The organism is Pseudomonas sp. MOIL14HWK12:I1 (genome assembly GCF_000510705.1).
Lineage (GTDB): Bacteria > Pseudomonadota > Gammaproteobacteria > Pseudomonadales > Pseudomonadaceae > Chryseomonas > Chryseomonas oryzihabitans.
Genome location: NZ_KI783307.1, coordinates 700,395 through 1,607,124, shown reverse-complemented (window position 1 = coordinate 1,607,124; position 906,730 = coordinate 700,395). Strand labels below are relative to the sequence as shown.

Below are 906,730 nucleotides of genomic sequence, written 5' to 3'. Positions count from 1 at the left end.
GTGGCGGCCCATTTCGGCGATCTGCACATCCACCCGATCTATCCCAAGCATCCCGAGCAGCCGGAAATCCTGGTGCTGGATACCGAGTTGAACGATCTGAGGGACAACGCGCTCTGGCATACGGATGTGACCTTCATCCAGACGCCGCCGCTGGGGTCGCTGCTCAGCGCCCGCCAGGTGCCTGCCTATGGCGGTGATACCCTCTGGGCGAGCAATTCCGCGGCCTATGCGGCGCTGTCCGCACCCCTTCGCGAGTTGCTCGACGGTCTCAGTGCCTGGCACGACCTGAGCAAATCCTTTCCGCTGGAGCGCTTCGGCCAGACGCCGGAAGGCTTGCAGCGTTTCAATGCGGCACGCGCGGCCAACCCGCCGGTGCGTCATCCGGTGGTGAGGGTGCACCCGGAAACCGGGGTCAAGGGGCTGTTCGTCAGCGCCGGCTTCACCACCCGGATCGTCGAGCTGGCAGAAGCCGAGAGCGAGGCGCTGCTGCAATTGCTGTTCGCCCATGCCGCCCGACCGGAATTCCAGGTGCGCTGGCAGTGGCAGGCGGGCGATCTGGCCTTCTGGGACAACCGCATCACCCAGCACTACGCCTGTGACGACTATCGTCCGCAGCGGCGTGTGATGCATCGGGCGACCATCCTGGGTGACCGTCCACGCGGGCCGGGCGAGCAGGAATGATGGCCTGTCCGCAGCAGGGATAGGCCGGCGTCCCGGCGGAAGATCAGTTGCCCAGGACGTCGATCAGCCCGAATACGAAGAACAGCACGATGCACACGGCCGCCACCACGACCGGGATGAAGCGCGGATCCTTGATGGCCTTCCACATGGCCTGACGATTGCTGCGAGACCTTTCCATGACACCGCTCCAGGGGGTAAGGCCGGCGAGCTTAAAGCATCGCCGGGGGCGGCGGCCAGCCGGGCAGGGCGGCTCTCGTCGGGGTTTCCGGCCGGTTCGGCGGCCTAGGCGACGCCGATCTTCCACTGCGGCGGCGGGGGGGTGCCGTTGACCGCGAAGTCGCCGACGATTCGATCCTTGTAGATGCGCGGATTGTGGGAGGCGAGGGTGCGGGCATTGCGCCAGAAGCGATCCAGACCCTGGGGTCTCAGCGTGGCCGAGGCGCCCAGGGCGTCGAACAGGCGTCCGGAGGCCTCGATGATCAGGTCCGACACCACATTGAGCGATTGGCAGACTTCCAGTTCGGCCAGCGCCACCGCGCGATCCTCGGCGGCCTGGTCGTCCGTCTGCCTGAGGTCATGCACGCGCTGCAAGGCCTCGGCGTTCTTCAGGGCGATCACCCCGGCGCAGTAGGCCGCGCTGCGTACCTGGCCTACCACGGCCAGCACCTGGGGATCCTGGCTGACACGGTCGGCGTTGCCGATGGTGAAGGTGCGGGTGCGAGCGGCGACCGCGGCCGCTACCTCGCTGCTCATGGCCCGTCCCAGGCCCGCCAGATTGGCGAGGTGAAAGACCTGGAAGAAGCCGGGTGAATAGCGGAAGCGCTCGCCCACCGCCACCACGTCCGCAGGCTCTACGCGCACATTGGTGAAGGTCGCCGTGCCGCTGGCGGTCAGGGTCTGGCCGAAGCCATTCCAGTCATCCACCACCTCGACGCCGGGGGCATCGCGGCGGACGGTGACCATGACGCGATTGCCGGCCTCGTCGGTGGCGCCTACGTCGATCCAGTCGGCATAGAGCGAACCGGTGGTATAGAACTTGGTGCCGGAGAGCAGCAGGGCGTCGCCCTCGCGGCGTACGCGGGTGCTGAACTCGGCGCGCCGGGCATCGCCGACTTCGCTGGACGCCGGACCTATTGTCTCGCCGGCAGCGATGCGCGCGAACCAGCGGCTGCGGCGCGCCGGGTCGTCGCTGTTGAGCAGGCCCTCGACAAAGCCCATGTGGCCGCGCAGGGCTTGGACCAGATTGGAATCCGCCTCGCCCAGTTCGATGAGCAGGGCGAACAGTTCCGGCAGGGTGACGCCTGCGCCGCCGTGCTCGACCGGCAGCCGCAGGGCGGTGAAGCCCGCTGCCTTCAGCCAGTCCAGCTCTTCGACCGGCAGCCGCCGCTGCACCTCGCGTTCGATGGCGCCCGCGCGGACGCGCTGGAACAGCGGCTGAAAGCGCGCGGAGAGGTCGGCATGGCGCGCGGAAGGGCCGGCGCCCCAGCCTGCGGAAATGATGCTCATGGGAATGGAGATCCTTCTAATGCTGTCGGGAGAGATTCGGTACGGGCGAGACCGAGACGGGCCATCTCAGCCTGGGCGTCGCGGGTGCGGCCGATCAGGGCGATGGCCGCCAGCAGACGGCGGCCCAAGGTTTTCAGGACCGCTACCGGCGCTGCGGGACGGTATCGGGTGGACGGAGCCCATTCGTCTTGCTGCCTGCCCGCCGGCCTTGCATGAGTCTTTATCGGGGAAGTGGGTGCAGGTTCACCCGTACGGAGCATCTTGTTGGATACAAGCATGGCGGACTTTGACAAGTGCAGAGTTGGCTCAAGTCTAGAGGGCACTTCGAGCCATTGGCCAGTTGTCAAAAGTGCTAAGGATATGTCTCGAATTATTCCTTGCCAGAAGTGTTGTTCCCGCAACAGTTGGGTCTTGGTGTGGATAATTTTTATAAGCTTATGATTTTATTGGTCGCTTGAATGATCGTTAGATAGGCTGCGGAATTATCGCGGCAAGACGTTGAGTATCGAGCCATTGCATGGCTGAAGTCAGCGGACAACCACTTGTTCATGAAGTAATGCCTTAACGATATTTCACTTCGGGATGCTCTTTTTCTAAGGTCGGCTTTGATTTCTGGCTATCAGGGCTCTGTAGTGACTGTCTATCTCGATACGCGGCATCGCCGCCTGGTCAAATTGCTCCTGCATACGTTCACCGCCCGCAGCGAATGGCCGACCTGGGGGCTGGTCGCAGGGGTCTACGCAAGCTGGCTGCTGCTCGTCCTGGCCTGGCCGCTGCTTGGCTACTGGACCCTGCCACCGCTGATTCTGGTCGTCGTGCTGCACCAGTCGCTGCAGCACGAGTTGATTCACGGTCATCCCACGCGCTGGCCCCGGGTAAATGCCCTGCTGGCCTATCCACCCCTCGGCCTCTGGTTTCCCTTTCCGCTCTATAGGGACAGCCATCTGGCGCACCATCGGCGCGAGAACCTCACCGACCCGGACCTCGATCCCGAGAGCCGCTATGTGGATGGCGAGGTCTGGGAGCGAAGAGGGCAGGCCGGACGGGCGTTGCTCTGGCTGGACAAGACCTTGCTCGGGCGTGTCCTGGTGGGACCGGTGCTATCGCTGCACGGCATGCTGGAACTCGAAGTCCGCCGCTGCCGGCGTGGCGAGCGGGTCGTGCTGGGTGTCTGGCTGATCCACCTGACCCTCTGCGCAGGGCTGCTCCTGATGATCCACGATGTGTCTGGCATGCCCCTGTTGGTCTATGTGCTGGGGGTGGCCTGGCCGGCGCTGGCCCTGGCGCTGATCAGATCCTTCTACGAACACCGCCCGGCGCTGAATCCGGCGCAAAGGTGCGTGCTCAACGAGAGCGGCGGGGCGCTGCGCTGGCTGTTTCTCAACAATACCCTGCACCTGGTCCACCACGATCTGCCGGGCTTGCCCTGGTATCTGATTCCGCGGGTCTACCGCGCCAGGCGCAGTGCCTATCAGGCGCGCAGCGGAGGCTTCGTGTTTTCCGGCTATCGCGAGCTGGGTCGATGTTTCGCCTGGCGAGCCGTGGATGCACCCAGGCATCCCGGCGCTGACGCAAGGCCTCCCAGCCATCTCCCGGTCGGTCAGCCTTCATCGTATCTGCCTGCCGCTAGATAATACCACCCCTGTGTTTTGGATCGCTTTGGGACTGGTTCTCCCTGCCCGGGTAATCAAGGCGAGACCAAGCCAGATCGTTGCGATGCCGGGCCGCTCAGAAGGGCCGATGGAGCAGCGCCGCCAGTTCGGGCGCCAGCCGCTGCCTGGGAAACCTGTTGGCGCCTGGGGAAGGAGCGCGCTTACAGAGGTCCTGGGGCGTCGGAACTCCCCGCGGAATCCTGCAGGAGCCTGACCAGGGCGCGGACGCTTTCCGGGAGTGCCTCCAGATCCCTGACCAGAATGTTTCGCTCGCGAACCGCCCAGGGTTCCTCGATCCTCACCGTCCGAATCGCCATGCTTCGGCCATGATGCCGAGCGGCGGATTCGGGCAGGATGCCGATGCCCACCTTGGCTTCGACCATGCGGCACACGGCCTCGAAGCTGGAGAGCTGGATACGCAGATTCAGAGTGGCACCGAGACGTTCCACCTGATCCCGCAGGAAATTCAGCAGGCTGGTGCCCTCGCGCAGACAGATGTGCTGGTAGTCCAGGGTCTCCCGCAAGGTGACCTGGGGCTGGCTGGCCAGGGGGTGCCCGGTGGGCACGACCAGCGTCAGGCGATCCATGCTGTAGGGCAGGATCTGCAGATTGCTCGCTTCGATCAGTCCGGCGGTGATGCCCAGATCCGCTGCCCCGTCGATCACGCCCCTGACGATGTCACGATTGAGGCGCTCCTGCAGATCCACCGTCACACCCGGGCGATCCGCGAGATAGACGGCCAGCAATCCGGGGAGAAACTCGGTGACCGCCGTCGTGTTGGCGAAGATGCGGATATGGCCGGTGGCGTCACTGCGGTACTCGGTGAATTCGCCTTTGAGAAAGTCGACCTGGCGCATGATGAGACGGGCATGCTGCAGCAGGCGCTGGCCCGCTGGCGTGAGCTCGACGCCGCGACTGTCACGGTATAGCAGGCGAATGCCGAACTGGCTTTCGAGGGCCTTCACTCGCGCGCTGGCGGCGGCCGGCGACAGGGCCGCGCGGCGTGCGCCCTGGGTCAGGCTGGGCGACTCGGCGATATGGATGAAAAGCCGCAGGTCAGCCAGGTCGAAATGCATGCTCGCTTGCTCCGTGCCTTTTTTGGCGTTCAGCCTAGCCGAATGCCGGCTTACGCAAATGTAAATTCACAGAACGAAACAACTCCCCGCAAGCTGGCGTCGAGCCTATCGATGGGAGTCAAGCATGAACGCGACGCCAGCCGCAGCCTGGGTGGGACGAACCCTCGAAACAGAGGATTTTCTGGGACAACGCCAGGTCGCGCGCATCGCCCACACCTTCGATGAACCGCCATTGGCGGCGGGTGAGGCGCTGCCGCCGCTCTGGCACTGGGCCTTCTTCGACAACCCGGTGGCAGGGGCCCAGCTCGGGCCCGATGGACATGCGGCGCGCGGTACCTTCCTGCCGCCGGCGGAAGGGCGTAATCGCATGTGGGCAGGCGGGCGCCTGGACTTTCTCGGCGAGCTGCACGTTGGCGAGCGGGCGCGCTGCGTCTCGACGCTCCTGCGCGTCGAGGAGAAGACGGGCCGTAGCGGCAGCCTACTGTTCGTGACCGTGGAGCACCGTTATTTCCAACAGGACGAACTGGTGCTGCGCGAAGAGCAGGACCTGGTCTATCGCGAGCCCGGTGCGCCCAAGGCCGGCAGCGGCGAAGCCATCGCGCTCGGCAGCTGGGCGGAGTCGGTGGTACCCGAGCCGACGTTGCTGTTCCGCTATTCGGCGGTGACCTTCAACGGTCATCGCATCCACTACGACTGGCCCTACGCGACCCAGCAGGAGGGCTATGCCGGTCTGGTCGTCCATGGCCCGCTCATCGCGACCCTGTTGCTGCGCAGCTTCCGTCGCGCTCATCCCACCGCGCGGATACGGCAGTTCAGCTATCGCGGCGTTCGTCCGCTGATCGCGCCCGCTCCCTTCACGCTCAGTGGTCAGGTGATCGCGCCCGGCGAGGCGGAGCTGTGGGCCGGAAATGGCGACGGTGCAGCCCAAGTGGCTCAGCTGCGATTCGAGTGACAGCGGTGCCCCTATAACGACAAGAGAGAAACTCCCATGCTGGACGAACGACAAGAAGAATTCTCCGCCATTCGCGACGGCGTCCGTGGCCTCTGCGCCGGCTTCCCGGCCGAGTACTGGCGCCGGATCGATGAGCAGAAGGGCTTTCCCCAGGACTTCGTCCAGGCGATGACCGAGGCGGGCTGGCTGTCCGCCATGATTCCGGAAGCCTATGGCGGCTCGGGGCTGGGCCTGGCCGAGGCGTCCATCATTCTGGAGGAGGTGAATCGCTGCGGCGGCAATTCCGGCACCATCCATGGGCAGATGTACAACATGTTCACCCTGCTGCGAAACGGCAGCGACGAGCAGAAGAGCGCCTATCTGCCACGGCTGGCCAGCGGTGAGCTGCGCCTCCAGTCCATGGGCGTCACCGAGCCCACCACCGGCACCGATACCACCAAGATCAAGACCACGGCAGTGCGCAGGGGCGATCGCTATGTGATCAATGGGCAGAAGGTGTGGATCTCCCGGGTGCAGCATTCCGATCTGATGATCCTGCTGGCGCGGACCACGCCGCTGGAAGCCGTCCAGCGCAAGTCCGAGGGGATGTCGATCTTTCTGGTGGATCTGCGCGAGGCCATCGGCAAGGGGCTGACCGTTCGGCCCATCCCCAACATGGTCAATCACGAGACCAACGAGCTGTTCTTCGACGAGCTGGAAATTCCCGCCAGCAACCTCATCGGGGAGGAGGGAAAGGGGTTTCGCTACATCCTCGACGGGCTCAATGCCGAACGCACCCTGATCGCCGCGGAATGCATCGGCGATGGCCGGTGGTTCGTCGACAAGGCCCGTCACTATGCCCGCGACCGGGTGGTGTTCGGTCGCCCCATCGGGCAGAACCAGGGCGTGCAGTTTCCCATCGCCGAGGCCCATATCGAAATCGAAGCCGCGGATCTGATGCGCTGGCACGCCTGCGACCTGTACGACCGCGGCGAAAACGCCGGCGCGGCGGCCAACATGGCCAAGTACCTGGCGGCCAAGGCCAGCTGGGAGGCGGCCAACGCCTGTCTGCAAACGCACGGAGGCTTCGGCTTCGCCACCGAGTACGACGTCGAGCGCAAGTTTCGCGAGACGCGCCTGTACCAGGTCGCTCCGATCTCCACCAACCTCATTCTTTCCTACGTGGCCGAGCACCTGCTCGAACTGCCGCGCTCCTTCTAGGGTGACCGCCATGACCCATACCGAACGTCTGGCGGCCTTTCTCGGCGAGCTGGCCTATGCGGATCTGCCGGCCAGCGTCGTGACGCGGACCGAAGAGCTGTTTCTCGACTGGCTGGGCTCGGTGCTGGCCAGCGATGGCAGCCATCCCATACCGCTGTTCCATGCCTATGCCCAGAGCATGGGCCCCCCCGAGGGGCGTGCCCGGGTACTGGTCGCGCCCTACGGCACCTCAGCCTACTTCGCCGCGCTGGTCAATGGCGCCGCCTCTCACATGGTGGAGCAGGATGATCTGCACAACAGCTCGGTGCTGCATCCGGCCACGGTGGTCTTTTCCGCCGCACTGGCCGCGGCCCAGGACCTGGGAAAGAGCGGACAGGAGCTGATCCTCGCGGCGGTTGCCGGCTATGAGGCGGGTATCCGCATCGGAGAATTCCTCGGGCGCTCGCACTATCGGATCTTCCATACCACGGCCACCGTGGGCACCCTGGCCGCGGCGGTGGCGGTGGGCAAGCTGCTGGACTTCGACCGGGAGCAGTTCATCCAGGTGCTCGGCAACGCGGGCACCCAGGCGGCAGGGCTCTGGGAGTTCCTGCGCGACGCGGCGGATTCCAAGCAGCTGCATACCGCCAAGGCGGCGGCGGATGGGCTGCTGGCGGCTTATCTCACAGCGCAGGGGTTGACCGGTGCGCGCAACATCCTGGAGGGCGAGCAGGGCCTGGCCGCCGGTCTCTCCACTGACGCCGACGCCCGCCGGCTGAGCGATCTCCTGGGGCAGCGCTGGGCCTTGCTGGAAACCTCCTTCAAGTTCCATGCGTCCTGCCGCCATACCCACCCTGCGGCCGATGCCCTGTTGGACCTGATGCAGCGCGAACGCCTGGCGCCCGACGACATCGCCCAGGTGACCGCGCGGGTCCACCAGGGCGCCCTGGACGTGCTCGGTCGCGTCGAGGTGCCACGTACCGTGCACCAGGCGAAGTTTTCCATGGGCACGGTACTGGGGTTGATCGCCGTCCACGGCCAGGCGCAACTGGGTGATTTCGCGACTGCCGCGCTGAACGATCCCGCGGTCGCGGCCTTCCGCGCACGCGTCGGCATGCGGCTGGACCCCGAGGTCGACGCGGCCTATCCCCAGCGCTGGCTGGGCAGGGTCGAGGTGACGACCCGCCAGGGCGCTGTTCTGCAGGGACGGATCGACGAGCCCAAGGGCGATCCCGGCAATACCCTCGACAGGGCTGAACTGGAAGACAAATTCCGCCGGCTGGTCGCCTTCGCCGGCAAGCGCACGCCCGCCGATGCCGAGGCCCTGATCGCCCGGGCCTGGCGGCTGCACGAGTGCGTGGATCTCTACTGCTTCACCTGACCTGGAGTGAACCAAGATGGCTGTCGAAAAACCTCGTCCTCTGGATGGCATCACGGTCGTGAGTCTCGAACATGCGATCGCGGCGCCGTTCTGCTCCCGGCAACTGGCCGACCTGGGCGCCCGCGTCATCAAGATCGAGCGGCCGGGCAGTGGCGATTTCGCCCGCGGCTACGACGAGCGTGTCTCCGGACTCGCCTCCCACTTCGTCTGGACCAATCGCTCCAAGGAGAGCGTGGCCCTGGATCTCAAACAGGACGCCGCCCTCGCCGTGCTGGACGGGCTGCTCGCCAAGGCGGACGTCCTCTTGCAGAACCTGGCGCCGGGCGCGGCCAGTCGGCTGGGGCTGGATTTCGACGTCCTGCACGCGCGCTTTCCTCGGCTGATCGTCTGCGACGTGTCCGGCTATGGCGGCGGTGGCAGCTATGAACGCAAGAAAGCCTACGACCTGTTGATTCAGAGCGAGGCGGGTTTTCTCTCGGTGACGGGGGGGCCTGACGATGACCAGCTGGCCAAGGCAGGCTGCTCCATCGCCGACATCGCGGCCGGCATGTATGCCTACAGTGGCATCCTGTCGGCGCTGCTGTTGCGGGAGCGGACGGGGGAGGGCAGTCGCGTCGAGGTCAGCATGCTGGAGAGCCTGGTGGAGTGGATGGGCTATCCGCTGTATTACGCCTATGCCGGCATGCCGCCGCCCGCACGCGCCGGCGCCGCCCATTCCACCATCTACCCCTACGGGCCCTTTCCCGCGGGCGATGGCGGCACGGTGATGCTGGGCCTGCAGAACGAGCGGGAGTGGCAGCTCTTCTGCGAGCAGGTGCTGTTGCAACCGGAGCTGGCCACGGATCCGCGATTTTCCGCCAACTTCAAACGCTCGGCGAATCGCGGCGCGCTGCGCGACCTGATCGTCGAAGCGTTCGCCCAGCTCGAGACCTCAGAGGTCATCGCCCGTCTGGAGCTGGCGCAGATCGCCAATGCCCAGGTGAATGACATGGCGGCGGTGTGGGCGCATCCCCAGCTGCGCGAGCGCGATCGCTGGCGTGACGTAGGCAGCCCGGCCGGTCCCTTGCCCGCCCTGTTGCCACCGGCGAGCAACAGTGCCTTCGAGCCGCGGATGGATCCGATTCCCGCGCTGGGCGAGCACACCGAAGCGGTATTGCGGGAGCTGGGCTATGACCCCGTAGCCCTGGCCGCGGCGCCCCAGCGAGGTGCGTCATGATCCCCGGCGCCGACACGCTTCCCGCCGATCCTCGCTCCGCCCTGTTCGTCCCGGCGACGCGCCCGGAGCGAATCGGCAAGGCCCTGGCGAGTGGTGCCGATGTGGTGATCGTGGACCTGGAGGACGCGGTCGCCGAAGCCGCCAAGACAGCTGCACGTGACGCCCTTGAACAGGCACTGCTCGCCGCGCCTGACTTCCGGGTCTGGATCCGCATCAATGCCGCCGCCCACCCGGCGCATGGCGACGACCTGGCGCTGTGCCAACGCCTCCGGCAGGTGCGCGGAATCGTCCTGCCCAAGGCGGAAAGCGCCGCCCAGGTCGAGCGCGTCCATGGCGAGACGGGCAAGCCCGTCTGGCCGATCATCGAGAGCGCCCGGGGTCTGGATCGACTCAAGGAGATCGCCAGGGCTGCCGGGGTGGAGCGCCTGGTGCTCGGTGGCCTGGATCTGGGCCTGGATCTCGGCTTGGAAAGCGGTACCGCGGCAGCGGAGCGGCTGCTGGACCAGGCACGCTTTCGACTCCTGCTGGAAGGCCGACTGGCCGGGCTGCCCGCACCCCTGGACAGCGTTTTTCCGGCCATCGATGACCTGACCGGGCTGGCGGCGGCCACCGCCAGTGCCCGCGACCAGGGTTTCGCCGGGCTGTTGTGCATTCATCCCCGCCAGGTCGCCGTGGTGCATGGCACCCTGGCGCCGACGGCCACGGAAATCGACTGGGCGCAGCGGGTGATCGCAGCGAGTCAGGATGAGCAGGGGGTCTTCGTCGTCGACGGAAAGATGATCGATGCGCCCGTGATAGGGCGCGCGCGCCGTCTGCTCGGACGCCTGGAAAAGGCGGCTCCCGTGTTAGGCGGAGCTGAAGGCCCTGTTGGGCAATGCTGAATTCCGCCCCGCGGAGGGGGCGCGTTTAATAACCCCGACCTGATTACAAAAACAAGATGAGGTGTCGCCATGCCCACGTTTCCGTTCAAGACGCTGTTCTGTGCCGCCGTGTTTTCCTTCGCCGGTTCGCTGTACGCGGCGGATGAAGCGCCCATCACCATCAAGTTCGCCCACGTGGTCGCCGAGCACACGCCCAAGGGGCAGGGCGCCGTGCTGTTCAAGAAGCTGGCGGAAGAGCGCCTGCCCGGCCGGGTGAAGGTGGAGGTCTACCCCAACTCCTCGCTGTTCGGCGACGGCAAGGAGATGGAGGCCCTGCTGCTGGGCGACGTCCAGATGCTCGCCCCCTCGCTGGCCAAATTCGAGCATTACGCCAAGGCGGTGCAGGTCTTCGATCTGCCCTTCCTGTTCGATGACATGGCCGCGGTCGACCGCTTCCAGGCCGGTCCCCAGGGCAAGGCGCTGCTGACCAGCATGGAAGGCAAGGGCATCACCGGTCTGGCCTACTGGCACAACGGCCTCAAGGTACTCTCGGCCAACAAGCCGCTGCGCGAACCCAGGGATGCCCGCGGTCTGAAGTTCCGGGTCCAGGCCTCCGCCGTCCTCGATGAGCAGTTCAAGGCCTTGCGCGCCGCGCCGCGCAAGATGAGTTTCGCCGAGGTGTACCAGGGCCTGCAGACCGGGGTCGTCAATGGCACGGAAAACACCTGGTCCAACTATTTCAGCCAGAAGATCCATGAGGTCCAGCCCTATTTCACCGAGTCCAACCACGGCCTGATCGACTACATGGTGATCACCAACACCACGTTCTGGCAGGGCTTGCCCGAGGACGTGCGCACCGAGCTCAACAAGGTGATGGGCGAGGTCACCCTGGAGGTGAACCGTCAGGCCAAGGCACTCAATGACGAGGCTCGCGGCGCCATCGCCAAAGCCGGCACCAGCGAGATCATCGAACTGACTCCCGCGCAACGCGAGGAGTGGCGCAAGGCCATGCAGCCGGTCTGGAAGAAGTTCGAAGGAGAGATCGGCAGCGAGGTGATCGAGGCAGCCGTCAACGCCAACAAGGCCAGCTGAAGATCCGCGAGCGCGTCCTTCTTTCGCCCCCTGTCAGTGCCTGTTGGAGGTTCGTATGTCTGCCGTGACCCGTCTCTGGTGCCGGCTGGAGGAAGCGCTCGTCGCCTTCCTGCTGGCGGTCATGACCCTGATCACCTTCGTCTACGTGGTGGTCAACAACGTATACGCCGTTTTCTATTATCTGGCCGATCGCAGCGCCTTCCTGGAAGAACCCCTGTTGGCCATGGGGGACGGCCTGCTCTTCGTCTCCCAGGAAATGACCTGGAGCATCGCCCTGACCAAGGCGGTGTTCGGCTGGCTGATCTTTATAGGTCTGGCCTGGGGCGTGCGCATCGGCGCTCACCTGGGGGTCGATCTGCTGGTCAAGACCTTTCCGCCCGCCTTGCGCAAGGCGGTGGCCTTGCTGGCGGTCGGCATCTGTATCTTCTATTGCGGACTGATGACCTATTCCAGCCAACAATGGGTAGCGGCGCTGATGAACGCCAACATCGGCGCCGAGGATCTCGACCGCTTCGGTCTGCGTCAGTGGCATATCGTCATGATCGTGCCGATCGGCTTCGCCCTGATGCTCATCCGGTTCGTCGAGGTGTTCCTGCGCATTCTGCGCAACGAGCAGAGCGGCTTCGGGGGCCATAGCGAAGCCGAGGATGCCCTCCGACTCGTCGACGGCCAGCACGGCACGGAGCGCCAGCCATGACCATTACCTTCCTGTTCCTGGCGCTGTTCGCCCTCATGTTCATCGGCATTCCTGTGGCCGTTTCCCTGGGGCTTTCCGGTGCCCTCACCATCCTGCTGTTCAGCAACGACTCGGTACGCTCGTTGGCCATCAAGTTGTTCGAGACCAGCGAGCACTACACCCTGATGGCGATCCCGTTCTTTCTCCTGGCCGGAGCCTTCATGACCACGGGCGGGGTGGCCCATCGGCTGATCGAGTTCGCCAACGCCTGCGTCGGCCATATCCGGGGCGGCTTGGCCATCGCCGCGATCCTGGCCTGCATGCTGTTCGCCGCCCTCTGCGGATCGTCGCCAGCCACCGTGGCCGCGGTGGGCTCCATCGTCATCGCCGGCATGGTCCGTTCGGGCTACAAGCGCGAATTCGCCGCCGGCATCGTCTGCAATGCCGGCACCCTGGGGATCCTCATCCCGCCCTCCATCGTCATGGTGGTCTATGCGACGGCCACCGAATCCTCGGTGGGCAAGCTGTTCATGGCGGGGGTGGTGCCGGGGTTGCTGCTGGGCCTGGTGCTGATGGTGACCATCTACATCATCGCCCGCATCAAGAACATTCCGGCGCTACCGCGAGCTTCCTTCAAGGAGGTGCTGCGGACCGGACGGCGCGCCATCTGGGGCTTGATGCTGATCGTGATCATCCTTGGCGGCATCTATTCCGGCATGTTCACGCCCACGGAAGCGGCGGCGGTCTCGGCGATCTACGCCGCCATCGTCGCGGTCTTCGTGCACAAGGACATGCAGCTGCGGCAGTGCCATCGGGTGCTGATCGACGCGGCCAAGCTGTCCGTGGTGCTGATGTTCATCATCGCCAACGCCATGCTCTTCGCCCATGTCCTGACCACCGAGCAGATTCCCCAGTCGATCACCCGCTGGGTGGTGGACCAGGGCTTCTCGCCGATGGAATTCCTGATCGTGGTGAACATCGTGCTGCTGATCGCGGGCACCTTCATGGAGCCGTCGGCGATCATCCTGATCCTGGCCCCCATCCTGTTCCCGATCGCCGTGCAGCTCGGGATCGATCCGATCCATCTGGGGATCATCATGGTGGTCAACATGGAGATCGGGCTGATCACGCCGCCGACGGGCCTCAATCTGTTCGTCACCTCAGCGGTGACCGGCATGCCGCTCACCACGACCATCCGGGCCGTTTCCCCCTGGCTGCTGGTGATGCTGGCCTTCCTCATCCTGGTGACCTATGTGCCTTATCTGTCCTTGGCCTTGCCGAACTGGCTGGGCATGACCTGAGGTCGGGGGGTGAACAGGTGAAGAGTCCGGCAACCGGACTCTTCACCTGGTGGTTGAGGAGGCACCACGCATAGCACGATGGGCCGGAACCGTCCTCGTCGCTACCCGGCCCTGCATCGTTCATCACTCAATACCACCCCTGTGCGGGGTGAACTTCTACCGTTCGACTCCTTTCGCGCGAACACTTGATGGAGACGATGACCGCCCATTGCTGACTCCGCCCTTGGCCCTGGACAGCTCGCCCTGCTAGCGTTCGCCGCTCGATAAGCGAAAAACAGCAGGGGATAAGATGACCAGCGCGACTCATGACGTCATTGTCCTGGGCCTGGGCGCCATGGGGGCGGCCACGCTCTACCAGCTGGCGAAGCGTGGGGTCCGGGTCGCGGGCATCGATCGCTATGCGCCGCCCCACGACCTGGGCTCCAGCCACGGCGCCACCCGCATCACCCGCCAGGCCGTAGGCGAGGGCGCGGCCTATGTACCGCTGGCGATACGTTCGCAGCACCTCTGGCGCGAGCTTGAGGCGGAGCGGGGCGTCCGGCTGTTCGAGCAATGCGGGGTGCTGATCATGACCGCCACCGCGACGGCGACCTCCCATCATGGCCGCCCGGACTTCACCCGGGCCACCCTGGAGCTGGCACGCCAGTACGGGATCCCTCATGAAGCCTGGGACGGCGCCGCCATTCGCCAGCGCTTTCCGCAATTTTGCGTGGCAGACGATGCCCTGGGCTATTTCGAACCAGGCGGCGGTTATCTCTATCCGGAAGCCTGTATCCAGGCGCAACTGGACGGGGCGCGCGAGCGGGGCGCCCAGGTCCATACCGATACCGTCATCGAGCGCCTGGAAGCGGACGAGCAGGGCGTATTGCTGCATTCGGCGCAAGGCCGCTGGCGAGCAAAGCGGGTCATCGTCGCCGCCGGCATGTGGAGCGCTGAATTGCTGGGCGCACCTTTCGACCGGCTGCTGCGCGTCTGTCGGCAGACGCTGCACTGGTTCGAAGTCGCCAGGCCCGGGCTCTTTCCGGCGGATTCACCCAGCTTCATCCTCGCCCATGGCAGTGGTGACAGCGATCTCTTCTACGGCTTTCCTCCCTTGCCAGGCGAAAACGCCGTCAAGGTTGCCACGGAGCAGTACCGGAATAATACCACCCCAACAGGCATTGATCGGTCGATTCACCCGGAAGAATCGAGCAAGCTGTTCAGTGATCAAGTGGGAAGGTGGGTTGGCGGTCTTGCAGACCGGGCGGTGCGCAGCGCGGTCTGCGCCTACACCGTGACACCCGACTTCGGATTCATCGTCGACGAACATCCGGCGCTGCCGGGCGTGACCGTGGTCAGCGCCTGCTCGGGGCATGGTTTCAAGCATTCGGCGGCGCTGGGCGAGGCGCTCGCCCAGCGGGTGACCACCGGGCGCAGCGACATCGATCTCGACAGCTTCAGCCTCGCGCGATTCGGCTAGCGGCTGCGCACCGTCAGGGTGACCAGTCGCGTCACCACCAGGGCGATGTACATGACGCCGGAGAATTGGCCGAGCATCACCAGCGAGCGCGCCATCGGCTTGATCGGATAGATATCGCTCAGGCCGACGCCGGAGAGGATGGCGAAGCTGACATAGAGCAGCTCGGTCCAGGTCCGCGCAGCCAGGGGGTCGTTGGCCGCGGTGAAGCTGTTGGGCTGCAGGATCTGACAGGCCGAGTAGGCGTGGGCGAAGGCCCAGGCCAGCAGGGTGAAGGTCGCACCCACGGCAAAGAGTTCATCGGTGGTCGCGCGCTGGTCTTCCATCATGTAGGCGATGAGACTGCCTGCCGCATAGAAGTAGAAGACCGAGTCAAGAATGGCCAGGGATACCACCAGGTGGGGATTGCCGTGCCATTCCACCAGCACCGTGAGCACCAGGATGCAGCCGGCGAGGATGAACCCCAGCCACTGGATGGTCGGACTGCGCCGCACCATGCGCAGGGCGGTGGCCAGGACGATGATGCCGAAGGCGCCGATGATGGCGCGGCCATGCTCTTCCTGTTCCACCAGCGGGTAGAGCAGCAGACCGAGCAGCTGGATGAACAGCAGGTTGGCGGAAGGATAACGGACCAGGTAGTGCAGGGGACTCTTCATCGCGACTCGGCGAAAGGCTCAGGGGCGGCCAGCGTAGCGGGTGGCGCAGCGCTTCGCCACGGGAGCCTTGCGCTCCCGTGGCATGCACCTCAGGCCGCCTTGCGGCGGGTGGAGGGCAGCAGGAGGGTGAGGATCCCGAGCAGCGGCATGTAGGAGCACAGCTGGTAGACGTATTCGATGCCGTGGTGGTCGGCGAGGTTGCCCAGGCCCGCGGCGGCGATGGCACTGACGCCGAACATCAGGCCGAAGAAGATGCCGGCGATCATGCCCACGTTGCCCGGGACCAGTTCCTGGGCGTACACCACGATCGCCGAAAAGGCCGACGCCAGGATGAAGCCGATGATGACGCTGAGCACGCTGGTCCAGAACAGATCGACGTAGGGTAGGGCGAGGGTGAAGGGCGCCGCGCCCAGAATCGAGAACCAGATGACCGCCTTGCGGCCGATGCGATCGCCGATGGGGCCGCCGAAGAAGGTGCCGGCCGCGACCGCACCCAGGAAGAGGAAGAGGTGCAGCTGGGAGCTGGCGACCGAGAGGCCGAAGCGCTCGATGAGATAGAAGGTGAAATAGCTGGTGATGCTGGCCATGTAGATGTACTTGGAGAACACCAGCAGCGCCAGCACGATCAGCGCGAAGGTCACCCGACCGCGGGACAGGCCATGGCTGACCGCGGCGGCCTTGCGCCCCTTGGCGCTGCGCAGGTGATTGCGATACCAGCGCGACAGCCCGTACTGCACGCCGATGGCGAACAGCGCGAAGAGCGCGAACCAGGCGACATGCGTCTGGCCATAGGGAATGACGATGGCGGCGGCCAGCAGGGGGCCGATGGCGGTGCCGGCGTTGCCGCCGACCTGGAAGGTGGATTGCGCCAGGCCGAAGCGACCGCCCGACGCCAGGCGCGCTACCCGCGAGGTTTCCGGATGGAAGGTCGAGGAGCCGACGCCGATCAGCGCCGAGGCGGCCAGGATCGCGGGAAAGCTGCCGACAAAGGCGAGCAGCAGTACACCAATCAGGGTACAGACCATGCCGGCGGGCAGCAGATAGGGTTTAGGATGGCGGTCGGTATGGAAGCCGATCCAGGGTTGCAGCAGCGAGGCGGTGATCTGGAAGGCCAGGGTGATCAGACCGATCTGGGTAAACGTCAGACCATAACTATCCTTGAGCATGGGATAGATCGAGGGCAGGACGGACTGGATCAGGTCGTTGATCAGGTGGGCCAGAGCACAGGAGGCCAGAATGCCCGCCACCATCGGCGAGGCGCCGGGCAGGGCGGCGGTGGGGGGTTCGCCAGGAACGGCTGGCGTGGCAGAGGAAACGGCCATGCAGGTATTACCCTTATTATTTATGTCCAGCCGCTCACTGTGGCATCCTGTGGTATCGGAATCCAGTGCCAGTTACCGGATGTTTCCGGCAACCGAACTCACGCCAGGCGGCCTTTCGGCTCGCGTTGGGGCGCTTGCACCTTCCACTCTTTTCACGTTTTGTAATGGCAGATCCCATGACAGCCAAAGATCCACTGCTCCTTGACCAGCAACTGTGCTTTTCCCTGTATTCGGCTTCGCTGGCGATGACGCAACTCTACAAACCCCTGCTGGAGAGCATGGGCCTGACCTTCCCGCAGTACCTGATCATGCTGGTGCTCTGGGAGCATGACGGCCTCACGCTCAAGGAACTGTCCAATCGACTGCGGCAGGATTCCGGTGCCCTGACCCCCGTGGTCAAGCGCCTGGAAGCGGCCGGGCTGGTCACGCGCCGGCGCAGCGCCGAGGACGAGCGCAACCTGTCGATCGAACTGACGCCAGCGGGCCGCTCGCTGCGTGACCAGGCCAACGGCGTCAACAGCCGGGTGCGGCAGGTCTGCGCGCTGGGCGATGCCGGGCTGGACGATCTGCGCGAGACCCTGGTCATGTTGCGCAACCGCCTGGACGAGGACGGCAACCCGACGTCCTGAACCAACCCGCCCTGATCGGTTCCCATGGCTACAGTCGCCGGGGAATTCGTATGACCTTCAACTATCAGCCCGACCAGGATTACCTGCTTGTGGATCTCACCAGCGGGCGCACGGCCGGCAAGTTGCTCCAGGGCGAGCTGCATATCGCCGAGAGCTGTCAAGGCGAGGACCCGCGGACCTATGCGCGGCTGCTCGGCGAGACGCTCCGCAGTACCCTGGGCGACGAGGTCGGACAGCGCGAGGGCGATATCCTTACCCTGCGCCGCACCGGTATCAAGCTGCGCCTGGTCCCTCTGGAAATCGCCTGCGACTAGGCCGGGGCACGGCCGAACAGCGCCCTGAATAGCCAGGCGACCAGGGCCACGTTGATCAGCGCCAGCAGGCAGAGCAGGGCCAGCACCGCCTGGGGGCCGTGATGTTCCAGCACATAGCCGCAGAGCAGGGGCGTGGCCGCCTGGCCGAGTAGCGCCGGGCGCGCCATGCGGCCCAGGACGGTGGCGTATTCCGCCGGATTCCAGAGCGCCAGGGGCAGGGCGCCCCGAATGATCGCCCGCAGGCCATTGCCCGCACCGAAGATCACCAGACCCACGACCGTCACCCAGACCAGGCCAGGCCCCAGGGTCACCAGCAGCAGGCCGGCGGCCGTGCAGACCACCGAGGCCAGGGCCGTCCACAGCGGGTGGCCGTTGCGGTTGAGCAGGTCGATGATCCGCGAGGCTACCTGGCTCGGCCCCAGGCAGGTGCTCAGCGCCACCGCACTCGCCAGGCTGTAGCCGAGCCCCTGCAGCAGGGTGATCAGCTGGACGGAAATGGCCGTCATCAGCATCGCGCCCAGGGTGAAGAGTGCCGTAAGTACGGCGTAGAGCGCCCGGTTGACCGGCACGGCCGATGCCGCCTGGCCGGTCCGGGGTGCCTGGGTGACGAGGACCGGCGCGGGCAGGGCGCGGCGATAGAGCGGCCAGATCGTCAGCAGCAGGACGGCCGCATAGGCCAGGCAGGCACCGCGCCAGCCGAGGTGACTGACCAGGAAGGCGGCTACGGGCCAGGTGATGGCGGTGCAGAAGCCCGATACCAGGGTGATGCCGCTGATGGCCGAACGGGCCTGGGTGCCGTAGCAGGTGCCCAGGGTGGCGAACAGCGCATCGTACAGACCCGCGGCCATACCGATGCCCATCACCACCCAGGCGAGCAGAAACACCGGCAACTGCTGGGCGCTGGCCATCAGCACCAGCCCGGCCGCCACCCCCAGGCCGCTCAGCGACAGCAAGGTGCGGCCTCCCTGGCGGGCGATCAGGCGGCCGCACGCCGGTGCCAGCAGGCCGGATACCAGCACCCCGAGGGAAAGTCCGCCATAGACCCACTGCCGGGACCAGCCGGTTTCCCGGACCACCGGATCGGCGAGCACCGCCAGAATGAAAAAGGAGCCGCCCCAGACGAGGATCTGGGCGATGCCGAGCAACAGGATCTGTAAGGAAGAAGCCTTGGCGGTAGGGGTAGTCATGACAGCGGCGGGCGGTTTGGCGGACAGAGGGGCGGACGTTAGCCCCAGTTATCTTTTGCCGCAATCGTCAGATTTATCTGGATGAAGGCATTTTGTAATCAGTCCGACATCTTGCTTGCCTAGGCTCCTGTGCCTGACCGTCTTCATGCAGTGACGCCCCCATGCTTCGTATCCTTGCCCCCTTTCGCCGTCTGTCCCGCCGCTCCTGGTTGCGAACGCTCAAGACCGGCCCGCGGATGCTGTGTTCCTTTACCTTTGCCGCCGTGCTGCTCGCCGGGCTGGGCAGCTTTTCGCTGTGGGAAATGCAGCAGCTGCGCCGACAGGCCCTGAGCATGGAGCAGGACTGGCTGCCCAGTATCGCCATTGCCGATTCCCTGGCGATCAACCTCGGCAAGTTGCGCAACCAGGCCTCGGTGGTGCTGCTCAATGCCGAGGATCCGGGCGCCGTGGCCATGAGCCGCGTCACCCTGGAGCAACTGGTCAACGAGACCGACCAGCTGTTCCGGGATTATGCGCCGGTCGTCACCGACGCGACCGAGGGCGACTCGATCAAGGCGCTGCACGACGCCTACCAGCCCTTCGTGGAAGGACTGCGCGAGGAGGTGCGGCTGATCGAGCAGCAGCAGATCCCGGCCGCGCGGGTACAGCTGGATACCGTGGTCGGCCTCAAGGGCGATCTGATGGACATGCAGGTGCAACTCCTGCGCGAATTGAACAAGCAGGGCGCCGCCCAGGCCAAGGAGGTGGCCAACACCCAGTTCGTCCAGGCCCGCGCCATCGTCTGGTCGGTCATAGGTGGTGCCATTCTGCTTCTGCTACTGCTGGCCTGGCGCCTGACCCGCAGCGTGGTGCAGCCGCTGCGCCAGGCGCTCGACATCTCCGGCGGCATCGCCGCGGGTGACCTGCGGCAGAACATCCAGCCCGAGGGACGCGACGAGGCGGCCATGCTGCTGCTGGCGCTGGAGCGTATGCAGGGCAATCTACGCGAGGTGCTGGCCCACACCGGCAATGCCTCCGAGCAGCTGGCCTCGGCCTCGACCCAGGTGAGCGCCGTGATGGATGACAGCTGCCGCAACCTGGAGCAGCAGACGACCGATATCCAGCATGCGGCCAATGCCGTCACCCAGCTCAATCAGGCGGTCCAGGCGGTGTGCGAGCACGCGACCTCCACCTCCGCCGAATCGCAGCGCTGTGTCGATCAGGCCAAGCAGGGGCAGGCGCAGGTCAAGCAGACGCTGGCCGCCATCACCCAGCTGGTGGGCAATGTGGACGATGCGGCCAACCAGGCGGACCAGCTGGCCGCGCAGTCCAAGGGCATCAGCAAGATGCTCGACGTCATCCGCAATGTCGCCGAGCAGACCAACCTGCTGGCGCTCAACGCCGCCATCGAGGCGGCCCGTGCCGGGGAGGCCGGCCGTGGCTTTGCCGTGGTGGCCGACGAGGTGCGTGGGCTGGCCAGCCGTACGGGCGACTCCACCCGCGAGATCGAAGGCCTGATCGGCGGCATGCAGCAGGTCAGCGAGAAGACGGTGATCGCCCTGGATCAGAGTCGCCTCCAGGCCAGCCATACCCGCGACCAGGCCCAGGCCACCTGGCAGGTGCTGGAAGGCATCACCCAGGCCATCACCGCCATCGGCCAGCGCAATGACGCCATCGCCGCGGCCACCGAAGAGCAGACGGCTACCACGGCGGCGGTCGATCGCAATCTGACGCTGATCCGCGACGCGGCGAACCAGACCGCCGCCGGCGCCCAGCAGACCAGTGCCAGCAGCCAGCAGCTGTCCGCCCTGGCCGCCGATCTGCACGGTGCCCTGCAGCGCTTCGTGGTCTAGGGCAAACGGTGGCTCAGGCCGCCAGCATCACCCGGTCGCGGCCTTCCTGCTTGCCCCGGTAGAGCGCCTGGTCGGCGCGCTCCAGGGCGCTGGCGAAGGCTTCGCAATCGCGAATCTCGCAGACCGCCAGGGTCGCCGTGACCCGCGCGGGACCGCGTTCGAGTGACTCGGTGACCTCGGTCAGGCGCTGGCGAATGCGTTCCGCCACGCCCCAGGCCACCTCGGTTCGCGCCTGGGGCAGCAGCACCAGGAATTCCTCGCCACCCCAGCGCGCCGCCAGATCGGAATGACGCACCTCGCGGCGGATGACGTCGGCGATCCCCTGCAGCACCAGATCGCCGCAGTCGTGGCCGAAGCGGTCGTTGATGTGCTTGAAGTGATCGACGTCGAAGAGGATGAGGCTGCCACTCACGCCACTGTGCTTTTCCGCCTGGTCGAGAATCCGCCGCCGGTTGTAGAGGTTGGTGAGGCTGTCGTGGCTGGCGGAGTGCAACAGGTCCAGCTGCATCTTGGTGCTGTGGTGGAAGGAGGCACCGGTGCCGTAGAGCAGCAGCCCCAGGGCGCTGATGATGTTGATGATGCCGAACAGCTTCATCGCCAGCGGCGCGAGGGTCGCGGGTGGGTGCAGCAGATAGCCGCCCGCCAGGGTCACCAGGATGCCGGAGACCAGCAGCAGATGACGGATCGGCGCGGTGCGGTAGTTGTAGATGACGATCGGCAGGATGCACAGCACGTAGTAGTGGAAGTTGCTGTCCCAGCCGAGTTGCCAGGTGGCGATCCAGGCGTGGGCGACGATCTCGCAACTCATGGTCAGGCTGGCGATGCGATAGCGTCGCTGGCGAAGGGCGGCCAGACAGCCCACGTAGGCGGCGATGCTGAGCACGTTGGCCCAGGCCATCAGGATCTGGTCGAGCAGGATGAAAACGACCAGCAACGCCACATGAATGGCCATGGCCGCCTGAACCACGGGTTTGGCGACCTGCCAGAATTTGCCCAGGGAGTCGTTGAGAGCCTGGTTGCGATCACGATAGGAAAGAGCAGTCATGAAGGGATCACCATAAAGCAGTGCGCCAATGATAAACGCGCTAACAGTAAGCTTAATGGCAAACGGCCAGTCTGGGGGATCCTTTAGCCGAATGGAGGGTAGAAAGGATCAAGCGGAGCGCCGCCGCGACCATCGGCGCTCCTGAAAGCTGCACTGCGACGCCAATCGTCAGAGTTTTCCACCCAGCCGCCCGCTGATGGCCTGGGCGGCTGCCCGCAGATGCAGCGCGGCGGCGCTTTCGGCCTCGGCCTGGAAGCCTGGCGCGGCACCGACCACGGTCAGGACGCCGGCCAGCCGGCCGCCGGCTCCTAGCAGCGGCGCGGAGAGGGCATTGACCCCTGCCATCAACAGGCCGTGCACCGGCTGGATATGGGTTTCCCTGAGCTGGCGCGCGGCCTCCGCCAGGGTCGCGGCACTGGGCGCAGCCGGTTGGCGCAACTCTTCCGCACGCAACGCCGCGGTCTCGGCATCCGGCAGGAAGGTGTTGAACACCAGGCCCGTGGACGAGCCCAGCAGCGGCAGCACCGAACCGACCTGGGTCACCAGGGTGACGGCGCGCACCGCCTGTTCCACCAGCACCACCGTCGGGCCCTTGTTGCCCCAGACCGCCAGAAAGCAGGTCTCGCCGACCTCGTCGCGCAGGTCGGCCAGCACCGGCGCCGCCAGCTTCACCACATCCAGTCGACCCAGGGCTGCCAGGCCGACGAAGAGGGCGGCCTGGCCGAGTCCGTAGTGATTGGTTCGTGGATCCTGCTCGGCGAAACCGCTGGCGATCAGCGCCTGCAGGTAGCGATGCACCTTGCTGGCTGGCATGTCCAGGTGGCTGGCCAGGCGCGACAGGGACGTGGAGGGTGCGAGCTCGGCGAGGGCCTTGAGGATATCGGTGCCGACCTCGGCCGCCTGCACCTTCTGCCGCCGTGGGGGTGCTGCTTCGGGAATGTCTGTCATCGATTCGATCGCCGTGGAAAGGCAGCGTTATAGCTTGACGCTCCGCCAGGTTCAATTTACTTTTTGCGTAAACCTGTTACGCATAATGGGTGGCCCCGTTGAACCAACAAGAACAAGTAGCACCGCCAGTGAGCTACCAGTCCGGCTTTGGCAATCACTTCAGCTCCGAGGCGCTGCCGGGTGCCCTGCCCATCGGGCAGAACTCGCCGCAACGCGCGCCCTTCGGCCTCTATGCCGAGCAACTTTCCGGCACGGCCTTTACCGTGCCGCGCCACGAGGCCCGACGCTCCTGGCTGTATCGGCTCCGGCCGTCGGCCGCCCATGGCCGCTTTCAGCGCTGCACCGTCCAGTTGACCGGCGCGGAACTGGGCGCCCCCACGCCCAATCGCCTGCGCTGGAATCCCTTGCCGATCCCGGCAGTCGCCATCGATTTTCTCGCCGGCCTGGAGCGGATCGTCGCCACCGCCGCAGCCGATCAGGCCGAAGGCGTCAGCCTCTATCGCTATGCCGCCAATGCCAGCATGACCGGCGTCTTCTACGACGCCGACGGGGAATTGCTGATCGTGCCGGAGCAGGGATGCCTGGAGCTGGTCACCGAGTTGGGCCTGCTGCGCCTCGAACCGCTGGAGATCGCGGTGATTCCACGCGGCCTGAAATTCCGCGTCGAGGTAGCGGCGGGCGAACCGATACGGGGTTATGTCTGCGAAAACCACGGGCGATCCCTGCGGCTGCCCGAGCTGGGCCCGATCGGCAGCAACGGTCTGGCCAATCCGCGGGATTTCCAGGCACCCGTGGCCCGCTTCGAGGATCTGGAGAGATCCACTCGCCTGGTGCAGAAATTCCTCGGCGAACTCTGGGAGACCGAGCTGGATCACTCGCCGCTGGACGTGGTCGCCTGGCATGGCAACAACGTGCCCTACAAATACGACCTGCGCCACTTCAATACCCTGGGTACGGTGAGTTTCGATCATCCCGATCCGTCGATCTTCACCGTGCTGACGGCGCCGGGCGCCAGCGAAGGGGTGGCCAATATCGACTTCGTGATCTTTCCGCCACGCTGGATGGTCGCGGAAAACACCTTCAGGCCGCCCTGGTTCCATCGCAACCTGATGAACGAATTCATGGGCCTGATCCAGGGCGCCTACGACGCCAAGGCCGATGGCTTCGCGCCGGGAGGCGCCTCCCTGCACAGCTGCATGAGCGCCCATGGCCCGGACGAGGTGTCCACCCGGAATGCCATCGCCGCCGATCTGCGGCCGCACAGGATCGAGAACACCATGGCCTTCATGTTCGAAACCGGCCGTGTCCTGCGGCCGACCCGTTACGCCCTGGCCTCGCCGCTGCTGCAGCCCGACTACGACGCCTGCTGGGCAGGCCTCACCAAGACCTTTGTCGCGCCCGGCGCGGGAGAATCGGCATGACCCACGAATCGCCCAGCTGGGCGGCCTCGGCCAACGGCCATGCGGATTTTTCCCTGCACAACCTGCCGCTGGGTGTGTTCAGTCGCGGCGAGGAGACGCCCCGCGGCGGCGTGGCGGTGGGTGACTTCATCCTCGACCTGGGCTTCGCCCTCGAAGCCGGGCTGTTCCGTGGCGAAGCCCAGCGGGCCGCCGAACTGGCCGCCCGGGAGACGCTCAATGCCTTCTTCGCCGCCGGCCGGCCGGCGCGGGTCGCCTTGCGCCAGGCCGTGCAGGCGCTGCTGCGCGCCGACCATCCGCAACGCGAGCACCTCGAAGAGCTGGGCGAGCACCTGCTGGTGCCCCAGAGCACCTGCCGGATGCACCTGCCCGCGCGGGTCGGCGACTACACCGACTTCTATGTCGGTATCCACCACGCCACCCAGATCGGCCGGCTGTTCCGCCCGGACAATCCGCTGCTGCCCAACTACAAGCACGTCCCCATTGCCTACCACGGCCGCGCCTCGACCCTTGGGGTATCCGGCGAGGCGTTCCGGCGACCCAAGGGCCAGACGCTGCCGCCCGGACAGGACGCACCGGTCTTCGGCCCCTGTCGGCGGCTGGACTACGAACTGGAGCTGGGCATCTGGATCGGTCCGGGCAACGCCCAGGGCGCGGCCATCGCCATCGGTGACGCCGCCGAGCATATCGCCGGCTTCTGCCTGCTCAACGACTGGTCGGCGCGGGATATCCAGGCCTGGGAATACCAGCCCCTGGGGCCCTTCCTGTCGAAGAGTTTCGCCAGCACCCTGTCGCCGTGGGTCGTCACCGCGGAAGCCCTGGCCCCTTATCGCCAGGCGCAGCCGGCACGACCCGCCGGGGATCCCCAGCCCTTGCCCTATCTGTACGACGAGCATGACCAGGCCCAGGGGGCCCTGGACATCGAGCTGGAAGTGCTGCTGCGCACGCCGCGCATGGCGGAGCAGGGGCACCCCGCCCAGCGGATCGCCCTGAGCAACACCCTGAACATGTACTGGACGGTGGCGCAGATGGTGGCCCATCACACCGTCAATGGCTGCGCCCTGCAGCCCGGCGACTTCTTTGGTTCGGGCACCCTGTCCGGACCGGATGCCGACAGCTGCGGCAGCCTGCTGGAGCTCACTCAGGGCGGCAAGCAGCCGTTGCAGCTGCCGGGTGGCGAGACCCGTATCTTTCTGGAAGACGGTGATGAGGTCATCCTCCGGGCCCGCTGTCAGCGGCCCGGACTGCCCACGATCGGCTTCGGCGAATGTCGCGGTCGGGTAGTGGCGGCCGACTAGGCGAGCGGGTATAGGCCGGCCTAGGCGGCATTGACAAGCCGTCCGGGCCGGCGCAGATTCCACGTAACGTAATCAGCTTACGCATAATAAGAAGCCGACAGGCAAGCGCGGGGCAGTGTCGATGGACCTCTTTACCTATTACCGTTCCACCTCGTCCTATCGGGTCCGCCTGGCCCTGGCGCTGAAGGGGTTGGACTACCGAGCCGTACCGGTCAATCTGCTGTCCGGCGAGCAGCACCAGCCGGCCTACCGGGCGCTCAATGCCCAGGGGCGGCTGCCCAGCCTGCGCCTCGACAGCGGCGAGGTGCTGATCCAGTCGCCCGCCATCCTCGAATACCTGGAAGAGCGCTATCCGGCCGTGCCCTTGCTGCCGACCGATCCGCTGCTGCGCGCCCGCCATCGGGGTGTTGCCGCCCTGATCGCCTGCGATGTCCATCCGCTGCACAACGTCTCGGTGCTCAACCGCCTGCGCGGCTTGGGCCTGGAAGAGCCGGCCGTGCTCGACTGGATCTCGCACTGGATCGGCGAGGGCCTGGCGGCAGTGGAGGCGCAGATCGGCTCCAGTGGCTTCTGTTTCGGTGAGGTGGGGCTGGCGGACGTCTATCTGCTGCCGCAGCTTTATGCGGCGCGGCGTTTCCAGGTGGACTTGGGGTCCTACCCACGCCTCCAGCGGGTGGAGGCCCTGGCCGGGGCGCATCCGGCCTTCCGGCAGGCACACCCCGAGGCGCAGCCCGATGCCCCGGTGCGGGTGGCCTCATGAAGCTGCTCGGCTGTCAGCTCATCCTGGGTGATTTCCTGGCGCGCAGCGTGCGTGGCATTTCCTGCGCGCCGCCCTTGACGGGTTGCTAGCCCGCGTTATCGGCAACGTCCGTCACGTCACCCGTCAAGGAGCCAATCATGGCCGATCTGTTTGAAAATCCCATGGGCCTCATGGGTTTCGAGTTCATCGAATTCGCCTCGCCCACGCCCAACGTCATCGAACCCGTGCTGGAAAGCCTCGGCTTCACTCACGTCGCCAACCACCGTTCCAAGGACGTGGTGCTGTTTCGCCAGGGCGACATCAACGCCATCGTCAATCGCGAAAGGACCGGCCACGCCGCCTATTTCGCCGCCGAACACGGCCCCTCGGTCTGCGGCATGGCCTTTCGCTGCCGCGACTCCCACCACGCCTATGCCAAGGCGCTGGAGCTGGGCGCCCAGGCGGTGGACATGCCCATCGGGCCGATGGAATTGCGCCTGCCAGCGATCAAGGGTATCGGCGGCGCGCCGCTGTACCTCATCGATCGCTACGAGGAGGGTAGCTCCATCTACGACATCGACTTCGTGTTCCTGGAGGGAGTCGAGCGCAAGCCGGTGGGGGCCGGCCTCAAGGTCATCGACCACCTGACCCACAACGTCTATCGCGGGCGCATGGCCTACTGGGCCGACTTCTACGAGCGACTGTTCAATTTCCGCGAGTTGCGCTACTTCGACATCAAGGGCGAGTACACCGGGCTGACATCCAAGGCCATGACCGCACCGGACGGCCTGGTGCGTATCCCGCTCAATGAGGAATCCTCCAAGGGGGCCGGGCAGATCGAGGAATTCCTCATGCAGTTCAACGGCGAGGGCATCCAGCACGTGGCCTTTCTCACCGATGACCTGGTGGCCACCTGGGATCGGCTCAAGGCCTCTGGTACCCGCTTCATGACCGCGCCGCCGGAGACCTACTACGAGATGCTCGAAGGCCGGGTGCCCAACCATGGCGAACCGGTGGAAGAGCTGAAAGCCCGCGGCATCCTGCTCGACGGTACCTCCGAAGGTGGGGAGCGTCGCCTGCTGCTGCAGATCTTCTCCCAGACCCTGCTGGGGCCGGTATTCTTCGAATTCATCCAGCGCAAGGGCGATACCGGCTTTGGCGAGGGCAACTTCAAGGCCCTGTTCGAATCCATCGAGCGCGACCAGGTGCGCCGTGGCGTGCTGAGCACCTCGGAGTAGCCCCTCCCGTAGCTCCACCGGCTTGCCCAGCGGTGGAGGCGCCTCTAAGGTGACGGCGCGCCATGCCGGCGTCCTTCAACCTCCGAGGTGGCCATGGAGCTGAGCCAGACCCTGGCGCAGGAAATCGTCGAACGCGCCATGCGCATCCTGCCCGGCAACGTCAATGTCATGGATGCGTCCGGGCTGATCATCGGCTCGGGCGATCCGGCGCGGCTGTTCAGCCACCATGCCGGGGCGCGGCAGGTCATCGCCGAAGGCCGCGCGGTGGCATTGGATGCCAGCGCTGCCTTGGAATTGGCGGGGGCCCAGGCCGGTATCAATCTGCCGCTGTATCACCAGGGCGAACTGGTCGGCGTGCTTGGCGTGTCCGGGGAGGACGCCGAGCAGTTGCGCCTACCTGCCGAACTCCTGCGCCTGACCGCGGAAATGCTGATCGAGCAGGCGGCAGGGCAGCCGCCCGCGACCGCGCGCATGACCACGCCGCTGCTGCGGCAGCTGCTCGCGCCCGGCGCCGCACCCGAACTGGGGCGCCATGCCACGCTGCTCGGGCTGAAGCCGGTCCTGCCGCGGGACGTGCTGCTGCTGGAGTTCGCCGTGCCGGCGCCGGGTTTTGGCGACTGGGCGCAGCAGCGCAGCGTCCATAGCTGGTGCCTGCCCCATGAAGAGCGGCAGTGGCTCTGGTATCGACCCGGCGCGCAGGCGCCCGAGGCGCTGCTGGAGGAACTGCCGGGGCAGGGCTGGTCGTTGCAGCGCAGCGCCTGGATCCCCGAGCCGCGACCCTGGACGGGGCTGGCCGAGACGACCCGGCGGGCGCTGGACCTGCTGGCAGTAACCCGGCGCCTGCGGCCCGACCTCATCCGGGTGACGCTGGACGACCTGGCCCTGCCGACCTGGCTGCAGGGCCAGGCCGAGTGCGCTCGCGGCGCCTGGCTGCTGGAACCGCTGGCAAGACTGCGCCGCGCCGATCGCGACGGCCAGCTGCTGGCGACGCTGCGCAGCTGGTTCGCCGAGGACGCCAGCCCCCAGGCCTGCGCCGAGGCGCTGGGGCTGCATCGCAATGGGCTGCGGCATCGACTGGAGCGGATCCAGGCGCTGACCGGGCGGGATCCACGCCGTTTCGCCGACGCCGCCGAACTATATTGCGCCTTGCTGCTATGGGATCAGGGTTGGGCGAATTCACAGTCCTGACCTGTCGAGACTGGGCGTCTGTCCTGTTGCTGCCGTGCCCGATCCAGGAAACACTCGGCGCATAACAACGGAGAATCGCCCCATGAAAATCGTCATCGCTCCCGATTCCTTCAAGGAAAGCCTGTCCGCCGCCGGTGTCGCCAGCGCCCTGGCCCGTGGCCTGCGCCAGGCGCTGCCAACGGCGGAAATCCGCGAATGCCCTCTGGGCGACGGCGGCGAAGGCACCCTGGATGCCGTACTCGCCGCGACCGGCGGCGAGGTGCGCGAGGCGCGGGTGACCGGTCCCCTGGGCGAGCCGGTGACCGCCCGCTGGGGCTGGCTGGCCGAGCAGCGCACCGCCTTCGTCGAGATGGCCAGCGCCAGCGGCCTGGAACTGGTGCCCAAGGCCCGCCGCGACGTGCGGGTCGCCACCTCCCACGGGACCGGCGAGCTCCTGCGCGCCGCCCTGGATGCCGGCGCCGAGCGCCTGGTGCTGGCCATCGGTGGCAGCGCCACCAACGACAGCGGCGCGGGCGTACTCCAGGCCCTGGGCGTCCGGCTGCTGGACGGGCAGGGCCAGGCGCTGGCACCAGGTGGTGCGGCGCTGGCCTCCCTTGCCAGCCTGGACCTGACGGACCTGCATCCGCGCCTAGCGGCGGTGGAGGTGGTCATCGCCGCCGACGTCGACAATCCGCTCTGTGGTCCCCAGGGAGCCAGCCAGATCTTCGGGCCGCAGAAGGGCGCCTCCCCCGAGCAGGTGCGGGAGCTGGACGCGGCCCTGGCGCATTTCGCCACGGTCACCGCCGCGACCCTGGGCCGTGATGTCAGCGAGCAGCCGGGTGCCGGCGCCGCCGGTGGGGTCGGCTTTGCCGCCCTGGCCTTTCTCCAGGCCACCTTTCGGCCCGGCATCGAGGTGGTCGCGGAGCTGGTAGGTCTGGAAAAAGCCCTGGAGGGCGCCGATCTGGCAGTGACCGGGGAAGGGCGGCTGGACGGCCAGACCCTGAGGGGCAAGACCCCGGCGGGCGTCCTGCGCCTGGCCCAGCGCCACGGCGTGCCGGTGGTGGCCGTGGCCGGCTCGCTGGGCGAAGGCTACGACGCCCTCTATCAACAGGGCCTCGCCGCTGCCTTCAGTCTGGTACCGGGCCCGCTCAGCCTGGAAGAGGCCCTGGCCCAGGCCGAGGGGCTGCTGGAACGCACCGCTCGCGATATCGGTCGGCTGTGGCAGGCGGCGCAGAGCTGAGCGCGATCAGTCGACTTCGCTGGCCGGGTCTTCGAGGTGGTCGATACGCTGAAAGCGTTCCACCAGGAAGTCGATGAAGTGGCGCACCTTGGCCGATAGGTGATGGTGTTCAGAATAGACCGCATAAACATCTGCCGAAGGCGGTCTGGCGTCCTCCAGAACCCGACGTAGCCGCCCGCTACGCACGTAGCGGGCGATGTCCCATTCCGCCCGAAGCAGGATGCCGCGGCCCTCGAGTGCCCAGTTCAGCGCCACCTCACCATCGTTGCAGCTCAGGTTGCTGCGGACCTTGATGCTGCGGGTGCGCGACCCTTCGAGAAACTCCCAGACGCCGTGGATGCTGTCGTTCTGTCGCAGGAAGATGCAGTTGTGCGTTGCCAGATCCTGCAACCGTTGCGGTGCACCGTAGCGCTCCAGATAAAGCGGTGAGGCGCAGAGCAATCGGCGATTGCTGGCGATGCGTCGGGCGTGATAGCCCGCATCCGGGGCCACGCCGAAGCGGATGCCCAGGTCCAGACCATGGGCAGCCAGTTCCATGGGATGGTCGCTGAGCAGCAGTTGGGTCTCCACCTCCGGGTAGCGGTCGATGAAGGCTGCCAGCGCCGGGCCTATGTAGCGTCTGCCAAAGCCCAGGGAAGCGTTGATCCTCAGCAGGCCTTTGGGCTGGCTCCGGCGACTGGCGACCATGTCTTCCACTGCTTCGATGTCACCGAGAATGCGTCCGGCATGGCGGAAATAAAGCTCACCCTCGGGCGTGAGACCCAGGGAGCGAGTGGTCCGGTTGACGAGCCGAACGCCTAGCCGTTTTTCCAGTGCGGTCAGTCGTTTACTGATTGCAGAGGGCGTGATGCCCAGCTCGCGAGCCGTGGCGGCCAGGTTGCCCTGCTGGGCCAGTTGGTGAAAAAAGGTCAAATCCTGGGGGCGACTCATTATCAACCTCAGTTCACGTAAGTGATGAGTTCAGGTGAATCTTAGCTCAGGTTTCACTACCTATACTCGGCCCAGCGCTGCCAGTCGGCGTCTTACCCAACGAACCAGAGCACAGGGCCCAGCCATGAAGAACTACAAGATCGCAGCCATTCCCGGAGACGGTATCGGGGTCGAAGTCATTGCCGCCGGCCTCGAGGTCCTCGAAGGCCTGGCCAGGCGCCTGGGCAGTTTCGCCTTTGATGTCAGCCACTACCCCTGGGATTCGGAGTACTACCTCCAGCATGGTCACTACATCCCGGAAGGGGGGCTGGACGAGATCAAGCAGGCCGATGCCATCTTTTTCGGCGCGGTAGGAAGCCAGAAGGTGCCGGATCACATTTCCCTCTGGGGCCTGCGGCTGCCGATCTGCCAGGGCTTCGACCAATACGCCAACGTGCGGCCGGCGCGGGTGTTACCCGGGGTTAAAAGTCCGCTGACCAACGGGCAGACCATTGACTGGGTGATCGTGCGGGAGAATTCCGAAGGCGAATACTCCGGCAGCGGTGGTCGGGTCCACCAGGGGTTGCCCATCGAGGTAGCCACCGAGGTCTCCACCTTCACCCGCGTTGGCGTCGAGCGTATCCATAGATTCGCCTTCGAATTGGCCCGCAGCCGCCCGGCCAAGCACCTGACGCTGGTCACCAAGTCCAACGCCCAACGCCACGGCATGGTGTTGTGGGACGAGGTGTTCGCCGAGGTGGCCAAGGATTATCCGGACGTGCGCACTACCCGTGAGCTGGTGGATGCGGTGACCACCACCATGGTGCTCAAGCCCGGCAACCTGGACGTGATCGTCGCCACCAATCTGCACGCCGACATCCTCTCGGACCTGGCCGCAGCGCTGTCCGGCAGCCTGGGTATCGCGCCTACCGCCAATCTCAACCCCGACCGGAGCTTTCCCTCGATGTTCGAGCCCATCCACGGCTCAGCCTTCGACATCACCGGCAAGGGCGTCGCCAACCCCATCGCTACCTTCTGGACCGCGGCGCTGATGCTCGACCACCTTGGCGAGCGCGAGGCCAGTGCCCACCTGATGCGGGCCATCGAGGAGGTCACCGCCAGCGGCCTGCACACGCCAGACCTGGGCGGTACGGCCACCACGCGCCAGGTCACCGACGCCGTGCTGGAGCTGATCGCCCGCTAGCTCGGCGTTCCCACCCGCGGCGAGCCAGCGGGTGGGAAGGCCTCAGCACTTTCACGGGCGACCGCCCGCCGGCGCGGTCGCTTCCATTACAAGAACAACAATGGATATCCCATGAAGCGCCTACTCGGAAAACTCTACGTCCAGGTCGTCATCGCGGTCATTGCCGGCGCCTTGCTCGGCGTCTTTTACCCGGACTTCGCCACCTCGCTCAAACCCATCGGCGATGCCTTCATCAAGCTGATCAAGATGCTGCTCGCGCCGGTGATCTTCCTTACCGTGGTCACCGGTATCGCCAAGATGAACGACATGAAGGAGCTGGGCCGGGTGGGCATCCGCGCCTTCATCTACTTCGAGGTGGTCTCGACCCTGGCACTGATCGTCGGGCTGGTAGTGGTCGATACCTTCAAGCCCGGCGCTGGCATGAACATCGATCCAGCCACCCTCGACAGTTCCGCCATCGCCAGCTACACCGAGGCCGCCAAGCATGAATCCTTCATCGCCTTCATGATGCAGATCATCCCCAACACCCTCGGGGATGCCTTCGCCAAGGGCAACATCCTGCAGATCCTATTGTTCTCCATTCTGCTCGGTGTGGCCCTGGCGCGTTGCGGCGACAAGGGCAAGCCGATCATCCGCACCCTCGACAGTCTGATGCACGGCATGTTCGGCATCGTCAACATCGTGATGCGCCTGGCGCCGCTGGGGGCCTTTGGCGCCATCGCCTTCACCATCGGCAAGTACGGCTTCGGCTCGCTGTTCTCCCTGGGCAAGCTGATGGCCTGCTTCTACATTACTTGCATCCTGTTCGTCGCCCTGGTGCTGGGCCCGATCTGCCGCGTCGCCGGCTTCAGCCTGTGGAAGCTGCTCAGGTACCTCAAGGAAGAGCTGTTCACCGTGCTGGGCACCAGTTCGTCGGAATCGGTGCTGCCACAGATGATCCGCAAGATGGAAAACGCCGGCTGTTCGAAGCCAGTGGCCGGCATGGTCATCCCCTCCGGCCTGACCTTCAACCCGGACGGCCAGGCCATCTACTACACCGCCGCCGCGACCTTCATCGCCCAGGCCACCAACACGCCACTGAGCCTGACCGACCAGCTCATCATCATGGCTGTGTTGATGCTCACATCCAAGGGTTCGGCCGGCGTCACCGGTTCCGGTTTCATCACCCTGGCGGCGACCCTCGCCAGTCTTGGCACCATCCCGGTGGCCGGCATGGTGCTGCTACTGGGTGTAGACCGCTTCATGTCCGAGGCTCGAGCGATCACCAATACCATTGGCAATGGCGTAGCCACGCTGGTTATCGCGCGCTGGGTGGGAGCGTTGGACATGGGACGGCTCAACGCCGCGCTGGATGGCCAGGCAATTCCCGCTTCGGAGCCGGAGGTTCAGGAAGGCGTGGCGATGGCCGAGCCGGCCCTGTCCAGTCTGGGTCGCAAGGCGCTCTAGCACGCCAGTGCTGGTCGGGCTGCAGGATTTACCTCATGCTGGGCGTCCCGCTCCCGACCGATTACCGCCATGACCTCGTCTGCGCTCCTGCGTACCGGCCTGCTGGCCGCGGCTCTGCTGCTGGTACCTGCCGTCCAGGCGGCCATTCCCAGTCTCAAACCGGCCAACACCTGCGTGCGCAGCGCCTTCGTGTTGCGTTGCCAGGACGGGCAGGGGGGTTGGTACGGGGTGGCGGTCCAGGGCAACGACACCCTGATGCGGGGCTACGATCCGGTTTCGGGTCTGTCATGGGCGCAGACCAGCACCCGCCTGGGACGACTGCAGTTCTTCAGCGGCCTGACCAGCGACGGCAATCTCTGGCTGGGCCGCACCCGGCAGCTGGGCTGGAACGTCATCAGTCGCTTCTCCACGTCCCAGGGCGACCGCGCCCGCACCAGTTGCAACCGTGTGGCGGGGTGCGAGTGGCGTTGACCGGCGAGTCGTCGGAAAGCCCCCCGCAGATCCTGCCAGCAGGCGCCGATTTGCGCAGGAATCTGCCTGAGCGTCCCTGTTGTAGAGCATCCCAGCGGGTGCGAACTCCCTAAGCTTGAGGCATCACCCCTCACCCAGGCGCTGGAGTTCGCGACACATGACGTACAAGCCGAAATTCATCAGCTTCGACTGCTATGGCACGCTCATCAACTTCGAAATGGGACCCACCGCGAAGCGGCTGTTCGCGGATCGTGTGCCGAGCGAGCGGATGCCAGCCTTCCTCGACAGTTTCCGTTTCTATCGCCTCGATGAAGTCCTGGGCGATTGGAAGCCCTTTTTCGAGGTAGTGGAAAACGCCATTCAGCGCGCCTGCGCCAAGCACGGCGTGGACTATCGCGCGGCCGATGCGCTGGCCCTGTACCAGGCCGTGCCCACCTGGCAGCCGCATCCGCATGTCGTCGAGACGCTCAAGGCCATCGCCCCGCAGGTACCGCTGGTGATCCTGTCGAACTCCATGGTCGATCTGATTCCCGCCAGCGTCGCCCACCTGCAGGCGGATTTTCACGCGGTCTACACGGCGGAAGAGGCGCGCGCCTACAAGCCGAGGGCGCAGGTATTCGAGTACATGTTCGAGCAGTTGGGCTGCGGGCCGCAGGACATGATGCATGTCTCTTCGAGCTTCCGTTACGACCTGATGACGGCCGCGGATCTGGGCTTCATGGCCAGGGCCTTCATCGACCGCGGGCATGAGCCGGCCTGCGACGGCTATGGCGTCGAGCGCCTGACCGATATCCGCCAGCTTCCGGGGCTACTCGGTCTGCCAGGCCTCGCCGAAACCGCCTCGCCGAGGCAGGGATGATGGTCGCCACCACACAGCCAGGCGTCTCGGCGACCATGGAGACGCCGCCACCGACCCTCGCGCCGGACGAGGTGCAGCAGCTCGTTCGGCGTCTCTACGGTATCGATGGCCGGGTCGACCTGCTGTTGGGTGAGCGGGATCAGAATTGCCGTGTGGAGACGGCGGCGGGCGAGCGCTACGTGGTCAAGATCAGCAATCCGTCCGAATCCCTGGCAGTGGTGGATTTTCAGATCGCCGCGCTCGACCATATTTGCTGCGTGGCGCCCAGCCTTCCGGTACCTCGGGTGGTGCGGACGCTGGGAGGGCAGACGCACGCTACCCTGGTGCTCCCGGACGGATCGGCGACCTCTGTGCGGATGCTGACCTATCTCGACGGTGTGCAGGTCCGCGATACCCGCCGTACCGCTACCCAGCGCCGAGCGATGGGCACCTTCCTGGCCGAATTGAACCTCGCCTTGCGCGACTTCGAGCACCCGTCCGCGACCCACGATCTGCTGTGGAACGTTGCCACAGCCCATCGCCTGGCGGCCAAGGTCGATAGCATCGAAGAAGGCCCGCGCCGCGCCCTGGTCAGGACGTTCATGGCGCGTTTCAACCGGCACGTGCTGCCACTGTTGCCGCACCTGAGGGCCCAGGTCATCCACAACGACTACCACCTCTACAACGTGCTGGCCGCGCCCCAGGACCACGAGCGCATCATCGGAGTCATAGACTTCGGCGACATGCTGCATGCGCCCCTGGTGGGCGAGGTCGCCACCGCCGCTGCCTTCCACATGAGTGGCCCTGCCGGGAGCGGCCCTGCCATGAGTGGCCCTGCCGATCCACTCCTGGGCCCCGCGCAATTCCTCGGCGCCTATCACGCCACGCTGCCGCTCGACGAAAGCGAGCAGGAGATCGTTGCCGACCTCATGGCGACGCGTCACCTGATCACCGTGCTGATCTCGGAGTGGCGGGCCAGGCGCTACCCGGAAAACTACGACTACATCATGCGCCACAACGCGGCCTCGTGGGAGGCACTGACCTTGCTGGCCGATCTGTCTCGAGATCAGGCCCGCGAGCTGTTACTTACCGACGTATGCACAGGACCACGCCATGAACAGCACCCCTGACCTCAACATGGTCAACGCCTACATACCGGGCCGCGTCAAACTGAACGCCGCAACGGCGGCCCTGATCGAACGCCGCGACGCCCTGCTCGGGCCGGCCTATCGGCTGATGTACGAGCATCCCCTGCATATCGTGCGGGGCGAGGGCGCCTGGCTGATCGATCCGGAGGGCCGCCGCTATCTGGACGCCTATAACAATGTCGCCTCGCTCGGCCATTGCCACCCGGCGGTGACCGAGGCGATCTGCCGGCAGGTGCAGACCCTCGCCACCAATACCCGTTATCTGCACGACACCATTCTCGAACTGGCCGAGCGCCTACTCGCCACCGTGCCCGAGACCGAGCTGGCGCACCTCATGCTGACCTGCACCGGGAGCGAGGCAAACGACGTCGCCTATCGGATCGCCCAGGTGCGCACGGGGGGCACGGGCGTGATCGTCACCGAGACCGCCTATCACGGCTTCACCGATGCGGTCGCGAAATTCTCGCCGTCGCTGGGCGTCACGGTGGACCTCGGCGCCCATGTGCGACTGGTACCGGCGCCGCGCGCCTACCATGCCGGCGCGGTGGATGTCGCTGAGCGCTTCACCCGCGACGTCGAAGCGGCGATCCGCGACCTGCAACGGCACGGCATCAAGCCGGCGGCGCTGATCGTGGACTCGATCTTTACCAGCGATGGCATCCTGCCCGAGCCGGCGGGTCTGCTGAAGGGCGCGGTCGAGGCGATCAAGCGGGCCGGTGGTATCTTCATCGCCGACGAAGTCCAGCCGGGCTTTGGCAGGACCGGCGAGCACCTGTGGGGCTTCCAGCGCCACGGTGTGATCCCGGATATCGTCACCCTGGGCAAGCCGATGGGCAACGGACAACCGGTCGCCGGGCTGCTGGCCACGGCGGACGTCCTCGCCGAGTTTGGTAGGAACTCCCGGTATTTCAATACCTTCGGGGGCAATAACGTGTCCTGCGCCGCCGCCTTGGCGGTGCTCGACACGATCGAGAAGGAACGCCTGGTGCAGCATGCCGCGGAGGTGGGCACGCTCCTGCGGGAGGGTATCGCGGCGCTCGCCCACCGGCACGCGGCCATCGGCGATGTGCGGGGGGTAGGCATGTTCGTCGGCGTGGAGCTCGTGTCCGATCGGCTGACCCGAGAGCCGGATCGAGCGCTGACGACCCGGGTGGTCAATCTGATGCGCGACAAGGGTGTCCTGCTCAGCGGCTGCGCCATGGGCCACAACGTGCTGAAGATTCGCCCCTCCTTGGTGCTCACCGCGGAACAGGCCGGCCTGGTGATAGAGACGCTCGACGCGGCGCTGACCGAAGCGCACTCTGCAGTTCCCCGCGTCTAGCGCTCACCGTTCAAGGCAGACCCATGCACCCTCCGGCGTCCCTCGATGCGTTCGATATCAAGATTCTCGTGTATCTGCAACGCGAGGGACGCTGTTCGAATGTCGAGCTTTCTTCCGCGATATCGCTGAGCGAAAGTCCCTGCCTGCTTCGCACCAAGCGACTGCAGGAGACCGGGGTGATCCGCGGCAATCACGCCGATATCGCCCTGGAGAAGGTGGGCAGTCATGTCATCGTCTTTTCCGAGGTCACCCTCAGCAGCCATCGACCTGCCGACTTTCGCACCTTTGAAGACGGAATCACCCGGTATCAGGAGATCGTCGAGTGCCACAACGTGAGTGGCGGCTACGACTATCTGCTCAAGATCGTGGTGCCGAGCATCAACTGGTTGCAGGCCCTGATGGATCGACTGCTGGAGGACAATATCGGTATCGAGAAATTTGCCAGCCGCATCGTCCTGCGCCAGCCCCTTCGCCAAGGCGGCTATCCACTGGAAACCCTCGTCAATGAGCGGCCCAGCTGGGCGGATGAAGGACGCTAGCCAGCGTCTGGAACCCTGGCCTGACGGTGCGGACGGCTGTGTCGTGAGGGCGCCTGCGTGGCTGGACGGGTAAGGGGATGGTCGCCGATTTCGCCCGGCAGAGCGGTCAGGCGGCCGCGCCGCCTGCCGCGGGGATACCGCCCGCGCGAGGCCGCGGTCGCTCAGCCCAGCGCCTGAGTCAGCAGCGCGAATTGATCCAGGCCATCGCGGGACAGCGGCGCCTTGCCCCGGGCCATCTGCTCGACCTCATCGACCTGGGGAACGCCGATTTCGCTCAGCCAGGGATTGAGACCGCTGCGGGCCGTCACGTCGAATCTCACGTAGCGCCCTTCGGCGTGGCGCAGCAGGGCGAGGATCAGCGCCTTGGCCTGTTCGGTGGATTCGGCGATCACCGGGCCGACCGACAGGCCGCGGCCGTAGGGGCGCAGCAGGGCGAAGCCGCGCAACTGGCCCTCCTGCTCAAAGCCGACGATGCGCTCGGCCTGGGGCAGCAATTCCTGCAGCAGGGCGCTGCGGTCCAGGCCGGTAGCCGCCTGGGCCAGGGTCTCCAGCTGCGGCGCCGCTGCCGGACTCAGCTCACGGACCTGGTCTTCCAGTGGCTGACGTTCAGCCATGGCCGGCAGACTCGCCACCTGGTGCTGATAGATGCGCTCATAGGAGTCGAAGCCCTGGCTGCGGTAGAGCGGGGCGCCGCGCAGGGTGGCGACCAGCAGGGGCGTGCGGTTACCGGCCAGTTGCAGCAGGCCGTCCATGAGGCGGCGGCCATGGCCCTGGCCCTGGTGGCTGTCGGCGACGATCACCAGGCCGATGGTGGCGAAGTCGCCCTGGGGCACGCAGAACCCGGTGCCGAACACGCCCTGGTCGTCTTCCAGCACCAGGCCTTCGCCGGTGTGGAACAGGCACTGCCAGTCTTCCGGGCGATGGGGCCAGTGCAGCGCCTGGGACAGCTGGTGAGCGGTGGCGAGGTCGGTTTCGCGCAGGGGTCTTAGGGTGGCGTGGGACACGGCAGGGCTCCGATTCGGGTCTGGCTGATTCAGGCGTCAGCCTAACAAGCCGCGACGGCAGATTCGGTTGCCGAGGGGTGGACGCGCCACTGCGCGGCGCCGAAGGCCCCTGCCAGTTCGGCAAAAGATGGCGATCCACGCGCCTAGCATGGGGGCCAAGCCCACAGCCCTAGCGGAGCGCGCCATGGCCTCGTTCGACCCCAGAGCAATAGCGGTTCGTTGTGCCCATTTCAGCGGGGGACGCATCCGCGACGCCCGCGCCGAACTGGAGGTGTTCCGGCCTTCCGATGGCGGTTTCCAGAGCGGTCTGCCGTGTGCCTCGGCGGACCTGGTGGACGAGGTGGTGGAGGGCACCTGGCGCGCCTGGAAGGCCAGTGACTGGGCCAGCCGGCCGCCGCGCGAGCGGGCGCGGGTGATGCGCCGCTGGGCCGATCTGGTCGAAGCCGATGGCGAGATCCTCGGCCCGCTGGAAGCGGTGGGTTCGACCCGTCCGCTGCGCGAGGTGCTGGCCTGGGACATCCCCTATGTGGCCGAGGGCATCCGCTTCTTCGCCGAATTCGCCGACAAGCACGGCGGCGAGGTGGCGGCCACCGCCACCAGTCACCTGGGGCTGCAGATCACCGAGCCCTATGGCGTGGTGGGCGCCGTCGCGCCCTGGAATTTCCCCCTGAGCATGGCCGGCTGGAAGATGGCGCCGGCGCTCGCCGCCGGCAATGCCGTGGTGATCAAACCGTCAGAACTGACGCCGTTCTCCATTCTGCGTCTGGCCGAATTGGCCGTCCTGGCGGGGCTGCCGGCCGGCATCCTCAGCGTGGTCCAGGGCGATGGTCGGACCACCGGCGACGCCCTGTGCCGCCATCCGCGCATCGGCAAGGTCACCTTTACCGGCTCCACCGGAACCGGCACTGCCATCATGACCGCCTGCGCCGAGAGCGGGCCCAAGCCGGTGACCCTGGAGCTGGGTGGCAAGAGTCCGCAACTGGTGTTCGCCGATGCCCCGGATCTGGCCCGTACCGCCCGCAGCGTGGCCGCCGCCATCACCGGCAACGCCGGCCAGGTGTGCGTCTCGGGCTCGCGGCTGCTGGTCCAGCGGGCCGCCCTGGAGCCGATGCTGGAGGGCATCCAGGCGGCCTTCGCCGCCTTGCGCCCGGGCCCGACCTGGTCGGCGGAGGCCACCCTGGCGCCGATCATTTCCCACCGCCAGGGCCAGCGCATCCAGGACATCGTCTCGCGCAGTCGGGCGGCCGGCGCGGAGATCCTGGTTGGTGGTGCCCTGGAGGAGGGCATGGGCGGCGCCTACTATCAGCCGACGCTGATCACCGGGGTCGAGGCGGACAATCCCGCGGTGCGCGAAGAGATCTTTGGCCCGGTGCTGACCGTGCAGGTATTCGACGACGAAGCCGAGGCCCTGGCGCTGGCCGACCACCCCACCTACGGCCTGGCCGCCGGGGTGCACACCGCCGATCTCGGCCGGGCGTTGCGCCTGACGCGGGCGCTGGAAGCCGGTACCGTCTGGGTCAATCGCTATGGCCGCAGCCACGACTGGATCATTCCCACCGGCGGCTACAAGCGCTCCGGCATCGGCAAGGACCTGGGCCGCGCCGCCTATGAGGCGACCCTGCGCAGCAAGAGCGTACTGATCGATCTGGAGCACTCCTGAGGCTTGGCCGAAAAGTCGCTGAGCGATGGTCAGGCAAGGCAAAAATCAGCGAGGAAGCGGAGTTTACGAATGGTAAATGAGCATTCCGAGATGATTTTTAACGCAGCATGGCCGAGCGCAGGCACTTTTCGGCCAAAGCCTGAGGTCGCCGCAAACAATGCTGGGCCCTACCGCCAAAACGGTTTTTTCTGTCTCCCGCGGCGCCTGAAAGCGGACAACTGTCAGGCCCGCCGGTGCTGTAATGCTTGCCAGGGACGCCACTGGCGCCCCGGCCTCTCACTCACGACCCCTGTCAAAGGACTCTTGCCATGACCGCCTTTCGGCCCAAGTACATCACCTTCGACTGCTACGGCACCCTGACCCGTTTCCGCATGTCCGACATGGCCCGCGAGATGTTCGCCGACCGCATTCCGGCCGAGGCGATGGACCAGTTCTGCAAGGACTTCAACGGCTATCGCTTCGACGAGGTGCTGGGCGCCTGGAAACCCTATTCGGAAGTGCTGTACTCGGCGGTGGAGCGTACCTGCAAGCGCTGGGGCATCTCCTTCACCGACGCCGAGGCCAATGCCTACTACGAGGCGGTGCCGAGCTGGGGGCCGCATCCGGACGTGACCGCGGGCCTGGCCAAGATCGCCGACAAGATCCCGCTGGTGATCTATTCCAACGCCGCCGACGAGCAGATCATGTCCAACGTCGACAAGCTGGGCGTGCCCTTCCACCGGGTCTTCACCGCCGAGCAGGGCCAGGCCTACAAGCCGCGCCTGCAGGCCTTCGAATACATGCTGGACAACCTCGGCTGCGGCCCGGAAGACGTGCTGCACGTGTCGTCGAGCTTTCGCTACGACCTCATTCCGGCCGACTACATGAACATCAAGAACAAGGTGTTCGTGAATCGCGGCCATGAGCCGAGCACGCCGTTCTACCGCAACACCGAGATCAAGGACATCGGCGGCCTGGCCGCGGTCGTCGGTCTCGAATAACCCCCTGAGCTGCCGGAGCGCCTGCCCATGAGTCTTGGCCCAGCATCGTCCGATTCCTACTGGCTCGCGACCGCGCCGGGCTTTACCGGGGCCACCCCGGGGCCGGTGGCGGGCGAGGTGGATGTCGCCATCATCGGCGGCGGCTTCACCGGGCTCTCCGCGGCCGTCGCCCTGCGCCGGCGCGGTGCCAGCGTGGCGGTGCTGGAGGCCGGTCGGGTGATCGGCGAAGCCTCCGGGCGCAACGGCGGCCACTGCAACACCGGCGTCGCCCAGGACTACGCGGCCCTGCACGCCAGCCTGGGCGCCGAAAAGGCCCGGGCCTTCTACCAGGCCTATGCCGATGCGGTGGCCAGCGTCGAGGCGGTGATCGCCGAAGAGGGCATCGCCTGTGATTTCCACAAGGCCGGCAAACTCAAGCTGGCGGCCAAGCCGCAGCACTACGACAACCTCGCGCGCACCTGCGAACTGATCCGCCAGGAGGTGGATCCGCAGGTCGAATTGCTCAGCGCCGCCCAGGTGCGGGTCGAGGTGGCGTCAGCTGATTTCCATGGGGGGCTGCTGCAGCACAACGGTGCCCAGATGCACATGGGGCGCTTCGGCGTAGGGCTGGCCGATGCGGCGGTGCGACGGGGCGCCCAGGTCTACGAGGGTGCGGCGGTGAGCGATCTGCAGCGCCTGCCCGATGGCAGCTTTCGGGTGATCAGCGCCAAGGGCGAGTTGCGCGCCCGCCAGGTGCTGGTGGCCACGGGCAACGCCAGCGTCGGCCCCTTCCAGTGGTTTCGTCGCCGCATCGCCTCGGTGGGCAGCTTCATCATCGCCACGGCGCCGCTGCCCAAGGCGCAGCTGGACGAACTGCTGCCCAATCGGCGCACCTATGTCACCAGCCGCATCATCGGCAACTATTTCCGCACCACGCCGGATCACCGGCTGATCTTTGGCGGGCGGGCGCGTTTCGCCCTGTCCGATCCGCGCCAGGACGCCAAGAGCGGCGCCGTGCTGCGCAACGCCCTGGGCCAGCTGTTTCCCAGCCTGGCCCAGACGCCCATCGACTATTGCTGGGGCGGCCTGGTGGACATGACCGCCGACCGCCTGCCCCGCGCCGGCGAGCAGGATGGCCTGTTCTACGCCATGGGCTACAGCGGCCACGGGGTGCAGATGTCGGTGCACATGGGCCGGGTGATGGCCGAGGTGCTGGAGGGCCGCAGCCAGGCCAATCCATGGCGGGTACTGGACTGGCCGGCCATTCCCGGGCATTTCGGCAAGCCGTGGTTCCTGCCGCTGGTAGGGCTGTATTACCGGGTCCAGGATCGCCTGCACTAGCCGTCGTTCCCGCAACCGCCCGCCCGGGTCCTGCCACGCGCAGTGCCCGCGCGGGCGGTTTTGCGTTTCCGCAGCCCGGCGGGCGCAAACCGGCGGCGCTGCGCAGAACCTGCTGCCACCGCAGGTTTTTCGCAGCCATCCAGTCTCCCGTCGCGGTCCGCACCGCGCTCCGCCACCCCAAGCGAAACGCCGCGCCAGCGCGCCAAAGACGGGCATGGCGGGCCCTGATGCGCCGTCGCGACGCACACCGCAAACAATGCTGAGCGGCTTGGTCAAAACGGTCTTTTCTGTCTCGCCGCAGGGGCAATTCGACGGTAATCGGCGAGGGGCCGGTGCTGTAATGAACCAGGCCGCATGACAAGGCGGCCAAGAGGACAGCGCCGTGCGCCCGGGGAGGGGTGTACGGACTGGTGACCGAGCCCCCAACGAGCGAGCCGACATGACCGAGAAAAAGACTGGAAGTCCCCTGATAGGAGCTGCTGAAAGCGTTCGGGCCTTCGAGGCCCTGCATCGGGGGCTGTCGCGGCGCGATGCGCTGCGCCTGCTGGGCGCCGCCGGGTTGCTGGCGACCGGGGTGGGTGGTCTGCTCGGCCGTGACGGCCAGGCGTTCGCGGCAGAAGATGCGGTCACCGGCACCCCGCGCCGTGGCGGTCGGGTGCGCGCCGCAGCGGCCGGGTCGTCCACCGCCGATACGCTCGATCCGGCCCGCGGCGCTTTCTCGGGCGACTATGCCCGGCAATACTTCTTCTACAACGGCCTGACCGTCTTCGACAGCCACCTCGAACCCCAGATGGCGCTGGCCACCAGTTTCGATACCCAGGACGCCCTGACCTGGACGATCAAGCTGCGCCAGGGTGTGCAATTCCACAACGGCAAGACCTTCGACAGCGCCGACGTCGTCTACTCGCTGTTGCGCCACAAGGACCCGGCGGTGGGTTCCAAGGTCAAGGCCCTGGCCGACCAGTTTGCCGAGGTCACCGCGGTGGCCCCCGACGAGGTGCGCATCCGCCTGGTGTCGCCGAACTCCGAGCTGCCCGCGGTGCTGGCCATCTCGCCGTTCCTGATCATCGCCGACGGCACCAAGGATTTTTCCACCGCCAACGGCACCGGACCCTTCAAGGTCAAGGAATTCAAGCCGGGCGTGCGCACCGTGGGCGTGCGCAACGAAAACTACTGGAAGTCCGGCAAGCCCTATCTGGACGAGATCGAGCTGATCGGCATCGGCGACGAGCCCTCGCGGGTCAACGCCCTGCTGGCCGGCGACGTCCAGCTCACCGTGTCGGTGGATCCGCGCTCCGCCGAACGTCTCAAGCAGAGCGGCAAGCTCAAGGTGGTGGCCAACACCTCGGGTGGCTACACCGACCTGATCATGCGCATTCCCAATCGGCCGTTCAACGATCCCAACGTGGTCGAGGGCATGAAGCTGCTGTTCGACCGCGAGCAGATCCTCAAGTCGGTGTTCCTCGGCTACGGCACCATCGGCAACGACCAGCCGATCATGCCGGGTACACCCTATTACGCGGCGGATCTGCCCCAGCGGCCCTACGATCCGGACAAGGCCAAGTTTCTCTTCCAGAAGGCCGGCATCGCCGGCGCACGGATGCCGCTGGTGACCTCCACCGCCGCCGACAACGCCAACGAGATGGCCCTGGTGCTGCAGCAGTCGGCGCGCCAGGCCGGCCTCAACCTGATGGTCAATCGGGTCAGCGCCGACGGCTACTGGGACAACCACTGGATGAAGGACCCGCTGGGCTTCGGCAACATCAACGCCCGGCCCACCGCCAACATCCTGCTGTCGCAATTCTTCAAGTCCGATGCGCCCTGGAACGAATCCGGCTGGAAGAACGAACAGTTCGACCAGTTGCTGGTGGCCTCCCGCGGCGAGACGGATGTCGCCAAGCGCAAGCAGATGTACGCCGACATGCAGCTGCTGATCCACCAGCACAGCGGCATCGGCCTGCCGATCTTCACCAGCTCCATCGATGCCCATTCGCCCAAGCTCGGTGGCTACGGAATCATCCCCATCGGCGGCTTCATGGGTTACATGTTCGCCGAGCACGTCTGGCTGGAGGCCTGACGCTCGTTGCCTCACGGCGAGTCGCTCCGCAGCGACCGGCTCGCCGCTCCACGCTCAAGCAGGAGGTGGCTTTGGACCTTTCCGTCTTTTCCCTCATCGCCAGACGCCTCGGGGGCGGGTTGCTGACCCTGCTCATCGTCTCGTTGCTGGTGTTCTTCGTCTCCGCGCTGTTGCCGGGCGATGCCGCGCAGCAGGCGCTGGGCCAGTTCGCGCTGCCCGAGCAGGTCGCCGCGCTGCGGGCCCAGATGGGCCTCGACCAGCCGGCGCTGCTGCGCTACGTCCACTGGCTAAGCGGCCTCCTGCACGGTGATCTCGGCCAGTCGCTGGCCAGCCAGATGCCCATATCCACCATGATCGGCGATCGATTGGGCGGCTCCCTGATGCTGGCCGGGGTCACCGCCCTGGTGTCGGTACCCCTGGCGCTGGGCCTGGGCATCGTCTCGGCGATGAACGCCGGCGGTCGCCTGGACCGCGCCCTCAACGTCTTTACCCTGGGCATCGTCGCGGTGCCGGAATTCCTGGTGGCGACCCTGGCGGTGCTGGTCTTCGCCGTGCACCTGCAGTGGACCTCGGCGCTCACCTTCGCCCATGACATCGACGGCCCCCTGGACTTCCTGCGCGCCTATGCGCTGCCGGTGGGCACCCTGTGCTGCGTGATCGTCGCGCAGATGGCGCGGATGACCCGCGCCGCCCTGGTGGAGCAGCTGCAGAGTCCCTATGTGGAGATGGCCCGGCTCAAGGGCGTCGGTCCGGTGCGCGCCGTCCTGCGCCATGCCTTGCCCAATGCCGTGGGGCCCATCGCCAATTCCATCGCCCTGAGTCTTTCCTACCTGATGGGCGGGGTGGTGATCGTCGAGACCATCTTCAACTACCCGGGCATCGCCCAGCTGATGGTGGACGGCGTCGCCAGTCGCGACCTGCCGCTGATCCAGGCCTGCGCCATGCTGTTCTGCTGCGCCTACCTGGTGCTCATGACCCTGGCGGACCTCTGCGCCATCCTGTCCAATCCGAGGCTGAGAACGCTATGACCCGACCCGTGATTCCCGTACGTGCCGCGTCCGTCGTGCCGGTGGATGGCAAGACGCTCGACGCCCAGCTGTCACCGCCGCGGACCCGTCGGCGCAGCCGCTGGTCCCTGACCGGCATCATCGGCGGCGTCCTGGTGGTCTTCTGGCTGTTCATCGCGCTGTTCGGCGTCTGGCTGGCACCTTATGACCCGGGCGCCCTGGGCGACAGCGCGGTGCTGGCCAGCTATAGCCCTGCGCACCTGCTGGGCACCGACTACCTGGGCCGCGACGTGCTCAGTCGCATCCTCGACGGCGCCCGCTTCACCGTGGGGCTGGCGCTGGTGGCGGCGGTGTTGGCCTGCGTCCTGGGTACCGGCCTCGGTCTGCTGGCGGCGCTGTCCGGACGCTGGGTGGACGAGCCGCTGTCGCGGCTGATCGATGCGCTGATCTCGCTGCCGAGCAAGATGCTGGCGCTGGTGATGGTCTCGGCCTTCGGCTCCTCGGTGCCGCTGCTGATCGTCATGGCGGTGGTGGGCTATGCCCCCGGCTGCTATCGCATCGCCCGCAGCCTGGCGATGAATCTCACCGAGCTGGAGTACGTCCAGGTCGCCCGCACCCGTGGCGAAGGCCGGCTGTACATCGCCCTGCGCGAGATGCTGCCCAACATGCGCCTGCCGCTGCTCACCGACCTGGGCCTGAGATTCGTCTACATCGTGCTGCTGCTCAGCGGCATGAGCTTTCTCGGCCTCGGCGTGCAACCGCCGAACGCCGACCTCGGCTCCCTGGTGCGGGAGAACATCGGCGGTCTGGCCGACGGTGCCCCGGCGGTGCTGATGCCGGCGCTGGCCATCGGCACCCTGACCGTGGGCGTCAACCTGCTCATCGACCGGTTCGGCGCGCGGCGCCGGGGAGGGCGCTGAGATGGAATTGCTGGTAGAGGTCAAAGACCTGCGCGTGGTCGCCCAGGGCGAAGACGGCAGCGAAACCACCATCGTCAAGGACGTCGGCTTCAACCTGGCCAAGGGCGAGGTGCTGGCGCTGATCGGTGAATCCGGCTCGGGCAAGACCACCATCGCCCTGTCGCTGCTCGGCTATGCCCGCGCCGGCTGCCGACTGGCCGGCGGCTCTATCCGCGTCGGCGACACCCAGGTGCTGGAGCTGGACGCCGCGGGCCTGCGCCGACTGCGTGGCCGCACCGTGGCCTACATCGCCCAGAGCGCGGCGGCGGCCTTCAATCCGTCGCGGCGGCTGATGGAGCAGATCATCGAAAGCGCGCTGATCCATGGCGTGCTGACGCGTCGGGAAGCCGAGGCGCGGGCGCTGCAGCTGTTCAAGGAGCTGGCGCTGCCGGATCCCGAGCACATCGGCCAGCGCTATCCGCACCAGGTCTCGGGCGGGCAGTTGCAGCGGCTGATGGCGGCCATGGCACTGATCACTGATCCGACCCTGGTGATCCTCGACGAACCCACCACGGCGCTGGACGTCACCACCCAGATCGAGGTGCTGCGCGTCTTCAAGCAGGTGGTGCGCGAGCGGGGCGTGACCGCCATCTACGTCTCCCACGACCTGGCCGTGGTGGCCCAGATGGCCGACCGCATCCTGGTGCTCAACGGCGGCGAGGTCTATGAGAATCGACGCACCGAGCGCCTGCTGGCCAGCGCCCGCCATCCCTACACCCGCAGCCTGTTGGCCGCGGCCCGGCCGGAACCCCTGGCGGAACGTGGCCTGCCCACCGTGGAGACCGCCGCCCCGGTGCTGGAGGTCAAGGACCTGGTGGCCGGCTACGGCCCCATCGGCGCCGATGGCCTGCCGCGCTACCGGGTGCTGGAGGGCATCGACCTGCGCATCGGCGCTGGCCAGGCCCTGGGCGTGATCGGCGAATCCGGTTCGGGCAAGTCGACCCTGGCGCGGGTGATCGCCGGCCTGCTGCCGCCGGCCCAGGGCAGCGTGCGCCTGGGTGGCGAATTGCTGCCGCCCGGTCTGGACGGCCGCACCCGCGAGCAGTTCCGCCGGGTGCAGCTGGTCTACCAGAATGCCGACACGGCGCTCAATCCGGCCCACAGCGTGGAGCGCATCCTCATGCGTCCGCTGGAGACCTATCACGCCTTCGACAAGGCCACCCGCCAGCGCAAGGTCCGCGAGTTGCTCGACCGGGTGCAACTCCCGGCCAGTCTCGCCAGCCGGCGTCCGGGCGAGTTGTCCGGTGGCCAGAAGCAGCGGGTCAACCTGGCTCGGGCGCTGGCCGCTGAACCCGAACTGATCCTCTGCGACGAAGTCACCTCGGCGCTGGATACCGTGGTCGGCGCCGCCATTCTCGATCTGCTCGCCGAACTGCGCCGTGAGCTGGGGCTGGCCTATCTGTTCATCAGCCACGACATTTCCACGGTGCGCAGTCTCTGCGACGAGGTGCTGGTGCTCTATGCCGGCCAGCCGGTGGAGCTGGGCACCCCGACCACGCTGCAACATCCGCCGCTGCATCCCTACACCGAGTTGCTCACCGCCTCGGTGCCGGCGCTGCGCCAGGGCTGGCTGGAAGAGCAACCCATCCGCACGGCGGTCCCCCTGGTTTCGTCGCCGCCCGCCAGTGGTCGGCTCTGCAGCTTCCTGCAGCGCTGCCCGGTACGGCTCGAAGGCCGTTGCGACCGGGTGCCGCCCCGGCCCCAGACCCTCGCCGGGGGCAACCGCATCCTCTGTCATCATGATGGCGAGACCCTGCAGCGCCTGCAGGGTGGCGCCCTGCTGCACACCCAAGGAGTTCGCGCATGACTTCCCGCTTTCAGCGACTCGGCGAGACCGGCCGGCCCCAGGTCAGCCTCAGCGTCGATGGCCTGCCGGTCACGGCGCTGGCCGGCGACACCCTGATGGTCGCCTTGCTGGCCAATGGTCCGGCACTGCGCCGGTCGGAATTCGGCGACGAGCGCCGCGCCGGTTTCTGCCTGATGGGCGCCTGCCAGGATTGCTGGGTCTGGACCGCCGACGGCGAGCGCCTGCGCGCCTGCGGCACCGAGGTCCGCGAGGGCCTGCAGATCCTCACCACGCAACCGGAGGCGGTATGGAATCGGGCCTAACGAAAGGGGGCGGCAACCCGCCGCGGGTGGTCATCGTCGGGGCCGGTCCGGCCGGCGTGCGCTGCGCGGAAACCCTGCTGGCTGCCGGCATTACCCCGGTGGTGATCGACGAGAATCGCCGCGACGGCGGCCAGATCTATCGGCGCCAGCCCGAGGGCTTCCAGCGTCCCTATGCCACTCTCTACGGCAGCGAGGCGGGCAAGGCCGAAAGCCTGCACCGCACCTTCGACGGCTTGCGCGGACGCCTCGACTACCGCCCCGATACCCTGGCCTGGCATCTGCACGAGCGCACCCTCTACACGGTGCAGGGCAATCGACAGCGCACCCTGGACTTCGATGCCCTGGTGCTCTGTACCGGGGCCGGTGACCGCCTGCTGCCGGTGCCGGGCTGGAACCTGGCCGGTACCTATACCCTCGGTGGCGCCCAGATCGCCCTCAAGGCCCAGGCGGTATCCATTGGCCGGCGGGTGATCTTTCTGGGCAGCGGCCCCTTGCTCTACCTGGTCGCCGCCCAATACCAGCAGGCCGGCGCCACGGTGGCCGCGGTCCTCGACACCGCGCCGCTGCGCCTGCGCGCCCAGGCCACGCCCAAACTGCTGGCCCGCCCGGGCGTGGCCTGGAAGGGCGTGCAACTCATGGCCTCGCTCAAGCGCGCCGGGGTGCCGCTGCACTTTGGCGTCACCCCGCTGGAGATCCTCGGCGATGCCGAACAGGGCGTGCGCGGCGTGGCCTTCGCCGATGCGCGTGGCCTGCGCCAGGAGGTGGCGGGTGACGCCGTGGGCCTGGGTTATCACCTGCGCCCGGAAACCCAGCTGGGCGATCTCGCCCGTTGCGCCTTCGAATTCGAGCGCGCCACGGGCCAATGGGTGCTGCAACTGGATGCCGACGGCCGCACCTCCACGCCGGGAGTCTATGCCGCCGGCGATGGCGCCCGGGTACGGGGCGCCGACGGGGCGGAGCTGGCCGGGCAACTGGCCGCCTGCGCGGTCCTGACCGATCTCGGTCGCACCCCGCCCGCTGGCCTCGCCGAGCGCTGCCGCGAGGCGCTGACGGTGCAGGAGCGCTTTCGCCTGGGCCTGGCCGAGGCCTTTCCCTGGCCCGCGAAACAGATGGCCAGCCTGCCGGATACCGCGGTGGTCTGCCGCTGCGAGGGCATCACCGCCGGAGAGTTGCGCGCCGTAGTGCGCGAGAAGGGTGCCCAGGAAGCCAATCGGGCCAAGGCCTTCAGTCGCGTCGGCATGGGTCGCTGCCAGGGTCGCTATTGCGCCCAGGCCGGCGCCGAGATCATCGCCGCCGAATCCGGGGTGCCGGTGGAAACCGTTGGCCGCCTGCGCGGCCAGGCACCGGTCCGGCCATTGCCGCTGGGCATCGTCACCAGCGAAGAGGAACTTTCGTCATGAACCAGACCGCCAACCGCGCGGACGTCATCGTCGTCGGCGCCGGCATCATGGGCAGCGCCAGCGCCTTCTTTCTGCGCCGCCGGGGCCTGTCGGTGCTCCTGCTGGAGCGCGATCAGGTCGGGCGCTTCGCCAGCGGCACCAATTTCGGCAACGTCCGCCGGCAGGGCCGCTACCTGACCCAGGTGGCGCTGTCCAACCGTTCTCGCGGTATCTGGGGTCGCCTGCCCGAGCTGATCGGCGATGACCTGGAATTCATCCCCGGCGGCCATCTGCGGGTGGTCTACGATCCCGGTCGCATCGCCATGCTGCACGAGTATGCCCGGGCGCCGGAGACCGCCGCCCTTGATCTGCAGGTGCTCGAAGGCGCGGCCCTGCACGAGAAGTTTCCCTACCTGGGCCCCGAGGTGGTGGCCGGCTCCTATGCGCCCCACGATGGCCATGCCAATCCGCGCCTGGCCGCGCCGGCCTTTGCCCGCGCCGCGGTGCGCGAGGGCGTCAATCTGCAGGAAGGGGTGGAGATCACCCAGGTCACCAAGCCGGATGGCGATTTCCTGGTGCAGGCCGCCGACGGCCGCCGCTACCAGGCGCCGCGGCTGCTGATCACCGCCGGAGCCTGGGGCAGTCGGCTGTCGAGCCAGTTCGGCGAGCCGGTGCCCATCGAGACCCATGGCCCCCAGATGGGCGTCACCGAGCCCTTGCCCTATGCCTTCAAGGAAGCGGTGGGCGTCTCTTCACCGCTGGTGAGCGAGACCATCTACTTCCGCCAGATCCCGCGCGGCAACGTGATCTTCGGCGGCTGCTTCCGCTCCCGCCCGGATCTGGACACCCGTCTGGCCCGCGCCGAGCCCCATGGCCTGCTCAATCAGCTCACCCAGCTGCGCCGCCTGGCGCCGGCCCTGGCCAGGGTCAACGTGATCCGCACCTGGAGCGGGGTGGAAGGCTATATCGCCGACGACCTGCCGATCATGGGCCCGAGCAGCCAGGTGGACGGTCTCTACTACGCCTTCGGCTTCTGCGGCGCCGGCTTCCAGCTCGGCCCGGGGGTGGGCGACACCATGGCCGAGCTGATCGCCACCGGCCGTACCGAGACGCCGCTGGCGGCCTTCGACATCGGCCGCTTCGCGCAACCCCGCAGCGAGAGCCTCGCCGGATGAATAGCCAGGACCTGCTGCGCACCCTGATCGGCTTTCCCACCGTTTCCGCCGACTCCAACCTGGCGCTGATCCAGCATGTGCAGGGTCTGCTGGAGGCCGCCGGCATCGCCTGCCGCCTGGTGCTCGACGAGAGCGGGCGCAAGGCCAATCTCTTCGCCAGCGTCGGCCCGAGCGACGTGCCCGGCGTGCTGCTCTCCGGGCATACCGACGTGGTGCCCGTGGCCGGCCAGGCCTGGACCCTGCCACCGTTCGAGGGGACCCTGAAGGACGGTCGGATCTATGGGCGCGGTGCCTGCGACATGAAGGGCTTCGTCGCCTGCGCCGTGGTGGCCCTGCTGGCCGCCGCCCGGGGTGAGCCCCTGAAGCGACCGCTGCAACTGGCCCTTTCCAACGACGAAGAGATCGGCTGCGTCGGGGTGCGCCGCCTGCTGGATGTGCTGGAACTGGCGCCGGTGCGCCCCTTCCTCTGCATCGTCGGCGAACCCACGGACCTGCAGGTCGCCCTCGGCCACAAGGGCAAGGCTGCGCTGCGCGCCCACTGCCATGGCCAGGAGGGCCATTCCTCCCTGGCGCCGCTGCACGTCAACGCCATCCACCTGGCCAGCGACCTGATCGGCGCCCTGCGTGCCAGCCAGCGGCGCCTGGCGGAAGAGGGCGCCCACGACGCGGCCTACGACATTCCCTACACCACCCTGCATGTCGGGCGGATCGACGGTGGCAAGGCGCTGAACATCGTGCCCAACCTCTGCACCCTGGACTTCGAGATCCGTCACCTGCCGGCGGACGATCCCGCCACCCTGGTCGCCGCGCTGCAGGAAACGGCGGACAGCCTGGCCCGGGAGGCACGGCAAACCTCGGCCAAGGCCGCCATCGAGATCGAGACGGTCAACGCCTATCCGGGCCTGGATACCCATCCCAGCGTCGAAGCCGTGCGCTTCCTGCAGACCCTGGTCGAGCCGGGCACCGCGCAACTCAAGGTGGCCTTCGGCACCGAGGGCGGCCTTTTCGCCAGCCGGCTGGACACCCCGGTGGTGGTCTGCGGCCCCGGCAGCATCGAGCAGGCGCACAAGCCGGACGAGTATGTCGAGCTGAGCCAGCTCGCCGCCTGTGACGCCTTGCTTGGGCGGTTGCGGGTGGCCCTGGCTTGAGGCCACCCGGTCTCTTCAGTAGCCCCGCTGGCGATCCACCAGACCCTGCATGGGCTCACCGCGCTGATGGCGGCGGATATTGTCCAGCAACACGGTGAATGCCGTTTCCGGCACCGTCATGGCGCCCACGTGAGGCGTCAGCCAGATCCGCGGATGCTGCCAGAAGGGATGGTCGGCTGCGGGCGGTTCCGGCTCCACCACGTCCAGCACCGCCTGGCTCAGCTGACCGCTGTCCAGCGCCGCCAGCAGGTCGGCTTCCACCAGCTGGGCGCCACGGCCGAGATTGATCAGGCTGGCGCCGCGGGGCAGGGCGGCGAACAGGCGGGCGTCGAGGATGCCGCGGGTCTCCCCGGTCAGCGGCAGCAGGCAGATGAGGATCTCGCAATCGGCCAGGAACGCCGGCAGCTGCTCGGCGCCGGCATGGCAGCGCACCCCCGGCAGCTCATGGGGCGAGCGCGACCAGCCCGAGAGCTGGAAGCCGAAGGTGGCGAGCCGCTCCAGCACCGCCTGGCCGATCTGGCCGAGACCCAGCACGCCGACGCGTCTGTTGTTCGCCGTTACCAGGGCATGTTCCTGCCAGCGTCCCGCGGCCTGCTGGTCGAGATAGAGAGGCAACTGGCGATGCAGCGTCAGCACCATGAGGGTGGCGTACTCCACCATGCCGGCGACGATACCGGGATCCAGCATCCGCACCACGGGCAGCGCTGGCGGCAACAGGTTCAGGTCGAATTGGTCGACGCCGGCCGAGGTGGCGAACAGCACCTCCAGGTTGGGAAAGCGGTTGGCCAGGTCTTCCGGCGGTTGCCAGCAGGCCAGATAGCGGACTTCTTCGGGATTGCCCACGTCCGGCCACTGGCGGAAGGCGATATCGGGCGCGCGTTCCTGGAACAGGCGTCGCCAGGCCTGGCCACGTTCGGGATCGGCCTTGTAGAGCAGCGTCATGGGGAGGTCTCCGGCAAAGCTCAAGGATGGCGCAAGCGTGCGGTAGTTTGTCCCGAATTCTCCGCTGCCGCCGCCATGATCGGTGGTGCGGTGGAAACTGCGCCGCATCTGGGAAAAACGGCAGCTTCTGTGCCGGCCCAGGGCGCAAACGCCATAACCCCGGTGCCCTGCGAGTCGATACTGGCCGGGTCCGCGGCGCCCCTGCCGCGCCTCTCGACACGAGGATCCGCCATGCCTTTGCTGCACTATTGCCAGCCGCCCGGTGACCGCCAGCTGCCCCGGGCGCTCCAGCCGCTGCACGATGATCCCCTGGCCGCCGGCCGCGAATTGCACCTGCACGATGGCCGCCTGGGCTATGTGATGGGCAGCGCCGTCGCCCATTCCGCCGATTGCCGGCTGGACGACTACCCCTGGGTGGAAGTCAGCCTCATCGAGGCCGGGGAGTTGCAGCTGGAATGGGAGGGGAATGCCCTGCACCTCAAGGCCGGCGATGCCTTCATCCTGCCGCGTGGCCTGAGCTGCCGCTGGCGTCACGGCGGCGAATTGCGGCGTCTGTTCATGGCCTTTCCCGGCCGGGCCAGCGAAGGCCCCATGCCTCAGGCACCCGTGCTGCTGGATCCCTCGGCGCCGCGCGAACCCTCGCCGCCGCCAGCGGCCAGCGTACTGCTCAGTCCCGAGCCCACGGCCACCGGCTGCGACCTGTTCGAAAGCGGTGGCGGGGCCTTGCGGGTCGGGATGTGGGAGTGCACGGCCTATACGCGCAAGGCGGTGAGCAATCCCCACTGCGAGCTGATGCTGCTCTATGCCGGCGCCGTGACCCTCACGGTCGAGGGCGAAGCGCCCTGCACGGTCAACGCGGGCGAGGCGGTGCTGGTACCGGCTAATACGCCGATGGCCTGGGACAGTCGGGAGCGGGTGCGCAAGCTTTATTGCATCCTGCGCTGAGAAGAGGGCGCTCCGGCAGCGGGATGCTGGCGGAGCGTCGCGGCGAGGGGAGTCAGCCGGCCTTGATCAGGCTGCGCAGCGGCAGGGCGTTCTTGACCACCGGCGACTTGATGACGATGTAGCTGAAGTACTTCTCGATACCGACGTTGCGGTCGAGGATGGATTCCATCAGCTCCTGGTAGTGGCCGATGCTGCTGCACATGAAGCGCAGCAGGTAGTCGTAACCGCCGCTGATGAGGTGGCATTCGAGGATCTCGTCGACCCCGCGGATGAAGGACTCGAACTTCACGAAGTCGGCGCGCTTGTGGTCGGAAAGGGTGACCTCGGTGAAGACCGTCACCGAGTTGGCGATCTTGGCGAGGTTGACGTGGGCTTCGTAGCCGCTGATGTAGCCGGCCGCCTCCAGGCGCTTGACGCGCTGCAGGCAAGGGCTGGGGGAGAGGCCCACGGCTTCGGCGAGACTGACATTGGTCATCCGGCCATCCTTCTGCAGTTGCACCAGGATGTTGATGTCGATGCGGTCCAGTTTTGTTGCGGCGTCCATCGTCGTTCCTCGCAGTCGTGAACGTCAGGCTAGGCACGCAGGGCGGTCTGATGCGCATGCACCAGATCGGCGAGACTCGCGTACTCGCACCGCGTGCCATCCAGGGCCTGCCGTGAAAGGTTCCAGGGCCGCGAGCGATCACGGCGCAAGGTACACAGCGGAAAATCCACCAAGGGGTTCCAGGGGTCGTCCGGTTCGCTGCCTCTTACCGGCAGCAGATCCCCGCGCGCCAGGCCAAGCTCCTCCAGGGTGTTGTCCAGCGCCAGGCGCAGATCACCGCCGCGGTTGGGGATCACGGCGGCGAACACCTCGGGCAGCCGCGCCGTGACCGCTGCGGCGTCGCCGTCATCGGGCGAGGCCAGCAACACCAATCGATAGAACTTGCTCAGGTACTGCAGCGCGCCCGGCGCATCCTCGAACACCGGCCAGCACGACGTGGCGTTTCCAAAGGCCACGCTGGCATCCAGGTCGGCTTCCTGCTGCAACTCTTGCGCCAGACGCTGGTGGATACGCAGGTGCAGGCTGGTCTGGCTGGCGTTGGGCGTGGCCTGGCGCAACTCGCGGGCGAGGCGGTGATAGCTGCCGAGCAGCCAGTCGGGATGGGTGCTGAGGCCCGCCTGCGCCACAAGGGGGCGCAGGGCTTCGAGGATGCCCCCTTCGCGGTCGACGAGGGTGCCGTAGCAGGAAAAGCCTATGGCCTGGTAACGCGTGATTCTCATGGTCGGTTTCCCCTTGGCGCCGCTCTGCCGATGCCAGGCGGCGTTACGTTCAACCTCAGAAGCCGCCCACGATCTGCTGCGCGTCGGCCAAACTGCGTTGAAAACGCCTTCGAAATGCTCATTTACCGCCTGTAAACTGCGCTTTCTCAGGCGTTTTCGCCTTGTTTGGCTCTAGCTCGCGAGATCGTGAGCAGCTTCTCAGGCACCGGCCTGGGCGAGGGCTTGGCCGAACATGTGCAAGGCTTCGGCCAGTTGTGCCTCGGTGGTCACCAGCGGTGCCAGGAAGCGGATGACGTTGCGTTCGACACCGCACTTGATCACCAGCAGGCCCGCGTGGCGGGCGCCGTCGATGACCTGCTGGGCGAGGGCAGCGTCCGGGCTGTGGCCATCGGCGCCGACCATCTCCACCGCCAGCATGAAGCCGCGGCCGCGCACCTCGCCGATGCGTGGATGCCGCTGCTGCAGCGCGAGCAGACCGCTGCGCAGCTGCTCGCCGAGGGCGACGCCACGGGCGACCAGGTCCTCTTCCTCGAACACGTCCAGCACCGCCAGGGCCGCGGCGCAGGCCAGGGCGTTGCCGCCATAGGTGCCGCCGAGACCGCCGGGCAGGGGCGCGTCCATGATGGCGGCGCGCCCGACCACTCCGGAGAGCGGCAGGCCCCCGGCCAGGCTCTTGGCCACCGTCACCAGATCGGGCTGGACGCCGGTCTGCTGGAAGGCGAACAGGCTGCCGGTGCGACCGAAGCCGGTCTGGATCTCGTCGGCGATGAGCACGATGCCGTGCTGGTCGCAGAGGGCACGCAGCGCCTGGAGGAATTCCACCGGCGCCGGGCGGAAGCCGCCATCGCCCTGCACCGGTTCGATCAGAATCGCGGCCACCTGGTCGGGCGCAACCTGGGTGGCGAAGACCTCGCGCAAGCCGGCCAGGGCCTGCTGGATACCCACTCCGCGGAAGGCATCGGGGTAGGGCGCGTGGTAGATGTCACCGGGGAAGGGGCCGAAGTTCTGCTTGTAGGGCTGGGCGAAGCCGGTGAGGGTTACGCCGAGCAGGGTGCGACCGTGGAAGCCGCCGCGAAAGGCGATCACCCCGGGCCTTTTGGTGTGGGCGCGGGCGATCTTGATGGCATTTTCCACGGCTTCGGCGCCGGAGGTCAGCAGCAGCGTCTTGTAGGCTTCGCCGTTGCCGATGAGGGTGTTGAGACGATTGGCCAGCTCCAGGTAGGGCTCGTAGGCCATTACCTGGAAGCTGGCGTGGGAGATCTCCCCGACCTGACGGCGCACGGCCTCCACCACCCGTGGGTGGTTGTGACCGACATTGAGCACGCCGATGCCGCCGACGAAATCGAGGTAGCGGCGACCGTCCACGTCCCAGACTTCGCTGCCCTGGGCGCGGGCCACCACGACGGGATGGGCGGTGATGATGCCGCGGGGAACGCCTTGTTCGCGAAGACCCAGCAGGCGGTCGGTGGCTTTGGCAGCGGAATTCATGCAGCGATACTCCAGGCAGGGGCGAGAGTTCCAGCCTACGCAGGCCGCAGGGTCGGTAACGCTGAAGTTGCCGGCCCCGGCATCGTGATCGGCTGTTTTGCTTGGGGGTGGCGGCATTTTCGGTTGCCTGCCGCCGGTGGCTTTCAGTCGAGGCCGCCGAGGTGCCAGGCCTTCACTTCCAGGTACTCGTCCAGCCCCAGGTGCGAGCCTTCGCGGCCCAGGCCGGATTGCTTCACTCCCCCGAAGGGCGCGACCTCCATCGACAGGGTGCCGGTGTTGAGCGCCACCATGCCGAATTCCAGCTGTTCACCGACGCGCCAGGCGCGGCGCAGGTCCTGGGTGTAGTAGTAGGCGCCCAGGCCATAGGGCGTGGCATTGGCCAGCGCCAGCGCCTCGGCTTCGTCGCGGAAGCGGAACAGCGGCGCCACCGGGCCGAAGGTCTCCTCGCGGGCCAGCAGCATGTCCGCCGTGGCGCCGGTGAGCACAGTAGGGGCGACGAACTGGTCGCGACCGCTGGGCAAGCCGCCGAACAGGGCCTTGGCGCCCTGGGTCAGGGCATCGTCGACATGACGCGCGACCTTGTCCACCGCCAGGCGATTGATCAGCGGGCCCAGGGTCACGCCGGCCTCCAGGCCGTTGCCCACCTTGAACTTGGCCACCTCGGCAGCGAGCCGCTCGGCGAAACGGTCGTGGATGCCGTCCTGCACCAGGATGCGGTTGGCGCAGACGCAGGTCTGGCCGGCGTTGCGGAATTTGCTCTGCAGCACCCCGGCGATGGCGAGATCCAGGTCGGCGTCATCGAAGACGATGAAGGGCGCATTGCCGCCCAGTTCCATGCTGGTGCGCTTCACCGTGGCCGCGCACTGCGCCAGCAGCAGCTGGCCGATGCGCGTGGAGCCGGTAAAGGACAGCTTGCGCACCGCCGGATTGCCGGTCAGTTCACCGCCGATGCCGGCGGGCATCCCGGTGACCACGTTGAATACGCCGGGCGGAAAGCCGGCGCGATCGGCCAGTTCGGCCAGCGCCAGGGCCGACAGCGGCGTGAGATCCGAGGGCTTGATCACCACCGGGCAGCCGGCGGCGAGCGCCGGGGCGGCCTTGCGGGTGATCATGGCGTTGGGGAAATTCCATGGGGTGATGGCGGCAGCGACCCCCACCGGTTGCCGCAGCACCAGCACCCGGCGATCCCGGGCCGGTGCGGGCAGGATATCGCCAAAGCTGCGTCGGGCTTCCTCGGCGAACCATTTGACGAAGCTGGCGCCATAGGCGATCTCGCCACGGGCCTCGGCCAGTGGCTTGCCCTGCTCCAGGGTCATCAGCAGGGCCAGGTCGTCCTGGTGCTCCAGCATCAGCGCGTGCCAGCGCTCCAGCAGGGCCGCGCGCTCGGCGGCCGGACGCTCGCGCCAGGCCGGCCAGGCGGCCTCCGCCGCGGCGATGGCGCGGGCGGTTTCCACCGCCTCCAGGGCGGCCACCTCGGCGAGGGTCTCGCCGGTGGCGGGGTTGTCCACGGCAAAGGTGGCGCCGTTGTCGGCGGCGATCCAGTGGCCATCGACATAGGCAGAAGCTTTGAACAGGCGGGGATCCCGCAGATCGAGGTGCAGCGGCATGGTGGCGCTCCCAGTGGCAGGTCAGGCCCTGAGTCTAGGGAGGGGTGGCGGTGGCGAATGCCGAAATCGACCGCTGTGAACCGGTGCCGAACGCGTTCGCGGCGACGTTGCCGCACTTTGTGCGGTGGCTTCCTGGCCGGCCGCTAGTGAGGGTCCGCGCCCGCGTCCAGCCCCTTCACCGCCAGGTCGAGGAAGTTGGCCAGCGCCTGGAGGCGGGCACTGCGCTGTTTGCGGGCGGGGACCAGGAGGGTGATGGGCGCGCTGTCGAAGCGCCACTCCGGCAGCAGCCGGACCAGGGCGCCGCGTGCGATGGCATCGGCGACGTCCCACTGGGAACGCAGCACGATGCCCAGACCCTGTTCGGCCCAGCGGCGGGCCACGCTGCCATCGTTGGTGAGCAGCGCCGGTTCGATGCGCAGCGTCTGGCGCTCCTGGTCGTTGCGCAGTTGCCAGAGGGTCACGTCCTCGTCGTTCTCGCGGATGCAGATGCAGCGGTGCTGCAGCAGCGCCCTGGGCCCCTGCGGCAGGCCGTGCTGCTCCAGGTAGGTCGGACTGGCGCACAGCCAGCGTTCGTTGTGGGCCAGGGTCTTGGCGATCCAGGAGCTGTCGTCGATGGCGCCGATATGAATGACCGCATCGCTGTCGTGCCGGTCGGGCCAGGGCGTCTCGCGCAGGTCCAGTTGCAGGCGCAGCTGCGGATGCAACACGGCGAAGCGCGCCAGCAGCGGGGCGATGCGCTGGCGGCCGTAGCCGAAGGGCGCGGCGAGGCGCAGGGTGCCCACCAGCTGCCGATCCTGGCGGGCGAAGGTGTCGGGCAAGGCCTCCAGGCGTTCGAGCAGTTCGCTGCATTGCTGGGCGAAGCGCTCGCCGTCGGGGGTCAGGCTCAGCCGCCGGGCATCGCGATTGGCCAGGGCCACCCCCAGCCGTGCCTCCAGTTTGCGCAGGCGGGTGGAGAGCGCGGGCGGCGAGACGTTGAGGGCGCGCGCCGCCGCGCTGAGGGAATCACAGCGGGCCAGGAGTACCACCAGGCGCAGGTCTTCAATGGCGATCATTAATCTGGACTAAAGGAATGCATCAGCAGGATTGAATCACAGGTTAACGAAGGGCGGCTACAGTTCGCCCATTGCCCACCGGTCGAGTCCTTGCCATGACCCTTTCCCTGCTCACCCTCGATACCCCTGCCGCGCTCATCGACGAAGCCCGGATGATGCGCAACATCCACCTCATGCAGGCGCGCATGGACGCCCTCGGCGTCCGCCTGCGGCCCCATGTGAAGACCAGCAAGAGCGAGGCGGTCATCCGCCGGCAACTGGCGGCAGGCGCCCAGGGCGTGACCGTCTCCACCCTCCAGGAGGCCGAAGCCTGTTTCGCCCTGGGCATCACCGACGTGCTCTACGCCGTGACCATCGCCCCGGCGCGGCTGGAACAGGTCAGCACGCTGCGGCGGCAGGGTTGTCGGCTAGGCATCCTGACCGACAGCCTGGCCGGGGCCCAGGCCATCGTCGCGGCCGGCCAGCGCTACGACGAAGCCTTCGAGGTCTGGCTGGAGATCGACTGCGATGGACATCGCGCGGGCCTGCAACCGGACGATCCCCGGCTGGTGCAGATCGTTGAGCTGCTGAGCGCGGGTGGCATGCGCCTGGCGGGGGTGCTCACCCATGCCGGCTCCAGCTACGAGCTGGACGACCCCCAGGCGCTGCAGGCTCTGGCCGAGCAGGAGCGCGCCTGTTGCGTGGCGGCGGCCGAGCGGCTGCGTGCCCAGGGTCTGGCCTGTCCGCAGGTCAGTATCGGCTCGACGCCCACGGCGCTGTCGGCCCTGGATCTGACCGGGGTTACCGAGGTCCGCGCCGGGGTCTACGTCTTCCAGGACCTGGTGATGCATAACGTCGGCATCTGCCAGGCCGAGGATCTGGCGCTGAGCGTCCTGACCACGGTGATTGGCCATCAGGTGGAGAAAGGCTGGGTGCTGGTGGACGCCGGCTGGATGGCCCTCAGTCGCGACCGGGGCACCCAGCGGCAGCGGCGTGACTTCGGCTATGGCCAGGTCTGCACCCTGGACGGCCGCTGGCTCGAAGGGGCCCTGCTGACCGGTGCCAACCAGGAGCATGGCATCGTCAGCTTCGCCGGGGGCTGCCCAGATGATCTGGAGCAGCGCTTCCCGGTGGGCAGCCGCCTGCGCATCCTGCCCAACCATGCCTGCGCCACCGGCGGCCAGTTCGAGCGCTATCACGCCGTGGACGCCAGCGGCGCGGTCACCCCCTGGAGTCGCCTGCATGGCCGCTGATACGCGTTTCATCCAGACCGCGGCCGCGGCGCTACCGGGCGGCCACTATTCCCAGGCGGTGGCCTACCAGGGGCTGCTCCATGTATCCGGGCAACTGCCGGTACGACCCGACGGCAGCCATGCGGTCGCGGCGAGTTTCGCTGAGCAGGCCCAGATCGCCCTGGACAACCTCTGCGTCATCCTGGCCGCGGCAGGGCGGGGGCCGCAGGATCTGCTCAAGGTGACCGTCTATGTTGTCGGCATCGAGCACTGGCCTACCTTCGACCGCCTCTATGCCGGATTCCTGGGCGAACACCGGCCGGCGCGGGCGGTGGTGCCGGTGCCGCAGTTGCACCATGGTTATCTCGTCGAGATCGAGGCACTGGCGCGCGCCGACTGATCGCCCGTCGCCATCTGGGAGCTCCCCTCATGCTGCTGGACCCTTCGTTGCAAACGTTGATCGATCCCCAAGTGACCCGCTGCTGTTATCTCGCCGGCCGCTGGGTGCCGGTGCCTGGCGCCGCCCGGGCCACGGTGACGGATCCCGCGACCGAACGCGCGCTCGCCGAGGTGGCCCTTGGCGGCGCCGCGGAAGTCGACCAGGCGGTGCAGGCCGCCCGCGGCGCCTTCGACGCCTGGTCCGGGCAGACGCCGGCCGCTCGCGCCCAACGGCTGGAGCGCCTGCAGACCCTGCTGGCACAGCGTGCCGACACCTTCGCCCAGGTGATTTCACGGGAGATGGGTGCGCCCCTCGCCGCGGCCCGGGCCCTGCAGGTGCCCCTGGCCCTGGAACACCTGCGCGTGGCACGCGAGGTGGTGAGCGACTACGCCTTCGAGCGCGCCGACGGTGCCTTGCGTCTCAGGCGTGAGCCCATCGGCGTCTGCGCGCTCATCACGCCCTGGAACTGGCCGCTCTACCAGATCACCGCCAAGGTCGCGCCGGCGCTGGCCGCCGGCTGCACGGTGGTGCTCAAGCCCAGTGAACTGGCCCCACTGAGCGCCCTGCTGTTCGCCCAGGCGGTTCATGACGCGGGGATCCCGGCGGGGGTGTTCAACCTGGTCAACGGCGACGGCCCCACCGTCGGCGCGGCGCTGGCCGAGCATCCCGATGTCGACATGATTTCCATCACCGGCTCCAATCGCGCCGGGGTCCTGGTGGCCCAGGCCGCCGCCCTTACGGTCAAGCGCGTGACCCAGGAACTGGGCGGCAAGTCGCCCAACCTGCTGCTGCCCGATACCGATCTGCCGGAGGCGGTGGCCAAGGGCGTGCTGGCGGCCTTCCGCAACAGCGGCCAATCCTGCAGCGCGCCGACGCGGATGCTGGTGCCTCAGGCCCAGCTGACCGAGGTGGAGCGCCTGGCGGCAGCCACCGTGGCGGGTCTCGTGGTCGGTGACCCCCAGGCGCCCGCGACGACCCTCGGCCCGCTGGCCAATGGCGCCCAGTTCGCCCGGGTGCAGGCGCTGATCGAGAGCGGTCTGGCAGAGGGCGCCAGGCTGGTCTGCGGCGGACCGGGTCGCCCGGATGGCTGCACCACCGGCTTCTATGCGCGCCCCACGGTGTTTTCGGCGGTTACCTCGGGGATGCGCATCGCCCAGGAGGAAATCTTCGGGCCGGTGCTCTGCCTGCTGCCCTACAGCTCGCTCGACCAGGCCATCGCCATCGCCAACGACAGCCGCTATGGCCTCAGCGCCCACGTCCAGGGTCGGGACCCCCACCAGGTCGCCGCGGTAGCGGCCCGTCTGCGCGCCGGGCAGGTCCATCTCAACTATCCGGCCTGGAACCCCTGGGCACCCTTCGGCGGCTACAAGCGTTCCGGCAACGGGCGCGAATATGGCGTCCACGGCCTGGAGGAGTACCTGGAGACCAAGGCGATCCTCGGCCACTGAGGGTGTCAGGCGAACAGCGGATTGTCCCTGAGCGCCGCCACCGCCAGGTCGATGAAGGCCCTTACCTTGGCCGGTGCCTGGCGGCCTTCGGGGTAAATGAGGTGGATCGGCAGCGGCGCTTCCTCGTGCTCGGCGAGGACGATCTGCAGCGCGCCTTCGGCCAGGGCCGGCGCGATCTGGTAGTGCAGGACCCGGGTGAGGCCGCGACCGGCCCTGGCCGCGCTGATGGCGGCCTCGTTGGTGTTGCAGTGCAGCAGCGGATCGACGCTCACCCGTTGCTTACCGGCAAAGCGCCATTCCGGTGATGACCAGGCGCTGTGGGACACCAGGATGCGGTGCTCACGCAGCGCGGCAGGGGTAGCGGGGATGCCCTGGGCCTGCAGATAGTCGGGGGCGGCGCAGACCACCCGGCGCACGCGCCCGACCTGGATGGCGGTGAAGCCCGAATCGGGCAGGTGACCGATGCGCAGGGCGACGTCCATCCCTTCCTCGACGATGTTCACCGGCCGGTCGACGAAGAAGGTGCGGGCGCGCATCTGCGGATAGCGTTCGAGATAGTCCAGGAGCAGCGGCAGCACGTGCAGCTGCCCGAACAGCAGCGGGGCGGTGATGGTCAGGGTGCCGACCGGCTTGGCGTAGTGGCCGGCCGCGGCCAGCTCCGCCTCGGCGATGTCGGCGAGGATGCGTCGGCAATCCTGCAGGTAGCGGGCGCCGGCTTCGGTGGGCCTGACCGAACGGGTGGTGCGCACCAGCAGGCGCGCGCCGACCAGCTCCTCCAGCGCCGCCACCAGGCGGGTCACCGCCGGTGCGCTCAGGTGCAGCTCCCGGGCGGTACGGGCGAAACTCTCGGTTTCCGCCACCTTCACGAACACGCGCATCGCCTGCCAACGATCCATCTGCCTCGCCGTCCTGTCTTGTCGACCAGGCTCCATGGTAGTCAACTTCAGGCGGCACGGATCACAGATCGAGCTCCAGGCGGTCGGTGCCAGCCGCCGGCATCGCGCAGCACAGCAACGCCTCGCCGTCGGCGACCCGCGCCACTGGCTCCCGCGCATAGGTGACGGCACCACCGAGCAGCCGTGTCCGGCAGCTGCCGCAATGACCTTCGCGGCAGCTGAAGGCGGGGTCGAGGCCTCGGGCTTCGGCCAGCTCCAGCAGCGAGCCCGCTGCAGGTGTCCAGCGCGCTTCCTTGAGCGAGGCGGTGAAGACCACCGGCACACTGTCCGTGGCCGCGGCTGGACGCACGGGAGCCGCCGCTTCCAGGGGCTGACTGCGGCGCAGCGACGCCGGACCGAAGGCTTCGGCATGGATACGCGTGTCCTCGATGCCGTAACCGCGCAGGCCGTCGTACAGTGCCTGGGTGAAGGCCGCCGGGCCGCAGAGGTAGAAGGTGTGATCGCCGAAGGGCAGGAAGCGGCCCAGCACACCCAGGTCGATCCGTCCGGCCACCTCGTAGTCGGTATCCGCCACGGCCCCGCGGGTATCGCTCAGCGCCCGCACCAGGCGCAGCGAGCCTCCGGCGGCGGCCACCAATTCGGCCAGTTCCGCATCGAAGGCGCGCTCGGCCTTCGACCGGGCTCCGTAGAAGAGAGTGATCGGGCGCTGGCGCTGGGTCCGGCGTCCTTCGTGGACCAGGTGCCTGAGCATCGCCAGCAGCGGGGTGATGCCGATGCCGGCCGCCAGCAGAACCAGGGACTGGTCGGCGGCGGTCAGGGTGAAGTCCCCCGCTGGCGGACGCGTGTCGAGCGGATCGCCCTCGCGCAGCCGGTCGTGCAGCCAGGTGGACACCAGCCCCTCGCGCTTGACGCTGATGCGGTAGTGCCCGTCGGCCGGCGCACTGGAGAGGCTATAGCTACGCAGCGCCGGGGCCTGGCCGGCGACCGGAGTGAGGCGTACCGGCAGGAACTGGCCGGCCTGGGCGGGCGGCAAGGCGGTACCGTCCGCCGCGGCGAGATGGAAGGAGCGGATGGTGGCGCTCTCCTCGACGATGCGGATGACGCGCAAGGGTCGCCAGCGGTTGCCGAGTTCCCGGCTCAGCAGGCGCTCGCGCGCCTGCGCCCAGCTGCCGGTCAGCTGGCTGCTGTCCGACTCGCCCCCGGCCCGCGCCCGCCAGCGCAGGGTCAGGGCGGCGCGGCGCCGGACGATACGTTGCGGGCGAAAGGTCCAGAGGCGTTCGGCGCCCTCGAAGGCGGCGATCTCCGGCGAGTCGAACAGCACCTCGGCGGTGCCGCTCAGCTGCAGCAGGTCGCCGCGCTCGGCGTCGACGAACAGCAGTCCGGCCTGGCCGTTGACGGCGATGTTGCCCAGGGTGTTGAAGAACAGGTTGCCGTTGAAGTCGGGAATGGTCAGCACGCCCTCGGCATCCACCCGGACGAAGCCCGGCTTGCCGCCACGGTGGGAAACGTCCACCCGGCGCCGTCCGTCCTGCTCGGCATAGGAGGCGACGAAGAAGATATCGGTCCCTTCGATCAGCTGGCGTGCCGCCTCATCCAGCGTCTCGAGGGGTTCGACGGCCGGAGCGGGCGTCTTATCCGGTGGTTGGTTGGGTTGCAGGTCGCGCAGCTGGATGTAGCGCGGGCAGTTGCCGAAGCTCTGGTCCACGGTCACCCGCAGGCCCCGGGGCATCAGCTCGACCTCGCCGTTGACGCGGTTGCGGCGCCGGGTGTGCAGTTCGATGCCCAGCAATCCCACGGCGGCGCCATCCGCCAGGCCGGTGCCGGCCGGATCCCCTGCCGCTAGGCTGGCCGCGATGTCCAGCCGCGTTGGTGTCGGTGCGCTGACGAAGCCCGGCGCGCCCTCCAGGATCGTCGCCCAGGCCGCGCCGGTCGCGTCCACGCTACCCAGCACCAGGAAGGGTAGTTGCTGGTAGAAGGCGCGGTGCTGGTCGGGCATGAAGCTGCGGATCACCCGCGGGCCGACCTCGGCCATCCGCTGGCGGACGCCGACGCGCTCCTGCAGGGCGATTTCGCCGGGGTGCCAGGTGGGCAGGGCGTTCAGGGGCGTGCTCATCGAGGTGGCTCCTCGCGATGGGGGAAGGCAGGTGATCCCGCTGCTTCAGGCGCGCAGACCGGCAGCCGTCTGCGGGAAGGGCACGAAGCCCGGCAGCGCTTCCATCCGCTGCAGAAAGGCCCGCACAGCGGTATAGGGCGCCAGGTCCACGTTGCCTTCAGGCGCTCCGGCCAGGTAGCTGTAGAGGGCGACGTCGGCGATGGTCGGGTGATCGGCGGCCAGCCAGTCGCGTTTCGCCAGATGAGCCTCCATCCGCTCCAGAAGGACGTGGGCGCGGGCGATGACTTCCTCGGGATTCAGGCGGGCACCGAACACCGTGATCAGCCGCGCCGCTGCCGGGCCATAGGCCAGTTCGCCCGCGGCCACCGACAGCCAGCGCTGGACGGCGGCGGCCCCGGCCGGGTCTTCCGGCAGCCAGTCGGTGCGGCCCAGTTTCTTCGCCAGGTAGACGAGGATGGCGTTGGAGTCGGCGACGATCACGCCAGCGTCCTCCAGCACCGGCACCTGGCCGAAGGGGTTGAGGGCGAGGAACGCCGGGGTGCGGTGCTCGCCGGCCGCGAGGTCGACCTCGACCAGTTCGGGCGCGAGGCCCAGCAACGAGGCGAACAGCACGGCGCGATGGGCATGACCGGATAACGGCAGGTGGTAGAGCTTCATGATCCAACTCCTGGCAGGCATCGGGCCGAGGGTGGTCCCGATTCGTGCTACCAGCTTGGGATCAGATGGCTTTCGTGGGAATCGGCCTTCTCGTCAGTTCAGCATTCCGCAAAATGGAATGATCAGGTTAGGTTCTGTACGAAAAGTCGCCGAGCGAAGGTCAGGCGAGGCCTAGGCGGCCCCACGAAAAAGGCTGAGGAAGCGGACCGGGCTCGCGCTCGAGTTTACGACCGGTAAATGAGCATTGCGACCGGGCTGGCGATCTAGGCCTTTTTCAACGAAGCATTACCGAGCGCAGGCACATTTCGTACAGGACCTAGCGGCAGGCGAAGGCCAGCACCCGCCCCAACATGGCATCGCAGCCGTCCAGTTGCGCCTGGGTGACGAATTCGTCGGGCTTGTGCCCCTGGGCCATGCTGCCGGGGCCGCAGACCACGGTGGGGATGCCGGCCGCAGCGAACAGACCGCCTTCGGTACCGAAGGCCACCGTGCCGAAGTCGCGGGAGCCACAGAATTGTGCGACCCATTCGGCCGCCTCGCTTTCGACGGCGGTATCCAGGCCGGGATAGCTGGACAGCTCGGTAAAGCGGATGGCGCTCTGACCGCTGATGGCGCGCATGGCCGGCAGCAGCGTCGCCTCGGCATGGGCCTGGAGCTGGTGGATCACCTGATAGGGATCCTGGGCGGGCAGGGCGCGGATCTCGAAATCGAAGGTGCAGTCCTCTGGCACAATGTTCAGGGCCTGGCCGCCGGTGATCAGGCCGGTCTGCACCGTGGAGAAGGGCGGGTCGAAGCGTGGATCCTGGTCTTGCGGGGCCTTGAGCGCCTCGCCAAGCCGGCCCAGTTCGACGACCAGGCGCGCGGCGTATTCGACAGCGTTGACGCCCTCGGGCGCATAGGCCGAATGACAGGCCGCGCCGTGCACCTGGCAGCGCATGGCCACCTTGCCCTTGTGGCCGAGCACGGGCTTGAGCTCGGTGGGTTCGCCGATCAGGCACAGCAGCGGCTTGACCGGGCGCTGCGCGAGCTGGTCGAGCAGGCTGCGTACGCCCAGGCAGCCAACTTCCTCGTCATAGGACAGCGCCAGGTGCAGCGGGCGGCGCAGGGCCGCGCGACTGGCCGCGGGCACCAGCGCCAGCAGGCAGGCCAGAAAGCCCTTCATGTCGGCGGTGCCGCGGCCATAGAGCCGGCCGGCGCTTTCGCTGAGGGCGAAGGCGGGACGGGTCCAGGCCTGGCCGTCCACCGGCACCACGTCGGTATGCCCCGAGAGCACGATGCCCGGTACGTCCGCCGGCCCCAGGGTGGCGAAGAGATTGGCCTTGGTGCCCTCGGCGTTGTGGATCAGCTCAAAGGGTACGCCGAAGCCATCCAGGTAGCCGGCGACGAAGTCGATCAGTGCCAGGTTGGCTTCGCGACTGGTGGTGTCGAAGGCCACCAGCCGGGCCAGCAACTCCTGGCTGGCGCTCATCGGTCGTCTCCCGGCACGCCGTAGCCGGGGGCGAGATCCGGACGCACCGCGCGGTCGAGATAGTCCTGCAACTGGGGTTCATAGGCGCGCCACAGGGCCGCCAGCTCGCCAATGGGGTCGGTCTCGGCCCAGTCGACGCGCAGATTGGCGATGGGCCAGCTGGGCTCGCCCACCACCAGCAGCGCCGCCGAGTGCACCGGACCGGCCTCGCCACCGGCGGCCATCGCCGCCTGCATGGCCAGCAGCAGGCGCTCGGCGAGGGCGCCCTGGCTGGTTTCGAAGCTTGCCACCAGCGCCTCCACCACCGCGGGGCTGGCCAGCATGTTGCCGGCGCCCACGCAGTTCAGGCCGCTCAAGGCCTGGTGCACGCCCAGGGTATGGGCACCGCTGTGATGGGCACTGCGGCCCTGGGCGTCGATGACGGTCACCTGGCGATATTCGGCGTAGCCATCGCCGGCCAGGCTCTCGGCCAGGGCCGCGGCGGGTGTCAGACCTTGCGCCAGGCGCTCCAGGGTGCGCGGCCCCAGGGCGGGCAGGGTGATGTTCTGCGAGCTGACCGCGCCGACACCGGGCTGCAGCCAGGGGCAGCGGGCGCCCACGGCGATGCTCGACGAACTGATGGCGATGCCGAACTGACCGGTCGCGGCGCAGCGGGCGGTGAGGGAAAAGGTCATGGCGGCGCCTCAGTCGGGGATCACGGCGATGACGTCGATCTCCATCAGCCACTGGGGCTGGCCCAGGGCCGCGACCACCAGGCCGGTGGAGATGGGGAAGACGCCCTTGAGCCACTTGCCGACCTCCTGGTACACCGGCTCGCGGTAGCGCGGATCGATCAGGTAGGTGGTGGTCTTGACGATATGGCTGAGGTCGCTGCCGGCTTCTTCCAGCAGTTGCTTGACGTTCTTCATCGCCTGCTCGGCCTGGGCGCGGGGATCGCCCAGCCCGACCAGCTTGCCGTCGAAATCGGTGCCCACCTGACCGCGCACATAGACGGTGTTGCCGGCGCGCACGGCCTGGCAGAGGTCGTTGTCCAGGCTCTGGTTGGGGTAGGTGTCCTTGGTGTTGAACATGCGGATGCGGGTATGGGTCGGGGTGGCCATGCGGGGGAGTCTCCGGATCTCGATAAGGGCGTCAGGCGCTGCGCGACTGCTGGGTGTGGACGGTCGTCTCGACGCTCGGGCGGTAGTCCTGGTAGCGGCGCTGGATGGCGATCTGGTCGGCCACATGGCGGGCGTCGTGCCAGCAGCCCCAGATGAAGGCCGAGCCGCGGCGGCTGAGCCAGGGCAGACCGACGAAGTAGATGCCCGGCTCGGCGCCGACCCCGCGTTGATGTTTGGGCTTGCCGTTGTCGCCAAAGGTATCCACCTGTAGCCAGCTGAAATCGGTGGCGTAGCCGGTGGCCCAGATCACCGAGCTGACGCCCGCGGCCTGGAGGTCCAGTTCCCTGAGCGGTTCGCGGATGCAGGCGGTGTCCGCCACCCGTTCGCGGGCTGAGGGCTCTTCGGGCAGGTCAAGGCCATGGCGGGCGGCATAGGCGTCCGCGGCGTCGAGCAGGGACAGGTAGTTGGCGTCGCCGGCGTCGAGGTTCTGCTTGAGGTCCGGGCGGAAGCGCACGACACCGTCGGTGAAGGTGTCGGTGAGGCCCACCAGGGTCATGCCGGCCTGGGCCAGGCGGCGGAAATCCACGGTATGGCCACCGCGGGCGCCACTCACGGCGATGGTGACGTGTTCGCGACCCGGCTGCATGGTCTCGGTATCCCACAGGCCGAGCACGCCCAGCCACCAGCAGAAGTCGCGACCGCGATAGGCCCGCGGCGGCCGGTCGTGGGGGCCGACGGAGAGATAGACGCGCTTGCCGGCGCGCAGCAATTCCTCGGCGATCTGCACCCCCGAGGAGCCGGCGCCCACCACCAGCACTGCGCCGTCGGGCAGTTGCTGGGGATTGAAGTAATGGGCGGAGTGGATCTGGTAGAGCCGCTCGTCCGCAGGTGCGATGGCCGGGATCACCGGCTTCTGGAAGGGGCCGGTGGCCACCACCACCCGCTGGGCATTCAAGCTGCCCGCCGAGGTTTCCACCAGAAAGCCCGCCTGGCCGGCCTGGCGGGTCACCCGGGTGACGGCGACGCCGGTGCGGATGGGCGCGCCGATCTGCCGGGCATAGGTCTCGAAGTAGGCGGCGATCTCGTCCTTGCCGGGAAAGCCATCCGGCGGCGTCTGGAATTCCAGCCCGGGGAAGCGGTCATGCCAGGCCGGACCGTTGGCCACCAGGGAATCCCAGCGACCGGTGCGCCAGGCTTCGGCGATGCGGTTCTTTTCCAGCACCAGGTGCTCGATGCCGAGGCGCCCCAGGTGCTCGCTCATGGCGACGCCGGCTTGGCCAGCGCCTATCACCAGGGTGTCGATCGTGGTCGGTAATGTGGACATGAGGGTACCCTTCGGCCGCTCCGCAGGGTGCGGCCGTCATCTAAGCAGTAGGAAGGCGGAGCTCAGAGGCTCCGCGGCGATCAATCCAGCACGGAGGGGTCCTGCTGGATCATCAGTTCTTTCATCTCGGCGAAGTGCTGCTCGGAGAAGTCGGTGATGCCTTCCCAGGCGCGGGCGGTCTTTTCGGCGACCTCGGCGGACAGCACCTTGAGCGGCTGGCCGGTGGACCAGGCGGTGACCAGGATCTGGCAGGCCCGCTCCAGGGTCCAGATGTCGTCGAAGGCCTGGCCGATGGTGGGGGCGATCACCATGACGCCGTGATTGCCCATCAGCAGCCGCTGCTTGCCATCCAGCAACCCGGCCAGGCGCGCGCCCTCGGCCTCGGTGTCGGCCATGCCGCCGTAGAGTTCGTCCACCGCGATACGGTTGAAGTAGCGCGCGGTGTTCTGGTCGATGGGCGGCACCTCGGGCCTGGCCAGGCAGGCCACCGCCGTGGTGTAGACCGGGTGCAGGTGCAGCACCACCCGGGCCTCCGGCAGCAGGCGATGGATCTGCCCGTGGATCGACCAGGCCGTCCGATCCACGTCCGGCCGTTCGGCGCCCTGCGGATCCTCCGCATCAAGCAGCAGCAGGTCGCTGGCGCGGATGCGCGAGAAGTGCTTCCACTTCGGATTGATCAGGAAGCGCTTGCCGTCGGCGGAAACGGCGGCGCTGAAGTGGTTGGCGACGGCTTCGTGCATGCCGATGTGGGCGATGACGCGAAAGGTCGCCGCCAGATCGATGCGCAGCCGTTCCTCGTGAGAAAGTGCCATGGTCGTGACTCCGTAAGGCTCAGGGCTTGGGCATCAGGGCGGCGATGTCCGCCTCGGTGGGCGCCTGGAAGTTGTATTTCTTCAGCAGCGCGGCGTACTCCGGGGTGGCGCTGTATTGCTTGAGCGCATCCACCAGGGCGGTCTTGACCGCGTCGTTGCCCTTTTTCACGCCAAAGCCGTTGAGCACCGGATAGATCAGGGTGTCCGAGGAGATCACCACGCGATTGCCGAGCTTTTCCACCAGGCCACGGGCCACGGCGGCGTCGGTGATCTGCGCCTCCACGGCCTTGGACAGCAGTGCCTGGGTGGTCTGGGGATCGGTGCCGTATTCGCTCACGGCGATGGGCTTGAGGCCGTTCTTCACGCAGTACTCGTCGGACAGCTTGTGCAGCTGCTGCAGCCAGGAGGTGGCGCCCATGGAGCCGATCTTGTGGCCGCAGAAGTCTTCCGGCTTCTTGGGCTGATAGCTGCTGCCCTTGAGCGCGATGATCGACTCGCCGCTCTTCAGGTAGGGGATCATGTCGATCACCTTGAGGCGGTCCGCGGTGATGTACATCGAGGAGTTGGTGATGTCGAAGCGGCCACCCTGCAGCCCGGTGATGAGGTTGGGGAAGCGGGTGTCGATCGTCTCCACGGAGCGGCCCATGAACTTCGCCAGGCCGTCGACGAATTCGATGTCGAAGCCGGCCGGCTTGTTGTCCTGCACGTATTCGTAGGGGAAGAAGGTCAGGTCGGAACCGGCGACCAGCTTGCCCGGCTGCAGGAAGTCGGCCGAGGCCAGGCTGGAGACCAGCGCCAGGCCGGCGCCCAGTACGGCGGTGGAGAGGATGTGAAGCGAGGCGCTGCTGAATCTTTGCATGGCGAAACTCCTTGAGCGGTAGGAAAGATCAAACGGCAGCCTGGTCGAGCCCGGCCTGCTGGACGAAGAAGGACGCGCCGCGCGGTTTCTGCGGCAGCCGCACGCTGTTGGCCACGCTGCGCACCAGCCCGCTTTCCTGGCCGGCCACCAGCACCCCGGCGTGCTCGCTGGGCAGCGGATTCTCGCCAAAGGGCAGGGCGTCCTCGGCGGCGTAGACGCTGATGAACAGGGTGCGCGGCAGTTCGGTCTGGTTGGGGCTGGAGGCGTGCAGCAGGCGGGTGTGCATGAAGCACACCGAGCCGGCCGGGCCAAAGCAGGCCACGGACTCGCCGCAATGCTCGGCCACCACGTTGTCGTCGACCGCGCCGGTGAAACGACCGTCCTGCCAGTGCGACCAGAGCGGACCCCGGTGGCTGCCGGGGATGACGGTGAGGGGACCGTTCTCCGGGGTCACCTCGCTCACCATCAGCAGCGCGGTGAGCACGTCATCATTGCTGTGGGGCGTGAACAGGAAATCCTGGTGCCACTTCACCTGGGTGGCGGTGTGCGGCAGCTTCGAATTGATCTTGCTGTGGTGGAATCTCGTGCCGCTGCCGCCGATCAACTGGGCGGCCACCTGGGCCATCCGCGAGGACAGTGCGACCTCGCAATAGGCCGCGGAGATTTCGGTGGGCGAGCTGACCCGGCGCAGGGAAGGGTGGTCGGGCCGGTGGTCCAGCTCGACGTCGAAGCGGGCGCGGCCATCCTGGGTTTCGCCCCAGGCTTCGGCGTGGCTGCGGCTCTCTGCCACCCAGCCGTCGAAATCGGCCTGCAGGGTGGCGATCTCGTCGGCGGTCAGCAGGTTCTCGACCACCAGGTAGCCGTCTCGGTGGAAGCTGTCTATTTGCGCTTGCTCGATCATCTCTGTTCTCCAGAAGCCAAGGGTGGGGGTCAAGCCAGGGACACGTCCTTGAGGAAGGCCTCAACGCGCGGATGCTGGCCGTTACGCAGTACCGCGGGCGCGTCGTCGCAGACCACGCGGCCCTTTTCCATGAACACGATGCGGTCCGAGACCTTGAAGGCGAAGTTCATCTCGTGGGTGACGATCACCATGGTGATGCCCTCCTGGGCCAGGGCCTCGATCACCTGCAGCACCTCGTTGACCTTTTCCGGATCCAGCGCCGAGGTGGGCTCGTCGAACAGCATGATCTGCGGTCGCATCATCAGCGCCCGGGCGATGGCCACGCGCTGCTGCTGGCCGCCGGACAGCTGGTGCGGATACTTCCAGGCGTGGTCGAGCATCCCGACCTTGTGCAGCAGGGCATAGGCCTGCTGCTTGAGCGCCGCGGGAGTATCCAGGCGGTGATAGCGCGGCGCGAGCAGCAGGTTGTCCAGCACCGTGAGGTGGGGAAAGAGGTTGAAGCTCTGGAACACCATGCCGATGTCCAGGCGATGCTCGCTGTGCTCGACGAAGCGGGGCTTCTGGGCGCCGTCCTTGCGCAGGTGGATGAAGGGCTGGCCGTTGATGCGGATCTCGCCGTTGTCCAGTTGCTCCAGGCCGTTGAGCAGGCGGATCAGGGTGGTCTTGCCCGAGCCCGATGGGCCGATCACCGAGACCACCTCGCCGGGCTGGATGCGCAGGTTGACCGAACCCAGCACCTCGACGTCGTTGTAGGCCTTGTGCAGCCGCGCCGCCTGCAGCGCCGGGGTGCCGGCATCCCACTGCGGCCTGGTGCTGGCGGTCGAGGCCTGGTTGGCCAGGGCCAGCACCTGGGCATCGGGGGTCCGCACCACCTTGCGCTGGGTGACGTCGAGAAAGCGCTCCAGGCGTTTGAGCAGGAAGTCGAACAGGGTGACGATCAGCACGTAGTAGAAGGCCACCGCCACCATGGTCTCCATGACCAGGAAGTTCTGCGAATAGAGCCGCTGGCCGACCATCAGGATCTCGGTGAGGGAGATCACCGAGACCAGCGAGCTGAGCTTGACGATGGAGATGTATTCGTTGGCCAGCGACGGCAGGGCCACGCGCAGGGCCTGGGGGATGACGATGCGCCACTGGGTGCCGAGAAAGCGCAGGCCCAGCGCCCGGGCCGCCTCGCCCTGGCCCTTGGGAATCGACAGCAGGCCGCCGCGGTGGATCTCGGCGACATAGGCCGTTTCGCTGATGACCAGGCCGATCAGGCCGGCCCAGAAGGGATCCGCGAGCACCACCGAGGTCGCCGGCAGCGCCTGGGGCAGGTTGTAGATGAAGATCAGCAGCACCAGCAGCGGCACGCTGCGAAAGAACCAGATGTAACCGCGAGCAGGCAGGCTGAGCGCCGGATACCGTGACTGTTTCGCCAGGGCGATGAAGAAGCCCAGGGCGATGCTGATGATCCAGGTGAGGGTGCTGAGTTTGATGACCGTCCAGGTTGCCAGCCAGAATTGAGTGTCGCCAATGAGGCTGAACATGTAGTTCCAGTCGAAAGTCATGGTGAGCCAACCCGTCGCCATTTCAAAGAAAGTGCGAACTTTCCTGAAGCGTTCGCACTGTTGCCAGGAACAGAATTGGCGTCCGCCAGACTCATCGTCAATTAACAAATTACAGGTCGTTGCATAGCCTTTTCCTAAGTAGTGAAAGGCGGCATCTTGTTCTGAGCGCTATACGCCCCAAGGCAGGGCAAGATGCAATCATAAGCACCCGGAGTGCAGTCTTTTGGTGCGTTTTAACCTGTGCGGCAGGGGCTTTCGTCGGCACGTCACAGCGCGTGCAGCACCGCTAAGGGCGGGCCGCGCGGTGGCATTCAGGCGGATGGCATGGCTTTCGCTTCGGCAGATTGCTCTATGCAGATATGCGTTCTGCAAAGTTTTATCCTATGGATGAGCCATGACGCGTTTTACCCTGAGGCAACTTCACTATTTCGTCGCGGTGGTCGAGGAAGACAGCATCGTCGAGGCCGCGCGACAACTGCATATATCCCAGCCGTCGATCTCCGTCGCCATCAAGAACCTCGAGGAAAGTTTCGAGCAGAAGTTGTTTATTCGCCATCACGCCCAGGGCGTTTCGCTCACCGCCAGTGGCCGTCGGCTGTATGAAAAGGCCAAGGAACTGTTGCGGCTGTCCCAGGAACTGGAACAGAACGCCAAGGCGGAAAACGAGCTGGTTTCGGGCACCGTGGCCATCGGCTGCTTCGAATCCGCGGCGCCGCTCTATCTGCCCAAGCTGGTCGCCGGTTTCAAGCGGCTCTATCCCGAGATCACCATCCAGCTGCACGATGGCGAGCAGCACGAATTGATGCACGGGGTGCACCGCGGACGCTTCGACCTGGTGTTTCTCTACGACCTGGAGCTGGGTGATTCCATCACCAAGGAAAAGCTCAATGCACCGCACAAGCCCTATGCGCTGTTGCCCATCGCCCATCCCCTGGCCGGCAAGAAGGCGGTGACCCTCAAGGAGCTGAGTCGCGAGCCCATGATCCTGCTGGACGTGGTGCCCAGCCGTAACTACTTCATCGACATCTTCAGGGAGAAGGGCTACCACCCCAACGTGGCCTACAGCTCGCCCTCCATCGAGATGGTGCGCTGCATGGTGGGGCAGGGCCTGGGCTTTTCCGTGCTGGTCACCCGGCCGACCACCGACCTGACCTACGACGGCAAGCGCCTGGCCCAGGTCAACATCCACGACGACATGCCGGCCTCCACCTTCATCATGGCCTACCTGCGCAACAACGAACCGACCAAGGCGACGCGGCTGTTCATGGACTATTGCCGGAGCGTCGATCTCTCGCCTGCGCCCGCGGAAAGCCTGGTGGGCTGAGGCCCATGCTGGCCATTGCCCAGCTTTAGGGCGAAAGCGCAGGGAATAGACGGCTCCGGACTGGTCCTGGATGATCCATGTAAAGTAGAATCAATATCATCTAAGCATCGACGAGCAGGTAGCACCCGGCATGAGTGATATGGCTCTCGCGTCCACGCGTCACCTTCATCGGCTCTATCTCGACCACAGCGGGTGGCTGCAGGCCTGGTTGCGCCGGCGGCTGGGCAGCGAATGGGATGCGGCCGATCTCAGCCAGGAAGCCTTTCTGCGGCTGTTGCGCAATCCCGAAGTGCTCGGTGAACTGCAGGAGCCGCGGGCCTATCTGGTGACCATCGGCAAACGCCTGCTGATCAATTTCCAGCGGCGCAAGAGCCTCGAGCAGGCCTACCTCGATGCCCTGATGGCATTGCCCGAAGCCTGCGTGCCGTCGCCCGAGGAGCGTTGGCTGCTGCTGGAAACCCTGCAGGCGCTGGACGAGCTGCTCGATGGCCTGCCCGCCGCGGTGCGGCGGGCCTTCCTGCTCAGCCAGCTTGAGGACCTCACCTACCGCGAGATTGCCGAACGCCTGCACGTCTCCGAGCGCACCATCAAGAGATACATGGCGCAGGCCTACGAGCATTGCCTGCTGGCGGAGTTGTGCTGAGCGGCCAGGACCGGCGGCGACGGGCGATCCGCGACGCCGCGGAATGGCTGGCGCTGCTGGAGTCCGGCGCAGTCGGCGAGCGCGAGCGGCAGCAGCTGCAGGCGTGGCGCCAGGCCCATCCCGAGCACGAGCGCGCCTGGCAGGCGGCCCTGCAGCTGCAACAGCGCTTCGCCGCGGTGCCGTCGCGGCTGGCCATGGCCAGTCTGCAGCCGGCCGAGCGCACTCGGCGTACCGCCCTGCGCCAGTTGCTGGGCCTGGCGGTGGTGGTACCGACCGGCTGGTGGCTGAGCCGGGAATTGCCGCTGGACGCTTGGACCGCCGATCTCAGCACCGCCACGGGCGAACGCCGCAGCTTGACCCTGGCGGATGGCAGCCTGCTGCAACTCAATACCGCGACCGCCGTGGACCTGGATCAGACCCGGCGGCGCCTGACCCTGGTGCGCGGCGAGCTCTCGCTGCGCGTACCCGGTACCCAGGCGCTGACGCTGGATACCCGCTTCGGCACCCTGACGGTGGAACAGGCCGAGGTCTGCGTACAGCAGGACGATGAAGGCTGTGACGTGCGCGTGGTCAGCGGCAGCGTCGAGGTGCGGCCGCTGATGGGCCTCGGCTTGGCGCTGGGCAAGGGCCAGCAGTTGCGCCTGAGTACCCTGGGCATCGGCGCCATCGAGCCGTTTTCGCCGACCCTGCTGAGCTGGCGCCAGGGCGTGCTGATCGCCCAGGACCAGCCCCTGGGCGAATTCCTGCAGCAATTCAGTCGCTATCGTCCTGGCCTGCTGCGCTGGGATCCCGCGGTGGCCAATCTCAGGGTCACCGGCAGCTTTCAGCTCGCCGATACCGACCGGGTACTGACGCTGCTGGCCGCGACGCTGCCGGTGGAACTGCAGTGGCGTACCCGCTTCTGGGTGACCCTGATACCCCGTTCGGTCGCCGTCTGAAAAGTCTGTCCCCTTTTTCGTACCTGTCGGTCATTAACGGCATAGGACAACCAAAAGGAGGGGGATTCGATGGTGACGTTGGTATTGCGTCCGTTGCTGCGCACGGGCTTGCTGGTGGCGTTGAGCGGTACTCCCTGGTGGGCCGCTTCGGCCCTGGCCCAGGAGGCGGCCCGCCGGCATTACGAGATTCCCGCGGGCAGTCTCGCCCAGGCGCTGACGCGCTTCGCCGCGGAGTCCGGCGTCAACCTGGCGGTGGATCCGGGACTGGTGGGCAAGCGCGCCAGCGCTGGGCTCAACGGCGACTATGGGGTGGAGGAGGGCTTCAGCCGGCTGCTGGCCGGCTCGGGGCTGCGGCTGCAGCCGCTGGGTGAGCGTGACTTCACCCTGGCGCCGGCCCCCCAGGACAGTGGCGTCCAGGAGCTGGCCAGTACCTCCATCGTCGCCTCCAGCCTGCAGGCGGACGACGCCCCCTACGCCGGTGGCCAGGTCGCGCGGCAAGGCTCCCAGGGGTTGCTGGGCCATCGCGACTTCATGGACACGCCCTTCAGCCAGACGTCCTACACCGCCCAGACCGTGCAGAATCTTCAGGCCCGCACCCTGACCGACCTGATCGCCAGCGATCCCTCGGTGCGCTCCACCAATCCGTCGGGTGGTCGCTTCGAGCAATTCACCATCCGCGGTTTCAGCCTGTTCAACAGCGATGTGGCCTACAACGGTCTCTATGGCGTGCTGCCGACCTATTCCATCGACATGGAGATGGCCGAGCGGGTCGACATCCTCAAGGGGCCGAGCCAGCTGCTCAACGGCATCTCGCCCCGCGGCAGCGTCGGCGGCGGCATCAACGTGGTGCCCAAGCGCGCCACCGACCAGCCCATCACCGAAATCACCGGCAGCTATGCATCCGACAGCCAGGTGGGCGGGGCCGTGGATATCGGGCGTCGCTTCGGCGAGGACAATCGCTTCGGCCTGCGCTTCAACGGTGTCAAGCAAGCGGGCGACACCACCTGGGATCACCAGCACGTCGATCGCCAGATGGGCGTGCTCGGCCTGGACTATCGCGTGGAGCGCCTGCGCCTGGGTCTCGATCTCGGCCACACCGAACGCGACACCGACGCGCCCCAGGAGCGGGTGCTGGTGGGGGCCAACGCCCGGGTACCCGATGCCGACGACGTGCGCCACAACTATGCCCAGCGCTGGACCCGCGCCCAGACCAAGGACACCTTCGGCGCCCTGCGTGGCGAATTCGACGTCGACGACTCGCTGATGGTCTATGGCGCCGTGGGCGCGCGCCGCAGCGATCATGATTTTCTCCGCCACAACGTCTCCATCACCAACAACGCCGGCGATTTCAGCGTCCAGCCGCGCGACTTCACCCGCGACGAGAACGTGCGCACCGCCAACCTGGGCGCGCGCAAATGGCTGCAGACCGGACCAATCAGCCACGAACTCAACGTCAGCGCCGACTACTTCTACATGGACTTCGAGAACGGCGGCGGTCGCTACGCCAGTGGGCCGAGCAACCTGTACAACCCCAGTAACCTGCCCGCGCCAGGTGTCCAGACCCGCTCCGACGGCAAGGACTACACCGAGAATCGCTTCAGTGGCGTGGCCCTGGCCGACACCCTGGGCTTCTTCGACGATCGCCTGCTGGTCACCCTCGGCGCCCGCTGGCAGCGGGTCAAGGTGGACGACTGGTCCGACGGCGTGAAGCAACCCACCGCCTACGACGAGGAAAAGGTCTCGCCCTCGGCGGGCGTGCTGTTCAAGGCCACCGAGCGGCTGTCGCTCTATGCCAACTACATGGAAGGCCTCAGCCAGGGCAAGATCGCGCCGTCCACCGCGCTGAACGAGGACGAGATCTTCCCGCCCTTCATCAGCCGCCAGGCGGAAGTGGGGGCCAAGTACGACTTCGGCGCGGTGGCCGTGACCGCCAGCGCCTTCCGCATCAAGCAGCCGGCCTACGAGACCAACGCCACCAGCCGCGTCTTCGGTCCCAACGGCAAGCGCGTCAACGACGGGGTGGAGCTGAGCGTGTTCGGCGAGCCGCTGGCCGGCTTCCGCGTGCTCGGCGGCCTGATGTACATCGACAGCGAACTCAAGGACACCGTCGGCGGCTCCTTCGATGGCAACCGTGCCCCGGCCACGCCCAGGCTCAATGCCAACCTCGGCGCCGAACTGGACATCCCGGCGGTGCCGGGCCTGACCCTGACCGGACGGGGGATCTACACCAGCTCCCAGTACCTGGACCAGGCCAACAGCAAGGAAATCGACGCCTGGCATCGCTTCGACGTGGGCGCGCGCTACGCCTTCAAGGTCGACGCCACCCGCGTGACCCTGCGTGCCTCGGTGGAAAACGTGATGAACGAGCGCTACTGGGCCTCCGCCGGCGCCTCGGACGACAGCGAACCGGGCCTAACCATCTCCACGCCGCGGACCCTGGTCTTTTCCACCACCCTGGCGTTCTGAGCTGGCGTTATCCACCCCTGCGCAAGGCGTGTCGCCGCCCGGCGCAGGGGCGACTTCCGCGCATCGCCAACGAGGGGCAGAACGGTGGCCCCTCAGGCGTCATTCATCGACAGGAGTGAGCGGCGTACAGAGCGGGAACAGCTGCCTATCAGGCGTGTTGACACGTGATTTCAAGGGCGGACCCGCCGGGCGTTCGGGCCCTTTATCGCCCGCATTTTGGTGAAAGTGGCGCGACTTCAAAGACTCGATCTTTTTCGGGAATCGCGGTTGAAGGATGAGAATGAAACTGATTATCGTTTACAAAGATAAACGTCCAGAGGTCTGACGCCATGCTTCAACCATCCCTCAGTCGCGATACCGCAACAGCCGACAACGCCTTCTTTCTCGCTCGCCAGGCACGCTTCGAATCCAGGGTCCGCAGCTACCCCCGCAAGCTGCCGCTGGCCATCGCCAAGGCCGCCGGGGTCTGGGTGACCGACGTCGAAGGCAAGACCTACCTGGATTGCCTGGCCGGAGCCGGCACCCTGGCCCTGGGGCATAACCATCCGGCCGTCACCGAGGCCATCACCGACTTTCTCGGCAGCGGCCTGCCCATGCACAGCCTGGATCTCACCACGCCGCTCAAGGACGCCTTCAGCGAGCGCCTGTTGGGCCTGCTGCCGGGCCGCGCGGAAGACTACTGCCTGCAATTCTGCGGTCCGTCCGGTGCCGATGCGGTGGAGGCGGCGCTGAAGCTGGCCAAGCGCGTCACCGGACGCAGCAACGTGGTCGCCTTTTCCGGGGGCTACCACGGCATGACCCACGGTGCCCTGGCGGTGACCGGCAATCTCTCGCCCAAGCAGGGGGTGGCCGGGCTGATGCCCGGAGTGCAATTTTTGCCCTATCCCCACGAGTACCGCTGCCCGCTGGGGCTGGGCGGCGAGCAGGGCGCCGCGGCCCTGGCGCGCTATCTGGAAAGATTCTTCGGCGACGTGGAGAGCGGCGTCTGCCGGCCGGCGGCGGTGATCGTCGAGGCGGTGCAGGGGGAGGGCGGCGTCAATCCGGCACCGGTGGCCTGGCTACGGACCCTGCGCCAGGTCACCCGGGAGCACGGCATCCTGCTCATCGTCGACGAGGTCCAGACCGGATTCGGCCGCACCGGCGCGCTGTTCGCCTGCCAGCATGCCGGCATCGAGCCGGACATCCTGGTGCTGTCCAAGGCCGTGGGCGGTGGCCTGCCGCTGGCCCTGCTGGCGATTCGGCGGGAGTTCGACGCCTGGGAGCCCGGTGGCCATACCGGCACCTTCCGCGGCAACCAGCTGGCCATGGCCACCGGGCTCGCCACCCTGGAGGTCATCGAGCGCGACGGCCTGGTCAGCCATGCGGCCCAGCTCGGGGGCTGGCTCAGGCGCCATCTGGAGCGGCTACGCGAGCGTTTCCCCGCGATCGGCAATGTCCGCGGGCTGGGGCTGATGCTGGGCCTGGAAATCGTCGAGGCGGGTGGCGCGGCGGATGCGCTCGGCAGCCTGCCGGCCGATCCCGCCCTGGCGGCGGCCATCCAGCGCCACTGTTTCGCCCAGGGACTGCTGCTCGAACGCGGCGGCCGGGACGGCAACGTGGTGCGGCTGCTGCCGCCGCTGATCCTCCAGGAAAGCCATTGCCTGGTGCTGCTCGAACGCCTGGAGGCGGCCCTTGTGGCGGCCCTGGCCGAGCCCCGTGGCTGAGCACAAGGCACCACCCGAGTGCCGTGACACCGGATCGCCCGCAGGGACGCGCAACCTCTTGGACACTGCCATGACTTCTCTAGAATCCACGCTGCTTTCCCGCATCGTCACCGAGCTGGCGTCTTCCCACGCCCTGATGAATTGCCTCATCAAGGAATTCGCCCTGCCGGAACGGTGCCTGTCTTATGCCTGGCCGGAAGACCGGCGCGGTATCGCCCCGGCCAACTATCTCGGCTGGTTGCAAGACGGCGGCGTGCCCCTGCTGATCGCCTTTCCCGGCGACCGCCAGTTCTTCCTCGTCGTCGATCGGCAGGATGAACTCGGCAGCCAGCGCTATCTCTCCGATATCTATGTCCGGCGCGGGGATCAGGCCTGGCATTGCCCGGACTTCGCCGCCTTCATCGATTTTCTGCTGGAGGCCTGCGAAGAACTCGCCGGCGCCCACAATGGCGAATTGCTGCATCAGGTCCTGCAGAGCCAGCACCTGACCGCGGCCATCGTCGACCACGCGCAGGTCTCGCGCCATCCCGCGCCGCTCAGCGACTACCTCGCCAGCGAGCAGGGCCTGTGGTTCGGCCATCCCAATCACCCGGCACCCAAGGCACGGCGCTGGCCGGAGCCCCTGCCGGCCGAAGCCTATGCTCCGGAGTTGCACACCAGCACCCCCATGCACGTGCTGGAAGTGCCCCGCGCCGGGTTGCAGGTGGCCGGCAACGGCCTGAGCGACGCCCAGGTGCTGCAGGGTTTCGTGGACCAGGCGCAGGCCGCCCCGGAGCGGGCGCGCATCGTGCTGCACCCGGTCCAGGCGCAGCTGTTCCTCGGCGATCCCCGGGTCCGGGCGCTGGTCAGCCAGGGGGTGATCCGCGACCTCGGCGCCAGCGGCGCCCTGGCCAATCCCACCGCCTCCATGCGCACCTGGTACCGCCCAGGCCATGCCTTCTTCATCAAGGGCTCGCTCAACGTGCGCATCACCAACTGCGTGCGCAAGAACGCCTGGTACGAACTGCAAAGCACCCTGATCGTCGACCGCCTCATGCAGCGCCTGCAAGGGCGGGTGGCGGGGCTGGACATGGTGCGCGAGCCGGGTGCCCTGAGCTGGGCGCCGCCGGCCGCCAGTGCCGAGGACGAGCGCTGGTTCCGCGAGCAGACCGGCGCCATCCTGCGCGAGAATTTCTGCCTGGAGCATGGTGCCGACTGCTGCCTGCTGGCCGGCACCCTGTTCGCCCGCGACACCCGCCTGCAGCCGTTGCTGCAGGACTTCCTCAGCCGCTGCGGTGGCCAGCCGGTCAGCGACGAAACCCGGCTGGCCTGGTTCCAGGACTACCAGCGACTGCTGCTGGGGCCGGTGCTGCGGCTGTTCTTCGAGCACGGCGTGGTGCTGGAGCCGCACCTGCAGAATTGCGTGCTGGTGCATGACAACGGCCGGCCCGTCCGGCTGCTGCTGCGCGACTTCGAAGGCATCAAGCTGACCGATACCCTCGGCGCCGAGGCGCTGGACGCCCACGTCCAGTCCCGGGTGCGCCAGTCGTTGCTCTACAGTCGCGACCAGGGCTGGCGGCGCATCGCCTATTGCCTGTTCGTCAACAACCTCGCCGAGGCGGTGCTGGCGCTGAGCTGGGAGCGTCCGCACCTGGCGCCGCGCCTGTGGCGGCAGGTGGAAGCCGAGCTGATCGCCATCCGCCGGGACCTGCAACGCGCCGCGCCCGAGCTGGATGCGCTGATCGCCGGCCAGCCGATTCCCTGCAAGACCAATCTCAAGGTGCGCCTCGCCGCCCAGGCCGATCGCCACGCCGGCTACGTGCAGTTGCCTTGCCCCTGGGGCGCGGAGGTGCGTCATGGCTGAGCTACCTGCCGCGGTCCGCGCCGCCCTGGTGGAGGCCCAGGCGCAGTCCGGCGATCCGCTGGCGGCCTTCGTCTACGACCTCGACGCCCTGCGACGGCACGTCGCCGCGCTGATGGCCGAATTACCCCCGGGCGTGGAGCTGTACTACGCCATCAAGGCCAACAGCGAGGCGCCGATCCTGGCGGCCCTGGCGCCGCTGGTGCATGGCTTCGAGATCTCCTCCGGTGGCGAGATCGATCGCCTCGCCGCCTGCCCGCAGCGCAAGCCGTTCATCTTCTCCGGTCCGGGCAAGCTGGATTCCGACCTGCGCACCGCCCTGAGCGCCGGGGTCGAAGCCATCCACCTGGAGAGCCTCGGCGAGATCCAGCGCCTGCAACGCCTGGCGCTTTCCCTGGGACGGCCGCAGCCGGTGTACATCCGCATCAATCCGCAATTGCCGGCCGGGCTGACCAGCACCCTGGCCATGGCCGGCACGGCGACGCCCTTCGGCTTCGACGAAGCCGATCTGCACGCCGCGGTGGCGGCGGTAGAGGCGGCCAGCCACCTGCAGCTGCAGGGCTTCCATGTGCATGCCCTGTCGCACCAGCACTCGGTGGAGCGCCATCTGCAACTGCTGGACTTCTACCTGCAGCGCTGGCCGCACTGGCGCGGCCTGGCCCGGCGCCCGGAAAGCGTGGTGCGGCTCAACGTCGGTGGCGGCATTGGCGTGGATTACCGTGAAGGCCGGCGATTCGACTGGGCGCGGCTGTGCGGGCACCTGCGCGCCCGCTTGGCCGAACAGGCGCAGCCGCCGCTGATCCGCTTCGAACCGGGACGTTTCCTCGCGGCCTTCTGCGGCTACTACGCCATGGAGGTGCTGGATACCAAGACCAGCCACGGCCAGCACTTCCTGGTCTGTCGCGGCGGGACCCATCAGTTCCGCCTGCCGGTGGCCCAGGGGCACGATCATCCGGTGCTGCACCTGCCCCGCGAGGGGCGGGCGACCGCGACTGGAGGCAAGGCCTGGACAGTGGTGGGTCAGCTCTGTACCCCCAAGGACATCCTCAGCCGCGGCCAGCCGCTGGGTGAGGTCCGGGTCGGCGACCTGCTGGTGCTGCCCCTGGCCGGCGCCTATGGCTACAACATCTCCCACGCGGATTTCCTCTGCCATCCGCGCCCGCGGCAGCTGTTCCTCGCCGGCAACGGGAGTGTCCCGGCGTGAGCGTTGCGATCCCGCGGGTCTGGGTGGCGGTGAACGTGCTGCTGGGCACGGTCACCGTCAGCCTGGCCAATACCGCGCTCAATCCGGCGCTGCCGGCCTTCATCGCCGCCTTCGACCTGGGGCCGCTGCTGGCCAGCTGGATCGTCGCCGGCTTCATGGTGGCCATGGGCATCACCATGCCGCTGACCGGCTTTCTCGCCGGGCGCATCGGGCGGCGGCGACTCTATCGCCTCGGGCTGCTGGCCTTCATCGCCGGCTCGGCGCTGGGCGCCCTGGCCGATTCCATCGCCGGCGTGCTGCTGGCGCGCATGGTCCAGGGGGTGGCCAGCGGCCTGATGATTCCCCTGGCACTGGGCATCATCTTTTCCGTCTATCCCAAGGAGGAGCGTGGCCGGGTGACCGGCTGGTGGGGTGGGGCGGTGATGCTGGCGCCGGCGGTGGGGCCGCTGTGCGGCAGTCTGCTGCTGGAGGTGTTCGACTGGCGCGCCCTGTTCCTGCTCAACGTCCCGGTGGGCCTGCTGGCCCTGGCCATGGGGCAGGTGGTGCTGCCCGCGGATGGCCCCCGCGAACGCAAGCCCTTCGACCTGGCCGGCTACCTACTGATCGCCAGTGGCCTGGGGCTGCTGCTGGTAACCCTCGGCCGGCTGCGCGAGCTGGCGGCGCTGGCCGACCCCCTCAATCTGCTCGCCCTGGGCGCCGGACTCCTCTGCCTGCTGGCCTTCGTCCGGCTGCAGCTGCAGCGCAGCCATCCGCTGCTGCCGCTGCGCCTGTTCGCCCTGCGCGGCTATCGGGCCAGCGTCATCATCGCCGTGGTCCAGGCGGTGGGCATGTTCGAATGCCTGGTGCTGCTGCCGCTGCTGGTCCAGCTGGTGCTGGGCCACAGCGCCCTCTGGACCGGCCTGGCGCTGCTCTGCACGGCCCTGGCGGCGGCGCTGTTCGGCCAGGTCGGCGGTCGCCTGCTCGACCGCCGCGGACCCCGCGGGGTGATCGCCACCGGGCTGGCGCTCAGCGGTCTCGCCACCCTGGCCCTCGGTGTGGTCGGCAGCCATGCCGGGCTGGCCTGGATCTGCGCGCTCATGGTGCTCCGCGGCGTCGGTCTGGGGCTGTCGTACATGCCGGCCACCACCGCCGGCCTCAACAGCCTGCCGGATGCCCAGGTCACCCAGGGCGCGGCCATGAACAACATCGCCCGGCGCCTGGTGTCCTCGGTGGCCGTGGTGGCCGCCTCCCTGTGGCTGGAACTGCGCCTGGGCGGCGCGGCCGGCTGGGGCCCGCGCCAGGCCGCCACCGGCGTCGCCATACAGGACGCCTTCATCGCCACCGGCCTGTTCATCCTGCTGGCCCTGCCCTGGGCCTGGCGCTTTCCCGCTGCTCAACCCCTTTCCGTTCGGAGGTACTCATGACCGCTCAGCTTTCACTCCCCGCGCAGTCCTGGCCATCGCCCGCCGACGCCGCTCTCTATCGCCAGGTCGAGCAGCGCGTGGTGGCGCAGTTGCTGCAGACGCTGATCTACGAAGAGGTGCTCAGGGCCGAGGTCCAGCCGGTGGCCGAGGGTCTGGCAGCGTATCGCCTGGCCGGTACCGCCGCCGATGGCACACCCGTGCAGTACCTGGGCTATGCGCCCGCCGCTGCCAGCTTCGGCCTGATCCGCCTGGATCCGCAGCGCCTGGTGCGCCAGGACGCCCAGGGGAGCCGCGCGCCGACGCTGCACGAGACCCTGGCCGAATTGCTCGGCGAGCAGAGCGACTCGCCGCTGTGGCCGCGCTTCGTCCAGGAGCTGGAGCAGACGCTGCTCAAGGACCTGCAGTCGCGCCGTCAGGATTATCGTCCTGACCGCCCGGCCCACGAGCTGGACGTGGACGCCCTGGAGCGGCACTTCATGGACGCCCATGGCTATCATCCCTGCTACAAGTCGCGCATCGGCTTCTCGCTGGCCGAGAATCGCCGCTACGGACCGGAATTCGGTGAGTCGATCCAGCTGGTCTGGCTGGCCCTGGCGCGCGCGCGGGCCTCGGTGGGGCACTCCCGCCGCCTGGACTTTCCGGCCTTCATCGCCGCGGAGTTCGGGGTGGAGCGCTGGACGGCCCTGGCCGCCGAGTGGCGCGAACAGGGTCGGTCGTTGGACGACTATCAGTTGATCCCGGTGCATCCTTGGCAATGGGAGCAACACCTGGCCGCGCTGTTCCAGCCCGAGCTGGTGAGCGGCGAGTTGCTCTACCTGGGCACCTCCCGCGACCAGTACGCGGCCCAGCAGTCCATCCGCCCCCTGGCCAATCGCAGCGCGCCCGAGCGGCCCTACGTCAAGCTGGCGATGTGCCTGACCAATACCTCCAGCACCCGCATCCTGGCGCGCCACACGGTGCTCAACGGCCCACTCATCACCGACTGGCTGCAGCGCCTGATCGCAACCGATGCCACGGCCCGCGACCTGGACTTCGTGGTGCTCGGCGAGATCGCCGGCGCCGCCTACGACAGTCGTGCGTTGCCGGTCAGCCGGGCGGGGCAGGTCTACGGCACCCTCGGCGCCGTCTGGCGCGAGAGCATCCACGCCTATCTGCGCGCGGATGAACAGGCGGTACCCTTCAACGGCCTGACCCAGGTGGAGAATCGCTACGGCCAGGGCGCGCCATGGCCCTTCGTCGCCGCCTGGATCGAGCGCCACGGCCTCGACGCCTGGCTGCGGCAACTGCTCAAGGTCACGGTGACGCCCCTCATGCACATGCTCCACGCCGAAGGCATCGGCATGGAGTCCCATGGCCAGAACATCGTGCTGATCCACCGCGACGGCTGGCCGCTGCGCATCGCCCTCAAGGACTTCCACGACGGCGTGCGCTACGCCGAGCGCCACCTGGCGCGCCCGGAATTGCGTCCGACCCTGGAGCCCTTGCCGGCGAGTCATGCGCGGATCAACCGCAATTCCTTCATCCTCACCGAGGACGTGGCGGCGGTGCGCGACTTCACCTGCGATGCCTTCTTCTTCATCGCCCTGGGCGAGCTGGCGGTGTTCCTGCGTCAGCACTTCGCCCTGGCCGAGGCCGACTTCTGGCAGGCGACCGCCACGGTCATCCTCGACTACCAGCGCGCCCATCCCCAGCACCGGGACCGCTATGCGCTGTTCGACGTCTTCGCCCCCACCTTCGAGGTGGAGGAGCTGACCAAGCGGCGCCTGCTGGGTGACGGCGAGCGGCGCTTCAAGGCGGTGGCCAACCCCCTGCATCCCTATCGGCCCGCCGCATGCTGAGGCGCAATCGACTCAAGGCCGCCCTGGCGGCCGGTACGCCCAGCCACGGCCTGTTCGCCTCGCTGCCCACGCCCGCCAGCATCGAGCTGATCGCCGAAGCCGGCTACGACTTCGTGATCATCGACATGGAGCACGTGCTGATCAATCCGGAAACCCTGGAGAACATGATCCGCACCGCCGAGAGCTACGACCTCACGCCGCTGGTGCGGGTGCCGGACGCCGAGCCCAAGCGGCTGCTGCGCCTGCTCGATGCCGGGGCCCAGGGGATCGTGCTGCCCTGCGTGGAGGACCCGGCGGTGCTGGCCGCCGCGGTGCGCGCCTGCAAATACCACCCGGAGGGCGAGCGCAGCCTCAACGCCGGTCGCCCGGGCTCCTTCGGCAAGACCAGCCTGGCCGACTACGTGAACCGCGCCAATGCGCAGATCCTGATAGTCGCCATGATCGAGAGCGCCGCGGGCGTCGCCCGGGCGGCGGAAATCGCCGCGGTGCCGGGGGGGGACCTGCTGCTCGAAGGGGCGGCGGACCTGTCGCAGTCCCTCGGCCACCCCTGGCGCCTCGCCGATCCCGAGGTGCAGGAGGCCCTGCGCCAGACCTGGGCCGCCGCCCAGCGGCAGGGCACACCCTACTGCGCCATCCCCCGGCAGCCGGAGGACCTCGACCTCTGGCGCGCCCGGGGCGTCACCACCTTCGTGCTCGGCGACGAGCGCGGCATCGCCTTTCGGGCCCTGCAGGCCCGCCTGACCGCCCATTCCTGCGGAGAATCCCCATGAACGCCCAGACCCTCGCCACCGACCTGATCCTGCAGGACCTGTTCGACTGCCTGCTGGCCGAAGACGTCTTCGCCCCCATGCCTGTGACCCTGGCGGCCGCGACCACGGAACATCCCGCCGCGCTGCAGCCGGCCGCCCCGGAGGAGCGCCTCTGGGAGTGCTGCTGCGATCCCCGCGAGCAGCGTTTCATCGCCGCGCGGGTGCGCCCGGGCATTACCCAGGCCTGGGTGAAGGTGCCCGGTACGCCGATCCTGGCGCGCCAGGGCGACGCCTGGAGCACCCTCACGCCGGAGGCCTTCGTCTCCCTGGTGTTCGCCGAGGCGGCCGCCGATCCCGAGCAGGCGCGGGGCATCGCGCTGTTGCGCGAGACCCTGGCCACCAGTCTGCGGCAGACCCGGCTGTCCCTGGAACAACCCCTGGTCCCGGGGCCGTTGCTGGAGGGCGACGGCCAGGCCGCCTTCCTGCAACTGGAACGCTGGGCGGCCCTGCGGGATCGACCCTATCACCCCCTGGCCAAGGCCAAGCTGGGGCTGAGCGACACCGACTACCAGGCCTATCAGGCCGAATTCGGCCAACCCGTGCGCCTGGCCTGGGTCGCGGTGCGCCGCGATCAGCTGCTGTGTGGGGAGGGCGTGGTGGCCGATTCCCAGGGACCGGCGCCCGACTTGCTGACCCCGGCGGCGCTGGCCGAATTGCAGGCCGAATTGCAGCAGCGCGGCCTGGCGGCGACTCACGTGGCGCTACCGGTACACCCCTGGCAACTCGCCGAGGGTCTGCCGGGTCGGCTGGACGAGGCCTTCGCCAGCGGCGTCTGCCAGCAGCTGGACTACGCCGGCGCTCGCTGCCACGCGACCTCGTCGCTGCGATCCATGCTGATGGAGGAGGGCGCGGGCGTGACTCAGCTGAAGTTGCCCATGGCGGTGCATTCCCTGGGCGCCTCGCGCTACCTGCCGGCGGTGAAGATGATCAACGGCTCGCGCAGCGAAGCCTTGCTGCGCCAGGCGCGGGCCCTGGACCCGGTGCTCGCCGAGAGCCTGCACCTGTGCGACGAGTCTCGCTGGTGGGCCTTCATGCCACCGGCAGCGACCCTGTTCGACGAGGCACCGCGGCATCTATCGGCCATGGTGCGCGGCTATCCCGCGGCGCTGCTGGCCGATCCCGATTGCCGCCTGCTGCCCATGGCCGCGCTCGGTACGCCACTGCCGGGCAGCCGTCGGCATTTCTTCGACGACTGGCTGGCGGCCCGGGCGCTGGCGCCGACCCCGGCCAATGTCCAGCTGTTGCTGGGTGAGCTGTGCCACAGCTTCATCGATCTCAACCTGCGGCTGTTCCGCCTCGGCCTGCTCGGCGAGGTGCACGGGCAGAACGCCGTGCTGGTCTGGCGCGCCGGACGCATCCAGGGTCTGCTGCTACGCGACCATGACTCCCTGCGCCTGTACGTGCCCTGGCTGGAGCGCCAGGGGCTGGCCGATCCGCAGTACCGGATCAAGCCCGGTCATGCCCAGACGCTCTATCACGAGCATCCGCGCGACCTGCTGTTCTGGTTCCAGACCCTGGGCATCCAGGTCAACCTCAGGGCCATCTTCGAGACCGTCGCGAGCTGCTACGCTGTCCCGCTGACCGCCGCCTGGACGCTGCTGCGCGAGGTGCTGGAGGAGCGCATCGCGGCCCTGGACTTCGACGCCGAGGCCCGGGCACTGCTTCGGGAGACGCTGTTCGAGGCACCGGACTGGCCGCAGAAGTGGCTGCTGCGCCCGATGATCGAGCGGGCCGGTGGGCCCGGCAGCATGCCGTTCGGCAAGGGCAGGGTGGTCAATCCCTTTCATCAGGTGAGCCATGCCCCCTAGTGTTTCCTCAGTAATAACCCGCCGCCGGCTCCTCGGGCTCGGCGGCGTGCTCGCCACCGGCCTGGCGCTGCAGCCGGGCGTGGCCCGCGCGCAGCCAACCCGTGTGGCCACGCTGTTCCAGGGCGCCACCGACAGCGCCGTGGCCCTGGGGCTCAGGCCCTGCGGGGTGGTGGAGTCCTGGAGCGAGAAGCCCGTCTATCGCTATCTACGCCCGGCGCTTGCGGGGGTGCCTTCGCTGGGCCTGGAAACCCAGCCGAGTCTGGAGGACCTGGCACTGCTGGCGCCCGACCTGATCGTCGCCTCGCGCTTTCGCCATGGCCGGATCGCGCCGTTGCTGCAGCAGCTGTGCCCGGTAGTGATGCTGGAGGAGGTCTTCGAATTCAAACAGACCCTGCTGGCCCTGGGTACCGCCGCGGGGCGTGGAGCGGACGCCACGGACCTGCTGCAGGCCTGGCAGGCGCGCATCCTCCGTCTGCGCGAGGCGCTGCAACGCCACTACGGCGCCCAGTGGCCGCCGACGGTGGCGGTGCTGGACGTGCGCGCCGATCACCTGCGCAGCTATCTGCCCGACAGCTTCGCCGGGCGGGTACTCAGCGAGCTGGGCTTCGCCTGGCCGGCGGCCAGCCAGGGCAGCACCGCGCCCTCGATCAAGCTGACCTCGCGGGAAAGCCTGCCGGTGGTGGAGGCCGACGTCTTCTTCGTCTTCCTGCGTGCCGACCAGGCCGCGGTGCAGCGCAACTACGCGAGTCTGGTCCAGCACCCGCTCTGGCAGCGCCTGAGCGCGCCCCGGCGCGGGCAGGTCTGGCGGGTCGATGGGGTGGCCTGGAGCCTGGGCGGCGGCATACTGGCGGCGAATCTGCTGCTGGACGACATCCAGCGCGTCCTGGCCGAACAGGGGGCCGCATGAGCGCACCCCTCAGACTGCTGCTGCTCGCCCTGGCCCTGGCATTGATCGCCGTGCTGAGTCTCTCGGTGGGCGCCCGCTGGATCGCGCCCACTAGCGTAGTGGCGGCCCTGGTGCAGGATCCCTCGCTAGGGCTGGATGCAACCCTGGTCAACACCACCCGGCTGACGCGCCTGCTGGTCGCCCTGGTGGTGGGCGCCAATCTGGCGGTGGCCGGCGCCCTGATGCAGGCCATGACGCGCAATCCCCTGGCTTCGCCGGGGCTGTTCGGCATCAACGCCGGCGCCACCTTTGCCCTGGTGCTGGGCATCACCCTGCTGGGCCTGTCCAGCACCGAAAGCTGGATACTCTGCGCGCTGCTGGGCGCGGCGGTGGCCGGCAGCCTGGTATGGACCCTGGGCAACCGGGGCCAGGCGCGCCTGACGCCGCTGCGCATCGTGCTGGCCGGCGCCGCCCTGGCGGCCCTGTTCACCGCCTTCAGCCAGGCGCTGCTGGTGATCAACCAGGAGGGCCTGGACAGCGTGCTGTTCTGGCTGGCCGGTTCGGTGGGGGAGCGCAACCTCACCACGGCTGCGCCCCTGCTGGTGTTAAGCCTGCTGGCCCTGGCCGCCGCCGTGGTCCTGGCCGGGCAGCTCGATGTACTGGTCGCCGGTGATGACCTGGCCCGCGGCCTGGGCCAGCCCATCGGGCTGATCCGGTTGCTGGCCGGGGTGCTGGTGATCTGCCTGGCCGGCAGCGCCGTGGCCCTGGCCGGCAACATCGGCTTCATCGGCCTGATGGTGCCGCACCTGGTGCGCGGACTGTTGGCCCGCGCGCGACACGAGCATCGCTGGCTGGTCCCCGGCTGCGCCCTGGGCGGGGCCCTGCTGCTGGTGCTGGCCGACAGCCTGGCGCGGGTGGTGATCCTGCCCCAGGAGGTGCCCGTGGGCATCATGACCGCGCTGTTCGGCGGGCCCTTCTTCATCCATCTGGCGCGTCGAGGAGGCCGTCATGGCCGCTGAGATCGTCTGGCGGCTCGGCCGTTTCTCCCGCCGCCTGGCCCCGGCCACCCTGGGGCGGCTGGCCGTCGCCGCGCTGGTGGCCCTGGCGGCCTTGCTGCTGTGCCTCTGCCTGGGCAAGGTCTGGTTGACGCCTACCCAGGTGCTGGCCGCCTTGGCCGACGACGCGCATGGTGGCCTGAGCTTCATCGTCATGCAGCTGCGCCTGCCGCGGGCATTGCTGGCCGCCCTGGTCGGCAGCGCCCTGGCGGTGTCCGGCCTGCTGCTGCAGGGCCAGGTGCGCAATCCCCTGGCCTCGCCGGACCTGCTGGGCATCACCAGTGGCGCCAGCGCCGGGGCGGTCTTCTATCTGGCGGTTCTGGCCGGCAGCCTCGGACCGCATGGCCTGCCGCTGGCCGCGATGCTCGGCGCGGGCCTGGCGGCGCTGCTGGTCTATGGCCTGGCCTGGAACCATGGCGCCTCGCCGCTACGCCTGGTGCTGGTGGGGGTAGGGGTGTCGGCCATGCTCGCCGCGGCCACCACCTTCCTGCTGGTGTTCAGTCCGCTGACCACCACGCTGTCCGCCTACGTCTGGCTGACCGGCAGCGTCTATGGCGCCAGCTGGCCGGAGGTGCGCGCCCTGGGGCTGTGGTGGCTGGTCCTGTTGCTGCCGCTGGCGGCCCTGGCGCGCCACGCCGTGCTGGCGCAACTCGACGACGACCTGGCCCGCGGCCTCGGGGTGCGCCTGCAGCGGCAGCGCGCGGCCTTGCTGGCGCTGGCCGTGGCCCTGGCCGGCGTCGCCATCGCCTGGGGGGGCGCCATCGCCTTCGTCGGGCTCATCGCGCCCCATATCGCCCGCCGCCTGCTGCCCGCGGGTTTCGCCGCTCAGGCGCTGATGGCGGCCCTGGCGGGGGCGTTGCTGGTGATGCTCGCCGACCTCCTGGGTCGTACCCTGTTCCTGCCCCTGGATCTGCCGGCCGGCATCTTCGTCGCCGCCCTGGGGGCGCCCTTTTTCCTCTACCTGCTGATCCGGCAGCGTCCCTGAAGGAGTCCTCATGGCAACCCTGGCCAGCCGCGGCCTGACCCTCGGCTACGGCACCCAGACCATCATCGAGGCCCTCGACCTCGAATTACCGCCGGGGCGTGTCTCGGTTCTCATCGGCAGCAACGGCTCCGGCAAGAGCACCCTGCTCAAGGCCTGTGCCCGGCTGCTGGAACCGCGCCAGGGCCAGGTGCTGCTCGACGGCCAGGACATCCACCGGCAGTCCACCGCCGCCCTGGCCCGGCAACTGGCGGTCCTGCCACAGACCCCGGTGGCGCCCGAGGGCATCAGCGTGCGGCAACTGGTGAGCCTGGGCCGCTATCCCTACCAGAACTGGATGCGCCAATGGTCGGCGGACGATGCCACGGCGGTGGACAAGGCGCTGCGCCTCACCGACCTGCTGGCGTTGGCGGAGCGACCGGTGGACGATCTCTCCGGTGGTCAGCGCCAGCGCGCCTGGATCGCCCTGACCCTGGCCCAGGACACCGATTGCCTGCTGCTGGACGAGCCCACCACCTACCTGGACCTGGCGCACCAGATCGAGGTGCTGGACCTGCTGCGCCAGCTGAACCGGGAGGAGGGCAAGACCATCGTCATGGTGCTGCACGATCTCAATCTCGCCTGCCGCTACGCCGATCACCTGGTCGCCGTCCATCAGCGTCGTGCCTTCGCCCAGGGCGCACCCGCAGAGGTATTGACGGAAGCCCTGGTACGCGAGGTGTTCGCCCTGGAATGCCGGATCATCGCCGATCCCTATTTCGGCACGCCGCTGTGCATTCCCTTTGGTCGCGAGGTACCGCCATGTGCCTGAGGCCCGCCCTCGACAGCGCCCAGCGGGACGAGCTGCGTTCTACCTTCGGTCTGCGCGAAGCCAGTGAGCGCGACGGGCAGCACAGCCAGCCGGTGGCCGCCTGGCTGGACGCCGCACGCTGCGCCGAGTTGCTCGACGACCTGGCGGAGCGGATGGCAGCGCCTACCCGGCGGGTCGCGGCGTCGCTGTTGACCAAACGGCTGGGCTTTCTCACCACCGGGGTGGCCTTCCAGGCCCTGTCGGCCTATGACCGGCGCCTGGACCTGACGCCGGGCAATGTCTGGATCGAGGATGGCCATGTCCAGGGGCGCTGGCGATCGGCCCTGCCGCTCAGCGATACCCGGCCGCTGCCCGCCCTGGAGGATCACGCCACGGCCCGAGCACTGCTGGCCCGCACCCTGTTCGGCGAGCTGCTGCGGCCGCTCTGGGAGACCCTGGCGCGGGTTGGCCGCGTCTCGCCCCGCATCCTCTGGGAGAACGCCGCGGTGCGGCTTTATTCGCTGTACGACCGGCGCCTCGCCGAACTGGAGGATCCGGCCATTCGTGCCCGCTGCGCCGAGGATTTCGCCTGGCTGCTGGCGGCGACGCCGGCGGAACTTGGGCTGGAGACCAATCCGCTGGCGCAGTTCCGCCGGCCTGCGACGGCCAATACCCTTGGGCGCCCCGTTCGCTTCCGGCGCACCTGCTGCTTCTACTACCAGGCCACGGCGCCCGCCGAATACTGCAGCAACTGCCCGCTGATCCGCCCCCGGGAGGCCGCATGCCCGGCCCCCTGAGCGAGCTGCCGGCCGAACTGATCGCCGGCTACGCCGAGGTAGCCGCCTCGACCCTGGGCCATCTCGGGCGCACGGGCTATCTGCCCGAACTCAAGCCGGTGGTGGCCAATACGCGTCTGCTGGGCCGGGTGGTGACGGCGCGCATTCCCTTACCCCATGGCGCCCTGTTGCGCGAGGCTCTGATCGCCAGTCGCCCGGGCGACGTCCTGGTGATCGAGGCCGTGGGCGATCCCCACTGCGCCTGCTGGGGCGAATTGCGTACCCTGGCCGCCCTGATCAAGGGCCTGGCCGGTGTGGTGGTGAATGGCGCCATCACCGACGTCCAGGCGCTTCGTCAACTCGGCCTGCCGGTCTTCCATCGCGGTATCAGCGCCGTCACCACCCAGGGTGGCGAGGCGCTGGGCGAATTGAATGTCGAACTCCAGCTCGGCGAGACCCGCGTTTGCCCCGGTGACCTGGCCCTCGGAGACGACGATGGCCTGTTCGTCCTGTCGCCCGCGCAGGCCGCAGCCTTGTTGCCCGGTGCGCTGGCCAAGGAGGCCGCGGACCAGGCGCGGCGTGCGCAGCTGCTGCAGCGGCTGACCGAAGGGCGCTGACGCCACTACTCCGGCTTGGTGCCGATCTGCTCGCGCAAGAGTTGCAGATAGCGCCGCGCGCCCAGGCCCTGGGGGCGATTCTTGATCCAGATGACGTCGATCCAGCGGCGGATCTGGCTGGCCATGTTGTCGAATCGCACCTGTTCGAGCAGGCCGGCGGCGATCAGCGGCCGCACCAGCGGGTGGGGCAGATAGGCCCAGCCCAGCCCGGCCTGCACCAGGTCCAGCGTCGCCAGGTAGCTGTCGGTCAGCCAGACCCGTTGCGACAGCACGATCTGCGGGTCCGAGGCATTACGGTCGCCCCCGGCCACCACGATCTGGCGGGTATCGGCCATCAGCGTTTCGCCCAGTGGCCGATCCTGGCGGGAGGCGGGATAGCCGGGCGCGGCCACCGCCGTGAGCAACTGGCTCCCAGCCTCGGCGAAACCTTCCAGCGCGTTGATGCCCGGGCGCTCGAAGATCAGCGCCATGTCCACGCTGCCCTCGTGCAGCAGGCGGATCGCCTCGGCGCGGGCGGCCGAGCGGATCTCGATTTCCAGCGCCGGAAACTCCTCGGCGAGGGTCATCAGCGGGCGGCTCCAGGCGCCGGTCTGCAACTCCGGCGCCATCACCAGCACGAAGCGCCGCTCAAGGCCTGCGTGCAATTGCAGAGCATGGGCGTCGAGCAGCGTGAGCTGGCTGGCCACCTGCCGCGCCTGGGGTTCGAGGGCGCGCGCGGCGGGGGTCGGCAAGGCCTTGCGGGTGGCGCGATCGAACAGCACCAGGTCCAGCTCGGCTTCCAGTTGGGAGATCGCCATGTTCACCGCGGAGGGCACCCGCCCCAGGACGCGAGCCGCGGCGGAAAAGGAGCCCTCGTCGATCACGGCGAGAAAGACCCGGAGTGTTTCGCTGGTAAAGGCCATGGTTGTCAATTTCGCTGATAACGATCGTCTTTTTGTATCAGCCAGACCGGCTTAGAGTCCAGCCAGACCACAGCGGAGACAGCCACATGAGCGAGTCGATGGCGGGCCAGGTGGCCCTGATCAGCGGTGCCGGCAGCGAATCCGGTATCGGCATGGCGATCGCCCGGCGCCTAGGCGCGGCGGGGGCGCGGTTGATCGTCACCGCCAGCAGCGCCCGGATCGCGGAGCGGGTGGCGGAGTTGCGCGCCGCCGGCTTCACCGCCGAAGGCCGGGCGCTGGATCTCACCGAGGAGACGGCCGTTGGCGAGTTCTGCCAGTGGGCCGAGGCGCGCTGGGGCCGTATCGACATCCTGGTCAACAATGCCGGCATGGCCATGCAGGGCAATCCCGAGCCTCTGGTCGAGGTGGCGCGGATGACCCTGGCCGACTGGAATCTGACCCTGGCGCGCAACCTGACCACGGCCTTCTTGCTGACCCGCGCCGTGTTGCCCGGCATGCAGGCGCGCGGCTATGGCCGCATCGTCCATGTCAGTTCCGCCACCGGCACCCGGGCGGGCATTCCGCAGGCCGCGGCCTACAGCGCGGCCAAGGCGGCCATGGTCGGCATGAACATGAGTCTCGCGCTGGAGGTGGCCGGGCAGGGCATCACGGTCAACGCCGTGGCGCCCGGCTGGATCGAGACCGCCTCCAGCCTGCCGGAAGAATTGCAGGCCGCGACCCGGGTGCCCGTGGGCCGCGCCGGTCGTCCCGCCGAGGTCGCCGCAGCGGTGGCCTTCCTGGCTTCGCCCGAGGCCAGCTACATCACCGGGGAATACCTGGTGGTGGACGGTGGCAACAGCCGCATCGAAAACAAGGGGGCCTGACATGCAGCCAGTCGTGCTGATCAGCGGGGTTTTGGGGGGCATCGGCCAGGCGGTGCGTGCGCACTTTCTGCAGGCCGGCTGGCGGGTCTTCGGTACCGATCTCGATGGCGCGGCCCTGGCGGCGCTCGAGGCCGAAGGTGGCCTTGCCGGCCAGCACGCCGCCGACCTGCGCCAGGCCAGCGCCAGCCGGGAGGTGGTCGCCAGCGCCCTGGACCGCCTCGGTCGGCTCGACGCCCTGGTCAATTGCGCCGGTGTCTGGCGCGAAGGCCCAGCCGAGACCTTCAGCGAGGAAGACTTCGACCTGGTGCTGGACGTCAATCTGAAGGCCAGCTTCTTTCTCTGCGCCGCGGCCATTCCCGCGCTGCGGGACACCCGGGGCGCCATCGTCAACCTGAGCAGCGATGCCGGTCGCCAGGGCAATCGCAATGCCGCCGTCTACTGCGCCAGCAAGGGGGCGGTGACCCTGATGACCAAGGCCCTGGCCCTGGATCTGGCGCCCAGCGGGGTGCGCTGCAACAGCATCTCCCCCGGCGATGTGGCGACGCCCATGCTGAGCTTTCAGGCCGAGCGCTATGGCGACGGCAATCCCGCCGCCTACCTGCAGGACCTGTTGGCCAAGTATCCGCAAGGTGAAGCGGCGCGCTTCATCCAGCCCGAGGAGGTCGCCGAGCTGGCCTTTTTCCTGTGCCAACCCGCCGCCCGCTCCATCACCGGCGCGGACCTGGCCATCGATTGCGGCGTCTCGGCCGGGCACTGAGCCCGAGCCGATTCGCCCTCCACCCCAAGAGGAGTCCGAAATGACCACCAGTGGTATCAGCGAAGCCGCCGTGCAGAGCTTTGTCGCGGCCGAACGCGAGCGCTTCCTGGCGCGCAATCCCAAGTCCCTGGCCCTGGCCGAGCGGGCCCGGCACTCGCTGTTCGGCGGTGTACCCATGCACTGGATGAACGACTGGTCGATGCCCAGCGCGCTGTTCGTCAGCCATGCCCAGGGCTCGCGCTTCCATGACGTCGACGGCCACGAGTACGTCGACTTCTGCCTGGGCGACACCGGCAGCATGTTCGGCCATTCGCCGGCGCCCATCGCCCGGGCCCTGGCCGAGCAGGGCGCGCGCGGGCTCACGACCATGCTGCCCGGCGAGGATGCCGTGGTCGCCGGGGAATTGCTCGCCGAGCGCTTCGGCCTGCCATTTTGGCAGGTGGCGACCACCGCCACCGACGCCAACCGCTATGTCATCCGCTGGGCGCGCGCCATCACCAATCGCAAGATGCTGCTGGTGTTCGACGGCTGCTACCACGGCACCGTCGACGACGTCATGGTGCGCCATCAGGAGGGGCGTACCGTGCACCGCGGCGGCCTGATCGGCCAGGCCCACAACCTGGCCGAGACCAGCCGGGCGGTGCCCTTCAATGACCTCGCGGCGCTGGAGGCGGCACTGGCGAAAGGCGACGTCGCCGCGCTGATCTGCGAGCCGGCCATGACCAACATCGGCATGGTGCTGCCCGCCCCGGGGTTCATGGAGCAGGTCCGCGCCCTGACCCGGCAGTACGGCACCCTGCTGATCATCGACGAGACCCATACCCTGTCCACCGGTCCCGGCGGCTGCACCCGTGCCTGGAATCTCCAGCCGGACTTCATCACCTTCGGCAAGCCCATCGCCGGGGGCGTGCCCTGTTCGGCCTATGGCTGCAGCCACGAGATGGCCCAGGCCATGCGCCTGGCGCAGCAGCATGCCAGCGAGACCAGCCACGGCCATGTGCACAGCGGCATGGGCACCACGCTGTCGGCCAATGCCCTGGCCATGCGCTGCCTGCGCGTCAGCCTGGAAGAGGTCATGACCCCGGCCGCCTATGCACGGATGCTGCCGCTGGCGGCGCGACTGGCCGCCGGCCTGCGCGAGGTGATCGCCCGCCATGGCCTGGCCTGGTCGGTGACGGAGCTGGGCGCCCGCTGCGAATTCCAATTCTGCGCCACGCCGCCCACCACCGGCGCCGAGGCGGAAGCCGCCTTCCACGACAGCCTGCAGCAGGCGCTGCACCTCTACCTGATCAACCGGGGCATCCTCATCACCCCCTTCCACAACATGACCCTGTGCTGCCCGGATCTCGAAGCGGCGGACGTCGACCGCCTGCTGGCCACCCTCGACCAGGCTCTTGGCGAGCTCCTGGCGTTGCCCAGCGCCCGGGAGTGTCAGCCATGAACTTCGCCGACGCCCAGGAAGCCCGTGACTTCCTCGCCGCCCACCCCGAGGTGCGCAGCATCGAACTCATGCTGATCGACGCCAATGGCGTGCCGCGCGGCAAGCTGCTGCACCGTGACGAATTGCTGGCCATCTACGAGGAGGGCCGGCCGCTGCCCAGCTCCATCCTGGCGCTGACCCTGCAGGGGGAGGACGTCGAGGCCACCGGCCTGGTCTGGGAGGTCGCCGATGTCGACTGCTGGACCTATCCGCTGCCCGGCAGCCTGACCCTGCAACCCTGGCGCAGCACCCCGACCGGCCAGGTGCAGGTGAGCATGCACCCGACCCAGGGCCTGCCGGCCACCCCCGCCGATCCCCGGCATGCCCTGGTACGGGTGATCGAGCGGCTGCAGGCCGACGGCTTCCAGCCGGTGATGGCGGTGGAGCTGGAGTTCTATCTGCTCGACCGCACCCGCGACGCCCAGGGCCGGCCGCAACCGGCGCTGCAGATGAATGGCGTTCGACCCGGCTCGCCGCAGGTCTATGGGGTCTACGAACTGGAGCAGCTGCAGCCCTTTCTCGACGACCTCTACGCCGCCTGCGAGGTGCAGGGCCTGCCGGTGCGCACGGCCATCTCCGAATACGCCCCCGGCCAGCTCGAATTGACCCTGCTGCACCGCGTCGATGCCCTTCAGGCCATCGACGAGGGCATTCGCTACAAGCGCCTGGTCAAGGGGGTCGCCAACCGCCACGGCCTGCAGGCCTGCTTCATGGCCAAGCCGTTCGGCGACCAGGCCGGCAGTGGCCTGCACCTGCACGTCAGCCTCGCCGACGCCGCGGGCAACAACCTCTATGCCAGCGAGGATCCGCAGGGCACGCCACTGCTGCGCCACTCCATCGGTGGCATGCAGCACCGGATGCTGGATGCCCTGGCGATCTTCTGTCCCAACGCCAACTCCTACCGCCGCTTCCAGGCCAACAGCTATGCGCCGCTGGCCAAGAGCTGGGGGGTCAACAACCGCAGCGTGTCCCTGCGCGTACCCGGCGGTCCGGCCAGCAGTCGCCACATCGAGCACCGCATCTGTGGCGCCGATGCCAATCCCTATCTGGCGGCCGCGGCCATCCTCGCCGCCATCCATGAGGGCATCCGTGATGAACGTGACCCGGGGCCGGCCACTGTCGGCAACGGCTACGAGCAGGCCACGGACTTCCTGCCCACCGACTGGCTGACCGCGCTACAAGCGCTGGAGCGCTCCAGCTGGATCCGGGAGGCACTGGGGGAGCGCTTCATCGAGGTGTACCTCGCCATCAAGCACGCGGAGTACCGGCAATTCATGGCCGAGGTGGGCGAGCAGGACTGGCGCTGGTATCTGACCCACGCCTGACCCCGCGCTTCAGAACGCCAGGCTGGCCTGCCAGCGCCGATCCCGGGTCGAGGGCCGCCGGTGAAGCCGCTCGTCCAGCAGCGCCGCGGCCCTGGCGTGTTCACCCCCGCGCAGCAGGGCGACCAGCAGGGTGTCTTCGATGACCTCGCGCTGGGCGCCACTGCCGCCGATGCGGGCGACGTCCCCGCGCAGCGGTTCCAGCAGCCGGGCGCAACCTGGGTAGTCCTCCTCGGCAAAAGCCAGCAGGGCGCGGCAGAGCAGGGGGACTACCGGTCCGGCGGCCAGGCCGCCGTCGCGCAGGCGGCTTTCCAGTCCAGCGATACGGGCTTCGACCGCCAGACGATCCCCGATCGCTGCGGCGATCAGCGCCATATGGACGTCGGCGAAGGCCAGTCCCGGTTGCTGGAACAGCCCCTCCGCACTGGCGGCGGTGGCCTGCCAGAGCTCGGCGGGCACCTCATGGCCATAGAGTCCCAGGCGCCAGAGAAAGGAGGCGTTGTCGCTGACCCGATTGAGCGGGCCGGCGGTGGACGCCGCCGGCGCCACGAAGCGCTGATAGAGGTCCAGCGCGCCCTGGCTGTCGCCCTGTTCCAGGGCCACCAGGGCGCCATGCCAGGCGATATGCCCATGCAGGGTGCCGTGGCGCGGATACTCGGGCAGCCAGCCGGCGATCAGGGCCTGCGTGGCCTGGCTGTCGCCGGATTCGTGCAGGACATGGGTCAGGGCATGGGCCGCATTGACGTTGTGGCGGCGCAGCTCGAGCGCCCGCTCGGTGAGCACTCGACCGCGGACCACATCGCCGTTCTCGCCATGGGACCAGCCGCGGTAGGTCAGGAACCACCAGTCGTCCGCGGCGAAATGGCGGGCATGGCGTTCGCAGAGGTCGACCCGCGCCTGGTCATGATCGGCCCGCCCGGAAAACGCCAGCAAGCCAAAGGCCCCCAGAGGCAGGCCAAGGATCAGGATGTCGCGTGGCCAGCGCTCGGCATGTTCCAGCGCGCCCTGCAGCGCCCGCGCGCCTTCCCCGCCGATCAGTCGCCGCAGGACCTCGACATGGCTGCGCTCGCGCTCCGTGCCAAGCCGCTCGACCAGCCGCTGCGCCCGCGCGATGGTCTCCCGGGCCGCGCCGGCCTGGTTGTCGATCAGCTGCAGCCGCGCCCGTGCTGCCAGCGCCAGCGCGAAATCAGGATCGGCCGCGATCGCCTCGTCGAGCGCCTCGGCTGCCCCGGGCCAGAGCGACAGCAGCAGGTCGACGCCGGCTTGATAGCGCTCGGCGGCGTGGGCGGAAGGGGTGGACAGGGGGAGGTCGTAGCGGTCGGTGCAGGAGAGAGGCATGAGGGTGTTTCGATCTTCAAGCGAGGAGGCGCCACTGCCCAGCAACGGTCAGCGGCTTCGAACACCCTAGATAGCAGGCGGCCACGGGTACGGCTAGCGCCCGCGGCTCATGGCGGCTTGAGAGAAGCTCATGAACGGCAGACGGGTGCGTCCGTCCACCGCTTGCACAGCGGCGGCTAGAAGCGGCGCGCTGCGCGTCCTGGGATACGGTGGCTTCGCCGCCTGGCCCGTCGCCCGACCTAAACGGCGCTGCGACTTGCCAACCACGCCCGCCACCCACCATGGTCGGTAATGTCCTCGGCGCCGGCCAGGCCGTAGGGCTCGCAGATGAAGCCGGTTTCCCAGCTGCCATCGGCCAATTCCACCTTGCCCAGGCCGAGCGGGGCGGGGATGCCGGTGAGAAAGCTGCCCAGTTCGCTGCTGGGCAGCTCCCAGACTTCCACCTCGATGGCGGCGCCGTCTTCGGCGACCCGGACCATGCCGGGACGGAGCGGCGGGCCGCCGGCCAGGGCGTGGAGGCGATAGTGCGGCGCGCTCCGGGTCAGAGCGAGGCGTCGGCCGCCGCGGGCGAGCAGCTGGCCGTTGAGGGGCAGTCCCTGCAGATGGGCGCCGCAGACCACCAGGCGGGCACGGTCATGGCGGGCGGGGCGCGCCGGCAGGCTGGCGCCTGGGTGGGCGCCGCCGACCAGGGGTAGGCCCTGGGCTTCCTGCAGGGCCGCGGCCAGGCTCAGCAGGTACTGGTCGGTGAAGACCCGGCCGAACAGCGTCACGCCCCAGGGCAGTCCATTGGTCATGACACCGGCTGGCACGGCCACCGCGGCGTAGTCCAGCAGGTTCATGAAGTTGGTGTAGTAGCCCAGGTCGGCGTTGCGGGCGACCGGCTCGGCGGCCAGTTCGGCCAGGGTCACCGGCCGTGGATAGGTGGGGGTGAGCACGCAATCCAGCTCGGCCAGCAGGGCATCGCACTGGGCTTTCAATGCCTGCAGGCGATAGCCGGCGCGAAAAGCGTCCACTGCCGTGGTGCCGGGCGCCTTTTCCAGCACGGCGCGAATCACCGGCAGCACCGCGTCCGGCTCGGCCTCGATCAGGTCGCCGGCCACGCTGTAGCGCTCGGCCACCCAGGGACCCTCATAGAGCAGGCGCGCGGCTTCCAGAAAGGGCGCAAGATCCAGCGGCACGGCTTCGCCACCCAGGGCTTCCAATTGCGCCTTGGCGGCCGCGAACAGCGCCGGGCTTTCCGGGCAGCCGAGGAATTCCAGCTGGGTCGGGACGCCGAAGCGAAAGGGCCGCGGGCGGCCGAAGGCACTGGCGTCGTTCCACTGCGGATTGGCGCGGCTGTAGGGATCGCGCGGATCGAGGCGGGCGGTGAGCGCCAGCAGGGTGCTGGCTTCGGCGGCGGTGGCGGTAAAGAAGGTCACGCAATCCAGGGTCTGGCAGGCGGGCACCACGCCGGCGGTGGACAGCAATCCCTTGCTGCCCTTGAGGCCCACCAGGTTGTTCAGCCCCGCGGGTACGCGCCCCGACCCGGCGGTGTCGGTGCCCAGGGCGAAGCTGGCGACGCCCAGGGCCACGGCCAGGGCCGACCCGGCACTGGAGCCGCCGGAAGGATAGTCCGGGTGGACGCTGTTGCGGCAGGCGCCATAGGGCGAACGGGTGCCGTTGAGGCCGGTGGCGAACTGGTCGAGATTGCACTTGCCGAGGGGCACGGCGCCCAGGGCGACCAGCTGCTCCACCAGGGTCGCCGAGCGCTCGGGCACATAGGCATAGGCCGGGCAGGCCGCCGTGGTGGGGATGCCGGCGAGGTCGATGTTGTCCTTGATGGCGAAGGGGATGCCATAGAGCGGCAGCTCGGCGGGATCGCGGTCATCCAGGGCGGCGAGATAGGGCTCCAGCTCGGCCGGGGTCAGCAGGTGGATGAACAGCCGGTACTCGGGATTGAGCTGGGCGGCTCTTTCCAGCAGTTCAGCGATGAGGACTCGTGGTGTCTGGGTACCGGCGGCATAGGCGGCGCTCAGGGTGTCGAGGCGCAGATCGAATGTCATGGTGACTTCCTTCACGTCTTGTCGATGACCAGCAGGCGCTGGCCGGCGCGGATCGGCGAGCCGGGCTGGACCTGCAGGTCGTGGATCCGGCCGCTGCAGGGGGCGAGCAGCGGGATTTCCATCTTCATGGACTCCAGGATCAGCAGCGGCTGGCCGGCTTCCACCTGATCGCCCGGTTGCACCTGGGCCTGCCAGAGATTGCCGGCCACCGGACTTTCCAGGGCCAATTGGTGGCTGGCGAGGGGGGCGTCTTCGGTGGCTTCGACGGCGGCTTCCTGGCTGTCGAAATGCGCCTGGCCGGAGTCGATCCAGCGTTGCCGCTCCGCGGCGAAGGCGCTCTGCTGACGCCCGCGAAAGGTGGCGATGCCCTCGGCTTCGCGGGCCAGGAAGGCCTGGTAGTCGGCCAGGGACAGTTCGCTCTCTTCGATGCGCAGGGGTACCCGTCCCAGGGGGAAGTCGGCGCGGATGCGCAGCAATTCTTCCGCCGAGACTTCATAGAAGCGGATCTGATCGAAGAAGCGCAGCAGATAGGGTTGGCCGTGGAAGGCCTCGACTTCGCGATAGCGATTCCACATCTGCAGGGTGCGCCCGACGAACTGGTAGCCGCCGGGGCCTTCCATGCCATAGACGCACAGATAGGCGCCGCCGATGCCCACCGAATTTTCCGCGGTCCAGGTGCGCGCCGGGTTGTACTTGGTGGTCACCAGCCGGTGGCGCGGATCCAGGGGGGTGGCCACCGGTGCACCGAGGTAGACATCGCCGAGGCCCATCACCAGGTAGCTGGCGTCGAAGATGATGCGCTTGACCGCCTCCAGCGACTCCAGGTCATTCACCCGGCGGATGAACTCCAGGTTGCTCGGGCACCAGGGGGCGTCCTTGCGCACCGTGGTGGTGTATTTCTCGATGGCCAGGCGGCAGGCCGGATCATCCCAGGACAGCGGCAGATGGACGATGCGCGAGGGTACCCGCAGGTCCTGGGCATCGCCCAGCGCCTGCCAGCAGCGACTGACCGCCGCCAGCAACTCGGCCAGGGGCAGGGCCTCGGGCTGGTAGTGCACCTGCAGCGAGCGGATGCCCGGGGTGAGCTCGCACAGCCCGGGCAGCGCCAGGGCGGCCAGCGCCTGCATCAGGCCATGGCCGCGGAAGCGCAGGGCGAGGTCCAGCTCCGGTGGGCCGATCTCCAGCAGCAGATGGGTATCCCCGGACAGCCGCGCCACCAGGCGCTCGGCGCCCTGGCCCAGGTCCAGCACCACGGGATCGCCGCGCTCGGGCGCGACGGCGATCTCCGCCTGCGGCTGCAAGCTGCTTTCCTCGGTCAGGCGTGCCAGCTGCAGACGCCGTGCGGTGGCCAGGTCCACCGGCAGGAAGCGCACCCGGTCACCGGCCTTGAGCTGGCCCAGTTGCCAGAGGTCGGCTTCGATCACCGTGACCGGGCAGACGAAGCCGCCCAGGCTGGGGCCGTCCGGGCCAAGGATGACCGGCATGTCGCCGGTGAAGTCCACGGCGCCGACCGCATAGGGATTGTCGTGGATGTTGGAGGGGTGTAGACCGGCTTCGCCACCGTCTTCGCGGGTCCATTCCGGCTTGGGCCCGATCAGGCGCACACCGGTACGACTGGAATTGAAGTGCACCTCCCAGTCGGTGGCGAGAAAGAGGTCCAGATAGGCCGGGCTGAAATAGTCCGGTGCACCATGGGGGCCATAGATGACGCGCAGGGTGCGGGTCTCGGCGAGTTGGGTGGTCAGGGCGGCGGGTAGCCGGGCCTCCGTGTGTGCGTCGGTCAGCGGGTGCAGGTGCAGCACGTCACCGGCGCGCAGGGCGCGGCCACCGTGGCCGCCGAATTGACCGAGAGTGAAGGTGCTGCGGCTGCCCAGGTATTCGGGCAGGTCCAGACCGCCTTTCAGGCAGAGATAGCTGCGGGCGCCGGCGCCGCTGATGGCGCCCAGTTGCAGGATGGCACCCGCGGGTACGCGAAAGACGCTGTCCATGGCCTGGGGCTGGTCATCCAGCAGTATCGGCAGCGCCGCGCCGGTGACCGCCACCACGGCCTCGGTGTTGAACTTGAGGGTCGGGCCGGCCAGGGTGATTTCCAGGGCGGCCGCGCGGGCGTCGTTGTCGAGCAGGCGATTGCCCAGGCGCAGGGCGCGGTCGTCCATGGGGCCGGAAGGGGGAATGCCCACCGACCAGTAGCCGAGGCGTCCGGGGGCGTCCTGCACCGTGGTCTGGGTGCCGGCGCTGAGCACCTCCAGGGTGGTGGCCTGGTAGGTCAGGCCTTCCAGGCAGCGGGTCCAGGGCTGGCCGCTGGCGAAGGGCGCGGCGGCGAGGATCTGCCGCAGGTAGTCGCCGTTGGTTTCCACGCCATAGAGCCGGGTTGCGGCCAGGGCCTGGTCGAGACGCTGCCGAGCCGAATCCCGGTCCGGGGCCCAGGCGATGACCTTGGCCACCAGCGGATCGAAATAGGGCGGGATCTCGCAGCCGGCCTCGACCCAGGTGTCCAGGCGCAGCGCCCGGCCCTCCGCCGGTGGAAAGTCGACCTGGGTCAGCAGGCCCGGACTGGGCTGGAAGTCGCGACCCGGGTCTTCGGCATAGAGGCGCGCCTGGATGGCATGGCCCTGGGGCTGCAGCCCCGCGGCGAGGGTTGCCAGCGGCGGCAGGTCGCCGGCGGCCAGTTCGATCATCCAGCGCACCAGGTCTACGCCCCAGACCTGCTCGGTGACGCCGTGCTCGACCTGCAGGCGGGTGTTCACCTCGAGGAAGTAGAAACGGTCGGCGGCGCTGTCGTAGACGAACTCCACGGTACCGGCGCTGCGATAGCGCACCGCCCGCGCCAGCTTCAGCGCGGCGGCGCAGAGGGCCTCGGCCATGCCGGCCGGCAGGTTGGGCGCCGGGGTTTCCTCCAGCACCTTCTGGTTGCGGCGCTGTACCGAGCAATCGCGCACGCCCAGCGCCAGGACCTCGCCCTGGCCATCGCCGAACACCTGCACCTCCAGGTGCCGCGCCCGCTCGATGTATTTCTCCAGGAAGACGCCAGCGTCGCTGAAGTTGTTCTGGCCCAGCCGGCGCACGGCGTCGAAGGCCTCGGCGAGTTCAGTGTCCGTACGGCACACGCGCATGCCGATGCCGCCACCGCCGGCAGTGCTCTTGAGCATCACCGGATAACCAATCGCACGCGCGGCCGCCAGGGCCGCCTCCAGGGTCTCCAGCAGCTCGGTGCCCTCCAGCAGCGGTACGCCCTGGGCGCGCGCCAGGGCCCGCGCCGTGTGCTTGAGTCCAAAGGTGCGCAGCTGCTCGGGGGTGGGACCGACGAAGGCGATGCCGGCCGCTTCGCAGGCTTCGGCGAAGGCGGCGTTCTCGGAGAGGAAGCCATAGCCGGGGTGGATGGCCTGGGCGCCGCTCTGGCGCGCGACCTCGAGCAGCTTGGCGGTGTCCAGGTAGGTGGCCGCGGCGGCGCCTTCGCCCAGGCTGAAGGCCTGGTCGGCTTCGCTGACATGGCGGCTGGCGCGATCGGCTTCGCTGTAGACGGCGACCGCGGCGACGCCCAAGTCGCGCAGGGTGCGCTGGATGCGGCAGCTGATGGCGCCACGGTTGGCGATGAGCAGGGTGGTGAACATTCGAGGCGTCCTCGAAGGCGGCGGGCCGTCCCGCCAGATAAAAGCTCTCGGGGTCGTCCCCAAGAGGCCGCGCGAGGGCGGTGGGTCAGTCGGCGTCTAGCGCTTGCCGCGGTAGCCGTAGCGTCCGGCGCGGACTTCACACAGCCGATAGAGGTGCGGCCGCAGCCACTGCCAGAGCTGGCGTACGCGGGTCAGTCCCATAGCAGCACCTCCGCCGGGGTGGGATTCCAGCCGTTGCAGGGATTGTTCAACTGCGGGCAGTTGGAGATCAGCAGGATGACGTCGGTCTCGGCGCGCAATTCCACGTACTTGCCGGCGCCGGAGATGCCATCGGCGAAGGTCAGGCCGCCATCCGCGGTCACCGGCACGTTCATGAAGAAGTTGATGTTGGCGCCGATGTCGCGCTTGCCCAGGCGCCCGTCATGGCCACCGGCGCAGAGGAAGTTGTCGCGGCAGCTGTGCATCTGCCGGCGGTCCAGGGCGTAGCGCACCGTGTTGCTCTCCTGGGAGCAGGCGCCGCCCAGGGTGTCGTGGCGGCCACAGGTGTCGGCGACGATGGTCAGCAGCGGATTGCCCAGGTTGGAATAGAGCACGCTGCCGGTCGACAGATAGACCCGGCCCTGGCGCCTCAGGGTGCGCTGGGGATCGTAGCGTTCCTGGGGATTGGCAGCGGCGTAGAAGAGGGTGTCCACCGCCTGGTTGCCTTCCAGGTCATGGATGCGCAGGGTCTGGCCGGCCTTGACCTCCTTGAGGTAGGGCGCTCCGGCCGGCAGGACGGCGCGGTAGCTGGCATCTTCCGGGCGTTTGGTGCTGGCGATCAGATTCATGGCGGGGCCTCAGAGGAAGTAGCGGGCGGTGTTCTGGAAGGCGCGCTCGTTTTCCGGGCGCGAGGTGCGGCAGCGATCGGCCGCCTCGGGCGCGGCGCGCAACTGGGCGAGATCGACCGGGCGTGGTGCATAGACCGGATCCGGGTCCAGCGGATGCTGCAGGGCGGTCAGCACCACCAGGGTGTTCATGGGCGCATACAGCTCGACCAGATCGCCGGCGCGGGAGTTGCCGGGCACGAAGGCAAAGGCGCCCTCGGTATCCACGTCCACCCGGCTGAACAAATTCAGGGTCATCAGCAGGTCTTCCAGCCCCAGGCCCCACTTGGCCAGCTCCACCAGCAGGTTGTCGGTGCCGTTACGGTGGAAGCCGTTGCGCAATTCTTGGTAACGCCCCGCGCCGTATTTTTCGGCCACCTCGGCGGCATTGGCCACGCCGCCGAAGCTGTCGTGCCAGCCGCAGGTGTCGCGCACCACGGCCGCCAGCACCCGTCCCATGTCGGAATAGAGGCAGTGTCCGGCGGTGAGACGGGCGGTGTGCTGGCCCTTGAGGGTATCCGGCAGATTCAGCCGCTCGCTGCGGTCATCGGCATTGAACAGCAGCAGGCTGACATTGGCGCCGCCTTCCACGTCGGTCAGGCGCAGGGTCTGGCCGCGGCGCAGGATGAAGGAGGCGGTACCGCCGCCGGGGACGCGTTCCTGGTAGAGCAGTTCTTCAGTCATGGGCAACCTCGTCAGATAAGGGCCGGCCGCGTCCCGGCCGCATGTACGGGCGGGGTCTTGGCGGTCAGGGGCAGGTCGTAGGTGATGCGGGCGCCATAGGCACCGGGGGCTTGTGGGTCCTGGCGGACCTTGTCGAACACCAGCACCCGGGTGGCCAGGCTGAAGCCCTCGTGCAGGTCATGGGTGACCATGAACACCGTGAGCGGGCGCTCGTGCCAGAGCTCCAGCAGCAGGGCGTGCATGTCCTTGCGGATGCCGGGGTCGAGGGCGCCGAAGGGCTCGTCCAGGAGCAGGATGCGCGGCCGGACGATCAGCGCCTGGGCGATGGCGAGGCGCTGCTGCATGCCGCCGGACAGCTGCCCCGGGTACTTGCCCAGCGCCTGGCCCAGGCCGACGCGCTCGAGCAGGGCGGCGGCCTGTTCCCGGGCCTGGCGCTTGGCCGTACCCAGCAGCCGGCCGAGCAGCGGGGACCTGGGCAATTCCAGGCCCAGGGCGACGTTGTCCAGCACGCTCAGGTGGGGAAAGACCGAATAGCGCTGAAAGACCACGCCCCGCTCGGGATCAGGTTCCGCTGACAGCGGCTGACCATCGATGCGGATCTCGCCCCGGCTGGGGCGCTCCTGACCGAGTAGCAGACGCAGGAAGGTGGACTTGCCGCAGCCGGAGGCACCGACCAGGGCGCAGAATTCGCCTTCGCGCACCTGCAGATTGAGGCCTTCGAGCACCACCTGCTCGCCGTAGCGTTGCCAGAGATTGCGGACCTCGATCATCAGCGACCCTCCCCGTACCAGGGAAAGGCGCGTCGCGTCAGCAGGCGCAGACCGGCGTCCAGCAGCCAGGCCAGCAGGGTGATCCAGGCCACATAGGGCAGGATCACGTCCATGGCCAGGTAGCGCCGCACCAGAAAGATGCGATAGCCCAGGCCATCGGTGGCGGCGATGGCCTCGGCCGCGATGAGAAACAGCCAGGCGGCGCCCAGCTGCAGCCGCAGGGCGATGAGCAGGCGCGGCAGCAGTTGCGGCAGCACCAGGCGCAGGATCACCGTCCAGCTGTTGGCGCCCAGGGTCTGGGCCTTGATCAGCAGCTCGCGGGGCAACTCCCGGGCACGCTGGTCGAGCTCACGGATCAGCACCGGGGTGACGCCCACCACAATCAGCATCACCTTGGCCAGTTCGCCCAGGCCGAAGACGATGAAGAGAATCGGCAGGATCGCCAGGGGCGGGATCATCGAGAGCACCGTCACCAGTGGCGACAGCGGCGCGCCGACTAGGGGCAGGCTGCCCGCGGCGATGCCCACCACCAGGGCGATCAGCGCGGCGATCCCCAGGCCCAGCCCCAGGCGTTGCAGGCTGGCCAGGGTGTCCTGCCAGAACGGATAACCCCCGGTGCGCACGTCGGCGGTAAAGGCCAGGCGCTGCACCGCATCGGCCATCTGCGCCACGCTGGGCAGCAGCTTGTCGTTGGGGTTCTCCGCCAGCCGGGTGGCCGAGCCCACCAGATAGAGCAGGGCGAGCAGGGCGAAGGGCAGCAGGACCAGCAGGAGCCGGCCACCCCGATCGGGATGCCGATTGATGAAGCGCATGGGCGTCGTCCTCGCGGCGGTACTCAGAGCTTGCCGTCGGCGGCCAGCTGTACGAAGGTCGGATCGAAGCGCAGCTTGAGATTGCCCGCGTCCCCGCTGGTCTTGCCGCCCGGATAGGCGATGCCGATGGCCTCGGCGCTGGGCGCGCCCTGGCCCAGTAGGCCGTGTTCGAAGGAGAAGTGGGCGATACGCTGCATGGTGGTCGGCAGCGCGGGGTTCTTGACGAAGGCCAGGGCCTCGGCGGGCGTGGCGAACAGCCGGGTCTTGTCCAGCTGCGCCTGGAAGCCGGCGAGATCGGTGCCCGAGGCCTTGGCCATGGCCTCCAGGGCGGCCTTGCCCTTGGCATCGTGGGCCTGCATCAGTGCCATCATCTCGAACCAGGCACCGGTCAGCGCCTTGCCCAGGGCGGGGTTATCCTTGAGCGTGGCGGTGTTCACCACCAGCATGTCGAGGATTTCGCCGGGAATCTTGCTGGAATCGAACACCTCGGTGGTGTCGGGCTGGGCCTTGACCTCGGCCAGCAGCGGATTCCAGGTCACCACGTTGCGCACGTCAGGCGTCTGGAAGGCGGCCACCATGTCGGCATCCGAGGTGTTGACTGTGGTCAGGTCCCTTTCGCTCAGCCCCACGCTCTGCAGCGCCCGCGCCAGCAGGTAGTGGGAGACGGAGAATTGCACGAGGTTGACCTGCTGGCCCTTGAGGTCGGCCAGGGTCTTGCCCTTGCCCTTCATCACCACGCCGTCGTTGCCGTTGGAGTAGTCGCTGACGATCAGCGCCGTGCTGTCCACGCCGCCCGCGGCCGGAATGGTCAGGGCGTCCATGTTGGTCATGGCGCAACCGTCGAACTGGCCGGTGGTGTATTGATTGATGGATTCGACGTAGTCGTTGAGCTGCACGACCTCGACGTGGATGCCGTATTTCTTGGCCCACTTGTCGATGATGCCCTGGGCCTGGGCTTCGCCCCAGGGCATCCAGCCGGCATAAATCGTCCAGCACACCTTGAAGTCGTCGCGCGGCGCCGCCTGAGCGGTGGCACCAAGCAGCAGGGAACAACCGAGAACGAGCGAGGCGAGCAGGGGATGGCGCATGGGACCTCCAATAGGATGGACGACGGGACAGGAGCACGCGACTGGCGCTGTGTCTCCCGGGCTTTTGTCCCGCCGTGTAACCCCATCAGAGGTCGACGACTCTCGGACCAGACACCCGCACGAGCGAGTCGGAACCCTAGTCATCCATTGCAGATTGTGGTGCATCAAACCGGCTGACCGGTGCTCCTGCACGCTATGGTCTTTGCCAGATGCGTGCCAGTTGCCTCCAGGCCCCGTGCCATGCTGGTTTTTTGCCATGACGGCGCTGCGCTACCGGCCGCGCCGCCCCGTTGCAGTGCATCGTAGTGGCTTGATGCACCGCTTTGACTCAGCGCCCCAGCGCCGCGATCAGCGCGTGGCGGAAGGCATTGACCGCCGGTGGCAATTCGCGACCCGCCATGCTCTGCAACTCGATCCGCCGTGCCGCCAGGCCCTCGTCCAGCAAGGGCAGGGCCACCAGTTGACCTTCGCGCAACCGGCTGCGCAGGCTCAACTCGCTGAACAGGCCGACCCCGGCGCCCAGCGCGGCGAAGCGATAGAGCGCCTGCATGTTGTTGCTCACCAGCACCGGCTCGAAGGACAGGCCCTGGACGCCACAGCAGATGTCGAACAGCTGGCGGATCGTCGTGTCCGGCGTCGGCAGCGCCAGGGGATAGGGCTGCAGATCGACCAGGGCCAGACCGGTGCGGCTAGCGAGCGGGTGGTCGGGAACGACGATCGCCTTGATGGCGCCACTCAGGGTGGCCTCGACGCGGATATCCGGCTCGGGCCTCAGGCTGAAGGTCAGCCCCAGATCGGCATCACCTTCCTGGACGCGGCGGGTCACCACGGCGGGGGCGCAGACCTCCAGGGAAAAGTGGATGCCGGCGTAGCCCTGGCGAAAGGCGGCGATCACCTCGGGCAGGAAGTCCAGCGAAAAGCCTTCGGTGGTGGCCAGGCGCACCTGACCGCGGCGCAGGTCGGCCAGGCCGCGCAGTTCGGCCGCGACCTGTTCGCTGGCCAGCTGCGCTTTTCGCGCATGCACCGCCAGACGCTCGCCGGCGGCGCTGGGCACCACCCCGCGAGCACGGCGTTCGAGCAGCGGCGTCTCCAGTTCGCGTTCCAGCTTGGCGATCTGGCGACTCACGGCACTGGCCGCGACATTGAGCCGTTGGGAGGCTTCGCTGATCGAGCCGCAACGCACCACCTCGAGGAAATAGCGCAGGGCGGTGGACTGGATTCCATAGGGCTGCATGGAGCCTCCTTTGCCGAAAAGGCATGGCTTGCATCTAAATATTCTGCTTGTGGCATGGGATGGCAAGACCTAGAGTCGGGTCAAGAGACCAATAACAGGCTTCAGCAAGAACTCCTTCCCCGCGCTTCGCGGACCTGCCTTTGACCAACCACCGCCCCGGAGACAGACGGCATGGGACTCAAAGGTTTCGCTTGTGGCATCGCGTTTTCCCTCTTCCTGGCCCAGGGCCAGGCCTTCGCCGGCAAGGCCAACGACACCTTGGTCTACGCCTCCGACACCGAACCCGAAAACGTCAGCCCCTATCACAACGATGCCCGTGAAGGCGTCATCCTCGCCCACCTGGCCTGGGACACCCTGATCTACCGCGACCCCCAGACCGGCGAATACAAGCCGATGCTGGCCACCCACTGGCAGCAGGTCGATCCGCTGACCCTCGACTTCGATCTGCGCCAGGGCGTGACCTTCCACAACGGCGATCCCTTCACCGCCGATGACGTGGTCTTCACCTTCAACTACGTGGCCTCGCCCGAGGGCAAGGTGGTCACCCAGCAGAACGTCAACTGGATCAAGAGCGCCGAGAAGCTGGGCGAATACAAGGTCCGCCTGCATCTCAAGCAGCCGTTTCCAGCCGCGCTGGAATACCTGGCCAATCCCTTGCCCATCTATCCCGGCAAGTATTTCCAGAAAGTAGGCCTGGCGGGCTTCGCGCAGAAGCCGGTGGGAACCGGGCCCTATCGCATCGTCGCGGTCACCAGCGGCCAGGGCGTCACGCTGGAACGCAATCCCGACTACTTCAAGGACAGCCCCCAGGGGCAGCCACGCATCGGCCATATCCAGTTCCGCGTCATTCCCGACGCCGAAACCCGACTCGCCGAACTCATGACCGGCGGCATCGACTGGGCCTGGCGCGTGGCGCCGGACCAGGCCGAGCAACTCAAGGCCGCGCCCAATCTCACGGTGGAAAGCGGGGCCAGCATGAGGATCGGCTTCCTCAGCATGGATGCCCAGGGCGCCTCCAGCCCGGATTCGCCCTTTGCCAAAGCCGAGGTGCGCCAGGCGGTCAACTACGCGATCAACCGCAAAGCCATCGCCAGTCAGCTCATGGGGGGCGGCAGCCAGCCGCTGCAGGTGGCCTGCTATCCGGAGCAATTCGGTTGCGACGCCAAGGCGGTGCCGGGCTACCCCTACGACCCGGCCAAGGCCAAGGCGCTGCTCAAGGCCGCCGGCTACCCCAACGGTTTCAGCACCGAGATCTTCGCCTACCGCGACCGCGACGTGGTCGAGGCGCTGATCGGCGACCTGCGCGCGGTGGGCATCGATGCCAAGCTGCGCTATCTGAAATACGCCGCGCTGCGTGACCAGCAGCGCGCCGGCAAGGTGCCCATGGCCTTTCTCGCCTGGGGCTCCTTCTCCATCGCCGATGCCTCGGCGGCCACCGGCGTCTATTTCAAGGGCAATGCCGACGACGTGGCCAAGGATCCCCAGGTGATCGACTGGCTCAAGGTGGCCGACACCGCCATGGACCCGGCCGTGCGCAAAGAGAACTACCGCAAGGCGCTGCAGCGGATCGCCGAGCAGGCCTACTGGGCGCCGGTGTTCAACTATTCCATCAACTATGCCTTCACCTCGGACCTGGCCTTCCAGCCCTATCCGGACGAGTTGCCGCGATTCGCCCTGGCCCACTGGAACTGATCCGTCCCGGCGCCCCGCACGGGGGCGTCTCTCGCCGAGGAGCCGAGCATGTCCGCATACCTCCTGCGCCGCCTGGGTATCGCCCTGGCCGTGGCCTTTACCGTTTCCCTCATCAGTTTCTTTCTGCTGCACCTATCCGGCGATCTGGCCACCGCCATCGCCGGCCCCGAAGCCACCGCCGAACAGATCGAGGTGGTGCGTCATCAACACGGACTCGATAAACCCCTGGCGACCCAGTACGTCGAGTGGGTCGGGCAGTTGCTGCGGCTGGACCTGGGGCAGTCGTTTTTCTTCCAGGAGTCGGTGCGGGATCTCATCGCCAGCCGCCTGCCCATCACCCTGACCCTGGGCGCCATCGCGCTGCTGGTGGCGCTGCTCATCGCCATCCCGCTCGGGGTGCTGGCCGCGGTCAAGCGCGACACCTGGATCGACCGCCTGGCGCTGACCCTGGCGACCTTTGGCCAGGCGATGCCCAGCTTCTGGTTCGCCCTGGTGCTGATCGTCGTCTTCGCCGTGACCCTCAAGTGGCTGCCGGTTTCCGGCAATACCAGCTGGCAGCACTTCATCCTGCCGGCGATCGCCCTGGGCTACTACGCCACCCCCTCGCTGATGCGCCTGACCCGCGCCGGGATGCTCGACGTGCTGGGCGCCGACTACATCCGCACCGCCCGGGCCAAGGGCCTGAGTCCGGCACGGGTGCTGTTCAAGCACGCCCTGCGCAATGCGCTGATCCCGGTGGTGGCCCTGGCCGCGGTGGAGTTCGGCTTCATGCTGGGCGGCTCGGTGGTGATCGAGGCGGTGTTCTCGCTGCAGGGCATCGGCCAGCTGGCCTGGGACGCCATCGCCCGTAACGACTTCCCGGTGGTGCAGGCCATCGTCCTCTTGATCGCGTTGATCTACATCGTGCTGACGCTGCTGGCCGATCTGCTCAACGCCTTGCTCGACCCGCGCATTCGCGTGCGCTAGGAGGCCCCATGACCGTCGCCAATCCCTTCGTGCTCGACGACTATCTGCCCCCACGGCCGACCCTGGGTCGCCAGCTGCGCCGCTGGTTCGGCCACCGCGGCTTCGCCCTCGGCGCCGTACTGCTGGTCATCATCGTGTTCGCCGCCCTGGCCGCACCCTGGCTGGCGCCCCACGACCCCTATGCCCAGGACGTGATGCAGCGGATGAAACCACCGGTATGGATGGCCAAGGGCACCTGGGCCCATCCGCTGGGCACCGACAAGCTCGGCCGCGACTACCTGTCCCGCCTGCTCTATGGCGCACGCATCTCGCTGTTCATCGGCCTGGCCGCGGCGCTCATTTCCGGCGCCATCGGTACCCTGCTTGGGGTGCTCGCCGGCTATTACGGTGGCAAGGTCGATGCCCTGGTGAGCTACCTGGTGACCACCCGCCTGGCCCTGCCGGTGGTGATGGTGGCCCTGGCCGCCGCCTCCCTGGTGGGCGGCTCGCTGAAGGTGGTGGTGATCCTGCTCGGCTGCCTGCTGTGGGATCGCTTCGCCGTGGTGGTGCGCGCCGCGGTGCAGCAGATCCGCGACGCCGAATACGTCGCCGCTGCCCAGGCCCTGGGCTGTTCGCCCTGGCGGGTAATCGTCGGCGAGATCCTGCCCAACCTGCTGGGCGCGCTGATCGTGGTGATCACCCTGGAGATGGCCCACGCCATCCTGCTGGAGGCGACCCTGTCCTTTCTCGGCGTGGGCGTGCAGCCGCCGTTGCCGTCCTGGGGCCTGATGATCGCCGAAGGCAAGCCCTACATGTTCTTTTCGCCCTGGGTGATCGCCATCCCCGGCGTCGCCCTGATGCTGCTGGTGCTGGCCATCAACCTGGTTGGCGACGGCATCCGGGATCTGGCCGCGCCCAGCGGGCGCAACTAAGCGGAGGACTGACCATGGCACTGCTCGACGTTAAAGACCTGCGCATCGACATTCCCCTGGGGGACGACACCCTGCACGCCGTGCGCGGCCTGGACCTGCAGGTGGAGCGGGGCGAGATGCTCTGCCTGGTGGGCGAATCCGGCTGCGGCAAGTCGCTCACCTCCCTGGCGCTGATGGACCTCCTGCCGCGCCAGGCCCGGCGCCAGGCGGCGCGCCTGACGCTGGGCGAGCACGACCTGCTGACCCTGGGTGAAAGGGGCATGCGCGACCTGCGCGGCAATCGCCTGGCGATGATCTTCCAGGAGCCCATGACCGCCCTCAATCCGGCCTACAGCATTGGCGACCAGCTTGCCGAGGTGCTGCGGCGTCACCGCAGGCTGGACCGCAAGGCCGCCTGGGCCCGCGCCGAGGCCATGCTGGAAAAGGTCGGCATCAGCAACGCCGGCGAACGCCTGCGCCAGTATCCGCACCAGCTCAGCGGCGGACTGCGCCAGCGGGTGGTCATCGCCATGGCGCTGCTCTGCGAGCCGGACCTCATCATCGCCGACGAACCCACCACGGCGCTGGACGTCACCATCCAGGCGCAGATCCTGCACCTGCTGCGCGACCTGCAGCGGGAATTCGGCACCGCCATCGTCTTCATCACCCACGACCTGGGGCTGGTGGCGCGCATCGCCGACCGGGTGGCGGTGATGTATGCCGGCCAGATCGTCGAGCAGGCGCCGGCCGCCGAACTCTTCGCCGCGCCGCGACACCCCTATACCCGTGGCCTGCTGGCGAGCATCCCGGTACCGGGTCGGACCCGTCCCGGGCAGCCGCTGGGCGCCATTCCCGGCCTGGTACCCAGTCTGGTCGGCGAGCAGCACGGCTGCGCCTTTCGCAACAGATGCCCGCAGGCGGTGGCGGCCTGCGCCGACAGCGTGCCCTTGCTGGAGGAGGGCGCGCACCTGGCGCGTTGTCATTTCGCCCTGCCCAGCGAACCCCTGCGCCGGGTCGGAGGTGTGCGATGAGCCGCGAGATCGCCCTGGAGCTGTGCGACATCCGCCGCGAATTCACCCTGGGTCGCGGCCTGTTCCGCCCGCCCGCCACCCTCAAGGCGGTGGATGGCATCTCGCTGCGACTCTATCGCGGCGAGACCCTGGGGCTGGTGGGGGAGTCGGGGTGCGGCAAGAGTACCCTGGCCAAACTGCTGCTGGGGCTGCTGGCGCCCACCAGCGGCGACATCCTGGTGGGTGGCGAGCACCTGCGTGGGGTGGACCGCAAGCGCATGGCCCGGCACATCCAGCCGATCTTCCAAGACCCTTATTCGTCGCTCAATCCGCGCAAGACGGTGCGTCAGATCGTGGCGCTGCCGCTCCAGGTGCATGGCCTGGGCACGCCAGCCGAGCAGCAACGGCGGGTCGCGGAGATGCTCGACGTGGTGGGCTTGCCGCGCCGCGCGGCCGACAGCCATCCCGGTCAGCTCAGTGGCGGCCAGCGCCAGCGGGTGGCCATCGCCCGCGCCCTGGTGATGCGCCCGGACGTGCTGATCTGCGACGAACCCACTTCGGCGCTGGACGTCTCGGTGCAGGCGCAGATCCTCAACCTGCTGCTGGAACTCAAGCGTGAATTCGGCCTGACCTATCTGCTCATCAGCCACAACCTGGCGGTGGTGGAACACCTGGCCGACCGGGTGGCGGTGATGTACCTCGGCAAGATCGTCGAGGAGCGGGAGCGGGCGGCGCTGTTCGCCCAGCCGGCGCATCCCTATACCCGAGCGCTGCTGGACGCGGTGCTCACCCCCGATCCAGCGCTGGGGCTCCCGGCGCTGGGCCTGGGCGGCAGCTTTCCCAATCCCATCTCGCCGCCCAGCGGCTGCGCCTTCCATCCCCGCTGCCCGCGCTGCTTCGGCCCCTGTGCCGAGCGCTATCCGGAACGCGAAACCATCCCCGGCGGCAGCAAGCGCTGCCACCTGCCCGAACCCGCCTGACCCCGGAGTCCGTCATGACCAGCCGTACCCATGCCCTTGAGCTTGCCGCCGCGCACTTCGACAGCGGCGCCTTCCGTGCCCGGCTCGCCACCGCCGTGGCCCATCCCACCGAAAGCCAGGAACCCGAGCGCCAGGCGGAGCTGCAGCGCTACCTGGATGACTTCATCGCGCCCTACGTGGCCAGTCTCGGCTTCACCAGTCTTCGCCTGGACAACCCGGTCGCCGGCAAGGGGCCCTTGCTGATCGCCGAGCGGATCGAGGACCCGATGCTGCCGACCCTGCTCAGCTATGGCCACGGCGACGTGGTGCGCGGCGATGCCAGCCGCTGGCGCGAAGGCCTCGCGCCCTGGACGCTGGTGGAGCAGGGCGAGCGCTGGTACGGGCGCGGTACCGCCGACAACAAGGGCCAGCACCTGCTCAACCTGGCGGCGCTGGAGCAGGTGATCGCCGCGCGCGGCGGACGCCTGGGCTACAACGTCAAGTTGCTGCTGGAAATGGGCGAGGAGATTGGCTCGGTCGGCCTGCGCACCTTCTGCCAGGAGCAGCGCCAGGCCCTTACCGCCGACCTGTTCATCGCCTCCGACGGTCCGCGGGTCTCGGCATCCAGGCCCACGCTGTTCCTGGGTGCCCGGGGCACCTTCAACTTCGACCTGCACCTGGACCTGCGCGAAGGCGGCCATCACTCCGGCAACTGGGGCGGGCTGCTGGCCAATCCCGGGATCATCCTCGCCCATGCCCTGGCCAGCCTGGTGGATGCCCAGGGCCAGATCCAGGTCGCGGGGCTCAAGCCCACCGAGCTGCCCGCATCGGTGCGCCGTGCCCTGGCCGACATCGAGGTGGGCGGCGCGCCGGGCGATCCGGCCATCGATCCCCACTGGGGCGAGCCCGGGCTGACCCCGGCCGAACGTGTCTACGGCTGGAACACCTTCGAACTGCTGGCCTTCACCACCGGCAATCCCGAGGCACCGGTCAATGCCATTCCTGGCACTGCCCGTGCCCACTGCCAGATCCGCTTCGTCGCCGGCTGCGACTGCACGACCTTCATTCCGCTGATCGAGGCGCACCTGGCCGAGCGGGGTTTCGCCGCGGTGCGCGTCACCCGTGCCAAGGACGAGATCCTCCACGCCTCGCGGCTGGACCCGGAGAATCCCTGGGTGGACTGGGCCCTGACGTCCCTGACCCACACCCTGGGTGAAAAGCCCGCCTTGCTGCCCAATTTCGGCGGTGGCTTGCCCAATGACATCTTTGCCGACATCCTCGAACTGCCCACCCTCTGGGTACCCCATTCCTATCCCGCCTGCTCCCAGCACGCGCCCAACGAGCATCTCCTGGCCCCGGTCGTGCGGCAGGGGCTGCAACTCATGGCCGGGCTGTTCTGGGACCTGGGCGATCGCTGGAGCCGCAGCTGATGTCCCTTGCCAAGACCGCCGCCCTGGAGTGGCTCGCCNCCCAGCGCGAGCCGATGACCCGCCTGCTGCAACGCCTGGTCGATACCGATTCCAACAGCTATGACAAGGCCGGCGTGGATGCCGTCGGTGCCGTGCTCACCGCCGCCCTGGCCGAGGATGGCATCGAGGTCGCCCGGACGCCGGTGACCGACTTCGGTGACATCCTCGCCGCCCAGGTGGGGCCTGCCACGGGCGCCGCGGTGCTGCTGCTGGGCCATCGCGACACCGTCTTTCCGCCGGGCACCGTGGCCAGCCGCGGCTTCACCCAGGATGCCCGCCAGGCCTACGGCCCCGGTGTCGCGGACATGAAGGGTGGCCTGGTGGCGAGTTGCTTCGCCTTGCGCGCGCTCAAGCGTGCCGGCGAGCTGCCATTCCCGGTACGGGTGCTCTACACCGGTGACGAAGAGATCGGCTCCGGCACGGCGCGCCCTCATCTGGAAGCCGCGGCGCGCGTGGCCCGGGCGGTACTGAACTGCGAGCCCGGACGGGTCAGCGGCAACGTGGTCAAGGCGCGCAAGGGGGGCGCCAGCCTCACCATTAAGGTCAGCGGGCGGGCGGCTCATTCCGGGGTCAACCACGCCGAAGGCGCCAGCGCTATCCAGGCCCTGGCGCTCAAGGTGATCAAGTTGCATGCCCTGACCGACTACGGGCGCGGCATCACCACCAACGTCGGCCTCATCGAGGGCGGCACCTCCAGCAACACTGTCGCGCCCAGCGCCACCGCGCGCCTGGACGTGCGCTTCGTCGCCCTGGCCGACTGGCCCGAACTGCAGGCGCGCATCGAGGCCATCGTCGCCGAAGAAGAGCTGCCGGGAACCCGGGCCAGCGTCACCATCACCGGCCTGTTCCTGCCCATGGAAGAGCACCTGAGCCGTGACTTGCTGGCGCTCTACCAGCGCGAGGCGCAGGCAATCGGCTTCAGCGTGGAGGGGGAGTTCACCGGTGGTTGCGCCGATTCCGGCTTTACCGCAAGCCTGGGTGTGCCCACCCTCTGTGGCCTGGGCCCGGTCGGTGGCAAGGTGCATACCGATGCCGAATTCCTGGTGCTCGACACCCTGGTTCCGCGCACCCAGGCGCTGGTCGCCACCATCCTGGCTCTGGCCGTAAAGGCCTGATCCTCTTGCCAGTTTCCGAAACAGGTGCGACTACCAGCCGGCGAGGGCCTCAATTGGCGGCTTTAGGCTCTGTACGAAAAATGCCTGTGCTTGGTGATGCTTCGTTGAAAAAGGCTTCGCTTGACCTTCGCTCGGCGATTTTTCGTACAGAACCTAGATTTTCGAAATTGCGGCGACTGTTAGTGGCAATTCACGCGACGGCCCTAGGATCTGGTTGTAATAGCTGAGACTGCCTGCAGAATTTTCCGTGAACAGTTTAGGAGTTTAGGGATTGCCTTTAATAGTGTGAACAGCTCGAAGGCCTGCTATCGACCCAAAGCTGCCGTTGGCGGTCGACCCGTAGCTGACCTTCGGCGAGGGCGGTAAACGACCAGAAGCAGGTTATACGGGTGCTGTTCTTCGGCTAGGCCGGCAGTTGGCAGATCACCTGCCTGCAGGTGAGGGCCGAAAAAATCGCGGTGGCCTAGATGACGAGTGGCTGACGCCTGCCTACGATCATATCCCTTACGACCATTTCCTTAGCTTGCTGATCTCCACACGGCGCGTCGCGGCGTGACCGCAGAGCTCGTTGCAGAGGTCGGCCGCGATCGCGCCCATCGAACAGATGTCCAGAATTGCGAGCAACGGACCTTCATAGCTCGTGGTCCTGTCAGTTATTACGTCGCAGACGGTGAGGATCCTATCGTCAGGATTGGTCTCGCTTCGTTCGAGCATCACCTCGAAGTTTGATGGGAAGAACGCCTCCACGTAGGAGGTAAGACTGAATTTATTTACTTGATGACTCATTTTTACCTCCACGTGCGACTTACCTAGCTTGGCAAAGGAGGGTACGTTTCGGTCAAGCGTAAGCGGATCGGATTTTCACCGAACTTTTGCCTTTGTCTTCAGACAACCGGTAATGGTGGCCACTGAACTGTGCACCGATTACCCCTTCCCATGCAGAGCATATATCGTAAACATGGGAGACAACGATGTCAGATATTCGAAGACCAAGAATTGATGCAGGAGCAGCCCCGGAAGACCTTCCGCCTACGCTTGAAGAGACTCAGGCACGGAACGCTCAGATCCGCTTAACCAAAATTGCAAAGCTCCGTCAACAAGCGCTTTCCGACCGCTCGAAGGCGGCCGATAGGAACGAGAAAGTGAATCCCTAACAATAGGGACCGTCGGTAATAGTGGCCACTGAACGAGCGTGTGTTTTCCACTTCCAAGCTTATGAGGCCATTTTCGGCCTCAATGTGAGGTGGTAAATGATCACTACGTCCAGAGTCTTCCAACGCTTCAGTTCGCCGATTGCGCCGGCCATGATAGTGAGATCGCTATTCGGGATTGACGCGGCTATCGCGGGTTCTCGTTTCGCGCAGGCTACTGAGCCTGATGCGGTTGAACCCTTGGACCCTGACCAGGCCGACCCAGCAAATCAGCCTGATTCCGATTTGGACGCTCCGGAAGATCCGGTGACGGGCGATATCGACGACCAAGAGCCAGCGCCTCGCTAGCTTAATTGCAAACCAAACAAAGCCCAGCCATTGCGCCGGGCTTTTTCTTTTCTAAAGTAAAAAATGGATCCATCTGACTGGGGCGGTGAAAATCTGGTTAGATGGGGCACGGCCGGCGGCATTGGTTTGGCCTGGGATCTTAACCAACTCTGCAAGTTCTTCTCCCGCGTCAATGCCGGTGTAACTAACGGCCACGCCGAGAATGACATCCTTGATCGCTGCAGTGTTTCGGGGCTACCTCTGCTTGAACCAAGATTTTCGCTAGAGAACCGGCTATTCAAACCTCAGTGAATGACCTTAAGCCTATTCAAGTCAAGCTCAAGTATGCGGACTTTTTCGAGATTCTCCGCGTAACGCTGGAACAGGATTTCTAAAACGGCCCTATCAGCTGATAATTTCAGTTATTCGATGCTGATTTTTTGCCGGGTGAGATGTTCGACTTCTCTGGTGCCAACGTACAATTTTCTTGCTTCGCTCATTTTTCAATTCCATTGGTAGTTGCCGGCATACCAGCACCATAAGGAGGTTTTTACGTGCCAGTAGCAAGATGCTTTACTTTGAATATCATGCCTTAGCTCGCAAAGTCTGCCGAGTTAGCTCCTCGCCGTGTTAAATTTGCGCAAGCGAAACGATAATGAGAAAATCCCAAAATTAAGCGATGCACTTCGCATTTTAGGTCGCGACTACCGTCTCGCTAGGTCTCTTGAGGTCTTGCGTCAGATTCCAATAGAAAGCGAAACGCCTTTAAAACGGTCTCTTGTCGTTCTTGAATTTCGACAATGCATAGACCCAGCATATTGCGAAGAGCTTCGGTATCAGCTGTTCCATGACATTCATAAATTTGACGTAGTAGCTGATTAATGGCGTCTTGTTCCGCTGAGTACCGCTCGAGCAGCTCTATTCCGTGCTTTCTATCCAGCTCTTTCATGCCACGCTCCTATAGTGAAAATCGCTACGATAACCATTCATGAGAGATAGTATCTATGGCAATATCACGTTTTCGCTCATCTGATGAGCGGTGGATAACAGTCTATCTTACCAGGTGTCTTCTCATTATAGCCTTTGGTTAGATGAGCGGAAATCGAAATGGACGACCTCCGACAGGCGCTGTCTGCGTTAGACCCACCTATAAAGCATTTTATTGAGTATAGGAATAGTGGCATGCTTTTGACGCTGTTGGATATTGAAATTTACGCCAGTGTCTTCAGATTCATCACCCCTCGAACCATGCGAAGCGCAGAGGCCCTGAACCTGACAATACTTTACGCCATCAATGAATTGCGGGTTAAAGGCTCACATCTTCCACTAGATGCAGATACAGTAATTATCAAAGCCTGAGCTATACTAGCGGTCATCTAACATTGAAGCGCTAACGGCGAGCTGGAGATTACCCGCATATGCCTGGATGGCGGCATATTCTGGCAAGTCTATGGCGCAGATATATTTTCCGACACACTCCACTTATTGCCAGGCTGTATTGGGTTCGTTGACTTAAATAAGTCTGTCTATGGGCTGTGGGTTTTATTACACGATAGGCGAACTTCTTCACTGTTAGCTTTTTTCCTACCTGTCCGCTTTCGACCGATTTTAATCCAGTGATGAAGGACTGCTATTGGCCGGATAGCGACGGCCCCGCAGCCGTCGCTAGGTCATGCGGCTATACCTCCGTCTGTTCGGCCATCTCCAGAGCGTCGTCTACCTCGATGCCAAGGTACCTGACAGTGCTTTCCAGCTTCGTATGGCCCAGTAAGAGCTGTACGGCCCTGAGGTTCTTTGTCCTGCGGTAGATCAGCGAAGCCTTGGTTCGCCGCAGGGTATGGGTTCCGTACAAGGCTGGATCCAAACCAATCGCTGTCACCCAGGCTTTGACGATCCGTGCGTACTGTCGGGTGGAAATATGCTCGGAGTGGGCAAGCCTACTTGGGAACAGGAAGTTCTCGCTTCGAAGCTTTGCATGGCGTATCCAAGCCTCCACCGCTGAGCGTGTCTGCTCTGTGATCTCAAATTGCACCGGACGATGAGTTTTTAGCTGCATCACGATAGCTCTCGGTGAGACGTGCTCCCCGTGGGCTATGTCCCGCACGCGCAGTCTGGTGAGGTCGCAGGCGCGCAGCTTGCTATCGATCGCCAGGTCAAAAAGAGCCAAGTCCCTGGTTTTCTGCGCAAGCTGGAGTCTGACGCGGATAGCCCAGATGTCCCTAATCCGGAGCGGGGCTTTCTGACCAACGAGCTTTCCCTTGTTCCAAGGCTCGTGGCTAACGACTGCTATCGCTTTCATGGCTTGTTCTCCTCAGTAAGGGAGTACAAGCATGGGCCATACCATGGGACGGAGTTATCCGACCCATCATCCGGCCGCCGAGGCGGAAACGGCCAGAGGCTACCGCTCATTGCAAGATGAATACGGTTAAATGCACTAGAACGGCAGCAGAAGCGAAGCGGCAGCTACTGATGCCTTAGAGCTTTTCCTCGCGGCGACTGCGAAGGTACTGATAGCGCAGCGGTTCTACTTCGGTATGAATCGCTGCTTCATCGAGACCGGCAAAATTATTCGCCTTGAAGCCAGCCTTCGACCACGTCGGAGCCGTGCTCAGCTTTCCAGGCTTTTAGGATCTTGTGGTTGCCGCCCTTGGTTTCGATGACCTCACCGGATTCGGGATGCTTGTAGCGTTTCAACTGGCGGGACCGGCGCTGCTTTGCTGCCAGCGTAGATTTGCTCTTGCGAGCAACGCTATTGGTGGTACCGGCTTCGGTGTCGAGAATGGCGATGACGTCACGAAGCGACTTTTTGTGTTCGCCTAGCAGAGCGCGCAGTTCCTTTTCGAACCTGAGCTCTTTCTTAAGACGCTCGTCGTTGTTTAGCTGCTCCAAGCGCTGCTTCAATTCTAAAATAGCGACTTCTATCTGGCGGTATTCCTGAATCAGGGGCACTGTGATCTCCTCAAGATTATTCGGTGGCTGCCGTTATAGCTTTTCTAGCTGTAAACGGCCAGAGCAAGGATAAAATAATTTTCTGGCGTTTTTTTTGTGGACGGTATTGCCGGCCAGCAGTGGACTCCGATAGGTTGAGTTTAGTCTGGTGCGCTGGATCGCTGGCCTGATCAGCGTGTCCAACCCCAACTCCGGAACGTCTCTCACAATGTGTTTTAAGTTAACACGATTTTCTATAAGTGTTACATAGCATGCTTTGCGTACTCGCGCTTAAGCTCTAGCATTACAGCTAATCGCTCGTGAATAGTTTTCGGCAACCGAGCATTAGCTAGACATAGCTTCATTTCATGATTTTCTATAATTTATCTTTAAGCTTCGTCCTTACGTACTCTGAGACGGCGGTTCACGAGCATTACTACGGCGTAGGTCCGTCCGCTTTAGTCCCGATGAGCGATAAGTCAGTACACGCTAGGTTATGATGGTCTCGTGTGCTGAGACGGACGGTCGGGAACGATGCCTATCAGGTGCTATCAGACTGCCATTGAAGGCAGCTCTTGCAGGGACAGTCACCATGGATCGTGTCGTCGCACAGATCTCTCAGTCTCTCAACTGGGATTATCTCATCGCACTGGAAAGCAGCCTGAAAGCGCGTGGCGTTATGACTACAAAGGTCCAGGCTGAGTTGGATCATCATGCGTTCACTCTGGCCCGCCGCTACTTGGTGAAAAAGGGCCGGCTTGGTGCAGGGCCGTTCTCGGCCGCGGAGGAGGAAATTCTCGAGGTCCTCGCCGAGGCGGTAACGACGTTGCGGCGCTCGGGGCGCTTACCGCACAACATCATCAAGAGCCTCTGCTTCGGCGGACTCATCGCCGCAGTGCAGCGTAGCGTCTCTCACGCTGGTCTGCTCAGGTGTCGCACCGATTTTGAGTCCGATGCGGTGCTGCGGAGTGTCTTCGAAACTATCGTCAATCGCCATCCGACCGCGTTCAGTGCCGAAACCGTGGAATTGGCCGGTCTGCGCCTGGTGTAGGCCGCGCGCTATCGCAGGCGCTTGGATGGTAGGTCGCCGCCAGTCGGAACAGGATGCCCTGAGCTCGATCGTTCGCTAGCAAACGCCGAGTAGACTACTAGTTATCTCATGGGGACCGACGCAGGCAGGCTAAAGCTGGGCATTTCGCTGGGGACCGTAAGGTGCCTACGCCGCCGAGTACCTACCCGGAGATCACCAGGACTGACGCCGGTGTTGGCGTTGAATCTTGGGAGTGATCGGCAATCCTGCTCCCGTTGCTATCACCCTGCTCCCGTTCTGCAACGAGACTGCGGAAGCCGCTGTCGTCAAAGGAGTCGTGCATGAATTCCCAAGCACAAGCCCGCGCTGAATCGCGCCGTCGCCTCGATGCTGCCAGGGTGAAGGTCGAAGCTGAGCTGTCCAAGTCGCTGCGATTTCGTAAGCGCCAGACCAACCCGTTCTGGATCCTTTTACCTGTGATCGGTGGCATTGCCTTTGCGGCCTTCATGGCGTGCTGGGCCCAACTGATGGTGTGACCGGGACGTGAGCAGCCCTGGCGAGGGCGCCCGATGCAGGCAGCTGATCTACAGGAGTACCGCATCCGGTGTAGCCCCTTGATTGCCTCAGCAGCGCCCGGCTCTTTCCCAGGTTCCCTCGCGCGCCGGTGGGAGCCTGTGGGCGGCGGGCGTTCAGTCACCCATCGAAGCCCGCTTTAGACCGATGGTGATAGTGGCCACTGAACGGCGGGCGTTGCGACCCTTCTGATCTAGGGCGAATCCCGCTTATAGGAGAATACAGATGTCCAATGAATCTAACACCCGGATAGATGCCGGAGCGAAACGGGAAGATCTGCCCCCAACGCTGGAAGAGACACAAGCCAGGAATGCAGCGCTGCGTTTGGAAAAAATGGCAAAGCAGCGCCAGCGGGATCTGTCAGATCGCTCGATAGCAGCTGACAAGAACGAAAAGTTGGTTCCCTGATTTGCGGCCGAACGAGATGGCTCTGGTATTACTGGTTACACGTCAATCCTATCAGTTGTTATCCATAATAATGGGTTTCACTGCCTTGCTGGTCATCTCGGCTACATTCATCATCTCGTGAATGGATCTCCGCCTGGGGTGTTGGTAAGTGCACAAGGCGATTACGATATGCTGCATGGAATCTTTTTATCTCAAAGCCGGCGGATCTTCTGAGCCTGACCAGGATAGCGCCGATTCGTCGAGTCCAAGACTACTGCAGATGATTGACGCGCCAGCCAGGCCTTGTCCCGCGATCGACTATTCACCGAATAGCCTCGCAGTATGTAGCTAATATTCTGCTGCCTGTCGCAATGACCAGCGTCGGATGATCTAGCTAAAAGCGATCGAGGTCTCGTCCCCAGATGCCGCAACCCAGTTTGCCGCTTGCGTCACTGAGTGAACGGAAATATGCGTAGCCTATTGTCTCCATTTCTGTCCTTATAAAACAGTTACCAAATGATGTGAGCGTCGCGCGCAGGTAGAGGTCACAGGCATCAACTATGGGCAGGCTGGGTAACACAGGCGTGGCGGTGACAAACTGAAATTATTGTCGATACCCATTTTCCAGCGCCTAGGGCACGGTGGTGGCATGGGCGAAGGGAAGCACCTTTGGTAAACCTGGGGCTCCTGCTCTGCAAAAGGCATTAGATACGAAACATGGTGGCAATTCGCTTCTGACTGAAAAAGCAGATAAACAGTTAAAGATGACGCGTAAAGGTACGGCATTTGGATATTGGGTCCTAGGGACAGGAGGCTCTTATGCATACGTTTTCTTGAGTTTTCGCTGATAAACGCTTTAAAAAGTAAGTCTCCCCAACGTCATGTTGGCCAATGGTATTGCTTGGGATTTCCTGATTTTTAACTATGTCCTTTGCTGGGAGCGTCCACTGTCCTGCATTGTGGTGGTCCTGAGTTTTGAATGCTTGATCCGAGGGCAGTGCTTGTTGAGCTTCGGTGTTTTGAATTATTACTGTGCTTAATGCGCGCGTATGGTTTTTGGGAGGTGGCATGCCAAATGAGTCAGCTGCTGTAGAGGGTGTATTGTATTTTCTGCTGATCGGCGTTGTCCTGCTTGTGTTGTTAGCCACTCTTGTTTTTGATTTTTGGTGAGCGGCCCTTTTGAATGCTTCACGTGCCTATCTCCCTAGGACGTGATGCCCCTTTCTGCGGTTTTCCGTGGTTACGAGTCTTTCAAGCGTTCTGAGTAGATGTTGATTGTGGAATGATTATTTTACAGAGGGGTGTAGAACGGCAGCCTCAGGTGAGCGCCTGATGCCACCTGTGATAGCTGCACTGAAACCTGCTTGCCGGTCAGAGGTGTGATGGACGTTAATCTGATGGTCGTTTCCACGAAGGCACGAGCCGCTAAGTTTGCAAAGAGTATTGGTTCGACGTCGACTGTATTCAGTGTTTCGCATTTTCCTGACATTAGTTTCGCGTTGGCTGCACTTAATGCCGGAGGATTAACCGATGTCATCGTCCTAGTGATGACAAGGCGCATCCTGAAGCCTACTAAAATCCTCGGCCTCTTAAATGCTGCCGCTAACAACAATCCTCCCATTCCTGTTGTGGTGGTAGGCGCTGAGTCCCTGCGAGCACGAGTAGATTTTGCCCTCAAACAAGGCGCATATCTCTACATAAGCGACGAGGTTTCCCATCCCAGCGTCTTGGTGCAAGCCTTACAAGACGTCTGGATCAAGTCTGAAGGCTATCGCGTGCGCAGTAGCGCTCTGTCCAGGGCACAGATCACCCTGGACTCCATCAGTGATGGAGTGATAGGTACCGACAGCGCCGGAACGATTGAATACATAAACCCCGCTGCTGAGAAGCTGACTGGCTGGCCGAAAGAGTTGGCAAAAGGAAAACCGGTTGGCGATGTTATGAAAGTCACGCTCGATGGGGCATTCGGCGATATCCCTCATCCGGTGGAGCTGGCGCTGAGCAAGCGCGCACCTACAGGATTATGTGCAGGCGCTGTCCTGCTGAGGCGTAACGGTGGAGCCATAGACATCGAGGACTCCACCGCGCCGATGATCGATGAAACAGGCGCTGTAACAGGGGCGGTTATCGTTTTCCACGATGTCTCGATGGAGCGAGCCATGAAAGCCAAGATGACGTATCTGGCGGAGCACGATCAGTTGACCCATCTCCCCAATCGCCTTTTGTTCCGCGACAGGGCCGCGCAATCCTTACGATCCGGCGTCAGAAATCAGTCAAGCGTCGCGATATTCTTTCTGGATCTAGATAATTTCAAGGGGATTAACGATTCCTTCGGACACTCCGTGGGCGATAAACTTTTGATTTCCGTTGCCGCTCGCTTGTTGGCTTGTGTGCGGGAAGAGGATACGGTAAGTAGACAGGGAGGAGACGAGTTTTTAGTGTTGCTCGCAGGGCTTAAAAGTCGTGAGGCAACCGAGCGGGTTGCGCAAAAAATAATGTCCAGCTGCAATGAACCTCATCTGATAGATGGCCATGACATCCATATCACGATCAGCCTGGGGATAGGATTCTCTCTGCGAGAGCATACCGATATAGATGCGCTTATTGCCCAGGCTGATACGGCTATGTATCGGACAAAACAGAATGGCCGAAACGGTTATACCTTCTTTAGTGATGAGATAGGCGCGCAGGTACAAGAACAGCAGAAAATCGAAGAGGGCCTTCGGCGGTGTATCGATCTTGATGAGATCAGGCTTGTTTATCAGCCTAAGATTGATCTTTCAAGCGGTGCGGTAGTCGGTGTCGAGGCGTTGATGCGATGGACCAATAAATCTCTAGGAGAGGTTGCGCCGACTCGCTTTATTCCTGTGGCGGAGACGACGAGACTGGTGATAGCGCTAGGTCGATGGGCCATAAAGGAAGCCTGTACGCAAATAGGGCAGTGGAGATCTCTTGGTTTGGGAGATATCAAAATTGCTGTCAATGTGTCGGCATTAGAGTTGGAGGACGACGCCTATGCCGACTATGTCTCCACGGTGTTGAGTGACTGCAAGTTAGATCCTGGTCTGTTGCAATTGGAAGTGACTGAAACGGTGTTCATAAAGGACTTGACTAAATGCGTGGTGAGGTTGGAGCTGCTAAAAGAAGCCGGTGTTTTGCTTGCGCTCGATGATTTTGGTACCGGCTATTCGAGCTTTTCATACTTGACCCGTATGACCTTTGATTTTTTAAAAATAGACAGATCGTTTGTTCACGATATCGAATTGGATAGCGGAAGAGTGGCGGTGGTCGGTGCCATGCTTTCGATGGCGAAAAGCCTTGGTTTGACGGTGATAGCGGAAGGTATAGAAACCTCTGCTGAGGCAGAGTTTTTTATAAATAGCGGATGCGATCAGGCTCAAGGATTTTTCTTTAGCAAGCCGCTGGAGGCTATGGATATGCCCGACTTCCTTCGTCAACAGCGCTCAACTGCAGGTTAATGCCGGCTGGCAACACTCTCTATAGAATGCTGAATGCATTGACACGGGCTCGGAAAAGCCAGGCTGGATGCTCCATGAGCCTTTTGCCTACGGTATGTTGCCCTTCATCCACCTTTCAAGAGCAGCCCGCGCGTCAGTTGCGTGTCGGTAGATACGACAGCAAACGATCGGTTTCCTTTTTCACCACGGCATAGCATTCGCAACTCAGTTGTTCGAGTCGGGTGCGGTCAAGCACGGTGATGTGCCCGCGGCTGTATTCGATCACGCCTTGGCGTTGCAGTTTGCCCGCTGCCTCGGTAACGCCTTCGCGACGCACGCCAAGCATGTTGGCGATCAATTCCTGGGTCATGTTCAGTTGATCACCAGGCAGCCGATCTAGAGACAACAACAGCCAGCGACACAGCTGCTGGTCTATCGAATGGTGGCGGTTGCAAACAGCGGTCTGCGACATCTGGGTGATCAGGGCCTGGGTATATCGCAGCATCAGTACCAGCATGTCGCCATGCAGGTCGAATTCTTCGGTCAGGCGCTGACCTTGCAGACGATACGCATAGCCATCGCTCTGCACTACGGCACGACTGGGTGTGCTCTCGCCGCCCATGAACAGCGAAATCCCAACCAAACCTTCATTACCCACCACCGCGATTTCCGCAGAGGCGCCGTTTTCCATCACATTGAGCAGCGAAACGATAGCGTCGGTGGGGAAGTACACGTTGCGTACCAACTCGCCAGATTCATAGAGCACCTGGCCCAGCGGCAGATGGACGAGCTCTAGGTGCGAAGAGAGCCGTTGCTGGACTTCGCCAGGTAGAGCAGCCAACAAACTATTCTGCTGCGGCATGGAGTCTTCGGGCATGGCTTCCCTTCGGCGGTACGGTCGGATTGACCCGTCACTATACGCCTCGCGTCGCCTACGGACGATGCATTGGCGTCAGGCGCTCCTAGGATGAACAGCGTCGCTGCTCGAGGTATCGGCGATGTTGATCAGGCCCTGACCGCGCGCTTGTGCGGACTCGTAGCGAGCGAGCTCGCTGGGCGCCGCCTCGAGGTAGATGACGGTTGCGGAATCCGTCGGCCTGACGTCGCGCCTGGTGACCCGGATGATGTTGCCCGAACTCTGTGAAACGACGAAATAGGCGAGCATGACTGCTTCCTCTTGGCTGTTTGAGCAATCTTCTTAGTACCGCGCGCCCCAAAGAGTTTGCGAATAGCTCTCGCGCCTTCGCGGGGCTGGTCGCAGCGTTGGTGTCCGCAAGACCAGTCCTGAGTTAGGTGGGTCTTCGGCCCCGTGCGGTTCCTTCGGCATAAAGGTGCGGCGTTACTTGCTGCCGCTGTGCACCGGCCCTTCGTCGTCGAATCCCGTACCTGTTGGCGTGACCGCCCCTGGCGAAGCGGTCGGAGCCCGCTGTCACCTGTATGGCCAGTGCACCTTGACCTGATGCTCCACGCCATCGTCGACCAAGCCTATGCTGTCGCCTGGCACCGTCACGCCGTCCATTTGGATAGCCGCCTGGGGCAGCTCGGTGGGGGAGAGCGCGATGCGGTAAAGGGTGGTGCCGAAACGGTAGTCCAGGCTGAAGGTCGTCCAGTCCGCCGGCAGCAACGGCCGGATGCGCAACTGGGTGCCGGTGCGTTGCACGCCAAGTAGTGATTCTACGATCAGCTGATACATCCAGCCGGCCGAGCCGGTGTACCAACTCCAGCCGCCTCGTCCTTCATGAGGCGGCATGCCATAGACATCCGCAGCCACTACATAGGGCTCGACCTTATAGAGGTCAGTAGCAGTGGTCCCGTGACTGATCGGATTGATCATTCGTAATAATTCCCAGGCCCGAGAACTGTCCCCTAGCTCAGCGAACGCCATGCCTGCCCAGACGGCTGCATGGGTGTACTGGCCACCATTCTCGCGAACGCCGGGTACATACCCTTTGATGTAACCAGGATCGAGCACACCCTGATCGAAGGGCGGATCGAGCAGCTGCACCAAGCCGATGTCACGCCGCATGAGGTGCTGTTCCAAAGACTCCATGGCCGCACGTTGGCGCTGCTCCGGCGCCGCGCCGGACAGCACCGACCAGCTCTGGGCGATGGAGTCGATGCGGCACTCATCGTTGCGGGTCGAGCCCAGGGGCGTGCCATCGTCGAAGTAGGCGCGGCGATACCAGTCTCCATCCCAGGCATGTTCATCAAGGCTCAGGCGCAAGGTCTCGGCCTGCTCTTCGCAGCGCTTGGCAAAGGCGGCATCGCCCTGGAGCAAGGCGGTGGTTGCGAAGCGGCGTAGCACGTCGTAGCCGAAGAAGCCAAGCCAGACACTCTCGCCCTTGCCCCCTTCGCCGACGCGGTTCATGCCATCGTTCCAGTCGCCGTCGCCCATCAGCGGTAAGCCGTGAACGCCACGCCTCAGGCTGTGCTCAATGGCCCTCACGCAATGCTGGTACAGAGTCTCTCGTAAAGGAGAGCGGCTCGGCAGGTCGTAATAGGACTGTTCACCGCTGTTGAGCGCGCGGCCTTCCAGGTAACCCACGTCTTCCGACAGTACGCTGGCATCGCCCGTGACCATGACGTAACGGCTGGTTGCCCAGGCCAGCCAAAGATAGTCGTCGGAGCAGCGGGTACGCACGCCGCGATCCAGGGGCGGGTGCCACCAATGCTGCACATCGCCTTCGACGAATTGATGGGCGGCGGACAACAGCAGGTGCTGACGAACCGCAGCCGGGTCGGCATGCAGCATGGCCATGCTGTCCTGTAACTGATCGCGAAAACCGAACGCACCGCCGGACTGGTAATAGCCACTGCGGGCCCAGAAGCGGCAGGCGATCACCTGATACATGAGCCAGCCATTGACCAGTACGTCCACGGCCGGTTCTGGAGTCTTGATCTGCAACTTGCCCAGCGTGTCGTGCCAGTACTCGCGTACGCCTTGCAATTCCGCTTCCGCGGTGGCATTGCCCCGCATGCGCAGCACCAGACGCGATGCCAAGGTAGCATCCTGCGCCGCGCCGAGCCGGAAAGTCACACTACGCTTTTCGCCGGGCGCCAGCGGCATATCCACCCGTAGGGCTGCGCAGGGATCGAGCCCTGGGCCGCTGCGCCCGGACAGGTGGAGCTGTGCCATCGCTGCCGGCGCCGCGAGATTTCCGTTGCGGCCGATGAAGTCACAGCGGCCGGCGGTACTGCTGGTGATCGGCATATCGACATCGAAAAAGGCCACCCGGCCTGGAAACTCGATGGAGTAGCTATTGCGTGCGAAGAGCGCACCGCTGTTCGGGTCTGCCTCGCTGACCACATGCATGCAGGATTTCTCGCGAAGATCTCCGAGCACCCAGGCCACGTAACCGGTAATAGAAAGCCGCCGCGGGCGATCTGAAGTGTTAAAGATTTTCAGGTGCGAGAACTTGACCGGATCCCGTAGCGATACGTAGACCCACAATTCGCTGCGAATGCCGTCTTCTTCGTGTTCGAAGACGCTGTAGCCGAAGCCGTGCCGGGTCACGTAGTTGCCCTTGCCAGGACGGGGCAAAGGCGTTGGCGACCAGTAGTGGCCGCTGTCCTCGTCGCGCAGGTAGAGAGTCTCGTCGCCTGGGTCGCTGACCGGATCGTTGCGCCACGGCGTCAGGCGGAATTCGTGGGCGTTTTCATACCAGGTGTAGGCGTTGCCGCTTTCCGAAATCACGCTGCCGAAGTCGGGGTTTGCCAGCACGTTCACCCAGGGCGCCGGTGTGCGGTGGCCAGCCTGCGAGTGAATGACGTATTCCTGGCCATCGGCACTGAAGCCGCCATGGGCATTGCTCAGGATCAGGGATGCATCAGCCAGTGGGATCGCAGCAGTCGGAACGACAGCAGGCAACAGTTTCGCATCGAAAACCGTTAGTCTCGGCTCCGCGCGGCGCCGGTGGACCTGCTCGGCGAGACTGCCGCGCTCATCGCTGAGCACCAGATGAGCGACCGCCAGCATCAGCACGCGATCCTCATCGGAGAGCTGTTGCGCCGGACGCACGAAGATGCCACCTGGCCGATCGATCAAGTGCGCCTCGCTGCCCGAGGTGACCATCTCCATGATCGAGTCCTGCAGATCCTGCCGATAGCCCGCTTGGTCTTCGTTCCAGATCACCAGGTCGACACTGAGCCCTTTGTGTCGCCAGTAGGCGTGAGCCTGCACCAGCTTGCGTACCAGATCGATATGGATAGCCGTGGAAATCTGCAGCAGCACTATGGGTCGGTCGCCCGAGATCGCCTGGCCCCAGAGGCCGCTTTGATTGCGCTGATTGGCCGCGAGGATACTCGGTGCGGCCCGCAGTGAGGGATTGGTATAGATGATGGACGCAGCCATTTGCTCGAACAGCCGTGCCTCGGCGTGGGAGGTGTTGAGCTGGCGTAGTAGCACCTGGCTATGGGTCCAGCTCAGGTCGAAGACACGATCAGCGAGGCGTCGGTCTCGGTACTTGTTGATCAGCTCAAGGCAACCCTCACGGTTGTCACTCACGCCGGTCACCAGGTCGATAGTGGCGATCTGGCCGGGATCGAAGGTGATCCGGCAACGGATGGCAACGATGGGATCGAGCACCGCGCCGGCGGTGCCCGACAGAATCTCGCTATCCATCGCTGCAGGGTGCGTCAGATTCCGCCCGCGCCCGATGAAGCGAGCTCGATCGGTTTCGTAGGAGATCGCCACGATGTCCGCATCGTGCACGGCTAGCACGTGGCACAACCACGGCACCTTTTCGTCACTGGAGCGTGGCCGACGGCTGCACAGAATGGCCTGCAGCGGGGTGAGCAGCTCGCTTTGCACGAACAGCTTGCTGAATGCCGGGTGCAAGGCGTCACCTAACGCGGGGGCCAGTACCACTTCCGCGTAGCTGGTGAGCTCCAGGGTGCGGCGCTGCCCACTGCGATTGCTGATGTGCAGGCGCCGCAATTCGATATCGTCTTCCGGCGAAACGACGATCTCGGTATGGACGTCGAAATCACGTTCGCGGACCCGAAACTCGGCTCTTGCATCGGTGAAGATTGCCTCGAAGCTTTCCGTCTTGCGTAGGGTGGGCTGGTGCGCCGAGGACCAGAAATCACCGCTGTCGACATCGCGCAGGTAACAGAAGGTACCGCCGTCGTCGCAGGTGATGTCCTCCTGCCAACGGGTGACGGCCAAGTTATCGCGGCGGCTGTAGCCGCCGCCGGCATTGCTAATCATCACATGGTAGCGGCCGTTGGATAGCAACTGCACCGCCGGGTGCCGGCGGCCAGGGTCGGTGTAGACCCGTAGCTTGTTTTCACTGGCCCGCGAGACCTGGCCCTCTAGCGAGGCATTGGCGGTGTGCAGGTACTGCGCAGCACTTCTTGGCGCGCGTTCCTGCAGCAGCAGGGATGTGGCCTGGAACTGTGGATTGGCTTGAAAGCGACGCTGCATGGGCCGGTCGAGCAATACATGGGTCAGCGACAGCAGGCTCATGCCCTGATGGTGCGCCATGAACGACTGGATGAGTCCGGCGTTCTGCCCTGGAGGCAGGCGGGCGCTGGTGAAGTCGATGGCTTCATAGAGGCCATAGCGGCCAGCCATGCCCATGCCGGCCAGGCGCTGGAGATTCTTGCAGGCGGCTTCTGGCGCTACCATCAGCGCCAACACCGACGCATAGGGCGCCATCACCACGTCTTCGCCAAGGCCGCGCTTGAGACCCAGGCCGGGCACGCCGAAGGCCCGGTACTGATAGTTCAGTTGTGCATCCAAGGTGCTGTAGCCGGACTCGGATACGCCCCATGGCAGGCCCAGTTGCTGACCGTATTCGATCTGTCTCGCCACCGCCGCGCGGCAGGTCTGGTCGAGCAGGGTGCCGGCATAGTTGGGCATGACCAGCAGCGGCATCAGGTACTCGAACATCGAACCGGTCCAGGACAGCAATACGGGATTCCCGCCGTTGCTCGTCAACAGCCGGCCCAGGGTGAACCAGCTCTCCTGTGGCAGTTGTCCCTGCGCGATGGCCAAGAAGCTGGTCAGGCGCGCTTCCGAAGCCAGGAGATCATAGTAGCCGCCGTCCAGGCGTTGTTCCTCGACGTTGTAGCCAATGGTCAACAGCTCGCGTTGCGGGTTGTAGAGAAAGGTGAAGTCCATGTCGGCCAGGTCGGCCGTGAGATCCGCCAGGCGCAGTGCGGTGGCGATACGCTCGCTGGCATGGGCGATCACCGCACGTACTTGAGACTGTTCGGCAACGGTCCACTGCGTGAAATCCAGCTGCGCCAGTTCATGCCAGCTGGCCGACCCCAGGGGGGAGCCGGGCAGGGTCAGGCTGGCCAACTCGCCGTGGAGATCCTCGCATTGAGCGAGCAATGCCAGTCGCCAGTAGTCGGCTTCTGGAGCCACCCTTAGCGCGGGTTCCAGCGCCTGTGCCTGCACGATCAAACGCTGCAGGACAGTGCTGATACCGTCCAGACCTTCAAGGGGCCGAGCGGCCGCCAGTTCGCTGTGCGCACCGTCGAGCAACTGCTCATCCAGGCCGCTCGCCAGCAAGGCTTCTTGCAGTACGGCAAGGCAGTCCGCCAGGCCAATGCACCAGTTAGGGTTGAGCACCGGCGCGTGCGGCAATTCATAAAGCCCGGATCGCAGCGTCAGTAATAGGCCAGCCAGATTGCCGCTATCCACCGTGGAAACGTAGCGCGGTGGCAGCGGTTGCAGTGTCTGGGTGTCATACCAGTTGTAAAAGTGGCGGCGATGACGCTCCAGCCGCGCCATGCTGGCGAGTGCATTATCCAGTCGCGTGAGCAGACGACCCCCGCTCAGGTAGGCGAAGTCATGAGCCGCCAGGTGGGACAGCAGCGCCATGCCCATGTTGGTCGGCGAGGTTTGGTGGGCGATCACCGCCGTTGGCTGTTCCTGAATGTTGTCCGGTGGCAGCCAGTTGTCCGCAGGGCCCACGTGATCGTCGAAGAAGGCCCAGGTCTTGCGCGTCAGGCCGCGCAGGAATTGCTGCTCCGCGGGAGAAGGCGTGAACACCGATGGGCCACTTGGCTGGCTCAACCGATAGGCGACGGCCGGTGCCAGCAGCCAGGCCAGCAGGAAAGGCGCGGCGATTGCCGATACCCAGGGGGCGTCACCCAGCAGCAAGACGGCAGCCACGACGATGGCCAGCAGGGGCGCCACCCACATCAGCCGATACAGGCCCGGCAGGTCGTTGCGGCTGCTGCGCTCCACTTCGCGGGACGAATTCCATTGCAGGAGATGGCGGCGACTGATGGTCAGGCGCCACAGCGTGCGGGCGATCGCGTCCAGGCTGCTGAAGGTTTCGAAGGGTAGCCACACCAGGCTCAACAACGCCCGCGTTAAATGCTGGGTAGCGCTGCGAAGGACGACCTTCAGGTGCTGGCCGAGAGAGATGTCCTGGGCTTTGTGTAGCAGCTCCAGCGAGGCGCTGATCAGGGGGTGGGTGATCACCAGCAGCAATACGCCAAGACTCCACGCCAGTGCGTGAGCGCTGGCAAACCAACCCCATAGCAATACCCCGAGAAAGGCGGCTGGCTCCAGGCTACGACGCAGGTTGTCGATGATCTTCCAGTAGGCCAGGTGCGTCAGGCGATTCGGCTCCAGGCTACCGTCGGATTTCGGTGTCCAGGGCATCAGCCACGGCAGTAACTGCCAATCTCCGCGTATCCAGCGATGACGGCGTTTGGCGTCGGCGCTGTAGCGCGCCGGATGCTCTTCATAGAGTTGTACATCACTGATCAGGCCGGAATGGGCATAACAGCCCTCGATCAGGTCGTGGCTGAGGATACGGTTTTCGGGAAAGCGGTCCTGGAGGGCATGTTCGAAGGCATCCACGGCATAGATCCCTTTGCCGATGAAGGAGCCGTTGCCGAACAAGTCTTGGTAGACGTCGGAGACGGAGCGTGTGTAGGGGTCCACGCCAGCGTCGCTGCCGAACAGCTGAGCGTACGTGGAGCGAGCGATGCTCGGCAGGCTGATGCCGACACGAGGTTGCAGAATCGCGTAGCCGCTCGTGATGCGTTTCTGGCGCCCATCGAAGCGCGGTTGGTTGAGGGGGTGGCAGATCGCACCCAGGAGCTGCCGCGCCACCTCGCGCGGCAGTTGGGTGTCGGTATCCAGCGTAATGACGTAGCTGATCCTTGGTAGAGCAGAGAGGTTGCCGACGACCAGGGAGAAGCGCCCAGCGCCATGCCCGCGTAGCAGCGCATTGAGGTCCGCTATCTTGCCGCGCTTGCGCTCATGGCCTATCCAGCGCTGTTCCGTGGGATTCCAGCGCCGTGGGCGATGCAGCAGGAAGAACCGTGCCGCGCCGGTTTCCGGATACTTCAGGTTCAGGGCTTCGACCGCCTGGCTCGCGTAGTGCAGTATCGACGCGTCACTCTCGAGGACTTCGCTCTGGGCATCCATGAAATCGGTGAGCAGGGCGAAGTGTAGGTTGGCGTCCCGATTGGCGAGAAAGCGTACCTCCATGCCATCAACCAGTTCTTCCATGTCCTGAACGCTACCGATCAGCGTTGGCACCACGACCAGCGTGCATGCCTCGGGGGGAATGCCGGCGCTGAGATCCAGGCGGGGCAGAATGTCCGGCAGCAGCGTCAGGGTCACCAGGCGGTTGACCAGCGCGATGGCCAGCTGGCTGGTCATTACCACGATCGGCCCGCCAAGCAGCAGTATCGTCCAGAGGCCCCATCCGTCCGCTCTCGACCAGGTGAAGAAAGGCCAGGCCAACAGCACGCTGAGCGCCATGACGGGCACGACGAAGAACGCCATGGGCGCGCCGCGCAGTATCCTGCGGCAGCGCTCCACCAGGGAGCGCCGGGCACCCAGCTGTATTTCCAGGGTGGCCAGCCCCGCACCTACCAGGTAGAAACCGACGTGCCTCTGCACTGGATCCAGTTCGGCTGCGGTGTCGCAGAGCCCGATGGCCGCCTGCGCGATGTCGATCTCGGAATGCGAGCAGCTGCGCGCCAGGCGCTCGATGGCGTGGCGGTAGTGATCGCGAGTTGCGAAATCCATGCGGTGGTAGATGTCAGCTGGGTCTTTGGCCAGCGCTTGTTCGACGCCGCTCATACGTTCGACGAACTCGCGCCAGTCCGCCGCCGATAGCAGCCGCAGGCTGTTGATGCTGTTGCTGATCGACACCTGCTCTGTGGCTTGCAGTTGGCCATCGAGATGAATAAGGCGTTCGACACTTTGGCCAGATTCCGCCAGGGCCTGTTCGACCCAGGTCATCGGCAGAACCAGAGACGAACTTTGGCCTTGTAAACGTCGCGAGAGCTCCGCAACGAAGGCGCTCGTCATCGGCGGCGCAGAGCGTGCGAGATCGGCCACCAGCAGCACTACGCTCTTGGCGTCGTGCTCGGCGGTGGAAATGAAACGATCGGCCCAGTCGTTGGCGAGGTTACGATCGGTCCAGCTAACCATCACCTGTGACGCGACACTCCGAAGATTTTCGATCAAGGCCAGGCGCAACATGATGGGAATGGCCCACAACTCACCCAAAGTCAGGGGCGTTACCGCTTGATAAGCAGTAACGAAACGGCTCAGATTATCGCTGTCGACGCGTCCGTCGCCGTGGGAGATAGTCGCCAGCGCAATGTCATATACCCTCGGCAAGCTGCGAGAAGGCCCATTCTCCAAACCTGGCAGCTCACGGCAGTAGCCTTTGGGCAGATGTTTCTGTGCGGTGCGTATCTGCTCTTCGACCAGATAGAAATTGTCGAGTAGCCACGCGGCCGCAGGCGTTGCGCGTTGATTGGACAGTGCGGCGATGGCCATCGCGTGGCAACTGCTGGCCAGAAGAGCCGCATTCTCAGCAAGGCGGTGAAGCAGGGCGTCTGAGGTGGTATGAGAGCTTAGCTGATGCTGTCGGGCGAGATGAGCGCCGTGAGTGGCCATCTGCTCTAGATTGAACAGCTCCGCACGCAATGCCGGCTCGTACTGGAAGGTGCGTGGCACGGGATGCCACAACCGTTGGATTACTCGAAGCCACTGCCTATCCATGTTTTCCTTAGCATTTAACGCAAAACGCAAAACGCAAACACCAGCGCAGAAATGTCTTCCACGCAGGTTCCGCGTGCACGACGCCTTGAGGCGGTGCGCATCCAGTGTGGAAGTCTAGGGGTGGATGTGTCTGTCTGCTGGCACACATAGCGCTGTGTGCTGTGCCGTAATGGCGGTGGGGCGCTGGTAATTAAGTAGTAACCGCGAACCGCGTGAATTGGTTGACCTCATACGTGAGGTCAGGCCGGAGACGTCGGCGTCCCGATAACGCTGCACAAGGCGGTGAACTTGCCGGGTACTAAGCTGTAGGTGCTGGGCGGCGCGTTTGGGCGTGAGGAAACCCTCGGTCACCCCCTGTATAACCTTGAGGCGATCGACTTTGCATAGGCTCATCGTAATCCGCTCGTAGGCTGACATCCTGATCGCTCCGCACCGGCTGTAAAACCGGTTGGCTAGCCGCCTGGCGTGATCAGGACATATCTATCTATCTGGCTGGATGGCGACTTTACTATTTGGCCCTGACAGGCTTACTGCGCATAAGTATTCATTACGTGAAATCCGCCCCGGTACATTGGCGGGGTTTGGTGGCTAGCCCCCAGGGGTGAGGTGGCCGGAAGTCCCGGGCATTGGACGGCCAAACCCCTAGGGGCTGGCTTGATCGCGAACCCGACCACTACGGAGCGTAGACATGGAAATCAAGGAACTCATCGAACAGCAAGACCAGGAAGCGGCCGCACGAGACGCCCTGCTGGACACCCTGCCCCAGCACGTGCAGGCGGCACTTAACCAGCTGCCCGAAGCGGGACGCCATTATCTGCTGGGTCATGTTCAGGACCTCAAGGCCCCCAACAAGGGCCTGTCGAGAACGCTGCGCAGCGGCATGTTTTTGGGCGCCATTAACTATGCGTTCACCATCCGCCAGTTGGATAACGCCGGCCATCAGTGCCTGTTCGAGTTCGAACATACGCTGACCGCGGCGCCGGCATGAGCCGGGGGACCGTTCCCAAAAACAGCGATCCGCACACCGCCGTCGGCTAGGCTGGCTTGGAGTCCCAATGAAGAACAATTTCTGCGATCTCGACGAAGATGCAATCCGGGCATTACGCGCCAGTAAAGACTCGCACTGCATGACTTGCCCGGCATGCTACTGTCCCCGTTTCGGTACAACGCCCAGAACGGCTTTGTCCACGTCCCCGTGGAGACCTTTAAGGAAGTTACCGCACTCCTGATCGAACTTGCGGTAGCGACGGACGCCCAGACCCGCGACCTGGCCGCCGCGCCCATCGGCCATGGCCAGGCATGATCTGAGACACCCTGCAGGAAGAAGCCCTGAGGGCCTTGGTCAGTGAGAGCGCCACCCGCGAGTTTCTGATACGTCGAGGGCCGGGTGGTGAGGGCTGGACACTAGCCGTCCGCTTGGGGCACGACTGGATCGGCGTGGGCAGCCGCCCCGAGCCGATCCGCGTGTGGACCAGCGTTACCGCGGTCGGCAACTATGCAGATAAGATCGGCGCGTGAGGGTTTGGCGTCGAGCTGTGACCTGTCACGATGCAGCCGCGCGGCACGATTGTTGGTGCCGGTCGAGCACCCAATAGCCTAGCCGTCCCCGCACTGACATCCCCCTGTCCAGGCACTCTTGGGTGCGACTGTGCAGCTACTCATCCCGCGGGCGACCTTTGTAGACCCCTACCGCTTTCGCCTTGGCGATGCTCTGCGCCGCCCTGGCCCTCCGCGTTTCGTAGTCTTTCCGGGCGAACGCTGCCATGAATTCCAAGAGCATCTGGGAAAGCGCCCGCGTCATCCACTCTTGCAGCCCATCACCGCCGGCAGCGGCTGGCCGCAGTATGGCATGGGGCAGCGGTAGGTGGAGGGACACCACCTGTCGACCCGCCCGTGCGATCCGGTCACGTAGCTGGCCCCAGGTTGCACAGTCAAGGCGAGACAGCCGGTGCACCGCCTCCAGAAGCGGACGTCGACAAGCGACCGCTACCGCTCAGATCGCTCAGTGCCTGGGCAAGGCTAATCAAGCGGATGTGCTCAAGGTGGCGGTGATGCTGGTGAGCGGACAGTGGATCGCGGTCGATTCAGACCTGGAAGGCAAGATCGAGCGAAAGCTGCGGGATGAGAAACGCAAGTTCGACAAGCCGCTGCGCTATGACGGCGATGAGTGCGCAGTCTTCCCAGACTTCTGGCTGCCGGACATGCAGCAGGACTTCGCCTTCGAGGTCTTCGGCATGTAAACTGCAAGCGATGTTACCTTTGACCTTGAATGCTGAGCCCTTCCCGCCGTCCATCCTGCCGGCTTCGCTCGCTTGGAGCTCCTTGATGCAGCTGCACGAAGTGAGACATCTCAAAGAAGTTAATACCCGCAGTGATGCGGAGGCAGCTCTTGCCGACGGCTGGCACCTGCTTGCCGTGATGCCAAACCCTCAGGCGGCAGCAGGGTACGGCATGGCCGTCTACGTGCTCGGCAAGAAGTCCGAAAACTGGGAGGAGCGCGCAGTCCTCAGTGCCGAAGACACCGTTATAGAACCCCGTGAGTGACTGCTAACTGCATTAAGCAGGCGCGCCTATCTATGCCAATAGCTTCCTGGCGCAGGAGCCGCAGGGTTAGCATGGGCCAAAGGAAGCCGGCACCGATTGGCGGTGTTGCTGGAACATTCCGGTGACATGGCTGTTCCTCATACCGACATCCGCCTTAGCTAGATACTCGCGGATCCGTGCGTGCAGCCGTTCAATCCTCGAAGGGCGTTTGTGGGCCAGAACTGTCTTCGCCTTGGCGATCTAACCCGCTCGGGTCAGGCGCGTTTCGTAGCCCTTACCGGCAAACGCCGCTATGAAATCCAGGTTCATCTGAGACACTACACGCGTCGTTCATTCTAAGGCTTTATCGCCGCCAGCGGCGGCCGGGAAGAGCAGCGGATGGTTAGCCTGCAGGCCGGCCTTGGCGATCCGCTCGCTTACTGCAGCAGCATTCTCTGTTTGTCCCGGGGCACTGATGTACAGCCGTGATCCTGTGGATTTGCTGACGGACGAGCTCAACCACGTGCGTCAGTGCTTGGGCCAAGAGCAAAGCGCAAACCGCGTCTTGGCGACATCAAAGCCGATGTCCTGCGAAAGGCAGCTAACGGCCAGAAGCGGAGCTAGCCGACGGACGATCAAGACATGTCGTTCGCGGAGCAATCAGAAATCACCCCCGCTGTACGATGCGATAGACAGAGTTATAAGCCGTGATATGACGCCACTCCGCCATACGCAGAATGATTTTCCCGCGTGAGCGGCCGCTTTCAGATAACTCCAGCGCCTTTTTTATATCCGCGAATGGAAACACGCTGTCGATTTGCGGCATAACCTTGCCAGCCTCTACCAACTGCGTGATAGCTTCCAACGCTTTCGCATTGGGGACGGTGAATGATCGTTCGACATGCACGCCAAAGCGCTCGGACTCATCGGCAGGAAACGCTACGATCGTTACCATTGCGCCGTTTTTCTTGAGGGTATGGAACGCCCGCTGGAATATCTCTCCGCCCACGGTATCGAACACGATATCCATCCCTCGAATAATCTGGTCAAAAGGCTCGGTTTTATAGTCAACGAACTCATCGGCACCCAGGCTGCGGACCAGCTCTTCGTTGCGGCCTGAGGCCATCGCGGTGACATGAGCTCCCGTCGCCTTGGCCAACTGTACCGCCAGTGTCCCAACGCTGCCCGAACCATTGGTGATAAACAGACGCTGCCCCGAAACGAGGTCTGCCTTATCGTACATGGCCTGCCACGCGGTTGTGCCAGATAGCGGCAAGGCTGCCGCTTCTTCCAGGTCGAGATTGGAAGGAACGCGGGCCGCATTCTTTGCCTTTACTACGACATATTCGGCGAAGGCGCCCGTGTGAACCATGCCGTAGATGGCCTCCCCCGCCCCAAAGCCGGTGACGCCGGAGCCGAGCTGTTCGATCGTTCCCGCGAACTCACTGCCCAGGTGAATGGGCAGGGTCATTCCCATACGCTGGCCTGCGCCACTGCGAATTTTCCAGTCGACAGGGTTCACGCCTGCGGAATGGACTTTGACAAGGATTTCCCCATCAGCCGGTTTTGGCCGATCAATCTCTTCGATGCCGACGATGTCGTTGGAGCCGTATTCGTTGATTACAGCAGCCTTCATTCTGGTATTCATGTAAGCATCTTTATTAATTGACACCCCGATCATATTTCGATACCAAAGCGATGTAACGCCAATGAACATCGCCGAAACGCCAAACTGATGACGTCCCTTTTTACGATCCATCGCGCTTTCAAAAAACAAGGCGAAAGTCTTCCGCTTCACGCCCACGGCGAGGGACAGCTCACGTTTGCGGCGTCTGGCATCGTTCAAATTCATACCGATCAGGGGATATGGCTGGTGCCTCCGCGGCTCGCGGCATGGATTCCTTCAGGCGTACGCCACCGCATCGAAATCATGGCCGATGCCGAGCTGTGGATTGTTCTGTGCCAGTCTTCCGCTATCCAGAAATGGACGCCCCGAGGCGCTCTTGAACGGTCGTTTGTTTTGCAGGTCACGCCGTTTCTGCGATCGCTGTTCATCGAAGTAGTGTCGGTTGACCCAACTCTGGAAAAGGCCGAACTGATTGTGCGCCTCATACTTCCCGAGCTTGACGCGCTGCCTATGGCGCCGACGTTCCTACCTATGCCGGTAAGCCCGATCGGCCAGCGTGTAGCGGATCTCGTTTTCGCCGATCCCCGTAACCTTATCGGGCTGCAGGAACTAGCATCATTGGCGGCAACATCAGTGCGGACAGTCAGCCGATTATTCCCGCTGGAAACGGGCTTTACGTTCAAGGCTTGGCGTCAGCGGGCAAGAATCGTCCAGGCGATGGAGCAACTCGGTCGAGGCCAGTCGCCAACCAAGGTTGCATTGGAGAACGGGTTCAGCAGCATTGCCGCCTTCTCGCACGCCTTTCGTCAAGTGACGGCAATGACACCCAAGATGTTCATGGCGCCGGATGTTTCCGAGCTATAAGCCTCTTAAAGGTTGCCTTTGTCTGGGCGTGGTCGAACGTCCGATTTGGGTCGGTAGCGGTCGCTTGTCGACGTGTGCTCCTGGCCGATTGCAGTCACTCGCAAATAAGTTAAATCGGGCTCATGGAGGATGGGAAACTCCGACAATGACCGCCGCTGTCCGCAGCACGCTGATCAACGTCGGATCTCGCCAAGGTCACAAATCGGCTCTCGTTTCGCTCAAGATTCTCGCAGCATCCCGCGCAGGAGGCACGCCGAACACCCGTGCATAATCCCGCGTGAATTGCGTGGCGCTTTCATAGCCCACCTCGAACGCGGCGGCCGTGACGCTTTTGGCGCTGGCGACCATGAGGGTTCGGGCCTGTAGCAGGCGAACCCGTTTCTGGTACTGCAATGGGCTCAGCGTAGTGACGGCTTTGAAATGCCGGTGAAACGCCGAGACGCTCATGGCCGCTTTTTGCGCCAGGCTTTCTACTCTGATCGGTTCAGCAAAGTCTCGCCGAATCCACTGAATGGCCAGGCTCACGCGGGCCATGGCAGTGTCCGGTGCGGCGATCTCTCGCAACATCCAGCCATGGGGGCCTTGTAGAACGCGAAACAATATCTCGCGCTCGTACGCTGGGGCGAGCGCGGCAATCGCATCTGGGTTGCCCATGAGTCGAAGCATGCGCACCCAGGCGTCCATCAACTCTGGCGTGATGGCAGCAACCGAAAAGCCGGGGTCGTTTTCGTACCGCCCCATAGGTTTCGGAAGGTCAGCCAGCAATGTAGCGAGCACTGTCGGGTCGAGGGTCAGGCTAACGGCTAGGTAGGGCTCGCCTGTCTCCGCAGCGTGGACAGCCCCTACCGCGGGCAGGTCGATGGACATCACGAAATACGTCGCAGGGTCATACCGAAGGGTGCGGTCGCCCACCGTCATCGTTTTGCTGCCTTGCAGGATCAGGTTGATCATCGGGTCGTAGACGGCAGCGAGCATGTGCTCGGGGATATCGCCCTGAACCATGGCGACTCGCGGAATACCCGTTTCGGTGCGGCGATTTTCGGCCTTGGCGGCCAAGATGCGTAGCTCATTCAGTTGATCTTTCATGGAAGGGATGTTGACCGGAGATCGACGCGCCGTACAAGCAGAAAGCAGAAACAGGCAAGTTTGGAGTAGGAACGGCTGCGTCGGCGAAGCGGTGCGTCGCTACTGTGGTGACTCATTTCATCGACAGCGGAGCACCACATGAGCGTGATTGTCATCACCGGCGGCAGCCGTGGTATCGGTGCCAGTACGGCACGGCACCTTGGCCAGCGTGGCACGGGTGTCATCCTGACTTACAACAACAATCCCCAAGCAGCGGCGGAGGTCGTAGGGAGTATCGAGCAGGCCGGCGGTAAAGCCGTTGCGCTCAAACTCGATGTTGGCAACGTGGGCAGTTTCGAAGCGTTTCGAGAAGCGGTCGTGATGACCTTGAGAGACGTCTGGAACATCAGCACGCTCACTGGCTTGGTCAACAATGCGGGGTATGGCCTATTCAACCCGTTGCAGACGGTCAGCGAAGCGCAGTTCGACGGCCTGTTCAACGTTCATTTGAAAGGTCCGTTCTTCCTGACCAAGGCACTTCTTCCATTGCTGGAAGAGAACGCCAGCATCGTCAACCTGACCAGCGCCACCACCCGCGTCGCCACGGCCGGGGTGGCGCCTTATGCGGCGTTTAAAGGTGGGCTGGAGGTGCTCACACGCTATATGGCCAAGGAGTTCGGTGATCGGCGCATACGGGCCAATGCGGTTTCACCTGGAGCGATTCGAACTGAATTGGGAGGCGGGCTCAACGACGAGTTCGAGGCGATGCTGGCTGGGCAAACCGCACTGGGCAGGGTGGGTGAGCCTGAAGATGTAGCGCAGGTCATTACCATGCTGTTGTCCGAAGACGGCGCATGGATCAATGCCCAGACCATCGAAGTGGCAGGCGGCTACAACATCTGAACAAGCGAGGGCTATGACGTGTTGGATCATGTTTTTCTATCCGTTAGCGACATCGAGCGCTCCATTCGTTTTTACGAAGCGGCACTGTCGCCGCTTGGCATCAACGCACGTCTGGACTACGACGGCAAGAACGGCCCGCCAGGTCATCCGGATCTCAAAGGCTTCGGCGCCAATGGCCGAGTGTTCTTCTGGCTGCGCGAGGGTGTGGTCGAGGGACGGGCTGCTCACGTCGGGTTTGTCGCGAGCAGCAAGGCCGAGGTCAAGGCTGCCTATGCCGCCGCTATGAGCCAGGGAGCCGTTGACAATGGCGCGCCTGGTGCCCGGCTGCATTACGACCCGAATTATTACGCCGCGAACGTGCTAGACCCGGATGGCTACAGTGTGGAATTTGTCTACAAAAACTGGCAGCACGCGCAATGAAGACACTACTGATTTACGGCGCGACGGGTTACACCGGGCGCATGGCCGCTGAGCGAGCGAAAGCACTAGGTCTAACTTTCGAAATAGCGGGACGTACGGTTGATCGACTTGAAGATCTTGCCGCGCAACTGGATGTTCCTTACCGCGTGTTCGCAGCAGATGCTCAGGCGGCAGAGGCGCTGGATGGTATAGACGTCCTGTTGAACTTCGCAGGGCCTTTCGCGCAAACAGCTGAGGCGTTGATGCGCGCGTGCATGCAGGCTGGTGTCGACTACCTAGACATCACGGCCGAGATTAATATCTACCGGCTCGCGGAGCGGCTGGGTGCTCAAGCTGGCGAGGCGGGCGTGATGCTTCTGCCTGGCGTCGGCTGGGACGTTGTCCCCACGGACTGCCTGGCCATGCATGTGGCCCAGCGGGTTGCGGACCCTCATGCGCTGAGCATTGCGCTGCAGGTTCCCGGGTCCATGTCTCGGGGTTCGGCGATGAGCGTCAGCGAAATCATCGGCGCAGGGTTGCTCGCAAGGATCGACGGTGAACTCGTGGCAACGCCTGATGCGCAGTCACGCCAGTTTGATTTTGGCGACGGGCCGGTGACGTGCCAGCCGTTGTCTTTCGGTGATCTGGTGACGGGGTGGCATTCGACAGGCATCCCCAACATCGCGATGTTCGTGCATATCCCGGGCGAGGCTTTTCCCAAGGGCGACTTATCACAACTGCCTGATGGTCCCAGCGTCCATGAGCGGGACACCCATCGGGCTTGCGCGGTTGCAGAGGTCACCGCGGCGGATGGCAGCGTTGCAAGATCCATGATCGAAACGGTGAACGGATATTCCTACACGCCGCTGGCCGCCATTGAAGCTGCGCGCCGGGTGTTAAGCGACGATCGCAAGCCTGGTTTTGAAACGCCAGCTCGCATTTTCGGTGGTGAATTTGCGGAGAGCATTGCCGGAACGACCATCACTGATCGCTGACTTCCGTAGGTAGCGTCTATGCGGGTTGCTCAGAAATTCGTAGCGCCGTCGCGAGTTTCGAACTCGAGGGAAATCAATTTGCCGGCAAGCTGCGCCACTTCCGCCAGGCGCTTGCGAGACATGCCACTGCATGCCGCCGCCGATAGGCCCCGCAGGGTGATAAGCACGTAGTCAGTCAGAACCTGACCGGCTTCCGGGCGGACCTGATCAAGGTAACGGCGTATCGCCTGGTTCCCGGCGTTGCCCAGTTTCTCGGCCATATCGCGGGCGGTCGGATCGTCCGCGCGCATACCCTCGGTAATCAGACAGCCACGCAAAGCCCGGTCTCGCCCGTACTGCTTCGCAGCGGTAATCAGCAGTGCGGTCAGTGCTTCTGCGGGCGGTCGATCCGGTCCCAGCAGCCTGTCCATAGGCAGCGCGCTTTCACTGGCGTAGCGATGCATCGCGCGCTCGAACAGCTCGGCTTTGCTGCCATATGCGGCGTAAAAGCTCGGCGGCTTGATGTTCATGGCCTCGGTCAGGTCGGTCAGGCTGACCGCGTCGAAGCCGCGCTGATGAAATAGCGCCTGTGCGATGGCTATCCCTTGCTCACGGTCGAAGGGAGGGCGGCGCTGCCGGTTTTTCTCGTTCATGGCGATCTCGTTCCTGTCGGTTTGATTAATGTAGCGATCACTACAAGAGATTTCAATCACAGATCGATGGTCAGGCTTATATAGCAGTCACTAAATATGTTGCGCCCGGGTGTCTGTCTATGTAGTGTTCACTATATATTCACCCGCGCAGGTATTTCCCATGTTGTTTGAAAACAAGGTTGTTCTGGTCACTGGTGGCTCTTCGGGCCTGGGTTTCGCCATCGCTGAAGCCTTCGCCAGCCAGGGCGCTAAGCTGGTCATCACCGGGCGCCGCCAGCCTCAGCTCGACGAAGCCGTTAAGAGCCTCGGCGAGAACGCCTCTGCCGTATGCGCGGACATTTCGAACCTTGGTGACCTGACCCAGCTGTTCAGCCACATCAGCGGGGTGCATGGCCATATCGACGTATTGATCGCCAATGCCGGGACGGGTGAAATCGAGCCCTTGGGCGCAATCACCGAAGCAGGTTTCGATCGGCTCTTCACGACCAATGTCAAAGGCACGACCTTCACTGTGCAAGGCGCGCTGCCGTTGATGGGTAAGGGGAGCAGCGTCGTCGTCATCGGCTCGACCGCCTCGATCAACCCCGGCCCCGGCCTGAGTGTCTACGGAGCCACCAAGGCCGCGCTCCGTTCGCTGGTGCGCAGCTGGGTTCTGGATATCAAAGGATCCGGTGTACGCATCAACCTGCTCAGCCCTGGCCCTGTGGACACCCCGTCCCTGCGCAACGTTCTGGGTGAGAACGCGCAGGAGGTGATCGATGCCCTTAGCGAGAAGAGCACACTCGGTCGGATCGGCCAGGCATATGAGATCGGTCAGGCCGCGCTCTTCCTGGCGAGCGATGCATCGAGCTATGTCAATGGAGCTGAGCTGTTCGCCGATGGCGGTGCATCTCAGGTTTGATACTCACATGGAGCGGCCCCGCGCTGTCAACGACGCGCTCTACCAACCTGCCGACTCATGAGCGTTTATGGAGATACTTGATGAGCAACTTTGCTGGGTCAGCAATCGATCATGTAGGCCTCGGGGTTTCGGACATTTCGCATGCTCAAGCCTTCTACGAACCCGCGCTTAGGCCACTTGGGATTAAGTTGCTGATGAGCATCAAGGCCGATCCGCCAGCTTCAACACCTCGACGACTGGGGTTCGGCTATGAAGGAAAGCCGTTTTTATGGTTGCATGCTGCGCTTCCCCCCAGTCACGGGACGCACATAGCTCTGATCGCAGAGAGTCGTAACGCGGTCGATGCGTTCTATGCGGCCGCCATCGCCGCTGGCGGACAAGATAACGGAGCGCCCGGCATCAGGCCCCATTACCACCCCAGTTACTACGCGGCGTATGTGCTAGGTCCTGAGGAAGTGAATCTGGAAGCGGTTTGCCAGCTAACTGCTTAGTGCTGAGCCTCGCACCCCTTTCAATCGAGTCACAGCTAGGACGGCCCTTGATCAACATGCTGTTCCCTTGTTTCACTTGGGACATGCAGAAGCGCTTCAGACTCGAACGGGTGCTACCTCATTTCTGCGGACAGGTTTGGCTTGGATACGGCTACTGCCGAATGGCTGTTTTTGGAGTAATGATCTGTCTGCGGAATATTTAGGCGTTCGTTTAAAGGCAGCTTTTGGCCGACTGCCGCCCTACGCGAAGGTCTGCAATGGATCGATTCCTGTCATTAGCTGATTCCGGTTTAGGCATCCCCAAAATTTCACAACAATTTCGGAAGCCGACACCGCTCCTGAACGGGCGCCGCTCTGCGCCCGTCCCTCCTTAGCCGCCACCCGCCTAATCAGATGGGCAACAATCCATCGGTCTTGATCTCGTTCAGCACGAAAAAGGTGCGCACCTGGCGCACGCCGGGTAGGGCGATCAGCCGCTCGCTGTGCAGGCGATTGAAAGCCGCAATGTCCTTGACCCTGAGCTTGATGAAGTAGTCCACGTCGCCGGCCACCAGGTAGCACTCCAGCACCGGGGGCAGGGCGCGGGCGGCCGCCTCGAAGGCCTGGAAGGATTCGGGGGTCGACCTGTCCAGCACCACGCCCACCAGCACCGCGGTCTCCCGTTGCACCGCCTTGGGGTCCACATGGGCCCTGACACCGGTGATGACCCCGCTCTCGAACAGCTTGCGCGTGTGGTTCCAGCAGGCGCTCGGGCTCAGGGAAACCTGGCGCGCCAGCTCGGCATTGCTGAGCCGTCCGTCCTGTTGCAGAGCGCGCAGGATCTTGCGTTCGACCGAGGTGAGTTCCGCAGCTTCGCTCATCGAAAGATTCTCCTTGAAAAGTGGTTTCTGGAAGAACGTCTATGGGAGGAAATCGGGGTAGCCAAAAGGAAAGCAGATTTCGTACCGCTCATTCGAAAGCACCTTTTTCAACGTTTTCCCTAGCATTGAAAGCGTTCTCTCACCACTGGAGTCGCTGCTATGTCCCTGGATCTCGAAAAGCGTTTTCCCCGCGTCAAGCTCGGTTATTTCCCGTCGCCCCTGCACAAGCTGGAGCGCATGTCGAAGGACCTCGGTATCGAACTCTGGGCCAAGCGTGACGACGTCTCCTCCGGTCTCGCCTATGGCGGCAACAAGGTGCGCAAGCTGGAATGGCTGGCCGCCGATGCCCTGGCGCAGGGCTGCGATACCCTGGTGTCCATCGGCAACATCCAGTCCAACCACACGCGCCAGGTCGCCGCCGTCGCCGCGGTGCTGGGCATGAAGTGCCGGCTGGTCCAGGAGGAATGGACCAAGTGGGAAGACCCGGTCTACGACAAGGTCGGCAACATCCTGCTGTCGCGGCTGATGGGCGCCCAGACGCTGTTGGAAGGCGAGGGCTATTCCACCGCGGTGAAAGCCACCTGGGAGCGCGCCCTGGACGAGGTGCGGCGTGAAGGCGGCAAGCCCTACGCCATTCCCGCCGGCGCCTCGGACCATCCTCTGGGGGGCCTCGGCTATGCGCATTTCGCTGACGAGCTGGCGGCGCAGGAGCGCGACCAGGGCCTCTTCTTCGATACCGTAGTCACGGCCACCTGTACCGGTTCGACCCAGGGCGGCATGGTGGTGGGCTTTCGCGCCCAGGAGCGCGAGCGTCGCCTGATCGGTATCGACACGGCGGCGGACGCCGGGATGACCCGCGCCGCGGTGACCAAGATCGCGCGCAACACCGCCGAGATGATTGGCCTGGACAAGGAGATCCGCGACGAGGACGTCATCATCGAGCCGCGTTTCTGCGGCCCCGACTACGGCCTGCCGGATGGCCCCACCGTCGAGGCCATCCGTTACACCGCGCAGATGGAGGGGATGCTCACCGACCCGGTCTACGAGGGCAAATCCATGGCCGGGCTGATCGCCATGGCGCGCAGTGGCGAGATCGCCAAGGGCAGCCGGGTGCTCTATGTTCACCTCGGGGGCGCACCGGCGCTCAACGCCTATCACAACGCCTTCGCCTGAGCCCAGGCTTCGACCGGTCACGAGGAGGTCCAGCATGACGAGCCAACCCTGGACAGCGGTAGACGACCTCCGACCGGCCGTGGCGCTGGTCATCCTGCATGGCGATCTCGACCCCGCCGTGACGGCTGAATTGCGCAGCGGCTTGCCCGGTTGCAGCGACCTCCCGGTGCTGCAACTGGAGGACGCCGTCGGGTTGCACGAGGAGTGGCTGGCAAAGGGTCCATGCAGCCGGATCGTGGGGTTGTTGTCCCGGCTGGGCGGTGACTGCCTGCTGCTGGCGGTCGAGCCGGAAGGCTTTAACGAGCTGGAATGGCTGGGATCGGTCGCCGGGCAACGCCTGCAAAGGTTCACGGGCGGCACGCCTACGGGCGAGCTGATCGCTCGCCTGCAGCAGCTCAGACGCGAGCGGCTGCTGGAGGTGTTGCCGCTTTGAGCGTAGCCGTCAGCAGCAGGTCCGTCAGGCCAGCCGCTCGACCTGTTCGGCGATCAGCGCCCTGATCGCCCGCAGGCAGCGCAACTCGCCGGCGAAGACTGCCCGCAACTCCGGTCGCGTGGCGGCCAGAACCTGATTCTCCCGCTCGGTCTGTTCCAGCAACTGCTGAGCCTGGGAGGGCAGGCGCTGGCGCAGGCGTTGCAACTGGGCCGCAGCCGGCGAGCGCTTGATACCCAGCACCTCGGCGGCATCCAGCAATCGCTCGCGGTCGATGGCCGCCAGCCGGTTTTCACCCAGGATTGGCCAGGCGAGGGTGGTTGCGTCCGGCCAGCGCTGCTGGTCGAAGGCGCGACTCTCGTATACGGCCGTACAGAGCAGGTCATAGCAGGGCGCCAGGGCGAGTCCCCGCGGTGAGACCAGAAAGCTTAGATTCTTCAAATGGGCATCGGTATTGCCCACCAGCACGTTGAACGCCAGCCAATTGAACAGCCGCGTCCGGGTCACGGCGGGCGCCTCGCACAGCCGTGCCAGCTCGGCCAACCGTTCCACGCTGCCTGCCTGGTACTTGAAATGACGATCCAGCCCCAGCACCTGGCAGGCGTCGATGCCATGGCGTCGCTGCCAGCCGCCCGGGGTGCGGACGCGGTCGAAGCGCTCGATCAGATAGACCGGCTCGGGGACGTAGCGGCGCTCGACGGCAGGAACGATCAGCCCGGCCATACCCGCCAGGCGCATAGTGAACCATTCGTTGATCACCGAATGGGCGAAGGCCTCGTGGGGATGGTCCGGCTTGAGGATATGGGTCGAGGGCAGGGCGCCCACGGGTTCCTGCAGCCCCTGCTCATCAAGGATCACCGCCAGCTTGTGCTGGGCGCCGGCCAGCGACATGCGCTTGTGCGCCTCGTGGGTCAGTGGCAGCTGCGGCATGGCCTTGATCCGTCGGGAGAGGTCGGCGTCGCTCAGGGGGCGGCGATCCCCCGGTGGCAGGCGCTGGCCTTCGGCGAGCAGGGTAAGGGAGCCGGCGGACTCGGCGCCGTACCAGTTGAGCAGGGCGAAGGCATCGGCGGCCTCCAGGCGCGCATCCTGGGCGAGCAGTTGCCGCTGGCCTTCCTCGGGTAGCAGGTTGTCGAAGTACCACTGCACCGGTCGCTGCGAACTGCCATCGATCAGCGGCTCTGGCTGCAAGGGCAATTGCGGACAGAGTCCGAAGGCCTGCCAACCGGATTCGTACTGGAACGACCAGATACCGTTCTCGTCAGCCAGCCGACCCACCAGCTGGTCGTCGATCCAGGCCAGGAGTTCACGCCTCATGGTGTCCGGGTATCCGGCTGGGCTTCCACCTCGGGGGGCAGATCCACGATCAGGCGCACGCCCAGGCCTTCCAGTACCTGGAACAGCTTGCCCCACTGGACGGTTTCGCCGCCGCGCTCGACCTTGCCGAGAAAGTTTTCACTGACGCCGAGGCTACCGGCGGCGTCGTCCTGGCGCAGGGCCTGGGCCTTGCGCGCCTGGCGAACGAGGGCACCGAGGTCGGCGGCATTTTTGAGTAGCACCTGCATGATTTATCCTCACGAGTGTGAGGATCAGGCTAACGCCAAAGGGATAGCCGGTACAATCCTCAAGGTCGTGAGGATTTTAGCTATTCAGACGGTTATACGGATCGAATCCTTTCGCTCGTGAGGATTTATCCCTGCAATCATCGCCGCGCACCCAGCTGCTGGGGCGCCAGGAAGGCGCTGTGGAAGTAGCTGCGAAAGGCCTGCATGGCCGGCGTCAGCGGATGCTCCCTATGCCAGGCCAGCCCCACGCTCATGGGCGTAATGGGCTCCACCAGGGTGCGGGTCTCCAGCCGCTTGCCCTCCAGCGACCAGGGCCGATAGACCAGATCGGAAAGAATGGCGACACCGCTGCCGTTGGCCACCATGCTGCGCACGGCCTCCACCGAGCTGGTACGCAACCGCACCTGGGGCTCATGACCGGCCTGGCGCCAATAGCGCATGGCGCTCTGTTCGGCCTCGTCGACGGTGAGCAGGACATAGGGCTCGCGGGCGACATCGGCCAGGCTGACGTTGGGTCGATCGCGCAAGGGATGGCCACTGGGCAGCCAGAGCCGGCGTTCGGAATTGAAGAGCGTCTCGGAGACGATGTCCTCGTGGGTCAGGTTGGCGGTCAGCACCACCGCCATGTCGATGCGCCTGTCCAGCAGCGCCTCTTCGATGGCCTGGCGCTCCTGCTCGTGTACCGCCACCGTCACCTCGGGATAGAGCTGTGCCAGGCGTTGCAGGTGGTGGGGGAGGAAGTAGCCGATCACCGTGTAGCTGGCGGCAATGCGCAACTCGCCGCTGGCGCGGTGGTCGGGCAGGGCGCTGCTGAGGGCGTCGTCAACCCCGCGAAGAATGCCATAGGCATGGTTGAGGAAATGCCGACCGGCATCGGTCAGCGCCATCCCTTGCGCCGAACGGACGAACAGACTGGTGCTCAGCAGGCCCTCCAGTTCCTGGATGGCGCTGGTCACCGCCGACTGGGAAATGTTCAGGTGGATGGCCGCCTGGGAGATCTGCCCCAGTTCTGCCGTCGCGGTGAAATAACGGAGTTGGCGCAGGGTGAGGGCCATGGCGACTGTCCTGAGGTATCGATTTTTCCGAACACTAGGCTTTGGATAATAAATCTTCCCAAGGGGGCAGGGCAGTCCTAAGGTCGAGGACAACGCACCGCTGCCAGGGAATACCGCAATGATCGAGGTGGATTTCAATTCCGACATGGGCGAGGGCTTTGGCGCCTGGACGCTGGGCGACGGCGTGGACGACCAGCTGCTCGACCTGGTCAGCTCGGCCAATATCGCCACCGGCTTCCATGCCGGCGATCCCGGCCTCATGCAGCGCACCGTGCAGCAGGCCAAGGCCCGCAACGTGGCCATCGGCGCCCATCCGGGCTATCGCGACCTGGTGGGGTTCGGCCGTCGGCCCCTGCAGATGCCCGCCGACGAACTGGTGGCCGATATCGTCTATCAGCTGGGCGCCCTGCGTGAATTCGCCCGGCTGCATGGCCTGCGGCTGCAGCACCTCAAGCCCCATGGTGCGCTGTTCATGCACCTGGCCCGGGACGAGGCGGCGGCCCGGCTGCTGGTGGAGACGCTGCAACGCCTCGAACCCGGGCTGCTGCTCTATTGCCTGCCCGATTCCGCCACGTGGCGAATCGGTCGCGAGCTGGGCCAGCCCCTGGTACGCGAGTTCTATGCCGACCGGGACTACGACGCCAGCGGCTCCATCGTCCTGGTCCGGCGCATGGGCGCGCTGGATCCTCAGGCGGTGGCCGACCGGGTGCTCAAAGCCTGCCAGCAGGGACGGGTCGCCACGGTGGAGGGGGGCGAGGTCGAGGTGGCCTTCGAATCCATCTGCCTGCACAGCGACACCCCCGGGGCGCTGGGCCTGGCCCAGGCCATCCGCCAGCGCCTGGAGGCCGCCGGCATCGCCATCCGCGCCCCGGGCGCCGGCTAGTTTCCATGCGGACACCGGCGCCAAGACGCCGGGTCCTCCTGCCCTTAGTTACGCCTGCCTTTCCGACAACATTGCCTAGAAGAGGAATCGTCATGGCCGAACATTCGGTGCTCTCGCCCCTGCCCGGAACGTTCTATCGCAAACCCACGCCCGATGCGGCGCCCTATGCGGATGTCGGGGAAACCGTCACCGCCGGCACCGTAATCGGCCTGGTCGAGGTGATGAAGCAATTCTCCGAGGTTCACGCCGAGGTCGCCGGGACCCTGACGGCCTTCGCCGTCGAGGACGGGGATCCGGTCGAGCCGGGTCAGTTGCTGGCCACCCTGAACGGAGCCGCCTCGTGAATACGACAGGGGGCGGCATCCGCCGTCTGCTGGTGGCCAATCGCGGCGAGATCGCCGTCCGTATCCTGCGCGCCGCCAAGGCGCTGGACATCGAGACGGTACTGGCCTGCAGCGAGGCTGACCGGGATTCGCTGGCGGCGCGCCAGGCCGATGCCGTGGTGGTGATCGGCCCGGCGCGGGCGGATCGCAGCTACCTCAATATAGAGGCTCTGCTCACGGCCTTGCGAGACAGCGGCGCCGATGCGGTGCATCCCGGCTATGGCTTCCTGGCCGAGAACGCCGCCTTTGCCGATGCGGTGGAGGAGGCCGGTGCCATCTTCGTCGGCCCTTCGGGTGACATCATCCGCCGCATGGGCGACAAGGCCGAGGCGCGGCGCACCGCGCTGGCGGCCGGCGTCCCGGTGGTACCGGGCTCTGCCGGCGAACCGGCCGATATAGAGGCCGCCATAGCGGCAGCCGCGACGGTGGGCTATCCGCTGCTGATCAAGGCATCGGCCGGAGGAGGAGGCCGGGGCATCCGCCTGGCGCGCGACGCCGCCGAGCTGGCGCGGGAGTTTCCCATCGCCCAGCGTGAAGCCCAGACCGCCTTTGGCAGCGGCGCCCTCTATCTGGAGCGCTTCATCGAGCGCGCTCGGCATATAGAGGTACAGATCCTTGGCGATGGCCAGCGCGCCGTGCATCTGTTCGAGCGCGAATGCTCGCTGCAGCGGCGCCGGCAGAAGCTCCTGGAAGAGGCGCCATCGCCGGTCCTGAGCGCCGCCCAGCGCGAGACCCTTTGCGCCAGCGCGGTACGCCTGGCCGAAAGCCTCGGCTATCGTGGCGCCGGCACCCTGGAATACCTGTTCGACGAAGCCCGCGGCGAGTTCTTCTTCATCGAGATGAACACCCGCATCCAGGTGGAGCATCCGGTCTCCGAGATGGTCACCGGCATCGATCTGGTCCAGGCCATGTTGCGCATCGCCGGAGGTGAATCCCTGGGGCTGCGCCAGGAAGACATCCATTTGCAGGGCGCCGCCATCGAGCTGAGACTCAACGCCGAAGATCCGGCGCGCAATTTCTTTCCCAGCCCCGGGACCGTCGAGCAGCTCGCCTGGCCGCAGGGTCCGGGCATCCGCGTCGACAGTCATCTCTATGCAGGCTACCGAGTGCCGCCTTATTACGACTCGCTGCTGGCCAAGCTCATCGCCCATGGCGCCGATCGCGGCGAGGCCCTGGCCCGTGCTCGCCAGGCGCTGGACCAGTTGCGTCTGACCGGCATGGCTACTACCGCCAGTCTGCATCGCCGCCTGCTGGACGAACCTTGGGTGATCGAAGCCCGCTTCGACACCGGTACCCTGGAACACTGGTTGGCCGAGGAGATTCCCGCATGACGACTGCGATCCGCTATAGCTTCGGCGGCGACGAGCACCTGTTCGTCGAATTGTCCGAAAGCATGTCCCTGGAGGCGTTTTTCCGTGGCCTGGCCATGACCCGTGCGGTGCAGGCGCTGCAACTGCCCGGCATCCACGACATCTGCCTGGCCAATGCCTCCTTCCAGATCCGCTTCGATCCCGATGTCCTGCCGCCCGACCGGCTGCTGGCCGCCGTCCAGGGCGTGGAAGACCAGGCGGTGGCCGAGCGCCAACTGGCCACGCGGCTGATCGAGATCCCGGTGCTCTACAACGATCCCTGGACCCACGAGACGCTGATGCGCTTTCGCGATCGCCACCAGGATCCGACCGCTACCGATCTGGAATACGCCGCGCGCATCAACGGCCTGGCCGATGTCGAGGCCTTCATCGAGGCCCACAGCGGCGCGCCCTGGTTCGTCTCCATGGTGGGCTTCGTCGCCGGATTGCCGTTCATGTTCCAGATGGTCGAGGCCGAGCGGCAGCTGCAGGTCCCCAAGTACCTGCGACCCCGCACCGACACGCCCAAGCAGACCCTCGGCCACGGCGGCTGCTTCGGCTGCATCTACTCGGTACGAGGCGCCGGCGGCTACCAGATGTTCGGCGTGACGCCGGCGCCCATCTACGAGCCGGCCCAGCGCCTCGATTACCTGCAGGACCACATGGTGTTCTTCCGGCCCGGCGACATCGTCCGTTTCCGCGCCATCGACCGCGCCGAATACGACCGGATGCTGGCCGAGGTAGAGGAGGGTAGCTTCACCCTGAATATCCGTCCGGTGGACTTTTCCCTGGACGCCTTTCTCGACGATCCCCGTGGCTATCCGCGCACCCTGATGGAGGAGCCGGCATGATCAAGGTACTCAAACCCGGCCTGGCCACCTCGATCCAGGATCTCGGTCGCGAAGGCTACTACCACCTGGGCATCCCGCCGTCCGGGGCCATGGACAGCTATGCCTTGCGCGCGGCCAATCTGCTGGTGGGCAACGCACCCGGCGCCGCCGCCCTGGAATGCACCTTGCTCGGCCCGGAGCTGCACTTTACCGAAGACGCCCTGGTTGCCCTGAGCGGCGCGCGCATGACGCCACGCCTGGACGGCGCCGAAATGCCACTGGACGAAGCCTTCAGCGTGCGCGCCGGCCAGGTGCTCAAGTTCGATTACCTCAAGGCCGGCGCCCGTGGCTATCTGGCCGTGGCGGGCGGTTTCGCCGTGCCCGAGGTGCTGGGCAGTCGCTCGACGTACACCCTGGGCGGCCTCGGTGGCTTCCAGGGCCGAAGGCTCGCCGCGGGTGACGAACTGACTGTCGGAACCCCGGCGACAGGCGCCAAGCCTGGCGTCCGGTTGCCAGTCGACCTGGTGTCGGCTTGCGGTGGCGAGGTGACCCTGCGGGTCGTGCCGGGTCTCTATCATCACCGCCTGACTGCGGACGCCGCCGAGGCGTTCTTCGCCGATACCTGGACGGTGGGCTCCGAAGCCGATCGAATCGGCTACAGATTCAAGGGCGGCCGGCCGTTGCAATTCACGCCGCGCGAACAACCCTTTGGCGCCGGCTCGGATCCGTCCAATATCGTCGACAGCTGTTATCCCATCGGCTCGATCCAGGTACCGGCCGGCCTCGAACCCATCGTCCTGCACCGAGACGCCGTGTCGGGTGGCGGCTACGCCATGATCGGCACGGTCATCAGCAGCGACCTGGATCTGATCGGCCAGCTGCAGCCCAACCAGAAGGCGCGATTCGTGGCGGTAACCCTGGAAGACGCGCTGGCCGCACGGCGTGTGTACAAGGAGCGCCTGCAGCGACTGGAGCAGCTGTTGGCGAGCTAGGGACTCGATGGCAGCGGTGATCAGTCGAGAGATCCTGAAGGCGTCGTTCGCAACGGACGCGTTTTCAGGATCGTCATGCAAGGAGATCCTGATCGCTGATCGACAGGGCCAGGGTAGGGAAGCCGGAGTCGAAGCAGGTGGCCGAATCAGGGATAAGGTTAAAGGCTGGAGGGGATGGCAAAGGGCAGTTGTCAGTCTAGGTCCATATTCAATTTAACATAATATACATTATGCGAAGTTATGGTTATGGAGCGCTGCACCGAGCTGTCTGCCTTTTCACGCTGGCGGCTTTCTGAAATCCGCTACCGCCTTGCCAGTTTGCCAGACATGACCGCTTCAGGAATTCAGATCGCCGCTTACCGCACACCTGCAGCGCAAATTCCGCAGCGGCCGTTTGTACAAGCTGGCGCCGACAGCTTTAATCGGATGGCGTCCGTTCCCGGAGCTCTTTCCCGATGGTCGCGCCTCCGCCTGTGTCACCACGCGCGAATGTCCTGGGTTTCCAACAAGTATTCCATCCCGAGGAGTTTTGAATGGCTTATCAAGCCGCTTCCGATCGCTACGACCGTATTCCTTACCGCCGCGTGGGTCGCAGCGGGCTCGTGCTGCCGGCGCTGTCGCTGGGCCTCTGGCACAACTTCGGCGATACCACGCCACTGGATCGTCAGCGCGCCTTGCTGCGCACCGCCTTCGATCTGGGCATCAATCATTTCGACCTGGCCAACAATTACGGGCCGCCCTATGGCAGCGCCGAGATCAATTTCGGTCGGCTGCTGCGCGAAGATTTCGCCGCCTACCGCGATGAACTCATCATCTCCAGCAAGGCCGGCTGGGACATGTGGCCCGGGCCCTATGGCCAAGGTGGCGGCTCACGCAAATACGTGCTGGCCAGCCTCGACCAGAGCCTCAAGCGCCTGGGCCTGGATTACGTCGACATCTTCTATTCGCACCGTTTCGACGAACACACGCCACTGGAGGAAACCGCCAGCGCCCTGGCCACCGCGGTCCAGCAAGGCAAGGCGCTCTATATCGGCATCAGTTCCTATTCGGGGACCAAGACCCGGGAAATGGCCAAGCTGTTGGCCGACTGGAAGATCCCGCTGCTGATCCACCAGCCGGCCTACAACCTGCTCAATCGCTGGATCGAAAAGGATCTGCTGGATGCGACCGAGGAAATCGGCAGCGGCGTGATCGCCTTTACGCCACTGGCCCAGGGCTTGCTGACCGACAAGTACCTCAATGGCGTTCCGGCCGAAGCCCGGGTCAATCAGCCCGGTGGCCAGTCGCTGCAGCAAGGCCATCTGTCTGCCGAGAACCTGGCCCGGGTCCGCGCCCTGGATGCCATCGCCAAGCGCCGCGGCCAGAGTCTGGCGCAGCTGGCCCTGGCCTGGACCCTGCGCGATCCGCGCATCACCAGCGCCCTGATCGGCGCCAGTCGGCCCGAACAGATCGTGGAAAACGTCGCGGCCCTAGACAACCTGAGCTTTACCGCCGAGGAACTGGCCGAGATCGACACCCATGCGGTCGAAGGCGACATCAACCTCTGGGCCAAGCCGTCCAGCGCGGAATAAGGCTGTGTTCGGCGTATCTGGCGCTCCGGGGCCAGGTACGCCTACCTCTATGAGCGCCTACCGGCCCAGGGCATGACCACCCTCGCCCGCCCTCACCCATGCGGCTGCTGACGCCGGGTTCCGATCTGCTCCTGGCGATACTGACTGGGCGTCCGTCCGGTCTCGTTGCGGAAATGCCGGTTGAAATTGGACAGGTTGGAATAGCCCACCTCGAAACAGATGGCGGCGATGGACAGCTCCGCCTGCAGCAGCAGCCGACAGGCTCGCTGGATGCGCAGCTTGCGCGCCAGTTCGATGAAGCCGTGGCCAGTGACCTTCTTGAAAAAGCGTGAAAACCCCGCCTCACTCATGCCGACTCGCCTGGCGATCACCGGCAGCCGGATATCCTCGGTGAGTTCGCTCAGCAGATAGTCGAAGGCCTGATGCACCCGTGCGGAACTGCGGGCATCCAGCGCCGGCGCATAACAGGCACTGGCCAGGACGAGCCTCTCGCTTCCCGGCGCCCGGGACAGTAAGCCCAGCAAGGCGAACAGCCTGAGTAGCCGCTCGGCGCCCTGGGCCTGGCCGATCGCCTCGATCAAGGCAGCCGCTTCGCGGGCCGTGTCGCCGCTGAACTCCAGGCCGCGTCGGGCCTGTTCCAGCAACGGCAGATAATCGCCCAGTTCCGGCGCCACGGCGCTCAGCGAGCGCAACAGTTCGCCGTTGAACTGGATGACCACGTCACGGCCAGCGAGCACCTCGCCGGGTGGTAGATCACCGATCCAGTCGTGCGGTAGATCCGGCCCGATCATGGCCACATGACCTGCGGCAAAGGGCCCGACATAGTCGCCGGCCAGCAGCCGGCCGCTGCCTTGGCGGATCAGGTGGATCTCGTATTCCGGATGATGATTCCAGCGCGCCAAGGCGTAGGGATAGTCGTGCTCGTACCAGCGAAAGCTCTGGTCGGGCGCGGCAAGGATCACTTCCAGCTCTGCCGGCCGCGCCTCGAGGAAGGCGGTCGCCTTCATGATGCACCTCTGCTCGTTCTTGTAGGCCCGCACCGGCCGGCCTGGCTATCGATGCTTTTTTGACATCGGTGCGCTCGGCGATCTAGGTCAAAAATGTATCGATAATCGGTCAGTGCCAGGTTAGCCAGCGGCTTGGCCCTGCTGTTGTAATCCTCTCCAGCTGCGCTGTCGAGATCAGATTTATATCGGCGGCCAGTCATTCATAACAACAACAAGCTGCCCATCGTGGCAGTCACGGAGAGAAGAAGATGAAGCGCCCTATCGCCTTGCTGCTGTTGGCCGGTCTCGGGTTGACCGGTATTGCCCAGGCCGTCGAATCGGTCACCGTTGCCACCGTCAACAACAGTGACATGGTGCGCATGCAGCGGCTGTCTCAGGTGTTCGAACAACAGCACCCCGACATCAAGCTCAACTGGGTGGTGCTCGAAGAAAACGTGCTGCGGCAGCGGCTGACCACCGACATCACTACCGGTGGTGGCCAATTCGATGTCCTGACCATCGGCACCTACGAAACCCCGCTCTGGGGGGCCAAGAACTGGCTGGAGCCGCTCGACAACCTGCCTGCCAGCTATGACGTCGAAGACATCTTCCCGGCAGTCCGCCAGGGGCTGTCGGTCAACAACCATCTCTATGCCCTGCCGTTCTATGGCGAAAGCACCGTCACCTACTACCGCAAGGACCTGTTCAAGGCCGCCGGCCTGCAGATGCCCGACAAGCCGACCTGGTCGCAACTCGCCGCGTTCGCCAGCAAGCTCAACCAGCCGGACAAGGAGCAATACGGCCTCTGCCTGAGGGGCAAGGCCGGCTGGGGGGAAAACGTCGCGCTGCTCAGTCTGATGGGCAACGCCTTCGGCGCGCGCTGGTTCGACGAGCAGTGGCACCCCGAATTGACCAGTCCCGAGTGGACGGCAGCGGCCAACTTCTATGTCGACAACATGAAGAAGTACGGCCCGCCCGGGGCTTCCAGCAACGGTTTCAACGAGAACCTGGCCCTGTTCAACAGCGGCAAGTGCGCGCTCTGGGTGGATGCCAGCGTCGCCGGTTCCTTCACCACCGACAAGAGCCAGAGCAAGGTGGCGGACGAGGTCGGCTTCGCCGCCTCGCCCCATGAGGTCACCGACAAGGGCTCGTCCTGGCTGTATGCCTGGTCACTGGCGATCCCGGCGAGCGCCAAGCACAAGGAGGCGGCCAAGACCTTCATCACCTGGGCGACGTCCAAGGAATACATCCAGCTGGTGGCCGAGCAGGATGGCATCTCCAACGTCCCGCCGGGCACTCGCCAGTCCACCTACAGCCAGGCCTACCTGAGCGCTGCGCCCTTCGCCAAGATCACCCTGGAGATGATGCAGCACGCCGACCCGGCCCATCCCTCGGCCAAGCCGGTGCCCTATGTCGGCATCCAGTACGTGACCATTCCCGAATTCCAGGCCATCGGCACCTCGGTCGGCAAGCTGTTCTCGGCTGCCCTCACCGGCCAGATGAGCGTCGAACAGGCCCTCAGCGCGGCCCAGACCTCGACGACCCGCGAGATGAAACGCGCGGGCTATCTCAAGTAATCCCTTTCTACCCCAAGAAGCCGACCGCGCGGTCGGCTTCTCTCGATTGGAGCCAAGACCATGAACAGACTGGAAGGAAAAAGCACCCTGATCACCGGTGCCGCGCGCGGGATCGGCAAGGCCTTCGCCCAGGCCTACCTCAGGGAAGGCGCGACGGTGGCCATCGCCGACATCAACATCGAAAGAGCCCGCGAAACGGCCGAGGAACTGGGCGAGCGTGCCTACGCCCTGGCCATGGACGTCACTGACCAGGCCTCCATCGACACGGCCATCGCCCAGGTGGTCGCTACCGCCGGCAAGCTCGACATCCTGGTCAACAATGCCGCCCTGTTCGACTTGGCACCCATCGTCGAGATCTCGCGGGCAAGCTATGACCGGCTGTTCGCCATCAACGTGGCCGGCCCCCTTTTCACCCTGCAGGCCGCTGCCCGGCAGATGATCGCCCAGGGGCATGGCGGCAAGATCATCAACATGGCCAGTCAGGCCGGTCGCCGCGGCGAAGCCCTGGTGGCCGTCTATTGCGCGACCAAAGCGGCGGTGATCAGCCTGACCCAGTCGGCCGGCCTCGGCCTCATCAAGCACCGCATCAACGTCAATGCCATCGCCCCGGGCGTGGTCGATGGCGAGCATTGGGAAGGTGTGGACGCCCTCTTCGCCCATTACGAGCAACGACCGCTGGGCGAGAAGAAGCGCCTGGTCGGCGAAGCCGTGCCCTACGGCCGGATGGGAACCGCCGAGGACCTGGTCGGCATGGCGCTGTTCCTGGCGTCCAGTGACAGCGACTTCGTGGTGGCCCAGACCTACAACGTCGACGGCGGCAACTGGATGAGCTGATCGCCGCGCGGTCAGCTCAGGTCGTGCAGTTCCTTGACGATCGCCGGCCCGATCTGCAGGTCGGCAAAGCTGACCTCCAGGCCCTCGCGCTGCGGCGAACAGCAATAGGGCCCGACCTGCAGCGCCGCGCCCTCTTCGCTCGCGAAGCGGCACAGCCGCAACAGCGGCCAGGTCTGGCCATCCAGGGAATACTGGAGGCGCAGCACCTCGGCGTGCAGCGTCATGCGCAGCCAGAATCCCCTGACCGCATCAGGCATCGGCCCGAGGGCCCAGTCGGAATGCCCCAGGGTGAGGACGCTGCCCAGATGGGCGATGCCATCGTTGATCTCGAGCCCGGTCTTGCACCAGCGCTCGCTGCCCTGCCGCACCATCAGGCCGGCCTGGTCGTACAGCTCGGTAAAGGTCCCGGTGATCCGCACCTGCACGGTGAAGTCCGCGCCGGCCGCATAACCCCGGAAATGTCCGCTGTCACGTTCGAAGCCGTATTGGGTCTTCTGCCAGAAGTCGGTCTCGCGATCGGTGCTGATATGCAGCAGGCCGTCCGTATCGGACCAGCGCGTCGGCTCGTTCAGCCAATGGGCAGGCAGGGTCTTCGCAAGGGTCATGACAGGTATCCATGGCGGATGGGCTGCGCTCACGATAGATCACGGATGCCCGATGCGCCAAAGCCAGACGGTAAATCGTACTGCGAGGACCACGAGCAGAGTGCTGAGCGCTGTGCCAGGGGCCATTACCTGCCCTCCAGCGACTTTTTTGCAGGCATGAAAAAAGGGAGCCCTGAGGCTCCCCTGTTCAAGTACGTCTGCTGTCCTCTTGTTTTTGTTGTCGGACGTCGACGTCATCGATCTTTAGTACGCCCCACCAACGACGTGGGAAGTGAACAGATTACTTTGGTTGCTCTGGAGCGTTCCAAAATGATCGGTTCGCGAGCCTTGGCCGTCTTGTTCTTGTTGTGGGCGGTTAGCGGCGCATCTTGTTGTTCTTGTGCCAGTAATAAAGCACTCGCCGTGCCAACATTCATAAGTCGTTGAAAATGCTGGGCTTCGCTGATTCGAGGCTGGCGTGCAGGCAACTGTTGCGGAGGATTTCGTTACCTTTTCACTCGGCCATGAAGGATCTGGTTACGACATCCACCCGCTCGGTAACGTCATCGGGGCTCAGCGACTGTAGGTCGAGCGCTTGAGCGTCGCTTCGTTGTTGCGCTGGGCGGCGGGCCGTTCCGGGTTGTCGGTGGGCAGATACAGCAACCGCGTGGCCAGCACCTCGCGACGCGGCTTGATGTCGGGTCGCAGTGCCCCGCGCTGAGTCCGGTCGAAATCGCGCAGATCGACGACCTGCATGCCGTCCTGAGCCGGTACCACGAACACCGGCAGGTTCGCGTGGATCATGGCGTCATAGCGACTCTCCTCGCCGAACCAGAGCATCGCCCGCGGATGCGGCGCGATCTTCTTGTGGCGGACCAGGATGTCATCGTCCGCCATGCGATTGAGCGCCTGGTGTTCCTGCCATTCCGGGGTGCGATCCAGGGCGATCCGCTCCCGGTCGGCACGGGCCATGGCCAGGGTCTTGAGTTGCTCGCGCACCTTGGCCACCTTGACCCGCTCTCCTCCCGCGGTGTGCCCGGCCCAGGTAAAGGTCAGCTGCCGGACCGGATCGGGAAAGCCATGCACCTTGCGGGTCAGCTGCTTGGTATTGAAGGCGCCACCCAGGGCCTTGCGCATGATGCGGGGCCGCGCCTCCGGCGCCAGCTCCAGCTCCAGGCGTGTCTGCTCGATCGCCGCGCTGAAGGCGGCCTTGCAGCTATTGATGGCCAGGATCTCCTCCATCAGCGGCTCGGCCAGGGCGATATAACCGGGCAGTCGGCTGACCGTACCCGGTGCCTGGCCGGGTTGCAGATGGAAGGCCAGTAAGGCATCACGGGTGAGTTCCACCGCGGCGCTACCCTCGAAGGACTCCGCCGCGATGTGGTCAGGCACCCGCTGCTGGGCCAGCAGCGGCAGCCGCCAGACCCGGGCAGCTATCACCTTCCCGGGCCAGCGTTCATTGAAGATGGCGATGCTCCGCTTGAGGTCTTCGAACGCGCTCTTGATGTCTTCGTGCATGGCCAACTCCAACCTGATATCCACCAGATTGTAGCATTTACAAGAACTTGGGCCTCTTCTTGATAGCTGTGCAGAGGGTTATCATTAAATGTACCTATACTATAGGGGTGGTATTGCTATTTAGGGGCTGCAGCTTCTGGGTAAATTGCGGACGGCCGTCCTGATCCCTGAGGGTGACTTGCAATTCGGCGGTCTTGCCGTCGATCTCCACCTCCCCGAAGAATTGAAAGTTGCTCAGCGGTGAGGTGTTGGCCTGGGGCGGCGCCTTCTGGAACACCACCTCGGGCCCGAAGGTGGCATCCAGCGGGTTGGGACCGAAGCTGCCGGCGTTCAGCGGCCCCGCCACGAATTCCCAGAAGGGTTCGAAATCCTGGAAGGCCGCCCTGTCCGGGTGATAGTGGTGCGCGGCGCAGTAATGCACGTCCGCGGTAAGCCAGACGGTATTGCGGATCCCCTGCCGGGCAATGAAGCGCAGCAGGTCGGCCGTTTCCAGCTCGCGCCCCTTGGGGGCTCCGGGATCGCCATTGGCGATCGCCTCCCAGCGCGCCTGGCCCTGTGCGTCCTTGCCATCCGGGACCTGCAGCCCGATGGGCATATCGGCCGCGATCACCTTCCAGGTCGCCTTGGACGCCTGCAGCTCCTTTTTCAGCCAGTCGAGTTGCTCCTGACCCATAAAGGCGCCCTGGCCGCCCTCCTCGCTACCCAGATTGCTGTCATTGCCGGCGCGATAGCTGCGCATGTCCAGCACGAAGACATCCAGCAGGGGGCCATAGGCGATCCGTCGATAGATGCGCCCTGCCCCGTCGGCCGAGACGCCCCGCATGGGCGCGTATTCCAGGAAGGCCTGGCGGGCCCGACCGCTCAGGACATTGATGTCCTTGACCCGGTAGCGATCGTCCAGCGTCTTGCTCGGCGACCAGTTGTTGGTGGTCTCGTGGTCGTCCCACTGCCACACCTGGGGCACCTCGGCGTTGAATCTCTTCAGGTGGGCGTCCATCAGGTTGTAACGATAGTTGCCGCGGAATTCGTCCAGGGTTTCCGCCACCTTGCTCTTGGCCTCGGTGGTGAGGTTGCGCCAGATGCGTCCCTCTTCCACCGTCAGCTGGGCCGGGACCGGGCCGTCGGCATAGATGGTGTCACCGCTGTGCAGGAAGAAGTCCGGCCGCCGCTCGCGCATGGCGTTGTAGATGCGCATGCCGCCGATGTCGGGGTTGATGCCAAAGCCCTGCCCTACGGTGTCGCCGCCCCAGACGAAGCGGATATCGCCGCGCTGACTGGGCGCCGAGCGCAGGTGGCCGATGACGGGCTCGCTGAGCGCGCCGCTGTCTACGTCTTCGAAGCGCACGCGGTAGAAAATGTGCTGATCGGCCGGCAGCCCGGACAGGTCGATGCGGGCCGTGTAGTCCTGGGCCGCCGTGGTGACGGGGCCTGCCGCCTTGCGCAAGGAGCGAAAGCTCTCCTGGGTATCCCACTCCACCAGCAGCCGCGCCGGACGATCCGTCCGACTCCAGATCAGCGCCTGCCCGCCGGTGACATCCCCCGCCTGGACCCCATCGGGTATTCCCGGGCGCCCTGCTGGTGCGGCCCAGGTTCGCTGGCCCAGTGCGGGCAACAGCAGCGTGGCACCCAGGCCTTGCAGAACGCGACGACGATCGGGACGGATAAGGGACATGGCAACGGCCTCTGGCGGAAAAAGGCTAGCACTACCCCGCCTTGATGACCTGTTCGTGACAATAGGGGTATTAGGTGAAAGCCACGGTCCCTATAGGGGTGGTATTAAAGTACGGGTGCTTTGGCCTGGGCGGTCTGAAATGGCATCATGGCGCCCCCATTACGATCCGCCGTTGTGGCCGTCGCGAAGTTGCTTGGAGCCCCCATGTCCGCCAGACCCTACATCACCGTCACCCCGCCCAACGTCGCGCTGCATGGACGGGTCGCCCCACCCGGTTCCAAGTCCATCACCAACCGCGCCCTGCTGCTGGCAGCGCTGGCCAAGGGCACCAGCCGCCTGACCGGCGCTCTCAAGAGCGATGACACCCGGCACATGTCCGAGGCGCTGCGGCAGATGGGTGTCACCGTCGACGAACCCGACGCCACCACCTTCGTGGTGACCAGCTCCGGGCGCCTGCAGCAACCGGAAGCACCGCTGTTTCTCGGCAATGCCGGCACGGCGGTGCGCTTCCTGACCGCGGCGGTGGCCACCGTTGACGGCGCCGTCACCCTGACCGGTGACGCCTATATGCAGAAGCGGCCGATCGGTCCCCTGCTGGAGACCCTGAGCGCCAATGGCATCCAGGTGGAGGCGCCGAGCGGCTGCCCGCCGGTGACCGTTACCGGCCAGGGCCGTCTCACCGCGCGCCGCTTCGAGGTGGATGCCGGCCTGTCCAGCCAGTATGTCTCCGCCCTGCTGATGCTGGCCGCGCTCGGCAGCGAACCGGTGGACGTCGCCCTGCGCGGCAGCGACATCGGTGCCCGCGGCTATGTCGACCTGACCGTCGAGGCGATGCGCGCCTTCGGCGCCCAGGTCGAGCAGCTGGACGCCGCCACCTGGCGGGTCGCCCCGACCGGCTACGTCGCACGGGATTACTTCATCGAGCCGGACGCCTCCGCCGCCACCTATCTCTGGGCGGCCCAGGCCCTCACCGGCGGGACCATCGACCTGGGGGTGGCCGACGACGCCTTCACCCAGCCCGATGCCAAGGCCCACGACCACATCGCCGCCTTCCCTCGACTGCCGGCGGTCATCGACGGCTCGCAGATGCAGGATGCCATTCCTACCCTGGCGGTCCTGGCAGCCTTCAACGAAACCCCCGTGCGCTTCGTGGGCCTGGCCAATTTGCGCGTGAAGGAATGCGACCGGGTGGCGGCGTTGCACGACGGCCTCAACGCCATTCGCGCCGGTCTCGCCAGCGTCGAGGGTGACGACCTGCTGGTGGCGGCCGACCCTGCCCTGGCCGGTACCCGGACCGATGCCGTGATCGAGACCCACGCCGACCACCGGATCGCCATGTGCTTCGCCCTGGCCGGCCTGAAGGTGGCAGGCATCCGCATTCTGGACCCCGAATGCGTCGGCAAGACCTATCCTGAGTACTGGAATGCCCTGCGCAGTTTGAACGTCCAGCTGAGCGAGGGTATCGAAGCCTAGGTAACGCCCGTCACACGCCCGCTCGCTGAATGGAATCCCCGCATGTCGACCTCTCTGCTCGAACAGCAGGCGCTTTTGCAGTTGACCTCCCACGCTCTGGTCATCACCGACCGCGACGGGCGCATCGAGCGTTGGAACCGCGGGGCAGAACTGCTATGTGGCTGGCCGGCCAGCGAAGCCCGGGGCCAGCGCTTCGCTGATCTGCTGACGTCGGGTCGGGACGCCGCCTTCCTGACCACCGCCCTGCATCAGGCGCTGGTCGACGAGCACGGCCAGGGCGCCGGCTGGATCACGGTGCAGGGCGGTACGCCACGCTGGGTGGAGATCGCCACTACCGCTCTGAAGGACGCCGAGGACCCGCTCGGCTTCGTGCATGTGCTGCAGGACGGGACCGATCAGCTGATAGCCGAGGAGCGGGTGCGACTGGCCCAGGAGGTCGGGCGCGTCGGTACCTTCGAGCTGTTACCCGGCGAGGCCCGACTGCTGGTGTCCTCGGGGTTCTGCCAGCTGTGGGGCTTGCCGGTCAGCCGCAGCTATCCCCTGGAAGAGCTGATCCGGCAGCTGCATCCCGACGACGTCTCCAGCCTGCGAACCCTGACCGCGGCGCCGGACGACGACGCCCTCGACTATCTCGAATACCGCATTCGCCGTGCCGACACCGGCGAGGAGCGCTGGCTCGGTCGGCGCGGCCAGTTGATGACCAGCCAGGGCGGCGGCCGCTATCTGGGCGTGTGCTACGACATCACCGAGCGCAAGCTCAACGAAGCCGCCATCACCGAACGCGATCTCTGGCTGCAGGAGCTGTACCACGGCATGCGCGAGGGCTTCTACATGGCCCAGGCGATCCGCGATGCCGCTGGCCGGATGGAGGATTTCCGTTTCCTGGAGGTCAATCCGGTCTTCGCCACCCTCACCGGCATCCCCCTGGATCAGGTCCTGGGGCGGACGCTGCGCGAATCCCTGCCGCAGCTGGAAGCCGACCTGCTGCCCGCCTATGTCGACTTCATGAACGGCGATGCCGAATTCACCCAGTTCGACATCCTGCTGCACCTGCAGCATGAACACTGGTACGAGGTGCGCGCCCACAAGCTGCCGGGCGATCGTTTCGCGGTGCTGTTCATCGACATCAGCAATCATCGCCGTCAGGCTCAGGAGCTGGCCCGCAACGAGGCGCAGCTGCGCGCCATCATCAACTCCATCGACCAGATGGTCTGGGCCACCCGCCCCGATGGCCACCACTTCTATTTCAACAACCGCTGGTACGAATTCACCGGAGTGCCGGAAGGCTCCACGGAGGGCGAAGGCTGGGCCAACGTCTTCCACCCGGACGACCAGGAGCGCACCTGGAAGGTCTGGCACCACAGCCTCAGCACCGGCGAGCCCTACCACATCGAATACCGCCTGCGGCATCGCTCCGGGCGCTACCGCTGGGTGCTCGGCCGGGCGCAACCGGTGCGTGACGCCAAGGGCCGCATCGAGCAATGGTTCGGCACCTGCACCGATATCCAGAGCATCGTCGATGCGCGGGAGGTCCTCACCCGTTCGCGCCAGGAGCTGGAGCAACAGATCGAACTGCGCACCCGCGAGCGTGACCGGATGTGGCGCATCAGCCATGACCTCATGGTGATCTGCCGCGCCGATGGCGAGGTGAAGACGGTTAACAGCGCCGCTACCCGCCTGCTGGGACGGCGTGAGACCGATCTGGCCAGCATCCAGCTCACTGAACTCATCCATCCCGACGATCAGCGCCAGGTCTTCGATACCCTGCGCAGCCTGGGCCGCCAGCAGGGCTCGGCCACTCTCAGGGCGCGGTTGCGTGGCCGCGATGGCAGCTATCGCATCCTCGACTGGACCGCCAGCGCCGAAGACGAGCTGATCTACGCCGTGGGGCGCGACGTCACCGAGCAGCAGGAGCTGCAGGAGCAGTTGCGCCAGGCGCAGAAGATGGAAGCTGTGGGTCAGCTCACCGGTGGCATCGCCCACGACTTCAACAATCTGCTGACCGGCATCATGGGCAGTCTCGACATGCTGCAGCGGCACCAGAAGGCCGGTCGCCAGGACAAATTCGACCAGTATCTGCACTCGGCGCTGACCTCCGCCCAGCGCGCGGCCGCCCTCACCCAGCGGTTGCTGGCCTTTTCCCGGCGCCAGGCGCTGGATCTGCAGCCCATTCACGTCAACGACTGCGTGCGCTCCATGGAGGAGCTGCTGCTACGCAGTCTGCGCGGCGATATCGTCCTGCAGCTCGATCTGGACGCCGGACTGTGGCAGGCGCTCACCGATGCCCACCAATTGGAAAGCGCCCTGCTCAACCTGGTCATCAATGCCCGCGATGCCCTGCCCCATGGCGGCACCGTCCGCATCGAGACGCGCAATGTCTATCTCAGCGACAGTGGCAATGGCCTGGACGCCGTGAGCGCCGGTGACTATGTGGCGCTGCTGGTGACGGACAACGGCACCGGGATGCCACCCGAGGTCATGGCACGCGCCTTCGACCCCTTCTTCACCACCAAGCCCATCGGCCAGGGCACCGGCCTGGGGCTGTCGATGATCTACGGCTACGCCAAGCAGTCCAAGGGGCATGTCCGGCTCGACTCCCTGCCCGGCCAGGGCACGACCGTGGGCCTCTACCTGCCCCGCTACCTGGGCGCCGATGTGGAACCGCCGCGGCTGGCCTCCCCTACGGTCACCGCTCATAGCGCCGGCAAGACCGTGCTGGTGGTGGAAGACGAACCCGTGGTCCGGCAGATGGTGGTGGATCTGCTGCGCGAACTGGGCTACGCGACCCTGCAGGCCGAAGACGCGCGCGGCGCCCTGCCGTTGCTGGAAAGCGGCCGTCTCATCGACCTGCTGCTGTCCGATGTCGGCCTGCCGGGCATGAACGGTCGCCAGCTGGCCGAGATCGCGCGGCAGCGCCGGCCCGGCCTCAAGGTACTGTTCGCCACCGGCTATGCCGAGGGGGCCCACTTGGAAGGCTATCTCGATCCCGGCATGACCCTGATCACCAAGCCCTTCAATCTCGACGCCCTGGCCACGCGTGTCGGCGAAACCCTGGCAGCCGATCCCCTGCCCCTCAGCTCGGCGGCTGTTGGCCCGCAAGACGGCGATAACTGAGCGGACTCTGGCCGGTGCCGCGGCGGAAAAAGCGGGCGAAGTAGGCCGGATCGGCAAAGCCCAGGGCATCGGCGATCTCGCCCACCGATGCCTGGGTGTAGGTCAGGGTGCGGCGCGCCTCCAGCAGCAGGCGCTGGTGCACGATGGCCAGCGCCGAGGCACCGGCCATCTGCCGGCAGAGGCCGTTCAGGTGTACTCCCGAGATCCCGAGCGCCGCCGCGTAGCTCCCCAGGCTCCAGTGCTCGCGATAGTGCTGCTCCACCAGCGCCAGAAAGCGTCCCAGGTGCTGTTCGGCGCGTCGTGGCAGGGTCGCGCCCTGTTCGGGCCGATGCTGCCGCAACAGCCAGATCGCCAGGCTGTCGAGCAGGGCTTCGAGCATGACCTCGCGACCGGGCTTGTGGCCCTCGTATTCGGCGACGAGCTGACCGATCAACTGGTCGATCCAGGGGGCGTCGGGTCCGCTCAGGTCCAGGCACCCGGCCGCCAGGAACAGTCCCTGCCCGGTCCTCTGGCAACGCTGCTTCAGGCGCTCCACCTGAGGTACCGGCAGAGTGACCACGAAGCCTTCCACGGAAGGCTCGAATTCGAAGGCATGCACGCACAACACCGGCAGCACCACCAGCAGCGGCCCGGTCCTTTCGCCCTGCCAGTCTTCCAGCTGCAGGCGCACCCCGCCCTGGCGCACATAGAGCAGCTGCGCGAGATCCGCATGACGATGGGTTTCGATATGCCAGGCATGCAGCCGACTGCGACTCTCGATGGTTTCGCAGTGCAGCAGGTCCGGCGCTGGCCAGGCCTGGGCCTCGCCATACAGCTTGAAGATGGGTGGCAAGGCAGTGGTCATCGTCAGTCCCTGGGCGATAGCCGCACGAATCATTGAAAAGTACCAGAAAGTATCGCAAAGGTCGCTGTCGATACCGGCGAAAACCGTCCAAAAATACCGGAGCCCCATAATAAACGGCGATCACGCCAGACAAGAGGACAGACTCCATGCGCACCCAAGTCGTCATCATCGGCGCGGGCCCTTCCGGACTGCTGCTGGGCCAGCTGCTCACCCGCTCGGGTATCGACAACGTCATCGTCGAGCGCCAGAGCGCCGACCACGTACTCAGCCGCATCCGTGCCGGCGTGCTCGAACAGGGCACGGTCGATCTGCTACGCCAGGCCGGCGTCGCCGGGCGGCTGGAACAGGAAGGCCAGGTGCATGAAGGTGTGGAGTTCGCCATCCACGGCCAGCGCGAGCGACTGGACCTGAACGATCTGCTGGGCGGACGCTGCGTCACCGTCTATGGCCAGACCGAGGTGACCCGCGACCTGATGGCCGCCCGCCAGGCCAGCGGCGCCCCTACCTTTTACCAGGCCAGCGAGGTCCAGCCCCACGAACTCAAAGGCGAGCGCCCTCATGTCACCTGCCAGGTCGCCGGTGAGACGCTGCGCATCGACTGCGATTACATCGCCGGCTGCGACGGCTTCCATGGCGTTTCGCGCCGCAGCATCCCGGACGGCGTGCTCACCGAATACGAGCGGGTCTATCCCTTCGGCTGGCTGGGCTTGCTGAGCGACACCCCGCCTGCCGCCGACGAACTCATCTACGTCAATCACCCACGTGGCTTCGCGCTATGCAGCATGAGGTCCGCGACCCGCAGTCGTTACTACCTGCAGGTGGAAGCCGGGGACGCGGTGGAGAACTGGTCGGACGAGCGTTTCTGGGCGGAACTCAAGGCGCGCCTGCCGGCCGAGACGGCGGCCCAGCTGGTGACCGGTCCCTCGCTGGAAAAGAGCATCGCCCCGCTGCGCAGCTATGTGGTCGAACCCATGCAATACGGCCGGCTGTTCCTGGTCGGCGATGCCGCCCATATCGTCCCGCCCACCGGCGCCAAGGGACTCAACCTGGCCCTGGGCGACGTGCGCAATCTGCACCTGCTGCTGGAACGCGCCTATCGCAACGGCGACGCCAGCTGCCTCGAACGCTACTCGGCGCTCTGCCTGAAGCGGATCTGGGCGGCAGTGCGCTTCTCCTGGTGGATGACCACCGCCCTGCACCGTTTTCCGGATACCGATGCCTTCACCCAGCGGGTGCAGGACGCCGAACTCCAGGCGCTGCTCGATTCCAGAGCGGGTCGCACCACTCTCGCGGAAAACTACGTCGGATTGCCCTTCCCCGCCCTGGATTGATCGAGGTCGCCCGCAGGTGGTGACGGCTGCGCGTCTGATGCATGATGGCGCCCCCGTTCCACCTGGCGCCCTACCCTCATGCTCGAATTCGCCCTGGACCCCATGACCTTGACGCTGCTCGCCGGGGTCGCCTTCCTCGCCGGTTACATCGACGCCATCGCCGGCGGGGGCGGCCTGCTCACGGTGCCGGCGCTGCTGATGGCCGGCGTGCCGCCCCATCTGGCGATCGGCACCAACAAGCTCAGCTCGACCTTTGGCAGCGCTACCGCCGCCTACACCTTCTACCGCCGCAAGCTGTTCCATCCCCGTCAGTGGCGGCATGCGCTGCTGGCTACCGCCCTCGGTGCGGGGATCGGCGCCCTGGTGGCCCACCATCTCTCCGCGGACTTCCTCAATCAGCTGCTGCCGGTCGTGGTGTTCAGCTGCGCCCTCTATCTGCTGTTCGGCGGCACGCCCAAGGCACCGGTGCTCAGCGATGCGCCCGTGCCGCAACGGCGCCAATGGCCCCAGGGCCTGACGCTGGGTGCCTACGACGGCCTGTTCGGGCCTGGTACGGGCGCCTTCTGGACGGTCAGCAGCCTGCTGCTCTATCCCCTGGATCTGCTCAAGGCCAGCGGCGTGGCGCGCACCATGAATTTCGTCAGCAACGGGGTCGCCCTGGTGATGTTCATCGCCCTGGGACAGGTGCTCTGGGTGCTGGGGCTGACCATGGGTCTGTCGCTGACCCTCGGGGCCTACCTGGGCGCGCGCAGCGCCATCGCCGGCGGCGCCAAGTTCATCCGCCCGGTGTTCATCTGCGTCGTGCTGGCGCTGACCGTCAAGCTAATCTGGCAGCACTGGTTCAGCGCCGCCTAGGCGCTCGACCCGATAGCAATCGATCAGAAAGCGCGAGATGGAAAAGGCCAGCGGCAGCGTCGGCAACTCGCGCAGGTGGAACCAGCGGGCATCTTCGATTTCATCCGGTTGGCACCGGATGTCGCCGCCCAGGTAATCGACGTGATAGCCCAGCATCAGGGAATGCGGATAGGGCCAGTTCTGGCTGCCCTGGTAGCGCAGGTTGGTGACCGAAACGCCCACCTCTTCCATGATCTCCCGGTGCACGCAGGCCTCCGCCGACTCGCCCGGCTCGACGAAGCCGGCCAGGGTGCTGAAGACCCCGGGCGCGAAACGGGGCGACCGCGCCAGTAGTACCTCGTCGCCGCGCGTGACCAGGGCGATCATGCTCGGCGACAGGCGCGGATATTGGGTGAGCTGGCAATTCGGGCATTTGAGGCCGCGCTGGCCATCGAGGGCGAAGGTGCGGGTACCGCACTGTCCGCAGAAGCGATGCTGGCGTGCCCAGGTCCCGATCTGATTGGCATAGCCCAGCAACTTGAACAGCGCATGGGGCGATTGCAGCATCAGCGGCCGCAAGGGTTGCCAGACGCAGCCCTCGATGTTCGGCGGGGTGTCCAGTTCGAGCAGGGTGACCGGCTGGGCCTGCCACTGGCCAAGGCCGTGGCGCTCTCCTTCGAATCCCTGCACCCGCGAATCGTCGCTGGCGAAGAGCACGTCCGCACCCGAGGTCAGAAACGCCTGGCCGCTATGGACGACCAGCCAACCGCCAGAGGATTGGGCGGTCTGGAACCAGCCGGGCTGCCAGGCACTCATGCCGCAGCCGACGTCCAGCCCAGGGCGCGAATGCTTTGCGCGGCGATATCGAGGATTTCCGGGGTACCGTCCTGACTCTCGGTGCCACCGCTTTCGACAAAGAATTCGATGCTGCTGAGGGCATCCGCCAGCACCTCGAGGGTCGCCGGCTCACAGGCCTGGCCGCCTTCGATCAGGCAGCGCTGGATGTAACCGGTGCAGGCACGCACCAGCTCGGCCGCCCGGGGATTGCCCAGGAAGAACAACGCCCCGCGGACGGTATCCAGCAGCGCGGGCACGGTGGCCAGGTGCAGGGCGTCGCCCCGCGAATCAAGGAAGGCACCGATGGCGCGCTTGGCGTCGGTCAGGCCCTTGTAGGCTTCCCGATGCAACAGCGCCTGGGCTTCGCCCAACTGGTAATTGGCGACACTGACCTGGACGCCATCGGCTTCCAGCGGCACGTCGATCAGCGAGCCCTGCCCTTCGGGCTGGCCCAGCAGACTTTCCACCAGCAGCAGGGCATCGGCCAGGGGCGCGAGATCGTCCAGCACCAGGGACTTGTCGCGGAACTGGGAGATGTTCGGCAGGCACTGCTGCAGGACCTGGCCGGCATTCTCCTGGCCAACCATCTCCAGCGTCTTGCCGAGCAGGCCGACCTGGACATACAGCCGGGAGAAGTTGTCGGAGCGTGGCAGCCGATTCTGCTCGGCGCCGTTGCGCAACTCGGTTTCAATGAGATCTATCAGGTCCTTGACCGTCTCCAGCTCTTCGCGGATGGCGGCCGACAGCGAATGCATCACGGCATGGCCCGGACCGGCGAGACGCTTCTTGCCGGCTTCGAGCTGGGCGTCGGTGAAACCGAGTCGCTCGAAACCGTAGGCATTCATGACTTCCTGTGGATGGGCGCCCTCGACACCGGCCAGCGCCAGCAGATACAGCAACTCCTTGAGAGTGCTGCGCGCGGGCTCGTGCAATTCGTTACCCAGCATCTGGCGCAATTCGCGATCGACCCGGGCGAACAGCTGCTTGCGTTCACGGGTGGCGGTCAGGCGACCCTGGGCGAAGCCCTCGACGGTAGCCGCGGCGACCCAGGGCAGGTAGCCGCCGACCTGATCGTGCAGCAGCGCCGCGGAGCGCTCTAGCGCCCGCGCCATCAGGCGCAGACTGGCCACGCCATTGACGTCGCGCAGGAAGCCCAGCAGGCCGACCTGGTACATCTGGCGCATCCGGCGTGCCTGGGCCTGACGCTCGCGCAGGCCAAGGCGCGTGGTGGCGCTGATCAGCGGGCGCTGATCGAGGCGGACGCTGAAGAAATAGCTTTCCGGGAGTTCGGGTTCGCCGCCCGCCAGGCGCAGGGCATTGATCGCCGGCAGCAGCAATTCGGGCATCTCGTCCTGGCCGCTGCGCAGCTGTTCGAGATAGCGGCGCAGGACATGCAGCCCACGGCAGATCGCCATGAGGTGCTCGTCATGCTCGGGACCGGCGCCGGCCGGGATGTCGTTGGCAATCTGCAGCGTCTGATGGGCGAGCAACTGGGCGCCTGCCAGCTCGATCAGCGTCAGGGCGCCGCGAATCTGGCCGATACTCTCGACCGCGCGCTGCAACAGGCTGCTGCAGTGCCGCTCGACGATGAATCGTTCAAGATGGGATTCAGCTTCCTCTATGGTCGCGAACAGCTGTTCGCGGACCAAGCTCAAAGCTCTTGCTCCGGTCACCATAGTGCCTTACGCCTCCTGCGCCATTACAACCTCGCCAACGCCATTTTAAAACGGGAAGAAAGGCTTGCTATTCCAACTGGAGCCTAGGTACCTGCGTCTTCCTGACCGGGCCACACTAATCATTCCAGGCGGACGGGGATTCGACCTCACGCCACGCCAGGGAACCTTGCTCTGGAACGCTAGACCTGTAAATCCACAAAAGCGAAGCGATAATTCCGAATCGTCATATGATTTTCAGGAACCAAGAAAGTTCCGCGCAATTCGAAATTCGAGGCTTCATGCGGGCTCAAATGACCAGCCTGCAGCATCTTAGTTGAACGATAGCTGAAAATTGTGAGGTCTTTCAGCTTATTCGGACGAACGCGAACGCCCGGTCAGGCACTGACCGGGCGCTGGGGAGAAGGGAGGAAGGCGTTATTCGGCTCCGGCGCCCGCCAGCCAGAGCGGGGTCCGGCCACAGCTCTTCTCGATGGCCGCCATCCGCGCCGCATGGGCATCGAGATCAGCGCTGCTGGCGTTGATCACGCGCGTGCGCTGGCGATCGGCCGGCAGCCGCCTGATCGGCACGACGTAGTTGCCATCGCCATTGCCTTCCTGGCCGTGCGCGGCCAGCGACAGGCTGGTCTGGCCACCGGTCATGGCCAGGTAGACGTCGGCGAGGATCTCGGCGTCCAGCAGGGCGCCGTGCAGCTCGCGGTTGGAGTTGTCTACGCCATAGCGCTTGCAGAGCGCATCCAGGCTGTTACGCTGCCCGGGATGCCGACCACGCGCCATGACCAGCGTGTCGAGCACCGAGCAGTGCTGGGTGATGTCGGCCCGCTCGGGATGGGCGCCCAGCCGGGCGAACTCCATGTTGATGAAGCCCACGTCGAAGGGTGCGTTGTGGATGACCAGTTCGGCGCCTTCGATGAATTCGAAGAAGCTGTCGGCGATCTCGGCGAAGCGCGGCTTGTCGGCCACGTATTCGTCGGTGATGCCGTGGACCGCGATGGCGCCTTCGTCGATCTGCCGATCCGGATTGAGATAGACATGGAAGTGCCGCCCGGTCAGTCGCCGGCCAATGACCTCCACCCCACCGATCTCGATGATTCGATGGCCATCGGTCACCGGCATGCCGGTGGTTTCGGTATCCAGAACTACGTATCTCATCGCTAACCTCTTGGCTGGTTACGCCTTGGCGGCCTGCTTGGCCTGCCGGACTTCATCGACACCGCGGTTGGCCAACTGGTCGGCCCGCTCGTTCTCGGGATGGCCGGTATGGCCGCGCACCCAGCGCCACTCGACCTGATGGCGCTGAACCTGCTCGTCCAGGGCCTGCCACAATTCGGCATTCTTCACCGGCTGGCGCGCGGCGGTCTGCCAGCCGCGCTTCTTCCAGTTCACCAGCCACTGGGTGATGCCCTTCATCACGTACTCGGAGTCGGTGGTCAGGCGGATCTGGCAGGGGCGCTTGAGCGCCGCCAGCGCCTGGATGGCCGCCATCAGCTCCATGCGATTGTTGGTGGTGTTGGCTTCGCCACCCCAGAGCTCGCGCTCCGCACCCTTGAATTTCAGCAAGGCACCCCAGCCGCCCGGGCCGGGATTGCCCTTGCAGGCGCCGTCGGTAAAGACCTCGACGATGTCGTCACTCATTGGATTCACTCGATTCGCGGCGGCTGATCTTGGCCACCGGCATGGGCACCAGCTTGCCACGCGGTTCCTTGCGCGCCTGGGGCACGGGGCGCAGGCCGAACATCAGCTTGCGCGCCGACAGCAGATAGAAGCCCGCCCCCGCCGCCTGTTCGCAGTTGGGTTCGGCCTCGCCCTGCTCCATCCAGGCCAGCCGCTGCTGCCACTTGGGGGATGAAAGCGGCGGACGATAACACCCGAAGCGACGTTTCTCCAGCGCGAAGCCCAGTACCGAGAGCCAGTCGCCGACCCGGCTGGGGCCGAAACAACGGGCCTTGCGCAGGGCATCCCGGGCCAGGTAATGGCGCATGCCCCAGAGGCTCCAGGGATTGATGCCCACCACCACCAGATGCCCGCCCGGGCGCACGCTCAGAGCCGCTTCGCGCAACAGCCGATGGGGCGCCAGGGAGAAGTCCAGACCGTGTTGCAGGAGGACCACGTCGGCGGCGTGCTCACCCAGCGGCCAGGCGCCCTCCTCGCAGACGATGTCGACATCTCCCAGCGGCGGACCGATGCGCACCGCATGGCGGAGCTGGCCGCAATTGGCCGGCGCCTCGGGGTGCGGACCGTAATGGATCAGATAGCTGCCGAAGTGACGCTTGAGCTCTTCATCGATCAGCACCCGCTCCTGCTCCAGCAGCAACTGGCCCAGCGGGCCGGCCAGCCATTCCCGTGCCGAGCTCATCAATTTCAGCCAGCGCGGATCGACCTGGGCGGAGAATTCATCGTGCATCGTCTGGTCCTCTCATACTGAAGCCTAAGCCCTTCCACCGACTGCTACCCTAGGGGCCAGCCGTCCGACCAGAGAGCCCATCCATGTTCGACATCCTTCCGCTGCCCGCTTTCAACGATAACTACATCTGGCTGATCAAGGACGCCGCGACAAGACAGGCGGTCGTGGTCGATCCCGGCGATGCCGCCCCTGTCCTGGCCTGGCTCGACGCCCATCCGGACTGGCGTCTCTCCGACATCCTGATCACTCACCATCATAACGACCACACCGGTGGCATCGCCGCCCTGAAGCAGCGCAGCGGCGCCCGGGTCAGCGCGCCAGCCGACGAGCGCATCGCCGCGGTCGATCTGCCGCTCACCGACGGCCAGCAACTGGAGGTGCTGGGCGCCCGCTTCGAAGTCCTGCGCGTGCCTGGCCATACCGCCGGCCATATCGCCTTCCATGTCCCTGGCGAGCGGCCCCTGCTGTTCAGCGGCGATACCCTCTTCTCGGCCGGCTGTGGCCGCCTCTTCGAAGGCACGCCCAGCCAGATGCTCGGCTCGCTGCAGCGCCTGGCCGAGTTGCCGGACGCCACCGAAATCTACTGTGGCCATGAATACACCCTGAACAACCTGCGTTTCGCCGAGGCAGTGGAGCCGGACAATGTCGCGGTCCGGGAGGCCCTGGCCGAGACCCGGCGACTCAGGAACGCCGAGCGCCCCACCCTGCCCTCCAGCCTGGGCCGCGAACGCCAGATCAACCCCTTCCTGAGAACCGGCGAAAGCAGCGTGCGCCAACGCCTGCAGGAAGAACGCGCGGTGCCGGCCGAGGCGTCGGAGGATACCTATTTCGCCGCCTTGCGCGGCTGGAAGGACACGTTCTGACACCTATTGCCCAGATCCTGCCAGAGCGCTGAAACCCAGGGTTTTCGGTCGTCGTACAGGTCACAGGCCAAGGGGTTGTTCCTTGACCCCCCGGGATGCGGTTCCTAGAATCGCCCATCCTTCAGCTCCCGGAAAGCCCAGACCGATGCCGCCAGCGACGCCGAAAACCCGCGAAATAGACGTGCTGGCCACCTCCTTCAAAGTCTCGGCGCTCTGCCTCGCCGTCTTCCTCGCCGGCTGTCAGAGCAATCAGCAGCCCGACAATCGTGCCTACCAGGCCGATCTGCACATGACGCCCAGCAAGATCCAGCGCCCGCCGGAATGGCTGCGCAAGGCGCCGACCGCGGCAGCGACCAGTGGCGACATCTGGGACCGGGTACGGGACGGCTATCAGTTGCAGGGCGCCGGCGACAACGGCACCAACCCGCGCATCGATCGCCAGCGCCTCTGGTACGCCAGCCACGAAGCCGCCCTTGCGCAGTCCTGCAGTCGTGGTGCGCCCTATCTGCATTACATCGTCGAGCGCCTGGAAGAGCGCAACATGCCGCTGGAACTGGCCCTGCTGCCGGTGGTGGAAAGCTCCTTCAACCCCAATGCCCTCTCACGCAGCGCCGCCTCCGGGCTGTGGCAGTTCATCCCCACTACGGGGAAGTACTTCAATCTGCGCCAGACCCGCTTCTATGACGGTCGCCGCGACATCACCGCCTCGACCAATGCCGCCCTGGATTACCTGAGCAAGCTGCACGACATGTTCGGCGGCGACTGGCTGCTGGCGCTGGCCGCCTACAACGCCGGCGAAGGCACGGTCAGCCGCGCCATCGAGCGCAACCAGTCGCTGGGCCTGCCCACCGACTACTGGAATCTGTCGTCGCTGCCGCCGGAAACCCAGGACTACGTGCCCAAGCTGCTCGCCGTCTCCCAGATCGTGCGCAACCCGGACGCTTACGGCCTGGCCCTGGAATCCATCCCGGACGAGCCCTACTTCGAAGTGGTGGACATCAAGCAGCACCTGGACCTGGCCCGGGTGGCCGAGCTTGCGGACCTGGATGCAAACGAACTCTATCGCCTGAATCCCGCCTACACCCAGCGCGTCACCATGGACGGCCCCAAGCACCTGCTGGTGCCGGCGGAAAAGGCCAAGCGCCTGGTTGCGACCCTGCCCAACATCACCCCCGACGCCGTGGTGCAGTGGCAGGAATACCGGGTGCGCCGCGGCGATACCATGCGCAGCGTGGCCAAGCGCAATCGCGTGAGCGTCGAGCAGCTCGCCGCCCTCAACAAGCTCAGTAGCAGCAGCCGCCTGTCCGCAGGCCGGGAATTGATGATCCCGCGCCGCGAGACCGGCAAGACCACGACACCGCTGGAAACCATCGCCGTGGCCGAAGAGCCCGTGGTGCGCACCTACAAGGTCCGCACCGGCGACAGCCTCTGGTCCATCGCCCGGGCCAACGAGGTGGAGCTGGCCGACCTCAAGCGCTGGAACGATCTCGGCAAGCGCGGCCTCAAGGTCGGCGAGACCCTGAAGCTGCACGGCACGGGCAGCAGCAGCGCCTCCGCCGTGGCGATGCCGGCGTCCTATACCGTCAAGACCACCCAGGCCGCCGCCAAGGCGACCAAGACCGCCAAGGCCGCGCCCACCTACTACAGGGTCAAGGCGGGCGATTCGCTCTACCAGATCGCCAAGCGCTACAACATCGGCGTGCAGGCGCTGCAGGACTGGAATCCGCGCATCGCCTCCGCCCTGACCCCCGGTCAGACCCTGACGCTGTTCCTCAACTGAGGCGCGACCGCTCACCGCAGCGGTCAACCAGCGCTTTTGTCCCGGGTATCGACCTGCTACCTTACCGCCCCACCCGTGCCTGACCCCTAGCGGAGTCAGGCCAAGATCTCGCTCTGACCTGCGCAGAGCCCTGCCCAACCCGGACCTCAGCCCAAGGCTGCTGCCCGGGAATCAACACAGAAGAGGAAAAAACCATGGGATTTCTCGCCGGTAAGCGCGTTCTCATCGTCGGCGTCGCCAGCAAGCTGTCCATCGCCTCCGGCATCGCCGCGGCCATGCACCGCGAAGGCGCCGAGCTGGCCTTCACCTACCAGAACGAGAAGCTCAAGGGTCGCGTCGAAGAATTCGCCGCGGGCTGGGGTTCCAATCCCGAGCTGTGCTTCCCCTGCGACGTTGCCGACGACGCCCAGATCGAAGCCGTGTTCGCCGAGCTGGCGAAGAAGTGGGATGGTCTGGACTGCATCGTCCACTCGGTCGGCTTCGCCCCGGGCGACCAGCTGGACGGCGACTTCACCGCCGTGACCACCCGTGACGGCTTCAAGATCGCCCACGACATCAGCGCCTACAGCTTTGTCGCCCTGGCCAAGGCCGGTCGCGAGATGATGCGCGGCCGTAACGGCAGCCTGCTGACCCTGTCCTACCTGGGCGCCGAGCGCACCATGCCCAACTACAACGTCATGGGCATGGCCAAGGCCAGCCTCGAGGCCGGTGTCCGTTACCTGGCCGGCAGCCTCGGCCCGGAAGGCACCCGCGTCAACGCCGTGTCCGCCGGTCCCATCCGCACCCTGGCCGCCTCGGGCATCAAGAGCTTCCGCAAGATGCTGGCCGCCAACGAGCGTCAGACGCCCCTGCGTCGCAATGTGACCATCGACGAAGTCGGCAATGCCGGCGCCTTCCTCTGCTCCGACCTGGCGTCGGGCATCAGCGGCGAGATCCTCTACGTCGACGGTGGCTTCAACACCACCGCCATGGGTCAGCTGAACGACGACGAGTGATCGCGGCAGCTGCCTGATCACTGCGAAGGGCCGGCAATTTGCCGGCCCTTTTGCGTTCAGGTATCGCTACGCACCTGGGCGTGGCTGATCAGCGCGAAGATCAGGCTACCGCCGACGATGTTACCGGCCAAGGTCGGTCCGGCAAAGGTCAGCAGGAAATCGCTCCAGCTCGCCTCACCTGCAAAGACCAGATAGGCCACCTCGACGCTACCCACCACGATGTGGGTGAAGTCACCCAGGGCCATCAGGTAGGTGATGAGCACGATGATCCAGATCCTGGCGTTCTCTGCTGCTGGCAGCATCCAGACCATGGTAGCGATCATCCAGCCCGACACTATGCCCTTGGCAAACATCGCCGAGGCGTCGTTCTCCATGACATGGGTGCCGATTTCCAGAAATTTCGCGTCGGTCTTGGCGTCGAACAGCGGCAGGTGGAGTACCACATAGGCCACCAAGATGGTACCGATCAGGTTGCCCACCAACACGATGCTCCACAGCCTGGCCAGACGGCCAAAGTTGTGCAGCGTTGGTTCGCTCATCACCGGCAGGACTGCCGTAAGCGTGTTTTCGGTGAACAGCTGCTGACGAGCCAGGATCACCGCCAGAAAGCCGGCCGAATAGCCAAAGCTGGCAATAACCTTGCTGTAGCCACCCTCGGGGAGGTTGGCATTGAGCAATCCCATCGCCATCAACGACAGGCCCATGGTCAAACCGGCCGCTAGTGCCGACCAGAACAACGCCGCGATCGTCCGCTCCAGTTCATGATCACCCTGGGTGCGGATGATCTCGTGGAGAACCACCGCGCGAGGCAGCTGACTCTCGCCGACATCCTCCTCTTCTTCACGACTCAGCTCCGGATCTTCCGGAGTGGATTCCTGGGTCTGTCGGGGTTCTTCGCCCTGCTCCTGGTCTCTCTTCATCAGACGGCCTGCTCGTCCCAGAGAAGCTCATCGTTCTCGCCGATTTCCGTCACCCGATTGAGCGCGGCATCAGCGGCTTCTTCCGCTTCCGAGGCCAGATCGAAATGCCGTTCGGTAGCGACCTTGTGAAAGGTCGGGCGGGCGTCATCGCGCCGCGCCTTGACGGCGATGACCGCTTCAAAACCCTGTTCAGCCGGAACGGCAGACGAGATCGCTTCGTGATGATCGAAATGCTTGATAGCCATGGACGCCGATGTCTCCAACCTGAGGCGACCGGACTGGTCGCACCTGATCAATAGACTGCCCAGGCAGGAAAACGATCTGTGGCGATGGCGAGGATCAGGCGCCGAGCAGCTTCTGCACCTGGAGGTGGAGACGCTCGAGCGAGAAAGGCTTGGTCAGCAGCGGGACCTTGCCCAGCAACGGCGAACCGGTGTCGATGATTTCGGCGGGATAGCCGCTGATGAAGAGGACCTTGAGGTCGGGGCGCAGCTTGAGCGCCGGCTCGGCGATCATCACGCCGGACACGTCGTCGGGCAGACGAAAATCGGTGATCAGCAGATCCAGCCGTGGCCGCCCGGCCAGGATCCGGAAGGCTTCGAGCGACGAGGGGGCTTGCAGGACGGTGTAGCCCAGTTCGGAAAGATAATCCGCCAGAATCATCAAAATCTGCGGCTCATCCTCGACGACCAGGACAACCTTGCTCTGTTCCGCACTCACCATCTGACCCCTGTACCCACACGCTCGGCTCCCTTGGACACAAGGGGACTGTAAAGTTCCATTCTAGACGCAGGTTCAGGGTCGCCGGCGGTGCCAGCGACCCTTCGACCTTACTGCTGTTGCTTCTGGCCCTGCTCGTTGAGCGTGGTCTTGCCAGCGCCGGTAGCAGCGCCTGCGCCCTCACCGGTCTTCTGACCCGCCGGGGTGCCCATACCGGCGCTGTTGGCCTTCGGCGGATTGCCTGCACCTTCGGTGGCGAAGGCAGCGCCACTGGCGGCGATCAGACCAGCAAACATCAGGGCAGAGATTTTCTTCGCGTTCATGGTAGGACTCCGGGTTGATTGGACACTGTTTAGGCAGGCCAAGCGCCGATTCGTTCTCTACCGGATGCCAGTGGCGATGTAACGGGATACTAAAGACAGTCTGGCGGGGGTGCCAGCGCCGAGCGGGCGTGCCAGAGGCCCTGCCGCCGCTTGGAGGAGTGCCGCGTGGCGGGTAGTAGTCAGGCTATTGCAGCGCAGCTGACCTGGGGCAAAGATGCAGCGGGAGGCTGCGCGCCCTTCCCGCCCGGGCTAGGCGCGAACGGCGCGAAGTTGCCAGGTCAGACGGCGAATTCCCGCACCACGCGATTCAGTCCGGTGGCGAGCTTGGAAACCTCGGCGCTGGCGCTGGCGGTCTGGGTGGCTCCGGTCGCGCTCTGGGTCGCCAGGTCGCGGATGCTGGTGATGTTGCGATCGATCTCGCGGGCCACCTGGGCCTGCTCCTCGGCGGCGGTGGCAATGACCGCATTGCGGTCGTTGATCTGGGAGATGGATGCGGCGATCTGTTCCAGGGACACATTGGCCAGCTGGGCGACCGAGGTGGACTCCCCCGCCAGTTGCTGACTCTCGGCCATGGCCTTGACGGCCAGCGACGAATCGCTCTGGATGGCGCCGATCATCTGCTCGATCTCGCGAGTCGACTGCTGGGTACGATGGGCCAGCGCCCGCACCTCGTCGGCGACCACGGCGAAGCCACGGCCCTGCTCGCCCGCCCGGGCCGCCTCGATGGCCGCGTTCAGCGCCAGCAGGTTGGTCTGCTCGGCGATGCCGCGAATGACCTCGACCACGGCGTTGATGTCCTGGGCACGGGAGGACAGGGCCTGGATCTGCTCGCTGGTACTGGCCACGTTCTGCGCCAGTGCCTCGATCGACTGGACCGTTCGGGTGACCTTGTCCAGGCCATCGCTGGTCAGGGTCTGGGTTTGCAGCGAGGTGCTGGCCGCATCGGCGGCGTTGCGCGCGACCTCCTCCACCGCCGAACTCATCTCGGTCACGGCGCTGGCAGCCTGATTGACCTCGTCGTTCTGCCGCACATAACCGCGCCCGGCTTCATCGATCACCGCGGTCATTTCTTCCGCTGCGGACGCCAGCTGGGTCGAGCTGTCGGCGATATGGGAAAGGGTGTCGCGCAGATTGCCCTGCATCTGGGCCAGCGCCTGCAACATCCCCGCAGCCTCGTCACGGCCGACCACGGTGATGCGCTCGGTGAGGTCCTTGCGCGCGATCCGCTGGGCGATGCGCAGGGCTTCGCCCACCGGCAGGGTGATGCTGCGGATCAGCAGCGCGGCCAGCACGACGGTGGCCGCTATGGTCAGGCCGATCAGCCCATAGACCCAGAGCAGGCCGTTGGCATAGGTGGCACCGGCCGCCTGCCCAGCGGCCTTGGCACCGCGCTCGTTGAAAGCGTTCAGCTCGGCGATGGTCTTTTCCAGCGCGTTGGTGAGCGGACGGATCGAGGTGTTGATCAGGGCGATGGCGCCTTCGTTGTCACCCGCGCGCAACTTGGGTTCGAAGGTATCCAGCAGTGTCCGGTAGCTTTCGGCGCCCTTGACCACGGCGGCGTACAGCTGGCGATCTTCAGCGTCGGCCACGGTCCTTTCGTAGTCCTTGACCGCGGTGAAGAAGGCCTCGCGATAGCCGGGGAAGGCCGCGACGGTCTGGGCCCGCAGCTGCGGATCCGGCGTGGTGGTGGCCCTGAGGCTTTCCAGGCGCAGCCGCAGCAATCCGCCACTCATCTTCGCCGCCAGCTGGTTGCCCGGCAGCCAATTGGTCTCCACCTCCTGTTCCGCATCGTACAGCTTGCCCATCTGCACCACGGCGACGCCGCCGAGGGCGAAGACGATCAGGACGATCATGGAAAAGAACAGCACGGCGCGGGGCGCAACGTTCAGGCTGCGAAGATTCATGGGTGGGCATCCCTGATAAAATGACTATTAGGGATATCGGCGCAGCGGTGCCCCCTTAAGCCAGGGGCGACGGACGGCCGCGAACCGCTTGCCAGCGGTTGCGGCGTCCATTTGGAGGACGGTAGCGTCAGAGCAATTGCAGCGGATAGTCGAGGATGACCCGTAGCTGATTGACCGAACCGCCGGTGGATGGCGAGCCGCGGTGCCAGGCCTGGCGGACCCGGATCGACAGCCCCTTGACCGCGCCCGACTGCAGCACGTAGCGACCCTCCAGGTCGATTTCGTGCTCGTGGTCGTCGGCGCCATAGAGCCCGCGATAGGCACTGTTGGCCGGCAGATCACGGCCATCGATACCACTGCCCTCAAGGTAGCGGGTCATGAGGCTGAGGCCGGGCACGCCGAGCGTCTTGAAGTTGAGATCGTAGCGCGCCTGCCAGGAGCGCTCGCCCGGGGCATTGAAATCGGAGAGCATGACGGCGTTGGCCAGGAAGATACCGCCGCCGAGGCGGTCGTTGTCGCCCAGGGCCACATAGTCGAACGGCGTATCACCATGGATCTGCTGCCAGCCCAGGGTGAAGGTGTGCGGCCCCTGGCTGAAGGCGGTGGCCAGGCTATAGGAGGTATTGTCGACGGGACCCGCCTTGGCCGCTCCGGTATCCCGCGTGCGATAGAGATTCGCATCGAAGGTCAGCGCCTGGGTGCCGGACAGCGCCTTCACCAGATTCAGGTTGCCGTAGTACTGGTTCCAGATGTCATCCAGCTGCGCCGCATAGAGCGACAGGCTGACGCCCTTGACCGGGCTGTACTTGCCACCGGCGAAATCGATGTGGTCGGCGCGCTGCCGTGCGTATCCGGCCCAGAGATCCCCGTTGCGGTTGGTGCTGACCTGATCGGTGGAAGAGGTGAAATGCCCTGCCTCCAGCAACAGATCCGTCACGTCGTTACTGAGCAGGCTCCAACCCGTGGCGGTCTGCGGCAGCAGGCGACTGGTGCTGATGGCGAACACCGGCGCCGTGGGCGCCTGTTGCCCATAGCGCACCACGGTATTGCCCAGACGCAGCTTCAGCGCAGCGCCGGCACGGGAATATTCGTCAGCCGGCTCGTTCCCGGCATGGACGGGCAAGTTACCGGTGCCACGGCGCCCCGGGCCGGCATCGAGCTTGAGGCCCAGGTAACCGAAGGCATCGATCCCGACCCCCACCGGGCCCGGCGTGAACCCTGACTGATAGTCCAGCAGGAAACCCTGAGTCCAGTCTTCCTGGTTCGCCCGTCCGTTGGCGCGGTCACTGTTGAAGTAGAAGTTGCGTACCGTCAGCACCAGTTTGCTGTCGTCAACCAAGCCCTCGGCGAAGGCTGCCTTGCAGCCAAGCAGCAGCGTACAGCCGCCCACCACCCCAAGCGTCCAGGGGCCGAAGAATCGGCTGAAACTGGTCAAAGGGCTATTGGATATAGCTCCTTTCTGATAACGCGAGCTTTGCATAACTTCCCCTATTCATTGTCGGCGACTACTAGTGGTTGAAGACGCGCAGCCAGACGCGCGCCGGAGAGCAAAGCCGCACCGGCGAGGCTTGATATGCGCGTTGAAGAGAGCCCGCACTCCCCAGTACGGACTCTAAAATCAGGTCATGGCGCTGGCGAATCGACTACCAGAAAGAAAAGACTGCGGATATAAGAATCATCAGTTCCTTAGCGCCAAAAAGCGGAGTTGCAGGCTGACTAATTCAGCCCTTCGCTAGAACTTGAGGCCCTTGTCAAAATGGGCCACATAAACTTTTGTACTCTTGCCCAACCAAGGGTGTAGAAATCAGTCGTCACATGAACTTCATTGCTAGAGCGTTCTCTTGTACGGACACCGCCTTGCAATCGCCTGGCGCAGTCGATTGCAAGAGGGGCACGTCTACACGGGATGCATAATGCTGCTTTTTCTTTTCAGCATGCGTCAAGTAATAAGGCGCTCTTTCACTCAAAATTCAAATTTGGACATTTGAGACACCAAGGCTTTTAGCGCCAACAGCCGCCGACAACCAACTAGCACTGACGATAAAAAGCGGACGTATTATAAGAATGCCTTAATTGAACAGTGGAAACTTACGAACTTCGCAGTGGACGCCCCAACCAAACAAAGGTCGACGAAAAACCTAGATCAAGTCGCCCAGTGGTTGTGCCGCCAACCGAGATTCCGCTCTAACTGACCCAAAGCGCATTACCGGCAACTTGCAATAAAGTAATACCAAGTTGAATCTGCGGCGCTCGAAGCAGGGTGTGGCCACCTCCTGCCCGCTACCCAGGGCTGTTAGCCGCGGCCGTTGCACGCAACACGCGACTGTGGCCGCCGGGTGTCAGGAGGCGCTCTTGGCTGGGAGGGTGAAGCCGGCGCCAAGGGATGCCGGCGAAAACCCTATTCCTGAGCGGTGGAGACCACCTCCATCTCCCTGGAACGGGATTGCCGATCCACCAGACTCCGCGCAAGCGCCGGATCTGCCAGGTGGATGCGCCGATCGGCGACGGCGTCCACCAAGTCTTCGTCATGGCTGACCAAGAGGATGGCGGTTCCGGATTCATCGGCGGTTTCAACCAGCAGCTCGATCATCTCCTTCTGGGTGATGAGATCCAGCCGCGAGCTCGGCTCGTCGGCAAAGATCAGCGCCGGATCGAGCAGGAGCACCCGCAGCAGGGAAAAGCGCTGCAGCTCACCGCCGGAAATATTGCCGGGCAGTCGATCCAGCAGGCGCTCGTCGAGGCGCAGGCGCTGCATCAGCCGACCGATGCGCGTCGCATCCAGCCGATGCAGTCGCACCAGATCCGTTAGCAGTTGACGGATGGTCGCCGAGGGCGCGAAGGCGGCCACCGGATCCTGATGCAGCTTCTGGAAGGCGAAGCGACCGAGCCCCGGCTGACGGCGGATCGTCCCGGCGCTGGGCGCGGCCAGGCCGAGCAGGATGTCGCCCAGGGTCGACTTGCCACAGCCCGACGGCCCGGTCACGCCGAGGATTTCCCCGGGCCGGACGGTAAAGGACAACTCCTCGAACAGCTGCCTGCCACCGCGCTGGGCGGCGAGCCCTTCCACCGCGACCACGGCTTCGCCGGTAAGGGGCCGCGACGGACGTCTTGGCCACTGAGCGGGATCGGCGGCCAGCAGCTGGCGGGTATAGGCATGCTGCGGCCGGCCCAGCACCTGCTCGGCCGTACCGGCCTCGATGACCTGCCCCTTGAGCATGATCATCACCTCGCCACCCAGCCGGCGCGCCACTTCCAGGTCGTGGGTGATGATGAGCAGGCTGCCGCCTTCGGCGAGCATGGCCTTGAGCAGGTCGATGACCTCGTCGATGCGGTCGCGATCCAGACCCTTGGTGGGCTCGTCGGCGATCAGCACCGGCGAGCCGCCGGCATGGGTGGCGGCGAAGGCCAGGCGCTGGGCCATGCCCCCGGACAGCTGGAAGGGATACTTGCGCTCGGCGCCGGCCAGGCCCAGCCGCGCCAGATCCGCGCTGGCCCTGTCGCGGGCTTCGCTACGACCGAGGCCGACCACCTGGGTATAGGTCTCGGCGACCTGGGACAGCGCCTGCATGGTCGGGTCCAGGCTCAGCCAGGGTTCCTGGGGCAGCACCGCCAGCCCCCTGCCCCAGTGCGCCCGGCGACCGGTCTGGCGGCCTTCTTCGCTGAAGCCGTCCGCCAGGCCTATCTGCCCGTGGGCCTCTAGCCCCGCTGGCAGATTGCCGACGACGCCCTGGGCGAACAGGCTCTTGCCCGAGCCGGTCTCGCCGATGATCGACAACACCTGACCCGGCGCCAGGCGGATGGACAGCGGTTCCACCAGCTGGGTATCAGCGGTACGGATCTCCAGCGCCGTGGTGGTGAGCAAGGCGGTCATGGCTTGCGGCCTCCGGTGATGAGCAGCAGCGACAGCACGGTCAGGAAGATCGCCAGGATCGGCAGACCTATGACCAGCGGCGCCTCGGCGTAGTAGGGCAGCAACTCGGTGATCATCAGCCCCAGCTCGGCGGTGGGCGGGCGTACGCCGATGCTGACGAAGCCCAGAGCGGCGATGGCCATGATGGTCGAAGCCGCGCCAAAGGCGGCGATGGTGAGGAGCACCGGCGCCAGCTGCGGCCAGAGGTGGCGGCGGACGATGTAGACGGGCCCGAAGCCCAGCAGCCCGCTGGCGGCCACCGCCGGCGAGGCCAGCACGGTACGCGCCAGCGCCCGGGTCATGCGGAAGTACTCCACCCAGAGCACCAGGGCCACGGCGCTGTAGAGGGCGACGAAGGAGCCGGGAAACACCGCGACGATCAGCAGCACCAGCAGCAGACCCGGCAGGGCCAGGAACAACTCGGCGAGACCGCCGAGCAGCTTGTCGACCAGCCCGCCCTTCCAGGCGGCCAGGATGCCCAGCAGCACACCGGGAATGGCAGCGGTGCAGACACTGATGAAAGCCAGGCCCAGCGAGAAGCGGACGGCGACCGCCAGCCGCGCCAGCATGTCGCGACCCAGGTGATCGGTGCCTAGCGGATAGGCGCTGCTGGGCGCCGCGAGGATCGCCGCATAGTCCTGACGGGCGATGTCGCCCGGCCAGAGCAGCGGCGTGAGGATGGCGAAGGCGATCAGGGCCGCCAGCAGACCCAGGCCGAGCCCACGCGCGGAGGATTTGACCGGAGGCGCCGCCGAAGCGACGGTAGCGTCGAGATTCATGAGGCTCTCCCACGCGGATCGATCAGGTGGTTGGCAAGATCGACCAGGGTATTGAGGATGACGAACAGCAGCCCCATCGCCAGGGCGGTGCCCTGCACCATGGGCACATCGCGCTGGACGATGGCGTGGACCAGGCCGTGGCCGATGCCCGGCCAGGCGAACAGCGTTTCCACCACCACCACGCCTTCGATGAGATACACCAGCTGCACGCCCAGGTAGGTCACCACCGGCACGCCGATATTGCGCAGGCCGTGGCGCAGGAAGACGCCGGCGCCTCTCAGGCCCTTGAGGCGGCCGAAGCGGTAGTAGGCGGATGCGGCCACCTCCACCGTGGCATCCCGGGCGACCCGCGACGACACCGCGGCCAGTCCCAGCGCCAGGGTCAGCGTGGGCAGGACGCTGTGCCAGAAGGTACCGTGACCGGCCGCCGGGAACAGTTGCCAGGAGATGGCGAACAGCAGCACGAAGATCACGCCCAGGACGAATTGCGGCAGCGCGCGGATCGCCGTGGTCAGCACCAGCAGGCCGCGGTCCAGCAGGCCGCCCGGGCGCAGACCGGCCATCACGCCCAGCGGCGGACCCAGCAGCAGCGACAGGCACACGGCGCCGATGGCCAAACGGATGGAGCTGCCCAGTTCGTGGGCGACGACGTCCATCACCGGCTTGCCGGAGACCAGCGAGTGACCGAGATCCAGGGTCAGCAGATCGCCGATCCAGGCGAAGAAACGCCACAGCAGCGGCTGATCCAGATTCAGCTCGGCCCGCACCGCCTCGGCCGCGGCGGTATCCACCAGGTCATAGCCGTAGCGTCCGGCGGCGATGCGGTAGGCGGCATCGCCCGGCAGCAGGTTCATGAACAGGAAGGTGAGACCGCCCACCAGCAGGGCGACCAGGCCCGCCTGCAGCAGGCGAAAGGCGAGCAGCCGGGTCATTGGGCCCACCGCAGCGTGCTCAGGCCAAAGGTGCGCTCGAAGGGATCGATGGCAGCGCCTTCGACGGCATTGGAGACGGCCATCGTCTGGCGGTACCACGCCACCGGAATCACCGGCAGGTCCTTTTGCACCTGGGCCATGGCGGCATAGCGCTGGCGCTGTTGCTCGGCCGGATCATCACTGGCCAGCAGCGCGGCCAGGGCCTGGTCGAAGGCCGGATTCTTCCAGCCCAGCGGCCCCCATTCGGCGCCGCCATGGCTGAAGTCATTGAGCAGAGTGACCAGGGGATCCGGCACCAGGGCGAAGTTGCGGCCATAGAGCGCCAGTTGCAGCGACCCATCGTTGTGCGCGGCCGGGATGGCGCTGGAGTTCTGCACCGCGACCTCCACGTCCACACCCACCTCGCGCAACTGTGCCTGCAGGGCGGTGGCGATCAGCGGCAGCTCGGGTCTATCAGAGTAGGTCAGCAGCTTGAGCCTGAGTGGCGTGCCGTCCTTTTGCAGGATGCCATCGGCGCCGGGGGTCCAGCCCTGCCTCGCCAGCAGCTTGCGTGACGCCGCCGGATCGTAGGCGAGCGGCGCTAGCGCGGGGTCGTGCCAGGCGGGCACGTTCTTCGCGAACAACTGGGTCGCCCCGGTACCCGGCGCCCGCAGCACGGCGGCAGCGACGCCGTCGCGCTGGATGGCCAGGCTGAGCGCCTGCCTGACCTCGACCGGCGCCGTGGCACCGGCGCCGGAGTTCGGGGTCAGCAACACCACCCGCGGCACTGGCTCGATCAGCACCTTTAGGCTGCTGGAGCGCTTGAGGCGGGCGATGCTGGGCGGGTCGAGCTGGAACACCAGCTCGGCATCGCCGCTTTCCGCCATCAGGGTGCGGGTTTCACCGCGGCCGGCGGCCAGGTAGGTTGTCCGGGCGATCTCCGGCTTGGCGCCCCAGTAGCCTTCGAAACGCTCGGCGGCCAGGCGCTGCGGCGGTTCCAGCAGGGTCAGCCGGTACGGCCCCGTGCCGATGATCTTCTGCACCTTGCCTTCGGCATCATAGGCGGCCGGCGCCAGGATATTGGTGGAGGAATGCGCCAGCAGTGCCAGCAGGGGCTTGAAGGGTTTCGCCAGGCGGATTACCACTTCGTTGCCTTCGGCGGCGACCGACTCGATGCCCGCCTGCTTGAGCACCCCCGGCTTGCCCCGCGCCGCATCGAGAGCAGCCGCCGCTGCCTTGGCCGTGAGCGCGCTGCCGTCATGGAAGGTCACGCCCTGGCGAAGGGTGAGCCGCCAGGTCAGGCCATCCGCCGATTCGGTCCAGCGCTCTGCCAGCCCGGGAATCGGCTTGCCCTGGGCATCGGCTTCGAGCAGGGTCTCGGTGATCTGCATGCGCTGGAAGACGAAACCGGAAATCGACGGGTCCAGCCCACCGATCTCGAAGGGGCCGACCACGTCGAAGACGCGTTCCTCGGCGCTGGACAGCGGTGGCACGAAGGCGACCAGGGTCGCAAGGGCCGAAGCGGTCAGCACCAGGCGAAGGGAGCGGGATACAGGCATGACAGTCCTTAGCAGAGCGAAAGCGCCGATACCCGCCGCCGACAGCTGGGCATCGGCCAAGCCAATGAAGGCGCACGTTATATCATAACGTTTTCGTGAGAATCCAAGGCCAGCTGGTGATGGCAACATCTTGAAACAGCTGGAGAATTTGCTGAGGAGCTTCGTCAGAGAGTGACGCCGAATTCACCTGGCCGAAGGCTCGGGTGAGCGCCATTGGAGGCATACGGAGTCGTGCAGGAAGTCGAGTGCAGTCTGAGTGCATGGACCGGACGGCCCCTGGCCGCCCTGCCCTGCGCTGCCAATCTTTGCTCAGGCGGCCACGTTCAAGGTGCTGCCCGTGGCGGTGCTGCCGTTGCTGCCAATGCTCTGGTACTGGCGCAACACCGCCTGGACCAGTTGCGTGTAGGGGCTCGACGCGTCCTGAGTGCTGGAGTCGGCCTCGCTGTCCCCTTGCCCGCTCGCCCCCTGCGGTGGCGGTGGCGGCGGCATGCGCGGAGGCGCTGAACCGCCCAGGCCGGCAACGCCGGCATCGCTGGAATCACCGGATTGCTCGGTGCCCCTCTGCCCCTGAGGCCCACCCGGCGGCGGCGCGAAGGCCGAGGCGAATTCGCTTTCGCCGACGCTGCCATCGCCATCCTGGTCGAGCATGCCGAGCAGCTTGTCGACGTCGATATCCCCGCTCTCGTCGGTATCCGTCTGGGTATCGCTCGCCGCGCTGGCGGCGGTGGTGAGTTCGCTCTTGCTGATGGAGCCGTCGCCATCGCTGTCGAGCTTGCCGAACAGCTTCTTCAACGGATTACCGTCTTCGCTGCCGCTGACGCTACTGCCGGACGCTGTCGCGCCAGTGCCTTTGATCGCGCTGGCACTGCTGTAGTAGCTGGAGTAGCCACTGCCTATTCCGCTGATCATGGATGTCTCTCCCGGGAAATGCGGACATCAGTGTTCCGCGCCTCCCAGTATCCGCCGGGTAGATGTCGGCCGTTTGGTCACTTTGTATGCCGGGCGATACATCAGGGGCGGGGCAGCACCACCTGGCAGGTCAGGCCGCCGCCGGGGGTTTCGCCGAGGGTCAGCTCGCCGCCCATGTGCGCCGCCGCTTCCCGGGCGATGGCCAGCCCCAGTCCGGTCCCACCGGAGGATCGGTTGCGCGACCCCTCAAGGCGATAGAAGGGTTCGAACACCGCTTCCCGATACTGGGCCGGTATGCCCGGCCCGCGGTCGAGGATGGAGATGATCAGCCGCTCCGGCTGCTCGCTCAGGCGGATCTCCGCCTGGCCGGCGTAGCGCAGGGCATTCTGCAGCAGATTGCCCAGGCAGGAGCGCAGCGCCATGGGTGCCACCTTCAGCGGCTGGCAGCTGCCCTGGACGGCGACCTGGGCGCCCTCCTCGGCCGCGTCTTCGGCCATGGCCTCGACCAGCGCCTGAACGTCGCAGAGGATGGGCCGCTCCTGGCGGTGCTGTTCGCGCAGGTACCTCAGGGTACCGTCGAGCAACTCGATCATGTCGTCCACGTCCTGGCTGACCCGGGCGTGCAGGCGCGGATCGTCGATGTCCTCGATGCGCAGCTTCACCCGCGCCAGGGGCGTGCGCAGGTCATGGGAGATGGCCGTGAGCATGCGCCCGCGCTGCTGGAGCTGTTCGAGCAGGTGCTGGTGCATGCGATTGAGCGCCCGTGCGGCCTCGCGGGTCTCCCAAGGCCCGGTGACGGGAATGGGCGAACCGTCGAGGTTGTGACTCAGGTGCTCGGCGGTCTCGGTCAACTGGCGCAGCGGCCGGGTCAGCAACCGCGCCCCGAGCCAGGCGGCGATCACCAGCGAGCCCAGCTGGAAGATCAGCGGGCCGCCGAGAAACCACTCGATTTGCCGCCACACGCCGGGTTCCCGGTGCGGGAAAGGCCCGGGCGGCGGTGGCCGATCGAAGCCGGCCTCGCCCTCCATGGGCGGCGGCGGGGGCGGCGGTCGCTCGCCAAGGCCATGCCGAAACCAGAAAAAGGCCAGCAGATGGCCCAGCAGGATGGCCAGCAGAAAGACCGCAAACAGGCGGGCGAACAGGGTATCCAGGCGGCGCACGGCTAGTGCCCTATCTGCCTGGCATCGAACAGATAGCCTTCGCCGCGCACGGTCTTGATCAACTGCGGCGCCCGCGGATCATCACCCAGCTTGCTGCGCAACCGCGATACCTGCAGATCGATGCTGCGATCGAAAGCCTCGATCGCCCGCCCACGGGTCGCATCGAGCAGTTGCTCGCGGCTCAGCACCTGGCGCGGCTGCTCGATGAAGACCCACAGTAGCCGTACCTCGGCATTGGACAGGGGCACCATCACCCCGGCCGGCGAATGCAGCTGGTGCAGGACACCATCGAGCTTCCAGCCATCGAAGCTGACACTGGTCCGCGGCGCCTTGCGCTGAGGCACGCGGCCATCCTGGGTCCGCCGCAGCACCGACTGGATCCGCGCCACCAGTTCTCGGGGCTCGAAAGGTTTGGCCATATAGTCGTCGGCGCCCAGCTCCAGGCCGATGATGCGATCCGCCGGCTCGCACTGGGCGGTCAGCATCAGGATGGGAATGCCACTGTCGCGCCGCAGCGAACGACAGAGGGAAAGCCCATCCTCTCCCGGCAGCATCAGATCCAGCACCACCAGGTCGAAGGCCTCCTCCGCCAGCGCCCGGCGCATCTCCAGGCCATCACCCACCCCGCGGGCATTGATGCTGAAACGCGCCAGATAGCCGCAGATCAACTCGCGGATCGACGGATCGTCATCCACCAGCAGGATGCGCGAGGTCCAGCGCGGGGATTCGGATGACAGCGACATCGGGGGTACCTGAACAGTCGGACGATCTGGACGTGCATGCTAGCCGCTCAGCCTGCAGGGCAGCTACGGCCTGGCATGTAGGCTTGTGTAAAGGTGGTCAAGAGCCGGATACGGAGCTAGAGCCTGCCAGGCAGCCAACCACCCGCAGTCGAGACGCCGTAGGCGCACGACGATGATCGCGATTGCGAAGCCATTCGTTCGATGGTACATCGGACCCAGCGCCCTCTAGAGGGCTGGGAGATTGACGCCGTCAGGATTCGCGCTTCAGCGCTCAGCGAAGTGCGGCCCTTAGCGGACAAAAACAAAAACTGCCGTGCCTTCTTTCGGAACGCCATCCTTGACGAGCAGATCAGCCGTATCGGCCAGCCCTGAAACGAACCCGGAGCCCGTCGCGCTCAATGTCCTGCTGCAGGCCTGCGGCCAGGGCAATCGCCTGGCCTTCGAAACGCTCTACCGCGTGACCTCGAGTAGGCTGTTCGGCGTATGCCTGCAGTACGTGGGCGATCGCGCGGAGGCGGAAGAGGTCCTGCAGGAGGCCTATACCGCCATCTGGCTCAAGGCCGGAACCTTCGACGCCACGCTTTCCGGCGCCCTGACCTGGATGGCGACCCTGGCACGACACAAGGCCATCGATCGCCGCCGCGCCCAGCATCGACACGAGCCGCTCGAAACCCTGGCCGAGTGGCCGGCAACCCAGTCCGTCGCCGAAGACTTCGAAGCCCATCGCCAGCGTCGCCAGATCGATCTCTGTCTGAAAACCCTGGGCAAGGACCAGCAGACCTATATCCGGGTCGCCTTCTTCGAGGGCTATTCCTATGCCGAACTGGCCGCCCGCCACCGCATCGCGCTCGGCACGATGAAAAGCTGGATTCGGCGTGGCCTCCTGCAACTGCGAGCGTGCCTGGGCCTATGAACGACGACATCCCTCCTAACGACCGGCACGCGCTGCTCATCGCGGAATACGCCCTCGGCGTACTGTCCGCCGAAGAACGCCTGGAGGTTGAAGAACTCGTGCGGCGGGAGCCTGTCTACCAGGCGCAGCTGGCGGCCTGGCAGCGGCATTTCGCCGACTGGCTCGATGAGTTTCCGGTCATCGAACCACCGGCTCGCGTCTGGCACGGCATCCAGCAACGGCTTTTTCCGACGGAACAACCGGCACCCGAGCCGATCCGCCGCTGGAACGACCCGCGCCTGTGGCGCTGGACGACCGGGCTGGCACTGGCCGCTGCCCTGGTGCTGGCGCTGCTCGTGCTGCTGCGCCCGGTCCAGGTCGCGACGCCCGCCCTGCTCGCCCGCCTGGAACAGAGTAACGGCAGCCTGGCATTCAGCGTCACCTTGCAGGCGAACGGCCGGCAGCTGCTGTTCGTGCCCGCCAGCAAAGCGGATTGGCCAGGCAGGAGCGCCGAGGCCTGGATCATCACGGCGGATGGCATACCCCATTCGCTCGGTCTTCTCCAGGACGCCACGGCCGTGACCCTGGCCGTACCCGCGGGACTCGCACCGGCACTAACGCCTGGAGCGGTACTGGCGGTCTCCCTTGAACCGCGAACCGGCTCGCCGACCGGCGCGCCCACGGGACCGGTCATCGCCCAGGGAAAAATAATCGCGCTGTGATGCATCCGTTTGCCGGGCCGCTCCGTACATTCATCACCCTCATCCGGAGGGCTGAAGAACTCAGGAGACGTACCATGCACACCTTGCTCAAGCGCATCGCCATCGTAGCCAGTCTCGCGATCCTAGGTGCCACCGCCCCGCTCAGCTTCGCCGCCGATACCGTCATGGTCGGCGGCGCGCCCATGTACCCGTCCAAGACCATCGTCGAGAATGCGGTCAACTCCAAGGACCACACCACGCTGGTGGCGGCCGTCAAGGCGGCCGGTCTGGTCGACACCCTCAACGGCAGCGGTCCCTTCACCGTCCTCGCGCCGACCAACGAAGCCTTCGCCAAGCTGCCGGCCGGCACCGTCGATACCCTGGTCAAGCCCGAGCACAAGGCCGACCTGACCAAGATCCTGACCTACCACGTGGTGCCCGGCACCCACACCGCCAAGCAACTGATGGCCGAGGCGAAGATGCACGGCGGCATGACCAAGCTGAAAACCGTCCAGGGCGAGGACCTCACCGTGAAGCTGCATAACGGCAAGCTCTGGCTGGTCGACGCCAAGGGCGGCAAAGCCGCCGTCACCATCGCCGACGTGATGCAGTCCAACGGCGTGATCCACGTGGTCGATACCGTGCTGATGCCGAAGTAACGGGCAGGCGGCGTGCGGACACCGCTGAGGGGTGTCCGCTTCTACTTAGCGAAAGGCCGCGTGGCAATTGCGCCTATCCTTCGTAAGCAATGCTAGACCGCATGCTGACTACTCAGGTGCGCAAGGCGCGTCTGCACCCTTCTGAGGAAGCTGCTGTGATCCAGGAGCTGCTCGACACCGCCACCGGCCAGCTGCGCACCCTCGGCCGCGACCTGGTGCAGGACGCCACCTACGCCCAGGCGCGCTACCAGATCCTGGTCGACGGCAAGGACATCAGCGCCCTCATCGCGCCGCGGCTGATCAGCCTGGACCTGACGGACAACCGCGGCCTCGAGGCCGACCAGCTGAGCCTGGTGCTATCCGACCACGACGGCCTGCTGGCCATCCCGCCCCGGGGCGCCAAGATTCGCCTCTGGCTGGGCTGGTCAACCACCGGACTGATCGACAAGGGCAGCTACATCGTCGACGAGACCGAGCACAGCGGCGCCCCCGACGTGCTGAGCATCCGCGCCCGCAGCGCCGATCTCCGCAAAGGCCTCAAGACCAAACGGGACCAGAGCTACAGCGCCACCACCCTGGGCGCCGTGCTGCGCGTCCTGGCCGCGCGCCAGGGCCTCACCCCGCTCATCGCGCCCGACCTCGAGGCGCAGCAGGTCCTGCAGCTGGATCAGACAGGGGAATCGGATGCCAACCTGCTGACCCGCCTGGGCGAGGACTATGACGCGGTGGCCACCGTGAAAGCGGGCCGGCTGCTGTTCCTCCCGGCCGGCGGCGGCAAGTCGGTCAGCGGCGCCGACCTGGGCCACGTCACCCTCACCCGCAAGGACGGCGACCAACACAGCTACCTGCAGGCCGACCGCGAGAGCTACGACGCCGTCCGTGCCTTCTACTACGACGTCAACAGCGCCAAGAAGCAGGAGGCCATAGCCGGCGGCGGCGATAACGTGAAGGACCTGCGCCACACCTACACCGACCAGCTCTCCGCGCTGCGCGCCGCCCGGGCCGAGTGGAACCGCCTGCAGCGCGGTACCGCCACCCTCACCTACCAGCTCGCCCTGGGCCGCCCTGAGCTGATGCCCGAACTCACCTACACCCTGCAGGGCGTGAAGGCCGAGATCGACGCCATCATCTGGTACGGGGGGAACGTGCAGCACAGCCTCACCGCGGACGGCGGCTACACCACGCGCCTGGAGCTGGAAGCCAAACTACCGGAGGACCTAGTCGCCGACCTGGTCGACGAGATCCAGGGCGACTACACCGGCATCATCGCCTACTACCGCGATCCGAAGACCGGCAAGGAGCACACCCTCACCGCAGGCGGCCAGAGCAAGCCGCGGCGGCTGCGGCATTTATATGCCAGTAAAAATATCGCTAAGCGTGCAATTGCAAGGGAAATAGCTAAACTAAAGCAAGATAGATAAAACCCCTCAAATCAAAGAGAACCCCATGGAAGAATTCAACTTAACCTACGTCTTATTGATACCGAGAGAAAGTGGGCGGAACTCACTGTTTCAGGGTTTTTCTCTCGGACTGACCGACCCCCTTATCTCAAAACTACTTCACAGCATAACTCTATTTCCAAACAACATCCTTGAGATTTTCTCTTCATCCAGAGCCATTACTGAAATGAGGCGTAGAGGCGCTCAAAAAACCATAATCCCAATATACTCCGATTCTAATTTTAACAAATTACCAAGCAACATAAACTCCCCCTGCACAGTAATTTTCTGTAGTGCAAGCCATGTAGCAGCAGCAAAGAATATTGCATCAAGACTTCAATATAGCCCAATCATAGCCTCACCCTCTAATGACCCATCTTGCCTCGACATAAGAAATTTTCCTGCAAATTACTTTATATACTCACTAGACAAAGCCCTGAAAGATAACTTCCTAGAGAACGTCAAGCAAGACAAGATCACCCATAATTTTTTTTCTGGACTAAAACTAAGAAAACCACACCTCAGAAATCTTAGAAAAAAAAGCTATATCTCTAACAATACAAGAGCCAATGAAGAAATACTGATCAGCCTAGGATACAAGTTCAAAGGCCAAAGCCCAATATCAGGTGACAGACAGAACTATATAAACGCGATATCGACATCTGCAGACAGAGCAAGAAAAAAATCGGGAATAACTTAGCCCTCAACCAATCAGATCTAATAATTTACTCACCCTCAATCTATGCTCACCTGTTAAATCTAAACGATCCATTTTGGAAAAAAATGGCCAGGAATCTGGACAGTTCGTGGAAGCGTAGCTTCGTGACCAAAGGAATTATTAAAAATCCCGACTACTCCGGCATAAACATGGAACTCCCTGACCCTAGCTTTAATCCATACCAAGATCCATGGATTGCTGCGATACTGACGCAAAGACAGCATGAGCTATACCTAAACTCTTTAATCATATCTTGCCTAGCATCAAATCAGTTAGCGCCTGCAATACGACTACCAAATTCAGTAAATTTTAACGACAATATTCTGTCCGAGCTTGAACTTCATCTTGGAAAAGATAGCCGCAAAAGCGAGCGCATAGCCAAAGAACGATTCTCCGAGCTGCAGAGCAAATTCTCAAATGAGCTAGGACCCAAGTTAATTAAACAAATAAAAACCGCTCAATCGTGCCTAATTTGCTCAAATGCGCCTCTTGAGTGGTTAAAAATTAATGATTTGCCACTAATGATCAGCCATTAGATATCAAAAATACCTGTGACACCAGGAAATCTTTTTGTACACCTTTCACTAATCAGGCCAACCATTAAAATTCAACTTCCACAATTGTTCGACGTGCTTATAATTAGATCTTTCAAAGACTCGGACCCTATAAAGCATACGCTTGAAGTGGCCTTGGATTTTTGGGCAAAGAAATATAAAAACATAAAATACAAACTTATCGACGTGACTTGTAAAGAGGATGTGGAACAAGCTATTCGAGGCTTCCGAGGAAAGATAGTCATCTTCGACTGCCATGGTGGGCATTCAGGAAACCAGGACTTAAGTTGGCTTCAAATCGGAAAAGAAAAACTAGATACCTGGAGTCTAGATATTGCGTTGCCTCCCATCGTCATGCTGAGCGCATGTTCCACTGCACCTATAACAGGGTCGCATGCAAATGCTGCAAATGGCCTTTTTAATTCAGGCGCTTATTCAGTAATAGGGACCTTCCTCCCTGTCAATTCAATTGCGTCCGCAGCAATGATTGCGAGAATTCTCTATAGAATTGATACCTACCTGCCAATGCTAGGAAACACTCTGACGAAAGAGATCACTTGGAGGATGTGCATTAGCCATTTTTTAAAAATGTCCTTTACAACAGACCTCCTGCGATCGCTTTTATCACAAAAGCGCATAAACCAAGACGCCTATGAGACTATCCATATCAATGCGAACATGCTTATCAACTCGTACCAAAAAAATTGGTTTGAGCTTTTTTGTGAAAACTTACACTCTGTGTCCGGCATAAAAAAAGCGGAACTAATAAAGCAAATATCTGAGAAGTGCCACACATTTGAAACCATCTACTATACGCAACTAGGACGACCTGAAAACATTATCATCCAGTTAGAGTCCCCTTCTACTTCGGACCGTTGATACCAGACCACCTCATTCCTCGAGTAGAATTCTTTAACTTCCGTCATAGAACAGGGGAGTTTCATAAGGAGGTCAATTGACTCCCGGATGCTCAGTCTATTTCGCAGCAGCTAACTTACCCGCGGCAACTCCCCCCACCGTGTCGTATACCCCCGCGACAGTAACTCCCGCCGCATCTGCCACCCCGGATCGGCGGGCACGCGCCCCACGTGCAGCGCCGCCCGCCCATACCGCGCGTTGATCCGGTCCACCACCTGCATCAGCTTGCTGGGTCGTCCCTGCCTGGCCGGGGCGAAGAGGTCCGGCGTGAACTCGTCGGTCTGCACGATGCTGCCCAGCACCACGGCGCACTTCGAGTAGGCGTAGCCCTCGCGATAGATGGGGTCCAAGCCGGCCAAGGCGGCCTGCACCAGGATGCGGGTGTCGTCGGTCGGGTGCGCGAGCTGGATGCCCAGGCTGCGGTAGTAGCGGCGCTCCTCGGGTTCGTGCTGGCCGGTCTGCACGCTGACCAGCAGCGTGGAGCACAGCGATCCCTGCTCCCGCAGCTTCTCGGCCGCCCGGGTCACGTAGGTGGCCATGGCTTCGCGCAGCGCCTCCAGGCGATAGACCCGGTGCCCGAACATCCGCGAGCTGATGATCTCCTTCTTCAACGGCGGCGCCTCGTGCAGGCGCATCCACTGCTCGCCGCGTAGCTCTCGCGCCGTCCGCTCCAGCACGCGAGAGAATTCCTTGCGCACCATCCTCAGATCCGCCCGGGCCAGGTCCTGGGCGGTGGTGATGCCGAGCCCCTGCAGGCGGGTGGTCAGCTTGCGGCCCACGCCCCACACGTCACCCACCGGTGCCAGCGGCAGCAGGCGTCCCTGCCGAAGCGCGTCGGTGAGATCCACCACCCCGCCGGTCGCGCGCCAGGTCTTGCCCGCCCACTGGGCCAGCTTAGCCAGTGTCTTGGTCGTCGAGATTCCCACGCCAACCGGAATGCCGACCCAGCGCCGGACCCGCGCCTGGATCCCCCGGCCGAGCGCGTCGAGGTCGCCCGGCATACCGGTGAGATCCGCCCAGCATTCGTCGATGGAATACACCTCCAGGTCCGGCACCATCCCCTGGATAGTGCGCATCACCCGATTCGACACGTCGGCATAGAGCTCGTAGTTGGAGCTGAAGACGGCCACGTTGTGCTGCCGGAGGAAGGCCCGATTCTGGAAGTACGGCACGCCCATACCGATGCCCAGGGCCTTCGCCTCGCGGCTTCGGGCAATCACGCATCCGTCGTTGTTCGACAGCACCACCACCGGACGCCCTTTCAGCTCGGGCCGGAACAGCCGCTCGCAGCTGCAGTAGAAGGAGTTGCAGTCGATCAACGCGTAGACGCTCATGGCCGCAGGTCTCGCATCAGGAAGTCCACCACGCCCCAGAGCTCCACCTCGCCCACCAGGTCGAGCGTACGCGGGTGTCCGTCGCGCCCGATAGTTGCCAGCAGCTGCTGCCGCTCCTGGCTGGTGAGCACCGTGCATAGGCGGTGCTCACAGTCGGCCACCACGATGACCGCACGCCCCGGCTCAACATCGCCGGCACGGTCCACGACCAGGACGTCCCCCTGGTGGATGCTCAGCCCCGCGAGGGCCTCGCTGTTCACCAGCCAGAGCCAAAGGTTGGGCGCACCCCAGCCAATCGCCTCATCGATCGAGAGTGGCAGCTGCGCGTGATCCTCGGCCGGGCTTTGGAAGCCGGTGATCTTCAACCGCGCCTGGGACAGCGCGAGCTGGGCGAGTCTGCGACCCCGTGTCTGGAAAGCGTCCATGGTGGCACCTTGATACTGTACATTTAAACAGTATAGATGGCAGCATTAGAAATGGGTCAACAGACGAAGCGACGAGCGGTACTGCTAGTATAGAAATGGATTCGAAATCGACTACAGTGGATGACTGTCGCCTTGCAGAAGCTGGGTGAATCGATGCGATAGGACGGATACGAGATTTTGAGAACCCAACGCGGCACCATTACCGACAAGCGCAATGTCGAGACCATCACGGGAAATTTTCCAGTCGATTGCGGCACTTCCATGCCAGCAACGCCGACGTAGAAAAGCTATCGTCTTAGCAAAAGGCAGAAGGAATATTCTTCTGCCACGATAGAGTTTTATTCCAGACCTAGAACAATGGAGTGTTGGATGTCTTTTGATTTCGCACTAGTACAGTACCCACCGTCTCAATCTTCCGCCCTGCCACCCTCAAAAGGGTATCTCGTCTACGATCGCTGGGATGACTTTCATTTTAAGACTCTATTCACGCTGTACATTACAGACGCCGAAGCAATACTGTATGAAATCGGCGAGGTAAAAATTGGATATATAAAACAACCTCAAGGATGGTCGAAAGATGCAATACCGATATCATTTCGTTCGCTCGGGCAAGAGTTTTTCTCTTTAGGCCAAGACACCACCTACTATGCAAATATCAATAAGAGCTTGGCGCAAAATCTTCGCGACACCGTACTATCGTCACTCCAAGATATAGTGTTCACAGGAAAAGACACCCTAGAACTTTCATCACACGCAGTATTTCGAGACTCACTAACCAGAAATATAAGCCTCCAAACTATAAAAAACCAATTTTCCAGAGTTCTCGAGGGGCACGCCGAACTGACAAAATTTGACTTTTGCTTCAGATTGCCGTCAGCAGAAAACAGAGCCTCATTCTCACTGAGCTTCGCAGTAGAGCCTTACTCAACGCCACCAACGAACATTCATGCGCTGATAGGCAGGAACGGAATAGGAAAAACAAACCTGCTTAACGAGATGATTAGCTCTGCACTATTATTAAGCGAATCAAATGGAAAATTTTGCATTGAGATTTGGCCAGAGCTATACCAACTCATACCTCCCGAATACTTTAGCAGCGTCTCCTCCGTATCGTTCAGCGCTTTCGATCCCTTCAGTCCGCCTGCGGATAGGGAAATAGGAGTCAAATACCATTATATCGGACTCAAAGATAGAGATGGTAAAGGCACAGACCCTGATGAGTTACCACTAAAAAATAAGAAAAAACTTACAAACGATTTTTGGAAGAGCCTCATAGTCTGCTTTTCGCTTCAACACAAAAAGAAATTATGGTTTGATGCTTTAGAAATGCTGGGCATTGATTTTGACTTTTCTGGAATAGATCTTGACCAGTTAGCAGATGAAACAAACAAATCTAGTGTCGCGCTTGCCGCCAGCCAGTACTTTCGCGGACTTAGCTCAGGGCACGCGATCGTACTCCTAACCATAACCAAGTTAGTGGAAACTATCGAAGAAAAAACATTAGTTCTAATAGACGAGCCTGAGGTTCATCTACATCCGCCACTACTATCCGCATTTATGCGCGCTTTATCAAGAATCTTAGCGCATAGAAATGCAATAGCAATTATCGCCACGCATTCCCCTGTTGTGTTACAAGAGATGCCTTCCACATGCGTATGGAAGTTGTATCGCTCGAATCTTGCTTCGAAACAGGAAAGGCCAGCAATCGAAACTTTCGGCGAAAATGTTGGAATACTCACGAGAGAAGTTTTTGGATTAGAGGTCGAGCAATCCGGATTCCACGCATTACTACTTGAATCGATTAACACTGGAAAGAGCTACGAAGAAATTGTAAGAGAATACAAGAATCAACTGGGGTTTGAAGCAAAAACAATACTAAAAGGCCTCATTTATAATAGAGACGCAGGGGACGCAGATGATAAAGATTAACTCGCCAATATTTTCCAGGACGGAAATTTTTGATTCATGCATGGCGGGCATCGGCGACCCTAATCTCCAAGATCTGTATCGTACACAGTTCAACAACCTAAGCATTGAGTGCGACATATATCACCAGCTTGCACAAAGTGAACAGCTTTTCCAGTACCCCGCCAGCAATGAAAATAACGACACCGCGATACTCGGGCGGATTACCAAGTCTCAACTGAAAAACCTATATACTCAATACTTATCCGCAAAAGAAAAGCCCGCAAGAAGATACTATGACCAGATCAAACTTAGCGCACCACAAAACATATGCCCTTATTGTGGCATAGGCGAAGTAAAAACTTTAGATCATTATCTACCAAAAGCAAAATTCCCGATATTTTCCATCTATCACAATAATTTGGTCCCCGCTTGCAGAGACTGTCAGTCGGAAAAAATGACGGACTACGCTCAAAACCACACATCACAGACGCTCCATCCATACTATGATCGTGCCGAATACTTTTCGGCCATGTGGCTTTTCGCCGATATCAGTGAGAACAGCTGGCCCTCAGTAGAGTATCGCGCTACTCCTCCTGACTATTTAACTACACCAGTGAAGCAAAGAATCATAACTCATTTCTCAGAGTACAATTTGGCAGATAGGTACAGCGTGCAAGCAGGACCAGCACTTTCAGATTTATTTTTTATATTAAAACCAATGCGAGGCAATAAAAATCTTATAAACGATCATTTACTAAGTACTGCCGTTGCAATGCGACAAGCGCACATTAATTCATGGCGCGCAGCTCTATATGAAGCGCTAGGCAACAATGACTGGTATTGTCGAGAAGGGCACACACAATCTCCAATTTAAAACTTTTCACGACATTAATTACTTGAAAAAATGAGATAGATGCGTTGAAACCACCCGCAGCACCCTCCCTATCTGGATCACTTCACCCCTAGCCTGACATCAGTTTCCATAGAGGGTGAACGCCTACGCGTCAGTGGCCCGCTGACCCGGGCCAGGTCCAGCACGAGCAAATAGACCCGCTGCTGATCATCTCGAGATAGCACCCTCACAGCCTCCAGCAGTTGCGCCTCGTACTCACTGGCTGCTGAAGGCATGGGTTTTCGACTAGAGACCATCGAAGGGGCTTGCTTGAGCTGTTCCATAGGTACTGCACACTCCTTATTACTGTATGCAAAGACAGTACATTTTGTGATGCAGTTCGCCAACCGCCGAAAGCCACCTGAAACAAAAAGCCCAGCGCGTGGCTGGGCTTTTTGTTTGGGGAAAGGCCGTCAGGTCTTGTCAGAATCTAGGCCGCCATCGGCCGCCGCCATCGCGAATACCATGCGGCGAATGGTTTCCTTGTTGTAGTCCGAAACAGTTCGGAAATACCCCAGGAGCTCCTGCTCCGCCTCATTAAGCGATGACTCTGCTACAGCGGCTTTCTGCCCCGTAACGACGTATCCAACATCGACGCCGATCCCAGCAACACCTAACAGATACGCCGTGTCCGGGTACCGTTCACCGCGCTCATAGCTGCCCTGCGTGTTGCGATTGACCCCGCCCGCCTGCGCGAAGTCACCCTGCGTATAGCCGAGCCGCAAGCGCTCATCGCGAAGTCGATCTCCTACCTCTCGTGCAGGGGATTCGCCCGATGAACAATTTTTCAAGCACTACCCCTTTACGCGACCATTTTATTGGTCATAATAAAACTCGAATGAACACGTTTGAACACACAGGAACACTATGCCCGCCCCTCTGACTCCCGAGCAAGCCCGCGCCCAGCTGGATCGAGCGGGCATATCCATCGCTGAGTTCTGCCGTACTCACTCGTTGAACAAGAATTTGGTCAGCGACCTTCTCAACGGCCGCAAGAAGGGCCGCCGTGGTGAGTCTCACCGCGCAGCCGTCCTACTCGGCATCAAGCAGGGCGAGATCCCAGCCACCACTGCGGCCCAACACTAGGGCCGCCTGGCCCAGGGAGAAACTGGAAGATGAAACGCCCTGCCCTAGAGACCCGTCGCCAGGTCATCAGCGCCGTGATCTGCGCCTACCCCGGCGGTCGTGAATGCGCCGCCGCCCGCCTTGGCCTGCCGCTCAAGAAATTCGACAACCACGCCTACGAGACCGCCGGCTGCCGCCCGCTCAATGACCAGCAGATCCTGCTGCTGGAGCAGGAGACCGGCACTACCCACCTTGTGGATTACCTGGCCGCTCAGTACGGCGGCTTCTTCGTGCGACAGGCCGAAGTAGGCGATCTGGACAACCTGGACCTTTACGCCCGCTCGGTGAAGACCGCGGTCAAGCGCGGCTTGGTGGACCAGATCATCGGCCAGGCGCTGGAGGACGGCGTCATCGATGAGCAGGAAGTCGTCCAGATCCTTGGCGCCCACCGCCGGCACCTGGCGGCGCGCGAAGAAGAGGTCTGGGCGGTGATCACGCTACACGCGGCGCGAGGCAGCGGCCGCAAGCACTAGCCACAAGACACCCCCTGAAAGCCTGCCAGGACGGCGGGCACGAAGTCGGCGCGGAGCGCCAGAACCCGGCTAGGCCGGAGCCGCTACAGGCGGCAGGGAAGAGAGATGGCGTTATTCACGAAACAGAAGAAGGGGCAGTTCTGGTGCTGCTTCTGCGGTGCGCCCCTGGTCTGCCGGACCAGTTGGTTCGCCCACGTATTCCTGCGCCAGCAGGTATTCCAGTGTCACTTCGCGCCCTGCAGCGCGTCGTTCTACGCCCACACCGAGCTGACCCACCTGGCCAGCCCCAGCGGCCTGCCCAACGCGCCGGCGTGCGAGCTGCCGCCCAGCACCAGCCACCTCAACGCCATGGCGCAGAAGGTGTACGCCAGCAATCTCGCCATCCGCGAACAGCAGCTCGGTCTGCTCGACGACCAGGAAGAAGCCCAGCAGCACGCCAAAGAGGACATCGCATCGTGACTACCGCCAACCTCCCCGCTAACTACCTCGACACCATGCAGGCCGCTGCCCTGACCTACCTGCGCCGCCATGAGTGCGAGCATCTGAGCCACAGCCAGGCGCTGCTCACCTGCGCCGCCGAGCACCTGCAGCTGATGGGCGTGCCCCAGCACACCGCCGAACGCCTGGTGACCCGCGCCCACGACCAGCTCGAAGCCCTCAAGGGGCATCGCTTTCTGGACATCGATTCCAGCACCGGCGACGTCGTCGTTCTGGTCAACCCGGCCACCGGCCTGCGCTACCGCATCCCGGTCCAGGAGATCTTCGACGCCCTGATCGACGAAGACCCCGGCACCCAGCGCGCCACCCGCTAACCCCCTGACCACCTGATCCATGCCCGCCTTGCGTGGGTATGGGTGAACTGCGCCTTTTTGCAGCGAGACCCAACATGCCGAACACCCTTCCCGTCCAGATCGAGCTGCCGCCGGCGGTCGCTGAAACCTTCGCCCGCTGGCTCCAGGGCCGCGCCGACTACACCGTCAACCAGCACTGGAACGAGCCCCGCTACGTCCGCATCAAGAACACCAACAAGCGCCGCGCCGCCATCCTGCGCCGCTTCCCCTCCATGCTCGCCGCCCACCAGACCGCCACTCAGATCCGCGCTCAGCTCGCCCAGGTGGAGTGCTGAGCATGTACGCGATGGATCACCAGCTCCGCGCTGACGTGCTGCAGCGCCTCGAGGGCGACCTCGGCATGCGGCACATCGCCGGGACGAGCTACATGCGCAAGGGCGAGTGTCCAGCCTGCCACAAGCGCGAGCTGTTCACCGATCACCGCGCGCCCTGGGTGCTCAAGTGCGGCCGCGAGTCGAAGTGCGGCCAGACCTGGCACGTCAAGGAGCTCTACAGTGACCTCTTCGAGGACTGGTCCGAACGCTTCAAGCCCACCAGTGACGCCCCGGCCGCGAGCGCCGATGGCTACCTGCAGTTCGCCCGCGGCTTCGACCTGAGTCTGATCAAGGGCTGGTACAGCCAGGAAAACTACTGGGACCGTGCCCAGGGCATCGGCTCGGCCACCGTGCGCTTCGCCCTAGCCAAGGGCGGCTATTGGGAACGGCTGATCGATCGCCCCTCGCGCTTCGGCAAACAGAAGGCCCGCTTCCAGCCCGGCGCCAGCTACCGCGGCGCCTGGTGGTGCCCGCCGAGCCTGGATCTGCAGACGGTCCAAGAGCTCTGGATCGTCGAGGGCATCTTCGACGCCATCGCCCTGACTCACCACGGCATCGCCGCGGTCTCGGCCATGAGCAGCAACGCCTACCCCGAGCAGTCCCTCAAGGACCTGGCCAGCACGCGCCAGGGCAAACTGCCGAAACTGGTCTGGGCCCTGGACAACGAACCCGGCGCCCACCGCTACACCCGCCGCTGGGCCCGCCAGGCCCGCGAGCTGGGCTTCAAGTGCGAGGCCGCGCAAATCCCGCAGCCGGCCAGCCGCAAGGTCGATTGGAACGACCTGCACCAGCGCTGGGCCTTCGAGCAGGATCACGCGAAGCGCGAGGAATGTCGTGACCACGACCTCAAGGAGTCGCGGTACCACGGAGCCCTGCTGCTGGCCGACACCGCCGCGGAGAAGGCGGTGCTGATGTACGAATGGCGCGAGCGCCACGAATTCCACTTCACCTTCGGGAGCCGGCTCTACTGGTTCAAGCTCGACCTGGAAAAGTACAACAAGGCGCTCACCCACATCGAGGAGTCTGAGCGCGACGAAGACCGCGAGCTGACCACCAAGCAGCAGCGCGACAAGGCCATGCGCCTGGCCGGAAACGTGGTGGAGATCGCCAACTGCGCGCCTCAGGCGCTGTACTTCCAGCGCAACGAGGTCACCGACGAATCCTGGTACTACTTCCGCGTCGAGTTTCCCCACGACGGCGCCCCGGTGAAGAACACCTTCACCGGCGCCCAGGTCGCCGCCGCCAGCGAGTTCAAGAAGCGCCTGCTCAGCATGGCCGCCGGCGCCGTCTTCACCGGCAGCGGCACCCAGCTGGATAAGATCATGAAGGACCAGCTCTTCGGCCTGAAAACCGTGGAGACCATGGACTATGTCGGCTACAGCCGCGAGCACGGCTGCTATGTCTTCGGCGACTTGGCGGTGCGCGACGGCCAGCTGCACCAGGTCAACGACGAGGACTACTTCGACTTCGGCAAGCTGCGCCTCAAGACCCTGCAGAAGACCATCGGCCTCAAGCCCAACCCCGCAGCCGCCGGGGACTACCGCAGCGACTGGCTGCCGCTGCTCTGGACCTGCTTCGGCGCCAACGGCTTGACCGCCCTCACCTTCTGGTTCGGCTCACTGTTCGCCGAGCAGATCCGCGCACGCTACCAGTCCTTCCCTTTCCTGGAAGCCACTGGCGAGGCCGGCGCCGGCAAGACCACCCTGCTGACCTTCCTCTGGAAACTGTTCGGCCGGGCCGGCTACGAAGGCTTCGACCCGTCCAAATCCTCCACCGCTGGCCGCAGCCGCGCCATGGGCCAGGTCGCCGGCATGCCCATCGTCCTGATCGAGGGCGATCGCAACGACCCGGAGAAGGCCCATGCCAAGAGCTTCGACTGGGACGAACTGAAGGACTTCTTCGGCGGCGGTACCCTGCGCACCCGCGGCATGAAGACGGCGGGCAACGAAACCTACGAGCCGCCCTTCCGCGGCACCATCGCCATCAGCCAGAACGCCCCGGTCAGCGCCTCCGAAGCCATCCTCACCCGGATCGTGAAGCTGCACTTCACTCGCCCGGTGCTGACCGACGAGAGCCGCGCCGCGGCCGACACCCTGAGCCGCATGGACGGCGAAGCCCTGAGCCATTTCCTACTGCTGGCCACCCGCAAGGAGGCCGAGGTGCTGGCCCGCTTCCACGAGCTCTTCCCGCAGTACGAGGCCAAGCTCCGCCGCTTGGGCGACACCTGCTTCTGCTGCGGCACCCGCATGACCGGTGAGAGCCACCGCTGCAGCAGCTGCCAGAGCGACCTGGTCGGCCACCTGCGCATTGAGCGGATCGTGAAGAACCACGCCATGTTCCTCGCCCTGCTCGACTGCCTGGCCCTGGTGGTGGCCATCCCCGAGGACATGGTCCGCCAGACCCAGCGCACCATCGTTCGCATAGCCCTGGAACGCCAGGCCGCCATCAGCGCGGATAACCCTGTGGTGACAGAGTTCTGGCAGGTCTACGACTACCTCGAATCCATGAGCAGCGACCCCGTCGTCAACCACAGCGATGACGACCGCGCGATCGCCATCAACCTCAACGAATTCATCGAGCGCGCTGCCGAGCACCGCCAGCGCCTGGCCGACCTGAGCACCCTGCGCGAGCTGCTGAAGGACAGCCGCCAGTTCCGCTACCTGGATAACAAGGTCATCACTAGCCGCCTCCGCAAGAACCAGCGGCGCGCCAACCCCCTGGACACCCGCCCGGACAAGGTCCGCTGCTGGGTCTTCGCCAACCCGGCAGGTCCTGCATGACCGCGACCAGAGTTTCGTCCCGCGCTGCCCACGGCGCGCAAACAAAAAAGCCCGGGAGAGCGGCAACTCCCCCAGGCCCTACCACCAACCCTTGGAGAACCATTATGCAAATGATCCAGAGCAGCAGCACTCACCAGCCTATCACGGCCCACCCCACCCTGGTCCGCCGCTGCAAGGCCACCGCTCTGCTGGGCGAGGCGCTGATCCGCTACCAGGTCAGCAACAACCTGGGCGATCGCATCCACCTCCTCGCCCTGGCCAGCATGGCCAACGCCCTCGGCGCCCTGACTCAGCAGGACGCCGACATCATCAACCAGACCCTGGATCGCACCGGAGACGCCCATTGAACACGACGTTCCTACTCATGGCTCAGTACCAAGGTGCGGCGGTCATTCCGCTGGAGCGCCTCTGCACCGACTACTTCAGCCACCTGACGCCGACGAAACTCCGCAGCAAGATCGTCGCCGGCGCCATCGACCTGCCGCTGGTGCGGATCGAGAACAGCCAGAAGGCCGCCCAGGGCGTGCACCTGAGCGACCTCGCGCGCTATCTGGACCTGCAGCGCGAGCGGGCCGTCCGCGAGAACGACAAGCTGCACAACCGGGCACGCTAGCCCGGGACGCGCGCCCCGAGCACCACCGGCGCCGCGATAACTCTCTGCAGCCAGGGCCATCCCGCATAGGGATCGCCCTGGCCTCTCAGGTGCGTATAGCGCCGCATCGAATTCCAGTCGCGATGGCCCGACACGCTGGCCACCCGCGGGATGTCCCAGTCCATCTCGAACAGCCGGCTCACCCCGTCGTGGCGCAGGTCGTGGAAGCGCAGATCCTGCAGCTCCAGGAACTGGCAGGCCCGGGTGAAGGAAGCCGATATGGAGTCACCGTTGTAGGGGAAGATCCGCTCGCACTCGCGCGGCATCGACTGAACGATGGCCCAGGCCTCATCCGGCAGATGGCACCAGACGTGGTTGCCGATCTTCTGCCCGGGGTTCTTCATGTCGCGCACCAGCACCGCCTGCCGGCGTTCGTCCAGGTCGTCCCAGCGGATCCGCGTGATCTCCTCCTGGCGGCGGGTGGAGAAGATGGCGAAGGCGATCACCTTGGGCATGTTGATCGACGCCGGCCGGCGTCGCTGCATCTCGAAGAAGTGCTCCATCAGCAGGTCCAGCTCCTGGAGCTCCGGCCGCCGATCGCGCTCCTTGCTCTTGCTGACCATGCCCATCTTCTTCAACACCCGGCGGGCATCAGCCATGGCGTGAGGATCGATCTCGTAGCCCCACGCCGGCCGCGCGATCGACAGCACAGCTGCCAGGTGCGAGAGGTCATTGCCCACCGTCTGCGCCTGCACCGCGCCGCCCTCGGTGCCCATTCGCCACTGCCCATACTCCACCAGGCGCTGGCTGGTGAGGTCGCGGTCCTGCAGGTCACCGAGCCAGGTCTCGCCGATGGCCTTCAGCGTCGCCTCCTTGGTCCGGCCGAGGGCGCCGCCATACTGCTCCAGGTACCTGGCGATCATCTGACTCACGGTCGCCCCACCGCGCGCGGCCCGTTCCAGCGCGCCAGGTTGCGCCAGTTCCGTTTCCCGTTTTTTCACCCACGCCTGGGCGGTCTGCTTCCGGTCGAATGTTTGGGTTTCCTGATAGACTCGGACTCCATCCCGCATGATGCGGACCTGGGCCGTATAGCCCGTGCTGCCATCCTTCCGGCGGCGTGACGTTATCGTCCCCATTTCGATTTGCTACATCCCTGATTGCCGTTGCTACATTGTAGCAACGCACCTCTGAAATCAGGCTGAAATGTAGCAAAACGGGCCAAGAACAGACGTACCCAGATGCTTGCCGAAACCGCTTCAAACCCTGCAACCACGCGCCCTGAGCCGTCCCGCCGCTTCTCCGTGGCGCCCATGATGGACTGGACGGATCGTCACTGCCGCTATTTCCACCGCCTGCTGTCCCAGCATGCGCTGCTCTATACCGAGATGGTCACCACCGGCGCCCTGCTGCATGGCGACGCCCAGAGATTCCTGCGTCATGACGAAACCGAGCATCCCCTGGCGCTGCAGCTGGGCGGCAGCGTGCCGGCCGAACTGGCCGCTGCGGCGCGGCTGGGTGAGCAGGCGGGGTATGACGAGATCAACCTGAATGTCGGCTGCCCCAGCGACCGGGTGCAGAACAACATGATCGGCGCCTGCCTGATGGCCTATCCCGAGCGGGTGGCCGACAGCGTCAAGGCGATGCGCGATGCCGTGGCCATTCCGGTGACGGTCAAGCACCGCATCGGCATCTCCGGGCGGGACAGCTACGAGGCCCTGCGGGACTTCGTCGGCCAGCTCACCGAGGCCGGTTGCCGCAGCTTCACCGTTCATGCGCGCATCGCCATCCTCGAAGGGCTGTCGCCCAAGCAGAATCGCGAGATCCCGCCGCTGCGCTACGACGTGGCCGCGCAGCTGGTGCAGGATTTTCCGGATCTTGAGTTCATCTTGAATGGCGGCATCAAGACCCTGGACACCTGCCGCGAGCAACTGGAGGTGTTCGATGGGGTGATGCTGGGTCGCGAGGCCTATCAGAATCCCTACCTGCTGGCCGAGGTGGACGCGGCGCTCTACGGCTGCGACCGTCCGCAACAGACCCGCCACGACGTCATGCTGCAGCTGCGGCCCTATGTCGAGGCGCATCTGCAACAGGGTGGTCTCATCCACCATGTCACTCGCCATATCCTGGGCCTGGCGCAGGGCTTTCCCGGCGCGCGGCGCTTCCGTCAACTGCTGTCCACCGATCTGCATCGCAGCCCTGAACCGCTGCGCCTGTATGACGAGGCCACTGAACTTCTCAGGGGCCACTGAGTCACGTCTCCACGATGTCCATTCGCTAACCGAAGGAAAGACCTGCCATGAGCAAGCTGGAACAACTCAAGCAATACACCACGGTCGTCGCCGATACCGGCGATCTGGACGCCATCGCCCGCCTCAAGCCCTACGACGCCACCACCAACCCCTCGCTGCTGCTCAAGGCTGCTGCCCTGCCCCGCTACGAAGAACACCTGCAGGCCGCCTTCAGCGGCGCCAATGGCGACATCGGCCTGGCCTGCGATCGCTTCGCCGTGGCCGTCGGTGGCGAGATCCTCAAGCTGATCCCCGGTCGCATCTCCACCGAGGTGGATGCGCGCCTGTCCTTCGACACCAGCGCCACCCTGGATCGCGCCCACCGCCTGATCGAACTGTACGAGAAGGCCGGCATCGGCAAGGACCGCGTGCTGATCAAGATCGCCTCCACCTGGGAAGGCATCCGCGCCGCCGAGGAACTGGAAAAGGAAGGCATCCAGACCAACCTGACCCTGCTGTTCTCCTTCGCCCAGGCCGCCGCCTGCGCCGATGCCGGCGTATTCCTGATCTCGCCCTTCGTCGGTCGCATCTACGACTGGTACAAGAAGGCCGAAGGTCGTGACTACGAAGGCGCGGAAGATCCGGGCGTGAAGTCCGTGACCCGCATCTACCAGTACTACAAGGCCAATGGCTACGACACCGTGGTGATGGGTGCCAGCTTCCGCAACCTGAACCAGATCGAGCAGCTGGCCGGCTGCGACCGCCTGACCATCAGCCCCGAACTGCTACAGCAGCTGTCGGAAGCCCAGGGCGACCTGCCGCGCGTGCTGACCGCCGACAGCAAGGGTGGTGAGCCCAAGCAGCAGCTGAACGAGGCGGCCTTCCGCTGGGCGCACAACGAAGACGCCATGGCCACCGAAAAGCTGGCCGAAGGCATTCGCCAGTTCGCGCGCGATCAGGAAAAGCTGGAAGTGCTGCTGCCCGGCAAGCGCTAAGAGCTGACGCGGTCAGTGCCTTTCGAGGGCACTGACCAGATCGCGAAAGGCATTGCGGTTGGATTCATTGAGGCCCATCAACACTCGATGGGCTTCAAGCACGCGACTGCGCACCTCGGCTTCGGACTGGTCCTGCGGTGGCAGGTCGGTCAGGCAATCCGGGCAAGGCAATACGGTCTCGACGATATTGAACACCTGATCGAAACCCATGGAATCCAGCAGGCGCAGGATGTCCGGGTTGTTGGTAGTCAGCATGGGCAGCAGCCCGATGCGCTGCCGCGACAGGATCGACAGCTTGGCCAAGAGGCCCAGGGTGGTGCTGTCGATGCTCTGCGTCTCGGTCAGATCGATGACGATGGACGAGAAATTCAACGACGAGAAGATGTGCTCGATGGTCGCGTCCAGCGCCGAGCAGAGGGTCAGACGCACCTCGCCGGTAAACTTCAGGACGAAGGTGCCATCCTGCTCGGCAAATTGGATTTTTCCGGTGCTCATGCCAGGTTCCTGCTCAACACCAGCAAAGCGATATCGTCGGGCATCTCGGTGACGGATGCCAGATCCAGGGCTTCGCTCAGGCCTGCCAGTGTACCGCCGGCGCGGCGGACGTAGTCGGGCAAGCTGTGTTCTTTCTCTTTCAAATTGTCTCCCGGCAGCAGGTCGAAGATGCCATCCGAAAAGAGGGTTAGGCTGAAACGCTCGGGCAGATCCATCTGGTGGTCATTGTAGGTCGCCTCCTGGAACAGGCCGACCGGCAGGCCCTTGCCGACCAGGAACCGCGTTTCTTCCGGGGTATGCAGGACCGGCAAGGGCAGATGGCCACCGATGCTGTACGCCAGGGTACCCGTGGTTTCGTCGATGACGCCACCCAGCATGGTCACGTGCTTGCCCAATTTGCAATCCAGTAGACCCCTGTTGATGTGACCGAGCACATCCGAGGGCTTGAATTCGGGCAGGGTGCCGTTGCGCTTGGACTCGTAGAGTAGGCGCGTGGTCATGAACTTGAGCAGCACGGTCACGAAGGCCGAGGACGCGCCATGTCCGGAGACGTCGGCCAGGTAGAAGGCGACGCGGTGCTCGTCGATGCGAAAGTAGTCGACGAAATCGCCGGACAGATACAGCGACGGGATGATCTCGTGGGCGAAGTTCAGCCCCTCGGTTTCCCAGGGCGTCACCGGCAGCATGTTCATCTGCACGTGGCGTCCGGCGTTCTGGTCTTCCTGCAACAGGCTCAGGCTGGCCTGCAGCTCGCGATTGGTGTTTTCCAGCTTGACCCGGTAGCGATCGTTTTCCAGGCGCAGGCGGGCACGATCCAGGGCGCGGTTGACCGAGTGCTCGAGCACCATCAGGTCTTCCAGCGGCTTGATCAGGTAATCGGCGGCGCCCAGGCGCAGGGCTTCCACGACGTCGCTCATGACGCCGGCGCCGGACAGCACCAGCACCGGCGTATCGATGGACAGCTCGCTGATGCGGCGCAGCAGCGTCAGCCCATCGACCTGCGGCATGCGCAGGTCGCAGATGATCAGGTCGGGCTGTTCGCGCTCGAACATTTCCAGGCCCTGCTGGCCATTGCTGGCCTGCAGGACGTTGAAGCCACTGTCTTCGAGATAGTCGGCGAGACTGAGGCGAACCACCTCGTCATCGTCAATGATCAAGAGCGTGGCAGGCGAATTAGACATAGAGGATCCAGGCATGCACCCGAACGGCAAACCGGCGGACAGGATCCGACACGGGCCACGGTGATTACGACACGGCGGAGACACTACTCCCATCCACCGGGGCGTTCAAGCTTGCCAACCGGATGGAATTTCTTTACAGGGTGCCTTTATGGAGTTTATACCTCCAACAAACCGCCATCCATCCTCCCAAGCAGTAGGATTGCCATGAGTACCATCGACCGTTCTTACAGTGAGAAGCGCGATTTCATTCGCATGCACGTCGACTCCAAGGCCGTATTGAAGGTCGGCGACGCCTCCTTCGAGGCGCGCTGCGTCGATCTGTCCAGCACCGGCTTCCAGATCGAGGCCGCCACCCGCCTGCAGGTCGGCGACAAGGTGACCGTGCTCATCCCCTCCAACCACGCCGAACTCCCCGGCCTGGAAGCGGACGCCGAGGTCCTGCGGGTCCAGGCCACCGATTCGGGCAAGCAGCTGCTGGGCCTGTCGGTGCTGGAAATGCGCTAGGCGCCCTGGCCAACAAAAAAGGCAGCCTCAGGGCTGCCTTTTTCATTGGGGCCGGGACTAGAAGTCGTCGACCACCTGGCCATCCTTGACCTTGAACTCACGGGTCTGCAGGTAGGCGTTGCGAATGAACACGTACTTGTCGCCAGTGATTAGGCGCTCGGCCTGCAGCAGACCGGCGCGGGTGTCGACGGTGCTGAGGGCGAAGGCACTGTTGCGCACGGCGACATCGTCCACATAGGGATAGGCGCTGGTGTAGCTGTCCGGGATGCGGCCGAGGCCGTCACGCACGCTGCTGGGGCCGAAGAACGGCAGGACCAGGTAGGGACCGCTGTTCGCGCCCCACTTGCCCAGGGTCTGGCCGAAGTCCTCGTCGTTGCGCTGCAGACCGGCCTTGGTGGCCACGTCGACCAGGCCGAGACCGCCCAGGGTGGTGTTCATCAGCAGGCGCGCGGTATCGACCCCGGCGTGCTCGACCTTGCCTTGCAGCAGATCGTTGGCCAGGTTGCGCACATCACCCAGGTTGTTGAAGAAGTTGCTCACGCCGGTCTGCACGAAGCCGGGCGTGAAGCGCTGATAGCCTTGGGCGACCGGCTTGAGGGCATAGGTGTCCAGGGTATCGTTGAACACGAAGATCTTGCGGTTGAAGCCTTCCCAGGGATCGGGATTCTCGGCTTCGGCCGCCATCGCCTGACCGGCAAACGTCAGGGCCGTTGCAAGGAGCGCTCCCCAGACCCTGGAACCACGTCGCTCGACCGTCATCGCTTCTCTCCTCGTTGAACTCAGACGCCTGAAAGGCGCCGATTATAGTCATAGCTTTGCCAGTTTGGCTTAGGGCCAGGCCCAGTCACTCGATCTTTGACCCAACGTTGCGGTCAAAGAGTCCGGACACAGGAGAAACGCCATGACCACCTCTCATCTGCAGGAACAACTCGACCACCTCCGCCACCAGCTGGACCAGGACCCACCCGCCTCGCCCGAGGACCGGGAGGAACTGGAACTGCTGATCCGGGACATCGAATTCCAGCTGGCCAACGAAGACGCCACCCATACCCGGGATGGCAGCCTGGTGGAAGGCGTCAATCTGGCCGTGGAGCGCTTCGAGGTCAGTCACCCGACCATGGCCGGCACGCTCCGCTCGATCATGAACAGCCTGAGCAGCATGGGCATCTGATCACTGCCGGACATAACGCTCCGCGGCGGGCTGGATGGCGTCACTGCTCCGGTAGGGATTGATGTCCAGCCCGCCACGCCGCACATAGCGAGCGAACACGGTCAGCTTCGCCGGCTTGAGCAGCCGCCACAGATCCAGATAGATGCGCTCGACGCACTGCTCGTGGAAATCCGCATGCTGGCGGAAGGCGACCAGGTAGCGCAGCAGACTAGCCGCCTCCAGTGCCAACCCCTCTTCATAATCGATCACCACGGTGCCCCAGTCCGGCTGGCCGGTCACCGGGCAATTCGACTTGAGCAAGTGGCTGTAAAACCTCTGACTATCCCGGGCTTCACCCACGCTCAGCAGTTCAGGCTGCGGGTGGGCGTAGCGATCCAGGCCGATATCCAGCTCATCGACGCACTGGCCATCGGGGCGTTGCACACCACGGGCCGCCCAGTCGTCCAGCGACACCAGGCTGACACCGACGGTCCCCCCGGAAGCGGCGCTCAGGTCCCTGACCAGCACGGCTTCGACGTCGGCCAGGCTGGCGAACGCCGACTGGTTCAGGGAATTGAGGTACAGCTTGAAGGACTTGGACTCGATGATGTTCGGCGAATCGGCGGGAATGGCGAATTCGCCGATGGCCACCACCGGCTTGCCGGACGGCAGCAGCCAGGACAGCTCGTAGCAGGTCCAGATGTCCACGCCGCGAAACGGCAGGCCCTGCCCGTCCAGCCCCAGCTCCGCCCACTTGGGCGCGCGCGGGATCGGATACAGCAACTCCGGGGCGTACTGGCTGACGTACTCGGTGCTTTTGCCCAGGGGCGATTGTTCTACGCTATGCATGACGCTCAGACACTCAATGACGCATGCCGCGCCCGCTCACGAGCAGACGGATGCTGACCAGATAAAGCACGACCACGGCGACCAGCATGAAGGCGATCGCCACCCCGATGCGGATGTCGGACACCCCGAGGATGCCGTAGCGGAAGGCGTTGACCATGTGCAGGATCGGATTGACCAGGGACACCTTCTGCCAGAAGGCCGGCAGCAGGTCGATGGAATAGAAGACCCCGCCCAGGTAGGTCAGGGGCGTCAGCACGAAGGTCGGCACGATGGAAATGTCGTCGAAGTTGCGCGCGTAAACGGCGTTGATGAAGCCGCCCAGGGCGAAGATCGCCGCGGTGAGGATGATCACCAGCAGCATGATGCCCAGGTGGTGCACCTGCATGTGGGTAAAGAACAGCGACAGCACGCTGACGATGGCGGCCACGGCCAGGCCCCGCAGGATGCCGCCCATGGCATAGCCGATGAGGATGACGTGGGGCGACACCGGCGAGACCAGCAGTTCTTCCACCGAGCGCTGAAACTTGCTGCTGAAGAAGCTGGAGACCACGTTGCTGTAGGCGTTGGTAATCACCGACATCATGATCAGGCCCGGCACGATGTACTGCATGTAGGTGAAGCCACCCATGCCGCCGATGCGATTGCCGATCAGGTTACCGAAGATCACGAAGTACAGGACCATGGTGATCGCCGGGGGCAGCAGCGTCTGCGCCCAGATGCGGGTGAAGCGGCGCACTTCGCGATGGACGATGGTCCGCAGCGCCACCAGATTGGCTTGGAATTCGGTACTCATCGGGCAACCTTGGCTAGATTCTTTTCCACCAGGGAGACGAACAGCTCCTCCAGGCGATTGGCTTTGTTTCTCAGGCTCTGCACCTGGATGCCGGCGGCGTCCAGGTGGCGGAACAGGGCATTGACCCCGCTGGCCTTGTCGATGGCCACCTCGAAGGAGTGATCGCCCAGCAGCCGGGTTGGATAGCCTTCCAGTTGCGGCGCCGCCGTCAGCGGCTGGACCACGTCGACGATGAAGGTCTCGACATTGAGCTTCTGCAGCAGCTTGCGCATGCTGGTGTGCTCGACCAGCTCGCCATGGTCGATGATGGCGATGTTGCGGCAGAGCTGTTCGGCCTCTTCGAGATAGTGGGTGGTGAGGATGATGCTGGTCCCCTGCCCGTTCAGCTCGGTGAGAAAATTCCACATGGAGCGGCGCAGCTCGATGTCCACGCCGGCGGTGGGTTCGTCGAGGATCAGCAGGCGCGGCTTGTGGATCAGGGCGCGAGCGATCATCAGGCGCCGCTTCATGCCGCCGGAGAGCATGCGCGAAGGGGTATCACGCTTGTCCCACAGGCCGAGCTGGGTCAGGTACTCCTCGGCCCGCTCGCCGGCGATCCGCGCCGGGATGCCGTAGTAGCCCGCCTGGGTCACCAGGATGTCGAAGGCCTTCTCGAACTGGTTGAAGTTGAATTCCTGGGGCACCACGCCGAGGCAGCGCTTGAGGCCCGCCGGATCCTTGTCCAGGTCGTTGCCGAACACCGAGACCTCGCCGCCGGACTTGTTGACCAGGGTCGAGAGGATGCCGATGGTGGTCGACTTGCCCGCTCCGTTGGGACCGAGCAGCGCGAAAAAATCACCTTCGACCACGTCGAGGTCGATGCCCTTGAGCGCGGTGAAGCCGTTGTTGTAGGTCTTGGTCAGACCACGAATGGAGAGAGCTAGACTCATGTGCCTCCCGGCAAGAACTGATTCGCAAAGAAAAGTGCTACTTCCTATAACCCCGGCAGAGGGCAAAGGTTCGATCCTAGTCGAACCAGACAATGTCGGACAGTGCCCCTATACTGCGCAGCCGCTTTTTCAGGAGACACCCATGGCCACTTCCTATCTCGCCCACCACGTTGCCCTCCTCGCCCAGCTGCGTGCGGTCCTGGCCGACGTCGGCGCGGCCGAGCAGGTGCCCTCGGAGAACCACGCGCTGTTCCTCGACCGCTTCGACGAACTAGTCGCCGGCCTGCCGCAGGCGCCCGAAGAGTACGCCTATCTCGGCCAGGACCTGCTCAGCCAGATCTTCAGCCGCTATCCGCAGATCGCTCATCGGGTGCCGCGCGACCTGCTGTGGTTCTTTGGCGGCGATTGCCTGCACTTCATGCCGGACGAAGAGCTGGCGCTCTACCAGCGACTGGACGAGCGTCGCCACGAAGCGGAATCCCGCGGCGAGGCCTTCGACTGGGCGCAGGAACAGCGCCTGATGGCCCTGCCGGACGACGCCGCGCGCCACTGAAACGCCGAAGGGCTATCGAATCGGTCGATAGCCCTTCGTACCCGCAACACGCGCTATCTCTAGTAGTAGGCGTTTTCGCGGTTGGTGTGGTCGGTGACGTCGCGCACGGCGGTGAGCTCGGGGATCCGCTCCAGCAGGGTGCGCTCGACGCCATCCTTGAGGGTCAGATCGACCTGGCCACAGCCCTGGCAGCCGCCGCCGAAGCGCAGGACCGCGACATTGTCGTCGACGATGTCCACCAGGCTGACCATGCCACCGTGGCTGGCGAGCCCCGGATTGATCTCGGTCTGCAGGTAGTAGTCGACGCGCTCGTTGAGCGGGCTGTCCTCGTTAACCATGGGCACCTTGGCGTTGGGCGCCTTGATGGTCAGCTGGCCGCCCATGCGGTCGGTGGCGTAGTCCACCAGGGCGTCTTCCAGGAAGGGCTGGCTGATGGCGTCGATATAGGCAGTAAAGCTCTTCAGCCCGATGGGCTGGTCATCGGGCTTCTCTTCGCCGGGCTTGCAGTAGGCGATGCAGGTCTCGGCGTACTGGGTGCCGGGCTGGGTAATGAAGATCCGGATACCGATCCCGGGGGTGTTCTGCTTTTCCAACAGGTCGGCCAGGTAATCCTGAGCCGCGTCGGTAATGGTGATGGCGCTCATGGTCACTCCTCAACAGGTGTGACAAGTTTACGCCACCCCACCCCTCGACGAAAGCCCTAGTGAAACAGTCGGATAATCGTCTCAGTCGAGCCGCTGCACGAAGCTGGTCACTCGGTTGCGCCCGTTGTGCTTGGACTCGTACAGGGCCTTGTCCGCCTGCTGGATCATCTGCTCGTGGTTGCCCAGGGGCACCGACAGATCGGTGATGCCGACACTGATGGTGAAGGCGATGGGCGTCCCCAGCACGTCGAGCCGCATGGCCTCGACCGCCTCGCGCAGGCGCTCGGCGAGCAACCGGGCGCCTTCCACCGCCGTGTCCAGCAGCACCACGCCGAATTCCTCGCCGCCGTAGCGTCCGGCGATGTCGGCATTGCGCACATGGGTCTTGATCACCCCGGCCAGCGCCTTGATCGCCTGATCGCCGACGGCATGACCATAGGTGTCGTTGATGCGCTTGAAGTGATCGATGTCGAGCATCATCAGCGCCAGGCGACCGCCATAGCGCTGGTGGCGGGCGAATTCCTCGGTGAGGCGCTCTTCCCAGTAACCACGGTTGGCCAGACCGGTCAGGCGATCGGTCCGCGACAGTTCCTGCAGCTTGTCGTTGGAGAGTTCCAATTGCCGCTTGTTGATGGCGACATCGGTGACGTCGTAGATCACCACGCAGATGTGGGCGATGGCACCGGTGGAATCCCGCAGCGGCAGCAGGGTGACGTTCTGGTACATGAAGGCTTCCACGCCGGTGATCGGCTGGTAGCTCTTGAAGTGCACCAGGTAGGGCCGCTGTTCCCAGATGGAAAAGGCCCGGGTACCCAGCAGCACCACGCTCTCGGCCTTGGCGCGAAACCAGGCCTCGTCGATTTCGGCGAAGACGGCGAACAGCGACTGTTGGCTGACCTCGCTGAGGATCCGTCCGGAATGGTTTTCCATGAAGCTGTTCCAGACCTCGATGCGGTAGTCGAGGTCCAGCACCACCACGCCGACATCGATGTTCTGCACGATGTCCAGCAGCCAGTGGAGTTCGTTGATATCGATCTGTGCCGCCATGCTCAACTCATCAGGTAGCCGATCTTGCGGGTGATGCGCTTCACCGAATCCTCGGTGAACAGCAGCAGCAGATCGAAGTGGACGTTATGGCCTTCCAGGCTGTAGCTGAGTTCGACCGCCAGGGTCTTCTTCCAGCGGGTCTTGTTGACGACGATGAGTTCGTCGATGGACGCATGGTGGCCGAGGATGGTCGGATGACCCTGGGAAAAGCGGATGTCGAACTGCTCGGCGATGCCGGCCAGGCAGGCGCCGATGATGATGCTCGACAGGTCCAGCAGCATCTCGATGTCACCGGACTCCCCTGCCTCGCGCCAGCGCACCAGCTTGGCCATGTCGTCGAATTCGGAGTCGTGGAAGATCAGCAGCGCCTCGCCGGCGATGCCCTCGCCGATATAGCCCTGGCAGACCGCACTGAGGCGATCCTCGCGCTGGGCGTCCACCAGCGTCATGTGCAGCTCGCTGACTTCCAGGATGTTGACGTTGGGAATCGGCAGCTGGACGAAGACATCCAGCGCCTTGGCCAGCAGCGCGCCGGCGCGACCCATGGAAACGTTGACCACCTCGCGGAAGGCGTCGCGGAAGCTCACCTCCAGCTCGGGACGCGCGACCGGTTCCGGCAGTGCCGCAGGGCTGGGGCTATAGAGCCCATGGCGCTCGAGTACCGCGGCCAGTTCGGCGGGATCGGCCGGCTTGCGCAGGAAGTCCAGGGCGCCCAGTTCGCGCACCCGGGCCACCGCCTGCTCCTGGACGTCGCCGGAGACGACGATCACCTTGACCGCCAGGCCTTCATTGCGAATGGCCGCCAGGGTGCCGTAGCCGTCCAGGATCGGCATGGTCAGGTCCAGCAGCATCACCTGACCCAGCCCCTGGCGCAGCGCCGTGAGGGCTTCCTCGCCATTGGTGGCCTGGGTGATGGATACCGCCCAGCCTTCGGGCAGGGAGCGAACCAGCTGCTTGCGCGCCATGTTCGAGTCGTCGCATATCACCAGAGGAATCACGGCCACCTTCCATGACACTGTTTTGACGCACAGTAAACGTCGGTCAATTGCCAGTAAAGCAGCACTTGAAGGCCTTGCCCACCAGACGCGCCAGATCGTCAGACGTTTTCGCCATGAAAGACTCGCCGACCCTGCATGAGCGCTATTCATCATGGACCGTCGCCAATACCGGGGCAGGCGCCGGCTTTTGCTATGCTGCCACCCTTTGTCCAGCGTCTCTTCATCTCTGTGGAATGCCCATGACCGATCGTAGCTCTCGCCTCGCCGCCCTCCGCCACGCCCTCGCGCAGCGCATCCTCATCCTCGACGGCGGCATGGGCACCATGATCCAGAGCTATCGGCTGGAAGAAGCGGACTACCGTGGCGAGCGTTTCGCCGACTGGCCGAGCGACGTCAAGGGCAACAACGATCTGCTGCTGCTGACCCAGCCGAAGATCATCGCCGAGATCGAGAAGGCCTACCTGGATGCCGGCGCCGACATCCTGGAAACCAACACTTTCAATGCCACGCGCGTCTCCCAGGCCGACTACGGCATGGAAGCCATCACCTACGAGCTGAACCTGGCCGGCGCCCGGGTCGCCCGCGAGGTGGCCGACGCCAAGACCCTGGAGACTCCGGATCGCCCGCGTTTCGTCGCCGGGGTGCTCGGCCCGACCAGTCGGACCTGCTCCATCTCTCCGGACGTCAACAATCCCGGCTATCGCAATGTCACCTTCGACGAGCTGGTGGAGAACTACACCGAGGCAACCCGCGGCCTGATCGAAGGCGGCGCCGACCTCATCCTGATCGAAACCATCTTCGACACCCTCAACGCCAAGGCGGCCATCTTCGCGGTCCAGGGCGTGTTCGAGGAGGTCGGCGTCGAGCTGCCGATCATGATCTCCGGCACCATCACCGACGCCTCCGGCCGTACCCTGTCGGGCCAGACCACCGAAGCCTTCTGGAACTCGGTGCGGCACGCCCAGCCGATTTCCGTCGGCCTCAACTGCGCCCTGGGGGCCAAGGAATTGCGGCCCTACGTCGAGGAATTGGCGACCAAGGCCGACACCTTCGTCTCCGCCCACCCCAACGCCGGCCTGCCCAATGCCTTCGGCGAATACGACGAAAGCCCCGCGCAGATGGCGGCGGTGGTCGAGGAATTCGCCGCCAGCGGCCTGCTCAACATCGTCGGTGGCTGCTGCGGTACCACCCCGGCGCATATCCAGGCCATCGCCGAGGCGGTCGCCAAGCATCCGCCGCGCCAGCTGCCCGAGATTCCCAAGGCCTGCCGCCTCTCCGGCCTGGAGCCCTTCACCATCAGCCGCGAGTCGCTGTTCGTCAACGTCGGCGAGCGCACCAACATCACCGGCTCGGCCAAGTTCGCCCGACTGATCCGCGAAGAGAACTACGCCGAGGCCCTGGAAGTAGCCCAGCAGCAGGTGGAAGCCGGCGCCCAGGTCATCGACATCAACATGGACGAGGGCATGCTGGATTCGAAGGCGGCCATGGTCACCTTCCTCAACCTGATCGCCTCCGAGCCGGATATTTCCCGGGTACCGATCATGATCGACTCCTCCAAGTGGGAGGTGATCGAGGCCGGTCTCAAGTGCATCCAAGGCAAGGGCATCGTCAATTCCATCTCCATGAAGGAAGGCGTCGAGGCCTTCATCCATCACGCCAAGCTGTGCAAGAGATACGGCGCGGCGGTGGTGGTCATGGCCTTCGACGAAGACGGCCAGGCCGACACCGAGGCGCGCAAGAACGAAATCTGCGCACGCTCCTACGACATCCTGGTCAACCAGGTCGGCTTTCCGCCGGAAGACATCATCTTCGACCCCAACATCTTCGCCGTGGCGACCGGGATCGAGGAGCACAACAACTACGCGGTCGACTTCATCAACGCCTGCGCCTTCATCCGCGACAACCTGCCCTACGCCCTGACCTCCGGTGGCGTGTCCAACGTCTCCTTCTCCTTCCGCGGCAACAACCCGGTGCGCGAGGCCATCCACTCGGTCTTCCTCTACCACGCCATCCAGAACGGCCTGACCATGGGCATCGTCAACGCCGGCCAGCTGGAGATCTATGACGAGATCCCGGCCGCCCTGCGCGAGCGGGTCGAAGACGTGGTGCTCAACCGTACCCCGGCCGGCACCGATGCCCTGCTGGCCATCGCCGACGACTACAAGGGCGGCGGCGCGGTCAAGGAGGCCGAGACCGAGGAATGGCGTGGCCTGCCGGTGGACAAACGCCTGGAGCATGCGCTGGTCAAGGGCATCACCACCTATATCGTCGAGGACACCGAGGAATGCCGGCAGCAGTGCGCGCGGCCCATCGAGGTCATCGAAGGCCCGCTGATGAGCGGCATGAACGTGGTCGGCGACCTGTTCGGCTCGGGCAAGATGTTCCTGCCCCAGGTGGTCAAGTCCGCCCGGGTGATGAAGCAGGCGGTGGCGCACCTGATCCCCTTCATCGAGGCGGAGAAAGGCGACAAGCCCGAAGCCAAGGGCAAGATCCTCATGGCCACGGTCAAGGGCGACGTCCACGACATCGGCAAGAACATCGTCGGCGTGGTGCTGGGCTGCAACGGCTATGACATCGTCGACCTGGGCGTCATGGTCCCGGCGGAAAAGATCCTGCAGACCGCCATCGCCGAGAAGTGCGACATCATCGGCCTGTCCGGTCTGATCACCCCTTCGCTGGACGAGATGGTCCATGTCGCCAAGGAGATGCAGCGCCAGGGCTTCACCCTGCCCTTGATGATCGGCGGCGCCACCACCTCCAAGGCCCATACCGCGGTCAAGATCGAGCCGCAGTACAAGAACGATGCCGTGGTCTATGTCACCGATGCCTCCCGCGCCGTGGGCGTAGCTACTCAGCTGCTGTCCAAGGAACTCAAGGCCGGCTTCGTCGAGCGCACCCGCGCCGACTACGTCGAGGTCCGCGAGCGCACCGCCAATCGCAGCGCCCGCACCGAACGCCTGTCCTATGAGAAAGCGGTGGCCAACAAGCCCGCCTTCAACTGGCTCGGCTACCAGGCGCCCACGCCCAGCTTCACCGGCACCCGGGTACTGGAAGACATTGACCTGGCAGTCCTGGCCGAGTACATCGACTGGACGCCCTTCTTCATTTCCTGGGACCTGGCCGGCAAGTACCCGCGCATCCTCACCGACGAGGTCGTGGGGGAAGCGGCCACCGCACTGTTCCACGACGCCCAGGCCATGCTCAGGAAGCTGATCGACGAGAAGCTGATCAAGGCCCGCGCCGTGTTCGGCTTCTGGCCGGCCAACCAGGTGCGTGACGACGACCTGGAAGTCTATGGCGAGGACGGCCAGCCGCTGGCCACCCTGCACCACCTGCGCCAGCAGACCATCAAGCCCGAGGGCAAGCCCAATCTGTCCCTGGCCGACTTCGTCGCACCCAAGGAAACCGGCGTCACCGACTACATGGGCGGCTTCATCGTCACCGCCGGCATCGGCGCCGAGGAGCTGGCCAAGGACTACGAGCGCAAGGGCGACGACTACAACTCCATCATGGTCAAGGCCCTGGCCGATCGTCTCGCCGAAGCCTGTGCCGAGTGGCTGCACGAGCGGGTGCGCAAGGAGCACTGGGGCTATGCCGCGGACGAGACCCTGGACAACGAGGCGCTGATCCGCGAGCAGTACAAGGGCATCCGCCCCGCTCCCGGCTACCCGGCCTGCCCCGACCATACCGAGAAGGCCACCCTCTTCAAGCTGCTGGACCCCGAGGCCCGCTTCAACGAGGCCGGTCGCAGCGGCGTCTTCCTTACCGAGCACTACGCCATGTTCCCCGCCGCCGCCGTCAGTGGCTGGTACTTCGCCCATCCCGAGGCCCAGTACTTCGCCGTGGGCAAGATCGACCGGGATCAGGTGGACAGCTACACCGAGCGCAAGGGCCAGGAGCTGGCGGTGACGGAGCGCTGGCTGGCGCCGAATCTGGGGTACGACAACTAGCCTGGCAGACGCCTCAGGTAACAAAAACGCGGCCCTTTTCGCGGGCGTCCCTACTAGGGTGTAGGGACTTCCATCGACGAGGACCGCTTGCCCATGAAAGGCCTTACCCTAGCCGCCGGCAGTCTCCTGCTCGGTTTCGCCACCCTGAACGCCAGTGCCGCGCCCCAGGCGCTGAGTGAAGCTCAGTGGCCCTTCACCGCCACGCCAAGGGCCACCCTGGACGCACCCTGGGCCATCGCCTTCCTGCCGGACGGCACCGCCCTGGTCACCGAGAAAGGTGGCGTCCTCAAGCACCTGAACGTGCAGACCGGCAAGGCCCAGGATATCAGCGGAGTACCCAAGGTGGTCGCCGCCGGCCAGGGCGGGCTGGGCGATGTCATCCTGCATCCGCAATACGCCAGCAACGGGCTGATCTACCTCAGCTATGCCGAGGCCGGCGAAGATGGCACCCAGGGCGCGGCGGTCGCCCGGGCCAAGCTGACCCTGAAGCAGGACGGCAGTGGTTCGCTGGGTGATCTCAAGGTCATCTGGCGGCAGACACCCAAGGTCACCGGCAACGGTCACTATGGCCATCGCATGAGGTTCGGCCCGGACGGCAAGCTGTGGATCACCTCGGGGGAGCGGCAGAAATTCACCCCGGCCCAGGACATGAGCGGCAACCTGGGCAAGCTCATCCGCCTCAACGACGATGGCAGCACGCCGGCCGACAACCCCTTCGCCCAGCAGGGCGGCGTCGCGGCCCAGGTCTGGTCGCTGGGCCATCGCAATCCACTGGGTATCGCCTTCGACGCCCAGGGCCGGCTGTGGGAACAGGAAATGGGCCCCCAGGGTGGCGACGAACTGAATCTGATCCAGCGCGGCGGCAACTACGGCTATCCCGAGGTCTCCAATGGCGACCACTATGGCGGCAAGCCGATTCCGGATCATAACACCCGCCCGGAATTCATCCCGCCCAAGATCACCTGGACGCCGGTGATCTCACCGGCCGGCCTGATGATCTACGCAGGCGACCGCTTCCCCGCCTGGAAGGGCAATGTCTTCATCGGCGGGCTGTCGTCCAAGGCGCTGGTGCGGATCGAACTCAAGGGCGAAGAGGCGCGCGAGGTCGAGCGCTATGCCATGGGCACGCGCATCCGCGACGTCGAGGAAGGCCCCAACGGCAGCCTCTGGGTGCTGGAAGACGGTGCCAAGGCGCGACTGCTCGAATTGCAGCCGAAGTAGCGGCAGGAGTCACCCAGGGACGGGTGACCGCCGGCTCAGCGTAGCTCGGAAGGCGAGCGGCGAACGATCTTGATCGAGTGCTTGATCTCGGGCTTGCGGGTCACGCTGATCGGCCGTTTGGTGACGGTGTCCAGGGTGATGTTCCAGAAGCCAGTGCTCGGTACCGTGATGCGCGCCGGAAAGGTGTCGAAGGCGCCACCGTGATAGGTGTGGCGGCCGCCATTCTTGAAGCTGCGGAAATTGGCATCGTTCATCAGGCGGATGTTGCACACCCCCGAACTCTGGATGACGACCAGGTCGCCCTCGTTGAGATGCTCGCGCTGGTGGATGAACTTCATGACGGGTCCTCGTCTTGCAAAGGACTAGGATAGCATCCCTGCCCTGTCCTATTATCGCCGCCCGCCCTCGACCTGCCCTTTTCCCATGCGTATCTCCGATGTCGTCCAGTTGCTCGCCGATGCCGGCGCCAAGCCCAAGCACAGCGCCCGCATCCTGCGCGCCTGGTGTCAGGGGCTGCCCCTGGACACCGGCACCCGGCGCCAGCAGGCGGAAAATTTCCTGCCCCTGGAGGTGCGCCACGCCATTCCGGCGCTGACCGCGCGACTGGAAGGCCTGGCCCGGGTGACCTCGGAGCACCCGGGCGCCGACGGTTCGGCGCGGATGCTGGTGACCCTCGGCGATGGCCAGGCGGTGGAAAGCGTGCTACTGCCCCGCGATGGACTCTGCGTGTCGTCCCAGGTCGGCTGCGCGGTGGGCTGCGTCTTCTGCATGACCGGCAAGAGTGGCCTCCTGCGTCAGGTGGGCAGCGCCGAGATCGTCGCCCAGGTGGCCCTGGCGCGACGCATCAGGCCGGTCAAGAAGGTGGTCTTCATGGGCATGGGCGAGCCAGCGCACAACCTGGACAACGTGCTGGAAGCCATCGACCTGCTGGGCACGGCCGGTGGCATCGGCCATCGCAACCTGGTGTTTTCCACCGTCGGCGATCCGCGGGTATTCGAGCGACTGCCGCAGCAGGCGGTCAGGCCGGCCCTGGCGCTGTCGCTGCACAGCACCCATGCCGAGCGAAGGGCTCGCCTGCTGCCCAAGGCGCCCCGGTACGAACCCGGCGAGCTGATCGAGCAGGGGGAAGCCTATGCCCGGCTGATCGGCTATCCGATCCAGTACCAGTGGACGCTGCTGGCCGGCATCAACGACAGCCAGGACGAGATGGACGAACTGCTGCGGCTGATGAAGGGCAAGTACGGCGTGCTCAATCTGATTCCCTACAACAGCCTGGAAGTGGACGACTACCAGCGGCCCACTGGCGAGCGCATCGTGCAGATCGTTCGCTACCTGCATAGCCGCGGTCTGCTGACCAAGGTGCGCAATTCCGCGGGCCAGGATGTCGATGGCGGTTGCGGCCAGTTGCGGGCCCGGGCCGAGGTGCTGCGCCCGGTACGGGTCAGCGTCTGACCGATCGTCCTGCGACTGGCCCCGCCCATCAGATCTGGCGGAACGCCAGGCCGGGCGGCCTCTCAGAGTGCACTCGCACCATTCAGAGGGAAGCTTTTTCCATGCAGGATCGCATCAAACGTCACGACCCCTTCATCGCCGGTCTGAAGGAACGCCTGCCCGAAGAGCTGCGCGAATCCTTTACCGAGGAACAGCTGGAAGCCCTCAAGCTGGCCTTCGGCACCCGCAGCTGGGGCAAGCACAGCGTCGATCTGCGCGGCACCGTCAAATTCTGGCACCGCCGTTACTACTTCGTCTTCCTCGCCGGTCGCAACTACCGTCAACTCTCCCGCCTGGAGCAGGAATTGTCCCTGCTCGGCAAAGCCACCGTGCTGGCGGTGATCCTGCTGGCCTGCGGCCTGGTGGGTCTGCTGCTGCTCTATCTGCTCAAGTCGGCGCTGGGCATCGACATCTTTCCCGACTACTCCTTCGGAGTTTGGACCTGGTTCAAGGGTCTATTCGACTAGCACGGATGCTTGACCCTGGCAGGGAGGCTTGCCCCTCGGGAGACCTCCTATGCCCCACCTGAATCGCCGCCGGACCCTTGGCCTGCTGGCTGCCAGTGCCGCCCTGCCCCTGCTGGGCGGCTATCCGCTCAATGCCCTCGCAGCGGGCGACGAATACCTCGCCCTGGTCGAGAAGGAAGCCCCCGGCCTCGGCTTCTATCGCCTGGCCGATGGCAAGCGCGTCGGCAGTCTGGAATTGCCCGAGCAACCCCATGAAATCGTCGCCGACCGCCAGGGCCGCTATGCCTATGTCGGCCAGTATGGCGTCAAGAGCTGGCAGGCGCCCGGCGAAGGCGGCCACCAGGTCAGCGTGATCGATCTCGCCGAGCGCCGGCTGGTGAGAGCCATCGATCTGTCGCCCTATCACCGCCTGCACGGCATGCGCCTGGATGACCAGGGCCGCCTCTATGTGCTGAGCGAGACCGACTCGCTGCTCATCCGCTTCGATCGCCCCGCCACCGCCGAATATCCCAGCCAGATCGTCCCGGTGGGTGGCACCCGCAGCCACTACTTCGTCCTGACCCGTGACGGACGCCGCGCCTACGTTGCCGACACCCTGAGCGGTCTGGTGATCCTGGTCGATGCGCACAATCCCGCCGTGCTGCCGGTGAAGAGGTACCTCGGCCAGGCGCCGGAGGGCTGCTGCCTGAGTCCGGACGAGCGCACCTTTTATGTGCTGGATCGCTTCGCCGGCATCCTCCATGCGCTGGATGCCCGCGACCTGACGCCGATCCGCCAGGTCAAGCTGCGCGGCGAAGCGGTACGGGTAGCCGCCCTGCCCGATGGTCGCCTGCTGGTCTCCAACCTGGCGGACAAGAGTCTCTCGCTGTTGCGGCCCGATACCTTCGCCGAAGTCGCCTACCTGCCCATGGGCAGCGCGGTGCCCGGACTCAACCTCGATCCCCGTGGCGAGCGCCTGTTCGCCGCCCTGGAGGACAATCAGCTGGCGGTGGTCGATCTGCGCAACTGGCGCGAGATCCACCGCTTCGCTACCGGCAAGGCGCCGGATACCGCCGTGGTCTTTCGCGCCTGAGGCTCTGCAATACGGGGATCCGCTGCCAACCAGTCAGCGGATCCGCGAGGCACGAGAATCATCCGCATTTAACAATCCGAATCATTGTGATACAAATCACCGACCTCCGGGCGCCTCTGCGCCCCTTCGCTTCTGTCGGTGATAGCTTTCATGCTCGTTCCCTTTCTGATCATGCTCCGCGAAGGCATCGAAGCGGCGCTCATCGTTGGCATCATCGCCAGCTACCTGCAACGCACCGGTCGCGGCCACTGGATGCCAGCGGTCTGGATCGGGGTCATGCTGGCTGCCGCCCTGTCGCTGTTCGTCGGCGCCGGCCTGCAACTGGCCAGCGCCGAATTCCCGCAGCGTCAGCAGGAGCTGTTCGAAGCGGTGGTCGGCCTGGCGGCCACCGCCATCCTCACCTCCATGGTGTTCTGGATGCGCAAGGCGGCGCGCTCGATCAAGACCGAACTGCACGACTCCCTGGAAAACGCCCTGTCGGCTTCGCGCAACCAGGTCTATGCCCTGATCGGCATGGTCTTCCTGGCGGTCGCCCGCGAAGGCCTGGAAACCGTGTTCTTCCTGCTGGCGATCTTCCAGCAGAGCGCCGGCCCCGGCGCGCCCCTGGGTGCCCTGCTGGGGCTGATCATCGCCATCGCCGTGGGCTATGGCCTCTATACCGGCGGCGTACGACTGAACCTGGGCAAGTTCTTCCGCTTCACCGGCCTGTTCATCCTCTTCGTCGCGGCCGGCCTGTTCACCAACTCGGTCAAGGCGCTGCATGAAGCCGGCCTGTGGAATTCGCTGCAGCAGGTGGTCTTCGACTGGAGTCACGTGCTGCCCGCCGACGGCCCGGTGGGCACGGTGCTGGCCGGCATGTTCGGCTACCAGGACACTCCGACCGTCAGCACGCTGGGCGCCTATCTGCTGTTCCTGGCAGTCACCCTGCCGCTGTTCTTCCGTACCCCGGCGCCGCCCCAGCGTCCTGCCGTGACCACCCCTGCCTCGCTGGAGCGCCCGTCGTGAACCACGCCAACCCCCATCCGCCGAAGCAGGGCTCCCTGGCGCTGCGCCTGGCCGTGATCGGCTCGGCCACGCTGCTGATCGCAGCCGCCGCGGCCTTCTACTATGCCTCGCGCGCCGCAGGCGAGCGTCACGCCACCGTGGCCGACGGCGAAGTCAAGGTCGACATCCTCGCCAATCGCTGCGAACCCAACGCCCTGCAGGTGCCTGCCGGGCCGGCGCGCTTTCGTATCGTCAACCGCTCGGACCGGGCGGTGGAGTGGGAGATTCTCGATGGCGTCCTGGTGGTCGAGGAGCGCGAGAACATCGCCCCCGGCCTCAGCCAGGTCATCAATGCCACCCTGGCCCCTGGCGACTACGCCATCACCTGTGGTCTGCTGAGCAATCCGCGGGGCACCCTGAAGGTACTCCCAACCGCCGCCTCGGAAGCCGCCAGCAAGGCCGGTCCGACCCTGACCCAGTTCGTCGGCCCGCTGTCGGAATACCGCGTCTACCTGAATCAGCAGAGCCGCTTGCTACTGCAGGGTCTCGCCACCCTGCAGCAGGCGCTGACCGCGGGCGATCTGGAGCAGGCACGCGCCGCCTATGCGGCCGCTCGCCTGCCCTACCAGCGCCTGGCGGCGACCGCGCAGCGCTTCGCCGAACTGGACAACCGCCTCAATGCCCGCGCCGACTACTATGAAAAGCGCGAACAGGATCCGGCCTTCGGTGGCTTCCATCGCCTCGAGCAAGGCCTCTTCGTCGGCAACAGCACCCAGGCGCTGGCACCAGTCGCCACCCGCCTCGAGCAGGACGCCGCTGCCCTGCGCGACGCCCTGCTCGGCCAGTCGCTGCCGCCCGAACAACTCAGTGGCAATGCCGCGCGCCTGCTGCACAACCTGGCCAGCACCCGGATCTCGGGTGAGGAAGAGCGCTACAGCCAGCTCGTGCTGCCCGGCTTCGCCGCCAATCTGGATGGCACGCGCAAGGTGATCGAGTTGCTGCGCCCCCTGCTCGGCAAGGGTCATCCCGAGCTGCAGCACCGCCTGGATACCCAGGCCGACGCCTTCGCTACGGCCCTGGGCGATGTCCAGCGTCCCTACTCCACCCTTTCCCCTGACGACCGCCAGCGCATCGCCGCCGCGGCCCAGGCGCTGGCCGATTCCCTCGACCAGGTCGCCCCGGCCCTGGGTCTGGCCGCGACCAAGACCACGCCATGAAGAAGTCCGCTCCCGATCAGCCCAACATCGAACGTCGCCGCCTGCTGGGTGGCCTCGGCGCCGCCAGCGTGGCCCTGGCCGGTGCCGGGCTCTGCCCGATGCACGCCCGGGCGGCCAGCACCGCCGAGGTGACCCGTGCCCCCGGCAGCGCCAATACCCATCAGCGCCAGGCGTTCCTTGGCCTGCACCAGAGCGGCATCGTCACCCCACGACCGGCGGCCGGAATGATCGTGGCCTTCGATGTGCTGGCCAGCGATCGCGAGGACCTGGAACGCCTGCTGCGGACCCTCGACGAGCGCATCCGCTTTCTCATGCAGGGCGGCCCGGTGCCCGAGGTCGACCCCAAATTGCCACCGCTGGATTCCGGCATCCTCGGCCCGGTGGTGACGCCGGACAACCTCACCATCACCGTCTCGGTGGGCGAGTCCCTTTTCGATGACCGTTTCGGCCTTACCGCGGTCAAGCCGCGGCAGCTGCAGCGCATGACCGGCTTTCCCAACGACGCCCTGGAAGCGGACTGCTGCCACGGCGATCTCTGCCTGCAATTCTGTGCCAACACCCCGGACACCAACATCCACGCCCTGCGCGACATCGTGAAGAATCTGCCCGACCTGCTGGCGATCCGCTGGAAGCAGGAAGGCAGCGTGCCGGTGCAGGATCCGCCACCCGGTCAGCCCGCCGAGAGCGCGCGCAACTTCCTGGGCTTTCGCGATGGCTCGGCCAACCCCGACTCCACCGACCAGCAGGCGATGGACCGGATCGTCTGGGTCCAGCCCGGCAGCGGCGAGCCGGCCTGGGCGGCCCAGGGCAGCTATCAGGCGGTGCGCATCATCCGCAATTTCGTCGAGCGCTGGGATCGCACCCCGCTGCAGGAACAGGAAGCCATCTTCGGGCGGCGCAAGGCCAGTGGCGCGCCCATGGCCGGCGGTCACGAGACCGATGTGCCGGACTATGCCAGCGATCCCAAGGGTAAGGTCACGCCGCTGGACGCCCATATCCGCCTGGCCAATCCCCGCACCGCGGAGAGCCAGCGCAACCTGATCCTGCGCCGCCCCTTCAACTACTCCAACGGTGTGCGCAAGAACGGCCAGCTCGACATGGGCCTGCTGTTCATCGCCTACCAGGCCGACCTGGAACAGGGCTTCATCGCCGTGCAGAAGCGGCTGGATGGTGAGCCCCTGGAGGAATACATCAAGCCCATCGGCGGCGGTTACTTCTTCGTCCTGCCGGGGATCACCGATGCCAAGGACTACCTCGGCCGCAGCCTGCTGGCCGCCGCATCGCTTTAATACCTCGACAGGAGAAGTCGAATGAAACGCTCGTTCCTCGCCATTGCCCTCGGTCTGGCCCTCGCCACGCCGGCCTTCGCGGCCAACTCGCCGCTGGATCTGGTCGGCCCCATCTCCGACTACAAGATCTATGTCACCGACAACCTGGCCAAGCTCACCGAGCAGACCCAGGCCTTCACCGCGGCGGTCAAGCGCGGCGACCTGGCCACCGCGCGCAAGCTCTATGCGCCGACGCGGGTCTCCTACGAGCAGGTGGAGCCCATCGCCGAGCTGTTCAGCGACCTGGACGCCGCCATCGACTCCCGCGAAGACGACCATGAGCAGGGCGTGAAATCCGAGGACTTCACCGGCTTCCACCGCCTGGAATACGCACTCTTCACCCAGAACACCACCGAGGGCCAGGGTCCCGTTGCCGACAAGCTGCTGGCCGACGTCAAGGACCTGCAGGCCCGCGTCGACGGCCTGACCTTCCCGCCGGAAAAGGTGGTGGGTGGCGCTGCGGCGCTGATGGAGGAAGTGGCGGCGACCAAGGTGTCGGGCGAGGAAGAGCGCTACAGCCACACCGATCTCTACGACTTCCAGGCCAACGTCGATGGCGCCAAGAAGATCGTCGACCTGTTCCGCCCGCAGATCGAGAAGCAGGACCAGGCCTTCGTCGCCAAGGTCGACAAGAACTTCGCCACGGTCGACAAGATCCTGGCCAAGTACAAGACCAAGGACGGCGGCTTCGAGACCTACGACAAGGTCAGCGAGCGTGACCGCAAGGCCCTGGTCGGTCCGGTCAACACCCTGGCCGAAGACCTCTCCACCCTGCGCGGCAAGCTGGGCCTCAACTGAGGCCCGCGGTGGGCGGTGTCCGGCGCCGCCCACCCACTCTCCGCTTATCGCCGGAATAGATTTATATATAAAGAAACATCGCTTTTAAGCATATAGACCTGCTGCTATCGTGCACGGCCTAGAAAAGTCGCCAGAGCGCCCCCGGGGTGCCCAAGACTTCGATCACGCGCAGCCGTGCGCGCCGCCTGACAGCAGGATGACCATGTACGTTTACGATCAGTACGATCAGCGGATCGTCGAAGAACGTGTCGCCCAGTTTCGCGACCAGACCCGCCGCTTCCTGGCCGGAGAGCTGGGTGGCGAAGAATACCGCCCGCTGCGCCTGCAGAACGGCCTCTACATCCAGCGCTATGCGCCCATGCTGCGGGTCGCCGTGCCCTATGGCCTGCTGAACACCACCCAGGTGCGCAAGTTGGCGCAGATCGCCCGTGACTACGACAAGGGCTACGCCCACATCAGCACCCGGCAGAACTTCCAGTTCAACTGGCCGGAGCTGGAAGACGTCCCCGAGATCCTCGCCGAGCTGGCCACCGTGCAGATGCACGCCATCCAGACCAGCGGCAACTGCATCCGCAACACCACCACCGACCAGTTCGCCGGCGTCGCCCACGACGAGCTGATCGATCCGCGCCCCTGGTGCGAGATCATCCGCCAGTGGTCGACCTTCCACCCCGAATTCGCCTTCCTGCCGCGCAAGTTCAAGATCGCCGTCAACGGCGCCGCGCTGGATCGTGCCGCCATCGAGGTGCACGACATCGGCCTGGAAGCGGTGCGCAACGAGGCCGGCGAACTGGGCTTCCGCGTGCTGGTCGGCGGCGGCCAGGGCCGTACCCCCCACACCGGCGAATTCATCCGCGAATTCCTGCCCTGGCAGCACCTGCTCAGCTACCTGGAAGCCACCCTGCGGGTCTACAACCGCTACGGTCGCCGCGACAACAAGTTCAAGGCGCGCATCAAGATCCTGGTCAAGGCCCTGGGCGCCGAGGCCTTCGCCGAAAAGGTCGAGGCCGAATGGGCCCACCTCAAGGACGGTCCCATCACCCTGACCGACGCCGAGGTCGCGCGGGTCTCCGCCTTCTTCGTCGATCCGGCCTATGCCGAGCTGCAGGACCAGGACGAGGCCCTCGCCCGCCTGGACGCCGAGCACCCCGGCTTCGCCCGCTGGCGCCAGCGCAACACCTTCCGCCACAAGCGTCCGGGCTATGTCGCCGTGACCCTGTCGCTCAAGCCCACCGGCGTGGCCCCCGGCGACGTCACCGATCGCCAGCTGGACGCCATGGCCGACCTGGCCGATCGCTACAGCTTCGGCGAGCTGCGCACCTCCCACCAGCAGAACGTCATCTTCGCCGACGTGCGCCAGGACCAGTTGCTGGAGCTGTGGCACGCGCTGCGCGAGCACGGCTTCGCTACCCCCAACATCGGCCTGCTGACCGACATGATCTGCTGCCCGGGCGGTGATTTCTGCTCCCTGGCCAACGCCAAGTCGATCCCCATCGCCGAAGCCATCCAACGCCGCTTCGACGACCTGGACTATCTGTTCGACATCGGCGAACTGGACCTCAACATCTCCGGCTGCATGAACGCCTGCGGCCACCATCACGTCGGCCACATCGGCATCCTCGGCGTGGACAAGAAGGGCGAGGAGTTCTACCAGGTGTCCCTGGGCGGCGACGCCGGCCGCGACGCCACCCTGGCCAAGATCCTCGGCCCCTCCTTCGCCCAGGATCAGATGCCCGAGGTGATCGGCAAGCTGATCAACGTCTACGTCGAGCAACGCACCGAAGACGAGCGCTTCATCGACACCTACCGCCGTATCGGTATCGACCCCTTCAAGGAGCGCGTCTATGCAAAGAATCATTAAGGGCGACCAGCTGGTCACCGACAACTGGCACCTGCTGCCCAAGGACATCGCCTTCGCAGACGTTCCCAACAGCGACGACGTGATCATCCCGGCCGCCCTGTGGCTGGAGCACGGCCATGCCCTCACCTGCCGCGACGGCAAACTGGGCATCTGGCTGGACAGCGACGAAGAGCCGGAAAGCATCGCCGGCGACCTTGAGCATTTCGATCTGATCGCCATCAACTTCCCGGCCTTCGTCGACGGTCGCGGCTACTCCTACGCCCGGCTGCTGCGCGAGCGCTTCGGCTGGACTGGCGAGTTGCGCGCCATCGGCGATGTGCTGCAGGACCAGCTGTTCTTTCTCAAGCGCTGCGGCTTCGACGCCTATGTGGTCCGCGCCGACCGCGATCCGGAAGCGGCCCTGGCCGGTCTACGCGACTTCAGCGTGACCTACCAGAGCGCGGTCGACCAACCGGAGCCGCTATTCCGCCGTCGCCAGGCCTGATCGCTGGCTTGGACGCAAAAAGAAACCCGCCATGGCGGGTTTCTTTTTGCCTGGCCTTCGCTCAACCGAGATCGACCACCACCCGGCCCACCATCTTGCCGGCGAGGATCTGGCTGATGGTATCGGGCAGTTCCTCCAGGCCGACCTCGCGGGTCAGGCTGTCCAGGTCGTCCAGCTTCCACTGCACCGAAAGCTTGTCCCAGAGCGCGGCCTTGGCCATCAGTGGCAACTCGACGGAATCCACGCCCAGCAGATTCACCCCGCGCAGGATGAAGGGAAAGACCCCGGCTTCGAACTTGGTGCCCGCCGTCATGCCGCAGCAGGCCACGCTGCCGCCGTATTCCAGCGACTTGATGACGTTGAAGAGGATGTCGCCGCCGACGGTATCCACCGCTCCGGCCCACTGCTGATCCAGGAGCGGCTTGCCGACGCCATCGGCCAGGGTCGCGCGGTCGAGGATCTGCCGGGCGCCCAGGCGATGCAGCCACTCCGCGCGCTCCAGCTTGGCGGTGGACGCCGCCACGTGATAGCCGAGTCGCGCCAGCAGCTTGACCGCAAGGCTGCCCACGCCGCCACTGGCGCCGGTGACCAGCACGGTGCCGGCCTCCGGGGTCAGGCCCATCTGTTCCAGTTTCTCGACGCACAGCGCCGCGGTGAGACCCGCGGTGCCCAGCACCATGGCCTCGCGCAGGCCGAGATTGTCCGGGCGCCGGATCACCCAGGCGGCCGGCACCCGGATGTACTGTCCGAAGCCGCCGGGGGTGTTCATGCCGAGGTCATAGCCGGTGACGAGGACTTCGTCGCCCACGGCGAATTCGCCCGCGCTGGACTGCTCCACCACGCCCGCCGCGTCGATCCCCGGGGTATGGGGATAGCGCCGGGTCACGCCGCGGTTGCCGATGGCCGAGAGCGCGTCCTTGTAGTTGAGCGAGGAGTAGCGCACCCGGATCAGCACCTCGCCCGCGGGCAGGTCGTCCAGGGTGCGTGTCACCACCTCTTGCCGAAAAGCACCATGGGCCCCTTCGGTCACCCAGAGCGCCTGAAAATTGCTCATCGCAGAACCTCCGTTGGAGTCTTGTTATGGGGCCGCCCGTCCTATGGACCTCAGCGCCAGCGGGTCGACTCGCCCAGACGCTCCCACCAGGTGGTCACCAGACGATCGACACCGAGACTCGCCGCCATGCCCAGGCGTTCGGGCAGGGATTTCTTCTCGACGAAACGCAGCGAAAAGACCTCGACCACCTGGGCCCGTTCGGCCAGGTATTCGTCGCTGGTACGCAGTTCGTCCACCAGTTGCTTGCCCAGCGCGGCCTGGCCCAGCCAGACCTCACCGGTGGCGACCTCGTCGATGTTGAGCTGCGGCCGGTAGTGGGAGACGAAGTTCTTGAACAGGACGTGGGTGGTGTCCAGGTCGTGCTGGAATTTCTCCTTGCCCTTCTCGTCGTTCTCGCCGAACACCGTGACGGTGCGCTTGTACTCACCGGCGGTGAAGACCTCGAAGTCCACGTCGTGCTTCTTCAGCAGGCGATGGACATTGGGCAACTGGGCGACCACGCCGATGGACCCGAGGATGGCGAAGGGCGCGCAGAGGATGCGATCGCCGATGCAGGCCATCATGTAGCCGCCGCTGGCGGCCACCTTGTCGACACAGATGGTCAGGGGGATCCCGGCCTGGCGGATGCGCGCCAGCTGGGAGGCGGCCAGGCCATAGCTGTGCACCAGGCCACCGCCGCTTTCCAGCCGTACCACCACCTCGTCCTTGGGCGTCGCCAGGGTCAGGACCGCGGTGATCTCGTTGCGCAGGTGTTCGTTGGCCGTGGCCTTGATGTCGCCATGGAAGTCGAGCACATAGACCCGCGATTTGCCGGTCTCGCTCTTGCGCTTGGTCTTCTCGGCCTTGGTCTCGCGTTTGCGCAGGGCCTTGAAGGCCTCCTTGCCCAGCACGCTCTGCTGCAACCTCAGCCGCAGATCGCGATAGAAGTCGTTGAGCTTCTGTACCTGCAGCTGGCCGGCCGAGCTGCGCCGGTTGCGGCCGCGAACGGCGGCGGTGAACAGCAGCACGGCGATGATGGCGACCACCACGGTGACGGTTTTGGCCAGGAAACTGGCATAGTCGGCAAGAAACTCCACGGACTCTCCTAGGATGGCGGCAGCAGTGCCCTGCCCAGCATACCGAGTCGCCCGACCGATAGAAACTCGGCGACTCCCGGGCGGTCTTTCTGCACAGGCCGGCCGTGGGCCGTGATCCGGGCGGGCATGCGCCCGCGCCTTTCAAACAAGCGTATGAATATCCGTTGACAGGCCTCCTGTCGCCCCCTACCCTCGGTCGAGTGCCCTGCCCCTCCGCCTGGAGTGGGCCTCATCGAAAAAGACCACAAGGACCCTCGCCATGAGCGCAGCCGAAGCCATCGCCACCCTGAAGAGCAAGTTCGACCCCTCCGCCGCGGCCGGCCTGGACCTCACCTATCAATTCGACGTCGAGGGTGGTGACAACTACTACGTGGTCGTCAAGGACGGCACCTGCGACGTCCAGCAGGGCGACGCCGCCGACCCGGATTGCACCCTGATCATGGACCAGGCCACCCTGGCCGGCATCGTCAGCGGCGAGACCGACGGCATGCAGGCCTTCATGTCCGGCAAGCTGCGCGTCGAAGGCAACATGATGCTGAGCATGAAGCTGGGCGAACTCTTCCCCAACTAAGCGCCAGTCGTGAAAAAGCCGGGCCATCGCCCGGCTTTTTTGTGCCCGCCGTCAGGGCCGCTGGGGCGTGACGTTGCCCTCCCGTGCAGTAGCGTGGAAAACGGCGCAGCCTGTTCCACTGGGGACTTCGCGGCAAAGGGCCCCCTGACCCCAGCCCTCTCCCGCAGGGAGAGGGGGCTATCCACGCAAGCGTTCAGCTCCATCCGCTCCGGCACGCCGGTGATCGGCCGTCGTGCCTCGCCCAAAGGCGCGCCCACAGCCTCGACAATCCAGAATCTGCGCGGCTTTTTCCTGCTCAGGATCAGGGCCGCCGTGGCGGTGCGGGCGGCGTGAGATTGCCATCCCAGCCACCGCCAAGCGCGGCGATCAGCTGGACGCTGGTGCTGAGGCGACTGCCGAGCAGGGTCAGGTTGGTGCGCTCGTTGCTCAGGGCGGTGGTCTGCAGGGTGACCACGTCGAGATAGCCGATCAGGCCGGCCTGGTACTGGTTCTCGGCCAGTTGCAGGGCGCGGCGCGCGGCATCCAGGGCCTCTTGGCGCACGCCGGCTTCGTCGCTGTAGGTACTCAACTGCACCAGATAGTCTTCCACCTCGCGGAAGCCCGCGAGCACGGTCTGGCGATAACCGGCGACGCTGGCGTCGTAGCTGGCCTCGGCGGACTCCACCTGAGCGCGTCTCAGGCCGCCATCGAACAGCGACAGGGCAAAGGACGGCCCGATCGACCAGAAGCGATTCGGCGTGCTGATCAGGTTGCCCCACTGGCTGGCGCTGTAGCCACCGCTGGCACTCAGGGTCAGGTCGGGATAATAGGCGGCTTCGGCGACGCCGATGGCGGCATTGGCGGCCATGACCTGGCGCTCGGCCTGGGCGATGTCCGGACGACGTTCGAGCAGCGTCGAGGGCACGGCGCTCGGCAGCGGCGGCAACTCGGGAATCGTTTTGACCGCGGCCAGCTGGAAATTGGCCGGGACCTCGCCGACCAGCACCGCGATAGCGTTTTCCAGCTGGGCACGCTGATACCTGAGGTCGATGGCGTCGGCCTGGGTGCTCTTCAGCTGGGTGGTGGCCTGGGCCACATCCGCCGGGGTGACGATGCCGGCGCGGTACTGATTCTGGGTCAGGCGCAGGGATCGCTCGTAGGCGGCCACGGTGGCGTCGAGCAGTCGCTGCTGGGCGTCCAGTACGCGCAGTTGCAGGTAGTTGGTCGCCAGTTGCGTCTGCAGGCTCAGGCGGGTGGCCGCGAGCTCCGCGGCGCTGGCCTGGGCAGAGGCCCGATCCGCCTCCACCTGGCGCCGGACGCGGCCCCAGAGATCCAGCTCCCAACTCACCCCCAGACTGGCGTCGTAGGCGTTGCTGATGGTGCTGGAGCCACCGCTGCTGACGGTGCTGCTGGTGCCATTGGAGTTGCGGATGACGGTGTTGCTGCCCGAACCACCCCCGCGCCCGGAGCGGGTGGCGCCCAGGCTGCTGGAGAGCGTCGGGAACAGCGAAGCCCGTGCTTGGCTGACCAAGGCCAGGGATTGCCGATAGGTCGCCTCGGCCTGGGCCAGGCTCTGGTTGCGCTGGTTGAGCTGGACCATCAGACGGTCGAGGGTCGGATCGTCATAGCGCCGCCACCAGTCGCCACGGATCTCCAGGTCCTTGGGCGCCGCCGCCTGCCAGCCTTCGGCGTGGCGATAGGCGACCGGCACCGTGGTGGTCGGCCGCTGGTAGTCCGGGCCCAGGGTACAGCCGGCCAGCAGCAGAGCCAGGGTCAGCGTCGGCAGGCGCAGGGTTGGGGTCATAGCGGCGTATCCAGGGCAGCGTCGGTACGGATGCCGCGCCAGCGATTGACGCGGCGGCGCAGGCGTTCGAAATAGAGATAGACCACCGGAGTGGTGTAGAGCGTGAGAATCTGGCTCAGCACCAGTCCGCCGACGATCACCAGGCCCAGCGGCTGGCGCATCTCGGCGCCCTCGGTATCGCCGATCAGCAGCGGCACGGCGCCGAGAATGGCGGCCATGGTGGTCATGAGGATGGGCCTCAGGCGCAGCAGGCAGGCCTGGCGGATGCCCTCCTCGGGCGTCAGGCCCTGCTGGCGTTCCAGCTGCAGCGCCAGGTCCACCATCATGATGGCGTTCTTTTTCACCACCCCGATCAGCAGGAACAGCCCGAGCATGGAGATCAGGCTGAACTGGCCACCGGTGAGCTGGATGGCCAGCAAGGCCCCTACCCCGGCCGACGGCAGCGTCGAGAGGATGGTCAGGGGGTGGACATAGCTTTCGTAGAGCACGCCGAGCACGATGTAGACCAGCACCAGGGCGCCGAGGATCATCAGCGGCTGCCCCGACACGGTGCTGGCGAAGATGTTGGCGGAGCCGCCCAGGCGCCCCTGCACATCGCTGGGCAGGCCGATGGCGGCCACGGCGCGCTGCACCGCCCGGGTCGCCTGTTCCAGGCTGACATCCGGCGCCAGGTCGAAGTTGATGCTTTCCGAGGCGAACTGGCCGTCGTGGGTGACGCGGTCCTCGGCGAGGCTGTTGGTGTAGTAGGCGAAGGCCGCCAGCGGCACCTGGGCGCCGCTGGCGGTGATGACCCGCACCTGCTCGAGGACGGTCGGGTCCTGGGCATAGCGCGGATTGATCTCCATCACCACCTTGTACTGGTTGAGCGGCTCGTAGATGGTCGAGATCTGCCGCTGGGCGAAGGAGTTGTTGAGTACCGCGGCCACGGTCTCCATGTCCACGCCGAGGCGCTTGGCCTTCTCGCGGTCGATCTGCAGGGTGATCTGCTGGGTGCTGCCTTCGCGACCGTCCACCGCGGTCAGCTCCGGCAGCGCCTTGAGCGCGGCCAGCACCTTGGGCTGCCAGGTTTCCAGCAGCCCGACGTCGCCGGAGAGCAGGTTGTACTCATAGGACGAGGTGCTCTGCTGGCGCCCGCCGAATCTCAGGTCCTGATCGGCCATGAGGAACAGCTGGGCGCCCGGCACCTTGGGCGCATTGGCGCGGATACGCTCGATGACCTTCTGGGCATCCAGCTGGCGCTCGGCGATGGGCTTGAGGCGAATCAGCATCACCGCGTTGTTCACCCCGCTGCCGGAGCCGGAGCTGCCGACGAAGCCGGAGGCGCTGGCCACCGCCGGATCGGCCAGCAGCGACTTGCGCAGGATCTCGATCTTCGGCTGCATCACCTGGAACGACAGGGCGTTGTCGCCGCGGATGAAGCCGATCAGCTGGCCGGTGTCCTGCTGCGGCATGAAGGTCTTGGGCACCACCACATAGAGCGCCACGTTGAGCGCTATGGTGGCGAACAGACTGAGCAGGGTAAGGCGCCGATGGCGCAGCGCCCAGCCGAGGCTGCGGTCGTAACCCGCCACCAGGCGACGATGGGCGCGCTCGCTGAAGCGCTGCAGGCGGCTTTCGGTGGCCGGGTCATGAGGCCTGAGCCAGCGTGCGCAGAGCATGGGCGTCAGCGTCAGAGACACCACCAGCGACACCAGGATGGCCGCCGCCAGGGTCAGGGAGAATTCGCGGAACAGCTTCTCGACGATACCGCCGATGAACAGGATGGCGACGAAGACCGCCACCAGGGAAACGTTCATCGACAGCAGGGTGAAGCCGACCTCGCGGGTTCCCTGGTAGGCCGCCTTGAGCGGCGCCATGCCGTTGTCGATGTGGCGGGCGATGTTCTCCAGCACCACGATGGCATCGTCCACCACCAGCCCCGCCGCCAGGATCAAGGCCATCAGCGACAGGGTGTTGAGCGAAAAGCCCAGGATGTACATGACGGCGAATGTACCCACCAGCGAGATGGGTACCGCCAGGGCCGGGATCACCGCGCTGCGCAGCCGACCGAGGAACAGCCAGACCACGCCGATCACCAGGAAGACGGCGATGATCAGGGTCAGCTCGGCCTCGTGCAGGGTCGCCTTGATCACCCCGGATCTGTCCATGGCCACTTCCAGACGCGCGCTGGCCGGGACGATGGCTTCCAGCGCCGGCAGGCGCGCCTTGAGCGCGGCGATGGTCTCGATGATGTTGGCGTTGGCCTGGCGATTGACCACCAGCAGCACGGCGCTCTGGTCGTTGTAGAAGCCGGCGTTGTAGCGGTCTTCCACGGCGTCGCTGACCTTGGCGACATCGCGCAGGCGCAAGGCCGCGCCATCCTGGTAGCGGATGATCAGGGGCGCGTAGTCGGCCGCCTTGAACAGCTGGTCGTTGGCCTGGATCTGCCAGTTGTGCTCGTCATTGGCCACCGCGCCCTTGGGCCGGCGCTGGTTGGCGCTGTTGATGGCGGTGCGGACGTCGTCCAGCGCCAGGCCATAGTGCTCCAGCTGCCGCGGCTCCAACTCGACGCGCACCGCTGGCAGGGAGCTGCCGCCGATCTGCACCTCGCCCACACCGTTGACCTGGGACAGGCTCTGCGCCAGCACCGTGGACGCCAGGTCGTACAACTCGCCCTTGCTCAGCGTCTTGGAGGTCAGGGAGAACACCATGATGGGTGCCTGGGACGGATTGACCTTGCGATAGCGCGGCATCTGGCGCATGCCGCTGGGCAAGAGGTTGCGCGAGGCGTTGATGGCCGCCTGCACCTCGCGGGCGGCGGTGTTGACGTCCTTGTCCAGGTCGAACTGGATGATGATCTGGGTCGAGCCCTGGCTGCTGCGGCTGGTCATGGAGCTGATGCCGGCGATGGTGCCCAGGGAACGCTCCAGCGGCGTGGCGACGCTGGAGGCCATCACCTGGGGACTGGCGCCGGACAGGGTCGCCGAGACCGTGATGGTGGGAAAGTCCATCTGCGGCAGGGGCGCCACCGGCAACAGCCGGAAGGCGATGGCGCCGAGCAGCAGCAACGCCAGGCTCAGCAGCAGGGTCGCGACCGGCCGGGCGATGAAGGGCGCCGAGAGATTCACCTCAGGCCGTCCTGCGCCGACCCAGGCGCTCGCCCAGGCTGTCGAAGGCCAGGTAGATCACCGGGGTGGTGAACAGCGTCAGCACCTGGCTGACCAGCAGGCCGCCGACCATCACCAGGCCCAGCGGCTGGCGCAACTCGGCGCCGGCGCCGGTGGCCAGCATCAGCGGCACCGCGCCGAACAGCGCGGCCAGGGTGGTCATGAGGATCGGCCGGAATCTCAGCAAGGCGGCCTGATAGATGGCTTCTTCCGGCTTTAGCCCCTGGTGCCGTTCGGCGTCGAGGGCGAAGTCGATCATCATGATGGCGTTCTTCTTGACGATGCCGATCAGCAGGATGATGCCGATCACCGCGATCAGGCCGAGGTCGTTGCCGGTGAGCAGCAAGGCCAGCAGCGCGCCGATGGCCGCCGAGGGCAGCGTCGAGAGGATGGTCAGGGGATGGATGAAGCTCTCGTAGAGCACTCCCAAGACGATGTACATCACCACCACCGCCGCCAGGATCAGCAGCAGGGTACTGGACAGGGAGGCCTGGAAGGCTGCCGCCGCGCCCTGGTAGTGGGTGTTGATGCCCACCGGCAGGCCGATCTCCTGCTTGGCCGCATCGATGGCCGCCACGGCGGCGCCGAGGGAAACGCCGTTGGCCAGGTTGAACGACAGGGTCACCGCCGGGAACTGGCTCAGGTGGTTGATCACCAGCCGGGTCGGCCGCTGCTCCATCTTCACCAGGCTGGACAGCCGCACCGGCGCGCGACTGGTGTCCGTGGTGGTTTCGCTGGTGGTGGCCGTTCCGGTGCCGCTGCTGCCGCTGGACGAGGTACCACTGCCCGCCTTCACCCAGACCTGGCTGAGGGCATCAGGCCCGAGGCTGTCGGCGGCGGCGCTGGCCAGCACCACCCGATACTGGTTGGCCTGGGTGTAGATGGTCGAGATCTGCCGCTGACCGAGGGCGTCGTAGAGGGCGTCGGTGATGGCCGAGACCTGGACACCGAGGCGCGCCGCGGCGTCTCGGTCGATGGTCAGGTACAGCTGCAGGCCCTTGTTCTGCAGGTCGCTAGTGACATCCGTGACTTCCGGGCGTTGCTGCAGGGCCTGGGTCAGGCGCGGCACCCAGGTGTCGAGCAGATTGGCATCGGGCGAGTCCAGGCTGAGCTGGTACTGGGTCCGGCTGACCCGGTCTTCGACGCTGAGGTCCTGCACCGGCTGCATGTAGAGGGTGATGCCCACCACCTTGGCGACCTCGGGACGCAGGCGGTCGATCACTTCCTGGGCCGTCACGTCGCGCTCGCTCTGCGGCTTGAGGTTGATCTGCATGCGGCCGCTGTTGAGGGTGACGTTGTCGCCGTCGACGCCGATGTAGGACGACAGGCTCGCCACCGCCGGGTCCTGCAGCACCACCTCGGCCAGCGCCTGCTGGCGCTCGCTCATGCCGCGGAAGGAGATGGACTGGGGCGCCTCGGTGATGCCCTGGATGGAGCCGGTGTCCTGGGCCGGAAAGAAGCCCTTGGGCACCAGCAGGTAGAGCACCGCGGTGAGCACGAAGGTCGCGACCGCCAGCATCAGCATCAGCGCCCGGTTGGCCAGCGACCAGCGCAGCGCGCGACCGTAGCCGGCGATCAGCCGCTCCAGCCAGACCAGTCGATGTTCCGCGGCCTCCTCGCGCTTGAGGAGCCGGGCGCACATCATCGGCGTGAGTGTCAGGGAGATCACCAGGGAGATGAGGATGGCCACCGCCAGGGTGATGGCGAATTCGCGGAACAGCCGGCCGACCACGTCCTGCATGAACAGTAGCGGGATGAGCACCGCGATCAGCGAGACGGTCAGGGACACCAGGGTGAAGCCGATCTGGCGGGCGCCCTTGAGCGCCGCTTCCAGGGGCGTGGCGCCCTCTTCCAGATGCCGGGAGATGTTCTCCAGCATGACGATGGCATCGTCGACGACGAACCCGGTGGCGATGGTCAGGGCCATCAGCGACAGGTTGTTCAGCGAGAAGCCGGCCAGGTACATGGCGCCAAAGGTGCCGATCAGCGACAGCGGCACCGTGACCGAGGGGATCAGGGTGGCGCTGAAGCGGCGCAGGAAGACGAAGGTGACCATGACCACCAGCCCCACCGCCAGCAGCATCTCGTGCTGGACGTCGGTGACCGCGGCGCGGATGGTCTCGGTACGGTCGCTGAGCACGGCGATGTCGAGACCGGCCGGCAGGCTTTCCCTGAGGCTGGGCAGGAGCGCCTGGATGCGGTCGACGGTCTGGATGACGTTGGCGCCGGGCTGGCGCTGGACATTGACCAGAATGGCGCCGCTGCGATTGGCCCAGGCGGCCAGGCGGTCGTTTTCCGCGCCCTGGGCGATGGTGGCGACGTCACCCAGGCGCAGGGCGCCGTTGTCGGCGTAGTTGAGGATCAGGTCGCCGTAGGCCTTGGGGTCGCGCAACTGGTCGTTGGCGTCCAGGGTGGCGACCCGGGTGGGACCGTCGAAGCTGCCCTTGGGCTGGTTGGTGTTTTCGCTGGTGACCAGGCTGCGCACGTCGGCCAGGGTCAGGTTGTGGGCGGCGAGCTTGTCCGGATCGACCTGGATGCGCACGGCCGGGCGCTGGCCACCGGCCAGGCTGACCATCCCCACCCCGCTCACCTGGGCGAGCTTCTGCGCCATGCGGGTATCGACCAGGTCGTAGAGCGTGGGCAGCGGCAAGGTCCTGGAGCTGATCGCCAGGGTGACGATGGGCGTATCCGCTGGATTGACCTTGTTGTACACCGGCGGCGCCGGCAGGTCGTTGGGCAGCAGGTTGTTGGCCGCGTTGATCGCCGCCTGGACCTCCTGCTCGGCGACCGACAGGTCCAACTCGAGATTGAATCTAAGGGTAATGACCGAGGCCCCACCGGAGCTGGTGGAGGCCATCTGCGACAGGCCGGGCATCTGCCCGAACTGGCGCTCCAGCGGCGCGGTCACGGCGCTGGTCATGACGTCGGGACTGGCGCCCGGATAGAGGGTGAGCACGCGGATGGTGGGATAGTCCACCTGCGGCAGGGCCGCGACCGGCAGCAGGCGATAGGCCAGCAGACCGGCGATGAGCAGCGCCACCATCAACAGGGTGGTGGCGACCGGGCGCAGGATGAAGGGGCGCGAGATATCCATCGCGGCCGGTCAGCCCTGGGTCTTGCCGGGCTTGCGTACCGCCGGCTTGGCCGGTTCGCTGGGCGCCGCCGAGGCCCCGGTAACCACCTCCACCTCGTTGCCCTCGCGCAGGCGATCGGTGCCTTCGGTCACCACCCGGTCACCGGCGGCCAGGCCCTCGGTGACCACGGTCAGGCTGCCGTCATCCGGCCCCAGCTTGAGGCTGCGCACCTGGATCTTGTTGTCGGCCCCGACCACGTAGGCGAAGGTGCCATTGGAGCCGAACTGGATGGAGGCCGAAGGCACCACCAGCGCCTGCTCCAACACCTGTTCACGCACGCGCACGGTCACGAACTGGTTGGGGAACAGCGCCTCGTCGCCATTGGCGAAGCGGGCGCGGAACTTGAGGGTGCCGGTGGCGGTGTCGATCTGGTTGTCGAAGCTCTGCAGGGTGCCGTCGGCGACCTTGCGCGAACCGCCGCGATCCCAGGCTTCGACCGGCAGGGTCTGGCCGGCGCGGGCACGCCTGAGCAATTCGCCCAGCTGGCTTTCCGGCAGGGTGAAGACTACCGAGATCGGCTGGGTCTGGGTGATGACGGCCACCACGGTGCTGTCGTTGGCGGACAGCAGGTTGCCGCCGTCCAGCTGGCGCAGGCCGACGCGCCCGGCGATGGGCGCCTTGATCTGGGTGAAGGCCAGATTCAGCTTGGCATCGGCCACCGCCGCCTGGCTGTTCTTGAGGGTGCCGCGGTACTGGTTGACCAGGGCTTCCTGGGTATCCAGGGTCTGCCTGGCGATGCTGTCTTCGCGGAACAGCCCCTGGTAGCGCTTCAGGTCCAGCTCGGCGTTGCGCAGCTGCGCCTGGTTCTGCTGCAGGGTGCCCTCGGCCTGTTGCAACGCCACCTCATAGGGACGCGGATCTATGCTGGCCAGCAGCTCGCCGGCCTTGACCTTCTGGCCTTCCTCGAAGGCCACCCGCACCAGTTCGCCAGCGACGCGGGTGCGAACATTGACGGTGTTGAGCGCCGTTACGGTGCCGATGGACTTGCGCACGATGGGAAAGCTGCGCTGTTCCACCGCCACCACCCGCACCGGCGTGGGGCCGGTCATGCCGAAAGGCGAACGCGCGCCCTTGCCGCCAGCGGCCTCGTTCTTCTGGCCGTGCTGGTGATACCAATACCAGCCGCCCGCAGCCACCAGCACCACGAGGACGAGCAGCCACACCAGTCGGCGACGGGAGGAAGAGCGAGGCGAAGAGTCGGACATCGGAAGATACGTACACGCTGGGAAAGGCGGAAGATAAGCAGTAGCGAGACGGCTAACCAGCCCCTTTACCGCGATTTTACCTAAAGCAAAACGGGCAGACACAAAAGGCGCCTGCCCGTTTCGAAGCGCCCACCGCGCAGAGCGGTGGGTTGGCGGCGATCAGCCGAGAACGGCGAGTGCGGCGGCGTAGTCCGGCTCCTGACCGATCTCGGGGACCAGCTCGCTGTGCAGCACCTTGTCCTGCTCGTCCAGCACCACCACGGCGCGGGCGGCCAGGCCTTGCAGCGGACCGCTGGCCAGGGCGACGCCGTAGTTCTGCAGGAATTCGGCACCGCGCAGGGTGGAGAGGTTCACCACCTTTTCCAGGCCTTCGGCGCCGCAGAAGCGCTTCTGGGCGAACGGCAGGTCGGCGGAGATACACAGCACCACGGTGTTATCCAGCTTGTCGACTTCGCTGTTGAACTTGCGCACCGAGGTGGCGCAGGTCGGGGTATCGACGCTGGGGAAGATGTTGAGCACCTTGCGCTTGCCGGCGAGGCTGGCCAGGGTAATGTCCTGCAGATCACCGTTGACCAGGCTGAACGCCGGGGCCTGCTGGCCGACCTGCGGCAGGTTGCCCTGCACCTCGACCGGGTTGCCACGCAAATTGACGGTTGCCATGAACTGCTCCTTTCTCATGAGACGGGACAGGGAGTAAACACGTTTTCCGCACCCGATCAAAGCGTTACGCGTCCTTGCGTCAAAAATCGCGGCGATAGAAGAAATCCAGGGAGTTGGCCAGACCGCTGGCGATCTCCAGATAGAGCCGGCGGGTGAGCTGGTAGCGCAGGGCGACGGTGTTGGCGGAATCGAACACCCCTACCCCATAACGCACCGACAGCCTGTCGGTGAGATTGCCCGAGGCGACCACGCTGGTCTTGTCCCCCGAACCGGCGGTATCCAGCTGGAAGTTCTGGATACCCAATCGCTGCGCCAGGGCGCCGGCGGTGCCGGAGCTGCCGGCCAGGCCGAGGGCCAGTGCCGCCTGACCGAGCACGTTGTTGTCCCCTTCGCTGCCGCTGGAAAGCGGGCGTCCCAGCACTAGGTAGGCCAGCGCCTGCTCCTGGCTCATGCTCGGTTCGGAGAACACCTCGATGCGCGGCTGCTGGGCGAAACCCGAAAGCCGCAGGCCGGCGGTGACGTTCTGCTCCTGCACCACCCGCACGGCTTCCACATCGATATAGGGCTGGGCGATGGGCCCCTGGAAGAACAGCCGTGCGCGTCTCATGGTGAGGCGCTGACCATAGGCGTTGTAGCGACCGTTGCGCAGGTTCAGCTCGCCGCGGGTGTCGAGGTTGTCGCCGATGTGCACCTTGCCAACGATTTCGGCGGACAGGCCGAAGGCATCGAAGGTGAGCTTGTCGGATCCGACCAGCACATCGACGTCCATGGCGATCTGCATCGCCGGCTGCTTGGCCGGAGCCTCCTGGCCGACGATGACGGCATCGTCCGACACCTTGACCGTGGATGGCGGCAGCTGCTGCACCTGGATGCGCCCGCGCGGCACCCGCACCTCGCCGGCCAGGGCCAGGCGGCCGTCCTTCATCAGGATCTTGAGATCGGGCGCCACTTCCAGCTGCGCATAGGGCTCGACATTGACCGGCAGCTTGTCGCCGGTGACCGCCACATTGACGTCCAGGCCGTTGGCCCAGCCTACGCTGCCCCGGATCTGGCCGCGCCCCTGGGTGCCGCTGCGCCAGCCGCCGTCGAGCAGCGCGGTGTCGCCCTGGATGCGGGCGGTCAGGCCGAGGTCCTGCAGGCGCGTCGGCACGCTGCCGCCGCCGATGTCGCCCCCGCTGAGCTGGATCTGGCCGTTTACCCTCGGTTGCAGCAGAGTGCCACCCAGCTCGCCGGCACCGTTGATCTTGCCTTCGAGGTGTTCGATGCCTTCGACGAAGGCCTTGCCTAGGGCCAGATTCAGGCCCTGCAACTGGAAGCGACCGGCCAGCGCCTGGTTCGGATCGCGGGGATCCAGCCGCGCCTGGATATCCAGCCGGCCAAGGTCGGCACTGGTCAGGCGCACCTGGGTGTCCACCTGCTGCGGCTTCAGGGCGCTGGTGACGTCTAAGCTGTCGTAGCTGAAGGTCTGCCACTGGCCAGCGGCGTCGCGCAGCTTGAGGCTGCCACGACCGGCCTGGAGCCGGATTTCGCCATCGGGTCCGGCCTTGGGCAGGCGCAGGTCGACGTCGCCATCGAGGGTGCCCTGCCAGGCCAGTTCCGGGGGCAGCAGCGGTTGCAGACTGGCGAGCGGGAAGGCGCGCAGGTGCCAGGCGAGACGGGTATCGGGCAGCAGTTGCTGATCGTCGCCACAGAGGCTGGCCGCGCCGGACCGCCAGCAGTGCCGGCTCAGTTCCAGACGCCCGTTGGCCAGGCGCTCGATGCGCGCGGGGCTTTGCAGGGTCCAGTTCTGGCCACTGGCGGCAACCGAGCCGCGGGCCAGTTGGCCTTTCCAGTCACCGTTGTCGGCCAGGGTACCGCCGGCCGTGAGCGCCAGGTTGAGCTGTGGCCCCTTGAGCGACAGCTCGGCCTGCTGCTGGCGGCGATCGCCCTGCCCCTGCAGGCGCAGGACGCCGAAATCGCGCCCGGCCGCCTGCAGACCCTGGGCGGTCAGCTCCAGGTTGCCGCGCTGGCGATCATCTAGGGTCGCCGCCAGCGCCAGGCTGCTCATGCGGTTGTCGGCATAGGCGAGCTGGCGCCCGTCGAGGCGCAGCTGGCCAGCCGGCGCCTTGAGGGTTCCGGCCAGATCCAGGCGGCCCTGGACGCTGCCGGACAGATCGGGCCAGAGCTGGCCGAGGCGCCGCAGATCCAGTTGCAGCTGGCCCTGCAGCCGTTGATCGAGGGCGCCCTGTCCCTGGATGCGGTTGTCACCCAGGCGGATGTCCAGCTGCGGGACCTGCCACTGCTCGCCGGCGCCCTTGGCCTTGGCTGCCAGCACGGCCGGCTGGTTGCGCAGCCGACCCTTGAGATCCAGGTCGGCATCCAGCTGCAGGCGGCCATCCTTGAAGGCACCGGAACTGCGCAGCGGACCGGCCAGGCTGCCGGGCAGCTGGGCGACCCAAAAGGCCGGATCCAGGCGGCTCAGATCCAGGGCCACCTGCCAGCTCACGCCCTCGGCGAAGCCCAGGTTGACCTTGCCCTGCGCCCGCCCCTGGCCGGCTTGCAGGTCCAGCGAGGGCAGATTGAGCTGGGTGGTATCGCCGCTGAAGGGGGTGGCCAGGGTGAAGGCGCCGGCCGGACCGGTCGCCGCAGCCTTGAGATTGCCCAGGTAGGCACCATCCCTATAGGCCACCTCGCCCTGCAGACGCTGCAGACTTACCGGGGGCTCCGCCATGGGATACAGCCGGCGCCAGGGAAAGTCGCGCCAATCCAGGGTGGCGTCGGCGGCGAGCCCCTGCTGCCAGTCGATCTGGCCAGCCAGCGCCACACGCTGCTCGGGCGCGGCCTGGAGGCGCAAGGCCGAGATCCGCGCGCCCTTGGCATCGACGCGACCCTCCAGATTCAGGTCCACCGGACCGCCCTCGCCCGGCAGTTTCGCCTGGCCGACCAGGGCGTAGCCCGCAGCCAGATCGCCTCGCGCGGTCAGCTTGAGGTCGTTCAGCCGCAGGGTATCGGGCAGGCTGGCGGCCGCCTTGAAGCCATCGGCCACCAGTTGCAGATCGGCCGGGACGTTGTCCGCCAGCGGCTGCACCGTGCCGGTCAGGCGGCCGGGCAGATAGCCGCTGCTGTCGGCCTCCAGCTGCAAGGTCTTCTGCAATTCGCCGTTCAGCTTGAGCGCCAGCGACCAGGGCGCGGCCTCCGGCGCAGGCAGGCCGAGGGTGCCCTGCAACTGCAGCGGCCAGGCGCCGCTGGGCTGCAACCGGCCGTGGGTATCCAGGGTGATGCCGTGCGCCATGCCGGCCAGGCGCTCGATGGCTATCCCGTCAGCCTGCCAGCGGGCCTGGAGCTCCAGGTCGCGGGCTTGTTCGGCGTCGTTGTAGCGGATCTCGCCGATCCGTACCTCACCTAGCTGCACCCCCAACGGCAAGCCGAGGCTGGGCAACTGGATGGGCCCGCTCTTCTCCGGCGCCGGCTCGGGACTGGGCGCCTGCTCGATGGCGACGCGCGAGGCGACCAAGGTATCGATGCACAGCTGCAGCCTGAGCAGGCAGGCGGGTCGCCAGGCGAATTCGGGTGCCTCGACCGTCACCCGAGTGGCGCCCCCCTCCCAGACCAGCTGCCGGGCCTGCCAATGGCCACCCAGGCGCCCCTGGAAGTCGGTCAGGGTCAGACCCGGCACCCGTTCCAGCACCAGCCGGCTGACGCTGGCGTTGCCCAGCACCAGGGCGAGAAGGAGGATCAGCGCGCCCAGCAGGGCCGCCAGTACGCCGAGGATGACACCGCCTACCGACTTCACAGCTCAGGTCCTATGGAAAAGTGCAGGCGGATACCGCCGGGTTCGTCGAGACCGTGCGCCAGGTCGACGCGGATCGGGCCGACCGGCGAGACCCAGCGCACGCCCACGCCGACGCTGGTCTTGAGTTCGTAGTTGTTGAGGTCGTTGAAGGCGCTGCCCTGGTCGATGAAGGTGGCCAGCCGCCACTTGTCGCGCAGGGGATACTGGTATTCGACCCCACCGGCGACCAGGTAGCGACCGCCCACGTAGTCGCCTTCGTCGTTTTCCGGCGACAGGGTCTGGTAGTCGTAGCCGCGAACGCTCTGGTCACCGCCGGCGAAGAAGCGCAGCGATGGCGGGACCTTGTTGTAGCCATTGGTGAAGTTGCCGCCCAGTTGCAGGCGTCCGAGGAAGCGGTGCCCGTCGCCCACCGTGATCAGGCCACGGGCCAGCGCCGTGGTGTGGATCATGTTGGCATCCGAGAGCAACCCCTCCTTCGCCGCCGAGACGCCGAACTGCAGGCGATAGCCGCGATTGGGGTCGATGCGGTTGTCGCTGCGCAGCAGGGAGAAATCCACCCCAGGCATCACCAGGTTGGAGGTGCCCTCATCGTCGCCCAGCCGATAGCTTTCGTTGCGCCACTTGAGCGAGAGCACCCGCTCCCAGCCGTTGGGAAACTTGCGATGCCACTCGGGCCCCACGGTCAGCAACTGGCTGAGGGAGTCGTCGTTGGCGATCTGCTCGTACTGGTAGCCGCCGGCGAAGCGGAACTTGTCGTTGATCGGGTCCTGCCCGGGAATGTCGTACCAGGTGGCGATGCTCTGGCGTGGCGCCGACAACTCGGCCTCGGCGCCCAGGCTGTGGCCCTGGGGATTGAGCCAGTGATTTTCCCAGGTGAATCTCAGCCGCGGACCGACATCGGTGGAGTAGCCGGGGCCGAAACCGAAGGTGCGCGGCTTGCGCGTGCGCAGAGTGACCGTCACCGGCACCTCGGCGGCGCCTTCCTGCTTGGGATAGGTATCGAGCCGCGCCCCATCGAAGAAGCCGCTGGCCAACAGATTGCTCTGGAAATCGGCGATCAGCTCGGAATCGTAGGGCGTCCTCTGGGCGAAGGGCACCATGCGCTGAAGCAGATCGGGATCGAAGGGCGCATCCCCTTCGAAGGACACCTTGCCGAGGACGAAACGCGGCCCGCTGTCGAACACCAAGGCGATGTCGGCAAATCCGGTAGCGGGATCGATCCGCAGCTGGTGCTGGGTAAAGATGCCGCGAAAGAAACCATACCGTTGCGCCTGATTCTGGATCAGGCTCTTGGCGTCTTCGTAGAGGCCCTGGTTCAGCGGCTGGCCCGCCTTGAGTCCGGCCGGTATCGGCTGGCGAAAGGCGCGCAACTCGCGCGCCGGCCCTTCGATACGGATATCCACGTTGCGCAGCCTGACCGGCTCGCCGGGGCGTACCTCGACCACCAGCCGTGGCGTCTCCCCCGGCTCGACGCGGGTCTCGATCTGCGCATGGTAGTAGCCGAGTGCCTGGGCTGCCTGCTCGGCCTGCCGCTCCGTCGCCGGGCGTAGGCGTTGCAACCCGGCGACATCGCGCCCTTCGACGGAGCCGATATAGGCCTGGATGTTGTCTCGCAAGGCGTTATTGGCAGGCTGGACGCGAACGCTGACTTCGGCGGGTGCCGCCCAGGCCACGCCGTGCAGACAACAAATTCCAATCAGGGCGCGGCGTAGAGCGTTCGGCTTATTCATACAGGGATGCTAACGGGCGTTGCGCTGTGAGACAAACGGGAGTGGCCAGGGTTCGCCCGCCTGCCGCTTCGGCGACAGGCTTTCTGCTAGGCTAGGGCCATCCACCTTTAGAGAGGGCGTTATGAAGGTAGTTTGCTTCAATATCAATGGCTTGCGCGCAAGACCTCATCAACTTTCTGCCATCATCGAACGCTATGAGCCGGATGTGATCGGACTGCAGGAAACCAAGGTCTCGGATGACCAGTTTCCCCGGGCCGAGGTCGAGGCCCTGGGTTATCACGTGCACTACCATGGCCAGAAGGGTCATTACGGCGTGGCCCTGCTGTCGCGCCTGGCGCCCCTGGAGTTGCACAAGGGCTTTCCCGGCGATGGCGAAGAGTCCCAGAAGAGATTCATCTATGGCGTCTTCGCCGACCGCCAGGGTCAGCCGCTGGTGGTCATGAACGGCTATTTCCCCCAAGGCGAGAACATCGCCCATCCGACAAAATTCCCTGGCAAGAGGAAGTTCTACGCGGATCTTCAGAATCTACTTGAAGAGCGCTTCTCGCCGGACACGCCCTTGCTGCTGATGGGCGACTTCAATATCTCGGCCCAGGATCGTGATATTGGCATCGGCGCCGCCAATGCCAAGCGCTGGCTGCGGACCGGCGCCTGCAGCTTTCAACCGGAAGAACGCGAATGGATGCAGCGGCTGCTGGGCTGGGGCCTGCTCGACAGCTATCGCCATCTGCATCCCGAAGTCGACGATCGCTTCAGCTGGTTCCCCTATCGCAGTCGCGGTTTCGAGGACGAACCCAAGCGCGGCCTGCGCATCGACACCATCCTCGCTTCGCGGGCCTTGCGCGAGCGCATCGTCTCCGCCGGGGTGGACTACGAGATCCGCGGCATGGAGAAACCCTCCGACCATGCGCCGATCTGGCTGGAATTGGCGTGAGCGGCTGTCACATCGACGTCATGCGGCATGCCTAAGGTGTCGGCCTCGCCTTTAGGCTCGAGGCCGACCCATGAATTGCTCCGCCCCGGTATTCCGCCGCGCCTTTCTGCGGCGAGCGGTGCTCGCGACCCTGCTTCCTCTGCTGCCCTCACCCCTGTTGGCCAGCGAATCCACGACCATCCTCCTGCGCCTGCAGGGCTCCAACACCATCAATGCCCGGCTCGGGCCACGTCTGGTCGCGGCCCTGCTCGCCGAACGCGGCTATCGGGATCCACAGGTGGTGCCCACCGCCGTCATGGACGAATGGCACCTGATGGCCCGAGCCCCGCAGGGCAATACCGTGGCCGTGCAGATCGCGGCCCATGGCTCCAGTACCGGCTTTACCGCCCTGGCCGCGGGCGCGACCGATCTCGCCGCGGCCTCGCGCCCCATCACCGATAGCGAAGTGAGTGCCCTGGCCAATCTGGGTGACCTGCGCAGCAAGGAAGCGGAATACGTCATCGGCCTGGATGGTCTGGCGATCATCGTGCATCCCGGCAATCCGCTGCGGGAACTCGATTTGCAGCAATTGGCGCAGGTCTTCTCCGGCGACGTTGGCGACTGGCAGCAGCTGGGCGGCACGCCCGGCCCGATCCGGATCTATGCGCGGGATGACCGCTCGGGTACCTACGACACCTTTCGCGAGCTGGTCCTGAATCCGGCCGGCAAACGCCTGAGCGCTGCCGCCCGGCGCTTCGAGTCCAACGAGGAATTGGCGCAGCGGGTGGCCGACGATCCCGCCGGCATAGGCTTCACCAGCCTGGCGGCGGCTGCCGGATCGCCAAAGCTTGCCCTGCGCGACGGTGAAGGCCGCGCCATCGCGCCCAGCGAAGCCAGCATCGCCACCGAAGACTATCCGCTCGCCCGCCGCCTCTTCCTCTATGCACCGCCGGCTCAGCGTTCGGACTGGACGCGGAGCCTGCTGGAATTCAGCCAGACCCCGGCGGGCCAGGCGGTGGTGCAGCAAAGCGGCTTCGTCGCCCAGCGCATCGAGCCCCTGACCATAGGCGACACCCGCGGCATGCCTCCGGCCTACAGCGAGCTGGCGCGCCGGGCGCAGCGCCTCACGGTCAACTTCCGCTTCACCGCCGGCAGCGCACGCCTGGACAACAAGGCACTGCGCGATGTCGAGCGGCTGGCCGCCTTCATGCGCCAGCCCGAGAACGCCAACCGGCAGCTGATCCTGGTGGGCTTCAACGATGCCACCGAGGATCCGGCACGGGCATCTCTACTGGCGCGCCTGCGGGCCACCGCGGTGGCCACGGCGCTGCGCCATCAGCAGGCCTTCGCCAGCGAAGTGCTCTCCCTGGGCGACCAGTTGCCGGTTGCCGGACTGTCAGCCAATGGCCGGGTCAAGAACCGGCGTGTCGAGGCCTGGATCCATTAGCGATCGCCTGGCTGATTCTTTGGCAGGAAACGGTAGGAAGCAACGGACGGCGTCATCGCCTTGGTGGGTAGAGGGCAGTTGCCGAGTCACCCTGGATACAGATTTCGACTGCGTTTCGAGCGCTACTCTGTACTTAAAGTGATTTCTCACAAAGTACCTATACCCAACACTAAAATAATCTCTCAAGCTCATGTTTTTGAATGACTTTTAAATAATAAAAGACTCCAATTACACGCGCTCACCGGGATGCTGGCGCCACTCCTTCCAATCCCTGTACGGATTCGCCCGGCTTGATCCCGCGCGCCGCAAACCAGCCGGCCTGGGCCTCCAGCGCATAGCGCGCCGGCGCCCTCGAGCAGTGCCGGGTATCGGTCAGCGGCTGCATCTCGACCGTGTTGAGGATCCTGCCGCTGGCATCGATGAAGGCGGCGGCCAGCGCGCTGGGGGTATCGCGCATCCACAGGCAGCGCTCGTCATCCCCGGCGAAGACGAACAGCATGCCCTCGCGAGCAGCCAGTGGCGGTCGCCCCATCAATCCCTGGGCCCGTTGCGCCGGTGTCGCCGCCACCTCGACGGCCAGGCGCTGCTCACCGATGCGCAATTCGATCCGCTCCGCCGCCCAGCCGGGCAAGGCCACCCACGCGGCCAACAGCAGCAGACCACCCCAGCCAGTGCCTGGCGCCCGCTTCGCTCCCTCTCGAGCGTGGACAAAAAATGTCATCGCATGTGACCTTTACCGGACGAAAGCAATCTATCCCACATTGTCAGACAACCTCTCGAGTCCGATGTCGACCGCCAGCCTACCGCCCGCACCCTCACCCGCTCTGGCCACCCGCATCACCCTGGGTACGGTGCTCTTCACCTTTATCGCCTACCTTACCATCGGCATTCCCCTGGCCGTGCTGCCGGGCTATGTGCACGACCAGCTGGGCTTCAACTCCATCATCGCCGGCCTGGTGATCAGCAGTCAGTACCTGGCGACGCTGTTCTCACGCTCCCATGCCGGGCGCATCATCGACACGGTCGGCGCCAAGCAGTCGGTGCTCTACGGCATGCTCGGCTGCGGGCTCAGCGGCGTGCTGATGCTGGCGTCGGTGCTTCTGCAGGCCTGGCCCTGGGTCAGCCTCGTCGCCCTGCTGCTCGGCCGATTGGTGCTGGGCTGCGCCGAAAGCCTTTCGGGTACCGGCGCCATCTCCTGGGCGATCGGTCGGGTCGGTCCGACCAACACCGCCAAGGTGATCTCCTGGAACGGCGTCGCCAGCTATGGCGCCCTGGCCATCGGCGCGCCGCTGGGCGTGGTGCTGGTGGATACCCTGGGGCTGTGGATCATGGGTGTCAGCATCATCGGCCTGGCCGCCCTGGGCTATCGCATCGCCAAGCCCCGCCCGCCCATCGTCCCGGTCCGCGGCGAGCGCCTGCCCTTCACCACGGTGCTGGGCCGGGTCCTGCCCTTCGGGCTCGGCCTGGCGCTGGGCGGCATCGGCTTCGGCACCCTGGCAACCTTCATCACCCTCTATTACGCCAGTCAGGGCTGGAGCGGCGCGGCCCTGTGCCTGACCGTGTTCGGTTCCTTCTTCATCGGGGTACGCCTGGTCTGCGCCAACGCCATCAATCGCCACGGTGGCTTTCGTGTCGCCATCGTCAGCCTGGCGGTGGAAGCCGTCGGCCTGGCCGTCCTCTGGCTGGCCCCCAGCGTGACCACTGCCCTGGTAGGCGCGGCGCTCACCGGCATCGGTTTCTCGCTGGTGTTCCCGGCGCTGGCCGTGGAGGCGGTGCAGCGGGTGCCGTCCTCCAACCGGGGCGCCGCCCTGGCCGGCTATTCGGTGTTCATCGACCTCTCCCTGGCGGTGACCGGTCCGCTGATCGGGGCGGTGGCCACCCATTTCGGCTATGCCGCGAGCTTTCTCTGCGCCGCGCTGGCCGCGCTGGCAGGCCTGGCGCTCAGCGTTCGCCTCCTCTGCCGTTTCGACGAGTCCTCTCGAGAACAGCCATGACCACGACCGCCCCAGCCGCCAGCTCCCTCGCCGTCACGCTGCGTATCGTTTCCATCGTCGTCTTCAGCTTCCTGCTGTTCCTGGCGATCGGCCTGCCGCTGGCGATCCTGCCGGGCTACGTGCACGACGATCTCGGCTACGGCTCGGTCATCGCGGGACTGGCGATCAGCATCCAGTACCTCGCCACCCTCTTCACCCGCCCCCTGGCCGGCAAGCTGGCCGACAGCATCGGCGCCAAGCGCGGGGTGATCTACGGCCTTTTCGGCTGCGTCGCCTGTGGCGTGCTCACCCTGCTGGCCACCTCGCTGCAAAGCGTGCCTGGCCTCAGCCTGGGCCTACTGATCGTCGGCAGGATCATTCTCGGCATGTCCCAGGCCATGATAGGCACTGGCTGCCTGAGCTGGGGCATGGGCAGCGTCGGCATGCAGCACGTCAGCAAGGTAATCTCCTGGAATGGCATCGCCGCCTATGGCGCCCTGGCCCTGGGCGCCCCCCTGGGCGTGGCCATGGTCGCGGGTCTGGGCCTGTGGAGCCTGGGCGTGGCTATCGCGCTGCTTGGCGCCCTGGGGCTGGCCCTGGCCTGGAACAAGGAGCCGGCACCGGTGATTCCCGGTGAGCGACTGCCCTTTCACAAGGTGTTCTGGCGCATCAGCCCCTTCGGCCTCTGCCTGCTGCTGAGCTCCATCGGCTTTGGCGCCATCGCCACCTTCGTCACGCTCTACTACGCGAGCAACGGCTGGCCCAATGCCGCCTTTTGCCTGACCGCCTTTGGCGCCGCCTTCATCTGCGCGCGACTGCTGTTCGCCGGCACCATCAACAAGCTGGGTGGTTTTCGGGTCGCCCTGGCCTGTTTCGCCGTCGAGACCCTGGGTCTGCTGCTGCTCTGGCTGGCGGTCACGCCGCAGATGGCACTGATCGGCGCGGCCATGGCCGGGTTCGGGCTGTCGCTGGTCTATCCAGCCCTAGGTGTGGAAGCCATCGTCAAGGTTCCCCCGACCAACCGTAGCGCCGCCCTGGGCGCCTATTCGCTGTGCCTGGATCTGGCCCTGGGCATCACCGGTCCACTGGCCGGCGCTATCGCCAATGGCTTCGGCTTCAGCGCCATTTTCCTCTTCGCCGGCCTCATGGCCCTGGCTGGCCTGGGGCTCAGCGCCCTGCTCTATCACCGGGCGCTGCGCGAACGCCCTGACCTGACGCCGGCCTGACCGCAGGTGAAATCGGATGCGCGCCTACAGCGGACCGGGATCCGGAATCGGCGCTGGCGGCTTGGCCGGCTCGGTCAGGTTCTCGACCACTTCGTCGGGGATCTCGGTATCGATCTCCTCGTCAGCCATGTCGGAATCGTTCAGCGGTGCCTGATCGCCACCCAGCCAGAGGGCGAGCGGGGACGTGGTATCGGGCGCGGGAGAAAGAGAAAGGATCATGCCGTGGCTCCTGTGCCGGTCGGTCTCAGAGGTTAGTAGGTCGGCGGCGCCAGATGTTTCATCCTGACGCTTACCGCACGTCGCCCGACTGCCAAGCGGCGTCGCCCCCTTGCCAGAGCCTTCGCGCGAGTCAGCTGCCTGGACCTAGAGGCTCATCCCTAAAAAAGCTGAGTGCTGATCCGGGCCATTGGCCAGCAGCCTGGCCCAAGGCTGACTAGACTTCAGGTATTTCTCCACTCCGGACTGCCTGCCTATGGATACGCCGACCCGCTCCGCCAGCACCCCGAATCTGCTCGCCGTCGTGGCCGAGGACGAACTGCTGCTCCAGGCACTGGTCCGCGAGGTCCTCAAGCAGGAAGGCTTCCATGTCGAGACCTTCGGCACTGCCGATGCCGCCCTGCAGTTTCTCGAGCTGCACTGGCAGCAGGTCAATGTGGTGGTGTCGAACGTGCGGATGCCGGGCGTGATCGACGGCGTCCAGTTGGCGAAGATCGTCAGTGAACGCTGGCCCGCGGTGCCCTTCGTACTGATGTCCGGCTACGCCGGTCTGAGAAATGACATTCCGTCCGGGGTGCCCTTCCTGCACAAGCCGTGGACACTGGATCAGCTGACCGAAGCGATCTGGAAAGTGGTACCCCGGCCTGGCACCCCCGATCCGACCGCCCGCTAGTCCAGCGACACCCGGCCGCCGCCAGCCCCGTACAAAGGACCTCGCAGCTATGACACAATAGGCGGCATGTCGGGCGCCGCCCGCCTTTACCGCAGCCCAGCCAGGCCGCCGCGCTTCGTCGCGACCCCTCGACCCTGCCCGCTGGAGCTCTGCCCATCCGATCGAAACGCCTTGCCCAAGCTGCCCGCCGGCTCGGGCTGCAGGCGAGCTCCGGTCTGAAACCCCTACAGGTACCCCCCCCTTGATCTCCACCGCTAACATCACCATGCAGTTTGGCGCCAAGCCGCTGTTCGAGAACGTATCCGTCAAATTCGGCAATGGCCATCGCTACGGCCTGATCGGCGCCAACGGCTGCGGCAAGTCCACCTTCATGAAGATTCTCGGCGGTGACCTGGAACCCACTGGCGGCCAGGTGATGCTCGAGCCCAACGTGCGCCTGGGCAAGCTGCGCCAGGACCAGTTCGCCTACGAGGATTGCACGGTCATCGACACCGTGATCATGGGCCATGCCGAGCTGGCCAAGGTCAAGGCCGAGCGCGACCGCATCTATTCCCTCCCGGAAATGAGCGAAGACGACGGCATGGCCGTGGCCGAGCTGGAGGTCCAGTTCGCCGAATACGACGGCTACACCGCCGAAGCCCGTGCCGGCGAACTGCTGCTCGGCCTGGGCATCCCCCAGGACCAGCACTTCGGCCCCATGAGCGCCGTCGCTCCCGGCTGGAAGCTGCGCGTGCTGCTGGCCCAGGCGCTCTTCTCCGATCCGGAACTGCTGCTGCTCGACGAACCGACCAACCATCTGGACATCAACACCATCCGCTGGCTGGAAGGCATCCTGGTCGCCCGCAACAGCACCATGATCATCATTTCCCACGATCGCCACTTCCTGAACAGCGTCTGCACCCATATGGCCGACCTGGATTACGGCGAACTGCGCCTGTTCCCCGGCAACTACGACGAGTACATGACCGCGGCCACCCAGGCCCGCGAGCGCCTGCTGTCGGACAACGCCAAGAAGAAGGCCCAGATCGCCGAGCTGCAGCAGTTCGTCAGCCGCTTCTCGGCCAACGCCTCCAAGGCCAAGCAGGCCACCAGCCGGGCGCGTCAGATCGACAAGATCCAGCTGGACGAGGTCAAGCCGTCCAGCCGCGTCAGCCCCTTCATCCGCTTCGAGCAGTACAAGAAGCTGCACCGCCAGGCGGTGACCCTGGAAAACGTCACCCAGGGCTTCGACGGCACCCCGCTGTTCAAGCGTCTCGGCCTGCAGATCGAAGCCGGCGAGCGGGTCGCCATCATCGGCCCCAACGGGATCGGCAAGACCACCCTGCTGCGCACCCTGGTGGGCGAGATGGCGCCGCAGAGCGGCGAGGTGAAGTGGACCGACAGCGCGGACGTGGGCTACTTCGCCCAGGACCACGCCGAGGACTTCGCCGACGACGTCACCCTGTTCGACTGGATGGGTCAGTGGACCCAGGGCGGCGAACAGATGGTGCGCGGCACCCTGGGTCGCATGCTGTTCTCCAGCGACGACATCCAGAAGTCGGTCAAGGTCATCTCCGGTGGCGAGCAGGGTCGCATGCTGTTCGGCAAGCTGATCCTGAAGAAGCCCAATGTGCTGGTGATGGATGAACCCACCAACCACCTGGACATGGAATCCATCGAGGCGCTGAACCTGGCGCTGGAAAACTATCCGGGCACCCTGATCTTCGTCAGCCACGACCGCGAATTCGTCTCTTCGCTGGCCACCCGCATCCTCGACATGAGCGAGGCCGGGGTGGTGGATTTCAGCGGCAGCTACGACGACTATCTGCGCAGCCAGGGTATCAACGGCTGAGGCGAGGTTCGTGTAGTGGGTCGCGACACCCACTACACGAATAAAATAGAGGGTGCCCTAAGCAGTTACCCTAGGTATCATTTCGCACCGAAACGGGTACTCGACCAGGATCGCCGCGATCATCACCTATCGTTTGCGCCGGGAGACCAGGGGTCTCCTGCCACGTCTCGTAACACGTAGCGCCCCCTTCCGGCACGCTCGACGGGTTCCCTGTCGCATCCTGATCTCCCCGCCTGGTACCGGCCTCCGCCGGTCCGCCAGGACCCTTGCTCCCCACTCAACAAATCAGAACATTGCCGGACGGCCGCTGTCGCAACTGACTGCCATGCCCTACCGGTTGCTCACCCCTGCCCGGCCGTTCGCGGTCAGCCCGGGGTTGCCCAACTCGAGGGCGGGCTCCGACGCCCGCTCTCCCTCAGGTGTAAAGCGAGACACTGTCTCAGGAGTACGATGAATGCACAGTGGTAACGAAGAGTCGGATTTCGTTTTCGTCGGCGCGGGAATCATGAGTGCGACCCTGGCGGTCATGCTCAAGGAACTGGAGCCCACGAGCACCGTCGAGGTGCTCGAGCTGCTCGACGTAGGCGCGGCGGAGAGTTCCAACCCCTGGAACAACGCCGGAACCGGCCATGCGGCCCTCTGCGAGCTGAACTACACGCCGGAAAAGGCGGACGGCAGCATCGACATCACCAAGGCCCTCAGCATCAACGGCATGTTCGAGGCCTCCAAGCAGTTCTGGTCCTACCTGGTCGAGGAAGGCCACTTCGGCTCGCCGCGCGCCTTCATCAGCCCGGTGCCGCACATGTCCTTCGTCCATGGCGCCAAGGACATGGCCTTCCTGCGCAAGCGCTACGAGGCCCTCAAGGACCACGCCTGCTTCGACGGCATGGAGTATTCCGAGGATCACGCCAAGCTGCGCGAGTGGATGCCCCTGGTGATGGAAGGCCGGCCGGCCACCGAAGCCGTGGCCGCGACCCATGTGGCCGGGGGTACCGACGTCAACTTCGGCGCCCTGACCATGAGCCTGCTCGGTCACCTGCAGACCCGTCCCGGCACCCAGGTCCGCTACAACCAGAAGGTGGTGGACCTGACCCGCGAGGCCGACCAGCGCTGGCGCCTGACCATCGAGGACAGTCGTTCCGGTGCCACCCGCACCCTGATCGCCAAGTTCGTCTTCCTCGGCGCCGGTGGCGCGGCCCTGCCGCTGCTGCAGAAGTCCGGCATCCCCGAGGGCGCCGGCTACGGTGGCTTTCCGGTGAGCGGCCAGTGGCTGCGCTGCGACGATCCGCACATCGTCGAACGGCACCAGGCCAAGGTCTACGGCCTGGCCGGCGTCAACTCGCCGCCGATGTCGGTCCCGCACCTGGACACCCGGGTGGTGGATGGCAAGAAGTCCCTGCTGTTCGGACCCTTCGCCGGCTTCACCACCAAGTTCCTCAAGCGCGGCTCCTTCCTCGACCTGCCCAAGTCGATCAAGTCGGGCAACATTGGCCCCATGCTCGCCGTGGCGCGGGACAACATGCCGCTGACCCGCTATCTGGTCGGCCAGGTGCTGCAATCCTTCGACCAGCGCGTCGAGGAACTGCGGGCCTTCTACCCGGCCGTGCGCAAGCAGGACTGGCGCCTGGAAGTGGCGGGCCAGCGGGTGCAGATCATCAAGAAGGATCCGCAGAAAGGCGGCGTGCTGCAATTCGGCACCGAGATCGTCGCCTCCGGCGACGGCACCATCGCCGCACTGCTGGGCGCCTCCCCGGGTGCATCCACCTCGGTGTCCATCATGCTGACCCTGGTCGAGCGCTGCTTCCCCAGCCGCTTCCAGAGCGAAGACTGGCAGGCCAAGCTGCGCGCCATGTTCCCGGCCTTCGGTCACAAGCTGGCGGAAGAGCCCGAACTGCTGCGCGAAGTGCGCGAGCGCACCACCCGCGTGCTGCAACTCGACCAGCCGGCCTGACCCCACCGGGATGGCCCACTGGCGGGCCATCCCTGCGCCTGACGTCCCCACCCCGGCAAACCGCCCCCTCTCCTCCTAGGAGAGGGTTGGGGTGAGGGGCTATCGCCCTCCGACGTTTGCCTAATCCCCCAGCGCCGCGCCCTCCCGCCGCGGATCGGCGCCGCCCTGCCAACCTGAGCCCATTCGGCGGATCACCTGGATGCCGCTGGTCATCTCGTCTTCGCGTACCTGGTGCCCACGCTGCTCCAGTGCCTGGCGCAAGGCCGGGGTGGTCTCGCCGCGCTCCAGCTCGGTGGGGCCGTTACGGCTGCCGAAATTCGGCAGGCCCGCAGCCGCCTGGGGATCCAGCTGCCAGTCCAGCAAGCCGACCAGGGTCTTGACCACATAGCCGGCAATCTGCGAACCGCCCGGCGAGCCCAGGGCCGCCAGCAGCTCGCCACTCTGGCGGTCGAACACCAGGGTTGGCGACATGGTCGAGCGCGGTCGCTTGCCCGGCTCCACCCGGTTGGCCACCGGCAGGCCCTTCTCCCGCGGCACGAAGGAAAAGTCCGTCAGCTGATTGTTGAGCATGAAGCCCTTCACCATCAGGTGGGAGCCGAAGTAGCTCTCCACCGTGGTGGTCATGGACAGGGCGCCACCCCAGGCATCCGCCGCCACCACCTGGGAGGTGGAGATGCGCAGCGGCGAGCGATCCGGTGCCCAGGCCAGGGTCGGGCCGGGTGGGACCCCCGGCGCGGCCTTGCCCAGGCTGCGCTCACCGACCTGCTGCGCACGACTGGCCAGATACCCGGGATCGAGCAGCCCCTTGACGTTGACCGGCACCAGCTCCGGATCGGCTACGTACTGGGCGCGATCGGCATAGGCCAGGCGCTCGGCCTCGGCGATCAGGTGCACGGCTTCGGGACGCGGCTCCTGGCCCGCCGGCAGCGCGGTCGGCACTGGCCGCAACGGCGCCAGGGCCCAGGCCGGATCGCGGGCCTCCAGGGCCTGGAGAATGCCCAGGGTCTGGGCCACGGTGATGCCGCCGGCGGGCGGTGGCATGCCGCAGACGCGCCAGCGCTGGTAGTCGGTGCACAGCGGCGTGCGCGTCCTGGCGCGATAGCCGGCCAGGTCCTGAAGACTCAAACTGCCGGGATTGGGGCTCTCCTGCACGGCCCTGGCGATGGCCTGGGCCAGGTCGCCGCGATAGAGCGCTCCGGCGCCCTCCCGGGCGATCACCGCGAGGGTATCGGCCAATTCCGGGTTGCGCAGCCGGGTGCCCACCGGCTTCACCTGTCCCTGGGCATCCAGATAGAGCGCGGCCATCCCGGGTGACTGCTTGAGGAAGGGGTCGTGAAGCAGCTGGTTATGCAGCCGCGGCGACAACGGGAAACCCTCCCGGGCCAGGCGGATGGCCGGCTCGAACAGCACCTGCCAGGCCAGCTTGCCGTGGTCGCGATGCGCCAGCTCAAGGGCCCGCAGCACCCCGGGCACCCCGACCGAACGACCGCCGATCCGTGCCTCCTCGAAGGCCATGGGGCTGCCATCCGGGTGCAGGAAGAGCCTTTCCGTGGCCCCGACTGGCGCGGTCTCGCGACCGTCGTAGGCCTGGACCTTGCGACCGTCCCAGTAGAGCAGGAAGGCGCCGCCGCCAATCCCGGAAGATTGCGGCTCGACCAGGGTCAGGACCGCCTGCATGGCGATGGCGGCGTCGATGGCCGAGCCGCCCTGGCGCAGGATCTCCCGGCCGGCCTCGGCGGCCAGGGGATTGGCCGCGGCCGCCATCTGCCGGGTGGCTGCGCTGGCCGTCAGCCCGGGGCGGTAACCGGAACCGGCCTCGGGGGCCGTGGGCAGGGAGGTCTCGCGAACCTGGCTACAGGCGGCCAGGGTCAGGGACAGGAAAAGGGGCGTGAGGATCGACAGAGGCATTCGCAAGGGGGGCTCCTGGGCAACGGGGGCTTTCGCCCGCCAAGCCTAGCCCATCACCTGCCCCACCGCCGCCTGTCTGACCTCAGAGCGGCAGGTGACGGTGCAGAAAGCCGCCGCAGAGCACATCCAGCCAGAGCAGCTGGTGCAGGGCGACGATGGCGAAGAACACCAGCCGAAAGCTCAGCTTGACGGTCTTGTGGCGAAAGCGCTGCTGGGCGATCAGGGCGCCCGGCCAGCCGCCGAGCAATTCGCCCAGGTGCAGCATGCGCTCCGGCACGCGCCAACCCTTGTCGCGGGCGCGCTGCTTGTCGTGCTTGTAGAGCAGGTAGGTGGTCACGCTGGCCACCAGATAGAGCGGCATCGGCCAGAGCACCCCGCGGCCGAAGGCCAGCGACAGCATACCCAGCAGGGGCAGGATGAAGACGGCGATCTGTAGCAGCGCCAGCATGTCCTGGCGGGCGATGGCGGCGCGCTGCTGATAGGGCGTCAGCGGCGCTGCCCGCTTGGCGGCCTTGGGGGAAGCATTCTGCGTAGACGCACGAGCCGGCTTACGCCGGCTCTGCTGTTCCTTCTCGGGTTTCACCCGGCCGCCTTGGCCGCGTGCCAGTCGATCCAGCCGAATTGCCAGGTGGCCAGGATCAGCAGTCCGAAGACGATGCGGTACCAGCCGAAGACTTCGTAGCTGTGGTTGCCGATGAACTTCAGCAGGGCCTTGACCGCCAGCATGGCGAAAAGGAAGGAGGTGACGAAGCCGACTCCGAACACCAGGACGTCGCTGGCGGTGAACAGGTGACGGTACTTGTACACGGAGTAGACCGTCGCCCCGACCATGGTCGGCATGGCCAGGAAGAAGGAGAACTCGGTGGCCGCCTTGCGCGACAGGCCGAACAGCAGGCCGCCGATGATGGTGGAACCGGAACGCGAGGTGCCCGGGATCATCGCCAGGCACTGGGCGCAGCCGACCTTGAGGGCGTCATGCCAGCGCATGTCGTCCACCTCTTCCACGCGGATGCGATGGGTACGCTTTTCCGCCCAGATCATGATCACGCCGCCGATCACCAGGGCGAAGGCCACGGTGATGGGGTTGAACAGGTATTCGTGGATCAGGTCACCCAGGATCACGCCCAGGACCGCGGCGGGCAGGAAGGCGATGATCAGGTTGCCGGTGAAACGCTGTGCATAGGACTTGCGCGGCAGATCGGTGACGATCTCGAAGACCTTGAAGCGGTATTCCCAGACCACGGCCAGGATGGCCGCCAGCTGGATAATGATATTGAAGGCGATGGCCCTTTCCCCACCGAAGCCGATCAGATCGGCAACGACGATCTGGTGGCCGGTGCTGGAAATGGGCAGAAACTCGGTGATGCCCTCGACGATCCCCAGAATAAGCGCCTGCAAGGCACTCCATAGGTCCATGGTATTACTCCATCCAAGTGAAACATTTGCAGGTAGCCGGAGCTGCAGGCTCCGGCGGCAACGGGGTTCGAACCGTGACGCTCCGCAGGGCATGGCCCTTCGCGGTACCCAAGACAGCACGTGCTGAAGTCAGCGCCCGGCACCTTACCAGAGCGAGACCGGTTGAAGAGACCGATAGACGGCCATTAGGTGCCGTACAATGACGAATTCAATCTTTCCGGATGTGAAGCATGTCGTTTCTGGAGTCGCTCACCACCCTGCTGGGCATGTCGCCCGTGGAGCTGCTGGCCGCCGTTCTCGGGGTGATCGCCGTCTGGCTGACGGTGCGCCAGAACATCTGGGCCTGGCCCATCGGCCTGGTTATGGTGGTGCTCTACGCCTGGATCTTCCTGGACGTGAAGCTCTATTCGGACATGCTGTTGCAGTGCATCTATGCGGTGCTGCAACTTTATGGCTGGTGGCAATGGCTCAGGGGCGGCCAGCAGCACCAGGGCCGCGAGGTCACTTCACTGGCGGCGAAACCCCTGCTGGCCGGTCTGGCCGTTGGTGCCCTGGGCAGCCTGGCCCTCGGCTATCTCATGGGTACCCATACCGACGCCGCCCTGCCCTGGCTGGACGCCGCGCTCACCGGCTTCAGTCTGGTCGCCCAGTTCTGGATGGCGCAGAAGCGCCTGCAGTGCTGGGTGCTGTGGTTCGTGCTGGACGTCATCTATGTGGGCCTCTTCTATTACAAGGGCCTCTACCCCACCGCGATCCTCTATGCGGTCTTTGTCGGCCTGGCGGCCTATGGCTGGCTCGACTGGCGTCGCGCCCTGGCGACCGCGCGATGAAGGTGGTGGTACTGACCGGCCCCGAATCGAGTGGCAAGTCCTGGCTGACGCAGGTGCTGAGCGAAAGGTTCGGCGGTATGCGGGTCGACGAGTACGTCCGCGAATACTGCGAGCGGCACGGTACCGACACCACCCTGGCGGATGTGGAGCTCATCGCCCGCGAGCAAGTGCGTCGGGAAGACCAGGCGCGCGCCGCCGCGCCGCCCCTGCTGCTGCTGGACACCCATCTGCTGAGCAATCTGCTGTGGAGTCGGCTGCTGTTCGGCACCGCGCCCGCCTGGCTGGAGCCGGCGCTGCTGGCCCGCCGCTACGATCTGCACCTGCTGCTCGACCCCCGCGACGTCGTCTGGCAGGACGACGGTCAGCGCTGCCAGCCGGAGCTGACCGAGCGGCTGGCGTTCTTCGCCCATTGTCGAGACTGGCTGCAGGCCCACGGCCAGCCGCTGCTGGAAATCGCCGGCGACTGGCCCGAGCGGCAAAGGGCCGCGCTGGCCGCGGTGAGCCGATTGCTGCACGAGGCCTGACCCGCCGGTAGAATGACGTCCTACACCGGAGAACGCCATGCACGACGACGACGCCTCTTTCGCCGACTTCACCCGCGGGATCCGTCCGCTCAAGCAGGATCGCGCCGACACCGGCAAACCGCGCGCCGACCTGGGCCAGGTCGCCCAGCGCCGTGCCGATGCGACCAGGACCACGACCGCTACCCGGGTCGATGGCCTGAGCGATGCCTTCGTCATCGATGTGGGCGCCGAGGACGAACTCTACTGGGGTCGCGACGGTGTCCAGGACACCCAGCTGCGCCGCCTCAAGGGCGGCCAGATCCCCTTCGAGGGCAGCCTGGACCTGCACGGCATGACCGTGGAGAAGGCCCGGGAAACCCTCTGGGACTTTCTCGCCGAGGCCACCCGCCTGGAAATCCGCTGCGTGCGCATCACCCATGGCAAGGCCGCGCGCCTGGACGGGCGCCGTCCGCTGATCAAGAGCCACGTCAACACCTGGCTGCGCCAGCATCCCCAGGTGCTGGGCTTCACCTCCTGCCTGCCCCGCCACGGCGGTACCGGCTCGCTTTATGTCTTGCTCAAGCGCACCATGCTCGAAGGTCGCGACGAGTGACTCCGCGACTCGGGTGACGTCTCATCCGAGCGCCAACCTCCTTATCGACAAACAGGAACCCAAATGTCTCTCGAACAGCACTACTCCTCGATCCTGACCGGACTCGGCGAAGACATCGGCCGGGAGGGGCTGGTGGACACGCCCAAGCGCGCGGCCAAGGCCATGCAGTACCTCTGCCGTGGCTACAACCAGACGCTGGAAGAGGTGGTGGGCGAGGCGCTCTTCACTTCCGACAACAGCGAGATGGTGCTGGTCAAGAACATCGAGCTGTACTCCCTGTGCGAGCACCACATGCTGCCCTTCATCGGCAAGGCCCATGTCGCTTACATGCCCAAGGGCAAGGTGCTCGGCCTGTCCAAGGTGGCGCGTATCGTCGACATGTTCGCCCGTCGGCTGCAGATCCAGGAAAACATGACCCGGCAGATCGCCGAGGCCATCGAACAGGTTACCGGTGCCGCCGGGGTCGCGGTGGTCATCGAGGCGCAGCACATGTGCATGATGATGCGCGGCGTGGAAAAGCAGAATTCCTCCATGGTCACCTCGGTGATGCTCGGCCAGTTCCGCGCCAGCGACGCCACCCGCGCCGAATTCCTCAGCCTGATCAATCGCTGAGTCGGCTGCGACGTCCGCCATCCTGGAGGGTCGAAGTCTCGAACCTCCAGGAGACCTGCCCGCCATGCCGGACGTCCACAGCCTCACCCTGCTCAGGGCCCAGCCCGAACGCTCCCAGGCGTTAGGCGCCCATCTGCTCGATCTCGCCGCCGTGGCGGTGACCGATGCAGGCTGCCTGGACTACCGGGTGTTCCAGGGCAGCGAGGATGGCGACCTCTGGGTGATCCAGGCCCGCTGGGCCTCGGTCGCCGCCCAGGACGACCACTTCAACCAGCCCCATACCCTCGCCTTCCTCGACGAGTTGCCCAAGCTGGCGGACGAGGTGGATCTGTATCCGCTGGAGCCGAAAGGGCCGACGGCTGAGCTTTGACGAGAGGCTGCCAAGGTTGCGCTAAATCGCGGGTTGTCTTGAGACGGCTCCGTCGTCGAAGCCCAACGAGATAGGCGCCGCGGAGGCAACATCCGTTGAGCTTCGCTGCTCTCAACCCAACCTACGACTTGAGTGATCTGCTACGGCCAAGGTGATCTGCCGATGCGACCCGTCCTGCAAAGGCACCACCGTCGTAGGGTGGACAACGGCGCAGCCTTGTCCGCGAACAGGCACCTCGGGAGGTGCCGGCAGAACGCTGAGGTCAGGTTCGACGCTGTTATCGCGGCCATGGGCCGCTCCTACAGGTATCCGGTGCGCCTGTAGGAGCGGCCCATGGCCGCGATCGAGGGGCCACTCAATACTCCGACAGCGCAAAGCTCGTCAGGGCGAAGGTGGGGATGCCGGCGGCTTCCAGGCGCTTGGAGCCGCCCAGTTCGGGCAGGTCGACGATGGCGGCGGCCTCGTGGACCTCGGCGCCCAGGCGGCGGATCAGGTTGCCAGCGGCGACCAGGGTGCCGCCGGTGGCGATGAGGTCGTCGACCAGCAGCACCGAATCACCGGCGCCGACGCTGTCCTTGTGCACCTCGATCACGGAGTCGCCGTATTCGGTGCTGTAGACCTCGGTCAGCAACTCGGCCGGCAGCTTGCCCTGCTTGCGGAACAGCACCAGCGGCTTGCCCAGTTCATAGGCCAGGATCGGGCCGATGAGGAATCCGCGGGCATCCAGCGCCCCGACATGGGTGAAGGACGCCGAACGATAGCGCTCCAGCAACTCCGCCATGACGGCACGCAGGCCTTCGGGCGACTGGAACAGCGGCGTGATGTCCCGAAAGATCACCCCCGGCTTGGGAAAATCGGGCACGGCGCGGATGAGGGATTTCAGGGCGGATTCGGAAAAGGGCATGGCAGAGACTCTTGGGCGCCGGGCGCCTGGTTGAACACGATTGCACAGTATACCGGGGGCTACAGGGCCAGGGCCAACCTGCCGTCCCCTGGCGCTGAATCGATTCATGTAGTGACTTCCGTTGACAGCTACCAACGAAGCGGACATTCTCGCTTTCGCGCAAACGTTTGCGCGACCACAAGAACCATAAGAATTCGGAGATTCCCCTATGCTGGCCTTTCGCCCTGCCCGCCTGCTGGCGGCTATCGCTCTCACCTCCGCTTCGCTGATCCTGCCGCTCGCCGCCAGTCATGCCACGGCCGCCGAAAAGCCCAAGGTCGCGCTGGTCATGAAGTCCCTGGCCAACGAATTCTTCCTGACCATGGAAGACGGCGCCAAGACCTACCAGAAAGACCATTCCGCCGATTTCGACCTGATCTCCAACGGGATCAAGGACGAGACCGACACCTCCAGCCAGATCCGTATCGTCGAGCAGATGATCGTGTCCAAGGTCGACGCCCTGGTCATCGCTCCGGCCGACTCCAAGGCGCTGGTTCCGGTACTGAAGAAGGCCAGCGACGCCGGCATCAAGGTGGTCAACATCGACAATCGCCTGGATCCCGAGGTGCTCAAGTCCAAGTCCCTGGACATCCCCTTCGTCGGGCCCGACAACCGCAAGGGCGCGCGCCTGGTGGGCGAGTACCTGGCCAAGCAGCTCAAGCAGGGTGACCAGGTCGGCATCATCGAGGGCGTCTCCACCACCACCAACGCCCAGCAGCGCACCGCAGGCTTCAAGGACGCCATGGAAGCGGCCGGCATGAAGATCGTCGGCGTGCAATCCGGCAACTGGGAAATCGACAAGGGCAACGCCGTCGCCGCGGCCATGCTCAACGAATACCCTGACCTGAAGGCCCTGCTGGCCGGCAACGACAGCATGGCGCTGGGCGCCGTCTCCGCCGTGCGCGCGGCCGGCAAGAAAGGCCAGGTGCAGATCGTCGGCTACGACAACATCAAGGCCATCCACCCGATGCTCAAGGACGGTCGCGTCCTCGCTACCGCCGACCAGTTCGCTGCCAAGCAGGCCGTGTTCGGGATCGAAGCCGCGCTCAAGCTGGTCAAGGGCGAGCCCACCGGTGCCAAGGACGGCGTGATCGAGACCCCGGTCGAACTCGTCACCCAGCCCTGATCCGAGGAGAGCCCCCATGTCGTCCGAGGTCATCCTCAGCGCCCGTGGCATCGGCAAGACCTATGCACAGCCGGTACTCGGCGGCGTGGACCTGGAATTGCGCGCCGGCCAGGTGCTGGCGCTCACTGGAGAAAACGGCGCCGGCAAGAGCACCCTGTCCAAGATCCTCTGTGGCCTGGTGCAACCCACCACCGGCGAGCTGAGCTTTCTCGGCCGACCCTATGCCCCGGGCAGCCGCCGCGAGGCGGAAGCCCAGGGGGTGCGGATGGTCATGCAGGAGCTCAATCTGCTGCCCACCCTCACCGTGGCGGAAAATCTCTTTCTCGACCGCCTGCCCCGGCGGCTGGGCTGGATCGACCGCCGCCAGCTGCGCGAACAGGCGCGGCTGGCCATGGCCCAGGTCGGCCTGGAGTCCATCGATCCGGATACCCCCATCGCCGAACTGGGCGTGGGTCACCAGCAGATGGTGGAAATCGCCCGCAACCTGATCGGCGATTGCCGGGTGCTGATCCTCGACGAACCCACCGCCATGCTCACCTCGCGCGAGGTGGAGCTGCTGTTCGAGCAGATCGAGCGGCTGCGTGCCCGGGGCGTGGCCCTGGTCTACATCTCCCATCGCCTGGAAGAACTCAAGCGCATCGCCCAGCAACTGATGGTGCTGCGCGATGGCCGCCTGGTGGCCGATGCGCCCATGGCGGAGTACGCCACCGACCAGATCGTCAGCCTCATGGTCGGCCGCGATCTCGGCGAGCACCTGGACATGGGCGAGCGCCGGTTCGGGCCGCCGCTGCTGGAGGTCAAGGGCCTGTCGCGCGCCGACAAGGTCCAGGACGTCTCCTTCAGCGTCCGCGCCGGGGAGATCTATGGCATCTCCGGGCTGATCGGCGCCGGACGGACCGAATTGCTGCGGCTGATCTTCGGTGCCGATCGCGCCGACTCCGGCGCGGTTCACCTGGCCGGCAAACCGGTCGACCTGGCCTCGCCGGCCAAGGTGGTACGCCAGGGCATCGCCCTGATCACCGAGGACCGCAAGGGCGAAGGCCTGCTGCTCAGCCAGCCCATCAGCGCCAACCTGGCCCTGGGCAACATGGCCAAGGTTGCCCAGCAGGGCCTGGTCAGCAGCGCCCGTGAAGCCGCCCTGGCCGAGCGTCATATCAAGGGCATGCGCATCCGCTGCAACGACGGCAGCCAGCCCGTGGGCGAACTTTCCGGGGGCAACCAGCAGAAGGTGGTCATCGGCCGCTGGCTCGAACGCGACTGCCAGGTGCTGCTGTTCGACGAACCCACGCGCGGCATCGACGTCGGCGCCAAGTTCGAGATCTATGGCCTGCTGGCCGAACTCACCCGCCAGGGCAAGGCCCTGGTCGTGGTCTCCAGCGATCTGCGCGAGCTGATGCTGATCTGCGATCGCATCGGCGTGATCTCCGCCGGCCGCCTGGAAGCCACCTTCGAACGCCATGACTGGGATCAGGAGCGGCTGCTGGCCGCCGCCTTCGCCGGCTATCGCTCCCGCGAAGCCCTGCTGGAAGAACCTGTCCCGCCGCAACCCCTTTCTCAGGAAGCCATTCGATGAGCAGTCTTCCCGTCACCTCCTCCCGGCGCGCCTTCGGCCTGGGCCTGGGCACCTACGTCGGCCTGGCCGCTGCCCTGCTGGCCATGATCGTGCTGTTCTCCCTGATGAGCAGTCACTTTCTCTCCTATGCCACCTTCACCACCCTGGCCAACCAGATCCCCGATCTGATGGTGCTGGCGACCGGGATGACCTTCATCCTGATCATCGGCGGCATCGACCTCTCGGTGGGTTCGGTAGTGGCCCTGGCCGCCGCCGTGGTCAGCGTCGCCACCCTGGAATGGGGCTGGGGCATCCTGCCCGCCGCGGCCCTGGGCATGCTCTGCGCCGCCCTGACCGGCACCCTCACCGGCAGCGTGACCGTGGCCTGGCGCATCCCTTCCTTCATCGTCTCCCTGGGCGTGCTGGAAATGGCCCGGGGCGCCGCCTACCAGCTGACCGATTCGCGCACCGCCTACATCGGCGATGCCTATGCCTGGCTGTCGACGCCCTTCGCCTTCGGCATCTCGCCCTCCTTCGTCATCGCCCTGCTGGTGATCGTGGTCGCCCAGTTGCTGCTGACCCGCTCGGTGCTCGGGCGCTACCTGATCGCCATCGGCACCAACGAGGAAGCGGTGCGCCTGGCCGGGATCAATCCCAAGCCCTATAAGGTCATCGTCTTCGCCCTCATGGGCCTGCTGGCGGGCCTCGCCGCGCTGTTCCAGATATCCCGCCTGGAAGCCGCCGATCCCAATGCCGGCGTCGGCCTGGAGCTGCAGGTGATCGCCGCCGTGGTGATCGGCGGGACCAGCCTCATGGGCGGTCGCGGCTCGGTCATCAGCACCTTCTTCGGCGTACTGATCATCTCGGTGCTGGCCGCGGGCCTGGCCCAGATCGGCGCCAGCGAGCCGACCAAGCGCATCATCACCGGCGCGGTCATCGTGGTCGCCGTGATCCTCGACACCTACCGTAGCCAGCGCGCCAAGAGCAAGGGCTGATGGCGACCATCAAGGATGTCGCCGCCCGCGCCGGCATCTCCTACACCACCGTCTCCCATGTGGTGAACAACAGCCGCCCGGTCAGTCCGGGCGTGCGGGAAAAGGTCGAGGCGGCCATCGCCGAACTGGGCTACGTGCCCAGCGGCGTGGCGCGCTCCCTGCGCAGTCGCGCCACCGGCACCTTCGGCGTGCTGGTGCCCAATGCGGTCAACCCCTACTTCGCCGAGCTGGCGCGGGGGATCGAGGATCACTGCGAACGCCAGGGCTACAGCGTCATCCTCTGCAATTCCGATGACGACGCCGACAAGCAGCTGCGCTATCTGCGGGTGCTCAAGGAGCGCCGGATCGACGGCCTGGTGGTCGCCACCGTGGATGGCGATCCGCGCTTCGCCCGCGCCCTCGCCGGCCTGCGCATCCCGCTGGTGCTGGCCGACCGGCCGCTGGATGGCGTCCAGGCCGCGCATATCCGCATCGATCACCACCAGGGTGGCCTGCTCGCCACCCGCCACCTGCTGCAACTCGGTCATCGGCGCATCGCCTGCATCGGCGGCCCGGCCGACTCTCCCGTCGCCAGCGAGCGCATCACCGGCTACCAGCAGGCCCTGGCGGAGGCCGGTATCGCCCCTGGCGCCATCCAGCGCTGCTCCTTCACCGCCGCCGCCGGTCATGCCGCAGCCCGCGAATTGCTGGCCCGGGCGGAGCGCCCCACCGCGATCTTCGCCGGCAACGACACCATCGCCCTGGGCGTGCTGCGCGCCGCCGCCGAACGGGGCCTGAGCGTCCCCGGCCAGCTGTCCGTAGTGGGCTTCGACGACATCGAACTCAGTCGCTATCTCTACCCGGCCCTGACCACCATCGGCCAGTCGATCCGTGACCTCGGCGAACGCGCCGCCCAGCTGCTGCTGGCGCGCCGCGAGACGGTCGGCAGCCCTTCCACCCACGACATCGCCGTACCCCGGCTGGTGCTGCGCGAATCCACCGCGGCGCCCTCTGCTCTGGAGACCTCCCATGCACCCTGACGTCGTCGTCATCGGCAGCCTGAACATGGACCTGGTGGTGCGCACCCCGCGCCTGCCCAAGGGCGGCGAGACCCTCGCCGGCCATACCTTCACCACCGCACCCGGCGGCAAGGGCGCCAACCAGGCCGTGGCGGCCGCGCGCCTGGGCGCCCGGGTCGCCATGATCGGCTGCGTCGGCGCCGATCCCTATGGCGACTTCCTCACCCGCAGCCTGCTCCAGGAAGGCATCGACTGCCAGGGCGTCTCGGTGGCGGCCGAGGTGCCCACCGGCATCGCCTCCATCCTGGTGGACGACCAGGGCCAGAACGCCATCGTCATCGTCGCCGGTGGCAACGGCGAACTGTCCGCCGCTCATCTGCAGGCCCAGGAATCCGTGCTGGACCAGGCCAAGCTGGTGATCGCCCAGCTGGAGGTCCCGCTGGCTACCGTGGGCGCCGCCCTCGCCCGCGCCCATGCGCTGGGCAAGACGGTGATCCTCAATCCGGCGCCGGCCACCGGACCGCTGCCGGCCGAGTGGTACGCCCATATCGACTACCTGGTGCCCAACGAAAGCGAAGCCAGCCTGCTGACAGGCCTGCCGGTGGACACGCTGGAGCAGGCCGAAGCCGCTGCGCGCCAACTGGTCGCCGCCGGCGCCCGGCAGGTGCTGCTGACCCTGGGCGGCCAGGGCCTGCTGCAGGTCTCCGCCGACGGCTGCCAGCACCACCCGGCCACGCCGGTCAAGGCGGTGGACACCACGGCCGCCGGAGACACCTTCCTGGGTGGCTTCGCCGCCGGCCTGGCGGAGGGTCTGAGCGTCTCGGCGGCCATCGCCCTCGGCCAGCAGGCCGCCGCCATCGCCGTCACCCGTCCGGGCGCCCAGCCCTCCATCCCCAGCCGCCAGGAGCTCGCCCGGTGAAGAAGACCGCTCTGCTCAACATCGCCCTGTCCCAGGCCGTCGCCAGTCTCGGCCACGGCGACCTGGTGGTCATCGGTGACGCCGGCATGCCGGTGCCGCCGGGCACGCCCCTGGTCGATCTGGCCGTGACCCCGGGCGTACCGGATTTCCTCAGTGTGCTGCAGGCGCTGATCAGCGAGATGCAGGTGGAAAGTCACCTGCTCGCCGAGGAAACCCTCGAGGTCCAGCCCCCGGCCCTGGCCGAACTGGAGCGCCTGAACGCCGACGGCGCCCTGGGCAGCCGCCGCCTGGTTTCCCATGACGAGATGAAGACCCTGTGTCGCCAGGCGCGGGTGCAGATCCGTACCGGCGAGTGCCAGCCCTACACCAACCTGATCCTGGTGGCCGGCGTCACCTTCTAGCCGGCGGCCCTGCCCAGCAGCTGCCGGGTCGCCTGCAGGTCCAGCGGCCGGGCGAACAGATAGCCCTGGGCATGGCGGGCGCCCATGTCCTTGAGCAGTTGCAGTGCCTGGGCGTCCTCGACGCCCTCGGCGACCACATCCAGGCCCAGCGACTCGGCCATGCGCACGATGGCGCGGACGATGGCGACACTGCGCGTGCTGTCGCCCAGACGCAGCACAAAGGATTTGTCGATCTTGAGGCCGCGAAAGCGGTATTCGTGGACATAGCCCAGCGACGAGAAGCCCGCGCCAAAATCGTCCAGCACCACCGAGACCCCGTGGCGATCCAGGGCCTCCATGGCCGCCTTGGCACGCTCGGGCTCGGCGACCAGGGCCCCTTCGGTCAATTCCAGGCAGATCCGTGACGGCGCCACACCGTACGCGGCGAGGATGCTCAGCACCTCGTCGGCGAATTCCGGCTGCACGATGCTGTAGCTGGAGCAGTTGACGTGCACCACCGGCCAATGAGCCTGGGCGGGCTCGGCCAGGGTGGCGGCGATGCGCGTCAGCATGTAGGTATCCAGCCGTCCGATCAGGCGCAGGCCTTCCAGCTCGGGGAGAAAGGCCCCCGGCGCCAGCACGCTGCCATCGGGCTGTCGCCAGCGGATCAGCGCCTCCAGCGCCGCCACGCGACCGGTGCCGACCTCGATGATCGGCTGGAAGAAGGGCTCCAGTTCGTTGCCGTTCTTCAGCGCCTTGCGCAGCGCGCCTTCGCGCACCACCTGGTCGGACACCACCTGGCGCAGTTCCTGGTTGAACACCGCGAAGTTGTCGCGGCCGCCCTGCTTGACCCGGTACATGGCCGTGTCGGCATCGCGCAGCAGGTCATCCGGCTGGCGATGCAGACTGGGATCGGCCACCACGATGCCGATGCTGCAGGAGGCGAACAGACTGTGGTCGTCGATCACCAGTGGGCGATCGAAGGCGTCGATGATGCGCTGGGCAATGGCCACCGGTGAATCGAGGCCGCCACCGGGCACCAGGATGGCGAATTCGTCACCCCCCAGCCGCGCCAGCAGGTCGGTCTCCCGCAGGCAGCCAGACAGCCGCTCCCCCGCCGCCACCAGCAGCAGATCGCCGAAGGGATGGCCGAACTGGTCGTTGATGCGCTTGAACCTGTCCAGGTCGAGAAACATCACCGCCAGACCGGCGCCGTCGCGCTCCAGCGCCGTCCAGAGTTCGCCCAGGCGCTGCTGCAAGAAGCTGCGATTGGGCAGCCGGGTAAGGGCATCGTGATTGTTCTCGTACAGCAGTCGGGCATTGGCCGCATCCAGGGCCCGGGTGCGCTCCTGCACCCTGACCTCCAGGGCCTGGCGCGACTGCTGGATGGCTTCCGCAGCGCTGCGCCGGGACAAGGCGGTATCGATGTGGCGCGAGACGAAGGTCAGCAGCTCCTGGTCGCGCTGGCTGTAACGGACATCCTCGCGATAGCTCTGCACCGCCAGTACGCCGCGGACCTGCTTGCCGTCATAGAGCGGGATACCCAGCCAGGAACAGGCTTCCGGGGTACCCTCGACCGGGGTGATCTCGCCGCGCTCGATGAGCAGGCGGGCCTTGTGCCGATCAATGATGCAGGGTCGCCGTTGGCGGATGGTGTATTCGGTATAGCCGCGGCTGCCGCGCCGGGCGACGGGGGCCGCGGTACGGCGCTCATCGGCGAAATAGGGAAAGCTCACCTCGCCCGAGGCGTCGTCGTAGAGGGCGATGTAGAAGTTGTGGGCATAGAGCAACTCGCCGACGACGCGGTGCAGCCCCCCCAGCAATTCCGGCATGTCGGTGCTGGCGCTGGACAGCTCGGCGATGCGGAACAGCGCCGCCTGCAGCTGCTCGGCGCGTTCGCGCTCGGCGATCTGCTCGCGCAGCCGGGCGTTGACCTCCGACAGCTCCTGGGTGCGCTGGCCCACGGTGGCTTCCAGATCCTCTCGCCGGAGGATGCGGTCCAGGGCCATGGCGACGTCGCGGGCGATGACCTGGAACAGCGCCTGGTCCTCGGGGCCGTAACGGCGCTCGCGGTCGTAGACCTGCAGGCTGAGCACGCCGAAGGTGCGATCGGCGCCATCCTTGAGCGGGATGCCCATCCAGAATTCGGGCACGCTGCCCTGGCAGTAATAGGGTCCGTTGGCCTGGGCGGCCTCCATGGCCTCCTTGGGCAGCAGCAGCGGCTCGCCGTGCATGAGCACAAAGGCGGTCAGGCTCGGCTGCTCCCTGTCCAGCGGCTCGAAGGAACCCGGCGCTGGCGGGCTCTCGTCGCGCTGATCGAAGTAATAGGGATAGTGGATCCGATCGGCGTCGGGATCGAGCAATGCCAGGCAGAGGTTCTCCGCATCGATCAGGGTCACCAGCAACTCATGGGTGCGCTGCATGAACAGCTGGCGATCCAGGGTCGAACTGGCCAGGTAGGTGATGTCGTAGAGCACCTGCTGGATGGCCTGGGCCCGCTGCAACTGCAAGCGCTGCAGCACGAAGCCGAATCTCAGGGCCAGGGCGGCGAAATCGGTATGGCCATCGGGACGGGCGAGCAACCAGCCCAGCGGGGTCGGGCCACTGCCGGTGGGATAGCAGCGGAGCGAGGCCTGGGCGGACAGCTGCGCCAGCTCCTCGTCCTCGAGCAATTCCGGCCAGCCACCGGCGTCATTTCCGGTGGCCATGCAAGACCAGTGGCCACGGCGCTGGTACCAGGCCCAGTCAGCGCCCGCAGCCGACGCCCGCAGTTGCGCGATGATCTCGTCCGGCTCCAGCCCCGGCACGTTCGGATCCGGCCAGCGTGCCTCCGGCGACCTGACCGGGCCTACGCCTGGCAGCTGTTCCTCAGCCCCTTTCATGCTGACTCCTTCCCATGCATTCGCCGGATCCTGACACAGATGTCCCTGGCTTCGGCAAGTACGGAATGAACGGTTTGCTCGAGGGGGTGAACGGCAAAGATATGACTAAAGACGCTATTTGGCTAATACAAGAGTTGTACAGCCGACAGGCGCCCGTCCAACAACTCGGCGTTCCAGACAATCCCCTGCCGCTGGGCTTGTAAAACAAAAAGCCCAGGGCTTCCCCATCGATCCGAAAGGCCACCATGAGCCGAATCTCTGGCTAGGCCAGGGCCACTAATAAGCAGACAGAACGCAATCTGGCGGGGCGCTGCAGCCCGTTGTCGCCACTCTCCACGAGCAGGAGTTTTCCATGACCGCTTCCAAGCAAGACAACCTCATCGACTGGCTGCGCGATGCCCATGCCATGGAGGAACAGGCCGAGAAGATGCTCTCCGCCCAGGCCGCGCGCCTGGAGCACTATCCGCAGTTGCGCCAGCGTATCGAGCAGCACATCCGCGAGACCCAGGAACAGCGGCAGGTGATCGAAGGCTGCCTGAGCCGTCACGGCAGCAGCCCCTCGACCCTCAAGGACATGGGCGGCAAGTTGATGGCGCTGGGCCAGGCCATCGGCGGCGCACCCATGAGCGATGAGGTCATCAAGGGGGCCATCGCCGGCTATGTCTTCGAGAACATCGAAATCGCCACCTACACCACGCTGATCGCGGCCGCTGCCGAGATCGGCGACAGCGAAACGCAGCAGGCCTGCGAACGCATCCTCGAACAGGAGAAGGCCATGGCGGCCTGGCTGCTGGAAGACCTGCCCGCCACCACCCGCGCCTTCCTGGAACGCTCCGCCGACCCCGATCTGACCGCGAAGCGCTGAAACGCCCGAGTTATACCGTGACTAGCCCCTGGAGGTTACATGTTCGTCCATAACAAGCGACTGCAATACACCGTGCGCGTGTCCGAACCCAATCCCGGTCTCGCCAACCTGATGCTGGAGCAATTCGGCGGTCCCCAAGGCGAACTCGCCGCCGCCATGCGCTACTTCACCCAGGCGATAGCCGAGCTCGACCCGGGCCGCAAGGACATGCTGTTCGACATCGCCACCGAAGAACTCAGCCACCTGGAAATCATCGGTTCGATGATCGCCATGCTGAACAAGGGCGCCAAGGGCGACCTGGCGGAAAAAACCCAGGAAGAAGCGGACATGTACCGCTCCCTGACCGGTGCCGGCAATGACTCCCACCTCACTCAGATCCTCTACGGTGGCGGCCCGCAACTGATCAACTCGGGCGGGGTGCCCTGGACCGCGGCCTACATCGACACCGTCGGCGAGCCGACCATCGACCTGCGATCCAACATCGCCGCCGAGGCCCGGGCCAAGATCGTTTACGAGCGCCTGATCAACGTCACCGACGATGCCGGCATCAAGGACACCCTGAGCTTTCTGATGACCCGCGAGATCGCGCACCAGAAGTCCTTCGAGAACGCGCTGCACTCCATCCAGCCCAATTTCCCCCAGGGCAAGATGCCACCGCGGCCGGAATTCGCCAGCGTCTACTACAACATGTCGCAAGGCGAAGGCGATATGCGCGGTCCCTGGAACCAGGGTCAGGACTGGGAGTTCGTGGAACAGCCCAGCCCCGCCGTGGACGGCGGCGACGGCCTGGCCAGCGTCAAGCTGCCGCCGATGCAGGCCAAGGCGGTCGAACAGCTCGCGACCCGCACCATGTCGGATCCGAATGCTGCACCGGTAACGGGTGCCGATCTGGGCGCCGGCCTGGCCAAGCAACTCGACAAGAACCGTCTGGAAGAGTGATGTCTAGGCGACGGCGCCCATCGGGCGTCGTCGCCCTCCCCTCGGCCCGATGACCTTTCGTCGGCCCGCTTGCGCGCGCTGCGCTTCCGCACGAACCTGGCCAATTGCCATCGGTCCTACTGCCGTCATCGTAGTAGGGAAAGCCCTGATGGAAGATTATCTCCTGGCGTTCGCCATGGTCGCCCTGACCGCCCTGTTCATAGGTCTCACTACCGTCGGTCTGGTGGAATTCACCTGATGGCGCTTTGCCGCCTTTTGCGCTGAACATTTGTCCGGCGGCGCAGTCTGCCGCTGTGCATTGATGCCATCACGTTATATGACGTAGCCAGGGACGCCACCATGAAACGCCACGCTTACGCCTTAGCCCTCGTTGCAGCCGCTGTCTGCAGCGCACCCGTTTTCGCCATGGACCAGGATGCCCTGCAGTTCGAGCAGGCCAGCATGGTCGCCTTCAAGAGCTGCGCGAACAAGGCGGTGATCGCCGGAACCCGCATCGGCGATACGGCTCGCTTCTCCGATACCGACAGCTGTGTCGTCCAGGCACTGTCGCAGATCGAGCCGGCCTATCAGAAGGCCCTCACCTCCCTGCAGAACAACGGCACCGCCCGCCGCTGCCTGCAGACCTACTACAGCAACTGGCTGACGCTGATGAAATCCCTGCCGGAGCTGCAGTCCAAGCCGCCGTCCTCCGTGCTGCTGACCGCCAACGGTGGCGAGCGCCGCCTCAACCAGTACTGGCAGTTCGTGGTCAGCGCTCGCTGATCACGTCCGAGCGTCCCGCGGGGAGCCCTGGCTCCCCGCTCGCGTTTCAGCCGATGGCGATATGCCCCGGCTGCGCCGCTACCCGCGCCAGCCAGGCCTGGATGGCCGGATAGTCGTCCAGGCTGAAGCCGCCTTCGTGGGCGACGTGGGTGTAGGCATAGAGCGCGATATCGGCGATCGAGTAGTCCTCGCCGACCAGGAAGGGCGTGCGCTGCAACTGCTGCTCCATCACCCGCAAGGCCTTGTAGCCGCGCACCAGGCAGACCTCGTACTCCTCCCGGCGCTCCGCCGGCAGCCCTTGGTAGAGCTGGATGAAACGCGCCACCGCCACATAGGGTTCGTGACTGTACTGCTCGAAGAATTGCCACTGCAGCACCTGGGTCCGCAGCCGCGGCTCGCTGGGCAGGAAGCGCGTGCCGTCGGCGAGGAAGTTGAGGATGGCATTGGATTCCCACAGGCAGGTGCCGTCTTCCAGCTCCAGCACCGGAATCTTGCCGTTGGGATTCTTCGCCAAAAAGGCTTCGCTCTGCGTCTCGCCAGCGAGGATATCGACCTCGTGCCAGCGATACTCCAGGCCGAGCAGGTGCAGCATCAGCACCACCTTGTAGCAGTTGCCGGAACGACGATCGCCATAGACCTGATACATCTCACAGCTCCTTGTCATGGGGGGGTGGCTTCCCGGATCACGCTGGCCAGGCGCGCAAGGCCCGTATCCAGCCGTTCGGGCAGCACATGGCTGAAATTGAGCCGCAGCAGACCGCGGTGACGATCCGGTTCGGCGAAGAATGGCTCGCCCGGCATGAAGGCGACGTCCTGCGCCAGGGCGGCATCCAGCAGCGTACGGGTATCCAGGGGCGTTTTCAGCCGTAACCAGAAGAACAGTCCACCCTGGGGAATCTGCCAGTCGGCGATGTCGCTGAAATGTCGCGTCAGCGCCCGCGCGAAGCCATCGCGACGCTCACGGTAGAAGGCCCGCACCTCCTCCAGGTGCCGGGCATAACGCTCACTACCCAGCCATTGCAGCACCTGCCACTGGCTCATGCGGCAGGTGTGCAGATCGGCCGCCTGCTTGAGCGCCCGCAGGGGCTTGAGCAGTTCAGGCGAGGCGATCAGGTAGCCCACGCGCAGGCCGGGCAGCAGCGTCTTGGACAGGCTGCCGGTGTGGATCCAGGCGCTGCGCCGGAGTTGGCCGCACAGCGGCCGCGCCGGCGCGCCGTCATAGCTGAGTTCGCGATAGGGCTCGTCCTCGACCAGGGTCACGCCATACTCGTCCAGCAGGGCTGCCACCGCCGCACGGTTGGCTGCGGAATAGCGCACCCCGGAAGGATTCTGGAAGGTCGGGATCAGATAGGCGAAGGCCGGGCGTTGCTCTTCCAGGCGCAGGCGCAAGGCCTCCAGATCCAGGCCCTCCGGCGTCAGGCTGACCTCCAGGCACTCGGCGCCAAAGAACTGGAAGCTCTGCAGCGCCGCCAGGTAGGTCGGGCCCTCCACCAGCACCGGGGTGCCGACGTCGAGATAGAGCTTGGCGATCAGATCCAGGGCCTGCTGCGAACCCGTGGTCACCAGCACCTGGTCCGCCGTGCAGTCCAGGCCATAGGCGCGGGCCTGGGCGGCGATGGCCTCGCGCAGCGCCGGCTCGCCCTCGCTCATGCCGTACTGACCCAGGCCGGCCGGCATCGTGCTCCAGTCCACCGCTGGCAGGCAGCGCTCGGCCGGCAGTCCTCCGGCGAAGGACATCACCTCCGGGCGCTGCGCCGCTGCCAGGATGTCGCGGATCAGGCTGCTCTTGAGTCGGGTCACCCGTTCGGAAAATGCCATCTGCCCTCCTGTGGCCCGTGGCCTGGTAATGAGTCAAACTACTTGACCGACCCTAATCCACTCCGGAAAGACAAGTCAATATGCTTGACCTAAATCAGACCTCCCAGCAGCGCCTGGTCATGGAGACCTTCTTCTTCGGTTACCAGGCGTTCACCGCCAAGGCCGACGATATGCTGGCGCGGCGCGGCCTGAGCCGGGTCCACCAGCGCATCCTGTTCTTCATCGCGCGCGAACCAGGGCTGAGCAACAAGGCGCTGCTGGAGGTGCTCAACGTCAGCAAGCAGGCGTTGAACATTCCGTTGCGGCAGTTGCTGGAAATGCAACTGGTGGCCATGGAGACGGATGCCGCGGACAAGCGCAAGCGACGGCTATCCCTGACCCGGGGTGGCGCCGCCCTGGAGCAGACCCTGAGACGTGAACAGATGCGCTTGGTGCAAGCGGCGCTGGCGTCGGCGGGAGCGGACGCGGCAGAGGGCTGGCTGGCGTTCAATCAGGCCCTGGCCGGCCGCCAGGAGAGCGAGGCCGAAAGCCAGGACAGTTTGACCCCTTCGGTCGACTCCTAGAAACTGTACCGCTGGTTCGTGGCCTCGGTGTACGGATACCGGCCCGAGCGGCCTGGCTAAGCTGGCGCAAAGCCCAGAGATGCCCCTCATGACCGTCGAACTGCTCTCCGCCTTCATGCTCTTCGCCTTCGTCTCCTCCGCCACGCCCGGCCCCAACAACATGATGCTGCTGGCGTCGGGAGTGAATTTCGGCTTTCGGCGGACCCTGCCGCACATGTTCGGCATCAGCCTGGGCCACATGCTGCTGGTCATCTGCACCGGCCTCGGCCTGGGTCAGCTGTTCGTGCTCTATCCGCCGCTGCAGATCGCCTTGCGGGTCCTTGGCGGCGCCTACCTGCTGTATCTGGCCTGGAAGCTGGCCACCGCTTCTGCCCCCACACCGCGGGAGTCGGGCAGCGGCAAACCCTTCGGCTTCTTCCAGGCTGCGGCCTTCCAGTGGGTGAACCCCAAGGCCTGGGTGATGGCCATCGGCGCGGTCACCGCCTATATTCCGGCCGAGAACTTCACCGCCAACCTGTTGCTGGTTGCCCTGCTCTTCGCCCTGATCAACCTGCCCAGCGTCAGCCTCTGGACGCTGTTCGGCATGGGCCTGCGCCGTCTGCTCAGCAGCCCTGCACGGCTGCGGCTGTTCAACTGGAGCATGGCCCTGCTGCTGGTGCTGTCCCTCTATCCCATCCTGTTCGGCCATCACTGAGGTTTTTCGATGCACGCGGCTCCGCAACGCCTTTCCCCGCTGGCCGATACCTCGCCCGCCGCCGTGGTCGCCGGCTTCGTCGCCATGCTGGTGGGCTACACCAGTTCCCTGGTGCTGATGTTCCAGGCCGGCCAGAATGCCGGCCTGAGCAGCGGACAGATCTCCTCCTGGATCTGGGCACTGTCCATCGGCATGGCGCTGACCACCATCGGCCTGTCGCTGAAATACCGCACCCCCATCGTCATCGCCTGGTCGACCCCGGGCGCCGCGCTGCTGGTCACCAGCCTGCCGTCGGTGCCCTACAGCGACGCCATCGGCGCCTTTGTCCTCTGCGCCGTGCTGCTCGCCCTCTGCGGTCTCACCGGCAGCGTCGACCGCCTGCTGCGCCGGGTCCCGCCGGCGCTGGCCGCCGCCCTGCTGGCCGGCATCCTCTTTCGCATCGGCATCGAGATCTGCACCGCGGTCCAGAACCAGACCGCGCTGGTGCTGAGCATGGCCCTGGCCTACCTGGTGGCCAAGCGGTTGTGGCCGCGCTATTGCGTGCTGGTCGCCCTGGTGGCTGGCCTGCTGCTGGCCGCCGGGCTGGGCCTGCTGGACTTCCACAGCCTGCGCCTGGAGCTGGCGGTGCCGGTATGGACCACCCCGACCTTTTCCCTGGCCGCTACCATCGGCATCGCCATCCCGCTGTTCGTGGTGGCCATGGCTTCGCAGAACATGCCCGGTATCGCCGTGCTGCGCACCGATGGCTACGCGGTCCCGGCCTCGCCGCTGATCGCCACCACCGGCCTCGCCTCGCTGCTGCTGGCACCCTTCGGCTCCCATGGCATCAACCTGGCGGCCATCAGCGCGGCGATCTGCACCGGTCCCCAGGCCCATGAGGACGCCAGCAAGCGCTATACCGCGGCGGTCTGGTGCGGACTCTTCTATGGCATCGCCGGGCTGTTCGGCGCCACCCTGGCAGCGCTGTTCGCCTCGCTGCCAGGCGAACTGGTGATCTCGGTAGCCGCCCTGGCGCTGCTCGGCTCCATCATGAACGGCCTGCACGGCGCCCTCGCCGACCCCGGCCAGCGCGAACCGGCACTCATCACCTTTCTGGTCACCGCCTCGGGCCTGACCCTGGGCGGGATCGGCTCGGCCTTCTGGGGCCTGGTCGCCGGTCTTTTGGCCAGTTTGCTACTGACCGCACGCCGCCGTTAGAACCCGCGCCCCTCCTGACGGGTCGGAACTGGATCCTTCCCGTCAGGAGAACACCATGTCCCGTACCAATCGCCAATTCCTGCTCGCCAAACGCCCATCCGGCGAACCCACCGCCGACACCTTCGAGCGCGTCGAGCAGCCGATCGGCGAACCCGGCGCCGGTCAGGTGCTGATCAAGAATCTGTACCTGTCCCTCGACCCGGCCATGCGCGGCTGGATGAACGAGGGCAAGTCCTATATCAAGCCCATCGGCATCGGCGAGGTCATTCGCGCCCTGGGCGTCGGCGAGGTGGTGGCGTCCAACCACCCGGACTTCAAGGTGGGCGATACCGTCAATGGCATGCTCGGCATCCAGGACTATTACCTGGGCGAGCCCCAGGGCTTCTACAAGGTGGACCCCAGCAAGGCCAGCCTGCCCCAGTACCTTTCCGTGCTCGGCATGACCGGCCTGACCGCCTACTTCGGCCTGCTGGAGGTCGGCGAGCCCAAGGCCGGCCAGACCATCGTGGTCTCCGGCGCCGCCGGCGCGGTGGGCAGCATGGTCGGCCAGATCGGCAAGCTCAAGGCCTGCCATGTGGTGGGCATCGCCGGTGGCGCGGAGAAATGCCGCTATCTGATCGAGGAGCTCGGCTTCGACGCCGCCATCGACTACAAGGCAGAACCGGACCTCGCGGCCGCCCTGCAGCGCGAGTGCCCCAACGGTATCGACGTCTATTTCGACAACGTCGGCGGTCCGACCCTCGACGCGGTGCTGGCGCAGATCAATTTCCGCGCACGGGTGGTGCTCTGCGGCGCCATCAGTCAGTACAACAGCGACAAGGTGCAGGGCCCGCAGAACTATCTGGCGCTGCTCAGCAACCGCGCGCGCATGGAAGGCTTCATCGTGCTCGATCACGCCGCTCGCTATGCCGAGGCGCAGAAGCAGTTGGCGATCTGGCTGGCCGACGGCCAGCTCAAATCCCGCGAGCATGTGGTGGAAGGTCTGGATACCTTCCCCGAGACCCTGATGAAGCTGTTCTCCGGCGAGAACTTCGGCAAGCTGGTGCTCAAGGTGTAGGCCCCGCGTCGGAAAGTCGTCACGAGCGGGTCGCGAAAGCGACCCGCCTGGCCTTCAGGCGTCAACTTACAGACGGCCAATCGCCACCATACGCCTAAGTCATTGATTTTAATGGCGCTGAAAGACTGGCACGCTTCTCGCTGTAGAGGGACTATCCGCCAAGGAGAACAGGCATGGTCCCGCCCTCGTCCAACACCATCAATCTCGATCGCGCTCGCCAGCAGCGCAACGCCAACCTGGCCGCCCCCGCCCGCGACAGCGATCCGGCTGTGCTGGGCGCACTGCGTCAGCGGCTGCTCAGCGTCCTGCAGACCTCGCTGGAGCTCGAACGGGTCCTGCAACTCTTCCGGCAGGAGGTTGATACCCTGGTGGACCTGCCCGGCCTCACCTACCGACATGCCGCGGAAGACGTGGCCATCGGCCTGGGCGAAGAACAGGGTCATCAGGTGCACTATCACCTGAGCCAGGGGGACCTGCGTCTGGGCGATCTGACCTTCTACCGTCAGGAGCGCTTCCAGGACAGCGAACTCGGGGCGCTGGAATACCTGCTCGGCAGCCTGCTGTTTCCCCTGCGCAACGCCCTGCTCTACCGCGAGGCCCAGAACAACGCCCTGCGCGATGCCTTGACCGGTGTCGGCAATCGCAGCGCCTTGGATCGTGCCCTGGTGCGGGAACTGGAACTCGCCCGCCGCACCCAGCAGCCGCTGTCGCTGCTGATGCTGGACCTGGATCACTTCAAGCGCATCAACGACAGATTCGGCCACAGCGTCGGTGACGACGTGCTGCGCCAGACCGCCCGCACCCTCGGCAACAGCCTGAGAAGCATGGACATGGTCTTTCGCTTTGGCGGCGAGGAATTCTGTGTACTGCTGTCGGCCACTGGCCATGAAGCGGCGCATATCGTGGCGGAACGCCTGAGAGCGGCGGTGGAGGCCCAGTCGGAGACCGCCGGTGCCATCCCGTTACCGGTCACCCTGAGCCTGGGCCTGGCGACCCTGCGCGACGTCGAGTCTCCGCGCTGCCTGCTGCTGCGCGCGGATCGCGCCCTCTATCAGGCCAAGGCCGAAGGCCGCAATCGATTCTGCAGCCTGGCCTAGCGGTCGCCTGGGACCAGGCGACCTCTCTGCTTAGCGGCGACCGCCCTTGCCGGTACCGCCGCCACTGGGACCACGACGCGGGGCGATGCCCGGCGAGGTACGGCCCTTGCTGACCGGCTTGCGGCCCATTTCGCTGGGACGCTCGGCCACGGCCGACCCCTGGGGCTTGCCGGTCTTGCCCGTCTTGTTGAGCTTGTTGCGCGAACCCCGACCGGCATCGATCGGCCGCGCCGTCTTGCGCTGCTGACGCTCGAGCTTTTCCTTAGTCTTGCCGCCCATGGACGGCAGCGCCACCGGCGGCAGGCCGACTTCGCCCGCGAGGATGTCGATCTCCCCCTGGGTCATCTCGCGCCAGCGCCCGACCGGCAGATCGCTGGTCATGAACACCGGACCGAAACGTACGCGCTTCAACCGGCTCACCACCAGGCCCTGGGATTCCCACAGCCTGCGGACTTCGCGGTTGCGGCCTTCCATCACCACGCAATGGAACCAGTGGTTGAAGCCGTCGCCTTCCGGCGCCTGCTGGACATCGGTGAAGCGCGCCGGGCCGTCTTCGAGGATCACCCCGTTCTTCAGGCGCAGCAGCATCTCTTCGGTCACCTCGCCCCGTACCCGTACCGCGTACTCGCGGTCCATCTGGTAGGACGGGTGCATCAGCCGGTTGGCCAGTTCGCCATCGGTGGTGAACAGCAGCAGGCCGGTGGTATTGATATCCAGGCGACCGACATTGATCCAGCGGCCCTGCTTGGGCTTGGGCAGGCGGTCGAAGACGGTGGGTCGGCCTTCGGGATCGTCACGGGTGCAGATCTCGCCTTCGGGCTTGTTATAGATCAGCACGCGGCGTACCACTTCCTCGGCCTGGTCGCGCTTGAGCAGGCGACCGTCCACCGCGATGGCGTCCTTGGGCATGACGCGCAGGCCCAGGGGCGCGACCACGCCGTTGACCTTGATGCGGCCTTCGCCGATCCAGGCCTCGACGTCGCGACGAGAGCCGACGCCCAGGCGCGACAGCACCTTCTGCAGCTTTTCGCCAGCCGGCGCGGGTGCGCTTTCTTCGAGGATTTCGTTTGGGGGATTCTTGTCGAGGGTCATCAGGCACCTCCCGGTGTAGTGGACGACAAAGGCGCCACGGAACGGGCGCCAGGAAAAAGACAGGGGCGCATGATAGCGCCCCTGCTCGCGCCAGCCTAGCGAGTGTGGTGTCTCAGAAGTTGACTGCACAATTTTGGCGGCGCTTTTTCGGCTATGGCGGCGTTGCCACTCCTCGCCATAGCCCTGCTATGACTCGTACCGGCGCCTAGCCATAGCCAAAAAATCACTCGCCAATTCTTGCGCGAACTTCAGAGACACCGCACTAGCCTGGCGGGTGACGGATGGCCGCAGTGTCAGTCCAGTGTGGCCAGGGCGTCGCGGCACAGCTGCTCGACGCGGTTCCAGTCCTTGGCCTTCACCACGTCGCCGGGCAGCATCCAGCTGCCGCCGACGCACAGCAGGTTGGGCTGCTGGAAGTAGTTCTTCACGTTGCCCGGGTTGACGCCGCCGGTGGGGCAGAACTTGAGTTCGGCGAAGGGACCGGCAAAGGCCTTGAGCGCATCCACGCCGCCATAGACGTTGGCAGGAAACAGCTTGAAGCGGCGATAACCCAGGCGGTAAGCCTGCATGATCTCCGAGGGCGTGGCGATGCCGGGCAGCAGCGGGATGGGCGCCGATACCCCGGCCTGGAGGATCTCCTCGGTGGTGCCCGGGGTGACGATGAACTGGGCGCCGGCCTCGACCGCGGCGTCGAACATCCGCACGTCCAGCACGGTGCCCACACCGACATCCAGCTCGGGACGTTCCTGGCGCAGCAGGCGCACCGCGTCCAGCCCGTGGGCCGATCTCAGGGTGATTTCCAAGGCGGTCAGTCCCCCCGCAGCCATGGCGTCGGCGAACGGCAGCACGTCAGCGGGATCGTTGATCACGATCACCGGCAGGATCCGCGCGCGGGCGCACAGGGCATCTAGGGTCGCGATCTTGTTCTGCATGTCCAAAACTCAACTCCTCGTCAGGGGCACCAAAAGACGACCAGGGGTTCGCGCAGGAACGCCTTGATCGGAGTGGCCAGCTCGTCGCCCTCGGCCAGAGCGGTTTCCAGCACCTGTCGCTTGCCTGCGCCCTGGATGGCGAGGATCTGTTGCCGCGCGCGGCTCAGGTAGGCACGGCTCAGAGTGATGCGGGTCTGGGGCGCGGACGGTGCCACGCCGAGAAAGCTGAGGCGCTCGCTGGCCGGGTCCAGGGCCTCTTCCAGGCCGGGACTGCCGGGGAACAGCGAGGCGGTATGGGCGTCGTCACCCATGCCCAGCACCAGCACATCGGGCGTCGCCAGGGCGTCGCGCAACCGGGCTTCGGTCAGGGCCATGCCCTCTTCCGTGGAGCTGGCCGGGCTGTAGAGGTCGACGAAGCCGGCCGCGGCGGCAGGCCCCTGGAACAGGTGCTTGCGCAGCAGACCGGCATTGCTGTCCGGATGGTCAGCGGGTACCCAGCGCTCGTCCGCCAGGGTCACCAACACCCTGGACCAGTCCAGCTCGGCCTGGGCCAGGCGCTCCAGAAAGGGCACCGGACTGCGACCGCCGGAGACGATCAGCAGCGCCCCGCCGCGGGCCGCCAGGGCTTCGCGCAGCGCGGTGGTAACGGTCTCGGCCAGCGCCGCGGCGTGGGCGTCGCGGTCAGGCAGTTCGCGCAGGGTCACGCCCTGCCCCAGATCAGACGTCGCCATACCAGGATCTCCCGTCTCGTGCGATCAGTGCGATGGAGGTCAGCGGACCCCAGCTGCCGGCGGCATAGGACTTGGGCGAATCGCCCATCTTCGACCAGCCATCCATCAGCTGGTCGCACCATTTCCAGGCCGCCTCGATCTCGTCCTTGCGGACGAACAGCGACTGGTTGCCCTGCATGACTTCCAGCAGCAGTCGCTCATAGGCATCCGGCGTGCGCAGGTGCTTGAAGGTCTCGGAGAAGTTGAGCTGCAGCGGACCGCTGCGCAGCTGCATGCCCTTGCGCAGGCCCTGATCCTTGCTCATCACCTGCAGCGAGATGCCCTCGTCCGGCTGGATGCGGATGATCAGGCGGTTGCTGATCAGGCTGCGCTGCTCAGGAGCGAAGATGTAGTGCGGTGGTTCCTTGAAATGGATGACGATCTGCGAAAGCTTCTGCGGCATGCGCTTGCCGGTGCGCAGGTAGAAAGGCACGCCGGACCAGCGCCAGTTGCGGATGTCCGCCCGGATGGCGACAAAGGTCTCGGTGCGGCTCTCGGTGTTGGAATTGGGCTCTTCCAGATAGCCCGGCACCGGCTTGCCGTCGCTGTAGCCGGAGGTGTACTGACCCAGGACCACCCGGCTGGCGAGCTGGTCGGCGGTGATGGGCTCCAGCGCCTTGAGCACCTTGACCTTCTCGTCGCGGATGCTGTCGGCGGAAAGATCCGCCGGTGGATCCATGGCGGTCAGGCAGAGCAGTTGCAGCAGGTGGTTCTGCACCATGTCGCGCAGCTGGCCGGCCTGGTCGAAGTAGCCCCAGCGACCCTCGATGCCGACCTTCTCGGCCACGGTGATCTCCACGTGGGAGATGTAGTTCTGGTTCCACTGGGTCTCGAACAGGCTGTTGGCGAAACGCAGGGCGATGAGGTTCTGGACGGTTTCCTTGCCCAGGTAGTGGTCGATGCGATAGACGCGGTCTTCGGGAAAGAAGCGCGCCACCGCATCGTTGACCACCTTGGAGGATTCCAGGTCGTAGCCGATGGGCTTTTCCATCACCACCCGGGTGCGCTCGCACAGGCCGACGGCGGCGAGGTTCTCGCAGATGGCGCTGTAGACCAGCGCCGGGGTGGCGAAATAGGCGATCAGCGGCGACGTCTCACCCACATCCTCGGCAAGTCCCGTATAGTCTTCGCGATTGCGGAAATCGATGGCGCGATAGCCGAGACGACCACGCATCCGGGTCCATACCGCTTCGTCCCAATCGGCCTTGGGCACATAGTGGCGCAGGCGCTCCTCGATGTGCTCCAGCTGCTTGACCCCATCGCCCTGGTCACGCGCCAGCGCCATGATGCGGGTATCCTCGTGCAGCAGACCTTCACGATCCAGCTGATACAGGGCAGGGAAAAGTTTGCGCAGGGCCAGATCGCCCAACGCGCCGAAGATTGCCAGGGTACAGGGTAGAACTCGGACGCCAGCCATAAATATTCGTTCTTTTACTTAAAGTTTGAGATATTCCAGCACCATCATAGGGGAGCCGGGGCGATTCGCGTAGTCTTTATATTAAAAAATACGGCGCAGGGGTAAGCCCGGCCCACACCTTTTATAGCCTTAGGATAGAGGCACAACAACCACTAGGAGTTCTCATGGATCGTGCCAGCACCCTGCTGCAAACCATCCAGACCCGTATCGGCGAACTCAACCGCGCAGAACGCAAGGTCGCCGAGGTCATTCTGCAGAATCCCCGGCAGGCCACCCGCTACACCATCGCCGCCCTGGCCCAGGCGGCCCAGGTCAGCGAGCCCACCGTCAACCGCTTCTGCCGTTCCCTGGGCGTGAGCGGCTATCCGGAAATGAAGATCCAGCTGGCGCAAAGCATCGCCAGTGGCGCGGTCTATGTCAGCCAGGCGGTGGAAGCCAACGACGAACCCGAGGCCTACGCGGAAAAGATCTTCAGCAGCACCATCGCCTCGCTGGACAGCGCCCGCCAGCGCCTGGACGCCCGCACCGTGGATCGCGCGGTCGATCTGATGATCCAGGCGCGGCAGATCCACTTCTTCGGCCTGGGTGCCTCGGCGCCCGTGGCCCTCGACGCCCAGCACAAGTTCTTTCGCTTCAACATGGCGGTGTCGGCGCATTCGGACGTGCTGATGCAGCGGATGCTCGCCTCCATCGCCAGGACCGGAGATCTCTTCGTGATCATCTCCTACACCGGCCGCACCCGCGAACTGGTGGACGTGGCCAAGCTGGCCCGCGACAACGGCGCCTCGGTGCTCGGCCTCACCGCCAGCAACACCCCGCTGGCCAAGGTCTGCACCCACAGCCTGGACATTCCGCTGCCGGAAGACACCGACATCTACATGCCCATGACCTCGCGGATCATCCAGCTCACCGTGCTGGACATCCTGGCTACCGGGGTCACGCTCAAGCGCGGCGTGGACTTCCAGCCGCACCTGCGCAAGGTCAAGGAAAGTCTGGTCGCGACCCGCTATCCCTCGGAGCCCGACCAGGGCTGACGCGCGCTGCCCGTTCGTGTGCTCCAGTCCCCTGGAGCACGTCGTCCTTCAAATATCGTCGCGGTGGCTGAACAGGTCCCAGGTCGACATGAACAGCGCGGCGATCAGCGGGCCGATGACGAAGCCGTTGAGGCCGAACAGCGACATGCCGCCGATGGTGGAGATCAGCACCACGTAGTCGGGCATCTTGGTGTCCTTGCCGACCAGGATGGGGCGCAGCAGGTTGTCCACCAGGCCGATCACCACCACGGCGAAGACGATCAGGATCACACCCTTGATCACCGCTCCCGTGGCCAGGAAGTAGATGGCCACCGGTACCCAGATCAGCGCCGAGCCCACCGCGGGCAACAGCGAGAGGAAGGCCATCAGGGTGCCCCAGAGCACCGCGCCCTGCACACCCAGCACGCCGAGGATGAAGCCGCCCAGGGCGCCCTGCACCACGGCCACGATGATGTTGCCCTTGACCGTGGCGCGCACCACGGCGGTGAACTTGGCCATCAGGCTGCGCTTGTGCATGTCGCTCAGCGGAATGGCCTTGCGGATCAGCGCCACCAGCTGCGAACCGTCGCGCAGCAGGAAGAACAGCAGATAGAGCATCACGCCGAAGCCGATCAGGAACTGGAAGGTGCCCTGCCCGAAGCTGAAGGCCTGGGTGGCGACCCACTGGCTGCCCTGCATGGCACCAGCGGAGAGCTTCTGGCGGATGCCGTCCAGGTCACCGGCACCAAAGCGCTGCAGGACGCTGCGTACCGAATCCGGCAAGGCGCCCCAGATCTGTTGGTAGTACTGGCCGAAGTTGAGCTGACCGCTGCTGATCTGCTGATACAGCAGCGAGCCTTCCTGGACCAGGGAAATGGCGATGAACACCACCGGCAGGATGACGATGAGCAGGATCACGAACAGGGTGCAGAGCGCCCCGAGGTTGCGCCTGTTGTTGAAGCGGCGGACGAACCAGCGCTGCAGCGGGGCGAACAGGATGGCGAGGATGGCGCCCCAGAACACCGCCCCCAGGAACGGGGTGAGGATCCAGACGAAGGCCAGTGAGACCACCACCAGCAGGATCAGGAACGTCTTGTTTTCCAGCCGAGCACTTTTCATTGGCTTTCGCGATTCCAAACAAGGATGACAGGCCTTGCTTAGAGCCTCGGAAGCCGTGGGGTTCCCGTGAGCACCCCCAACTCGACCTGAAGAGGCGCGCCGGAGAACCCGACGCGCCGGCGATCATACACGGAACTGGCGAACCAATCCGTCCAGCCGCTCGCCCAGACCGACCATGCCGGCAGTACTCTGGGCACCCTGTTGAGCCCCCTGGGCCATGCTGTCCACGGCACCGGCGATGGTATGGACGCTGCGATTGATCTCCTCCGCCACCGCTGTCTGCTCTTCCGCCGCACTGGCGATCTGGGTGTTCATGGCATTGATGGTGGCGATCAATTCGCTGATGGCAGCCAGGGCTGTCCCCGCCTGCTCGGCCTGGGCCGTAGTGGCCTCGCCCATGCCTCCCGAGCGCTCCATGGCACCCACCGCACGGCCAGTGGCCTGCTGCAGACGATCGATCATGCCCTGGATTTCCTGGGTGCTCTGCTGCGTCCGGCTGGCCAGCGCGCGTACTTCGTCGGCGACCACGGCGAAGCCGCGACCGGCCTCACCGGCCCGAGCCGCTTCGATGGCAGCGTTGAGTGCCAACAGATTGGTCTGTTCGGCAATGGCGCGGATCACGTCCAGTACGCCGACGATGGCGCCGACGTCCTGCTTGAGGCCATCGAGGGAGACGCTGCTCTGGCGTACCTCCTCGACCAGCTCGTGGATGCGCGCCACGCTGGTGGCCACCGTCTCCCGGGCCAGCCGGCCCTTCTCCTCGGTCTGGCGGGTGGCTTCGGAGGCCCGCAGGGCGCTGCTCGCCACCTCCTGTGCCGCGGCGGACATCTGGTTGATGGCGGTCGCCACCTGATCGGTTTCGCTGCGCTGACGCTGCATGTCGCGATCGGTGCGCTGGGCCTGCTGGGCCACATCGTCAAGCAGACCGGTGAACTGGTGGGTGATGTCGACGACCTGGGCGATGGTGCCCTGGATGCGATCGACGAAGCGATTGAAGGCAGCGGCGAGTTCACCGATCTCGTCACGCCCGTTGACCGGCAGGCGGCGGGTCAGATCACCCTCGCCGGCGGCGATGTCATCGAGGTTCTCGCGAATCTGCGCCAGGGGCCTGAGGGTCCGGGCGGCAAAAAGTTGCGCGGCGATACCTATCACCACCAGCAGCACGCCGGAGGTACCGAAGATTAGCCAGAGCTGGTCCTGGGTACGCTTGGCGACCTGGTCGGCCACGGCGGCGACCTCGGCCTCCACGCCATCCAGGTTCACCGCGGAACCGATCACCAGATCCCACTTGGGCAGGTAGTCGGTATAGGCGAGCTTGGGCACCAGCACGTCCTTGTTGCCCGGCAGCGAAGAGCTGTAGCGACTGAAATGCGAGCCATCCTTGCCGACCCGGACCAGTTCCTGGTTGAGGTAGACGCCGCTGGGATCGCGATTGTCCTTGAAGCTCTTGCCGATCCCGGCCGGGTCGTTGCCCTTGAACAGGCGGACCACGTTGGAATCGTAGCCGAAGATATAGCCATCCTTGCCGTAGCTGATGGCGGACAGCAGGCGGATGGCCTCCTGGCGCGCCTCGGTATCACCCGCGGCGGCCTTGTCGTACAGCGGCTTGACCACGGTCATGGCCGCTTCCACGGTGTTCTGCAGGCCGTTGCGACTCTGCACCATCAGCCGCTCGCGGGCATCGGCGACGTCCTTGAGCGCCTGCTCGTGCAAGACCCAGTAAGACAGACCACCCAGCACGAGCGTGAACAGGCAGACGGGCAGGACCGCCAGAAAGGTGACTTTAAGTTTGAGGCTCACGAGGTTCTCCTTGATTGCAAGAGCTGATGCCGTTATCGGCATCGCGCTGCAGAACTTGACCGAGAAGTCACCTCGTAGACGCTGTGCGCACCGGCGCCGGAAGGCGGATGACCACCGCCAGCCCACCCAGCCGGGAAGTCTCAAGGGCGAGGGTTCCACCGCAACCTTCGACGATGTCCTTGGCGATCCCCAGCCCCAGGCCATGACCGGCCACCGCCTCGTCCAGCCGGGAACCCCGCTCGAGGATGGCCTCGCGCTGCGCCTCCGGCACGCCGGGTCCGTCGTCCTCGATCCTGATCAGATAGCCCTCTTCCCGCTGCGCCACCTCCAGCCGAACCTGCCGATCCGCCCACTTTCCGGCATTGTCCAGCAGGGTACCGAACAGCTCCAGCAGGTCTTCCCGGTCCCAGGGCAGGCGCAGTCCTTCGGGCAGATGGCAGTCGAACCGCAGGTGCTCGCCATGCAGGCGATTGAGCAGCCGGCAGAGCTCGCGCAGTTCGGCGGCATCCAGATGAGCGCCTGGCAGGGCCTCGCCGGCTAGCCGGGCGCGGCGCAACTCCCGCTCCAGCCGCTGGCGGATACGCGCCAGTTGCTCGCGCAAGACCTCGCGCTGCTCGGGCAGTGCCTGGAGCTCGGGACGCTCGGCCAGGCTGGTGAGCACCGCCAGCGGCGTCTTGAGCGCATGCCCCAGGTTGCCGATGCCATGCCGCGCGCGCTTCAGGCCGTCCTCGGTATGGCGCAGCAAGGCGTTCATCTCCTCCACCAGCGGCGCAAGCTCGATGGGCACGCCGGCGTCCAGCGTCGAACGGCGCCCCTGATGCAGCTGGGCGATCTGCTCGCGCACCTGGTCCAGCGGGCGCAGTGCCCGGCGCACGATCAGCCGTTGCAGCAGAAGGACCAGCAGCAGGGTCGCCAGCCCCAGCAGGGCACCGAACGCGAGGATGCGCGTCAGGTTGGTCAACAGCGGGTTGTAGTCGTCGGCCACCACGACGCTTACCGTCTGGCCATAGCGCTGGTAGTCAGCGCGGTAGGTGAGCAATCGCTGGCCGCTGGGGCCGTCCGCCAGGGTCTCGCTCAGGCCACTCCTGGGCGGCGCTTCCAGTTGCGCGTCCCACAGGGAGCGCGAGCGCCAGCGGATATCCAGCGCCGGGATCTCGATGAGGAAATAGCGACCGGACAGCGGGCGGGTGTAGAGGCTGCCCAGGCGGCCCTCGTCCAGTTGCAGGCCATGGGGCCCACGTACCAGGGCGGCGAGCAGATTTTCCGTCTCGCCGCGCAGCCCGGTCTCCAGATAGCGGCGCAAGGCGTGGTCCACCAGCCAGGCGCCCCCGAGGACCAGCACCAGGCCCGCCACCAGCAGAATGGCCACCAGCCCGACCCTGAGGCGGGCCTGGATGGACCTCAATCGACACCGCCCAGGCGATAGCCCTGGCCGCGCCGCGTCTCGATGACTTCGCGCCCCAGCTTGCGCCGCAGGTGATTGACGTGCACCTCGATGACATTGGAGTCGCGCTCGCTCTCGCCGTCGTAGAGGTGGTCGTTCAGGCGCGTCTTGGAAAGGATCTGCCCGGGATGCAGCAGGAAACAGCGCAGCAGACGGAATTCCGCGGCGCTCAGGGAGATGGTTTCGCTGCCACGCACCACGCACTGGCGCGCCTCGTCCAGCGCGAGTCCGGCGGCCTGCAGGAGCGGCTGGTTGGCCACGCCGCGAACCCGCCGCAGCAAGGCGGCGATGCGCAGGCCCAGCTCTTCGGGGTGAAAGGGTTTGGTGAGGTAGTCGTCGGCACCGGCCTTGAGACCGTCGATGCGCTCCGCCCAGCTGTCGCGGGCGGTCAGAATCAGGACCGGCGTCGCCAGCGCCTTTGCGCGCCACTCGCTGAGCACCTCGAGCCCTGGCCGCCCCGGCAGGCCGAGATCGAGCACGATGAGGTCATAGGGCTCCTGAGCACCCTGCCAGGCAGCGTCGCGGCCATCGGCGAGCCAGTCCACGGCATAGCCCTGGCGGGCAAGGAACGCCGAAATTTCGTCGGCCAGGGCGACATCGTCTTCCACCAGCAACAGGCGCATCTAGTCGTCCACCTCGTCCTTCATGATGGCGCCATCCATCGCGCCAATTTCCAGTTCGCGGACGACATCGCCGACGAGGATCTCGATCTCGTAGCGATACTGACCGTCTTCTTCTTCCAGTTCGGCTTCCAGCAGCCGAGCCTGGGGATAGCGTTCGTTGACCCGCTGCAAGAGGGTCTCCAGCGGGCGGATAACCCCCTCCTTGCGCAGCTTGAGGGCCTCGTCCTGATCCAGGTCGCGGGCCTGGATCAGCGGCGAGACGCTGCCGAGCAGCAAGAGTCCGGCGAGGACAACGGTCAGTCGTCGCGCTGATCTTTCAGGACTTCGCCGGTGGTGGCGTCGAGTTCCAGATCCCATTTCACACCTTTGGGGTCACGCAGTTCCAGTTGATAGATGTAGCGACCGTATTCTTCTTCCAGTTCGGTCTCGTGGGTGGTCGAGCCCGGATGCTTGGCGATGGCGGCCTGGTTGAGCACCTCGAAGCTCTTGATCTTGCCGCTGTCACGCAGCTTGAGGGCTTCGTCGGGGCCGAGATCGCGGGCCTGGGCAACGCCCATACCGGTGAGCAAGAGGGTGGCGGTCGCAAGGGCGGTAAGCTTTTTCATGGTGATGCCTCTGGTTGCTGTCTGAACGGTTTCCAGAGTAGCCATCGGCCATTAATCGAAACTTAAACGCCGCTTAAGCCAAGCTTAATCGGATCGGACCGCGCCAGATCGCTTCGGTATCCAGGACCTCGCCCTTCTGCGTCACCCGTAGTTGGCCTGCGCGAGCCAGCTCCCGTGCCACCTCGCGCAGGGGCTCCATTAGTGGTCGCCAGTCCGCCGCAAGGTCGCGCGCAACTTCCGAAGGACAGAAGGTGGTCCCTGGGCGGCGCGCCCGTGCCTTGGCCAGCAAGGCTTCGCGCAACTGTGCGTCGGTCGGCTCGAGCGCTGTCATGAGAACCGGGTCCTGTTTCCTGGAGTCCACCGTTTCGACCAGGAAATCGTCGGTGCAGTCATGACCTCTCGCTCGAAACCCTCCAAAGTAATGCAACGCCTCGCCCAGACCGACCTGCCCATCTCCGCCGATGAGCGTGACGACACCGGTACCGCCCTCTGCACCCCCCTGCCGCCCGACCTCAACTACGTCGACGACAGCCAGCCGGGTCTGAGCCGGCGCAAGCTGCGTGGCAAATGGGCCTACTTCACCCCCGCTGGCGAGCGCATCCGCGACCAGGCGGAAGTCGAGCGGATCAACAAGCTGGCCATCCCGCCGGCCTATACCGACGTCTGGATCTGTCCGGACGCCAACGGCCATCTGCAGGCCACCGGACGCGACGCCCGCGGTCGCAAGCAGTATCGCTACCACCCGCGCTGGCGCGAGATCCGTGATACCGACAAGTACGAGCGGATGCTGGCCTTCGGGCAGGCCCTGCCCAAGCTGCGGCAGCGGGTGGAAGAGGATCTCGCCCGCCGCGGCCTCTGTCGGGAAAAGGTCATGGCCACGGTCATCAGCCTGCTCGACGCGACGCTGATCCGGGTCGGCAACGCCCAGTATGCCAAGAGCAACAAGTCCTATGGCCTTACCACGCTGCGCAACCGGCACGCCGAGGTGCATGGCAACACCATCGCCTTCCACTTCCGCGGCAAGAGCGGGGTGGAGCACGACATCAAGGTCAGCGATCCGCGGCTGGCGCGCACCGTGAAGAAGTGCCTGGAGCTGCCCGGCCAGCACCTTTTCCAGTATGTGGACGGTGATGGCGAACGCCATACCGTGACCTCGTCGGACGTCAACGCCTACCTGCACGAACTCACCGGCGCCGACTTCACCGCCAAGGACTATCGCACCTGGGCGGGCAGCGCCCTTGCCCTGGAAGCCTTGCGCGAATTGCGCTGCGAGACCCAGACCGATGCCAAGAAGGAACTGGTGGACATGGTCAAGGCCGTTTCCCGCACCCTGGGCAATACCCCGGCGGTCTGCCGCAAGTGCTACATCCATCCCGGGGTGCTGGATGCCTTCCTCGCCGGTGACCTCTGCACCCTGCCCAAACCGCGCAAGCGCAAGGGGCTGAAGGAAGAAGAGGTGCTGCTGCTCAACTTCCTGCAACGGCTGGAAGAGCGGATGGCGGAGACCCAGGCGGCCTGACAGGGTCGCGCCCTTCCCTGCCTCTTGCTTGGGGCAGGGAACATTCTGCGGCAAAACCCGACCCTGCTGGCCTAGCGTGATTCATCCCGCGCGCCCTGATGACGCTACTGCACTTGTTATGTTATAACTTTTGCACGTTATCCAAGGCTCGATCATGGCATCCCCGCGCGCTTCCCTTCTACTGCTCTCCGTACCCGCCCGCCTGCTGCTCGCCAGCATTCCCCTGGTCGCCCTGTGGCTGGCCGTGCTCTGGGCGGTCGCCCTGCCATGAGCGCGGCCATCGAACTCCAGGACCTGACCCTGGCCTATCAGCGACATCCGGCCATCCATCATCTCAGTGGCTGCTTCCGGACCGGCAGCCTCACCGCCATCGTCGGCCCCAATGGCGCCGGCAAGTCCACCCTGCTCAAGGCCATCGCCGGCACCCTGAGACCCGTCAGTGGCCGGGTCAGCCGCGCGGTGCCGCAACGCCGTCTGGGCTACCTGCCCCAGGCCGCCGAGATCGACCGCAGCTTTCCCCTCAGCGTGCTGGAAACCGTGGTGCTGGGCGCCTGGCGCGGCCTGGGCCTCTGGCGCGGGGTGACCGCCGCCCACCGGGAGGAAGCGGCCAGGGCGCTGCAGGCGGTCGGTCTCGAAGGCCTGGAGGACCGCCTGGTCGGCGCTCTCTCGTCCGGGCAATTCCAGCGGGTACTGTTCGCCCGCCTGCTGTTGCAGGACGCTCCCGTGCTGCTGCTGGACGAGCCTTTCACCGCCATCGATGCGCGCACCACCGCAGACCTGCTGACCATCGTCCGCCGCTGGCATGGCCAAGGCCGCACGGTGATCGCCGTGCTGCACGATCTGGAGCAGGTTCGCCAGCACTTTCCCGAGACCCTGCTGCTGGCCCGGGAAGCCATCGCCTGGGGCGACACCGATCAGGTGCTGGTCAGCGAGCATCTGGCCCGCGCGCGCAATCTCGCCGAACGCTGGGACGCCAACGCGGCGGTCTGTGAACGCGCATGACTCTCTATCAATTCCTCGTCGAACCCTTCGTCGAATTCGGCTTCATGCGCCGCGCCCTGGTGGCCTGCCTGGCCCTGGCGCTGGGCGCCGGTCCGGTGGGTGTCCTGCTGATGCTCAGGCGCATGAGTCTGGTGGGCGATGCCATGAGTCATGCCGTGCTGCCAGGCGCAGCCCTGGGCTTCATGGTCGCCGGGCTGTCGCTGCCGGCCATGGGCATCGGCGGGATGCTCGCCGGCCTGCTGGTGGCCGGTCTCGCCGGCCTGGTCAGCCGCTTCACCAGCCAGCGCGAGGACGCCAGTTTCGCCAGCTTCTATCTGATGTCCCTGGCCGCCGGGGTGCTGATCGTGTCACTGCACGGCTCCAGCGTGGATCTGCTGCACGTGCTGTTCGGCACCATCCTGGCCATCGACGCCACGGCGCTCTATCTGGTCGCCGGCATCGCCACCCTGTCGCTGCTGGTGCTGGCGGTGATCTACCGGCCGCTGGCGCTGGAGTGCTTCGATCCGGGCTTCCTGCGCGCCGTGGGTGGTCGCGGTTCGCTCTATCACCTGCTGTTTTTGCTGCTGGTGGTGCTCAACCTGGTCGCCGGCTTCCAGGCCCTGGGCACCCTGATGGCGGTGGGTCTGATGATGCTGCCGGCCACCGCGGCGCGCTTCTGGGCCAACAGCCTGCCCGGGCTGATGGCGGTAGCCAGCCTGATCGCCAGCCTCAGCGGCCTGATCGGCCTGGTGCTGTCCTACCACCTTGGCTGCGCCTCGGGTCCGGCCATCGTCCTCACTGCGGGTGGCTGCTACCTCCTGTCCCTGCTGTTCGGTCGCCTGGGTCTCTACCGGCGACTGCGCCCCCGCCCCCACCTCACCCACTGAAAGGAGTCACCATGAAATCCCTGTTCTCCCTGGGCGCTGCCCTCCTGCTCGCCGCTGCCGGCCAGGCCCAGGCCGCACCGGTCAAGGCCGTCGCCACCTTTACCGTGATCGCCGACGTGGTCAAACAGGTCGGTGGCGATCAGGTGCAGGTCTCCTCCCTGGTCGGTCCCAATGGCGATCCCCATGCCTATGAACCGACGCCCACCGATGCCCAGGCGCTGAAGCAGGCCGATGTGGTGTTCATGAGCGGCCTGCACCTGGAAGGCTGGATGGACCGCCTGATCAAGGCCTCCGGCCAGGCGCGCCCGCCGGTGGTGCTCAGTGAGGGGATCAAGACCCGCGAGATGGCGGAAGACGAGGATGAACATGGCAACGCGGACCATGATCACGACCATGGCGGTATCGATCCCCATGTCTGGAACAACCCGCTGAACGTGGTCGTCTACACCCGCAACGTGGTGAAGGCGCTGTCCGCGGTGGATCCGGCGGACGCGGCCACCTTCAAGGCCAACGGCGATCGCTACATCGCCGAACTGGAAGCCCTGGATCGCTATGCCCGCGAGCAGATCGGCCAGGTACCCAAGGCCAAACGCAAGGTACTGACCTCCCATGATGCCTTCGGCTACTTCGCCGACGCCTATGGCGTGACCTTCATCTCGCCGCTGGGGCTATCGACCGAAGCCGAGGCGTCCGCCCAGGACGTCGCCAAGCTGATCCGCCAGATCAAGCAGGAGCATGTCGCCACCTACTTCTTCGAGAACTCCAACGATCCGCGCCTGGTACAGCAGATCGCCAAGGCCAGCGGCGCCCAGCCGGGTGGCGAGCTGTACGTCGAAGCCCTGTCTCCGGCGGACGGCCCGGCGCCCACCTATGCCGCCATGTTCCGCTACAACGTGGATACCCTGGTCAAGGCGATGAAGGGCGGGCATTGAGGCTCTCTGGTAGGTTGGGTTGAGTGCAGCGAAGCCCAACAGAACGAGGCTCGAGTTCCCCGATGTCGGGCTTCGACGATGGGACCGCCTCAACCCGACCTACGCCGCACCGGTGGCTAGACCACCGGCACCTCCTCGAGGTGAAGGTATTCCGCGCCCAGGCGCCGAGCCAGTTCCCCTGCCCGTCCCAGGCGCAGTGGTCCCAACTCGATATCCAGCACCCGGATGGGACAGTCCGGTAGGGCCAACCCCTCCAGCTCACGCAGACGTCCATCGGTGACCAGCAGCAGCTGGCATTCCTCGCCGGGGTGTTGCCGCCGACGGCTCGTCAACCAGGCCTGAGCTTCCACCAGTCCCGCCAGCAAAGGCGTTCCGCCTCCCGCGCCCAGCTGCTCCAGCCATGCCTGAAGGGCCTGCCCGCTACGCTGGCCCTGGAAAGACCATTCGGGTCGCGCCCCCGCCGTCTGCAGGACCGCGACCCTGACCCGCTGGCGATAGGCCTGCTCGAACCAGTCGGCCAGCAGCCCCTTGGCCTGGGCCAGGGCACCGTGGCGGCGGGTGGACGCGGAGTGATCGAGGATCACCAGCCAAAGCTGGGCCGGACGCTGCCGGCGTGGTTGCCGGAGGAGATCACCCGCGCGACGGGGACGCCCGCGGAGCAGCGTCGGCACCCAGGCAACAGGGCCTTCGGTACCCGGCGAACGCGCGCCCTGGCGACCGCCTGCGGCCTTGCCCGTCCCGCTTCGGGCATCGCGATCCAGGGTGCCGGATGATCGGATGCCTAGGGCTTTTTTGCCCCGCCCAATCGGCGTCTGGGACCCGTTGCAGTGGGCTCCGGCGCCAGGGCACCCCAGCTATCGCCCTCGCCCTGCGCGGTCTCGGCATCCCCCTGCTCCTGTTGATCGCCAGGCTCTCGCTCCAGAGTAGTGGGAGTCAAATCATCCTGTAGGGGTGGTATTAATGAGGGACCATCCGCCAGTTCGCGGCGCCGATGGCGCAAGGCGAATTCGGCCACGGCGGCGATATCGGCGTTTTCGATCGCCGTGGCGCCGCGCCAGGCCGCATGGGCGCGCGCCGCGCGTAGCCAGACCAGGTCGGCGCGCAGGCCATCGACACCGGCCTGGTGGCAGCCTGCAGTGATGGCCTCCAGGGCGGCATCGTCCAGTGGAATGTCGGCCAGCCGTGTACGGGCCACAGCGCAGCGCTGACGCAGTTCCCCCTGCGCCGCTTCCCACTGCGCAATGAAGGCTGACGGATCGCTGTCGAAGGCCAGCCGCCGGCGCAGGATCTCCGCCCGCTCCCGGGGGGCCGGCCGGCTGTCCAGCGCCAGGGCGAAGCCGAACCTGTCCAGCAACTGCGGACGCAACTCGCCCTCCTCCGGATTCATGGTGCCCACCAGCAAAAAGCGCGCGGCGTGCTCATGGGAGATGCCGTCGCGCTCCACCCGGTTGACCCCACTGGCCGCCACATCCAGCAGCAGGTCGACCAGGTGATCCGGCAGCAGATTGACCTCGTCGACATAGAGCACGCCGCCATGGGCCGCCGCCAGTACGCCCGGCGCGAAGCGCGCCCGGCCTTCGCCCAGCGCCGCATCCAGATCCAGGGTGCCGACGATGCGCTCTTCGCTGGCGCCCAAAGGCAGGGTGACGAAGGGACCGCCGCCGAGCAGATCGGCCAGGCCCCGGGCCAGGGTCGACTTGGCCATGCCCCGGGGACCTTCGATCAGCACACCGCCGATACGGGGATCGATGGCATTCAGGCACAGCGCCAACTTAAGGCTGTCTGCGCCGACCACGGCGGCCAGGGGAAAGACAGGGGCGGTCATCTCAGGCTTCATCCATATCCATCAGCAGCTGTTCGAGGGCTTCGCGGTAGTCGCCCGGCTGTTGCCAGAGACCGCGCTGCTGGGCCTCCAGCAGGCGCTCGGTCATGTCGCGCAGGGCCTCGGGGTTATGGCGCTCGACGAAGTCACGGGTATCGGCGTCGAGCAGATAGGCATCGGCCAGTTGCCGGTACTGGTGATCCTCCACCAGTTCGGTAGTGGCGCCGAAGCCGAACAGGTAGTCCACGGTGGCGGCCATCTCGAAGGCCCCCTTGTAGCCATGGCGCTTCATGCCGGCGATCCACTTGGGATTGGCTGCCCGGGAGCGCACCACGCGGCCCAGCTCTTCCTTCAGGGTGCGGATCTTCGGCAGATCGGCCTGGGCATGGTCGCCGAAGTAGCTGGCGCGCCGTTGGCCGCTCAGGGTCTCAGCGGCGGCCAGCATGCTGCCCTGGAACTGGTAGTAGTCGTTGGAATCGAGCAGGTCGTGCTCGCGGTTGTCCTGGTTCTGCAGTACGGCCTGCAGCCGACCGAGGCGGCGGGAGAAGTCATCTCGAGCGGCGGTGCCCTCATCCTCGGCGCCATAGGCGTAGCCGCCCCAGTTGAGGTAGGCCGTGGCCAGTTCGCTGCGATCCTGCCACTGGCGTTCTTCCACCGCGCCCTGAACACCGGCGCCATAGGCACCGGGCTGGGCGCCGAAGATGCGCCAGCCGGCCTGACGCCGGGCGAGGTCAGCAGCGGTACCGGCCGCTTCCAGGGCAGCGCGCTCGTGGCGAACCTGGGCGGCCAGGGGGTTGAGATCGTCCGGCTCGTCCAGGGCAGCGACCGCCTGGACCGCGGCATCGAACAGCCGTACCAGACCACCGAAGGCATCGCGGAAGAAACCCGAGATGCGCAGGGTGACGTCCACCCGCGGACGATCCAGCAGCGACAGCGGCAGGATCTCGAAGTCTTCAACCCGGGCGCTGCCGGTCTGCCACACCGGGCGCACACCCAACAGCGCCATGGCCTGGGCGATGTCGTCGCCGCCGGTCCTCATGGTCGCCGTGCCCCAGACCGAAAGACCCAGCTGGCGCAGGTGGTCGCCCTCCTCCTGCAGATGACGCTCCAGCAGCAGATTGGCCGACTGCCAGCCGAGCCGCCAGGCGGTCATGCTCGGCAGGTTGCGCACGTCCACGGAAAAGAAGTTGCGCCCGGTGGGCAGGACATCCAGCCGCCCGCGACTGGGCGCGCCGCTGGGACCGGCCGGCACGAAGCGCCCGTCCAGGGCCGCCAGGAGGCCGACGATTTCAGCGGGGCCACAGCCGTCCAGTGCCGGCGCCACCTGGGTGACCAGGTGTTCCAGCACCGGACGGGTCGCCGGCAATTCGTCCAGCGCCAACGGCAAGGGCTCGGCATCGACCATCGCGGCGACCAGCGCCAGGGCCAGCAATTCCAGGCGCTCCCGGGTATCGCCCAGGGTGCGCCAGGGTTCGGCGGACAGCGCCGCCAGGCAAGCCGGGCGCGCCCCTTGCCAGGGCTCGCCCAGGTCGGCGGCCAGGGGATCGAACTCCAGCTGCAGATCCTTGGCCAGCGCCCGCAACAGACTGGCATTGCCGCCCTGGGCATCGCCACGGGGGATGCGCAAGAGCGCCACCAGGGTATCGCGACGCAATTGCCCGGTCGGGGATTCACCGAACACATGCAGGCCGTCGCGGATCTGGGATTCCTTGAGATCGCAGAGATAGGCGTCCAGTTGCGGCAGCCAGCTGTCCGGATCGTCGGTGATCACCAGCCCCAGCTCGCGATCCAGCGCGGTCTCGCGCACCAGTTGCAGGATCTCGCCGCGCAACTCGGTGGCGCGCCGCAGATCCAGCAGGCTGGCGTCATAGTATTCGTCGGCCAGGCGCTCCAGATCGCGCAGCGGCCCGTAGCTCTCGGCTCGGGTCAGCGGCGGCATCAGGTGATCGATGATCACCGCCTGGGTGCGGCGCTTGGCCTGGGCGCCCTCGCCCGGGTCGTTGACGATGAAGGGATAGACGTTGGGCAGCGGTCCGAGAATGGCGTCCGGCCAACACTCCGCCGACAGCCCGACGCCCTTGCCCGGCAGCCACTCCAGGTTGCCGTGCTTGCCCAGATGCACCACGGCCTGGGCGCCATAGGCCTCGCGCAGCCAGAAATAGAAGGCCAGGTAGCCATGGGGCGGCACCAGCGCAGGATCGTGGTAGACCGCCGCCGGATCGACGTCGTAGCCGCGTGCCGGCTGGATGCCGACAAAGGTCAGGCCGAAGCGCACCCCGGCCACCATGAGCCGACCGCGACGGTGCATGGGATCGGTCTCGGGTCCGCCCCAGCGCTCGGTCACCGCCTGCTGCAGGCTGAGCGGCAACCCGGCGAACAACGCCTGGTAGTCCTGCAGCGCCAGACTCTGCAAGGCCGGGCGCAGATCGCGCAGGGCGCTGTCGTTGGTCACCCCACCGAGCAGACGCTCGATCAGGGCGGTGCCGCTGTCCGGCAGGTTGGCCACCGGATAGCCGGCTGTCTGCAAGGACTGCAGCACCGCGAGCGCTGCCGCCGGGGTATCCAGGCCCACGCCATTGCCGATGCGGCCGTCGCGGGTCGGATAGTTGGCGAGGATCAGGGCGATGCGCTTGTCCGCCGCGGGACGCCGCGCCAGCTCGATCCAGTTGCGCGCCAGGCGGGCGACGAAGGCCATGCGCTCGCCATCGGCCTGGTAGTTGACCACATCGCTCTGGCTGCGCTCGCAGCGCCAGGCCAGGCCCTTGAAGCTGATCGGCCGGGTGATGATGCGCCCGTCCAATTCCGGCAGGGCGATATGCATGGCCAGGTCGCGGGCACCCAGACCCTGGGGATTCTCCAGCCAGCGTTCGCGATTGTCCTGGGCGCAGATGGCCTGGAGCACCGGCACGGGGCGACGGAACGGCGTCAGATTCGGCCGCTCCGGACTGGACTGGGCGAAGCCGGTGGTATTGAGGATCAGCGCGGCGTTGATCTCGTCCAGCAGCCGCTCCACCTCCTCCAGACAGGCCGGCTCCTTGAGACTGGCTACGGCGATAGGCAACGGATTCAGCCCTTCGGCGGCCAGCTGTTGGCAGAAGACGTCGACGAAGGCGGTGTTGGCCGACTGCAGATGGGTGCGATAGAACAGCAGCGCCGCGGTCGGCCAATCCGGTCGCCAGTGCTGGCGCCAGCCGTCCAGACCCAGGCCTTCCGGCTGATAGACCGCCACCCGCGGCAATTCCCGTGGCGGCTGGTAGGTGTACGGGGCACCCAGGCATTCGGCCGCCAGGCAATGCAGGAAATCCTGGGCATTGCCCAGCCCTCCTTGGCGCAGATAGCGCCACAGCCGTTCGGCCAGCTCCGGGGCCACCGTACCCAGGGCCATCAGCTCAGGATCGGGCCGATCGCAGCCGGGTACCGCGATCAGGGTCAGCCCCCGCGCGGCCAACTCGGCCAGCCGTTCCATGCCATAACGCCAGTAACCCTGGCCGCCGTGCAGGGAGATGAACACCACCCGAGCCTGGCTCAGCACCTCCTCGACATAGAGGTCCACCGAGGCGTGGTTCTGCAACTGCATGGGATTGGCCAGGCGCAGACTCGGATAGTCCTCGTCCAGGCTACGGGTCGCCTCCGCCAGCAGCGCCAGGTGCGAATCGCCACTGCAGAGCACGACGATCTCACCGGGCGTCTGCGCCAGGTGGGCGATGCCGTCGTCGGGGACGAAGCCGCCCGGCTGGGTACGCAGCAGATGCATCTGGCGTCAGGCGACCGCGGCGCGCAACTGGGCGGTGATGGCCGCCTGGTCCAACTCCTGGCCGATCAGCACCAGCTGGGTGCTGCGAGTCTCATCGGTCTTCCAGGGGCGGTCGAAGTGCTTGTCGAAGCGGGTGCCGACCCCCTGGACCAGCAGTCGCAGCGGCTTGCCGGCGATGGCCGCGAAGCCCTTCACCCGCAGCACACCATGGGTCTTGACCACCTCGGCCAGGGCCGCCAGCAGGGCCGCCTCGGCCACCTCGGGCAGCTGGACGCCGAAGGAGTCGAATTCGTCGTGATCGTGGTCTTCATGACCTTCGAGGTCATGGTGGGTGGGACGGCTGTCGATATGGGCCTCGGATTCGGCCTGCAGCCCCAGCAGAACCGACAGCGGCAGCACGCCGCGACTGGCTTCCACCACCTTGACCGCCGGCGGCAACTCCTCGGTGACCTCGGCACGTACCCGCGCCAGGGCCTCGGCATCCAGGCCATCGGCCTTGTTGAGGATCACCAGATCGGCGCTGGCGAGCTGGTCTTCGAACAACTCGTGGAGCGGCGATTCATGGTCGAGGTTGGGGTCCTGGCGGCGCTGGACGTCCACCTGCTCGGGATGGGCGGCGAAGGTGCCGGCCGCCACCGCGGGGCTGTCGACCACGGTGATCACCGCATCCACCGTGCAGGCGTTGCGGATCTCCGGCCACTGGAAGGCCTGCACCAGGGGCTTGGGCAGGGCCAGGCCACTGGTCTCGATGAGGATATGGTCGATGTCGCCGCGGCGGGCTACCAACTCCTTCATCACCGGGAAGAATTCTTCCTGCACGGTGCAGCACAGGCAACCGTTGGCCAGTTCGAAGACGCGGCCCTGGGCCTCTTCCTCGGTACAGCCGATGCTGCACTGGCGCAGGATTTCACCGTCGATGCCCAGCTCGCCGAATTCGTTGACGATCACCGCGATGCGGCGGCCTTCGGCGTGGTCGAGCATGTGCCGCAGCAGGGTGGTCTTGCCGGAACCGAGGAAGCCGGTGACGATGGTGACGGGGGTCTTGGCCAGGGTTTTCATGGGCTGCCCTTAGAGAGAAAGCGAAAGAAGACGGGCAGGCATGCCAGGCGCTCGCGCCGCGGCGAGGCCCCAATGGCAGCCCGGATCACCCCGCCCGGTTGCGTGTTCGAAACGTGGCGAGGCAGGTCTCCTGGCTCGCGGCGCCCGGCTCCGGCCTTCCCGCGTGAGCAGTGGCCTGGTGGAGAGGCTAAAAACGCCGCTTACAGTTGCGGGGGCAGCCGCGGTGTCGCACCGCGTTCCCTTTCAAGCTCTTGCCGACAAGAGCACCTCGGAACGCGACAGGCTACGAGCGCCCCGCCGGGGTGTCAATCGGCCAGACTTGACCGGCGGACGAGGCGCGTGGTCTGCTCGCCGCTGCTTCAGGTGTCGCGACTCCGCCAAGGGTCGCGGTGAAACGGGAAGCCGGTCCGAGTCCGGCACTGCCCCCGCAACGGTAGACGAGCGCAGGATCACAGAGCCACCCGGCCGGCAAGTCTGGGGAAGGCGATCCTGGTAGTTGCAGCCTGCAACCCTCGTGAGTCCGGAGACCGGCCTGCTGCTTTCAAGCAACCCGCGGTGGGCGGTCGTGCTGGACGGCGGCCGCCTGCGGCTCGCTGCCTCGGCGCGTCCCTGCCGCTTCGACTCCGAGGCCCTGCCATGACCGCTACCCGCTCGACCACCGCCCTGCCCCAGACCAGTACCCGCACCCAGCGTCTGACCGCCACCCTGCTCGCCTGCCTGCTCGGCCTGGGCCTGGTGCTTCTGGCCGGTTTCTCCCATGTCGAGGCGCTGCACAACGGCGCTCACGATACCCGCCATAGCGAAGGCTTCCCCTGCCACTAAAAGGAGTTCGCCATGTTCCAGCGTATTGCCTTCAGTGCCGGCGTGGCCGGCCTCCTTGCGGCCCTGTTGCTGAGTGCCCTGCAAAGCCTGTGGCTGACCCCGCTCATCCTCCAGGCGGAAACCTACGAGGTCCAGACCGAGGCGCCCGCCATGGCCGGACAGCATCATCATGGTGAAGAAGCAGCCTGGACGCCGGCGGATGGCTGGCCGCGAACCCTGTCGACCTTTGGCGGCAACCTGGTGGTGGCGGTAGGCTTCGGCCTGATCCTGGCGGGCCTGTTCAATCTAAGAGGCCCGACCCGCCTGCACCAGGGCCTGCTGTGGGGCCTGGCCGGCTATGCCACCTTTTGCCTGGCGCCCAGCCTCGGCCTGCCGCCGGAGCTACCCGGCACGGCCGCGGCGGATCTCACCCTGCGTCAAGCCTGGTGGCTGGGCACTGCCGGTGCCACTGCCGCGGCGCTCGCGCTCCTGGCGTTCACTCGCCATCCCGGCTTCAAGATCGCCGCCCTCGGGCTGCTGCTCATTCCACATCTGCTGGGTGCGCCCCAACCCGTCGCTCAGGCGAGCCTGGCACCGGAGGCCTTGCAACGGCACTTCCAGATCGCCGTGCTGGCCAGCAATCTGCCGTTCTGGCTGCTCCTGGGACTCGCCTGCAGCTGGCTGTTCCATCGCCAGGCGCCTCAGGCCTGATGGCGCTGGTCCTGGGCCTGGGTTGCCGCCGGGGCTGTTCGGTGGAGGAGCTGACCGCGCTGGCGCTGGCGGTGCTGCAGGAGGCCGGCTGTGACCCCAACGCCCTCACGGCGCTGGCGACGGTGGACCGCCGTGTGGAGGAAAACGCACTGCAACACCTGGCCCAGCGCTGGCAACTGCCCTTGCAGGGCTTCTCCGCCGAACGTCTGGCGCAACAGGAGGGTATCGCCGCGCCGAGTGCGGTCGCCTTGCAACACACCGGCAGTCCCAGCGTGGCTGAAGCCGCGGCCCTGGCCGCGGCCGGTGAAGGCGCCCGGTTGCGGGTCGGCAAGCGCAAGAGCGCGGCCGCGACGGCAGCGCTGGCTTACGCCTGAGCGACCTCTTCCGCGTCGGTGTCTCTGACCCGGGCGCGGACGTGGATGGGGCTGAAGGGCTCGTTCTGCACCAGCTCCACCAGGGATTCCTTGACCAGCTCGAGGATGGCCATGAAGGTCACCACCACCCCGAGCCGGCCTTCATCCAGGGTGAACAGCGCCACGAAGGGTACGAAGGCGCCATCCTTGAGGCGCTCCAGCACCTGACTCATGCGCTCGCGGGTGGACAGCACCTCGCGGGTCACCTGGTGACTCTCGAACAGGTCGGCGCGGCGCAGGACCTCGCCCATGGCCAGCAGCAACTCGCCCAGCTCCACCTCGGGCAGGAGCTTGCGCGCCCGCGCCTCGGGCGCCGGCAAGCTGGGCACCACGAAGTTGCGTCCCTCCCGCGGCAGGTCGTCGAGGTCCTCGGCGGCCTTCTTGAAGCGCTCGTATTCCTGCAGCCGGCGGATCAGTTCGGCGCGCGGATCTTCCTCTTCGGCCTCCAGGCCTTCGGCGCGCGGCAGCAGCATGCGCGACTTGATCTCCGCCAGCATGGCGGCCATCAGCAGGTATTCGGCGGCCAGCTCCAGTTGCACCGCCTTCATCAGCTCGACGTAGCTCATGTACTGCCGGGTGATCTCGGCGACAGGAATGTCGAGGATGTCGATGTTCTGCTTGCGGATCAGATAGAGCAGCAGGTCGAGAGGCCCCTCGAAGGCTTCGAGAAAGACCTCCAGCGCATCCGGCGGAATGTAGAGGTCCTGGGGCAGTTCGGTGAAGGCCTCGCCATAGACCAGCGCCAGGCGCAGCTGCTCGGGTTCGAGCAGCTGGGGGTCCAGGGCTTCGCTCATGCTTCGATCATGAAGGGCGTGGGATCACCGGCACCGACGCGGATCACTTCCGGCTCGTCGTCGGCCAGGCTGATCACGGTGGAGGGCTGCAGGCCACCCGGACCGCCCTCGATCACCAGGTCGACGAAATGCTCGAGACGCTCGCGGATCTCCCAGGCATCGCCCAGGGCCTCGTCATCCCCCGGCAGGATCAGGCTCACGCTCATCAGCGGCTCGCCCAGCGCCTCCAGCAGCGCCAGGGTGATGGGATGCTGGGGCACCCGCACGCCGATGGTGCGCCGCTTGGGATGCAGCAGCATGCGCGGCACCTCGCGGGTGGCGTTGAGGATGAAGGTATAGGGTCCTGGTGTGTAGGCCTTGAGCAGGCGAAAGGCGCTGGTATCCACCTTGGCATAGATGCCCAGCTCGGACAGATCGCAGCACACCAGGGTGAAGTTGTGCTTGTCGTCGAGCTGGCGGATGCGGCGGATACGCTCCACCGCGCTCTTCTCACCGATACGGCAGCCCAGGGCATAGGACGAATCGGTGGGATAGGCGATGACACCGCCGGACTGGATGATTTCCACGGCCTGACGAATCAGCCGCGGCTGGGGATTCTGCGGATGAATCTCGATGAACTGGCTCATTGGGGTTCCCGATTCTGAGGGTACAGCGGTTGACTGAAGCGCGCCCAGAGGGGCGGCAGATCTTCGGGCAACGGGCGGTACATCCCCAGCTCCGACCAGTCGGCCGGCGCATGGAAATCGCTGCCCGCACTGACCATCAGACCGAATTCCCGCGCCAGAATTGCCAGGGTGCCGACCTGCTCCGCCGGCTGCACGCCATTGACCACCTCGATGGCGTGGCCACCGCCGGTGACGAATTCTCCGATCAGCTTGCGCAGCTTGGTGCGGGTGAAGCCATAGGCCAGCGGGTGGGCCAGACTGATCCATGCCTTGGCGCCCTTCAGGGTCGCCAGGGTCTCGGCCAGGGTCGGCCAGTGCTGCTTGACGTCGCCGAGCTTGCCGCCGCCCAGCCACTTGCGAAAGGCATCGCCGCGGTCTTCGACGAAGCCCGCCTGCACCAGGTATTCGGCGAAATGCGGCCGGGCCGGCGCATTGCGACTGTCGCCCAGGGCCAGCTGCACCGCCCGGGCGCCGTCCAGGGTGCCGGGCATGCCCTTGGCCGCCAGCCGCCGGTCGATTTCCCGGGCGCGTTCCCAGCGTCCCTCGTGCAGGGCTTCCAGCGCAGCGTTCAATTCGGGCGCCTCGGGGGCGAAGTTGTAGCCCAGCACATGCAGGGTCGCCCCACCCCAGGTACAGGACATCTCGATCCCGGGCAGCAGGCGCAGACCCAGGCCGTCCGCGGCTTCCAGGGCTTCGGCATAGCCATCCAGGGTGTCGTGATCGGTGATGGCCAGCAGTTGCACCCCGCGCTCGTGGGCGCGTCTGACCACCTCGGCGGGCGCGAAGGCGCCGTCCGACGCGGTGGTATGACAGTGCAGGTCGATACGCATGGCTTTCTCCTCCGGCTTCATCAGGTATTATGCCGCGATGCACTGCTATCGGCTGCGTTAATGAAACAATTCATCGATTTCATCCCCCTGCTCCTGTTCTTCCTGGTCTACAAGCTCGATCCGCGTCCGCTGGAGTTCGCCGGGCACGCCTTTACCCTGGGCGGCATCTTCAGCGCCACCGCGGTGCTGATCGTCGCTTCCCTGGTGGTCTACGGCGCGATCTTCGCGACCCAGCGCCGGCTGGAGAAGAGTCAGTGGCTGACGCTGATCGCCTGCCTGGTGTTTGGTGGCATGACCCTGGCCTTCCATAGCGAGACCTTCCTGAAGTGGAAGGCGCCGGTGGTGAACTGGCTGTTCGCCCTGGCCTTCCTGGGCAGCCATTTCATCGGCGAAAAGCCGCTGATCCAGCGCATGCTGGGCCACGCGGTGCGCCTGCCAGCCCCTATCTGGACGCGGCTGAACGTCGCCTGGATCGTCTTCTTCATCGTCTGCGGCTGCGCGAATCTCTACGTGGCCTTCACCTACGAAAGCTTCTGGGTCGACTTCAAGGTCTTTGGCAGTCTGGCGATGACCCTGGTGTTCATGCTCGGTCAGGGCCTCTATCTGGCGCGCCATCTGCAACCCATGGATGAACCGCGAGACTGATCTCATGAGTCAGATACTGCTGATCGATGACGACCAGGAACTGTGCGACCTGCTCGGTGCCTGGCTGAAACAGGAAGGCTTCGAGGTCACCGCCTGTCATGCCGGTAGCGACGCCCGCAACCAGTTGCGCGAGGCGACGCCGGACGTGGTGGTGCTGGACGTGATGCTGCCTGACGGCAGTGGCCTGGAATTGCTCAAGCAGCTGCGCAGCGATCATCCGCAACTGCCCGTGCTCATGCTATCGGGACGGGGCGAACCCCTCGACCGGATCCTCGGCCTGGAGCTAGGTGCCGACGACTACCTGGCCAAACCCTGCGATCCGCGCGAACTCACCGCGCGCCTCCGAGCCATCCTCAGACGCAGTCATCCGGCCCAGCCTGCAGCCCGCCTGCAGCTGGGCGACCTGTCGCTGAGTCTGGCGCGCGGCGTCGCCAACATCGGCGAAACCGAGATCACCCTGACCCTCACCGAGAGCCGCATCCTCGAAGCCCTGCTACGGCAACCGGGCGAGCCCCTGGAAAAGCAGGCCCTGGCCCAGGCGGCCCTGGGCCGCAAGCTGACCCTCTATGATCGCAGCCTGGACATGCATGTCAGCAATCTGCGCCGCAAGCTCGGCAGCCATGCCGACGGTCGTCCGCGCATCCTGGCGCTGCGGGGCCGCGGCTACTACTACAGCGTCTAGCCCACCGCGCAGCCTTTACCCCCTCTTTACCCCCGCTGACCGCCACTGACTCCCCCGCTCCTAGACTGGGCTCATCCGGTGTTGCACCGGTCATCCCAAGGAGATTTCCCGATGCGCAAACTCATGCCCGCCGTGCTGTTCGCCGCCCTGCTGCCGACCCTGACCCTGGCCGCTACCCAGGACAGCACCGACATCACCCCGCCGCCCCACGGCAAGCTGATGGATGGCGGTCCGCGTGGCGATGGCCCTCTGCGCGGCCTCAAGCTGACCCCCGAGCAACGCGAGCAGGTCGGCAAGCTGATGGGCGAGGAACGCCGGCAGCAGCGCGAGATCGTCAAGAGCTACCTCGACAAGCTGCCCGAGGATCAGCGCAAGGCCCTGCACGATCAGCTGGATGGCAGTCGCGACAAGACCCGTCAGTCCATTCGCGCCCTGCTCAAGCCCGATCAGCAGAAGCGCTTCGACGAAATGGAAAAGAAGCGTGAGGATCGCGCCAAGGAGTGGGCCGAGTTCCAGCAGTGGAAGCAGGACCACAAGTCCTCCTGATCCCCGATCGCTGCGCCGATGGTCCTCGGCGCAGCGTCTGACCAAGAACCTGCCAAAGTCTCGCGAGCTAGAGACAAACAAGGCGAAAATGCCTGAGGAAGCGGAGTTTACGAGTGGTAAATGAGCATTCCGAAGGCATTTTCAACGCCGTTTGGCCGACGCGCAGCAGACTTTGAGCAGCTTCTAAGGCGACTGCATGGTTTTTCGTTCCCTCTTCTGGCGCATCTTCGCCACCTTCTGGCTGGCCATCCTGTCCGCGGTCGGCCTGACCATGCTGCTCGGCCACCTGGCCGACCAGGATTCTTGGATCCTCGCGCAGCATCCCGGCCTACGCGATCTCCCCGAACAGTGGGTGCAACGTTATGAAAACGACGGTCCCGCCGCCGCCCAAGGCCTGCTCGAACAGCGCAAGGGCCGCTACGGCATCGATGTGCTGGTGCTGGGCGAGAACGGCTCGCCCCTGGTGCGCGGCACCCTGCCACCGCGCATCTTCGACCAGGATCTCGACCAGCCGCAGCGTCAGCAGCGCCCCGGTCCTGGCGCCCGCGACCCCAACCGGCCGCTGCCCTGGCGACGCCTGACCGACGAATACACCAGCCCGAGCGGCCAGACCTACCTGTTCATCTACCACCTGCCCACCCCCGAACTGGGCGCCTGGCGCCGCCAGAGCCTGTTCTGGCCGGTCGGCATGCTGGCCATCGCCACGGTGGTGCTGACCCTGTTCAGCCTGCTGCTGACCCTCAGCCTGACCCGTCCGCTCAATCATCTCAGGCGTGCGGTCCATGATCTCGGGCAGACCGCCTATCAGCAGGACACCCTCGCCCGCCTCGCCCGCCGCAAGGACGAACTGGGCGTGCTGGCCGAAGACTTCAATCGCATGGGCGCCCATCTGCAGCGCCTGATCGACAGCCAGCGGCAGCTGCTGCGCGACGTGTCCCACGAGCTACGCTCCCCGCTGGCCCGCCTGCGCATCGCCCTGGCGCTGGCCGAACGCTCCGATCCCCATGACCTGGGCAACATGTGGCCGCGCCTGACCCTGGAATGCGATCGCCTGGAAACCCTGATCGGCGAGATCCTCGCCCTGGCTCGCCAGGAAGCGGATCCCGGTCCGCCCGAGCAGCTGGAATTGCACCCGCTGCTGGAAGGCCTGGTTGAGGATGCCCAGCTCAGCGCCCCGCAGCAGCGGGTAGAGCTGGACGTTCCCGCCGCCCTGCGACTGGACGGCTGGCCCGATGTACTGGAACGGGCCCTGGACAATCTGTTGCGCAATGCGCTGCGCTTCAACCCGCCCGCCCTGCCGATCGTCATCTCGGCGACCGCCGCCGCGGGCGAGGTGTGCATCCAGGTGCGTGACCATGGCCCCGGAGTCAAGGTCGACGACCTGCCCCGGCTGGGTGAGCCCTTCTTCCGCTCGGATCAGCAGCAGGCCACCGGCTATGGCCTGGGGCTGGCCATCGCCCGCCGCGCCATCCAGCGCCATGGTGGCGAGCTGCACCTGAGCAATCACCCGGACGGCGGCTTTCTCGCCACCGTCACCCTGCCGCTCAGACCGGTCCTGACCAATGGCTGACCTGGCCGCTCAGATCACGCGGCGCCGGGATCCGCGGCGCCATCTCCGGCGTGCCCAGGTAGATGTAGCCCACCAGTTGTTCGTCCTCGGCCAGTCCCAGCCCCTGCAGCACCCAGGGATCGTAGCTGAACTCACCGGAACGCCAGACCGCACCCAGGCCCAGGGCGAAGGCCGCGTTGACCAGGCCGTGGGCGACGCAGCCGGCGGTGATGATCTGCTCCTGGACCGGCACCTTGGGGTGTTCCTGGGGCGTGGCGACGACGGCGATCACCAGGGGGGCCCGCAGCGGCATGCGCCGCGCCTTGTCCAGGGCCGCCGCATCTGCGTCGGGCTCGCGCCGGCGCAGGGCATCGGCATAGAGCTCGCCGAGCGCCGTGCGGCCGGCGCCGCTCACCAGGATCAGCCGCCAGGGGCGCAGCAGCTTGTGGTCCGGCGCTCGGTCCGCGGCGCGCAGCAGGGTCTCGAGTTGCGCGGGCGTTGGGCCCGGTTCGATCAGGCGACCGACCGAGGCGCGATTGCAAAGGGCTTCGAGGGCATCCATAGCGTCTCTCCTGTAAAGATGCCGCAGTGTACCCCAGGGACGACTGCCGAATTTGGCTGTCACAGCAGCGGAATGGCTGACATTCTTGGCCGCTACCGGGGCGGTCGGCTAAGATCGCGAATGCTAGAAAACCCGGCCGCTTTCATCGTCGCGAACGGATTTATCCCGACCTCTCGCCTTTTTCGAAACGGACCCGACAGATGAAGTTTGCGCTCAACCGGTTCCTCGCTGCGTCCGGTGACAGCCTGGGCGTCTACTACGCCCGGGTATTCGCCTATCTGATCGCCGCCGCCAGCGTCACCGCCGGGTACTACACCCAGGCCGATGCGGTGGGCCTGTGGCTGATCCCCTATGCCCTGCTCTACCCCCATGTGGCCCAGACCCTGAGTCTCAAGCTCAGACGCGATCGCGGCGCCCAGACCGATATCATCCTCGCCGCCCTGGACGCCATCCATGTCGGCATGGCCGCGGTGGTGTTGCGCTTCCCGCTGATGCCCACCCTGATGCTGCTGTTCATGCTCGGCTATACCAGCATGCTGCGCGGTGGCCCGCGCCTGCTCGGCCTGTGCCTGCTGTTCGCCACCAGCGCCGCGGCGCTGGGCAGCGCCACCTTCTTCCAGGGTGTCGACCTCACCAGTCCGCTGCTGGTGGCGGTCACCAGCGTGGTGGGCACCATGCTGCACCTCTGGGGCACCGGCTACTTCCTGCATCGCCAGCGCAAGCGCCTCATCCAGATCAACGACGATCTCAAGCGCGAGCAGGAAAAGTCGGCGATCCTGGCGCACAACCTGGCCAAATACCTCTCGCCCCAGGTCTGGGAGTCCATCTTCACCGGCAAGCAGCACATCGCCCTGGGCACCCAGCGCAAGAAGATCACGGTGTTCTTCTCCGACATCAAGGGCTTCACCGAGCTGTCCGAAGAACTCGAGGCCGAAGCCCTCACCGACATGCTCAACAACTACCTCAACGAGATGTCGAAGATCGCCGTCAAATACGGTGGCACTATCGACAAGTTCGTCGGTGACTGCGTGATGGTGTTCTTTGGCGACGCCAACAGCCAGGGCGCCAAGAAGGACGCCGTGGCCGCGGTCTCCATGGCCATCGCCATGCGCAAGCACATGAAGGTCCTGCGCCAGCAGTGGCGCAGCCAGGGCATCAACAAGCCGCTGGAGATCCGCATGGGCCTGAACACCGGTTACTGCACGGTCGGCAACTTCGGCTCCAGCACGCGCATGGACTACACCATCATCGGTCGCGAAGTGAACCTGGCCAGCCGCCTGGAGAATGCCGCCGATGCCGGCGAGATCCTGATCAGCCACGAGACCTACTCGCTGGTCAAGGAAACCATCATGTGCCGCGACAAGAGCTGGATCACCGTCAAGGGCTTCAGCAAGCCGGTGCAGATCTATCAGGTGGTGGACTTCCGTCGCGACCTGGGCGCCTCTCCCAGCTATGTCGAGCACGAACTGCCGGGCTTCTCCATGTACCTGGATACCAACAACATCCAGAACTACGACAAGGAGCGGGTCATCCAGGCGCTGCAGCTGGCAGCGGAAAAGCTCAAGGACAAGGTAATTCTTTAAAGCGACCGCAGACCCTGCGGCCGCATCTGGACGTACCTCGGCGCCCTTGGCTGGGCGCAACCAGACCGCCAGCGCAGGCGGCATTCGGACTGCTGCTCGGTAGGATGCTGATATATCGCTGACAGCCACCAAGCACAGCCAAGCCTGCCCTCCCTTGGCAATACTTATTGCCGCCCACCAGATCGCATCTTTGCTCGGCGAAGAGGCAGCGGTCTGAGCTGAAGCGAACGTGCTGCTGCGGCCCCGCTGGAAAGGCCTAGGCCTTCGATACCCAGGCTGCCCTGCCCCTTCCGGGAGCATTCGACGCCGAAGACTTATCTGTGACTCCAGGACGAGCACCCCCAGTGATGAGGCATCTCCCTTTGTGCCGCTGGCGAACCGGCCTATCCCGATTTGCAGGAAAGGCAGCCGGGCGGTGATCAGCCTTGACCAGCGTATCTTCGCGTCACAGGGTACCGATGCTGGCAAGGTGCAGCCCAACCTCCTGAGCAACTTCCACAGTGGGCCTTCGATAGCGCCCCGTAGCCCCTCCACGCAACGTGGAATCTCGCGAAGCGACTTTAATAAGCCATGAACATGCCAGCAGCATGATTTCCAAAGAAATACTATCAGCATATCAATTTTCGGCCTGCTTACTACATGCATGCCAATACCTATCGCGCGGACCGGCGTATCTTCGTTATATGAACTAGCCTAACCAGGCCAAGCCGCCAACCACAGGTATTTCAGAAAAACGCAGCAGTAATCAGGAACATCCACTACAAATCACCACCCAAGCAAGAACTATAAATTAAGCAGAAGGCGCGTACACTCACCCGCACCCTTAGCACCGGCACCCGACCACCACATACGAATACCGTCATCTTATAATCCGACAATATATAACTTCCTAACCGCCTCTCTTGCCACCCACTATTTTTTCGCCAAACATATACTCTTCATTTACTGCCGAAGGCCATTTATCATGGAATTCCAAACAGAAGAGCCGTCATCCTTTTCCAACCTGGAAAGCCCCGTAGAAGTCTATACGGAGTGGGATCCCCTGGAGGAGGTCATAGTTGGCATAATGGATGACATCCGCGTACCTGAATGGGATACCGGTCTGAGAGCCATCATACCCAGAGAGTCGAGCGACTTTTTCCAGACATACTCTGGACAGCGATTTCCGGAAGAGCTGGTCATCAAGGCCAGACAGGAAGTCAATACGCTGGCCAGGATCCTGGAAGCCGAGGGCATAAGAGTAAAACGGCCAAACGAGTTCAATCACCATCAGCCCATAGTGACTCCCCATTTCACTACAGGTGGCACCTTCTACTCCGCCATGCCAAGGGACTGCCTTTTCGCAATCGGCAAAAAGATCATTGAAGTGCCCATGGCCTGGCGCAGCCGTTACTTCGAGACCTTCGCTTTTCGTGACATCCTGAACGATTACTTTAGCAGAGGTGCTGACTGGATCTCAGCCCCCAAGCCGATGCTGAAAGACAACATCTGGAAAAAGGATTATGACTTCGACCAGGAGATTCCATTCAACTCCATAATCACCGAGGTGGAACCGCTATTTGACGCGGCCGACTTCATGAAGATGGGCCGCGACATCATCGGCCAGCGTAGCCATGTAACGAATAACAAGGGCATCGAATGGCTGCGCAGAACCCTCGGATCGGATTATCGCATCCACATCTATGAGTTCGAAGAGCCAGGACCCATGCACATCGACACGACGATACTGCCGCTGGCGCCAGGCCGCGTACTCGTCAACAAGGGCTGGGTACCGCAGATTCCTGACATCTTCAAAGATTGGGAAATCCTGACTCCGCCGCCGTCCAACCTGCCCGACGACCATCCTCTTTACATCACTTCCAAGTGGATTCACATCAATGTGCTGATGCTGGACGAAAGAACGGTGGTCGTCGAGCAGGACGAGGAGGCTCTGATCAACGCCTTCCGCCAGTGGGGTTTCAAGACCATCCTCTGTCCCTTCAAGCACTTTCAGACCTTCGGTGGCTCCTTCCACTGTGCCACGCTGGATGTCAAACGGCGCGGAAGCCTGAAAAGTTATATCTGAAGACTTCCGGCGCCCATCTGGAAATAGTGGGGCGCTCTAAGCGCGCAGGGCCCGAGGCCCTGCGCGCACCAATAGCCGCAAGCATAACAGGATTTGGAAATGCAGCTCGAACATACGGTACTGATCGTTTCTTCCGACCTGGATGTCGCCTTGAACGTAGCGGCGCTCAAGGCGAAGTATGACCTGCAGACCTGGAGTTTCGTCTTCCTGCTGGAGGATTATCTGGGCGAGGCGCGAGAGGAATTGGAACGCCCGGAAAACTTTCTCGTCTCTGACTTCGCCATTGCCACCGAGGTAGAGGCAGCGCTTGATAAGATAGCTCGCCACTACAGCATTTCTACCGCGGTGGCTTTCGACGAATTTTCGCTCTACGTAGCCGCTTCAGCAAATGAGCGCTGGCAACTTCCAGGCATCACCCGAGAAGAGGCGCAAAGGTTTCGCGACAAGAAAAAAATGAAAGAGATCGCTCAGCGCGCAGGAATCAGGACCGCCAGAGAAATAACGCTCGATGAAATCAAGCTTGGGCAGGTGCAGTTTCCCATCATCGTCAAACCGCGTTCGCTGGCGGGCGCTCAAGGCGTCCGGATCATTACCGAAGCAGACGAAATGTCGTCCATCGATATCGATTCGAACCCTGAATATCAGGATATGAGCAAACATCAGTATCTTATCGAAACCTATAATCCAGCCTGCATCTACCATATTGATTGTATCGTCCGTAAAGGAACACTGGCCTTCCTATCGGTCGGCGAATATCTAGGCAAACCCATGGATTTCCTGCAGGAAAAACCGGTCGGCGTGATAGCGGTTCCCGAGGAGATGATCGAGGATATCTGGCGCCATTTTACCGAATCCGTGATAGCCGCCTTTGACGCGCCTGACGGGGTCTATCACATAGAGGCCTTTGCTGGCGCAGAACTACTGGAAATCGCCTATCGACCTGGCGGCGCGGCCATTGTCGAGATGATAGAGATGGTCTACGGGCTGGACCTGAAGCTAATCCATCTCGCGGCACAACTGGGCCTGGATCCTTCAGTCGATATCCAGCGGAGGGCCCAAGCCTTTGGCTATATGACCTTTCCTAAAAAGCACCTTTCCCTCACACCGCTTTACGTCACAGAGGTGGCCTTACCACCCCTGGAAAATCTGCCAACGCTTAGCACCCATTCGATACCCAAGGCCGGCGACGTCGCTTCGGGAGAATTCTACTGCTACAAGGACTCGCTGGGCTCATTCGTCTTTTGCGGCGATCGCGATCTCGTGCTTCAGGACATCGACTACCTGAACAGGCATTACAGCGTCGCTGTGGCCGCTGAACCGTAGATAGCGGCCTGGGACCGCTGCTCCCATAGATATCCGCCACGACCAAAGGCCCCGTTCATCATGAGAATTGACCAGCCCAACACCCTATTGATCATTTCCTCCGAACTGGATGTCGATGAGGTGGTCGCCAGACTCAGGGACACCTATGAGCTAGCGCGATGGACATTCGTCTACCTCCTGGAGGACCTGTTGGGCCAGGCTGGAGCGGAATTGATGCGGAGCGACACCTTCCTGGTCCGGGATTTCGCCGTCCATGGCGAAATTGACAGCGTCCTTGGTCGAATCGCCGACACCTACGCCATTACCGCAGTCCTTCCCAATGACGAATTCGCGGTGCACGTCGCGGCGTGGGCCAACGATCGCTGGGGCTTGCCAGGGCTTACGCTCGATATGGCTGTGCGGTTTCGCGACAAGAAGCGGATGAAACAGATCGCCCAGCTGTTCAATATACCCACCGCCAAGGAAGTCACCTTCGACGAGCTGAAAAGCGGCGCGGCGACCCTTCCGGTCATTCTGAAACCCCGATCGCTGGCGGGCGCCGTGGGGGTCAGGATCATCACCGATGCCCGCGAGCTCTCCGGCCTCCCCCGCGATACGGGTGACAGCTACCAGGACATGAGCGAACACCAGTACATCATCGAAACCTATAACAGCCAGCCTCTGTATCAACTCGATGCCATCGTTCTCGGCAAGCAACTGGCGTTCCTCAGTGCCGGTGAATACCTGGGGAAACCCATCGACTACCTTGCCGAGCAACCACTGGGGTATCTCTCAGTTCCCCAGGAGGATCTCGAGGCGCTCTGGCGTCCCTTCGCCGAACGAGTGATAGCTGCGTTCGATTGCCCTGACGGGGTCTATCACATCGAAGCCTTCGGCGACGCAGGCGCTGGTTTGGAATTGCTGGAAATCGCCTTCCGCCCGGGCGGCGGACATACGACCGAGATGATAGCGTTCGCTCATGGCCTGGACCTGCGCCTGCTTCACCTCGCCCTGCAACTCGGCCTCTGTGAATCCCTGCAGACCAGCCGCCGCTGCGAAGCCTGGGCCTATATGATGTTTCCGAAAAAGCACCTGTCCCGCGAAACGCTCCATGTCTCCCACCTGACGCTCGCAGCGATCGAAAGCCTTTCGACATTGAGCATGAAGACCCTACCGCGTCCGGGAGACATAGCGTCGGGCGCCTTTTTCTGCCACAAGGATGGCCTGGGTACTTTCGTATTCTGTGGGGAGCGGCGAAGAGTCGCTGAAGACGTCCAGTACGTTCTGGAACATTACCAGGTACATCTCGCTGTCAGAGGCAGCTAGCCCTTAGCAGCGCTCGCAATCCGCGCTCCTCTCACCGTTCTCGCCTGAGACCGTTCCCGTGGATTTGGCGACCTACCAGTCCCTTCGCAGGCGCCGGGAAACGGCGACCCGTAGCGTATACGTGCGTGAGTACAGGGTTGGTCTTACCAGGCTTCCAGCGCAACAAAAAGGCCCCGACGCCTTGCAGCGCCGGGGCCTCTTATCGCCAGGCAAAAGCCTAGGGATCAATCCTCGCGATAGCGACGCAGGCGCAGGGCCTTGCCGGCTACGCGGGTGTCCTTGAGCTTGGTCAGCAGACGCTCCAGGCCTTCTTCGGGCAGCTCCACCAGGCTGAAGGAGTCACGGATCTGGATGCGGCCGATGGCCTCGCGATCCATGCCGCCTTCGTTGATGATGGCACCCAGCAGGTTCTTGGCGGCGACGCCATCACGGGCGCCCAGGGCGGTGCGGCAGCGCACGCGGCCTTCCGGCAGCGGCTGCATCGGACGACGCTCGCCACGGTCCGGACGCTCACCACGCTCGGGACGATCGCCCCGCTCGCTGCGCTCGCCACGGGGACGATCGCCACGGCCGGCGCCGGGGGTGAGCGGCTGCTCGCGACGGACCGACTCGATGTCCAGGGCGCGGCCGCTGGTCAGCTTGGCCAGCAGGGCCGCGGCCAGGGTCGAGGGATCGCACTGCAGACGCTCGCACAGCTCCTGACGCAGGGCGCCATGGGTGGTGTCGGCATCGGCCAGCAGCGAACCCACGCCATCGGCCAGGCGGGAGATACGGGCTTCCAGCACGGCTTCGGCGTCGGGCAGGCGGATCTCGCCGACGCGCTGACCGGTGACGCGCTCGATGACCTGCAGCATGCGGCGCTCGCGCGGGGTGACCAGCAGCAGCGCGCGACCTTCACGACCGGCACGGCCGGTACGACCGATACGGTGCACGTAGGATTCCGGATCGTAGGGCATGTCCACGTTCAGGACGTGGGTGATGCGCGCCACGTCCAGGCCGCGAGCGGCGACGTCGGTGGCGACCACGATGTCCAGCGAACCATCCTTCAGCGACTCGATGGTCTTCTCGCGCTGGGCCTGGGGCATGTCGCCGTTCAGGGCGCTGACGCGATAGCCCTGGCGTTCCAGCAGCTCGGCCAGGTCCAGGGTCGCCTGCTTGGTGCGCACGAAGGCGATCAGGGCGTCGAAGTTCTCCACTTCCAGCAGGCGCAGCACCGAGGCCGGCTTCTGGTCGGCGTGGACCATCAGGTGCGCCTGCTCGATGCGGGCGACGGTCTGGGTCTTGGCCGCGATGCGGACGTGTTGCGGCTCCTTGAGGTGACGCTCGGCGATGGCGCGGATCGACGGCGGCAGGGTCGCCGAGAACAGCACGGTCTGGCGGGATTCCGGCATGGCTTCGAAGATGAATTCGAGGTCATCCATGAAGCCCAGCTTGAGCATCTCGTCGGCTTCGTCGAGCACCAGGTGCTGGACGGTGGCCAGCAGGTTGTCGTCGCGACGCAGGTGGTCGCACAGACGACCGGGGGTGGCGACCAGAACCTGGGCGCCCATGCGCAGGGACTTCAGCTGCGGGCCCATGGGCGCGCCGCCGTAGAGGGCCACGACCTTCACGCCGGGCATCTCGGTGGAATAGGTTTCGCAGGCGGTAGCCACCTGCAGGGCCAGTTCACGGGTGGGAACCAGCACCAGAATCTGGGGTTCGCGGCGGGACGGGTCGAGCTTGGAGAGCAGCGGCAGAGCGAAGGCTGCGGTCTTGCCGGTACCGGTCTGGGCCTGGCCGATCATGTCGTGGCCGGAGAGAATCACCGGGATGGACTGCGACTGGATGGGCGACGGCTCTTCGTAGCCGACGGCCTTGATGGCGGCGAGGATGGCGGGATTGAGATTGAGCGCAGCGAAACCGCTGGTGTCCTGGGTCATTGTCTTGCCTCGTGTGCTTCGCAAAGACCCCAAAGCCAAGAGCTGCGCTTATCCGAATGACCGAAGTCGCCCAGGCAGCCAAGGTGTGAGCTTTTTGCGAAATAGCGGATGAAAAAGGGGTGAAGCGTCTAGGATTGTTCGCCGTCGGGCGAACGCACGACCGGTGTGGCCATGGCGGCGGACCGGGAAAATGCAGTTCCTGAACGGAAGGTCAAAAAGACCGGGGCGAATGATACCCGAACCCTGGACATTTCTCCAGAGAACCTTGGTCTACTTTTGTGGTCAGGTTGCCGCACGCAGGTTGTCCAGATAGGCCTCCACATCGAACCCTATCCGCGGGGTCAACTCCCGGGCGCGCTGCCGCGTGCCCGCCTCGTCCAGCTCCTGCTCCAGACTGGCCGGCACCAGCAGGATGACATTGCCCTCGACCACCGGGCACTCCCAGTAATGATGGCGGAACAGGCCGCGCAGCAGTGCGGCGCCCAGGGGCTTGCCGTCGGTGGCGCTCCACTGGTTGATCATCAGCCAGCCGCCGGGGTTGAGCTTGGCCTGGCAGTTTTCCAGGAAGCGCCAGGCCAGATGGGCACTGGACGGACCGACATCGGTATAGAGATCGACAAAGATCAGATCGGCAGGCGCCGCGCTGTCGAGCAGGTCCAGGGCATCGCCGATGCGGATGGCCAGGCGCGGGTCCTCGTCGAGGCCCAGATGCTGGCGTGCCAGGCGCGGTACCGCGGGGCGCAGCTCCAGGGCTTCCACCGCCTCCAGGGGCAGCCACTTGAGGCAGGCCTGGGTCAGGGTGCCGGCGCCCAGGCCGAGAAAGAGCGCTCGCCGCGGCTGCGGGTGGCAGAGCGCGCCCAGCAGCATGGCGCGGTTGTAGTCGTATTCCAGCCAGGCGGGGTCCGCGGTGAAGACGCAGCTCTGTTCCACCTCCTCGCCAAACTCCAGGAAGCGATAAGGCCCCACCTCCACCACCCGGATCCGGCCATGGTCATCGACGACCTCTTCCAGCAACACTTCCGTCTCGACCATCACCACCCTCCTCTATAGCCGTCCATGGTAGCCGCGATGGGCACTGTCTATCGAGCCATGCCGCCGCTATCGGTTACCATGGACGGCTTCATCGCACCCTCAGAGAGAATCATGTCCGCGCCCTGGAGCCCCACCAGCTGGAGAGGCCTGCCCATCCAGCAACAGCCCGAATACCCCGACAAAGCCCGTCTCGCCGATGTCGAGCGCACCCTGGCCGGCTATCCGCCGCTGGTGTTCGCCGGCGAAGCCCGCGAATTGCGCCGGCAGTTCGCCGAGGTCACCCAGGGCCGGGCCTTCCTGCTACAGGGCGGCGATTGCGCGGAAAGCTTCTTCGAATTTTCCGCCGGCAAGATTCGCGACACCTTCAAGGTGCTCCTGCAGATGGCGGTGGTCATGACCTTCGCCGCCGGCTGCCCGGTGGTCAAGGTCGGCCGCATGGCCGGCCAGTTCGCCAAGCCGCGTTCCTCCGGCGACGAGGTCCAGGACGGCGTCTCCCTGCCAGCCTACCGTGGCGACATCGTCAACGGCATCGACTTCACCGAAGGCAGCCGCATCCCCGACCCGCAGCGCCTGATCCAGGCCTACAACCAGTCCACCGCGACCCTCAATCTGCTGCGCGCCTTCGCCCAGGGCGGTTTCGCCGACCTGCACCAGGTGCATCGCTGGAATCTGGACTTCATCGCCAACTCGGCCCTGGCCGACCGCTACCACCAGCTGGCGGACCGCATCGACGAGACCCTCGCCTTCATGCGCGCCTGTGGCCTGGACACCGCACCCCAGGTCAAGGAAACCAATTTCTTCACCGCCCACGAGGCGCTGCTGCTCAACTATGAGGAAGCCTTCGTCCGCCGCGACAGCCTGACCGGTGACTGGTACGACTGCTCGGCGCACATGCTCTGGATCGGTGACCGCACCCGCCAGCCCGACGGCGCCCACGTCGAATTCCTGCGCGGCGTGAACAACCCCATCGGCGTCAAGGTCGGTCCTTCCACCACCAGCGAAGACCTGATCCGCCTGATCGACACCCTCAATCCCGAGAACGATCCGGGTCGCCTCAACCTCATCGTGCGGATGGGCGTGGGCAAGGTCGGCGACCACCTGCCGCGCCTGATCCAGACCGTCGAGCGGGAGGGTCGCCAGGTGCTGTGGAGCTCCGACCCCATGCACGGCAACACCATCAAGGCGTCCACCGGCTACAAGACCCGGGATTTCGCCAGCGTGCTGGGCGAGGTCAAGGAATTCTTCGGCGTGCACCAGGCCGAGGGCACCTACGCGGGCGGCATCCACATCGAGATGACCGGCCAGAACGTCACCGAATGCATCGGTGGCGCCCGCCCGGTCACCGAAGACGCCCTGTCCGATCGCTACCACACCCATTGCGACCCGCGCCTGAATGCCGACCAGTCCCTGGAATTGGCCTTCATGATCGCCGAGACGCTCAAGGGCATTCGCCGCTAAGGCAGAGAGGGCGCGGCGCGCCCTAGTGCCGCGCCACCGCCTCGCGCAAGACGTCCGCCGGCCCGTGCAACTGCAGGTCGGCGAGACCGAGCCAGTCGGCCAGGGCACGCAACTGCCCCGCCAGGGCGTCCAGCCCCTCGTCATCCAGCCCCGCCGCCTCCAGATGCACGGCATGCACCGCCAGCCGTGACTGCGCCCGCTCAGCGCGCAGATCCACCCGCGCCGCCAGCCGCTCCCGGTAGAGAAAGGGCAGCACATAGTAGCCATAGACCCGCTTGGACGCCGGCGTGTAGATCTCCAGTCGATAGCGAAAGCCGAACAGCTGCTCGGTGCGCTCACGCTCCCAGACCAGCGAATCGAAGGGCGACAGCAACGCCGCGGCGCGCACGGGGCGCCCGTGACTGGGTGTCTCGGCGACATAGGCCGGCTTCGACCAGCCCTGCACCTGGAGGGACTGCAGACTGCCCTCCTCCAGCAATTCGGCGAGGCCCTGGCGGGCTTCGGCCGGACTGAGACGGAAATAGTCACGCAGCTGGACCTCGCTCGCCACGCCCAGGGCACGGGCGCTGCGAAGGAGCAAGGCGCGGCGGGCGGCTTCGGGCGCAACAGCCGGCGCCGCGAGGATCTCCGCCGGAAGCACCCGCTCGGGCAGGTCATAGAGGCGCTCGAAGCCGCGCCGCCCGGCCACCGTCACCTCACCGGCGGCGAACAGCCACTCCAGCGCCAGCTTGCCCGGACTCCAGTCCCACCAGGGACCGGCCTGCTCGACCCGCTTGGCCAGGCTGCCGGCGCCCAGGGCACCGCGCTGCACCACCGCCTCCAGGGTCTGGGCGACGACCTGCGGCTGTTCGACGGCGAAACGCGCCAGCTGCCGATAGATGCCGATGCCCTGGCGCGCCTGATCGCGCCGCCAGCGCAGCTCGGCCCAGACCTCGGCCGGCACCAGCGAAGCCTCGTGGGCCCAGCATTCATAGAGCTGGCGCTTGCGCCCCTGGCCCCAGGCCAGGGCATCGAAATCGGCGAAGGCATAGTGGCCGAGACGGCTGAACAGCGGCAGGTAATGGGAGCGCACCAGCGCATTGACCGAATCGATCTGCAGCACGTTCAGGCGTGCGGCCTGGCGATACAGGGCGGCGGGACCCGCGCCACCCTTGGGTTGATTACCGAAACCCTGGGCGCGCAAGGCCAGACGCCGGGCCTCGCGCAGGGAAAGGCTGTCCATCCGAGCTCCTGAAAGAGGAAGGGATCTTTCACCCTAGCAGGATCGGCGGCGGCGCTCCTCCGCGGGCTGCTGCCAGAACGGCTTGTCGGCCTCCTGCCAGGCATCGGCGCGACTCAGGCCGAGGTCGTGCAGCGCGTTTTCATCCAGCCGATAGAGCGCTCGGCGTTGGCGGGAAAGCTCTATCGCCCGCCGCAACCAGGCCCAGACCTGCCGCAGACGAGAGGTGACGCCCGCAACACCAGGGGAACGCCCGGACGAATCTCGGTGAGCTATGAGCTGAGCCATGGTGCATCTCCTTCTCCAGAGGGTATGGCTCAAGTCTGGAAGCCGGCTTAACATCAATCCAACGAATCTTTCTGATGCGATCCATTCACCGAGCTGATGCCATGAACTACCCCAGCATAGAGACCGATCTGCTGCGCACCTTTGTCGCCATCGCCGATCAGGGCGGCTTCACCCGCGCGGCCGAGGTGGTCAACCGCACCCAGTCGGCGGTGAGCATGCAGATGCGCAAGCTGGAAGAGGACGTGCTGCAGCGGCGACTGTTCGAGCGTGACGGCCGCCAGGTGCGTCTGACCGCGGAAGGCCAGGTCCTGCTGGGCTTCGCTCGGCGGATCCTCAAGCTGCATGGGGAGGTGATGACCACCCTGCGCGAGCCGCACATGGTGGGGACGGTGCGCATCGGCACCCCTGACGACTACGTCATGAGGTTCATTCCGGGCATCCTTGCGGGCTTCGCCAAGGCCTACCCGCTGGTGCAGGTGGATGTCCACTGCGAGCCCACCGCGGGTCTGCTGCAGCGCCAGGATCTGGATCTGACCATCGTTACCCGCGAACCGGGCAACGAGATCGGTCTGCCGTTGCGGCGGGAACGCTTCGTCTGGGCCGAGGCACCCGGGTTCGACATTCACCAGCGCGATCCGCTGCCGCTGGCGATGTTCAATACCTCCTGCTTTCTCAGCGAATGGGCCCGCCGCGCCCTGGACAATCGCGACCGTGGCTATCGCCTGGCCTACAGCAGCCCCAGCCTTGCCGCGCTGCTGGGCATCGTCAAGGCAGGCCTGGCGGTCACCGCGCAGCTGGAGAGCCTGCTGCCGAGCGAATTGCGCCGGCTGGGAGAAGCCGACGGCATGCCCGACCTGCCCTCCTGTTCCATCGAACTGCTGCGTAATCCACGCAGCGCCTCGCCGATCATCGACACCCTCGCCGAGCATATCGCCGACGGCTTTCGGCAGTAGTCAGCGCAGCGCCAGTAGCACCGCGCAGAGCAGCAGAAAACCGCAGAACAGCAGACGCAGCAGCCGTTCGGGCAACTGGTGGGCCAGCTTCACGCCCCAGCTGACGCTGAGCAGGCCGCCGATGGCCAGGGGAATGCCGACGCTCCAATCCACTTCGCCATGCCAGGCATAGCTGGCCAGGGTGACGCCCGTGGTGGGCAACGCCATGGCCAGGGACATGCCCTGGGCCGCGACCTGGGTCAGCCCCATCACGCCCGCCAGGATGGGCGTGGCGATCACCGCCCCGCCGACGCCGAACAGCCCACCGACCAGTCCCGCCACCAGCCCCAGCACGCCAAGGCCCAGACGGCTCGGCGTGGTCAGCGGTGGCTGGCCACGGCGATAGAGTTGCCAGAGGTTGTAGAGCACAAGGAGCAGCAGGAAGCCGACGAAGCCGTGGCGCATGGAGCGGGCGTCCAGGGAGACCGCCAGTGCCGTGCCCACCAGGGCCGAGACCATGCCCGCGCCCGCTAGCAAGGCGGCGCGCTGCCAATCAATGCGGTTGCGCTGGTTGTACTTGTAGACCGACAGCAGCACGTTGGGCACCACCATCACCAGAGCGGTGCCCTGGGCCAGTTGCTGGTCGAGGCCGAACAGCAGCGCCAGCACCGGAATGGCGATGAGGCCACCGCCGATGCCGAACAGCCCACCCACCACACCCAGCACCGCCCCGAGGACGACATCGATCAACAAGGTAAACAGCGATTCCACGGCAATTCTATCCAGCGGCGAACGGATTTGGAGAGACCGGCCAGGCCGGCCTGCGGCGAAAGCCCAGACAGCAAAAAGCCCGGCAAGCCGGGCTTTCTGGTCGAGACGCCTGGTTTAGACCTTGGCGCGCGACTTGTACTCGTTGGTACGGGTGTCGATCTCGATGTGGTCACCGATATCGCAGAACTCGGAGACCTTCAGCTCGTAGCCGTTGTTCAGGCGAGCGGTCTTCATGACCTTGCCCGAGGTGTCGCCGCGAACGGCCGGCTCGGTGTAGGCGATCTGGCGCACGATGGTGGTGGGCAGTTCGATGGAGATGACGCGGTCGTTGTAGAACACCGCTTCGCAGACGTCGGTCATGCCGTCTTCGATGAAGGCGATGGCTTCGCCCAGGTCGTCCTTCTCCACTTCGTACTGGTTGTAGTCGGCGTCGACGAAGACGTACAGGGGATCGGCGAAGTAGGAATAGGTTACTTCCTTGCGATCCAGAATCACCGGCTCGAGCTTGTCGTCGGCGCGGAAGACGGTCTCGGTCGCGCTGCCGGAGAGCAGGCTCTTCAGCTTCATCTTGACCACTGCAGCGTTACGGCCGGACTTGTTGTATTCAGCTTTCTGGATGACCCAGGGAGCGTTATCGATCATGGCCACTTGGCCGGCACGGAACTCTTGTGCGGTTTTCATGCGGTTATCCGTATGGATGGAAGAACGGGATTTCGAGGCGCCATATGATAGCCAATCTGTATGGAAATGCACCAGGCTGGCGGCAAGATCGCTGTGAGAAGCCATCCGATCGCTCCAGTCACGCGCCAGCAGACGCCAGTTTTCGACCTGCGTATCCAGCGCCGACCAGGCCGCAGCCAGGTCGCCACGACCGTTCCAGGCCAGCCACAGGGCACTGACCGCCGCGCCCAGTTCAGGAGTCCCGGACGCCACATAGCGCGCCAGGAAGGCCTCGAGCTTGACGAAGTGGGCGTCCTCTTCCTGCGGATAGATGTGCCAGACGAAGGGATGCGCCGCCCACTGCGCGCGGACGAAGGAGTCCTCGCCGCGGATGGCATTGAAGTCGCAGCACCACAGCAGGCGGTCGTATTGCTGCTGGGAGACGAAGGGCAGCACCTGCACCCGCAGCGCGCCACGGCCGTGGCTGTCGCCGGCCTTGAGCCAGTCGACGCCCAGCCAGGCGGCGACGTTGGCCAGCACCCGCCCCTCCGGCACCAGCAGGCAGGTCGGCCGGTTAGCGGCGCTCAGGGCATCGAGCCAGTCGATCAGCGCCGGATTCTCGTAGGCGAACAGCGAGAACAGGCGCTCGCCCGGCTGCCGGCGGACGCCCAACCCGGCAAGAAAATCGTCCCGCGTCGCGACCGCCTGCTGGAAGCCGTCCCGCTGCTCGAGCAGGTCGCGCTCGCGCAGCAAACCGCCGACCTTGGCGGTAAAGCCGGGAAAGAAGAAGTACTTGTTCAGCCCGGTGGGCTGCAGCGACGGCAGAGCATGACAGCCTTCGATCCACTCCTCGGCGCTCAGGTATTCCAGATTGAGCCAGAGCGGTCGCTCGGCGCGCCCCGCCATGGCGGTGATGAAGCCTTCCGGCAACTGGCAGGCGAAAGCTTCCACCACCACGTCGCCCGGCTCGGCCGGCGTCCAGTCGGCATGCCAGAGGCGTACCTCGACCCCGCGATGCCACTGCTGCTCGGCCGTGCTATCGACCCCCGGCTGGATCCGCGCCAGGGGATAGAGGTCGTCGATCCAGAGGCGGACCTGCTGTCCATGCTCGGCGACCAGCTGATGGGCCAGACGCCAGGTGATACCCGCGTCCCCATAGTTGTCCACCACAGTGCAGAAGATGTCCCAGGCTGCCATGCCATACCTCTAAGTCATTGATATCGAATCGTGTTTCGCTTCAGCCAGCGGGTGATGCGCGGCAGATTCCAGTGAACCCAGTCACACCGCGCCCCCAGGCGGGTCGGTAGTATCCGCGCTTTTTCGGACGGATTCTCCATGTCGTTGCGCCCCGCCCTGCTGTTCTGCCTGAGCCTGGCTTCCCTGAGCGCCCTGGCGACACCCCAGCCGCCCCGCACCTTCAGCGAAGCCAAGGTGGTCGCGACCAAGGTCTATGCCAAGCAGGGCGTGGACTTCTATTGCGGCTGCCACTACAGCGGCAAGACCGTGGATCTGAAGAGCTGCGGCTACGTCCCGCGCAAGAGCGCCCAGCGCGCCAGCCGCATCGAGTGGGAACACATCGTGCCAGCGTGGGTGATCGGTCACCAGCGTCAGTGCTGGCAGAAAGGCGGGCGTAAGAACTGCACGGCCAGCGATCCGGTGTACCAGAAGGCCGAGGCCGATCTCTTCAACCTGGTGCCGGTGGTCGGCGAGGTCAATGGCGATCGCAGCAACTTCGCCTTTGGCTGGCTGCCGCAGAAACCCAGCCAGTACGGCGCCTGCCAGATGGTGGTGGACTTCAAGGCCAAGACCGCCATGCCGCGTCCGGAGATCCGCGGCATGGTCGCCCGCACCTACTTCTACATGAGCGATCGCTACGGCCTGCGGCTGTCCAAGCAGGACAGCCAGCTCTACACCGCCTGGACCAAGCAGTACCCGCCCGAGGCCTGGGAGCGCCAGCGCAATCAGCGCCTGGCCTGCATCATGGGCCATGGCAATCCCTACGTGGGCCAGACCAAGGCCTGCAAGTAGCGCGACTCAGGCAGCGGTTGGAATACCGCTGTGGAATCTCAGCTCGCCATCGCTGGAGGTGATCAGCTCCACTTCCAGGGCGCGGACCTCGGCGATCTTGGCGTCGACGTCGTCGCGCTCGCCATAGAGGTAGGCGAGCTTGAGATAGTCCTGGAAATGCCGGGCTTCGGAGGCCAACAGGCCGCTGTAGAACTTGCCCAGCTCCGCGTCCAGATGGGGCGCCACCGCACCGAAGCGCTCGCAGGAGCGGCATTCGATGAAGGCACCGATCACCAGGCTGTCGGTCAGCTTCAGCGGCTCATGGTTGCGGCAGAGCTTGCGCAGGGCGCCGGCATAGCGTGCCGAGCTGACGTTGCGATGCTCGATGCCGCGGCGCTTCATGATCTGCAGCACCTGTTCGAAGTGGCGCAACTCTTCGCGGGCGATGCGCGACATCTTCCAGGACAGTTCGGCGCGATTGGAATAGGTGAACAGGTAGTGAAAGGCGGCGCCGGCGGCCTTCTTCTCGTTGTTGGCGTGGTCCTGCAGCAGCGTCGGCAGATCCTGCAGCGCGGCCTCGACCCAGGCATCCGGCGTACGGCAACCGAGGAATTCGTTCATCTCGGGCAAGGACATCAGCGTAATCCCGTGCAAAAGCCGCGCATTATAGAGAAAGGCGCGCGCCTGGGCAGCGCCGCTCGCCTGCTGACGCTCAGACGCGGCTGTCGACCCCTTCGAGCAGGAAGCGCGGGGCGATGTAGCGGTCGTAGTGGGCTTCGGAGAGCAGAAAGAATTCCCGGTCGATGGCGTCGCGCAATTCGGCCAGCGGGCGCTCGCGAAATTCCGGCAAGAGGCGCACCCCATAGGCGTCCAGCTGCTGGATATGGCGCGCACCCCGGGCCAGCAACTGATAGGCCCAGCAATACTCGGACTGATCCGGCCGGAAGCGGATGCTGCGCTGCTGCAACTGCTGGCGCAACAGCGCAGCATCGAAGACATCGACCTTGGCCGACACCACCTGCACCAGCAGCAGCTCCAGGCGCGCCCAGACGGCGCGACGCTCCTCTTCGCCGTAGAGATTCCAGTTCACCACCTCGTGGTGGAATCTCTTGCAACCACGGCAGACGTGGTCGCCGAACATCGTCGAGCACAGGCCGACGCAGGGCGTCTTGATGACAGGAGCGGGCATGGGCGGCAAGCCTTGGAGCAAAACGCCTAGTCTAGCCGGAAACGGCAACGACCGGCGCGGGTGGCCCGCGCCGGTCGTGCAGAACCTCAGGTCAAATCACACCGCGGCGACGCCGCGGCTCGGCAGCGGGCTGGCGCTGCGCCGGCTCAGGGCATAGAAGAACAGCCCGCCGAGGAAGCAGCCGGTGAACCAGGCGAAGTTGGCGATCGGCTTGAACCAGGGCACGAAGGTGAAGCACAACCCGATCAGGGCCGCGGCCACCAGCGCCTGGACCGCGACCCAGTTGACGCCACCGCTGTACCAGTAGGCACCCTGCGGGGAATCGTCGAACAGGGCATCGACGTCGATCCGGCCCTTGCGCAGCAGGTAGTAGTCCACCAGCAGGATGCCGAACAGCGGGCCGATGCAGGCGGCCAGGACATCCAGGGTGTAGTGGATCACCTCGGGGTTGTTGAACAGGTTCCAGGGGGTGATGAAGATCGACGCCACGGCCGCGATCATGCCGCCGGCGCGCCAGCTGATCTTGCTTGGCGCCACGTTGGCGAAGTCGAAGGCCGGCGAGACGAAGTTGGCGACGATGTTGATGCCGATGGTGGCGGTCACGAAGGTGAAGGCGCCCAGCAGCACCGCGGTGGTGTTGTCGATGCGGGCCACGGTGGCGATGGGGTCGTGGATCATCTCGCCGAATACCGGCAGGGTGCCGGATACGATCACCACGGTGACCAGGGAAAAGGCAAGGAAGTTGATCGGCAGGCCCCAGAAATTGCCGCGCCGGACATCCTGCATGGAGCGGCAGTAGCGACTGAAGTCACCGAAATTAAGCGTGGGCCCGGAGAAATAGGACACCACCAGAGCGATGGCGACGATCACCTGGCCAAAGGCCGCCCAGCCGGTCAGCTGCTTTTCCGCCAGGGTGAAGCTGATGTTGCTCCAGCCGGCGCGCCAGACGATCCAGGCGGCGAGCAGGAACATCACCGCATAGACGGCAGGGCCGGCCCAGTCGATGAAGCGGCGGATGGACTCCATGCCCGCCCAGAAGACGCAGGCCTGCAGGAACCAGAGGGTGAGGAAGCCGCCCCAGCCCATATAGGAAAGACCCAGGAAGCTGCTGTCGCCATAGACCGCCAGCGCGGGAAAGAAGCGCAGCACCACGATGACCAGGGCGCTGGAGGCCAGGTAGGTCTGGATGCCGTACCAGGCGACCGCGATCAGGCCACGGATCACCGCCGGAATGTTCGCGCCGAAGACGCCGAAGGCCAGCCGGCAGATGACCGGATAGGGAACGCCGGCCTGCTGGCTGGGCCGGGCGACCAGATTGGCGACCACCTGCACGATGCAGATCCCCACCAGCAGCGCGATCAGTACCTGCCAACTGGCCAGCCCCAGGGCGAACAGGCTGGCGGCGAAGACATAGCCGCCAACGCTGTGCACGTCGCTCATCCAGAAGGCAAAGATGTTGTACCAGCTCCATTTCTGCTCGACCGGGCCGAGGTCTTCGTTGTACAGGCGCGGGCTGTAGCCCGGGGGAATCTGCTGGTTCATTAATCGCCTCCTCCGTGGTGGCGGGCACCTGCATACGGCGCCCGCCTTGTTTTGTATACAATCCACCAGGCAGAGAACGTGCCAGCTACCGAAAAATGTCCTTAACCTCCTGGCTCGATAGAGAATTTTGAGGAAAAGAGGCTCTAACCCAGGCCTGCAGGCGTTACCGCAGATGCACTTCTCTGGGGCGTTTGGTGGCAGACAGGCGCTACCTTGGCGCACGAGGCGGAACGCATTCGCCCATCGTCGTCGCCCGAGACTTTGTATACAATTCAGGCAAATCGCCGGAGTCAGCCCATGAGTGCAGTACCCTCGCCGCTCGCCGTTGCCGCCTCGCCCCGGGACGAACGGATCTACCAGGACATTCTCGAAGCCATCGTCGAGCATCGTCTGACCCCGGGCACCCGGCTGCCGGAAGACACCCTGGCGGAAACCTTCGGCATCAGCCGCACCGGCATTCGCAAGGTGCTGCAGCGGTTGGCCCTAGAGCGGCTGGTGACCCTGCGCGCCAATCGCGGCGCCCAGGTCGCCCAACCCAGCGCCAAGGAGGCCCAGGACATCCTCGCTGCGCGCCAACTGATCGAACCGGCGCTGATGCCCCTGGTGGCCGCCCGCGGCGACAGCGCCCAGCTCACGCCCCTGCGGCAACTGTGCCTCGAAGAGCACGAAGCGCAGCATGGCGGCCGCCACAGCCTGGCGATCCAGTTGTCCGCGCGCTTTCACGTCGAACTCGCCGCCCTGGCCGACAATCAGGTGCTGACCGAACAGGTCGCCCAATTGGCCAGTCGCTCTTCGCTGCTGATCGCCATCTATGGCTCGCGGCACAGCCTGGGCTGCGATTGCGGTCAGCACGAAGACCTGCTGGACCTGCTCGCCCGCGGCGACGGCACGGCCGCCAGCGAGTGGATGGCGCAGCACCTGCGCCTCATCCGCGAATCCCTCCGGATCGACCGGCCCACGGCCGCCGAGCCCGATTTCCGCAGCATCTTCAAACGCAGCTGAGGCTCCCATGCAGATTCAGGTCATCAATCCCAACACCAGCGCCAGCATGACCGCCAAGATCGGTCGCGCGGCCCAGGCCATCGCCCGACCGGGCACCACCATTCTCGCCAGCAATCCGGACGCCGGTCCGGTGTCCATCGAAAGTCACTACGACGAGGCCGTGGCCGCGGTCGGGGTGATCGAAGAGATGCGCAAGGGCGTCGAGGCAGGCTGCGTGGCCCACGTCATCGCCTGCTTTGGCGATCCGGGCCTGCTGGCCGCGCGGGAAATGGCCCAGGGGCCGGTACTGGGCATCGCCGAGGCCGGCTTTCACCTGGCCAGCCTGCTGGCCACCCGCTTCGCGGTGGTGACCACCCTCACCCGCACGCGCATCATCGCCGAGCACCTGCTGCAGCGTTACGGCTTCGCCGAGCTGTGCACCTCGGTGCGCTGCATCGACCTGCCGGTGCTGGCCCTGGAAGCCGCCGACGACAGCCTGATCGAACTGATCGCCGCCGAGGGCCGCCGCGCCCGTGACGAGGAAGGCGCCGGCGCCATCGTGCTCGGCTGTGGCGGCATGGCCGATCTGCGCGAGGCCCTGAGCGAAGCCATCGGCATTCCGGTGATCGAAGGCGTCAGCGCCGCGGTCAAGCTGGCCGAATCCCTGGTCGACCTGGGCCTGGGCACCAGCAAACACGGTGACCTGGCCTACCCCATCGCCAAACCCTTCAGCGGACGCTTCGCGCACCTGGGCCGGTAGCAGCCTGCGGCCAAGGTCTAAACAGCCGACGCAGCGATGCGACAACGCGGCGCTTAACTTCGCTCGAGGCTTGGCGTAGAATTAGGCAGCCTTATAGGCGCAATGTCCGATACGAAGCTGTTTTCAAAGCGTCACGAGCAAAGTATCCGGCGATCCGGCAGCGGCGGCCTCATCAACCGCCCTGCTGCCGATCAGCTCTCCAGCAGCCGGCGTAAAACTTTGAAAACAGCTTCCAGCGGAATGCGTCCGGCGCGACGGCGGTCCTGCCCGCAGCCTCCCCCGTCTTACCCTGCCGGATACATTTCGGGGCGCCAGCCCCCGGACGCAATATTGGACCACTGATGAGGGTCAACCTGTGCTTGAAGCCTATCGTAAACACGTAGAAGAGCGTGCCGCCCAGGGCATCGTGCCCCAGCCGCTGAACGCCGAGCAAACGGCCGGTCTGGTCGAACTGCTGAAGAATCCCCCGGCCGGCGAAGAAGAATTCCTCGTCGACCTCGTTACCAACCGCGTGCCGCCGGGCGTCGACGAAGCCGCCTACGTCAAGGCCGGTTTCCTCTCCGCCATCGCCAAGGGCGAAGCCCAGTCCCCGCTGATCTCCAAGCAGCGCGCCACCGAGCTGCTGGGCACCATGCAGGGCGGCTACAACATCGCCACCCTGGTCGAGCTGCTGGACGACGCCGAACTGGGCGCCGTGGCCGCCGAACAACTCAAGCACACGCTGCTGATGTTCGACGCCTTCCACGACGTGGCCGAGAAGGCCAAGGCGGGCAATACCCACGCCAAGGCCGTCATGCAGTCCTGGGCCGAGGGCGAGTGGTACAAGAAGCGTCCGGAAATCGCCGAGAAGTACACCCTGACCGTGTTCAAGGTGCCGGGCGAAACCAACACCGACGACCTCTCTCCTGCGCCTGACGCCTGGTCGCGTCCGGACATCCCGCTGCACGCCCTGGCCATGCTGAAGATGGCTCGCGACGGCATCGTGCCCGAGCAACAAGGCAGCATCGGTCCGCTGAAGCAGATCGAGGAAGTGCGTGCCAAGGGCTTCCCGGTCGCCTATGTAGGTGATGTGGTCGGTACCGGTTCGTCCCGTAAGTCCGCCACCAACTCGGTGCTGTGGTTCTTTGGCGACGACATCCCCTACGTGCCCAACAAGCGCGCCGGTGGTTTCTGCTTCGGCTCCAAGATCGCCCCGATCTTCTACAACACCATGGAAGACGCCGGCGCCCTGCCGATCGAATTCGACGTGTCGGAACTGGAAATGGGCGACGTCATCGACGTCTATCCGAAAGCCGGCAAGGTCACCCGCCACGGCAGCGACGAGGTGCTCGCCACCTTCGAACTCAAGACCCCCGTGCTGCTGGACGAAGTCCGCGCCGGCGGCCGTATCCCGCTGATCGTCGGCCGTGGCCTGACTGAAAAAGCGCGTGCCGAACTGGGCATGGGCCCGTCCGACCTGTTCAACAAGCCGGACCAGCCGGCCGAAAGCAGCAAGGGCTACACCCTGGCACAGAAGATGGTCGGCAAGGCCTGTGGCGTCGCGGGCGTACGTCCCGGCACCTACTGCGAGCCGAAGATGACCACCGTCGGCTCCCAGGACACCACCGGTCCGATGACCCGTGACGAACTGAAGGACCTGGCCTGCCTGGGCTTCTCCGCGGACCTGGTGATGCAGTCCTTCTGCCACACCGCGGCCTATCCCAAGCCCATCGACGTCAAGACCCACCACACCCTGCCGGATTTCATCCGTACCCGTGGCGGCGTGTCCCTGCGTCCGGGCGACGGCATCATCCACAGCTGGCTGAACCGCATGCTGCTGCCCGACACCGTCGGCACCGGTGGCGATTCCCACACCCGCTTCCCGATCGGCATTTCCTTCCCGGCCGGTTCCGGCCTGGTGGCCTTCGCCGCGGCCACCGGCGTCATGCCGCTGGACATGCCGGAGTCGGTCCTGGTGCGCTTCAAGGGCAAGATGCAGCCCGGGATCACCCTGCGCGACCTGGTGCATGCCATCCCCTACTACGCCATCCAGAAGGGCCTGCTGACCGTCGAGAAGAAGGGCAAGAAGAACATCTTCTCCGGCCGCATCCTCGAGATCGAAGGCCTGGAAGACCTGACCGTGGAGCAGGCGTTCGAGCTGTCCGATGCCTCCGCCGAGCGTTCCGCCGCCGGTTGCACCATCAAGCTGTCGCCCGAGTCGATCACCGAGTACCTGCAGTCCAACATCACCCTGCTGCGCTGGATGATCGAGGAAGGCTACGGTGACCCGCGCACCCTGGAGCGCCGCGCGCGCGCCATGGAAGCCTGGATCGCCAACCCGGAACTGCTCGCCGCCGATGCCGACGCCGAATACAGCGAAGTCATCGAGATCGACCTGTCCGAGGTCAACGAGCCGGTGCTGTGCGCCCCGAACGATCCGGACGACGCCCGCCTTCTGTCCCAGGTGGCCGGCGACAAGATCGACGAGGTGTTCATCGGTTCCTGCATGACCAACATCGGTCACTTCCGCGCCGCCGGCAAGCTGCTGGACAAGGTCAAGGGTTCGATCCCGACCCGCCTGTGGCTGTCGCCGCCGACCAAGATGGACCAGCACCAGCTGACCGAGGAAGGCTACTACGGCATCTACGGCAAGGCCGGTGCGCGCATGGAAATGCCGGGCTGCTCGCTGTGCATGGGCAACCAGGCCCGCGTGGCCGCCAACGCCACCGTGGTCTCCACCTCCACCCGCAACTTCCCCAACCGTCTGGGCGACGGCGCCAACGTCTACCTGGCGTCGGCGGAGCTGGCAGCGGTGGCCTCGATCCTGGGCAAGCTGCCCACCGTCGAGGAGTACATGGAATACGCGAAGAGCATCGACAGCATGGCCGCGGACGTCTACCGCTACCTGAGCTTCGATCAGATCGCCGAATTCCGTGAAAGCGCGGAAAAGGCCCGCATCGCCGCCGTCGAAGTCTGACGTAGCGTTCGGTACTGAAAAACCGCCCCTCGGGGCGGTTTTTTTATGGGGATTTCGCCGTAGGGTCGACAACGCGAAGCTTGTCCACGTAGCCGTCGGGAGAGGCCTTGATGGCTGTCGGTGGAAAAGGCTGCGCCGTTTTCCACGCTACGCGGGCAGCGGCATAGGCGCTGGTCTTAAGCGCCTGTTAACCCGGGTGCCGTTACCTTCGGCGCTCCAGCACGCCTCGGGTACCTGCCATGAAACGTCTTGCGGTCATCATCCTGTCATTTTTCCTGCTCGCCCTCAGCCAGGTAAGCCTGGCGGCGGGTTGTATCAAGGGTGCCGTGGTCGGCGGGGTGGCCGGGCATGTCGCCGGTCACCATGCCATCGCCGGTGCGGTGGCCGGGTGCGTCATCGGCCACCATCTGGCGGCCAAGGCCAAGGAGGAGTCGCCGCACACCCATGGCTGAACGGCCGTCCGCCACCTACTACCGATTGCTTGGAGGTCATCCCGATGCCGCGCGCTCTGCTCGCCCTGCTGGTGTCTCTGGGTCTCTGGAGTGCCGCTACCCTGGCCGCGGAGCCGATCGCTACCCGCTCCCTGGCGGCGGCCTATGGCGGGCGCCTGAAGATCGGCGCCGCCATCGAACCCGATCAGCTCGCGGGCCCCGACGGGGCGCTGCTGGCGCAGCAATTCGGCAGCCTGGTGGCCGAGAACGCCATGAAGCCCTTGCGCATCCATCCGCAGGAAGACCGCTATGTCTTCGGGCCGGCCGATGCCATCGTCGCCTTCGCCGAGCAGCACGGCTTGGCGGTGCGCGGCCATACCCTGCTCTGGGGCAGCCACACCCCGGACTGGTTCTGGCGGGGTGCCGATGGGCAGCCGGCCACCCGGGAGCAGGTGCTGCAGCGCCTGCGAGCGCATATCGCCACGGTGGTCGGCCACTACCGCGGGCGAGTCTATGCCTGGGACGTGGTCAACGAGGCCATAGACCCCAACCAGCCCAGTTGCCTGCGTGACGATCGCTGGCTGCAGGTGGTCGGTCCGGACTATCTGGCCGAGGCCTTTCGCGCCGCCCATGCCGCCGATCCCCAGGCGCGCCTGTTCATCAACGAATTCAACACCCACGAGCCCGCCAAGCGCGACTGCCTGGCGCGGGTGGTCAAGGGCCTGCTGGCCGAGGGGGTGCCGGTGCAGGGCATCGGCCACCAGACCCATATCAGTATCTACTGGCCAGCGCTGGCGGCCATCGATCAGTCGCTCACCACCTTCGCCAAGCTGGGGATGGAAAACCAGATCACCGAGCTGGACATGAGTCTCTATCAGCACCACGACTACCACCCCGTACTCGGTCTGCCGCAGCGGCTGGACCTTCAGGCCGAACGCTATCGCGACTTCATGGCCATGGTCCTGAGGCACCCCGAGGTGAGCGCCGTGACCTGGTGGGGCGTGGCCGACGACCACAGCTATCTGAACAACCCGCCCGGCGTACCGGGAGACGACCAGCCGCTGCTATTCGACCGCCACCAACGGCCGAAACCAGCCTACTGGGCCGTCCTGCATCAGGCGCCCCACCCGTAGCCTGGCGGCTGGCAGGCTCTGGCATGCGGCTTGTCCACGGAAGATTTGCACGAGGCAGCGAACCCCCGGAGCGCCGCCAGGTCAATTGTTACAGGACATTACTTCGCACCCACGAGAGGTCGCCACCATGAAGCTCCTGCCTACCCTTGCCCTGTCTGCTCTGCTGCTCGGCGCCAGCCAAGCCACCTTCGCCGCCGGTTGCGTCAAGGGCGCCGTGGTCGGCGGCGCCGCGGGTCATGTCGCCGGTGGTCACGGCGTTGCCGGTGCCGCCGCGGGCTGCGCCATCGGGCACCACGAGGCCAACAAGAAGGCCAAGGAAGAACAGCAGGCCGCGCCCAAGCAATAGTCGCAAGGCCCCGTCAGCACTGGCGAGCGGGGCCGATTTAACGCTTTCTTTACGCCCCGCCACCGCTCCCCGCCTCGCTTCTTTACACCCCTCCTCCCGACAATTTCTCCACGCGGCAACGGCCGTCTCTGGAGAACTCGCGATGACCCCCTGGAATCTTCTGGCCCTGCTCCTGGCACTGGGTCTGTTCGTCTATCTGCTGGCGGCGCTGTTGCGCGCCGGCCGGTCCTAGGGAGGCGGCATGGACAGCCAAGCCGCGTTCCTGATCCTGGCCTTCCTGGCCCTGACCTTTCTTCCCGCGCCCTTCCTGGGGCGCTACTTCTACCGCGCGCTGGAAGGCGAGCGGACCTGGCTGACCTTTGTCGGCGGGCCCCTGGAGCGCCTGACCCTCAAGGTGGTGGGCACCGATGGCCGTGGCCAGGACTGGCGCACCTATGCCATTGCCCTGGTGCTGTTCAACCTGCTGGGGATCATCCTGCTGTTCGCCATCCTGCTGCTGCAGGGCGAACTGCCGCTCAATCCGCAGCACCTGCCCGGCTTGGAATGGACCCTGGCGCTGAACACCGCCATCAGCTTCGTCACCAACACCAACTGGCAGGCCTACAGCGGCGAAGCCTCGCTGAGCTACTTCAGCCAGATGGTCGGCCTGGGCGTGCAGAACTTCGTCAGCGCCGCGGTGGGCGTCGCCGTGCTGGCCGCCCTGGCCCGCGGCATCACCCGCCGCAGCGCCCAGGAGATCGGCAATTTCTGGGTCGATCTGTTTCGCGCCACCTTCTATGTGCTGCTGCCGCTGTGCGTGCCCCTGGCGCTGCTGCTGATCTGGCAGGGCGTGCCCCAGACCTTCGCCGCCTATGTCGATGCCACCACCCTGCAGGGCGCCAGCCAGACCCTGCCGCTGGGCCCGGCGGCCAGCCAGATCGCGATCAAGCAGCTGGGTACCAACGGCGGCGGCTTCTTTGGCGTCAACTCGGCGCACCCCTTCGAGAACCCCACGGCGCTGAGCGATCTGCTGGAGCTGTCCGCCATCCTGATGATTCCGGCCGCGCTGGTGTTCAGCTTTGGCCACTACGTCAAGGATCGGCGACAGAGCTGGGCGATCTTCGCCGCCATGTTCGGCCTGCTGGTGGTCGGCGGCGCCGTGGCCATCGGCGCCCAGAATCACGCCAACCCCGCGCTGGCCGGTTTGTCGATCACCCAGGGGGCGTCCCTGGAAGGCCTGGAGACCCGCTTCGGCGGTACCGCCTCGGCGCTCTGGGCGACGGTGACCACCGCCGCGTCCAACGGCTCGGTGAACGCCATGCATGACAGCCTGGCACCCCTGACCGGCCTGATCGCCCTGTTCAACATGATGCTCGGCGAGGTGATCTTCGGCGGCGTCGGCGCCGGCCTCTACGGCATGTTGCTCAATGTGCTGATCGCCGTCTTCATCGCCGGCCTGATGGTGGGTCGTACCCCGGAATACCTGGGCAAGAAGCTGGAAGCCCCCGAGGTACGGCTGCTGGTGGCGACCCTGCTGGTCATGCCGCTGGGCGTACTGGTGCTGGGCGCCATCGCCGCCAGCGTTCCGGCCGGCGTGGCCGGGATCGGCGCGACGGGCCCCCATGGCTTCAGCCAGCTGCTCTATGCCTACACCTCGGCCACGGCCAACAACGGCTCGGCCTTTGGCGGCTTCAGCGCCAACACCCCCTTCCACAACCTGATGCTGAGCCTGGCCCTGCTGATCGGTCGCTTCGGCTACATCGTGCCGATCCTGGCCATCGCCGGCAGCCTGGCCGCCAAGCGACCCGTGCCGCTCGGCCCCAACAGCTTTCCCACCCACGGCCCGCTGTTCGTCACCCTGCTGGTGATCACCCTGCTGCTGGTGGGCGGCCTGACTTTCCTGCCGACGCTCGCCCTGGGGCCGATCGCCGACCATCTGCAACTGTTCGGAGTCCGCTGAAATGGATGCCCAGACCCACACCCTGCCCACTCCTACCCCCGGCACCCTGTGGCGCCAGGCGCTGCGGCAGGCCTTCGTCAAGCTCGACCCGCGCCAGCAGATCCGCTCGCCGGTAATGTTCGTGGTCGAGATCACCGCGCTGTTTTCCACGCTGCTGTGCCTGGCGCCGGACAATGGCGTGAGTACCGGGGTGGCGGTGCAGATCACCCTCTGGCTGTGGTTCACCCTGCTGTTCGCCAACTTCGCCGAAGCCCTCGCCGAGGGGCGTGGCAAGGCGCGTGCCGACAGCCTCAAGGGCATCGGCCAGAATCTCGCCGCCCGTTTGGAGGAAAACGGCGAGCACCGGATGGTGCCGGCCAGCTCGCTGCGCAAGGGCCAGATCGTGCGGGTGGAAGCCGGCGAACTGATCCCCGGTGACGGCGAGATCATCGAAGGCGTGGCCGCGGTCAACGAGGCGGCCATCACCGGGGAATCGGCCCCGGTGATCCGCGAATCCGGTGGCGATCGCTCGGCGGTCACCGGCAACACGCGGGTGGTGTCGGACTGGATCCGGGTGCGCATCACCGCCAACCCCGGCGAGTCGACCCTGGACCGCATGATCGCCCTGGTGGAAGGCGCCAAGCGGCAGAAGACCCCCAACGAGGTCGCCCTGGACATCCTGCTGATCGGCCTGACGCTGATCTTCCTGCTGGTGGTGGTGACCCTGCAGCCCTTCGCCGCCCTGGCGGGTGGCGAGCTGCCGCTGCTGTTCCTGGTGGCACTGCTGGTGACCTTGATCCCCACCACCATCGGCGGCCTGCTCTCGGCCATCGGTATCGCCGGCATGGATCGCCTGGTCCGACTGAACGTGATCGCCACCTCGGGGCGCGCCGTGGAAGCCGCCGGTGACGTCCATACCCTGCTACTGGACAAGACCGGCACCATCACCTTCGGCAACCGCCGTTGCAGCGCCCTGTACGCCACCCCCGGTATCACGCCCAAGGGCCTGGCCGAGGGAGCCCTCTATGCCTCGCTGGCCGACGAGACCCCGGAAGGCCGCTCGATAGTGGAGTACCTGCGTAACCTGCATCCGCTGGAAGAGCCGCCGCGCGCCCAGGTTACCCCCATTCCCTTCAGCGCCGAGACGCGCCTGTCGGGCATCGACTGGCAGGGCCACGAGTATCGCAAGGGTGCGGTGGACGCCGTGCTGATGTTTCTCGGCCAGACCCGCGCCGACCTGCCGGAGGTATTGGCCCGGGAGATCGAGACCATCGCCAAGAGTGGCGGCACCCCGCTGCTGGTCTGCGGCGAAGGCCGCCTGCTGGGCGCCATCCATCTCAAGGACGTGGTCAAGCCGGGCATCCGCGAGCGCTTCGCCGAGCTGCGTACCCTGGGCATCCGCACCGTGATGGTGACCGGCGACAACCCCCTGACCGCCACCGCCATCGCCGCCGAGGCCGGGGTGGACGACGTCATCGCCGAAGCCACGCCGGAAAAGAAGCTGGAGCGCATCCGCAGCGAACAGGCCGAGGGCAAGCTGGTGGCCATGTGCGGTGACGGCGCCAACGACGCCCCGGCGCTGGCCCAGGCCGATGTCGGCATGGCGATGAACGACGGCACCCAGGCCGCCCGCGAGGCCGCCAACCTGGTGGACCTGGATTCCGACCCCACCAAGCTGCTCGACGTGGTGCAGGTGGGCAAGGAGTTGCTGGTGACCCGCGGCGCCCTGACCACCTTTTCGGTGGCCAACGACGTGGCCAAGTACTTCGCCATCCTGCCCGCGCTGTTCGCCGGCATCTATCCGCAGCTGAACGTGCTCAACGTAATGCACCTGGCCAGTCCGCAGAGCGCCATCCTGTCGGCCATCGTGTTCAACGCCCTGATCATCGTCGCGCTGATTCCCCTGGCGCTGCGCGGAGTGCGGGTCAAGGCCGCCAGCGCCGCCGCCCTGTTGCGCCGCAACCTGCTGATCTATGGGCTGGGCGGCATCGTCGTGCCCTTCGTCGGCATCAAAGCTATCGACCTGGCGCTCGGCGCCCTGGGTCTGGTCTGAGGAGACCGCCATGCTCATGCAATTGCGTTCCGCCGTGCTGATGCTCCTGTTGCTCAGCGCCCTGACCGGGGGCGCCTACCCCCTGCTGGTGACGGTGCTCGGCCAGGTGCTGTTCGCCGACCAGGCCGGCGGCAGCCTGATCCAGCGCGCCGACGGCAGCGTGGTCGGCTCACGCCTGATCGCGCAGAAATTCAGCGGCCCCGAGTGGTTCCAGCCGCGCCCCTCGGCTGGCGACTACGCCACCGTCTCCAGCAGCGCCAGCAACCTCGCGCAGTCGGCACCGGCGCTGCGCGAGCGGATCGAGAAGGCACTGCCCGAGGTCCAGGTGACCGGCCAGGGCCCGGTGCCCCAGGAACTGGTGACCACCTCCGCCAGCGGCCTCGACCCGGACCTCACCCCGGCCGGCGCCCGCTATCAGATCGCCCGGGTCGCGGCCGCGCGCGGCCTGGCCCCGGAACGCCTGCAAGCCCTGGTGAACGAACAGACGCGCACCTCGCGCTTCGGTCCGGCAACGGTTAATGTCCTGCTCCTCAACCTGGCCCTGGCAGACCTGAGCAAATGACCGACAGCACCGGGCGCGCCGAAGCGCTGCTCGCCGAACACCGCGAAGGCCGTGGCCGCCTCAAGGTCTTCCTGGGGGCGGCGCCCGGCGTGGGCAAGACCTACGCCATGCTGCAGGCGGCCCAGACCGCCCTGCGCCAGGGCCGCCGGGTGCGCGCCGGGATCGTCGAGACCCATGGGCGGCGGGAGACCGCCGCCCTCCTCGCCGGCCTGCCGCAGCAACCGCTGCGGCGGGTCGAGCACCGCGGCCTCAAGCTCAGCGAACTGGATCTGGAAGGCCTGCTGGCCGATCCGCCGGAGCTGGTGCTGGTCGACGAGCTGGCCCACAGCAACGCCCCCGGCAGTCGCCATGCCAAGCGCTGGCAGGACGTCGAAGACCTGCTCGCCGCCGGCCTCAACGTCTACACCACGGTCAATGTCCAGCACCTGGAAAGCCTCAATGACGAGGTGCGCGACATCACTGGCGTCCAGGTGCGCGAGACCGTGCCGGACCAGGTACTGCTCGATGCCGATGACCTGGTGCTCATCGACCTGCCACCGCGGGAATTGCTGGAGCGCCTGCGCGAGGGCAAGGTCTATGTGCCCGAACAGGCGCGCGCGGCCATCGATGCCTTTTTCAGCCAGACCAATCTCACCGCCCTGCGCGAGCTGGCCATGCGCACCGCCGCCGCCCAGGTGGATTCGGCGCTCGCCCTGAGATACCGCCAGCAGGGCCAGGCCGCCCCGCCGCTACTGGGTCGCCTGATCGTCGGCGCCGGCACCGCACCTTCGGCGGAGCGCCTGGTGCGCCATGCCAGTCGCCTCGCCGACCAGCGCCACCTGCCCTGGACCCTGGTCCACGTCGACACCGGCCAGCCGCTGGACGACGCCGCCCGCGCCAACCTCCAGGCCAGCCAGCGCCTGGCCGAACGCCTGGGCGGCGAGGTGCTGACCCTGCGCGACAGCGATCCGGCCCGCGCCCTGGTCCGCCATGCCCGCGACCAGCGCGCCAGCGTGCTGCTGATCGGCCGCGGCCGGCCGCGCGGCTTCAGCTTGCGGCGCCGTCTGGCGAGTCGCCTGCTGCGCCTGGCCCAGGGGCTGGAGATCGCCATCCTCGATCTGGATCGCGACGCCCCGCCCGCCGCCCGCCCGCGCCGGTCCATCAAGCCCGGACCCTATGGCGCCGCCGTCCTGGCGACCGCCGTGGCCGCGGCCATCGCCGAAGGCCTATCGGGACTGCTGGAACTGCCCAATATCTCGCTGATCTTTCTGGCCGCCGTCCTGCTGGTGGCGGTACGCAGCAGTCGCGGTCCGGCGCTGTTCTGCGCCCTGCTGGGCTTTCTCGCCTACGATTTCCTGTTCATCCCGCCGGCCTTCTCGCTGACCATCAACCGCGAGCAGGACGTCCTCACCCTGGCCTTCTTCCTGTTGATGGCCCTGCTCACCGGCGACCTGGCCGCCCGTCAGCGGCGCCAGCTGCAGGCGCTGCGCCGGACCCAGCGCGAGACCCTGGCGCTGCTGGACTTCACCCGCCAGCTGAGCGCTGCCAGCGATCGTCAGGCGGTGGCGAGCGTCACCCTCAAGCAATTGGGCGACGCCACTCGCCACGTCTGCCTGCTGTTGCCGGAAAAGGCGGGGCAGCTGGTGAGCCAACCGGGCGATCTGCACCTGGCCGACAACGAACGCATCGCCGCCGAATGGGCCTGGAAGCAGGAAAAGCCGGCGGGTCGCGGCACCGATACCCTGCCCTCCGGCGGCTGGTGGTGGTGGCCGCTGCTCGGCGAGGGCGGCAGCCTGGCCGTGCTGGGCGTACGGCGTGACGACGGCCAGCCGCTGGATCACGCCGAGCGTCGCCAGCTGGCCAGCCTGGCGCAGCCGCTGGCCCAGGCCCTGGCCCGGGTCCGCCTCAGCGAGGATCTCGAGGCCGCGCGCCTGCACGGCGAGACCGAACAGCTGCGCAGCGCCCTGCTCGCCTCGGTGTCCCACGACCTGCGCACACCGCTGACGGTGATGCGCGGCTCCATCGATGCCCTGGCGACTCTGGGCGAAGCCATACCCGCCAGCGATCGCCGGGAGTTGCTGGACGCCACCCGCCAGGAGGCCGAACGCCTAGACCGCTATATCCAGAATCTGCTGGACATGACCCGCCTCGGCCACGGCAGCCTGCAGCTGGCGCGGGACTGGGTCGACCCCGGCGACATCCTCGCCAGTGCCCTGCAACGCCTGCAGCCGCTGCTGACGGGATTGCGGGTAGCCACCCGGATCGAGCCGGGTCTGCCGCTGCTCTGGGTTCATCCGGCGCTGATCGAACAGGCGCTCGTCAATGTACTGGAGAACGCCATCCGCTTCTCCGCACCCGGCGGGCGGCTGGAGATCAGCCTGCTGCGCCAGGGCAATGAACTGCAGCTGGCCGTGGCCGACGAAGGCCCGGGCATTCCGCCCGAGGATCGCACGCGGATCTTCGACATGTTCTATACCGCGGCGCGCGGCGATCGCGGTGGCCAGGGTACCGGTCTGGGTCTGGCGATCTGCCAGGGCATGGTTGGCGCCCATGGCGGACGGGTCAGCGTGGAAGACGGCCTGGACGGTCGCGGCACCACGATGCGCATGCACCTGCCGCTGCCCGCTCCTCCGGCGGCATAAGACTGGCTCATGCGGCAGCCGCAGCGGCTATGATGACGCCCTCTCGTGTGGAACCCGTTCAGATGCCCGCTCACGTCCTCGTCATCGACGATGAACCCCAGATCCGCAAATTCCTGCGCATCAGTCTCGCGGCCCAGGGCTACCAGGTCAGCGAAGCCGCCACCGGCACCGAAGGCCTGGCCCAGGCGGCGTTGGGCCAGCCGGACCTGGTGATCCTCGACCTGGGTCTGCCCGATCGCGACGGCCAGGAGGTGCTGGTCGAATTGCGCGAATGGTCCGCGGTGCCGGTGCTGGTGCTGTCGGTGCGGGCGGACGAGCGCGAGAAGGTCCGAGCCCTGGATGCCGGAGCCAACGACTACGTGACCAAGCCCTTCGGTATCCAGGAATTCCTGGCACGCAGTCGCGCCCTGTTGCGCCAGACCTCGGCCACGGCGAGCCAGCAGGTGGCGGCGCTGGAGGTTGGCGATCTTAAAGTGGATTTCGCCTATCGCCGGGTCACACTGGGCGGCAGCGAAGTGGCCCTGACGCGCAAGGAATACGCCGTGCTGGCCGCCCTCGCCCAACATCCGGGACGGGTGGTGACCCAGCGGCAATTGCTGATCGATATCTGGGGCCCGACCCATGCGCAGGACAGTCATTATCTGCGCATCGTGATTGGCCATCTCCGACAGAAGTTCGGGGACGATCCGGTAGCACCGCGCTATATCGTCACGGAGCCCGGCGTGGGTTATCGCCTGCGCGCCGAAGGTTAGCCTTGCTGGGCTGAATGCCGCTTATCCAGTGCGGAAACAAGCCGCCTTCGCCGTTATCCGCGCACCCTAGACCCTCTGCATAAGTCTGAATGGCACTGGCCTTTCTTATGAGCCTAGAGGCGACTAAAAGATATGATGAATGCGGGGGTGATTGCAGCTAGAGCAGCTGCCTGGAACATATTCGTCCCTGGTAAGGACTTGAAGAGGGCGGAAGTGCGCGAGGTGAAGAGGCTGCAGCGGTGGGAAAAGATTCCAGTCGGTAGACTCGCCTTGCACGGCTACCGACTGCAATCCCGTCGAGACGTTACTGCAACCAGCCTTCCACGGTATCGGCGCCGTGTTCGGCTTTCCAAGCCTTGAGCAACTTGTGGTTGCCGCCCTTGGTTTCGATGATTTCGCCGGTCTTGGGATGCTGATAACGCTTGGTGCTGCGCGGACGACGCTTGCCTGCCGGCTTTTCCGGGTGCGGCGTCTGCGCCTTGTGCTTGGGGGCAGCGTTGGGATCCAGGATGCCGATGATATCGCCCAGGTTCATGTGGTATTCATCCATTAGGGCCTGGAGCTTACTTTCGAATTCGATTTCTTTTTGCAGGGAACTGTCCTGCTTGAGATCTTCGAGCAGCTGCAATTGGGCGCGAAGTTGCTCTTCGGCGGCACGGAATTCGGCGAGACGGGACATGGGCACTCCTGAGGGCTATTTGAAAAAGCGGGTGGAAACTTCGCCCGCAGGCGAAAGTTGCACGCGACAATAAAGGATTGATGCCCCGGATGCCAGCGACAAGTAATCCTTTTGAAAAAATAGAGGCCACTTCTTGTGTCTGCAAGTTTGAATATTAAGAAAATCTTAAGCCAGGCCGCGGATTGGCGCCAACAAGGTCTTGCGAGGCCTCTTCGCAAGTTACCCGGTAGTAACCGAAGCCATCAAAGAACAGCCAGCCAAGTAAGAACGCTCAACTAAACTGCATAATCATGCAGAAGTTGGCAAAACTTCCGGGCTTGGACCTGGCTAGACGCTCTGGCATGCGCCTCAGGCCGAGGCGTCTAGGTCTGGCTGGGCTTCGGGCAGGGGCTGCCAGTTGAAGGTCTGGGCTATTACCCGGCGGTATTCGGTATCTATGGCCACGGGCGTGCGCCGGATATAGTCCCGCGCATGGGCCTGCCGCTCGTGATCGAGGGTGCGCAGATAGTGGAGCGCTTCCGCCGCTGTGGGCATGCGCTGATTCAGACCACCACTGCGCGGCGGCAAGGCCGTCCAGACCACGGCGTCGACGCCCTGCTCCGCGGCCCAGGCGGCGATGCGCGGCTGAAAGGGCGAATGCGGACCACTCGGCCAGCTGCCGATGCAGTCGGGCTGCTCCACGGGAACGCCTTCGCGCTCGCGCAAGGCTTCGCGGGCCTCTACCAGGGTGTCTACCGCGAGATAGGCCCAGAGCACCTGGACTTCGGCCACGCCCTCGCAGATGACCGTGGCCAGTTCGCCGCTGTCGCCCTCCCGGGCGAATTCGATGGGCAACCTGGGGCCGTCCTCGAACCAGTCCGAAGCGACCGGCAATTCCGCCGCCTTCCAGATCAACGAACCCCAACCCAGACAGGCGATCTTCATGGCCGCTCCTGCGCATCGATGATAGCCATTGGAGGCTGACGAAGCGTTGGGGTTTCCCGGCGGCAAGACTTGGCGACAAAAGTGCAGGACGAAAAAAAGCGGCCACGAGGGCCGCTTCTTTCGTTACCCGCAAGGCAAGCCTCGCGGGTGGTAGGTGGCGCAGCGGACGGGACTCGAACCCGCGACCCCCGGCGTGACAGGCCGGTATTCTAACCGACTGAACTACCGCTGCGCATGGAAGCCTTGCGGCATCCTGCTGGCACTTGCCGAGAACCTGTTCAGCGGGGTTCTCTGCACCAGCGGCCGCTAAGATACTGATTTATCAGGGAAGAAACAACAGGCGTAGCGAAAATATTTCTCGCCGTGCACAGCCGGCGGCGTCCCCCGTCTCGTTCAGGCCGCGGCGCCAGCGGCCTGCTGCCTGAGCAGGCCGAGAAAGCCTTCCAGGGCCGCGCTGGGTACCTGCCCCGTGCGCAGCAGGATACCGAAGGGCGTCAGGGGTTCGGTGATCTCCAGGTCGAGCGAGACCATCAGCCCGGTACGCAGGTGATCGCGCACCACCGCCTCGGTCAGCACCAGGATGGCGTCGGTGATCTGTACCAGCTGCAGCATGGCGAACACCGAGCCGCATTCGATGACGTCCGCGGGAGGTGGCAACTGGCGCCGGGCGAAGGCGGCCTCCAGCGCCACCCGGGCCGGACTGGCTTCGGGCTGCAGGATCCACGGCCACTCGGCCACCAGTTCGGCCAGATCGGGCGCGGCGCGCCCGGCCAGCGGATGCCCGGTGCGCACCACCACCGCCAGGTGCTCGTTGCCCAGGGGCTCGAAGGTGAAGCGACCGAGATCGGCCGGCTGGGTGAAACGGGCGATGGCCACATCGATCCGCTCCTGCTCCAGCAGCTCGGTGAGCTGGTCGCTGGTGTCGCCGAGGATGCGTAGCTGCAGGCCCGGCTGGCGCGCCTTGCTCTCGGCGATGGCCCGTACCACCAGATCGGGCAAGGCGCCCATGATGGCGCCCACCGCCAGATGCCCATAGCCACCGGAGCGCCGCGCATCGAGGTCTTCGGCGCAGCGATCCAGGCCATTGAGGGCGCGCCGGGCGAACTCCAGGATCTCCGCGCCCAGCGCCGTGGGCTTCAGGCCGCGCGCCTGGCGTTCGAACAGCGCGCAGCCAAAGGCTTCCTCGACGTCCTGCAGCATCCGCGTGGTGGCTGGCTGGGACATGTGCAGGGCTTCCGCGGCGCGGTGCAGATTGCGGGTACCGGCCAGGGTCACGAGCATCAGCAGGTGCTTGTAACGCAGGCGACTGAACAGCGCGCGGGCATGAGGAGAAGCGTTCATTAACGGCGTCCTGATGGGGCGAGCGGCGGCGGGTCCTGCAGGGCGGGAAGGCTCTGGCCAAGACCCGCGCGCGAATCGATACCTTAAGGGTATCGGTCCTAAACAAAAAGCGATTATCCAGGCATTGCAACTGCGACTACCTTGAGCCGTGGCCGAATCACAACAACAAGAGAGATCGCCATGCACACCACCCTGTCACCGGGGCTGGTCGCCAAGGTCACCCGGCGCCTGCTGCCCTTCCTGCTGCTGATGTACGTCATGGCCTTTCTCGATCGGGCCAACGTGGGTTTCGCCAAGGTCGCCTTCCAGGCCGACACCGGCATCTCCGACGCGGCCTTCGCCTTTGGCGCCGGGGTCTTCTTCGTCGGCTACGCCTTTCTTGAGATTCCCAGCAACCTGATCATGCACCGCGTCGGCGCCCGGCTGTGGATGTGCCGGATCATGGTCAGCTGGGGTCTGATCTCCGCCGCCATGATGTTCGCCCACACGGCGACGGCCTTCTATGTGCTGCGCTTCTTGCTCGGGGTGGCCGAAGCCGGCTTCTTCCCAGGCGTCATCCTCTACCTCACCTACTGGTTCCCCTCGCGCTACCGCGCCCGGGCCCTGGGTTTCTTCTACTTCGGCGCGCCCCTGGCCTTTATCTTCGGCAGTCCGCTGTCGGGCCTGCTGCTGGAATTCGACGGCTTCGGCGGTCTGCACGGCTGGCAATGGATGTTCCTGGTCGAAGGGCTACTGGCCAGCCTGGTGGGTGTCTGGGCCTGGTTCTACCTGGACAATCGGCCGCGCGATGCCCGTTGGCTGAGTGCGGAAGAAAAGCAGACGCTGCAGCAGGCGCTGGACGCCGAGGACGCCGCCAAGCCGCACCACGGCGGCCTGCTGCGCCTGCTCGGTCAGCCACGCATCCTGCTGCTGTGCAGCATCTACCTGCTGATCCAGGCCAGCGTCTATGGCGTGGTCTTCTATCTGCCGACCCAGGTGGCCGGGCTACTCGGGCAGAAGGTCGGGCTGCTGGTCGGCCTGGTCTCGGCGATTCCCTGGATCTGCGCCCTGCTCGCCGCCTGGCTGATCCCCAGCTGGTCGGATCGCACCGGCGAACGCCGGCGCACCGCCGCCGCCACCCTGGCCATCTCCGGTCTGGGCATCGCCGCCTCGGTGACCTTCTCGCCGCTCTATGCGCTGATCGCCCTGTGCTTCGCCGCCGCCGGCTTCATCGCCGTGCAGCCGCTGTTCTGGACCTTTCCGTCCGACCAGTTGCGCGGCAGCGCCGCCGCGGGCGGCATCGCCCTGATCAATACCTGCGGCGCCATCGGCGGCTTCATCGCGCCCCTGGCCAAGCGCTGGGCCGAGGTGACCTTCGCCCACCCCGGCGCCGGCCTCTATCTGCTCGCCGGCACCACCCTGGTCGCCGCCGCCCTGATCCTCGGCCTGCGCCGCCGCGACCAGGCCGATCCCCAACCCCAGCTCACGCCCAGTCATTAAGGGAGCCTCGCCATGACCCTACCCACCATCAAGCAGGTGCGCGCCTACACCCTTCGCGGCGGCGGCGCCGACTACCACGACCAGGGCGACGGCCACTGGATCGACGACCACATCGCCACGCCCATGGCCAAGTACCCGGAATACCGCCAGAGCCGGCGCAGTTTCGGCATCAATGTGCTGGGCACCCTGGTGGTGGAAGTCGAGGCCAGCGACGGCACCGTGGGCTTCGCCGTCACCACCGGCGGCGAGCTGGGCGCCTTCATCGTCGAGCGGCATCTGGCGCGCTTCCTGGAGGGTGCCAAGGTCACCGACCTGGAAAAGATCTGGGACCAGATGTACCTCTCCACCCTCTACTACGGGCGCAAGGGCATCGTGCTCAACACCATCTCCGGGGTGGATCTCGCGCTCTGGGACCTGCTCGGCAAGCTGCGCCAGGAGCCGGTGCACCAGTTGCTCGGCGGCGCCGTGCGCGACGAATTGCAGTTCTATGCCACCGGCGCCCGGCCGGACCTGGCCAAGGAGATGGGCTTCATCGGCGGCAAGTTGCCGCTGCAGCATGGCCCGGCCGAGGGCGAGGAAGGCTTGCGCAAGAACCTGGAGGCCCTGGCGACCATGCGCGAACGGGTCGGCGACGACTTCTGGCTGATGCTCGACTGCTGGATGAGCCTGGACCTCAACTACGCCACCCGCCTGGCCCAGGGCGCCCAGCAATTCGGTCTCAAGTGGATCGAGGAGGCGCTGCCACCGGACGACTACTGGGGCTATGCCGAACTCAAACGCAACGTGCCGAAGGGCATGCTGGTCACCACCGGCGAGCACGAAGCCACCCGCTGGGGTTTCCGCCTGCTGCTGGAGATGGGTTGCTGCGACATCCTCCAGCCCGACGTCGGCTGGTGCGGCGGCCTCACCGAGCTGATCCGCATCTCGGCCCTGGCCGATGCCCACAACGCCCTGGTGGTTCCCCACGGCTCCTCGGTCTACAGCTACCACTTCGTCATCACCCGCACCAACAGTCCCTTCGCCGAGTTCCTGATGATGGCGCCCAAGGCCGACGAGGTGGTGCCCATGTTCCATCCGCAGTTGCTCGACGAACCCGTCCCGGTGCGCGGCCGCATGCGCGCCTCGGCGCTGGATCGGCCCGGCTTCGGCGTGCGCCTCAATCCGGAGTGCGCCCTGGAACGTCCCTATCGCCACTGAGGCCTTGCCCAGGAGGGCTGGATGAAAGCGACCCAAGACACCCTGGCGACGCCCCTGCCGGATGCGCGCCCCGCGGCGACGCCGCTGCCACCCAAGAGCGCCCGGCTCAAGCGGGTCCAGGTGATCGCCCTGGCGCTATTGGTGCTGGCCGGCTTCGTCAACTACCTGGACCGCAGCACCCTGGCCATCGCCAACCAGACCATCAGCGGCGAACTGGGCTTCACGCCGACCGAGATGGGCCTGCTGCTGTCAGCTTTCGCCTGGGCCTATGCCTTCGCCCAGCTGCCCATCGGCGGCCTGCTGGATCGCTTCGGCGCGCGCCTGACCCTGGGCCTGGGCATCTGCCTCTGGTCCATCGCCCAGGGCGTGCTCGGGCTGCTCAGCAGCCTGCACCTGATGATCCTCGCTCGCGTCGGCCTGGGCATTGGCGAGGCGCCGCAATTCCCGGCCGGCGCCAAGGTGGTCAGCGAGTGGTTCAACGTGCGCGAGCGCGGCCTGCCCTCCGGCATCTTCAACCTCTCCTCCTCCCTGGGGCCGGCGATCTCCCAGCCGATCCTCACCGCCCTGCTGCTGTGGCTGGGCTGGCGGCAGATGTTCATCGCCATGGGTGTACTGGGCATCGCCGTGGCGGCGCTCTGGTACCTGAGCTATCGCGATCGGGTCCAGGTGGCGCTGGACGCCGCCGAGCGGGCGCACCTGGACGCCGGGCTGCCACCCCAGGACGCCGGCCAGCGACTGACCTTCGCCGACTGGCTGGGGTTGTTCCGCCGCCGCCTGACCTGGGGCGTGGTGATCGGCTACGTGGGCATCATCTACATGCTGTCGCTGTTCCTGACCTGGCTGCCGGCCTACCTGGAACGGGTCCATCACCTGTCCCTGTCCCAGGCCGGTTGGGTCGCCAGCCTGCCGTTCCTGGCCGGCGCCTGTGGCGTGATCGGCGGCGGCCTGCTGGTGGATCGCCTGACCCGCAGCGGGCGCAGCCTGGCCTTCAGCCGCAAGCTGCCGATCTGCGGCGGTCTGGCCGCAGCCGGGCTGTTCGCCCTGTGCAGCGCCGGGGTGACCGGCATCGGCAGCGTCATCCTCTGTTTCAGCCTGGCGCTGTTCAGCCTCAACGTGGCGGTGGCCGGCACCTGGTCGCTGGTCAGCGTCGCCGTGCCCTCGCACCAGGTCGCCTCGCTGGCCAGCATCCAGAATTTCGGCGGCTACTTCGGCGGCGCCTTCGCCCCGGTCATCACCGGCATGATCGTCCAGCAGACCGGCTCCTTCGGCCTCGCCCTCGGCATCGCCGCCGCGGTCGCGGTGGCCGGTGCCCTGAGCTACGGCCTGCTGGTGCGCCTGCCCGACACCCCTTCCTGATTCCTCTGGAGACCACCGTCATGGACCTGCCACGCAATCCCTTCAAGGCCCGCCTCACGGGCAGCGATACCCTCTATGGCCTCTGGGCCGGCTTCGCCACCGGCTATGCCGCCGAGATCGCCGCCAGCACCGGCTACGATTGGCTGCTGATCGACGGCGAGCACGCGCCCAACACGGTGCCGAGCATCCTCGCCCAGTTGCAGGCGGTGGCGCCCTACCCCACGGCGCCGGTGGTGCGCTGCGTGACCGGCGATGCGGTGCTGATCAAGCAATTGCTGGACATCGGCGTGCAGACGCTGATGGTGCCCATGGTGGAGACCGCCGACCAGGCCCGCGCCCTGGTGCGGGCCATGCGCTATCCCCCGGATGGCATCCGCGGCGTCGGCGGCGGCCTGGCCCGCGCCACCCGCTGGGACGCGGTGCCCGACTACCTGCACAACGCCCATCGCGAGCTGTGCCTGATCGTCCAGGTGGAATCGCGGCTGGGCAGCGACAACGTCGCCGAAATCGCCGCGGTGGACGGGGTGGACGCCGTCTTCGTCGGTCCGGCCGATCTCTCCAGCGGCCTCGGCCATGCCGGCAATCCGGGCCATCCCGAGGTGCAGGCGCGCATCCGCGCCGCCATCGACGCCACCCGCGCCGCCGGCAAGGTGGCCGGGATCCTGGCGCCCCAGGAAGACGATGCCCGGCGTTATCGCGACTGGGGTTGCCAGTTCGTCGCCGTCGGCATCGACATCAGCCTGTTCCGCCAGGCAGCGCTGGCCAACCTGGCCCGCTATCGCCCCCTCGACGCGCCCCAGGCGCCCTCTCGCACCTACTGACCCGGAGTCCGCCATGGCCGATCTGCCCCTTTACCAGAACTACATCGACGGCCGTTTCCTGCCGGCCGCCGAGGACTTTCTCGTCCACAACCCGGCCACCGGCGAGGCCCTGGCCCGGGTGCCGGCCTCCAGCCGCGACGACGTCGACCAGGCCATCGCCGCCGCCCGCCGCGCGCAAAAGGCCTGGTCCCGCAAACCGGCGATCGAGCGGGCCGGCCATCTCAGGCGCATCGCCGCCAAGCTGCGCGAGCAGGCACCACGACTGGCCCAAACGATTGTCGCCGAACAGGGCAAGATCCACGGTCTGGCCGAGGTGGAGGTCAATTTCACCGCCGACTACCTCGACTACATGGCCGAGTGGGCACGGCGCATCGAAGGCGAGATCATCACCAGCGACCGACCCGACGAGCAGATCTTTCTGCTGCGCAAGCCACTGGGCGTGGTGGCCGGCATCCTGCCCTGGAACTTCCCCTTCTTCCTGATCGCCCGCAAGCTGGCGCCGGCGTTGCTCACCGGCAACACCATCGTCATCAAGCCCAGCGAAGAAACCCCGATCAATGCCCATGAATTCGCCCGCCTGGTGGCCGAGACGGATCTGCCGCCCGGGGTGTTCAACCTGGTCAGCGGCCCCGGTTCCGTAGGGGACCAGCTCAGCGCCCATGCTGGCATCGACATGGTCAGCTTTACCGGCAGCGTCGCCACCGGCTCGCGGATCATGGCCGCTGCCGCACCGAATCTGACGAAGCTCAATCTGGAACTGGGCGGCAAGGCGCCGGCCATCGTCCTGGCCGATGCCGACCTGGACCTGGCGGTCCGCGCCATCCGCGACTCGCGCATCATCAACACCGGGCAGGTGTGCAACTGCGCCGAGCGGGTCTATGTGGAGCGCGCGGTGGCCGAGGACTTCATCGAGCGCATCGGCCGCGCCATGGCCGCCACCCGCTATGGCGACCCCCAGGCCGACACCGGCGTGGAGATGGGACCGCTGATCAACGCCGCCGGTCTGGACAAGGTGGCGGCCAAGGTCGACGTCGCCCTCGGCCAGGGCGCGCGCCTGGTCACCGGTGGCCGTCGTGCCGACCTGGGTCGCGGCTTTCACTTCCAGCCCACGGTGCTGGCGGACTGTCGCGCGGACATGCCGATCATGCGCGAAGAGATCTTTGGCCCCGTGCTGCCGATCCAGATAGTCGATGATCTCGACGAAGCCATCGCCCTGGCCAACGACTGCGAATACGGCCTCACCTCCTCCGTCTATACCCGCAGCCTGGGCAAGGCCATGCACGCCATGCGCGAGATCGACTTTGGCGAGACCTACATCAATCGGGAGAACTTCGAAGCCATGCAGGGCTACCACGCCGGGGTACGCAAGTCCGGCATCGGCGGCGCCGACGGCAAGCATGGCCTCTATGAGTACACCCATACCCAGGTGGTCTATCTGCAGGGCTGAGTAGCGCTGCCCGGTCCCCTGCCTGGCCTGCCCGGGCCGGTTCGCTCGAATGTTCTTGGGCGAACGCGGGTCGAAACAGCTGCAACCCAAGACCAGGCAAGGGCCAAGGGCCCCAGGGAGACCAGATGCAGAACTACCACATCCTACCCACCGACACCGGCTGGGAATTCAAGGAAGAGCATGGCGATCGCGCCCTGCTGAAGGCCTCGACCAAGGACGCCATCGTCCACCAGGCCGCGCAATACCTGGACGGCAAGACCGGCAGCGTCAAGATCCACACCGCCGATGGCCGCATCGAGGAAGAGCGCACCTATCCACGCAGTGCGGATCCGGCGAAATCCAAGGGCTGAGGTCGAGGCGCCTTGCCCCGCTACCCCGCCGCCGACACCAGGAACTGCCGAAACGCCTGAGCGCCACTGCCCAGGCGTTCCTCGGGACTCCAGATCAGGCCCAGCTCCATGGGCGGGATGGCATCGGCCACCGGGCGGGCTTCCAGCTTGCGGCCTTCGAGCGACCAGCCGCGATAGAGCATGTCGGAAAGGATGGTCACGCCGAAGCCGTGGGCGACCAGGCCGCGCAGGGATTCCATGGACGAGGTCTTGAACACCACGTTGGGTTCCAGGCCTGCCGCGCGCCAATAGCGCAACGTGGAGGTCTCGCCTTCGTCCACCGTGGCAAGGATGTAGGGATAGGGGGCGATATCGGCCAGGGTGACGCGCTCCGGCGCCAGCAGCGGATGGGCGCTAGGCAGCCAGAGCTGACGCGGCGAGCGCATCAGCAGATGACGCTCGAAAGGCTGGGTGGCGTCGACGTTGGAGATGACGGTGAGGCCCAGCTCCAAGGTGCCGTCGGTGATGCCGGCTTCGATACTGGGTCGGTCCATGTCGCGCAGGTCGATGTCGATCTGCGGATAGCTGCGCTTGAAGCGCGCCAGCAGGGTCGGCAGGTAGTAGCCGAGCACCGCATAGGAGGCGCCGACGCGGGCCTGGCCGGTCAGCGCATGACTCTGGAACAGCGGCTGGCTGACGGCGTCCTGCAGGGTGTCGAGGATGTGCCGGGCATGGTGATAGAACTGGTGCCCCTCGGCGGTGAGCTTCACCCCATGGGGCAGGCGCTCGAACAACCGCACGGCGAGCCTCGCCTCTAGCTGACTGACCGCCGTGGTGACTGCGGACTGACTGACGTTGACCGCGCTGGCGGCCAGGGAAAACTGGCTGTTCTCGGCGGCGGCGACGAAGTAGCGCAGCTGCCGCATCGAGATGTCCTGGTGCAGTGCCATCTGATTTTCCAATACCTGGATTCTATTTTTATCGTTTCACGATAGCGCATTTCTCCTCCTAGACTCAGAGGCACAGGCGCGCCGCCTTCCTCTCGCGGTCGCCATGACAAGAACAATGAACAGGAGGACGGACCATGAGCGCCCTGGCGCCCGCGTTCCGCACCCGCGCGTCGAGCGCACCCTTGCCCAGCCGTCGGCGGCCCTGCCCGACGTCCTTGCGGCTATCGCTTTCGGGCCACCCCCGCGCCTGGCCGATGACACAGCCCCGCCCTGTCCCTTTCCGCTCCGCACCGTGCCTGGCGGCCGCCCTGCGCACGCCTGTTCGGCTGACCGCTCGCACCCGACAATCCCAACAACAGGTGACCCCATGAGCTACCCGAGTCTCAACTTCGCCCTGGGCGAGACCCTCGACCTGCTGCGCGATCAGGTGCGCACCCTGGTCGCCCGCGAGGTGGCGCCCCGCGCGGGCGAGATCGATGCCAGCAACAGCTTCCCCATGGATCTCTGGCGCACCTTCGGTGACCTGGGGCTGCTCGGCATCACCGTGGGCGAGGAATACGGCGGCGCAGGACTCGGCTACCTGGCCCATGCGGTGGCCATGGAAGAGATCAGCCGCGGCTCGGCTTCGGTGGCCCTGTCCTACGGCGCCCACTCCAATCTCTGCGTCAACCAGATCCACCGCAATGGCAGCGCCGCGCAGAAGGCCCGCTACCTGCCCAGCCTGGTCAGCGGCGAGCACGTCGGCGCCCTGGCCATGAGCGAACCCAATGCCGGCTCGGACGTGGTCTCCATGAAGCTGCGCGCCGAACGCCGCGGCGATCGCTATGTGCTCAATGGCAGCAAGACCTGGATCACCAACGGACCCGATGCCCACACCTATGTGATCTACGCCAAGACCGAACCGGAAAAGGCGGCCCATGGCATCACCGCCTTCATCGTCGAGCGTGACTGGAAGGGTTTCAGCCGTGGCAGCAAGTTCGACAAGCTGGGCATGCGCGGCTCCAACACCTGCGAGCTGTTCTTCGACGACGTGGAGGTGCCGGAGGACAACGTGCTGGGCCAGGTCAATGGCGGGGTCAAGGTGCTGATGAGCGGCCTGGACTACGAGCGGGTGGTCCTCGCCGGCGGCCCGGTGGGCATCATGCAGGCCTGCCTGGACGTGGTGCTGCCCTATGTCCACGACCGCAAGCAATTCGGCCAGAGCATCGGCGAATTCCAGCTGATCCAGGGCAAGGTGGCCGATCTCTACACCGGCCTCAACGCCAGCCGCGCCTATCTCTATGCCGTGGCCCAGGCCTGCGACCGCGGCGAGACCACCCGCAAGGACGCCGCCGGGGTGATCCTCTACACCGCCGAGAAGGCCACCCAGATGGCCCTGGAAGCCATCCAGATCCTCGGTGGCAACGGCTACATCAACGAATACCCCACCGGCCGCCTGCTGCGCGACGCCAAGCTCTACGAGATCGGCGCCGGCACCAGCGAGATCCGCCGCATGCTGATCGGCCGCGAGCTGTTCAACGAAACCCGGTGAGGACGCCTTCATGACCGTGCTGACCTCCACGCTGAACCGGCGCACCCCGGACTACCAGCGCAACGCCGCCGCCATGGCCGAACAACTGGCCCGGCTCGACGGGCTGCTGGCGCGCATCCGCGAAGGCGGCGGGGCCAAGGCCCAGGCGCGCCATACCGCGCGCGGCAAGCTGCTCCCCCGCGCGCGCATCGATCTGTTGCTGGACCCAGGCTCGCCCTTCCTGGAAATCGGCGCCTTGGCCGCCCTCGACGTCTACGAGGAAGAGGTACCGGCCGCCGGGGTGGTGGCCGGCATCGGCCGCATCGAGGGCGTCGAGTGCATGATCATCGCCAACGACGCCACGGTGAAGGGCGGCTCCTACTATCCGCTCACGGTAAAGAAGCACCTGCGCGCCCAGGCCATCGCCCTGCAGAATCGGCTGCCCTGCCTCTATCTGGTGGATTCCGGCGGCGCCAACCTGCCGCGCCAGGAGGACGTCTTTCCTGACCGCGAGCACTTCGGGCGGATCTTCTTCAACCAGGCGACCATGAGCGCCCAGGGCATCCCGCAGATCGCCGTGGTGATGGGCTCCTGCACCGCCGGTGGCGCCTATGTGCCGGCCATGAGCGACGAGACCATCATGGTGCGCCAGCAGGCCACCATCTTTCTCGCCGGCCCGCCGCTGGTGAAGGCCGCCACCGGCGAGGTGGTCAGCGCCGAGGAACTGGGCGGCGCCGATGTCCATTGCCGGACCTCCGGCGTGGCCGATCACTACGCCGAAGACGATGCCCATGCCCTGGCCCTGGCCCGGCGCTGCATCGCCAACCTCAACTGGCGCAAGCTGGGCGACTTGCAGCTGAAGACGCCTATGCCGCCCCTCTACCCGGCCGAGGAGTTGCACGGTCTGGTGCCGGCCGATCCCAAGCAGCCGCTGGAGGTGCGCGAGGTGATCGCGCGGCTGGTGGACGGCAGCGTCTTCGATGAATTCAAGGCGCAATTCGGCACCACCCTGGTCTGCGGCTTCGCCCACCTGCACGGCCATCCGGTGGCCATCCTCGGCAACAACGGCATCCTCTTCGCCGAATCGGCGCAGAAAGGCGCGCACTTCATCGAACTGGCCTGCCAGCGTCGCATCCCGCTGCTGTTCCTGCAGAACATCACCGGCTTCATGGTCGGCAAGAAATACGAGGAAGGCGGCATCGCCAAGCACGGCGCCAAGCTGGTCACCGCGGTGGCCTGCGCCCAGGTACCCAAGTTCACCGTGATCATCGGCGGCAGCTTTGGCGCCGGCAACTACGGCATGTGCGGTCGCGCCTACGATCCACGCTTCCTGTGGATGTGGCCCAACGCGCGCATCGGCGTGATGGGTGCTGAGCAGGCGGCCGGGGTGCTGGTGCAGGTCAAGCGCGAGCAGGCCGAACGCGCCGGCGAGGCCTTCGACGACGAGGAGGCGGCGCGGATCAAGGCCCCCATCGTCGAGCAGTACGAACGCCAGGCCCATGCCCACTATTCCAGCGCGCGGCTGTGGGACGACGGGGTGATCGACCCGGCCCAGACCCGCGAGGTCCTTGCCCTGGCCCTGTCGGCCAGTCTCAACGCCCCTCTCGAGCCGACGACCTTCGGCGTCTTCCGGATGTAGGCCATGACTGACTTCCACACCCTGGAACTGATCCGTGATCCACGCGGCTTCGCCACCCTCTGGCTCGATCGCCCGGATCGCCACAATGCCCTGGATGCGCAGCTGATCGCGGAGTTGGGCAGCGTGCTCGCCGAGATCGCCAGCGATGGCGAGCTGCGCTTTCTGCTCCTGCGTGGCCGCGGGCGGCACTTCTGCGCCGGCGCCGACCTCGCCTGGATGCAGGCCTCGGCCCGCCTGGACGCCGCCGCCAACCGCGCCGACACCGAGCGCCTGGCCGAGGTGATGTATCGCCTGCAGGCCTTGCCGATGCCGACCCTGGCGGTGGTCCAGGGCGCGGCCTTCGGCGGCGCGGTGGGACTGGTCAGCTGCTGCGACCTGGCCCTGGCCGCGGGAGACGCCACCTTCTGCCTGTCGGAGGTGCGCATCGGCCTGGTGCCGGCGGTCATCGCGCCCTTCGTGACTCGCGCCCTTGGCGAGCGCATGGCGCGGCGCTACATGCTCGGCGCGGAGCGCTTTTCCGGCGAACGCGCCGCCGAACTGGGCCTGGTGGCCGAGACGGCGCCGGCTGCCGACCTGGACACCCTGGTCGAGGCCTGGATCGCCCGGCTGCTGGACAACGGGCCCCAGGCATTGCGCGCCTGCAAGCGGTTGCTGGACGGCGCAGGCGCGGGCGCACCCCGCGCCGAGGTGCGCTCCTTCACCGAGGGCCTGATCGCCGAGGTACGCGTCACCCCCGAGGCCCAGGAAGGCCTGCAGGCCTTTCTGGAGAAACGTCGTCCCGCCTGGCAGGAGACCTCGCCATGACCTTCGACCGTCTGCTCGTCGCCAACCGCGGCGAGATCGCCTGCCGGGTGATGCGTACGGCCAAGGCCCTCGGCCTGGGTACCGTCGCCGTGCACAGCGCCATCGATGCCGACGCCCGCCATGTGCGCCAGGCCGATCAGGCAGTGGACCTGGGCGGGACCAAGCCGGCCGACAGCTATCTGCTGGGCGAGCGCATCATCGCCGCGGCCCTGGCCACCGGTGCCCAGGCGATCCATCCGGGCTACGGCTTCCTGTCCGAGAATGCCGCCTTCGCCGAGGCGGTGGCCGCGGCAGGGCTGGTCTTCGTCGGCCCTCCCGCCGCCGCGATCCGCGCCATGGGCAGCAAGTCCGCGGCCAAGGCGCTGATGACCGATGCCGGGGTGCCCCTGGTGCCGGGCTATCACGGCGAGGACCAGTCCCTGGCCACCTTTCGTGACGCCGCGGCGCGCATCGGCTATCCGGTCCTGCTCAAGGCCACCGCCGGCGGCGGCGGCAAGGGCATGAAGATCGTCGAGCGCGAAGCCGACCTGGCCGAGGGCCTCGCCTCGGCCCAGCGCGAAGCGCTCTCGGCCTTTGGCGATGCGCGGATGCTGGTGGAGAAATACGTGCTGCAACCGCGCCATGTGGAGATCCAGGTGTTCGCCGATGCGCACGGCCATTGCCTCTATCTCAACGAACGCGACTGCTCCATCCAGCGCCGCCACCAGAAGGTGATCGAGGAGGCGCCCGCGCCGGGTCTCACGCCCGAATTGCGCCGGGCCATGGGCGAGGCGGCAGTGCAGGCGGCCCAGGCCATCGGCTACGTCGGCGCCGGCACCGTGGAATTCCTGCTCGACGCCCGTGGGGACTTTTTCTTCATGGAGATGAATACCCGGCTGCAGGTGGAGCACCCGGTCACCGAGGCCATCACCGGCCTGGACCTGGTGGCCTGGCAGCTGCGCGTGGCCGCGGGCGATGCCCTGCCCCTCACCCAGGCCCAGGTGCCGCTGCACGGCCACGCCATCGAGGTGCGCCTCTATGCCGAGGACACCGACCAGGGCTTCCTGCCGGCCTCGGGCACCCTGCAGCTCTATCACGAGCCCGCGGCCGGTCCCGGGCGACGAGTGGATAGCGGCGTGGAGGAAGGTGACGAGGTGTCGCCCTTCTACGATCCCATGCTGGCCAAGCTGATCGCCTGGGGCGACAGCCGCGAACAGGCGCGCAAGCGGTTGCTGGCCATGCTCGAAGACACCGCGGTGGGCGGCTTCGCCACCAACCTCGCCTTCCTGCAGCGCCTGCTCGCCCATCCGGCCTTTGCCGCGGCGGAGTTGGACACCGGTTTCATCGAGCGGCATCAGGCGGCCTTGCTGCCCGCACCCGCAGAACTGCCGGAGGCCTTCTGGACCCTGGCGGGCCAGGCCTGGCTGGCGACGCTGCCCGCCGCTGCCGATCCCACGTCACCCTGGGCGTTCCGCCAGGGCTGGCGCCTGGGCGGACCACCGCGCATCGCGCTGCGCCTGGCCTGTCGTGGCGAGGTGCGCAGCCTGAGCCTGGTCGACCCGCTGGCCGTCGCATTGAGCGGTGATCGGCTCCACTGGCAGGTGGACGGCGTTCGCCACAGCGCCCGCCTCCATCGCCGCGGGCCGACGCTGTTTGTCGAATGGCAGGACCGTTTCGAAGCCGTCACCTGGGCCGATCCGCTGGCCGAGGTCGCGCGCCAGGCGGATGCCGGTGGTCTTACCGCGCCGATGAACGCCAGTGTGGTAGCCGTCTCGGTGGCCGTCGGCGACGCCGTGGAAGCCGGGACCCCGCTGGTGGTGCTGGAGGCGATGAAGATGGAGCACAGCATCCGCGCGCCCCGTGCGGGCGTGGTGGCGGCGCTGTTCTGCAGCCCGGGCGAGCTGGTGGCCGAGGGCACCCCCCTTATAGAACTGGAGGAGGTGGCACCATGAGCGAGGCCCTGCCGTCCCGGGTGCGGCTGGTCGAGGTCGGACCCCGCGATGGCCTGCAGAACGAGCCCCAGGCGCTGGGCATCGCCGAGCGCATCCAGCTGTGCACGGCGCTGATCGCCAGTGGCATGCATCATCTGGAGGTGGGCAGCTTCGTCTCGCCACTCTGGGTGCCGCAGATGGCCGGGACCGCCGAGGTGCTGGCAGGACTCGGCCGGCCCGAGGGCGTGGTGCGTTCGGTACTGGTGCCCAACCTGAAAGGTTTCGAAGCCGCCCTGGCGGCGGGGGTGGACGAAATCGCCGTGTTCGCCGCCGCCTCGGAGGGCTTCTCCCAGCGCAACATCAATTGCTCCATCGCCGAGAGCCTGGCGCGCTTCGTGCCCGTGGTCGAGGGCGCGCGGGCGGCGGGCATCCGGGTGCGCGGCTATGTATCCTGCGTGCTGGGCTGCCCCTACGATGGCGAGGTCGCAACCAACCAGGTGGCGAGCGTGACCCGCGAACTGCTGGAGCTGGGCTGCGCCGAGGTCTCGCTCGGCGATACCATCGGCGTCGGCACCCCGGGTCGGACCCGGGCGCTCTGGCAGCGGCTGGGCCGGGAGGTGCCGCTCAGCCAACTGGCCGGGCATTTCCACGACACCTATGGCCAGGCCCTGGCCAACGTCTACGCCAGCCTGCTCGAAGGCGTCGCGGTGTTCGACAGCTCCGTCGCCGGGCTCGGCGGCTGTCCCTATGCCCAGGGCGCCAGCGGCAATGTCGCCAGCGAGGACCTGGTCTATCTGCTGGATGGCCTGGGCATAGCGTCCGGCGTCGACCTGAAGAGACTGGTCGAGGTCGGACAGAACGTTTCCGCCCTGCTCGGTCGCCCCAATCAATCGCGGGTCGGCCGCGCCCGGGCAACGCGAGCGGTCGACTAGCCGGGGCTCCGGCGGGCGCCCATGGCAACCGCCGGGGCTTGCTCTCATAATGGCGGCCTCTCTCATCCAAGGACCCGCTTTGGCCAGGAAGTCCCGACGCGAAATCGCCCAGCTCGATGGCACCACCGAGCTGCCCCTCACCGTGCGCGAGGTCGCCCTCGCCGCCGGGGTGTCGCCCATTACCGTGTCCCGGGCACTGCACCGCCCGAGCCTGGTGAGCGCCGCCACCCGCGAGCATGTCCTGGCCGTGGTCAAGGAACTGGGCTACGTGCCCAATCTGCTGGCCGGCAGCCTGGCCTCCAGCAAGAGCCGGCTGGTGGCCATCCTCTTGCCCACCATCGCCAATTCCATCTATGCCACCGTGGTGCAGGCGATCATGGATCGCCTCACCGAGGCGGGCTACCAGGCGCTGATCGGTCCGACCGGCTATTCGCCGGAAAAGGAAGAGGAACTGCTGGAAGCCATCCTCGGCCGCCGCCCCGATGGCATCGTCCTCACCGGCACCCTGCACACCCCGGCCAGTCGCGCGCGGCTGGCGGCGCTGAACATCCCGGTGGTGGAAGCCTGGGACCTGAGCGCCGAGGCCCTGGACATGCAGGTGGGCTTTTCCCACGAGCAGGTCGGCGTCGCCCTGGCGGAGCACTTCGTCGCCCGCGGCTATCGCCGCTTCGGGGTGATCTCGGTGGACGATCCTCGCGCCATGCGCCGCAACCTGGCTCTGCAGGCCCGCCTGGTCGAACTGGGCATCCCCGAATTGCCCATGGAAGTGCTGCCCCTACCCGCCACCTGGGAAGTCGGCCGCATCGGCCTGGCGCGCCTGCTGGAACGCCCCGAGCCCCCGCAACTGGTGCTGTGCAGCTCCGACACCCTGGCCCTGGGTGTGGTCGCCGAAGCCAGCAGCCGCGGCCTGCGCATCCCCGAACAGCTGGCGGTGGTCGGCTTCGGCGATACCACCAACGGCCGCTTCGCCACCCCGGCGCTGTCCACGGTCAGCGTCAACGCCGATGCCATGGGCCAGCGTGTCGCCCAGGCGCTGCTCGACCGTCTCGCGGGCGATCAAACTGCGGTAAGCCTCGACACCGGTTTTGCCCTGATCGAGCGCCAGAGTTCCTAGCCACTTTTTTGCGCCCAGCCACAGATTTAGCAGTTGAATGATAGCGTTATCTGTTTAATGATAGCGCTATCGTTGTCAGACGACTTACAACCTAAGCCCGCTACACGATGTCAGCCCGCACACAAAAACAAACCAGTGGGAGCTCTCCATGCACGAAACCAAGCAGACGCGCGTCCGCTATCTGATCCTGTTCATGCTGTTCGTGGTGACCACGATCAACTATGCCGACCGCGCCACCATTTCCATCGCCGGCTCCGCCCTGCAAAAAGACCTCGGCATCAGTGCCGTCTCCCTCGGCTACATCTTCTCCGCCTTCGGCTGGGCCTATGTGCTCGGCCAGATCCCCGGCGGCTGGCTGCTCGATCGCTTCGGGTCGAAGAAGGTCTATGCGGCGAGCATCTTCACCTGGTCGGTGTTCACCATGCTGCAAGGCTACATCGGTGAATTCGGCATCGGCACCGCGGTGTTCCTGCTGTTCGCCCTGAGATTCATGGTCGGCCTGGCCGAAGCGCCCTCCTTCCCCGGCAACGCCCGCATCGTCGCCGCCTGGTTCCCCACCAAGGAGCGTGGTACTGCCTCGGCCATCTTCAACTCGGCGCAGTACTTCGCCACCGTGCTGTTCGCGCCGCTGATGGGCTGGATCGTCTACCACTTCGGCTGGCAGCACGTCTTCGTGGTGATGGGCGCCCTGGGCATCGCCTTCTCGGCGGTCTGGATGGCGGTGATCTACAGCCCCCGCGAACATCCCCGCGCCAACAGCGCCGAGGTCGAGTACATCGCCAGCAACGGCGGCCTGGTCGACCTGGACACCCCCGGCAAGAAGAGCGAAGGTCCGAAGTGGAGCTACATCGGCCAGTTGCTGACCAATCGCATGATGGCCGGCATCTACCTGGGCCAGTTCTGCATCAACGCCCTCACCTACTTCTTCCTCACCTGGTTCCCCGTGTACCTGGTGCAGGAACGCGGCATGACCATCCTCAAGGCCGGCATAATCGCCTCCCTGCCGGCCATCTGCGGCTTCATCGGCGGCGTGCTCGGCGGGGTGATCTCCGACTGGCTGCTGCGTCGCGGCAGCAGCCTGAGCGTGGCGCGCAAGACCCCCATCGTCGCCGGCATGCTGCTGTCGATGAGCATGATCCTCTGCAACTACGTCGACGCCGACTGGATGGTGGTGGGCTTCATGGCCATGGCCTTCTTCGGCAAGGGCATCGGTGCCCTGGGCTGGGCGGTGGTCTCCGACACCTCGCCCAAGCAGATCGCCGGCCTCTCCGGTGGCCTGTTCAACACCATCGGCAACCTGTCGTCCATCACCACCCCGATCATCATCGGCTACATCATCGCCGCCACCGGTTCCTTCAAGATGGCCCTGGTGTTCGTCGGTGCCAATGCCCTGGTGGCCGCCATCAGTTACCTGTTCGTCGTCGGCGAGATCAAGCGCGTCGAGTTGCGCGGCGTGCCCACGCCGCCTGCCGAAGCCCCGCTCGCCGCTGAAACCTCTCGCTGATCGCCAAGGAGCCCGACCATGACCCAATTCAACGCCACCCCCGCCCTGCACACCGGCACCCCGGTGGTCACCTCGCTGGAAGTCGTGCCCGTCGCCGGCCAGGACAGCATGCTGCTCAACCTGAGCGGCGCCCATGGCCCCTACTTCACCCGCAACGTGCTGATCCTCAAGGACAGCGCCGGCCGCACCGGCGTCGGCGAGGTGCCCGGCGGCGAGAGCATCCGCCAGACGCTGGAAGACGCCCGTCAATTCCTCATCGGCCAGCCGCTGGGGCAGTACCAGCGCATCCTCGGCCAGGTCCGCCAGGCCTTCGCCGGTCGCGATGCCAGCGGCCGTGGCCTGCAGACCTTCGACCTGCGCATCACCATCCACGCCGTCACCGCCCTGGAAGCCGCCCTGCTCGACCTGCTCGGCCAGCACCTGGAGGTGCCGGTGGCGGCCCTGCTCGGCGAAGGCCAGCAGCGCGACGCCGTAGAGATGCTCGGCTACCTGTTCTATGTCGGCGACCGCAACAAGACCACCCTGGACTACCGCAGCGAAGCCGAGAGCGACGACGCCTGGTTTCGCGTGCGCAACGAAGAGGCCCTGACCCCCGAGACCGTGGTGCGCCTGGCCGAGGCGGCCTATGACCGTTACGGCTTCAAGGACTTCAAGCTCAAGGGCGGCGTACTCAGCGGCGACGCCGAGATCGAGGCGGTCACCGCCCTGGCCGAGCGCTTCCCCGAGGCGCGCGTGACCCTGGACCCCAACGGCGCCTGGTCGCTCAAGGAAGCCATCCGCCTGTGCCGCGACCAGCACCACGTCCTGGCCTATGCCGAGGATCCCTGTGGCGCCGAGAACGGCTATTCCGGACGCGAGGTGATGGCCGAATTCCGCCGCGCCACCGGCCTGCCCACCGCCACCAACATGATCGCCACCGACTGGCGCCAGATGGGTCACGCCATCCAGCTGCAATCGGTGGACATCCCCCTGGCCGATCCGCACTTCTGGACCCTGCAGGGCTCGGTGCGGGTGGCGCAGATGTGCAACGACTGGGGCCTGACCTGGGGTTCGCACTCCAACAACCACTTCGACATCTCCCTGGCCATGTTCACCCACGTCGCCGCCGCGGCGCCGGGCAAGATCACTGCCATCGACACCCACTGGATCTGGCAGGACGGCCAGCGCCTGACCAGGCAACCGCTGGAGATCAAGGGCGGCCTGGTGGCGGTGCCGCAGCAGGGTGGCCTGGGCGTGGAGCTGGACATGGACGCCCTGGCCCACGCCCACGAGCTGTACAAGGCCAAGGGCCTCGGTGCGCGCGACGACGCCATGGCCATGCAATTCCTCTCGCCCAACTGGACCTTCGATAACAAGAAGCCCTGCCTGGTGCGCTAGGCCCTTCGGCCCGCCAACAGCGCCCGCTCCGGACTCTCCGGGGCGGGCGCTGTTTCCGTTCCTGCGTCCGACACCTGGAATTACACCTACTGATAGCCTGCTAAGCGTTCGTTAAGCTCACCGGATGGACACTGACCCCAAGGTATCTCGCAACCCTGCCCGATACCCCCGCGGTTCCAGTTACTTTCGTATCCGGGAGAAGCACATGAACCTCAATCGTCGTATCGCCAAGAGCCTCCTCGTCCTGACCATCGCCTCGGTGTTTTCCACCGCCGCCCTGGCCGACACCCGACCCGACATCGCCACCCAGCAGGTCGCCACCCTGCCAGCGATCTCCCAGCAGGGACAGCAGGCCTTCATGGACGTGGTCGCCGCCCGCCAGGACCTCTTCGAGGCCCATGTCGATCAGGCCAAGCAGCACCTGGCCGCCGCCGAGAGCGCGCTGCAGACCGCCCAGACCGACAAGACCGCCTACCTCAAGTCGGCCAGGGACCTGCGCGGTCAGGACGGCAAACTCATGCAGGTCTCCGCGCAGGACGCCAAGGCCACGTCCTGGCTGCCGATCTGGAGCGGCATGGCGCTGCGTGACGACTATGTCGCCACCCCGGCCAAGAACCAGGCCGTGGTCCAGGCCAACGAGAAGATCCAGCAGGGCGATACCAAGGCCGCCGGCGAGATCCTCAAGGTGGCCGGCGTCGACGTCGACTACTCCACCGCCGTGCTGCCGGCCCAGGAAACCCTGGATCTGGTGCACCGGGCCAATCAGGAGCTGGGCCACGAGCAATACTGGCAGGCCAACCTGACGCTCAAGCAGGTGCAGAACAGCCTGAGATACGACAACGCCAATGTCGACGTGACCCCCACCGGCTGGTTCTCCAAGACCACCACGGTGTTCACTCCGGTCGACAAGACCTGAGCCGGTCGCGGCGGCCTGATGCAGGTGGGATCGTTAACTTCAGCGTAACGATTCCGCCTTCAGGTTGATTGAACGCCAGGGAGGCGAGGTCTAGGGTGACTCCACGACAGGTGATTCGTGGAGACTCCAATGACAACGACATCCCACCCACCGGCTCGGATCGCCAGGCGCCGCGGTGACAAGCAGCAGCGCCTGGACCGGGTGGCCGCGCTGGCCGATGGCAAGGTGCTGCCCACCGCATCCATCGTCGCGGCCCTGGAACAGCTGCTCGCCCCCGGCGACCGGGTGGTGCTGGAAGGCAACAACCAGAAGCAGGCCGATTTCCTCTCCCGCAGTCTCGCCCAGGTCGATCCGGCCCGGCTGCATGACCTGCACATGATCATGCCCAGCGTCGGTCGCGCCGAGCACCTGGATCTCTTCGAACGCGGCATCGCCCGCAAGCTGGACTTCTCCTTTGCCGGCACCCAGAGCCTGAGGATCAGTCAGCTGCTGGAAGACGGGTTGCTGGAAGTGGGCGCCATCCACACCTACATCGAACTCTATGCCCGGCTGCTGGTGGACCTCATCCCCAAGGTGGTGCTCAGTGCCGGCTTCATGGCCGACCGCGCCGGCAACATCTATACCGGCCCCAGCACCGAGGACAGCCCGGCGCTGATCGAGCCGGCGGCCTTCAGCGACGGCATCGTCATCGTCCAGGTCAACCAGCTGGTGGACGACGTGTCCGAGTTGCCGCGGGTCGACATCCCCGCGGACTGGGTGGATTTCGTGGTGGTGGCCGACCGGCCCTTCTATATCGAACCCTTGTTCACCCGCGATCCGCGCCATATCAAACCGGTGCATGTGCTCATGGCGATGATGGCCATCCGCGGCATCTACGAACGCCACCAGGTGCAGTCGCTCAACCACGGCATCGGCTTCAACACCGCGGCCATCGAGCTGATCCTGCCCACCTACGGCGAGCGCCTGGGCCTCAAGGGCAAGATCTGCCGGCACTGGACGCTCAATCCCCATCCCACCTTGATCCCGGCCATCGAGAGCGGCTGGGTGGAAAGCGTGCACTGCTTCGGCACCGAGCTGGGCATGGAGGGCTACATCGCCCAGCGCCCGGATGTCTTCTTTACCGGTCGCGACGGCTCGCTGCGATCCAACCGCCTGCTCTGCCAGCTGGCCGGTCAGTACGCCGTGGACCTCTTCATCGGCGCCACCCTGCAGGTGGATGGCGATGGCCATTCCTCCACCGTGACCCGCGGGCGCCTGGCCGGCTTCGGCGGCGCGCCCAACATGGGTCATGACCCCCGCGGCCGCCGGCATCCCACCCCGGCCTGGCTGGACATGCGCCAGGCGTCCGGCGACGGCGCTCCGGCGCTGCTGGAGCGCGGCAAGAAGCTCGTGGTGCAGATGGTCGAGACCTTCCAGGAAGGCGGCAAGCCCACCTTCGTCGACACCCTGGATGCCGTGGAGGTGGCGCGCAAGAGCGGCATGCCGCTGGCGCCCATCATGGTCTATGGCGACGACGTGACCCATCTGCTCACCGAAGAAGGCATCGCCTATCTCTACCGCGCCCGCTCCCTGGAGGAGCGCCGGGCGATGATCGCCGCCGTGGCCGGGGTCACCGCCATCGGCTTGCGCAGCGATCCGGCCGAAGCACGGCGGCTGCGCCAGGAAGGCCTGGTCGCGCTGCCCGAGGACCTCGGCATCCGCCGCACCGACGCCAGTCGCGAATTGCTCGCCGCCAAGAGCATCGGCGAACTGGTGGAATGGTCCGGCGGCCTCTATCAACCCCCGGCCAAATTCAGGAGCTGGTGATGCCCGCCCTCGCCCGTCTTGCCCCGTCTCCCGCCGAACGCCTGGCCGACCTGGCCGTGACGGCCCTGGTCGACGAAGCCGAACTCTCACCCAAGCCGGCCCTGGTGGATCGTCGCGGCCAGGGTGCCCACCAGGACCTCAGCCTTGGCCTGATGCTGACCTCCGCCCAGGCGCTGAGGCCCTGTTTCCAGGCCATGGCCGAAGCCGCCGAGCTGGGGCTGCCCGCGGCCGACTTGCGCCGCCTGATCGGCCGCCTGGGTCGCGATGGCGAAGCCGCGATGCTGAGCGTGACCGGTGGCGTCAACACCCATCGCGGCGCCATCTGGGCGCTGGGGCTGCTGGTGACGGCGGCCGTGCATGGGCGTCCTGGCTCTGCTGAGGCCTTGTGCCTTGCGGCAGGTCGCCTGGCTAGCCTCCCGGATCCTGATGCTCCCAGCACTCTGCCGAGCCATGGCCAGCGTGTCGCCCAGCGCTATGGCGTCGGCGGCGCTCGGGCCGAGGCGGCCGCCGGCTTTCCCGCCATCCACCAGCGCGGCCTGCCGCAACTGCGCGCCAGCCGCCAGGTGGGCGCCGGCGAGCAGAGCGCCCGCCTGGATGCCCTGCTGGCGATCATGACCCGGCTGGACGACACCTGCGTGCTGCACCGCGGCGGCCTCGCCGCCCTCGGCGCCATGCACCAGGGTGCCCAGGCGGTACTGGACGCCGGTGGCAGCGCCAGCCTGGCCGGGCGCCGCCAGCTGCTGGCCCTGGATCGGGAGTTGCTGGCCGCCAATGCCTCGCCCGGTGGGGCCGCCGATCTGCTGGCCGCCACCCTTCTCGTCGATCGCCTGGAGCCACGGCTCCCTGGAGACCTCTGATGGAACATTTCAGCTGCAGCTATCCGGCCAGCCAGCGCCGCCGGTGTCGGGCCCTGGTGGGTTGCGTCGGCTCGGGGGATCTCGAAGTCCTCCTCGAACCCGCCAACGCCGACTTCACCCTCAGGGTGACCACCTCGGTCAATGGCAGCGAACCGCGCTGGCGCGCCCTCTTCGACCGGCTGTTCGCCGCCCGTAACGACCTGCCGGCCCTGACCCTGGACATCCACGACTTCGGCGCCACCCCCGGCGTGGTGCGCCTGCGCCTGGAGCAAGGTCTGGAAACCCTCGACCTGGAGGAAGCCGCCCATGTCTGAAGCCACCCTTCCCGACGTGCAGGAATTGCTGCACAGCCGCAGCTTCGTCGAACTCGGTGCCCGCGAACGGGCGCGCACGGTGCTCGACGCCGGTAGCTTTCGCGAGTTGGTCGGGCCCTTCGAGCGGCTGATGTCGCCCTGGCTGCCCAGGCAGGGCATCGTCTGCCAGGCCGATGACGGCGTGGTGGTGGCCAAGGGGCTGATCGACGGCCAGCCGGCGGTGGTCTGCGCCATCGAAGGTGCCTTCCAGGGCGGCAGCATGGGCGAAGTGGGCGGCGCCAAGATCGCCGGGGCGCTGGAATTGGCCCTGGAAGACAACCTCGCCGGCACCCCGACCCGCGCCGTGCTGCTGCTGGAAACCGGCGGTGTACGACTGCAGGAAGCCAACCTGGGGCTGGCGGCCATCGCCGAGATCCAGGCGGCCATCGTCGCCTTGCGCAGCCACCAGCCGGTGATCGGTGTCATCGCCGGCAGCGTCGGCTGCTTTGGTGGCATGTCCATCGCCGCGGGGCTGTGCAGTCAGCTGATCGTCACCCGCGAGGCCCGCCTGGGCCTCAACGGACCCCAGGTGATCGAGCAGGAAGCCGGGATCGAGGAATACGATTCCCGCGACCGCCCCTTCATCTGGAGCCTGACCGGCGGCGAGCAACGGGTCGCCACGGGCCTGGCCGATGTCTTCGTCGCTGACGACAGCGCCGCCGTGACCGCCGCCATCCGCCAGGGCTTCACCCGGGGCGTTGCCGGCGCCTTACGCAGCCAGCAGGCCGAACACTATCTGACGCGTCTTGCCGATCTCGACACCCGTCCCCAAGCGGACGCCGCCGCGGTTCGCCACCTCTATGCCGGAGACCAGCCATGAGCACCCAGCCTTCGCAACGCGGCCTGACCTGGTTCCAGGCCTTGGCCGGTCAGGGCGAGGCCGTCACCGGCCTGCCCGCCTCCCTGCGCGTCGCCGACTTCGAACTGGCCGGACGCCCCGCGCGCTGGATGGCGGTGGTAGCGGATGCCGAAAATCCCTTTCCCCGCGCCCGTCAGGGCGAGGTGGGCCTGCTGGAGGGCTGGGGCCTGGCCCGGGCCATCCAACAGGCCATCGCCGAGGATGGTGGCGCTGAGATGAAACGCACCCTGATCGCCCTGGTGGACGTGCCCAGCCAGGCCTATGGGCGCCGCGAGGAAGCCTTTGGCATCCACCAGGCCCTGGCCGGGGCCGCCGGGGCCTATGCCGAGGCGCGTCTGGCCGGGCATCCGGTGCTGGGCCTGCTGGTGGGCAAGGCCATGTCCGGCGGCTTTCTCGCCCATGGCTACCAGGCCAATCGCCTGCTGGCCCTGCGCGATCCCCAGGTGCAGGTGCATGCCATGGGCAAGGCCTCGGCGGCGCGGGTCACCTTGCGTAGCGTCGAGGACTTGGAACGCCTGGCGGCCGACATTCCACCCATGGCCTATGACCTGGACAGCTATGCCTCCCTGGGCCTGCTCTGGCGCCAGCTGGAAGTGGCTCAGCCCGACCAGCCCTTGGCCGAAGCTGTGCAGCAGGTGCGCCAGGCTCTGGCCGACGCCCAGGCGGATGTCCTGGCCAGCGGAGCCACCGATCTCAGGCTGCGGCTGGATGGCGCCAATCGCGCGGCCTCTCGCGAGGTGCGCGAACGCCTGCGGGCAGGATGGAACGCGTGATGAGCGGCCGGTCGATGGGAGCCCAATACAGACCCCACGACCTGCTCTGGGGCCTGACGCCGGATGGCCTCCCGCCGGAAGCCCCGGCCTGGGCGGTAGAGGTTGTCCAGGCCGGCCTGCCGGTGGTGGTCCGGCGGGCTGCACCCGAGGCTGACCGCATTCCGGTCGGCCTGCGCGGCACCACCCGCGCCGAACGGCTGGCGGCCTTACTGGAGCCTTCTGCCGTGAGACGCCAGATCTCACCCGAGGCCCTGAGAGTCTCCACGGATTGCCGTGACCTGCCCGTCTTCTCGACCCTGGCCTTTATCGAACCGCTATTGGATGACCTGGGGCTGTCCTGGGGACCCACCGGCGCCGCGGGTTATGAATTGGCCTCAGGCTGGCCGGCGCTGCACGCCGGGAGCGATCTGGATCTGCTGATCCGCTGCGCAACCCCGCTGTCGCGCGACCAGGCCCGGGCCTTGCTGACGTCCCTGCAGGGGCAAGCGCTTTGTCGTCTGGACATCCTGCTGGAAACTCCGCTCGGCGGCGTGGCCCTGGCCGATTGGGCCGGAAACGCCCCACGCGTGCTGCTCAAGACCGCCGCCGGTCCCCATCTGGTAGGCGATCCCTGGCCGGAGGCGCATGCCGCATGAGTACCCTCTTCCAGTTTCCCGGCCAGGGCGCCCAGCGGCCCGACATGCTGCACGCTCTGCCCGACGACGCCGAGATCCGGCGGACGCTGGCGGAAGCCGCCGAGGTGCTGGACACCGACCCCCTGAGCCTGGACTCTGCCCAGGCCCTGGAACACACCCGCGCCGTGCAGCTCTGCCTGCTGATCGCCGGCGTCGCCACGGCGCGCCTGCTCTTGAGCCGCGGCCCGGCGCCGCAACTGGTGGCCGGGCTGTCCATCGGTGCCTATGCCGCCGCGGTGGTGTCCGAGGCCCTGGGCTTCGCCGATGCCCTGCGCCTGGTGGCCCGCCGCGGTGAATTGATGCAGGCGGCCTACCCGTCCGGCTACGGCATGCTGGCGATCCTTGGCCTGGGGCGCGGTGCGGTCGAGAAGCTGGTCTCTGACCACCAGCGTCCTGACGCGCCGCTGTACCTGGCCAACGCCAATGCCGAGCAGCAATACGTGGTGGCGGGGAGCGACGCGGGCCTGGCCACGCTGGCCGAGGCGGCGCGCGCCCAGGGCGCGGCGGCGGCCAAGCGCCTGGCCATGAGCGTGCCGTCCCATTGCCCGCTGCTGGCGGAGGCTGCCAAAACTCTTGCCCAGGCCTTCGCCGGCGTCGAGCTGCGCGCGCCGCGCCTGGCCTATCTGAGCGGTACCTCGGCACGGCGGCTGGTGCGCGCCGAACAGCTGCGCGACGACCTGGCCTTCAACATGGCGCGGCCCATCGAATGGCACGCCACCCTGGAAGCCGCCCGCGAGCGCGGCGTGCGCCTCGCCATCGAGCTGGCGCCGGGCAGTGTGCTCACCCAACTGGCCAGGCGCGTGCTGCCCGCCAGCGGTGTTCTGGCCTGGCAGGATACCCACCCCGACACCCTGGACGCGCTGCGGCGCGAGGAGGCGGCGCGACTGGACTGAGCTTTTCGCACGAGTCGGCCGCCCTCACCCCGGCCCTCTCCCAGAGGGAGAGGGGGTAAGAGCGGGAGCCGTGCCAGGCTTACACCCAACCTACAGGAACAACGGAGACCTTCAGACAGGGCGGCTGCCCTCACCCCAGCCCTCTCCCTCAGGGAGAGGGGGCAAGAGCGGGAGCGCTGCCCCAGGCTTCACCCCACCCCAAGCACAACCGAGGACAACAACAATGATCATCTACGGTGTAGCGCTCCTGGCCGTCTGCATGCTTGCAGGCGTCATCATCGGCGACTTCCTGGGCGTCCTGCTCGGGGTCAAGTCCAATGTCGGCGGGGTGGGCATCGCCATGCTCCTGCTGATCTGCGCCCGGCTCTACATGGAGCGGCATGGCGGCATGAGCAAGGAATGCGAATTCGGCGTCGGCTTCTGGGGCGCGCTGTATATCCCGGTGGTGGTGGCCATGGCGGCCCAGCAGAACGTGGTCACCGCCCTGCACGGCGGACCGGTGGCGGTGCTGGCCGCCGTGGGCGCCGTGGGGATCTGCGGCTTGACCATCGCCCTGATCAGCCGCAGCCATCGCGGCGAACCGCTACCGCCACTGCCGGACGCCGCCGTGGCCCCCGCGCCAGCGGTCACTCATGCCGCACCGGTCGGAGGTCGCTAGGATGAACGACATCGTCACCAAAGCCCTGCAACACAACGGCCTGGTTGCCGCCTTCGCGCTGATCGGCCTGATCATGTGGATCTCGGTGATCCTTTCGCGCCGGCTGACCTTTGGCCGGGTGCACGGCTCGGCCATCGCCATCGTCATCGGCCTGGTACTGGCCTGGGTCGGCGGGACCGTCACCGGCGGCCAGAAGGGCCTGGCCGACCTCGCGCTGTTTTCCGGTATCGGCCTGATGGGCGGCGCCATGCTGCGCGACTTCGCCATCGTCGCCACCGCCTTCGAGGTCCAGGCCACCGAGGCGCGCAAGGCCGGAATGATCGGCGCCGTGGCCCTGCTCCTCGGCACCGTGCTGCCCTTCATCGTCGGCGCCGCCGTGGCCTGGGCCTTCGGCTACCGCGACGCGGTGAGCATGACCACCATAGGCGCGGGCGCGGTGACCTACATCGTCGGCCCGGTGACCGGCGCCGCCCTGGGCGCCAGCTCCGACGTCATGGCGCTGTCCATCGCCACCGGCCTGATCAAGGCGATCATCGTCATGGTGGCGACGCCCGCGTCGGCGCGGCTGCTGGCGCTGGACAACCCGCGCTCGGCGATGGTCTTCGGCGGTCTGGCCGGCACCGTCAGCGGCGTCACCGCGGGGCTCGCCGCCACCGACCGCCGCCTGGTGCCCTATGGCGCCCTCACCGCCACCTTCCACACGGGTCTGGGCTGCCTGTTGGGGCCGTCGCTGCTGTTTTTCTGCGTGCGGGCGCTGGTGGGCTAAGAGCAACTGGTAAACCTGCTGCGCGTCCGCCAGACGGGCGCGTGCAGTGCTCGGAATCCTCATGTACCGCTCGTACACTCGTGCGCGAGCCCGGTCCGCTTCCTGCGCACCGCGCGCACCCGCCTGACAGCCGCTCGCTACGCTTTACTAGCCGCTCTAAGAACGCGCGTACATCCGGCATTCGGCGACGAAGGCCAGCAGATTGGGATCGCGCTCGCGGCTGCGCAGGAAGACCGCGCCGATGCGCTGCTGCAGCCGGTAGCGCGGGGCCAGGGGCAGCAGCTTGAGGCGGTTCTGGTAGACCGCCTCGACCCGCCCGGGCAGCAGGGCGTAGCCCACCCCGGAGCTGACCATGCTCATCAGCGAGAAGATGTCGTTGACCTGCATGATCACCTCCGGCTCGAAGCCGGCCTGGGCGAACACCTGGCGGCCGTCGCGAAAGGTGGCGAAGCCCTGGGTCAGGGTCACGAAGGGCACCCCGGCGAGATCGCGCAGGTCCACCTCGGCCTGGTCGGCGAAGGGCGAGTCGCTGGGCGCGGCCAGGAAGATGTCGTCGCTGAACAGCTCGACGCTCTCGCAATCGGCATCCACCACGGCGTCGTCCAGGGCCACCAGCATGGCGTCCAGCTTGAAGTCGCGTAGCTGCTCGGCGAGATCGGCGTTGGAACCCAGCACCAGGTCGATGTTGAGTTCGCTGCGCCTGAGCTTGAGGCCCATGATCAGCTGGGGCACGGTCTTGACCGTCAGCGAATAGAGCGCCCCCAGGCGAAAGCGATCGGCCGAAAAGCCCGCCGCCTGCCGGGTCAGCCGCACCGTCTCCGCCAGGTCCTGCATCAGTCGCTCGGCCCGCGCCTCCAGCACGAAGGCGCCGTCCAGCGGCGTCAGGGTACGCCCCTCGTGCTTGAACAGCGGACAGCGCAGGGCGTTCTCCAGCGAGTGGATGGCGCGGTGCACGCTGACATGGCTGGTTCCCAGCTCGGCGGCGGCCCGCGCCAGGTTGCGACTGCGCATGAAGGCCAGAAAGATCTCCAGCTTGCGCAGGGTGAGGTCATCGGTATCGGACATGGCGGCCAGCGGGCGGTGAGAGACAGTTGATCACCTTGCCCGGATGGGCGGGCGGCGTCGAGGGCTGCGGCCCGGACTGGCCGTGACCGCCCTCACCCCGTACCCTGCCCTGGCATCGTCCCGGGTCTGAGATCTATGCAACTGGAATGGCTGGAAGACTTCATCGAACTCGCGCGCACCCGCAGCCTGTCGCGCGCGGCGGAAAATCGCTTTGTCACTCATCCAGCCTTCGGTCGGCGCATCCGCGCCCTGGAAGACTGGTGTGGGGCGCCCCTCATCCGTCGCCAGCAGCCCATCAGCCTGACCCCTGAAGGTCTGCTGTTGCTGGAAACGGCACGGGAGGTCGTCGACCGATTGAGCGAATGCCGCTCGCTGTTTCAGGGTGCCGCCCTGCAGCGCGAACAGCCGATCCGTATCGCCACTGGCCGGACCCTGGCCAGCGACTTTTTTCCGGAGTGGTACGACAGCTTGAGCGTACGGTTCGGCGAGTTTCCCGTCTCGCTCATCACCAGTGGCGCCCAGGAAGCCATCGGTCGGCTGGCCGCAGGCGATGCCGACCTGATGCTGATCTTCAGCAGTCCGCTCACCGAGCGGTTGCTGGACCCTGCACGTTTCGAAACCCTGGTCATCGGTCAGGACGAGCTGCTGCCGGTCTGCGTACCGGATGGGGACGGACAACCGCGCTATCGACTGGAAGACGGCGCCGCTGCGGTGCCTTGGCTGGCCTTCGCGCCGTCGCTGGCACTGCGCGGCGTACTGGCTCGGCACCTCTCCCGGCTGCCGAGTAAGCTGGCCATGCGCATGATCTACCAGGCCGATTCCTATCCGGCCATCCACCAGATGGCGCGCCGTGGACACGGCCTGGCCTGGCTGCCCCGCATGGTGGTGCGCGAGTCCCTGACCCAGGGCAGTCTGGTGTTGGCGGGATCGACGGGGCTGATCGCCACCTTCGATATCTGCCTGCATCGCTTGCGCGGTCCGCACGATGAACGCCTCGAGCATATCTGGCGAACCCTTGCGACGAGCGCCCCATAGCGGTGCACGACAAAATAATCAGCACCTGAACCCAAAGGGACAAGCACGGCCCTGAGCACCTGTGCCTGGTCGGCCCAGGCCTGTGCCGAAACGGCAATTGAGCCGGTGCCTGGGATTGACCCAAGGTAAAGCCTCAATCGTGAAGGCGCTGCCACCCCTGGCGGCGCTCCACCAAGGGGAACCCGGTCATGTCGCACTCCATATCGACCCTTGCCAGCGCCGAGGCCGCCACAGCGGCCCGGCGTGGCTCCTGGAAGGAAATCTGCGCGGCCGGCATCGGCAATGCCCTGGAATTCTATGACCTGCTGATCTACGGCTATTTCGCCGTGATCATCAGCCGACAGTTCTTTCCAGCCGAGAACGAAACCACGTCGCTGCTCCTGAGCGTGGCCACCTTCGCCATCTCCTTCATCATGCGGCCGCTAGGCGCCGTAGTGCTGGGCTCCTACACCGACCGTCGTGGCCGCAAGGCCTCGCTGACGCTGTCCATCGCCCTGATGATGATCGGCACCCTGTTGATGACCTGCGTGCCCACCTATGGCCAGATCGGCCTGCTGGCTCCGCTGATCGTAATCGTCGCACGGATGCTGCAGGGCTTCTCCAGCGGCGGCGAATTCGGTGCCTGCACAGCCTTCATGGCCGAGAACGCCACCGAAGGTCGCCGCGGCTTCTTCGCCAGCTGGCAACTCTCCACCCAGGGCCTGGCCACGGTGTTCGCCGCTGGCGTCGCGGCGGCCCTGAGCTATGTGCTCAGTCCGGCGCAACTGGATGACTGGGGCTGGCGACTTGCCTTCGGCATCGGTCTGCTGATCGGTCCCATCGGCCTGTACATTCGTCGGCAGATGGACGAGACCCCGGAATTCAAGGCGTTGGCCCGCCGCGAGGGCCCGGAGCCGACCCCGGTACGGGATCTGCTCAAGGCCGACTGGGCCGTACTGCTGCTGTGCATCGGCGTGGTGTCCGGCGCCACCGCCTTCAATTACGTGCACAAGCTGTACATGCCCACCTATGCCATGAAGCAGCTGCACATCGCCGCCACCTCCTCCTTCCTCGGTGCCTTCATCACCGGCCTCGCCATCATGCTCATGTCGCCGGTGTTCGGCATCCTCTCCGACCGCTTCGGCCGGCTGCGGGTACTGGGCATCGCCATGACGCTGGTAGGGCTTTCTTCCTATCCGTTGTTTCTGCTGCTCAATGCCCTGCCTTCCATCACTACCCTGCTATTGGTGCAGGCACTGGTGGGCGTCCTGATCGCCGCGTCCTTGGGTCCCATCCCGGCCATGCTCTCCGACGCCTTCCCCACCCGTACCCGCGGCTCAGGACTGTCACTCAGCTACAACTTTTCGGTCACGGCATTCGGCGGCTTCGCCCCGCTGGTGGTGACCTGGATGATCAACAGCAGCGGCGACAACCTGGCGCCCAGCTATTACGTGATGGGCACCGCTGCCCTGAGTCTGATCTCCATCCTGGCGCTGACCCGCACCCGTCGCCATACCCCGGTTTGATCCCCCACCGGGGCGCGGCCCCGGTCTGCCTACCCTTAGGAGTCTGCCATGACCACCCTCGCCCAGATCCGTGCCGGTCTGCCCCGCTATCCCATCGAGGTCGAATTCCCCGACATCGAGCGCTGGAAGACCGGCAATACCGGCATCGATTATGTGCACAGTTTCGACAGCGGCATCGAAGGTCCCCACGTCGCCATCATGGCCCTGACCCATGGCAACGAGGTCAGCGGCGCCATTGCCGTGGATGAGCTGCTGCGTCGTGGTATCCGGCCAAGCCGGGGCAAGCTGACCCTGGCCTTTGGCAACGTGGCCGCTTACCAAGCCTTCGACCCGGACGACATAGACGCCACCCGCTACCTGGAAGAGGACATGAATCGCGTCTGGCTGCCTCAGCGGCTCCAGGGGCCGGCAACGACGGCCGATCTGGCCCGTGCACAGCAGTTGCGTCCGTTGATCGACGAGGTGGACTGGCTGCTGGACATCCACTCCATGCACGAGCATTCCGCACCGTTGATGATGACTGGTCCGTTGGAAAAGGGGCTGCGCCTGGCTGCCCAGCTGGGCACTCCGGAATTCGTCATCGCCGACGAAGGCCACCAGAACGGCCGGCGGCTGCGCGACTTTGGTGGCTTCGGCCAACCCAACAGCCAGAAGAACGCCCTGTTGATCGAAACCGGCCAACACGTGCTGGCCGTGAGCCGGCAGATCGCCCTCGACTGTGTCGCCCGCTTCCTGCTGCTGGCGGAGGTGGTGGAAGAAGCCGCGGTGGCCGACCTGCTGCAGGTAGCCAAGCCAACGCGCCAGCGTTTTCTGCGGGTGACCGAAGCGATCGTCGCCGACACCCTGGACTTTCGTTTTACCCAGGACTTCAAGGGTCTGGAAACCATCCCCGAAGCAGGTACCCTGATCGCCACCGATGGCGAGCGCGAGATCCGCACTCCCTATCCGAATTGCGTGCTGATCCAGCCCTCGATCCGCCACCTGGGTAGCGGCGTCACCGTCGTGCGCCTGGCGCGGGAGCTGGGTGAAGACGAAGTGCCCCGTTGACGTAGTGGGGCGCTGGACTGCGGCGCCGCCGAGTGCGGTCCGCAGCCCTACTCCCTACAACCAACCCTTGATCTGCTGGCAGACCGCCGTGGTGGAGATGCCGTAGCGGTCGTGCAAGGTCGGCAGCGCCCCGGCGTCGAGGAAGGCGTCGGGCAGCGCGATCTGGCGGAAGGTGGGCGTCACGCCGTTGCGCAACAGGGTGGTCGCGACGGCCTCGCCCAGGCCACCGATCAGCGAATGGTTCTCCGCCGCCACCACCAGCCGCCCCGACTTGCGGGCTTCCGCCAGGAGGGTGGCTTCGTCCAGTGGCTTGATGGTCGGTACGTGCAGCACCGAGACGTCCACGCCATCCGCGGCCAGGGCCTCGGCGGCCTCCAGGGCGCGCATGGTCATCAGGCCGGTGGACACCACCAGCACGTCGCGTCCGGGGCGCACCACCTGGGCCTTGCCGAGCTGGAAGCGGTAGTCGTAGCGATCCAGCACCAGGGGCACGTTGCCGCGCAGCAGGCGCATATAGACCGGCCCCTGGTGGGCGGCGATGGCCGGCACCGCCTGCTCGATCTCCAGGGCATCGCAGGGGTCGATCACCATGAGGTTGGGCATGGCGCGAAAGATCGCCAGGTCGTCGGTGGCCTGGTGGCTGGGGCCGTAGCCGGTGGTCAGCCCGGGCAGGCCGCAGACGATCTTGACGTTGAGATTCTCCTCGGCGATGGCCATGCAGATGAAGTCGTAGGCGCGTCGCGAGGCGAACACCGCATAGGTGGTGGCGAAGGGCACGCAGCCTTCGCGGGCCATACCGGCGGCGGCGCTCATCAGCAGCTGCTCGGCCATGCCCATCTGGTAGAAGCGCTCGGGATGGGCCTTGGCGAAGATGTGCAGGTCGGTGTACTTGGCGAGGTCGGCGGTGAGGCCGACGATGTCCTGGCGCTGTTCGGCCAGGGCCGCCAGGGCATGACCGAAGGGAGCCGGTCGCGTGGGCTGGCCCTCGGCGGCGATGCTGGCGATCATCGCCGAGGTGGTCAGGCGTGGCTTGGTGGCGGTGGTAGTCATCAGAAGTCCCTCCCGGCATCCAGGGCGTCGAGGGCCAGGGCCCATTCGTGCGCCTCGACGCGGATGAAGTGAGTCTTGTCGCGGGTTTCCAGGAAGGGCACGCCCTTGCCCATGCGGGTATCGCAGAGAATGATCCGGGGCTGCGCGCCCGGGTGCTGGCGAGCCCGGTCGAAGGCGGCGACCAGCGCCCCGCGGTCGTTGCCGTCGACGCGCTGGACGAACCAGCCGAAGGCCTGCCAGCGCTCGGCGAGGGGCTCGAAGGCGAGGATCTCGCGGCAGTGGCCGTCGGCCTGCTGGTTGTTCACGTCCACCAGGGCGATGAGATTGTCCAGTTGCCAGTGGGAAGCCGACATGGCCGCTTCCCAGGTGGCGCCTTCGTTGAGTTCGCCATCGGACAGCAGGTTGTAGACGAAGGATTTCGACTGCTTGCGCTTGAGGCCGAGGCAGGCGCCCACGGCGATGCCCAGGCCCTGGCCGAGGGAACCGCCGGTGATCTCCATGCCGGGGGTGTAGGCGGCCATGCCCGACATGGGCAGGCGGCTGTCGTCGCAGCCATAGGTCTCCAGTTCTTCCTGCGGCACGATCCCGGCCTCGATCAGCGCGGCATAGAGGGCGATGGCGTAGTGGCCGATGGACAGGTAGAAGCGATCGCGCCCTTCCCATTCGGGCGCCTGCGGCTGGTAGCTCAGAGCATGGAAGTAGGCGACCGCCAGGACGTCGGCGACGCCCAGGGCCTGGCCGACATAACCCTGGCCCTGGATCTGGCCCATGCGCAGGGCATGGCGGCGGATGTTGTGGGCGCGCTCGGCCAACGAGAGCGTTGTGGGTTGTGGCGAAGAAGCGGTCATGATCTGTACCTCGATTAGCGATTGACCAGGGCGGCGGGAATGCGCAGGACCAGCGTGGCGCCGATCACCAGCACCCCGGTGATGAGGAACATGCCGATGGCACTGGAACCGGTGCTGGTGGTGATCCAGCCGATCAGGTAGGGCGAGCAGAAGCCGGCCAGGTTGGCGAAGCTGTTCACCGCGGCGATGCCGGCGGCGGCGGTGACCCCGCCCAGCAGCGTGGTGGGCAGCATCCAGAACAGCGAGGATGCGGAGAGGATGCCGGCCGCGGCCAGGCACAGGCTGAGGATCGACAGGGTGACGTTGTGGCCGAACGCCGCCGCGAGGCTGAGGCCGCAGGCGCCCAGCAGCATGGGAATCACCAGGTGCCAGCGGCGCTCGCGGTGCCGGTCGCCGCTGCGCCCGGCCAGCAGCATGGCGACGATGGCGCACATATAGGGCAGGCTGGTGAGCAGGCCGATATGCAGCGGATCGGCGACCCCCGAATTGCGCACCAGGGTCGGCAGCCAGAAGGTGATGGCGTACTGGCCCATGACCACGCAGAAGTAGATGGCGGCCAGCAGCCACAGCCGGCGATCACGGATGAAGTCGCGCACGCTGGCGTGCTCGGTCTTGTGCTGGTTGTCCTCGGCCAGTTCCTTCTGGATCAGCGCCTTTTCCTCGTCGTCCAGCCAGGTCGCCTGGTGCACGCCGTCCTTGAGATAGCCGAGCACCATCAGCCCCACCACCACCGTGGGGATGGCTTCGATGACGAACATCCACTGCCAGCCAGCCCAGCCGTGGACCCCGGCGAACTGATTCATGATCCAGCCCGACAGCGGTCCGCCGATCATGCCCGACAGCGGAATGGCGACGAACCAGAGCACCGTCATGCGGGCGCGGCGGTAGGAAGGAAACCAGTAGGTGAGATAGAGCAGCAGGCCCGGCGCCAGGCCGGCCTCGGCTACGCCGAGTAGGAAGCGCAGCAGGTAGAACTGCCAGGCCGTCTCGACGAAGGCGAACATCCCGGAAAGGATGCCCCAGGTGATCATGATGCGGGCGATCCAGCGGCGGGCGCCGACCTTGTGCAGGATGATGTTGCTGGGCACCTCGCAGAGAAAATAGCCGAGGAAGAACATGCCGGCGCCGAGGCCGTAGACGGCTTCGCTCAGGGCCAGGTCGTTCATCATCTGCAGCTTGGCGAAGCCGACGTTGACTCGGTCCAGATAGGCGCAGAAGTAGCACAGCATCAGGAAGGGCATCAGCCGCCAGGCGGTCTTGCGATAGGCGTTGGCGCGCGCTGAGGTGGCCGCTGCCAGGGTGAGCGTAGTCATGGTCTGATCTCTTGTTGTTATGGACGCCGCAGACGTGGCGCCCTTGTCGATGCAGAGCGTTGAAAACGAGGGGGCGATCAGTGGATCAGCATGCCGCCGTTGACGTCCAGGGTGACGCCGGTCAGGTAGCCGGAGAGATCGCTGGCCAGGAACAGCGCGGCATTGGCAACGTCCCTGGGCTCACCGAGGCGACCCAGGGGGATGCCGTCGATGATCGACTGGCGGCGCTCGTCGTGCATCAGCCCGCCGGTGATATCGGTCTGGATCAGGCCGGGGGTCAGGGCATTCACGCGGATGCCGTCCGGTCCGAATTCCCGCGCCATGGCCCTGGTCAGGCCCAGCACCCCGGCCTTGGCGGCGCTGTAGTGCGGACCGCCGAAGATGCCACCACCACGCTGGGCGGACACCGAGGACAGGCAGACGATGCTGCCACCACCCTGCTCGCGCATGGCCGGGATCACCGCCTGGGACATCAGCAGGGTGCCGCGCAGGTTGACGTCGAGGATACGGTCGTAGTCGGCGCGGCCGATCTCCAGGGTCTTCACCGGCTGGGTGATACCGGCGTTGTTGACCAGCACGTCGAGGCGACCGTAGTGGGCGAGCGCCTGGTCGACCGCGGCCCTGACCTGGGCCTCGTCGGCCACGTTGGCCGCCAGGCCCAGGTGACCTTCGCCGAGGCTGGCAGCGGCATTCCGCGCGGCGCTGGCATCGAGGTCGAGGATGATGACCCGCGCGCCCTGGGCGGCAAAGGCCTGAACGGTGGCGCGGCCAATACCGCGGGCGGAGGCGGCGCCGGTGACGAGGGCGATCTTGTCTTGCAGCAGCAGGGAATGCAGGGGCATGACGCTATCCTTCTTGTTGTTGTGGAGGGCTGTCGCTGAGGGCCAGAGTGCCCTCGCCCCAGGGCCCCAGCAACGCAGCCTGCGTCAGACCGTGCTGAATAAAATTCATGCCTGCGGCTTGGCAGTCGGGTCTTACCACTTGAGAATCGACCTCGAACTGGCCACAGGACCCGCGACTCATGGATTCCGGCAAGACGCTTTCCCTGCCACCCCTGAAAGCCCTTCAAGCCTTCGAGCAGACCGCCCGCTTCGCCAACGTCGCCCGCGCGGCCGAGCAACTGGCGCTGACGCCCTCGGCGGTCAGCCATCAGCTGGCCAAGCTCGAAGCCCTGGTGGGGCGCGCCCTCTTCGTCCGCGGCGCGCGCGGCATGACGCTGACCCCGGCCGGGGAGCAATACCTCGAAGACGTCAGCGAGGTGCTGCATCGGCTGGCCATGGCCACGGATCGCGCCGCCAGCGATGCCGGCCTGGAATGCCTGCGCCTGCACTCGGCGCCGAGCTTCGGCCTGCTCTGGCTGATGCCACGGCTGGAACAGTTCCGCCAGAGCCATCCCGACCTGCAGATCAATCTCTCCTGCTCCTACGAATCCCTGCATTTCAGCCGCGACAAGGTCGACATCGACATCCGCCACGGCCTGCCCAGCTGGCCGAACCTGGAGATCCGCACCCTGCAGCGCGAACGCCTGGCGGTCCTGGCCGCACCGCAGTTGCTGGAAAAACGTCCGATCCAGTCGCCGGCGGATCTGCTGCACAGCGAGCTGATCCTGTCCGAGGCCACCCTGATGAAGTGGCCCAACTGGTTCGCCCAGCAGGGCCTGGCGCTGCCGGAACGCCCCTACACCCTGAGTTTCGATCGCTCCTACATGACCCTGGAAGCCGCCCGCCATGGCCTGGGCTTCGCCCTGGAGAGCACGGTGCTGGCAGCGGACTATCTGGCCCGCGGTGATCTGGTGCGGGTGCTGCCTCAGGATGACGACCTGCCGGTGGCCGCTCACCATCTGGTGTTTCCCCGGGCGCACTCGCGCTACGCCCGGGTGCGGCGCTTTCTGGACTGGCTGCAACAGGAACTGGGCCAGCCCTTCGAGTACTAGAGCACCTGCAGCCGCTCCCTGAGCAAGGCGACGAAGGCCTGGGCCGCCGGGGTCAGGCTGCGCCCGGTGGGGGTCAGGATGCCCAGCGGCCGGGCCAGGCTCTCGCCGCGGACCGGCAGGGCCACCACCGGGGCCTCGCCACCCGCCGATTCCGGCAGCAGGGCCAGGCCCTGCCCGGCCGCCACCAGGGCTAGCAGGGTGCTCATGTAGTTGGCCTCCAGGGCCGCCACCAGGCGCAGGCCGGCGGCGGCGAAGGCGAAGTCCAGGCATTCGCGCACGCTGCTGTCGCGCCCGGTAAGCAGCAGGGGCACGGCGTCGAGTTCGGCCAGGGTGATTTCGGTGCGGCCTGCCCAGGGATGGTCGCGGGGGACGAACAGCTGCAGGTGATCGACGTACAGCGGCTGGAAGTCCAGGCCTACGGCCCGTGGGCGGACGCCGATGCCCAGGTCCACCTGCCCTTCCCTGACCAGCGCCTCGACCCGGCCGGCCACCACGTCCTGCAGGCGGACCTCGATGGCCGGATGACGCGCCTGGAAGGTTTTCAGCAACTCGGGAAAGGGGCCCATGAAAAAGGACGGCAAGGCCGCCAGGGTGATCCGTCCGCGGCGCAGGCCGGCCAGGTCCCGGGCGTGGGTCTGGACATCGCCCAGGTCCACCAGGATGCGCTCCAGGGGGCCGCGCAATTCTTCCCCGGCGGTGGTCAACTGGACCCGCCGCGGGGTGCGCTCCAGCAGTTGCACCTCCAGCCAGGCTTCGAGTTGCTGGATCTGCACGGTGAGCGCCGGGGGTGACAGGTGCAACTCCTCCGCCGCCCGGGCGAAGGAGCCCTGGCGGGCCACGGCGAGAAAGGCCTGCACATGCTGGAGCAGATTCTTCATTTTGTTTTTCTGAACGCTGCTTCGGAAGATTCCAATTTACAGGACATCGGACGTCTTCGAATACTGGACCCACAACAACAAAACCTCCCGTGCGCCCGCCTGCCGCGCCACGGTCCAAGGAGTCCGCCATGCTCGCCCTGCTCGGTGTCGTCACCATTCTCGCGTTGCTCGTTGCGGTCATGAGCAAACGCGTCTCGCCCCTGGTCGCCCTGATCGTCATCCCCATCGCCGCGGCCCTGATCGGTGGCTTCGGCCTGGGCACCAGCGCCTTCATCATCGCCGGCATCAAGGGTGTCGCCCCGGTGATCGGCATGTTCGTCTTCGCCATCCTGTTCTTCGGCATCATGACCGACGCCGGGATGCTCGATCCCATCATCGACCGCATCCTGCGCACCGTCGGCACCCGGCCGACGCGCATCGTCTGCGGCAGCGCCCTGCTCGCCCTGCTGGTGCACCTGGACGGCTCCGGTGCGGTGACCTTCCTGGTGACCATTCCCGCCATGCTGCCGCTCTATACCCGCCTGGGACTGGACCGGCGCATCCTCGCCTGCGTGGCGGCCATGGCCGCCGGGGTCAACTTCCTGCCCTGGACCGGGCCGGTGCTGCGCTCGTCGGCCGCCCTGCACGTGCCGGTGGCCGATCTGTTCCAGCCGCTGATCCCGGTGCAGCTGGTGGGCCTGGCCTTCGTCTTCGCCAGCGCCTGGTGGCTCGGGCGGCGCGAGGAGAAGCGCCTGACCCTGGCCGGCCAGGCGCCGTGGCTGGCCGGCGGTGGCGCCGGTGCCGCGCCGGAGCGGGTGCTCAGCGAGGCCGAGCGTGCCCTGCGTCGCCCGCAGCGCTTCTGGATCAACCTGCTGCTGACCCTGGTGGTGATGGGCGTGATGATCGCCGGCTGGGTCGATCCAGTGGTGATGTTCATGCTTGGCACCGTGGCCGCGCTGTGCCTGAACTACCCCTCGGTGGACGCCCAGAAGGCGCGCATCGACGCCCATGCCAAGACCGCCCTGACCATGGCCAGCATCCTCTTCGCCGCCGGGGTCTTCACCGGCATCATGCAGGGCAGCGGCATGCTCAAGGCCATGGCCCAGGTGGCGGTGGCCGGCATCCCCGCCGGACATGGCCAGCTGATCCCGGCGGTGGTGGGTTTCCTGTCCATGCCGCTGAGCCTGCTGTTCGATCCGGATTCCTTCTACTTCGGCGTCATGCCGGTGATTGCGGAGGTCGGCCGCAACCTGGGCGTCGATCCGGTGCAGGTGGCCCAGGCCTCGCTGCTCGGGGTGCACACCACCGGTTTCCCGGTCAGCCCCCTGACCCCGGCGACCTTCCTGCTGGTGGGCCTGTGCAAGCTGGACCTGGCCGATCACCAGCGCTTCACCATCCCCTTCCTGTTCGCGGCCTCGGTGCTGATGACCCTGACCGCCCTGCTCCTGGGAGTCTTCTAGATGAGCCGTCTTCTTCGCATCGGCTGCGGCGCCGGCTATTCCGGCGATCGCATCGAACCCGCCGTGGAACTGGCCGAGCATGGCCGGCTCGACTACCTGGTCTTCGAATGCCTGGCCGAACGCACCATCGCCCTGGCGCAACAGGCGCGGCTGGCCGATCCCGAGGCCGGTTTCGATCCGCTGCTGGAAGCCAGGATGCGCCGTATCCTGCCGCTGCTGAATAAGGCCGGACGGCCGCGCCTGCGGGTAGTCACCAACATGGGCGCCGCCCATCCCTCCGCCGCGGCGCGCAAGGTCGCGGCCCTGGCGCGGGAGCTGGGCGTAACCGGTCTGAAGATCGCCGCCGTGGCCGGCGACGACGTGCTGGCCCAGTTGCCCGCCGACGCCCGGCTGGACAACGGCCAGACCCTGGCCGAACTGGGCGACCGATTGATCTCGGCCAACGCCTACCTGGGCGTGGAAGGCATCGTCCAGGCCCTGCAGGCGGACGCCGATGTCATCATCACCGGGCGGGTGGCCGATCCCTCGCTGTTCCTGGCGCCGCTGGTGCATGAATTCGGCTGGGCGGCAGATGACTGGGAGCGTCGCGGACGCGGGACCCTGGTCGGCCATCTGCTGGAATGCGCCGGCCAGGTCACCGGCGGCTACTTCGCCGATCCCGGCTACAAGGACGTCCCCGACCTCGCCCGTCTGGGCTTTCCCCTGGCCGAGGTGGACGCCGACGGCCAGGCGACCCTGACCAAGGTCGCCGGCTCCGGCGGCTGCGTGACCCCGGCGACCTGCACCGAACAATTGCTTTATGAGGTCCACGACCCGGCGGCCTACCTGACGCCGGACGTGACCGCCGACTTTTCCGGCGTCGCCCTGGAGCAGTCCGCACCCGACCGGGTCGCGGTCAGCGGGGCCCGGGGCAAGCCGCGCCCGGAACAGCTCAAGGTCTCGGTGGGCTATCGCGACGGCTGGCATGGCGAAGGCCAGATCTCCTACGCCGGCCCGGGCGCCGTGGGCCGGGCCAGGCTGGCGGCTGACGTGGTGCGCGAACGCCTGCAACTCTGTGGGGTACCGGTGGAAGAGCTGCGCTGCGAACTGATCGGCTGCGACGCCTTGCACGGCGCCACCTTAGCGGCCCGGGCCAGCGGCGAACCCTGGGAGGTGCGCCTGCGCGTCGTCGGCCGTTGCGCCAGCCGGGCGGCGGCGGTGCAGATCGGCAACGAGGTGGAAACCCTTTACACCAATGGTCCGGCCGGCGGCGGCGGCGCCACCAAGGCGGTCCGCGAGGTCATCGCCGTGGCCTCGCTGCTGTGGCCGCGTGCGGCCGTCACCCCTACCCTGGAGCTGGAGACGCTGCCATGAAATTGCGCGAGATCGCCCACGTCCGTACCGGCGACAAGGGGGACATTTCGAACATGGCGGTGATCGCCTATCGCCGCGAAGACTTCGACCGCCTGCGCCAGGCGCTTACCGCGGAACGCGTCGCCGCCTGGTTCGCCGACAGTCGCCCGGCCGATGCCGCGCCGGTGCGCCGCTACGAATTGCCGGCCCTGGGCGCGCTGAACTTCGTGCTGCCCGGTGCCCTGCGCGGCGGCGTCACCCGCTCGCTGGCGCTGGACGCCCACGGCAAGGGCCTGGGTGCGGCGCTGCTGGATCTGGAGCTGGAGGACTAGAGACGCCGCTCAACCCGGAGTACCGACCCCCGCGCAGGGCAGCCGCGTCAGCAGAACGGTGTCCTTGTCGAGGGGTACCTGGGCACCCTTGCGTCTGAGTTCGTTGATGGCGTGCAGCAGGATCAGATTGACCTGCTCCAACTCACGCATGTCGTCCGCCTTCAGCAGGCGCGACACCCGCACATTGTGATCGGCCTCGATGAGGGTGATCAGCAAGCCGTCGCTGCGCCGCTCCAGCTCGTGGCGCACGGGCGGATCGAGTTGGGCCAAGCGTTCATGCAACCTGTCCATCAGCAGGGCTCCCGGAGGAACGTCACCCTGTTCAGGCTAGCCGCCTCGGTGAAGAACGCAAGGTCTCTATTCGGGGCCTGTCCGCTGACGGGAAATGCCCTCCGTTCACTCGGGCACGGGGGCGTAAACGGATGCGAGGCTGTCATGAAGCTGCCATCCACTACCGGCACGCTGGACCTCTTGACCACCACGCCGTGGCAGATGCCCATCCATGGATACTCGTCCCGCCATCCGCCCGCTCGATCCTTTCGCCGTGCCATCGCAGCGGCTCGCGCTCACTACCGACTCAGGCCACTGCCGCTCCGCCGAGGCGCACGGCCAGCGCATCGCGCTGGCCACCCAGCGGCTGATCGCGCTCGGGCATCGACGAATCCTGCTGGTCACCGCCGGTGAGCCGCCAATCGCCGACTTGCAGGCTCACAGTCAGGTCATGCTGGCGGAGGGGTTGCCCCTGTTGCCCTGCCTGGAGCTCGATCCGGCAGCCATCCTGTGTGGGCCGGAGCTCGCCACCCGCCTGCAAGGCGCTGCTCCGACCGCCCTGCTCTGCACCCAGGCTATCCTGGCCCAGACACTCCAGACCGCCCTCTACCCTGGCGCGCTACGCTCGCTGACCATCACCGGTCCCAAAGCGCGTACCGGGCCAGATAGCGCGTCCTGGCACTAGCCAGGACGTCCACGCCTTAAAAATTCGAACCCCGGATCGTCCGTCCCGCCTGATCGGGCTGCTGCAGATTGCCCGAGGTGGCGGCCTTGGCCGGATTCCAGTCGATCTCGGCGCGCTGGACCGCGGCCGCGGTGAAGCGCTCGTTGAGCTCCGGCGCCAGGCGATGCCCCCAGTAGGCCAGCTTGGCCTTGTAGCCCACGGTGATTTCCTTTTGTGGCTGCAGCAGCGCGCCGACGATGGCCTGCACCGCCTTGTCCGGCGAATCCTTGGTGGGCAGGTCGGCGCGGTGGCCGGTGTAGGTGGCGGCATGGCCCCAGATCGGCGTATCCAGCGCCCAAGGCAGCACCGTCGACAACTGGATGTTCGGCTGGCGTCCACGGCGCAATTCCTGCTGCAGCACCCGACCGAGACTGAGCACCGCAGCCTTGGATGCCGAATAGGACGCCTGGTAGGCGTGGGGAATCTCGCCGTCCACCGAGGCCACGTTGACCAGCCGGCCGTAGCCCTGGCGGCGGAAACGCTGCAGGGCCAGGTGGGTACCTATCGCCACACCCTTCACATTGGTATCCAGCAGGCGCAGGTGGTCTTCCAGGGGCACCTCTTCGAAACGCCCCACCGCCACCACGCCGGCATTGTTGATCCAGCCGTCGATGCGGCCGAAGCGCTGCTCGGCCTGCTCGGCCAGGGCGGTCATCTGCGCCACGTCGGCCACGTCAGTGGGCACTGCCAGGGCGGCCACGCCGAGGGCCTGGACCTCGACCGCCAGGGCTTCCAGCGCCTCGCTGCGCCGCGCCGCCAGCACCAGGTTGGCACCGTGCCGGGCGAGCGCCAGGGCCACGCCGCGGCCGACGCCACTGGAGGCGCCAGTGACAACGATAGTCCGGCCATTCAGCTGCTGGTGATCGATCTGCGGCGAACGCCGGGACGAGGTGCGATTCAGCAGAGCCAGGGCGGCAGGCAGGGCAAGCAACAGCGGCAGGGTACGCATCAGGGGGGGCTTCCTCAGGGTCTGTGTCTGAGGTGTGACTCCTGGGCGACCGCGCTGACGTCCCGCAGCGAGACGACCGGGGCCAGCGATGCCGGCGCCCGCCGTTTCGGTTGTCTGCGGTAACCACCGTGCCAGGGCAGCCCCTGCTGGCCATGACCGTTCGGCGGAACGCCTCAGTCCTCGGACTGGCGATGCGGCATCGCGATGCCGTGCAACTTGAGCCGCCGGTAGAGGGTGGCCCGGGACATCCCCAGCGCCCGGGCGGTCGGAATCGCCTTCCAGCGATGGCGGACAAGGGCCGCCAGGATCGCCCGCCGCTCGGGGCTGTCGATCTCGGGTGGCGGCTCGATGGCCGGCGCGCCGCCGGGCCGCAGACTGGCCGGCAGGTGATCGAGGGTGATGAGGGCGCCGTCGCACAGGGCACAGGCGTAGCGCAGCACGTTGCGCAATTCGCGCACATTGCCCGGCCAGTCATGGGCCAGGATGGCCTCCTGCACCTGGGGCGCCAGCTCCGGCGCCGGACGCTCGCCGCATTCCTCTTCGAGCAGCCGCCGCGCCAGCGCCAGGCGATCGGCACGCGCGCGCAGCGGTGGCAGCTGGAAGACGGCGCCATTGAGGCGATAGAGCAGGTCTTCGCGAAACAGCCCGGCGGCGACCTGCGCCTGGAGGTCGCGGTGGGTGGCGCAGACCAGCCGCACATCCACTCGCCGCGGCTGGGCGCTGCCCACCGGCAGCACCTCGCCTTCGGCTAGCACCCGCAGCAGCCGGGTCTGCAGCGCCAGGGGCATGTCGCCGATCTCGTCGAGAAACAGGGTGCCGCCATCGGCTGCCACGATCAGACCATCGCGACCCTGGCGCTGGGCGCCGGTAAAGGCCCCCGCGGCATGGCCGAACAATTCGCTCTCGATCAGGCTTTCCGGCAGCGCCGCGCAATTGAGGGCGACGAAGGGTCGCCCGGCACGATCGCCACCCTGGTGCAGGCCGCGGGCAAAGACCTCCTTGCCGGTGCCGGTCTCGCCGGTCACCAGGATCGGCAGGCCATGGCGATAGAGCCGCAGGGCGGTCGCGAGCGCCTGGCTGACCCGGGGCTCCTCCTCGGGGTCCGCCGCACGCGGCTCGCGAACCAGCGGGATCACCATCCCAAGACGCTGACGCGGCGCCCGTACCCGGGCGTGGAAATGTGCTTCGCCCAGCCGCAGGGGTTCGCCATGGTCCTCCTGCAACCGCGCCGGTGCATCGCGACCGAAGAGCTCGTCCAGGCGCTGCGGCAGATAGCCCAGCTGAGCGAGGCAGAGTTGCCGGGCCGGGCGATTCAGACCGGTCAGGCGTCCGCTCTGATCCCAGGCCAGCAGCAATTCCGGCTGGGTGTCGAGATAGCTGGCCTGGGCATGGCCGCAGAGCACCCAGTCACCCCGGGCGCTGTGCATGAAGTAGGCATTCTCGATGCGCTGGGCGCTGTCGCGGGTGAACTGCTGGATCAGCAGCTGGCTGCGGCGGTCGTCTGGCGAACGCGGCGCCGAGACGTCCAGTACCCCGAGCAACTCGCCGCTCGGCGCGACCACCGGCGCGGCGGTGCAGGTCAGGCCGGTAAAGGCCACGCGGAAGTGATCGGCCTTGTGCACCGTCACCGGCGCCCGGTCGGTGAGCACCGCGGCGACCCCGCAGGTGCCCTCCTCCTGCTCGGACCAGCAGGTGCCCAGGTAGAGCCCGGCGCGGCGGCATTCGTCGTCCAGCCGATCGCTGACCCGGTAATCCAGGGTATGGCCCTGGGCGTCGGCCAGCAGCACGCAGTAGTCGGCCGACTCGACCCGCGCATGCAGGGCGCCCAGCTCGCCATCGGCGACGCGCAGGAAGTCTTCCGCCGCCTGCTGGTGCTGGCGCAATTCGTAGCGCGAGAGGATGCGCGGGCCGCGCAGGCTGCCCGGGTCGAGTTGATACTGCTCGAAGGAACGACGCCAGGAATCGAGGATGCGCACGGGCGGACTGGCCGAGCGCAAGGGCGCACGCAGGGCCTGGTCGATGGCGCGGGCGTGATAGCGGGCCTGGGTAGACAACATGGGCGTCTCTCCCTGAATTCCGGTCATGGCATGGAAGGCCGGTCATTGTTCTGCCCTTCATTTAGCGCCCCCTGGCCCCGGCCTTCAAGTCCGCCGCGGCCTGAGACGAATCGTCTCAGCGTCTCGCCCTGCCGTCGCAGCCCTGAGACGCCCCAGCGCGACGCGCCCATCCCGCCGGACCTGGCCATCCCCCCGCAAAGCCGCATCCAGCCTGGCCTGTAGCGAAACTATAGCGACCTGGCACCCGCCTTGCTCAGGGCTCTGCGACGCTCCCAAGACAACGACAAGAGGGCCAGACCCATGAGCGCACCCCGGCATCGCCGCACGGCTGCCCTGACCGATGGTCCAGGCCTCGGGAGTCAGCCATGCCCATAACCGTCGGCATCCTGCCCAACCCCGCCTCGGGGCGCGACCTGCGCCGCCTGACCGGTAACGCCGCCCTGACCTCCAGCACCGACAAGGCCGGGGTGGTGATGCGCCTCTTGGCCGCCTTTGGTGCCACCGGGGTGGAGCGGGTGCTGCTGCCGCCGGACATGATCGGTATCGCCGCCGCGGTGCTCAAGGCCAGCGGCAGTCGCCAGGCCCGCGAGCAGCGCTGGCCGGAGCTGGTGTTTCTCAATCTGCCGCTGACCCAGACCGTGGACGACACCCGCCGCGCCGCGCGGCTGTTGCTGGCCCAGGGCGCGGCGGTGATCGCCGTGCTCGGCGGCGACGGCACCCACAAGGCGGTGGCCGCCGAGGTGGGCGACCTGCCGCTCTTGACCCTGTCCACCGGCACCAACAACGCCTTTCCCGAATTGCGCGAGGCCACCAGCGCGGGCCTGGCCGGCGGCCTGGTGGCGAGTGGTCGGGTCGATCCGGCGCTGGCGCTGCGGCGCAACAAGCGGCTACGGGTGGAGGTGCCGGAGCGCGGCATCCGTGACTGGGCGCTGGTGGACGTGGCGGTCTGTCGCCAGGCCTATCTCGGCGCCCGGGCGGTGACCCGGGTGGAGGATCTGGCCGAGGTCTTCACCACCTTTGCCGAACCCTGGGCCATCGGCCTGTCGGCCCTATGCGGTCTCTGGCATCCGGTCGCCCGCAGCGCTCCCCATGGCGGCTGGGTGCGGCTGGAGCCCGAGGCGCCGGCGCAACTGACCATCCCCCTCGCCCCCGGCGTGCTGGCCCAGGCCGGGATCGCCGCCAGCGGCCTGCTGCTGCCAGGCGAGCCACGCACCCTGTCGCTGGCCGCCGGCACCCTGGCGCTGGACGGCGAGCGGGAAATCGAATTCGGCCCCGAGGCGCGTCCGCAGGTGACGCTGGACCTCGACGGCCCCCTGAGCATCGACGTGGAGCGGGTGCTGGAACTGGCGGCGCAGCAGCGCCTGCTGGTCCGCCGCCGGCCCACGTCGGCCCTCGGCAATCCTGGAGAACAATAAGATGAGCGAGACCCCAAGCGTCGAAAACCTGAGCCATGCCTACCGGGTGATGCGCACCATCCGCGCCTTCGAGGAGCGGCTGCACGTGGAATTCGCCACCGGCGAGATTCCCGGCTTCGTCCACCTCTATGCCGGTGAGGAAGCCTCGGCCGCCGGCGTCATGGCGCACCTGGGCCACGAGGACAGCATCGCCTCCACCCACCGTGGCCATGGCCACTGCATCGCCAAGGGCGTGGACGTCTACGGCATGATGGCCGAGATCTACGGCAAGAAGACCGGGGTCTGCCAGGGCAAGGGCGGCTCCATGCACATCGCCGATCTGGAAAAGGGCATGCTCGGCGCCAATGGCATCGTCGGCGCCGGCGCGCCCCTGGCCGCCGGCGCCGCCCTGGCGGCCAAGCTCAAGGGCAGCGACGCCGTGGCCGTGGCCTTCTTCGGTGATGGCGGCTCCAACGAGGGCGCGGTGTTCGAGGCCATGAACCTGGCCTCGGTATGGAATCTCCCCTGCATCTTCGTCGCCGAGAACAACGGCTATGCCGAGGCCACCGCCTCGAACTGGTCGGTGGCCTGCGACCACATCGCCGACCGTGCGGCCGGCTTCGGCATGCCCGGGGTGACGGTGGACGGCTTCGACTTCTTCGCCGTCCATGAAGCCGCCGCGGCCGCCGTGGCCCGCGCCCGGGCCGGCGAAGGCCCGTCGCTGATAGAGGTGAAGTTCACCCGCTACTTCGGCCACTTCGAGGGCGACGCCCAGACCTATCGCGATCCCAACGAGGTCAAGCAGGCCCGCGAGCAGCGCGATTGCCTCATGCAATTCCGCGAGCGGGTGACGCGCTCCGGCCAGCTGCAACCCGCCCTGCTCGACAGCATCGACCAGGAGGTGGAGCAGCTCATCGAGGACGCCGTGCGCAAGGCCAAGGCCGATCCCAAGCCTGGCCCGGAAGACCTGCTCACCGACGTCTACGTCACCTACGCCTGATCGGAAAACAACAAGGAGCGCCACCATGGCCAGAAAGATCAGCTACCAGCAAGCCATCAACGAAGCCCTGGAACAGGAGATGCGCCGCGATCCCACCGTCTTCCTCATGGGCGAGGACAACGCCGGCGGCGCCGGCGCACCCGGCGAACAGGACGCCTGGGGCGGCGTGCTCGGGGTCACCAAGGGGCTCTACCACAAGTTTCCCGGGCGGGTGCTGGACACCCCGCTGTCGGAGATCGGCTACGTCGGCGCGGCGGTGGGCGCCGCCGCCCGCGGCACCCGGCCGGTGTGCGAACTGATGTTCGTCGACTTCGCCGGCTGCTGCCTGGACCAGATCCTCAACCAGGCGGCCAAATTCCGCTACATGTTCGGCGGCAAGGCGGTCACCCCGCTGGTCCTGCGGACCATGGTCGGGGCGGGCCTGCGGGCCGCGGCCCAGCATTCGCAGATGCTCACCTCCTGGTGGACGCACATCCCCGGGCTCAAGGTGGTCTGCCCGGCCACCCCCTACGACGCCAAGGGCCTGCTGATCCAGGCCATCCGCGACAACGACCCGGTGATCTTCTGCGAGCACAAGCTGCTCTATGGCATGCAGGGCGAGGTGCCGGAAGAGTCCTATGCCATCCCCTTCGGCGAGGCCAGCTTCCTGCGCGAGGGCGACGACGTCAGCCTCATCACCTATGGCCGGATGGTGCACCTGGCCATGGACGCCGCTGCCAACCTGGCGCGCCAGGGGGTGTCCTGCGAGGTGCTCGACCTGCGCACCACCAGCCCGCTGGATAGGGACAGCATCCTGGAAAGCGTGGAAAAGACCGGTCGCGCGGTGGTCATCGACGAAGCCAATCCGCGCTGCTCGGTGGCGACCGACATCGCCGCCCTGCTCGCCGAACAGGCCTTCGACGACCTGCGCGCCCCGGTGCAGCTGGTGACCGCGCCGCACACCCCGGTGCCCTTCTCCGACGCCCTGGAAGACCTCTATATCCCCGACGCGGCCAAGATCGAGCGCGCCGTGCTGAAGATCACCCAAGGGAGGCAGGCCGCATGAGCCAGATCCATACCCTGACCATGCCCAAGTGGGGCCTGTCCATGAGCGAGGGCCGGGTCAACGCCTGGCTCAAGGCCGAAGGCGACGCCATCGCCAAGGGCGACGAGGTGCTCGACGTCGAGACCGACAAGATCAGCAGCAGCGTCGAGGCGCCCTTCTCCGGCACCCTGCGCCGCTGTCTGGCGCGCGAGGACGAGACCCTGGCGGTGGGCGCCCTGCTGGCCATCGTGGTGGAAGGCGAGGCCAGCGACGAAGAGATCGACGCCGTGATCGCACGGTTCGAGGAAGACTTCGTGCCCGGTGGCGAAGACGCCGCCGAGGCCGGTCCCCAGGCCCGGCGCATCGAACTCGACGGCCGGCCGCTGCGCTATCTGGAGCGCGGTGAAGGTGGCTTGCCCGTGATGCTGATCCACGGCTTCTCCGGCGATCTGGACAACTGGCTGTTCAACCACGAGGCCCTGGCCGCCGAGCGCCGGGTGATCGCCCTGGACCTGCCCGGCCATGGCCAGTCCGGCAAGACGCTGGCCACGGGCGACCTCGCCGAGCTGGGCGCCGCGGTGCTGGCGCTGCTCGACCATCTGGACATTCCCCGCGCTGTGCTGGTCGGCCACTCCATGGGGGGCGCCGTGGCCCTGCACCTGGCGCAGGTGGCGCCCCAGCGAGTCGCCGGTCTGGTGCTGATCGGCAGTGCCGGGCTGGGTGCGGAGATCAACGGTGACTACCTCGAAGGCTTCGTCGCCGCCACCAGCCGCAACCAGCTCAAGGGCCCGGTCAGCCTGTTGTTCAGCGATCCGGGACTGGTCACCCGGCCGTTGCTGGAGGATCTGCTGAAGTACAAGCGGCTGGAAGGCGTGGACCAGGCGCTGCACCAGCTGGCGGGCAACCTCTTCCCCAATGGCCAGCAGGCCCAGGTGCTGCGCCAGTTACTGGGCGGCGAGATTCCCGCACTGCTGATCTGGGGCAAGGCCGACGCCATCGTTCCGGTCCAGCATGCCGATGGCCTGCCCGCGGCCGTCCAGGTCGAGATCCTGGAGGGCCAGGGCCATATGGTGCAGATGGAAGCCGCCGACCGGGTCAACGCCCTGATCCAGGCCTTTCTGCCCCGTTGCGAACGCTAGAGGAGCCTCGCCATGAAAGCAGCCCGTTTCCATGCCGCCCGCGACATCCGGGTGGAAGACGTCCCGCCACCCGGCGCGCCGGGCCCCACCCAGGTGCTGGTCAGGAACCAGTTCTGCGGCATCTGCGGCACCGACCTGCACGAGTACCTGGGCGGGCCCATCTTCATTCCCACCGCGCCGCACAGCTACACCGGTGGCCAGGTGCCGCAGATCCTCGGCCACGAGTATTCCGGCGTGGTGGAGGCCGTGGGCAGCCAGGTGACCGCGGTGAAACCCGGTGACCGGGTCTCCATCCAGCCCATGGTTTCGCCGCGGGACGACTACTACGGCCGCCGCGGCCAGTACCAGCTCAGCGAACAGCTGGCGATCATCGGCCTGTCGCATCCCTGGGGCGGCATGGCCGAGTACTCCCTGGTGGAGGACTACAACGCCATCCCCATGCCGGACGACCTCAGCACCGCGCACGCGGCCCTGATCGAACCCACGGCGGTCACCGTCTACGCCACCCACAGGGGCGGGGTGAAACCCGGCGACAGCGTGCTGGTGGCCGGTGCCGGGCCCATCGGCCAGTTGCAGGTCATGGCCGCGCGCGCCGCCGGGGCCACTCGAATCTTTCTGGTGGATCTCAACGACAACCGCCTGGAGATGGCCCGGCGCCTGGTGGACGGCCTCATCACCCTCAATCCCGGCAGCACCGATGTGCTACGCGAGGTGCGCGCCCACACCGCCGGTGGCGTCGGAGTGGACGTGGCCTTCGAATGCGTCGGCGCCGAGGCCCCGCTGGGGCTGTGCCTGGAAGCGGTGCGCCGCCAGGGCGTGGTGGTGCAGGTGGGAATGCAGGGCAAGCCGCCAGCGCTGGACGGCTTCACCCTGACCTACAAGGACGTCGACCTGCGCGGCTCCTGGTGCTACTCGACGCTGATGTGGCCCCAGGTAGCGGCTCTGATCGCCAGTGGCCAGCTGCCGGCGGAAAAGGTGGTGACCCGCCATATCGCCCTGGACGACGTGGTGGAACAGGGCTTCGAGGCCTTGCTGGACAAGGCCGGGACCCAGTTGAAGATCCTGATCGAGTTGTAGGCCTTTCCCACGCGGCCGGCCGCGTGGGGTTTTTCTCGCCCTACTGGAAGGTCGTCGCGCTAAAGCTCGGGCGTGCGGTGAGGCGCTGGTGGAAGGCCACCAGCCGTCCGTGCGCGGACCAGTCGATCTGCGGCAGGCGAAAGCTCAGGTAGTCCAGGCCGACGGCCACCAGGTAGTGGCTGAAATCGAGGTCCTGTGCCTCCAGCGCGGACGTCTCCGCCAAGCGCGCCAGCAGCCGGTCGATGGCCGCCAGTCGGCGGGCACCCAGCACCGAGTCATCCTGAGCCGCACCGCCATGCTTGCGGGCGATCACCGTGCCGAAGGCAGCATCGATCAGGCCCTGGCCCAGGCCGGCCAGTTGCAGGCGTTCGGCCGCGAGCGGACTGCCGCCACCCAACTGGTGCAGATGGGCACAGATCAGCAGGGTCTCGCTGAGGGCAATGCCATCGTCGGTGATCAGGACCGGGACCTTGTTGCCCGGGTTGGCTGCCAGCAAGGTCGGATCGTCGTTCCAGGGATCGCTCCACACCAGTGTCAGTCGCTCGCCGAAGCCGGCTTCGAGGGCGGTGACGCGCGCGGCGCGGGCGTAGGGCGAGGTCTGGTTCAGCAGCAGTTGCATGGCGGACTCCGGGACACGGCGGGTGATGAGGGCGCCCGCCAGTGTAGCCGCTGGCGGGGGGCCTCAGCGCGGTCGGGTCACGGTAAGAACCACGGCGGCGATGCGATCGGTATGGGCATAGCCCCCCGTCTCCAGCTCTTCACCGAAGACATCCGGGTCCAGCTCGCGATAGCGCCAGGCCACGTCTTGGTCGGCCAGGCGCGTGCGGACCTCTTCCAGGAAGGGATCGCGCCCCTCGACCATGGCGACGCCGGTATAGAGCAGCAGGGTGCCACCCGGGGCCAGGCGCTCCAGCGCCGTGTCGAGGATGGCCAGCGACAGGCCAGCGCCCAGCGCGCCGCCGCCATGACGATAGGCGCGCTCGCCCGGATCGACCAGATAGGGCGGATTGGACAGGATGAAGTCGAAGTCTCCGTCCACGTCCTTGAGCAGGTTGCTGTAGCGCGCTTGCAGATTGTCGGCTCCGGCCAGCGCGGCATTGACCCGGGTCAGTGCGAGGGCGCGCTGGTTGATGTCCACCGCCAGCACCTCGGCATCGGGCCGCGCCAGGGCGACCAGGATGGCACCGGGACCGGCGCCGCTGCCGATGTCCACCGCCCGGCGGATGGTGCCGGTCTCGAAGCGCAACTGGGCTTCCAGGGCATTGGCATAGCGATAGGTATCGGGGCCGAAAAACACCGCATCGGCTTCTTCGGTGGGATAGGCGGAATGCACGAACAGCTGATCGCCCAGGCTCGATACCCGCACCCGACTGCGCCAGCCGCCGGGCACCGGGGTCAGCAGCTCGGCCGCGGCCAGGGCGTCGACGAGGGACTCCGGCAGCACCTCGCGGGAAAACGGCCGGCTCCAGCCGAAGACGCCTTGCAGATCCCGCGCCCAGGCATTGCCGGGTCGGGCATTGACCCGGGCGTGAGAGGCCGGGGTCGGGGTGATGAAGTGATAGTCGGCTGCACGCAGCGTCTCGACCACCAGCTCCAGCGCCTTGGTCGGGTCCGGGATCGTCGCGGGGTGTTCGGGGTGTTCCATGGCCGTCACGGGCAGGTCCTTAGGTGGCAATCGAAATGAAAAAGGACCCTCACGGGTCCTGGCCTGGGCGTCAGCCCAACAGCGAGACGAACAGCCGCGTCGCCAGCAGGCCGGCGCGGCTGTGATGGCGCGCCGGCGACAGCTGCTCCACCAGCAGCGCCATGGCGGCGGCGCGACTGGGCTGGCTCGCCAGGCGTTGCTCCAGTGCGGCTTCCTCGCTGTCGAAGTCGCTGGTCTGGGCCCTGCTCGCATTGGCCGCCCCGCCCTGCTCCGCTTCCAGCGCCGGGCACAGGCGTTCCTGCTGGCGCTGGCGGGCGCGAAAGCTCACCTCGCGGCGCGGCAGCACGGCCACCCGCTCGCCAGTGGCCTGCTTGCGGGCGCCGTTGTGCACGAAATCGCCGGCGATCCAGTCATGGATCAGTTGCTGCTCGTAGGCGGTGAAGACGCCGAACATCTCCGCGCGTTCGCCCTGGATCAGCCGCCAGAAGCGGCTGTTGGTGGGGTCCTCGTGGCGCTTGATCCAGCCCTGTTCCTGCATCACCTGGAGGAAGTCCGGAATCTGCGACGGATCGTATAGCCAGTCGCTGACGCTGCGCCCGCCGATGCGGCAATAGTCGGAATGCACATAGCGGCCGACGCTGCTCTTTTCCGCCAGCACCTCGATCACCGCCTGCTCCAGGTCGAAGCCGGCGATCACCGAGGTGGTGCTGGCGCCCAGTTCGTTGAGCAGATAACCCTGCACCACGCGCTGGTAGAAGGCCGCGCGGCCTTCGGCGGGCATGGCGTCGTGCACCGCCTGCAGGGCCTTGCGCGCATGGCCGGTGCCGGCGTTGTCGACGGTCACGTGCAGGGTGAAGTAATAGGGGTCGATGCCCAGTTCGTTGAGCTCGTAAGAGGTGATCAACAGGTGCAGCGGCAGTTGCTCGTAGCCCAGGTTGAAACCCAGCACCTCGGGCAGGTAGTGATCGGCGTTATGGGCCAGGGCCAGCTGGATGGCGCCCTGCACATAGTGGTCGTCGCTCAGGTCGGCGAAGTCCTCGCAGCCGTGGCTGGCCAGCAGCTTGCGATAGAGCACCACGTGATTCTTGTCCGGTTGGCCGTCGCCCAGTTCTTCGAGGTAGATCTGGATGGCGGCGCGATAGCGCAGGTCGTCCCAGTGGGCCAGGGTGCCATAGAGCCAGGCGCCATCCACCAGTTTGGTCGGCGCCACGCCGCGCAGGAAATACAGCGCATGGGCCTTGCTGCCGAAATAGCGGCGCGGCGCCCCGGCCTTGCGTGCGGCCAGGTAGTCGCGGTACTGGGCGCCGACCCGGGCGTTGTTCTCCAGCACCCAGGCCTCCAGGCCGTCGGAGTCTTCCGGCAGGTCGGCGCTCATACCGGCTACCGCCTGCAGCTGGTCGTCGAGAAAGAGACGCGCCCGCTCCTGCGCCTGGACACCCGGGTGGTCTATCAGCAACGCCTGGTAGAGCGCCTTGGCGGGTTCGAGAGTGACCGGGTTCGAGGCGGCGTGCTGGCCGGTAACGGCTCTTGTCGTGGTCTGCATGAGGGGCACATCTGGCAGCTGATGAATACCTCGTTCGGCCCATGGGTAAGGCCTTGGTTCCTGGCCAAGCCCACGCCAGGACTGCGCCGCCTCGCTTGTGGCCGTCAAAGGCGCAGGCTCGGGAACATTGCCGTTCGTCGGCGGCCGATGCGCACCGCTTCGCCTGTTGTCATCCAACAAGCCAGGCGACGGGTGACCTGACGAGGGACCTCATTTCCCGCCCTGGCAGGCCGATAGCCTGGAAACCCCATGCGACCGCCAGGCCCTGCCCATGTCCCCCGCCGATTCCGACGTCGATTTGCGCACCCTCCTCGATTCGATCCAGGAGTTCATCGTCGCCAAGGACGGCCAGGGGCGCTGGCTGTTCGTCAATCGCATCGTGCTCGAAGCCTATGCCATGGTCGGCTTCGACTATGTGGGCATCACCGATGTCGAGTTGATCGACCTGTTTCCGACCCATGCCGAGGCCTTCCGCTACAACATCGACACCGACGAGCAGGCCTGGCAGAACGGCGCGCCCACCCAGATCGAAAAGTCCTTCCTGGGCCCGGACGGCCGCATCAACACCTGGGAAGTGGTCAAGACCCCGCACTTCGATGCCCAGGGTGGACGGCGGCTGCTGACCATCGTCAGTCGCAACGTCACCGAACGCAAACTGGCCGAGACCGCCTTGCAGGAAAGCGAAAGGCGCTTCCGGTCACTGGCCTACCTGGACGCCCTGACCGGCATCGCCAACCGCCGCAGCATCCTCGACCAGATCGCCCATTACCGGGCTGGCGCTGCTGGCCACCTGCCCTGCGCCCTGTTCTATCTGGACCTCGACCGCTTCAAGGCCATCAATGACGAATTCGGCCACGAATTCGGCGATCTGCTGCTGGTGGCCTTCGTCGCCCGGGTCAGCGCCTGCCTGCGGGCCGGGGATCTGCTCGGCCGGATCGGCGGCGACGAATTCATCGTCTTCCTGCGCGAGACCTCCGCCGATGCGGCCCTGGCCCTGGCCGAGCGCCTGTGCAGTGCCCTGCAGCGACCCTGGCAGCTGCAGGGCATCAGCCTCCAGACCACCTCCTCCATCGGCATCGCCCATTGCACCGATGGCAGCCTCAATGTCCATGAACTGATCCGCCGCGCCGATGGTGCCCTGTACCAGGCCAAGCGCGCCGGCCGGGCGCGGGTGGTGCTGGCCGAAGCCTAGAGGCGTTCGGTCGGCTGGGCGCGGATCAGGATTTCGCGCTGGCGAAAGGCCGCTTCCAGTTGGCGCCGATAGTCCGCCCACCAGGCCCTGTCCAGGGCCTCGGTCATGACCTCGTAGACCAGCAGCTCGTCGTCCTCGACGCGCTCCGCCTCGTCCTGGCACAGGCCCTCCACCGGCGCCCGGCTGAAGGCGGTCAGCCCGCCGAAGCGCGCCACCAGTTCCTCACGGACCTCCTGGAACAGCGCCCCGGGCAGGCGCTGGCCGTCGTTGTCGTTCAGGGGTAGCAGCAACTGGATGAGGTACATGGCCGTCTCTCCTGGGATCTTTCGCTGCAGACCCCTTGGCACCCCGGACCGGTTCCCGGCCGTTGGTCCTGCCATGCCTGCCTGCCGGTAGGCTGGCAACGCAAAGGCCCTGCCGAGGGGCTCTCGGCAGGGCCTTTCCAGGCGTTCAGCTGGATCAGACCGAGAAGCGACCGACCAGGCGATTCATGTCCACCGCCAGGCGCGAGACCTCATGGGCGGCCGCGGCGGTCTGGTGGGCACCGGCCGAGGTCTGGATCGACAGGTCGCGGATGCTGACCAGATTCTGGTCCACCGATCGGGCGACCTGGGCCTGCTCTTCCGACGCCGTGGCGATGAGGAAATTGCGCTCGTTGATCTCGGTGATGGAGCGGGCGATCTCCTCCAGGGCGGCGCCGGCTTCGTGGGCGATCTTCAGGGTGGCGGTGGCCTCGTCGCGGCTGCGTTGCATGGCCTGCACGGCGCCTTCCGAACCGCTCTGGATGCCGCCGATCATCTGCTCGATCTCGCGGGTGGATTCCTGGGTTCGGTGGGCCAGGGCGCGCACCTCGTCGGCGACCACGGCGAAGCCGCGACCCTGTTCACCGGCCCGGGCGGCTTCGATGGCGGCGTTCAGCGCCAGCAGGTTGGTCTGCTCGGCGATGCCACGGATGACATCGACCACGGTGGCGATGCCTTGCGCCTGTCCGGCCAGAGCGACGATCTGCTCGCTGGTGTGGGACACGGTGCTGGTCAGGGAGTTGATGGCATTGACGGTCTCGGTGACGCGGGCCGCGCCCAGGCCGGTGGAGCGCTCGGATTGCTGCGCCGAGGTCGAGGCCGAGGCGGCGTTACGCGCCACCTCCTCCACGGCGGCGGTCATCTCGTTGACCGCCGCGGCAGCCTGTTCCACCTCGCCGTTCTGGCGCTGGAGGCCACGGCTGGCTTCTTCGGTCACGGCATTCATCTCTTCGGCGGCGGACGCCAGCTGGGTCGAGGCTTCGCCGATGTGGCTGACGGTGTCGCGCAGGGTCTGCTGCATCTGCACCGTGGCCCGCATCAGGTCGGCCATCTCGTCGCGACCCTCTGCCACAACCGACACCCGCAGATCGCCTTCGGCAATGCGCTTGTTGATGGCCAGCACCTGGCGCAGCGGCTGCAGGATGCTGCGGGTATAGAGCACGGCCAGCACCACGGTGAGGACCACGGCCACGGCGGAGATGACCCCGAGCAGCCAGAGGTTACGGCTATAGGTCTGGTTGGCCAGCTCGCCCGCCTGCTTGGCGCCGCGTTGGTTGAAGTCACCCAGGGCGACGATCTTCTCCTGCAGGTCGTTGGTCAGCGGACGGATGTTGGCGTTGACGTAGGCGGTCCCTTCGCTGGCCGGACGCGTCCGGGCGATGGCAACGATCTCGTCGAGCCGGGCGTCGTAGGCCTTGACGCCGGCGGACACGGCATCGGCCAACCGCTGCTCCTCAGGCGAAGCGACCAGGGCCTGATAGGCCGCCACCTCCTTCTGCAGCTGGCCGCGCGTCTGGGCGATGGTCGCCGCGGCGGTCTGCTTCATCTGGTCGTCCTCCGAGGCCACCATGCGCAAGGTCTCCAGGCGCAGACGGAGCACCAGGGTATCCATCTTGGCGGTCTGGGCGATGCTGGCCATCCAATTGGTCTCGACGTCCTGCTCCGCTTTATAGAGCGAATTCAGGCCTACGGCCGAGGTGACCGCCAGGACCAGCAGCAACAGGGTGACGGCGGCAAAACACACGGCCGAACGGGCCGACAATCTCAGGGTACGCATGGAATGACTCCGGGCAGACAGGGCAGATTCACCTCCTTCTGTTCGGCGTCACCGTCCCTTGACTGAATAGCCACCCATCGCCGATCAGCGGTACCCCCTCGATAAGCTGCAGGCTAGAGCTGGCGCGGCCTGCAGCGATATGCACAGGCCCGACGACGGGAGCTCAAGCCTGGCAAAGGACCACTCTAACTCAGGCTAGAATGAGCCTTCTCCACCATCGAAATGCCCATGTCGCCTATCAAGTCCCGCCCTGCGCACCTGGTCCCGCTGCGCAACCGCCTGCTGGCCATCGCCTTCGCCGGGATCGTGCCCCTGGCGCTGATTGCCGGGCTGGGGCTGTGGCTGCTCGTCCATCACCAGCAGCATGAAGCTGAGCAGCGGGCGCTGGAATCCAGCCGCCAGGCCGCCACCACCATCGAGAGCGAACTGCGCCGTTCGGTGACCATCCTCCAGGCCCTGGCCGAGTCGCCCCTGCTGGCGGCGGGCGACCTGGAGGGCTTCGCCACCCTGGTCGAGCGGGTCCTGCCGCTGGCGCCGGGATGGCGCTCGGTGCTGCTCGCCACACCGGATGGCCAGGTGGTCCGGCGCATCTCGACGCAACAGCGTCAACCCGCGGGCTCGCTGGCCGAGCCGGAAAGCTTCGCCGAGGTGGTCGCCCGACGTCGCCCGGTCATCGGTCAGCTGGGCAAGGGGCCCTCCGGCCAGCTGGCCTTTCCGGTAAGGGTGCCGGTGCAGCGCGAGGGTAGGCTGAGCTTCGTGTTGACCGCGGTGATGACACCGGAAAGCATCCGCGCGGCGCGTCTGGCCCGCGCCCTGCCCAAGGACTGGGTGGGCTCGGTATTCGATCGCCATGGCCTGCGCATTGCCCGTACCAGTCTGCATGAGGAAAGCCTGGGCGAGCCCGCCCTGCCAGGCCTGGCGGCGATCCTGATGCAACCGGGCGAGGAAGGCGTCGGCACCGCCCGTACCCGCGAAGGCCGCCAGGTCTATACCGCCTTCGTGCGCCTGCCCGATTCCGGCTGGACCGTGACCACCGCCATCCCCACCGAAGAGGTGACCGCGGCCGCCAATCGCTCCTTCGCCCTCTATGGCGGCGGCCTGGTGCTGTCGGTGGCTTTCGCCTGGGCGATGGCCCTGCTGCTGTCGCGGCGCATCAGCCAGCCGGTACAGGCGCTGCAGGCCGCCGCCCAGGCGCTGGGCCAGCGCCAGCCACCCGTGCTGCCGGACAGTGACGTCCTGGAGATCCGCCAGGTCGGCGAAGCCCTGCTGGCCGCAGCCGACGCCCGCCGGCTGCTGGAAGAGGAGCGGGACGACTACCTGCGGGGCCTGCAGCGGAGTCAGGAACAGTTGCAGCTGCAGGTCGCCGATCTGGAGGTCCTGCAACGGCTCAATCATCGCCTGCTGCAATTGCCCTCGCTGTCGCAACAGTTGCGGGAGATCCTCGAGGTCCTCTGCCACTTTCATCAGACGTCCCTGGGCTGCGTCTCGCTGCTGGAAGACGGCAAGCCGCCGCAGCTGTATTTCGCGCCGGGCTTCGCGGCCGAGGAGCAGGACCAGTTGGCCGCCCTGCAGCCCGCGGACAGCGCCTGTGCCGCCGCCCTGCGCAGCGGTACCCGCGTCGTGATACCGGAGCTGGCGACCGCGCCGGAGTTCGCCGCCCTGGCCACGCTTGGCCGCCGCCTGGGCTTTGCCGCCCTGCATGCCGTGCCCTTGCGCAGTACCCTGCACGGCACCCTCGGCGCGCTCACCGTGCACCTGCCGGAGGCCGGGGAACCCACGCCGCGCCAGCAGCGCCTGGCCGATCTGTGCGCCTCCAAGGCGGCGCTGGTGATCGATCGCGCCCGGATCCAGGAGGCCGCGCTGTACTCGCAACGCCGCCTGCGGGTGGCGCTGGAGAGCTCGCAGGTGTCCTTCGGCATCGCCGTGCCCGCTGCCGAAGGCGGCTTCGTCTGGAACTATCTCAACCCCATCGGCGCCGCCACCCTGGGCCACGACGGCAGCGCGGCGCATCCCAGCCTGCCCTGGGCCGGTCCGCGCATCCTGCAGGCCTGTGGTGAGCACCAGGCCGACGAGGCGGCCTGGTCCGTCGAACTACAGGGCGCCGATGCCAGTGGCACCAGCCGCTGGCTGCAGATCAGCGCCACGCCCTTCGACGGCAACGTGGCGGTCTGGTTTCTCGACATCACCGAGCGCAAGCGCCAGGAACAGCAGCTGCGCGACAACGATCGGCAAAAGGATGAATTCCTCGCCGTGCTGGCCCATGAGCTGCGCAATCCCCTGGCGCCCATCCGCCACGCGGCGGCGCTGATCGCCGCGCCCCAGGCCTCGCTCGAACAGCAACAGCGCAGTTGCGAGACCATCGAGCGGCAGGTGGAACGCATGGGTGCCCTGCTCAATGACCTGCTGGACATCTCACGCATCACCTTTGGGCGCATCACCCTGCACAACGCCTTCGTTACCCTGCAGACGGTGCTCCAGGCGGCGGCCGACGCGGCCCAGGCGCCGATGCAGGACAAGGGTCAGAGCTTCATGCTGCAACTGCCCGAGGCGCCGCTCTGGCTGTACGCCGATACGCTGCGCCTGGAGCAGATCTTCATCAACCTGCTGGGCAACGCCGCCCGCTACACCCCGGCGGGCGGTCGGATCATCCTCGCCGTACAGGCGGGCGCCGAAGAGGTGCGGGTGGAGATCGCCGACAACGGCATCGGCATCGCGCCCGAACGCCTGACCGACCTGTTCCAGATGTTCGGCCAGATCGATCCGCGCCTGGCGGAACGCTCGCCGGGGCTGGGTATCGGCCTGGCGCTGTCCCGCGAACTGGCGCGGCTGCAGGGTGGCGACATCACCGCGACCAGCGCCGGCCTGGGTCAGGGCAGCCGCTTCACCGTGAGCCTGCCGCTGACCGTGGCGCCTCCGGCGACCGTTGCGGAGCCCGTCGCAGCGGCGCCAGCGCTGCCGGCCACCCGGCGGATCCTGGTGGCGGACGACAACCCCGACATCGCCGACACCATCGCCGAATTGCTGGAGCTGGATGGCCACGAGGTACGGGTCGTCTACGACGGCCAGGCGGCGCTCACGCTGTTCCAGAGCTATGGCCCCGACATCGTCATCTCCGACATCGGCATGCCGGGGCTGACCGGTCACCAACTGGCCCGGGCGATCCGCGGGATCCCGGCCGGGCAGGCCGTCAAGCTGATCGCCATGACCGGCTGGGGTCAGGCCCAGGACAAGGCCGAGGCCTTGGCGGCGGGCTTCGATCATCACCTGACCAAGCCGGCCGACATGCAGACCCTCTATGCGCTGGTGGGCGGCTAGGCGGTGACCCGGCGCGCGCCGGCCAGCCGCGTCAGGCCATAGAGCGCGGCGCCGACCAGCAGCATCAGCGCGGCGCGCCACCAGGTCGCCGCGCCCTGCTGGGCCAGGAGCAGCGCACAGGAGGCCAGGGCCAGCACCGGAAAGAGCCAGTGGACGCGGAAATGCGCGTGTTCGACCCGGTCGCGCTTGAGCACCAGCACCGCCAGGTTGGTGCTGATGAACACCACCAGGAGCAAGAGCACCACGGTCTCGGCCAGCACATCCAGGGTGCTGGTATAGGTCAGGGCGATGGCCACCGCGGTGGTGGCGAGGATGGCGACCCCCGGGGTCTGTCGCCGCGGCAGCACCCGACCGAGCACCGCCGGCAACAGCCCCTGGCGGGCCATGCCGTAGGCCAGGCGGCTGGCCATGATCATGGTCAGCAGCGCGCCATTGGCCACCGCGATCAGGGCGATGACGGCAAATAGCCGGGTCGGCACGCCCAGCCCCGAGGCGCCGAGGACGTCCATCAGCGGCGCGCCCGAGGCCTTGAGCTGCGCCACCGGCAGCACCAGCGCGGCGCCCGCCCCCACCAGCATGTAGACGATGCCGGCGATGACCAGGGCGCCAAACAGCGCCCGCGGATAGACGCGGCTGACATCGCGCACCTCCTCGGCCAGGTTGGCCGAGGTCTCGAAGCCGACGAAGGAGTAGAAGGCCAGCAGCGAGGCGCTGAGAATGGCCACCGTGGCCGAGGGCGCATCCACCTCCAGCAGCCGCGCCGGCTCACCCTGCCCCTGGGCGACGAACCAGGCCGCCGCCACGATGACGATCACCAGGCCCGACAACTCGACCAGGGTCATCACCAGGTTGACCGACAGCGATTCCTTGATGCCCCGGGCATTGAGCAGGCCGATGAGCACCAGGAAGGCCAGGCAGACCCAGCCGGCCGGCCAGGGCACCAGCGCCTGCAGATAGCCACCGGCAAAGGCCACCGCCAGCCCCGCGGCACTGGTGACGCCAGCGGCCAGCATCGAGAAACCCACCAGAAAGGACAGCCAGGGCCGGCCGAAGGCGCGTTCGGCAAAGACCGCCGCGCCGCCCGCCCTCGGATACTTGGTGACCAGCTCGGCATAGGAGGCGGCGGTCAGCAGGGCGAACAGCAAGGCGATCAGCAGCGGCGCCCAGATGGCGCCGCCGACCCGCCCGGCGATGGTCCCCGCCAGGGCATAGACACCCGCGCCCAGCACGTCGCCGAGAATGAAGAACAGCAGCATGGGCAGGGTGATGGCGCGTTTGAGCGTGGTGGTTGCAGGGGAAGATTCCGTGGCCATGGCGTGGTGCTCCTGGAGCGGTCGAAGAGACGGACGCGGGCCCTTGCCGAACCCGTCGCGTGCAACCGTAGAGAGCCCGCGCGCCGACCGGGTTCCAGCCCCTGACCGTTCGTCCCCCGGGCCGGACGGTCAGGCGCGCGGGCATAGCGCGATCCTGGGCCCCGGCTGCCGGTCAGCCGCCGCTGCGCTTGCCCTCGTCTAGCCCGGGAGCCCGCGCGAGCGCACCGTTTCGCTGGCAAGCAGCGGTTTTGCCCGGCCACCAGCAAGCCACCGATCCGCCGGGTTTGCCGATCAGCGGCAGGGCCTTTTCGCCCTCGCGGGCCCTTGCCACACTCTCCGACTTTTTGGGTCGAACGACCCTGAAGATCCCTTCCCCCGAGGATGCCCAGCAAGATGAGTGAGGGACCCCTGGCCACGCTGACGCGCGCCGAACTCGAAGCCGAGGTGCTGCGCCTGCGCGCCGCCTTGCAGGAGGCCCTGCCGGACAAAGACGCCCCCCGCCGCCCCAGCAAGGCACGCAGCCGCGCCGTGCTGGAAAGCACCACCCAGTTCGCCATCGTGGTCTGCGACCGCGAGGGGCTCATCACGGACTGGAATCCGGGCGCCGAGCAGGTCATGGGCTGGACCGCCCAGGAGATGATCGGCCAGGATGCCTCGCGCTTCTTCACCCCTGAGGACCGGGCCAACCGCCGTGCCGCGTACGAGATGGCCAAGGCGTTGCGGGATGGCAGCGCCATGGACGAGCGCTGGCACCTGCGCAAGGACGGCCAGCGCTTCTGGGCCTCGGGCGAGATGATGGCCCTGACCGACGACGACGGCGAGCCCCTGGGGTTCGTCAAGATCCTCCGCGATCGTACCGTCGAACACCTGGCGGGCCTGGCGCTCAAGGAAACCCAGGAACGCTACCGGTTGGTGGCCGAAGCCACCAACGACGCCATCTGGGACTGGGACTTCAGCACCGGCCAGGTGCGCTGGAACGAAGCCCTGACCACGGCCTATGGCCACGCCCCGGAAGCGGTGGACTCTACCGGCAACTGGTGGCTCGCCCAGATCCATCCGGACGACCGCACGCGGATCGACGCCTCCATCCATGGGGTGATCGATGGCGACGGCCTGGTCTGGACCGACGAATACCGCTTTCTGCGTGCGGACGGCTCCTATGCTCTGGTGTTCGACCGCGGCCGGGTGATCCGTGATGTCTACGGCCGCCCCACGCGGATGATCGGCGCCATGCTGGACATGAGCCAGCTGCAGACGGCGGAAACCGCCCTGCGCAAGAGCGAAGAGCGCTTTCGCGCCATCATCGAGACCATCGGCTCGGCCTTCGCCATCGTCCAGGTCAAGTTCGATGCCGACGACAAGCCCATCGACTACCGCTTCCTGGAGGCCAATCCGGCCTTCGAACGCCAGGCCGGGGTCAATCTGCGCGGCAAGTGGGTGACCGAGTTCGCCCCCAACCTGGAGCAGTTCTGGTTCGACACCTATGGCCATGTGGCCAAGACCGGCGAACCGGCCACCTTCGAGAACTACGCCAACACCTTCGAACGCTGGTTCGACGTGCGCGCCGTGCGGGTCGGCGACCCGGACGAGCGCCAGATCGCCATCCTCTTCAGCGACGTGACCGAGCGACGCAACGCCGAGGAACGGCTGCGCGTCAGCGAGGCCCTGGCCCGGGAGAACATCGAGCGGGTGCAGCTGGCGCTTTCCGCGGGGGCCATCATCGGCACCTGGCACTGGGACCTGCCGACCGACAGATTCACCGTGGACGAAGCCTTCGCCACGGTCTTCGGCCTCGACCCGCAGCTGGGCCGCGAGGGCCTGAGCCTGGCGCAGGTGGTCACCAACGTCCATCCCGATGACAAGGAGGGCCTTGCCCGGGCCATCGAGGTGGTGATCGCCCAGGCCGGATCCTTCGCCCATCAGTACCGGGTGCGCCGCGCCGACGGCCACTACTACTGGATCGAGGCCAACGGCCGGGTCGACCATGCCGCCGACGGGACGCCGCTGCGCTTTCCCGGCGTGCTCATCGACGTCGAGGAGCGCCGCGCCATCGAGGCCGAGCGCGACAAGGCCCTGGCCGCCCTGCGCACCCTCAACGACACCCTGGAGGTGCGCGTGGCCGAACGCTCGGCCGAGTTGATGCAGGCCGAGGAAAAGCTGCGCCAGGCGCAGAAGATGGAAGCCGTCGGCCAGCTCACCGGCGGCCTCGCCCACGACTTCAACAACCTGCTGGCCGGTATCTCCGGCGCGCTGGAACTGATGGAGACGCGCATCGCCCAGGGTCGGCTGCGCGAACTCGATCGCTACCTGGTGGCCGCCCAGGGCGCGGCCAAGCGCGCCGCCGCCCTCACCCACCGGCTGCTGGCCTTTTCCCGGCGTCAGACCCTGGCGCCACGACCGGTGGACGTCAACCAGCTGATCGATGGCCTCACCGACCTCATCCAGCGCACCGTGGGTCCGAGCATCCAGGTCGAAACGGTCGGTGCCGCCGGCCTCTGGCCCGCCCTGGTGGATCCCAGCCAGCTGGAAAATTCGCTGCTCAACCTGTGCATCAATGCCCGCGACGCCATGCCTGACGGCGGCCGCATCACCATCGAGACCGCCAATCGCTGGATGGATCGCGAGACCGCCCGCGCCCAGGATCTGCCGGAAGGCCAGTACCTGTCGCTGTGCGTGACCGATACCGGGGTCGGCATCCCGCCCGAGGTGGCGGCCCGGGTGTTCGAGCCCTTCTTCACCACCAAGCCCATCGGCCAGGGCACCGGCCTGGGCCTGTCGATGATCTATGGCTTCGCGCGCCAGTCGGGCGGCCAGGTGCGGCTCTACTCCGAAGTCGGCCAGGGCACCACCCTGTGCATCTATTTGCCACGTTACCTGGGCGAGGCGCCGGCCGACGAAGACCTGGCCACGCGCCTGGATATGGCCGGCAGCGCCCAGGGCGAGACGGTGCTCATCGTCGACGACGAGCCAACGGTACGGATGCTGGTGGTGGATATCCTCGAAGACCTCGGCTACGCGGTGATCGAAGCCGCCGACAGCCTCACCGGCCTGAAGATCCTGCAGTCCGATGTGCACCTGGATCTGCTGATCACCGACGTCGGTCTGCCCGGTGGCATGAACGGCCGGCAGATGGCCGATGCGGGACGCCAGTCACGCCCGGGGCTCAAGACCCTGTTCATCACCGGCTATGCCGAGAACGCCGCCATCGGCAACGGCCACCTGGACCCCGGCATGGAGATCCTGACCAAACCCTTCGCCGTGGACACCCTGGCGGCGCGGGTGCGCGAGATGATGGGCGGCTAGCCCACCCCGCTAGAAGCTGGCGCCGATCTTCAGCGCCACCGTATAGCCCTCCGCCCGGTTGCGCGTCTCAAACTCCTTGTAGGCGTGCAACCAGATGGCCGGCAGCCCCGAGGCGGGGTCGAAGTAGCTGAGCGCCGGCCCCAGCGCCAGCGTGCGGGCGCGGTTGCCACGGGTCAGGCCGGGGGCGTCGTCGTCGCTGAGCTGGCGGTAGTAGTAGCCGCCAAGTCCCGCCGTCCAGGGGCCGACGTGCTGGCCGACGGCGAATTCGTGGCGGTACTCCACCCCGCTGCGGTAGTCGGTGGCCGAGTTGCGCGCATTGATGTCGACCTGGAAGCTGGACGACAGCTCCAGTCCGCTGGGGCTGATGTAGCTGGCGTTGAAGATCGGCGAGACCGTCCAGTGGTTGGTCCCGGGACTGACCAGGCGATTCTTGTCGTAGTCGCCGGTGGGCGCCTGGATCGACAGCTGGGTGTTGATGCCCACGCCGGGCGCCGGCTCCCAGGCGAGGATCAGCGGAATCAGCTGCAGGTCGGCCGGGCGGAACAGCTCGGCGCTGTCGCTGAACACCCGCTGCCCGCCGGCGTTGATGCCGAGGTCCGCGTCCATGCGAAAGAACACCGAGACCGCGCCGAAGCCATAGCGCGCGCCGAACAGCTGCTGATCGGTCATGCGCAGATAGGCCAGGCCGATGGCCAGGACGTTGATGTTGAAATCGTTGCCATCGTCCCGGCCATGGCTGTCCTTGATCACCCGCGCCTGGTAGTCGCTGAAGCGCATGCCGATCGTACCGACGGGCGTCGACGGCGGCATGAAGCCGGCGCCGAAGTCCTGCACCCCGGCGGCGGTGGTCGGCATGCCCTTCTCGGTGGCGTGGGTGGTGGCGGCCAGCGCCGCGAGTGACAGGACGGCGGCGCGGGTCAGCATTCCGGGCAGAGACGGCATGGCGGGATTCCTCAGGGCTTTCGAGCGGGCGAGCGAGGCCTCACCGGGCGCGCGAGGCGCCCGGTCTTGGCATAGGGATCAGGGGGAGATCAGTCCGGCGCGGCGGCGACCTGTTGCGCGATCTGCGCCTTGCGGTTGACGCCGAGCTTCTCGTAGATGCGCCTCAGGTGATGGCGGACCGTGGCCGGCGCCATGCCCAGGTTGCGGGCGACTTCCTTGTAGGTCTGGCCGAGGGCGAAGCACTGGGCCACTTCCAGTTCGCGGGCACTGAGGCGTTCCGCCGAACTGCGCCGGCGCGCCTTGAGCAGCAGCAGATCGCCCAGCGGCTGGGCATCGAGCTGCAGGGTACGGCCGTGGTAGGTGCCCTGGGGATCGCAGGCGGGCGGCAGGCGATTGCCCTGCCAGCCCTCCCATTCTCCCGCCAGCAGGGCGGCGAAGCCGGGCTCCATGGACAGCAGCACGCCATAGCGATCGCACACCGCCAGGGCCAGTTCGTCGAAGCTGCCCTGGCTGTCTCTCAGGGTCGCCAGGGTGCGCAGGCAACTCTCGCGCTCGGCATGCAGCAGGTGCGGCATCAGCCATTCCACCAGCTGGCATTCCAGGGCGGTGAAGGGGGTGGCGGGATCTTCGCGGAACAGCGTGAGGTGCACGCCCAGGCGGGTCTGGTCGTCGGTGAGCACGATGCGCAGGCCGTGGGCCAGGCCATACCGCTGCCCCAGGGCGGCCAGGCTCGGCGAGGCCGTCAGGTCCTGGCAGTCGAACACCTGGCAGCGTCCCTGCACCAGGTGCAGGTCGCCAAGGGTGCGGTCGTCGGCCTTGAGGGCATCCCATTCGCGGGTATAGCTCCCGGGCAGCCCCAGCAGAAAGGTGCTGTGCGCCACGGGGACGCCGTCGCGCCAGGCGGAGTTGCCCCACCAGGCCTTGTCGAAGGCGACCAGGCGTTGCAGCTGCGCCAGGGCCTGGGCATGGAATTCGGTGATGGCCCCGCCCCGCAGGCGGGCTTGCAGCGCCAGGACGACCTGGCTGAAGCGGGCGACCACGTCGCTGGGCACACTGCAGGAAACGACGGCTGACTGATCCATGCTACCCCCATTGTTTTGATTGTCTGGGTAGGATGCCGGCCCCCTGACGGGGCCTGGCTTGGGTCCGAGTCTACCGTACCGCGGCGGCGCGCCTATCGTTCAGATGCAGGATAGGCCGCCCTCAGCCACGGGCGCGACCGCGCAACGGCCGCGGGCTAGCCGAGGTCCAACAGCCGCCGCCATCGTTCATCTGATCGATAGACCCGCCCCAAGCCTGCGGCGAGGCTGGCGGCGACCCGGCGTCCATCCTGGCGCCCGGGACCACAGGAGAAGCCCCATGCCCGACGTCTTCGCGCGCCTCACTCCCGAGGTGGGCGGCCTGCTGGCGCAGCTGGCCGCCCACCCGCAGCCGCCGCTGGATAGCCTCACCCCGGCGCAGGCGCGCGCCGCCTATGTGCAGCTGAATCGCGCCCTTGGCCTGCCGCCGGCGCCCGTGACGCGGGTGGACGAACTCAGCGCCCCCGGTCCGCTCGGCCCCATCCCGCTGCGCCTCTACCGCCCCTATGCGGAAGACGATCGACCGCGCCCGCTGGTGGTCTATCTGCACGGCGGTGGCTGGGTGATCGGCGACCTGGACAGCCATGATTCGCTCTGCCGCCAGATCGCCCTGGGCACCGGCTTCGCGGTGCTGGCGGTGCACTATGCCCTCGCCCCCGAGCATCCGGCACCGGCGAGCCCCGACGATGTGCTGGCCGCCCTGCACTGGCTGGCCCAGGCCGGCAGCGCCTTGAATCTCGATCTCGACCGCGTCGCCGTGGCCGGCGACAGCGCCGGCGGCGGCCTGGCGGCCATGGCCGCGCTGCACCTGCGCGAAGGACCGCTCAGGCTCAAGGCCCAGGTGCTGATCTACCCCGGCGTCGACAACACGCCCGAGGCCTGGAATCACCCCTCGCGCATCGAGAACGCCCAGGTCCCGCCGCTGACCCGGCCGATGATGGATTACTTCTCGGGGATGTATCTCCAGGACGTGGACACCCGCGACCCGCGCGTCTCGCCGCTCTATGCCCCCTCCCATGCCAACCTGCCGCCGGCGCTGATCTTCGGCGCCGAATGCGACGCCCTGCGCGACGATGCCCGCCTCTACGCCCAGGCGCTGATCGGCGCCGGCAACGCCGTGGAGTACCACGAGTTGCCGGGCATGATCCATGGCTTCATCGAGATGCTTGGGGTGCTGCCAGGCGTGCGCTGGACCCTGGAAAGGATGAATGCCTTTCTGCGCGAGCACCTGCAGCAGGCGACCTGAGGCCGCCCGCGCGGGTCAGACCCGGCCGAACCAGTGCAGCACCAGCCGATAGAGGTGCTCCGGCCAGCGCGACCACCAGCCGCCCTGCGCCGCCGCCTCCAGGGCCACCAGCGGGCGGGTCTGCAGGACGCGGTCGCCCTCCACCAGCTCCAGGCGGCCGACCACCGCGCCCTGGGCGATGGGCGCCACCAGCGGCTCGTTCAGCACCAGGCGGCGCTCGGGTGGTTGCTGGCCCTTGGGACGGGTCAGCACCACGTCCTCGGTCACGCCCACCGGCAGGGTCGCCTGCTCGCCCTCCCAGATCGCCGGGGTGCCCAGGGCGACGCCGGCCTTGTCGAGGCTCAGGTTGTCGAAGAAGCGATAGCCATAGGTCAGCAGCTTCTGGGTGTCCGCCGCGCGGTTGTTGATGGAGTTGGAGCCGAACACCGCGGTGATCAGTCGGCGTCCGTCGCGCAGCGCCGAGGTGACCATGCAGTAGCCAGCCGCCTCGGTATGCCCGGTCTTGAGGCCGTCCACGGTGTGGTCGCGCCACAGCAGCAGGTTGCGATTGGGTTGGCGGATGCCGTTCCAGGGGAAGTACTTCCTGGCATAGAGCTCATAGTAGGCCGACTCGTCCTGGATGATGGCGCGGGCCAGCAGCGCCATGTCGTAGGGCGAGGAAAAGTGCTCGGGGTCGGGCAGCCCGGTGGGATTCATGAAGTGACTGTCGTGCAGGCCAAGGCGCTGCGCGGTGGCGTTCATCAGGCTGGCGAAGCTCTCGTTGCTGCCGGCGATGTGCTCGGCCAGGGCCACGCTGGCGTCGTTACCCGAGTCGATGATGATGCCCTGCAGGAGATCGTGGACCGACACCTGGCTGCGCGGATCGAGAAACATCCGCGAGCCTTCGGTGCGCCAGGCGTGCTCGCTGACGGTGACCGGGTCGTCGGCCTTGAGCTGGCCGGCCTGGATGTCGCGGGTCGCCACATAGACGGTCATCAGCTTGGTCAGGCTGGCCGGCGGCAGGTGCTCGTGGGCATTCTCTTCGGCGATCACCTGCCCGGTGGTGGCGTCCATCAGCACCCAGGCCTTGGCCGAGAGCTGGGGTGGCGAAGGAATCAGCACGGTGGTGGCGGGCGCAGCGGCGGGTGCAGCGGCGGGCGCAGCGGCGGGCGCAGCGGCGGGCGCGGCCTCGACCTGGCCGAGCCAGGCGAGACCCAGGGCGGCGAGGCCCAGTAGCAAGGGGTGTTTCACGAGCGGCAGATCCGGTGTGGCAGGAGGGGCCCGCCATCCTGGGAGAGCCCTGCCCCGGTCTCAAATGAAGCAAAATGAAGAAAAATTTAGGAAGGCTCACCTCACCCGGCGCTGGTGATGATCACCCGCGCGCCCACCGGTTCGGCCGCCTCGATGCTCAGGCTGAAGCCATGCAACCGCACGATGGCCGCCACCAGCGACAGGCCCAGGCCATAGCCCGGTTGCTGGCGACTGGCATCGCCGCGATAGAGCCGGCGCAGCACGCTCTCGCGCTCGGCCTCGGGAATGCCGGGGCCGTCGTCGATCACCTCGATGCGCACCGCCAGGCCGACGCCACGCGCCACCAGCCGCACCCTGCCCCCTTCGGGAGCGAACTTGAGGGCGTTGTCGAGCAGATTGACCAGCGCCTCGAACAGCAACTCGGCGTCGCCCTGCACCTCCGGCAGCGCCTCGCCCAGCTCCAGGCTCAGGGTCTGGGCCTTTTCCTGGGCCAGGGGTTCGTAGAAATCATGGGCCTGGCGCAGCAGCGCAGCGAGGTCCAGGGGCGCGAAGGCCATGCGCCGCCGGGTGTCCTCCAGCTCGGAGATGCGCAGCAGGCCCTGGAAGCGCGACATGATGGCCTCGGTCTCGGCCAGCGCCTCGCCGAGGCTCTCGGCCTGGGGTTCGGCCAGCGGCAGTTGCTGCAGCTGGTGCAGGCGCGCCCGCAGCCGCGTCAGCGGGGTGCGCAGGTCATGGGCGATGCCGTCGCAGACGCCCTTCACCTCGTGCATCGAGCGCTCCAGCTGCGCCAGGGTGGTATTGACCGCATCGGCCAGCATGTCCAGCTCGTCGTGGCGCGGCGACAGTGGCAGGCGTTCCTCCAGGTGACCGGCGACGATCCGTTCCAGGCTGCGTTGCAGTCGCTCGACGCGCCGCAACGGTCGTCGCCGCAACAGGTGCCAGCCGACCAGGCCGGGGATCAGGGTCAGCGACAGGCCCCAGAACAGCGCCTGGCCGATGATGCCGCCCACCGCCGAAATGGAGCCGCCGTCGCGGGCCAGCACCAGGATGCGGCCGTCGGCGCGGCGCTGCAGAAAGGCATGGCTGCTGCGGGTCTCGTCCAGGGCGTCGGTGGTCCTGAGGCCGCGCTGCAGGTAGTGCACCCGGCCGTCGTCCGGCAGGTTGCGCAGGAGCTTGACCAGGTTGCCGGCCACATAGCGCCCATCGGCCTCGAACAGGCCGTAGGCGTCGATGCCGGGCATGGAATAGACCTCGCTGGCCTGCAGCTCGCCCAGCAGGTCGGCGTCGGCCACCTTGCCGTAGTAGTGCGCCCGCTGCAGCAGGGTGCGCTCCGCCACGGCGCCCAGGTAGCCGGAGATCTGCCAGTAGAGCACCCCGGTGAAGACCGCGCCCCAGGCCACGAAGAGCAGCGCATAGAGTGCCAGCAGGCGGCTGCTGCCCGAGCGCCAGCGCCTAGTCCGGGACGACGAGGACATAGCCGGCTCCGCGAACGGTATGCACCAGCGGCCGCCCGGCCCGCTCGATCTTGCGTCTGAGCCGCCCCATGTGCACGTCGATGATGTTGGTGCCCGGATCGAAGTGATAGCCCCAGACCTGCTCGAAGAGCATGGTACGGGTCACCAGTTGCCCGGCGTTGCGCATCAGGTAGGTGAGGATCTTGAATTCGGTGGGCAGCAGGGCGATGGCCTCGCCGGCCCGGGTCAGGGTGTTCTCGATCAGGTCCAGGGTCAGCTCGCCGACCCGCAACTGGTGACTGGCGGACTGCGCGCCCGGCCGTCTGAGCAGCGCCTCCAGGCGGGCCATCATCTCCACCAGGGAAAAGGGCTTGGTCAGGTAGTCGTCACCGCCGCACCTCAGGCCGCGCACGCGCTCGTCGACATCGGACAGGGCGCTGAGCATCAGCACCGGGGTGGCGATGCCGAGGCCACGCAGGGTGCTGACGATGGTCAGGCCATCGAAATCCGGCAGCATACGGTCGAGGGTGATGATGTCATGGCCGCCGGCGATGGCCGCGGCCAGGCCCTCGCGGCCGGTGCTTTCCCAACGTACCTGATAGTCTTGCGCCTGCAATTCGCTGGCGATGGCGTGGGCGGTCACCTCGTCGTCTTCGATGACCAAAGCCTGGGTCATGATGGCCTCTGGATCTGGCGCCCGGTCTGGCGGACCGGACACCCTAGGGAAAACGGCCAGGTCGGTAAATTAAATTTTTCTTCATTCGGACTAACGCGCTTCCGCCTCGCCCGCGGTCTATCGTCGGTCTTTTCACCCTGGAGTCTTCATCATGTTTCGACGTCTGCCCACCCTTGCCCTTGGCGCCCTGCTGCTGGCCTCCACGCCACTGCTGGCCGCGCAACCCGTCACCACCCTCACGGTGCTGAGCTCGGGCGGCATCATGGGCGCCATCCGCGAAGTCGCCCCGGCCTATGAAAAGGCCACCGGCGTGAAACTGGACATCGCCGCCGCGCCGTCCATGGGCGACACGCCCCAGGCCATCCCTCAGCGCCTGGCCCGCAACGAGCCGGCCGACGTGGTGCTGATGGTGGGTTCGGCGCTGGACAAGCTGGTCGCCAACGGCCAGGCGCTCAAGGACAGCCGGGTCGACCTGGGGCAATCCTTCATCGCCATGGCGGTGCGCAAGGGCGCGCCCAAGCCGGACATCTCCACCATGGAGGCCTTCAAGCAGAGTCTGGAAAGTGCCCAGTCGGTGGCCTATTCCGACAGCGCCAGCGGTGTCTATCTGGCGCACATCCTGTTCCCGCGCATGCAGCTGAGCGATGCCTTCAAGGCCAAGGCGCGCATGATCCCCGCCGAGCCGGTGGGCGAAGTCGTCGCCCGTGGCGAGGCGCAGCTGGGCTTCCAGCAGCTGAGCGAATTGAAGCCGGTGCAGGGCATCGACATCGTCGGCCTGATCCCTGACCAGGCGCAGAAGATGACCCTCTATTCCGGCGCCGTGGTCAGCAAGAGCACGCACCCGGATGCCGCGCGCGCCCTGCTGCAGTACCTGGCCTCGAAAGACGCCGCCAAGGCCATCGAGGACAGCGGTCTCAAGCCCATTCCGGCGCAGCAGTAATAAGGCCGCTCCTACAGCGGTTGATGCTTTTGTAGGAGCAACTGTCTTGATCGCATATCGCGGCCATGGGCCGCTCCTACAGGCACGGACGCCACCGTAGGAGCGGCCGCTACGGCGTACCGGCATGGCCGCGATAAAGACAGTTGCTCCGCCGGCGTCAGACGAAGAAGGAGATGGCGCCGGTGAGCAGGGCGATGGCGGTGATGACCAGGGAGGTCAGCACCGCCCATTTGACGGTGGCCTTCTGGAAGTCGCCGATGTCGCGGTCGACCATACCCACCAGCAGCAGCGTCGAGGCCACCAGCGGACTCATCAGGTGCACCGGCTGGCCCAGCACCGAGGCGCGGGCGATTTCCACCGGATCGATGCCGTAGGCCGCGGCGGCGTTGGCCAGGATGGGCACCACGCCGAAGTAGTAGGCATCGTTGGACAGCACGAAGGTCAGCGGCATGCTGGTGATGGCCACCACCAGCGGGAACCAGTGGCCCCAGGCCGGCGGAATCCAGTCGACCAGGGTCTGGGCCAGGGCGTCGACCATCTTGGTGCCGGAAAAGATGCCGGCGAAGATGCCCGCGGCGAACACCAGCAGCACCACAGTCATGGCATTGCCGGAGTGGGCCAGGATGCGCTCCTTCTGCAAATCCAGTTGCGGATAGTTGATCATCAGCGCCAGCACGAAGCCGATCATGAACAGGATGGCGGCGTGCATCACGCCCATGACCAGAGCGGTCATCACCGCGATCACCAGTACCAGGTTGACGTAGGCCAGGCGCGGCCGCTTGGTCGGCGAATCACCGAGGATCTCCTCGATGTAGCACTTGCCGCCGGCCGCCCCGCCGCTCTCCAGGGCGACGTTGCCGATGCGCGCGCGCTCGCGGCGACCCAATAGGTAGGCAGTGAAGACCACCCAGGCCGCTCCGCCGATCACCGTGGGCAGCATGGGAATGAAGTAGGCGGTGGCGTCCAGCCCCAGCGCGGCGATGGCGCGGGTGGCCGGGCCGCCCCAGGGACTCATGCCGCTCATGATGCTCAGCGAGAGCATGGAGACGGTCGCCAGCACCATGGGATTCATGCCGATGCGCTTGTACAGCGGCAGCATGGCCGCGCAGGTGATCATGTAGGTGGTGGTGCCGTCGCCGTCTAGGGCCACCAGCAGCGAGAGCAGCGCGGTGCCGATGGCGATCTTGACCGGGTCGCCGTTGACGCGCTTGAGGATCTTGCGGATCAGCGGATCGAACAGCCCGGCGTCGATCATCAGGCCGAAGAAGAGGATGGCGAACAGCAGCAGCGCCGCGGAGGGCGCCACCATCTTCAGGCCGTCGAGCATCATCTTGCCGGTGGTGGGGGCGAAGCCGCCGATGAGGGCGAAGACGATGGGCACCACGGTGAGCGCCACGATGGGCGACAGACGTTTGCTCATGATCAGGTAGGTGAAGGTCACCACCATGATCAGACCGAGAAGCGCGAGCATAGGCATATCCCTTGTTCTTGTTGTGGGTCTGGCCGGCCGCGGGCCAGCCGATCCCCGCCTCCGGCCAGCTGACGGCGCGGAGGTGGGATTGCAGCGGTAGCGGGGTTGGAACGATCAGGCGTGGGGACGAACGTCCGGTGCCGTCCACTCGGCGGCCTCGGGCAGCGCCACGGGTTCGGCCTTGCCACTGGCCAGGGCGCGCATCAGCTTGTCGCGATCGCAGGCGCCCTCGCCCAGCGCGATCACCACGGTGGCCACGGCGTTGCTGGCCAGGCTGGTGAGAGCGCGGGCCTCGGACATGAAGCGGTCGATGCCGATGAGCAGCGCCAGCCCGGCCAGGGGGATGTCGTGGATCACGGTGAGGGTCGAGGCCAGGGCGACGAAGCCGCTGCCGGTCACCCCTGCCGCGCCCTTGGAGGACAGCAGCATGATCGCCAGCATGGTCAGGGTCTGGCCGACGGTGAGGTCGATGTTGCAGGCCTGGGCGATGAAGACCGCGGCCAGCGACAGGTAGATGGCGGTGCCGTCCAGGTTGAAGGAGTAGCCGGTGGGCAGCACCAGGCCGACCACGCCCTTCTTGCAGCCCAGGCCTTCGAGCTTCTGCAGCATGCGCGGCAGCACCGGCTCGGTGGACGAGGTGCCCAGCACCACCAGGAATTCCTCGCGGAAGTAGCGCAACAGCTTCCACAGGCTGAAGCCGCGCGAGCGGCACAGCGCGCCCAGCACCACGAAGACGAAGAAGGCGCAGGCGATGTAGAGGGTGGCGATCAGTTTGGCCAGGGAGCCCAGCGAGGTGATGCCGTACTGGCCCACGGTAAAGGCCAGGGCGCCGAAGGCACCCACCGGGGCGAAGCGCATCAGGTAGCCGAAGATGCGGAAGACCATCTGCGACGCCGACTCCAGCACGTCCAGCACCGGCCGGCCGCGCTCGCCCATGGCGGACAGGGCGAAGCCGCAGAGCACGGCGATGAACAGCACCGGCAGCACCTCACCCTTGTTGAACGCCCCCATGAAGGTGTCCGGGATGATGTGCATGACGAAGTCCACCACGCTGAGCTTGGCCGCCGACGCCGTGTACTGGGCGATGCTGGCGGTGCTCAGGGTCGCGGGATCGATGTTCATGCCCACGCCGGGCTGGAACAGATAGACCGCGCCGAGGCCGATGAACAGGCTGATGACGGTGAGCACCAGGAACAGCAGCAGCGTCTTGCCCATCAACCGGCCCAGGGTGCTCTTGTCGGTCATGCCGGCGATGCCGGTGACGATGGTGCAGAACACCACCGGGGCGATCATCATCTTGATCAGTTTGATGAAGGCGTCACCCAGGGGCTTGAGCGCGACGGCCTGTTGCGCCCAGAAGTGACCGACCAGCACCCCGAGGACCACGGCGCAGAGGATCTGGAAGTACAGCGATTTGGCAAGTTTCATGGGGCATCACCGTTTATTGAAGTTGTGCGGATGCGCTGGTGGTTGGGGGTGTCGCGTTAGCCGGCGAGCCTCCGCGCGGTAGGCGCATAGACATGACCGGAAAACAGACGGCGCGCGGTCCGGACGACCGAGGCCTGGATGGTAGTGCCGTCCGCGCCGCCGCGCGACAGCACCACGTCGATCCCGCCGCTGGGATGCTCCAGGCGGACGTGGGTCAGGTCACGCGCCGACTCGCCGAGCAGCGCCATCACCACGGTCTCCGAGGTGACGCAGGCGGTGGCCAGGCCGATGGAGCCGGTGATGGCCAGCGCCCGGTGGCAGCTGTGCGGCATGAAATAGCGCACCTGCAGGGTGCCGCCCTGCTGGGGCGCGGAAATCAGCACCGGCTTGGGGATCACCTTGCCGCTGACATCGCCCAGGCCCATGGCCCGACCCGCCTGCAGCCGCAGGGCTTCCAGCCGCGCCAGCAGCGCCGCGTTGGTGTCCAGTTCGGCCGGCCGCTCGCTGCCGGTCACGCCCAGGTGGCGGGCCTCGACGATCATCATCGGCATGGCCATGTCGATGCAGGTCACCGGCACGCCGTCGAAGACATCGGTGGCCTGGCCGGTGGGAAACAGCTGGCCGGTCTTGCTGCCCACGGCGTCGAGAAAGGTCAGCTGCACCGGGGCGGCGGTGCCGGGCACGCCGTCGATGGCGGTGTCGCCTTCATAGCGCACCAGGCCGCCGGGCGTATGCACCAGGGAATCGACGAAACTGTTGGTGTTGAGGTTGCGGATACGCACCAGGGTCTTGCCGTCTCTCGCGGCAACCAGCCCCTGCTCCACGGCGAAGGGCCCCACGGCGCAGAGCATGTTGCCGCAGTTGGGTGCGGTATCGACGCGCCGCTCGGCGACCATCACCTGGACGAAGAGGTAATCCACGTCGGCATCGGGATGACTGGACGGGCTGATGATGGCGACCTTGCTGGTCTGCGGACTGCCGCCACCGATGCCGTCGATTTCCAGCTCGTGGCCGGCACCCATGAGGTCGATCAGCATCTCGTCGCGCGCGGCGGGATCGCTGGGCAGGTCGCTGGCGTGGAAGAAGGGGCCCTTGGAGGTGCCGCCTCGCATGAGAACGCAGGGAATACGTTGCATGACTGCTGACTCTTGTTGATCAATAGCGGTTATTGATGTTCTGGGAACAAGATTGGCAGCCGGATATAAATCTATCCAATGCAAATATCAGCGCTATTATTCCACTTGGATAATCAATAAAGCCGGCTTTCCGAAACGGGGCGTTCATGGACTACGAGCTGCAAGACATTCGATCTTTCGTGAAAATCGCCGAACTGGGCAGCTTCCACGAGGCCGCCGATGCCCTGCACCTGTCGCAGCCGGCCCTGAGCCGGCGCATCAAGAAGCTGGAAGACGGCCTGGGGACGCCCCTGCTCGAACGCACCACTCGTCGCGTCGGCCTCACCAGCGTCGGCCGCGATTTCCTGCCCAAGGCGCGGCGGCTGCTGGACGACTTCGAGGACTCCATCCTCAGCATCCGCGAGCTGGCCGAGCGCCAGACCGGTCAGGTCACCCTGGCCTGCATCCCCACCGCGGCCTTCTACTTCCTGCCCTCGGTGATCCGCCAGTACAACGAGCAGTACCCCAAGATCCGCATCCGCCTGCTGGACCTCAGCGCCAACGACGGCCTGGAGGCCGTGCTGCGCGGCGAAGCCGACTTCGGCATCAACATGCTCAGCGGTCAGCACCCGGACATCGAATTCGTGCCCCTGGTGCAGGAGCAATTCGTGCTGGCCTGTCGGCGCGACCACGAACTGGCCGGGCGCCCGTCGATCAGCTGGGCCGAGCTGGTCGAGCACCGGCTGATCGGTGTGGGGCGCCTGAGCGGCAACCGGGTGCTGCTCGACCATGCCCTCTCCGCCCGCGGCATCCGCCCCAAGTGGTTCTATGAGGTGCAGCACCTGTCCACCTCCCTGGGCATGGTGGAAGCCGGCCTCGGCGTCTCGGCCATGCCCAGTCTGGCCATGCCGGATGCCGACCACCCGACCCTGGTCAGCGTGCCCCTCAGTGATCCGGAGGTGACCCGTACGCTGGGCCTGGTCTCGCGTCGCGGCGCCTCGCTGTCGCCCGCCGCGGAAAAATTCGTCGCCATCCTGCTCGGCCAGTGGAAGACCGAACAGCCCTAGCTCGCGGCCTGTACGCCAGCGCGTCCTGAGGCGGGGCGGCCAGGCGCCAGTATCCAGTGAACGGCTCGCCTGCTCGGGCGGTCTGTTGGCTGCAACAACTGGTTACGGTCGAGTCCGCTCATGTCCCTTGCGCGAAAGTCGCGTCCTTCTTCTCTCTGCCCGGGGAGCACCTCGAGGCGCCGCCTGGCGGTCGGGTCCCTGGCTGGCCTGCTGCTGGCCGCTTCGCTCACTGGCTGTTCGCCGCTACAGCACGGCTTTCTCGCCCCGGCCGGTCTCGCCGCCAGTGGCGAACGCGACCTGCTGCTGTGGATCGTCGGCCTGGCGCTGGTGGTGGTCCTGCCGGTGATCCTGCTCACCCCGCTGATCGTCTGGCGCTATCGCCACGGCAACACGCGCGCCGCCTACCGGCCGCGCTGGGAGTTCTCCTGGCTGCTGGACGTCTTCGCCTGGGGCGTGCCGGCGCTGATCGTCGCGGTGCTGGCGGTGCTGGTCTGGACCCGCACCCACAGCCTCGACCCCTATCGCTCGCCGACGCCCAGCCAGGCGCCGCTGGAGGTCCAGGTGATCGGCCTGGACTGGAAGTGGCTGTTTCTCTATCCCGAACAGGGCATCGCCACGGTCAATGAACTGGTCCTGCCAGCCGGACGCCCGGTGCAGCTCAGACTCACCAGCGATACGGTGATGCAATCCCTGCTGTTGCCGCGCCTCGGCGGCCAGATCTACGCCATGGCCGGCATGCAGACCCAGCGCTACCTGCAGATTCCCGCGCCCGGCCGGTTCGAGGGCCGCAATGCCCAGTACAGCGGCGAAGGCTTCCAGGATCAGCATTTCCCGATCCGGGTGCTGGATGCGCAGGACTTCGCCAGCTGGACCCAGGGCGTCAGCCAGACCCGCGAGGCGCTGGATTGCGCCCATTACCAGGTGCTATCCCGCCCCGGCACCCTGGAGCAGGCCGCCGCGTTGCGCCTGACCCAACCCGCCCTCTTCGCCTGGGTGCTGGCGCGCTATCGCCAGGATCCGGTACCCGCCTGCGCCACCTTCCAGGGAGCCACCCATGACTGATTCCTCGGCCCTCTGGCACCTGCTGTTCGGTCGCCTGGGCTACGATGCCCTGCCCTTCTACAGCCTGGTCGCCACCTGCGGCGCCAGCGTGGTGATCCTTGGCGCCCTGGCCACCGCCGGGGTGATCACCTGGCTCGGCAAGTGGCGCTATCTCTGGCAGGAGTGGTTCACCAGCCTGGACCACAAGCGCATCGGCGTCATGTATGTGGTGCTGGCCCTGGTGATGTTCAGCCGCGGCGTGGTGGAAGGCGTGATGATGCGCACCCAGCAGGCCCTGGCCATCGATGCCCCGGGCTATCTGCCACCGGAGCACTTCGGCCAGCTGTTCAGCACCCACGGCACCATCATGGTGTTCTTCGTGGCCATGCCCTTCCTTACCGGGCTGATCAACTTCGTCATGCCGCTGCAGATCGGTGCCCGCGACGTGCGCTTTCCGCTGCTCAACGCCATCAGCCTCTGGCTGACCGTGGCCGGTGCGGCCCTGGTGATGGTCTCGCTGGTGCTGGGTCGCTTCTCGACCGGTGGCTGGAGCGGCTATCCGCCCTATACCGGCGCCGAATACCAGCCCGGCGTCGGCCCCGACTACTGGATCTGGGCGCTGACCCTCAGCTCCATCGGCAGCACCCTGACCGGCCTCAATTTCGCCGTCACCCTCTACAAGGAGCGGACGCCGGGCATGCGCCTGTTCCATATGACGCTGTTCAGCTGGACGGCGCTGTGCACCAGCATCCTGATGATCTTCGCCATGCCGCCGCTGACCGTGGCCACCCTGCTGCTGGCCCTGGACCGCTACCTGGACTTCCACTTCTTCACCAACACCCAGGGCGGCAACCTGATGAACTACATCAACCTCTTCTGGCTGTTCGGCCATCCAGAGGTGTACATCCTGATCCTGCCGGCCTTCGGGGTGTTCTCCGAGGTCTTCGCCACCTTCTCCACCAAGCGGCTCTATGGCTATCACTCGCTGGTCTGGGCCACCCTGGTGATCGCGGTGCTGTCCTTTACCGTCTGGCTGCACCACTTTTTCACCATGGGCCAGAGTCCGAAGATCAATGCCGCCTTCGGCATCGCCACCATGCTCATCGGCATCCCCACCGGGGTGAAGATCTACGACTGGATGGCGACCATGTTCCGCGGGCGCATCCGCCTGACCACGCCGCTGATCTATGCGGTGATGTTCATCATGCTGTTCGTCATCGGCGGCCTTACCGGCATCACCCTGGCCACACCGCCGGTGGACTACCAGGTGCACAACACCGTCTACCTGGTCGCCCATTTCCACAACATGCTGATCCCCGGAATGCTGTTCGGCATGCTGGCCGGCTATCACTTCTGGTTTCCCAAGGCCTTCGGCTTTCGCCTCGACGAGCGCTGGGGCCGCATCGCCGCCCTGAATTTCGGCCTGGGCTTCCTGCTCGCCTTCATGCCGCTGTACGTGCTGGGCGTCTCCGGCCTGCCGCGGCGCAGCCAGGCGATCCACAATCCCGATTTCGCCCCGCTGCTGTGGGTCGCCGAGCTGGGCGCGGTGATCCTGCTCGCCGCCCTGGCCAGCCTGGTGATCCAGTTGGTGGTGAGCATCCGCCACCGCGACAGTGCCCGGGTGCCGGTGGGCGATCCCTGGAATGGCCGCACCCTGGAATGGGCCGTGGCCGCGCCGCCGCCGGAATACAACTTCGCCGTGCCGCTGCCGATCAACGACCGCGATCCCTTCACCTGGCTCAAGGAGCATGGCCTGGCCTACGACCGGCCGCGCACCTATGCCGACATCGAACTGCCAAAGAACAGCGCGGTGCCTGCCATCGTCGGGGCCGCAGGCTTTGCCTGCGCCTTCGGGCTGGTCTGGCACATCGGCTGGCTGGCCGTGCTCGGCCTGGGGGTGGCCTGGGGTGCGGTGATCGCCCGCAGCTTCCAGCGCGATACCGAGCGGCTGATTTCCGCTGCAGACATCCGGCGCGAGCACGAGGCCTGGCTGGATCTCGTCGCCGCGACGCGAGCGGTCAACCGCGACGAGGAAACAGGGCCGGGCAACCGTGGCCTGGCGGAGATGGGCCCATGAGTCCGCGCGACATGAATCACGCCGGCCTCAATGTCGGCGCCACCGATCACGCCACCCACGCCGAGGCCGAGTATTCGCTGTTCGGGTTCTGGATCTTCCTGATGAGCGACGCCCTGGTGTTCGCGCTGCTGTTCGCCATCTACGCGACGCTGCAGCACGCCACCGCCGGGGGCCCGGTCGCCCGGGACGTCTTCGAGATCGGCAGTGTCACCCTGCAGACCCTGGTGCTGCTGGCCAGCAGCTTCACCTATGGCCTGGCGTCCCTGGCCATGAAGTACCACGAGGGTCGCCTGCGGCCCCTGGTGACCTGGCTGCTGGTGACCCTGGCGCTGGGCCTGGTCTTTCTGGGTCTGGAGGTGCACGACTTCCTCGGCATGGCGGACAAGGGCGCCCTGCCCCAGCGCAGCGCCTTTCTCTCGGCCTTCTTCGCCCTGGTGGGCATGCACGGGGTGCACGTCGCCAGTGGCTGTCTGTGGCTGGTGGTGATGCTGGTGCAACTCAGGGTGTTCGGCCTGGATACGCCGGTGAAGACCCGGCTGATGCGGCTGGGCCTGTTCTGGCATTTTCTCGATATCGTCTGGGTAGCCATCCTCTCGGTGGTCTACCTGCAGGGGCTGTTGCCATGAAGAGAGATGACTATCGTCGGGAGCTGACGAGCTACGTGGTCGGCCTGCTGCTGGCGGTGACGCTGAGCCTGATCCCCATCGGCCTGGTGCTCTTCCGGAGCTGGCCGCGCGGCACCACCCTGGGGGTCATCTTCGGCCTGGGTCTGCTGCAGATCCTGGTGCACCTGCGCTGCTTCCTGCATATCAGCCTGGGCCGCTCGCACCGGCACGACCTCTATCTGCTGCTATTCACCAGCCTGATCCTGGTGCTGATGGTGGTGGGCAGCCTGGTGGTGCTCGGCGATCTGCAGCACCGCATGCATTGATCGGCTTGCCGCCCGACTGCGCGGCAAGCCGATCCATCTCGCACCTTACTGGGTACGCGTCACGCGCCAGACGGTGTTGGCCAGGTCGTCGGCGATGAGGACGCCACCGCGCTGATCTACCGCCACCCCGACCGGGCGGCCGCGGGTCTTGCCGTCGTCGCCGTAGAACCCGGTAGCGAAGTCGATGGGCTCGCCGGCCGGACGGCCCTGCTGGAAGGGCACGAAGACCACGCGGTAGCCCACCGGCTTGTCGCGGTTCCAGCTGCCGTGCTCGCCGACGAAGACGCCATCGGTGAATTGCCCGCCCACCGCCGCGGTGGAAAAGGTCACGCCCAGGGCGGCGACGTGGGAGCCCAGGCTGTAGTCGGGCTTGATGGCGGCGGCCACCTTGGCCGGATCCTGCGGCTGGGCACGGGTATCGACGTTCTGCCCCCAGTAGCTGTAGGGCCAGCCATAGAAGCCGCCTTCGCGGATGGAGGTCAGGTAGTCCGGCACCAGGTCCGGGCCGATCTCGTCGCGCTCGTTGGCCACCGCCCAGAGCTGGCCGCTGTCGGGCTGTATGGCCAGGGCGGTGGGATTGCGCACCCCGGTGGCATAGTTCTTGTGCGCACCGCTCTGGGCATCGATCTGCCAGATCACCGCGCGATCCACCTCGACGTCCATGCCGCGCTCGCCGACGTTGCTGTTGGAGCCGATGCCCACATAGAGATAGCGACCATCGGCGCTGGCAGCGAGCGACTTGGTCCAGTGGTGATTGATCGCCGCTGGCAGCTCGACCAGCTTGTCCGGCGCGCCGCTGGCCTGGGTCTGGCCGTCCTGATAGGGAAAGCTGACCAGGGCATCCTGGTTGGCCACGTAGATCCGGCCGTTGGCGAAGGCCAGGCCATAGGGCGCGTTGAGATTCTCGGCGAACACCGTCTTGAGTTCGTACTTGCCGTCGCCATCGGCGTCGCGCAGCAGGGTCAGGCGATTGCCGCCCTTCACCTGGGTGTTGCCCTGGGCCTTGATGTAGCCGGCGATGACGTCCTTGGGCTTGAGCTTGGGCGCGTTGCCGCCACGGCCTTCAGCCACCAGGATGTCGCCATTGGGCAGCACCAGCATCTGTCGCGGAATGCGCAGGTCGGTGGCGATGGCGGTGATGGTGTAGCCCTGGGGAACACGCGGGGTGCGATCGCCCCAGGGGGCAGGCTCGGCGATCTTCATGCTCGGCAGGAGGCCGCGCTGAGGTTCGGGCAGCTTGGGATCGGGACCGCGGGCCTGGGTGTCGGCGCCGCCCTCGTTGCCGCAGGCGGCCAGCAGAACGGCCAGACCCAGGACGCTCAAGACTCGTGGAGTGCTCATCGGACCACCTCCGAACGCAGGTTGGAGAGACCGATCCAGGCAGCCACCAGGCTCAGCACCGACACGATCACCGAGAGGATCAACCCGGCGGGCATCACCGCCCAGGCGTCCTTGGCGTGCTCGAAGGCATTGACCAGCCCCAGCACCCAGGCCAGCAGCAGCAGGAGGAAATAGGCCGCCGGCCGGCGACCACGGAAGCGCGCGCCGAACAGATTGCCGAGGGCGAACAGCAGGGCCAGCCCGGACAGCAACAGCGCCCCGGCGATCAGCCAGGCGGCGAAGTTGGCCCACTGGATCTGCTGGGTCTGGTAGTAGGCGATATCGCTGAGCAGGCCGCCGATGAACAGCGGGACGGAGCCGGCCAGCAGCAGCGCGTGCAGCGGGCCGGGCCGGACAGGGTGGTAATGATGGGCAGCTACGGTCACTGACGACTCCTTTTCATGACGGGACGTGGCAGGGCCGGGCAGCCACTGCGCGGCGCAAGACGCACTGAAAAGGATTGCGCGCGCCCGCGGTTAGTTCAGCCGTTTCGCCTGGCGGACACCTCTTGCAAAAGAAGAGATAATGACAGTCTCGTTGCAGTCACGGCCTCTGCCTGGCGCCTGTAGGGCCGGGCCGTCACTGCAATCCGCTGTCCAGCCGGCGACCGACGGGCTGGACGTCACCTCGCCCACAGGAATCTTTCGCGCATGACCTCTTCCCGGTCCGTCGACCAGGCCTCCCGGCGCGCGGCCATCGTCCTCGCCTGCTGCCTGCCCAGCGACGTGCTGCTCTATCTCGTCCTGCCCATGTACGCCCCGGTCTTCGGCATCAGCCTGATCGAGGCCGGCATCCTGCTGGCCGCCAACCGGGTGATCCGCATCGTCGGCTACCGCTATGTGGTGCAGCTCTATGCCCGCTTCGGCGATCGCCGCAGCCTGGTGGTGGCTTCCGCAGTGGCCGCCCTCTGCGCCCTGGGCAACGCCAATCTCTCGGGTTTCTGGGCACTGGTGGGGCTGCGCCTGGCCTGGGGCCTGAGCTTCGCCACCTTCAACCTGTCCACCCAGGTGCTGGCCACCGCCGATCCGGCCGGCGCCGCCCGGCGCACCGGTACGTCCCGGTCGCTGATCGCCATCGGTCCCATGCTGGCGCTCTCGGTGGGCGCCTGGCTGACCCTGCAGTACGGTCCGCGCGCGGTACTGCTGCTGAGTAGCGGGCTTTGCCTGATCGGCCTGCTGCTGGCCCTGGGGCTGCCCCGCGCCGGGCACGAGTTGCCAGCGCCCGGACGCCGCCTGCGCTGGCCGGATCGCATCGTCACCTGGTCCTTCATCGAAGGGGTGACCCTGGACGGCCTGTTCATCTTCGGTCTATCGGCCTTTTCCCAGGCGGTACTCGGAGGCAATGCCGTGCTGGTCGCCGGGCTGCTGATGGCACTGCGTTATCTGTCCGACATGCTGCTCAGCCCGCTCGGCGGGCGGGCGGCGGATCGCTATGGCGCGGCGCCCATGCTGGTGGTCTGCTCGACGCTGACCGCGCTGTTCCTGATCGCCTTCGGCTTTCACTGGCTGATCCTCGGCGCCGGCGGGGTGCTGATCCTGCGCGCCCTGCAGATCCCCCTGGTGGTGACCCTGGTCGCCACCCGCCATCCCGGTCAGGCCCGGCTGCCGGCGCTGGCCTCCAACGCCATGTGGCGCGACGTGGGCGCCAGCGTGGGTCCGCTGCTGGCCGGGGCGCTCATTCCGCTGGTGCCCTCGACCCTGCTGTATCCGCTGTCCGGCCTGGCGATCCTGGTCAGCTCCCTGGCCTGCCTGCGACTGAAGCCGGCGAGCGAATGAGGCCGCCGGTCCTGGCATCGCTCCCGTGCGGGGCGGTGCCAGGGCCGGCTGCGGGCTACTTGCCCTTGGCCTGCAGCACCGGCTCGCTGACGCCCTTGACGCCGACCAAGGTCAGGCTGGTCAGCAGCACGTTCTGCGGGCCTTGATAGGCGTCCACCGGCTTGTACCATTCCGCCAGCGAGTGGGCACTGCCACCCTCCCCGCCACCGCTGATGGTCATGGCCGGAATGCCCAGCGACATGGCGGTGTTGGAATCGGTGCTGCCACCGCTGAGGGTGACCTTGGCGCCCTTGGTGACCGCCGCAATGGAGCGCTGCGCCGTCTGCACCATGGGCGAATCCTCCGCAGTGCCCCCGGCCGGACGATCGCCGATCAGCTTGATGTCCACCGAGATCTGGTCGGTCTCCCAGCGCTGGTTCTCTTCCTTCACCGCGTCCTGCACCAGGGCCAGGATCTCCTTCTCTTCGGCCAGCAGCGCGGCCTCTTCGTTGGATCTCATGTCCAGGGTCAGGCGCGCCTCGCCGGCGATGGCATTGACCGAGGTGCCGCCCTGCACCGTGCCCACGGTGAAGGTGGTCTTGGGTTCCTTGGGCGGACGGACCTCGGCGATCTTGGCGATGGCGCGACCCATGGCGTGGATGGCGCTGGGCCGGCCGAATTCGGCGAAGCTGTGGCCACCCGGCCCCTTGAAGGTCATCTCGTATCTGTGACTGCCGGTACCGCGATTGACGATGCGACGCACGTCTATACCATCCACCGAGATGAAGCCGTCGATGCCCTGGCGATCCTTGAACAGCGCCTTCACCCCGCGCAGGTTGCCCAGCTCCTCCTCGCCCACGGTGCCGACGAAGACCAGGTCGCCCACCGTCTCGATGCCGCTCTTGTTGAGGGCGTCGATCACCGACAGCAGCGCCGCCAGGCCCCGGGCGTCATCGCCGATGCCGGGGCCGTAGGTCCTGCCGTCCTTTTCCTTGAGGGTCAGGTCGGTGCCCTCGGGAAAGACCGTGTCCAGGTGCGCCGACACCACCAGCTGCGGCCCCTGACCACTGCCCTTGCGGGTGGCGATCACATAGCCTTCCGGGGCGATGCTGGCGTCCTTGAGACCCAGCTCCTGGAAGCGCTTGAGGTAATACTCGGCGCGCACCTTTTCCTTGAACGGCGGCGCGGGAATCTGGGCGATGTGCTTCTGTTCCGTGAAGGTGCGGCCATCGTCGGCGCGCAGCGCTTCCAGCGCCTTGGCGACCCGGGCATCGCCCTGGACGGCGGACAGGGAACCCTCGACCCCCGGCGCGGCGGCCAGGGGCAGCGCCAGGGTAGCGGTCGCGGCGGTGAGCACTAGAGCGGAAAAGCGGTTGGCCAAGGCCGAACGAGCAAAAGACATCTGACACTCCCATTGCCTGAATTGGTATTCCGATTGAGCACAATCGTCAGACGAATGCGCCCTGCCTGACCCTAGGTGTCCGCGCACGAAAGGTCAAAGCACGGGACGCTCTCGGATATGTGGCGTCGTTCAGGGTGCTCTGCGCGACTCAGGCGTCCAGAAACCTGCGCCCCTCGTCCGCCAGTCGCCGCTGCCGGGGGCAGATCTCGGTGCCGCGTTCGGCCAAGGCGGCATGCGGAAGGGTCGGCACAGGCAGAAGCGACGGGAAGGTTTTATCGGAAATACCCGAAGCCGCCCTACGTCTCTAGGGAATCTTGGCGATGCAGGAAAGGAATGACCCGAAGTCCTGCATGCTTCACTCGGCCCGTCCGGCCTCGACCAGGTGCTCCCGCGCCCACTGCTCAGCACTGGTCACCGCGATCCCGTGCCGAGCATTGAAGGTGGTCTCCATCGGCCAGGCGACGCCGCGGCCCTGGGCGAAGACCGCGCGATACTTCCAGATGTGCTTGAGCTGCTCGTCAGGCTCTTTCTCCAGCTCATCCAGCAGTTGGGGAAGCGGCCACACCCGGGTGCTGAAGGGCCGCTGCAGCACCCGCTCCAGCAGCGCGGCCAACTCGCCATAGGCCAGGGTGTCACCGGCGAGATAGACGATCTCGTTACGAAAGCGCGGCTCGAAAAACACGATCTCCGCCGTCAGCCTGCCGATATCCTCGGGCGTCGTCAGGGTCACCTGGGTATCCAGACTGCCCAGCGCCCTGACCGTATCCGTCACGAGATCGACGACCTCGAACGCGGGTTCGAACAGGAAGCTGGTAAACATCCCGGTGGAAATGATCACCCACTCGGTCTGGCTCTGGGCGCGCAGCAACTCGCGCACCTCGAGTTGCGCATCGAACAGGTCCTGGGGACTGCCACGACCGATGACGTCGTAGTCCACCCCGAATTGCCAGGGAAAGTAGCGCTTCACACCCGAGGCGAGTGCCGCACGCGCCAGCTTCATGGGGGTTTCCCGGCCAGCGACCATGCCGGCGCAGCCAATGACGGTATCGAATCGCGCGAAGACCGCCGCCAGTTCGGCGATGGAATCCTTGACCAGGTCGCCCGCCACCAGGGTGATGCCAAGCGCGCGCAGCTCGCCCAGCTCCCTTTTCTTGACAGCGTCCTGGCTGTCGAGGGTCGACTGGCGCAGCAACACGCTCACCTTCGAACCGGGTTTCTCCTTGGCAAGCCGGGCGAGATTGCGCAGTACCGGCAAGCCGAGTTCGCCCGCGCCAAGCACGAGAATGGATTGGGTAGCGGTAGGGAATGGGTTAGTCATCATGACTCCTGACGTCAGGTATAAGATGAGCGAATGCTGGCAGACGCCAGCGGCGCTCAGAAGAAGGCACACGCGTGATACCAGGGGACGAGATGACCGATCTGGAACTCCTCCAACAGTCCGAAGCCATCTGCCAGACACTCAGGCGGGACGAAGACGGCGTACGCCGCGAGGTGCTGACCCATGCGGGCAGTCGTTGGTCCCTGGGGGTCCTGCATGCGCTGGGGGTCTATGGCGTCATGCGGCACGCCGAACTGGCGCGGCAACTGTCGGGCATCACTCAGCGAATGCTGACCAAGACCCTGCGCGCCCTCGAACGCGACGGCCTGCTGCTGCGGCACGACTTCGACGAAGTCCCGCCCCGGGTCGAATACGAGTTGACGCCGCTGGGCATGAGCCTGCTGCTCCGGATGACGCCCATCTGGACCTGGGTTATCGAGAATGTGGAAGATTTTCGGGCAGCGCGCCGCGCCTTCGATGAGCGAGGCCCGGAGAAGCCGGCGTGGCAATCGCCCAGACCGATGCCGAACGAGCCTACTGGCGAAGACCCACGGGCTTGAGTGCAACCGCTACCCTCCACAGTGGCTGGCGCCCTGATCCGAGCCCGGCCTGTGAGCCCTGAGCGGATCAGGCCGCTCCGCCCCTGCTCGAACTTGCCCGCTCAGGAATCGACCCCATGAGACTCTCCCATCTGGACCACTTGGTCATCGTGGCACCGACCCTGGCCGCGGGCGCCCGGTATGTCGAGCACCGCCTCGGCGTGGTCATGCAGCCCGGCGGCCAGCATGCACGCATGGGCACCCACAACCTGCTGCTAGGGCTGGGGGACGGCTATCTGGAAGTCATAGCCCCGGACCCGGACGCGCCGCCGCCGACCAGACCGCGCTGGTTCGAACTGGATGAGCTGGCACCGGACGCTGCGCCCCTCCTGGCCCACTGGGTGGCCGGGACCCAGGGCTTGGCGCAGGCGGATGCGCACCTCACGCGGACCTTCGGCCGCATCGAGTCGATGAGTCGCGGCGCGCTGGCCTGGCAGATCTCGATCCATGCCGATGGGCAGCTGTCGCTGGGCGGGGTCCTGCCCAGCCTGATCGACTGGGGCGACGCCCCGCACCCGGCGGCTGGGCTGATCGATCAGGGCTGCCGCCTGCAGCGCCTGGAGCTCAGGCATCCCGATGCCGCGGGGCTCGGGCAAGAGTTGGAGGCGATCGGCTTTTCCGGACCCGTCGCGGTGCTGCCTGGGGAGAGACCCGGCTTGTTGGCCTACCTGGAGACGCCGACGGGTCTGAAGACCCTCTGACGGTCGACCCCCAAACGGCGACCCCTCATCCGTTCAGCCCGGCACCACCAGTCCCTTGGCGCGGTAGGCGTCGATGTCGATGCCATAGGCACCCGAGGGTTTCACTTCGCGGACGCTGACCAGGCGGCCCTGCTCATCGAGCGGATTGCGCGCCAGGTCGAGCACCCGCTCCGGGCGCGGCTGCTTGCTGGCGTCCAGCACGATCAGCACGCGGGGCTTCAATTTGCTGCCGGCGTCGAAGCCGATGATGATGCCTACCTCGCCGGTGCTCAGCTCGACGATCTCGCCCGGCGGATAGACGCCGATCAGCTGGATGAAGGCCAGCACGACGACTTCGTCGAATTGCGTGCCCCGGGCTTCGAACAGTACGCGCAGGGCTTCCAGGCTGGAGCGGCCCTCGCTGTATGGGCGATCGCTGGTGATGGCGTCGTAGGCGTCCACCACGGCGATGATCCTGGCCTTGAAGGGGATGCGGTGCGCCGGCAGCTGGCGGGGGTAGCCCTTGCCATCCATGCGCTCGTGGTGGGTATGGGCGACGTCGACGGCGGCTGGCGGCACCTCGCTGTTGGCCATCAGCAACTGATAGCCGTAGGTGGTATGGGCCTGCATGATGCGAAATTCTTCGTCGGTCAGGCGGCCTGGCTTGTTGAGGATCTCGTCGGGCACCTTGATCTTGCCGACGTCGTGCAGCATGCCGCACACCCCCAGTTCTTCCAGTTCGAGAGGCAGCAGGCCCAGCGCTTTGCCCAGGGCGATGGCATAGAGCGAGACGCGCAGGCAATGCTCCGCGGTGTAGTGGTCGCGCTGCTTGATGCGCGCCAGCCAGAGGCTGGCCGCGGGGTGCTTGAGCACGCTTTCGACGCACTCGCCGACCGCGCGGCGCACTTCGCCGACGTCGAGTTCCTTGCCGAACTTGACGGCGTCGAGCATGCGCATCGACACGGCCCGGGCTTCACGCCACACCGGTTCGGTGGTCTTGACCTCATCGCGGTAGTCGATGGCATAGGTCTTGGCCTGAGCGCCTGCCGACAGGCTGGCGGACAGCGGCGTCACCGTATGGCTCTGGCGGCGATCCACCCAGACGAATTCGCAGGTCTCCTGCAGGGTGCGCAGGTCGTGCGCGTTCTGGATGGGAAAGCCTTGGAACAGGAAGGGCGTGCCCGCCCAGGGTCGATCCAGTTCGCAGACGTACATGCCCAGCTGCAATTGGGAGACAGGTACTCTGAGACTGTATTGGGGCAGCGCCATGGTTTCTCTGCGAGAGCGTCGAAGGACGAAACTAAATAGGTATTACAATAACCATTGATACCAAAAAGCCACTACTCGGGAAAGCGCCCGGCGGGTTCGGGCCGATGAGCCGGCGAAACAGGGTGGCCAAAGGTAACCGAATGTAAGAAGAGCGGGCGCGCGACCGCCGTCAGCGCGCCCTGCCCCTCACGCCAGCTTGAAGCGGCGCACCAGCGTCTGCAGTTCACCGGCCAGTTCCGACAGCTGCTCGCTGGCGCCCACGGTTTCGCGGTTGCCATCGCTGGTCTGCACCGACAGATCGCGGATGCTGATGAGGTTGCGGTCCACCTCGCGGGAGACGTGGGCCTGCTCTTCGGAGGCGGTGGCGATCTGCAGATTGCGCTCGTCGATCAGGCGCACGGCGTGGAGGATGTCGCTCAGGGCCGTGCCGGCTTCCTGGGCGATCACATAGGTGGCCTGGGCCTGGGTGGTGCTGAGCTGCATGGAATCCACGGCTTCGGCTGAGCCCTTCTGGATCGCCTGGATCATCTGCTCGATCTCGCGGGTCGAGGTCTGGGTGCGGTGCGCCAGGGCGCGGACCTCGTCGGCGACCACGGCGAAACCGCGGCCCTGCTCGCCCGCGCGGGCGGCCTCGATGGCGGCGTTCAGCGCCAGCAGGTTGGTCTGCTCGGCGATGGCGCCGATCACACTGAGCACCTGGCTGATGTCCTGGGCCTGCCCGGCCAGACCTTCGACCTGGACCGAGGTCGACTGCACCTGCTGGGTGAGACGCTGCATGGCGTCGAGGGCCTGGCCGACCTTGGTGTTGCCGTTTTCCGCCGCAGCACTGGATTCCCGCGCGGCCTGGGAGGTGGACGAGGCGTTGCGCGCCACCTCTTCGACGGCGGCGCTCATTTCGGTGACCGCGGTGGCGGCCTGGTCGATCTCGGCGTTCTGGCTGGCCAGGGCGCGACTGGCCTGGTCGGTGACGGCGTGCATGGTGCGGGCGGTATCGCTCAGGCGGTCGGACGAACGCGAGATGCCATGCAGGGTGTCCTTGAGATTGTCCTGCATCTGCGCCAGGGCGCGCATCAGGCCGGCGGCTTCGTCCTTGCCGGTGGGATCTATCCTGCCGGTCAGCTCACCCTGGGCGATGGCATTGGCCACGGCCAGGGAGTCGCCGATCGGCTGGGCCAGGCTACGGGTCAGACGCCAGGCCAGCAGCAGGGTCACCAGCACCGCCAGCAGCATGATGCCGACCACGATGCTGACGCTGCGGTCATAGATGCCGGTGGCCGCCTCCCCCGCGTGACGGGCGCCTTCGCCGTTGAAATCGCGCAGGCGGGTCAGTTGCTCCTGATAGCCTTCGGCCCGCTGGCGCTGCTCGCCATTGGCCAGCCTGAGGGCCTCGGCGCGATCGCTGGCGGCCAGGGTGACGATGCGATCCAGCCCGTCCAGGTAGCCTTTCATCTGCAGCGCGGCCTGGTCGAAATTGGCGCGCTCTTCAGCGGTGGAGATCAGATGGTCGCGGTAATAGGCCGTGCGCGCATTCATCAGATCGCGATTCTGCTGGATCTTCCGCGCTGCCATGGCCATGGCGGCGCTGTCCTCGGTGGCCAGCAGCCGAATGCTCTCCAGACGGGTGTGCATCAAGGCGATCTGGATGTCATCGGTGGTCTGGACGCTCGCCAGCCACTCGGCCTCCATCGCCTGCTCGGTGGCGCGCAGGGCCTTGAGCTGGACCAGGGCGAAGGCCCCGAGCAGCATCACGAACAGGGTGACCGCACCGAAGCAGAGGGTGGCGCGGGGGGCGATGCGTAGCTGACGTAGGTTCAAGACGAGCTCCTTGGATCGGCGAAAGGCGATCCTCTAAAACCCGTATCGACTGACTATTGCCTTTCTTTAGCGCGCAAGTGATTGGCGCGACAACCCGGCTGCGGTGTCTGTCCAGCGGCTGTACGCCCGACAGGAAAGGCCTAGCCGCGCGACGCCTCCAGCCGCTCGACCATCTTCACCAGTTCCGCCAGGGAACCGGCCTGCAGCTTGCGCATCAGGGCGGCGCGACGCACCTTGACGGTAATCTCGCTGACCCCCAGCTGGGCGGCGATCTGCTTGTTGAGCAGCCCGGTCACCACCCGCGCCAGCACCGCTCGCTCGCCGTCGTTGAGGGTGTCGAGGCGGCTCTGCAGGTCCTGCAACTGGCGGCGCTGGGCATGGGCCTCCTGCGCCTTGCACAGTGCCTGGTCGATGGCATCGAGCAGGTCCTGGTCGCGAAACGGCTTGGTGAGGAATTCCAGGGCGCCCTGCTTCATCGCCCGGACCGACATGGGGATGTCGCCATGGCCGGTGATGAAGATGATCGGCAGCGCCAGGCCGCGGCGCTGTAACTCCTGCTGCAGATCCAGGCCGTTCATGCCGGGCATGCGCACGTCCAGCACCAGGCAGCCCGGCGCGTCCAGCCGGGCCCGCTCGAGAAAGTCGGCGGCCGAGACATAGCTGCGGGTATCGAGCCCCACGGACGCCAACAGGTCTTCCACGGCGGCGCGCACCGAGGCGTCGTCGTCCACCAGGTGGACCAGGGTGGGCTGGGTTTGGCCGGTCATACTCGCTGAGGTCATGGTTGTGGATCCTTGGGCAGGCTGCAGTAGACCCCGGTGCCGCCCTCCGGCAACGAGGTGGCCCAGATCCGCCCGCCGTGGGCTTCGACGATGGAGCGACTCAGCGCCAAGCCCAGGCCCATGCCCTGCGCCTTGGTGGTGTAGAAAGCCTCGAACATCTGCTCGCGCGCCACCGGCGTCAAGCCACGACCGCTGTCTTCGACGCCGAGGCGGATGGCGCCGGCGGTGTCCTGCCCCACCTGGATGACCACCCGCCGCTGCTCGGGCGGTATCCCTTCGAGGGCGTCTAGGGCATTGAGCAGCAGATTGAGGATGACCTGCTGCAGCTGGCTTTCGTCGGCCAGCAGCGGCGGCAGGCCCTCCTGCAGGCGCACCTCCACGGCGACCTGGCGCTGGCTCAATTCGGCGCGGACGAAATCCAGCACCTTCTCCACGGTATCGGCGACGTTGAGCCAATCCTTGGCCACCTGCGCCTGGCGCACCAGACTGCGCACCCGGGCGATCACTGCGCTGGCGCGGTGGGCGTCGTCGATGACCCGTTGCGCGGCCTGCACGGCGCGCTCCACCTGCGGCGGCTGATTGCTCAACCAGCGCTGGCAGGCGTTGCCACTGGCGGCGATGGCGGTGAGCGGCTGATTCACCTCATGGGCGATGGATGCGGCCAGTTCACCCAGCTGGCTCAGGCGCCCGGCCTGGACCAGGCGCGTCCGGGCCGCATCGGCGGCGCGCTTGGCGGCCTCCAGGCGCAGCGACAGGGCGGCGACCGCGACGATGGCCAGCAGGCTGATGATGCAGTTGACCAGCCCCGCCTCCTGGTCGCCGCTACGGGTGGCGACATAGCTGCAGAGCACCAGCAGCGTGCAGCCCAGGGCGGTGACCGTGACCCCGCGCGCGGACAGGAAACCGGCCGCCAGGAGCACCACCACCACCTGGAAGACGCCGATGGCGATCTCCCGGTCGGTGAGGGTGTCCAGCAGGGCGATGCCCAGCGCCAGGGCGCAGAGGCCCCCTAGCCGCAGCCAGTGGGTGGTGGTGGCGAAGGGTCGTCGATCCATGGCCAGTTTCTCGTTCGTGGTCGCTCTTAGCCTGGATTTTCCAGGCTGAACATATCGGCCGCTTGATCATAGGCGAAGAGCTCACCATAGCGCCCCCACTGGATGGCGCTGCCGAGGGTGCGGGCGGCGTCGGCTTCGTCCATGAAGTCCTCCAGTTCGTCGCGGAAGCGCCGCGCCGGCGCCGTGTGGCCCTGGCGATCGTCCAGCACCCGGCGGATATGGGCCACCAGCGGCACGAAGTTGAGCAACTGGCGGGCGAACAGCTGCTTGCGCACGTCCACCCCCGCCTCGACGTAGGCGCGCCCGGCCGGCAGCAGGCGCAGATCGCCGCCTTCGAGGACCGCCAGGCGCAGCAGTTGCAGCACCTCGGCCAGGGGAAAGAGTTCGTCGAGCGCATAGCCCAGCCCGCCGGCCAGTTCCGGCAGGTCGGCGCGACCGTCGTAGGGCGCGGCCTGGACCGCCTCCAGCAGGCCGGCCAGGGCGTTGGTCGAGACCGTCGGCAGCCGCATGCCCAGGCCATTGCCGGGAACCCCTGCGTCGTGGGGTGCCGGGGTGGTCTCGCCAGTCATGCGCACATAGATCTCCTCCACCAGTTCGCGAAAGGCCGGATCGTGGCGATTGCGCGGCTGCGGCAGGTCGATGCGGATCTCGCTGGCGACGCGCCCGGGGTTGCTGGAAAAGATCAGCACCCGATCGCAGAGCAGCACCGCCTCGGCGATGTTGTGGGTGACCATCAGGATCGAACGGATCGGCATGCGCCCCTCGACCCAGAGGTCGAGCAGGTCGGTGCGCAGGGTCTCGGCGGTGAGCACGTCCAGCGCCGAGAAGGGTTCGTCCATCAGCAGCACGTCCGGGTGCACCACCAGGGCACGGGCCAGGCCGACGCGCTGGCGCATGCCGCCGGAAAGTTCCTTGGGATAGGCGCTCTCGAAGCCGTCCAGGCCGATCAGGTCGATGGCGGCCAGGGCGCGACGACGGCGCTCGTCCAGCGGCACGTGCAGGGCTTCCAGGCCGATCTCGACGTTCTGCAGCACGGTCAGCCAGGGAAACAGCGCGAAGCTCTGGAACACCATGCTGACCCGGGCACGCTGGCCGTCGTCCTTGGGCGGGAAGTCGACGGTGCCGCCGCTGGGGGTGAGCAGGCCGGCGATGGATCTGAGCAGGGTCGACTTGCCCGAGCCGGAGCGCCCCAGCAGGCCGACGATCTCGTTTTCGTGCAGGGTCAGGGAGACTTCGTCCAGCACGACCCGGGCCGGGCCGCCGGCGTTGCCATAGAGCTGGCGGACGTTCTGGACATCGATCAGGGGACGGGCATTCAGCGTGGTCAGGTTCATGGCGCTTCTCCTCTTAGTCGAGCCGCAGACGCCGCTCGGCGTAGGCATACAGGGGCCGCCAGAGCAGCCGGTTGAATCCGAGTACGAAGATCGACATCACCACGATGCCCAGGGCGACCCGGGGGAAATCGCCGGCGGTGGTCATCTGCGCGATGTAGGCGCCCAGGCCATGGGCCTGCAGGCGTTCATTGCCCCAACTCACCACCTCGGCGACGATGCTGGCGTTCCAGGAGCCGCCCGCGGCGGTCAGGGCGCCGGTGACGTAGTAGGGAAAGATCGCCGGCAGGGCCAGCTGCCGCCACCACTGCCAGCGCTTGAGACCGAACAGCCGGGCCGCTTCGCGCAGGTCGTTGGGCAGCACGCTGGCGCCGGCGATGACGTTGAACAGGATGTACCACTGGGTGCCCAGCACCATCAGCGGCGACAGCCAGATGTCCGGATTGAGGTGGAAGCTGACGATGCCCACCACCGCCACCGGGAACAGCACGTTGGCCGGAAAGGCGGCGAGGAACTGGGCCACCGCCTGCAGGCGCTGCGACCAGCCGGGGCGCAGGCCGATCCAGACGCCGATGGGCACCCAGATCAGGCTGGCGACGGCGATCAGGAGCAGCACCCGGGCCATGGTCAGCAGCCCCAGGCCGAGCACCGCGACCGCTTCCACCCAGTAGACGTCGGCGGCGATGAAGCGGTACAGCGCATAGACGCCATAGGGCAGCACCACCAGCAGCGCGCCGTACCAGAGCACGTCCAGCCCACGCTGCAGCCAGGCGCGGCGGTGCGGCGCCAGGTGCCAGTGCGGCCAGGCGCGGCGGATCCGCGGGGTGGCGAGCTGGGTGCAGAAGCTGCCGAAGCCGCCCAGCATGCGTCCCAGGCGCGCACGCCGGACCAGGTCGTAGACCCAGGAGCGCGGCACCTGCTGGCTGGCGGTCTGCTCGACGCGGAAGCGATCGGCCCAGGCCACCACCGGGCGGAAAAACAGCTGGTCGTAGACCAGGATCACCAGGCCCATGGCCAGCACCGCCCAGCCGATGGCGGCGATGTCCTGCCGGGCGATGGCCAGCGCCAGCCAGGAGCCGATACCAGGCAGGTTGATGGTGTTGTCGCCCACGGTGATGGCTTCCGAGGCCACCACGAAGAACCAGCCGCCGGACATGGACATCATGGTGTTCCACACCAGGCCGGGGATGGCGAACGGCAGCTCGAGGCGAAAGAACCGGCGCCAGGGCGACAGCCCGAACTGGCGACTCACCTGCTGCAGGTCCTCGGGCACGGTGCGCAGCGACTGGTAGAAGCCGAACGCCATGTTCCAGGCCTGGCTGGTGAAGATGGCGAAGATGGCCGCGCACTCGGCGCCCAGCTGGCGACCGGGAAAGAGCCCCAGGAAGAAACTCACGGTAAAGGTCAGGAAGCCGAGGATGGGCACCGACTGCAGGATGTCGATGGCCGGCAGGATCAGCAGCTCCGCCTTGCGACTCTTGGCCGCCAGGGTGGCGAAGACGAAGGTGAACAGCAGCGAGGCGCCCAGGGCGATGAACATGCGCAGGGTGGTGCGCAGGGCGTACTCGGGCAGTCGCGCCAGGTCCAGGGTCATGGGATCGGCGTCGAGCACGGCCAGGGGCGCGCGCATCTCGGCGACGCCATGCCAGATAAGCGCCAGGGCGATCAGCCCGAGGGCGAGGCAAAGGGCATCGGCCCACAGGGAGGTGGGACGTTGCCGCAGCGAGCGCGGCGCCACGGCGGGGGTGTAGAGGCCAGGAAGGGTCTTCATGGCGTACCTCTTTGAATGGGGGCCTTGGGAGAGCGGCCGGCCCTGCCGCGCAGGGTTCGGACACCGGGCTAATCTAGGCGCGCCACCCTGTCCCAGCCATCGAAACGATGGACGTTTGGCTATACCAAGGTATATCCCGCCCTCGCCTGCTGCCCTGCGCGCCGGAGGACCTACCGGCGCGCAGGGCCAGAGCAGAAGCTTCATGTCGCTGTCATCGTCCCGACATCTGCCGCCGGCATTGTCTGCCCCCAATGAGATCGATCTCAAACGAGGCCGGCATGACCGATCTGAAACAGGTAGCGCAACAGGCGGGAGTCTCCCGGGCCACCGCGGCACGTGCCTTCGCCACGCCCGAGCAGGTGCGCGAGAGCACCCGGCAGCGGGTGCTGGACGCCGCGCGCAGTCTCAATTTCCGCCCCAACCTGCTGGGCCGCCAGCTGCGCCAGCAGAGCACCCGGCTGATCGGCGTGGTGGTGCCGAGCCTGCTCAACCCGGTGTTCGCCGAACAGCTGCAGGCCATGGAGCGCACCGCGCGCAGCCAGGGCTATTCGCTGGTGATCGCCACCACCGACTACCAGCCCGAGCGCGAGGCGGCGGTGGTGGAGGAACTGCTGCGCCAGCGCGTCGCCGGTCTGGTGCTGACGGTGGCCGATGCCGACCGCAGCGAGGTGCTGGCCGAGCTGAGCCAGGAGCAGACGCCCTTCATCCTGGCCTATCACGAACCCCAGCGCCCCTATGCGGCGGTGGCGGTGGACAACCGCCAGGGCATGGCCATGGCCACCGAGCATCTGCTCGGCCTGGGACACAGCCGCATCGCCCTGGTCTCGGGGCCGGCCCAGCAATCGGATCGCAGCGAGCGCCGGTTCGCCGGCTATTGCCAGGCCATGGCCACCGCCGGCCTGCCGACACTGCCGCGCCTGGAACTGGCCAGCCACACCGACGCCGACTGGGCGGAGCTGGCGCCGCTGCTGGAGCGCCACGCCCCGACCGCCCTGCTCTGCACCAACGATCTGCTGGCCATCAGCGTCATCGCCGAACTGCAGCGCCACGGGGTGCCCGTGCCCGCCGACCTCTCGGTGGTGGGCTTCGACGGCATCGCCATGGGCGCCCGCCTCGAACCCAGCCTGTGCAGCGTCATGCAGCCCTTGCAGAGCCTGGGCGCCGTGCTCGTCACCGAATTGCTGGCGCTGATCGCCGGCAGTGCCACCCACCAGCAGTGTCTGCCCTGCCTCGTCCGTCCCGGCACCAGTGCCGGCCCCTTGAAGGAGCCTTACCGATGAAATCACTCTTCCCCGTGCGTCGCCTCCTAGCCGGCGTGGCCCTGGCCTGCGGTCTGGCCAGCGCCCAGGCCGCCGAAACCGCCATCTGCTACAACTGCCCGCTGGAGTGGGCCGACTGGGGCGCCCAGCTCAAGGCCATCGCCGCCGACACCGGCATCGAAGTCCCCCAGGACAACAAGAACTCCGGCCAGTCGCTGGCCCAGCTGGTGGCTGAACGCGAAGCCCCGGTGGCCGACGTCGTCTACTACGGGGTGACCTTCGGCATCCAGGCCGACAAGGCCGGGGTGCTGCAGCCCTACCGGCCCAAGCACTGGGACCAGGTCCCGGCCGGCCTCAAGGACCCCAGGGGTGAATGGACCGCCATCCATTCCGGCACCCTCGGCTTCATGGTCAATACCCAGGCCCTGGGCGGCAAGCCGGTGCCGCAGCGCTGGGCCGATCTGCTCAAGCCCGAGTACCGCGGCCTGGTGGGCTACCTGGACCCCTCCAGCGCCTTCGTCGGCTACGTCACCGCGGTGGCGCTCAACCAGGCCCTGGGCGGCAACCTCGACGACTTCGGCCCGGCCATGGCCTTCTTCAAGAAGCTGGCCGCCAACGATCCCATCGTGCCCAAGCAGACCGCCTATGCCCGCCTGCTCTCCGGCGAGATCCCGATCCTGGTCGACTACGACTTCAACGCCTACCGCGCCCGCTACAAGGACAACGCCCCGGTGGCCTTCGTCATCCCCCAGGAAGGCAGCCTCACTGTGCCCTACACCATGAGCCTGGTGAAGGGCGCGCCGCATCGCGCCAATGGCGAGAAGGTGCTGGACTACGTGCTCTCGGACAAGGGCCAGGCGCTCTGGGCCCAGGCCTATCTGCGCCCGGTGCGGGACGTGCCGTTGCCGGCCGAGGTGAAGGCGCGCTTCCTGCCCGACGCCGACTATGCCCGCGCCGGCACCGTCGACTACGGTCACATGGCGGCGGTCCAGGAAGCCTTCGCCAAGCGTTATCAGGCCGAGGTGCGCTGAGATGCAGGGCCTCGCCGTCTCCCTCGGGCGCCGCCGGGTGCCGCGCCGGCTGCCCTGGCCGGTGCTCGTCGCCCTGGCACCGGCGAGCGCCTTTCTGCTGGCCTTCTGGCTGCTGCCGCTGGCGCAGCTGCTGGTACTCGGCGCCCATCCGGACGCTGCCGGCCGCTCCGGCTACTGGCAGGTGCTGACCAGCGCCGGCTACCTGTCCGGACTCGCCCAGACGGTGGCCCTGGCCGCCGTCACCACCCTGGCCACCCTGCTGGTGGCCGGCATCGCCGGCTGCTTCCTGGCGCGGCATGCCTTCGTCGGGCGCAGCCTGCTGGTGGCCCTGCTGACCTTTCCGCTGGCCTTTCCGGGCGTGGTGGTGGGCTTCCTGATCATCCTGCTGGGCGGCCGCCAGGGGCTGTTCGCCGGTCTCGGCCGCAGCCTGGTCGGCGAGCCCTGGGTGTTCGCCTATTCGCTGTTCGGGCTGTTTCTCGGCTATCTCTATTTCTCCATCCCGCGGGTGATCCTCACGGTGATGGCGGCCTGCGAGACCCTCGACACCAGCCTGGAAGAAGCCGCCCGCTCCCTGGGCGCCGGGCTCTTCGCCGTGGTGCGCGACGTGCTGATCCCGGGCCTGACCCCGGCGCTGCTGTCCAGCGGCGCCCTGTGCTTCGCCACCGCGATGGGCGCCTTCGGCACCGCCTTCACCCTCGGCACGCGGCTGGCGGTGACGCCCATCGCCATCTACGACACCTTCACCAACTTCGCCAATTTCGGCGTGGCCGCGGCGCTCTCGGTGGTGCTCGGCCTCGTCACCTGGCTGGTCCTGCTGCTGGCGCGGCGCCTCGGCGGCGTCCAGGGAGACCTGCGATGAATCGACCCCTGCGCTTCTGGCTGCAACTGCTGTTCACTCTGCTGGTGGCGGCCTTCCTGCTGGTGCCGGTGCTGCTCTCGGTACTGGCCGGCCTCACCCGCAACTACTTCCAGGGCCTCGCCAGCGGCCTCACCCTCGACTGGGTGATCCAGGTCTGGCAGGCCTATGCCCCCACCGTCTGGCTGTCGCTGCAACTGGCGCTGGGCACGGCGGCCCTCGCGGTCGTACTCGGCGTCCCGGCGGCCTATGCCCTGGTGCGTCTGGACAACCGCTTCGCCCGCGCCTTCGAGGAATTGCTGGTGTTGCCGGTGGCCATGCCCGGCTTCGCCTCGGCGCTGGCGCTGCTGCTGACCTACGGTCACCTCGGCGGCTTTCGCCGTAGTCCGGCGATCATCCTGGTGGGTCACCTGCTGTTCACCCTGCCTTTCCTGATCCGCCCGGTGATGGCGGTGCTCAGACGCAGCCAGCTGCCGCTGCTGGAGGAAGCCGCCGCCAGCCTTGGCGCCGGTCCCTGGCGGCGCTTCTTCGGCGTGGTGGTGCCCAATGCCCGCGCCGGCATCCTCGCCGGCAGCCTCATGGTGATCACCCTCTCGCTGGGTGAATTCAACCTCACCTGGATGCTGCACACGCCCCTGACCAAGACCCTGCCGGTGGGCCTGGCCGACAGCTACGCCTCGGCGCGGCTGGAGGTGGGCTCCGCCTACACCCTGATCTTCCTCTTGCTGATCGTGCCGCTGCTGGTCGCCCTCCAGGCCCTCAGCGCCCGCCTGTCCCGTGGAGCCCTGCGATGACCCAAGGTACCGCCGTCCGCCTGCGCCACTGCGCCAAGACCTTTGCCGGAGGCCGCCAGGTGCTGCAGCCCCTGGACCTCGACATCCACCCGGGCGAGACCCTGGTGTTCCTCGGCCCGTCCGGCTGTGGCAAGACCACCACCCTGCGCCTGATCGCCGGCCTGGAGCAGCCCGATGCCGGTGGCCAGGTGCTGTTCGACGACCGCGACGTCACCGGCCTGCCCATCGAGCGGCGCGACGTCGGCATGGTGTTCCAGAACTACGCCCTGTTTCCCAACCTGGACGTGGCCGGCAACATCGCCTACGGCCTGAAGATCCGTGGCCTGCCGCGCGCCGAGCGCGATGCCCGGGTCGCCGAGCTGCTGGCCATGATGCATCTCGAGCCCCTGGCCGAGCGGCGCATCCAGCAGCTGTCCGGCGGCCAGCGCCAGCGCGTGGCCCTGGCCCGGGCCCTGGCGCCGCGCCCCCGGGTGCTGCTGTTCGACGAACCCCTGGCGGCGCTGGACGCTCAGCTGCGCGAGCAGTTGCGGGCCGACATCGGCGCGCTGCTGCGCGAACTCGGCACCACCGCGGTTTACGTCACCCACGACCAGCAGGAAGCCCTGGCCCTGGGCGATCGCATCGTGGTGATGGGCGAAGGCCGCATCGCCCAGATCGGCACCCCGACGCAGATCTACCAGCGCCCGGCCAGTCGCTTCGTCGCCGGTTTCGTCGGCCAGCTCAACCGCTTCGAGGTGCGCGCCCACGGCGGCGCCGAGGTGGCGGTCGCTGGCGGGCGGCTGCCCTGGACCGGCCCGGCCAGCACCCTGTTCTGTCGTCCGGAGCACCTGGAGCCGAGCGCGACGCCCGCGCACCTCACCGGCATCCTGGTCGGGCAATTCTTCCAGGGCGCCCATTCGCGACTGCTGGTGGAGGTGGGCACCGGCCAGCCGCTGCTGGTGGACACCGCCCAGCCCCTGCAGGCGCAACCGGGCGACCTGCTGCACCTGAACGTGCGCCCCGACGCCCTCTTCACCCTGGCTTCCTGACTGGAGACCCTAATGCACGCGCCCTTCCTGCTGGCCCAGCTCAGCGACCTGCACATCAAGGCCGGCGGCCGGCTGTCCTACGGGGTGGTCGATACCCTCGGCGCCCTGCGCCTGGCGGTGGACCGCCTCAACGCCCTGCAACCGCGCCCGGATGCCCTGGTCATCACCGGCGACCTGGTGGACTTCGGCACCCCCGAGGAATACGCCACCCTGCGCGAGGTGCTGGCCGAGCTGGCCATGCCCTTCTTCGTCATCCCCGGCAATCACGACGACCGCGCCGCCCTGCGCGCCGCCTTCGCCGATCACCCCTATCTGCCTGCCCAGGGCACCCTGGACTGGCAGCAGGACTGCGGCCCGCTGCGGCTGATTGGCCTGGATACCCATATCCCCGGCGAGCACGGGGGGCGTCTCGACGCCAGGCAACTGGCCTGGCTCGACGACCAGCTCGCCCAGGCACCCGACCAGCCGACCCTGGTGCTCCTGCATCACCCGCCGTTCCCGGTCGGCATCGGCCATATGGATCGCATCGGCCTGGCCGGCGGTGCCGAACTGGAAGCGGTGATCCGCCGCCATCCCCAGGTGGAACGCCTGCTCTGCGGTCACCTGCACCGGCTGATCCAGCGCCGCTTCGGCGGTACCCTGGCCTGCGTCTGCCCTGGCGTGTCGCACCAGGTCGACCTGGACCTGCGCGAGGCGGCGCCCTCGCGCTTCCGCCTGGAGCCGCCGGGCCTGCTGCTGCATCGCTGGGCGGACGAGGCGCTGGTGACCCACCATCTGCCGCTGGGCAACTATCCCGGGCCCTATCCCTTCTTCGCCGCCGACGGCCAGTTGCTGGACTGACGCCGCCCCGTTTCGGGTCCTGGGGTAGCAAGGCGGCGGCAACTGCGACCCAGGCTGGTGCAAAAGGTAACGCCGGCGCCGGACCGCCCTGACCCGCGGCCCAGCGCTGGCAAGCATTTGGTTCCCTGGCATGGGCCTTGCCTTGACAGATTGGATACAAAAATCCAGGAAGCCAGCCCATGCCGCTCTCCGCTCTGTCCCGCTCCACCGCCCTGAGCGCCGAAGAAGAGGCCTATCGCCATCTGCTGCAGGCCATCTGCGCCGGGCACTATCGCAATGGCGAACGCCTGATCGCCGAGGACATCGCCACCACCCTGGGCATGAGTCGCATGCCGGTGCGCAGCGCCTTCCAGCGCCTCGCCGCCGAAGGCCTGGTGATCCTCCGGCCGCACCGCGGCGCGGTGGTGAGCGGCCTGGACCTGGACGACATGCGCGAGGTGTTCGAGATGCGCAGCGCCCTCGAAGGCCTGGCCATCCGCCTGGCCACGCCCCATGTCGGCCCCCGCGAGATGACGCGCCTGGAGCGTCTGCTGGAAGACCTGGACGACGAGCAGGAACCCGGCGCCTGGGTCGCCCAGCACCGCGCCTTCCACGAATACCTGTGCAGCCTGGCCGGCCGGCCGCGGCTGCTGCGCCAGATCAACGGCCTCTATGCCCTGATCGAGCCGCACATGCAGCTCTGGCTGCACGCCGACCGGCCCCAGTCGGCCCGCGACGAACACGCGCCCATCCTCGCCGCCCTGCGCGCCGGCGATGCCGCCGAGGCCGAGCGGGTGCTGCGCGAGCACATCGAGGGCACGGTGCCCGACCTGCTGACCTTTATCGAACGATCGGGCGACCAGACCCGAAGTGCGCCCCCGCGCTGAGCCATCCGCCCTGCCCACCCCCGTCCTTCCGGAGAAGACCATGACCCGCCACCGGCTTTCCTGCAGTCTGCTCGCCCTGACCCTCGCTGCCGGCTTCACCCAGGCCGCCCCCCAGATCCCCGAGCGCCTGGCCAAGGCGTCCAAGATCACCTATTGCGGCGCCCTCGATACCCCGCCGATCGGCTTCTTCGACGAAGCCCAGAAGCCTAAGGGCCTCACCGTCGACCTCGGCGCCGAGATCGCCAAGCGCCTCGGCGACAAGAAGGTCGACTGGCGCGTGGTGCCCTTCTCGGGCCTGATCCCGGCGCTGCTGGCCGGTCAGTGCGACCTGCTGATCGACCAGCTGTTCGACAAGCCCGAGCGCCGCCAGGTGATCGACATCGTCAACTACATGTACTCCAGCCAGGCGGTGGTGGTGCCGGCCGGCAACAAGACCGGCATCCATACCCTGGATGACCTCACCGGCAAGAAGGTGGCGGTGCTCAACGGCTCCACCATTCGCACCCTGCTCGACGCCCACAACGAAGAACTGAAGAAGGCCGGCAAGGCGCCCATGAAGCTGGTGGCCTACAACAGCGACACCGACGCCTTCCAGGCCCTGCGCCTGGGCCAGACCGACGCCTACGGCACCACGGTGGAAACCGCCGCCTACTACCAGGGCGTGGCGCCCGGCCAATTCGAGACCGGCGTGCCGGCCTTCGCCCGCATCCTCACCGGGATCGGCGTGCGCAAGGACGATAGCCAGCTCAGCGCCGCCCTCACCCAGATCCTCGCCGACATGAAGGCCGATGGCAGCTACGCCGCCCTCATGGCCAAGTGGCACCTGGAAGGCGACAAGCTCGATTAAGGGACGGTCACGATGAACTTCAGCTGGGATGTGTTCTGGCAGTACCTGCTGCACCCGAGCGACGTCTACCTCTACGGCCTCGGGCTGACCTGCGTCATCGCCGTCGGCGCCATGCTGCTGGGTTGCGCGCTCGGCCTGCTGGCGGCGCTGGCACGGCTGTCGCGCTACCGGGCGCTGCAATACCCGGTGCGCTTCTATGTCTGGCTGATGCGCGGCACGCCGCTGCTGGTGCAGATCGTCTTCCTCTACACGGCCCTGGCGGCCGGCGGCATCTTCCGCTTCGAGGACCTGGACCTGGGTTTCCTGGTGATCCCGGGCAACATCCAGGCGGCCATCATCGCCCTGGGTCTCAATGAAGGCGCCTACATGGCCGAGATCATCCGCGCCGGCATCGGTGCGGTGGATCGCGGCCAGTACGAGGCGGCGCGCTCCCTAGGCATGACGCCGGCCAAGCTGATGCGGCGCATCGTGCTGCCCCAGGCGCTGCGGGTGATCATTCCGCCGCTCGGCAACGAGTTCAACGTGATGCTCAAGAACACCACCCTGGTCAGCGTCATCGGGGTGCAGGAGCTGCTGCTCAGCACCCAGATGATCACCTCGGCGACCTTTCGCGTCTTCGAGCTGTACCTGGTGGTGGCCATCTACTTCCTGGTCCTGACCACTCTCTGGGGCTTCTTCCAGGCCTGGCTGGAGCGGCGCTTCGGCAAGGCCGACGGTCACAGACCCACCGCCACCGGCCGGCTGTTCAGCCTGCAGGGCTTCAAGCTACGGGGACGCTTGCCATGACGACCACGCAAGAACCCGTGATCCAGGCGCTGGAGGTGCACAAGGCCTTCGGCGAGCTGGACATTCTCAAGGGCGTGAGCCTGGAGGTGCGCCGCGGCGAGGTGGTGGTGCTGATCGGCGCCTCCGGCTCCGGCAAGACCACCTTCATCCGCTGCCTCAACCATCTGGAGGACATCCAGGGCGGCACCATCCGCGTCAACGGCGAGCTGATGGGCTTTCGCGAGCGTCCCGATGGATCGAGGGTCAAGGACTCCGAGCGCAACATCGCCCGCCGCCGCCGCGACATCGGCATGGTGTTCCAGAGGTTCAATCTGTTCCCGCACATGACGGTGCTGGAAAACATCATCGAGGCCCCGATCCAGGTGCTCGGCGTGGCGCGCGCCGCCGCCGTGGAGCAGGCCCGCGCCCTGCTCGCCCGGGTGCGACTGTCCGACAAGGCCGACCACTATCCGGCGCAACTCTCCGGCGGCCAGCAGCAGCGCGTGGCCATCGCCCGCGCCCTGGCCATGAAGCCCCAGGCCATGCTGTTCGACGAACCCACCAGCGCCCTCGACCCGGAAACCGTCGGCGAGGTGCTGCAGGTGATGAAGGAACTGGCCGAGGACGGCATGACCATGGTGGTGGTGACCCACGAGATGGGCTTCGCCCGCGAGGTGGCCGATCGCGTGGTGGTGCTGCACCAGGGCGAACTGATTGAGGAAGGCCCGCCCGCCCAGGTGTTCGGCAATCCCACCCATCCGCGCACCCGCGAATTCCTCAGTCGCGTGCTCTGAGCCGACGCACGCCGCTACCCGATTGAAGACGAAGAGCCCGCCATGCTGAATTTCTCCGCCCACGACTACCCCTACGCCTCGCAACGCCAGAGCGTCTTCGCGCGCAATGGCATGGTCGCCACCTCCCAGCCGCTGGCCGCCGAGGCCGGCATCGCCATGCTGCGCCAGGGCGGCAACGCCATCGACGCGGCCATCGCCACCGCCGCGGCCCTGACCGTGGTGGAACCCACCGGCAATGCCATCGGCGGCGATGCCTTCGCCCTGGTCTGGGTCAAGGACAGGCTGCACGGCCTGGACGCCAGCGGTCATGCCCCGGCCAGCCTCGACATCGCCACGGTCAAGGCCGCTGGCCACGAACGCATGCCAGTGCACGGCTGGCTGCCGGTCACGGTGCCGGGCTGTCCGGCGGCCTGGGCCGAGTTGTCGCGGCGCTTCGGCAAGCTGCCCTTCGCCACCCTGTTCGAGCCCGCCATCGCCCTGGCCCGCGATGGCTTCCCGGTCTCGCCGGTGGTCGCCCACCAGTGGCGCATCGCCCAGGCCGAGTACCAGGCCAGCCGGGATAAGTCGCCCGAACTGGAAGCCTGGTTCGACACCTTCCTCATCGACGGCAAGGCCCCGGTCGCCGGCCAGCTGTTTCGCAATCCGGCACAGGCGCGCACCCTGGAAGACCTGGCGCAGACCCGCTGCGAAAGCTTCTACCGCGGCGCCCTCGCCCAACGCCTGGCCGCCCATGCCGCCGCGACCGGCGGCCACCTGACCGCCGCTGACCTGGCCGGCTACCAGCCGCGCTGGGTCGAGCCGATCAAGGTCGACTACCGTGGCTATCAGGTGTGGGAGATCCCGCCGAGCGGCCAGGGCCTGATCGCCCTCATGACCCTGAACATCCTCCAGGGTTACGACTTCGACCAGCGCGACAGCCAGCTCACCTGGCACCGCCAGCTGGAGGCTATGAAGAAGGCCTATGCCGACGGCCTGCACTACATCACCGATCCCGAGCACATGAGGGTCGCCGCCAGCGTCCTGCTGGACGACGCCTATGCCGAGCGCCGTCGCGCCGAGATCACCGACCAGGCCCAGCCGCCGCTGCACGGCGATCCCCAGGCCAGTGGCACCGTCTACATCGCCACCGCCGATGGCGAGGGCAACATGGTGTCCTTCATCCAGAGCGCCTACCACGGCTTCGGCTCCGGCGTGGTGCTACCCGACAGCGGCATCGGCCTGCAGAATCGCGGCTCGGAATTCAGCCTGGATGCCGCGCATTCCAACGCCCTGGCGCCGGGCAAGCAGACCTTCCACACCATCATCCCGGGCTTTTTGACCCGGGGTGACGTGCCCATCGGACCCTTTGGCGTCATGGGGGGCTACATGCAGCCCCAGGGGCATGTGCAGATGGTGATGAACCTGGTGGACTTCGGCCTGAATCCGCAGGCGGCGCTGGATGCGCCGCGCTGGCAATGGCTGGGGGAGATGAAGGTCGGCATCGAGCAGGCGGCTTCCCGCGCCCTGGCCAGTGGCCTGGCGCGGCGCGGCCACCAGATCGAGATCGCCCACGACTCCACCGACTTCGGTCGCGGCCAGATCATCGTCCGCGATCCGGAAACCGGCGTGCTCTGCGGCGGCACCGAGCCGCGCGCGGATTCCCATATCGCGGTCTGCTGACCGCTGGGAAGGCCCCGCCCCGCTACGGGCGGGGCGCTACCTCAGAGCGCGATGCCGGCAGCCCTGGCCCGCGCCGCGTGCAGCTTGCGATAGCTGTCGATCAGTCGCAGGTGCTTGTCGATGCCTTCCAACTTGAGGCTGGTGGGCGTCAGGCCGTGGAAGCGCACCTCGCCCGAAACCGAACCCAGGGCGGCGTCCAGTCGCTCATTGCCGAACATGCGCCGGAAGTTGACCTCGAAGTCGGCCAGTTCCAGTTCGTCGTCCATCTCCACTTCCAGCACCGCATTGAGCGCCTGGTAGAACAGGCCGCGCTCCAGGGTGTTGTCGTTGAACTGGAGGAAGGTCTCGACCTCTTCCTTGGCCTCTTCGAACTGCTGCAGCGCCAGGTGGATGAGCAGCTTGAGTTCCAGCAGGGTCAACTGGCCCCAGACGGTGTTCTCGTCGAATTCCACGCCGATCAGGGTGGCGATGCGGGTGTAGTCGTCCACCTGGGTATCGTCCAGGCGTTCGAGCAGGGATTCCAGGGCCGCATCGTCCAGGCGGTGCAGGTTGAGGATGTCCTCGCGCACCGGCAGGGCCTTGTTGGTGTTGTCCCAGATCAGGTCCTCGACCGGATAGATCTCCGAGTAGCCCGGCACCAGGATGCGACAGGCCGGCGCGCCCAGTTCCTCGTACACCGCCATGTAGGCTTCCAGGTCCCGCTCGGCGAGGATGCCGAACAGGGTGGCGGCCTCCTGGGCGGTGGCGTCTTCACCCTCGCTGGAAAAGTCCCAGTCGACGAACTCGTGATCGGCCTTGGCGCTGAAGAAGCGCCAGGAGACCAGGCCACTGGAGTCGATGAAGTGCTCGACGAAGTTGTTGGGCTCCATCAGCGCCTGGCTTTCGAAGGTCGGCTGCGGTAGGTCGTTCAAGCCCTCGAAGCTGCGACCCTGCAACAGCTCGGTGAGGCTGCGCTCCAGGGCGATCTCCAGGCGCGGATGGGCACCGAAGGAGGCGAACACTCCACCGGTGCGCGGATTCATCAGGGTCACGCACATCACCGGGAATTCACCACCCAGGGAGGCGTCCTTGACCAGTACCGGGAAGCCCTGGGCTTCCAGGCCGCGGATGCCCTCGACGATGGCGGGATAGCGGGCCAATACCTCTTCAGGCACATCCGGCAGCGCCAGCTCGCCTTCGAGGATCTCGCGCTTCACCGCCCGCTCGAAGATTTCCGACAGACACTGCACCTGGGCTTCGGCCAGGGTGTTGCCGGCGCTCATGCCGTTGCTGAGGTAGAGGTTCTCGATCAGGTTCGAGGGGAAGTACACCACCTCGCCATCGGACTGGCGCACGAAGGGCAGCGCGCAGATGCCGCGCGCCACGTTGCCGGAGTTGGTGTCGTGCAGGTGCGAGGCGCGCAGTTCGCCTTCCGGGTCGTAGAGCTTGCGGCAGTAGCGGTCGAGGATCTCCCGGGGCAGCGCGTCCTTGGGCCCCGTCTGGAACCAGCGTTCGTCGGGGTGGTGGACGAAGGCGGCGTTGCCGATGGCCTCGCCCCAGTACTGGTCGTTGTAGAAGAAGTTGCAGTTGAGGCGCTCGATGAATTCGCCCAGCGCCGAGGCCAGGGCCGCTTCCTTGGTTGCGCCCTTGCCATTGGTGAAGCACAGCGCCGACTGCACATCGCGCAGGTGCAGCGACCAGACGTTGGGCACGATGTTGCGCCAGGAGGCGATCTCCACCTTCATGCCCAGCTCGGCGAGGATGCCGGAGAGCTTGGCGATGGTCTCTTCCAGCGGCCGGTCCTTGCCGGGGATGTAGGTCTGGCGGGTGCCATCGCTGGGCAGCAGCAGGGCCTGGGCATCGGCGTCGAGGCTTTCCACCGCCTCGATGATGAAGTCCGGACCGGCCTGCACCGCCTTCTTCACCGTGCAGCGATCGATGGATCTGAGGATGCCCTGGCGGTCCTTGTCGGACAGATCGGCGGGCAGCTCGACCTGGATCTTGAAGGTCTGCTTGTAGCGATTCTCCGGGTCGACGATGTTGCTTTGCGCCAGGCGGATGTTATCGGTGGGGATGTCGCGGGTCTGGCAATAGAGCTTGACGAAATAGGCCGCGCAGAGCGCCGAGGACGCCAGGAAATAGTCGAAGGGCCCCGGGGCCGAGCCGTCACCCTTGTAGCGGATGGGCTGATCGGCGATCACCGAGAAGTCGTCGAACTTGGCCTCGAGCCTCAGGTTGTCGAGAAAATTGACCTTGATTTCCATGCACAGCATTCCGGTTTGGAGACAGAGTGGCCGCCATTATCCGGACAAAGGGCGGCGGGTGATACGCAGGCTGTCGTCTCGCCGCCAGCGGACTCCGCTAGTCCAGCCGAAAGATGCCGTCCGGATAGCGCGCGCAGAGGAAATCGACGAAGGCCCTGACCTTGGGGCTCTGCAGTCGCCGCGAGGTGTGCAGCACCCAGAGTTCGGTCTCGCCGGCCTGGGTGCCCCAGCGGCTGAGCGCGCCCTGGTCCAGCTGCCGTTGCACCAGGGACAGCGGCAACAGCGCCGCACCCGCCCCGGCGAGCACCGCCTCGCGGATGGTCAACAGCGAGGTCAGCTGCACCACCGGCTGGGGCAGAAAGCGCGCCCCGTCCTCCGCGAGCGTCCAGACCTCGCCGTCGCCATGGCCGGGCATGACCACCGCCGGCAGGGGCATGGGTTCGGCAGCGGATTCCGGGGGGCGATCGAGGCCAGGTGCTGCCACCAGCACCCTTCGATCCCGGGCGAAACAGCGCCCCACCAGGCGGCTATCGACCGCCGGATTGATGCGGATGGCCAGGTCGAAATGCTCGTCCACCAGCTCGGCCAGGCGATCTTCGCCCACCGCTTCGATCAGGATCTCCGGATACTGCTGGCGAAAATCCGCACTCAGACGTCCCAGCGCCACCTGGGAAAACAGCAGCGGCGCCGCGATGCGCAACCGCCCACGCGGCACCGCCACCCCCTCCTGCACCGCTGCCACCGCCTCCTGCACTTCGCGCAGCGGCCCCAGGGTCCGGGCCGCCAGCTCGGCACCGGCCGGCGTCAGCAGCAGGCTGCGCCCACCCCGCTCGATCAGCCTGACGCCCAGGGCCTCTTCCAGCTCGGCCAGCCGCCGCGACAGGCTGGCCTTGGGTCGGCCACTGGCGCGACTGGCCTTGCCGATGCCACCGTGGGTGGCGATGAGCTGGAAGTCGAAGAGCAGACTGAAGTCCAAGGCAGTGTCTCGATTATGGAACGAAGTGTTCCTATTTTAGCGGCTATTGACTCAAGGTGAGACGACTTAAGGTGGCTCCACCCCTCACCCACCTGGAGTTACCGACATGACCATCCTCGTCACTGGCGCCACCGGCCGCGTAGGCCGCCACCTCGTGCAACAACTCGTGCAGCGCGATGCCAAGGTCCGGGTAATGACCCGCAACCCGGCCAGCGCCGATTTTCCTGCCACCGTCGAGGTCATGCAGGGCGACCTGCTCGATCTCGCCGCCCTGCGCCGCGCCTTCAGCGGCGTTTCCACCCTCTTCCTGCTCAACGCCGTGACCGGCGACGAATTCACCCAGGCACTCATCACCCTCAACATCGCCCGGGAGAGCGGCGTCGAGCGGGTCGTCTATCTCTCGGTCTTCGGCGCCGACAGCGCGGTCAACGTGCCGCACTTCGCGGTGAAGTTCGGCGCCGAACGCATGCTGGCGGCCATGGGCTTTGGCGCCACCATCCTGCGGCCCAGCTATTTCATCGACAACGAAGCCATGCTCAAGGACGTCATCCTGCAGCACGGGATCTATCCCATGCCTCTCGGCGGCAAGGGCGTGGCCATGGTCGACGTCCGGGACATCGCCGAGGTCGCCGCCCTCGAACTCATCCGCCGCGACCAGGCGCCGGCCCGGCTGCCCAGCACGACGCTCAACCTGGTCGGCCCGGACAGCCTCACCGGCGAGGGCGCCGCGGCGATCTGGAGCGAACTGCTGGGCCGCCCCATCCATTACGCCGGCGACGATCCCCAGGGCTTCGAGCAGAACATGGCGACCTTCATGCCGGCCTGGATGGCCTACGAGATGAGGCTCATGGCCGAGCGCTATGTCAGCGACGGCATGCTGCCGCAACCCGGCGACCGCGAGCGGCTGGTGCAGATGCTGGGGCGCCCGCTGCACGGCTATCGCGACTTCGCCCGGACGCTGATCGGCTGACGGGTACCACCCTGGCGCGGATCAACGCGCTACATCACGCTTGCCGGAGAGACAATATACATTATATAAATATGTATATTGTCATCGCTCAGGCGTGCTTATGACGACTCTTCCTACCCAACCCTCCCCCGGCGCGGCCCTCTCTGCCCAGGATATGCACGTCCGCGCCCGGGAGGTGGCCGCCCTGCTCAAGACCCTGGCGCATCCGGTTCGCCTGCTGCTGGCCTGCGCCCTGGCCGAAGGCGAGTACGCGGTCGGCGAACTGGAAGCCCGCCTGGACATCCACCAGCCCACCCTTTCCCAGCAACTCGGCGTGCTGCGCGAAGCCGGCTTGGTCACCACCCGCCGCGAGGCCAAGCAAATCTTCTACCGCCTCACCGAAGACAAGGCCGCCCAGCTGCTGCAGGCGCTCTACCAGATCTTCTGCCAAGCGCAGGACACGCCAGCATGACCCTCGCCGCCGATCTCCCTGCCCTGGCGGGCGGACTGCTGCTGGGTGTGGCGGTCAGCCTGCTGTTGCTGGTCAACGGCCGGATCGCCGGCATCAGCGGCATCTTTGGTCGGTTGCTGGGCGGCCAGCAGGTCGGCACCGGTCTGGTTTTCCTGCTGGGCCTGGTCCTGGGTCCGCTGCTGGTGCGCGGTCTGCACGACCTCCCCCAGCCGACCGTGAACGCGACCTGGCCGACAGTGCTGCTGGCCGGGCTGCTGGTGGGCTTCGGCACCCGGCTGGGCTCGGGCTGCACCTCGGGTCATGGCATCCTCGGCGTGGCCCGAGGGTCGCGCCGCTCGCTGGCTGCGACCGCCGTCTTCCTGCTCCTTGGACTGGCGACCGCCACCCTGGGTGGGTTGCTACGATGATGCTCTGGCGGCTGGTCATCACGCTGCTGGCCGGTCTGCTCTTCGGCAGTGGCCTGGCACTCTCGGGGATGCTCGATCCCGCCCGCGTACTGGGTTTTCTCGACCTCGCCAGCGGCCACTGGGACCCCAGCCTGCTGCTCGTCCTGGGTGGCGCCCTGCTGGTTGCCCTGCCCGCCGTTCAGCTGCAGCGTCGACTCAGCCGCCCTCTGCTTGACACCCGATTCCAGCTGCCGCTATTGGCACCCATCGACCGCCGCCTGCTACTGGGCGCAGCGCTCTTCGGCCTGGGCTGGGGTCTGGCAGGCCTCTGCCCGGGCCCGGCGCTGGCGGCGCTGGGGCTGGGTATCGCGAAGATCTATGGCTTCGTCGCAGCCCTGGTCGCGGGGATGATGCTGCACGACCGTGGTCTGGCCGGACGCGAGACGGCGGCGCCCAAGGCCTGAGCGCCAGGTACTTCGCGCGTGGGGCGCGGTCCAAAGTAGGGACGCGCGGCGCTTCAGCCTGTGTCTCCCTCGCCCAGGAGCATCCCATGTGTGGCCGTTTCGCCCAGTACCGCTATGCCCTCGACTACCTGGACGCCCTGGGCGCCCAGCCCGCGGACGTCCGCACCGGCCTGGAGCCCCGCGCCCTGGGTCGCTACAACGTGGCGCCCGGCACCCGGGTTCAGCTGCTCCACCAGCAGGCCGATGGCCTGCACCTGGATCCGGTGCGCTGGGGCTACCAGCCCGCCTGGGCGCGCCAGGCCAAGCGGCCGCCGGTGATCAACGCGCGCGTGGAGACGGCGGCCACCAGCCGAATGTTTCGCGGCCTCTGGCAAAGAGGCCGCGCCTTGGTCATCGCCGATGGCTGGTACGAATGGAAGAAGGATTCCGCCGATCCCAAGCTCAAGCAGCCCTACTTCATCAGGCTGAAATCCGGCGAACCGCTGTTCTTTGCCGCCATCGGCCACTTCCGCCCGGCCGACCAGGCACCTCAGGACGATGACGGCTTCGTCATCATCACGGCTGCCTCCGACGCCGGCATGGTCGACATCCACGACCGCCGCCCGCTGGTCCTGCCACCCGCCGTGGCGCGCGAATGGCTGGACCCCGAGCTGCCCATGGAACGCGCCAGCGAGATCGGCGAGGTCGAGGGTACGCCGGTGGACGCCTTCGACTGGTACCCGGTGGGCAAGGCCGTGGGCAGCGTGAAGAACGATGGACCCGAGTTGCTGGAGCGGATCGCCGAGCCGCTGGTGTAGGCGCTGCCCCATGTCCGCCTCGTCCCCCAGCCGGCGGCACAGTGGGTTCGCCCCTGCGGCCTCCTGCCCTTGGCAACCGGACCAGCAAGGCGCCCGGAGCAAAGCTGGCGCAGCCTTGCCAACGCCGGAGTGCCCAGCGCACGATACGCTGGGAGTCGCCGTTATAATCACGGGATAGCCCTTGCCATGACCTAGTTGCAAGAGGCGTTCATATCCAAGCGTTTTTCTTCCGGCAACGACCCAGGTCCCATGAAAATCATACTGATGCGCCACGGCAAGCCGGCGCTGGAGAACTACCGTGCCGTCGCCGCGCGAGACATGGTCGACTGGATCGCGGACTATGATCGGTCCGATATAGGCACGGATGCCGCCACTCCGGAGGCGATAGCCGCGGCCAGGGATATCGGCCTGGCAGCCACCAGCACTGCACCACGCGCCCTGACTTCTCTCGCCGCATTGGGCAAGGCGCCAGCCATCGAGGACACGACCTTTCGCGAGGCGGCACTGCCCGTGGTGAGCGTTCCGCTGCTAAGCCTGTCACCCTTCACCTGGGCCTTCGTCTTTCGTCTGCTGTGGCTGTGCGGAGTGGCGAAAGACTCCGAGTCCTATGCCCAGGCGAAACAGCGGTCGAGACAGGCAGCAGACAAGCTCGCCGCCCTGGCCGGTGGCCCGGACAGCATATTGCTGCTGGGCCACGGCTTCATGAATCGACTGATCGCCAGGCAGTTGCTACGCCAAGGCTGGCTAGAAGTCAGCAAGACCGGCAGTGGCTACTGGGGCTTTGCCGTCTATGAAAAGGCGGAATAACGGGGCGGACTAGGCCGGCACCCGTATCGCGCTTTCCTCCCGCTGCCGCGCCAGGTCGCGATAGCCGGCGGCCGGGTGCTCCGCCGGCAGCCGCGGGCCGGCGCTGCCGAGCTTTTCGCGCAGGGTCCCCGGCTGATAGGCGCGCTTGTAGACGCCGCGCCGTTGCAGCTCGGGGACCAGCAAGTCCACCACGTCGGCAAAGGTCTCGTGGGTCACGGCATAGGCCAGGTTGAAACCATCCACGTCGGTCTCCTCAACCCAGCTCTGCAACTCGTCCGCCACCGTCGCCGGACTGCCTACCAACAGCGGCCCGAAGCCGCCGATGCCGACCCAGTCGGCCAGTTCCTGCACCGTCCATTGCTTGCCGGGATCGGCGGTGGAAAAGGCCTCCACGGCGGACTGGATGGCATTGGTGTGCAGGTGCTTGAGGACCTGGTCCGGGCGGTAGGCGGCGAAGTCGATACCGGTCCAGCCGGAGATCAGGGTCAGGGCGCCTTCGTAGCTCACGTAGCCCTTGTAGTCCTGCCACTTGGCCCGCGCCTGGGCATCGGTTTCGCCGACGATGACCGTCTGCAGGTTGAAGATCAGCACCTGGCGCGGATCGCGACCGGCCTCGGCAGCCCGGCGGCGGATATCGGCCACGGTTTTCTTCAGCACCGTCTTGGACGGGGCGGCGACGAAGACGCATTCGGCGTGCTCGGCGGCGAATTGCCGGCCACGGCTGCTGGCGCCGGCCTGGTAGAGCACGGGCGTGCGCTGCGGCGAGGGTTCGCAGAGGTGATAGCCGGGCACCTGGAAGTGCCGCCCGTGGTGGCCGATGGGATGCACCTTGGCCGGATCGGTGAAGCGGCCGGAGGCGCGGTCGCGCAGCACCGCGCCCTCTTCCCAGCTGCCTTCCAGCAGCTTGTAGACCACCTGCAGGTATTCCTCGGCGTAGTCGTAGCGGGCATCGTGATCGGCCTGCGCGGACTGGCCGAGGTTGCGCGCGCCGCTTTCCAGATAGGAGGTGACGATGTTCCAGCCGATGCGCCCCCGGGTCAGGTGATCCAGGGTGGAAAGCCGCCGGGCGAAGGGATAGGGATGCTCGAAGCTCAGGGAGGCGGTGAGGCCGAAACCCAGGTGACGGGTCACCGCCGCCATGGGGGTGATCAGCGCCAGGGGATCGTTGACCGGCACCTGGGTGGCCTCGCGCAGGGTCGCCGCCGGGCCGCCGCCATAGACGTCGTAGAGGCCGAGCACATCGGCGATGAACAGGCCATCGAACAGCCCGCGTTCGAGCAGTTGCGCCAGCTCCGTCCAGTATTCGAGGTCCTTGTACTCCCAGGAGCGGTCGCGCGGATGGCGCCACAGTCCGGGCGACTGGTGGGCCACGCAATTCATGTCGAAGGCATTGAGGCGTATTTCGCGGGACATGGGGACTCCTAGCGCGACGCGTCGCGGCGCCGTGCCAATTGGTTGAGGGTCAGCACCAGCAGGATCAGCAGCCCGGTGGCCACCTGCTGCCAGTAGAAATTCCAGCCCACCATCAGCAGGCCGTTGGCGGCCACCGCCAGCAACAGCACGCCCAGCAGGCTGCCAGGGACATTGGGCCGGCCGTGGCGATTGAGGCTGGCGCCGATGAAGACGGCGCCGATGCCGTTGATAAGGTAGGCATTGCCCGAGAGCGGCACATAGGCATCGATACGCAGCGCCAGCAGGATGCCGGCGACCGCCGCCGCCAGGGCCGTGGCCAGGCAGGTCCAGAGCGCCAGGCGGCGCAGCGCCAACCCCGAATGACGCGCCACCAGCGGCTGGCTGCCCAGGGCCAGCAGCGCGCGGCCCAGGCGTCCGCGCGCCAGTACCACCCCGTAGAGCAGTGCCAGCAGCGCCACCGCCCAGACCGCCGCCGGTGCGCCCAGCCAGCTGCTCGCGGGGGGTCGGAATTCGGGTTTGAGGTAGAGCGGCAGGCCGCCCTCGGACAGCAGCTGTTGCAGGCTGGTACCGATGAACAGCACGCCCAGGCTGGCCAGGAACGGCGACAGCCCCACGCCGGCCACCAGCAGGGCGTTGGCCAGCCCCACCAGCAAGCCCAGCCCCACCCCGCCAGCGAGCGCCACGGCGAGTGGCCAACCGGCGTTGAGCAGGGCGATGCAACCGAAGGCCGCCAGATCCAGGGCGATGCCCACCGAAAGATCGATGCCGCCCGCGGCGATGGCGTAGGTCAACCCCAGGGCCACCAGCGCCGGGACCAGGCCATTGTTCAGCAACAGACTGAGCAGGTTGCCCTGGCTGAGAAAGCCGGGCGCGGCCAGGGCGAAGACCACCACCAGCGCCAGGAACAGCAGCGGCAACGCCAGGCGCAGACCGGACCGGCCGAGGGCAAGGGTCGCGTTCATCGATGGCCCTCCTGGCGCAGGCTGGCCGCGGCCACCACCAGCAGGATCAGCGTGCCCTGGACGCCATTGACCAGGAAGCTGCTCACCCCGAGCAACTGAAAGCCATTGCCAAGCATCCCCACCAGCAGGGCCGCCAGCAGGGTGCCGCCGACGCTGGGTTGCGAGCGCCAGGAGAACACCGTGCCGAGAAAGGCGATGGCCACCACCGGCAGCAGCAACTCGCCCGAACCCGGGGTGCTGCCACTGAACCAGGCGACCGACAGCAGCGCCGCCAGGCCCGCGCAGCCGCCGGCCAGCAGATAGCTGGAAAACACCAGCCCGCGCACCGGTAGACCCGCCGCGCGGGCCGCCTCGGGATGGTCGCCCACCGCCGCCAGGCGCAGCCCATAGGGGGTGCGCTGCAGGAGCACCGCCAGCGCCAGAGCGGTCAGCAGCAGCACCCAACCCGCGGCCGGTATGCCCAGCCAGCTGCCGAGGCCCAGTAGATCCAGCCAGCGCGCACTGGCCGGCAGCACGGTATTCTCGCTCAGCACCAGTTCCAGACCGGTTACCACGTTAAGACTGGCCAGGGTGGCCAGCAGCGGCGGCAGGCCCAGCAGGGTCACCGTCAGGCCGTTGAGCGCCCCCACCAGCAGCCCGCAGACCAGGGTCAGGCCAATGGCCAGCGGCGCGCCGTAGCCGGCGTTGACCAGGGTCGCCTGTAACGCCGCGCAGAGTCCGAGATTGGCCGCCAGCGACAGGTCCAGGCCACCGGCAAGCACGTTACCTCCGCCGCCGACGATCACCAGGGTCAGGCCGAGGGCGAGAATGCCGGGAATGGCGGCCTGGGCCAGGATGTTGGCCAGATTGCCGGCGCCGAGAAAGCCCGGTGCGCGCCAGGCGAACAGGACCGCGATCACTGCGAAGGCCAGCAGCGCACCATGGCGCCAGAGGTCCGGGCGCCAGGTCGGGACCGGGATCGACAACCGCTCAGGAGGCGAGGCCAAGATCCGCCCTCCGCTGCTGTCTGGCGGGCCACTCACGGGCGCCGGTGGCGGCGGCCAGAAGCTCCTCCGCCGTCAACTCGGCCGCCGGGCGTGCCGGCAGCAGGCGGCCGCGGTGCATCACGTGGATGCGGTCGCAGAGATTGAGCAATTCGGGCAGATCCACCGACAGGATCAGGACGCCGGCGCCCTGCTCCACCAGCCGGGCGACCTGGCGATAGAGTTCGGCGCGGGCGGCGAGATCGATGCCCACGCTGGGTTCGTCGAGCAGATAGAGCCGCGCGTCCCGGGCCAGCCATTTGCCCAGGGCGACCTTCTGCTGGTTGCCGCCGCTGAGATGACGCACCGGCGTCTCCAGATCCGGGGTACGGATGTCCAGCGCCTCGCGTAGCCGTAGCGCCGCCTGGCGTTCGGCGCCTGGCCGGCGGAGACCGAACCAGCTGAAACGTTCCAGGGCGGCCAGCGTTAGATTCTCGGTCACGGTGAGATCAAGGGCCACGCCCTGCTGGCGGCGATTCTCCGGCAACAACGCCAGTCCTGCTCGCACCGCCGCGCGGGGACTGGCGAAGCGGTGCGGGCGACCGTCCAGCAGCAACTCGCCCTCGGCTACCGGCAACAGACCGAACAGCGTCTTGAGCAGCTCCTTGGCACCGGAGCCCACCAGGCCGGCGATTCCGACCACCTCGCCACGGCGCACCTGCACGTCGACCTCGGCGAAGGCCCCCGGACGGCCCAGCCTGCGGGTCTCCAGCAGCACCTCGCCTGGCGCGGTCCGGGCCTTGGGATAGGCCTCACCCAGGTCCCTGTTGATCATCAACCGCGCCATGGCCGCTGCCGGCGTCACGCTGGGCGTCACCTCGGCCACCACCCGGCCGCCACGCAATACCGTGGCGCGATCGCAAAGGCGCTCGACCTCCTGCAGGTAATGGGACACATAGAGCAGGGCCAGCCCCTGGTCGCGCAACTGGCGCAGCAGGGTCAGCAGGCGCTCCACCTCGCCATGGGCCAGGGCCACCGTGGGTTCGTCGAGCACCAGCACCTCCGGCGTGCCGAGCAGCGCCCGACTGATCTGCAGCAGTTGCTGTTCGGCGCTGCTCAGGTCCGCCACCCGGGTTCGCGCGCGGCAGTCCAGGCCGAAACGCTCGGCCAGCAACCGCTCCGCCGCCCGTTCCTGCCCACGGCGATCCAGCAGCGGGCCGAGGCGCCGCTCCTGCCCGAAGAACAGCGCCTCGGCCAGGGTGAAGTTGGGCGGCAGCAGCCGCTCCTGGTGGATGATGGCGATGCCACGGCGGGCCAACTCGCGCGGCCCGACGCCCGTCAGGACTTCACCATGCAGGCGCAGCGCCCCGGTGTCGGGCGTCACCAGGCCGCCGAGCACCTTGATCAGGGTGGACTTGCCGGCACCGTTCTCGCCGATCAGGCCGTGGATCTCGCCGGCCCTCAGGGTCAGGTCCACACCGTCCAGCGCCCGGGTGGCGCCATAACGCCGGGAGATACCCTGCAGTTCGAGGATCGCCCTGCTCATGGATCACCTCGCAGCGCCGCGACCTGACTCAGGTTGCCAGGGGTGGTGAGCAGGGTCGCCACATGGGTCTCCCTAGGCAGGTCGCGCGCACCGGCCAGATAGCGGGCGACGTTCTGCACCGCGGTCCGGCCCATCAGCGCCGGTTGCTGGGCGACCACCGCGCCGACCGGACTGTCGCCGCGCTTGAGCAACTCCAGCACCTCGGGCGTGCCGTCGACGCCATAGGTCTTGATCTCGGTGCGGCCCGCTTCGATCAGCGCCTGGCTGGCGCCGAGCTGGGGAATGTCCCAGGCCGACCAGATGGCGGCGATCTGCCCCTTGGGATACTTGTTGAGTAGCGCCGCGATCTGGCCACGGGCGTCCTGCACGGTGTTGGGAATCACGTCGCGCAACTCGGGCTGGATGATCTTCAGTCCCGGATGGGCGTCGAGTACCTTGCGCAACTCGGCGTAGCGGATGGCGCAGACCGGCACGCCCTGGAAGCCGTTGAACACCAGGATGTCACCCTTGGCGCCGGTGTCCTTTGCCAGTTGCTCGGCCAGCTCCCGCCCAGCGGCGGCGTTGTCCGAGGTGGTGTTGTTGAGGCTGTACTGGGAGGGCGCATCGATGGTGAACAGCGGAATGCCGGCCGCCTGGATGCGGCGCAGCCAGGGGTCTATCACGCTCAGGGTGCCCAGGGTCTGGATCACCGCGTCCGGCTTCTGGGTCACCAGGGTCTGCAGCTGGGTCACCAGATTCTTGTCGTTGCGACCGGCGTCCAGGGTGATGGGCGTGCCGCCCAGCCGCTTGACCTCTTCCACCTGGGCCTGGAAGGCCTTGAGATCGAAGTAGTGACTGGTGCCGGTCATGCTGATGGCGATGCGCTTGCCGGCCAGCGACGGGATCTCGTCGGCAGCCGCCAGCGCGGTCGTGGCCAGCAGCGGCATTAGCAGGAGGGAACGAAGCAGTGTACGCAGTGACATGGCAGTCCTTTTCTAGTCGGTGATCGTCAGGTGGTGCTCGCCCAGCAGGCGCCGGAGGTCGCGAACGCTCGGCCCGGGCTGACGGGGCGCCGGGGCGTCCGTCAGCCATTCGCGCTTGAGTTCGGCCGCAAGCTGGCGGGCATGGTCGGCAGCCAGGCGCGCCTGGATCTGGCGTATCGGGGCGTCTTCGCTGCGGTGCGGTCGCTGCAGGGCGCGGGCGGCGGCCAGGCGCACCTGGAGGTCACCCACCGCGGCGATCACCAGCGGATCGCGGGCGCGGGCGTCCAGGGGCAGCGCCTCGCGCAGGTCAGCGAGCACCTGGTCGGCGAAGGCGAGTTCGGCGTGGATGGCAGGGGCGAGATCGGTCATGGCATCAGTTCCAGGCGTGACGGGGCGGCTCGACGCCGTTGAGCAGGTGGTTGCCGATCAGGTGATACTTCCAGCGCACCGGATCGTGCAGGGTATGGGTGCGGGCATTGCGCCAATGGCGGTCATGGCCGAAGCGCGCCGAGACGCTACGGGTGCCGCCCAGCTCGCAGAGGCGATTGGCGGCGGCCAGGGCGATCTCGGTGGAGGCGATCTTGGCCTGCCCCACCACCACCGAGGCCTCGGCGACGCTGGCCGCGGAGGGCGCCGCCAGAGCCCGGTCGACGGCGGCGCCGGCGTCTTCCAGCAAGGCCTCGGCGGCGGCCAGCCGCCAGCTCAGGTCGCCGATCAGCGCCTGGCTCAGCGGATCCTGCCAGCCGTGCTCGAGTCCGCTGTCGGTCCAGGGCCGCGCCACCCGGGCAGCCGCTAGGGTGGCGGCAAAGGCGCCGCGGGCGATGCCGACGTCCACCGCCGCCTGGATGATCTGGGACACCGGGCCGTCCGCCGTCGGCCGTTCGAAGGCCTTCCAGGCCGGCAGCACCGCGCTGCGCCGGACACTGACGCCCTTGAGTTGCACCCGGCCACTGGCGGTGGTGCGCTGGCCAAAGCCGTCCCAGTCGTCGATCACCGTCAGGCCACCGGCATCGCGCGGGACCAGGGCGAGATGAGCCAAGCCCTCCTCGTCCAGCGCCACCGTGGGGACCACATGGGCGAACAGCGCGCCGGTGCAATAGGCCTTCTCGCCATCGATCCAGGCGGTGTCCCCGGTAAAGCGGATGCGCGTCTCGAACTGGGTAACGGTCTTGCTGCGCGCCTCGGAGAAGGCGTTGCCGAAGCGATAGCCCTGGAGCACCAGGCCGAGGTAGTGGCGCTGCTGGTCCGGACTGCCGGTCAGCAGCAGGTTGTTGACCACGCCCAGGTGATTCTGCGGCAGCTGACCCAGGGAGGGATCGGCCGCGGAGACCCGGGCGATGACTTCCGCCACGGTGCCGAAGCCCACCCCGGCGCCGCCGAACGACCGCGGCACGGTGATGGCCCAGAGACCACTGGCCGAGAAACGCTCGATCTCGGCCCAGGGCAGGCGCCGCTCCTGATCGCGACTGAGCGCTTCGCGGGCGAAATCCTCCGCCAGCGCCGCCGCGGCATCGAGGACCTCGGTGGCGTCGCGCAACACGGTGGCGGGACGTTCGGGTAAGGCGCGGGTAACGGCAGTGAGCGAGGGGGCGACGGCCATGCAGGGACTCCCTTAAAGGTGGCCCCTGAGCTGGAGCACATGCCGTGCCAGCGCGAAAATCTCGCTATATCAGTGACTTAAGTGAAAACCTCGCCGCCTGGAAGTCCCAGACCGAACAGTTCCCCGGACAACTGTTGCCCAGGGAACAGCCCGGATGGCCGAACGCGGGCAGTCGCGCAAGCCCGTCCCCGTGCGCTCCTCAACCCGCCGGATTCAACATCTCGCTGATCTTGTTCGCCAGCGCATCGATGGCGAAGGGCTTGGTGATGATCTCCATGTTGGCAGCGAGATAGCCCTCCACGTTCGAGCCTTCCGCATAGCCGGTCGCCAGCAGCACCTTGAGTTCCGGGCGGTTGGCCTGGGCCAGATCGGCCAGCTGGCGGCCATTCATGCCGGGCAGGCCCACGTCGGAGATCATCAGATCGATGCGCTGGGGATTTTCCAGGAACGGCATGGCTTCCTGGGCATTCCCGGCTTCGAGGGTCTGATAGCCGAGTTCGCCCAGCACTTCCACGATCAGCGACCGCACCACGGCCTCATCCTCGACGACCAGCACCACCTCGCCGACGCCGAGGGGAGCGCTGCGGCTTTCTTCGCTGGGCAGGATGTCCAGGTCACCGCCCAGGCACGGCATGTACAGTTGCACCTGGGTGCCCTTCCCCGGCTGGGACAGGATGCGGACCCCGCCGTTGGCCTGACGCATATAGCCATACACCATGGACAGCCCCAGGCCCGTCCCCTGCCCGATCGGCTTGGTCGTATAGAAGGGCTCGAACACCTTGGCCAGCACCTCGGGCGTCATTCCCACCCCGGTATCGGCCACGGTAAGCGTCACGTAATCACCCTCGGCCAGATCCATCGCGGCACCCTCTTCCGGCGTGAGATGCACGGCTGCAGTGGTGATGGTGATGGTGCCGCCATCCGGCATGGCATCGCGGGCGTTGATGGCCAGGTTGATCACGGCGCTTTCCAGCTGGTTGGCGTCCATCCGCACCAGCGCCAGGCCCGCGGCCAGGTGCGTGGTGACGGTGATGTCTTCCCGGGTGGTGCGGTGCAGCAGGTCCTCCAGGGACGCCACCAGGGGATTGACCTCGAGCGGTTTCAGATCGAGGGTCTGGCGTCGGGAAAAGGCCAGCAGCCGCTGGGTAAGGGCCGCCGCGCGTTGCGCCGAGGTGACCGCCGCCGTGATGTAGCGCTCGTCATTCGTCTCGTCACCGCTGCGCCGACGCCGCTGCATCAGCTCCAGACTGCCGATGACCCCGGTGAGCAGATTGTTGAAATCATGGGCGATACCCCCGGTGAGCTGACCCACGGCCTCCATCTTCTGCGCCTGGTGCAGGGTGTCTTCCACGCGGGAACGCTCCGCCACCTCGGCCGCGACCCGCGCCTCGAGCGTTTCATTGAGGTCGGACAAGGCCTTTTCCGCCTGCTTGCGCGCGGTGATGTCCGCGCAGGTGCCGGTGACGTAGGACGGGTTGCCGGCGGCATCCCGGAAGACCTTGCCCTTGCTCAGGAGCCACTGTCTGCCTGCGTCGCGCTTCAGGCGAAACTCCACGACGAAATCCTTGCCATGGACGCATTCCGCCAGCGCTGCTCTGACGATGCCCCGGTCAGCGACATGCACATGGTCGAGGAAGCGCTCGACGGGTTCCGAGGTCAGGACGTCCGGCAAGCCGAACAGCTGCTGCAAGGCACTATCGCAATAGAAGCTGTGTTCATCGATGTACCAGTCGAAAATGCCTGCCTCGGAGGCCAGAAGGGCAGCGCGAAAGCGCTCGTCGGCAAGCTTCAGATGGGTGCGGGAATGTTGCTCGGCCAGCACCTGGTCAGTGACGTCTTCGGTCTGGTGGATGATGTAGCGAACCTCGCCCCGGTCATCCAGCACCGGGACATTCAGCGGACTCCAGTAACGGACCTCGAAACCACCCCCCTCGCTGGCTGGCCGGGGAATGTCGTACTTGGTGATCGCCATGCGATCCGGTTTGCCGGTCTGCACCACCCGCTCCAGCGAGGCCCGCAGCACACCGGCGCCGAACTCCGACTGCCCGTCCGGGTTGCGGCCGAACACCTCGAAAATCGAGCGACCTATGCAGTCCTCCCGTCGGGTATTGGTACCGCGAACCCGCCCTTCGTTGGCCGCCACCATGATGAAATCGGGACCAGGCGTCAGTACCAGGACCAGGTGAGGCAGCGCCTCGAACAGCAGCTGAAAGTTTGGATCTTGACTCATTGTTACCTGCATGGGGCTTGTCATCTCTGAGCGCGCGGCGCTCGGATCGATGCCTCGCGGAAGCTGGAGGCACCGTCATCTGTACTCTTTCTGTGGAGGAATGGATCAGGGCTCAGTTCAAACAGGGAGACGAATCGCCCGTTCCGCGCACCGGGCATCCGTCGGTAGATAGAGGGTGAACACCTGAGACTGGGACGGCCCTACCGCTCTCGGCAGCTGCCCCAAAAGGATCGGTACCGGCGGATTCTACCGTTGCGCTTGGCGACAACGGATTCCTGCAGGCGGGCCTTTCCGATCACAGCTACGGCTTTCTGGACGAGCTGCGCTCAGCGGGTCCTTGGTCGTCCGAAAACCGCCCGTGGGACCGCCGGGGTGGCGGTCGGCTGGCCCCGCCCTCGCCCTCAGCGTCCGCTTCCCGCCAATCCGCCAAACCGCCGCCGGTAATCCCCCGGGCTCAGCCCCACGACCCGGGTAAAGACCTTGCGGAAGGCGCCTGGATCGCTGTAGCCGACCTCCCAGGCGACCCGTTCGAGCGGCAGGCGGCTGGCCTGCAGCAACTCGCGGGCACGGCCGACGCGCAGTTGCTGGCCGTAGGCGGTGGTGGTCATGCCGGTGGCCTGGCGAAAGCGGCGCAGAAAGGTACGAGGTTCCAGTCCGGCGCGTTGGGCCAGGGTGTCCAGGGCGAGGTCCTGGGCGCCGGTCGCCAGCAGCCATTCCTGTACGGCGAGGATGGCACTGTCGCCGTGGTTCAGGCGCGGCGAAAAGGCGCTGTAGTAGCGCTGCTGTCGGCCAGGCGGGTCGATGACCAGGGTCCGCGCGGTGTCGAGCATCCGCCTGGCGCCCAGGTAGCGGTCGACCAGGCGCAGACCGAGATCGGTCCAGGCCATGAGGCCGCCGGCGGTGACCAAGTCCTCGCCGTCGATGAGGAGTTGATCGGCGTCCAGGCACACGGCGGGGAAACGTGTGCTGAAGCGCTCGACATGCAGCCAGTGGGTGGTGGCGGTACGGCCATCGAGCAGACCGGTTTCCGCCAGCAGGAAGGCACCGGCACAGATCGAGGCCAGGCGCACGCCCGCGCCATGCTGCAAGCGCAACCAGTCACGATAGGGCGCGGCGGCGGCCGGTGAAATCGGCTCGGCCAGACTGGGCGGCAGGATCAGCACCTGGGGCGCGCCGCTTGCCCCGGGCAGGGAATCGTAGACCCGCCTGGGCAGCGTCTCGCCCTCCTCCAGCCGCCAGTGGCTGACGCGCAACCGCGGGCGCTCGGCATCCTCCGCGGTCCCGGTGAGGCGCCCGGCGATCTCGAACAGATCGGTGAGGCCATGGACCGTCGCCAGCTGCACGCCGGGATAAAGCAGCAGGCCGAGTTCGATCGGTGGTTGATCGTGCATGTGTCGCTGGCGCCCCTGAAGTTGTCGGTCACGCCCCTTCGCCGGCGGGCGCGGTTGGCCAATCATGGCCGGACCCAAAACCTGAAGCATCTTCCGAGAGGCTGGACATGAGCAAGCACGCCGTCGTCGTCATCGATCTGCAGAACGAGTACCTCCCCCGCGGCAAACTGCCCCTCAGCGGCATCGAGGCCGCGGTCGCCAATGCCGCGCGGATCATCGCCCACGCCCGTGACCAGGGCGTGCCGGTGATCCATGTGCAGCATCTGTCGCTGAGCGCCGAGGCGCCGATCTTCGTACCCGGCAGCGATGGCGTCGAGATCCAGGCCGCCGTCGTGCCCCGCGCCGGCGAACCGGTGGTGGTGAAGCACTATCCCAATGCCTTTCGCGAAACCAATCTCAGGCAGCTGCTGGACGAGCGCGGTATCGAATCGCTGGTAGTGGTGGGCGCCATGAGCCATATGTGCATCGACGCCGGCGTCCGCGCCGCGGCCGATCTGGGCTACGCCGTGACCGTGATCCATGACGCCTGCGCCACCCTGGATCTGGACTTCAACGGGGTCCGGGTGCCGGCGGCCCAGGTGCACGCCGCCCTGATGGCGGCGCTGGCCTTCGCCTATGCGAGCCTGGCGTCCACCGACGCCTATCTCGCCGGCCAGGGCACTGCGGCGCCCGAAGCGCCTTAAGGCACGCCCTGGTCAACCAGCTCCAGCCGCGCGACCCGGGTGCCGGGCGACAGCAGCGCGCCCGGCGCGATGACCGCATTGGCGCCCAGCCGGCAATCGTCGCCGATCAGGGCGCCGAACTTGATCACCCCGGTGTCTATCACCCGGTCTCCGTGGCGGATGCGGATGACCGCGCCGTCACTTTCATTGCGGTAGTTGGCGACGATGGCGCCCGCCTCCAGATTCACCCCGCTGCCGATCAGCGAATCCCCGACGAAATTGAAGTGGGCGAGCTTGCTGCCGTCCAGCAGCAGGCTGCTCTTCAGCTCGCAGGCGGGCCCCACCACGCAGTGGGCGCCCAGATGAACACCGCCGCGCAGATAGGCGCCCGCCGCCACCAGGGTGCCGGGCCCGATGATGACCGGCCCCTTGAGCACCGCGCCCGCCTCCACCACCGCGGTCTCATGGATAGCGCTGTCGCCCTGGCGCCGATAGCCGGGACCGAGCCGCGCCAGCAGCAGCCTGACCTGCTGCTCGCAGGCACCGGTTAGCGTCCAGGGCGGGGCAGCTTCCAGGCGCAGGCTGGGCCAGGCGGCGATGAAGGTGGCGATATCCAGATCAGGCATGGCGGGCCTCGGCAGTGGTGAAACGCCTGCCGATTCTGACCTGAGTCCCCCACTGGTGCTCGCTCCGGCGGGCGAACGGCTCAGCCGTCGCGCAGGCGCCCCAGATGACCGCTGAGCATGGCGGCGACGGTGCGACAGGTGCTTTCCGCCGGCAGCTCCTCATCGAACAGCAGCTCCACGGTGGAGTGGATCAGCTCGACCACGATCCGCGCGACCTGGGCCACGGCGGCCGGTGGCACGCTGGGCAGCAGCAGCACCAGCAACTCCGTCTGCTGCGCCGCTACCCGGCGGTGCGAATCCAGGCGCACGTGCTCCAGCGAGGGCACCGCGCGCAGCGCCTTGAGGATCCACATGCCACCGGCGGTCTCGGCGGTGACCCGGTAGGTATCCAGCAAAAGCCCGGTCAAGACGTCTTCCACCCGCTCCAAAGGACCGGCCAGCAGCTCGGCATTGATCCGCCCGTCTATCTGCGCATTCTGCTTTTCCAGCAGGCGCCGGCCCAGCTCCTCCAGCAGGGCGTACTTGTTGGGGAAGTAGCGATAGAGCGCCGGCGGGGTCAGCCCGGCGCAGTCGCAGACCAGATTGGTCGACAGCCGCTCGATGCCGACCTGACAGAGCACCTCCGCCGCCGCGGCCAGGATGCGTTCGTAGGTTTCCGCTGCCCGCTGCTGGCTGGGGCGGGCCTTGGGCGTGGCGCGGGAGGATGGAGCGGACTCTTTGGCGACCATGAAAAAGCTCTCGTCTAGACGAAAAAACACCTTGATGGGCAGTAAAATGATAGTTATAACTATCGTGTAGCGATAACTATCATATCAGCAACCGCGTTGCCCTTACTGCCTCCAGCCACAACCACAACAAACAGCAGGAGCCACCTCCATGAAAACACCCCTCGCGCTCGCCGTCGCCCTCTGGGTGCTACCCCTGGCGCCCGCTCTGGCGGCTGACGCCGCACCGGTCCAGGGTCTCTGGCTGACCGCCGACCAGGGCGCCGCCGTCAAGGTCACGCCCTGCGCAGACAACGCGAGTGCCCTGTGCGGCACCATCGTCTGGGACAAGGACGCCGGCAATGCCCATGACACCTGCGGCACGCGCATCTTCCAGATGAGTCGCGACGACGGCGGCACCTGGCGCGACGGCTGGGTGTTCGATCCGCGCGATGGCAAGAAGTACAAGGGCTACGTCCGCCGCAAGGGCGACGACCTCAACATCCGCGCCTATGTCGGCACCGAGGTGCTCGGCAAGACCGAACAGCTCACCCCGCTGAGCACCCTCCCCGCCACCCCGCACTGCAGCTAAGCCACCGCAAGGAGCGACCCCATGAACCGGATTCTTCACCGCACCCAGGCGGCGACCCTGCTGTGCCTGAGCGTTCTCGGCAGCGTGGTCCAGGCCGATGACGACCTGGCCAGCTATGCGCTGACCATAACCCCGCGCCTGCTCTCGGACGTGCGCAACCGCAGCATCTCGGACTCGCTCAATCGGCCGGGGGCCAAGGTCACCGTGGAATTCGCCCATGAAAGCGGCCTGATCGGCCTGGCGGAAATCGGCAGCGTGAGCAAGAAGCAGTTCCTCGACGGCGATGGCGCCAACGTGCTGCTGGCTGGCGGCTACCGCTTCGGCGATCCGGAGGCCTGGCACTTTGGCATGGGGCTGGCAGGGGAATTCTTTCCCGGCGCCCACTTCAAGGCGCCCAGCCGCATCGATCCGGAGACCGGCGCCCCCGATGGCTTTCGCAGCACCAACTACAACAGCCAGTTCGCCGTGCTGGAGATCGGCTACGGGGCCCTGCAGGGGCGCATCCTCAACGTGCTCTCGGAAAACTACCGCGGCGCCAACACCGCCGGCGTCTGCGGCGCCCAGCTGCAATTCAACCCCGATCCCACCAAGGGCCTGGAGTGCTATGCCAAGGGCGAGCACAACTCCCGCGGCAGCCTGCTCTACGATCTGGACTATCGCTACGAGCTGACCCCGCGCACCAGCCTCAAGCTGCACGCCGGCTACCAGCAGATCCGCAATTTCTCCGAGGCCAACTTCAGCGACTACGGCGTCGGCCTGGTGCATCGCCACTGGGGCTTCGACTTCGGCCTGGACTACCTGAGTCCCCATACCCGGGCGCGCGAACTCTACATCGCCGAAGACGGCGACCATCAGCGCGCGACGGACGAGGCCCGCTGGGTGCTGTCCGTGGCCCGCCCCTTCTGAGCTGGCGCCCATGAAACCTCACGTCTTCGCCACGCCGCCCGCGCCGGTCCAGGCCACCGCCCTCGATGGCCTGGTGCTGGTGGTGGACCTCGGCACCTCCGGCTGCAAGAGCGCCCTGGTCACCCTTGGCGGCGAGGTGGTCGCCTGGACCTTCCACGGCGTCACCCTGCACGTCGAAGGGCACAGCGCCGAGCAGGAGCCGGAAGACTGGTGGCAGGCCTTCCTGCGCGGCGCCGGCGAATTGCTGGCGGCGGATCCGGCGCGGCGGCGGCGCGTGGTGGCGGTGTGCTGCTCGACCCAGACCGAGGGCACGGTGTGCGTGGACGCCAACGGCCAAGCCCTGGGCCGGGCGCTGCTCTGGCTGGACATGCGCGGGGCCGAGTCGGTGGCGCGGCGGGTCGGCGGCGGCCGGCTGAAGGTCGCCGGGTATTCGCCCTTCAAGCTGTGGCGCTGGATCCGCCTCACCGGCGGCGCGCCCTCGCTGTCGGGCAAGGATTCCGCCGGGCACATCGCCTACCTGCAGGACCACCAGCCGGAGCGCTATGCGCGCACGGTGAAGTTTCTCAATGTCCTCGACTTCATGAATCTGCGCCTTACCGGTCGCTGCTGCGCCACCGCCGATTCCATCTGCACCGCCTGGATCACCGACAACCGCGATTCGCGCCAGGTGAAGTACGACGCCGGGCTGATCCGCACCCTGGGCTTCGACCGCGACAAGCTGCCCGACCTGGTGGATTCGGCGGAGGTGATCGGCACCCTGACCGGCGCGGTGGCCGACCAGCTCGGCCTGCCGCGCAGCACCCCGGTGGTGGCCGGCTCGGTGGACACCTCGGCGGTGGCGGTGGGTTCGGCGGTAGAAGACTTCGCGCCGCACCTCTATCTCGGCACCTCCTCCTGGCTGGGCGCCCATGTGCCCTTCAAGAAGTCCGATGTCTTGCGCCACATGGCCGCCGTGCCCAGCGCGGTCAAGGGCCGCTACCTGGCCATGGCGCTGCAGACCGCGGCGGGCGCCAACCTGTCGTTCCTGCGCGACAAGGTGCTCTACCACCCGGACGAACTCCTCAGCGACGAACAGCACCCGGATCTCTATGCCCTGCTCGACCGCATCGCCGCCCGGGTGCCGGCGGGCGCCCGCGGGCTGCTCTACACCCCCTGGCTGTATGGCGAGCGCAGCCCGGTGGACGATCCCAGCCTGCGCGCGGCGCTGATCAACCTGTCGCTGGAGCACACGCGGGAAGACATCATCCGCGCCTTTCTCGAAGGGGTGGCGCTCAACACCCGCTGGATGCTGGAACCCTTCGGCCGCTTCCTCGGCCGCCGGCCGGAGCGGATCACCGCGGTGGGCGGCGGCGCCCAGTCCAATCTCTGGTGCCAGATCATGGCTGACGTCACCGGCCAGGTGATCGCCCAGCCCGATGCGCCGATCCAGGCCAATGCCCGGGGCTCGGCCTATATCGCCGCCGCCGGCATCGGCGCCCTGGCCTTCAGCGACGTGCCGGCGCTGCAGCGACCGCCGCGGCTCTACCAGCCCTGCCCCCAGGCGCGGGCGCGCTACGACGACAGCTACGCCACCTTTCTCGAAGTCCGCCGGCGCCTGGCGCCGCTCTATCGCCGCCTCAACCCCAACCAGGGAGCCCGACCATGAGCGATACCCTCGAAGCGCGCGAACAGGTGGTCGATCTCTGCCTGCACCTGGTGCGCCGCGGCTTCTTCGCCGCCACCGGCGGCAACCTGGCCCTGCGCCTGGACGCCGAGCGCATCGCGGTGACCCCCTCCGCCCTCGACTACTACCAGATGGGCGCGGAAGACGTCTGCATCCTGCGCCTGGCCGATCTGCACCAGCTCGAAGGCGATCGCGCGCCCTCGGTGGAAACCGGGTTGCACGCCCGGGTGCTGCGGCGCTTTCCGGCGGCGGGCTGCAGCCTGCACACCCACCAGCCGCTGGCCAGCGCCTGCACCCTGCTGGGCGAGGCCCTGAGCGTCGACGATCCCGAGCGCTGGCCCGAACTGGGCCGCCGCCTGCCGCTGGTGGGCTATGCCCCCTCCGGTACCGGCTGGCTGGCCAAGCGCCTGGATCGCGCCCTGAGCGCCGAGAGCCCGGCCTATCTGCTGCGCAACCATGGAGTGCTCTGCTACGGCGCCAGCGCGCGCCAGACCCTGGCGGTGCTGGAGCAGCTGGAAGCCTTCTGCGAGCACTACCTGGTCGGTCGTATCGCCAGCCGCCCAGGTGTCTCCGCAGCCGACAGCCTGGCGCGCCAGCGCCTGCTGACCACCCTCACCGCCTCCCTCCCGTCCTGAGGTCCGCCATGAATCAGCCCCTGACCACCCCGCCGCCCCTGGTACCCACGCTTCCGGCGATTTCCGCCTGGCCGGATACCGAGACGCTCTATCGCCGTTTCGACGCCCTGGTCAAACAGCCCATGCGCCCGCTGCGCCGCGAGGCGCTGGCCAAGGTCATGGGCTATTTCGACGAGCGCTGCCAGGGCTCGCGGCGGCTCGCCGAAGAAGCCAAGCGCTTCATTCCCGGGGGCATCCAGCACAACCTGGCGTTCAACCATCCCTTCCCCCTGGCCATCGCCCGGGCGGAGGGCGCGCACCTCACCGACGTCGACGGCAACCAGTACATCGACTTCCTCCAGGCCGGCGGCCCCACCCTGCTCGGCTCCAATCATCCCGGCGTGCGCGACCAGGTGCAGCGCATCCTCGCCGAGTGCGGCCCGGTCACCGGCCTGCTGCACGAATACGAGGTCAAGCTGGCCGAACTGGTTTGCCAGAGCGTGCCCGGCATCGACCAGGTGCGGTTGCTGGGCTCGGGCACCGAGGCGGCCATGGCCGCGGTACGCCTGGCGCGGGCCTATACCGGGCGCCGCTGGATCATCAAGATCGGCGGCGCCTACCACGGCTGGAGCGATCAGCTGGTGTACGGCATGCGCCTGCCCGGTACCGGGCGCATGGAGGCCCTCGGCATTCCCCGCGGCGCCACCGCCCACACCCAGGAAAGCCCGCCCAACGACCTCGAGGCCCTGCGCCGGCGCCTGCAATTCAATCGCCTGCGCGGCGGCACCGCGGCGGTGCTGGTGGAACCCTTCGGCCCGGAGAGCGGTACTCGCCCGGTGCATCCGCACTTCAACCGCGAGGTGCGCAAGCTCTGCGACGAATTCGGCGCCCTGCTGATCTTCGACGAGGTGGTGACCGGTTTCCGCGCCGGCATGGGTGGGGCCCAGGGCTACTTCAAGGTGCTGCCGGACCTCACCGTGCTCGGCAAATGCCTGACCGGCGGCTACCCCATGGCCGGGGCCCTGGGCGGCAAGGCCGAGGTCATGCAGCTGCTGGTGGGCGGCATCGGCACCTCGTCGAAGCGCGCCTTCGTCGGCGGCACCCTGTCGGCCAATCCGCTGTGCTGCGTGGCCGGCTACTACGCCCTCAAGGAGATCCAGCGCCTCGACGCCGCCGGCCAGGCCGGCCGCGCCGGCGATCGACTGCGCCAGGGCCTGGAGGAGATCATCCAGCGCCGCAACCTGCCCTATGTCGCCTACAACCTGGGCTCCATCGTCCACCTGCAGACCTCCGGGGTGCTGCTGCTCGACACCGGCAATCCGCTCAAGCTGCTGCGGGCGCGCAACGAGGCCAAGGCGCGCAAGCACATGATGGAAGAGATGGGCGCGGCCTATACCGCCCATGGCCTCATCACCCTGGCCGGCAGCCGCATCTACACCAGCCTGGCCGACACCGACGCCGTGATCGACGACGCCCTGGAGCGTTTCGACCGGGTCTTCCAACTGGTATGAGGCCGCCCATGAAAGCCGAATCGCGCCAGCAATGGCTGGATCTGCAGCAGCGTCTGGCCCGACAGGGCGAGCGCTCGGCCCTGGCCCTGTCGGTGCGCATACCGGGGGCGGCGAGTCTCTGGTACGGCACCCTGGGCGATGCCGCGCCCTGCGAGATCGAGCTGGCCCGCCGCAGCGGCGCCGCCCTGGATCATGCACTCGTCTACCGGTCGCGACCGGATGTCGGCGCCATCATCCAGGGCGCGGGGCGCTACGGGCAGCATGTGGCGGACTTCGGCGGCCAGTTGCCGGAGCTGTTCGACGAGCAGGCCCGGCACCTGGGGCGGATGGCGCCCGCGGTGGCCCGGGGCGATGCCCTGGCGGAAGCCCTGGCCGCGCGCGGCAACGTCCAGCTGCTCGGCGGCCAGCCACTGTGCCTGGGGACCACCGCCAGTCGCGCCGCCCTCAATGCCGAGCTGTTCGAGAAATGCGCCAAGGCCTACACCCTGGCCCAGGCCACCGGCGCGGTGCTCACCCGCCTGCCCTGGTGGGTGGTGCTGATCGCCACCCGCCGACTCCAGCGCGACCAGCGCGCCGCCGCCGAGGCCTTTCGTCAGGGCCGGCTGCCGGCGGAAAGCCGTGGTTACTAGCCACTCTTCGAAGGTAGACCCCATGACCGTCACCGCGCCCGCTCCGCCTCGCCAGGTCCAAGCCGCGCTGCTGCTGGGCTCCCTGGCGCTGCTCATCCTCGGCCTGCAGCCGCTGCTGCTCGGCGAGCTGTTCACCAGTGGCCGGGCCAGCCTCGACGGCCTCGGCCTGGTGGCCATGGGCGAGATCGTCGCCCTGGGCCTGGGCGTGATCGCCGGTGAGGCCCTGGGCCCGCGCCTGGGGCTGCCAGCCGTACTGTGGCCGGCGACGCTGCTGGCGGTCGCCGCCGACCTGGCCAGCGCCCAGGCCAGCGGTGATCTGCCGTTGCTCGGCCTGCGCGCCCTGGCCGGTCTCGGCGAAGGCCTGCTGCTCTGGGCGGCGGTGGCGCTGATCGTCCGTCAACCCACCGCCGAGCGGCTGTCCGGCCTGTTCATGGCTCTGCAGACCTTTTGCCAGGGCCTGCTGGCCGCCCTGCTGGCGCTGTGGATCCTGCCCCGGCTGGGCAGCGCCGGCGGCTTCCGGCTGCTGGCCGGTGTCACCGCCCTGGCCCTGCCGCTGACCGTCGCCCTGCCACGCCGGCTGGCGGCAGTGGACGTCCCTGGCAGCGCGCCGGTCCGCCATAGATGGCGACTGCCCCAGGCACTGCTGCTGGCCTTCGTCGGTTGCCAGCTGGCGGCCATCGGCGCGCTCTGGGCCTACCTGGAACCCTATGGCGAAGCCCTCGGACTGGACGCCAGCCAAGCCCAGACCCTGATCGCCGCCAGCTTCGCCGCCCAGTTGCTCGGCGGCCTGGCCGGCGCGGTCCTGGTGGCCTGGCTGCCGGCCGCCACCACCCTGACCCTGGCGACCCTGACGCTGGGCAGCCTGGCCGCGCTGATCTATGGCCTGGCGCCGGGGGCGCACCTGAGCTTCGTGCTGCTGTGCCTGACCTTCACCTTTCTCTGGCAGACCCTCACCCCCTTCCAGATCAGCCTGGCCCTGCGGCTGGACGCCAGTGGCCGCGTCGCCACCCTGGTGCCCTCGCTGCAACTGCTCGGCTGCGCCGCCGGCCCGGCGCTGGCCTCGCTCTGGTTGCAGGGCGCCGCGGTCCGACCCGCCGCGCTCACCAGCGCCCTGCTCGCCCTGCTGGCCCTGGGGCTGGCGGCCGTGCTCGCCCTCAGTGCCCGCCGCCCCCGGCTGGTGCCGCGCTGGCGCTGGCAGCGCCCAGGCTGAATACTGCCGCCGTCGCCGTATCGTCCCCTTCCTGCCCCCTTGCGGACTGCTGCCATGAATGCACCCCTCCCCGATCCCGCTCCCGCCCTGGGCGACCCCGAGATGCTGCAGCGGCTGTTCGCCGCCCAGGGACCGCGTGCCCTGGCCCTGCGCGGCTCCAGCGCCGCCGAGCGCCTGAGCCTGCTGCAGCGCCTGCATGGCGCCCTGGTGGCGCGGCGGGGGGCGCTCTATGCCGCCTTTCGCCAGGACTTCGGCAAGCCCGAGGTGGAGGTGGAACTGTCGGAGATCATGCCGGTGCTGGAAGAGATCCAGCACGCGCGCCGCCACCTGCGCCGCTGGATGAAGCCACGGCGGGTGCGCCCGACCCTGACGTCCCTCGGCTGCCCGGCGCACATCCACAGCCAGCCGCGCGGGCGCTGCCTGATCATCGGCCCCTGGAACTACCCGGTCTCCACCCTGCTCGGCCCCCTGGTGTCGGCCTTGGCGGCTGGCAACAGCGTGATGCTCAAGCCCTCGGAATTCACCCCGGCGGTCAACGCGGTGCTGCGCGAACTGCTGGCCGAGGCCTTCACCCCGGACACCGTGGCCTTTTGCGAAGGCGACGTCTCCACCGCCCAGGCACTGCTGGCGCTGCCCTTCGACCACTTCTTCTTTACCGGCTCCACCGCCGTGGGCCGCCTGGTGATGCAGGCCGCCGCCCGGCACCTGGCCTCGGTGACCCTGGAGCTGGGCGGCAAGTCGCCGGCGATCATCGACGCCAGCGCCGACCTGGATGCCGCCGCCGAGCTGCTGCTCTGGGGCAAGTTCCTCAATGCCGGCCAGTCCTGCGTGGCGCCCGATCATGTCTTCGTCGCCCGCCGCCTGCTGCCAGCCTTCAAGGAGCGCTGTCGCGCCCTGCTGGTGCAGCGCTACGGCAGCGATGCCGCGGCCAGCCCGGACTACGCCCGGCTCATTCACCAACGCCACGCCAGCCAGCTGATCGGGCTGCTGGAACAGGCCCGGGCCGCCGGTGCGCAGCTGATCCATGGCGGCGCGCACGATGTGGCCGGGCGCTATCTCGCCCCGACCCTGCTGGATTGCTCGGCCATCGACAGCCCCCTGGACAGCCAGGAGCTGTTCGGTCCGCTCCTGCCGGTGATCGCCTACGACGACCTGGAAGAGGTGCTGCAGCGCATCGACGCCGGGCCCAAGCCCCTGGCGCTCTATCTCTGGAGTCGCGACCGCGACATCCAGCAGCGAGTCATCGCCCGCACCAGCTCCGGCAGCGTCGGCCTCAATCTGTGCATGCAGCAGTACACCCAGCTGCACCTGCCCTTTGGCGGCGTCAATCACTCCGGCAGCGGCAGCGCCCATGGCCAGGCCGGTTTTCGCACCTTTTCCCACGAGCGCAGCGTGCTCGCCGCCGGTCCGCTGCTGGCCGTTCGTCTGCTGCTGCCGCCCTATTCGCCGTTCAAGCTGCGGCTGGCGCAATGGGTGTCGCGCCTGACCGGAGGCGGCTAGGTCCAGTACGAGAACTGCCTGCGCATCGGCGATGCTTCGTTGAAAAACCCCTGGATCGCCAGCCCGGTCGGAATGCTCCTTTACCGCACGTACACTGCGCTCCCTCTGCTTTTTGGTTGGTGAGCGCTACCCCTTTGAGCAGCCTTGGGCGGTTACTCCCGTTGGTCGTTTCAATCCGCCTCACCTTCGCTCGGCGACTTTCGTACCGGACCTGGAAAACGCCCAGCAGGGCACACCATCCGCCGGGAATGACGCCGCCAAGGATGCACGAGCGGCAAACCAGCCTTTAGAATGACGGGCCGCCAGCCTTGGACGTGCCGATCTGCGATTGGCGCGGTCCAAGCCCGGCATGGGTTACCCTTGCACGTGAATTCTATTTGGAGCGGTGAGCTGAACGATGGGCTTTGAGCAACTAGCTGAACTACGCGACCGCCTGCGGGCCGAAAAAGCGCAGGTAAAGACCGAGAGCAACGAGCGGCCGGCGCGGAGACCTTCACCGAAAGCCAAGCCCCGCGAGCAGAAGCCCCGCGAGCAGGATCCGGTGGTCGAAGGCATCCGCCGTCTGCAAAAGCACTTCCCGCTGGCCTTCCCGGTCAATCCGGCACCCAAGGTGCCGCTCAAGGAAGGCATCCTGAAGGACGCCGAGCAGCACCTGGAGCGCCTGGGCATCACCGGTGATCAGCTCAAGCAGTCGATCGCCACCTGGTGTCGCGGCACCCGCTACTGGGCGGCCATGACCGAAAACGCCCCGCGCCTGGATCTGGATGGCCAGCCGGCTGGCACTGTGACCGCCTCCCAGGCGGTCTATGCCAAGCAGCAGGCACGCCGCCAGCGCGCCCAGGCCCGCCGTGAGCAGGCCAAGGCCAAGGCGGACACCGCCGCGCCTGCCGAAGCGCAAGTGCCTGCAGCGGCCGAGACCGTTGCCGCTCCCGCAGACGACGCCTCCGCCTGAGCCCCGCTGCCCCTGTCGCCCAGACAGGGGCAGTCGTTCCAGACGCCCGCCGCGTTAGGACAGCCGTCCCGGCAACTCGATGCGCATGACCGTCCCCCCACCCTCGCGCCCCAGGGCGACGATGCGGCCCTGATGCGCCGCGCAGATGGCGCGGGCGATGGACAGGCCCAGGCCACTGCCGCCAAGGTGCCGTGCCCGGGAGCTGTCGGCGCGCCAGAAGCGGTGAAAGACCCGCTCGCGATCGGCTTCGGCGATGCCCGGGCCGCGATCCCGGAATTCCAGCACCAGGCCCTCGGCCAGGGCCAGCTGGACGATCTCCAGTTCGCCGCCGCTGGCGCCATAGCGCAGGAAATTTTCCAGCAGGATGTTGAGCAACTGGCCGATGCGATGGCGGTCGGCGTACAGCCGTTGGCGGGGATCCAGTTCCAGGCGCAGCTGGATGGCCTCGGCCTGCAGCTGGGGCGCGAACCAGGCCAGCCGCTCTTCCACCAATGCCGCCAGGGCGAAGGGCCGCTGATCCAGCGCCAGTTGCCCGGCCTCGGCCAGCGACAGGGTGTGCAGATCGCCCACCAGGGTGTTGAGCAGGTCGAGCTGGCGCTTGACCATCTGCAACTGGCGGGCATCGGCGGGAAAGACCTCGTCGAGGATGCCCTGCACCCGCACCGAGGCGGCGTTGAGCGGGGTGCGCAGCTCATGGGCGAGGATGGCGCTGGAATCCCGCACGTCGCGCTCGTATTGCTGCAGCCGCGCGGTGAGGCTGTTGAAGTCCAGCGCCAGGCGGCGCAATTCCGCTGGCGCCGTCTCGGCCACCTCCAGGCGGGTGTCCAGATCGCCGGAGGCCACCCGCCGCGCCGCCGCGGCGATGGCGGAGAACTGGCTCGACAGCGGGCGTGACAGCCGAAAGCCGGCCAGCAGGATCAGCGGCACGGCCGCCAGCACCAGCCCCGCCAGCACCCACCAGTCGCGGCTGGCGATGCCGGGCAGGAAATAGCGCACCGGATAGTAGTGGCTGAACAGCGCCCAGAGTCGCGCCTCGTTTTCCTGCGGATCGGCGCGCAGCTGGAGGATTTCCGCCCGCGCCGCCTGGGGCACCTGGCGCAGCACCCACCAGTCGCCGAAGAGAAACCAGAGGTACATGCCGGCAGCGATCAGCAGCACCGCGCCCAGGGCCAGCAGGCTCATGCGCCAGCCGACCCAGCGCCCCAGCGGGGCCTGGCGCTTCATGAAAAGCGATAGCCAATGGCGCGCACCGTCACCGGCACGCCGGGAAGGCCCGCCGCTTCCAGCTTGCGCCTGAGGTTGTGCAGGTGGGTGTCCACCACCCGCGCCAGGGCCTCGCTTTCCGGCAGGCAGCGCTCCAGCAATTCCTCGCGGGTAAAGGCCTTGTGCGGAGTGCGCATCAGGGTGGCGAGCAGGCCGAATTCGGTGGGCGTCAGCTCCAGGGCGCGTGCCTCGACGGTGGCGCTGAAACGCTCCAGATCCACCGTCAGGGCGCCATGGCGCAGCCAGCGGTCATCGCGCGGCGCCTGGTGGCAGCGGCGCAGCACCGCGTGCACCCGCGCCACCACCTCCTTGGGGTTGTAGGGCTTGACCACGTAGTCGTCGGCGCCATAGCGCAGGGCGCCGAGCTTTTCCGGCTCGTCGCCGATGGCGGTCACCATGATCACCGGGGTATCCCCGGCGCGGCGGATCTGTGCCAGCACCTCGGTGCCACCGAGGCGCGGCAGCATCATGTCGAGCAGCACCAGATCGGGTCGCTCGCGCTGGAACAGCTCCAGCCCCTGGCGGCCGTCTTCGGCGAGGACGACCGCGAAGCCATCGCGCAGCAGATAGGCCTCCAGCACGCTGGCGCTGTCGGCGTCGTCTTCGACGATGAGTATGAGTTTGTCGCCCACGTCCGCTCTCTTGATCGAATCTCGACAATTCGCCGAAGGAATCTTGATTCGGCGTCCCTAGGCTGCGACCCATGCCTTGCACCGGGTCCGCCTGCCATGCCTTCACTCGCCGCTTCCATCACCTTCCAGTTGCTGCTGATCGGTCTGCTGGGCCTCAGCGGTTGCTCGCTGATTCCCGACTATCAGCGGCCGCCCCTGCCGGTGCCCGCGCACCAGGGGCTGTGGCACCGGCAGGACGCTGCCCCCGCGGCGGGCGTTGATCTCAGCCCTGACGAGCGCCAACTGCTGGCCGCGGTCAGCGCTGAAGCTCTCCTGCCAGAGCTGGTGGGCCAGGCGCTGGCGGGCAATCGAGACTACCGGATAACCCAGCTCAGGGTCGAGCAGGCGCGGGCGCAGCTGGGCGCGCGCCAGGCCGACCGCTGGCCCACCTTGGGCCTGGCGGTGCAGCGGCCGCGCCAGCGCTTCGCCGACCAGGCGCTGGACGAGCGCTACCAGCAGGACCTGGCCACCGCCACCCTCGGCGTGGACGCCTTCGAACTGGACTTCTTCGGGCGGGTAGCCAGCCTCGGCGAAGAGGCCCGCCACCAACTGTTGGCCAGCGCCTATGGCCAGCAGGCCGCGCGCGGCGCCTTGGTAGCCGAGGTGGCGCGCCTTTTCCTGCTGGCCCGCGAGGCCGATGCCCAGGTCTTCAGCGCCCAGGCCATGGCGGCCCTCAGCGATGAGCTGGTGCAGCGGACCCGGGCACGCATCGCCGCCGGCGACCTGGCCCCGGCTGCCCTGGAGCCCCTGACCCAGGCCGCCCTGGACGCACGCCAACTGGAGCAACAGCGCCTGAGCCAACGCACCCAGGCCTATGGGGCGCTGGCCTGGATCACCGGCTACCGGCTGGCGCCCTCGCCCAGCGCTGCGCCTGCCCCGGCCGGTCCGCCGCCAGAACTGCCGGGCGAGCTGGCCGACCTGCCCTCCAGCCGCCTGCTGGAGCGTCTCGACGTGCGCGCGGCCGAGGAGCGCCTGCAGGCGGCCAACGCCAGCATAGGCGCGGCCCGTGCCGCCTTTTTCCCGAGCATTCGCCTGAGCACCGCGGTGGGCCTGGCCAGTCCGCAATTGCAGGACCTGTTCAGCGCCGGTCAAGGGCTGCGCCTGCTGACGCCGTCGCTGTCCCTGCCGCTGTTCGACGGCGGGCGCAACCAGGCCAACCTGGACGCCGCCAGGACCGCTCGCGACCTGGCCCTGGCCGCCTACGAACGCACCCTGCAGGACGCCTTTCGCGAACTGGCCGACGGCCTGGAAGAGCGCCGCCTGCTGCTCGCGCAGCGGCAGACCCTGGCCGCCCAGCTGCAGTTGAGCCAGGCGCGCCGACAGCGTCTGGCGCGCCAGTGGCAGGCCGGGGCCGGCGATCCCGGCGCCAGCCTGCAGACCGGTCTCGACGGGCTGCGCGCCGGCGAGGCGCTGCGCCAGACCGACCAGGCCCTGCGCCTCAATCGCCTGCGCCTGTACCGCGCCCTGCACGGCCTCGACCACCCTTCCGCCACCTGAGAGGACTCGCCATGACCCGCACCACCCTGCTGCCGCTGCTGCTCTGCCTGACACCCCTGGCCGGCAAGGCGGCCGACGCCTCGCCCTGGGGCGACCACACCGACGTCAGCCTCGGCCTGGTGGCCGGCGCGGTCAGTCGTTACATGGGTTCGGCCGCCTACCGGCCGCAGTTGCTGCCGCTGGTGGTGGTGCAGCGTGGACCCTTCTTTGCCGACACCAGTCGCGGCCTCGGCCTGCAATGGCAGTCGGCCCAGGGACTGACCCTCAGCGGCGCCCTGAACTACGACTTCGGCCGCGATGACCGCGACAACGCCTCGCGGCCAGGCGCCGACCGCTTGAAGGGTATGGGCGAGGTCGACGGCGCCACGGTGCTAGACCTCAATCTGAGCCAGGCCCTGGCGCCCTGGCTCAGCCTCAACGCCGAGGGCGAATGGCGGCTGGCCGGGGCCCAGCGCGGCAATCGCTATCGCCTGGGCGTGGAAGCCATCGGCCTGCACACCGACCAGGACACCCTGGCGCTGGATCTCGACGCCCACGCCGGTGACCGCCGCTTCAACCAGACCTATTTCGGCGTCACCGCCGCCCAGAGCGCCGCCAGCGGCTTCGCCCCGGCGCGGCTCGACCGGGGCATCTATGCCTATTCCGCCGCGCTGAACTGGTTGCACGCCTTCGATCCGCACTGGAGTTCGGTGGCGACCCTGACCACCACCTACTACGGCGACCAGGCACGCGACAGCCCGCTGCGGCAGCGCGCCACCGCCACCACCGCCCAAGTCGCCCTGACCTACAGCTTCTGATCCTGGAGCCCGCCATGCCTGGCCCGCGCCTGACCTCCGCCCTCGCCTTACTCCTGCTGCTGCCCCTGCTGGGCGGCTGTTCACCCGATGAACGCCCCGGTCCGGTGCCCCTGCGCACCGTCAAGCTCGCGCCGGTCGCGCGCCTTGCGGCCCAGGCCCCGCTGCTACCCGGCCTGGTGCGCCAGCCGCACAGCTCGGCGCTGGCCTTCGAAAATGGCGGCCGGGTGCTGAGGGTGGCCGTGGACGTGGGTGCCCGGGTCGCGGCCGGGCAACTGCTCGCCGAGCAGGACGCCGAACCGGCACGCCTGCACCTGGCCCAGGCCAGCGCTCGGGTGCAGGCCGCTCGGGTGGAGCTGGACCAGCGCCGCGCCGGGCAGCGGCGTGCTCGGCAGCTGTTCGCCGACGGCAACCTGGCCAAGGCCGAGCTGGAAGCCGCCGACGCCGCCCTGGGTGCGGCCCAGGCCCAGCAAGGAGGCGCCGAGGCGGAACTGGCCCTGGCGCGCCGCGCCCTGGCCCAGACCCGGCTGATAGCGCCCTTCGCTGGCCAGATCGTCCTGCGCGCGCCGGAGCCGCTGCGGCTGGTGGGCGCGGGCGAGACCCTGTTCGGGCTGCAGGCCGACGGCGAACGTCAGGTGGTGGTGCAGGTGCCGGCCGCCCTGGCCCAGGGGCTGGCGCCCGGCACTCAGGCCCAGGCCTATGCCACGCGCGACGGCGCGCCCCTGCCGCTCCGGCTGGTCGGTCTTTCACCGCGTGCCGAGCAGGGCCTGCTGCAGGAAGCGGTCTTCGCCCTCGACCAGCAGGCACCGGCCCTGCCCAGCGGCAGCCTGCTGGACGTGCGTCTGCCGCTGCCGGCCCAGGCGCAGCTGGCCGTGCCCCTGGGCGCGCTGCTGCCCGGTCAGAGCGGCAGCGCCGGTCAGGTCTATGTCTACCAGCCGGAGACCCAGCAGGTGAAACCGCGCCCGGTCACGGTGGCGGCCCTGCAGCAGGGCCAGGCGCTGATCGCCAGCGGGCTCGCCGAGGGTGACCAGATCGTGGTGGCCGGCGCCGCCTTCCTGCGCGCGGGCGAGCATGTGCTGCCCTATCGGCCCGGCACCGTGCTCACGGGGGAGTAAGTTATGTCCCTGACCGCTTTCGCCCTGCGCCGGGGTCGCCTGGTGCTCTTTGTCGCCCTGGCCCTGCTGCTCGGCGGTCTCTATGCCTTTCTCGGCTTTCCCTCCCAGGAGGAGCCCAGCGTCACGGTGCGCGACGCCCTGGTCAGCGTCGCCCTGCCCGGCCTGCCCAGCGACCGGGTGGAAGAGCTGCTGGCCAAGCCGCTGGAAGACCGGCTGCGCGAATTGCCCGAACTCAAGACCCTGGTGACCACCCTGAGACCCGGCCAGGCCATCGTCCAGCTCACCGCACGGGACGAGATCACGGACCTGCCGGCGCTCTGGCAACGGGTGCGCAACAAGGTCGCCGAGGTGGCGCAAGAGCTGCCCGAAGGCACCCAGGGGCCGCTGGTGGACGACGACTTCGGGCGGGTGGCGGTGGCGTCCATCGCCGTGACCGCGCCCGGCTTCAGCCCGAGCGAACTGCGCAGCGAAGCCGAACGGCTGCGTCGGGCGCTCTATGACCTGCCCGGGGTGGATCGCATCGCCCTCTATGGCCTGCGGGAAGACCGCGTCACCCTCGACCTGGACGCCACCGCCCTGGCGCGGACCGGTCTTTCGCCCCAGGCCCTGCTGGCGCAGCTGCGGACGCGCAACGCACTGGTCAGCGGCGGCAGCCTGCGCCAGGGCGACCGTGCGCTGAGCCTGGCCGTCGGCGGCGAACTGGCCGATCCCGCCGCGCTGCGCGCCGTGCCGATCCAGCTGGCCGACGGCCGCGCCGTGCCCCTGGCCGAGCTGGCCCGGGTGCGGGTCGAACCCGAACAGCCGCTGCGCAGCGCCGCCTTCTATCGCGGCGAACGCGCCCTGGTGCTGGGCATCGCCATGACCCCGGGACGCAACGTGGAAGCCTTCGGCGCTGCGCTGCACGACCGGCTCAAGGCCCTGGAGGCCAGCCTGCCCGCCGGGTTCGCCCTGCACCGGGTGACCTTCCAGGCCGAGGTGGTCCATCACGCCATGGCGCGCATGCAGCACGTGCTGATGGAGACCATGGTGATCGTCATGGCGGTGGTCATGCTGTTCCTGGGCTGGCGCCTGGGACTGATCGTCGGCGCCATCGTGCCGCTCACGGTGCTGGCGACCCTGCTGGTCATGCGCGCCCTGGGCATCGAACTGCAGACGGTGTCCATCGCCGCGCTGATCCTGGCGCTGGGACTGCTGGTGGACAACGGCATCGTCATCGCCGAAGACATCGAACGACGCCTGCGCGCCGGCGAGGACCGCCGCGCCGCCTGCGAGGCCGCCGGCCGGACCCTGGCCATCCCGCTGCTGACCTCTTCGCTGGTGATCATCCTGGCCTTCTCGCCGTTCTTTCTCGGCCAGACCAGCACCAACGAATACCTGAGGTCCCTGGCCGTGGTGCTGGCGCTGACCCTGCTGGGCTCCTGGGCGCTCAGCCTGACGGTGACGCCGCTGCTCTGCCTGCGCCTGGTGCCGGATCCCACCCATACCGGCGCCAGCACCGACAGCGCCCTGCACCGCGGCTATCGCCGGCTGCTGGAAGCCCTGCTGCGGCACCGGCTGGCCTATCTGCTGGCCATGCTCGGGCTGCTGGTGCTGGCCACCCTCAAGGTGCTCAGCCTGCCCTACGACTTCCTGCCCCCCTCGGATCGCAATCAGTTCCAGATCCCCATCCAGCTGGAACCCGGCACCTCGGCCGAGCGCACCCTGGACCTCATGCAGGGCTTCAGCCGCTGGCTGGGCGCGGATGCCGATATCGTCGAAAGCATCGGCTACGTCGCCGAGGGCGGTCCGCGCATCGTGCTGGGGCTCAATCCGCCGTTGCCCGGTCCCAATGTCGCCTATTTCACCGTGACCACTCGCCCGGACGCCGATCTCGCCCAGGTCATGGCCCGGGTCGGCGCCGAGCTGGCGCGCGGCTATCCCGAGGTGCGCGCCCAGCCCAAGCGCTTTTCCCTGGGTACCACCGAGAGCGGCCTGGCGGTCTATCGCCTGAGCGGGCCGGACGAGGCGGTCCTGCGTCAGCTGGGCAGCGATCTTGCCGACCTGCTCGCCGCCGTCCCCGGGACCCGCGACATCCAGGACGACTGGGGTCCGCGGCTGCTGCGCTATCAGGTCGAGGTCGACCCGGCCCGGGCCCGCGCCGCCGGACTCGACCGGCGCGACCTGGCCCAGACGCTGCAACTGGCAGGCGACGGCCTGAGCGGCGCCCGGTTGCGCGATGGCCAGTATCCGGTCGAGATCGCCGCGCGCAGCCCTGCCCCTGACGGCGATCCAGGCAGCCTGCTGGTCTATCCCCAGGGCGGCGGCGCGCCGCTGCCGCTGGCGGCGGTGGCCCGGATCGAGCTGGCCAGCGAGGCCGGGGTCAAGGTCAGACGCAATCTGCAGCGCACCCTCACGGTCAGCGCGCGCAATCCCGGCATGACCGCCGCCACCCTGGTCGCCACCCTCGCGCCCCAGTTGCCGACCCTGCAGTTGCCGCCCGGCTACCGCCTGGAGCTGGGCGGCGAGAGCGAGGATTCCGCCGCCGCCAACGACGCCCTGCTGCGCTACCTGCCGCTGGCCGCCGTGGCCATGCTGCTACTGTTCCTCTGGCAATTCGATTCCTGGCGCAAGGTACTCATCATCGTTGCCAGCATCCCCTTCATCCTCATCGGCGTGGCCCTGGCGCTCTGGCTGAGTGGCCATCCCTTCGGCTTCATGGCCACCTTCGGCCTGCTGTCCCTGGCCGGCATCATCGTCAACAACGCGGTCTTGCTGCTCGAGCGCATCGAAGCCGAACGCCAGGCCGGCAAGCCCCTGGTGCCGGCGCTGCTCGACGCCGCCGGCGAGCGCCTGCGGCCGATCATCATGACCAAGCTGACCTGCATCCTCGGTCTCATCCCGCTGATGCTCTTTGCCGGTCCCCTGTGGACGGGCATGGCCATCAGCATGATCGGCGGCCTGGCGCTAGGCACCCTGGTGACCCTGGGACTGATCCCGGTGCTCTATGGCTTGCTCCATGGGCGCCGTTAGCGGGCAACCGGGCGCGCGAAGGCGCCGCTTCGCTGGCGCAAAGGCGGGGTGACGTTATGCTGGTAGGGATCCGGCGCCACCCGCTCCTGTGGCCGCCCCTCGCCCCGATGCCCCCGCGCGGGCACCGCCAAGGACTCTCCCATGACCAGACTCCAGTCCCCATCGGAGGCTGTCGCGCTTCCCCCGCTCATCGTGATCGGCGCCTCCGCCGGCGGCATCACCGCGCTGCAGCAGCTGTTCGAGGCCATCGGCACCCAGCTGCCCTTCGCCTTCGTCGTGCTGCAGCATCTACCGCCCAGCAGCTCCAGTGGTCTGCGCAGCCTCCTGCAAAACTGGTCAGCGATGCCGGTCGAGACGGCCGCGAGTGACACCCACCCCAAGCCCGGCACTGTCCATCTGCCCTCGCCCGCCGCCATCCTGACCCTGGAAGACCAGCGTTTTCACACGCGCCCAGCCGAAGGTGGGCAGCGACGGCCGGAAACGGACGCCATCGACGCCTTCCTAGAGAGCCTTTCGCCGCAGGCGGCCGCCCGTACCGTCACGGTGATCCTGTCCGGCAGTGGCATGGACGGCACCGCCGGGGCTATCCACATCCGCCAGTGCGGGGGCACGGTCATTGTCCAGGATCCGCTGACGGCCGCCCATCAGGGCATGCCCAACGCCATCGCCCAGCGCGGTCTGCATCATCTGGCCCTGCCCATCGCCGCTATCGCGCGCTATCTGATCGGCTGCGCCGCGCCGGAGTACCGCTGGCCGGAGCCCACGACCCAGCCGACCCCCCTGGCAACGACCCTGGAGCAGATCCTGGAGCTGATCCGCCGCCAGGCGGCGTTCGACTTCAGCGGCTACAAGACGTCCCCCCTGCTCTGGCGCATCCAGCAGCGTATGGATGTACGCCGGGTCTGGGCCTTCGGCGACTATGCCGCGCTGCTGGAGGACGACCCCGCCGAGCTGGTGGCCCTGGTCAAGGGCATCCCTATCCATGTCACCGAATTCTTTCGCGATCCGGACGCCTGGGACGTACTCGGCGAAGAGGTGCTGCTGCCGCTGCTGAAGCGTCCGGAGACCGAGCCCCTGCGCATCTGGATCCCCGCCTGCTCCACGGGGCAGGAAGCCTATTCGATGGCGATGTTGCTCGACGAACTGCGTACCGCCCATGGCTGCACCACCAGAGCGCAGCTGTTCGCCACCGAGCCGGCCCCGGAGATGCTGGCCCAGGCCAGCCGTGGCGCCTATCGCGGCAGAGAGCTGGCGACGCTGTCACCCGCACGTCTGGAAAGATTCTTCTATGCCGTCGATGGGGCCTATCGGGTTCGGCGCTCCTTGCGCGAGCGCATGGTCTTCGCGGTCCAGGACCTGCTGCTCGACCCACCGTTCGCCGCGATGGATCTGATCAGCTGTCGGAATCTGCTGATCTACCTCGAACCCGAGACCATCGACTTCGTGCTGCAGCTATTGCACGGTGCGCTACGGCCTGGCGGCTATCTGCTGCTGGGCAAGAGCGAGGCCTATCCCCTGCATCGCTTCGGCTTCGAACCCGTGGCCCTGCGCTGGAATCTCCATCGCAAGGCAGGGCCCTTGCCGGGCCCGCCGCCCACCCTGCCCCGGCGACGATCCAGCCGGACAGCGCGCGCCCTCGAAGCCGAGCGCACGGCCCTCGAACACTTCGAGCTGCCGTCGGTGCTGATCGACGTCGAGGGGCAGGTGCTGCGCCTGTACGGCAACACCGAGGCGTTTCTCGGCCTGCCGGTCGGTGAACCGAGCTACCGACTGCTCGATCTGGTGCCCCGCCCCTGGGTCGCCACCCTGCGCCATCACCTCACCGGCGCCCTGCACGGTGGCGAGCCAACGCTGGTCGCGGGCTTGCCGGATCGCTTCGACGCCACCTTGAGCGTCACCTTGCGCATCACGCCCCTGGACGGTCCGGGTCAACAGGATCAGGTGCTGGTGTCCTTCATCCGTCAGTCAGGGAGCGCGGGGACACCCGCGTCTCCAGACGTTTTCGATGACACCCGGGTGGTAGAGGAAGCGGACTGGCGTGAAGCGATCCGTCTTTCCCAGGAAGAGCTCGAAGCCTCCCGCGAGGAGCTGCAGGCGCTCACCGAAGAACTCAAGGCCTTGAACAACGAACTCAAGGACACCAACGACCAGCTGCAACTGAGCAACGAGGACCTGAACCGGGCGAACGATTCGCTGCAGGACCATATCGGGCAGTTGCAGATGCAGCGGCGGGTCCTGTCCTCCGGCGCCGTGATGACCCTCTGCCTGGATGCCGAGCTGAAGATCCTCTGGTTCACCCCGGCCATGACCGACCTGCTGCCGCTGCAACAGGCCGATACCGGGCGGCATGTGCGGGATCTGGTACCGAAATTCCAGGATCCCGAGCTGTTCGAGGACATTCGGCAGGTATTGCAGGATGGCGAGCCCCGCACGGCGGTGGTGCAGTCTCGGGACAGCCGCTGGTTTTTGCGGCGAATCTACCCGGATACGGGCAATCCGCGAGCCGTCGCCGGTGTCGCCGTCACCTTCGCCGATATCACCCTGCGCACCCAGGCGGAGCTGGCACTGCGTGAACGCGAACGCCAGCTGAAACGCAGTCAGCAATGGCTCACCGCGCAGAAGGATGCCTTCCAGTCCGCCATGAGGGGAGAAGGCCTGCGCCGGTCGCTGGGCATTCTGATCCAGGCCCTGATCGCCGAAGCGGGTGATCAGCGCCGGTGCGCCTTCTTTCTCTCCAAGAGCACGGGTCTGAGCCATGTGGTGGGTATGACGGAGCGCTACGCCCGGGACGTGGAGGGTTGCCCGATCTCCCTTGATTCGCTGGCCTGCGGGCTGGCCATCGCGCTGGGTGAGCCGGTCATCACCCGCGATGTGCTGGAGGAGCCGCTCTGGGAATCCCGGGCGTGGATGGCACGTCAATACGACTTCCGTGGCTGCTGGTCCTTTCCGGTCAAGACCGCGGACGGTGAGAGCCTCGGTTCCCTGGCGATGTATTTCCAACATCCCCGACTGCCGGATGCGATGGATCTCGAACTGGCCGCGGCCTTCACCCACACCGCGGCGATCATCATCTGGCGGCACCTGCAACCGGATGGCGAGGCCGTGACCAGCGGCATCGACACCGGGCTGGCAGAGCCCTGATACCGCCCACTCAGGTGGTGGCGCCCAGTTGCCAGGGGACGAATTCGTTCTGCCCGTAGCCGTGCAACTCGCTGCGGCTGCGCTCCCCCGAAGCCAGCGCCAGCAGGCGCTCGAAGATGAAGGCGCCCCGCTCTTCCAGGGTGGTGCTGCCGTCCACCAGGCCCCCGCAATCCACGTCCATGTCGTCGCGCTGGCTCTCCCACAGCCGGGTGTTGGTGGCGATCTTCAGCGACGGCGTCGGTGCGCAGCCATAGGCCGAACCCCTGCCAGTGGTGAAGGCGATCAGGTTGGCGCCGCCCGCCACCTGGCCGGTGGCCGAGACCGGGTCGTAGCCGGGGGTGTCCATGAACACCAAGCCCGGGCTGCGCACCGGCTCGGCGTAGCCATAGACCGCCATCAGATCGGTGGAACCGGCCTTGATCACCGCGCCGAGGGATTTTTCCAGAATGGTGGTCAGGCCGCCGGCCTTGTTGCCCGCCGAGGGGTTGTTGTCCAGGCTGGCGCCGAAGCGGGCGCAATAGTCCTCCCACCAGCGGATGCGTTCCACCAGGCGCTCGCCCACCGCCGGGCTGGCGGCGCGGCGGGTGAGCAGGTGTTCGGCGCCGTAGATTTCCGGCGTTTCCGAGAGGATGGCGGTGCCCCCGGCGGCCACCAGCAGGTCCACCGCCCGGCCCAGGGCCGGATTGGCGCTGATGCCGGAATAGCCGTCCGAGCCGCCGCATTGCAGGCCCAGGACCAGATGCCGCGCGCTGACTGGTTCGCGCTGCACCGCATTGGCCGTGGGCAGCAACGCCTCGACCGCGGCGATGCCACGGGCCACGGTGGCGGTGGTGCCGCCGCTGTCCTGGATATTGAGGGTCTGCAGTCCCGCATGCTCGGCGAGGCCCTGGTCGGCCAGCAGTGAGGGGATCTGGTTGGCTTCGCAGCCGAGGCCGATGAACAGCACGGCGGCGAAGTTGGGGTGGGCCGCGTAGCCGCCCAGGGTGCGGCGCAGCACCGCCATGCCCTCGCCCTGGGTGTCGATGCCGCAGCCGACGCCATGGGTCAGGGCGACCACGCCGTCGACGTTGGGATAGGGCTCCAGCGCCGCGGGGCGGACGTCGCGGCGGAAATGGTCGGCCACCGCCCGGGCCACCGTGGCCGAGCAATTCACCGAGGTGAGGATGCCGATGTAGTTGCGGGTCGCCACCCTGCCATCCGGGCGGACGATGCCGAGAAAGCTGCGCTCGATGGGCGCCGGTGTCCCGCGGGCCTCGATGCCGAAGGCGTGTTCGCGGGCGAAGTCGCCCATGGCCAGGTTGTGTACGTGCACATGGCTGCCGGCGGCGATGGCCTCGCGGGCGAAGCCGATGATCTGGCCATAGCGGCGTACCGGCGCACCCGCGGCGATGGCGCGCACGGCGACCTTGTGCCCGGCGGGCACCGGCTCGCGGACCTGTACGCCCTCCTCCGGCAATTCCAGACCGGGCACCAGCGCCTGGCGGGCGATGAGCACATCGTCTTGCGGGTGCAGACGCAGGGTAGCGCGGGCAGCGGCCGCGGCGCCGCTGCGGGTGATCAATTCCATAGGGGTCTCCATGTCAGCCTTCGAATTTGGTCTGGACCACGCCTGAGGGGTGCCTGATAGCTGCCGATCCACATCAGCCCCGCTCCTCTTCCAGTTGCCGCACGGCCTGTTCCACACCGCGCAATTCCGCCAGGCCCTTGAGCCGGCCGATCAGCGAATAGCCCGGATTGGTCCGCCGCCCCTGGTCATCCAGCAGCTGATGACCATGGTCCGGCCTCATGGGCAGGCGCGCTCCGCCGTCGCGTGCGCGGCGACGCTCCTCGCGCACCAGTTCGCGGATCACCCCGACCATGTCGACGTCGCCGTCCAGGTGATGGGCCTCGTGGAAGCTGCGCGGATCCGCCTCGCGCCGGGTCGCGCGCAGATGGACGAAATGGATGCGCGGCGCGAACTGGCGGGCCATGGCCACCAGGTCGTTGTCGGCGCGCACGCCATAGGAGCCGGTGCAGAAGGTGAGGCCGTTGGCCGGGCTCGGCACAGCATCCAGCAGCCACTGGGCATCGGCGGCGGTGGAGACCACCCGGGGCAGACCCAGCAGCGGTCGCGGCGGATCGTCCGGATGCACCCCCAGGCGGATGCCCACTTCTTCCGCCACAGGCACTACGGTCTGGAGAAAGGTCGCCAGGTGCTCGCGCAGCCGCGCGGCGTCGATGCCGGCATAGGTGGCCAGCAGGGCGCGCAGGTCGGCCACCGTATAGCCCTCCTCGGCCCCCGGTAAACCGGCGATGAGGGTGCGCACCAGTTCGTCGCGACCGGCGTCGTCGAGCCCGGCGTGATAGCGGCGCGCCCGTTCGATCTCCGCGGTGCTGTACTCGGCCTCGGCGCCGTCACGCTGCAGGATGCAGAGATCGAAGGCGGCGAAGGCGTCCTGATCGAATCTCAGCGCCCAGCCGCCGTCGGGCAACCGATGGGCCAGCTGGGTGCGGGTCCAGTCGAGCACCGGCATGAAGTTGTAGCAGACCACGTCGATGCCGCACTGGGCGAGGTTGCGCAGACTCTGGCAGTAGTTCTCCAGATAGCGCTCGCGACCCGGCAGGCCGCGCTTGATGTCTTCGTGGACCGGGATGCTCTCCACCACCGACCAGGACAGCCCCGCCGCCTCGATCAGCGCCTTGCGCTCGGCGATGGCGGCCACCGGCCAGACCTCGCCATTGGCGATCTCGTGCAGCGCCGTGACGATGCCGGTGGCCCCGGTCTGGCGGATGTCGGCGAGAGAGATGGGATCGCGCGGGCCGAACCAGCGCCAGGTGTGTTCCATGTCAGACTCCTTGCTCGGTCAGATCGGCGATGGCCGCTTCGATGCCCGCCGCGGCGATGCGCGCGTGGGCCCGTTGCACCGCGGCGCGAAAGACGGGGTGCGCGGCCAGGTCAGGGGGAAAGACCTCGGCCAGCGCCAGCACGGCGTCCACCCGCGCCGCGCCCGTAGGCAAGGCGGCCAGGGTGGCGCGCAGGGGATCGTCCAGCGCCTCGCCCTCGCCTTCACCATAGTGGATCCAGGCCGCCACGCCGAGGGCGGTGCAGGCCGGATCACCGCCCTGCTCCAGCAGCTGCCGGGCGCCCAGCAGCCAGCGTTGCGGCAGCTTCTGCGAGCCGTCCATGGCGATCTGCCGCAGGCGGTGCTGCAGGGCATCGTTGCGGAAGCGAGCGACCAGCGCCTGGGCATAGCCCGGCAGATCCACGCCTTCCGGCATGTCCAGGGTCGGCGCCGCCTCGCGACTCATGTAGCGGTGCACCAGGGCCGCCAGGCGTTCATCGGCCATGGCCTCGGCCACGGTGCCGTGACCGGCCAGGCTGCCGACATAGGCCAGCAGCGAATGGCTGCCATTGAGCAGGCGCAGCTTCATGGTCTCGAAGGGGCGGACGTCCGCCACCATCTGCACCCCTTCCCGTTCCCAGTCCGGGCGCCCTTGCGGAAAGCGGTCCTCGACCACCCACTGGCTGAAGGCCTCGCCGACCACGGCGGCCGGGTCATCGCAGCCGAGATCGCGCAACCGCGCGAAGGCGGCTTCGTCCATGGCCGGAACGATGCGATCCACCATGCTGCAGGGAAAGGCCACCTCGGTAGCGATCCAGGCCGCCAGCCCGGCGTCCTGGGCCTCGGCGAGGGACACCACCGCCTGGCGGGTCCGCTGGCCGTTGTCCGGCATGTTGTCGCAGCAGAGGACGGTGAAGGGCGCGATGCCGGCCGCCCGGCGCCGGCGCAGGCCTTCCACCAGCAGCCCCGGCGCGGTGCGCGGCGCCCGCGGTTCGGTTAGGTCGTGGACGATGCCGGGATCGTCGCGGCGCAACGCGCCGCTGGCCGGACTCAGGCAATAACCCTTTTCCGTCACCGTCAGAGTGACGATGCGCACCCCGGGATCGGCCAGCCGGGCCAGCAGGGCCTCGCGCCCGGCCCCGCCGTCGCCGGCGTAGAGCACCTCGCGCAGGACGCCGATCTCGCGCAGCACCCCTTCGCGCCGGTTGCGGTATTCGGCCACGTGATAGCGACCCTGCTGGGCGCTGAGGGTCTCCACCAGCGCCCGCCCCGATCTCAGGTTGGCGCTGCACAGGCCCCAGGCGCCGCCGCCATGGCGGGCCAGGTTGCGCTCCAGGTAGACCGCCTGGTGGGCACGATGGAAGGCGCCCAGGCCCAGGTGGACGATGCCGATGGCGGGCGCCGGATAGCGCGAAGGAATACGTTCGAAATCGCTCATCGGGCGCCTCCAGTGGCCAGCTCGGCGGGTGCGTCCGCCGGCCGCTCGGCCAGCGGCTTGACGAAGCGCGCCACGCACAGCGAACCGATCACGGTCAGGGTGCCGGCCAGCAGGAAGGCGCTGGTGAAGGCCCCGGTGAATTGCACCAGGTAGCCGGTCACCGCCGGGCCGATGATGCCCGAGGTGTTGGCCAGGAAGTGCATGAAGCCGCTCACCCCGCCCACCCGCGCCGCCGGCACCGTGTCCTGGATGATCGCCCAGTAGATCGCCCCGGTCAGGTAGAGGAAGAACACCGAGAGCGCCACCAGGGCCACCGCGGCATAGAGGGTGCTGACCAGGCCGGCCACGGCGATGCACAGGGCGCAGGCCAGCAGGCAGCTCACCAGCACCACCTTGCGCGAGAACATCAGCCGGCCGGTCTTGCGGAACACCCAGTCGGACAGATAGCCGCCCACCGCCAGGCCGATGAAGCCCAGCACCCAGGGGATCACCGTGGCGATGCTCATGTCCTTCACGTTGAGGCCATAGGCCTGGATCAGGTAGCTGGGAAACCAGGTCAGGAAAAAGAACAGAGTGTAGTTGTAGGCGAAGAACGCCAGGGCGGTGAAGAGCACCGTGGGCTGGCGCAGGTAGTACTTGAGCGGCCTGACCTCGGTGTCCACCACGGCCACGGCGCGCTCCTCGGCGGTGATGTCGGCGGCCAGCTGGCCGGTTGGCTTGTCCTTGATCCAGAGGTACCAGACCACCGCCCAGACGAAGCCGATCAGCATGATGACGACAAAGGACACCTTCCAGCCATAGGTCACCGCGATCACCCCGACAATGGGGCCGGAGATGGCGCCGCCCAGGGGGGTGCCCGACATCGACAGGCCCAGGGTGCGGCCGCGGTTGTGGGGCGCGTACCAGTTGTTGACCATCTTGCTGGTGGAGACGCTCAGGGGCCCCTCGGCCATGCCGAACAGCACCCGGATCACGATCAGCGCGGCAAAGCCCGAGGCCAGCACCGTCAGGCCGCTGAACGCCGACCAGAGCACCATGGCCAGCAGCAGCGTGGTCTTGGCGCCATAGCGGTCGGCGGCCCAGCCACCGATGAAGTTGAACGCCGCATAGCCGACGAAGAAGGCGCTGAACAGCAACCCCATCTCGCCGGCGCTGAGCGCGAAGTCCTTCTGGATCAGCGGCGCCGCCACCGACAGCGCCGAGCGATCCAGATAGTTGACGACCCCCGCCAGGAACAGCATGACGAGTACCAGTCCACGACCTTGTCCAGCCATTTGTTACCTCCCGCTCATTGTCTTTATTCGGTAAGGCATCGCAGCGGCGCCCCTTGGGGAGCCCGTGTTGTCAGGCGTTGCCACCCCATTGCACCAGCACCTTGCGGGTCTGCTCGGGGTGCCTTTCGATCAGCTCGATGGCACCCGGCATCTCCTGGCTGGCCACCTGGTGGCTGATCAGCGCCGCGGCATCCAGCCGGCCCGCCGCCAGCAGCTCGATGACCCGCGGAAAGCGGCCGTTGTTGAGCCGCGAGCCCACCAGCGTCAATTCCTTCTTGATGATCTCCAGCTGCACCAGCTCGCTGGGCGTGGCGCTGAAGCCCAGCAGGCCGATGCGCCCGGCCGGCGACGCCAGCCGGACGATCTCCGGCAGCAAGGCCGGATGGCAGGCGGCGTCGACGATCAGCGGCACGCCCTCGCCGCCGGTGGCTTCGCGCATGGCCGCCTCGACGCTGGTCTCGCGGCCATTGAGGGTGCGGGTCGCGCCCAGGGCCCGGGCGGTGGCCAGTCGATCGTCCAGCACATCGGTCACCGTGATGTCGGCGATGCCCAGCGCCCGGGCCATCTGCACCAGGGTCAGGCCGATCACGCCGGCGCCGTAGATCAGCAGGCCGTCTCCGGGCAGGAATTGCATCCGCTCCAGCACATTGAGGGCGATGCTGTAGGGCTCGACCAGGGCGGCCTGGGCCAGCGGCAGACCGGGCGGCAGGCGATGGGCGTTGCCGGCGGGTACGCAGACCTCTTCGCTGAAGCCGCCATCGCGGTGCACCCCCAGCACCTGCAGGCGACTGCAGACATTGGGCCGGCCGATGCGGCAGGGATAGCAGCTGCCGCAGGCGATCACCGGATCGACGCAGACCGGATCGCCCACCGCCAGGCCGCTCACGCCCTCGCCCACCTCGCGCACCACGCCGGCGAACTCGTGGCCGGTGACGCGGGGAAAGCGCACGAAGGCGTTCTGCCCATGGATGATGTGCATGTCCGAGCCGCAGATGCCGGCATAGGCCACCCCGACGCGGACCTCACCGGGCGCCAGCGTGGGTACCGCGACCTCTGCGATGCTGAATTCGTGGGGCGCTCTGACCTGAAAGGCTTTCATCCTGGACTCCTCCTTCACCAGTGCCACAGGGTGCCATCCACCAGCCGGTTCACCGGCAGGCTGGCGCGTTTGTACGGATAACGGGCGGCGAGGTCTTCATCGATGTCCACGCCGTGGCCGGGCACCTCGCCCGGGGTGAAATGGCCGTCCGCGAAGCGATAGGCATGGGGAAAGACCTCCTCGATGCGCGCCTCGTGGGGCATGTGCTCCTGGATGCCGAAGTTGGGCACCCAGGTGTCGAAGTGCAGCGCCGCGCCCATGCACACCGGCGACAGGTCGGTGGCGCCATGGAAGCCGGTGCGCACCTGGTAGAGCGCGGCCAGATCGGCGATGCGCCTCATGTGGGTGATGCCGCCGGCATGCACCAGGGTGGCGCGGATATAGTCGATCAGCTGCTCCTGGATCAGCTCGCGGCAGTCGTGGATGGAATTGAACACCTCGCCCACCGCCAGCGGCGTGGTCGTGTGCTGGCGGATCAGGCGGAAGGCCTCCTGGTTTTCCGCCGGGGTGCAGTCCTCCAGCCAGAACAGGTTGTATTCCTCGACCCTCTTGCCCAGCCGTCCCGCCTCGATGGGCGTCAGCCGGTGGTGCACGTCGTGCAGCAGGTGCAGGTCGTCGCCAAAGCGCTCGCGCACCGCGGCGAACAGCTTGGGCACGTGATTGAGGTACTTGGCGGTGTCCCAGACGTGCTCGGCCGGCAGGTCGCTGTCGGCCGGCTCGTAGCGCTCGCCCTCGCGCTTGGCCACGCCGTAGGTGGTGGGAATGCCCGGCACCCCGCACTGCACCCGCACCGCGCGATAGCCCTGCTCCACATGGCGGGCCACCTCGTCCAGGCAGCTCTCGATGTCCTTGCCGGTGGCGTGGCCATAGACCATCACCCGCTCGCGACTCTTGCCGCCGAGCAGCTGGTACAGCGGCATACCGGCGGCCTTGGCCTTGAGATCCCAGAGCGCCACGTCCACCGCGGCGATGGCGGTCATGGTGACCGGTCCGCGCCGCCAGTAGGCGCCGCGATAGAGGTACTGCCAGATGTCTTCGATGCGATGGGCGTCGCGACCGATCAGCGCCGGCAGCACGTGCTCTTCCAGGTAGGCCACCACCGCCAGTTCGCGGCCGTTGAGGGTGGCGTCGCCGAGGCCATAGAGGCCTTCGTCGGTGACGATCTTGAGGGTGACCAGGTTGCGACCGGGACAGGTGACGATGACGCGGGCTTCGGTGATCTTCATGGCTTCAGGCCTGGGCAGTGAGCGCGGGAATCAGGGGCGGCAGCGCCGGCATGGCGGCGCGCGGGATGAGTGCACCGGGATGCTGGATGACCGTGGCGGCGAGGCGATGCCCCCAGGCGGCGGCCACCTCGGGCGCCCCGCCCTGGAGGCGGCAGGCCAGGTAGGCGGCGCTGAAGGAATCCCCGGCGGCGGTGGTGTCCACCACTCGGGCCACGGCTTCGCCGGCCACCTCCTGGCGCCCCTGGCGATGCTGCAGCAGGCAGCTGCGCGCGCCGCGCTTGAGCGCCACCTCGGCCACGCCCCACTCGGCGTACTGGGCAAGCAGCGCCGCCTCGTCGGCGAAGCCGAACAGCGCGGCGTCGTCCTCCCAGGTCACCAGCGCCAGGTCGGCGAGCTGCAGCAACCGGTGATAGGCCGTGCGCGCCGCCTGCAGATTCGGCCACAGCCGCGGCCGGTAATTGTTGTCGAAGACGATGCGGGTGCCGGCGGCGCGCGCCTGGCGCAGGGCCTCCAGCAACCGCTCGCGACCGGTATTGGTCAGCACCGCCAGGCTGATGCCGCTGAGATAGAGCAGCTGATACTCGGCCAGGGCCGCCAGCAGCGGCTGCGCCTCCGCGCCGTCGAAACACTCCCGCGCCGCCGCCTCGCCGCGCCAGTAGAGAAAGCGCCGCTCGCCGTCGGCATCGGTCTGGATCAGATAGAGTCCCGGCAGACGCCCGGGCAATACCCGCACCCGCGCGTCACTCACCCCCTCCTCCCGCCAGCGTGCGCGCATGGCCTGGCTCAGGCTGTCGTCGCCCACCGCGGTAAGGTAATCCACCTGCACCGGGTCGTCGCCGAGCAGCCGCCGCAGATAGACCGCCGCATTCAGGGTATCGCCGCCAAAGGCCTGGCCCAGCTGGCCATCTTCCTGACTGCGCAACTCGACCATGCATTCGCCGATGAGGCCGATGCGGGTCAGGGGGGACGAAACGAGGGGTAGCGTCATGCAGACTCCTGAGGATGATCCGGAACCCGGACGCGGCAGGCGGACACCGCCAGGCCGGTCACGCCGGGATCGAGGCGAAAGCTGCGCCCGGCCAGGGGTTGCGCCTGGCGGGCGGAATCATCGAGACCCACCCGGGCGGTGGTGATCAGCAACTGCTCCAGGCGCGCGCCATAGAAGGCGCAGGAGGTGACCCGCGCCACCGGCAGCTCCACCCAGGCGAGCAATACGCCCTCGGCGCTCCAGCGACTCAGGCGATAGCCGTCCCAGTGGGCGATCCACAGGGCGCCCTCGCTGTCCACGGCCAGGCCATCGGGCACGCCGGGCTGCTCGCCGAAGTCGATGAGGGTGCGCCCGCGACCGAGCTGGCCGCTGGCGAGATCGAAGTCGAAGGCCTGCACCCGGCGGGTGGGCGAATCTATGTAGTAGAAGGTCCGGTTGTCCGGGCTCCAGCCCAGACCGTTGGACACGGTGATGCCGTCGAGCACCTGATGCAGTTGGCCATCCAGGTCCAGGCAATACAGCCGGCCACCGCCGGGCGCCTCGTCGAGCAGCGTGGTACCCAGCCAGAAGCGGCCGAGCGCATCGCACTTGCCGTCATTGAAACGGTGCTGAGGCCCATGGACCGCCCGGGGCGGCTGCGCAATGGGCGTCGGCTGGGCGGCGCCGGCGGCCAGGCGCCAGACGCCGTCGCTCAGGGCCAGCCAGGTGGAGCCATCGACATGGGGCACGGCGCAGCCCAGCGGTTGGCCGAACTCCAGCACCTCGACCGGAGCCGCCGGCTGCGGCGCGGCGCGCAACAGGCGACCGGCCAGGATATCCACCCACAGCAGGCGCTGCTGTCGGGTATCCCAGACCGGGCCTTCGCCCAGTTCATCGCTATGGTCGAACAGATACTCAGGTGGCGCCATGCTGGGTCTCCTCCACGAAGCGCAGCGGTATCAGCACCAGCAGGCAGCTCAGGGCGAGCATGGCGTAGCTCCAGTGCCAGCCGAAATGCTCGATCACGTAGCCGGCCACCGGCCCCACCAGAAAGCCCGCCAGGCCCAGGCCCACGCCAATCAGCAGACCCAGGCCGCTGCCGGCCGCGCGGGGCGAGGAATCCACCGCCAGCGAATAGAGCACCACATAGGGCGAGTTGCGGAACAGGCCCCAGGCCAGCAGCAGGGTCCAGGCCATGGCGCGGCTGTCGATGAACATGCACAGCGCCACGCAGATCGAGAAACCGACGGTCAGGATGCCCAGCGCGAACTTGCGACCGCGGTGATCGCTCAGCGTCCCCCAGAAGATCTGCCCCGCCCAGCCCACCAGCCCCGAGGCGCCGGAGATCACCGCGGCCTCGGCCAGGCTCAGCTCCAGCTGGCTTGTGAGCTGGTAGGTCAGAAAGGTGGCCACGCCCATCTCGGTCCAGAGAAACAGGAAGTTCATCACCAGGCAGAGGCGCACGTTGCGCTCGGCAAAGGCCTGGCGCAGGTTGCTCAGCGGATTGCGCGAGACCGGCGCGGCGGTGTCGACCGGCACGGTCAGCCCCTCCTCGCGGATCCAGGCATAGACCTGTTCCTCGTTGCGGCGGCGGCCGAGGTAGAGCTGCAGCAGGATGATCGGCAGACCGATCAGGGGAATCCAGAGAAAGGTGGCGCGCCAGTCGCCATTGGCCAGGATCAACCCCATCAAAACCGGGCCGACGAATTGACCCAGGGGCATGCCGGTATGGTGGACGCCCAGGGCGAAGCCGCGATTTTCCTTTTGCCAGAATTCGCTGGCCACGGCGATGTTGACCGGCTCCATGGCGCCGGTGCCCAGGCCCATGGTGAATCTCAGCACCTGCAGGGCGCCCAGCGAGCGCGCGTACACGGTGGCGAAGGCCGAGCCTATGGTCAGGGCGCAGGCTCCCACCCAGCTCCAGGCACGGCGGTGGCCGGTACCGACGCTGTCGGCCAGCACCCCCACCACCAGAGCGCCGACCAGGGTGCCGACGAAACTCAGCGAACTGAGCCAGCCGCCCTGGGCGGCGTCCAGTCCGAATTCCTGCATGATCGCCGGCAGCACGGTCGGCAACAGCTGGCGATCCACCGAAATCATCAGCATCGCCAGGGTGGTGATGCCCAGCATCTGCCAGGACACCGGATGTGCACGGGGCAGCCAGCGGGGGGTACGAACGGCAGGCGCCAATGCGCGCGGGGCCTTGGTCATGGATTTCATCGTCGCGGGTTCCGTTGTTGTTTTTGTTCGCACCGCCGGCGACCGCCAGCGGTGAGAGAAGACCCTTACGCGCGAAATGCTTTGGAACGTTGTTCCATTCGCTGGCGGACAGTGTTGCTGGCCTTTCCCGCATCCGTCAATCAGAATGGAACAGTGTTCCGGCAACCAGGCGACCGGCGGTCCCATGGAAAAGAATCAGCAACTCGGCAATGACATGGTCAGCGCCGTCGGGCGCACCCTGGCGGTGCTCGAAGCCCTCGGCGAGCGCGAGGACGACTGCGGCGTCTCGGAGCTGGCGCAGCAACTGGACCTGTCGAAGAGCACCGTCCACCGCTTCCTGCAGACGCTCAAGGCCCTGGGCTATGTGGTGCAGGACGCCGAAGACCGCTACCGCCTCAGCGTCAAGCTGTTCGAACTGGGCGCCCGCGCCCTGCCCCAGCTGGAGCTGGTCCGCGAAGCCGAACCAGGCATGCGCCTGCTCAACGACCTCACCGGCGAGACTGTCCACCTCGGCATCTTCGACGAGGGCGCCATCGTCTATGTGCACAAGCTCGATTCGCGCTACACCCTGCGCATGTATTCACGCATCGGTCGGCGGGCTCCGCTGTATTGCACGGGAATCGGCAAGGTGCTGATGGCCTGGCGCCCAGAAGCCGAGGTGCGGCAGATCCTCGCCCAGGAGACCTTTGTCCGTCGCACGCCCAACACCCTCGACAGCCTGGCCGCCTACCTCGCGGAACTGGCGCGGGTTCGTGAGCTGGGCTTCGCCGAAGACCACGAGGAATTCGAGGCCAACATGAGGTGCCTGGCGGCGCCGATCCGCGATCGCTTCGGCCAGGTCATCGCCGGCCTGAGCGTGTCCTTTCCCTGCTTCCGCTTCCGCGAAGACCTCAAGGCCGAGTACGTCGAGCAGATGCTCGCCACCACGGCGCGCATCTCGGCGCAGATGGGTGCCCCGGCCGGCTAACGCCAGCCGGGATCGTCGCTCCCACGAGGGCACTGATTCGAGCGTCCAGCCATAGTCAGACCAATGGTCCTATGGCCGGCTCGGCCTTAAGCCGCCGCTAAGCCACCCCCTATAGCGTGTGATGCACATCACAACTCCAACCCGGTGTCCCACCGGGGCTACCCTCACGGTGACTGTCATGATGATGCGCACACTCAAGGTGGGTCGCCGGTCGGCCTTGGCCTTCTCGATTATCGTAGCAATCGTCATCGCGCTCGGGGCTATCGCCCTGATCCAGATGCGGCAACTCAGGCAGTCGGAAATCGAGGTGGAAACGGACTGGATGCCCAGCGTTCGCCAGGCCGGCCAGATGACCGCGGCGCTGCTCAGGTTGCGCCTCGAAAGCCTGAGAGCCCTGGGCACCCGGGACCCCGCGCGCCAGCCGGAAATGGCCATGGCCCTGGTCGATCTGCGCAGCCGCTTCGCCACCGGGGTAAAGGACTATGCACCCCTGGTGTCCAGCGATGCGGAGCAGCGGCTGTACCAGGCGGTACAGGACGGGGCCACGGCTTATCTGGGCCTGCTGGACAGCTTCGAGACCCTTTACCGGACGGGGGATCTGCCCGGTGCCGAGGCCCTGGCCAACGGTGGCATGCGCGCGGCCGCCGACCAGTTGCAGACGCAGATCGAAAACCTGGCCGCGCTGAATGACCGGGGCGCCGTCGCCTCCGGCATCGAAGCGGGACGGATCTACGACCACGGCCTGGCCTGGGTCGCGGGGCTGATCCTCGCCACCCTGCTGGCCACCATCGCCCTGGCCTTCCTGCTGACGCGCAGTATCACCCTGCCCATCGGCGAAGCCCTGCGCATCGCCCAGCGGATCGCCAACAAGGATCTTGCCGAAGACATCCAGGTCACGGGTCGCGACGAGGCCGCCGGCCTGCTGACCGCCCTGGCCGACATGCAGGCCAATCTGCGCGATACCGTGGCCCATCTGGCGGACAGCTCCAGTCAGTTGGCCGCCTCCGCCGAGGAGATGACCGCGGTGATCGACGCTGGCAATCGCGGCCTGCTCAGGCAAAACGACGAGATCGGCCAGGTGGCCACCGCGGTGACGGAAATGAGCGCCGCGGTGGACGAGGTGGCGCGCCACGCGGAGGAAAGCGCCGGCGCCTCGCAAAGGGGCAGCACCCTGACCCAGGCCGGCCTGCAACACGTGGCCGCGACCCTGACCGCCATCGAACGGCTGGCTACCCAGGTCGATCAGAGCAGCGGCCAGATCCAGACGCTGTCGGGGCGCGCCCAGGCCATCAGCAACGTGGTCGACGTCATCCGCGCCATCGCCGAGCAGACCAATCTGCTGGCGCTCAATGCCGCCATCGAAGCGGCACGCGCCGGCGATCAGGGTCGCGGCTTCGCCGTGGTCGCGGATGAGGTCCGCGCCCTCGCCCACCGCACCCAGCAGTCGACGCGGGAGATCGAGGCCATGATCGGCACCATCCAGCAGGATTCGACGGACGCGGTGAAGGCCATGCAGCAGAGCAGCCAGACCGCCGAACAATCCCTGGCCGTTGCCCGGGAAGCCAACGGTGCCTTATTGGCCATCGCCGGAGCCATGAACGGCATCGACGAGCGTACGGCGCTGATCGCCACGGCCGCCGAACAACAGGCCCTGGTGGCCAAGGACATCGACCGGGGCCTGATCAGCATCAAGGACCTGTCCGACCAGACCGCCGCGGGCGCCAGTCAGACCTCCAGCGCCAGCAATGAGGTGTCGCGCCTGGCGGCCGGTCTCCGTCAGGTGGTGGCGGAATTCGTGATTTGACCGGGGCCGGCGCTGGCCGCCAAAACGGCGCCAGTCCGCGAAGGATCGGCCGGCCTTTTCTCCAGGCACAAAAAAAAGCTGCCCTAGGGCAGCTTCTCTTGCGTCGTTCGGGCAGTTCAGAAGACCCGGAACGACTCGTATGGCGCGGCGGACGGGACTCGAACCCGCGACCCCCGGCGTGACAGGCCGGTATTCTAACCGACTGAACTACCGCCGCGCATTGCGTGCACCTTGCGGAACACTTCCCGAAGAGTTTGGTGGCTGATGACGGGATCGAACCGCCGACCCCCTGCGTGTGATGCAGGTGCTCTCCCAGCTGAGCTAATCAGCCATCCCCTTCGGGTGACGCGCATTCTCCTCGTAGCCCCTTGATCCGTCAAGGATTTTTCCAATTTTATTTTTTACGGGCGCTATTCCAGGTAGATCATCTTGCGGGTCATGCCGCCGTCCAGGGTGATGGCCTCGCCGGTGATGAAACCGGCGTTGCCGCCGAGCAGCCAGGCCACGCAGGCCGCCACGTCCTCCACCGTCCCTACCCGTCCGACCGGATGCTGCTCGTGGTCGGCGGCGGACAGCGGTTCGGCCTCGCGGACATGGGCATCGCGCGCATCGATCCAGCCCGGGCAGAGGGCATTCACCCGCACTTCCGGGCCCAGGCTGACGGCCAGGGCATGGGTCAGGGCCAGCAACCCGCCCTTGCTCGCGGCATAGGCTTCGCTGTGGGGCTCGGACTGCCGGGCGCGGGTCGAGGCGATGTTGACGATGGCGCCCTGCTGCTCGCGCAGATAGGGCGCGCAATGCTTGGCCATCAGCATGGGGCCGTCCAGATTCACCCCGAGCACCTTGCGCCACTCGGTCAGCGCCAGGCTTTCCAGCGGCTGGCCCTGGGCGGTGGCGAGACCGGCGTTGTTGACCAGGGCGTCCAGCCGACCGAACTGGCCGATCACCTGGGCCACGGCGGCCTCCACCTGACCCTCGTCAGCCACGTCCAGAGCCACGAACCAGGCGCGCTCGCCGAGTGCGGCGGCCACCTTGGCGCCGCGCTCCTGCTCGATATCGGCCACCACTACCCGCCAGCCTTCGGCTATTAGCCAGGCGGCGATACCCAGCCCGATCCCACGCGCCGCGCCGGTGACCAGGGCGACACGCAGCTCTACCGGTGCGAACGTCAGACTCATAGCGCCGCCAGTCCGCGGGCCAGGTCCTGGCGCAGATCGCCCAGGTCTTCGAGACCCACGGCGATGCGGATCAGGCTGTCGCTGATCCCGGCATTGGCGCGCTCGGCCGGCGACAGTCGCCCGTGCGAGGTCGTCGCCGGGTGGGCGATGGTGGTCTTGGTATCGCCCAGGTTGGTGGTGATGGAGATCATCCGGGTGGCGTCGATGAAGCGCCAGGCGGCGTCGCGCCCACCGGCCACCTCGAAGCTCACCACGGCGCCAAAGGCGCTCTGCTGGCGGCACGCCAGCTCATGCTGCGGATGGCTTTCCAGGCCGGCATAGTGGACCCGCTCGACGCCGGGCTGGCCTTCCAGCCAACGTGCCAGCTCCAGTGCGGTCTGGCTGTGCGCCTGCATGCGGATCTTCAGCGTCTCCAGGCCCTTGAGGAACAGCCAGGCGTTGAAGGGACTCAGGGTCGGGCCCGCGGTACGCAGGAAACCCACCACCTCTTTCATCTGCTCGGCACGACCGGCGACCACGCCGCCCATGCCACGACCCTGACCGTCGATGTACTTGGTCGCCGAATGGATGACGATGTCGGCACCCAGCGCGAGCGGCTTCTGCAGCGCCGGGGTGCAGAAGCAGTTGTCGACCGCCAGCAGCGCGCCCCGGGCATGGGCGATCTCGGCCAGGGCGGCGATGTCCACCAGCTCGGCCAGGGGATTGGACGGCGACTCGACGAAGAACAGCCGGGTGTTCGGCTTGCAGGCCGCCTGCCAGGCGTCCAGATCGGCCAGCGGCGGATAGTCCACCTCGATGCCGAAGCGCTTGAAGTACTTCTCGAACAGGCTGATGGTGGAGCCGAACACGCTGCGCGAAACCAGCACGTGGTCACCGGCGCTGCACAGACTCATGACCATGGCCAGGATGGCCGACATGCCCGAGGCGGTGGCCACCGCCTGCTGCGCGCCTTCCAGGGCCGCGATACGGGTCTCGAAGGTACGGACCGTGGGGTTGGTATAGCGTGAATAGACGTTGCCCGGCACCTCGCCGGCGAAGCGCGCCGCGGCATCCGCGGCGGTCCGGAACACGTAGCTGCTGGTCAGGAACAGGGCTTCGCCATGCTCGCCTTCCGGCGAGCGCTGCTGCCCTGCCCGCACCGCCAAGGTCTCGAAGGCCGCGCCCTCGAGATCACTGTCCAGGCGTCCGGCATCCCAGTCTTGGCTCATGTGCAGCTCCTTAGTCGTTGTAGAGATCGATGATGGCGCTGACCGCCTTGTGCTTGACCTTGGCCGCGTCGTTGCGCGCCTGTTCGATCCGGTTCAGATAGGCGGCATCGACGTCGCCGGTGATGTACTCGCCATCGAACACCGCGCAGTCGAACTGCTCGACCTTGGGTGCCTTGCGGGTACGCACGGCTTCCTGCAGGTCCTGCAGATCCTGGTAGATCAGCCAGTCGGCGCCGATCAGTTCGCCGACTTCCTCGGTGGTGCGGCCGTGGGCGATCAGCTCGTGCACGCTGGGCATGTCGATGCCGTAGACGTTGGGGAAACGCACCGCCGGAGCCGCCGAGCAGAAGTAGACCTTCTTGGCGCCGGCTTCGCGGGCCATCTGGATGATCTGCTTGCAGGTGGTGCCGCGGACGATAGAGTCGTCCACCAGCATCACGTTCTTGCCGCGGAATTCCAGTTCGATGGCGTTGAGCTTCTGGCGCACCGACTTCTTGCGCGCGGCCTGGCCGGGCATGATGAAGGTTCGGCCGATGTAGCGGTTCTTGACGAAGCCCTCGCGGAACTTGACGCCCAGGTGATTGGCCAGCTCCAGCGCCGCGGTGCGGCTGGTGTCCGGAATCGGGATGACCACATCGATGTCGTGTTCGGGGCGCTCGCGCTGGATCTTCTCGGCGAGCTTCTCGCCCATGCGCAGGCGCGCCTTGTAGACCGAGATGCCATCGATGATGGAATCCGGACGCGCCAGGTAGACGTGCTCGAAGATGCAAGGCGCGTATTGCGGATTCTGCGCGCACTGGCGGGTGTAGAGGCGACCGTCTTCGGTGATGTACACCGCCTCGCCCGGCTCCAGATCACGGATCAGGGTGAAGCCGAGTACGTCGAGGGCGACGCTCTCGGAGGCGATCATGTACTCCACGCCGTATTCGGTGTGACGCTGGCCGAAGACGATGGGACGGATGGCGTTGGGATCGCGGAAGCCGACGATGCCGTAGCCGGTGATCATGGCCACCACGGCATAGCCGCCACGGCAGCGCTCATGGACCTCGGAGACCGCGGCGAAGACGTCGTCCTCGGTCGGCTGCAGCTTGTTGCGCACCGCCAGCTCGTGGGCGAAGACGTTGAGCAGCACCTCGGAATCGGAGGTGGTGTTGACGTGGCGCAGATCGGATTCGTAGATCTCGCGGGACAGCTGCTCGACGTTGGTCAGGTTGCCGTTGTGCGCCAGGGTGATGCCATAGGGCGAGTTGACGTAGAACGGCTGCGCCTCGGCGGAGCTGGAGCTGCCGGCGGTGGGATAGCGCACGTGGGCGATGCCCATATGGCCGACCAGGTGCTGCATGTGCCGCTGCTGGAAGACGTCGCGGACCAGGCCGTTGTCTTTGCGCAGGAAGAGTTTACCGTCCAGGCTGGTGACGATACCGGCGGCATCCTGACCGCGATGTTGAAGGACGGTGAGCGCGTCGTACAAAGACTGGTTGACGTTCGTCTTGCCCACGATACCTACGATGCCACACATGTGACGCGACCCCACTGTTTCAAGTGATGCGACGGCGGACCATCGCAGGATGACCCCGCAAGGCGAGGCCTGGAAAAGCGTTCAAGGAGCCTTGGGCCCCAGCTGCGGCAGCAGTTGCAGACTGGGCATGGGCGTCGCGCCCAGCCACTGGCCGGCAAAGCCCAACAGCAGATTCTTCGACCAATCGGCCACCAGCAGAAAATGTGGAACCAGCACCGACTGCTGCCACCAGCCATCCTGCTGGACCGGCCCCAGGCTCAACAGCCCCACGGCCACGGTGATCAGCAAGGCACCGCGGGCAGCGCCAAAGGCCATGCCGAGAAAGCGATCGGTGCCCGACAATCCGGTGACGCGGATCAGTTCGCCAAGCAAGAAGCTCACCAGGGCACCCACGAGTAGCGTCAGCACGAAAAGAATGACACAGGCGGCGATCACTCGCCCGGACGGCACCTGAATATAGTCGACCAGATAGGTGGACAGTGCCCCACCGAAGACCCAGGCCACGCCACCGGCAACGATCCAGGTGGCCAGTGACAACGCTTCCTTGACGAAGCCGCGCCTGAGACTGATCAGGCTGGAAACGATGACAACGGCGACGATCGCCCAGTCCACCCAGGTGAAGCCCACGGCAAGGTCCACTTACAAAAAGGCCCTGCATTCTAGCAGAGCCTTGTGACCGGGTTAACCGCGCTCCGGCTGAAAGCGCACGACGAAACCCTTGACGCCATTCTGCTTGTTGAGCTGATCGCGCAGCCGATCCGCCTCGCTGCGCTCTATCACCGGCCCGACGAAGACGCGATTCATGCCGTCGGCGGTGCGCACATAGGCGTTGTAGCCCTGGCTGCGCAGCTTGGCCTGCAGGGCGTCGGCGCTGGGCCGGGACGACAGGCTGGCGAGCTGGACCGACCAGCTGTTGGGCAGATTGGCCGCGCCCAGCCGCGAGTCCGGCTTGGCCGCCGGCGCCGGTGTAGCTGCGGGTGCTGCCGGCGCGCTTGCGACGGGTGCAGGGGTGGCGGGCGCCTTGGCGACCGGCGCGGCAGGCTGGGATTGGGCAGGCGCGGGACTTACCGGCGCATTCTGCGTCGGCGCCTGGCCGGCGGTACCGGCAATGGGGGTCTGCGGCTTGCCGAGCGGCTTGGCCGGCTCGTCCGGTACCACCACCACGGGCGGCGCCTCGGGCGTCTGCACCGGCTGCACCTCGGTCGCGGGCACCGTGGGTGCGGCCGGCTGGGGCGGCGCCTCGACCGCCACCTTGCGGGCGTCGTCCTGGCGATTGAAGAGCATGGGCACGAAGATGATGATCAGCGCCAGCAGCACCAGCGCTCCGATGACTCTTTGCTTGAGCATGGGTTATGCCTCCGCGGATTCGGATGGGGAAGAGAGCTGCGCGAGCACCTCGGCGACGCTGTAGAAGGAGCCGAACACGACCACCTCGTCGTCGGCCGCACTGGCGGCCAGTTGCGCCTCGAAGGCGGCCAGCAGGGAGGCATGGGCCTCGGCCTGGACACCGCGTGCGGCCAGCAGTGCGGCCACCTCGGCACCTTCGCGACTGCGCGGGGTCGGCAGGGTCGCGACAGCCCAGCTGGCGAACAGGCCCTCCAGGGGCGCCAGGATGCCGTCCAGGTCCTTGTCGGCCAGGACGCCGAACACCGCGCGACGCACGCCGGCGATCGGCTTCACGGCCAGGCGCCGGGCCAGGTACTCGGCGGCATGGGGATTATGGGCCACGTCCAGCAGGACGCTACGGGTCTCCCCTGCCCACTCGACCTGGCGGCGATCGAGTCGTCCGGTCATGCGCGTCGCCTGCAGGGCCGCCGCGATCTTTTCCGGCAGCCAGGGCTGGTCGAGCAAGGCGTAGGCCTGCAAGGCCAGGGCGGCATTTTCCATGGGCAGGTCGAGCAACGGCAGACCGGGCAGCGCCAGGGCGTTGCCCTGGGCATCGCGCCCGCGCCAGAACCAGCCGGCGCTCTCGATCTGCAGGTCGAAGGCTTCGCCGCGCAGCAGCAAGGGAGCACCCAGGCGCTCGGCGGCTTGGATCAGTGGCGCGGGGGGCTCCAGATCGCCGCAGAGGGCCGGCTTGCCGGCGCGGAAGATACCGGCCTTTTCCACGGCCACGCTTTCGCGGGTATCACCCAGCCATTCGGCGTGGTCGAGGCCGATGCTGGTGACCAGCGCCAGATCGGCGTCGATCAGATTGACCGCGTCCAGGCGTCCGCCCAGACCGACTTCGAGGACGGCGACGTCCAGCCGGGCACGCTCGAACAGCCAGAAGGCCGCCAGGGTACCCACTTCGAAATAGGTCAGGCTGATCTCGCCCCGCGCGGCTTCCACCGCGGCGAAGGCGGTGCACAGATCGCTATCGCTGGCCAGGGTGCCGTTCACATCGACGCGCTCGTTGTAGCGCACCAGATGCGGCGAGGCATAGACGCCGACCTGCTGTCCGCTGGCGCGCAGCAGACTGGCGAGAAAGGCGCAGGTGGAGCCCTTGCCGTTGGTGCCGGTCACGGTCACCACCCGCGGGGCCGGCCGGGTCAGACCCAGCCGCTGCGCGACCTCGCGCACCCGGTCCAGGCCCATGTCGATCGCCGACGGATGCAGCTGCTCGAGATAGGCCAGCCACTGCGCGAGGCTGCGCGAAGCCATCAGGCCGCCGGTACCGGCTGGTGCTGGAAGGTCGCCAGCAGACGCGCCAGGCGATCACGCAATTCCTTGCGCGAGACGATGATGTCGACGGCGCCGTGCTCCAGCAGGAATTCGCTGCGCTGGAAGCCTTCCGGCAGCTTTTCGCGCACGGTCTGCTCGATCACGCGCGGACCGGCGAAGCCGATCAACGCCTTGGGCTCGGCGACGATGACGTCACCCAGCATCGCCAGACTGGCGGAGACGCCACCATAGACCGGATCGGTCAGCACCGAGATGAAGGGGATGCCCTCTTCGCGCAGACGCGCCAGCACCGCGGAGGTCTTGGCCATCTGCATCAGCGAGATCAGGGCTTCCTGCATCCGCGCACCGCCCGAGGCGGAAAAGCAGATCAGCGGGCAACGCTCTTCCAGGGCCACATTGGCCGCGCGCACGAAGCGCTCGCCGACCACGGCGCCCATGGAGCCACCCATGAAGGAGAATTCGAAGGCGCAGACCGCCACCGGCATGCCCTTGAGGGTGCCGCGCATGGAGATCAGGGCGTCTTTTTCGCCGGTTTCCTTTTGCGCGGCGGTGAAACGGTCCTTGTACTTCTTGCTGTCGCGGAATTTCAGGCGGTCCACCGGCTCCAGCTCGGTGCCCAGCTCTTCACGGCCCTCGGCGTCGAGGAAGATGTCCAGTCGGCGCCGCGCATTGATGCGCATGTGGTGACCGCACTTCAGGCACACGTCCAGGTTCTTTTCCAGCTCCGGACGGTAGAGGACCGCTTCGCAGGCCGGACACTTGTGCCAAAGACCTTCCGGCACCGAACTGCGCTTCACCTCGGACCGCATGATGGAAGGAATCAGTTTGTCGACCAGCCAATTGCTCATGCATCTCTCTCCACTTGCATGGGCTCCCAGCGCGACCGCGGCCGCGCCTTCCTTGAGCATCTGTAATAGGTTCGGCAGCGCCCGCTGTTGCCCGGGCCGCTACCCTGTTGTCTCATGCCGACTCCCGGGGAGTCGGACGGCAGGCCCGCCAGGGCGGATCTGCTTGAATATGTCGCAGGTGTGGACGGCAACCACCCGACGAGGGTCACATCAGGCGACCGGCGCACCCCGCACGGCCGCCACGAAACGCGCGATCTCGGCGGCATCCTTGATGCCCTTGGCCTGCTCTACGCCGCCGCTCACGTCCACGCCATAGGCGCGGGACGCGGCGATGGCGGTGGCGACGTTGGTCGCGTCCAGGCCACCGGCCACGATCAGCGGCAGCGACAGATCCCGGGGTACCCGCGTCCAGTCGAAGGCCTGACCGGTCCCTCCGGGTACGCCGGCGACATAGGTGTCGAGCAGCAGCCCGCGGGCGCCGGCATGGTCCCGGGAGATGGCGGCGAGGTCGATATCCTCGCGCATGCGCAGGGCCTTGATATAGGGACGGCGATACCGGGCGCACTGCGCCGGGGTCTCGTCGCCGTGGAATTGCAGGAGGTCCAGGGGCACGGCGTCCAGCGTCTCCTCGATCTCGCAGGGCGAGGCATCGACAAAGAGCCCGACACTGGTGACGAAGGGCGGCAGCGCCGCGACGATCTGGCGCGCCTGGGCAGCGCTCACCGCCCGTGGGCTGCGCGCATAGAACACCAGGCCGATGGCATCGGCGCCGGCGGCCGCGGCGGCCAGCGCATCCTCGACCCGGGTGATCCCGCAGATCTTCACTCGAACGTTAGCCAAACCGGAATGACCTCGTTCCAAATCGATGGATGTTAGCAGACCACCCGCGCAGCGTCAGCCTTGGGGGTCATCCAGCTCGGGGATGTGCCCCAGGAACAGCGGACCCAGCGGCCGCTTGGGCACCGGCGTGCTCTCGGGATATTCGGCGTCCACCAGGTAGAGGCCGTATGGGTGGGCGGTTACGCCACCCAGGCGCCGCTCCCGCGCCGCCAGGACCTCGGCGACCCACTCCACCGGTCGCTCGCCACAGCCCACCGCCATCAGCACCCCGGCGATGTTGCGCACCATGTGATGCAGGAAGGCGTTGGCGCGGATGTCCAGCACGATCAGCCGCCCGCTCTGCCAGAGGCGCAGGTGGTGGATGGTCTTGATCGCCGACTTGGCCTGGCAGGCCTTGGCCCGGAAGGAGGTGAAGTCATGGGTACCGAGCAGCACCTGGGCTGCCTCGCGCATGGGCTCGATGCGCAGCGGACGGTGATTCCAGGTGACCTCCTCCGCCAGGTGCGCAGGCCGGATCGGATCGTTATAGATCACATAGCGGTAACGCCGCGCCATGGCGCTGAAACGGGCATGGAATTCGTTGCTGACCGGCTTGACCCAGGTGACGCTGATGTCGGACGGCAGATTGGCGTTGGTGCCCATCACCCAGGCCTTGAGTGGCCGCGCGACCGGGGACTCGAAATGCACCACCTGGCCGGTGGCGTGCACGCCACAGTCGGTACGCCCGGCGCAATGCAGCGCGATGGGCGCCGCGGCGACCTCGGACAGGGCGTCTTCCAGGGTCTCCTGAACGGAGCGCACGCCCGGCTGCTGGCGCTGCCAACCGCGATAGCGGGCGCCCTTGTACTCGACGCCGAGCGCGATGCGCTGCGGCGGGACGATGATGGTGGGGTCTAGAAAATCCAAGGCGACGGCCAGGCGAAAAAAAGGGGAGGCAGCTTATAGCGCCTCCCCTCCTCTGCCAAGTCCGGCCAGCCTCAGCTGAGCTGGGCGATGATCTCGCGCGCTTCCTGCTGTTGCCCGGCGTTACCCTCGGCCAGTACCTCGTCGAGGATGTCCCGAGCACCTTCCGGATCGCCCATGTCGATGTAGGCACGCGCCAGGTCCAGCTTGGTGGCGGTCTCGTCTTCGCCGGACAGGAAGTCGAAGTCGTCCAGACCATCGCCCCCGGTGGTGCCGCTGGTGGTCTCCGCATCGAACTGGCGGGAGGCCTCCTGCAGGCGGGCGGCGAATTCCTCGTCGCTTTCGCGCTTGGGCGCCGGCTGCTCGTCGTCGAAGTCGGACAGATCGAAACTCGCGGGCAATTCGGCGTCGGTCGTCGAGGTCGCCGGCGGCGCCAGCGGCTCGTCGAAGGCCGAGCCGGCACTGGAATCCGCAAGAGGCTCCTCGTGCGCCAGGTCGCCCTGCCGTTCGAATTCGCTGAAGTCCAGGGCGAAGTCGTCGTCCTTGGCGGCGGGAGTCGCCGCCGGGGTGGCCGCGGGTTCGGCATCGAAATTCAGATCGAAGTCGAAATCGTCGCGCGGGTCGGCCGCCTTGGCCTGAGCATCGGCGAAGGCCTCGCCGAACAGCGGCTCCTCGGCCGGACCGGCAGGCTGATGACCCTGGGTGTCCTCGCTGCCGAAGTCATCCAGGGACAGATCGAAGTCCTGGCTGTCTTCGGTGGCCGAGAAGCCCTGGTTGCGGGATTGCTCCTCGCTCAGTTCGTGGGCGGCGGCCAGGGCAGCCGCGCCGACCGCAGCGGAGGCTACCGCGACGGTGGCCATGGCCGGATATCGCGACTTCAGGTGCTCGACCGCCGGCTGGGCGCCGCCGATCTCCTTGAGTTCGCGCTCTTCGCGCTGGAAGCCGTCCTTGTCGCCCATCTCGGCATAGACTTCCATGAGCTTGAGGCGCAGATCGGCGCGATGGGGCTCCTGGTCGCTGGCCTTCTTGAGCACCTCGGCCGCCTGGCTGAAGCGACCATAGGCCATGTAGATGTCGGCCTGACCCAGGGCATCGTCCTGGGCATCGGCGTCTCGTGCGGCGTCCTGGGTACCCTGGTTCAATTCCAGGCCGGCGAGCGCGTGGTGATCACCGAGTTCGGGATCGGCGTCGAACACCGTATCGCTGCGCGCGGCTTCGGCGTCGCGCTCACGCTCGGCCTCCTTCACGGCATTGCGGCGCGAGTTGATCATCAGCAGCACCAGCAGCGCCAGTAACGCGCTGCCGCCGATGATGCCCAGCCACAGCGGATTGCTGAGGATCTCGTCGAGGAAACTGTTGGTGGCCTCGGTCGGCTCGGTGGCCGGGGTGCTCGGCGTGACCGGAATGACCTTGGGCTCGCTGGCCGCGGGCGGCGCCGAGCCGGTACCCGCCTCGCTGGCGGGCGGCGTGGTGGCGGGCGCAGGGGTGGCCTCGACCGGTGTGGCCGGGGTCGCGGCCGTCGGCTCCTGAGGCGCCGGCGTGGCGGTGTTCTCGGTCGGCGCAGGCGCGACCGGCGCCGCGGCTTCCGGGGTCGCCGGCGGCTGGGCCGGCTGGCCCGCAGCCTGCGGATTGGCCATGTTGGCCTGCATCCGCGCCAGCTGGGCATCCTTGAGCTGCATGATCTTCTGCAGCTTGTCGAGCTGCGACTGCAGATCGCCCAGTCGGCTCTTGAGTTCTTCGTTCTCGCGGCGGGTGGTGTCCAGGCTTTCCTGGGTTACCGCCAGGCGATCGGCGAGGGACTGGTCACCGCCCTTGCCACCGGCGGACTCGCCCGCGCGCCCGGCCGGCTGACCGGAGAGCAGCTTGAGATTGTCCCTGGGGGCGGCGGCGGCCGGCGCCTCGTTGCCGCTCGGCTGGGCGGAGGCATCCACCTGACGGCGCGGCGTACCGGCTGGCGCGGCGGTGCCGCCCTGCTTCCAGGCGCGGGTCTGGCGAGCGATCTCGGCGACCGCCTCGCGCTGGGGTCGCGTACCGGCCTGGGCCTGATCGGGCAGGCGCAGCACCTGTCCGCTCTTCATCAGATTGATGTTGCGATCGATGAAGGCGTCGGGATTCAGATCCTGGATCGCCAGCATGGTCTGGTCGACGCTGACGCTGGAGGCAGGGCGATTGCGCGCCGCGACTTCCCAGAGGGTGTCGCGCGGCTCGGTGGTGTAGGTGCCAGGCGTCTGGGTCGCACTCGGCGCCACCGCGGCTGGCGGCGTGGCCGGACGCGGTGCGCTCGGCGTGTTGGCGCGTGCTCGCGGCGTGGCCGGGACCTGGGGTGCGAAAGGCGCGGCGGCGGCCTGCGGGGTATAGAGCGGCGGATCCAGCAGCACGGTGTACTCGCGCAGGATACGGCCGCTAGGCCAGTTCACTTCCAGCAGGAAGTTGAGATAGGGCTCGCGCACCGGACGCGCCGAGGTCACGCGGATGACGGTGCGCCCGTTGCGCACCTCCGGGGTGAACTTGAGGTCGTTGAGAAAGAAGGCACGGTCGACGCCGGCCTTGCCGAACTCTTCGACGGACGCCAGATTGGGGCGCAAGTCGGCGGTGCCGAGGTCACGCAGGTCCGACAGATCGATGGTGGCATCGAAGGGCTGATTGAGGGCGGAGTTGAGGTGGATCTCCCCCAGGCTGAGCGCCTGGGCCGCGCCAGACATCAAGGCGCTCGCCGCTGCAATTGCCCGCACCAGTTTCTGAACTCGAACCATGACCGTCCCTTTTTAGAAGCTGTCGATCGCGCCACCGTGCGGGCGCCTGTGTCCATCGCTGCGTGCCACGTCCACTGCCCTTTTACTCAAGCCAAAAGGGCGAAGCATTTCACGAAGTATCTTTTAGGCCGACTGTTTAAGCAACAATTCGGCCAGCTGAACGGCCGTCAGTGCCGACAATCTGACATTGTCCGCCACCAGCCAGCATTCCAGCCGTCGCGCATCCCGCGGATGTCGCCGTACTCGCCCCACCAGCACCTCTTCCCGCCCCAGGGCATCGCCGACCGCCGACGGACAATCGACGTCTTCGTCGAGCGCCAGACCTGGCTCGTCACCCAGGGCCTCGAGCACCTGCTCCAGCTGCCATTGCTCCTTGCCCCTCAGACTCAGCGCCAGGCTGTCGCCAAAGAAGACCGGGGCCTGCAGGGCCGTGACATCCAGCACCGGCAAGGTCGCTCCCAGCACCTGCTGACATTCGTCCAGCAGGCGATGTTCCTGGGCAGTATAGCCATCCGCGGCCGGTGCACCGGTGCGACCGAGCAGATTGAAGGCTAGCTGGCCTTCGAACAGCCGGGCCTCCACCGGGCGACCATTGAGCAATTCGGTGGCCTGCCGCGCCAGTTCCTCGACGCCGCCACGGCCGGCGCCGGAGGCTGCCAGGCAAGCGGTCAGGGACGCATCGGTGAGCGCATTCAGGCGGGCCAGCACGGCGGCCACGCTGGCGGCGGCCTGGGCAGCCGCCAGGGGCACGCCGAGCCAGGCGTTCGCCGCGAGGCTGTCCAGGCGTTCGCCATTGATGCGCGGCAGTACGGACAGCGCGGCGGAGGCGCCGCTGAGATCGAGCACGGCGCAACCAGCGGCGGCCAGTTGCGGCCTCAGGCTTTCCACCACGGCGGCGGGCACGGCGAGGATGGCGATGCCGACCTGGGCGAAATCGAAGCCTTCGAGCCCGGTGACGCGCAGGTTGCTGCCTCGGAAGGGCAGATTCTGACCCGCCGACTCACCGCTGGCGAGCAGGTGCAGCCGCCCGAGGGGCACGTCGCGCTCGTCGAGGAGTTCACGAATGGCTTCGCCGTAGGCGCTGGTGGCGCCGACGAGGGCGATATCTCTGGCAGTCATGATGAGGCGTCCGCAACGAAAGAGGGCCGCACTTTACTGGCGGCCCTCCTCCCTAAGCAAACGTTTAGCCGTCGACCTACTGTTCCAGCAGGATCCGCAGCATGCGCCGCAGCGGCTCCGCGGCGCCCCACAGCAGCTGGTCGCCCACGGTGAAGGCGCCCAGGTACTGGGAGCCCATGTTCAGCTTGCGCAGGCGGCCGACCGGCACGCTCAGGGTGCCGGTGACGGCAGCCGGGGTCAGGTCGCGCATGCTGACGTCGCGGTTGTTCGGCACCAGCTTGACCCAGGGGTTGTGCTGGCTGATCAGACCATGGATGTCGGACAGCGGCACGTCCTTGTTGAGCTTGATGGTCAGCGCCTGGCTGTGGCAGCGCATGGCGCCGATGCGCACGCAGATGCCGTCCACGGGAATCGGATTCTTGAAGCGACCGAGGATCTTGTTGGTCTCGGCCTGGGCCTTCCACTCTTCGCGGCTCTGGCCGTTGGGCAGTTCCTTGTCGATCCAGGGAATCAGGCTGCCGGCCAGGGGAACGCCGAACTGTTCGGTGGGGAAGGCTTCGCTGCGCAGGGTCTCGGCGACCTGGCGATCGATGTCCAGAATGGCGCTGGCCGGATCGGCCAGGCTGTCGGCGACGGCGGCATGGGTGGCGCCCATCTGGCGGATCAGCTCGCGCATGTTCTGCGCACCGGCGCCGGAGGCAGCCTGGTAGGTCATGGCGCTCATCCAGTCCACCAGACCGGCTTCGAACAGGCCGCCCAGGGCCATCAGCATCAGGCTGACGGTGCAGTTGCCGCCGATGAAGTCCTTGCGGCCATCGGCCAGGGCCTGGTCGATGACGCGACGGTTGACCGGGTCCAGCACGATGACGGCGTCATCCTGCATGCGCAGGCTGGAGGCCGCGTCGATCCAGTAGCCTTTCCAGCCGGCCTGGCGCAGCTTGGGGAACACCTCGCTGGTGTAATCGCCGCCCTGGCAGGTGAGGATGACGTCGAGGGTCTTGAGCTCGTCGATGCTGTAGGCATCCTTGAGCGGCGCCACGCCCTTGCCAATGGCCGGGCCTTCGCCGCCGACGTTGGAGGTGGTGAAGAACACGGGCTCGATCAAGTCGAAATCCCGCTCTTCGAGCATGCGCTGCATGAGCACGGAGCCCACCATGCCACGCCAACCGATCAGACCTACACGTTTCATCGCTACTGCACCTTTGTTGTCTTGAGGACGGCCGCCTCCCCTGGCGGCCGATCAGATTAACGCCTAACGAGCGCCGCTACTACTGCTTCGCCCATCTCGCGGGTACCGACCCGCTGCTTGCCTTCCGACCAGATGTCGCCGGTCCGCAGGCCCTGGTCCAGCACCTGGCCCACCGCCGCCTCGATGGCCTCGGCCGCCGCGGCGGCACCAAAGGTGTACCTGAGCATCATGGCCACCGAGAGGATGGTGGCCAGCGGGTTGGCGACGCCCTGGCCGGCGATGTCGGGCGCCGAGCCGTGGCAGGGTTCGTACATGCCCTTGTTGTGCGCATCCAGGGACGCCGAGGGCAGCATGCCGATGGAACCGGTCAGCATCGAGGCCTCGTCGGAGAGGATGTCGCCGAACATGTTGTCGGTGACGATGACGTCGAACTGCTTGGGCGCGCGGACCAGTTGCATGGCGGCGTTGTCGACGTACATGTGGCTGAGTTCGACGTCCGGATAGTCCTTGGCCACCTCCTCCACCACTTCGCGCCACAGGCGGCTGGATTCGAGCACGTTGGCCTTGTCCACCGAGCACAGCTTGCGGCCCCGCAGGCGGGCCATGTCGAAGCCGACGCGGGCGATGCGGCGGATCTCGCCTTCGCTGTACGGCAGGGTATCGAAGGCCTGGCGCTCGCCGTTCTCCAGCACCCGGGTCTCGCGCGGCGAGCCGAAGTAGATGCCACCGGTCAGCTCGCGGACGATGAGGATGTCCAGGCCGGAGACCACTTCCGGCTTGAGGGTCGAGGCTTCGGCCAGTTGCGGATAGAGGATGGCCGGACGCAGGTTGCCGAACAGGCCCAGGGCGGAACGGATCTTCAGCAGACCGCGCTCGGGACGGATGTCGCGCTCGAGCTTGTCCCACTTGGGACCGCCCACGGCGCCCAGCAGCACGGCGTCGGCGGCGCGGGCACGCGCCAGGGTCTCATCGGCCAGGGGTACGCCGTAACGGTCGATGGCGGCGCCGCCCAGGTCGTCATGAACCAGTTCGAAGCCGAGGTCATGGTCGCGGTTGACCGCTTCCAGCACCTTGACCGCCTCGGCCATGATTTCCGGACCGATGCCGTCGCCCGGCAGGATGAGGATCTGCTTGCTCATTGTCTTTTCCTGTTCCAAATCAGATGGGCTGGGCCCAGAGAACCATGACGTCGACGGTGAAGGAGCCGTCGCGGTCGATTTCGAAATACTGGCGCACTTCCTGGCCGATCTTGCTCTGCAGGCTGCGGATGGCCTGGCACTGTGGCTCGGGGGTGCGCATGCGCGCAGTCCAGCTGGCGAAGTCCAGGCGCAGGCGCTGGCGACGGCAACGGGTCACGCCGAGGCGCGCCATGTCCAGCAGGCGGTGCCACTCGGCGAAGGAATAGTTACGCACGTGGCTGATGTCGCGCAGGATCTCCACCGTCTGCAGGTAGGTATCCAGGCGCGGGTTGGCTGGCGAGATCACGTCGATGATGGCCATCTCGCCGCCATGGCGCAGTACCCGGCGCACTTCGCGCAGGGCAGCACCGATGTCGCGCCAGTGGTGCGCCGAATAGCGGCTGAAGACGAAGTCGAAGCTGGCGTCGCCAAACGGCAGGTGCTCGGCCATGCCGGGCTGGACGCTGATGTTGTCCAGGCCCTGCTCGGCCGCGCTGCGCTTGACCACCGAGAGCATTTCCTCGGCCAGGTCCAGGGCGACAACCTGCCCGGCCACGGGCGCCACGTTGTAGCTGACGTGACCGCCACCGCAGCCGAGATCCAGCACCTTGGCGCCTTCGCGCTGGGCCACGGCGTCGCGCAGTTCGAGGAGTTCGGCGCCCTGCGCATGGACGGCACTGGTCAGATAGGCCTCGGCGGTGGCGCCGAATTGCTGCTGTACGTGTTGCTCGTGGTCACCGCTCATGGAGCCTCCGGAAAGAGCGCCGACCTCGCGGGCCGGCGACTGGGTTCAGGCGCTGGGGAACATCCAGGGACTGCTCTGGCGATAGCGGTCTTCGAAACTCGCGATGGCGTCGGCATCCTGCAGGGTCAGGCCGATGTCGTCCAGGCCATTGAGCAGGCAGTGCTTGCGGAAGGCATCGATCTCGAAGGACAGCGCCACGCCATCGGGACGGCGCACGGTCTGGCTCTCGAGATCGACCACCAGCTGGTAGCCCTCGCTGGCTTCGACCTGGCGGAACAGCTCGTCGACGTCGGCATCGCTGAGGATGATCGGCAAGAGGCCGTTCTTGAAGCTGTTGTTGAAGAAGATGTCGGCGAAGCTCGGCGCGATCACCGAGCGGAAGCCGTAGCCATCCAGCGCCCAGGGCGCGTGCTCGCGGCTGGAACCGCAGCCGAAGTTCTCGCGGGCCAGGAGGATGCTGGCGCCCTGGTAGCGCGGCTGGTTGAGCACGAACTCGGGATTCAGCGGACGCTTGCTGTGGTCCTGGCCGGGCTGGCCGACATCCAGGTAGCGCCACTCGTCGAACAGGTTGGGGCCGAAGCCGGTGCGCTTGATCGACTTCAAGAATTGCTTGGGAATGATCTGGTCGGTGTCGACGTTGGCGCGATCCAGGGGTGCGACCAAACCGGTGTGCTGGGTAAAGGCTTGCATGGTCAGGCTCCTCAGGCGTTGGCGAAGTCGCGGACGTCGACGAAACGACCGGCGATGGCGGCGGCGGCGGCCATCGCCGGGCTCACCAGGTGGGTACGGCCACCGGCGCCCTGGCGGCCTTCGAAGTTGCGGTTGGAGGTGGAGGCGCAGTGCTCGCCACTCTCCAGGCGGTCGGCGTTCATCGCCAGGCACATGGAGCAACCCGGCTCGCGCCATTCGAAACCGGCTTCGATGAACACCTTGTCCAGGCCTTCACGCTCGGCCTGGGCCTTGACCAGGCCGGAGCCCGGCACCACCAGCGCCTGCTTGAGGGTGGCGGCGACCTTGCGGCCCTTGGCCACGGCGGCGGCGGCGCGCAGGTCCTCGATGCGGGAGTTGGTGCAGGAGCCGATGAAGACGCGGTCCAGCACGATGTCGGTGATCGGCTGGTTGGCCTTGAGGCCCATGTACTTCAGGGCGCGCTCGATGGAACCGCGCTTGACCGGATCGGCTTCGCGAGCCGGGTCCGGTACCTGCTGGTCGACGGCCAGGACCATCTCCGGCGAGGTGCCCCAGCTGACCTGCGGCTTGAGCTGGGCGGCGTCGAGTTCGACCACGGTGTCGAAGTGGGCATCGGCATCGGACACCAGGCCGCGCCACTGGGCGACGGCGGCTTCCCAGACGGCGCCAGTGGGCGCGAACGGACGGCCCTCGACGTAGTCGATGGTGGTCTGATCCACCGCGACCATGCCGACCCGGGCACCGGCCTCGATGGACATGTTGCAGATGGTCATGCGGCCTTCCATGGACAGGGCGCGGATGGCGCTGCCGGCGAATTCGATGGCATGGCCGTTACCGCCGGCGGTGCCGATCTTGCCGATGACGGCGAGCACGATGTCCTTGGCGGTGACGCCGAAGGGCAATTCACCCTCCACCAACACCCGCATGTTCTTCATCTTCTTGGCCACCAGGCACTGGGTGGCGAGCACGTGCTCGACCTCGGAGGTGCCGATGCCATGGGCCAGGGCACCGAAGGCGCCGTTGGTGGAGGTGTGGGAGTCACCGCAGACCACGGTCATGCCGGGCAGCACGGCGCCCTGCTCCGGGCCGATCACGTGGACGATGCCCTGGCGGACGTCGTTCATCTTGAACTGGGTGACGCCGAAGTCGTCGCAGTTCTCGTCCAGGGTGCGGACCTGGATGCGCGAGATCTCGTCCTTGATGGAGTCGAGGCCTTCCTTGCGATCGGGGGTGGTCGGCACGTTGTGATCGGGGGTCGCCAGGTTGGCGTCCAGGCGCCAGGGCTTGCGGCCGGCCAGACGCAGGCCTTCGAAAGCCTGGGGCGAGGTCACTTCGTGGATGATGTGGCGGTCGATGTAGAGCAGCGCGGAACCGTCGTCGCGCTGCTTGACCAGGTGCATATCCCAGAGTTTGTCGTAGAGCGTCTTGCCAGCCATGGATCGATTCCTCATCAGGCGTGGAACGGCACGGGCCTTTGCATGCCCTTGGTGCTTGTGGGGTCAAAGATACCGCGCTAGGCTCGCATGAAACAAATTCATCTTTTTCATGAAGCGCATAACTAACAGGAATTCGACGTCTTGGATCTCGCCAATCTGAATGCCTTCGTCGCGGTGGCCGAAACCGGCGGCTTTTCCGATGCGGGCGAGCGGCTACACCTGACCCAGCCAGCGGTGAGCAAACGCATCGCCGCCCTGGAGCTGCAGCTGGGACTGCGGCTGTTCGATCGCATCGGGCGCGAGGTCAGCCTGACCGAGGCGGGACGCGCCCTGCTCCCCCGCGCCTACCAGATTCTAGGCGTGATCGATGACACCCGGCGTGCCCTGACCAATCTCAATGGTGCCATCGGCGGGCGGCTGACGCTGGCGACCAGTCACCACATCGGCCTGCACCGGCTGCCGCCGATCCTCAGGCGCTTCACCCGGGACTATCCCGACGTCGCCCTGGATATCCGCTTTCTCGATTCGGAAGCGGCCTACGACGAGATCCTGCATGGGCGGGTGGAGCTGGCGATCATCACCCTGGCACCCCAGACCGCGGCGCCGATCAAGGCGGTGCCGGTGTGGAGCGATCCGCTGGATTTCGTGGCGGCGCCCGAACATCCGCTGGCGAACCAGGCGGAGGTCACCCTGGCCGACGTGGCGCGGCATCCGGCGGTGTTTCCCGGTGGCAACACCTTTACCCGGCTGATCGTGCATGGGCTGTTCGATGCCCAGGGACTGACACCCAATATCGCCATGAGCACCAACTACCTGGAGACCATCAAGATGCTGGTGTCCATCGGCCTGGCCTGGAGCGTGCTGCCGCGCACCCTGCTGGATGACCAGGTCCGCCGCCTGCCGTTGCCAGGGATTCAGCTGGAACGCCGGCTCGGGTACATCCTGCATACCGAGCGCACCCATTCGAATGCGGCGCAGGCGTTCATGGGGTTGCTGGATGAGGCGGGTTGAGCCGTGATTGGGGACTAGCCGTGCCTGAGATCGCGGCCATGGGCCGCTCCTACAGGCTGGTTCCGTACGCATAGATACGTAGCGTGGAGACGGCACAGCCTTTTCCGCAAGGGGGGTTGATGGCGAGGGGCGCCCTCACCCCCAACCCTCTCCCCAAGGGAGAGGGGGCTGTCCGAGTAGGGGTTCAGCTCCAACAGCGCGGGCTCGACCTGGGCTAGATGTCTTTATCGCGGCCATGGCGGTCCGCCGATGCGGCCGCTCCTGTAATTTGGCCTGTGCTGTAGGAGCGGCCCATGGCCGCGATAACGATATTCGCCGGCAACCCTATCCCTTCTTGAGCTTCTTCAGGCGTTTCCTGGACTTGTCGATGACTTCCTTGCGCTCCTTGTCCTTCAATTCCTTCCAGCCCTTGATCTCTGAGCGTTTGCGGCCACATCCCTGGCAGACTTCGTCCTTGATCTTGCACTGGCTGATGCAGGGACTTTCGACCTTACCCACGGCAACCTCGGAAATGAAAAAGGCCCTGCAGTATAACCACTGCAGGGCCCTGTCCAGCGCCATCCGGCAGGATGGCGGGCTATGGGGGCGATTTAGAAAACCGCTTGAACCTTCAGGCCGCCGACCACGGCATTGTCGACTTCACGCACGCCACCCGGGCTCTTGATGTACTGGATGTTGGGGCGCACGGTCAGCCAGTTGGTCACGTGCACGCCGTAGTAAAGCTCGGCGTCGTACTCGTTGTGCTGCAGGGGCGTGTAGGCCGGATCGTCGTAGTCGGTGGCACCGGCGGCCTGGTTGAGGGCGCGCTGGTTGTCGCGGAAGTCGCTGTTGGTGCTGATGCGCGCGACGCCGAAGCCGATGTCATCCTTGGGACGACCATCGAAGGGGCCCTTGTACACCAGGCCGGCCTGGACGTAGTTGCTGACCTTGTTGACGTCCTTGGCATGGGCGGTGAAGTTGGCGAAGACCGACAGGCCGCGACTCGGGTCATCGTTGTGCGCGGTGATCTGCTGACGCGCCACGACCCAGTAGCCGTGCTTGCTGGAGTGCTCCTTGTAATCCAGCCCGGTGAGGGCGGCGGAATTGCCGTTGACGTCTTCGTAGACGTCGTTGGCATCGGCGGTGCTGTAGTAGTAGCCGACGCGGTATTCGCCCGGCAGGCCGTTGACCTTGGGCGACCAGACCATTTCCACCGGCAGGACCGCACCCTTGGTGCCGCTGCCGTTGAGCTTGAAGCCGTTGCCGGTTTCCAGCAGCGACGGATTCTGCTCGTAGGCGCCGACCTGGACGAACAGCTCGGGGGTCAGGCTGTACTTGACGCGCAGGGCCCACTGGCTGACCGGCCAGTTGTACCAGACGCCTTCCCAGTTGCCGACCTGGGAGCCGCAGAACGCCAGGTTCTGGAAGTCGCACTCGAAGGAGTTGAAGTCCTCGCCCTCGCCGAAGCGACCGGCCTTGATGTCCAGACGGCCATCGAAGAAGCCCTTGGACAGCCACAGCTGGGTCAGACGCCAGGTCTGACCACGGCCATAGACTTCCTGCACCGAGGAGTAGCCGCCGACGCGCGGATCGGTGATGCGGTCGTCGGTCAGGTTGCGGCCGTCGCGGGAGGTGATGGCCAGCTTGAACACCGAGTTCTCCCAGCCGGCGATCTTGTTCATGTCGCCCCAGAGACCAAACATGTACTGGGAGCTCCAGCGCCCGGTGCGGTCGTCGTCATAGCCGCCACGCAGATTGGTCGCGCCCTCGCCGACGTATTCGAGCTTGATGTCCCAGCCCTTGTCGCGCAGGTCCTTGCGCACGCCACCCCAGTCACCGGTCATGGTGTTGCCCAGCGGCTCGAAGGCGGCCTCGGTGTTGTTGACGCCACTGAAGTTGCCGCCCGGGTTGGCCTGGGGCGCCGCCTGGGCACCCGCGGCGACCGCCAGGGCCAGCAGCGACACCAGGGGCAGTGCGCGCCCCGGACGATTCTTGTGGTTTTGCTTGTTCATTACTGAGATCCCTTTTTATTGAAGTGATGACACCCCGGGTGCCCGAAACCCGCGTCTCTAATACTTACGGCAGGACGTTGAGGACTTCGTAACAGGCACCCATGGTGTGGTAGTCGACCTTGCCGGCCGGACTCTTGTCGTCGGAGTACTTTTGGTTCCGACGGTCGAGCAGGCGCCACCACGCGCCGTGCTCGTGATCGATGAAATGCGTCCAGCTGTAGCGCCAGAGCGCCTCATAGTGTTCCCAGTAGCGCGCCTCGCCACTGCGCTCCGCGAGCAGCGCCGCGGCGGCCAGGGCTTCGGCCTGCACCCAGAAATACTTGTCCGGATCGCAGGGCGAGCCGTCCGGGGCGAAGCCGTAGTAGAGACCGCCGTGCTCGTCATCCCAACTCAGGCGCCAGGAGATGTCGAACAGCGCCTGGGCGCGCGGCAGCAGCCAGGGCTGCGGGCGATGACGCTCGAGGATGAGCAGCAGCTTGGCCCATTCGATCTGGTGCCCCGGCTGGAAACCCCAGGGCCGGAACAGGTTGGCCGGATCGTCGCGGTTGTAGTCCCAGTCGATGGACCAGTCGCTGTGGTAGTGCTCCCAGACCAGGCCGCCGGGGACCTCGTCGGCCACCCCGCCCTGCCCTAGGGTCAGTGCGGCCTGGCGCTGGGTCATGTTGCGCGCCAGGGTCTCGGCGCGGTCCAGGTAGCGCACCTCGCCACTGGCTTCGAAGGCGGCCAGCAGGGCTTCGCAGGCGTGCATGTTGGCGTTCTGGCCGCGATACGGCGCCACGGTCTGCCAGTCGGCGCTGATCTCGTCGACATAGAGGCCATCGGCTTCGCGCCAGAAATGCGTCTCCAGGGATTCCCAGGCTTCGCTCAGCCAGCCGCGGGCTTCCTCGATGCCGGCCTGCAGGCCGTGGGCATAGGCCAGCACCACGAAGGCCAGGCCATAGCAGTGATTGGTGCCATCCACCACGGTGTCGCCGTCGAGCAGCCAGGCATAGCCGCCATTGGCCTGGCGATGCCGCTCGCGCAGGTATCTCAGGCCATGGCGAGTCGCGTCCAGAAAGGCCGGATCGCCATAGTGCCGGTAGGCCATGGCGAAATCGAAGACGAAGCGGGTGCTGGAGACCAGATGGCGGGTCCGGCTGTCGTAGACCGTGCCGTCGTCCTTGAAGAAGTGATAGAAGCCGCCTTGCGGATCGACACAGCGGGGATGGTAGAACGCCAGGGTGTGGCGGACGTGCTCCAGCAGGGTGTCGCGACGACGAAAATCGGGGAAGTCCATCGGGTTTCCTTGGCGGCTATTGTTGTTGTGGGAACGCGGTCTAGTGGGGGCTCACCTGCAGCAGGGCTTCGACGTCGGCGCGGGTCGGCGCATAGGCGCCGGCATGGCGGCAGGACACCGAGGCACTGGCCGCGGCGAATCTCAGGCGCTGCTGCAGATCGGTCAGGCCCAGCAGGCCGGAGGCCAGCCAGCCGGCCATGCAGGCGTCGCCGGCACCCACGGTGTCGGCCACGTCCACGGCGATGGCGGCCTGCTGCCACTCGCCTTCCGGCGTATAGAGCACCAGGCCGTGTTCGCCGCGGGTGAAGAGGATGCGGGCGTGGGGATTGAGAGCGCGCAATTCGTCCAGCGCGGCACGCTCGTCCATACCCGGATAGATCTGGCGGATGTCTTCGTCGGACAGCTTGATGTCGTCGGCCAGGCGCACCAGCTCGGGAAAGGTCTGCTGGCGATAGCGATCGTCCATCAGGTTGCGCCAGTTGGGATCGTAGCTCAGGCGCTTGCCGGCGGCCTTGGCCTGACGGGCCAGGTCCAGCAGGGTGTCGGCCAGCGGATAGCGGGCCAGGCTGATGCAGCTGAAATGGCAGACCTCGGCGGCCTCCAGCCAGCCTTCGGGCAGCAGCGCCGGATCGAACTGGAGATCGGCTTCGCCAGCGAAGAAATAGCGCGGCGGACGACTCGACGGCACGATGGCCACCAGCGGATCGGCGGCGACGCGCTGCAGGAAGCGGGTATCGAGGCCGGCGGTTTCCGACTGCCAGGCGATCTCGTCACCCAGACCGTCCTGGCTGATGGCGCCGCCAAAGGCGCTTTCCACGCCCAGCCGGGCCAGGCCACGCGCTACGTTCCAGGGGGCACCGCCCGGGTAACCCCGCCATTCGCCAGGATTACCCTGGACGATGTCGGTGAGGGCTTCGCCAAAGACCACAACGCGGGGTAGTGCCATTGTTGTTCTCCTGTCTGTCACGGCGGCCGGAGCTGCACTCCTGGCCTCTGGTAGGGCCGCGACCCGACGTCAGGCGCGGCGGCGGGCGGACCTTACCATTGCTGTAACGTTTCAGCCATGAGCTCCGTTCAAGAAAGTCGGCGACCGCTCGCAGGATCGAACAGCACCGCCCGTCGCGAATCGATCCGCCACAGCACCTGGTCGCCGGCCCGCGGCGCTTCACCCGGGGCCACCCGGCAGCAGACCTTGGTGCCGTTCCACTCGGCATACAGCAGGGTATCGGGCCCGGTCGGCTCGACCACCTGGATCCGCGTCAGGATGCCTGGCACGGCGTTGTCCGCCGGATGCGCCGACTGAATCTGCTCCGGGCGCACCCCAAGGATAGCCTCTCGCCCCGCGAGCGCCGGGTCCAGATCGGGCAGGTCCACCTGGCTGTCGCCGATATCACCGGTGACGCGGGCGACCACCCTGCCCTCGCGCGCTTCCAGGCGCACCGGCACGAAGTTCATCGGTGGCGAACCGATGAAGCTGGCGACGAAGAGATTGGCCGGATCGTTGTAGATCTCCTCGGGGGTGCCGAATTGCTGCACCTCGCCGTCCTTCATCACCGCGACGCGGTCGCCCAGGGTCATGGCTTCGATCTGGTCATGGGTGACGTAGACGGTGGTGGTCTGCAGGCGCTGGTGCATCAGCTTGATCTCGGTGCGCATCTCCACCCGCAACTTGGCGTCGAGGTTGGACAGCGGCTCGTCGAACAGATAGAGCTTGGGCCGGCGGGCCAGGGCGCGGCCCATGGCCACCCGCTGCTGCTGACCACCGGAGAGCTGCGCCGGCTTGCGGTCCAGCAGATGCTCGATCTGCAGGAGCTTGCTGACCCGCGCCACCTCGGCGTCGATCTGCTCCTTGGGCGTCTTGCGGATCTTCAGGCCGAAGGCGATGTTCTCGCGCACGGTCATGGTCGGATACAGGGCGTAGGACTGGAACACCATGGCGATATCCCGGTCCTTGGGCTCGACCTGGGTGACGTCCTCGCCGTCCAGGCAGATGGCGCCGCTGCTGATTTCTTCGAGGCCGGCGATGGCGTTCATCAGGGTGGATTTGCCGCAGCCGGAGGGCCCCACCAGGATGAGGAACTGGCCGGCGTCGATGCGGATGTCGATGCCCTTGAGGGCTTCCTGGGCGGCGTTGCCGTAGGTCTTGCGTACGCTTTTGAGTTCGAGAGCTGCCATGGTGGCTTTCCTTATCCTTTGACCACGCCCGAGGTCAGGCCCCGGACGAAATACTTACCCGCGAAGATGTAGACCAGCAGCGTCGGCAACGCGGCGATCATGGCGGCCGCCATGTCGACGTTGTATTCCTTGGCGCCGGTGCTGGTGTTGACCAGGTTGTTCAGGGCGACGGTGATGGGCTGCGACGAGCCGCTGGCGAACACCACGCCGAACAGGAAGTCGTTCCACACCTGGGTGAATTGCCAGATCAGGCTGACCATCACGATGGGCGTGGACAGCGGCAGCAGGATCTTGAAGAAGATGGTGAAGAAGCCCGCCCCGTCCAGCCGCGCCGCCTTGATCAGGGCATCGGGGATGCCTACGTAGTAGTTGCGGAAGAACAGCGTGGTGAAGGCCAGGCCGTAGATCACGTGCACCAGCACCAGGCCGGCGGTGGTGTTGGCCAGGCCCAGCTGGCCGAGGGTGAAGGACATCGGCAGCAGGATCACCTGGAAGGGAATGAAGCAGCCGAACAGCAGCAGGCTGAACAGCAGATTCGACCCGCGGAACTGCCACTTCGACAGGGCGTAGCCGTTGAGCGCGCCGATGAAGGTGGAGATGAGCACCGCCGGGACGGTGATCATGAAGGAGTTCCAGAAGTAGCTGTGCACCACGTCCCAGGCCTTGAGCCAGCCGATGATCGTCCAATCCAGGGGCAGGCTCAGCAGGTTGCCGGTGCGGACGTCGTCCGGGGTCTTGAAGCTGGTCAGCAGCATCACTAGCAGCGGCACCAGATAGACCGCGCAGGCGATGATCAGGGTGGCGTGGATGGCCACGCGATTGACGTTCAGAGCCTTAGCCATTTCGCTTGCTCCGCAATTCCGAGTAGAGGTAGGGCACCAGCACCGCCAGCACCGCGCCGAGCATCAGCACCGCACTGGCCGAACCCAGGCCCATCTGGCCGCGGGTGAAGGTGTGCTGGTACATGAACACCGCCGGCAGGTCCGAGGCGTAACCGGGGCCGCCCGCGGTCATGGCCATCACCAGGTCGAAGCTCTTGATGGCGATGTGGGCGAGGATCATCACCGCACTGAAGAACACCGGCCGCAGGCTGGGCAGGACGATGCGCAGGTAGATGGTCGGCAGCCCTGCCCCGTCGACCTGAGCGGCTCTGAGGATGGAGGAATCCACGCCGCGCAGGCCGGCGAGGAACATGGCCATGACGAAGCCCGAGGCCTGCCAGAGGGCGGCGATCAGCAGGCAGTAGATGACCCGGTCGGGATCCACCAGCCAGTCGAAGCGAAAGCCCTCCCAGCCCCAGTCGCGCAGCAACTTGTCCAGCCCCATGCCGGGGTTGAGCAGCCACTTCCAGGCGGTACCGGTGACGATCATCGACAGCGCCATGGGATAAAGGTAGATGGTGCGGATGAAGCCTTCACGGCGGATGCGCTGGTCCAGCAGGATGGCGAAGAAGACGCCGATGGCCAGGCTCAGCAGGATGAACAGGCCGCCGAAGATCGCCAGGTTCTTGCAGGCCACCAGCCAGCGATCGTTTTCCATGAGCCGGGCGTACTGGGCGAAGCCGGCGAAAGTGTAGCTGGGCAGGAAGCGCGAGTTGGTAAAGGAGATCACCGCCGTCCACAGCATGTAGCCATAGAGGCAGACGACCATGGCGATGGCCGTGGGCGCCAGCACCAGCTTGGGCAGCAGGCGCTGCAGCCGGTCCGGACGTCGACTGACGGTCGCGACGGGAAGGGTTTCGGTAAGAGCCATGGGGCGCTCCCAAGGGGTGGTATTATTTTTATGGAGCTGGCCGGTCTCAGAATGCATCGCGGCACAGCACCTGGGCTTATCGCGGCCATGGGCCGCTCCTACAGGCAGTTCGGGCGCCTGCAGGAGCGGCCGCAGCGGCGGACCGCCATGGCCGCGATTGGCCTTACTTGGCGGCCTGGATGGCGGCGACCAGTTGCTCGGTGGCCTTCTTCGGATCGGCGTTGGCGTCGTTGAAGAAGTTGGTCACCACGTCGAAGATCGCACCCTGCACATAGCTGGTGTTGGCCATGCTGTGCGCCATGCTCGGCTCGGCCTTGCCGTCGGCGTTGGCCGCCTGGAAGTCCTTGGCGGACTGCTGGGCGCAGCTGTCGAACTTGGCCAGGTCGATGTCGTTGCGTACCGGGATGGAGCCCTTGTTGAGGTTGAAGACCTCCTGGAAGGGCTTGTCGATGACCGTGCGCACCAGGTCGTCCTGGGCCTTCTGGTTGTCCTTGTTCTTGATCTTGAACATGGCCAGGGAGTCGATGTTGTAGATGAAGTCGCCCTGGGTGCCCGGCATCACCACGCACTCGTAGTCGACGCCCGGCTTCTTGCCGGCAGCGGTGAATTCGGCCTTGGCCCAGTCACCCATGATCTGCATGCCGGCCTTGCCCTCGATGACCATGGCGGTGGCCAGGTTCCAGTCGCGACCGGCGGCGTTGGGATCGACATAGCCCTTGATGCGCTTGAAGGTCTTGAACACCTCGACCATCTTGTCGCTGCGGATGGTGTCGGCATCGGTCTGGACGAAGACCTTGTCGTAGCCTTCCGGGCCCATGATGGCCATGACCAGAGATTCGAAGATGGTGCCGTCCTGCCAGTTCTGGCCGCCATGGGCCAGGGGCACGACGCCGGCGGCCTTGAGCTTGTCGGCGGCCTCGAAGAATTCGTCCAGGGTGGTGGGGACCTTGGCGCCGGCCTTCTTGAAGACGGCGGGGTTGATCCACAGCCAGTTGATGCGGTGGATGCCGGCCGGTACCGCGACGTATTCGCCATCGTGCTGCATGGTCTGGGCCACGCGCTTGGGCAGGATGGTGTCCCAGTTGCCCTGCTTGGCGATGTCGCTGATGTTGGCCAGGAAGCCCATGCCGGCCCATTCTTGGATGTCCGGGCCCTTGAGCTGGGCGGCGGACGGCGGATTGCCGGAGACGGCGCGGGTCTTGAGCACGGTCATGGCGGCCTCGCCGGCGCCACCGGCCACGGCGAAGTCCTTCCAGGTATCGCCCTGCTTCTGCATCAGTTGCTTGAGGACATCGACGGCGCGAGCCTCGCCACCGGAGGTCCACCAGTGCAGCACCTCGACCTCACCGGCATGGGCGGTCAGGGGGGCGGCGAGCGCGGCGCAGGAAAGGGAAACGGCGAGAGCGAGACGATTCAACGCATTCATGAGGGGGTCGTTCCTTGTTGTTTTTTTATTGGAGCTGGGCCGAGTCTAGTCAGACGACTGCGGCCGTGGGTAACGAAGGGAAGGAGATTTGTCACGGGCTGGTGACATAGCGAAAGACGGCTACCTAGCTGCGCGGCAGGGTCAGGGTAACCCGAAGACCGCCCTCGCGCCGGTTGCGCAGCTCCACCTCGCCACCATGGGCATGGGCCAGGTTGCGGGCGATGCCCAGGCCCAGGCCGTAACCCTGGCGGTCGGTGGCCAGGCGGACATGGGGCTGGAACACCTGCTCCAGCTCCTGCTCCGGCACTCCCGGGCCTTCGTCGTCGACATGCAGGACGAAGGCCTGGCCGTCGTCTTCCACCTGCAGGTGGGCGCGATAGCCATACTTGAGGGCATTGTCCAGCAGGTTGCCGATGCAGCGTTTCAGCGCCAGCGGCTTGCCCAGCAGGGTGCCCCGGGCTTCACCGGTGAGGCGCACCCGCGGTGGCTGCTCCTGGGTGAAGGGCTCCACCAGCTGCAGCAGCAGCGCCTGCAGGTCGACCGGCTCCAGATTCTCGTGGATGTCGGTGTCCTTGACGCACTGCAGGGCGCCCTTGACCAGCAGGTCCAGCTCGTCAAGATCGCGCACCAGCTTGGCCTGCATCACCTCGTCGTCCACCAGCTCGGCGCGCAGGCGCAGCCGGGTAATGGGCGTGCGCAGGTCGTGGGATATGGCGCTGAACAGCTGAGCGCGCTCGTCCAGGTAACGGGCGATGCGTTCACGCATGGCGTTGAAGGCGCGGGTGACCTCGCGGATCTCCTGGGCGCCCTCCTCGCGCACCGGCGGCGTATGGACCTCCAGCGACAACTCTCGCGCGGCACGCGACAGCCGCTTGAGCGGGCGACTCTGCCAGCGGATCAGCAGGCCGATGAACAGCAGCAGGAAGGCACTGCTGAAGACCATGAACAGCAGCTGCTGCAGCGGCAGCCAGGACTCGTCCAGGCTGTAGTAGGGCGCCGGCATCAGGGTGGCGAGATACACCCACTCCCCTTCGCCGATGCGGATCTGGGTCACCAGCACCGGCGGCTCCAGCGGCTCCAGACTCAGGGCGTAGTGCGCCCAGGAGCGCGGCAATTCGTCGAGCGCCACGGCGCCGTTGAACAGCCGCAGCTGCTGCGGGCCGATGAATTCGACGTACATCGGCATGGCCGCGCCCAGGCGCTCGCGCAGCACCGCCTCGACCCCCTGGAGCACCGCCCGGCGGCCGGGCGTATCCGGCAGTGCCTGCATGGTCAGCGGCTTTTCGTTGAGGGAGACGAAGAAGCGCGTGCCGCCCATGTTGCGCAACTGCTCCAGCACCAGCGGCCGATAGGCCGGCGGCAGCAGGCTGAAGTAGCGCACGCTGGCGGCGATGGAATAGCCCAGGCTGCGGGCCGCCGTCTGCAGGCCCTGGTTGCGGTCGCTGCGCAGGGAGGCGGACCAGAACAGTGCCGAGGCACCCTGGGCCAGGAGCACCGCCAGCAGGGTCAGGAGCAGCATCCGCGCCAACAGGGAACGCGGCACCAGCCGCGCGAGCAGACCGCTACACCGCATCGGCGACCAGTCCGCTGACCTCGGCGGCGAGCAGATAGCCGGAACCCCGTACGGTGCGGATCAGCCGCGGCGACTTGCCGGTGTCTCTCAGGCGCTGGCGCAGGCGACTCACCGCCATGTCGACGATGCGCTCCAGCGGCAGCACCTCGCGGCCGCGGGTGGCATTGGCGATGGTGTCGCGATCGAGGATCTGCTGGGGATGGTCGAGAAACAGCTTGAGCAGGGTGAAATCGGCGCCGGAGAGGATCACCTCCTCACCGTCGCGATGGAACAGCCGGTGGCTGACCGGATCCAGGCGCCAGTCGTCGAAGGTGAGCAGACCGGTGGCCGCCGGGCGCGTCTCGCCAAAGCCGGCCCGGCGCAGCAGCGCCTTGATGCGCGCCAGCAATTCACGCGGACTGAAGGGCTTGCCCAGGTAATCGTCGGCGCCCAGCTCCAGGCCGATCACCCGATCGGCTTCGTCGGAACTGGCGGTGAGCATGATGATGGGCACCTGGCGGCAGCTCGACTGCTCGCGCATCCAGCGGCAGAGGGCGAAGCCGTCTTCGCCGGGAAGCATGACGTCGAGGATCAGCAGATCGGGGACGAAGTCGCCCAGCGCCCGGCGCAGTTCGCGGCCGTCGCCGACGGCGCGCACCCGATAGCCGGCACGGGTGAGATAGGCGTCGAGAAGCTCACGGATTTCCCCGTCGTCGTCGACGACCAGGAGGGATTTGCCCAGGGTGGACATGGCGATGTTCGCTCTTGTTGTCTTGGCCGGAGGCCAGCTACCGGTAGTGCCGGCAGCATACCGGGGTCGGGCGACCTTGAGTAGTCGCCCGACCCCGGGGGTGGATCAGGCCTGCCGTGCCTCGGCGATGGTCTGATCCAGGGCGACGCCGGCACCGAACAGGCCCGGGTACTCGGCGGTCACCAGCCAGGCCGGGATGTCCTTGAGGTAGGCGCTGCTGGTCTTGCCCTTGTCGGCGAAGGCATGGGCGAAGGCCCCGCTCTGGAAGCGCTCGACGAAGCGCGGCAGGATGCCACCGGCGATGTAGACGCCACCCAGGGCGCCCAGGGTCAGGGCCGCGTTGCCGGCTACCCGCGCCAGCCAGATGAAGAACTGTTCCAGCACGGCGTCGGCATAGGGATCACCCTTGAGCGCTAGCTCGCAGATGTCCGCCGCGCTGTGCAGGGCGGCGGTCCGGCCGTCCAGTTCGCAACTCGCGTGATAGAGGTTGACCAGGCCGCTGCCGGACACCACGCGCTCGGCGGAGACGTGGTTGCCGAACTGGCGCTTGAGGATCTTCCAGATATCGAATTCGCGCTGAGTGTTGATCGGCAGGTCTACATGACCGCCCTCGCTGGGCAGCACGATCCAGCGATCCTTGCCGCTCGGCACCAGGCTGGCGAGACCCAGGCCGGTGCCCGGCCCGATCACCAGGCGCGGGCGGGTCGGCAGGGCAATGCCGTCGCGCACCTGGACGGAGTCCGCCGGATCCAGGCGGGCGATCGCCCAGGCCATGGAGGTGAAGTCGTTGATCAGCAGCAGATGGGTCAGGCCCAGCTCGCGGCAGAACTGCTCGCGCTTGATCACCCAGTGATTGTTGGTGAAGCGGAAGTCACCCTCGCCCACCGGGCCCGCACAGGCGAGGCACACGGCGGTGATGTCGTCCAGCGCCACGCCGGTCTGCGCCAGGTACTTGCGCACGGCGTCTTCCGGGCAGGCGTAATCCGCACAGGCGAAGACCTCGATGGCCTCCAGGCGACCGTCGCGCCACAGGGCGAAGCGGGCATTGGTGCCCCCGATGTCGCCAACCAAAGCCAAACTCATTTCAGCGCCTCCAGGCTGGAAGTAAATGCACTGGCACCCGATTCGGCCGTGCTCATGGCGCCGCGCATGAAGGCGAACAACTCACGACCACAGCCTACCCCGGTGCCCTGGGGCGCTTCGACCGCCTGGCGGGCCATCCATTCGTCCGCCGGGACCAGAATCTTCAGCTCTCCGGTACGCCCATCGACGCGGATGAGATCGCCATCACAGACCTTGGCCAGCGGACCGCCATCGATGGCTTCCGGGCAGACGTGAATCGCCGCCGGAACCTTGCCCGAGGCGCCGGACATGCGGCCGTCGGTGACCAGCGCCACCTTGAAACCGCGATCCTGCAGCACGCCCAGGTAGGGGGTGAGCTTGTGCAACTCGGGCATGCCCAGGGCCTTGGGTCCCTGGAAGCGTACCACCGCGACGAAATCGCGCTCCAGTTCGCCAGCCTTGAAGGCGGCCGCCAGTTCGCTCTGGTCATGGAAGACCCGCGCCGGGGCTTCCACCAGCTGGTGCTTGGGCGCCACGGCCGACACCTTCATCACGCCGCGACCGAGGTTACCCTGCATGACGCGCAGACCGCCCTCCTCGTTGAACGGGCGACTGGCCGGACGCAGGATGTCTTCGTCCAGGCTCTCGGCCCGGCCGGTGCGCCATTCCAGCTTGCCCTCCACCAGGAAGGGTTCCTGCAGGTAGCGCGACAGGCCACGGCCCATGATGGTGTTGACGTCTTCGTGCAGCAGCCCGGCCTCGAGCAGGGTGTGCACCATGAAGTTGACGCCACCAGCGGCGTGGAAGTGGTTCACGTCGGCCTTGCCGTTGGGATAGACCTGGGCCAGGGTCGGGGTCACCGCCGAGATCTCGGCCATATCGTCCCAGGTCAGCTGGATGCCGGCGGCCTGGGCGATGGCCGGGATGTGCAGGGTGTGGTTGGTCGAGCCGCCGGTGGCGCTCAGGGCCACCACCGAGTTGACGATGGACTTCTCGTCGACGATCTCGCCCAGCGGCATGAAGTTGCCGCCCTGGTGGGTGATGCGGGTCACCTGGCGCGCCGCCTCGCGGGTGAGTTCGTCACGCAGCGGGGTGTAGGGATTGACGAAGGAGGAACCCGGCAGGTGCAGGCCCATGACCTCCATCACCACCTGGTTGGTGTTGGCGGTGCCATAGAAGGTGCAGGTGCCGGGGCTGTGGTAGGACTTCATCTCCGATTCCAGCAGCTCTTCGCGGGTCGCCTTGCCCTCGGCGAAGGCCTGGCGCACGCGCGCCTTCTCCTTGTTGGAGATGCCCGACGGCATGGGGCCGCCCGGGACGAAGATCATCGGCAGATGGCCGAAGCGCAGCGCGCCGATCATCAGGCCGGGAATGATCTTGTCGCAGATGCCGAGCAGCAGCGCGGCGTCGAACATGTTGTGCGACAGGGCCACGGCGGTGGACATGGCGATGACTTCGCGACTCGCCAGACTCAGCTCCATGCCGGCCTCGCCCTGGGTCACGCCATCGCACATGGCGGGTACGCCACCGGCGAACTGACCGACGGAGCCGATCTCGCGCAGGGCCTGCTTGATGATCTCCGGATAGTGCTCATAGGGCTGGTGAGCCGACAACATGTCGTTGTAGCTGGAAACGATGGCGACGTTGGCCTGGTCCATCAAACGGAGGCGCTGCTTATCCGTCGAGGATCCACACCCGGCGACGCCATGGGCGAAATTGGCGCATTGCAGTTTGCCGCGCTGCGGACCGTCGCTGGCGGCGGCCCGGATCATGGCGAGGTAACGCTCACGGGTCGGACGACTGCGTTCCACCAACCGCTGTGTGACTTCGAGGACGCGAGGATGCATGGTTTCGATTCTCCACCGGGCTAAATTTGTTGTTATTTAAAACATTCACAGCCAAATTGGCGCTATTATTCCGCTTAGCACGCGTCATGTGTAATGTTTTTTACAACAAAACCCAGCTATCGCGAGGTTTCTCTCAATGAGTATTCGTATTGCCATCAATGGTTTTGGACGCATCGGCCGCAACGTGCTGCGGGCGCTGTATACCGAGGGCTATCGCCAGGACCTGGAGGTCGTCGCGATCAACGACCTGGGCGACGCCGCCATCAATGCGCATCTCCTACAGTATGACAGCGTTCATGACCGCTTCCCTGCCGAGGTGTCCGTCGAGGGCGACAAGCTGGTGGTCAATGGCGATCGCATCGCCGTGACGGCCATCCGCAATCCGGCCGAGCTGCCGTGGAAAGAGATGAAGGTCGACGTGGTGTTCGAGTGCACCGGTCTCTTCACCAACCGCGACAAGGCCGCTGCCCACCTGGAAGCCGGCGCCTCCAAGGTGATCATCTCGGCCCCGGGCAAGGACGTGGACGCCACCATCGTCTATGGCGTCAACGACAACATCCTGCGCCAGTCGCACCAGATCATCTCCAACGCCTCCTGCACCACCAACTGCCTGGCGCCCGTCGCCCAGGTGCTGCAGCGCGAACTGGGCATCGAGAACGGTCTGATGACCACCATCCATGCCTACACCAACGACCAGAACCTGTCGGACGTCTATCACTCCGACCCCTTCCGGGCGCGTTCGGCCACCCAGTCGATGATCCCGACCAAGACCGGTGCCGCCGAGGCCGTGGGCCTGGTACTGCCGGAGCTGCAAGGCAAGTTTAGCGGCATGGCCGTGCGGGTGCCGACCATCAACGTATCACTGGTCGATCTGACCATCCTGACCGCCAAGGAAACCGACGCCAAGACCATCAACGCCTTCATGAAGGCCGCGGCCGAAGCCTCGCCGGTACTGGGTTACAACGACAAGCCGCTGGTCTCCATCGACTTCAACCACAACCGCCTGTCGTCGATCTTCGACGCCAACCACACCAAGGTGAGCGGCAAGCTGGTGAAGATCATGGCCTGGTACGACAACGAGTGGGGCTTCTCCAACCGTATGCTCGATACCTGCAAGGCGCTGGTCAACGCGCCGGCCTGAGGTCTGTAGGACTCAGCTGAAAAAGCGCCTTCGGGCGCTTTTTTCGTTTTCGGCTGCGGCAAGGTCGGTCCATGGATGCGGCCGCTCCTGCGGGGGGATCTCCGAAGATAAGAGCTACTGTCTTTATCGCGGCCATGGGCCGCTCCTACAGCAGCTGGATCTTCTGTAGGAGCGGTCGCTACGGCGCACCGGCATGGCCGCGATACGAATCGGAGTCTGTTCCGGTCACGCACCCATGGTGAGCCCTGCCCTCACCCCAACCCTCTCCCCGAGGGAGAGGGGGCTGTTCGAGCGAGCGGTTGGCCTTCCGCGGCCAGGAAAGCACCGTAGCGTGGAAAACGGCGCAGCCTTTTCCGCCTGGGCCTTCATCGTGAAGCGTGCCCTCACCCCAACCCNCTTCCGCGGCCAGGAAAGCACCGTAGCGTGGAAAACGGCGCAGCCTTTTCCGCCTGGGCCTTCATCGTGAAGCGTGCCCTCACCCCAACCCTCTCCCCGAGGGAGAGGGGGTTGTTCGAGCGAGGGGTCTGCTTTTGGCGGAAAAGGGGCGGTTCAGCGTGTAGCTTGGGTTGAGCACAGTGAAGTCCAACACCTCCTGCATCAAACCTCCTCCTCCTCATCCGCCGCCTGCTGCAGATCATCGAAATCGGTCTTGAGGCCGGTTTCCATGGCGTCCAGCTCGGTGAGCAGGGTGCGGAAGCTGGTTCGTTCGGGAAGCACCAGGGTGCCCTCCTCCACTTCTTGCGCATCACCGACGCCCAGGGCCGCCAGACTCAGTTCGGGGTCTTCCAGCACCGAGGCCGGCTCGGGCTCCAGTTGGCGGACTTCTGCCAGGGGCGGCAGTTGGTCCAGGCTGCGCAGGTCGAAATAGTCGAGAAAGGTCTTGGTGGTGGCGAACATGGCCGGGCGCCCGGGCACGTCGCGATAGCCGACCACGCGGATCCAGTCGCGCTCCAGCAGCGTCTTGACGATCTGGCTGTTGACCGCCACCCCGCGCACCTCCTCGATCTCGCCGCGGGTGATGGGCTGGCGATAGGCGATCAGCGCCAGGGTCTCCAGCATGGCGCGGGAATAGCGCGGCGGGCGCTCTTCCCAGAGCCGTCCGACCCAGGGCGCGTACTTTTCGCGCACCTGTAGACGATAGCCGGAGGCCACTTCCTTGAGTTCGAAGCCGCGCTTGCGGCAGGAGCCGCCGAGCACCGCGAGACCAGCACGCAGGTGGGCGGGCTCGGGGCGTTCGTACTCTTCGAAGAGTTCGGCCAGGCGCTCCAGGGTCAGGGGTCGGCCGGCGGCGAGCAGGATGGCTTCCAGCAGCGGCGCCAGTTGCTTGGGATCGGTGTAGTTCATGGGCGGCGATGATAAGGCCGGGCGCGGGTGCCGCCAAATCCAACCTGTCGCAGGATGGCCAGATTCGTGGGGTGTTTGACCTTGTCGCCAGCCTGGCGGCCAGGGCATCCTCGGCAGATCGCTACGGAGAGCCACCCATGCCGCTGATCGCCGCCCTGCTCTATCCCGATGTCATGAGTCTGGACGTCACCGGTCCGCTGCAGGTGTTCGCCTCGGCCAATCTGGAACGGGAGCGCCAGGGGCTGCCCGCCCACTATCAGTTGCGCCTGCTGGGCGCCGCCGAAGGGCTGGTGCGTACCTCCGCCGGGATCGGCATCCAGGCCGAACAGAGCTGGTACGACCTCGACGTGGGCGAGGTGGACACCCTGCTCGTCCCCGGCGGCCTGGGCATCGAGACGCTGCGCCAGGACGCCGGGCTGCTGGCCTGGCTGCGCGACCTGGAACCCCGGGTACGACGACTCGGCTCGGTGTGTTCCGGCGCCCTGCTGCTGGCCAGTGCCGGGCTGCTGGACGGCCGGCGCGCCACCACCCACTGGGCCTATGTCGACGAACTCGCGACCTTTCCGGCCATCGCGGTGCAGGGCGATCGCCTGCATACCTACGATCCCCAGGGACGCGATGGCGATCCCCATGTCTTCACCTCGGCCGGTGTCACCGCCGGCATCGACCTGGCGCTGGCGCTGGTGGAAGCCGACCTGGGGCGTCCGCTGGCCCTGGCGGTGGCGCGCCGGCTGGTGATGTTCCTGCGCCGCCCCGGTGGCCAGGCGCAATTCAGCGCCTGCCTGGCGCCCGATCCGGGGCGGACGCCGCGACTGGCCGCCCTGCTCGACTGGATTCCCGGTCACCTGGGGGAAGACCTGGGCCTGGAGCGACTGGCCGAGCGCGCCCATATGGCGCCGCGCACCCTGTCGCGCCTGTTCAGCCGCGAGGTGGGCATGGGACCGGGGCGCTATGTCGAGCAGGTCCGCCTGGAGACGGCGCGGGTGCTCCTGCAGGACGGCCAGGCCTCCATCGCCACGGTCTCACGCCTGTGCGGCTTCGGCCATCCGGAAAATCTCCGGCGCACCTTTCACAAGCACCTGGCGGTCAGCCCCCAGGACTACGCGGCGCGTTTTGGCGCCTGATCAGGGAGAGACAGTCATGCTGGACATGCGTAGCTCGTGTGAACACTGCGCCAAGGCGCTGCCGATGGAGAGCGAGGAGGCGCTGATCTGCTCCTATGAGTGCACCTTTTGCGCGGAATGCGCCGCGGGGCCGCTGCAGCAGCGCTGCCCGAATTGCCAGGGGGAGTTGCTCAGGCGACCGCGGCGGGTACCAAAGGACCCGGAAGATTGAATCGACGCCGGGCGTATCGACAGCCGTAGCGTGGAAAACGGCGCAGCCTTTTCCACTGGGCGTCCGCGGTGAGGCGTGCCCTCACCCCAACCCTCTCCCACAGGGAGAGGGGGCTATTCGTGCAGGCGTTCGGCGCTCGCGGAACCGGTAGGCTCCCGATCGATCGTCAGGCTATTACCGTAGGCGCACTGTAGTGCCCAGTGTCAGCGGTAAGGCGTGCCCTCACCCCAACCCTCTCCCACGGGGAGAGGGGGCTATTCGTGCAGGCGTTCGGCGCTTGCGGAACCGGTAGCTGCCGATCGGTCATCGGGCTATCACCGTGGGCGCACTGTCGTGCCCAGTGTCCGCGGTGAGGCGTGCCCTCACTCCAGCCCTCTCCCACGGGGATAGGGGGCTATCCGCCCTGCCCTCACCGCAACAACCCCGCCTCCGCCCGGATCGGCTCGGGCGTAGGCTCGCCCAGCAGGTCCAGCACGGCGATCTCCAGGCCGCGGCTGAGGGCGTCCAGTGGCAGGTGGTTGGGCTGGGTGCCGAAGGGATCGGCGATCTGGTCGCCCAGGGCGTCCAGGCCGAAGAAGGTGTAGGCCAGCACCAGCACCGCCAGGGGCGTGAACCAGCCCAGGCTGTCCACCAGGCAGAACGGCAGCAGGAAACAATAGACGTGCACCACCCGGTGCAGCATCAGGATGTAGGGATAGGGAATGGGCGTCTGGCGGATGCGCTCGCAGCCGCTGAGCACCGCGGTCAGCCGGTCCAGCTGGTGGTCGAGGTTGGCGATCAGCGGATCGCCGAGGCCTTCCTCGCGGGCCCTGGCGACCAGCCGGGTGCCCAGCCGGCGGATCAGCGCGCTGGGTCGGTGCGGTGCCGCGAGCAAAGCATCCTCTCCCACCAACACGCGCTGCAGATCGGCCGACGGCGCTTCACGGCGTAGGTGGTCACGCAGGGCATAACCAAAGGCCAGCAGCGGAGTCAGCAGCTCGCGGCGCTCGGTCGAGCTCAGCCCCGGCAGCAGGGTCTCGACCTGGCGCGCCAGGTTGCGCCCGGCGATCAGCAATTCGCCCCACAGACCGCGCGCCTCCCAGAAGCGTTGGTAGGCGGTGGTGTTGCGAAAGCCGAGAAAGATCGCCAGGGTCAGACCCCAGAGGGTCAGCGGCGTGGTGGTCAGGCCGAAGTCGAAGCGCAGGAAGACGCCATGGCTCAGGGTCACCGCCAGGCTCAGCAGCACCACATAGAGCAGCTTGGGCCAGATCGCCTGGACGATGGAGCCGCGCACGGTGAACAGCAGCTCGCGCAGCGAGGGATTCTGGGGACGGGTGATCACAGCGGTGTTCTCGATTGAGGTAAGGACTTCGACGCTATCCGCGTCCGGCAGTGCCTGGGGCCCCTCGCGGTTCAGGGTCCGAACAGCACCCCGACCAGGGCCCCGCCGGCCAGCAGCCACAGCGGATGCCAGCGGGTGAACAGCGAGCCCAGGGCGCCTGCGGCCAGGATCAGCACCCACAGCGGCGCGGTGGCCACGCTGCTGCCCACCAGCCAGGCGCTGGCCGCCACCAGGCCAACGGTGACCGGCACCAGCCCGGCCTGCAGATGCCGCCGCCAGGGGCGATCGGCGAAGCGCTGCCAGAGGTGTAGCACGCCCAGGGTCAGCAGCGAGGACGGCACGAACTTGGCCAGGGAGGTCACCAGCAGCCCGGGCCAGCCGGCCACGTGCCAGCCGATCAGCGGCACGATCATCAGATTGGGACCGGGCGCGGCCTGGGCCAGGGCGAACAGGGCGGCGAAGTCGGCGGCGCTCATCCAGCCGTGCACCGTCACCACCTGGCGCTGCATCTCCGGCAGCACCGAGTTACCGCCGCCAAAGGCCAGCAGCGAAAGCTGGGTGAAGATCAGCGCCAGGGCCAGGAGAGTCGTGCTCATAGGCCCTGCCGATAGCTGAGCAGCACGCTGATGGGGGTGAGCACCAGCATGGTCCAGAGCAGCGGCAGTTTGAGCAGCGCCAGGGCGAGAAAGGCCAGGCAGGCGATGCCCAGGGCCAGCCAGCGACCGCGCAGGGGCTGGACCAGCTTGACGGCCATGGCCACCAGCAGCCCGGCCGCCGCGGCGGCGAGTCCGGCGAAGGCGCGCCCCACCAGCGGATCGTCGTGGTAGCGGTCATAGAGCACGCCCAGGCCGACCACCACCAGGGTCGGCCCCACCAGCAGTCCGGCGGCAGCGGCCAGGGCGCCGCTCCAGCCGGCGAATCTCATGCCCACCGCCACCGAGAGATTGATGATGTTGCCGCCCGGCAGGAACTGACAGAGACCGAGCAACTCGGTGAATTCCTCCGCCGACAGCCAGCGACGCTTCTCCACCAGGTAGCGCCGCGCCAGCGGCAACACCCCGCCGAAGGCCGTGATACCCAGGCCGAAGAAGCCCAGGAACAGATCGCGGCGGCGCGGGCGGTTCAGGGTGGGAGCGGTCTCCATGGGCACCTCTCAGCTAGAGCCAGAGCGACAACAATAGCGTACCCGCGAGGCCGGTGACGGAAACCAGCGTCTGCAGCACCGACCAGACCCACAGCGTCTGCTTGAGCTCCAGGCCGAAGTATTCGCGCACCATCCAGAAGCCGGCGTCGTTGACGTGGCAGAAGAACACCGAACCGGCGCCGATGGCCAGGGCGATCAGCGAAGCCTGGGGACCGGCCAGCCCGGCCACTACTGGCGCGAGGATCCCGGCCGTGGTGGTGGTGGCCACCGTCGCCGAACCGGTCGCCTGGCGCAGCGCCACGGCGATCAGCCAGGCCAGCAGGATGTAGGGCAGATGGGCGCCTTCGGCCACCTTGGCCACGGTATGGCTGACGCCGGCGTCGAGCAGTGTCTGCTTGAGGCCGCCGCCGGCGCCGATGGTGAGCAGCAGCGCGGCGATGGGCGCCAGGCTCTTGCGCAGCACGCCACCGACGCGCTCGCGCGGCATGCCGCTGCCCCAGCCGAGCAGCACCGTGGCCGCCAGCACGGCGAGACCCAGGGCGATCAGGGGTTCACCGAGAAACTTCAGCCCCTCCGCCAGACCGCTGTGGGGATCCAGGGCGACCTTGGCGAAGGTGCTGCCCAGCATCAGCAGCACCGGCAGCAGGATCACCAGGAGCGACAGGCCGAAACCCGGCTGGCGGGCGTGCTGGTCGCGGGCGCTGAACAGCTCGCCCAGTTCCGCCGGCGGCTGGATGGTCATGCGCCGCGACAGCCAGCCGCCGTACAGCGGGCCGGCCAGGATCACCGCCGGGATGGCGATCGCCAGCCCCAGGAGCATCGTCAGGCCGAGGTCCGCGTGCAGCGCCCCGACCGCAATGAGCGGACCGGGATGCGGCGGCAGCAGGGCATGCAGGGTGGTCATGCCCGCCAGCGCCGGAATGGCGATGCGCAGCAGCGGCTGTCCGGAGCGCTGCGCCATGACGAAGATGATGGGCACCATCAGCACCAGGCCCACTTCGAAGAACAGCGGCAGACCGATGACCATGGCCACCAGCGCCATCACCCACGGCAGGCTGCGGCCCTTGCCCAGCCCCAGCAGGGTACTGGCGATGCGGTCGGCGGCGCCGGACTCGGCCATCAGCGCGCCGAGCATGGAGCCCAGCGCGATGATGATGCCGGCCTCGCCGAGGATGCCGCCCGCGCCCTTGCTGAAGGCCTTGGCCACGGCCTCGGCGGGCAAGCCGGCGCCCAGGCCGGCGATGAAGGTGCCGATGAGAATGGACAGGAAGGGGGGCAGACGGGTGACGCCGATGAGCAGGACGATGGCCAGGATGGCGGCCAGGCAGCACGAGATCAGCCGGGTGTCGTGGGCGACCCAGGCGAGCGCAGCAGGATCCACAGGTGACTCCTTGTAACTTATTGTTTCAGGATTACCTTAACCGAACGCCGGCCGAGGTACGACGTAAATCGAAATAAAGCCTGTCGCTTATTGCACTTAGCTTGCGAACCTCAGCCGTTTCGCACGATCCAAACAGCGTTCGGTCGTGACCGAATCCCTTACCCTTTGCTTGCAGGCGGTTGGCATGAACGAAACCTCTACTCTCTGGCAGCAGACCCTCGCCCAGTTCCGCGACGGCACCGGCTCCACCCTGCCCACCCCGGGCAGTGGCGCGGCGGCTACGGTGGCAGCCTGCCTGGGTGTCGCCCTGATCCTCAAGGGCCTCAAGCTCAGCCAGCAGCGCCAACCGGTGACCCGCCACGCCGACCTGATCACCGTCGGCGAGCGCCTGCAGGAAGCCCTGAGCACCTGCGCCGATGCCGATGTGCAGGCCTTCGCCAACTACCTGGAAGCCGATCGCCAGGCCAGCGGCGCCAGTGCCGAGGGCGAACGCCGCCAGCAGGCGCTCAATCTGGCCGCGGCCAATGCCGTGCAGATCCCCATCGCCACCGCCCAGCTGTGCCTGGAGGCCCTGGACCTGGCCGTCACGGCCACGCCGCTCACCGTCGAGCCGCTGCGCAGCGACACCCTGGCCGGTGGCCGCCTGGTCCATGGTGCCCTGGGCGCCGTGCTCACTACCGTGGATGCCGACCGCAATGGCCTGAAATCCGGCGACGCCCGGGAAGCCGCCCGGCAGATGCGCGACAAGCTCCAGCAGCAGGCCGACCAGCGTCTCGCCCTGCTGAGCGCCACCCCCGTACCGCCGGCCATGGGCTGACGCGCGGTGCTGGCCCGCCTGGGCTGGGTCCTGCGCGGACTGCAGCGACGCCTGTGGTTTCGCGCCACCCTGTTCTCGGTCGCCGGGGTGGCGACCGCCCTCCTCGCCCTGCTCCTGCGCGACCATATCCCGACCACGCTGCCGGCCAAGGTCGGCGCCGATGCGGTCGACAAGATCCTCACCATCATCGCCAGCAGCATGCTGGCGGTGACCACCTTTTCCCTCAGCACCATGGTGACGGCCTACAACGCCGCCGCCAGCAGCGTGACGCCCCGTGCCTATCCGCTGCTCCTGGAAGACAGCACCACCCAGAACGCCCTGGCCACCTTTCTCGGCTCCTTCCTGTTCAGCCTGGTCGGCATCATCGCCCTGAGCACCGGGCTCTACGGCGACAACGGCCGGGTGGTGCTCTTCGCCGTGACCCTGGTGGTGATCCTGCTGATCGTCTTTACCCTGCTGCGCTGGATCGACCATCTCTCGCGACTGGGCCAACTGGATGCCACCAGCGACAGCATCGAAGACGCCGCCAGACACAGTCTGCAGCGCTGGCTGGCCCAGCCATACCTGGGCGGGGTGGCGGCGCCCGTCGATGAGCCCGCCAGCGGCCGCCCGGTCATGGCCGATCGCACCGGCTATCTGCAACGGGTCGACATGCCGCTGCTGGCCGACCTCTGCGGCGACCAGGGTCGCCTGCGCCTGGCCGCCCTGCCCGGCGCCTTTCTCGATCCGGCGCAGCCGCTGCTCTGGGTCGAGGGCCTGCCACCGGAAAAGGACCAGCGTCTGCGCACCGCCTTCACCCTGGATGCCCGCCGGGTACACGACCAGGATCCGCGCTTCGGCCTGACGGTGCTCGGCGAGATCGCCACCGGGGCGCTGGTGCCCTCGCGCAGCGACTCGGGCACCGCCATCGCCATCCTCGGTCGCGCGCAACGGCTGCTGACGGCGCTCACCGAGCCACGGGAAGCGGTCGAGCCCCGCTATCCGCGGATCGAGGTGCCGGAGCTGTCGCTGGATGACCTGTTCGACGATTTCTTCCTGCCGGTGGGTCGCGATGCGGCGCCGCTGGTGGAAGTGGGCATGCGGCTGCAGAAAGCCCTGGCGCGCCTGGCGGTCCAGGGCGATGCCCGGATCAGGCGCGAGTGCCTGCGCCATTCGCGCCTGGCGCTGGCCCGCGCCGAGGCCACCCTTGGCCAGGCCGAGGACCGCGTCATCCTCCAGCAGCTGGCCGCGGACGTCGAACGCCTCTGCACGGCGCGCCAGTAGTGCAGCGCTAGCGCGACCAGGCCGGATCGGTGGTGAAGGCGATGGTCAGCCAGCGGTCCGGCCCCTCGCCGCCGATGGCCTCGCCGATCTGGTCGCGGATGGCGTCCCATTCGTCCAGGGTCTTGGCCGGCCACCCCAGGGGCACGATGAAGTACAGCTCGATCTGCCGCGCCCGGCCGACCTTGGCCACATAGGCGCGATAGTCGAGAAAGCCGAAGCGCGTGACCATGCCCCGGGCGACTTCATCGACCTGCCGCTTGAGCTCCGGCGGGGTCACCATGAGGATCTCCCTGACGGCCTGCCAGACCAGCCTGAGCGGTATGGGGATGATCAGCACGGAGATGATCGACAGCACCAGGGGATCGATGTAGGGCGTGACCCAGGCATAGGCCGTGCCCTGGGCCAGGGCGCCGATCAGGAAGGCCACCACCAGGGCAGCCGAGATGCTGCCCGACATGATCCAGCTCTTGATGTCGAGCCTGAGGAAGTCCGACTGGATGTCGCGGTTCAACCGGTGCACCAGGGCGGCGAATCCAAAGCAACTCAAGGCCGCGACCAGCGCATAGAGCAGCGCCATGCCGAATGCCAGTGCCTTGCCGCCACTCATCAGGCTGATGATCGAGTTGACAAGCGCGTAACAGGCCACGATGCACAGCACGCTGCCGTTGAGCGCCAGGACCATGGGTTCGAGGTGCCAGAAACCCATGTTGAAGCGCTCGGCCAACCGCCGATCGCCCTCCGGTTCCTGCGCATGCCGGTGGATCAGCATGGCCACCAGCAGCGCCACGCCGCTCATGAAGGCGTCGGTCAGCGAATAGAAGCCGTCGAAGACGATGGCATAGGAACCGGACAGCACCCCGAAGGCGATACCCACGGCCGCCAGCAGCACCGTGACGGCAATGGAAAAGCGCAGCACCCTGCGCTCGTTGCTCAGCCATTTCAGCATGATCGACTCCGGCCACGGGATCGCCTCCAGGCGTGGCCAACGGGTTGAGTTAACGCCAAGCATAGAGGCCGACAGCTCAACCTGCATGGGCGGTCCGGCAAGGCTTCCATGCGCGGACGCAATCAAAAGGCGGTGGGCTTCGGGTGTACACTGCAGCGGTGCTTTTTTCTCCCGGGATCTCTGGCAGCCGCCTGTCCCATACCGTGGAATCCTCAACGGCGACCCACCATGATCGAAGTTACCGAACGCTCCATCGCCGAGTTGCGTCGCGCACTCGAAACCGGCCAGACCACTGCGGTAGCGCTGGTCGAGGCCTACCTGGCCCGGATCGACGCCTACGATCCACCCAGCAGCGCCACCGCGCTCAATGCCGTGGTGGTGCGCAACCCCGAGGCCCTGGCCGAAGCCGCCGCGTCCGATCGCCGGCGCGCCCGCGGTGAGACCCTGGGGCCGCTGGACGGCATCCCCTACACGGCCAAGGACAGCTACCTGGTCAAGGGCCTTACCGCCGCCTCCGGCAGCCCGGCCTTCAAGAACCTGGTCGCCCAGCGCGACGCCTTCACCGTCGAGCGGCTGCGCGCCGCCGGCGCCATCTGCCTGGGCAAGACCAACATGCCGCCCATGGCCAACGGCGGCATGCAGCGCGGCGTCTATGGCCGCGCCGAAAGCCCCTACAACGCCGGCTACCTGACCGCGCCCTTCGCCTCCGGCTCCTCCAATGGCGCTGGCACCGCCACCGCGGCCAGCTTCGCCGCCTTCGGCCTGGCCGAGGAAACCTGGTCCAGCGGCCGCGGCCCGGCGTCCAACAACGGCCTGTGCGCCTACACCCCCTCGCGCGGAATCATCTCGGTGCGCGGCAACTGGCCGCTGACGCCGACCATGGACGTGGTGGTGCCCTATGCCCGCACCATGGCCGATCTGCTGGAAGTGCTCGACGTGGTGGTGGCCGACGATCCCGATACCTCCGGCGACCTCTGGCGCCTGCAACCCTGGGTGCCGCTGCCGCTGGCCTCGGCGGTACGTCCGGCGTCCTACCCGGCCCTGGCCACCGGTCCCAATGCTCTGGCCGGCAAGCGCCTGGGCGTGCCGCGCATGTTCATCAACCAGGATCCGGACGCCGGCACCAGCGAGAATCCCGGCATCGGCGGTCCCACCGGCCAGCGCATCCAGACCCGCGACTCGGTGATCGCCCTCTGGGAACAGGCCCGCACGGCCCTGGAAGCCGCTGGCGCCAGCGTGATCGAGGTGGACTTCCCGCTGGTCTCCAATTGCGAAGGCGACCGCCCCGGCGCACCCACGGTGTTCAACCGCGGCATCGTCTCCCGGGAATTTCTCCATGACGAACTCTGGGACCTGTCCGCCTGGGGCTTCGACACCTTCCTGCGCGACAACAACGATCCCAGGCTCAATCGCCTGGTGGACGTCGACGGCGAGCTGATCTTTCCCCACGAGCCCGGCACCCTGCCCAATCGGGAAGGCGACCTGGCCGCCGGCATGGCCGAATACGTGCGCATGGCCGAGCGGGGACTCAAGACCCTGGAGCAGATCGCTACCCTCCCCGACGGCCTGCGCGGCCTGGAACGGACGCGCAAGCTGGACCTGGAAGACTGGCTGGAAGCCCAGGGCCTGGACGCGGTGCTCTTTCCCACCGTGGCCGACGTGGCCCCGGCGGATGCCGAGATCAATCCCGCTTCGGCCGACATCGCCTGGAGCAACGGCGTCTGGGTCGCCAACGGCAACCTCGCCATCCGCCACCTGGGCGTGCCGACTGTGACCGTGCCCATGGGCGTGATGGCCGACATCGGCATGCCGGTGGGCCTGACCTTCGCCGGTCGCGCCTATGACGACGCCAACCTGCTGCGCCTGGCCGCCGCCTACGAGGCGACCGGCTCCAAGCGCCAGATACCGCCACGGACGCCGCCGCTGGTGGGTTGAGCGGAGACGGCGTGGACGCTGGCCGCCAGGCGTCACCCGGCGGCCGGAATCGGAGGATGCCCCCTGGCGTCAAGGCGCGCTAACCGGAGTGTCCAGCCACGGGCCGGTTATGCGGACGCCGCCAGCGGCCTAAGGTGGGTTCCAGGCAGGTGCCGTTTGCCGGCGCCGCTGCCCACCTCATTCCGACCTGCACGAGCCTACCGCCATGAATCCAGCCAAACGTCTGACCGGAAGCGCGCTGCTGGCGCTCGCCCTTTTGAGTGTTCTCTGGAGCGGCGTCGCAGCCGCCGAATCCACCGCTGAACGCAACCAACGCCTGGTCGAACGGGCCTTCGCGAACTGGAGCGCGGGCCGCGGCAGTCTGTTCGACGACCTGCTCTCGCCCACGGTGGTCTGGACCATCCGGGGCAGCGGTCCGGCAGCGGGCACCTACCATGGCCGCGAGGATTTTCTGCAACGCGCCGTACGCCCCTTCGCGCAGCGCCTGGCCACGCCCATCGTGCCCCGGGTCGAGGGCATCTGGGCACGCGAGGATCAGGTCGTGGTGCGCTGGATGGGTACGGCCACCGCGCGCGATGGGGCGCCCTATCGCAACGAATACGTGTGGATCTTCAGGATGGACGGGGCACGGGCGACCCAGGTCGAGGCCTTTCTCGATCTCGTCCCCTACCAGGACGTCATCGACCGCATAGCCCTGGCAGACTCCTCGCCCGCCATGCCCAGCGCAGAACGGCAGGCGCCCTGACGCCACCCCCGTGCGATCACGGCCGATGAGCGTCCCAGAGCGTCATCGCCAGGGCGATGGCGCCCTCGATCACGGGCAACGCCACGCCATCCCGCGCCATGGGTGAAATGCCCAGCAGCAAGCCTTCGAACAGCGTCGCCAGGGCAGGCGCTTCGGTGCCCGCCGCGAGATCGCCACGGTCGATACCGCGCCTGACGCAGGCCAGCAGCCCGGCGCGGATCCGCGCACGGGCCTCGCGCAGGGGCAGCGGAATGCTGGAGTCTTCATCCGCATAGGAGCCCAGGGTGCCGAGCGCCACCAGGCAGCCCTTGGGCAGGCGCTCGTCGCACTGCATCCGCGCGGAACGCCCGAGGGCCGAGGCGATCGCCTCCCGCGGGGCCAGGGTCTCGTCGAACAGCGGATCGTTCACCCGGCCATGGGTCTCCATGTAGCGGGCGACTACCTCCTTGAACAGCGCCTCCTTCGAACCGAAGGCCGCATAGAAGCTGGGCGCGGTGATGCCGCCGCCGATCGCCGCCTTGAGCCGACTCAGGGAGGTCGCCTCATAGCCATAGCGCCAGAACAGCAGCATCGCGTCATCGATTGCCTGGGTGCGGTCGAAGGACCGCGGACGCCCCACCTGAGCCACAGCCGTACTCCTCGTCAAAATCGATTTTTATACTAAACGATACAGAATTCATTGACCAGCTGGAGGACCTGCTGATTAGATATATACCGATCGATACATATCTAAGGAGCCTAGCCGTGACCGCGACCCCCAACCCTGAACGCCTGCCAGTGGCCGCGCTGCTGGCGCTGGCGATGACCGGCTTCATCTGCATCATGACCGAGACGCTGCCGGCCGGCCTGCTCCCCGAAATCGCCCAGGGGCTCCAGGTCTCCAATGCCCTAGCCGGGCAGACGGTGACCGCCTATGCCGCCGGCTCGCTGACTGCCGCCATTCCCCTCACCCTGGCGACGGCGCGCTGGCGGCGCCGCCGGGTGCTGCTGGCGACCATCCTGGGCTTTCTGCTGTTCAACACCCTCACCGCGCTCTCCTCCAGCTATCCGCTGACCCTGGTCGCCCGCTTCGCCGCCGGGGCCGCGGCCGGCCTCGCCTGGAGTCTGCTGGCCGGCTATGCCCGGCGCCTGGTAGTGCCGCGCCTGCAAGGGCGGGCGATGGCCATCGCCATGCTCGGCACGCCGGTCGCCCTGTCGCTGGGCGTACCCCTGGGGACCTGGCTGGGCGGGCTGCTGGGCTGGCGGCTGGCCTTTGCCTGCATGTCCGCCCTCACCCTCGGCCTGATCGTCTGGGTGCTGGCCAAGGTGCCCGACTATCCGGGGCAGACCGAGGGCCAGCGCCTGCCGCTGCGCCAGGTGTTCGCCACGCCCGGCATTCGCGCCATCCTCGGCGTGGTCTTTACCTGGATGCTGGCCCACAACCTGCTCTACACCTATATCGCCCCCTTCCTCGCCCAGGCCGGGCTGGGCGATCAGGTCGATCGAGTGCTGCTGACCTTCGGGGCGGCGTCACTGGCGGGGATCTGGATCACCGGGCGGATCGTCGACCACAGCCTGCGGCGAGCGGTGTTGCTGAGTCTCCTCGGCTTCGCCGCGATCGCGCTGCTGCTGGGACTCAATCGTGACTCGGCGCCGCTGCAGTACCTGGGCGTCTTTGGCTGGGGCCTGACCTTTGGCGGTGCGGCCACCCTGCTGCAGACCGCCCTGGCGGATACCGCGGGGAGTGGCGCCGATGCTGCTCTGGCGATGAACGTGGTGACCTGGAACAGCGCCATCGCCGGGGGCGGCATCCTCGGCGGCCTGTTGCTGGACGGCATCGGCCCCCAGGCGCTGAGCTGGGCGGTGGTGGCGCTGTCACTGAGCGCCCTGGCCATCGCCGCCAGTGCCCGGAGCCACGGCTTTCCCGCCGGCACCCGGGCGAGCGGCTCAGCGGTCATGGGTCACTGACCCTGGGTGCGGGCGCCCTGCCCGCCTCCTCAGCCCTGGTGCGGCTGTGCCTCCAGGGTCTCGCCCTGGAAGAACGCCGGCGCGCGCCAGCGGGCGAACAGCATCAGCACCAGACCCAGTGCCAGGATCGTCACGGCGATGATGAACACCAGGCCGATGCCGCCGAGGTGGGAGCCGCTGCCGAAGTCCGGCGAGAGGCTGGCGATGGCGGTCTGCCAGAAGATCACCGAGAGGATGATGGCGCCCAGCAACGGGCAGAGGCCACGCAGCAGCGCATGGCGCAGGCTGTCGAACAGGCTGCGGCGGAAGTACCAGACGCAGGCGTAGGCGGTCAGCGAGTAGTAGAAGCAGATCATCATGCCCAGGGCGGTGATGGTGTCCGCGAGGACGTTGTCGCTCAGGGTGCGCATGACCACATAGAAGCCGCCGGTGGCGATGCCCGCGGCGATGGTGGCATAGCGCGGCGTGCGCGATCTCGGGCAGATGTGGGCGAAGCGCCGCGACACCGCGCCGTAGTACCCCATCGCCAGCAGGGTGCGTGCCGGGGAGATAAAGGTGGACTGCAGCGAGGCGGCGGTGCTGGCCAGCACCGCGATGGACATCAGGATCGCCAACGGTCCCATTACCGGACCGGCCAGGTGGGCGAAGACGTTTTCCTGGATCTCCGGATTGCCCAGGCCCAGGCCGGCTTCGCTGATGCCGGCGAATTGCAGGGTCGCCGCTGCGGTGAAGAGGTACAGCAGCAGGATCAGCAGCACCGTGACCGTGGCCGCCCGCCCCGGCACCTTCTGGCTGCCCACCGATTCCTCGCTCACCGTGAGGCAGACATCCCAGCCCCAGAAGATGAAGATCGACAGCGACAGACCCGCGGCGAAGGCGGAAAAGGACTCGACCTTGAAGGGGTTGAACCACTCCGGGTGGAAGACCACCGGCGCCGCCTCGGGCGCGGCATTGAAGGCCGCCAGGGAAAAGCCGATCAGTACCAGCAGCTGCAGGGCCACCAGACCATACTGGACGCTCATGGTCATGCCGATGCCGCGACAGCTGATCCAGACCGCGATGGCGATGAAGACGCAACAGGTGACGACGTTCACCAGCAGGTGCTGCGACAGCGCCGCCAGCTCCGCCCGGCCGCTCAGCTGGGCGAGGAACAGGTAGAAGAAGTCCACCGCCACCCCGGCGAGGTTGGACAGCACGATGGTGGTGGCCGTGACCAGGCCCCAGCCGCCGATCCAGCCGATCATGGGACCGAAGGCGCGGGTCGACCAGGTAAAGGAGGTGCCGCTGTCCGGATCGACCGCGTTCAGCTCGCGATACCCCAGGGCCACCAGCAGCATCGGCAGGAAGCCGACGATGAAGACCGCGGGCAGATAGACGCCCACCTCGCGCACGGTGGGGCCCAGGGCGCCGGTCAGGGTGTAGACGGGGGCGATGGTGGAGATGCCCAGCACCACGCAGGCGAGCAGCCCGAGGGAGCCGGCGGCCAGGCCCTTGGCGGACGGATCGGCCAGGGCGGCCGGCCCGGCGGTGTCCGAGCCGCCGGCCGGCGTGCCCTTGCGCTGTTCAGTCATAGGTCTCTGTCCTGCTGTTGGTCTTGTTATTCAGAGTGCGGCGTGTGCGGCAAGGTGCCTAGCGCGCGGCGGCATGGCGCTGGCAGGCGTCGCGGAACGCGTCCAGCAGCGCCAAGGATTCGGGGTTGTCGCGGAAATTCCACTCGGGATGCCACTGCACCCCGACGACGAAGCCCGGAGCATTGGCCAGGGATACCCCTTCCACCAGCCCATCCGGCGCCTGGGCCTCGATGCGCAGCCCGGGCGCCAGGCGCGCGATACCCTGGCTGTGCAGCGAATTAACCTGGAAGCTGGCCGGCAAGCCGAGGCGCTCGAACACTCCCCCAGGCGGCACGGTGACCGGGTGCGTGGGCGCGTACTGCTCGGCGAGCAGCTCGCTCTGGGGCTCGCGGTGATCGGCATGCCCGGGCAGCTCCTGGACGCGCTGATGCAGGCTGCCGCCCAGGGCCACGTTCAGCTCCTGAAAGCCGCGGCAGATGCAGAACACCGGAATGCCGCGGTCGATGGCCAGGCGCAGCAGCGGCAGGGTGTAGGCGTCGCGCGCGGCATCGTGGTGGGTGCCGGCGAGACTTGCCGGTCCCTGATAGTGATGGGGCTCGACATTGGAGGGCGAGCCGGTGAACAGCAGGCCGTCAAGGTGCGCCAGCAGCGCCTGCGGATCGCTCGGCACGCTGCGCGCCGGCAGCACCACCGGCACGCCGGCATGACCCGCCGCCTCGACGTACTTGTCGCCGACGGTATGGGAATCGTATCTGCCGAGCGTCTGCCGGCACGCCGTCACGCCGATGAGGGGCATAGGGGACATGGCTTATCTCCAGAGTGCCCGCCGGTACGCGGCGGGCGGACAGGGTCAGATACCGAGGCGATCGCGCAACTGGTAGTAGGTCGCGCCCAGAGCGGTGAAGGGCACGCGCAGGAGTTGCCCGCCCGGGAAGGGATAGTGCGGCAGGCCGGCGAAGGCATCGAAGCGCTCGGCCTGGCCGCGCAGGGCCTCGGCCAGTACCTTGCCGGCCAGGTGGGTGTAGGTGACGCCGTGACCGCTGCAGCCCTGGGAGTAGTAGATGTTGTCGCCGAGGCGGCCCACCTGGGGCAGGCGCGACAGCGTCAGCAGGAAGTTGCCGGTCCAGGTGAAATCGATCTTCACGCCCTTGAGTTGCGGAAAGGTCTGCAGCATCTTCGGCCGGATGATGGCCTCGATGTCCGCCGGATCCCGCGCGCCATAGACCACGCCCCCGCCGTAGATCAGCCGGCGATCGGCGCTGAGGCGGAAGTAGTCGAGGAGGTAGTTGCAGTCCTCGACGCAATAGTCCTGGGGCAGCAGGCTGCGCGCCAGCTCCTCGGACAGCGGCTCGGTGGTGAGCACCTGGGTGCCGCAGGGCATGGACTTGGCGGCCAGTTCCGGCACCAGCCCGCCCAGGTAGGCGTTGCCGGCGACCACCACGAAGCGCGCCTTCACCTGACCCTGAGCGGTATGCACCACGGGGTTGGCGCCGCGGTCGATGCGGGTGGCCGCGCTCTGCTCGTAGATCTTGCCGCCTAGGGACGCCACGGCCGCCGCCTCGCCCAGGGCCAGGTTGAGCGGGTGGATATGGCCGCCGCTCATGTCCAGCAGGCCACCCAGGTAGCGATCGGTGCCGACCACCTTGCCGATGCCGGCCTTGTCGAGCAGCTGCAGCTGGGTATGGCCGTAGCGCTCCCAAAGTTTCTGCTGGGCTTCCAGGTGACCGAGCTGCTTGCCGGTCAGGGCGGCGAAGACGCCACCGTCCTTGAGATCGCACTGGATGTCGTAGCGGGCGACGCGCTCGCGGATGATGCGGTTACCTTCGAAGGCCATCTCGCCCAGCAGTTGCGCCTGCCTGGGTGGCAGCTGGCGCTCGATGGTATCGATGTCGCGGCTGTAGCTGTTGACGATCTGGCCGCCATTGCGCCCGGAGGCGCCGAAGCCGACCCGCGCCGCTTCCAGCACCGTCACGCTGAAGCCGTGCTCCAGCAGGAACAGCGCGGTGGAAAGCCCGGTGTAACCGGCGCCGATGACGCAGACGTCGCTGTCGACACTGCCCTGGAGCACCGGGTATTCGGTGTGGATGTTGCGCGAAGCCGCGTAGTAACTGCCGACGTGTTGTTGCATGGTGAAATTCCTCTGCCTGCGGCTCCGGCGCGAACGCCCGGGCCGCCGCGCCTGTTCAGAGCTTGATCCAGGTCGCCTTGAGTTCGGTGTATTTGTCGAAGGCGTGCAGCGACTTGTCGCGTCCGTTGCCGGACTGCTTGAAGCCGCCGAAGGGCGCCGTCATGTCGCCGCCATCATACTGGTTGACCCAGACACTGCCCGCACGCAAGGCGCGGGCCACACGATGGGCGCGGGAGAGGTCGCTCGTCCAGACGGCGGCGGCCAGGCCATAGGGGGTGTCGTTGGCGATGCGCACGGCCTCCGCTTCGCCATCGAAGTCGATCACTGCCAGCACCGGGCCGAAGATTTCTTCCCGAGCGATGCGCATGGCGTTGTCCACGCCTTCGAAGATAGTCGGCGTGACGTAGCTGCCGCCGGTTTCGCTCAGGGCCCGCTCACCGCCGCTCACCAGTCGCGCCCCCTCGGCGCGGCCGGCCTCGATGAACTCCAGCACGGTGCGCAGATGGCCTTCGTCCACCAGGGCGCCGACGCGGGTATCGGGATTCAGGGCATGGCCGGGCGCCCACGCCTGCAGCGCCTCCGCCACCAGGGCCAGAAAGCGCGTCTTGATCGAGCGTTCGACCAGCAGCCGCGAGCCGGCGATGCACACCTCGCCCTGGTTGAAGGCGATGGCCGCGGCGGCTGCCTCGGCCGCGGCCCTGAGGTCCGGGGCGTCGGCGAAGACGATGTTGGGGCTCTTGCCACCCGCCTCCAGCCAGACGCGCTTCATGTTCGACTCGCCGGCATAGACCAGCAGCTGCTTGGCGATGCGGGTGGAACCGGTAAAGACCAGGGTATCGACGTCCGGGTGCAGCGCCAGCGCCTGACCGACGGTGTGGCCGTAGCCGGGCAGCACGTTGAACACGCCCGCCGGGATGCCGGCCTCCAGCGCCAGGGCAGCGATGCGAATGGCGGTCAGCGGCGACTTCTCGGACGGCTTGAGGATCACCGAGTTGCCGGTGGCCAGCGCCGGCCCCAGTTTCCAGCAGGCCATCATCAGCGGGAAGTTCCAGGGCACGATGGCCGCGACCACCCCGACCGGTTCGCGGGTCACCAGACCGAGCTGGTCGCGCGGCGTGGGCGCCACCTCGTCGTAGACCTTGTCGATGGCCTCGGCGCTCCAGCGGATGGCATTGGCCGCCGCCGGCACGTCGATGGCGAACGAATCGCTGATCGGCTTGCCCATGTCCAGGGTTTCCAGCAGGGCCAGCTCCTCGGCATGGGCCAGCAAGAGATCGGCGAAGGCGATCAGCACCCGCTTGCGCTGCGCCGGTGCCCGATGGGCCCAGTCGCCTCGCGCGAAACTCGCCCGCGCAGCCTGCACGGCGAGCTCGGCATCCTCGGCCATGCAACTGGCCACCCGGGCCAGCGGGCGACCATCCACCGGACTCAGGTCGGCGAAGGTCGCGCCGCCCTGGGCGGCCTGGTAGCGGCCGTCGATGAAGGCACGGGCTTCGATGGTCAACGCCTGGGCACGCTGCTCCCAGTCCTGTTGCGTCAGCACGGTCATGATCACGCCTCCTAGACGGTGTGCAGGTACCAGTTGTATTCGAGGTCGGAGATGGTGGTCTCGAACTCCTCCAGCTCGGCTTCCTTGCAGGCGACGAAGATGTCGATGTACTCGGGGCTGATGTACTGGTTCATCACCGCGCTGTCGTCCAGCCGGCGCAAGGCGTCGCGCAGGTTGTTGGGCAGGCTCTGTTCGAGCTGCTCATAGGAGTTGCCACTGACCGGGGCGCAGGGCTCCAGGCGCTGGGTCATGCCGTGGTGAATGCCGGCGAGGATCGAGGCCATCATCAGATAGGGATTGGCATCGGCCCCGGCGACCCGGTGTTCGATGCGGATCGCCTCGCTGCTGCCGGTGGGCACGCGCACCGCCACGGTGCGGTTGTCCAGGCCCCAGCTCGGCGCATTGGGCACATAGAACTGGGCGCCGAAGCGGCGATAGGAGTTGACGTTCGGGCAGAGGAAGGCCATCGACGCCGGCAGGGTTTCGAGAATGCCGGCGATGGCATGGCGCAGCGGCGCATGGTGCTCGGGATCGTCGGTGGCGAAGATGTTCTGCCCGGTCTGCTTGTCCAGCAGCGAGATGTGCACGTGCAGGCCGTTGCCCGCCTGGCCGGGATAGGGCTTGGCCATGAAGGTGGAATCCATCTCATGGTCGTAGGCGATGTTCTTGATCAGCCGCTTGAGCAGCACCGCGTAGTCGCAGGCCTTGATGGCGTCTTCGACGTGATGCAGATTGACCTCGAATTGCGCCGGCGCGGATTCCTTGACGATGGCATCGGCCGGTAGCCCCTGCTCCTTGGCGCCTTCCAGCATGTCCTGCAGGCAATCCACGTATTCGTCCAGGTCGTCGATCAGATAGACCTGGGTGGAGACCGGCCGCTTGCCGGAGATCGGCGAGCGCGGCGGCTGCGGCCGGCCGTTCACGTTCTCCTGGTCGATCAGATAGAACTCCAGTTCGAAGGCGGCGCAGATGGTCAGCCCCAGGTCGTCGAACTTCTTCACCACCCGGCGCAGCACCTCGCGCGGATCGGCGAAGAACGGCGAGCCGTCCTGTTCGTGCATGGTCATCAGCAGTTGCGCGGTCGGGCGCTTCTGCCAGGGTTCGTAGCTCAGGGTGCCGGGAATGGGAAAGCAGGTGCGATCGGCGTCGCCGATGTGCAGGCCCAGGCCGGTGCTTTCCACCGTGGAGCCGTTGATGTCCAGGGCGAACAGCGAAGCCGGCAGATTGATGCCGCGCTCATAGACCTTGGAGAGACTGGCCCGCTCGACGCGCTTGCCCCGGATGACGCCGTTCATGTCGGTGATCAACAGATCGACGTACTGGATCTCGGGGTGCTCCTTGAGAAAGCCGTTGGCTTCGGTGAGCTGGACGACGCGGGGGGATATCGAATTCATGGGAGGCATCCTTGACGCTGGCCCGCTTCGTTGTGCTTGCTCGTGCGGGTCTGGCAGCGTGGCTGTGGGCGGTGGTTGCTGCAGGCGCCGACCCTGTCTGCAAGGTCCGCCCTTCCACCTGATTGCCCTGGGGGGGGCCGGGCCAGTATAAATTGGCATGAGCGCAACCCATATCGGCGAATCGGCAAAGGAAGAATGCACCGATGCAATATCAGATAGGTCATGCCGATCTCAAGCTGATCCTCGCCCTGGTCCGCGGCAGGACCCTGGCCCGCGCGGCGGAACAGTTGCAGGTGGACGTCTCCACGGTCTTTCGCGCCATCCGCAAGCTCGAAGCCAATCTGCAGGTCGCGCTGTTCGACAAGACCCGCCGCGGCTACACCCCGACCCAGAGCGCCAAGGCCCTCGCCGAACAGGCCGAGCGCGCCGAACAGGCGCTGGATGCGGCGCGCATCGCCCTCACCCAGGGCGAGAACGTCATCAGCGGCACGGTCCGCCTGACCTGCACCGATGCCGTGCTGCGCAGCCTGCTGCTGCCCGGCCTCGCCGACCTCATGCCGCGCTATCCCGCGGTCGCCCTGGAAGTCGCCACCTCCAACACCTTCGCCAGCCTGAGCCGACGGGATGCGGACATCGCCCTGCGCCTGTCCAACGCCCCGCCCGAACACCTGATCGGCCGCCGGCTCGGCCGCAGTTCCTACTTCGTCTGCGGTCACGAGCGCTATCGCAGCGGTTACGGCCAGCTGGCCACCGAGCTGCCCTGGATCGCCCCGGACGACTCCCTCGCCGATCACGTCTCGGTCGCCTGGCTGAGACAGGCCTATCCCAGCCTCACTCCGCGCTATCGCTGCAGCAGCATGTCTTCGGTCGGCAGCCTGGTCGGCGCCGGCCTCGGTGTGGCCGCCCTCCCCGACTTTATGATCAGCAGCTTGGAAGGCGTCGAACGCCTGGGTCCGGCGCTGCCCGGTTGCGACACCGATATCTGGCTGCTAACCCGCCCGGACAATCTGTCGCTGCGCTCGGTGCAGATCCTCTTCGATGAGTTGGCGAATCTGTTGAAGGCGCGGATAGCGGATGTCTGTCAGGCCTGAAACGAAGCGTTCGTTCGTCCGTTTTGCTGCCAACTTGCCTAAAACTTTTGAAACACCACGTCCCACTTAAACAAACACCTAAAAAGGTTTTAACGAATTTTTCACGCATTCTTCACGAGCTTTTTGAAGATAAGGTCGCTAATGCGACCAAGAGCCCTCAAGCGCTCTTCCGACAACAAGAGTCAAGCACGCAAGGCGCTCTTTCCAAGTAGATCGTCGGCGACGAATTGCCTTAAAAAACAAGCGGGTTAGGCGATATCGATGGGCGTGAGGAACCTGTCCATGGAGACAACGATGAGCCGCCTGTTCGTCATCCCCGAGAATCCCGATCGTGACTGCCTGCTGCAGATCCACAGATTGCTGACGTTGAGAATCGATCAACTGCGCAATGTGGATATGGGCAGTCCGCAACTACAGGACATGCTCTTTCAGTTCGAAGCCCTGACGGCGGAAACTATCCAACTGGTGGAGGAAGTCGCAGTTCGACTTGCCACGGAAACAAGCTAGCTGACGACTGACAGTGCAAGTCCAGGCGGCGCGGCACTCTTAGGCGAAACGCCTCCTGGGGTTCCGCATCGCTGCCGGCAAATGCAGACCTTGGGTAACGTCGCCCTCAGGAAGAAGGCGCGCACGATCAGGCTCCGTCCAGCATGAGCGTCCATTCGCAGATCAAGAGCTGCCGGCTCGACTCCGTTCTCGAAAAGCTGAACGACACGACCGGCAGCCGGCAGCCACCCGCCTTCGCCAGCGCCCTGGCGCGGCGCCACCCCGCGAGGCGTCCGACGCTGTCCAGGCTGCTGGAGCGACTGCGCCGCACGGCTGGCTCGAGCACGTCCGGCGAGCGCGATGCCGAGCGGCGCCGAGCCCCCAATGAAGTCATCACCAAGCATCCAAGGCCAGACCGATGAAGAACGCCAAACTCGCCACGCTGCCCACGCAAACACTGATGCAGCGCCTGACGCCTGAACTGGACGGCTGGACCGTGCTGGTCAGCCCGACCTGCCCGGACGGCTCGATCTTCGCGCGCCTGTATTCGCGCGCCGACCGGCGCGCGATCGTCATCCCCTTCGACGTCCAGGCGATCGATAACGACAGCTATATCCGCGAGCGACTGGCGCTGGTGCGCGCCTCCCGCGTCTGAGCGGACCTCCGCGCAACCGGCCTCTCAGCCAGGGCGGCAGGGGCCGGTACTGCCCCGTACCACCAGCTCGAAGGGCAGCACCACCTCCCGACAGGGCGGTGGCGAACCGGCGAGGGTCTCCAGCAGCAGGGCGACCGCGCGCTGGCCGAAGGCCTCCGCGGGTTGGGCGATGGTGGTCAGCGGGGGATCGCTGTAGGCGGCGAAGGCGATGTCGTCGAAGCCTGCCAGGGACAGATCCTCGGGCACCCGCAGCCCGGCGCCGCGGAGGGTCTGGAGGGCGCCGATGGCCATCTCGTCGCTGCAGCAGAACAGCGCCGTCGGCCGCTCCGAAAGCTTCAACAGCGCCCGGGCCGCGGCGGCACCAGCGGCCAGGGTGAAATCACCCGGGTGCAGCAGGTCAGGGTCCAGCGGGACACCGGCCTGGTTGAGCGCCTCCTGATAACCCGCCAGGCGTTCCAGGGTCAGCGGACTGCGTTCCGGTCCCTTGATCAGGGCGATGCGCCTGTGACCGAGCGCCAGCAGGTGTTCGGTCAGGCAGCGGGCGGCGGCGCGATTGTCCAGCCGCACCTTGGGCCAGGCGTGCTCGGCGAGCACCTCGCAGGCATTCACCACCGGCGGTGCGTCGGGGTCCCCGGCGAAGGGATCGAAGGCGCGCAGCTGGATCACCCCATCCGCCTGCCGCGCATAGACCAGTTCGGCGTACTCGCGCTCGCGGGCCTCGTCGCCCGCGGTGTCGCACAGCAGCACCCGATACCCCGCCGCCTGGGCCGCCTGTTGGATCCCAGCGATGACGCGGGCGAAGAAGCTGTTGGCGATCAGCGGCACAAGCACCACCAGGTTGCCGGTGCGGCGCGAGCGAAACTGCACCGCCATCGCGTTGGGGCGGTAGTTGGCCGCGGTCACGGCGGCCTGCACCCGTTCGCGAGTCGCCGGCGCCACCACCTCGGGATTCTTCAGGGTACGCGAGACGGTCGCGACCGATACCCCGGCCAGTTCGGCGACCCTGCGGATATTGGACATGCGGCCTCGGTTGGCGTGGGAAAGGGTGCAACTGTGCGCAAAGCCCGGCGTGCGGGCAAGCCGTACATCCGCCGGGCGCTTGACTAACGATTGCCGCAGGCTCCAAATACCCGCAGATGTAACCGGTTACACTCAACACAATAACAAACCGAGGGTAAGAGGATGCAGGCTGAAACCGGCGGCAAGGTCCGTTACGGCATGATCGGTGGCGGCCAGGGCGCCTTCATCGGCGCGGCCCATCGGCGCGCCGCGGCCCTGGATGGCGCGCTCGAACTGGTCTGCGGCGCCTTCAGCCGTGATTTGGCCAACAACGAGGCGACCGGTCGCGAGCTGGGTCTGGCGCCCGAACGGGTCTATGCCTCCTGGGAGACCCTGCTGGCCAGCGAAGCCCGACTGCCCCCCGAGCAACGGGTCGAGTTGCTGGTGATCGTCACGCCCAACGATCTCCATGTGCCCATCGCCCAGGCGGCCCTGAGCGCCGGTTTCCACGTCTTTTCGGAAAAACCCGCCGGCATCTCCCTGGCCCAGGTGCAGCGCCTGGCGGACACGCTGGCCGCCCTGCCCCTGCGCTATGCGCTGGCCCACACCTACCTCGGCTATCCGCTGGTGTGGGAAGCCCGCGAGCGCGTCGCCCGCGGCGAGCTGGGGGCACTGCGCAAGATCCATGTGGAATACCCCCAGGGCTGGCTCGCCCAGGACCTGGCCGCCACCGGCAACCGGCAGGCGGCCTGGCGCGACGATCCGGCCCTCTCCGGCCCGGGCGGGTGCCTGGGCGACATCGGCACCCATGCCTTCAGCCTCGCCGAATTCATCGGCGGCCAGCCCATCACCCGCCTCAGCGCCCACCTGCGCAGCCACCTGCCCGGTCGGCGGCTGGACGACGATGTCATGGTGCTGTTCGAAACCGCCGCGGGCGCCAGCGGCAGCCTGCTGGCCAGCCAGGTCTGCATCGGCGAGGAGAATGGCCTGCGCATCCGCCTCTACGGTGAGCGCGGCAGTCTGGAGTGGCAGCAGCAGGCGCCCAACAGCCTGCTGCTGCGCAGCCTCGACCAACCGCCGCAGACCCTGCGCGCCGGCCTCGGTCTGCCCTGGCTGAGTGCCGGCACCCAGCAGCGCCTGCGCCTGCCCGCCGGGCACCCGGAGGGCTATCTCGAAGCCCTGGCCAATCTCTATCGCGAGCTGGCCGCGGCCATTCGCGATCCCGCCGATCCCGCGCCGGGCCTGCCCGGCATCACCACCGGCTGGCGCGGCCTGGCCTTTATCGAAACCGCCCTGGCCAGCCATCGGCGCCAGGGCGCCTGGACCCCCTTACCGACCCTAGGAGCCTGAACATGGCCGCCAACGCTCGTCCCGGCCTCAAGGGCCCGGCGATCTTTCTCGCCCAGTTTCTCGACGACAAGCCGCCCTTCGACACCCTGCCCAATCTGGCGCGCTGGGCGGCGGACCTCGGCTACCGCGGCATCCAGCTGCCGACGCTGGGCCCCCAGTGCCCGAATCTGGAACGCGCCGCCGCCAGCCAGGACTACTGTGACGAACTGCTCGGGCAATGCGCCGACGCCGGGGTGGCCATCAGCGAACTCTCCACCCACCTGCAGGGGCAACTGGTGGCCGTGCATCCGGCCTTCAGCGAGGCCTTCGACGGCTTCGCCCCGCCGGCGCTGCGCGGTCGTCCGGAGGAGCGCCAGGCCTGGGCGGTCAAGCAGCTCAAGCTGGCCGCCAAGGCCAGTCGCCGCCTCGGTCTCAAGGCGGTGGCGAGCTTTTCCGGTGCCCTGCTCTGGCCCTACGTCTATCCCTGGCCGCAGCGGCCCGCCGGCCTGGTGGACGAGGGCTTCACCGAACTGGCCCGGCGCTGGCGACCGATCCTCGACGTCTACGGCGAAGAAGGCATCGACCTCTGCTTCGAATTGCATCCGGGCGAGGACCTGCACGACGGCGCCACCTTCGAGCGCTTCCTGGCGGCCGTGGACGACCATCCCCGCGCGCGCATCCTCTATGACCCCAGCCATTTCGTCCTGCAGCAACTGGACTACCTGGGCTTCATCGACCGCTATCACGCGCGCATCGGCATGTTCCACGTCAAGGACGCGGAATTCCGTCCCGATGCCCGCAGCGGCGTCTATGGCGGCTACCAGGACTGGGCCGAGCGGCCGGGACGCTTCCGTTCCCTGGGCGATGGCCAGGTCGATTTCGGCGCCATCTTCAGCAAGCTCACCCAGTACGGCTTCGACGGCTGGGCGGTGCTGGAATGGGAGTGCTGCCTCAAGGACGCGGCCCAGGGCGCGGCCGAAGGAGCGCCCTTCATCCAGCGCCATCTGATCCAGCCGGCCACCCGCGCCTTCGACGACTTCGCCGGCAGCGACGCCGACCCGGCGCGCAATCGGCGGATGCTCGGCCTGGAGTAAGGATCCGCCTCGTTTTTTCGTCACATAACCCACAACAAGGAATCGACGATGAACGCACTTTCGCTACGCCTGAGCACCCTGATGTTCCTGCAGTTCTTTATCTGGGGCAGCTGGTTCGTCACCCTGGCGACCTTTCTCGGCAATACCCTGGGCGCCAATGGCGGCCAGATCGGCCAGGCCTTCGCCACCCAGTCCTGGGGCGCGATCCTGGCGCCCTTCGTGATCGGCCTGATCGCCGATCGCTACTTCAACGCCGAGCGCATCCTCGGCCTGCTGCACCTGGCCGGCGCGGTGCTGCTCTACCAGCTCTATGCGGCGGCCGACTTCACCACCTTCTATCCACTGGTACTGGCCTACATGCTCTGCTACATGCCGACCCTGGCGCTGGCCAACTCCGTGGCCTTCCGCCACCTGGCCGATCCAGCCCGGCAATTCGCCAGGATCCGGGTCTGGGGCACCCTGGGCTGGATTGCCGCCGGCCTGGCGATCAGCTTCGTCTTCGCCTGGGACAGCCGCAGCGGCATCGCCGCCGGGGCCCTGCGCAACACCTTCCTGCTCGGCGCCGCAGCTTCCCTCATCCTCGGTCTCTACAGCTTCAGCCTGCCGCGCACCGCGCCGCTGCCGGCCACCCGCGGCGGCCTGGGCGCGATGCTCGGCCTGGACGCCCTGCGCCTGCTCAAGGACCGCAGCTTCGCGGTGTTCTTTGCCGCCTCGGTGCTGATCTGCATTCCGCTGGCCTTCTACTACCAGAATACCAACCTCTTTCTCGCCGAACTGGGGGTGGCCAATCCCACCGGCATGATGACCCTCGGCCAGGTGTCGGAGGTGGGCTTCATGCTGCTGCTGCCGCTGTTCATCCGCCGCTTCGGCCTCAAGCGCACCCTGCTGGTGGGAATGCTGGCCTGGGCGGTGCGCTATGGCTGCTTCGCCCTGGGCGCCCAGGGTGACGCCCTCGCCTACCTGCTGCTGGGCATCGCCCTGCATGGCGTTTGCTATGACTTCTTCTTCGTTTCCGGGCAGATCTACACCGACGCCAAGGCCGGCGAGGCGAACAAGAGCGCGGCCCAGGGCCTGATCACCCTGGCCACCTATGGCGTGGGCATGCTGGTCGGCTTCCGGGTCGCCGGGATGGTCTCGGACCACTATGCCAGCGCCGCCGGCCATGACTGGCAGGGCATCTGGCTGTTCCCGGCGCTGTTCTCCCTGGGCGTGCTGCTGGCCTTCCTGGTTACCTTCCGCGACGCCCGCCCGGCACGCGCCGCGGCGGCTGCGCCCGTGCGCTAGGACATTGCGATCGGAGGCCCGACTCGACTTGGGTCGGGCCTCCGATCAGCGCCTTCCTCCCCGACGATCCAGCTGGACCCGTGGCGCAGGCGCTGCGCCTGCGGGTCTGCGCCTTGGGGCTATCTCTCCCGCGCCCTCCTCTGCAGCAAGGCCACGCTGGCCCGAGCGCCTGACCCTCCGGCGCCCATTGCCTGCCTTGGGCCATGAGGCTTTCACCAACCAGACCGCAGTCTGGCAAGACCAATTCGAAAAAATCCAATTGGTCTTGCCAGATATCCAGACTGGGGTGTAGCTTTTCCTGCCATGGATCTCACATAGGGCAGCGACCCTAGAACAACAACAAGAGAGAGCACCATGCTGGATACCCCATCGCCCCGCGGCGAAGGTGGCGGCCCCGTACCGGCTGCGCCCGCGCCCTGTCTGACGCTCGAAAACATCTCCAAGCGCTTTCCCGGCGTCGTGGCCCTCAACGATGTCAGCCTCAGCCTCTACCCGGGCGAGGTGCATGCCATCTGCGGCGAGAACGGCGCCGGCAAGTCCACCCTGATGAAAATCGTCAGCGGCCAGCAGCCGCCGGACGATGGGCGGATCCGCTACCTGGGCGAAGAGCGGCAGTTCAAGTCGGTATCGGAAGCCGAGCAGGTGGGCATCGCCATCATTCACCAGGAGCTCAACCTGGTACCCCACCTCACGGTGGCGGAAAACATCTTCCTGGCCCGAGAGCCGGTGCGCTTCGGCCTGATCGACAGGCGCAAGATGCAGGCGGACACCGAAGCCTGCCTGGCGCGCCTGGGCGTGGCCATCAGCCCCCGCGCGCCGGTCTCCAAGCTGTCGGTGGCCCAGCAGCAGATGGTGGAGATCGCCAAGGCGCTGTCGCTGGACGCCCGGGTGCTCATCCTCGACGAACCGACCTCCTCCCTGACCGAAAGCGAGACCCAGGCGCTGTTCAAGGTCATCCAGGACCTCAAGGCGCGCGGCGTCGGCATGCTCTACATCTCGCACCGGCTGGACGAGATGCGCCACATCGTCGACCGGGTGACCATCCTGCGCGACGGTCGCTACGTCTCCACCCAGCGCTTCGCCGAGACCAGTGTCGACGCCATCGTAGCGGGCATGGTCGGGCGCTCCCTCGACGAGAAATTTCCGCCACGCACCGCCGTGCCCACCGGCGAGGTGCTGCTGCGGGCGCGGGGCCTGACCCGCAAGGGGGTCTTCCAGGACATCAGCTTCGAGCTGCGCCGCGGCGAGATCCTCGGCTTCGCCGGCCTCATGGGCGCCGGCCGCACCGAGATCGCCCGGGCGATCTTTGGCGCCGACCGGCTGGATGCCGGCGAGGTGGAGATCAACGGCCGCGCGGTCACCATCCGCAGTCCGCGCGACGGGATCGATGAAGGCATCGCCTACCTGTCCGAGGATCGCAAGAAGGACGGCCTGGCGGTCAAGATGACCCTGGCGCACAACCTGACCCTGGCCAATCTGGACGCCCTCTGCGGGCCGCTGGGGTTCATCCGCTTCGGCGAGGAGGCGCGGGTCGCCCAGGACTACGTGCGGCGGCTGGACATCCGCACGCCCTCGATCGACAAGGTCACCCGCTATCTCTCGGGCGGCAACCAGCAAAAGATCATCATCGGCAAATGGCTGTTCCGCGACGCCCGGATCATGTTCTTCGACGAGCCCACCCGGGGTATCGACGTCGGCGCCAAGTACGCCATCTACGAAATGATGGACCAGCTGGCGGCCCAGGGCATCGGCGTCGTCCTGATCAGTTCGGAGCTGCCGGAATTGCTCGGCATGAGCGATCGGATCCTGGTCTTTCACGAAGGTCGCCTGACCGGCGACGTCGAGACCCGGGCCACCTCCCAGGACCAGATCATGCACTACGCCTCCGGCTGCACGTCGCACTGACGGCAGCTCGCCCACGCGTGTCGAGCGAGACAGAGAAATGACCGAAAAACAAAAAGAATTCCTGCAGAAGTTTGGCGCCCTGGTCAGCCTGCTGGCGCTGATCGCGGTGTTTTCCTCCATGAGCAGCGCCTTCCTGACCATGGGCAATGGCATGAGCGTGGCCTTGCAGGTCACCTCCATCGCCTTTCTCGGCCTCGGCGCGACGGCGGTGATCATCACCGGCGGCATCGACCTCTCGGTGGGCTCGGTGCTGGCCCTGGCCGGCGTGGCCAACGCCATGGCGGTCAAGGCCGGCGCCTCCATCGAGGTGGGCATCCTGGTCGGCCTGATCGTCGGCGGGATCTGCGGCGCGATCAACGGGCTGTTCGTGACCCTGGTCAAGCTGCCGCCCTTCATCGCCACCCTGGGCATGATGCTGGTGGCCCGCGGCCTGGCGCTGAGACTGACCGATGCCCAGCCCATCTCCGGCCTCGGCGCCGCCTTCGGCGTGCTCGGCAACGGCACCCTGGGGCGCATCGAACGCATCGGCGACGACGGCTTTCCCAACGTGATCTTTCCCGGCATCCCCTACCCGGTGATCATCATGATCGTACTGGCCATCGCCCTGTGGCTGGTGCTCAGCCGCACCCGCCTGGGCCGCCACATCTATGCCGTGGGCTCGAACGCCGAAGCGGCCCGGCTCTCCGGGGTCAAGGTGCGCGCGGTCACCCTCTTCACCTATGTGCTGTCCGGTGTGCTGGCGGGCCTGACCGGCGCGGTGTTGATGTCACGCCTGGTCACCGCCCAGCCCAACGAAGGGGTGATGTACGAACTGGACGCCATCGCCAGCGCGGTGATCGGCGGCACCTCCCTTTCCGGTGGCATCGGCAGCGTGTCGGGCACCCTGATCGGCGCCTTCACCATCGGTGTCTTGCGCAACGGCCTCAACATGCTCGGCGTCTCCAGCTTCACCCAGCAGATCATCATCGGCCTGGTGATCCTGCTGACCGTCTGTATCGACCAGCTCCGCAACCGCAAGAAGTGAACCCTCGATAACAACAACAAGGAACGACCGATGAAAAACTTCAAGAAAGTGGTCCTGGGTGTCGCCCTCTCCGCCGCGACTTCCCTGGCGCTGGCCGGTAACGGCGAAATCGCCGTCATCGTCAAGAGTGCCAACTCCAACTACTGGCAGAACGTGCAGAAGGGCGTGCAGGAAACGGCCAAGCAGCACGCCAACTACAAGGTCACCTTCCAGGGACCGGCGTCGGAATCGGCGATCGCGGACGAGGTGAACATGGTGGTCAACGCCGTCAACCGTGGCGTCTCAGGCATCGTGCTGGCGCCGTCCGACCCCGATGCCCTGGTCCCGGCCATCAAGCAGGCCTGGGAAGCCCATATCCCGGTGGTGCTGATCGACTCCTCGGTGGCGGAAAGCGGCGCGCCCTACTACCAGTCCTTTCTCTCCACCGACAACAACAAGGCCGGCGAGCTGTCCGCCCAGCGCATGATCGAAAAGGTCGGCAAGACCGGCAAGATCGCCATCATGTCCTATGTGCCGGGCACCGGTTCGGAAGTGGGCCGGGTCGGCGGCTTCCGCAAGTACCTGGAGCAGCATTCGCAGCTGACCGTGGTGGGCCCCTTCTATTCCCAGTCGCAGATGGCCAACGCCCTCAACCAGACCACCGACGTCCTGGCCTCCAATCCCGACCTCAAGGGCATCTACGGCGCCAACGAACCCACCGCGGTCGGCATGGCGCGGGCCATCGCCCAGTCCGGCAAGGCCGGCAAGCTGCAGGCCATCGGCTTCGACGGCAACGAAGACCTGCAGGGCTTCGTCCGCGACGGCACCCTGGACGCCATCGTGGTGCAGAGTTCCTATCGCATGGGCCTGGAATCGGTCGCCACGGTGATCAAGGTCATCGAGAAGCAGAAGGTGCCCAAGTTCATCGACACCGGCGTCCTGCTCATTGACAAGGCCAACCTGGACAGCCCTGACGCACGCAACGTGCTCTATTGAGCGGAGGCCTGGCGATGAATCTCTCCGAACGGCGTCCCCTGGCGAAAAGCCCGCTGGCCCTGCCGGTGCTCGGGCTCGGTTGCTCCCAGCTGGGCGGGCTGTACCGGGACATGCCGCTGCAGCAGGCCGTCGACACCCTGGCCGGCGCCTGGCAGCAGGGCATCCGCTATTTCGACACGGCGCCCTTCTATGGCTATGGCCGCTCGGAGCATCGCCTCGGGGCCTTTCTCGACGAACAGCCACGGGATGACTTCGTGCTCAGCAGCAAGGTGGGCCGGCTGCTCGCGTCCAACGGCAGCGAGCGCGCCAACGGCGACGGCTGGGAACGGCCGCTGCCCTTCAAGCCGGTCTACGACTACCGCTACGACGCCATCCTGAGGTCCCACGAAGACAGCCTGCAGCGACTGGGGCTGGCGCGGATCGACATCCTCTATGTGCACGACATCGGCCGCCGCACCCACGGCGAGCGGCACGACCTCCACTGGCAGGCGCTGACCCGGGGCGGCGGTTTCCGCGCCCTGGAAGAACTGCGCAGCAGTGGCCAGATCCAGGCCATCGGCCTGGGCGTCAACGAATGGGAGGTGGTGGTCGACAGCCTCGAGGAGTGCCCGCTGGACTGCACGCTGCTGGCCGGTCGCTACACCCTGCTGGAACAGGAAGGCCTGAAACCCTTGCTCGATCGCTGCCGGGCCCAGGGCCACGCCATCGTCGCCGGCGGGGTCTTCAACTCCGGGATCCTCGCCGGTGGCCAGCACTTCGACTATGGCGCGGCGCCGCCGGCGGTGGTCGCCAAGGTGCGAGCGCTGCAGGAGGTCTGCCGCGACTTCGCGATCCCTCTGGCCGCCGCCGCCCTGCAATTTCCCCTGGCCCATCCGGCGGTCGCCTCGGCGGTCATCGGCGCACGCAGCGCCGAGCAGGTCGCCAGCAACCTGGCCTGGCTGCAGACGCCGATTCCGGCGGAGTTCTGGAGCACCCTCAAGCAGCGCGGCCTGCTGGACGCCGACGCTCCCGTGGCGGGAGCCCCGGCATGAAGCCGCACCGCCCTTTCCACCCGCCTCTGTGGCGACGGACGCTCGCCGCCCTGAATCCAACGTGCATCCCGATGCGATGCGGAGTCTTCCTATGCTGACCGTCATCTGTGAAAAACCCGGCCTGCTGGTCTCGCGCGATACGCCCAAGCCTGCCCGAGGCGAAGGCGAAACCCTGATCCGCATCCGCCGGGTCGGCGTTTGCGGCACCGACCTGCACATCTACGAAGGCAACCAGCCCTATCTGGAATACCCACGGGTGATGGGCCACGAGATTTCCGGCGTCGTCGAGGAAACCGACGACAGCGGGCGCCTGCAGGCCGGGGATATCGTCTACGTGGTGCCCTATCTGTCCTGCGGCCAGTGCATCGCCTGCCGCCAGGGCAAGACCAACTGCTGCACCAGGATCGCGGTGCTGGGCGTGCATCGCGACGGCGCCCTCACCGAATACCTCAGCCTGCCCGACCGCTTCGTCTTCAAGGCCGAGGGCCTCAGCCTCGACCAGGCGGCCATGGTGGAATTTCTCGCCATCGGCGCCCATGCCGTGCGCCGCTCGGGCCTGGGCCAGGCCCAGCGCGTGCTGGTGGTGGGCGCCGGTCCGATCGGCATGGCCGCGGCCATCTTCGCCGGTATCGCCGGGGCCCAGGTCACCGTCCTCGACACCCGCACCGATCGCCTGGCGTTCTGTCGCCAGCATTTGAAGGTCGCCGCCACGGTCACCGTCGGTGACGGCGACAAGGACGAACTGGCGCGGCTGACCGATGGCGAATTCTTCGATGTGGTGTTCGACGCCACCGGCAACGCCCGCGCCATCGAGCGGGGTTTCGAATTCGTCGCCCATGCCGGCAGCTATGTGCTGATCTCGGTGGTCAAGGACCACATCCGCTTCGCCGACCCCGAATTCCACAAGCGCGAGACCACCCTGCTCGGCAGTCGCAACGCCACCGCCGAGGACTTCCAGCACGTCGAGCGCTGCCTGCGCGAAGGCCTGATCCCGGACCAGGCGCTCAATACCCATCGCCTGCAACTGGCCGAGTTGCCCACCCGCTTCGCCGAGCTGCTGGACCCGGCCCGCGGTGTCGTCAAAGCCATCGTCGAAATCTAACGGGCCTGACCTGGCCGAGGAGCGAGACCATGACACGCTACTGCCTGTTGCTGGACCTGCGGGACGACCCCGAACTCATCGCCGAATACGAACGCCAGCACGCGGCGGTCTGGCCCGAGGTCATCGCCCATCTGCGCGAAGCCGGCGTCGCCAACATGACCATTTGGCGCCTCGGCTGCCGCCTGACCATGCTGCTCGAGGCGGGGCCGGACTTCTCCTTCGCCCGCATGCAGGAGCTGGAACAGCGCAATCCGAAGGTCCAGGAATGGGAAACCCTGATGGCGCGCTATCAGCTGTCCTCGCCGGAGGCGGGATCGGAAAAGTGGCAGCTGGCGACCCCGCTGTTCGAACTGGCGGCCCTGCCCTAGGTCGCTGGCGCCGATCCGGGTAGCCCATGAGATACTGAAGCCCTTGAAGATGCAGGTTTCATCGATGACGCTGCCCACTGCCACCACCGAAAGAAAGCTCTACCAGAAGATCGCGGACCGCCTGCGCCAGCACATCCGCGAGGGCGCCATCGAAGCCGGCACCCGCCTGCCCCCGGAGCGCGACCTGGCGCAGTTGCTGGGCGTCTCCCGGCCGTCGCTGCGCGAAGCCCTGATTGCCCTGGAGATCGAAGGCAGCATCGAGGTCCGCCAGGGCTCCGGCATCTATGTGAACGCGGCCCTGCTGAACAACGGCGCGCGGACCTCCACCCTCGGCGAGAGTCCTTCGGAGCTGATGCACGCCCGGGCGATCATCGAAGGCGCGGCCATCGTGCTGGCCTGCTCCCTGGGCGGTAAGGCCGACTATCGCTACCTGGCGAAGTGCATCCAGAACATGAGCGACAAGATCGCCCAGGGGCTGTCGCCCATGGAGGACGATCGCAAGTTCCACTGCCGCCTGGCCCGGATGAGCGGCAACTCCACGCTGGTGCGCATCATCACCTCACTGTTCGACGAGCGCCACAGCCCCATCTCCACCCATGTCGCCGAGCAGACCGAAAGCCAGAAGACCTGGGGCGTCGCGGTGGCCGAGCACGAGGCCATCCTGCGCGCCGTGGAAGCCCGCGACCTGATCGGCGCCCAGACCGCCATGCGCCACCACCTGCTCTGCTCGGAAGCGCGCTGGCTGGAGGGGTTCGCGTCCAGCGAGGAGTGAGGAGGAAGCACGACCGCCAGGACATCCGTCGCTGCCATTGGCACGCCTCCCGGGCGCTTCGTCTACTGGCCTCGCCGAATGCCCGGGCGGAGCACTACGCTCGGCAACGCCTTTGCCGCTAGACTGCAGCCTCCCCTCGCAGATCAGAGCCGCTCGATGCTGCCATCCGACAAGACTCGGCTACCGACACCCACCTCCCTGGAGAGTCGGATCAAGGCACGCTACGAACAGATGTCGGTCGTGGAGCAGAAGCTATCCGACGTGATCCTGGCCGCCCCTGGCCAGCTCGCCATGCAAACGGCGACGGAGCTGGCTACCCGTGCCGGCGTCTCCAAGGCCACCGCCACTCGCTTCTTCCGGACGCTGGGCTATGCCTCCTACGACGAAGCCCGGCGCCAGGCCCGAGTGCTGCGTGGAGAGGGCTCACCGCTCTATCTGCAGGATCGCGGCGCCACCGAACGCACGGTGGATGACCTCCTGCAGCATCATCTGGAGCAGGAACTGGCCAACGTCCGGCAGACCTACCAGTCGCTGAACAGGGACGAACTCTTTGCTGCCGTGCACGCCATCGTGGGTGCCCGGCGGGTGGTCATCATCGGCTTTCGGCATAGCCAGACCATCGCCCACATGGTCCGCAGCCACCTGATCCAGGTTCGCGGCGACATCCTGCTGCTGCCCTCGCCCGGCGATAGCCTGGCCGAATATCTCGCAGGCCTGGGGCCAGACGATGTGGCCATCTGCATCGGGCTGCGGCGACGGATGCCGCAACTCGAGAAGACCATGGTCGTGATGGGCCAGCTGGGGGTCCGCATGCTCTACCTGGCCGATGTCCTGGCCGGCAGCCCCGCACAACTGGCGACCTGGGTGATCCGCTGCCACACCGAAAGCACCCTGATGTTCGACAGCAACAGCAGCGTCTCGGCCATGACCAATCTGCTCTGCTCCCTGGTCGGCAAGGAACTGACGGCCCGCAAGACCTCCCACCTGGAAACTGCCGAGCGTCTGCACCAGCAGCTGGAAGAGCTGGATAACCCACGCTGACGCACCATTTCAATTCGTCATGCACCGGATCAAGGCAACGGATCAGACGTGCGCCCAGGCATCAGAAACATAAATTTCAAATATAAATTACAAGAAACATTAGTTTCTTCAACAGGTTGCGGCAGTCGCTCCGCCGCTCGGCTGACGTGGCATGCTTTCTGCGATGACGCTTGGGTCACCCCACCCGACCAAGGCGCTCCCATGACTTCTCTCCCTTACCGCTGTGCGCTGACGCTTTCCGCACTGGCCCTCGGGCTCGGCCTTCTGGGCGCCGCCAGCGCCGATACCCTCGATGACGTGAAAGCCAGGGGCAAGCTGGTCGTGGCCATAGATCCCACCTTCGCGCCCTACGAGTACACCGACGCCAGCGGCACCATCGTCGGCTACACACCGGAAATCATGCAGCGGGTGGCCGCCCGACTGGGCGTCGCACTCGAGTACCAGAAGATGGCCTTCAGCGGGATCATTCCGGCACTGATCGCCGGCTCCGTCGACGCCGAAGGCTCCTCGCTCAACGTCACCGCCGAGCGCGCCGCCAAGGTGCTCTTCACCGTGCCCTTCGGCAAGAGCGTCAACGCGGTCCTGGTGCGTGCCGACGAGACCCGGGTGACGGCCTCCCCGCTCACCGTCGAAGCCCTCTCCGGCCTGACCGCTGCGGTCAAGGCCACCACTGCGCCCGAGCAGTTGCTCAAGCAGTTCAACGTCCAGCTGAAGGCTCAGCAGCGCCCGCCGATCAAGATCATCAGTGTCGACAGCGTCGACCAGACCCTGGCCGCGCTCATGACCCGCCGTGCCGATTTCGTCTTCGACGATCTCACCGTGCTGGGCGGTCTGACCAAGCAACTGCCCGGCAAGGTCAAGCAGGTCGGCGAACTGGGCGACAGCCAATGGATCAGCTGGGCCACCCGCAAGGACGACGAGCGCCTGAACAAGGTGATCAGCGATGAAATCATCGCCCTCGAGCAATCCGGCGAACTGAAAACGCTGCAACAGCGCCACCTCGGGGTCAGCTTCGACCTGCCCACCACCGACTTCATCCCCCGCCAGTGAGTCTTCCCATGCCTTGCCCAACCCATCACGTGCACGTCCCGGCCGGGCACGGCCGGACTTTCGAGGTTCGTGCCGGCCAGTACCTCACCATCATCGACATTGACGGGCAGCAGGCGGCGGACTTCGTCGCCGTCGTGCTGGGCCAGCTCGAGGAACAACTGTCCCCGGTACACACCCGCCGTCGCCTCAACTCGCTGTTCTTCACGGTCGGCGACTACCTCTACTCTACGGCCGACGAGCCGCTGCTGGAGGTGATCGCCGACACCATCGGCGTCCACGATGCCAACGTGCCAGCTTGCGATCCGACCCGCTTCAGCGTGGATTTCGGCGTGGACGGCCACCGCAACTGCCTGGACAACCTGCACGAAGGTCTGGCCGGCTACGGCCTGCTGGCGGTAAACGTGCCGGAGCCCTTCAACCTGTTCCAGAACGGACCGGTGACCGCGGACGGCCGCATGCAGGTCACCGACCCCAGGAGCAGGGCGGGCGATCACGTGGTGTTCCGGGCGCTCAAGGACCTGGTCTGCGCCGTGTCCTCCTGTCCGCAGGACATCATTCCGGGCAATGGCCTGCACGTGACGCCCATTGATATCCGCATTGCCGACACCGCTCCCACCCCCGCCTGAGGACCGCCCCATGCTGTTGATGAAAGAACACCTCGCCGAGCGCGCGCCGCTGCCCTTGCAGCGGGTCGACGTCCCTGCCGGAAGTGCCGGTTCGATCGCTGTGAAGCGAGGTCAGTTGCTGCGGATCGAAGCCGTTGACGCCGGCACGGTGGCCAGCCTGTTCGGCTTCAGCGAGGAGGATCCCATGGTGCATCTCTCGGTCCACCACACCCGGGTATTCAGTAACTCCTATGTTCTAAGCTCGGGCATGCGGCTGGTGAACAACCGGCGGCGCCCGGTGATGGTCCTGGGCAAGGACAGCCTGGGCACCCACGACCTGCTGCTGCCCGCCTCCACCAGCGCCTTCCTACGCAGCCGAGGCTATACGCAACCCGGCTGCGTCGAGGCGGTACAGGCCGAACTCGCACGCCTGGGTCGACAACCGCCCAAGCTTCCGGATCCCATCAACCTGTTCATGCATGTCGTGCTGGAACGCGATGGCAGCCTGCATCCCCAGCCGAACCGGACGAAAGCGGGCGACCGGATCACCTGTCGCGTGGTGCAGGACATGCTCTTCGTCGTCTCAACCTGCTGCACCGGCATTCCCGGCAACGATCAGGTCGGCGCCGTGGCACTTTCGGTCGCGGAAAGCCTGAGCGACTTCCCGGAGTAACCCGTGCTGGAACAGATGCTCAAGATCCTGCCGGAGCTGGGTCCCGGATTGCTGGTCACGCTGGAGCTGACGCTGGCCGCAGCGCTGCTCAGCTTCAGCGTCGGCCACATCGTCTGGTGGCTGCGCCAGCGCCAGGCCTGGCTGCCCAGCCGACTGGGACGCCTGTACATCAGTTTGATGCGCGGAACGCCCTCCATCGTTCAGCTGTTCCTGGTGTTCTTTTCGCTGCCGCTGCTCGGCCTGGGCGGCAAGCCGCTGCTGGCCGCGGTGCTCGCGCTCGGCCTGAACAGCGCCGCCTATACCGCGGAAATCCTGCGGGGAAGCTATCGCAACCTGGCCAGCGGCCAGACCGAGGCGTCCCTCGCTTTGGGACTCTCCCGCCTGCAGTGCTGGCGCCACGTCCTGGCACCCCAGGCGCTGCGGAGCAGCCTGCCAGCGCTGGCCAATGAATTCACGCTGATCGTCAAGACCACGCCCCTGGCGTCCGTGATCGCCGTGACCGAGCTGACCTATGCCGGACAGTTGATCATCGCCCGCACCTACGAGGCCGGACCGGTGATGCTACCGGTTGTCGCCGGCTACCTGCTGGTGTGCTGGCCGATCCTGCTGCTCGCGCGGCGCCTGGAAGGGCGTTTCGCCACCGCGAGGAACCCCTGATGGATTTGGGCATCATCCTGACCTACGCCCCGTCGTTGCTCGCCGGACTGGTCTACACCCTGCAGCTCACCCTGGTCACGGCGCTGCCCGCCCTGCTCTTGGCCGCCCTGCTAGCCTGGATCCGGCTGCGCAGCCGCAATCCACTGCTGCAGACGCTGGCGCGCGGCTACACCGACCTCATCCTGGGCCTGCCGCTGCTGGTGCTGATCTATGTGCTCTTCTTCATCCTGCCGGAGTACGGCCTCACCCTGTCCTCGCCCCTCGTGGGGGTGACGGCCCTGACCCTTTACTACGGTCCCTATCTGGCCCAGGTGCTGCGCGCCGCCTTCGCGGCCATTCCTCCCGGGCAATTCGAGGCCTGCAGCGCCCTGGGCATGTCGCGCTGGCAGAGCTTTCGCCATGTCGCCCTGGCCCAGGCGCTACCCGTGGCCCTGCCACCGGCGACGGGCCTGTTCATCGGCCTGCTGAAGGATTCGGCATTGCTGTCGGTGGTATCGGTCGAGGAATTCATGTACGCGGCCAAGCAGGCCATTTCGGAAAGCTACGCCCCCCTGGAAATCTATCTGGCGGTCGCCTTGAGCTACTGGCTGGTCACGCTCGCCATCGACGCGGCCGCCGGCGCCTGGGAGCGCCGCCTTACCCGCCATCGTATCCCCTAGTCATCCACGAGGTTCATCCATGCCCTCTCCCGCCGCTTCCATCGTCATACCCGCCGGTCACGGTAAGGCCATCCGGCTACGCACCGGCCAAAGCGTGCAGGTCATCAATACCCACGGTACCCAGGTCGTCGACTGCTGGGCCTGGAACGCCTATGACCTTAACGAATACATGTGCATGGAGGCCACTCGGGTCTATACCCAGCACCTCAATCCCGTGGTCGGCGACAGCTTCGTCACCAGCGAGCGCCACCCGATCCTGACCGTGGTCGAAGACACCTCCCCGGGGGTCCACGATACCTTCATGGCGGCCTGCGACCGCCGGCGCTACGAGTTGCTCGGTTGCACCCACTACCACAGGAACTGCACCGACAACCTGGTCGAGGGCATGCTGGAACTGGGCGTCACGCCGCCCCGGCGCAGCCTCGCTTCCTTCAATATCTTCATGAACATCCGGGTACAGCCGGACAACATCCACCTGGCCACCCTGCCCACGGTGACCCGCCCAGGCGACTTCATCACCCTTCGCGCGGAAATGGATTGCTTCGTCGCCTTCTCGTCCTGTCCCCAGGATATCGTCAGCATTCAGGGGGAAGGCGACAACACGCCCAAGGACGCCGAGCTGCGCATCCTCGACGACGCCTTTCCCCACATCCCGCTCCGCGGTCCCTGGGTACCTGCGCATCTGGCAGCACGATCGGGCTGAGCCGCCAGATGCGCCGGTGTCACCTCGGGTGACGCCGGTCGCTGCCAGGTGACTCTGCCCTGGTGCCTGAGGCCGCCCTTTAACACTTGTTTACAAGCGTTCAGGAAGTTTTACACGCGGCCCTTTATTGATCGATACCCTTGACCCCCGGCGATGATTCGCTGGATGCCGTTTTTCGCGCAGGGGGTTACCGAGGTGAAGCACGTCCTGAAGAGCATCGGCGCGATCGCCATGATATTGGGCCTGGCTATCGTCCTTCTGGGGTGGCTGATCGATCCCTCCCTTTCCCTGCAACGCGGCATCAAGTTCGCTTCGATAAAGCGCGAATTCCTGCAGACGGACCTCTTCCTCTGGGGCGCCCTGCTGTTCGCGGCAGGGTTCAATGGCTATGCGCTGCACAGCGATCGCTGAAATAGATCTTCGACGGCCGTCACGCGCCCTCATGACCAGGCGTAGCCAGGAGCGCCGACGATTGCCTTTTCGATCGGTTCACTGCACGGTGACCCACCCACCTCAACCGGGACGCCTGCCTTGACCCCTACCCTCCACATCGCCGCTGCCATCCTCCTGAACGAACGCCGGCAGCTGCTGCTGGTGCGCAAGGGTGGCACCACCGCCTTCATGCAACCGGGCGGCAAGGTGGATCCGGGGGAGCAACCCTTGGAAGCCCTGATCCGCGAACTGCGGGAAGAACTTGGCTTAGTCATCACCGCAGAGGCCGCGACCTATCTAGGCAATCATCAGGCGCTCGCCGCCAACGAACCCGGGTTCAGGGTCGATTGCGCGCTGTATCAGGTCGCCCTGCGCGCGGGGGACCAGGCGGTGCCTGCCGCCGAAATCGAAGAGGCGGTATGGGTCGCAGTGGACGAACCCGGCGATCTGCCGCTGGCGCCCCTGACCCGCGACGTGATCCTTCCCCTGCTGAGGCGGCAACTGCTGACCTCTTAGCAAGGGGCCCTGCCCCCTCGGTCTCGGATGCAGCTGCCAGGCCGCTTGAAACTTCGGGTAGCCTGGCGCCGGCAAGCGTCAGCCCCTGGGCAACGGCTGCCACCCGCCGGCCGTGCGCAGCTCGAGCCAAGCCGGCAGGCCATACAGACGCAGCAGGTGCAGCCAGCCGTTGCGCACCAGATCGCGCACGACGGCGTGGTTGGTGATCACCTGATCGATCATGGCGCGCGGCGCCTCGATCACCACGTGCAGGCGTAGCGGACGATGCATCCACTGCTGGCCGTCGTGCAGCGACTGGCGCGCCAGACCGGTGCGCAGGTCGCCGCCGTTGCCTTCGAACACGCCGATATGGCCGCCCACCACGTTGTGCAGCAACTTGTTGCCGCTGCCGAAGCGCAGGTTGTCGGTGGTCGAGGTGAAATACTGCAGGTTGATCCAGTGCGCCACCACCATGGGCGCCGTCATGATCAGCTCCAGCACCTTGCCCTCCTGGTCCTGCCGCCAGTCGTAGTCGTGCAGGAAGGCGCGGCCCTCCAGGTCCACCGCGCGGGTGCGCGCCCGCGGTGCGGCGATGAAGGCGGCATTGCCGGCGAGGCCCCATTCCGGCCGGGTCTGCGCCCAGTCACGGGCCCGCCGGCGCAGCTGGCCGAGCAATCTTTCCGGCTGCGCCGGCAGCGGCGCCAGGCCCAGTTTGCCCGCCCGCTGCCGCCGCACCTCGGCGCTGGCGCTGTCCAGTGCCAGCCGCAGGCGCTGCCAGCTGGGCTGGAGCTCTGCCGGAAGCGACTCGCACCCGAAGACCTGCACCTCATCCGTCGTGGTGTTGTGCAGCCCGGCCAGTACCTGGCAGTGCGGCGGCAGGTCGAGTCCGCGCACCCGCAGCCCGGCGCGCACCTGGGCATCGTTGAGCAGGCCGGCCAGCAGCCGCGCATTGATCTCGCCGCTCTGACCACAGCAGGCGCCGCAATCCAGACCCGCCGCCTGAGGGTTGTTGGCGCTCTGACTGCCATGGCCGAGCAGCACCAGCAGGGGCGGCACCGGCCCGTTCAGGCCCATGGCCTTGAGGATACGCTCGGCCAAGTCGACCCGCTGCAGCTGTGACATCTCCGGTAGCTGTGGTTGCAGCTGTTGCCGCTCATGGCGGCGCCAGGCGCTGAGTTTGGGCGAAGACGCGCCACCGGCCAGGCCATAGGTCCGTCCCAACAGCGCCCCGGCATAGCCCAGCCCGACGCTTTCCACCAGGGTGAAGGTCGAGGCCGGCAGCCGCTCGAACAGCCGCCAGCGACCCAGCCGCACCAGACGACCTTGACGCACCTGTGCCAATTGCCGATCCCGTATGGCATCGCCACTGCCCTCGCTGACCTGCAGTTGCGGCGCGAGCAGGCCCGGCAATTGCGGGCGCGTGGCACCGGTACCCAACGGGGTAAAGGCGATGGGTAGCCCGAAGAAGCCGGCGAAACCGCCGGTCTTCAGGGCCGGGCAGGTCTGCTCCAGGGCGCGCCTGAGGGGCTCGGAGCGGACGTCGATACAGAAGAACAGCTTGGCCAGCGGCGCCGGGGGCAAGGCTGCCGGTACGCTGTGGCACAACGCCTGCTGCAGGTGCTCCTGCCAGGCCAGCTCGTCGGCGCGCTGCCACAGCTGCAGGGCCTGCCAATTGGCCGAAGGCATCCGCTGCAACCCCTCCTCCCAAGCCGCCCGCCAGCACTGCCAACGACTGTCGGCATCGCGCCGCCGATCATCCACCAGCCACTCCCAGGCCGCGCGAATGGCCAGCAACTCCAGCAGCGTGCGGTCGTCCTCTCCCTGCAGCCGGGCCTGCCAGCGCCGATAGGCGCACCAGGAGGCCCAGCCCAGGTTGCGCAGCAGCAGGCAGTCGAACCAGGCGGCCCAGTCTCGTGCCGGCAGCCCCAGGCGGTCGACTGCCGCCTCCAGGGCCGCCTCGGGTAGTGCCGGCAATTCGGCGATCCGCCTGTGCAGCTCGCGACAACCGCTGAGTACGCTCAAACCCCGATCAACCAGCAGGCTGGCGCGCCAGGTCTGATAGAGCCCGTCACCGTCTGACGGACGCCAATCCGCCTGTTCACGATCGAACCAGGCTGCGCAACTCTGGCCGATCTGGTGGGTGATCAGCGCCGGCCAGCCCGGGAGCGGGATCCCTGGCTCGGCCAGATCTTCCAGCAGCGGTAGCCCCTGGCCGGCCTCGGCAGGGGCGTCCAGCGTCTCCAGCAGTCGTGCGGACTTACAGGACAGCCCCTGCTCGGCCAGCGCCTGCTGTAGATGACGCTCGGCGATATGCCCCTCCTGCCAGGCCTGGCGATAGTCGGCCGCTTCCAGGGTCAGGCGGCTGCCGGCACGTTGCCAGAGTTGCGCGGCCACGGCCTGCCAGGCCTGGTCGCGTCGCTCCCACAGCGGGTTCACAGCGATCATGCGATCCAGCGGCCAGGTCGGTGCGATGCGCGCACAGGCCTGCCGGGCGGCCTCGTGCAGGGCCTGGTGCTCAAGGCTGGGAAGTGTTTCGAGGACGGTCATGCGCGATCTCCAAGGGTTGCGTTCAGCGGCTGGGGCGCACGCGCCGGCCACAGGCGAAAGGTCAGGCGGGTGAAGTGCTCGTCCAGGTAGAAGCCGGCAAAAGCCAGGGGGTAGAGCCGTTGCGCCAGGGCGCCGTGCGGTCGGGCCAGCAGCAGGCCCTGCACCAGGTAAAGTCCGACCAGCATGACCATCGCCACCACGGTCAGCGGCAGCGGCGCCGTGGCGAGGTGCTGGTCGAGCAGCCAACCGGCCGCCTGGTGCCACAGCAGGTAAGCGCCCAGCAGCAGGCCGAACATGCGCAGGCCATGGGCGGGTTGGTCGCGGCGCAGGCACCAGGGCGCCAGGCCGATCGCCAATAGCGTCAGAGCCACCAGGGGCAGCTCATGGCTGGGCAGCAGCCAACGCCAGAGTCCTTGCAACAGGAGCAGCGCCAGCGCGGCCGTGAGTAGCGCCCGCAGCAGGCCGCCCAGTTCGAGCGTGGGTGCCGGCGGCTGCAGGGCATGCTGGCGGGCGTGGGCCACCGTCTCGCCGGCGGCGAGGAAGGCATGGGCCTTGTAGAGCGAGTGGGCCAGCAGGTGTACCAGCGCCAGTTCGTACAGACCGAGCCCGCATTCCAGCAGCATCAGGCCCATCTGCGCGCAGGTCGACCAGGCCAGACGGACCTTGATGCTGATCCGGGTCATCATCACCAGCGCGGCCAGGACCGCGGTTAGGCCGCCAATCAGCACCAGCAGGCTCTGCGCCGGCACTGCGGCGGAAAACAGCGGGGCGAAGCGCAGCAGCACGAAGCCGCCCAGGTTGACCACCCCGGCATGCAGCAGGGCCGAGACCGGCGTGGGCGCCTCCATCACCTGGATCAGCCAGCCATGCACCGGCAACTGCGCCGACTTGAGGATCACCGTCAGCGCCAGCAGCAGCGCCGCGCCCTGCCATTCCCAGCCGAGCGGTCCCCCCGCCTGCACCTGGACGGTCACGGCGGTGAGGATCAGCGAAATCTGGCTGCTCCCGCCGGCCTGCACCAGCAGCAGGGTCGCCAGCAGCAGACTGATATCAGCCAGGCGGCTGGCGAGGAATTTCTTGTGGGCTGCGACGACCGCCTGGGGCCGCTCGCGGTAGAAGGTCAGCAATAGATGCAGGCACAGACTGGAGAGGATCCAGGCACCTGCCACCAGCACGAGGTTGCCGCTGGTGACCACTGTGGCCACCGCCGCCAGGGTGCCCAGCAGCGCGAGCACATAGCGCCGCTGCCCGGCCTCCCCCTCCAGATAGCGCCGGGAATACTCGATGATCACCAGTGCCAGCAGGCTGATCAGTCCGGCCATCGCCAGGCCCAGGCGGTCGGGGTCCCGGGTGTCGTGGAGCGCCTGCAGCCAGGCCGCCAGCACCAGGAAGACGCCCAGATAACCCACGACCCGTGCGGGTAGCCAGAGTCGGCTGGGTGAAGCGAGGACGGCTGCGGGCAACAGCGCCAGGGCATAGACCCAGGGCAACAGGGGAGCCAGGGAAAACGGCAGGCTAGACATTGTGCACACTCCATGAACACCAGATACCGACAGTTTCAGGATGTGTACGAATTATTTAAAATAGATTGATCAGAACCTAACGTTCACTTTTGAAGAACGAAGCATGCGCCGGCTCAATTTTCATCACCTGCACTACTTCTGGGCCGTGGCCAAGGAAGGCAATCTCACCCGCGCCGCCGAGGCGCTACATGTCTCCCAGTCCGCCCTCTCCACCCAGATCCGCGTGCTGGAGGATCAGCTCGGCCACCCCCTCTTCATCCGCTCCGGACGCAGCCTGCGGCTGACCGAAGCCGGGCAGCTGGTGCTGGACTACGCCGAGACCATCTTCGCCCTGGGCAGCGAGTTGCAGGACACCCTGCAGAACACCCAGGAAGCCAACCAGACGCTGCGCATCGGCTCCGTGGCGACCCTTTCGCGCAACTTCCAGGAAAACCTGCTGCGCCCCTTCCTCGGTCGTGAAGACCTGGTGCTGACCCTCGAATCCGGCAGCGTGGACGAACTGCTGGAGCGCCTGGCGCTGCACAAGCTGGACGTGGTGCTGACCAACCAGGCGGTGAGCGCCGACAGCCAGCGCACCTGGCAATGCCGCCTGCTGCATCGCCAGCCGGTGTGCCTGATCGGCCCGCCGCGCCAGGACAGTCGCCCCTTCGATCTCCACCGCGACCTGCAACAGGCCCGCCTGATCGTGCCCGGTCGCAGCAGCGACGTGCGCAGCCAGTTCGACGTCTATTGCAGCGGCCAGGGGCTGACGCCCCGCATCTGCGCCGAGGTCGACGACATGGCCTTGCTGCGCCTGCTCGCCCGCGACTCCGGCGACATGGCCCTGCTGCCCGCCGTGGTGGTCCAGGACGAACTGCGCAGCGGCGCGCTGCAGCTCTACGCCGAAGTCCCCGAGATCGCCGAGCGCTTCTATGCGGTGACCCTGCAGCGGCAGTTCAGGCTGAGCATTCTGGAGGAGTTGCTGGGGCAGCCGGCGGTGCCGGATACCGCCTTAGCGCCATAGGCATTTTGATCCCGGTTAACGAGATCGCCGAGCGGTGACATTCGCTCGGCGTCACATGGAGTGCCCCGCTACCTCACCACGCCATTGGCCTTGAACAGCCAATCGAAGGCCTGGCCAAGACTCGGCGATGCCGTGTCGATAGGCGCGTGTGCCAGCTGCGCGGATGTCCGAGCGAATACCTCCCTCACCCCAGGCAGCACCGCCACCGGCAGCTCGGCGGCCCGCAGTTGGCGTTCGGCCTCTTCCACTTCCTTGAGACGGCGCGGGGCATGCACGACATGCGTCCTGATGAGGGCGCCGAGAAAGTCTCTTAATGAGGCCTGGTCGATATCGCTCAGGGCGTCATGAAGCTTTTCCGTGACACCCTGCTTCTCGGCCGCCATGAAGCACTCGATGGTCAAGGCTTCCAGTCCCTTGGTGAACACGCTGCGCAAGATCTTCAGGGCGGCTGCATCGCCCGCGGCGCCGCCCTCGACGGGCTTGAGCGGTGCGCCGGCTTCGGCAAAGAGGACGACCGCACGCTCCAGGCCGATACCGGCGGCCAGCAGATTGGTTTTCGCGTGCGTCAAGGCGATGGCCCCCAGGATGGCCACGTCCACATAGGGAATGGAGCGCTCGGCCGCAATGGCCGCGGCTCGTCTGATCTGCTCCGGATCCGCGGTGGTCATGTCGATGAACAGCGCACCCGTCCGCATAAGGGCGAGCGCCTGCTCGGCGACTGGCAGCGAGACAGTGCCGAATACGCAGGAGACGACGACATCGCAATCGGCTACCCCATCCTCCATCGAGGTGACGAGAGCCACGTCATGCTCTTTCGCGAAGGCCTGGGCTCTGGGTGAAGGCTTGAGGTCACACAAGAGGATCTCGTGGCCTGCTGCCGCCCAGGGGTGCGCGTAGGTAAGGCCCACTTCGCCTGCGCCGATAATCGCTAGTTTCATTTGCTTGTTCCGTAATCAGTGGGCCGCGTAGGCGCCCCGGTAGGTTCCCGCGGCAATCTGCGCGAGCATTTCCGCTTCCTTGCGCTCGGTCGCCAGGCAACGGTCGAGCAGCTCCGCCGCCTGGACCAGGGGAAAGGCGACGATGCCATCATGGTCACCCACGACGAGGTCTCCTGGTGAAACGATCATGTCGCCAATGCTCACCGGCACGTTGATCTCCCCCGGACCGTTCTTGTAGGGGCCACGGTGATAGCCCCCGCGAGCGAAGATGGGGAAGCTGCCCTTGCTGATCGTCGCCAGGTCGCGAATCGCCCCATCGACAACGACGCCCGCGGCACCGCGCTTTTCCGCGATAGCCGCCATGATGTCGCCCATCAGGGCGCGACTCAGGTCGCCACCGCCATCGACCACCAGCACCTGGCCAGGGACGAGGAGCTCCAGCGCCTGGTGGATCGCCCGGTTGTCGCCGGCGGGTACTTTGACGGTGAGCGCAAGGCCGGCCATGGTGCCTTCGATCCGGTGGAAGGGCCGCAGCGGAGCGCCTGGAAGCCGGTCGAGACAGTCGCTGATGATCGAGGTGGAGGTGCGGGCAAAGGCTTCGACCAGCGAGGTCGGACTGGAAGCGTTGACGTTCATAAGGGCTCCTCTTGTTGGATAACGTCGAGGATAGGCCCGTGGCCAAATAGAAAAAGCGATATTAAGGTATGGCCATTCATGCCCTGGAGGAATGCCCGTGGTCACACTACGCCAGTTGCTGGCGCTGCACTGGATCGAACGTCTGGGTACCTTCGAAAGGGCCGCCGAGCATCTCAACACCACCCAGTCAGCCATCTCGAAACGGGTGCAGGAGCTGGAGTCCTCCACCGGCCTGCAGCTGTTCGATCGCTCGCAGCGGGGTGCCCGCTTCACCGCCGAGGGCGAGGAGCTGCTGGTCATTGCGCGCGAGATGCTCGATCTGAACGAGCGCATCACCTCGCTCAAGGACGGCAAGCACGTCACCACCCGCCGTCTGCGACTAGGCGTTACCGAACTTACCGCCTGGACCTGGCTACCGCGCCTGGTCACGCGCCTGGTTGCCGACTTCCCCGGGCTTACCGTGGAGCCGGAAGTCGACATGAGTCGCAATCTGCACGAGCGGCTGATGGACGATCTGGTCGACCTCATCGTGATACCGGACACCTTCACGGCGCCCGAGGTCACCAGCGTACCCCTCGCGACCGTGGAGAATGCCTGGATGGCCGCGCCGGGACTGGTCCGGAGTTCAGGCGTGGTGGGCCTGGCCGAGCTGGCCAAGTATCCCATGCTGATGCAGGGCAAAAAGTCAGGATCTGGCCTGTTCGTAAATCGCTGGCTGCATGCACGCGGAATAGAGCTGCCCAGGATCCTCTCCTCCGACAGCCTCACCGCCATGCTCGGTCTGGCCTCGGCGGGCCTGGGCGTCACCTACCTGCCACGCGAATGTTTCCGCCCGCTGGTGGACGAAGGCAAACTCGTCATCGTCGAGACCGATCCCGAGCTGCCACCGGTTCCCTACATGGCGATGTACCGCAATGATCGGCCCTCGACCTTCGTCGCCGAGATCGCCACGCTGGCGACGCAACTCTGCGACTTCACGAAACAGTTGCAGCGTTAGCCCGCTATCGCCAGACCGTCCTGCGGCTACCAGAGCGACAGCGCAGCAGACGGCCGTGATCGTGAACCAAGGTTCCGCCCCCTAGTCAGCAGAGGCCTCGACCGGCGCGGTAGCCGGTTCGGAAATGGTCAGCACGAAGGCCAGCGCAGCCAAGGAGCAGACGCCGAGGAAGATGAACACCGCCGTCCAGCTGTAGCTATCCAGCAGGAAGCCGGTGATCAGCGGCGCCATGGCGCCCCCCGCCTGGCCCGCGCTGTTGACCACGGATGCAGCCACCGGATAGGTCGTTCTGGTGGTCAGTCCCATCGAATAGACCGAGAACGACGAGTAGCCGATGTTGAGCAGAAAGCCGGTACCGAACAGCAACAGACTGACCGCGAGCAGCCCATTGGGTGCGTAAACCAGAGCGACCATCATCACACAGGTCGCTACCGCGCTGATCATCATGGTCGGTTTGCGACGGCGGTCCAGGATTCGATCCGACAGCCAGCCGCCGACGATATTGCCGAGCACCCCGCCAACAAAGGGCAAGGACGCCACGAAGCCGACCTGCATCAGTTCGAAGTGCTTTACCTCGCCCAGGTACTTGGGGAGCCAGGCCAGGAGCACGTTCACCACTCCGGTCATCAGCAGGTAGCCCAGCCCACAGCCCCAGATGTTCCAAGACCTGAACACGGAGCGGGACGTATCCAGGAGGGGGGTGCGCTCATAGCGCAGCGCGCGGTCGAGCCTGCCGAAATCCCGGTGCTTACGGACCGACTCGCTGTGCGCGGTCGTCTGGTCTTCGATGTGTTCGGCTTCGGCGTCACTGACCTGCTTGCAGGCTCTCGGATCATTGGGGACGAGCCACCACCACAGCAAGGCGAGCAGCACGCCTGGCAGGGCGAAGGCGATGAACATGGTGCGCCAGCCATCGAGCAGAATCAGCGCTGCCCCCAATGGCGGTGCTATCACCGCGCCCATCTTGGCGGCGGACAGGAAGGCGCCGGTAGCCGTGCCCTTTTCCCGCGGCGGAAACCAGCGGTTGATGGTGCTCAACATCGACAGGGGCAAGGCGGCTTCTGCGACGCCCAGCGCCGAGCGATAGATCTTGAGCATACCGATGCTGTGGGAGGTGCCGATCAGCAGCGTCACGAGCGATGTCAGGCCAATCGCCGCGGGGGCGACCACGCGCACGCTGACCTTACTCAGCAGAAAGCCCGCCGGTATCTGACCGAGCGAGTAGAACAGGAAGAAGGCACTGACCAGCAGACCCACCTCGGCATTGGTTGCGCCGAACTCCTTCTGGATATAGGGCAAGGCGATCCCGATATTGGCCCGATCGGCTGCAGCGAGCATGTACACGACCACGATGACCGCCAGTACCACCCAGCGATAGCGGGTCCTGGACCGCGTCTGTAGCGCTGCCCGTTCCGCCACTGCCGGTGCCGGCTTTGAAGCCAGGGATTCGGTCATGAGTCCTCCGATTTTTATGTTTATTAAAGGTGACGGAGGTTTTACGACGGCCCATTAATGGAAAAAAGCGATAAAGAGGCACAGGCATTCATTCCTCTTAGGAATGAGCAGCGCCCCCAGTCGGCGGGATAGCGATGCTTGAGCCCTTGGCAGCCGGCTTGCGGGTCGCGATCACTGCACTCCCCGGGCAGGAATAAGGGTCGGAAACACGGATGACTGTCGGTCAGCCGGCGGGTCTGTGAATCCTCCCCCCGGTTGATGGACTGGCCCAACCACCCAGCACCCCAGGCGTGCCCTCCTCCCCCTCGCCCGCTACAATGCGCGCCTTGCCGTGCCACGCCTGATCGAGAAGAAACGCCATGTCCCTGCCCAAGCACCATCTGGAATTGCTCAGCCCTGCCCGCGATGTCGGTATCGCCCGGGAGGCCATCCTGCATGGGGCCGATGCCATCTACATCGGCGGGCCGAGCTTTGGTGCGCGGCACAATGCCTGCAACGAGGTCAGCGAGATCGCCGAGCTGGTGAAATTCGCCCGCCGCTACCATGCGCGGGTGTTCACCACGATCAACACCATCCTGCATGACGACGAGCTGGAGCCGGCGCGTAAGCTGATCCACCAGCTGTACGACGCCGGCGTGGATGCGCTGATCGTGCAGGACATGGGCGTGCTGGAACTGGACATCCCGCCGATCGAGTTGCATGCCAGCACCCAGACCGACATCCGCACCCTGGCGCGGGCCAAGTTTCTCGACCAGGCCGGCTTCTCCCAGCTGGTGCTGGCGCGGGAACTGAATCTGCAGGAGATCTCGGCCATCGCCGCCGAGACCGACGCGGCCATCGAATTCTTCATCCATGGCGCCCTGTGCGTGGCCTTCTCCGGCCAGTGCAACATCTCCCACGCCCAGACCGGTCGCAGCGCCAACCGCGGCGACTGCTCCCAGGCCTGCCGCTTGCCCTACACCCTGAAGGATGACCAGGGTCGGGTAGTGGCCTTCGAGAAGCACCTGCTGTCGATGAAGGACAACAACCAGAGCGCCAACCTGCGCGCCCTGGTCGAGGCCGGCGTGCGCTCCTTCAAGATCGAGGGGCGCTACAAGGACATGGGCTATGTGAAGAACATCACCGCCTACTACCGCCAGCTGCTCGACGAGATCCTCGAAGACCGCACCGACCTGGCGCGCGCCTCCAGCGGTCGGACGGCGCACTTTTTCGTGCCCGATCCGGACAAGACCTTCCACCGCGGCAGCACCGACTATTTCGTCACCGACCGCAAGGTGGACATCGGCGCCTTCGACTCGCCGACCTTTACCGGTCTGCCGGTGGGTCAGGTAGAAAAGGTCGGCAAGCGCGACTTCATTGCCGTCACCGAGGAGCCGCTGTCCAACGGCGACGGCCTCAATGTGCTGGTCAAGCGCGAGGTGGTGGGCTTTCGCGCCAACGTCGCCGAGCTCAAGGGCGAATTCGAGGAAGACGGCCAGAAGCGCTATCGCTATCGCGTCGAACCCAACGAGATGCCCGAGGGGCTGTTCCGCCTGCGCCCGAATCATCCGCTGTCGCGGAACCTGGACCACAACTGGCAGCAGGCCCTGCTCAAGACCAGCGCCGAGCGCCGCATCGGCGTGCGCTGGCAGGCCGAGCTGCGCGAGCAGCGGCTAGAGCTGACCGTCACCAGCGAAGAAGGCGTCAGTGTCTCGGTTGCCCTGGACGGTCCCTTCGGTGTGGCCAACAAGCCGGAGCAGGCGCTGGATGGCCTGCGCGATCTGCTGACCCAGTTGGGCACCACCGAATACCACGCCCTGGACGTGAGCCTGGATGCACCCCAGGCCTTCTTCGTGCCCAATTCGCAACTCAAGGCGCTGCGCCGCGAAGCTATCGAGCGGCTGACCGCTGCCCGAGTCGCCGCCCACCCGCGCGGCAGCCGCAAGGCCGAGAGCTGTCCCCCGCCGGTGTATCCCGAGTCGCACCTGTCGTTTCTCTACAACGTCTATAACCAGAAGGCCCGCGACTTCTATCATCGCCATGGCGTGCAACTGATCGACGCGGCCTACGAGGCCCATGAAGAGCCTGGCGAGGTGCCGGTGATGATCACCAAGCACTGCCTGCGCTTCTCCTTCAACCTCTGCCCCAAGCAGGCCAAGGGCGTCACCGGCGTGCGCACCAAGGTCGCGCCGATGCAACTGGTCCACGGCGACGAGGTGCTGACCCTGAAATTCGACTGCAAGCCCTGCGAGATGCACGTGGTGGGCAAGATGAAGGGCCACATCCTCGACCTGCCGCTGCCCGGCAGCCAGGCCGCGGCCAAGGCGCTCGCCAGCATCAGCCCGGAAGACCTGCTCAAGACCATCCGCAACAAGCCGACCGGGTACAGTCACTGAGCCCTGAGGGGCTGACGTCGCTGCTGGCTAGCCAGCAGCGATCCGCCGGCTCGATTCGCTAGCGCTCGGCTGCCGCGGGTGTCTGCCGCGCCAGTCCGTTGTAGGCGTCGAGCATCCGCCCACACCAAGCCGTAATGGGGTCGTCCTGGGCCAGCAGGGGTTGGGTGCTGACGATCCGCGCCCACTGAAAGGCGCCGAAGACGATGTGATCGGCATAGGCCGGGGCTTCACCCGCCAGGTAATCCTGCAGTGCCAGGGTGCTGCGCAGGGGCTTCAGGACTTCGCGGAAGGCTTGCAACGAGGCCTCGCGCTGTCCAGCCAGGGCCTCCAGCGAGACGCCAAACGCCGCTTCGCGGGTCCGCTTGAAATAGTCTCGGTCGGCTTCATCCAGCACCGCATGGACGTCGGGCAGGATCACCCGCGCCAACGCCGGATGGACACTGTCCGCGACCCATTGGTTGATGAAGCGCGTCGTGGCCTTGAGCGAAGCATCGCCCAGTAGCGAGGGCCGCTCGGGGTATTGGCGATCCAGGTACTCGGCGATGGCCCAGCTGTCGCTCACCCACTGCTCGCCATCCACCAGCACCGGTACCTTGCCCTGCCCCGAAGCGGCGATGGCCTCCTTCTCGTGAAAGCGCCAGGCAATGGTCTCGACCGGCAGCCCCTTGTGCGCCAGCGCCAGCCGTATGCGCCAGCAATAGGGGCTGAAGCGGCAGCTGTCGTCGGCACCGGTCAGTTCGTACAGGCGTAGCGGAAGGCTCATCAGGATGTCTTCTCTTGGTTAACCAATGGGGATTCACGGGTGACGGTCGGGTCGCGCACAGCCACCGATCAGGTCTTCTGGGACAGCGGCAAACGGCTATAAGCACCCGACCGCTTGCGCTTTCTTTGGTCCGCCATGGCGAAGGTCGCTAGCCCGGCGACGCTCGGGGGAACCTGCTCACAGACCGAGCCCCCACCTCGCCTATCGGCTACAGTTCAGCCAACCCTTTGGCTGCCGCGAACGCCAGGCGCCGGAAAACCAGCGCGCGAGAAGGCGCGCAAAGCACCTCGAACCAGGAGTCGCACATGGAGCAGGACAACCCCGCGCAGGACTACCTCAGCTCGCTGGAGGCGCTGGAAAGCCTCTACGGCGAGGTCGCAGCACCCTCGATCCTCAAGGAGATCGATCACATCCACCCCGTTTACCAGCCCTTCATCGAAGCCGCGTCCTTCGTGGTCCTGGCCTCCTCGGGGCCCCAGGGACTGGATGCCTCGCCGCGCGGCGATGCGCCGGGCTTCGTGCATGTCGAGGATGCCAGGACGCTCTACCTGCCGGATCGTCGGGGCAACAATCGCCTGGATACGCTGCGCAATGTCCTCCAGGATCCCAGGGTGGCGCTGCTGTTCCTGATCCCCGGTATCGGCGAAACCCTGCGCATCAACGGCACCGCCCGGATAGCGGTCGATCCGGCCTTGCTGGCCCGCTTCGAGGTCAAGGGTCAGCGCCCGCGGACCGTACTGGAAGTCACGGTCACCAGCGTCTACTTTCAGTGCAGCCGCGCGGTGATCCGGGCCGGCCTTTGGGATCCCTCCAGGCACCTGGCGCGCAGCGCGCTGCCCTCTCCCGGCACCATCCTCAAGCAGCTCTGCCCGACGCAGGTGGACGGCGACGCCTACGACCAGGCCTTGCCGCAGCGTATCGCCAGCACGCTCTACTAGGGCTGCCCGGCCCTGCCTCCAGCCCCCATAAAGGACTCGCCATGACCTTCACCGATATCCTCGTTCCCACCTATACGAATCTGCTCGGCGCCCTGTCGGCCTGGCTCGGCAAGGCCGAGACCCAACGGCCGGACGGTGCCGCCGAGGCCTTGCTGGTCGCCCGCCTGGCGCCCGACATGTTCCCGCTCGCCACCCAGATCCGCTTCGCCTGCGTTCAGGCCCAGGAAGGGATGTTGCGACTGCACGATCAGGCCTTTCCGCCCGAATTGACGGACCTGCTCAACGAAGGCCGCAACGCCGCCGAACAACCGGGCACCCTCGCCCAGGCACAGACCCGCATCCGCGAAACCCTAGATCGGGTACAGGCCATCGCCGGCGAAGGATCGCCCATCAAGGAGGGCGCGCCTGTCGCTCACGAACTGCCCCAGGGCCTGGTGTTCGACTTCACCGCCGAACAGTACGTCCGCGACTGGGCGCTGCCGCAGTTCTACTTTCACGTGATGACCGCCTACGCCATCCTCCGGGCGCAAGGCGTGGAGCTGGGCAAGGCCGACTACGTCGCCCATGTACTGCCCTTCCTGAGGCCCGGCGCGTCCTCCTAGTTGCCAGGCGGTCAGCGCCCGGAGCCGAGTCTCCCGGATCCGAGAGGGGCTGCCAGAGCCCTGGTCGTCAGCCTTGGCGATCAGCTGACCGCCGGGTGTGGCATGAGCTTCAGGGCCGCGTACTGCAGCAGCATGATGGTCTTGCCGTCACGAATGGTCCCGGCATCGATCATCGCCAGCGCCTCGTCCAGGTCGACCTCGAGCACGGCGATGTCCTCACCTTCCGCGACATTGCCACCCCCGGCCGACTTGCGATCGCCCGGGGCGTACTCGCCGACGAAGAAATGCAGCCGCTCGGTCACCGAGCCGGGGCTCATGAAGGCATCGAACACCTGCCGCACCTCCCGCACCTGAAAGCCCGTCTCCTCCTCGACCTCGGCACGGATGCGCACCTCGGGCTCGGCCGCGTCCAGCAGGCCGGCGGGCGCTTCGATCAGCAGGTCGTCGTGCCCGTTCACGAAGGCCGGATAACGCAGCTGGCGCGTCAGCACCACGGTGCGCCGCCGGGGATCGTAGAGCAGGATGGTCGCGCCATTGCCGCGATCGTAGGTCTCTCGCGATTGCCGCTGCCAGGTGCCATCACTGCGCAGGAAGGCGAAGGTGGTCTTCTTCAGGACGAACCAGTCGTCAGACAACACCTCGACCTCTTCGACACGAATACGCGGGGCGATGCTCATGGGCGATCCTCTGGGTTGGCGAACGGTGTTTACCGCTCTGGGCCTTCGCGCTAGAATTCGTGCAGTTTCGTGCAACGTCAAGAATTTTCGTGCAGGAGTCTCCGATGCTGACCCGTGAACGCAAGGCGCTTATCCAGCAGGTGCTGCGCCAGGAAGGCCGACTGGTGGCCAAGGCCTTCAGCCAGCAGCTGGGGGTGTCGGAAGACACCATTCGACGCGATCTGCGGGAACTGGCGGCGGAAGGTGTGCTGCAACGCGTGCATGGCGGCGCCTTGCCGGCGTCGGCTGCCGTCGCGGACTACGCCAGGCGTGAAGAGACGTCCACGGCCAGCAAGGTGGCGCTCGGCCAGGCGGGCATCCGCCTGATCCAACCGGGACAGATCGTCTTTATCGATGGCGGCACGACCAATGTCCAGCTCGTCCGCCACCTGCCCAAGGAGCTTGAGATCACCGTGGTAACCCATAGCCCGAACATCGCGGTGGAGCTGGTCGAGCATCCGCTGATCGAGGTCGAGCTCATGGGTGGCCGCCTGTTCAAGCATTCCATCGTGACCCTGGGCGCGGCCTGTGCGGAGGCCATCGCCCGGGTGCGGGTCGACAGCTACTTCATGGGCGTGACCGGGCTGCATCCCGAGACGGGCGCCACCACCGGCAATGCCGAGGAAGCCGCGATCAAGCGCATCATCAGCCGCCAGGCGGCGGAGACCTTTGTGCTGGCGACGCGGGAAAAACTCGGCGCGGCCTCTCCCTACGGCATCATCCCGCTGGCCGATGTCAGCACCCTGGTAACGGACGCGGCGCCTGACGACGAGACGCTCGGGGCGCTGCGTTCGGCGCTTTCCGTGATCCACGCCTGACGCCCCTACCGTCCTGGCACGCCCTTCGCCTGATAAGCTGACCCGTAACGGCGTGTTTCGGTCCTTGAATGGATGGGGCCAAAGCCCGACGCCGCTTGCCAATCCCAGAGCCCCCTGCAGAAGAGTCCCGCGGATGACGCTTTCAACTGGAGTGAGACGCGCCGCGCTGGCGCTCCTCTGTCTGGCCGGTCCCTTGCCACTGGCCCAGGCTGCCCAGGCGCCCACCGTGGCGGTGGCCGTCTACCGCGGCCCTGCGGGGTGCGACGATTGCTCCGAAACGGTCCGGACGGCCATCGAACGGCTGGACCCGCGCTATCGCGTTGACTTCGTCGGCCCGGCGGAACGCATCGATATAACGCCCGCCAACCTGCGCCGCTACAGCCTCTATGTACAGCCGGGCGGCGGCCAGGACATTCCCGCAGCCCTGGCCAGCCTTGGGGATGCGCGCAGCGCCGCGCTGGGTGACTACGTTGCCCAGGGCGGACGCTATCTTGGGCTGTGCATGGGCGCCTACCTTGCCGATGCCGGAAACCTCAGGCTCATACCCGACGATCTCGATTCGGAGGTGGGACGCCCCGGCTTTCCAGTGACCACCATCGACGACGCCGCGGTCGCCGTACGCTGGGCAGGCCATGACGACCACGTTTTCTACCAGGATGGGCCCTATCTACCGTCCAGTCATGCGCCTGGCGTTCGGGTGCTGGCGACCTATGCCAACGGGGACATAGCCGCGGCCCGCTATCCCTTCGGCCGTGGCGTGGTGGCCCTGAGCGGACCGCATCCCGAGGCCGATGCGAGCTGGTTCGAACAGGCCGACATCCCACCGGCGAGCCGGCCTCGGACGTCTCTTTTCAAGAGCCTGGTGGACGAAACCCTGCGCTGAGGCCGTGCTCTGGCAGTGAGACGTGTTGGCAGGCAGACCGCGCAGGTCGACGCGATCGTCCGTCAGACTGGCGAGATCAGTTGGGCTATGTAGCGCCCAAGGGATGGACGCGGGCGAACATGACCTTACCACTCTTGCTGTGCCCTCCCACTAACTGCCGAAGGCTCAAACACCAACTTTTCCGGCCAGCGCCTAGATATAAAAAGAACAATGCAAACGCTTTAGCCATATCCATCAAAATAAAACTTCCAATTAAAACTTTGGCAGATAGACCAATCTGATTGAGAGAACTGCCCCAGGGTTTAACTCGCTGCACCTACTCACAACTTTACTCGCTGAACCCGCGCGCAGTTGAACCATGATCCCGCCCACCTTCCGCGGTTCATCCGTACCGTTGCAGGATCCAAGACTCGTCGCTACGCAGAACGCCGCTGAGGCGCGATGCACCAAATGCGCGATTTGGACTGTCGAAACTGCCTTTCAGCGCGCCGCCTGCTGTCCGCTTCGCTTCCCCCTGCGGGGTCGCGAGCGACTACCGGCGCATTGCCCGAACACAACGCTCTGGAACTTCGCCACACACTACCATTAGCGTGAAAACAATTATCGGAAGAATATCAACGCTAACTACAACAACTGTTTTTATTTATCGAAGTGGCGTTAGGCCACTATAAATTTAGTTAGGCCCGATCCGAAAGCCTGCCTATTGACGTCACTATTCCGTCGTCAGTCCTGGCTAGTCGCGAACACTAGCCTTCCTAAGCAGGAGCTTTCAGATGTTCAAGAATTTCCGGATCGGCACCCGTCTCATCGTGTCCTTTATCGCCGTGGCGTCCATCAGCCTGGTCGTGGGGTTGGCAGGTCTGAGCAACAGCAGCCAGATCAACGATCTGGCGACTCAGCTCTATCAGAACGAGTTGCTCGGGCTGTCCTATATCAAGGAGGCCAATCTGAATCTGGTCTTTATCGGCCGCGCGCGCAGCAACTACCTGCTGGCAACCTCCGAAGAGGATCGCAATCGGGCCAAGGCGGAGGTCAAGCTGGGCCTGGCCAACGTGCGGGACAATCTCGCCAAGGCCCGCCCCCTGTTCAGCAGCGAGGCGTCGGCCGCCAATTTCCGGCAGATCGACGAGTTGCTCGGCAGCTACACCTCTCAACTGGACCAGGCCATGGCGATCGCGGGCAAGCGGACGCTGCGGGACGCCGATCCCGAGCTGGACAACCAGCTGGTCAGTGTCCGCCGTTATGGCGACCAAGTGGGCGTGCTGATGACCGAACTGTCCAAGCGCAAGGAGCAGAACGCCAGCGACGCCAACGACCTCACCGACCAGATCTATGCCCGCAGCCGGGTCATGCTGATCGGCATCATCGCGGGGGGCGTGGCCTTTGGCATCCTGCTGGGCTTCCTCATGAGCCGCAGCATCACCCGGCCCCTGCGCGCCGCGGTCGAGATCGCCGATCGCCTGGCCGCTGGCGACCTCACCCAGCGCATCGACGCCGAGGGCCGTGACGAGACCGCCGCCCTGCTCCGCGCCATGGACGGCATGAACCAGCGCCTGTCGCAGATCATCAGCGATGTCCGCAGTGCCTCCGATGGGCTGGCTAGCGCGTCGGAAGAGATCTCTGCTACTGCCCAGAGCATCAGTCAGGCCAGCACCGAGCAGGCCGCCTCGGTCGAGGAGACCAGTGCCAGCGTCGAGCAGATGTCGGCCTCCATCGCCCAGAACACCGAGAACGCCAAGGTCACCGATGGCATGGCCGGCAAGGCCAATCGCGAGGCCAACGAAGGCGGCCAGGCCGTCAGAGACACCCTGGTGGCGATGAAGACCATCGCGGCCAAGATCAGCATCATCGACGACATCGCCTACCAGACCAACCTGCTGGCCCTCAACGCCGCCATCGAGGCGGCCCGTGCCGGCGAGCATGGCAAGGGCTTCGCCGTGGTGGCGTCCGAGGTGCGCAAGCTGGCGGAGCGCAGCCAGGTCGCCGCCCAGGAGATCAGCAACGTCGCCCAGGGCAGCGTGGCCCTGGCCGAGCGCGCCGGCTCGCTGCTGGACGAGATGGTGCCCTCCATCAGCAAGACCTCCGACCTGGTGCAGGAGATCACTGCCGCTTCGGAAGAACAGACCTCTGGCGTCGAGCAGATAAACAGCGCCATGCTGCAGCTGAGCCAGGTCACCCAGCAGAACGCCTCGGCCTCCGAGGAACTGGCCGCCACCGCCGAAGAGATGAGCAGCCAGGCCGAATTGCTCCAGCAACTGATGGAGTTCTTCACCCTGAACAGCACCCTGACTGGCCAAGACCTACCGCGCCCCGCTACCAAGCGCTCGGGACCGGGGCTGGCCAAGCGGGCGGCCGCTCTCGTCGACAACTCGCGGCATGCCAGCCAAGGCGGCATCCCCGTCGGCTATGCCCGTTTCGAAGAGCCGGCCTGAGACCGGTCCGGCAATACGGTCCCCTTCGGCAGAGGTGCTCACCCCCGGGTGAGCACCTCTGCCTGCAAGACACCGGATGGACGCTAGTCAGGATCCCTGGCCAGGCTGTCTGCTGGAAAGCCTCAGCGGCCCACGCCGAGAAAGGCTTTGAGCTCGAGCACGATAGCCGTGACCTCTTCCTTATCGGTGAAGCCGATCCGCGGCCAGTCATAGCGACTGTCACGCTCGGTGGGGTGGCCGCTGGCGACTTTCAACTGCCTGAAGAAGTGTCGGGTTTCGACGACCCCTCGGCCTGCGCGCCTGGCATGGGATTCGATCTCGAAGGCGATCTCGCCCAGATTGCCCTCGGCCAGACCCGCCACGGGCCGATACAGGAAGATCTGACCTCGCTCGGCCTTCACGCATCTGAAACCATGCCCGCTTTCCATCTCGTACAAGGCGCCATAGATGTCCGTCAGCAATCTTCTGGCCGTCTCGAACACATAGGTATTCATCTCTTCCGCCCCCAGTTTTCGGCACGAGATCACCGCAACAACTGCTTGAGCGCAGATGAATAGGAAACCCTAGCAGCCGCCCAGGAATTAACTCCTGCCGGAAACATCCCTTCACAGTTGCGGGATAGCGCTGAAGAGCAACGCCAGTTCGCGTTGGCCCTGATTACGGGATTCTCAGCGTCTCCTGAGCAAGGGAGCGGCTTTTCGAAAGACGCGTCGATGTGCTGCAGCAGCTCCAGGAGCCGGCGCACATACTCGACGGGTAGTGGCAGGTATTAATGACGAAACAGCACGGCGGAAGATCATCTCGGCGGGCCATCTGGCAGGCCCGCGCTGGCGGCAAGGGCCAGAGCTAGCCCTTGAAACCCTTGCCCACCAGATAGACCTCGCGCGAGCGGGGACGCGAGGCTTCGGGCTTGCGGATCGACACCTTCTCGAAGGAGGTGCGTACGTCTTTCAGAAAGACATCGGAGCCTTCGCCCTGGAACACCTTGACCACGTAGTTGCCACCTGGCTTGAGCACCTGGCGCACCATGTCGAGGGTCAGTTCCACCAGGTACATGGCGGCGGCCTGGTCGGCGGCCGCGACCCCGCTGATGTTGGGCGCGATGTCGGAGACGATCAGATCGGGCTGGCGGCCATCGAGCACGCCGAGGATCTTCTGGAAGACGGCATCGTCGGTGAAGTCGCCCTGGACGAAGTCGACGTTGTCGAGGGCTCCCATCGGCAGGATGTCGGTGGCCACCACGCGGCCCTTGTCGCCAACGATGCCGCCGGCCACCTGCGACCAGCCACCGGGCGCTGAGCCCAGGTCCATGACCAGCATGCCCGGACGGATCAGCTTGTCCTTCTCGTTGAGCTCGATCAGCTTGTAGCTGGAGCGCGAGCGCAGGCCGTCTTTCTGAGCGCGTTTGACGTAGGGATCGTTGACGTGTTCATCCAGCCAGCGACGGCTGCTTTTGGATCTTTTCATGTTGGAGCTACCACGGGAAAGCGGGTGAGGAGCGGACGCGCGCCAGGTCGGGCCGGCCGCAAAGTGGCGGCGATTATAAGCCGATAACGCCCGGGGACGAATCGGGGATCGCCCGAGCGACCGCCAGGCCGCCCAGTGGAGCGCCCATCGTCCCGGCCTGACAGCGCTGGAGCCGCCGGGTACAATCGCCGCCCTACCCCCCTCGTCCCTTCCTTTGCCGGAGTCACCGGCCAGGATTATTGTCATGATTCGCATCAACGAACTGTCTCTGCCGCTTGACCACACCCCCGCCGAGCTGCGCCAGGCCATCCTGGAACGCCTGAAGCTGAGCGACGCCGACCTCCTCGATTTCACCGTGTTCAAGCGCAGCTACGATGCGCGCAAGAAGAACAGCGTCATCCTGTTCATCTACATCATCGACCTGGAAGTGCGCGACGAGGCGGCGGTGCTGGCGCGCTTCGCCAATGACCTGCACGTGCGTCCGGCGCCGGACACCGGCTACTACCCGGTCGGCCAGGCGCCGGCCAACCTGACCGAGCGCCCGCTGGTGGTGGGGTTCGGTCCCTGCGGCCTGTTCGCCGCCCTGCTGCTGGCCCAGATGGGCTTCAAGCCCATCGTGCTCGAGCGCGGCAAGGACGTGCGCAGCCGCACCAAGGACACCTGGGCGCTGTGGCGCAAGAAGGTGCTGAGCCCCGAATCCAACGTGCAATTCGGTGAAGGCGGTGCGGGACTGTTTTCCGACGGCAAGCTCTACAGCCAGATCAAGGATCCGAAGTTCTACGCCCGCAAGGTGATGCACGAATTCGTCCGCGCCGGCGCGCCGGAAGAGATCCTCTACGTCAGCAAGCCGCACATCGGCACCTTCCGCCTGACCGGCGTGGTCGCCGCCATGCGCGAAGAGATCATCGCCCTCGGCGGCGAAGTCCGCTTCGAGAGCAAGGTGACCGACCTGGTGATCAACGACGGCCAGCTCGAAGGCGTGGTGCTCGCCAGTGGCGAGACCCTGCATAGCCGCCATGTGGTGCTCGCCCTGGGTCACAGCTCGCGCGACACCTTCCGCATGCTGCACCGCCAGGGCGTGTACATCGAGGCCAAGCCCTTCGCCGTCGGCTTCCGCATCGAACACCCCCAGGGCATGATCGACCAGGCCCGCCTGGGCAAGTACGCCGGCCACCCGGAACTCGGCGCCGCCGACTACAAGCTGGTCCATCACGCCAGGAACGGCCGCGCCGTCTACAGCTTCTGCATGTGCCCAGGCGGCACCGTGGTGGCCGCCACCTCCGAGCCGGGCCGCGTGGTCACCAACGGCATGAGCCAGTACTCGCGCAACGAGCGCAATGCCAACTCCGGCATCGTGGTGGGCATCAATCCCGAGCAGGACTTCCCCGGCGATCCGCTGGCCGGCGTCGAGTTGCAGGAGCGCCTGGAATCGCGCGCCTACGAACTGGGCGGCAGCGACTATTGCGCGCCCGGCCAATTGGTCGGCGACTTCATTCGCGGCGTGCCCTCCACCGAATTCGGTGAAGTCGAGCCCTCCTACAAGCCCGGCGTGCGCCTGGGCGATCTGGCGCCGTCGCTGCCCGCCTATGCCATCGAGGCCATCCGCGAAGCCCTGCCCGCCTTCGGCAAGCAGATCCGCGGCTTCGACCGCCATGACGCCATCCTGACCGGCATCGAGACCCGCACCTCCTCGCCGGTACGTATTACACGCGACAACGACAGCCTGCAGAGCCTGAACCTGCGCGGCCTGTATCCGGCCGGGGAAGGCGCCGGCTACGCGGGCGGCATCCTCTCTGCCGGCGTGGACGGCATCAAGGTCGCCGAGGCCCTGGCCAAGGCGATGCTCGCGGAAGGCGACGCCCAGGACGCGCCGCTGGTTCGGGCCGCGGGTTGATGAAGCTCGACGACATCAAGAAGCTCCACCAGAAGAAGTACCGCGCCGAATTCGGCCACTTCCTGGTGGAGGGCGAGCACCTGGCGCTGGAACTGCAAAAGGCCGCGCTGCAGCACCCCCCGCTGCAGCGCGCTGAACTCTATGTGACGGGCGCCTACGAACACTGGCAGAGTCCGTTCCGGACGCACCTGATCAGCGACCGCCAGATGGCGCAGCTCGCCGACACCAAGACCCCGCAGGGCATCCTTGCAGTGGTGCCCATGCCCCGGGAGCCCGTGGCAGCAGCGGTCGAGGGCGAGCGCGCCGTCTATCTGCACGAGATCCAGGATCCCGGTAACCTGGGCACCATTCTGCGTACCCTGGCCTGGTTCGGGCGCTTCCGCTGCCTGCTCAGCCCGGGCAGCGTCGATCCCTACAACCCCAAGGTGGTCCGCGCCAGCATGGGCGCCATCTTCCACACCCCGCTGGAACTCGACGTCGAACTCGCCGGCCTGCAGCAGCGCTTCCCCCGCCTCGCCTGCCTGGACATGCAGGGCACGCCGGTGCAGTCCGCTGATTTCGCAGCCTTCGACTGCTACCTGTTCGGCAACGAAGCCCGCGGCGTTCCGCGCGAGCAGCTGGCGGCGCTGAACGCCCAGCCCTTCACCATCGGCGGTTCGGGCGCCATCGAGTCCCTGAATCTGGCGGCCACGGTGAACATGTGCGCCTATGAGTTGAGTCGCTAGCGCTGACGCACGCCGCGTGGTGGCCGCTCCAGAGGGTGGCGAGGCTCCTCCCAGGCGAGGGAGAGTCCGTCCCGCCCGCGCCCATGACTCACCAAGCCTCTTGCCGGGAATTCACTGGCAGTCCCTGAAGCACCACGCCCGTCCGCTGCGCTGGTAAGAGCGGCGAACCCAGATGACGGGCGCTAGAGGTCCTCGTCCTGCCCTTCTCCCTTTCGCGACTGGTCGTAGACCCGTTGCGCCTCTTCCATGGCGGCACCATGGGCCAGGGCCCAGCCATAGAGCGCGGCGAAGGGTTCGCGCAGCGAGCTGCCAAGCGGGGTGATGGTGTATTCGACGCCGATCGGCTGTGTCGGCAGTACCTTGCGACTGATCAGGCCGTTGCGCTCGAGCCGCTTCAGGGCCTCGGAAAGGGATTTGTGGGTGATGCCGTGGAGGCGGCGCTTGAGATCGTTGAAGCGCGCCGGCTGCGTGCACAGGACGCTCAGGATCAGCACGGCCCACTTGTTGCCGATGTGTTCGAGGATGGGACGCGTCGCGCTGACGTCGAGCGGGAGTTCGAGCTCGTTGCTGGACATGGGTATCCGCCTGGATATCTAGGCACCCTCAGGTGCGTTCTTGCGATCAGATATACGAATGATACCGTGCTCCTGGACAGCCACAGCAACCGGGTGAGGATCCATGAGCATACTTTCAGCAAAAGTCGCCGTCGTGATCGGTGGTCATGGCGGGATCGGTGGGGCCATCGCGGAACGCTTCGCGACCGAGGGCGCAACGGTGTACGCCAGCAGTCGACGCACCCAGGCCCGCGACGTCGAACGCGGCGCGGGCAGGTTGCTGGAGCGCAGCCTCGATGCGTCCGATGTGACGGCCCTTGCCGCCTTCTTCGACCGCGTGCGGCGCGAAGCCGGGCGGGTGGATGTGCTGGTGGTGAACGCCGGCCTCTCGGAGTTCGCACCGCTCGAGACCCTCACCGCAGAGCACTTCGACCGAACCTTCGCGCTCAACGTACGCGCCCTGCTCTTCGCCACCCAGGTGGCGACGGCGATCATGCCCGCTGGCGGCACCGTCGTATTGATCGGCTCCATCGCCGCCGCGATCGGCACCCCGGGCTATGGCGTCTATGGGGCGAGCAAGGCGGCGGTACGCGCCTTCGCGCGGACCTGGGCCAATGAACTGGCGCCCCGCAACATCCGCGTCAACGTCGTCGCGCCGGGGCCCACGGACACCGCCATGATGGCGGCGACCTCGGCGGAGGTGAGAGAGCAGCTTAACAGACTGATCCCGCTCGGCCGGATGGCACGCGTCGAGGAAGTGGCCGCGGCCGCGCTCTTTCTCGCCAGCGACCAGAGCAGCTTCATCACCGGCGCCGAGTTGCCGGTCGACGGTGGCATGGCGCAGGTCTGACAAGCGTCTCGCGCCTGGATGTTCAGGACGCGCTCCACGGATCGAGCGCGTCCGGGTTCGGGTTCGGGTTCGGGTTCGGGTTCGGGTTCGGGTTCGGGTGAGGAGGCGCGAACCTTGGCGAGCTATCTCGCTCGCGAACGTCCGGAGCTTATCGCCAACATCAGGGGTCCACTTTCCAAGTCTCGCCTTCAGGAATGCGCCCCCATGATCACTCTCAACAGCTACACCACGGTCAAGCGTCGCGAACGCGTGCCCCATGACCTGTTCGCGCAATACTGGCGTGATGTCCACGGTCCCCTGTGCGCCCGTCTGCCGGGGCTCGGTCATTACGTGCAATACCACTTCGACCGAGAGCAGGACGCCCATCTGTGGCCGCTGGCCGAGGGCATCCGCGAGATTCCCGACTACGAACTGGATGGAATGGTCGAGATCGGCTTCGCTGACGAGGCGCATCAGCGTACCTTCCAGGCCGCCAGCCCCGTGCTGTTCAGCGACGAGCAGAACATGTTCGCCGAGACGCTTGCCTATGATCTGCCCTATGGCTCGCATGCCTTCAAGAACACGCTGGCGGACGAGCAGCACAACGGTCCCGACCAGCTGGATCGCCTGCAGCTCCATCTGCATCCCCGCGACAGCCTCGAGGACCTGAACACTTATCTGCTGAGCCACCTGGGCCCCTGGCTGGCCACCCAGGCGGCCGTCCTGAAAGTGCGCGTCCACCCGTGCGTGCCCTTCGTCAACGACGGTCAGCATCCGCCGTCGCCCGACGTGGCGCACCGGGCCGATGCCATCCGCGCGGCGCTGTCGATGGTGGAGATCGTCTTCGCCTCGCCACTGGAACGCCGCCGCTTCTTCGCCAGCGAGACCTTCCGCAGCACCCTGCCCGAACAGGCGCGGCACGTCGCCTGTATCAAGGCCTTCGCCGTGTCCGGGGTTTACACCTACGTCCATGCCGGCCAGCTCACCACCGCCGGCCTGCGCGGCAGTCGCGCGGCCGAACTGATCGAGCGCCTCGGGGCGGTCAACCAGACGCAGGACGAAGTCGTGCATCTGCTTCGTCACGGCGCGTTACCGGAAAACGATGCGCCCTCCTCGGCATCGACCCCACGCCAGGACTGAAGGCCATCGGTCCTACTTCCGGCCGGCTTGGTTTTTCACCCCATGGTCGACGACGACGCCGTGCCGGCCGCTAGGGCCGAACGAGGAGACCTTCGTCCGGCCAACGTCCGCCAGCCCGGCTGCTCGGGCTGGCCATTGCAAACAGCAAAACGAAATGACATTCTAAAAAGCCAGCTCATAGCTGGTTGTTACCCCGCAACTTGAAACGGCCGGCCTGATGACGGGTTCTGCGCACTGCCCGCCCTGTATGGCATGAGCGCCAGGGGTAGCCGCTCTTGTCTCAAGCATCGCCGTGCTGGTTGTCGCGGTGCCGCACTTGACCTGCCGGACCGGCCGCTGCCTGCCGAGTCAATCTGGAGACAGCCTTCTTGGCGAAACCTGCACAGCCCTCCCGTTGGCCCACCGCTGTACGGGCGCTCGCCCATCGTGACTTCCAAATCTATTTTGCCTGCCAGGGCGTGTCGACGCTGGGCAAATGGGTGCAACAGGTCGCGCTGTCGTGGATGGCCTATCACGTTACCGCTTCCGCCACCCTGCTGGGCGTCATCACCTTTCTGACGCTCGCCCCGCAATTGCTGGTAGGTCCGATCGCCGGCGCCTGGATCGACCGCCACGACAAACGCCGTTGCCTGATCGCGGCGCAGTCGCTGCTGGCCATCCAATCGCTGTTGCTCGCGCTCTTGAGCTGGCAAGGCTGGATCGACGCGCCGATCCTGATCGCCATGGCTCTATTCCTGGGCTTGCTGAATGCCCTGGAAACACCGCTCAGACAGGCACTCATCGGTAGCTTCGTGGCCGACGCCAGCGATTTGCCCAACGCCCTCGCCCTCAATGCCATGCTGATCAACGCCGCGCGCTTCATCGGCCCGCCGTTGGCCGGCGCCCTGATCGCCGCCAGTAGCGAAGCGCTGTGCTTCCTGATCACTGCGATCGCCTTTGCCACCTTGCTGCTGGGCCTGACGAAGGTTCAGGGCAGCGCGACCGCCAAAGCCAGCGGTTCGACCAGTCAGATGTTTCGTGAAGGCCTGGACTACGTCTGGACTACCTTCTCGGTCCGGCGCCTGATGCTGGGTGTGGTCGCCGTCAACCTGCTGGCCTCCAACTACAGCGTCTTGCTGCCGGTACTGGCCAAGACGCTCTACCTCGGCGATGCCCGGATGCTGGGGTGGCTATGGGGAGCCGCCGGTGCGGGTGCCTTCGTCGCCACGATCATGCTCGCCCTCGCCGGCGCCTTGCACCGCCTGAGGCGCGTGATCTTCATCGCCGAGTTGTGCTGCGCCCTGGCCCTGTGCCTGCTGGCGTTCCAGCTGCCGCTTCCCTTCGCGCTACTGTTGCTGGCCCTGCTGGGCTTCGGCATCACCGCCAACAACGTCAGCACCAACATGCTGTTGCAGGGCGATGCCCCGGCAGCGCTGCGTGGCCGCGTGATCGCCCTGTACATCGCCATGCGCTTCGGCTTCGAGGCGGTGGGTGGCCTGCTCGCCGGCTTGCTCGCCAGCGCCCTAGGCGCCCCCCTCACGCTCGGCATCGCCGGTCTGCTGTTGCTGACGTTCCGTGCAGTGGAAAGCCATCTCAATGCCAAAAAGGAATGAAGTGCCGATTCGCAGGTAAGGCTTACCACGATCAACACCCCTCTGAGCGCTGAATCGAATTAGCGAGAAAGTGGTAGTCGCGTGCCAGAAGGGCGTCAGGATAGGCAGCCCCCCACCTCTCGATGGAGGCAGCCATCGCCATCTGCGTTCGATACTTGCACAGTGTTCGCCGCCAAAAACGGTGATGCGATCCTCTACCTCAGCGTTATCCGAGTCCTACAGTCGCCTGGCTGTTCCTGCTGATGAATCGTACGGGACTGACCTTCGGTGAGTACCAGAAGGAATTCTTCAAGAGATCGCTACCAATGTTCAGCCTGTTCATCGTCATCGTCATCGCCATCGCCATCGCCATCGCCATCGTGACCGGTGAACTGCCCATCTGCTGACGCCCTGATGCCAGTCGGCTGTTAGCTGGGATGGCAAGCGGCGACGTCCCCCGGGTGGTCTTGGGCCAGACGTAGAAGCGCACGCAGCCGAATGCCGAGCGAGCGATGCCGGCATTCGGCGCAGCCATGCGTAGTCGCGAGAAATGCAGCCTTTTGACGGTCCTTATCAACGTTCGCCTGGGCCGGGCTTAGGCGCTGACGTCCACGACGACTCTCCCGCGGACCTGTCCATTCAGCAGCTGGGCAGCGGGACCGGACATTTACGTAGGGTCCGGCAGCACGAGGAAGATCTGGCTATCCGTTGCATCGATCCGCTCAGCGTGGAAGGCGGAGTATCGGGGCAGACGCTGAGTGACATCCCCAACGCGCCGCTCCGGTGCAACCGGGCTCCATCCTGGCGCAGCGTCTCGTGAGTAGCCGGACAAAGGTTCGCCCAGACGCGAACCAATGCTGCGGGCCCGGACCGAGACCGGAATCCAGGCATCGCCCCAGAGCCTCGCGCTGAAAGGTCCAGCGAACCAATTTCAAATGGCATCGGCCTTGCACCCGCCTCAGGTATTCGCATCTCCCCTGCGATCGCGTTGTTAGCGCGTTTTGCAGCGGGAGACGGCCCAGACCTAAGAGGCAAAGGTTCGATGCAGATCCACACCGACGACAGTGCCCGCCTGGCCCTGGATGCCTTGCGCAACCTGGTGGCCCAGCAGAGCAACCTCCCCGACAAACCCCTGCCGCCGGAGCGCGAGCTGGCCAGTGAATTCGGCGTCAGCCGGCGTTCCATCCGCCGTGCCCTGGCGGTGCTCGAAGCCGAGGGCCAGGTCTGGCGCCGCCAGGGCAAGGGCACCTACGTCGGCCCCACGCCGCCGAGCGCAGCCCTCACCCTGACCCAGCTGTCGGCGCGCACCAATTTCAGCGAGGTGATGGAGGCACGGCTGCACCTGGAGCCGAATCTCGCCGCCCTGGCCGCCCAGCGCGCCAGTGGCGAGCAGCGCGCCCTGATCCGCCGCATGGCCGAGCGCACCGCCTTCGAACGCCTGGGCAGCAGTGAGGACGCCGATGCCATCGAGCTGTGGGACAGCGCCTTCCACCGCAGCATCGCCGAGGCCGCCGGCAACCGCCTGTTGCTGGACCTGTTTGAGATGCTCGACGCCATCCGCCTGGACCCGATCTGGCGCGACCTGCGCCACCGGGCGCGCAATGCCCAGCGCCTGCTGGCCTACCACGATGACCACCAGGCCCTGGTGGAAGCCCTCGATGCCCGCGATCCGGTCCGCGCCGCGGCGGTGATGCGCGCCCATCTGCGCGCCCTGCAGCTGGCACTGGACAGCGTGCTGCAACAGACCCTGGAGCAGGCCCTATGAGTGCCCCGGTATTGGTGGTGGACGACCTCAGCGTACGCTTCGCTGGAGCGCCGGCCGCGGTGGTGGAAGGCCTGAGCTTTACCGTGCAGCCGGGCCGCACCCTGGCCCTGGTGGGCGAATCCGGCTGTGGCAAGAGCGTGACCTCCATGGCGCTGATGGGGCTGTTGCCGGCCAGCGCCCAGGTCCGCGCTCATCAAGCCAGCTTCATGGGTGAGGACCTGCTGGGCATGGCCGAGGCGCGCCGCCGCGACCTGCGCGGCGATCGCCTGGCCATGGTGTTCCAGGAGCCGATGACCTCGCTGAATCCGGCCTTCACCGTCGGCGAACAATTGATGGAAACCGTGCTGCGCCATCGTGATGGCAGTCAGTCGGCTGCCCGGCAGCGCGCCCTGGAGATGTTGGAGAAGGTGCGGGTGCCAGCCGCGGCCCAGCGGCTGGCGGCCTATCCCCACGAACTCTCCGGCGGCATGCGCCAGCGGGTGATGATCGCCATGGCGCTGGCCAACGACCCGGCGCTGATCATCGCCGACGAGCCCACCACGGCGCTGGACGTGACCATCCAGGCGCAGATCCTCGAACTCATCGCCAGTCTGCAGGCCGAGACCGGCAGCGCCATGATCCTCATCACTCACGACCTCGGCGTGGTCGCCGAGGTCGCCGACGAGATGGCAGTGATGTACGCCGGCCGGGTGGTGGAATCCGGCCCGGTCGCCCAGCTGTTCGACGATCCGCAGCATCCCTACACCCTCGGCCTGATGGGCTCCATGCCCTCGCTGGGACCGCGCACGGGGCGCCTGGCGACCATCGCCGGCCGGGTGCCGACGCCCGCCGAGATGCCCGCCGGCTGTCGCTTCGCCAGTCGCTGCCCCTTCGTCCTCGACGCCTGCCGCCAGGCGCCGCCACCGCTCGTGGCACTCGCCTCGGGCCAGCAGGTGGCCTGTATCCGCGCGCCCCTAGAACAGCACCTGGAGACCCCTGCATGACCGCCGTGGAACGCCCCATCCTCGAAGCCATCGGCCTGACCAAGCACTTCGGTGGCCAGGCCGGTTTCCTGCAACGCCCACGACCGCCGGTGCAGGCGGTGAGCGATGTCTCCTTCGCGGTGCGCCGCGGCGAGACCCTGGCGCTGGTGGGCGAGTCCGGCTCGGGCAAGTCGACCCTCGGCCGCCTGTTGCTCAACCTGCTCGCCCCTACCGCAGGCGATGTCATATACGAAGGCCGCAACCTGGGCAATCTCAGCCCGGCGGCGCTGCGCCAGGTCCGCCAGGAATTGCAGATCATCTTCCAGGACCCCTTCGCTTCGCTGAATCCGCGCATGAGCGTGGCCGACATCGTTGGCGAGCCGCTGTGGCTGCACAGGCCGCTGGATCGCCGCCAGCGCGGGGAGCGGGTGGCCGAACTGTTGCGCACCGTGGGCCTGGCGCCGGAACTGGCGGGGCGCTATCCCCATGAATTCTCCGGCGGCCAGCGCCAGCGCATCGGCATCGCCCGCGCCCTGGCTGCCGAACCGCGGCTGCTGCTCGGCGACGAGCCGGTCTCGGCGCTGGACGTCTCGGTGCAGGCCCAGGTGGTGAATCTGCTGGAAGACCTCAAGGCGCGCTTCGGCCTGACCCTGATCATCGTCGCCCATGGCCTCGGCGTGATCCGCCACATGAGCGACCGGGTGGCGGTCATGTACCTCGGCGAGATCGTCGAACTGGCGCCGGTGGAGGCGCTGTTCGAGACACCCCTGCATCCCTACACCCAGGCGCTGCTCGCTGCGGTGCCGGTCAACCATCCGCGGGCGCGGCGGCCACGCACCCTGCTCGGCGGCGACCTGCCCAGCCCCACGGCGCCGCCCAGCGGTTGTCGCTTCCACACCCGCTGCCCCCACGCCCGGCCGCTGTGCCGCGAGGCCAAGCCGCTGCTGGAATCCGCCGCCGGCGAAGGCCGTGTGGCCTGCCACTTCTGGCGCGAGATCGCCGGCGCGGGCGCCTCACCGCCGCCGCTGATCGCCACCAGCGCCGCCTTCACGCGCCGCCTGGCCCTGTTCAACCGTCATCAATCCCTTCTGGAGCCCACCCCATGAAAGCCTCCGCCTGGCTCACCGCCACCCTTCTGCTCCTGGCCGGCGGCTCCGCCCTGGCCGAGACCACCCTGCGCATCGGCATCCAGGACGATCCCGACGTGCTCGATCCGCACCGCTCGCGGACCTATTCGGGGCGGCTGGTCTACACCGCCCTGTGCGACAAGCTGGTAGACGTCTCGCCACAGCTGGAGCTGGTGCCCCAGCTGTCCACCGCCTGGCAGTGGAGCGACGACAACCGCAGCCTGACGCTGCAATTGCGCCAGGGCGTGACCTTCCATGACGGCGAGACCTTCGACGCCGCCGCGGTGAAATTCAACCTGGACCGCGCCCGCAGCCTGCCCGACTCGCTGCGCAAGAGCGAACTGGCTTCGGTGGATACCGTCGAGGTGGTCGATCCCCAGACCGTGCGCATCCGCCTCAAGCAACCCGACGCCACCCTGCTCGCCCAGCTCTCCGACCGCGCCGGCATGATGCTGGCGCCCAAGGCGTCCACCGGCGACGTGGGTAGCAAGCCGGTCTGTTCCGGCCCCTATCGCTTCGTGCAGCGGGTGCAGCAGGACCGCATCGTGCTGGAGCGCTTCCCCCAGTACTGGAACGCCAGCGCCTACCACTTCGACCGGCTGATCTTCCTGCCCATCCCGGACACCTCGGTGCGCCTGGCCAACCTGCGCTCCGGCGACCTGGACATCGTCGAGCGGGTCGCGCCCACCGACGTCAAGGGCCTGCAGGGCCAGGCCGGCTTCACCCTCTACAACACCCCGGGCCTGGGCTACATGCAGCTGATGGTGAACATGGCCAACGGCGACCGGGCGAAGAATCCCTTCGCCGGCGACAAGCGCGTGCGTCAGGCCTTCGACCTGGCGCTGGATCGCGAGGCGCTCAACCAGGTGGTGTTCGAAGGCCTCTATGCGCCCAGCGTGCAGCCCTTCCCGCAGAGCAGCCCCTACTACGACAAGGCCTTCGCCGTGCCGGCCCGCGACGTGGCGCGCAGCCAGGCGCTGCTCAAGGCCGCCGGCGTCAGCCTGCCGGTCAAGGTGGAGCTGAAGATCGCCAACAATCCCATCGCCCAGCAGGTAGGCCAGCTGATCCAGGCCATGGCCGCCGAGGCCGGCTTCGAGGTCAACCTGGTCGCCACCGAATACGCCACCCTGCTGGCCGAACAGCACGCCGGCAACTTCCAGCTCGGCCTGAGCGCCTGGTCCGGCCGCCCCGATCCGGATGGCAACGTGCATCAATTCGTCACCTGCAAGGGCAACCAGAACGACGGCCGCTACTGCAACGCCGCGCTGGATCAACTGCTCGACCAGGCCCGCACCATCAATGACCAGGCCCAGCGTCAGGCGCTCTATGCCCAGGCCCTGACCCTGCTGCGCGAGGAGCTGCCGGTGTTCTATCTCTATTTCGATCCGCGCATCATCGCCACCCGCGCCGATCTCAAGGGCTTCGTCCCCAATCCCGACGGCCTGATTCGCCTGGCCGGCGTCACCCGCGGGCAATAGCCATGCTGCGCCTCTTCCTGCGTGGCCTGCTGAGTGCCCTGCCCACCCTGCTGCTGGTGTCGCTGTTCGTCTTCACCCTGCAGCAACTGCTGCCGGGCGATCCGGTGCTGGCCATGGCCGGCGAGGAGCGTGATCCCCAGGTGCTGGAATTCCTGCGCGAGAAATACCGGCTGAACGATCCCGTACCGGTGCAGTACCTGCACTGGATGGGCGGGGTGCTGCGGGGTGACCTGGGCATCTCGCTGCGCACCGACCAGCCGGTGACGGCGCTGATCGCCGAAAAGCTGCCGGTGACCCTGGAGCTGTCGCTGCTGGCCATCGTCATCGCGCTGCTCATCGGCATCCCCACCGGCATCCTCGCCGCGGTACGCCGGGGCACGGCGGTCGACTACGGCGCCAACCTGGTGGCCCTGTCCGGCATCTCCATCCCGCACTTCTGGCTCGGCATCCTCCTGATCCTGCTCTTCGCGGTGAAGTTGCAGTGGCTGCCGGCCTCCGGTTTCGTGCCCTTCCACGAGGACCCGCTGCGCAACCTGCGCACCCTGATCCTGCCGGCCTTCGTGTTGGGTGCCGGCCTCTCCGGCACCCTGATGCGCCATACCCGAGCGGCCATGCTGGAGGTGCTGCGCGCCGACTACGTACGCACCGCCCGAGCCAAGGGCCTGCGCGAGCGCGTGGTGATCCTGCGCCATGCCCTGCGCAATGCCTTGATGCCCATCGTCACCCTCACCACCCTGCTGTTCGGCGAACTGCTCGGCGGTGCGGTGCTCACCGAGCAGGTCTTCAGCATCCCCGGCTTCGGCAAGATGATCGTCGACGCCGTGTTCAACCGCGACTACGCGGTGGTCCAGGGGGTGGTGCTCTGCGTGGCGGTGGGCTTCGTGCTGCTCAACCTGGTGGCCGACCTGCTCTACCGCCTGATCAACCCGCGCCTGAGGCACGCCGCATGAACGCCCTGACCCTGCCCCGCCCGGCCACCCTGAGACCCGCGCGCTCGCCCTTCTGGCGCAAGTTCAGCGCCAATCGCGGCGCGCTGCTCGGCGCCGCCTTGATCCTGACCTTCGCCCTGGCCGCCCTGCTGGCACCCTGGCTGGCCCCCTTCGATCCGCTCAAGACCAGCTTCCTGGCGGTACGCAAGGCGCCCTCGGCGCTGAACTGGCTGGGCACCGACGAACTCGGGCGCGACCTGCTCTCGCGCCTGCTGTGGGGCGCGCGCAGTTCCCTGCTGGCGGGCGTGGTCTCGGTGGCCATCGCCCTGCTGGTGGGGGTGCCCTTGGGCCTGGTCGCCGGCTACTTCGGCGGCTGGCTGGACGCCTTGGTCTCACGCCTGGTCGAAGCCCTGCTGTCCTGTCCCTTCCTGGTGCTGGCCATCGCCCTGGGCGCCTTTCTCGGCCCGAGTCTGGGCAACGCCATGATCGCCATCGGCCTGTCCGCCATGCCGGTGTTCGCCCGCCTGACCCGCGGCCAGGTGCTCGCCATCCGCCACGAGGACTATCTGGAGGGGGCGCGCGCCATCGGCCTGCCGGATCGCTGGATTCTCTGGCGCTACGTCCTGCCCAACATCCTCTCGCCGCTGGTGGTCCAGGCCACCCTGACCATCGCCGCCGCCATCCTCGCCGAGGCCAGCCTGTCGTTTCTCGGCCTCGGCCAGCAACCGCCGATGCCCTCCTGGGGCTCCATGCTCAACACCGCCAAGAATTTCATGGAGCAGGCGCCCTGGATGTCCATCGCCCCGGGCGTCTGCATCTACCTCACCGTCCTCGGCTTCAACCTGCTGGGCGACGGCCTGCGCGACGCCCTTGATCCTCGTCACCAATGAGACCCTTCGCCATGCCCGATCTGGACTATCACAACCCCTATTCCTCGGCTCGCTCGCCGGTCATGGGCCGCAACCTGGTGGCCTGCTCGCAGCCGCTGGCCGCCCAGGCCGGCGTGGAAATGCTGCGCCGCGGCGGCAACGCGGTGGACGCCGCGGTGGCCGCCGCCATGGTGCTCACCGTGGTGGAACCCACCGGCTGCGGCATCGGCAGCGACGCCTTCGCCATCGTCTGGGACGGCGAGAAGGTGCAGGGCCTCAATGCCTCCGGCCGCGCACCGCGCGGTTGGACGCCGGAATACTTCGCCGGCCAGAGCGCCATGCCGGCCCGCGGCTGGGGCGCGGTCACGGTGCCCGGGGCTGTCTCGGCCTGGGTCGCCCTGGCCCAGCGCTACGGCAAGCTGCCGCTGACCACCCTCGCCGCCCCGGCGATCCACTATGCCCGCGATGGCTTCCTGCTCACCCCGGTGATCGCAGAACTCTGGCGCCGCGGGGCCGAGCAGCTCAAGGACCAACCCGGTTTCGCCGCCTGCTTCCTGGCCAACGGCGTACCCCGGGCCGGCACCCTGGTGCGCCTGCCCGACCACGCGCGAACCCTGGAGGCCATCGCTGAAAGCAACGGTGCTGCCTTCTACCAGGGCGAACTGGCCCAGGCCATGGCCCGCCATGCCCGCGAACACGGAGCGGTGCTGGACGAAGAGGATCTGCGCGCCCACCGGGCCGACTGGATCGACACCCTCTCGGTACCCTTCGCCGGCGCCGTGGTGCACGAGCTGCCGCCCAACGGCCAGGGCATCGCCACCCTCGCCGGCCTGGGCATCCTTGAAGCCGCCGGCATCGGCGCGGATCCCGTGGACAGCCCCACCACCCTGCACCGCTCGATCGAGGCCATGAAGCTGGGACTGGCCGATCTCTACCAGCACGTCACCGACTCCGCGCACATGCGCGTCCAGGCCGAACACCTGCTGGACCCGGCCTACCTGCGCGAACGCGCCGGGCTGGTCGGGTCGCGTGCCGGCGATCCCGGCTATGGCGCCCCACGCCCCGGCGGCACCGTCTGCCTGTCGGCGGCTGATGAGAGCGGCATGATGATTTCCTTCATCCAGTCCAACTACATGGGCTTCGGCTCGGGCGTGGTGGTGCCGGGCACCGGCATCAGCCTGCAGAATCGCGGCGCCGGCTTCACCCTGGCACCGGACCACGTCAACAGCGTGGCTCCGGGCAAGCGGCCCTTCCACACCATCATCCCCGGCTTCGCCATGAATGCCGACGGCACCCCGCTGATGGCCTTCGGCCTGATGGGCGGCCCCATGCAGGCCCAGGGGCACCTGCAACTGATGCTGCGCATCCTCAAGTACCGGCAGAATCCCCAGGCCGCCGCCGACGCACCACGCTGGCGCCTCGAAGGCGGCCGCCGGGTCGCGGTGGAAAGCAGCCTGGACCCGGCCACCCTGGAAGCACTGCGGGCCCTGGGCCACGAGGTGACGGTGGAGGAGCCCTCCGGCGTGTTCGCCTTCGGCGGCGCCCAGATCATCCAGCGCGTTGCCGGTGGCTACGTGGGCGGCTCCGATCCGCGCAAGGATGGCCTGGTGGCCGGCTACTGAAGCCGAAAGCGGCGGCCCCCAGGCCAGGCGCGGCGGCTCAGGCTGTTCGACCTTAGCTTGAGGCGCCGAGATTGGTCGGGCTTGGGCGTGCCAGGGTGTGGTTGGAAATCTGGCCAGAACGTTTCAGCCACACCGTGGCTATCCGCTCCCCTGCCCCTGCCCCTGCCCCTACCACCACTCGTCGAAACATAGCAGCATCGTATTAATGTTTATTGCGATACCAAAGCAACGTAGACATAGTGGCCCGGTGACATCAACCAGACAAGAATCCGAGACCCAGTATGCATCCTGATCCCCAGAGCCAAGCCCGGGAGGCCCTGCTCGGCCTCCATCGTCAGCTACAGGAAAATGCCAGGCGGCTGGGCAAGGTCGATTGCGACGATCCGGACGTCCAGGCTGTCCTCCAGGCCGTACAGGATCTCAACGAGCGGGTGGCCGACATGGTGGCCGAGACGGCGCTGCTGGCGCCTGTGCCTCTGGGATTGGTGGCGGAAACGGTTCCCACGGGAAGCCCGGATCAGGGCTGACGCCACGTCTACGCCGGATCGGGAGGCCGTGGCTGCCCCTCCAAGGATCGGTCGGCCGCGGAAAGGCCCGGACCAGGCGCAATGCCTGAACCAGGTGGGCCAACGCCCGGCGCGGGCATCTCTGGCCTTCTAGCCTTCAGCCTCGTCCGGCTGGCGACGCTGGAAGCTGCGTGCCCATTCGAGCAGGGCATTTTCGTCGTCGGTACGATCGTCCACCCCACACTCTTCCAGCACCGTGATGACCCGGCGCATGAAGCCCTGATCGAGGCGGGCCTGATCCATGACCCGGTTCAGGTCCAGCGGACTGGTCAGGGTGAGGCGAGGTGGAAATTCGGTGTCGTCGATGCCCATGGTGGTCTTACCTGAAAGCACTGCTGTCGATTGCCGACTGGCTTATTGCCATCATCTTTCGTGATGGCCTGATGAATACATCAGTTATCGCATGAACTGTCCATATTGATGACTGAGCGGCACTTGGCCGGGGGGAATCGCCAGTGACCGCCCGCCAAATACGCCCGTGGAAGGCCCGCATGGCTGCAGGTACCGCCAGCGCCCTTGCCCGACCGTGGTTCTGCCATGGCCTTTTTCGTATGATGCCCGACAACAACCGACGGAACCTCAGGTGTGGACGCCTCAGCAAAACCGGCTTCTCCAAGCCAACCTGATCAGGCTGCAGCGCGCTGGGATGTGGGGGCGGCGGTCAGCCAGCTGTCCTGGGACGACCTGCGCATCATCAAGGCCCTCAGCGAGTCCGGCAATCGGGCGGCGACCGCCAAGAAACTGGGCATCAACGTCTCCACCGTCTCCCGACGGGTCGCGCAGGTGGAGAAAACCCTGGGTGTCGCCCTGTTCGACCATCGTCGCTCCGGCTACCAGCTGACCGTCGAAGGCGAAGAGCTCCGCGCCCTGGGCGAGCGGGTCGAATTGGATATCGTCAGCGTCGCCCGACGGGTATCCCGCGCCGCCCAGGGGCCATTGGGCAAGCTGCGCATCACCACCAGCGACTCGCTGCTGCTGTACTTCCTGACCCCCATCATCGCCGATTTCAAGGCGGCGAACGATGGCATGACCATCGAGGTGCTGGTGGGGAATCAGACCTTGAGTCTGGCCCGCGACGAGTCCGACATCGCGATCCGGGCCACCAGGAAGCCCGCCGACAGCCTGGTCGGGCGCAAGCTGGCCACCATCGCCTGGGCCGCCTATGGCAGTCGCGGCGGTGCGCGGCAGGAGGATCCCTATGCGGCCGGTCAGGCCTGGGTGTCCTACACCTCCGCCCTGGCCAACCTCAAGGCGGCTGCCTATCTGGAATGCCGGGTGGCGCCTGAGGATGTCTCCTACCGTACCGATTCGGTCGCCGCCGCCAGTGCGGCCATCGTGGCGGGGCTGGGTTTCGGCTTTCTGCCCTGCATGCTGGGCGATACCACGCCCGGCCTGGTGCGCGTGGGGCCGGTGGTGCCGGAGCTCAACGACGAACTCTGGCTGCTGACCCATCAGGACATCCGCAAGTCCTGGCGTGTTAAGGCCTTCATGGCGTTCTGTGCGGCAGCGGTGGCCGAGCAGAAGGCGCTAGTGGAAGGTCAGCGCCCGTTTGCCACTGCGCCCGAAGAGCGCGAAGCCTCTGCCTAGCGCGCGCGACTGCCAATCACCGCCCGGCAGGCGATCTCGATCAGCTGCGGGCGCTGGGCCAGCCGCGAAACCCCGATGATGTTGCTGGCGCAGCGCGGTGCCTCGCAGCCGTAGGCCGCCTTGCGCACCTTGCCGACGACGGCGAAGGCGGCGTCCATGTCCAGCACATAGAGGGTTTCCTCGACGACGTCCTGCAGGGTGGCGCCATAGAGCGCGAGCAGTGTGGCGATGTTGTCGTAGGCGGTGCGCATCTGCTCGCCCATGGTGGAAAAGGCGCTGGGGCGGCCCTCGCTGTCCAGCGGTGCTGGCGCTACCAGATTGCCGTCCGCGTCGTGATTGAACTGCCCCGAGACGAAGATTTCGTCACCCACCCGACGGGCCTGCGGATAGCCGTAGGCCTGCTCCCAGGGTACGCCCCAGTACGCCGTGTCCTTGTCCCTCAACTGTGCTGCTGCCATTGCCTGTTCCTCGCGGAAAGTGGATTCGCGCTGTGGAATCCGGGTGATTGGAAGGCCACACCCTAGCAGCACCCTGGCAAATCATATGGCGCAAATTTGCGCTTTCAAAGGCGCAAAAGTGCACAAGCACAGCCTCGATTGATCCCTTACCTTGGATAGCAGTTCCGGTCACAACCGCTGCGAACGAGGCCATCGCCCCCTTGAAGGCGAGCCGCCGAGATCGCCGCACGGAGCACATCCCAAACCACACTCAATCGATAGGTGAAGCCATGAACAACTCCAAAACCGAAGTCCTGACCCCCCTGAACAGCCAACTGATCTTTATCGACCAGCAGCCGCAGATGGCCTTTGGCGTCCAGAGCATCGATCGCCAGACGCTGAAGAACAACACCGTCGGCCTGGCCAAGGCCGCCAAGATCTTCAACGTGCCAACCATCATCACCACGGTCGAAACCGAAAGCTTCTCCGGCCACACCTATCCCGAGTTGCTCGCCGTGTTCCCCGAGGCGCCGCTGCTGGAGCGCACTTCGATGAATTCCTGGGACGACCAGAAGGTGCGCGATGCGCTCAAGCGCAATGGCCGCAACAAGATCATCGTTTCCGGCCTCTGGACGGAAGTCTGCAACACCACCTTCGCCCTCTCCGCCATGCACGACGCCGGCTACGAGATCTACATGGTCGCCGACGCCTCGGGTGGCACCACCCAGGCCGCTCACGACTACGCCATGCAGCGCATGATCCAGGCCGGCGTGATTCCGGTGACCTGGCAGCAGGTCCTGCTGGAATGGCAGCGCGACTGGAAGAACCGCGACACCTACGACGCCGTCATGGCCCTGGTGAAGGAGCATTCCGGCGCCTACGGCATGGGCGTCGACTACGCCTACACCATGGTGCACAAGGCCCCCGAGCGTATCGCCCACGGCCCCACCCTGGCGCCGGTCGCCGCCGCCGTCTGAGCCCCTGCCAGCCCCACCGTCTCGGGCGGGGCTGGCGCTTCCCCAGTCCAGGCAGGAGTCCTACTAATGAACCCCGCTTCCACTACCGCGACCCTGGTCGTCCGCCACCAGGTCCATCCGCAGCACGAACAGCGCTACGAAACCTGGCTGCACCAGACCATCGAGGCCGCCAGTCAATTCCCCGGGCACCTCGGGGTGGACGTCGGCCGGGAACGCCATGGCGATGCCCTGCAGTTCACCTCGGTGCTGCGCTTCGACGAGATGCAGCACCTGCAGGACTGGCTCGCGTCCTCCGCCCGCCAGTGGCTGGTCAGCCAGGCACAGGGTTGGCTGCAGGACGGCGACAACACCGAGGTCCGGCTCGGCAAGGACTTCTGGTTCGCGCCCCGGCCGGCCGAGCAGGCACCGCCGCGGTGGAAGCAGGTGGTCATCAGCTTCCTGGTCATTCTGCCCCTGAGCCTGCTGGTACCCGCGCTCTGGCAACCGGTATTCGGCGTGGCGCCCTGGTTGGCCGGCTACCTGATGAGCAACCTGCTGATCACCCTGAGCATCGTGGTGCTGGTGGTGTACCTGTTCATGCCGCTGGCCACGCGGATGCTGGATCCCTGGCTGACCGCCGACCCCGCCTAGGGCGTGGCCCCGGCCCCTGCCCTCACCCTTTCGCCCTCTACAACCCTTCCTTTCGTTCACAAGGACCCTACCCATGAGCGCCGATCTGATTCTGTTCAATGGCCGCCTGCACACCGTCGATCCCCAGCAACCCCAGGCCACCGCCGTGGCGATCAGGGATGGCCGCTTCATCGCGGTGGGCACCGATGCCGAGGCCATGGCCTTTCGTGGCACGGCGACGCGGCTGATCGATCTGCGGCAGCGTTGTGTGATCCCCGGCCTCAATGACTCGCATCTGCACCTGATCCGCGGCGGCCTCAACTACAACCTGGAGCTGCGTTGGGAGGGTGTTCCGTCGCTGGCGGATGCCCTGCGTATGCTCAAGGAGCAGGCCGAGCGCACGCCCACGCCGCAGTGGGTGCGGGTGGTGGGTGGCTGGACGGAATTCCAGTTCGCCGAAAAGCGCATGCCTACCGTCGAGGAACTGAATCGGGCCGCGCCGGACACGCCGGTCTTCGTGCTGCACCTCTACGATCGCGCGTTGTTGAATCGAGCGGCGCTCCGGGCGGTGGGCTATGACCGTCACACCCCCAACCCACCCGGCGGCGAGATCCAGCGCGATGCCAAGGGCGATCCCACCGGCATGCTGATCGCCCGGCCCAACGCCCTCATCCTCTACGCGACCCTGGCCAAAGGGCCCACGCTGCCGCTGGAATACCAGGTCAACTCCACCCGGCAATTCATGCGCGAACTCAATCGCCTGGGCGTCACCAGCGCCATCGATGCCGGCGGCGGCTTCCAGAACTACCCCGAGGACTACCAGGTGATCCAACAGCTGGCCGACAACGACCAGCTCACCGTGCGCATCGCCTACAACCTCTTCACGCAGAAGCCCAAGGAAGAGCTGAACGACTTCAAGCACTGGACGAGCAGCGTCACCCTGCACCAGGGCACCGACTTTCTCCGACACAACGGCGCCGGCGAGATGCTGGTGTTTTCCGCCGCCGACTTCGAGGACTTTCTCGAACCCCGGCCGGATCTGGCCCCGAGCATGGAAGACGAACTGGAGCCGGTGGTGCGCCATCTGGTCGAGCAGCGCTGGCCGTTCCGGCTGCATGCCACCTATGACGAGTCCATCTCGCGCATGCTCGATGTCTTCGAAAAGGTCGATCGCGACATCCCCTTCAATGGCCTGCCGTGGCTGTTCGATCACGCCGAAACCATCAGCCCGCGCAACATCGAGCGTGTCCGGGCCCTGGGCGGCGGCATCGCCATCCAGCATCGCATGGCCTTCCAGGGCGAATACTTCGTCGACCGCTACGGCGCCCAGGCGGCCGAGGCCACCCCGCCGATCAAGCGCATGCTCGCCGAAGGCGTACCGGTCGGGGCGGGTACCGATGCCACCCGGGTGGCCAGCTACAACCCCTGGACCGCGCTCTACTGGCTGGTGAGCGGCAAGACCGTCGGCGGCATGACCCTCTATCCGGAAGGCCTGCCCCGGGCCACCGCCCTGCAGCTCTTCACCCACGGCAGCGCCTGGTTCTCCAGCGAGCAAGGCAAGAAGGGACAGCTCAAGGTCGGCCAGCTGGCCGATCTGGTGGCGCTCTCGGCCGATTTCTTCAGCGTTGAGGAAGGGCAGATCAAATGGCTCGAATCGGTGCTGACGGTGGTCGGGGGCAAGGTGGTGCATGCCGCCAGCGAATTCGCTGACCTGGCGCCGCCAGCCGTACCGGTCATGCCGGACTGGTCACCGGTGGCCATTGCACCTGGCCATTGGCGTCCCGCGGCCCCGCTGGCAGCCAGCCTCCACCAGTGCATCGGCTCCTGCGCCGTTCACCAGCACCAGCACGATCGCGCACGCCGCAGCTCGGTGCCGGTCAGTGACCACCAGGGCTTCTGGGGAGCCTTCGGCTGCTCGTGCTTCGCCTTCTAGCCCTGCACCGCCGTCAATCGCTGTCGACTCGCTGCGGTCGCGGCAATGACCACTCATGAGGTGCCTCGGGCCCAGCATCCCGGCGCTTGCCGGCCTCGGGTTGGGTTCTGCGGGCACCTGCAGGTGCCAGCCAGTCGCAGCCAACAGGCCAGGCAATCCGCCTTCCGCGCGGAATGTGGCCAGGGCTGGCCTTACGCCTTTCCGCCAGGCACAATCCAATAGTCATACGATGACCGATAAGAAGGGCCGTCCTGTGACGTCTGCTACATCCCCTTTCCGACAACTACAACAAAAGGATACGCGCATGAAAAAGCTGAAATTGGCGGTAGGTTTCCTGTGTCTGTTCAGCGGCTATGTCGCCGCGGCCACCGGCGATGAAGGCGATGTCGCCACTGCGGTCGACAAGCTGACCCAAGCCATGTGGCACAAGGATATCGCGCAACTCGATGCCCTGACCGCGGACAACCTGACCTACGGCCATTCGAGTGGCAACATTCAGGACAAGAAGGCCTTCATCGCCGACATCGAAACCGGCAAAAGCGCCTTCAACGAGCTGAAGATGCTCAATCAGAAGATCACGCTGTCCGGCGACGTCGCCCTGGTGCGCAACCACTTTTCCGCCCAGGCCGTGAACAGTGGGAAGGTCGTGCCCACCGAAATCGAAAACTTCCAGATCTGGCAGAAACAGAACGGCCATTGGCTACTGATCGGTCGCCAGGCCTTTCGCTTCTGATATCCCGGCTGGTCACCGAACGTCGCCAAGGCCTAGGGCTCACACCGGCCTCCTCACGAGCCGCCCGCCGAATTCAGGTGGCCGCCTCGGGCGCGCACCCCACGCTCCGGTTCCAGACAAGCCCTGGGGTGCGGCGATGACCAGACGGCAAGGTCCCTACTCCGCTCCGCCGGGCGGGGTGCGGATCACCGGCCCGACTTGGCTTCCCGCCTGCGTCGTCTACCCTTAAGGAATCCATCATCCTTTCGGGGGCATGATGGATTCCAGGACGCTGGAGGCATCATGGATCTGATCATTCGACACTTCGAAGGCCAGCCCTTCGTCAGCAACCCCTATGTACCGGGCACTTCCCTTCGCCAGGATCTGTTCGAGCGGCAATTCACCATCCTGCTGCACGGGACGATGAAGCGCTTCGAAGACGCCGGGCGTGGCACCTTCCATGTCGCTGGGCATATTCAGCTCGGCCAATGCGGCGTGCTTGATGACGTTCTCCGGATCGCCTTGGCGGCGGTCCGCCAGGATCGCTATCCGACCCCCGTGGCGGCGCTCGACTTTCACCCCAAGCGGATCTCCGTCTCCGATCGCCACGGCCACCTGGTCATGGCCGGCAAGGTGGATCGCGAGCGCCATCGCATCGACTGGATCGACCCCTGCAGCTCGGCCGAGGAAGAACGGGTGGTGCTGGCGCAGCTCCAGCTGTTGCGTTCGCGCTCGGCCTTCCAGCACGACTGGGACCATTTCCGGACCTCGCGGCTGCTGGATACCGATGCCGACCTGCTCAAGGGCCGGCTGGTCCACAAACCCTGGCGGCCCCACGTCCGGGCACTGCTAAGTGCCTGATCACACCCCATCCGGCAGGAGCGTCGCCGCTTCCTGACGACAGGACCGGTAGCGAGAGCGTCCGCGCCGCGAGACCGGAAGGCGGGCATCCCTGGATACGAGCAGGCGTGCGACCCGTGGTGCCATCCAGCTGAACAGCCACCCGTGGATCCGGTCCCTATTGGAACGACCATTGGGAGACTCGACGATGACGACAGCCCGCAATGTCTTGTGGGGCGCCTTGGCCATTGGCGTGGTGACGGGCATGCGCAGCATGCTGGCGCCGACCCTGGTCAGCCGGGCACTGGCGGAACGTGCGGACCTCGACGAAGCTTGCGAACCCGCTCGCACGCTCGCGTCGCAGCCCGTACGGCAGTACCTGCTGCCCCTGGCGGCCGGCGAGCTGTTGGGCGACAAACTGCCCTTCGCCCCGGACCGTACCATAGCGCCCTCTATGTTGGTCCGTGCCCTGTCCGGCGGCCTCAGCGCGGCAGCTCTCGCCGGCGCGCGGCGGCAACCGCGGCTGTTGCCTGCCATGATCGGGGCGACGGCGGCCTGTGTCGCCGCCCGGGTCGCGATAGGACTGCGCAAGCGCTACGCCGCTGACACCTGGATCAACGCGGGTCTGGGCCTGGCCGAGGACGGCATCGCCTTTTCGTTGGGCCATGCCGGTCTGCGGCGAGCCCTGCAGGAGCCCCCGAGGCCGTGACGCCCGGACTGGCCTGCCACGCCCCTTCCCGCCCGCTCGGGCAAGGTCGCTCAGGCACCTAGCACCCAAGGCAGCACCAGTGCCGTCAGGATGCCGAGCAGGATCATGCCGAGTGCCGAAAAGGCCGCCGTCTCCTGACCTTCGCGCAACGCATGGGCGGTGCCTATGGCATGGCCGTTCATGCCCAGGGTCAGGCCGCGGGCCGCCGGATCCTCTACCTTGCAGACCTTGAGCAGCGGCAGCGCCAGCGTGGTGCTGATCACGCCGGTCAGCATGACGATCACCGCGGTCAGGGGCGCGATGCCACCGAAATGATCCGCCAGCGGCAAGGCGATCGGCATGGTGACCGACTTGGGCACCAGACTCATCAGCAGGGTCTCGGACAAGCCGAACAGCCAGCCGAGGGCCAGGGTCAGGGAGACGCCCACCACGCCACCGACCACGAGGGTTATCAGCAGCGGCGTGCAGAGTGCCCTCACCCGCTGGGCATTCTTGTAGAGCGGAACGGCCAGGCCCACGGTGGTGGGCCCGAGCAGCATAGCGAGCATCCCGCTGGCGCTTCGATACTGCTCGTAGGGAATGCCACCGATCCAGAGCACAGTGGCGACGATGGCCGTGGTGACCAGCACCGGTTGCAGCATGACCAGGCGCAGGCGCTGCTGCAGCACGAGCGCCAGCTGATAGGCCGCGAGCGTCAGGGACAGGGCCAGCAGGGGTGCGAGGGATTGATCAGCCATGGTCTTTGCTCCGTCCGATCAGGTACTGCAGCAACCAGCCGCACAGCGGCACCGTGACCAGCAGAGACAGGGCGATGACCAGTACCAGGCGCAACCATACCGAGGCCTCGAGACCGCTGAAATCGACGATGCCCACCGCCGGCACCACGAGCATCAGCGGCAGGTACTTGAGCAGGTTGCCCGCCATGGTCTCCACGCCTTCCGGCACGCGACGCAAGAGCATCAGCAGGGCGAAGAGGACGATGATCCCTATGACGCTGGCCGGAATGCCGCCTATATGAGTCGTCAGATAGACGCCCGCCAGATAGCAACCCACCAGCATCAAGAAGCCCGCTATAGGCATAAGCACTCCATTACCTTGTTGTTCTGCGCAGCCCGCACGCGCCGCACCGGCCCGTTGGATACGGCAGGAGTATCGATCGCTGCCGATAAGGCGCTTCAACATTCACCTGCTACGCGCGGACTCACTATAGGCGCATCTGAAAAGGGCTGGGCACCTCCCTGCCGGGATAGGTGAGAGGCGCTCGCCTTGGTCGGCTCACTGTTGGGTTGGCGCCGCGATCCGCTTCGCCTGCCCCCTGCCCTCGCAATCGTATTGCCGTAGAGCACCCCTGAGCGAAACCTGACGAGACGCCAGCCGACCCGCAAAGACACCGCCACGACTGATGACGCCGCTGGCGCCTCACGCCGGCAGCGCGCGCATGCCCTCGAAGATCAGGCGCGTGGTGTTGCGCACGTTGGCTGCGTGTCCTTCGCGATCCAGCGGGTCACTGGCCGTCAGGCGCAGCAGCTGCAGATGGGAGTAGTCGTTGAGCAGAAAGGCGGCCAGTTGCACATCCAGGTCGGCGCGCAACTTGCCGGCGGCCTGCAACTCGCGCAGCACCTTGGCGATCTCGTCCTGCAGGCCGCTGTTCATCTGCCGGTAGGCCAGGGGCAGGCCGCTGTCGCCACCCACCAGCACCAGCGGCAGCAGTTCGCGCCAGAGGGCGGCGGGCAGGACATCCAGCGCGTAGCTGACCAGCAGGTGCTCCAGGTGGCAGAGCGCATCGACGGGATCCGCGAAGTCGCGGAGGTGCCGGCGCACGTCGACCAGGGCCCGGCGATCGGACTCCTTGATCATCTCCAGGATGATCTCGTGCTTGCTGCCGAAATACTTGAACACCGTGGGCGCCGAGACGCCGGCTTCGCGGGCGATCTGCTCGACGGTGGTCTCGCGAAAGCCCTGGCGCTGGAACAGCATGACCGCCGCGGCCGAGATGGCGGTGCGGCGTGATTCCTTCTGACGTTCGCGTAGCCCGCTCACCGTCGCTCCTGATTCCTGGGGTGCCAGAGAGGATAGCTGGCCAGGCTTCGGTACAGAAAATATTTTATTGACTAAATAAATTAACAGGGTTAATTATTTTCTCGTACCTGCTCTACGCAGGGCCACTGCCAGGATGAGTCTGATGAACCAGAGCCTCGATCGCTCCCTGGTTTCCCGGAGTCGGGAAGTCAGCGAGATGTACGACAGACAAGAACAAGAGCCCGTACTGATGCAGGGTTTTCCGGCCGAGCCGGACCGGCGCGTGACCTGGGCCAACTGGATGTCACCGCCGTTCAATCGCTGGGGCTTCCGCAATCTGGCGCGCCTGCGCCCTACCATCGAGGTGGCGGCCGGACCGCGACCGGACAGGGTGCTGGCCCATGCACCCGAGGCCCTCGAAGCACTGAGATTCGAGAGCAGCTGCGGCCGCAGCGTCAGCGCCCTCGACCATCTGCAGGCCAGCAAGACCGACGGCTTTCTGGTGCTGCACCAGGGCCGGGTGGTGTACGAGCGCTACTTCAACGGCCAGGTCGCCACCGACCGCCACATCATGTTCTCGGTCACCAAGTCGCTGATCGGGTTGCTCGGCGAGCAACTCATCCACGATGGCGTGCTCGATGCCCAGGCGCCGACCCAGCGTTATGTGCCGGAACTGGCCGGCAGCGCCTTCGGTGACGCCACCGTCCGCCAGTTGCTCGACATGGCCGTGGGCGTCCACTACACAGAGCTCTACGACGATCCCACCTCGGAAAGCTCCCAGTACGGCTACGCCTGTGGCTTCAAGCCGGCCCTGCCCGCGTACGCCCAGTACGAGTCGCTGTACCAGTACCTGCCATCGCTGCGCAAAAGAGGCGAGCACGGCGGTTTCTTCCACTACGTGACCGCCACCACCGAGGTGCTGGCCTGGGTGATGGAGCGCGCCAGCGGCCTGGGCTGCGCCGAGCAGTTGCAGCGGGTATGGCAGCAACTCGGCTGCGAGCGCGACGCCTACTTCATGGCCGACCCCTGGGGTCGCAGCGTCGCCGGCGCCGGCTTCAACGCCACGCTGCGCGACATGGGCCGCTTCGGCCTGATGCTGGCCAATGGCGGTGTGGTCGATGGCCAGCAGGTCATCGACCAAGCGGTGATCGAGGCCATCGCGGCCGGCGGGGATCCGGCCGTCTATGGCGTACACCAGGACTTCTCCGACTGGACCCCGGGCGCCTCCTATCGCAGCCAGTGGTACGTCTTCAATGACCACAGCCCAGCCCTCATGGCCAGCGGTATCCACGGCCAGTACCTGTTCGTCGACTTCGCCTCAGAGGTGGTGATCGTCAAGCAGTCGTCGCTGCCCGAGGCGGTCACCGAACTGGACATCGATACCGTTCGCCTGCTGCGCGCCATTGCCGCCCGGTTGCGCGGTTGATCCACCCCTAACGAGATCGAAGAGCGCCGGCTCGCCAGCGCTCCCACCTGCACTGTCAGGTATCCGGTGGTCACCTTGGCCATCCTTCACTGCCCTGTAATACAAGAAAAATAGTCAGGAGCTCCACATGTGCACAACCAAGCGCCTTCCCGGCGTGCTGCTGGCGCTCGGCCTGCCGCTGGCCAGCCAGCCGGCCCTGGCGGGCTATGCGTTCGATTACGAGAATCTCAAAGGTGACCTCAACCTGACGGTGGGCGCCGGTTCCATCAGCACCCGGGGCGTCAACTTCGGTGCCGGGCGCGTGGATGCCCGCAGCGGCCAGAACAACGGCAGCCGCAGCGCCTGGCAGGAGTTCTACGTCAAACCCGGCGTCACGCTCGACTATTCGCTCAGCGACAGGCTCCATCTGCTCGCCGGGGGCTCGGTGGTCGGCGCCACCACCTTTGGCGACGGCGATGCCGGTGGCTTCACCCGCAGTTCGGACGGCCGTTTCGCCCCCGAAGAGCTCTATGCCGGGGTGCAGCTGGGCGACTGGAAGTTCACCGCGGGCCGCCAGAATTTCATGGTCGGCACCGGCTTCATCGTCATGGACGGCAATCTCGATCTGTTCGGCGATGGCGCCTACTGGCTCGGTCCGCGCACTGCCTTTCGCGACTCGGCGATCCTGGCGTGGGGCCAAGGTCCAGCCCAGGCCCAGGTCTTCACCCTGCGCACCGACGATCACTACGGCGACTTACGCCTGAGCGGCGCCAACCTGGATTACGACCTCGACGGCCAGGTGACCCTCGGCGCCCTGGCCATGACGGTCGATACCCTGGCCAGCCGAGACAGCACCGCGGTCCGCCGCGACGGCATGCGGGTATACAACCTGCGGGCCTTGCGTGGTCACCTGCCGGGCCTGCCCAACCTCGCCCTCAATGGCGAATACGCGGTGCAGCGCGGCGGTGACGGCGCCCTCAGCTACGACGCCAGGGCCTGGTATGCCCAGGCCGACTATCAATTCCAGGACCTGCCCTTCAGCCCCACCCTCGGCTATCGCTACGCCGTCTTCTCCGGTGACAGCAACCCGACTGACAATCGCCAGAAGGCCTGGGACCCGCTGAGCAAGGGGTTCACGGACTGGAGCACCTGGCTGATCGGCGACGTGGTGGGCAACTACCTGCTGTTCAACAGCAACGAGCGCGTCCAGCAGTTCTCGCTGAAGAACCGCCTCGGCGACACCCTCACCCTCGGCGTCATCCACTACCAGTTCTGGCTCGACCAGGCCAACTTCCGCGGCGCCGCGGTCAGCGATCGGCGTTTCGCCGACGAGACCGCGGTGTATCTCGACTGGATCCCCAACCGGCAGTTCTACGGCTCGCTCTCGTACAACTGGGTGCAGGCCAGGTCGGCCGCCCGCCAGGCGTTCGGCGATAACGAGCGCTTCAGCGCCCTCGAGCTGTACTTCACCTATCGCTACTGACCACCAGCCACCACTGCCCCCGAGGGGCACAGGAGAGCGTGATGAATACCAAGACAGAAAACGGGATCGCCGTGCCGACGCTGGAATGGGTGCTGAGCCTGCATGTGATCATCGATCCGGCCGATGGCCTGGGCGCCTGCACGGATGGCCAGCGCAGCAACTACCGCATCACCGGCGGGCAGTTCGAAGGCCTGAACGTGCGCGGCGAAGTCATCGCCGGCGGCGCGGATTTCTATCTGCTGCGCAGCGATGGCGTGGGCGAGCTGGACGCTCGCTACAGCCTGCGCAGCGACCAGGGCGAGTGGATCAACATACACAACACCGGCCTGATCACCCTCAGCGACCGGGGCCGGGCGCAGGTCGCCCAGGGCCTCTGGCCCATCGCCGAGGAGGACTATCACTGCAGTTGCACGCCGCGCTTCCAGGTGGCCAGCGGCAGACTCGACTGGCTGACCCGTAGGGTGATGATCGGCAAGGTGGGCTATCCCGCCGCCGACCGGGTCGCCATCCATTGCTATCGCCTCACCTGACCGCCCACCCTTCTCGCAGCACGGCTTTCTACTGAAGCGGCAGGCCCCGCCGTGGCCGAGCCGGCAGGTAAATGACCATGACCATCGCCCATCAAACCCTGGTACGCGCCGCGTGCATCGCCATCGCCGCCGCCTCGATCCTCGTCATCGGTGTGCAGCCGATCTTTATCGGACTGCTGACCGAACGCCTCGGCCTGAGCCTGGCGCAGCAGAGCTGGACCCTGTCCGTGGAGATGTGCGGCTCCATCGTCGGGACGCTGCTGTACCTGCCGATGATCCGCTTCCTCGGTCCGCGCACCCTGGCCCTGGGCACCGCCCTGCTCCTGCTGTTCGCCAACACCGCGACCGCCAGCGTCACCGCGCTCGATCCGCTGCTGGCCTTGCGCGGTCTCTCGGGTCTCTGCTCGGGTGTGCTCTACTCCTACGCCATCTACTGGCTGGGCAGCATGCCGGGCCAGGACAGGTCCTTCGGCATCCTGCTGTTCGTGCAGACCGCCCTGTTCGCCAGCAGCGCGGTGATCATGCCGATGATCGCCCAGTGGCAGGGTTTCGCCGGGGCGATCTACTACCTGGCAGCCTGGTTCGCCCTGGTCTGCCTGCTGAGCCTCTGCCTGCCGGCCAGGCACAGCCCGGAAACACGATCCGTCTCCCAGGCGTCGCTACGCTCCGGCCTGACGGTGATCGGCACCTGCTCGCTGCTCGGCATGCTGTTCCTGCAGCTGTCGATCTATTCGCTGTGGGGCTTCGTCGAGGGCATCGCCAGCGACGCCGGGGTGGCACCGGTCGATATCGGCTGGGCGATCAGCCTTGGCCTGCTCGGCGGCCTGCCCGGTGCGGCGCTGCCGAGCCTGGCCGGGCGGCACCTCGGCCGGGTGCCGATGATCCTCACCGGCTCCCTGGCCGTGCTCGGCGCCATCTACCTGCTGGCCACGCGCATCCACACCGCTGCGGATCTGCTGCTCGCGGTCTTCCTGATGAACTTCGGCTGGAACCTGGCGCTGTCCTACTACATGTCGCTGGTGGTGACCCACGATCCGAGCGGTCGCCTGACCAAGCTGGTCGGCGTGGTGCAGGTCGCCTCGGCCGCCGCGGCGCCGACCCTGCTGAGCCTGATCATCGAAGGCAACGACCGGCGCAGCCTTTTCGTGCTGTCCTCAGGGGCCATCCTCATCGGCTGCGTCCTGGTGATCGTCATGCTTTCCTGCGGGCGGCGCCGGGTGCCGGGCAAGACACTGGACTGCTCGGTCTGAGCGTTGGGCGCCTGGTAAGAGGTCCGCGCGGATCTCTCGGCCTTCTGCGCGACCAGGCGACAACCTCCATGACCAATTTGTCATGCGCCGGTCAGGCTGACGTCCCCCCTGTCCTCCTAGAGTGGCCCGGTCAGCGAATAGCTACCCCACTCAAGAGGACTCATCATGAAAGCACTGCTGCTCGGTCTCTTCGGTCTGCTCGCCACCGGCTCCGCCCTGGCCGCTCCCGACCATCCCGCCCTGATCCACGACCAGCCCGGCTTCTTCGTCCCCCTCGACGTCGACCGGGTGGTCAGCCAGACCGACCTGAGCGCCCAATGCGGGATCGTCACGGCCCGCCTCGACTACCTGGATCACGCTGGCCGAGAACATGAACTGGATTACCAGGTGTTCGGCAACGGCTGCTACAACCAGAATTGAGGCGCTAGTCGACCCAGTGCCGAAGGAGCGCCTGAATAGGCGTCTCCCTAAGCCGGACTCCGGGCGTCTCACGCCAGGCGCCGGCAGCCAGACACTAGAAAAACCGATAGGCCTTGGCCAGCGCCCGCTCCAGCACGGCGATGCAGGCGTGCTCGTCCGCATAGGATAGGAACTGGCGCTGGGCATCGGCCTGGGCATGGGCATGAGCATGGGCCAGACGCGTCTTGCGCTCGGCCAGCTCCTGCTCCAGCAACGAGGTGCTCATACCCAGATCACAGCAGGGGTTGGGGCCATTCATAAAAAACTCCGGACAGATGTGCAGACTGCGTCATCAGACAAGTTTTTGAGATTTGGTTCACAAATCATAGCGAATCTCATTGTTGCTGAATATGCGTTCCACCGCGGTGTTTCCCGCCCCCTCGGGCTAGAGCGCTTCCTTGACTCCCCCGAACCTTTGCACCCGCCATCAGCCCGGCAAAAGCTATACAATTCGGCGCCCTAAATAAGCCGTGAAGATACATGCGTCCTCTGCTCTCGCTTCTCCTGGCCACGCTGCTGGGCTCCTCCGCGTTCGCCGCTGCGCCCGATACCTTTGTCGAAGCCAAGGTAATCGCCAAACAAAAAGTCTATTTCGACCAGAACACCAGCGCCCAGGGCGACCTCTATTGCGGCTGCCAATGGGAGTGGGTCGGCAAGTCCGGGGGGCGCGTCGATGCCGCCTCCTGCGGCTTCCAGGCACGCAAGCAGGAAACCCGTGGGGAGCGCACCGAATGGGAGCACATCGTGCCGGCCTGGACCTTTGGTCATCAGCGCCAGTGCTGGCAGAACGGCGGCCGCGAACACTGCGTGGCGGATGACCCGGTGTTCCGGGCCATGGAGGCCGACCTCTTCAACCTCTACCCCGCCGTGGGCGAGGTGAATGGGGACCGGGCCAATTTCAACTACGGCATGGCCCAGGGCGTGCAGCCCCAATATGGCCGCTGCACGACCAGGATCGACTTCCAGGAACGCGCCGCCGAACCGCGCGACGAGGTCAAGGGACTGGTCGCCCGGGTCACCTTCTACATGTTCGATCGCTACGGCCTGAACATGTCGCGCCAGCAGCAGCAACTGCTCATGGCCTGGGACAAGCAGCAGCCGGTCACCGCCTGGGAGCGCGAACGGGACAGACGCATCGCCGCGGTGATGGGCTACGGCAATCCCTTCGTGTCCGGCGAGCGGCACTGGACGCTGGGCTACCAGCCGGTCGGCGACGGCATCGTCAGCCCGCTGCCCGGACCGAAATCGGCGCCGAAGGCACCGGCCAGGACCGATAGCCCTGCCGCTGCCAGCCAGGGCGCGATCATCGGCAACCGCAACAGCCACGTCTATCACCTGCCGCAAGGCTGCCCGAGCTACGCCCAGGTGTCGCCGAAGAACCAGGTCACGTTCGCCTCGGAAGCCGAGGCGAAGGCGGCCGGCTTCACCAAGGCGGGCAACTGCGCGCCCTGATCGCTGGCCGCTGGGCGCTGGCCCCCATGCATCAGGGGGCCCAGGCCGTCACTGACCCTTGGACAGCTCCACCAGCATGCGCGTGAGCAGATAGATACGCGGCGCCACGCTGTACAGTTCGACGTACTCCTCCGGGGTATGCAGCTTGCCGCCGACGATGCCGAAGCCGTCCAGGGTGGGCACGCCGGCACCGGCGGCGATGCTGGCATCCGCGGCGCCACCGCTGCCTTCGACGGTCAGCTTGCGGCCCAGCTCGCCATAGATGCCCTGGGCCATGGCCAGCAGCCGATCGCTCGCCGCCGTCTGCGGCATCGGCGGCAGGCCACGCTCCAGCCGCGTGGTCACCTCGGTATCGGGGATCTGCTTGTTGGCAGCGATGCGCGCCAGGTCCTTTTCCACCCGATCGAATTCTTCGGGCAGCGCCGCGCGGACGTCGGCCTTCGCCACGGCGTGATCGGGAATCACGTTGATGCGCTCGCCCGCCTCGATCACGGTGAAGTTGACCGAGGTCTTCTTTTCCGCATCGCCCAGGTTGCCCAGTTGCAGCACCTGGTGCGCCACCTCGGTGGCGGCGTTGCGCCCCAGCTCCGGCGAGACGCCGGCGTGGGACGACTTGCCCTTGACCTCCACCACGGCGGTGGCGCTGCCCTTGCGCCACACCACCAGGCCATCGGCCGGTCGACCGGGCTCCAGATTCAGCGTCACGTCGTGCTGCTTGGCGGTGCTGGCGATCAGCTCGGTGGCGGCCTGGGAGCCGGTTTCCTCGCTGGCGTCCAGCAACAGGGTGATCTGCCCGTAGTCCTTGAAGTCGAGCTGCTTGAGGATCTCCAGCGCCGCCAGGGCGACCACGATGCCGCCCTTGTCGTCGGACACGCCCGGACCATAGGCGCGTTTTTCATCGGTGCGATACGGCCGGGCCTTGGCGGTGCCTTCCTTGAACACCGTGTCCATGTGCGCCAGCAGGAGAATCTTCGCCTTGCCGCTGCCCTTGAGCGTGGCCACCAGGTGCTGGCTCTTGTCCGGCGCGGTATTGGGCACCTGTTGCAGCGTGGCGCCGAGTGTCTTCAATTCCGCGCTGACCAGCTTGCCCACCTCGCTCAGGCCGGGCTCGTAGCCGGAACCCGAGTCGATGTTGACCAGTTGTTCCAGCAGCTTGAGCGTCGGCGCCTTGGCCTGCTCCGCGGCAGTCTGAATGCGCGCATCGAGCGCGGCACTGGCGGGCAAGGCGATGCAGCAGGCGAGAACGGCAGCGAGGGTGGTGCGGAAGAACGGAGCGGACATCGGGCTTTCCTTGTTGGCATTGTTGGATTAGTCAGACAACTGTAGTCGCAACAAGGACATAGGGGAAATTCGCGCCGTTCCAAACCGGCCTGAGCCCGTAGCGGGCTGCCGGCGGTGCTTGTCCTGAGGAAGTATCCAGGGACCAGACACGCCCGTAGCCGGAGATAGCCCAAGGCCAGTCGCCCACGATCCGGCCGCACTGCTGCAGAGGAGGCTGTCATTCGTCCGCTGACAGCAAGAGAGCTGCCGGGCCGAGCGTCTAGCCAAAGGTCGCGTGACTCATTTTCGGGCATGCGTGCGACCGGCCGCTGGAGGTGTCTAGCGCCGGCCATCGACTGAAAATGCAGCCAGAAAAACCCGCGCAAAGCCCCTACAGCAGCGCATTCATCGAGCTACGTCGCACAATTTTGGAGCAAAATATTCATCAAAAAAGCCTATTGAATAAAAAATTTCATCGCCTTACTCTCGGCTCGACGTCGTAAGGAACAAGCCACTGACCGCACCGAAAAATAGGGAGTGAAGATGAAAGCGAAGATAGCGTTGGGTCTGCTCATGACCGCCGCCGTAGCCCTGCCCGCCTGGTCAGCCGACTGGACGGTGGGTGCCAACGTCGGCAACGTGCCCTGGGAGTTCCAGGACGCCAAGGGTGACTTCGTCGGCTTTGAAGTCGATGTGGTGAAGGAAGTGGCGAAACGGGCCGGCAAGACCGTGGATTTCGTCAACATTCCCTTCAACGGGCTGTTCAGCGCGGTGCAGTCGAAACGCGTGGACATCGCGATTTCGTCCATCACCATCACGCCCAAACGCCTGGAATCGGTCGCCTTCGCTCAACCCTACTTCGACAGCGACCAGTCGCTGACCGCCCTGACCAACTCCAAGGTGAAAAGCCTGGCGGACATGAATGGCAAGGTCGTGGGTGTCGATACCGGCTCCACCGGCGACATGTGGATCGGCCAGCACAGGAACGAATACAAGTTCGCCGATGTTTCGCGCTACGAAGGGCTGTCACCGGCCATGCTGGACCTGGGCTCCGGGCGCATCGATGGTTACCTGAGCGATATCCCCGCCGTCCTCTACTACATCAAGGACAAGCCGCAATTCACCGTCGTCGCCCGCATCCCCACCGGTGAACGCTATTCGCTGATGCATGCCAAGGGCTGGGCCATGAGCGATCAGGTCAACGACATCATCAGCAAGATGAAGGAAGACGGCACCCTGGGCGCCATCCACAAACAGTGGTTCGGTACCGAGGCCGACAAGGAGTCGAGCACCCTGAAGGTCTCCGCCGCACCCAAGTGAGTCCTGCCGCTGCTGCAGGCCCGGGACGCCGTCCGCGCGCCCCGGGCCGTGACCGAGGTATCCCATGGATCTTCTGCAAACCTTCTTCAACTGGAACGTGCTCGTCGAATCGCTCCCCCTGATGATCCGGGGCCTGGGCGTGACCGTGCTGCTGGGCCTCGTGAGTATCGTCCTGGGGCTGGTCGGCGGGCTGTTGCTGGCGCTGCTGCGGCTGTATTCCTACGCCCCGGTCCGGCTGCTGGCACGCATCTACATCGACATCATGAGGTCCATCCCGCTGCTGGTCCTGCTGGTCCTGATCTATTACGCGCTGCCCTTCGTCGGGATCCGCCTGTCCTCCTTCGCGGCAGCGGCCAGCGCGCTGTCCCTCGTGTCCTGCGCCTACAGCGCCGAGATCTTTCGCTCGGGCATCGAAGCCATTCCCCGCGGTCAGTTCGAGGCGTCGGCCGCCCAGGGCATGAGCTTCTTCAACACCATGCGCGACGTCGTGTTGCCCCAGGCGATCCGCATCGTGCTGCCGCCCATGACCAGCAACTGCATCAACGTCATGAAGGACACCGCCCTCGCCTCGGTGGTGGCGATGCCGGACCTGCTCAAGCAGGCCACCCAGGCCCAGGCCCTGACGGCCAACCCTACCCCGCTGGTGGGCGCCGCCCTGCTCTATCTGCTGCTGCTCCTGCCCATGGTGCAACTGGTCAGCTGGGTCGAAAGACGCAATGCCATGGGAGGCAAGACCGCATGAGCACCCTGATCGACATCGAACACCTCGACAAGTACTACGGCAATTTCCAGGCGCTGAGCGACATCAATCTGCAGGTGGAGGAAGGCGAGGTGGTGGTCATCCTCGGCCCGTCCGGCTCCGGCAAGTCGACGCTGATCCGCTGCATCAACCTGCTGGAAAACTATCAGCAGGGCCATATCCGCGTGGCCGGGGAACGGGTCGAGAACGGACCGCGCCTGGCCGGTATTCGCAGCGAAGTGGGCATGGTCTTCCAGAGCTTCAACCTCTATCCGCACCTGAACGTCCTGGACAACGTCTCGCTGGCGCCGATCCGGGTGCGCGGCCTGAACCGGCGCGAGGTCCACGCCCGCGCGCGGGAGCTGCTGGTCAAGGTCGGCATGGGCGATCACGCCCACAAGTACCCGAGCCAGTTGTCCGGCGGCCAGCAGCAGCGGGTCGCCATCGCCCGCACCATGGCCATGGAGCCGCGCGCCATCCTCTTCGACGAGCCCACCTCGGCGCTGGACCCGGAGATGGTCGGCGAGGTGCTCGACGTCATGCAGAACCTGGCTCGCTCCGGCGTCACCATGGTCGTGGTGACTCATGAAATGGGCTTCGCGCGGCGCGTCGCCGACCGGATGATCTTCATGGAAAGCGGCCGCATCGTCGAACAGAACACCCCGGACCCCTTCTTTACCGCCCCTCAGGAACCCCGCACCCGGGCCTTCCTGCAGGCCATCCTGCACCACTGATCCTGGCTGGAGAGAGTCGCGTGAATCCCCTCGATATCGCATACGTTCGCAAGCAGTTTCCCGGTCTGGCCGGCGACTACGCCTTCATGGACAACGCCGGCGGTTCCATGGTGTTGCAAGGGGTCGCCGACCGGGTGGCCGACTACCTGCTCAACAGCAGCGTCCAGCTGGGCGCCTCCTACGCGCCCTCGGTCGCGGCCGGCGAACGGGTGATGCAGGCGCGCCGCTCGGTCATGCAGCTGATCAACGCGGCTCATCCCGACGAAGTCATCATGGGCGGCTCGACCACCCACCTGCTGCAGATACTCTGCCGCGCCATCGCCCCCTCGATCGCGCCCGGTGATGAAATCATCGTCACCAATTGCGACCACGAGGCCAACATCGGCCCCTGGGTCCGGCTCTGCGCAGACCGCGGCGCCACACTGCGCGTCTGGGAGGTCGATCCCGACAGCCTCGAGCTGGAACTGGACGACCTGCAGGCGCTGCTCGGCGACAAGACCCGCTACGTAGCCGTGACCCACGCCTCCAACATCCTCGGCTCGATCAATCCCGTCGCCGAGATCGCCCGCCGCGTGCATGCCGTGGGGGCGCAGCTGTGCGTGGATGCGGTGGCCTATGCGCCACACCGGCTGGTCGATGTGCAGGCCAGCGGCGCCGACTTCTATGTCTACAGCTTCTACAAGACCTTCGGACCGCACTTCGCCGTGCTCTGGGGCCGTCGTGACCTGCTGCTGGACTTTCCCAGCCTCAACCACTTCTTCATCGGCCAGGAGGTGGTGCCCTACAAACTGCAGCCCGGCAACGTCAACTACGAGCTGTCCTTTGGCTGCATCGGCATCTCCGACTACCTGCTCGACATCGCCAACCAGTTGGGCATCCAGGGTAGCGAGCGCGAGCGGATGCAGGCAGCATTCGACGCCTTCGAGATCCAGGAAGATGCCCTCGCCGAACGACTGCTGGGCTTTCTGCGCCAGCGCCCCGGGGTCCGCATCATCGGCAAGACCAGCGTCCAGGCGCGCGTGCCCACGATCAGCTTCGTGGTGGAAGGCGTGCGCTCGGAAGCCGTGGTGCTCAAGGTCGACGAGCAGCGCATCGGCATCCGCTTCGGCGACTTCTATGCCCGACGCCTGATCGAAGCCCTGGGCCTGGCGCCCCAGGGCGGCGTGGTACGGGTGTCGCTGGCGCACTACAACACGCTCGAAGAAATCGACCGTCTCATCGCCGCGCTCGATCAGGCAATCACCGAATTGCGCTGACCGGCGCCTCTCCTTTCCACCTGCCGAGCGTTTTTCATGGCCTTACCGGAAACCCTTGCGGAGCTGCGCGATTGCATAACCGCCCAGCACGAACACCTGTCGGAGCGCCTGCGCGATGCGGCCCGCTTCCTCATCGACAATCCCCACGAGATCGCCCTCAGCACGGTCGCCGAACTGGGCAAGCGCTCCAACATCGCCCCGGCGGCTTATATCCGGCTGGCGCAGGCGTTGGGTTTCGCCGGTTTCAAGGATCTGCAGCGGCTGTTTCGCGCGCCGCTGCAACAGGCCGCGGCCACCCACAGCGAGCGCATCCGGCACTACGGTGGGGAAAAGCTGCTGGATGACCCCAGCGACGTCGGGGCGATCCTGCGGGAATTCAGCCAGGCCAATATCGTGTCCCTGGAACACCTGGCGGAAGGCGACCAGCAGGCCAATATCGAAGCCGCCATCGCCCATCTGCAGCTGGCGCGCACAACCTTCGTCATCGGTCTGCGGCGGGCCTTTCCGGTGGCCGCCTATTTGAGCTACGCCCTGGCCCGCGTGGGCCGACGCGCCGTGCAGATCAGCGGTGGCGGCGGCACCCTGCCGGAACAGGTCAGCGCCATCGCCCAGGACGACCTGCTGATCGCGGTGAGTTTTCCACCCTACGCGAGGGACACCGTCGAAGCCTGCCGGCAGGCGCGCGAGGCGGGTGTGACGCTGGTGGCCATCACCGACACCGTGTTGAGTCCGATCGGAAAGATGGCGGAGACGGTGATAGAGGTCAACGATGCCGAGCTGCTGGGCTTTCGCTCCCTCACCGCCTCCTTCTGTATCGCCCAGACCCTGGCCATGGGACTCGCCTTCAGCCAGGGCGATACCGATGGCGCCTTCGACCATGAACGGCTGAAGGACATCGACTGCTGAGCCCAAGCGCTCACCGGGTAGTTCACAACAATCACTTCAGGAGTAGATCCCGATGCTGTCACCTGCACGCGATTTGGTCGGTTATGGAAGACAACGGCCGCAAGGCACCTGGCCCAACGGCGCCCGTCTGGCCATCAGCCTGGTGATCAACTACGAGGAAGGCTCCGAGCGCTCGCTCGCCATGGGCGATCCGGACCAGGAGTCGATGACCGAATGGGGCAGCTACGCCATCCCCGCCGGCACCCGCAACCTGGCCATGGAATCCATGTACGAATACGGCTCCCGGGTCGGCATCTGGCGGATCCTCGACATACTCGACGAACAATCGGTACGCGCGACCTTCCACGCCTGTGCGGTGGCCTTCGAACAGAATCCCGACGTCGCCCAGGCGGCCGTCGCCGGTGGCCACGAGATCTGCAGCCATGGCTATCGTTGGGAGGAAGTCTTTCGCCTCAGCGAAGCAGAGGAGCGCGAGCATATCCGCCTCGCCGTCGAATCCTTCGAGCGCACCTGTGGCAAGCGGCCGGTCGGCTGGTACTGCCGCTACGGCGCCAGCATCCACACCCGCCGGCTGGTGGCCGAGGAAGGCGGTTTTCTCTACGACTCCGACGCCTACAACGACGACGTCCCCTACTTCGTCGAGGTCGAGGGCAGCCGCCATCTCGTCGTGCCCTATACCGCCGACGTCAACGACTTCCGCTACTGGAATTCGCCCGGCCTGTCCCAGGCCTCGGACTTCTTCGAATACATGAAGGAAAGCTTCGAGGTCCTCTACGAGGATTCCGCGACCGGACCGCGCATGATGTCGATCGGACTGCACCCACGCATGGTGGGTCGTCCGGGTCGGGTCCGGGCGATCAAGAGATTCATCGAATACGCCAGGCAGTTTGAAGGGGTCTGGTTCGCGACCCGCGAGGAGATCGCCCGCGCCTGGCTGGAAAGGGCTGACGGCTAGCCCGGTTCCCATGAATCCGGAGGCGCTTCGAAGGCCTCCGCTGTCCCGGGATTACCGGGGTGTGGCTTCAAAACCGGGCGATCAGCACCACCCCGGCGATCATCAGGATCGCGCCCAGCAGCCGCCAGCCGTTGACCGCATGCTGTTCCATGGAAAACAGGCCGAAGTGATCGATGGCCAGGCTGGCGATGAGGTTCGCGGTGATGGTGACGCCGTTCACCGGCGCTGCGCCGAGGCGCTGGATGAACAGCAGACCGGCAAAGACCGCCACCGCGCCGGCGATGCCGCCCAGGGGTGCCCACCAGGGCATGTCGCCGATCTGGCTCATCGAAGGCAGCGGCCTGGGCATGCAGATGAACAGCCCGAGCGCGACGAAGGTGACCATCACGAAGGACACCGAGGTCGCCAGCCAGGGATTGACCAGCGCCTTGTTCAGCGAGCCGTTCATGGCCGCACCGGCAGCCTGCAGGAATCCGGCCACGACGATAAGGATGTAAGCCCAGTTCGCAGTATTCATCAGGAGTCGTCTCGGAGCGGAGCATGGGAGAGACGCGGGGCCGCTCAAGCGACCCGGCGAGGCCTGAATTACGACTGGACACATCTTGTAAAAGTGCCGTCTCGCTCACGCGTGAAGGCTCTACACCGGGATATTGGGCGCTTTTTCGACCAGCGGGCCTGACCCGCCGCCTGGATCCATGCCGGTCCCGCCAGCCGATCCGCTCGAACCCCGATGCGGTCCTGCGCCCTCCTCCGCCAGGGCCGATGTCCAGCGTCAGCCCTATTTCACGATGGCCTTGACCGCCGCCAGCACATCTCGGGTGGCCTGCCGGGTCGCCTCCGCATCGGGCCCGACCTTGGGCCCCAGCACCACGCAGCTATCCTGATAGGAAAAGACCTTGCCGGTCTGCTGGTTGATCAACTCGCCCTTGGCGTTCTCGGTAATCCGACACTCACGCACGGTCTGGCTGCCCTTCGCGACCACCACCGGACTCCAGGCATAGGGGCTGTCGAAGCCGTGCTCGGCGTGAGGATAGGTGTGCACCCCGAGATCGGCGCCCTGCTGCTTGAGCGTGGCGAGATAGCCCTCGCAGCGGGAATAGGGATCGTAGTTGTCGGCCAGGCCGTGGTAGACGCGCAGCGGCTTGGCGACGACCCGGTCCTGCTCGCGAAAGCTGATCGAGCAATCGGGATAGAACGACAGATAGCCGGCGAACTGGAAGTCCTGACTTTTCCAGCGCTTGTCGAAGCGCTCCATGGCGGCATAGAGCGAGGCCTGTCCACCGCGGGAAAAGCCCATCAGGATGATCTTGCCTGTATCGATGCGGGGATGCCGCGCGAGCAAGGCACCGGCGCGATAGTCATCCAGCACGAAATTGAGCCGCCCCAGCTGAGCCTGATTGGTGGCAGTGCTGGTGATGCCCCGGCCCGAGAAGCCATCCACGGCAAAGGTGGCGATGCCGGCCTGATTGAACTGCCGCTGCCAATAGGTGATGTTGGCCCCCACCCCGCCCGACCCATGCTGCAGAAGCACCACCGGCACCCTGCCCTCGCCGGGCGGCAGCGATAGCACGCCGCCCAGCAGAACCTCGGTGCCGCCCTGGTCCCCCGTCAGGAATTGCTGATCGCTCAGGGTCAGCGAGGTGAAGGTCAGCACCTCTTGCCGAGCGGGTATGTCGGTAGCGGGCGCGGTGGCGGCGAAAGCCGTGGCACTGGCAAGACCGGCAATGGCAGCGAGTAGGGGGCGCAGGGTTCCAGCGGACAGGTAGCGCATCGGTTGCATCCTTCTTGTGGGGTCTTCCCAAGGTAGTCAATCGGCGGTGCCCTGCTGGAAAGACGGCGAGCAGAACCCGCCGCACTAGCCAGAATTGGCACCCTTGCCGCGCGATCCTGCCTCGAGGTACGAAATTTGTAGCTTTCGCACTACCGGCCCTTTGCTACCCAAAAGGTTTCCTAAATGCACCAAGACGGCTCCCTCGCGTTACCGCCGCGCGTCCGCCATCGGTATACCGGTGACATCGACGAGCATGCGCTCTGCGTCGAGGGCTGGCGCATGCAATACGATCAGTTGTCGGCGGGGCGCTTCCACGGCGAGCTCAGCGACCTCTGGCTGGACGATGTCAGCCTGCTGCGGGACAGATCCAACCAGGCGATGCTCAAGAGTGGCGAGGCTCAGGGGGACACCCTGACCTTCAGCCTGCCCCTGCGCGACGCTGGCGCCCTGCACTGCGCCGGCCATACCCTGCACGAAGCCCAGTTGCTGGTGGCGCGAGGCGACAACCTGCCGGAGCTGCGGACCCCGGCCAATCTCGAACTGCTCTGCATCAACCTGCGGGAAGCCGAGATGGCGCGGCTGCTGGCCAGTCAGCGCAGCGACCTGAGCGTGCGCGATCTTTCCGGCTGCTATCGCCTGCCTGCAGGGGGGCCCCACGGGGAGCTGGCCGCCCTGGCCCATGAGCTCTTCGCCTCCGAGGCGGAAATACAGTCCTGGCTGGCCCATCCGCGTACCCGCGCGACCCTGCGCGATACCGTGCTGCTGTACCTGCTCGATCTGCTCGACACCTCGGAGTCCCAGGAACTGGCACCGAGCGCGCGCCTGCGGGTAATCCGCCGGGCGCGGGAATACGCCCTGGCGCATCCGGACCAGCCGCCCAGCATCCTCGAACTGTGCAGTCGCGTGGGCGCCAGTCGGCGCAAGCTGCAGTACTGCTTCCAGGAGACGCTGGGCATCAATCCGGTGGCCTATCTGCGAACCCTGCGCCTCAATGCGGCCCACCGCGCCCTGCGCCGGGGCGCAGGCGAATCGGTACAGGACGTCGCCGCCCAGTGGGGCTTCTGCCATCTCAGCCGCTTCGCCCGCGACTATCAGCGGCTGTTCGGGCAGCTGCCCTCCGCCACCCTCAAAGCCGCCATGCAGAAGTGCTGAATCTGGCTAACGGCGGGTAACGGCTTTCCCTCAGGCTCGAATGGCCAATAAGAAGAGGGAACTCCATGAACGTTACCCGCCCGCTCCACACCCTTGCCGTCGGCCTCACCGCGCTGGGAATGACCGCCGCCAGCCTCGCCACCGAGAACGGCTCGCCCACCACCGCCTTCGGGGTCTACGACTTCGGTGCCGGCTTCACGCCACCGCCCACGCCGCACGGCACCCTAGGCTTGCGCGCCAACTACTACCGCGCCACCTCCGTCCGTGACAGCCACGGCCGCGACAACGGCAGCGACTTTTCCATCGACGTCCTCTCCCTGGGCCTGGCCTATCTGAAGATGACCGATACCCGGGTGCTCGGCGCCCGCTATGGCTTCGGCGGGGTCCAGCCCTTCTTCAAGATGGACGCGGACCTTACCGTCAAGGCCAACGGCGTGCCGGTGTTTTCCGACCGCGCCGAGCTCTTCCGCCAGGCCGACATCCAGGTCATTCCGCTGATCCTGCAATGGGAGCCCTCGCGCAACCTGGGCGTGAACTTCTGGTTCCAGGTGCAGGCGCCTACCGGGGACTACGACAAGCGGCGGCTGGTGAATCCGGGCACCAATCACTGGACCGTCTCGCCCATGCTCAACCTGAGCTACATCTCCGATTCGGGCTTCGAGGTCTCGTCCAGCTTCCAGGCCGACTTCAACAGCCGCAACAACGCCACCGACTACCGCAGCGGCACGGAGTACCGTCACGAATTCGCCGTGGGTCAGCACCTCGGCCCCTGGACCCTAGGCCTGGGCGGCTACTACTACCGCCAGCTGACCGACGACGACGCCCCTGGCCTCACGCGCGGCAATCGTGCTCGGGTGCTGGCGCTGGGACCCGCGCTGAGCTTCTTCCAGCCCGGCCTGCCGCCGGTCTGGGTGCACCTCTACAAGGAAGTCGACGCCCGCAACCGCGCCGAGGGCTACGCCTTCGCCGTGCGGCTCTCCCACAGCTTCTGAGGATCTGCGCATGACACTCAACGTCTCCTCCCGGCAAACTCCCGGTCGGCCGCAGGGCGCCGTACTCCTGCTCGGTAGCAGCCTGACCATCATGGGCTCGGTGATGGTCGCGCCGATCATTCCCAAGCTGGGCGCCGAATTCGGTCCCGTCGAACCCCGTGCCGATCTGCTCATCCCCCTGGCGATGACCGGCCCGGCGCTAGCCATCGCCCTCTTCGCCCCCCTGGCCGGCTGGCTGGCCGACCGCCTGGGGCGCAAGCGCCTGCTGATCCTGGCGACGCTGTGCTATGCCGTGCTCGGCATGCTGCCGGCGCTGCTGCAGTCGCTGCCGGCCATCACCCTCACCCGGCTGATCTTCGGGCTGGCCGAGGCGGCGGTTATGACCTGTTGCGTGACGCTGATCGCCGACTACTGGCAGGGCAGCCGGCGCCTGGCCTATGTCAACGGCCAGGTCGTCGCCATCAGCCTGGTGGGCTCGCTGTTCTATGTGGTGGGTGGCGCCCTGGGCGAGCATTCCTGGCGCACGCCCTTCTATCTCTATCTGCTGCCCCTGCTGCTGGTGCCCTTCATGCTGCGGCTGCTATGGGAACCGGTCCGTTCCGCCGTGCAAGCTGGCATCGAAGAAGGCCCGCAGCACAGCGCGCCGCTACCGCTGCTCGTCAACTACCTGCTGGTCTTCGCCGGCATGGTGCTCAGCGTGGTGGTGCCCATCCAGAGTCCGCTGCTGCTGGTGCAGCTGGGCGTGACGTCCAGCACCCTGATCGGCGCCTCGGCGGGTCTTGGCCTGCTGGCGACCCTGGGCGGTCCCTTGCTATGGCCGCTGTTGCGGCGCGGGTGGGGCCTGGCCGGCTGCAACGCCGTGCTGCTGGCCTGCATGGGCAGCGGCCTCTGGCTGCTGGTCCATGCCCGCAGCTACGAGGCCGTGCTGGTGGCGGTGAGCATCCACGGCCTGGGCGTCGGCATGCTGGTGCCCAACACCATGGCGCCGGTGATGGGTGCCCTCAGCGCCCGGGCCCGGGGTCGCGGCATGGGGGGCTACACCGGCTGCCTGTATCTCGGCCAATTCGCCAGCCCCCTGGTGGTGGCGGTGCTCCTACCCTTCGCCGGCGATCTGCACCTGGCCATCCGCGCCCTGGCCCTTGCCGCGCTGGTCGCGGCCCTTGGCTGGGCCGCGATCGGCCTCCTGCGCCGCAAGACCGCCCTGCCGACCCCATCGCGCTCTTCCTGAATTCTGATCGAGGATCTTCCATGCACAGCCTGCAATCCCTGCTGGACACCCACGACGGCCACGGCCTGGCGATGCTGCTGCGGCAGCGCGAGATCACGGCGGGCGAGCTGCTCGAAGCGGTCATCGAGCGCCTGGACACCGTGGAGCCCAGCCTCAATGCCGTCAGCGAGCGACTCTATGACCAGGCCCGCGCCGCGGCCAGGGCGCCGCTCGACGTCAATGCGCCCTTCGCCGGGGTCCCGACCCTGGTCAAGGACCTCTTTACCCCGTTGGCCGGGGCCCGCATGACCAATGGCTCCCTAGCCCTCGGCGACGCGCGCCCGGATTTCGACTGCGAACTGGTCACCCGGCTGCGCCAGGCCGGCTGCCTGTTCGTCGGCACTACCACCTCGCCGGAATTCGGCACCTCCTACAGCACCGAATCGCGCCGTTTCGGCGCCACCGCCAATCCCTGGAACCCGGCCCACAGCGCCGGCGGTTCGAGCGGCGGCGCTGCGGCTCTGGTCGCTGCCCGGGTGGTGCCCTTCGCCCACGGCAACGACGGCGGTGGTTCGCTGCGGGTACCGGCCTCCTGCTGCGGGATCTTCGGCCTCAAGCCCAGTCGCGGCCGGATGCCCTCCGGCCCCATCGTAGGCGAAGGCTGGGCCGGCATGGGCACGCCCCATGCCATGAGCCTGTCGGTGCGCGACAACGCCCTGCTGCTGGACGCCACCGCCGGCGCCGATCTGGGCGCGCCCTACGCGGCACCGAGCCAGGAGGTGCCCTTCGCCAGCCTGCTGGAGCGCGATCCGCGCCCGCTGCGCATCGCCCTGGTCGAGCACCTGGCGCCCTGGCCCAGCGGGCCCGACGCCCTGGCCGCGGTGCGCCACACGGCGCGGCTGTGCGAAAGCCTTGGCCACCACGTCGAACCGGCAACCCTGCCGGTGGACCTGCCGTGCTTTCTCGACCAGGTCTTCGACATCATCGGCCCGAGCACCCGCCACTACCTGCAGGTGCTGGGCGCGATGCGCGGTACCCCGGTCAGCGAAGAGGAACTGGACGCCCGCACCCGGGTGATCCTGCGCGAGCGGGGCGATATCCCCGCCCACCGCTACGCCGCCGCAGTCGAAGGCCTGCACGCCCTGGGCCGGACCCTCGCGCGCTTTCTCACCGACCATGACGTCATCCTCAGCCCCACCCTGACCCGTGAACCGCCGCGCCTGGGTGAACTCGACGGCGGGCACGCGGAGCGCCCCCTGGCCGAGGCCATCGCGGCCTTCCACAGCTACTCGCCCTTCACCGCCCTGTTCAACGCCAGTGGTCAGCCGGCCATGTCGGTGCCGCTGTGGTGGACGCCCAGCGGCTTGCCCCTGGGCAGCCACTTCGCCGCGCGCTTCGGCGCGGAAGGCACCCTGCTGGCCCTGGCCGCCCAGCTGGAACGCGCGCAACCCTGGGCGGGACGGCGGCCGCCGTTGCTGGGTAACCGCTGAAGCCCTGGCCGCCGGGCAACGGCGGCCGCGGTCCCGGGTGGCAGACGGAGACGCCCATCGCAAACCGGTGGGCATCCTGTCACCCGCTTCGCTTGGATGCTCGCTATACTGGCCGCGCACGGCCTGTGACGAACACCTCTAGCATCCGTGTTGGAGGCTTCAACCTGTCGCTCGCCATCTTCCCCGCTGCCCCGGCAGGGCACCGTACGAGCGACCCGATGAGCACTCTCACCTCGACTCCAGTCCCCTCGTACCTCCTGTCCCAGGACATCGATCTCATTGCCGAGATCGCCGCGGTACCCAGGATCCTGGACGTGGTCTGTCGGATGACAGGGATGGGCTTCGCCGCCGTCGCCCGGGTGACCGACGATCGCTGGATCGCCTGCAGTACCCTCGACCTGATCGGCTTCGGCCTGGAGCCCGGTGGCGAACTGGACGTCAAATCGACCATCTGCGACGAGATCCGCGACCATCGCCAGCCGGTGGTGATCGACGACGTGGCGCGGGACGAGCTCTATCGCCACCATCACACGCCCAGGCAGTACGGCCTGCGCAGCTATATCTCGGTCCCCATCGTGCTGGAGGACGGCAGCTTCTTCGGCACCCTCTGCGCCATCGATCCGCAGCCGGCCAAGCCCAGCAGCCCGGAGATCCTGCCCGCCTTCGAACTCTTCGCCAGCATGATCGCGCTGGAGATCGACGCCCAGCGCCGCTTCGTGGCCGCCCGCAACGTGCTGCACAGCGAAGGCTTTTCCCGCAGCCTGCTCCAGGCCAGCCTGGATTGCGTCAAGGTCCTCTCCGCCGGGGGCCATATCGAATTCATGAACGCCCAGGGCCTGGAGCTCAACCAGTTGCAGTCCGTCGATCAGGTGATGGGCTGCGAATACGCCGCGCTCTGGCCTGACGCGGAGGTCGAGAAGATCCGCCACGCCGTCAGGCGCGCCGTCGAAGGCCAGGGCACCCGGGTCGAGGGATTCTGCCCCACGGCCCGGGGCGAGCCGCGCTGGTGGGAGGTGTCCTGTTCGCCCTTCGCGGTGGCCGGCACCGGCGAGGTCAAGATCGTCTGCATCTCGCGCGACATCAGCAGTCGCATCCTCGCCCAGCAGGCGCAGCAGGCCCGTGCCGAAGCCATTGCCGCGCTCAACGACGAGCTGGAGCTACGCATCTCGGAGCGCACCGCCGAGCGCGACCAGATCTGGAACTGCTCTACCGATCCGCTGTGCGTGGCCGACCTCGAAGGCTTCTTCGTCAACCTCAATCCGGCCTGGACGGCGACCCTGGGCTGGTCGCTCGACGAGCTCAAGGCCCGTCCCTTCCTGACCTTCGTCCACGATGACGACCTCGTCGCCACGCGCCAGGCGTTTCGCGACGTCAAGCAGGGCATGGCGCTGGTCAGCTTCGAAAACCGCTATCGCCACCGCGACGGCACCTACCGCTGGTTTTCCTGGAATGCCACGCGCAACGGCGAACTCATCTATGCCACCGTGCGCGACGTGACCCAGCAACGCCAGCAGACGCTGGATCTCGCGGCCGCCGAAGACGCCCTGCGCCAGGCGCAGAAGATGGAAGCCATCGGCCAGCTCACCGGGGGCGTGGCCCACGACTTCAACAACCTGCTCACCGTCGCCCGCACCTCCTGCGACCTGCTCAAGCGCCCCAACCTCAGCGATGCGCGACGCGAGCGCTACCTGGAAGCGATCTCCACCACCGTGGATCGCGCCGCGCGATTGACCGGGCAACTGCTGGCCTTCGCCCGGCGCCAGGCCCTGGCGCCCGAGGTGTTTTCCGCGCGGGACAATGTCCTGGCCATGGGTGACATGCTGGAAACCCTGCTGGGTTCGCAGGTGGGCATCGAGCTCGAGGTAGGCGATGACCCGTGCCTGGTCTATGCCGACCCCAGCCAGTTCGATACCGCGATGGTGAACATCGCGGTGAACGCCCGCGACGCCATGAGCGGTGCCGGACGCCTGACCATAGGCGTAATGACCGTCGCCGGCATTCCGGCCGGCGGGGCTCAGCCAGCGCTGGACCTCCCGGCCGTGGCCATCACCCTGGCGGACAACGGCAGTGGCATCGCCCGGGAACACCTGGAGCAGATCTTCGAGCCCTTCTTCACCACCAAGAGAGTCGGCCAGGGCACCGGACTCGGCCTGAGTCAGGTGTTCGGCTTCATCAAGCAGTCCGGTGGCGAGGTGCGGGTCACCAGCGAGGTCGGCCGCGGGACGACCTTCCACCTCTATCTGCCGCTCGCGCCGGCAACCGAGCCGCAACCGGCCCTCGAGGAGTTCGTCGCGGCGGCCGATGGCAGCGGGATCACCGTCCTGGTGGTCGAGGACAACCTCGAGGTGGGTACCTTCGCGGTCGAGCTGTTGAGTGGCCTCGGCTACCACGCAGTCCTGGCCACCAACGCCGAGCGCGCCCTCGACCTGCTCGCCGACCAGCCGGGTCGATTCGACGTGGTCTTCTCGGACGTCGTCATGCCCGGCATGAGCGGGCTGGAGCTGGCCATCGAGATCAGACGCCTCTATCGCTGCCTGCCGATCCTGCTGACCTCCGGCTACAGCCACGTCCTGGCGACCAATGGCGCCCAGGGCTTCGAGCTGATCCACAAGCCCTATTCGGCGGAGGCCCTGTCACGCCGGCTGCAGCAGATCCTCGAAGAAACCACGACGCACCTGACCACCTAGGGCGCCGCGGTACGGACGGTCAGGCTCAGGCACGGCCGGGGCGCACCGCCAGGGCCGAGACGAGCACCCCCGCCACCACCAGGCCGAGCCCGGCGACGAACAGGCTCGACACGGTGGCGCCAAACGCCAGGCAGGACGCCAGGGTTCCCACCAGGGGCACCCCGAGCGTGACGGTCGACATGGCGAAGGTGGATATCCTCCGACCGAACTCCGCCGAGATGACGAAACAGGCCGAGGTGGCGATCGGACCGATAAAGAACAGCTCCTGCAACAGCCGGGTATCCAGGGTGACGGCGGTCGGCCAGCCTTCGCTCAGCCAGGCGGCAAAGGCCAGGGGCACCACGGCCAGCAGCATCTGCCAGGGTGCCAGTGCCAGCGGCGACGTCACCCAGCGATGGCGCTTCACATGGAGGATAACGAGCGCCCAGCTCACCGCGGCGAGCAGGAGAAAGAGTGCCCCCTTCACGGTGCCCGGCTGCGTCCAGTCGAGTTCCGCGGGACTGCAGACGGCGACCACCCCGGCCATGCCGATGGACAATCCGGTCAGCTGCAGGCGCGACGGCGCCTGGCGAAACAGCAGCCAGGCGACCAGCACGCACCACAGGGGCGTGGTGTAGGCCAGCAGCACGGCCCTGCTGGTGTCGATCTGCACCATGGCCACCATGCCAAGCCCGGTGAAGGTCATCATCTGCAGCAGTCCCACGCTGGCGATGATCGGCAGGTCCTGCCGGGTGGGTAGCCTGAGTTGTCCCCGCAGCGCCAGGTAGAGGCACAGGCAGATCGCGGCGCTGGCGAATCTCACGGTCGCCAGCCAGAGCGGCGGCACCGATTGCAGGGCGAGCTTGGTCACCGGCCAGCTGCTTCCCCACAGCAGCACCATGACGCCGAGCGCGACATAGGTGGAGGAAAGCCCGAAGGCCTTGCCTGGAAGGTCGAGGTTCTGCCGAATCGTAGCGCTCACGATGCCACCCTGTTGCCCATGGATCACTCGGAGTTATGCTATTTCCGCTCGCGCGAGAAAACGCACCTTTCTCTTCGTAAAAAATGGAAATATCGGTAAATCCAACCCTGCAGAGCTCGCAAAGAGGAAATTCCTACCGTGAACCGCGCCAAACTCGACGATGCCAGCCTGCGCATCCTGGATGCCCTGCAGCAGAACGCCGAACTGAGCAATGCCGAACTGGCGGAAATCGCCGGACTCTCGACGTCCCCCTGTTGGCGGCGCGTGGCGGACATGAAGGAGCATGGCGTCTTGCGCGGCGCCGTGACCCTGGTCGATCCGGCCGCGCTGGGGCTCGCCATCAACGTTTTCGTGCATGTGTCGCTCAAGCTGCAGGACAAGCAGTCGCTGGAGGTCTTCACGGATGCGATCAAGGAGCGTCCGGAGGTCATGGAGTGCTACCTGATGAGCGGCGAGGCCGACTTCATGCTCAGGGTGGTGAGCGAGGACCTGGCCAAGTACCAGACGCTGCTGCTGGATTGCCTCACGACCATCCCCGTCGTCGCCAGCATCAGATCGAGCTTCGCCCTGAGCCAGGTGAAGTACACCACCGCCCTACCGACCAATCACCTGCGCGGACGGGCGGCGGGCAGCCGTCGCTGAGACTGCCCGCTGTCGCGCTCAAGCGTGGCCGAGGAGGCCCACGGATCGCCGCCCGCGCCTATGGGAGGTGCCGGACAGCCGGACCCGCGACGCGACGGCGGCCATCCACCCCGGGCGAGTGATCGGGTAACATGCGCCGCCGCGGGCCAAAGGCCCCTTTCTCTCGGTAAGGAGTCACAGTGTTCGAGACCCAGGTCATCATCATCGGTGCCGGCGCGGCCGGTTTGATGTGCGCCCTGAGCGCCGCCGCGCGCGGGCGCCGGGTGCTGGTACTCGACCATGCCAACAAGGCCGGCAAGAAGATCCTCATGTCCGGCGGCGGCCGCTGCAACTTCACCAACCTCTATTGCGAGCCCGCCAACTTCCTCTCGCAGAACGCGCATTTCTGCAAATCGGCACTGGCGCGCTACACCCAATGGGACTTCATCGCCCTGGTGGCCAAACACGGCGTGCCCTACCACGAGAAGAAGCTCGGCCAGCTGTTCTGCGACAACAAGGCCAGCGACATTCTCGCCCTGCTGCTGGACGAGTGCGAACAGGGCGGCGTCGACATCCGCCTCAATACCTCGGTGCAGGAGATCGCCCGCCTCGACCCGGGCGGCTATCAGCTGCAGACCAGCCTGGGCCCGGTGCGTGGCGAGTCCCTGGTGATCGCCACCGGCGGCCTGTCCATCCCGACTCTCGGCGCCACCGGCTTCGGCTATCAGGTCGCCCGCCAGTTCGGCCATCAGCTGCTGCCGACCCGCGCCGGTCTGGTGCCCTTCACCGTCACCGATCCGCAGCTCAAGGAATTCTGCAGCGCCCTGTCCGGCACGGCGGTGGAAGACTGCCGGATCAGTTGCAACGGCCAGAGCTTCGTCGAGAATCTGCTGTTCACCCACCGTGGCCTCAGCGGTCCGGCGATCCTGCAGATCTCCTCCTACTGGCAACCCGGCGACAGCCTCAGCATCGACCTGCTGCCGCACCTGGACCTGGCCCAGTGGCTCGCCGAGCAGCGCCAGGCGCGGCCCAACAGCGAACTCAAGACCCTGCTGGGCGAGCTGTTCACCAAGAAGATGGCCACGCTGCTCGCCGACAGCTGGTTCCAGTCCCGGCCGCTGAAGCAATACACCCCGGACGAACTCAAGGCCATCGCCGCCCGCCTGCACGACTGGCAACTGGTCCCGGCGGGCACCGAGGGCTACCGGACCGCCGAGGTCACCCTGGGCGGCGTCGACACCCGCGAGGTGTCGTCCAAGACCCTGGAGTCGCTCAAGTCGCCCGGCCTGTACTTCATCGGCGAGGTGCTGGATGTCACCGGCCACCTGGGCGGTTTCAACTTCCAGTGGGCCTGGGCGTCGGGTTACGCGGCGGCGCAGTACGTCTAGGCCAGGGCAAAGCGCTTTGCGCCTGGACTCAGGCAGCCGCAGACGGCCAGGTCTGGCTCGCGATGCGCAGGAAATTCCCGCCCAGGATGGCGTCGATGTCGGCGGCGGTGTAGCCCCGTCCCACCAGTTGGTGTATCAGTTCAGGTAGCGCCTCGGGTTGCAGCTGGGTATGACCATGCGGCTGTCCATAGTGGCGTGCGGGCCACCAGTCTTCGGCGTCGACGCCAGCGGGCAGGTCATGGTCGGCCGGGCACAATTCGGTATCCAGCCCGATGCCGATATGGCGAATCCCGACCCGCTCCGCCAGGTAGTCGATCTGGCGGACAAAGCTGGCCACCGAAGCCGCGGGATCACCCAGAAAGATGCCTAGCCCGGTCAAGCCGATCACCCCATCCTGGTCGGCGCAGGCGCGGATCTGGCGATCGCTCACCGTCCGCGGATGCTCGTGGAGCGCCTTGATGTTGGTGTGGGAAAAGACCACCGGCCGTGTCGACACCGCCATGATCTCCAGGCTGGCGCGCTCGCTCGCGTGGGCACAGTCGAGGGTGATGCCCGCCGCATTGCCGGCCGCCACCATCTCGCGACCCAGCGCCGTCAAACCGCCCCCCGCGCCATGGCAACCCCCGGCGCAGCTGTTGTCGCGGTTGTAGGCGAGCAGCATCTGGCGCACCCCGAGACTGGCATAGAGCCCGACCATCGCCGGGTCGTCGAGCAGCATGGTCGAGCCTTCGAGATCGAAGGACACGGCCAGCTTGCCTTGCTCACGCGCCCGGTGGATGTCGGCCACCGTGCCGACCAGACGGAAGTGCGCCTCATGCCGCGCCAGCCAGGCGCGGAAATCCGCGAGGGTTTGCACCACCATCGCGAAAGGCGTCATGTCCATGCCGACGTTGATCGACACATGATGGAAGCCGGCGTCGCGATAGCGATGCAAGCCGGACATGTCCTGCCCCGGCACCAGGGGCAGGCAGGCATGCGCCTCCCAGCGGATCGGCCCGAGTCCCGCGGATATGGCTGTGACCGGCTGCATTGGCGTCCCCCTACGCACGTCTCGAGGGATGCAACATAGCATGCGAACGGGGGCCGGGGTCCGCCCGGCCCGCCGCGGCGCTAACCGACGTTCACGGTCCGCAGCAGCGCCGGATCCACGACCCTTGCCTGATAGCGCACCGACGCCTGGCCATAGGCCTGAGGATCGAGCACCTGGTCCCAGCGTGCCGGTGCCTGCGCCTGCACCGCGACGACCTCGGACTGGGCCGCCTTGGGCTGCAGTGCGGCCTGGGCGCGTCTTTCGTTGATCTCGGCGGCCATGGCGGTGTAGCTGGCGGTGCTGAGCAGGGCGAGAGCGGCCATCTTGTTGAAGACGTTCATGGTGGATCCTCCTGTCTTGAACACGGGGGCTGGCGTCGCCGCGGCAGCGGGCCGGCGTCAGTCACGGTTCCACCTTGCGCCCAGGCGTCTTAACGCTGTCTTAACCCCTCTGAACCCGACCTGAACGACTGCGACAACCTGCCCCAGGCGATGGCCACTGGCCAATTGATCTGGATCAGTTTTGCCCAGGGCCAGCAGGCGCATCCTGCATGCAGCCGCCACTCCGTCCTGGAGCGGCGCCACGGCTCGCGAGGTCGCCATGAACGGACGCCTGGTCAAGGAACTGCTGATCATCCTGCTGATCAAGCTGGCGCTGCTCATGGCGATCAAGAGCCTCTGGTTCAGCGCCCCCACGGTGCCGCCCAACGCCACCCAGGCGGTCAGCGCCCACCTGCTGGACTAGTACCCCTTCCCTTCGCTTGAGGAGATTGCCGGGATGATCTCGGAATCCGTCGTGGACCTGTCACGCCTGCAATTCGGCATGACCGCGCTGTATCACTTCATCTTCGTGCCCCTGACCCTGGGGCTGGTGGTGATCCTGGGGATCATGGAGTCGGTCTATGTGATGACCGGCAAACAGGTCTACAAGGACATGACCCAGTTCTGGGGCAAGCTGTTCGGCATCAACTTCGCCCTGGGCGTCACCACCGGCCTGACCATGGAGTTCCAGTTCGGCACTAACTGGGCCTACTACTCCCACTATGTCGGCGACATCTTCGGCGCGCCCCTGGCCATCGAGGGCCTGATGGCCTTCTTCCTCGAATCGACGCTGATCGGGCTGTTCTTCTTTGGCTGGGAGCGGCTGTCGAAAGGGCAGCACCTGCTGGTGACCTGGCTGGTGGCCCTGGGCTCGAATCTCTCCGCGCTGTGGATCCTGGTGGCCAACGGCTGGATGCAGAATCCGGTCGGTGCCGAATTCAACTACGTCACCATGCGCATGGAGCTGGTCGACTTCGGCGCTCTGCTGCTCAACCCCGTGGCCCAGGTGAAGTTCGTCCACACCGTGGCCTCGGGTTATGTCACCGGCGCCATCTTCGTCCTGGCGATCTCCAGCTACTACCTGCTCAAGGGCCGCGACATCGGCTTCGCCCGGCGTTCCTTTGCCGTGGCCGCCGCCTTCGGCATGGCCGCAGTCATCTCGGTGATCGTGCTGGGCGACGAATCCGGCTATCGCGTGGGCGAGGTACAGAAGGTCAAGCTGGCCGCCATCGAAGCCGAGTGGAACACCGAGGCAGCCCCTGCCTCCTTCACCCTGTTCGGGATCCCCAACCAGCAGGAGATGCGCACCGACTACGCGGTAAAGATCCCCTATGTGATGGGCCTGATCGCCACCCGCTCCACCACCGAGCAGGTCACCGGCATCAAGGATCTGGTCAAGCACTACGAAGAACGCATCCGCAGCGGCGCCCAGGCCTATGCCCTGCTGGAGCGCCTGCGCGCCGGCGACGACTCCGCCGTCACCCGCGCCGCCTTCGATGCCCGCAAGCATGACCTGGGCTATGGCCTGCTGCTCAAGAAATACACCAACGATCTGCCTGCCGCCTCCGACGAGCAGGTGCGCAAGGCCGCCCTGGACACCATCCCCAACGTGGCGAGCGTGTTCTGGACCTTCCGCATCATGGTCGCCAGCGGCGTGCTGATGCTGGCCCTGTTCCTCTGCGCCTTCTGGGCCTCGACCCGGCGCAACGAACTCAGGAAGCCCTGGCTGCTGAAGTGGGCGCTGTTCAGCTTGCCCCTGCCCTGGATCGCCACCCAGACCGGCTGGTGGGTCGCCGAGCATGGTCGCCAGCCCTGGACCATCAGCGAGGTGCTGCCCACCCACCTGTCGGCCTCGACCCTGGCCCCAGCCGACCTCTGGGGTTCCATCGGCGCCCTGGTCACCTTCTACACCCTGCTGCTGATCGTGGAGCTGTACCTGATGATCCGCTTCGCCCGCCTCGGCCCGAGCAGCCTGCATACCGGCCGCTACTTCCATGAACGCGCCGCCCAGGTCGGCGACGCCCTGCGCCAGGCTGCGGTGGCCAAGCCCGCTGCCCCGGCCAACGTCTGAGGAGACCGCCATGTTCGACTATGAAGTCCTCAAGCTCAGCTGGTGGGTGCTGATCGGCGTGCTGCTGATCGGCTTCGCCCTCACCGACGGATTCGACATGGGCGCCATGATCCTCATGCCCCTGATCGGCAAGACCGACAAGGAACGCCGCGCCGCCATCAACAGCATCGCCCCGCACTGGGACGGCAACCAGGTGTGGTTCATCACCGCCGGCGGCGCCCTCTTCGCCGCCTGGCCGATGGTCTATGCCACCGCCTTCTCCGGACTCTACTGGGCGCTGCTGCTGGTGCTCTTCGCCCTGTTCCTGCGCCCGGTCGGTTTCGACTACCGCAGCAAGCTGGACAACAGCCGCTGGCGCAGCGCCTGGGACTGGGGCCTGTTCACCGGCAGCCTGGTCCCGGCGCTGGTGTTCGGCGTGGCCTTCGGCAATCTCTTCCAGGGCGTGCCCTTCCAGCTCGACGACACCCTCAGATCCACCTACAGCGGCAGCTTCTTCGCCCTGCTCAACCCCTTCGCGCTGCTCTGCGGCGGGGTCAGCCTGGCCATGCTCTGCGCCCATGGCGGCAGCTGGCTGATGCTGCGCACCCACCAGGCCCTGGGCGAGCGCGCCCGCCGCGCCACCGGCCTGTGCGCCCTGCTGCATCTCGCCACCTTCGGCCTGGCCGGCGTCTGGCTGGCCCATGGCATCGACGGCTACGTGCTGATCAGTCAGGGCGATCCGGGCACTGCCCTGAATCCGCTGCACAAGGTGGTCGCGGCCGGCAACCCGGGCTGGCTGGCCAACTACCATGCCCAACCGCTGACCCTGATCGCCCCGGTCGTGGCTGTACTCGGCAGCGTCCTCGCGCTGCTGGGCAGCAGCTGGCGCCAGGCCGGTCTGGCCTTTACCGGCACGGCCCTGGCCATCGTCGGCACCCTCGCCACCGCCGGCTGCGCGCTGTTCCCCTTCGTGCTGCCGTCGAGTCTGGATCCGGCCTCCAGTCTGACCGTCTGGGACGCCGTCTCCAGCCACAAGACGCTGGGCATCATGTTCGTCGCCGCGGCCCTCTTCGTGCCGCTCATCCTCGCCTACACCCTGTGGAGCTACGTCCGCATGTGGGGCAAGGTCGATGACCGCTTCATCGACGCCAACCCCCACGGCCTCTACTGATCAGCCTCTCAAGGAGACACGCCATGTGGTACTTCACCTGGATCCTCGGTGTCCTGCTCGCCGCGAGCTTCGGCATCATCAACGCCCTCTGGCTGGAAAGCACCCGGGAGCTGGACGTCCATGACGATGCCGAATGCTGAAGCCCTGCCCCGCGTCCACCCGCTGGGGCGGACGCTGTCCCTGCTGCTGGCGGCGCCCCTGGCCCTGCTGCTGCTGATCCACCCCGGGCTGATGCTCGACGCCAGCGGCCACTACAGCCATCCGCTGCTGATGGCGGTGATGCTGGGCGTGTCCGCCGGACTGGTCCACGGCGTCGGCTTCGTGCCGCGCCTGTGGCTCTGGCGCTTGGTGTTCGGGCCGGCGGTGGGCTGGCCGCTGCTGGTGCTCGGCTACGCCCTGCTCTTCAGGGCGCAGCTGGGCTGATCGATGTCTGACCCTAGCGCCCGGCCTCCCCGGGCGCAGCACGCACCACCCGGCGTACCGCCTGACATACAGCCTGGTGCACTCTCACTCGCACCACTGATTAACCTGACTATAAAGGTTCGTCCCGGGGTGCCGACATAACCGCAATCGACCTCGCCCACGACGGCTGATCGCTTTGCCGCCGGCGCCCCTGCTGACCGCCTCAGAGAAGTCCACCATGCTCAGGAATGCCCCCCTAAGTACCAAGCTCCTGCTGATCCTGCTGCTGCCGCTGGCTGGCTTCCTGGTGATCTCGGGCCTCTACACCGCCGACCGCTACGAAACCTTCAAGGACATGGAGCACACGGTCACCGCCAGTGCCACGGCGCAACGCATCAGCGCCGTGATCACCAGCCTGCAACGCGAGCGCGGCGCCAGCGGCGTCTTTCTCGGCAGCGGCGGCAAGTCGATGCAGGACAAGCTGAAGACCTTCCGCCAGGACAGCGACAACGCCCATGGCGAACTCAAGACCCTCGCCAGCGGTAGCGATGCAAACATCCAGGCCCTGCTGCGTGCCCTGGACGGTCTGCCGGAGCTGCGCACCAAGGTCGACGGCCTGGCGCTCAACAGCACCCAGTCCGGTGCGGCCTACACCGACCTGATCAAGACGCTGATCGGCTACACCCATTCGCTGGAAGCCGGGGTCGACGATCCGGCCATCCTGCGCGCCCTGGGCGCCCTCAATCTGTTCGTCGAGATGAAGGAACGCGCCGGTCGCGAGCGGGTGCTCCTGGGTCTGGCCTTCAACCAGAATCGCTTCGACGCCAGCCTGCTGTCGCGCTTCGCCCGCAACCTGGGCGAATTCTCCGCCTATGCCGACGCCTTCCAGCGCAAGGCCACGCCCGAGTTCATCCGCCAGCTCGACGACACCTTCAAGCAACCCAGCGCCCAGGAAGTCAGCCGCCTGCAGCAACTGGCCTTTACCGTTCCCCTTGGCGACGCCCTGGGCGTCAAGCCGGAGGACTGGTTCAACCTGGCCACCCAGCGCATCGACCTGATGGGCAAGGTGGAGGCGGACCTCGGCGCCAGCGTCGGCGCCCAGGCCGAGCAGGCCCGCGCCGCTGCCAGTCGCGATCTCTGGATCACCCTGAGCCTGGTGCTGCTGGTGCTGGTGGCCGTCTCGGCGCTGGCCTGGGTGATCATCCGCAACATCAAGCAGGCGGTCGAACAGGTCAATGGCACCCTCACCCGCCTGGCCACCCGTGACCTCACCGCCCGTTGCGCCTATCAGGGCAAGGACGAGTTCGGCACCATCACCGGCAACCTCAACCAGATGAGCCAGGAGCTGGGCCAGGTGATCCAGGAGATCGGCGCGGCCACCGTCCAGGTCGCCACCGCTGCCGAGGAGGCTTCGGCGGTCGCCATCCAGACCAGCCAGAACGTCGCCCAGCAGCGCCTGGGCACCGATCAGGTGGCCACCGCCATCGCCGAGATGAGCGCGACGGTCAAGGACGTCGCCCGCAGCACCACCGAAGCCGCCGAGGGCTCGCGCCAGGTCGAGGGCAACACCAGCCAGGGTCGTCGCGAATTGCAGGCCACCATCGGCCTGGTGCAGGGGCTGTCGGTGCAGGCCGAACGGACCTCGGACATCATCGCCGAACTCAAGCACGAGAGCGATGCCATCTCCTCGGTGCTGGACGTGATCCGCGGCATCGCCGAGCAGACCAATCTGCTGGCGCTCAACGCCGCCATCGAAGCCGCTCGCGCCGGTGAGGCCGGGCGTGGCTTCGCCGTGGTGGCCGACGAGGTTCGCTCCCTGGCGCAAAAGACCCAGCAATCCACCGGCAGCATCCAGCAGATGATCAATAATCTGCAGACCGGCTCCGACCGCGCCACCCAGGCCATGCAGGAAACCCTGAGCCAGGTGCAGACCGGCGCCAGCAATGTGGTTCGCGCCGGCGAGCTGCTGGGCGAGATCGCCGAGGGCGTGACCCTGATCAACGACCGCACCATCCAGGTCGCCTCGGCCGCCGAACAGCAGAGCCAGGTCGCCGAAGAGATCAGTCGCAACGTCAACGACATCAACGACCTGGTGATCCAGGTCAGCGCCGGTGCCGAGCAGACCGCGGTCACCAGTCGCGAACTGGCGCGCCTCGCCGAACAGCAGCAGGCGCTGGTCGGCCGCTTCCGGGTGGCCTGACCCCACCCAGGCACTCGATGGCCAGCGAGGAGGACAGCTCCAGGTCCCCCTCTCTGGCCATCCGCTGCAAGTTCGCTCTTCCCGCGCCCGCTATCCTCTCCCGCCTCCGCGCCTCCCTGCGTTGCCCTGCCGCTGGGCTTGGTCGCCCTTCGGCACTGCCCAGCCTCGCCCCCAACCCGGACGTCAGTGCTCTGTACCGAGTTCTACCGTCTGCCCCGGCTTGATCCTTCCACCGCAGGCCTTTGCCGCCATCGCCCTTCAGCCCCGGTGGCGACTCCGCGGTTCCACACCGAGCAGGGAATCGGCAAGCAACACCAACGAACCGCTCTAGCACGCTACTTGCAGACATTACAGCCGGTCATGCGCGCGCATCCGCTACCCGGGTATTTCCGCAAGCAACAGTCAGGCTTTGCGCAGCGGAATCCTTTCCTGCGATGCCTGCGCGGTGACCTCTCATGGAACCGATCCCTCGCGTCCCAGCAAGCGCGAGGGTCATCTATAGAAGGACTGACCGATGCTGAAGAACGCCGCCCTGAGTACCAAGCTGCTGCTGATCCTGCTCCTGCCCCTGACCGGCTTTCTGCTGATTTGCGGTCTCTTCCTCAAGGAGCGCTACCAGACGCTGGAGAATCTCGATCACACCGTGACCGCCAGCGCCACGGCGCAAGACGTCAGCACCCTGATCACCTACCTGCAACGCGAACGGGGCGCCAGCGGCGCCTTTCTCAGCAGTGGCGGCACGGCCGTGCGTGACGACCTGCGAACCTATCGCCAGGACAGCGACCAGGCCCAAGGCGCCTTGCGCGCCCGGGTGGCCAGCGACGATACCGCCCTGCAACCCGTGCTGAAGCTCCTCGACGGCCTGCCCGGGGTGCGCACCACCGTGGACGGCCTGACGATCAGCGGTACCCAATCCAGTGCCGCCTATACCGAGATGATCCAGGCGTTGATCGGCTACAACAGCAAGCTCGAAGCCGAAGTCGAGGATCCGGCGATCAAGCGCGCCCTGAATGCCCTGAATCTGTTCGTCGAGATGAAGGAAAGAGCCGGCCGCGAGCGCGCGCTGCTGGGGATAGCCTTCAGCAGGAATCGGCTGGAATTGCCGCTACTGGTGCAGATCGCACGCAATCTCGGCGAATTCACCGCCTACGCCGACGCCTTCAGGCAGAGGTCCGCGCCCGAGGTCGTCCAGCGATTCGAGAACCTCCTCAAGCAGCCCGGCGCCCTGGAGCTGGCGCAGTTGCAGCGGCGCGCGCTCTACACGACGCCGGGTAGACCGCTGAATGTGCAGCCGGACACCTGGTTCGACCTGGCCACCCAGCGCATCGATCAGCTGGGCACCCTGGAAACGGAGCTGGGCGCCAGCATCATCGCCACCACCGAACAGCTACGCGCCGGCGCCAGCCGCGATCTCTGGACCACCCTCGGCCTGATGCTGGTGCTGCTTGTGGCCGTTTCGGTGCTGGCGTGGCTGGTCATCCGCAACATCAGGCAGGCGGTCGAACAGGTCAACGGCACCCTCACCCGCCTGGCGACCCGCGACCTCAGCGCCCGTTGCGTCTACCAGGGCCGGGACGAATTCGGCACCATCACCGGCAACCTCAATCTGATGAGCCAGGAACTCGGCCAGGTCATCCAGGAGATCGGCGCGGCCACCCAGCAGGTCACCACCGCCGCCGAAGAAGCCTCGGCGGTCGCCATCCAGACAAGCGAAAACGTGACCCAGCAACGCCTGGGCACCGATCAGATGGCCACCGCCATCGCCGAGATGAGCGCCACGGTCAAGGATGTCGCCCGCAGCACCAGCGAAGCCGCCGAGGGCTCGCGGCAGGTCGAGGCCAGCGCCCGCCAGGGTCGCCACGAATTGCAGGCCACCATCGGCCTGGTGCAGGGGCTGTCGGTGCAGGCCGAGCGCACCGCGCAGATCATCGCCGAACTCAAGCAGGAGAGCGACGCCATCTCCCTCGTGCTGGACGTGATCAATGGCATTGCCGGGCAGACCAATCTCCTGGCGCTGAATGCGGCCATCGAGGCGGCGCGCGCCGGTGAGGCCGGTCGCGGCTTTGCCGTGGTGGCCGACGAGGTACGCTCCCTGGCGCAAAAGACCCAGCAGTCCACCGGCAGCATCCAGCAGATGATCAGCCGCCTGCAGAGCGGCACCGACCGCGCCGCCCAGGCCATGCAGGAGACCCTCGGCCAGGTGCAGACCGGCGCCGGCAACATGCTCCGCGCCGGCGAATTGCTCAGCGAGATCGCCGAGGGCGTGACCCTGATCAACGATCGCAATATCCAGGTGGCCTCGGCCGCCGAGCAGCAGAGCCAGGTCGCCGAAGACATCAGCCGCAACGTCAGCGACATCCATGAGCTGGTCATCCAGGTCAGCGCCGGTGCCGAGCAGACCGCGGTCACCAGTCGCGAACTGGCCCGCCTGGCCGACGCCCAGCAGTCACTGGTGGGGCGCTTCCAGGTGGCCTGAGTCACGCGCCGGCCGCTGTACGGTGGAAAAGCCGCCCCTCTGGATGGCGACGCCGGCGCGCCCTGTCGCCAGACTGGGCGCCGCTGTCAGCGACTGGTCGCCGGCAGCGGGGACCGGCCAGCCCAGGACCGGCCACCAGACCGCCTGGAAACGCCATGGATACCTTTGCCATCTACCTGCTGCTGTGCGGCCTCACCATTGCCAGTCCCGGTCCGGGCGTGCTGCTCACGGTCAACAACGCCCTGCTGCTGCAGTGGCGCGGCGCCCTGCCAGGCATCCTCGGTGTGGTGCTGGGCATCCTGCTGGTAGCCATTCTGTCCAGCACCGCGCTCGGCGCCCTGGTGAGCAGTTCGCCACGGGCGCTGCAGGGGCTGCAACTGCTCGGCGCGCTCTATCTGGGCTGGCTGGGTCTGAGTCGTCTGCGCCAGGACTCGCTTCCAGGCCAGCGGACCGGCACGACCCGGCCGGCGATCGGCGTCGCCAGACGCCTCCGGCAAGGGCTGCTGGTGTCCCTCACCAATCCCAAGCTGATTATCTTCTTTCTGGCGCTGTTTCCGCCCTTCATCCAGGCCGACCGCCCGGTGCTGCCGCAACTGGTGCTGCTGGTGGCGAGCTTCTGCCTGTTGAGCCTCCTCATTCACTGCAGCTACGCCGGGGCCGCAGCAGCCTTGAGTACCCGCCTGACCGCGGGTTCCACCCTCGCGCGCCTGAACCGGGCGGCGGGCGGACTCTTTCTGCTGTTCGCCGCGCTGCTGCTGGGTGCGGCCCTGGGCGCTCCTAGTGCCTAGTGCCTAGTGCCTAGTGCCTGGTGGCGACCAGGGTGCGGCTGGCGTCGTTGGACGCTTCCCGCGGTCGTGACTGCTCCTGCCGCAAGGCCGCGAACCGCGCCTGGGACAGCGGTCGCTGCAGATGGAAGCCCTGGGCCTGGTCGCACCTGAGATCGGCGATGCGCGCCAGTTGGCCGGCGGTCTCGATGCCCTCGGCCACCACCGTGAGCGACAGCGCCCGCCCCATGCTGACGATGGCCTCGACGATGGCCGCGTTGCTCTCGCTCACCTCGATGTTGGAGACGAAGCTGCGATCGATCTTCAGGCAATCGAAGGGATAGGTGCGCAGATAGCTCAGCGAGGAATAGCCGGTGCCGAAGTCGTCCATGGACAGCCGCACCCCCAGCGCCTTGAGCTTCTTCATCAACTCCAGGGCGCCCGCGGCGTCGTCCAGCAGGACGTTCTCGGTCAGCTCCAGCTCGACCCGCGCCGGATCGATGCCGGTGCGGTCGAGCACCTTGCGCACCCGCGCGACCAGATCGTCGCGCTGGAACTCCAGCGGCGACAGGTTGATGGACACGATCAGCTCCGGCTCCCAGACCACCGCCTGGCTGCAGGCTTCCTGCAGCACCCAGTCGCTCAGGCCGAGGATCAGTCCGGTCTCCTCCGCCACCCCGATGAATTCGGCCGGTGCCAGGCGACCGCGCGTAGGATGGTTCCAGCGCACCAGCGCCTCGGCGCCCAGCAGGCGCTGGCTGCTGGCGTCGAATCGCGGCTGGAAATCCAGCTCGAATTCCAGCCGCTCCAATCCCAGGCGCAACTCTGTCTCCAGCTGGCGCCGCTCGAGGATGCGCTGGTTCATGGTGGGCTCGTAGAACCTCAGGGTATTGCGCCCGGCGGCCTTGGCTTCGTACAGGGCGATGTCCGCATAGCGCAGCAGATCCTCGGCGCCATGGCCATCCTGGGGCGCCTGGGCGATGCCGATGCTCGCGCCGATATTGATGTCGTGCTCGTCGATGCGCATGGTCCGGCCGATGCCCTCCAGCATCCGGTTGCACATCAGGCTCACCTGCTCGGCACTCAGGCAGCCGTTCACCGCGATCAGGAATTCATCGCCGCCGATGCGCGCGACCAGATCGCCCTCCCGGACGCTGGCGCGCAATTCGCGAGCGACCTGGCAGAGCACCTGATCGCCCGCCCCATGGCCGAGGGAGTCGTTGACCGGCTTGAAGCGGTCCAGGTCGAGGGCCAGCAGATGCAGCGGCTGACTGGCACTGACGCCCTCGGCGAAGCGCTGCGCCAGGTAGCGGTGCAGCTGATGACGATTGGCCAGTCCGGTCAGGGCGTCGTGCCGGCTGATGTGCTCGATGCGGGCCTTGGCCTCGATCTCCTCGGTCACGTCGCATACGGTGCCGCGAAAGCCGGCCAGCAGGCCGCCGCTGATGATGGGCTGCGCCGAGAGCTGGCAGTACCTGAGCTTGGCCTGGGCATCGCGCATCTCGCAGGGCAGCGGACGGCGGGTGCGGCCGGCCGCCAGCGGCGTCCGGGCCACCTCCTCGACCTGGCTCGGCGGGTAGCCCAGCAACTCGTGCAGCGGACGCCCCAGCCAGTCTTCGCGGCTGAAGCCGGTGACGGCCACGAAGCGCTCCGAGAGATAGACCAGGCGCTGTTCGGCGTCGCTCTCCCAGATCCAGTCGGACGAGGCCTCGGAAACGGTACGAAAGCGCTGCTCGCTGTGCCTCAGGGCATCTTCGGCCACGTCGGTCTGCCGCGCCGCCAGGGCGATCCGCCGGCGCAGGTACCAGACCAGCAGCAGCGCCAGGCCACACATGGTCGCCAGCAGCGGCACGAATTGCGTCAGCAGGCGATGCCCCATGCCATGCACCAGCCAGTGGAAGGTCACCGCGATACCCGGATCGGACCTCACCACCAGGGTCGGCCGCTCCGCCAGGGCGGGCAGGTCCCCGGGCTCCGCGGTCAGCCCGGGCAATTCGAAGGCGTGCCCGAGCTGGGCCAGCTTGTCCGGCGTGAGGATGTCGACGAACACCATATAGGACAGCCGCTTGAAGTCCTGGTAGGTCGCATCCGGGCGGATGACCGCGGCCAGCACGCTGGCCGGCTGGCCATCGATCAGGAAATAGCCCTGGGCATAGCCATCCTTGAGCGAGCGTTCCCGCGCCTGCGCCAGCAGCGCCGTCTGGTCGTCGCCGAGCCAGGTGTCCAGTTGCATCTTGCTGCGGCCGCCGCCAACCACGGCATAGCGGGTCACGCCATTGGGTGCCAGGATGAAGGCGCCGTTCACCCCGTAGCCGCTGTAGAGGGACGGCCCCACATTGTCCTCCTCGTAGGCCCAGTTGACGTCGACCTTCTTATTGGTCCGCGCATAGGCCTCCAGCCAGAAGGAATAATCGGTCAGCACCCGGCCCAGTTTGTCCACCCGCGTTTCCAGCGCGCGCTGGGCGTCCGCCTCGCTGTGGTGGCGTTGCTGCTCGTCGATGCGGGCGCACAGGTCGAACAGCATCCAGCCCGCCAGGGCGAAGATGAGGGTGACCAGGGCGAAGAAGCCGAGGGAGGCCTGACGGGCGACACGATTGAGTTGGGTAGGCACGGGGGCGACCTGTTGCAACGGGTTGTACGGGGGTGCTGACGGCAGGCGGCCAGGCCGTAATCGTCTGCCTTTATATCGGCACTGCCTTGGGCGGCTTGAAGCCCCCGCATAAATATTCCGCAGAAGAGCTCGCTAGAGCGGCTGCTTTTGCACCATCCATGGGCGCCGACGTACCGAGTGCGCCAGGACGGCGCAGCCTTTCCTGCCCCTCTTGCTCAAAAACGACAGAGGGGCGCCACGCATCCGGGCAAATGTTGACCTATCGGTCAGCTTTACCCACCATCAAGGCATTCGAGACCAGGTGGAGAGCGGCCGTGATCAGGTTTCTGCTGGACCAGGAGCTGCGCGTTGAAGAGCAGCTAGATCCCAACCTTACCGTGCTGCAGTACCTGCGCGAGCGCTGCGGCAAGACCGGCACCAAGGAAGGCTGCGCTTCGGGCGACTGCGGGGCCTGCACCGTGGTGCTGGCCGAGCCCGACGGCGACCAGCTGCGCTATCGCACCGTCAACAGCTGCCTGACCTTCGTCGCGGCACTGGACGGCCGGCAACTGATCAGCGTGGAAGACCTCAAGCACCAGGGCCGCCTGCACAGCGTGCAGCAGGCCATGGTCGACTGCCACGGTTCCCAGTGCGGCTACTGCACCCCTGGCTTCGTCATGTCGCTGTTCGCCTTGCAAAAGAACGTTGCCGCGCCGGATGACGCCGCCACCCACGAGGCCCTGGCCGGCAATCTCTGCCGCTGCACCGGCTACCGACCGATCCTGGCCGCAGCCGAGCAGGCCTGCGCCGGCCGTCAGCCGGATCAGTTCGATGCCCGCGAGCAGCAAACCCTGGAGCGCCTCGAGGCCCTGGCGCCAGTACCCGACACCCGTCTGGAGGGCGCCAACCGGCGCTGCCACAGCCCCACCACCCTGAGCGAACTGGCCGGTCTCTACCAAGCGCACCCCGAGGCGCGCCTGCTGGCCGGCGGTACCGACCTGGCCCTGGAAGTCACCCAGCAGCATCGCCGTCTGGAGACCCTGATCTACCTGGGCAACCTCCCGGAATTGCGCGGCGTCACCGTCGGCGACGATTCTATCGAGATCGGCGCCGCCACCCCGCTGGCCGACTGTGCCGCCGCCCTGGCCGCCGACTACCCGGACTTCGGCGCCCTGCTGCAGCGTTTCGCCTCCCTGCAGATCCGCAACCAGGGCACCCTGGGCGGCAATATCGGCAATGCCTCGCCCATCGGCGACAGTCCGCCCCTGTTGCTGGCCCTGGGCGCCAGCCTGCTGTTGCGCCAGGGTGAACGCCTGCGCGAACTGGCTCTGGACGATTTCTTTCTCGACTACCGCAAGACGGCCCTGGAACCCGGCGAATTCATCCAGGCGGTCCGGGTGCCGCGGGCGCGTGAGGGCCTGGTCTTTCGCGCCTTCAAGGTATCCAAGCGGCTGGACGACGATATCTCCGCGGTTTGCGCCGCCTTCGCGCTGGAGCTCGACCAGGACCACGTCGCGGCGGTACGCATCGCCTACGGCGGCATGGCGGCCACGCCCAAGCGTGCCGCTCACTGCGAGCAGGCGCTGCTCGGCCAGCCCTGGAATGCCGCGTCCATCGAACGCGCCGTCCAGGCCCTGGCCGAGGATTTCGCCCCGCTGTCGGATTTTCGCGCCAGTCGCGAGTACCGCCTGCTGACGGCGCAAAACCTGCTGCGCAAATGTCACCTGGAGACCACCCAGCCCACGCTCGCCACGAGGGTCACCGCCCATGTCTAGCACCCTCCCCGTTCGCACCCCCGAGGAAATGGCCGCGGCCTTCGCCGCCGGCCTGGCCACCGGCGTCGGCAAGCCGCTCAAGCACGAGAGCGCCGACAAGCATGTCAGTGGCGAGGCCCTGTATATCGACGATCGCCTGGAATTCCCCAACCAGTTGCACGTCTATGCGCGCATGAGCGAGCACGCCCATGCGCGGATCAAACACATCGATCTCGCGCCCTGCTACGGGATTCCCGGCGTGGCCCTGGCCATCACCGCCGCCGACGTACCGGGCCAGCTGGACATCGGCGCCGTCCTCCCCGGCGATCCGCTGCTGGCCGATGGCGAGGTGCAGTACCTGGGCCAGCCGGTATTGGCGGTGGCCGCCACCAGCCTGGACGCCGCCCGCCGCGCCGCCCAGGCCGCCCTCGTCGAATACGAGCCGCTGGAGGCCATCCTCGACGTCAAGGAAGCGCTGCGCCGCGAGCACTTCATCTCGCCCAGCCACAGCCACCACCTGGGTGACGCGGCCGCCGCCCTGGCCGCTGCCCCCCATCGCCTGCAGGGCGAGCTGGCCATCGGCGGCCAGGAGCACTTCTACCTGGAAACCCAGGTGGCCTCGGTGATGCCCACCGAGGATGGCGGCATGCTGGTCTATTCCTCTACCCAGAATCCCACCGAGGTGCAGAAACAGGTGGCCGAGGTGCTCGGCGTCTCCATGAACAGGGTTACCGTCGACATGAGACGCATGGGCGGTGGCTTCGGCGGCAAGGAGAGCCAGGCCGGCATGCCGGCGGCGCTCTGCGCGGTGTTCGCCCATCTCACCGGGCGCCCGGTGAAGATGCGCCTGCCGCGCTTTGAAGACATGCACATGACCGGCAAGCGCCATCCCTTCCACGTCGAGTACGACGTCGGCTTCGACGAAGACGGCCGGCTGCTGGGCATCCGCTTCGAACTGGCAGGCAACTGCGGCTATTCGCCGGACCTGTCCAACGCCATCATCGACCGCGCCATGTTCCATGCCGACAACGCCTACTTTCTCGGCAATGCCCAGATCACCGGCCACAGATGCAAGACCCACCTGGCGTCCAACACCGCCTACCGCGGCTTCGGCGGCCCCCAGGGCATGCTGGCCATCGAGAACGTCATGGACGCCATCGCCCGCCATCGCGGTCTCGATCCGCTGGAGGTCAGGCGGCGCAACTACTACGGCAAGGAGACGCGCAACCTCACCCACTACCACCAGGTGGTGGAAGACAATCTGCTCGAGGAGATGACCGCGGACCTGGCGGCCAGTAGCGACTATCAGGCGCGTCGTGCGGCCATCCGCGACTTCAACCGGAACAGTCCGGTACTGAAGAAGGGCCTGGCCCTGACCCCGGTGAAATTCGGCATCTCCTTCACCTCTTCCTTTCTCAACCAGGGCGGCGCCCTGGTCAATGTCTACACCGACGGCAGCATCCACCTCAACCACGGCGGCACCGAGATGGGCCAGGGGCTCAACACCAAGGTCGCCCAGGTGGTGGCCGAGGTCTTCCAGGTCGACATAGCCCGCATCCAGATCACGGCGACCAACACCGACAAGGTGCCCAACACCTCGCCCACCGCCGCCTCCAGCGGTACCGACCTCAATGGCAAGGCCGCGCAGAACGCGGCCCAAACCATCAAGGATCGCTTGATCGACTTCGCCAGCCGGCACTTCCACGTCGGGCCCGAAGAGGTCGACTTCCGCAATGGCCATGTCAGGGTGCGCGATCGCCTGCTGAGCTTCGAGGAGCTGATCCAGCTGGCCTATGTCGGCCAGGTGTCGCTGTCCAGCACCGGCTACTACCGCACGCCCAAGATCCATTACGACCGCGACCAGGCCCGCGGTCGGCCCTTCTACTACTACGCCTTCGGCGCCGCCTGCTCCGAGGTGCTGATCGACACCCTCACCGGCGAATACCGGCTGCTGCGCACCGACATCCTCCACGACGTCGGCGCCTCCCTGAATCCGGCCATCGACATCGGCCAGGTGGAAGGCGGCTTCGTCCAGGGCCTGGGCTGGCTGACCATGGAAGAACTGGTGTGGAACGACGCCGGCAAGCTGCTCACCGCCGGTCCCTCCACCTACAAGATCCCGGCGGTGAGCGACGTGCCACCGGATCTGCGCGTGCGCCTTGTGGAGAATCGGCAAAATCCCGAGGCCACGGTGTTCCACTCCAAGGCCGTGGGCGAGCCGCCCTTCATGCTCGGCATCTCGGTGTGGTGCGCCCTGCAGGACGCCGTGGCCAGCGTGGCCGACTACCGCTTCCACCCGGCCCTGGACGCCCCGGCCACTCCCGAGCGGGTGCTCTGGGGCGTGGAGCGCATGCGCCGCCTGGCCGCCGAGAGCCAGGTCATACCCGTGACCGCCACGGAGGAACCGGCATGACCCCCAAACGTGGCTGGCTGGCCCTGCTGGCCGACTTCGAGGCACGCGGCGAACCCTGCGTGCTGATCACCGTGGCCGACGAACAGGGCTCCACACCCCGCGAGGCCGGCACCAAGATGCTGGTGGGGCGCGAGGAGCAGCACCTGACCATCGGTGGCGGTCATCTCGAATACCGCGCGGTGGACATCGCCCGGGAAATGCTCGCCGCCGGCACCCGCCAGCCGCGCCTGGAACGCTTCTCCCTGGCCGCCAGCCTCGGCCAGTGCTGTGGCGGCGTCACCACCCTGCTGTTCGAACCCCAGCTGGCGCAGGACGTCCCGGTGATCGTCTTTGGCGCCGGCCATGTCGCTCGCGCCCTGGTGCCGCTGCTGGCGGGATTGCCCTGCGCCGTGCGCTGGGTCGACTCGCGGCCCCAGGAGTTTCCCGCCGTCCTGCCCGCTGGCGTGGAAAAGATCGTTACCGACGAGCCGGTCGACGAGATCACCCGCATGCCGGCGGGTGCCTACTACATCGTCATGACCCATAATCATCCCCTGGACCTGGAGTTGACCGACGCCATCCTCGCCCGCGGCGACCATGGCTACTTCGGCCTGATCGGCTCCAGGACCAAGTGGGCCAAGTTCCGCCACCGCCTCGCCGCCCGTGGCCACGGCGCCGACCGCCTGGCCACGGTGCGCTGCCCGCTGGGCCTGCCCGAGGTCCAGGGCAAGTTGCCGCTGGAGATCGCCATCGCCGTGGCCGGCGAGGTCATCGCCCACTACGGCCGCCAGGCCCAGCAGGCGGACCAGCCGCTGCGCCTGGTCAACGCCGTCGCGCCCAACTGATCCCTTTTCCGCCGCTTCGTCTTTCAGAGATCGTTATGACTGCCATCGCCCATCGCGCCGCCCTGCTCCACAGCCTCGCCGACCCGGCCGAGGTGGGGCTGGACGCCTCCTACGAATACCACGCCGACGGTCTGCTGCTGGTCGCGGACGGCCGCATCCAGGCCATGGGTCAGGCCGCCGAACTGCTGCCCACCCTGCCAGCCGGCACCGAGGTGATCGAGCACCCCCACGCCCTGATCACCCCCGGCTTCGTCGACACCCATATCCACTATCCGCAGACCGGCATGATCGCCAGCTACGCCGAACAGCTGCTGGACTGGCTGGACACCTACACCTTCCCCACCGAGGGCGCCTTCGCCGATCCGGCCAAGGCCGCCGAGGTGGCCGAGGTCTTCGTCGGCGAACTGCTGCGCAACGGCACCACCACCGCCCTGGTGTTCGGCAGTGTCCATCCGCAGTCGGTGGATGCCTTCTTCGAGGTCGCCGAACGCCTCGACCTGCGCATGATCGCCGGCAAGGTGCTGATGGACCGCAACGCCCCGGACTATCTGCAGGACACCGCCGAGTCCGCCTACACCGACAGCAAGGCGCTGATCCAGCGCTGGCACGGCAAGGGCCGGCTGCACTACGCCGTCACCCCGCGCTTCGCCCCCACCAGCACGCCGGAACAACTGGAAGCCGCCGGCCGCCTGCTGGCCGAGCACCCGGACGTCTACCTGCACACCCACCTCTCCGAGAACCTCAAGGAGATCGACTGGGTGAAGGCGCTGTTCCCGGAGCGCAGCCACTACCTGGACGTCTACGACCACTTCCAGCTGCTCGGTCCGCGCTCGGTGTTCGCCCACGGCATCCACCTCTGCGACGCCGAATGCCAGCGCCTGCACGACACCGGTTCGGCGGTGGCCCACTGCCCCACCTCCAACCTCTTCCTCGGTAGCGGGCTGTTCGATCTAGATCGGATGGAAGCCTTCAAGGTCAATGTCGGCCTCGGTACCGATGTCGGCGCCGGCACCAGCTTCTCCCTGCTGCAGACCCTCGGCGAGGCCTACAAGGTGCAGCAACTGCGCGGCCATCGCCTGCACCCCTTCAAGTCGCTCTACCTGGCCACCCTCGGCGGCGCCCGCGCCCTGCGCCTGGACGACCGCATCGGCAGCCTGGCCCCCGGCCACGACGCCGACTTCGTGGTGCTCGACCTCAAGGCCACCCCGCTGCTCGACTACCGCCTGCAGCAGTCCAAGAGCCTGGAAGAAACCCTCTTCGTCCTCACCACCCTGGCCGACGACCGCGTGGTGCGCGAGACCTATGCCGCGGGTCGCCGGGTACACAGCCGCGACAGCTGAACCTGTTGGGCTTCGCCGCTGGAGCCGCCTCAACCCAACCTACCCATCAACGTAGGTTGGGTTGAGCCTAGCGAAGCCCAACAAACCCAAACGACCAAGCCCGAGCCTCGATCCGGTAGCGTGGAAAACCGCGCCGCGTTTTCCACTGGCAGGCACGCGGCAGGGTGGATAAGGCTGCGCCGTTAGCCACCCTGCAAGCGCTTTATCGGCGGATCAGGCGAGCTGCGCCAGTTGGCCACCCTGGCGTTCCAAGGGCGTGAATCCGGCCAGCGCCGTCGGGTCCTTGAGCACCGCGACGAAGGCTTCGCGGAAGGCCTTCATCTCATTCGGCAACCCGACGCTGACCCTTACCCAGGTCGGCCACGCCGGCCAGGTGCGACCGATGACGATGTTGCGCCTGGCCAGGGCGGCGATCACCTGCTGGCCCGGATGACCGGTATCGACCATGAAGCAGTTGCCCTGGGAGGCCGTGCAGGCGAAGCCCCGTTGACGAAGCCAGGCCAGGGTCTCGTCGCGCGTGGCGGCATTCTCCTTGCGGCGCTGCGCTACCAACTGGCGATCCTCCAGGCTGGCCATGCCACCCAGCATGGCGGCGACCGGAATGGCATTCTCGCCGCCGAACACCTCCAGCTTGGCCAGCAAATCCGGTTTACCCACGGCGAAGCCCAGTCGGGCGCCGGCCATGCCGTAGAGTTTGGAAAAGGTCTGCAGGACCAGAACATCGTCATGCTGCGCGGCTAGGTCCAGGCAGCTCTTTTCGTTGCTCAGGTGGATATAGGCCTCATCGATCATCACCACGCTACCCTTGGGGCGATTGGCGATGGCGAATTCGATGCGCTCGCGTGCCGTGACGGTGCCGGTGGGGTTGTTCGGATTGCAGATGTAGATGAGCCCGGCCTGGCTGTCCGCCGCCAGCATCGCGGGAATGTCGTGGGCATGGCTGGCGTCCAGCGGAACCTCGTGGACCGGTGCCCCCTTGGCTTTGGCTGCCACCATGGCCGCTTCGTAACTGGGGTTGGCCAGCACCAGGCTGCGGGGCCCGGTAAAGGCCATCACCGCGTACTGCAGGGGTTCGCTGGAGCCGCAAAAGGCGTGTACATGATCCTTCGGCAAGCCGTGCTGGCGGGCGAACAGCTCGATCAGCTGCTCCTGATACTCGAAGTGATAACGGCCACTCAGGGCCGCCCCTCGCTGCATGGCGGCCACGGCCTTGGGCGAAGGTCCCAGCGGATTCTCGTTGTAGTTGATCAGCACCTTTTCCCGCCCGGGCGGCGCGGCCGTATCCGCGGCAGCCAGACGGGACCAGCCCACCAGCGGAACTGCGGCGGAGGCCAGGGTGGCCAGGCTGACGAAGGAGCGACGAGACATCTCGGACATGACAATTTTCCCTGTATGACGATAGAGCAGCGATGGATCGCTTTGACGTCATGCAAGGTGCGGGCCTAACGATTAGCTAGCTATCATACTGGCCACTCGCCAGTAGAAATGGCCGCCGGTCCGCGGCGGCCATTTCTTCAGCCTCAGCTGGTGCGATAGCGCTCCAGCCAGTGGGCGTAGGGCGCTGGCAGCACCCAGGACGGCTTGTCGACGCCCAGGGCCTTGGCCGCATAGTAGGGCCAGTGCGGATCGGCCAGGTGGGCGCGCCCCACCATCACCAGATCCAGCTGCTCGTCGGCCACCACCTGGTTGGCCAGGGCCGGGGTGTCGATGTTCCAGGCCGAGGCCACCTTGAGCCCGGTCGCCTTGCGCACCTGCTCGGTGATGGGCGCCAGCAGGCCCGAGCCCCAGGGGATGTTGGCGGTCGGGGTGGAGAAGCCGATGCTGACGCTCAGCAGGTCCAGGCCTTCGCGCTTGAAGCCCTGGGCCAGCTCGATGGATTCGGCCAGCGTCTCTTCGTCGCGACCGTCGTATTCGATCACGCCGAAACGCGCGGTCAGCGGCAGGTGCTCCGGCCAGACCTGGCGCACCGCGGCCAGGGTTTCCAGCAGGAAGCGGCTGCGGCCGGCGAGGTCGCCGCCGTACTGGTCGTCACGCTGGTTGGAGTGCACCGAGAAGAAGCTCTGCGCCAGGTAGCCGTGGGCGAAATGCAGTTCCAACCACTCGAAGCCGGCCTCGTAGGCCCGCTTGGCGGCGTCGACGAAGTCCTGACGGACCCGGGCGATGTCGTCCAGGGTCATGGCCTTGGGGACCTTGGGCAGGTTGGCGCCAAAGGCCACCGCGGACGGGGCTATGGTGTCCCAGCCGCGGGCGTCGTCGGCGGCGATATGGTCGTCACCTTCCCAGGGTCGATTGGCGCTGGCCTTGCGACCGGCGTGGGCGATCTGGATGCCCGGTACCGAACCGGCGGCCTTGATCGCCTGGACCACCGGCACGAAGGCCTGGGCATGGGCGTCCGACCAGATGCCGGCGCAGCCGGGCGTGATGCGGCCTTCCGACGAGACCGCCGTGGCCTCGACGACGACCAGACCCGCACCGCCACGGGCCAGGCCGGCATAGTGGACCTGGTGCCAGTCGTTGATGACGCCGTCCACGGCGCTGTACTGGCACATGGGCGGAATGGCGATGCGGTTGCGCAGCGTCACGTCCTTGAGGGTGAAGGGTTGGAACAATGCGGACATCTGAGCGGTCTCCCGTATGGTGACAAGGTGTACGTCGAAATCTTGTTCGTTAATTCGATATTAATCGAACATAACATAATCGCCAACCCCCGGTGTATGATTGGCGCATGCGCCCTTTCAAACATCCCAGTCCCGACGAATTTTCCCTTGAGCGTCTGTTCCACGCGCTCAGCGATCCCGTGCGCCTGGATATCGTCCGCTATCTGGCGCGGGTCGCCGAGGCCACCTGTGGCGAACTCGACGGCGGCCGTCCCAAATCCAGCATGTCGCATCACTTCCGTGTCCTGCGCGACGCCGGCCTGGTGCATACCCGCAACGCCGGTACCACGCACATGAACCAGTTGCGGCGCGAAGACCTGGATCAGCGCTTCCCCGGTCTGATGGCAGCCATCCTGGCGCAATCTTCCGATCCCGTCGCCAAGCCGGACTGACCCACCCTGAATGGCAGCGGGCGGGCCGCAATCGCCCCGTCCCACCCGAGGTCCTTGCCTGTCGTCGCCTGCCGTCTCGGCTGGTCCGGTCGCAGGGAACTCTCCGCCGTTTTTCCCGCTCTTCCCGGTATGAAGGTTGCAGCAGGCGGTGACAGCACAGACGCTGGGCGCTGCCGGGAGGTAGAGGATGGGCAAGCACTGGGGATTGGCGACCGCACTGGCGGGTGTCGCCGCGCTACTCGCCCTCGTACCCAGCCCCGAGCCCATCGCCGAGGCGCGGGGTATCCAGAGGGTCATCGCCTTTGGTGACAGCCTCATGGATTGCGGCACCTTCGGCCACATCTATGCGACCAATCCCGGTCGTACCTACCCGCAGGAAATCGCCGACGCCTACGGCATCGAGCTGGGCCCGAATCGTCAGGTGGAAGGCTATGGCCACGAGGGGCCGAGCGACCCCGACGGTCTCTGCTACGCCGAGGGCGGCGCCGTGACCGGCAGCTTCACCGAGCCGGGCTTCGACCACAACGAGGCGCCGCTGGCCTTTTCCCAGCAGATCCGCAACTTCGAGATGCAGCATGGCCGCTTCCGCCAGCAGGACCTGGTGCTGGTGCAGATCGGCGGCAATGACATCATCGGGCCCTTCTACGACAAGAAGCTCAAGGCCGCGCTGATGGCCGACTCGCCACTGCCCCCCGAGGTCCGCGAACAGGTCGAGGCGCGGATCCGGCATACCGCCCTGAACGAGGTCAAGCTGTTGCGCTATCTGCTGAGCCTGGGTGCCCAGCGGCTGGTGGTGCTCAACAACACCGACTACGGCAAGGCGCCCTATCTCGAACCCTGGACCGAGCAGGTGGCGCAGCGCAACCATGAGCTGGTCAAGCTCTACAACGATACCCTGCAGGCCAACCTGCCGGCCGGAGACCGTCTGCTGCTGGTGGATGCCTACCGGGTGATGGAAGAGGTCTTCGCTCACTACGGCAACTACGGCTTCACCCATGCCGAAGGGGATGCCTGTCTCCCCGGTCGCGAATTCTGCGATCCGGACAGCTATGTCGAACCGGGCGCCGACCAGGCCTATATCTTTGGCGCCCGCGGGCATTTCGCCAGTCGTACCCACAGCATGCTGGCCCAGGTAGTGCTGGAACGCATCGCCCAGACCTGGCCCGGCAGTGCCGTGCCGGATCGTCCGCTGCTCGCCACCGCGCGACTCAACACCGAGCCGACCTTCCACTAGCTCCGCGGACCTACGCCCTACCCTGGTGCCGATTAGGGCGGAAGCGCACCGCCGCGGAGCAGTTGCCGCTAGCTGCCGCGGTAGGTCGAGTAGCTATAGGGAGAGACCAGCAGCGGCACGTGGTAGTGCGCGCCCTCGTCGGCGAGGCTGAAGCGCAGGACCACGGTATCGAGAAAGGCCGGTTCATCCAGCGCCACCTGGCGGCGCCGGTAGTAGGCGCCCACCTCGAACTCCAGCTCATAGACCCCTGCCGTGAAGGCGTCGCCCTGCAACAGCGGCGTATCGCTGCGGCCATCGGCGTTGGTCCGCCCTTCACCCAGGGCCTGTCGCGCGGCCCCCTCCAGACGGTACAGGCGAAAGACGATATCTGCGCCCGGACAGCCACCGGCAGTGTCCAGCACATGGGTCGTCAGGTAACCGCCAGGGGAAGAAACGGACATGGGAGCGCTCCTGCAGGGTGATGAGCCAGCCTAACAGTTTTTCAGCCAGCGATTGTATACAGCCCTGCCAGAGGCACTGTCTGCGGCCCGGGCGCGTTCCAGCCGGCCGAAAGTCTTCAGACCGGTCAGACCAGTTGGGCAGGATTCTTGCTGGGACTCGGCAAAGGTCTCCAAACATTGTATACAAAACATCTCGACTGCCAGGATGCCCCTTCCATGACCTATCCCCGTGATCTCATCGGCTATGGCGCCCAGCCGCCCCACCCCCGCTGGCCGGGTGACGCCCGCATCGCCCTGTCCTTCGTGCTCAATTACGAAGAGGGTGGCGAGCGCAACATCCTCCACGGCGACAAGGAGTCCGAGGCCTTCCTTTCCGAGATGGTCGCCGCCCAGCCGTTGCCGGGCGTCCGCAACATGTCCATGGAGTCGCTCTACGAATACGGCAGTCGCGCCGGCGTCTGGCGCATCCTGGAACTGTTCGCCAGGCACCAGGTGCCCCTGACCATCTTTGCCGTGGCCATGGCCGCCGAGCGCCACCCCGAGGTCATCCGCGCCATGGTCCAGGCCGGCCACGAGATCTGCAGCCACGGCTATCGCTGGATCGACTACCAGTACATGGACGAAGCCGAGGAGCGCGCCCATCTGCAGCGCGCCATCGAGATCCTCACCGAACTGACCGGCGAACGACCGCTGGGCTGGTACACCGGCCGGACCGGTCCCAATACCCGGCGCCTGGTGATGGAGGAAGGCGGCTTCCTCTACGACAGCGACACCTACGACGACGACCTGCCCTATTGGGAACCCGATACGCCCACCGGCAAGCCACACCTGGTGATCCCCTACACCCTGGACACCAACGACATGAGATTCACCCAGGTCCAGGGTTTCCACACCGCCGAGCAATTCTTCCAGTACCTCAAGGACGCCTTCGACACCCTCTACGAAGAAGGCGCCACCGCGCCCAAGATGCTTTCCATCGGTCTGCATTGCCGGCTGATCGGTCGCCCCGGTCGCCTGGTGGGCCTCAAGCGCTTCCTCGAATACGCCCAGAGCCATGAGCGCGTCTGGTTCGCCCGTCGGGTGGACATCGCCCGTCACTGGCACAGTGAGCATCCGCCAGCATGAGCACCTTCCAGACCGTCACCCCCAGCCAGCTGGAGCGCGCCGCCTTCGTCGCGACCTTTGGCGGCATCTACGAGCATTCCGCCTGGGTCGCCGAGCGCGCCTTCGACGAGGGCCAGCCGTTGCCGGACAGCGTCGAAGCCCTGCACCAGCGCCTCGCCGCCCAGGTCGCCCGCGCCAGCCAAGCCGAACAGCTGGCGCTGATCCAGGCGCACCCGGATCTCGCCGGACGCGCCGCCCTGGCTGGAGAACTGACCGCCGCCAGCAGTGGCGAACAGGCCGGTGCCGGCCTCGATCAATGCACCCCGGACGAACTCGAACGCTTCACCCGCCACAACGAGGCCTACCGCGCCAAATTCGGCTTCCCCTTCATCATGGCGGTGAAGGGCAGCAACCGGCACCTGATCCTGGCCGCCTTCGAGGAACGCCTGCCCAACAGTCCGGAGCAGGAATTCCAGCGCGCCCTGGCCGAGATCGACCGCATCGCCCTCTTCCGCCTGCAGACCCTCTGACCCCTCCCCCGACAAGAGCACCCCATGAAACGCACCTACGCTGCGCCCTTCGAGAAGTACCTCAACCTCGCCGATGCCCGCCTCGGCACCCGTGTCATCAGCGTCACCGACGACTGGTTCGCCGCCGCCGACCGCATGCTCCAGCCCCACGAGCCGGAGTGGAAGGAAGGCGTCTACGACGACAACGGCAAGTGGATGGACGGCTGGGAGTCGCGGCGCAAGCGCTTCGAAGGCTACGACCATGCGGTCATCCGCCTGGGCGTGCCCGGCTCGATCAAGGGCGTCGACATCGACACCCGCTGGTTCACCGGCAACTACCCGCCCTCGGCCTCCCTGGAAGCCTGCTTCTGCGCCGAGGGCGACCCGGCCGCCGATGCCGCCTGGACCGAGGTGCTGCCGGCCATCGAGATGCAGGGCAACAGCCATCACTACCATGCCATCAGCGACGATCGCCCCTGGACGCACCTGCGCCTGAACATCTATCCCGATGGCGGCGTGGCCCGCCTGCGGGTCTATGGCATTCCCCACCGCGACTGGTCGGCCCAGGCCGACGACGAAGTGCTGGATCTGGCCGCCGCCCTCAACGGCGGTCGCGCCCTGGCCTGCAACGACGAGCACTATGGCCGCATGAGCAACATCCTCAACCCGGGCCGCGCCGCCAGCATGGCCGACGGCTGGGAAACCGCGCGCCGCCGCACCCCCGGCAACGACTGGGTGATCGTCGCCCTGGGCCACGCCGGCATCGTCGAGGAAATCCTGGTGGACACCCTGCACTTCAAGGGCAACTACCCGGACAGCTGCCAGATCCAGGGCGCCTATGTGCGCGGCGGCACCGACGGTCAGATCGAGACCCAGAGTCTCTTCTGGAAGGAGCTGCTGCCGCCGCAAAAGCTGCAGATGCACCAGGAGCACAGCTTCCGCGAGCAGGTGCGCGACCTCGGCCCCATCACCCACGTGCGCCTGAACATCTTCCCGGACGGCGGCGTCAGCCGACTGCGACTGTTCGGCAAGGTGGCGCGGGGCCAGGCATGAGCCGGCCACTGCGCATCGAGCCGCTGACCGCCGAGGGCTTCGCGCCCTTCGGCGAGGTCATAGAGACGGCGGACCGGGACTGGTATCCCATCAACAACGGCTCGACCCAGAGATACCACGCCCTGGCACGGGTCGAGACGGGGCCGGCGGACGGCGCGGCGATCATCAGCATCTTTCGCGCCCGGCGGCTGGACTATCCGCTGACCATCGCCATGCTCGAACGCCATCCCCACGGCAGCCAGGCCTTCGTGCCGCTACGCGGCGAGCCTTTCCTGGTAGTGGTGGCGCCGCCGGCGGCGGTGCCGGACGCCGGTGCCATCCGCGTCTTCCGCACCGATGGCCGCCAGGGCATCAACTACCATGCCGGCGTCTGGCACCACCCGGTGCTGGCCCTGCGCGACGAAGACGAATTCCTCATCGTCGATCGCGCCGGTAGCCTGCCCAACTGCGACGAGTTCTTTTTCGCGGCCGCAGAGTGCCCGACCCTGGCGCTCTAGGGCGCCACTGGCGCGCGCCTGAGCTGCTTGCGCAGCAGGCGCGCACTGTCCAGGCAGACCCAGGCCACCGCCAGCCAGATGGGGCCATAGGTCCAGATCGCGCCCTCCGGCAGCTGCTCGCCGAGCACATAGAGGGCGACGAACACCAGCAGCGCCGGCTCCACATAGCTGAGGATGCCGAACAGACTCAGCGGCAGCATGCGACTCGACGCCAGCATGGCGGCGAAGGCGATGGCACTGAGCAGCCCCAGTCCCGGCAACAGTGCCCACAGCCAGGGCGACTGCTGCAGGATGACGCCGGGCGAGAACCAGTGCAGGGCGAGCAGCGCGAAGGGCAGCAGGCAGACCATCTCCAAGACGAACCCGGACAAGGCATCCACCGCCATCCAGCGGCGCAGGACGAAATACGGCGGATAGCCCACCACTGGCAGCAGGCTGACCCAGGACAGCGCCCCGGTCACCCAGACCTCGTTGACCACCCCCAGCAGCGCGCAGCCGACCGCCAGCCGCTGCAGCGGTCGCAGGCGCTCGCCATAGACCAGCCGGCCGGTCAGCACGATGGCCAGGGGCAAGAGGAAGTAGCCCAGCGACATGGCCATGGCCTCGCCGTTCATGGTCGCCCAGACGAACACCCACCACTGGATGCCCATCAGCAGCGCCGCCGCCGGGATCGCCAGGCACAGCCGGGGCTCGCGCACCAGCCGCTTGAGCGTGGCCCACAGGGCCTTGCCCTCCCGCAGCAGCACCACCAGCAGGAGCACCATGGGCAGCGACCAGACCACCCGCAGGGCCACCACCTGCAGGCCGTCCAGCGGCGCCAGCCAGGCGAAGTACACCGGCATCAGCGCGAACAGCACCGACGACAGCACCGAAAGGCCCAGGCCCTTGCCGGACAGCACGTTCATGACTGACGCCCCAGACGATTGATGAATAGCGACAGCAGGATGATCCCACCGCCCAGCAACAGCCTAGGCAGATCGGCCGGGTGCTGCCAGATCAGCAGGCTGACCAGCAGGCCCGCCGGCACATGGGCTTCGTTCATGATCGCCAGGGTGCCGCCGTTGACCCGCAGCGAGCCCAGGGTCCACCAGTAGAGGCCGAGCGCCGTGGCGAAGACGCCCATCCACACCAGTACGCCCCACTGCAACAGGGTGCCGGGCAACCGCGCCGGATTGCCGAACAGCAGAAAGGACAGCGCCGCCACCAGCAGGGCGCCGAGAAAGAACAGCCCGAAATGGCGATGCAGGGCGCCCTGCCCGGCATAGGCATGCCCCAGGTGCTTGCACAGCACCTGGCCGGCGGCAAAGGTCAGGTTGGCCACCTGCAGCAGGAGAAAACCCAGCAGGTAGTCACCGGTCAGCGGTTGGAAGCGGATCAGGGCGGCGCCGCCCACCGCCACCACGGCGGCGAGCAGCGACCAGATTCGCAAGTGCCGCTGCCAGGCGTCGTCCAGCAGGGTCACGTAGATGGGCGTGAGCACGGTGAACAGCAGCACCTCGGGCACCGTCAGCACCGCGAAGCTGCGATACAGGCACAGATAGGTGATGCCGAATTGCAGCGCGCCCGCCGCCATCAGCCCCAGGGCGAAGCTTCCCGGCACCCCGCGCCAGCGGGTGAAGGGCAGGAACAGCACGAAGGCGATGGCCACGCGGACCAGCACGGCGAAATCGCTGTCGACCCGACCGGCGAGGTATTCGCCGATCAGGCTGAAGGAAAACGCCCAGATGAGGGTGACGAGCAGGAGATAAGGCATGACGGCGACGCACGAAAAAGGTGCGCGACCTTAACGTGCCCGCCGCCCGAGGGAAACCCCCGGCCCTTCACGGCCTAGCGGGTGGCGTTCAGGCCCGAGGGTTCGCCGCCGGTGAGGCCCGCCACCGACTGGTTGGCCTGCAGCACGTTGTCGGCGCCCGAGACCAGCGTCTTGGGCTCGGCCACCCCGGCCGCGCGGGACCAGTAGACCTGCTGACTGGAACCACCCACGGCGATGTCGGCCTGGCTGAGCAGGGTCAGGCGCGCCTTGGCGCCGTAGCCGTAGGCATCGACCTTGGCCAGGCCATCGCTGCCGCGCACATTGGCCTGCACCTGCTGATAGCCGCCGCCGATGCTCAGGCTGGCCACGGCGCCCCTGACTGTGGTCACGCTGCCCAGGCCATGGATGGTCAGCGCCCGGGCGCTGTCGAGCACCAGGCGATGATGGCTGCCATAGACCGACACCTCACCGCACTGGCCTTTCAGGGTCAGGGTATTGCCCTCGCCGGACAGGGACACGTCGCGCCCCTCGCAGTCGAGGGTCCGGCTGATGTTCATGCCTTCGATATCGATGGGGGCGGCGGCCGCCGCGCGAGATTCCTCGGCCTGGACCAGCAGCGGCGCGATGACCAGACAGCAACCCAGCAACGCCTTGAATGACGACATGGAGACTCCTTGTCTTGCCTAGAGTGGGAAACTCATCGGCAGGCTTGGAGGCTGGCGTCGGCGGGACATTTGACCCGCCAGCCGACATTTTTTCATGCCGTGATGGACGCCGCGTTTTGCCATTGCCAGGCTAGGCACTAACATGCGCCCTTTCGTGAGCCCAGAGCGCTTGATGAAGACTCCTCGCGTTTCCCTCGATCAGTGGCGGACCCTGCAGGCGGTGGTGGATCACGGCGGCTACGCCCAGGCCGCCGAGGTGCTGCATCGCTCCCAGTCGTCGGTCAGCTATACCGTCGCGCGCATGCAGGAGCAGCTCGGCGTGCCGCTGTTGCGCCTGGAGGGACGCCGCGCCGTGCTGACCGATGCCGGCGCCGTGCTCCTGCGCCGCTCGCGCCGCCTGGTGCAGCAGGCCAGCCAGCTGGAGGAACTGGCCTACCACATGGAACAGGGCTGGGAGTCCGAGGTGCGGCTGGTGGTGGACGCCGCCTACCCCACCCGTCCCTTGCTGCTGTGCCTGCGCGAATTCATGCCGCAAAGTCGTGGCTGCCGGGTACGGCTGCGCGAAGAGGTGCTGTCCGGCGTGGAAGAGGCCCTGCTCGACGGCTCGGCGGACCTGGCGATCACCGGGCTGGTGATCGCCGCGCACCTGGGGGCCTCCCTCGGCACCGTGGAATTCGTCGCCGTCGCCCATCCCGAGCATCCGCTGCACCAGCTGCAGCGCACCCTGGTGACCGCCGATCTGGAAGAACAGCTGCAGATCGTGATCCGCGACAGCGGCCGCGCCCAGCCGCGGGATGCCGGCTGGCTGGCCGCCGAGCAGCGCTGGACGGTGGGCAGCATCAGCACCGCGGCGACCTTCCTGCGCGACGGCCTGGGCTTCGCCTGGCTGCCCCGGGACGCCATCCAGACCGATCTCGAGGCCGGTCTGCTCAAGCCGCTGCCCCTGGAACAGGGAGCCCAGCGCTTCCATCCCTTCCAGCTCTACAAGACCCGCCAGCACGAGCTGGGCCCGGCCTCGCAGATCCTCATGAACCTGCTGCGCAAGCATGCCCTGCCACGCTGACCGTGGCGGGGTGCCGGCCGGGTTGCTATCGTTCGCCAGTCGTCTCTGCCACTCAAGGATCCATCATGTTCAAAGCCCTGCTTGCCGCCTGCGCGCTGTTCGTCGCCTCCTCCACCTGGGCCGCGGACAATCCGCACGTGCTCATCAGCACCAACAAGGGTGACATCGAGGTCGAGCTGGACGCGGCCAAGGCACCGGTCAGCACCGAGAACTTCCTCGGCTACGTCGACAGCGGCTTCTACAAGGGCACCCTGTTCCACCGGGTCATCCCCGGCTTCATGATCCAGGGTGGCGGCTACACCCGCGACATGCAGGAAAAGCGCACCAAGGCGCCGATCAAGAACGAAGCCGACAACGGCCTGAAGAATCTGCGTGGCACCCTGGCCATGGCGCGGACCTCGGACGTCAATTCCGCCACCAGTCAATTCTTCATCAACGTCGAGAACAATGCCTTCCTCGACCACGGCTCGCGCGACTTCGGCTATGCGGTGTTCGGCAAGGTCGTGCGCGGCATGGAAGTCGTCGACCAGATCGCCGGGGTCCAGACCACCCGCCAGGGCATGCTGCGCGACATTCCCCGTGAACCGGTCATGATTCTCGCTGCCAAACGGCTGTAGCCGACCTGTCCTGCCGGACGATCCGCTGGCGGTCGTCCGGTCAACCAGGCGAGGCCCCAGTGCGAGACGCCGTCTCCTCCTCACAAGGACCCCGCATGATCTTTCGCCGCTTCGAACGCCTCATCGATGCATTTCGGGAAGCCCCCGATGAAATGCCGCCCACTGGCGTCGGCGCCTTCTATCTCCACTTCCTCAAGCAAGCCTGGCCGGCCTTCGCCCTGCTGTTGGCGGTCGGTCTGATCGGCGCCCTGATCGAGGTCGCCCTGTTCAACTTCATCGGCCAGATCGTCGACCTGGCCGGCAGCGCGCCCAACAGCTCGGTGTTCTTCCAGGAGCACGGCGGCACCCTGATCTGGATGGCGGTGGTTACCCTGGTCATCCGGCCGCTGTTCATCAGCCTGCATGACCTGCTGGTGCACCAGACCATCACCCCCAGCCTCACCACCCTGATCCGCTGGCAGAACCATCGCTATGTGCTAAAGCAGAGCCTGGGTTTCTTCCACAGCGACTTCGCCGGGCGCATCTCCAACCGCATCATGCAGACCGGTGTCTCCCTGCGCGATTCGGCGGTGCAGGCGGTGGACGCCATCTGGCACGTGCTGATCTTTGCCGTCACCTCGCTGATCCTGTTCGCCCAGGCCGACGTCTGGCTGATGGTGCCCCTGGTCCTCTGGATCATCGGCTACGTCATCGCCCTCTGGTATTTCGTGCCCCAGACCAAGGAGCGCTCGGCCATCGCCTCCGAAGCCCGCTCGCAGCTCTCCGGACGCATCGTCGACGGCTACACCAACATCTCCACCCTCAAGCTGTTCTCCCATTCGGCTCAGGAGGAGCAATACGCCCGCCAGGCCATGGAAGAGCAGACCGAAAAGGCCGAGAGCGCCGCGCGCCTGATCACCGCCATGGGCGTGACCATCGCCATCCTCAGCGGCTTCCTCATCGCCGGCACCACCGGCCTCGCCCTCTGGCTCTGGCACCAGGGCGTCATCAGCGTGGGCGCCATCGCCCTGGCCACCGGCCTGGTGATCCGTATCAACAGCATGTCCGGCTGGATCATGTGGGTGGTCAACGGCATCTTCGAGAACATCGGCATGGTGCAGGACGGCATGAGCACCATCGCCAAACCGCGCCAGGTCGGCGATGCCCCGGACGCCAAGCCCTTGCAGGTGAGCCGTGGCGCCGTGCTGTTCGAGGACATCCATTTCCACTACGGCAAGGGCGCCGGCATCATCGAAGGCCTGACCCTCGACGTGGCCCCGGGCGAGAAGATCGGCCTGGTCGGCCCCTCGGGCGCCGGCAAGTCCACCCTGATCAACGTCCTGCTGCGCCTCTATGACCTGGAAGGCGGTCGCATCCTGGTCGATGGCCAGGACATCGCCCACGTCACCCAGGAAAGCCTGAGATGCCAGATCGGCGTGGTCACCCAGGACACCTCGCTGCTGCACCGTTCGATTCGCGAGAACCTGCTCTACGGCCGCCCCGAGGCCACCGACGAGGAGCTGCACGCGGCCCTGCGCAAGGCCAAGGCCGACGACTTCATCGCCCGCATCACCGATGCCCATGGCCGTACCGGCCTGGACGCCCAGGTGGGTGAGCGCGGCGTCAAGCTCTCCGGCGGCCAGCGTCAGCGCATCGCCATCGCCCGCACCCTGCTCAAGGACGCGCCCATCCTGCTGCTCGACGAAGCCACCTCCGCCCTCGATTCCGAGGTGGAAGCGGCCATTCAGGAGAGTCTGGAGACCCTGATGGAAGGCAAGACGGTGATCGCCATCGCCCACCGGCTGTCGACCATCTCGCGCATGGATCGCCTGGTGGTCATGGAGCGCGGCCAGATCGTCGAGATGGGTTCCCACGACGAGCTGATCGCCTACAACGGTCTCTATGCCCGCCTATGGCGCCACCAGACCGGCGGTTTCGTCGGTCACGGCGTGCCGGGCAGGCAGCGGGTGCGCAGCAGCTCCAACTGACGCTCCTGGTCCAGCCCCGGGTAGAAGCCTTCGATCTTCTGCAGGCCGCCCAGCCAGCTGCGTCTTTCCACCACGCACTCGAACACCGGGCAGGCCGCCTGTCCGGTGGCGCCGCAGTCGCGGTAGTAGGTCAGGCGCTGGCTTTTCTGCGCGGTACCCTGGAATGGGCCCTGGCGCTCCTGCAGCACATAGAAGTCGATGTCCGCCGCGCTGCGATGGTTCTCCCACTGGAACGCCAGGGTACTGGGATAGAAGAGCACCAGCAGGCCCGCCAGCAGCACCCAGAGAATGGCCGCCGTCACCGGCAGGGGCAGCCGCGAACGGAAGCGGCGGCCACCGCGGATGATCAGCGCCGTCACTATGGTGACCAGCGCCAGGGCTATGCACAGCGACGGCAGACCGGTGATGACCTGCCCCGCCACGCCGATGTCCAGGCCACTGGGCGACGGCACCGTCCGATAGCCGATCTCCAGTCGCTCCCAGCCCACCCGATTGCCGATCAGGCCGGCGAGACCGAAGACCGCGGCCAGGCCGACCAGAGCCCAGAAGGTACGAGGATTGCTGTTGCGCATGGGGAAACGTCCAGACAAAGACCGGGAGACTGCCTAAGCCCGCAGGCGTTGGCAAATCAGAATTTCTCCGCCACCCGGTCCTCTATAGAAGGCAATCTGCAGAGGAATCCGTCCATGACCATAGATCTCGCCCGCGCCGTCCACATCGTCGAAAAGGCCTTTCTGCCGCTGCACGGCGAGGTCCGTGAAGACCCCAGCGACGCCAGCTTTTCCTTCGCGGTGACGGACGGCAGCCAGGTCCTGGCCTCGGTCGCCCACGTCGCCCGCAGCCAGTACAGCCATGCCGGCCACCTCGCCGCGCTGATCGAACGGACCCGCCTGGAACTGGCGCACGACGGCCATCTGCTGGAACCCTGGTCGATGCCGGGCTAGCCGCTGGCCGCTGCCGGGCAGCGGGAGGTTCGGCAAGGCGCTGTCGAGCTGATAGACTGCCGCCCCGCAGCCGCCACACCCCGTGGCCCAACGCGAGTGGTTATCGTGGAAATTTTCAAAGAATTCATTTTCGAAGCCGCGCACTTCCTGCCCAATGTTCCGGCAGGTCACAAGTGCGGCCGTCTCCATGGGCATTCCTTCAAGGTAGGCCTGCACATCGAAGGCGAGGTCGATCCCCATACCGGCTGGGTCCGGGATTTCGCCGACATCAAGGCCGTCTTCAAACCCCTGTACGAGCGTCTCGACCATCACTACCTGAACGACATCCCGGGCCTCGAGAACCCCACCAGCGAGGTGCTCGCCCGCTGGATCTGGCAACAACTCAAGCCCCAGCTGCCCGAACTCAGCCAGGTCCGCGTCCATGAGACCTGCACCTGCGGCTGCATCTACCGCGGCGACTAATTCGCCGCTCCCATTCAAGGTGGCGATGGCGGCAGTCATTTTTCTGCCATAATTCGCGCCTGCCAACTGTCGACGTATCCCCATGTTCGAACTTTTCAGCGGACTCCACGCCTGGGTCGCCATCAGCCTCGTCTTGGCCCTGGCCTTTGTGCTGGCCTTTGAATTCATCAACGGCTTCCACGACACCGCCAACGCCGTCGCCACGGTGATCTACACCAAGGCCATGCCGCCGCACCTCGCGGTGTTCTTCTCCGGCATCTTCAATTTCCTCGGTGTGCTGCTCGGCGGCGTTGGCGTCGCCTACGCCATCGTCCACCTGCTGCCGGTGGAGCTGCTGATCAACGTCAACACCGGCCACGGTCTGGCCATGGTGTTTTCCCTGCTCGCCGCGGCCATCACCTGGAACCTGGGCACCTGGTACTTCGGCATCCCCGCTTCCAGCTCCCACACCCTGATCGGCTCCATTCTCGGCGTCGGCGTGACCAACGCCCTGCTCACCGGCATCCCGATGAGCGAAGGGGTGAACTGGCAGAAGGCGATCGACATCGGCCTGTCGCTGATCTTCTCGCCGCTGGCCGGCTTCGCCGTCGCCGGCCTGCTGCTGCTCGCCCTCAAGCGCTGGCGGCCACTGTCGAAGATGCACAAGACCCCGGAACAGCGCCGCGAAGTGGACGCCAAGAAGCACCCGCCGTTCTGGAATCGTCTGATGCTGGTCCTCTCGGCCATGGGCATGAGCTTCGTGCACGGCTCCAACGACGGCCAGAAAGGCATCGGCCTGATCATGCTGGTGCTGATCGGCATCGTCCCGGCCAAGTTCGTGCTGGACCTGGACAGCACCACCTACCAGATCGAGCGCACCCGCGACGCCGCCATCCACCTGGGTCAGTTCTACGAGCGCCAGGGCGACAACCTCAAGGACTTCCTCGCCGAAGTGCCCGGCAATCGCGACCTGCCCCAGGAATTCCGCTGCGCCCCGCACATGACCGTGCCGACCCTGCAGGCACTGCTGGCCGATCTGGAAGGCATCACCGACTACCGGGCCATGAGCGACGACCATCGCCAGCAGGTGCGCCGCTACCTGCTGTGCCTGGACGACACCGCCAAAAAGGTGAGCAAGCTGCCGGTGTTGACCGCGCGCGATCGCGACGACCTCAGTCGTCTGCGCAAGGATCTCACCAGCACCACCGAATACGCGCCCTTCTGGGTCATCATCGCGGTCGCCCTGGCCCTGGGCATCGGCACCATGGTCGGCTGGCGCCGGGTGGTGCTGACCGTCGGCGAGAAGATCGGGCGCCAGGGCATGACCTATGCCCAGGGCGTCAGCGCCCAGGTGACGGCTGTGGCCGCCATCGGCATGGCCAACGTCTTCGCCCTGCCCGTCTCCACCACTCACGTGCTGTCCTCGGGCGTGGCCGGCACCATGGTCGCCAATCGCAGCGGCCTGCAGGGCAGCACGGTGCGCAACATCCTGATGGCCTGGGTCCTGACCCTGCCGGCCTCCATGGCCCTCTCCGCCGGCCTGTTCTGGCTGGCGCACCTGTTCCTGTGATCCGCGCCGACCGGGCGCCGCATCGGCGGCGCCCGGTCGGACCCCTCGTCGGGAAAGCCTGAACAGGATAGCTATTGACGAGTCTAGTGAAATGTGTCCCAGCAGAGACACCTTTCCGAGACAGCCGTACGGTGAACGTCAATGACTCCTGCGACCTACATCCTTCTTCTGATTCTGGGCTGGCTGGCCCTGGCGCTGGCCATACTCTGGGCCATGCTGCGCCTGGCACGTCGCGCCAGACCCGTGGCGACCTCCTCGCCCAGCGTGCTGCCCAAGGCCACCCCCACCGCCCCCGTGAGTCCAGGGAAACATCTGGTCTGCTAGAACTGCGGACGTGACGAGGCCCCCTCGACACCCAGGGAGTGCGCGGGAGAAAAAAGAAGGATTCTTATTGTTTGAAAGGAAGGGATTCGAGCGAAGGCGAATCAGGTGAGCAGGGTATTTTCCTGAGCACTGCGGCTCATCTGCTCGAGGATCTGGTCTTGCTGCTGCGGGGTCAGGGTGTCCCAGCAGTGGTGCTTGATGAACAGCCCGGCGCCGAAGGCGACGTACAGCGACAGGGCGACGATCACGAGCGTTTCCAGCCCGACGATAGCCCAGGAACGACTCTTGGACGCATTGTCCTTGGTTTTCATAACGACCTCATCAGATTAAGAGGGGCAATAGTTTAGTCCCTTAAGCAACTGCCGTGCAGCGCCAGCCGTCGAATGGTCAAGCCTCTTGACCTGGTTGCTCGATACAGCTGTGCGCTTCTACCAGACCCGTCACAGCCGCAACATCTGCCCACAGCCAGGCCGCGGCAGTACGAATGCACGCCAGGCGCCGCGCTGATATACTCCGCCGACTGACGGGTCGCTGCAGGCCCTGCCGGTTCCGCTGGCTGTATCGGCCGATCCCGCAATTTCCGCAGCGACGCTTTGTCGCATCGCACGTCCATCGCCGCCGCGCCTGTCGCGCGGCCCGATAACGCCTTCTTGGGGCGTCTATCGACTCAAGGGTCGATCCTCGCTCGCCCGGCTTCGCGCCACAGCTGTGATAAAGAGGAGTTAAAGCAAGACATGTCCACCACGTCGAAGATCATCTACACCCTGACCGACGAAGCGCCCGCCCTGGCGACCTATTCGCTGCTACCCATCGTCGAGGCCATCACCGCCTCCTCCGGCGTCGCCCTCGAAACCCGTGACATCTCCCTTGCCGGCCGCATCATCGCCCTCTTCCCCGAGTACCTGAAGGAAGAGCAGCGCATCTCCGACCACCTCGCCGAACTCGGCGAACTGGCCACCACTCCCGAAGCCAACATCATCAAGCTGCCCAACATCAGCGCCTCGGTCCCGCAGCTCAAGGCGGCGATCAAGGAACTGCAGGGTCAGGGCTACGCCCTGCCGGACTATCCGGACGAGCCCAAGGACGACAAGGAAAAGGACGTCAAGGCGCGTTACGACAAGGTCAAGGGCAGCGCCGTGAACCCGGTCCTGCGCGAAGGCAACTCCGACCGCCGCGCGCCGCTGTCGGTCAAGAACTACGCCCGCAAGCACCCCCATCGCATGGGTGCCTGGAGCGCCGACTCCAAGTCCCACGTCGCCCACATGGACGCCCATGACTTCTATGGCAGCGAGCGCTCGGCCACCATCGAGAACGCCGGCAGCCTGAAGATCGAACTGATCGGCAAGGACGGCAGCAGCAAGGTCCTGAAAGAGAAGACCGCGGTCAAGGCCGGCGAGATCGTCGACGCCTCGACCATGAGCCGCAAGGCCCTGCAGAGCTTCATCGCCGCCCAGATCGAAGACGCCAAGGCCCAGGGCGTGCTGTTCTCCGTGCACCTGAAGGCCACCATGATGAAGGTCTCCGACCCCATCATGTTCGGCATCATCGTCGGCGAGTTCTACAAGGACGTCCTGGCCAAGCACGAAGCCGCCCTGAAAGAAGCCGGCTTCGATCGCAACAACGGCATCGGCGACCTCTACGCCCGCCTGTCCAGCCTGCCGGAAGCCACCCAGGCCGCCATCAAGGCCGATTTCGACGCCCAGTACGCCCAGCGTCCTGCCCTGGCCATGGTCAACTCCGACAAGGGCATCACCAACCTGCACGTGCCGAGCGACGTCATCGTCGACGCCTCCATGCCGGCCATGATCCGTGACTCCGGCAAGATGTGGAACGCCGAAGGCAACCTGCAGGACACCAAGGCCATCATCCCCGACCGCTGCTATGCCGGCGTCTACCAGGTGGTGATCGAGGACTGCAAGCAGCACGGCGCCTTCAATCCCAGCACCATGGGCAGCGTGCCCAACGTCGGCCTGATGGCGCAGAAGGCCGAGGAATACGGCTCCCACGACAAGACCTTCCAGATCCCCACCGACGGCACCGTGCGCGTGACCGACGACCAGGGCAAGGTGGTCTTCGAGCATCCGGTCGAGGCCGGTGACATCTGGCGCATGTGCCAGACCAAGGACGCGCCGATCCAGGACTGGGTCAAACTGGCCGTCAACCGCGCTCGTGCCAGCAGCACCCCGGCCATCTTCTGGCTGGACCAGAACCGCGCCCACGACGCCCAGGTCATCGCCAAGGTCGAGCGCTACCTCAAGGACCACGACACCAACGGTCTGGACATCCGTGTCCTGGCGCCCGAGGAAGCCACCCGCGTGTCCCTGGAGCGCATCCGCAAGGGCGAGGACACCATCTCGGTAACCGGTAACGTCCTGCGCGACTACCTGACCGACCTCTTCCCCATCATGGAACTGGGCACCAGCGCCAAGATGCTGTCCATCGTCCCGCTGATGAACGGCGGCGGCCTGTTCGAGACCGGTGCCGGCGGCTCCGCGCCCAAGCACGTCCAGCAGTTCGTGCAGGAAAACCACCTGCGCTGGGATTCCCTGGGCGAGTTCCTGGCCCTGGCCGAATCCCTGAACCACCTGGGCGAGACCACCGGCAACGCCAAGGCCAAGATCCTGGCCAAGACCCTGGATCAGGCCAACGGCAAGTTCCTCGACAGCAACAAGTCGCCGTCGCGCAAGGCCGGTGAACTGGACAACCGCGGCAGCCACTTCTACCTGGCGCTGTACTGGATCCAGGCCCTGGCCGAGCAGAGCGAAGACGCCCAGCTCAAGGCCCAGTTCGAGCCGGTGGCCAAGTCGCTGACCGCCGACGAAGCCAAGGTGGTCGCCGAGCTGAATGGCGTCCAGGGCGAGGCCGTGGACATCGGTGGCTACTACCACCCCGACCAGGCCAAGACCCGCCAGGCCATGCGTCCGAGCGCCACGCTCAATGCCGCCCTGGAACGGCTGAAAGGCTGAACCTGAGGGCTGCGCCCGCAGCCTGAATGGCTGATCACAGCGAACCCTGGCCCCGGCCGGGGTTCGCTGCATTTGGGACCGGCAAAGCTTAAGGCGTATACTGCGCGATTACCGATAGCGGAGTCCGAGATGGATTGGCACGCCCACGTCACCGTGGCCACCGTGGTGGAAGACGCCGGTCGCTTCCTGCTGGTGGAAGAAGAGAAGCAGGGTCGCCTGGTGCTCAACCAGCCGGCCGGGCACCTGGAGCCGGGCGAGAGCCTGATCGAGGCGGCGCGGCGCGAAACCCTGGAAGAAACCGCCTGGCAGGTGGAGATCCTGGGCGTGATCGGCATCGGCCTCTATGTCGCCCCGGCCAATGGCGTCACCTACTATCGCACGGCCTTCCATGCCCGCCCCCTGGCCCACCAGCCGGAGCGCGCCCTGGATGCCGACATCACCCGCGCGGTGTGGCTGACGCTCGACGAGATCCGCGCCGAGCAGGCCCGGCTGCGCAGCCCCCTGGTCCTGGACGCCATCGAGAAGTACCTGGACGGGCACCGCTATCCCCTGTCGATGATCGTAGATATGAGAGGTTTTTGAAGTGAACGGCACCCGCGTCATCGTCGGCATGTCCGGCGGAGTGGATTCCTCGGTCTCGGCCCTCTTGCTCAAGGAGCAGGGCTATCAGGTCGAGGGCCTGTTCATGAAGAACTGGGACGAGGATGACGGCACCGAGTACTGCACGGCCAAGGAAGACCTCGCCGATGCCCAGGCGGTCTGCGACCGCATCGGCGTCAAGCTGCACACGGCGAACTTCGCCGCCGAGTACTGGGATCACGTCTTCGAGCACTTCCTCGCCGAATACAAGGCCGGTCGGACGCCGAATCCGGACATCCTCTGCAACCGCGAGATCAAGTTCAAGGCCTTCCTCGACTATGCCCTGGCCCTGGGCGCCGACCTGATCGCCACCGGCCACTATGTGCGCCGTCGCGACGTCGACGGCCAGACCCTGCTGCTCAAGGGGCTGGACGCCAACAAGGACCAGAGCTATTTCCTCCACGCCGTGGGCGGCGAGCAGCTGGCGCGCACCCTCTTCCCGGTGGGCGAACTGGAAAAGCCCGAGGTCCGCGCCATCGCCGAGCTGCATGGCCTGGCCACCGCGCGCAAGAAGGACTCCACCGGCATCTGCTTTATCGGCGAGCGTCGCTTCAGCGACTTCCTCAAGCAGTACCTGCCGGCGCAGCCGGGCGACATCGAGACCACCACCGGCGAGGTCATCGGCCGCCACCACGGCCTGATGTACCACACCATCGGCCAGCGCCAGGGCCTGGGCATCGGCGGCATGAAGGACGCCGGTGACGATCCCTGGTACGTGCTGAGCAAGGACCTGACCCGCAACGTGCTGATCGTCGGCCAGGGCAATGCCCACCCCTGGCTGTTCGCCGAGGCCCTGACCGTCAGCGAGATGTTCTGGGTCAATGAGCTGGAGCTCGCCCAACCGCGCCGCCTCACCGCCAAGGTCCGCTATCGCCAGCAGGACCAGCCCTGCCAGATCGAGCGCCAGGGCGCCGGCTACCGGGTAGTCTTCGACGAACCCCAGCGCGCCGTGACCCCCGGCCAGTCGGTGGTCTTCTACGACGGCGACGTCTGCCTGGGCGGCGGCGTGATCGAACATTATCAACCCGCCTGCGCCGAGGCGCCCGCCGCATGAATCGCACCCAGGAACAACTCATCGCCCTGGGCGGCGTCTTCCAGGCCGCCGTGCTGGTCGACCAGCTGGCACGCACCGGCCAGGTCGCGGAAGAACCCCTCGCCTGCCTGCTCGGCAGCCTGCTGGTGCGCGATCCGGGCAGCACCCTGGAGGTCTACGGCGGCCAGGTCGCGCCTCTGCGCGAGGGCCTCGGCGCGCTTTCCAGCACCCTGGAGCGCAACCCCAACAGCCTGCAGCGCGAGCCGCTGCGCTACGCCCTGGCGATGACCGCCCTGGAACGCAAGCTGGAGAAGCGCGGCGACCTGCTCGATCTCATCGGCCGGCGCCTCACCCAGATCCAGTCCCAGGTCGAGCACTTCGGGGTCGCTCACGAGAACGTCATCGCTGCCTGCGGGGGTCTCTACGAGGACACCCTGAGCACCTTCAAGCAGCGCATCCAGGTGCACGGCGAGATGCGCTACCTGCAGCAATCCGCCACCGCCTCGCGAGTGCGTGCCCTGCTGCTGGCCGGCATTCGCTCGGCCCGCCTGTGGCGCCAGCTCGGCGGTCATCGCTGGCAACTGGTGCTCAATCGCCGCAAGCTGCTCGACAACCTCTATCCCCTGCGCAACGGCTGATCCCGGACCGGCCGGCGGCGGTACTAAAGCCCCGGTCTTTGCGTGTAGAATTCCGCCCCTTTCTCCCCCGCTACCAAGAGAATGCCCATGCAGCTCTCCTCGCTCACCGCCGTATCGCCCATCGACGGCCGTTACGCCGGCAAGACCGCCGCCCTGCGCCCCATCTTCAGCGAATTCGGCCTGATCCGTTTCCGCGCCCAGGTCGAGGTCCGCTGGCTGCAGCGCCTGGCCGCCCACGCGGGCATTCCCGAGGTCGCGCCCTTCTCCGCCGAGGCCAATGCCCTGCTGGACAAGCTGGCCACCGACTTCAGCGTCGAGCAGGCGCAGCGGGTCAAGGACATCGAGCGCACCACCAACCACGACGTCAAGGCCATAGAGTACCTGCTCAAGGAAGAGGTCTCCGGCCTGCCGGAACTGGCCGCGGTCAGCGAATTCATCCACTTCGCCTGCACCTCCGAGGACATCAACAACCTGTCCCACGCGCTGATGCTGCGCGAAGGCCGTGACCAGGTGCTGCTGCCGCTGATGCGCCAGATCGCCGGCGAGATCCGCGTGCTGGCCCATCGCTTCGCCGACGTGCCCATGCTCTCGCGCACCCACGGCCAGCCCGCCTCCCCCACCAGCCTGGGCAAGGAACTGGCCAACGTGGTCTATCGCCTGGAGCGCCAGATCGAGCAGATCGCCGCCATCCGCCCGCTGGGCAAGATCAACGGTGCCGTGGGCAACTACAACGCCCACCTGTCCGCCTACCCGGACGTCGACTGGGAAGCCAATGCGCGCACCTTCATCGAAGACGACCTCGGCCTGACCCTGAATCCCTACACCACCCAGATCGAGCCGCACGACTACATCGCCGAGCTGTTCGACGCCATCGCCCGCTTCAACACCATCCTGATCGACTTCGATCGGGACGTCTGGGGCTACATTTCCCTAGGCTACTTCAAGCAGAAGACCGTGGCCGGCGAGATCGGCTCCTCGACCATGCCGCACAAGGTCAACCCCATCGACTTCGAGAACTCCGAAGGCAACCTGGGCATCGCCAACGCCATCCTCCAGCACCTGGCCAGCAAGCTGCCGATCTCCCGCTGGCAGCGCGACCTGACCGATTCCACCGTGCTGCGCAACCTGGGCACCGGCCTGGCCCACGGCGTGATCGCCTACGAAGCCACCCTCAAGGGCATCGGCAAGCTGGAGCTCAACGCCGCGCGCATCGCCGAAGACCTGGACGCCTGTTGGGAAGTCCTGGCCGAGCCGGTGCAGACCGTGATGCGCCGCTATGGCGTGGCCAACCCCTACGAGAAGCTCAAGGAGCTGACCCGCGGCAAGGGCATCAGCGCCAGCGCCCTGCAGGACTTCATCGACGGCCTGGAAATCCCTGAAGCCGCCAAGGCCGAACTGCGCCAGCTGACCCCGGCCGGCTATATCGGTAACGCTGCCGAGCAGGCCCGTCGGATCTGAGGCTGCCTTCTTTTTCACGCCCGGCCTCGCCGGGCGTTTTTCATTGCGCGAGGTGTGCATGAACCCGGATCAACCCCTGCAACTGCTCGGCGGCCTGACCGCCCGTGAATTCCTCCGCGACTACTGGCAGCAGAAACCCCTGCTGATCCGCCAGGCCATCCCGGATTTCCAGAGCCCCCTGGAACCGGACGAGCTGGCCGGCCTGTCGCTGGAAGAGGAAATCGAATCCCGCCTGATCATCGGCCAGGACCGCACCTGGGAGCTGCGCCGCGGCCCGCTGCCGGAAGACACCTTCGCCAGCCTGCCCGAGCGCGACTGGACCCTGCTGGTGCAATCGGTCGACCAGTTCGTTCCCGAGGTGGCCGAGGTGCTGGAGGCCTTCCGCTTCCTGCCCAGCTGGCGCGTGGACGACGTCATGATCAGCTACGCCGCCCCCGGTGGCGGTGTCGGCCCCCACTACGATCACTATGACGTCTTCCTGCTGCAGGGCCATGGCCGCCGTCGCTGGCGCATCGGTCAGCCGTGCACCGCCGACAGCCCGCTGATCGACGGCCTGGAGCTGAAGATCCTCGCCGACTTCCAGCAGACCGACGAATGGGTGCTGGAACCGGGCGACATGCTCTATCTGCCGCCGGGCCTGGCCCACGACGGCATCGCCGAAGACGAGTGCATGACCTACTCCATCGGCTTCCGCGCCCCCAGTGCCGGCGAGGTGCTCACCCACTTCACCGACTTCCTCAACCAGTTCATCCCCGAGGACGAGCGCTACAGCGACGCCGGCTGCGCCCCGGCCAGCGAGCATCCGGCGGAGATTCCGCCCGAGGCCATCGAGCGGCTGCGCGGCCTGATGGAGCGTCACCTGAGCGACGATCGCCTGCTGCTGGCCTGGTTCGGCCAGCACATGACCGAGCCGCGCTACCCGGAGCGCGTCGCCGGAGAAAACCTCAGCGCCAAGCAGCTGCGCAAGGAACTCGACGAAGGCGCCCTGCTGATGCGCAACCCCAGCGGCCGCATCGCCTGGAGTCGCCTGGAAGACGAGGTGATGGTCTTCGCCAGCGGCCAGAGCCGCCTGCTGCCCATGCGGCTGCAACCGCTGCTCGACCTGCTATGCTCGGCGGACGTCCTGCACGAGGCCAATCTCGCGCCCTGGCTGCAGGACGACGATGCCATGCGCCTGATCCGCGAACTGCTCCAGCAGGGCAGCCTGATCTTCGCCGGAGAAGACGACGACGAGTGATGGGGAGCCGCCGTGGACGAGTCCTTTGCCGATCTGACCCTGGACGGATTGCCCGAACCCCAGCTCGGCCAGGACCTCGCCCTGCGCCTCGAAGGCCTGGACGCCCTGCGTGAGCACGGTGTCCGCCTCATCGGCCAAGCCAGCCGCCAGCTGAGCATCCAGACGCCCGACCTGGAAGCACCGCTCTACGACAATCTCGCCGTCGAGGCGGCGATCAAGCGTCTGCTGCTGGGCCATCCGCGGCATCAGGTCCGCATCCTCATCAACGACAGCGCCCTCGCCATGCGCCAGGGGCACCGACTCATCGCCCTGGCGCAACGCCTGACCAGCAATCTGTTGATCCGGCGGCCACCGGCCGATCAGCACCCGGAAGGCAGCTGCCTCATCGTCGACGACCAGGCCCTGCTGCGCCGCACGGGCAGTGCGCCCACCGGCTTCGTCCGCTACGGCGACCGCGCCGCCGTCAAGGTTCAGCAGCAGGTCTTCGATCGCCTCTGGGCCAGCAGCCAGCCGGATCAGGAATTGCGGAGGATGGTGCTGTGAAAGGTCTGCTGGCGTTCCTGTTGCTGCTGACGACCACCGCCTGGGCGGCGCCTCGTACCGAGGTCATACCCCTGCAATACCGCACCGCCGACGATCTGCTGCCTACCTTGCAAGCCGTCCTTGGCAGCGAAGGCAAGGTCAACGTCTACGGCAATCAGCTGATCGTCAATGCCGAGCCGGCCAAGCTGGCCGAACTCAAGAGTCTGCTCGCCCAGTTGGACACCCAACCGCGGCGCCTGCTCATCACCCTGGCCACCCGCGCCGGCAGCTCGGGCGCCAGTCAGGGTTATTCGGTAAACGGCGACGTGCGTGCGCCCCAGGTACGCATCATCGAAGACAGCACCGACCAGAAGGAGGATGGCGCCCAGCGCGTCCAGGTCACCGAGGGCTACCCCGCCTTCATCCGCTTCGGTGAAGACGTCCCGGTGACCACCTACCAGACCTCGCCCTATGGTCAGAGCTACGCCCAGACCGATTACCGCCGCCTCGAACGGGGCTTTCAGGTCACCGCCCGCCTGAGCGGCAATCTGGTGCACCTGGACATCAGCAGCGTCGATGACCGGGCCGCCGCCATGCGCCCGGGCACGGTGCAGACCCAGAGCGCCGCCACCCGCATCAGCGGCACCCTGGGCCAGTGGCTGGACCTGGGCGGCTTCCGGCAGCAGATCGAGGGCGACCAGAGCAGCCTTGTCCGCCACTACTCCACCGAAGGTCGTGACGACCGTCAGCTGAGCATCCGCGCCGATCTCATCGACTAGCAAACCGGCGAACGGCAGAACTCCTGCCGCGGCTGGCAATCTAGGACACAGGAACAGAAGGAAGTTATTTGAGAATAATTCTTATATTCATTCTCAAATAAACCGGAAGTTCTGTTTAGTTTGATTCAAAGCAGTCCAATAGAATCTTTTTGGACCAATAAATTTACAGAATGAATCGATAGAGCATAAAATCTGTCTGTCTTGCGACACCGTGTCGCACTGATAGCGCCTGATACCCAATAATTAAGGATTCAAAGCATGTCTGAGTCGATCAGCCTACTGACCCACAACTGGAGCTTCGCGGTATTTCTCCTGGGCGTGGTTGGTCTGATTGCCTTCATGCTCGGAGTCTCGAGCCTGCTCGGCAGCAAAGCCGTGGGCCGCAGCAAGAACGACCCCTTCGAGTCCGGCATCGTCCCCACCGGGGGTGCCCGTCTTCGTCTCTCTGCCAAGTTCTACCTGGTCGCGATGCTCTTCGTGATCTTCGACGTCGAAGCCCTCTTTCTCTTCGCCTGGTCGGTGTCCATCCGTGAATCGGGATGGGCCGGCTTCGTGGAAGCCTCCATTTTCATAGCAATTCTGTTGGCGGGTCTTGTCTACCTGTGGCGAATCGGAGCGCTCGATTGGGCGCCTGCGAGCCGTCGCGAGCGGCAGGCGAAGTCGAAACAATGAGGCTTTGGCAATGCAATACAATCTCACCCGGATCGATCCCGATGCGGCAGTAGACCGCTATCCGGCCGGCCAGCGGGAAACCGTGGCCGACCCCGTCGAAAGTCAAGTCAACCGCAGCATCTTCATGGGCAAGCTCGAAGATGTCCTGCGGGGCGCGGTCAATTGGGGGCGTAAGAACTCCCTGTGGCCGTACAACTTCGGCCTGTCCTGCTGCTATGTGGAAATGACCACCGCCTTCACGGCGCCCCACGACATCGCCCGCTTCGGCGCCGAAGTCATCCGGGCCTCGCCGCGTCAGGCCGACTTCATGGTCATCGCCGGCACCCCCTTCATGAAGATGGCCCCGGTCATCCAGCGCCTGTACGAGCAGATGCTGGAACCCAAGTGGGTGATCTCCATGGGCGCCTGCGCCAACTCCGGCGGTATGTACGACATCTACTCGGTCGTTCAGGGCGTGGACAAGTTCCTGCCCGTCGACGTCTACGTGCCCGGCTGCCCGCCTCGCCCCGAAGCCTTCCTCCAGGGCCTGATGCTCCTGCAGGACTCCATCGGTGAAGAGCGCCGCCCCCTTTCCTGGGTGGTGGGCGACCAGGGTATCTACCGCGCCGAGATGCCTTCGCAGCGCGAGCAGAACCGCGAGCGCCGCATCCAGGTCACCAACCTGCGCAGCCCAGACGAAGTGTAAGTCCCCTTCGGGACCTGCACGCTGACGACGATCGATTAGCGACGGAACATCATGACCGCAGACACCGCTCTGTCCGCCTCTGCGCTCGCCCCTGCCGGCGAAGCGTCGGTGGTTGGCGAACTCCAGGGCCAATTCGGCGCCGACGCCTTGACCCTGCAAGACACCCGTACCGGCATGCCGGTGATCTGGGTGGCACGCGAACGAATCATCGAAGTACTGCGCTTCCTGCGCAATTTGCCCCGCCCCTACGTCATGCTCTATGACCTGCATGGCGTGGACGAGCGCCTGCGGACCCACCGCCGCGGCCTGCCCAACGCGGACTTCACCGTTTTCTACCACCTGCTGTCCATCGACCGTAACAGCGATGTGATGCTCAAGGTGGCCCTGTCCGCCAACGACCTGCGCCTGCCCACCGCCACCGGCATCTTCCCCAATGCCAACTGGTACGAGCGGGAAGTGCTGGACATGTACGGCATCCACTTCGACGGACACCCGCTGCCCAAGCGCATGCTGATGGCCGACAACTGGCAGGGTCATCCGCTGCGCAAGGACTATCCGGCGCGCGCGACCGAGTTCGATCCCTATGCGCTGAACGCCGCCAAGCAGGATCTCGAACAGGAAACCCTGAGATTCAAGCCCGAGGAATGGGGCATGAAGGAGCATGCGGAGAATTCCGACTTCATGTTCCTCAACCTGGGTCCGAACCACCCCTCCGCCCACGGTGCCTTCCGCATCATCCTGCAGCTGGACGGCGAAGAGATCGTCGACTGCGTGCCGGAGATCGGCTACCACCACCGGGGCGCCGAGAAGATGGCCGAGCGCCAGTCCTGGCACAGCTACATCCCCTACACCGACCGGATCGACTACCTGGGTGGGGTGATGAACAACCTGCCCTACGTCCTCTCGGTGGAAAAGCTCGCCGGCATCAAGGTGCCGTCGCGGGTCGACTTCATCCGCGTGATGATGGCCGAGTTCTTCCGCATCAACAGTCACCTGCTGTACCTGGGTACCTATATCCAGGACGTCGGTGCCATGACCCCGGTGTTCTTTACCTTCACCGACCGTCAGCGCGCCTACAAGGTGATCGAGGCCATCACCGGCTTCCGCATGCACCCCGCCTGGTTCCGCATCGGCGGCGTCGCCCATGACCTGCCGCGTGGCTGGGACAAGCTGGTCCGCGAATTCCTCGACTGGATGCCCAAGCGTCTGGACGAGTACGAAAAGGCCGCGATGAAGAACAGCATCCTCATCGGCCGGACCAAGAACGTCGCCGTCTACAACACCAAGGAAGCCCTCGAGTGGGGCGTCACCGGTCCCAACCTGCGCGCGACCGGTCTGGACTTCGACCTGCGCAAGGCCCGCCCCTACTCCGGTTACGAGAACTTCGAATTCGAAGTGCCCATCGCCCACAATGGCGACTGCTACGACCGCGGCATGCTGCGCGTCGAGGAGATGCGCCAGAGCCTGCGCATCATCGAGCAGTGCCTGCAGCACATGCCCGAGGGCCCGTACAAGGCGGATCACCCGCTGACCACGCCGCCGCCCAAGGAACGCACCCTGCAGCACATCGAGACCCTGATCACCCACTTCCTGCAAGTGTCCTGGGGTCCGGTGATGCCGGCCGGCGAAGCCTTCCAGATGATCGAGGCGACCAAGGGCGCCAACAGCTACTACCTGACGAGCGATGGCAGCACCATGAGCTACCGCACCCGCATCCGGACGCCGAGCTTCCCGCACCTGCAGCAGATCCCGGCCGTCATCCGCGGCAGCATGGTGTCCGACCTGATTGCCTACCTGGGCAGTATCGACTTCGTCATGGCCGACGTGGACCGCTGAGCATGAGCACCGAAACCCTGATCCAAACCGACCGTTTCGTCCTGAGCGAAACCGAGCGCTCGGCCATCGAGCACGAGATGCACCACTACGAGGACCCGCGCGCGGCGTCCATCGAGGCCCTGAAGATCGTCCAGAAGGAACGTGGCTGGGTGCCGGACGGCGCCATCTACGCCATCGGCGAAGTGCTGGGCATTCCCGCCAGCGACGTCGAGGGCGTGGCCACCTTCTATAGCCAGATCTTTCGCGTACCGGTCGGCCGCCACATCATCCGGGTGTGCGACAGCATGACCTGCTACATCGGCGGCCACGAATCCGTGGTCGGCGAGATCCAGCGCCAGCTGGGCATCGGCCTGGGCCAGACCACCGCCGACAGCCGCTTCACCCTGCTGCCGGTCTGCTGCCTGGGCAATTGCGACAAGGCCCCGGCGCTGATGATCGACGACGACACCCATGGCGATGTCCAACCCGCGGGCGTGGCCAAACTGCTGGAGGGATACGCATGAGACTGACCTCCTTCGGGCCTGCCAACAGCATCGCCCGTACCCCCGAGACCCACCCCCTGACCTGGCGCCTGCGTGAAGACGGCGCTCCGGTCTGGCTGGAGGAATACCAGGCGAAGGACGGCTACGCCGCGGCCCGCAAGGCGCTGACCGAGCTGGCCCCCGATGCCATCGTCCAGGAAGTCAAGGACTCCGGCCTCAAGGGCCGCGGCGGCGCGGGTTTCCCCACCGGCGTGAAGTGGGGCCTGATGCCCAAGGACGAATCCCTCGATATCCGCTACCTGCTGTGCAACGCGGACGAGATGGAACCCAACACCTGGAAGGACCGCCTGCTCATGGAGCAGCTGCCGCACCTGCTGGTGGAAGGCATGCTGATCAGTGCCCGGGCGCTCAAGGCCTATCGCGGCTACATCTTCCTGCGCGGCGAATACGTCGACGCCGCCGCCAACCTGCGGCGCGCGGTGGAAGAAGCCAAGGCGGCCGGCCTGCTGGGCAAGAACATCCTCGGTAGCGGCTTCGACTTCGAGCTGTTCGTCCACACCGGCGCCGGTCGCTACATCTGTGGCGAAGAGACCGCGCTGATCAACTCCCTGGAAGGCCGCCGCGCCAACCCGCGCTCCAAGCCGCCCTTCCCCGCCGCCGTCGGCGTCTGGGGCAAGCCGACCTGCGTCAACAACGTCGAGACCCTGTGCAACGTGCCGGGCATCGTCGCGGGCGGCGTCGACTGGTACAAGAGCCTGGCCCGCGAAGGCAGCGAAGACATGGGCACCAAGCTCATGGGCTTCTCCGGCAAGGTGAAGAACCCCGGGGTCTGGGAATTGCCCTTCGGCATCACCGCCCAGGAGCTGTTCGAGGACTACGCCGGCGGCATGCGCGACGGCTTCAAGCTCAAGTGCTGGCAGCCCGGTGGCGCCGGTACCGGCTTCCTGCTGCCCGAGCATCTCTCGGCGCAGATGTACGCCGGCGGCATCGGCAAGGTCGGCACCCGCATGGGTACCGGTCTGGCCCTGGCCGTGGACGACAGCGTCAACATGGTCTCGCTGCTGCGCAACATGGAAGAGTTCTTCGCCCGGGAATCCTGTGGCTGGTGCACCCCCTGCCGCGACGGCCTGCCCTGGAGCGTCAAACTCCTGCGCAGCCTGGAGAAGGGCGAGGGGCAGCAGGGCGATCTGGACACCCTGCTGCAGCTGGTCAACTTCCTCGGCCCGGGCAAGACCTTCTGTGCCCACGCACCGGGTGCCGTCGAGCCCCTGGGTAGTGCCATCAAGTATTTCCGCGAAGAGTTCGAGGCCGGTGTGCACAAGGCGCCCAGCGAGCCGCGGCCGACTGCTTCGGCGAGCGTGACCTGAGAATCGGCCCCCGCGGGGGCCGCTTCCATCGCTTTCTGGCCGGACCCGTTCCGGCCGGCGCTGCCCCTGGCGATCGCCAGGGCGGCGCGAACGTTTTCCCATTAGCCAGACCCGCCCTGCGCGGGTGAGAAGAAAACCCTATGGCCACTATCCACGTAGACGGCAAGACGTACGAGGTCGACGGGGCGGACAACCTCCTCGAAGCCTGCCTGTCCCTGGGGCTCGACATCCCCTATTTCTGCTGGCACCCGGCGCTGGGCAGCGTCGGCGCCTGCCGCCAGTGCGCGGTGAAGCAGTTCGCCGACGAGAACGACACCCGCGGGCGCCTGGTCATGTCCTGCATGACCCCGTCCAGCGACAAGACCTACATCTCCATCGAAGACGCCGAAGCCAAGGAATTCCGCAGCTCGGTCATCGAATGGCTGATGACCAACCATCCCCATGACTGTCCGGTCTGCGAAGAAGGCGGCCACTGCCACCTGCAGGACATGACGGTGATGACCGGCCACAACAAGCGCCGCTATCGCTTCACCAAGCGTACTCACCAGAACCAGGACCTCGGCCCGTTCGTCGCTCACGAGATGAACCGCTGCATCGCCTGCTATCGCTGCGTGCGCTACTACAAGGATTACGCCGGCGGTACCGACCTGGGCGTCTATGGCGCCCACGACAACGTCTATTTCGGCCGCGTCGAGGACGGTGCCCTGGAGAGCGAATTCTCCGGCAACCTGACCGAGGTCTGCCCCACCGGGGTGTTCACCGATAAGACCCACTCCGAGCGCTACAACCGCAAGTGGGACATGCAGTTCGCCCCGAGCATCTGCCATGGCTGCTCGTCGGGCTGCAACATCAGCCCCGGCGAGCGCTATGGCGAACTGCGCCGCATCGAGAACCGCTTCAACGGTTCGGTGAACCAGTATTTCCTCTGCGACCGTGGCCGCTTCGGCTATGGCTATGTCAATCGCAAGGATCGTCCGCGCCAGGCCCTGCTGAAAGATGGCAGCCTGGAAACCGGGATCGACGCCGCCCTGGATCGCGCCGCCCTGCTGCTGCGCGGCAAGAAGGTGATCGGCATCGGCTCGCCGCGTGCCAGCCTGGAAAGCAACCACGCCCTGCGCGAACTGGTCGGCGCCGAGAACTTCTACAGCGGCATGAGCGCACGTGACCTGGCCAATGTGCGCCTGGTGCTGCAGGTGCTCAAGGACAGCCCCCTGCCCGTCCCGACCCTCCGCGCCATGGAAAAGCATGACGCCGTCTTCGTCCTCGGCGAGGACTTGACCCAGACCGCGGCCCGCCTGGCGCTGTCCCTGCGGCAGTCCGTCAAGGGCAAGCCCGAGGCCATGGCCGCGGCGCAGAAGATCCAGCCCTGGCTCAACGCGGCCGTGCAGAATATCGGCCAGAGCGAGCGCAATCCGCTGTTCATCGCCAGCGTCGCCGCCACCCGCCTGGACGACGTCGCCGACGCCCGTCTGCATGGCTCGCCGCTGGAACTGGCCCGTTTCGGCCATGCCGTGGCCCATGCCATCGACGCCAGCGCCCCGGCCGTCGACGGCCTGAGCGACGAAGTCGCCGAGCAGGCGCGTCTGCTGGCCGAGACCCTGCTGGCGGCCGAACGTCCACTGGTGGTATCCGGTACCTCCCTGGGTGAACCGGCTCTGATCGAAGCCGCCGCCAACCTGGCCAAGGCTCTGGCCGCCAAGGGCAAGGCCGGCTCCCTGAGTCTGGTGGTGCCCGAAGCCAACAGCCTGGGTCTGGCGCTCTATGGCGGCGAGTCCGTCGAAGACGCCTTCGCGGCCCTGGAAAACGGCCAGGCCGATGCCCTGGTGGTGCTGGAGAACGACCTCTATCGCCGCGCCCCTGCCCAGCAGGTGGATCAGGCCCTGGCCCGCGCCCAGGTGCTGGTGGTGCTGGATCACCAGCGCACCGCCACCGCCCAGCGCGCCGATCTGGTGCTGCCGGCGGCGAGCTTCGCCGAAGGCGACGGTACCCTGGTCAGCCAGGAAGGTCGCGCCCAGCGCTTCTTCCAGGTCTATGAGCCGAGCTACTACGATCCCTCCAGCCTGGTCCGCGAAGGCTGGCGCTGGCTGCACGCCCTGCGCAACACCCTGGACAACCGTCCGGTGGACTGGACCCAGCTGGATCATGTCACCGACGCCGTGGCCACTGCCGCGCCGCAACTGGACGGCATCCGCGACGCCGCGCCCAACGCCAGCTTCCGGGTGAAGGGCCTCAAGCTCGCCCGCGAACCGCACCGCTACAGCGGCCGCACCTCCATGCGCGCCAACCTCAGCGTGCACGAGCCGCGCGCGCCCCAGGACGCCGACACCGCCTTCGCCTTCTCCATGGAAGGCTATGCCGGCAGCGCCGAGCCGCGTCAGCAGATCCCCTTCGCCTGGTCCCCGGGCTGGAACTCGCCCCAGGCCTGGAACAAGTTCCAGGACGAGGTCGGTGGTCATCTGCGCGCCGGCGATCCGGGCGTGCGCCTGATCGAGACCCAGGGCGATCGCCTGAACTGGTTCGCCGTCCCGGCCGCCGCCGTGCGCGGTACCGCGTCCGGCTTCCAGGCCGTGCCGCTGTACCACCTGTTCGGCAGCGAAGAGACCTCTTCCCGTGCCGAGCCGGTGCGTGAGCGCATCCCGGCCGCCTACGTGGCGCTGGCCAAGGCCGATGCCGACCGCCTGGGCGTCAACGAAGGTGCCCTGCTGCGCCTGCAGGTCGCCGGTCAGGAATTGCGCCTGCCGCTGCAGATCAAGCCCGAGCTGTCCGCCGGCCTGGTCGGTCTGCCCGCCGGCTTCGAAGGGATTCCGGTGGACTTCGCCGGCCTCACCGTGGAAGGACTGCAGGAGGCCGCGGCATGACCTGGCTCACCCCCACCCTCATCGCCGTGGTGATCGGCGTCCTCAAGGCCATCGTCATCCTGCTGGCGGTGGTCATCTGCGGGGCGCTGCTGAGCTTCGTCGAACGGCGCCTGCTGGGTCTCTGGCAGGACCGCCACGGTCCCAACCGGGTCGGTCCCTTCGGCGCCTTCCAGCTGGGCGCCGACATGCTGAAGATGTTCTTCAAGGAGGACTGGACGCCCCCGTTCGCCGACAAGATGATCTTCGCCCTGGCACCGGTGATCGCCATGGGCTCGCTGCTGGTGGCCTTCTCGGTCATCCCGATCACCCCCACCTGGGGCGTGGCGGACCTGAACATCGGCCTGTTGTTCTTCTTCGCCATGGCCGGCGTCAACGTCTATGCGGTGCTCTTCGCCGGCTGGGCGAGCAACAACAAGTTCTCGCTGCTGGGCGCCATGCGCGCCTCGGCCCAGACCCTCTCCTACGAGGTGTTCATGGGTCTGTCGGTAATGGGCATCGTCGCGGTGACCGGCTCCTTCAACATGAGGGACATCGTCGAGGCGCAGCACCAGGGCTGGTGGTTCATCATTCCCCAGTTCTTCGGCTTCTGCACCTTCTTCATCGCCGGCATCGCCGTCACCCACCGTCACCCCTTCGATCAGCCGGAAGCCGAGCAGGAGCTCGCCGACGGTTACCACATCGAATACGCGGGCATGAAGTGGGGCATGTTCTTCGTCGGCGAGTACATCGGCATCGTGCTGATCTCGGCGCTGCTGGTGACCCTGTTCTTTGGCGGCTGGCACGGGCCCTTCCTGGACACCCTGCCCTGGCTGTCCTTTGTCTGGTTCGCCCTGAAGACCGCCTTCTTCATCATGATCTTCATCCTGTTGCGCGCGTCCATTCCGCGTCCGCGCTACGACCAGGTAATGGCCTTCAGCTGGAAGTTCTGCCTGCCCCTGACCCTGATCAACCTGCTGGTGACCGGCGCGGTGGTGCTCTATAGCGCCACGCCGGCCATCGGCCAGTGAGGTATCCGTCATGATCAAGGAAATCCTGCACGTCCTGCATGGCACCTACACCCAGTTGCGCAGCGTGGTGATGGTCTTCGGCCACGCCTTCCGCAAGCGCGACACCCTGCAATACCCCGAGGAACCCGTGTACCTGCCGCCGCGCTACCGCGGTCGCATCGTGCTCACCCGTGACCCCGACGGCCAGGAGCGCTGCGTGGCGTGCAACCTGTGCGCCGTGGCCTGCCCGGTCGGCTGCATCTCGCTGCAGAAGACCGAGGCAGAAGACGGTCGCTGGTACCCCGAGTTCTTCCGCATCAACTTCTCGCGCTGCATCTTCTGCGGCATGTGCGAGGAGGCCTGCCCCACCACCGCCATCCAGCTGACCCCGGATTTCGAGATGTCCGAGTTCAAGCGCCAGGAGCTGGTGTACGAGAAGCAGGACCTGCTGATCTCGGGTCCGGGCAAGTATCCGGAATACAACTTCTACCGCGTGGCCGGCATGGCCATCGCGGGCAAGCCCAAGGGTGCCGCGCAGAGCGAGGCAGAGCCGATCAACGTGAAGAGCCTGCTGCCCTAAGGAGCTGTCGTGGAATTCGCCTTCTATTTCTCCGCTGGGGTGGCCGTCCTGGCCACCTTCCGGGTGATCACCAACACCAATCCGGTGCATGCGCTGCTGTACCTGATCATCTCGCTACTGGCCGTGTCCATGGTGTTCTTTGCCCTGGGCGCACCCTTCGCCGGGGCCCTGGAGATCATCGTCTACGCCGGCGCCATCATGGTGCTGTTCGTCTTCGTGGTGATGATGCTCAACCTCGGGCCGGTCGTGGCCGAGCAGGAGCGCAAGTGGCTGACCCCCAAGGTCTGGATCGGTCCGTCGATCCTCGCCGGTGCGCTGCTGGTGGAACTACTGGTGGTGCTGTCGCGTACCCCGGGCGGCGCCGCCATCGGCCACACCTCGGTGGAAGCCAAGGCCGTGGGCATCAGCCTGTTCGGACCCTATCTGCTGGCGGTCGAACTGGCCTCCATGCTGCTGCTGGGTGCCCTGGTCGCGGCCTATCACCTGGGTCGCAGCGACGTCAAAGACGGGATCGGCGAGTGAGTCGCCAAGGACTGGAGAACAGCCAATGAACGCCATACCTCTGGAACACGGCCTGGCCCTCGCCGGCGCCCTGTTCGCCCTTGGCCTGGTGGGCCTGATGGTCCGCCGCAACATCCTCTTCGTGCTCATGAGTCTGGAAATCATGATGAACGCCGCCGCCCTGGCCTTCGTGGTCGCGGGTAGCCGTTGGGGCGCTCCCGATGGCCAGGTGATGTTCATCCTGGTGCTGAGCCTGGCCGCCGCCGAGGCCAGTATCGGCCTGGCGATCCTGCTGCAGCTCTATCGCCGCTTCCACACCCTCGACGTCGATGCCGCCAGCGAGATGCACGGATGAACCTGCTACCCCTCACCTTCGCCTTTCCCCTGGTCGGCTACTTCCTGCTGGCCTTTTCCCGCGGTCGGCTGTCGGAGAATCTCTCCGCGCTGATCGGCGTGGGTTCGGTGGGCCTGGCGGCGCTGGTCGCCGCCTGGGTCGGCTGGAACTTCCACGTCGCGCCGCCCGCCGACGGTCATCTGACCCTCGTCCTCTGGCAGTGGATGAACGTGGAGGGCTTCGCGCCCAACATGGCGCTCTACCTGGACGGCCTGTCGCTGACCATGCTCGGCGTGGTCACCGGCGTCGGCTTCCTGATCCACCTGTTCGCCTCCTGGTACATGCGCGGTGAAGAGGGCTACTCGCGCTTCTTCGCCTACACCAACCTGTTCATCTTCAGCATGTTGCTGCTGGTTCTCGGCGACAACCTGCTGCTGCTGTACTTCGGTTGGGAAGGCGTGGGCCTGTGCAGCTATCTGCTGATCGGCTTCTACTACAGCGAGCGCGCCAACGGCAACGCGGCGCTGAAGGCCTTCATCGTCACCCGTGTCGGTGACGTCTTCATGGCCTTCGGTCTGTTCATCCTGTTCATGACCCTGGGCACCCTGGACATCCAGGAGCTGCTGCAGAAGGCGCCCGACGTCTTCGCCAGCGGCGATCCGCTGATCGTGCTGGCCACCCTGGCCCTGCTCGGCGGCGCCGTCGGCAAGTCGGCCCAGCTGCCGCTGCAGACCTGGCTGGCGGACGCCATGGCCGGTCCCACTCCGGTCTCCGCCCTGATCCACGCGGCGACCATGGTGACCGCGGGCGTCTACCTGATCGCCCGGACCCATGGCCTGTTCCTGCTGGCCCCGGAGATCCTGCACCTGGTCGGCATCGTCGGTGCCGTGACCCTGGTGCTGGCTGGCTTCGCCGCCCTGGTGCAGACCGACATCAAGCGCATCCTGGCCTATTCGACCATGAGCCAGATCGGCTACATGTTCCTGGCCCTGGGTGTCGGCGCCTGGCAACCGGCGATCTTCCACCTGATGATCCACGCCTTCTTCAAGGCGCTGCTGTTCCTCGCCTCGGGTTCGGTGATCCTGGCCTGCCACCACGAGCAGAACATCTTCAAGATGGGCGGCCTGTGGAAGAAGATCCCCCTGGCCTACGCCAGCTTCGTGGTGGGTGGTTCGGCCCTGGCGGCGCTGCCGCTGGTCACCGCCGGCTTCTACTCCAAGGACGAGATCCTCTGGGAAGCCATGGCCAGCGGTCACACCTACCTGCTCTATGCAGGCCTGGCCGGTGCCTTCCTGACCTCGATCTACACCTTCCGCCTGATCTTCATCACCTTCCACGGCCCGGCGCACACCGAGGCCCATGCCGGCCACGGCATCGCCCACAACCTGCCGCTGGCGGTGCTGCTGGTGCTCTCGACCTTCGTCGGCGCGATGATCGTGCCGCCGCTGGCCGGCGTGCTGCCGGAATCCATCGGCCATGCCGGTGGCGAAGCCAAGCACTCGCTGGAGATCACCTCGGGGGCCATCGCCATCGCCGGTATCCTGCTGGCCGCCCTGCTCTTCCTCGGCAAGCGTTCCTTCGTGAACGGCCTGGCCAAGAGCGCACCGGGTCGCTTCTTCGGTACCTGGTGGTATCACGCCTGGGGCTTCGACTGGCTGTACGACCTGATCTTCGTCAAGCCGTACCTGCTGCTGGCCCGCCTGCTGCGCCGCGATCCCATCGACCAGGCCATCGGCCTGATCCCGATGCTGGCGCGCGGTGGCAACCTGGCACTGAGCATCACCGAGAACGGCCGTCTGCGCTGGTACGCGGCTTCCATCGTGGGAGGCGCCGTGCTGCTACTCGGCGCGCTGCTGCTGGCCTGACCCCCTGACTAAGGATAAGTACACGTCATGCTTCTGCCCTGGCTAATCCTGATCCCCTTCATCGGCGGCCTGCTCTGCTTCCTCACGGAAAAGACCGGCCCGCTGGTGCCCCGCTGGATCGCTCTGTTCACCATGCTGCTGGAGCTGGTGCTCGGCCTGTGGCTGTGGGCCCACGGCGACTACAGCCTGGCTCCGGCCCCTGGCGCCGAAACCGCCTGGACCGCGGAATTCCAGATGAACTGGATTCCGCGCTTCGGCATCAGCCTGCACTTCGGTCTCGACGGCCTGTCGCTGCTGATGATCCTGCTCACCGGCCTGCTCGGTGTGCTGGCGGTGACCTGCTCCTGGCGCGAAGTGCAGCGCCACGTCGGCTTCTTCCACCTCAACCTGCTGTGGATCATCGGCGGCGTGGTGGGGGTGTTCCTGGCGCTGGACCTGTTCCTGTTCTTCTTCTTCTGGGAAATGATGCTGGTGCCGATGTACTTCCTGATCGCGCTGTGGGGCCATAGCTCCGCGGACGGCAAGAAGAGCCGCATCACCGCCGCCACCAAGTTCTTCATCTTCACCCAGGCCAGCGGTCTGATCATGCTGGTGGCGATCATCGCCCTGGTGCTGGTGAACTACGGTGCGACCGGCGTCCTGACCTTCGACTACGAAGACCTGCTGCAGCTGCAACTGGATCCCAAGCTGGAATACCTGCTGATGCTGGGCTTCTTCATCGCCTTCGCGGTGAAGCTGCCGGTGGTGCCGGTGCACTCCTGGCTGCCGGATGCCCACGCCCAGGCGCCGACCGCCGGTTCCGTCGACCTCGCCGGCATCCTGCTCAAGACCGCCGCCTACGGCCTGCTGCGCTTCGCCATCCCGCTATTCCCCAACGCCTCGGCGGAATTCGCGCCGATCGCCATGTGGCTGGGCATCATCGGCATCTTCTACGGCGCCATCCTGTCGTTCGCCCAGACCGACATCAAGCGCCTGGTGGCCTACTCCAGCGTCTCGCACATGGGCTTCGTGCTGATCGGCATCTACTCCGGCAGCCCCCAGGCGCTGCAGGGCGTGGTGGTCCAGATGATCGCCCACGGCCTTTCCGCCGCCGGCCTGTTCATCCTCTGCGGCCAGCTCTATGAGCGCATGCACACCCGTGACATGCGCCAGATGGGCGGGCTCTGGGCGCGGGTGCCCTACCTGCCGGCCCTGAGTCTGTTCTTCGCCTCGGCTTCGCTGGGTCTGCCGGGTACCGGCAACTTCGTCGGCGAATTCCTGATCCTGCTGGGCGCCTTCCCGGTGGTGCCGATGATCACCGTCATCGCCACCTTCGGCCTGGTGTTCGCCTCGGTCTACTCGCTGATCATGATCCACCGCGCCTACTTCGGTCCGGCCAGGGCCGAAGGCGCCCTGCCGGGTCTGAACGCACGGGAACTGTCGATGCTGCTGTTGCTTGGCGTGCTGCTGGTGCTGCTCGGCGTCTATCCGCAGCCGGTGCTGGATACCTCGGCCGCGAGCATGGCCGGTGTCCAGCAGTGGCTCGGCGAAGCCTTCTCCTCTCTCGTTTCCGCCCGGTAAGAGCGCCATGACCTTTACCTACGAACACTTCATCGCCCTCCTGCCGATCATCATCACCGGCTTCACCGCCGTGGTGGTGATGCTGGGCATCGCCTGGCGGCGGGATCACACCATCATCCCGACCCTGGGCGTGATCGGTCTCAACCTGGCCCTGCTGTCCTGCATCCCGGCCCTGGGCGTCGGCACCATCGACGTCACCCCGCTGCTGCGCATCGACGGCTTCACCTGCTTCTACATGGCGCTGATCCTGATCGCCACCCTGGCCTGCATGACCCTGTCGCATGCCTACATGGAAGGCTATCCGGGCAACCGCGAAGAGCTGTACCTGCTGCTGCTGATCTCCGCCACCGGCGGCCTGGTGCTGGTGGCGGCGCAGAACGTCGCCGGTCTGTTCATCGGCCTGGAACTGCTGTCGGTACCGGTCTACGGCCTGGTGGCCTACAGCTACTTCAATCGCCGCTCCCTGGAAGCCGGCATGAAGTACCTGGTGCTGTCCGCCGCCGGTTCGGCCATCCTGCTGTTCGGCATGGCCCTGCTCTACGCCCAGTCCGGCAGCCTCAACTTCGCCGACATCGGCATGCAGATGGACGCCCCGGCCAGCACCGGCCTGCTGATGGAAATCGGCCTGGGCATGCTGATCGTCGGTCTCGGCTTCAAGCTGTCCCTGGTGCCCTTCCACCTCTGGACCCCGGACGTCTACGAGGGCGCCCCGGCGCCGGTCGGCGCCTTCCTGGCCACCGCCAGCAAGGTCGCCGTCTTCGCCGTGCTGGTACGGGTGTTCCAGACCATGCCCATGGCCACCGAAGACGGCTGGCTGCACGATGCCATCGCCTTCATCGCCATCGCCTCCATGCTGGTGGGCAACCTGCTGGCGCTGATGCAGAGCAACCTCAAGCGTCTGCTGGGTTACTCCTCCATCTCTCACTTCGGCTACCTGCTGGTGGCAGTGGCCTCGGGCGAAGGCCTGTCGATGGAAGCCGTGGCGGTCTACCTGGTGACCTATGTCTTCACCAGCCTGGGCGCCTTCGGCGTGATCACCCTGATGTCCAGCCCGAGCAACGGCCAGCGTGACGCCGATGCCCTGTTCGAGTACCGCGGCCTGTTCTGGCGCCGCCCGTACCTGACCGCGGCGCTGACGGTGATGATGCTGTCCCTGGCCGGCATCCCGCTCACCGCCGGTTTCATCGGCAAGTTCTACGTCATCACCGTGGGCGTGGAAGCGGGCATGTGGTGGCAGACCGCGGCCATCGTGCTGGGCAGCGCCATCGGCCTGTTCTATTACCTGCGCGTGATGGTCACCCTGTACCTGACCGAGCAGGGCCTGCAGCGCCACGATGCGCCAATGAACTGGGGTCAGCGCGCCGGTGGCGTGATGCTGATCGCCATTTCCATCGCGACCTTCGTCCTCGGCGTCTATCCGCAGCCGCTGCTGCAACTGGCGCAGCTGACGGTGTTCTGATCCAGGACGTCGCCCACGATCCCCGCTTCGGCGGGGATCGTCGTTTCTGGGGTCCGCAAGAGACCCGCCCTTGGCAGGGTCGCGCCCCGACCGCTACCCTCGGCGCCCTACCCTGCTTTTCCTGTCCTTTCCTGGAGACCCTTTTCTCCCATGCCTGCGTTGAAACCCCTCACCCTCGCCATCGGCCTGCTGCTCGGCGGCCAGGCCTTAGCCGCCCCTGTCTTCGACGTCACCGAACTGGGTGACCCCGCCACCGCCTGCAGCGACCTCGACACCTTCGTCAACCAGAAGTGGGTCGCCGCCAATCCGATCCCGCCGGACAAGTCGCGCTGGGGTTCCTTCATGGCCCTGGGGGAGAAATCGCTCAACGACCAGCACGCCATCCTGCGGCGTGCCGCCCGCACGGCCGATCACGCGGCAGCGGGCTCGGTGGAACAGAAGATCGGCTGGCTGTATCGCTCGGGCATGGATGAGGCCGCCATCGAGCGCGCCGGCTATCGACCGATCCAGGCGCAACTGGCGGCCATCGACGGATTGCGCACCACGGCCGATGTCGTGAAGTACCTGCAACAGAGCTTCGCCCGCGGCGACATGCAGGTGTTCTCCTTTGGCTCCGGCGCCGACTACCAGAATGCCAAGCAGCAGATCGCCTATGCCTACCAGGGCGGCCTGGGCCTGCCGACACCCGATTACTACACCGAAGCCGACTACGCCAAGCTGCGCCAGGCCTATCTGGCCCACATCGCCCGGCTGCTGGTTCTGACCGGCGTACCCAAGGCCAGGGCCGCCGCCCAGGCCGAACTGGTGCTGGCCTTCGAGAGTCGCCTGGCGCGCGCCTCGGTCAAGCCGGTGGAGCTGCGCAATCCGGAAAACCAGTATCACTACCTGAGCTTCGCCGAGGCCAACCAGGTGACGCCGCACTTCGACTGGCAGGCCTTCTTCGCCAGCCAGGGCGTCACCGGCCAGCAGGGCTTTTCGCTGTCCCAGCCGGGCTTCTTCGCCGAATTCGACCGGATGCTGGCGGAGACCCCCGTCGAGCAGTGGCAGGCCTATCTGCGTGCCCATGTGATCGACGACGCCGCGCCGCTGCTGTCCCGGCCCTTCCAGCAGGAGAGCTTCGAGTTCAACCAGAAGACCCTGAGCGGCCAGCAGCAGCAGAGCGAGCGCTGGAAGCGGGTGCTGCGCGCGGTCAACGGCGCCATGGGCGAAGGTCTCGGCCAGCTCTATGTGCAGGAGCATTTCTCGCCCCAGGCCAAGGCCCGCGCCCAGGAACTGGTGGACAACGTGATGCTGGCGCTCAAGGCGCGCATCGAGCAGCTCGACTGGATGAGCCCGGAGACCAAGCAGAAGGCGCTGGCCAAGTGGGACAGCTTCCTGCCCAAGATCGGCTATCCGGAGCGCTGGCGTGACTGGAGCGGCCTGACCCTCCAGCCCCAGGGGTTCTATACCAACCTGGAAGCCGCCTCACGCTTCAACTACCGGCATGACCTGGACAAGATCGGCAAGCCCACCGACCGCAAGGAATGGGGCATGTATCCGCAGACGGTCAACGCCTACTACAGCCCCACCGACAACACCATCAACTTCCCCGCGGCCATCCTGCAGCCGCCCTTCTTCTATCCGGACGGCGACGACGCCATCAACTACGGCGGCATCGGCGCGGTGATCGGCCACGAGGCCAGCCATGGCTTCGACGACCAGGGCAGCAAGTTCGACGGTGCCGGCAACCAGGTGGACTGGTGGACCCCGGCCGACCGCAAGGCCTTCGAGGCCCGCACCGGCAAGCTGGTGCAGCAATTCGACGGTTATCGGCCGCTGCCGGACCATCCGGAGCTGCACGTCAACGGCAAGCTCACCCTGGGCGAGAATATCGGCGACCTCGGCGGCATCAATGCCGCCTATGACGCCCTGCAACTGGCCTTGGCGAAGAAGCCGGAAGAGGCTGCCCGGAAAATCGACGGCTATACCCAGGACCAGCGCTTCTTCCTCAACTGGGCGCGGGTCTGGCGGGGCTCGATCCGTGAAGAGCAGGCGCGCCTGTTCCTCAACACCGATCCCCATGCGCCCATGAGATTCCGTGCCATCGGCGCGCCGTCCAACATGCCGGCCTTCGCCCAGGCCTTCAGCTGCAAGGCGGGCGATGCCATGGTCCGGCCGGACGAGCAGCGCGTGGAAATCTGGTGACGGACCGGGGGCGTCGGTCGAGCGGGTATCGCTTTTGCATCGCTCGCCTTCTCTCTCCTCTGGCGCCCCGTCCATGCCCCTAGAACTCGCCTTCGCCGAAGCCACTGCGACCGGTCCGCGCAAGGAAAACCAGGACGCCTTGCGCAGTGTCCAGCCCAGCGCGGCGCTGGCGGCGACCAAGGGGCATCTGTTCGCCCTCGCCGATGGCGTCAGCGGTTGTCCGGACGGTGGCCTGGCGGCGCGCGCCACCCTTCAGGCCCTGGCCCAGGACTATTACTCCACCCCGGAAACCTGGCCGGTGGCCCAGGCGCTGGAGCGGCTGCTGCTGGCGCAGAATCGCTGGTTGCAGGCCGCCGGCAATGGCCAGCCGCTGCTGACCACCCTCACCGCCCTGGTGATCCGCGGCCGGCGCTACACCCTGGCCCATGTCGGCGATTGCCGCGCCTATCGCTGGCACGGCGAACGGCTGACCTGTCTCACCGTCGATCACGTCTGGCAGCAGGCCGGCATGCAGCATGTGCTGACCCGCGCCCTGGGGCTGGAAAACCACCTGGTGGTGGATTTTCGCGAAGGCGAACTGGAAGCCGGCGAAACCCTGCTGCTGGTGAGCGACGGGGTCTGGGCCGCGCTGGGCGAAGACAGCATGAGGCGCATCCTCGTCGACGGCGTCAGCGATCTGGACGCCACCGCCCAGGCGCTGGTGGCTGGCGCCCTGCATGCCGGCGGCCAGGACAATGCCAGCGCACTGCTGGTGCGGGTCGATCGCCTGCCGGACATCTCCCTGGCCGATACCCTGGCCAATGCCGACACCTGGCCGCCGCTGCCCGCCCTGAAGCCCGGCCAGGCCTTCGAGGGCTGGACGGTGGTGGAGCGCCTGGCCGAGTCGCGGCAATCGCTGCTCTACCGGGTCACCGACGAGGGTGGCCGCCCCTGGCTGCTCAAGACCCTCCCCGCGGCACTGCAATTCGACACCCTGGCCGGTCATGCCCTGCTCATGGAGGAGTGGTTCCTGCGGCGCGTCGCCGGCCGCGCATTCGTCGAGGTGCATCCGCTGCCACGGCGCGCCCACCTCTATTTCGTCCAGCGCGAATATCCGGGGCGCACCCTGGCGCAACAGCTGACCAGCGACGGCCCCCTGGCCCTGGCCGACTGGCTGGACGTCGCCTCGCGCCTGTTGCGTGCGCTCGGCCAGTTGCACAGACGCAACATCCTTCACCGCGACATCAAGCCGGACAATCTGCACCGCGGCCAGGATGGTGAACTGCGCCTGCTGGACTTCGGCCTGGCCTACTGTCCGCAACTGTCCCAGGATCTGCAGGACAGTCCGGGCACCCCCAGCTACCGGGCGCCGGAATCCTTCGAAGGTGCCGAGCCGAGTCCCGCCCAGGATCTCTATGCGGCCGGGGTGACCCTCTATCAGCTGCTGACCGGTGCTTATCCCTACGGCGAGGTGGAGCCCTTCCAGCGCCCACGCTTCGGCACGCCGGCCAGCGCCCTGCGCCGGCGTCCGGATGTACCGGCCTGGCTCGACGACTGGCTGCAGCGGGCCGTGGCGGTCGACCCCGCCGAGCGCTTCGAAACCGCGGAAGAAGCCCTGCTGCTACTGGAGCAGGGCGAGCGGCAACCGCCGGTCCGCGCCCTGCCGCTGCTGCACCGCGATCCGCTGCGCACCTGGCGGGTGGTCGCGACCCTGTCGCTTCTGGCCAACCTGGTGCTCGTGCTGTTGTGGCTCTATCGCCACTGAGGCGTCCCGGTCTGGAGCAGCTTTTGCAGGCCAGTGGCCAGCCTCCTGCTCGAGTCTCGCCCCATGTCCGATCGCCAGATGCCACCTGCCCTGCGTTTCATGCTGGCGGCCCGCCGTTGCGAACTGCAGCAACTGGAGGGTCTTGCCCTGACCTGCGAACTGGTGGAGGGCGCCAGCGCACTGGTACATGACCTGCAGCGCGAGCGCGGCTTCAGCAATATCCTGCTGGGGACGGGCAGCGATCGCTATCGCAGCGCCCTGGAACGGCATTCGGCGACGACGCGCTGCAGCGAGACGCGCCTGCGCGAAGGCCTGGACACCTTCGACGCCAGCCTGGCCCAGGATCGCCCGCGCCTGCTCAACCGCATCGCCTGTGTCCTGCACCTGCTCGATGGCCTGCCGGGCCTGAGGCGCGGCGTGCTCGACCGGCGCCTGGGGATGGAAGAGGCCACCGCGGCCTTCTCGCACCTGATCGGCGGCTTGCTGGCGGTCATCTTCGAGGCGGCCGACACGGCGAGCGACCCGGGTCTCAGCCGGGCCCTGGTGGCGCTGTTCAACTTCATGCAGGGCAAGGAACTGGCGGGCCAGGCCCGGGCGACCGGCGTGGTCGGCTTCGCCCAGGGTCATTTCGATGCCGTGCTGCTGGCCCGTCTCGACGACCTGGACAGTGGCCAGGCCCGTTGCTTCGCCGGTTTCCTCGATCATGCCGATCCCCAGGCCCTGGTCCTCTGGCACGGGGTGCAGGAGTGCGCCTCGCGGCAGCAGATCGAACGGCTGCGCGGCGTCGCCCAGCGCACCTCGGCGAGTGCCCAGGTGGAGCCGGCGCTGGCCGAACTCTGGTTCGAACTCAATACCCGCCGCCTGGACGCCATGCAGGGGGTCGCCCAGCACCTGGTCCTGGAACTCCGCGCGCGCTGTGCGAAGAGCATCGCCCAGGCCCAGGCGGACCTGGACAGCCATCGCAAGCTGTCCCGCCGCCTGGCCGAGCTCGACCGCGAGCCGAGCACGCCGCTGCTGTTCAGCCTGACCGCCAATCCGCTGGGTGAAGCCCGGCCAGGCGAAGGTCAGCCCGGCATCCTCGAATTGCTGCACGAGCAGACCCGACGCCTGCATGAGGTGGAGGCGGAGCTGCAGGAAACCCGCCGCTCCCTGGTCGAGCGCAAGCTGCTGGAGCGCGCCAAGCAGCAGCTCATGCAGCAACTGCAACTGCCGGAGGCGGACGCCCACCAGCATCTGCAGCGGCTGGCGATGCGCAGCGGCCGGCCGCTGCCCGAGCTGGTCCGGCAGCTACTCGGCCAGGAGCCCTAGGTCGGCACTATTCATCGATCAGTATTGGCCATCGTACTGCCCGGGCCCGTTCGGCACCCTCCATGCGCTGCCAGGGCGCACCCTGGCAGAGAAACGCCCCCTGACTGTGCGCCCAAGACCCGCAAAGGCCTGGATCGCCCGGGATTCCAGGCTTGGCACAGTCCCTGCAGAAGCCCTGGCGAGCGCCTCGCGCTCCCACAGCAATCCCCGGACGAAGGTGTCCACGCTCGCAGCCCAAGCCTGCCGAGAGTGGATGCCTTTTTTTGTGCCCGCGAAATAAGGAAGGACGATGGACGACAGCTCGCGTAACGATGACCAGGCCGGTCGCGGACTCCCCCGCCGCAGTTTCCTCAAGCAGTCGCTCGGCGTACTGGGCGCTGGCGCCGCGCTCACGTTGCTGCCACCCGGGCTGAGGTCCGCCGCCTGGGCCTCCGGCAGCGATGCCGTGGAGACGACCAAGGCCAAACTGGGCTTCATCGCCCTCACCGATGCCGCGCCGCTGTTCGTCGCCGACGAACTGGGGCTGTTCGCCAAGCACGGCATGACCGAGGTGGAGGTGCTCAAGCAATCCTCCTGGGGCACCACCCGCGACAACCTGGTGCTGGGCTCGGCGGCCAATGGCATCGACGGCGCCCACATCCTCACCCCCATGGTCTATCACCTGGCTTCCGGCAAGATCACCCCCAACGGCCAGCCACTGCCCATGGCGCTGCTGGCGCGGCTGAACGTCGACGGCCAAGGCATCTCCCTATCCAACGACTACAAGGAGCAGAAGGTCGGCCTAGACGCCAGCGGCTTCAAGACCGCCCTGGCCGCGCGCCAGGCCGCGGGCAAGAAGACCTCGGCCGCCATGACCTTCCCGGGCGGCACCCATGATCTGTGGATTCGCTACTGGCTGGCGGCCAACGGTATCGACCCGAACAAGGACATCACCACCCTGGTGGTGCCCCCGGCGCAGATGGTCGCCAACATGAAGGTCGGCAACATGGACACCTTCTGCGTCGGCGAGCCCTGGAACGCCCAGCTGATCAAGCAGAACATCGGCTACAGCGCCCTGACCACCGGCGAGCTCTGGGCCAATCACCCCGAGAAGGCCCTGGCCCTGCGCGGCGACTATGTCCAGGCCAATCCCAAGGCCACCGTGGCGCTGCTCAAGGCGGTACTGGAGGCCCAGCAATACTGCGACGTGGCGGCGAACAAGCCGAAGGTCGCCGAGATCTGCGCCAAGCGGCGCTGGATCGGCGCGCCCGCCGAGGACGTAGTCGGCCGCCTGCAGGGCACCTTCGACTACGGTACCGGCCGGGTGGTGCAGAACAGTCCGCACCTGATGAAGTTCTGGAACGAGCACGCCTCCTTCCCCTACCAGAGCCACGACCTCTGGTTCATCACCGAGAACCAGCGCTGGGGCTATCTACCCGGCGACCTGGATGCCCAGGGCCTGATCGCCAAGGTCAACCGCGCCGATCTCTGGCGCGAAGCGGCGGCGGCCATCGGTGTTCCGGCCGGCGACATTCCCGCCAGCAACTCGCGCGGCAAGGAAAGCTTCTTCGACGGCAAGGTGTTCGACCCCGCCGATCCCAAGGCCTATCTCGCCAGCCTGACGCTCAAGGCCTGACGTCCACCATCCCTCAAGGAGTGCCGCCGATGAACGCCCACACCCGGCCGCCCAAGGCCCTCGCGACCTTTCGTCCGCAAACCCGTCTGCGTCGCTTCGGCCAGCAGGTGCTGCGCAATGGCCTGCCACCGCTGGTGGTGGGCGCCCTGCTGCTGATCGTCTGGCAACTGCTGTGCAGTCGCCCCGGCGCGGCCCTGCCGCCGCCGAGCCAGGTGGTCAACGACACCTGGGAGCTGATCACCCAGCCCTTCTACGACAACGGCGGCAATGACGTGGGCATGGCCTGGCAACTGCTGGCCAGCCTCGAACGCGTCGCCTACGGCTACCTGATGGCCGCCGTGGCGGGTATCGCCCTGGGCGTGCTGGTGGGCCAGTCGGCCTGGGCCATGCGCGGCCTCGATCCACTGTTCCAGGTCCTGCGCACCGTGCCACCGCTGGCCTGGCTGCCGCTGTCCCTGGCCGGCTTCAAGGACAGCCACCCCTCGGCGCTGTTCGTCATCTTCATCACCGCCATCTGGCCGATCATCATCAATACCTCGGTGGGCATCCGCAACATCCCCGAGGACTACCGCAACGTGGCGCGCGTCCTGCGCCTGAATGGCTGGGAATACTTCCAGAAGATCATGCTGCCGGCCGCCGCCCCCTACATCTTCTCCGGCCTGCGCATCGGCGTGGGCCTGTCGTGGCTGGCCATCATCGCCGCCGAGATGCTGATCGGTGGCGTGGGCATCGGCTTCTTCATCTGGGATGCCTGGAACGCCTCGCGCATCAGCGACATCATCCTGGCGCTGGTCTACGTCGGCGTCATCGGCTTCCTGCTCGACCGGCTGGTGGCCCTCATCGGCCGGCTGGTCACCCGCGGCACCGCGAACTAGAGGACTCCCACCATGGCCCAGCCCTACCTGAGCATCGAGCACGTCGACAAGAGCTTCACCCGCAACGGCCTGACCTCCACGGTGCTGCGCGACGTCAACCTCAAGATCGAACGCGGCGAGTACATCTCCATCATCGGCCACTCCGGCTGCGGCAAGTCGACGGTGCTCAACATCGTCGCCGGCCTGATCGAACCCACTTCCGGCTCCATCCTGCTGGAGAACCGCGAGGTCCGCGGTCCTGGCCCGGAGCGCAGCCTGGTGTTCCAGAACCACTCGCTGCTGCCCTGGCTGACGGTCTACGAGAACGTCGCCCTGGCGGTGGACAAGGTGTTCAGGGGCGCCAAGAGCAAGGCCGAGCGCCATGCCTGGACGCTGCACAACCTGGAAATGGTCAACATGAGCCATGCCCTGCACAAAAGACCCAGCGAGATTTCCGGTGGCATGAAGCAGCGGGTCGGCATCGCCCGGGCCCTGGCCATGGAGCCCAAGGTGCTCTTGCTGGACGAGCCCTTCGGCGCCCTGGACGCCCTCACCCGGGCGCATCTGCAGGATGAGGTGATGCGCATCCAGAGCGAATTGCGCAACACCGTGATGATGATCACCCACGACGTGGACGAGGCGGTGCTGCTCTCGGATCGCATCGTCATGATGACCAACGGCCCGGCGGCCACCATCGGCGAGATCCTCACCATCGACCTGCCGCGGCCGCGCGATCGCATCACCCTGGTCGACGATCCCCGCTACAACGGCTATCGGCACGCGGTGCTGAGCTTCCTCTACGAGAAGCACAGCCACCCCGGTGCCGTAGCCTGAAGATTCGCCCCGTTTCGAGGCAGCACGCCTCGAAACGGGGCGATTTTACGGTCTCCCGCGCGCGCAAACCCAGGGTTTGTCTCGCAGGAGCAACTGGCACGAAGCCTGCAAATCCTCAGACAACATAGGTCTTTCTTCAACGGCGAGGAAAGACCCTCCGGACAAAGGCGTCCCAGCTGCTTGCAGCGGGACGCCTTTTTTTTGCGTTACAGTCGCCACCCTGGATACGAGAGGTCACTACATGAGCGGGAAAGTCTGGTTGATCGGTGCCGGCCCCGGCGATCCCGAATTGCTGACCCTCAAGGCCGTGCGCGCCCTGGGCGAGGCCGAGGTGGTGATGATCGATGACCTGGTCAATCCGGCGGTGCTCGAACACTGCCCGAACGCCCGGGTGATCCGCGTCGGCAAGCGCGGCGGTTGCCGCTCCACGCCCCAGGCCTTCATCCATCGACTGATGTTGCGCTATGCCCGCCAGGGCCGTTGCGTGGCCCGGCTCAAGGGCGGCGATCCCTGCATCTTCGGTCGCGCCGGCGAGGAAGCCGAATGGCTGGCCGCCCGTGGCGTCAGCAGCGAGATCGTCAACGGCATCACCGCCGGCCTGGCTGGCGCCACCGCCTGCGGCATCTCCCTGACCCTGAGAGGCGTGGCCCGGGGCGTGACCCTGGTCACCGCCCACACCCAGGACGACAGCGCGCCCAATTGGCCGGCCCTGGCCGCCACCGGCACCACCCTGGTGGTCTACATGGGCGTGGCGCGCCTGGCCGAGATCCAGCAGGGCCTGCTGGACGGCGGTCTGGCCCTGACCACCCCGGTGGCCATGATCGAGAACGCCTCCCTGCCCAGCCAGCGCGAGTACCGCTCGACCCTGCAGGATCTGCAGGTGGACGCCGCCCTCTTCCAGCTGCGCAGCCCGGCGATCCTGGTGATCGGCGAGGTGGTCGGCCAGGCCGCCCTGAAACAGGCCCTGAGCTTCGCCGCCCAGGCCTGAGCGGCGAACTCCGGAGCCCAGCCGCCGTTCCTATGGGTAATCCCCCAGCAGAGCGGCGCCCATGGACCTCGTCATCGCTCGCCCGGACGGCCTCTACTGCCCGCCCGGCGACTTCTACATCGATCCCTGGCATCCGGTGGAACGTTCGGTCATCACCCATGGCCACGGTGACCATGCCCGGGTAGGCAACGGTCACTATCTCGCCACCTCGGCCAGTGCCGGCATCCTGCGCGCCCGGCTCGGTGCCGACATCAACCTCCAGACCCTGGAGTACGGCGAGGTCATCGACCACCACGGGGTCAGGCTGAGCTTCCATCCGGCCGGCCATGTGCTGGGGTCGGCCCAGGTGCGCCTGGAATACCGCGGCGAGGTCTGGGTCGCCTCGGGCGACTACAAGGTCGAACCCGATGGCACCTGCACCCCCTTCGAGCCGGTGCGCTGCCATACCTTCATCACCGAATCCACCTTTGGCCTGCCGATCTATCGCTGGCGACCCCAGGCCGAGATCTTCGCCGAGGTCAACCAATGGTGGCGCGCCAACCAGGCCCAGGGGCTGGCCAGCGTCCTCTACAGCTACGCCTTCGGCAAGGCGCAACGCCTGCTGCACGGCCTCGATCCGGAGATCGGCCCCATCCTCGCCCATGGCGCGGTGGAGCCGCTCAACCGGGTCTATCGCGAGGCCGGCATCCGCATTCCCGAGACCCACTACGCCGGCGATTTCAAGAAGAGCGATCCCACGTTGCGTCGGGCGCTGATCATCGCCCCGCCCTCGGCCGGGGGCAGTACCTGGATCCGCCGCTTCGGCGAACACAGCGACGCCTTCGCCAGTGGCTGGATGATGCTGCGCGGCACCCGCCGCCGGCGCGGCGTGGATCGCGGCTTCGTGCTCTCCGACCACGCCGACTGGCCGGGCCTGCTGTGGGCCATCGAGCAGACCGGCGCCGAGCGGGTGATGGTCACCCATGGCTCGGTCGCCACCCTGGTGCGCTACCTGCGCGACCAGGGGCTGGACGCCCAGGGCTTCACAACCGAATACGGTGAGGAGGACGACACCCCCGTCGCCGCGGAGGCCCGGGCATGAAGGCCTTCGCCGAACTCTACGGGCGTCTCGACGCCACCACCTCCAGCAATGCCAAGCTCGCGGCCCTGGTGGACTACTTCGGCAGCGCCCCGGCCGCCGATGCCGCCTGGGCGGTGTATTTCCTCGCCGGCGGGCGCCCCCGTCGGCTGGTGCCGACCCGGCAGCTGCGCGAATTGACCATGGCCCTCTCCGGCCTGCCCGAGTGGCTGTTCGAGGAGAGCTACCAGGCGGTGGGTGACCTGGCGGAGACCATGGCCCTGCTGATTCCCACCGCCGATGCCGCCAATGCCGAGGGCCTGGCCTTCTGGCTGGAGGAGTACCTGCTACCCCTGCGCGGCCTGCCACCGGAAGAGCTGGCCGAGCGCTTGCCGCCACTGTGGGGCCAGCTGGATCGGCAGAGTCTGATGGTCTGCATCAAGCTGATCACCGGCGAATTCCGTGTCGGTGTCTCCAAGCTGCTGGTGACCCGTGCCCTGGCCACCCTGGCGGACCTGGATCCCAAGCGCGTCGCCCAGCGCCTGGTGGGCTATACCGATCTCTCCCACCGTCCCACCGCCGAGGGCTATGCCCGCCTGGTCGCCCCGGAGAGTCCGGACGAGCACGCCCAGCGCGGCGGCCAGCCCTATCCCTTCTTTCTCGCCCACGCCCTGCAACTGCCGGTGGAGCAGTTCGAGGCGCAGCTGGGGCCGGCCGAGGACTGGCAGGTGGAATGGAAGTGGGATGGCATCCGCGCCCAGCTGGTCAAGCGCGACGGTCGGCTGTGGATCTGGTCGCGGGGCGAAGACCTGGTCACCGATCGTTTTCCCGAATTGCATCCCCTCGCGGAAGCGCTGCCCGATGGCACCGTGATCGACGGCGAGATCGTGGTCTGGAAGGAAGACGCCGCGCCCGACACCCTGCTCAGCAGCGAAGAGGTGAGCGAGCAGCAGGACGGCCGCGATCCGGCCGCGCCCATCCCCTTCGGTGTGCAGCCCTTTGCCCTGCTGCAGCAGCGCATCGGTCGCAAGACCCTGGGCAAGAAGATCCTCGAGGACGTGCCAGTCATCCTGCTGGCCTACGACCTGCTGGAATGGCAGGGCCACGACCTGCGCAGCCAGCCGCAACGCCAGCGCCGCGCCGAGCTGGAGCAAGTGGTGGCCCGTTGCGCCAGCCCGTTGCTGAGACCCTCGCCACTGTTGCACGGGCGCGACTGGCAGGACCTCGCCCGCCAGCGCGAGGCCTCCCGCACCCTGGGCGTCGAAGGCATGATGCTCAAGGCCCAGGATTCGCTCTATGGCGTCGGTCGTACCAAGGACATGGGCACCTGGTGGAAGTGGAAGGTCGATCCCTTCTCGGTGGATGCGGTGCTCATCTATGCCCAGCGCGGCCACGGGCGGCGCGCCAGTCTCTATTCCGACTACACCTTCGCCGTCTGGGATGGTCCGCCGGAGAGCAGCGAACGCACCCTGGTGCCCTTCGCCAAGGCCTATTCGGGTCTGACCGACGAAGAGATGCGCAAGGTGGACGCCATCGTCCGGCGCACCACGGTGGAGAAGTTCGGCCCGGTGCGCAGCGTCGAGCCGACCCTGGTGTTCGAACTGGGCTTCGAGGGCATCGCCCTGTCCAAGCGCCACAAGAGCGGTGTCGCGGTGCGCTTTCCGCGCATGCTGCGCTGGCGCCACGACAAGCCGGTGGCCGAAGCCGATACCCTCGACATCTTGCAGAATCTGCTGGCCTAGCCCATGGCCGGTCAGACCGCGCCGCCGGTCGCCGATGGCGCCATAGGGGCCCCGCGGGAACCGCGCTGGGCCCTGGCGCTGGCCTGCCTGCCGGCGCTGGCGATCATCCTGCTCGCCGGCGGCTGGACGGGTGCCTGGCTGCCCTGCGTGGTGGCCTTGGGCGGTGCCTATACCGTCGGCTTCGGCGCCTACAAGAGCTTTGCCGCCGAACCCCTGGCACCCATGCTGGTGGCGGCGCTGGGGATGGCCTTTTCCGCCGTGGTCGGCTCCCTGCTGGGTCATCAGCTGCCGGCGCTGGTCCTGGCCGGTGCCCTCTGGGCCGCCTGCTGTGCCTGGCTGTTCGCCGTTGGCAACGGCCCCTGGTGGATCACCCAGCAGTGGACGGTGGCCCTGCTGGTGGCCGGAGGCTTTCCCGGTGACCTGCAGCAGGCGCTGCTGCGGGGCGGTCTGGTGCTGGGCGGTGGGCTGCTGCAACTGGTGCTCTTCGCCCTGGTGCAGAAGGCGCTCTACCGCTCCCAGTGGCGGCTGCGCACCGGCTCCCTGAGGGCCCACCTCCACGAGGTCGTGGTGCTGTTCGCGGACAGGTTTCGCCTCGGCCGCTACGGCTTCTATGCCGCCGCCGTGGTCGCTCTCTGCCAGACCCTGACCGGCCTGCTGGAGTACGGTCACGGCTACTGGGCGCCCATGACCGCCCTGCTGGTGCTCAAGCCGCGCCTGGGCGACACCTGGCGGCGCGGCCTCGGCCGGTTGGGCGGCACCCTGGCCGGTTGCCTGCTGGCGGGCGCGGTGGTCTGGCTCGATGACACCCCTGCCGTCCTGGCCGGCGCCTGCCTGCTGTGTGCGGCAGGTGCCTATCTGCTGCAGGACGGGCGCTACTCGCTGCAGACGCTGTTCATCACCGGCACCACGGTACTGATGGTCGCCCTGGCCGGCGCGCCCGAGGCCAGCATCGCCCGCGAACGGATCGGCAGCACCCTGCTCGGCGGCGCGGTCGCCCTGCTCTTTCTGGCGCTGGAGGCCGGCGTCGAACAGGGACTCGCCCGCCTTCAGCGGCGACGTCGGTTGCGCCAGGCGAACACCAGCAACCCCAGCAAGGCGCCCAGGTAGCTGCCATCGTGCATCCAGGCCGCCAGCAGGAAACCACGACGATCCTGCACGCAGGCCGGCACCCGCAGGACGCTGCCCAGCTCCAGGGCGAGCCAACCCAGGCCCAGGCCCAGCAGGGCGCAGCCCAGTGCGCCGAGCAGCACGGCCGCGCTGCCGCGCCAGAGATAGCGGTCACCGGCAGGCCGCCCGCGGGCGAGCCAGAGCAACGCCAGGCCCAGCGGCAGTCCGGCTACCGCGCCGGCTTGCAGGCCGACCCTGGCCGCTCGCCAATGAGGCGCCAGCGCCGTGTCGAGCAGGCCGAATTGCGGAAATTTCAGGCAGGTGAAGTAATCCGGACCCAGGCCATAGCTGACCTGATCATGCAGCGCCCCATAGAGGGCGGCCAGGGCGATCAGCGCCAGTAGCCTTCGCGCCACCGGCTAGCCCAATGCCTTGTGGTAGCTGTGCAGGCCTGTCCCCAGCGGTCGCCGCAGAAAGCCGCAGTCTCCGTGGCCGGGCCGGTCGTCGAACCCAACTTGGTAGAGTACGCCAGAGGTCATCGCCTTTTCCCGACCGGTCATCTCGCCTCGCTCCCGTTTCCTTTGCACACAGCCGCACGCCGCTATTGCTACCGAGCAGATACGATGTCTTATCGAATTGGGTCTTCTGCTACCTTTTTGCCCACCTTTGGCGCACGCGTGTCTTTTTAGACCCAAAGCAGTGCGTTCGTCCGCCACGGGCAGGAAAGCCGCGCCTTTCCGGTGCATAATGCGCGCCGCTTGGCTGGGTCGGCTGCTACAGGATGTAACCAACGCGGCAACCGCGTACAGATTTGGGACGATCTTCGCCGACTGGTAAGCTTATTGCTCCCGCGAGGGCACGGGCGTCGTACTGGCGCCATGATTTCATCCACATTCGCACTAGGATCCGACATGAAAAAAAGCTGGCTGACTCTCTCTGCGCTCGCCCTGTGTCTGGCCGCCGGTTCGGCGATGGCCAAGGAATGGAAAGAGATCCGCTTCGGTGTGGATACCACCTATCCGCCCTTCGAATCCCAGGCCGCCGATGGCAGCTTCGTCGGCTTCGACATCGAGCTGGGCAACGCCATCTGCGAGAAGCTGGAAGTGAAGTGCAAGTGGGTGGTGAGTGACTTCGACGGCCTGATCCCCGGCCTGCGCGCGCGCAAGTTCGACGGCATCCTGTCTTCGCTGACCAAGACCCCGGCGCGTGCCGAGCAGATCGACTTCTCCGACCTGCTGTGGTCGGGTCCCTCCTCCATGGTCACCAAGGAAGGCGCCAACCTGCAGGCCACCGCGGAAAGCCTGAAGGGCAAGACCGTCGGCGTGCAGCAGGGCACCATCCAGGAAACCTTCGCCAAGCAGAAGCTGGCGCCCAACGGCGTGAACGTCCAGAGCTACCAGAACCAGGATCAGGTCTATGCCGACCTGGTGTCCGGTCGTATCGACGTCGCCATGCAGGACATGCTGCAGGCCGAAGGTGGCTTCATGAAGTCGCCCCAGGGCAAGGGCTACACCAACACCGCCATCCACGACGAGCTGCTGCCGGCCGATACCGCCATCGGTATCCGCAAGGGCAACGACGAGTTCAAGACCTTCGTCAACAAGGGCATCGCGGCCATCCACGCCGACGGCACCTACGACAAGATCCAGAAGAAGTACTTCGGCGACCTGAACCTCTACGATCCCAAGTAAGGTCGGTTCGGCAGACGCCCCCGGTACCACCGGGGGCGTTTTACGTATGACCGTTGGCGCTCGTGGCGCCCGCGGCCTCACCAGGCGATTCTCCCAAGACGCATGCAGCAGAATTCCTTCGACTCCTTCTTGCAGTCCATCGGACTGGGCACGCTCAGCCTGCATGGCTACGGCCCGCTGATCCTGGAAGGCACCCTGACGACCCTCAAGCTCGCCGGCTTCGCGCTGATCGTGGCGGTCATCCTCGGCCTGCTCGGCGCCTCGGCCAAGCTGTCGCGCCTCGCACCCCTGCGCTTCATCGCCCAGAGCTACACTACCCTGATCCGGGGCGTGCCCGATCTGGTGCTGATGCTGCTGATCTTCTACAGCCTGCAGAACTGGCTGGGCGCCCTCACCGACTACATGGGCTGGGACTACATCGACATCGATCCCATGGCCGCCGGTATCGCCACCCTCGGCTTCATCTATGGCGCCTACTTCACCGAGACCTTTCGCGGCGCCATCCTCGCGGTGCCGCGCGGCCAGGGCGAAGCGGCCCTGGCCTACGGCCTGACCCGCTGGCAGACCTTCACCCTGATCACCTTTCCGCAGATGATGAGATTCGCCCTGCCCGGCATCGGCAACAACTGGCAGGTGCTGCTCAAGGCCACCGCGCTGGTCTCCATCATCGGCCTGGCCGATCTGGTCCGCGCCTCCCAGGAGGCCGGCAAGGGCACCTTCAAGCTGTTCTACTTCCTGATCGTCGCCGGCGTCATCTATCTGCTCATCACCGCCGTGACCAACGCCATCCTCGGGGCGCTGGAACGGCGCTACCACGTCGGCGTGCGGGAGGCCAAGCGATGATCGAACTCCTGCAGCAATATTGGAAACCGCTGCTGTGGACCGACGGCTACCACATCACCGGCCTGGCCATGACCCTCTGGCTGCTGGTGGCCTCGGTGGTGATCGGCTTCATCGTCTCGGTGCCGCTGTCGGTAGCCCGGGTTTCGGAGCGCCGCTGGCTGCGCTGGCCGATCGGCTTCTATACCTACGTCTTCCGTGGCACCCCGCTCTATCTGCAGCTGCTGATCTGCTACACCGGCATCTACAGCCTGGGCTTCGTGCGTGACCAGCCGATGCTGGGCAGTTTCTTTCGCGACGGCCTGAACTGCACCATCCTGGCCTTCGCCCTGAACACCTGCGCCTACACCACCGAGATCTTCGCCGGGGCCATCCGCAACACCCCCCATGGCGAGGTCGAGGCGGCCAAGGCCTATGGGCTGGACGGCTGGCGCCTCTATGTGCACGTGATCCTGCCCTCGGCGCTGCGCCGCTCGCTGCCGTTCTACAGCAACGAGGTCATCATGATGCTGCACTCCACCACCCTGGCCTTTACCGCCACGGTGCCGGATCTGCTCAAGATCGCCCGCGATGCCAACACCGCCACCTTCCTGACCTTCCAGGCCTTCGGCCTGGCCGCGTTGCTGTACCTGGCGGTGTCCTTCATCCTGATCGGCCTGTTCCGCCTGGCGGAGCGCCGCTGGCTGGCCTTCCTCGGCCCGACCCACTGACCCAAGCGGCCGCGCCCGGCGCGGCCCCGGAGTTGTCATGCGCCATCTCACCCATCCGCTGGTCGCCCCGGTCCCGGGCACCGAGCGCTGCATCCACAGCTTCCACTTCGGCCCCGCCGATAGCGGTCGCAAGGTCTATATCCAGGCCTCGCTGCATGCCGACGAATTGCCCGGCATGCTTACCGCCTGGCACCTCAAGCAGCGCCTCAAGGCGCTGGAAGCCGCCGGTGAACTGCTGGCGGAAGTGGTGCTGGTGCCGGTAGCCAACCCCATCGGCCAGGACCAGCAGGTCGCCGACGTCCACCTCGGTCGCTACGAGCTGGAGACGGGGCAGAACTTCAATCGCCGCTTCCGCGACATGACCGCCCAGGTGGAGGCCGTCATCGCCGAGCGCCTCGGCGATGACGTGGCCGCCAACCAGGCCCTGGTGCGCGAGGCCTTCCGCACGGCCCTGGCCGCGGAATCCGCCACCACCCAGCTTGAGAGTCAGCGCCTGACCCTGCAGCGCCTGGCCTGCGACGCCGAGGTGGTGCTCGACCTGCACTGCGATTTCGACGCCGTGGCCCACCTCTACACCACGCCGGAAGCCTGGCCCCAGGTCGAACCGCTGGCGCGCTACTTCGGTTCCGAAGCCAGCCTGCTCGCCACCGACTCCGGCGGCCAGTCCTTCGATGAATGCTTCACCCTGCTCTGGTGGAATCTCAACCAGCGCTTTGGCGAACGCCTGCCCCTGGGCAGCCTGTCGGTGACCCTGGAGCTGCGTGGCCAGCTGGACGTGCGTGATGATCTCGCCGCGGCGGATGCCGAGGCCATCGTCAACTACCTGCGCCACCAGGGCTTCCTGAGCGGCACCGCCGCCCCGCTGCCACCGCTGCTGCAACCCGCCACGCCGCTGGCGGCCGTGGAGCCGGTGGCGACCACCCAGGGCGGTGTGCTGGTGCTCAAGGCCCAGGTGGGCGAGCGCATCGCGGTCGGCCAGGTGCTGGCGCACGTCATAGATCCGATCAGCGATCGCGTCGAAGAGGTGCGCAGCGCGGTCGCCGGCATCCTCTATGCGCGCTCCAATCGCCGCATGGCCACCGCCGGCATGGTGATCGCCCATGTGGCGGGCACCGAGGCCTATCGCAGCGGCTACCTGCTCTCGCCGTGATCCCTACCCCTTTTCTGCTGTGGAATCCCTATCCATGTACAAACTGACCGTCGAAGGCCTGCACAAGCGTTACGGCGACCATGAAGTGCTCAAGGGCGTGTCGCTCAAGGCCAAGACCGGCGATGTGGTCAGCCTGATCGGCGCCAGTGGCTCGGGCAAGAGCACCTTTCTGCGCTGCATCAACTTCCTCGAGCAGCCCAACGCCGTGACCATGACCCTGGACGGCGAGACCGTTCGCATGGCCGATGATCGCGGCGCCGTCCGGGTGGCCGATGCGGCCCAGCTGCAGAATCTGCGCACCCGCCTGGCCATGGTCTTCCAGCACTTCAATCTCTGGAGTCACCTGAGCGTGCTGGACAATATCACCCTGGCGCCGCGCAAGGCCCTGGGCGTGAGCAAGGCGGAAGCCGAAGACCGCGCACGCAAGTACCTGGACAAGGTCGGCCTGCCCGCCCGAGTCGCCGAACAGTACCCCGCCTTCCTGTCCGGCGGTCAGCAGCAACGGGTCGCCATCGCCCGTGCGCTGGCGATGGAACCGGAGATCATGCTTTTCGACGAGCCCACCTCGGCCCTGGACCCGGAGCTGGTCGGCGAGGTGCTCAAGGTGATCCGCGCCCTGGCGGAAGAAGGTCGTACCATGCTCATGGTGACCCACGAGATGGCCTTCGCCCGCGAGGTGTCTTCCCAGGTGCTGTTCCTGCACCAGGGGGTAGTGGAGGAAGAAGGTCCGCCGAGCGAAGTGCTGGTCAGTCCGCGGAGCGAACGCCTGCGCCAGTTTCTCAGCGGCAATCTGAAGTAAGTCCGGGTCCCCGGCCGGGGACCCTACGCGAACCCGGCGGCGCCCGCCGCTCGGATTCGCATCAGCGCGTTCAGCGGCGCTGCTGCTGACGACGACGCTGGGCAGCCAGTTGCTCGCGCTCGCGACTGGGAATCGGGATGGCCTTGACCAGACCGAGTCGGGCGAGCAGGTCCAGCATCAGAGCTTGTATACGGTCGTTCATGAAAACTCCTCGAGCCAGCGCTCAGTCAGGGACAGCCATGGCGGGCAGCGCGTGCTGCCCTCCTCCACAATATTGAGCCTTTCCCTGTCGATTCAATCCACTGGCGTGCGGTTGTTCGTCGCAACAGGGCTGCGCTTTGTCAAAAAGTGTGTCTTTTACTGGACGGCAGTGGCCTCGTGGATGCTCGCTTGCAGAGCAGTCGGTTGCCGATTGTTATCGGAACCCATATCAAATTCGAAGGTCTGGAGCCTAACGACGAGTTCAATTCTCGATCTGAAAACTGACGAATGGCGAAAAAATGCCCTCTTCGTTGGTTATCATCGAGGGACGATAACGGGTTAGCCGCGGTTTCTCATCCAATAACAACGATGTCATCAGGGTGTTCGCACCTCGATGTTCTCCCTGCTTGTTGTTATCCCCATCACATCCTTTCTCAAGTTTGCGTGACCGGCACGGCAGGAGTGCTCCCATGACCAGATCCTTACCTCTCTTCCTCGTTTTAGGGCTGCTGGCCAGTCCGGCGCTGGCGGCCAGCTGGGGCATGCAGCGCGAGGTAGGGGATTTCGATCTGAAGATGGGCACGGCGCCGTCACGCAGCATGGCCCAGGGACTGGTCGCACCGAACTCCGCCGGCATGGGCGGTGGCTTCGATCTCACCCACGACAGCGGGCTGTACTTTGGCCAGTGGACGACTAACAACGCCTCGTCCGCGGAAGCGCCGCTGCTGGAGATGGACACCTACGCCGGCTACAAGCACCGCTTCGCCCCAGGTTATGGCTACGAACTGGGCGTGATCAACTACAGCAACCTGATCCAGAACGTCGATCCCAGTCGCGAGCTGTATTCCGGGATGACCGTCTATGGCAAGCGCCTGGGCGCCGCCTTCGCCAATGACCCGGGGCGCCACAATGCCTCGGTCTATGCCGACCTGGGGACCCTGCCGCTGATCAAGACCGGTGTCTCGCTCAAGTACACCAACTATGTGCTGGACGTACCCACGACCCTCGACAGCGGCGGCATGGTGCGCAGCTTCAACGACTGGTCGGTGAATCTGAGTCGCAAGTGGGTGAATACCCTGTTCAACCTGACCTACAGCGGCACCAGCCTGAGAGGCGCCGACTGCTCGGTGTATTCGGGCCACAACACCTACTGCGACAGCGCCCTGATGCTCAAGGCCTCGCACCCCTTCTTCTAGTCGTTACTGCCGTAGCAGGCTGCGCCCGATGCCGACCTGGGGCCGTTCCCGTCCCAGTTGCTGCAGCGCTTGCCGCGCCCGCACCTGTTCTCCTGCGTCCAGCTCCACCAGCCAGTTGACCCTGGTTCCCACCCGCGTGGCGATCGGCACTCCGTCGCGATAGAGCAGGCGATTGCCGGCCACGGCAGGCACCTTGGCCCCGGGCAGCAGGGTGCCGACCAGATTGAGCGGATCCAGCGCCGAGACGCACACCCAGAGATCTTCCGCCGGACGCTGGCGCCACTCACGCAGGGGTGCGATGGCCGCCGGATCGGCGAATTGCTCGCCGGACAGACCGGCGATGAAGCGCCCGCCGCGGATTTCGCCGCGGGCTTCCAGGCGATGGCAGGCGCGCAGGAGATCGCGCCAGGGCGGCAGGACGGCGCTCTCACGCTGCAGCAGCTGCCAGCAGAGCACGCCATAGCGACGCAGTAGCAGCCCGACCAGCCGCTCCAGCAGCGCATCCGGCAGCCGCGCCTCGTCCGGCGCCTCGGCGGGCCGCAAGGCGACCCAGCGACCGGCATCCTCCATCCCGCCATAGAGCGCCATGCGCCCGCGGCGCGAACCGCTGCGACCACTGCCACGCTTGGCCGCCGGCTGCAGCAGGGCGCGTAGGCCGGCGAAGCTGTCGGCGTTGACCGCACCGGCCCCTACCAGCTCGCCCAGGGCCGTCTCCAGCTCGCTGCGCAGCAGGCGCGCCTCGCCGAGCAATTCATCGAAAAAGGAGGCGCCGCGGTGGGTCAGCACCTCCAGCACCCGTTGCGCCTTGGGTGACAGCACTTCGCTGCCGGCGGGCTCGGTCAGGCTGTTCCAGTCGGCCAGGTGGCGGCGCGGCAGCAGGACGATGGGCGAACCCTTGACCGGTCCGCCGCCTCCGCGCCCCGCCTGGGGCAGGCGCAACCAGACCACGCGACCGGCGCGGCAGAGGTCATCGAGGTAGGTGAACTGATAGCTCGGCAGGCGACTGGGCAGGATCTCGCCTTCCCAGCCGGCGGCGGCGACCTCGAAGCCTTCCAGCAGGCCGATCACCTGCTCCAGGCCATCATTACTTCTCAGGATCGCCGGACCGGTCAGATGCTGGTGCTCCAGCAGAAATCTCAGGTAGTCGGCCAGGGCCACCGGCTCGATGGCCTTGCGCAGCCGCACCAGGGTATAGCGATGGATCCGCGCCAGCAGGTGGCGCTCGCACCATTCCCCGGCGCTGTCCGCCGCGGTGAAGCGTCCCTGCAGGACATAGCCTTCACCCTGCAGGGCCAGCAGCGCCGGTGCGAGCTGGGCCGACGGCAACCCGAGACTGGCGGCCAGTCCATCCTGGTCTACCGGACCCAGGGCGGTGAGGCGCGCGCGCAGCAGCTCCACCAGGGCCGCCTCGGCATCCGCGGGCGCTGCGAAACCCGGCGGCGCCTCGAGCGCCGGCTCGGTGGCGACGCCGGGAAACAGCGCCTGGAACAATGGCAGTCGCTCGGCCGCGATCCACAGGGTCGCCGCCGGCAGCCGCAGCCGCCCTGCCCGCCCGGCCTTGACCAGCTGGCGCGCCTGGGTCTGCCGCGGTGCGACTTCGGCCTCGGTGAGGAAGCCGACGCCCAGCAGGGCTTCATGCAGGTCGTCGGCGCTTTCCAGCCGTGGCCAGGCTTCCTCCCGGACCAGGGCGATGGCCGCCGGATCCAGAGCGCCCAGTTCGTCGAGATCGGCACCGCCGAAGCGGCGATTCTGCACCGCCAGGGTCCGCCGCTCCTCGACGGGCGCGTCGTCCAGATAGGCATAGGGCTTGGCCGTGAGCACCTCGGCGGCCAGTGGCGAAGGGCCGGGCAGGTCGTGGGTCAGCAGGGTCAGTTGGCCCGCCGCGATGCGCGCCAGCAGGGCCAGCCAACCGCGGCTGTCGAGGGATTCGTGCAGGCAATCGTCGAGGGTCTGGCGGACCAGTGGGTGCTCCGGCACCTGGCGCTCGCCGGCGAGATTTTCCAGACAGGCCACCTGTTCGGGAAAGACCGTGGCCAGGAGGTCTTCGCTGCGCATGCGCTGCACCTGGGTCGCCACCTTGCGCCCGGCGCTGAAGCGCGGCAGCGCCAGGGCCGTGGTGGCGTTCCAGCGCCAGCGCACGGCGAACAGCGGGGCGTCGAGCAGCGCCTGGATCAGCACGGTCTCGGCGGTGGCCGGATGCAGATAGCGCCAGACCTCATCGAGCACGAAGCTGTGGCTGGTGGCCAGCGACAGGATCAGGGCGTTCTCGGTCGCCGCCGCCTGCAGCTCGACATTGAAAGTGCGACAGAATCTCTTGCGCAGGGCCAGGCCCCAGGCACGGTTGACGCGGCTGCCAAAGGGCGCATGGATGATCAGCTGCATGCCGCCGGCCTGGTCGAAGAATCTTTCCATCACCAGGGTCTGCTGGGTCGGCAAGGCGCCCAGCGCCTGGCGGGCCCGACCGAGATAGCCCACCAGCTGGCGCGCTGCGCCCTCGGCCAGCGCATAGGCCGCGCCAATGCGGGCGATGGCCGGTTCCGGCGGCTCGTCGGCGCCAGGCAGCAGGGGTTCGAGTTCCGCGCGCAGGCGCGCCAGACCCGCCGACAGCTCATCGCTGCGCCCCGGCGCCTCGCCGTGCCAGAAGGGAATGTTGGGCGGCTGGCCCTTGGCATCCTCCACCCGCACCTTGCTGCCTTCGATCTTGACGATGCGGTAGGCGGTGTTGCCCAGCTGGAAGACGTCGCCCACCAGGCTTTCAAAGGCGAAATCCTCGTTGACGCTACCGACGGTATGGCCCTGGGGTTCGAGCAGCACGCTGAAATCGCCGCTTTCCGGGATGGTGCCGCCGCTCATCACGGCGGTCGCCTTGCCGCCCCGACGGCCGCGCAGGAGTCCGTTGACCGCATCCCGATGGACATAGGCGGCGCGCGGACCGCGGCGATCCGTATAGCCCTGGCTGAGCATCTCCACCACTGCCCGGTAGTCGGCTTCGCTCAGCGCGGCATAGGGTTCGGCCTGGCGCAGTACGGCCAGCAGGCCTGCTTCCGACCACTCCTGGCAGGCGACCTCGGCCACCAGTTGCTGAGCCAGGACGTCCAGCGGCGCCACGGGGATGTGCAGGGTATCCAGCTCACCGCGGCGCACGCAGTCGAGCAGCGCCACGCACTCCACCAGGTCGTCGCGCGAAGTGGGAAACAGCCGTCCCTTGGGTAGCCCGCCGACCTGGTGATTGGCGCGACCGACCCGTTGCAGGAAGGCGGCGATGGAGCCCGGCGAGCCGATCTGGCAGACCAGGTCGACCTCGCCGATGTCGATGCCCAGCTCCAGGGAGGCGGTCGCCAGCAGCAACCGCAACTCGCCGCGCTTGAGGCGCTGCTCGGCGTCCAGTCGCTGCTCCCTGGCCAGGCTGCCGTGGTGGGCGGCGACCTGGGCATTGCCGAGGCGATCCGAGAGCTGGCGCGCCATGCGCTCGGCCAGCCGGCGGGTGTTGACGAACACCAGAGTGGTGCGGTGCGCCTCGGCCAGTTCGGCCAGGCGGTCGTAGATCAGCTCCCAGGCCTGGGTGGACAGCAGCGCCTCCAGGGGAATGGGCGGCACCTCCAGCGCCAGGTCGCGGGCGCGCTGGTGGCCGATGTCGATGACGGTGCAGGGCCTGGGCTGCCCCTGGGCGTCGCGGCCGACCAGAAAGGCGGCCACGGCGGCCAGCGGTTTCTGGGTGGCGGACAGGCCGATGCGCTGCAGCGGATGGCCCGTGAGGGCCTCCAGACGCGCCAGACTCAGGGTCAGGTGGCTACCGCGCTTGCCATCGGCGATGGCATGGATCTCGTCGACGATGACGCCGCGCACGCTGGCCAGCATCCGTCGCCCGGAATCCGAACCCAGCAGCACATAGAGGGATTCGGGGGTGGTGACCAGCAGGTGCGGCGGTCGCCGGCGCATGGCGGCCCGCTCCTTTTGCGGGGTATCGCCGGTGCGTACCGCCGTGCGCAAGGCCAGCGGCGGCAACCCCCGCGCCTCCAGCGCCGCGCCGATGCCGGCCAGGGGTTCTTCGAGATTGAGGCGGATGTCGTTGGACAGGGCCTTGAGCGGCGACACATAGAGCCAGAGGCAGGCCTCGGGCAGGCCACCCTCCTGCAACGCTTCCTGCACCAGGCCATCGAGTACGGCGAAGAAGGCGGTCAGCGTCTTGCCCGACCCGGTGGGCGCCGCCACCAGCACCGATTCACCGGCGCGAATGGCCGGCCAGGCCTTGAGCTGCGCCTCGGTCGGGGCGGGAAAGCGCGTCGTGAACCAGCTGCGCGGCGCGTCGTGAAAGTCCGCCAGGACGGCGGCAGGCGAATTCGAGGTCATGCGCCCAATATGGGAGGGGCCATCCGGGGCCACAACCCAAGCCGACCGGCGGCTCAGGCGATGCGATTGCGCAATTCGCCCCCCTGCAGCATGGCGTGGAGGTTGGCCAGCATCACCTCTTGCTGGGCCTGCTGGGCCGAGGCCGCATTGGCCGCGACATGGGGACTGAGCACCAGGTTGGGCTGCTGGCGCAGGCGCTCGGGCACCTCGGGTTCGCGGGCGAAGACATCCAGCGCCGCGCCAGCGATCTCCCCCTGCTCCAGGGCGTCGGCCAGGGCATCCTCGTCGACCACGCTGCCACGAGAGATATTGACCAGATGGCCCTCGGCGCCGAGCGCGGCCAGAACCTCGGCATCCACCGCCCCCACGGTCTCGGCGCTGGCGCGGACTGCCACCACCAGCACGTCGCTCCAGCGCGCCAGCTCCAGCAGGCTGCCGTGATAGGCATAGTCCAGCCCCTCCCGCCTTGAGCGATTGAAGTAGCCGATTTCCATGTCGAAAGCTTCGCCGCGCCGGGCGATGCGCCGACCGATCTCGCCCAGGCCATAGATGCCCAGACGCCGCCCGGCCAGGCCCGGGACCTGGGGCATGCGCTCGACGGCGTTGCCCTGCCAGCGGCCGCTGCGGACGAAGGCGTCGCCCTGCAGCAGGCGGCGCGCGCTGGCCAGGACCAGGCCAAAGGCGAATTCGGCTACGGCGGTGGCATTGGCATCACCCGCCGTGGTCACGGCGATACCGCGCGCGCGGCAGGCGTCCAGTTCCACGCCTTCGTAGCCGGTGCCGTAGCAGGCCACCAGCCGCAGCGCCGGCAGGGTATCCAGCAGCGCGGCGCGGGTCGGCAGGCCGCCGATGGTCAGCAGCGCCACGGCCTCCTCAGCCCCTGCGGGCAGCGCCGCGGGATCGGTCGAAGGAAAGGGCCCCAGGACCCGGTAGTGGGCTTCGAGCCGGGTCACCAGTCCCTGGGGCAATTGCGGGGCCATCAGCAGCGTCGGTTTCATTTTGTAATACTTTCCTTGAGGCAAAACCCAAGCGTCGCCAGCAGGAGCCACGGTCGTCAACCATTCTCTTTAGGCTGCCGCTTTCGGCGGTCTTGATCCGTGCCTTCGAACCAAGGCAAGTCCTTGATCGGCTGGGAAATTCGCGCAACTTGTCGAGCCGGGCCCAGGTCCGATCGGCGTCCGCCAACCACACAGGGATTTTCGGGATGACCAGAGTTCTCCGCCAGGCCGGCACCACCTGCTGTCTTGCCTTCCTTGCCGGCAGCCTGCCGCTGACCGCCACGGCGCTGGAATTCAGCGGCTACGGGCGAGTGGGTGTCGGCGGCTCCGCCGAAGGCGGCAAGCAGAGCTGCTTCCAGCTGCCCGGCGCACCCGCCAAGTACCGTCTGGGTAACGAATGCGAGACCTACTGGGAACTCGAATTGCACCAGACCCTGTACAAGGGCGTCGATGGCACCGAACTAAAGGTGCACGGCATGGCCAGCCTCTACAACGTCTATGACCAGACCCCCACCTTCAGCGGCGACAACGGCAACGTGCGCCTGCCGCAGATCTGGACCAGTCTCAGCCTGCCGGCACTCAATGGCGGTGGTCTCTGGGCCGGGCGTCGCTACTACAAGCGTCACGACATCCATATCAACGACTTCTACTACTGGAATCCGAGCGGCACCGGTTTCGGCGTGGAGGACTACGGCCTGGGCGACAGCGGCCTGCGGCTGAGCTACGCCTTCAGTCGCGAAGACAACATCGACCAGCCGGACAAGGCCAACCGCCACGACCTGAACCTGGGCGGCATCAAGACCAATCCCGGTGGCGAGATCGAACTGGGGCTGTCCTACATCCAGCGCGCCGGTCAGGTACAGAATGCCCACAGCGGCTGGTCGGCCACCGCCGAGCACAAGCAGGCGCAATTCTTTGGCGGGGTCAATGTCTTCACCGTGCAATACGGTCGCGGGCCAGGCACCGGCCTGGGCGCCACCGGCAGCCTGACCGCCGACCGGGATTACGAGAGCCTGCGCGTGCTCGAATCGCCACGCTGGCAGCTCACCCCGCGCTTCGGCGGCCAGTTGCTGGCGCTCTATCAGCGCGACCGCGCCCCCGGCGATGGCGGCCAGACCTGGTACTCCTTCGGCGTGCGGCCCAGCTATGCCTTCACCCGTCTGTTCAAATTGCAGGTGGAGTTCGGCCACGACCAGATCCATCCCGACAGCGGCGCCACCCGCAAGCTGAACAAGGTCACCGTGGCGCCGACCCTGGCGCTGGGCGGCATGGGGCTGATGGACCGGCCGGAGATCCGCCTCTACTGGACCTACGCCAGCTGGAACCGCGGTGCCCAGGATGCTGCCGTGGCCGGTACGGCGCTGTCCGACAGCGGCGCCTTCGGCGATGCCCGTCACGGCAACAACTTCGGCGTGCAGCTGGAAACCTGGTGGTAGACAGGGGCAAGCGAGACCGCTCGTCATAACCGGGCGAACTAAACTTATGCCGCCCGGTCGGTTTCCTGACAACCAAAAGGCCGACCAGGGAGAACGCCATGAATCCTCTCGCCCGCGAGCTGCCCGCAGCGAGTGACACCGCCACCACCCTGCTCGAGCGCTTCCAGCGTGTGCGCAGGGCCAGCGAGGCGCTCTGCGCCCCGCTCACCGTCGAGGATTACGTCATCCAGAGCATGGCCGACGTCAGTCCGCCGAAATGGCACCTGGCCCACGTCACCTGGTTCTTCGAGGCCTTCATCCTCAAGCCCTTCCTCAAGGGTTACCAGACGCCCAATCCGGCCTACGACTACCTGTTCAACTCCTATTACGAGACCCACGGCAAGCCCTTTCCGCGGGCGGCCCGCGGGCACCTGTCGCGGCCGGGCGTGGACGACGTCTATCGCTTTCGCGCGGCGGTGGACACCGCCATGGCCGAGTTGCTCAGCGCGCCGCCCGCCGAACATGCCGCCGAGATCGCCCGGCGCCTGGAACTCGGTCTGCACCATGAGCAGCAGCACCAGGAATTGCTGCTCATGGACATCAAGCACATCCTGGCGCAGAACCCCCTGCATCCGGTCTATCGCGCCGACCTGGCCAAGGGCCCCAAGGCCGCGGTCGCGCCCCTGGGTTGGGAAGCCCATCCGGGCGGCGTCCGGCATGTCGGTCATGGCGGCGACGGCTTCGCCTTCGATTGCGAGACGCCGGTGCATCGGCAATTCGTCGATGACTTCCAGCTGGCCGATCGGCTGATCACCAATGGCGAATACCTGGCCTTCATCGAAGACAACGGCTACGGCCGCAGCGATCTCTGGCTGTCCGACGGCGCCGCGGCCATCCGCACCCTCGGCTGGCAGGCGCCGCTGTATTGGCAGAGGCTCGATGGCGTCTGGCACCACTTCACCCTGGGCGGCCTGACCCCGGTGGATCCAACCGCACCAGTCTGCCACCTGAGCTTCTATGAAGCCGATGCCTACGCCAGCTGGGCCGGTGCCCGGCTGCCCACCGAGGCGGAATGGGAAACCGTGGCGGCGCGCCAGCCGATCCAGGGCAACTTCGTCGACCAGGATCACCTGCAACCAGTCGCCAATGCGGACCAGGGCATGCGCCAGCTGTTCGGCGACGTCTGGGAGTGGACCGGCAGCGCCTTCCGCCCCTACCCCGGCTTCAAGCCACTGCCGGGCAGCCTGGGCGAATACAACGGCAAGTTCATGTCCGGCCAGATGGTCCTGCGCGGGGGCTGCTGCGCCACGCCCCAGGACCATGTGCGTGCCACCTACCGCAACTTCTTCTATCCCACCATGCGCTGGCAGTTCTCGGGCCTGCGCCTGGCCAGAGAGGTCTGACCCATGGCCCTAGCCGTGCGCTTCTTCGATCAGCAACCGGTGACCGTCGCCGACAGCTCGCTGCGGGACGATGTGCTCCAGGGCTTCGCCCAGACCCCCAAGGCGCTGTCGCCCAAGTACTTCTACGATCAGCGCGGTTCGGAGCTGTTCGAGGCCATCACCCGGCAGCCCGAGTACTACCCCACCCGCACCGAAGAGGGCATCCTGGCCGCGGCGGCCGGTGAGATCGCCCGCCTGGCGGGGCGTGACGCCGCCCTGGTCGAACTGGGCAGCGGCGCCAGTCGCAAGGTGAGACTGCTGCTGGAAGCCATGCACCCGGCCGGCTACCTGGGCATCGACATCTCCCGGGAATTCCTGCTCAGCAGCACCCAGCGTCTGGCGGCCGACTATCCCTGGCTGGACGTCAGCGCCGCCTGCGCCGACTTCAGCCGGCCCATGACCCTGCCCGACAGTCTCGACGGCCTGCGCCCCATCGCCTTCTTTCCCGGTTCGAGCATCGGCAACTTTACCCCGGAAGAAGCCGGCGTTTTCCTGCGCAATCTGCACCGGATGCTGCCGGCGACCGGGGGCCTGCTGATCGGGGTGGACCTGATCAAGGACAGGGCGCAGCTGGATGCGGCCTACAACGATGCCGCGGGAGTGACCGCCGACTTCAATCTCAACCTGCTCGAACGCATCCGCCGCGAGCTGGACACCGATCTGGATCCGCAGCGCTTCCGCCACCTGGCCTTCTTCAACGAAGAACAGGCGCGCATCGAGATGCACCTGGTCAGTACCCGCGACCAGACGGTACGTCTCGAAGGCCGCCGCTTCACCTTCCGCGAAGGCGAGCGGCTGCATACCGAAAATTCCTACAAGTACAGCCTGGCGAGCTTTCGTGCGCTGGCCGAAGACGCCGGTTTCAGACAGGTGCGGGTGTGGACCGACCCCGAGGGGCTGTTCGCCGTTTTCTACTTCGCGGCCTGATCCTTTCGACAGATAAATGACAACCGGTAGACTGTGAGGCGGGTAGTGAGGGAACTCTCGACCCCATCACGCTCTAAGTAGCAATCTGCTACTACAGCGCACCGAGACGTTGCTATGGAGCCCGCTCCACTCACTGCGGCCAACGAACGCCAGCGTCTTGCACTGCTGCGCGATCTTGCCCTGATCGACCGCCCTGCCGACCGTGCCTTCCAGGATCTCACCGATCTCTGCGCCCGGTTGTTCGATGTCCCCTATGCAATGATCTGCTTTCTTGACGGCCAGCAGGTCCATTGTCGAGCCACCGTAGGCTGCGCGCCTTTCACCGTGCCACGCGGCCAGTCGTTCTGCCAGCACCTGCAGGAAACCAATTTGCCGCTGCAGGTGGAAGACGCCCGCAACGATGCCCGCTTCGCCGACCTCCAGGTGGTGAGGGGTGCACCGAACATCCGCTATTACCTGGGCGCGCCGCTGCGCACCGCCGAAGGGCTGATGCTCGGCAGTCTCTGCCTGTTCGATGCCGCTCCCCGCGCCGCCCTACCCCAGGATCGGCTGGTGGCGCTGCAGCAACTAGCGGCCCTTGCCAGCCAGCACATCGAATTGCTGCGCACCGAAGCCTTCTGGGATCCGGTCACCCAGCTGCCCAATGGTCAGCGCTTCAGCGAGGATGCCGAAGCCCTGGCCCGGGCCGGTACCTCGGTGGTGGCGGTGGCGGCCGATCTGTTCGCCCAGAGCTATCTCAACGACTTCATCAAGGCCATGGGCCAGGCGCATTTCGATGGCCTGCAACGGGCCATCAAGCAGCACCTGCGCCGCCTGCTACCGGCTGAACAACCGCTGTATCGCCTCGGACCGGCCCGCTTCGGCTTTCTGCTGCACGACGCCGACGAGGCCGCGCAGCGGGCGCTGCTCGAGCGCCTGCAGCAGGAATTGACCGGGGTGCTCGACTACAATGGCATTCCCATCCAGACCCGGCTGGGCCTGGGGGTGATGTCCCTGACCGACGACCATCCCACCGACTGGCTGCGTGCCCTGATCGCCACAGCCGACGATGCCCGCGCCGAAATGCGCGGCTGCCGGTATTTCGATCCGCAGCATGACGCCGCCTACCGCCGCGCCTTCGCCCTGCTCAGCGCCCTGCCCCAGGCACTGCGCGCCGAGGACCAGTTGAGCCTGGTCTATCAGCCGCGCATCGATCTGGCCACCGGTCGCTGCCACAGCGTCGAGGCGCTGTTGCGCTGGCAGCATCCGCACCTTGGCCCGGTCAGTCCGGCGGAATTCATTCCGCTGGCGGAAAAGACCGCGCTGATCACCGCGCTGAGTCGCTGGGTCATGCAGCAGGCCATCAGCCAGGCCTATGCCTGGCAACGCGAGGGCCGGGGCCTGGGGGTGGCGATCAACATCTCCGCCCATGACCTGAACGATCCGGACTTCACCGAGCACACCACCGACCTGCTGCAGCGCTATCCGGTCGACCCCCGGCGCCTGGAGCTGGAGGTCACCGAGAATGCTCTGCTGGGTGACGTGGCGCTGATCCATCGGCAGCTGGCCGCCCTGCGCGAGCTGGGCATCGGCATCGCCATCGACGACTTCGGGACCGGCTACAACAACCTCTCGCACCTGCGTGAGTTGCCGGCCGACACCATCAAGATCGACCGCAGCTTCGTCCGCGAGCTGACCCACCGCACCAAGGACCGGCTGATCGTCAGCTCGCTGATCGAACTGTCCCATCAACTGGGCTTTCGCATCACCGCCGAGGGTATCGAGACCGCCGAGGCCCTGGCCAGCCTGCTGGCCATGGGCTGCGACGAAGGCCAGGGCTTCTGGATCGGCAAGCCCATGCCCGAACCGGAGTTGCAGGCCTGGTTGCTGATCCAGCAACCGGATCCGCAACGACGCCCTACGCGGCGTGCGCCGGTCTTTCAGCTGTTCGACAACGCCGCCAAGCACTAAGGCGCCCTGCCCCGCGGTCTCGCCGCGGGTTGGCGCCTCAGGCCCGCCGCAAGATCACTCCTGGGTGCGCTTGCGCGGCGGCGCGAAGCCGTCGGCCGAAGTCGGCACCAGGGCGCCGGGACGGCGTTCGGACTTGGGTTTGGCCTTGGTCTTGGCCTTGCCGTCCTTCTTGCCCTCGGTCTTTTTCTTCTTCACGCCCGCCGCCTTGCCCGAAGCCTTGAGCTTTTTCGGACCGCTGTAGCTGGCCTTGAGACCCGGCAGGTGACGACGCTCGAATCTCAGCTTGAGATAGCGCTCGATGCTGGACATCAGATTCCAGTCGCCATGGGTGACGAAGGAAATCGCCAGACCGGCCTCGCCGGCGCGCCCGGTGCGGCCGATGCGGTGGACGTATTCGTCGCCACTGCGCGGCAGGTCGTAGTTGATCACCAGGTCCAGGCCGTCCACGTCCAGGCCGCGGGCGGCCACGTCGGTGGCGATCAGCACCTTGACCGCGCCGCTCTGCAGCCGCTCCACGGCCAGCTTGCGGTCCTTGGTGTCCTTGTCGCCGTGCAGCACGAAGACCTTGAGGCCCTCGGCCACCAGGCGACCGGTCAGGCGATCGGCCTGCACCTTGGTGTTGGTGAAGACGATGGCCTTGCGATAGGTCTCGTTGGCCAGCAGCCACTGCAGCAGGCGCTCCTTGTGCGGCGGCTCGTCGGCCAGGATCACCTGCTGCACCACGGCTTCGTTGAGTTCGCCGGTGCGGTCCAGCATGAGATTCTGCGGCTCGCGCAGGACCTGCTCGACCACCTGACGCAGGCTGTTGCCCCCGCTGGTGGCGGAGAACAGCAGGGTCTGGCGGCCTTCGCGCTCGCAGCTGGCGGCGATCTGCAGCACGTCCTCGGAGAAGCCCATGTCGAGCATGCGGTCGGCTTCGTCCAGCACCAGCATCTCGATGTCCCTGAGATCCACGTTGCCGGCGTTGCGCTGCTCCAGCAGGCGACCGGGGGTGGCCACCAGGATCTCGGGATTCTTGCGCAGGCCGGCGGCCTGGACGCGGAAGTCCTCGCCGCCGATCACCAGGCCGGCCTTGAGAAAGGTGAACTGGCCGAAGCGTTCGATTTCCTTGGCGGTCTGCTGGGCCAGCTCGCGGGTCGGCAGCAGGATCAGGGCGCGGGCGCCGGAACGCGGCTTGGGATCCTTGAGCAGTCGATCCAGCAGCGGCAGCAGGAAGGCCGCGGTCTTGCCGCTGCCGGTACGGGCGGTGACGCGCAGGTCATGACCTGCCAGGGCCGGGCCCACGGCAGCGGCCTGGACCGGGGTGGGCGTCTTGAAGCCCAGGGTGTCGAGGGCCTTGAGCAGGCGCTCGTGCAGAGCGAGTTCGGTAAACACGGGGTAGACCTCGGTAAACAAAGGCGGCCGCCACCGGCGACCGCAGGTGATCAGGGGACCAGACGGCTGCGGAACAGCGCCTGGTGCTCGCGGCACTGGGCGGCGGCGAGCAGGAAGACGCCATGGCCGCCGCGCTCGAATTCGAGCCAGGTGAAATCGACTTCCGGATAGAGCGCCTCGACGTGGACCTGGCTGTTGCCCACCTCCACGACCAGGATGCCCTGCTCGGTGAGGTGATCGGCCGCTTCGGCCAGCATCCGTCGCACCAGATCCAGGCCGTCGTCACCACAGGCCAGGCCCAGGGCCGGTTCGTGCTGGTACTCGGCCGGCATGTCGGCGAAGTCCTCGGCATCCACGTAGGGCGGATTGCTGACGATCAGGTCGAAGCGCTGCCCCGGCAGGCCGGCGAAGCCGTCGCCCTGCACGGTATAGACGCGCTCCTCCAGGCCGTGGCGCTCGATGTTCTGCCAGGCCACCTCCAGGGCGTCGTAGGACAGATCGCCCAGGGCCACCTCGGCCTCGGGGAAGGCATAGGCGCAGGCGATGCCGATGCAGCCCGAGCCGGTGCAGAGATCGAGGATGCGCGCTGGCGTGGCCGGCAGCCAGGGGGCGAATTGCGCTTCGATCAGCTCGCCGATGGGCGAACGCGGCACCAGCACCCGCTCGTCGACGGTGAACGGCAGACCACAGAACCAGGCTTCGCCGAGCAGATAGGCGGTGGGCACGCGCTCCTGGATGCGCCTGTGCAAGAGCACCCCGAGTTCGTAGCGCTCGTCGTCTTCCAGGGCGCAGTCCAGGTAGCGGTCGGCGGTGTCCCAGGGCAGGTGCACGGCGCCCAGCACCAGGGCGCGGGCCTCGTCCCAGGCGTTGTCGTGGCCATGGCCGAAGAACAGCTCTTCGGCATGGAAGCGGCTGACGGCCCAGCGGATGTGGTCGCGCAAGGTGCGCAGGCGGGATTCGCTCATGAAAGGCTCCGGATGATCAGCCGCGCATTCTAACCCGCGCCCGGTCCGGCTGCAGGAACTTAACGCCGGACCCCTTCTTCCTAACCTAGGCTTGTTTGAAAAGTCGCCGAGCGAAGGTCAGGCAAGGCAAAAATCCGTGAGGAAGCGGAGTTTACGAGTGGTAAATGAGCATTCCGAACGGTTTTTTAACGCAGCATGGCCGAGCGCAGGCACTTTTCGGACAAAGCCTAAAGGTCCAGTTAGGAGAACGTCATGAGCAAGACCGTAGCCGACCATCTCTGGGAGCGCCTCGGGCAGTGGAACGTCGAGCGCGTCTTCGGTTATCCCGGCGATGGCATCAACGGCATCATGGGTGCCCTGGGGCGGGTGGCCGAGCAGTTCGACTATGTGCGGGTGCGCCACGAGGAGATGGCCGCCTTCATGGCCTGCGCCCATGCCAAGTTCACCGGCGAGGTGGGCGTCTGCCTGGCCACTTCCGGGCCCGGGGCCATCCACCTGCTCAACGGCCTGTACGATGCCAAGATGGACCATATGCCGGTGGTCGCCCTGGTCGGCCAGCAGGCCGCCTCCTCGCTCGGCAGCGACTACCAGCAGGAAGTCGACCTGCACACCCTGTTCAAGGACGTGTCCGCCTACGTGGAGACGGTGGTGCATCCGGCGCAACTGCGCCATGTCATCGACCGCGCCTTTCGCGTGGCCATCGCCGAGCGCCAGGTGGCCACGGTGATCATTCCCAACGACATCCAGCAATTGCCGGCGGTGGAAAGCCCGCCGCACCAGCACGCCAATGTCCTTTCCGGGGCCGGTGCCATCCCGCCACGGCCCTATGCCCAGGAAGACGACCTGCAGGCCGCCGCCGACATCCTCAATGCCGGCAAGAAGGTGGCCCTGCTGGTGGGCGCCGGTGCCCTGCAGGCGCGCAGCGAGGTGATGGCGGTGGCCGAGAAGCTCAGCGCCGGGGTGGCCAAGGCGCTGCTGGGCAAGGGTGTTGTCTCCGACGAACTGCCCTATGTCACCGGTTCCATTGGCCTGCTCGGCACCGAGGCCAGCGATCTGCTGATGAAGGAATGTGATACCCTGCTGATCGTCGGCTCGACCTTTCCCTATACCGAATTCCTGCCCAAGGAAGGCCAGGCGCGGGCGGTGCAGATCGACCTGCATGCGCGCAACATCAGCATGAGGTATCCCATCGAGCAGCCGCTGCTGGGCGATGCCGCCGAGACCCTGAGGCGCCTGCTGCCGCTGCTGCAGAGCAAGCCCCACGACAAATGGCGCGCGCGCATCGAGAAGAGCGTGGCCGACTCCTGGCATTCCATCGAGCAGCGCGCCCTGGCGCCCGCCGATCCGATCAATCCGCAGCGGGTGTTCCATGAGCTGTCCAGTCAGCTGCCACGCGACGCCATCCTCTGCGGCGACAGCGGCTCCCACACCAACTGGTATGCCCGCGACATCCGCATGAGCGGGCAGATGCTGGGGTCGCTGTCGGGCAAGCTGGCGACCATGGGCTGTGGCATTCCCTATGCGATCGCCGCCAAGTTCGCCCATCCGGATCGCCCGGTGATCGCCCTGGTGGGCGACGGCGCCATGCAGATGAACGGCAATGCCGAACTGGTCACCCTTCAGCAGTACTGGAAGAGATTCAGCAACCCGACCTTCATTGTCATGGTGCTCAACAACGGCGATCTCAACCAGGTGACCTGGGAGCAACGCGCCCTGGCCGGCGATCCCAAGTTCGCCCCGGCCCAGGACGTGCTGGACTTCCCCTATGCCCGCTATGGCGAATTGCTCGGCTTCAAGGGCCTGCGCATCCATCGTCCGGACGAGGTGGCCGATGCCTGGCAGCAGGCCTTCGAAGCGGATCGCCCGGTGGTGCTGGAGTTCGTCACCGACCCCAGCGTGCCGCCGTTGCCGCCGCACATCAGCTTCGAGCAGGCGCGGGCCTTCCTCGGCGCCATCGCCAGTGGTGATCCGAATCGCTGGGACATGCTCAAGCAGGGGGCCCGACAGCTGCTGCGCTAGCCCGCGCCTCTCAGGCTCGCCAAGGACCGCCGAGGCGTATAACCTCGGCGGCCTTACAGCGCCTGGGGTATGAGCATGCAGTTGCCCGAGCAAGACCGTTTCGATCCGCCGCCGCTGCGCCTGCGGCGGCCCTTTCTAACCTCCCTCGCCGCCGGCCTCAGCACCCTCTCGGTGCTGACGGGTTTGGCCGCGCTGCTGGCGGGCGGTGCCGCGCTGCTGCAGCTGCCGCAGTTGGCGCCCTATCTGTCCCTGGCCCGCGAGACCGCCCAGGGCTTCCTGGGTGGCGGCGCGCTGCTGTTGCTGGTCGGGCTCTGGTTGCGCCGCCGCAGCCAGCGGCGCTGGCGCTATCGCAATGCCCTGAGCCTCTCGCCCGAGCTCAAGCGGCGGCGCTAGCTAGCGCTGCCGCAGGCGTGCCAGGCCACCGCCCAGCAGGCCGGTAAGGCAACCCAGCACCAGGCCGCCGACATGGGCGCCATTGGCGATGGAGCCGAAGCCGAGCAGGTCGAAGACGCCGGTCAGGCAGATCACCAGCCAGATCAGCATCATGGCCACCACGCCGCGCGGCATGCGATAGGCCGGATTGGGCGCCAGCCACTGGAACAGCCAGCAGTGGCCGAGCAGGCCATAGAGCACCCCGGACAGGCCGCCGAACAGGGCCGGGCCGGTCCAGGCGTACTGCACCAGGTTGGAGCCGGCGGCGAACACCAGGGTCAGGAGCAGCAGCATCAGGCCGCCCTGGCGGAATTCGATGCGCCGACCCAGCTCCCAGTACCAGAGGGCGTTCATCGCCAGGTGCAGCAGACCGAAGTGCAGGAAGATCGGAGTGACCAGCCGCCACCATTCGCCACGGGCCAGGCTGGCGTCGAGATCGAGGAAGGCGATGTGCTCGGCGTCGATCAGGCGGAATTCCTGCAGCGTCAGGTAGTGGATCAGCGCCAGGTTGTCGCCCAGTTCGGTGGCCAGGCCCAGCAGCAGGGTGATGGCGAGAAAGACGGCGCTGACCGGACTGGCCTTGAGTTGCGCCAGCAGGCCGAAGCCGCGGGGGCCGCGGGCGGTCTGGACCTCGCCACGCGGATCGCCATCGGGATAGCGCTCATAGAGGCTGCGGGTCTCCTCGACCCGCGCCGGGTCCAGCACCCAGAGCACCTGGCTGTCGCCCTCTTCCACCACCCGGTGGCGGATCTGCAGGCGCCGCAGCAGGCGGGTGAAGCCCAGCAGGTCACGGCCCAGGGGCACGCGCAGCACGGGTTGCGGCTGGTTCATCGCCCCTCCTCGCGCTGGACGTCGATCCAGACGAACTTGGCCGGATCGATCTGGCGTTCGTCGTCGAGGCGGTAGGCCACCAGCTTGCCGTACTTGACCGCGCTGTAGTCCAGGCAGGCCAGGTTGGGCCGCAGCGGTTCGGGATGGCCGTCACGCCAGTAGTGACCGACGAACAGCATCGGCTCGTCCTCGCCGTAGCAGAGCAGCCCGGCCTTTTCCTCGTCGCTCAGGGGTTCGCAGGCGATTTCCGCCGGCAGCGCATCCGGCTGGAAGACCACGTCGCCATAGGTCTGGGGATCGCTTTCCCAGAACTTGGTGCGAAAGCGCGCCCGCACATAGCCGTCGCTGCCGGTGAGGCGCAGGCCGTGGGGCAAGGGCAGCGAGACGCCGTTGAGCAGGCGCGAGGCGACCCGGCTGGCGAGGCTGCCACCGACGATGGACTGGCGGACGAAGTCCTCGTCGATGCAGGCGTCCGGATAGTGGTGGAGGAGTTCGTCGATCAGCCGCTGATCCCAGCAGGCATGCACGATGCGGAAGTGACCGAAGTCCTTGCACAGCGGCAGGGTGTAGAGCCAGTCCAGGTGGTCCTGCCACTCGCCGGGATGATCGGCGAAGGCGGCCAGGGTCTCCTGGATCAGCTGGCGATGACGGGGGGTGTGTTCGCGCACCCAGGTCTGGCCGGTGCCGGGGAGCGCCGGGGTGTGCCAGGCCAGGGCATTGAGTTCGTGATTGCCGAGGATGCAGTGGGCATGGCCACCCTCGACCATGGCGCGCACCCGACGCAGGGCGCCGCGGATGCGCGGGCCGCGATCGACCAGGTCACCGAGAAAGATCGCCTGGCGTTCGGGATGCTGCCAGACGCCGTCCACCTGTTGATAGTCGAGGCGCTCCAGCAGCAGGTCCAGGGTATGGGCGCAGCCGTGGATGTCGCCGATCAGATCGTAGCCGCAGGGCATCAATCGTCTCCCAGGCGACTGCCCCAGCCGAGCTTGGTCCGGCAGATCTCGTAGTAGTTGTGATCCAGCGGGTGGATCAGCCTGAGCTTGTGGGGCTTCTTCTGAATGGTCACGGTATCGCCGGGTGCGCAGGTGAAATGATTCTGGCCATCACATGAGACCTGCGGATAGATCGTCATGTTCGGCGACACCAGGATCGACAGGGTGCTGTCGCCGGAGACCACGATGGGCCGGCTGGACAGGGTGTGGGGATACATGGGCACCACCACGATGGCATCCAGCTTGGGATGCATGATGGGACCGCCCGCCGACAGCGAGTAGGCGGTGGAACCGGTGGGGGTGGCGACGATCAGGCCGTCGGCGCGCTGGCTGCAGACGAACTGGCCGTCGATGTACAACTCGAATTCGATCATCCGGGTGGATTTGCCCGGGTGCAGCACCACGTCGTTGAGGGCATCGCCCTGGCCGATCATCTCGCCGCCGCGTTCGACGAAGGCGTCCAGCAGGAAGCGCGTCTCCATCAGGTACTGGCCGTCGAGCACCTCGGCGACCTTGGTCTCCAGCTCGTCGGGGCGGATGTCGGTGAGAAAGCCCAGCTTGCCGCGGTTGATCCCCAGCACCGGCACCCGCGGGCGCACCAGGGCGCGGGCGGCGCCGAGCAGGCTGCCGTCGCCACCGACCACGATCACCAGGTCGCAGATCTCGCCCATGAGCTTGCGCGACACCGTCTGCAGGCCGTGTCCGGGCAGGACTTCGGCGATGGTGTTTTCCAGGATGACGTTGCGCCCGCGTTGCAGCAGAAAGGTCTTGAGCCGGCGGATGGTGTCCAGCACCTGGGTGCTGCCGAGTCGACCGATGATGCCGATGTTACGAAAGGAGTCCATGACGCGCCGGCGGCCCCGTTGGCTGGAAAGTGCGGAAAGTATGGGCGAAAGCCCGTGGCAGCGGCAAACCGCCCTCATCCGACCACGGGTCGCCGCCGGTGATCCGCAGCGGCCCGGCTTGGCCTATGCTGGCACCATGACGCCCTTCGCCGAGCTGCACGCCCTGCCCCGCCGCCTGAGCCAGCCCCAGGTGCGCGATCTCGCCTGGACCCTGGTCGCGCCGCCCTTGCTGGAGGCCGCCGACACCCGTCATCCGCTGGCCGCCAGCGACTGGGCGAGCCACCCCGAACGTCTGGCCGACTGGCTGCTGCAACAGGACGCGGCCCCCGCGGCCCTGGCGACCTGGCTCGCCCAGGGCAGCGACCGCCGCCTGGGGCGCCAGTACGAAAGACTCTGGCAATTCGCCCTCGAACGGGCGCCGGGACTCAGGCTGCGCGCGGCCAACCTGCCCTTGCGCGACGGTGACCGTACCCTGGGTGAACTGGACCTGCTGGTGGAAGACGCCGAGGGCGTTCATCACCTGGAACTGGCGGTGAAGTTCTACCTGGGCGAAGGCCCGGCGGACGCACCCCGCTGGCTGGGCCCCGGTGGCGAAGACCAGCTGGCGCGCAAGCTCGCCCATCTGCGCCAGCGCCAGTTGCCGCTGTCGGCCACGCCCCTGGCCCGGGCCAGCCTGGCGGCGCTGGACATCGCCCCGCCGCGGGCGGCGCTGTGGCTGGGCGGCTATCTGTTCCAGCCGCTCGACCGCCCCCTGCCCTGGCCGGCGGACGCCCTGCCATCCCGACAACCCCAGCTGTGGTGCGCGCGCGGGCAACTGCCGGAGGGTCCCTGGGAGGTGCTGCCCAAGGGCCACTGGCTGGCACCCGCGGTGGCCGACACGCCCTGCCTGCCGCTGCCGGACGGCGAGCCGATCTGGCCGCAATTGCTGGTGCGGCGCGATGCACGCGGCGACGAGGATGCCCGGCTGTTCCTAGTGCCTGGGGGTTGGCCGCTTCAGCCGCCGAACCACTTCGCCAGCTGAGGCTCCAGCGCGCGGCGGCCCTGGAGGCCCCCGCTGTGGATCAGCACCAGGCGACTGCCCGGGGCCAGCGCGCCGCTCTCGATTGCCTGGCGCAGGGCCAGCCAGAGCTTGCCGGTATAGAGCGGCTCCAGGGGGATCCCGGTCTGCGCCTCGAACTCCGCCATGGCCCGGGCCAGTTCGGCATCGAGGCGGCCGAAGCCACCGCGGCTGGCGTCCAGCAGGCGCCAGTTCGGGACCGTGTGCTGGGCGAGCAACCGGTCGAGGTTGGCTTCGACGCCGTGCCCGGGCGGCACCGCCAGGCCGCCCACCACCTGCCAGGCGGGATCGGCGGCGCGGATCACCCCGGCCAGGGTGGTGCCGGTGCCGGCGGCCAGCCAGACTTGCTGGCAATCGGGCCAATCCAGGGCGGCGAGGCCCTGGCGCAACTCCGTGACGATGGCCGCGCAGGCCGCGGCGGCCTGCTCGTCGCAGCCGCCTTCGGGAATGGGCAGCAACCCGGGATAGCGCGCTTGCCAGGGCTGCCAGAAGTCGGCGTCATGGCGACGGCGATAGCCGCCATAGCCGAGCCAGTGCAGGGTCATGCCCTGGGCCTGCAGATCCTGGACGGTGGGCGTCAGGCAGGGTTCGCCGCGCAGGAGGCCGACGGTAACGAAGCCTTCCGCCCGGCCCAGGGCGGCCAGCGCATGCAGATGATTGGAGTGGGCACCGCCGAGACTGATGAGCCCACGGCCCTCGCCCCGGGCCAGGCGTTCGCGCCAGGGCCGCAGCTTGTAGCCCTTGTTGCCGTTATGCGCGGCCGGGCGCTGATCCAGGCGCAGCACCGCCAGGCGCAGGTCGCGCGCCACTAGGGCGGGCAGTTGCACCTCCTGCAGCGTGGCGGGTGGGAGAGATATCATCCGCCGGGGATTCAGAGATTGGCGACGTCGCCATCGCTGTCATCGCCGCGGTGCTCGGCGCACAGCGTCGAGCGCAGCGGATCGAACTGGGCGGGATGCTCGACCCGCACCACCGGCCGCCCGCAGCGCTCGCCCTCCACCTCGGCCTGGCACACCGGCTGCTGGTGATGCTCCAGCCAGCGCTGGTATTGCTCGCGGCTGACCTTGCAGTGCTCGGCGACATAGCCCAGGGGATCGGCGCTGAACCGCGGCACGTCCTGGCGGCTGAGGATCAGATGCCCCGCCCCCGGCTGGAAGGTGACGAACAGGATGCCCTGGCGCGCCAGGCGTTCCAGCTGGCCTTCGTTGCTGTCGCCGATCAGCTGGGCGCAGCGCTCGCGCAGCTGGCGGATGTCTTCCTGCAACTGGCCGTCCAGCTCGTCGCGGTACTTGAGTTCCACCTCGCGGATGGTCAGCTGATTCTTCAGCTCGCCCACCGCGGCGGCCACCCGGGCTTCGCTTTCGGCTTCAGACTGGATGCGCAGCGCCTCGATCTTGTAAAGGGCGTTGCGCTCCAGGGTGCGCATCTGTTCGTTGAGTTCTTCGCGCTCCTGGCGCGCCAGGTCGTGCTGTTGCTCCAGGTGCTGGGCCAGGGCGGCGTAGCGCACCTCCAGCTCGGCCTTGGCGGCGCGCGCCTCGTCGGCATCGCGCTGCAGGCGGGCCAGGTCTTCCTGGTGCTGGCGGGTCAGGGTCAGCAGACGGGTGCGCTGGCCGGCGATCAGCTTGTCCAGCGCCTCTTGGTGTTCTTGGGCGAGGATGCGGCGGACCCGTTCGAGACGGGCCTCGACATCGATGCCGTCGGCGGCACTGGGATGATATTCCCCGGCCAGCTCCACCTCGCCGTCGCGCGGCGCGACCAGGCCCAGGCAATCGCGGATCGCCTGCCAGTCGTCATGCTCGGCCTCGCTGCGCGGATCCCAGAGATCGCCCTGGTGCCAGGAAATCGGGCAGTGGCTGCGACTGGCCAGGCGGATCGGCCCGGCGCCCAGGTCGGGACCGACATCGCCGCGCTCGGCCAGCTCCGTAAGCGGCAGGTCCCACTCCGGCAGCGGACTGCCCTGGGCATCGAAGGCCAGCAGGAAAAACACCGCGGCCTTGACCCGGCGGTGGTCGTCCAGCAGCAGATAGACGAAGCGATGGCGCCGTCCGGCGCAGTCGAGCAGCGTCTGGTCGCCCTGCCAGAGCGCCTGGAAATCGGGAAACAGCAAGGCGCGATTCACACCCTGGTCGCCGAACCCCAGCACCACCGGGGTCAGTACCGCCTCTTCGTTCAACGTCTCTGCCATCTCTCGCCGCGTGCTCTGTCGATCCCACATGAATACCGAGGCCGGCCTCTCGCCAATTGGCGACCGGACCTGCATCCGCGCGCCGACCTCGGGCGGCGACGCGCTTGATCCGCGTCGCCGCCCGACTGCTCCAACGCGCCGGGCCCCCACCCGACGCATCAGGACGGCAGCTTAGCCAATCCTGGTCGGCGGGATGGAAGAGAGGCCAGACATTGGGACGAGGGTCGGTCCGGAACCGATGTTATGCGGAGTGGATCACAGAAATCATCCCTGATTGCAACGAAGAGTTACAGCTCGGCGGCAAGGCGAGTGGCCTGATCGATGGCGCGCTTGGCATCGAGTTCGGCGGCGACATCCGCGCCCCCGACCCGATGCACCGCCATGCCGGCGCCGAGCAGTTCGTCTTCCAGCTCACGCAGGGACTCCTGGCCGGCGCAGAGCACGACGTTGTCGACGTCCAGCACCTGCTCGCCGCCATCGGGCAGGCGCAGGTGCAGACCGGCATCGTCGATGCCCAGGTATTCCACCCCGCCAATGGCCTTGACGCCGCGCTGCTGCAGGCGCGCGCGGTGGATCCAGCCGGTGGTCTTGCCCAGGCCCTTGCCGGGCTTGCCCGGCTTGCGCTGCAGTAGCCAGACCTCGCGCGGCACCGCCGGCGGCGCGGCCGGGGCCAGGCCGCCAGGGCTGCTGAAGCTGGGGTCTATGCCCCACTCGCGGTAGAAGGCGGTGATGGGCTCCGCCTCCTGATGGCCATGGGTGAGGAAATCCGCCACGTCGAAGCCGATGCCGCCGGCGCCGATCAGGGCGACACGCCGGCCTACCGGCTTGCGCTCCAGCAGGACGTCCAGATAGCCCAGCACCTTGGGATGGTCGACCCCCGGGATGGGCGGTACGCGCGGCGTCACCCCGGTGGCCAGGATCACCGCGGCGAAGCCCTCGACCTGCAACTCGCCGGCGCTGACACGATGATTGAGGCGGACATCCACCCCCAGTCGCTCCAGGCGCCGCTGGAAATACCTCAGGGTCTCGCCGAATTCTTCCTTGCCCGGAATGCGCCGGGCGACGTTGAACTGGCCACCGATCCGCTCGCTGGCTTCGAACAGCACTACCTTATGGCCGCGCTCGGCCAGGGTGCAGGCGGCGGCCAGGCCAGCCGGCCCGGCGCCGACCACGGCGAAGGTGCGGGCCTCGGCGGCGGGCAGGATCTGCAATTCGGTCTCGTGGCAGGCGCGCGGATTGACCAGGCAGCTGGTCAGCTTGCCAGCGAAGGTATGGTCCAGGCAGGCCTGGTTGCAGGCGATGCAGGTGTTGATCTCGTCGGCGCGGCCGGCGGCGGCCTTGGCGACGAAATCCGGATCGGCCAGCAGCGGGCGGGCCATGGACACCAGGTCGGCCTGGCCGGCGGCGAGGATGGCCTCGGCCACCTCGGGGGTGTTGATGCGGTTGGTGGCGATCAGCGGCACCCGCACCCGGCCCTTGAGCTGGGCGGTGACGGCGGCAAAGGCGCCGCGTGGCACCAGGGTGGCGATGGTGGGGATGCGCGCCTCGTGCCAGCCGATGCCGGTGTTGATCAGGCTGACCCCGGCGGCTTCCAGCCAGAGCGCCAGCTGCAGGCATTCCTCGGGGGTGCTGCCCTGCTCCACCAGGTCCAGCAGCGAGAGACGGAAGATGATCAGGAAATCCGGACCTGTCGCCGCGCGGATGCCTTCGACGATGGCCAGCGGCAAGCGGCAGCGCTGGGCGAAGTCGCCGCCCCAGCGATCCGTGCGGTGATTGGTCCGCGCGGCGATGAACTGGTTGATGAAGTAGCCTTCGGAACCCATCACCTCGACGCCGTCGTAACCGGCCTGTTGCGCCAGGGTGGCGCAGCGGATGAAGGCGGCGATCTGCCCCTCCACCTCGGCCTCGTCCAGTTCGCGCGGGGTGAAGGGATTGATCGGTGCCTGCAGCGCCGAGGGCGCCACCAGCTGGGGGTTATAGGCATAGCGCCCGGCGTGCAGGATCTGCAGGCAGATACGGCCGCCGGCGGCGTGCACCGCGTCCGTTACCGGCCGGTGATGCTCGGCTTCCTCGGGGGTGGTCAGCTTGGCCGCGCCCTTAGCCACGGCACCCTCTTCGTTCGGCGCGATGCCGCCGGTGACGATCAGCCCCACCCCGCCCCGTGCCCGCTCGGCGAAAAAGGCCGCCATCCGCGCGAAACCGCCGGGCCGCTCTTCCAGCCCCGTGTGCATGGACCCCATCACCACGCGATTGCGCAACGTGATCGACCCCACGGGCAGAGGTTCGAGCAGATACGGATAGTTATCCATAGGGGTGGTATTACGGGCGGCAAGCTCGATCATGGCGGTCTCCGGTGGTTGGCCTTTCTGGGAAAGCCTGGCGCAACGATAGGAAGAGCGCGCCCCCGTCTCAATCACCGGAAATGACAACCTCTTTACCCAAATGCACAGCCGCCCCTTGGCAGTGGCGGTCTGGTCTCCTACCCTGAGCACCTTTATCCCGCCCGGCCCAGGAGGCCGGACCGCTCTGGAGTGCCGATGCGCAAGCTCGTGTTCCTGGTGCTGATCGCCCTGTTCGCCGTACTGGCGGGCTGGGTGGCCCAGCGGCCAGCCTTCCATTACCTGTCGGATCTGCGCAGCAGCCTGGCGGTGGACCTGACCACCACGCCGGCGGCCGCCACCACCGGCAACCTGCTGGGGATCGAGCCCGAGCTGATCGCCCTGGACTACGGCAATTCCGAGCGACTGCGCCTCAAGCTCGATGCCTATCTGGCCAATGCGCGGCGCCTGGGTCTGATCGGCGCCCAGACCATCGTGGTGCTGCCTGAACACCTGGGCACTCCGCTGGCGCTGATGGGCGAGAAACCCGAGGTCTATGCCGCCGCCCGCAGCGAAGACGCCATCCAGTGGCTGCTGCTGGGCAATCCGCTGCGCGTGGCCCGCGCCTGGTTCCAGGCCGAGGGTGACCGGCGCCTGGCCGACAGCCTGTTGCGCATGAAGGCCTGGGACATGGCCAGCGCCTATCAGCAACTCTTCGGCGGACTCGCCCGCCAGTACGGCGTCACCCTGGTGGCCGGCTCCATCGTGCTGCCCGGTCCGACCCTGGTCGACGGCGAATTGCAGGTGGGCACGGGACCGCTGCGCAATGTCACCCTGGTCTTCGGACCCGATGGCAAGGTGCTCGGCCAGCCGCTGGTGCGGCCCCTGACAGCCCGGGAACGCGGCGACGATCTCAGTCCACCCCTGCTGCGATTGGAGACGCCGCTGGGCCGTCTGGGCGTCATCCAGGGCAGCGACACCGGCCGCGCCAGGGTGCTCGACGATCCCCAGGTGGAACTGCTGGCGATCCCCGCCCTCGCCTCGGGCGCCACCCCGGCACCGGCGCCCTTCGATGTGCAGCGTCTGCGCGCCGCCGGCATTCGCGCCGCGCTGGAGGTGCAGTTGCGCGGACGGCTCTGGGAATGGCAGGCCGGCGGCGGCAGCCGGGCCTTCACCCCAGACGCCGAAGCCGCCACCGATCCTGCCCGGGCCGGCAGCAAGCTGATCAACCTGCGGCTATGAGCGCGCCGGCGCTGCGCCTGGGCGATCTCTCCACCGGCTTCGTGCTGGCGCTGGCGGCGGCCGTCGACCAGCGGGGCGCCGATGCCGCCGGCCTGCTGGCGCGCTTCGGCCTGAGCGCGGCGCGGCTGGCCGAACCCGGCGGACGGCTGTCGATTCCCCATTACATGCGCCTGGGCCACGCCGCCCTGGAGCTGACCGGCGATCCGGCACTGGGCCTGGCCATGGGTCGGGCGATGCGCCCGGCCTTTCTCGGTCTCGCCGGCGTCACCGTGGGCCAGGCGCCGGACGTGCGCCACGCCGCCGAGACGCTGCTCAGGCTGGAGCCGCTCTATGGCCGCAACTACCGGGGTCGGTCGCGCTATGCCGCCCAGGGTCGCGACGCCTGGCTGCACTTCTATAGCATCAGCCCCTACAACGCCTACAACCGCTTCGTGGTGGACGCGGTGCTGAGCGCCTGGCTGGCGTTGCTGGGCACGGTGGCCGGCCAGGCGCTGCAACCGCGCCGCGTGCTCATCGAATACCCTGCCCCGGCGGACCTCGCGCCCTACGCGACCGCCTTCGGTTGCCCGGTGGAATTCGGCGCCGCCGAGAATGCCCTGTTGCTCGATGCCGTGACCCTGAGCCGGCCCGGTCCCGAACATTGCCCGGCCACCTGGCGCCAGTTGCTGGCGCTGAGCGACGCCGAGCACGGTCGGCTGACCCGCACCCGCGGACTCACCGAGCGGGTGGTCGAGGTCATGGGGCCGCTGTTGCGGCATGGCGAGCCGACCCTGGAACAGATCGCCAGCCGGCTGCGCCTGCCCTCCTGGACGCTCAGGCGCAAGCTGGCCGAGGAAGGCACCCAGTACCGCGCCCTGCTCAACCTGACCCGCCGCGACCTCGCCCTGGCCTATATCCGCGACACCGAGGCCAGTTTCGGCGAGATCGCCTACCTGCTCGGTTTCGCCTCCCCCGCCGCCTTCCAGCGCGCCTTCAAGCGCTGGACCGACCAGACCCCGGGCGACTGGCGGCGCCTGCAGCGGCAGGGCGTGGCCGGCTGAAGGGAGCATAGGCGCCGATCGTGGGTCCTAACTGCCTGATCCTTCACCAGGACTGCGCTCGCCCCATGCCCAATTTCCTGTTTGCCCTGCTACTGCTGTGCCTGGCGCTGCCGCTGCGCGCCGCCGAAACCCCCGCCCAGGCCGCGACCGGCCTCGATCCCCAGCAGGCGCGCCAGGTCGCGGCCCTGCTGCAGGATCCGCAGCGGCGCCAGGAGCTGATCCTGACCCTGCAGGCCATTGCCAGCCAGCCGGCCAGTGCGGCCGCGACCAACCCGGCGCCGGCGAGCGCGGCAACCGCCGCTGCGCCGGCCACGGCCGCCACCCCGGCTACAGGCGAAGAAAAGACGCTGGTGCCCCTGGAAGCCAATGGCCTGATCGCCCAGACGCTCAGTCGCGTCGGGCGCTGGGCCGACAACCTGGGCAGCGAACTGAATCAGGTACAGCGGGCGGTACGCAGCCTGCCGGACTGGTCGCGCGCCAGCTTCACCTCCGAAGCGGGTCGCCGGGCCCTGTTGCAGGCCCTGCTGACCCTGGCCACCCTCTTTGCCGCCGGCCTGCTCGTCGAGTGGCTGATCCGGCGGGCGCTCCAGCGCCCTCGGCAACGGCTGCAGCGCCAGGCCGATCACGCCGACAGCCGCGCCCGCCGCCAGGCCCAGCAGCAGGCGGCCCAGCCGTCACCGCCTGCGGCCGCGGCACCCGCGGCCGAAGAGGCCGCTACCCGCCCGGCCGAACCCGCGGTGGCCCTGGTCATGACCCAGCGCGACGGCGTTGATCAGCTCGAAGAGGTGCCCATCGCCCCGTCCGATAGCGCCGCACCGGTGCCGGATGAGCCCACGCCCAGCTCCATCCCGGCCGATCCCGCTCCCGCCAGCCCCGCCCGACGCAGCGGCGAAGAGCACTGGACCACCCTGCGACACCTGCCCTTCGCCCTCGGGCTGCTGGTGCTGGAAGTGCTGCCGCTGCTGGCCTTCTGGGCCATGGCGGCGCTGCTCATCCACTATCTGGTGGGCTCGGATGCCAACCTGCGCGAGCTGGTCGGCGGCTTCCTCGGCGCCTACCTCACCACCCGCCTGGCGCTGATCGTCATTCGCCTGCTGATCGATCCCGCCGCCCACGGCATCCGCCTGCTCAAGGTCAAGGCGCCCCTCGCCTGCACCCTGCTGCGCTGGCTGCACGCCTTCGTCGCCCTGATCACCTTCGGGCTGGCGCTGGCTCAGGCCGCGGACATCCTCGGCGCCAACGAAGAAGGCCGCGAAGCCATCGTCAAGCTGGTCTCGCTGCTGGCCCACCTGCTGGTGGTGGGGCTGATCTTCCACGTGCGCCGGCCGGTGGCCGCGCGCATCGCCGGGCGTCAGGATGGCAGTGGTGCCCTGGCCGTGCTGCGCGCCTGGCTGGGCCAGGTCTGGGCGGTGTTCGCCGCGGTGTTCGTCATGGGCGGCTGGACCATGTGGGCGCTGGACATCGAGAACGGCCTGCCGCGGCTGATGAACTTCGTCGCGCTGTCCGCCGGCATCGTCATCCTCGGGCGCCTGGCGGCGGTGTTCCTGCTCGGCCTGCTGGGTCGGCTGTTCCAGCCGGCGGCGAGCGAAGGCGCCAGCGGCAGCGATCTGCACCTGCAGCGCTACTATCCGCTGGCGCGCTGGCTGGTGGGAGTGATCGTCACCCTGATCACCGCCCTGGCGCTGTTCCAGTCCTGGGGCTGGAGCGTGCTGGACTGGTTCGGCGAGGGCAGCATCGGTCGCAACCTGCTGTCCGCCTTCCTCACCATCCTCATCGCCGCCATCATCGCCGTGGCGATCTGGGAAGGGGCCAACGCCGCGGTGAACCGGCGACTGAGCAGCTGGAGCGAACGCGGCGATACGGTGCGCGCCGCCCGGCTGCGCACCCTGCTGCCCATGCTGCGCACCGGCCTGTTCATCCTGGTCGCGCTGATCGTCGGCCTCACCGCCCTGAGCGAGTTGGGCATCAACACCACGCCGCTGCTGGCCAGCGCCAGCATCATCGGGGTAGCGCTGGGCTTCGGCTCGCAAAAGCTGGTGCAGGATTTCATCACCGGCATCTTCCTGCTGCTGGAAAACGCCATGCAGGTGGGCGACTGGGTCACCGTGGCCGGGGTCTCGGGCACCGTGGAATACCTGTCGATCCGCACCGTGCGCCTGCGCGCAGGCGACGGCTCCCTGCACATCGTGCCCTTCAGCTCGGTGTCGGCGGTCAACAACATCAACCGCGGTCTGGGCAACGCGGCCCTGCGCATCAGCGTGGGCTATGAGGAAGACATCGAGCGCGTCATCGCCGAACTCAAGGACATCGGCGCCGGCATGCGCGCCGACGATGCCTTCAAGGAGCTGATCCTCGCCGATCTGGAGATCTGGGGCGTGGACGCCGTCGACGGCTCCATGGTGACCATCGCCGGCCAGATGAGATGCCTCGACAAGGGCCGCTGGGGCGTGCAGCGCGAACTCAATCGCCGCATCCTCGAACGCTTCCGCGAGCGCGGCATCGAGATCGCCAATCCGCGCGCCAGTCTGCTGCTGCCCAGCGAAGCCGGTATCGTACCCTCCACGCCCATCCCGTTACGCCCTGCGGAGTAAACCCCGTGCAGTACCGCCAAGACGCTTTCAACGGCCTGATCATCGATGCCGCCTCGCTGCCCACCAACCGCGAGGCCTTTGCCCCGGCGCTAGCGGAGTTGCTCGACCGCGCCCGGCGCGAGGAACGCAACCTGATCTGGCTGACCCTGCCCCTGGCCCTCGGCGATCTGGTGGGGATCGCCACCGCCGCCGGCTTCGTCTTTCACAACTGCCTGGAGCAGGAGCTGACCCTGGTCTGGCGCGGCACCCCCACGGCCTTCGCGCCCTTCGTGCCGACCCACAGCCTGGGTGTGGGCGGCCTGGTACTCAACGACCGCGGCGAATTGCTGGCGATCCGGGAGCGCGGCAGCCAGGGTTACAAGCTGCCGGGCGGCCATGTCGAACTGGGCGAAGACCTGGCGCCAGCGGTGGTCCGCGAAGTCTGGGAGGAAACCGGCATCCGCAGCGCTTTTCGCAGCGTGGTCGGCCTGGTGACCACCCATCCCTACCGTTTCGGCAAGTCCAATCTCTATGTGGTCTGCCGCCTCGATCCGCTGAGTGCCGAGATCGCCATCCAGGATCCGGAGGAGATCGAGGACGCCCGCTGGCTGGCGCTGCCCGAGTACCTGGCGGATCCGGGCAACAGCGCCTTCAATCGCGAGCTGGTGCGCAGCCTGGCGCAGGCCGAGGGCCTGCAGACGAGTGCGCTGAACAGCGAGCGCTATCCCAAGGCCGAGGTCTTTCTCGCTCAGCCGTCGAAGGACTGATCCATGCTCTCGGCCGGATGAGCGTCGCGCGGACGCCCCACCGGACGGGCGGGAATGCCCACCACCGTGGTATGGGGCGCCACCGGGTGCAGGACCACGCTGTTGGCGCCGATCTTGGCGCCTTCGCCGATCTCCAAATTGCCGAGGATCTTGACCCCGGCACCGATCATCACCCCGCGCCGCACCTTGGGATGCCGATCGCCCTGCTCCTTGCCGGTGCCGCCCAGGGTCACCTGCTGCAGGATGGAGACGTCGTCTTCCACCACCGCGGTTTCGCCGATGACGATACCGGTGCCGTGGTCGAGCATGATGCCGCGCCCCAGCCGGGCGGCCGGGTGGATGTCGATGGCCAGCAGCCGATTGCAACACGCCTGCAGGTGCAGGGCCAGCAGCCGCTCGTCGTTGCGCCAGAGGGCATGGCTCAGGCGCTGGGTCTGCAGCGCCAGGAAGCCCTTGGAGAACAGGAAGATCTCCAGCAGGCTGGCATAGGCCGGATCCCGCGCCAGCACTGCTTCCAGGTCCGCGCAGGCCGCCGCGGTCAATTCTGGCCACTCGGCATGCAGGGCGGCGAAGCGCTCGGCGAGGGCCTCGGCCTGCCCTGGATCCTCCGCCAGGGCCTCGGCGCAGCGCCGGACCAGGGCTGCCGTCAGATCCACCGGCTGCAGCAGCGCGCGCGTCAGCCCCGCGGCCAGGGCCGGGGCATCGCGACGCCCGGCCTCGGCCTGGGCGCGCAGGAGTTGCCAGAGTTCGGGAGCGGAGCGAGGCGGCATGGCGGATAGGCGTCCTTAACTGAAGGCGCCCAGCTTAACGGGCACAGCGTTCAGCGTCTTGTACATCAGGGTGGTGCTGTCGCGGCGTTCCGGTTGGCGGGCATCCAGGGAATAGCCGGGAATCCTGCCGACCACCTGATAGCCGAGGGACAGATAGAGCGGCTCGGCATGGTCGTCGCTGCGGGTGTCCAGGGTCAGCAATTCCCGTCCTTCGGCCCGCGCGGCCGCTTCCACCGCCTGCATCAGCCGGCGCGCCAGTCCCTGGCGCCGGTAGTCCGGATGCACCAGCAACTTAACCACGTCCGCGCGGTGCGGCTGGTTGGCCGGGGTATCCAGCACCAGCTGCACGCTGCCGACCACCCGGTCGTCCTGCAGCGCGGCAAACAGCAGCCGGGTGCCCCGGGCCAGGCCCGGCGCCACGGCTTCGGTCCAGAAACGCCGATTCACGCTGTCGGCGAGCGGCAGGATGAAGCCGATGCTGGCGCCCTGCTCGACACAGGCGGCCAGCAGGCGCTGGAAGTCATCCAGGTGACGGGTGAAGGCGGCAGCCTCGAGCTGCTCGATACGCAGGGACGCACTCATGGACACACCTCAGATCATGAACAGGAGATAACGGGCGCCCGCCGGACCACTGAGGAAGCGGCTGCTGCCCCAGAGGCGATAGCGCAGGCAATCGCCGACGCCCAGGCGGTAGGACTGGTCTTCGATCCACAGCTGCAACTCGCCTTCGAGCAGCAGCAGATGGTGTTCGAGGCCTGGGCGGGGCGATGCCTCGTAGCGGATGTCCACGCCCGGCCCAAGCGCGCTTTCGATGACCTCACCCGCCAGGGCCTGGGCCGGCGGCGACACCGAACGGCGGGTGAACGCCTGCGCGGGATCGCTCCAGATCTGCTGCGCCTGGCGCTGGACCTGGGCCGGATAGCGGCTTTCCACGCTGTGCAGCAGGCGCGTCAGGGTCAGGCCGTAGGCTGAACAGAGTTGCCCGAGCACCGCCGTGGTCGGGCTGACCTCGGCGTTCTCCAGGCGAGACAGCGTCGCGCGACTGACCCCACTCAAGGACGCCAATTGCTCCAGGGACCATTCACGCTCCAGGCGCAGCGCCTTGAGCCTTACCGCCAGTTGTTGATCCAGCATGACCACCTCCCGATTCAGGGAATTTTTCTCACATAAGAGAGAAAAGTGCAAGGTTACTGCTGTGCTACCCCTGTAGCATCAGGCCGCTGCCAAAGTTGATATCGCGTTAAACCTTATCGGAGAAACTCTTTACCGGGCACGTCGTTATATCCAGATGCCTTTCCGGACCATTCAGCAACGAGAGGCTCTAGCCAAGCCGTCCGCATTCTTCCACCGGCATCGAAAGAGCGCTACTCTGTAACATCGAACAAGCAGGTACGCGCGACGAAGATGATAATTTTCAGGCGACTCCAGAACGCGACTTCGATAAAGGCGTCTGAATGCCTGAGCGCATCAAACCCCAGCGAAAACGCTCCCTACAGCAAGATGTTTCAAGAATTTTCAGCGCCAGACAGGGGTTCCAACCGGAAAGTTATTCCGACCTTGGCCGAATTCTTTTACAGCTCCTGTACAACTTTTCCGGAAACGGCTCTAGCAGGACAAAGTTCAATTTTAAGTCTGTATCGAAGTTGCACCTCGTATAACAATATATCCCTCCATCAGCCCGCTCGAACTCGCTTTATAAACCCCTACTCTCAATATCCGAATCGCTTAGCCTTTGGGGGCACGCATTCAACTGTTCAATAATTGAAAGTGGGAGAAGTTCTTATGGCCAACAAAAGTAGCAATCCAGGTAACTTCGCCAACAATCGCGAGCGCGCCGCCGAGGCGGGTCGCAAGGGCGGACGGGCGAGCGGCGGCAACTTCGCCAACAACCCGGCCCGGGCGTCCGAAGCCGGGCGCAAGGGTGGCCAGAACAGCCATGGCACCCGCCGTCCCGAGGCCGCGAACGACGCCGCGGCGACCTGAGGCATTCTGCCCCCATGGCAGCCGCCTCGGATCAGAGACTCCGGGCCGGCTGCTACCTTTGCTTCTCGCTTACCCTCCTGCCCCGCCGCCCGCCGCCTATCCTGCTCCTCCAGTGAGTTCCAACTCACACAAATGCATGACCGTGCTACTTTTATCGGACAACCCGAGTGGTCCCCAGGGCTCGCTCTCCCTGCTTCTGTCCGTCTGCGCCGGTGCCCATGCTCAACAACATTCGCATCCAGAACAAACTCTTCGCCGGCTTCGCCGCCATCATCGCCCTGGTGGTCCTGCTGCTCTGGCTGACCTATGCCGCCTTGCAGAGCCTGGTCGACGCCAACCGCTGGGACAGGCACACCGCCGAGGTGCTGCTGTCGGTTACGGCGCTGGACAACAACCTGCTGGAAACCCGCGCCAGATTGCGCACCTTCTGGTACTCAGGCGCTAGCGCCGATGCCGATACCGCGCGCCAGGCGCTGACGTCCCTGACCGCGGCCGTCCGTGTGCCCCAGCAACTGACCCAGGACAACGCCAGCCAGCAGCAGCGCTTCGCGCGCCTGAGCGCCGATCTCGACAACTGGCGGCAGAACACCTTCGAGCCCCTCCTGCGCCTGCGCGAGACGGGCAACCTCAGTCCGGCTCAACTGGCCAACGAACCGCTGGTCACCGCCCTGTCCACCCAGGTCACCAACCTGCGCCAGCAGATCCAGGGCATAGGCGACGAAGAGCGCCGGCTGTCCGCGCAACGGGCGGGCCATACCGAGGAAGTGCGTGACCAGCTGACCTGGACCCTGGTGGCCGGCGGCACCTTCTGCGTCCTGCTGGCCGCCCTCATCGCCTGGTTGCTGTCCCATCACCTGTTGCGCTCGATTCGGCGCCTGACCGACACCGTGGCGCGCATCTCCGCCGGTGACAGCGGCGCTCGGGTGCAGGTGCTAGGCCGTGACGAACTCGCCCAGGTGGGCCTGGCCTTCAATCAGATGGCGCAGCAGATCCAGGACGACCACGCGCGCGAACAGGCGCTGATGCACCGCCTGCGCGCCGATGTGGACGACCTGCTCGGAGTGGTCAACCGGGCTGCCGCGGGCGACCTCACCGGGCGCACCAGCGTCACCGGCGACGACGCCATCGGCCAACTGGCTCGCGGCCTGAGCAAGATGATCGAGGACCTGCGCGGCATGATCGCCAAGGTGCAGCGCGCCGGTATCCAGGTGACCTCTTCCACCACCGAGATCGCCGCCTCCTCCCGCCAGCAGGAGGCCACCAGCATCGAGCAGGCGCAGACCAGCGTGGAAGTGCTGAGCACCACGCGGGAGATCGCTGCCAACGCCAACGCCCTGGTACGCACCATGGAAGAAGCCGTGCAGGTCGCCGACGAGACCACCCAGGGCGCGGAGCAGGCGCGGAGCAGCCTGGCGAGCATGGACGGCACCATGCAGCGCATGGTGGCCGCCACCGATTCCATCAACGCCAAGCTCGCCGCCCTGTCGGAAAAGTCCAGCCACATCAACAAGGTGCTGACCACCATCACCAAGGTCGCCGACCAGACCAACCTGCTGTCGCTCAACGCCGCCATCGAGGCGGAAAAGGCCGGCGAGGCCGGGCGGGGTTTTTCGGTGGTGGCCACCGAGATCCGCCGGCTGTCCGACCAGACCACCGCCGCCACCGACGACATCGAGCAGATGCTCAAGGACATGAATTCCGCGGTCTCCGCCAGCGTCATGGGCATGGACAAGTTTTCCGAGGAAATCCGCCGCAGCGTGCAGGAGGTGGCCAGCGTCAGCGATCAGTTGGCCGAGGTGATCGAGGACGTACAGAAGCTGCCGGCGCGCTTCGATATCGTCCTGGAGGGCATGCAGTCTCAGGCCGTGGGCGCCGGCCAGATCGCCGAGACCATCACCCAGCTCAACGACAGCACCCAGCAGACCACCGAGGCGCTCAAGGCTACCAGCGAGGCGGTCCAGTATCTGCAGCAGGCAGCCCAGGACCTGCAGAGCAGCGTCGCTACCTTCTCGGTCACTCGTTGAGCATGCAGATCCTGGTCTTCCAGCTGGCCGAGGCCGCGGCGGCCCTGCCGACGACGGCGATCCGCCAGGTGCTGCCCCTGCTGCAGCTCACCCGCTTTCCTGCGGCGCCCGCGGGGGTCGCCGGCCTGATGAATCTGCACGGCGCGGCGATCCCGGTGGTCGACGTCACCGCCATGAGCGGCGGCCCGGCGGCCCGGGCGCGCCAGGATACCCGCATCCTGCTGGTGGACTTCACCCTGCCCGAGGGCGATAGCCGTCCGCTCGGCCTGGTGGTGGAGGGTGTCGCCGGCGTGCGCCGGGTCACCGCCCGCGCGCCGCGACCGGCCGGCGTCCGCCTGCCCGACTACCCCTGGCTCGGCGAAGTGCTGGAGACGCCCGAGGGCCTCTGGCTGTGGCTGGAACCCGACCGGCTGCTCTCGCCAACCCTGGCCGCCCTGCTGTTCCAGGAGGCCGCGTGAAGCTCGATCCCCGGCTGGCGCCCCTGGTGCGGGCGCGCACCGGTCTGGCCATCGCCGACGACATGCTCGGTCGCGCCATCCGCCAGCGCCTGCGCGAGCGCCAGGAGGGCGATGCGGACGCCTATATGGCGCGCATCCTCGACGACGAAGGCGAATTCGCCGATCTGCTGGACCTGCTGGTCATCCCCGAGACCTGGTTCTTTCGCGATCCCCAGGCGATCGCCCACGCCGCCCGCTTCGCCCAGGAGCGCCACGCCCGCAGCGGCGCGCCGGTGCGGCTGCTCAGTCTGCCCTGCTCCACCGGCGAAGAACCCTATACCCTGGCCATGGCGCTGTTCGATACCGGCCTGCCCGCACAGGCCTTCCAGGTCACCGCGGTGGACATCAACGAGCCGTCCCTGGAGCGCGCCCGCCGCGGCCTCTATGGGCGCAACTCTTTTCGCGCCCGCGACCTCGGCTTTCGCGATCGCTATTTCGAAGCCGAGGGCGATCGCCAGCGCCTGGCCGAACGGGTGCGCAACCAGGTGCGCTTTCGCCAGGGCAACATCCTGCAGCTGGGCAGCCTGCGCGACGGCGCGCCCTTCGACGTGGTGCTCTGCCGCAATCTGCTGATCTATTTCGACGACCAGACCCAGGGCCGTGCTCTAAGCCACCTGGCCGCACTGATGCACGACGACGGCCTGCTCTGCGTCGGCAGTTCGGAAATGGTCAGCGCCATGCGGCATGGCTTCGCCAGCCTGGGCGTGGCCCACGCCTCGGCACTGGTCAAACGCCAGGCCGCGGGCGCCGAACCCGCGCGTCCGCACCCGCAGCCGGCGTCGCCACGGCGCAAGGCCGCGGTGCGACCGCCGCCCCCAGCGCCGCCGCTGCCCGCCCGCCTGCGCGCCAGAAGCACACCCGCACCTACGCCGATAACACCGGTCGCCAACAGCGCTCAGCCGCTCGAGGAAGCCCAGCGCCTGGCCGACGCCGGGCGTGGCGCCGAAGCCGAGGCGCTGCTGCGCAACCTGCTCGAGGCGGATCGCAGCCAGGCCGGTGCCCACTTCCTGCTGGCGCTGATCCTGCCCGACGACCGCGCCGCCGAAGCCGAGCGGGCGCTGCGCCAGGCCCTCTATCTGGAGCCGGGGCACTATCCCGCCCTCTGTCGCCTGGCGCTGATCTGCGAAAGAGCCGGCCGCCTCGACGAAGCCGGACGCCTGCGCGAGCGCGCCGCGCGCATCCAGACCCGCGCCGGTGACGACGCATGAGCCTGAATCGTGAACTCAGCGCCCTGGAGCGCGCCGCCTGGGCCGAGCACTATGCCGAACCCCTGGACGACCGCCAGGCGCGCTCGGCCAGCGCCCTGGTCTTTCGTCTGGGCGCCGAATGGCTGGGGCTGCCGGGCAGTTGCCTGGTGACCGCCACCGAACCCACCGCCGTGCACCGCGTTCCTCACCGGCGTTCGCCGCTGCTCCGCGGCATCGTCCCGGTACGCGGCCAGCTGCAGCCCTGCATTGCCCTGGAGCTGCTGTTGGCGGTGGCACCGGGCGACCAGACCCGTGGCTTTCCGCGCCTGCTGCTGTTGCATGTCGGCCGCCGCGACTGGGCCGTGCAGGTGGACGAGGTGCTGGGGCTGCAGCGCTATGCCCCCGGCGAGGTGCAGCCGCCTCCCGCGACCCTGGGCGGCGACTTGCTCAGCTATCTGGGCGGTGTCTATCGCGAAGGCGAGTACCAGGTCGGCCTGCTCGATCTGCCACGGCTGGAGCGGGCCCTGGAGGAGGCGCTGCGATGAGCCAGCCACCGCGCGATGTGCGCGAGATGTCCCTCTATGATCTCTTCGCCAGCGAAGTGCAGAGTCATCTGCAGCCGCTGGATGCCGGCCTGCTGCGTCTGGAGCGCGATCCCTCAGACACGGGGGTGATCGAGCCGATGATGCGCGCGGCCCATTCCATCAAGGGTGCGGCGCGCATCGTCGATCTCGACGGCCTGGTGGAGTTGGCCCATGCCATGGAGGACTGCCTGGTCGCCGTCCAGGCCGGGCGCCGCAGGCTCGGACCGGCGGATATCGACCAGCTGTTTCGCTGCGTCGACGTCCTCGGCGAGGTCAGTCGCCTGGACGAAGCCGCCAGCCAGCGCTGGCAGCGCGAGCAGCGTGATGCCCAGCGGGCACTGGCGCAGGCGCTCAGCGCCACTGACAGCGAAGCGCCCCCGCCTGTCGTGGCCGCCCCCCAGGAGCCGATGCCTGCCCCGGCGGTCCAGGACGAACCGGCACCTGACGCCGAGCGCAGTCGGGATCCGCTGCGGGTGGACAGTGGTCGCTTCAACCAGATTCTCGCCCTCACTAGCGAGGCGCGGGTCATGGGCCTCGGCCTGCATGGCCTGGTCCAGGGCTTCCAGGGCTATCGCGCCGAATTGCAGGGACTGTTCGGCCAGGCCCAGGCGGTCAGCAGCGAGTTGCGTCAGCGCCAGGAAGGCCTGCTCGATCGCTATCAGCAGCAGCTGCAGGCCCTGGAAGCCTATGAGCGGCGCCTGCTCGGGGTCTGCCAGGGGCTGCTGGACGAGGTGCTGGGGGTGCGCATGCGCCCGCTGCGCGATGCCGTCCAGGGCTTTCCGCGACTGGTGCGCGACCTGGCCCGGGGACTGGACAAGGACGCCGTGCTGCAGGTGGACGGCGCCGACACCCTGATCGATCGCGAGGTGCTGGCGCGGCTGGAAAGCCCGCTCAATCACCTCCTGCGCAACGCCGTCGACCACGGCCTGGAAACCCCGGCCGAACGCCGCGCCTTGGGCAAGCCCGAGTGCGGCCAGATTCGCCTCGAGGCGCGGCATGTCGCCGGCCGCCTGCAGGTCAGTCTGCACGACGACGGTCGTGGCCTGGACCTGGAGCGCATCCGCGCCGCGGTGATCGCCCGCCGCCTCAGTCCGCCGCCAGTGGCCGCCGAGCTGAGCCCGGCGGAGCTACTGGAATTCCTGCTGCTGCCCGGCTTCAGTCTCAAGGAAACGGTGACCGAGCTGTCCGGGCGCGGCGTGGGCCTGGACGTGGTGGCCGACGCCATTCGCGCCCTGGATGGCGAGGTCCGCCTGGAAACCCGCCCGGGGCTGGGCTTCAGCACCCACTTGCTGGTCCCGGTCAGCCGCTCCATCGTCCGCGCCCTCATCGTCGACATCGCCGGCGAGGCCTATGCCCTGCCGGTCAACCGGATCGAACGGGTGCTGCGCCTGGATCCGGCCGCGGTGCACTCGCTGGAGGGCAAGGCCTTCTTCCTGCTCGGCGAAGATCGCCTGGGCCTGGTCGCCGCCCATCAGCTGCTGGAGCTGGACGGCGCGCCGCCCAGCGGCGATCTCGCCGTGCTGGTGATCGGCAGCGGCGACCGGCGCTACGGGCTGGTGGTGGATCGCCTGCGGGGCGAGCAGGGCCTGGCGCTCAAGCCGCTGGACGAGATCTTTGGCAAGTTGCGCTCGGTCATCGCCGGGGCGCTGCTCGACGACGGCAGTCCGGTGCTCCTGCTGGACGTCGCCGATCTGCTCACCGGCATCGAGCGCCTGCTCGGCGAAGGCCGCCTGCGCCAGGTGCAGAGCGGCGCCGTCCTGGACAGCCGGCGGGTCAAGCGTATTCTGGTGGTGGACGACTCCCTCACGGTGCGCGAGATGGAGCGCAAGCTGCTGGAAGGCCAGGGCTACCAGGTGGAGGTCGCGGTGGATGGCATGGATGGCTGGAACGCCGTCCGCGCCGGCGAATTCGACATGCTGCTGTCGGACATCGACATGCCCCGCATGAACGGTATCGAACTGGTGGAACTGGTGCGCCGCGATCCGCGTCTGCATGCGCTGCCGGTGATGATCGTGTCCTACAAGGATCGCCCGGAAGACCGGCTCAAGGGCATGCAGGCCGGTGCCGACTACTACCTGACCAAGGGCAGCTTCCACGACGATGCCCTGATCACCGCCGTGCAGGACCTCATCGGAGCGCCATGAGAATCGCCATCGTCAACGATCTGCTGCTGGCCACCGAAGCGCTGCGCCGCCTGCTGACGGGCGACGGTCGCCATACGGTCGCCTGGATCGCCCACGATGGCGAGGAAGCGGTGGCGCGCTGCGCCGAGGACCGCCCGGATCTGATCCTCATGGATCTGCAGATGCCCCGTCTGGACGGCATCGAGGCCACCCGCCGGATCATGGCCCAGTCGCCCTGCGCCATCCTCATGGTCACCGCCACCCCCGACGACTGCGAAGGCGTGTTTCGCGCCATGGGCGCCGGCGCCCTCGACGTGACCGCCACCCCGGCCCTGAGCGGCGGCGCCGACGGCGGCGCCCTGCTGCGCAAGATCGCCCGTATCGAACCCCTGGTGCGCCTGCCGGAACGCGCCGCCCGCCCGCAACCGGTCAGCGCTGCCGCTCCCGCCGATCGCGCCCAGGCGACGCCGGACACCCTGGTGGCCATCGGCGCCTCCACCGGTGGCCCGGCAGCCCTGGTCAGTCTGTTCGAGGCCTGGGCGCCCACGGCCCAGGCCAGCGTGGTGCTGGTGCAGCACATCGATCGGCGCTTCGCCCCCAGCTTCATCGGCTGGCTCGGCACCCAGATCGCCTGGCCGGTCACCGCCGCCCTGCCCGGCGCCCTGCCCGCCCCCGGTCAGGTGTCCGTCGCCCTGGGTGATGACCACCTGCTGCTGGATGAGCGCGGTCGCTTCGCCTACACGGCCGAACCGGTGGATTACCCCTATCGTCCCTCGGTGGATGTGTTCTTCGACAACCTCGCCAGCCACCCGCTGCGGGCCGCCAAGGCCCTGGGGATCCTGCTGACCGGCATGGGCCGCGATGGTGCCAGCGGCCTCTATGCCCTGCGCCAGAGCGGTTGTCCGACCCTGGCCCAGGATGAGGCCAGTTGTGCCGTATACGGCATGCCTGCGGCTGCGGTTAGAATGGGCGCCGCGGAGCGCGTACTCAGCCCCACGCAGATCGGTGCCTGGCTGCAACGACGCTTTGGCAACGGCTCGCGGAACAGCATATGACAGGTCGCCAACAGGAGCGTTGGACGACGCAGTGGCAGGGACTGGCCAAGAATAGACGCGGGACGTTTGACCCCGCCCGCACAAGGACTCGCAGTAATGGCCACGCACGAGGGTAATACCCTGGACAGCCTGACCGCACCCAAGGTGCGCCTGCTGCTGGTGGACGATCAGCTGATCATCATCGAAGCCCTGCGGCGGATGATCGCCGATCAGCCCGACATCGAGCTGCATTACTGCCTGGACGCCCACCAGGCGGTCAGCATGGCCCTGCAACTCAAGCCCACGGTGGTCCTGCAGGACCTGATCATGCCGGAGATCGACGGCCTGGAAACGGTCAAGCGTTTCCGTGCCGAACCAGCGCTGCGCGACGTGCCCATCGTGGTGCTCTCCTCCAAGGAGGACCCCCAGGTCAAGGCGCAGAGCTTCGCCACCGGCGCCAACGACTATCTGGTCAAGTTGCCCGACAAGCTGGAACTGCTGGCGCGGGTGCGCTACCACTCCGAGGCCCATGTGCTGCGCGCCCAGCGCGACGAGGCCTTTCGCTTCCTGCGCGAAAGCCAGCGCCAGCTCGCCGAGGCCAATATCCAGCTGCAGAAGCTGGTGGCCATCGACAGCCTCACCGGCATCAACAACCGCCGCCATTTCGACCAGACCTACGAAGGCGAATGGCTGCGAGCCCGGCGCAATCGCCAGCCGCTGGCCCTGCTGCTGTGCGACGTCGACCACTTCAAGCGCTACAACGACACCTATGGCCACCTCAGCGGCGATCTCTGCCTGAAGAAGGTGGCGGCGGTGCTCACCGAGCAACTCAAGCGACCGGCCGACCTGGTGGCCCGCTACGGGGGCGAGGAATTCGCCATGGTGCTGCCGGAGACCGACGCCGAGGGCGCGCTCAAGGTCGCCGAGGCCTGCCGGGCCGGTGTCGAGCGGTTGCAGGTGGCCCACTCCGGCAGCGACCTGGGCTTCGTCACCATCTCCATCGGCGTCGGCAGCATCCAGCCGCAGAGCGGTGACGACCACGAAGCCTTCATCGAGCGCACCGACCAGGCGCTGTACCAGGCCAAGGCCGAAGGCCGCAACCGGGTGCACCTGGTCAAGGGCAGCGGCAAGGACCTCCCGGCCTAGGGACGCGGCGGCTGCGACCTAGAAGCTGCGACTGACCAGGCGATTACGCCCTTCGGCCTTGGCCTGGTAGAGCAGGTTGTCGGCGGCCTTGAGCAGGCCCTCCGGGGTCTGCTCGGGGGTCGGATTGCAGCAGGCCAGGCCCATGCTCATGGTCAGCCAGAGCCGGTCCTCGGCCAGCGGATGAGCGATGCGCAATTCGGCGATGCCCTGCCTACAGCGTTCCAGCACCGCTTCGGCGGCCGTGCGCGAAGCGCCCGGTAGCAGCAGCACGAACTCCTCCCCACCATAACGCGCCAGGCAGTCCCGCTCGCGGATGCGCTGCTCCAGCACCTGGGCGACCCGTGCCAGCGCCTGATCCCCGGCGCCATGGCCATGGGTATCGTTGTACTGCTTGAAATAGTCGATATCGAGCATGGCGATGGCCAGCGAGCCCCGCCGGCTGACCGCCAGCTGCCACTCGATCGCCAACTGCTCGTCGAAGCGGCGGCGATTGCCCACTGCGGTCAGCGGATCCATGTGCGCCAGCTCTTCGAGCAGCCGCCGCTGGCGGGCCAGTTGCAGGTGCAGCCGCACCCGCGCCAGCACGGCCAGAGGATTGAAGGGCTTCTGGATGAAGTCGCTGGCGCCCAGTTCGAAACACTCCACCTCGCGGTGCAGGTCATTGGCCGCGGTGATGAAGATCACCGGGATGGCACTGGTCTCGGCGCGGCGCTTGAACAGCTGGATCAGTTGCAGGCCGTCGATGCCGGGCATCACCACGTCCAGCAGGATGAGGTCGGGGTGCTCGCGGGCGGCCTTGGTCAGGGCCTGCACCCCGCTCTTGGCCAGCATGATGCGCGCCTCGTCGCGCAGCAGGTCGCCGAGGACGCGCAGATTGCTCTTCTGATCGTCGACGATGAGGATCAACGGCAGGTCCGGACGGCGCCCCTCCATGGGCACCTAGCTCGACCGCTGTCCGGCCTGCCGCACCCGTCGCAGCAGATCCGCGGTGGCATCGGCGGCATGCTCGAACTCCACCTCGTTCACCCATTCGCGAATGCGTACCACGTCGGCGCTGTGGGGCGTGCTCACGCAGGCGCGCAGCAGGGTGTCGAGGACCTCCTCGGCAGCGAAATCCGACGTTTGCAGCAGGGCGACCAGGCGTTCGAGCAGGGCCTCCAGCTCCTCGACCGTGCCCTCCTCGCCACCGGTCACCTCGACCAGGATCTCGTCGAGAGACGCCAGGCAGCGCTCGGCCTCGGCGTGCAGGCGGCGCACGTCCTCGCCGATGGGCTGGGCCAGGCGGATCCTGTTGGTCAGGCGTTGCGCCGCTTCCTGCAGGTCGATGGCGCCGACATAGGCGGCGGTGGCCTGCAGGCCGTGGGCGCACTCGAACAGCGCGGTGACATCGTCCGCCGCACGCCAGGCGGAGATCCGCCCGGGCAATTCGGCCTGTTGTACGCGGAAATCGCGGATCAGCTGTTCATAGAGTTCGGCGCTGCCGCGCAGCAGGCGCAGCGCCGACTCGGGTTCGAGCACCGCACTGGCACGCGCCCGCGCCAGCACGCCGATCTCCTTGACCTCCACGACCTCTTCCACCGCCTTGCGCTCGGCCCGTTGCAGCTGCTCGAGATTGGCCCAGGCGGCGATGATGCGGAACAGTTCGGCGGGATCGAGCGGCTTGACCAGGTGATCGTTCATGCCGGCATCCAGGCAGCGCTCGCGATCGCCCGGCAGGCCGTTGGCGGTCATGGCGATGACCGGCAACCCGGCCAGCGCCGGTCGGGTACGCAATTCGCGGGTGGCCGACAGGCCGTCCAGGCGTGGCATATGGACGTCCATCAGCACTAGGTCATAGCGCTGCTGTTCCAGCTGGTCCAGCGCGGCCTGGCCGTCTTCGGCCACGTCGATCAGGATGCCGGTGCCCTGCAGGAAGCCGATGACCACCTGGCGGTTGATGGCGTTGTCGTCCACCAGCAGCAGGCGGATGCCCTGCAGATCCACCACGCTCTGGCCCACCGTCGGCGCGGCGACCGGCGCCAGGCCCAGTCCGGACAGCAGGCGCTGCACGGCGGGACCGGTGACCGGTTTGTCGAGAAGCTCCAGACCCGGCAGATCCTCGCCCAGGCTGCGCACCTCTTCCGCCTCGTAGGGCGAGGCCAGCAGGGTCACTGCCAACTCCGGTTGCCGGGCGCGCAGCTGGCGCGCCAGGGCCAGACCGTCTTCGCCGCCCAGGCGCCAGTCGACGATGGCCAATTCGAAGACCGACGTGGCCATGGCCGCCAGGGCCTGCTCGGTGGATTCGGCTTCCACCACCTGCATGCCCAGTTCGCGTAGCCGTTGCCCCAGGGTGCGCCGGGCCAGGCCGTGGTCGTCCACCAGCAGGACCTGGCGCGGGGTCTGGCTGGGCAGCCGCTCGGGCTCGCCCACCACCGGCAGGGTCAGCCGCAGGGTAAAGCAGGAGCCACGCCCGGCTTCGCTGTGGACGTCGAGGGTGCCGCCCATGAGTTCGGTGAGCTGGCGGGAGATCGCCAGGCCCAGGCCAGTCCCGCCATAGCGGCGGCTGATGGAGCCGTCCGCCTGGGTGAAGGGCTGGAAGAGTTGTGCCTGCTGGGCCTCGGTCAGGCCGATGCCGGTGTCTTCCACCGCCAGGCTGAAATGGGCACGACCGGCTTCGCAGACGGCGCCGACCCGGATCAGCACATGGCCCCGCTCGGTGAACTTGACCGCATTGCTCAGCAGATTGACCAGCACCTGCTGCAGGCGCAGCGGATCGCCTTCCAGCGCCAGGGGAATATCCGGACCGCAATCCAGCACCAGTTCGACACCCTTCTCATGGGCCTTGAGGGCGCAGAGATTGAGGGTGCGTTCGAGCACCTTGGCCAGGTTGAAGCCCAGTTGTTCCAGCTGGGTACCGCCGGCTTCGTTGCGCGAATAGTCGAGCACGTCGTTGATCACGCTCAGCAGGGTCTCGCCGGAATCGAGGATCTTGCCGACATGGCCGCGCTGTTCGCCGGACAGCCTGGTGCCCAGGGTCAGGCGGCTGAGGCCGATCACCGCATTGAGCGGGGTGCGGATCTCGTGGCTCATGGTCGCCAGGAACAGCGACTTGGCCGCGGCCGCCTCTTCGGCGCGAATGCGCGCCTGGTCCAGTTCGAGGGTGCGCTCGCCGACGCGCTGCTCCAGGGTCTCGTAGATCTGCGCGTGTTCCAGGGAGATCGCCGCCTGGGTGGCCAGGATGCTCAGCACCTGCAGCCGCCCCGGGGTGAAGGCCTGGGCCAGCAGGTTGTTTTCCAGATAGAGGATGCCGATCAGGCGATTCTGGCGCAGCACCGGCAGGCAGCAGACCGACCGCGGACGGCGCGCGCGCATGTAGGCGTCGCGGACGAACCGACCGGCACGAGCGGCGTCGTCGAGAATCACCGGCTCGCGATGGCGGATCACATGGGACACCAGGGTCAGGGGCACCAGGCCCTCGCCGGCATCCTGCTCGTTCAGCGCCAGCGGCAGTCCCTGCAGCACCTTGGGCTCGGCGGCGCCACTGCAGACCGAGGCCTGCACCAGCCAGCGCCCGCCCTCGGGCAACAGCAGCAAGCCATGCTGAGCGCCGCCCTCCTCCAGGATGATGCGCATCATCCGCGCCAGCAGCTGATCCAGCGCCAGTTCGTTGGAGATGGTCTGCAGCGACTTGAGCACCGACAGCCAGTCCAGGCGCATGATGTCGCTGGTGGACTGGGCCTGGGTGCGCTGCACCGTCAGGGCAGTGGCCTCGGCCACGCGCAACCAGTGGGGAAATTCGTTTTCCAGCGCCTGGGCCTTGGCTGCTGCGCCCCAGTGCAGATAGCTGCGCTGGGCGTCCTGCAGGTAGGTCCGGGCGATGCGCGGACGCTGCTGTTCCAGCCAGAAACGCCCATAGAGTTCCTCGGCCAGCGCCGCACCCTGGCGGAAGCCATGCAGCCGCGCGGATTCCAGGGCCTGCTCATAGAGGTCCATGGCGGCGTCGGCGCGGCCCTCGCGGCGCGCCCGTTCAGCGGCCACCAGGTCGCGCTTGTGGGCGAAGTTTTCCGGGCAGTGCGCCGCCCAACCACTCAACCGATCCTGGGCGGTCTCGATCTTGGCCAGGGTCTCGCCCGCCAGCTCGCCCTCGGCGAGCAGGATCAGCGCCTGATAGAAGGCGTGCTCGGCGATGCTGAACCAGCCGAAGCTGGCCGCCAGCGAGGCCTCCATGGCTTCGGCGTGCTGCCGGGCCTGGGGCAGTCGGCGGAACAGCAGCGCCGCCTGCATCTTGTTGAAGTCGTAGTAGTTCAGGCAGAGGACATGGCCGCTGTCCTGCATCTGCCGCACCAGTGCCGCTTCGTCCTTGCCCTCCTCGTCCCAAGTTTCCTGGCTCGGGGTGAGGCCCTGCAGCAGGCGCAGCGACTGGCGCAGGATGGTGAAGATCTCCAGGGTGTTGGGATCGCCGATCCCCAGCAGGATCCGCTCGATCTCCGCGGTTTCGCCGAGGATGTCGTCCAGCGGCGCGCCGGCGTGCTGCAGGTGCTTGAGGATGTGGAAGGCGCTGTAGGCGGTGAAGATGATCTCGCCGGTGCGCTGACCGGCCGCCAGGGCCTCGCGCAGCAGGGCGACGTTGTCCGCTATGGGGCTCGACCAGGGGCTGTTGGTCACCGCGAACATGGTGTAGACCTTGCACTTGAGCGGCAGATTGCCGGTGCGGTCGACCAGGTCGACGGCCAGCCGCCCGACCTGATAACCCAGCTCGTAGCGACCGTGGAAGGCCGACAGCAGCGAGCCGTAGTTGGCATAGCCGAAGGGCGAGAGATCGCCGTTGCCGTACTGGATCGACAGCTTGACGATGCGCATGACCGCCAGCAGGCTCATTGGCAGGTCGACGTTGATCGCCGGCCCCCAGAGCAGGCCCAGCAGGCGGATCAGCAACTGGGCGCGCGGGTCTTCCATGCGCGGCAGGTCGAGCAGCGCCGCCGGGTTGCGCGTGGCCAGCCAGGCCTCGACCTCGGCGCTGTCGGCGCCAATGGCCTGATTGATGGCGTCCGGTGCCTCCGGCCAGGGCTCGTCCAGTGCCTGGATACCGGCCTTGGCCACGGTCAGGGCTTCGGTAAAGCGCCCGAGGCCGCTGTAGAGATCGATCTGCAGGGCCCGCACCCCGGCTTCCTCGAAGGTGCTGCGCGCGCGCGGCAACAGCAGTTCGCAGATGCGCAGGGCTTCGGTGGCATCGCCACAGAGGTGCGCGACCTCGGCCCATTCCCGATGCAGCTGGAACAGCAGCGCGTGGCAGCTCTCCCAGGCGGCGGCGTCGATCAGCGCGACGGCCGTGCGCAGGAAATCCTGGGCGGCCGGATAGGCATTGGCCTGGCGCGCCTTGCGGGCGGCGTCCAGGTTTAGCTCCAGCAGCTGCAGCCGCTCGGCGGGCGTCTCGATCAGGGCGACGGCAAGGTTGAGGTGACTGACCGCGTCCAGTCGCGTGGCGCTGCCTTCGGCCAGATACAGCTGCCCGGCACGTAGATGGACCCGTTCGCGCTCGGCGGGCGCCAGCAGCGAATGGGCGGCATGGCGCACCTGATCGTGCAGGAAGCTGTAGTGGGTGGGCGTCTGCTCACCCGCCTGGCCACCCTCGGGCTCGGTGAGCAGGCCTTCCTGCACCAGCGACTGGCAGCGCCGGCGGATGCACGCGGGCGATTCCGCCATCAGCGCGGCCAGGCGGTCGCTGGAGAAATGGGTGCCCAGGCAGGCTGCCCATTGCAGCAGCTGCGAGGTGGCGGCCGGCAGGTCCTTGAGCTTGCCCACCATGAAGTCGACGACGTTGTCGTAGACGTCCAGCGCCTGGAGCCGGGCCAGCTCCCAGTGCCACTGGCCGGTCTCGCCGTCGAATTCCAGCAGGCCTTCCTGCTGTAGGCTGCGCAGCAGCTGCTCGATGAAGAAGGGATTGCCAAGGGTCTTGTCCAGGCAGAGGCCGGCCAGGGCCGCCTGGTCTTCCGCCGGTGCCGGCAGCAGCTCGGCGATCAGTCGCTCGATTTCTACCCGCGACAGCGGTCCCAGCGACACATTGCGGATCAGCGCCGCACCCAGCAACCGTTCCAGGGCACTGCCCGCCAGCTGCTCTTCACGATGGGTCGCCACCAGCAGCAGCGGCCCCTGATCGCCGCGAGCCAGCAGGCGCTCGATCAGCCGCAGCGACGGGCTGTCGGCCCACTGCACATCGTCCAGCCACAGCAGCAGCGGCCGGGAGTCCGTGGCAAAGGCCAGCAGCAGCGCGATCACGGCTTCGTCGAAACGTTGCTCGGCCTGCAGCGGCGGCAACTCGGCCACCGGTGCCTGGGGCCCGAGCCAGCTGGCCAGCTCGGGCGAGACCTCGGTCAGCACCCCGGCGTTGCCCCCCAGGCCCTCCACCAGGCGGTCGGCAAAGGCCTCGCCCAGGGTCTGGCCGATCTCCACCAGTTCGCGCACGGCCTGGCGCAGGGCGCCATAGGGCACCTCTTTGCCAAGGGTCTCGAACTTGCCGTGGGCGAGCAGCACCCGATCGCCCTGGCGGCGGACGAAGGCCTGCACCAGCGCCGATTTGCCCACCCCGGACTGGCCGCTGACAAAGACGGCTTCGCTCCGACCCAGGGTCGCCCGGGCCAGTGCCTCTTCCAGCAAGCGCAGCGGCGCGCCGCGCCCCTGCAGGGTACGCACCGGCACCAGTCGCGCGGGCGGATCCTGCTCGCCGAGGGCGAAGGGCATCCGCTCACCGGCCTGATGGGCCGCCTGGCAGCGCTGCAGATCGCGCAGGATGCCGAAGCAGCCCTGGTAGCGCTCTTCGGCGGCCTTGGCCATGAGCTTGTCCACCAGCGCCGCCAGCATCGGCGGTACCGTCGGCACCCGCTCGACCAGCGAGGGTGCGCGCATCGCCAGGTGCGCATGCACCAGCTCCAGCGGATCCTGGGCGCGGAACGGCGGCTCGCCCGCGAGCATCTCGTAGAAGGTCACGCCCAGCGCATAGAAGTCGCTGCGGTAGTCCTGGTGCCGCCCGGTCCGTCCGCTCTGTTCCGGGGCGAGATAGGTCAGCGAGCCCTCCAGGCGGCTGTCGCTGCCCTGGACGGCGCCAAAGGCCGTGGCGATGCCCAGATCGGTGAGTCTCAGGCTGCCGGTGGTGCAGTTGCAGACGATGTTGCGCGGATTGAGGTCGTTGTGGGCGATGCGCAGCCGGTGCAGCCGCGCCAGGGCGCGGACGATGGCCAGCGCCCAGTCGAAGAAGTCGTCCAGCGCCAGCGGCCCGGCAGCGAGCAACTCGGCCAGGTCGCTACCACCGATGTCTTCGAGCACCAGCACCTGGCGACCCTGGTATTCCAGCAGTTCCAGGGCGGCGCTCACCGCCCCGCTGGCACTGGCGCGGCGGGTCAGCTCGAATTCATGGCGCAGCCCGGCCTGGGCCTGGGGCGTGGGATAGTCGGCGGTCAGCTGCTTGAGGATCACCGGCTGGCCATCGACCAGGCGCGTGCCGCGGTAGATCAGGGCATGGCGGCTTTCGCTCACCCGCGTCTTGCAGCTGTAGCCTGGAATCCTCAACACCGCGTTCGCCTCGATCCTCGGCCGACCGGTCTACGCCGCGCCAGCGCCTCAACTATTTCCGTTGCCTTGCTAAAGTCTCAAGGGAACTTTTCGATAAAGTGATATTACCCTAGCCATCATCTGGCATTCGTCCACTGGTGCAACAATTTGCACACTTCGGAGCAATAGGCATGGACGCTGTACCTTCTGTCCGCAAGATCGCCATCTTGGGCGGCGGCGTGTCCGCCGTCACCACCGCCTTTCGTCTTACTAATGAGCCCAACTGGCAAGAGCGTTACCAGATCACCCTGTACCAGCAGGGCTGGCGTCTCGGCGGCAAGGGGGCCAGTGGACGCAATGCCACCGACCACCAGCGCATCGAGGAACACGGCATCCATGTCTGGTTCGGCTTCTACTACAACGCCTTCCATAACCTGAGGCAGTGCTACGAGGAACTGGGCCGGCCCGCCGGCGCGCCGCTGGCGACCCTCGACGAGGCCTTCTTCCCGCATTCCCACACCGCCTTCGCCGACGACTTCCAGGCGCAGTGGACCACCTGGCCCATCGACACCCTGGCGTTGCCCGGCAAGCCCGGCGAGGGCTGGAATCCCAAGCCCTTCATGGCCGCCCTCGGCGATCTGCTGGAGTGGCTGCTGCGGCTGGGCGAGGTGGACGACACCCCGACTGCCGCTGCGTCAGGTGGCCTGTTTGCCCGGCTGCGCGCACAATGCCGCGAGGAGCTGCAAGAGCGGCTCCTGAACGAGGCGGAGCGCCAGCTGCAGCAGGCCCGCACGGCGCTGTCCGACGGCGTCGACCATCCCGTGCTGCTGGCGCTGCTGCGCAAGCTCCGCGGCCTGCTCGGCGACATCCTGCACGACCGCAGTCAGACCCACGTCAAGGCCCACCGGCTGTGGCTGCTGATGGACTTCGGCCTGACCGTGCTGATCGGCATGCTCGCCGACGAGGTCTATGCCAAGGGCTTCGCGGCGCTCAACGAAGAAACCTTCCAGGCCTGGCTGAGCCGTCATGGCGCCAGCGCCGCGACCCTGGACGGCGCGGTGCTCAAGTCCTTGCACGGCGGCATCTTCGCCTATCGCGACGGCGATCTCGCCCAGCCCGACGTCGAGGCCGGCACCGTGCTGCGCGCCGCCCTGCTGGCCCTGACCACGGCCAAGGGCTCCTTTATCTGGCGCATGCAGGCCGGCATGGGCGACGTGGTCTTCGCGCCCTACTACGAGGTGCTCGCGCGCCGCGGGGTGGACTTCCGCTTCTTCCACCAGGTGACCGCCATCGAAGCCGCCGACGACAGCCAGGGTCCGCGGGTGACGCGCCTCCAGATCCAGCGCCAGGTCAGGCTCAAGGGCGCCGCCTACCAGCCGCTGGTGGACGTCAAGGGCCTGCCCTGCTGGCCCTCGGCCCCGCTGTACGAGCAAATCGACGACCAGATCGCCCGGGACCTGCAGAAGGGCCAGATCAACCTGGAATCCAACTGGAGCGGCTGGCAGGGCGTCGAGCGGCTGGAACTGCAGGTCGACCGCGACTTCGACGAGGTGGTGTTGGGGATCTCCGTGGCCGGCCTGGCCGACCTGGCCCCCAGCCTGTGCGCCCTGGACCCGGCGTTCGCGCGCATGACCCGGCAGGTGGCCACCGTCGCCACCCAGGCGGTGCAACTCTGGCAGAATCGCGACGCCTGGCAACTGGGCTGGAGCGGCTCGCCCGAGGGCGGCCAGGCCCCCGAGCTGCTGGGCTTCGCCGCCCAGGCGATGGACTCCTGGGCCGATGTCAGCTACCTGGTGGAGCGGGAGGACTGGTCGAGCGGCACGCCGCCGGCGGACATCAGCTATTTCTGCGGGGTGCTCGCCGCCGCGGCCGCCCCACCCATCGGCAAAAAGGATGACTATCCGCAGCAGGAAGCCGCCAAGGTGAAGCAGGCCTTCCTCGACCTCATGAACGGCAAGCTGGGTGCCTATTGGCCGGAAGCCGTGACCCCGGCGGGCTATCGCTGGGACTTCCTGCTGGCACCCCCCGAGGTCCAGGGCCAGGCGCGCTTCGACTATCAATATTGGCGCGCCAACGTCGATCCCAGCGAGCGCTATGTGCAGAGCGTGGCCGGCAGCAGCCGCCATCGGCTGACCACCGACGGCAGCGTCTGCCGCAACCTCTACCTGACCGGCGACTGGATCGACAACGGCTTCAACATGGGCTGCGTGGAGTCGGCGACCCTATCCGGCCTGCAGACCGCTCGCGCCCTGCTCGGCCACCGTGAGGTCCTGCCCGGCGAGGACGCCTTCCAGTAGCGCCACCGTCTGGGCCGCTGCCCGCTCGGTGCAGCGGTCCACGGCAGGCGGATAGCACGGCTCGCCGCCGTCCAGGTAAGCCAGCAATTCGGGCGCCTGGTTCCAGACGGCGGCCTCGCTGTAGAGCTTGTGTAATTCGAAGCGAATCCAGCCGTCCATGAGGCGCACGCCCAGTTCCTCGATACCCAGCCCGTGCCCCTCGATGACCTCGCGATCCGCCTCGGTGAGGGGATAATGCGGGGGATAGAACTCGGCGAGGCTGACCAGCAGCTTGACCGAGAAGCCGCGCGGATCGGCCAGCAGGGCCCCCAGCTCGGCGAACAGCGTCGCCTCCTCCACCAGCGCCTGGGCGAACATCAGCCGATAGAGGGTGATGTTGAGGAACAGCTGACCTACCGCATTCTCCGCGCGAGCCTCTTCCTGATGCAGGGCGAAGCCGGCGAGGATGGAGGCGTTGTGCGCCCGGTACCAGTGACGCGGGGTGGGATCGGCGATGAAGGTCAGCCAGCAGCGCGTCGGATAGGGCGCCTGGTCACCGGCCAGGCCATGCTGCGCCAGGCAACCGGCCAGCTCGGACAGATAGATGAAGTGCAGATTGACGTTGCGCCACCAGGCGCTGCCGGTCACGGGATCCAGGACACCGGCCTGGATTTCCCAGTCGAGAAAGGCCAGCTCCGAATCGCCATAGCTCAGGCCATCGTTGTCGGCGTCGCCAAAGCTCCTGTAGAAGTCCTCGCGGACCGCCCGCCGCCGGACAGGCACGTTCTCGATCTGGCGACAGAGTTCGCGGGTCGCCGCGACGGCGTCTTCATAGGTGTACATGCCTTCCCTGCCCTGCGTGTTGGAATCCTGGCCGATCATGGCGCAATGGCATCACCGACCTCCACGCGCAATAGGCTGAACGCACTAGAAGGGAGCTCCAGTGGCTGTCCCTCATGCCGCCAGTCGCCCTTGAGCGGATCGCCGCCCCGGGCGATCACCACCACGGGTCTTACCCGCCGGTGGTCGGACAGCTTGCGCTGGGGCAGCATGGCGTCGCGGTCATCCAGGCGTACCCGCCGGGGCAGATCGGCAACCCGCAATCGCCGTACCGCCAGCGGTGGACCGGGCTGATCCAGCGCCAGGGCCAGCACGAAGACGCTGTCCTCGGGCCGTACCCGCTGCGCCACCGCGGGCGCCAGGCGGACCTCCACCTCGAGCCCCGGCGTGGCCAGCGCCTGACCGGCCGCCCGCGCCGCCGTCTCCGCCCGGGCGATTCCCTGGGCAAGGGTGGCGCGCAGGGGATCGCCCGCTGGCAGCACGGCGACCAGCCGCTGCCAGTAGCCTGCCGCCTCGGCGTAGCCCCCCCGTTCGTAGGCAGCCATGCCCAGCAGCCCCAGGGTGGTGGGCTCCCCGGGATTGGCGGCCAGGGCTTCGTCGGCCAGCGCCCGGGTCTCGGCATCCAGCTGGCGCCCGGCGGCGAAGAAGCGGGCCTGGGCCAGTTGCCCAAGGACCTCCGCGCGCCGGCCATCACGAGGAATGACCTGTTCGAAGGCGGCCACGGCATCCCGGTAGCGACCCAGGCCGGCATAGGCGCGTGCCAACAGGTACCAGTTGTCGGCCGCCTGGGGTTGCAGTCGCGTCGCTGCCTCCAGATCGGCCAGTAGCGCCTGGGGCGAGGCCGGCGGCGCGGCGAGACGCTGACTCAGTTGCCAGGCCGGCCAGCCGCCCAGCAGCAGGTAGAGCCCCAGGGCCAGGGCCGGGCCGCCCAGGGCGACCGCGACCCCCAGGCGACGGCCGCGGCGCTGGGGCGAAGCCTCCTCGGCAGGACTGTCGGCGAGCAGGCTGCGGCCGGCCTCGGCTTCGGCCAGCGCCAGGGCCTGGTCGTCCAGCTCGCCCCGGGCCGCCCGCGCCCGGGCTTCGGCCAGGCGCTCCTGATAGAGGGTGCGATTGAGCACCGCGCGCTGGTCCGCCGTGGCGGGTCCGCCGCGTAGGAGCGGTACCAGCAGGATCAGCAGCGCCAGGATCAGCAGCAGCCCCGCCAATCCCCAGAAGGTCGGCATCATGGCTCCTCCTCCGCCTGCAGCGCGGCCAGGCGCTGGCGTTCGGCCTCGCTCAAGGCCTGCTCCGGCCGGCGCCGCCGCGTCAGGACCAGCAGCAGGCCGGCACCGCCCAGCAGGCCCAGGCCCGGCAGCAGCCACAGCAGCAGGGTGCGCCCCTCGAAAGGCGGTCGATAGCGGATGAATTCACCGTAGCGCTGCTCCAGGTGGGCGATGATCTCGGCATCGCTCTGCCCGGCCGCCATCAGGCGCTGGATCTCGCGGCGCAGATCGCCGGCGATGGGCGCATTGGAATCGGCCAGGTCCTGGTTCTGGCACTTGGGGCAGCGCAGTTCGCGGGTCAGCGCCTGGAAGCGCGCACGCTCAGCGTCGTCGCGAAAGCCATAGGGGTCGATGGCCGCCTGGCTCAGGATCGACCAGAGCAGCAACAGCAGCAGCCAGCCGGCCCTCATGGCGTCGCTACCAGGGCGCGATAGCGCGGCCCGAGGTCTGCGTCCCAGACGCGCTGATCGATCACCCCGACATGGCGATAGCGCACCACGCCCCGGGCATCGACGAGAAAGGTCTCCGGCGCGCCATAGACGCCCAGGTCCAGCCCCAGCCGGCCTTCGTCGTCGCGAATATCGAGCTGGTAGGGATCGTGGAACTCCGCCAGCCAGCGGCGGGCGCTGGCGTTGTCATCCTTGTAGTTGATGCCGTGGATCACCACGCCCTCGGCCTTGAGTCGAGTGAGCAGCGGGTGCTCGTCCCGGCAGGCCACGCACCAGGTGCCCCAGACATTGACCAGCGCCGGGCGGCCGAGCAGGTCCTGCCGGGTGAACAGGCGGTCGTCCTGCACGCCTGGCAGCGAAAACGCCGGAAAGGGTTGGCCGACCAGCGCCGACGGCAGGGCCTGGGGATCGCGATAGAGCCCGCGAAAGAGAAAGCCGGCCAGCACCAGAAAGGCCAGCAGTGGCAGGCAGAGCAACAGGCGACGGCGCATCAGCGGGACTCCGCGGCAGAGGCAGGGGAAGACGACCGGCGGCGGCGATAGCGCGGATCGGCCAGGGCCAGCAGGCCGCCCAGGGCGGTGAGCAGGCCACCAAGCCAGATCAGCCGGACGAAGGGCTTGATCTGCAGGCGCACGGCCCAGGCGCCCTGCCCCAGCGGCTCGCCGAGGGCCACATAGAGATCGCGGGTCAGGCCGGCGTCGATGGCGGCTTCGGTCATCACCGCGCCACTGGCCAGATAGCGGCGTTTTTCCGGGGTCAGCAGGGCGACCACCCGGCCCTCGCGCTCGACCTGCAGCAGGGCGCGCTCGGCGGTGAAGTTGGGCCCTTCGTAGTGCTGGGTACCGGCGAAGCCGAAGCGATAGCCCTGGAGTTCGACGTGCTCGCCCGGCGCCAGGCGCAGATCGCGCTGCACATCTAGCTGGCTGGCCAGCACCACGCCCAGGGCCAGCACCGCCAGCCCCAGGTGGGCCAGGTGCATGCCCCAGTAGCTGCGGGGCTGACTGCGCAGGCCGCGGCGCCAGCCCAGCGCCGCCACCTTGCCCAGCGCGTCGCGCAGCGCGGTCAACAGGATCCAGGCCGCCAACGCGAGCACCGCCAGGATCGCCGCCCTGGGCTGATCCAGCCACCAGCCAAGCAGACCGGCCAAGGCCGCGCAGCCCAGCAGGATGGGTGCCAGCAGGCGCGCCAGCCAGCGACCCGGGCTGCTTTTCCAGCGCACCAGCACCCCGACGCCCAGGGCCAGCATCAGCAGCGCCATCAGCGGCACGAACAGCAGGTCGAAATACGGCGGGCCCACCGACAGCTTGGCGCCGGTCAGGCTGTCGATCACCAGCGGATAGAGGGTGCCGAGCAAGACCGTGGCGGCGGCGGTCACCAGGATCAGGTTGTTGATCAGCAGCAGCGCCTCGCGCGACGCCAGGCCAAAGGACACCGAGCCGCTGAGCGCCGGCGCACGCCAGGCGAACAGCGCCAGCGAGCCGCCGACCACCAGCAGCAGGAAGGCCAGGATGAAGACGCCACGGGTGGGATCGCTGGCGAAGGCATGCACCGAGGTCAGCACCCCCGAACGCACCAGAAAGGTCCCCAGCAGGCTGAGGGAAAAGGCGGCGATGGCCAACAGCACCGTCCAGCCCTTGAACAGGCCGCGTTTCTCGGTCACCGCCAGGGAGTGCAGGAGCGCCGTGCCCACCAGCCAGGGCATGAAGGACGCGTTTTCCACCGGATCCCAGAACCACCAGCCACCCCAGCCCAGTTCGTAGTAGGCCCACCAGGAACCGAGCACGATGCCGCAGCCGAGAAAGGCCCAGGCGAGCAGGGTCCAGGGCCGGGCCCAGCGCGCCCAGGCCGCGTCCAGCCGGCCTTCCAGCAGCGCCGCCAGGGCGAAGGCGAAGGCCACCGAAAAGCCGACGTAGCCCATGTAGAGCATGGGTGGATGCAGGATCAGCCCGGGGTCCTGCAGCAGCGGATTGAGGTCGTTGCCCTCCCGCGGAAATTGCGGCAGCAGGCGGGCAAAAGGATTGGAGGTGGCGACCAGAAAGGTCAGGAATCCCGTGGCCACCAGCCCGAGGATGCCCAGCACACGCGCCAGTAGCGCCTGGGGCAAGGCCCGCGAACAGCACGCCACCGCCAGACTCCAGCCCGCCAGGATCAGCGCCCAGAGCAGCAGGGAGCCCTCGTGGGCGCCCCAGGTGGCGCTGACCTTGTAGTACCAGGGCAGGCGACTGTTGGAGTTGGCCGCCACATAGGCCACCGAGAAGTCGTCCTGCAGAAAGGCCCAGGTCAGGGCGGCAAAGGCCAGCGCCAGGAACAGCCACTGGCCGAAGGCGGCCGGGCGCGCCAGGCGCATCCAGTCGGCCTGCCCGCGCCAGGCGCCCAGCAGCGGCAGGGTGCCCTGCACCAGAGCCATGGCCAGCCCCAGCAGCAGGCAGAGTTGTCCGAGTTCCGGGATCATGGCGCCGGCCTCGCGCCGTCGAGCGGCCGTCCGGCCTGGCGCAGCGCCTGGCTCACTTCGGGGGGCATGTATTTCTCGTCGTGCTTGGCAAGGATCTGGTCGGCCACCAGGCGCCCCTGGTCGTCGAGTCGACCCAGGGCCACCACGCCCTGCCCCTCACGGAACAGATCCGGCAGGATGCCGGCATAGCTCACCCGCACCTCCTGCTGGAAATCGGTGATGACGAAACTCACCGCCAGGGAATCCGCGGCGCGTACCAGGCTGCCCTGCTCCACCATGCCGCCGGCGCGGATGCGGGTATCGCGCGGCGCCTCGCCTCGGGCGATCTGGCTCGGGGTATAGAAGAGGTTGATATTCTGCTGCAGGGCGCTGAGGGCCAGCGCCGCTGCGCCCCCTACGCCCAGCAACAGCAGCAGGATCCACAGCAGCCGACGACGACGAACCGGATTCATGGCCGCCGCTCCCGCCGCCAGCGCTGGCGCAACTCCCGCTGCAGCCGGCGACGCGCCTGCCAGCCGTGCAGCAGCAGGCCGCCGAGGACGATCAGGGTCAGGCCGAAGGCCGGCCAGACATAGAGGCCATGACGCCCCATGCCAAGGGCTTGCGCCCAGTCCACGCCGCTCACGCGCCCTCCTCGCCCAGTTCCAGGCGTACCCAGCGACTGCGCCATTCGCGCCTGAGCACTTCCAGACGCATGCGCTGCAGCAGCACGCCGGCAAAGAACAGGTAGAACGCCAGCACCATCACCAGCAGCGGCAGCCACATGGCCGCCGGCATCGGGGGACGCTCCACCAGGCTGAAGGTGGCCGGCTGGTGCAGGGTGCTCCACCACTCCACCGAATACTTGATGATCGGCAGATTGACCGAGCCCACCAGCGCCAGGATGGCGCAGGCCCGGGCGGCGCTCTCGCGATGGTCGATGGCCTGCCCCAGGGCGATCACGCCCAGATAGAGAAACAGCAGCACCAGCATCGAGGTGAGCCGGGCGTCCCAGATCCACCAGGTGCCCCAGGTGGGAATGCCCCACAGCGACCCGGTGGCCAGGGCGATCACCGTCATCCAGGCGCCGATCGGCGCGGCCGCGCGCAGGGCCACATCGGCCAGCTTGAGGCGCCAGACCAGGCCGATGGCCCCGGCGACCGCCAGCAGCAGATAGCAGGACTGCGCCAGAAAGGCCGCCGGCACATGCACATAGATGATGCGAAAGCTGTCGCCCTGCTGATAGTCCGGCGGCGCCAGGAACAGCCCCCAGCCCAGGCCGACGGCCAGCAGCAGTCCGGCCAGCGCCAGGCAGGGCCCCTGCAGCCGGCCGGCCAGGCGATAGAAGATGGCGGGAGAGCCCAGGCGATGCAGCCAGGTCCAGTTCATGTCGTCCTCGTCATTGGGCCGCGCCGATGCGCAGGCCGGCGGCGATCGCCAGGGGGGCCAGGGTCAGGGCCAGCAGGGTCAGGCAGCCCAGCCAGAGCAGCAGCCCCGCTACCGGCAGGCCCAGCCGCGCCGCGTCCAGGGTGCTGGCGCCAAGGATCAGCACCGGGATCTGCAGCGGCAGATTGAGCAGCGCCAGCAGCAGCCCGCCACGGGCCAGGCCCACGGTGAGGGCCGCGCCGATGGCGCCGATCAGGGTCAGGGCCAGACTGCCCAGGGTCAGGGCCGCCAGGGTCGCCGGCAGGGCCGCGGCGGGCAGCCCCAGCATCAGCGCCAGTACCGGCGTCAGGGCGACCAGGCCGAGGCCGGCGAAGCACCAGTGCACCAGCAGCTTGAGCAGGACCAGCAGCGGCAAGGGCTGGGGCGCCAGCAGCCAGAGTTCCAGGGAACCGTCCTGCCACTCGCTGCGAAACAGGGCTTCCTGACCGAGCAGCAGGGCCAGCAACAGCGCGATCCACAAGAGTCCCGGCGCCAGGGCGGCCAGCTGCTGGCTATCGGGCCCCAGGGCCAGGGGAAAGAGGGTCACCACCAAGGCGTGGAAGGCCAGAGGCGTGAGCCACAGCGCCGGTCGGCGCCAGGCCAGGCGCCCTTCGCGCCCGAGGATGGCCAGCCAGGCGCCACTCATCGACCAGCGTCCAGCCAGAGTAGGCGATGGGCGGCCGGGGCGGTTTCCAGCTCGCGGTGACTGGTCAGCACCAGGGCGCCACCCGCGGCGCAATGCGCCTGCAGGCGCGCTTCCAGCCGCGCGCAGGTGCTGGCGTCGAGGGCGGTGAAGGGTTCGTCCAGCAACCAGAGCCGCGGCGGCGCGGGCAGCTGGAGACGGGCCAGGGCGACGCGGCGACGCTGGCCGGCCGAGAGCTGCCGGCAGGGCTCGTCCGCCCAGTCGGCCAGCCCCTCCGCCGCCAGGGCGGTCCAGCAGGCCTCCCGGGTCGTCGGGCGCCACAGATTGGCCAGGCTATGGAGATTTTCCGCCGCGGTCAGCCCTTCGGCGATGCCGGGCGCATGCCCCAGCCAGAGCAGTTCGGCGGCGGCGGGCCGGCGTACCGTACCGGCATCCGCCGGCAGCAGTCCCGCCAGGATGCGCAGCAGGCTGGTCTTGCCACTGCCGTTGACGCCCCCGATCTGCAGCGATTCGCCCGCCGCCACGCTCAGACTCAGGTCGTCGAACAGCAGGCGACCGCCCCGTTCGCAACGGAGCGCGACGGCGTCGAGCAGGGGCTGATTCAAGACAGGGGTTCTCACGGCACTAAAGTCGGTCGGGCGCTGGCCGTTAACCCGGCACACGCCCTTGAAGGCGCGCCATTATACACAGGCGATTCCACCGGACCTGCCCGATGACTTCCATCTCCGCGATCCAACCCAGCGCTGGCGTCTCGCCCGCCCTGCCCGTCCGGGCCGCGGCGGCGCAGGCGTCGGACGCAGGGGCGCAGATCCTGCAGGCCCTGCAATCCCTCGACGACCTGATTCCGCCCGGCAGCACGGCCACCGCCGAGGTGCTGGCCACCCGTCCGGCCGGCCAGAGCTTCCAGTTCCTACTGCAACTGCAGCTGGCCGAGGGCGGCAGCGTCCTGCTCACCACCCAGAGTCCGACCAATAACCTGCCGGTGGGCAGCCAGCTGCTGGTGAGCACCCTTGGCTCCACCCAGCTGGCCGTACTGCTGCAGAGCCTGGAAGGCGACGCGCCACCGCCGCCGCTGCAGCAACTGGATCTGCGCCAGTTGCCGGTGGGCACCACCCTGCAATTGCGGGTGCTGAGCAGCCTGCTGCAACAGCCACCCGGCGCGGCGCCTACCTATGAGGTGATCACCAAGGCCCTGAGCTCCAGCCTCGAAGGTCGCCAGCTCAAGCTGGAATCGCCCCGCCCGGTGCCGGTGGGCAGCCTGCTGACCGTGGTGATCAAGGACAGCCAGGAGGTCACGGTGCTGCCCATGGCGCAGCGCCTCGACCAGCTCGACATCGACCGCCAGCTGCAGGGCCAGGGACAGCGCCAGCTGTCGATGAATGCCCTGCTGCAATGGCTGGAGGACGTCCCCGAGGCGGACCTGCCACCGTCGGTGGGTGCGGCGCTCAAGTCCCTGCTGGCCAATCTGGAACACACCGAGGCCCTGACCACCCCGCAGGGCTGGGCGCGCGCCCTGGCGCGCAGCGGTCTGCAACTGGAGCAGCAACTGCTGGATCGCGGCGGTCCCGAGCTCCAGGAAGACTTCAAGGCCAACCTGCTGCGCCTGGTGGATCGGCTACTGGCGAGCCTGCCGGGCGACGCCCTGCGCAATCCCCAGGTCGCGATCCAAACCGCCCAGCAGAATCTGCCCGATGCCTTGCGCCGGGCGCTGGGCGACGCCGCCACCGCCAGTCGCCAGCCCACCGCCCTGGACTTTCCCCTGGGTGAGCGCGACGGTCGCGGCCTCAGTGCCGCCAACGCCGAACTCGACGAATTGCTGCAACTGGCCACTGGCGTCATCGCCCGGCTGCAGACCCACCAGCTCGCCAGCCTGGCGCAGACCCAGGTCTTGCCCGACGGCTATTACCTCTCCACCTGGCAGACCGAGATCCCCTGGCGCGATGGCGAGCGCCTTGGCGCGGTGCAGGTGCGCTTCCAGGAGGAACGACCGCCGCCGGACAGCCGCGGTGAAGCCCGCGACAGCCTGTGGAAGGTGGAACTGGCCTTCGATCTGGCGCCGCTCGGCCCGCTGCAGGTACGCGCGCAACTGGCCAGTGGCCGGCTGTCGAGCGAGTTCTGGGCGGAAAAAGGCGCCACCGTCACCCTGATCGATACCGAATTGCCCCATCTGCGCGAGCGCCTGCTGGCCGCCGGCTTCGTGGTCGGCGACCTCAGCAGCCGCCAGGGCCGTCCCGCACGCCATCCGCGCACCTCCCTCGAACAACGCTGGATCGACGACACCGCATGAGCACGACCGCCGCCCGCCAGGCCATCGCGCTGTCCTATGACGGCAGCAGCGCCCCCATCCTCTCCGCCAAGGGCGACGCCGAACTGGCGGAACTCATCCTGGCCACCGCCCGGGAGCACGAGGTGCCCATCTATGAGAACGCCGACCTGGTGCGCATCCTGGCGCGCCTGGAGCTGGGCGCGGAAATCCCCGAGGCGCTCTATCGCACCCTGGCCGAGATCATCGCCTTCGCCTGGCACCTCAAGGGCAAGTGCCCGGCGCATTTGGCCGACCAACCGGATCTGTCGTACGGTTGGGAGCGGATGCCGTAGATATCCAGCTCAATTCTCTTATCGCGGCCATGGGCCGCTCCTACAGGGAGTGATGCTTTTATAGGAGCGGCCCATGGCCGCGATAGTCCAGTCAGGCCGGTCGCTACGGCGCACCGGCATGGCCGCGACAAAACCCGCAAAAACCTCCCCTACCCCCGCCGCAACGAATGCCCGACGGCGCCCTTCTCTTCCACCTTGGCCGCGTCCCACAGGGCATCCATCTCCTCCAGACTGGCCTCCTGGGGCGTGCGGTCCTGGGCTTTCAGCGCCTCTTCGATGAAGCGGAAGCGCCGCTCGAACTTGGCGTTGGCCTGGCGCAGGGCGTCTTCGGCGTCGACCTGCAGGTGCCGCGCCAGGTTGACCATCACGAACAGCAGATCGCCGACCTCTTCCGCCACCTGGGCCGCCTGGCCGTTGGCCATGGCCTCGCGCACCTCATCCAGTTCCTCCTGGATCTTGGCCACCACCGGCGTGGCATCGGCCCAGTCGAAGCCGACATTGGCCGCACGCTTCTGCAGCTTGGCCGCGCGACTCAGGGCCGGCAGCGCGGCCGGCACGTCGTCCAGCAGCGACAGCTGCTCGGGCGCCGCGGCCTTTTCCGCCCGCTCCTCGGCCTTGATCTCTTCCCAGCGGCGCTTGATGGTCGGCTCGTCCAGCCGCGGCAGGTCCAGCGGGCCATGCAGGTCGCCATCGGGAAAGACATGGGGATGGCGCCGCACCAGCTTGCGGGTGATGCCATCCACCACCTGGGCAAAGTCGAAATGGCCATCCTCGCGCCCCAGCTGGCTGTAGTAGACGACCTGGAACAGCAGATCGCCCAGCTCGTCGCGCAGCTGCGGAAAATCCCGCCGGGCGATGGCGTCGGCGACCTCGTAGGCCTCTTCCAGGGTGTGGGGCACGATGCTGGCGTAGTCCTGGCGCAGGTCCCAGGGGCAACCGTGTTGGGGGTCGCGCAACCGGGCCATGAGGTGCAGCAGGTCGTCGAGCTTGTACATTGGGTGAATCCTGTCACTGGAAAAAGAACGAGGCGCCAGGAGGCGCCTCGTGGGGGCATCGTCACCGGCTCAGGCGGCGCGATTGCGCCGGGCTTCGATGATGTTGGGCAGCTGGGAGATCCGTCCGAGCAGACGACCGAGGGCGTCCAGGCCGGGGATCTCGATGGTCAGCAGCATGTTGGCGGTGTTTTCCTCGCGATTGGAGCGGGTGTTCACCGCCAGCACGTTGATCCGCTCGTTGAGCAGGATCTGCGAGACATCGCGCAACAGACCGGAGCGGTCGAAGGCCTTGATGACGATATCGACCGGATAGGTCTGCACCGGCACCGGGCCCCAGCTCACCTGAATGGTCCGCTCCGGCTCGCGACTGGCCAGCTGCAGGGCGTTGGCGCAGTCCTGCCGGTGGATGGTCACGCCGCGCCCCAGGGTGATGTAGCCGACGATGGCGTCGCCCGGCACCGGCTGGCAGCACCCGGCGATCTGGGTGAGCAGGTTGCCCACCCCCTGGATCTGCACATCGCCGCGCTTGCCTGGCTTGTTGGTCGGCTTGCGCGGCAGGAGATCGAGGGTATCGACGCCCTTGTCCGGCTCCACCAGCTGCTGGGCGGCGTGCATCACATGGGCCAGGCGCAGGTCACCGGCGCCCAGGGCCGCCAGCATGTCCTCGGCACCCTTGTAGTTGACCTTCTCGGCCAGCGTATTGAAGTCCACCGGCGGCAGCGCCAGGCGCGACAACTCGCGCTCGACCATGGCCTTGCCGGCGGCAACGTTCTGGTCACGCGCCTGGAACTTGAACCAGTGGACGATCTTGGCCCGGGCCCGCGAGGTGTTGACGTAGCCGAGGTTGGGGTTGAGCCAGTCGCGGCTGGGCGAGCCCTGCTTGCCGGTGATGATCTCCACCTGCTCGCCGGTCTGCAGCTGGTAGTTCAGCGGCACGATGCGGCCGTTGATCTTGGCGCCACGGCAGTTGTGGCCGATCTCGGTGTGCACCCGGTAGGCGAAGTCCAGCGGCGTCGCGCCCTTGGGCAGGTCGATGGCGTGGCCGTCGGGAGTGAAGACATAGACCCGGTCCGGCTCGATGTCGACGCGCAACTGGTCGGCCAGGCCGCCGATGTCGCCCAGCTCCTCGTGCCATTCCAGCACCTGGCGCAACCAGGAGATCTTCTCTTCGTAGTGGTTGGAGGCCGACTTGACATCGGTGCCCTTGTAGCGCCAGTGGGCGCAGACCCCCAGTTCGGCCTCTTCGTGCATGGCGTGGGTGCGGATCTGCACCTCCAGCACCTTGCCCTCAGGACCGATCACCGCGGTGTGCAGGGAACGGTAGCCGTTCTCCTTCGGGTTGGCGATATAGTCGTCGAACTCGCGGGGAATGTGCCGCCACAGGGTATGCACGATACCCAGCGCGGTGTAGCAGTCACGCACCTCGGGTACCAGCACCCGCACCGCGCGCACGTCGTAGATCTGGCTGAATTCCAGGCCCTTGCGCTGCATCTTCCGCCAGATGGAATAGATGTGCTTGGCCCGGCCACTGATGTCGGACTTGATACCGGTGGCGGTGAGTTCGTCACGCAGCTGCTGCATGACATCGGCGATGTACTGCTCGCGATCCAGCCGCCGCTCGTGCAGCAGGGTCGCGATCTGCTTGTACTGCTGGGGCTCCAGGTAACGGAAGGACAGGTCCTCCAGCTCCCACTTGATATGACCGATGCCCAGGCGGTGGGCCAGGGGTGCATAGATGTCGGCCACCTCGCGAGCCACCCGGTTGCGGCGTTCTTCGGTGGCGTTCTTGACCGCACGGATGGCGCAGGTGCGCTCGGCCAGCTTGATCAGGGCCACGCGCACGTCGTCGACCATGGCCACCAGCATGCGCCGCAGGTTGTCGACCTGGGTCTGGCTGCCCAGCACCATGGACTTGCGCGGATTGAGACTCTCGCTGATCGCCGCCATGCGCAGCACGCCTTCGATCAGCTTGGCCACCACCGGCCCGAAATGCTCCGCGGCCGACTCCAGGGTCGCCTTGCCCTCGCGCACCGCCCGGTAGACGATGGCCGCGATCAGGCTGTCCTGATCCAGCTTGAGATCGGCCAGGATCTCGGCCATCTCCAGCCCGGTATGGAAACTGGAGGTGCCCTCCGCCCAGGTGTGCTCGACCTGGCCGGAATTCTCCTCCGCCGTGCGGGCGAAGCCGCAGGCATCCAGCAAGGTCTCGCGATCGAGATTCGGATCCACGCTCTGGATGTGATCCAGCCAGGCGTGAAGGTTGATGCTGCCATCGACGTTGACTGGCTGATGCGCTCTGACCTGTACCATCTACCCCTTCCTCACGGCGGTGCCTTCGCCGGATTGGCTCGCATCGGTTGGCGAGCCGTCGTTACCCGGGCATCCCGCCCGCTTCGAACAACACCATGGCTTCCACATGGGCGGTCTGCGGGAACATGTCGAGAATGCCCGCTCTTGTCATGCGATAGCCCTGTCGGACCAGCTCTCCCGCGTCCCGCGCCAGGGTGGCCGGATTGCAGGAGACATAGACCAGTCGCCCGATACCCAGGCCGCTGAGTTGCCGGACCACTTCCAGCGCACCGTCGCGCGGCGGATCCAGCAGCGCCAGCGAATGGCTGCCCAGATCGGCGGGTAGCGGGTTCGACAGGTCCACCTGTAGAAAGTGCGCGTTGCCGATGCCGTTGTCACGCGCATTTTGTATTGCCCGGGATGTCATCGCCGCGACCCCTTCGATCCCGGTGACGGCCGCCGCCTGCCGCGCCAGCGGCAAGGCGAAGTTGCCGAGGCCGGAGAAGAGATCGAGGACCCGGTCGTCGGCCTTGGGCGCCAGCCAGTCCAGCGCCTGGGCGACCATGGCTTCGTTGATGGCGGCATTGACCTGGACGAAGTCGCCCGGCTGATAGGCCAGCGTCAGGTCCCAGGGCGCCAGCCGATAGCCCAGCCTGGCGGCGGCCTGGTCCGGTTGCGGCTCGCCCTTGCCCTGCCACCAGAGCTGGACGCCGGCCGCCGCGCAGAAGTCGCGCAGGCGCGCCTGGTCACCCGGCAGCAGCGCCTGGGTATGGCGCACCAGCAAGGCGGTTGCCGTCCCCTGGAAGAGTTCGACGTGCCCGATCGCCTGGGGCCGTTCCAGCCCGCTCAGCAGCTCGGGCAGCGCCCGCAGCAGGGGCTGCAGTTCCGGTATCAGCACCAGGCAGTCGTCAGGGGTGACGATGTCCTGGCTGGCCTCGGCGCGAAAGCCCACTTCCAGGCGGCCCTGGCGTTCGTCCCAGCGCACCGCGATGCGGGCGCGACGGCGATAGCCGAATTCGGGTCCGACCATGGGCGCGGCCCAGGCCAGCGGCTGCACCCCGGCCAGTCGGCGGAACTGATCGGCGAGGGCCTCCTGCTTGAGGGTCAGCTGATCGGCATGGGGCAGGTGTTGCAGGGTGCAACCGCCGCAGCGGTCGGCCACGCTGCAGGGCGGCTTGCGCCGCAGCGGACTGGCCTCCAGCACTCTTAGCGTACGGGCTTCGACTACCTGACTGCGGGCACCGAGCACCCGCGCCTCGACCCGTTCGCCCGGCAGGGCGCCGGCGACGAACCAGGTCCGCCCGCCTTCGTGAGCGATGCCGCGCCCGTCATGGGACAGCCGCTCGATGCCCAGCAGCTGCCGCTTGCCGGTCGGCACCCCGGTCGCCCGGGCGCCACCGGCCGGCTGGAAGCGCAGTCCGCCACCGCCCCGCTTAGCGCGCGTCATAGACGCCGGTCGACAGGTAGCGATCGCCTCGGTCACAGATGATCGCGACGATCACCGCATTGTCCACTTCCCGGGCGATGCGCAGAGCGCCCGCCACCGAACCACCGGACGACACGCCGCAGAAGATGCCTTCTTCCCGCGCCAGGCGGCGCATGGTGTCCTCGGCTTCCTGCTGGCCCATGTCGATGATGCGATCCACGCGGCTGGCCTCGTAGATCTTTGGCAGATAGGCCTCCGGCCAGCGACGGATGCCGGGGATGGCCGCGCCCTCCTCCGGTTGCAAACCGACGATCTGCACCTTGGGATTCTGCTCCTTGAGATAGCGCGAGGTGCCCATGATGGTCCCGGTGGTGCCCATGGAGCTGACGAAATGGGTGATGCTGCCATGGGTCTGGCGCCAGATTTCCGGACCGGTACCCAGGTAGTGGGCCACCGGATTGTCGCCGTTGCCGAATTGGTCGAGCACCTTGCCGCGGCCTTCGGCCTGCATGCGGGTGGCCAGATCCCGCGCCCCTTCCATGCCGTCTTCCCTGCTTACCAGGATCAACTCGGCGCCATAGGCGGTCATGGCTGCCTTGCGCTCGGCACTGGAGTTGTCGGGCATGATTAGGATCATGCGGTAACCCATGATGGCCGCCGCCATGGCCAGGGCGATCCCGGTATTGCCGGAGGTGGCCTCGATCAGGGTATCCCCGGGCTGGATGTCGCCGCGGGCCTCGGCCTGGCGGATCATCGACAGCGCCGGGCGGTCCTTGACCGAGCCCGCCGGGTTGTTGCCTTCCAGCTTGAGCAGCACGGTACTGCGGGTGTCGCCGGCCAGGCGCTGCAGGCGCACCAGCGGTGTGTTACCGATGCAATCGGCGATGGTGGGATAGTGCAGACTCATGAATCAGCTCGTTCCGCCAAGGGTGAAAGCCTTCCATGATACTCCCAAAGCCCCGCTGACCCTACCCGTCCGGCGCCTGGCTAGGGTCGGCGCGTGGCGGCACCGTCGCTGGCCACCTCCAGGGCCGCGGGCAGGCTCACTGACAGCACGCCCTCCGGCCCCAGGTTGGGCCGTATCTCGGGCGTCACCTGCATCCCCGGCAGTCCGGCCAGACGTTCGGCCAGTCGCTTGGCGGCATCGGGCGCCACCTTGCGGGTCAGGTCCTCGGTACCGGAATACAGCCAGAGCTGCACCGGCCGGGCCCCGCCCACGCCCTGGAATTCCTGCGCCCGCTTGAGAATGAAGCCCTGCTGCCAGCCAAAGGCGACATCGCTCGCCACATAGCGCTGGAACGCCTGCGGCTGCCTATAAAGGGTGTCGAGCACGAAGAGGCCGCCGTAGCCATGGCCCCACAGCGTCTGGCGATTGGGATCCACCGGCACGCTCTGGGTCAGCAGCGGCTTGATGCGCTGCTCGATCAGGTCGAGAAAGGCCCGCGAGCCTCCTGCCGGCCAGTCCTTGCGCACGTCGTCGCGGGCGCGGCCATTGCCCACCGCCGGGGTGTAGTCGTAGGTGCGCTCCTGCATGGCGTCCGCGGCATCGGCGTAGCCGATCGCCACCAGCACCGGGGCACTCTTCAGTTTATGGGGCGACAGCCAGACATCCTGGAGTTGCGCCAGGGCGGCATCGCCATCGAGCAGAAACAGCGCGGGATAGCCCATCATCGGCGCCGGCTGCTTGGGAATGCCGATATAGACCCGATAGCGGCGCTTGCCATCCGCCGAGTCGAGCAGGTGCGTCTCGAAGCTGTAGTACATCGACCCCCGCTCCACCAGGGTGGTCTTCTTCGGCTCCTGGGCCTGGGTCGGCGCCAGCCAGCCGGTCCCCAGCAACAGGGCGCCCGCCAGCATCAGACTGCAACTCTTCTTCAAAGGATCTCCTCGAACGCAACCGCACCGGAACGACCGGCAGTCCCTACCAGACCGCCGATGGGGTCAATGGTTGTGCACCGCGGCCAGGGACCGTGGCAGCCTTCGCGGATTTTCTCGAATCAGAGCGCCAGGGGGTGCGACCCCTTTCGCAAAGACTCTCTTTACATTTGGTAAAGGGGTTAGACTGGCCAAATTTCCTTTGGGGGACGTGCAGTGCTGGACGAATTGGGACTCAAGGGGCGCATCCTGCTGTTGAGCGTCCTCCCGACCTGCTGCATGGCGGCCCTGCTGGGGGTCTACTTCAGCTGGGTGCAGCTGTCCGACATGCGCAGCCAGCTCATCGAGCACGGCCAGCTGGTGGCCCAGCAGATGGCGCCGCTCATCGCCCCGGCCATGCGCACCGGCGACAACGACCAGCTCAACCGCATCGCCCAGCGTGCCCTCGACCAGGCCGATGTCCGCGCCATCACCTTCCTGGATGCCGACGGCAACGTCCTCGCCCACGCCGGTCCCTCGATGACGGTGGAGCTCACCGGGCGCGACTACCAGACCATCAGCATGAGATCCGGTCTGGACATCACCCACTTCAACCTGCCGGTGCAGACCCACGACCTGCGCCTGACCCGCAGCGACGGCAGCCCGGCCACCCCCCAGACGCTGGGCTGGATCCAGCTCGAACTCTCCCATCACGCCACCCTGCTGCGCGGCTATCGCAACCTGGTGGCCGGCCTCCTGCTGATCCTGCTCGGCCTGGCCTTCACCGCCTTCATCGCGGTGCGCATGGGTCGGCGCATCAACCGACCGCTGCAGGTGATCGCCCAGGGCGTCAGCCAGCTGCAGGAAGGTCGCCTGGAGACCCGCCTGCCGACCCAGCTCGGCAGTCCCGAATTCGACGAACTGGCCACCGGCATCAATCGCATGGCCGAAGCCATGGAAAACGCCCAGTTCGAGATGCAGAACAACATCGACCAGGCCACCGAGGACGTGCGCCAGAATCTGGAGACCATCGAGATCCAGAACATCGAGCTGGATCTGGCGCGCAAGGCGGCGCTGGAGGCCAGCCGCATCAAGTCGGAATTCCTGGCCAACATGAGCCACGAGATCCGCACCCCGCTCAACGGCATCATCGGCTTCACCAACCTGATGCAGAAGAGCGAACTGACCCCGCGCCAGCAGGATTACCTGAGCACCATCCAGAATTCCGCCGAGAGCCTGCTGGGCATCATCAACGAGATCCTCGACTTCTCGAAGATCGAAGCCGGCAAGCTGGTGCTGGAGAATCTGCCGTTCAACCTGCGTGACATGATCCAGGACACCCTGACCATCCTGGCTCCCTCGGCCCATGAAAAGCACCTGGAACTGGTCTGCCTGGTCTATCGCGACACTCCGACCCACCTGGTCGGCGATCCGCAGCGTCTGCGCCAGGTGCTCACCAACCTGGTGAGCAATGCCATCAAGTTCACCCACTCCGGCACCATCGCCGTGCGTGCCATGGTCGAGGAAGAGACCGACGACCACGCCCAGCTGCGCATCAGTGTCCAGGACACCGGCGTCGGCCTCACCGACGAAGACCGGCAGATGCTGTTCCAGGCCTTCTCCCAGGCCGACAACTCCCTGACCCGCCAGGCCGGCGGCACCGGCCTTGGCCTGGTCATCTCCAAGCGCCTGATCGAGCAGATGGGCGGCGAGATCGGCCTGGAGAGCATCCCCGGCGAGGGCTCGGAATTCTGGATCACCCTCAACCTGCCCAAGGCCCACGGCAGCGTCGAGAGCCACAAGCGCATCGCCCTGGCCGGTCGCCGCGTCGGCCTGGTGGAGCCCCACCCCCTCACCCGCCAGGCGCTGCAGCACCAGCTGGAAGAATGCGGCCTGAGCGTGGAGCCGTTCGAGACCCTCGAGCAGCTCAGCGAAGCCGTCGCCCATCCGGCCTCCGGCAAGTTGCCGGTCAGCCTGGCGGTACTCGGCGTCAGCGCCCGCAGCATTCCGCCGGATCTGCTCACCGAGCGCATCTGGGAACTGGGCCGCCAGGACTGCAACACCCTGGTCTATTGCCCGACCACCGACCAGGCGGTCTTCCATGCCTCGCTGCCCGATGTCCATTGCCAGCTGCATTCCAAGCCGGCCTGCAGTCGCAAGCTGGAGCAGGCGGTGGCGGAATTGCTAAACCAGCGGCCGCAGCGCAACGAAAGCGGTGGCCTGGGCATCACCGACCGCCCGCCGCGACTGCTCTGCGTGGACGACAATCCGGCCAACCTGCTGCTGGTGGAGACCCTGCTGACCGACCTGGGCGCCCAGGTCACGGCGGTGGAAAGCGGCTATGCCGCAGTGGAAGCCGTGCAGCAGGAGCGCTTCGACCTGGTGTTCATGGACGTGCAGATGCCCGGCATGGACGGACGCCAGGCCACCGAGGCGATCCGCGACTGGGAAGCCAGCGAGGGCGGCACCCCGGTGCCCATCGTCGCCCTCACCGCCCACGCCATGGCCAACGAGAAACGCGCGCTGCTGCAGAGCGGCATGGACGACTACCTCACCAAGCCCATCAGCGATCGGCAACTGGCCCAGGTCATCCTCAAGTGGACCGGCCTGCGCCTGCTGCACAGCTCGGCGCCCGAGGTCACCAGCCTCAACAGCGGTGGCCAGGACATCTCCACCCTGCCGGTGATGGATGCCGACGAAGGCCTGCGGCTGGCCGCCAACAAGCCGGATCTGGCCAAGGATCTCCTGAGCATGCTGCTCGCCTCCCTGGCCGCGGATCGCCAGGCCATCCGCCAGGCCCGCGAAGACGGCGATCGGATCGCCCTCATCGAGCGTGTTCACCGCCTGCATGGCGCCACCCGCTATTGTGGCGTACCCCAGCTGCGCGCGGCCTGCCAGCACAGCGAAACCCTGCTCAAGCAGGGCGCTCCCACCTCCAGCCCGGCGCTGGAAGAACTGGACGCGGCCATCGTCAATCTGTCGACCCAGGCCAAGAGCCCGCTCTAGCGGGCTAGTCCTCGAACAGCCTCAGCTGCAGCGCCGCCTCGCGCAGATCGGTCAGGCGCACGCCCACGCCCAGCAGCCGTACCGGCCGATTGCCCCGGCGGTAGGCCTGCTCCAGCAGGCGCCGATAACTGTCGAGATCGCGACCGGCGCCTTGCTGCTCCAGGGTGGTCTGGGTGAAGTCGTGGAATTTGACCTTGATGAAGGGCCGCTCCGGGCGATAGCGGTCCGCCAGCCGCGTCAGGCGCTCTTCGAGCTTGGCCAGCAAGTCGGGCAATTCCTGTGCACAGGCGGCAGCGTCGGGCAGGTCGCGGTCATAGGTGCGTTCCACGCTGGCCGACTGCCGCTGGCTGTCCACCTTGACCTGGCGCTCGTCGATGCCATGGGCCAGCGACCAGAGGCGCTCGCCGAAGCTGCCGAATTCGCGCAGCAGATCGAAGCGCGACCAGGTCTGCAGATCGCTGCAGAGGACGATGCCGCGACGCTTGAGCTTGTCGGCGGTGACCTTGCCGACGCCGTGCAGCTTGGCCACCGGCAGCGCGGCGACGAAGTCAGCCACCTCGTGGGGAGCGATGACGAACAGCCCGTTGGGCTTTTTCCAGTCGCTGGCGATCTTGGCGAGAAACTTGTTGGGCGCGACCCCGGCGGACACCGTGATGTTGAGCTCCTGCCACACCCGCCTGCGGATATCGCGGGCGATCAGGGTAGCGCTGCCGTTGAACAGCTCGCACTGGGTGACATCCAGGTAGGCTTCGTCGAGGGACAGCGGCTCGATCAGCTCGGTGTAGTCCTGGAAGATCCCGTGGATCTGCCGCGACACCTCCTTGTAGACCTCGAAGCGCGGCTTGACGAACACCAGGTCGGGACAGAGTTTCTGCGCCTGATGGGAGGACATGGCCGAACGCACCCCGAAGGCCCGGGCTTCGTAGTTGCAGGTGGCGACCACCCCGCGGCGATCAGGGGTCCCGCCTACCGCCAGCGGCTTGCCGCCCAGGCGCGGATCGTCACGCATCTCGATGGACGCATAGAAGCAGTCACAGTCGACATGAATGATCTTGCGCTGGCGCTTGGGTGGGAGCTGGGCGAGAGAATTGTCCGGAGCCATGGGAGCAGATGCCGGGCCGGGCATGACGGCTGATTATCCGTACAGTAAGCCAAGACCGCCCGGATTTGTCCATGGCGAACGACGAATCACCCGTCAACTGACGTCTTGCAGCAGGCGTTGCCGGTGCACGACCTCTTCGCGCAGCTCATCGACCACCGCCTTGAGATCGTGGGCATGGTGCAGCTGATCGTAATAAAGGTGGCGTTCGGCGATCACGCCGTCGGGTGTGGTGATCATCAATCGTGCGAAATGCTCGCTGCGCTCGAAGAACTCGATGCGACCCAGGCCCTGGAGATGGTGGAGCAAGGTTTCCAGCAGGAGATTCATGGCGGCCCCTTGGACTTTCCTGGTCAAACGGTCCGGTCGCGCTGCCCATCGTCGAAAGGTGCACTCTCGTCGCCGGCGATGGCGGTCCGATCTTCTATATGGCCGGAGCGAACATGGCGGGACGTGGTGTCCAGCAATTCCTGCGCAGCGGCGCGGAGCGTCTGCATGTCGTCGACGAGCAATTCGACTTTCTCCACGACCTGAAGTGCCATCTCCGACGCGCCTTTGGCACTGCTGCCGGTCAGCGCCAGGGAAAGATTGCACAACTGGGCGACCAGTGTCGCTATATCGTGATCCATCACGCGCATGATGCGCTGATCCAGACAACTCGAATCCTGGGAAGGCTGCATGAGGTTCTCCATAACACTCATCAAGGGTAGCACATGGCCACCACCCGCCTTAACCGCTTAGCGGCGTTTTGCTATCACCTTCTCACTTGATCAAAGAGGCACTCTCATCGGGTTTCCGGACTCTTTGCCGCCAGGACAGGTCGACTGAGGACGTACCTCTAGGAGAACCCTCATGAAACGCCCTCTACTCCTGTCCTCCGCCCTGCTCCTCAGCCTCATGCTGGGTGGCTGCTTCGATCGCGACCAGTCGGATCAACAGAATCGCTCAAGCGGTGAAAAGGCATCCGTGCAGATGCAGAAAAGCGACGGCGACAAGTAGGCCCGCCCTTGCTTGGTAAATAAGCCTTTGATCGCTATTAAATTTTTCTTGACGAATTTTTTCTTGGCCCTATACTGAGCCCCATCGGACGCGGGATGGAGCAGTCTGGTAGCTCGTCGGGCTCATAACCCGAAGGTCGTTGGTTCAAATCCAGCTCCCGCAACCAAATTCGAAAAAACCACTCTCTTGAGTGGTTTTTTTTTGCGCTGAATTTGACCCAGGTCAGATCCAAGCGGTGCGAACTTGGCAGCTGCAAGAGCTACAAAGGTTGGTATAGAGCTTTTTTATCTGTACAAGGCTTGGCAAACCGCGCGCGACCAGTAATCTGACGCGCGTTCCTGTCTAGAGGAGTTTGCATGACTGCACCTGATCCAGCCAAAGAGGTCTCCTCGAAGCCGGCATCCCCTGCGGACCACCCCGTAGCGCCCCCTCAAGCGCTACCCTGGCGCCTTCTGGAGCGGTTGACGGCCTATCGACAACCCATCGAACTGGGCGTCACCCTGGTACTGTTCGCCGCCGCCTTGGTGGTCTGCTGGCACCTGCTCAGCAGCATCGATGGCGAAGCCCTTCACGACGCCCTCCACGATATCCCCCATTCCTCGCTGATCGGCGCCCTCATCGCCGCGGCCACCGGTTTCACCATCCTGCTCGGTTACGAGTGGTCGGCCATGCGCTTCGCCGACGTCAAGTTGCCGGCCCGAACCTGGACCATGGGTGGTCTTACCGCCTTCGCCATCGGCAACGCGATCGGCCTGTCCATGCTGTCCGGCGGCTCGGTGCGCTATCGCCTCTATGCCCGTCAGGGGCTCAGTGCCCTGGAAGTGGCGCAGATGACGGTATTCTCCAGTCTGGCGCTGGGCACCGCCCTGCCGCCGCTGGCCGCCATCGCCGCCCTGACCAACCTGCCGGCCTCCACCCAGGCCCTGCGCGTGCCGGAAGCGGTCATCGTCACGGTGGCTGCCCTGATCCTGATCGGCTATGCCGTGGGCATCCTGGCGCTGCGTCGCTGGCGCGCGCCCGAGCAGCCGTGCGCCCATGCCCTGCACTTCCGCATCGGCAAGCGCGCCCTGCGCCTGCCGACCCTGCGGCTGTCCGTGCTGCAGCTGGTGATCACCATCCTCGACGTGACCGCCGCCTCGATGGTGCTCTATCTATTGCTGCCCACGGCGCCGCCCTTCGGTGCCTTCCTGCTGGTCTACCTGCTGGCCCTGGCCGCCGGGGTGCTCAGCCATGTTCCGGGCGGTGTCGGCGTGTTCGAAGCGGTACTGCTGGCCGCCTTCGCCAATGAGCTGGGCGCCGCGCAGCTGGCCGCGGCGCTGGTGGTCTACCGCCTCTTCTATGTGCTGCTGCCGTTCGTGATCGCCTGCCTGGTGCTGCTGTTCAGCGAAGGCCGGCGCCTGCTGTCGAACAGCCCGGCCGTACGGGTCGCCTCCGGCCTGGCCGCACCCATCCTCGCCATCCTGGTTTTTTTTTCTGGGGTGGTGCTGCTTTTTTCTGGGGTCACCCCTGAAATAGACACCCGCCTGGAGGGCATGGACTTCCTGCTCCCCCAGCGGCTGATCGATGCCTCCCACCTGGGCGCGAGCCTGATCGGCGTCGTCTGTCTATTGCTGGCGCAGGGATTGCGCCGGCGCCTCTCCGCGGCTTGGGCGGTGACCTTGGTTTTGCTGCTGCTGGGCTGCCTGCTGTCCCTGTTGAAAGGTTTCGACTGGGAGGAAGCCTCCATTCTGGCGATGACGGCCGCGCTGCTCGCCATCTTTCGTAAATCCTTCTATCGCCGCAGCCGGCTGATGGAGCAGCCCTTCTCGCCGCTGTACGTGACCGCCAGCATCTGCGTGGTCGCCGCCTCGGTGTGGCTGCTGCTGTTCGCCTACCAGGATGTCCCCTACGAAACGCGTCTGTGGTGGCAGTTCGCGCTGGACGCCGATGCCCCGCGCGGCCTGCGGGCCGCCCTGGGCAGCTCCGTCCTGCTGCTGATCATCGCCCTGGGCTGGCTGCTGCGCGCCGCGCCGCCGCCCATCGAAGCGCCCACCGGCGCCGAGCTCGAGCGCGCCTTCGGCATCGTGCGCAAGTCCAGCCAGCCGGATGGCGGCCTGGTGATGACCGGGGACAAGGCCCTGCTCTTCCACGAAAGCGACGATGCCTTCCTGATGTACGGACGGCGGGGCCGCAGCCTGATCGCCCTGTTCGATCCCATCGGCCGCTCCCAGCCCCGCGCCGAGCTGATCTGGAAATTCCGCGACCTCTGCGACCTGCACCATGCACGCCCGGTGTTCTACCAGGTACGGGCGGAGAACCTGCCCTTCTACATGGACATCGGTCTCACCGCGCTCAAGCTCGGCGAAGAGGCGCGGGTCGACCTGCATGCCTTCGATCTCGACAGCAAGGGCAAGAAGGACCTCAGATACACCTGGAATCGTGGTCAGCGCGATGGCCTGGCCATCGAATTCCACGCCCCGGGCGAGGCGCCTCTGGACGAGCTCAAGGCCATCTCCGACGTCTGGCTGGAAAGCAAGCAGGTCCGCGAGAAGGGCTTTTCCCTGGGTCGCTTCGATCCGACCTATCTCAGGCACTTCCGCATCGCCGTGATGCGCTTCCAGGGCAAGGCGGTGGCCTTCGCCAACCTCCTGGAGACCGAACGCCCGGATCTGGCCAGCATCGACCTGATGCGGGTCACCGCGGATGCGCCCAAGCAGACCATGGAATTCCTCATGCTCGGGCTGATCCTGCACTTCAAGGCCGCCGGCTTCGCGCGCTTCTCCCTGGGCATGGTCCCGCTGGCCGGCCTGCATCCCCGCCGCGGCGCCCCCATCACCCAGCGCCTGGGCGCCATGGTGTTCAGACGTGGCGAACAGTTCTATAACTTCCAGGGGTTGCGCCGCTTCAAGGACAAGTTCGATCCGGAATGGGAACCGCGCTACATGGCGGTCCCCGCCGGCCTGGACCCCCTGGTCGCCTTCGCCGATACCGCCGCCCTAATCGCCGGGGGTTATACCGGCCTGGTCAAACGTTGAGACTCCTATGCTGAAACGTGCACTCGCAGTACTGCTCGTCATCCTGCTGATCGCGGGGGGCCTCGGCTGGTGGTGGCTCCATCGCTGGCCCTCGGCGCCCCAGGTCAAGGTCATGGCGCAGCCGGACGGTCGCCTGCTGACCATGGCCGCGCCCAAGGGCGAGCCACACGCTCGCGTGGTCCTGGCCACACCTGCGGATCTGCAGCTGGCGGACGCCGATCTGCTGGGGCTGGCGACCAACACCGGCGCCGAGATCGTCCAGTACGAGGTCCAGGTCTCCAACAACTGCCAGGCGCAGAACGACGACTTCGCCAACGCCGCCAAGCAGCTGAGCGGCGCGCCGACCTTTGTCGGCGGCATCGGCCCGGGCGCTGCCCGCGCCTGGCGCTGGCTGGCCACCCAGGACAACCCGAAGGCCGCCGCCCTGAGCGTCGGCTTCAACCTGGAAACCCTGGATTGCCCGGACGCCCTGCCCGCCAAGGCGGCAGCCGGCCAGTGGCACATCGCCTGGAACGATCATCCGACCGATGATTCGGCGATCTTCGTGCGTCAGCAGAGCAATGCCGACCTGACCATCGCCGACTACGGCACCGCCCTGCCGGTGGTGCTGCGTGCCCAGCTCAAGAACCGCCTGCTGGGTCAGCACAACGACATCCCGACCATCGAGATGCCGGCAGATCCCGACGTCAAGCCCGGCCATCCCGACGTGGTAACCATCTTCTACTCCGGTGACGGCGGCTGGCGCGACATCGACCGGCTCTCCGCCCAGGCCATGAACGAAGCGGGCTATCCGGTGGTAGGCGTGGATGCGCTGCGCTACTTCTGGCAGCACAAGAGCCCGGAACAGGTGGCCGCCGACCTGGCCAACCTGATGCAGGAATACCGCGAGAAGTGGAACGCCAAGCACTTCGTGCTGGCCGGTTACTCCTTTGGCGCCGACATCCTGCCGGCGGTCTACAACCGCCTGCCCAAGGCGGATCAGGACCAGGTGACCTCGCTGCTGCTGCTGGCTTTCAGCCGCAAGAGCAACTTCGAGATCGCCGTGGAAGGCTGGCTGGGCAAGCCGGGTGACGAAGCCGACACCCTGCCGGAAACCAGCAAGATCCCCGCCGCCAAGCTGTTCTGCGTCTATGGCGAGGAAGAGAAGGACGACAGCGGTTGCACCCAGCCGGGCCAGCCGGGTGAGAAGCTGGGGCGTCCGGGCGGTCACCACTTCGACGAGAACTACGACAAGCTGGCCGACTTCATGGTCAAGGCCATCGAGGCCCGTACGCCGCAATAGCGTATCCCGTCCGGGCCTGCGGGCCCGGACGAACGGCCGGAACAAGGAGCCGGTCTCCCGCGGTCTATGGCTGCAACAGCCACGGAGACCCCCGACATGAGCACACCGCTTTCCGCCGATGCCGCCAGCAAGATCCTGGTGGATGCCTTCCAACCCCTTGGCTGCGTGGTGTCGTCCGGTGCGGATGGCCATGACCTGGCACTGGGCGTGGTGGATGCCCAGGGCAAGACGCTCTATACCGAAGAACAGCTCGGCGAAGCGGACTACGCCGATCCCCTGCGCCTGGCCGGCTACATCGGCACGGTACGCAGCGAGCTGGAGAGCCGGGGCCAGACCCTCGACAGCTGGCAGATGCCCTTCATCACCGATCCCGACGCCCTCCCCCCGCCAGTGTTCAACTAGGCAAAGAAAAGGCCCCTGCTGGGGCCTTTGTGCTTTTCGCGCTCGGCTAGATCTCCACCTGGGTACCCAGTTCGATCACCCGGTTCACCGGCAGCTTGAAGAATCTCAGGTTGCCGTTGGCGTTCTTCATCAGGAAGACGAAGAGATTCTCGCGCCAGGGCGCCATGCCCAGGCGCTTGGAGGCGATGACCGTCTCCCGGCTGAGGAAGTAGGTGGTACGCATCGGCGTGAAATCCAGTCCCGGATAGGGGCAATGGCTGAGCGCCAGGGGAATGTCCGGTTCGTCCATGAAGCCGTAGTGCAACACCACCCGATAGAAGCCATCACCGAAGTCCTCGACCTCCATGCGCTCGCCGCGCGACACCCGCGGACGATCCTCGTAGCGCACCGTGAGCAGCACCACCTGCTCGTGCAGCACCTGGTTGTGCAGCAGGTTGTGCAGCATGGCGTGAGGGACCACGTCGGTACGGGCGGTCAGGAACACCGCGGTGCCCTTGGCACGGAACGGCGGTTGGGCGCGGATGCTGCTGATGAAGATCGGCAGCGGCAGCGCGCCGTCATCCAGGCGCTCCACCACCAGTTGCCGGCCCCGCTTCCAAGTGGTCAGCAGGATGAAGATGACGATACCGGCGATCACCGGGAAGGAGCCGCCGGAAAAGATCTTCGGCGCATTGGCGGAGAAGTACAGCACGTCCACCAGCAGGAAGCCGATCAGCAGCGGCACCATGATCCAGCGTGGCCATTTCCATAGCAGCAGGATCACCGCCGACACCAGGCAGCTGGTGATCAGCATGGTGCCGGTCACCGCCACACCGTAGGCTTCGGCCAGGTTGGCCGAGGACTGGAAGGTCAGGATCAGGAAGATCACCCCCAGCATCAGCGCCCAGTTCATCAGCGGAATGTAGATCTGCCCCTGCTCCTGGCTGGAGGTGTGCTGGATCTGCATGCGCGGGATGTAGCCCAGCTGGATGGCCTGGCGGGTCATGGAGAAGGCGCCGGTGATCACCGCCTGGGAGGCGATGACGGTGGCCAGGGTCGCCAGGCCGATCATCGGCAGCAGCAGCCATTCCGGGGCCAGCAGATAGAAGGGATTGCGCACCGCCGCGGGATCGGCGAGCAGCAGCGCGCCCTGACCGAAGTAGTTGAGCACCAGCCCCGGCAGCACCAGCAGCAGCCAGGCCCGGGCGATGGGCTTGCGGCCGAAGTGCCCCATGTCGGCGTAGAGCGCCTCGGCGCCGGTCAGCGCCAGCACCGCCGCGCCCAGCACGATGAAGCCCTTCACCGGGTTATCGGCGAAGAATTGCACCGCCCAGTAGGGATTGAAGGCCTTGAGCACCTCGGGCTGCTGGACAATGCCATAGACACCCAGGGCGCCCAGGGTGGTGAACCAGAGCACCATCACCGGCCCGAAGAACTTGCCGATGGTGGCGGTACCGCGCTTCTGGATGGCGAAGATGCCGACCAGGATCACCAGCGCGATGGGCACCACCCAGGCTTCCAGACCATCGAAGGCCAGTTCCAGACCCTCCACCGCCGACAGCACCGAGACCGCCGGGGTGATCATGCTGTCGCCGTAGAAGAGTGCGGCGCCGAACAGCCCCAGCAGCACCAGGGTGGTGGCCAGGCGCGGCGAGCCCTGGGCGGCACGCCGGGCCAGGGCGGTGAGCGCCATGATGCCGCCCTCGCCCTGGTTGTCGGCACGCATGACGAAGGTGATGTACTTGAGTGTGACGACCCAGATGAGCGACCAGAAGATCAGCGACAGGATGCCGAGCACACTGTCGTGATTCAGCGGCAAGCCGTAGTGCGGCGAAAAGACTTCCTTGAGGGTATAGAGAGGACTGGTGCCGATGTCGCCGTATACCACACCGGTGGCGAGCACGATCATTCCCAAGGCCGAAGGGGCTTTACCACCGTGCTCGTGTTCCGGACGGCTCATGCAGGGCTCCTAGAGTCTAAAATCGGCGCATCCTGCGCCGAAGCGGCGTCAGGATCAAGTTGAAAAGGCCGGTAGCGTGGCGCGCGCAACCTCTCAGCGCAGCGCTTCCAGCACCATAGACTCCTTGGTCGGCAAAAAGCTCTGCGCGGTCGCCAGGACCTGCCTGCCCCTTCCAAGCAGCGGCAGAGATGGCTAGAATCGCGCGTTTTTTGATCAAGGCGCCTCCTGAGCGCCCGCCGAGGTTAGCCCATGTCCATCCAAACGTCCGCCCCCAAGGTCGGTTTCGTCAGCCTCGGCTGTCCCAAGGCCACCGTCGACTCCGAACGCATCCTCACCCAGCTGCGCATGGAAGGCTACGAGATCGTGCCGACCTATGAAGACGCCGACGTAGTGGTGGTCAACACCTGCGGCTTTATCGACAGCGCCAAGGCCGAGTCCCTGGACGCCATTGGCGAGGCCATCGCCGAGAACGGCAAGGTGATCGTCACCGGGTGCATGGGTGTGGACGAGGGCAACATCCGTGGCGTGCATCCCAGCGTGCTGGCGGTGACCGGTCCGCAGCAGTACGAGCAGGTGGTCAGCGCCGTGCACGAGGTGGTCCCGCCGCAGCTGGAGCACAATCCGCTGATCGATCTGGTGCCGCCCCAGGGCATCAAGCTGACCCCGCGCCACTACGCCTACCTGAAGATTTCCGAAGGCTGCAACCACAGCTGCAGCTTCTGCATCATCCCCTCCATGCGCGGCAAGCTGGTCAGCCGCCCGGTGGGCGACGTGCTGTCCGAGGCCGAGCGCCTGGTCAAGGCCGGCGTCAAGGAGCTGCTGGTGATCTCCCAGGACACCAGTGCCTACGGCGTCGACCTCAAGTACAAGCTGGACTTCTGGAACGGCCAGCCGGTCAAGACGCGCATGCTGGAGCTGTGCGAGGCGCTGTCGGGCATGGGCGTCTGGGTGCGCCTGCACTATGTCTACCCCTACCCCAATGTCGACGACGTCATTCCGCTGATGGCCGCCGGCAAGCTGCTGCCCTACCTGGACATCCCCTTCCAGCACGCCAGCCCCAAGGTGCTCAAGTCCATGAAGCGCCCGGCGTTCGAGGACAAGACCCTGGCGCGCATCAAGCGCTGGCGCGAGATCTGCCCGGAGCTGACCATCCGCTCTACCTTCATCGTCGGCTTTCCCGGCGAGACCGAGGAAGACTTCCAGTACCTGCTGGACTGGCTCACCGAGGCCCAGCTCGATCGCGTCGGCTGCTTCCAGTACTCGCCGGTCGAGGGCGCACCCGCCAACGAGCTGGGCCTGGAGCCGGTTGCGGACGAGGTCAAGCAGGAGCGCTGGGAGCGCTTCATGGCGCACCAGCAGGCCATCTCCGCCGCGCGCCTGCAGCTCAAGATCGGTCGCGAGATCGAGGTGCTGATCGACGAGGTGGACGACCAGGGCGCCATCGGCCGTTCCTATGCCGATGCCCCGGAAATCGACGGCAACGTCTATGTCGACAGCGCCAGTCCGCTGAAGCCGGGTGACAAGGTCTGGGTGCGGGTCACCGACGCCGACGAGTACGACCTCTGGGCAGAGGCGCTCTGATTCCTAGCTAGTCATGCAGGCGGTGGGTGCCGGGCACATGGGCGTGCCCGGCCGCACTGCAGCTGGCGGTGGTCGCCGATGGCGCCGCCGGCTGACCGAGTTCGCGCAGGATGCCGCAACGGTCCCCTTCGCCCTCTCCCTGGCAGTGGCGCCTCAGGGTCACCAGCTGTTCACGCAGCTGATTCAACTCGCGGATACGCACCTCGACATGATGCAGATGGTCGCCGATCAGGGCGTCCACCTGGGCGCAGCCGGGTTCGCGGGTATCGCGCAGGGCCAGCAGGGCGCGAATCTCTTCCAGCGTCATGTCCAGCGACCGGCAATGGCGAACGAAGACCAGGCGCTCGACCCGGCTTTCGTCATAGCTGCGGTAGTTGCTGCTGCTGCGCGCCGCCGGACTCAGCAGCCCTTCGCGCTCGTAGTACCTGATGGTCTCGACGGCGCAATCGGTGCGCCTGGCCAATTCGCCGATCTTCATCATCCTGTCTCGTTGAGCTGAGGTGCACAGCCTGCCGTGCCGGAGCCGCCGCAGCAAGGATGGAAGACGGTCAGGGGGCTGAGGGAGCGACGTTACCGGAGGGGGAAGACATGGATAGTCCGGCTGATGAGGGGCCAGACAGGACGACACCCCGGCGATGAGTGGGTCGCCGGGGCGTCGAGACAGCCGCCAGATTAGTTGGCGTTGTTCTGGTAGAGCGCGGAGACCCGGTTGGGATGCTCCGACTGGAATTGGGCTTGAGCGTTGGCGCGAATCGACTTGCTCGACATATCGCGGCTGGCGGCGGACGCCGTGCCCGACAGCAGGCCCATGAACAGGACGGCGACGATGGCTTGGACACCCAGGACTTTCATAGCGAATACCTCTTGGTTGTGCTGTTTCGATAGACACAGCGTACTCCCAGTACTAATTCGCCAAAAAGAGTCCTTTTAGAGAGTAATATTTACCTCTGAGGAAAATATCACCTGGGAACTTCCAGACCTCATGCAGCAGCCCCCGGCCTGACCAGGGGCTCTGGGCCGGCTATCGCAGGTCGCTCAGGTGCTTTTCCAGGCCCATGGCGCGTCCGGCTCCGACACTGGTCAGGTGGAAGAAGCCGTAGTCCTCCAGGTAGGTCCAGCGACTCAGGGGGCCATGGCCCGCCTCGCCATGCCGGCACTCCAGGGTCTTGGCCCGGCCGCTGAGGCTGGCCAATACCCGGCGCGCCTCGCCGTCGCCCACCACCTTGCAAGACAGCCTGATCTCGCGCTGCTCGGCGCCCTTGAGATTGCCGGTCAGGGTCTGCCGCGCCTGGTAACCGACCTGGCTGCCAACGGCGAGGGCGCGCCAGTCGCCGCTGAAGGTCAGCTGATCCAGGCTGGCGACTTCTTCCACCGGCAGGTTGCCGTTGTCGATACGGGTACGGCGTACCAGGTCGATCAGCCCGCGCCAGGTGAGCGAATCGACCCGGGCCGCCTTGCCCTGGGCACTGAAGCGCAGCAGTCCGGGCTGGGCGCCAGGGCTGACCTGCACCTCTTCGCGATAGGCATGGGTCTGGCCTTCGTAGCGGCTCTCGCCCTCCTCCACGAAGCGCTGCACAGCCACCCGCGGCGCGGGCAGCGCCAACGCCTTGAGCGCCTGCAGGGGCTGCGCCTGGGCCGCGGGTAGTTCGCCGGGAGGCGGCGGAGCAGCCGGCGGTGTGGCGGCGGCCCTGACCTCTTCCATGCGCGGCGTAGCCAACAAGGCGTCTCGCCGATCACAGGCGGCTTCCAGCAGGGTACGCCGTTCGGCCGGCGCCGCCGTGAAGGCTTCCTGGCCCTGGGCGCTCGGCTGGCTGTCGGTCACCCGCCCCGCATCGTCCAGGCCGTAGCGCGCCAGTAGCAGGTAACGGCGCGCCGTACAGTCGGCCGCCAGGGATTCGCGCCACTGGCGCACCGGAGCACCGTAGCGTGGCGTCTGCAGGACGACGGGCAGTTGCTGACCCGCCCAGAAACGGCGCACGCCGTTATCGTCCACCAGGCTGTTGCGGTCGATCACCAGGGTGTCGCCGCCGGGGCCCCTGGCGAGGGCGCGCCAGTCGGCATTGGCGGGCCGGGCGCAGAGCGCCGCCACATCGGGACGCTGCTTGAGCGCCGCGACCTTGGCCGCGCTCAACGGCAAGGGCGCGGCATAGGCATTCACCCGCCCCGGATAGACCCGCTGAGCGCCATCCAGGTAGAGCAACTCGGCCTGGTCAGCCACGCAATCCAGGGAGACCAGGGCGGAGCCGCCATCGGCCAGGGCGAGCGCCATCTGCAGACGCGAACCCTCGCGCAGAACGCTCTCGGCGATGATAGGACGGGCGAAGAGGTCGTCGGCCCCGGTCGGGGCTTCGGCCGGCGGCTGCTGAGTGCTGCAGCCCGCCAGGAGCGACAGCAGGCAAAGGGCGGAAAAACGGCTGGAGATCATGGATCCTCTCGGCAGGGAACCGCGATACACGTCGCGAACAGCAAATTGACCTGAACGAAATGCGTCTGGCGCGGATCAATAAAGGAAGCATGCCGCTTGGCATGACCTCCCCCGTTTCCCCACACGAGGTGCATTTATGAATACCGATCAGATCATAGGCAATGCCAAGGACGCTACCGGCAAGGTCCAGGATAGCTTTGGCGCGGCGACCGGCAATGCCGACTGGCAAGCCCAGGGCAAGGCCCGTCAGCTGGAAGGCAAGCTGCAGGAGCAGTATGGCCAGGCCATCGACTGCGCGCGCAACGTGACCGCCGACAAGCCCTTCACTGCCCTGGCCATCGCCGGCGGCGTCGGCTTCGTGCTGGGCGTACTGCTTTCGCGCTCCTGATCGGAGACGCGGGGCTGGCCGCTGCGCCAGCCCCATAGCAAAAAGGCCTGTCTAGACAGGCCTTTTTGCTATGGGTTCGTCATTGCTCCAGGGTCACCAGGTGCTTGTGCACCGCATCGACGATGTCGCTGATGTTGAACGGCTTCTGAAACACGCAATCGAACAGCTCCGAACTCTCCTGAGCCAGATGCGCCTGGGCGCCGCTCATGAGGATAATGGGCAGATGCTGCAAGCCCTGACGTTCACGCAGGGCCTCTGCCAGCTCGCGGCCGTTCATCACCGGCATCATGAAATCGGTGATGACCAGGGACGGTAGTTCGCGATCGAAGACGTCAAGCGCTCGGCGACCATTGCTCGCCTTGACCACCATGTAGCCTTCGTCTTCGAGGGCGAAGGCCAGGATGTCCGCTATCAGGAATTCGTCATCGACTACCAGTATCGTCGTCATCTGGAGATTCTCCCACCCGACGCGATCATGGTTGTGTGGAGGGCATGGCTGAACCTGAAAGTACCTTCACCATGTCTTTGAATGCCTTTTTCAGTTCGATTCCCGAGTCGTCGATGATCAGTTCGCACAGCGCTGGATCGTAGATGCTGTCCCTGACCTTGAGGATCGACAGCACCCGCTTGATCTCGGCCTCGGCCTCGACGAATCGCAGCAAAATCAGATTGTCCACCATGCTGGAAAGTTCGGGCGCCGGCGCGGCGATGTCCGCGCCAAAGACATCGCGCAATTCCCAGGTGGCTAGAACTGTGACGCCCTGGGTACGCAGCTCGTTCAGTAGCGCGCTGAAGTATTCGATGAGCCGTCCTTGCGGCAGGGCGAAGCGGGCGATGGCGCCCAGGCTGTCGATCACCAGCCGCTTGATGCCGTGCCGTCTGACCATGGCCAGCAGTTCGAGACCGACCTCGTCGAGGCGCATCTCGGTGGTCGGTTGCCAGTGCAGATGCAAGGCGCCCTCGTCGACCCGGCTGGCCAGGTCGAGGCCCAGGGCGCTCGCCTTGAGCAGCAATCGCTCCGGCGGTTCGTAGAAGCCGAACATCAACGCGGGCGCTTCCGGCGTGCAGGCCGCCAGGAAGTTCAGGCTGATGGAGGTCTTGCCGGCACCCGATGGCCCCATGAGCAGGGTGGTCGAACTCTCCGGCAGGCCGTTTTCGATCATCGCATCCAGCGACGCCATGCCACTGGGCACGCGCTGGTGACCGACGCGATAGGTCGCGCCGGCCGAAGGATCGCGATACAGCGCCTCGAGGCGCGGAAACACGGTGATGCCGGCATCGGAGATGGTGAATTCGTGAAAGCCCGGCAGCGCGCCGCTGCCACGGGTCTTGCGCAACGCCAGGCGGCGGATGGTGCGACTGCCGATTTCTTCCTCGTGCAGATCCAGCACACCATCGACCATGGTGTGTTCCGGGCTGCCGTCCTCGAGACGCGCGCTGGTGAGAAAGATGACCGTGCAACCGGCAAAGGCCGCATGCCCCTGCAACTCGGCGATGAATTTCTTGGTGTCGATCGGCGTTTCCGCGCGCGACCGGGCATTGAGCAGGCCATCGACCACCAGCAGACTGGCCTTCTGCCGGCTGATCTCGCGACGCAGCAGGCGGACCACCTCGTCCAGCCCCTCACCTTCCATGGTATCGAAGGCACTCAGGTACTGGACCTGGTCGCCGATGCAGGAGCGGTCGAAGAAATCCAGCGTGGAAAAGAACTGGAACATCCGCTCGTGGGTTTCCGACAGCATGGTGGCGAACAGAACCCGCCCACCACCGCGCACATGGTTGAAGGCGATCTGGTTGGCCATGATCGATTTGCCGGAACCCGGACGCCCCTGGATGACATAGGACGCACCTGCAACCAGGCCTCCCTTCAAGATCTCATCCAGCCCCTGGATACCGGTTACGACGCGCGCGAGTCGATTCAAGAACGATGCCTCAAACTAATGTTGTGCCTGGGACGCCCAGCCGCGGGCGTCCAGTCCTTCGCAGGCAAGAGCCTATAAGGGTGATAACCAAATAGCCAGCCGGACGGCTGGATCTCAGCCGCGTTTGCGAATCAGTCCTTCCTGGGCCACCGAGGCCACCAGCTGACCTGCGCGGTTGTAGATGCTGCCGCGGCACAGACCGCGGGCACCACCGGCCCAGGGGCTGTCGATGGCGTACAGCAGCCAGTCGTCCAGGCGGAAATCGCGGTGGAACCAGACCGCATGGTCGAGGCTGGCGATCTGCAGCGAGCGGTCCCAGAAGCTGGTGCCATGGGGCAGCAGCGAACTGGGCAGCAGATTGAAATCCGAGGCGTAGGCCAGCAGATAGCGATGCAGGGCCGGCTGGTCCGGCAGGTCGCCGGTGGCGCGGAACCAGACGTGGCGGACCGGTTCGGTGGGCTGCGGCTGGAAGGGGTCGGTAAAGACCACCGGGCGCATCTCGATCGGGCGCGGGCCGAGCAGCTTGTCGCGCAGCGGCGCAGGAATCAGCTCGGCATAGCGCTGGGCGTGGGCGATTTCCGATTGCAGGGTCTCGGGTGCCGGTACCTCCGGCATGGTCGTCTGATGCTCGAAACCCGGCTCCTCGATATGGAAGGAGGCGCTGCAGAAGAAGATCGGCTGCTCGCCCTGGAAGGCGGTGACCCGGCGCGTGGAAAAGCTTCCGCCGTCGCGAATGCGATCCACCTGGTAGGTCACCGCCTCGACCGCCGACCCGGCGCGCAGGAAGTAGCCGTGCAGCGAGTGCACCCGGCGCTCCACCGGCACGGTCTGGCTGGCCGCCGACAGCGCCTGCCCCAGGACCTGACCACCAAAGAGCTGGGGAAAGCCCAGATCCTGGCTGCCGCCGCGATACAGATCGGGGGCCAGGGATTCGAGGGTCAGTAGATCGACCAGGTTGTCCAGCACCTTGCTCATGGGTAGGGTTCCTTGACAGAGAGCGATCATCATACGCAAAACCGGTCAAATCCTGTGCGTTCGCCGTGCTTCCAGACACATTGCTCATCGTATGACGATAACTGGTGGAGCTTGTGGCCGTATAAAGGGTCACAATAAAGGTATCGCTGTCCGCTCGCAGGCTTCCTCTCCATGACCGAAACCGCAATCGCTTCGTCTTCCCACCCCGCCGCGGCCCAGATCGCGGAGCTGGGCAAGGGTCTCGGCCACGACGACATCTTCTTTGCCGCCGTGAAGAAGACCCGGATGCCGATGATCGTGACGGATCCGCACCAGCCGGATAACCCGATCATCTTTGCCAACGAGTCCTTCCTGCGTACCACCGGTTATGCCCTGGACGAGGTGCTGGGTCGCAATTGCCGCTTCCTGCAGGGACCCGACACTCGCCAGGAGCACATCGCCGAGATCCGCAACGCCATCCGCGAGCAGCGCGACTGCGACATCGAGTTGCTCAATTACCGCAAGGACGGCTCGACCTTCTGGAATGCGCTGTTCATCTCGCCGGTGCTCGATCCCGCGGGCCAGCTGCGCTATTTCTTCGCCTCGCAGCTGGACGTCTCCCGCCGCCGCGACGCCGAAGACGCCCTGCGCCAGGCGCAGAAGATGGAAGCCCTGGGTCAGCTCACCGGCGGCATCGCCCACGATTTCAACAACCTGTTGCAGGTGATGGTCGGCTACCTGGATATCCTGAGGATCAACCTGGACCGCCCGGAACTGGACAGGGACAAGGCCAAGCGCCATGTCGACAACACCCGCGACGCGGTGAATCGGGCGGCGACCCTCACCCAGCAGCTGCTGGCCTTCGCCCGCAAGCAGCGCCTGACCGGGCGCGCGGTGGACCTGAACAAGCTCATCAATGCCCGCCAGAGTCGCCTGGCCCAGGCCCTGGGCGGCCCCTTCCGCTTCATCTTCCGCCCGGCACCGGCGCTGTGGAATTGCCGGCTTGATCCGATCCAGCTGGAGACGGCGCTGCTCAACATCGTCGACAACGCTCGCCTGGCCATGCAGGAGCGCGGCACCGGCACCCTGACCCTGGAAACCCTCAACGTCGAGGTCAATGGCCAGGACCTGGCCCATGGCGGCCTGGCCCAGGGGCATTATGTCTGCATCGCCCTGACCGACACCGGCTGCGGCATGTCGACCGACGTGCTCGGGCGCGCCCTGGACCCCTTCTTCACCACCCGCGACGAAGGCCAGGGCAGCGGCCTGGGCCTGTCCATGGTCTACGGCTTCCTCAAGCAGTCGGGCGGCCTGGTCAGGCTCTATTCCGAGGTCGGTATAGGCACCTCGGTGCGTCTCTACTTCCCCGTTTCCGAAGAGGAGGCGCGCGAACACCCGGCGCCCCTGCCGACCCCGCACGAGGACGGCGGCGGTTCCGAGACCATCCTGGTGGTGGACGATCGCCCGGACGTGGCGGCCCTGGCCCAGGCCATCCTGGAAGAGACCGGCTATCAGGTGCTGGTCGCCCACAATGGCCAGCAGGCGCTGGACATTCTCGCGCGCGAACCCGCCATCGACCTGCTGTTCAGCGACCTGATCATGCCTGGCGGCATGAATGGCGTAATGCTGGCCAAGGAGGCCCAGCGGCGGCAGCCCGAGTTGCGCATCCTGCTCACCACCGGCTACGCCAACAACGCCCTGGAACTGGAAGAAGGCAACGGCGAGCGCTTCCCCATCCTCAACAAGCCCTATGGCCGCCAGGATCTGACCCGCTGGATCCGGCGCATGCTGGACAGCGCCCAGCCATGAAAGAAGAGGCCCTGGAGCGCGAGCCCGCCAGCTGCGACACCGGGCAGGATGGCCCGGTGGACCTCCAGAGCTTTCTGGCCTGCCTGGAGCGGGTGGGCAACAGCCCCAGCCAGGTCTCGGTGCAGCACCTGATCGATGCCATCGGCAGTCGCTCCTTTGGCCCCATGATCCTCCTGCCGGGCGTGCTGGCGATCTCGCCGCTCACCGGCATTCCCGGTATCGCCACCGCCATCGCCGTCTTCGTGATGCTGGTGAGCGGTCAGCTGCTACTGGGGCGCGATCACTTCTGGCTGCCACGCTGGGTGCTGCAGCGCTCCGTCTCCCGCGGCAAGCTGCGCAAGTCGCTGCGGCTGCTGCAGAAGCCGGCGCGCTGGGTCGACAAGGTGGTCAAGTCGCGGCTGCGGGTACTCACCTCGCGCCCGGCGCACTTCGTCACCGCCCTGCTCTGCATCCTCATCGCCGCGACCATGCCGGTGCTGGATCTGGTGCCCTTCGCCAACACCACGGCGGGACTGGCGCTGACCTCCTTCGCCCTGTCGCTGATCGCCCGCGACGGCCTGCTGTTTCTCCTGGCGCTGGGTTTCTGTACCGGTATCCTCTGGTTCATCCTGGAGCTCCTGGTGTTTTGATCACACGCCTGCCCCTGGTCTACCACGAGGACTACAGTCCGCCCTTCCCCGCTGGCCATCGTTTTCCGATGGAGAAATTTCGGCTGCTGCACGAACACCTGAGTGCCAGCGGCATCCTGGGCGCGGACAACTGGCAACGGCCCGAACTCTGCCCGGACGAGCTACTGGCGCTGGCGCATGCCCCCGACTACATCCAGGCGTTCAAGGCCGGCGAACTGCCGCCGCCGCTGCAACGCCAGCTGGGCCTGCCTTGGAGCGAAGCCCTGGTGCGCCGCACCATCCGCGCCGTGGGCGGTTCCCTGCTCACCCTGGAGCTGGCGCTGCGTCATGGCCTGGCCTGTCACCTCGCCGGGGGTACCCATCATGCCCATCACGACTATCCGGCCGGCTTCTGCATCTTCAACGACCTGGCGATCCTGGCGCTGTCGCTGCTGGAAAGCGGACGCGTCGGACGGGTGCTGATCCTGGACTGCGACGTCCACCAGGGCGACGGCACGGCGCGCATCCTCGCCGAGGTGCCCGACGCCGTCACCGTCTCCCTGCACTGCGCCACCAACTATCCGGCGCGCAAGGCGCAAAGCGACTGGGACATCCCCCTGCCCCGCGGCCTGGACGGCGCCGGCTACCTGCGGGTGCTCGACGACGCCCTGGGTTACCTGCTGCCGCTCCACCAGCCCGACGTGGTGCTCTACGACGCCGGGGTGGACGTCCATCGCGACGACGCCCTGGGCTATCTCGAATTGACCGATGCCGGTCTCGCGGCGCGCGACAGTTTCGTCTTGCGGCGCTGCCTGGCGGCGGATATACCCGTGGTGGGGGTGATCGGCGGCGGCTATTCGGCCGATCGCCTGGCCCTGGCCCGTCGTCACGGCATCCTCCATCACACGGCGACCCAGGTCTGGCACGAGCTCGGCCTGCATTGAACAGGAGTTTCCATGAGCAAGACCGCCAAGACACCCGAATCCAGCCAGGCACGCCTGGCCGTGCTGATCGACGCCGACAACGCCCCCGCGGCCATCGTCGATGGTCTCATGGCCGAGATCGCCCGCTTCGGCGTGGCCAGCGTCAAGCGCATCTACGGTGACTGGACCCAACCCCAGCTCAACAGCTGGAAGAAGGTGCTGCTCGACCACTCCATTCAGCCGGTGCAGCAATTCGGCTACACCAAGGGCAAGAACGCCACCGACAGCGCCCTGATCATCGACGCCATGGACCTGCTCTACACCCGCCGCTTCGACGGTTTCTGCCTGGTCTCCAGCGACAGCGACTTCACCCGCCTGGCGGCGCGACTGCGCGAGGAAGGACTGACGGTCTACGGCTTCGGCGAGGAGAAGACGCCGGATCCCTTCGTTTCGGCCTGCGACAGGTTCATCTACACCGAGATCCTCAGGTCCAAGCCGCGGGAAGAGCCGCGCGAGGCCGCCGGCGCCAGCGACAAGCCCGCCACCACCAATCGCGGCAAGCCCAAGCTGAGCACCATCCTCAAGCTCATCGAGCAGGCGGTGGAAGACGCCTCCGACGAAGGCGGCTGGGCCAATCTGGGCATGGTCGGGGCCAACCTCGGCAAGGTGCGTCCGGATTTCGACGCCCGCCTCTATGGGCACCGCAAGTTCAGCGGCCTGGTCAAGGCCCATGGCGATCGTTTCGAAGTCCAGGAACGCGATCCCGCCGACGGCAGCGCCGGCAAGGCCGTCTATATCCGCAACCGCTGACGCCGCTGCGCCTGCCCGGCTCTGGCCCGGGCAATAGCGGCGAAAAGTCGCGAACTGTCGCTATCAGATCGCCATACCACCGGTCCGACCTCGCGGAACCGCTCGGCTTACGGCGGCCTCCACCCTAGGTGCTTACCGCCCTACGGAGACCGCCATGCGAGCCTTGACCTACCACGGTGCCCACGATGTCCGCGTCGATACCGTCCCCGATCCGACCATCCAGGACGCCGACGACATCGTCCTGCGGGTGACGGCCACGGCCATCTGCGGTTCGGACCTGCACCTCTACCGCGGCAAAATCCCCACCGTCGAACACGGCGATATCTTCGGCCACGAATTCATGGGCATCGTCGAGGAAACCGGCCCGGCCGTCACCGCCGTGCAGAAAGGCGATCGGGTGGTGATTCCCTTCGTCATCGCCTGTGGCAGCTGCTTCTTCTGCAACCAGGATCTCTACGCCGCCTGCGAGACCACCAATACCGGGCGCGGCGCCATCCTCAACAAGAAACAGATCCCGCCGGGTGCGGCGCTGTTCGGCTTCAGCCACCTCTATGGCGGCGTACCGGGCGGCCAGGCCGAATACGTGCGGGTGCCCAAGGCCAACACCGGTCCCTTCAAGGTGCCCGGCACCCTGGCCGACGAAAAGGTGCTGTTCCTGTCCGACATCCTGCCCACCGCCTGGCAGGCCGTGCTCAACACCGGCATCGGCCAGGGATCGAGCATCGCCATCTATGGCGCCGGCCCGGTCGGCCTGCTGTCCGCGGCCTGTGCGCGGATGCTGGGCGCCGAGCGCATCTTCATGGTCGATCACCACCCCTATCGGCTGGCCTATGCCCAGCAGACCTATGGCGTCATCCCGATCAACTTCGACGAAGACGACGACCCGGCCGCCACCATCATCGAGCAGACGCCCGGCAAGCGCGGCGTCGACGGCGTGGTGGATGCGGTGGGCTTCGAGGCCAAGGGCAGCACCACCGAAACCATCCTCGCCAACCTCAAGCTGGAAGGCAGCAGCGGCAAGGCCCTGCGCCAGTGCATCGCCGCGGTACGCCGTGGCGGTACCGTGAGCGTACCGGGCGTCTATGCCGGCTTCATCCACGGCTTCCTGTTCGGTGACGCCTTCGACAAGGGCCTGACCTTCAAGATGGGCCAGACCCACGTGCAGCGTTATCTGCCGGAGCTGCTCGACCACATCGAACGCGGTGACCTGGCGCCGGAGGCCATCATCACCCACCGGATGTCCCTGGAGCAGGCGGTCGAGGGCTACAAGATCTTCGACAAGAAGCAGGAGGACTGCCGCAAGGTGATCCTGACGCCCGGGCGCAGCGAGCCGCTGATTCCCGAGCGCTTGGAAGAACCCCTGGCAGCACCCCTGGGCCAGGCCGGCGTGGTCTAGCCACGTCGAGTACAATGGCGGTTTTCCTCAGCTCCTGGATGCCGCCATGTCTCTCCTCTCCGCCACGCCCGCCGTCGCTGTCATCGGGGGCGGCCCTGCCGGGCTGATGGCGGCCGAGACCCTGGCCGCCGCAGGCGTCCCTGTGGACCTCTTCGATGCCATGCCGTCGGTAGGCCGCAAGTTTTTGCTGGCCGGCGTGGGTGGCATGAACATCACCCATGCCGAGGAGCAGTCTGCCTTTCGCCAGCGTTATCGCGAGCGTGAGAGCGGCGTCAGCCCCTGGCTCGACAGCTTCGATAGCAACGCCCTGCGCGCCTGGATCCATGAGCTGGGTATCGAGACCTTTGTCGGCACCTCGGGCCGGGTGTTTCCCGCCGACATGAAGGCCGCACCCCTGCTGCGTGCCTGGCTGCATCGCCTGCGCGAGCAAGGTGTGCGCATCCATACCCGCAGCCGCTGGCTGGGCTGGGACGCCGAGGGCCGACTGCGCCTGGCCACCCCGGAGGGTGAGCGGCTCCTGCAGCCCCAGGCTACGGTACTGGCGTTGGGCGGTGGCAGCTGGCCGCGGCTGGGCTCGGATGGTGCCTGGCAGGCCCCGCTCGCCGCGCGAGGAGTTGGACTGCGTCCGCTGGAACCGGCCAATTGCGGTTTCGAGGTGGCCGGCTGGAGCGATTTCCTCAAGACCCGCCACGCCGGCGCGCCGATCAAGCCGGCCGCCCTGGCCCTGCCGGGTCAGCCGCCACGCCAGGGCGAATTCGTGCTGACCGACACCGGAATCGAGGGCAGCCTGGTCTATGCGCTGTCCGCCGAAATCCGCACGGCCATCGAACGGGATGGCCAGGCGACCCTGACCCTGGATCTGGCGCCGCAGCGGGACCTGGCGGAACTCGGCCGGGCCCTGGCCAAGCCCCGCGGCAGCCAGTCCCTGGCCAACCACCTGCGGCGCCATGCCGGGATCGACGGCGCCCGGGCCGCCCTGCTCCGCGAACTGGCCCCACCGGAGACCTTCCAGGACATGGGCCGGTTGGCCCAGGCCTGCAAGGCCGTGCCCCTCACCGTGGTCAGAGCGCGGCCCCTGGCGGAAGCCATCAGCAGCGCGGGCGGTGTACCCCTGGAAGCGCTGGACGACGGCCTGATGCTCCGGCAGCTGCCGGGCGTCTTCTGCGCCGGCGAGATGCTCGACTGGGAGGCGCCCACCGGCGGCTATCTGCTCACGGCCTGCTTCGCCAGTGGCCGCGCGGCGGGCCAGGGCGTGCTGCGCTGGCTGGCCGCTGGCGGCAGCTCGGCCTGAGCGGTCCCGTCGCGATGCGCCTCTACCGTTCGCGGCCGGCTCCCGTGCTGCCAGACGGCGATCAGCGGCGGTAACATAGGCAGCGATCACGGTACTCATCAGGGATCCATGTCTCCCTCTCAGGCGTTGTCGGAATTCAGGCAGTTGTTGCGCGATCTGGCAGGCGATCTCCGCCAGTTCGGCCGCGACCGGCGCCGTCTGGTCGACGAACTGGAAACCCTGACCTCGGTCCTGCTGGCGATCCTGCTCGGCCACCTGGCCGGGGTTCAGCATGTCGGTTGGGCGGCGTTCAGCGGCTATATCGTGATGAGGTCAGATGTCCGCGACAGTTTCTCGCGCGGCTGCCTGCGGGTGCTGGGTACCTGCATCGGCGCCGCAGGCGCCCTGTTGGTCCTGCGCCACCTGCAGCTGAACCCCTACGAGCAGGCCGTCCTGCTGGGCACCGTGGGCAGCATCACCCTCTATCTGACACTGGTGGGCCGCTATGGCTATGCCTGGTTGCTTGGCGGCCTCACCTACGCCATGGTGGTCCTGGCGAGCCTCCAGGCGCCCGAGCAGCTCGAGCAATACGCCTTGTCACGCCTGTTGGAGGTGGCGCTCGGCACCTCGGCGTGCGTGCTGGTGAGCGCCCTTTCCACCTACGGCGTCCGTGCGCGCCTGTGGCCCAAGGTGCCGACCACGGTGGCCTCGATACCCCGAACCCTGGGTGTCTGGCAGCCCCTGGCGTTGCGCCATGCGCTGCAGGGAGGTCTGGCTCTGGCCCTGTTGTCTCTGGGCGCGACGGCAGAGATCGGGGTGGATGTCAGCCAGGCGGCCATCACCATCCTGGCGGTCATGGTGGTTCCCTTCGACGGCCTGAGCAGTGCCGGCAAGGCGGTATCCAGAAGGCTGTTGCATCGAATGCTCGGCTGCCTGCTCGGGGGTGGCCTGGCGACCCTTTTGCTGCTGGTCAGCCAGGAAAGCCTCTGGCTGACGCTGGCGGGCGTTGCGCTCGGTGTGCTGATCGGCAGACACCTCGAGAACGGCCCGCTCGGTATCGGCTATCTCGGTATGCAGTTCGCGCTGGCGTTTCTGGTGGTGATGGTGCCTGACCACTATGACCATATCGACCCGGTGGCAGGCCTGGCGCGACTGGGCGGCATCCTGCTGGGTTTTCTGGTGCTGGAGCCGGTGTACTGGCTCTCGACCTGGCTGATCAGGCGCCTGTCACCCGGAAGACCCTAGGGCGCGGCGGCGCCGACCTCAGGCCGGGCGCTCGACGAACTCGGTGGCCGGCGAGCCATCGGCATTGTGCTGGCGGATCACCGCCGGGCGCCCTTCCCCGTCCAGCAGCACCTGGCCGATGCCGGCACCGTTCCACATTCGCTCGCCAGCCTCGCGGCGATCCGGCAGGCGCGGCTGCAGCTCCCAGCGGCGGCGCTTGGTGAAGCCGTTGAGCGGCGACCAGGGCGCATAGAGCCAGCGATTGAGTCGGTCCAGGGTGGCCAGCAGGCGCGGTGGGAATTCGTTCTTGATGCCGCTGCTGGTGATCTGCCAGAGCCGCGGCTCACCGCGCCGGTCCCGGATGCGGATGTCGTAGACGAAGGAATAGTGCACGTCGCCGGAGAGCACCACGTAGTTGCCCGGGGTGCGGCGGTGGCGAAAGATGTTGAGCATGGTCTTGGCCGCCCCGGGGTGGGCCATCCAGTTCTCGGCATCCACCATCAGCGGCTGGCCGAACCAGGTAAAGATGCGCTGCACCGCCTCGATCAGCTTGACCCCGAACATGGGCGCAGCCGAGACGATCACCGCCGAGGGATGGTCCAGCAGGTCCTGCTGCAATTCGCAGAGGGCTTCCCAGTCCATCAGCCCCGAGGGGTGCTCCAGGCGCCGCTCGCTGCGCCAGCGACGGGTCCGGGTGTCCAGCACGATCAGCGGCGGGCTGGTCTTGAGCACGTAGTGCCAGCCCTGGAAGCGCAGCAAGTCGTCGATGCAGGCGTTCTGCGTCGGGCACTCCAGCTTGCCGTCGTCACCCGCCGTGTCCAGCAGCCGGGCCGTGGCCGCCAGGGGTTCGGCCACGGCTTCCGGGGCGTTGCCCCAGGCCTGGCAGAGCAGATAGGCCAGCAACGCATTGCCGAGGATGCGCCGGGAAAAGGGATGGCCGTAGGCGGTCTCTTCCCAGCGCGCGGAGAGGTTCCAGTCGTCGGTGACGTCGTGGTCGTCGAAGATCATCAGCGTCGGCACGCCGGCCAGGGCCCGCGCCGCCTGCGGCAGGGTCGCGACGAAGCCCTCGATGCAGCGCGACTCGGCGGCGTAGCGCTCATCGTCTTTGGCGTCGAGCGCCGGTGGCACCACCTCGATCAGCGTCCAGGGTGTCGGCGACCAGCAGAGCAGATAGAGCGCCAGCACCTCGCTCAGGGTCACCAGGTGGTTGTGGGCATTGGTGGAGGTGAAGATGGGTTTCTCCACCCCACCGAAGAATTTCTCGCGCAGCGCCCGGTTGGACTTGAAGGCCGGCAGCAGGTCCTCGCGGTGGTAGAGGTTGGCGGCATGGGCCATCAGCGCCTCGCTGTCCGCCACTACCGCCCCTTCGAGGTCCTCGCCATAGAGCCCGAGGCGGCGGATCAGCGCCTGCACCGCCAGCAGCATCGGCCCGGCGACGTCATCGGCATAGACCTGGTCGCCCGTGAGCAGCAGCGCCGCCGGCGACTCCTCAGGGATCGTGCAGCCCTGCAGCAGGCGATCCACGGCGATCAGGCCGTCGGCCGAGGCATGGTGGGGCTTGCGGCAGGAGCCGTGCAGCAGATGATCGAAACGCGCGCGCAGGACGAAGCGCGGCAATTCGCCCTCGGCGGAGAGCAGGTGCGGCGCCCAGTCGCGGATTCCGCCGGCGCTCAGCTGCAGGTCGTAGCGGAGGAAGGTGTCCGTGGGCAACTCGGTGTCCGGCCGGACCTCGATCAGCTGCAGGTAGGCCTGCTCGCCCAGGCGCAGGCACTGGGTCTCCCCCTGCACGCCGAGCTCGGTCGCCCCTTGCCACAGCCGCGGCACGGGCGTCTCGGCCGAGCGGGTCACCAGCCACAGCAGCAACCGGGACGCTTCGGTGCGCCGCAGCAGCGGGCCGGCCAACACCGGGGGCAAGGTAGGGGTAGCGCTCATGGGGTCTCCTGTAGCCACGCAACTGACCACTATGCCGTGCCGGGATTCCGGCTGCAGCCGCCGCCTGGCTACAAAGTTTGAGCGCGCTTCACAGTCGGCCTAGAATTCGCTCCCTTTTCGACGCCATCCGGGCCTGTCATGACCTTTGCCGACCTCGGCCTCATAGATCCGCTGCTGCAGGCGCTCACCGCCCTGGAGCACAGCTCCCCCACGCCCATCCAGCGCCAGGCCATCCCGGCGGTGCTGGCCGGTCGCGACCTGCTGGCCGCCGCCCAGACCGGCACCGGCAAGACCGGCGCCTTTGGACTGCCGCTCCTGCAGCGACTGGTGCAGGAAGGCCCGGCGGTGACGCCAAACCATATCCGCGCCCTGATCCTCACCCCCACCCGCGAGCTGGCCGAGCAGGTCCATGCCAGTCTGCGCGACTATGCCCAGCACCTGCCCCTGCGTACCGCCGTGGCCTACGGTGGCGTGAGCATCAATCCGCAGATGATGAAGCTGCGCAAGGGCGTGGACGTGCTGGTGGCGACCCCCGGGCGCCTGCTCGACCTGTTCAACCAGAACGCCGTGCGCTTCGACCAGGTACAGCTGCTGGTGCTGGACGAAGCCGACCGCATGCTCGACCTGGGCTTTTCCCGGCAACTGGGCGAGCTGTTCGTCATGCTGCCGCGCAAGCGCCAGACCCTGCTGTTCTCGGCGACCTTCTCCGACGCCGTGCGTCAGCTGGCCGCCCCGGTACTGCGTGATCCCCAGACTATCGACGTCAGTCCGCGCAACACCGCCGCGGTCACCGTCAAGCAGTGGGTGGTGCCGGTCGACAAGAAGCGCAAGACCGAACTCTTCCTGCACCTCTATCGCAGCGGTCGCCATGGCCAGGTGCTGGTGTTCGCCAAGACCCGCAAGGGTGTGGAGCAATTGGTGGAGGCGCTGCAGGCCGAGGGGCTGGCGGCGGAATCCATCCATGGCGACAAGCCCCAGCCCGCGCGGCTGCGCGCCCTCGCCCGCTTCAAGGCCGGCGAGGCCGACATCCTGGTCGCGACCGACGTGGCCGCCCGTGGCCTGGACATCCAGGACCTGCCACTGGTGGTCAACCTGGACCTGCCCATCGTGGCGGAAGACTATGTCCACCGCATCGGCCGGACCGGCCGCGCCGGCAACCAGGGCCAGGCGGTGTCCCTGGTATGCGCCGATGAAGTGGAGCAGCTGGCGGCCATCGAGACCCTGATCGGCCAGATCCTCATGCGCCGCGACGAGCCGGACTTCATCCCCGACCATCGCGTCCCCCAGACCGGCCCGGGCGGCCTGGTCATGAAGAAACCCAAGAAGCCGAAGAAACCCAAGGTGGGCGGTCCGGTATCCGACAAGCCCCTGGGCCGCTGGGTGGAAGACGGCAAGCCCAAGGTCAAGTCGGTGCGCAAGGCGCCGGGTTTCGGCAAGGCGCGCAAGAAGCCCTAAGCCAAAGAATGGTGGACAAGGCTGCGCCGTTGTCCACCTTACGGCCCCGCACCTCGTAGCCTGGAAAACCGCGCAGCGTTTTCCGGGTGAGGAGTTGAACGCACATGGACAAGGCTGCGCCGTTGTCTACCCTACGGCCCCACCTCGTAGCCTGGAAAACCGCGCAGCGTTTTCCGGGTGAGGACTTGAACGCACCTGGACAAGGCTGCGCCGCTGTCCACCCTACGGCCCCCACCTCGTAGCCTGGAAAACCGCGCAGCGTTTTCCGGGGATGGTGGACCCGGCCAGAGCAGGCGGATGACGCGGAACCGTCATTCGCCTGATCGCAGACCTACTCCGCCAGGCGCCAGGTGGTGCCGCCCTTGCCGTCTTCCAGCACCACGCCCAGGGCGGTGAGCTGATCACGGATACGGTCGGATTCCGCCCAGTTCTTTTCCGCACGAGCAGCAAGGCGCGCCTGGATCAGCGCCTCGACCTCGGCCGCATCCACCCGGCCCGCCGCATCGGCGCGCAGGAAGGCTTCCGGCTCCAGCTGCAGCACGCCCAGCACCTCACCCAGTTCGCGCAGCCGTCCGGCCAGGCCAGCCGCCGCCGCCGGATCGCTCTCGCGCAGGCGATTGATCTCGCGGGCCAGCTCGAACAGCACGCCACAGGCACCGGCGGTGTTGAAGTCGTCATCCATGCACTGGGCGAAGCGCTCGGCGTAGCCCTCGCCGCCTTGCGCAGGAGCCTGCGGCAGCCCCTTGAGCGAATGATAGAAACGCTCCAGGGCGCCCTTGGCTTCGCGCAGGTTGTCTTCCGAATAGTTGATCGGACTGCGGTAGTGGCTGGCGATCAGCAGGTAGCGCACCACCTCGGGGTGGTACTTCTCCAGCACCTCGCGCAGGGTGAAGAAGTTGCCCAGCGACTTGGACATCTTCTCGCCGTTGATGGTGATCATCCCGCAGTGCAGCCAGGCATTGGCGTAGGTCTTGCCGGTGGCCGCCTCGCTCTGGGCGATCTCGTTCTCGTGGTGCGGGAATTCCAGGTCGTTGCCGCCGCCGTGGATGTCGAAGGTCTCGCCCAGGCAGCAGGTGGACATCACCGAGCACTCGATGTGCCAACCCGGACGCCCGGCGCCCCAGGGCGACGGCCAGCTCGGCTCGCCCGGCTTGGCGGCCTTCCACAGCACGAAGTCCAGCGGATCTTCCTTGGCCTCGCCCGGCTCGATGCGGGCGCCGATGCGCAGGTCCTCGACGCGCCGCCGCGACAGCTTGCCGTAGCCGGCGAAGCGATTGACCCGGTAGTAGACATCGCCGTTGCCCGCGGCATAGGCGTAGCCCTTGTCGATCAGGGTCTGGATCATGGCGTGCATGCCATCGATATGATCGGTGGCGCGCGGCTCCTGGTCGGGCTTGCGAATATTCAGCCGCGCCTCGTCCTCGTGCATCGCCTCGATCATCCGCGCCACCAGGTCGGTGAAAGGCTCGCCGTTGGCATTGGCGCGGTTGATGATCTTGTCGTCGATGTCGGTGATGTTGCGCACGTAGGTGAGGTCGTAGCCGCTATGGCGCAGCCAGCGGGTGATGACGTCGAAGGCCACCATGCTCCGGCCATGGCCCAGGTGGCAGTAGTCATAGACGGTCATGCCGCAGACGTACATGCGCACCTGCCCCGGCACCAGCGGCGTGAAGGCTTCCTTGGTCTTGGTCAGGGTGTTGTAGAGGTGCAGCGCCATCATTGCCCCCAGGAATCGCGCAGGGTCACGGTGCGGTTGAATACCGGCTTGCCAGGCGCCGAATCCTTGAGATCGACGCAGAAGTAGCCTTCACGCTCGAACTGGAAGCGGTCTTCCGGCTGGGCCTGGGCGAGGGACGGCTCGGCGCGGCAGCCCTTGAGCACCACCAGGGACTCGGGGTTGATGTTGTCGAGGAAGCTGCCGCCCTCTTCGCTCTTCTCCGGCTGGGCCGAACGGAACAGGCGATCGTAGAGGCGTACCTCGCACTCCACGCTACCCTCGGCCGGCACCCAGTGGATCACGCCCTTGACCTTGCGGCCTTCGGGGTTCTTGCCCAGGGTGTCCGGATCGTAGCTGCAGCGCAGCTCGATGACCTTGCCGTCGGCGTCCTTGATGGCTTCGTCGGCGCGGATCACGTAGCTGCCGCGCAGACGCACCTCGCCACCCGGCTCCAGGCGCTTGTAGCCCTTGGGCGGATTCTCTTCGTAGTCGCCCTGGTCGATGTACAGCTCGCGAGTGAAGGGCAGCTGGCGCACGCCCAGGTCCTGCTTGGGATGCCGTGCCAGTTCCAGGTTTTCCACCTGGCCCTCGGGGTAGTTGGTGATCACCACCTTGAGGGGCTTCAGCACGCACATGGCGCGCGGGGCGTTCTGGTCCAGGTCCTCGCGGATGGCGAATTCCAGCATGGCGACGTCGACCACGCCGTTGGAGCGGGTCACACCGATCATCTCGCAGAAGTTGCGGATGGCGGCCGGGGTGTAGCCGCGACGGCGATAGCCCGACAGGGTCGACATGCGCGGATCGTCCCAGCCCTGCACATGGCCTTCGTCCACCAGCTGCTTGAGCTTGCGCTTGCTGGTGACGGTGTAGTTCAGGTTGAGGCGGGCGAATTCGTACTGGCGCGGCTGCGCCGGCACCGGCAGCTTGGCCAGGAACCACTCGTACAGCGGGCGATGGTCCTCGAACTCCAGGGTGCAGATGGAGTGGGTCACGCCTTCCAGGGCATCGGACTGGCCATGGGTGAAGTCATAGCTCGGATAGATGCACCAGGCATCGCCGGTCTGGTGGTGATGAGCGTGGCGGATGCGATAGAGGATGGGATCGCGCAGGTTCATGTTGGGCGAGGCCATGTCGATCTTGGCGCGCAGCACCTTCTCGCCGTCCTTGAATTCGCCGGCCTTCATGCGGGCAAACAGGTCCAGGTTCTCGGCCACCGAACGGTCGCGGAAGGGGCTGTTGCGACCCGGCTCGGTGAGGCTGCCGCGGTATTCGCGGGCCTGCTCGGGGGTGAGGTCGCAGACATAGGCCAGGCCCTGTTCGATCAGGTTGACGGCCCAGGCGTAGAGCTGGTCGAAGTAGCTGGAGGCGTAGCGCACCTCGCCGGCCCAGTCGAAGCCCAGCCAGTGCACATCGCTCTTGATGGCGTCGATGTATTCCTGGTCTTCCTTGGCCGGGTTGGTGTCGTCGAAGCGCAGATGGCAGTCGCCGCCGAATTCCTTGGCCAGGCCGAAGTTCACGCAGATCGACTTGGCGTGGCCGATGTGCAGGTAGCCGTTGGGCTCCGGGGGGAAGCGGGTGACGATCTTGGCCTGCTTGCCGGCGTCCAGGTCAGCCTGGACGATCTGCCGCAGGAAATGCGCGGGGGCGGCTTTGGCGGCGGTGGACGAGTCGGAAGTCGGCTTGCTCATGGGATCCTTAACTGGGCAGACGCGCGGCCAGGGTAGGCCGGGCAAAGGTAAACCCGTATCATAGCCCAACCCGTCAAGTCCCGGCGAAACCCTTGAGGCCTTCGCCGGGTCTGGATGCTGTCCCCCTTAGCTACGGATTCGCTGCCATGATCAAGCTGCACACCAACCACGGCGTCATCACCCTGGAACTCTTCGAGGACAAGGCGCCCGAAACCGCGGCCAATTTCAAGGAATACGTCAAGAGCGGTCACTACGACGGCACCATCTTCCACCGTGTGATCAGCAACTTCATGGTCCAGGGCGGTGGTTTCGAGCCGGGCATGAAGCAGAAGCCGACCCGCGCCCCGATCAAGAACGAAGCCAACAATGGCGTCTCCAACGCGATCGGCACCGTCGCCATGGCCCGCACCATGGACCCGCACTCCGCCTCGGCGCAGTTCTTCATCAACGTGTCCGACAACACCTTCCTCAACCACACCGCGCCCACCAGCCAGGGCTGGGGCTATGCGGTGTTCGGCAAGGTGGTCGAAGGCATGGACGTGGTCAACGCCATCAAGGGCGTCGCCACCACCAGCAAGGCCGGTCACCAGGACGTGCCGAGCGAAGACGTGATCATCGAGAAGGCCGAGATCGTCGAGTGATCCTACTGGTCTCCGACCTGCATCTCGAACCGCAACGCCCGGACCTGGTCCGGGCGTTTTTGCATCTCCTCGAAACCCGCGCCCGCGGTGCCGAGGCCTTGTACATCCTTGGCGATCTGTTCGAAGCCTGGATCGGCGACGACGCCATGGGTGCCTTCGAGCAGGAGATCGCCACGGCCCTGCGCCAGCTGGCTGACAGCGGCACGGCCCTCTACCTGATGCACGGCAATCGCGACTTTCTCATCGGCAAGGCCTTTTGCCGCCAGGCTGGCTGCCGTTTGCTGCCGGATCGCCATATCGCCGACTTCCACGGCCGTCGCGTGCTGCTGATGCACGGCGATACCCTCTGCACCCGCGACGAGGGCTACCAGAAGCTGCGCCGCATCCTGCGCAACCCCCTCACCCTCTTCGTCCTGCGCCACCTGCCGCTGGCCAGCCGCCAGCAGCTGGCGCGCAAGCTGCGCAGCGAGAGTCGCCAGCAGACCCGCGCCAAGGCCATGGACATCACCGATGTCACCGAGGCCGAGGTCGAGCGGGAAATGCGCACCGCCCGGGTGACCACGCTGATCCATGGCCATACCCACAGGCCCGCGCGCCATGAGCTGCTGCTCGATGGCCAGCCGGCCGAACGTATCGTGCTGGGCGATTGGGACCGTCGCGGCTGGGTGCTGGAAGCCAGCGCAGCGGGCCTGAGCCAGGTCGACTTCGCCCTCGACGAACGGTAATGACGCAGCCAGGCGGGCCTGGCTTGCGTGCGGCAAGTCCCTGACCGGCAAGGCAATCCTGCGCGGCCACCTGGTCCTGGTCGCCCGGGCTGCGACCGATCGTCACATGGCGACTACAGAAATCCGCGCAGGCGACCGATGACGAGGGTGTAAGGAGATGTAACCCTTTTCCGCGGAGACGCCCATGCAACTCGACACCCTCTTTGCCCAGCTGCACAACCTGCCCAACGTCCCCGAAGTGGCGCAGGTCCTGATCCGGCAATTCGACGACCCCAACACCAGCATCGAAACCCTGTCGCGCACCGTGGCGCGTGACCCGGTCATCGCCGCCAAGGTGCTGCGCCTGGCCAACTCGGCGCGCTTCCGCGGCGCCCGCGAATCCACCAGCATCGAAGACGCCGCCCTGCGCCTGGGCTTCAACACCCTGCGCACCCTGGTCCTGGCTTCGGCCTTCGCCAGCGGCTTCAAGGCTGCACCCGGCTTCGATCTGCAGGCCTTCTGGTACAACAGCTTCCTGGTCGCCAGCCTGTGCAAGCCGCTGGCCAAGCAGGCCGGCCTGGACCAGGAAACCGCCTTTACCTGCGGCATGCTGCATGACATCGGCGAGTTGCTGATCCAGAGCGGTGCGCCGGAGCTGGCCCCCAGCCTGGCCGGTCGTGCCACAGCCAGCAGCCATCGCGCCGCCGACGAGACCCTGCAACTGGGCTTCGGCTATCCGGAAGTGGGCGCCGAGCTGGCGCGTCGTTGGCAACTGCCCCAGGTGCTGCGCGATGCGATCGGCTATCAGGCCCGCCCGCTGCAGGCGCCGGAAGGCAACGGCTATGCGCTGATCGTGGCTCAGGCGGTCGCCGTGGCCGAGGTGCTGCACGAGAATGTCGGCGACAGCAAGGTGCAGGACCTGAGCGGCCCGCTGTTCGCCAGCATCGACCTGGAACAGCTGACGGCCGTGCTGCCCAACGCCCGGGATACCGCCGCGACCTTTGCCCAGGCTGCCTGATCCCCGGAGGGCCTGGCCAAATCGCAGGCAAGAAAAAACCCCTGGAGCTGGGCTCTCAGGGGTTTTCTTAATCTGGCGGTGAGGGAGGGATTCGAACCCTCGATAAGATTTCTCCTATACACACTTTCCAGGCGTGCTCCTTCAACCGCTCGGACACCTCACCAGATTTGCTCAGTGGCTGCATCTGCATCACCGAGGCGCGCAACTATAGGCAAAGGCGATTTCGATGGCAAGCTTTTTCTTCAATCGATTCATACATTTGCATTCACGACCTGGAAGGGCCTGCGCCCTGCCCCGTTCACGGGATGACCGGCTGGTCGCTCCTCCCTCGCTCCAAACCATTGATACCTCCGACCAACGGTAGCGTCGCACGCAGTTTCCTAATCACCTGAAAGCAAAGGAAAAATCCCCTGGTACGACATTTCTGATAACCGCCTGGCCGGTTACCGCCACAAAACTGAAATTTATGTTCTATAGCTACTGGATAGTGCTCAAGCCTGCGGGTATCAGTAACTGCATGCCGCTGTTGCGCAAGCGCTTCCCGCTGAAGACGTAAAGGCTCTAAACAGCTAACAATAAAGGCCCCGAGTCATGTTCAAGAATCCCGTCCCCAAGTGGCGTCAGGCGAGTTTCGTCCTCATCGTCACCACCGTCGTGCTGGTCATCCCCAACCTCTCGCGGTTCTTTGGCTGATCCCTAGCGCCAGTAATCCGCAGGCGCTGCCGGCAAGGCTGCCAGCAGATCACGCAGCCCCTCCCCCCAGCCCTTGCGCAGGGCCTGGAAGTAGGGATCCTGTTCGTCGATCCGATGACTGCTGACCTGCGCCAGTCGATCACGCGGATAGACCACCAGATCCAGCGGTAGCCCCACCGACAGGTTGCTGCGAATGGTGGCGTCGTAGGACAGCAACGCGCAGCGCAGGGCTTCTTCCAGCGGCGTCGCGAAGGTCAGCGCCCGATCCAGGATGGGCTTGCCGTATTTGCTCTCGCCGATCTGGAAGTAAGGCGTGTCCTCGGTGGCGCTGATGAAGTTGCCATGGGGATAGAGATTGAACAGCTCCGGCTCCGCCCCGCGGATCTGCCCACCCAGCAGAAAGGAACAGCTCAGGTCCAGGCCGTGACCGCTGGGCGCATCCTCGGCATCGCGCTGCAGGACCTCGCGCAGGGTCTGCCCCAGCAGCCGGGCGGCGTCGTACAGGGTGGGTACGCCGTGCAGGTTGTCCTGCTCGCTGTCCAGGCGCTGTCGCAGCAGACTGATCACCGCCTGGGAGGTGGCCAGATTGCCTGCCGACTGGATGACGATCAGGCGCTCGCCGGGGATACGGAACAGGTGCAGCTTGCGAAAGGTGGCGATGTTGTCGACCCCGGCATTGGTACGGGAATCGGCGACGAATACCAGGCCATCTTGCAGTTTCATGGCGACGCAATAGGTCATGCGAACCTCGGCTGATCGAACGGTCGACGCGACAGCGCCCGACAGCAAAAGAAAAGACGGCCCCTGGCCGCCTTTTCGTCTGCTATGGGCAGCGCCGATTATTGCTGTTGCTGCGCCTGCTGCAAGGGCTCGACCAGCACCCTGGCCTCCATGTGCTCCACCCCGCCGCCGCGGCGCATGCCGCGCACGGGACAGGCGTCCAGGTAGTCCAGACCGATGGCCAGCCGTAGGTGCCGCTCCGGCCGGGCCAGGCGATTGGTGACGTCGTAGCTGTACCAGGCGCCGTCATGCCAGGCTTCCGCCCAGGCATGGCTGGAGAGGTGCGCGCTGTCGTCGGTGCACAGATAGCCGGACACATAGCGCGCCGGGATCCCCAGGCTGCGGGCGCAAGCCAGGAAGGCATGGGCATGGTCCTGGCACACCCCGGCGCCCTTGGCGAAGGCCTGGGCGGCATTGCCGTCCACCTCGGTGGAGCCGGGCACATAGGTCATGCGCTCGTGCAGGCGCTCCATCAGCTGGATAAGGGTGTCGCGATCGCGGCGACCGTCGCAGACCTCGCGGGCGAAGGCGGTCAGCGCCTCGTCGGCCTCGGTCAGCCGGGTCTGGCGCAGGAAGGGAAAGGCCGAGGCCTGGCAGGGTTCCGCCTCGAAGGTCTCGTCGATCTCCACCTGGCCGCTGGCGGTGATGGTGATGGCGTCGTGCGGCGTATCCAGGGTCAGCACATGCAGGATGTTGCCGAAGGGATCGCGCTGCGCCCGCGCCGGCCGTGGCAAGGCCAGCTCCCAGCCGAGGATCCGCTGACGGGCATCATCCTGGGGCGTGAGCCGCAGGTACTGGATGCTCGCGCGTACCTGGTCTGCGTAGCGATACAGGGTTTCGTGATGAATCGCGAGTCTCATACGGTCTCCAGGTAAGCGGTATTGATGGCGCTGCCGAGCTGGCGGACATGGACGATGAAGTCGCCGATCCAGGCATGGAGTCCTTCTTCGAGCACCTCGTCGATGCTGGTATAGCGCAGCCGCGCCTCGAGACCGGCCGCCAGGCGCTTGGCCTCGCGGCCGTTCTCGCCGGGCAGACTGGCCAGCACCCGGTGCAGTTCGATCACGCAGGCCAGCAGCGAGCGCGGCAGGTCTTCCTGCAACAGCAGCAGTTCGGCGCCATTGCGCACGTTGAGGGCATCGCGATAGAGCTCGGTGTAGGCCTCGAAGGCGCTAAGGGCGCGCAACAGGGCGCTCCACTGATAGAAGCCGCGGGCGGAGGCGTCGCTGATGGCTTCCGCCTCCTCTTCCCCCAGTACCTGGTAGCGGGCGTCGAGCATGCGCAGGGTGTTGTCGGCGCGCTCGACGAAGGTGCCCAGGCGGATGAAGCGATAGGCGTCGTTTCTCATGATGGTGCCGACGGTGGCGCCGCGGAACAGGTGGGAGCGCTCCTTGACCCATTCGCAGAAGCGGCTGATGCCGAAGCGGATCAGACCGGTGACGGCAATCTCGCGCATCTCCAGCCAGGTGGAGTTGACGTTCTCCCACATGTCGGCGGTGATGCGTCCACGCACCGCGTGGGCATTGCTGCGCGCGGCCTGCAGGCAGCAATAGATGCTGCCGGGGTTGCGCTCGTCCAGGGCGAAGAAATGCAGCAGGCGCTCGGGGTGCAGAGCGCCGTGCTTTTCCCGGTAGTCATCCAGGGTGCCGGTGATGAGCAGCGGCATGGCCAGCTCGTCCAGGCCTCCGCCCTGCCCGCTCTGCGGCATCATCGACAGCGAATAGCTGACGTCCAGCATCCGCGCGAGATTCTCGGCGCGCTCCAGGTTGCGGGACATCCAGTACAGATCGGCAGCGGTACGACTCAACATGGTGGGGTCGCCTTTCAAAGGTCCTTGCGAGGCCGCCGGGGCGGCCACTGTTCTGTGGCGATCTAGTCCTGCACCACCCAGGTGTCCTTGGTGCCGCCGCCCTGGGAGGAATTCACCACCAGCGAGCCTTCGCGCAGGGCGACCCGGGTCAGGCCACCAGGCACCAGGCGCGTCTTGCGCCCGGACAGCACGAAGGGCCGCAGGTCGATGTGCCGCGGCGCGATGCCGTTCTCGACGAAGGTCGGGCAGGTGGATAGCGACAGGGTCGGCTGGGCGATGTAGGCGCTGGGATTGGCCTTGAGCCGGGCGCGGAAGGCTTCGATCTCCATGCTGCTGGCGGTGGGGCCGACCAGCATGCCGTAGCCGCCGGAGCCATGGACTTCCTTGACCACCAGCTCGGGCAGATTGGCCAGCACATGGGACAGTTCGTCCGGCTTGCGACACTGCCAGGTGGGCACGTTGTAGAGGATCGGCTCTTCGCTGAGATAGAAGCGGATCATCTCCGGGACATAGGGATAGATCGACTTGTCGTCGGCCACCCCGGTGCCGATGGCATTGGCCAGGATGACGTTGCCGGCGCGATAGGCCGCCAGCAGGCCGGGCACGCCGAGCAGGGAATCCGGATTGAAGGCCAGGGGATCGAGGAAGGCGTCGTCGAGGCGGCGATAGATGACGTCGACCTTCTGGAAGCCCGAGGTGGTGCGCATGAACACCTGTTCGTCGCGTACCAGCAGATCGGCGCCCTCCACCAGCTCCACGCCCATCTCCCGGGCCAGGAAGGCGTGCTCGAAGTAGGCGCTGTTGAAGCGCCCCGGACTGAGCACCGCCACCGTGGGGTTGTTGACCGGGGTGGAACTGCGCAGGGTGTCGAGCAGCAGATTCGGATAGTGGTCGATGGGCGCGATGCGCTCCAGGGTGAACAGCTCGGGAAACAGCCGCATCATCATCTTGCGGTTCTCGAGCATGTAGGACACCCCGCTGGGGGTGCGCAGGTTGTCTTCCAGCACGTAGTAGGCACCGTCGCCATCGCGCACCAAGTCGACCCCGGCGATATGGGCATAGATGCCGTTGGGCAGGTCCAGCCCCTGCATCGCCAGCTGGTACTGGTCGTTGGCCAGCACCTGCTCGGCGGGAATGACCCCGGCCTTGATGATGCGCTGGTCGTGATAGAGGTCGTGGAGAAAGAGATTCAGCGCCTGGACGCGCTGGATGCAGCCGCGCTCGATGATCTGCCATTCGCTGGCGGGAATGGCACGCGGTAGCGCATCGAAGGGAATCAGGCGCTCCGTGCCCTGCTCGTCGCCATAGAGGGTGAAGGTGATACCGGCGCGATGAAACAGCAGGTCGGCTTCACGCCGCCGCTGGGCCAGGAGTTCCGGGGGTGTCTCGCTCAGCCATTGCGCATAGCGACCATAGTGCGGTCGGCATTGCGCCTGGACGTCATACATCTCGTTATACAGTTGGCGGCTCATGCCGATCTCCTTGTCACCCACGGTGCAGCTTCGCAAGCCGCGTGCCAGCGCAAGAGGCTTGTAGATCAAGCTCTTGCGCGGCATCGGGTCGCGCGGTGCACCAAAGCCAGGCACGTAAGCGTGCGCATGCACCGCAACGTTTCCGTCATGAGCCTAAGACGGTGCGGCGGGCGGAAAGTGCGATGATTGAGCGGCGGGGTGATTTCAGAGGGTGAGACGGGCATCCCCGGCGGGATGCCGCCTCGGCAGGGCTTGGATCAGGCAGAGCTGCGGCTGACTTCCTGGGTCACACCCCAGCCGTCGAGCTGGCCGCCCAGGGGCACCACCACCGCTTCCAGATCGCTCTCGAAATCGTCGATGGTGGCGTGGGTAGCGAACATCACCTTGCTGACCTGCAGATGCCAACCCCCCTCTTCGTGCGGCATCACCTGGGCATTGAGGGACTCGCCGTGAAACTGGTCCGCAGCGATGCGGGCCTTGCCTTCATCGGCGAAGATGGCGAAGAAGTCGATTGGATGGAAGCGGGCGAAATCGAAGCCGCCCTCCTTCATCCGCTGCAGCAGGTTCAAGCTCACATCATCGGCAAACGACAAGGACATAGGACAACCCTCCTCTGGTTCGGATGATCTTCTCGCCGAAGCGTCGCTATCGACGTCCGGCGAGTCGCGGCTGAAAACTCGAACGGTGCCGCGACCGCCAGGGCTTACGCCTTGCCGATGGCCTCCAGCACGTATCGAGGTAGAGCAAAGGCAGCAGCATGCAGCTCCGGGGTGTAGTAACGGGTCTGGATGCCTGTATCACTGTAGCGCTGCGCCAGGGTTTCGGCATCTTGCCGACGCCAGGTCACGTCCTTGCTGCCCCAGGCGAGGGTCATGACGCCCCCTATGTAGGTAGGCACCGCTGACAGATAAAAGTGCCAGTCGGCGAACAGCCCGGACATCCGGCCGGCGGTGGTCCTGACCTCGTCCAGTTGCAGGAAGGGGGTACCGTTCTGGGCCACCATCACGCCACCCTCGTTCAGGCAGCGATGGCAGGCCTGGTAGAAGTTCTCCGAGAACAGCACCTCGGCCGGGCCGATGGGATCGGTCGAGTCGGAGATGATGACGTCGTAGCGCTCGGTGGTGTTGGCGACGAAGTTCATGCCGTCGTCGATCACCAGATTCAGCCGCGGATCCTCGAAGGCACCCGCGGAATGGCCGGGGAAATGCTCCTTGCACATCTCCACCACCGAACCGTCGATCTCGACCATGGTGATGTGCTCGACCCCCTGGTGCTTGGCCACTTCGCGCAGGATGCCGCCGTCGCCGCCGCCGATGATGAGCACCCGCTTGGGCGCCGGATGGGCCAGCAGGGGCACATGGGTGAGCATCTCGTGATAGATGAATTCGTCGGCCTCGGTGGTCTGGATCACGCCATCCAGGGCCATGACCTTGCCCAGCACGGCGTTCTGGAAGATCACCAGGTGCTGATGCTCGGTGCGCACCTCGTGCAGCATGCGCTCGACGGTGAAGCGCTGGCCATAGCCGTCGTAGAGGGTTTCCAGGTAGTCGCTCATGTCGATCTCCGCAGGTGGCAGGCCGAGACGAGCAATGCCCGGCCAAAAGCCGGGCATTGTAAGAGCTGGATGTGACAGGCTCCAGTGTTGTGCTGGCTAACCCTTGTGGGTGGGCGCGGTGGCCGAGCGATTGCCGCGCGGGCCGGCGGCCGCCCAGGCGATCAGGCCGATCACCGGCAGCACGATGATGAGCACGGTCCAGCCGATCTTGGCGTTGCTGGTGCTGTCACTGCGGATGACGTTGACGATGGCCCAGATGTCGAGCAGGAAGACGATGAAGCCCAGTACACCGCCAATGGTGGAATTGATCATGTCGCGACTCCCGTTGCGAGGACACAGGTCTCGTCAATTGGGACTGGCAAGAGCGGCGTCGAGTTCGGCCGGCTCGCTTGGCAGCGGCGCCGGCCGAGGGCTTCAGCTGAAGGCCGCGAGATCGATGTCAGCGAAGGACGCCACGCACGGATGATCGCCGAGCTGGCCACCGGCACGCACCAGGCCACAGGTCGGCAGACCCGCCTGGCGCGCGGCATCCAGCTCTTCCACCACGTCGGAGAGAAACAGCAGGTCCGCCGGCTCGTGGGTGGTGGCCGAGGCGATGCGCGCATAGGACGCGGCGTCGCGCTTGCCGCCGGTCAGGGTATCGAAATACCCGGAAAACAAAGGGGTAAGGTCGCCGTGCTCCGAGCAGCCGAAGATCAGCTTCTGCGCCTGTATCGAGCCCGAGGAATAGACGTACAGCGGCAGCCCGGCCGCGTGCCACTGGCGCAGCGCCTGGACCGCGTCGGGATAGACGTGCCCCTTGAGGGTGCCGGCGCGATAGCCCTGCTCCCACACCTGCCCCTGCAGGGCCTTGAGCGGGGTGGCCTTGCGGTCGGTGGCGATCCATTCCAGGAGGATGGCGATCACCCGCTCCACGTCGGCGTCCAGCTCGCCGGCTTCGGCGCGCACGGCATCGAGCTGCTCGGCCACCGCCGGCTCCCCGGCCTGGGCGCGCACCAGCGCCGGGAGGTGCTCGCGGGCATAGGGAAAGAGCACGTCGAAGACGAAGCTGACGGCGCTGGTGGTGCCTTCGATATCGGTGAGGATGGCCTTGATCGTCACGCCTCGACCTCCAGGCGCGGGAAGCGCTGGGCGATGTCGACGCCCGTGAAGTGGGCCACCCAGCCGTCGGGATTGTCGAACAGGCGAATGGCGACAAAGGACGGCGACTCGCTCATGTCGAACCAGTGCGGGGTGCCGGCCGGCACCGAGATGAGGTCGTCCTTCTCGCAAAGCACGGCGTAGACGTGATCGTCGATGTGCAGGGTGAAGAGCCCCTGCCCGGCGACGAAGAAGCGCACCTCGTCCTCGTTGTGCCGGTGCTCTTCGAGGAACTTGGCGCGCAGCGCCTCCTTCTGCGGATGCTCGGGATGCATGCTGATGACGTCGACGGTCTGGTAGCCGCGCTCCTGGATGAGGCGATCGATCTCCGGCCGATAGGCGGCGATCACCTCATCCTGGCTGGCGCCGGGTGCCACCGGGGCGGTGGCCTGCCAGCGCTCGAAACGCACCCCGACCTCGGCCAGGGTGGCGGCGATGTGCTCGCCATCGCTGATCACCTTCAGCGGCTGGCGCGGTTCGGCATCGTGGTAGACGGTCAGTCGGCTCATGGACGCAGGCTCCGGGTCTTGAGTTCGCATTCGAAGAGGAATTCGAAGGCTTCCACGTGGCGCAGGGCATCGGCCATGCGCGGGCCCCAAGTATAGAGGCCGTGTCCGCGGATCAGGTACCCCACGCAGTCGGGATGCACGTCCAGCCAGGTCTGCACCTTGTCGGCCAGGCGCGGGATGTCCTGGTCGTTGTCGAACACCGGGATTTCCACCCGCACCTCGTGGGTGGTGACGCCGTGCAGCGCCTTCTGCAGCTCGTAGCCGTCCAGCAGCAGGCGATCCCCCTCGAGCTGGCGCGAGAGCACCGTCGAGTTCACCGAATGGGTGTGCAGCACGGCACCGATCTCCGGCTGCCAGCGATAGAGCTGGGTGTGCAGCGCGGTTTCCGCGGACGGCTTCTTGGCCTCCAGCGGCGTGCCATCGAGATCGGTGGCGAGGATGTCGTCCAGCTCCAGCTGGCCCTTGTGCTTGCCGGACACGGTCAGCAACAGGCGGCTGTCGGACAGCCGCACCGAATAGTTGCTGCTGGTGGCCGGCGACCAGCCGCGGCCATAGAGGAAGCGACCGGCATCGATGATTTCCCGGGCCAGTTGCTCACGCTGCTGGATCATGGAGGGTTCTCCTTGGTTCTGTACGAAAAGTCGCCGAGCGACGGTCAGGCGAGGCGAAAAACGCTGAGGAAGCGGAGTTTACGAGAGGTAAATGAGCATTCCGAAGTGTTTTTCAACGAAGCATCACCGAGCGCAGGCACTTTTCGTACTGGACCTAACGGACAAGAGGATGAGGAAGGCCCCCGCCAGCGCCGCCAGGGAGGCGCCGGCAAAGGCGGCAAGGGCACCGGACACCTGCCAGGCATAGCCAGCATACAGCGCGCCGAGCGCCCCGCCAGCCCCGGACAGGGCGGCATAGAGCGACTGGGCCTGGCCCTGGCGGCGGCGGTCGAAATGGGACTGGACGAACTGGATGGCGGCGGCATGGAAGCAGCCGAAGGTGGCCGCATGCAGCAACTGGGCGAACAGCAGCACCGCCAGGTGATCGGCCAGGGCGCCCAGCAGCAACCAGCGCCCGGCGGCGATGAGAAAGGCGGCTACCAGCAGGGTGTTGAGCGCCAGCCGCGCCAGCAGCTGCGGCATCACCAGGAAGATCAGCACCTCGGCGACCACCCCCAGCGACCAGAGCTGGCCGATGACGCCGCGGCCATAGCCGAGGTCTTCCAGGTGCAGGGTGAAGACCGTGTAATAAGGACCGTGGGACAGCTGCATCAGCGCCGCGGCGAGGAAGAAGGCCAGCACCCGTGGCTGGCGCAGGGTGGTCAGGAAGGGCTCGGCCGGCGCCTCGGGGCGCTGGCCCGGATCGACCTTGACCCCCGGCACCGCCAGCGAGGCGAGCAGGATGATCGCCATCACCAGCAGCAGATAGGCCGGGTAGAGATCCAGACTGACGTATTCGAAGGCCCAGCCGAGTCCCGCCACCGCGGCGATGAAGCCGATGGAGCCCCAGAGGCGGATACGCCCATAGCGCTGTGGCTGGTCGCGCAGGTGGGCCAGGGTGATGGCTTCGAACTGCGGCAGCACCGCATGCCAGAAGAAGGCATGTCCGGCCATGATCAGCGCCAGCCAGGCGAAGCCCTGGCCCAGGTAGATGCCGGAAAAGCACAGCAGGGTGCAGGCGGCGCCCAGGCGGACGATGCTCAGCCGGCGGCCGGTGCGATCGGCCAGCCAGCCCCAGAGATTGGGCGCCAGCACCCGCATCAGCATGGGGATGGCCACCAGCTGGCCGATGGCGGTGCCGGAAAAGCCCAGGTGGTGGAAGTACAGCCCCAGGTAGGGCGCCGTGGCCCCCAGCAGCGCGAAGTAGGCGAAATAGAAGCCCGACAGCCGCCAATAGGGAACCGGCATCGTCCGTCCGCTGATCAGAGTTGCGGTAGGACGGGCGTGCCCACCCGCACCTCGGCGTTCTGGGCGCGGTGACGCAAGAGGTGATCCATCAGCACCAGGGCCATCATCGCCTCGGCGATGGGCGTGGCGCGGATGCCCACGCAGGGATCGTGGCGACCCTTGGTGATGATATCCACCGGTTGGCCGTGGACGTCGATGGAACGCCCCGGGGTGGTGATGCTGGAGGTGGCCTTCAGCGCCAGGTGGGCGACGATGGGCTGGCCGGAGGAGATGCCGCCGAGTACGCCACCGGCGTTGTTGGACAGGAAGCCTTCCGGGGTCAGCTCGTCCCGGTGCTCGGTGCCGCGCTGGGCGACGCTGGCGAAACCGGCGCCGATCTCGACGCCCTTCACCGCGTTGACGCTCATCAGCGCATAGGCCAGCTCGGCGTCGAGGCGATCGAAGATCGGCTCGCCCAGCCCCGGCGGCACGCCGTCGGCGACCACGGTGATGCGCGCACCCACAGAATCCTGATCGCGGCGCAGCTGGTCCATGTAGGCCTCCAGCTCCGGCACTCGGTCCGGATCGGGGCTGAAGAAGGCGTTCTCTTCCACGCTGTCCCAGGTCTTGAAGGGGATCTCGATGGGACCCAGCTGGCTCATGTAGCCGCGCACCCGGATGCCCTGGGTGGCCAGGTACTTCTTGGCGATGGCACCCGCCGCCACGCGCATGGCGGTCTCCCGCGCCGAGCTGCGACCGCCGCCACGGTAGTCGCGCAGGCCGTACTTGTGGTGGTAGGCGTAGTCGGCATGGGCCGGGCGGAACAGGTCCTTGATCGCCGAGTAATCCTTGGACTTCTGGTCGGTGTTGCGGATCAGCAGGCCGATGGGGGTACCGGTGGTGACGCCCTCGAAGACCCCGGAAAGGATCTCCACCTCGTCCGCTTCCTGGCGCTGGGTGGTGTGGCGGCTGGTACCGGGCTTGCGCCGATCCAGGTCGCGCTGCAGGTCGGCGAGGTCCAGGGGCAGTCCGGGTGGGCAACCGTCGACGATGGCGACCAGCGCCGGGCCATGGCTTTCGCCGGCGGTGGTGACGGTAAACAGCGTGCCGAGGGTATTGCCGGACATGCGAGGGCTCCGCGCTACGGGTGAAAGGTATGGATTCAAATTGGGAATGGGCGATTTTACACGCGCCGTGGTCTTTTACACGGATTGTGTGCGGGATAGGCCCCCACACCCCAGCTCTCCGGTGCCCTTCCCGCCATGCGTCTGCTGTTCTCCCTGCTGCTGTGCCTCGCCCTGCCCGCCCTCGCCACGGCGGCCGATCCCGTGCTCTATCGTCCCCTCCAGCTCGACACCGGCAGCGGTGTACTCAAGGGCAGTCTGATCCTGCCCCGTAGCGACAGGCCGCAACCGGTGGTGCTCTTCGTTTCCGGCTCGGGGCCCATCGATCGCAACGGCAACGCCCCCGGCGCGCGCAACGCGGCCCTGCAGCGGCTGGCCGAGGCCCTGGGCCGGCAGCGGATCGCCAGCGTGCGCTTCGACAAGCGCGGCGTGGCCGAGAGCCGCAGCGCCGAGCCGGACGAGAGTCGCCTCAGCGTGGAGCGCTATGTCGACGACCTGGTCGGCTGGATCCGGCTGCTGCGCGCCGATCCGCGCTTTTCCGCGGTGATCCTGCTCGGCCACAGCGAAGGCGCCCTGATCGCCAGTCTGGCCGCCGACCGGGTGCCGGTCGCCGGGGTGGTGACCCTGGCCGGCAGCGGCCGGCCCATCGACGTGGTGCTGCGCGAGCAGTTGGCGGGCAAGCTGTCGCCGGCCGGCCTGGCCAGCGCCCAGTGGATCATCGACCAGTTGCTGCGCGGCACCCCGGTGGCCGAGGTGCCGAAGGAGTTGCTGGTGCTGTTCCGCCCCAGCGTCCAGCCCTATCTGATCTCGCTGTTCCGCCAGGACCCGGCCAGGGCCTTCGCCGGCATCCACGCGCCAGCGCTGATCGTCCAGGGCACCCATGACGTCCAGGTGGAGGTCGACGATGCCCGCGCCCTGCAGCGCGCCAAACCGGATGCGGAACTGGCCATCATTGCCGGCATGAACCACATGCTGCGCATCACCCCGGCGGACTTCCAGGCGCAACTGCCCAGCTACGACAATCCCAACCTGCCCCTGGCCCGCGCGCTGGTCGAGCGCGTGACCGCCTTCGTCGCGCGCTCAGGTTCCTCGCGCGCCGGCCGATAAGCCAGCAAAGGCGCCCAGGCGGCGCACCCGCTGGAGCCCGTCCGTGGACACCCCCGATCACGCATCACCGGCCGTCGAGGCCGCACCCAACGAGCCCCATCCCTGGGCCAGCCTGCCGCCGGAGCGCTTTCAGCTGCTGCGGCTGATGCCGCAGCCGGCGGATCGCCGGGTCGGCGCGCGCCCACTGCGCTTCGTGCAACTCGGCCTGGTCGAGCGCCATGGTGACGAGGAAAGCCTGCTGCGGCTGACGGTGCAGATTCCCGGTCAGCTGCTGCACCGCGAGGTGAACGTGCTGGAGGTCTGGGTCGACCATCGCCAAGGCGAAATCCGCCTCGGCCCGGAGCGCGGTCTGCAGATCGAGCCGGAAGAACGCGGCCTGGGACGCTTCCTGCTGGCGCGGGCGGCCGCCTGGGCACGCCTGCGCTGGAGTCACTACCGGGTGCAGGACCTGCCCCTGGCGCGCCGCGACGCCCTCGACGAAGACAGCCGCAAGCGCCGCGACCACGTGCTCGGCGCCCAGGGCTTCACCGTCGAGACGGCGGCGGATGACGAGCGTCAGCAGCTCTGCCGGGCCGCCCGGGTCAGCCAGCTGCGCGAGGACTGGAATGCCGACAAGGTGCAGCTGCTGTCGCTGCTGGACGGTGCCACCCTGCTGGAGCAGTGCGACCGGGTGATCGACGAGCGCGATGCCAGTCTGCGCCAGCTGGAGGACCGCATCGCCCTCTATCGCCGCGATGACATCTCGCTGCGCTTCGCCATCGGCTGCCTGGCGGTGTTCTGCCTGTTCCAGGCCGCGCTGCTGATCTGGATGGCGCTGCGCTGAGCGGTCTGGTGCCGCGCCAGGCACCCTTGCCGACGACCTGTCGGCAGCGCCCAGGCGCCACCCCTCGCCCGAGGCTTGCTCCCCCGCCGGACCCTGCTAACGTAGCCACCCGTTCGCATCCATCCGCCCGGAGTGTCCGCTGTTCATGGTCTCGCCTCTCCTGTTTCGCCCGCGCGCGCCCCTGCGTCTCGCTACCCTCGGCCTGCTGACCGCCCTCGCCGGCTGCCAGTACCTCGGCGAAGAGCAGCCGACCCGCAGCCAGCCGCAACTCAAGGGCAGCCTGCCGCTGCGCGGCCTGGCGCAGACCGCCTCGGTGCGCCGCAATGCCGACGGCCAGCCGCTGATCGAGACCACCACCTTCCACGATGCCCTGTTCGCCCTCGGCTACGTCCATGCCAGCGAACGCCTGGCGCAGATGGTCGAGCTGCGCCTGCTGGCCCAGGGTCGGCTGGCCGAGGCCTACGGCGAAAGCCGCCTGGACAGCGACAGGTTCATGCGCGCGGTGGACCTGCGCAAGGCCGCCCAGGTGGCCTACGGCAACGCCTCGCCACGGATGAAGGCCTTCTTCGAGGTCTATGCCCGGGGGGTCAACGCCTATCTCTATCGCGCTGGTGAACGGGTCCAGCTGGATGGCCACGACTACCGCGCCGAATACTGGAAGGCCGAAGACAGCGCCCTGCTCTTCGAACTGCTCAACTTCGCCCAGGCGGTGGACCTGCGCAAGGAAACCGCGGCGCTGGCCCTGGCCACCCAGGTCGGTCCCGAGCGCCTGGCCTGGCTCCTGCCCACCTACCCGGACGAACCCCTGCCCGAGGAGGAGACCGCCAAGCTGCGCGGCCTGAATCTGCGCGGCCAGCTGCCAGGGCTCGAAGCCCTGCTGCAGGTCCAGCGGCAACTGGCGGAGCAGGCGCCCTTCGGCGGCCCCACCGGTACAGCCTGGGCGGCCACCCCGGGGCATACCCGCAGCGGCCGCAGCCTGCTCGCGGTGGACAAGGTCAGTGCCGTCGGCCAGTCGCCCTTTACCCTGGTGACCCTGAGGGCGCCGCGCTTCGAGGCCGTGGGTACCACCCTGCCCGGTCTGCCACTGCTGCTCGACGGCTATAACGGCAAGCTGGCCTGGGGCGCCGCGACCCTGATGGGCGACAGCCAGGACCTCTACCTCGAACGCCTGCAACGCCAGGGCGGTCGCCTGCAGGTGCAGAGCGGCGGTCAGTGGCAGCCGGCCGGCGAGCGGGTGGAGACCTTTTTCGTCCGCGGTGAAAAGCCGCGGCGCGAGACGCTCTATACCAGTCCCCGCGGTCCGCTGCTGAATCTGGCCCTGGCGCCGGACGCCAACGGCTACGGCCTGGCCCTGCGCAGCAGTCGCCTGGAAGCCGACAAGAGCCTGGACGCCCTTTTCGACCTCTCCCGCGCCAAGGATGTGGAGCGCGCCTTCGAACTGGCTCGCGACCTGCGCGCCAGCGACTGGAATCTGGTGTTCGCCGATGCCGAGCACATCGGCTGGCAGGTGACCGGGCGCTATCCCAACCGCCGCAGCGGCCTGGGTCTACTGCCCTCGCCCGGCTGGGACGAGCGCTACGCCTGGGATGGCTACGCCGATCCCATGCTGCACCCCTATGACCAGGATCCGGCCCAGGGCTGGCTGGGCGCCGCCAACCAGCGCGTGGTACCGCGTGGCTACGGCATGCAGCTGTCCAGCAACTGGTCGGGCCCCGAGCGTCAGGAGCGCCTGGCGCAACTCGCCGGCCGCTCGGCGCGCCTCGATGGCCGCGACGCCATGGCCCTGCAGCAGGACCAGACCACCACCCTGGCCGCCAAACTCAAGACCCAGCTCGACTCCCCCGGCTTCGCCGCGCCGCTGCGCCAGGCCATCGCCGCCCTCTCGGCGGGCCAGCGCCCGCAGGCGGAAGAGGCCCTGCGGCGTCTGCAGGGCTTCGACGGCCGCCTGGCCGCCGGCTCCGGTGACGCGGCGCTCTACGAAGCCTTTCTCCAGGCCCTGGCCGAACAGACCTTCGCCGACGAGCTGGGTGGCACCAGGAGTCCGGCCTGGCAGGCCTTCACCACCCTCAGCGACACCGGCTACAACGCCATCGTCGATCATCTTCTGGCGCGTGACGACAGTCCCTACTGGGATGACGTCAGCACCGCCGCCCACGAAGACAAGCCGGCGATCTTCGCCCGCGCCCTGGCCGCGGCCGTCGCCACCTGCGAAACCCGGCTGGGTAGCGATCGCACCAGCTGGCAATGGGGCCGCCTGCACCGCCAGGATGGCAACGCCTATGGTGGCGACGGCTCGACCCTGGACCTGACCGCCAGTCACTGGGGCAGCAATGACCGGGTCTGGCTGGCGCCGGCGCTGCGCCTGGTGGTGGACTTCGGCCTGGCCGAACCGCTGCAGGCGAGCCAGCTCGGCACCCCGGGCAAGGGCTGGACCCACGGGCAATACCAGAGCCTGCCGCTGCAGCCGCAGAATCTGGAGCGCGTCTATGGGCGCGACCGCCTGCTGCTGATTCCGCAGAAGTAGTCCCACCGCCGGCAACCCGCGACTTGGCGCGGGTTTTGCCCCGTTTCTGCCAGACCTCAGCCGGCGTCGCCCTCGTTCGCCGCGCCGCGGACCGCTGCAAAGGCGCTGTCCCGCAGGCGCCCTGGCAATGAAAGCGCCCGTTGATGGTGCCGCGTCTGTCACCATAATGGTGCAGGCCCTAGTCGAGACGCCCATAGCGGTGCACAGAGAGGCGCCCTGGCGTTTGTCAGTTGCCGGAGACACCATGCCTGCCCAGCCTTCCCCCCACGCCGCGCACCTCTGGGTCGCGGGTTCGGATGCCCCGGAAAAGCCGGAGCTCAACCTGGGCTTCCTGCCCCTGAGCGATGCCGCCTCGATGATCGTGGCGGCGACCCAGGGCTTTGGCGAACCCCATGGCCTGACGCTCAATCTGCACCGCCAGCCCTCCTGGTCGGCGCTGCGCGACAACCTGCTCAACGGCCAGCTCGACGCCGCGCACTGCCTCTACGGCCTGGTCTATGGCGCCCATCTCGGCCTGGGCGGCGCGCCCGCCACGCCGATGGCAGTGCTCATGAGCCTGGCGCAGAACGGTCAGAGCCTCAATCTGGCGCGTAGCCTCACCCGGGAAGGCGTCCGGGACACGGCCTCCCTGGTGGAGCGGATCCGCCAGCCAGACGCCAGACCGCTGACCCTGGCGCACACCTTTCCCACCGGCACCCATATCTTCTGGCTCTACTACTGGCTGGCGGCCCAGGGCATCCATCCCCTGCAGGACGTGCGCACCGCGCTGGTGCCGCCACCCCAGATGCCCGAGCACCTGGCCGCCGGCCGGGTCGACGGCTTCTGCGTCGGCGAACCCTGGGGCGCCGCCGCCGTGGCGCGCGGCCAGGGCTTCACCCTGACCACCACCCAGGCGATCTGGCCGGACCACCCGGAAAAGGTGCTGGCCTGCACCGGCCACTTCGCCGAGCGCTATCCCAATACCGCGCGGGCGCTGATCCGCACCCTGCTCGACGCCAGTCGCTTCATCGAGGAAAGTCGCGAGAATCGCCTGGGCACCGCCCAGCTGATCAGTGGCGCCGACTACGTGGACACCGACGCGGCGCTGCTCACCCAGCGCTTTCTCGGTCACTACGAGGACGGCCTCGATGGCCACTGGGAAGACCAGCACCCCCTGGCCTTCCATCGCCAGGGCGCGGTCAATCCACCCTATCTCTCCGATGGCCTCTGGTTTCTGACCCAGTTCCGCCGCTGGGGCCTGTTGCGCGAGGAGCCGGACTACCTGGCCATCGCCGAGGCCGTGCAGTGCACCGAGTTGTACCGGCAGGCCGCCACCGACCTGGGGCTGGCGGTACCGCCGACCCGGCGCAGCAGCACCCTGTTCGACGGTCGCACCTGGGACGGCAGCGACCCGGCCGGGTATGCCCGCAGCTTCGCCATCCACGCGCTCAGCGACTACTAGGGAGAACGACCTTGCGCATCCTGCTCATCGACGACACCCCCAAGCAGGTCGGCCGTCTCAAGGCCGCGCTGATCGAAGCCGGTTTCGAGGTCATCGAGGAATCCGGCCTGACCATCGACCTGCCCGCGCGCATCGAGGCCCTGCGGCCGGACGTCATCCTGTTCGACACCCAGTCACCCGGGCGCGACGTCATGGAACAGGTCTGCCTGGTCACCCGCGACCGGCCGCGCCCCATCGTCATGTTCACCGACGAGCACGACCCGGCGGTGATGCGCCGGGCCATCCAGTCCGGCGTCAGCGCCTATATCGTCGAAGGCATCCAGACCAGTCGCCTACAGGCCATCATCGATGTGGCCCGCGCCCGTTTCGAGACCGACCAGGCCCTGCGCGCCGAACTCCAGGCCCGCGAGCAGCAGCTGTTGGAGCGCAAGAAGGTCGACCAGGCCAAGGGGCTGCTGATGAAGATGCGGGGCTGCAGCGAAGACGAGGCCTATACCCTGATGCGCCGCCAGGCCATGAGCAAGCAGCAGAAGCTGATCCAGGTGGCCGACCAGATCATCGCCATGAGCGAATTGCTCGGCTGAACCGGCGCCAGGAGCCTGCCACGGGAAATGGTCTGGCTCCGCTTTGTGTGGCACTATCCGCGCCCCCTGGATATTCACCCTCGAAAAGGACGTCTGTCATGAGCTCATTGCAAGCCGAAATGCTGGTCGAACAAAAGGTCGCCAACGCGCGCAAATCCACCGGCGCCGCCTACCTGATCTGGTTCTTTCTCGGCATGCTCGGCGGTCATCGCTTCTACCTCGGCCGCACCGGTACCGCCGCCATCATGCTGGTGCTCTCGCTGCTCGGCTGGGTCACCTTCTTCATTCCCTGGATCATCCTGGGGATCTGGTGCCTGATCGATGCCTTCCTCATCCCCGGCATGATTCAGCAGCACCAGGACAAGGCGCGCCAGCAGGCGCGACTGGAAGTGGCGGCGCTGCAGGCCGGTCACGCGCTCTGATCCGCGCCGGAGCGCCTCGCCGGCGGCGCCCCGCTGATTTTTTCCTCGACAAGCGCAGCGACCTGCGGCTACTGTCCGCTGCAGGTCACCTCCTGTGACCCACGTCGCTCGGACGGTTCCGGGCGCTTACGTACTTCGAGGAACGCATGACTGATTCCAGTCCCGTGCGCCGCTTTGCGCGCATCGATCGCCTGCCCCCCTACGTCTTCAACATCACCGCCGAACTCAAGATGGCCGCGCGCCGTCGCGGTGAGGACATCATCGACCTGTCCATGGGCAATCCCGACGGGGCGACTCCGCCGCACATCGTCGAGAAGCTCTGCCAGGTCGCCCAGCGCGAAGACACCCACGGCTACTCCAGCTCCAAGGGCATTCCGCGCCTGAGACGCGCCATCTCCCACTGGTACCGCGATCGCTACCAGGTGGAGATCGATGCCGACAGCGAAGCCATCGTCACCATCGGCTCCAAGGAAGGCCTGGCGCACCTGATGCTGGCCACCCTGGATGCCGGCGACACCGTGCTGGTGCCCAATCCGAGTTATCCGATCCACATCTACGGCGCGGTGATCGCCGGCGCCCAGGTGCGCTCGGTACCCCTGGTGCAGGGCATGGACTTCTTCGCCGAACTGGAGCGGGCCATCCGCGAAAGCATTCCCAAGCCGAAGATGATGATCCTCGGCTTCCCCTCCAACCCCACCGCCCAGTGCGTGGAGCTGGATTTCTTCGAGCGCGTGGTGGAACTGGCCAAGCGCTACAACGTGTTGGTGGTGCACGACCTAGCCTATGCCGACATCGTCTTCGACGGCTGGCAGGCGCCCTCCATCATGCAGGTGCCCGGCGCCAAGGACATCGCGGTGGAATTCTTCACCCTGTCCAAGAGCTACAACATGGCCGGCTGGCGGATCGGCTTCATGGTCGGCAATCCCGAGCTGGTCGCCGCCCTGGCGCGGATCAAGAGCTATCACGACTACGGCACCTTCACCCCGCTGCAGGTGGCGGCCATCGCCGCCCTGGAAGGCGACCAGCAGTGCGTGCGCGACATCGCCCAGCAATACCAGCAGCGCCGCGACGTGCTGGTGCGCGGCCTGCACGAAGCCGGCTGGATGGTGGAGAACCCCAAGGCATCGATGTACGTCTGGGCCAAGATTCCCGAGCCCTATGCCCACCTGGGTTCGCTGGAATTCGCCAAGAAGCTGCTGGCGGAGGCCAAGGTCTGCGTCTCGCCGGGACTGGGCTTCGGTGACTATGGCGACGATCATGTGCGCTTCGCCCTGATCGAGAACCAGGACCGCATCCGCCAGGCGGTGCGCGGCATCAAGCAGATGTTCCGCGCCGACGGCCTGCTGCCCAAGGCGGCCGCGCGCAAATCCGGCGTCGAGCCGGCCTGAGTCTTCGCCGCGCCGTCGACCGGCGGCGCGGCGAATTCTTGTCAGTCCGGGCGTTCCAAGCTATAAGCCGCTAGTGACCTCCCGGGATATCGCCATGCTGAAAGGCCTGTTCAATCTGCTCAAATCGCCCTCCGCGGACGATCTCAAGCTGGCCGCGAGCATCAACAACTCCTACAAGTCCATGCGCGTAGTCGGTCGCGGTACCCTGCGCATCGATCCGGCGGAGATCTTCGACTCCCCCGAATTCAAGGAAGACCTGGACCGCGCCCGGCGGCTCATCAACCGCTGATGTTCCTGCTGCTGCTCCTGCCGATCCTGGTCAGCGGTTTTCTCGTCTGCCACAAGCATCCGCTGTACTTCTACCGCCTGCATCGCTACGAGGGCCAGTACCTCTATCTGCAGAGCGCGCGCTTCGGCCTGTTCTGCACCCTGCTCGCCGTGATCCTGCACCTGGGCGTCGCCCAAATCGTGCAGGGGCGCAGCTGGTCCTGGGGTGAGCGGACTTTTTCCCTCGACTACTTCGCCGGTCTCGCCGAGCTGCTGCGCCGCACCGGCACCCTGGAAGATCCCCTGCAGGCCGCCTGGATCCTGCTGGTAACGGTGACCGCCCTGCTGATTCCCACGGCCTGGGCCACGCAGGCGCGCTGGACCATCAAGCACAAGTACGGCCTGAGCGAGGACAACTACCGCACCTTCATCCTCGCCGGCATCCTCAAGGACAGTCCGCTGGACGATCTGCTGATGACCGCCTCCATCAACAAGGAGACGCTGATGCTGACCCTGGAGGAGCGCAAGGTGTACGTCGGCCGCATCACCACCCTGGGCGAACCGAGCGAAACGGAAGGCGCCGACCAGGACGTCTGCATCAAGCCGATCATGAGCGGCTACCGCGACAAGGACAAACTCTGGGTGACCTTCACCACCCACTATGCGGACAAGGGCAAGGACATCTACCTGACCCTGAAACAGAGCCAGATCGTCTCGGCAACACGCTTCGATTTCGACGCCTATGAAGCGTTTCGCTCAAGCGTAAGCCGCGCCTGATCTGGCTTCGCGCACTTTCTTCAGGGAACGTATGACTTTTTGGGCAGGTCCCATTTGCAGGCGCGTTCACCGCACAGCGGTGAGCCCCTTCCCTTACTGCCCAAGAAAATCAGGAGCACGTCCATGACGCCCATGCTGAAGAAAGCCTCCAGCCTGTCCCTCGCCATCCTGCTGGCTGCCGGTGCCGGCCTGGCCCAGGCCGCCGACAAGCTGTCTCCGGCCGAATTCGTCGACGACGCCTCGGCCAAGGGCATCGCCGAGATCGAAGCGGCCAAACTGGCCCTGGACAAGAGCAAGTCCCAGGACATCAAGACCTTCGCCCAGAGCATGATCGACGACCACACCAAGGCCAACGAGCAGCTCAAGAGCCTGGCCCAGGAGAAGAAGCTGAAAGTCTCCACCGACGCCGAGCTGATGGACAAGGCCAAGGCCATGATCCTGCAGGTGCGTGACGACTCCTTCGACCGCTCCTATGCCAACAACCAGGTCGTGGCCCACGAGCAGACCATCGAGATCTTCCGCAACGAAGCCAAGACCGGCGATGACGCCGCGCTCAAGGCCTTCGCCGAGAAGACCCTGCCGAAGCTGGAGCACCACCTCCAGGAAGCCAAGGCGCTGCAGACCAAGTACGCGAAGTAATAGCGTCATCCCAATAGAAAAGGCCGTGGCGAGTGATCGCCACGGCCTTTTCCTGCAGCCTATCGCGGCCATGGGCCGCTACCGTACCTGTAGGAGCGGCCCATGGCCGCGATCCGAACCCGGCCCGCACTACTTCGTAAGCGCCAACAAGGGGCAACCCGCCGTGACGGCGCTCAATTCTTGTGCAGCGCCTTGACCGATTCAGACGCTACCAATATCGCGATCCCCAGCTAACACTGGGCTCACTCAACTTGGCTTCGCTCTTGCAAAGACCTCGGCAGGGGTGGCCAACGGCGGTCACCCAACCGACAAAGGCGTCAGTTCACCTCCCGGCAACGGGCAAGGGTGACTGGCGCCTTTTTCATGCCCGTGACGTGCCCGAGGTGCCTCCATGAGTCCCAGTTTCTGGAAAGCCGGCCATGCGCCGACCCTGTTCGCCGCCTTCCTCTACTTCGACCTGAGCTTCATGGTCTGGTACGTGCTCGGTCCCATGGCCGTGCAGATCGCCACCGACCTGCAGCTGACCACCCAGCAGCGCAGCATGATGGTGGCCACGCCCATTCTCGCCGGTGCCGTCCTGCGTCTGATCCTGGGCTTCGTCGCCGATCGGCTGTCACCCAAGACCGCCGGCATCATCGGCCAGGTGGTGGTGATCCTGGCGCTGCTGGTGGCCTGGCAGCACGGTGTGCACAGTTATGAGCAGACCCTGGTGCTGGGCCTGTTCCTCGGCTTCGCCGGTGCTTCCTTCGCCGTCGCCCTGCCGCTGGCCTCCCAGTGGTATCCGCCGCAGCACCAGGGCAAGGCCCTGGGCATCGCCGGCGCCGGCAACTCCGGCACGGTGTTCGCCGCCCTCTTCGCCCCGGCGCTGGCCAAGGCCTTTGGCTGGACCAACGTATTCGGCTTCGCGCTGATCCCGCTGATCCTGACCCTGGTGGTCTTCGTGCTCTGCGCCCGCAACGCCCCGGAACGGCCGGCGCCCAAGAAGCTGGTGGACTACGGTCGTGCGCTGAATGACAAGGACAGCTGGTGGTTCATGTTCTTCTACAGCGTGACCTTTGGCGGCTTCCTCGGCCTTGCCAGCACCCTGCCCGGCTACTTCCATGACCAGTACAGCCTGGAGCCGGTGGTGGCCGGCTATTACACCGCCGCCTGCGTCTTCGGCGGCAGCCTGATGCGGCCCCTGGGCGGTGCCCTGGCCGACCGCATCGGCGGGATCCGCGCGCTGCTTGGCATGTATACCGTGGCGGCCATCTGCATCGCCGCCGTGGGCTTCCACCTGCCCAGCGCCATGGCGGCCCTGGCGCTGTTCGTGGTGGCCATGCTCAGCCTGGGCGCCGGCAACGGCGCGGTGTTCCAGCTGGTGCCCCAGCGCTTCCGCAAGGAAATCGGCGTCATGACCGGGCTGATCGGCATGGCGGGCGGCATCGGCGGCTTCGCCCTCACCGCCGGCCTGGGCGCGGTCAAGCAGGCTACCGGCGACTATCAACTGGGCCTCTGGCTGTTCGCCGCCCTCGGCGTGCTCGCCTGGTTCGGCCTGCTCAGCGTCAAGCGCCGCTGGCGCACCACCTGGGGCTCGGCTGCCGTTACCGCAGCGCGGGTCTGAGACCCTATTCAAAGTCTGCTACGCGTCGGCCAAACCGCGTTGAAAATGCCCTGGGTCGCCAGCCCGGTCGGAATGCTCATTTACCGCTCGTAAACCCGAGCGCGGGTCCGATCCGCTTCCTCAGCCATTTTCGCGGGGCCGCCGAGGCCTTGTTTGTCGCTAGCTCGCGAGACTTAGAACAGGGTCTGAGGGAAGTCCGGCGGCCAGGGGCCGCCGGTTTTCATTCAGGGGGCGGAACGCACATAGCTGGTCAGCACGTGATCCCGCCAGACCCCGTCGATCTCCAGATAGCGCCGTGCCAGGCCCTCGCGCTCGAAGCCGAGCTGGGTCAGCAGATGGGCGCTGCGGACGTTCTCCGGCAGATGGTTGGCCATGATCCGATTCAGGCCCAGCTCGGCGATGACGAAGTCCCGCCCCAGGCGTACCGCCTGGCGCATCAGCCCCCGCCCCTGCCAGGCCGCATCCAGGCCGTAGCCCAGGTAGCAGGCCTGGAAACCGCCGCGGAATATTTGGCTGAAATTCACCGTGCCTATGACCAGCGGGCCCGCTCGCAGCACCAGGCGCAACTCGCTCAGACCCGGCCCGCCGGCGCGGTAGGCGGCCGCCTGCCCCTGCCATTGCGCCAGGGTATAGAAGGCGTCGGAGCGCCGCGGCATCGACAGCGCCAGGTGCTGGCGATTGCGTCGGTAGTAGTCGGCCACCGCGGCGGGATCGGCCAGGGTCAGGTCGACCAGTTCCACCGCCTCGGTCACGGCGAAGCGCGGTGGATACTGCAGCGGAACGCTCAGGGCGGTCATGACTTCACCTGCGGCGGCAATTCATAGACCCAGGTGGCGCAGCGCTGCCCGTCCGGACCTTCGCGATCGTTTTCCAGCACCCGGACGCGCCGGAAACCGACCCGTTCGGCAAGGCGCTGGCTGGCGTCGTTGGCGGCCGAGGTGGTGAGAAAGAACCCGGCCGTGCCCCGCTGCTCGACGAAATACCGCAGTGCGGCGGTCATCAGGCCCTGCCCGGTATGCAGGCTGTGCAGCCAGTAACCGATCTCGAAGCGCCGCCCGCCGTCCAGTGGCGTGAGCCCCAGGCAGCCGAGCAGTTCGTCACCGCGCACCAGGAAGTAGCGTTTCTCGCCCTGGGCGAGGGTGAAGGCGCCGCGAGCCGCGAGCAGGCTGTCGCGGGCCTGGGCGACGCTGGTCTGTTCGCGCGCCCAGGCAAGGAAGCGGCGGTGCTCGGCATAGCTCCAGTTCAGGGCGTCGGCGAAGGCCGCGGCCAGGCGCGGTTGCGGCCACACCAGCTCGAAGTCGGCCAGGGCGATGCGCGGTGGAAAATTCATGGCGAGGTCCCGAATTCCAGGCGCGGCACGGCGGCCAGCAGGCGCTGGGTCATGGCGTGAGCGGGAGCGCGCAGCACCCGTTCGGCGCTGCCCTGTTCGACGATGCGGCCGCCGTCCATGATCGCGATACGATCGGCCAGGTACTCGACCACGCCGAAGTTGTGGGTGATGAACAGATAGGCCAGGCCGCGCTCCGCCTGAAGTTCGCGCAGGAGATCGAGGATCTGCGCCTGCACCGAGACGTCCAGCGCCGAGGTGGGTTCGTCGCATACCAGCACCCGCGGCTCGACGATCAGCGCCCGGGCGATGGCGATGCGCTGCCGCTGGCCGCCGGAGAATTCGTGGGGAAAACGCTGCAGGGTGTCACCCGGCAGCCCGACCCGCTCCACCAGGGCGGCGGCCCGTCTCTGGCGCTCGGCGGCGTCCAGTTCCGGGCGCAGGGCCAGCAGCCCCTGCTCCAGGGTGGCAGCGATGCGCATGCGCGGATCCAGGGAGGCGAAGGGATCCTGGAAGACGATCTGGATCTGCCGGCGCAGTCGTTGCAGGGTGCGTCCATCGGCCGTGAGCAGCTCTGCGCCGCCCAGGCGGGCACTGCCGCCGATGCGCGGCCCGTCGAGCAGCCGCAGCAGCGCCTTGCCGGTGGTGGTCTTGCCGCAGCCGGATTCGCCCAGCAGGGCCAGGGTCTCGCCGGCGTGCAGGTCGAAGCTCACCCCGTCCACCGCCCTGACCCAGTCCCGAGTCCGGCCCCAGGCGCCCCGGCGGAGCGGATAGTGCACGGCCAGGTCGCGTACCTCCAGCAAGCACTCGCCCGGGGTTCGCGCGGGCAAGGTGCGGGGTACTCCTGCCAGGGTCTGGCCGCGCTTGGCGAAGGTGGGAATGGCGGCGAACAGCTCGCGGGCATAGGGATGCCGGGGCGCCTGGAAGAAGTCCGCCGCTGGTGCGCTTTCGACGATCTCGCCGTGGCGCATCAGGGCCACGTGATGGGCCACCTGGCGCACCACCGCCAGGTCGTGGGTGATCAGCAGGATGGCCATGCCCAGTTCGCGCTGGATGTCGGCCAGCAGAGCGAGGATCTGCGCCTGGACGGTGACGTCCAGCGCCGTGGTGGGCTCGTCGGCGATCAGCAGATCCGGCTCGGCGGCCAGCGCCAGGGCGATCATGATGCGCTGCTTCTGGCCACCGGAGAACTGGAAGGGGTAGTCGTCGATCCGTCGCTCCGGCTCGGGAATGCCCACCCGACGCAGCCATTCCACCACCCGGGCGCGGGCGGCGGCGCCGCGCAGCGCGGTATGGGCGCGCAGGGTTTCCTCGATCTGCTCGCCGATGCGCATGACCGGATTCAGGCTGGTGGCGGGCTCCTGGAAGATGGTGCCGACGCGCCCGCCGCGCAATTCGCGCAGGCGCCCTTCCGGCAGTCGATGCAGATCGGTACCGGCCAGCAGCGCCGCACCCCGGGCGATACCCAACGCAGGCGGCAGCAGCCGCAACAGCGAGAGCGCGGTGACGCTCTTGCCGCTGCCCGATTCCCCGACCAAGGCAAAGGTCTCGCCGCGGGCGATGGCCAGGCTCAGGCCCCGCACCGCCTGGCGCGTACCCTCCTCGCCGTCGACCAGGATCTCCAGGTCGCGGATCTCCAGCACCGGGGTCATGGCTGCACCTCGCCCTGGCCGGGACGGCGCCTGAGCCAGGCGGATCTCAGCCGGCGACTGCGCGGATCGAAGGCGTCGCGCACGGCGTCGGCGAACAGATTGGCCGCCAGCACCAGGGCCAGCATGAAGGCGAAGGCGCTAAGCAGATTCCACCAGATCATGGGGCTGCGGGACATTTCGGTGCGGGCGTCGTTGATCATGGAGCCGAAGGAATTCATGGTCGGATCGACACCGATGCCCAGGTAGGAGAGCACCGCCTCGTAGAGCACCAGGCTGGAAAATTCCAGGGTCAGGGTGATGAGCACCAGGTAGAAGACGTTGGGCAGCAGGTGCCGGCGCAGGATGGTGAAGTGGGAAACGCCGAAGGCCCGCGCCGCCTGCACGTATTCCAGCTCGCGCAGCTTGAGCGCCTCGGCGCGCAGCAGGCGGCAGAGGCCGGCCCAGCCGGTGAGACCGAGGATCAGGCAGAGCATGAAGAGACGCAGGTCGGCGCGCGCCGCGCCGGTGTCGAACAGCTCCGGATGGCGGTCGATGAACCCCTGCATCATCAGCACGCAGGCCGCTACCAGCAGCACCCCGGGGATGGAGGTCAGGGTGGTGTAGAGGTAGGTGATGACGTCGTCCACCCGGCCCTTGAAGTAACCGGCGGCCAGGCCGAAGACGATGGCCGGTGGCAGCATGGCCAGGGTAGTCAGGCTGCCGATGACGAAGGCGGTGCGGATGCTCTTGAGCGACTGGTAGAGGACGTCGTTGCCGGTGCCGTCGGTGCCCAGCACGTGGTAACCACTGGCCAGGGCGATCACGCTGCCGGCCACCAGGCAGACGCCCAGCCAGGTCAGCAGGATGGCGCGCCAGGGCGTGGCGGTCTGGCCGCGGAGGATGAGTCCGCAGCGGCTGGCTAAGCCACCCGGCTCGCGCAGCCGTGCCGCGGCCAGGGCGGCAGTCGCCAGGGCCAGCGCCAGACCGCCGAGCAGGCCCAACGTCAGCCGCTTGAGGACATCGCCCCGCCACTCGGTAGCGGGATCGCGCAACGTGGTGCCGGCATGCTTGAGGCGGGGGAAGTCCCGCAGCGGCGCGCCCTCGGCGCTGGTGCCCAGGGTTTCCTTGGTGAACTGGTGGGTGGCGAGCGGCGCCGAATAGGTCTTCTCGCGCTGGGTCAGGCTGGTCTCGGCCAGCAGGCCGTCGAGGGCCGAGAGCACCGTGGGCGAGTAGATCGGCGCCGTGGCGCCAGGCGTCGCGGGTAACTGGGGCCGGTAGTGCAGCGAATCCAGCAGGGCGATGGCGACGAAGCTGGCCAGCACCACGGCCGCGCTCATCGCCGGGGCATCCTGCAGCACCCGGCGCCAACTGGCGCGCAGGGCCGGCTGGCGACGCGCGCGCCAGGCGTAGATCAGGCTGCCGGCCACCAGCAGGTAGAGGGCGAGGTCGGTCCAGAGCAAGACGAATTTCGGCATGGCGGCTACCTGAAGCGAACGCGCGGATCGGCGAGGGTGTAGGACAGGTCCGCCAGGATCAGGCCGACGATGTAGAGCACCGACCCCAGGAACACCATGGTGCGGACCACGGCGAAGTCCTGGCCGTTGATGGCGTCGATGGTGTAGCTGCCCAGGCCGGGAATGCCAAAGAAGGATTCGGCGATCAGGCTGCCCATGATCAGCAAGGGAATGGCCGAGACCACCCCGGTGAGGATAGGCAGCGCCGCATTGCGCAGCACATGGCGCAGGAGCACCTGGCGCTCGGCCAGGCCCTTGGCGCGGGCGGTGCGCACATAGTCCTTGCCGATCTCTTCGAGAAACAGCGCGCGATAGAAGCGGGCCTGGCTGCCGAGGCCGGCTATCACCGCCACCAGCACCGGCAGGGCCAGGAAGCGCAACAGATTCCAGCCTTCTTCATAGCCGGAAAAGGGCACCAGGCGCAGCGTCTTCGCGAACAGCCACTGGCCGGCGATGATGTAGAACAGCGAGGAGATCGACAGCAGCACCACGCAGAGCACCACGCCCCAGAAGTCCAGCCGGGTGGCGCGAAAGAACACCAGCAGCAGGGCGAAGCCGACGCTGGCCGCCAGGCCGAGCACGAAGGTCGGCAGCGCCAGCGCCAGACTCGGTCCAGCGCGCTCGGCGATCTCCCGACCGATGTCGCGGCCGCTGTCGGAGGTGCCGAAGTCGAACACCAGCAGACTGGCCGACCGTTCGAAGAAGAGCGTATCGGTCAGCTGCTCCATTCCTTCACGGGTGGTATTGATGAGCAGCGGCTTGTCGTAGCCGTGCTCCGCCTTCCAGTCCTCGATGGCTTCGGCGGTGACGTACTTGCCGCCGATGGCCAGGCGCGCCATGTCGTCCGGGGTGTTGACGGTAAAGAACAGCAGAAAGGTCAGCAGATTCACGCCGATCAGGATGAGCACGCCATAGGCCAGGCGCCGCAGCAGATAGCCGATCATGGCCGCCCCTCCCCGTGGCCGTCGCCAAAGGCGGTCTGGCGCTCACGCCGCCGGAGGCTGCGCCAGGCCGGCCAGATCAGCAGCAGCCCCAGCCCCAGCAGCAGCCACAGCGGCCAGAGCACCGGCCGGTTCCATTCCAGCACCTTGCGCTCGCGCAGCGCCGGGTCCAGGCGCAGATAGCGCAGCTGATCGCGCACCATCTGGGTCGGCTTGGCGTTGTAGACCCACTGCTGATAGGCCCCGGCCGACAGGGGATTCCAGCCGAACAGCCAGGGCGCGTCCTGCTGCACGAGGGCGACCATGCGCCGGATCAGGGCGACCTTTTCCGGTCCGTCATCGAGACTCTTCATCTGCTCGAACAGCCGGTCGTATTCGGCATTGCTGTAGTTGCCGGCATTCTCGCCACCATGCTTGGCCTTGCCCTGGGGACCGTAGAAGAGGAACAGGAAGTTCTCGGCATCGGGATAGTCGGCGTTCCAGCCCCAGAAGAAGATCTGCGCCGCGCCCTTGCGCATCTTGTCCTGGAATCTGTTGTAGTCCGAGCCGCGTAGTTCCAGCTGGATGCCCAGCTTGGCGGTCTGCTGGCGCATCCAGTCGAACATGGCGCTGTCGCCGCTGGTCTGGGCGTCGTATTGCAGGATCAGCGGCCGCCCGCTGCTGGCGTCGCGGCCATCGGGATAGCCGGCTTCGGCCAGCAACTGTCGGGCCTCTTCGATGGGTCGCCGCTCGGGTTTGCCATCCACCATTCGATAGACCACCGGGTTGCTGCCGGCCGGCAGCGCTTCGTAGCCCAGCACGCCCGGCGGCAGCGGGCCATTGGCGACCAGGCCGTTGCCGTTTAGAAAGACGGTGATGTAGCTCTCCCAGTCGAAGGCGATCGACAGTGCCTGGCGCAGCTTGCGATTGCGCACCTGCTGCTCGGGCGTTGCGCCCTGCCCCACCACCGGATCCAGCCAGTTGAAACCCAGGTACCAGTTGGACGCCTCCACCGCGGTGGGTAGCTTGAGGCCACGCTCGCGGTAGAGCTCGGCGGAATCGGCCGAATCACCGGCCTTGGTGCGCAGCGCCACGCCATATTCGCCGCGCTCGACCTGGGGGGTGTCGTAGTAGCCCTGGATGAACTTGCCCATCAGCGGCACCCCTTCCTTTTCCAGGCTGAACACCGCGCGGTCGATCAGCGGCATGGGCTTGCCGCAGTCGTCCAGCCGACCCTGTTCGCGATCCTCGGGCTCCCCTTCGCAGGGATAGGGATCGGCGTGGTAGTTGGGATTGCGCTCCAGCACATGGCGGCGATTGGGGATGGACTCGGCCAGGCGATAGGGTCCGGTGCCCACCGGCCAGCTGTTGAAGCCGAGGTTGTGCTCGGCCATCCCCGGCTGGCTGTAGAAGCGATCCGCCTCCCAGGGCACCGGCGCGGCGAAGGTCATGGCCAGCCAGTAGTTGAACTGGGGGTACTTGCCGATCACCCGCAGCCGCAGGGTGTGGTCGTCCAGCACCTCGACCCCGGGCAGCTCGCCCTGGCGCAGGTCCAGCCAGGGCAGCGGCGCGCCCCTGGGCAGGCCGGCGCGCAGGGACTTGTCGGCGGCGCGCAGGCCGTCGCCATAGGCCTGCATGCCGACCAGATGCTCGGCGAAGATGGCGTAGCTGGGCGAGACCAGCCGCGGACTGGCCAGGCGACGCAGGCCGTAGGCGTAGTCGGCGGCGGTCAGGGCGCGGCTGCCGGTCTCGGGAAAGTCGGGGATCTGGTAGCGATCGGCCAGGTCGGCGGGCTGGATCGGGAAGTAGCGGTAATGGCCCTGGGCATCGCGGGCGAAGGCCGGATGGGGCGCATAACGGGCGTCGCGGCGGATGGGGATGTCGTAAACGCTCTCGGCGATCTGCGCGGCCGGTGCGTCGTCCGGCAGGCGCCGGCCTTGGGCATCCAGGTAGTAAGGCGTGACCACCCGCTCGGCGCCGCGGGGGATCAGCTCGTAGGGCCGCTTGAAGTAGTGGTAGCCGTAGAGGGGTTCATAGATGTTGTAGGTGAAGTTGGTCTCGTCGCCGGAATAGGAACTGGCCGGATCGAGGTACTTCGGCGAGCGGGTGGTGAAGGCGGTATAGAGGGTATTCTGACCTTCGGCTCCGGCGCGGTAGGGGCTGTTGATCGGCGTATCGGGTGAACAGCCACCGAGCAGCGCCAGGGTCAGCAGTGCGAGGAGTTGTCTGGACAGTCTGGGCATCGCGTTCCTGCACCGAAAGGGACCTGAGGCGGCAGCGTCCGCCTAACCGGCTAAGCTTGAGCTATTTTCCCGCGAGGCGCAGCACCCCATGCAATCCCGGAAAGATTTCGACAAGATCGTCCACTGGTCCCAGCTCCAGGCGCCCGACGGCCCCGGCTATGCCGACAGTGACGAGCGCTTTTCCCTGGGTGCCGCCTTCGGCCGCCACTTCGGCTTCGCCCGCCTGGGCATCCACCACGAATGGCTGCCACCCGGTCGCCGCACCTCGCGGCCCCATGCCGAGGCCACCGAAGACGAATTCATCTATGTGATCTCGGGCCACCCCACCGCCTGGATCGACGGTCACCTCCAGCGCCTCAAGCCGGGCGACGGGGTGGGTTTCAAGGCGGGGGATGGCGTCGCCCACACCTTCATCAACGAGACCGACGAGCCGGTGGAGTTGCTGGTGGTGGGCGACACCAGCCGGGCGGACAACCGCCTGCACTATCCGCTGCATCCGGAATACACCGCCGGTCTGGGGGACAAGCAGTGGCAGGACTGTCCCAAGCGGGAACTGGGGCCGCATACGGGTGAGGCGATATCGCGCAAAAAGGACGACGAGTGCCCTTGAATCCGTTGCGACTCCCCGCCTCCATCCGCGCCAACGCGGGACTTCTCACCCAGTTGCAATTGGCGCCCGATACCTGCCTCGGCTATAGCGAGCATCAGCTTGAGTCTCATGCCGAGAGAAGCGGTGCCTCCCTACCCTGCTTTATCGCGGCCATGGGCCGCTCCTACAGTGTAGGAGCGGCCCATGGCCGCGATAGCCTGCACACGGCTCCTTATCCTACTGTTGGGCTGCGGCGATGGAGCTGCCTCAACCCCACAGGGCCTCAGCCAACACCTTGGTGCGAGGAAAACGCTGCGCGGTTTTCCACCCTACGCGGGATCTGTGGGAGCGCTCCCTTTTCCTCGGGGTGGGGGTCGGCGGCTCAGGCCCTACGCGCCTGGGCCGCGCTCACCGCCGCGCGCAGTGCCAGCAGGTAGCTGTCCACGCCGAAGCCGGCGATCTGCCCCAGCACGATCTCGGCGAACACCGAGTGATGGCGAAAGCTCTCCCGCGCATGGATGTTGGACATGTGCAATTCCACCACCGGGACGGTAAGGATCGCCAGGGCGTCGCGGATGCCGTAGCTGTAGTGGGTCCAGGCGCCGGCGTTGATCAGCACCCCGTCGACGCCCTCCTCGTAGCCCTGGTGGATGCGCTCCACCATCGCCCCTTCGTGGTTGCTCTGGAAGGACTCTATTTCCACCCCCAATTCCGCACCGAGGGCCGCCAGCCTGGCGTCGATCTCGGCCAGGGTCACGGTGCCGTACTGCACCGGATCGCGCTTGCCGAACATGTTGTGGTTGATACCGTGCAGCATCAGGATCTTCATGGGATCGCTCATGTCAGGGGAAGGGTCAGCCGGTCGATGACCGGCCGGGTCTCGGGGCGCACACCGCGCCACCAGGCGAAGGCTTCGGCCGCCTGCTCCACCAGCATGCCCACGCCGTCGGCCAGTTGCGCCACGCCCTGTTCCTTAGCCAGGCGCAGGAAGGGCGTCAGCCCTTTGCCATAGGCCAGTTCGTAGGCCAGCGCCGCCTGGGCAAAGACGTCGGTCGGGACCGGTGGCAGCTCACCGACCAGGCTGGCCGAGGTGGCGTTGATCACCAGGTCGAATCTCTCCCCTTGCAGGGCCTCGTAGCTGCTTACACTCAGCAGCGGATGCCCGATCTCCTGGGCGAGCCCGGCGGCCTTCTGCCTATCGCGATTGACCATCACCAGCGCCGCCGGCCCGGCCGCGAGGAAGGGCAACAGGGCGCCGCGGGCCGCGCCCCCGGCGCCCAGCAAGAGCACCCGCTTGCCGGCCAGCGGCTGGCCGAGGTTGACCTCGATGTCGCGCAGCAGGCCGATGCCGTCGAAGTTCTCCGCCAGCACCCGCTCCCCCTCGAACTTCAGCGCATTGGCCGCCTTGGCCAGGCGCGCCCTTTCGCTGGGCTCGGTGGCCAGCTGGAAGGCCTGCAGCTTGAAGGGCGCCGTGACATTCATGCCCCGCCCGCCCTGGGCGCGAAAGCGCGCCACGTCACCGGCAAAATCCTCCAGCGAGCCTTCGATGGCACCGTACTTCAGGTCCTGGCCGCTGGTTGCGGCGAACAGCCCATGGATGAGAGGGGACTTGGTGTGATTGATCGGGCGGCCGATCACCGCGTAGTGGTCGGTCATGCCGGCATCTCCTGGGTGAAGAGCACGCCATCGGCCTGCAGCTGGGCGATCTCGTCCGCGCTGTAGCCCAGGCTCCGGGCCACGGCGGCGTTGTGCTCACCGAGATCCGGCGCCACCTGCTGGATGGTGGTGTCGCAGTCGGAAAAGCGGAATGGCAGATTGGGCATGCGCAGGGTGCCGAAGCGCGGGTGCTGCTGCTCCTGGATCATGCCGCGGGCCTTGATCTGCGGATCCTCGATCACCTCGTCGATGCGCTGCACCTTGGCGCAGGGCACGTCTATCTCGTCGAGCAGCGCCAGCAGCCGGGCGACCGGATTGGCCGCCACCCAGGCCTTGACGATGGGCAGGATAACTTCGCGATGAGCGTTGCGGCCGGTGGAGGTGTGGAAGCGCAGGTCACTGCCGAAACCCGGCTGGCCAGCGTCCTGTTCGACCAGGGCGGCGAAGCGCTTCCAGGAGTCGTCCACCTGGGCGGCGATGACCAGGTCGCCGTCCTGGGCGCGGAATACGCCATAGAGGGTCGAGGTGGGCATGTCGTGACCGGTCTGCTGCGGCAGGATCTCGCCGCCGGACAGGGTGTAGCACTGCACCGCGTACTCGTGCATGGACACCAGGGTGTCATACAGCGCCATGTCGATGTGCTGGCCGCGGCCGCTGGTGACCCGGCCGAGCAGCGCCGCGTTGATGGCGGCCACCGCGTGGGCGCCGGTGTACATGTCGCCCAGGGAGATGCGCAGCAATGGTGGTGCCTCGCCCGGCGTGCCGACCATCTGCATGATGCCGCTCTTGGCCTCGGCGATCAGGCCGAAGCCGGCGCGATGGGCATCGGGCCCGGTGTGGCCGTAGGCGGAAATCGAGCAGTACACCAGGCGCGGATTGCGCGCCGACAGCTCCGCATAGCCCAGGCCGAGCCTGTCCAGGGCGCCGGGCCGGTAGTTCTCGATGAAGACGTCGGCGCTGTCGCAGAGCTGCTGCATGAAGGCCTTGCCGCGCGGGTCCTTCATGTTGACGCTGACGCCCTGCTTGCCCATGTTGAGTTGCAGGAAGTAGCCGCTCTGCTGGTCGTCGAGGACGAAGGCGTGCTGGCGCCCGGCATCGCCGCTGCCGGGACGTTCCACCTTGATCACCTCGGCGCCCAGCGCCGCCAGGCAGCGCCCCACATAGGGACCGGCGAGGAAGTGGCTGTAGTCGATGACCCTCAGGCCTTGCAGCGGCAGTGGCTGGCTCATAGGGCGCCCTCCCGCCGCGGCACCATCAGGCGGTGCTCGCCGCGCTGGACCACCTCGCCCTTCTGGTTGATCAGCTCGGATGGCAGCACCACGATGCCCCAGCCCGGCTTGCTCTTGCTGGGTCTCATGGACCCGACGCGCATCTTCACGTGCAATTCGTCGCCGACGCGGATCGGCAGGAGGAAGTCCCAGGTCCAGCCCAGCGACATCCCCGGCAGGAAGCGATAGTCGCACTGGGTCTTGAGGCCGTCGGCGATGGAGAGCCCCATCAGCCCATGGGCGACCAGGCCGCCGAAGTGGCTGGCATTGGCATAGGCCTCGTCGACGTGGACCGGGGTGTGGTCACCGGTCAGGTCGGCATAGGCCAGGATGCGTTCCTTGGTGACCAGGTAGCTCGGGGTGATCGCCTCGTCGCCTTCGCGGGCGTCCTCGAAATATTTTTCTTGTACGGTCATGGTCGCTGTCACTCGGCTTGACGGGCGTTGACGGCCAGGGCGTCGTGCACGGCGCGGGCCGGCACGGCCTGGATGAATTCCAGCGCCAGGCCATCGGGCAGGCGCAGCCAGTTGTAGCCCTGGGGCAGTTGCTCCACACCCTCGAAACGCCGGGCGGCGGCCAGGGCGGCGTCGAGGTCCTCGCACATCAGCCCCAGGTGGCCCAGGCGCCCCTCGGGGCCGGCGAAATCCGGCTTGCTCATGAATTGCATACCGCCCAGGGTCCAGTACTGGGTGGGCTGGTCGACCGTGCCCTGCACCTCGCGCAGGGTCATGCCGAACACCTCGTGGAAGAAGCGGATGTGCCAGTGGATGTCTTTCACCCAGATGGCCACGTGTTCCAGATAGGCCTTGGGAATGCTCATGATGTGGCGTCCTCTTGTTGTCGATCGGCCAGGGCGCGCTCGATGCCCTTGATGCAGGCGACCAGCGTGGCGTTGACCGGGGTCGGTACGCGGTACTGCTGGCCGAGCCGCACCACCGCGCCGTTGATGAAGTCGATTTCGGTGATGGAGCCCCTCTGCAGGCTCTGCAGCATGGAGGTCTTGAACGACGGCGCCAGCCCTTCGCGGGCCAGTTGCCAGGCGGCTTCAGGTTCCTGCAGCCCCAGCTCGACCCCGGCGGCGCGGGCCACCGCGATGGCCTCGGCGACCGCCTGCAAGGCGGTGTCGCGCAAGAGCGGCTCGCTATAGAGCTGGCCGTAGGTGAGCTGGGTGATGCCGGTGAGGGCCCCGGTGGCGACGTTGACCTGCAGCTTGTCCCACAGGGTGCCGCGGATATTCGCGCTGACTGTGGTTGCCAGCCCCGCGCCGGCAAAGGCCTCGGCAACCGCCTGCACCCGCGGAGTGAGCTGGCCGTCGAGTTCGCCGATGAGGGTCTGCTTGCCGGCCACCCCGCTGCGGATCCGCCCCGGGCCGAGCAGCACCCCGCCGACATAGGTCTTGCCGGCGATCACCCGCTCCGGGCCGACGATCTCGGCCAGCAGCTCTTCGTGGCCGAGGCCGTTCTGCAGCGACAGCACCAGGGTCTCGGGACCGACCAGCGCCAGTGCCTGGCGCATGGCCTCGGCCGTGGCGAAGGACTTGACCAGCACCACCACCAGGTCGACCACCCCGACCGCCTCGGCGCTCATCGCCGCCCGTACCTGGACCCGGCGACGGCCCTCGGCGGTCTCGATGTCCAGGCCGTCACGGGCGACCGCCGCGATATGGGCATTGGGCCGGTTGAGCAGCCAGGCCTCGTGCCCCGCCTCGCTCAGCCAGGCGCCAAAGGTGCTGCCCAGGGCGCCGGCCCCGAGGATGCAGATTTTCATGGATCGGGCTCCTTGTTTTCGCCCTACCCTAGGCCCGCGTCTGCTATTGAGCTATACAAAGAGCCCAATTCGCCCATCAGGAATGCTGATAATGCTGCCGACGGACGGCCTGCCCGAACCCAAGCTGCTGATGCTGTTCGAGGTGCTCTATCGCACCGGCAGCGTGACCCGGGCCGCCGAACAGCTGGGTCAGAGCCAGCCCACCATCAGCCTCTGGCTGGGCAAGTTGCGCCAGCAGCTGCGCGATCCGCTGTTCGTGCGCACGCCTGGCGGCATGAAGCCCACGCCCCAGGCCGAGGCCCTGATCACCCCCTGTCGTGAGGTGCTCGAGTCCCTGCGCCGGCTGGTGGCCTGGGAAGTCGCCTTCGAGCCCGCCACCGCCCAGCGGCTGTTTCGCCTCTGCCTGAGCGATGCCAGCCACATCACCCTGCTGCCGCGGATCCTGGCGCAGTTGCGCGAGGTGGCGCCCGGGGTGCGGCTGGAGATCGCGCGGATCGACGGTAACACCGAGCAGGCCCTGGAGATCGGCGAGGCGGACCTGGCGATCGGCTTCATTCCCTGGCTGGGCGGCAGCCTCTATCAGCAATTGCTGTTTCCCCAGGATTGGGTCTGCCTGGTCAGCGCCCGCCATCCGCGCCTCGGCGAGCAGCTGACGGCCACGGCCTATGCCGAGGAGGGCCACGTGCTGGTCAGTGCCGGCACCGGGCAGAAGCTGCTGGAAGCGGGCCTGGTCAGCGCCGGGGTGCAGCGCCGCATCGTGCTGGAGCTACCGGGCTTTCTGGGCGTCGGCGCGGTGGTCGGCACCTCGGACCTCATCGTCACCCTGCCGCGGCATATCGGCACCACCCTGGCGGAGACCTATGGCCTCAGGGTCCACGAATGCCCGGTACCGATCGAAGGCTTCGCGGTCAGGCAGCACTGGCACGCGCGCTATCACCAGGACGCCGGCAACCGCTGGTTGCGCGGGGTGCTGCTGGAGCTCTTCGGTCAGGGCCGCTAGCGCCGGGGCCGCAAACGAAAAAGCCCCAGCACGGGGCTGGGGCTTTTGGGCAGGACGCCTGGACGATCAGTTGTCCAGAGCCGGGCGCTGGCCGGCGATGGCGATGCGCTTGGGCTTGGCTTCTTCCGGGATCACGCGCACCAGTTCGATGCTCAGCAGGCCGTGCTTGAGATCGGCACCCTTCACCTCGATATGGTCGGCGAGGCGGAAGGACAGCTTGAAGGCGCGCTGGGCGATGCCCTGATGCAGGAAGGTCACGCTCTCGGCGCTGTTTTCGCGCCGGCCACCCTTGACGGTGAGCACGCCACGCTCGACTTCGATCTCCAGGTCATCTTCCTGGAGGCCGGCGGCGGCGATCACGATGCGATACTGGTCGTCACCGTGTTTCTCGACGTTGTAGGGCGGATAGGAGCTGCCAGCGTCGTTGCGCAGAGCGGATTCGAACAGGTCGTTGAACCGGTCGAAGCCGACGGAATGACGGAACAGCGGGGCCAGGGACAGTACGTTGCTCATGGTGAATCTCCTGATAGGTTCAGCAAGTTTCGGTGTTGCCTGCGGGACCCGACTTCGGCATCCCGCATGAACCTAGATAGGAATCCCCCACAAAATTTCAAGGGCGAATCCCGACGAACGGTAGTGCCCGCTATTTCTTCTTCGGCTTGCGCTTTTTCTTCTTGGCGGCGGTCAGCGGCAGCGCCTGCTCGAAGGCCGAGCGCACCTCCTGCAGCCGGCGCTCCTTGAGGTCGTGGATGCGCTTGCCGCGCTCGGTGGTGAAGTCGATGAGATTGCTGTCGTCGCTCATGTCGCTATCCGGCGAAAGGTGAGATTCAGCCGCAACCCGCTGGCTTTGCGGGTCTTGGCGATCTGGTGCTGCCAATGATGCTGGGTCGTGCCGGCCATGACCAGCAGGCTGCCGTGACCCAGTTCCAGGGAATGGCCGATGCGGCTGGTGCCCTTGCGGCGGAAATCGAAGCGCCGCGCGGCCCCGAGGTTGAGCGAGGCGATCAGCGGATTGGCGCCGAGACTGGCCTCGTCGTCGCTGTGCCAGCCCATGGAATCCTGGCCGTCGCGGTAACGGTTGAGCAGCACGCCATTGAAGGCCTGGCCGCAGGCCGCCTCGACGGCTTCACGGATGAGTTGCAACAGCGGCGTCCAGGGCAAGGCGGCGTGATCCAGGCCGGCGTAGCCGTAGACCACCCCGGGGTCGGCATACCAGGCGACCTGTCGCGGCACCGGGTGCCAGCGGCCAAACACCCGCACCTGCGGCTGGCTCCAGGGGGTTTCGGCGTCCAGCTGCTGCAGCCAGGCATCGGCTCGTTCCGGGGATAGCCAGTGCGGGTGGAAGGCCAGCTCGGCGTCGTCCAGCTCCAGGCGCTCGAGCATGGCTAGACCCGCAGATCCACCTGGGCGCCCACCTGCTCCGGCTCTTCCAGGGCCTGGGCACGTTCGGCGCCAAGGCCCTGGCGCAGGGCTTCGCGCTGCCGGCGGCGGCGGCGCGCCTCGCGATCCAGGGTCGCTTCGTCCTCCAGCGGGGCGTGCGCCGTTTCGGCAGGTGCCGTCACCGGCGCGACCACGGGGCGCACGGGCGCCGGATCCAGCTGGTTGGGTGGGGTCACGCCCAGGGGCGGAACGATGGGGATCATGACGGGGACCTCGAATTCGCGGACTGCGGCAAAGAGCGCGTTAGGCTTCTGACTCCGCTTTCGCTAAAATAGCCGGCTTTTTGATAGCTGGGGAGAAGCTTCCACATGGCGTCGCATCAACCGGGACAACGCTGGATCAGTGACAGTGAGGCCGAACTGGGCCTGGGAACCATCCTGGCCCTGGACGGCCGCCTGCTCACGGTGCTCTATCCAGCCACCGGTGAGACGCGCCAGTATGCCCAGCGCAACGCCCCGCTGACCCGGGTGCGCTTCGCCCCGGGCGACGAGGTGACCCATTTCGAGGGCTGGAAGCTCACCGTGCGCGAGGTCTCCGAAGAGGACGGCCTGCTGACGTACCACGGCTTCACCGCCGAGCGCGAGGCACGCAGCGTGCCCGAGGCCCAGCTGTCGAACTTCATCCAGTTCCGCCTGGCCAGCGACCGCCTGTTCGCCGGGCAGATCGATCCCCTGCCCTGGTTCGGTCTGCGCTATCACACCCACGAGCACCGCAACCGCCTCCTGCAGTCCAGCCTCTGGGGCCTTGGCGGTACCCGCGCCCAGCCGATCCCGCACCAGCTGCACATCGCCCGCAGCGTGGCCGACCGGGTCGCGCCGCGCGTCCTGCTGGCCGACGAAGTGGGCCTGGGCAAGACCATCGAAGCCGGCCTGGTGATCCATCGCCAGCTGCTCAGCGGTCGCGCCAGCCGCGTGCTGATCCTGGTCCCGGAAAATCTCCAGCACCAGTGGCTGGTGGAGATGCGCCGCCGCTTCAACCTGGAAGTGGCGCTGTTCGACGCCGAGCGCTTCATGGCCAGCGAAGAGGGCAACCCCTTCGAGGACGCCCAGCTCGCCCTGGTCTCCCTGGACTGGCTGGTGCGCGACGAAAAGGCCCAGGATGCCGCCTTCGCCGCCGGCTGGGACCTGTTGGTGGTCGATGAAGCCCACCACCTGGTCTGGCACCCCGAGGGCGCCAGCCGCGAATACAGCCTGGTCGAGCAACTGGGCGAGGTCATCCCCGGCGTGCTGCTGCTGACCGCGACCCCCGAGCAACTGGGCCAGGACAGCCACTTCGCCCGCCTGCGCCTGCTCGATCCCAGCCGCTTCCACGACTTCGCCGCCTTCCAGCAGGAGTCCCAGCACTATCGCCCGGTGGCCGAAGCCGTGCAGGAACTGCTCGACGCCGGCGCCCTCAGCCCGGCCGCCCAGGACGCCATCGGCGGTTTCCTCGGCCAGGAAGGCGAGACCCTGCTGAACGCTGCCGCCGCCGGCGATGCCGAGGCCCGCGCGCGCCTGGTGCGCGAGCTGCTGGATCGCCACGGCACCGGCCGCGTGCTGTTCCGCAACACCCGCGCCGCGGTCAAGGGTTTCCCCGAGCGCGAGCTGCACGCCCACGCCCTGCCCTTCCCGGATGCCTACCTGGACGAGGGCGTCATGCCCGGCCAGTCGCTGCAGCCGGAAACCGAATTCGCCCCGGAAGACGATAACGACCGCTGGTGGCGCCACGACGGCCGCGTCGAGTGGCTGATCGACACCCTCAAGGCGCTCAAGCCGCACAAGGTGCTGGTCATCTGCGCGCGCATGGAAACCGCCCTGGACCTGGAAGACGCCCTGCGCCTGAAGTCCGGCATCCCGGCCACGGTGTTCCACGAGGGCATGAGCATCCTCGAGCGCGACCGCGCCGCCGCCTACTTCGCCGACGAGGAATTCGGCGCCCAGGTGCTGATCTGCTCCGAGATCGGCAGTGAGGGCCGCAACTTCCAGTTCGCCCACCACCTGGTGCTGTTCGACCTGCCGGCCCACCCAGACCTGCTGGAGCAGCGCATCGGCCGTCTCGACCGGATCGGTCAGCGCCACACCATCCAGCTGCACGTGCCCTACCTCGAAGGCAGCCGCCAGGAGCGTCAGTTCCAGTGGTACCACCAGGCGCTGAACGCCTTCCTGGCCACCTCGCCCACCGGCAGCGCCCTGCAGGCGCGCTTCGCCAGCGAGCTCGACGAGCAGCTGGCCGGTGGCGACGACGCCACCTGGCAGGCCTTGCTGGAACAGGGCGCCCAGGCGCGCGCAACGCTGGAAGCCGAGCTGCACAATGGCCGTGACCGCCTGCTGGAACTCAACTCCTCCGGCGCCGGTGCCGGCGAGCAACTGGTCGAGGACATCCTCGAGCAGGACGACCAATTCGCCCTGCCGATGTACATGGAAGAGCTGTTCAACGCCTTCGGCATCGACAGCGAAGATCATTCCGACAACGCCCTGATTCTCAAGCCCAGCGAGAAGATGCTCGACGCCGGCTTCCCCCTGGGCGACGACGAAGGCGTGACCATCACCTACGACCGCAACGTGGCCCTGGTCCGCGAAGACATGCAATTCCTGACCTGGGAGCATCCCATGGCCCAGGGCGGCATGGACCTGGTGCTGTCGGGCTCCATGGGCAACACCGCCGTGGCGCTGATCAAGAACAAGGCGCTCAAGCCGGGCACTGTCCTGCTGGAGCTGATCTACATCAGCGAGGCGGTGGCGCCGCGCGCCCTGCAACTGGGCCGCTACCTGCCGCCCCTGGCGATCCGCTGCCTGCTGGACGCCAACGGCAACGACCTGGCTGCCCGGGTGGCCTTCGAGACCCTCAACGATCAGCTGGAAAGCGTGCCGCGCACCAGTGCCAACAAGTTCGTCCAGGCCCAGCGCGACTCCCTGGCCAAGCTGATCGGCGGTGGCGAAGGCAAAGCCCTGCCCCGCCACGAGGAACGCGTGGCCAAGGCCCGCCAGGCCTACCTGTCGGGCATGGACGAAGAGATCGCCCGCCTGGAAGCCCTGCGCGCGGTCAATTCCAGCGTCCGCCAGGACGAGATCGACCGCCTGCGCCAGCAACGCGAAGAAGGCCTGACCTACCTGGACAAGGCCTCGCTGCGCCTGGAAGCGATCCGGGTGCTGGTGGCGGGTTGAGTGGAGGGCTTCGTTAGCGAAGCTCTTCAGCAATACCAATCGCGGCCATGGCGGTCCGCCGATGCGGCCGCTCCTACAGGTTGAGCACAGACTGTAGGAGCGGCCTCGCGATGCGTTTCATGACAATACCCTGGGCTTCGCTATCACTCAGACCAACCTGGCTACTCTCCCGCTGCCAGCGGTCGAGCCCCGGTTCACCGCCGTATCTTTGAGTCCGTAGCGTGGAAAACGGCGCAGCCTTTTCCACTGGGCTTTCTAGCCAGGGGCGCCCTCACCCCAACCCTCTCCCGAGGGGAGAGGGGGCTATCCGAGCAGGCGTTCAGGATTTTCCGCCCCGGCAAGCTCGGGATCGGTCGCGAGGCAAGCCGTAGGTTGGGTTTAGACAGCCCCATCGTCGAAGCCCAACAGGCGGGGGCGAACCCATCGCGTTGGGCTTCGCTGGCGCTCAACCCAACCTACGGCACCGCTCGGCCACGTAGCGTGGAAAACGGCGCAGCCTTTTCCACTGGGCTCCCTAGCGAGGGGCGCCCTCACCCCAACCCTCTCCCGAGGGGAGAGGGGGCTATCCGAGCAGGCGTTCAGCTTCTTCTGCCCCGGCAAGCCCGGGATCGGTCGCGAGGCAAGCCGTAGGTTGGGTTGAGACAGCCCCATCGTCGAAGCCCAACAGGCGGAGTCGAACCCGCCGTGTTGGGCTTCGCTGGCGCTCAACCCAACCGACGAAAACCTCTCACGCCGCCAGGGTCGCGCCGCCGTCCACCACGATGTCCTGCATGGTGATATGGCTGGCCAGGTCCGAGGCGAGGAACAGCACGGTGTTGGCGATCTCGTCGGGCTGGGCGATCTTGCGCAGCGGGATGCCCAGCTTGAAGTCTTCCGGCAGGCCGTCCACCAGGCGTTGGTAACCCTCGGGCGAGCCGAGCATGCCGGCCAGCATGGGGGTCGCCGTGGAGCCCGGCGAGACCACGTTGCAGCGCACGCCCGACCCGGCCAGTTCCAGGGCCACGCAGTGGCTCAGGGACACCAGCGCCGCCTTGGAGGTGCAGTAGCCGGCCATCTGCAGGCGCGGCACATGGGCGGCGTTGGAGGCGATGTTGACGATGGCGCCCCGGCCCTGGGCCTTGAACAGCGGCACCAGCTGGCGGAACAGGTAGAAGGGGCCGGAGACGTTGACGTCCAGCAGCGCCTGCCAGTCGTCCAGGCTCAGGCTGTCGCTGGTGCCCAGGCGCAGCACGCCGGCGCCATTGACCAGCACGTCCAGGCGGCGCTCTTCAGCCAGCAGCGCCTGGCAGACGTCCTCCACCTGGGCCGCGTCGGCGACGTCCAGTAGCTGGGTGCGGAACGGATAGCTGCCCTCGGCGAATTGCCGGTCGAGGCCGATCACCTCGGCGCCCGCTTCCTGGAAGCGCCGCGCCACCTGCAGCCCGATGCCCTGCCCTGCGCCGGTCACCCAGACGCGCTTGCCGGTGAAATCCAGTTGCGTCATCAGCAGATTCCTCAGGCGCGCGCGCGCAGCAGGTCCAGCCAGCCCTGCAGGGTCGGCTGGGCGGCGAGATCGGCGAAGGTCACCGGCAGACCGCGCTTCTGCCACTCGCCCACCAGGGTCATGACCTGCACCGAGTCCAGGCCGAAATCGGTGAGGTTGTCGTCCAGCGCCGGTGCTTCATCATCGGCGTCCAGCAGCGGCTGGACCTGGGCGCGCAGCCAGGCTTCATCGAGCACGGCCGCACCCGCGCCGGTGACCTGGGCGGTGCTCAGGGTGCTGCCGCAGCGGGTAGCCACGTAGCGCAGCGCCATGCGGTGCTCTTCTTCGCTGAAGTCGGCCACGGCGTCGCCGATCAGGAAGGCCTGGATATCCCTCATGAAGGCATCGGTGCAGGTGGTCAGGCAGCCGATATGGGCATAGACGCCGCAGACGATCAGCTGATCGCGCCGCCATTCGGTCATCAGGTCCTGCAGGTTGGAACGGTGGAAGGCGCTGTAGCGCCACTTGGTCAGCACCACGTCGTCAGCCTTGGGCGCCAGCGCGTCCACCACCTGCTGCAGCGCGGGATCGGCCTGGGTCAGGCCCGGGCCCCACATGTCGTTGAGCAGGGCGCGATCGGCCGGCGGCTGGTCGGTGGGCTGGGCGGTATAGACCACCGGCACGCCCTGGGCATCGGCCCAGGCGCGCAGGGCGGCGATGTTGGCCACCACCTGATCGATCAGCGGGCTGTCGTCGCCATAGAATTCGACGAAATAGCGCTGCATGTCGTGGATCAGCAGCACGGCGCGATCGGCCACGGGCGTCCAGTCCACCTTGTTGGCGGGGAAGCCGTCGGGCTGGGGCAAGGGATAGGAGGCAAGACGGGGAATAGCCATGGGAAACCTTAGGAACGCCCGGTGGATGGGGTCTGCAGCTGCTCGCGCAGGCGGCGCTTGTCGATCTTGCCGACGGCGGTGAGCGGCAGCTGGTCAAGGAACTGGAAACGGTCGGGCAGCTTGTACTCGGCCACGCCCTGCTCGCGCAGGTAGCGGCGCAGCGCCACCGGCTTGAGCGCCGGATCGCTCACCACCAGGCAGGCGCAGCTCTTCTCGCCCATCAAGTCGTCGGCGATGGCGACCAGGGCCGCGTGGGTGATGCCGGGATGGCGCAGCAGCAGGCCCTCGATCTCGGCGGCAGCGATCTTTTCACCGCCGCGGTTGATCTGGTCCTTCACCCGCCCGACCACCTTGAGGTAGCCGGCGGCATCGCGCTGGACCACGTCGCCGGAGAAATAGAAGCCCTCGGCGTCGAACACCTGGGCGTTGTGCTCGGGGCTGCGGTAGTAGCCGCGGAAGGTGTAGGGGCCACGGGTGGACAGCAGGCCGGGCTCGCCGTCGGGCACGGGATTGCCGTCCTCGTCGGTGATGCGCACTTCGTCATCCGGGCTCATGGGCCGGCCCTGGGTGGTGAAGATGCGCTCGGGTTCGTCGTCGAGGCGGGTGTAGTTGACCAGGCCTTCGGCCATGCCGAACACCTGCTGCAACTGGCAGCCCAATTCCGCGGGCACGCGGCGGGCCTGGGCTTCGGCGAAGCTGGCACCGCCCACCTGCACCACGCGCAGGCTGGCGAGTCGCGCACGCTGCTCGGGCGCGGCCGCGGCCTGCAGCCAGAGCGCCACCGCCGGGGGTACCAGGGCCACCCAGTCCACCTGATGGCGTTCGATCAGCGCGAAGCAGCGCAGCGGCTCGGGATCGCGGGCCATGACCACGCAGCCGCCGGCGATGAAGACGCCCAGGGCGCCGGGCGAGCTGAGGGTGTAGTTGTGGCCCGCCGGCAGCGCACAGAGAAAGCGCGTCGCCGGGCTCAGGCGGCAGATCTCGACGCTGCGTCTGAGGCTGTAGTAGTAGTCGTTGTGGGTGCGGGGGATCAGCTTGGGCGTGCCGGTGCTGCCCCCGGATAGCTGGAAGAAGGCCACCTCGCCACCGGCGGTGGGCGTCAGCTGAAAACCGTCCAGCGGGGTATCCAGGCGCTGCTGCAGGCTGCGCGCGTCGTCGGCGCCATCCAGCAGTACCTCGCCGAGGCCCGGCGCCACGTCGCGCAACTCGGCGAGGAAGTTGTCGTCGCGGAACAGATTGTGCTCGCTGGAGGCGATCAGCAGCCGGGGCTGGATCTGCTGCGCATAGGCGAGCAACTCCAGCTTCTGATGGCTGAACAGCGCATTGACCGGGGCAATGCCGGCCTTGAGCAGGGCAAAGAACACCACGTAGAACTCGGCCACGTTGGGCAGCTGCACCAGGGCCGTGTCGTGGCGGCGCATCCCGGCGGCCTGCAGGTGGGCGGCCAGGCGACTGGAACGCTCGTCCAGCTCGGCATAGCTCAGCTGCCGCTCGCCGCAGAGGATCGCCGGCGCGTCCGGCAGGGTCGCGCGGCTGCGCGCCAGGATCTCGGTCATCGGCAGGTCGGGCCAGTAACCCAGGGCGCGATAGCGCGCCGCCAGGTCGTCCGGCCAGGGGGTGAATTCCAGACTCACGTGGGGTTCTCCTCGTCGAGCAATCCACAGGCGGCACGCATGGTGCCCAGTTTGGCGGTAACCTCGGCCCACTCCGCCGCGGGGTCGGAGGCTTCGACGATGCCGGCACCGGCGAACAGCCGCAGCCAGTCGCCGTGCACCGTGCCGCAGCGGATGGTGACCACCCACTCGCCGTTGCCCTGGGCATCGCACCAGCCGACCATGCCGGTGAACAGGCCGCGGTCGAAGGGCTCGATGCGCTGGATCAACTGGCGCGCCGCGGCCGTGGGAAAGCCGCACACCGCCGGAGTCGGATGCAGGCGGCAGGCGAGTTGCAGCGCCGAGGTGCGGCTGTCGGCCAGCTCGCCGTCGATGGCGGTGGACAGGTGCCACATGGCGTTGGTGCTGAGCAGCGAGGGGCCTTCGGGTACGTCCAGCCGGCTGCACAGCGGCGCCAGCTGCTCGCGGATGTCCTCGATCACCAGACGATGTTCGTAGTGGTCCTTGCTGGACTCCAGCAACTCGCGGGCGACGCGCTGGTCTTCCTGCGGATCGGCGCGGCGCCTGGCCGAACCGGCCAGGGGATTGGTATGGACCTGGGCACCCTGCCTGCGCACCAGCAACTCGGGGCTGACCCCGACCAGCTCGCCGCCCTCGGCGGTGGGGATGCGGAATTGATAGCCGGTGGGATTCTGCCGCGCCAGATTGGCGAGGATGGTCTCCACGTCGGCAGGCTCGGCCAGGCGGATCTCCTGGATGCGCGACAGCACCGCCTTGCTCAGCTCGCCACGGCGGAAGGCCTCGATGGCCTCCTCCACCGCCAGGCAGAAGCCGTCCGCGCTGGGCAGGTTGCGCACCTCGCGCACCTGCGCCGGGGCAACCCCTGCGCTGCAGACCGGCGCCGGGCGCGCCGTCCAGGCATGCTCCCGAGGCACATAGAGGCAGGAGGGCCTGGTGGTATCGAAGGGAATGGCACCCATGATCACCGGCTCGGCGATGCCGGCCTGGCGGGCACGGGCGAAGGCCTCATCCACGGCGTGCAGGAACAGGCTATCCCGGTGCGCGCCGCCACTGGCCGGTGTCTCGACCCGGGCACAGATGCCCCGCCCTTGCAGGACGCGATCACCCGACTGGAACAGGAATGCGGCCTGTTCCCGACGATCGGCAGCGACTCCGCCGACCACCTCAGCCCTCTTGCTCGTCATTTCGATGGACCTCTACAAGAATGATAATGCTTATCAATAAGCAGAAGCTAAAGGTTGCCTGCCGGAAAGTCAATTCGTTAGCGACCGAACGATCTCGCCGAATGGCCAGCAACCCTTTGAAATATCTGGTGAATCTCCACTGGGCAGAGCGCCGGCGGGTACCGGATCCACGGCTCCTGCCCTGGCCCTGTCGGCTACTGGAAAGGAACGACTTGCTGCCCAGGGGGTGGTTCTTTGAAAATGAGAGTGATTATCTTACAACTGGAAGGCGTCCATGTTCAGCTTGTTCTCAGTGTTTCGCATTCTCACCACTCTGGCGGTCGCCACTCTGATCCTGGGCGGCCCCGCTCAGGCGGCGGACTGGCCGCGGCAGATCAGCGCCGACGGCAGCCAGGTGACCCTGCCCGCCAAGCCGCAACGCATCGTCTCCACCAGCGTCACCCTTACCGGTTCCCTGCTCGCCATCGGCGCGCCGGTGGTGGCCAGCGGCGCCACCTCGCCCAACAACAGATTCGCCGACGACCAGGGCTTCCTGCGCCAGTGGGGCGCGGTCGCCAGGCAGCGCGACGTGAAGCGGCTATATATCGGCGAGGCCAATGCCGAAGCCGTGGCCGCCGAGGCGCCGGACCTGATCCTGGTCAGCGCCACCGGCAACGACTCGGCGCTACGCCTGGTCGAGCAACTCAAGGCCATCGCCCCGGTGCTGGTGGTGGGTTACGACAATCGCAGCTGGCAACAGGTGGTGGAACTGCTCGGCCAGGCCACCGGCCACGAGGACGCCGCCCGCAAGGTGGTCGGCGACTTCGACCGGCGCGTCGCCGATCTCAAGGCGCGCCTGCAGCTGCCGCCGCAACCGGTATCCGCCTTCGTCTACAACCCGGCGACGCGCCAGGCCAATCTCTGGACCGCCGCCTCTTCCCAGGGCCAGTTGCTGGAAAGCCTGGGCTTCACCCTGGCGAAACTGCCGGCGGGGCTGGAGACCGGCCATAGCCAGGGGCAGCGCCACGACATCCTGCAGCTCGCCGGCGAGAACGTCGCCACCGGTCTCACGGGCCAGACCTTTCTGCTGTTCGCCGCGGACGCCAAGGAAGCCGAGGCGGTACGCAGCAATCCGCTCCTGACGCACCTGCCGGCGGTCAAGGACAACCGCGTGGAAGCCCTGGGCGCCGAGACCTTCCGTCTCGACCCCTACAGCGCCAACCTGCTGCTGGATCGTCTGGAGCAGCGCTACGCCAAGCCCTGAGCAGAACAGTTACTGTGAGGTTTTCTAGGCGAGCAGTCTGATAGCGGCCATGGCGGTCCGCCGATGCGGCCGATCCTAAAAGACATCGTTGTTTTGGTGATCGCGGCCATGGGCCGCTCCTACAGGTGCCGGCTAGCCTGTAGGAGCGGCCCATGGCCGCGATCGGTCTTGTCCACTGCTGATCGCCGTATGCACCCGTTAGAAACGCCGTGGCGGTTTTACACGCTAGGCGCCCAGGCTTTCCGCTCGACGCAGACCGCGGGCCAGCGCCCAGCAGAGGGCAGCTACCCCGGTGGCGACCAGACCGAAGACGCAGGCTGCCTGCGCCGCCAGCATCAGGCTGGCCAGACCGCCGAACAGTGCCGCGCCGATGGCCTCGCCGCCGATGTTTTGCGCCGTCCACAACGCATTGATGCGCCCCAGCAGGCGATCCGGCGTCAGACGCTGGATCAGCGCGTACTGCACCAGGGAATTGAGCGCACCCAGATAGCCGAACAGCACCAGGCACAGCGCCGACAGCCAGAAGCCGGGCAGCAGCGCGAAGACCGCCACCGCCAGAAAGGTCGCCACCGCGGTCATCAGCAGGGTACGTCCCGGACGCGGCGCCTGGTTCAGTCGACCGCTGGTGAGGGCGCCGATGGCCGCGCCCAGGGGCGCGGCGGCATAGAGCCAGCCCAGGTGCCCGGTATCCAGTCCCCAGTCCTCGCCCAGCGACGGATAGAGCACCCGCACCGCATTGGCCATGGTGACCAGGGCGCCGACCAGGGCGACCGCGCCCAGCAGGCGATTCTCGAAGAGGAAGGCGATGCCGCCGCCCAGGGCTTGCCAGGGCGTTTCGCGTGGCTGTTCCGGCGGAGGCAGCGGCGGCAGGCGCAAGAGCACCAGCAAGGTGATGAGGGTACCGCCGGCGGTCAGGCCGTAGTT

819 protein-coding genes, 5 tRNA genes, 1 other RNA gene, 6 pseudogenes and 3 riboswitches (2 of these 834 only partly in view) are annotated in these 906,730 nt (G+C 66.7%); of the genes and pseudogenes, 478 read left to right on the top strand and 353 right to left on the bottom strand.

From position 1 onward, the window contains the following. On the top strand, positions 1–681 hold the 3' portion of the coding sequence (gene tauD / locus PSEK12I1_RS0117395; protein WP_027602400.1) for a taurine dioxygenase. Its footprint begins 171 nt before the window's first position; only the last 681 of its 852 coding nucleotides appear in the window; its start codon lies beyond the left edge, outside the window; the stop codon is at positions 679–681. A gap of 43 nt (positions 682–724) precedes the next feature. On the opposite strand, the gene PSEK12I1_RS25025 is transcribed toward tauD, so the two are convergent. Beyond that, a complete protein-coding gene (locus tag PSEK12I1_RS25025; RefSeq protein ID WP_256204061.1) occupies positions 725–859 on the bottom strand; it encodes a hypothetical protein in 135 nt (44 codons plus the stop codon). Positions 860–963: 104 nt separating this feature from the next. After that, entirely contained in the window at positions 964–2,187 is a 1,224-nt protein-coding gene (locus tag PSEK12I1_RS0117385; protein ID WP_027602399.1) for an acyl-CoA dehydrogenase family protein, read from the bottom strand. 632 nt (positions 2,188–2,819) lie between these two features. On the opposite strand from PSEK12I1_RS0117385, the gene PSEK12I1_RS23910 reads away from it, so the two are divergent. Beyond that, on the top strand, positions 2,820–3,821 hold the full coding sequence (locus tag PSEK12I1_RS23910) for a fatty acid desaturase (RefSeq protein WP_081737507.1): 1,002 nt from the start codon (positions 2,820–2,822) through the stop codon (positions 3,819–3,821). A 179-nt stretch (positions 3,822–4,000) separates the two neighbouring features. On the opposite strand, the gene PSEK12I1_RS0117375 is transcribed toward PSEK12I1_RS23910, so the two are convergent. Continuing rightward, positions 4,001–4,915: a LysR substrate-binding domain-containing protein gene (locus PSEK12I1_RS0117375; protein WP_027602398.1), complete on the bottom strand. Its 915-nt coding sequence runs from the start codon at positions 4,913–4,915 to the stop codon at positions 4,001–4,003. A 124-nt stretch (positions 4,916–5,039) separates the two neighbouring features. Here PSEK12I1_RS0117375 and PSEK12I1_RS0117370 point away from each other — a divergent pair, with 124 nt between their 5' ends. From PSEK12I1_RS0117370 to solA, 9 genes are all read left to right on the top strand, one after another. Then, positions 5,040–5,867 carry a MaoC family dehydratase N-terminal domain-containing protein gene (locus PSEK12I1_RS0117370; RefSeq protein WP_027602397.1) on the top strand — a complete coding sequence of 276 codons (828 nt, stop codon included), beginning with the start codon at positions 5,040–5,042 and terminating at the stop codon, positions 5,865–5,867. A gap of 36 nt (positions 5,868–5,903) precedes the next feature. Beyond that, positions 5,904–7,067 (top strand): acyl-CoA dehydrogenase family protein, encoded by a 1,164-nt coding sequence (locus tag PSEK12I1_RS0117365; RefSeq protein WP_037007052.1) that lies wholly within the window; start codon positions 5,904–5,906, stop codon positions 7,065–7,067. Between the two features lie 10 nt (positions 7,068–7,077). After that, positions 7,078–8,427, top strand: coding sequence for an MmgE/PrpD family protein (locus PSEK12I1_RS0117360; RefSeq protein WP_027602395.1), 1,350 nt, complete (start codon positions 7,078–7,080; stop codon positions 8,425–8,427). A gap of 16 nt (positions 8,428–8,443) precedes the next feature. Next, complete coding sequence (locus PSEK12I1_RS0117355; RefSeq protein ID WP_027602394.1) at positions 8,444–9,643, top strand: CaiB/BaiF CoA-transferase family protein; 1,200 nt, start codon at positions 8,444–8,446, stop codon at positions 9,641–9,643. After that, positions 9,640–10,524, top strand: a complete 885-nt coding sequence (locus tag PSEK12I1_RS23905) for a CoA ester lyase (protein ID WP_051399141.1) — start codon at positions 9,640–9,642, stop codon at positions 10,522–10,524. Before PSEK12I1_RS0117355 ends, PSEK12I1_RS23905 begins: the two co-directional genes overlap by 4 nt. 69 nt (positions 10,525–10,593) lie before the next feature. Then, the gene (locus PSEK12I1_RS0117345; RefSeq protein ID WP_027602393.1) at positions 10,594–11,595 is read left to right on the top strand and encodes a TRAP transporter substrate-binding protein; all 1,002 of its coding nucleotides are present in this window, start codon (positions 10,594–10,596) and stop codon (positions 11,593–11,595) included. A 55-nt stretch (positions 11,596–11,650) separates the two neighbouring features. After that, a complete protein-coding gene (locus PSEK12I1_RS0117340; RefSeq protein WP_027599253.1) occupies positions 11,651–12,292 on the top strand; it encodes a TRAP transporter small permease in 642 nt (213 codons plus the stop codon). Continuing rightward, on the top strand, positions 12,289–13,572 hold the full coding sequence (gene dctM / locus PSEK12I1_RS0117335) for a C4-dicarboxylate TRAP transporter large permease protein DctM (protein ID WP_027599254.1): 1,284 nt from the start codon (positions 12,289–12,291) through the stop codon (positions 13,570–13,572). The genes PSEK12I1_RS0117340 and dctM overlap by 4 nt, the downstream gene beginning before the upstream one ends. Before the next feature lie 289 nt (positions 13,573–13,861). Next, positions 13,862–15,031 (top strand): N-methyl-L-tryptophan oxidase, encoded by a 1,170-nt coding sequence (gene solA, locus PSEK12I1_RS0117330; RefSeq protein WP_027602392.1) that lies wholly within the window; start codon positions 13,862–13,864, stop codon positions 15,029–15,031. Here the strand turns inward: solA and PSEK12I1_RS0117325 are convergent. Both PSEK12I1_RS0117325 and PSEK12I1_RS0117320 read right to left on the bottom strand, forming a co-directional pair. Further along, a complete protein-coding gene (locus PSEK12I1_RS0117325; RefSeq protein WP_027602391.1) occupies positions 15,028–15,684 on the bottom strand; it encodes an ion channel in 657 nt (218 codons plus the stop codon). The genes solA and PSEK12I1_RS0117325 overlap by 4 nt on opposite strands. Before the next feature lie 89 nt (positions 15,685–15,773). Next, a complete protein-coding gene (locus tag PSEK12I1_RS0117320) occupies positions 15,774–17,006 on the bottom strand; it encodes an MFS transporter (protein ID WP_027602390.1) in 1,233 nt (410 codons plus the stop codon). 176 nt (positions 17,007–17,182) lie between these two features. Here PSEK12I1_RS0117320 and PSEK12I1_RS0117315 point away from each other — a divergent pair, with 176 nt between their 5' ends. After that, on the top strand, positions 17,183–17,635 hold the full coding sequence (locus PSEK12I1_RS0117315; protein ID WP_027602389.1) for a MarR family winged helix-turn-helix transcriptional regulator: 453 nt from the start codon (positions 17,183–17,185) through the stop codon (positions 17,633–17,635). Positions 17,636–17,685: 50 nt separating this feature from the next. Then, on the top strand, positions 17,686–17,949 hold the full coding sequence (locus PSEK12I1_RS0117310) for a hypothetical protein (protein WP_027599258.1): 264 nt from the start codon (positions 17,686–17,688) through the stop codon (positions 17,947–17,949). Here PSEK12I1_RS0117310 and PSEK12I1_RS0117305 read toward each other — a convergent pair. After that, positions 17,946–19,136, bottom strand: coding sequence for an MFS transporter (locus PSEK12I1_RS0117305; protein WP_051399140.1), 1,191 nt, complete (start codon positions 19,134–19,136; stop codon positions 17,946–17,948). The genes PSEK12I1_RS0117310 and PSEK12I1_RS0117305 overlap by 4 nt on opposite strands. A 161-nt stretch (positions 19,137–19,297) precedes the next feature. Here PSEK12I1_RS0117305 and PSEK12I1_RS25400 point away from each other — a divergent pair. Next, positions 19,298–20,113 (top strand): annotated as a pseudogene (locus tag PSEK12I1_RS25400) (MCP four helix bundle domain-containing protein); the annotation flags it as partial. Beyond that, positions 20,105–20,968 carry a methyl-accepting chemotaxis protein gene (locus PSEK12I1_RS25395; protein ID WP_371099741.1) on the top strand — a complete coding sequence of 288 codons (864 nt, stop codon included), beginning with the start codon at positions 20,105–20,107 and terminating at the stop codon, positions 20,966–20,968. The pseudogene PSEK12I1_RS25400 and the gene PSEK12I1_RS25395, both read left to right, overlap by 9 nt. Before the next feature lie 13 nt (positions 20,969–20,981). Here PSEK12I1_RS25395 and PSEK12I1_RS0117295 read toward each other — a convergent pair whose 3' ends face one another. Together PSEK12I1_RS0117295 and PSEK12I1_RS0117290 are read right to left on the bottom strand one after the other, a co-directional pair. Continuing rightward, positions 20,982–22,013: a diguanylate cyclase gene (locus PSEK12I1_RS0117295; RefSeq protein WP_027602386.1), complete on the bottom strand. Its 1,032-nt coding sequence runs from the start codon at positions 22,011–22,013 to the stop codon at positions 20,982–20,984. Positions 22,014–22,181: 168 nt separating this feature from the next. Then, positions 22,182–22,961, bottom strand: a complete 780-nt coding sequence (locus PSEK12I1_RS0117290; RefSeq protein ID WP_027602385.1) for an IclR family transcriptional regulator — start codon at positions 22,959–22,961, stop codon at positions 22,182–22,184. Positions 22,962–23,059: 98 nt separating this feature from the next. Between PSEK12I1_RS0117290 and hmgA the strand changes: the two genes are divergently transcribed. From hmgA to PSEK12I1_RS0117260, 6 genes are all read left to right on the top strand, one after another. Continuing rightward, positions 23,060–24,382, top strand: coding sequence for a homogentisate 1,2-dioxygenase (gene hmgA / locus PSEK12I1_RS0117285; RefSeq protein ID WP_037007050.1), 1,323 nt, complete (start codon positions 23,060–23,062; stop codon positions 24,380–24,382). Then, complete coding sequence (gene fahA / locus PSEK12I1_RS0117280; protein ID WP_027602383.1) at positions 24,379–25,677, top strand: fumarylacetoacetase; 1,299 nt, start codon at positions 24,379–24,381, stop codon at positions 25,675–25,677. The genes hmgA and fahA overlap by 4 nt, the downstream gene beginning before the upstream one ends. 121 nt (positions 25,678–25,798) lie before the next feature. Continuing rightward, positions 25,799–26,437, top strand: a complete 639-nt coding sequence (gene maiA, locus PSEK12I1_RS0117275; RefSeq protein WP_027602382.1) for a maleylacetoacetate isomerase — start codon at positions 25,799–25,801, stop codon at positions 26,435–26,437. Between the two features lie 137 nt (positions 26,438–26,574). Beyond that, complete coding sequence (gene hppD, locus PSEK12I1_RS0117270) at positions 26,575–27,654, top strand: 4-hydroxyphenylpyruvate dioxygenase (RefSeq protein ID WP_027602381.1); 1,080 nt, start codon at positions 26,575–26,577, stop codon at positions 27,652–27,654. Between the two features lie 93 nt (positions 27,655–27,747). After that, positions 27,748–28,842, top strand: coding sequence for a sugar diacid recognition domain-containing protein (locus PSEK12I1_RS0117265; protein ID WP_027602380.1), 1,095 nt, complete (start codon positions 27,748–27,750; stop codon positions 28,840–28,842). Positions 28,843–28,924: 82 nt separating this feature from the next. Further along, positions 28,925–30,061, top strand: coding sequence for a glycerate kinase (locus PSEK12I1_RS0117260; RefSeq protein ID WP_027602379.1), 1,137 nt, complete (start codon positions 28,925–28,927; stop codon positions 30,059–30,061). 6 nt (positions 30,062–30,067) lie between these two features. On the opposite strand, the gene PSEK12I1_RS0117255 is transcribed toward PSEK12I1_RS0117260, so the two are convergent. Continuing rightward, the gene (locus PSEK12I1_RS0117255; protein ID WP_027599269.1) at positions 30,068–30,991 is read right to left on the bottom strand and encodes a LysR family transcriptional regulator; all 924 of its coding nucleotides are present in this window, start codon (positions 30,989–30,991) and stop codon (positions 30,068–30,070) included. Positions 30,992–31,115: 124 nt separating this feature from the next. Here PSEK12I1_RS0117255 and PSEK12I1_RS0117250 point away from each other — a divergent pair, with 124 nt between their 5' ends. The 7 genes from PSEK12I1_RS0117250 (at position 31,116) to PSEK12I1_RS0117220 (ending at position 37,937) form a co-directional block, all read left to right on the top strand. After that, positions 31,116–32,174: a tartrate dehydrogenase gene (locus PSEK12I1_RS0117250; protein WP_027599270.1), complete on the top strand. Its 1,059-nt coding sequence runs from the start codon at positions 31,116–31,118 to the stop codon at positions 32,172–32,174. A 111-nt stretch (positions 32,175–32,285) separates the two neighbouring features. Then, on the top strand, positions 32,286–33,620 hold the full coding sequence (locus PSEK12I1_RS0117245; protein WP_027602378.1) for a dicarboxylate/amino acid:cation symporter: 1,335 nt from the start codon (positions 32,286–32,288) through the stop codon (positions 33,618–33,620). Positions 33,621–33,689: 69 nt separating this feature from the next. Continuing rightward, positions 33,690–34,091, top strand: a complete 402-nt coding sequence (locus PSEK12I1_RS0117240) for a hypothetical protein (protein ID WP_027599272.1) — start codon at positions 33,690–33,692, stop codon at positions 34,089–34,091. A 157-nt stretch (positions 34,092–34,248) separates the two neighbouring features. Continuing rightward, positions 34,249–34,950, top strand: coding sequence for a haloacid dehalogenase type II (locus tag PSEK12I1_RS23900; protein ID WP_042134277.1), 702 nt, complete (start codon positions 34,249–34,251; stop codon positions 34,948–34,950). After that, a complete protein-coding gene (locus PSEK12I1_RS0117230; protein WP_197027417.1) occupies positions 34,947–36,059 on the top strand; it encodes a phosphotransferase in 1,113 nt (370 codons plus the stop codon). Before PSEK12I1_RS23900 ends, PSEK12I1_RS0117230 begins: the two co-directional genes overlap by 4 nt. Then, positions 36,043–37,398 carry an aspartate aminotransferase family protein gene (locus PSEK12I1_RS0117225; protein ID WP_027602376.1) on the top strand — a complete coding sequence of 452 codons (1,356 nt, stop codon included), beginning with the start codon at positions 36,043–36,045 and terminating at the stop codon, positions 37,396–37,398. The genes PSEK12I1_RS0117230 and PSEK12I1_RS0117225 overlap by 17 nt, the downstream gene beginning before the upstream one ends. A 23-nt stretch (positions 37,399–37,421) precedes the next feature. Next, positions 37,422–37,937 carry an Lrp/AsnC family transcriptional regulator gene (locus PSEK12I1_RS0117220; protein WP_027602375.1) on the top strand — a complete coding sequence of 172 codons (516 nt, stop codon included), beginning with the start codon at positions 37,422–37,424 and terminating at the stop codon, positions 37,935–37,937. A 161-nt stretch (positions 37,938–38,098) separates the two neighbouring features. Here PSEK12I1_RS0117220 and PSEK12I1_RS0117215 read toward each other — a convergent pair whose 3' ends face one another. Then, positions 38,099–38,941: a GNAT family N-acetyltransferase gene (locus PSEK12I1_RS0117215; protein ID WP_027602374.1), complete on the bottom strand. Its 843-nt coding sequence runs from the start codon at positions 38,939–38,941 to the stop codon at positions 38,099–38,101. 184 nt (positions 38,942–39,125) lie between these two features. Between PSEK12I1_RS0117215 and PSEK12I1_RS0117210 the strand changes: the two genes are divergently transcribed. From PSEK12I1_RS0117210 to argE (PSEK12I1_RS0117160), 11 genes are all read left to right on the top strand, one after another. Then, complete coding sequence (locus PSEK12I1_RS0117210) at positions 39,126–40,601, top strand: aldehyde dehydrogenase (protein WP_027602373.1); 1,476 nt, start codon at positions 39,126–39,128, stop codon at positions 40,599–40,601. 308 nt (positions 40,602–40,909) lie between these two features. Further along, entirely contained in the window at positions 40,910–41,581 is a 672-nt protein-coding gene (locus tag PSEK12I1_RS0117205) for a haloacid dehalogenase type II (RefSeq protein ID WP_027599278.1), read from the top strand. Between the two features lie 27 nt (positions 41,582–41,608). Further along, entirely contained in the window at positions 41,609–42,901 is a 1,293-nt protein-coding gene (locus PSEK12I1_RS0117200) for an FAD-binding oxidoreductase (protein ID WP_027599279.1), read from the top strand. Between the two features lie 439 nt (positions 42,902–43,340). Continuing rightward, positions 43,341–44,978 (top strand): ABC transporter substrate-binding protein, encoded by a 1,638-nt coding sequence (locus tag PSEK12I1_RS0117195; RefSeq protein ID WP_027602372.1) that lies wholly within the window; start codon positions 43,341–43,343, stop codon positions 44,976–44,978. Between the two features lie 71 nt (positions 44,979–45,049). Further along, positions 45,050–46,006, top strand: coding sequence for an ABC transporter permease (locus PSEK12I1_RS0117190; protein ID WP_027602371.1), 957 nt, complete (start codon positions 45,050–45,052; stop codon positions 46,004–46,006). Continuing rightward, positions 46,003–46,905 carry an ABC transporter permease gene (locus PSEK12I1_RS0117185; RefSeq protein ID WP_027602370.1) on the top strand — a complete coding sequence of 301 codons (903 nt, stop codon included), beginning with the start codon at positions 46,003–46,005 and terminating at the stop codon, positions 46,903–46,905. Before PSEK12I1_RS0117190 ends, PSEK12I1_RS0117185 begins: the two co-directional genes overlap by 4 nt. Before the next feature lies 1 nt (position 46,906). Further along, entirely contained in the window at positions 46,907–48,751 is a 1,845-nt protein-coding gene (locus PSEK12I1_RS0117180; protein ID WP_027602369.1) for an ABC transporter ATP-binding protein, read from the top strand. After that, complete coding sequence (locus PSEK12I1_RS0117175) at positions 48,748–49,053, top strand: (2Fe-2S)-binding protein (RefSeq protein ID WP_027599284.1); 306 nt, start codon at positions 48,748–48,750, stop codon at positions 49,051–49,053. The genes PSEK12I1_RS0117180 and PSEK12I1_RS0117175 overlap by 4 nt, the downstream gene beginning before the upstream one ends. After that, entirely contained in the window at positions 49,038–50,453 is a 1,416-nt protein-coding gene (locus PSEK12I1_RS0117170; protein ID WP_051399136.1) for an NAD(P)/FAD-dependent oxidoreductase, read from the top strand. Before PSEK12I1_RS0117175 ends, PSEK12I1_RS0117170 begins: the two co-directional genes overlap by 16 nt. Continuing rightward, a complete protein-coding gene (locus PSEK12I1_RS0117165) occupies positions 50,450–51,607 on the top strand; it encodes an FAD-binding oxidoreductase (protein ID WP_027602367.1) in 1,158 nt (385 codons plus the stop codon). Before PSEK12I1_RS0117170 ends, PSEK12I1_RS0117165 begins: the two co-directional genes overlap by 4 nt. After that, a complete protein-coding gene (gene argE, locus PSEK12I1_RS0117160) occupies positions 51,604–52,755 on the top strand; it encodes an acetylornithine deacetylase (protein ID WP_027602366.1) in 1,152 nt (383 codons plus the stop codon). The genes PSEK12I1_RS0117165 and argE (PSEK12I1_RS0117160) overlap by 4 nt, the downstream gene beginning before the upstream one ends. A gap of 15 nt (positions 52,756–52,770) precedes the next feature. Here the strand turns inward: argE (PSEK12I1_RS0117160) and PSEK12I1_RS0117155 are convergent, their stop codons facing one another. After that, a complete protein-coding gene (locus PSEK12I1_RS0117155; protein WP_027602365.1) occupies positions 52,771–53,697 on the bottom strand; it encodes a glyoxylate/hydroxypyruvate reductase A in 927 nt (308 codons plus the stop codon). A gap of 231 nt (positions 53,698–53,928) precedes the next feature. Between PSEK12I1_RS0117155 and PSEK12I1_RS0117150 the strand changes: the two genes are divergently transcribed. Then, entirely contained in the window at positions 53,929–54,642 is a 714-nt protein-coding gene (locus PSEK12I1_RS0117150; protein WP_027602364.1) for a cupin domain-containing protein, read from the top strand. Positions 54,643–54,694: 52 nt separating this feature from the next. Here PSEK12I1_RS0117150 and PSEK12I1_RS0117145 read toward each other — a convergent pair whose 3' ends face one another. The 5 genes from PSEK12I1_RS0117145 to PSEK12I1_RS0117125 all read right to left on the bottom strand — a co-directional run bounded on the left by PSEK12I1_RS0117145 (position 54,695) and on the right by PSEK12I1_RS0117125 (position 60,052). Then, complete coding sequence (locus PSEK12I1_RS0117145) at positions 54,695–55,186, bottom strand: Lrp/AsnC family transcriptional regulator (RefSeq protein WP_007161776.1); 492 nt, start codon at positions 55,184–55,186, stop codon at positions 54,695–54,697. Positions 55,187–55,215: 29 nt separating this feature from the next. Beyond that, a complete protein-coding gene (locus PSEK12I1_RS0117140; RefSeq protein ID WP_027599290.1) occupies positions 55,216–55,905 on the bottom strand; it encodes a haloacid dehalogenase in 690 nt (229 codons plus the stop codon). A gap of 198 nt (positions 55,906–56,103) precedes the next feature. After that, positions 56,104–57,393: a 4-aminobutyrate--2-oxoglutarate transaminase gene (gene gabT, locus PSEK12I1_RS0117135; RefSeq protein WP_027602363.1), complete on the bottom strand. Its 1,290-nt coding sequence runs from the start codon at positions 57,391–57,393 to the stop codon at positions 56,104–56,106. A 143-nt stretch (positions 57,394–57,536) separates the two neighbouring features. Next, positions 57,537–59,000, bottom strand: a complete 1,464-nt coding sequence (locus PSEK12I1_RS0117130; RefSeq protein ID WP_027602362.1) for an NAD-dependent succinate-semialdehyde dehydrogenase — start codon at positions 58,998–59,000, stop codon at positions 57,537–57,539. A gap of 143 nt (positions 59,001–59,143) precedes the next feature. Further along, positions 59,144–60,052: a LysR family transcriptional regulator gene (locus PSEK12I1_RS0117125; RefSeq protein ID WP_027602361.1), complete on the bottom strand. Its 909-nt coding sequence runs from the start codon at positions 60,050–60,052 to the stop codon at positions 59,144–59,146. Positions 60,053–60,147: 95 nt separating this feature from the next. On the opposite strand from PSEK12I1_RS0117125, the gene PSEK12I1_RS0117120 reads away from it, so the two are divergent. From PSEK12I1_RS0117120 to PSEK12I1_RS0117110, 3 genes are read left to right on the top strand one after another with little or no spacing between them, the layout of a single operon-like run. Then, positions 60,148–61,284 carry a DSD1 family PLP-dependent enzyme gene (locus PSEK12I1_RS0117120; protein WP_027602360.1) on the top strand — a complete coding sequence of 379 codons (1,137 nt, stop codon included), beginning with the start codon at positions 60,148–60,150 and terminating at the stop codon, positions 61,282–61,284. Then, positions 61,274–61,663 carry a RidA family protein gene (locus PSEK12I1_RS0117115; RefSeq protein WP_027602359.1) on the top strand — a complete coding sequence of 130 codons (390 nt, stop codon included), beginning with the start codon at positions 61,274–61,276 and terminating at the stop codon, positions 61,661–61,663. The genes PSEK12I1_RS0117120 and PSEK12I1_RS0117115 overlap by 11 nt, the downstream gene beginning before the upstream one ends. Before the next feature lie 29 nt (positions 61,664–61,692). Then, a complete protein-coding gene (locus tag PSEK12I1_RS0117110) occupies positions 61,693–63,150 on the top strand; it encodes an aldehyde dehydrogenase family protein (protein ID WP_027602358.1) in 1,458 nt (485 codons plus the stop codon). Between the two features lie 5 nt (positions 63,151–63,155). Here PSEK12I1_RS0117110 and PSEK12I1_RS0117105 read toward each other — a convergent pair whose 3' ends face one another. The 11 genes from PSEK12I1_RS0117105 to PSEK12I1_RS0117055 all read right to left on the bottom strand — a co-directional run bounded on the left by PSEK12I1_RS0117105 (position 63,156) and on the right by PSEK12I1_RS0117055 (position 74,830). Then, complete coding sequence (locus PSEK12I1_RS0117105; RefSeq protein WP_027602357.1) at positions 63,156–64,046, bottom strand: LysR family transcriptional regulator; 891 nt, start codon at positions 64,044–64,046, stop codon at positions 63,156–63,158. 61 nt (positions 64,047–64,107) lie between these two features. Then, positions 64,108–66,159, bottom strand: coding sequence for a pyridoxamine 5'-phosphate oxidase family protein (locus tag PSEK12I1_RS0117100; RefSeq protein ID WP_027602356.1), 2,052 nt, complete (start codon positions 66,157–66,159; stop codon positions 64,108–64,110). 45 nt (positions 66,160–66,204) lie between these two features. Next, positions 66,205–66,816, bottom strand: a complete 612-nt coding sequence (locus PSEK12I1_RS0117095) for a glutathione S-transferase family protein (RefSeq protein WP_027602355.1) — start codon at positions 66,814–66,816, stop codon at positions 66,205–66,207. A 316-nt stretch (positions 66,817–67,132) separates the two neighbouring features. Continuing rightward, on the bottom strand, positions 67,133–68,284 hold the full coding sequence (gene argE, locus PSEK12I1_RS0117090) for an acetylornithine deacetylase (protein ID WP_027602354.1): 1,152 nt from the start codon (positions 68,282–68,284) through the stop codon (positions 67,133–67,135). Continuing rightward, on the bottom strand, positions 68,281–68,958 hold the full coding sequence (locus PSEK12I1_RS0117085; protein WP_027602353.1) for a DUF1028 domain-containing protein: 678 nt from the start codon (positions 68,956–68,958) through the stop codon (positions 68,281–68,283). The genes argE (PSEK12I1_RS0117090) and PSEK12I1_RS0117085 overlap by 4 nt, the downstream gene beginning before the upstream one ends. 9 nt (positions 68,959–68,967) lie before the next feature. After that, positions 68,968–69,384, bottom strand: a complete 417-nt coding sequence (locus PSEK12I1_RS0117080; protein ID WP_027602352.1) for a RidA family protein — start codon at positions 69,382–69,384, stop codon at positions 68,968–68,970. A gap of 31 nt (positions 69,385–69,415) precedes the next feature. Continuing rightward, positions 69,416–70,708, bottom strand: a complete 1,293-nt coding sequence (locus PSEK12I1_RS0117075; RefSeq protein WP_027602351.1) for an NAD(P)/FAD-dependent oxidoreductase — start codon at positions 70,706–70,708, stop codon at positions 69,416–69,418. An 80-nt stretch (positions 70,709–70,788) separates the two neighbouring features. Next, entirely contained in the window at positions 70,789–71,520 is a 732-nt protein-coding gene (locus PSEK12I1_RS0117070) for a class II aldolase and adducin N-terminal domain-containing protein (RefSeq protein ID WP_027602350.1), read from the bottom strand. 19 nt (positions 71,521–71,539) lie between these two features. Then, positions 71,540–72,379 (bottom strand): ABC transporter substrate-binding protein, encoded by an 840-nt coding sequence (locus tag PSEK12I1_RS0117065; RefSeq protein ID WP_027602349.1) that lies wholly within the window; start codon positions 72,377–72,379, stop codon positions 71,540–71,542. Between the two features lie 28 nt (positions 72,380–72,407). Then, positions 72,408–73,280, bottom strand: coding sequence for a phytanoyl-CoA dioxygenase family protein (locus PSEK12I1_RS0117060; RefSeq protein WP_027602348.1), 873 nt, complete (start codon positions 73,278–73,280; stop codon positions 72,408–72,410). A 29-nt stretch (positions 73,281–73,309) separates the two neighbouring features. Next, entirely contained in the window at positions 73,310–74,830 is a 1,521-nt protein-coding gene (locus tag PSEK12I1_RS0117055; protein ID WP_027602347.1) for an amino acid ABC transporter permease/ATP-binding protein, read from the bottom strand. A 394-nt stretch (positions 74,831–75,224) separates the two neighbouring features. Here PSEK12I1_RS0117055 and PSEK12I1_RS0117050 point away from each other — a divergent pair, with 394 nt between their 5' ends. From PSEK12I1_RS0117050 to PSEK12I1_RS0116970, 17 genes are all read left to right on the top strand, one after another. After that, positions 75,225–76,154, top strand: a complete 930-nt coding sequence (locus PSEK12I1_RS0117050) for a LysR family transcriptional regulator (RefSeq protein ID WP_027602346.1) — start codon at positions 75,225–75,227, stop codon at positions 76,152–76,154. Between the two features lie 130 nt (positions 76,155–76,284). Then, entirely contained in the window at positions 76,285–76,797 is a 513-nt protein-coding gene (locus PSEK12I1_RS0117045) for a sigma-70 family RNA polymerase sigma factor (protein ID WP_027602345.1), read from the top strand. After that, positions 76,791–77,735 (top strand): FecR domain-containing protein, encoded by a 945-nt coding sequence (locus PSEK12I1_RS0117040; RefSeq protein ID WP_051399135.1) that lies wholly within the window; start codon positions 76,791–76,793, stop codon positions 77,733–77,735. Before PSEK12I1_RS0117045 ends, PSEK12I1_RS0117040 begins: the two co-directional genes overlap by 7 nt. Before the next feature lie 69 nt (positions 77,736–77,804). Beyond that, positions 77,805–80,201 carry a TonB-dependent receptor gene (locus tag PSEK12I1_RS0117035; protein WP_027602343.1) on the top strand — a complete coding sequence of 799 codons (2,397 nt, stop codon included), beginning with the start codon at positions 77,805–77,807 and terminating at the stop codon, positions 80,199–80,201. Positions 80,202–80,530: 329 nt separating this feature from the next. Beyond that, complete coding sequence (locus PSEK12I1_RS0117030; RefSeq protein ID WP_027602342.1) at positions 80,531–81,904, top strand: diaminobutyrate--2-oxoglutarate transaminase; 1,374 nt, start codon at positions 80,531–80,533, stop codon at positions 81,902–81,904. 70 nt (positions 81,905–81,974) lie between these two features. After that, a complete protein-coding gene (locus PSEK12I1_RS0117025) occupies positions 81,975–83,747 on the top strand; it encodes an IucA/IucC family siderophore biosynthesis protein (RefSeq protein ID WP_027602341.1) in 1,773 nt (590 codons plus the stop codon). Continuing rightward, positions 83,740–84,948, top strand: a complete 1,209-nt coding sequence (locus tag PSEK12I1_RS0117020; protein ID WP_027599313.1) for a type III PLP-dependent enzyme — start codon at positions 83,740–83,742, stop codon at positions 84,946–84,948. The genes PSEK12I1_RS0117025 and PSEK12I1_RS0117020 overlap by 8 nt, the downstream gene beginning before the upstream one ends. Then, entirely contained in the window at positions 84,945–86,351 is a 1,407-nt protein-coding gene (locus tag PSEK12I1_RS0117015; protein WP_027602340.1) for a DHA2 family efflux MFS transporter permease subunit, read from the top strand. The genes PSEK12I1_RS0117020 and PSEK12I1_RS0117015 overlap by 4 nt, the downstream gene beginning before the upstream one ends. Continuing rightward, positions 86,348–88,189, top strand: coding sequence for an IucA/IucC family siderophore biosynthesis protein (locus PSEK12I1_RS0117010; RefSeq protein WP_027602339.1), 1,842 nt, complete (start codon positions 86,348–86,350; stop codon positions 88,187–88,189). Before PSEK12I1_RS0117015 ends, PSEK12I1_RS0117010 begins: the two co-directional genes overlap by 4 nt. Beyond that, positions 88,183–88,959, top strand: coding sequence for an HpcH/HpaI aldolase/citrate lyase family protein (locus tag PSEK12I1_RS0117005; RefSeq protein WP_027602338.1), 777 nt, complete (start codon positions 88,183–88,185; stop codon positions 88,957–88,959). Before PSEK12I1_RS0117010 ends, PSEK12I1_RS0117005 begins: the two co-directional genes overlap by 7 nt. After that, entirely contained in the window at positions 88,956–90,806 is a 1,851-nt protein-coding gene (locus PSEK12I1_RS0117000) for an IucA/IucC family protein (protein ID WP_027602337.1), read from the top strand. The genes PSEK12I1_RS0117005 and PSEK12I1_RS0117000 overlap by 4 nt, the downstream gene beginning before the upstream one ends. Beyond that, complete coding sequence (locus PSEK12I1_RS0116995; RefSeq protein ID WP_037007047.1) at positions 90,796–91,713, top strand: ABC transporter substrate-binding protein; 918 nt, start codon at positions 90,796–90,798, stop codon at positions 91,711–91,713. Before PSEK12I1_RS0117000 ends, PSEK12I1_RS0116995 begins: the two co-directional genes overlap by 11 nt. Then, positions 91,710–92,711 carry an iron ABC transporter permease gene (locus PSEK12I1_RS0116990; protein WP_027602335.1) on the top strand — a complete coding sequence of 334 codons (1,002 nt, stop codon included), beginning with the start codon at positions 91,710–91,712 and terminating at the stop codon, positions 92,709–92,711. Before PSEK12I1_RS0116995 ends, PSEK12I1_RS0116990 begins: the two co-directional genes overlap by 4 nt. Next, positions 92,701–93,732 (top strand): iron chelate uptake ABC transporter family permease subunit, encoded by a 1,032-nt coding sequence (locus PSEK12I1_RS0116985; protein WP_027602334.1) that lies wholly within the window; start codon positions 92,701–92,703, stop codon positions 93,730–93,732. Before PSEK12I1_RS0116990 ends, PSEK12I1_RS0116985 begins: the two co-directional genes overlap by 11 nt. A 10-nt stretch (positions 93,733–93,742) precedes the next feature. Continuing rightward, positions 93,743–94,540, top strand: coding sequence for an ABC transporter ATP-binding protein (locus PSEK12I1_RS0116980; RefSeq protein ID WP_027602333.1), 798 nt, complete (start codon positions 93,743–93,745; stop codon positions 94,538–94,540). Next, positions 94,531–95,316, top strand: coding sequence for an IucA/IucC family C-terminal-domain containing protein (locus PSEK12I1_RS0116975; RefSeq protein WP_037007046.1), 786 nt, complete (start codon positions 94,531–94,533; stop codon positions 95,314–95,316). The genes PSEK12I1_RS0116980 and PSEK12I1_RS0116975 overlap by 10 nt, the downstream gene beginning before the upstream one ends. Beyond that, positions 95,301–95,912, top strand: a complete 612-nt coding sequence (locus PSEK12I1_RS0116970; protein WP_027602331.1) for an RraA family protein — start codon at positions 95,301–95,303, stop codon at positions 95,910–95,912. The genes PSEK12I1_RS0116975 and PSEK12I1_RS0116970 overlap by 16 nt, the downstream gene beginning before the upstream one ends. 5 nt (positions 95,913–95,917) lie before the next feature. Here the strand turns inward: PSEK12I1_RS0116970 and PSEK12I1_RS0116965 are convergent, their stop codons facing one another. Continuing rightward, positions 95,918–96,814 (bottom strand): LysR family transcriptional regulator, encoded by an 897-nt coding sequence (locus PSEK12I1_RS0116965; RefSeq protein ID WP_027602330.1) that lies wholly within the window; start codon positions 96,812–96,814, stop codon positions 95,918–95,920. 86 nt (positions 96,815–96,900) lie between these two features. Between PSEK12I1_RS0116965 and PSEK12I1_RS0116960 the strand changes: the two genes are divergently transcribed. Genes PSEK12I1_RS0116960 through PSEK12I1_RS0116945 form a run of 4 tightly spaced genes read left to right on the top strand, consistent with a single transcriptional unit; the run spans position 96,901 to position 101,239 of the window. Further along, complete coding sequence (locus PSEK12I1_RS0116960; RefSeq protein ID WP_027602329.1) at positions 96,901–97,677, top strand: SDR family NAD(P)-dependent oxidoreductase; 777 nt, start codon at positions 96,901–96,903, stop codon at positions 97,675–97,677. A gap of 1 nt (position 97,678) precedes the next feature. After that, positions 97,679–98,434, top strand: coding sequence for an SDR family NAD(P)-dependent oxidoreductase (locus tag PSEK12I1_RS0116955; RefSeq protein ID WP_027602328.1), 756 nt, complete (start codon positions 97,679–97,681; stop codon positions 98,432–98,434). A gap of 40 nt (positions 98,435–98,474) precedes the next feature. Beyond that, a complete protein-coding gene (locus PSEK12I1_RS0116950; RefSeq protein WP_027602327.1) occupies positions 98,475–99,875 on the top strand; it encodes an aspartate aminotransferase family protein in 1,401 nt (466 codons plus the stop codon). After that, positions 99,872–101,239 (top strand): glutamine synthetase family protein, encoded by a 1,368-nt coding sequence (locus PSEK12I1_RS0116945; RefSeq protein WP_027602326.1) that lies wholly within the window; start codon positions 99,872–99,874, stop codon positions 101,237–101,239. Before PSEK12I1_RS0116950 ends, PSEK12I1_RS0116945 begins: the two co-directional genes overlap by 4 nt. Before the next feature lie 9 nt (positions 101,240–101,248). On the opposite strand, the gene PSEK12I1_RS0116940 is transcribed toward PSEK12I1_RS0116945, so the two are convergent. The 9 genes from PSEK12I1_RS0116940 to PSEK12I1_RS0116895 form a co-directional block, all read right to left on the bottom strand. Then, complete coding sequence (locus PSEK12I1_RS0116940) at positions 101,249–102,574, bottom strand: tetratricopeptide repeat protein (RefSeq protein ID WP_027602325.1); 1,326 nt, start codon at positions 102,572–102,574, stop codon at positions 101,249–101,251. Between the two features lie 239 nt (positions 102,575–102,813). Next, the gene (atzF, locus tag PSEK12I1_RS0116935) at positions 102,814–104,616 is read right to left on the bottom strand and encodes an allophanate hydrolase (RefSeq protein ID WP_027602324.1); all 1,803 of its coding nucleotides are present in this window, start codon (positions 104,614–104,616) and stop codon (positions 102,814–102,816) included. 11 nt (positions 104,617–104,627) lie between these two features. Continuing rightward, entirely contained in the window at positions 104,628–108,227 is a 3,600-nt protein-coding gene (gene uca / locus PSEK12I1_RS0116930) for an urea carboxylase (RefSeq protein ID WP_027602323.1), read from the bottom strand. 191 nt (positions 108,228–108,418) lie between these two features. Further along, complete coding sequence (locus PSEK12I1_RS0116920) at positions 108,419–109,054, bottom strand: urea amidolyase associated protein UAAP2 (protein WP_027599332.1); 636 nt, start codon at positions 109,052–109,054, stop codon at positions 108,419–108,421. Positions 109,055–109,063: 9 nt separating this feature from the next. Beyond that, on the bottom strand, positions 109,064–109,774 hold the full coding sequence (locus PSEK12I1_RS0116915) for an urea amidolyase associated protein UAAP1 (RefSeq protein WP_027602322.1): 711 nt from the start codon (positions 109,772–109,774) through the stop codon (positions 109,064–109,066). An 11-nt stretch (positions 109,775–109,785) separates the two neighbouring features. Then, positions 109,786–110,544 (bottom strand): ABC transporter ATP-binding protein, encoded by a 759-nt coding sequence (locus PSEK12I1_RS0116910; RefSeq protein ID WP_027602321.1) that lies wholly within the window; start codon positions 110,542–110,544, stop codon positions 109,786–109,788. Next, on the bottom strand, positions 110,544–111,356 hold the full coding sequence (locus PSEK12I1_RS0116905) for an ABC transporter permease (protein ID WP_027599335.1): 813 nt from the start codon (positions 111,354–111,356) through the stop codon (positions 110,544–110,546). Before PSEK12I1_RS0116905 ends, PSEK12I1_RS0116910 begins: the two co-directional genes overlap by 1 nt. Before the next feature lie 23 nt (positions 111,357–111,379). Continuing rightward, entirely contained in the window at positions 111,380–112,444 is a 1,065-nt protein-coding gene (locus PSEK12I1_RS0116900; RefSeq protein WP_051399134.1) for a putative urea ABC transporter substrate-binding protein, read from the bottom strand. Between the two features lie 51 nt (positions 112,445–112,495). Then, a riboswitch (guanidine-I (ykkC/yxkD leader) is annotated at positions 112,496–112,595 on the bottom strand. Positions 112,596–112,772: 177 nt separating this feature from the next. Further along, entirely contained in the window at positions 112,773–113,678 is a 906-nt protein-coding gene (locus PSEK12I1_RS0116895) for a LysR family transcriptional regulator (RefSeq protein ID WP_027599337.1), read from the bottom strand. Positions 113,679–113,849: 171 nt separating this feature from the next. Here PSEK12I1_RS0116895 and PSEK12I1_RS0116890 point away from each other — a divergent pair, with 171 nt between their 5' ends. From PSEK12I1_RS0116890 to PSEK12I1_RS0116860, 7 genes are read left to right on the top strand one after another with little or no spacing between them, the layout of a single operon-like run. Further along, the gene (locus PSEK12I1_RS0116890; RefSeq protein WP_027602319.1) at positions 113,850–115,370 is read left to right on the top strand and encodes an ABC transporter substrate-binding protein; all 1,521 of its coding nucleotides are present in this window, start codon (positions 113,850–113,852) and stop codon (positions 115,368–115,370) included. A gap of 48 nt (positions 115,371–115,418) precedes the next feature. Then, positions 115,419–116,336 carry an ABC transporter permease gene (locus PSEK12I1_RS0116885; protein ID WP_007161747.1) on the top strand — a complete coding sequence of 306 codons (918 nt, stop codon included), beginning with the start codon at positions 115,419–115,421 and terminating at the stop codon, positions 116,334–116,336. An 8-nt stretch (positions 116,337–116,344) separates the two neighbouring features. Further along, a complete protein-coding gene (locus tag PSEK12I1_RS0116880) occupies positions 116,345–117,247 on the top strand; it encodes an ABC transporter permease (protein ID WP_007161746.1) in 903 nt (300 codons plus the stop codon). Positions 117,248–117,261: 14 nt separating this feature from the next. Then, positions 117,262–118,257, top strand: coding sequence for an ABC transporter ATP-binding protein (locus tag PSEK12I1_RS0116875; RefSeq protein WP_027602318.1), 996 nt, complete (start codon positions 117,262–117,264; stop codon positions 118,255–118,257). Next, positions 118,254–119,216 carry an ABC transporter ATP-binding protein gene (locus tag PSEK12I1_RS0116870; RefSeq protein ID WP_027602317.1) on the top strand — a complete coding sequence of 321 codons (963 nt, stop codon included), beginning with the start codon at positions 118,254–118,256 and terminating at the stop codon, positions 119,214–119,216. Before PSEK12I1_RS0116875 ends, PSEK12I1_RS0116870 begins: the two co-directional genes overlap by 4 nt. Positions 119,217–119,230: 14 nt before the next feature. Then, on the top strand, positions 119,231–120,625 hold the full coding sequence (locus PSEK12I1_RS0116865; protein ID WP_027602316.1) for a M20 family metallopeptidase: 1,395 nt from the start codon (positions 119,231–119,233) through the stop codon (positions 120,623–120,625). Beyond that, on the top strand, positions 120,625–121,779 hold the full coding sequence (locus PSEK12I1_RS0116860; protein ID WP_027602315.1) for a M20 family metallopeptidase: 1,155 nt from the start codon (positions 120,625–120,627) through the stop codon (positions 121,777–121,779). Before PSEK12I1_RS0116865 ends, PSEK12I1_RS0116860 begins: the two co-directional genes overlap by 1 nt. A 504-nt stretch (positions 121,780–122,283) precedes the next feature. On the opposite strand, the gene PSEK12I1_RS0116855 is transcribed toward PSEK12I1_RS0116860, so the two are convergent. Beyond that, positions 122,284–122,565, bottom strand: a complete 282-nt coding sequence (locus PSEK12I1_RS0116855; protein WP_027602314.1) for a hypothetical protein — start codon at positions 122,563–122,565, stop codon at positions 122,284–122,286. Between the two features lie 1,407 nt (positions 122,566–123,972). Next, the gene (locus tag PSEK12I1_RS24675; RefSeq protein WP_144949569.1) at positions 123,973–124,206 is read right to left on the bottom strand and encodes a hypothetical protein; all 234 of its coding nucleotides are present in this window, start codon (positions 124,204–124,206) and stop codon (positions 123,973–123,975) included. 233 nt (positions 124,207–124,439) lie between these two features. Here PSEK12I1_RS24675 and PSEK12I1_RS24670 point away from each other — a divergent pair, with 233 nt between their 5' ends. Next, positions 124,440–124,616 (top strand): hypothetical protein, encoded by a 177-nt coding sequence (locus PSEK12I1_RS24670; protein WP_155951382.1) that lies wholly within the window; start codon positions 124,440–124,442, stop codon positions 124,614–124,616. A 319-nt stretch (positions 124,617–124,935) separates the two neighbouring features. Here the strand turns inward: PSEK12I1_RS24670 and PSEK12I1_RS0116845 are convergent, their stop codons facing one another. Further along, the gene (locus PSEK12I1_RS0116845; RefSeq protein ID WP_027602313.1) at positions 124,936–125,556 is read right to left on the bottom strand and encodes a tyrosine-type recombinase/integrase; all 621 of its coding nucleotides are present in this window, start codon (positions 125,554–125,556) and stop codon (positions 124,936–124,938) included. 266 nt (positions 125,557–125,822) lie between these two features. Continuing rightward, a complete protein-coding gene (locus PSEK12I1_RS0116840; protein WP_027602312.1) occupies positions 125,823–126,206 on the bottom strand; it encodes a histone-like nucleoid-structuring protein, MvaT/MvaU family in 384 nt (127 codons plus the stop codon). Between the two features lie 571 nt (positions 126,207–126,777). Between PSEK12I1_RS0116840 and PSEK12I1_RS23895 the strand changes: the two genes are divergently transcribed. From PSEK12I1_RS23895 to PSEK12I1_RS23890, 4 genes are all read left to right on the top strand, one after another. Further along, positions 126,778–127,236: a hypothetical protein gene (locus PSEK12I1_RS23895; RefSeq protein WP_051399133.1), complete on the top strand. Its 459-nt coding sequence runs from the start codon at positions 126,778–126,780 to the stop codon at positions 127,234–127,236. Between the two features lie 320 nt (positions 127,237–127,556). Next, positions 127,557–127,751 carry a hypothetical protein gene (locus PSEK12I1_RS0116830; RefSeq protein WP_027602311.1) on the top strand — a complete coding sequence of 65 codons (195 nt, stop codon included), beginning with the start codon at positions 127,557–127,559 and terminating at the stop codon, positions 127,749–127,751. Between the two features lie 262 nt (positions 127,752–128,013). Then, complete coding sequence (locus PSEK12I1_RS24665; protein WP_155951381.1) at positions 128,014–128,196, top strand: hypothetical protein; 183 nt, start codon at positions 128,014–128,016, stop codon at positions 128,194–128,196. 1,361 nt (positions 128,197–129,557) lie between these two features. Further along, positions 129,558–131,654 (top strand): bifunctional diguanylate cyclase/phosphodiesterase, encoded by a 2,097-nt coding sequence (locus PSEK12I1_RS23890; RefSeq protein WP_081737505.1) that lies wholly within the window; start codon positions 129,558–129,560, stop codon positions 131,652–131,654. A 133-nt stretch (positions 131,655–131,787) separates the two neighbouring features. Here the strand turns inward: PSEK12I1_RS23890 and PSEK12I1_RS0116815 are convergent, their stop codons facing one another. From PSEK12I1_RS0116815 to PSEK12I1_RS25020, 4 genes are all read right to left on the bottom strand, one after another. Next, positions 131,788–132,510, bottom strand: a complete 723-nt coding sequence (locus tag PSEK12I1_RS0116815; RefSeq protein WP_027602310.1) for a Crp/Fnr family transcriptional regulator — start codon at positions 132,508–132,510, stop codon at positions 131,788–131,790. A gap of 75 nt (positions 132,511–132,585) precedes the next feature. After that, positions 132,586–132,798: a hypothetical protein gene (locus PSEK12I1_RS0116810; protein ID WP_027602309.1), complete on the bottom strand. Its 213-nt coding sequence runs from the start codon at positions 132,796–132,798 to the stop codon at positions 132,586–132,588. 264 nt (positions 132,799–133,062) lie between these two features. After that, entirely contained in the window at positions 133,063–141,627 is an 8,565-nt protein-coding gene (locus PSEK12I1_RS23885) for a GH36-type glycosyl hydrolase domain-containing protein (protein ID WP_037007044.1), read from the bottom strand. Between the two features lie 114 nt (positions 141,628–141,741). Continuing rightward, positions 141,742–142,020, bottom strand: coding sequence for a helix-turn-helix domain-containing protein (locus PSEK12I1_RS25020; RefSeq protein ID WP_231501028.1), 279 nt, complete (start codon positions 142,018–142,020; stop codon positions 141,742–141,744). Positions 142,021–142,315: 295 nt separating this feature from the next. Here PSEK12I1_RS25020 and PSEK12I1_RS0116800 point away from each other — a divergent pair, with 295 nt between their 5' ends. The 4 genes from PSEK12I1_RS0116800 (at position 142,316) to PSEK12I1_RS0116775 (ending at position 144,171) form a co-directional block, all read left to right on the top strand. Continuing rightward, positions 142,316–142,615 (top strand): hypothetical protein, encoded by a 300-nt coding sequence (locus PSEK12I1_RS0116800; protein ID WP_027602308.1) that lies wholly within the window; start codon positions 142,316–142,318, stop codon positions 142,613–142,615. 153 nt (positions 142,616–142,768) lie between these two features. Beyond that, on the top strand, positions 142,769–142,930 hold the full coding sequence (locus PSEK12I1_RS24660; protein ID WP_155951380.1) for a hypothetical protein: 162 nt from the start codon (positions 142,769–142,771) through the stop codon (positions 142,928–142,930). A 739-nt stretch (positions 142,931–143,669) separates the two neighbouring features. Next, positions 143,670–143,867, top strand: coding sequence for a hypothetical protein (locus PSEK12I1_RS25390; RefSeq protein ID WP_371099728.1), 198 nt, complete (start codon positions 143,670–143,672; stop codon positions 143,865–143,867). An 85-nt stretch (positions 143,868–143,952) separates the two neighbouring features. Next, a complete protein-coding gene (locus PSEK12I1_RS0116775) occupies positions 143,953–144,171 on the top strand; it encodes a hypothetical protein (RefSeq protein ID WP_027602305.1) in 219 nt (72 codons plus the stop codon). 646 nt (positions 144,172–144,817) lie between these two features. Here PSEK12I1_RS0116775 and PSEK12I1_RS23875 read toward each other — a convergent pair. Further along, a complete protein-coding gene (locus PSEK12I1_RS23875) occupies positions 144,818–146,002 on the bottom strand; it encodes an NADP-dependent oxidoreductase (protein WP_231501017.1) in 1,185 nt (394 codons plus the stop codon). Between the two features lie 78 nt (positions 146,003–146,080). Between PSEK12I1_RS23875 and PSEK12I1_RS0116765 the strand changes: the two genes are divergently transcribed. Continuing rightward, the gene (locus tag PSEK12I1_RS0116765; protein WP_231501016.1) at positions 146,081–146,641 is read left to right on the top strand and encodes a helix-turn-helix domain-containing protein; all 561 of its coding nucleotides are present in this window, start codon (positions 146,081–146,083) and stop codon (positions 146,639–146,641) included. Positions 146,642–146,836: 195 nt separating this feature from the next. Here PSEK12I1_RS0116765 and PSEK12I1_RS0116760 read toward each other — a convergent pair whose 3' ends face one another. Next, positions 146,837–147,727, bottom strand: coding sequence for an AraC family transcriptional regulator (locus PSEK12I1_RS0116760; protein ID WP_027602303.1), 891 nt, complete (start codon positions 147,725–147,727; stop codon positions 146,837–146,839). Between the two features lie 138 nt (positions 147,728–147,865). Here PSEK12I1_RS0116760 and PSEK12I1_RS0116755 point away from each other — a divergent pair, with 138 nt between their 5' ends. From PSEK12I1_RS0116755 to PSEK12I1_RS0116745, 3 genes are read left to right on the top strand one after another with little or no spacing between them, the layout of a single operon-like run. Then, a complete protein-coding gene (locus tag PSEK12I1_RS0116755) occupies positions 147,866–148,609 on the top strand; it encodes an SDR family NAD(P)-dependent oxidoreductase (protein WP_027602302.1) in 744 nt (247 codons plus the stop codon). A gap of 18 nt (positions 148,610–148,627) precedes the next feature. After that, positions 148,628–149,029 carry a VOC family protein gene (locus tag PSEK12I1_RS0116750; protein ID WP_027602301.1) on the top strand — a complete coding sequence of 134 codons (402 nt, stop codon included), beginning with the start codon at positions 148,628–148,630 and terminating at the stop codon, positions 149,027–149,029. Next, on the top strand, positions 149,026–150,003 hold the full coding sequence (locus tag PSEK12I1_RS0116745; RefSeq protein WP_027602300.1) for a trans-acting enoyl reductase family protein: 978 nt from the start codon (positions 149,026–149,028) through the stop codon (positions 150,001–150,003). Before PSEK12I1_RS0116750 ends, PSEK12I1_RS0116745 begins: the two co-directional genes overlap by 4 nt. Before the next feature lie 29 nt (positions 150,004–150,032). Here the strand turns inward: PSEK12I1_RS0116745 and PSEK12I1_RS0116740 are convergent, their stop codons facing one another. Next, a complete protein-coding gene (locus tag PSEK12I1_RS0116740; RefSeq protein ID WP_027602299.1) occupies positions 150,033–150,635 on the bottom strand; it encodes a TetR/AcrR family transcriptional regulator in 603 nt (200 codons plus the stop codon). 160 nt (positions 150,636–150,795) lie between these two features. Here PSEK12I1_RS0116740 and PSEK12I1_RS0116735 point away from each other — a divergent pair, with 160 nt between their 5' ends. Both PSEK12I1_RS0116735 and PSEK12I1_RS24430 read left to right on the top strand, forming a co-directional pair. After that, on the top strand, positions 150,796–151,536 hold the full coding sequence (locus tag PSEK12I1_RS0116735) for an SDR family NAD(P)-dependent oxidoreductase (protein WP_027602298.1): 741 nt from the start codon (positions 150,796–150,798) through the stop codon (positions 151,534–151,536). An 80-nt stretch (positions 151,537–151,616) separates the two neighbouring features. After that, positions 151,617–152,027, top strand: a complete 411-nt coding sequence (locus PSEK12I1_RS24430) for a VOC family protein (protein WP_081737502.1) — start codon at positions 151,617–151,619, stop codon at positions 152,025–152,027. Between the two features lie 389 nt (positions 152,028–152,416). Here PSEK12I1_RS24430 and PSEK12I1_RS0116730 read toward each other — a convergent pair whose 3' ends face one another. Beyond that, positions 152,417–152,887: an Lrp/AsnC family transcriptional regulator gene (locus PSEK12I1_RS0116730; protein WP_007161739.1), complete on the bottom strand. Its 471-nt coding sequence runs from the start codon at positions 152,885–152,887 to the stop codon at positions 152,417–152,419. A gap of 159 nt (positions 152,888–153,046) precedes the next feature. Here PSEK12I1_RS0116730 and PSEK12I1_RS0116725 point away from each other — a divergent pair, with 159 nt between their 5' ends. Together PSEK12I1_RS0116725 and PSEK12I1_RS0116720 are read left to right on the top strand one after the other, a co-directional pair. Then, complete coding sequence (locus PSEK12I1_RS0116725) at positions 153,047–154,060, top strand: 1-aminocyclopropane-1-carboxylate deaminase (RefSeq protein ID WP_007161738.1); 1,014 nt, start codon at positions 153,047–153,049, stop codon at positions 154,058–154,060. Between the two features lie 34 nt (positions 154,061–154,094). Further along, complete coding sequence (locus tag PSEK12I1_RS0116720; protein ID WP_027602297.1) at positions 154,095–154,493, top strand: hypothetical protein; 399 nt, start codon at positions 154,095–154,097, stop codon at positions 154,491–154,493. 24 nt (positions 154,494–154,517) lie between these two features. Here PSEK12I1_RS0116720 and PSEK12I1_RS0116715 read toward each other — a convergent pair whose 3' ends face one another. From PSEK12I1_RS0116715 to PSEK12I1_RS0116705, 3 genes are all read right to left on the bottom strand, one after another. After that, entirely contained in the window at positions 154,518–155,804 is a 1,287-nt protein-coding gene (locus tag PSEK12I1_RS0116715) for a HipA domain-containing protein (protein ID WP_027602296.1), read from the bottom strand. Next, complete coding sequence (locus tag PSEK12I1_RS0116710) at positions 155,801–156,052, bottom strand: helix-turn-helix domain-containing protein (protein ID WP_007161735.1); 252 nt, start codon at positions 156,050–156,052, stop codon at positions 155,801–155,803. The genes PSEK12I1_RS0116715 and PSEK12I1_RS0116710 overlap by 4 nt, the downstream gene beginning before the upstream one ends. A 137-nt stretch (positions 156,053–156,189) precedes the next feature. Beyond that, positions 156,190–157,107, bottom strand: a complete 918-nt coding sequence (locus PSEK12I1_RS0116705; RefSeq protein WP_027602295.1) for a LysR family transcriptional regulator — start codon at positions 157,105–157,107, stop codon at positions 156,190–156,192. A 118-nt stretch (positions 157,108–157,225) separates the two neighbouring features. On the opposite strand from PSEK12I1_RS0116705, the gene PSEK12I1_RS0116700 reads away from it, so the two are divergent. The 6 genes from PSEK12I1_RS0116700 to mgrA all read left to right on the top strand — a co-directional run bounded on the left by PSEK12I1_RS0116700 (position 157,226) and on the right by mgrA (position 163,115). Beyond that, positions 157,226–157,990, top strand: a complete 765-nt coding sequence (locus tag PSEK12I1_RS0116700; RefSeq protein WP_027599348.1) for a 5-oxoprolinase subunit PxpA — start codon at positions 157,226–157,228, stop codon at positions 157,988–157,990. A gap of 92 nt (positions 157,991–158,082) precedes the next feature. Further along, positions 158,083–158,334, top strand: a complete 252-nt coding sequence (locus PSEK12I1_RS0116695; protein WP_027602294.1) for an acetyl-CoA carboxylase — start codon at positions 158,083–158,085, stop codon at positions 158,332–158,334. After that, positions 158,331–159,704 carry an acetyl-CoA carboxylase biotin carboxylase subunit gene (locus tag PSEK12I1_RS0116690; protein ID WP_027602293.1) on the top strand — a complete coding sequence of 458 codons (1,374 nt, stop codon included), beginning with the start codon at positions 158,331–158,333 and terminating at the stop codon, positions 159,702–159,704. Before PSEK12I1_RS0116695 ends, PSEK12I1_RS0116690 begins: the two co-directional genes overlap by 4 nt. Then, positions 159,701–160,573, top strand: a complete 873-nt coding sequence (locus PSEK12I1_RS0116685) for an allophanate hydrolase subunit 1 (protein WP_027602292.1) — start codon at positions 159,701–159,703, stop codon at positions 160,571–160,573. Before PSEK12I1_RS0116690 ends, PSEK12I1_RS0116685 begins: the two co-directional genes overlap by 4 nt. Further along, a complete protein-coding gene (locus PSEK12I1_RS0116680; protein ID WP_027602291.1) occupies positions 160,570–161,544 on the top strand; it encodes a biotin-dependent carboxyltransferase family protein in 975 nt (324 codons plus the stop codon). Before PSEK12I1_RS0116685 ends, PSEK12I1_RS0116680 begins: the two co-directional genes overlap by 4 nt. Before the next feature lie 533 nt (positions 161,545–162,077). Beyond that, positions 162,078–163,115 (top strand): L-glyceraldehyde 3-phosphate reductase, encoded by a 1,038-nt coding sequence (gene mgrA, locus PSEK12I1_RS0116675; protein WP_007161728.1) that lies wholly within the window; start codon positions 162,078–162,080, stop codon positions 163,113–163,115. A gap of 92 nt (positions 163,116–163,207) precedes the next feature. Here the strand turns inward: mgrA and PSEK12I1_RS0116670 are convergent, their stop codons facing one another. Further along, positions 163,208–164,122: an AraC family transcriptional regulator gene (locus tag PSEK12I1_RS0116670; protein WP_037007042.1), complete on the bottom strand. Its 915-nt coding sequence runs from the start codon at positions 164,120–164,122 to the stop codon at positions 163,208–163,210. A gap of 248 nt (positions 164,123–164,370) precedes the next feature. Here PSEK12I1_RS0116670 and PSEK12I1_RS0116665 point away from each other — a divergent pair, with 248 nt between their 5' ends. Next, a complete protein-coding gene (locus PSEK12I1_RS0116665) occupies positions 164,371–165,678 on the top strand; it encodes a sugar ABC transporter substrate-binding protein (protein ID WP_027602289.1) in 1,308 nt (435 codons plus the stop codon). 60 nt (positions 165,679–165,738) lie between these two features. Continuing rightward, positions 165,739–166,512, top strand: coding sequence for an L-iditol 2-dehydrogenase (locus PSEK12I1_RS0116660; RefSeq protein WP_027602288.1), 774 nt, complete (start codon positions 165,739–165,741; stop codon positions 166,510–166,512). 11 nt (positions 166,513–166,523) lie between these two features. Here the strand turns inward: PSEK12I1_RS0116660 and PSEK12I1_RS0116655 are convergent, their stop codons facing one another. The 3 genes from PSEK12I1_RS0116655 to PSEK12I1_RS0116645 all read right to left on the bottom strand — a co-directional run bounded on the left by PSEK12I1_RS0116655 (position 166,524) and on the right by PSEK12I1_RS0116645 (position 170,286). Then, entirely contained in the window at positions 166,524–167,117 is a 594-nt protein-coding gene (locus tag PSEK12I1_RS0116655) for a DUF1349 domain-containing protein (RefSeq protein WP_027602287.1), read from the bottom strand. A gap of 552 nt (positions 167,118–167,669) precedes the next feature. Further along, on the bottom strand, positions 167,670–168,614 hold the full coding sequence (locus PSEK12I1_RS0116650) for a DNA replication terminus site-binding protein (protein WP_027602286.1): 945 nt from the start codon (positions 168,612–168,614) through the stop codon (positions 167,670–167,672). 94 nt (positions 168,615–168,708) lie between these two features. Beyond that, positions 168,709–170,286: an alkaline phosphatase gene (locus PSEK12I1_RS0116645; protein ID WP_027602285.1), complete on the bottom strand. Its 1,578-nt coding sequence runs from the start codon at positions 170,284–170,286 to the stop codon at positions 168,709–168,711. A gap of 204 nt (positions 170,287–170,490) precedes the next feature. Between PSEK12I1_RS0116645 and aroA the strand changes: the two genes are divergently transcribed. Then, positions 170,491–171,759 (top strand): 3-phosphoshikimate 1-carboxyvinyltransferase, encoded by a 1,269-nt coding sequence (aroA, locus tag PSEK12I1_RS0116640; protein WP_027602284.1) that lies wholly within the window; start codon positions 170,491–170,493, stop codon positions 171,757–171,759. Between the two features lie 42 nt (positions 171,760–171,801). Further along, positions 171,802–174,873 carry a hybrid sensor histidine kinase/response regulator gene (locus tag PSEK12I1_RS0116635; RefSeq protein ID WP_027602283.1) on the top strand — a complete coding sequence of 1,024 codons (3,072 nt, stop codon included), beginning with the start codon at positions 171,802–171,804 and terminating at the stop codon, positions 174,871–174,873. Here PSEK12I1_RS0116635 and PSEK12I1_RS0116630 read toward each other — a convergent pair. Beyond that, positions 174,833–175,717: a helix-turn-helix domain-containing protein gene (locus PSEK12I1_RS0116630; RefSeq protein ID WP_037007124.1), complete on the bottom strand. Its 885-nt coding sequence runs from the start codon at positions 175,715–175,717 to the stop codon at positions 174,833–174,835. The genes PSEK12I1_RS0116635 and PSEK12I1_RS0116630 overlap by 41 nt on opposite strands. Before the next feature lie 146 nt (positions 175,718–175,863). On the opposite strand from PSEK12I1_RS0116630, the gene pobA reads away from it, so the two are divergent. Beyond that, complete coding sequence (pobA, locus tag PSEK12I1_RS0116625) at positions 175,864–177,048, top strand: 4-hydroxybenzoate 3-monooxygenase (protein WP_027602281.1); 1,185 nt, start codon at positions 175,864–175,866, stop codon at positions 177,046–177,048. A gap of 78 nt (positions 177,049–177,126) precedes the next feature. Next, positions 177,127–177,903 carry a TSUP family transporter gene (locus PSEK12I1_RS0116620; RefSeq protein ID WP_007161717.1) on the top strand — a complete coding sequence of 259 codons (777 nt, stop codon included), beginning with the start codon at positions 177,127–177,129 and terminating at the stop codon, positions 177,901–177,903. Here PSEK12I1_RS0116620 and nudC read toward each other — a convergent pair. The 5 genes from nudC to PSEK12I1_RS0116595 all read right to left on the bottom strand — a co-directional run bounded on the left by nudC (position 177,871) and on the right by PSEK12I1_RS0116595 (position 182,796). Beyond that, a complete protein-coding gene (nudC, locus tag PSEK12I1_RS0116615; protein WP_027602280.1) occupies positions 177,871–178,698 on the bottom strand; it encodes an NAD(+) diphosphatase in 828 nt (275 codons plus the stop codon). The two genes, PSEK12I1_RS0116620 and nudC, sit on opposite strands and share 33 nt — an antisense overlap. Beyond that, positions 178,695–180,395, bottom strand: a complete 1,701-nt coding sequence (locus tag PSEK12I1_RS0116610) for a hypothetical protein (RefSeq protein ID WP_027602279.1) — start codon at positions 180,393–180,395, stop codon at positions 178,695–178,697. The genes nudC and PSEK12I1_RS0116610 overlap by 4 nt, the downstream gene beginning before the upstream one ends. Before the next feature lie 414 nt (positions 180,396–180,809). Then, entirely contained in the window at positions 180,810–181,544 is a 735-nt protein-coding gene (gene dnaQ, locus PSEK12I1_RS0116605; RefSeq protein ID WP_027602278.1) for a DNA polymerase III subunit epsilon, read from the bottom strand. Between the two features lie 18 nt (positions 181,545–181,562). Next, the gene (rnhA, locus tag PSEK12I1_RS0116600) at positions 181,563–182,027 is read right to left on the bottom strand and encodes a ribonuclease HI (RefSeq protein ID WP_007161713.1); all 465 of its coding nucleotides are present in this window, start codon (positions 182,025–182,027) and stop codon (positions 181,563–181,565) included. After that, positions 182,020–182,796, bottom strand: a complete 777-nt coding sequence (locus PSEK12I1_RS0116595; protein ID WP_007161712.1) for a methyltransferase domain-containing protein — start codon at positions 182,794–182,796, stop codon at positions 182,020–182,022. The genes rnhA and PSEK12I1_RS0116595 overlap by 8 nt, the downstream gene beginning before the upstream one ends. A gap of 83 nt (positions 182,797–182,879) precedes the next feature. Here PSEK12I1_RS0116595 and gloB point away from each other — a divergent pair, with 83 nt between their 5' ends. The 3 genes from gloB (at position 182,880) to fabI (ending at position 186,434) form a co-directional block, all read left to right on the top strand. After that, positions 182,880–183,659, top strand: coding sequence for a hydroxyacylglutathione hydrolase (gene gloB, locus PSEK12I1_RS0116590; protein WP_027602277.1), 780 nt, complete (start codon positions 182,880–182,882; stop codon positions 183,657–183,659). 145 nt (positions 183,660–183,804) lie between these two features. Continuing rightward, the gene (locus PSEK12I1_RS0116585) at positions 183,805–185,439 is read left to right on the top strand and encodes a lytic transglycosylase domain-containing protein (RefSeq protein WP_027602276.1); all 1,635 of its coding nucleotides are present in this window, start codon (positions 183,805–183,807) and stop codon (positions 185,437–185,439) included. 194 nt (positions 185,440–185,633) lie between these two features. Continuing rightward, positions 185,634–186,434 carry an enoyl-ACP reductase FabI gene (fabI, locus tag PSEK12I1_RS0116580; RefSeq protein WP_027599367.1) on the top strand — a complete coding sequence of 267 codons (801 nt, stop codon included), beginning with the start codon at positions 185,634–185,636 and terminating at the stop codon, positions 186,432–186,434. Between the two features lie 56 nt (positions 186,435–186,490). Here fabI and PSEK12I1_RS0116575 read toward each other — a convergent pair whose 3' ends face one another. The 14 genes and pseudogenes from PSEK12I1_RS0116575 to PSEK12I1_RS0116515 all read right to left on the bottom strand — a co-directional run bounded on the left by PSEK12I1_RS0116575 (position 186,491) and on the right by PSEK12I1_RS0116515 (position 200,272). Further along, positions 186,491–187,354 carry a formate/nitrite transporter family protein gene (locus PSEK12I1_RS0116575; protein ID WP_037007038.1) on the bottom strand — a complete coding sequence of 288 codons (864 nt, stop codon included), beginning with the start codon at positions 187,352–187,354 and terminating at the stop codon, positions 186,491–186,493. Further along, the gene (locus PSEK12I1_RS0116570; protein WP_027599369.1) at positions 187,354–187,599 is read right to left on the bottom strand and encodes a hypothetical protein; all 246 of its coding nucleotides are present in this window, start codon (positions 187,597–187,599) and stop codon (positions 187,354–187,356) included. Before PSEK12I1_RS0116570 ends, PSEK12I1_RS0116575 begins: the two co-directional genes overlap by 1 nt. A gap of 94 nt (positions 187,600–187,693) precedes the next feature. Further along, positions 187,694–188,077 (bottom strand): response regulator, encoded by a 384-nt coding sequence (locus PSEK12I1_RS0116565; RefSeq protein WP_085982650.1) that lies wholly within the window; start codon positions 188,075–188,077, stop codon positions 187,694–187,696. A gap of 107 nt (positions 188,078–188,184) precedes the next feature. Beyond that, positions 188,185–188,397, bottom strand: a complete 213-nt coding sequence (locus PSEK12I1_RS0116560; RefSeq protein ID WP_037007037.1) for a hypothetical protein — start codon at positions 188,395–188,397, stop codon at positions 188,185–188,187. A gap of 278 nt (positions 188,398–188,675) precedes the next feature. Continuing rightward, positions 188,676–189,464: a methyl-accepting chemotaxis protein gene (locus PSEK12I1_RS25385; RefSeq protein WP_371099740.1), complete on the bottom strand. Its 789-nt coding sequence runs from the start codon at positions 189,462–189,464 to the stop codon at positions 188,676–188,678. Between the two features lie 66 nt (positions 189,465–189,530). Then, positions 189,531–190,301 (bottom strand): annotated as a pseudogene (locus PSEK12I1_RS25380) (MCP four helix bundle domain-containing protein); the annotation flags it as partial. A 127-nt stretch (positions 190,302–190,428) separates the two neighbouring features. Then, positions 190,429–191,736: an OprD family porin gene (locus tag PSEK12I1_RS0116550; RefSeq protein ID WP_231501015.1), complete on the bottom strand. Its 1,308-nt coding sequence runs from the start codon at positions 191,734–191,736 to the stop codon at positions 190,429–190,431. Between the two features lie 963 nt (positions 191,737–192,699). Beyond that, complete coding sequence (locus PSEK12I1_RS23870) at positions 192,700–194,172, bottom strand: ABC transporter ATP-binding protein (RefSeq protein ID WP_051399129.1); 1,473 nt, start codon at positions 194,170–194,172, stop codon at positions 192,700–192,702. Then, positions 194,169–194,990: an ABC transporter permease gene (locus tag PSEK12I1_RS0116540; RefSeq protein WP_027602273.1), complete on the bottom strand. Its 822-nt coding sequence runs from the start codon at positions 194,988–194,990 to the stop codon at positions 194,169–194,171. The genes PSEK12I1_RS23870 and PSEK12I1_RS0116540 overlap by 4 nt, the downstream gene beginning before the upstream one ends. Beyond that, positions 194,987–195,922, bottom strand: a complete 936-nt coding sequence (locus PSEK12I1_RS0116535; protein ID WP_027599375.1) for an ABC transporter permease — start codon at positions 195,920–195,922, stop codon at positions 194,987–194,989. The genes PSEK12I1_RS0116540 and PSEK12I1_RS0116535 overlap by 4 nt, the downstream gene beginning before the upstream one ends. Next, positions 195,919–197,460, bottom strand: a complete 1,542-nt coding sequence (locus tag PSEK12I1_RS0116530; protein ID WP_051399128.1) for an ABC transporter substrate-binding protein — start codon at positions 197,458–197,460, stop codon at positions 195,919–195,921. The genes PSEK12I1_RS0116535 and PSEK12I1_RS0116530 overlap by 4 nt, the downstream gene beginning before the upstream one ends. A 309-nt stretch (positions 197,461–197,769) precedes the next feature. Then, on the bottom strand, positions 197,770–198,369 hold the full coding sequence (locus tag PSEK12I1_RS0116525) for an EF-hand domain-containing protein (protein ID WP_027602271.1): 600 nt from the start codon (positions 198,367–198,369) through the stop codon (positions 197,770–197,772). Positions 198,370–198,470: 101 nt separating this feature from the next. Then, positions 198,471–199,529: a HAMP domain-containing sensor histidine kinase gene (locus PSEK12I1_RS0116520; protein WP_027602270.1), complete on the bottom strand. Its 1,059-nt coding sequence runs from the start codon at positions 199,527–199,529 to the stop codon at positions 198,471–198,473. 2 nt (positions 199,530–199,531) lie between these two features. Further along, complete coding sequence (locus tag PSEK12I1_RS0116515) at positions 199,532–200,272, bottom strand: response regulator (RefSeq protein WP_027602269.1); 741 nt, start codon at positions 200,270–200,272, stop codon at positions 199,532–199,534. A 337-nt stretch (positions 200,273–200,609) separates the two neighbouring features. On the opposite strand from PSEK12I1_RS0116515, the gene PSEK12I1_RS0116510 reads away from it, so the two are divergent. From PSEK12I1_RS0116510 to PSEK12I1_RS24635, 7 genes are all read left to right on the top strand, one after another. Then, positions 200,610–201,185 (top strand): sigma-70 family RNA polymerase sigma factor, encoded by a 576-nt coding sequence (locus PSEK12I1_RS0116510; protein WP_145247633.1) that lies wholly within the window; start codon positions 200,610–200,612, stop codon positions 201,183–201,185. Next, positions 201,182–201,886 carry an anti-sigma factor domain-containing protein gene (locus PSEK12I1_RS0116505; protein ID WP_027602267.1) on the top strand — a complete coding sequence of 235 codons (705 nt, stop codon included), beginning with the start codon at positions 201,182–201,184 and terminating at the stop codon, positions 201,884–201,886. The genes PSEK12I1_RS0116510 and PSEK12I1_RS0116505 overlap by 4 nt, the downstream gene beginning before the upstream one ends. A 74-nt stretch (positions 201,887–201,960) precedes the next feature. Continuing rightward, positions 201,961–202,524: a fasciclin domain-containing protein gene (locus PSEK12I1_RS0116500; RefSeq protein ID WP_027602266.1), complete on the top strand. Its 564-nt coding sequence runs from the start codon at positions 201,961–201,963 to the stop codon at positions 202,522–202,524. A 155-nt stretch (positions 202,525–202,679) separates the two neighbouring features. Further along, on the top strand, positions 202,680–203,945 hold the full coding sequence (locus PSEK12I1_RS0116495; protein ID WP_027602265.1) for a phage late control D family protein: 1,266 nt from the start codon (positions 202,680–202,682) through the stop codon (positions 203,943–203,945). A gap of 25 nt (positions 203,946–203,970) precedes the next feature. Then, on the top strand, positions 203,971–204,663 hold the full coding sequence (locus tag PSEK12I1_RS24645) for a hypothetical protein (protein WP_155951379.1): 693 nt from the start codon (positions 203,971–203,973) through the stop codon (positions 204,661–204,663). A 122-nt stretch (positions 204,664–204,785) separates the two neighbouring features. Continuing rightward, complete coding sequence (locus PSEK12I1_RS24640) at positions 204,786–205,217, top strand: hypothetical protein (RefSeq protein ID WP_155951378.1); 432 nt, start codon at positions 204,786–204,788, stop codon at positions 205,215–205,217. Between the two features lie 147 nt (positions 205,218–205,364). Further along, complete coding sequence (locus PSEK12I1_RS24635; RefSeq protein ID WP_155951377.1) at positions 205,365–206,114, top strand: CHAT domain-containing protein; 750 nt, start codon at positions 205,365–205,367, stop codon at positions 206,112–206,114. A gap of 110 nt (positions 206,115–206,224) precedes the next feature. Here the strand turns inward: PSEK12I1_RS24635 and PSEK12I1_RS0116490 are convergent, their stop codons facing one another. Next, positions 206,225–207,487 carry a Y-family DNA polymerase gene (locus PSEK12I1_RS0116490; protein WP_027602264.1) on the bottom strand — a complete coding sequence of 421 codons (1,263 nt, stop codon included), beginning with the start codon at positions 207,485–207,487 and terminating at the stop codon, positions 206,225–206,227. Next, positions 207,484–207,912, bottom strand: a complete 429-nt coding sequence (locus PSEK12I1_RS0116485; protein ID WP_027602263.1) for a hypothetical protein — start codon at positions 207,910–207,912, stop codon at positions 207,484–207,486. Before PSEK12I1_RS0116485 ends, PSEK12I1_RS0116490 begins: the two co-directional genes overlap by 4 nt. A 369-nt stretch (positions 207,913–208,281) precedes the next feature. On the opposite strand from PSEK12I1_RS0116485, the gene PSEK12I1_RS24425 reads away from it, so the two are divergent. After that, positions 208,282–209,841: an AAA family ATPase gene (locus PSEK12I1_RS24425; protein ID WP_081737501.1), complete on the top strand. Its 1,560-nt coding sequence runs from the start codon at positions 208,282–208,284 to the stop codon at positions 209,839–209,841. Next, positions 209,828–210,694: an HNH endonuclease gene (locus PSEK12I1_RS24630; protein WP_155951376.1), complete on the top strand. Its 867-nt coding sequence runs from the start codon at positions 209,828–209,830 to the stop codon at positions 210,692–210,694. Before PSEK12I1_RS24425 ends, PSEK12I1_RS24630 begins: the two co-directional genes overlap by 14 nt. A 431-nt stretch (positions 210,695–211,125) precedes the next feature. Here the strand turns inward: PSEK12I1_RS24630 and PSEK12I1_RS0116475 are convergent, their stop codons facing one another. Continuing rightward, positions 211,126–211,503, bottom strand: coding sequence for a helix-turn-helix domain-containing protein (locus tag PSEK12I1_RS0116475; RefSeq protein ID WP_027602261.1), 378 nt, complete (start codon positions 211,501–211,503; stop codon positions 211,126–211,128). Between the two features lie 76 nt (positions 211,504–211,579). Between PSEK12I1_RS0116475 and PSEK12I1_RS0116470 the strand changes: the two genes are divergently transcribed. The 8 genes from PSEK12I1_RS0116470 to PSEK12I1_RS0116435 all read left to right on the top strand — a co-directional run bounded on the left by PSEK12I1_RS0116470 (position 211,580) and on the right by PSEK12I1_RS0116435 (position 216,868). Beyond that, the gene (locus PSEK12I1_RS0116470) at positions 211,580–211,798 is read left to right on the top strand and encodes a DNA-binding protein (RefSeq protein WP_007162938.1); all 219 of its coding nucleotides are present in this window, start codon (positions 211,580–211,582) and stop codon (positions 211,796–211,798) included. Between the two features lie 29 nt (positions 211,799–211,827). Further along, positions 211,828–212,310, top strand: a complete 483-nt coding sequence (locus tag PSEK12I1_RS0116465) for a YmfL family putative regulatory protein (protein ID WP_027602260.1) — start codon at positions 211,828–211,830, stop codon at positions 212,308–212,310. A 105-nt stretch (positions 212,311–212,415) separates the two neighbouring features. After that, the gene (locus tag PSEK12I1_RS0116460) at positions 212,416–212,769 is read left to right on the top strand and encodes a hypothetical protein (protein ID WP_027602259.1); all 354 of its coding nucleotides are present in this window, start codon (positions 212,416–212,418) and stop codon (positions 212,767–212,769) included. Continuing rightward, positions 212,766–213,122: a hypothetical protein gene (locus tag PSEK12I1_RS0116455; protein WP_027602258.1), complete on the top strand. Its 357-nt coding sequence runs from the start codon at positions 212,766–212,768 to the stop codon at positions 213,120–213,122. The genes PSEK12I1_RS0116460 and PSEK12I1_RS0116455 overlap by 4 nt, the downstream gene beginning before the upstream one ends. Before the next feature lie 74 nt (positions 213,123–213,196). Beyond that, a complete protein-coding gene (locus tag PSEK12I1_RS0116450) occupies positions 213,197–213,436 on the top strand; it encodes a hypothetical protein (RefSeq protein ID WP_027602257.1) in 240 nt (79 codons plus the stop codon). A 2-nt stretch (positions 213,437–213,438) separates the two neighbouring features. Beyond that, a complete protein-coding gene (locus PSEK12I1_RS0116445; protein ID WP_081737500.1) occupies positions 213,439–216,255 on the top strand; it encodes a toprim domain-containing protein in 2,817 nt (938 codons plus the stop codon). Between the two features lie 104 nt (positions 216,256–216,359). Beyond that, positions 216,360–216,602, top strand: coding sequence for a hypothetical protein (locus tag PSEK12I1_RS0116440; protein WP_027602255.1), 243 nt, complete (start codon positions 216,360–216,362; stop codon positions 216,600–216,602). After that, complete coding sequence (locus tag PSEK12I1_RS0116435) at positions 216,599–216,868, top strand: pyocin activator PrtN family protein (RefSeq protein WP_027602254.1); 270 nt, start codon at positions 216,599–216,601, stop codon at positions 216,866–216,868. The genes PSEK12I1_RS0116440 and PSEK12I1_RS0116435 overlap by 4 nt, the downstream gene beginning before the upstream one ends. On the opposite strand, the gene PSEK12I1_RS0116430 is transcribed toward PSEK12I1_RS0116435, so the two are convergent. Then, positions 216,865–217,983, bottom strand: a complete 1,119-nt coding sequence (locus PSEK12I1_RS0116430; RefSeq protein WP_027602253.1) for a tyrosine-type recombinase/integrase — start codon at positions 217,981–217,983, stop codon at positions 216,865–216,867. The genes PSEK12I1_RS0116435 and PSEK12I1_RS0116430 overlap by 4 nt on opposite strands. A 102-nt stretch (positions 217,984–218,085) precedes the next feature. On the opposite strand from PSEK12I1_RS0116430, the gene dusA reads away from it, so the two are divergent. Together dusA and tal are read left to right on the top strand one after the other, a co-directional pair. Then, on the top strand, positions 218,086–219,096 hold the full coding sequence (gene dusA / locus PSEK12I1_RS0116425; RefSeq protein ID WP_027602252.1) for a tRNA dihydrouridine(20/20a) synthase DusA: 1,011 nt from the start codon (positions 218,086–218,088) through the stop codon (positions 219,094–219,096). A 47-nt stretch (positions 219,097–219,143) separates the two neighbouring features. Beyond that, the gene (tal, locus tag PSEK12I1_RS0116420; protein WP_027602251.1) at positions 219,144–220,070 is read left to right on the top strand and encodes a transaldolase; all 927 of its coding nucleotides are present in this window, start codon (positions 219,144–219,146) and stop codon (positions 220,068–220,070) included. A 12-nt stretch (positions 220,071–220,082) separates the two neighbouring features. On the opposite strand, the gene rssC is transcribed toward tal, so the two are convergent. Then, on the bottom strand, positions 220,083–220,565 hold the full coding sequence (rssC, locus tag PSEK12I1_RS0116415) for an anti-sigma factor antagonist RssC (protein ID WP_007158388.1): 483 nt from the start codon (positions 220,563–220,565) through the stop codon (positions 220,083–220,085). After that, the gene (rssB, locus tag PSEK12I1_RS0116410; RefSeq protein WP_007158389.1) at positions 220,562–221,746 is read right to left on the bottom strand and encodes a two-component system response regulator RssB; all 1,185 of its coding nucleotides are present in this window, start codon (positions 221,744–221,746) and stop codon (positions 220,562–220,564) included. Before rssB ends, rssC begins: the two co-directional genes overlap by 4 nt. A 204-nt stretch (positions 221,747–221,950) precedes the next feature. Between rssB and PSEK12I1_RS0116405 the strand changes: the two genes are divergently transcribed. Beyond that, entirely contained in the window at positions 221,951–222,250 is a 300-nt protein-coding gene (locus tag PSEK12I1_RS0116405; RefSeq protein WP_027602250.1) for a PilZ domain-containing protein, read from the top strand. 57 nt (positions 222,251–222,307) lie between these two features. On the opposite strand, the gene PSEK12I1_RS0116400 is transcribed toward PSEK12I1_RS0116405, so the two are convergent. Then, on the bottom strand, positions 222,308–222,934 hold the full coding sequence (locus PSEK12I1_RS0116400; protein ID WP_273861521.1) for a VacJ family lipoprotein: 627 nt from the start codon (positions 222,932–222,934) through the stop codon (positions 222,308–222,310). A 217-nt stretch (positions 222,935–223,151) separates the two neighbouring features. Here PSEK12I1_RS0116400 and PSEK12I1_RS0116395 point away from each other — a divergent pair, with 217 nt between their 5' ends. Further along, a complete protein-coding gene (locus PSEK12I1_RS0116395) occupies positions 223,152–223,421 on the top strand; it encodes a DUF4404 family protein (protein ID WP_007158392.1) in 270 nt (89 codons plus the stop codon). Here PSEK12I1_RS0116395 and queF read toward each other — a convergent pair whose 3' ends face one another. From queF to PSEK12I1_RS0116380, 3 genes are read right to left on the bottom strand one after another with little or no spacing between them, the layout of a single operon-like run. Next, entirely contained in the window at positions 223,422–224,249 is an 828-nt protein-coding gene (gene queF / locus PSEK12I1_RS0116390) for an NADPH-dependent 7-cyano-7-deazaguanine reductase QueF (protein WP_027602248.1), read from the bottom strand. A gap of 13 nt (positions 224,250–224,262) precedes the next feature. Next, positions 224,263–225,042 (bottom strand): ABC transporter permease, encoded by a 780-nt coding sequence (locus PSEK12I1_RS0116385; RefSeq protein WP_027599433.1) that lies wholly within the window; start codon positions 225,040–225,042, stop codon positions 224,263–224,265. Beyond that, positions 225,039–225,971, bottom strand: a complete 933-nt coding sequence (locus PSEK12I1_RS0116380; protein WP_027602247.1) for an ABC transporter ATP-binding protein — start codon at positions 225,969–225,971, stop codon at positions 225,039–225,041. The genes PSEK12I1_RS0116385 and PSEK12I1_RS0116380 overlap by 4 nt, the downstream gene beginning before the upstream one ends. Before the next feature lie 142 nt (positions 225,972–226,113). Between PSEK12I1_RS0116380 and PSEK12I1_RS0116375 the strand changes: the two genes are divergently transcribed. After that, a complete protein-coding gene (locus PSEK12I1_RS0116375) occupies positions 226,114–226,524 on the top strand; it encodes a PA2817 family protein (protein ID WP_007158396.1) in 411 nt (136 codons plus the stop codon). 59 nt (positions 226,525–226,583) lie between these two features. On the opposite strand, the gene nfuA is transcribed toward PSEK12I1_RS0116375, so the two are convergent. From nfuA to PSEK12I1_RS0116360, 3 genes are all read right to left on the bottom strand, one after another. Beyond that, entirely contained in the window at positions 226,584–227,168 is a 585-nt protein-coding gene (gene nfuA / locus PSEK12I1_RS0116370) for a Fe-S biogenesis protein NfuA (protein ID WP_007158397.1), read from the bottom strand. Between the two features lie 81 nt (positions 227,169–227,249). Further along, the gene (locus PSEK12I1_RS0116365; protein WP_007158398.1) at positions 227,250–228,215 is read right to left on the bottom strand and encodes a diguanylate cyclase; all 966 of its coding nucleotides are present in this window, start codon (positions 228,213–228,215) and stop codon (positions 227,250–227,252) included. A 2-nt stretch (positions 228,216–228,217) separates the two neighbouring features. After that, complete coding sequence (locus tag PSEK12I1_RS0116360) at positions 228,218–229,219, bottom strand: response regulator (protein ID WP_027602246.1); 1,002 nt, start codon at positions 229,217–229,219, stop codon at positions 228,218–228,220. Positions 229,220–229,446: 227 nt separating this feature from the next. On the opposite strand from PSEK12I1_RS0116360, the gene metH reads away from it, so the two are divergent. Both metH and PSEK12I1_RS0116350 read left to right on the top strand, forming a co-directional pair. Beyond that, a complete protein-coding gene (metH, locus tag PSEK12I1_RS0116355) occupies positions 229,447–233,163 on the top strand; it encodes a methionine synthase (protein ID WP_177323758.1) in 3,717 nt (1,238 codons plus the stop codon). Between the two features lie 93 nt (positions 233,164–233,256). After that, the gene (locus PSEK12I1_RS0116350; RefSeq protein WP_027602244.1) at positions 233,257–234,384 is read left to right on the top strand and encodes a PQQ-dependent sugar dehydrogenase; all 1,128 of its coding nucleotides are present in this window, start codon (positions 233,257–233,259) and stop codon (positions 234,382–234,384) included. A 35-nt stretch (positions 234,385–234,419) separates the two neighbouring features. On the opposite strand, the gene PSEK12I1_RS0116345 is transcribed toward PSEK12I1_RS0116350, so the two are convergent. Next, a complete protein-coding gene (locus tag PSEK12I1_RS0116345) occupies positions 234,420–234,722 on the bottom strand; it encodes a DUF1883 domain-containing protein (protein WP_017640573.1) in 303 nt (100 codons plus the stop codon). Positions 234,723–234,807: 85 nt separating this feature from the next. Between PSEK12I1_RS0116345 and PSEK12I1_RS0116340 the strand changes: the two genes are divergently transcribed. From PSEK12I1_RS0116340 to PSEK12I1_RS0116300, 9 genes are all read left to right on the top strand, one after another. Continuing rightward, positions 234,808–235,836 (top strand): RNA methyltransferase, encoded by a 1,029-nt coding sequence (locus PSEK12I1_RS0116340; protein ID WP_027599440.1) that lies wholly within the window; start codon positions 234,808–234,810, stop codon positions 235,834–235,836. Positions 235,837–235,937: 101 nt separating this feature from the next. Continuing rightward, positions 235,938–236,342: a hypothetical protein gene (locus tag PSEK12I1_RS0116335; protein WP_007158404.1), complete on the top strand. Its 405-nt coding sequence runs from the start codon at positions 235,938–235,940 to the stop codon at positions 236,340–236,342. A 49-nt stretch (positions 236,343–236,391) separates the two neighbouring features. After that, positions 236,392–237,414 (top strand): twin-arginine translocation pathway signal protein, encoded by a 1,023-nt coding sequence (locus tag PSEK12I1_RS0116330; RefSeq protein ID WP_027602243.1) that lies wholly within the window; start codon positions 236,392–236,394, stop codon positions 237,412–237,414. A 150-nt stretch (positions 237,415–237,564) separates the two neighbouring features. Beyond that, positions 237,565–238,419 (top strand): iron uptake transporter permease EfeU, encoded by an 855-nt coding sequence (efeU, locus tag PSEK12I1_RS0116325; protein ID WP_027602242.1) that lies wholly within the window; start codon positions 237,565–237,567, stop codon positions 238,417–238,419. Beyond that, positions 238,416–239,615: an iron uptake system protein EfeO gene (gene efeO / locus PSEK12I1_RS0116320; RefSeq protein WP_027602241.1), complete on the top strand. Its 1,200-nt coding sequence runs from the start codon at positions 238,416–238,418 to the stop codon at positions 239,613–239,615. The genes efeU and efeO (PSEK12I1_RS0116320) overlap by 4 nt, the downstream gene beginning before the upstream one ends. Further along, positions 239,612–240,904 (top strand): iron uptake transporter deferrochelatase/peroxidase subunit, encoded by a 1,293-nt coding sequence (gene efeB / locus PSEK12I1_RS0116315; RefSeq protein ID WP_027599444.1) that lies wholly within the window; start codon positions 239,612–239,614, stop codon positions 240,902–240,904. The genes efeO (PSEK12I1_RS0116320) and efeB overlap by 4 nt, the downstream gene beginning before the upstream one ends. A gap of 21 nt (positions 240,905–240,925) precedes the next feature. Then, positions 240,926–241,741, top strand: a complete 816-nt coding sequence (gene efeO, locus PSEK12I1_RS0116310; RefSeq protein ID WP_027599445.1) for an iron uptake system protein EfeO — start codon at positions 240,926–240,928, stop codon at positions 241,739–241,741. A gap of 202 nt (positions 241,742–241,943) precedes the next feature. Beyond that, positions 241,944–243,602 (top strand): nitrite/sulfite reductase, encoded by a 1,659-nt coding sequence (locus PSEK12I1_RS0116305; protein ID WP_027602240.1) that lies wholly within the window; start codon positions 241,944–241,946, stop codon positions 243,600–243,602. Beyond that, positions 243,586–244,086 carry a DUF934 domain-containing protein gene (locus tag PSEK12I1_RS0116300; RefSeq protein WP_027602239.1) on the top strand — a complete coding sequence of 167 codons (501 nt, stop codon included), beginning with the start codon at positions 243,586–243,588 and terminating at the stop codon, positions 244,084–244,086. The genes PSEK12I1_RS0116305 and PSEK12I1_RS0116300 overlap by 17 nt, the downstream gene beginning before the upstream one ends. Positions 244,087–244,147: 61 nt before the next feature. Here the strand turns inward: PSEK12I1_RS0116300 and PSEK12I1_RS0116295 are convergent, their stop codons facing one another. Next, complete coding sequence (locus PSEK12I1_RS0116295) at positions 244,148–245,140, bottom strand: YhdH/YhfP family quinone oxidoreductase (protein ID WP_007158412.1); 993 nt, start codon at positions 245,138–245,140, stop codon at positions 244,148–244,150. Positions 245,141–245,190: 50 nt separating this feature from the next. Further along, positions 245,191–246,216 carry a protease SohB gene (sohB, locus tag PSEK12I1_RS0116290; protein ID WP_027599449.1) on the bottom strand — a complete coding sequence of 342 codons (1,026 nt, stop codon included), beginning with the start codon at positions 246,214–246,216 and terminating at the stop codon, positions 245,191–245,193. A 259-nt stretch (positions 246,217–246,475) separates the two neighbouring features. On the opposite strand from sohB, the gene PSEK12I1_RS0116285 reads away from it, so the two are divergent. Then, positions 246,476–246,787 (top strand): SCP2 sterol-binding domain-containing protein, encoded by a 312-nt coding sequence (locus PSEK12I1_RS0116285; protein ID WP_007158414.1) that lies wholly within the window; start codon positions 246,476–246,478, stop codon positions 246,785–246,787. Positions 246,788–247,088: 301 nt separating this feature from the next. Here the strand turns inward: PSEK12I1_RS0116285 and PSEK12I1_RS0116280 are convergent, their stop codons facing one another. The 7 genes from PSEK12I1_RS0116280 to PSEK12I1_RS0116250 form a co-directional block, all read right to left on the bottom strand. Next, complete coding sequence (locus tag PSEK12I1_RS0116280) at positions 247,089–248,570, bottom strand: efflux transporter outer membrane subunit (protein WP_027599450.1); 1,482 nt, start codon at positions 248,568–248,570, stop codon at positions 247,089–247,091. After that, the gene (locus tag PSEK12I1_RS0116275) at positions 248,567–251,677 is read right to left on the bottom strand and encodes an efflux RND transporter permease subunit (RefSeq protein ID WP_027602238.1); all 3,111 of its coding nucleotides are present in this window, start codon (positions 251,675–251,677) and stop codon (positions 248,567–248,569) included. Before PSEK12I1_RS0116275 ends, PSEK12I1_RS0116280 begins: the two co-directional genes overlap by 4 nt. A gap of 1 nt (position 251,678) precedes the next feature. Then, complete coding sequence (locus PSEK12I1_RS0116270; protein ID WP_027602237.1) at positions 251,679–254,810, bottom strand: multidrug efflux RND transporter permease subunit; 3,132 nt, start codon at positions 254,808–254,810, stop codon at positions 251,679–251,681. Between the two features lie 9 nt (positions 254,811–254,819). Then, positions 254,820–256,055, bottom strand: a complete 1,236-nt coding sequence (locus PSEK12I1_RS23865; protein WP_037007030.1) for an MdtA/MuxA family multidrug efflux RND transporter periplasmic adaptor subunit — start codon at positions 256,053–256,055, stop codon at positions 254,820–254,822. Positions 256,056–256,214: 159 nt separating this feature from the next. Continuing rightward, positions 256,215–256,715, bottom strand: coding sequence for a thiol peroxidase (gene tpx, locus PSEK12I1_RS0116260; protein ID WP_027599454.1), 501 nt, complete (start codon positions 256,713–256,715; stop codon positions 256,215–256,217). 79 nt (positions 256,716–256,794) lie between these two features. Beyond that, the gene (locus PSEK12I1_RS0116255) at positions 256,795–260,487 is read right to left on the bottom strand and encodes a translocation/assembly module TamB domain-containing protein (protein ID WP_027602236.1); all 3,693 of its coding nucleotides are present in this window, start codon (positions 260,485–260,487) and stop codon (positions 256,795–256,797) included. Next, entirely contained in the window at positions 260,484–262,217 is a 1,734-nt protein-coding gene (locus PSEK12I1_RS0116250; protein WP_231501014.1) for an autotransporter assembly complex family protein, read from the bottom strand. The genes PSEK12I1_RS0116255 and PSEK12I1_RS0116250 overlap by 4 nt, the downstream gene beginning before the upstream one ends. A 121-nt stretch (positions 262,218–262,338) precedes the next feature. Between PSEK12I1_RS0116250 and xthA the strand changes: the two genes are divergently transcribed. Together xthA and PSEK12I1_RS0116240 are read left to right on the top strand one after the other, a co-directional pair. Then, positions 262,339–263,151 (top strand): exodeoxyribonuclease III, encoded by an 813-nt coding sequence (xthA, locus tag PSEK12I1_RS0116245; RefSeq protein ID WP_027602234.1) that lies wholly within the window; start codon positions 262,339–262,341, stop codon positions 263,149–263,151. A 70-nt stretch (positions 263,152–263,221) separates the two neighbouring features. Then, positions 263,222–264,577, top strand: a complete 1,356-nt coding sequence (locus PSEK12I1_RS0116240; protein ID WP_081737499.1) for a substrate-binding domain-containing protein — start codon at positions 263,222–263,224, stop codon at positions 264,575–264,577. Positions 264,578–264,815: 238 nt separating this feature from the next. On the opposite strand, the gene PSEK12I1_RS0116235 is transcribed toward PSEK12I1_RS0116240, so the two are convergent. Next, entirely contained in the window at positions 264,816–265,226 is a 411-nt protein-coding gene (locus PSEK12I1_RS0116235) for a DUF192 domain-containing protein (RefSeq protein WP_231501013.1), read from the bottom strand. A gap of 136 nt (positions 265,227–265,362) precedes the next feature. Here PSEK12I1_RS0116235 and PSEK12I1_RS0116230 point away from each other — a divergent pair, with 136 nt between their 5' ends. After that, positions 265,363–266,571 (top strand): MFS transporter, encoded by a 1,209-nt coding sequence (locus tag PSEK12I1_RS0116230; protein WP_027599460.1) that lies wholly within the window; start codon positions 265,363–265,365, stop codon positions 266,569–266,571. Then, on the top strand, positions 266,568–267,776 hold the full coding sequence (locus tag PSEK12I1_RS0116225) for an MFS transporter (RefSeq protein ID WP_027602231.1): 1,209 nt from the start codon (positions 266,568–266,570) through the stop codon (positions 267,774–267,776). The genes PSEK12I1_RS0116230 and PSEK12I1_RS0116225 overlap by 4 nt, the downstream gene beginning before the upstream one ends. A gap of 24 nt (positions 267,777–267,800) precedes the next feature. Here PSEK12I1_RS0116225 and PSEK12I1_RS0116220 read toward each other — a convergent pair whose 3' ends face one another. Continuing rightward, on the bottom strand, positions 267,801–267,995 hold the full coding sequence (locus tag PSEK12I1_RS0116220; RefSeq protein WP_007158427.1) for a hypothetical protein: 195 nt from the start codon (positions 267,993–267,995) through the stop codon (positions 267,801–267,803). 253 nt (positions 267,996–268,248) lie between these two features. On the opposite strand from PSEK12I1_RS0116220, the gene PSEK12I1_RS0116215 reads away from it, so the two are divergent. The 3 genes from PSEK12I1_RS0116215 (at position 268,249) to mqo (ending at position 272,447) form a co-directional block, all read left to right on the top strand. Continuing rightward, the gene (locus PSEK12I1_RS0116215) at positions 268,249–268,665 is read left to right on the top strand and encodes a response regulator (RefSeq protein WP_027602230.1); all 417 of its coding nucleotides are present in this window, start codon (positions 268,249–268,251) and stop codon (positions 268,663–268,665) included. Positions 268,666–268,906: 241 nt separating this feature from the next. After that, a complete protein-coding gene (locus tag PSEK12I1_RS0116210) occupies positions 268,907–270,496 on the top strand; it encodes an ABC-F family ATPase (protein ID WP_027599464.1) in 1,590 nt (529 codons plus the stop codon). Between the two features lie 454 nt (positions 270,497–270,950). Next, entirely contained in the window at positions 270,951–272,447 is a 1,497-nt protein-coding gene (gene mqo, locus PSEK12I1_RS0116205; protein ID WP_007158430.1) for a malate dehydrogenase (quinone), read from the top strand. A gap of 120 nt (positions 272,448–272,567) precedes the next feature. Here mqo and PSEK12I1_RS0116200 read toward each other — a convergent pair whose 3' ends face one another. The 3 genes from PSEK12I1_RS0116200 to PSEK12I1_RS0116190 all read right to left on the bottom strand — a co-directional run bounded on the left by PSEK12I1_RS0116200 (position 272,568) and on the right by PSEK12I1_RS0116190 (position 275,771). Beyond that, positions 272,568–274,355 carry a gamma-glutamyltransferase family protein gene (locus PSEK12I1_RS0116200; RefSeq protein WP_037007026.1) on the bottom strand — a complete coding sequence of 596 codons (1,788 nt, stop codon included), beginning with the start codon at positions 274,353–274,355 and terminating at the stop codon, positions 272,568–272,570. Between the two features lie 82 nt (positions 274,356–274,437). Further along, entirely contained in the window at positions 274,438–274,938 is a 501-nt protein-coding gene (locus tag PSEK12I1_RS0116195) for a DUF1294 domain-containing protein (RefSeq protein WP_027602228.1), read from the bottom strand. Beyond that, positions 274,935–275,771 carry an undecaprenyl-diphosphate phosphatase gene (locus tag PSEK12I1_RS0116190; RefSeq protein WP_027599468.1) on the bottom strand — a complete coding sequence of 279 codons (837 nt, stop codon included), beginning with the start codon at positions 275,769–275,771 and terminating at the stop codon, positions 274,935–274,937. The genes PSEK12I1_RS0116195 and PSEK12I1_RS0116190 overlap by 4 nt, the downstream gene beginning before the upstream one ends. A gap of 266 nt (positions 275,772–276,037) precedes the next feature. On the opposite strand from PSEK12I1_RS0116190, the gene pnuC reads away from it, so the two are divergent. The 5 genes from pnuC to PSEK12I1_RS0116165 all read left to right on the top strand — a co-directional run bounded on the left by pnuC (position 276,038) and on the right by PSEK12I1_RS0116165 (position 278,699). Beyond that, positions 276,038–276,601: a nicotinamide riboside transporter PnuC gene (gene pnuC, locus PSEK12I1_RS0116185; RefSeq protein ID WP_027602227.1), complete on the top strand. Its 564-nt coding sequence runs from the start codon at positions 276,038–276,040 to the stop codon at positions 276,599–276,601. Further along, a complete protein-coding gene (locus PSEK12I1_RS0116180) occupies positions 276,598–277,125 on the top strand; it encodes an AAA family ATPase (RefSeq protein WP_027602226.1) in 528 nt (175 codons plus the stop codon). Before pnuC ends, PSEK12I1_RS0116180 begins: the two co-directional genes overlap by 4 nt. A 37-nt stretch (positions 277,126–277,162) precedes the next feature. Further along, positions 277,163–277,717, top strand: a complete 555-nt coding sequence (locus PSEK12I1_RS0116175) for a Smr/MutS family protein (RefSeq protein ID WP_027602225.1) — start codon at positions 277,163–277,165, stop codon at positions 277,715–277,717. Positions 277,718–277,780: 63 nt separating this feature from the next. Then, the gene (gene folE, locus PSEK12I1_RS0116170) at positions 277,781–278,329 is read left to right on the top strand and encodes a GTP cyclohydrolase I FolE (protein ID WP_027599472.1); all 549 of its coding nucleotides are present in this window, start codon (positions 277,781–277,783) and stop codon (positions 278,327–278,329) included. Positions 278,330–278,393: 64 nt separating this feature from the next. After that, the gene (locus PSEK12I1_RS0116165; RefSeq protein WP_007158438.1) at positions 278,394–278,699 is read left to right on the top strand and encodes a putative quinol monooxygenase; all 306 of its coding nucleotides are present in this window, start codon (positions 278,394–278,396) and stop codon (positions 278,697–278,699) included. Between the two features lie 355 nt (positions 278,700–279,054). On the opposite strand, the gene PSEK12I1_RS0116155 is transcribed toward PSEK12I1_RS0116165, so the two are convergent. Beyond that, on the bottom strand, positions 279,055–279,603 hold the full coding sequence (locus PSEK12I1_RS0116155) for an adenine phosphoribosyltransferase (RefSeq protein WP_027602224.1): 549 nt from the start codon (positions 279,601–279,603) through the stop codon (positions 279,055–279,057). Positions 279,604–279,811: 208 nt separating this feature from the next. On the opposite strand from PSEK12I1_RS0116155, the gene PSEK12I1_RS0116150 reads away from it, so the two are divergent. Genes PSEK12I1_RS0116150 through rbsD form a run of 6 tightly spaced genes read left to right on the top strand, consistent with a single transcriptional unit; the run spans position 279,812 to position 285,633 of the window. Continuing rightward, entirely contained in the window at positions 279,812–280,768 is a 957-nt protein-coding gene (locus PSEK12I1_RS0116150) for a sugar ABC transporter substrate-binding protein (RefSeq protein ID WP_007158440.1), read from the top strand. Positions 280,769–280,784: 16 nt separating this feature from the next. Next, a complete protein-coding gene (locus PSEK12I1_RS0116145; RefSeq protein ID WP_027602223.1) occupies positions 280,785–282,341 on the top strand; it encodes a sugar ABC transporter ATP-binding protein in 1,557 nt (518 codons plus the stop codon). After that, positions 282,338–283,315, top strand: a complete 978-nt coding sequence (locus PSEK12I1_RS0116140) for an ABC transporter permease (protein ID WP_007158442.1) — start codon at positions 282,338–282,340, stop codon at positions 283,313–283,315. Before PSEK12I1_RS0116145 ends, PSEK12I1_RS0116140 begins: the two co-directional genes overlap by 4 nt. Further along, positions 283,315–284,334: a LacI family DNA-binding transcriptional regulator gene (locus tag PSEK12I1_RS0116135; RefSeq protein WP_027599476.1), complete on the top strand. Its 1,020-nt coding sequence runs from the start codon at positions 283,315–283,317 to the stop codon at positions 284,332–284,334. Before PSEK12I1_RS0116140 ends, PSEK12I1_RS0116135 begins: the two co-directional genes overlap by 1 nt. Next, entirely contained in the window at positions 284,324–285,232 is a 909-nt protein-coding gene (gene rbsK / locus PSEK12I1_RS0116130) for a ribokinase (protein ID WP_027602222.1), read from the top strand. Before PSEK12I1_RS0116135 ends, rbsK begins: the two co-directional genes overlap by 11 nt. Next, positions 285,229–285,633, top strand: a complete 405-nt coding sequence (rbsD, locus tag PSEK12I1_RS0116125; protein ID WP_027602221.1) for a D-ribose pyranase — start codon at positions 285,229–285,231, stop codon at positions 285,631–285,633. The genes rbsK and rbsD overlap by 4 nt, the downstream gene beginning before the upstream one ends. Here the strand turns inward: rbsD and PSEK12I1_RS0116120 are convergent. Further along, positions 285,630–288,494 carry an EAL domain-containing protein gene (locus PSEK12I1_RS0116120; protein WP_027602220.1) on the bottom strand — a complete coding sequence of 955 codons (2,865 nt, stop codon included), beginning with the start codon at positions 288,492–288,494 and terminating at the stop codon, positions 285,630–285,632. The genes rbsD and PSEK12I1_RS0116120 overlap by 4 nt on opposite strands. A gap of 352 nt (positions 288,495–288,846) precedes the next feature. Between PSEK12I1_RS0116120 and PSEK12I1_RS0116115 the strand changes: the two genes are divergently transcribed. The 3 genes from PSEK12I1_RS0116115 (at position 288,847) to PSEK12I1_RS0116100 (ending at position 291,060) form a co-directional block, all read left to right on the top strand. Next, positions 288,847–289,359, top strand: coding sequence for a ferritin-like domain-containing protein (locus PSEK12I1_RS0116115; RefSeq protein ID WP_007158447.1), 513 nt, complete (start codon positions 288,847–288,849; stop codon positions 289,357–289,359). Between the two features lie 39 nt (positions 289,360–289,398). Continuing rightward, positions 289,399–290,298, top strand: a complete 900-nt coding sequence (locus tag PSEK12I1_RS0116110; RefSeq protein WP_007158448.1) for a manganese catalase family protein — start codon at positions 289,399–289,401, stop codon at positions 290,296–290,298. 339 nt (positions 290,299–290,637) lie between these two features. Then, positions 290,638–291,060 (top strand): hypothetical protein, encoded by a 423-nt coding sequence (locus PSEK12I1_RS0116100; RefSeq protein WP_235389917.1) that lies wholly within the window; start codon positions 290,638–290,640, stop codon positions 291,058–291,060. Positions 291,061–291,106: 46 nt separating this feature from the next. Here the strand turns inward: PSEK12I1_RS0116100 and PSEK12I1_RS0116095 are convergent, their stop codons facing one another. Both PSEK12I1_RS0116095 and PSEK12I1_RS0116090 read right to left on the bottom strand, forming a co-directional pair. After that, entirely contained in the window at positions 291,107–291,706 is a 600-nt protein-coding gene (locus PSEK12I1_RS0116095; RefSeq protein ID WP_027602219.1) for a glutathione S-transferase family protein, read from the bottom strand. Positions 291,707–291,720: 14 nt separating this feature from the next. Next, positions 291,721–292,878, bottom strand: coding sequence for a PLP-dependent aminotransferase family protein (locus tag PSEK12I1_RS0116090; protein ID WP_027602218.1), 1,158 nt, complete (start codon positions 292,876–292,878; stop codon positions 291,721–291,723). A gap of 80 nt (positions 292,879–292,958) precedes the next feature. Between PSEK12I1_RS0116090 and PSEK12I1_RS0116085 the strand changes: the two genes are divergently transcribed. From PSEK12I1_RS0116085 to PSEK12I1_RS0116065, 5 genes are all read left to right on the top strand, one after another. After that, positions 292,959–293,441, top strand: a complete 483-nt coding sequence (locus PSEK12I1_RS0116085; RefSeq protein ID WP_027602217.1) for a MarR family winged helix-turn-helix transcriptional regulator — start codon at positions 292,959–292,961, stop codon at positions 293,439–293,441. 88 nt (positions 293,442–293,529) lie between these two features. Then, entirely contained in the window at positions 293,530–294,135 is a 606-nt protein-coding gene (locus PSEK12I1_RS0116080) for a LysE family translocator (protein ID WP_027602216.1), read from the top strand. Between the two features lie 9 nt (positions 294,136–294,144). Further along, a complete protein-coding gene (locus tag PSEK12I1_RS0116075) occupies positions 294,145–295,332 on the top strand; it encodes a benzoate/H(+) symporter BenE family transporter (RefSeq protein ID WP_027602215.1) in 1,188 nt (395 codons plus the stop codon). 55 nt (positions 295,333–295,387) lie between these two features. After that, positions 295,388–296,389, top strand: coding sequence for an NADP-dependent oxidoreductase (locus tag PSEK12I1_RS0116070; protein ID WP_007158455.1), 1,002 nt, complete (start codon positions 295,388–295,390; stop codon positions 296,387–296,389). Between the two features lie 173 nt (positions 296,390–296,562). Then, positions 296,563–297,486: a GGDEF domain-containing protein gene (locus tag PSEK12I1_RS0116065; RefSeq protein ID WP_027599487.1), complete on the top strand. Its 924-nt coding sequence runs from the start codon at positions 296,563–296,565 to the stop codon at positions 297,484–297,486. 30 nt (positions 297,487–297,516) lie between these two features. On the opposite strand, the gene rluB is transcribed toward PSEK12I1_RS0116065, so the two are convergent. The 4 genes from rluB to zwf all read right to left on the bottom strand — a co-directional run bounded on the left by rluB (position 297,517) and on the right by zwf (position 301,697). After that, positions 297,517–298,578 (bottom strand): 23S rRNA pseudouridine(2605) synthase RluB, encoded by a 1,062-nt coding sequence (gene rluB / locus PSEK12I1_RS23860; RefSeq protein ID WP_042133979.1) that lies wholly within the window; start codon positions 298,576–298,578, stop codon positions 297,517–297,519. Positions 298,579–298,871: 293 nt separating this feature from the next. Beyond that, the gene (locus PSEK12I1_RS0116055) at positions 298,872–299,510 is read right to left on the bottom strand and encodes a bifunctional 4-hydroxy-2-oxoglutarate aldolase/2-dehydro-3-deoxy-phosphogluconate aldolase (protein ID WP_042134440.1); all 639 of its coding nucleotides are present in this window, start codon (positions 299,508–299,510) and stop codon (positions 298,872–298,874) included. A gap of 20 nt (positions 299,511–299,530) precedes the next feature. Beyond that, positions 299,531–300,241: a 6-phosphogluconolactonase gene (pgl, locus tag PSEK12I1_RS0116050; protein WP_027602214.1), complete on the bottom strand. Its 711-nt coding sequence runs from the start codon at positions 300,239–300,241 to the stop codon at positions 299,531–299,533. Continuing rightward, entirely contained in the window at positions 300,228–301,697 is a 1,470-nt protein-coding gene (gene zwf / locus PSEK12I1_RS0116045; RefSeq protein ID WP_027602213.1) for a glucose-6-phosphate dehydrogenase, read from the bottom strand. The genes pgl and zwf overlap by 14 nt, the downstream gene beginning before the upstream one ends. A gap of 164 nt (positions 301,698–301,861) precedes the next feature. Here zwf and PSEK12I1_RS0116040 point away from each other — a divergent pair, with 164 nt between their 5' ends. Next, a complete protein-coding gene (locus tag PSEK12I1_RS0116040) occupies positions 301,862–302,731 on the top strand; it encodes a MurR/RpiR family transcriptional regulator (RefSeq protein WP_007158461.1) in 870 nt (289 codons plus the stop codon). A 48-nt stretch (positions 302,732–302,779) separates the two neighbouring features. Here PSEK12I1_RS0116040 and PSEK12I1_RS0116035 read toward each other — a convergent pair whose 3' ends face one another. The 8 genes and pseudogenes from PSEK12I1_RS0116035 to PSEK12I1_RS0116005 all read right to left on the bottom strand — a co-directional run bounded on the left by PSEK12I1_RS0116035 (position 302,780) and on the right by PSEK12I1_RS0116005 (position 308,632). Next, the gene (locus tag PSEK12I1_RS0116035; protein ID WP_027599490.1) at positions 302,780–303,829 is read right to left on the bottom strand and encodes an AI-2E family transporter; all 1,050 of its coding nucleotides are present in this window, start codon (positions 303,827–303,829) and stop codon (positions 302,780–302,782) included. 123 nt (positions 303,830–303,952) lie between these two features. Further along, positions 303,953–304,708: a methyl-accepting chemotaxis protein gene (locus PSEK12I1_RS25375; RefSeq protein ID WP_371099739.1), complete on the bottom strand. Its 756-nt coding sequence runs from the start codon at positions 304,706–304,708 to the stop codon at positions 303,953–303,955. Positions 304,709–304,810: 102 nt separating this feature from the next. Then, a pseudogene (locus PSEK12I1_RS25370) lies at positions 304,811–305,671 on the bottom strand (cache domain-containing protein); the annotation flags it as partial. Positions 305,672–305,696: 25 nt separating this feature from the next. After that, positions 305,697–307,034 (bottom strand): sensor histidine kinase, encoded by a 1,338-nt coding sequence (locus PSEK12I1_RS0116025; RefSeq protein ID WP_027602211.1) that lies wholly within the window; start codon positions 307,032–307,034, stop codon positions 305,697–305,699. Continuing rightward, complete coding sequence (locus PSEK12I1_RS0116020) at positions 307,031–307,696, bottom strand: response regulator transcription factor (protein WP_007158465.1); 666 nt, start codon at positions 307,694–307,696, stop codon at positions 307,031–307,033. Before PSEK12I1_RS0116020 ends, PSEK12I1_RS0116025 begins: the two co-directional genes overlap by 4 nt. Further along, positions 307,697–307,972 carry a PepSY domain-containing protein gene (locus PSEK12I1_RS0116015; protein WP_007158466.1) on the bottom strand — a complete coding sequence of 92 codons (276 nt, stop codon included), beginning with the start codon at positions 307,970–307,972 and terminating at the stop codon, positions 307,697–307,699. It abuts the gene before it with no gap. 20 nt (positions 307,973–307,992) lie between these two features. Next, on the bottom strand, positions 307,993–308,301 hold the full coding sequence (locus PSEK12I1_RS0116010; RefSeq protein WP_007158467.1) for a PepSY domain-containing protein: 309 nt from the start codon (positions 308,299–308,301) through the stop codon (positions 307,993–307,995). Positions 308,302–308,374: 73 nt separating this feature from the next. Then, positions 308,375–308,632: a DUF3253 domain-containing protein gene (locus tag PSEK12I1_RS0116005; RefSeq protein WP_027602210.1), complete on the bottom strand. Its 258-nt coding sequence runs from the start codon at positions 308,630–308,632 to the stop codon at positions 308,375–308,377. A 90-nt stretch (positions 308,633–308,722) separates the two neighbouring features. On the opposite strand from PSEK12I1_RS0116005, the gene PSEK12I1_RS0116000 reads away from it, so the two are divergent. From PSEK12I1_RS0116000 to PSEK12I1_RS0115980, 4 genes are all read left to right on the top strand, one after another. Continuing rightward, on the top strand, positions 308,723–309,820 hold the full coding sequence (locus PSEK12I1_RS0116000; protein WP_027602209.1) for a DNA topoisomerase IB: 1,098 nt from the start codon (positions 308,723–308,725) through the stop codon (positions 309,818–309,820). A gap of 267 nt (positions 309,821–310,087) precedes the next feature. Then, positions 310,088–310,822: a zinc ABC transporter ATP-binding protein AztA gene (aztA, locus tag PSEK12I1_RS0115990; protein WP_027602208.1), complete on the top strand. Its 735-nt coding sequence runs from the start codon at positions 310,088–310,090 to the stop codon at positions 310,820–310,822. Continuing rightward, positions 310,819–311,688: a metal ABC transporter permease gene (locus PSEK12I1_RS0115985; protein WP_007158472.1), complete on the top strand. Its 870-nt coding sequence runs from the start codon at positions 310,819–310,821 to the stop codon at positions 311,686–311,688. The genes aztA and PSEK12I1_RS0115985 overlap by 4 nt, the downstream gene beginning before the upstream one ends. A gap of 11 nt (positions 311,689–311,699) precedes the next feature. After that, complete coding sequence (locus tag PSEK12I1_RS0115980; RefSeq protein WP_027599496.1) at positions 311,700–312,620, top strand: metal ABC transporter substrate-binding protein; 921 nt, start codon at positions 311,700–311,702, stop codon at positions 312,618–312,620. A gap of 116 nt (positions 312,621–312,736) precedes the next feature. Here the strand turns inward: PSEK12I1_RS0115980 and PSEK12I1_RS0115975 are convergent, their stop codons facing one another. Genes PSEK12I1_RS0115975 through cobW form a run of 4 tightly spaced genes read right to left on the bottom strand, consistent with a single transcriptional unit; the run spans position 312,737 to position 319,255 of the window. Beyond that, entirely contained in the window at positions 312,737–313,381 is a 645-nt protein-coding gene (locus PSEK12I1_RS0115975; protein WP_037007024.1) for a VWA domain-containing protein, read from the bottom strand. Positions 313,382–313,401: 20 nt separating this feature from the next. Further along, positions 313,402–314,445 carry an ATP-binding protein gene (locus PSEK12I1_RS0115970; protein WP_027599498.1) on the bottom strand — a complete coding sequence of 348 codons (1,044 nt, stop codon included), beginning with the start codon at positions 314,443–314,445 and terminating at the stop codon, positions 313,402–313,404. 1 nt (position 314,446) lies between these two features. Beyond that, complete coding sequence (gene cobN, locus PSEK12I1_RS0115965) at positions 314,447–318,196, bottom strand: cobaltochelatase subunit CobN (RefSeq protein ID WP_027602206.1); 3,750 nt, start codon at positions 318,194–318,196, stop codon at positions 314,447–314,449. 6 nt (positions 318,197–318,202) lie between these two features. Further along, positions 318,203–319,255, bottom strand: a complete 1,053-nt coding sequence (cobW, locus tag PSEK12I1_RS0115960) for a cobalamin biosynthesis protein CobW (RefSeq protein WP_027602205.1) — start codon at positions 319,253–319,255, stop codon at positions 318,203–318,205. Positions 319,256–319,357: 102 nt separating this feature from the next. Further along, a riboswitch (cobalamin riboswitch) is annotated at positions 319,358–319,541 on the bottom strand. Positions 319,542–319,599: 58 nt separating this feature from the next. Continuing rightward, positions 319,600–319,806: riboswitch (cobalamin riboswitch) on the top strand. A gap of 85 nt (positions 319,807–319,891) precedes the next feature. Between cobW and PSEK12I1_RS0115955 the strand changes: the two genes are divergently transcribed. From PSEK12I1_RS0115955 to PSEK12I1_RS0115945, 3 genes are read left to right on the top strand one after another with little or no spacing between them, the layout of a single operon-like run. Continuing rightward, positions 319,892–320,077, top strand: a complete 186-nt coding sequence (locus PSEK12I1_RS0115955) for a CbtB domain-containing protein (RefSeq protein ID WP_007158478.1) — start codon at positions 319,892–319,894, stop codon at positions 320,075–320,077. Between the two features lie 12 nt (positions 320,078–320,089). Continuing rightward, positions 320,090–320,767 carry a CbtA family protein gene (locus tag PSEK12I1_RS0115950; RefSeq protein ID WP_027602204.1) on the top strand — a complete coding sequence of 226 codons (678 nt, stop codon included), beginning with the start codon at positions 320,090–320,092 and terminating at the stop codon, positions 320,765–320,767. Next, a complete protein-coding gene (locus tag PSEK12I1_RS0115945; RefSeq protein WP_027599502.1) occupies positions 320,767–321,141 on the top strand; it encodes a cobalamin biosynthesis protein in 375 nt (124 codons plus the stop codon). The genes PSEK12I1_RS0115950 and PSEK12I1_RS0115945 overlap by 1 nt, the downstream gene beginning before the upstream one ends. Here the strand turns inward: PSEK12I1_RS0115945 and PSEK12I1_RS0115940 are convergent. From PSEK12I1_RS0115940 to PSEK12I1_RS0115930, 3 genes are all read right to left on the bottom strand, one after another. Next, positions 321,132–321,860, bottom strand: a complete 729-nt coding sequence (locus PSEK12I1_RS0115940; RefSeq protein WP_161796601.1) for a ScpA family protein — start codon at positions 321,858–321,860, stop codon at positions 321,132–321,134. The two genes, PSEK12I1_RS0115945 and PSEK12I1_RS0115940, sit on opposite strands and share 10 nt — an antisense overlap. 110 nt (positions 321,861–321,970) lie before the next feature. Then, complete coding sequence (locus PSEK12I1_RS0115935) at positions 321,971–322,600, bottom strand: L-threonylcarbamoyladenylate synthase (protein WP_027599504.1); 630 nt, start codon at positions 322,598–322,600, stop codon at positions 321,971–321,973. After that, positions 322,597–323,469 carry a PHP domain-containing protein gene (locus PSEK12I1_RS0115930; RefSeq protein WP_007158483.1) on the bottom strand — a complete coding sequence of 291 codons (873 nt, stop codon included), beginning with the start codon at positions 323,467–323,469 and terminating at the stop codon, positions 322,597–322,599. Before PSEK12I1_RS0115930 ends, PSEK12I1_RS0115935 begins: the two co-directional genes overlap by 4 nt. 60 nt (positions 323,470–323,529) lie before the next feature. Between PSEK12I1_RS0115930 and PSEK12I1_RS0115925 the strand changes: the two genes are divergently transcribed. The 4 genes from PSEK12I1_RS0115925 (at position 323,530) to PSEK12I1_RS0115910 (ending at position 326,912) form a co-directional block, all read left to right on the top strand. Continuing rightward, entirely contained in the window at positions 323,530–324,114 is a 585-nt protein-coding gene (locus tag PSEK12I1_RS0115925; RefSeq protein WP_027602202.1) for a septation protein A, read from the top strand. A gap of 4 nt (positions 324,115–324,118) precedes the next feature. Then, positions 324,119–324,796 carry a response regulator transcription factor gene (locus PSEK12I1_RS0115920; protein WP_027602201.1) on the top strand — a complete coding sequence of 226 codons (678 nt, stop codon included), beginning with the start codon at positions 324,119–324,121 and terminating at the stop codon, positions 324,794–324,796. A gap of 111 nt (positions 324,797–324,907) precedes the next feature. After that, entirely contained in the window at positions 324,908–325,342 is a 435-nt protein-coding gene (locus PSEK12I1_RS0115915) for a Spy/CpxP family protein refolding chaperone (protein WP_027602200.1), read from the top strand. Positions 325,343–325,538: 196 nt separating this feature from the next. Then, the gene (locus PSEK12I1_RS0115910) at positions 325,539–326,912 is read left to right on the top strand and encodes a HAMP domain-containing sensor histidine kinase (RefSeq protein ID WP_027602199.1); all 1,374 of its coding nucleotides are present in this window, start codon (positions 325,539–325,541) and stop codon (positions 326,910–326,912) included. Here PSEK12I1_RS0115910 and PSEK12I1_RS0115905 read toward each other — a convergent pair. Next, positions 326,887–327,453: a nitroreductase gene (locus PSEK12I1_RS0115905; RefSeq protein WP_027602198.1), complete on the bottom strand. Its 567-nt coding sequence runs from the start codon at positions 327,451–327,453 to the stop codon at positions 326,887–326,889. The genes PSEK12I1_RS0115910 and PSEK12I1_RS0115905 overlap by 26 nt on opposite strands. A 200-nt stretch (positions 327,454–327,653) precedes the next feature. Here PSEK12I1_RS0115905 and PSEK12I1_RS0115900 point away from each other — a divergent pair, with 200 nt between their 5' ends. The 4 genes from PSEK12I1_RS0115900 to PSEK12I1_RS0115885 all read left to right on the top strand — a co-directional run bounded on the left by PSEK12I1_RS0115900 (position 327,654) and on the right by PSEK12I1_RS0115885 (position 333,729). After that, positions 327,654–329,036 carry an adenylate/guanylate cyclase domain-containing protein gene (locus PSEK12I1_RS0115900; protein ID WP_007158489.1) on the top strand — a complete coding sequence of 461 codons (1,383 nt, stop codon included), beginning with the start codon at positions 327,654–327,656 and terminating at the stop codon, positions 329,034–329,036. Between the two features lie 964 nt (positions 329,037–330,000). Further along, entirely contained in the window at positions 330,001–331,101 is a 1,101-nt protein-coding gene (locus tag PSEK12I1_RS0115895) for an amidinotransferase (RefSeq protein ID WP_027602197.1), read from the top strand. 99 nt (positions 331,102–331,200) lie between these two features. Then, a complete protein-coding gene (locus PSEK12I1_RS0115890) occupies positions 331,201–332,424 on the top strand; it encodes an acetyl-CoA carboxylase biotin carboxylase subunit family protein (RefSeq protein WP_027602196.1) in 1,224 nt (407 codons plus the stop codon). A gap of 60 nt (positions 332,425–332,484) precedes the next feature. Beyond that, entirely contained in the window at positions 332,485–333,729 is a 1,245-nt protein-coding gene (locus PSEK12I1_RS0115885) for an acetyl-CoA carboxylase biotin carboxylase subunit family protein (protein WP_027602195.1), read from the top strand. 224 nt (positions 333,730–333,953) lie between these two features. On the opposite strand, the gene PSEK12I1_RS0115880 is transcribed toward PSEK12I1_RS0115885, so the two are convergent. Both PSEK12I1_RS0115880 and PSEK12I1_RS0115875 read right to left on the bottom strand, forming a co-directional pair. Then, positions 333,954–335,648, bottom strand: a complete 1,695-nt coding sequence (locus PSEK12I1_RS0115880) for a DEAD/DEAH box helicase (RefSeq protein WP_027602194.1) — start codon at positions 335,646–335,648, stop codon at positions 333,954–333,956. Positions 335,649–335,930: 282 nt separating this feature from the next. Next, entirely contained in the window at positions 335,931–336,680 is a 750-nt protein-coding gene (locus tag PSEK12I1_RS0115875; protein WP_027602193.1) for a spermidine synthase, read from the bottom strand. Positions 336,681–336,791: 111 nt separating this feature from the next. Here PSEK12I1_RS0115875 and PSEK12I1_RS0115870 point away from each other — a divergent pair, with 111 nt between their 5' ends. Then, positions 336,792–338,138 carry a class II 3-deoxy-7-phosphoheptulonate synthase gene (locus PSEK12I1_RS0115870; protein WP_007158492.1) on the top strand — a complete coding sequence of 449 codons (1,347 nt, stop codon included), beginning with the start codon at positions 336,792–336,794 and terminating at the stop codon, positions 338,136–338,138. Between the two features lie 22 nt (positions 338,139–338,160). On the opposite strand, the gene PSEK12I1_RS0115865 is transcribed toward PSEK12I1_RS0115870, so the two are convergent. Both PSEK12I1_RS0115865 and PSEK12I1_RS0115860 read right to left on the bottom strand, forming a co-directional pair. Then, complete coding sequence (locus PSEK12I1_RS0115865; protein ID WP_027602192.1) at positions 338,161–339,360, bottom strand: winged helix-turn-helix domain-containing protein; 1,200 nt, start codon at positions 339,358–339,360, stop codon at positions 338,161–338,163. 33 nt (positions 339,361–339,393) lie between these two features. Further along, on the bottom strand, positions 339,394–339,645 hold the full coding sequence (locus PSEK12I1_RS0115860; protein WP_027602191.1) for a DUF1127 domain-containing protein: 252 nt from the start codon (positions 339,643–339,645) through the stop codon (positions 339,394–339,396). Positions 339,646–339,746: 101 nt separating this feature from the next. Here PSEK12I1_RS0115860 and PSEK12I1_RS0115855 point away from each other — a divergent pair, with 101 nt between their 5' ends. Next, positions 339,747–340,598 carry a LysR substrate-binding domain-containing protein gene (locus tag PSEK12I1_RS0115855; RefSeq protein ID WP_027602190.1) on the top strand — a complete coding sequence of 284 codons (852 nt, stop codon included), beginning with the start codon at positions 339,747–339,749 and terminating at the stop codon, positions 340,596–340,598. Here the strand turns inward: PSEK12I1_RS0115855 and PSEK12I1_RS0115850 are convergent, their stop codons facing one another. The 3 genes and pseudogenes from PSEK12I1_RS0115850 to earP all read right to left on the bottom strand — a co-directional run. Further along, the gene (locus tag PSEK12I1_RS0115850; protein WP_027602189.1) at positions 340,599–341,339 is read right to left on the bottom strand and encodes a sulfite exporter TauE/SafE family protein; all 741 of its coding nucleotides are present in this window, start codon (positions 341,337–341,339) and stop codon (positions 340,599–340,601) included. A gap of 123 nt (positions 341,340–341,462) precedes the next feature. Continuing rightward, positions 341,463–342,029, bottom strand: a complete 567-nt coding sequence (efp, locus tag PSEK12I1_RS24810) for an elongation factor P (RefSeq protein ID WP_007158497.1) — start codon at positions 342,027–342,029, stop codon at positions 341,463–341,465. A gap of 48 nt (positions 342,030–342,077) precedes the next feature. Continuing rightward, positions 342,078–343,205 (bottom strand): annotated as a pseudogene (gene earP / locus PSEK12I1_RS23855) (elongation factor P maturation arginine rhamnosyltransferase EarP); the annotation flags it as partial. A 138-nt stretch (positions 343,206–343,343) separates the two neighbouring features. On the opposite strand from earP, the gene PSEK12I1_RS0115840 reads away from it, so the two are divergent. Then, complete coding sequence (locus tag PSEK12I1_RS0115840; protein ID WP_007158498.1) at positions 343,344–344,036, top strand: endonuclease; 693 nt, start codon at positions 343,344–343,346, stop codon at positions 344,034–344,036. Between the two features lie 6 nt (positions 344,037–344,042). Here the strand turns inward: PSEK12I1_RS0115840 and PSEK12I1_RS0115835 are convergent, their stop codons facing one another. From PSEK12I1_RS0115835 to PSEK12I1_RS0115825, 3 genes are all read right to left on the bottom strand, one after another. Next, positions 344,043–344,654, bottom strand: coding sequence for a tRNA-(ms[2]io[6]A)-hydroxylase (locus tag PSEK12I1_RS0115835; RefSeq protein WP_169886934.1), 612 nt, complete (start codon positions 344,652–344,654; stop codon positions 344,043–344,045). A gap of 73 nt (positions 344,655–344,727) precedes the next feature. Continuing rightward, a complete protein-coding gene (locus PSEK12I1_RS0115830) occupies positions 344,728–345,204 on the bottom strand; it encodes a DUF1289 domain-containing protein (protein ID WP_027602188.1) in 477 nt (158 codons plus the stop codon). 96 nt (positions 345,205–345,300) lie between these two features. Next, on the bottom strand, positions 345,301–346,746 hold the full coding sequence (locus PSEK12I1_RS0115825; protein WP_027602187.1) for an NCS1 family nucleobase:cation symporter-1: 1,446 nt from the start codon (positions 346,744–346,746) through the stop codon (positions 345,301–345,303). A gap of 297 nt (positions 346,747–347,043) precedes the next feature. Here PSEK12I1_RS0115825 and PSEK12I1_RS0115820 point away from each other — a divergent pair, with 297 nt between their 5' ends. From PSEK12I1_RS0115820 to PSEK12I1_RS0115765, 12 genes are all read left to right on the top strand, one after another. Then, the gene (locus PSEK12I1_RS0115820; RefSeq protein WP_027602186.1) at positions 347,044–347,748 is read left to right on the top strand and encodes a GntR family transcriptional regulator; all 705 of its coding nucleotides are present in this window, start codon (positions 347,044–347,046) and stop codon (positions 347,746–347,748) included. Positions 347,749–347,755: 7 nt separating this feature from the next. Beyond that, positions 347,756–348,487, top strand: a complete 732-nt coding sequence (locus PSEK12I1_RS0115815) for an aspartate/glutamate racemase family protein (protein ID WP_027602185.1) — start codon at positions 347,756–347,758, stop codon at positions 348,485–348,487. A 355-nt stretch (positions 348,488–348,842) separates the two neighbouring features. After that, the gene (gene acnB / locus PSEK12I1_RS0115810) at positions 348,843–351,443 is read left to right on the top strand and encodes a bifunctional aconitate hydratase 2/2-methylisocitrate dehydratase (RefSeq protein WP_027602184.1); all 2,601 of its coding nucleotides are present in this window, start codon (positions 348,843–348,845) and stop codon (positions 351,441–351,443) included. A gap of 239 nt (positions 351,444–351,682) precedes the next feature. After that, the gene (locus tag PSEK12I1_RS0115805; protein ID WP_027602183.1) at positions 351,683–351,895 is read left to right on the top strand and encodes a hypothetical protein; all 213 of its coding nucleotides are present in this window, start codon (positions 351,683–351,685) and stop codon (positions 351,893–351,895) included. A gap of 44 nt (positions 351,896–351,939) precedes the next feature. After that, the gene (locus tag PSEK12I1_RS0115800; RefSeq protein WP_027602182.1) at positions 351,940–353,007 is read left to right on the top strand and encodes an endo-1,4-beta-xylanase; all 1,068 of its coding nucleotides are present in this window, start codon (positions 351,940–351,942) and stop codon (positions 353,005–353,007) included. 127 nt (positions 353,008–353,134) lie between these two features. Next, the gene (locus PSEK12I1_RS0115795) at positions 353,135–353,353 is read left to right on the top strand and encodes a hypothetical protein (RefSeq protein ID WP_027602181.1); all 219 of its coding nucleotides are present in this window, start codon (positions 353,135–353,137) and stop codon (positions 353,351–353,353) included. 142 nt (positions 353,354–353,495) lie between these two features. Beyond that, on the top strand, positions 353,496–353,585 hold the full coding sequence (locus tag PSEK12I1_RS24620; RefSeq protein ID WP_017640468.1) for a potassium-transporting ATPase subunit F: 90 nt from the start codon (positions 353,496–353,498) through the stop codon (positions 353,583–353,585). 9 nt (positions 353,586–353,594) lie between these two features. Further along, positions 353,595–355,292, top strand: coding sequence for a potassium-transporting ATPase subunit KdpA (kdpA, locus tag PSEK12I1_RS0115785; RefSeq protein ID WP_027602180.1), 1,698 nt, complete (start codon positions 353,595–353,597; stop codon positions 355,290–355,292). Position 355,293: 1 nt separating this feature from the next. Further along, positions 355,294–357,324 (top strand): potassium-transporting ATPase subunit KdpB, encoded by a 2,031-nt coding sequence (gene kdpB, locus PSEK12I1_RS0115780; protein WP_037007019.1) that lies wholly within the window; start codon positions 355,294–355,296, stop codon positions 357,322–357,324. Positions 357,325–357,334: 10 nt separating this feature from the next. After that, positions 357,335–357,886, top strand: a complete 552-nt coding sequence (gene kdpC / locus PSEK12I1_RS0115775) for a potassium-transporting ATPase subunit KdpC (RefSeq protein WP_027602178.1) — start codon at positions 357,335–357,337, stop codon at positions 357,884–357,886. Further along, entirely contained in the window at positions 357,883–360,507 is a 2,625-nt protein-coding gene (locus tag PSEK12I1_RS0115770; RefSeq protein ID WP_027602177.1) for a sensor histidine kinase KdpD, read from the top strand. The genes kdpC and PSEK12I1_RS0115770 overlap by 4 nt, the downstream gene beginning before the upstream one ends. A gap of 62 nt (positions 360,508–360,569) precedes the next feature. After that, positions 360,570–361,259 carry a response regulator gene (locus tag PSEK12I1_RS0115765; RefSeq protein ID WP_027599528.1) on the top strand — a complete coding sequence of 230 codons (690 nt, stop codon included), beginning with the start codon at positions 360,570–360,572 and terminating at the stop codon, positions 361,257–361,259. 304 nt (positions 361,260–361,563) lie between these two features. Here PSEK12I1_RS0115765 and PSEK12I1_RS0115760 read toward each other — a convergent pair whose 3' ends face one another. The 4 genes from PSEK12I1_RS0115760 to PSEK12I1_RS0115745 all read right to left on the bottom strand — a co-directional run bounded on the left by PSEK12I1_RS0115760 (position 361,564) and on the right by PSEK12I1_RS0115745 (position 364,203). Then, positions 361,564–361,938 (bottom strand): histone-like nucleoid-structuring protein, MvaT/MvaU family, encoded by a 375-nt coding sequence (locus tag PSEK12I1_RS0115760; RefSeq protein WP_007158514.1) that lies wholly within the window; start codon positions 361,936–361,938, stop codon positions 361,564–361,566. A gap of 348 nt (positions 361,939–362,286) precedes the next feature. Continuing rightward, the gene (locus PSEK12I1_RS0115755) at positions 362,287–362,862 is read right to left on the bottom strand and encodes a hypothetical protein (RefSeq protein WP_027602176.1); all 576 of its coding nucleotides are present in this window, start codon (positions 362,860–362,862) and stop codon (positions 362,287–362,289) included. Between the two features lie 155 nt (positions 362,863–363,017). Then, positions 363,018–363,094 (bottom strand) — tRNA-Asp (locus tag PSEK12I1_RS0115750). A gap of 161 nt (positions 363,095–363,255) precedes the next feature. Beyond that, entirely contained in the window at positions 363,256–364,203 is a 948-nt protein-coding gene (locus PSEK12I1_RS0115745; protein ID WP_007158516.1) for a LysR family transcriptional regulator, read from the bottom strand. A 180-nt stretch (positions 364,204–364,383) separates the two neighbouring features. Between PSEK12I1_RS0115745 and PSEK12I1_RS0115740 the strand changes: the two genes are divergently transcribed. The 6 genes from PSEK12I1_RS0115740 (at position 364,384) to PSEK12I1_RS0115715 (ending at position 370,853) form a co-directional block, all read left to right on the top strand. Continuing rightward, positions 364,384–365,682 carry an MFS transporter gene (locus tag PSEK12I1_RS0115740; protein ID WP_027602175.1) on the top strand — a complete coding sequence of 433 codons (1,299 nt, stop codon included), beginning with the start codon at positions 364,384–364,386 and terminating at the stop codon, positions 365,680–365,682. A 12-nt stretch (positions 365,683–365,694) separates the two neighbouring features. Then, positions 365,695–366,879: an L-rhamnonate dehydratase gene (gene rhmD / locus PSEK12I1_RS0115735; protein ID WP_027599531.1), complete on the top strand. Its 1,185-nt coding sequence runs from the start codon at positions 365,695–365,697 to the stop codon at positions 366,877–366,879. Positions 366,880–366,900: 21 nt separating this feature from the next. Then, a complete protein-coding gene (locus tag PSEK12I1_RS0115730; protein ID WP_051399126.1) occupies positions 366,901–368,235 on the top strand; it encodes an MFS transporter in 1,335 nt (444 codons plus the stop codon). 20 nt (positions 368,236–368,255) lie between these two features. Next, positions 368,256–369,056, top strand: a complete 801-nt coding sequence (locus tag PSEK12I1_RS0115725) for an aldolase/citrate lyase family protein (RefSeq protein WP_027602173.1) — start codon at positions 368,256–368,258, stop codon at positions 369,054–369,056. A gap of 13 nt (positions 369,057–369,069) precedes the next feature. Further along, complete coding sequence (aldA, locus tag PSEK12I1_RS0115720; protein ID WP_027602172.1) at positions 369,070–370,503, top strand: aldehyde dehydrogenase; 1,434 nt, start codon at positions 369,070–369,072, stop codon at positions 370,501–370,503. Positions 370,504–370,628: 125 nt separating this feature from the next. Continuing rightward, complete coding sequence (locus tag PSEK12I1_RS0115715) at positions 370,629–370,853, top strand: DUF2188 domain-containing protein (protein ID WP_027599535.1); 225 nt, start codon at positions 370,629–370,631, stop codon at positions 370,851–370,853. A gap of 20 nt (positions 370,854–370,873) precedes the next feature. Here the strand turns inward: PSEK12I1_RS0115715 and PSEK12I1_RS0115710 are convergent, their stop codons facing one another. After that, positions 370,874–371,782 (bottom strand): LysR family transcriptional regulator, encoded by a 909-nt coding sequence (locus tag PSEK12I1_RS0115710; RefSeq protein ID WP_027602171.1) that lies wholly within the window; start codon positions 371,780–371,782, stop codon positions 370,874–370,876. Between the two features lie 367 nt (positions 371,783–372,149). Between PSEK12I1_RS0115710 and PSEK12I1_RS0115705 the strand changes: the two genes are divergently transcribed. The 19 genes from PSEK12I1_RS0115705 to PSEK12I1_RS24420 all read left to right on the top strand — a co-directional run bounded on the left by PSEK12I1_RS0115705 (position 372,150) and on the right by PSEK12I1_RS24420 (position 391,280). Continuing rightward, the gene (locus PSEK12I1_RS0115705; protein WP_027602170.1) at positions 372,150–373,313 is read left to right on the top strand and encodes an isovaleryl-CoA dehydrogenase; all 1,164 of its coding nucleotides are present in this window, start codon (positions 372,150–372,152) and stop codon (positions 373,311–373,313) included. Positions 373,314–373,323: 10 nt separating this feature from the next. Next, on the top strand, positions 373,324–374,931 hold the full coding sequence (locus PSEK12I1_RS0115700; RefSeq protein ID WP_027602169.1) for a carboxyl transferase domain-containing protein: 1,608 nt from the start codon (positions 373,324–373,326) through the stop codon (positions 374,929–374,931). 3 nt (positions 374,932–374,934) lie between these two features. Then, on the top strand, positions 374,935–375,735 hold the full coding sequence (locus tag PSEK12I1_RS0115695) for an enoyl-CoA hydratase-related protein (RefSeq protein ID WP_027602168.1): 801 nt from the start codon (positions 374,935–374,937) through the stop codon (positions 375,733–375,735). After that, positions 375,732–377,666: an acetyl/propionyl/methylcrotonyl-CoA carboxylase subunit alpha gene (locus tag PSEK12I1_RS0115690; RefSeq protein ID WP_027602167.1), complete on the top strand. Its 1,935-nt coding sequence runs from the start codon at positions 375,732–375,734 to the stop codon at positions 377,664–377,666. The genes PSEK12I1_RS0115695 and PSEK12I1_RS0115690 overlap by 4 nt, the downstream gene beginning before the upstream one ends. Further along, entirely contained in the window at positions 377,663–378,577 is a 915-nt protein-coding gene (locus PSEK12I1_RS0115685; RefSeq protein WP_027602166.1) for a hydroxymethylglutaryl-CoA lyase, read from the top strand. The genes PSEK12I1_RS0115690 and PSEK12I1_RS0115685 overlap by 4 nt, the downstream gene beginning before the upstream one ends. A 79-nt stretch (positions 378,578–378,656) precedes the next feature. Beyond that, the gene (locus PSEK12I1_RS0115680) at positions 378,657–379,691 is read left to right on the top strand and encodes a LacI family DNA-binding transcriptional regulator (RefSeq protein WP_027602165.1); all 1,035 of its coding nucleotides are present in this window, start codon (positions 378,657–378,659) and stop codon (positions 379,689–379,691) included. A gap of 148 nt (positions 379,692–379,839) precedes the next feature. After that, complete coding sequence (locus PSEK12I1_RS0115675) at positions 379,840–381,195, top strand: MFS transporter (RefSeq protein WP_027602164.1); 1,356 nt, start codon at positions 379,840–379,842, stop codon at positions 381,193–381,195. 18 nt (positions 381,196–381,213) lie between these two features. After that, positions 381,214–382,572, top strand: a complete 1,359-nt coding sequence (gene gudD / locus PSEK12I1_RS0115670) for a glucarate dehydratase (protein ID WP_027602163.1) — start codon at positions 381,214–381,216, stop codon at positions 382,570–382,572. A 205-nt stretch (positions 382,573–382,777) separates the two neighbouring features. Then, positions 382,778–383,488, top strand: a complete 711-nt coding sequence (locus PSEK12I1_RS0115665) for a YfdX family protein (protein ID WP_027599545.1) — start codon at positions 382,778–382,780, stop codon at positions 383,486–383,488. A 129-nt stretch (positions 383,489–383,617) separates the two neighbouring features. Beyond that, complete coding sequence (gene mdcA / locus PSEK12I1_RS0115660; RefSeq protein WP_027602162.1) at positions 383,618–385,294, top strand: malonate decarboxylase subunit alpha; 1,677 nt, start codon at positions 383,618–383,620, stop codon at positions 385,292–385,294. Then, positions 385,294–386,151, top strand: coding sequence for a triphosphoribosyl-dephospho-CoA synthase (locus tag PSEK12I1_RS0115655; RefSeq protein WP_027602161.1), 858 nt, complete (start codon positions 385,294–385,296; stop codon positions 386,149–386,151). Before mdcA ends, PSEK12I1_RS0115655 begins: the two co-directional genes overlap by 1 nt. Beyond that, the gene (locus PSEK12I1_RS0115650) at positions 386,151–386,465 is read left to right on the top strand and encodes a malonate decarboxylase subunit delta (RefSeq protein ID WP_027602160.1); all 315 of its coding nucleotides are present in this window, start codon (positions 386,151–386,153) and stop codon (positions 386,463–386,465) included. Before PSEK12I1_RS0115655 ends, PSEK12I1_RS0115650 begins: the two co-directional genes overlap by 1 nt. Beyond that, on the top strand, positions 386,458–387,324 hold the full coding sequence (locus tag PSEK12I1_RS0115645) for a biotin-independent malonate decarboxylase subunit beta (RefSeq protein WP_027602159.1): 867 nt from the start codon (positions 386,458–386,460) through the stop codon (positions 387,322–387,324). Before PSEK12I1_RS0115650 ends, PSEK12I1_RS0115645 begins: the two co-directional genes overlap by 8 nt. Continuing rightward, on the top strand, positions 387,321–388,136 hold the full coding sequence (gene mdcE / locus PSEK12I1_RS0115640) for a biotin-independent malonate decarboxylase subunit gamma (RefSeq protein ID WP_027602158.1): 816 nt from the start codon (positions 387,321–387,323) through the stop codon (positions 388,134–388,136). Before PSEK12I1_RS0115645 ends, mdcE begins: the two co-directional genes overlap by 4 nt. A 14-nt stretch (positions 388,137–388,150) precedes the next feature. Beyond that, positions 388,151–388,771 (top strand): malonate decarboxylase holo-ACP synthase, encoded by a 621-nt coding sequence (locus tag PSEK12I1_RS0115635; protein WP_027602157.1) that lies wholly within the window; start codon positions 388,151–388,153, stop codon positions 388,769–388,771. Further along, entirely contained in the window at positions 388,768–389,703 is a 936-nt protein-coding gene (mdcH, locus tag PSEK12I1_RS0115630) for a malonate decarboxylase subunit epsilon (protein ID WP_027602156.1), read from the top strand. The genes PSEK12I1_RS0115635 and mdcH overlap by 4 nt, the downstream gene beginning before the upstream one ends. A gap of 223 nt (positions 389,704–389,926) precedes the next feature. After that, the gene (madL, locus tag PSEK12I1_RS0115625; RefSeq protein WP_027599553.1) at positions 389,927–390,361 is read left to right on the top strand and encodes a malonate transporter subunit MadL; all 435 of its coding nucleotides are present in this window, start codon (positions 389,927–389,929) and stop codon (positions 390,359–390,361) included. Between the two features lies 1 nt (position 390,362). Next, positions 390,363–391,127, top strand: a complete 765-nt coding sequence (gene madM / locus PSEK12I1_RS0115620) for a malonate transporter subunit MadM (RefSeq protein WP_027602155.1) — start codon at positions 390,363–390,365, stop codon at positions 391,125–391,127. Positions 391,128–391,188: 61 nt separating this feature from the next. Next, positions 391,189–391,280, top strand: a non-coding RNA gene (locus PSEK12I1_RS24420) — sX9 sRNA. A gap of 3 nt (positions 391,281–391,283) precedes the next feature. Here the strand turns inward: PSEK12I1_RS24420 and PSEK12I1_RS0115615 are convergent. Further along, on the bottom strand, positions 391,284–392,192 hold the full coding sequence (locus PSEK12I1_RS0115615) for a LysR family transcriptional regulator (protein WP_027602154.1): 909 nt from the start codon (positions 392,190–392,192) through the stop codon (positions 391,284–391,286). A gap of 135 nt (positions 392,193–392,327) precedes the next feature. On the opposite strand from PSEK12I1_RS0115615, the gene PSEK12I1_RS0115610 reads away from it, so the two are divergent. The 3 genes from PSEK12I1_RS0115610 to PSEK12I1_RS0115600 all read left to right on the top strand — a co-directional run bounded on the left by PSEK12I1_RS0115610 (position 392,328) and on the right by PSEK12I1_RS0115600 (position 395,779). Beyond that, positions 392,328–393,227: a LysR family transcriptional regulator gene (locus tag PSEK12I1_RS0115610; protein ID WP_027602153.1), complete on the top strand. Its 900-nt coding sequence runs from the start codon at positions 392,328–392,330 to the stop codon at positions 393,225–393,227. A gap of 188 nt (positions 393,228–393,415) precedes the next feature. Then, on the top strand, positions 393,416–394,732 hold the full coding sequence (locus PSEK12I1_RS0115605) for an MFS transporter (RefSeq protein WP_037007017.1): 1,317 nt from the start codon (positions 393,416–393,418) through the stop codon (positions 394,730–394,732). Positions 394,733–394,780: 48 nt separating this feature from the next. Next, on the top strand, positions 394,781–395,779 hold the full coding sequence (locus tag PSEK12I1_RS0115600; protein WP_027602151.1) for a succinylglutamate desuccinylase/aspartoacylase family protein: 999 nt from the start codon (positions 394,781–394,783) through the stop codon (positions 395,777–395,779). A 54-nt stretch (positions 395,780–395,833) separates the two neighbouring features. Here PSEK12I1_RS0115600 and PSEK12I1_RS0115595 read toward each other — a convergent pair whose 3' ends face one another. From PSEK12I1_RS0115595 to PSEK12I1_RS0115580, 4 genes are all read right to left on the bottom strand, one after another. After that, on the bottom strand, positions 395,834–396,829 hold the full coding sequence (locus PSEK12I1_RS0115595) for a transketolase family protein (protein ID WP_027602150.1): 996 nt from the start codon (positions 396,827–396,829) through the stop codon (positions 395,834–395,836). Continuing rightward, positions 396,829–397,677, bottom strand: a complete 849-nt coding sequence (locus PSEK12I1_RS0115590) for a transketolase (RefSeq protein WP_027602149.1) — start codon at positions 397,675–397,677, stop codon at positions 396,829–396,831. The genes PSEK12I1_RS0115595 and PSEK12I1_RS0115590 overlap by 1 nt, the downstream gene beginning before the upstream one ends. Positions 397,678–397,691: 14 nt before the next feature. Further along, complete coding sequence (locus PSEK12I1_RS0115585; RefSeq protein WP_027602148.1) at positions 397,692–398,990, bottom strand: MFS transporter; 1,299 nt, start codon at positions 398,988–398,990, stop codon at positions 397,692–397,694. A 77-nt stretch (positions 398,991–399,067) separates the two neighbouring features. Beyond that, entirely contained in the window at positions 399,068–399,817 is a 750-nt protein-coding gene (locus tag PSEK12I1_RS0115580) for an SDR family NAD(P)-dependent oxidoreductase (protein WP_027602147.1), read from the bottom strand. A gap of 194 nt (positions 399,818–400,011) precedes the next feature. Between PSEK12I1_RS0115580 and PSEK12I1_RS0115575 the strand changes: the two genes are divergently transcribed. After that, complete coding sequence (locus PSEK12I1_RS0115575) at positions 400,012–400,923, top strand: LysR substrate-binding domain-containing protein (protein ID WP_027602146.1); 912 nt, start codon at positions 400,012–400,014, stop codon at positions 400,921–400,923. Here PSEK12I1_RS0115575 and PSEK12I1_RS0115570 read toward each other — a convergent pair. After that, complete coding sequence (locus tag PSEK12I1_RS0115570) at positions 400,920–401,801, bottom strand: LysR family transcriptional regulator (protein ID WP_027602145.1); 882 nt, start codon at positions 401,799–401,801, stop codon at positions 400,920–400,922. The genes PSEK12I1_RS0115575 and PSEK12I1_RS0115570 overlap by 4 nt on opposite strands. Before the next feature lie 128 nt (positions 401,802–401,929). Here PSEK12I1_RS0115570 and PSEK12I1_RS0115565 point away from each other — a divergent pair, with 128 nt between their 5' ends. Genes PSEK12I1_RS0115565 through PSEK12I1_RS0115555 form a run of 3 tightly spaced genes read left to right on the top strand, consistent with a single transcriptional unit; the run spans position 401,930 to position 404,904 of the window. After that, positions 401,930–403,240: a CitMHS family transporter gene (locus PSEK12I1_RS0115565; RefSeq protein WP_027602144.1), complete on the top strand. Its 1,311-nt coding sequence runs from the start codon at positions 401,930–401,932 to the stop codon at positions 403,238–403,240. Next, positions 403,241–404,593 carry an acyclic terpene utilization AtuA family protein gene (locus PSEK12I1_RS0115560; protein ID WP_027602143.1) on the top strand — a complete coding sequence of 451 codons (1,353 nt, stop codon included), beginning with the start codon at positions 403,241–403,243 and terminating at the stop codon, positions 404,591–404,593. Beyond that, complete coding sequence (locus PSEK12I1_RS0115555; protein ID WP_027599562.1) at positions 404,590–404,904, top strand: hypothetical protein; 315 nt, start codon at positions 404,590–404,592, stop codon at positions 404,902–404,904. The genes PSEK12I1_RS0115560 and PSEK12I1_RS0115555 overlap by 4 nt, the downstream gene beginning before the upstream one ends. A 9-nt stretch (positions 404,905–404,913) precedes the next feature. On the opposite strand, the gene PSEK12I1_RS0115550 is transcribed toward PSEK12I1_RS0115555, so the two are convergent. Further along, complete coding sequence (locus PSEK12I1_RS0115550; RefSeq protein WP_027602142.1) at positions 404,914–405,195, bottom strand: hypothetical protein; 282 nt, start codon at positions 405,193–405,195, stop codon at positions 404,914–404,916. A gap of 211 nt (positions 405,196–405,406) precedes the next feature. Between PSEK12I1_RS0115550 and PSEK12I1_RS0115540 the strand changes: the two genes are divergently transcribed. After that, entirely contained in the window at positions 405,407–405,859 is a 453-nt protein-coding gene (locus tag PSEK12I1_RS0115540) for a hypothetical protein (protein ID WP_027602140.1), read from the top strand. A 16-nt stretch (positions 405,860–405,875) separates the two neighbouring features. Here the strand turns inward: PSEK12I1_RS0115540 and PSEK12I1_RS0115535 are convergent, their stop codons facing one another. Together PSEK12I1_RS0115535 and PSEK12I1_RS0115530 are read right to left on the bottom strand one after the other, a co-directional pair. Further along, on the bottom strand, positions 405,876–406,847 hold the full coding sequence (locus tag PSEK12I1_RS0115535; protein ID WP_027602139.1) for an SDR family oxidoreductase: 972 nt from the start codon (positions 406,845–406,847) through the stop codon (positions 405,876–405,878). A gap of 173 nt (positions 406,848–407,020) precedes the next feature. Beyond that, positions 407,021–408,904, bottom strand: coding sequence for a sigma-54-dependent Fis family transcriptional regulator (locus PSEK12I1_RS0115530; protein ID WP_027602138.1), 1,884 nt, complete (start codon positions 408,902–408,904; stop codon positions 407,021–407,023). A 365-nt stretch (positions 408,905–409,269) separates the two neighbouring features. Here PSEK12I1_RS0115530 and PSEK12I1_RS0115525 point away from each other — a divergent pair, with 365 nt between their 5' ends. Genes PSEK12I1_RS0115525 through PSEK12I1_RS0115505 form a run of 5 tightly spaced genes read left to right on the top strand, consistent with a single transcriptional unit; the run spans position 409,270 to position 414,538 of the window. Next, complete coding sequence (locus PSEK12I1_RS0115525; RefSeq protein ID WP_027602137.1) at positions 409,270–410,319, top strand: ATP-NAD kinase family protein; 1,050 nt, start codon at positions 409,270–409,272, stop codon at positions 410,317–410,319. Between the two features lies 1 nt (position 410,320). Continuing rightward, the gene (locus tag PSEK12I1_RS0115520; RefSeq protein WP_007158560.1) at positions 410,321–411,298 is read left to right on the top strand and encodes a thiamine pyrophosphate-dependent dehydrogenase E1 component subunit alpha; all 978 of its coding nucleotides are present in this window, start codon (positions 410,321–410,323) and stop codon (positions 411,296–411,298) included. A 25-nt stretch (positions 411,299–411,323) separates the two neighbouring features. Further along, the gene (locus tag PSEK12I1_RS0115515) at positions 411,324–412,343 is read left to right on the top strand and encodes an alpha-ketoacid dehydrogenase subunit beta (RefSeq protein ID WP_007158561.1); all 1,020 of its coding nucleotides are present in this window, start codon (positions 411,324–411,326) and stop codon (positions 412,341–412,343) included. Further along, positions 412,340–413,461 (top strand): acetoin dehydrogenase dihydrolipoyllysine-residue acetyltransferase subunit, encoded by a 1,122-nt coding sequence (locus PSEK12I1_RS0115510; RefSeq protein WP_027602136.1) that lies wholly within the window; start codon positions 412,340–412,342, stop codon positions 413,459–413,461. The genes PSEK12I1_RS0115515 and PSEK12I1_RS0115510 overlap by 4 nt, the downstream gene beginning before the upstream one ends. A 12-nt stretch (positions 413,462–413,473) precedes the next feature. Further along, positions 413,474–414,538, top strand: coding sequence for a 2,3-butanediol dehydrogenase (locus tag PSEK12I1_RS0115505; RefSeq protein WP_027602135.1), 1,065 nt, complete (start codon positions 413,474–413,476; stop codon positions 414,536–414,538). Between the two features lie 40 nt (positions 414,539–414,578). On the opposite strand, the gene PSEK12I1_RS0115500 is transcribed toward PSEK12I1_RS0115505, so the two are convergent. The 3 genes from PSEK12I1_RS0115500 to PSEK12I1_RS0115490 form a co-directional block, all read right to left on the bottom strand. After that, entirely contained in the window at positions 414,579–415,157 is a 579-nt protein-coding gene (locus tag PSEK12I1_RS0115500; RefSeq protein WP_027602134.1) for a glutathione S-transferase family protein, read from the bottom strand. A gap of 63 nt (positions 415,158–415,220) precedes the next feature. Further along, positions 415,221–416,183, bottom strand: a complete 963-nt coding sequence (locus PSEK12I1_RS0115495; protein ID WP_051399125.1) for a class I SAM-dependent methyltransferase — start codon at positions 416,181–416,183, stop codon at positions 415,221–415,223. 70 nt (positions 416,184–416,253) lie between these two features. Then, complete coding sequence (locus PSEK12I1_RS0115490; RefSeq protein WP_027602132.1) at positions 416,254–417,726, bottom strand: iron-containing redox enzyme family protein; 1,473 nt, start codon at positions 417,724–417,726, stop codon at positions 416,254–416,256. Between the two features lie 271 nt (positions 417,727–417,997). Between PSEK12I1_RS0115490 and PSEK12I1_RS0115485 the strand changes: the two genes are divergently transcribed. Further along, complete coding sequence (locus PSEK12I1_RS0115485) at positions 417,998–418,918, top strand: GGDEF domain-containing protein (protein WP_027602131.1); 921 nt, start codon at positions 417,998–418,000, stop codon at positions 418,916–418,918. Here PSEK12I1_RS0115485 and PSEK12I1_RS0115480 read toward each other — a convergent pair. Further along, positions 418,915–419,223, bottom strand: a complete 309-nt coding sequence (locus PSEK12I1_RS0115480; protein WP_027602130.1) for a hypothetical protein — start codon at positions 419,221–419,223, stop codon at positions 418,915–418,917. The genes PSEK12I1_RS0115485 and PSEK12I1_RS0115480 overlap by 4 nt on opposite strands. A gap of 154 nt (positions 419,224–419,377) precedes the next feature. Beyond that, the gene (locus PSEK12I1_RS0115475) at positions 419,378–420,997 is read right to left on the bottom strand and encodes a methyl-accepting chemotaxis protein (protein WP_027602129.1); all 1,620 of its coding nucleotides are present in this window, start codon (positions 420,995–420,997) and stop codon (positions 419,378–419,380) included. Positions 420,998–421,225: 228 nt separating this feature from the next. Here PSEK12I1_RS0115475 and PSEK12I1_RS0115470 point away from each other — a divergent pair, with 228 nt between their 5' ends. Further along, complete coding sequence (locus tag PSEK12I1_RS0115470; protein WP_027602128.1) at positions 421,226–424,312, top strand: response regulator; 3,087 nt, start codon at positions 421,226–421,228, stop codon at positions 424,310–424,312. Here PSEK12I1_RS0115470 and PSEK12I1_RS0115465 read toward each other — a convergent pair. Next, positions 424,309–425,625 carry an APC family permease gene (locus tag PSEK12I1_RS0115465; protein ID WP_027602127.1) on the bottom strand — a complete coding sequence of 439 codons (1,317 nt, stop codon included), beginning with the start codon at positions 425,623–425,625 and terminating at the stop codon, positions 424,309–424,311. The two genes, PSEK12I1_RS0115470 and PSEK12I1_RS0115465, sit on opposite strands and share 4 nt — an antisense overlap. A 393-nt stretch (positions 425,626–426,018) precedes the next feature. Between PSEK12I1_RS0115465 and PSEK12I1_RS0115460 the strand changes: the two genes are divergently transcribed. Then, positions 426,019–428,928, top strand: a complete 2,910-nt coding sequence (locus tag PSEK12I1_RS0115460) for a PAS domain-containing protein (RefSeq protein ID WP_081737498.1) — start codon at positions 426,019–426,021, stop codon at positions 428,926–428,928. Between the two features lie 9 nt (positions 428,929–428,937). Here the strand turns inward: PSEK12I1_RS0115460 and PSEK12I1_RS0115455 are convergent, their stop codons facing one another. Beyond that, positions 428,938–429,852, bottom strand: a complete 915-nt coding sequence (locus PSEK12I1_RS0115455) for a transporter (protein WP_027599580.1) — start codon at positions 429,850–429,852, stop codon at positions 428,938–428,940. Between the two features lie 107 nt (positions 429,853–429,959). Beyond that, a complete protein-coding gene (locus PSEK12I1_RS0115450; RefSeq protein ID WP_037007013.1) occupies positions 429,960–430,952 on the bottom strand; it encodes a helix-turn-helix transcriptional regulator in 993 nt (330 codons plus the stop codon). Positions 430,953–431,229: 277 nt separating this feature from the next. Here PSEK12I1_RS0115450 and PSEK12I1_RS0115445 point away from each other — a divergent pair, with 277 nt between their 5' ends. After that, positions 431,230–432,195 carry an alpha/beta hydrolase gene (locus PSEK12I1_RS0115445; protein WP_027602124.1) on the top strand — a complete coding sequence of 322 codons (966 nt, stop codon included), beginning with the start codon at positions 431,230–431,232 and terminating at the stop codon, positions 432,193–432,195. A gap of 15 nt (positions 432,196–432,210) precedes the next feature. On the opposite strand, the gene PSEK12I1_RS0115440 is transcribed toward PSEK12I1_RS0115445, so the two are convergent. The 3 genes from PSEK12I1_RS0115440 to PSEK12I1_RS0115430 all read right to left on the bottom strand — a co-directional run bounded on the left by PSEK12I1_RS0115440 (position 432,211) and on the right by PSEK12I1_RS0115430 (position 435,555). After that, the gene (locus PSEK12I1_RS0115440; RefSeq protein ID WP_231501012.1) at positions 432,211–433,425 is read right to left on the bottom strand and encodes a D-alanyl-D-alanine carboxypeptidase family protein; all 1,215 of its coding nucleotides are present in this window, start codon (positions 433,423–433,425) and stop codon (positions 432,211–432,213) included. Positions 433,426–433,526: 101 nt separating this feature from the next. After that, entirely contained in the window at positions 433,527–434,900 is a 1,374-nt protein-coding gene (locus PSEK12I1_RS0115435) for a HAMP domain-containing sensor histidine kinase (RefSeq protein ID WP_007158577.1), read from the bottom strand. Then, positions 434,878–435,555 (bottom strand): response regulator transcription factor, encoded by a 678-nt coding sequence (locus PSEK12I1_RS0115430; RefSeq protein WP_027602122.1) that lies wholly within the window; start codon positions 435,553–435,555, stop codon positions 434,878–434,880. The genes PSEK12I1_RS0115435 and PSEK12I1_RS0115430 overlap by 23 nt, the downstream gene beginning before the upstream one ends. Positions 435,556–435,706: 151 nt before the next feature. Here PSEK12I1_RS0115430 and PSEK12I1_RS0115425 point away from each other — a divergent pair, with 151 nt between their 5' ends. Next, a complete protein-coding gene (locus tag PSEK12I1_RS0115425; RefSeq protein ID WP_027599585.1) occupies positions 435,707–436,495 on the top strand; it encodes a substrate-binding domain-containing protein in 789 nt (262 codons plus the stop codon). A 157-nt stretch (positions 436,496–436,652) separates the two neighbouring features. On the opposite strand, the gene PSEK12I1_RS0115420 is transcribed toward PSEK12I1_RS0115425, so the two are convergent. The 3 genes from PSEK12I1_RS0115420 to PSEK12I1_RS0115410 form a co-directional block, all read right to left on the bottom strand. Further along, positions 436,653–437,966, bottom strand: a complete 1,314-nt coding sequence (locus tag PSEK12I1_RS0115420) for a CitMHS family transporter (RefSeq protein ID WP_027602121.1) — start codon at positions 437,964–437,966, stop codon at positions 436,653–436,655. Positions 437,967–438,080: 114 nt separating this feature from the next. Beyond that, entirely contained in the window at positions 438,081–439,394 is a 1,314-nt protein-coding gene (dctA, locus tag PSEK12I1_RS0115415) for a C4-dicarboxylate transporter DctA (RefSeq protein ID WP_027602120.1), read from the bottom strand. A 56-nt stretch (positions 439,395–439,450) separates the two neighbouring features. After that, positions 439,451–440,530 (bottom strand): 4-oxalomesaconate tautomerase, encoded by a 1,080-nt coding sequence (locus PSEK12I1_RS0115410; RefSeq protein WP_027602119.1) that lies wholly within the window; start codon positions 440,528–440,530, stop codon positions 439,451–439,453. 146 nt (positions 440,531–440,676) lie between these two features. On the opposite strand from PSEK12I1_RS0115410, the gene PSEK12I1_RS0115405 reads away from it, so the two are divergent. The 5 genes from PSEK12I1_RS0115405 to PSEK12I1_RS0115385 all read left to right on the top strand — a co-directional run bounded on the left by PSEK12I1_RS0115405 (position 440,677) and on the right by PSEK12I1_RS0115385 (position 445,625). Next, entirely contained in the window at positions 440,677–441,576 is a 900-nt protein-coding gene (locus tag PSEK12I1_RS0115405; protein WP_007158583.1) for a LysR family transcriptional regulator, read from the top strand. A 120-nt stretch (positions 441,577–441,696) separates the two neighbouring features. After that, complete coding sequence (locus PSEK12I1_RS23850) at positions 441,697–442,638, top strand: ubiquinol oxidase subunit II (RefSeq protein ID WP_027602118.1); 942 nt, start codon at positions 441,697–441,699, stop codon at positions 442,636–442,638. Between the two features lie 22 nt (positions 442,639–442,660). Then, positions 442,661–444,694 (top strand): cbb3-type cytochrome c oxidase subunit I, encoded by a 2,034-nt coding sequence (locus PSEK12I1_RS23845; protein WP_371099738.1) that lies wholly within the window; start codon positions 442,661–442,663, stop codon positions 444,692–444,694. Continuing rightward, on the top strand, positions 444,691–445,320 hold the full coding sequence (locus tag PSEK12I1_RS0115390) for a cytochrome (ubi)quinol oxidase subunit III (protein WP_027602117.1): 630 nt from the start codon (positions 444,691–444,693) through the stop codon (positions 445,318–445,320). Before PSEK12I1_RS23845 ends, PSEK12I1_RS0115390 begins: the two co-directional genes overlap by 4 nt. After that, the gene (locus PSEK12I1_RS0115385; protein WP_027602116.1) at positions 445,317–445,625 is read left to right on the top strand and encodes a cytochrome o ubiquinol/quinol oxidase subunit IV; all 309 of its coding nucleotides are present in this window, start codon (positions 445,317–445,319) and stop codon (positions 445,623–445,625) included. The genes PSEK12I1_RS0115390 and PSEK12I1_RS0115385 overlap by 4 nt, the downstream gene beginning before the upstream one ends. A 45-nt stretch (positions 445,626–445,670) precedes the next feature. Here the strand turns inward: PSEK12I1_RS0115385 and PSEK12I1_RS0115380 are convergent, their stop codons facing one another. Continuing rightward, positions 445,671–446,966 (bottom strand): sorbosone dehydrogenase family protein, encoded by a 1,296-nt coding sequence (locus PSEK12I1_RS0115380; protein WP_027602115.1) that lies wholly within the window; start codon positions 446,964–446,966, stop codon positions 445,671–445,673. Then, positions 446,963–447,391, bottom strand: a complete 429-nt coding sequence (locus tag PSEK12I1_RS0115375) for a DUF2231 domain-containing protein (protein ID WP_027602114.1) — start codon at positions 447,389–447,391, stop codon at positions 446,963–446,965. Before PSEK12I1_RS0115375 ends, PSEK12I1_RS0115380 begins: the two co-directional genes overlap by 4 nt. A 264-nt stretch (positions 447,392–447,655) precedes the next feature. On the opposite strand from PSEK12I1_RS0115375, the gene PSEK12I1_RS0115370 reads away from it, so the two are divergent. Continuing rightward, complete coding sequence (locus PSEK12I1_RS0115370) at positions 447,656–448,780, top strand: MFS transporter (RefSeq protein WP_027602113.1); 1,125 nt, start codon at positions 447,656–447,658, stop codon at positions 448,778–448,780. Between the two features lie 55 nt (positions 448,781–448,835). On the opposite strand, the gene PSEK12I1_RS0115365 is transcribed toward PSEK12I1_RS0115370, so the two are convergent. Together PSEK12I1_RS0115365 and PSEK12I1_RS0115360 are read right to left on the bottom strand one after the other, a co-directional pair. Next, the gene (locus PSEK12I1_RS0115365) at positions 448,836–450,161 is read right to left on the bottom strand and encodes a M20/M25/M40 family metallo-hydrolase (RefSeq protein ID WP_027602112.1); all 1,326 of its coding nucleotides are present in this window, start codon (positions 450,159–450,161) and stop codon (positions 448,836–448,838) included. Between the two features lie 355 nt (positions 450,162–450,516). Further along, a complete protein-coding gene (locus tag PSEK12I1_RS0115360) occupies positions 450,517–451,479 on the bottom strand; it encodes an aromatic alcohol reductase (protein ID WP_027602111.1) in 963 nt (320 codons plus the stop codon). Positions 451,480–451,571: 92 nt separating this feature from the next. Here PSEK12I1_RS0115360 and PSEK12I1_RS0115355 point away from each other — a divergent pair, with 92 nt between their 5' ends. Together PSEK12I1_RS0115355 and PSEK12I1_RS0115350 are read left to right on the top strand one after the other, a co-directional pair. After that, on the top strand, positions 451,572–452,039 hold the full coding sequence (locus PSEK12I1_RS0115355) for a helix-turn-helix domain-containing protein (RefSeq protein WP_027602110.1): 468 nt from the start codon (positions 451,572–451,574) through the stop codon (positions 452,037–452,039). A gap of 116 nt (positions 452,040–452,155) precedes the next feature. After that, positions 452,156–452,779, top strand: a complete 624-nt coding sequence (locus tag PSEK12I1_RS0115350; protein ID WP_027602109.1) for a VOC family protein — start codon at positions 452,156–452,158, stop codon at positions 452,777–452,779. 33 nt (positions 452,780–452,812) lie between these two features. Here the strand turns inward: PSEK12I1_RS0115350 and PSEK12I1_RS0115345 are convergent, their stop codons facing one another. From PSEK12I1_RS0115345 to PSEK12I1_RS0115320, 6 genes are all read right to left on the bottom strand, one after another. Next, the gene (locus tag PSEK12I1_RS0115345; protein WP_027602108.1) at positions 452,813–454,027 is read right to left on the bottom strand and encodes an HD-GYP domain-containing protein; all 1,215 of its coding nucleotides are present in this window, start codon (positions 454,025–454,027) and stop codon (positions 452,813–452,815) included. A gap of 186 nt (positions 454,028–454,213) precedes the next feature. Continuing rightward, a complete protein-coding gene (locus tag PSEK12I1_RS0115340; RefSeq protein WP_027602107.1) occupies positions 454,214–455,842 on the bottom strand; it encodes a methyl-accepting chemotaxis protein in 1,629 nt (542 codons plus the stop codon). Positions 455,843–455,982: 140 nt separating this feature from the next. After that, complete coding sequence (locus PSEK12I1_RS0115335; RefSeq protein ID WP_027599598.1) at positions 455,983–456,624, bottom strand: response regulator transcription factor; 642 nt, start codon at positions 456,622–456,624, stop codon at positions 455,983–455,985. After that, positions 456,621–457,679 (bottom strand): sensor histidine kinase, encoded by a 1,059-nt coding sequence (locus PSEK12I1_RS0115330; RefSeq protein ID WP_037007009.1) that lies wholly within the window; start codon positions 457,677–457,679, stop codon positions 456,621–456,623. The genes PSEK12I1_RS0115335 and PSEK12I1_RS0115330 overlap by 4 nt, the downstream gene beginning before the upstream one ends. Before the next feature lie 26 nt (positions 457,680–457,705). Further along, positions 457,706–459,013 (bottom strand): AAA-associated domain-containing protein, encoded by a 1,308-nt coding sequence (locus PSEK12I1_RS0115325; RefSeq protein ID WP_027602105.1) that lies wholly within the window; start codon positions 459,011–459,013, stop codon positions 457,706–457,708. A 13-nt stretch (positions 459,014–459,026) separates the two neighbouring features. Continuing rightward, positions 459,027–460,781, bottom strand: coding sequence for an ABC transporter permease subunit (locus PSEK12I1_RS0115320; RefSeq protein ID WP_027602104.1), 1,755 nt, complete (start codon positions 460,779–460,781; stop codon positions 459,027–459,029). A gap of 278 nt (positions 460,782–461,059) precedes the next feature. Between PSEK12I1_RS0115320 and PSEK12I1_RS0115315 the strand changes: the two genes are divergently transcribed. The 11 genes from PSEK12I1_RS0115315 to PSEK12I1_RS0115265 all read left to right on the top strand — a co-directional run bounded on the left by PSEK12I1_RS0115315 (position 461,060) and on the right by PSEK12I1_RS0115265 (position 471,520). Continuing rightward, positions 461,060–462,061 (top strand): substrate-binding domain-containing protein, encoded by a 1,002-nt coding sequence (locus PSEK12I1_RS0115315; protein WP_027602103.1) that lies wholly within the window; start codon positions 461,060–461,062, stop codon positions 462,059–462,061. Next, positions 462,058–463,071: an ABC transporter substrate-binding protein gene (locus tag PSEK12I1_RS0115310; RefSeq protein ID WP_027602102.1), complete on the top strand. Its 1,014-nt coding sequence runs from the start codon at positions 462,058–462,060 to the stop codon at positions 463,069–463,071. The genes PSEK12I1_RS0115315 and PSEK12I1_RS0115310 overlap by 4 nt, the downstream gene beginning before the upstream one ends. 1 nt (position 463,072) lies before the next feature. Next, positions 463,073–463,930 carry an ABC transporter permease gene (locus tag PSEK12I1_RS0115305; RefSeq protein ID WP_027599604.1) on the top strand — a complete coding sequence of 286 codons (858 nt, stop codon included), beginning with the start codon at positions 463,073–463,075 and terminating at the stop codon, positions 463,928–463,930. Beyond that, complete coding sequence (locus tag PSEK12I1_RS0115300) at positions 463,927–464,721, top strand: ABC transporter permease (RefSeq protein WP_027602101.1); 795 nt, start codon at positions 463,927–463,929, stop codon at positions 464,719–464,721. The genes PSEK12I1_RS0115305 and PSEK12I1_RS0115300 overlap by 4 nt, the downstream gene beginning before the upstream one ends. Next, positions 464,718–465,749 (top strand): ABC transporter ATP-binding protein, encoded by a 1,032-nt coding sequence (locus PSEK12I1_RS0115295; protein WP_027602100.1) that lies wholly within the window; start codon positions 464,718–464,720, stop codon positions 465,747–465,749. The genes PSEK12I1_RS0115300 and PSEK12I1_RS0115295 overlap by 4 nt, the downstream gene beginning before the upstream one ends. A gap of 12 nt (positions 465,750–465,761) precedes the next feature. After that, positions 465,762–466,589, top strand: a complete 828-nt coding sequence (locus tag PSEK12I1_RS0115290; RefSeq protein WP_027599607.1) for a phosphodiesterase — start codon at positions 465,762–465,764, stop codon at positions 466,587–466,589. Between the two features lie 179 nt (positions 466,590–466,768). Continuing rightward, the gene (locus PSEK12I1_RS0115285) at positions 466,769–467,455 is read left to right on the top strand and encodes a GntR family transcriptional regulator (protein ID WP_027599608.1); all 687 of its coding nucleotides are present in this window, start codon (positions 466,769–466,771) and stop codon (positions 467,453–467,455) included. Positions 467,456–467,495: 40 nt separating this feature from the next. Then, entirely contained in the window at positions 467,496–468,302 is an 807-nt protein-coding gene (locus PSEK12I1_RS0115280; protein WP_027602099.1) for an ABC transporter substrate-binding protein, read from the top strand. A 12-nt stretch (positions 468,303–468,314) separates the two neighbouring features. Further along, complete coding sequence (locus PSEK12I1_RS0115275; protein ID WP_027602098.1) at positions 468,315–469,088, top strand: amino acid ABC transporter permease; 774 nt, start codon at positions 468,315–468,317, stop codon at positions 469,086–469,088. After that, positions 469,085–469,861 (top strand): amino acid ABC transporter ATP-binding protein, encoded by a 777-nt coding sequence (locus tag PSEK12I1_RS0115270; protein ID WP_027602097.1) that lies wholly within the window; start codon positions 469,085–469,087, stop codon positions 469,859–469,861. The genes PSEK12I1_RS0115275 and PSEK12I1_RS0115270 overlap by 4 nt, the downstream gene beginning before the upstream one ends. Positions 469,862–469,903: 42 nt before the next feature. Continuing rightward, positions 469,904–471,520, top strand: a complete 1,617-nt coding sequence (locus PSEK12I1_RS0115265; protein ID WP_027602096.1) for a gamma-glutamyltransferase family protein — start codon at positions 469,904–469,906, stop codon at positions 471,518–471,520. 41 nt (positions 471,521–471,561) lie between these two features. Here the strand turns inward: PSEK12I1_RS0115265 and PSEK12I1_RS0115260 are convergent, their stop codons facing one another. Beyond that, positions 471,562–473,763: an OsmC domain/YcaO domain-containing protein gene (locus PSEK12I1_RS0115260; protein WP_027602095.1), complete on the bottom strand. Its 2,202-nt coding sequence runs from the start codon at positions 473,761–473,763 to the stop codon at positions 471,562–471,564. Positions 473,764–473,860: 97 nt separating this feature from the next. Beyond that, the gene (locus tag PSEK12I1_RS0115255; RefSeq protein WP_027602094.1) at positions 473,861–474,739 is read right to left on the bottom strand and encodes a LysR family transcriptional regulator; all 879 of its coding nucleotides are present in this window, start codon (positions 474,737–474,739) and stop codon (positions 473,861–473,863) included. 106 nt (positions 474,740–474,845) lie between these two features. Here PSEK12I1_RS0115255 and PSEK12I1_RS0115250 point away from each other — a divergent pair, with 106 nt between their 5' ends. The 6 genes from PSEK12I1_RS0115250 (at position 474,846) to PSEK12I1_RS0115225 (ending at position 478,614) form a co-directional block, all read left to right on the top strand. Further along, entirely contained in the window at positions 474,846–475,709 is an 864-nt protein-coding gene (locus tag PSEK12I1_RS0115250; protein ID WP_027602093.1) for an SDR family oxidoreductase, read from the top strand. Between the two features lie 100 nt (positions 475,710–475,809). After that, entirely contained in the window at positions 475,810–476,160 is a 351-nt protein-coding gene (gene bigR, locus PSEK12I1_RS0115245) for a sulfite-sensing transcriptional repressor BigR (RefSeq protein ID WP_027602092.1), read from the top strand. Continuing rightward, the gene (locus PSEK12I1_RS0115240; RefSeq protein WP_027602091.1) at positions 476,157–476,567 is read left to right on the top strand and encodes a YeeE/YedE family protein; all 411 of its coding nucleotides are present in this window, start codon (positions 476,157–476,159) and stop codon (positions 476,565–476,567) included. Before bigR ends, PSEK12I1_RS0115240 begins: the two co-directional genes overlap by 4 nt. Then, positions 476,564–477,010 (top strand): DUF6691 family protein, encoded by a 447-nt coding sequence (locus PSEK12I1_RS0115235; RefSeq protein ID WP_027602090.1) that lies wholly within the window; start codon positions 476,564–476,566, stop codon positions 477,008–477,010. The genes PSEK12I1_RS0115240 and PSEK12I1_RS0115235 overlap by 4 nt, the downstream gene beginning before the upstream one ends. Positions 477,011–477,096: 86 nt before the next feature. Beyond that, complete coding sequence (locus tag PSEK12I1_RS0115230) at positions 477,097–477,807, top strand: SOS response-associated peptidase family protein (protein ID WP_027599618.1); 711 nt, start codon at positions 477,097–477,099, stop codon at positions 477,805–477,807. A gap of 249 nt (positions 477,808–478,056) precedes the next feature. After that, positions 478,057–478,614: a histidine phosphatase family protein gene (locus PSEK12I1_RS0115225; RefSeq protein WP_037007007.1), complete on the top strand. Its 558-nt coding sequence runs from the start codon at positions 478,057–478,059 to the stop codon at positions 478,612–478,614. A 9-nt stretch (positions 478,615–478,623) separates the two neighbouring features. On the opposite strand, the gene PSEK12I1_RS0115220 is transcribed toward PSEK12I1_RS0115225, so the two are convergent. The 9 genes from PSEK12I1_RS0115220 to PSEK12I1_RS0115180 form a co-directional block, all read right to left on the bottom strand. Beyond that, positions 478,624–480,027 carry an LLM class flavin-dependent oxidoreductase gene (locus PSEK12I1_RS0115220; protein WP_027602088.1) on the bottom strand — a complete coding sequence of 468 codons (1,404 nt, stop codon included), beginning with the start codon at positions 480,025–480,027 and terminating at the stop codon, positions 478,624–478,626. A gap of 8 nt (positions 480,028–480,035) precedes the next feature. Further along, entirely contained in the window at positions 480,036–480,989 is a 954-nt protein-coding gene (locus PSEK12I1_RS0115215; protein ID WP_027602087.1) for a branched-chain amino acid ABC transporter permease, read from the bottom strand. Further along, positions 480,986–481,975, bottom strand: a complete 990-nt coding sequence (locus tag PSEK12I1_RS0115210; protein WP_081737496.1) for an ABC transporter permease — start codon at positions 481,973–481,975, stop codon at positions 480,986–480,988. Before PSEK12I1_RS0115210 ends, PSEK12I1_RS0115215 begins: the two co-directional genes overlap by 4 nt. Continuing rightward, on the bottom strand, positions 481,959–483,497 hold the full coding sequence (locus PSEK12I1_RS0115205; RefSeq protein ID WP_027602085.1) for a sugar ABC transporter ATP-binding protein: 1,539 nt from the start codon (positions 483,495–483,497) through the stop codon (positions 481,959–481,961). Before PSEK12I1_RS0115205 ends, PSEK12I1_RS0115210 begins: the two co-directional genes overlap by 17 nt. Continuing rightward, the gene (locus PSEK12I1_RS0115200) at positions 483,494–484,459 is read right to left on the bottom strand and encodes a sugar ABC transporter substrate-binding protein (protein WP_027599624.1); all 966 of its coding nucleotides are present in this window, start codon (positions 484,457–484,459) and stop codon (positions 483,494–483,496) included. The genes PSEK12I1_RS0115205 and PSEK12I1_RS0115200 overlap by 4 nt, the downstream gene beginning before the upstream one ends. A gap of 12 nt (positions 484,460–484,471) precedes the next feature. Continuing rightward, a complete protein-coding gene (locus PSEK12I1_RS0115195; protein WP_027602084.1) occupies positions 484,472–484,828 on the bottom strand; it encodes a hypothetical protein in 357 nt (118 codons plus the stop codon). 4 nt (positions 484,829–484,832) lie between these two features. Continuing rightward, positions 484,833–486,059: an SfnB family sulfur acquisition oxidoreductase gene (locus PSEK12I1_RS0115190; RefSeq protein ID WP_027602083.1), complete on the bottom strand. Its 1,227-nt coding sequence runs from the start codon at positions 486,057–486,059 to the stop codon at positions 484,833–484,835. A gap of 199 nt (positions 486,060–486,258) precedes the next feature. After that, positions 486,259–488,289: a PAS domain-containing sensor histidine kinase gene (locus tag PSEK12I1_RS0115185; RefSeq protein ID WP_027602082.1), complete on the bottom strand. Its 2,031-nt coding sequence runs from the start codon at positions 488,287–488,289 to the stop codon at positions 486,259–486,261. 401 nt (positions 488,290–488,690) lie between these two features. Continuing rightward, complete coding sequence (locus tag PSEK12I1_RS0115180) at positions 488,691–489,680, bottom strand: GlxA family transcriptional regulator (protein ID WP_027602081.1); 990 nt, start codon at positions 489,678–489,680, stop codon at positions 488,691–488,693. A 107-nt stretch (positions 489,681–489,787) separates the two neighbouring features. Here PSEK12I1_RS0115180 and PSEK12I1_RS0115175 point away from each other — a divergent pair, with 107 nt between their 5' ends. Then, a complete protein-coding gene (locus PSEK12I1_RS0115175) occupies positions 489,788–490,363 on the top strand; it encodes a cysteine hydrolase family protein (RefSeq protein WP_027602080.1) in 576 nt (191 codons plus the stop codon). Here PSEK12I1_RS0115175 and PSEK12I1_RS0115170 read toward each other — a convergent pair. Both PSEK12I1_RS0115170 and PSEK12I1_RS0115165 read right to left on the bottom strand, forming a co-directional pair. After that, the gene (locus PSEK12I1_RS0115170; RefSeq protein WP_027602079.1) at positions 490,360–490,968 is read right to left on the bottom strand and encodes a DapH/DapD/GlmU-related protein; all 609 of its coding nucleotides are present in this window, start codon (positions 490,966–490,968) and stop codon (positions 490,360–490,362) included. The genes PSEK12I1_RS0115175 and PSEK12I1_RS0115170 overlap by 4 nt on opposite strands. A gap of 80 nt (positions 490,969–491,048) precedes the next feature. Next, positions 491,049–491,696 (bottom strand): TetR/AcrR family transcriptional regulator, encoded by a 648-nt coding sequence (locus PSEK12I1_RS0115165; protein WP_007158625.1) that lies wholly within the window; start codon positions 491,694–491,696, stop codon positions 491,049–491,051. 148 nt (positions 491,697–491,844) lie between these two features. On the opposite strand from PSEK12I1_RS0115165, the gene PSEK12I1_RS0115160 reads away from it, so the two are divergent. The 9 genes from PSEK12I1_RS0115160 (at position 491,845) to PSEK12I1_RS0115120 (ending at position 501,249) form a co-directional block, all read left to right on the top strand. Continuing rightward, a complete protein-coding gene (locus tag PSEK12I1_RS0115160) occupies positions 491,845–492,264 on the top strand; it encodes a DUF2147 domain-containing protein (RefSeq protein WP_027602078.1) in 420 nt (139 codons plus the stop codon). Between the two features lie 21 nt (positions 492,265–492,285). Next, complete coding sequence (locus PSEK12I1_RS0115155) at positions 492,286–493,170, top strand: TorF family putative porin (protein WP_037007005.1); 885 nt, start codon at positions 492,286–492,288, stop codon at positions 493,168–493,170. A 10-nt stretch (positions 493,171–493,180) separates the two neighbouring features. After that, positions 493,181–494,815 (top strand): FGGY-family carbohydrate kinase, encoded by a 1,635-nt coding sequence (locus PSEK12I1_RS0115150; protein WP_027599632.1) that lies wholly within the window; start codon positions 493,181–493,183, stop codon positions 494,813–494,815. Next, complete coding sequence (locus PSEK12I1_RS0115145; protein WP_027599633.1) at positions 494,812–495,468, top strand: class II aldolase/adducin family protein; 657 nt, start codon at positions 494,812–494,814, stop codon at positions 495,466–495,468. Before PSEK12I1_RS0115150 ends, PSEK12I1_RS0115145 begins: the two co-directional genes overlap by 4 nt. A gap of 8 nt (positions 495,469–495,476) precedes the next feature. Next, positions 495,477–496,958, top strand: coding sequence for an aspartate aminotransferase family protein (locus tag PSEK12I1_RS0115140; RefSeq protein WP_051399124.1), 1,482 nt, complete (start codon positions 495,477–495,479; stop codon positions 496,956–496,958). Between the two features lie 8 nt (positions 496,959–496,966). Then, complete coding sequence (locus PSEK12I1_RS0115135) at positions 496,967–497,587, top strand: hypothetical protein (protein WP_007158631.1); 621 nt, start codon at positions 496,967–496,969, stop codon at positions 497,585–497,587. Between the two features lie 22 nt (positions 497,588–497,609). Then, a complete protein-coding gene (locus PSEK12I1_RS0115130; protein ID WP_027602075.1) occupies positions 497,610–498,797 on the top strand; it encodes a hypothetical protein in 1,188 nt (395 codons plus the stop codon). Positions 498,798–498,851: 54 nt separating this feature from the next. After that, positions 498,852–500,297 (top strand): aldehyde dehydrogenase family protein, encoded by a 1,446-nt coding sequence (locus PSEK12I1_RS0115125; RefSeq protein ID WP_027602074.1) that lies wholly within the window; start codon positions 498,852–498,854, stop codon positions 500,295–500,297. Between the two features lie 397 nt (positions 500,298–500,694). After that, positions 500,695–501,249 carry a ProQ/FinO family protein gene (locus PSEK12I1_RS0115120; RefSeq protein ID WP_027602073.1) on the top strand — a complete coding sequence of 185 codons (555 nt, stop codon included), beginning with the start codon at positions 500,695–500,697 and terminating at the stop codon, positions 501,247–501,249. Between the two features lie 54 nt (positions 501,250–501,303). On the opposite strand, the gene PSEK12I1_RS0115115 is transcribed toward PSEK12I1_RS0115120, so the two are convergent. Next, complete coding sequence (locus tag PSEK12I1_RS0115115; RefSeq protein WP_027602072.1) at positions 501,304–502,473, bottom strand: cell wall metabolism sensor histidine kinase WalK; 1,170 nt, start codon at positions 502,471–502,473, stop codon at positions 501,304–501,306. Next, a complete protein-coding gene (locus PSEK12I1_RS0115110) occupies positions 502,470–503,144 on the bottom strand; it encodes a response regulator (protein WP_027602071.1) in 675 nt (224 codons plus the stop codon). Before PSEK12I1_RS0115110 ends, PSEK12I1_RS0115115 begins: the two co-directional genes overlap by 4 nt. Positions 503,145–503,240: 96 nt before the next feature. On the opposite strand from PSEK12I1_RS0115110, the gene PSEK12I1_RS0115105 reads away from it, so the two are divergent. The 5 genes from PSEK12I1_RS0115105 to PSEK12I1_RS0115085 all read left to right on the top strand — a co-directional run bounded on the left by PSEK12I1_RS0115105 (position 503,241) and on the right by PSEK12I1_RS0115085 (position 512,739). Then, positions 503,241–504,680, top strand: coding sequence for an efflux transporter outer membrane subunit (locus tag PSEK12I1_RS0115105; RefSeq protein ID WP_027602070.1), 1,440 nt, complete (start codon positions 503,241–503,243; stop codon positions 504,678–504,680). Positions 504,681–504,691: 11 nt separating this feature from the next. Beyond that, on the top strand, positions 504,692–505,477 hold the full coding sequence (locus PSEK12I1_RS0115100; RefSeq protein ID WP_027602069.1) for a MipA/OmpV family protein: 786 nt from the start codon (positions 504,692–504,694) through the stop codon (positions 505,475–505,477). A 14-nt stretch (positions 505,478–505,491) separates the two neighbouring features. Next, positions 505,492–506,589: an efflux RND transporter periplasmic adaptor subunit gene (locus PSEK12I1_RS0115095; protein ID WP_051399123.1), complete on the top strand. Its 1,098-nt coding sequence runs from the start codon at positions 505,492–505,494 to the stop codon at positions 506,587–506,589. A gap of 3 nt (positions 506,590–506,592) precedes the next feature. After that, complete coding sequence (locus PSEK12I1_RS0115090) at positions 506,593–509,598, top strand: efflux RND transporter permease subunit (RefSeq protein WP_027602067.1); 3,006 nt, start codon at positions 506,593–506,595, stop codon at positions 509,596–509,598. 141 nt (positions 509,599–509,739) lie between these two features. Continuing rightward, positions 509,740–512,739: a chemotaxis protein CheB gene (locus PSEK12I1_RS0115085; RefSeq protein ID WP_027602066.1), complete on the top strand. Its 3,000-nt coding sequence runs from the start codon at positions 509,740–509,742 to the stop codon at positions 512,737–512,739. Positions 512,740–512,749: 10 nt separating this feature from the next. On the opposite strand, the gene PSEK12I1_RS0115080 is transcribed toward PSEK12I1_RS0115085, so the two are convergent. The 9 genes from PSEK12I1_RS0115080 to PSEK12I1_RS0115040 form a co-directional block, all read right to left on the bottom strand. Continuing rightward, entirely contained in the window at positions 512,750–514,306 is a 1,557-nt protein-coding gene (locus PSEK12I1_RS0115080; protein ID WP_027602065.1) for a UxaA family hydrolase, read from the bottom strand. A 73-nt stretch (positions 514,307–514,379) separates the two neighbouring features. Further along, positions 514,380–515,564 (bottom strand): mannonate dehydratase, encoded by a 1,185-nt coding sequence (gene uxuA, locus PSEK12I1_RS0115075; protein WP_027602064.1) that lies wholly within the window; start codon positions 515,562–515,564, stop codon positions 514,380–514,382. Position 515,565: 1 nt separating this feature from the next. Next, positions 515,566–516,999, bottom strand: a complete 1,434-nt coding sequence (locus PSEK12I1_RS0115070; protein ID WP_027602063.1) for a mannitol dehydrogenase family protein — start codon at positions 516,997–516,999, stop codon at positions 515,566–515,568. Continuing rightward, the gene (locus PSEK12I1_RS0115065) at positions 516,996–518,273 is read right to left on the bottom strand and encodes an MFS transporter (RefSeq protein WP_027602062.1); all 1,278 of its coding nucleotides are present in this window, start codon (positions 518,271–518,273) and stop codon (positions 516,996–516,998) included. The genes PSEK12I1_RS0115070 and PSEK12I1_RS0115065 overlap by 4 nt, the downstream gene beginning before the upstream one ends. Positions 518,274–518,343: 70 nt before the next feature. Beyond that, a complete protein-coding gene (locus tag PSEK12I1_RS0115060; RefSeq protein ID WP_027602061.1) occupies positions 518,344–519,372 on the bottom strand; it encodes a Zn-dependent oxidoreductase in 1,029 nt (342 codons plus the stop codon). A gap of 14 nt (positions 519,373–519,386) precedes the next feature. Then, on the bottom strand, positions 519,387–520,598 hold the full coding sequence (manD, locus tag PSEK12I1_RS0115055) for a D-mannonate dehydratase ManD (protein WP_027602060.1): 1,212 nt from the start codon (positions 520,596–520,598) through the stop codon (positions 519,387–519,389). A 4-nt stretch (positions 520,599–520,602) separates the two neighbouring features. Continuing rightward, positions 520,603–521,586, bottom strand: a complete 984-nt coding sequence (locus PSEK12I1_RS0115050) for a sugar kinase (RefSeq protein ID WP_027602059.1) — start codon at positions 521,584–521,586, stop codon at positions 520,603–520,605. Beyond that, the gene (locus PSEK12I1_RS23840; RefSeq protein WP_051399122.1) at positions 521,583–522,494 is read right to left on the bottom strand and encodes an SMP-30/gluconolactonase/LRE family protein; all 912 of its coding nucleotides are present in this window, start codon (positions 522,492–522,494) and stop codon (positions 521,583–521,585) included. The genes PSEK12I1_RS0115050 and PSEK12I1_RS23840 overlap by 4 nt, the downstream gene beginning before the upstream one ends. Next, entirely contained in the window at positions 522,481–523,776 is a 1,296-nt protein-coding gene (locus tag PSEK12I1_RS0115040) for an MFS transporter (RefSeq protein WP_231501011.1), read from the bottom strand. Before PSEK12I1_RS0115040 ends, PSEK12I1_RS23840 begins: the two co-directional genes overlap by 14 nt. A 193-nt stretch (positions 523,777–523,969) precedes the next feature. Here PSEK12I1_RS0115040 and kdgR point away from each other — a divergent pair, with 193 nt between their 5' ends. The 3 genes and pseudogenes from kdgR (at position 523,970) to PSEK12I1_RS25360 (ending at position 526,556) form a co-directional block, all read left to right on the top strand. Next, positions 523,970–524,752, top strand: a complete 783-nt coding sequence (gene kdgR, locus PSEK12I1_RS0115035) for a DNA-binding transcriptional regulator KdgR (protein ID WP_027599650.1) — start codon at positions 523,970–523,972, stop codon at positions 524,750–524,752. A 121-nt stretch (positions 524,753–524,873) separates the two neighbouring features. Further along, positions 524,874–525,701, top strand: a pseudogene (locus PSEK12I1_RS25365) (MCP four helix bundle domain-containing protein); the annotation flags it as partial. Next, positions 525,693–526,556, top strand: a complete 864-nt coding sequence (locus tag PSEK12I1_RS25360) for a methyl-accepting chemotaxis protein (RefSeq protein ID WP_371099737.1) — start codon at positions 525,693–525,695, stop codon at positions 526,554–526,556. The pseudogene PSEK12I1_RS25365 and the gene PSEK12I1_RS25360, both read left to right, overlap by 9 nt. Before the next feature lie 140 nt (positions 526,557–526,696). Here the strand turns inward: PSEK12I1_RS25360 and PSEK12I1_RS0115025 are convergent. The 18 genes from PSEK12I1_RS0115025 to leuC all read right to left on the bottom strand — a co-directional run bounded on the left by PSEK12I1_RS0115025 (position 526,697) and on the right by leuC (position 544,826). Continuing rightward, positions 526,697–526,773, bottom strand: a tRNA-Asp gene (locus PSEK12I1_RS0115025). Positions 526,774–526,811: 38 nt separating this feature from the next. Beyond that, positions 526,812–526,887: transfer RNA gene (locus tag PSEK12I1_RS0115020), tRNA-Val, on the bottom strand. A 79-nt stretch (positions 526,888–526,966) separates the two neighbouring features. Next, positions 526,967–527,734, bottom strand: coding sequence for an SDR family oxidoreductase (locus PSEK12I1_RS0115015; protein WP_027602056.1), 768 nt, complete (start codon positions 527,732–527,734; stop codon positions 526,967–526,969). After that, positions 527,731–528,942: an O-succinylhomoserine sulfhydrylase gene (locus tag PSEK12I1_RS0115010; RefSeq protein ID WP_027602055.1), complete on the bottom strand. Its 1,212-nt coding sequence runs from the start codon at positions 528,940–528,942 to the stop codon at positions 527,731–527,733. Before PSEK12I1_RS0115010 ends, PSEK12I1_RS0115015 begins: the two co-directional genes overlap by 4 nt. A 10-nt stretch (positions 528,943–528,952) precedes the next feature. Continuing rightward, positions 528,953–530,461, bottom strand: a complete 1,509-nt coding sequence (gene purF, locus PSEK12I1_RS0115005; RefSeq protein WP_007158654.1) for an amidophosphoribosyltransferase — start codon at positions 530,459–530,461, stop codon at positions 528,953–528,955. Between the two features lie 81 nt (positions 530,462–530,542). Continuing rightward, on the bottom strand, positions 530,543–531,088 hold the full coding sequence (locus tag PSEK12I1_RS0115000; RefSeq protein ID WP_007158655.1) for a CvpA family protein: 546 nt from the start codon (positions 531,086–531,088) through the stop codon (positions 530,543–530,545). Between the two features lie 54 nt (positions 531,089–531,142). Continuing rightward, positions 531,143–531,808 carry an SPOR domain-containing protein gene (locus PSEK12I1_RS0114995; RefSeq protein WP_027599653.1) on the bottom strand — a complete coding sequence of 222 codons (666 nt, stop codon included), beginning with the start codon at positions 531,806–531,808 and terminating at the stop codon, positions 531,143–531,145. Positions 531,809–531,811: 3 nt separating this feature from the next. Further along, positions 531,812–533,104 (bottom strand): bifunctional tetrahydrofolate synthase/dihydrofolate synthase, encoded by a 1,293-nt coding sequence (gene folC, locus PSEK12I1_RS0114990; RefSeq protein WP_027602054.1) that lies wholly within the window; start codon positions 533,102–533,104, stop codon positions 531,812–531,814. After that, positions 533,104–533,973, bottom strand: coding sequence for an acetyl-CoA carboxylase, carboxyltransferase subunit beta (gene accD, locus PSEK12I1_RS0114985; protein WP_007158658.1), 870 nt, complete (start codon positions 533,971–533,973; stop codon positions 533,104–533,106). The genes folC and accD overlap by 1 nt, the downstream gene beginning before the upstream one ends. Before the next feature lie 210 nt (positions 533,974–534,183). After that, entirely contained in the window at positions 534,184–534,813 is a 630-nt protein-coding gene (locus tag PSEK12I1_RS0114980) for a phosphoribosylanthranilate isomerase (protein ID WP_027602053.1), read from the bottom strand. Between the two features lie 54 nt (positions 534,814–534,867). Beyond that, positions 534,868–535,719: a tRNA pseudouridine(38-40) synthase TruA gene (truA, locus tag PSEK12I1_RS0114975; protein WP_007158660.1), complete on the bottom strand. Its 852-nt coding sequence runs from the start codon at positions 535,717–535,719 to the stop codon at positions 534,868–534,870. Positions 535,720–535,790: 71 nt separating this feature from the next. After that, positions 535,791–538,469: a FimV/HubP family polar landmark protein gene (locus PSEK12I1_RS0114970; RefSeq protein ID WP_027602051.1), complete on the bottom strand. Its 2,679-nt coding sequence runs from the start codon at positions 538,467–538,469 to the stop codon at positions 535,791–535,793. A 123-nt stretch (positions 538,470–538,592) separates the two neighbouring features. Beyond that, positions 538,593–539,588, bottom strand: coding sequence for an aspartate-semialdehyde dehydrogenase (locus PSEK12I1_RS0114965; protein WP_027602050.1), 996 nt, complete (start codon positions 539,586–539,588; stop codon positions 538,593–538,595). A gap of 76 nt (positions 539,589–539,664) precedes the next feature. Further along, positions 539,665–540,777, bottom strand: a complete 1,113-nt coding sequence (gene asd, locus PSEK12I1_RS0114960; RefSeq protein ID WP_007158663.1) for an aspartate-semialdehyde dehydrogenase — start codon at positions 540,775–540,777, stop codon at positions 539,665–539,667. A 56-nt stretch (positions 540,778–540,833) separates the two neighbouring features. Beyond that, positions 540,834–541,916, bottom strand: a complete 1,083-nt coding sequence (gene leuB / locus PSEK12I1_RS0114955) for a 3-isopropylmalate dehydrogenase (protein WP_027599659.1) — start codon at positions 541,914–541,916, stop codon at positions 540,834–540,836. Positions 541,917–541,935: 19 nt separating this feature from the next. Then, positions 541,936–542,700 carry a class I SAM-dependent methyltransferase gene (locus PSEK12I1_RS0114950; protein WP_027599660.1) on the bottom strand — a complete coding sequence of 255 codons (765 nt, stop codon included), beginning with the start codon at positions 542,698–542,700 and terminating at the stop codon, positions 541,936–541,938. Positions 542,701–542,745: 45 nt separating this feature from the next. After that, a complete protein-coding gene (leuD, locus tag PSEK12I1_RS0114945; protein WP_027599661.1) occupies positions 542,746–543,390 on the bottom strand; it encodes a 3-isopropylmalate dehydratase small subunit in 645 nt (214 codons plus the stop codon). An 11-nt stretch (positions 543,391–543,401) separates the two neighbouring features. Continuing rightward, the gene (gene leuC / locus PSEK12I1_RS0114940) at positions 543,402–544,826 is read right to left on the bottom strand and encodes a 3-isopropylmalate dehydratase large subunit (RefSeq protein WP_027602049.1); all 1,425 of its coding nucleotides are present in this window, start codon (positions 544,824–544,826) and stop codon (positions 543,402–543,404) included. Positions 544,827–544,967: 141 nt separating this feature from the next. Here leuC and PSEK12I1_RS0114935 point away from each other — a divergent pair, with 141 nt between their 5' ends. Then, the gene (locus tag PSEK12I1_RS0114935; RefSeq protein ID WP_027602048.1) at positions 544,968–545,837 is read left to right on the top strand and encodes a LysR family transcriptional regulator; all 870 of its coding nucleotides are present in this window, start codon (positions 544,968–544,970) and stop codon (positions 545,835–545,837) included. Between the two features lie 324 nt (positions 545,838–546,161). Here the strand turns inward: PSEK12I1_RS0114935 and PSEK12I1_RS23835 are convergent, their stop codons facing one another. The 12 genes from PSEK12I1_RS23835 to edd all read right to left on the bottom strand — a co-directional run bounded on the left by PSEK12I1_RS23835 (position 546,162) and on the right by edd (position 559,669). Further along, entirely contained in the window at positions 546,162–546,335 is a 174-nt protein-coding gene (locus PSEK12I1_RS23835; protein ID WP_007158669.1) for a DUF1289 domain-containing protein, read from the bottom strand. Positions 546,336–546,427: 92 nt separating this feature from the next. Further along, entirely contained in the window at positions 546,428–547,828 is a 1,401-nt protein-coding gene (locus PSEK12I1_RS0114925; protein WP_007158670.1) for a carbohydrate porin, read from the bottom strand. A gap of 64 nt (positions 547,829–547,892) precedes the next feature. Further along, positions 547,893–549,104, bottom strand: coding sequence for an AGE family epimerase/isomerase (locus PSEK12I1_RS0114920; protein WP_027602047.1), 1,212 nt, complete (start codon positions 549,102–549,104; stop codon positions 547,893–547,895). A gap of 40 nt (positions 549,105–549,144) precedes the next feature. Beyond that, a complete protein-coding gene (locus PSEK12I1_RS0114915) occupies positions 549,145–550,050 on the bottom strand; it encodes a carbohydrate kinase (protein WP_027602046.1) in 906 nt (301 codons plus the stop codon). Between the two features lie 128 nt (positions 550,051–550,178). Then, entirely contained in the window at positions 550,179–551,279 is a 1,101-nt protein-coding gene (locus PSEK12I1_RS0114910; RefSeq protein ID WP_027602045.1) for an ABC transporter ATP-binding protein, read from the bottom strand. Positions 551,280–551,290: 11 nt separating this feature from the next. Beyond that, positions 551,291–552,121 (bottom strand): carbohydrate ABC transporter permease, encoded by an 831-nt coding sequence (locus PSEK12I1_RS0114905; protein WP_007158674.1) that lies wholly within the window; start codon positions 552,119–552,121, stop codon positions 551,291–551,293. Then, a complete protein-coding gene (locus PSEK12I1_RS0114900; protein WP_027599667.1) occupies positions 552,114–553,031 on the bottom strand; it encodes a carbohydrate ABC transporter permease in 918 nt (305 codons plus the stop codon). Before PSEK12I1_RS0114900 ends, PSEK12I1_RS0114905 begins: the two co-directional genes overlap by 8 nt. A 163-nt stretch (positions 553,032–553,194) precedes the next feature. After that, positions 553,195–554,457: an ABC transporter substrate-binding protein gene (locus tag PSEK12I1_RS0114895; RefSeq protein ID WP_027599668.1), complete on the bottom strand. Its 1,263-nt coding sequence runs from the start codon at positions 554,455–554,457 to the stop codon at positions 553,195–553,197. A 124-nt stretch (positions 554,458–554,581) separates the two neighbouring features. Beyond that, on the bottom strand, positions 554,582–556,030 hold the full coding sequence (locus PSEK12I1_RS0114890) for an ATP-binding protein (protein WP_007158677.1): 1,449 nt from the start codon (positions 556,028–556,030) through the stop codon (positions 554,582–554,584). Beyond that, positions 556,020–556,760 (bottom strand): response regulator, encoded by a 741-nt coding sequence (locus tag PSEK12I1_RS0114885; protein ID WP_027599669.1) that lies wholly within the window; start codon positions 556,758–556,760, stop codon positions 556,020–556,022. Before PSEK12I1_RS0114885 ends, PSEK12I1_RS0114890 begins: the two co-directional genes overlap by 11 nt. Before the next feature lie 105 nt (positions 556,761–556,865). Further along, complete coding sequence (locus PSEK12I1_RS0114880) at positions 556,866–557,843, bottom strand: glucokinase (protein WP_007158679.1); 978 nt, start codon at positions 557,841–557,843, stop codon at positions 556,866–556,868. Next, complete coding sequence (gene edd / locus PSEK12I1_RS0114875; protein WP_027599671.1) at positions 557,840–559,669, bottom strand: phosphogluconate dehydratase; 1,830 nt, start codon at positions 559,667–559,669, stop codon at positions 557,840–557,842. Before edd ends, PSEK12I1_RS0114880 begins: the two co-directional genes overlap by 4 nt. A gap of 136 nt (positions 559,670–559,805) precedes the next feature. On the opposite strand from edd, the gene gap reads away from it, so the two are divergent. After that, positions 559,806–560,810, top strand: coding sequence for a type I glyceraldehyde-3-phosphate dehydrogenase (gene gap, locus PSEK12I1_RS0114870; RefSeq protein ID WP_007158681.1), 1,005 nt, complete (start codon positions 559,806–559,808; stop codon positions 560,808–560,810). Positions 560,811–561,407: 597 nt separating this feature from the next. Here the strand turns inward: gap and scpB are convergent. Then, complete coding sequence (gene scpB, locus PSEK12I1_RS0114865) at positions 561,408–562,154, bottom strand: SMC-Scp complex subunit ScpB (RefSeq protein WP_027602044.1); 747 nt, start codon at positions 562,152–562,154, stop codon at positions 561,408–561,410. A gap of 137 nt (positions 562,155–562,291) precedes the next feature. Here scpB and PSEK12I1_RS0114860 point away from each other — a divergent pair, with 137 nt between their 5' ends. Next, on the top strand, positions 562,292–563,278 hold the full coding sequence (locus PSEK12I1_RS0114860; RefSeq protein WP_007158683.1) for a GlxA family transcriptional regulator: 987 nt from the start codon (positions 562,292–562,294) through the stop codon (positions 563,276–563,278). A 16-nt stretch (positions 563,279–563,294) separates the two neighbouring features. Beyond that, positions 563,295–563,489 (top strand): DUF1272 domain-containing protein, encoded by a 195-nt coding sequence (locus PSEK12I1_RS0114855; RefSeq protein ID WP_027602043.1) that lies wholly within the window; start codon positions 563,295–563,297, stop codon positions 563,487–563,489. 409 nt (positions 563,490–563,898) lie between these two features. Here the strand turns inward: PSEK12I1_RS0114855 and PSEK12I1_RS0114850 are convergent, their stop codons facing one another. The 4 genes from PSEK12I1_RS0114850 to PSEK12I1_RS0114835 all read right to left on the bottom strand — a co-directional run bounded on the left by PSEK12I1_RS0114850 (position 563,899) and on the right by PSEK12I1_RS0114835 (position 567,335). Then, positions 563,899–564,810, bottom strand: coding sequence for a bestrophin family protein (locus PSEK12I1_RS0114850; protein WP_027602042.1), 912 nt, complete (start codon positions 564,808–564,810; stop codon positions 563,899–563,901). A 71-nt stretch (positions 564,811–564,881) separates the two neighbouring features. Continuing rightward, positions 564,882–565,406 (bottom strand): chromate transporter, encoded by a 525-nt coding sequence (locus PSEK12I1_RS0114845; RefSeq protein ID WP_007158686.1) that lies wholly within the window; start codon positions 565,404–565,406, stop codon positions 564,882–564,884. Further along, positions 565,403–565,954, bottom strand: a complete 552-nt coding sequence (locus PSEK12I1_RS0114840) for a chromate transporter (protein WP_027602041.1) — start codon at positions 565,952–565,954, stop codon at positions 565,403–565,405. The genes PSEK12I1_RS0114845 and PSEK12I1_RS0114840 overlap by 4 nt, the downstream gene beginning before the upstream one ends. Positions 565,955–565,967: 13 nt before the next feature. Next, positions 565,968–567,335: a gluconate:H+ symporter gene (locus tag PSEK12I1_RS0114835; RefSeq protein ID WP_007158688.1), complete on the bottom strand. Its 1,368-nt coding sequence runs from the start codon at positions 567,333–567,335 to the stop codon at positions 565,968–565,970. 184 nt (positions 567,336–567,519) lie between these two features. On the opposite strand from PSEK12I1_RS0114835, the gene PSEK12I1_RS0114830 reads away from it, so the two are divergent. Continuing rightward, on the top strand, positions 567,520–568,152 hold the full coding sequence (locus tag PSEK12I1_RS0114830) for a cyclodeaminase/cyclohydrolase family protein (protein WP_027602040.1): 633 nt from the start codon (positions 567,520–567,522) through the stop codon (positions 568,150–568,152). 6 nt (positions 568,153–568,158) lie between these two features. Further along, positions 568,159–569,415 carry a DUF2254 domain-containing protein gene (locus PSEK12I1_RS0114825; RefSeq protein ID WP_027602039.1) on the top strand — a complete coding sequence of 419 codons (1,257 nt, stop codon included), beginning with the start codon at positions 568,159–568,161 and terminating at the stop codon, positions 569,413–569,415. A gap of 7 nt (positions 569,416–569,422) precedes the next feature. Here the strand turns inward: PSEK12I1_RS0114825 and PSEK12I1_RS0114820 are convergent, their stop codons facing one another. Then, a complete protein-coding gene (locus PSEK12I1_RS0114820; RefSeq protein WP_027602038.1) occupies positions 569,423–570,361 on the bottom strand; it encodes a cation diffusion facilitator family transporter in 939 nt (312 codons plus the stop codon). 228 nt (positions 570,362–570,589) lie between these two features. Here PSEK12I1_RS0114820 and PSEK12I1_RS0114815 point away from each other — a divergent pair, with 228 nt between their 5' ends. Together PSEK12I1_RS0114815 and PSEK12I1_RS0114810 are read left to right on the top strand one after the other, a co-directional pair. Further along, the gene (locus PSEK12I1_RS0114815) at positions 570,590–572,296 is read left to right on the top strand and encodes an amidase (protein WP_027602037.1); all 1,707 of its coding nucleotides are present in this window, start codon (positions 570,590–570,592) and stop codon (positions 572,294–572,296) included. Positions 572,297–572,501: 205 nt separating this feature from the next. After that, positions 572,502–573,041, top strand: coding sequence for a nuclear transport factor 2 family protein (locus tag PSEK12I1_RS0114810; RefSeq protein ID WP_027602036.1), 540 nt, complete (start codon positions 572,502–572,504; stop codon positions 573,039–573,041). Positions 573,042–573,057: 16 nt separating this feature from the next. On the opposite strand, the gene PSEK12I1_RS0114805 is transcribed toward PSEK12I1_RS0114810, so the two are convergent. After that, the gene (locus PSEK12I1_RS0114805; RefSeq protein WP_027602035.1) at positions 573,058–573,669 is read right to left on the bottom strand and encodes a TetR/AcrR family transcriptional regulator; all 612 of its coding nucleotides are present in this window, start codon (positions 573,667–573,669) and stop codon (positions 573,058–573,060) included. Positions 573,670–573,842: 173 nt separating this feature from the next. On the opposite strand from PSEK12I1_RS0114805, the gene PSEK12I1_RS0114800 reads away from it, so the two are divergent. Then, positions 573,843–574,988: an MFS transporter gene (locus PSEK12I1_RS0114800; RefSeq protein ID WP_177323762.1), complete on the top strand. Its 1,146-nt coding sequence runs from the start codon at positions 573,843–573,845 to the stop codon at positions 574,986–574,988. A 29-nt stretch (positions 574,989–575,017) separates the two neighbouring features. Here PSEK12I1_RS0114800 and PSEK12I1_RS0114795 read toward each other — a convergent pair whose 3' ends face one another. From PSEK12I1_RS0114795 to PSEK12I1_RS0114775, 5 genes are read right to left on the bottom strand one after another with little or no spacing between them, the layout of a single operon-like run. Next, entirely contained in the window at positions 575,018–576,559 is a 1,542-nt protein-coding gene (locus tag PSEK12I1_RS0114795; protein WP_027602033.1) for an APC family permease, read from the bottom strand. 58 nt (positions 576,560–576,617) lie between these two features. Next, the gene (locus PSEK12I1_RS0114790; RefSeq protein WP_027602032.1) at positions 576,618–577,364 is read right to left on the bottom strand and encodes a gamma-glutamyl-gamma-aminobutyrate hydrolase family protein; all 747 of its coding nucleotides are present in this window, start codon (positions 577,362–577,364) and stop codon (positions 576,618–576,620) included. Between the two features lie 45 nt (positions 577,365–577,409). Continuing rightward, positions 577,410–578,687 carry an FAD-binding oxidoreductase gene (locus PSEK12I1_RS0114785; protein WP_027602031.1) on the bottom strand — a complete coding sequence of 426 codons (1,278 nt, stop codon included), beginning with the start codon at positions 578,685–578,687 and terminating at the stop codon, positions 577,410–577,412. A gap of 55 nt (positions 578,688–578,742) precedes the next feature. Continuing rightward, the gene (locus PSEK12I1_RS0114780; RefSeq protein WP_027602030.1) at positions 578,743–580,236 is read right to left on the bottom strand and encodes an aldehyde dehydrogenase; all 1,494 of its coding nucleotides are present in this window, start codon (positions 580,234–580,236) and stop codon (positions 578,743–578,745) included. 11 nt (positions 580,237–580,247) lie between these two features. Beyond that, positions 580,248–581,630 carry a glutamine synthetase family protein gene (locus PSEK12I1_RS0114775; RefSeq protein ID WP_027599688.1) on the bottom strand — a complete coding sequence of 461 codons (1,383 nt, stop codon included), beginning with the start codon at positions 581,628–581,630 and terminating at the stop codon, positions 580,248–580,250. A gap of 203 nt (positions 581,631–581,833) precedes the next feature. On the opposite strand from PSEK12I1_RS0114775, the gene PSEK12I1_RS0114770 reads away from it, so the two are divergent. The 4 genes from PSEK12I1_RS0114770 to PSEK12I1_RS0114755 all read left to right on the top strand — a co-directional run bounded on the left by PSEK12I1_RS0114770 (position 581,834) and on the right by PSEK12I1_RS0114755 (position 583,862). Beyond that, the gene (locus PSEK12I1_RS0114770; protein WP_027602029.1) at positions 581,834–582,721 is read left to right on the top strand and encodes a LysR family transcriptional regulator; all 888 of its coding nucleotides are present in this window, start codon (positions 581,834–581,836) and stop codon (positions 582,719–582,721) included. A gap of 294 nt (positions 582,722–583,015) precedes the next feature. Then, positions 583,016–583,228: a hypothetical protein gene (locus tag PSEK12I1_RS0114765; RefSeq protein ID WP_169742406.1), complete on the top strand. Its 213-nt coding sequence runs from the start codon at positions 583,016–583,018 to the stop codon at positions 583,226–583,228. A gap of 143 nt (positions 583,229–583,371) precedes the next feature. Next, positions 583,372–583,629: a hypothetical protein gene (locus PSEK12I1_RS0114760; RefSeq protein ID WP_027602027.1), complete on the top strand. Its 258-nt coding sequence runs from the start codon at positions 583,372–583,374 to the stop codon at positions 583,627–583,629. After that, entirely contained in the window at positions 583,626–583,862 is a 237-nt protein-coding gene (locus PSEK12I1_RS0114755; RefSeq protein WP_027602026.1) for a hypothetical protein, read from the top strand. The genes PSEK12I1_RS0114760 and PSEK12I1_RS0114755 overlap by 4 nt, the downstream gene beginning before the upstream one ends. Positions 583,863–583,886: 24 nt before the next feature. Here the strand turns inward: PSEK12I1_RS0114755 and PSEK12I1_RS0114750 are convergent, their stop codons facing one another. Next, positions 583,887–584,882: a LacI family DNA-binding transcriptional regulator gene (locus tag PSEK12I1_RS0114750; protein WP_027602025.1), complete on the bottom strand. Its 996-nt coding sequence runs from the start codon at positions 584,880–584,882 to the stop codon at positions 583,887–583,889. A 162-nt stretch (positions 584,883–585,044) separates the two neighbouring features. On the opposite strand from PSEK12I1_RS0114750, the gene PSEK12I1_RS0114745 reads away from it, so the two are divergent. The 19 genes from PSEK12I1_RS0114745 (at position 585,045) to PSEK12I1_RS0114655 (ending at position 602,081) form a co-directional block, all read left to right on the top strand. Then, positions 585,045–586,211: a Gfo/Idh/MocA family protein gene (locus tag PSEK12I1_RS0114745; protein ID WP_027602024.1), complete on the top strand. Its 1,167-nt coding sequence runs from the start codon at positions 585,045–585,047 to the stop codon at positions 586,209–586,211. A 2-nt stretch (positions 586,212–586,213) separates the two neighbouring features. After that, positions 586,214–587,284 (top strand): sugar phosphate isomerase/epimerase, encoded by a 1,071-nt coding sequence (locus PSEK12I1_RS0114740; RefSeq protein ID WP_027602023.1) that lies wholly within the window; start codon positions 586,214–586,216, stop codon positions 587,282–587,284. A gap of 48 nt (positions 587,285–587,332) precedes the next feature. Then, complete coding sequence (locus tag PSEK12I1_RS0114735; RefSeq protein ID WP_027602022.1) at positions 587,333–588,568, top strand: nucleoside permease; 1,236 nt, start codon at positions 587,333–587,335, stop codon at positions 588,566–588,568. A gap of 354 nt (positions 588,569–588,922) precedes the next feature. Continuing rightward, positions 588,923–590,473 (top strand): sugar ABC transporter ATP-binding protein, encoded by a 1,551-nt coding sequence (locus PSEK12I1_RS0114730; RefSeq protein ID WP_027602021.1) that lies wholly within the window; start codon positions 588,923–588,925, stop codon positions 590,471–590,473. Between the two features lie 37 nt (positions 590,474–590,510). After that, complete coding sequence (locus PSEK12I1_RS0114725) at positions 590,511–591,497, top strand: ABC transporter permease (protein ID WP_027602020.1); 987 nt, start codon at positions 590,511–590,513, stop codon at positions 591,495–591,497. A gap of 30 nt (positions 591,498–591,527) precedes the next feature. Beyond that, entirely contained in the window at positions 591,528–592,472 is a 945-nt protein-coding gene (locus PSEK12I1_RS0114720; RefSeq protein WP_027599699.1) for an ABC transporter substrate-binding protein, read from the top strand. Between the two features lie 14 nt (positions 592,473–592,486). Beyond that, positions 592,487–593,503 carry an aldo/keto reductase gene (locus PSEK12I1_RS0114715; protein ID WP_027602019.1) on the top strand — a complete coding sequence of 339 codons (1,017 nt, stop codon included), beginning with the start codon at positions 592,487–592,489 and terminating at the stop codon, positions 593,501–593,503. Between the two features lie 91 nt (positions 593,504–593,594). After that, positions 593,595–594,605: a zinc-binding alcohol dehydrogenase family protein gene (locus PSEK12I1_RS0114710; RefSeq protein ID WP_027602018.1), complete on the top strand. Its 1,011-nt coding sequence runs from the start codon at positions 593,595–593,597 to the stop codon at positions 594,603–594,605. Positions 594,606–594,634: 29 nt separating this feature from the next. Then, the gene (locus PSEK12I1_RS0114705; RefSeq protein WP_027602017.1) at positions 594,635–594,973 is read left to right on the top strand and encodes an L-rhamnose mutarotase; all 339 of its coding nucleotides are present in this window, start codon (positions 594,635–594,637) and stop codon (positions 594,971–594,973) included. A gap of 64 nt (positions 594,974–595,037) precedes the next feature. Continuing rightward, positions 595,038–595,745, top strand: coding sequence for a FadR/GntR family transcriptional regulator (locus PSEK12I1_RS0114700; RefSeq protein ID WP_027599703.1), 708 nt, complete (start codon positions 595,038–595,040; stop codon positions 595,743–595,745). 156 nt (positions 595,746–595,901) lie between these two features. Beyond that, positions 595,902–596,786 (top strand): MurR/RpiR family transcriptional regulator, encoded by an 885-nt coding sequence (locus tag PSEK12I1_RS0114695; RefSeq protein ID WP_051399121.1) that lies wholly within the window; start codon positions 595,902–595,904, stop codon positions 596,784–596,786. 201 nt (positions 596,787–596,987) lie between these two features. Further along, a complete protein-coding gene (locus tag PSEK12I1_RS0114690) occupies positions 596,988–597,836 on the top strand; it encodes a transporter substrate-binding domain-containing protein (protein WP_027602015.1) in 849 nt (282 codons plus the stop codon). 8 nt (positions 597,837–597,844) lie between these two features. After that, positions 597,845–598,462 carry a DUF1989 domain-containing protein gene (locus PSEK12I1_RS0114685; protein ID WP_027602014.1) on the top strand — a complete coding sequence of 206 codons (618 nt, stop codon included), beginning with the start codon at positions 597,845–597,847 and terminating at the stop codon, positions 598,460–598,462. 10 nt (positions 598,463–598,472) lie between these two features. Beyond that, positions 598,473–599,114, top strand: coding sequence for an urea carboxylase-associated family protein (locus tag PSEK12I1_RS0114680; protein ID WP_027602013.1), 642 nt, complete (start codon positions 598,473–598,475; stop codon positions 599,112–599,114). A gap of 3 nt (positions 599,115–599,117) precedes the next feature. After that, complete coding sequence (locus PSEK12I1_RS0114675; RefSeq protein ID WP_027602012.1) at positions 599,118–599,771, top strand: amino acid ABC transporter permease; 654 nt, start codon at positions 599,118–599,120, stop codon at positions 599,769–599,771. Then, positions 599,771–600,430, top strand: a complete 660-nt coding sequence (locus tag PSEK12I1_RS0114670) for an amino acid ABC transporter permease (RefSeq protein ID WP_027602011.1) — start codon at positions 599,771–599,773, stop codon at positions 600,428–600,430. The genes PSEK12I1_RS0114675 and PSEK12I1_RS0114670 overlap by 1 nt, the downstream gene beginning before the upstream one ends. Positions 600,431–600,449: 19 nt before the next feature. Beyond that, a complete protein-coding gene (locus PSEK12I1_RS0114665; RefSeq protein ID WP_027602010.1) occupies positions 600,450–601,133 on the top strand; it encodes a DUF1989 domain-containing protein in 684 nt (227 codons plus the stop codon). 165 nt (positions 601,134–601,298) lie between these two features. Beyond that, on the top strand, positions 601,299–601,544 hold the full coding sequence (locus tag PSEK12I1_RS0114660) for a hypothetical protein (protein ID WP_231501010.1): 246 nt from the start codon (positions 601,299–601,301) through the stop codon (positions 601,542–601,544). 120 nt (positions 601,545–601,664) lie between these two features. Then, positions 601,665–602,081 carry an NUDIX domain-containing protein gene (locus tag PSEK12I1_RS0114655; protein WP_027602008.1) on the top strand — a complete coding sequence of 139 codons (417 nt, stop codon included), beginning with the start codon at positions 601,665–601,667 and terminating at the stop codon, positions 602,079–602,081. Positions 602,082–602,159: 78 nt separating this feature from the next. Here PSEK12I1_RS0114655 and PSEK12I1_RS0114650 read toward each other — a convergent pair whose 3' ends face one another. Continuing rightward, positions 602,160–604,607: a YbcC family protein gene (locus PSEK12I1_RS0114650; protein ID WP_027602007.1), complete on the bottom strand. Its 2,448-nt coding sequence runs from the start codon at positions 604,605–604,607 to the stop codon at positions 602,160–602,162. Continuing rightward, positions 604,604–606,130 (bottom strand): NADH-quinone oxidoreductase subunit L, encoded by a 1,527-nt coding sequence (locus PSEK12I1_RS0114645; protein WP_027602006.1) that lies wholly within the window; start codon positions 606,128–606,130, stop codon positions 604,604–604,606. The genes PSEK12I1_RS0114650 and PSEK12I1_RS0114645 overlap by 4 nt, the downstream gene beginning before the upstream one ends. 103 nt (positions 606,131–606,233) lie before the next feature. On the opposite strand from PSEK12I1_RS0114645, the gene PSEK12I1_RS0114640 reads away from it, so the two are divergent. After that, positions 606,234–607,133, top strand: coding sequence for a LysR family transcriptional regulator (locus tag PSEK12I1_RS0114640; RefSeq protein WP_027602005.1), 900 nt, complete (start codon positions 606,234–606,236; stop codon positions 607,131–607,133). Between the two features lie 68 nt (positions 607,134–607,201). On the opposite strand, the gene PSEK12I1_RS0114635 is transcribed toward PSEK12I1_RS0114640, so the two are convergent. Together PSEK12I1_RS0114635 and PSEK12I1_RS0114630 are read right to left on the bottom strand one after the other, a co-directional pair. Next, positions 607,202–608,071 carry an NAD(P)-dependent oxidoreductase gene (locus PSEK12I1_RS0114635; RefSeq protein WP_027599710.1) on the bottom strand — a complete coding sequence of 290 codons (870 nt, stop codon included), beginning with the start codon at positions 608,069–608,071 and terminating at the stop codon, positions 607,202–607,204. A 15-nt stretch (positions 608,072–608,086) separates the two neighbouring features. Then, on the bottom strand, positions 608,087–608,707 hold the full coding sequence (locus tag PSEK12I1_RS0114630; protein ID WP_027602004.1) for an RraA family protein: 621 nt from the start codon (positions 608,705–608,707) through the stop codon (positions 608,087–608,089). A gap of 97 nt (positions 608,708–608,804) precedes the next feature. On the opposite strand from PSEK12I1_RS0114630, the gene PSEK12I1_RS0114625 reads away from it, so the two are divergent. After that, positions 608,805–609,704 carry a LysR family transcriptional regulator gene (locus tag PSEK12I1_RS0114625; protein WP_027602003.1) on the top strand — a complete coding sequence of 300 codons (900 nt, stop codon included), beginning with the start codon at positions 608,805–608,807 and terminating at the stop codon, positions 609,702–609,704. A gap of 81 nt (positions 609,705–609,785) precedes the next feature. Here PSEK12I1_RS0114625 and PSEK12I1_RS0114620 read toward each other — a convergent pair whose 3' ends face one another. Continuing rightward, the gene (locus PSEK12I1_RS0114620) at positions 609,786–611,159 is read right to left on the bottom strand and encodes an MFS transporter (RefSeq protein ID WP_144959075.1); all 1,374 of its coding nucleotides are present in this window, start codon (positions 611,157–611,159) and stop codon (positions 609,786–609,788) included. A 359-nt stretch (positions 611,160–611,518) separates the two neighbouring features. Here PSEK12I1_RS0114620 and PSEK12I1_RS0114615 point away from each other — a divergent pair, with 359 nt between their 5' ends. Further along, on the top strand, positions 611,519–613,534 hold the full coding sequence (locus tag PSEK12I1_RS0114615) for a U32 family peptidase (RefSeq protein ID WP_027602002.1): 2,016 nt from the start codon (positions 611,519–611,521) through the stop codon (positions 613,532–613,534). 58 nt (positions 613,535–613,592) lie between these two features. Here the strand turns inward: PSEK12I1_RS0114615 and PSEK12I1_RS0114610 are convergent, their stop codons facing one another. Beyond that, a complete protein-coding gene (locus PSEK12I1_RS0114610) occupies positions 613,593–614,297 on the bottom strand; it encodes a glutathione S-transferase family protein (RefSeq protein WP_027602001.1) in 705 nt (234 codons plus the stop codon). Positions 614,298–614,602: 305 nt separating this feature from the next. Between PSEK12I1_RS0114610 and PSEK12I1_RS0114605 the strand changes: the two genes are divergently transcribed. Further along, positions 614,603–615,235, top strand: a complete 633-nt coding sequence (locus tag PSEK12I1_RS0114605) for a pyridoxamine 5'-phosphate oxidase family protein (protein ID WP_027602000.1) — start codon at positions 614,603–614,605, stop codon at positions 615,233–615,235. Between the two features lie 41 nt (positions 615,236–615,276). Next, positions 615,277–615,837, top strand: a complete 561-nt coding sequence (locus tag PSEK12I1_RS0114600; protein WP_027601999.1) for a DUF1993 family protein — start codon at positions 615,277–615,279, stop codon at positions 615,835–615,837. A gap of 80 nt (positions 615,838–615,917) precedes the next feature. Here the strand turns inward: PSEK12I1_RS0114600 and PSEK12I1_RS0114595 are convergent, their stop codons facing one another. Beyond that, on the bottom strand, positions 615,918–616,514 hold the full coding sequence (locus PSEK12I1_RS0114595; protein WP_027601998.1) for an NUDIX domain-containing protein: 597 nt from the start codon (positions 616,512–616,514) through the stop codon (positions 615,918–615,920). Positions 616,515–616,618: 104 nt separating this feature from the next. Between PSEK12I1_RS0114595 and PSEK12I1_RS0114590 the strand changes: the two genes are divergently transcribed. The 3 genes from PSEK12I1_RS0114590 to PSEK12I1_RS0114580 all read left to right on the top strand — a co-directional run bounded on the left by PSEK12I1_RS0114590 (position 616,619) and on the right by PSEK12I1_RS0114580 (position 620,686). Next, entirely contained in the window at positions 616,619–617,371 is a 753-nt protein-coding gene (locus PSEK12I1_RS0114590) for a DeoR/GlpR family DNA-binding transcription regulator (protein WP_027599719.1), read from the top strand. A gap of 133 nt (positions 617,372–617,504) precedes the next feature. After that, a complete protein-coding gene (locus PSEK12I1_RS0114585) occupies positions 617,505–618,254 on the top strand; it encodes a BPL-N domain-containing protein (RefSeq protein ID WP_081737494.1) in 750 nt (249 codons plus the stop codon). 773 nt (positions 618,255–619,027) lie between these two features. After that, positions 619,028–620,686, top strand: a complete 1,659-nt coding sequence (locus PSEK12I1_RS0114580; protein WP_027601996.1) for a methyl-accepting chemotaxis protein — start codon at positions 619,028–619,030, stop codon at positions 620,684–620,686. Between the two features lie 122 nt (positions 620,687–620,808). On the opposite strand, the gene PSEK12I1_RS0114575 is transcribed toward PSEK12I1_RS0114580, so the two are convergent. Together PSEK12I1_RS0114575 and rlmE are read right to left on the bottom strand one after the other, a co-directional pair. Beyond that, positions 620,809–621,180 (bottom strand): hypothetical protein, encoded by a 372-nt coding sequence (locus PSEK12I1_RS0114575; RefSeq protein WP_027599722.1) that lies wholly within the window; start codon positions 621,178–621,180, stop codon positions 620,809–620,811. Between the two features lie 352 nt (positions 621,181–621,532). Beyond that, positions 621,533–622,153 carry a 23S rRNA (uridine(2552)-2'-O)-methyltransferase RlmE gene (gene rlmE, locus PSEK12I1_RS0114570; RefSeq protein WP_007158737.1) on the bottom strand — a complete coding sequence of 207 codons (621 nt, stop codon included), beginning with the start codon at positions 622,151–622,153 and terminating at the stop codon, positions 621,533–621,535. 244 nt (positions 622,154–622,397) lie between these two features. Between rlmE and PSEK12I1_RS0114565 the strand changes: the two genes are divergently transcribed. Continuing rightward, a complete protein-coding gene (locus PSEK12I1_RS0114565) occupies positions 622,398–624,047 on the top strand; it encodes an NAD(P)/FAD-dependent oxidoreductase (protein WP_027601995.1) in 1,650 nt (549 codons plus the stop codon). Continuing rightward, positions 624,047–624,772, top strand: a complete 726-nt coding sequence (locus PSEK12I1_RS0114560; protein ID WP_027601994.1) for an RNA methyltransferase — start codon at positions 624,047–624,049, stop codon at positions 624,770–624,772. The genes PSEK12I1_RS0114565 and PSEK12I1_RS0114560 overlap by 1 nt, the downstream gene beginning before the upstream one ends. A 182-nt stretch (positions 624,773–624,954) precedes the next feature. Here PSEK12I1_RS0114560 and PSEK12I1_RS0114555 read toward each other — a convergent pair whose 3' ends face one another. Continuing rightward, entirely contained in the window at positions 624,955–625,347 is a 393-nt protein-coding gene (locus PSEK12I1_RS0114555) for a helix-turn-helix domain-containing protein (RefSeq protein WP_051399120.1), read from the bottom strand. A gap of 103 nt (positions 625,348–625,450) precedes the next feature. Here PSEK12I1_RS0114555 and PSEK12I1_RS0114550 point away from each other — a divergent pair, with 103 nt between their 5' ends. From PSEK12I1_RS0114550 to PSEK12I1_RS0114495, 12 genes are all read left to right on the top strand, one after another. Further along, the gene (locus tag PSEK12I1_RS0114550) at positions 625,451–626,176 is read left to right on the top strand and encodes an SDR family NAD(P)-dependent oxidoreductase (RefSeq protein ID WP_027601992.1); all 726 of its coding nucleotides are present in this window, start codon (positions 625,451–625,453) and stop codon (positions 626,174–626,176) included. Between the two features lie 204 nt (positions 626,177–626,380). Further along, positions 626,381–627,295 (top strand): EthD domain-containing protein, encoded by a 915-nt coding sequence (locus tag PSEK12I1_RS23830; RefSeq protein WP_051399119.1) that lies wholly within the window; start codon positions 626,381–626,383, stop codon positions 627,293–627,295. A gap of 368 nt (positions 627,296–627,663) precedes the next feature. After that, complete coding sequence (locus tag PSEK12I1_RS0114540; RefSeq protein WP_027601991.1) at positions 627,664–628,887, top strand: MFS transporter; 1,224 nt, start codon at positions 627,664–627,666, stop codon at positions 628,885–628,887. A gap of 242 nt (positions 628,888–629,129) precedes the next feature. Next, a complete protein-coding gene (locus tag PSEK12I1_RS24415) occupies positions 629,130–629,273 on the top strand; it encodes a hypothetical protein (protein WP_177323757.1) in 144 nt (47 codons plus the stop codon). 635 nt (positions 629,274–629,908) lie between these two features. Continuing rightward, positions 629,909–630,631 carry a FadR/GntR family transcriptional regulator gene (locus PSEK12I1_RS0114530; RefSeq protein ID WP_027599731.1) on the top strand — a complete coding sequence of 241 codons (723 nt, stop codon included), beginning with the start codon at positions 629,909–629,911 and terminating at the stop codon, positions 630,629–630,631. Then, on the top strand, positions 630,628–631,614 hold the full coding sequence (locus PSEK12I1_RS0114525; protein ID WP_027601990.1) for an ABC transporter ATP-binding protein: 987 nt from the start codon (positions 630,628–630,630) through the stop codon (positions 631,612–631,614). The genes PSEK12I1_RS0114530 and PSEK12I1_RS0114525 overlap by 4 nt, the downstream gene beginning before the upstream one ends. Continuing rightward, on the top strand, positions 631,611–632,699 hold the full coding sequence (locus tag PSEK12I1_RS0114520; RefSeq protein WP_027601989.1) for an ABC transporter ATP-binding protein: 1,089 nt from the start codon (positions 631,611–631,613) through the stop codon (positions 632,697–632,699). The genes PSEK12I1_RS0114525 and PSEK12I1_RS0114520 overlap by 4 nt, the downstream gene beginning before the upstream one ends. Next, on the top strand, positions 632,696–634,198 hold the full coding sequence (locus tag PSEK12I1_RS0114515; protein ID WP_027601988.1) for an ABC transporter substrate-binding protein: 1,503 nt from the start codon (positions 632,696–632,698) through the stop codon (positions 634,196–634,198). The genes PSEK12I1_RS0114520 and PSEK12I1_RS0114515 overlap by 4 nt, the downstream gene beginning before the upstream one ends. A 2-nt stretch (positions 634,199–634,200) precedes the next feature. After that, positions 634,201–635,148, top strand: coding sequence for an ABC transporter permease (locus PSEK12I1_RS0114510; protein WP_027599735.1), 948 nt, complete (start codon positions 634,201–634,203; stop codon positions 635,146–635,148). Further along, a complete protein-coding gene (locus tag PSEK12I1_RS0114505; RefSeq protein WP_027601987.1) occupies positions 635,145–636,017 on the top strand; it encodes an ABC transporter permease in 873 nt (290 codons plus the stop codon). The genes PSEK12I1_RS0114510 and PSEK12I1_RS0114505 overlap by 4 nt, the downstream gene beginning before the upstream one ends. Before the next feature lie 11 nt (positions 636,018–636,028). Further along, the gene (locus PSEK12I1_RS0114500; protein WP_177323756.1) at positions 636,029–637,618 is read left to right on the top strand and encodes a gamma-glutamyltransferase family protein; all 1,590 of its coding nucleotides are present in this window, start codon (positions 636,029–636,031) and stop codon (positions 637,616–637,618) included. Positions 637,619–637,899: 281 nt separating this feature from the next. After that, positions 637,900–638,145, top strand: coding sequence for a hypothetical protein (locus PSEK12I1_RS0114495; RefSeq protein ID WP_027601985.1), 246 nt, complete (start codon positions 637,900–637,902; stop codon positions 638,143–638,145). A gap of 129 nt (positions 638,146–638,274) precedes the next feature. Here the strand turns inward: PSEK12I1_RS0114495 and PSEK12I1_RS0114490 are convergent, their stop codons facing one another. Then, positions 638,275–638,496 carry a hypothetical protein gene (locus PSEK12I1_RS0114490; RefSeq protein WP_027601984.1) on the bottom strand — a complete coding sequence of 74 codons (222 nt, stop codon included), beginning with the start codon at positions 638,494–638,496 and terminating at the stop codon, positions 638,275–638,277. A gap of 336 nt (positions 638,497–638,832) precedes the next feature. Between PSEK12I1_RS0114490 and PSEK12I1_RS23825 the strand changes: the two genes are divergently transcribed. After that, complete coding sequence (locus PSEK12I1_RS23825) at positions 638,833–639,771, top strand: LysR family transcriptional regulator (protein WP_223855448.1); 939 nt, start codon at positions 638,833–638,835, stop codon at positions 639,769–639,771. On the opposite strand, the gene PSEK12I1_RS0114480 is transcribed toward PSEK12I1_RS23825, so the two are convergent. Continuing rightward, on the bottom strand, positions 639,768–640,229 hold the full coding sequence (locus tag PSEK12I1_RS0114480) for a Rid family hydrolase (protein ID WP_027601983.1): 462 nt from the start codon (positions 640,227–640,229) through the stop codon (positions 639,768–639,770). The two genes, PSEK12I1_RS23825 and PSEK12I1_RS0114480, sit on opposite strands and share 4 nt — an antisense overlap. 269 nt (positions 640,230–640,498) lie before the next feature. Between PSEK12I1_RS0114480 and PSEK12I1_RS0114475 the strand changes: the two genes are divergently transcribed. The 6 genes from PSEK12I1_RS0114475 (at position 640,499) to PSEK12I1_RS0114450 (ending at position 645,988) form a co-directional block, all read left to right on the top strand. Next, on the top strand, positions 640,499–641,185 hold the full coding sequence (locus tag PSEK12I1_RS0114475; RefSeq protein WP_027601982.1) for a hydrolase: 687 nt from the start codon (positions 640,499–640,501) through the stop codon (positions 641,183–641,185). A gap of 66 nt (positions 641,186–641,251) precedes the next feature. Beyond that, positions 641,252–641,815, top strand: coding sequence for an antibiotic biosynthesis monooxygenase (locus tag PSEK12I1_RS0114470; protein ID WP_027601981.1), 564 nt, complete (start codon positions 641,252–641,254; stop codon positions 641,813–641,815). A gap of 73 nt (positions 641,816–641,888) precedes the next feature. Then, positions 641,889–643,727 carry an amidohydrolase gene (locus PSEK12I1_RS0114465; protein ID WP_027601980.1) on the top strand — a complete coding sequence of 613 codons (1,839 nt, stop codon included), beginning with the start codon at positions 641,889–641,891 and terminating at the stop codon, positions 643,725–643,727. A 304-nt stretch (positions 643,728–644,031) separates the two neighbouring features. After that, complete coding sequence (locus tag PSEK12I1_RS0114460) at positions 644,032–644,460, top strand: nuclear transport factor 2 family protein (protein ID WP_027599744.1); 429 nt, start codon at positions 644,032–644,034, stop codon at positions 644,458–644,460. 282 nt (positions 644,461–644,742) lie between these two features. Further along, complete coding sequence (locus tag PSEK12I1_RS0114455) at positions 644,743–645,300, top strand: hypothetical protein (RefSeq protein WP_027601979.1); 558 nt, start codon at positions 644,743–644,745, stop codon at positions 645,298–645,300. 187 nt (positions 645,301–645,487) lie between these two features. After that, entirely contained in the window at positions 645,488–645,988 is a 501-nt protein-coding gene (locus PSEK12I1_RS0114450; RefSeq protein WP_027599746.1) for a hypothetical protein, read from the top strand. Between the two features lie 50 nt (positions 645,989–646,038). Here the strand turns inward: PSEK12I1_RS0114450 and PSEK12I1_RS0114445 are convergent, their stop codons facing one another. The 3 genes from PSEK12I1_RS0114445 to PSEK12I1_RS0114435 all read right to left on the bottom strand — a co-directional run bounded on the left by PSEK12I1_RS0114445 (position 646,039) and on the right by PSEK12I1_RS0114435 (position 648,028). Continuing rightward, entirely contained in the window at positions 646,039–646,725 is a 687-nt protein-coding gene (locus tag PSEK12I1_RS0114445) for an LrgB family protein (RefSeq protein ID WP_027601978.1), read from the bottom strand. Beyond that, the gene (locus tag PSEK12I1_RS0114440; protein ID WP_027599748.1) at positions 646,718–647,068 is read right to left on the bottom strand and encodes a CidA/LrgA family protein; all 351 of its coding nucleotides are present in this window, start codon (positions 647,066–647,068) and stop codon (positions 646,718–646,720) included. The genes PSEK12I1_RS0114445 and PSEK12I1_RS0114440 overlap by 8 nt, the downstream gene beginning before the upstream one ends. Positions 647,069–647,407: 339 nt before the next feature. Then, positions 647,408–648,028 carry a TetR/AcrR family transcriptional regulator gene (locus PSEK12I1_RS0114435; RefSeq protein WP_027601977.1) on the bottom strand — a complete coding sequence of 207 codons (621 nt, stop codon included), beginning with the start codon at positions 648,026–648,028 and terminating at the stop codon, positions 647,408–647,410. Positions 648,029–648,170: 142 nt separating this feature from the next. Here PSEK12I1_RS0114435 and PSEK12I1_RS0114430 point away from each other — a divergent pair, with 142 nt between their 5' ends. The 5 genes from PSEK12I1_RS0114430 to PSEK12I1_RS0114410 all read left to right on the top strand — a co-directional run bounded on the left by PSEK12I1_RS0114430 (position 648,171) and on the right by PSEK12I1_RS0114410 (position 653,095). Next, on the top strand, positions 648,171–649,433 hold the full coding sequence (locus PSEK12I1_RS0114430) for a serine hydrolase (RefSeq protein ID WP_027601976.1): 1,263 nt from the start codon (positions 648,171–648,173) through the stop codon (positions 649,431–649,433). Between the two features lie 127 nt (positions 649,434–649,560). Next, positions 649,561–650,895, top strand: coding sequence for an alginate export family protein (locus tag PSEK12I1_RS0114425; RefSeq protein ID WP_027601975.1), 1,335 nt, complete (start codon positions 649,561–649,563; stop codon positions 650,893–650,895). A gap of 41 nt (positions 650,896–650,936) precedes the next feature. After that, entirely contained in the window at positions 650,937–651,425 is a 489-nt protein-coding gene (locus PSEK12I1_RS0114420) for a DUF3237 domain-containing protein (RefSeq protein ID WP_027601974.1), read from the top strand. A gap of 77 nt (positions 651,426–651,502) precedes the next feature. Next, the gene (locus PSEK12I1_RS0114415; protein WP_027601973.1) at positions 651,503–652,675 is read left to right on the top strand and encodes an MFS transporter; all 1,173 of its coding nucleotides are present in this window, start codon (positions 651,503–651,505) and stop codon (positions 652,673–652,675) included. Positions 652,676–652,840: 165 nt separating this feature from the next. Continuing rightward, entirely contained in the window at positions 652,841–653,095 is a 255-nt protein-coding gene (locus PSEK12I1_RS0114410; protein ID WP_027599750.1) for a DUF2790 domain-containing protein, read from the top strand. 94 nt (positions 653,096–653,189) lie between these two features. Here PSEK12I1_RS0114410 and PSEK12I1_RS0114405 read toward each other — a convergent pair whose 3' ends face one another. After that, on the bottom strand, positions 653,190–653,393 hold the full coding sequence (locus PSEK12I1_RS0114405) for a hypothetical protein (protein WP_027601972.1): 204 nt from the start codon (positions 653,391–653,393) through the stop codon (positions 653,190–653,192). Between the two features lie 230 nt (positions 653,394–653,623). On the opposite strand from PSEK12I1_RS0114405, the gene PSEK12I1_RS0114400 reads away from it, so the two are divergent. Beyond that, the gene (locus PSEK12I1_RS0114400; protein WP_027601971.1) at positions 653,624–654,586 is read left to right on the top strand and encodes an endonuclease; all 963 of its coding nucleotides are present in this window, start codon (positions 653,624–653,626) and stop codon (positions 654,584–654,586) included. A gap of 48 nt (positions 654,587–654,634) precedes the next feature. Here the strand turns inward: PSEK12I1_RS0114400 and PSEK12I1_RS0114395 are convergent, their stop codons facing one another. Beyond that, positions 654,635–655,867, bottom strand: coding sequence for a glutamate carboxypeptidase (locus PSEK12I1_RS0114395; protein WP_027601970.1), 1,233 nt, complete (start codon positions 655,865–655,867; stop codon positions 654,635–654,637). Between the two features lie 522 nt (positions 655,868–656,389). Between PSEK12I1_RS0114395 and PSEK12I1_RS0114390 the strand changes: the two genes are divergently transcribed. From PSEK12I1_RS0114390 to PSEK12I1_RS0114365, 6 genes are all read left to right on the top strand, one after another. After that, a complete protein-coding gene (locus PSEK12I1_RS0114390) occupies positions 656,390–657,166 on the top strand; it encodes a transporter substrate-binding domain-containing protein (protein ID WP_027599753.1) in 777 nt (258 codons plus the stop codon). 64 nt (positions 657,167–657,230) lie between these two features. Next, positions 657,231–657,908: an amino acid ABC transporter permease gene (locus PSEK12I1_RS0114385; RefSeq protein WP_027599754.1), complete on the top strand. Its 678-nt coding sequence runs from the start codon at positions 657,231–657,233 to the stop codon at positions 657,906–657,908. Beyond that, entirely contained in the window at positions 657,905–658,639 is a 735-nt protein-coding gene (locus PSEK12I1_RS0114380) for an amino acid ABC transporter ATP-binding protein (RefSeq protein WP_027601969.1), read from the top strand. Before PSEK12I1_RS0114385 ends, PSEK12I1_RS0114380 begins: the two co-directional genes overlap by 4 nt. A 20-nt stretch (positions 658,640–658,659) precedes the next feature. Next, on the top strand, positions 658,660–659,895 hold the full coding sequence (locus tag PSEK12I1_RS0114375) for a cysteine desulfurase-like protein (protein ID WP_027601968.1): 1,236 nt from the start codon (positions 658,660–658,662) through the stop codon (positions 659,893–659,895). 36 nt (positions 659,896–659,931) lie between these two features. Beyond that, a complete protein-coding gene (locus PSEK12I1_RS0114370; RefSeq protein ID WP_027599757.1) occupies positions 659,932–660,801 on the top strand; it encodes a MurR/RpiR family transcriptional regulator in 870 nt (289 codons plus the stop codon). A gap of 52 nt (positions 660,802–660,853) precedes the next feature. Beyond that, entirely contained in the window at positions 660,854–661,756 is a 903-nt protein-coding gene (locus tag PSEK12I1_RS0114365; RefSeq protein ID WP_027599758.1) for an allantoinase PuuE, read from the top strand. Positions 661,757–661,823: 67 nt separating this feature from the next. Here PSEK12I1_RS0114365 and PSEK12I1_RS0114360 read toward each other — a convergent pair whose 3' ends face one another. Together PSEK12I1_RS0114360 and PSEK12I1_RS0114355 are read right to left on the bottom strand one after the other, a co-directional pair. After that, on the bottom strand, positions 661,824–662,273 hold the full coding sequence (locus tag PSEK12I1_RS0114360; protein WP_027601967.1) for a DMT family transporter: 450 nt from the start codon (positions 662,271–662,273) through the stop codon (positions 661,824–661,826). A gap of 261 nt (positions 662,274–662,534) precedes the next feature. After that, entirely contained in the window at positions 662,535–663,527 is a 993-nt protein-coding gene (locus PSEK12I1_RS0114355) for a dienelactone hydrolase family protein (RefSeq protein ID WP_037007001.1), read from the bottom strand. A 183-nt stretch (positions 663,528–663,710) separates the two neighbouring features. Between PSEK12I1_RS0114355 and PSEK12I1_RS0114350 the strand changes: the two genes are divergently transcribed. The 5 genes from PSEK12I1_RS0114350 (at position 663,711) to PSEK12I1_RS23820 (ending at position 671,055) form a co-directional block, all read left to right on the top strand. Next, positions 663,711–664,679, top strand: a complete 969-nt coding sequence (locus PSEK12I1_RS0114350; RefSeq protein WP_027601965.1) for a helix-turn-helix domain-containing protein — start codon at positions 663,711–663,713, stop codon at positions 664,677–664,679. Positions 664,680–664,744: 65 nt separating this feature from the next. After that, positions 664,745–665,671 (top strand): transporter, encoded by a 927-nt coding sequence (locus PSEK12I1_RS0114345; protein ID WP_027601964.1) that lies wholly within the window; start codon positions 664,745–664,747, stop codon positions 665,669–665,671. 10 nt (positions 665,672–665,681) lie between these two features. Then, positions 665,682–666,899, top strand: a complete 1,218-nt coding sequence (locus PSEK12I1_RS0114340) for an MFS transporter (protein WP_027601963.1) — start codon at positions 665,682–665,684, stop codon at positions 666,897–666,899. A gap of 20 nt (positions 666,900–666,919) precedes the next feature. Beyond that, a complete protein-coding gene (locus tag PSEK12I1_RS0114335; RefSeq protein ID WP_027601962.1) occupies positions 666,920–668,368 on the top strand; it encodes an amidase in 1,449 nt (482 codons plus the stop codon). 218 nt (positions 668,369–668,586) lie between these two features. Continuing rightward, positions 668,587–671,055, top strand: a complete 2,469-nt coding sequence (locus PSEK12I1_RS23820) for a PAS domain-containing protein (RefSeq protein ID WP_027601961.1) — start codon at positions 668,587–668,589, stop codon at positions 671,053–671,055. Between the two features lie 25 nt (positions 671,056–671,080). Here PSEK12I1_RS23820 and PSEK12I1_RS0114325 read toward each other — a convergent pair whose 3' ends face one another. Further along, positions 671,081–672,016 carry a DMT family transporter gene (locus PSEK12I1_RS0114325; RefSeq protein ID WP_231501009.1) on the bottom strand — a complete coding sequence of 312 codons (936 nt, stop codon included), beginning with the start codon at positions 672,014–672,016 and terminating at the stop codon, positions 671,081–671,083. Between the two features lie 138 nt (positions 672,017–672,154). On the opposite strand from PSEK12I1_RS0114325, the gene PSEK12I1_RS0114320 reads away from it, so the two are divergent. Then, complete coding sequence (locus PSEK12I1_RS0114320; RefSeq protein WP_197027415.1) at positions 672,155–672,658, top strand: Lrp/AsnC family transcriptional regulator; 504 nt, start codon at positions 672,155–672,157, stop codon at positions 672,656–672,658. 179 nt (positions 672,659–672,837) lie between these two features. Beyond that, positions 672,838–674,025 carry an NAD(P)/FAD-dependent oxidoreductase gene (locus tag PSEK12I1_RS0114315; RefSeq protein WP_027601959.1) on the top strand — a complete coding sequence of 396 codons (1,188 nt, stop codon included), beginning with the start codon at positions 672,838–672,840 and terminating at the stop codon, positions 674,023–674,025. A 28-nt stretch (positions 674,026–674,053) separates the two neighbouring features. Here PSEK12I1_RS0114315 and PSEK12I1_RS0114310 read toward each other — a convergent pair whose 3' ends face one another. Further along, on the bottom strand, positions 674,054–675,055 hold the full coding sequence (locus tag PSEK12I1_RS0114310; protein ID WP_027601958.1) for a membrane dipeptidase: 1,002 nt from the start codon (positions 675,053–675,055) through the stop codon (positions 674,054–674,056). Between the two features lie 80 nt (positions 675,056–675,135). Further along, complete coding sequence (locus tag PSEK12I1_RS0114305; protein WP_027599766.1) at positions 675,136–675,396, bottom strand: hypothetical protein; 261 nt, start codon at positions 675,394–675,396, stop codon at positions 675,136–675,138. A 259-nt stretch (positions 675,397–675,655) separates the two neighbouring features. Here PSEK12I1_RS0114305 and cydP point away from each other — a divergent pair, with 259 nt between their 5' ends. From cydP to PSEK12I1_RS0114265, 8 genes are all read left to right on the top strand, one after another. After that, positions 675,656–675,799: a cytochrome oxidase putative small subunit CydP gene (gene cydP, locus PSEK12I1_RS24805; RefSeq protein WP_169742405.1), complete on the top strand. Its 144-nt coding sequence runs from the start codon at positions 675,656–675,658 to the stop codon at positions 675,797–675,799. Positions 675,800–675,832: 33 nt separating this feature from the next. After that, a complete protein-coding gene (locus PSEK12I1_RS0114295) occupies positions 675,833–677,446 on the top strand; it encodes a cytochrome ubiquinol oxidase subunit I (RefSeq protein ID WP_027601957.1) in 1,614 nt (537 codons plus the stop codon). A 10-nt stretch (positions 677,447–677,456) separates the two neighbouring features. Beyond that, positions 677,457–678,596 carry a cytochrome d ubiquinol oxidase subunit II gene (gene cydB, locus PSEK12I1_RS0114290; protein WP_027601956.1) on the top strand — a complete coding sequence of 380 codons (1,140 nt, stop codon included), beginning with the start codon at positions 677,457–677,459 and terminating at the stop codon, positions 678,594–678,596. A 23-nt stretch (positions 678,597–678,619) separates the two neighbouring features. Further along, the gene (gene cydX, locus PSEK12I1_RS24410; protein ID WP_007158843.1) at positions 678,620–678,736 is read left to right on the top strand and encodes a cytochrome bd-I oxidase subunit CydX; all 117 of its coding nucleotides are present in this window, start codon (positions 678,620–678,622) and stop codon (positions 678,734–678,736) included. Then, complete coding sequence (locus PSEK12I1_RS0114280; protein WP_051399117.1) at positions 678,723–679,019, top strand: cyd operon YbgE family protein; 297 nt, start codon at positions 678,723–678,725, stop codon at positions 679,017–679,019. Before cydX ends, PSEK12I1_RS0114280 begins: the two co-directional genes overlap by 14 nt. 217 nt (positions 679,020–679,236) lie before the next feature. Further along, entirely contained in the window at positions 679,237–681,198 is a 1,962-nt protein-coding gene (locus PSEK12I1_RS0114275; protein WP_037007000.1) for a methyl-accepting chemotaxis protein, read from the top strand. Between the two features lie 514 nt (positions 681,199–681,712). Then, positions 681,713–683,674, top strand: a complete 1,962-nt coding sequence (locus tag PSEK12I1_RS0114270; RefSeq protein WP_037006997.1) for a methyl-accepting chemotaxis protein — start codon at positions 681,713–681,715, stop codon at positions 683,672–683,674. A gap of 155 nt (positions 683,675–683,829) precedes the next feature. Further along, on the top strand, positions 683,830–684,462 hold the full coding sequence (locus PSEK12I1_RS0114265; RefSeq protein WP_027601953.1) for a LysE family translocator: 633 nt from the start codon (positions 683,830–683,832) through the stop codon (positions 684,460–684,462). Between the two features lie 10 nt (positions 684,463–684,472). Here the strand turns inward: PSEK12I1_RS0114265 and PSEK12I1_RS23815 are convergent, their stop codons facing one another. Beyond that, complete coding sequence (locus PSEK12I1_RS23815) at positions 684,473–687,049, bottom strand: EAL domain-containing protein (protein WP_231501008.1); 2,577 nt, start codon at positions 687,047–687,049, stop codon at positions 684,473–684,475. A 314-nt stretch (positions 687,050–687,363) separates the two neighbouring features. Here PSEK12I1_RS23815 and xdhA point away from each other — a divergent pair, with 314 nt between their 5' ends. The 4 genes from xdhA to guaD are packed head-to-tail and all read left to right on the top strand — an operon-like array spanning position 687,364 to position 693,359. Beyond that, positions 687,364–688,803 carry a xanthine dehydrogenase small subunit gene (gene xdhA / locus PSEK12I1_RS0114255; RefSeq protein WP_027601952.1) on the top strand — a complete coding sequence of 480 codons (1,440 nt, stop codon included), beginning with the start codon at positions 687,364–687,366 and terminating at the stop codon, positions 688,801–688,803. Next, complete coding sequence (xdhB, locus tag PSEK12I1_RS0114250) at positions 688,796–691,195, top strand: xanthine dehydrogenase molybdopterin binding subunit (protein ID WP_027601951.1); 2,400 nt, start codon at positions 688,796–688,798, stop codon at positions 691,193–691,195. Before xdhA ends, xdhB begins: the two co-directional genes overlap by 8 nt. After that, entirely contained in the window at positions 691,192–692,019 is an 828-nt protein-coding gene (gene xdhC, locus PSEK12I1_RS0114245) for a xanthine dehydrogenase accessory protein XdhC (protein WP_027601950.1), read from the top strand. Before xdhB ends, xdhC begins: the two co-directional genes overlap by 4 nt. A gap of 35 nt (positions 692,020–692,054) precedes the next feature. Continuing rightward, on the top strand, positions 692,055–693,359 hold the full coding sequence (guaD, locus tag PSEK12I1_RS0114240) for a guanine deaminase (RefSeq protein WP_371099724.1): 1,305 nt from the start codon (positions 692,055–692,057) through the stop codon (positions 693,357–693,359). A gap of 213 nt (positions 693,360–693,572) precedes the next feature. On the opposite strand, the gene PSEK12I1_RS0114235 is transcribed toward guaD, so the two are convergent. Next, a complete protein-coding gene (locus PSEK12I1_RS0114235; RefSeq protein ID WP_027601948.1) occupies positions 693,573–694,736 on the bottom strand; it encodes a pyridoxal phosphate-dependent aminotransferase in 1,164 nt (387 codons plus the stop codon). A 143-nt stretch (positions 694,737–694,879) separates the two neighbouring features. After that, entirely contained in the window at positions 694,880–695,977 is a 1,098-nt protein-coding gene (locus PSEK12I1_RS0114230) for an NADH:flavin oxidoreductase/NADH oxidase (protein ID WP_027601947.1), read from the bottom strand. A gap of 107 nt (positions 695,978–696,084) precedes the next feature. On the opposite strand from PSEK12I1_RS0114230, the gene PSEK12I1_RS0114225 reads away from it, so the two are divergent. Continuing rightward, entirely contained in the window at positions 696,085–696,408 is a 324-nt protein-coding gene (locus PSEK12I1_RS0114225) for a helix-turn-helix transcriptional regulator (RefSeq protein ID WP_007158858.1), read from the top strand. Between the two features lie 187 nt (positions 696,409–696,595). Next, positions 696,596–697,642 carry an SGNH/GDSL hydrolase family protein gene (locus PSEK12I1_RS0114220; RefSeq protein ID WP_027601946.1) on the top strand — a complete coding sequence of 349 codons (1,047 nt, stop codon included), beginning with the start codon at positions 696,596–696,598 and terminating at the stop codon, positions 697,640–697,642. A 68-nt stretch (positions 697,643–697,710) separates the two neighbouring features. Here PSEK12I1_RS0114220 and uraH read toward each other — a convergent pair whose 3' ends face one another. Beyond that, entirely contained in the window at positions 697,711–698,082 is a 372-nt protein-coding gene (gene uraH, locus PSEK12I1_RS0114215) for a hydroxyisourate hydrolase (RefSeq protein ID WP_027601945.1), read from the bottom strand. A 216-nt stretch (positions 698,083–698,298) separates the two neighbouring features. Here uraH and puuE point away from each other — a divergent pair, with 216 nt between their 5' ends. From puuE to PSEK12I1_RS0114195, 4 genes are read left to right on the top strand one after another with little or no spacing between them, the layout of a single operon-like run. Continuing rightward, positions 698,299–699,207, top strand: a complete 909-nt coding sequence (puuE, locus tag PSEK12I1_RS0114210) for an allantoinase PuuE (protein WP_007158861.1) — start codon at positions 698,299–698,301, stop codon at positions 699,205–699,207. Next, the gene (gene uraD / locus PSEK12I1_RS0114205; protein WP_027599783.1) at positions 699,204–699,716 is read left to right on the top strand and encodes a 2-oxo-4-hydroxy-4-carboxy-5-ureidoimidazoline decarboxylase; all 513 of its coding nucleotides are present in this window, start codon (positions 699,204–699,206) and stop codon (positions 699,714–699,716) included. Before puuE ends, uraD begins: the two co-directional genes overlap by 4 nt. A gap of 24 nt (positions 699,717–699,740) precedes the next feature. Further along, positions 699,741–700,748: an allantoicase gene (gene alc / locus PSEK12I1_RS0114200; RefSeq protein WP_027599784.1), complete on the top strand. Its 1,008-nt coding sequence runs from the start codon at positions 699,741–699,743 to the stop codon at positions 700,746–700,748. Beyond that, positions 700,745–701,245, top strand: coding sequence for an ureidoglycolate lyase (locus tag PSEK12I1_RS0114195; protein ID WP_007158864.1), 501 nt, complete (start codon positions 700,745–700,747; stop codon positions 701,243–701,245). The genes alc and PSEK12I1_RS0114195 overlap by 4 nt, the downstream gene beginning before the upstream one ends. Here the strand turns inward: PSEK12I1_RS0114195 and rarD are convergent. The 3 genes from rarD to PSEK12I1_RS0114180 form a co-directional block, all read right to left on the bottom strand. Beyond that, a complete protein-coding gene (gene rarD / locus PSEK12I1_RS0114190) occupies positions 701,242–702,150 on the bottom strand; it encodes an EamA family transporter RarD (RefSeq protein ID WP_027601944.1) in 909 nt (302 codons plus the stop codon). The two genes, PSEK12I1_RS0114195 and rarD, sit on opposite strands and share 4 nt — an antisense overlap. Continuing rightward, positions 702,147–702,998: an EamA family transporter gene (locus tag PSEK12I1_RS0114185; RefSeq protein WP_027601943.1), complete on the bottom strand. Its 852-nt coding sequence runs from the start codon at positions 702,996–702,998 to the stop codon at positions 702,147–702,149. The genes rarD and PSEK12I1_RS0114185 overlap by 4 nt, the downstream gene beginning before the upstream one ends. Positions 702,999–703,072: 74 nt before the next feature. Beyond that, entirely contained in the window at positions 703,073–703,663 is a 591-nt protein-coding gene (locus PSEK12I1_RS0114180; RefSeq protein WP_027601942.1) for a DUF3060 domain-containing protein, read from the bottom strand. A gap of 172 nt (positions 703,664–703,835) precedes the next feature. On the opposite strand from PSEK12I1_RS0114180, the gene PSEK12I1_RS0114175 reads away from it, so the two are divergent. The 3 genes from PSEK12I1_RS0114175 (at position 703,836) to PSEK12I1_RS0114165 (ending at position 707,310) form a co-directional block, all read left to right on the top strand. Next, positions 703,836–704,726 carry a LysR family transcriptional regulator gene (locus PSEK12I1_RS0114175; protein WP_007158868.1) on the top strand — a complete coding sequence of 297 codons (891 nt, stop codon included), beginning with the start codon at positions 703,836–703,838 and terminating at the stop codon, positions 704,724–704,726. Positions 704,727–704,788: 62 nt separating this feature from the next. Then, positions 704,789–705,343, top strand: a complete 555-nt coding sequence (locus PSEK12I1_RS0114170) for a peptidylprolyl isomerase (RefSeq protein ID WP_027599788.1) — start codon at positions 704,789–704,791, stop codon at positions 705,341–705,343. Between the two features lie 95 nt (positions 705,344–705,438). Next, positions 705,439–707,310 carry an ABC transporter ATP-binding protein gene (locus PSEK12I1_RS0114165; protein ID WP_027601941.1) on the top strand — a complete coding sequence of 624 codons (1,872 nt, stop codon included), beginning with the start codon at positions 705,439–705,441 and terminating at the stop codon, positions 707,308–707,310. Here PSEK12I1_RS0114165 and PSEK12I1_RS0114160 read toward each other — a convergent pair. Further along, positions 707,265–707,882 (bottom strand): hypothetical protein, encoded by a 618-nt coding sequence (locus PSEK12I1_RS0114160; RefSeq protein WP_027599790.1) that lies wholly within the window; start codon positions 707,880–707,882, stop codon positions 707,265–707,267. The genes PSEK12I1_RS0114165 and PSEK12I1_RS0114160 overlap by 46 nt on opposite strands. Before the next feature lie 114 nt (positions 707,883–707,996). Here PSEK12I1_RS0114160 and PSEK12I1_RS0114155 point away from each other — a divergent pair, with 114 nt between their 5' ends. The 4 genes from PSEK12I1_RS0114155 to PSEK12I1_RS23810 all read left to right on the top strand — a co-directional run bounded on the left by PSEK12I1_RS0114155 (position 707,997) and on the right by PSEK12I1_RS23810 (position 710,589). Next, the gene (locus PSEK12I1_RS0114155; protein WP_007158872.1) at positions 707,997–708,254 is read left to right on the top strand and encodes a hypothetical protein; all 258 of its coding nucleotides are present in this window, start codon (positions 707,997–707,999) and stop codon (positions 708,252–708,254) included. A gap of 105 nt (positions 708,255–708,359) precedes the next feature. After that, positions 708,360–708,716 carry a 6-carboxytetrahydropterin synthase QueD gene (gene queD, locus PSEK12I1_RS0114150; protein ID WP_081320902.1) on the top strand — a complete coding sequence of 119 codons (357 nt, stop codon included), beginning with the start codon at positions 708,360–708,362 and terminating at the stop codon, positions 708,714–708,716. Between the two features lie 82 nt (positions 708,717–708,798). Beyond that, positions 708,799–710,265, top strand: coding sequence for an inorganic phosphate transporter (locus PSEK12I1_RS0114145; protein WP_007158874.1), 1,467 nt, complete (start codon positions 708,799–708,801; stop codon positions 710,263–710,265). Between the two features lie 141 nt (positions 710,266–710,406). After that, complete coding sequence (locus tag PSEK12I1_RS23810) at positions 710,407–710,589, top strand: hypothetical protein (protein WP_007158875.1); 183 nt, start codon at positions 710,407–710,409, stop codon at positions 710,587–710,589. 101 nt (positions 710,590–710,690) lie between these two features. Here the strand turns inward: PSEK12I1_RS23810 and PSEK12I1_RS0114135 are convergent, their stop codons facing one another. Then, complete coding sequence (locus PSEK12I1_RS0114135; RefSeq protein WP_007158876.1) at positions 710,691–710,900, bottom strand: hypothetical protein; 210 nt, start codon at positions 710,898–710,900, stop codon at positions 710,691–710,693. Positions 710,901–711,323: 423 nt separating this feature from the next. On the opposite strand from PSEK12I1_RS0114135, the gene PSEK12I1_RS0114130 reads away from it, so the two are divergent. From PSEK12I1_RS0114130 to PSEK12I1_RS0113980, 31 genes are all read left to right on the top strand, one after another. Further along, positions 711,324–713,555 (top strand): NADP-dependent isocitrate dehydrogenase, encoded by a 2,232-nt coding sequence (locus PSEK12I1_RS0114130; RefSeq protein WP_027601939.1) that lies wholly within the window; start codon positions 711,324–711,326, stop codon positions 713,553–713,555. 129 nt (positions 713,556–713,684) lie between these two features. After that, positions 713,685–714,137, top strand: coding sequence for an NUDIX hydrolase (locus PSEK12I1_RS0114125; RefSeq protein ID WP_007158878.1), 453 nt, complete (start codon positions 713,685–713,687; stop codon positions 714,135–714,137). Between the two features lies 1 nt (position 714,138). After that, positions 714,139–715,248 carry a tRNA 2-thiouridine(34) synthase MnmA gene (gene mnmA, locus PSEK12I1_RS0114120; RefSeq protein ID WP_027601938.1) on the top strand — a complete coding sequence of 370 codons (1,110 nt, stop codon included), beginning with the start codon at positions 714,139–714,141 and terminating at the stop codon, positions 715,246–715,248. Beyond that, positions 715,245–715,865: a high frequency lysogenization protein HflD gene (hflD, locus tag PSEK12I1_RS0114115; RefSeq protein WP_007158880.1), complete on the top strand. Its 621-nt coding sequence runs from the start codon at positions 715,245–715,247 to the stop codon at positions 715,863–715,865. Before mnmA ends, hflD begins: the two co-directional genes overlap by 4 nt. Positions 715,866–715,952: 87 nt before the next feature. Beyond that, on the top strand, positions 715,953–717,323 hold the full coding sequence (gene purB, locus PSEK12I1_RS0114110) for an adenylosuccinate lyase (protein ID WP_027601937.1): 1,371 nt from the start codon (positions 715,953–715,955) through the stop codon (positions 717,321–717,323). A gap of 58 nt (positions 717,324–717,381) precedes the next feature. Beyond that, complete coding sequence (locus tag PSEK12I1_RS0114105; protein ID WP_027599795.1) at positions 717,382–718,560, top strand: cupin domain-containing protein; 1,179 nt, start codon at positions 717,382–717,384, stop codon at positions 718,558–718,560. A 12-nt stretch (positions 718,561–718,572) separates the two neighbouring features. Then, on the top strand, positions 718,573–719,103 hold the full coding sequence (locus tag PSEK12I1_RS0114100; RefSeq protein ID WP_007158883.1) for a hypothetical protein: 531 nt from the start codon (positions 718,573–718,575) through the stop codon (positions 719,101–719,103). Further along, complete coding sequence (locus PSEK12I1_RS0114095) at positions 719,100–719,861, top strand: secretin N-terminal domain-containing protein (protein WP_027601936.1); 762 nt, start codon at positions 719,100–719,102, stop codon at positions 719,859–719,861. Before PSEK12I1_RS0114100 ends, PSEK12I1_RS0114095 begins: the two co-directional genes overlap by 4 nt. Before the next feature lie 258 nt (positions 719,862–720,119). Further along, a complete protein-coding gene (locus PSEK12I1_RS0114090; RefSeq protein ID WP_007158885.1) occupies positions 720,120–720,533 on the top strand; it encodes an NADH-quinone oxidoreductase subunit A in 414 nt (137 codons plus the stop codon). Between the two features lie 10 nt (positions 720,534–720,543). After that, positions 720,544–721,218: an NADH-quinone oxidoreductase subunit B family protein gene (locus tag PSEK12I1_RS0114085; protein ID WP_007158886.1), complete on the top strand. Its 675-nt coding sequence runs from the start codon at positions 720,544–720,546 to the stop codon at positions 721,216–721,218. A 51-nt stretch (positions 721,219–721,269) separates the two neighbouring features. Beyond that, positions 721,270–723,054: an NADH-quinone oxidoreductase subunit C/D gene (gene nuoC, locus PSEK12I1_RS0114080; protein ID WP_017642311.1), complete on the top strand. Its 1,785-nt coding sequence runs from the start codon at positions 721,270–721,272 to the stop codon at positions 723,052–723,054. Positions 723,055–723,056: 2 nt separating this feature from the next. Beyond that, entirely contained in the window at positions 723,057–723,557 is a 501-nt protein-coding gene (gene nuoE / locus PSEK12I1_RS0114075; protein ID WP_007158888.1) for an NADH-quinone oxidoreductase subunit NuoE, read from the top strand. Further along, the gene (gene nuoF, locus PSEK12I1_RS0114070; RefSeq protein WP_027601935.1) at positions 723,554–724,903 is read left to right on the top strand and encodes an NADH-quinone oxidoreductase subunit NuoF; all 1,350 of its coding nucleotides are present in this window, start codon (positions 723,554–723,556) and stop codon (positions 724,901–724,903) included. Before nuoE ends, nuoF begins: the two co-directional genes overlap by 4 nt. A 140-nt stretch (positions 724,904–725,043) precedes the next feature. Then, on the top strand, positions 725,044–727,761 hold the full coding sequence (nuoG, locus tag PSEK12I1_RS0114065) for an NADH-quinone oxidoreductase subunit NuoG (protein ID WP_027601934.1): 2,718 nt from the start codon (positions 725,044–725,046) through the stop codon (positions 727,759–727,761). After that, positions 727,758–728,768 (top strand): NADH-quinone oxidoreductase subunit NuoH, encoded by a 1,011-nt coding sequence (gene nuoH, locus PSEK12I1_RS0114060; RefSeq protein WP_007158891.1) that lies wholly within the window; start codon positions 727,758–727,760, stop codon positions 728,766–728,768. Before nuoG ends, nuoH begins: the two co-directional genes overlap by 4 nt. Positions 728,769–728,778: 10 nt before the next feature. After that, on the top strand, positions 728,779–729,327 hold the full coding sequence (gene nuoI / locus PSEK12I1_RS0114055; RefSeq protein ID WP_007158892.1) for an NADH-quinone oxidoreductase subunit NuoI: 549 nt from the start codon (positions 728,779–728,781) through the stop codon (positions 729,325–729,327). A 9-nt stretch (positions 729,328–729,336) separates the two neighbouring features. Beyond that, the gene (nuoJ, locus tag PSEK12I1_RS0114050; RefSeq protein WP_027599799.1) at positions 729,337–729,849 is read left to right on the top strand and encodes an NADH-quinone oxidoreductase subunit J; all 513 of its coding nucleotides are present in this window, start codon (positions 729,337–729,339) and stop codon (positions 729,847–729,849) included. A gap of 25 nt (positions 729,850–729,874) precedes the next feature. Next, entirely contained in the window at positions 729,875–730,183 is a 309-nt protein-coding gene (gene nuoK / locus PSEK12I1_RS0114045; RefSeq protein ID WP_007158894.1) for an NADH-quinone oxidoreductase subunit NuoK, read from the top strand. After that, positions 730,180–732,027 carry an NADH-quinone oxidoreductase subunit L gene (gene nuoL / locus PSEK12I1_RS0114040; RefSeq protein ID WP_027601933.1) on the top strand — a complete coding sequence of 616 codons (1,848 nt, stop codon included), beginning with the start codon at positions 730,180–730,182 and terminating at the stop codon, positions 732,025–732,027. The genes nuoK and nuoL overlap by 4 nt, the downstream gene beginning before the upstream one ends. A gap of 27 nt (positions 732,028–732,054) precedes the next feature. Then, positions 732,055–733,587 (top strand): NADH-quinone oxidoreductase subunit M, encoded by a 1,533-nt coding sequence (nuoM, locus tag PSEK12I1_RS0114035; RefSeq protein WP_027601932.1) that lies wholly within the window; start codon positions 732,055–732,057, stop codon positions 733,585–733,587. Positions 733,588–733,594: 7 nt separating this feature from the next. After that, on the top strand, positions 733,595–735,046 hold the full coding sequence (gene nuoN / locus PSEK12I1_RS0114030) for an NADH-quinone oxidoreductase subunit NuoN (protein WP_027601931.1): 1,452 nt from the start codon (positions 733,595–733,597) through the stop codon (positions 735,044–735,046). Positions 735,047–735,196: 150 nt separating this feature from the next. Further along, positions 735,197–737,230, top strand: a complete 2,034-nt coding sequence (locus tag PSEK12I1_RS0114025; protein WP_177323754.1) for a M13 family metallopeptidase — start codon at positions 735,197–735,199, stop codon at positions 737,228–737,230. A 73-nt stretch (positions 737,231–737,303) separates the two neighbouring features. Continuing rightward, entirely contained in the window at positions 737,304–738,974 is a 1,671-nt protein-coding gene (locus tag PSEK12I1_RS0114020; protein WP_027601929.1) for a bifunctional protein-serine/threonine kinase/phosphatase, read from the top strand. A gap of 63 nt (positions 738,975–739,037) precedes the next feature. Continuing rightward, complete coding sequence (locus tag PSEK12I1_RS0114015) at positions 739,038–740,282, top strand: nitrate regulatory protein (protein ID WP_027601928.1); 1,245 nt, start codon at positions 739,038–739,040, stop codon at positions 740,280–740,282. Positions 740,283–740,571: 289 nt separating this feature from the next. Further along, a complete protein-coding gene (locus tag PSEK12I1_RS0114010) occupies positions 740,572–741,897 on the top strand; it encodes a CmpA/NrtA family ABC transporter substrate-binding protein (RefSeq protein WP_027601927.1) in 1,326 nt (441 codons plus the stop codon). Between the two features lie 29 nt (positions 741,898–741,926). Beyond that, a complete protein-coding gene (gene ntrB, locus PSEK12I1_RS0114005; protein ID WP_027601926.1) occupies positions 741,927–742,772 on the top strand; it encodes a nitrate ABC transporter permease in 846 nt (281 codons plus the stop codon). Positions 742,773–742,784: 12 nt separating this feature from the next. Beyond that, positions 742,785–743,585 (top strand): ABC transporter ATP-binding protein, encoded by an 801-nt coding sequence (locus PSEK12I1_RS0114000; RefSeq protein ID WP_017642296.1) that lies wholly within the window; start codon positions 742,785–742,787, stop codon positions 743,583–743,585. Between the two features lie 241 nt (positions 743,586–743,826). Then, complete coding sequence (cobA, locus tag PSEK12I1_RS0113995; protein ID WP_027601925.1) at positions 743,827–744,573, top strand: uroporphyrinogen-III C-methyltransferase; 747 nt, start codon at positions 743,827–743,829, stop codon at positions 744,571–744,573. 61 nt (positions 744,574–744,634) lie between these two features. Further along, the gene (locus PSEK12I1_RS0113990) at positions 744,635–745,654 is read left to right on the top strand and encodes a ligase-associated DNA damage response exonuclease (protein ID WP_027601924.1); all 1,020 of its coding nucleotides are present in this window, start codon (positions 744,635–744,637) and stop codon (positions 745,652–745,654) included. Beyond that, complete coding sequence (locus PSEK12I1_RS0113985) at positions 745,651–747,372, top strand: ATP-dependent DNA ligase (protein WP_027601923.1); 1,722 nt, start codon at positions 745,651–745,653, stop codon at positions 747,370–747,372. The genes PSEK12I1_RS0113990 and PSEK12I1_RS0113985 overlap by 4 nt, the downstream gene beginning before the upstream one ends. 3 nt (positions 747,373–747,375) lie before the next feature. Then, on the top strand, positions 747,376–748,479 hold the full coding sequence (locus PSEK12I1_RS0113980) for an FUSC family protein (RefSeq protein ID WP_027601922.1): 1,104 nt from the start codon (positions 747,376–747,378) through the stop codon (positions 748,477–748,479). Here PSEK12I1_RS0113980 and PSEK12I1_RS0113975 read toward each other — a convergent pair. Further along, positions 748,419–748,895, bottom strand: a complete 477-nt coding sequence (locus PSEK12I1_RS0113975; RefSeq protein ID WP_027601921.1) for a hypothetical protein — start codon at positions 748,893–748,895, stop codon at positions 748,419–748,421. The two genes, PSEK12I1_RS0113980 and PSEK12I1_RS0113975, sit on opposite strands and share 61 nt — an antisense overlap. Before the next feature lie 495 nt (positions 748,896–749,390). On the opposite strand from PSEK12I1_RS0113975, the gene PSEK12I1_RS0113970 reads away from it, so the two are divergent. The 5 genes from PSEK12I1_RS0113970 (at position 749,391) to PSEK12I1_RS0113950 (ending at position 753,669) form a co-directional block, all read left to right on the top strand. Then, a complete protein-coding gene (locus tag PSEK12I1_RS0113970) occupies positions 749,391–750,170 on the top strand; it encodes a transporter substrate-binding domain-containing protein (protein WP_007158910.1) in 780 nt (259 codons plus the stop codon). 102 nt (positions 750,171–750,272) lie between these two features. Next, a complete protein-coding gene (locus PSEK12I1_RS0113965) occupies positions 750,273–751,013 on the top strand; it encodes an ABC transporter permease (protein WP_007158911.1) in 741 nt (246 codons plus the stop codon). After that, a complete protein-coding gene (locus PSEK12I1_RS0113960; RefSeq protein ID WP_007158912.1) occupies positions 751,010–751,720 on the top strand; it encodes an ABC transporter permease in 711 nt (236 codons plus the stop codon). The genes PSEK12I1_RS0113965 and PSEK12I1_RS0113960 overlap by 4 nt, the downstream gene beginning before the upstream one ends. A gap of 37 nt (positions 751,721–751,757) precedes the next feature. Beyond that, positions 751,758–752,870, top strand: coding sequence for a succinylglutamate desuccinylase/aspartoacylase family protein (locus tag PSEK12I1_RS0113955; RefSeq protein ID WP_027601920.1), 1,113 nt, complete (start codon positions 751,758–751,760; stop codon positions 752,868–752,870). A 34-nt stretch (positions 752,871–752,904) separates the two neighbouring features. Beyond that, on the top strand, positions 752,905–753,669 hold the full coding sequence (locus PSEK12I1_RS0113950; RefSeq protein WP_007158914.1) for an ABC transporter ATP-binding protein: 765 nt from the start codon (positions 752,905–752,907) through the stop codon (positions 753,667–753,669). 70 nt (positions 753,670–753,739) lie between these two features. Here the strand turns inward: PSEK12I1_RS0113950 and PSEK12I1_RS25010 are convergent, their stop codons facing one another. Further along, on the bottom strand, positions 753,740–753,871 hold the full coding sequence (locus PSEK12I1_RS25010) for a hypothetical protein (RefSeq protein ID WP_007158915.1): 132 nt from the start codon (positions 753,869–753,871) through the stop codon (positions 753,740–753,742). A gap of 469 nt (positions 753,872–754,340) precedes the next feature. Here PSEK12I1_RS25010 and PSEK12I1_RS0113940 point away from each other — a divergent pair, with 469 nt between their 5' ends. Further along, on the top strand, positions 754,341–755,066 hold the full coding sequence (locus PSEK12I1_RS0113940; RefSeq protein ID WP_027599811.1) for a TorF family putative porin: 726 nt from the start codon (positions 754,341–754,343) through the stop codon (positions 755,064–755,066). Between the two features lie 3 nt (positions 755,067–755,069). Here the strand turns inward: PSEK12I1_RS0113940 and PSEK12I1_RS0113935 are convergent, their stop codons facing one another. After that, entirely contained in the window at positions 755,070–759,416 is a 4,347-nt protein-coding gene (locus tag PSEK12I1_RS0113935; RefSeq protein WP_027601919.1) for a DEAD/DEAH box helicase, read from the bottom strand. A 53-nt stretch (positions 759,417–759,469) separates the two neighbouring features. Beyond that, complete coding sequence (locus PSEK12I1_RS0113930) at positions 759,470–760,414, bottom strand: 2-hydroxyacid dehydrogenase (protein ID WP_027601918.1); 945 nt, start codon at positions 760,412–760,414, stop codon at positions 759,470–759,472. 206 nt (positions 760,415–760,620) lie between these two features. Between PSEK12I1_RS0113930 and PSEK12I1_RS0113925 the strand changes: the two genes are divergently transcribed. The 4 genes from PSEK12I1_RS0113925 to PSEK12I1_RS0113910 all read left to right on the top strand — a co-directional run bounded on the left by PSEK12I1_RS0113925 (position 760,621) and on the right by PSEK12I1_RS0113910 (position 766,148). Further along, a complete protein-coding gene (locus PSEK12I1_RS0113925; protein WP_027601917.1) occupies positions 760,621–761,850 on the top strand; it encodes a carbohydrate porin in 1,230 nt (409 codons plus the stop codon). 98 nt (positions 761,851–761,948) lie between these two features. After that, positions 761,949–763,232: an ergothioneine biosynthesis protein EgtB gene (gene egtB, locus PSEK12I1_RS0113920; protein ID WP_027601916.1), complete on the top strand. Its 1,284-nt coding sequence runs from the start codon at positions 761,949–761,951 to the stop codon at positions 763,230–763,232. A gap of 3 nt (positions 763,233–763,235) precedes the next feature. Then, positions 763,236–764,198: an L-histidine N(alpha)-methyltransferase gene (gene egtD, locus PSEK12I1_RS0113915; RefSeq protein WP_027601915.1), complete on the top strand. Its 963-nt coding sequence runs from the start codon at positions 763,236–763,238 to the stop codon at positions 764,196–764,198. Between the two features lie 114 nt (positions 764,199–764,312). Continuing rightward, positions 764,313–766,148, top strand: a complete 1,836-nt coding sequence (locus tag PSEK12I1_RS0113910) for a bifunctional diguanylate cyclase/phosphodiesterase (protein WP_027601914.1) — start codon at positions 764,313–764,315, stop codon at positions 766,146–766,148. Positions 766,149–766,202: 54 nt separating this feature from the next. On the opposite strand, the gene PSEK12I1_RS0113905 is transcribed toward PSEK12I1_RS0113910, so the two are convergent. Together PSEK12I1_RS0113905 and prmB are read right to left on the bottom strand one after the other, a co-directional pair. Then, positions 766,203–767,522, bottom strand: a complete 1,320-nt coding sequence (locus tag PSEK12I1_RS0113905; protein WP_027601913.1) for a DEAD/DEAH box helicase — start codon at positions 767,520–767,522, stop codon at positions 766,203–766,205. Between the two features lie 50 nt (positions 767,523–767,572). Next, positions 767,573–768,487 carry a 50S ribosomal protein L3 N(5)-glutamine methyltransferase gene (prmB, locus tag PSEK12I1_RS0113900; protein WP_027599819.1) on the bottom strand — a complete coding sequence of 305 codons (915 nt, stop codon included), beginning with the start codon at positions 768,485–768,487 and terminating at the stop codon, positions 767,573–767,575. 252 nt (positions 768,488–768,739) lie between these two features. Here prmB and PSEK12I1_RS0113895 point away from each other — a divergent pair, with 252 nt between their 5' ends. Beyond that, positions 768,740–770,506, top strand: coding sequence for a thiamine pyrophosphate-requiring protein (locus PSEK12I1_RS0113895; protein WP_027601912.1), 1,767 nt, complete (start codon positions 768,740–768,742; stop codon positions 770,504–770,506). Positions 770,507–770,581: 75 nt separating this feature from the next. Continuing rightward, positions 770,582–770,899, top strand: a complete 318-nt coding sequence (locus PSEK12I1_RS0113890; RefSeq protein WP_231501006.1) for a hypothetical protein — start codon at positions 770,582–770,584, stop codon at positions 770,897–770,899. Here PSEK12I1_RS0113890 and PSEK12I1_RS0113885 read toward each other — a convergent pair whose 3' ends face one another. From PSEK12I1_RS0113885 to PSEK12I1_RS0113875, 3 genes are read right to left on the bottom strand one after another with little or no spacing between them, the layout of a single operon-like run. After that, positions 770,900–771,769 (bottom strand): rhomboid family intramembrane serine protease, encoded by an 870-nt coding sequence (locus PSEK12I1_RS0113885; RefSeq protein WP_027599822.1) that lies wholly within the window; start codon positions 771,767–771,769, stop codon positions 770,900–770,902. It abuts the gene before it with no gap. After that, complete coding sequence (locus tag PSEK12I1_RS0113880; protein WP_027601911.1) at positions 771,766–772,725, bottom strand: metallophosphoesterase; 960 nt, start codon at positions 772,723–772,725, stop codon at positions 771,766–771,768. Before PSEK12I1_RS0113880 ends, PSEK12I1_RS0113885 begins: the two co-directional genes overlap by 4 nt. Then, a complete protein-coding gene (locus PSEK12I1_RS0113875) occupies positions 772,725–773,609 on the bottom strand; it encodes an NAD(+) kinase (protein WP_007158929.1) in 885 nt (294 codons plus the stop codon). Before PSEK12I1_RS0113875 ends, PSEK12I1_RS0113880 begins: the two co-directional genes overlap by 1 nt. 40 nt (positions 773,610–773,649) lie before the next feature. On the opposite strand from PSEK12I1_RS0113875, the gene PSEK12I1_RS0113870 reads away from it, so the two are divergent. Next, on the top strand, positions 773,650–774,630 hold the full coding sequence (locus tag PSEK12I1_RS0113870) for a DUF1853 family protein (protein ID WP_027601910.1): 981 nt from the start codon (positions 773,650–773,652) through the stop codon (positions 774,628–774,630). Here the strand turns inward: PSEK12I1_RS0113870 and PSEK12I1_RS0113865 are convergent. The 3 genes from PSEK12I1_RS0113865 to PSEK12I1_RS0113855 form a co-directional block, all read right to left on the bottom strand. Beyond that, positions 774,603–775,526, bottom strand: coding sequence for a 1-aminocyclopropane-1-carboxylate deaminase/D-cysteine desulfhydrase (locus tag PSEK12I1_RS0113865; protein ID WP_081737493.1), 924 nt, complete (start codon positions 775,524–775,526; stop codon positions 774,603–774,605). The genes PSEK12I1_RS0113870 and PSEK12I1_RS0113865 overlap by 28 nt on opposite strands. Positions 775,527–775,537: 11 nt before the next feature. Then, complete coding sequence (locus PSEK12I1_RS0113860; RefSeq protein ID WP_171991242.1) at positions 775,538–776,851, bottom strand: chromosome partitioning protein ParA; 1,314 nt, start codon at positions 776,849–776,851, stop codon at positions 775,538–775,540. A gap of 287 nt (positions 776,852–777,138) precedes the next feature. Further along, complete coding sequence (locus PSEK12I1_RS0113855; RefSeq protein ID WP_027601908.1) at positions 777,139–779,160, bottom strand: NADPH-dependent 2,4-dienoyl-CoA reductase; 2,022 nt, start codon at positions 779,158–779,160, stop codon at positions 777,139–777,141. A gap of 228 nt (positions 779,161–779,388) precedes the next feature. Here PSEK12I1_RS0113855 and PSEK12I1_RS0113850 point away from each other — a divergent pair, with 228 nt between their 5' ends. The 4 genes from PSEK12I1_RS0113850 to PSEK12I1_RS0113835 all read left to right on the top strand — a co-directional run bounded on the left by PSEK12I1_RS0113850 (position 779,389) and on the right by PSEK12I1_RS0113835 (position 784,788). Further along, a complete protein-coding gene (locus PSEK12I1_RS0113850) occupies positions 779,389–780,411 on the top strand; it encodes a hypothetical protein (protein WP_027601907.1) in 1,023 nt (340 codons plus the stop codon). After that, the gene (locus tag PSEK12I1_RS0113845; RefSeq protein ID WP_027601906.1) at positions 780,408–781,451 is read left to right on the top strand and encodes an AraC family transcriptional regulator; all 1,044 of its coding nucleotides are present in this window, start codon (positions 780,408–780,410) and stop codon (positions 781,449–781,451) included. The genes PSEK12I1_RS0113850 and PSEK12I1_RS0113845 overlap by 4 nt, the downstream gene beginning before the upstream one ends. A 65-nt stretch (positions 781,452–781,516) precedes the next feature. Further along, positions 781,517–784,042: a mechanosensitive ion channel family protein gene (locus PSEK12I1_RS0113840; RefSeq protein ID WP_027601905.1), complete on the top strand. Its 2,526-nt coding sequence runs from the start codon at positions 781,517–781,519 to the stop codon at positions 784,040–784,042. A 5-nt stretch (positions 784,043–784,047) separates the two neighbouring features. After that, positions 784,048–784,788, top strand: coding sequence for an NUDIX domain-containing protein (locus PSEK12I1_RS0113835; RefSeq protein ID WP_027601904.1), 741 nt, complete (start codon positions 784,048–784,050; stop codon positions 784,786–784,788). Here the strand turns inward: PSEK12I1_RS0113835 and cysE are convergent. The 3 genes from cysE to PSEK12I1_RS0113820 are packed head-to-tail and all read right to left on the bottom strand — an operon-like array spanning position 784,770 to position 786,692. Next, positions 784,770–785,558 carry a serine O-acetyltransferase gene (cysE, locus tag PSEK12I1_RS0113830; protein WP_027601903.1) on the bottom strand — a complete coding sequence of 263 codons (789 nt, stop codon included), beginning with the start codon at positions 785,556–785,558 and terminating at the stop codon, positions 784,770–784,772. The genes PSEK12I1_RS0113835 and cysE overlap by 19 nt on opposite strands. 15 nt (positions 785,559–785,573) lie before the next feature. After that, complete coding sequence (locus tag PSEK12I1_RS23805) at positions 785,574–786,140, bottom strand: GNAT family N-acetyltransferase (protein WP_037006989.1); 567 nt, start codon at positions 786,138–786,140, stop codon at positions 785,574–785,576. A 9-nt stretch (positions 786,141–786,149) separates the two neighbouring features. Next, the gene (locus tag PSEK12I1_RS0113820) at positions 786,150–786,692 is read right to left on the bottom strand and encodes a helix-turn-helix domain-containing protein (protein WP_027599832.1); all 543 of its coding nucleotides are present in this window, start codon (positions 786,690–786,692) and stop codon (positions 786,150–786,152) included. A gap of 672 nt (positions 786,693–787,364) precedes the next feature. On the opposite strand from PSEK12I1_RS0113820, the pseudogene PSEK12I1_RS0113815 reads away from it, so the two are divergent. From PSEK12I1_RS0113815 to PSEK12I1_RS0113780, 8 genes and pseudogenes are all read left to right on the top strand, one after another. Continuing rightward, positions 787,365–787,541: pseudogene (locus tag PSEK12I1_RS0113815) on the top strand (general stress protein); the annotation flags it as partial. 218 nt (positions 787,542–787,759) lie between these two features. Continuing rightward, positions 787,760–789,565: a methyl-accepting chemotaxis protein gene (locus PSEK12I1_RS0113810; RefSeq protein ID WP_027601902.1), complete on the top strand. Its 1,806-nt coding sequence runs from the start codon at positions 787,760–787,762 to the stop codon at positions 789,563–789,565. Between the two features lie 2 nt (positions 789,566–789,567). Continuing rightward, positions 789,568–790,023 (top strand): chemotaxis protein CheW, encoded by a 456-nt coding sequence (locus PSEK12I1_RS0113805; RefSeq protein ID WP_027601901.1) that lies wholly within the window; start codon positions 789,568–789,570, stop codon positions 790,021–790,023. Continuing rightward, complete coding sequence (locus PSEK12I1_RS0113800; RefSeq protein WP_027601900.1) at positions 790,020–791,270, top strand: protein-glutamate O-methyltransferase CheR; 1,251 nt, start codon at positions 790,020–790,022, stop codon at positions 791,268–791,270. The genes PSEK12I1_RS0113805 and PSEK12I1_RS0113800 overlap by 4 nt, the downstream gene beginning before the upstream one ends. Then, a complete protein-coding gene (locus tag PSEK12I1_RS0113795) occupies positions 791,267–791,794 on the top strand; it encodes a chemotaxis protein CheW (RefSeq protein ID WP_027599837.1) in 528 nt (175 codons plus the stop codon). The genes PSEK12I1_RS0113800 and PSEK12I1_RS0113795 overlap by 4 nt, the downstream gene beginning before the upstream one ends. After that, complete coding sequence (locus PSEK12I1_RS0113790; RefSeq protein WP_027601899.1) at positions 791,791–793,977, top strand: hybrid sensor histidine kinase/response regulator; 2,187 nt, start codon at positions 791,791–791,793, stop codon at positions 793,975–793,977. The genes PSEK12I1_RS0113795 and PSEK12I1_RS0113790 overlap by 4 nt, the downstream gene beginning before the upstream one ends. Further along, a complete protein-coding gene (gene cheB, locus PSEK12I1_RS0113785; RefSeq protein WP_027601898.1) occupies positions 793,974–795,011 on the top strand; it encodes a chemotaxis-specific protein-glutamate methyltransferase CheB in 1,038 nt (345 codons plus the stop codon). The genes PSEK12I1_RS0113790 and cheB overlap by 4 nt, the downstream gene beginning before the upstream one ends. Before the next feature lie 96 nt (positions 795,012–795,107). Further along, entirely contained in the window at positions 795,108–796,136 is a 1,029-nt protein-coding gene (locus PSEK12I1_RS0113780; protein ID WP_027599840.1) for a diguanylate cyclase, read from the top strand. An 18-nt stretch (positions 796,137–796,154) separates the two neighbouring features. On the opposite strand, the gene PSEK12I1_RS0113775 is transcribed toward PSEK12I1_RS0113780, so the two are convergent. Beyond that, positions 796,155–797,069 (bottom strand): diguanylate cyclase domain-containing protein, encoded by a 915-nt coding sequence (locus tag PSEK12I1_RS0113775; RefSeq protein ID WP_027599841.1) that lies wholly within the window; start codon positions 797,067–797,069, stop codon positions 796,155–796,157. Positions 797,070–797,075: 6 nt separating this feature from the next. Continuing rightward, a complete protein-coding gene (locus PSEK12I1_RS0113770) occupies positions 797,076–803,681 on the bottom strand; it encodes a response regulator (protein ID WP_051399116.1) in 6,606 nt (2,201 codons plus the stop codon). 170 nt (positions 803,682–803,851) lie between these two features. On the opposite strand from PSEK12I1_RS0113770, the gene PSEK12I1_RS24870 reads away from it, so the two are divergent. Next, positions 803,852–805,957, top strand: coding sequence for an NAD(P)-binding protein (locus tag PSEK12I1_RS24870; protein WP_037006986.1), 2,106 nt, complete (start codon positions 803,852–803,854; stop codon positions 805,955–805,957). Here PSEK12I1_RS24870 and PSEK12I1_RS0113760 read toward each other — a convergent pair. From PSEK12I1_RS0113760 to ccmA, 10 genes are read right to left on the bottom strand one after another with little or no spacing between them, the layout of a single operon-like run. Continuing rightward, on the bottom strand, positions 805,883–806,779 hold the full coding sequence (locus PSEK12I1_RS0113760; RefSeq protein WP_027601895.1) for a hypothetical protein: 897 nt from the start codon (positions 806,777–806,779) through the stop codon (positions 805,883–805,885). The genes PSEK12I1_RS24870 and PSEK12I1_RS0113760 overlap by 75 nt on opposite strands. 35 nt (positions 806,780–806,814) lie before the next feature. After that, positions 806,815–808,002 (bottom strand): c-type cytochrome biogenesis protein CcmI, encoded by a 1,188-nt coding sequence (ccmI, locus tag PSEK12I1_RS0113755; protein ID WP_231501005.1) that lies wholly within the window; start codon positions 808,000–808,002, stop codon positions 806,815–806,817. Continuing rightward, complete coding sequence (locus PSEK12I1_RS0113750) at positions 807,999–808,448, bottom strand: cytochrome c-type biogenesis protein (RefSeq protein ID WP_027601893.1); 450 nt, start codon at positions 808,446–808,448, stop codon at positions 807,999–808,001. Before PSEK12I1_RS0113750 ends, ccmI begins: the two co-directional genes overlap by 4 nt. Continuing rightward, positions 808,445–808,978 carry a DsbE family thiol:disulfide interchange protein gene (locus PSEK12I1_RS0113745; RefSeq protein WP_027601892.1) on the bottom strand — a complete coding sequence of 178 codons (534 nt, stop codon included), beginning with the start codon at positions 808,976–808,978 and terminating at the stop codon, positions 808,445–808,447. Before PSEK12I1_RS0113745 ends, PSEK12I1_RS0113750 begins: the two co-directional genes overlap by 4 nt. Beyond that, positions 808,978–810,939 carry a heme lyase CcmF/NrfE family subunit gene (locus PSEK12I1_RS0113740; protein ID WP_027601891.1) on the bottom strand — a complete coding sequence of 654 codons (1,962 nt, stop codon included), beginning with the start codon at positions 810,937–810,939 and terminating at the stop codon, positions 808,978–808,980. Before PSEK12I1_RS0113740 ends, PSEK12I1_RS0113745 begins: the two co-directional genes overlap by 1 nt. Further along, positions 810,936–811,391 (bottom strand): cytochrome c maturation protein CcmE, encoded by a 456-nt coding sequence (gene ccmE / locus PSEK12I1_RS0113735; RefSeq protein ID WP_027601890.1) that lies wholly within the window; start codon positions 811,389–811,391, stop codon positions 810,936–810,938. The genes PSEK12I1_RS0113740 and ccmE overlap by 4 nt, the downstream gene beginning before the upstream one ends. Further along, positions 811,388–811,564 carry a heme exporter protein CcmD gene (gene ccmD / locus PSEK12I1_RS24405; protein WP_074583134.1) on the bottom strand — a complete coding sequence of 59 codons (177 nt, stop codon included), beginning with the start codon at positions 811,562–811,564 and terminating at the stop codon, positions 811,388–811,390. The genes ccmE and ccmD overlap by 4 nt, the downstream gene beginning before the upstream one ends. Beyond that, complete coding sequence (locus tag PSEK12I1_RS0113725) at positions 811,561–812,307, bottom strand: heme ABC transporter permease (RefSeq protein WP_027601889.1); 747 nt, start codon at positions 812,305–812,307, stop codon at positions 811,561–811,563. The genes ccmD and PSEK12I1_RS0113725 overlap by 4 nt, the downstream gene beginning before the upstream one ends. A 10-nt stretch (positions 812,308–812,317) precedes the next feature. Next, on the bottom strand, positions 812,318–812,989 hold the full coding sequence (ccmB, locus tag PSEK12I1_RS0113720; protein ID WP_027599850.1) for a heme exporter protein CcmB: 672 nt from the start codon (positions 812,987–812,989) through the stop codon (positions 812,318–812,320). Continuing rightward, positions 812,986–813,591 (bottom strand): cytochrome c biogenesis heme-transporting ATPase CcmA, encoded by a 606-nt coding sequence (gene ccmA / locus PSEK12I1_RS0113715; protein WP_027601888.1) that lies wholly within the window; start codon positions 813,589–813,591, stop codon positions 812,986–812,988. Before ccmA ends, ccmB begins: the two co-directional genes overlap by 4 nt. Positions 813,592–813,698: 107 nt before the next feature. Between ccmA and PSEK12I1_RS0113710 the strand changes: the two genes are divergently transcribed. Together PSEK12I1_RS0113710 and PSEK12I1_RS0113705 are read left to right on the top strand one after the other, a co-directional pair. Then, positions 813,699–815,273 carry a flagellar hook-length control protein FliK gene (locus tag PSEK12I1_RS0113710; protein WP_027601887.1) on the top strand — a complete coding sequence of 525 codons (1,575 nt, stop codon included), beginning with the start codon at positions 813,699–813,701 and terminating at the stop codon, positions 815,271–815,273. Further along, positions 815,270–815,584: an EscU/YscU/HrcU family type III secretion system export apparatus switch protein gene (locus PSEK12I1_RS0113705; RefSeq protein ID WP_007158963.1), complete on the top strand. Its 315-nt coding sequence runs from the start codon at positions 815,270–815,272 to the stop codon at positions 815,582–815,584. Before PSEK12I1_RS0113710 ends, PSEK12I1_RS0113705 begins: the two co-directional genes overlap by 4 nt. A gap of 149 nt (positions 815,585–815,733) precedes the next feature. Here the strand turns inward: PSEK12I1_RS0113705 and mazG are convergent, their stop codons facing one another. The 5 genes from mazG to PSEK12I1_RS23800 all read right to left on the bottom strand — a co-directional run bounded on the left by mazG (position 815,734) and on the right by PSEK12I1_RS23800 (position 822,172). Next, the gene (mazG, locus tag PSEK12I1_RS0113700; RefSeq protein ID WP_027601886.1) at positions 815,734–816,579 is read right to left on the bottom strand and encodes a nucleoside triphosphate pyrophosphohydrolase; all 846 of its coding nucleotides are present in this window, start codon (positions 816,577–816,579) and stop codon (positions 815,734–815,736) included. Positions 816,580–816,648: 69 nt separating this feature from the next. Beyond that, on the bottom strand, positions 816,649–818,889 hold the full coding sequence (gene relA, locus PSEK12I1_RS0113695) for a GTP diphosphokinase (RefSeq protein ID WP_007158965.1): 2,241 nt from the start codon (positions 818,887–818,889) through the stop codon (positions 816,649–816,651). Between the two features lie 61 nt (positions 818,890–818,950). Then, positions 818,951–820,315 (bottom strand): 23S rRNA (uracil(1939)-C(5))-methyltransferase RlmD, encoded by a 1,365-nt coding sequence (gene rlmD / locus PSEK12I1_RS0113690; protein ID WP_027601885.1) that lies wholly within the window; start codon positions 820,313–820,315, stop codon positions 818,951–818,953. Continuing rightward, positions 820,302–821,201 carry a cysteine synthase CysM gene (gene cysM / locus PSEK12I1_RS0113685; RefSeq protein ID WP_007158967.1) on the bottom strand — a complete coding sequence of 300 codons (900 nt, stop codon included), beginning with the start codon at positions 821,199–821,201 and terminating at the stop codon, positions 820,302–820,304. The genes rlmD and cysM overlap by 14 nt, the downstream gene beginning before the upstream one ends. A gap of 80 nt (positions 821,202–821,281) precedes the next feature. After that, positions 821,282–822,172, bottom strand: coding sequence for an alpha/beta hydrolase (locus PSEK12I1_RS23800; protein WP_169742403.1), 891 nt, complete (start codon positions 822,170–822,172; stop codon positions 821,282–821,284). Positions 822,173–822,385: 213 nt separating this feature from the next. On the opposite strand from PSEK12I1_RS23800, the gene PSEK12I1_RS0113675 reads away from it, so the two are divergent. Beyond that, entirely contained in the window at positions 822,386–825,154 is a 2,769-nt protein-coding gene (locus tag PSEK12I1_RS0113675; RefSeq protein ID WP_007158969.1) for a response regulator, read from the top strand. A 4-nt stretch (positions 825,155–825,158) separates the two neighbouring features. Here PSEK12I1_RS0113675 and dinB read toward each other — a convergent pair whose 3' ends face one another. From dinB to PSEK12I1_RS0113660, 3 genes are all read right to left on the bottom strand, one after another. Then, complete coding sequence (dinB, locus tag PSEK12I1_RS0113670) at positions 825,159–826,256, bottom strand: DNA polymerase IV (protein ID WP_007158970.1); 1,098 nt, start codon at positions 826,254–826,256, stop codon at positions 825,159–825,161. 93 nt (positions 826,257–826,349) lie between these two features. Then, positions 826,350–826,583: a hypothetical protein gene (locus tag PSEK12I1_RS0113665; protein WP_027601883.1), complete on the bottom strand. Its 234-nt coding sequence runs from the start codon at positions 826,581–826,583 to the stop codon at positions 826,350–826,352. Between the two features lie 23 nt (positions 826,584–826,606). Continuing rightward, the gene (locus tag PSEK12I1_RS0113660) at positions 826,607–826,933 is read right to left on the bottom strand and encodes a hypothetical protein (protein WP_027599856.1); all 327 of its coding nucleotides are present in this window, start codon (positions 826,931–826,933) and stop codon (positions 826,607–826,609) included. Positions 826,934–827,105: 172 nt separating this feature from the next. On the opposite strand from PSEK12I1_RS0113660, the gene PSEK12I1_RS24800 reads away from it, so the two are divergent. From PSEK12I1_RS24800 to PSEK12I1_RS0113635, 5 genes are all read left to right on the top strand, one after another. Beyond that, on the top strand, positions 827,106–827,252 hold the full coding sequence (locus PSEK12I1_RS24800; protein ID WP_165904647.1) for a hypothetical protein: 147 nt from the start codon (positions 827,106–827,108) through the stop codon (positions 827,250–827,252). A gap of 89 nt (positions 827,253–827,341) precedes the next feature. After that, positions 827,342–827,418 (top strand) — tRNA-Met (locus tag PSEK12I1_RS0113650). A 190-nt stretch (positions 827,419–827,608) separates the two neighbouring features. Then, positions 827,609–830,266 carry a bifunctional lysylphosphatidylglycerol flippase/synthetase MprF gene (gene mprF / locus PSEK12I1_RS0113645; RefSeq protein ID WP_027601882.1) on the top strand — a complete coding sequence of 886 codons (2,658 nt, stop codon included), beginning with the start codon at positions 827,609–827,611 and terminating at the stop codon, positions 830,264–830,266. Between the two features lie 7 nt (positions 830,267–830,273). After that, complete coding sequence (locus PSEK12I1_RS0113640) at positions 830,274–831,548, top strand: virulence factor family protein (RefSeq protein ID WP_027601881.1); 1,275 nt, start codon at positions 830,274–830,276, stop codon at positions 831,546–831,548. 96 nt (positions 831,549–831,644) lie between these two features. Continuing rightward, a complete protein-coding gene (locus PSEK12I1_RS0113635) occupies positions 831,645–831,950 on the top strand; it encodes a hypothetical protein (RefSeq protein WP_027599859.1) in 306 nt (101 codons plus the stop codon). 46 nt (positions 831,951–831,996) lie between these two features. On the opposite strand, the gene PSEK12I1_RS0113630 is transcribed toward PSEK12I1_RS0113635, so the two are convergent. Further along, complete coding sequence (locus PSEK12I1_RS0113630) at positions 831,997–833,838, bottom strand: potassium transporter Kup (RefSeq protein WP_007158976.1); 1,842 nt, start codon at positions 833,836–833,838, stop codon at positions 831,997–831,999. A gap of 306 nt (positions 833,839–834,144) precedes the next feature. Between PSEK12I1_RS0113630 and rimO the strand changes: the two genes are divergently transcribed. Further along, positions 834,145–835,470: a 30S ribosomal protein S12 methylthiotransferase RimO gene (gene rimO, locus PSEK12I1_RS0113625; protein WP_027601880.1), complete on the top strand. Its 1,326-nt coding sequence runs from the start codon at positions 834,145–834,147 to the stop codon at positions 835,468–835,470. A gap of 7 nt (positions 835,471–835,477) precedes the next feature. Here rimO and cadR read toward each other — a convergent pair whose 3' ends face one another. The 3 genes from cadR to PSEK12I1_RS0113610 form a co-directional block, all read right to left on the bottom strand. Then, a complete protein-coding gene (cadR, locus tag PSEK12I1_RS0113620) occupies positions 835,478–835,948 on the bottom strand; it encodes a Cd(II)/Pb(II)-responsive transcriptional regulator (RefSeq protein ID WP_027601879.1) in 471 nt (156 codons plus the stop codon). Between the two features lie 194 nt (positions 835,949–836,142). After that, positions 836,143–836,322, bottom strand: a complete 180-nt coding sequence (locus PSEK12I1_RS0113615) for a hypothetical protein (RefSeq protein WP_007158979.1) — start codon at positions 836,320–836,322, stop codon at positions 836,143–836,145. A 169-nt stretch (positions 836,323–836,491) separates the two neighbouring features. Continuing rightward, positions 836,492–837,895: a hypothetical protein gene (locus PSEK12I1_RS0113610; protein WP_027599863.1), complete on the bottom strand. Its 1,404-nt coding sequence runs from the start codon at positions 837,893–837,895 to the stop codon at positions 836,492–836,494. A 136-nt stretch (positions 837,896–838,031) separates the two neighbouring features. On the opposite strand from PSEK12I1_RS0113610, the gene PSEK12I1_RS0113605 reads away from it, so the two are divergent. After that, positions 838,032–838,283, top strand: a complete 252-nt coding sequence (locus tag PSEK12I1_RS0113605; protein WP_007158981.1) for a CsbD family protein — start codon at positions 838,032–838,034, stop codon at positions 838,281–838,283. 79 nt (positions 838,284–838,362) lie between these two features. Here PSEK12I1_RS0113605 and PSEK12I1_RS0113600 read toward each other — a convergent pair whose 3' ends face one another. From PSEK12I1_RS0113600 to tesB, 3 genes are all read right to left on the bottom strand, one after another. Next, positions 838,363–838,731 carry a response regulator gene (locus tag PSEK12I1_RS0113600; protein WP_027599864.1) on the bottom strand — a complete coding sequence of 123 codons (369 nt, stop codon included), beginning with the start codon at positions 838,729–838,731 and terminating at the stop codon, positions 838,363–838,365. 25 nt (positions 838,732–838,756) lie between these two features. Then, complete coding sequence (locus PSEK12I1_RS0113595) at positions 838,757–840,205, bottom strand: ATPase domain-containing protein (RefSeq protein ID WP_027599865.1); 1,449 nt, start codon at positions 840,203–840,205, stop codon at positions 838,757–838,759. A 114-nt stretch (positions 840,206–840,319) separates the two neighbouring features. Then, a complete protein-coding gene (tesB, locus tag PSEK12I1_RS0113590) occupies positions 840,320–841,180 on the bottom strand; it encodes an acyl-CoA thioesterase II (protein ID WP_027599866.1) in 861 nt (286 codons plus the stop codon). A gap of 171 nt (positions 841,181–841,351) precedes the next feature. Here tesB and PSEK12I1_RS0113585 point away from each other — a divergent pair, with 171 nt between their 5' ends. The 7 genes from PSEK12I1_RS0113585 (at position 841,352) to PSEK12I1_RS0113555 (ending at position 849,220) form a co-directional block, all read left to right on the top strand. After that, complete coding sequence (locus tag PSEK12I1_RS0113585) at positions 841,352–842,968, top strand: histidine kinase famiy protein (protein ID WP_027601878.1); 1,617 nt, start codon at positions 841,352–841,354, stop codon at positions 842,966–842,968. After that, positions 842,965–843,597 (top strand): exopolysaccharide biosynthesis protein, encoded by a 633-nt coding sequence (locus tag PSEK12I1_RS0113580; protein WP_007158986.1) that lies wholly within the window; start codon positions 842,965–842,967, stop codon positions 843,595–843,597. Before PSEK12I1_RS0113585 ends, PSEK12I1_RS0113580 begins: the two co-directional genes overlap by 4 nt. Further along, on the top strand, positions 843,594–844,520 hold the full coding sequence (locus PSEK12I1_RS0113575) for a histone deacetylase (RefSeq protein ID WP_027601877.1): 927 nt from the start codon (positions 843,594–843,596) through the stop codon (positions 844,518–844,520). Before PSEK12I1_RS0113580 ends, PSEK12I1_RS0113575 begins: the two co-directional genes overlap by 4 nt. A 12-nt stretch (positions 844,521–844,532) precedes the next feature. Next, positions 844,533–845,309, top strand: coding sequence for an NYN domain-containing protein (locus PSEK12I1_RS0113570; protein ID WP_007158988.1), 777 nt, complete (start codon positions 844,533–844,535; stop codon positions 845,307–845,309). 154 nt (positions 845,310–845,463) lie between these two features. Then, entirely contained in the window at positions 845,464–846,705 is a 1,242-nt protein-coding gene (locus tag PSEK12I1_RS0113565; protein ID WP_027601876.1) for a zinc-dependent alcohol dehydrogenase, read from the top strand. Positions 846,706–846,751: 46 nt separating this feature from the next. After that, positions 846,752–847,996: a TIGR03862 family flavoprotein gene (locus PSEK12I1_RS0113560; protein WP_027601875.1), complete on the top strand. Its 1,245-nt coding sequence runs from the start codon at positions 846,752–846,754 to the stop codon at positions 847,994–847,996. A 108-nt stretch (positions 847,997–848,104) separates the two neighbouring features. Further along, positions 848,105–849,220 carry an FUSC family protein gene (locus PSEK12I1_RS0113555; RefSeq protein WP_231501004.1) on the top strand — a complete coding sequence of 372 codons (1,116 nt, stop codon included), beginning with the start codon at positions 848,105–848,107 and terminating at the stop codon, positions 849,218–849,220. An 18-nt stretch (positions 849,221–849,238) separates the two neighbouring features. Here the strand turns inward: PSEK12I1_RS0113555 and PSEK12I1_RS0113550 are convergent, their stop codons facing one another. Then, positions 849,239–851,131 (bottom strand): hypothetical protein, encoded by a 1,893-nt coding sequence (locus tag PSEK12I1_RS0113550; protein ID WP_027601873.1) that lies wholly within the window; start codon positions 851,129–851,131, stop codon positions 849,239–849,241. Positions 851,132–851,269: 138 nt separating this feature from the next. On the opposite strand from PSEK12I1_RS0113550, the gene PSEK12I1_RS0113545 reads away from it, so the two are divergent. After that, positions 851,270–852,586 (top strand): DEAD/DEAH box helicase, encoded by a 1,317-nt coding sequence (locus PSEK12I1_RS0113545; RefSeq protein WP_027601872.1) that lies wholly within the window; start codon positions 851,270–851,272, stop codon positions 852,584–852,586. Between the two features lie 331 nt (positions 852,587–852,917). On the opposite strand, the gene cysS is transcribed toward PSEK12I1_RS0113545, so the two are convergent. Beyond that, positions 852,918–854,303, bottom strand: coding sequence for a cysteine--tRNA ligase (cysS, locus tag PSEK12I1_RS0113540; RefSeq protein WP_027601871.1), 1,386 nt, complete (start codon positions 854,301–854,303; stop codon positions 852,918–852,920). After that, positions 854,303–855,991: a glutamine--tRNA ligase/YqeY domain fusion protein gene (locus PSEK12I1_RS0113535; RefSeq protein ID WP_027601870.1), complete on the bottom strand. Its 1,689-nt coding sequence runs from the start codon at positions 855,989–855,991 to the stop codon at positions 854,303–854,305. Before PSEK12I1_RS0113535 ends, cysS begins: the two co-directional genes overlap by 1 nt. 146 nt (positions 855,992–856,137) lie before the next feature. On the opposite strand from PSEK12I1_RS0113535, the gene PSEK12I1_RS0113530 reads away from it, so the two are divergent. The 3 genes from PSEK12I1_RS0113530 to PSEK12I1_RS0113520 all read left to right on the top strand — a co-directional run bounded on the left by PSEK12I1_RS0113530 (position 856,138) and on the right by PSEK12I1_RS0113520 (position 858,354). Next, positions 856,138–856,632, top strand: coding sequence for a peptidylprolyl isomerase (locus tag PSEK12I1_RS0113530; protein WP_007158996.1), 495 nt, complete (start codon positions 856,138–856,140; stop codon positions 856,630–856,632). Next, the gene (lpxH, locus tag PSEK12I1_RS0113525) at positions 856,629–857,357 is read left to right on the top strand and encodes a UDP-2,3-diacylglucosamine diphosphatase (protein WP_027601869.1); all 729 of its coding nucleotides are present in this window, start codon (positions 856,629–856,631) and stop codon (positions 857,355–857,357) included. The genes PSEK12I1_RS0113530 and lpxH overlap by 4 nt, the downstream gene beginning before the upstream one ends. Before the next feature lie 184 nt (positions 857,358–857,541). Next, entirely contained in the window at positions 857,542–858,354 is an 813-nt protein-coding gene (locus tag PSEK12I1_RS0113520; RefSeq protein WP_027601868.1) for an HDOD domain-containing protein, read from the top strand. A 73-nt stretch (positions 858,355–858,427) separates the two neighbouring features. Here the strand turns inward: PSEK12I1_RS0113520 and PSEK12I1_RS0113515 are convergent. From PSEK12I1_RS0113515 to aroC, 13 genes are all read right to left on the bottom strand, one after another. Next, positions 858,428–858,517: transfer RNA gene (locus tag PSEK12I1_RS0113515), tRNA-Ser, on the bottom strand. A gap of 533 nt (positions 858,518–859,050) precedes the next feature. Then, entirely contained in the window at positions 859,051–859,788 is a 738-nt protein-coding gene (locus tag PSEK12I1_RS0113505) for a proteasome-type protease (protein WP_027601867.1), read from the bottom strand. 98 nt (positions 859,789–859,886) lie between these two features. After that, the gene (locus PSEK12I1_RS0113500; protein WP_027599879.1) at positions 859,887–860,687 is read right to left on the bottom strand and encodes a transglutaminase family protein; all 801 of its coding nucleotides are present in this window, start codon (positions 860,685–860,687) and stop codon (positions 859,887–859,889) included. Then, positions 860,684–861,637: an alpha-E domain-containing protein gene (locus PSEK12I1_RS0113495; RefSeq protein ID WP_007159008.1), complete on the bottom strand. Its 954-nt coding sequence runs from the start codon at positions 861,635–861,637 to the stop codon at positions 860,684–860,686. Before PSEK12I1_RS0113495 ends, PSEK12I1_RS0113500 begins: the two co-directional genes overlap by 4 nt. Positions 861,638–861,699: 62 nt before the next feature. After that, positions 861,700–863,109, bottom strand: a complete 1,410-nt coding sequence (locus PSEK12I1_RS0113490; protein ID WP_027601866.1) for a circularly permuted type 2 ATP-grasp protein — start codon at positions 863,107–863,109, stop codon at positions 861,700–861,702. Between the two features lie 257 nt (positions 863,110–863,366). After that, a complete protein-coding gene (locus PSEK12I1_RS0113485) occupies positions 863,367–863,708 on the bottom strand; it encodes a ribonuclease E inhibitor RraB (RefSeq protein ID WP_007159010.1) in 342 nt (113 codons plus the stop codon). Between the two features lie 104 nt (positions 863,709–863,812). Continuing rightward, positions 863,813–864,664, bottom strand: a complete 852-nt coding sequence (gene speE, locus PSEK12I1_RS0113480) for a polyamine aminopropyltransferase (protein ID WP_027601865.1) — start codon at positions 864,662–864,664, stop codon at positions 863,813–863,815. 96 nt (positions 864,665–864,760) lie between these two features. Continuing rightward, positions 864,761–864,973, bottom strand: coding sequence for a PLDc N-terminal domain-containing protein (locus PSEK12I1_RS0113475; protein ID WP_026083979.1), 213 nt, complete (start codon positions 864,971–864,973; stop codon positions 864,761–864,763). Between the two features lie 105 nt (positions 864,974–865,078). Further along, positions 865,079–865,765 (bottom strand): acireductone synthase, encoded by a 687-nt coding sequence (gene mtnC / locus PSEK12I1_RS0113470; protein ID WP_027601864.1) that lies wholly within the window; start codon positions 865,763–865,765, stop codon positions 865,079–865,081. After that, positions 865,762–866,313 (bottom strand): acireductone dioxygenase, encoded by a 552-nt coding sequence (locus PSEK12I1_RS0113465; RefSeq protein WP_007159014.1) that lies wholly within the window; start codon positions 866,311–866,313, stop codon positions 865,762–865,764. Before PSEK12I1_RS0113465 ends, mtnC begins: the two co-directional genes overlap by 4 nt. Then, entirely contained in the window at positions 866,310–866,924 is a 615-nt protein-coding gene (locus tag PSEK12I1_RS0113460; RefSeq protein ID WP_027601863.1) for a methylthioribulose 1-phosphate dehydratase, read from the bottom strand. Before PSEK12I1_RS0113460 ends, PSEK12I1_RS0113465 begins: the two co-directional genes overlap by 4 nt. A gap of 123 nt (positions 866,925–867,047) precedes the next feature. Next, complete coding sequence (locus PSEK12I1_RS0113455) at positions 867,048–868,211, bottom strand: MFS transporter (protein ID WP_027599884.1); 1,164 nt, start codon at positions 868,209–868,211, stop codon at positions 867,048–867,050. Between the two features lie 14 nt (positions 868,212–868,225). Continuing rightward, entirely contained in the window at positions 868,226–869,317 is a 1,092-nt protein-coding gene (gene aroC / locus PSEK12I1_RS0113450) for a chorismate synthase (protein ID WP_027599885.1), read from the bottom strand. A 135-nt stretch (positions 869,318–869,452) separates the two neighbouring features. Between aroC and PSEK12I1_RS0113445 the strand changes: the two genes are divergently transcribed. The 11 genes from PSEK12I1_RS0113445 (at position 869,453) to PSEK12I1_RS0113395 (ending at position 880,889) form a co-directional block, all read left to right on the top strand. After that, positions 869,453–870,421 (top strand): alpha/beta hydrolase, encoded by a 969-nt coding sequence (locus PSEK12I1_RS0113445; protein WP_027601862.1) that lies wholly within the window; start codon positions 869,453–869,455, stop codon positions 870,419–870,421. 43 nt (positions 870,422–870,464) lie between these two features. Next, entirely contained in the window at positions 870,465–871,244 is a 780-nt protein-coding gene (locus PSEK12I1_RS0113440) for a hypothetical protein (RefSeq protein WP_007159020.1), read from the top strand. A 145-nt stretch (positions 871,245–871,389) separates the two neighbouring features. Further along, positions 871,390–873,768, top strand: coding sequence for a penicillin acylase family protein (locus tag PSEK12I1_RS0113435; protein ID WP_027601861.1), 2,379 nt, complete (start codon positions 871,390–871,392; stop codon positions 873,766–873,768). Positions 873,769–874,012: 244 nt separating this feature from the next. After that, complete coding sequence (locus tag PSEK12I1_RS0113430; protein ID WP_027601860.1) at positions 874,013–875,209, top strand: CmpA/NrtA family ABC transporter substrate-binding protein; 1,197 nt, start codon at positions 874,013–874,015, stop codon at positions 875,207–875,209. An 11-nt stretch (positions 875,210–875,220) separates the two neighbouring features. Further along, positions 875,221–875,793 carry an ANTAR domain-containing response regulator gene (locus tag PSEK12I1_RS0113425; RefSeq protein WP_027599890.1) on the top strand — a complete coding sequence of 191 codons (573 nt, stop codon included), beginning with the start codon at positions 875,221–875,223 and terminating at the stop codon, positions 875,791–875,793. Between the two features lie 98 nt (positions 875,794–875,891). Continuing rightward, complete coding sequence (locus PSEK12I1_RS0113420) at positions 875,892–876,215, top strand: TM2 domain-containing protein (protein WP_037006984.1); 324 nt, start codon at positions 875,892–875,894, stop codon at positions 876,213–876,215. Positions 876,216–876,361: 146 nt separating this feature from the next. Continuing rightward, positions 876,362–877,603 carry an alanine transaminase gene (alaC, locus tag PSEK12I1_RS0113415; protein WP_007159024.1) on the top strand — a complete coding sequence of 414 codons (1,242 nt, stop codon included), beginning with the start codon at positions 876,362–876,364 and terminating at the stop codon, positions 877,601–877,603. A 94-nt stretch (positions 877,604–877,697) separates the two neighbouring features. Then, positions 877,698–877,892: a hypothetical protein gene (locus PSEK12I1_RS0113410; protein WP_007159025.1), complete on the top strand. Its 195-nt coding sequence runs from the start codon at positions 877,698–877,700 to the stop codon at positions 877,890–877,892. After that, positions 877,892–878,647 (top strand): hypothetical protein, encoded by a 756-nt coding sequence (locus PSEK12I1_RS0113405; RefSeq protein ID WP_027601858.1) that lies wholly within the window; start codon positions 877,892–877,894, stop codon positions 878,645–878,647. Before PSEK12I1_RS0113410 ends, PSEK12I1_RS0113405 begins: the two co-directional genes overlap by 1 nt. Positions 878,648–878,770: 123 nt before the next feature. Further along, positions 878,771–879,286 carry a DUF4142 domain-containing protein gene (locus tag PSEK12I1_RS0113400; protein WP_027599893.1) on the top strand — a complete coding sequence of 172 codons (516 nt, stop codon included), beginning with the start codon at positions 878,771–878,773 and terminating at the stop codon, positions 879,284–879,286. Between the two features lie 391 nt (positions 879,287–879,677). Continuing rightward, the gene (locus tag PSEK12I1_RS0113395) at positions 879,678–880,889 is read left to right on the top strand and encodes an MFS transporter (RefSeq protein ID WP_027599894.1); all 1,212 of its coding nucleotides are present in this window, start codon (positions 879,678–879,680) and stop codon (positions 880,887–880,889) included. Between the two features lie 224 nt (positions 880,890–881,113). Here PSEK12I1_RS0113395 and PSEK12I1_RS23795 read toward each other — a convergent pair whose 3' ends face one another. From PSEK12I1_RS23795 to PSEK12I1_RS0113365, 6 genes are read right to left on the bottom strand one after another with little or no spacing between them, the layout of a single operon-like run. Beyond that, positions 881,114–881,686 (bottom strand): GNAT family N-acetyltransferase, encoded by a 573-nt coding sequence (locus PSEK12I1_RS23795; RefSeq protein ID WP_081737491.1) that lies wholly within the window; start codon positions 881,684–881,686, stop codon positions 881,114–881,116. Then, on the bottom strand, positions 881,683–882,219 hold the full coding sequence (locus PSEK12I1_RS0113385; RefSeq protein ID WP_027601857.1) for a GNAT family N-acetyltransferase: 537 nt from the start codon (positions 882,217–882,219) through the stop codon (positions 881,683–881,685). The genes PSEK12I1_RS23795 and PSEK12I1_RS0113385 overlap by 4 nt, the downstream gene beginning before the upstream one ends. Beyond that, positions 882,216–883,868 (bottom strand): ABC transporter ATP-binding protein, encoded by a 1,653-nt coding sequence (locus PSEK12I1_RS0113380; RefSeq protein WP_027601856.1) that lies wholly within the window; start codon positions 883,866–883,868, stop codon positions 882,216–882,218. Before PSEK12I1_RS0113380 ends, PSEK12I1_RS0113385 begins: the two co-directional genes overlap by 4 nt. Next, positions 883,865–885,322, bottom strand: coding sequence for an ABC transporter permease (locus PSEK12I1_RS0113375; RefSeq protein ID WP_027601855.1), 1,458 nt, complete (start codon positions 885,320–885,322; stop codon positions 883,865–883,867). The genes PSEK12I1_RS0113380 and PSEK12I1_RS0113375 overlap by 4 nt, the downstream gene beginning before the upstream one ends. A gap of 5 nt (positions 885,323–885,327) precedes the next feature. Then, complete coding sequence (locus tag PSEK12I1_RS0113370; RefSeq protein WP_027601854.1) at positions 885,328–886,305, bottom strand: ABC transporter permease; 978 nt, start codon at positions 886,303–886,305, stop codon at positions 885,328–885,330. Next, positions 886,302–888,524 (bottom strand): ABC transporter substrate-binding protein, encoded by a 2,223-nt coding sequence (locus PSEK12I1_RS0113365; protein ID WP_027601853.1) that lies wholly within the window; start codon positions 888,522–888,524, stop codon positions 886,302–886,304. Before PSEK12I1_RS0113365 ends, PSEK12I1_RS0113370 begins: the two co-directional genes overlap by 4 nt. Positions 888,525–888,612: 88 nt before the next feature. Here PSEK12I1_RS0113365 and PSEK12I1_RS0113360 point away from each other — a divergent pair, with 88 nt between their 5' ends. Continuing rightward, a complete protein-coding gene (locus PSEK12I1_RS0113360) occupies positions 888,613–889,134 on the top strand; it encodes a cupin domain-containing protein (protein WP_027601852.1) in 522 nt (173 codons plus the stop codon). A gap of 361 nt (positions 889,135–889,495) precedes the next feature. Here PSEK12I1_RS0113360 and aroQ read toward each other — a convergent pair whose 3' ends face one another. Genes aroQ through PSEK12I1_RS0113330 form a run of 6 tightly spaced genes read right to left on the bottom strand, consistent with a single transcriptional unit; the run spans position 889,496 to position 893,804 of the window. Beyond that, positions 889,496–889,942, bottom strand: coding sequence for a type II 3-dehydroquinate dehydratase (gene aroQ / locus PSEK12I1_RS0113355; protein ID WP_027599901.1), 447 nt, complete (start codon positions 889,940–889,942; stop codon positions 889,496–889,498). 8 nt (positions 889,943–889,950) lie between these two features. After that, entirely contained in the window at positions 889,951–890,769 is an 819-nt protein-coding gene (gene aroE, locus PSEK12I1_RS0113350) for a shikimate dehydrogenase (protein WP_027601851.1), read from the bottom strand. After that, positions 890,766–891,998, bottom strand: coding sequence for a CaiB/BaiF CoA-transferase family protein (locus PSEK12I1_RS0113345; RefSeq protein ID WP_027601850.1), 1,233 nt, complete (start codon positions 891,996–891,998; stop codon positions 890,766–890,768). Before PSEK12I1_RS0113345 ends, aroE begins: the two co-directional genes overlap by 4 nt. Then, positions 891,995–892,453: a MaoC family dehydratase gene (locus PSEK12I1_RS0113340; RefSeq protein WP_027601849.1), complete on the bottom strand. Its 459-nt coding sequence runs from the start codon at positions 892,451–892,453 to the stop codon at positions 891,995–891,997. Before PSEK12I1_RS0113340 ends, PSEK12I1_RS0113345 begins: the two co-directional genes overlap by 4 nt. Positions 892,454–892,461: 8 nt before the next feature. Then, positions 892,462–892,857, bottom strand: a complete 396-nt coding sequence (locus PSEK12I1_RS0113335; protein ID WP_027601848.1) for a VOC family protein — start codon at positions 892,855–892,857, stop codon at positions 892,462–892,464. Further along, positions 892,854–893,804: a ketopantoate reductase family protein gene (locus tag PSEK12I1_RS0113330; protein WP_027601847.1), complete on the bottom strand. Its 951-nt coding sequence runs from the start codon at positions 893,802–893,804 to the stop codon at positions 892,854–892,856. Before PSEK12I1_RS0113330 ends, PSEK12I1_RS0113335 begins: the two co-directional genes overlap by 4 nt. Before the next feature lie 91 nt (positions 893,805–893,895). On the opposite strand from PSEK12I1_RS0113330, the gene PSEK12I1_RS0113325 reads away from it, so the two are divergent. Next, positions 893,896–894,804: a LysR family transcriptional regulator gene (locus PSEK12I1_RS0113325; RefSeq protein WP_027601846.1), complete on the top strand. Its 909-nt coding sequence runs from the start codon at positions 893,896–893,898 to the stop codon at positions 894,802–894,804. A gap of 66 nt (positions 894,805–894,870) precedes the next feature. Here PSEK12I1_RS0113325 and PSEK12I1_RS0113320 read toward each other — a convergent pair whose 3' ends face one another. The 4 genes from PSEK12I1_RS0113320 to PSEK12I1_RS0113305 all read right to left on the bottom strand — a co-directional run bounded on the left by PSEK12I1_RS0113320 (position 894,871) and on the right by PSEK12I1_RS0113305 (position 896,447). Then, the gene (locus PSEK12I1_RS0113320; protein WP_007160292.1) at positions 894,871–895,317 is read right to left on the bottom strand and encodes an Hsp20 family protein; all 447 of its coding nucleotides are present in this window, start codon (positions 895,315–895,317) and stop codon (positions 894,871–894,873) included. A 130-nt stretch (positions 895,318–895,447) separates the two neighbouring features. Next, a complete protein-coding gene (locus PSEK12I1_RS24795) occupies positions 895,448–895,606 on the bottom strand; it encodes a hypothetical protein (protein WP_007160293.1) in 159 nt (52 codons plus the stop codon). Then, a complete protein-coding gene (locus PSEK12I1_RS0113310) occupies positions 895,603–896,187 on the bottom strand; it encodes an alpha-ketoglutarate-dependent dioxygenase AlkB (protein WP_027601845.1) in 585 nt (194 codons plus the stop codon). The genes PSEK12I1_RS24795 and PSEK12I1_RS0113310 overlap by 4 nt, the downstream gene beginning before the upstream one ends. A gap of 2 nt (positions 896,188–896,189) precedes the next feature. After that, complete coding sequence (locus PSEK12I1_RS0113305) at positions 896,190–896,447, bottom strand: hypothetical protein (protein WP_007160295.1); 258 nt, start codon at positions 896,445–896,447, stop codon at positions 896,190–896,192. Positions 896,448–896,552: 105 nt separating this feature from the next. On the opposite strand from PSEK12I1_RS0113305, the gene rapA reads away from it, so the two are divergent. Continuing rightward, positions 896,553–899,387 carry an RNA polymerase-associated protein RapA gene (gene rapA / locus PSEK12I1_RS0113300; protein ID WP_027599909.1) on the top strand — a complete coding sequence of 945 codons (2,835 nt, stop codon included), beginning with the start codon at positions 896,553–896,555 and terminating at the stop codon, positions 899,385–899,387. 727 nt (positions 899,388–900,114) lie between these two features. On the opposite strand, the gene dhbA is transcribed toward rapA, so the two are convergent. The 4 genes from dhbA to PSEK12I1_RS0113280 are packed head-to-tail and all read right to left on the bottom strand — an operon-like array spanning position 900,115 to position 904,563. Further along, complete coding sequence (dhbA, locus tag PSEK12I1_RS0113295) at positions 900,115–900,870, bottom strand: 2,3-dihydro-2,3-dihydroxybenzoate dehydrogenase (protein WP_007160297.1); 756 nt, start codon at positions 900,868–900,870, stop codon at positions 900,115–900,117. Positions 900,871–900,881: 11 nt separating this feature from the next. After that, positions 900,882–901,745 (bottom strand): isochorismatase family protein, encoded by an 864-nt coding sequence (locus PSEK12I1_RS0113290; RefSeq protein WP_007160298.1) that lies wholly within the window; start codon positions 901,743–901,745, stop codon positions 900,882–900,884. Between the two features lie 8 nt (positions 901,746–901,753). Then, a complete protein-coding gene (locus tag PSEK12I1_RS0113285) occupies positions 901,754–903,379 on the bottom strand; it encodes a (2,3-dihydroxybenzoyl)adenylate synthase (protein WP_027601844.1) in 1,626 nt (541 codons plus the stop codon). Beyond that, a complete protein-coding gene (locus PSEK12I1_RS0113280; protein WP_231501003.1) occupies positions 903,376–904,563 on the bottom strand; it encodes an isochorismate synthase MenF in 1,188 nt (395 codons plus the stop codon). The genes PSEK12I1_RS0113285 and PSEK12I1_RS0113280 overlap by 4 nt, the downstream gene beginning before the upstream one ends. Positions 904,564–904,837: 274 nt before the next feature. Between PSEK12I1_RS0113280 and fepB the strand changes: the two genes are divergently transcribed. Then, a complete protein-coding gene (gene fepB / locus PSEK12I1_RS0113275) occupies positions 904,838–905,806 on the top strand; it encodes a Fe2+-enterobactin ABC transporter substrate-binding protein (RefSeq protein ID WP_037006983.1) in 969 nt (322 codons plus the stop codon). Between the two features lie 225 nt (positions 905,807–906,031). Here the strand turns inward: fepB and entS are convergent, their stop codons facing one another. Then, positions 906,032–906,730 carry the 3' portion of an enterobactin transporter EntS gene (gene entS / locus PSEK12I1_RS0113270; RefSeq protein ID WP_027601841.1) on the bottom strand. The gene runs 531 nt beyond the window's last position, so only the last 699 of its 1,230 coding nucleotides appear in the window; its start codon lies beyond the right edge, outside the window; the stop codon is at positions 906,032–906,034.

Coding starts and splice junctions, on each gene's coding strand:
- PSEK12I1_RS25025 (WP_256204061.1), bottom strand. CDS start 859: ATGGAAAGGTCTCGCAGCAATCGTCAGGCCATGTGGAAGGCCATCAAG.
- PSEK12I1_RS0117385 (WP_027602399.1), bottom strand. CDS start 2,187: ATGAGCATCATTTCCGCAGGCTGGGGCGCCGGCCCTTCCGCGCGCCAT.
- PSEK12I1_RS0117375 (WP_027602398.1), bottom strand. CDS start 4,915: ATGCATTTCGACCTGGCTGACCTGCGGCTTTTCATCCATATCGCCGAG.
- PSEK12I1_RS0117370 (WP_027602397.1), top strand. CDS start 5,040: ATGAACGCGACGCCAGCCGCAGCCTGGGTGGGACGAACCCTCGAAACA.
- PSEK12I1_RS0117365 (WP_037007052.1), top strand. CDS start 5,904: ATGCTGGACGAACGACAAGAAGAATTCTCCGCCATTCGCGACGGCGTC.
- PSEK12I1_RS0117360 (WP_027602395.1), top strand. CDS start 7,078: ATGACCCATACCGAACGTCTGGCGGCCTTTCTCGGCGAGCTGGCCTAT.
- PSEK12I1_RS0117355 (WP_027602394.1), top strand. CDS start 8,444: ATGGCTGTCGAAAAACCTCGTCCTCTGGATGGCATCACGGTCGTGAGT.
- PSEK12I1_RS23905 (WP_051399141.1), top strand. CDS start 9,640: ATGATCCCCGGCGCCGACACGCTTCCCGCCGATCCTCGCTCCGCCCTG.
- PSEK12I1_RS0117345 (WP_027602393.1), top strand. CDS start 10,594: ATGCCCACGTTTCCGTTCAAGACGCTGTTCTGTGCCGCCGTGTTTTCC.
- PSEK12I1_RS0117340 (WP_027599253.1), top strand. CDS start 11,651: ATGTCTGCCGTGACCCGTCTCTGGTGCCGGCTGGAGGAAGCGCTCGTC.
- dctM (WP_027599254.1), top strand. CDS start 12,289: ATGACCATTACCTTCCTGTTCCTGGCGCTGTTCGCCCTCATGTTCATC.
- solA (WP_027602392.1), top strand. CDS start 13,862: ATGACCAGCGCGACTCATGACGTCATTGTCCTGGGCCTGGGCGCCATG.
- PSEK12I1_RS0117325 (WP_027602391.1), bottom strand. CDS start 15,684: ATGAAGAGTCCCCTGCACTACCTGGTCCGTTATCCTTCCGCCAACCTG.
- PSEK12I1_RS0117320 (WP_027602390.1), bottom strand. CDS start 17,006: ATGGCCGTTTCCTCTGCCACGCCAGCCGTTCCTGGCGAACCCCCCACC.
- PSEK12I1_RS0117315 (WP_027602389.1), top strand. CDS start 17,183: ATGACAGCCAAAGATCCACTGCTCCTTGACCAGCAACTGTGCTTTTCC.
- PSEK12I1_RS0117310 (WP_027599258.1), top strand. CDS start 17,686: ATGACCTTCAACTATCAGCCCGACCAGGATTACCTGCTTGTGGATCTC.
- PSEK12I1_RS0117305 (WP_051399140.1), bottom strand. CDS start 19,136: ATGACTACCCCTACCGCCAAGGCTTCTTCCTTACAGATCCTGTTGCTC.
- PSEK12I1_RS25395 (WP_371099741.1), top strand. CDS start 20,105: ATGCAGGGCAATCTACGCGAGGTGCTGGCCCACACCGGCAATGCCTCC.
- PSEK12I1_RS0117295 (WP_027602386.1), bottom strand. CDS start 22,013: ATGACTGCTCTTTCCTATCGTGATCGCAACCAGGCTCTCAACGACTCC.
- PSEK12I1_RS0117290 (WP_027602385.1), bottom strand. CDS start 22,961: ATGACAGACATTCCCGAAGCAGCACCCCCACGGCGGCAGAAGGTGCAG.
- fahA (WP_027602383.1), top strand. CDS start 24,379: ATGACCCACGAATCGCCCAGCTGGGCGGCCTCGGCCAACGGCCATGCG.
- maiA (WP_027602382.1), top strand. CDS start 25,799: ATGGACCTCTTTACCTATTACCGTTCCACCTCGTCCTATCGGGTCCGC.
- hppD (WP_027602381.1), top strand. CDS start 26,575: ATGGCCGATCTGTTTGAAAATCCCATGGGCCTCATGGGTTTCGAGTTC.
- PSEK12I1_RS0117265 (WP_027602380.1), top strand. CDS start 27,748: ATGGAGCTGAGCCAGACCCTGGCGCAGGAAATCGTCGAACGCGCCATG.
- PSEK12I1_RS0117260 (WP_027602379.1), top strand. CDS start 28,925: ATGAAAATCGTCATCGCTCCCGATTCCTTCAAGGAAAGCCTGTCCGCC.
- PSEK12I1_RS0117255 (WP_027599269.1), bottom strand. CDS start 30,991: ATGAGTCGCCCCCAGGATTTGACCTTTTTTCACCAACTGGCCCAGCAG.
- PSEK12I1_RS0117250 (WP_027599270.1), top strand. CDS start 31,116: ATGAAGAACTACAAGATCGCAGCCATTCCCGGAGACGGTATCGGGGTC.
- PSEK12I1_RS0117245 (WP_027602378.1), top strand. CDS start 32,286: ATGAAGCGCCTACTCGGAAAACTCTACGTCCAGGTCGTCATCGCGGTC.
- PSEK12I1_RS0117240 (WP_027599272.1), top strand. CDS start 33,690: ATGACCTCGTCTGCGCTCCTGCGTACCGGCCTGCTGGCCGCGGCTCTG.
- PSEK12I1_RS23900 (WP_042134277.1), top strand. CDS start 34,249: ATGACGTACAAGCCGAAATTCATCAGCTTCGACTGCTATGGCACGCTC.
- PSEK12I1_RS0117230 (WP_197027417.1), top strand. CDS start 34,947: ATGATGGTCGCCACCACACAGCCAGGCGTCTCGGCGACCATGGAGACG.
- PSEK12I1_RS0117225 (WP_027602376.1), top strand. CDS start 36,043: ATGAACAGCACCCCTGACCTCAACATGGTCAACGCCTACATACCGGGC.
- PSEK12I1_RS0117220 (WP_027602375.1), top strand. CDS start 37,422: ATGCACCCTCCGGCGTCCCTCGATGCGTTCGATATCAAGATTCTCGTG.
- PSEK12I1_RS0117210 (WP_027602373.1), top strand. CDS start 39,126: ATGGCCTCGTTCGACCCCAGAGCAATAGCGGTTCGTTGTGCCCATTTC.
- PSEK12I1_RS0117205 (WP_027599278.1), top strand. CDS start 40,910: ATGACCGCCTTTCGGCCCAAGTACATCACCTTCGACTGCTACGGCACC.
- PSEK12I1_RS0117200 (WP_027599279.1), top strand. CDS start 41,609: ATGAGTCTTGGCCCAGCATCGTCCGATTCCTACTGGCTCGCGACCGCG.
- PSEK12I1_RS0117195 (WP_027602372.1), top strand. CDS start 43,341: ATGACCGAGAAAAAGACTGGAAGTCCCCTGATAGGAGCTGCTGAAAGC.
- PSEK12I1_RS0117185 (WP_027602370.1), top strand. CDS start 46,003: ATGACCCGACCCGTGATTCCCGTACGTGCCGCGTCCGTCGTGCCGGTG.
- PSEK12I1_RS0117180 (WP_027602369.1), top strand. CDS start 46,907: ATGGAATTGCTGGTAGAGGTCAAAGACCTGCGCGTGGTCGCCCAGGGC.
- PSEK12I1_RS0117175 (WP_027599284.1), top strand. CDS start 48,748: ATGACTTCCCGCTTTCAGCGACTCGGCGAGACCGGCCGGCCCCAGGTC.
- PSEK12I1_RS0117170 (WP_051399136.1), top strand. CDS start 49,038: ATGGAATCGGGCCTAACGAAAGGGGGCGGCAACCCGCCGCGGGTGGTC.
- PSEK12I1_RS0117165 (WP_027602367.1), top strand. CDS start 50,450: ATGAACCAGACCGCCAACCGCGCGGACGTCATCGTCGTCGGCGCCGGC.
- argE (WP_027602366.1), top strand. CDS start 51,604: ATGAATAGCCAGGACCTGCTGCGCACCCTGATCGGCTTTCCCACCGTT.
- PSEK12I1_RS0117155 (WP_027602365.1), bottom strand. CDS start 53,697: ATGACGCTGCTCTACAAGGCCGATCCCGAACGTGGCCAGGCCTGGCGA.
- PSEK12I1_RS0117150 (WP_027602364.1), top strand. CDS start 53,929: ATGCCTTTGCTGCACTATTGCCAGCCGCCCGGTGACCGCCAGCTGCCC.
- PSEK12I1_RS0117145 (WP_007161776.1), bottom strand. CDS start 55,186: ATGGACGCCGCAACAAAACTGGACCGCATCGACATCAACATCCTGGTG.
- PSEK12I1_RS0117140 (WP_027599290.1), bottom strand. CDS start 55,905: ATGAGAATCACGCGTTACCAGGCCATAGGCTTTTCCTGCTACGGCACC.
- gabT (WP_027602363.1), bottom strand. CDS start 57,393: ATGAATTCCGCTGCCAAAGCCACCGACCGCCTGCTGGGTCTTCGCGAA.
- PSEK12I1_RS0117130 (WP_027602362.1), bottom strand. CDS start 59,000: ATGCCGCTGCACCTCGATCTGCGGGATCCCCGCCTGTTCAAAGCTTCT.
- PSEK12I1_RS0117125 (WP_027602361.1), bottom strand. CDS start 60,052: ATGATCGCCATTGAAGACCTGCGCCTGGTGGTACTCCTGGCCCGCTGT.
- PSEK12I1_RS0117120 (WP_027602360.1), top strand. CDS start 60,148: ATGACCCTTTCCCTGCTCACCCTCGATACCCCTGCCGCGCTCATCGAC.
- PSEK12I1_RS0117115 (WP_027602359.1), top strand. CDS start 61,274: ATGGCCGCTGATACGCGTTTCATCCAGACCGCGGCCGCGGCGCTACCG.
- PSEK12I1_RS0117110 (WP_027602358.1), top strand. CDS start 61,693: ATGCTGCTGGACCCTTCGTTGCAAACGTTGATCGATCCCCAAGTGACC.
- PSEK12I1_RS0117105 (WP_027602357.1), bottom strand. CDS start 64,046: ATGGATCGTTGGCAGGCGATGCGCGTGTTCGTGAAGGTGGCGGAAACC.
- PSEK12I1_RS0117100 (WP_027602356.1), bottom strand. CDS start 66,159: ATGAGCACGCCCCTGAACGCCCTGCCCACCTGGCACCCCGGCGAAATC.
- PSEK12I1_RS0117095 (WP_027602355.1), bottom strand. CDS start 66,816: ATGAAGCTCTACCACCTGCCGTTATCCGGTCATGCCCATCGCGCCGTG.
- argE (WP_027602354.1), bottom strand. CDS start 68,284: ATGAGCGCCAGCCAGGAGTTGCTGGCCCGGCTGGTGGCCTTCGACACC.
- PSEK12I1_RS0117085 (WP_027602353.1), bottom strand. CDS start 68,958: ATGACCTTTTCCCTCACCGCCCGCTGCGCCGCGACCGGTCAGTTCGGC.
- PSEK12I1_RS0117080 (WP_027602352.1), bottom strand. CDS start 69,384: ATGGCCACCCCGACCCATACCCGCATCCGCATGTTCAACACCAAGGAC.
- PSEK12I1_RS0117075 (WP_027602351.1), bottom strand. CDS start 70,708: ATGTCCACATTACCGACCACGATCGACACCCTGGTGATAGGCGCTGGC.
- PSEK12I1_RS0117070 (WP_027602350.1), bottom strand. CDS start 71,520: ATGGCACTTTCTCACGAGGAACGGCTGCGCATCGATCTGGCGGCGACC.
- PSEK12I1_RS0117065 (WP_027602349.1), bottom strand. CDS start 72,379: ATGCAAAGATTCAGCAGCGCCTCGCTTCACATCCTCTCCACCGCCGTA.
- PSEK12I1_RS0117060 (WP_027602348.1), bottom strand. CDS start 73,280: ATGATCGAGCAAGCGCAAATAGACAGCTTCCACCGAGACGGCTACCTG.
- PSEK12I1_RS0117055 (WP_027602347.1), bottom strand. CDS start 74,830: ATGACTTTCGACTGGAACTACATGTTCAGCCTCATTGGCGACACTCAA.
- PSEK12I1_RS0117050 (WP_027602346.1), top strand. CDS start 75,225: ATGACGCGTTTTACCCTGAGGCAACTTCACTATTTCGTCGCGGTGGTC.
- PSEK12I1_RS0117045 (WP_027602345.1), top strand. CDS start 76,285: ATGAGTGATATGGCTCTCGCGTCCACGCGTCACCTTCATCGGCTCTAT.
- PSEK12I1_RS0117035 (WP_027602343.1), top strand. CDS start 77,805: ATGGTGACGTTGGTATTGCGTCCGTTGCTGCGCACGGGCTTGCTGGTG.
- PSEK12I1_RS0117030 (WP_027602342.1), top strand. CDS start 80,531: ATGCTTCAACCATCCCTCAGTCGCGATACCGCAACAGCCGACAACGCC.
- PSEK12I1_RS0117025 (WP_027602341.1), top strand. CDS start 81,975: ATGACTTCTCTAGAATCCACGCTGCTTTCCCGCATCGTCACCGAGCTG.
- PSEK12I1_RS0117020 (WP_027599313.1), top strand. CDS start 83,740: ATGGCTGAGCTACCTGCCGCGGTCCGCGCCGCCCTGGTGGAGGCCCAG.
- PSEK12I1_RS0117010 (WP_027602339.1), top strand. CDS start 86,348: ATGACCGCTCAGCTTTCACTCCCCGCGCAGTCCTGGCCATCGCCCGCC.
- PSEK12I1_RS0117005 (WP_027602338.1), top strand. CDS start 88,183: ATGCTGAGGCGCAATCGACTCAAGGCCGCCCTGGCGGCCGGTACGCCC.
- PSEK12I1_RS0117000 (WP_027602337.1), top strand. CDS start 88,956: ATGAACGCCCAGACCCTCGCCACCGACCTGATCCTGCAGGACCTGTTC.
- PSEK12I1_RS0116995 (WP_037007047.1), top strand. CDS start 90,796: ATGCCCCCTAGTGTTTCCTCAGTAATAACCCGCCGCCGGCTCCTCGGG.
- PSEK12I1_RS0116990 (WP_027602335.1), top strand. CDS start 91,710: ATGAGCGCACCCCTCAGACTGCTGCTGCTCGCCCTGGCCCTGGCATTG.
- PSEK12I1_RS0116985 (WP_027602334.1), top strand. CDS start 92,701: ATGGCCGCTGAGATCGTCTGGCGGCTCGGCCGTTTCTCCCGCCGCCTG.
- PSEK12I1_RS0116980 (WP_027602333.1), top strand. CDS start 93,743: ATGGCAACCCTGGCCAGCCGCGGCCTGACCCTCGGCTACGGCACCCAG.
- PSEK12I1_RS0116975 (WP_037007046.1), top strand. CDS start 94,531: ATGTGCCTGAGGCCCGCCCTCGACAGCGCCCAGCGGGACGAGCTGCGT.
- PSEK12I1_RS0116970 (WP_027602331.1), top strand. CDS start 95,301: ATGCCCGGCCCCCTGAGCGAGCTGCCGGCCGAACTGATCGCCGGCTAC.
- PSEK12I1_RS0116965 (WP_027602330.1), bottom strand. CDS start 96,814: ATGGCCTTTACCAGCGAAACACTCCGGGTCTTTCTCGCCGTGATCGAC.
- PSEK12I1_RS0116960 (WP_027602329.1), top strand. CDS start 96,901: ATGAGCGAGTCGATGGCGGGCCAGGTGGCCCTGATCAGCGGTGCCGGC.
- PSEK12I1_RS0116955 (WP_027602328.1), top strand. CDS start 97,679: ATGCAGCCAGTCGTGCTGATCAGCGGGGTTTTGGGGGGCATCGGCCAG.
- PSEK12I1_RS0116950 (WP_027602327.1), top strand. CDS start 98,475: ATGACCACCAGTGGTATCAGCGAAGCCGCCGTGCAGAGCTTTGTCGCG.
- PSEK12I1_RS0116945 (WP_027602326.1), top strand. CDS start 99,872: ATGAACTTCGCCGACGCCCAGGAAGCCCGTGACTTCCTCGCCGCCCAC.
- PSEK12I1_RS0116940 (WP_027602325.1), bottom strand. CDS start 102,574: ATGCCTCTCTCCTGCACCGACCGCTACGACCTCCCCCTGTCCACCCCT.
- atzF (WP_027602324.1), bottom strand. CDS start 104,616: ATGACATTCGATCTGCGCCTCGACACCCTGAGCGCCGCCTATGCCGCC.
- uca (WP_027602323.1), bottom strand. CDS start 108,227: ATGTTCACCACCCTGCTCATCGCCAACCGTGGCGCCATCAGCTGCCGC.
- PSEK12I1_RS0116920 (WP_027599332.1), bottom strand. CDS start 109,054: ATGAATCTGATCGCCAGCACCAAACGCCCGGAAGATGCCAGCTACCGC.
- PSEK12I1_RS0116915 (WP_027602322.1), bottom strand. CDS start 109,774: ATGACTGAAGAACTGCTCTACCAGGAACGCGTCCCCGGCGGCGGTACC.
- PSEK12I1_RS0116910 (WP_027602321.1), bottom strand. CDS start 110,544: ATGATCGAGGTCCGCAATCTCTGGCAACGCTACGGCGAGCAGGTGGTG.
- PSEK12I1_RS0116905 (WP_027599335.1), bottom strand. CDS start 111,356: ATGCGCTTCATCAATCGGCATCCCGATCGGGGTGGCCGGCTCCTGCTG.
- PSEK12I1_RS0116900 (WP_051399134.1), bottom strand. CDS start 112,444: ATGCGCCATCCCCTGCTCGCCTCGCTCGTTCTCGGTTGTTCCCTGCTG.
- PSEK12I1_RS0116895 (WP_027599337.1), bottom strand. CDS start 113,678: ATGCAGCCCTATGGAATCCAGTCCACCGCCCTGCGCTATTTCCTCGAG.
- PSEK12I1_RS0116890 (WP_027602319.1), top strand. CDS start 113,850: ATGGGACTCAAAGGTTTCGCTTGTGGCATCGCGTTTTCCCTCTTCCTG.
- PSEK12I1_RS0116885 (WP_007161747.1), top strand. CDS start 115,419: ATGTCCGCATACCTCCTGCGCCGCCTGGGTATCGCCCTGGCCGTGGCC.
- PSEK12I1_RS0116880 (WP_007161746.1), top strand. CDS start 116,345: ATGACCGTCGCCAATCCCTTCGTGCTCGACGACTATCTGCCCCCACGG.
- PSEK12I1_RS0116875 (WP_027602318.1), top strand. CDS start 117,262: ATGGCACTGCTCGACGTTAAAGACCTGCGCATCGACATTCCCCTGGGG.
- PSEK12I1_RS0116870 (WP_027602317.1), top strand. CDS start 118,254: ATGAGCCGCGAGATCGCCCTGGAGCTGTGCGACATCCGCCGCGAATTC.
- PSEK12I1_RS0116865 (WP_027602316.1), top strand. CDS start 119,231: ATGACCAGCCGTACCCATGCCCTTGAGCTTGCCGCCGCGCACTTCGAC.
- PSEK12I1_RS0116855 (WP_027602314.1), bottom strand. CDS start 122,565: ATGAGTCATCAAGTAAATAAATTCAGTCTTACCTCCTACGTGGAGGCG.
- PSEK12I1_RS24675 (WP_144949569.1), bottom strand. CDS start 124,206: ATGAAAGAGCTGGATAGAAAGCACGGAATAGAGCTGCTCGAGCGGTAC.
- PSEK12I1_RS24670 (WP_155951382.1), top strand. CDS start 124,440: ATGCTTTTGACGCTGTTGGATATTGAAATTTACGCCAGTGTCTTCAGA.
- PSEK12I1_RS0116845 (WP_027602313.1), bottom strand. CDS start 125,556: ATGAAAGCGATAGCAGTCGTTAGCCACGAGCCTTGGAACAAGGGAAAG.
- PSEK12I1_RS23895 (WP_051399133.1), top strand. CDS start 126,778: ATGGATCGTGTCGTCGCACAGATCTCTCAGTCTCTCAACTGGGATTAT.
- PSEK12I1_RS0116830 (WP_027602311.1), top strand. CDS start 127,557: ATGAATTCCCAAGCACAAGCCCGCGCTGAATCGCGCCGTCGCCTCGAT.
- PSEK12I1_RS24665 (WP_155951381.1), top strand. CDS start 128,014: ATGTCCAATGAATCTAACACCCGGATAGATGCCGGAGCGAAACGGGAA.
- PSEK12I1_RS23890 (WP_081737505.1), top strand. CDS start 129,558: ATGGACGTTAATCTGATGGTCGTTTCCACGAAGGCACGAGCCGCTAAG.
- PSEK12I1_RS0116815 (WP_027602310.1), bottom strand. CDS start 132,510: ATGCCCGAAGACTCCATGCCGCAGCAGAATAGTTTGTTGGCTGCTCTA.
- PSEK12I1_RS0116810 (WP_027602309.1), bottom strand. CDS start 132,798: ATGCTCGCCTATTTCGTCGTTTCACAGAGTTCGGGCAACATCATCCGG.
- PSEK12I1_RS23885 (WP_037007044.1), bottom strand. CDS start 141,627: ATGGATAGGCAGTGGCTTCGAGTAATCCAACGGTTGTGGCATCCCGTG.
- PSEK12I1_RS25020 (WP_231501028.1), bottom strand. CDS start 142,020: ATGAGCCTATGCAAAGTCGATCGCCTCAAGGTTATACAGGGGGTGACC.
- PSEK12I1_RS0116800 (WP_027602308.1), top strand. CDS start 142,316: ATGGAAATCAAGGAACTCATCGAACAGCAAGACCAGGAAGCGGCCGCA.
- PSEK12I1_RS24660 (WP_155951380.1), top strand. CDS start 142,769: ATGCTACTGTCCCCGTTTCGGTACAACGCCCAGAACGGCTTTGTCCAC.
- PSEK12I1_RS0116775 (WP_027602305.1), top strand. CDS start 143,953: ATGCAGCTGCACGAAGTGAGACATCTCAAAGAAGTTAATACCCGCAGT.
- PSEK12I1_RS23875 (WP_231501017.1), bottom strand. CDS start 146,002: ATGAATTTGAACGATGCCAGACGCCGCAAACGTGAGCTGTCCCTCGCC.
- PSEK12I1_RS0116765 (WP_231501016.1), top strand. CDS start 146,081: ATGGCCGATGCCGAGCTGTGGATTGTTCTGTGCCAGTCTTCCGCTATC.
- PSEK12I1_RS0116760 (WP_027602303.1), bottom strand. CDS start 147,727: ATGAAAGATCAACTGAATGAGCTACGCATCTTGGCCGCCAAGGCCGAA.
- PSEK12I1_RS0116755 (WP_027602302.1), top strand. CDS start 147,866: ATGAGCGTGATTGTCATCACCGGCGGCAGCCGTGGTATCGGTGCCAGT.
- PSEK12I1_RS0116745 (WP_027602300.1), top strand. CDS start 149,026: ATGAAGACACTACTGATTTACGGCGCGACGGGTTACACCGGGCGCATG.
- PSEK12I1_RS0116740 (WP_027602299.1), bottom strand. CDS start 150,635: ATGAACGAGAAAAACCGGCAGCGCCGCCCTCCCTTCGACCGTGAGCAA.
- PSEK12I1_RS0116735 (WP_027602298.1), top strand. CDS start 150,796: ATGTTGTTTGAAAACAAGGTTGTTCTGGTCACTGGTGGCTCTTCGGGC.
- PSEK12I1_RS24430 (WP_081737502.1), top strand. CDS start 151,617: ATGAGCAACTTTGCTGGGTCAGCAATCGATCATGTAGGCCTCGGGGTT.
- PSEK12I1_RS0116730 (WP_007161739.1), bottom strand. CDS start 152,887: ATGAGCGAAGCTGCGGAACTCACCTCGGTCGAACGCAAGATCCTGCGC.
- PSEK12I1_RS0116725 (WP_007161738.1), top strand. CDS start 153,047: ATGTCCCTGGATCTCGAAAAGCGTTTTCCCCGCGTCAAGCTCGGTTAT.
- PSEK12I1_RS0116720 (WP_027602297.1), top strand. CDS start 154,095: ATGACGAGCCAACCCTGGACAGCGGTAGACGACCTCCGACCGGCCGTG.
- PSEK12I1_RS0116715 (WP_027602296.1), bottom strand. CDS start 155,804: ATGAGGCGTGAACTCCTGGCCTGGATCGACGACCAGCTGGTGGGTCGG.
- PSEK12I1_RS0116710 (WP_007161735.1), bottom strand. CDS start 156,052: ATGCAGGTGCTACTCAAAAATGCCGCCGACCTCGGTGCCCTCGTTCGC.
- PSEK12I1_RS0116705 (WP_027602295.1), bottom strand. CDS start 157,107: ATGGCCCTCACCCTGCGCCAACTCCGTTATTTCACCGCGACGGCAGAA.
- PSEK12I1_RS0116700 (WP_027599348.1), top strand. CDS start 157,226: ATGATCGAGGTGGATTTCAATTCCGACATGGGCGAGGGCTTTGGCGCC.
- PSEK12I1_RS0116695 (WP_027602294.1), top strand. CDS start 158,083: ATGGCCGAACATTCGGTGCTCTCGCCCCTGCCCGGAACGTTCTATCGC.
- PSEK12I1_RS0116685 (WP_027602292.1), top strand. CDS start 159,701: ATGACGACTGCGATCCGCTATAGCTTCGGCGGCGACGAGCACCTGTTC.
- PSEK12I1_RS0116680 (WP_027602291.1), top strand. CDS start 160,570: ATGATCAAGGTACTCAAACCCGGCCTGGCCACCTCGATCCAGGATCTC.
- mgrA (WP_007161728.1), top strand. CDS start 162,078: ATGGCTTATCAAGCCGCTTCCGATCGCTACGACCGTATTCCTTACCGC.
- PSEK12I1_RS0116670 (WP_037007042.1), bottom strand. CDS start 164,122: ATGAAGGCGACCGCCTTCCTCGAGGCGCGGCCGGCAGAGCTGGAAGTG.
- PSEK12I1_RS0116665 (WP_027602289.1), top strand. CDS start 164,371: ATGAAGCGCCCTATCGCCTTGCTGCTGTTGGCCGGTCTCGGGTTGACC.
- PSEK12I1_RS0116660 (WP_027602288.1), top strand. CDS start 165,739: ATGAACAGACTGGAAGGAAAAAGCACCCTGATCACCGGTGCCGCGCGC.
- PSEK12I1_RS0116655 (WP_027602287.1), bottom strand. CDS start 167,117: ATGACCCTTGCGAAGACCCTGCCTGCCCATTGGCTGAACGAGCCGACG.
- PSEK12I1_RS0116650 (WP_027602286.1), bottom strand. CDS start 168,614: ATGCACGAAGACATCAAGAGCGCGTTCGAAGACCTCAAGCGGAGCATC.
- PSEK12I1_RS0116645 (WP_027602285.1), bottom strand. CDS start 170,286: ATGTCCCTTATCCGTCCCGATCGTCGTCGCGTTCTGCAAGGCCTGGGT.
- aroA (WP_027602284.1), top strand. CDS start 170,491: ATGTCCGCCAGACCCTACATCACCGTCACCCCGCCCAACGTCGCGCTG.
- PSEK12I1_RS0116635 (WP_027602283.1), top strand. CDS start 171,802: ATGTCGACCTCTCTGCTCGAACAGCAGGCGCTTTTGCAGTTGACCTCC.
- PSEK12I1_RS0116630 (WP_037007124.1), bottom strand. CDS start 175,717: ATGACCACTGCCTTGCCACCCATCTTCAAGCTGTATGGCGAGGCCCAG.
- pobA (WP_027602281.1), top strand. CDS start 175,864: ATGCGCACCCAAGTCGTCATCATCGGCGCGGGCCCTTCCGGACTGCTG.
- PSEK12I1_RS0116620 (WP_007161717.1), top strand. CDS start 177,127: ATGCTCGAATTCGCCCTGGACCCCATGACCTTGACGCTGCTCGCCGGG.
- nudC (WP_027602280.1), bottom strand. CDS start 178,698: ATGAGTGCCTGGCAGCCCGGCTGGTTCCAGACCGCCCAATCCTCTGGC.
- PSEK12I1_RS0116610 (WP_027602279.1), bottom strand. CDS start 180,395: ATGGTGACCGGAGCAAGAGCTTTGAGCTTGGTCCGCGAACAGCTGTTC.
- dnaQ (WP_027602278.1), bottom strand. CDS start 181,544: ATGAGATACGTAGTTCTGGATACCGAAACCACCGGCATGCCGGTGACC.
- rnhA (WP_007161713.1), bottom strand. CDS start 182,027: ATGAGTGACGACATCGTCGAGGTCTTTACCGACGGCGCCTGCAAGGGC.
- PSEK12I1_RS0116595 (WP_007161712.1), bottom strand. CDS start 182,796: ATGCACGATGAATTCTCCGCCCAGGTCGATCCGCGCTGGCTGAAATTG.
- gloB (WP_027602277.1), top strand. CDS start 182,880: ATGTTCGACATCCTTCCGCTGCCCGCTTTCAACGATAACTACATCTGG.
- PSEK12I1_RS0116585 (WP_027602276.1), top strand. CDS start 183,805: ATGCCGCCAGCGACGCCGAAAACCCGCGAAATAGACGTGCTGGCCACC.
- fabI (WP_027599367.1), top strand. CDS start 185,634: ATGGGATTTCTCGCCGGTAAGCGCGTTCTCATCGTCGGCGTCGCCAGC.
- PSEK12I1_RS0116575 (WP_037007038.1), bottom strand. CDS start 187,354: ATGAAGAGAGACCAGGAGCAGGGCGAAGAACCCCGACAGACCCAGGAA.
- PSEK12I1_RS0116570 (WP_027599369.1), bottom strand. CDS start 187,599: ATGGCTATCAAGCATTTCGATCATCACGAAGCGATCTCGTCTGCCGTT.
- PSEK12I1_RS0116565 (WP_085982650.1), bottom strand. CDS start 188,077: ATGGTGAGTGCGGAACAGAGCAAGGTTGTCCTGGTCGTCGAGGATGAG.
- PSEK12I1_RS0116560 (WP_037007037.1), bottom strand. CDS start 188,397: ATGAACGCGAAGAAAATCTCTGCCCTGATGTTTGCTGGTCTGATCGCC.
- PSEK12I1_RS25385 (WP_371099740.1), bottom strand. CDS start 189,464: ATGACCGCGGTGATCGATGAAGCCGGGCGCGGTTATGTGCGGCAGAAC.
- PSEK12I1_RS23870 (WP_051399129.1), bottom strand. CDS start 194,172: ATGACCGCCTTGCTCACCACCACGGCGCTGGAGATCCGTACCGCTGAT.
- PSEK12I1_RS0116540 (WP_027602273.1), bottom strand. CDS start 194,990: ATGAATCTCGACGCTACCGTCGCTTCGGCGGCGCCTCCGGTCAAATCC.
- PSEK12I1_RS0116535 (WP_027599375.1), bottom strand. CDS start 195,922: ATGACCCGGCTGCTCGCCTTTCGCCTGCTGCAGGCGGGCCTGGTCGCC.
- PSEK12I1_RS0116530 (WP_051399128.1), bottom strand. CDS start 197,460: ATGCCTGTATCCCGCTCCCTTCGCCTGGTGCTGACCGCTTCGGCCCTT.
- PSEK12I1_RS0116525 (WP_027602271.1), bottom strand. CDS start 198,369: ATGATCAGCGGAATAGGCAGTGGCTACTCCAGCTACTACAGCAGTGCC.
- PSEK12I1_RS0116515 (WP_027602269.1), bottom strand. CDS start 200,272: ATGTCGCTGTCATCCGAATCCCCGCGCTGGACCTCGCGCATCCTGCTG.
- PSEK12I1_RS0116505 (WP_027602267.1), top strand. CDS start 201,182: ATGAACGACGACATCCCTCCTAACGACCGGCACGCGCTGCTCATCGCG.
- PSEK12I1_RS0116500 (WP_027602266.1), top strand. CDS start 201,961: ATGCACACCTTGCTCAAGCGCATCGCCATCGTAGCCAGTCTCGCGATC.
- PSEK12I1_RS24645 (WP_155951379.1), top strand. CDS start 203,971: ATGGAAGAATTCAACTTAACCTACGTCTTATTGATACCGAGAGAAAGT.
- PSEK12I1_RS0116490 (WP_027602264.1), bottom strand. CDS start 207,487: ATGAGCGTCTACGCGTTGATCGACTGCAACTCCTTCTACTGCAGCTGC.
- PSEK12I1_RS0116485 (WP_027602263.1), bottom strand. CDS start 207,912: ATGGACGCTTTCCAGACACGGGGTCGCAGACTCGCCCAGCTCGCGCTG.
- PSEK12I1_RS24425 (WP_081737501.1), top strand. CDS start 208,282: ATGTCTTTTGATTTCGCACTAGTACAGTACCCACCGTCTCAATCTTCC.
- PSEK12I1_RS24630 (WP_155951376.1), top strand. CDS start 209,828: ATGATAAAGATTAACTCGCCAATATTTTCCAGGACGGAAATTTTTGAT.
- PSEK12I1_RS0116470 (WP_007162938.1), top strand. CDS start 211,580: ATGCCCGCCCCTCTGACTCCCGAGCAAGCCCGCGCCCAGCTGGATCGA.
- PSEK12I1_RS0116465 (WP_027602260.1), top strand. CDS start 211,828: ATGAAACGCCCTGCCCTAGAGACCCGTCGCCAGGTCATCAGCGCCGTG.
- PSEK12I1_RS0116460 (WP_027602259.1), top strand. CDS start 212,416: ATGGCGTTATTCACGAAACAGAAGAAGGGGCAGTTCTGGTGCTGCTTC.
- PSEK12I1_RS0116450 (WP_027602257.1), top strand. CDS start 213,197: ATGCCGAACACCCTTCCCGTCCAGATCGAGCTGCCGCCGGCGGTCGCT.
- PSEK12I1_RS0116445 (WP_081737500.1), top strand. CDS start 213,439: ATGTACGCGATGGATCACCAGCTCCGCGCTGACGTGCTGCAGCGCCTC.
- PSEK12I1_RS0116440 (WP_027602255.1), top strand. CDS start 216,360: ATGCAAATGATCCAGAGCAGCAGCACTCACCAGCCTATCACGGCCCAC.
- PSEK12I1_RS0116430 (WP_027602253.1), bottom strand. CDS start 217,983: ATGGGGACGATAACGTCACGCCGCCGGAAGGATGGCAGCACGGGCTAT.
- dusA (WP_027602252.1), top strand. CDS start 218,086: ATGCTTGCCGAAACCGCTTCAAACCCTGCAACCACGCGCCCTGAGCCG.
- tal (WP_027602251.1), top strand. CDS start 219,144: ATGAGCAAGCTGGAACAACTCAAGCAATACACCACGGTCGTCGCCGAT.
- rssC (WP_007158388.1), bottom strand. CDS start 220,565: ATGAGCACCGGAAAAATCCAATTTGCCGAGCAGGATGGCACCTTCGTC.
- rssB (WP_007158389.1), bottom strand. CDS start 221,746: ATGTCTAATTCGCCTGCCACGCTCTTGATCATTGACGATGACGAGGTG.
- PSEK12I1_RS0116405 (WP_027602250.1), top strand. CDS start 221,951: ATGAGTACCATCGACCGTTCTTACAGTGAGAAGCGCGATTTCATTCGC.
- PSEK12I1_RS0116400 (WP_273861521.1), bottom strand. CDS start 222,934: ATGGCGGCCGAAGCCGAGAATCCCGATCCCTGGGAAGGCTTCAACCGC.
- PSEK12I1_RS0116395 (WP_007158392.1), top strand. CDS start 223,152: ATGACCACCTCTCATCTGCAGGAACAACTCGACCACCTCCGCCACCAG.
- queF (WP_027602248.1), bottom strand. CDS start 224,249: ATGCATAGCGTAGAACAATCGCCCCTGGGCAAAAGCACCGAGTACGTC.
- PSEK12I1_RS0116385 (WP_027599433.1), bottom strand. CDS start 225,042: ATGAGTACCGAATTCCAAGCCAATCTGGTGGCGCTGCGGACCATCGTC.
- PSEK12I1_RS0116380 (WP_027602247.1), bottom strand. CDS start 225,971: ATGAGTCTAGCTCTCTCCATTCGTGGTCTGACCAAGACCTACAACAAC.
- PSEK12I1_RS0116375 (WP_007158396.1), top strand. CDS start 226,114: ATGGCCACTTCCTATCTCGCCCACCACGTTGCCCTCCTCGCCCAGCTG.
- nfuA (WP_007158397.1), bottom strand. CDS start 227,168: ATGAGCGCCATCACCATTACCGACGCGGCTCAGGATTACCTGGCCGAC.
- PSEK12I1_RS0116365 (WP_007158398.1), bottom strand. CDS start 228,215: ATGGCGGCACAGATCGATATCAACGAACTCCACTGGCTGCTGGACATC.
- metH (WP_177323758.1), top strand. CDS start 229,447: ATGCCCATGACCGATCGTAGCTCTCGCCTCGCCGCCCTCCGCCACGCC.
- PSEK12I1_RS0116350 (WP_027602244.1), top strand. CDS start 233,257: ATGAAAGGCCTTACCCTAGCCGCCGGCAGTCTCCTGCTCGGTTTCGCC.
- PSEK12I1_RS0116345 (WP_017640573.1), bottom strand. CDS start 234,722: ATGAAGTTCATCCACCAGCGCGAGCATCTCAACGAGGGCGACCTGGTC.
- PSEK12I1_RS0116340 (WP_027599440.1), top strand. CDS start 234,808: ATGCGTATCTCCGATGTCGTCCAGTTGCTCGCCGATGCCGGCGCCAAG.
- PSEK12I1_RS0116335 (WP_007158404.1), top strand. CDS start 235,938: ATGCAGGATCGCATCAAACGTCACGACCCCTTCATCGCCGGTCTGAAG.
- PSEK12I1_RS0116330 (WP_027602243.1), top strand. CDS start 236,392: ATGCCCCACCTGAATCGCCGCCGGACCCTTGGCCTGCTGGCTGCCAGT.
- efeU (WP_027602242.1), top strand. CDS start 237,565: ATGCTCGTTCCCTTTCTGATCATGCTCCGCGAAGGCATCGAAGCGGCG.
- efeB (WP_027599444.1), top strand. CDS start 239,612: ATGAAGAAGTCCGCTCCCGATCAGCCCAACATCGAACGTCGCCGCCTG.
- efeO (WP_027599445.1), top strand. CDS start 240,926: ATGAAACGCTCGTTCCTCGCCATTGCCCTCGGTCTGGCCCTCGCCACG.
- PSEK12I1_RS0116305 (WP_027602240.1), top strand. CDS start 241,944: ATGTACGTTTACGATCAGTACGATCAGCGGATCGTCGAAGAACGTGTC.
- PSEK12I1_RS0116300 (WP_027602239.1), top strand. CDS start 243,586: ATGCAAAGAATCATTAAGGGCGACCAGCTGGTCACCGACAACTGGCAC.
- PSEK12I1_RS0116295 (WP_007158412.1), bottom strand. CDS start 245,140: ATGAGCAATTTTCAGGCGCTCTGGGTGACCGAAGGGGCCCATGGTGCT.
- PSEK12I1_RS0116285 (WP_007158414.1), top strand. CDS start 246,476: ATGAGCGCAGCCGAAGCCATCGCCACCCTGAAGAGCAAGTTCGACCCC.
- PSEK12I1_RS0116280 (WP_027599450.1), bottom strand. CDS start 248,570: ATGACCCCAACCCTGCGCCTGCCGACGCTGACCCTGGCTCTGCTGCTG.
- PSEK12I1_RS0116270 (WP_027602237.1), bottom strand. CDS start 254,810: ATGGATATCTCGCGCCCCTTCATCCTGCGCCCGGTCGCCACCACCCTG.
- PSEK12I1_RS23865 (WP_037007030.1), bottom strand. CDS start 256,055: ATGTCCGACTCTTCGCCTCGCTCTTCCTCCCGTCGCCGACTGGTGTGG.
- tpx (WP_027599454.1), bottom strand. CDS start 256,715: ATGGCAACCGTCAATTTGCGTGGCAACCCGGTCGAGGTGCAGGGCAAC.
- PSEK12I1_RS0116250 (WP_231501014.1), bottom strand. CDS start 262,217: ATGAATAAGCCGAACGCTCTACGCCGCGCCCTGATTGGAATTTGTTGT.
- xthA (WP_027602234.1), top strand. CDS start 262,339: ATGAAGGTAGTTTGCTTCAATATCAATGGCTTGCGCGCAAGACCTCAT.
- PSEK12I1_RS0116240 (WP_081737499.1), top strand. CDS start 263,222: ATGAATTGCTCCGCCCCGGTATTCCGCCGCGCCTTTCTGCGGCGAGCG.
- PSEK12I1_RS0116230 (WP_027599460.1), top strand. CDS start 265,363: ATGTCGACCGCCAGCCTACCGCCCGCACCCTCACCCGCTCTGGCCACC.
- PSEK12I1_RS0116225 (WP_027602231.1), top strand. CDS start 266,568: ATGACCACGACCGCCCCAGCCGCCAGCTCCCTCGCCGTCACGCTGCGT.
- PSEK12I1_RS0116220 (WP_007158427.1), bottom strand. CDS start 267,995: ATGATCCTTTCTCTTTCTCCCGCGCCCGATACCACGTCCCCGCTCGCC.
- PSEK12I1_RS0116215 (WP_027602230.1), top strand. CDS start 268,249: ATGGATACGCCGACCCGCTCCGCCAGCACCCCGAATCTGCTCGCCGTC.
- mqo (WP_007158430.1), top strand. CDS start 270,951: ATGCACAGTGGTAACGAAGAGTCGGATTTCGTTTTCGTCGGCGCGGGA.
- PSEK12I1_RS0116200 (WP_037007026.1), bottom strand. CDS start 274,355: ATGCCTCTGTCGATCCTCACGCCCCTTTTCCTGTCCCTGACCCTGGCC.
- PSEK12I1_RS0116190 (WP_027599468.1), bottom strand. CDS start 275,771: ATGGACCTATGGAGTGCCTTGCAGGCGCTTATTCTGGGGATCGTCGAG.
- pnuC (WP_027602227.1), top strand. CDS start 276,038: ATGTCGCCCGTGGAGCTGCTGGCCGCCGTTCTCGGGGTGATCGCCGTC.
- PSEK12I1_RS0116180 (WP_027602226.1), top strand. CDS start 276,598: ATGAAGGTGGTGGTACTGACCGGCCCCGAATCGAGTGGCAAGTCCTGG.
- PSEK12I1_RS0116175 (WP_027602225.1), top strand. CDS start 277,163: ATGCACGACGACGACGCCTCTTTCGCCGACTTCACCCGCGGGATCCGT.
- folE (WP_027599472.1), top strand. CDS start 277,781: ATGTCTCTCGAACAGCACTACTCCTCGATCCTGACCGGACTCGGCGAA.
- PSEK12I1_RS0116165 (WP_007158438.1), top strand. CDS start 278,394: ATGCCGGACGTCCACAGCCTCACCCTGCTCAGGGCCCAGCCCGAACGC.
- PSEK12I1_RS0116155 (WP_027602224.1), bottom strand. CDS start 279,603: ATGCCCTTTTCCGAATCCGCCCTGAAATCCCTCATCCGCGCCGTGCCC.
- PSEK12I1_RS0116150 (WP_007158440.1), top strand. CDS start 279,812: ATGCTGGCCTTTCGCCCTGCCCGCCTGCTGGCGGCTATCGCTCTCACC.
- PSEK12I1_RS0116145 (WP_027602223.1), top strand. CDS start 280,785: ATGTCGTCCGAGGTCATCCTCAGCGCCCGTGGCATCGGCAAGACCTAT.
- PSEK12I1_RS0116140 (WP_007158442.1), top strand. CDS start 282,338: ATGAGCAGTCTTCCCGTCACCTCCTCCCGGCGCGCCTTCGGCCTGGGC.
- PSEK12I1_RS0116135 (WP_027599476.1), top strand. CDS start 283,315: ATGGCGACCATCAAGGATGTCGCCGCCCGCGCCGGCATCTCCTACACC.
- rbsK (WP_027602222.1), top strand. CDS start 284,324: ATGCACCCTGACGTCGTCGTCATCGGCAGCCTGAACATGGACCTGGTG.
- PSEK12I1_RS0116120 (WP_027602220.1), bottom strand. CDS start 288,494: ATGAAAGGGGCTGAGGAACAGCTGCCAGGCGTAGGCCCGGTCAGGTCG.
- PSEK12I1_RS0116115 (WP_007158447.1), top strand. CDS start 288,847: ATGACCGCTTCCAAGCAAGACAACCTCATCGACTGGCTGCGCGATGCC.
- PSEK12I1_RS0116110 (WP_007158448.1), top strand. CDS start 289,399: ATGTTCGTCCATAACAAGCGACTGCAATACACCGTGCGCGTGTCCGAA.
- PSEK12I1_RS0116100 (WP_235389917.1), top strand. CDS start 290,638: ATGAAACGCCACGCTTACGCCTTAGCCCTCGTTGCAGCCGCTGTCTGC.
- PSEK12I1_RS0116095 (WP_027602219.1), bottom strand. CDS start 291,706: ATGTATCAGGTCTATGGCGATCGTCGTTCCGGCAACTGCTACAAGGTG.
- PSEK12I1_RS0116090 (WP_027602218.1), bottom strand. CDS start 292,878: ATGGCATTTTCCGAACGGGTGACCCGACTCAAGAGCAGCCTGATCCGC.
- PSEK12I1_RS0116085 (WP_027602217.1), top strand. CDS start 292,959: ATGCTTGACCTAAATCAGACCTCCCAGCAGCGCCTGGTCATGGAGACC.
- PSEK12I1_RS0116080 (WP_027602216.1), top strand. CDS start 293,530: ATGACCGTCGAACTGCTCTCCGCCTTCATGCTCTTCGCCTTCGTCTCC.
- PSEK12I1_RS0116075 (WP_027602215.1), top strand. CDS start 294,145: ATGCACGCGGCTCCGCAACGCCTTTCCCCGCTGGCCGATACCTCGCCC.
- PSEK12I1_RS0116070 (WP_007158455.1), top strand. CDS start 295,388: ATGTCCCGTACCAATCGCCAATTCCTGCTCGCCAAACGCCCATCCGGC.
- PSEK12I1_RS0116065 (WP_027599487.1), top strand. CDS start 296,563: ATGGTCCCGCCCTCGTCCAACACCATCAATCTCGATCGCGCTCGCCAG.
- rluB (WP_042133979.1), bottom strand. CDS start 298,578: ATGACCCTCGACAAGAATCCCCCAAACGAAATCCTCGAAGAAAGCGCA.
- PSEK12I1_RS0116055 (WP_042134440.1), bottom strand. CDS start 299,510: ATGCAGAACAAGATCGCGACCCTAGATGCCCTGTGCGCCCGCGCGCGG.
- pgl (WP_027602214.1), bottom strand. CDS start 300,241: ATGGCGACGTCTGATCTGGGGCAGGGCGTGACCCTGCGCGAACTGCCT.
- zwf (WP_027602213.1), bottom strand. CDS start 301,697: ATGGCTGGCGTCCGAGTTCTACCCTGTACCCTGGCAATCTTCGGCGCG.
- PSEK12I1_RS0116040 (WP_007158461.1), top strand. CDS start 301,862: ATGGATCGTGCCAGCACCCTGCTGCAAACCATCCAGACCCGTATCGGC.
- PSEK12I1_RS0116035 (WP_027599490.1), bottom strand. CDS start 303,829: ATGAAAAGTGCTCGGCTGGAAAACAAGACGTTCCTGATCCTGCTGGTG.
- PSEK12I1_RS25375 (WP_371099739.1), bottom strand. CDS start 304,708: ATGCAGCGTCAGCGCAGCGAAACCGATCAGGTGGCGACCGCCATCAAC.
- PSEK12I1_RS0116020 (WP_007158465.1), bottom strand. CDS start 307,696: ATGCGCCTGTTGCTGGTGGAAGACGATGTCGCCCTGGCCGACGAAATT.
- PSEK12I1_RS0116010 (WP_007158467.1), bottom strand. CDS start 308,301: ATGAAAAAGCTTACCGCCCTTGCGACCGCCACCCTCTTGCTCACCGGT.
- PSEK12I1_RS0116005 (WP_027602210.1), bottom strand. CDS start 308,632: ATGACAGCGCTCGAGCCGACCGACGCACAGTTGCGCGAAGCCTTGCTG.
- PSEK12I1_RS0116000 (WP_027602209.1), top strand. CDS start 308,723: ATGCAACGCCTCGCCCAGACCGACCTGCCCATCTCCGCCGATGAGCGT.
- aztA (WP_027602208.1), top strand. CDS start 310,088: ATGAGCGCGGCCATCGAACTCCAGGACCTGACCCTGGCCTATCAGCGA.
- PSEK12I1_RS0115985 (WP_007158472.1), top strand. CDS start 310,819: ATGACTCTCTATCAATTCCTCGTCGAACCCTTCGTCGAATTCGGCTTC.
- PSEK12I1_RS0115980 (WP_027599496.1), top strand. CDS start 311,700: ATGAAATCCCTGTTCTCCCTGGGCGCTGCCCTCCTGCTCGCCGCTGCC.
- PSEK12I1_RS0115970 (WP_027599498.1), bottom strand. CDS start 314,445: ATGACCGCCCCTGTCTTTCCCCTGGCCGCCGTGGTCGGCGCAGACAGC.
- cobN (WP_027602206.1), bottom strand. CDS start 318,196: ATGCATCTGCTGCGTACCCAGCCGGGCGGCTTCGTCCCCGACGACGGC.
- cobW (WP_027602205.1), bottom strand. CDS start 319,255: ATGAAAACCCTGGCCAAGACCCCCGTCACCATCGTCACCGGCTTCCTC.
- PSEK12I1_RS0115955 (WP_007158478.1), top strand. CDS start 319,892: ATGACCGCTACCCGCTCGACCACCGCCCTGCCCCAGACCAGTACCCGC.
- PSEK12I1_RS0115950 (WP_027602204.1), top strand. CDS start 320,090: ATGTTCCAGCGTATTGCCTTCAGTGCCGGCGTGGCCGGCCTCCTTGCG.
- PSEK12I1_RS0115945 (WP_027599502.1), top strand. CDS start 320,767: ATGGCGCTGGTCCTGGGCCTGGGTTGCCGCCGGGGCTGTTCGGTGGAG.
- PSEK12I1_RS0115935 (WP_027599504.1), bottom strand. CDS start 322,600: ATGAGCCAGTTCATCGAGATTCATCCGCAGAATCCCCAGCCGCGGCTG.
- PSEK12I1_RS0115930 (WP_007158483.1), bottom strand. CDS start 323,469: ATGCGTATCGACCTGCACTGTCATACCACCGCGTCGGACGGCGCCTTC.
- PSEK12I1_RS0115925 (WP_027602202.1), top strand. CDS start 323,530: ATGAAACAATTCATCGATTTCATCCCCCTGCTCCTGTTCTTCCTGGTC.
- PSEK12I1_RS0115920 (WP_027602201.1), top strand. CDS start 324,119: ATGAGTCAGATACTGCTGATCGATGACGACCAGGAACTGTGCGACCTG.
- PSEK12I1_RS0115915 (WP_027602200.1), top strand. CDS start 324,908: ATGCGCAAACTCATGCCCGCCGTGCTGTTCGCCGCCCTGCTGCCGACC.
- PSEK12I1_RS0115910 (WP_027602199.1), top strand. CDS start 325,539: ATGGTTTTTCGTTCCCTCTTCTGGCGCATCTTCGCCACCTTCTGGCTG.
- PSEK12I1_RS0115905 (WP_027602198.1), bottom strand. CDS start 327,453: ATGGATGCCCTCGAAGCCCTTTGCAATCGCGCCTCGGTCGGTCGCCTG.
- PSEK12I1_RS0115900 (WP_007158489.1), top strand. CDS start 327,654: ATGAAGTTTGCGCTCAACCGGTTCCTCGCTGCGTCCGGTGACAGCCTG.
- PSEK12I1_RS0115895 (WP_027602197.1), top strand. CDS start 330,001: ATGGAATTCCAAACAGAAGAGCCGTCATCCTTTTCCAACCTGGAAAGC.
- PSEK12I1_RS0115890 (WP_027602196.1), top strand. CDS start 331,201: ATGCAGCTCGAACATACGGTACTGATCGTTTCTTCCGACCTGGATGTC.
- PSEK12I1_RS0115885 (WP_027602195.1), top strand. CDS start 332,485: ATGAGAATTGACCAGCCCAACACCCTATTGATCATTTCCTCCGAACTG.
- PSEK12I1_RS0115880 (WP_027602194.1), bottom strand. CDS start 335,648: ATGACCCAGGACACCAGCGGTTTCGCTGCGCTCAATCTCAATCCCGCC.
- PSEK12I1_RS0115875 (WP_027602193.1), bottom strand. CDS start 336,680: ATGGTCGAGACGGAAGTGTTGCTGGAAGAGGTCGTCGATGACCATGGC.
- PSEK12I1_RS0115870 (WP_007158492.1), top strand. CDS start 336,792: ATGTCCGCGCCCTGGAGCCCCACCAGCTGGAGAGGCCTGCCCATCCAG.
- PSEK12I1_RS0115865 (WP_027602192.1), bottom strand. CDS start 339,360: ATGGACAGCCTTTCCCTGCGCGAGGCCCGGCGTCTGGCCTTGCGCGCC.
- PSEK12I1_RS0115860 (WP_027602191.1), bottom strand. CDS start 339,645: ATGGCTCAGCTCATAGCTCACCGAGATTCGTCCGGGCGTTCCCCTGGT.
- PSEK12I1_RS0115855 (WP_027602190.1), top strand. CDS start 339,747: ATGAACTACCCCAGCATAGAGACCGATCTGCTGCGCACCTTTGTCGCC.
- efp (WP_007158497.1), bottom strand. CDS start 342,029: ATGAAAACCGCACAAGAGTTCCGTGCCGGCCAAGTGGCCATGATCGAT.
- PSEK12I1_RS0115840 (WP_007158498.1), top strand. CDS start 343,344: ATGTCGTTGCGCCCCGCCCTGCTGTTCTGCCTGAGCCTGGCTTCCCTG.
- PSEK12I1_RS0115830 (WP_027602188.1), bottom strand. CDS start 345,204: ATGCCCGCTCCTGTCATCAAGACGCCCTGCGTCGGCCTGTGCTCGACG.
- PSEK12I1_RS0115825 (WP_027602187.1), bottom strand. CDS start 346,746: ATGAACCAGCAGATTCCCCCGGGCTACAGCCCGCGCCTGTACAACGAA.
- PSEK12I1_RS0115820 (WP_027602186.1), top strand. CDS start 347,044: ATGAGTGCAGTACCCTCGCCGCTCGCCGTTGCCGCCTCGCCCCGGGAC.
- PSEK12I1_RS0115815 (WP_027602185.1), top strand. CDS start 347,756: ATGCAGATTCAGGTCATCAATCCCAACACCAGCGCCAGCATGACCGCC.
- PSEK12I1_RS0115805 (WP_027602183.1), top strand. CDS start 351,683: ATGAAACGTCTTGCGGTCATCATCCTGTCATTTTTCCTGCTCGCCCTC.
- PSEK12I1_RS0115800 (WP_027602182.1), top strand. CDS start 351,940: ATGCCGCGCGCTCTGCTCGCCCTGCTGGTGTCTCTGGGTCTCTGGAGT.
- PSEK12I1_RS0115795 (WP_027602181.1), top strand. CDS start 353,135: ATGAAGCTCCTGCCTACCCTTGCCCTGTCTGCTCTGCTGCTCGGCGCC.
- PSEK12I1_RS24620 (WP_017640468.1), top strand. CDS start 353,496: ATGACCCCCTGGAATCTTCTGGCCCTGCTCCTGGCACTGGGTCTGTTC.
- kdpA (WP_027602180.1), top strand. CDS start 353,595: ATGGACAGCCAAGCCGCGTTCCTGATCCTGGCCTTCCTGGCCCTGACC.
- kdpB (WP_037007019.1), top strand. CDS start 355,294: ATGGATGCCCAGACCCACACCCTGCCCACTCCTACCCCCGGCACCCTG.
- kdpC (WP_027602178.1), top strand. CDS start 357,335: ATGCTCATGCAATTGCGTTCCGCCGTGCTGATGCTCCTGTTGCTCAGC.
- PSEK12I1_RS0115770 (WP_027602177.1), top strand. CDS start 357,883: ATGACCGACAGCACCGGGCGCGCCGAAGCGCTGCTCGCCGAACACCGC.
- PSEK12I1_RS0115765 (WP_027599528.1), top strand. CDS start 360,570: ATGCCCGCTCACGTCCTCGTCATCGACGATGAACCCCAGATCCGCAAA.
- PSEK12I1_RS0115760 (WP_007158514.1), bottom strand. CDS start 361,938: ATGTCCCGTCTCGCCGAATTCCGTGCCGCCGAAGAGCAACTTCGCGCC.
- PSEK12I1_RS0115755 (WP_027602176.1), bottom strand. CDS start 362,862: ATGAAGATCGCCTGTCTGGGTTGGGGTTCGTTGATCTGGAAGGCGGCG.
- PSEK12I1_RS0115745 (WP_007158516.1), bottom strand. CDS start 364,203: ATGAACGCTTCTCCTCATGCCCGCGCGCTGTTCAGTCGCCTGCGTTAC.
- PSEK12I1_RS0115740 (WP_027602175.1), top strand. CDS start 364,384: ATGCACACCACCCTGTCACCGGGGCTGGTCGCCAAGGTCACCCGGCGC.
- rhmD (WP_027599531.1), top strand. CDS start 365,695: ATGACCCTACCCACCATCAAGCAGGTGCGCGCCTACACCCTTCGCGGC.
- PSEK12I1_RS0115730 (WP_051399126.1), top strand. CDS start 366,901: ATGAAAGCGACCCAAGACACCCTGGCGACGCCCCTGCCGGATGCGCGC.
- PSEK12I1_RS0115725 (WP_027602173.1), top strand. CDS start 368,256: ATGGACCTGCCACGCAATCCCTTCAAGGCCCGCCTCACGGGCAGCGAT.
- aldA (WP_027602172.1), top strand. CDS start 369,070: ATGGCCGATCTGCCCCTTTACCAGAACTACATCGACGGCCGTTTCCTG.
- PSEK12I1_RS0115715 (WP_027599535.1), top strand. CDS start 370,629: ATGCAGAACTACCACATCCTACCCACCGACACCGGCTGGGAATTCAAG.
- PSEK12I1_RS0115710 (WP_027602171.1), bottom strand. CDS start 371,782: ATGGCACTGCACCAGGACATCTCGATGCGGCAGCTGCGCTACTTCGTC.
- PSEK12I1_RS0115705 (WP_027602170.1), top strand. CDS start 372,150: ATGAGCTACCCGAGTCTCAACTTCGCCCTGGGCGAGACCCTCGACCTG.
- PSEK12I1_RS0115700 (WP_027602169.1), top strand. CDS start 373,324: ATGACCGTGCTGACCTCCACGCTGAACCGGCGCACCCCGGACTACCAG.
- PSEK12I1_RS0115695 (WP_027602168.1), top strand. CDS start 374,935: ATGACTGACTTCCACACCCTGGAACTGATCCGTGATCCACGCGGCTTC.
- PSEK12I1_RS0115690 (WP_027602167.1), top strand. CDS start 375,732: ATGACCTTCGACCGTCTGCTCGTCGCCAACCGCGGCGAGATCGCCTGC.
- PSEK12I1_RS0115685 (WP_027602166.1), top strand. CDS start 377,663: ATGAGCGAGGCCCTGCCGTCCCGGGTGCGGCTGGTCGAGGTCGGACCC.
- PSEK12I1_RS0115675 (WP_027602164.1), top strand. CDS start 379,840: ATGCACGAAACCAAGCAGACGCGCGTCCGCTATCTGATCCTGTTCATG.
- gudD (WP_027602163.1), top strand. CDS start 381,214: ATGACCCAATTCAACGCCACCCCCGCCCTGCACACCGGCACCCCGGTG.
- PSEK12I1_RS0115665 (WP_027599545.1), top strand. CDS start 382,778: ATGAACCTCAATCGTCGTATCGCCAAGAGCCTCCTCGTCCTGACCATC.
- mdcA (WP_027602162.1), top strand. CDS start 383,618: ATGACAACGACATCCCACCCACCGGCTCGGATCGCCAGGCGCCGCGGT.
- PSEK12I1_RS0115655 (WP_027602161.1), top strand. CDS start 385,294: ATGCCCGCCCTCGCCCGTCTTGCCCCGTCTCCCGCCGAACGCCTGGCC.
- PSEK12I1_RS0115650 (WP_027602160.1), top strand. CDS start 386,151: ATGGAACATTTCAGCTGCAGCTATCCGGCCAGCCAGCGCCGCCGGTGT.
- PSEK12I1_RS0115645 (WP_027602159.1), top strand. CDS start 386,458: ATGTCTGAAGCCACCCTTCCCGACGTGCAGGAATTGCTGCACAGCCGC.
- mdcE (WP_027602158.1), top strand. CDS start 387,321: ATGAGCACCCAGCCTTCGCAACGCGGCCTGACCTGGTTCCAGGCCTTG.
- PSEK12I1_RS0115635 (WP_027602157.1), top strand. CDS start 388,151: ATGGGAGCCCAATACAGACCCCACGACCTGCTCTGGGGCCTGACGCCG.
- mdcH (WP_027602156.1), top strand. CDS start 388,768: ATGAGTACCCTCTTCCAGTTTCCCGGCCAGGGCGCCCAGCGGCCCGAC.
- madL (WP_027599553.1), top strand. CDS start 389,927: ATGATCATCTACGGTGTAGCGCTCCTGGCCGTCTGCATGCTTGCAGGC.
- madM (WP_027602155.1), top strand. CDS start 390,363: ATGAACGACATCGTCACCAAAGCCCTGCAACACAACGGCCTGGTTGCC.
- PSEK12I1_RS0115615 (WP_027602154.1), bottom strand. CDS start 392,192: ATGTCCGATACCGATGACCTCACCCTGCGCAAGCTGGAGATCTTTCTG.
- PSEK12I1_RS0115610 (WP_027602153.1), top strand. CDS start 392,328: ATGCAACTGGAATGGCTGGAAGACTTCATCGAACTCGCGCGCACCCGC.
- PSEK12I1_RS0115605 (WP_037007017.1), top strand. CDS start 393,416: ATGTCGCACTCCATATCGACCCTTGCCAGCGCCGAGGCCGCCACAGCG.
- PSEK12I1_RS0115600 (WP_027602151.1), top strand. CDS start 394,781: ATGACCACCCTCGCCCAGATCCGTGCCGGTCTGCCCCGCTATCCCATC.
- PSEK12I1_RS0115595 (WP_027602150.1), bottom strand. CDS start 396,829: ATGACTACCACCGCCACCAAGCCACGCCTGACCACCTCGGCGATGATC.
- PSEK12I1_RS0115590 (WP_027602149.1), bottom strand. CDS start 397,677: ATGACCGCTTCTTCGCCACAACCCACAACGCTCTCGTTGGCCGAGCGC.
- PSEK12I1_RS0115585 (WP_027602148.1), bottom strand. CDS start 398,990: ATGACTACGCTCACCCTGGCAGCGGCCACCTCAGCGCGCGCCAACGCC.
- PSEK12I1_RS0115575 (WP_027602146.1), top strand. CDS start 400,012: ATGGATTCCGGCAAGACGCTTTCCCTGCCACCCCTGAAAGCCCTTCAA.
- PSEK12I1_RS0115570 (WP_027602145.1), bottom strand. CDS start 401,801: ATGAAGAATCTGCTCCAGCATGTGCAGGCCTTTCTCGCCGTGGCCCGC.
- PSEK12I1_RS0115565 (WP_027602144.1), top strand. CDS start 401,930: ATGCTCGCCCTGCTCGGTGTCGTCACCATTCTCGCGTTGCTCGTTGCG.
- PSEK12I1_RS0115560 (WP_027602143.1), top strand. CDS start 403,241: ATGAGCCGTCTTCTTCGCATCGGCTGCGGCGCCGGCTATTCCGGCGAT.
- PSEK12I1_RS0115555 (WP_027599562.1), top strand. CDS start 404,590: ATGAAATTGCGCGAGATCGCCCACGTCCGTACCGGCGACAAGGGGGAC.
- PSEK12I1_RS0115550 (WP_027602142.1), bottom strand. CDS start 405,195: ATGGACAGGTTGCATGAACGCTTGGCCCAACTCGATCCGCCCGTGCGC.
- PSEK12I1_RS0115540 (WP_027602140.1), top strand. CDS start 405,407: ATGGATACTCGTCCCGCCATCCGCCCGCTCGATCCTTTCGCCGTGCCA.
- PSEK12I1_RS0115535 (WP_027602139.1), bottom strand. CDS start 406,847: ATGCGTACCCTGCCGCTGTTGCTTGCCCTGCCTGCCGCCCTGGCTCTG.
- PSEK12I1_RS0115530 (WP_027602138.1), bottom strand. CDS start 408,904: ATGTTGTCTACCCAGGCCCGCTATCACGCCCGCGCCATCGACCAGGCC.
- PSEK12I1_RS0115525 (WP_027602137.1), top strand. CDS start 409,270: ATGCCCATAACCGTCGGCATCCTGCCCAACCCCGCCTCGGGGCGCGAC.
- PSEK12I1_RS0115520 (WP_007158560.1), top strand. CDS start 410,321: ATGAGCGAGACCCCAAGCGTCGAAAACCTGAGCCATGCCTACCGGGTG.
- PSEK12I1_RS0115515 (WP_007158561.1), top strand. CDS start 411,324: ATGGCCAGAAAGATCAGCTACCAGCAAGCCATCAACGAAGCCCTGGAA.
- PSEK12I1_RS0115510 (WP_027602136.1), top strand. CDS start 412,340: ATGAGCCAGATCCATACCCTGACCATGCCCAAGTGGGGCCTGTCCATG.
- PSEK12I1_RS0115505 (WP_027602135.1), top strand. CDS start 413,474: ATGAAAGCAGCCCGTTTCCATGCCGCCCGCGACATCCGGGTGGAAGAC.
- PSEK12I1_RS0115500 (WP_027602134.1), bottom strand. CDS start 415,157: ATGCAACTGCTGCTGAACCAGACCTCGCCCTACGCCCGCGCCGCGCGC.
- PSEK12I1_RS0115495 (WP_051399125.1), bottom strand. CDS start 416,183: ATGGAACACCCCGAACACCCCGCGACGATCCCGGACCCGACCAAGGCG.
- PSEK12I1_RS0115490 (WP_027602132.1), bottom strand. CDS start 417,726: ATGCAGACCACGACAAGAGCCGTTACCGGCCAGCACGCCGCCTCGAAC.
- PSEK12I1_RS0115485 (WP_027602131.1), top strand. CDS start 417,998: ATGTCCCCCGCCGATTCCGACGTCGATTTGCGCACCCTCCTCGATTCG.
- PSEK12I1_RS0115480 (WP_027602130.1), bottom strand. CDS start 419,223: ATGTACCTCATCCAGTTGCTGCTACCCCTGAACGACAACGACGGCCAG.
- PSEK12I1_RS0115475 (WP_027602129.1), bottom strand. CDS start 420,997: ATGCGTACCCTGAGATTGTCGGCCCGTTCGGCCGTGTGTTTTGCCGCC.
- PSEK12I1_RS0115470 (WP_027602128.1), top strand. CDS start 421,226: ATGTCGCCTATCAAGTCCCGCCCTGCGCACCTGGTCCCGCTGCGCAAC.
- PSEK12I1_RS0115465 (WP_027602127.1), bottom strand. CDS start 425,625: ATGGCCACGGAATCTTCCCCTGCAACCACCACGCTCAAACGCGCCATC.
- PSEK12I1_RS0115460 (WP_081737498.1), top strand. CDS start 426,019: ATGAGTGAGGGACCCCTGGCCACGCTGACGCGCGCCGAACTCGAAGCC.
- PSEK12I1_RS0115455 (WP_027599580.1), bottom strand. CDS start 429,852: ATGCTGACCCGCGCCGCCGTCCTGTCACTCGCGGCGCTGGCCGCCACC.
- PSEK12I1_RS0115450 (WP_037007013.1), bottom strand. CDS start 430,952: ATGGATCAGTCAGCCGTCGTTTCCTGCAGTGTGCCCAGCGACGTGGTC.
- PSEK12I1_RS0115445 (WP_027602124.1), top strand. CDS start 431,230: ATGCCCGACGTCTTCGCGCGCCTCACTCCCGAGGTGGGCGGCCTGCTG.
- PSEK12I1_RS0115435 (WP_007158577.1), bottom strand. CDS start 434,900: ATGTCCTCGTCGTCCCGGACTAGGCGCTGGCGCTCGGGCAGCAGCCGC.
- PSEK12I1_RS0115430 (WP_027602122.1), bottom strand. CDS start 435,555: ATGACCCAGGCTTTGGTCATCGAAGACGACGAGGTGACCGCCCACGCC.
- PSEK12I1_RS0115425 (WP_027599585.1), top strand. CDS start 435,707: ATGTTTCGACGTCTGCCCACCCTTGCCCTTGGCGCCCTGCTGCTGGCC.
- PSEK12I1_RS0115420 (WP_027602121.1), bottom strand. CDS start 437,966: ATGCTCGCGCTTCTCGGTCTGATCATGGTGGTGACCTTCACCTACCTG.
- dctA (WP_027602120.1), bottom strand. CDS start 439,394: ATGAAACTTGCCAAATCGCTGTACTTCCAGATCCTCTGCGCCGTGGTC.
- PSEK12I1_RS0115410 (WP_027602119.1), bottom strand. CDS start 440,530: ATGCAACGTATTCCCTGCGTTCTCATGCGAGGCGGCACCTCCAAGGGC.
- PSEK12I1_RS0115405 (WP_007158583.1), top strand. CDS start 440,677: ATGGACTACGAGCTGCAAGACATTCGATCTTTCGTGAAAATCGCCGAA.
- PSEK12I1_RS23850 (WP_027602118.1), top strand. CDS start 441,697: ATGTCCCTTGCGCGAAAGTCGCGTCCTTCTTCTCTCTGCCCGGGGAGC.
- PSEK12I1_RS0115390 (WP_027602117.1), top strand. CDS start 444,691: ATGAGTCCGCGCGACATGAATCACGCCGGCCTCAATGTCGGCGCCACC.
- PSEK12I1_RS0115385 (WP_027602116.1), top strand. CDS start 445,317: ATGAAGAGAGATGACTATCGTCGGGAGCTGACGAGCTACGTGGTCGGC.
- PSEK12I1_RS0115380 (WP_027602115.1), bottom strand. CDS start 446,966: ATGAGCACTCCACGAGTCTTGAGCGTCCTGGGTCTGGCCGTTCTGCTG.
- PSEK12I1_RS0115370 (WP_027602113.1), top strand. CDS start 447,656: ATGACCTCTTCCCGGTCCGTCGACCAGGCCTCCCGGCGCGCGGCCATC.
- PSEK12I1_RS0115365 (WP_027602112.1), bottom strand. CDS start 450,161: ATGTCTTTTGCTCGTTCGGCCTTGGCCAACCGCTTTTCCGCTCTAGTG.
- PSEK12I1_RS0115360 (WP_027602111.1), bottom strand. CDS start 451,479: ATGACTAACCCATTCCCTACCGCTACCCAATCCATTCTCGTGCTTGGC.
- PSEK12I1_RS0115355 (WP_027602110.1), top strand. CDS start 451,572: ATGACCGATCTGGAACTCCTCCAACAGTCCGAAGCCATCTGCCAGACA.
- PSEK12I1_RS0115350 (WP_027602109.1), top strand. CDS start 452,156: ATGAGACTCTCCCATCTGGACCACTTGGTCATCGTGGCACCGACCCTG.
- PSEK12I1_RS0115345 (WP_027602108.1), bottom strand. CDS start 454,027: ATGGCGCTGCCCCAATACAGTCTCAGAGTACCTGTCTCCCAATTGCAG.
- PSEK12I1_RS0115335 (WP_027599598.1), bottom strand. CDS start 456,624: ATGACCTCAGCGAGTATGACCGGCCAAACCCAGCCCACCCTGGTCCAC.
- PSEK12I1_RS0115330 (WP_037007009.1), bottom strand. CDS start 457,679: ATGGATCGACGACCCTTCGCCACCACCACCCACTGGCTGCGGCTAGGG.
- PSEK12I1_RS0115325 (WP_027602105.1), bottom strand. CDS start 459,013: ATGAACCTGACCACGCTGAATGCCCGTCCCCTGATCGATGTCCAGAAC.
- PSEK12I1_RS0115320 (WP_027602104.1), bottom strand. CDS start 460,781: ATGAAGACCCTTCCTGGCCTCTACACCCCCGCCGTGGCGCCGCGCTCG.
- PSEK12I1_RS0115315 (WP_027602103.1), top strand. CDS start 461,060: ATGACCGATCTGAAACAGGTAGCGCAACAGGCGGGAGTCTCCCGGGCC.
- PSEK12I1_RS0115310 (WP_027602102.1), top strand. CDS start 462,058: ATGAAATCACTCTTCCCCGTGCGTCGCCTCCTAGCCGGCGTGGCCCTG.
- PSEK12I1_RS0115305 (WP_027599604.1), top strand. CDS start 463,073: ATGCAGGGCCTCGCCGTCTCCCTCGGGCGCCGCCGGGTGCCGCGCCGG.
- PSEK12I1_RS0115300 (WP_027602101.1), top strand. CDS start 463,927: ATGAATCGACCCCTGCGCTTCTGGCTGCAACTGCTGTTCACTCTGCTG.
- PSEK12I1_RS0115295 (WP_027602100.1), top strand. CDS start 464,718: ATGACCCAAGGTACCGCCGTCCGCCTGCGCCACTGCGCCAAGACCTTT.
- PSEK12I1_RS0115290 (WP_027599607.1), top strand. CDS start 465,762: ATGCACGCGCCCTTCCTGCTGGCCCAGCTCAGCGACCTGCACATCAAG.
- PSEK12I1_RS0115285 (WP_027599608.1), top strand. CDS start 466,769: ATGCCGCTCTCCGCTCTGTCCCGCTCCACCGCCCTGAGCGCCGAAGAA.
- PSEK12I1_RS0115280 (WP_027602099.1), top strand. CDS start 467,496: ATGACCCGCCACCGGCTTTCCTGCAGTCTGCTCGCCCTGACCCTCGCT.
- PSEK12I1_RS0115275 (WP_027602098.1), top strand. CDS start 468,315: ATGAACTTCAGCTGGGATGTGTTCTGGCAGTACCTGCTGCACCCGAGC.
- PSEK12I1_RS0115270 (WP_027602097.1), top strand. CDS start 469,085: ATGACGACCACGCAAGAACCCGTGATCCAGGCGCTGGAGGTGCACAAG.
- PSEK12I1_RS0115265 (WP_027602096.1), top strand. CDS start 469,904: ATGCTGAATTTCTCCGCCCACGACTACCCCTACGCCTCGCAACGCCAG.
- PSEK12I1_RS0115260 (WP_027602095.1), bottom strand. CDS start 473,763: ATGGAAATCAAGGTCAATTTTCTCGACAACCTGAGGCTCGAGGCCAAG.
- PSEK12I1_RS0115250 (WP_027602093.1), top strand. CDS start 474,846: ATGACCATCCTCGTCACTGGCGCCACCGGCCGCGTAGGCCGCCACCTC.
- bigR (WP_027602092.1), top strand. CDS start 475,810: ATGACGACTCTTCCTACCCAACCCTCCCCCGGCGCGGCCCTCTCTGCC.
- PSEK12I1_RS0115240 (WP_027602091.1), top strand. CDS start 476,157: ATGACCCTCGCCGCCGATCTCCCTGCCCTGGCGGGCGGACTGCTGCTG.
- PSEK12I1_RS0115235 (WP_027602090.1), top strand. CDS start 476,564: ATGATGCTCTGGCGGCTGGTCATCACGCTGCTGGCCGGTCTGCTCTTC.
- PSEK12I1_RS0115230 (WP_027599618.1), top strand. CDS start 477,097: ATGTGTGGCCGTTTCGCCCAGTACCGCTATGCCCTCGACTACCTGGAC.
- PSEK12I1_RS0115225 (WP_037007007.1), top strand. CDS start 478,057: ATGAAAATCATACTGATGCGCCACGGCAAGCCGGCGCTGGAGAACTAC.
- PSEK12I1_RS0115220 (WP_027602088.1), bottom strand. CDS start 480,027: ATGTCCCGCGAAATACGCCTCAATGCCTTCGACATGAATTGCGTGGCC.
- PSEK12I1_RS0115215 (WP_027602087.1), bottom strand. CDS start 480,989: ATGAACGCGACCCTTGCCCTCGGCCGGTCCGGTCTGCGCCTGGCGTTG.
- PSEK12I1_RS0115205 (WP_027602085.1), bottom strand. CDS start 483,497: ATGAGCAGGGCGATCCTCGAACTGCAGGGTATCTCCCGGCGTTATGGC.
- PSEK12I1_RS0115200 (WP_027599624.1), bottom strand. CDS start 484,459: ATGTCACTGCGTACACTGCTTCGTTCCCTCCTGCTAATGCCGCTGCTG.
- PSEK12I1_RS0115195 (WP_027602084.1), bottom strand. CDS start 484,828: ATGACCGATCTCGCCCCTGCCATCCACGCCGAACTCGCCTTCGCCGAC.
- PSEK12I1_RS0115190 (WP_027602083.1), bottom strand. CDS start 486,059: ATGGCCGTCGCCCCCTCGCTCACTGCCGTTACCCGCGCCTTACCCGAA.
- PSEK12I1_RS0115185 (WP_027602082.1), bottom strand. CDS start 488,289: ATGAGTCAAGATCCAAACTTTCAGCTGCTGTTCGAGGCGCTGCCTCAC.
- PSEK12I1_RS0115180 (WP_027602081.1), bottom strand. CDS start 489,680: ATGCACGATCAACCACCGATCGAACTCGGCCTGCTGCTTTATCCCGGC.
- PSEK12I1_RS0115175 (WP_027602080.1), top strand. CDS start 489,788: ATGAGCAAGCACGCCGTCGTCGTCATCGATCTGCAGAACGAGTACCTC.
- PSEK12I1_RS0115170 (WP_027602079.1), bottom strand. CDS start 490,968: ATGCCTGATCTGGATATCGCCACCTTCATCGCCGCCTGGCCCAGCCTG.
- PSEK12I1_RS0115165 (WP_007158625.1), bottom strand. CDS start 491,696: ATGGTCGCCAAAGAGTCCGCTCCATCCTCCCGCGCCACGCCCAAGGCC.
- PSEK12I1_RS0115160 (WP_027602078.1), top strand. CDS start 491,845: ATGAAAACACCCCTCGCGCTCGCCGTCGCCCTCTGGGTGCTACCCCTG.
- PSEK12I1_RS0115155 (WP_037007005.1), top strand. CDS start 492,286: ATGAACCGGATTCTTCACCGCACCCAGGCGGCGACCCTGCTGTGCCTG.
- PSEK12I1_RS0115150 (WP_027599632.1), top strand. CDS start 493,181: ATGAAACCTCACGTCTTCGCCACGCCGCCCGCGCCGGTCCAGGCCACC.
- PSEK12I1_RS0115145 (WP_027599633.1), top strand. CDS start 494,812: ATGAGCGATACCCTCGAAGCGCGCGAACAGGTGGTCGATCTCTGCCTG.
- PSEK12I1_RS0115140 (WP_051399124.1), top strand. CDS start 495,477: ATGAATCAGCCCCTGACCACCCCGCCGCCCCTGGTACCCACGCTTCCG.
- PSEK12I1_RS0115135 (WP_007158631.1), top strand. CDS start 496,967: ATGAAAGCCGAATCGCGCCAGCAATGGCTGGATCTGCAGCAGCGTCTG.
- PSEK12I1_RS0115130 (WP_027602075.1), top strand. CDS start 497,610: ATGACCGTCACCGCGCCCGCTCCGCCTCGCCAGGTCCAAGCCGCGCTG.
- PSEK12I1_RS0115125 (WP_027602074.1), top strand. CDS start 498,852: ATGAATGCACCCCTCCCCGATCCCGCTCCCGCCCTGGGCGACCCCGAG.
- PSEK12I1_RS0115120 (WP_027602073.1), top strand. CDS start 500,695: ATGGGCTTTGAGCAACTAGCTGAACTACGCGACCGCCTGCGGGCCGAA.
- PSEK12I1_RS0115115 (WP_027602072.1), bottom strand. CDS start 502,473: ATGAAGCGCCAGGCCCCGCTGGGGCGCTGGGTCGGCTGGCGCATGAGC.
- PSEK12I1_RS0115105 (WP_027602070.1), top strand. CDS start 503,241: ATGCCTTCACTCGCCGCTTCCATCACCTTCCAGTTGCTGCTGATCGGT.
- PSEK12I1_RS0115100 (WP_027602069.1), top strand. CDS start 504,692: ATGACCCGCACCACCCTGCTGCCGCTGCTGCTCTGCCTGACACCCCTG.
- PSEK12I1_RS0115095 (WP_051399123.1), top strand. CDS start 505,492: ATGCCTGGCCCGCGCCTGACCTCCGCCCTCGCCTTACTCCTGCTGCTG.
- PSEK12I1_RS0115090 (WP_027602067.1), top strand. CDS start 506,593: ATGTCCCTGACCGCTTTCGCCCTGCGCCGGGGTCGCCTGGTGCTCTTT.
- PSEK12I1_RS0115085 (WP_027602066.1), top strand. CDS start 509,740: ATGACCAGACTCCAGTCCCCATCGGAGGCTGTCGCGCTTCCCCCGCTC.
- PSEK12I1_RS0115080 (WP_027602065.1), bottom strand. CDS start 514,306: ATGGAATTGATCACCCGCAGCGGCGCCGCGGCCGCTGCCCGCGCTACC.
- uxuA (WP_027602064.1), bottom strand. CDS start 515,564: ATGGAACACACCTGGCGCTGGTTCGGCCCGCGCGATCCCATCTCTCTC.
- PSEK12I1_RS0115070 (WP_027602063.1), bottom strand. CDS start 516,999: ATGAGCGATTTCGAACGTATTCCTTCGCGCTATCCGGCGCCCGCCATC.
- PSEK12I1_RS0115065 (WP_027602062.1), bottom strand. CDS start 518,273: ATGGCTGGACAAGGTCGTGGACTGGTACTCGTCATGCTGTTCCTGGCG.
- PSEK12I1_RS0115060 (WP_027602061.1), bottom strand. CDS start 519,372: ATGAAAGCCTTTCAGGTCAGAGCGCCCCACGAATTCAGCATCGCAGAG.
- manD (WP_027602060.1), bottom strand. CDS start 520,598: ATGAAGATCACCGAAGCCCGCGTCATCGTCACCTGTCCCGGTCGCAAC.
- PSEK12I1_RS0115050 (WP_027602059.1), bottom strand. CDS start 521,586: ATGACGCTACCCCTCGTTTCGTCCCCCCTGACCCGCATCGGCCTCATC.
- PSEK12I1_RS23840 (WP_051399122.1), bottom strand. CDS start 522,494: ATGGCGCCACCTGAGTATCTGTTCGACCATAGCGATGAACTGGGCGAA.
- PSEK12I1_RS0115040 (WP_231501011.1), bottom strand. CDS start 523,776: ATGACCAAGGCCCCGCGCGCATTGGCGCCTGCCGTTCGTACCCCCCGC.
- kdgR (WP_027599650.1), top strand. CDS start 523,970: ATGGAAAAGAATCAGCAACTCGGCAATGACATGGTCAGCGCCGTCGGG.
- PSEK12I1_RS25360 (WP_371099737.1), top strand. CDS start 525,693: ATGCAGGCCAATCTGCGCGATACCGTGGCCCATCTGGCGGACAGCTCC.
- PSEK12I1_RS0115015 (WP_027602056.1), bottom strand. CDS start 527,734: ATGAGTCTGACGTTCGCACCGGTAGAGCTGCGTGTCGCCCTGGTCACC.
- PSEK12I1_RS0115010 (WP_027602055.1), bottom strand. CDS start 528,942: ATGAGCCAAGACTGGGATGCCGGACGCCTGGACAGTGATCTCGAGGGC.
- purF (WP_007158654.1), bottom strand. CDS start 530,461: ATGTGTGGCATCGTAGGTATCGTGGGCAAGACGAACGTCAACCAGTCT.
- PSEK12I1_RS0114995 (WP_027599653.1), bottom strand. CDS start 531,808: ATGCTCAAGCAAAGAGTCATCGGAGCGCTGGTGCTGCTGGCGCTGATC.
- folC (WP_027602054.1), bottom strand. CDS start 533,104: ATGGCTTCGCGCAGCCTCGCGCAGTGGCTGGCCTATCTCGAGCAGCTG.
- accD (WP_007158658.1), bottom strand. CDS start 533,973: ATGAGCAATTGGCTGGTCGACAAACTGATTCCTTCCATCATGCGGTCC.
- PSEK12I1_RS0114970 (WP_027602051.1), bottom strand. CDS start 538,469: ATGGTTCGAGTTCAGAAACTGGTGCGGGCAATTGCAGCGGCGAGCGCC.
- PSEK12I1_RS0114965 (WP_027602050.1), bottom strand. CDS start 539,588: ATGACTGCCAGAGATATCGCCCTCGTCGGCGCCACCAGCGCCTACGGC.
- asd (WP_007158663.1), bottom strand. CDS start 540,777: ATGAAACGTGTAGGTCTGATCGGTTGGCGTGGCATGGTGGGCTCCGTG.
- leuB (WP_027599659.1), bottom strand. CDS start 541,916: ATGAGCAAGCAGATCCTCATCCTGCCGGGCGACGGCATCGGTCCGGAA.
- PSEK12I1_RS0114950 (WP_027599660.1), bottom strand. CDS start 542,700: ATGAGCGGTGACCACGAGCAACACGTACAGCAGCAATTCGGCGCCACC.
- leuD (WP_027599661.1), bottom strand. CDS start 543,390: ATGCAAGCCTTTACCCAGCACACCGGTTTGGTCGCACCCCTGGATCGC.
- leuC (WP_027602049.1), bottom strand. CDS start 544,826: ATGGCTGGCAAGACGCTCTACGACAAACTCTGGGATATGCACCTGGTC.
- PSEK12I1_RS0114925 (WP_007158670.1), bottom strand. CDS start 547,828: ATGAACAAGCAAAACCACAAGAATCGTCCGGGGCGCGCACTGCCCCTG.
- PSEK12I1_RS0114920 (WP_027602047.1), bottom strand. CDS start 549,104: ATGGACTTCCCCGATTTTCGTCGTCGCGACACCCTGCTGGAGCACGTC.
- PSEK12I1_RS0114915 (WP_027602046.1), bottom strand. CDS start 550,050: ATGGCACTACCCCGCGTTGTGGTCTTTGGCGAAGCCCTCACCGACATC.
- PSEK12I1_RS0114910 (WP_027602045.1), bottom strand. CDS start 551,279: ATGGCAGCTCTCGAACTCAAAAGCGTACGCAAGACCTACGGCAACGCC.
- PSEK12I1_RS0114905 (WP_007158674.1), bottom strand. CDS start 552,121: ATGGCTAAGGCTCTGAACGTCAATCGCGTGGCCATCCACGCCACCCTG.
- PSEK12I1_RS0114900 (WP_027599667.1), bottom strand. CDS start 553,031: ATGGCTCTTACCGAAACCCTTCCCGTCGCGACCGTCAGTCGACGTCCG.
- PSEK12I1_RS0114895 (WP_027599668.1), bottom strand. CDS start 554,457: ATGAATGCGTTGAATCGTCTCGCTCTCGCCGTTTCCCTTTCCTGCGCC.
- PSEK12I1_RS0114890 (WP_007158677.1), bottom strand. CDS start 556,030: ATGCGGTGTAGCGGTCTGCTCGCGCGGCTGGTGCCGCGTTCCCTGTTG.
- PSEK12I1_RS0114885 (WP_027599669.1), bottom strand. CDS start 556,760: ATGTCCACCCTGGGCAAATCCCTCCTGGTCGTCGACGACGACGGGGAA.
- PSEK12I1_RS0114880 (WP_007158679.1), bottom strand. CDS start 557,843: ATGAGTTTGGCTTTGGTTGGCGACATCGGGGGCACCAATGCCCGCTTC.
- edd (WP_027599671.1), bottom strand. CDS start 559,669: ATGCATCCTCGCGTCCTCGAAGTCACACAGCGGTTGGTGGAACGCAGT.
- gap (WP_007158681.1), top strand. CDS start 559,806: ATGAGTATTCGTATTGCCATCAATGGTTTTGGACGCATCGGCCGCAAC.
- scpB (WP_027602044.1), bottom strand. CDS start 562,154: ATGAACTACACCGATCCCAAGCAACTGGCGCCGCTGCTGGAAGCCATC.
- PSEK12I1_RS0114860 (WP_007158683.1), top strand. CDS start 562,292: ATGCCGCTGATCGCCGCCCTGCTCTATCCCGATGTCATGAGTCTGGAC.
- PSEK12I1_RS0114855 (WP_027602043.1), top strand. CDS start 563,295: ATGCTGGACATGCGTAGCTCGTGTGAACACTGCGCCAAGGCGCTGCCG.
- PSEK12I1_RS0114845 (WP_007158686.1), bottom strand. CDS start 565,406: ATGAGCACGACTCTCCTGGCCCTGGCGCTGATCTTCACCCAGCTTTCG.
- PSEK12I1_RS0114840 (WP_027602041.1), bottom strand. CDS start 565,954: ATGGAGACCGCTCCCACCCTGAACCGCCCGCGCCGCCGCGATCTGTTC.
- PSEK12I1_RS0114830 (WP_027602040.1), top strand. CDS start 567,520: ATGAACGAAACCTCTACTCTCTGGCAGCAGACCCTCGCCCAGTTCCGC.
- PSEK12I1_RS0114820 (WP_027602038.1), bottom strand. CDS start 570,361: ATGCTGAAATGGCTGAGCAACGAGCGCAGGGTGCTGCGCTTTTCCATT.
- PSEK12I1_RS0114815 (WP_027602037.1), top strand. CDS start 570,590: ATGATCGAAGTTACCGAACGCTCCATCGCCGAGTTGCGTCGCGCACTC.
- PSEK12I1_RS0114810 (WP_027602036.1), top strand. CDS start 572,502: ATGAATCCAGCCAAACGTCTGACCGGAAGCGCGCTGCTGGCGCTCGCC.
- PSEK12I1_RS0114800 (WP_177323762.1), top strand. CDS start 573,843: ATGACCGGCTTCATCTGCATCATGACCGAGACGCTGCCGGCCGGCCTG.
- PSEK12I1_RS0114795 (WP_027602033.1), bottom strand. CDS start 576,559: ATGACTGAACAGCGCAAGGGCACGCCGGCCGGCGGCTCGGACACCGCC.
- PSEK12I1_RS0114790 (WP_027602032.1), bottom strand. CDS start 577,364: ATGTCCCCTATGCCCCTCATCGGCGTGACGGCGTGCCGGCAGACGCTC.
- PSEK12I1_RS0114785 (WP_027602031.1), bottom strand. CDS start 578,687: ATGCAACAACACGTCGGCAGTTACTACGCGGCTTCGCGCAACATCCAC.
- PSEK12I1_RS0114780 (WP_027602030.1), bottom strand. CDS start 580,236: ATGACCGTGCTGACGCAACAGGACTGGGAGCAGCGTGCCCAGGCGTTG.
- PSEK12I1_RS0114775 (WP_027599688.1), bottom strand. CDS start 581,630: ATGAATTCGATATCCCCCCGCGTCGTCCAGCTCACCGAAGCCAACGGC.
- PSEK12I1_RS0114770 (WP_027602029.1), top strand. CDS start 581,834: ATGCAATATCAGATAGGTCATGCCGATCTCAAGCTGATCCTCGCCCTG.
- PSEK12I1_RS0114765 (WP_169742406.1), top strand. CDS start 583,016: ATGAGCCGCCTGTTCGTCATCCCCGAGAATCCCGATCGTGACTGCCTG.
- PSEK12I1_RS0114760 (WP_027602027.1), top strand. CDS start 583,372: ATGAGCGTCCATTCGCAGATCAAGAGCTGCCGGCTCGACTCCGTTCTC.
- PSEK12I1_RS0114755 (WP_027602026.1), top strand. CDS start 583,626: ATGAAGAACGCCAAACTCGCCACGCTGCCCACGCAAACACTGATGCAG.
- PSEK12I1_RS0114750 (WP_027602025.1), bottom strand. CDS start 584,882: ATGTCCAATATCCGCAGGGTCGCCGAACTGGCCGGGGTATCGGTCGCG.
- PSEK12I1_RS0114745 (WP_027602024.1), top strand. CDS start 585,045: ATGCAGGCTGAAACCGGCGGCAAGGTCCGTTACGGCATGATCGGTGGC.
- PSEK12I1_RS0114740 (WP_027602023.1), top strand. CDS start 586,214: ATGGCCGCCAACGCTCGTCCCGGCCTCAAGGGCCCGGCGATCTTTCTC.
- PSEK12I1_RS0114735 (WP_027602022.1), top strand. CDS start 587,333: ATGAACGCACTTTCGCTACGCCTGAGCACCCTGATGTTCCTGCAGTTC.
- PSEK12I1_RS0114730 (WP_027602021.1), top strand. CDS start 588,923: ATGCTGGATACCCCATCGCCCCGCGGCGAAGGTGGCGGCCCCGTACCG.
- PSEK12I1_RS0114725 (WP_027602020.1), top strand. CDS start 590,511: ATGACCGAAAAACAAAAAGAATTCCTGCAGAAGTTTGGCGCCCTGGTC.
- PSEK12I1_RS0114720 (WP_027599699.1), top strand. CDS start 591,528: ATGAAAAACTTCAAGAAAGTGGTCCTGGGTGTCGCCCTCTCCGCCGCG.
- PSEK12I1_RS0114715 (WP_027602019.1), top strand. CDS start 592,487: ATGAATCTCTCCGAACGGCGTCCCCTGGCGAAAAGCCCGCTGGCCCTG.
- PSEK12I1_RS0114710 (WP_027602018.1), top strand. CDS start 593,595: ATGCTGACCGTCATCTGTGAAAAACCCGGCCTGCTGGTCTCGCGCGAT.
- PSEK12I1_RS0114705 (WP_027602017.1), top strand. CDS start 594,635: ATGACACGCTACTGCCTGTTGCTGGACCTGCGGGACGACCCCGAACTC.
- PSEK12I1_RS0114700 (WP_027599703.1), top strand. CDS start 595,038: ATGACGCTGCCCACTGCCACCACCGAAAGAAAGCTCTACCAGAAGATC.
- PSEK12I1_RS0114695 (WP_051399121.1), top strand. CDS start 595,902: ATGCTGCCATCCGACAAGACTCGGCTACCGACACCCACCTCCCTGGAG.
- PSEK12I1_RS0114690 (WP_027602015.1), top strand. CDS start 596,988: ATGACTTCTCTCCCTTACCGCTGTGCGCTGACGCTTTCCGCACTGGCC.
- PSEK12I1_RS0114685 (WP_027602014.1), top strand. CDS start 597,845: ATGCCTTGCCCAACCCATCACGTGCACGTCCCGGCCGGGCACGGCCGG.
- PSEK12I1_RS0114680 (WP_027602013.1), top strand. CDS start 598,473: ATGCTGTTGATGAAAGAACACCTCGCCGAGCGCGCGCCGCTGCCCTTG.
- PSEK12I1_RS0114670 (WP_027602011.1), top strand. CDS start 599,771: ATGGATTTGGGCATCATCCTGACCTACGCCCCGTCGTTGCTCGCCGGA.
- PSEK12I1_RS0114665 (WP_027602010.1), top strand. CDS start 600,450: ATGCCCTCTCCCGCCGCTTCCATCGTCATACCCGCCGGTCACGGTAAG.
- PSEK12I1_RS0114660 (WP_231501010.1), top strand. CDS start 601,299: ATGCCGTTTTTCGCGCAGGGGGTTACCGAGGTGAAGCACGTCCTGAAG.
- PSEK12I1_RS0114650 (WP_027602007.1), bottom strand. CDS start 604,607: ATGACCGTCCTCGAAACACTTCCCAGCCTTGAGCACCAGGCCCTGCAC.
- PSEK12I1_RS0114645 (WP_027602006.1), bottom strand. CDS start 606,130: ATGTCTAGCCTGCCGTTTTCCCTGGCTCCCCTGTTGCCCTGGGTCTAT.
- PSEK12I1_RS0114640 (WP_027602005.1), top strand. CDS start 606,234: ATGCGCCGGCTCAATTTTCATCACCTGCACTACTTCTGGGCCGTGGCC.
- PSEK12I1_RS0114635 (WP_027599710.1), bottom strand. CDS start 608,071: ATGAAACTAGCGATTATCGGCGCAGGCGAAGTGGGCCTTACCTACGCG.
- PSEK12I1_RS0114630 (WP_027602004.1), bottom strand. CDS start 608,707: ATGAACGTCAACGCTTCCAGTCCGACCTCGCTGGTCGAAGCCTTTGCC.
- PSEK12I1_RS0114620 (WP_144959075.1), bottom strand. CDS start 611,159: ATGACCGAATCCCTGGCTTCAAAGCCGGCACCGGCAGTGGCGGAACGG.
- PSEK12I1_RS0114615 (WP_027602002.1), top strand. CDS start 611,519: ATGTCCCTGCCCAAGCACCATCTGGAATTGCTCAGCCCTGCCCGCGAT.
- PSEK12I1_RS0114610 (WP_027602001.1), bottom strand. CDS start 614,297: ATGAGCCTTCCGCTACGCCTGTACGAACTGACCGGTGCCGACGACAGC.
- PSEK12I1_RS0114605 (WP_027602000.1), top strand. CDS start 614,603: ATGGAGCAGGACAACCCCGCGCAGGACTACCTCAGCTCGCTGGAGGCG.
- PSEK12I1_RS0114600 (WP_027601999.1), top strand. CDS start 615,277: ATGACCTTCACCGATATCCTCGTTCCCACCTATACGAATCTGCTCGGC.
- PSEK12I1_RS0114595 (WP_027601998.1), bottom strand. CDS start 616,514: ATGAGCATCGCCCCGCGTATTCGTGTCGAAGAGGTCGAGGTGTTGTCT.
- PSEK12I1_RS0114590 (WP_027599719.1), top strand. CDS start 616,619: ATGCTGACCCGTGAACGCAAGGCGCTTATCCAGCAGGTGCTGCGCCAG.
- PSEK12I1_RS0114585 (WP_081737494.1), top strand. CDS start 617,505: ATGACGCTTTCAACTGGAGTGAGACGCGCCGCGCTGGCGCTCCTCTGT.
- PSEK12I1_RS0114580 (WP_027601996.1), top strand. CDS start 619,028: ATGTTCAAGAATTTCCGGATCGGCACCCGTCTCATCGTGTCCTTTATC.
- PSEK12I1_RS0114575 (WP_027599722.1), bottom strand. CDS start 621,180: ATGAATACCTATGTGTTCGAGACGGCCAGAAGATTGCTGACGGACATC.
- rlmE (WP_007158737.1), bottom strand. CDS start 622,153: ATGAAAAGATCCAAAAGCAGCCGTCGCTGGCTGGATGAACACGTCAAC.
- PSEK12I1_RS0114565 (WP_027601995.1), top strand. CDS start 622,398: ATGATTCGCATCAACGAACTGTCTCTGCCGCTTGACCACACCCCCGCC.
- PSEK12I1_RS0114560 (WP_027601994.1), top strand. CDS start 624,047: ATGAAGCTCGACGACATCAAGAAGCTCCACCAGAAGAAGTACCGCGCC.
- PSEK12I1_RS0114555 (WP_051399120.1), bottom strand. CDS start 625,347: ATGTCCAGCAACGAGCTCGAACTCCCGCTCGACGTCAGCGCGACGCGT.
- PSEK12I1_RS0114550 (WP_027601992.1), top strand. CDS start 625,451: ATGAGCATACTTTCAGCAAAAGTCGCCGTCGTGATCGGTGGTCATGGC.
- PSEK12I1_RS23830 (WP_051399119.1), top strand. CDS start 626,381: ATGATCACTCTCAACAGCTACACCACGGTCAAGCGTCGCGAACGCGTG.
- PSEK12I1_RS24415 (WP_177323757.1), top strand. CDS start 629,130: ATGAATCGTACGGGACTGACCTTCGGTGAGTACCAGAAGGAATTCTTC.
- PSEK12I1_RS0114530 (WP_027599731.1), top strand. CDS start 629,909: ATGCAGATCCACACCGACGACAGTGCCCGCCTGGCCCTGGATGCCTTG.
- PSEK12I1_RS0114525 (WP_027601990.1), top strand. CDS start 630,628: ATGAGTGCCCCGGTATTGGTGGTGGACGACCTCAGCGTACGCTTCGCT.
- PSEK12I1_RS0114520 (WP_027601989.1), top strand. CDS start 631,611: ATGACCGCCGTGGAACGCCCCATCCTCGAAGCCATCGGCCTGACCAAG.
- PSEK12I1_RS0114515 (WP_027601988.1), top strand. CDS start 632,696: ATGAAAGCCTCCGCCTGGCTCACCGCCACCCTTCTGCTCCTGGCCGGC.
- PSEK12I1_RS0114510 (WP_027599735.1), top strand. CDS start 634,201: ATGCTGCGCCTCTTCCTGCGTGGCCTGCTGAGTGCCCTGCCCACCCTG.
- PSEK12I1_RS0114505 (WP_027601987.1), top strand. CDS start 635,145: ATGAACGCCCTGACCCTGCCCCGCCCGGCCACCCTGAGACCCGCGCGC.
- PSEK12I1_RS0114500 (WP_177323756.1), top strand. CDS start 636,029: ATGCCCGATCTGGACTATCACAACCCCTATTCCTCGGCTCGCTCGCCG.
- PSEK12I1_RS0114495 (WP_027601985.1), top strand. CDS start 637,900: ATGCATCCTGATCCCCAGAGCCAAGCCCGGGAGGCCCTGCTCGGCCTC.
- PSEK12I1_RS0114490 (WP_027601984.1), bottom strand. CDS start 638,496: ATGGGCATCGACGACACCGAATTTCCACCTCGCCTCACCCTGACCAGT.
- PSEK12I1_RS0114480 (WP_027601983.1), bottom strand. CDS start 640,229: ATGGCAGCAGCACAGTTGAGGGACAAGGACACGGCGTACTGGGGCGTA.
- PSEK12I1_RS0114475 (WP_027601982.1), top strand. CDS start 640,499: ATGAACAACTCCAAAACCGAAGTCCTGACCCCCCTGAACAGCCAACTG.
- PSEK12I1_RS0114470 (WP_027601981.1), top strand. CDS start 641,252: ATGAACCCCGCTTCCACTACCGCGACCCTGGTCGTCCGCCACCAGGTC.
- PSEK12I1_RS0114465 (WP_027601980.1), top strand. CDS start 641,889: ATGAGCGCCGATCTGATTCTGTTCAATGGCCGCCTGCACACCGTCGAT.
- PSEK12I1_RS0114460 (WP_027599744.1), top strand. CDS start 644,032: ATGAAAAAGCTGAAATTGGCGGTAGGTTTCCTGTGTCTGTTCAGCGGC.
- PSEK12I1_RS0114455 (WP_027601979.1), top strand. CDS start 644,743: ATGGATCTGATCATTCGACACTTCGAAGGCCAGCCCTTCGTCAGCAAC.
- PSEK12I1_RS0114450 (WP_027599746.1), top strand. CDS start 645,488: ATGACGACAGCCCGCAATGTCTTGTGGGGCGCCTTGGCCATTGGCGTG.
- PSEK12I1_RS0114445 (WP_027601978.1), bottom strand. CDS start 646,725: ATGGCTGATCAATCCCTCGCACCCCTGCTGGCCCTGTCCCTGACGCTC.
- PSEK12I1_RS0114440 (WP_027599748.1), bottom strand. CDS start 647,068: ATGCCTATAGCGGGCTTCTTGATGCTGGTGGGTTGCTATCTGGCGGGC.
- PSEK12I1_RS0114430 (WP_027601976.1), top strand. CDS start 648,171: ATGAACCAGAGCCTCGATCGCTCCCTGGTTTCCCGGAGTCGGGAAGTC.
- PSEK12I1_RS0114425 (WP_027601975.1), top strand. CDS start 649,561: ATGTGCACAACCAAGCGCCTTCCCGGCGTGCTGCTGGCGCTCGGCCTG.
- PSEK12I1_RS0114420 (WP_027601974.1), top strand. CDS start 650,937: ATGAATACCAAGACAGAAAACGGGATCGCCGTGCCGACGCTGGAATGG.
- PSEK12I1_RS0114415 (WP_027601973.1), top strand. CDS start 651,503: ATGACCATCGCCCATCAAACCCTGGTACGCGCCGCGTGCATCGCCATC.
- PSEK12I1_RS0114410 (WP_027599750.1), top strand. CDS start 652,841: ATGAAAGCACTGCTGCTCGGTCTCTTCGGTCTGCTCGCCACCGGCTCC.
- PSEK12I1_RS0114405 (WP_027601972.1), bottom strand. CDS start 653,393: ATGAATGGCCCCAACCCCTGCTGTGATCTGGGTATGAGCACCTCGTTG.
- PSEK12I1_RS0114395 (WP_027601970.1), bottom strand. CDS start 655,867: ATGTCCGCTCCGTTCTTCCGCACCACCCTCGCTGCCGTTCTCGCCTGC.
- PSEK12I1_RS0114390 (WP_027599753.1), top strand. CDS start 656,390: ATGAAAGCGAAGATAGCGTTGGGTCTGCTCATGACCGCCGCCGTAGCC.
- PSEK12I1_RS0114385 (WP_027599754.1), top strand. CDS start 657,231: ATGGATCTTCTGCAAACCTTCTTCAACTGGAACGTGCTCGTCGAATCG.
- PSEK12I1_RS0114380 (WP_027601969.1), top strand. CDS start 657,905: ATGAGCACCCTGATCGACATCGAACACCTCGACAAGTACTACGGCAAT.
- PSEK12I1_RS0114370 (WP_027599757.1), top strand. CDS start 659,932: ATGGCCTTACCGGAAACCCTTGCGGAGCTGCGCGATTGCATAACCGCC.
- PSEK12I1_RS0114365 (WP_027599758.1), top strand. CDS start 660,854: ATGCTGTCACCTGCACGCGATTTGGTCGGTTATGGAAGACAACGGCCG.
- PSEK12I1_RS0114360 (WP_027601967.1), bottom strand. CDS start 662,273: ATGAATACTGCGAACTGGGCTTACATCCTTATCGTCGTGGCCGGATTC.
- PSEK12I1_RS0114355 (WP_037007001.1), bottom strand. CDS start 663,527: ATGCGCTACCTGTCCGCTGGAACCCTGCGCCCCCTACTCGCTGCCATT.
- PSEK12I1_RS0114350 (WP_027601965.1), top strand. CDS start 663,711: ATGCACCAAGACGGCTCCCTCGCGTTACCGCCGCGCGTCCGCCATCGG.
- PSEK12I1_RS0114345 (WP_027601964.1), top strand. CDS start 664,745: ATGAACGTTACCCGCCCGCTCCACACCCTTGCCGTCGGCCTCACCGCG.
- PSEK12I1_RS0114340 (WP_027601963.1), top strand. CDS start 665,682: ATGACACTCAACGTCTCCTCCCGGCAAACTCCCGGTCGGCCGCAGGGC.
- PSEK12I1_RS0114335 (WP_027601962.1), top strand. CDS start 666,920: ATGCACAGCCTGCAATCCCTGCTGGACACCCACGACGGCCACGGCCTG.
- PSEK12I1_RS23820 (WP_027601961.1), top strand. CDS start 668,587: ATGAGCACTCTCACCTCGACTCCAGTCCCCTCGTACCTCCTGTCCCAG.
- PSEK12I1_RS0114310 (WP_027601958.1), bottom strand. CDS start 675,055: ATGCAGCCGGTCACAGCCATATCCGCGGGACTCGGGCCGATCCGCTGG.
- PSEK12I1_RS0114305 (WP_027599766.1), bottom strand. CDS start 675,396: ATGAACGTCTTCAACAAGATGGCCGCTCTCGCCCTGCTCAGCACCGCC.
- cydP (WP_169742405.1), top strand. CDS start 675,656: ATGAACGGACGCCTGGTCAAGGAACTGCTGATCATCCTGCTGATCAAG.
- PSEK12I1_RS0114295 (WP_027601957.1), top strand. CDS start 675,833: ATGATCTCGGAATCCGTCGTGGACCTGTCACGCCTGCAATTCGGCATG.
- cydB (WP_027601956.1), top strand. CDS start 677,457: ATGTTCGACTATGAAGTCCTCAAGCTCAGCTGGTGGGTGCTGATCGGC.
- cydX (WP_007158843.1), top strand. CDS start 678,620: ATGTGGTACTTCACCTGGATCCTCGGTGTCCTGCTCGCCGCGAGCTTC.
- PSEK12I1_RS0114280 (WP_051399117.1), top strand. CDS start 678,723: ATGCCGAATGCTGAAGCCCTGCCCCGCGTCCACCCGCTGGGGCGGACG.
- PSEK12I1_RS0114275 (WP_037007000.1), top strand. CDS start 679,237: ATGCTCAGGAATGCCCCCCTAAGTACCAAGCTCCTGCTGATCCTGCTG.
- PSEK12I1_RS0114270 (WP_037006997.1), top strand. CDS start 681,713: ATGCTGAAGAACGCCGCCCTGAGTACCAAGCTGCTGCTGATCCTGCTC.
- PSEK12I1_RS0114265 (WP_027601953.1), top strand. CDS start 683,830: ATGGATACCTTTGCCATCTACCTGCTGCTGTGCGGCCTCACCATTGCC.
- xdhB (WP_027601951.1), top strand. CDS start 688,796: ATGTCTAGCACCCTCCCCGTTCGCACCCCCGAGGAAATGGCCGCGGCC.
- xdhC (WP_027601950.1), top strand. CDS start 691,192: ATGACCCCCAAACGTGGCTGGCTGGCCCTGCTGGCCGACTTCGAGGCA.
- guaD (WP_371099724.1), top strand. CDS start 692,055: ATGACTGCCATCGCCCATCGCGCCGCCCTGCTCCACAGCCTCGCCGAC.
- PSEK12I1_RS0114235 (WP_027601948.1), bottom strand. CDS start 694,736: ATGTCCGAGATGTCTCGTCGCTCCTTCGTCAGCCTGGCCACCCTGGCC.
- PSEK12I1_RS0114230 (WP_027601947.1), bottom strand. CDS start 695,977: ATGTCCGCATTGTTCCAACCCTTCACCCTCAAGGACGTGACGCTGCGC.
- PSEK12I1_RS0114225 (WP_007158858.1), top strand. CDS start 696,085: ATGCGCCCTTTCAAACATCCCAGTCCCGACGAATTTTCCCTTGAGCGT.
- PSEK12I1_RS0114220 (WP_027601946.1), top strand. CDS start 696,596: ATGGGCAAGCACTGGGGATTGGCGACCGCACTGGCGGGTGTCGCCGCG.
- uraH (WP_027601945.1), bottom strand. CDS start 698,082: ATGTCCGTTTCTTCCCCTGGCGGTTACCTGACGACCCATGTGCTGGAC.
- puuE (WP_007158861.1), top strand. CDS start 698,299: ATGACCTATCCCCGTGATCTCATCGGCTATGGCGCCCAGCCGCCCCAC.
- uraD (WP_027599783.1), top strand. CDS start 699,204: ATGAGCACCTTCCAGACCGTCACCCCCAGCCAGCTGGAGCGCGCCGCC.
- alc (WP_027599784.1), top strand. CDS start 699,741: ATGAAACGCACCTACGCTGCGCCCTTCGAGAAGTACCTCAACCTCGCC.
- PSEK12I1_RS0114195 (WP_007158864.1), top strand. CDS start 700,745: ATGAGCCGGCCACTGCGCATCGAGCCGCTGACCGCCGAGGGCTTCGCG.
- rarD (WP_027601944.1), bottom strand. CDS start 702,150: ATGAACGTGCTGTCCGGCAAGGGCCTGGGCCTTTCGGTGCTGTCGTCG.
- PSEK12I1_RS0114185 (WP_027601943.1), bottom strand. CDS start 702,998: ATGCCTTATCTCCTGCTCGTCACCCTCATCTGGGCGTTTTCCTTCAGC.
- PSEK12I1_RS0114180 (WP_027601942.1), bottom strand. CDS start 703,663: ATGTCGTCATTCAAGGCGTTGCTGGGTTGCTGTCTGGTCATCGCGCCG.
- PSEK12I1_RS0114175 (WP_007158868.1), top strand. CDS start 703,836: ATGAAGACTCCTCGCGTTTCCCTCGATCAGTGGCGGACCCTGCAGGCG.
- PSEK12I1_RS0114165 (WP_027601941.1), top strand. CDS start 705,439: ATGATCTTTCGCCGCTTCGAACGCCTCATCGATGCATTTCGGGAAGCC.
- PSEK12I1_RS0114160 (WP_027599790.1), bottom strand. CDS start 707,882: ATGCGCAACAGCAATCCTCGTACCTTCTGGGCTCTGGTCGGCCTGGCC.
- PSEK12I1_RS0114155 (WP_007158872.1), top strand. CDS start 707,997: ATGACCATAGATCTCGCCCGCGCCGTCCACATCGTCGAAAAGGCCTTT.
- PSEK12I1_RS0114145 (WP_007158874.1), top strand. CDS start 708,799: ATGTTCGAACTTTTCAGCGGACTCCACGCCTGGGTCGCCATCAGCCTC.
- PSEK12I1_RS23810 (WP_007158875.1), top strand. CDS start 710,407: ATGACTCCTGCGACCTACATCCTTCTTCTGATTCTGGGCTGGCTGGCC.
- PSEK12I1_RS0114135 (WP_007158876.1), bottom strand. CDS start 710,900: ATGAAAACCAAGGACAATGCGTCCAAGAGTCGTTCCTGGGCTATCGTC.
- PSEK12I1_RS0114130 (WP_027601939.1), top strand. CDS start 711,324: ATGTCCACCACGTCGAAGATCATCTACACCCTGACCGACGAAGCGCCC.
- PSEK12I1_RS0114125 (WP_007158878.1), top strand. CDS start 713,685: ATGGATTGGCACGCCCACGTCACCGTGGCCACCGTGGTGGAAGACGCC.
- hflD (WP_007158880.1), top strand. CDS start 715,245: ATGAATCGCACCCAGGAACAACTCATCGCCCTGGGCGGCGTCTTCCAG.
- purB (WP_027601937.1), top strand. CDS start 715,953: ATGCAGCTCTCCTCGCTCACCGCCGTATCGCCCATCGACGGCCGTTAC.
- PSEK12I1_RS0114105 (WP_027599795.1), top strand. CDS start 717,382: ATGAACCCGGATCAACCCCTGCAACTGCTCGGCGGCCTGACCGCCCGT.
- PSEK12I1_RS0114090 (WP_007158885.1), top strand. CDS start 720,120: ATGTCTGAGTCGATCAGCCTACTGACCCACAACTGGAGCTTCGCGGTA.
- PSEK12I1_RS0114085 (WP_007158886.1), top strand. CDS start 720,544: ATGCAATACAATCTCACCCGGATCGATCCCGATGCGGCAGTAGACCGC.
- nuoC (WP_017642311.1), top strand. CDS start 721,270: ATGACCGCAGACACCGCTCTGTCCGCCTCTGCGCTCGCCCCTGCCGGC.
- nuoE (WP_007158888.1), top strand. CDS start 723,057: ATGAGCACCGAAACCCTGATCCAAACCGACCGTTTCGTCCTGAGCGAA.
- nuoF (WP_027601935.1), top strand. CDS start 723,554: ATGAGACTGACCTCCTTCGGGCCTGCCAACAGCATCGCCCGTACCCCC.
- nuoG (WP_027601934.1), top strand. CDS start 725,044: ATGGCCACTATCCACGTAGACGGCAAGACGTACGAGGTCGACGGGGCG.
- nuoH (WP_007158891.1), top strand. CDS start 727,758: ATGACCTGGCTCACCCCCACCCTCATCGCCGTGGTGATCGGCGTCCTC.
- nuoI (WP_007158892.1), top strand. CDS start 728,779: ATGATCAAGGAAATCCTGCACGTCCTGCATGGCACCTACACCCAGTTG.
- nuoK (WP_007158894.1), top strand. CDS start 729,875: ATGAACGCCATACCTCTGGAACACGGCCTGGCCCTCGCCGGCGCCCTG.
- nuoL (WP_027601933.1), top strand. CDS start 730,180: ATGAACCTGCTACCCCTCACCTTCGCCTTTCCCCTGGTCGGCTACTTC.
- nuoM (WP_027601932.1), top strand. CDS start 732,055: ATGCTTCTGCCCTGGCTAATCCTGATCCCCTTCATCGGCGGCCTGCTC.
- nuoN (WP_027601931.1), top strand. CDS start 733,595: ATGACCTTTACCTACGAACACTTCATCGCCCTCCTGCCGATCATCATC.
- PSEK12I1_RS0114025 (WP_177323754.1), top strand. CDS start 735,197: ATGCCTGCGTTGAAACCCCTCACCCTCGCCATCGGCCTGCTGCTCGGC.
- PSEK12I1_RS0114020 (WP_027601929.1), top strand. CDS start 737,304: ATGCCCCTAGAACTCGCCTTCGCCGAAGCCACTGCGACCGGTCCGCGC.
- PSEK12I1_RS0114015 (WP_027601928.1), top strand. CDS start 739,038: ATGTCCGATCGCCAGATGCCACCTGCCCTGCGTTTCATGCTGGCGGCC.
- PSEK12I1_RS0114010 (WP_027601927.1), top strand. CDS start 740,572: ATGGACGACAGCTCGCGTAACGATGACCAGGCCGGTCGCGGACTCCCC.
- ntrB (WP_027601926.1), top strand. CDS start 741,927: ATGAACGCCCACACCCGGCCGCCCAAGGCCCTCGCGACCTTTCGTCCG.
- PSEK12I1_RS0114000 (WP_017642296.1), top strand. CDS start 742,785: ATGGCCCAGCCCTACCTGAGCATCGAGCACGTCGACAAGAGCTTCACC.
- cobA (WP_027601925.1), top strand. CDS start 743,827: ATGAGCGGGAAAGTCTGGTTGATCGGTGCCGGCCCCGGCGATCCCGAA.
- PSEK12I1_RS0113990 (WP_027601924.1), top strand. CDS start 744,635: ATGGACCTCGTCATCGCTCGCCCGGACGGCCTCTACTGCCCGCCCGGC.
- PSEK12I1_RS0113985 (WP_027601923.1), top strand. CDS start 745,651: ATGAAGGCCTTCGCCGAACTCTACGGGCGTCTCGACGCCACCACCTCC.
- PSEK12I1_RS0113980 (WP_027601922.1), top strand. CDS start 747,376: ATGGCCGGTCAGACCGCGCCGCCGGTCGCCGATGGCGCCATAGGGGCC.
- PSEK12I1_RS0113970 (WP_007158910.1), top strand. CDS start 749,391: ATGAAAAAAAGCTGGCTGACTCTCTCTGCGCTCGCCCTGTGTCTGGCC.
- PSEK12I1_RS0113965 (WP_007158911.1), top strand. CDS start 750,273: ATGCAGCAGAATTCCTTCGACTCCTTCTTGCAGTCCATCGGACTGGGC.
- PSEK12I1_RS0113960 (WP_007158912.1), top strand. CDS start 751,010: ATGATCGAACTCCTGCAGCAATATTGGAAACCGCTGCTGTGGACCGAC.
- PSEK12I1_RS0113955 (WP_027601920.1), top strand. CDS start 751,758: ATGCGCCATCTCACCCATCCGCTGGTCGCCCCGGTCCCGGGCACCGAG.
- PSEK12I1_RS0113950 (WP_007158914.1), top strand. CDS start 752,905: ATGTACAAACTGACCGTCGAAGGCCTGCACAAGCGTTACGGCGACCAT.
- PSEK12I1_RS25010 (WP_007158915.1), bottom strand. CDS start 753,871: ATGAACGACCGTATACAAGCTCTGATGCTGGACCTGCTCGCCCGACTC.
- PSEK12I1_RS0113940 (WP_027599811.1), top strand. CDS start 754,341: ATGACCAGATCCTTACCTCTCTTCCTCGTTTTAGGGCTGCTGGCCAGT.
- PSEK12I1_RS0113935 (WP_027601919.1), bottom strand. CDS start 759,416: ATGACCTCGAATTCGCCTGCCGCCGTCCTGGCGGACTTTCACGACGCG.
- PSEK12I1_RS0113930 (WP_027601918.1), bottom strand. CDS start 760,414: ATGAAACCGACGCTGCTGATGGCCCCGCAATTGCCCCAGGGACTGGTG.
- PSEK12I1_RS0113925 (WP_027601917.1), top strand. CDS start 760,621: ATGACCAGAGTTCTCCGCCAGGCCGGCACCACCTGCTGTCTTGCCTTC.
- egtB (WP_027601916.1), top strand. CDS start 761,949: ATGAATCCTCTCGCCCGCGAGCTGCCCGCAGCGAGTGACACCGCCACC.
- egtD (WP_027601915.1), top strand. CDS start 763,236: ATGGCCCTAGCCGTGCGCTTCTTCGATCAGCAACCGGTGACCGTCGCC.
- PSEK12I1_RS0113910 (WP_027601914.1), top strand. CDS start 764,313: ATGGAGCCCGCTCCACTCACTGCGGCCAACGAACGCCAGCGTCTTGCA.
- prmB (WP_027599819.1), bottom strand. CDS start 768,487: ATGAGCGAATCCCGCCTGCGCACCTTGCGCGACCACATCCGCTGGGCC.
- PSEK12I1_RS0113895 (WP_027601912.1), top strand. CDS start 768,740: ATGAGCAAGACCGTAGCCGACCATCTCTGGGAGCGCCTCGGGCAGTGG.
- PSEK12I1_RS0113890 (WP_231501006.1), top strand. CDS start 770,582: ATGCAGTTGCCCGAGCAAGACCGTTTCGATCCGCCGCCGCTGCGCCTG.
- PSEK12I1_RS0113885 (WP_027599822.1), bottom strand. CDS start 771,769: ATGAACCAGCCGCAACCCGTGCTGCGCGTGCCCCTGGGCCGTGACCTG.
- PSEK12I1_RS0113880 (WP_027601911.1), bottom strand. CDS start 772,725: ATGCCCTGCGGCTACGATCTGATCGGCGACATCCACGGCTGCGCCCAT.
- PSEK12I1_RS0113875 (WP_007158929.1), bottom strand. CDS start 773,609: ATGGACTCCTTTCGTAACATCGGCATCATCGGTCGACTCGGCAGCACC.
- PSEK12I1_RS0113870 (WP_027601910.1), top strand. CDS start 773,650: ATGGGCGAAAGCCCGTGGCAGCGGCAAACCGCCCTCATCCGACCACGG.
- PSEK12I1_RS0113865 (WP_081737493.1), bottom strand. CDS start 775,526: ATGATATCTCTCCCACCCGCCACGCTGCAGGAGGTGCAACTGCCCGCC.
- PSEK12I1_RS0113860 (WP_171991242.1), bottom strand. CDS start 776,851: ATGGCAGAGACGTTGAACGAAGAGGCGGTACTGACCCCGGTGGTGCTG.
- PSEK12I1_RS0113855 (WP_027601908.1), bottom strand. CDS start 779,160: ATGGATAACTATCCGTATCTGCTCGAACCTCTGCCCGTGGGGTCGATC.
- PSEK12I1_RS0113850 (WP_027601907.1), top strand. CDS start 779,389: ATGCGCAAGCTCGTGTTCCTGGTGCTGATCGCCCTGTTCGCCGTACTG.
- PSEK12I1_RS0113845 (WP_027601906.1), top strand. CDS start 780,408: ATGAGCGCGCCGGCGCTGCGCCTGGGCGATCTCTCCACCGGCTTCGTG.
- PSEK12I1_RS0113840 (WP_027601905.1), top strand. CDS start 781,517: ATGCCCAATTTCCTGTTTGCCCTGCTACTGCTGTGCCTGGCGCTGCCG.
- cysE (WP_027601903.1), bottom strand. CDS start 785,558: ATGCCGCCTCGCTCCGCTCCCGAACTCTGGCAACTCCTGCGCGCCCAG.
- PSEK12I1_RS23805 (WP_037006989.1), bottom strand. CDS start 786,140: ATGAGTGCGTCCCTGCGTATCGAGCAGCTCGAGGCTGCCGCCTTCACC.
- PSEK12I1_RS0113820 (WP_027599832.1), bottom strand. CDS start 786,692: ATGCTGGATCAACAACTGGCGGTAAGGCTCAAGGCGCTGCGCCTGGAG.
- PSEK12I1_RS0113810 (WP_027601902.1), top strand. CDS start 787,760: ATGCTCAACAACATTCGCATCCAGAACAAACTCTTCGCCGGCTTCGCC.
- PSEK12I1_RS0113805 (WP_027601901.1), top strand. CDS start 789,568: ATGCAGATCCTGGTCTTCCAGCTGGCCGAGGCCGCGGCGGCCCTGCCG.
- PSEK12I1_RS0113795 (WP_027599837.1), top strand. CDS start 791,267: ATGAGCCTGAATCGTGAACTCAGCGCCCTGGAGCGCGCCGCCTGGGCC.
- PSEK12I1_RS0113790 (WP_027601899.1), top strand. CDS start 791,791: ATGAGCCAGCCACCGCGCGATGTGCGCGAGATGTCCCTCTATGATCTC.
- cheB (WP_027601898.1), top strand. CDS start 793,974: ATGAGAATCGCCATCGTCAACGATCTGCTGCTGGCCACCGAAGCGCTG.
- PSEK12I1_RS0113780 (WP_027599840.1), top strand. CDS start 795,108: ATGGCCACGCACGAGGGTAATACCCTGGACAGCCTGACCGCACCCAAG.
- PSEK12I1_RS0113775 (WP_027599841.1), bottom strand. CDS start 797,069: ATGGAGGGGCGCCGTCCGGACCTGCCGTTGATCCTCATCGTCGACGAT.
- PSEK12I1_RS24870 (WP_037006986.1), top strand. CDS start 803,852: ATGGACGCTGTACCTTCTGTCCGCAAGATCGCCATCTTGGGCGGCGGC.
- PSEK12I1_RS0113760 (WP_027601895.1), bottom strand. CDS start 806,779: ATGTACACCTATGAAGACGCCGTCGCGGCGACCCGCGAACTCTGTCGC.
- ccmI (WP_231501005.1), bottom strand. CDS start 808,002: ATGATGCCGACCTTCTGGGGATTGGCGGGGCTGCTGCTGATCCTGGCG.
- PSEK12I1_RS0113750 (WP_027601893.1), bottom strand. CDS start 808,448: ATGAGGGCCGGCTGGCTGCTGCTGTTGCTGCTCTGGTCGATCCTGAGC.
- PSEK12I1_RS0113745 (WP_027601892.1), bottom strand. CDS start 808,978: ATGCGCCGTCGCCTGTTGCTCTGCCTGCCACTGCTGGCCTTTCTGGTG.
- PSEK12I1_RS0113740 (WP_027601891.1), bottom strand. CDS start 810,939: ATGATCCCGGAACTCGGACAACTCTGCCTGCTGCTGGGGCTGGCCATG.
- ccmE (WP_027601890.1), bottom strand. CDS start 811,391: ATGAATCCGGTTCGTCGTCGTCGGCTGCTGTGGATCCTGCTGCTGTTG.
- PSEK12I1_RS0113725 (WP_027601889.1), bottom strand. CDS start 812,307: ATGAACTGGACCTGGCTGCATCGCCTGGGCTCTCCCGCCATCTTCTAT.
- ccmB (WP_027599850.1), bottom strand. CDS start 812,989: ATGAGTGGCGCCTGGCTGGCCATCCTCGGGCGCGAAGGGCGCCTGGCC.
- PSEK12I1_RS0113710 (WP_027601887.1), top strand. CDS start 813,699: ATGACTTCCATCTCCGCGATCCAACCCAGCGCTGGCGTCTCGCCCGCC.
- PSEK12I1_RS0113705 (WP_007158963.1), top strand. CDS start 815,270: ATGAGCACGACCGCCGCCCGCCAGGCCATCGCGCTGTCCTATGACGGC.
- mazG (WP_027601886.1), bottom strand. CDS start 816,579: ATGTACAAGCTCGACGACCTGCTGCACCTCATGGCCCGGTTGCGCGAC.
- relA (WP_007158965.1), bottom strand. CDS start 818,889: ATGGTACAGGTCAGAGCGCATCAGCCAGTCAACGTCGATGGCAGCATC.
- rlmD (WP_027601885.1), bottom strand. CDS start 820,315: ATGACGCGCGCTAAGCGGGGCGGTGGCGGACTGCGCTTCCAGCCGGCC.
- cysM (WP_007158967.1), bottom strand. CDS start 821,201: ATGAGTCTGCACTATCCCACCATCGCCGATTGCATCGGTAACACACCG.
- dinB (WP_007158970.1), bottom strand. CDS start 826,256: ATGGCTCCGGACAATTCTCTCGCCCAGCTCCCACCCAAGCGCCAGCGC.
- PSEK12I1_RS0113665 (WP_027601883.1), bottom strand. CDS start 826,583: ATGAATCTCCTGCTGGAAACCTTGCTCCACCATCTCCAGGGCCTGGGT.
- PSEK12I1_RS0113660 (WP_027599856.1), bottom strand. CDS start 826,933: ATGCAGCCTTCCCAGGATTCGAGTTGTCTGGATCAGCGCATCATGCGC.
- PSEK12I1_RS24800 (WP_165904647.1), top strand. CDS start 827,106: ATGAAACGCCCTCTACTCCTGTCCTCCGCCCTGCTCCTCAGCCTCATG.
- mprF (WP_027601882.1), top strand. CDS start 827,609: ATGACTGCACCTGATCCAGCCAAAGAGGTCTCCTCGAAGCCGGCATCC.
- PSEK12I1_RS0113640 (WP_027601881.1), top strand. CDS start 830,274: ATGCTGAAACGTGCACTCGCAGTACTGCTCGTCATCCTGCTGATCGCG.
- PSEK12I1_RS0113635 (WP_027599859.1), top strand. CDS start 831,645: ATGAGCACACCGCTTTCCGCCGATGCCGCCAGCAAGATCCTGGTGGAT.
- PSEK12I1_RS0113630 (WP_007158976.1), bottom strand. CDS start 833,838: ATGATCGTGCTCGCCACCGGTGTGGTATACGGCGACATCGGCACCAGT.
- cadR (WP_027601879.1), bottom strand. CDS start 835,948: ATGAAGATCGGCGAATTGGCCAGGCGCACCGATTGCGCCGTCGAGACC.
- PSEK12I1_RS0113615 (WP_007158979.1), bottom strand. CDS start 836,322: ATGAAAGTCCTGGGTGTCCAAGCCATCGTCGCCGTCCTGTTCATGGGC.
- PSEK12I1_RS0113610 (WP_027599863.1), bottom strand. CDS start 837,895: ATGATCTCCAGCCGTTTTTCCGCCCTTTGCCTGCTGTCGCTCCTGGCG.
- PSEK12I1_RS0113605 (WP_007158981.1), top strand. CDS start 838,032: ATGAATACCGATCAGATCATAGGCAATGCCAAGGACGCTACCGGCAAG.
- PSEK12I1_RS0113600 (WP_027599864.1), bottom strand. CDS start 838,731: ATGACGACGATACTGGTAGTCGATGACGAATTCCTGATAGCGGACATC.
- tesB (WP_027599866.1), bottom strand. CDS start 841,180: ATGAGCAAGGTGCTGGACAACCTGGTCGATCTACTGACCCTCGAATCC.
- PSEK12I1_RS0113585 (WP_027601878.1), top strand. CDS start 841,352: ATGACCGAAACCGCAATCGCTTCGTCTTCCCACCCCGCCGCGGCCCAG.
- PSEK12I1_RS0113580 (WP_007158986.1), top strand. CDS start 842,965: ATGAAAGAAGAGGCCCTGGAGCGCGAGCCCGCCAGCTGCGACACCGGG.
- PSEK12I1_RS0113570 (WP_007158988.1), top strand. CDS start 844,533: ATGAGCAAGACCGCCAAGACACCCGAATCCAGCCAGGCACGCCTGGCC.
- PSEK12I1_RS0113565 (WP_027601876.1), top strand. CDS start 845,464: ATGCGAGCCTTGACCTACCACGGTGCCCACGATGTCCGCGTCGATACC.
- PSEK12I1_RS0113560 (WP_027601875.1), top strand. CDS start 846,752: ATGTCTCTCCTCTCCGCCACGCCCGCCGTCGCTGTCATCGGGGGCGGC.
- PSEK12I1_RS0113555 (WP_231501004.1), top strand. CDS start 848,105: ATGTCTCCCTCTCAGGCGTTGTCGGAATTCAGGCAGTTGTTGCGCGAT.
- PSEK12I1_RS0113550 (WP_027601873.1), bottom strand. CDS start 851,131: ATGAGCGCTACCCCTACCTTGCCCCCGGTGTTGGCCGGCCCGCTGCTG.
- PSEK12I1_RS0113545 (WP_027601872.1), top strand. CDS start 851,270: ATGACCTTTGCCGACCTCGGCCTCATAGATCCGCTGCTGCAGGCGCTC.
- cysS (WP_027601871.1), bottom strand. CDS start 854,303: ATGGCGCTGCACCTCTACAACACCCTGACCAAGACCAAGGAAGCCTTC.
- PSEK12I1_RS0113535 (WP_027601870.1), bottom strand. CDS start 855,991: ATGAGCAAGCCGACTTCCGACTCGTCCACCGCCGCCAAAGCCGCCCCC.
- PSEK12I1_RS0113530 (WP_007158996.1), top strand. CDS start 856,138: ATGATCAAGCTGCACACCAACCACGGCGTCATCACCCTGGAACTCTTC.
- PSEK12I1_RS0113520 (WP_027601868.1), top strand. CDS start 857,542: ATGCAACTCGACACCCTCTTTGCCCAGCTGCACAACCTGCCCAACGTC.
- PSEK12I1_RS0113505 (WP_027601867.1), bottom strand. CDS start 859,788: ATGACCTATTGCGTCGCCATGAAACTGCAAGATGGCCTGGTATTCGTC.
- PSEK12I1_RS0113500 (WP_027599879.1), bottom strand. CDS start 860,687: ATGAGACTCGCGATTCATCACGAAACCCTGTATCGCTACGCAGACCAG.
- PSEK12I1_RS0113495 (WP_007159008.1), bottom strand. CDS start 861,637: ATGTTGAGTCGTACCGCTGCCGATCTGTACTGGATGTCCCGCAACCTG.
- PSEK12I1_RS0113490 (WP_027601866.1), bottom strand. CDS start 863,109: ATGAGCCGCCAACTGTATAACGAGATGTATGACGTCCAGGCGCAATGC.
- PSEK12I1_RS0113485 (WP_007159010.1), bottom strand. CDS start 863,708: ATGTCCTTGTCGTTTGCCGATGATGTGAGCTTGAACCTGCTGCAGCGG.
- speE (WP_027601865.1), bottom strand. CDS start 864,664: ATGAGCGACTACCTGGAAACCCTCTACGACGGCTATGGCCAGCGCTTC.
- PSEK12I1_RS0113465 (WP_007159014.1), bottom strand. CDS start 866,313: ATGAGCCGACTGACCGTCTACCACGATGCCGAACCGCGCCAGCCGCTG.
- PSEK12I1_RS0113460 (WP_027601863.1), bottom strand. CDS start 866,924: ATGATCCAGCAGCGTGAGCAACTGGCCCGGGAAATCATCGATGCCGGT.
- PSEK12I1_RS0113455 (WP_027599884.1), bottom strand. CDS start 868,211: ATGCCGGTTCCCTATTGGCGGCTGTCGGGCTTCTATTTCGCCTACTTC.
- aroC (WP_027599885.1), bottom strand. CDS start 869,317: ATGTCCGGCAATACCCTCGGCACGCTGTTTACCGTCACCACCGCCGGC.
- PSEK12I1_RS0113445 (WP_027601862.1), top strand. CDS start 869,453: ATGCGTCTGCTGTTCTCCCTGCTGCTGTGCCTCGCCCTGCCCGCCCTC.
- PSEK12I1_RS0113435 (WP_027601861.1), top strand. CDS start 871,390: ATGGTCTCGCCTCTCCTGTTTCGCCCGCGCGCGCCCCTGCGTCTCGCT.
- PSEK12I1_RS0113430 (WP_027601860.1), top strand. CDS start 874,013: ATGCCTGCCCAGCCTTCCCCCCACGCCGCGCACCTCTGGGTCGCGGGT.
- PSEK12I1_RS0113420 (WP_037006984.1), top strand. CDS start 875,892: ATGAGCTCATTGCAAGCCGAAATGCTGGTCGAACAAAAGGTCGCCAAC.
- alaC (WP_007159024.1), top strand. CDS start 876,362: ATGACTGATTCCAGTCCCGTGCGCCGCTTTGCGCGCATCGATCGCCTG.
- PSEK12I1_RS0113410 (WP_007159025.1), top strand. CDS start 877,698: ATGCTGAAAGGCCTGTTCAATCTGCTCAAATCGCCCTCCGCGGACGAT.
- PSEK12I1_RS0113405 (WP_027601858.1), top strand. CDS start 877,892: ATGTTCCTGCTGCTGCTCCTGCCGATCCTGGTCAGCGGTTTTCTCGTC.
- PSEK12I1_RS0113400 (WP_027599893.1), top strand. CDS start 878,771: ATGACGCCCATGCTGAAGAAAGCCTCCAGCCTGTCCCTCGCCATCCTG.
- PSEK12I1_RS0113395 (WP_027599894.1), top strand. CDS start 879,678: ATGAGTCCCAGTTTCTGGAAAGCCGGCCATGCGCCGACCCTGTTCGCC.
- PSEK12I1_RS23795 (WP_081737491.1), bottom strand. CDS start 881,686: ATGACCGCCCTGAGCGTTCCGCTGCAGTATCCACCGCGCTTCGCCGTG.
- PSEK12I1_RS0113385 (WP_027601857.1), bottom strand. CDS start 882,219: ATGAATTTTCCACCGCGCATCGCCCTGGCCGACTTCGAGCTGGTGTGG.
- PSEK12I1_RS0113380 (WP_027601856.1), bottom strand. CDS start 883,868: ATGACCCCGGTGCTGGAGATCCGCGACCTGGAGATCCTGGTCGACGGC.
- PSEK12I1_RS0113375 (WP_027601855.1), bottom strand. CDS start 885,322: ATGCCGAAATTCGTCTTGCTCTGGACCGACCTCGCCCTCTACCTGCTG.
- PSEK12I1_RS0113370 (WP_027601854.1), bottom strand. CDS start 886,305: ATGATCGGCTATCTGCTGCGGCGCCTGGCCTATGGCGTGCTCATCCTG.
- PSEK12I1_RS0113365 (WP_027601853.1), bottom strand. CDS start 888,524: ATGCCCAGACTGTCCAGACAACTCCTCGCACTGCTGACCCTGGCGCTG.
- PSEK12I1_RS0113360 (WP_027601852.1), top strand. CDS start 888,613: ATGCAATCCCGGAAAGATTTCGACAAGATCGTCCACTGGTCCCAGCTC.
- aroQ (WP_027599901.1), bottom strand. CDS start 889,942: ATGAAGATCCTGATGCTGCACGGTATCAACCACAACATGTTCGGCAAG.
- aroE (WP_027601851.1), bottom strand. CDS start 890,769: ATGACCGACCACTACGCGGTGATCGGCCGCCCGATCAATCACACCAAG.
- PSEK12I1_RS0113345 (WP_027601850.1), bottom strand. CDS start 891,998: ATGAGCCAGCCACTGCCGCTGCAAGGCCTGAGGGTCATCGACTACAGC.
- PSEK12I1_RS0113340 (WP_027601849.1), bottom strand. CDS start 892,453: ATGACCGTACAAGAAAAATATTTCGAGGACGCCCGCGAAGGCGACGAG.
- PSEK12I1_RS0113335 (WP_027601848.1), bottom strand. CDS start 892,857: ATGAGCATTCCCAAGGCCTATCTGGAACACGTGGCCATCTGGGTGAAA.
- PSEK12I1_RS0113330 (WP_027601847.1), bottom strand. CDS start 893,804: ATGAAAATCTGCATCCTCGGGGCCGGCGCCCTGGGCAGCACCTTTGGC.
- PSEK12I1_RS0113325 (WP_027601846.1), top strand. CDS start 893,896: ATGCTGCCGACGGACGGCCTGCCCGAACCCAAGCTGCTGATGCTGTTC.
- PSEK12I1_RS0113320 (WP_007160292.1), bottom strand. CDS start 895,317: ATGAGCAACGTACTGTCCCTGGCCCCGCTGTTCCGTCATTCCGTCGGC.
- PSEK12I1_RS24795 (WP_007160293.1), bottom strand. CDS start 895,606: ATGAGCGACGACAGCAATCTCATCGACTTCACCACCGAGCGCGGCAAG.
- PSEK12I1_RS0113310 (WP_027601845.1), bottom strand. CDS start 896,187: ATGCTCGAGCGCCTGGAGCTGGACGACGCCGAGCTGGCCTTCCACCCG.
- PSEK12I1_RS0113305 (WP_007160295.1), bottom strand. CDS start 896,447: ATGATCCCCATCGTTCCGCCCCTGGGCGTGACCCCACCCAACCAGCTG.
- rapA (WP_027599909.1), top strand. CDS start 896,553: ATGGCGTCGCATCAACCGGGACAACGCTGGATCAGTGACAGTGAGGCC.
- dhbA (WP_007160297.1), bottom strand. CDS start 900,870: ATGACGCAACTGGATTTCACCGGCAAGCGCGTCTGGGTGACCGGCGCA.
- PSEK12I1_RS0113290 (WP_007160298.1), bottom strand. CDS start 901,745: ATGGCTATTCCCCGTCTTGCCTCCTATCCCTTGCCCCAGCCCGACGGC.
- PSEK12I1_RS0113280 (WP_231501003.1), bottom strand. CDS start 904,563: ATGACGAGCAAGAGGGCTGAGGTGGTCGGCGGAGTCGCTGCCGATCGT.
- fepB (WP_037006983.1), top strand. CDS start 904,838: ATGTTCAGCTTGTTCTCAGTGTTTCGCATTCTCACCACTCTGGCGGTC.